Annotated in this window: 781 protein-coding genes, 4 tRNA genes and 25 pseudogenes (2 of these 810 running past the window's edge); 405 read left to right on the top strand and 405 right to left on the bottom strand. The window is 71.6% G+C overall.

Translation table 11 applies throughout. The features are described from left to right. Positions 1-683, bottom strand: partial view of a hypothetical protein gene (locus ACO0M4_RS09725; RefSeq protein WP_430369387.1) — the 5' portion only. It extends 664 nt beyond the left edge of the window; 683 of the gene's 1347 nt are visible here — the first part of the coding sequence; the start codon lies at positions 681-683; its stop codon lies off the left edge, out of view. 214 nt (positions 684-897) lie between these two features. On the opposite strand from ACO0M4_RS09725, the gene ACO0M4_RS09720 reads away from it, so the two are divergent. After that, positions 898-1500 carry a hypothetical protein gene (locus ACO0M4_RS09720; protein WP_430369386.1) on the top strand — a complete coding sequence of 201 codons (603 nt, stop codon included), beginning with the start codon at positions 898-900 and terminating at the stop codon, positions 1498-1500. Positions 1501-1564: 64 nt separating this feature from the next. Here the strand turns inward: ACO0M4_RS09720 and ACO0M4_RS09715 are convergent, their stop codons facing one another. From ACO0M4_RS09715 to ACO0M4_RS09705, 3 genes are read right to left on the bottom strand one after another with little or no spacing between them, the layout of a single operon-like run. After that, positions 1565-2710 carry an acyl-CoA dehydrogenase family protein gene (locus ACO0M4_RS09715; protein WP_430369385.1) on the bottom strand — a complete coding sequence of 382 codons (1146 nt, stop codon included), beginning with the start codon at positions 2708-2710 and terminating at the stop codon, positions 1565-1567. After that, positions 2707-3984, bottom strand: a complete 1278-nt coding sequence (locus ACO0M4_RS09710; RefSeq protein ID WP_430369384.1) for an acyl-CoA dehydrogenase family protein — start codon at positions 3982-3984, stop codon at positions 2707-2709. Before ACO0M4_RS09710 ends, ACO0M4_RS09715 begins: the two co-directional genes overlap by 4 nt. After that, positions 3981-4979: an NADPH:quinone oxidoreductase family protein gene (locus ACO0M4_RS09705; RefSeq protein ID WP_430369383.1), complete on the bottom strand. Its 999-nt coding sequence runs from the start codon at positions 4977-4979 to the stop codon at positions 3981-3983. The genes ACO0M4_RS09710 and ACO0M4_RS09705 overlap by 4 nt, the downstream gene beginning before the upstream one ends. Positions 4980-5201: 222 nt before the next feature. Between ACO0M4_RS09705 and ACO0M4_RS09700 the strand changes: the two genes are divergently transcribed. Next, complete coding sequence (locus ACO0M4_RS09700; protein WP_430369382.1) at positions 5202-6095, top strand: helix-turn-helix transcriptional regulator; 894 nt, start codon at positions 5202-5204, stop codon at positions 6093-6095. Here ACO0M4_RS09700 and ACO0M4_RS09695 read toward each other — a convergent pair. Together ACO0M4_RS09695 and ACO0M4_RS09690 are read right to left on the bottom strand one after the other, a co-directional pair. Next, positions 6033-7118, bottom strand: a complete 1086-nt coding sequence (locus ACO0M4_RS09695; RefSeq protein WP_430369381.1) for a glycosyl hydrolase family 18 protein — start codon at positions 7116-7118, stop codon at positions 6033-6035. The two genes, ACO0M4_RS09700 and ACO0M4_RS09695, sit on opposite strands and share 63 nt — an antisense overlap. A gap of 129 nt (positions 7119-7247) precedes the next feature. Further along, positions 7248-7892: a winged helix-turn-helix transcriptional regulator gene (locus tag ACO0M4_RS09690; protein ID WP_430369380.1), complete on the bottom strand. Its 645-nt coding sequence runs from the start codon at positions 7890-7892 to the stop codon at positions 7248-7250. Positions 7893-8007: 115 nt separating this feature from the next. Here ACO0M4_RS09690 and ACO0M4_RS09685 point away from each other — a divergent pair, with 115 nt between their 5' ends. From ACO0M4_RS09685 to ACO0M4_RS09655, 7 genes are all read left to right on the top strand, one after another. Continuing rightward, the gene (locus ACO0M4_RS09685; protein WP_430369379.1) at positions 8008-9219 is read left to right on the top strand and encodes a pyridoxal phosphate-dependent aminotransferase; all 1212 of its coding nucleotides are present in this window, start codon (positions 8008-8010) and stop codon (positions 9217-9219) included. Positions 9220-9461: 242 nt separating this feature from the next. Continuing rightward, positions 9462-10790, top strand: coding sequence for an ergothioneine biosynthesis glutamate--cysteine ligase EgtA (gene egtA, locus ACO0M4_RS09680; protein ID WP_430369377.1), 1329 nt, complete (start codon positions 9462-9464; stop codon positions 10788-10790). Next, positions 10787-12112 (top strand): ergothioneine biosynthesis protein EgtB, encoded by a 1326-nt coding sequence (gene egtB / locus ACO0M4_RS09675; protein WP_430369375.1) that lies wholly within the window; start codon positions 10787-10789, stop codon positions 12110-12112. Before egtA ends, egtB begins: the two co-directional genes overlap by 4 nt. Beyond that, a complete protein-coding gene (egtC, locus tag ACO0M4_RS09670; protein ID WP_430369373.1) occupies positions 12112-12867 on the top strand; it encodes an ergothioneine biosynthesis protein EgtC in 756 nt (251 codons plus the stop codon). The genes egtB and egtC overlap by 1 nt, the downstream gene beginning before the upstream one ends. Continuing rightward, positions 12864-13826 carry an L-histidine N(alpha)-methyltransferase gene (gene egtD, locus ACO0M4_RS09665; protein WP_430369371.1) on the top strand — a complete coding sequence of 321 codons (963 nt, stop codon included), beginning with the start codon at positions 12864-12866 and terminating at the stop codon, positions 13824-13826. Before egtC ends, egtD begins: the two co-directional genes overlap by 4 nt. 142 nt (positions 13827-13968) lie before the next feature. Next, positions 13969-14901 (top strand): phosphatidylinositol-specific phospholipase C, encoded by a 933-nt coding sequence (locus ACO0M4_RS09660; RefSeq protein WP_430369370.1) that lies wholly within the window; start codon positions 13969-13971, stop codon positions 14899-14901. 133 nt (positions 14902-15034) lie between these two features. Beyond that, entirely contained in the window at positions 15035-16081 is a 1047-nt protein-coding gene (locus ACO0M4_RS09655; protein WP_430369368.1) for a trypsin-like peptidase domain-containing protein, read from the top strand. 49 nt (positions 16082-16130) lie between these two features. Here the strand turns inward: ACO0M4_RS09655 and ACO0M4_RS09650 are convergent, their stop codons facing one another. Further along, on the bottom strand, positions 16131-17201 hold the full coding sequence (locus tag ACO0M4_RS09650; RefSeq protein ID WP_430369366.1) for a phosphatidylinositol-specific phospholipase C domain-containing protein: 1071 nt from the start codon (positions 17199-17201) through the stop codon (positions 16131-16133). 127 nt (positions 17202-17328) lie between these two features. On the opposite strand from ACO0M4_RS09650, the gene ACO0M4_RS09645 reads away from it, so the two are divergent. Next, the gene (locus ACO0M4_RS09645; RefSeq protein ID WP_430369364.1) at positions 17329-17868 is read left to right on the top strand and encodes a DUF2165 domain-containing protein; all 540 of its coding nucleotides are present in this window, start codon (positions 17329-17331) and stop codon (positions 17866-17868) included. 54 nt (positions 17869-17922) lie between these two features. Here the strand turns inward: ACO0M4_RS09645 and ACO0M4_RS09640 are convergent, their stop codons facing one another. Continuing rightward, positions 17923-21123 (bottom strand): cytochrome P450, encoded by a 3201-nt coding sequence (locus ACO0M4_RS09640; protein ID WP_430369363.1) that lies wholly within the window; start codon positions 21121-21123, stop codon positions 17923-17925. A gap of 146 nt (positions 21124-21269) precedes the next feature. Here ACO0M4_RS09640 and ACO0M4_RS09635 point away from each other — a divergent pair, with 146 nt between their 5' ends. From ACO0M4_RS09635 to ACO0M4_RS09620, 4 genes are all read left to right on the top strand, one after another. Next, a complete protein-coding gene (locus ACO0M4_RS09635) occupies positions 21270-22010 on the top strand; it encodes a PAS domain-containing protein (RefSeq protein ID WP_430369361.1) in 741 nt (246 codons plus the stop codon). Between the two features lie 36 nt (positions 22011-22046). Beyond that, on the top strand, positions 22047-22508 hold the full coding sequence (locus tag ACO0M4_RS09630) for a universal stress protein (protein ID WP_430369360.1): 462 nt from the start codon (positions 22047-22049) through the stop codon (positions 22506-22508). A gap of 126 nt (positions 22509-22634) precedes the next feature. Further along, positions 22635-22850, top strand: coding sequence for a dodecin (locus ACO0M4_RS09625; protein ID WP_390012280.1), 216 nt, complete (start codon positions 22635-22637; stop codon positions 22848-22850). Positions 22851-22971: 121 nt separating this feature from the next. After that, positions 22972-24411 (top strand): amino acid permease, encoded by a 1440-nt coding sequence (locus tag ACO0M4_RS09620; RefSeq protein ID WP_430369359.1) that lies wholly within the window; start codon positions 22972-22974, stop codon positions 24409-24411. On the opposite strand, the gene ACO0M4_RS09615 is transcribed toward ACO0M4_RS09620, so the two are convergent. Further along, positions 24338-25387, bottom strand: a complete 1050-nt coding sequence (locus tag ACO0M4_RS09615; protein ID WP_430371324.1) for an ArsR/SmtB family transcription factor — start codon at positions 25385-25387, stop codon at positions 24338-24340. The two genes, ACO0M4_RS09620 and ACO0M4_RS09615, sit on opposite strands and share 74 nt — an antisense overlap. A 73-nt stretch (positions 25388-25460) precedes the next feature. Between ACO0M4_RS09615 and ACO0M4_RS09610 the strand changes: the two genes are divergently transcribed. Next, positions 25461-26663, top strand: a complete 1203-nt coding sequence (locus tag ACO0M4_RS09610) for an MFS transporter (protein WP_430369358.1) — start codon at positions 25461-25463, stop codon at positions 26661-26663. A 29-nt stretch (positions 26664-26692) separates the two neighbouring features. Here ACO0M4_RS09610 and ACO0M4_RS09605 read toward each other — a convergent pair whose 3' ends face one another. After that, positions 26693-27661, bottom strand: coding sequence for a hypothetical protein (locus ACO0M4_RS09605; RefSeq protein ID WP_430369357.1), 969 nt, complete (start codon positions 27659-27661; stop codon positions 26693-26695). A 114-nt stretch (positions 27662-27775) separates the two neighbouring features. Between ACO0M4_RS09605 and ACO0M4_RS09600 the strand changes: the two genes are divergently transcribed. Both ACO0M4_RS09600 and ACO0M4_RS09595 read left to right on the top strand, forming a co-directional pair. Beyond that, positions 27776-30190, top strand: coding sequence for a GH92 family glycosyl hydrolase (locus tag ACO0M4_RS09600; protein WP_430369356.1), 2415 nt, complete (start codon positions 27776-27778; stop codon positions 30188-30190). A 64-nt stretch (positions 30191-30254) separates the two neighbouring features. Then, positions 30255-30410 carry a hypothetical protein gene (locus tag ACO0M4_RS09595; RefSeq protein WP_430369354.1) on the top strand — a complete coding sequence of 52 codons (156 nt, stop codon included), beginning with the start codon at positions 30255-30257 and terminating at the stop codon, positions 30408-30410. A gap of 56 nt (positions 30411-30466) precedes the next feature. Here the strand turns inward: ACO0M4_RS09595 and ACO0M4_RS09590 are convergent, their stop codons facing one another. From ACO0M4_RS09590 to ACO0M4_RS09555, 8 genes are all read right to left on the bottom strand, one after another. Beyond that, the gene (locus ACO0M4_RS09590; protein ID WP_430369353.1) at positions 30467-30679 is read right to left on the bottom strand and encodes an EF-hand domain-containing protein; all 213 of its coding nucleotides are present in this window, start codon (positions 30677-30679) and stop codon (positions 30467-30469) included. Between the two features lie 79 nt (positions 30680-30758). Next, positions 30759-33230: an excinuclease ABC subunit UvrA gene (gene uvrA, locus ACO0M4_RS09585; RefSeq protein ID WP_430369351.1), complete on the bottom strand. Its 2472-nt coding sequence runs from the start codon at positions 33228-33230 to the stop codon at positions 30759-30761. Between the two features lie 61 nt (positions 33231-33291). Beyond that, on the bottom strand, positions 33292-34596 hold the full coding sequence (locus ACO0M4_RS09580; RefSeq protein WP_430369350.1) for an NAD(P)/FAD-dependent oxidoreductase: 1305 nt from the start codon (positions 34594-34596) through the stop codon (positions 33292-33294). Beyond that, entirely contained in the window at positions 34593-34787 is a 195-nt protein-coding gene (locus ACO0M4_RS09575; protein ID WP_390011257.1) for a ferredoxin, read from the bottom strand. Before ACO0M4_RS09575 ends, ACO0M4_RS09580 begins: the two co-directional genes overlap by 4 nt. A gap of 52 nt (positions 34788-34839) precedes the next feature. Beyond that, a complete protein-coding gene (locus ACO0M4_RS09570) occupies positions 34840-36105 on the bottom strand; it encodes a cytochrome P450 (RefSeq protein WP_430369349.1) in 1266 nt (421 codons plus the stop codon). Positions 36106-36392: 287 nt separating this feature from the next. Next, positions 36393-37013 carry a TetR/AcrR family transcriptional regulator gene (locus ACO0M4_RS09565; protein ID WP_430369348.1) on the bottom strand — a complete coding sequence of 207 codons (621 nt, stop codon included), beginning with the start codon at positions 37011-37013 and terminating at the stop codon, positions 36393-36395. 475 nt (positions 37014-37488) lie between these two features. Further along, positions 37489-37698, bottom strand: coding sequence for a hypothetical protein (locus tag ACO0M4_RS09560; RefSeq protein WP_430369346.1), 210 nt, complete (start codon positions 37696-37698; stop codon positions 37489-37491). Positions 37699-38051: 353 nt separating this feature from the next. Then, positions 38052-39326, bottom strand: a complete 1275-nt coding sequence (locus ACO0M4_RS09555) for a CapA family protein (protein WP_430369344.1) — start codon at positions 39324-39326, stop codon at positions 38052-38054. A 310-nt stretch (positions 39327-39636) separates the two neighbouring features. On the opposite strand from ACO0M4_RS09555, the gene ACO0M4_RS09550 reads away from it, so the two are divergent. Continuing rightward, positions 39637-40428 (top strand): alpha/beta fold hydrolase, encoded by a 792-nt coding sequence (locus ACO0M4_RS09550; RefSeq protein WP_430369342.1) that lies wholly within the window; start codon positions 39637-39639, stop codon positions 40426-40428. A 62-nt stretch (positions 40429-40490) separates the two neighbouring features. On the opposite strand, the gene ACO0M4_RS09545 is transcribed toward ACO0M4_RS09550, so the two are convergent. Continuing rightward, positions 40491-42578 (bottom strand): restriction endonuclease, encoded by a 2088-nt coding sequence (locus ACO0M4_RS09545; RefSeq protein ID WP_430369341.1) that lies wholly within the window; start codon positions 42576-42578, stop codon positions 40491-40493. A gap of 266 nt (positions 42579-42844) precedes the next feature. On the opposite strand from ACO0M4_RS09545, the gene ACO0M4_RS09540 reads away from it, so the two are divergent. The 3 genes from ACO0M4_RS09540 to ACO0M4_RS09530 all read left to right on the top strand — a co-directional run bounded on the left by ACO0M4_RS09540 (position 42845) and on the right by ACO0M4_RS09530 (position 45231). Further along, positions 42845-43627 (top strand): triose-phosphate isomerase, encoded by a 783-nt coding sequence (locus tag ACO0M4_RS09540; protein WP_430369340.1) that lies wholly within the window; start codon positions 42845-42847, stop codon positions 43625-43627. 32 nt (positions 43628-43659) lie between these two features. Continuing rightward, positions 43660-44121 carry an RpiB/LacA/LacB family sugar-phosphate isomerase gene (locus ACO0M4_RS09535; protein ID WP_390011276.1) on the top strand — a complete coding sequence of 154 codons (462 nt, stop codon included), beginning with the start codon at positions 43660-43662 and terminating at the stop codon, positions 44119-44121. 96 nt (positions 44122-44217) lie between these two features. Continuing rightward, positions 44218-45231: a zinc-dependent alcohol dehydrogenase family protein gene (locus ACO0M4_RS09530; protein WP_430369338.1), complete on the top strand. Its 1014-nt coding sequence runs from the start codon at positions 44218-44220 to the stop codon at positions 45229-45231. Between the two features lie 40 nt (positions 45232-45271). Here ACO0M4_RS09530 and ACO0M4_RS09525 read toward each other — a convergent pair whose 3' ends face one another. Then, a complete protein-coding gene (locus tag ACO0M4_RS09525; protein WP_430369337.1) occupies positions 45272-46312 on the bottom strand; it encodes a glycoside hydrolase family 88 protein in 1041 nt (346 codons plus the stop codon). A gap of 477 nt (positions 46313-46789) precedes the next feature. Here ACO0M4_RS09525 and ACO0M4_RS09520 point away from each other — a divergent pair, with 477 nt between their 5' ends. Then, a complete protein-coding gene (locus ACO0M4_RS09520) occupies positions 46790-47629 on the top strand; it encodes a nitroreductase/quinone reductase family protein (protein WP_430369335.1) in 840 nt (279 codons plus the stop codon). A 29-nt stretch (positions 47630-47658) separates the two neighbouring features. Here the strand turns inward: ACO0M4_RS09520 and ACO0M4_RS09515 are convergent, their stop codons facing one another. Continuing rightward, positions 47659-49221: an AMP-binding protein gene (locus ACO0M4_RS09515; RefSeq protein WP_430369334.1), complete on the bottom strand. Its 1563-nt coding sequence runs from the start codon at positions 49219-49221 to the stop codon at positions 47659-47661. Between the two features lie 171 nt (positions 49222-49392). Between ACO0M4_RS09515 and ACO0M4_RS09510 the strand changes: the two genes are divergently transcribed. Next, entirely contained in the window at positions 49393-49968 is a 576-nt protein-coding gene (locus tag ACO0M4_RS09510; RefSeq protein ID WP_430369333.1) for a TIGR03086 family metal-binding protein, read from the top strand. Between the two features lie 66 nt (positions 49969-50034). On the opposite strand, the gene ACO0M4_RS09505 is transcribed toward ACO0M4_RS09510, so the two are convergent. Further along, positions 50035-50205, bottom strand: a complete 171-nt coding sequence (locus tag ACO0M4_RS09505; RefSeq protein WP_159030818.1) for a hypothetical protein — start codon at positions 50203-50205, stop codon at positions 50035-50037. A 427-nt stretch (positions 50206-50632) separates the two neighbouring features. Between ACO0M4_RS09505 and ACO0M4_RS09500 the strand changes: the two genes are divergently transcribed. Beyond that, positions 50633-52057, top strand: coding sequence for a lipase maturation factor family protein (locus ACO0M4_RS09500; protein ID WP_430369332.1), 1425 nt, complete (start codon positions 50633-50635; stop codon positions 52055-52057). On the opposite strand, the gene ACO0M4_RS09495 is transcribed toward ACO0M4_RS09500, so the two are convergent. Beyond that, complete coding sequence (locus tag ACO0M4_RS09495; protein WP_430369331.1) at positions 51951-53039, bottom strand: tetratricopeptide repeat protein; 1089 nt, start codon at positions 53037-53039, stop codon at positions 51951-51953. The genes ACO0M4_RS09500 and ACO0M4_RS09495 overlap by 107 nt on opposite strands. Before the next feature lie 244 nt (positions 53040-53283). Between ACO0M4_RS09495 and ACO0M4_RS09490 the strand changes: the two genes are divergently transcribed. Together ACO0M4_RS09490 and ACO0M4_RS09485 are read left to right on the top strand one after the other, a co-directional pair. Continuing rightward, positions 53284-54492 (top strand): lactonase family protein, encoded by a 1209-nt coding sequence (locus tag ACO0M4_RS09490; protein WP_430369330.1) that lies wholly within the window; start codon positions 53284-53286, stop codon positions 54490-54492. A 115-nt stretch (positions 54493-54607) separates the two neighbouring features. Next, complete coding sequence (locus ACO0M4_RS09485; RefSeq protein WP_430369329.1) at positions 54608-56044, top strand: amino acid permease; 1437 nt, start codon at positions 54608-54610, stop codon at positions 56042-56044. A 266-nt stretch (positions 56045-56310) separates the two neighbouring features. Here ACO0M4_RS09485 and ACO0M4_RS09480 read toward each other — a convergent pair whose 3' ends face one another. Together ACO0M4_RS09480 and ACO0M4_RS09475 are read right to left on the bottom strand one after the other, a co-directional pair. Continuing rightward, on the bottom strand, positions 56311-57048 hold the full coding sequence (locus ACO0M4_RS09480; protein WP_430369328.1) for a transglycosylase family protein: 738 nt from the start codon (positions 57046-57048) through the stop codon (positions 56311-56313). A 692-nt stretch (positions 57049-57740) separates the two neighbouring features. Then, positions 57741-58496 (bottom strand): PaaX family transcriptional regulator C-terminal domain-containing protein, encoded by a 756-nt coding sequence (locus ACO0M4_RS09475; protein WP_430369327.1) that lies wholly within the window; start codon positions 58494-58496, stop codon positions 57741-57743. An 82-nt stretch (positions 58497-58578) separates the two neighbouring features. Here ACO0M4_RS09475 and ACO0M4_RS09470 point away from each other — a divergent pair, with 82 nt between their 5' ends. From ACO0M4_RS09470 to ACO0M4_RS09445, 6 genes are all read left to right on the top strand, one after another. After that, positions 58579-60228, top strand: a complete 1650-nt coding sequence (locus ACO0M4_RS09470; protein WP_430369326.1) for an acyl-CoA dehydrogenase family protein — start codon at positions 58579-58581, stop codon at positions 60226-60228. Further along, positions 60228-61013 carry a crotonase/enoyl-CoA hydratase family protein gene (locus tag ACO0M4_RS09465; protein ID WP_430369325.1) on the top strand — a complete coding sequence of 262 codons (786 nt, stop codon included), beginning with the start codon at positions 60228-60230 and terminating at the stop codon, positions 61011-61013. Before ACO0M4_RS09470 ends, ACO0M4_RS09465 begins: the two co-directional genes overlap by 1 nt. Continuing rightward, complete coding sequence (locus ACO0M4_RS09460) at positions 61010-61537, top strand: DUF1990 family protein (RefSeq protein ID WP_430369324.1); 528 nt, start codon at positions 61010-61012, stop codon at positions 61535-61537. The genes ACO0M4_RS09465 and ACO0M4_RS09460 overlap by 4 nt, the downstream gene beginning before the upstream one ends. A gap of 71 nt (positions 61538-61608) precedes the next feature. Continuing rightward, a complete protein-coding gene (locus ACO0M4_RS09455) occupies positions 61609-61803 on the top strand; it encodes a hypothetical protein (RefSeq protein ID WP_430369323.1) in 195 nt (64 codons plus the stop codon). A gap of 77 nt (positions 61804-61880) precedes the next feature. Beyond that, positions 61881-64028 carry a SpoIIE family protein phosphatase gene (locus ACO0M4_RS09450; RefSeq protein WP_430369322.1) on the top strand — a complete coding sequence of 716 codons (2148 nt, stop codon included), beginning with the start codon at positions 61881-61883 and terminating at the stop codon, positions 64026-64028. A gap of 128 nt (positions 64029-64156) precedes the next feature. Further along, positions 64157-65728 (top strand): caspase, EACC1-associated type, encoded by a 1572-nt coding sequence (locus ACO0M4_RS09445; RefSeq protein ID WP_430369321.1) that lies wholly within the window; start codon positions 64157-64159, stop codon positions 65726-65728. Positions 65729-65764: 36 nt separating this feature from the next. Here the strand turns inward: ACO0M4_RS09445 and ACO0M4_RS09440 are convergent, their stop codons facing one another. From ACO0M4_RS09440 to ACO0M4_RS09420, 5 genes are all read right to left on the bottom strand, one after another. After that, positions 65765-67162: an NADP-dependent succinic semialdehyde dehydrogenase gene (locus tag ACO0M4_RS09440; RefSeq protein WP_430369320.1), complete on the bottom strand. Its 1398-nt coding sequence runs from the start codon at positions 67160-67162 to the stop codon at positions 65765-65767. A 513-nt stretch (positions 67163-67675) separates the two neighbouring features. Beyond that, positions 67676-68917, bottom strand: a complete 1242-nt coding sequence (locus ACO0M4_RS09435) for an MFS transporter (protein ID WP_430371323.1) — start codon at positions 68915-68917, stop codon at positions 67676-67678. A 124-nt stretch (positions 68918-69041) separates the two neighbouring features. Then, positions 69042-70187: an amidohydrolase family protein gene (locus tag ACO0M4_RS09430; RefSeq protein ID WP_430371322.1), complete on the bottom strand. Its 1146-nt coding sequence runs from the start codon at positions 70185-70187 to the stop codon at positions 69042-69044. Positions 70188-70258: 71 nt separating this feature from the next. Beyond that, on the bottom strand, positions 70259-71641 hold the full coding sequence (locus ACO0M4_RS09425) for a glutamine synthetase (protein WP_430369318.1): 1383 nt from the start codon (positions 71639-71641) through the stop codon (positions 70259-70261). A gap of 78 nt (positions 71642-71719) precedes the next feature. Next, positions 71720-73783: a SpoIIE family protein phosphatase gene (locus tag ACO0M4_RS09420; RefSeq protein WP_430369317.1), complete on the bottom strand. Its 2064-nt coding sequence runs from the start codon at positions 73781-73783 to the stop codon at positions 71720-71722. Positions 73784-74170: 387 nt separating this feature from the next. Between ACO0M4_RS09420 and ACO0M4_RS09415 the strand changes: the two genes are divergently transcribed. The 4 genes from ACO0M4_RS09415 to ACO0M4_RS09400 all read left to right on the top strand — a co-directional run bounded on the left by ACO0M4_RS09415 (position 74171) and on the right by ACO0M4_RS09400 (position 78181). Then, positions 74171-75064 (top strand): TetR family transcriptional regulator C-terminal domain-containing protein, encoded by an 894-nt coding sequence (locus ACO0M4_RS09415; RefSeq protein WP_430369315.1) that lies wholly within the window; start codon positions 74171-74173, stop codon positions 75062-75064. 294 nt (positions 75065-75358) lie between these two features. Further along, a complete protein-coding gene (locus tag ACO0M4_RS09410) occupies positions 75359-76255 on the top strand; it encodes a 3-keto-5-aminohexanoate cleavage protein (RefSeq protein WP_430369314.1) in 897 nt (298 codons plus the stop codon). Between the two features lie 286 nt (positions 76256-76541). Further along, positions 76542-77549 carry a 3-hydroxyacyl-CoA dehydrogenase NAD-binding domain-containing protein gene (locus tag ACO0M4_RS09405; protein WP_430369313.1) on the top strand — a complete coding sequence of 336 codons (1008 nt, stop codon included), beginning with the start codon at positions 76542-76544 and terminating at the stop codon, positions 77547-77549. 203 nt (positions 77550-77752) lie between these two features. Further along, positions 77753-78181 carry a thioesterase family protein gene (locus ACO0M4_RS09400; protein WP_430371321.1) on the top strand — a complete coding sequence of 143 codons (429 nt, stop codon included), beginning with the start codon at positions 77753-77755 and terminating at the stop codon, positions 78179-78181. Between the two features lie 34 nt (positions 78182-78215). Here the strand turns inward: ACO0M4_RS09400 and ACO0M4_RS09395 are convergent, their stop codons facing one another. Then, on the bottom strand, positions 78216-79322 hold the full coding sequence (locus ACO0M4_RS09395; protein ID WP_430369312.1) for a serine hydrolase domain-containing protein: 1107 nt from the start codon (positions 79320-79322) through the stop codon (positions 78216-78218). A gap of 364 nt (positions 79323-79686) precedes the next feature. Between ACO0M4_RS09395 and ACO0M4_RS09390 the strand changes: the two genes are divergently transcribed. From ACO0M4_RS09390 to ACO0M4_RS09370, 5 genes are all read left to right on the top strand, one after another. Further along, positions 79687-80016 (top strand): DUF427 domain-containing protein, encoded by a 330-nt coding sequence (locus tag ACO0M4_RS09390; protein ID WP_430371319.1) that lies wholly within the window; start codon positions 79687-79689, stop codon positions 80014-80016. A 139-nt stretch (positions 80017-80155) separates the two neighbouring features. Further along, positions 80156-81178, top strand: coding sequence for a metallophosphoesterase family protein (locus ACO0M4_RS09385; protein ID WP_430369310.1), 1023 nt, complete (start codon positions 80156-80158; stop codon positions 81176-81178). Positions 81179-81281: 103 nt separating this feature from the next. Beyond that, positions 81282-82676: an MFS transporter gene (locus ACO0M4_RS09380; protein WP_430369309.1), complete on the top strand. Its 1395-nt coding sequence runs from the start codon at positions 81282-81284 to the stop codon at positions 82674-82676. Further along, positions 82673-83863 carry a hypothetical protein gene (locus tag ACO0M4_RS09375; protein ID WP_430369308.1) on the top strand — a complete coding sequence of 397 codons (1191 nt, stop codon included), beginning with the start codon at positions 82673-82675 and terminating at the stop codon, positions 83861-83863. The genes ACO0M4_RS09380 and ACO0M4_RS09375 overlap by 4 nt, the downstream gene beginning before the upstream one ends. Before the next feature lie 109 nt (positions 83864-83972). Continuing rightward, positions 83973-84554 (top strand): DUF309 domain-containing protein, encoded by a 582-nt coding sequence (locus ACO0M4_RS09370; protein ID WP_430369307.1) that lies wholly within the window; start codon positions 83973-83975, stop codon positions 84552-84554. A 39-nt stretch (positions 84555-84593) separates the two neighbouring features. On the opposite strand, the gene ACO0M4_RS09365 is transcribed toward ACO0M4_RS09370, so the two are convergent. The 6 genes from ACO0M4_RS09365 to ACO0M4_RS09340 all read right to left on the bottom strand — a co-directional run bounded on the left by ACO0M4_RS09365 (position 84594) and on the right by ACO0M4_RS09340 (position 89930). Continuing rightward, positions 84594-85559 (bottom strand): D-alanyl-D-alanine carboxypeptidase family protein, encoded by a 966-nt coding sequence (locus ACO0M4_RS09365; protein WP_430369305.1) that lies wholly within the window; start codon positions 85557-85559, stop codon positions 84594-84596. Between the two features lie 233 nt (positions 85560-85792). Continuing rightward, a complete protein-coding gene (locus tag ACO0M4_RS09360; RefSeq protein WP_430369304.1) occupies positions 85793-87016 on the bottom strand; it encodes a cytochrome P450 family protein in 1224 nt (407 codons plus the stop codon). 162 nt (positions 87017-87178) lie between these two features. After that, positions 87179-88399: an MAB_1171c family putative transporter gene (locus ACO0M4_RS09355; RefSeq protein WP_430369303.1), complete on the bottom strand. Its 1221-nt coding sequence runs from the start codon at positions 88397-88399 to the stop codon at positions 87179-87181. After that, a complete protein-coding gene (locus ACO0M4_RS09350) occupies positions 88392-88964 on the bottom strand; it encodes a hypothetical protein (RefSeq protein ID WP_430371317.1) in 573 nt (190 codons plus the stop codon). The genes ACO0M4_RS09355 and ACO0M4_RS09350 overlap by 8 nt, the downstream gene beginning before the upstream one ends. A gap of 61 nt (positions 88965-89025) precedes the next feature. Further along, positions 89026-89532 (bottom strand): helix-turn-helix domain-containing protein, encoded by a 507-nt coding sequence (locus ACO0M4_RS09345; RefSeq protein ID WP_430369302.1) that lies wholly within the window; start codon positions 89530-89532, stop codon positions 89026-89028. A gap of 324 nt (positions 89533-89856) precedes the next feature. Next, a tRNA-Pro gene (locus ACO0M4_RS09340) sits at positions 89857-89930 on the bottom strand. 174 nt (positions 89931-90104) lie between these two features. Between ACO0M4_RS09340 and ACO0M4_RS09335 the strand changes: the two genes are divergently transcribed. Genes ACO0M4_RS09335 through ACO0M4_RS09325 form a run of 3 tightly spaced genes read left to right on the top strand, consistent with a single transcriptional unit; the run spans position 90105 to position 92036 of the window. Beyond that, entirely contained in the window at positions 90105-90248 is a 144-nt protein-coding gene (locus tag ACO0M4_RS09335; RefSeq protein WP_430369301.1) for a hypothetical protein, read from the top strand. A gap of 18 nt (positions 90249-90266) precedes the next feature. Continuing rightward, complete coding sequence (locus tag ACO0M4_RS09330) at positions 90267-91088, top strand: transketolase (protein WP_430369300.1); 822 nt, start codon at positions 90267-90269, stop codon at positions 91086-91088. 45 nt (positions 91089-91133) lie between these two features. Beyond that, complete coding sequence (locus ACO0M4_RS09325; protein WP_430369299.1) at positions 91134-92036, top strand: transketolase family protein; 903 nt, start codon at positions 91134-91136, stop codon at positions 92034-92036. Positions 92037-92058: 22 nt separating this feature from the next. Here ACO0M4_RS09325 and ACO0M4_RS09320 read toward each other — a convergent pair whose 3' ends face one another. Then, positions 92059-92973, bottom strand: coding sequence for an alpha/beta fold hydrolase (locus ACO0M4_RS09320; RefSeq protein WP_430369297.1), 915 nt, complete (start codon positions 92971-92973; stop codon positions 92059-92061). A gap of 169 nt (positions 92974-93142) precedes the next feature. Between ACO0M4_RS09320 and ACO0M4_RS09315 the strand changes: the two genes are divergently transcribed. Together ACO0M4_RS09315 and ACO0M4_RS09310 are read left to right on the top strand one after the other, a co-directional pair. Further along, positions 93143-96367 carry an amidohydrolase family protein gene (locus ACO0M4_RS09315; protein WP_430369296.1) on the top strand — a complete coding sequence of 1075 codons (3225 nt, stop codon included), beginning with the start codon at positions 93143-93145 and terminating at the stop codon, positions 96365-96367. Positions 96368-96640: 273 nt separating this feature from the next. Continuing rightward, a complete protein-coding gene (locus ACO0M4_RS09310; protein WP_430369295.1) occupies positions 96641-97891 on the top strand; it encodes an acyl-CoA dehydrogenase family protein in 1251 nt (416 codons plus the stop codon). An 86-nt stretch (positions 97892-97977) separates the two neighbouring features. Here the strand turns inward: ACO0M4_RS09310 and ACO0M4_RS09305 are convergent, their stop codons facing one another. The 5 genes from ACO0M4_RS09305 to ACO0M4_RS09285 form a co-directional block, all read right to left on the bottom strand. Continuing rightward, positions 97978-98547, bottom strand: a complete 570-nt coding sequence (locus ACO0M4_RS09305; protein WP_430369293.1) for a GAF domain-containing protein — start codon at positions 98545-98547, stop codon at positions 97978-97980. Positions 98548-98633: 86 nt separating this feature from the next. Next, a complete protein-coding gene (locus ACO0M4_RS09300) occupies positions 98634-99254 on the bottom strand; it encodes a GTP-binding protein (RefSeq protein ID WP_430369291.1) in 621 nt (206 codons plus the stop codon). Next, on the bottom strand, positions 99232-99642 hold the full coding sequence (locus ACO0M4_RS09295) for a DUF742 domain-containing protein (protein WP_430369290.1): 411 nt from the start codon (positions 99640-99642) through the stop codon (positions 99232-99234). The genes ACO0M4_RS09300 and ACO0M4_RS09295 overlap by 23 nt, the downstream gene beginning before the upstream one ends. After that, positions 99639-100088, bottom strand: a complete 450-nt coding sequence (locus tag ACO0M4_RS09290; protein WP_430369288.1) for a roadblock/LC7 domain-containing protein — start codon at positions 100086-100088, stop codon at positions 99639-99641. Before ACO0M4_RS09290 ends, ACO0M4_RS09295 begins: the two co-directional genes overlap by 4 nt. Then, on the bottom strand, positions 100078-102048 hold the full coding sequence (locus ACO0M4_RS09285; protein WP_430369287.1) for an ATP-binding protein: 1971 nt from the start codon (positions 102046-102048) through the stop codon (positions 100078-100080). Before ACO0M4_RS09285 ends, ACO0M4_RS09290 begins: the two co-directional genes overlap by 11 nt. 672 nt (positions 102049-102720) lie before the next feature. Between ACO0M4_RS09285 and ACO0M4_RS09280 the strand changes: the two genes are divergently transcribed. Continuing rightward, entirely contained in the window at positions 102721-103440 is a 720-nt protein-coding gene (locus ACO0M4_RS09280; protein ID WP_430369286.1) for a hypothetical protein, read from the top strand. 721 nt (positions 103441-104161) lie between these two features. On the opposite strand, the gene ACO0M4_RS09275 is transcribed toward ACO0M4_RS09280, so the two are convergent. Then, positions 104162-105385, bottom strand: coding sequence for an MBL fold metallo-hydrolase (locus tag ACO0M4_RS09275; protein ID WP_430369285.1), 1224 nt, complete (start codon positions 105383-105385; stop codon positions 104162-104164). Between the two features lie 412 nt (positions 105386-105797). Further along, positions 105798-107204 carry an NAD(P)/FAD-dependent oxidoreductase gene (locus ACO0M4_RS09270; RefSeq protein ID WP_430369283.1) on the bottom strand — a complete coding sequence of 469 codons (1407 nt, stop codon included), beginning with the start codon at positions 107202-107204 and terminating at the stop codon, positions 105798-105800. Between the two features lie 612 nt (positions 107205-107816). Here ACO0M4_RS09270 and ACO0M4_RS09265 point away from each other — a divergent pair. Beyond that, entirely contained in the window at positions 107817-108734 is a 918-nt protein-coding gene (locus ACO0M4_RS09265; RefSeq protein WP_430369282.1) for a carbohydrate kinase family protein, read from the top strand. Here the strand turns inward: ACO0M4_RS09265 and ACO0M4_RS09260 are convergent. Together ACO0M4_RS09260 and ACO0M4_RS09255 are read right to left on the bottom strand one after the other, a co-directional pair. Then, on the bottom strand, positions 108710-109840 hold the full coding sequence (locus ACO0M4_RS09260) for a DUF6745 domain-containing protein (RefSeq protein WP_430369281.1): 1131 nt from the start codon (positions 109838-109840) through the stop codon (positions 108710-108712). The genes ACO0M4_RS09265 and ACO0M4_RS09260 overlap by 25 nt on opposite strands. Before the next feature lie 134 nt (positions 109841-109974). Further along, a complete protein-coding gene (locus ACO0M4_RS09255) occupies positions 109975-110301 on the bottom strand; it encodes a hypothetical protein (protein ID WP_430369280.1) in 327 nt (108 codons plus the stop codon). A 212-nt stretch (positions 110302-110513) separates the two neighbouring features. Here ACO0M4_RS09255 and ACO0M4_RS09250 point away from each other — a divergent pair, with 212 nt between their 5' ends. The 5 genes from ACO0M4_RS09250 (at position 110514) to ACO0M4_RS09230 (ending at position 116012) form a co-directional block, all read left to right on the top strand. After that, on the top strand, positions 110514-111473 hold the full coding sequence (locus ACO0M4_RS09250; protein WP_430369279.1) for an STM4015 family protein: 960 nt from the start codon (positions 110514-110516) through the stop codon (positions 111471-111473). Positions 111474-111555: 82 nt separating this feature from the next. Next, positions 111556-112722, top strand: coding sequence for an STM4014 family protein (locus ACO0M4_RS09245; protein ID WP_430369278.1), 1167 nt, complete (start codon positions 111556-111558; stop codon positions 112720-112722). Between the two features lie 61 nt (positions 112723-112783). Beyond that, positions 112784-113590 (top strand): STM4013/SEN3800 family hydrolase, encoded by an 807-nt coding sequence (locus ACO0M4_RS09240; protein WP_430371316.1) that lies wholly within the window; start codon positions 112784-112786, stop codon positions 113588-113590. Next, a complete protein-coding gene (locus ACO0M4_RS09235; protein ID WP_430369277.1) occupies positions 113587-114969 on the top strand; it encodes an STM4012 family radical SAM protein in 1383 nt (460 codons plus the stop codon). The genes ACO0M4_RS09240 and ACO0M4_RS09235 overlap by 4 nt, the downstream gene beginning before the upstream one ends. Positions 114970-114980: 11 nt before the next feature. Beyond that, positions 114981-116012 carry an STM4011 family radical SAM protein gene (locus tag ACO0M4_RS09230; RefSeq protein WP_430369275.1) on the top strand — a complete coding sequence of 344 codons (1032 nt, stop codon included), beginning with the start codon at positions 114981-114983 and terminating at the stop codon, positions 116010-116012. On the opposite strand, the gene ACO0M4_RS09225 is transcribed toward ACO0M4_RS09230, so the two are convergent. From ACO0M4_RS09225 to ACO0M4_RS09215, 3 genes are read right to left on the bottom strand one after another with little or no spacing between them, the layout of a single operon-like run. Beyond that, positions 115985-116887 (bottom strand): SAM-dependent methyltransferase, encoded by a 903-nt coding sequence (locus tag ACO0M4_RS09225; protein WP_430369273.1) that lies wholly within the window; start codon positions 116885-116887, stop codon positions 115985-115987. The two genes, ACO0M4_RS09230 and ACO0M4_RS09225, sit on opposite strands and share 28 nt — an antisense overlap. A gap of 10 nt (positions 116888-116897) precedes the next feature. Then, complete coding sequence (locus ACO0M4_RS09220) at positions 116898-117161, bottom strand: DUF397 domain-containing protein (RefSeq protein ID WP_016571016.1); 264 nt, start codon at positions 117159-117161, stop codon at positions 116898-116900. A 7-nt stretch (positions 117162-117168) separates the two neighbouring features. After that, a complete protein-coding gene (locus tag ACO0M4_RS09215; protein WP_430369271.1) occupies positions 117169-118035 on the bottom strand; it encodes a helix-turn-helix domain-containing protein in 867 nt (288 codons plus the stop codon). Between the two features lie 136 nt (positions 118036-118171). Between ACO0M4_RS09215 and ACO0M4_RS09210 the strand changes: the two genes are divergently transcribed. Next, positions 118172-118633 (top strand): ATP-binding protein, encoded by a 462-nt coding sequence (locus ACO0M4_RS09210; RefSeq protein ID WP_430369270.1) that lies wholly within the window; start codon positions 118172-118174, stop codon positions 118631-118633. 51 nt (positions 118634-118684) lie between these two features. On the opposite strand, the gene ACO0M4_RS09205 is transcribed toward ACO0M4_RS09210, so the two are convergent. Then, positions 118685-119485, bottom strand: coding sequence for an SGNH/GDSL hydrolase family protein (locus tag ACO0M4_RS09205; RefSeq protein ID WP_430369268.1), 801 nt, complete (start codon positions 119483-119485; stop codon positions 118685-118687). Positions 119486-119758: 273 nt separating this feature from the next. Here ACO0M4_RS09205 and ACO0M4_RS09200 point away from each other — a divergent pair, with 273 nt between their 5' ends. Then, positions 119759-120568: a tyrosine-protein phosphatase gene (locus tag ACO0M4_RS09200; protein ID WP_430369267.1), complete on the top strand. Its 810-nt coding sequence runs from the start codon at positions 119759-119761 to the stop codon at positions 120566-120568. A gap of 87 nt (positions 120569-120655) precedes the next feature. Here the strand turns inward: ACO0M4_RS09200 and ACO0M4_RS09195 are convergent, their stop codons facing one another. The 15 genes from ACO0M4_RS09195 to ACO0M4_RS09125 all read right to left on the bottom strand — a co-directional run bounded on the left by ACO0M4_RS09195 (position 120656) and on the right by ACO0M4_RS09125 (position 137999). Further along, positions 120656-122038, bottom strand: coding sequence for an aspartate aminotransferase family protein (locus ACO0M4_RS09195; protein WP_430369266.1), 1383 nt, complete (start codon positions 122036-122038; stop codon positions 120656-120658). A gap of 94 nt (positions 122039-122132) precedes the next feature. Beyond that, positions 122133-123158: an adenosyl-hopene transferase HpnH gene (gene hpnH / locus ACO0M4_RS09190; RefSeq protein WP_430369264.1), complete on the bottom strand. Its 1026-nt coding sequence runs from the start codon at positions 123156-123158 to the stop codon at positions 122133-122135. A 5-nt stretch (positions 123159-123163) separates the two neighbouring features. Continuing rightward, positions 123164-123820, bottom strand: coding sequence for a 1-hydroxy-2-methyl-2-butenyl 4-diphosphate reductase (locus ACO0M4_RS09185; RefSeq protein ID WP_430369263.1), 657 nt, complete (start codon positions 123818-123820; stop codon positions 123164-123166). Further along, the gene (gene shc, locus ACO0M4_RS09180; RefSeq protein ID WP_430369262.1) at positions 123820-125859 is read right to left on the bottom strand and encodes a squalene--hopene cyclase; all 2040 of its coding nucleotides are present in this window, start codon (positions 125857-125859) and stop codon (positions 123820-123822) included. The genes ACO0M4_RS09185 and shc overlap by 1 nt, the downstream gene beginning before the upstream one ends. A 106-nt stretch (positions 125860-125965) precedes the next feature. After that, positions 125966-127075 (bottom strand): polyprenyl synthetase family protein, encoded by a 1110-nt coding sequence (locus ACO0M4_RS09175; RefSeq protein WP_430371315.1) that lies wholly within the window; start codon positions 127073-127075, stop codon positions 125966-125968. A gap of 2 nt (positions 127076-127077) precedes the next feature. Next, positions 127078-128547: a hydroxysqualene dehydroxylase HpnE gene (hpnE, locus tag ACO0M4_RS09170; protein ID WP_430369261.1), complete on the bottom strand. Its 1470-nt coding sequence runs from the start codon at positions 128545-128547 to the stop codon at positions 127078-127080. Between the two features lie 100 nt (positions 128548-128647). Continuing rightward, positions 128648-129574: a presqualene diphosphate synthase HpnD gene (gene hpnD / locus ACO0M4_RS09165; RefSeq protein ID WP_430371313.1), complete on the bottom strand. Its 927-nt coding sequence runs from the start codon at positions 129572-129574 to the stop codon at positions 128648-128650. Positions 129575-129600: 26 nt separating this feature from the next. Then, positions 129601-130467, bottom strand: a complete 867-nt coding sequence (gene hpnC / locus ACO0M4_RS09160) for a squalene synthase HpnC (protein WP_430369260.1) — start codon at positions 130465-130467, stop codon at positions 129601-129603. Positions 130468-130913: 446 nt separating this feature from the next. After that, complete coding sequence (locus ACO0M4_RS09155; RefSeq protein ID WP_430371312.1) at positions 130914-131705, bottom strand: ABC transporter ATP-binding protein; 792 nt, start codon at positions 131703-131705, stop codon at positions 130914-130916. A 4-nt stretch (positions 131706-131709) separates the two neighbouring features. Further along, positions 131710-132639, bottom strand: a complete 930-nt coding sequence (locus ACO0M4_RS09150) for an ABC transporter permease (protein WP_430369258.1) — start codon at positions 132637-132639, stop codon at positions 131710-131712. A gap of 76 nt (positions 132640-132715) precedes the next feature. Next, positions 132716-133618 carry a glycosyltransferase family 2 protein gene (locus ACO0M4_RS09145; protein ID WP_430371311.1) on the bottom strand — a complete coding sequence of 301 codons (903 nt, stop codon included), beginning with the start codon at positions 133616-133618 and terminating at the stop codon, positions 132716-132718. 14 nt (positions 133619-133632) lie between these two features. Beyond that, positions 133633-134412: a CDP-alcohol phosphatidyltransferase family protein gene (locus tag ACO0M4_RS09140; RefSeq protein WP_430369257.1), complete on the bottom strand. Its 780-nt coding sequence runs from the start codon at positions 134410-134412 to the stop codon at positions 133633-133635. Continuing rightward, positions 134390-135451 (bottom strand): iron-containing alcohol dehydrogenase family protein, encoded by a 1062-nt coding sequence (locus ACO0M4_RS09135; RefSeq protein WP_430369255.1) that lies wholly within the window; start codon positions 135449-135451, stop codon positions 134390-134392. Before ACO0M4_RS09135 ends, ACO0M4_RS09140 begins: the two co-directional genes overlap by 23 nt. Further along, positions 135439-136182, bottom strand: coding sequence for a sugar phosphate nucleotidyltransferase (locus ACO0M4_RS09130; RefSeq protein WP_430369253.1), 744 nt, complete (start codon positions 136180-136182; stop codon positions 135439-135441). The genes ACO0M4_RS09135 and ACO0M4_RS09130 overlap by 13 nt, the downstream gene beginning before the upstream one ends. Continuing rightward, complete coding sequence (locus ACO0M4_RS09125; protein WP_430371310.1) at positions 136179-137999, bottom strand: DUF5941 domain-containing protein; 1821 nt, start codon at positions 137997-137999, stop codon at positions 136179-136181. Before ACO0M4_RS09125 ends, ACO0M4_RS09130 begins: the two co-directional genes overlap by 4 nt. 469 nt (positions 138000-138468) lie before the next feature. Between ACO0M4_RS09125 and idi the strand changes: the two genes are divergently transcribed. Continuing rightward, positions 138469-139080 carry an isopentenyl-diphosphate Delta-isomerase gene (gene idi, locus ACO0M4_RS09120; RefSeq protein ID WP_430369252.1) on the top strand — a complete coding sequence of 204 codons (612 nt, stop codon included), beginning with the start codon at positions 138469-138471 and terminating at the stop codon, positions 139078-139080. Here the strand turns inward: idi and ACO0M4_RS09115 are convergent. From ACO0M4_RS09115 to ACO0M4_RS09100, 4 genes are all read right to left on the bottom strand, one after another. After that, complete coding sequence (locus ACO0M4_RS09115) at positions 139055-139546, bottom strand: ATP-binding protein (protein ID WP_430369251.1); 492 nt, start codon at positions 139544-139546, stop codon at positions 139055-139057. The two genes, idi and ACO0M4_RS09115, sit on opposite strands and share 26 nt — an antisense overlap. A gap of 201 nt (positions 139547-139747) precedes the next feature. Next, a complete protein-coding gene (locus tag ACO0M4_RS09110) occupies positions 139748-140338 on the bottom strand; it encodes an HdeD family acid-resistance protein (protein ID WP_390011455.1) in 591 nt (196 codons plus the stop codon). Positions 140339-140477: 139 nt separating this feature from the next. After that, positions 140478-140551: transfer RNA gene (locus ACO0M4_RS09105), tRNA-Met, on the bottom strand. A gap of 81 nt (positions 140552-140632) precedes the next feature. Continuing rightward, positions 140633-142285 carry an ABC-F family ATP-binding cassette domain-containing protein gene (locus tag ACO0M4_RS09100; RefSeq protein WP_430369250.1) on the bottom strand — a complete coding sequence of 551 codons (1653 nt, stop codon included), beginning with the start codon at positions 142283-142285 and terminating at the stop codon, positions 140633-140635. A 53-nt stretch (positions 142286-142338) separates the two neighbouring features. Between ACO0M4_RS09100 and ACO0M4_RS09095 the strand changes: the two genes are divergently transcribed. Next, positions 142339-143109, top strand: a complete 771-nt coding sequence (locus ACO0M4_RS09095; protein WP_430369248.1) for an enoyl-CoA hydratase/isomerase family protein — start codon at positions 142339-142341, stop codon at positions 143107-143109. Between the two features lie 33 nt (positions 143110-143142). On the opposite strand, the gene ACO0M4_RS09090 is transcribed toward ACO0M4_RS09095, so the two are convergent. Together ACO0M4_RS09090 and ACO0M4_RS09085 are read right to left on the bottom strand one after the other, a co-directional pair. Further along, positions 143143-143814 (bottom strand): DJ-1/PfpI family protein, encoded by a 672-nt coding sequence (locus tag ACO0M4_RS09090; RefSeq protein ID WP_430369247.1) that lies wholly within the window; start codon positions 143812-143814, stop codon positions 143143-143145. 79 nt (positions 143815-143893) lie between these two features. After that, the gene (locus ACO0M4_RS09085; RefSeq protein ID WP_430369246.1) at positions 143894-144853 is read right to left on the bottom strand and encodes a GlxA family transcriptional regulator; all 960 of its coding nucleotides are present in this window, start codon (positions 144851-144853) and stop codon (positions 143894-143896) included. A gap of 133 nt (positions 144854-144986) precedes the next feature. Here ACO0M4_RS09085 and ACO0M4_RS09080 point away from each other — a divergent pair, with 133 nt between their 5' ends. From ACO0M4_RS09080 to ACO0M4_RS09070, 3 genes are all read left to right on the top strand, one after another. Next, on the top strand, positions 144987-145853 hold the full coding sequence (locus ACO0M4_RS09080; RefSeq protein WP_430369245.1) for an SCO6745 family protein: 867 nt from the start codon (positions 144987-144989) through the stop codon (positions 145851-145853). 141 nt (positions 145854-145994) lie between these two features. Continuing rightward, positions 145995-148457 (top strand): Tex family protein, encoded by a 2463-nt coding sequence (locus ACO0M4_RS09075; protein ID WP_430369244.1) that lies wholly within the window; start codon positions 145995-145997, stop codon positions 148455-148457. A gap of 581 nt (positions 148458-149038) precedes the next feature. After that, entirely contained in the window at positions 149039-150241 is a 1203-nt protein-coding gene (locus ACO0M4_RS09070) for a Cmx/CmrA family chloramphenicol efflux MFS transporter (RefSeq protein ID WP_430369243.1), read from the top strand. 344 nt (positions 150242-150585) lie between these two features. On the opposite strand, the gene ACO0M4_RS09065 is transcribed toward ACO0M4_RS09070, so the two are convergent. Next, entirely contained in the window at positions 150586-152559 is a 1974-nt protein-coding gene (locus ACO0M4_RS09065; protein WP_430369242.1) for an FUSC family protein, read from the bottom strand. A gap of 452 nt (positions 152560-153011) precedes the next feature. Here ACO0M4_RS09065 and ACO0M4_RS09060 point away from each other — a divergent pair, with 452 nt between their 5' ends. Further along, positions 153012-154151 carry an FAD-dependent oxidoreductase gene (locus ACO0M4_RS09060; protein ID WP_430369241.1) on the top strand — a complete coding sequence of 380 codons (1140 nt, stop codon included), beginning with the start codon at positions 153012-153014 and terminating at the stop codon, positions 154149-154151. On the opposite strand, the gene ACO0M4_RS09055 is transcribed toward ACO0M4_RS09060, so the two are convergent. Beyond that, positions 154118-155488: a M14 family metallopeptidase gene (locus tag ACO0M4_RS09055; protein WP_430369240.1), complete on the bottom strand. Its 1371-nt coding sequence runs from the start codon at positions 155486-155488 to the stop codon at positions 154118-154120. The genes ACO0M4_RS09060 and ACO0M4_RS09055 overlap by 34 nt on opposite strands. 69 nt (positions 155489-155557) lie before the next feature. Beyond that, positions 155558-157531 carry a Xaa-Pro dipeptidyl-peptidase gene (locus ACO0M4_RS09050; RefSeq protein ID WP_430369238.1) on the bottom strand — a complete coding sequence of 658 codons (1974 nt, stop codon included), beginning with the start codon at positions 157529-157531 and terminating at the stop codon, positions 155558-155560. Between the two features lie 164 nt (positions 157532-157695). Here ACO0M4_RS09050 and ACO0M4_RS09045 point away from each other — a divergent pair, with 164 nt between their 5' ends. After that, positions 157696-159183 (top strand): M1 family metallopeptidase, encoded by a 1488-nt coding sequence (locus tag ACO0M4_RS09045; protein ID WP_430369236.1) that lies wholly within the window; start codon positions 157696-157698, stop codon positions 159181-159183. A 54-nt stretch (positions 159184-159237) separates the two neighbouring features. On the opposite strand, the gene ACO0M4_RS09040 is transcribed toward ACO0M4_RS09045, so the two are convergent. After that, entirely contained in the window at positions 159238-160113 is an 876-nt protein-coding gene (locus tag ACO0M4_RS09040) for an oxygenase MpaB family protein (protein WP_430369234.1), read from the bottom strand. Between the two features lie 11 nt (positions 160114-160124). Next, positions 160125-161051: an oxygenase MpaB family protein gene (locus ACO0M4_RS09035; RefSeq protein ID WP_430369232.1), complete on the bottom strand. Its 927-nt coding sequence runs from the start codon at positions 161049-161051 to the stop codon at positions 160125-160127. 101 nt (positions 161052-161152) lie between these two features. Between ACO0M4_RS09035 and ACO0M4_RS09030 the strand changes: the two genes are divergently transcribed. The 4 genes from ACO0M4_RS09030 to ACO0M4_RS09015 all read left to right on the top strand — a co-directional run bounded on the left by ACO0M4_RS09030 (position 161153) and on the right by ACO0M4_RS09015 (position 165543). Beyond that, positions 161153-161773, top strand: coding sequence for a DUF6230 family protein (locus tag ACO0M4_RS09030; RefSeq protein WP_430369230.1), 621 nt, complete (start codon positions 161153-161155; stop codon positions 161771-161773). A gap of 15 nt (positions 161774-161788) precedes the next feature. Further along, positions 161789-163060 (top strand): DUF6114 domain-containing protein, encoded by a 1272-nt coding sequence (locus ACO0M4_RS09025; RefSeq protein ID WP_430369228.1) that lies wholly within the window; start codon positions 161789-161791, stop codon positions 163058-163060. Positions 163061-163192: 132 nt separating this feature from the next. Beyond that, positions 163193-164074 (top strand): oxygenase MpaB family protein, encoded by an 882-nt coding sequence (locus tag ACO0M4_RS09020; RefSeq protein ID WP_430369227.1) that lies wholly within the window; start codon positions 163193-163195, stop codon positions 164072-164074. After that, a complete protein-coding gene (locus ACO0M4_RS09015; RefSeq protein WP_430369226.1) occupies positions 164071-165543 on the top strand; it encodes an aldehyde dehydrogenase family protein in 1473 nt (490 codons plus the stop codon). The genes ACO0M4_RS09020 and ACO0M4_RS09015 overlap by 4 nt, the downstream gene beginning before the upstream one ends. Positions 165544-165576: 33 nt before the next feature. Here the strand turns inward: ACO0M4_RS09015 and ACO0M4_RS09010 are convergent, their stop codons facing one another. Further along, positions 165577-166260, bottom strand: coding sequence for a TetR/AcrR family transcriptional regulator (locus tag ACO0M4_RS09010; protein ID WP_430369225.1), 684 nt, complete (start codon positions 166258-166260; stop codon positions 165577-165579). A 104-nt stretch (positions 166261-166364) separates the two neighbouring features. On the opposite strand from ACO0M4_RS09010, the gene ACO0M4_RS09005 reads away from it, so the two are divergent. Both ACO0M4_RS09005 and sph read left to right on the top strand, forming a co-directional pair. Next, entirely contained in the window at positions 166365-166649 is a 285-nt protein-coding gene (locus ACO0M4_RS09005) for a hypothetical protein (RefSeq protein ID WP_430369223.1), read from the top strand. 71 nt (positions 166650-166720) lie between these two features. Next, on the top strand, positions 166721-167737 hold the full coding sequence (gene sph, locus ACO0M4_RS09000; protein WP_430369222.1) for a sphingomyelin phosphodiesterase: 1017 nt from the start codon (positions 166721-166723) through the stop codon (positions 167735-167737). Between the two features lie 95 nt (positions 167738-167832). On the opposite strand, the gene ACO0M4_RS08995 is transcribed toward sph, so the two are convergent. The 3 genes from ACO0M4_RS08995 to ACO0M4_RS08985 form a co-directional block, all read right to left on the bottom strand. Next, positions 167833-168327, bottom strand: coding sequence for a macro domain-containing protein (locus ACO0M4_RS08995; protein ID WP_430369221.1), 495 nt, complete (start codon positions 168325-168327; stop codon positions 167833-167835). Positions 168328-168443: 116 nt separating this feature from the next. Continuing rightward, positions 168444-169886: an amino acid permease gene (locus tag ACO0M4_RS08990; protein ID WP_430369220.1), complete on the bottom strand. Its 1443-nt coding sequence runs from the start codon at positions 169884-169886 to the stop codon at positions 168444-168446. Between the two features lie 129 nt (positions 169887-170015). Next, positions 170016-171848 carry an AMP-dependent synthetase/ligase gene (locus ACO0M4_RS08985; RefSeq protein WP_430369219.1) on the bottom strand — a complete coding sequence of 611 codons (1833 nt, stop codon included), beginning with the start codon at positions 171846-171848 and terminating at the stop codon, positions 170016-170018. 134 nt (positions 171849-171982) lie between these two features. On the opposite strand from ACO0M4_RS08985, the gene ACO0M4_RS08980 reads away from it, so the two are divergent. Then, entirely contained in the window at positions 171983-172768 is a 786-nt protein-coding gene (locus tag ACO0M4_RS08980; RefSeq protein WP_430369218.1) for a MerR family transcriptional regulator, read from the top strand. Positions 172769-172807: 39 nt separating this feature from the next. Here ACO0M4_RS08980 and ACO0M4_RS08975 read toward each other — a convergent pair whose 3' ends face one another. From ACO0M4_RS08975 to ACO0M4_RS08955, 5 genes are all read right to left on the bottom strand, one after another. Then, positions 172808-174979 (bottom strand): 3-hydroxyacyl-CoA dehydrogenase NAD-binding domain-containing protein, encoded by a 2172-nt coding sequence (locus tag ACO0M4_RS08975; protein ID WP_430369217.1) that lies wholly within the window; start codon positions 174977-174979, stop codon positions 172808-172810. Between the two features lie 32 nt (positions 174980-175011). After that, positions 175012-176226 (bottom strand): acetyl-CoA C-acetyltransferase, encoded by a 1215-nt coding sequence (locus tag ACO0M4_RS08970; protein ID WP_430369216.1) that lies wholly within the window; start codon positions 176224-176226, stop codon positions 175012-175014. An 87-nt stretch (positions 176227-176313) separates the two neighbouring features. Beyond that, positions 176314-177456 carry an acyl-CoA dehydrogenase family protein gene (locus ACO0M4_RS08965; RefSeq protein ID WP_430369215.1) on the bottom strand — a complete coding sequence of 381 codons (1143 nt, stop codon included), beginning with the start codon at positions 177454-177456 and terminating at the stop codon, positions 176314-176316. A gap of 168 nt (positions 177457-177624) precedes the next feature. Continuing rightward, a complete protein-coding gene (locus tag ACO0M4_RS08960) occupies positions 177625-178179 on the bottom strand; it encodes an LLM class flavin-dependent oxidoreductase (RefSeq protein WP_430369214.1) in 555 nt (184 codons plus the stop codon). Continuing rightward, positions 178179-179345, bottom strand: a complete 1167-nt coding sequence (locus ACO0M4_RS08955) for a CaiB/BaiF CoA transferase family protein (protein WP_430369213.1) — start codon at positions 179343-179345, stop codon at positions 178179-178181. The genes ACO0M4_RS08960 and ACO0M4_RS08955 overlap by 1 nt, the downstream gene beginning before the upstream one ends. Positions 179346-179790: 445 nt before the next feature. Between ACO0M4_RS08955 and ACO0M4_RS08950 the strand changes: the two genes are divergently transcribed. Then, a complete protein-coding gene (locus tag ACO0M4_RS08950; RefSeq protein ID WP_430369212.1) occupies positions 179791-180525 on the top strand; it encodes an MgtC/SapB family protein in 735 nt (244 codons plus the stop codon). A 64-nt stretch (positions 180526-180589) separates the two neighbouring features. Here ACO0M4_RS08950 and ACO0M4_RS08945 read toward each other — a convergent pair whose 3' ends face one another. Continuing rightward, positions 180590-182128: a sialate:H+ symport family MFS transporter gene (locus tag ACO0M4_RS08945; protein ID WP_430369211.1), complete on the bottom strand. Its 1539-nt coding sequence runs from the start codon at positions 182126-182128 to the stop codon at positions 180590-180592. A 244-nt stretch (positions 182129-182372) separates the two neighbouring features. Between ACO0M4_RS08945 and ACO0M4_RS08940 the strand changes: the two genes are divergently transcribed. Next, positions 182373-183560, top strand: coding sequence for a saccharopine dehydrogenase family protein (locus tag ACO0M4_RS08940; protein ID WP_430369210.1), 1188 nt, complete (start codon positions 182373-182375; stop codon positions 183558-183560). A gap of 12 nt (positions 183561-183572) precedes the next feature. Here ACO0M4_RS08940 and ACO0M4_RS08935 read toward each other — a convergent pair whose 3' ends face one another. Continuing rightward, the gene (locus ACO0M4_RS08935) at positions 183573-184295 is read right to left on the bottom strand and encodes an endonuclease V (protein ID WP_430369209.1); all 723 of its coding nucleotides are present in this window, start codon (positions 184293-184295) and stop codon (positions 183573-183575) included. Positions 184296-184386: 91 nt separating this feature from the next. On the opposite strand from ACO0M4_RS08935, the gene ACO0M4_RS08930 reads away from it, so the two are divergent. Continuing rightward, positions 184387-184686 (top strand): YciI family protein, encoded by a 300-nt coding sequence (locus ACO0M4_RS08930; RefSeq protein ID WP_430369208.1) that lies wholly within the window; start codon positions 184387-184389, stop codon positions 184684-184686. A 131-nt stretch (positions 184687-184817) separates the two neighbouring features. Here the strand turns inward: ACO0M4_RS08930 and ACO0M4_RS08925 are convergent, their stop codons facing one another. After that, positions 184818-186275 (bottom strand): sugar porter family MFS transporter, encoded by a 1458-nt coding sequence (locus ACO0M4_RS08925; RefSeq protein ID WP_430369207.1) that lies wholly within the window; start codon positions 186273-186275, stop codon positions 184818-184820. A 356-nt stretch (positions 186276-186631) separates the two neighbouring features. Between ACO0M4_RS08925 and ACO0M4_RS08920 the strand changes: the two genes are divergently transcribed. The 4 genes from ACO0M4_RS08920 to ACO0M4_RS08905 all read left to right on the top strand — a co-directional run bounded on the left by ACO0M4_RS08920 (position 186632) and on the right by ACO0M4_RS08905 (position 189988). Next, a complete protein-coding gene (locus ACO0M4_RS08920; RefSeq protein WP_430369206.1) occupies positions 186632-187537 on the top strand; it encodes an SIS domain-containing protein in 906 nt (301 codons plus the stop codon). 92 nt (positions 187538-187629) lie between these two features. Next, a complete protein-coding gene (locus ACO0M4_RS08915; protein ID WP_430369205.1) occupies positions 187630-188511 on the top strand; it encodes a class II fructose-bisphosphate aldolase in 882 nt (293 codons plus the stop codon). Positions 188512-188645: 134 nt separating this feature from the next. Next, on the top strand, positions 188646-188834 hold the full coding sequence (locus tag ACO0M4_RS08910; RefSeq protein WP_430369204.1) for a hypothetical protein: 189 nt from the start codon (positions 188646-188648) through the stop codon (positions 188832-188834). A gap of 350 nt (positions 188835-189184) precedes the next feature. Beyond that, positions 189185-189988 carry a DeoR/GlpR family DNA-binding transcription regulator gene (locus tag ACO0M4_RS08905; protein WP_430369203.1) on the top strand — a complete coding sequence of 268 codons (804 nt, stop codon included), beginning with the start codon at positions 189185-189187 and terminating at the stop codon, positions 189986-189988. A 149-nt stretch (positions 189989-190137) separates the two neighbouring features. Here ACO0M4_RS08905 and ACO0M4_RS08900 read toward each other — a convergent pair whose 3' ends face one another. Next, positions 190138-190917 (bottom strand): SDR family oxidoreductase, encoded by a 780-nt coding sequence (locus ACO0M4_RS08900; RefSeq protein WP_430369202.1) that lies wholly within the window; start codon positions 190915-190917, stop codon positions 190138-190140. A gap of 826 nt (positions 190918-191743) precedes the next feature. On the opposite strand from ACO0M4_RS08900, the gene ACO0M4_RS08895 reads away from it, so the two are divergent. Together ACO0M4_RS08895 and ACO0M4_RS08890 are read left to right on the top strand one after the other, a co-directional pair. After that, positions 191744-192364, top strand: a complete 621-nt coding sequence (locus ACO0M4_RS08895; RefSeq protein ID WP_430369201.1) for a TetR/AcrR family transcriptional regulator — start codon at positions 191744-191746, stop codon at positions 192362-192364. A 241-nt stretch (positions 192365-192605) separates the two neighbouring features. Continuing rightward, complete coding sequence (locus ACO0M4_RS08890; protein WP_430369200.1) at positions 192606-192914, top strand: hypothetical protein; 309 nt, start codon at positions 192606-192608, stop codon at positions 192912-192914. Between the two features lie 332 nt (positions 192915-193246). Here the strand turns inward: ACO0M4_RS08890 and ACO0M4_RS08885 are convergent, their stop codons facing one another. Continuing rightward, positions 193247-193807: a TetR/AcrR family transcriptional regulator gene (locus ACO0M4_RS08885; RefSeq protein ID WP_430371309.1), complete on the bottom strand. Its 561-nt coding sequence runs from the start codon at positions 193805-193807 to the stop codon at positions 193247-193249. Between the two features lie 363 nt (positions 193808-194170). Between ACO0M4_RS08885 and ACO0M4_RS08880 the strand changes: the two genes are divergently transcribed. Continuing rightward, positions 194171-196195 (top strand): FUSC family protein, encoded by a 2025-nt coding sequence (locus ACO0M4_RS08880; RefSeq protein ID WP_430371308.1) that lies wholly within the window; start codon positions 194171-194173, stop codon positions 196193-196195. Between the two features lie 93 nt (positions 196196-196288). Further along, positions 196289-196795, top strand: a complete 507-nt coding sequence (locus ACO0M4_RS08875; protein ID WP_100600194.1) for a MarR family winged helix-turn-helix transcriptional regulator — start codon at positions 196289-196291, stop codon at positions 196793-196795. Positions 196796-197054: 259 nt separating this feature from the next. On the opposite strand, the gene ACO0M4_RS08870 is transcribed toward ACO0M4_RS08875, so the two are convergent. Both ACO0M4_RS08870 and ACO0M4_RS08865 read right to left on the bottom strand, forming a co-directional pair. Further along, positions 197055-197381, bottom strand: a complete 327-nt coding sequence (locus ACO0M4_RS08870; RefSeq protein WP_430369199.1) for a hypothetical protein — start codon at positions 197379-197381, stop codon at positions 197055-197057. A gap of 182 nt (positions 197382-197563) precedes the next feature. After that, positions 197564-198367 carry a TetR/AcrR family transcriptional regulator gene (locus ACO0M4_RS08865; RefSeq protein WP_430369198.1) on the bottom strand — a complete coding sequence of 268 codons (804 nt, stop codon included), beginning with the start codon at positions 198365-198367 and terminating at the stop codon, positions 197564-197566. Between the two features lie 388 nt (positions 198368-198755). Between ACO0M4_RS08865 and ACO0M4_RS08860 the strand changes: the two genes are divergently transcribed. The 3 genes from ACO0M4_RS08860 (at position 198756) to ACO0M4_RS08850 (ending at position 201398) form a co-directional block, all read left to right on the top strand. Further along, on the top strand, positions 198756-199274 hold the full coding sequence (locus ACO0M4_RS08860; RefSeq protein ID WP_430369197.1) for a PH domain-containing protein: 519 nt from the start codon (positions 198756-198758) through the stop codon (positions 199272-199274). Continuing rightward, a complete protein-coding gene (locus ACO0M4_RS08855) occupies positions 199271-200881 on the top strand; it encodes a PH domain-containing protein (RefSeq protein ID WP_430369196.1) in 1611 nt (536 codons plus the stop codon). Before ACO0M4_RS08860 ends, ACO0M4_RS08855 begins: the two co-directional genes overlap by 4 nt. 106 nt (positions 200882-200987) lie before the next feature. Next, positions 200988-201398, top strand: coding sequence for an SsgA family sporulation/cell division regulator (locus ACO0M4_RS08850; RefSeq protein WP_430369195.1), 411 nt, complete (start codon positions 200988-200990; stop codon positions 201396-201398). Between the two features lie 140 nt (positions 201399-201538). Here the strand turns inward: ACO0M4_RS08850 and ACO0M4_RS08845 are convergent, their stop codons facing one another. Continuing rightward, the gene (locus tag ACO0M4_RS08845) at positions 201539-202321 is read right to left on the bottom strand and encodes a polysaccharide deacetylase family protein (RefSeq protein WP_430369194.1); all 783 of its coding nucleotides are present in this window, start codon (positions 202319-202321) and stop codon (positions 201539-201541) included. Positions 202322-202475: 154 nt separating this feature from the next. Here ACO0M4_RS08845 and ACO0M4_RS08840 point away from each other — a divergent pair, with 154 nt between their 5' ends. The 4 genes from ACO0M4_RS08840 (at position 202476) to ACO0M4_RS08825 (ending at position 205827) form a co-directional block, all read left to right on the top strand. Then, on the top strand, positions 202476-203180 hold the full coding sequence (locus ACO0M4_RS08840; protein WP_390011593.1) for a response regulator: 705 nt from the start codon (positions 202476-202478) through the stop codon (positions 203178-203180). A 26-nt stretch (positions 203181-203206) separates the two neighbouring features. Continuing rightward, positions 203207-204706 carry an ATP-binding protein gene (locus ACO0M4_RS08835; protein WP_430371307.1) on the top strand — a complete coding sequence of 500 codons (1500 nt, stop codon included), beginning with the start codon at positions 203207-203209 and terminating at the stop codon, positions 204704-204706. Next, entirely contained in the window at positions 204703-205332 is a 630-nt protein-coding gene (locus tag ACO0M4_RS08830) for a hypothetical protein (RefSeq protein ID WP_430369193.1), read from the top strand. The genes ACO0M4_RS08835 and ACO0M4_RS08830 overlap by 4 nt, the downstream gene beginning before the upstream one ends. 93 nt (positions 205333-205425) lie before the next feature. After that, positions 205426-205827, top strand: coding sequence for a DUF1992 domain-containing protein (locus ACO0M4_RS08825; protein WP_430369192.1), 402 nt, complete (start codon positions 205426-205428; stop codon positions 205825-205827). An 18-nt stretch (positions 205828-205845) separates the two neighbouring features. Here ACO0M4_RS08825 and ACO0M4_RS08820 read toward each other — a convergent pair whose 3' ends face one another. Beyond that, complete coding sequence (locus tag ACO0M4_RS08820) at positions 205846-207135, bottom strand: DUF4185 domain-containing protein (RefSeq protein ID WP_430369191.1); 1290 nt, start codon at positions 207133-207135, stop codon at positions 205846-205848. Between the two features lie 194 nt (positions 207136-207329). Here ACO0M4_RS08820 and ACO0M4_RS08815 point away from each other — a divergent pair, with 194 nt between their 5' ends. From ACO0M4_RS08815 to ACO0M4_RS08795, 5 genes are all read left to right on the top strand, one after another. After that, entirely contained in the window at positions 207330-209216 is a 1887-nt protein-coding gene (locus tag ACO0M4_RS08815) for a methylmalonyl-CoA mutase family protein (RefSeq protein WP_430369190.1), read from the top strand. Then, positions 209213-211444, top strand: coding sequence for a methylmalonyl-CoA mutase (scpA, locus tag ACO0M4_RS08810; RefSeq protein ID WP_430369189.1), 2232 nt, complete (start codon positions 209213-209215; stop codon positions 211442-211444). Before ACO0M4_RS08815 ends, scpA begins: the two co-directional genes overlap by 4 nt. Positions 211445-211455: 11 nt before the next feature. Next, the gene (meaB, locus tag ACO0M4_RS08805) at positions 211456-212562 is read left to right on the top strand and encodes a methylmalonyl Co-A mutase-associated GTPase MeaB (RefSeq protein ID WP_430369188.1); all 1107 of its coding nucleotides are present in this window, start codon (positions 211456-211458) and stop codon (positions 212560-212562) included. A 175-nt stretch (positions 212563-212737) separates the two neighbouring features. Beyond that, on the top strand, positions 212738-213868 hold the full coding sequence (locus ACO0M4_RS08800) for a carboxymuconolactone decarboxylase family protein (protein WP_430369187.1): 1131 nt from the start codon (positions 212738-212740) through the stop codon (positions 213866-213868). Positions 213869-213945: 77 nt separating this feature from the next. Next, complete coding sequence (locus tag ACO0M4_RS08795) at positions 213946-214311, top strand: coenzyme f390 synthetase (RefSeq protein WP_430369186.1); 366 nt, start codon at positions 213946-213948, stop codon at positions 214309-214311. 62 nt (positions 214312-214373) lie between these two features. On the opposite strand, the gene ACO0M4_RS08790 is transcribed toward ACO0M4_RS08795, so the two are convergent. Beyond that, on the bottom strand, positions 214374-214847 hold the full coding sequence (locus ACO0M4_RS08790; RefSeq protein ID WP_430369185.1) for an ATP-binding protein: 474 nt from the start codon (positions 214845-214847) through the stop codon (positions 214374-214376). Positions 214848-215118: 271 nt separating this feature from the next. On the opposite strand from ACO0M4_RS08790, the gene ACO0M4_RS08785 reads away from it, so the two are divergent. Next, entirely contained in the window at positions 215119-215361 is a 243-nt protein-coding gene (locus ACO0M4_RS08785) for a DUF397 domain-containing protein (protein WP_430369184.1), read from the top strand. A gap of 123 nt (positions 215362-215484) precedes the next feature. Continuing rightward, a complete protein-coding gene (locus tag ACO0M4_RS08780; RefSeq protein ID WP_430369183.1) occupies positions 215485-216393 on the top strand; it encodes a helix-turn-helix domain-containing protein in 909 nt (302 codons plus the stop codon). Positions 216394-216445: 52 nt separating this feature from the next. Here ACO0M4_RS08780 and ACO0M4_RS08775 read toward each other — a convergent pair whose 3' ends face one another. Next, positions 216446-217264 (bottom strand): SAM-dependent methyltransferase, encoded by an 819-nt coding sequence (locus ACO0M4_RS08775; RefSeq protein WP_430369182.1) that lies wholly within the window; start codon positions 217262-217264, stop codon positions 216446-216448. A 277-nt stretch (positions 217265-217541) separates the two neighbouring features. On the opposite strand from ACO0M4_RS08775, the gene ACO0M4_RS08770 reads away from it, so the two are divergent. Then, entirely contained in the window at positions 217542-218285 is a 744-nt protein-coding gene (locus ACO0M4_RS08770; RefSeq protein WP_430369181.1) for an ATP-binding cassette domain-containing protein, read from the top strand. 9 nt (positions 218286-218294) lie between these two features. Continuing rightward, a complete protein-coding gene (locus ACO0M4_RS08765; protein WP_430369180.1) occupies positions 218295-219197 on the top strand; it encodes a class I SAM-dependent methyltransferase in 903 nt (300 codons plus the stop codon). A 45-nt stretch (positions 219198-219242) separates the two neighbouring features. Here ACO0M4_RS08765 and ACO0M4_RS08760 read toward each other — a convergent pair whose 3' ends face one another. After that, the gene (locus ACO0M4_RS08760; RefSeq protein ID WP_430369179.1) at positions 219243-219677 is read right to left on the bottom strand and encodes a DUF6314 family protein; all 435 of its coding nucleotides are present in this window, start codon (positions 219675-219677) and stop codon (positions 219243-219245) included. A gap of 211 nt (positions 219678-219888) precedes the next feature. On the opposite strand from ACO0M4_RS08760, the gene ACO0M4_RS08755 reads away from it, so the two are divergent. The 3 genes from ACO0M4_RS08755 (at position 219889) to ACO0M4_RS08745 (ending at position 224703) form a co-directional block, all read left to right on the top strand. Then, the gene (locus tag ACO0M4_RS08755; protein WP_430369178.1) at positions 219889-221358 is read left to right on the top strand and encodes an aldehyde dehydrogenase family protein; all 1470 of its coding nucleotides are present in this window, start codon (positions 219889-219891) and stop codon (positions 221356-221358) included. After that, positions 221355-222956: an APC family permease gene (locus ACO0M4_RS08750; protein WP_430369177.1), complete on the top strand. Its 1602-nt coding sequence runs from the start codon at positions 221355-221357 to the stop codon at positions 222954-222956. The genes ACO0M4_RS08755 and ACO0M4_RS08750 overlap by 4 nt, the downstream gene beginning before the upstream one ends. A 145-nt stretch (positions 222957-223101) precedes the next feature. Further along, the gene (locus ACO0M4_RS08745) at positions 223102-224703 is read left to right on the top strand and encodes a purple acid phosphatase family protein (RefSeq protein WP_430369176.1); all 1602 of its coding nucleotides are present in this window, start codon (positions 223102-223104) and stop codon (positions 224701-224703) included. Positions 224704-224724: 21 nt separating this feature from the next. Here the strand turns inward: ACO0M4_RS08745 and ACO0M4_RS08740 are convergent, their stop codons facing one another. The 3 genes from ACO0M4_RS08740 to ACO0M4_RS08730 form a co-directional block, all read right to left on the bottom strand. Then, positions 224725-225801, bottom strand: coding sequence for a HoxN/HupN/NixA family nickel/cobalt transporter (locus ACO0M4_RS08740; protein WP_430371305.1), 1077 nt, complete (start codon positions 225799-225801; stop codon positions 224725-224727). A gap of 198 nt (positions 225802-225999) precedes the next feature. Beyond that, entirely contained in the window at positions 226000-226149 is a 150-nt protein-coding gene (locus tag ACO0M4_RS08735; RefSeq protein WP_430369175.1) for a hypothetical protein, read from the bottom strand. Between the two features lie 77 nt (positions 226150-226226). Then, positions 226227-227219, bottom strand: a complete 993-nt coding sequence (locus tag ACO0M4_RS08730; protein ID WP_430369174.1) for a hypothetical protein — start codon at positions 227217-227219, stop codon at positions 226227-226229. Between the two features lie 266 nt (positions 227220-227485). On the opposite strand from ACO0M4_RS08730, the gene ACO0M4_RS08725 reads away from it, so the two are divergent. From ACO0M4_RS08725 to ACO0M4_RS08715, 3 genes and pseudogenes are all read left to right on the top strand, one after another. Continuing rightward, the gene (locus ACO0M4_RS08725) at positions 227486-227776 is read left to right on the top strand and encodes a heavy-metal-associated domain-containing protein (protein WP_430369173.1); all 291 of its coding nucleotides are present in this window, start codon (positions 227486-227488) and stop codon (positions 227774-227776) included. Between the two features lie 118 nt (positions 227777-227894). Further along, positions 227895-230168: a heavy metal translocating P-type ATPase gene (locus ACO0M4_RS08720; RefSeq protein ID WP_430369172.1), complete on the top strand. Its 2274-nt coding sequence runs from the start codon at positions 227895-227897 to the stop codon at positions 230166-230168. 28 nt (positions 230169-230196) lie between these two features. Beyond that, positions 230197-230292: pseudogene (locus ACO0M4_RS08715) on the top strand (hypothetical protein); the annotation flags it as partial. A gap of 36 nt (positions 230293-230328) precedes the next feature. On the opposite strand, the pseudogene ACO0M4_RS08710 reads toward ACO0M4_RS08715, so the two are convergent. After that, positions 230329-230502, bottom strand: a pseudogene (locus ACO0M4_RS08710) (MFS transporter); the annotation flags it as partial. 278 nt (positions 230503-230780) lie between these two features. Between ACO0M4_RS08710 and ACO0M4_RS08705 the strand changes: the two are divergent. Next, positions 230781-231317, top strand: a complete 537-nt coding sequence (locus ACO0M4_RS08705) for a DUF6153 family protein (RefSeq protein ID WP_430369171.1) — start codon at positions 230781-230783, stop codon at positions 231315-231317. Between the two features lie 89 nt (positions 231318-231406). Beyond that, positions 231407-232132 carry a DUF305 domain-containing protein gene (locus ACO0M4_RS08700; RefSeq protein ID WP_430369170.1) on the top strand — a complete coding sequence of 242 codons (726 nt, stop codon included), beginning with the start codon at positions 231407-231409 and terminating at the stop codon, positions 232130-232132. Positions 232133-232222: 90 nt separating this feature from the next. Here the strand turns inward: ACO0M4_RS08700 and ACO0M4_RS08695 are convergent, their stop codons facing one another. Beyond that, positions 232223-232990, bottom strand: coding sequence for an SDR family NAD(P)-dependent oxidoreductase (locus ACO0M4_RS08695; protein WP_430369169.1), 768 nt, complete (start codon positions 232988-232990; stop codon positions 232223-232225). Between the two features lie 241 nt (positions 232991-233231). Continuing rightward, positions 233232-233870 (bottom strand): TetR/AcrR family transcriptional regulator, encoded by a 639-nt coding sequence (locus tag ACO0M4_RS08690; RefSeq protein ID WP_430369168.1) that lies wholly within the window; start codon positions 233868-233870, stop codon positions 233232-233234. Positions 233871-233996: 126 nt separating this feature from the next. On the opposite strand from ACO0M4_RS08690, the gene ACO0M4_RS08685 reads away from it, so the two are divergent. Beyond that, complete coding sequence (locus ACO0M4_RS08685) at positions 233997-234371, top strand: VOC family protein (RefSeq protein ID WP_430371304.1); 375 nt, start codon at positions 233997-233999, stop codon at positions 234369-234371. Between the two features lie 108 nt (positions 234372-234479). Here ACO0M4_RS08685 and ACO0M4_RS08680 read toward each other — a convergent pair whose 3' ends face one another. Continuing rightward, the gene (locus ACO0M4_RS08680; RefSeq protein ID WP_430369167.1) at positions 234480-234935 is read right to left on the bottom strand and encodes a MarR family winged helix-turn-helix transcriptional regulator; all 456 of its coding nucleotides are present in this window, start codon (positions 234933-234935) and stop codon (positions 234480-234482) included. A gap of 171 nt (positions 234936-235106) precedes the next feature. Between ACO0M4_RS08680 and ACO0M4_RS08675 the strand changes: the two genes are divergently transcribed. Further along, the gene (locus ACO0M4_RS08675) at positions 235107-235997 is read left to right on the top strand and encodes an MBL fold metallo-hydrolase (RefSeq protein ID WP_430369166.1); all 891 of its coding nucleotides are present in this window, start codon (positions 235107-235109) and stop codon (positions 235995-235997) included. A gap of 41 nt (positions 235998-236038) precedes the next feature. On the opposite strand, the gene ACO0M4_RS08670 is transcribed toward ACO0M4_RS08675, so the two are convergent. Together ACO0M4_RS08670 and argJ are read right to left on the bottom strand one after the other, a co-directional pair. Beyond that, positions 236039-236905 carry an arginase family protein gene (locus ACO0M4_RS08670; protein ID WP_430369165.1) on the bottom strand — a complete coding sequence of 289 codons (867 nt, stop codon included), beginning with the start codon at positions 236903-236905 and terminating at the stop codon, positions 236039-236041. Further along, a complete protein-coding gene (argJ, locus tag ACO0M4_RS08665; RefSeq protein ID WP_430369164.1) occupies positions 236902-238092 on the bottom strand; it encodes a bifunctional glutamate N-acetyltransferase/amino-acid acetyltransferase ArgJ in 1191 nt (396 codons plus the stop codon). Before argJ ends, ACO0M4_RS08670 begins: the two co-directional genes overlap by 4 nt. A 415-nt stretch (positions 238093-238507) precedes the next feature. On the opposite strand from argJ, the gene ACO0M4_RS08660 reads away from it, so the two are divergent. Further along, positions 238508-239938, top strand: a complete 1431-nt coding sequence (locus ACO0M4_RS08660; protein ID WP_430369163.1) for a glutamate-cysteine ligase family protein — start codon at positions 238508-238510, stop codon at positions 239936-239938. Between the two features lie 32 nt (positions 239939-239970). On the opposite strand, the gene ACO0M4_RS08655 is transcribed toward ACO0M4_RS08660, so the two are convergent. From ACO0M4_RS08655 to ACO0M4_RS08645, 3 genes are all read right to left on the bottom strand, one after another. Next, the gene (locus ACO0M4_RS08655; RefSeq protein WP_430369162.1) at positions 239971-240546 is read right to left on the bottom strand and encodes a MarR family winged helix-turn-helix transcriptional regulator; all 576 of its coding nucleotides are present in this window, start codon (positions 240544-240546) and stop codon (positions 239971-239973) included. A gap of 217 nt (positions 240547-240763) precedes the next feature. Continuing rightward, positions 240764-241690, bottom strand: a complete 927-nt coding sequence (locus ACO0M4_RS08650; RefSeq protein ID WP_430369161.1) for a LysR family transcriptional regulator — start codon at positions 241688-241690, stop codon at positions 240764-240766. Positions 241691-242070: 380 nt separating this feature from the next. Beyond that, positions 242071-242730: a TetR/AcrR family transcriptional regulator gene (locus ACO0M4_RS08645; RefSeq protein WP_430369160.1), complete on the bottom strand. Its 660-nt coding sequence runs from the start codon at positions 242728-242730 to the stop codon at positions 242071-242073. A 106-nt stretch (positions 242731-242836) separates the two neighbouring features. On the opposite strand from ACO0M4_RS08645, the gene ACO0M4_RS08640 reads away from it, so the two are divergent. The 3 genes and pseudogenes from ACO0M4_RS08640 (at position 242837) to ACO0M4_RS08630 (ending at position 246255) form a co-directional block, all read left to right on the top strand. After that, positions 242837-243766, top strand: coding sequence for a zinc-binding dehydrogenase (locus tag ACO0M4_RS08640; protein ID WP_430369159.1), 930 nt, complete (start codon positions 242837-242839; stop codon positions 243764-243766). A gap of 96 nt (positions 243767-243862) precedes the next feature. Next, a pseudogene (locus tag ACO0M4_RS08635) lies at positions 243863-245095 on the top strand (SpoIIE family protein phosphatase). A gap of 413 nt (positions 245096-245508) precedes the next feature. Then, positions 245509-246255, top strand: a complete 747-nt coding sequence (locus ACO0M4_RS08630; RefSeq protein ID WP_430369158.1) for a response regulator transcription factor — start codon at positions 245509-245511, stop codon at positions 246253-246255. Here ACO0M4_RS08630 and ACO0M4_RS08625 read toward each other — a convergent pair. After that, entirely contained in the window at positions 246224-248083 is a 1860-nt protein-coding gene (locus ACO0M4_RS08625; protein ID WP_430369157.1) for a non-ribosomal peptide synthetase, read from the bottom strand. The genes ACO0M4_RS08630 and ACO0M4_RS08625 overlap by 32 nt on opposite strands. A 385-nt stretch (positions 248084-248468) precedes the next feature. Here ACO0M4_RS08625 and ACO0M4_RS08620 point away from each other — a divergent pair, with 385 nt between their 5' ends. Both ACO0M4_RS08620 and ACO0M4_RS08615 read left to right on the top strand, forming a co-directional pair. Further along, on the top strand, positions 248469-250508 hold the full coding sequence (locus ACO0M4_RS08620) for an AMP-binding protein (protein WP_430369156.1): 2040 nt from the start codon (positions 248469-248471) through the stop codon (positions 250506-250508). Further along, complete coding sequence (locus ACO0M4_RS08615) at positions 250505-256528, top strand: aminotransferase class III-fold pyridoxal phosphate-dependent enzyme (RefSeq protein ID WP_430369155.1); 6024 nt, start codon at positions 250505-250507, stop codon at positions 256526-256528. The genes ACO0M4_RS08620 and ACO0M4_RS08615 overlap by 4 nt, the downstream gene beginning before the upstream one ends. Positions 256529-256594: 66 nt before the next feature. Here ACO0M4_RS08615 and ACO0M4_RS08610 read toward each other — a convergent pair whose 3' ends face one another. Further along, on the bottom strand, positions 256595-258238 hold the full coding sequence (locus ACO0M4_RS08610) for a DUF885 domain-containing protein (RefSeq protein ID WP_430369154.1): 1644 nt from the start codon (positions 258236-258238) through the stop codon (positions 256595-256597). 394 nt (positions 258239-258632) lie between these two features. Here ACO0M4_RS08610 and ACO0M4_RS08605 point away from each other — a divergent pair, with 394 nt between their 5' ends. Further along, positions 258633-265880, top strand: a complete 7248-nt coding sequence (locus tag ACO0M4_RS08605; RefSeq protein ID WP_430369153.1) for an amino acid adenylation domain-containing protein — start codon at positions 258633-258635, stop codon at positions 265878-265880. A 28-nt stretch (positions 265881-265908) separates the two neighbouring features. Here ACO0M4_RS08605 and ACO0M4_RS08600 read toward each other — a convergent pair whose 3' ends face one another. Further along, a complete protein-coding gene (locus ACO0M4_RS08600; RefSeq protein WP_430369152.1) occupies positions 265909-267102 on the bottom strand; it encodes an RNA-guided endonuclease InsQ/TnpB family protein in 1194 nt (397 codons plus the stop codon). Between the two features lie 155 nt (positions 267103-267257). Between ACO0M4_RS08600 and ACO0M4_RS08595 the strand changes: the two genes are divergently transcribed. From ACO0M4_RS08595 to ACO0M4_RS08585, 3 genes are all read left to right on the top strand, one after another. Beyond that, positions 267258-268607 (top strand): condensation domain-containing protein, encoded by a 1350-nt coding sequence (locus ACO0M4_RS08595; protein WP_430369151.1) that lies wholly within the window; start codon positions 267258-267260, stop codon positions 268605-268607. A 133-nt stretch (positions 268608-268740) separates the two neighbouring features. Next, positions 268741-269961 (top strand): MFS transporter, encoded by a 1221-nt coding sequence (locus ACO0M4_RS08590; protein ID WP_430369150.1) that lies wholly within the window; start codon positions 268741-268743, stop codon positions 269959-269961. Between the two features lie 250 nt (positions 269962-270211). Continuing rightward, on the top strand, positions 270212-271201 hold the full coding sequence (locus tag ACO0M4_RS08585) for a LuxR C-terminal-related transcriptional regulator (RefSeq protein ID WP_430369149.1): 990 nt from the start codon (positions 270212-270214) through the stop codon (positions 271199-271201). 272 nt (positions 271202-271473) lie between these two features. Here ACO0M4_RS08585 and ddaH read toward each other — a convergent pair whose 3' ends face one another. The 16 genes from ddaH to ACO0M4_RS08505 form a co-directional block, all read right to left on the bottom strand. After that, a complete protein-coding gene (gene ddaH / locus ACO0M4_RS08580) occupies positions 271474-272337 on the bottom strand; it encodes a dimethylargininase (RefSeq protein WP_430369148.1) in 864 nt (287 codons plus the stop codon). A 122-nt stretch (positions 272338-272459) separates the two neighbouring features. Next, positions 272460-273758 (bottom strand): MFS transporter, encoded by a 1299-nt coding sequence (locus tag ACO0M4_RS08575; protein WP_430369147.1) that lies wholly within the window; start codon positions 273756-273758, stop codon positions 272460-272462. Further along, positions 273755-275020: an ATP-grasp domain-containing protein gene (locus ACO0M4_RS08570; RefSeq protein WP_430369146.1), complete on the bottom strand. Its 1266-nt coding sequence runs from the start codon at positions 275018-275020 to the stop codon at positions 273755-273757. Before ACO0M4_RS08570 ends, ACO0M4_RS08575 begins: the two co-directional genes overlap by 4 nt. A 79-nt stretch (positions 275021-275099) precedes the next feature. After that, entirely contained in the window at positions 275100-275900 is an 801-nt protein-coding gene (locus ACO0M4_RS08565; RefSeq protein WP_430369145.1) for a metallophosphoesterase, read from the bottom strand. Beyond that, positions 275890-277149 carry an ATP-grasp domain-containing protein gene (locus tag ACO0M4_RS08560; protein ID WP_430369144.1) on the bottom strand — a complete coding sequence of 420 codons (1260 nt, stop codon included), beginning with the start codon at positions 277147-277149 and terminating at the stop codon, positions 275890-275892. The genes ACO0M4_RS08565 and ACO0M4_RS08560 overlap by 11 nt, the downstream gene beginning before the upstream one ends. Beyond that, entirely contained in the window at positions 277146-278456 is a 1311-nt protein-coding gene (locus ACO0M4_RS08555; protein WP_430369143.1) for a cation:proton antiporter, read from the bottom strand. Before ACO0M4_RS08555 ends, ACO0M4_RS08560 begins: the two co-directional genes overlap by 4 nt. Further along, complete coding sequence (locus ACO0M4_RS08550; RefSeq protein WP_430371303.1) at positions 278443-278973, bottom strand: dCTP deaminase; 531 nt, start codon at positions 278971-278973, stop codon at positions 278443-278445. The genes ACO0M4_RS08555 and ACO0M4_RS08550 overlap by 14 nt, the downstream gene beginning before the upstream one ends. Then, positions 278970-279530, bottom strand: coding sequence for a hypothetical protein (locus tag ACO0M4_RS08545; RefSeq protein WP_430369142.1), 561 nt, complete (start codon positions 279528-279530; stop codon positions 278970-278972). The genes ACO0M4_RS08550 and ACO0M4_RS08545 overlap by 4 nt, the downstream gene beginning before the upstream one ends. Next, positions 279527-280609 (bottom strand): hypothetical protein, encoded by a 1083-nt coding sequence (locus ACO0M4_RS08540; RefSeq protein WP_430369141.1) that lies wholly within the window; start codon positions 280607-280609, stop codon positions 279527-279529. The genes ACO0M4_RS08545 and ACO0M4_RS08540 overlap by 4 nt, the downstream gene beginning before the upstream one ends. A 7-nt stretch (positions 280610-280616) precedes the next feature. Next, a complete protein-coding gene (locus tag ACO0M4_RS08535; protein ID WP_430369140.1) occupies positions 280617-281063 on the bottom strand; it encodes an SRPBCC family protein in 447 nt (148 codons plus the stop codon). A 19-nt stretch (positions 281064-281082) separates the two neighbouring features. Beyond that, the gene (locus tag ACO0M4_RS08530) at positions 281083-281667 is read right to left on the bottom strand and encodes a DUF6031 family protein (protein ID WP_430369139.1); all 585 of its coding nucleotides are present in this window, start codon (positions 281665-281667) and stop codon (positions 281083-281085) included. Beyond that, a complete protein-coding gene (locus ACO0M4_RS08525; protein ID WP_430369138.1) occupies positions 281664-282773 on the bottom strand; it encodes a DUF6001 family protein in 1110 nt (369 codons plus the stop codon). The genes ACO0M4_RS08530 and ACO0M4_RS08525 overlap by 4 nt, the downstream gene beginning before the upstream one ends. A 42-nt stretch (positions 282774-282815) precedes the next feature. Continuing rightward, positions 282816-284459 carry an alkaline phosphatase family protein gene (locus tag ACO0M4_RS08520; RefSeq protein ID WP_430369137.1) on the bottom strand — a complete coding sequence of 548 codons (1644 nt, stop codon included), beginning with the start codon at positions 284457-284459 and terminating at the stop codon, positions 282816-282818. Continuing rightward, positions 284456-285238 (bottom strand): HAD-IIA family hydrolase, encoded by a 783-nt coding sequence (locus ACO0M4_RS08515; RefSeq protein ID WP_430369136.1) that lies wholly within the window; start codon positions 285236-285238, stop codon positions 284456-284458. Before ACO0M4_RS08515 ends, ACO0M4_RS08520 begins: the two co-directional genes overlap by 4 nt. Beyond that, complete coding sequence (locus ACO0M4_RS08510; RefSeq protein ID WP_430369135.1) at positions 285235-286482, bottom strand: hypothetical protein; 1248 nt, start codon at positions 286480-286482, stop codon at positions 285235-285237. The genes ACO0M4_RS08515 and ACO0M4_RS08510 overlap by 4 nt, the downstream gene beginning before the upstream one ends. Position 286483: 1 nt before the next feature. Then, positions 286484-288988: a dCTP deaminase domain-containing protein gene (locus tag ACO0M4_RS08505; RefSeq protein WP_430369134.1), complete on the bottom strand. Its 2505-nt coding sequence runs from the start codon at positions 288986-288988 to the stop codon at positions 286484-286486. Positions 288989-289786: 798 nt separating this feature from the next. Between ACO0M4_RS08505 and ACO0M4_RS08500 the strand changes: the two genes are divergently transcribed. Next, entirely contained in the window at positions 289787-290539 is a 753-nt protein-coding gene (locus ACO0M4_RS08500) for an SDR family NAD(P)-dependent oxidoreductase (protein WP_430369133.1), read from the top strand. Between the two features lie 28 nt (positions 290540-290567). On the opposite strand, the gene lipA is transcribed toward ACO0M4_RS08500, so the two are convergent. Beyond that, positions 290568-291530, bottom strand: a complete 963-nt coding sequence (gene lipA / locus ACO0M4_RS08495; protein ID WP_430369132.1) for a lipoyl synthase — start codon at positions 291528-291530, stop codon at positions 290568-290570. Positions 291531-291933: 403 nt separating this feature from the next. Between lipA and ACO0M4_RS08490 the strand changes: the two genes are divergently transcribed. Together ACO0M4_RS08490 and queC are read left to right on the top strand one after the other, a co-directional pair. Further along, a complete protein-coding gene (locus tag ACO0M4_RS08490) occupies positions 291934-294792 on the top strand; it encodes a helix-turn-helix transcriptional regulator (RefSeq protein ID WP_430369131.1) in 2859 nt (952 codons plus the stop codon). A 208-nt stretch (positions 294793-295000) separates the two neighbouring features. Then, positions 295001-295717, top strand: coding sequence for a 7-cyano-7-deazaguanine synthase QueC (gene queC, locus ACO0M4_RS08485; RefSeq protein WP_430369130.1), 717 nt, complete (start codon positions 295001-295003; stop codon positions 295715-295717). A 118-nt stretch (positions 295718-295835) separates the two neighbouring features. Here queC and ACO0M4_RS08480 read toward each other — a convergent pair whose 3' ends face one another. The 8 genes from ACO0M4_RS08480 to ACO0M4_RS08445 all read right to left on the bottom strand — a co-directional run bounded on the left by ACO0M4_RS08480 (position 295836) and on the right by ACO0M4_RS08445 (position 302395). Then, positions 295836-296534 carry an HAD family hydrolase gene (locus ACO0M4_RS08480; RefSeq protein ID WP_430371302.1) on the bottom strand — a complete coding sequence of 233 codons (699 nt, stop codon included), beginning with the start codon at positions 296532-296534 and terminating at the stop codon, positions 295836-295838. Between the two features lie 5 nt (positions 296535-296539). Further along, on the bottom strand, positions 296540-297061 hold the full coding sequence (locus ACO0M4_RS08475) for a phosphoribosyltransferase (protein ID WP_430369129.1): 522 nt from the start codon (positions 297059-297061) through the stop codon (positions 296540-296542). Beyond that, the gene (locus ACO0M4_RS08470; RefSeq protein WP_430369128.1) at positions 297058-298113 is read right to left on the bottom strand and encodes an adenylosuccinate synthetase; all 1056 of its coding nucleotides are present in this window, start codon (positions 298111-298113) and stop codon (positions 297058-297060) included. Before ACO0M4_RS08470 ends, ACO0M4_RS08475 begins: the two co-directional genes overlap by 4 nt. Then, the gene (gene purB, locus ACO0M4_RS08465; protein ID WP_430369127.1) at positions 298098-299483 is read right to left on the bottom strand and encodes an adenylosuccinate lyase; all 1386 of its coding nucleotides are present in this window, start codon (positions 299481-299483) and stop codon (positions 298098-298100) included. The genes ACO0M4_RS08470 and purB overlap by 16 nt, the downstream gene beginning before the upstream one ends. Next, entirely contained in the window at positions 299480-300625 is a 1146-nt protein-coding gene (guaB, locus tag ACO0M4_RS08460) for an IMP dehydrogenase (protein ID WP_430369126.1), read from the bottom strand. The genes purB and guaB overlap by 4 nt, the downstream gene beginning before the upstream one ends. A 36-nt stretch (positions 300626-300661) precedes the next feature. Beyond that, entirely contained in the window at positions 300662-301258 is a 597-nt protein-coding gene (folE, locus tag ACO0M4_RS08455; protein WP_430371301.1) for a GTP cyclohydrolase I, read from the bottom strand. Positions 301259-301263: 5 nt separating this feature from the next. Then, on the bottom strand, positions 301264-301893 hold the full coding sequence (locus ACO0M4_RS08450; protein WP_430371299.1) for a radical SAM protein: 630 nt from the start codon (positions 301891-301893) through the stop codon (positions 301264-301266). A gap of 139 nt (positions 301894-302032) precedes the next feature. Continuing rightward, complete coding sequence (locus ACO0M4_RS08445) at positions 302033-302395, bottom strand: 6-pyruvoyl trahydropterin synthase family protein (RefSeq protein ID WP_430369125.1); 363 nt, start codon at positions 302393-302395, stop codon at positions 302033-302035. A gap of 471 nt (positions 302396-302866) precedes the next feature. Here ACO0M4_RS08445 and ACO0M4_RS08440 point away from each other — a divergent pair, with 471 nt between their 5' ends. Then, on the top strand, positions 302867-304303 hold the full coding sequence (locus tag ACO0M4_RS08440; RefSeq protein ID WP_430369124.1) for an adenosylhomocysteinase: 1437 nt from the start codon (positions 302867-302869) through the stop codon (positions 304301-304303). Between the two features lie 72 nt (positions 304304-304375). Then, the gene (locus ACO0M4_RS08435; RefSeq protein ID WP_430369123.1) at positions 304376-304930 is read left to right on the top strand and encodes a cupin domain-containing protein; all 555 of its coding nucleotides are present in this window, start codon (positions 304376-304378) and stop codon (positions 304928-304930) included. Positions 304931-304937: 7 nt separating this feature from the next. Here ACO0M4_RS08435 and ACO0M4_RS08430 read toward each other — a convergent pair whose 3' ends face one another. Next, positions 304938-306242 (bottom strand): helix-turn-helix domain-containing protein, encoded by a 1305-nt coding sequence (locus ACO0M4_RS08430; RefSeq protein WP_430369122.1) that lies wholly within the window; start codon positions 306240-306242, stop codon positions 304938-304940. A 154-nt stretch (positions 306243-306396) separates the two neighbouring features. Continuing rightward, a complete protein-coding gene (locus tag ACO0M4_RS08425; RefSeq protein WP_430369121.1) occupies positions 306397-306627 on the bottom strand; it encodes a hypothetical protein in 231 nt (76 codons plus the stop codon). A gap of 83 nt (positions 306628-306710) precedes the next feature. Here ACO0M4_RS08425 and ACO0M4_RS08420 point away from each other — a divergent pair, with 83 nt between their 5' ends. Next, on the top strand, positions 306711-307052 hold the full coding sequence (locus ACO0M4_RS08420) for a hypothetical protein (RefSeq protein WP_430369120.1): 342 nt from the start codon (positions 306711-306713) through the stop codon (positions 307050-307052). On the opposite strand, the gene ACO0M4_RS08415 is transcribed toward ACO0M4_RS08420, so the two are convergent. Continuing rightward, positions 307043-308290, bottom strand: coding sequence for an MFS transporter (locus ACO0M4_RS08415; RefSeq protein WP_430369119.1), 1248 nt, complete (start codon positions 308288-308290; stop codon positions 307043-307045). The two genes, ACO0M4_RS08420 and ACO0M4_RS08415, sit on opposite strands and share 10 nt — an antisense overlap. 121 nt (positions 308291-308411) lie before the next feature. Here ACO0M4_RS08415 and ACO0M4_RS08410 point away from each other — a divergent pair, with 121 nt between their 5' ends. Next, positions 308412-309422 (top strand): LacI family DNA-binding transcriptional regulator, encoded by a 1011-nt coding sequence (locus ACO0M4_RS08410; protein WP_430369118.1) that lies wholly within the window; start codon positions 308412-308414, stop codon positions 309420-309422. A 19-nt stretch (positions 309423-309441) separates the two neighbouring features. On the opposite strand, the gene ACO0M4_RS08405 is transcribed toward ACO0M4_RS08410, so the two are convergent. Together ACO0M4_RS08405 and ACO0M4_RS08400 are read right to left on the bottom strand one after the other, a co-directional pair. Continuing rightward, positions 309442-309852 carry a VOC family protein gene (locus ACO0M4_RS08405; protein ID WP_430369117.1) on the bottom strand — a complete coding sequence of 137 codons (411 nt, stop codon included), beginning with the start codon at positions 309850-309852 and terminating at the stop codon, positions 309442-309444. 48 nt (positions 309853-309900) lie between these two features. After that, positions 309901-310347: a helix-turn-helix domain-containing protein gene (locus tag ACO0M4_RS08400; protein ID WP_430369116.1), complete on the bottom strand. Its 447-nt coding sequence runs from the start codon at positions 310345-310347 to the stop codon at positions 309901-309903. A gap of 178 nt (positions 310348-310525) precedes the next feature. Between ACO0M4_RS08400 and ACO0M4_RS08395 the strand changes: the two genes are divergently transcribed. Then, positions 310526-310891, top strand: coding sequence for a hypothetical protein (locus ACO0M4_RS08395; RefSeq protein WP_430369115.1), 366 nt, complete (start codon positions 310526-310528; stop codon positions 310889-310891). Between the two features lie 30 nt (positions 310892-310921). Here ACO0M4_RS08395 and ACO0M4_RS08390 read toward each other — a convergent pair whose 3' ends face one another. Next, complete coding sequence (locus ACO0M4_RS08390; RefSeq protein ID WP_430369114.1) at positions 310922-311545, bottom strand: hypothetical protein; 624 nt, start codon at positions 311543-311545, stop codon at positions 310922-310924. 381 nt (positions 311546-311926) lie between these two features. Between ACO0M4_RS08390 and ACO0M4_RS08385 the strand changes: the two genes are divergently transcribed. Continuing rightward, positions 311927-312541: a short chain dehydrogenase gene (locus ACO0M4_RS08385; RefSeq protein WP_430369113.1), complete on the top strand. Its 615-nt coding sequence runs from the start codon at positions 311927-311929 to the stop codon at positions 312539-312541. A gap of 426 nt (positions 312542-312967) precedes the next feature. Here ACO0M4_RS08385 and ACO0M4_RS08380 read toward each other — a convergent pair whose 3' ends face one another. Beyond that, positions 312968-314584 (bottom strand): sigma-70 family RNA polymerase sigma factor, encoded by a 1617-nt coding sequence (locus tag ACO0M4_RS08380; RefSeq protein WP_430369112.1) that lies wholly within the window; start codon positions 314582-314584, stop codon positions 312968-312970. Positions 314585-315015: 431 nt separating this feature from the next. Here ACO0M4_RS08380 and ACO0M4_RS08375 point away from each other — a divergent pair, with 431 nt between their 5' ends. The 4 genes from ACO0M4_RS08375 (at position 315016) to ACO0M4_RS08360 (ending at position 319618) form a co-directional block, all read left to right on the top strand. Next, positions 315016-315942, top strand: coding sequence for a CAP domain-containing protein (locus ACO0M4_RS08375; RefSeq protein WP_430369111.1), 927 nt, complete (start codon positions 315016-315018; stop codon positions 315940-315942). A 237-nt stretch (positions 315943-316179) separates the two neighbouring features. Further along, on the top strand, positions 316180-317172 hold the full coding sequence (locus ACO0M4_RS08370) for a hypothetical protein (RefSeq protein ID WP_430369110.1): 993 nt from the start codon (positions 316180-316182) through the stop codon (positions 317170-317172). A 374-nt stretch (positions 317173-317546) separates the two neighbouring features. Then, on the top strand, positions 317547-318680 hold the full coding sequence (locus tag ACO0M4_RS08365) for a serine hydrolase domain-containing protein (RefSeq protein ID WP_430369109.1): 1134 nt from the start codon (positions 317547-317549) through the stop codon (positions 318678-318680). A gap of 161 nt (positions 318681-318841) precedes the next feature. After that, positions 318842-319618: a MerR family transcriptional regulator gene (locus tag ACO0M4_RS08360; protein ID WP_430369108.1), complete on the top strand. Its 777-nt coding sequence runs from the start codon at positions 318842-318844 to the stop codon at positions 319616-319618. 142 nt (positions 319619-319760) lie between these two features. Here the strand turns inward: ACO0M4_RS08360 and ACO0M4_RS08355 are convergent, their stop codons facing one another. After that, a complete protein-coding gene (locus ACO0M4_RS08355; protein WP_430369107.1) occupies positions 319761-320387 on the bottom strand; it encodes a DUF6879 family protein in 627 nt (208 codons plus the stop codon). Then, positions 320380-320649 (bottom strand): hypothetical protein, encoded by a 270-nt coding sequence (locus tag ACO0M4_RS08350; RefSeq protein WP_430369106.1) that lies wholly within the window; start codon positions 320647-320649, stop codon positions 320380-320382. The genes ACO0M4_RS08355 and ACO0M4_RS08350 overlap by 8 nt, the downstream gene beginning before the upstream one ends. A gap of 322 nt (positions 320650-320971) precedes the next feature. Here ACO0M4_RS08350 and ACO0M4_RS08345 point away from each other — a divergent pair, with 322 nt between their 5' ends. Next, complete coding sequence (locus tag ACO0M4_RS08345) at positions 320972-321328, top strand: hypothetical protein (RefSeq protein ID WP_430369105.1); 357 nt, start codon at positions 320972-320974, stop codon at positions 321326-321328. A gap of 8 nt (positions 321329-321336) precedes the next feature. After that, positions 321337-323451 carry a tetratricopeptide repeat protein gene (locus ACO0M4_RS08340; RefSeq protein WP_430369104.1) on the top strand — a complete coding sequence of 705 codons (2115 nt, stop codon included), beginning with the start codon at positions 321337-321339 and terminating at the stop codon, positions 323449-323451. A gap of 111 nt (positions 323452-323562) precedes the next feature. Here the strand turns inward: ACO0M4_RS08340 and ACO0M4_RS08335 are convergent, their stop codons facing one another. Both ACO0M4_RS08335 and ACO0M4_RS08330 read right to left on the bottom strand, forming a co-directional pair. Then, a complete protein-coding gene (locus ACO0M4_RS08335; RefSeq protein ID WP_430369103.1) occupies positions 323563-323949 on the bottom strand; it encodes an SUKH-4 family immunity protein in 387 nt (128 codons plus the stop codon). Continuing rightward, on the bottom strand, positions 323915-325201 hold the full coding sequence (locus ACO0M4_RS08330; RefSeq protein ID WP_430369102.1) for a hypothetical protein: 1287 nt from the start codon (positions 325199-325201) through the stop codon (positions 323915-323917). Before ACO0M4_RS08330 ends, ACO0M4_RS08335 begins: the two co-directional genes overlap by 35 nt. A 702-nt stretch (positions 325202-325903) precedes the next feature. On the opposite strand from ACO0M4_RS08330, the gene ACO0M4_RS08325 reads away from it, so the two are divergent. From ACO0M4_RS08325 to ACO0M4_RS08275, 11 genes are all read left to right on the top strand, one after another. Further along, entirely contained in the window at positions 325904-327187 is a 1284-nt protein-coding gene (locus tag ACO0M4_RS08325; RefSeq protein ID WP_430369101.1) for a PucR family transcriptional regulator, read from the top strand. A gap of 501 nt (positions 327188-327688) precedes the next feature. Next, the gene (tatA, locus tag ACO0M4_RS08320; RefSeq protein WP_430369100.1) at positions 327689-327982 is read left to right on the top strand and encodes a Sec-independent protein translocase subunit TatA; all 294 of its coding nucleotides are present in this window, start codon (positions 327689-327691) and stop codon (positions 327980-327982) included. 211 nt (positions 327983-328193) lie between these two features. Then, a complete protein-coding gene (locus ACO0M4_RS08315; RefSeq protein WP_430369099.1) occupies positions 328194-329885 on the top strand; it encodes a nucleic acid/nucleotide deaminase domain-containing protein in 1692 nt (563 codons plus the stop codon). 90 nt (positions 329886-329975) lie between these two features. Then, entirely contained in the window at positions 329976-330605 is a 630-nt protein-coding gene (locus tag ACO0M4_RS08310; RefSeq protein WP_430369098.1) for an SUKH-4 family immunity protein, read from the top strand. A gap of 11 nt (positions 330606-330616) precedes the next feature. After that, positions 330617-331456, top strand: coding sequence for a nucleic acid/nucleotide deaminase domain-containing protein (locus ACO0M4_RS08305; protein WP_430369097.1), 840 nt, complete (start codon positions 330617-330619; stop codon positions 331454-331456). A 27-nt stretch (positions 331457-331483) separates the two neighbouring features. After that, entirely contained in the window at positions 331484-333304 is a 1821-nt protein-coding gene (locus ACO0M4_RS08300; protein WP_430369096.1) for a WD40 repeat domain-containing protein, read from the top strand. A gap of 1299 nt (positions 333305-334603) precedes the next feature. Continuing rightward, positions 334604-335989, top strand: a complete 1386-nt coding sequence (locus ACO0M4_RS08295) for an ATP-binding protein (RefSeq protein ID WP_430371297.1) — start codon at positions 334604-334606, stop codon at positions 335987-335989. 50 nt (positions 335990-336039) lie between these two features. Next, a complete protein-coding gene (locus tag ACO0M4_RS08290; protein WP_430369095.1) occupies positions 336040-336426 on the top strand; it encodes a roadblock/LC7 domain-containing protein in 387 nt (128 codons plus the stop codon). Further along, positions 336423-336794, top strand: a complete 372-nt coding sequence (locus ACO0M4_RS08285) for a DUF742 domain-containing protein (protein ID WP_430369094.1) — start codon at positions 336423-336425, stop codon at positions 336792-336794. Before ACO0M4_RS08290 ends, ACO0M4_RS08285 begins: the two co-directional genes overlap by 4 nt. Beyond that, entirely contained in the window at positions 336775-337398 is a 624-nt protein-coding gene (locus tag ACO0M4_RS08280; RefSeq protein ID WP_430369093.1) for a GTP-binding protein, read from the top strand. Before ACO0M4_RS08285 ends, ACO0M4_RS08280 begins: the two co-directional genes overlap by 20 nt. Next, positions 337395-338861 carry a cytochrome P450 gene (locus tag ACO0M4_RS08275; protein ID WP_430369092.1) on the top strand — a complete coding sequence of 489 codons (1467 nt, stop codon included), beginning with the start codon at positions 337395-337397 and terminating at the stop codon, positions 338859-338861. The genes ACO0M4_RS08280 and ACO0M4_RS08275 overlap by 4 nt, the downstream gene beginning before the upstream one ends. Before the next feature lie 166 nt (positions 338862-339027). Here ACO0M4_RS08275 and ACO0M4_RS08270 read toward each other — a convergent pair whose 3' ends face one another. Next, positions 339028-339996 carry a terpene synthase family protein gene (locus tag ACO0M4_RS08270; protein WP_430369091.1) on the bottom strand — a complete coding sequence of 323 codons (969 nt, stop codon included), beginning with the start codon at positions 339994-339996 and terminating at the stop codon, positions 339028-339030. Positions 339997-340748: 752 nt separating this feature from the next. Here ACO0M4_RS08270 and ACO0M4_RS08265 point away from each other — a divergent pair. After that, a pseudogene (locus tag ACO0M4_RS08265) lies at positions 340749-341198 on the top strand (MMPL family transporter); the annotation flags it as partial. A 121-nt stretch (positions 341199-341319) separates the two neighbouring features. Next, positions 341320-342519, top strand: coding sequence for an MMPL family transporter (locus tag ACO0M4_RS08260; protein WP_430369090.1), 1200 nt, complete (start codon positions 341320-341322; stop codon positions 342517-342519). Positions 342520-342628: 109 nt separating this feature from the next. Here ACO0M4_RS08260 and ACO0M4_RS08255 read toward each other — a convergent pair. Continuing rightward, positions 342629-342763 (bottom strand): annotated as a pseudogene (locus ACO0M4_RS08255) (acyl carrier protein); the annotation flags it as partial. A gap of 182 nt (positions 342764-342945) precedes the next feature. Between ACO0M4_RS08255 and ACO0M4_RS08250 the strand changes: the two are divergent. Continuing rightward, positions 342946-344613, top strand: coding sequence for an APC family permease (locus tag ACO0M4_RS08250; protein ID WP_430369089.1), 1668 nt, complete (start codon positions 342946-342948; stop codon positions 344611-344613). Positions 344614-344733: 120 nt separating this feature from the next. Here the strand turns inward: ACO0M4_RS08250 and ACO0M4_RS08245 are convergent, their stop codons facing one another. Then, positions 344734-346080 carry an NAD(P)/FAD-dependent oxidoreductase gene (locus ACO0M4_RS08245; protein ID WP_430369088.1) on the bottom strand — a complete coding sequence of 449 codons (1347 nt, stop codon included), beginning with the start codon at positions 346078-346080 and terminating at the stop codon, positions 344734-344736. Positions 346081-346471: 391 nt separating this feature from the next. On the opposite strand from ACO0M4_RS08245, the gene ACO0M4_RS08240 reads away from it, so the two are divergent. Then, positions 346472-353815 (top strand): LamG-like jellyroll fold domain-containing protein, encoded by a 7344-nt coding sequence (locus ACO0M4_RS08240; RefSeq protein WP_430369087.1) that lies wholly within the window; start codon positions 346472-346474, stop codon positions 353813-353815. Between the two features lie 195 nt (positions 353816-354010). Here the strand turns inward: ACO0M4_RS08240 and ACO0M4_RS08235 are convergent, their stop codons facing one another. After that, the gene (locus ACO0M4_RS08235) at positions 354011-354196 is read right to left on the bottom strand and encodes a hypothetical protein (protein ID WP_430369086.1); all 186 of its coding nucleotides are present in this window, start codon (positions 354194-354196) and stop codon (positions 354011-354013) included. A 269-nt stretch (positions 354197-354465) separates the two neighbouring features. Here ACO0M4_RS08235 and ACO0M4_RS08230 point away from each other — a divergent pair. The 5 genes from ACO0M4_RS08230 to ACO0M4_RS08210 all read left to right on the top strand — a co-directional run bounded on the left by ACO0M4_RS08230 (position 354466) and on the right by ACO0M4_RS08210 (position 360673). Then, a tRNA-Met gene (locus ACO0M4_RS08230) sits at positions 354466-354539 on the top strand. Between the two features lie 504 nt (positions 354540-355043). Then, a complete protein-coding gene (gene cseB, locus ACO0M4_RS08225; RefSeq protein WP_430369085.1) occupies positions 355044-355739 on the top strand; it encodes a two-component system response regulator CseB in 696 nt (231 codons plus the stop codon). A 5-nt stretch (positions 355740-355744) separates the two neighbouring features. Further along, positions 355745-357007 (top strand): sensor histidine kinase, encoded by a 1263-nt coding sequence (locus ACO0M4_RS08220; RefSeq protein ID WP_430369084.1) that lies wholly within the window; start codon positions 355745-355747, stop codon positions 357005-357007. A 129-nt stretch (positions 357008-357136) separates the two neighbouring features. Then, complete coding sequence (locus tag ACO0M4_RS08215) at positions 357137-357928, top strand: ABC transporter ATP-binding protein (protein ID WP_430369083.1); 792 nt, start codon at positions 357137-357139, stop codon at positions 357926-357928. Between the two features lie 207 nt (positions 357929-358135). Further along, positions 358136-360673 carry an ABC transporter permease gene (locus ACO0M4_RS08210; RefSeq protein WP_430369082.1) on the top strand — a complete coding sequence of 846 codons (2538 nt, stop codon included), beginning with the start codon at positions 358136-358138 and terminating at the stop codon, positions 360671-360673. A 280-nt stretch (positions 360674-360953) separates the two neighbouring features. On the opposite strand, the pseudogene ACO0M4_RS08205 reads toward ACO0M4_RS08210, so the two are convergent. The 4 genes and pseudogenes from ACO0M4_RS08205 to ACO0M4_RS08190 all read right to left on the bottom strand — a co-directional run. Next, positions 360954-361373: pseudogene (locus ACO0M4_RS08205) on the bottom strand (transposase); the annotation flags it as partial. A 272-nt stretch (positions 361374-361645) separates the two neighbouring features. After that, the gene (locus ACO0M4_RS08200; protein ID WP_430369081.1) at positions 361646-362857 is read right to left on the bottom strand and encodes an IS630 family transposase; all 1212 of its coding nucleotides are present in this window, start codon (positions 362855-362857) and stop codon (positions 361646-361648) included. A 56-nt stretch (positions 362858-362913) separates the two neighbouring features. After that, positions 362914-363126 carry a DUF4287 domain-containing protein gene (locus ACO0M4_RS08195; RefSeq protein ID WP_430369080.1) on the bottom strand — a complete coding sequence of 71 codons (213 nt, stop codon included), beginning with the start codon at positions 363124-363126 and terminating at the stop codon, positions 362914-362916. A 79-nt stretch (positions 363127-363205) separates the two neighbouring features. After that, positions 363206-363883 carry a DUF998 domain-containing protein gene (locus ACO0M4_RS08190; RefSeq protein WP_430369079.1) on the bottom strand — a complete coding sequence of 226 codons (678 nt, stop codon included), beginning with the start codon at positions 363881-363883 and terminating at the stop codon, positions 363206-363208. 104 nt (positions 363884-363987) lie between these two features. Between ACO0M4_RS08190 and ACO0M4_RS08185 the strand changes: the two genes are divergently transcribed. From ACO0M4_RS08185 to ACO0M4_RS08165, 5 genes are all read left to right on the top strand, one after another. Further along, entirely contained in the window at positions 363988-364608 is a 621-nt protein-coding gene (locus tag ACO0M4_RS08185; protein WP_430369078.1) for a TetR/AcrR family transcriptional regulator, read from the top strand. Positions 364609-365009: 401 nt separating this feature from the next. Further along, on the top strand, positions 365010-365492 hold the full coding sequence (locus ACO0M4_RS08180; protein WP_430369077.1) for a hypothetical protein: 483 nt from the start codon (positions 365010-365012) through the stop codon (positions 365490-365492). 603 nt (positions 365493-366095) lie between these two features. Continuing rightward, positions 366096-367505, top strand: a complete 1410-nt coding sequence (locus ACO0M4_RS08175) for a family 2B encapsulin nanocompartment shell protein (protein ID WP_430369076.1) — start codon at positions 366096-366098, stop codon at positions 367503-367505. Between the two features lie 12 nt (positions 367506-367517). After that, positions 367518-368726: a family 2 encapsulin nanocompartment cargo protein terpene cyclase gene (locus tag ACO0M4_RS08170; RefSeq protein ID WP_430369075.1), complete on the top strand. Its 1209-nt coding sequence runs from the start codon at positions 367518-367520 to the stop codon at positions 368724-368726. Positions 368727-368755: 29 nt separating this feature from the next. Further along, entirely contained in the window at positions 368756-369607 is an 852-nt protein-coding gene (locus tag ACO0M4_RS08165; RefSeq protein ID WP_430369074.1) for a geranyl diphosphate 2-C-methyltransferase, read from the top strand. A gap of 114 nt (positions 369608-369721) precedes the next feature. On the opposite strand, the gene ACO0M4_RS08160 is transcribed toward ACO0M4_RS08165, so the two are convergent. Together ACO0M4_RS08160 and ACO0M4_RS08155 are read right to left on the bottom strand one after the other, a co-directional pair. Then, complete coding sequence (locus tag ACO0M4_RS08160; protein WP_430369073.1) at positions 369722-372283, bottom strand: ABC transporter permease; 2562 nt, start codon at positions 372281-372283, stop codon at positions 369722-369724. A 5-nt stretch (positions 372284-372288) separates the two neighbouring features. Then, the gene (locus ACO0M4_RS08155; RefSeq protein ID WP_430369072.1) at positions 372289-373071 is read right to left on the bottom strand and encodes an ABC transporter ATP-binding protein; all 783 of its coding nucleotides are present in this window, start codon (positions 373069-373071) and stop codon (positions 372289-372291) included. Positions 373072-373291: 220 nt separating this feature from the next. Here ACO0M4_RS08155 and ACO0M4_RS08150 point away from each other — a divergent pair, with 220 nt between their 5' ends. Further along, positions 373292-374479: a sensor histidine kinase gene (locus ACO0M4_RS08150; RefSeq protein WP_430369071.1), complete on the top strand. Its 1188-nt coding sequence runs from the start codon at positions 373292-373294 to the stop codon at positions 374477-374479. Positions 374480-374502: 23 nt separating this feature from the next. Continuing rightward, a complete protein-coding gene (locus ACO0M4_RS08145; protein ID WP_430369070.1) occupies positions 374503-375219 on the top strand; it encodes a response regulator in 717 nt (238 codons plus the stop codon). A gap of 119 nt (positions 375220-375338) precedes the next feature. Here ACO0M4_RS08145 and ACO0M4_RS08140 read toward each other — a convergent pair whose 3' ends face one another. Then, the gene (locus tag ACO0M4_RS08140) at positions 375339-375509 is read right to left on the bottom strand and encodes a hypothetical protein (RefSeq protein ID WP_430369069.1); all 171 of its coding nucleotides are present in this window, start codon (positions 375507-375509) and stop codon (positions 375339-375341) included. Between the two features lie 187 nt (positions 375510-375696). Here ACO0M4_RS08140 and ACO0M4_RS08135 point away from each other — a divergent pair, with 187 nt between their 5' ends. After that, the gene (locus tag ACO0M4_RS08135) at positions 375697-375996 is read left to right on the top strand and encodes an enoyl-CoA hydratase-related protein (protein ID WP_430369068.1); all 300 of its coding nucleotides are present in this window, start codon (positions 375697-375699) and stop codon (positions 375994-375996) included. A 76-nt stretch (positions 375997-376072) separates the two neighbouring features. Here the strand turns inward: ACO0M4_RS08135 and ACO0M4_RS08130 are convergent, their stop codons facing one another. The 5 genes and pseudogenes from ACO0M4_RS08130 to ACO0M4_RS08110 all read right to left on the bottom strand — a co-directional run bounded on the left by ACO0M4_RS08130 (position 376073) and on the right by ACO0M4_RS08110 (position 382365). Next, entirely contained in the window at positions 376073-376879 is an 807-nt protein-coding gene (locus tag ACO0M4_RS08130; protein ID WP_430369067.1) for a 2'-5' RNA ligase family protein, read from the bottom strand. 48 nt (positions 376880-376927) lie between these two features. Further along, positions 376928-377947: an alpha/beta hydrolase gene (locus ACO0M4_RS08125; RefSeq protein ID WP_430369066.1), complete on the bottom strand. Its 1020-nt coding sequence runs from the start codon at positions 377945-377947 to the stop codon at positions 376928-376930. 1010 nt (positions 377948-378957) lie between these two features. Continuing rightward, positions 378958-379971: a hypothetical protein gene (locus ACO0M4_RS08120; RefSeq protein ID WP_430369065.1), complete on the bottom strand. Its 1014-nt coding sequence runs from the start codon at positions 379969-379971 to the stop codon at positions 378958-378960. 113 nt (positions 379972-380084) lie between these two features. Next, positions 380085-381218 (bottom strand): annotated as a pseudogene (locus tag ACO0M4_RS08115) (sensor histidine kinase); the annotation flags it as partial. A 469-nt stretch (positions 381219-381687) separates the two neighbouring features. Continuing rightward, the gene (locus ACO0M4_RS08110) at positions 381688-382365 is read right to left on the bottom strand and encodes a response regulator transcription factor (protein ID WP_430369064.1); all 678 of its coding nucleotides are present in this window, start codon (positions 382363-382365) and stop codon (positions 381688-381690) included. A gap of 127 nt (positions 382366-382492) precedes the next feature. On the opposite strand from ACO0M4_RS08110, the gene ACO0M4_RS08105 reads away from it, so the two are divergent. Continuing rightward, complete coding sequence (locus ACO0M4_RS08105) at positions 382493-383989, top strand: DUF2079 domain-containing protein (RefSeq protein ID WP_430369063.1); 1497 nt, start codon at positions 382493-382495, stop codon at positions 383987-383989. Positions 383990-384060: 71 nt separating this feature from the next. Here ACO0M4_RS08105 and ACO0M4_RS08100 read toward each other — a convergent pair whose 3' ends face one another. Together ACO0M4_RS08100 and ACO0M4_RS08095 are read right to left on the bottom strand one after the other, a co-directional pair. Further along, positions 384061-385191 (bottom strand): PP2C family protein-serine/threonine phosphatase, encoded by a 1131-nt coding sequence (locus tag ACO0M4_RS08100; protein WP_430369062.1) that lies wholly within the window; start codon positions 385189-385191, stop codon positions 384061-384063. Positions 385192-386663: 1472 nt separating this feature from the next. Further along, complete coding sequence (locus ACO0M4_RS08095) at positions 386664-387827, bottom strand: aminotransferase class I/II-fold pyridoxal phosphate-dependent enzyme (protein WP_430369061.1); 1164 nt, start codon at positions 387825-387827, stop codon at positions 386664-386666. A gap of 185 nt (positions 387828-388012) precedes the next feature. On the opposite strand from ACO0M4_RS08095, the gene ACO0M4_RS08090 reads away from it, so the two are divergent. Further along, positions 388013-388948, top strand: coding sequence for a 2-oxoglutarate and iron-dependent oxygenase domain-containing protein (locus tag ACO0M4_RS08090; protein ID WP_430369060.1), 936 nt, complete (start codon positions 388013-388015; stop codon positions 388946-388948). 200 nt (positions 388949-389148) lie between these two features. Here the strand turns inward: ACO0M4_RS08090 and ACO0M4_RS08085 are convergent, their stop codons facing one another. Beyond that, positions 389149-389631 carry a hypothetical protein gene (locus tag ACO0M4_RS08085; RefSeq protein ID WP_430369059.1) on the bottom strand — a complete coding sequence of 161 codons (483 nt, stop codon included), beginning with the start codon at positions 389629-389631 and terminating at the stop codon, positions 389149-389151. Positions 389632-389646: 15 nt separating this feature from the next. Further along, positions 389647-391086 carry an NAD(P)/FAD-dependent oxidoreductase gene (locus tag ACO0M4_RS08080; RefSeq protein ID WP_430369058.1) on the bottom strand — a complete coding sequence of 480 codons (1440 nt, stop codon included), beginning with the start codon at positions 391084-391086 and terminating at the stop codon, positions 389647-389649. Between the two features lie 434 nt (positions 391087-391520). Here ACO0M4_RS08080 and ACO0M4_RS08075 point away from each other — a divergent pair, with 434 nt between their 5' ends. Beyond that, positions 391521-391742 (top strand): hypothetical protein, encoded by a 222-nt coding sequence (locus tag ACO0M4_RS08075; protein ID WP_430371428.1) that lies wholly within the window; start codon positions 391521-391523, stop codon positions 391740-391742. On the opposite strand, the pseudogene ACO0M4_RS08070 reads toward ACO0M4_RS08075, so the two are convergent. The 3 genes and pseudogenes from ACO0M4_RS08070 to ACO0M4_RS08060 all read right to left on the bottom strand — a co-directional run. Further along, positions 391742-391996: pseudogene (locus tag ACO0M4_RS08070) on the bottom strand (IS701 family transposase); the annotation flags it as partial. The gene ACO0M4_RS08075 and the pseudogene ACO0M4_RS08070 sit on opposite strands and share 1 nt — an antisense overlap. 1233 nt (positions 391997-393229) lie before the next feature. Then, on the bottom strand, positions 393230-393802 hold the full coding sequence (locus ACO0M4_RS08065; RefSeq protein ID WP_430369057.1) for a hypothetical protein: 573 nt from the start codon (positions 393800-393802) through the stop codon (positions 393230-393232). Between the two features lie 49 nt (positions 393803-393851). Next, positions 393852-394802 (bottom strand): annotated as a pseudogene (locus ACO0M4_RS08060) (RHS repeat-associated core domain-containing protein); the annotation flags it as partial. Positions 394803-394823: 21 nt separating this feature from the next. Between ACO0M4_RS08060 and ACO0M4_RS08055 the strand changes: the two are divergent. The 5 genes from ACO0M4_RS08055 (at position 394824) to ACO0M4_RS08035 (ending at position 401722) form a co-directional block, all read left to right on the top strand. After that, positions 394824-395129: a hypothetical protein gene (locus tag ACO0M4_RS08055; RefSeq protein WP_430371426.1), complete on the top strand. Its 306-nt coding sequence runs from the start codon at positions 394824-394826 to the stop codon at positions 395127-395129. Between the two features lie 527 nt (positions 395130-395656). Further along, positions 395657-395968: a hypothetical protein gene (locus ACO0M4_RS08050; RefSeq protein WP_430369056.1), complete on the top strand. Its 312-nt coding sequence runs from the start codon at positions 395657-395659 to the stop codon at positions 395966-395968. A gap of 578 nt (positions 395969-396546) precedes the next feature. Then, entirely contained in the window at positions 396547-396942 is a 396-nt protein-coding gene (locus ACO0M4_RS08045; RefSeq protein ID WP_430369055.1) for a hypothetical protein, read from the top strand. Continuing rightward, on the top strand, positions 396939-398768 hold the full coding sequence (locus ACO0M4_RS08040) for a peroxidase family protein (RefSeq protein ID WP_430369054.1): 1830 nt from the start codon (positions 396939-396941) through the stop codon (positions 398766-398768). The genes ACO0M4_RS08045 and ACO0M4_RS08040 overlap by 4 nt, the downstream gene beginning before the upstream one ends. Further along, positions 398768-401722, top strand: a complete 2955-nt coding sequence (locus ACO0M4_RS08035; protein WP_430369053.1) for a hypothetical protein — start codon at positions 398768-398770, stop codon at positions 401720-401722. The genes ACO0M4_RS08040 and ACO0M4_RS08035 overlap by 1 nt, the downstream gene beginning before the upstream one ends. A 100-nt stretch (positions 401723-401822) precedes the next feature. On the opposite strand, the gene ACO0M4_RS08030 is transcribed toward ACO0M4_RS08035, so the two are convergent. Beyond that, on the bottom strand, positions 401823-403199 hold the full coding sequence (locus ACO0M4_RS08030) for a S53 family peptidase (RefSeq protein WP_430369052.1): 1377 nt from the start codon (positions 403197-403199) through the stop codon (positions 401823-401825). Positions 403200-403485: 286 nt separating this feature from the next. Here ACO0M4_RS08030 and ACO0M4_RS08025 point away from each other — a divergent pair. From ACO0M4_RS08025 to ACO0M4_RS08005, 5 genes and pseudogenes are all read left to right on the top strand, one after another. After that, positions 403486-403688: pseudogene (locus ACO0M4_RS08025) on the top strand (hypothetical protein); the annotation flags it as partial. A 987-nt stretch (positions 403689-404675) separates the two neighbouring features. Then, positions 404676-405179 (top strand): SigE family RNA polymerase sigma factor, encoded by a 504-nt coding sequence (locus ACO0M4_RS08020; RefSeq protein WP_046931052.1) that lies wholly within the window; start codon positions 404676-404678, stop codon positions 405177-405179. A 733-nt stretch (positions 405180-405912) separates the two neighbouring features. After that, the gene (secY, locus tag ACO0M4_RS08015; RefSeq protein WP_430369051.1) at positions 405913-407220 is read left to right on the top strand and encodes a preprotein translocase subunit SecY; all 1308 of its coding nucleotides are present in this window, start codon (positions 405913-405915) and stop codon (positions 407218-407220) included. Then, positions 407220-407306: pseudogene (locus ACO0M4_RS08010) on the top strand (adenylate kinase); the annotation flags it as partial. The gene secY and the pseudogene ACO0M4_RS08010, both read left to right, overlap by 1 nt. A gap of 755 nt (positions 407307-408061) precedes the next feature. Beyond that, the gene (locus ACO0M4_RS08005) at positions 408062-408196 is read left to right on the top strand and encodes a hypothetical protein (protein WP_430369050.1); all 135 of its coding nucleotides are present in this window, start codon (positions 408062-408064) and stop codon (positions 408194-408196) included. 66 nt (positions 408197-408262) lie between these two features. Here ACO0M4_RS08005 and ACO0M4_RS08000 read toward each other — a convergent pair whose 3' ends face one another. The 6 genes and pseudogenes from ACO0M4_RS08000 to eccCb form a co-directional block, all read right to left on the bottom strand. Then, entirely contained in the window at positions 408263-409651 is a 1389-nt protein-coding gene (locus ACO0M4_RS08000) for a hypothetical protein (protein WP_430369049.1), read from the bottom strand. After that, positions 409648-410742 carry a WXG100 family type VII secretion target gene (locus tag ACO0M4_RS07995; RefSeq protein ID WP_430369048.1) on the bottom strand — a complete coding sequence of 365 codons (1095 nt, stop codon included), beginning with the start codon at positions 410740-410742 and terminating at the stop codon, positions 409648-409650. The genes ACO0M4_RS08000 and ACO0M4_RS07995 overlap by 4 nt, the downstream gene beginning before the upstream one ends. Next, positions 410739-411068 carry a hypothetical protein gene (locus tag ACO0M4_RS07990; protein WP_430369047.1) on the bottom strand — a complete coding sequence of 110 codons (330 nt, stop codon included), beginning with the start codon at positions 411066-411068 and terminating at the stop codon, positions 410739-410741. The genes ACO0M4_RS07995 and ACO0M4_RS07990 overlap by 4 nt, the downstream gene beginning before the upstream one ends. A 387-nt stretch (positions 411069-411455) precedes the next feature. Next, positions 411456-411977: an NUDIX domain-containing protein gene (locus tag ACO0M4_RS07985; protein WP_430369046.1), complete on the bottom strand. Its 522-nt coding sequence runs from the start codon at positions 411975-411977 to the stop codon at positions 411456-411458. After that, the gene (locus tag ACO0M4_RS07980; RefSeq protein ID WP_430369045.1) at positions 411974-412888 is read right to left on the bottom strand and encodes an XRE family transcriptional regulator; all 915 of its coding nucleotides are present in this window, start codon (positions 412886-412888) and stop codon (positions 411974-411976) included. Before ACO0M4_RS07980 ends, ACO0M4_RS07985 begins: the two co-directional genes overlap by 4 nt. A gap of 335 nt (positions 412889-413223) precedes the next feature. Further along, a pseudogene (eccCb, locus tag ACO0M4_RS07975) lies at positions 413224-415029 on the bottom strand (type VII secretion protein EccCb); the annotation flags it as partial. 605 nt (positions 415030-415634) lie between these two features. Here eccCb and ACO0M4_RS07970 point away from each other — a divergent pair. Both ACO0M4_RS07970 and ACO0M4_RS07965 read left to right on the top strand, forming a co-directional pair. Then, entirely contained in the window at positions 415635-416243 is a 609-nt protein-coding gene (locus ACO0M4_RS07970) for a hypothetical protein (RefSeq protein WP_430369044.1), read from the top strand. Positions 416244-416255: 12 nt separating this feature from the next. Beyond that, positions 416256-417248: a TRM11 family SAM-dependent methyltransferase gene (locus ACO0M4_RS07965; RefSeq protein ID WP_430369043.1), complete on the top strand. Its 993-nt coding sequence runs from the start codon at positions 416256-416258 to the stop codon at positions 417246-417248. Positions 417249-417486: 238 nt separating this feature from the next. On the opposite strand, the gene ACO0M4_RS07960 is transcribed toward ACO0M4_RS07965, so the two are convergent. Further along, positions 417487-417738, bottom strand: a complete 252-nt coding sequence (locus tag ACO0M4_RS07960) for a ketopantoate reductase family protein (protein ID WP_430371295.1) — start codon at positions 417736-417738, stop codon at positions 417487-417489. 400 nt (positions 417739-418138) lie between these two features. Next, the gene (locus tag ACO0M4_RS07955) at positions 418139-418900 is read right to left on the bottom strand and encodes a GntR family transcriptional regulator (RefSeq protein WP_430369042.1); all 762 of its coding nucleotides are present in this window, start codon (positions 418898-418900) and stop codon (positions 418139-418141) included. Between the two features lie 256 nt (positions 418901-419156). On the opposite strand from ACO0M4_RS07955, the gene ACO0M4_RS07950 reads away from it, so the two are divergent. From ACO0M4_RS07950 to ACO0M4_RS07930, 5 genes are all read left to right on the top strand, one after another. Beyond that, positions 419157-420308: an ABC transporter substrate-binding protein gene (locus tag ACO0M4_RS07950; RefSeq protein WP_430369041.1), complete on the top strand. Its 1152-nt coding sequence runs from the start codon at positions 419157-419159 to the stop codon at positions 420306-420308. An 8-nt stretch (positions 420309-420316) separates the two neighbouring features. After that, on the top strand, positions 420317-421210 hold the full coding sequence (locus ACO0M4_RS07945) for an ABC transporter permease (protein WP_430369040.1): 894 nt from the start codon (positions 420317-420319) through the stop codon (positions 421208-421210). Beyond that, positions 421198-422058: an ABC transporter permease gene (locus tag ACO0M4_RS07940; protein ID WP_430369039.1), complete on the top strand. Its 861-nt coding sequence runs from the start codon at positions 421198-421200 to the stop codon at positions 422056-422058. The genes ACO0M4_RS07945 and ACO0M4_RS07940 overlap by 13 nt, the downstream gene beginning before the upstream one ends. 6 nt (positions 422059-422064) lie before the next feature. Then, a complete protein-coding gene (locus ACO0M4_RS07935; RefSeq protein WP_430369038.1) occupies positions 422065-423174 on the top strand; it encodes an ABC transporter ATP-binding protein in 1110 nt (369 codons plus the stop codon). A gap of 91 nt (positions 423175-423265) precedes the next feature. Then, a complete protein-coding gene (locus ACO0M4_RS07930) occupies positions 423266-425134 on the top strand; it encodes an HAD-IA family hydrolase (protein ID WP_430369037.1) in 1869 nt (622 codons plus the stop codon). Between the two features lie 104 nt (positions 425135-425238). Here ACO0M4_RS07930 and ACO0M4_RS07925 read toward each other — a convergent pair whose 3' ends face one another. Then, entirely contained in the window at positions 425239-426204 is a 966-nt protein-coding gene (locus ACO0M4_RS07925; RefSeq protein ID WP_430369036.1) for a transposase family protein, read from the bottom strand. A gap of 64 nt (positions 426205-426268) precedes the next feature. Here ACO0M4_RS07925 and ACO0M4_RS07920 point away from each other — a divergent pair, with 64 nt between their 5' ends. Continuing rightward, positions 426269-427135, top strand: coding sequence for an alpha/beta fold hydrolase (locus tag ACO0M4_RS07920; protein WP_430369035.1), 867 nt, complete (start codon positions 426269-426271; stop codon positions 427133-427135). Between the two features lie 120 nt (positions 427136-427255). Continuing rightward, positions 427256-428433, top strand: a protein-coding gene (locus ACO0M4_RS07915; protein ID WP_430369034.1) for an IS3 family transposase whose coding sequence is annotated in 2 segments (ribosomal slippage) — positions 427256-427523 and positions 427523-428433 — 1179 coding nt in all. Because the reading frame shifts where the segments join, the coding sequence is not laid out codon by codon here. Between the two features lie 136 nt (positions 428434-428569). Here the strand turns inward: ACO0M4_RS07915 and ACO0M4_RS07910 are convergent. After that, entirely contained in the window at positions 428570-428752 is a 183-nt protein-coding gene (locus ACO0M4_RS07910; RefSeq protein ID WP_430369033.1) for a hypothetical protein, read from the bottom strand. A gap of 181 nt (positions 428753-428933) precedes the next feature. Beyond that, positions 428934-430277 carry an endonuclease domain-containing protein gene (locus ACO0M4_RS07905; RefSeq protein WP_430369032.1) on the bottom strand — a complete coding sequence of 448 codons (1344 nt, stop codon included), beginning with the start codon at positions 430275-430277 and terminating at the stop codon, positions 428934-428936. A gap of 304 nt (positions 430278-430581) precedes the next feature. Here ACO0M4_RS07905 and ACO0M4_RS07900 point away from each other — a divergent pair, with 304 nt between their 5' ends. Continuing rightward, complete coding sequence (locus ACO0M4_RS07900; RefSeq protein WP_430369031.1) at positions 430582-430779, top strand: hypothetical protein; 198 nt, start codon at positions 430582-430584, stop codon at positions 430777-430779. A 31-nt stretch (positions 430780-430810) separates the two neighbouring features. Further along, a pseudogene (locus tag ACO0M4_RS07895) lies at positions 430811-431613 on the top strand (winged helix-turn-helix domain-containing protein); the annotation flags it as partial. Positions 431614-431896: 283 nt separating this feature from the next. On the opposite strand, the gene ACO0M4_RS07890 reads toward ACO0M4_RS07895, so the two are convergent. Continuing rightward, the gene (locus tag ACO0M4_RS07890) at positions 431897-432187 is read right to left on the bottom strand and encodes a hypothetical protein (RefSeq protein ID WP_430369030.1); all 291 of its coding nucleotides are present in this window, start codon (positions 432185-432187) and stop codon (positions 431897-431899) included. 41 nt (positions 432188-432228) lie between these two features. Between ACO0M4_RS07890 and ltrA the strand changes: the two genes are divergently transcribed. The 3 genes and pseudogenes from ltrA to ACO0M4_RS07875 all read left to right on the top strand — a co-directional run bounded on the left by ltrA (position 432229) and on the right by ACO0M4_RS07875 (position 435127). Beyond that, positions 432229-433659: a group II intron reverse transcriptase/maturase gene (gene ltrA / locus ACO0M4_RS07885; protein WP_430369029.1), complete on the top strand. Its 1431-nt coding sequence runs from the start codon at positions 432229-432231 to the stop codon at positions 433657-433659. Positions 433660-433792: 133 nt separating this feature from the next. Continuing rightward, positions 433793-434071 (top strand): annotated as a pseudogene (locus ACO0M4_RS07880) (transposase); the annotation flags it as partial. A 264-nt stretch (positions 434072-434335) separates the two neighbouring features. Then, positions 434336-435127, top strand: coding sequence for an IS5 family transposase (locus tag ACO0M4_RS07875; RefSeq protein ID WP_430369028.1), 792 nt, complete (start codon positions 434336-434338; stop codon positions 435125-435127). Here ACO0M4_RS07875 and ACO0M4_RS07870 read toward each other — a convergent pair. Beyond that, positions 435084-435620: a hypothetical protein gene (locus ACO0M4_RS07870; RefSeq protein WP_430369027.1), complete on the bottom strand. Its 537-nt coding sequence runs from the start codon at positions 435618-435620 to the stop codon at positions 435084-435086. The genes ACO0M4_RS07875 and ACO0M4_RS07870 overlap by 44 nt on opposite strands. Positions 435621-435745: 125 nt before the next feature. On the opposite strand from ACO0M4_RS07870, the gene ACO0M4_RS07865 reads away from it, so the two are divergent. Both ACO0M4_RS07865 and ACO0M4_RS07860 read left to right on the top strand, forming a co-directional pair. Continuing rightward, entirely contained in the window at positions 435746-436738 is a 993-nt protein-coding gene (locus tag ACO0M4_RS07865; protein WP_430369026.1) for a TRM11 family SAM-dependent methyltransferase, read from the top strand. 312 nt (positions 436739-437050) lie between these two features. Further along, positions 437051-438736: a recombinase family protein gene (locus ACO0M4_RS07860; RefSeq protein WP_430369025.1), complete on the top strand. Its 1686-nt coding sequence runs from the start codon at positions 437051-437053 to the stop codon at positions 438734-438736. On the opposite strand, the gene ACO0M4_RS07855 is transcribed toward ACO0M4_RS07860, so the two are convergent. Both ACO0M4_RS07855 and ACO0M4_RS07850 read right to left on the bottom strand, forming a co-directional pair. Further along, positions 438701-438785, bottom strand: a tRNA-Leu gene (locus ACO0M4_RS07855). The genes ACO0M4_RS07860 and ACO0M4_RS07855 overlap by 36 nt on opposite strands. 284 nt (positions 438786-439069) lie before the next feature. After that, positions 439070-440680 (bottom strand): aldehyde dehydrogenase family protein, encoded by a 1611-nt coding sequence (locus ACO0M4_RS07850; RefSeq protein WP_430371294.1) that lies wholly within the window; start codon positions 440678-440680, stop codon positions 439070-439072. A gap of 398 nt (positions 440681-441078) precedes the next feature. Between ACO0M4_RS07850 and ACO0M4_RS07845 the strand changes: the two genes are divergently transcribed. The 6 genes from ACO0M4_RS07845 (at position 441079) to ACO0M4_RS07820 (ending at position 449528) form a co-directional block, all read left to right on the top strand. After that, positions 441079-442824, top strand: coding sequence for a thiamine pyrophosphate-binding protein (locus ACO0M4_RS07845; RefSeq protein ID WP_430369024.1), 1746 nt, complete (start codon positions 441079-441081; stop codon positions 442822-442824). Between the two features lie 13 nt (positions 442825-442837). Further along, positions 442838-444067, top strand: a complete 1230-nt coding sequence (frc, locus tag ACO0M4_RS07840) for a formyl-CoA transferase (RefSeq protein WP_430369023.1) — start codon at positions 442838-442840, stop codon at positions 444065-444067. Further along, complete coding sequence (locus ACO0M4_RS07835; protein ID WP_430369022.1) at positions 444067-446202, top strand: acetate--CoA ligase family protein; 2136 nt, start codon at positions 444067-444069, stop codon at positions 446200-446202. The genes frc and ACO0M4_RS07835 overlap by 1 nt, the downstream gene beginning before the upstream one ends. Before the next feature lie 76 nt (positions 446203-446278). Next, positions 446279-447682, top strand: coding sequence for an OFA family MFS transporter (locus tag ACO0M4_RS07830; RefSeq protein ID WP_430369021.1), 1404 nt, complete (start codon positions 446279-446281; stop codon positions 447680-447682). Positions 447683-447869: 187 nt separating this feature from the next. Continuing rightward, positions 447870-448142 carry a hypothetical protein gene (locus ACO0M4_RS07825; protein WP_430369020.1) on the top strand — a complete coding sequence of 91 codons (273 nt, stop codon included), beginning with the start codon at positions 447870-447872 and terminating at the stop codon, positions 448140-448142. A 225-nt stretch (positions 448143-448367) separates the two neighbouring features. Beyond that, a complete protein-coding gene (locus tag ACO0M4_RS07820) occupies positions 448368-449528 on the top strand; it encodes a hypothetical protein (RefSeq protein WP_430369019.1) in 1161 nt (386 codons plus the stop codon). A 68-nt stretch (positions 449529-449596) separates the two neighbouring features. On the opposite strand, the gene ACO0M4_RS07815 is transcribed toward ACO0M4_RS07820, so the two are convergent. The 3 genes from ACO0M4_RS07815 to ACO0M4_RS07805 form a co-directional block, all read right to left on the bottom strand. Further along, complete coding sequence (locus ACO0M4_RS07815; RefSeq protein ID WP_430369018.1) at positions 449597-449965, bottom strand: hypothetical protein; 369 nt, start codon at positions 449963-449965, stop codon at positions 449597-449599. Positions 449966-450067: 102 nt separating this feature from the next. Further along, positions 450068-451054, bottom strand: coding sequence for a radical SAM/SPASM domain-containing protein (locus ACO0M4_RS07810; RefSeq protein ID WP_430369017.1), 987 nt, complete (start codon positions 451052-451054; stop codon positions 450068-450070). Positions 451055-451346: 292 nt separating this feature from the next. Further along, the gene (locus ACO0M4_RS07805) at positions 451347-451616 is read right to left on the bottom strand and encodes a hypothetical protein (protein WP_430369016.1); all 270 of its coding nucleotides are present in this window, start codon (positions 451614-451616) and stop codon (positions 451347-451349) included. A gap of 1011 nt (positions 451617-452627) precedes the next feature. Here ACO0M4_RS07805 and ACO0M4_RS07800 point away from each other — a divergent pair. After that, complete coding sequence (locus ACO0M4_RS07800) at positions 452628-453890, top strand: helix-turn-helix transcriptional regulator (protein WP_430369015.1); 1263 nt, start codon at positions 452628-452630, stop codon at positions 453888-453890. Between the two features lie 2 nt (positions 453891-453892). Further along, a complete protein-coding gene (locus ACO0M4_RS07795) occupies positions 453893-454258 on the top strand; it encodes a hypothetical protein (RefSeq protein ID WP_430369014.1) in 366 nt (121 codons plus the stop codon). Positions 454259-454839: 581 nt separating this feature from the next. Here ACO0M4_RS07795 and ACO0M4_RS07790 read toward each other — a convergent pair. Both ACO0M4_RS07790 and ACO0M4_RS07785 read right to left on the bottom strand, forming a co-directional pair. Continuing rightward, complete coding sequence (locus ACO0M4_RS07790) at positions 454840-455226, bottom strand: chorismate mutase (protein ID WP_430369013.1); 387 nt, start codon at positions 455224-455226, stop codon at positions 454840-454842. Positions 455227-455397: 171 nt separating this feature from the next. Continuing rightward, positions 455398-456081: a GntR family transcriptional regulator gene (locus ACO0M4_RS07785; protein ID WP_430369012.1), complete on the bottom strand. Its 684-nt coding sequence runs from the start codon at positions 456079-456081 to the stop codon at positions 455398-455400. Between the two features lie 181 nt (positions 456082-456262). Here ACO0M4_RS07785 and fdhD point away from each other — a divergent pair, with 181 nt between their 5' ends. Further along, on the top strand, positions 456263-457117 hold the full coding sequence (fdhD, locus tag ACO0M4_RS07780; protein ID WP_430369011.1) for a formate dehydrogenase accessory sulfurtransferase FdhD: 855 nt from the start codon (positions 456263-456265) through the stop codon (positions 457115-457117). Positions 457118-457140: 23 nt separating this feature from the next. Here the strand turns inward: fdhD and ACO0M4_RS07775 are convergent, their stop codons facing one another. Beyond that, a complete protein-coding gene (locus ACO0M4_RS07775; protein WP_430369010.1) occupies positions 457141-457590 on the bottom strand; it encodes a MarR family winged helix-turn-helix transcriptional regulator in 450 nt (149 codons plus the stop codon). Positions 457591-457739: 149 nt separating this feature from the next. Here ACO0M4_RS07775 and ACO0M4_RS07770 point away from each other — a divergent pair, with 149 nt between their 5' ends. Both ACO0M4_RS07770 and ACO0M4_RS07765 read left to right on the top strand, forming a co-directional pair. Further along, complete coding sequence (locus ACO0M4_RS07770) at positions 457740-458681, top strand: quinone oxidoreductase family protein (protein WP_430369009.1); 942 nt, start codon at positions 457740-457742, stop codon at positions 458679-458681. 226 nt (positions 458682-458907) lie between these two features. Next, the gene (locus ACO0M4_RS07765; protein ID WP_430369008.1) at positions 458908-460845 is read left to right on the top strand and encodes an exo-alpha-sialidase; all 1938 of its coding nucleotides are present in this window, start codon (positions 458908-458910) and stop codon (positions 460843-460845) included. On the opposite strand, the gene ACO0M4_RS07760 is transcribed toward ACO0M4_RS07765, so the two are convergent. After that, positions 460731-461873 carry a bile acid:sodium symporter family protein gene (locus ACO0M4_RS07760; RefSeq protein WP_430369007.1) on the bottom strand — a complete coding sequence of 381 codons (1143 nt, stop codon included), beginning with the start codon at positions 461871-461873 and terminating at the stop codon, positions 460731-460733. The genes ACO0M4_RS07765 and ACO0M4_RS07760 overlap by 115 nt on opposite strands. A gap of 154 nt (positions 461874-462027) precedes the next feature. Between ACO0M4_RS07760 and ACO0M4_RS07755 the strand changes: the two genes are divergently transcribed. The 5 genes from ACO0M4_RS07755 (at position 462028) to ACO0M4_RS07735 (ending at position 467928) form a co-directional block, all read left to right on the top strand. After that, a complete protein-coding gene (locus tag ACO0M4_RS07755) occupies positions 462028-462891 on the top strand; it encodes a LysR substrate-binding domain-containing protein (RefSeq protein ID WP_430369006.1) in 864 nt (287 codons plus the stop codon). Positions 462892-463329: 438 nt separating this feature from the next. Then, positions 463330-465156, top strand: a complete 1827-nt coding sequence (locus ACO0M4_RS07750) for an AMP-dependent synthetase/ligase (RefSeq protein WP_430369005.1) — start codon at positions 463330-463332, stop codon at positions 465154-465156. Positions 465157-465291: 135 nt separating this feature from the next. Further along, positions 465292-466125, top strand: coding sequence for an aldo/keto reductase (locus ACO0M4_RS07745; protein WP_430369004.1), 834 nt, complete (start codon positions 465292-465294; stop codon positions 466123-466125). Positions 466126-466440: 315 nt separating this feature from the next. After that, a complete protein-coding gene (locus tag ACO0M4_RS07740; protein ID WP_430369003.1) occupies positions 466441-467226 on the top strand; it encodes a VOC family protein in 786 nt (261 codons plus the stop codon). 390 nt (positions 467227-467616) lie between these two features. Continuing rightward, positions 467617-467928, top strand: a complete 312-nt coding sequence (locus ACO0M4_RS07735) for a hypothetical protein (protein WP_430369002.1) — start codon at positions 467617-467619, stop codon at positions 467926-467928. Between the two features lie 21 nt (positions 467929-467949). Here ACO0M4_RS07735 and ACO0M4_RS07730 read toward each other — a convergent pair whose 3' ends face one another. After that, entirely contained in the window at positions 467950-468888 is a 939-nt protein-coding gene (locus ACO0M4_RS07730; protein ID WP_430369001.1) for a class I SAM-dependent methyltransferase, read from the bottom strand. A 130-nt stretch (positions 468889-469018) separates the two neighbouring features. Here ACO0M4_RS07730 and ACO0M4_RS07725 point away from each other — a divergent pair, with 130 nt between their 5' ends. Together ACO0M4_RS07725 and ACO0M4_RS07720 are read left to right on the top strand one after the other, a co-directional pair. Then, complete coding sequence (locus ACO0M4_RS07725; RefSeq protein ID WP_430369000.1) at positions 469019-470077, top strand: DUF1266 domain-containing protein; 1059 nt, start codon at positions 469019-469021, stop codon at positions 470075-470077. A gap of 193 nt (positions 470078-470270) precedes the next feature. Then, positions 470271-471191 carry a YihY/virulence factor BrkB family protein gene (locus ACO0M4_RS07720; RefSeq protein WP_430368999.1) on the top strand — a complete coding sequence of 307 codons (921 nt, stop codon included), beginning with the start codon at positions 470271-470273 and terminating at the stop codon, positions 471189-471191. An 11-nt stretch (positions 471192-471202) separates the two neighbouring features. Here ACO0M4_RS07720 and ACO0M4_RS07715 read toward each other — a convergent pair whose 3' ends face one another. After that, complete coding sequence (locus tag ACO0M4_RS07715; RefSeq protein ID WP_430368998.1) at positions 471203-471514, bottom strand: 4a-hydroxytetrahydrobiopterin dehydratase; 312 nt, start codon at positions 471512-471514, stop codon at positions 471203-471205. A 191-nt stretch (positions 471515-471705) separates the two neighbouring features. On the opposite strand from ACO0M4_RS07715, the gene ACO0M4_RS07710 reads away from it, so the two are divergent. Then, entirely contained in the window at positions 471706-472518 is an 813-nt protein-coding gene (locus tag ACO0M4_RS07710; RefSeq protein WP_430368997.1) for a helix-turn-helix domain-containing protein, read from the top strand. Between the two features lie 7 nt (positions 472519-472525). On the opposite strand, the gene ACO0M4_RS07705 is transcribed toward ACO0M4_RS07710, so the two are convergent. The 3 genes from ACO0M4_RS07705 to ACO0M4_RS07695 all read right to left on the bottom strand — a co-directional run bounded on the left by ACO0M4_RS07705 (position 472526) and on the right by ACO0M4_RS07695 (position 477367). Next, positions 472526-472927: a nuclear transport factor 2 family protein gene (locus ACO0M4_RS07705; protein WP_430368996.1), complete on the bottom strand. Its 402-nt coding sequence runs from the start codon at positions 472925-472927 to the stop codon at positions 472526-472528. Positions 472928-473227: 300 nt separating this feature from the next. After that, positions 473228-474625: an amino acid permease gene (locus ACO0M4_RS07700; protein ID WP_430368995.1), complete on the bottom strand. Its 1398-nt coding sequence runs from the start codon at positions 474623-474625 to the stop codon at positions 473228-473230. Positions 474626-475240: 615 nt separating this feature from the next. Then, positions 475241-477367 carry a phage holin family protein gene (locus ACO0M4_RS07695; protein ID WP_430368994.1) on the bottom strand — a complete coding sequence of 709 codons (2127 nt, stop codon included), beginning with the start codon at positions 477365-477367 and terminating at the stop codon, positions 475241-475243. 484 nt (positions 477368-477851) lie between these two features. On the opposite strand from ACO0M4_RS07695, the gene ACO0M4_RS07690 reads away from it, so the two are divergent. Continuing rightward, a complete protein-coding gene (locus tag ACO0M4_RS07690; RefSeq protein ID WP_430368993.1) occupies positions 477852-478706 on the top strand; it encodes an MBL fold metallo-hydrolase in 855 nt (284 codons plus the stop codon). A gap of 152 nt (positions 478707-478858) precedes the next feature. Further along, positions 478859-479518, top strand: a complete 660-nt coding sequence (locus ACO0M4_RS07685; RefSeq protein WP_430371292.1) for a DedA family protein — start codon at positions 478859-478861, stop codon at positions 479516-479518. A 144-nt stretch (positions 479519-479662) separates the two neighbouring features. Here ACO0M4_RS07685 and ACO0M4_RS07680 read toward each other — a convergent pair whose 3' ends face one another. After that, positions 479663-480703 carry an MBL fold metallo-hydrolase gene (locus ACO0M4_RS07680; RefSeq protein ID WP_430368992.1) on the bottom strand — a complete coding sequence of 347 codons (1041 nt, stop codon included), beginning with the start codon at positions 480701-480703 and terminating at the stop codon, positions 479663-479665. Between ACO0M4_RS07680 and ACO0M4_RS07675 the strand changes: the two genes are divergently transcribed. After that, positions 480680-481357 (top strand): hypothetical protein, encoded by a 678-nt coding sequence (locus ACO0M4_RS07675; protein ID WP_430368991.1) that lies wholly within the window; start codon positions 480680-480682, stop codon positions 481355-481357. The genes ACO0M4_RS07680 and ACO0M4_RS07675 overlap by 24 nt on opposite strands. 90 nt (positions 481358-481447) lie before the next feature. Here ACO0M4_RS07675 and ACO0M4_RS07670 read toward each other — a convergent pair whose 3' ends face one another. Then, positions 481448-482716 (bottom strand): aminotransferase class I/II-fold pyridoxal phosphate-dependent enzyme, encoded by a 1269-nt coding sequence (locus ACO0M4_RS07670; RefSeq protein WP_430368990.1) that lies wholly within the window; start codon positions 482714-482716, stop codon positions 481448-481450. 598 nt (positions 482717-483314) lie between these two features. After that, positions 483315-483779, bottom strand: a complete 465-nt coding sequence (locus ACO0M4_RS07665) for a GNAT family N-acetyltransferase (protein WP_430368989.1) — start codon at positions 483777-483779, stop codon at positions 483315-483317. A gap of 431 nt (positions 483780-484210) precedes the next feature. Here ACO0M4_RS07665 and ACO0M4_RS07660 point away from each other — a divergent pair, with 431 nt between their 5' ends. From ACO0M4_RS07660 to ACO0M4_RS07650, 3 genes are all read left to right on the top strand, one after another. Continuing rightward, a complete protein-coding gene (locus ACO0M4_RS07660) occupies positions 484211-485698 on the top strand; it encodes a bifunctional phosphatase PAP2/diacylglycerol kinase family protein (protein WP_430368988.1) in 1488 nt (495 codons plus the stop codon). Between the two features lie 145 nt (positions 485699-485843). Then, a complete protein-coding gene (locus tag ACO0M4_RS07655) occupies positions 485844-486659 on the top strand; it encodes a methyltransferase domain-containing protein (protein WP_430368987.1) in 816 nt (271 codons plus the stop codon). Positions 486660-486772: 113 nt separating this feature from the next. Continuing rightward, positions 486773-487126, top strand: a complete 354-nt coding sequence (locus ACO0M4_RS07650) for a VOC family protein (RefSeq protein WP_430368986.1) — start codon at positions 486773-486775, stop codon at positions 487124-487126. A gap of 147 nt (positions 487127-487273) precedes the next feature. Here the strand turns inward: ACO0M4_RS07650 and ACO0M4_RS07645 are convergent, their stop codons facing one another. From ACO0M4_RS07645 to ACO0M4_RS07635, 3 genes are all read right to left on the bottom strand, one after another. Further along, the gene (locus ACO0M4_RS07645) at positions 487274-488194 is read right to left on the bottom strand and encodes an NADP-dependent oxidoreductase (RefSeq protein ID WP_430368985.1); all 921 of its coding nucleotides are present in this window, start codon (positions 488192-488194) and stop codon (positions 487274-487276) included. A 131-nt stretch (positions 488195-488325) separates the two neighbouring features. Then, positions 488326-490365 (bottom strand): DUF5107 domain-containing protein, encoded by a 2040-nt coding sequence (locus ACO0M4_RS07640; RefSeq protein ID WP_430368984.1) that lies wholly within the window; start codon positions 490363-490365, stop codon positions 488326-488328. A 108-nt stretch (positions 490366-490473) separates the two neighbouring features. Then, a complete protein-coding gene (locus ACO0M4_RS07635; protein WP_430368983.1) occupies positions 490474-491379 on the bottom strand; it encodes an arginase family protein in 906 nt (301 codons plus the stop codon). A 139-nt stretch (positions 491380-491518) separates the two neighbouring features. Between ACO0M4_RS07635 and ACO0M4_RS07630 the strand changes: the two genes are divergently transcribed. After that, positions 491519-491854 carry a DUF6204 family protein gene (locus ACO0M4_RS07630; protein ID WP_430368982.1) on the top strand — a complete coding sequence of 112 codons (336 nt, stop codon included), beginning with the start codon at positions 491519-491521 and terminating at the stop codon, positions 491852-491854. Positions 491855-491919: 65 nt separating this feature from the next. On the opposite strand, the gene ACO0M4_RS07625 is transcribed toward ACO0M4_RS07630, so the two are convergent. From ACO0M4_RS07625 to ACO0M4_RS07610, 4 genes are all read right to left on the bottom strand, one after another. Beyond that, positions 491920-492324 carry a glyoxalase superfamily protein gene (locus ACO0M4_RS07625; RefSeq protein WP_430368981.1) on the bottom strand — a complete coding sequence of 135 codons (405 nt, stop codon included), beginning with the start codon at positions 492322-492324 and terminating at the stop codon, positions 491920-491922. Beyond that, entirely contained in the window at positions 492321-492953 is a 633-nt protein-coding gene (locus ACO0M4_RS07620) for a GNAT family N-acetyltransferase (RefSeq protein ID WP_430368980.1), read from the bottom strand. Before ACO0M4_RS07620 ends, ACO0M4_RS07625 begins: the two co-directional genes overlap by 4 nt. A gap of 146 nt (positions 492954-493099) precedes the next feature. After that, positions 493100-494542, bottom strand: a complete 1443-nt coding sequence (locus tag ACO0M4_RS07615; RefSeq protein ID WP_430368979.1) for a CoA transferase — start codon at positions 494540-494542, stop codon at positions 493100-493102. A gap of 51 nt (positions 494543-494593) precedes the next feature. Continuing rightward, positions 494594-495511 (bottom strand): DUF2867 domain-containing protein, encoded by a 918-nt coding sequence (locus ACO0M4_RS07610; RefSeq protein WP_430368978.1) that lies wholly within the window; start codon positions 495509-495511, stop codon positions 494594-494596. A gap of 46 nt (positions 495512-495557) precedes the next feature. Here ACO0M4_RS07610 and ACO0M4_RS07605 point away from each other — a divergent pair, with 46 nt between their 5' ends. From ACO0M4_RS07605 to ACO0M4_RS07595, 3 genes are all read left to right on the top strand, one after another. Continuing rightward, positions 495558-496241, top strand: a complete 684-nt coding sequence (locus tag ACO0M4_RS07605) for a TetR/AcrR family transcriptional regulator (protein ID WP_430368977.1) — start codon at positions 495558-495560, stop codon at positions 496239-496241. A gap of 185 nt (positions 496242-496426) precedes the next feature. Then, positions 496427-497614, top strand: a complete 1188-nt coding sequence (locus ACO0M4_RS07600; protein ID WP_430368976.1) for a cytochrome P450 — start codon at positions 496427-496429, stop codon at positions 497612-497614. Between the two features lie 49 nt (positions 497615-497663). Next, complete coding sequence (locus tag ACO0M4_RS07595) at positions 497664-497858, top strand: ferredoxin (protein ID WP_430368975.1); 195 nt, start codon at positions 497664-497666, stop codon at positions 497856-497858. Positions 497859-497985: 127 nt separating this feature from the next. Here ACO0M4_RS07595 and ACO0M4_RS07590 read toward each other — a convergent pair whose 3' ends face one another. From ACO0M4_RS07590 to ACO0M4_RS07575, 4 genes are all read right to left on the bottom strand, one after another. After that, on the bottom strand, positions 497986-499809 hold the full coding sequence (locus ACO0M4_RS07590; protein ID WP_430368974.1) for a CocE/NonD family hydrolase: 1824 nt from the start codon (positions 499807-499809) through the stop codon (positions 497986-497988). A gap of 455 nt (positions 499810-500264) precedes the next feature. Continuing rightward, a complete protein-coding gene (locus ACO0M4_RS07585) occupies positions 500265-501653 on the bottom strand; it encodes a M20/M25/M40 family metallo-hydrolase (protein WP_430368973.1) in 1389 nt (462 codons plus the stop codon). Continuing rightward, positions 501646-502479: a M55 family metallopeptidase gene (locus tag ACO0M4_RS07580; protein ID WP_430371290.1), complete on the bottom strand. Its 834-nt coding sequence runs from the start codon at positions 502477-502479 to the stop codon at positions 501646-501648. Before ACO0M4_RS07580 ends, ACO0M4_RS07585 begins: the two co-directional genes overlap by 8 nt. An 832-nt stretch (positions 502480-503311) precedes the next feature. Continuing rightward, entirely contained in the window at positions 503312-503818 is a 507-nt protein-coding gene (locus tag ACO0M4_RS07575; RefSeq protein WP_430368972.1) for a PadR family transcriptional regulator, read from the bottom strand. A gap of 712 nt (positions 503819-504530) precedes the next feature. Between ACO0M4_RS07575 and ACO0M4_RS07570 the strand changes: the two genes are divergently transcribed. The 4 genes from ACO0M4_RS07570 (at position 504531) to ACO0M4_RS07555 (ending at position 509710) form a co-directional block, all read left to right on the top strand. Beyond that, positions 504531-506213 (top strand): glycoside hydrolase family 13 protein, encoded by a 1683-nt coding sequence (locus tag ACO0M4_RS07570; RefSeq protein WP_430368971.1) that lies wholly within the window; start codon positions 504531-504533, stop codon positions 506211-506213. Between the two features lie 333 nt (positions 506214-506546). Next, positions 506547-507500, top strand: a complete 954-nt coding sequence (locus ACO0M4_RS07565) for a serine hydrolase (RefSeq protein ID WP_430368970.1) — start codon at positions 506547-506549, stop codon at positions 507498-507500. 75 nt (positions 507501-507575) lie between these two features. Continuing rightward, on the top strand, positions 507576-508247 hold the full coding sequence (locus ACO0M4_RS07560; protein WP_430368969.1) for a response regulator transcription factor: 672 nt from the start codon (positions 507576-507578) through the stop codon (positions 508245-508247). Continuing rightward, positions 508244-509710: an ATP-binding protein gene (locus tag ACO0M4_RS07555; protein ID WP_430368968.1), complete on the top strand. Its 1467-nt coding sequence runs from the start codon at positions 508244-508246 to the stop codon at positions 509708-509710. Before ACO0M4_RS07560 ends, ACO0M4_RS07555 begins: the two co-directional genes overlap by 4 nt. On the opposite strand, the gene ACO0M4_RS07550 is transcribed toward ACO0M4_RS07555, so the two are convergent. Further along, entirely contained in the window at positions 509691-510464 is a 774-nt protein-coding gene (locus ACO0M4_RS07550; RefSeq protein WP_430368967.1) for a COG4705 family protein, read from the bottom strand. The genes ACO0M4_RS07555 and ACO0M4_RS07550 overlap by 20 nt on opposite strands. Positions 510465-510542: 78 nt before the next feature. Next, positions 510543-511682 (bottom strand): bile acid:sodium symporter family protein, encoded by a 1140-nt coding sequence (locus tag ACO0M4_RS07545; RefSeq protein WP_430368966.1) that lies wholly within the window; start codon positions 511680-511682, stop codon positions 510543-510545. A gap of 204 nt (positions 511683-511886) precedes the next feature. Here ACO0M4_RS07545 and ACO0M4_RS07540 point away from each other — a divergent pair, with 204 nt between their 5' ends. Then, a complete protein-coding gene (locus tag ACO0M4_RS07540) occupies positions 511887-512627 on the top strand; it encodes a Clp protease N-terminal domain-containing protein (protein WP_430368965.1) in 741 nt (246 codons plus the stop codon). A 35-nt stretch (positions 512628-512662) separates the two neighbouring features. Here the strand turns inward: ACO0M4_RS07540 and ACO0M4_RS07535 are convergent, their stop codons facing one another. From ACO0M4_RS07535 to ACO0M4_RS07525, 3 genes are all read right to left on the bottom strand, one after another. Continuing rightward, entirely contained in the window at positions 512663-513232 is a 570-nt protein-coding gene (locus ACO0M4_RS07535; protein WP_430371289.1) for a methyltransferase domain-containing protein, read from the bottom strand. Between the two features lie 117 nt (positions 513233-513349). Beyond that, a complete protein-coding gene (locus tag ACO0M4_RS07530; RefSeq protein WP_430368964.1) occupies positions 513350-514543 on the bottom strand; it encodes an RNA-guided endonuclease InsQ/TnpB family protein in 1194 nt (397 codons plus the stop codon). Between the two features lie 652 nt (positions 514544-515195). Continuing rightward, positions 515196-515639, bottom strand: coding sequence for an SRPBCC family protein (locus ACO0M4_RS07525; RefSeq protein ID WP_430368963.1), 444 nt, complete (start codon positions 515637-515639; stop codon positions 515196-515198). 173 nt (positions 515640-515812) lie between these two features. On the opposite strand from ACO0M4_RS07525, the gene ACO0M4_RS07520 reads away from it, so the two are divergent. Beyond that, positions 515813-516832: an Rv2578c family radical SAM protein gene (locus ACO0M4_RS07520; RefSeq protein ID WP_430368962.1), complete on the top strand. Its 1020-nt coding sequence runs from the start codon at positions 515813-515815 to the stop codon at positions 516830-516832. A gap of 37 nt (positions 516833-516869) precedes the next feature. Here ACO0M4_RS07520 and ACO0M4_RS07515 read toward each other — a convergent pair whose 3' ends face one another. Together ACO0M4_RS07515 and ACO0M4_RS07510 are read right to left on the bottom strand one after the other, a co-directional pair. Further along, a complete protein-coding gene (locus ACO0M4_RS07515) occupies positions 516870-517238 on the bottom strand; it encodes a MerR family transcriptional regulator (protein WP_430368960.1) in 369 nt (122 codons plus the stop codon). Between the two features lie 84 nt (positions 517239-517322). Beyond that, entirely contained in the window at positions 517323-518144 is an 822-nt protein-coding gene (locus ACO0M4_RS07510; RefSeq protein WP_430368959.1) for an SDR family NAD(P)-dependent oxidoreductase, read from the bottom strand. 224 nt (positions 518145-518368) lie between these two features. On the opposite strand from ACO0M4_RS07510, the gene ACO0M4_RS07505 reads away from it, so the two are divergent. Continuing rightward, positions 518369-518932 carry an N-acetyltransferase family protein gene (locus ACO0M4_RS07505; RefSeq protein ID WP_430371288.1) on the top strand — a complete coding sequence of 188 codons (564 nt, stop codon included), beginning with the start codon at positions 518369-518371 and terminating at the stop codon, positions 518930-518932. Between the two features lie 23 nt (positions 518933-518955). Here the strand turns inward: ACO0M4_RS07505 and ACO0M4_RS07500 are convergent, their stop codons facing one another. Further along, positions 518956-519636, bottom strand: coding sequence for a HEAT repeat domain-containing protein (locus ACO0M4_RS07500; RefSeq protein WP_430368957.1), 681 nt, complete (start codon positions 519634-519636; stop codon positions 518956-518958). Positions 519637-520079: 443 nt separating this feature from the next. On the opposite strand from ACO0M4_RS07500, the gene ACO0M4_RS07495 reads away from it, so the two are divergent. The 10 genes from ACO0M4_RS07495 (at position 520080) to pssA (ending at position 533624) form a co-directional block, all read left to right on the top strand. Beyond that, positions 520080-521930, top strand: coding sequence for a 3-hydroxyacyl-CoA dehydrogenase family protein (locus tag ACO0M4_RS07495; protein ID WP_430368956.1), 1851 nt, complete (start codon positions 520080-520082; stop codon positions 521928-521930). A gap of 139 nt (positions 521931-522069) precedes the next feature. Further along, positions 522070-522873 (top strand): TetR family transcriptional regulator, encoded by an 804-nt coding sequence (locus ACO0M4_RS07490; RefSeq protein ID WP_430368954.1) that lies wholly within the window; start codon positions 522070-522072, stop codon positions 522871-522873. A gap of 80 nt (positions 522874-522953) precedes the next feature. Further along, positions 522954-525446, top strand: a complete 2493-nt coding sequence (locus ACO0M4_RS07485; protein ID WP_430368952.1) for an NB-ARC domain-containing protein — start codon at positions 522954-522956, stop codon at positions 525444-525446. Positions 525447-525860: 414 nt separating this feature from the next. Beyond that, entirely contained in the window at positions 525861-527234 is a 1374-nt protein-coding gene (gene ccrA, locus ACO0M4_RS07480; RefSeq protein WP_430368950.1) for a crotonyl-CoA carboxylase/reductase, read from the top strand. Positions 527235-527244: 10 nt separating this feature from the next. Continuing rightward, the gene (locus ACO0M4_RS07475; RefSeq protein WP_430368948.1) at positions 527245-529257 is read left to right on the top strand and encodes a protein meaA; all 2013 of its coding nucleotides are present in this window, start codon (positions 527245-527247) and stop codon (positions 529255-529257) included. Beyond that, the gene (locus ACO0M4_RS07470; protein WP_430368946.1) at positions 529254-530219 is read left to right on the top strand and encodes an HpcH/HpaI aldolase/citrate lyase family protein; all 966 of its coding nucleotides are present in this window, start codon (positions 529254-529256) and stop codon (positions 530217-530219) included. The genes ACO0M4_RS07475 and ACO0M4_RS07470 overlap by 4 nt, the downstream gene beginning before the upstream one ends. Positions 530220-530224: 5 nt before the next feature. Continuing rightward, positions 530225-530749 carry a MaoC family dehydratase gene (locus ACO0M4_RS07465; protein ID WP_430371286.1) on the top strand — a complete coding sequence of 175 codons (525 nt, stop codon included), beginning with the start codon at positions 530225-530227 and terminating at the stop codon, positions 530747-530749. Between the two features lie 4 nt (positions 530750-530753). Further along, positions 530754-531959 carry an acyl-CoA dehydrogenase family protein gene (locus ACO0M4_RS07460; protein WP_390012158.1) on the top strand — a complete coding sequence of 402 codons (1206 nt, stop codon included), beginning with the start codon at positions 530754-530756 and terminating at the stop codon, positions 531957-531959. 170 nt (positions 531960-532129) lie between these two features. Beyond that, a complete protein-coding gene (locus ACO0M4_RS07455) occupies positions 532130-532777 on the top strand; it encodes a phosphatidylserine decarboxylase (protein ID WP_100604263.1) in 648 nt (215 codons plus the stop codon). Beyond that, entirely contained in the window at positions 532764-533624 is an 861-nt protein-coding gene (gene pssA, locus ACO0M4_RS07450; RefSeq protein WP_430368943.1) for a CDP-diacylglycerol--serine O-phosphatidyltransferase, read from the top strand. Before ACO0M4_RS07455 ends, pssA begins: the two co-directional genes overlap by 14 nt. 147 nt (positions 533625-533771) lie before the next feature. Here the strand turns inward: pssA and ACO0M4_RS07445 are convergent, their stop codons facing one another. After that, positions 533772-534896: a glycerate kinase gene (locus ACO0M4_RS07445; RefSeq protein ID WP_430368942.1), complete on the bottom strand. Its 1125-nt coding sequence runs from the start codon at positions 534894-534896 to the stop codon at positions 533772-533774. Between the two features lie 195 nt (positions 534897-535091). Between ACO0M4_RS07445 and ACO0M4_RS07440 the strand changes: the two genes are divergently transcribed. Continuing rightward, on the top strand, positions 535092-535589 hold the full coding sequence (locus ACO0M4_RS07440) for an NUDIX domain-containing protein (RefSeq protein WP_430368940.1): 498 nt from the start codon (positions 535092-535094) through the stop codon (positions 535587-535589). Between the two features lie 400 nt (positions 535590-535989). Beyond that, complete coding sequence (locus tag ACO0M4_RS07435) at positions 535990-536826, top strand: nucleotidyltransferase domain-containing protein (protein ID WP_430368938.1); 837 nt, start codon at positions 535990-535992, stop codon at positions 536824-536826. 300 nt (positions 536827-537126) lie between these two features. Here ACO0M4_RS07435 and ACO0M4_RS07430 read toward each other — a convergent pair whose 3' ends face one another. Then, positions 537127-537762 (bottom strand): NAD(P)-dependent oxidoreductase, encoded by a 636-nt coding sequence (locus ACO0M4_RS07430; RefSeq protein ID WP_430368936.1) that lies wholly within the window; start codon positions 537760-537762, stop codon positions 537127-537129. Between the two features lie 113 nt (positions 537763-537875). Between ACO0M4_RS07430 and ACO0M4_RS07425 the strand changes: the two genes are divergently transcribed. Beyond that, positions 537876-538535 carry a TetR/AcrR family transcriptional regulator gene (locus ACO0M4_RS07425; RefSeq protein WP_430368934.1) on the top strand — a complete coding sequence of 220 codons (660 nt, stop codon included), beginning with the start codon at positions 537876-537878 and terminating at the stop codon, positions 538533-538535. 221 nt (positions 538536-538756) lie between these two features. Here the strand turns inward: ACO0M4_RS07425 and ACO0M4_RS07420 are convergent, their stop codons facing one another. From ACO0M4_RS07420 to ACO0M4_RS07395, 6 genes are all read right to left on the bottom strand, one after another. After that, positions 538757-539302 carry a methylated-DNA--[protein]-cysteine S-methyltransferase gene (locus tag ACO0M4_RS07420; protein WP_430368932.1) on the bottom strand — a complete coding sequence of 182 codons (546 nt, stop codon included), beginning with the start codon at positions 539300-539302 and terminating at the stop codon, positions 538757-538759. A gap of 8 nt (positions 539303-539310) precedes the next feature. After that, positions 539311-540783: an AlkA N-terminal domain-containing protein gene (locus ACO0M4_RS07415; protein ID WP_430368930.1), complete on the bottom strand. Its 1473-nt coding sequence runs from the start codon at positions 540781-540783 to the stop codon at positions 539311-539313. 110 nt (positions 540784-540893) lie between these two features. Then, positions 540894-541424 (bottom strand): O-acetyl-ADP-ribose deacetylase, encoded by a 531-nt coding sequence (locus tag ACO0M4_RS07410; RefSeq protein WP_430368929.1) that lies wholly within the window; start codon positions 541422-541424, stop codon positions 540894-540896. 82 nt (positions 541425-541506) lie between these two features. Further along, complete coding sequence (locus ACO0M4_RS07405) at positions 541507-542928, bottom strand: phytoene desaturase family protein (RefSeq protein ID WP_430368928.1); 1422 nt, start codon at positions 542926-542928, stop codon at positions 541507-541509. Between the two features lie 40 nt (positions 542929-542968). After that, entirely contained in the window at positions 542969-543898 is a 930-nt protein-coding gene (locus ACO0M4_RS07400; protein ID WP_430368926.1) for an inositol monophosphatase family protein, read from the bottom strand. Between the two features lie 165 nt (positions 543899-544063). Continuing rightward, entirely contained in the window at positions 544064-545929 is a 1866-nt protein-coding gene (locus tag ACO0M4_RS07395) for a gamma-glutamyltransferase family protein (protein WP_430368924.1), read from the bottom strand. Between the two features lie 231 nt (positions 545930-546160). Here ACO0M4_RS07395 and ACO0M4_RS07390 point away from each other — a divergent pair, with 231 nt between their 5' ends. After that, positions 546161-546907 carry an SIR2 family NAD-dependent protein deacylase gene (locus tag ACO0M4_RS07390; protein ID WP_430368922.1) on the top strand — a complete coding sequence of 249 codons (747 nt, stop codon included), beginning with the start codon at positions 546161-546163 and terminating at the stop codon, positions 546905-546907. Between the two features lie 255 nt (positions 546908-547162). Beyond that, the gene (locus ACO0M4_RS07385) at positions 547163-548230 is read left to right on the top strand and encodes a lipoate--protein ligase family protein (protein WP_430368920.1); all 1068 of its coding nucleotides are present in this window, start codon (positions 547163-547165) and stop codon (positions 548228-548230) included. Between the two features lie 63 nt (positions 548231-548293). Here the strand turns inward: ACO0M4_RS07385 and ACO0M4_RS07380 are convergent, their stop codons facing one another. Beyond that, the gene (locus tag ACO0M4_RS07380; protein ID WP_430368919.1) at positions 548294-549307 is read right to left on the bottom strand and encodes a TIGR03842 family LLM class F420-dependent oxidoreductase; all 1014 of its coding nucleotides are present in this window, start codon (positions 549305-549307) and stop codon (positions 548294-548296) included. A gap of 66 nt (positions 549308-549373) precedes the next feature. Then, on the bottom strand, positions 549374-550780 hold the full coding sequence (gene hydA, locus ACO0M4_RS07375; protein ID WP_430368917.1) for a dihydropyrimidinase: 1407 nt from the start codon (positions 550778-550780) through the stop codon (positions 549374-549376). Between the two features lie 333 nt (positions 550781-551113). Here hydA and ACO0M4_RS07370 point away from each other — a divergent pair, with 333 nt between their 5' ends. Further along, the gene (locus ACO0M4_RS07370; RefSeq protein ID WP_430368915.1) at positions 551114-551998 is read left to right on the top strand and encodes an ABC transporter substrate-binding protein; all 885 of its coding nucleotides are present in this window, start codon (positions 551114-551116) and stop codon (positions 551996-551998) included. Between the two features lie 116 nt (positions 551999-552114). Then, positions 552115-552951 (top strand): heparin lyase I family protein, encoded by an 837-nt coding sequence (locus tag ACO0M4_RS07365; RefSeq protein ID WP_430368913.1) that lies wholly within the window; start codon positions 552115-552117, stop codon positions 552949-552951. An 87-nt stretch (positions 552952-553038) separates the two neighbouring features. Here the strand turns inward: ACO0M4_RS07365 and ACO0M4_RS07360 are convergent, their stop codons facing one another. The 4 genes from ACO0M4_RS07360 to ACO0M4_RS07345 form a co-directional block, all read right to left on the bottom strand. Beyond that, positions 553039-553548 carry a hypothetical protein gene (locus ACO0M4_RS07360; RefSeq protein ID WP_430368912.1) on the bottom strand — a complete coding sequence of 170 codons (510 nt, stop codon included), beginning with the start codon at positions 553546-553548 and terminating at the stop codon, positions 553039-553041. Between the two features lie 190 nt (positions 553549-553738). Next, the gene (locus tag ACO0M4_RS07355; RefSeq protein WP_430368910.1) at positions 553739-555052 is read right to left on the bottom strand and encodes an aspartate aminotransferase family protein; all 1314 of its coding nucleotides are present in this window, start codon (positions 555050-555052) and stop codon (positions 553739-553741) included. Then, entirely contained in the window at positions 555049-555891 is an 843-nt protein-coding gene (locus tag ACO0M4_RS07350; protein WP_430368908.1) for a nitrilase-related carbon-nitrogen hydrolase, read from the bottom strand. Before ACO0M4_RS07350 ends, ACO0M4_RS07355 begins: the two co-directional genes overlap by 4 nt. Before the next feature lie 123 nt (positions 555892-556014). Then, entirely contained in the window at positions 556015-557367 is a 1353-nt protein-coding gene (locus ACO0M4_RS07345; RefSeq protein ID WP_430368906.1) for a hypothetical protein, read from the bottom strand. 262 nt (positions 557368-557629) lie between these two features. Between ACO0M4_RS07345 and ACO0M4_RS07340 the strand changes: the two genes are divergently transcribed. From ACO0M4_RS07340 to ACO0M4_RS07330, 3 genes are read left to right on the top strand one after another with little or no spacing between them, the layout of a single operon-like run. After that, positions 557630-558061 (top strand): MarR family winged helix-turn-helix transcriptional regulator, encoded by a 432-nt coding sequence (locus tag ACO0M4_RS07340; protein WP_430368904.1) that lies wholly within the window; start codon positions 557630-557632, stop codon positions 558059-558061. Next, positions 558058-559521, top strand: a complete 1464-nt coding sequence (locus tag ACO0M4_RS07335; RefSeq protein WP_430368902.1) for an MFS transporter — start codon at positions 558058-558060, stop codon at positions 559519-559521. The genes ACO0M4_RS07340 and ACO0M4_RS07335 overlap by 4 nt, the downstream gene beginning before the upstream one ends. 37 nt (positions 559522-559558) lie before the next feature. Beyond that, positions 559559-560110 (top strand): isochorismatase family protein, encoded by a 552-nt coding sequence (locus ACO0M4_RS07330; RefSeq protein ID WP_430368900.1) that lies wholly within the window; start codon positions 559559-559561, stop codon positions 560108-560110. Here the strand turns inward: ACO0M4_RS07330 and ACO0M4_RS07325 are convergent. Next, positions 560091-561611: an amidase gene (locus tag ACO0M4_RS07325; protein ID WP_430368898.1), complete on the bottom strand. Its 1521-nt coding sequence runs from the start codon at positions 561609-561611 to the stop codon at positions 560091-560093. The genes ACO0M4_RS07330 and ACO0M4_RS07325 overlap by 20 nt on opposite strands. Before the next feature lie 183 nt (positions 561612-561794). Next, positions 561795-563621, bottom strand: a complete 1827-nt coding sequence (gene ggt, locus ACO0M4_RS07320) for a gamma-glutamyltransferase (RefSeq protein ID WP_430368896.1) — start codon at positions 563619-563621, stop codon at positions 561795-561797. Between the two features lie 241 nt (positions 563622-563862). On the opposite strand from ggt, the gene ACO0M4_RS07315 reads away from it, so the two are divergent. The 3 genes from ACO0M4_RS07315 (at position 563863) to ligD (ending at position 567216) form a co-directional block, all read left to right on the top strand. Beyond that, a complete protein-coding gene (locus ACO0M4_RS07315) occupies positions 563863-564606 on the top strand; it encodes a hypothetical protein (protein ID WP_430368895.1) in 744 nt (247 codons plus the stop codon). 51 nt (positions 564607-564657) lie between these two features. Continuing rightward, positions 564658-565758 carry a calcium:proton antiporter gene (locus ACO0M4_RS07310; RefSeq protein ID WP_430368893.1) on the top strand — a complete coding sequence of 367 codons (1101 nt, stop codon included), beginning with the start codon at positions 564658-564660 and terminating at the stop codon, positions 565756-565758. 477 nt (positions 565759-566235) lie between these two features. Next, on the top strand, positions 566236-567216 hold the full coding sequence (gene ligD / locus ACO0M4_RS07305; protein WP_430368892.1) for a non-homologous end-joining DNA ligase: 981 nt from the start codon (positions 566236-566238) through the stop codon (positions 567214-567216). 112 nt (positions 567217-567328) lie between these two features. Here the strand turns inward: ligD and ACO0M4_RS07300 are convergent, their stop codons facing one another. Next, the gene (locus ACO0M4_RS07300) at positions 567329-568258 is read right to left on the bottom strand and encodes a hypothetical protein (RefSeq protein WP_430368891.1); all 930 of its coding nucleotides are present in this window, start codon (positions 568256-568258) and stop codon (positions 567329-567331) included. Between the two features lie 184 nt (positions 568259-568442). On the opposite strand from ACO0M4_RS07300, the gene ACO0M4_RS07295 reads away from it, so the two are divergent. Then, complete coding sequence (locus ACO0M4_RS07295; protein ID WP_430368889.1) at positions 568443-569477, top strand: glutathione S-transferase family protein; 1035 nt, start codon at positions 568443-568445, stop codon at positions 569475-569477. 111 nt (positions 569478-569588) lie between these two features. Next, a complete protein-coding gene (locus ACO0M4_RS07290; RefSeq protein WP_430368888.1) occupies positions 569589-570455 on the top strand; it encodes a GyrI-like domain-containing protein in 867 nt (288 codons plus the stop codon). A gap of 95 nt (positions 570456-570550) precedes the next feature. On the opposite strand, the gene ACO0M4_RS07285 is transcribed toward ACO0M4_RS07290, so the two are convergent. Beyond that, the gene (locus tag ACO0M4_RS07285; protein WP_430368887.1) at positions 570551-571891 is read right to left on the bottom strand and encodes a PLP-dependent aminotransferase family protein; all 1341 of its coding nucleotides are present in this window, start codon (positions 571889-571891) and stop codon (positions 570551-570553) included. Between the two features lie 132 nt (positions 571892-572023). Between ACO0M4_RS07285 and ACO0M4_RS07280 the strand changes: the two genes are divergently transcribed. Beyond that, a complete protein-coding gene (locus ACO0M4_RS07280; protein ID WP_430368886.1) occupies positions 572024-572842 on the top strand; it encodes an alpha/beta fold hydrolase in 819 nt (272 codons plus the stop codon). 123 nt (positions 572843-572965) lie between these two features. Here ACO0M4_RS07280 and ACO0M4_RS07275 read toward each other — a convergent pair whose 3' ends face one another. Further along, the gene (locus ACO0M4_RS07275; protein WP_430371285.1) at positions 572966-573796 is read right to left on the bottom strand and encodes a class I SAM-dependent methyltransferase; all 831 of its coding nucleotides are present in this window, start codon (positions 573794-573796) and stop codon (positions 572966-572968) included. A gap of 262 nt (positions 573797-574058) precedes the next feature. Between ACO0M4_RS07275 and ACO0M4_RS07270 the strand changes: the two genes are divergently transcribed. Continuing rightward, a complete protein-coding gene (locus ACO0M4_RS07270; protein WP_430368884.1) occupies positions 574059-575666 on the top strand; it encodes an alpha/beta fold hydrolase in 1608 nt (535 codons plus the stop codon). Positions 575667-575792: 126 nt separating this feature from the next. Next, positions 575793-576248 (top strand): pyridoxamine 5'-phosphate oxidase family protein, encoded by a 456-nt coding sequence (locus ACO0M4_RS07265; protein ID WP_430368882.1) that lies wholly within the window; start codon positions 575793-575795, stop codon positions 576246-576248. 219 nt (positions 576249-576467) lie between these two features. Here ACO0M4_RS07265 and ACO0M4_RS07260 read toward each other — a convergent pair whose 3' ends face one another. The 16 genes from ACO0M4_RS07260 to ACO0M4_RS07185 form a co-directional block, all read right to left on the bottom strand. Further along, positions 576468-577331 (bottom strand): amino acid ABC transporter permease, encoded by an 864-nt coding sequence (locus ACO0M4_RS07260; RefSeq protein WP_430368881.1) that lies wholly within the window; start codon positions 577329-577331, stop codon positions 576468-576470. Continuing rightward, positions 577328-577972 (bottom strand): amino acid ABC transporter permease, encoded by a 645-nt coding sequence (locus tag ACO0M4_RS07255; RefSeq protein ID WP_430368879.1) that lies wholly within the window; start codon positions 577970-577972, stop codon positions 577328-577330. Before ACO0M4_RS07255 ends, ACO0M4_RS07260 begins: the two co-directional genes overlap by 4 nt. 81 nt (positions 577973-578053) lie before the next feature. Next, positions 578054-579001, bottom strand: a complete 948-nt coding sequence (locus tag ACO0M4_RS07250; RefSeq protein WP_430368878.1) for a glutamate ABC transporter substrate-binding protein — start codon at positions 578999-579001, stop codon at positions 578054-578056. 13 nt (positions 579002-579014) lie between these two features. Continuing rightward, a complete protein-coding gene (locus ACO0M4_RS07245; protein ID WP_430368877.1) occupies positions 579015-579758 on the bottom strand; it encodes an amino acid ABC transporter ATP-binding protein in 744 nt (247 codons plus the stop codon). Between the two features lie 110 nt (positions 579759-579868). Beyond that, positions 579869-580309, bottom strand: coding sequence for a DUF6278 family protein (locus ACO0M4_RS07240; protein ID WP_430368876.1), 441 nt, complete (start codon positions 580307-580309; stop codon positions 579869-579871). A 124-nt stretch (positions 580310-580433) separates the two neighbouring features. Then, the gene (locus tag ACO0M4_RS07235) at positions 580434-581213 is read right to left on the bottom strand and encodes an exodeoxyribonuclease III (protein ID WP_430368874.1); all 780 of its coding nucleotides are present in this window, start codon (positions 581211-581213) and stop codon (positions 580434-580436) included. Between the two features lie 30 nt (positions 581214-581243). Beyond that, positions 581244-581882 carry an MBL fold metallo-hydrolase gene (locus ACO0M4_RS07230; RefSeq protein ID WP_430368873.1) on the bottom strand — a complete coding sequence of 213 codons (639 nt, stop codon included), beginning with the start codon at positions 581880-581882 and terminating at the stop codon, positions 581244-581246. An 82-nt stretch (positions 581883-581964) separates the two neighbouring features. Further along, positions 581965-583236, bottom strand: a complete 1272-nt coding sequence (gene pcaC / locus ACO0M4_RS07225) for a 4-carboxymuconolactone decarboxylase (RefSeq protein ID WP_430368872.1) — start codon at positions 583234-583236, stop codon at positions 581965-581967. A 65-nt stretch (positions 583237-583301) separates the two neighbouring features. Beyond that, positions 583302-583874 carry a hypothetical protein gene (locus ACO0M4_RS07220; RefSeq protein ID WP_430368870.1) on the bottom strand — a complete coding sequence of 191 codons (573 nt, stop codon included), beginning with the start codon at positions 583872-583874 and terminating at the stop codon, positions 583302-583304. Then, positions 583871-584992, bottom strand: a complete 1122-nt coding sequence (locus tag ACO0M4_RS07215) for an ROK family glucokinase (protein ID WP_430368869.1) — start codon at positions 584990-584992, stop codon at positions 583871-583873. Before ACO0M4_RS07215 ends, ACO0M4_RS07220 begins: the two co-directional genes overlap by 4 nt. Positions 584993-585243: 251 nt before the next feature. Beyond that, the gene (locus ACO0M4_RS07210; RefSeq protein ID WP_430368868.1) at positions 585244-586053 is read right to left on the bottom strand and encodes an ATP-binding cassette domain-containing protein; all 810 of its coding nucleotides are present in this window, start codon (positions 586051-586053) and stop codon (positions 585244-585246) included. Further along, positions 586050-587117, bottom strand: coding sequence for an ABC transporter permease (locus ACO0M4_RS07205; protein ID WP_430368866.1), 1068 nt, complete (start codon positions 587115-587117; stop codon positions 586050-586052). Before ACO0M4_RS07205 ends, ACO0M4_RS07210 begins: the two co-directional genes overlap by 4 nt. Then, entirely contained in the window at positions 587114-588097 is a 984-nt protein-coding gene (locus ACO0M4_RS07200; protein ID WP_430368865.1) for a sugar ABC transporter substrate-binding protein, read from the bottom strand. The genes ACO0M4_RS07205 and ACO0M4_RS07200 overlap by 4 nt, the downstream gene beginning before the upstream one ends. A 394-nt stretch (positions 588098-588491) precedes the next feature. Continuing rightward, positions 588492-589211: a GntR family transcriptional regulator gene (locus ACO0M4_RS07195; protein WP_430371284.1), complete on the bottom strand. Its 720-nt coding sequence runs from the start codon at positions 589209-589211 to the stop codon at positions 588492-588494. 181 nt (positions 589212-589392) lie between these two features. Beyond that, the gene (locus ACO0M4_RS07190) at positions 589393-590136 is read right to left on the bottom strand and encodes an SDR family oxidoreductase (protein ID WP_430368864.1); all 744 of its coding nucleotides are present in this window, start codon (positions 590134-590136) and stop codon (positions 589393-589395) included. A 91-nt stretch (positions 590137-590227) separates the two neighbouring features. Then, positions 590228-591583, bottom strand: a complete 1356-nt coding sequence (locus ACO0M4_RS07185) for an MFS transporter (RefSeq protein ID WP_430368863.1) — start codon at positions 591581-591583, stop codon at positions 590228-590230. 61 nt (positions 591584-591644) lie between these two features. On the opposite strand from ACO0M4_RS07185, the gene ACO0M4_RS07180 reads away from it, so the two are divergent. Next, positions 591645-592538, top strand: a complete 894-nt coding sequence (locus ACO0M4_RS07180) for a LysR family transcriptional regulator (RefSeq protein ID WP_430368861.1) — start codon at positions 591645-591647, stop codon at positions 592536-592538. Between the two features lie 67 nt (positions 592539-592605). Continuing rightward, complete coding sequence (locus tag ACO0M4_RS07175) at positions 592606-592986, top strand: VOC family protein (protein WP_390023326.1); 381 nt, start codon at positions 592606-592608, stop codon at positions 592984-592986. 43 nt (positions 592987-593029) lie between these two features. Here the strand turns inward: ACO0M4_RS07175 and ACO0M4_RS07170 are convergent, their stop codons facing one another. From ACO0M4_RS07170 to ACO0M4_RS07160, 3 genes are all read right to left on the bottom strand, one after another. Next, positions 593030-593872: a transporter substrate-binding domain-containing protein gene (locus tag ACO0M4_RS07170; RefSeq protein ID WP_430368860.1), complete on the bottom strand. Its 843-nt coding sequence runs from the start codon at positions 593870-593872 to the stop codon at positions 593030-593032. Between the two features lie 129 nt (positions 593873-594001). Then, positions 594002-594670 (bottom strand): bifunctional 4-hydroxy-2-oxoglutarate aldolase/2-dehydro-3-deoxy-phosphogluconate aldolase, encoded by a 669-nt coding sequence (locus ACO0M4_RS07165; RefSeq protein WP_390023330.1) that lies wholly within the window; start codon positions 594668-594670, stop codon positions 594002-594004. A 342-nt stretch (positions 594671-595012) separates the two neighbouring features. Beyond that, positions 595013-595444 (bottom strand): ribonuclease domain-containing protein, encoded by a 432-nt coding sequence (locus ACO0M4_RS07160; protein ID WP_430368858.1) that lies wholly within the window; start codon positions 595442-595444, stop codon positions 595013-595015. A 183-nt stretch (positions 595445-595627) separates the two neighbouring features. Between ACO0M4_RS07160 and ACO0M4_RS07155 the strand changes: the two genes are divergently transcribed. From ACO0M4_RS07155 to ACO0M4_RS07135, 5 genes are all read left to right on the top strand, one after another. Beyond that, positions 595628-596014, top strand: a complete 387-nt coding sequence (locus tag ACO0M4_RS07155; RefSeq protein ID WP_430368857.1) for a VOC family protein — start codon at positions 595628-595630, stop codon at positions 596012-596014. 68 nt (positions 596015-596082) lie between these two features. Then, positions 596083-596712: a helix-turn-helix domain-containing protein gene (locus ACO0M4_RS07150; protein ID WP_430368856.1), complete on the top strand. Its 630-nt coding sequence runs from the start codon at positions 596083-596085 to the stop codon at positions 596710-596712. Positions 596713-596801: 89 nt separating this feature from the next. Next, a complete protein-coding gene (locus tag ACO0M4_RS07145) occupies positions 596802-596993 on the top strand; it encodes a DUF6126 family protein (protein ID WP_430368855.1) in 192 nt (63 codons plus the stop codon). Between the two features lie 168 nt (positions 596994-597161). Beyond that, a complete protein-coding gene (locus ACO0M4_RS07140; protein WP_430368854.1) occupies positions 597162-599087 on the top strand; it encodes a beta-N-acetylglucosaminidase domain-containing protein in 1926 nt (641 codons plus the stop codon). A gap of 103 nt (positions 599088-599190) precedes the next feature. Beyond that, the gene (locus ACO0M4_RS07135; protein WP_430368852.1) at positions 599191-599949 is read left to right on the top strand and encodes a transcriptional regulator; all 759 of its coding nucleotides are present in this window, start codon (positions 599191-599193) and stop codon (positions 599947-599949) included. 83 nt (positions 599950-600032) lie between these two features. On the opposite strand, the gene alc is transcribed toward ACO0M4_RS07135, so the two are convergent. The 4 genes from alc to ACO0M4_RS07115 form a co-directional block, all read right to left on the bottom strand. Then, the gene (gene alc, locus ACO0M4_RS07130; RefSeq protein ID WP_430368850.1) at positions 600033-601163 is read right to left on the bottom strand and encodes an allantoicase; all 1131 of its coding nucleotides are present in this window, start codon (positions 601161-601163) and stop codon (positions 600033-600035) included. After that, entirely contained in the window at positions 601160-602527 is a 1368-nt protein-coding gene (gene allB / locus ACO0M4_RS07125) for an allantoinase AllB (RefSeq protein ID WP_430368849.1), read from the bottom strand. Before allB ends, alc begins: the two co-directional genes overlap by 4 nt. A 150-nt stretch (positions 602528-602677) precedes the next feature. Continuing rightward, positions 602678-604231: an NCS1 family nucleobase:cation symporter-1 gene (locus ACO0M4_RS07120; protein ID WP_430368848.1), complete on the bottom strand. Its 1554-nt coding sequence runs from the start codon at positions 604229-604231 to the stop codon at positions 602678-602680. 42 nt (positions 604232-604273) lie between these two features. After that, positions 604274-605080, bottom strand: coding sequence for an aspartate/glutamate racemase family protein (locus tag ACO0M4_RS07115; protein ID WP_430368847.1), 807 nt, complete (start codon positions 605078-605080; stop codon positions 604274-604276). A 258-nt stretch (positions 605081-605338) separates the two neighbouring features. On the opposite strand from ACO0M4_RS07115, the gene ACO0M4_RS07110 reads away from it, so the two are divergent. Further along, a complete protein-coding gene (locus ACO0M4_RS07110; protein ID WP_430368846.1) occupies positions 605339-606142 on the top strand; it encodes an IclR family transcriptional regulator in 804 nt (267 codons plus the stop codon). A 31-nt stretch (positions 606143-606173) separates the two neighbouring features. Here the strand turns inward: ACO0M4_RS07110 and ACO0M4_RS07105 are convergent, their stop codons facing one another. Both ACO0M4_RS07105 and ACO0M4_RS07100 read right to left on the bottom strand, forming a co-directional pair. Next, positions 606174-606461: a DUF5955 family protein gene (locus tag ACO0M4_RS07105; protein WP_100607658.1), complete on the bottom strand. Its 288-nt coding sequence runs from the start codon at positions 606459-606461 to the stop codon at positions 606174-606176. A gap of 250 nt (positions 606462-606711) precedes the next feature. Continuing rightward, positions 606712-607425, bottom strand: a pseudogene (locus ACO0M4_RS07100) (serine/threonine-protein kinase); the annotation flags it as partial. 584 nt (positions 607426-608009) lie between these two features. Here ACO0M4_RS07100 and ACO0M4_RS07095 point away from each other — a divergent pair. The 3 genes from ACO0M4_RS07095 to aceB all read left to right on the top strand — a co-directional run bounded on the left by ACO0M4_RS07095 (position 608010) and on the right by aceB (position 610956). Continuing rightward, positions 608010-608234, top strand: coding sequence for a hypothetical protein (locus ACO0M4_RS07095; protein ID WP_430368844.1), 225 nt, complete (start codon positions 608010-608012; stop codon positions 608232-608234). A gap of 135 nt (positions 608235-608369) precedes the next feature. Next, on the top strand, positions 608370-608948 hold the full coding sequence (locus ACO0M4_RS07090; RefSeq protein ID WP_430371282.1) for a nucleotidyltransferase family protein: 579 nt from the start codon (positions 608370-608372) through the stop codon (positions 608946-608948). 367 nt (positions 608949-609315) lie between these two features. Beyond that, positions 609316-610956: a malate synthase A gene (gene aceB / locus ACO0M4_RS07085; RefSeq protein ID WP_430368843.1), complete on the top strand. Its 1641-nt coding sequence runs from the start codon at positions 609316-609318 to the stop codon at positions 610954-610956. Between the two features lie 158 nt (positions 610957-611114). Here the strand turns inward: aceB and ACO0M4_RS07080 are convergent, their stop codons facing one another. Further along, positions 611115-612623: a YfcC family protein gene (locus tag ACO0M4_RS07080; protein WP_430368842.1), complete on the bottom strand. Its 1509-nt coding sequence runs from the start codon at positions 612621-612623 to the stop codon at positions 611115-611117. After that, positions 612620-613945: a M20/M25/M40 family metallo-hydrolase gene (locus ACO0M4_RS07075; protein WP_430371281.1), complete on the bottom strand. Its 1326-nt coding sequence runs from the start codon at positions 613943-613945 to the stop codon at positions 612620-612622. Before ACO0M4_RS07075 ends, ACO0M4_RS07080 begins: the two co-directional genes overlap by 4 nt. 274 nt (positions 613946-614219) lie before the next feature. Here ACO0M4_RS07075 and ACO0M4_RS07070 point away from each other — a divergent pair, with 274 nt between their 5' ends. Both ACO0M4_RS07070 and ACO0M4_RS07065 read left to right on the top strand, forming a co-directional pair. Further along, on the top strand, positions 614220-614777 hold the full coding sequence (locus ACO0M4_RS07070) for a TetR/AcrR family transcriptional regulator (protein WP_430368841.1): 558 nt from the start codon (positions 614220-614222) through the stop codon (positions 614775-614777). Positions 614778-614962: 185 nt separating this feature from the next. Continuing rightward, positions 614963-615823, top strand: a complete 861-nt coding sequence (locus ACO0M4_RS07065) for a chitosanase (protein ID WP_430368840.1) — start codon at positions 614963-614965, stop codon at positions 615821-615823. A gap of 94 nt (positions 615824-615917) precedes the next feature. Here ACO0M4_RS07065 and ACO0M4_RS07060 read toward each other — a convergent pair whose 3' ends face one another. From ACO0M4_RS07060 to ACO0M4_RS07025, 8 genes are all read right to left on the bottom strand, one after another. Then, positions 615918-617387: a nucleobase:cation symporter-2 family protein gene (locus ACO0M4_RS07060; RefSeq protein ID WP_430368839.1), complete on the bottom strand. Its 1470-nt coding sequence runs from the start codon at positions 617385-617387 to the stop codon at positions 615918-615920. A 276-nt stretch (positions 617388-617663) separates the two neighbouring features. Further along, entirely contained in the window at positions 617664-619067 is a 1404-nt protein-coding gene (locus ACO0M4_RS07055) for an 8-oxoguanine deaminase (RefSeq protein WP_430368838.1), read from the bottom strand. Positions 619068-619112: 45 nt separating this feature from the next. Further along, the gene (locus ACO0M4_RS07050; RefSeq protein ID WP_430368837.1) at positions 619113-620516 is read right to left on the bottom strand and encodes a nucleobase:cation symporter-2 family protein; all 1404 of its coding nucleotides are present in this window, start codon (positions 620514-620516) and stop codon (positions 619113-619115) included. Positions 620517-620597: 81 nt separating this feature from the next. Next, positions 620598-621530 (bottom strand): factor-independent urate hydroxylase, encoded by a 933-nt coding sequence (gene pucL, locus ACO0M4_RS07045; protein ID WP_430368836.1) that lies wholly within the window; start codon positions 621528-621530, stop codon positions 620598-620600. Between the two features lie 7 nt (positions 621531-621537). Next, complete coding sequence (uraH, locus tag ACO0M4_RS07040) at positions 621538-621951, bottom strand: hydroxyisourate hydrolase (RefSeq protein WP_390026909.1); 414 nt, start codon at positions 621949-621951, stop codon at positions 621538-621540. After that, positions 621948-622460, bottom strand: a complete 513-nt coding sequence (gene uraD / locus ACO0M4_RS07035; RefSeq protein WP_430368834.1) for a 2-oxo-4-hydroxy-4-carboxy-5-ureidoimidazoline decarboxylase — start codon at positions 622458-622460, stop codon at positions 621948-621950. Before uraD ends, uraH begins: the two co-directional genes overlap by 4 nt. Positions 622461-622631: 171 nt before the next feature. Further along, the gene (locus tag ACO0M4_RS07030) at positions 622632-623012 is read right to left on the bottom strand and encodes a helix-turn-helix domain-containing protein (protein ID WP_430368833.1); all 381 of its coding nucleotides are present in this window, start codon (positions 623010-623012) and stop codon (positions 622632-622634) included. Then, positions 623009-623293 carry a thiamine-binding protein gene (locus ACO0M4_RS07025; protein WP_430368832.1) on the bottom strand — a complete coding sequence of 95 codons (285 nt, stop codon included), beginning with the start codon at positions 623291-623293 and terminating at the stop codon, positions 623009-623011. The genes ACO0M4_RS07030 and ACO0M4_RS07025 overlap by 4 nt, the downstream gene beginning before the upstream one ends. Positions 623294-623429: 136 nt before the next feature. On the opposite strand from ACO0M4_RS07025, the gene ACO0M4_RS07020 reads away from it, so the two are divergent. From ACO0M4_RS07020 to ACO0M4_RS06990, 7 genes are all read left to right on the top strand, one after another. Then, the gene (locus ACO0M4_RS07020) at positions 623430-624269 is read left to right on the top strand and encodes a TIM barrel protein (RefSeq protein WP_430368831.1); all 840 of its coding nucleotides are present in this window, start codon (positions 623430-623432) and stop codon (positions 624267-624269) included. 70 nt (positions 624270-624339) lie between these two features. Further along, positions 624340-625236: a 2-hydroxy-3-oxopropionate reductase gene (locus tag ACO0M4_RS07015; protein ID WP_430368829.1), complete on the top strand. Its 897-nt coding sequence runs from the start codon at positions 624340-624342 to the stop codon at positions 625234-625236. 9 nt (positions 625237-625245) lie between these two features. Next, a complete protein-coding gene (locus ACO0M4_RS07010) occupies positions 625246-626457 on the top strand; it encodes a thiamine pyrophosphate-binding protein (RefSeq protein WP_430368828.1) in 1212 nt (403 codons plus the stop codon). Positions 626458-626675: 218 nt separating this feature from the next. Then, positions 626676-628133, top strand: coding sequence for a catalase (locus tag ACO0M4_RS07005; protein ID WP_430368827.1), 1458 nt, complete (start codon positions 626676-626678; stop codon positions 628131-628133). Between the two features lie 480 nt (positions 628134-628613). After that, positions 628614-629366: a hypothetical protein gene (locus ACO0M4_RS07000; RefSeq protein WP_430371280.1), complete on the top strand. Its 753-nt coding sequence runs from the start codon at positions 628614-628616 to the stop codon at positions 629364-629366. Between the two features lie 101 nt (positions 629367-629467). After that, the gene (locus tag ACO0M4_RS06995) at positions 629468-630037 is read left to right on the top strand and encodes a GNAT family N-acetyltransferase (protein WP_430368826.1); all 570 of its coding nucleotides are present in this window, start codon (positions 629468-629470) and stop codon (positions 630035-630037) included. A 42-nt stretch (positions 630038-630079) separates the two neighbouring features. Continuing rightward, positions 630080-630457 (top strand): MmcQ/YjbR family DNA-binding protein, encoded by a 378-nt coding sequence (locus ACO0M4_RS06990; RefSeq protein ID WP_430368825.1) that lies wholly within the window; start codon positions 630080-630082, stop codon positions 630455-630457. A gap of 142 nt (positions 630458-630599) precedes the next feature. Here ACO0M4_RS06990 and ACO0M4_RS06985 read toward each other — a convergent pair whose 3' ends face one another. Continuing rightward, positions 630600-631277 carry a hypothetical protein gene (locus ACO0M4_RS06985; protein ID WP_430368824.1) on the bottom strand — a complete coding sequence of 226 codons (678 nt, stop codon included), beginning with the start codon at positions 631275-631277 and terminating at the stop codon, positions 630600-630602. A gap of 72 nt (positions 631278-631349) precedes the next feature. On the opposite strand from ACO0M4_RS06985, the pseudogene ACO0M4_RS06980 reads away from it, so the two are divergent. Together ACO0M4_RS06980 and ACO0M4_RS06975 are read left to right on the top strand one after the other, a co-directional pair. Beyond that, a pseudogene (locus ACO0M4_RS06980) lies at positions 631350-631589 on the top strand (hypothetical protein); the annotation flags it as partial. A 107-nt stretch (positions 631590-631696) separates the two neighbouring features. Next, complete coding sequence (locus ACO0M4_RS06975; protein WP_430371425.1) at positions 631697-631900, top strand: hypothetical protein; 204 nt, start codon at positions 631697-631699, stop codon at positions 631898-631900. An 8-nt stretch (positions 631901-631908) separates the two neighbouring features. On the opposite strand, the gene ACO0M4_RS06970 is transcribed toward ACO0M4_RS06975, so the two are convergent. The 3 genes from ACO0M4_RS06970 to ACO0M4_RS06960 all read right to left on the bottom strand — a co-directional run bounded on the left by ACO0M4_RS06970 (position 631909) and on the right by ACO0M4_RS06960 (position 634461). Continuing rightward, on the bottom strand, positions 631909-633627 hold the full coding sequence (locus ACO0M4_RS06970) for an AMP-binding protein (RefSeq protein ID WP_430368823.1): 1719 nt from the start codon (positions 633625-633627) through the stop codon (positions 631909-631911). After that, a complete protein-coding gene (locus ACO0M4_RS06965; RefSeq protein WP_430368822.1) occupies positions 633624-633971 on the bottom strand; it encodes a hypothetical protein in 348 nt (115 codons plus the stop codon). Before ACO0M4_RS06965 ends, ACO0M4_RS06970 begins: the two co-directional genes overlap by 4 nt. Positions 633972-634203: 232 nt before the next feature. Beyond that, positions 634204-634461, bottom strand: a complete 258-nt coding sequence (locus ACO0M4_RS06960; RefSeq protein WP_430368820.1) for a hypothetical protein — start codon at positions 634459-634461, stop codon at positions 634204-634206. Between the two features lie 1194 nt (positions 634462-635655). Between ACO0M4_RS06960 and ACO0M4_RS06955 the strand changes: the two genes are divergently transcribed. The 4 genes from ACO0M4_RS06955 (at position 635656) to ACO0M4_RS06940 (ending at position 638664) form a co-directional block, all read left to right on the top strand. Continuing rightward, on the top strand, positions 635656-636159 hold the full coding sequence (locus tag ACO0M4_RS06955; RefSeq protein ID WP_430368818.1) for a hypothetical protein: 504 nt from the start codon (positions 635656-635658) through the stop codon (positions 636157-636159). A gap of 323 nt (positions 636160-636482) precedes the next feature. Then, positions 636483-636761, top strand: a complete 279-nt coding sequence (locus ACO0M4_RS06950; protein ID WP_430368816.1) for a hypothetical protein — start codon at positions 636483-636485, stop codon at positions 636759-636761. Between the two features lie 661 nt (positions 636762-637422). Beyond that, positions 637423-638220 carry a hypothetical protein gene (locus ACO0M4_RS06945; RefSeq protein ID WP_430368814.1) on the top strand — a complete coding sequence of 266 codons (798 nt, stop codon included), beginning with the start codon at positions 637423-637425 and terminating at the stop codon, positions 638218-638220. Between the two features lie 168 nt (positions 638221-638388). Then, positions 638389-638664 carry a hypothetical protein gene (locus tag ACO0M4_RS06940; RefSeq protein WP_390027622.1) on the top strand — a complete coding sequence of 92 codons (276 nt, stop codon included), beginning with the start codon at positions 638389-638391 and terminating at the stop codon, positions 638662-638664. A 397-nt stretch (positions 638665-639061) separates the two neighbouring features. Here ACO0M4_RS06940 and ACO0M4_RS06935 read toward each other — a convergent pair whose 3' ends face one another. The 3 genes from ACO0M4_RS06935 to ACO0M4_RS06925 all read right to left on the bottom strand — a co-directional run bounded on the left by ACO0M4_RS06935 (position 639062) and on the right by ACO0M4_RS06925 (position 640365). Continuing rightward, positions 639062-639394, bottom strand: coding sequence for a hypothetical protein (locus ACO0M4_RS06935; RefSeq protein WP_430368813.1), 333 nt, complete (start codon positions 639392-639394; stop codon positions 639062-639064). Positions 639395-639523: 129 nt separating this feature from the next. After that, positions 639524-639799, bottom strand: coding sequence for a hypothetical protein (locus ACO0M4_RS06930; RefSeq protein WP_430368812.1), 276 nt, complete (start codon positions 639797-639799; stop codon positions 639524-639526). A 320-nt stretch (positions 639800-640119) separates the two neighbouring features. Continuing rightward, positions 640120-640365, bottom strand: coding sequence for a hypothetical protein (locus tag ACO0M4_RS06925; protein WP_390022776.1), 246 nt, complete (start codon positions 640363-640365; stop codon positions 640120-640122). Between the two features lie 712 nt (positions 640366-641077). Between ACO0M4_RS06925 and ACO0M4_RS06920 the strand changes: the two genes are divergently transcribed. Both ACO0M4_RS06920 and ACO0M4_RS06915 read left to right on the top strand, forming a co-directional pair. Beyond that, the gene (locus ACO0M4_RS06920; RefSeq protein WP_430371424.1) at positions 641078-641680 is read left to right on the top strand and encodes a hypothetical protein; all 603 of its coding nucleotides are present in this window, start codon (positions 641078-641080) and stop codon (positions 641678-641680) included. A gap of 130 nt (positions 641681-641810) precedes the next feature. After that, on the top strand, positions 641811-642158 hold the full coding sequence (locus tag ACO0M4_RS06915; protein WP_430368811.1) for a hypothetical protein: 348 nt from the start codon (positions 641811-641813) through the stop codon (positions 642156-642158). Between the two features lie 319 nt (positions 642159-642477). Here the strand turns inward: ACO0M4_RS06915 and ACO0M4_RS06910 are convergent, their stop codons facing one another. Beyond that, the gene (locus ACO0M4_RS06910) at positions 642478-642771 is read right to left on the bottom strand and encodes a hypothetical protein (RefSeq protein WP_430368810.1); all 294 of its coding nucleotides are present in this window, start codon (positions 642769-642771) and stop codon (positions 642478-642480) included. Positions 642772-642843: 72 nt separating this feature from the next. Between ACO0M4_RS06910 and ACO0M4_RS06905 the strand changes: the two genes are divergently transcribed. Both ACO0M4_RS06905 and ACO0M4_RS06900 read left to right on the top strand, forming a co-directional pair. Continuing rightward, positions 642844-643098 carry a hypothetical protein gene (locus ACO0M4_RS06905; protein WP_430368809.1) on the top strand — a complete coding sequence of 85 codons (255 nt, stop codon included), beginning with the start codon at positions 642844-642846 and terminating at the stop codon, positions 643096-643098. A 641-nt stretch (positions 643099-643739) separates the two neighbouring features. Beyond that, positions 643740-643967, top strand: a pseudogene (locus tag ACO0M4_RS06900) (chaplin); the annotation flags it as partial. A gap of 624 nt (positions 643968-644591) precedes the next feature. Here ACO0M4_RS06900 and ACO0M4_RS06895 read toward each other — a convergent pair. Next, on the bottom strand, positions 644592-646133 hold the full coding sequence (locus ACO0M4_RS06895) for an AMP-binding protein (protein ID WP_430368807.1): 1542 nt from the start codon (positions 646131-646133) through the stop codon (positions 644592-644594). 227 nt (positions 646134-646360) lie between these two features. Next, positions 646361-647308, bottom strand: coding sequence for a LysR family transcriptional regulator (locus ACO0M4_RS06890; RefSeq protein WP_430368806.1), 948 nt, complete (start codon positions 647306-647308; stop codon positions 646361-646363). 115 nt (positions 647309-647423) lie between these two features. Here ACO0M4_RS06890 and ACO0M4_RS06885 point away from each other — a divergent pair, with 115 nt between their 5' ends. Further along, entirely contained in the window at positions 647424-647993 is a 570-nt protein-coding gene (locus ACO0M4_RS06885) for a GNAT family N-acetyltransferase (RefSeq protein WP_430368805.1), read from the top strand. Here the strand turns inward: ACO0M4_RS06885 and ACO0M4_RS06880 are convergent. Beyond that, positions 647987-649240 (bottom strand): GNAT family N-acetyltransferase, encoded by a 1254-nt coding sequence (locus ACO0M4_RS06880; protein WP_430368804.1) that lies wholly within the window; start codon positions 649238-649240, stop codon positions 647987-647989. The two genes, ACO0M4_RS06885 and ACO0M4_RS06880, sit on opposite strands and share 7 nt — an antisense overlap. A 73-nt stretch (positions 649241-649313) precedes the next feature. Beyond that, positions 649314-650360, bottom strand: a complete 1047-nt coding sequence (locus ACO0M4_RS06875; protein ID WP_430368802.1) for a helix-turn-helix domain-containing protein — start codon at positions 650358-650360, stop codon at positions 649314-649316. A 101-nt stretch (positions 650361-650461) separates the two neighbouring features. Between ACO0M4_RS06875 and ACO0M4_RS06870 the strand changes: the two genes are divergently transcribed. Further along, entirely contained in the window at positions 650462-651766 is a 1305-nt protein-coding gene (locus ACO0M4_RS06870) for an MFS transporter (protein WP_430368800.1), read from the top strand. A gap of 40 nt (positions 651767-651806) precedes the next feature. On the opposite strand, the gene mgtA is transcribed toward ACO0M4_RS06870, so the two are convergent. Together mgtA and ACO0M4_RS06860 are read right to left on the bottom strand one after the other, a co-directional pair. After that, entirely contained in the window at positions 651807-654596 is a 2790-nt protein-coding gene (gene mgtA, locus ACO0M4_RS06865) for a magnesium-translocating P-type ATPase (protein WP_430368799.1), read from the bottom strand. Between the two features lie 504 nt (positions 654597-655100). After that, entirely contained in the window at positions 655101-655646 is a 546-nt protein-coding gene (locus ACO0M4_RS06860; protein WP_430368797.1) for a winged helix-turn-helix transcriptional regulator, read from the bottom strand. An 84-nt stretch (positions 655647-655730) separates the two neighbouring features. Here ACO0M4_RS06860 and ACO0M4_RS06855 point away from each other — a divergent pair, with 84 nt between their 5' ends. Continuing rightward, positions 655731-657257 (top strand): MFS transporter, encoded by a 1527-nt coding sequence (locus ACO0M4_RS06855; RefSeq protein ID WP_430368795.1) that lies wholly within the window; start codon positions 655731-655733, stop codon positions 657255-657257. A gap of 151 nt (positions 657258-657408) precedes the next feature. Here the strand turns inward: ACO0M4_RS06855 and ACO0M4_RS06850 are convergent, their stop codons facing one another. The 5 genes from ACO0M4_RS06850 to ACO0M4_RS06830 all read right to left on the bottom strand — a co-directional run bounded on the left by ACO0M4_RS06850 (position 657409) and on the right by ACO0M4_RS06830 (position 664316). Next, the gene (locus ACO0M4_RS06850) at positions 657409-658647 is read right to left on the bottom strand and encodes an XdhC family protein (protein ID WP_430368793.1); all 1239 of its coding nucleotides are present in this window, start codon (positions 658645-658647) and stop codon (positions 657409-657411) included. Positions 658648-658713: 66 nt separating this feature from the next. Next, complete coding sequence (locus ACO0M4_RS06845; RefSeq protein ID WP_430368792.1) at positions 658714-660180, bottom strand: NCS2 family permease; 1467 nt, start codon at positions 660178-660180, stop codon at positions 658714-658716. Positions 660181-660431: 251 nt separating this feature from the next. Continuing rightward, a complete protein-coding gene (locus ACO0M4_RS06840) occupies positions 660432-662819 on the bottom strand; it encodes a xanthine dehydrogenase family protein molybdopterin-binding subunit (RefSeq protein ID WP_430368790.1) in 2388 nt (795 codons plus the stop codon). Positions 662820-662823: 4 nt separating this feature from the next. Next, positions 662824-663423, bottom strand: a complete 600-nt coding sequence (locus ACO0M4_RS06835) for a (2Fe-2S)-binding protein (RefSeq protein ID WP_430368789.1) — start codon at positions 663421-663423, stop codon at positions 662824-662826. Continuing rightward, positions 663423-664316 carry an FAD binding domain-containing protein gene (locus ACO0M4_RS06830; RefSeq protein WP_430368788.1) on the bottom strand — a complete coding sequence of 298 codons (894 nt, stop codon included), beginning with the start codon at positions 664314-664316 and terminating at the stop codon, positions 663423-663425. The genes ACO0M4_RS06835 and ACO0M4_RS06830 overlap by 1 nt, the downstream gene beginning before the upstream one ends. Before the next feature lie 262 nt (positions 664317-664578). On the opposite strand from ACO0M4_RS06830, the gene ACO0M4_RS06825 reads away from it, so the two are divergent. From ACO0M4_RS06825 to ACO0M4_RS06815, 3 genes are all read left to right on the top strand, one after another. Further along, the gene (locus ACO0M4_RS06825; RefSeq protein WP_430368787.1) at positions 664579-666246 is read left to right on the top strand and encodes a PucR family transcriptional regulator; all 1668 of its coding nucleotides are present in this window, start codon (positions 664579-664581) and stop codon (positions 666244-666246) included. A gap of 369 nt (positions 666247-666615) precedes the next feature. After that, positions 666616-667491: a hypothetical protein gene (locus ACO0M4_RS06820; protein WP_430368785.1), complete on the top strand. Its 876-nt coding sequence runs from the start codon at positions 666616-666618 to the stop codon at positions 667489-667491. A 312-nt stretch (positions 667492-667803) separates the two neighbouring features. Next, on the top strand, positions 667804-668670 hold the full coding sequence (locus ACO0M4_RS06815) for a hypothetical protein (RefSeq protein WP_430371279.1): 867 nt from the start codon (positions 667804-667806) through the stop codon (positions 668668-668670). 62 nt (positions 668671-668732) lie between these two features. On the opposite strand, the gene ACO0M4_RS06810 is transcribed toward ACO0M4_RS06815, so the two are convergent. After that, positions 668733-669503, bottom strand: coding sequence for a GntR family transcriptional regulator (locus tag ACO0M4_RS06810; protein WP_430368784.1), 771 nt, complete (start codon positions 669501-669503; stop codon positions 668733-668735). A gap of 134 nt (positions 669504-669637) precedes the next feature. Here ACO0M4_RS06810 and ACO0M4_RS06805 point away from each other — a divergent pair, with 134 nt between their 5' ends. Further along, positions 669638-670489, top strand: coding sequence for a (2Fe-2S)-binding protein (locus ACO0M4_RS06805; RefSeq protein ID WP_430368783.1), 852 nt, complete (start codon positions 669638-669640; stop codon positions 670487-670489). A 212-nt stretch (positions 670490-670701) separates the two neighbouring features. Continuing rightward, the gene (locus ACO0M4_RS06800) at positions 670702-671805 is read left to right on the top strand and encodes a DUF2637 domain-containing protein (RefSeq protein WP_430368782.1); all 1104 of its coding nucleotides are present in this window, start codon (positions 670702-670704) and stop codon (positions 671803-671805) included. A gap of 40 nt (positions 671806-671845) precedes the next feature. Here the strand turns inward: ACO0M4_RS06800 and ACO0M4_RS06795 are convergent, their stop codons facing one another. Then, positions 671846-672229: an ATP-binding protein gene (locus ACO0M4_RS06795; protein WP_430371278.1), complete on the bottom strand. Its 384-nt coding sequence runs from the start codon at positions 672227-672229 to the stop codon at positions 671846-671848. Positions 672230-672587: 358 nt separating this feature from the next. On the opposite strand from ACO0M4_RS06795, the gene ACO0M4_RS06790 reads away from it, so the two are divergent. Further along, complete coding sequence (locus ACO0M4_RS06790; protein ID WP_430368781.1) at positions 672588-675773, top strand: alpha-mannosidase; 3186 nt, start codon at positions 672588-672590, stop codon at positions 675771-675773. A 54-nt stretch (positions 675774-675827) separates the two neighbouring features. Here the strand turns inward: ACO0M4_RS06790 and ACO0M4_RS06785 are convergent, their stop codons facing one another. Together ACO0M4_RS06785 and ACO0M4_RS06780 are read right to left on the bottom strand one after the other, a co-directional pair. After that, positions 675828-677570 carry a pyruvate dehydrogenase gene (locus tag ACO0M4_RS06785; protein ID WP_430368780.1) on the bottom strand — a complete coding sequence of 581 codons (1743 nt, stop codon included), beginning with the start codon at positions 677568-677570 and terminating at the stop codon, positions 675828-675830. A 598-nt stretch (positions 677571-678168) separates the two neighbouring features. Then, complete coding sequence (locus ACO0M4_RS06780; RefSeq protein ID WP_430368778.1) at positions 678169-678423, bottom strand: hypothetical protein; 255 nt, start codon at positions 678421-678423, stop codon at positions 678169-678171. Between the two features lie 678 nt (positions 678424-679101). Here ACO0M4_RS06780 and ACO0M4_RS06775 point away from each other — a divergent pair. Continuing rightward, positions 679102-679917: a helix-turn-helix domain-containing protein gene (locus tag ACO0M4_RS06775; protein WP_430368777.1), complete on the top strand. Its 816-nt coding sequence runs from the start codon at positions 679102-679104 to the stop codon at positions 679915-679917. Next, a complete protein-coding gene (locus ACO0M4_RS06770; protein WP_430368776.1) occupies positions 679917-680135 on the top strand; it encodes a DUF397 domain-containing protein in 219 nt (72 codons plus the stop codon). Before ACO0M4_RS06775 ends, ACO0M4_RS06770 begins: the two co-directional genes overlap by 1 nt. 163 nt (positions 680136-680298) lie before the next feature. On the opposite strand, the gene ACO0M4_RS06765 is transcribed toward ACO0M4_RS06770, so the two are convergent. Beyond that, entirely contained in the window at positions 680299-681201 is a 903-nt protein-coding gene (locus ACO0M4_RS06765; RefSeq protein ID WP_430368775.1) for a protein phosphatase 2C domain-containing protein, read from the bottom strand. A gap of 852 nt (positions 681202-682053) precedes the next feature. Here ACO0M4_RS06765 and ACO0M4_RS06760 point away from each other — a divergent pair. Then, positions 682054-682536, top strand: coding sequence for a DUF456 domain-containing protein (locus tag ACO0M4_RS06760; RefSeq protein WP_430368774.1), 483 nt, complete (start codon positions 682054-682056; stop codon positions 682534-682536). A gap of 438 nt (positions 682537-682974) precedes the next feature. Here ACO0M4_RS06760 and ACO0M4_RS06755 read toward each other — a convergent pair whose 3' ends face one another. Beyond that, entirely contained in the window at positions 682975-683901 is a 927-nt protein-coding gene (locus ACO0M4_RS06755; protein WP_430368773.1) for a LysR family transcriptional regulator, read from the bottom strand. 121 nt (positions 683902-684022) lie between these two features. On the opposite strand from ACO0M4_RS06755, the gene ACO0M4_RS06750 reads away from it, so the two are divergent. Genes ACO0M4_RS06750 through ACO0M4_RS06735 form a run of 4 tightly spaced genes read left to right on the top strand, consistent with a single transcriptional unit; the run spans position 684023 to position 688276 of the window. Further along, positions 684023-685204: a CaiB/BaiF CoA transferase family protein gene (locus ACO0M4_RS06750; RefSeq protein ID WP_430368772.1), complete on the top strand. Its 1182-nt coding sequence runs from the start codon at positions 684023-684025 to the stop codon at positions 685202-685204. A gap of 49 nt (positions 685205-685253) precedes the next feature. Next, positions 685254-686081, top strand: coding sequence for an enoyl-CoA hydratase/isomerase family protein (locus tag ACO0M4_RS06745; protein WP_430368771.1), 828 nt, complete (start codon positions 685254-685256; stop codon positions 686079-686081). A gap of 48 nt (positions 686082-686129) precedes the next feature. After that, positions 686130-687296 carry an acyl-CoA dehydrogenase family protein gene (locus ACO0M4_RS06740; RefSeq protein ID WP_430368769.1) on the top strand — a complete coding sequence of 389 codons (1167 nt, stop codon included), beginning with the start codon at positions 686130-686132 and terminating at the stop codon, positions 687294-687296. Then, positions 687293-688276 carry an acyl-CoA dehydrogenase family protein gene (locus ACO0M4_RS06735; RefSeq protein ID WP_430368767.1) on the top strand — a complete coding sequence of 328 codons (984 nt, stop codon included), beginning with the start codon at positions 687293-687295 and terminating at the stop codon, positions 688274-688276. The genes ACO0M4_RS06740 and ACO0M4_RS06735 overlap by 4 nt, the downstream gene beginning before the upstream one ends. A gap of 84 nt (positions 688277-688360) precedes the next feature. Here the strand turns inward: ACO0M4_RS06735 and rsgA are convergent, their stop codons facing one another. Both rsgA and ACO0M4_RS06725 read right to left on the bottom strand, forming a co-directional pair. Next, a complete protein-coding gene (gene rsgA / locus ACO0M4_RS06730) occupies positions 688361-689566 on the bottom strand; it encodes a ribosome small subunit-dependent GTPase A (RefSeq protein WP_430368765.1) in 1206 nt (401 codons plus the stop codon). Positions 689567-689876: 310 nt separating this feature from the next. Next, a pseudogene (locus ACO0M4_RS06725) lies at positions 689877-691100 on the bottom strand (RNA-guided endonuclease InsQ/TnpB family protein). A gap of 24 nt (positions 691101-691124) precedes the next feature. Here ACO0M4_RS06725 and tnpA point away from each other — a divergent pair. Then, positions 691125-691541 carry an IS200/IS605 family transposase gene (tnpA, locus tag ACO0M4_RS06720; protein ID WP_430368764.1) on the top strand — a complete coding sequence of 139 codons (417 nt, stop codon included), beginning with the start codon at positions 691125-691127 and terminating at the stop codon, positions 691539-691541. Positions 691542-691614: 73 nt separating this feature from the next. Here the strand turns inward: tnpA and ACO0M4_RS06715 are convergent, their stop codons facing one another. From ACO0M4_RS06715 to ACO0M4_RS06700, 4 genes are all read right to left on the bottom strand, one after another. Further along, entirely contained in the window at positions 691615-692949 is a 1335-nt protein-coding gene (locus ACO0M4_RS06715) for a Dyp-type peroxidase (RefSeq protein ID WP_430368762.1), read from the bottom strand. Positions 692950-692967: 18 nt separating this feature from the next. Beyond that, a complete protein-coding gene (locus ACO0M4_RS06710) occupies positions 692968-693981 on the bottom strand; it encodes a hypothetical protein (RefSeq protein WP_430368761.1) in 1014 nt (337 codons plus the stop codon). 71 nt (positions 693982-694052) lie between these two features. Next, positions 694053-694586, bottom strand: a complete 534-nt coding sequence (locus ACO0M4_RS06705) for a hypothetical protein (RefSeq protein ID WP_430368759.1) — start codon at positions 694584-694586, stop codon at positions 694053-694055. Between the two features lie 305 nt (positions 694587-694891). Further along, positions 694892-695254, bottom strand: coding sequence for a hypothetical protein (locus tag ACO0M4_RS06700; protein WP_430368757.1), 363 nt, complete (start codon positions 695252-695254; stop codon positions 694892-694894). Between the two features lie 166 nt (positions 695255-695420). Here ACO0M4_RS06700 and ACO0M4_RS06695 point away from each other — a divergent pair, with 166 nt between their 5' ends. Beyond that, a complete protein-coding gene (locus ACO0M4_RS06695) occupies positions 695421-695900 on the top strand; it encodes a hypothetical protein (protein WP_430368755.1) in 480 nt (159 codons plus the stop codon). A gap of 62 nt (positions 695901-695962) precedes the next feature. On the opposite strand, the gene ACO0M4_RS06690 is transcribed toward ACO0M4_RS06695, so the two are convergent. Further along, the gene (locus ACO0M4_RS06690) at positions 695963-698896 is read right to left on the bottom strand and encodes a BTAD domain-containing putative transcriptional regulator (RefSeq protein WP_430368754.1); all 2934 of its coding nucleotides are present in this window, start codon (positions 698894-698896) and stop codon (positions 695963-695965) included. Positions 698897-699069: 173 nt separating this feature from the next. On the opposite strand from ACO0M4_RS06690, the gene ACO0M4_RS06685 reads away from it, so the two are divergent. Then, on the top strand, positions 699070-700068 hold the full coding sequence (locus ACO0M4_RS06685) for an alpha/beta hydrolase (RefSeq protein WP_430368753.1): 999 nt from the start codon (positions 699070-699072) through the stop codon (positions 700066-700068). Between the two features lie 42 nt (positions 700069-700110). Next, positions 700111-700959: a MerR family transcriptional regulator gene (locus ACO0M4_RS06680; protein WP_430368752.1), complete on the top strand. Its 849-nt coding sequence runs from the start codon at positions 700111-700113 to the stop codon at positions 700957-700959. On the opposite strand, the pseudogene ACO0M4_RS06675 reads toward ACO0M4_RS06680, so the two are convergent. From ACO0M4_RS06675 to ACO0M4_RS06660, 4 genes and pseudogenes are all read right to left on the bottom strand, one after another. After that, a pseudogene (locus ACO0M4_RS06675) lies at positions 700880-701143 on the bottom strand (MerR family transcriptional regulator); the annotation flags it as partial. The gene ACO0M4_RS06680 and the pseudogene ACO0M4_RS06675 sit on opposite strands and share 80 nt — an antisense overlap. A 24-nt stretch (positions 701144-701167) precedes the next feature. After that, positions 701168-701596 carry a hypothetical protein gene (locus ACO0M4_RS06670; RefSeq protein WP_430368751.1) on the bottom strand — a complete coding sequence of 143 codons (429 nt, stop codon included), beginning with the start codon at positions 701594-701596 and terminating at the stop codon, positions 701168-701170. Positions 701597-701813: 217 nt separating this feature from the next. After that, positions 701814-702503 (bottom strand): response regulator transcription factor, encoded by a 690-nt coding sequence (locus ACO0M4_RS06665; RefSeq protein WP_430368750.1) that lies wholly within the window; start codon positions 702501-702503, stop codon positions 701814-701816. Positions 702504-702605: 102 nt separating this feature from the next. Further along, positions 702606-702962, bottom strand: a complete 357-nt coding sequence (locus ACO0M4_RS06660; RefSeq protein WP_430368749.1) for an ArsR/SmtB family transcription factor — start codon at positions 702960-702962, stop codon at positions 702606-702608. Between the two features lie 64 nt (positions 702963-703026). Between ACO0M4_RS06660 and ACO0M4_RS06655 the strand changes: the two genes are divergently transcribed. Then, positions 703027-704118, top strand: coding sequence for a cation diffusion facilitator family transporter (locus tag ACO0M4_RS06655; RefSeq protein WP_430368747.1), 1092 nt, complete (start codon positions 703027-703029; stop codon positions 704116-704118). 19 nt (positions 704119-704137) lie between these two features. On the opposite strand, the gene ACO0M4_RS06650 is transcribed toward ACO0M4_RS06655, so the two are convergent. The 3 genes from ACO0M4_RS06650 to ACO0M4_RS06640 form a co-directional block, all read right to left on the bottom strand. Continuing rightward, positions 704138-705199 carry a sodium:calcium antiporter gene (locus ACO0M4_RS06650; protein WP_430368745.1) on the bottom strand — a complete coding sequence of 354 codons (1062 nt, stop codon included), beginning with the start codon at positions 705197-705199 and terminating at the stop codon, positions 704138-704140. A 274-nt stretch (positions 705200-705473) separates the two neighbouring features. Beyond that, positions 705474-706889, bottom strand: coding sequence for a SufS family cysteine desulfurase (locus ACO0M4_RS06645; protein ID WP_430368744.1), 1416 nt, complete (start codon positions 706887-706889; stop codon positions 705474-705476). After that, complete coding sequence (locus ACO0M4_RS06640) at positions 706876-708258, bottom strand: family 2B encapsulin nanocompartment shell protein (protein WP_430368743.1); 1383 nt, start codon at positions 708256-708258, stop codon at positions 706876-706878. Before ACO0M4_RS06640 ends, ACO0M4_RS06645 begins: the two co-directional genes overlap by 14 nt. A 440-nt stretch (positions 708259-708698) precedes the next feature. Here ACO0M4_RS06640 and ACO0M4_RS06635 point away from each other — a divergent pair, with 440 nt between their 5' ends. Beyond that, on the top strand, positions 708699-711638 hold the full coding sequence (locus ACO0M4_RS06635) for a SpoIIE family protein phosphatase (RefSeq protein WP_430368741.1): 2940 nt from the start codon (positions 708699-708701) through the stop codon (positions 711636-711638). Positions 711639-711836: 198 nt separating this feature from the next. Further along, positions 711837-712349: a hypothetical protein gene (locus ACO0M4_RS06630; protein WP_430368739.1), complete on the top strand. Its 513-nt coding sequence runs from the start codon at positions 711837-711839 to the stop codon at positions 712347-712349. A 184-nt stretch (positions 712350-712533) separates the two neighbouring features. On the opposite strand, the gene ACO0M4_RS06625 is transcribed toward ACO0M4_RS06630, so the two are convergent. Further along, positions 712534-713037 (bottom strand): hypothetical protein, encoded by a 504-nt coding sequence (locus ACO0M4_RS06625; protein WP_430368738.1) that lies wholly within the window; start codon positions 713035-713037, stop codon positions 712534-712536. 522 nt (positions 713038-713559) lie between these two features. On the opposite strand from ACO0M4_RS06625, the gene ACO0M4_RS06620 reads away from it, so the two are divergent. Beyond that, entirely contained in the window at positions 713560-715530 is a 1971-nt protein-coding gene (locus ACO0M4_RS06620; RefSeq protein WP_430368737.1) for an amino acid transporter, read from the top strand. Positions 715531-715582: 52 nt separating this feature from the next. Here the strand turns inward: ACO0M4_RS06620 and ACO0M4_RS06615 are convergent, their stop codons facing one another. After that, positions 715583-715804: a hypothetical protein gene (locus ACO0M4_RS06615; RefSeq protein WP_430368736.1), complete on the bottom strand. Its 222-nt coding sequence runs from the start codon at positions 715802-715804 to the stop codon at positions 715583-715585. A 387-nt stretch (positions 715805-716191) separates the two neighbouring features. Here ACO0M4_RS06615 and ACO0M4_RS06610 point away from each other — a divergent pair, with 387 nt between their 5' ends. From ACO0M4_RS06610 to ACO0M4_RS06600, 3 genes are all read left to right on the top strand, one after another. Next, positions 716192-716977 carry a TetR/AcrR family transcriptional regulator gene (locus ACO0M4_RS06610; protein WP_430371276.1) on the top strand — a complete coding sequence of 262 codons (786 nt, stop codon included), beginning with the start codon at positions 716192-716194 and terminating at the stop codon, positions 716975-716977. Positions 716978-717088: 111 nt separating this feature from the next. Further along, positions 717089-717748: an IS607 family transposase gene (locus ACO0M4_RS06605; protein WP_430368735.1), complete on the top strand. Its 660-nt coding sequence runs from the start codon at positions 717089-717091 to the stop codon at positions 717746-717748. A 66-nt stretch (positions 717749-717814) separates the two neighbouring features. Continuing rightward, positions 717815-719503, top strand: coding sequence for a hypothetical protein (locus tag ACO0M4_RS06600; RefSeq protein ID WP_430368733.1), 1689 nt, complete (start codon positions 717815-717817; stop codon positions 719501-719503). Here the strand turns inward: ACO0M4_RS06600 and ACO0M4_RS06595 are convergent. Next, positions 719500-720708 (bottom strand): acyltransferase family protein, encoded by a 1209-nt coding sequence (locus ACO0M4_RS06595; RefSeq protein ID WP_430368731.1) that lies wholly within the window; start codon positions 720706-720708, stop codon positions 719500-719502. The genes ACO0M4_RS06600 and ACO0M4_RS06595 overlap by 4 nt on opposite strands. Next, positions 720705-723080 carry a glycosyltransferase gene (locus tag ACO0M4_RS06590; protein ID WP_430368729.1) on the bottom strand — a complete coding sequence of 792 codons (2376 nt, stop codon included), beginning with the start codon at positions 723078-723080 and terminating at the stop codon, positions 720705-720707. The genes ACO0M4_RS06595 and ACO0M4_RS06590 overlap by 4 nt, the downstream gene beginning before the upstream one ends. A gap of 859 nt (positions 723081-723939) precedes the next feature. On the opposite strand from ACO0M4_RS06590, the gene ACO0M4_RS06585 reads away from it, so the two are divergent. Next, positions 723940-724575, top strand: a complete 636-nt coding sequence (locus ACO0M4_RS06585) for a transcriptional regulator (protein ID WP_430371275.1) — start codon at positions 723940-723942, stop codon at positions 724573-724575. 52 nt (positions 724576-724627) lie between these two features. Here the strand turns inward: ACO0M4_RS06585 and ACO0M4_RS06580 are convergent, their stop codons facing one another. Then, on the bottom strand, positions 724628-726106 hold the full coding sequence (locus ACO0M4_RS06580) for a nucleobase:cation symporter-2 family protein (RefSeq protein WP_430368727.1): 1479 nt from the start codon (positions 726104-726106) through the stop codon (positions 724628-724630). A 240-nt stretch (positions 726107-726346) separates the two neighbouring features. Here ACO0M4_RS06580 and ACO0M4_RS06575 point away from each other — a divergent pair, with 240 nt between their 5' ends. The 3 genes from ACO0M4_RS06575 (at position 726347) to ACO0M4_RS06565 (ending at position 730600) form a co-directional block, all read left to right on the top strand. Next, the gene (locus tag ACO0M4_RS06575; RefSeq protein ID WP_430368726.1) at positions 726347-728689 is read left to right on the top strand and encodes an FHA domain-containing protein; all 2343 of its coding nucleotides are present in this window, start codon (positions 726347-726349) and stop codon (positions 728687-728689) included. Positions 728690-728774: 85 nt separating this feature from the next. Continuing rightward, a complete protein-coding gene (locus ACO0M4_RS06570; RefSeq protein WP_430368725.1) occupies positions 728775-729500 on the top strand; it encodes a hypothetical protein in 726 nt (241 codons plus the stop codon). A 92-nt stretch (positions 729501-729592) separates the two neighbouring features. Further along, on the top strand, positions 729593-730600 hold the full coding sequence (locus ACO0M4_RS06565) for a serine/threonine-protein kinase (protein WP_430371274.1): 1008 nt from the start codon (positions 729593-729595) through the stop codon (positions 730598-730600). A 230-nt stretch (positions 730601-730830) separates the two neighbouring features. Here ACO0M4_RS06565 and ACO0M4_RS06560 read toward each other — a convergent pair whose 3' ends face one another. Next, on the bottom strand, positions 730831-732156 hold the full coding sequence (locus ACO0M4_RS06560) for a streptophobe family protein (RefSeq protein ID WP_430368724.1): 1326 nt from the start codon (positions 732154-732156) through the stop codon (positions 730831-730833). 185 nt (positions 732157-732341) lie between these two features. Here ACO0M4_RS06560 and ACO0M4_RS06555 point away from each other — a divergent pair, with 185 nt between their 5' ends. Together ACO0M4_RS06555 and ACO0M4_RS06550 are read left to right on the top strand one after the other, a co-directional pair. Further along, complete coding sequence (locus tag ACO0M4_RS06555; protein WP_430368723.1) at positions 732342-733604, top strand: DUF6777 domain-containing protein; 1263 nt, start codon at positions 732342-732344, stop codon at positions 733602-733604. 192 nt (positions 733605-733796) lie between these two features. Then, positions 733797-734972: a L,D-transpeptidase gene (locus ACO0M4_RS06550; RefSeq protein ID WP_430368721.1), complete on the top strand. Its 1176-nt coding sequence runs from the start codon at positions 733797-733799 to the stop codon at positions 734970-734972. A 35-nt stretch (positions 734973-735007) separates the two neighbouring features. Here ACO0M4_RS06550 and ACO0M4_RS06545 read toward each other — a convergent pair whose 3' ends face one another. The 8 genes from ACO0M4_RS06545 to ACO0M4_RS06510 form a co-directional block, all read right to left on the bottom strand. Beyond that, a complete protein-coding gene (locus tag ACO0M4_RS06545; protein ID WP_430368720.1) occupies positions 735008-735607 on the bottom strand; it encodes a COG4315 family predicted lipoprotein in 600 nt (199 codons plus the stop codon). A gap of 136 nt (positions 735608-735743) precedes the next feature. Further along, the gene (locus ACO0M4_RS06540) at positions 735744-736802 is read right to left on the bottom strand and encodes an aldo/keto reductase (protein WP_430368719.1); all 1059 of its coding nucleotides are present in this window, start codon (positions 736800-736802) and stop codon (positions 735744-735746) included. Positions 736803-736928: 126 nt separating this feature from the next. After that, entirely contained in the window at positions 736929-738986 is a 2058-nt protein-coding gene (locus ACO0M4_RS06535) for a phosphocholine-specific phospholipase C (RefSeq protein WP_430368717.1), read from the bottom strand. Positions 738987-739309: 323 nt separating this feature from the next. Then, on the bottom strand, positions 739310-739861 hold the full coding sequence (locus ACO0M4_RS06530) for an ATP-binding protein (protein ID WP_430368716.1): 552 nt from the start codon (positions 739859-739861) through the stop codon (positions 739310-739312). 194 nt (positions 739862-740055) lie between these two features. Then, positions 740056-742227 carry a xanthine dehydrogenase family protein molybdopterin-binding subunit gene (locus ACO0M4_RS06525; protein ID WP_430368714.1) on the bottom strand — a complete coding sequence of 724 codons (2172 nt, stop codon included), beginning with the start codon at positions 742225-742227 and terminating at the stop codon, positions 740056-740058. Positions 742228-742256: 29 nt separating this feature from the next. Further along, a complete protein-coding gene (locus tag ACO0M4_RS06520) occupies positions 742257-743252 on the bottom strand; it encodes an FAD binding domain-containing protein (RefSeq protein ID WP_430368713.1) in 996 nt (331 codons plus the stop codon). Next, positions 743249-743842: a 2Fe-2S iron-sulfur cluster-binding protein gene (locus ACO0M4_RS06515; protein ID WP_430368712.1), complete on the bottom strand. Its 594-nt coding sequence runs from the start codon at positions 743840-743842 to the stop codon at positions 743249-743251. Before ACO0M4_RS06515 ends, ACO0M4_RS06520 begins: the two co-directional genes overlap by 4 nt. Further along, positions 743842-744255, bottom strand: coding sequence for a hypothetical protein (locus ACO0M4_RS06510; protein WP_430368710.1), 414 nt, complete (start codon positions 744253-744255; stop codon positions 743842-743844). The genes ACO0M4_RS06515 and ACO0M4_RS06510 overlap by 1 nt, the downstream gene beginning before the upstream one ends. 198 nt (positions 744256-744453) lie before the next feature. Between ACO0M4_RS06510 and ACO0M4_RS06505 the strand changes: the two genes are divergently transcribed. Continuing rightward, the gene (locus ACO0M4_RS06505) at positions 744454-745281 is read left to right on the top strand and encodes a lipase family protein (protein WP_430368709.1); all 828 of its coding nucleotides are present in this window, start codon (positions 744454-744456) and stop codon (positions 745279-745281) included. Here the strand turns inward: ACO0M4_RS06505 and ACO0M4_RS06500 are convergent. Beyond that, positions 745244-745903 (bottom strand): isochorismatase family protein, encoded by a 660-nt coding sequence (locus ACO0M4_RS06500; protein ID WP_430368708.1) that lies wholly within the window; start codon positions 745901-745903, stop codon positions 745244-745246. The genes ACO0M4_RS06505 and ACO0M4_RS06500 overlap by 38 nt on opposite strands. A gap of 202 nt (positions 745904-746105) precedes the next feature. Between ACO0M4_RS06500 and ACO0M4_RS06495 the strand changes: the two genes are divergently transcribed. The 3 genes from ACO0M4_RS06495 to ACO0M4_RS06485 all read left to right on the top strand — a co-directional run bounded on the left by ACO0M4_RS06495 (position 746106) and on the right by ACO0M4_RS06485 (position 749017). Beyond that, entirely contained in the window at positions 746106-747311 is a 1206-nt protein-coding gene (locus ACO0M4_RS06495) for a serine hydrolase domain-containing protein (protein ID WP_430368707.1), read from the top strand. Between the two features lie 57 nt (positions 747312-747368). Beyond that, positions 747369-747677 carry a hypothetical protein gene (locus tag ACO0M4_RS06490; protein ID WP_430368706.1) on the top strand — a complete coding sequence of 103 codons (309 nt, stop codon included), beginning with the start codon at positions 747369-747371 and terminating at the stop codon, positions 747675-747677. Between the two features lie 281 nt (positions 747678-747958). Further along, entirely contained in the window at positions 747959-749017 is a 1059-nt protein-coding gene (locus ACO0M4_RS06485; RefSeq protein WP_430371272.1) for a PP2C family protein-serine/threonine phosphatase, read from the top strand. On the opposite strand, the gene ACO0M4_RS06480 is transcribed toward ACO0M4_RS06485, so the two are convergent. The 4 genes from ACO0M4_RS06480 to pcaH all read right to left on the bottom strand — a co-directional run bounded on the left by ACO0M4_RS06480 (position 748993) and on the right by pcaH (position 752546). Next, complete coding sequence (locus ACO0M4_RS06480; RefSeq protein WP_430368705.1) at positions 748993-750207, bottom strand: 4-hydroxybenzoate 3-monooxygenase; 1215 nt, start codon at positions 750205-750207, stop codon at positions 748993-748995. The two genes, ACO0M4_RS06485 and ACO0M4_RS06480, sit on opposite strands and share 25 nt — an antisense overlap. Next, complete coding sequence (gene pcaD, locus ACO0M4_RS06475) at positions 750207-751025, bottom strand: 3-oxoadipate enol-lactonase (RefSeq protein ID WP_430368704.1); 819 nt, start codon at positions 751023-751025, stop codon at positions 750207-750209. Before pcaD ends, ACO0M4_RS06480 begins: the two co-directional genes overlap by 1 nt. Positions 751026-751221: 196 nt before the next feature. Further along, a complete protein-coding gene (gene pcaG, locus ACO0M4_RS06470; RefSeq protein WP_430368703.1) occupies positions 751222-751839 on the bottom strand; it encodes a protocatechuate 3,4-dioxygenase subunit alpha in 618 nt (205 codons plus the stop codon). After that, on the bottom strand, positions 751839-752546 hold the full coding sequence (gene pcaH, locus ACO0M4_RS06465) for a protocatechuate 3,4-dioxygenase subunit beta (protein WP_430368702.1): 708 nt from the start codon (positions 752544-752546) through the stop codon (positions 751839-751841). Before pcaH ends, pcaG begins: the two co-directional genes overlap by 1 nt. A gap of 429 nt (positions 752547-752975) precedes the next feature. On the opposite strand from pcaH, the gene ACO0M4_RS06460 reads away from it, so the two are divergent. Next, positions 752976-754595, top strand: a complete 1620-nt coding sequence (locus ACO0M4_RS06460; RefSeq protein ID WP_430371271.1) for an IclR family transcriptional regulator domain-containing protein — start codon at positions 752976-752978, stop codon at positions 754593-754595. A 35-nt stretch (positions 754596-754630) separates the two neighbouring features. On the opposite strand, the gene ACO0M4_RS06455 is transcribed toward ACO0M4_RS06460, so the two are convergent. Next, the gene (locus tag ACO0M4_RS06455; protein WP_430368701.1) at positions 754631-755617 is read right to left on the bottom strand and encodes a YihY/virulence factor BrkB family protein; all 987 of its coding nucleotides are present in this window, start codon (positions 755615-755617) and stop codon (positions 754631-754633) included. A gap of 18 nt (positions 755618-755635) precedes the next feature. Here ACO0M4_RS06455 and ACO0M4_RS06450 point away from each other — a divergent pair, with 18 nt between their 5' ends. After that, positions 755636-757282, top strand: coding sequence for an acyl-CoA dehydrogenase family protein (locus ACO0M4_RS06450; RefSeq protein WP_430368700.1), 1647 nt, complete (start codon positions 755636-755638; stop codon positions 757280-757282). Positions 757283-757451: 169 nt separating this feature from the next. Here ACO0M4_RS06450 and ACO0M4_RS06445 read toward each other — a convergent pair whose 3' ends face one another. Continuing rightward, positions 757452-757868 carry a hypothetical protein gene (locus ACO0M4_RS06445; protein ID WP_430368698.1) on the bottom strand — a complete coding sequence of 139 codons (417 nt, stop codon included), beginning with the start codon at positions 757866-757868 and terminating at the stop codon, positions 757452-757454. A gap of 299 nt (positions 757869-758167) precedes the next feature. Between ACO0M4_RS06445 and ACO0M4_RS06440 the strand changes: the two genes are divergently transcribed. The 14 genes from ACO0M4_RS06440 (at position 758168) to ACO0M4_RS06375 (ending at position 771284) form a co-directional block, all read left to right on the top strand. Next, complete coding sequence (locus ACO0M4_RS06440; protein WP_430368696.1) at positions 758168-759529, top strand: GAF domain-containing protein; 1362 nt, start codon at positions 758168-758170, stop codon at positions 759527-759529. 204 nt (positions 759530-759733) lie between these two features. After that, positions 759734-760618 carry an LLM class flavin-dependent oxidoreductase gene (locus ACO0M4_RS06435; RefSeq protein WP_430368694.1) on the top strand — a complete coding sequence of 295 codons (885 nt, stop codon included), beginning with the start codon at positions 759734-759736 and terminating at the stop codon, positions 760616-760618. A gap of 86 nt (positions 760619-760704) precedes the next feature. Beyond that, positions 760705-761295, top strand: coding sequence for a GNAT family N-acetyltransferase (locus ACO0M4_RS06430; protein WP_430368692.1), 591 nt, complete (start codon positions 760705-760707; stop codon positions 761293-761295). A 162-nt stretch (positions 761296-761457) separates the two neighbouring features. Next, a complete protein-coding gene (locus ACO0M4_RS06425) occupies positions 761458-761541 on the top strand; it encodes a putative leader peptide (protein WP_350257049.1) in 84 nt (27 codons plus the stop codon). Between the two features lie 216 nt (positions 761542-761757). Then, a complete protein-coding gene (locus ACO0M4_RS06420) occupies positions 761758-763452 on the top strand; it encodes a nitrite/sulfite reductase (RefSeq protein WP_430368690.1) in 1695 nt (564 codons plus the stop codon). Next, a complete protein-coding gene (locus ACO0M4_RS06415) occupies positions 763449-763676 on the top strand; it encodes a hypothetical protein (protein WP_430368689.1) in 228 nt (75 codons plus the stop codon). Before ACO0M4_RS06420 ends, ACO0M4_RS06415 begins: the two co-directional genes overlap by 4 nt. Next, the gene (locus ACO0M4_RS06410) at positions 763673-764362 is read left to right on the top strand and encodes a phosphoadenylyl-sulfate reductase (protein WP_430368688.1); all 690 of its coding nucleotides are present in this window, start codon (positions 763673-763675) and stop codon (positions 764360-764362) included. The genes ACO0M4_RS06415 and ACO0M4_RS06410 overlap by 4 nt, the downstream gene beginning before the upstream one ends. Positions 764363-764385: 23 nt before the next feature. Then, positions 764386-764919, top strand: coding sequence for an adenylyl-sulfate kinase (gene cysC / locus ACO0M4_RS06405; protein ID WP_390022692.1), 534 nt, complete (start codon positions 764386-764388; stop codon positions 764917-764919). Further along, positions 764916-765851 (top strand): sulfate adenylyltransferase subunit CysD, encoded by a 936-nt coding sequence (gene cysD, locus ACO0M4_RS06400; protein ID WP_430368687.1) that lies wholly within the window; start codon positions 764916-764918, stop codon positions 765849-765851. Before cysC ends, cysD begins: the two co-directional genes overlap by 4 nt. A 2-nt stretch (positions 765852-765853) precedes the next feature. Then, positions 765854-767248 (top strand): sulfate adenylyltransferase subunit 1, encoded by a 1395-nt coding sequence (locus tag ACO0M4_RS06395; protein WP_430368686.1) that lies wholly within the window; start codon positions 765854-765856, stop codon positions 767246-767248. Between the two features lie 214 nt (positions 767249-767462). Then, positions 767463-768572 (top strand): aliphatic sulfonate ABC transporter substrate-binding protein, encoded by a 1110-nt coding sequence (locus tag ACO0M4_RS06390; RefSeq protein WP_430368685.1) that lies wholly within the window; start codon positions 767463-767465, stop codon positions 768570-768572. A gap of 34 nt (positions 768573-768606) precedes the next feature. Continuing rightward, positions 768607-769431 (top strand): ABC transporter ATP-binding protein, encoded by an 825-nt coding sequence (locus tag ACO0M4_RS06385; protein ID WP_430368684.1) that lies wholly within the window; start codon positions 768607-768609, stop codon positions 769429-769431. Beyond that, positions 769418-770509 carry an ABC transporter permease subunit gene (locus tag ACO0M4_RS06380; RefSeq protein ID WP_430368682.1) on the top strand — a complete coding sequence of 364 codons (1092 nt, stop codon included), beginning with the start codon at positions 769418-769420 and terminating at the stop codon, positions 770507-770509. The genes ACO0M4_RS06385 and ACO0M4_RS06380 overlap by 14 nt, the downstream gene beginning before the upstream one ends. A gap of 4 nt (positions 770510-770513) precedes the next feature. After that, positions 770514-771284, top strand: coding sequence for a sirohydrochlorin chelatase (locus ACO0M4_RS06375; protein ID WP_430368681.1), 771 nt, complete (start codon positions 770514-770516; stop codon positions 771282-771284). Between the two features lie 19 nt (positions 771285-771303). Here the strand turns inward: ACO0M4_RS06375 and ACO0M4_RS06370 are convergent, their stop codons facing one another. From ACO0M4_RS06370 to ACO0M4_RS06360, 3 genes and pseudogenes are all read right to left on the bottom strand, one after another. Further along, the gene (locus tag ACO0M4_RS06370; RefSeq protein ID WP_430368680.1) at positions 771304-772392 is read right to left on the bottom strand and encodes a glycosyltransferase family 2 protein; all 1089 of its coding nucleotides are present in this window, start codon (positions 772390-772392) and stop codon (positions 771304-771306) included. A 277-nt stretch (positions 772393-772669) separates the two neighbouring features. After that, positions 772670-773881 carry a S8 family peptidase gene (locus ACO0M4_RS06365; protein ID WP_430368679.1) on the bottom strand — a complete coding sequence of 404 codons (1212 nt, stop codon included), beginning with the start codon at positions 773879-773881 and terminating at the stop codon, positions 772670-772672. 322 nt (positions 773882-774203) lie between these two features. After that, positions 774204-775452, bottom strand: a pseudogene (locus ACO0M4_RS06360) (macrolide family glycosyltransferase). 144 nt (positions 775453-775596) lie between these two features. Between ACO0M4_RS06360 and ACO0M4_RS06355 the strand changes: the two are divergent. Next, positions 775597-776484 carry an aminoglycoside phosphotransferase family protein gene (locus ACO0M4_RS06355; RefSeq protein ID WP_430368677.1) on the top strand — a complete coding sequence of 296 codons (888 nt, stop codon included), beginning with the start codon at positions 775597-775599 and terminating at the stop codon, positions 776482-776484. 40 nt (positions 776485-776524) lie between these two features. On the opposite strand, the gene ACO0M4_RS06350 is transcribed toward ACO0M4_RS06355, so the two are convergent. Next, on the bottom strand, positions 776525-777238 hold the full coding sequence (locus ACO0M4_RS06350) for an exonuclease domain-containing protein (RefSeq protein ID WP_430368676.1): 714 nt from the start codon (positions 777236-777238) through the stop codon (positions 776525-776527). A gap of 203 nt (positions 777239-777441) precedes the next feature. Next, the gene (locus tag ACO0M4_RS06345) at positions 777442-778692 is read right to left on the bottom strand and encodes an SAV2148 family HEPN domain-containing protein (RefSeq protein ID WP_430368675.1); all 1251 of its coding nucleotides are present in this window, start codon (positions 778690-778692) and stop codon (positions 777442-777444) included. Positions 778693-779255: 563 nt separating this feature from the next. Here ACO0M4_RS06345 and glgX point away from each other — a divergent pair. Further along, positions 779256-781514 (top strand): glycogen debranching protein GlgX, encoded by a 2259-nt coding sequence (glgX, locus tag ACO0M4_RS06340; protein WP_430368674.1) that lies wholly within the window; start codon positions 779256-779258, stop codon positions 781512-781514. A 42-nt stretch (positions 781515-781556) separates the two neighbouring features. Here glgX and ACO0M4_RS06335 read toward each other — a convergent pair whose 3' ends face one another. Continuing rightward, a complete protein-coding gene (locus ACO0M4_RS06335) occupies positions 781557-782828 on the bottom strand; it encodes an MFS transporter (protein ID WP_430368673.1) in 1272 nt (423 codons plus the stop codon). Between the two features lie 164 nt (positions 782829-782992). Here ACO0M4_RS06335 and treY point away from each other — a divergent pair, with 164 nt between their 5' ends. Continuing rightward, complete coding sequence (gene treY, locus ACO0M4_RS06330) at positions 782993-785554, top strand: malto-oligosyltrehalose synthase (protein WP_430368672.1); 2562 nt, start codon at positions 782993-782995, stop codon at positions 785552-785554. Between the two features lie 191 nt (positions 785555-785745). Here the strand turns inward: treY and ACO0M4_RS06325 are convergent, their stop codons facing one another. Then, complete coding sequence (locus ACO0M4_RS06325; protein ID WP_430368671.1) at positions 785746-786627, bottom strand: LysR family transcriptional regulator; 882 nt, start codon at positions 786625-786627, stop codon at positions 785746-785748. 104 nt (positions 786628-786731) lie between these two features. Between ACO0M4_RS06325 and lpdA the strand changes: the two genes are divergently transcribed. After that, positions 786732-788213, top strand: coding sequence for a dihydrolipoyl dehydrogenase (lpdA, locus tag ACO0M4_RS06320; protein ID WP_430368670.1), 1482 nt, complete (start codon positions 786732-786734; stop codon positions 788211-788213). A gap of 96 nt (positions 788214-788309) precedes the next feature. Here lpdA and ACO0M4_RS06315 read toward each other — a convergent pair whose 3' ends face one another. After that, entirely contained in the window at positions 788310-788864 is a 555-nt protein-coding gene (locus ACO0M4_RS06315; RefSeq protein WP_430368669.1) for an FHA domain-containing protein, read from the bottom strand. Between the two features lie 158 nt (positions 788865-789022). Here ACO0M4_RS06315 and treZ point away from each other — a divergent pair, with 158 nt between their 5' ends. Beyond that, a complete protein-coding gene (treZ, locus tag ACO0M4_RS06310; protein ID WP_430368668.1) occupies positions 789023-790900 on the top strand; it encodes a malto-oligosyltrehalose trehalohydrolase in 1878 nt (625 codons plus the stop codon). 114 nt (positions 790901-791014) lie between these two features. On the opposite strand, the gene ACO0M4_RS06305 is transcribed toward treZ, so the two are convergent. Both ACO0M4_RS06305 and ACO0M4_RS06300 read right to left on the bottom strand, forming a co-directional pair. After that, positions 791015-791548 carry a type 1 glutamine amidotransferase domain-containing protein gene (locus tag ACO0M4_RS06305; protein WP_430368667.1) on the bottom strand — a complete coding sequence of 178 codons (534 nt, stop codon included), beginning with the start codon at positions 791546-791548 and terminating at the stop codon, positions 791015-791017. A 203-nt stretch (positions 791549-791751) separates the two neighbouring features. After that, positions 791752-793242, bottom strand: coding sequence for a purine-cytosine permease family protein (locus tag ACO0M4_RS06300; RefSeq protein WP_430368666.1), 1491 nt, complete (start codon positions 793240-793242; stop codon positions 791752-791754). A gap of 159 nt (positions 793243-793401) precedes the next feature. Between ACO0M4_RS06300 and ACO0M4_RS06295 the strand changes: the two genes are divergently transcribed. From ACO0M4_RS06295 to ACO0M4_RS06280, 4 genes are all read left to right on the top strand, one after another. Beyond that, positions 793402-794994 (top strand): PucR family transcriptional regulator, encoded by a 1593-nt coding sequence (locus ACO0M4_RS06295; RefSeq protein WP_430368665.1) that lies wholly within the window; start codon positions 793402-793404, stop codon positions 794992-794994. Between the two features lie 126 nt (positions 794995-795120). Beyond that, complete coding sequence (locus tag ACO0M4_RS06290) at positions 795121-796038, top strand: metallophosphoesterase family protein (protein ID WP_430368663.1); 918 nt, start codon at positions 795121-795123, stop codon at positions 796036-796038. Next, the gene (locus ACO0M4_RS06285) at positions 796035-796694 is read left to right on the top strand and encodes a 4'-phosphopantetheinyl transferase family protein (protein ID WP_430368662.1); all 660 of its coding nucleotides are present in this window, start codon (positions 796035-796037) and stop codon (positions 796692-796694) included. The genes ACO0M4_RS06290 and ACO0M4_RS06285 overlap by 4 nt, the downstream gene beginning before the upstream one ends. Before the next feature lie 228 nt (positions 796695-796922). Beyond that, entirely contained in the window at positions 796923-798587 is a 1665-nt protein-coding gene (locus ACO0M4_RS06280; protein ID WP_430368661.1) for a hypothetical protein, read from the top strand. Between the two features lie 6 nt (positions 798588-798593). Here the strand turns inward: ACO0M4_RS06280 and ACO0M4_RS06275 are convergent, their stop codons facing one another. Next, on the bottom strand, positions 798594-800717 hold the full coding sequence (locus tag ACO0M4_RS06275; protein ID WP_430368660.1) for an ATP-binding protein: 2124 nt from the start codon (positions 800715-800717) through the stop codon (positions 798594-798596). 476 nt (positions 800718-801193) lie between these two features. Between ACO0M4_RS06275 and ACO0M4_RS06270 the strand changes: the two genes are divergently transcribed. Together ACO0M4_RS06270 and ACO0M4_RS06265 are read left to right on the top strand one after the other, a co-directional pair. After that, positions 801194-801871, top strand: coding sequence for a TIGR00266 family protein (locus ACO0M4_RS06270; protein WP_430368658.1), 678 nt, complete (start codon positions 801194-801196; stop codon positions 801869-801871). Positions 801872-802170: 299 nt separating this feature from the next. Continuing rightward, positions 802171-802536, top strand: a complete 366-nt coding sequence (locus ACO0M4_RS06265) for a hypothetical protein (RefSeq protein ID WP_430368657.1) — start codon at positions 802171-802173, stop codon at positions 802534-802536. Between the two features lie 240 nt (positions 802537-802776). On the opposite strand, the gene msrB is transcribed toward ACO0M4_RS06265, so the two are convergent. The 4 genes from msrB to ACO0M4_RS06245 form a co-directional block, all read right to left on the bottom strand. Next, entirely contained in the window at positions 802777-803184 is a 408-nt protein-coding gene (gene msrB, locus ACO0M4_RS06260; RefSeq protein ID WP_430368656.1) for a peptide-methionine (R)-S-oxide reductase MsrB, read from the bottom strand. 17 nt (positions 803185-803201) lie between these two features. Next, entirely contained in the window at positions 803202-804605 is a 1404-nt protein-coding gene (gene murC / locus ACO0M4_RS06255) for a UDP-N-acetylmuramate--L-alanine ligase (protein WP_430368654.1), read from the bottom strand. 181 nt (positions 804606-804786) lie between these two features. Further along, positions 804787-805428 carry a response regulator gene (locus ACO0M4_RS06250; RefSeq protein WP_390022740.1) on the bottom strand — a complete coding sequence of 214 codons (642 nt, stop codon included), beginning with the start codon at positions 805426-805428 and terminating at the stop codon, positions 804787-804789. Next, positions 805425-806669 carry a sensor histidine kinase gene (locus ACO0M4_RS06245; RefSeq protein ID WP_430368652.1) on the bottom strand — a complete coding sequence of 415 codons (1245 nt, stop codon included), beginning with the start codon at positions 806667-806669 and terminating at the stop codon, positions 805425-805427. Before ACO0M4_RS06245 ends, ACO0M4_RS06250 begins: the two co-directional genes overlap by 4 nt. A 203-nt stretch (positions 806670-806872) precedes the next feature. Here ACO0M4_RS06245 and ACO0M4_RS06240 point away from each other — a divergent pair, with 203 nt between their 5' ends. Both ACO0M4_RS06240 and ACO0M4_RS06235 read left to right on the top strand, forming a co-directional pair. Next, positions 806873-807961: an ABC transporter permease gene (locus ACO0M4_RS06240; protein ID WP_430371269.1), complete on the top strand. Its 1089-nt coding sequence runs from the start codon at positions 806873-806875 to the stop codon at positions 807959-807961. Then, positions 807958-808644: an ABC transporter ATP-binding protein gene (locus ACO0M4_RS06235; protein WP_430368651.1), complete on the top strand. Its 687-nt coding sequence runs from the start codon at positions 807958-807960 to the stop codon at positions 808642-808644. Before ACO0M4_RS06240 ends, ACO0M4_RS06235 begins: the two co-directional genes overlap by 4 nt. A gap of 108 nt (positions 808645-808752) precedes the next feature. Here ACO0M4_RS06235 and ACO0M4_RS06230 read toward each other — a convergent pair whose 3' ends face one another. Further along, positions 808753-808956 (bottom strand): hypothetical protein, encoded by a 204-nt coding sequence (locus tag ACO0M4_RS06230; protein WP_430368650.1) that lies wholly within the window; start codon positions 808954-808956, stop codon positions 808753-808755. Between ACO0M4_RS06230 and ACO0M4_RS06225 the strand changes: the two genes are divergently transcribed. Continuing rightward, positions 808955-809089, top strand: a complete 135-nt coding sequence (locus tag ACO0M4_RS06225; protein ID WP_430368648.1) for a hypothetical protein — start codon at positions 808955-808957, stop codon at positions 809087-809089. The genes ACO0M4_RS06230 and ACO0M4_RS06225 overlap by 2 nt on opposite strands. Positions 809090-809197: 108 nt before the next feature. Here the strand turns inward: ACO0M4_RS06225 and ACO0M4_RS06220 are convergent, their stop codons facing one another. Both ACO0M4_RS06220 and ACO0M4_RS06215 read right to left on the bottom strand, forming a co-directional pair. Next, positions 809198-809677 (bottom strand): indole-3-glycerol phosphate synthase, encoded by a 480-nt coding sequence (locus ACO0M4_RS06220; RefSeq protein WP_430371268.1) that lies wholly within the window; start codon positions 809675-809677, stop codon positions 809198-809200. Between the two features lie 171 nt (positions 809678-809848). Then, complete coding sequence (locus ACO0M4_RS06215; protein ID WP_430368646.1) at positions 809849-810688, bottom strand: pyrimidine reductase family protein; 840 nt, start codon at positions 810686-810688, stop codon at positions 809849-809851. Positions 810689-810755: 67 nt separating this feature from the next. Between ACO0M4_RS06215 and zapE the strand changes: the two genes are divergently transcribed. Beyond that, positions 810756-811880, top strand: coding sequence for a cell division protein ZapE (gene zapE, locus ACO0M4_RS06210; protein ID WP_430368645.1), 1125 nt, complete (start codon positions 810756-810758; stop codon positions 811878-811880). 130 nt (positions 811881-812010) lie between these two features. On the opposite strand, the gene ACO0M4_RS06205 is transcribed toward zapE, so the two are convergent. The 3 genes from ACO0M4_RS06205 to ACO0M4_RS06195 are packed head-to-tail and all read right to left on the bottom strand — an operon-like array spanning position 812011 to position 813826. Next, positions 812011-812208: a hypothetical protein gene (locus ACO0M4_RS06205; protein ID WP_430368644.1), complete on the bottom strand. Its 198-nt coding sequence runs from the start codon at positions 812206-812208 to the stop codon at positions 812011-812013. Between the two features lie 53 nt (positions 812209-812261). Next, complete coding sequence (locus tag ACO0M4_RS06200; protein WP_430368642.1) at positions 812262-812942, bottom strand: ABC transporter; 681 nt, start codon at positions 812940-812942, stop codon at positions 812262-812264. Further along, positions 812939-813826, bottom strand: coding sequence for an ATP-binding cassette domain-containing protein (locus ACO0M4_RS06195; RefSeq protein WP_430371266.1), 888 nt, complete (start codon positions 813824-813826; stop codon positions 812939-812941). The genes ACO0M4_RS06200 and ACO0M4_RS06195 overlap by 4 nt, the downstream gene beginning before the upstream one ends. A 183-nt stretch (positions 813827-814009) precedes the next feature. Here ACO0M4_RS06195 and ACO0M4_RS06190 point away from each other — a divergent pair, with 183 nt between their 5' ends. Further along, positions 814010-814783, top strand: coding sequence for a peptidyl-tRNA hydrolase (locus ACO0M4_RS06190; RefSeq protein ID WP_430368640.1), 774 nt, complete (start codon positions 814010-814012; stop codon positions 814781-814783). Between the two features lie 149 nt (positions 814784-814932). Here the strand turns inward: ACO0M4_RS06190 and ACO0M4_RS06185 are convergent, their stop codons facing one another. The 4 genes and pseudogenes from ACO0M4_RS06185 to ACO0M4_RS06170 form a co-directional block, all read right to left on the bottom strand. Continuing rightward, positions 814933-815487, bottom strand: a complete 555-nt coding sequence (locus ACO0M4_RS06185) for a GNAT family N-acetyltransferase (RefSeq protein ID WP_430368639.1) — start codon at positions 815485-815487, stop codon at positions 814933-814935. Between the two features lie 14 nt (positions 815488-815501). Next, positions 815502-816107 carry a lasso peptide biosynthesis B2 protein gene (locus ACO0M4_RS06180; protein ID WP_430368638.1) on the bottom strand — a complete coding sequence of 202 codons (606 nt, stop codon included), beginning with the start codon at positions 816105-816107 and terminating at the stop codon, positions 815502-815504. Then, the gene (locus ACO0M4_RS06175) at positions 816104-816571 is read right to left on the bottom strand and encodes an asparagine synthase-related protein (protein WP_430368637.1); all 468 of its coding nucleotides are present in this window, start codon (positions 816569-816571) and stop codon (positions 816104-816106) included. Before ACO0M4_RS06175 ends, ACO0M4_RS06180 begins: the two co-directional genes overlap by 4 nt. A 17-nt stretch (positions 816572-816588) precedes the next feature. After that, a pseudogene (locus tag ACO0M4_RS06170) lies at positions 816589-817551 on the bottom strand (albusnodin/ikarugamycin family macrolactam cyclase); the annotation flags it as partial. Between the two features lie 490 nt (positions 817552-818041). Between ACO0M4_RS06170 and ACO0M4_RS06165 the strand changes: the two are divergent. From ACO0M4_RS06165 to ACO0M4_RS06140, 6 genes and pseudogenes are all read left to right on the top strand, one after another. Continuing rightward, positions 818042-818518, top strand: coding sequence for a hypothetical protein (locus tag ACO0M4_RS06165; RefSeq protein ID WP_430368636.1), 477 nt, complete (start codon positions 818042-818044; stop codon positions 818516-818518). A gap of 518 nt (positions 818519-819036) precedes the next feature. Then, positions 819037-819690: a LysE family translocator gene (locus ACO0M4_RS06160; RefSeq protein ID WP_430368635.1), complete on the top strand. Its 654-nt coding sequence runs from the start codon at positions 819037-819039 to the stop codon at positions 819688-819690. Positions 819691-819887: 197 nt separating this feature from the next. Continuing rightward, a pseudogene (locus ACO0M4_RS06155) lies at positions 819888-821205 on the top strand (DUF692 domain-containing protein). Between the two features lie 9 nt (positions 821206-821214). After that, the gene (locus tag ACO0M4_RS06150; RefSeq protein ID WP_430368634.1) at positions 821215-822222 is read left to right on the top strand and encodes a TIGR04222 domain-containing membrane protein; all 1008 of its coding nucleotides are present in this window, start codon (positions 821215-821217) and stop codon (positions 822220-822222) included. A 136-nt stretch (positions 822223-822358) separates the two neighbouring features. Then, entirely contained in the window at positions 822359-823159 is an 801-nt protein-coding gene (locus tag ACO0M4_RS06145) for a TIGR04222 domain-containing membrane protein (RefSeq protein WP_430368633.1), read from the top strand. Between the two features lie 137 nt (positions 823160-823296). Further along, positions 823297-825006, top strand: coding sequence for an alpha/beta hydrolase (locus ACO0M4_RS06140; RefSeq protein ID WP_430368631.1), 1710 nt, complete (start codon positions 823297-823299; stop codon positions 825004-825006). A gap of 92 nt (positions 825007-825098) precedes the next feature. On the opposite strand, the gene hemQ is transcribed toward ACO0M4_RS06140, so the two are convergent. Next, on the bottom strand, positions 825099-825836 hold the full coding sequence (gene hemQ / locus ACO0M4_RS06135) for a hydrogen peroxide-dependent heme synthase (RefSeq protein ID WP_430368629.1): 738 nt from the start codon (positions 825834-825836) through the stop codon (positions 825099-825101). A 2-nt stretch (positions 825837-825838) separates the two neighbouring features. Next, complete coding sequence (gene hemG, locus ACO0M4_RS06130) at positions 825839-827302, bottom strand: protoporphyrinogen oxidase (protein WP_430368628.1); 1464 nt, start codon at positions 827300-827302, stop codon at positions 825839-825841. Positions 827303-827538: 236 nt separating this feature from the next. Here hemG and ACO0M4_RS06125 point away from each other — a divergent pair, with 236 nt between their 5' ends. The 4 genes from ACO0M4_RS06125 (at position 827539) to ACO0M4_RS06110 (ending at position 833219) form a co-directional block, all read left to right on the top strand. Further along, positions 827539-828732, top strand: a complete 1194-nt coding sequence (locus ACO0M4_RS06125; RefSeq protein ID WP_430368627.1) for a DUF4349 domain-containing protein — start codon at positions 827539-827541, stop codon at positions 828730-828732. A 118-nt stretch (positions 828733-828850) separates the two neighbouring features. Beyond that, the gene (locus tag ACO0M4_RS06120; RefSeq protein WP_430368625.1) at positions 828851-830059 is read left to right on the top strand and encodes a thiolase family protein; all 1209 of its coding nucleotides are present in this window, start codon (positions 828851-828853) and stop codon (positions 830057-830059) included. A gap of 183 nt (positions 830060-830242) precedes the next feature. Then, entirely contained in the window at positions 830243-831700 is a 1458-nt protein-coding gene (locus ACO0M4_RS06115; RefSeq protein WP_430368624.1) for an aldehyde dehydrogenase family protein, read from the top strand. Between the two features lie 118 nt (positions 831701-831818). Then, entirely contained in the window at positions 831819-833219 is a 1401-nt protein-coding gene (locus ACO0M4_RS06110) for an FAD-dependent oxidoreductase (protein ID WP_430368623.1), read from the top strand. 66 nt (positions 833220-833285) lie between these two features. Here ACO0M4_RS06110 and hemE read toward each other — a convergent pair whose 3' ends face one another. After that, positions 833286-834353 (bottom strand): uroporphyrinogen decarboxylase, encoded by a 1068-nt coding sequence (gene hemE, locus ACO0M4_RS06105; protein WP_430368622.1) that lies wholly within the window; start codon positions 834351-834353, stop codon positions 833286-833288. 102 nt (positions 834354-834455) lie between these two features. Here hemE and ACO0M4_RS06100 point away from each other — a divergent pair, with 102 nt between their 5' ends. The 6 genes from ACO0M4_RS06100 (at position 834456) to ACO0M4_RS06075 (ending at position 841552) form a co-directional block, all read left to right on the top strand. After that, a complete protein-coding gene (locus ACO0M4_RS06100) occupies positions 834456-835112 on the top strand; it encodes a DUF3000 domain-containing protein (protein WP_430368621.1) in 657 nt (218 codons plus the stop codon). Between the two features lie 274 nt (positions 835113-835386). After that, positions 835387-836049: a LuxR C-terminal-related transcriptional regulator gene (locus ACO0M4_RS06095; protein ID WP_430368620.1), complete on the top strand. Its 663-nt coding sequence runs from the start codon at positions 835387-835389 to the stop codon at positions 836047-836049. An 80-nt stretch (positions 836050-836129) separates the two neighbouring features. Next, positions 836130-837404 (top strand): HRDC domain-containing protein, encoded by a 1275-nt coding sequence (locus tag ACO0M4_RS06090; RefSeq protein WP_430368619.1) that lies wholly within the window; start codon positions 836130-836132, stop codon positions 837402-837404. 273 nt (positions 837405-837677) lie between these two features. Then, positions 837678-838898 (top strand): thiolase family protein, encoded by a 1221-nt coding sequence (locus ACO0M4_RS06085; RefSeq protein WP_430368617.1) that lies wholly within the window; start codon positions 837678-837680, stop codon positions 838896-838898. Next, complete coding sequence (locus tag ACO0M4_RS06080) at positions 838895-841024, top strand: 3-hydroxyacyl-CoA dehydrogenase NAD-binding domain-containing protein (protein ID WP_430368615.1); 2130 nt, start codon at positions 838895-838897, stop codon at positions 841022-841024. Before ACO0M4_RS06085 ends, ACO0M4_RS06080 begins: the two co-directional genes overlap by 4 nt. A 129-nt stretch (positions 841025-841153) precedes the next feature. Beyond that, the gene (locus ACO0M4_RS06075) at positions 841154-841552 is read left to right on the top strand and encodes an NTP pyrophosphohydrolase (protein ID WP_430368613.1); all 399 of its coding nucleotides are present in this window, start codon (positions 841154-841156) and stop codon (positions 841550-841552) included. Between the two features lie 90 nt (positions 841553-841642). On the opposite strand, the gene ACO0M4_RS06070 is transcribed toward ACO0M4_RS06075, so the two are convergent. From ACO0M4_RS06070 to ngcE, 9 genes are all read right to left on the bottom strand, one after another. Next, positions 841643-843217, bottom strand: a complete 1575-nt coding sequence (locus ACO0M4_RS06070) for an amino acid permease (RefSeq protein ID WP_430368611.1) — start codon at positions 843215-843217, stop codon at positions 841643-841645. A 204-nt stretch (positions 843218-843421) separates the two neighbouring features. Further along, positions 843422-845410, bottom strand: coding sequence for a 1-deoxy-D-xylulose-5-phosphate synthase (dxs, locus tag ACO0M4_RS06065; protein WP_430368610.1), 1989 nt, complete (start codon positions 845408-845410; stop codon positions 843422-843424). Positions 845411-845650: 240 nt separating this feature from the next. Continuing rightward, a complete protein-coding gene (locus ACO0M4_RS06060) occupies positions 845651-846925 on the bottom strand; it encodes a sugar ABC transporter permease (protein ID WP_430368609.1) in 1275 nt (424 codons plus the stop codon). Beyond that, positions 846922-847722 (bottom strand): ATP-binding cassette domain-containing protein, encoded by an 801-nt coding sequence (locus ACO0M4_RS06055; RefSeq protein WP_430368608.1) that lies wholly within the window; start codon positions 847720-847722, stop codon positions 846922-846924. The genes ACO0M4_RS06060 and ACO0M4_RS06055 overlap by 4 nt, the downstream gene beginning before the upstream one ends. Positions 847723-847855: 133 nt before the next feature. After that, positions 847856-848947 carry a substrate-binding domain-containing protein gene (locus tag ACO0M4_RS06050; RefSeq protein ID WP_430368606.1) on the bottom strand — a complete coding sequence of 364 codons (1092 nt, stop codon included), beginning with the start codon at positions 848945-848947 and terminating at the stop codon, positions 847856-847858. Between the two features lie 140 nt (positions 848948-849087). Continuing rightward, positions 849088-850287, bottom strand: coding sequence for an ROK family transcriptional regulator (locus ACO0M4_RS06045; RefSeq protein ID WP_430368605.1), 1200 nt, complete (start codon positions 850285-850287; stop codon positions 849088-849090). 219 nt (positions 850288-850506) lie between these two features. Then, positions 850507-851382, bottom strand: a complete 876-nt coding sequence (locus tag ACO0M4_RS06040; RefSeq protein WP_390017870.1) for a carbohydrate ABC transporter permease — start codon at positions 851380-851382, stop codon at positions 850507-850509. Positions 851383-851393: 11 nt separating this feature from the next. Then, positions 851394-852317, bottom strand: coding sequence for a carbohydrate ABC transporter permease (locus ACO0M4_RS06035; protein ID WP_430368604.1), 924 nt, complete (start codon positions 852315-852317; stop codon positions 851394-851396). 62 nt (positions 852318-852379) lie between these two features. After that, positions 852380-853813 (bottom strand): N-acetylglucosamine/diacetylchitobiose ABC transporter substrate-binding protein, encoded by a 1434-nt coding sequence (gene ngcE / locus ACO0M4_RS06030; RefSeq protein ID WP_430368603.1) that lies wholly within the window; start codon positions 853811-853813, stop codon positions 852380-852382. Between the two features lie 417 nt (positions 853814-854230). Here ngcE and ACO0M4_RS06025 point away from each other — a divergent pair, with 417 nt between their 5' ends. The 3 genes from ACO0M4_RS06025 (at position 854231) to ACO0M4_RS06015 (ending at position 860093) form a co-directional block, all read left to right on the top strand. Continuing rightward, the gene (locus ACO0M4_RS06025; protein WP_430368602.1) at positions 854231-857686 is read left to right on the top strand and encodes a GH92 family glycosyl hydrolase; all 3456 of its coding nucleotides are present in this window, start codon (positions 854231-854233) and stop codon (positions 857684-857686) included. A 111-nt stretch (positions 857687-857797) separates the two neighbouring features. Next, positions 857798-858790: an FG-GAP repeat domain-containing protein gene (locus ACO0M4_RS06020; protein WP_430368601.1), complete on the top strand. Its 993-nt coding sequence runs from the start codon at positions 857798-857800 to the stop codon at positions 858788-858790. A gap of 340 nt (positions 858791-859130) precedes the next feature. After that, positions 859131-860093 (top strand): FG-GAP repeat domain-containing protein, encoded by a 963-nt coding sequence (locus ACO0M4_RS06015; RefSeq protein WP_430368600.1) that lies wholly within the window; start codon positions 859131-859133, stop codon positions 860091-860093. A 119-nt stretch (positions 860094-860212) separates the two neighbouring features. Here ACO0M4_RS06015 and acnA read toward each other — a convergent pair whose 3' ends face one another. Continuing rightward, a complete protein-coding gene (gene acnA / locus ACO0M4_RS06010) occupies positions 860213-862927 on the bottom strand; it encodes an aconitate hydratase AcnA (protein WP_430368599.1) in 2715 nt (904 codons plus the stop codon). 333 nt (positions 862928-863260) lie between these two features. On the opposite strand from acnA, the gene argG reads away from it, so the two are divergent. Further along, on the top strand, positions 863261-864706 hold the full coding sequence (argG, locus tag ACO0M4_RS06005) for an argininosuccinate synthase (protein WP_430368598.1): 1446 nt from the start codon (positions 863261-863263) through the stop codon (positions 864704-864706). 249 nt (positions 864707-864955) lie between these two features. After that, positions 864956-865894 (top strand): RNA polymerase sigma factor SigJ, encoded by a 939-nt coding sequence (gene sigJ, locus ACO0M4_RS06000; protein WP_430368596.1) that lies wholly within the window; start codon positions 864956-864958, stop codon positions 865892-865894. A gap of 31 nt (positions 865895-865925) precedes the next feature. Here sigJ and ACO0M4_RS05995 read toward each other — a convergent pair whose 3' ends face one another. The 3 genes from ACO0M4_RS05995 to ACO0M4_RS05985 form a co-directional block, all read right to left on the bottom strand. Beyond that, positions 865926-866759, bottom strand: a complete 834-nt coding sequence (locus ACO0M4_RS05995) for a nucleotidyltransferase (RefSeq protein ID WP_430368595.1) — start codon at positions 866757-866759, stop codon at positions 865926-865928. Between the two features lie 218 nt (positions 866760-866977). Further along, positions 866978-867337 carry a GntR family transcriptional regulator gene (locus tag ACO0M4_RS05990; protein WP_430368594.1) on the bottom strand — a complete coding sequence of 120 codons (360 nt, stop codon included), beginning with the start codon at positions 867335-867337 and terminating at the stop codon, positions 866978-866980. Position 867338: 1 nt separating this feature from the next. After that, positions 867339-868325: a DUF1648 domain-containing protein gene (locus ACO0M4_RS05985; RefSeq protein WP_430368593.1), complete on the bottom strand. Its 987-nt coding sequence runs from the start codon at positions 868323-868325 to the stop codon at positions 867339-867341. A gap of 91 nt (positions 868326-868416) precedes the next feature. On the opposite strand from ACO0M4_RS05985, the gene ACO0M4_RS05980 reads away from it, so the two are divergent. Further along, on the top strand, positions 868417-869946 hold the full coding sequence (locus tag ACO0M4_RS05980) for a helix-turn-helix domain-containing protein (RefSeq protein ID WP_430368591.1): 1530 nt from the start codon (positions 868417-868419) through the stop codon (positions 869944-869946). A gap of 132 nt (positions 869947-870078) precedes the next feature. Here the strand turns inward: ACO0M4_RS05980 and ACO0M4_RS05975 are convergent, their stop codons facing one another. The 6 genes from ACO0M4_RS05975 to ACO0M4_RS05950 all read right to left on the bottom strand — a co-directional run bounded on the left by ACO0M4_RS05975 (position 870079) and on the right by ACO0M4_RS05950 (position 874718). Beyond that, positions 870079-870405, bottom strand: a complete 327-nt coding sequence (locus ACO0M4_RS05975; protein ID WP_430368590.1) for an integrase — start codon at positions 870403-870405, stop codon at positions 870079-870081. Then, entirely contained in the window at positions 870402-871250 is an 849-nt protein-coding gene (locus tag ACO0M4_RS05970) for a tyrosine-type recombinase/integrase (RefSeq protein ID WP_430368589.1), read from the bottom strand. The genes ACO0M4_RS05975 and ACO0M4_RS05970 overlap by 4 nt, the downstream gene beginning before the upstream one ends. Before the next feature lie 129 nt (positions 871251-871379). After that, on the bottom strand, positions 871380-871682 hold the full coding sequence (locus ACO0M4_RS05965; protein WP_430368587.1) for a helix-turn-helix transcriptional regulator: 303 nt from the start codon (positions 871680-871682) through the stop codon (positions 871380-871382). Between the two features lie 121 nt (positions 871683-871803). After that, complete coding sequence (locus ACO0M4_RS05960) at positions 871804-872508, bottom strand: hypothetical protein (RefSeq protein ID WP_430368586.1); 705 nt, start codon at positions 872506-872508, stop codon at positions 871804-871806. 627 nt (positions 872509-873135) lie between these two features. Next, positions 873136-874521: a tyrosine-type recombinase/integrase gene (locus tag ACO0M4_RS05955; protein WP_430368584.1), complete on the bottom strand. Its 1386-nt coding sequence runs from the start codon at positions 874519-874521 to the stop codon at positions 873136-873138. Continuing rightward, entirely contained in the window at positions 874521-874718 is a 198-nt protein-coding gene (locus ACO0M4_RS05950; protein ID WP_430368583.1) for a helix-turn-helix transcriptional regulator, read from the bottom strand. Before ACO0M4_RS05950 ends, ACO0M4_RS05955 begins: the two co-directional genes overlap by 1 nt. A gap of 1066 nt (positions 874719-875784) precedes the next feature. On the opposite strand from ACO0M4_RS05950, the gene ACO0M4_RS05945 reads away from it, so the two are divergent. Then, positions 875785-876810 carry an NAD-dependent epimerase/dehydratase family protein gene (locus ACO0M4_RS05945; protein ID WP_430368581.1) on the top strand — a complete coding sequence of 342 codons (1026 nt, stop codon included), beginning with the start codon at positions 875785-875787 and terminating at the stop codon, positions 876808-876810. On the opposite strand, the gene ACO0M4_RS05940 is transcribed toward ACO0M4_RS05945, so the two are convergent. Then, positions 876787-878148, bottom strand: coding sequence for a DNA-binding protein (locus ACO0M4_RS05940; RefSeq protein WP_430368579.1), 1362 nt, complete (start codon positions 878146-878148; stop codon positions 876787-876789). The two genes, ACO0M4_RS05945 and ACO0M4_RS05940, sit on opposite strands and share 24 nt — an antisense overlap. Positions 878149-878497: 349 nt before the next feature. Here ACO0M4_RS05940 and ACO0M4_RS05935 point away from each other — a divergent pair, with 349 nt between their 5' ends. The 7 genes from ACO0M4_RS05935 to ACO0M4_RS05905 all read left to right on the top strand — a co-directional run bounded on the left by ACO0M4_RS05935 (position 878498) and on the right by ACO0M4_RS05905 (position 882027). Continuing rightward, entirely contained in the window at positions 878498-879031 is a 534-nt protein-coding gene (locus ACO0M4_RS05935) for a hypothetical protein (RefSeq protein WP_430368578.1), read from the top strand. Continuing rightward, positions 879028-879540 carry a hypothetical protein gene (locus ACO0M4_RS05930; RefSeq protein WP_430368576.1) on the top strand — a complete coding sequence of 171 codons (513 nt, stop codon included), beginning with the start codon at positions 879028-879030 and terminating at the stop codon, positions 879538-879540. Before ACO0M4_RS05935 ends, ACO0M4_RS05930 begins: the two co-directional genes overlap by 4 nt. A gap of 74 nt (positions 879541-879614) precedes the next feature. Continuing rightward, the gene (locus ACO0M4_RS05925) at positions 879615-879809 is read left to right on the top strand and encodes a DUF5999 family protein (protein ID WP_430368575.1); all 195 of its coding nucleotides are present in this window, start codon (positions 879615-879617) and stop codon (positions 879807-879809) included. Continuing rightward, entirely contained in the window at positions 879806-880294 is a 489-nt protein-coding gene (locus ACO0M4_RS05920) for a hypothetical protein (RefSeq protein ID WP_430368574.1), read from the top strand. Before ACO0M4_RS05925 ends, ACO0M4_RS05920 begins: the two co-directional genes overlap by 4 nt. Before the next feature lie 139 nt (positions 880295-880433). Continuing rightward, complete coding sequence (locus ACO0M4_RS05915) at positions 880434-880892, top strand: hypothetical protein (RefSeq protein ID WP_430368573.1); 459 nt, start codon at positions 880434-880436, stop codon at positions 880890-880892. Positions 880893-880981: 89 nt separating this feature from the next. Then, positions 880982-881587, top strand: coding sequence for a hypothetical protein (locus ACO0M4_RS05910; RefSeq protein ID WP_430368572.1), 606 nt, complete (start codon positions 880982-880984; stop codon positions 881585-881587). Continuing rightward, positions 881584-882027: a hypothetical protein gene (locus tag ACO0M4_RS05905; protein WP_430368570.1), complete on the top strand. Its 444-nt coding sequence runs from the start codon at positions 881584-881586 to the stop codon at positions 882025-882027. The genes ACO0M4_RS05910 and ACO0M4_RS05905 overlap by 4 nt, the downstream gene beginning before the upstream one ends. A 662-nt stretch (positions 882028-882689) precedes the next feature. On the opposite strand, the gene ACO0M4_RS05900 is transcribed toward ACO0M4_RS05905, so the two are convergent. From ACO0M4_RS05900 to ACO0M4_RS05880, 5 genes are read right to left on the bottom strand one after another with little or no spacing between them, the layout of a single operon-like run. After that, positions 882690-883001 (bottom strand): hypothetical protein, encoded by a 312-nt coding sequence (locus ACO0M4_RS05900; protein ID WP_430368569.1) that lies wholly within the window; start codon positions 882999-883001, stop codon positions 882690-882692. After that, the gene (locus ACO0M4_RS05895) at positions 882998-883213 is read right to left on the bottom strand and encodes a hypothetical protein (protein WP_430368568.1); all 216 of its coding nucleotides are present in this window, start codon (positions 883211-883213) and stop codon (positions 882998-883000) included. The genes ACO0M4_RS05900 and ACO0M4_RS05895 overlap by 4 nt, the downstream gene beginning before the upstream one ends. After that, positions 883210-883791: a DUF6262 family protein gene (locus tag ACO0M4_RS05890; RefSeq protein WP_430368567.1), complete on the bottom strand. Its 582-nt coding sequence runs from the start codon at positions 883789-883791 to the stop codon at positions 883210-883212. The genes ACO0M4_RS05895 and ACO0M4_RS05890 overlap by 4 nt, the downstream gene beginning before the upstream one ends. Beyond that, a complete protein-coding gene (locus tag ACO0M4_RS05885) occupies positions 883788-886409 on the bottom strand; it encodes a tyrosine-type recombinase/integrase (protein WP_430368566.1) in 2622 nt (873 codons plus the stop codon). The genes ACO0M4_RS05890 and ACO0M4_RS05885 overlap by 4 nt, the downstream gene beginning before the upstream one ends. Continuing rightward, a complete protein-coding gene (locus tag ACO0M4_RS05880; RefSeq protein ID WP_430368565.1) occupies positions 886406-887584 on the bottom strand; it encodes a tyrosine-type recombinase/integrase in 1179 nt (392 codons plus the stop codon). The genes ACO0M4_RS05885 and ACO0M4_RS05880 overlap by 4 nt, the downstream gene beginning before the upstream one ends. A 248-nt stretch (positions 887585-887832) precedes the next feature. Between ACO0M4_RS05880 and ACO0M4_RS05875 the strand changes: the two genes are divergently transcribed. The 11 genes from ACO0M4_RS05875 (at position 887833) to ACO0M4_RS05825 (ending at position 899166) form a co-directional block, all read left to right on the top strand. After that, complete coding sequence (locus ACO0M4_RS05875) at positions 887833-888498, top strand: endonuclease/exonuclease/phosphatase family protein (RefSeq protein ID WP_430368564.1); 666 nt, start codon at positions 887833-887835, stop codon at positions 888496-888498. 16 nt (positions 888499-888514) lie between these two features. Beyond that, complete coding sequence (locus ACO0M4_RS05870) at positions 888515-889435, top strand: endonuclease/exonuclease/phosphatase family protein (protein WP_430368563.1); 921 nt, start codon at positions 888515-888517, stop codon at positions 889433-889435. A gap of 176 nt (positions 889436-889611) precedes the next feature. After that, on the top strand, positions 889612-890058 hold the full coding sequence (locus ACO0M4_RS05865) for a DUF6082 family protein (protein WP_430368562.1): 447 nt from the start codon (positions 889612-889614) through the stop codon (positions 890056-890058). A gap of 566 nt (positions 890059-890624) precedes the next feature. Further along, entirely contained in the window at positions 890625-891839 is a 1215-nt protein-coding gene (gene fxlM, locus ACO0M4_RS05860; protein WP_430368560.1) for a methyltransferase, FxLD system, read from the top strand. 50 nt (positions 891840-891889) lie between these two features. After that, entirely contained in the window at positions 891890-892078 is a 189-nt protein-coding gene (locus ACO0M4_RS05855) for an FxLD family lanthipeptide (RefSeq protein ID WP_430368559.1), read from the top strand. 84 nt (positions 892079-892162) lie between these two features. After that, entirely contained in the window at positions 892163-895228 is a 3066-nt protein-coding gene (locus ACO0M4_RS05850) for a lantibiotic dehydratase (protein ID WP_430368558.1), read from the top strand. After that, the gene (locus tag ACO0M4_RS05845) at positions 895225-896313 is read left to right on the top strand and encodes a lanthionine synthetase C family protein (RefSeq protein ID WP_430368556.1); all 1089 of its coding nucleotides are present in this window, start codon (positions 895225-895227) and stop codon (positions 896311-896313) included. Before ACO0M4_RS05850 ends, ACO0M4_RS05845 begins: the two co-directional genes overlap by 4 nt. Before the next feature lie 121 nt (positions 896314-896434). Further along, complete coding sequence (locus ACO0M4_RS05840; protein WP_430368554.1) at positions 896435-897409, top strand: thiopeptide-type bacteriocin biosynthesis protein; 975 nt, start codon at positions 896435-896437, stop codon at positions 897407-897409. A gap of 148 nt (positions 897410-897557) precedes the next feature. Further along, positions 897558-897746, top strand: coding sequence for a hypothetical protein (locus tag ACO0M4_RS05835; protein ID WP_430368553.1), 189 nt, complete (start codon positions 897558-897560; stop codon positions 897744-897746). Positions 897747-897822: 76 nt separating this feature from the next. After that, complete coding sequence (locus ACO0M4_RS05830) at positions 897823-898722, top strand: hypothetical protein (RefSeq protein ID WP_430368552.1); 900 nt, start codon at positions 897823-897825, stop codon at positions 898720-898722. A gap of 249 nt (positions 898723-898971) precedes the next feature. Continuing rightward, positions 898972-899166 (top strand): hypothetical protein, encoded by a 195-nt coding sequence (locus tag ACO0M4_RS05825; RefSeq protein ID WP_430368551.1) that lies wholly within the window; start codon positions 898972-898974, stop codon positions 899164-899166. Between the two features lie 94 nt (positions 899167-899260). On the opposite strand, the gene ACO0M4_RS05820 is transcribed toward ACO0M4_RS05825, so the two are convergent. Then, complete coding sequence (locus tag ACO0M4_RS05820; protein WP_430371265.1) at positions 899261-900379, bottom strand: PP2C family protein-serine/threonine phosphatase; 1119 nt, start codon at positions 900377-900379, stop codon at positions 899261-899263. Positions 900380-900544: 165 nt separating this feature from the next. Next, a pseudogene (locus ACO0M4_RS05815) lies at positions 900545-900974 on the bottom strand (universal stress protein). Between the two features lie 156 nt (positions 900975-901130). Between ACO0M4_RS05815 and ACO0M4_RS05810 the strand changes: the two are divergent. After that, on the top strand, positions 901131-901490 hold the full coding sequence (locus ACO0M4_RS05810) for a hypothetical protein (protein WP_430368549.1): 360 nt from the start codon (positions 901131-901133) through the stop codon (positions 901488-901490). Positions 901491-901596: 106 nt separating this feature from the next. Here ACO0M4_RS05810 and ACO0M4_RS05805 read toward each other — a convergent pair whose 3' ends face one another. The 7 genes from ACO0M4_RS05805 to ACO0M4_RS05775 form a co-directional block, all read right to left on the bottom strand. After that, positions 901597-901908: an SCO5918 family protein gene (locus ACO0M4_RS05805; RefSeq protein ID WP_430368547.1), complete on the bottom strand. Its 312-nt coding sequence runs from the start codon at positions 901906-901908 to the stop codon at positions 901597-901599. A 54-nt stretch (positions 901909-901962) separates the two neighbouring features. Then, positions 901963-902367: a CBS domain-containing protein gene (locus ACO0M4_RS05800; RefSeq protein ID WP_430368546.1), complete on the bottom strand. Its 405-nt coding sequence runs from the start codon at positions 902365-902367 to the stop codon at positions 901963-901965. A gap of 46 nt (positions 902368-902413) precedes the next feature. Further along, on the bottom strand, positions 902414-903907 hold the full coding sequence (locus ACO0M4_RS05795) for a DEAD/DEAH box helicase (protein WP_430368545.1): 1494 nt from the start codon (positions 903905-903907) through the stop codon (positions 902414-902416). 324 nt (positions 903908-904231) lie between these two features. Continuing rightward, a complete protein-coding gene (locus tag ACO0M4_RS05790) occupies positions 904232-904435 on the bottom strand; it encodes a cold-shock protein (RefSeq protein WP_430368544.1) in 204 nt (67 codons plus the stop codon). Between the two features lie 540 nt (positions 904436-904975). Then, the gene (locus ACO0M4_RS05785) at positions 904976-905179 is read right to left on the bottom strand and encodes a cold-shock protein (RefSeq protein WP_105974444.1); all 204 of its coding nucleotides are present in this window, start codon (positions 905177-905179) and stop codon (positions 904976-904978) included. A gap of 3 nt (positions 905180-905182) precedes the next feature. Then, complete coding sequence (locus ACO0M4_RS05780) at positions 905183-905311, bottom strand: hypothetical protein (RefSeq protein WP_430368542.1); 129 nt, start codon at positions 905309-905311, stop codon at positions 905183-905185. A gap of 114 nt (positions 905312-905425) precedes the next feature. After that, on the bottom strand, positions 905426-905761 hold the full coding sequence (locus tag ACO0M4_RS05775; RefSeq protein WP_430368541.1) for a MerR family transcriptional regulator: 336 nt from the start codon (positions 905759-905761) through the stop codon (positions 905426-905428). Between the two features lie 1023 nt (positions 905762-906784). Here ACO0M4_RS05775 and ACO0M4_RS05770 point away from each other — a divergent pair. Together ACO0M4_RS05770 and ACO0M4_RS05765 are read left to right on the top strand one after the other, a co-directional pair. Continuing rightward, the gene (locus ACO0M4_RS05770) at positions 906785-908164 is read left to right on the top strand and encodes an IS1380 family transposase (protein WP_430368540.1); all 1380 of its coding nucleotides are present in this window, start codon (positions 906785-906787) and stop codon (positions 908162-908164) included. Between the two features lie 250 nt (positions 908165-908414). Beyond that, a pseudogene (locus ACO0M4_RS05765) lies at positions 908415-908668 on the top strand (ATP-binding protein); the annotation flags it as partial. Positions 908669-908722: 54 nt separating this feature from the next. Here the strand turns inward: ACO0M4_RS05765 and ACO0M4_RS05760 are convergent. The 3 genes from ACO0M4_RS05760 to ACO0M4_RS05750 form a co-directional block, all read right to left on the bottom strand. After that, positions 908723-909109, bottom strand: coding sequence for a hypothetical protein (locus ACO0M4_RS05760; RefSeq protein WP_430368539.1), 387 nt, complete (start codon positions 909107-909109; stop codon positions 908723-908725). A 144-nt stretch (positions 909110-909253) separates the two neighbouring features. Continuing rightward, on the bottom strand, positions 909254-909754 hold the full coding sequence (locus ACO0M4_RS05755; RefSeq protein WP_430368537.1) for an alpha/beta hydrolase fold domain-containing protein: 501 nt from the start codon (positions 909752-909754) through the stop codon (positions 909254-909256). 333 nt (positions 909755-910087) lie between these two features. After that, complete coding sequence (locus ACO0M4_RS05750; protein WP_430368536.1) at positions 910088-910645, bottom strand: quercetin 2,3-dioxygenase; 558 nt, start codon at positions 910643-910645, stop codon at positions 910088-910090. A gap of 97 nt (positions 910646-910742) precedes the next feature. Here ACO0M4_RS05750 and ACO0M4_RS05745 point away from each other — a divergent pair, with 97 nt between their 5' ends. The 3 genes and pseudogenes from ACO0M4_RS05745 (at position 910743) to ACO0M4_RS05735 (ending at position 913017) form a co-directional block, all read left to right on the top strand. Beyond that, positions 910743-911177: a MarR family winged helix-turn-helix transcriptional regulator gene (locus ACO0M4_RS05745; RefSeq protein WP_430368535.1), complete on the top strand. Its 435-nt coding sequence runs from the start codon at positions 910743-910745 to the stop codon at positions 911175-911177. A 294-nt stretch (positions 911178-911471) separates the two neighbouring features. Beyond that, positions 911472-912681: pseudogene (locus ACO0M4_RS05740) on the top strand (PP2C family protein-serine/threonine phosphatase). Between the two features lie 87 nt (positions 912682-912768). Beyond that, a complete protein-coding gene (locus ACO0M4_RS05735; RefSeq protein ID WP_430368533.1) occupies positions 912769-913017 on the top strand; it encodes a hypothetical protein in 249 nt (82 codons plus the stop codon). A gap of 211 nt (positions 913018-913228) precedes the next feature. Here ACO0M4_RS05735 and ACO0M4_RS05730 read toward each other — a convergent pair whose 3' ends face one another. Beyond that, positions 913229-913771 carry a DUF5994 family protein gene (locus ACO0M4_RS05730; protein WP_430368532.1) on the bottom strand — a complete coding sequence of 181 codons (543 nt, stop codon included), beginning with the start codon at positions 913769-913771 and terminating at the stop codon, positions 913229-913231. Positions 913772-914041: 270 nt separating this feature from the next. Between ACO0M4_RS05730 and ACO0M4_RS05725 the strand changes: the two genes are divergently transcribed. From ACO0M4_RS05725 to ACO0M4_RS05715, 3 genes are all read left to right on the top strand, one after another. Next, a complete protein-coding gene (locus tag ACO0M4_RS05725) occupies positions 914042-914467 on the top strand; it encodes a transposase family protein (RefSeq protein ID WP_430371264.1) in 426 nt (141 codons plus the stop codon). Positions 914468-914764: 297 nt separating this feature from the next. Continuing rightward, complete coding sequence (locus ACO0M4_RS05720) at positions 914765-915358, top strand: DUF5994 family protein (RefSeq protein ID WP_430368531.1); 594 nt, start codon at positions 914765-914767, stop codon at positions 915356-915358. Positions 915359-916216: 858 nt separating this feature from the next. Next, positions 916217-917185 (top strand): L-threonylcarbamoyladenylate synthase, encoded by a 969-nt coding sequence (locus tag ACO0M4_RS05715; protein ID WP_430371263.1) that lies wholly within the window; start codon positions 916217-916219, stop codon positions 917183-917185. 86 nt (positions 917186-917271) lie between these two features. On the opposite strand, the gene ACO0M4_RS05710 is transcribed toward ACO0M4_RS05715, so the two are convergent. After that, positions 917272-917910: a carbonic anhydrase gene (locus tag ACO0M4_RS05710; RefSeq protein ID WP_430368530.1), complete on the bottom strand. Its 639-nt coding sequence runs from the start codon at positions 917908-917910 to the stop codon at positions 917272-917274. A gap of 447 nt (positions 917911-918357) precedes the next feature. On the opposite strand from ACO0M4_RS05710, the gene ACO0M4_RS05705 reads away from it, so the two are divergent. From ACO0M4_RS05705 to ACO0M4_RS05695, 3 genes are read left to right on the top strand one after another with little or no spacing between them, the layout of a single operon-like run. Then, positions 918358-918915, top strand: a complete 558-nt coding sequence (locus ACO0M4_RS05705; protein ID WP_430368529.1) for a hypothetical protein — start codon at positions 918358-918360, stop codon at positions 918913-918915. Positions 918916-918968: 53 nt separating this feature from the next. Beyond that, complete coding sequence (locus tag ACO0M4_RS05700; RefSeq protein WP_430368527.1) at positions 918969-919421, top strand: hypothetical protein; 453 nt, start codon at positions 918969-918971, stop codon at positions 919419-919421. A gap of 19 nt (positions 919422-919440) precedes the next feature. Then, positions 919441-919596 (top strand): DUF6131 family protein, encoded by a 156-nt coding sequence (locus tag ACO0M4_RS05695; RefSeq protein ID WP_430368526.1) that lies wholly within the window; start codon positions 919441-919443, stop codon positions 919594-919596. 732 nt (positions 919597-920328) lie between these two features. Here the strand turns inward: ACO0M4_RS05695 and ACO0M4_RS05690 are convergent. Further along, entirely contained in the window at positions 920329-921594 is a 1266-nt protein-coding gene (locus tag ACO0M4_RS05690) for an IS701 family transposase (RefSeq protein WP_430368525.1), read from the bottom strand. Positions 921595-921902: 308 nt separating this feature from the next. Then, complete coding sequence (locus tag ACO0M4_RS05685; RefSeq protein ID WP_430368524.1) at positions 921903-922481, bottom strand: TetR/AcrR family transcriptional regulator; 579 nt, start codon at positions 922479-922481, stop codon at positions 921903-921905. 91 nt (positions 922482-922572) lie between these two features. Between ACO0M4_RS05685 and ACO0M4_RS05680 the strand changes: the two genes are divergently transcribed. Continuing rightward, positions 922573-922746, top strand: partial view of an anthrone oxygenase family protein gene (locus ACO0M4_RS05680; RefSeq protein WP_399078736.1) — the start only. The gene runs 273 nt beyond the window's last position; 174 of the gene's 447 nt are visible here — the first part of the coding sequence; it begins with the start codon at positions 922573-922575; its stop codon lies off the right edge, out of view.

Here is a 922746-nt window from a genome sequence, read left to right as displayed (position 1 = left end):
TCGCCGAAGGCGGTGATGTCCTCGTCGACCACGATCCGCAGGTCTTCGAGGGCGGCGCGCTCCTCCTCGGCCCGCTTGCGGCGGTTGCGGCGGGCGATGGCGTAGGCGCCGCCGCCCCCGATGACGATCAGCGCGCCGACGCCGACGGCGGTGCCGGTGTCGAAGCCGCCGGCGCCGCCCCAGGAGGCCGGGGCGTGGCCGCGCGCCTCGGTGGCCGCGGTGTCGACGAAGCTGTTGAGGCGCTCGGAGACGGTCGGGTACGAGGAGCGCTTGACGGCGCCGACGAGGTTCTGGACGGCGCTGCGCGGCATCACCCGGGGGTCGGCGCCGGCGTTGAAGCCGTCGCCGAGTTCGACGGCGTAGACACCGCTGATGCCGACCTTGGTGCGCAGGTCCCGGAGCACGGTGGCCGGCTGGTAGTCGGAGGTCCGGGGCAGGACGGCGACGAAGACCGGTTTGCCGGAGTCCTTGATCTTCTTGGCGAGGGCGTCCGCCTGGCTGGCCGAAAACTGACCTGAGGCGCGGGGGTCGACGTAGACCGGGCCCTTCCGCAGTGCGGCGGCCGCCTCGTCCAGCCCACCTGCGGCGTGTACACCGGGGGCAGCCACGGTGGCCATCGCCAGGAGGACCGCCAGCAGCAGGAGTACCGGTCCGATCAGCACACGGCGGGTTGCGGTCTTCATGGCTCCGACGCTACCCGAACCACACTTTCAAGACACCCCTGCCAATTTACGGATTTTTTACTGATCGCCCGATTGTGGCGCGCAGTATCCCCTCCCGCCCGGGGCCTGTCGCGCCGGAGCTGCCCATGCAGGTGGTCGCCCGGCGCGGGTTTTTGATGATCAAGGTCGCCGGGGATGTTCCGGCTCGTCCCTCCCCCAAGGAAAGGAGGACACGATGGGCAGGGTCGCCGAGACGGCCAACACCCTCGCCATCGCCGTCGCCGCCACCGCGGTCGGCTGCACGCTGGTCCTGGAACTGGCCCCCTCGCACCGCGCCGGCTCCGCGCCGCCCGCCTCCCCCGCCGTCGCCGCCGCCGGTACGGTCGCCACCGGCCGCACCACGGTCACCCGCGACGGGCCGGACGCCGCCGGGGACCCGGCCGCCCGCGCCGCGACCACCGCACTGGGCCCGGCCGGAACCCGGCCCGCCGGTTCCCGACCGGGTGCGCCGCTCCCCCGTGGTGACGGTCGGATCCCGGCCGGCCGGATCCAGGTCACCGCGCCCGCCGCCCCGGTCAGCCTGCGGGCCAACGGCAGCTTCCCGGTCGCCTGGACCAACACCACCGGCACCGAGGTGGACGTCTGGCTGAACGCGGCCGCCGGCCGCGGCCGGATACAGCGACTGGCCCTGGTCTCCCCGCGGGCCGGCGCCGGCACCGCCGGCGAGGCCCTGGTGACGCTGCCCGTGGTGCCGCCCGGCCGGTCCTACGCCCTGGAGGTGGCCGCCGGCAGCGGCACCGCCCACGCCTTCAGTCGGCCGTTCGCCGTCACCGACTGACCCGGCGGGCGGGCCGCGCGCCGGCGCCGGGCTCCGCTCCGGGCCCGCCGCGCCGCCGGTCCGCCTACGGCGCGGCCAGGTCCACCAATCCGGCCAGCGCGTCCCGGTGGCGCCCCGGCGTGCCGAGGGCGAGTTCGTCGCTCTTGGCGCGCTTGAGGAAGAGGTGCGCGGGGTGCTCCCAGGTCATCCCGATGCCGCCGTGCAGTTGGACGCACTCCTCGGCGGTGCGCACCGCCACCGGCGCGCAGTACGCCTGGGCCACCGCGACCGCCACCGGCGCGTCGGGGTGGTCGCCGGCCAGTGCGTCGGCGGCGTTACGGGCCGCGGCCCGGGCCGAGGCGACGTCCAGCCACAGCGCGGCCATCCGGTGCTTGAGCGCCTGGAACGAGCCGATCGGGCGGCCGAATTGGGTGCGCTCGCCGGTGTACCGCACGGTCTCGGTCAGACACCACTCCGCGAGGCCGAGCTGTTCGGAGGCGAGCAGACCGGCGCCGGTGAGCAGCGCCCGGTCGACGGCGGCCCGGGCCCGCGCCCCGCGGGCCAGCGGACGGCCGGGGGCCCGGTCGAGGACGACGTGGCCCAGCGGCCGGGTCAGGTCGAGCGGGGTGACGGGCTCGGTCCGCACGCCGTCCGCGGCGGCGTCCACCGCGTAGAGCGCCGGGCCGTCCGGACCCTCGGCCGGGACGAGCAGCAGCCCGGCGCCGGCGGCGTCGGCGACCGAGGTGATCCGCCCGGTGAGCGTGCCGGCGGCGTCCGCCCGTACGGTGGGCGCCCCGGTTCCGCCGGGTGCGGTCGGCAGGGGGACGGCGAGCGCCCCGACGGTGCGGCCCTCGGCGAGCGCGGCCAGGGGGCCGGCGACCTCGGCCCGGTCGGTGTCGCAGCCGAGCAGGGCGGTGACCGCGAGCACCGCGCTGGTGAGGTAGGGCACCGGCGCGACCGCGCGGCCCAACTCCTCCAGGACGACGGCGGCCTCGCGGGCGCCCGCGCCCTGGCCACCGAGCTGCTCGGGGACCAACAGCCCGGCGGCGCCGATCTCCACGGCCAGCGCCCGCCACAGCTCCGGGTCGTAGGGGCGGGCGGTCTCCAGGCCGGCGAGCACGGTGGCCGGGGCGCAGCGGTCGGTGAGCAGCGCCCGTACGGCGGCGCGCAGCGCGTCCTCCTCCGCGGAGTAGAGGAGGTCGGGTTCGGGGGTCCCGGTCGTGCGGGTCATCGGGGGAGGTCCTTCCACGCGACGTCCTTGTCGGTGCGCGGCTCGGGCGGCAGGCCCAGGACGCGCTCGGCCACGATGTTGAGCAGCACTTCGGAGGTGCCTCCCTCGATGGAGTTCCCCTTGGCGCGCAGGTAGCGGTAGCCGGCCTCGCGGCCGGTGAAGTCGACGCCCTCGGGGCGGCGCAGCGTCCAGTCGTCGTAGGTGAGGCCGTCCTCGCCGCGGAACTCCACCTCCCAACCGCTGATCTGCTGGGCGAGCCGGGCGAAGGCCAGTTTCATGCCGCTGCCCTCGGGGCCCGGCTGGCCCGTGGGGGCACCTCCCGCTCGAACGGAGTGGAGAGCGGGGGAGAGTTGCTGGCGCAGGCGTTCGCCGGTGAGCCGGGCGACCTCGGCGTCCACCCAGTGCTTCAGCAGCCGCTGGTGCAGGTCGTGGGTGCGCAGTGCGGGGTGGTCGCGCCAGGCGGCCGCGGCCACGCCGATCATTCCGCCCTCGCAGGGCATGCGTGCGCCGCCGATGGCGACCCGCTCGTTCATCAGGGTGGTCCGGGCGACCTGCCAGCCGTCGCCGACGTCGCCGAGGCGGTGGGTGTCGGGGATCTTGACGCCGGTGAGGAAGACCTCGTTGAACTCCGCCTCGCCGGTGATCTGGCGCAGCGGCCGCACCTCGACGCCGGGGTCGGTCATATCGCACACGAAGTACGTCAGCCCGCGGTGTTTGGGCACCGTCGGGTCGGTGCGGGCGACCAGGATCGCCCAGCGCGCCAGGTGGGCGCTGGAGGTCCAGACCTTCTGCCCGTCGACCACCCAGTCTCCCGCACCGTCGTCGCGGACCGCGCGGGTGGCCAGCGCGGCCAGGTCGGAGCCGGCACCGGGCTCGCTGAAGAGCTGGCACCACACCTCCTCGCCGGTCCACAGCGGCCGCAGGAAGCGCTGCTTCTGCTCCTCGGTGCCGTAGCGGAGGAGGGTTGGGGCGGCCATGCCGAGGCCGATGCCGATCCGGCCGGGGTCGTTGTCCGGGGCGCCGGCGGCGGCCAGTTCGGCGTCCACGACGGCTTGGAGGGCGCGCGGGGCGTCCAGACCGCCGAGTCCCACCGGGAAGTGCACCCAGGCGAGTCCGGCATCGAAGCGGGCGCGCAGGAAGTCCAGCCGGTCGGTGGCAGACAAGAGGGGCGGGCCCGAAGGGCCCTCGGCCAAGGGCGGTGGTGAGCGACGGGTGGGCGGGTGGGAAGCGAGCAGGTCGGCGGTGCGCCGGCGCAGGTCGGCGGCGTCGGTCATCGGGTCTCCTCCGTTCCGGGAACCATCACGAGGCGGCCGACGGAGTCCCCGTCGGCGACCCGCTGGACGGCGTCGGCGGCCGCCGCCAAGGGGACCCGCCCGCCGATCAGCGGCTTGATCGCCCCTTGGGCGGCGAGTGTGGTCAGCTCCTTGTGGCAAGCGTCGACGGCGGCCGGGTCCTTGGTGTTGTAGAGGCCCCAGTGCAGGCCCAGGATCGCGTAGTTCTTGACCAGGGCGTGGTTGAGGCCCGGGGTGGGGATGGTGCCGCCGGCGAAGCCGACGACGATGATCCGGCCCTCGAAGGCGATGCACTTGGTGGACTTGGCGTAGGCGTCGCCGCCCACCGGGTCGTAGACCACGTCCGCGCCCCGTCCGCCGGTGGCCTCCTTGACCGCCGCGACGAGGTCGTCCGCGTGCCGGTCGAGGACCAGGTCGCAGCCCAACTCGCGGGCGATGCGGGCCTTTTCGGGGCCGCCCGCCACGCCGATGACCCGGGCGCCGGCGGCCCGCCCCAGCTGGACGGCGGCGCTGCCGACGCCGCCGGCCGCGGCGTGCACCAGCAGCGTCTCGCCCGCCTGGAGGCGGGCCCGGCGGTGCAGTCCGAACCAGCCGGTCTGGTAGCCGATGTGCAGCGCGGCGGCCTCCGCGTCGTCCAGCGCCTCGGGGGCCGGCCGGACCGTCGCGGCGTCGACGACCGACAGCTCGGCGAAGCCGCCGCCGGGCAGCGTCGGCTGGGCCAGCACCCGCGCGCCGACCACACCGGTCGCCCCCTCGCCCACGGCCAGGACCTCACCGCAGATCTCCACGCCGGGGGTGAACGGGAGCGGCGGCCGGACCTGGTACTGGCCCCGGCACAGCAGCGCGTCGGGGAAGTTGACGTTGGCGGCCCGCACCCGCAGCAGCAGTTGGCCGGGGCCGGGCTCCGGGTCCGGCACCTCCTCCAGTTGCATCACCACTCGCGGCTCCCCGTTCGCGTGCACGCGCCATGCCTTCACCTGATGCCTCCACAGACCTGAAGTCGTACGGCTGGGGCGGGGCCGGAACCGGCCCCCACCACGATGCATACTAAGCGGTCGGTAACTCCGAAGGAACAGTTCCGGCCGGGCCCGTCGCGGGTGTCCCGCCCGGCCCACGGCTCCCTCTCCACACCCGCGGCCGGCAGCCTGGTAACGACAGGGACAGGCAACCCGGCCGTCCCCTGGCGCAGACTGGCGGACATGGACTCACCCACCACCGGCCCCTCCGCACTGGGGGACTTCCTGCGCACCCGCCGCGCCCGGCTACAGCCGGAGGACGCCGGCCTGGTCTCCTACGGGGCCCGCCGCCGGGTCCCCGGCCTGCGGCGCGAGGAGCTCGCCCAGCTCGCCGGCGTCAGCGTCGCCTACTACACCCGCCTCGAACAGGGCCAGAGCCACAACGCCTCCGAGGGCGTGCTGGACGCCCTGGCCCGGGCCCTCCGGCTGACCCCCGACGAGCGCGCCCACCTGCGCCAGCTGGCCCGCCCGACACCGGCCCGGCGCCGCCCGGCGGTCCGCCCCGCCACGGCCCGTCCCGGTGTGCGGCAGCTGCTCGCCGCCATCGACGGCGTGCCGGCCGTCGCCCTCGGTCCGCGCTACGAGGTCCTGGCCTGGAACCGCCTCGGGCACGCCCTGCTCGCCGGCCACCTGGACTTCGACAGCCCGTCCCGGCCCATGGACCGGCCCAACACCCAGCGGCTGCTCTTCCTCGACCCGCACACCCGCGAGCTCTACCCGGACCGCGAGGCGGAGACCCGGCGCGCCGTCGCCGCGCTCCGGATGTCCGCCGGAGCCCGCCCCGACGACCAGCAACTGGCCGAACTCATCGGCGAGTTGTCCATGAAGAGCACCGAGTTCAGCACCCTGTGGTCGCGCCACGCGGTCAACAACTGCACCTTCGGCACCAAGCACTTCCACCATCCGCTGGTGGGCGATCTGACCCTGGACTTCGAAGCGATGGAGACCCAGGACGGCTCCGGCCAGCGCGTCCTGATGTTGACCGCCGCCGAGGGCTCGCCCTCCGAGGCCGCGCTACGCCTGCTCGCCGCGGAACGCGGCCCAGACGTCCGGATCCTCGAACCCGAGCGCCCATAGCCCCCTCCCCCGCACCCCGTACACCGCCAGCAGCGGTAGCTGCGCCCGGACGCCCCGCGCGTCCTGGTACCAGACCTCGTGCCGCTCACCGCCCCGGCCGTAGCCGAAGTGCGGGGTGCCGGAAACCGCGTCGAAGGCGTACCCGGCGCCCACCCGCTTCCGCAGCGCCTCAGCCTCGTGCCAGGTCACATGGGTGGCGCGCCGACCGCTGCCCGGCACCCAGTCCCAGCCGTAGCCCGGGAACGCCAACTCGATCCGGTCCCGGGGCACGTCGGCGGTGGCGTGGCGCAGAATCTCCGCGTACCACGCCTTCGAGGACAGCGGACCCGGCTCCCCCATGGACCAGTGCAGGTCGTAACCCATGAAGCGCACGGTGTCGGCGAGTGCGCCCAGCCGTCGGTAGTCGAAGGCCGGGCCGGCCCCGCGGATCCGCGGCATCACCGTCACCACGCAGGTCCTGCCGCGGCGGTGCAGATGCGCGCACAGTTCGTCGACGAGCCTGACGTAGCCGCTGCGCACCCGGGCCCGGGCCGCCGCGTCACCGGTCACCGCCATCGTCTCGTAGTCCAGGTCGAGCCCGTCGTACCCCTGGCTCGCCACCACCGCCAGCAGCGCCTCGACGTGGGATCGGCGCCGCACCGGATCGTGCAGCAGCTCCCCCATCGCCGCGGCGTCCAGCGTCTCGGTCACCGTCGGCACCACCGCGATCCCGGCCCGGTGCAGCCCCGCGACGAAGTCCGGCCGGACCGCGCCGGGCCGGCCGGTGACCGCACGTTCCGACGTCGTCTCGTACCAGAAGGGGCTGACGGTGTGGAGTTGCCCGGCGTGCGCCAGCGCGTCCCGGTAGGCCCCCTCGACATCACCCCAGAACGGCAGCCACGCCGACGCCGTCGCCTCCCGCACCGCCGCCCCCCGAGGCGTCCCCACCGCCACGGACGGCAACACCGCCCCCACCACCAACACCACGGCCAGCAACAGCCCGCCACCCCGCCCCCGCATCCACCCCCGCCACACTCGCGTCATACCCCGAGCCTCACCCGCGCCGGGCCCTGACGCCTCGTCAGTGGGGCTGAATGGCGGGGCGGCGGCAAGGGCGACGGCGGCGAGCGGCGCCGTGGGGGTGGTCGGGGGCGGTCGGGGTGGTCGGGTGCTTCAGGGTGTGGCGGGGGCGGTGGTGTGTTCGTCGGGGTGGGTCTGCGCGATCCAGCCGGCTGCCAGGCCCTCGGCGAGGGAGAAGCGGTCGTGGGCGACGGCGGCGCAGGTGGCGGCGTCCATGCGCAGGACGGTGTCGGGGTGGGCGGCGGGGCCGTCGGCGTAGCGGGCGGCAGGCGTCCCGTCCGGGTCCAGCACGACGTGGAAGGCGCCCTCGTCCAGGGCGATGTCGATGACGTGCACCGTGCCGCCGGCGAAGTGCCGGGCGAGCCGGGCCATCAGGGGGATCGCGAACCAGTGGGCGCGGACCGCGTCGGTGGGGCGCTGTTCGCCGAGGGCCGGGGCGCCCCAGTCGGCGAGTGCGGCCAGGGCGGGGAGCAGGGCGTGGCCGCGCGGGGTGAGCTCGTAGACGAAGGCGGCGCCGGGCGGGGGGAGTCGGCGGCGGGTGAGCAGGCCGTCGCGCTCCATGTCCTTCAGACGGGAGGCGAGCATGTCCGTACTGACGCCCGGGAGGTCGGCGTGGAGGTCGGTGTAGCGCCGGGAGCCGCCGAGCAGTTCCCGGACGATCAGGAGCGTCCAGCGGTCGCCCACGGCATCCAGGGCCCGGGCGACGGCGCAGTATTGGTCGTAACTTCGACGCGGCATGACACCAGCATAGACATGTGATTGGATTTTCCAAGTCCGAAGTTGGGAAAACCAAGTACGGTGTCACGAGTGCTGCCGCGCCCCGCGGCGGGCGAGAGAACGAGGAGGCCGCCGCATGCAGTTCAAGCAGTCCAGCAAAATGGCCGACGTCTGCTACGAGATCCGCGGACCGGTGATCGAGCACGCGAACGCGCTGGAGGAGGCCGGCCACAGCGTGCTCCGGCTGAACACCGGCAATCCGGCACTGTTCGGCTTCGAGTGCCCGGAGGAGATCCTCCAGGACATGATGCGCAACCTCTCCCGCGCACACGGCTACACGGAGTCCCGCGGCATCCTCCCCGCCCGCCGCGCGGTGGCCCAGCGTTACCAGGAGGCCGGACTTCCGGACGTCGACGTCGACGACATCTACCTGGGCAACGGCGTCTCCGAGCTGGTCTCGATGGCGATCCAGGCCCTGCTGGACGACGGGGACGAAGTCCTCATCCCCGCGCCCGACTTCCCACTCTGGACGGCGGTCACCTCACTCGCCGGCGGCACACCGGTGCACTACCTCTGCGACGAGTCCGCCGACTGGCTGCCGGACCTCGACGACCTCGCCTCGAAGATCACCGACCGGACCCGCGCGCTGGTCATCATCAACCCCAACAACCCCACCGGCGCGGTCTATCCGCGCGAGGTCCTGGAGGGCATGCTCGACCTGGCCCGCCGCCACCACCTGATGGTCTTCGCCGACGAGATCTACGACCGGATCCTCTACGACGACTCCGTCCACCACCACGCCGCGGTGCTCGCCCCGGACCTGGTGTGCCTGACCTTCAGCGGTCTGTCCAAGTCGTACCGAGTGGCCGGCTTCCGCTCCGGGTGGCTGGTGGTCTCCGGCCCCAAGGAGCACGCCGCCGACTACCTGGAGGGGCTGGGCACCCTCGCCTCCATGCGACTGTGTCCCAACGCCCCCGCGCAGTACGCCATCCAGGCGGCGCTCGGCGGCCGGCAGAGCATCAACGACCTGGTCCTCCCCGGCGGCCGGCTGCGCGAACAGCGCGACCGGGCCTGGGAGCGGCTCAACGAGATCCCGGGCGTCTCCTGCGTCAAGCCCAAGGGCGCGCTGTACGCCTTCCCGCGCCTGGACCCGGCGGTCCACAAGATCCACGACGACGAGAAGTTCGTGCTGGACCTGCTGCTGCGGGAGAAGATCCAGGTCGTCCAGGGCACCGGCTTCAACTGGCCGCGCCCGGACCACTTCCGGATCCTCACCCTCCCGCACGCCGACGACCTGGACGCCGCGATCAGCCGGATCGGGCGGTTCCTGGCCGGCTACCGGCAGTAGCGGAAACGCCGCCGCCGGGGAGGCGGGCCGGCACGGCCGCCATCCCCTCCCCGGTCACGGCCGCACGGCCGCACGGCACCCGAACGGGCGTACCCGATTGCCGGCGGCTCTCCCCCGTCCCACCTGGCCGGTCCCCCGCAGCGGGCCGTCCGCCCCGGGCAGGCGCTCTTGAGCGGACCGCCCGCAGCGGCTTAGGTGGAGGGCGGCAATCCAGCCGCCGCCCCGGAGGGGAGAGGGATGCAATGCCCGTACGACCGGCAGTGTCGGAAGCGGAACTTGAGGCCCATCTACGCGGGATCTGTTTCAAGACGGGTCCGCCCCGTCGCCTGGGCGTCGAGATCGAGCTACTGGTCCACGACGCGCGCAACCCCCGATGTCCGGTCGCACCGGATCGGCTACGCACCGCGGCGGACGCCCTACGGGCCCTGCCGCTGCACTCCTGCCTCACCTTCGAACCCGGCGGCCAGCTGGAGCTCAGCTCGCTGCCCGCCGACTCCCTGACCGCCTGCGTCGAGGCGGTCACCGCCGATCTCGCCCTGGTCCGCCCCGTCCTGCGGGAGCGGGGCCTCGGTCTCGCGGGCCACGGCCACAATCCCTGGCACCCCCCGCGGCGGGTGCTCTTCGCACCGCGCTACGACGCCATGGAGGCGTACTTCGACCGCCGCGGTCCGGCCGGTCGCTCCATGATGTGCGGCACCGCCTCCGTCCAGGTCTGCCTGGACGCCGGGCACGAGGAACCCGGGCCGCTGGGGCTCGGCCGGCGGTGGCTGCTGGCGCACCTCCTGGGGGCCGTACTGGCCGCCGCGTTCGCCAATTCGCCGCTCGCCGAGGGGCGGCCCACCGGCTACCGCACCACCCGCCAGGCCATCTGGGCGCAGCTCGACCCGGGCCGCACCTGTGCCCCGCCCCAGGACCTCGACCCGCGCGCCGCATGGGTCCGCTACGCCCTGGACGCCCCGGTGATGTGCGTCCGGCGCCCGGACGGCCCCTGGGACGCGCCGGAGGGCCTCACCTTCCGGGAGTGGATCCGCACCGGGGTCCCCCGCCCGCCGACCCGCGAGGACCTCAACTACCACGTCACCACCCTCTTCCCGCCGGTGCGACCGCGCGGCCATCTGGAGCTGCGGATGATCGACGCGCAGCCCGGCCCGGACGGGTGGATCGTGCCGCTGGCCGTCACGACCGCCCTGTTCGACGACCCGGAGGCCGCCGAGTACGCCTATCGGGCCGTCAAACCCCTTGCGGAGACGGCTGGTTGGCGTCCGCCACCGGAGAACCCGCTGTGGCGGACCGCGGCCCGGGACGGCCTGACCGACCCCGAGCTGCACGCCGCCGCGGTGGGCTGCTTCGCCGCCGCACAGGAAGCGCTGCCGCGACTGGGGGCCACCCCGGGTATCCGCGCGGCGGTCGCGGAGTTCACCGAACGCTATGTGGCGCGCGGCCGGTGCCCGGCCGACGACCAGCTCGACGCGCTGCCCGCGGCGGACGCCGCCGGCGGCCCGGACCCCGCCGACGACGGCGCCGGCACCGCGGCCGAGGGCCGCCTCACCCGTGGGAAGGACAGCCCGTGACCATCGACCCCGAGCCGTTCCGGGAGCGGGCCGCCGCGGCACTGCTCGCCGCCCGCGACCGCACCCGTGCGCTGACCACCTGCGTCGAGGAACCCGACCTGATCGCCCAGCACTCCCCGCTGATGTCCCCCCTGGTGTGGGACCTGGCGCACATCGGCAACCAGGAGGAGCAGTGGCTGCTGCGCGCCGTCGGCGGCCGTGACGCGCTGCGCCCGGACATCGACTCCGTCTACGACGCCTTCGAGCACCCGCGGGCCGAGCGCCCCTCGCTGCCGCTGCTGGCCCCGGCCGAGGCCCACGGCTACGTCGACGAGGTGCGCGGCCGGGTGTGGGACGTCTTGGAGCGCGCCGAGCTGCACGGCGGCCCGCTGCTGTCCGCCGGCTTCGCCTTCGGGATGATCGCGCAGCACGAACAGCAGCACGACGAAACGATGTTGATTACCCATCAGCTGCGGACCGGCCCGCCGGTGCTCACCGCGCCCGAGCCGCCGGCCGCGCCGGCCGACCCGCTGCCGGCCGAAGTCCTCATACCCGGTGGGGCGTTCGTGATGGGAACGTCCACCGAACCCTGGGCGTTGGACAACGAACGGCCCGCGCACCGGCGGACGGTGCCGCCTTTCTTCCTCGACACCACCCCGGTCAGCAACGGCGCCTACCAGCGCTTCATCGAGGACGGCGGCTACGACGACCCGCGCTGGTGGGCTCCGGAGGGCTGGGCGCAGGTGCGCGAACACCGGCTGCGGGCCCCGCTGTTCTGGCACCGGGAGGGCCGGCAGTGGCTGCGGCGCCGGTTCGGGGTGACCGAGCCGGTGCCGCCGGACGAGCCGGTGCTGCACGTCAGCTGGTACGAGGCGGACGCCTACGCGCGGTGGGCCGGCCGGCGGCTGCCCACCGAGGCCGAGTGGGAGAAGGCCGCCCGCCACGACCCGGCGTCCGGGCGGGACCGGCGCTACCCGTGGGGTGACGCCGACCCGTCCCCGGACCGCGCCAACCTCGGCCAGCGGCACCTGCGGCCGGCCCCGGTCGGCAGCTACCCCGAAGGCGCCTCGCCGCTCGGCGTCCACCAGCTGATCGGTGACGTCTGGGAGTGGACGGCCAGCGATTTCCTGCCCTACCCCGGTTTCGCCGCCTTCCCCTACCGGGAGTACTCCGAGGTGTTCTTCGGCGGTGCGCACAAGGTGCTGCGCGGCGGCTCGTTCGCCGTGGACCCGGTCGCCTGCCGCGGCACCTTCCGCAACTGGGACCTCCCGGTGCGGCGGCAGATCTTCTCCGGGTTCCGCACCGCCCAGAACGCCGGGCCGGCGGCCGGGGAGCTGACCTGATGTGCCGTCATCTGGCTTATGTGGGACCGGAGATCCCGTTCGGGCAGGTGGTCCTGTCCCCGCCGTACGGTCTCTACCGTCAGTCCTGGGCGCCGCGCCACCAGCGGCACGGCACGGTCAACGCGGACGGCTTCGGCGTCGGCTGGTACGCGCCGGGCGACCCGGTGCCGGCCCGCTACCGGCGGGCCGCGCCGATCTGGGCCGACGACCAACTGCCCGACCTGGCACGGGTGGTCCGCACCGGGGCGCTGCTCGCCGCCGTCCGGGACGCCACCGTGGCCGGAGCGGACGCCGAGGCGGCCGCCGCGCCGTTCGCCTCCGGGCGGTACCTCTTCAGCCACAACGGTGCGGTGGCCGGCTGGCCGGACACCATGGCACCGCTGGCCGCCGGGCTGCCCGCGACGGAACTGCTGCGGCTGGCGGCCCGCAGCGACTCCGCGTTCCTGTGGGCCCTGGTGCACCGCCGGCTGGTCGCCGGTGACGACCCGGGCCAGGCGCTGGCCGACACGGTCGAGGAGGTCGCCGCGGCCGCGCCCGGCTCCCGGCTCACCCTGCTGCTGACCGACGGCACCAGCATCGCCGGCACCACCTGGGGCGACACCCTGTTCCACCGGGCCGTGCCCGGCGGCGGCCGGATCCTCGCCTCCGAGCCCTACGACGAGTCCCCCCACTGGACCGAGGTCCCCGACCGCACGCTGCTGTGCGCCACCCGCACCGAGGTCCGTCTCACCCCGCTCAAGGAGCCCGCAACGTGAGCCCGCTCAGCATCACCCGCACCCTGCCCGCCGACGCCACCGCGGCCGCCCTGCGCGCCGATGTCGTCGCGGGACTGTCCCGTACGCCCAAGCAGTTGCCGCCGAAGTGGTTCTACGACGCCCGCGGCAGCGAGCTGTTCGACGAGATCACCACCCTGCCGGAGTACTACCCCACCCGTGCGGAACGCGAGATCCTGCGCGCCACCGCGGACCGGATAGCCGCCGCCACCGGCGCCCGCACCCTGATCGAGTTGGGCTCCGGCTCGTCCGACAAGACCCGGCACCTGCTCCGCGCCCTCACCGACCTGCACACCTACCTGCCGGTCGACGTCAGCGAGTCCGCGCTGCGGGCGGCCGGCGAGGGGCTGCTGGCCGCGCATCCGGGCCTGACCGTGCACGCCCTGGTCGCCGACTTCCAGCAGGGCCTCACCCTGCCCGCCACGCCCGGCCCCCGGCTCCTGGCGTTCCTCGGCGGCACCATCGGCAACCTCCTGCCGGACGAGCGGGCCGCGTTCCTGGCGTCCGTCCACGACCTGCTCGCCCCCGGTGACGCCCTGTTGCTCGGCACCGACCTGGTCAAGGACGAGGCCACCCTGGTCGCCGCGTACGACGACGCCCGCGGGGTGACCGCCGACTTCAACAAGAACGTGCTGGCGGTCATCAACCGTGAGCTGGGCGGCGACTTCGACCCGGCCGACTTCGACCACGTCGCGCGGTGGAACGCCGCGGAGGAGTGGATCGAGATGCGGTTGCGGGCCCGCTCGGAACTGACCGTGAAGATCCCCGGCGTCGACCTGATCGTGCCGTTCGCGGCCGGCGAGGAGCTGCGCACGGAGGTCTCGGCGAAGTTCCGGGAGGACGGTGTGCGGGCCGAACTCGCCGCCGCCGGGCTGAAGTTGACCGAGTGGTGGACCGACCGCGCCGGCCGGTTCGCACTGTCGTTGGCGCTGCGCATCTGACCGGTGCCGATCCGACCGGTGCCGCCTGCCGGGTGCCCGGCCCCCCGCCGATGTGGTTCGATGCTCCGATCGCACATCCGTACGCGCTGTCGGGTGCGCCCGCCGCGTACGGAGCCACACGGGCTCGACGGAGGGGCAGGGCATGGGCACGGCGCTGGATCGGCGGGGTTTCCTCAGGGGCGCGGCGGGGCTGTCCGCCGCGGGGCTGTTGGCGGGTATCGGCGGTGGGGGGTCCGCGGCGGCCGCGGCCCCGACCGCGGTCTCGGTGCAGGACTGGATGTCCGCGCTCGGCGACGCCACGCCCGTGCAGCGGCTGAGCATCCCCGGCACCCATGACTCCGGCGCGCGGATCGGCGGGCCCTGGGTAGCGTGCCAGAACACCTCGGTCGCCGAGCAACTCGCGTCCGGCATCCGGTTCCTGGACGTCCGCTGCCGGGCCATCGACGACGTCTTCGCGATCCACCACGGCGCGTTCTACCAGGAGCTGATGTTCGGCGACGTGCTCAACGCCTGCCGGGACTTCCTGCGGGCGCATCCCACCGAGACCGTGCTGATGCGGGTCAAGCAGGAGTATTCGGAGGTCTCCGCGGAGGAGTTCCGCCGGATCTTCGGCCGCTATCTGGACGACAAGGGCTACCGTTCGCTGTTCCGACTGGACCCGGGGCTGCCGGTGCTGGGCGAGGCCCGGGGGCGGGTCGTACTCCTGGCGGACTCGGACGGGCTGGGCGGCGTGCGGTACGCCGACCCGGCGCTGTTCGACATCCAGGACGACTACATGACCGAGCCGATCGGGAAGTACCCCAAGGTCGAGGCCCAGTTCCGCAAGGCCGTCGGGCAGCCCGGCAAGCTCTACGTCAACTACGTCTCGACCGCCGCGCTGCTCCCGCCGCGGTCCAACGCCGACCGCCTCAACCCGCGGGTCAAGAGCCTGCTGGAGGGGGCGGAGGGCAGTGCCTGGCGGGGGCTGGGCATCGTCCCGATGGACTTCCCCAACGAGTTCGGGATGGCCCAGACCCTGATCCGGCACAACCTGGCCGGGCTCGGCGTCACTCTGCCGGCCCAGGTGCACACGTGATCGGCCGTCGAACCGAACCACCACGGGCCACCGTGCATCAGACTGGTTGAAATGTCTGGTTCCGGCGCTGCCCCCGCCCCGCACGACGGTGCGCGGTGCGGCAGCGCCGGCTGAAGCGGCAAGGCGGCACCTGGTGGAGACGAGCGAACGCGGGCCCGGGGCGGCGGCACAGGACGCGCGACCGACGCCCGACCCGGCCGGGGCGCCCGAGCGGCCGGGAGCGGGCCGACCGCTCCGCACCGGCCGGGCCCGCGCCGGGGTGCCGCTGCGGGTGACCCTGGCGCTCGGGGTGCTGACCGTCATCGTGGGCGGTACGGCGCTGGCGCTGAAGGCGGCGCGGCCGGATCCGTACGTGGCGCCCGGGGACCCGGTCACCGGGACGTACCTCGCCTCGCGGTCCGCCGGCGACCGGGCGGCGGCAGCGGTGCTGGCCGGTCCGTACCGGGAGCTGTCGGGCCCGCCGGCCGTCGCCGCGCGCCGGGCCGGTGACACCCCGGCCCCGCTGCCCGCCTCCCGCCCCCTGGTGGCCAGCGCGGCGGCCCTGTCACCGCCGGTCGGCGCGCTCTTCTCCCCCGGCAACGACGGCGACACCGGTCACTACTGCAGCGCGAGCGTGGTGCACTCCGCCGCCGGGAACCTCGTCGTCACCGCGGCGCACTGTGTCCACGACGGCGGCTTCCGCACCCGGCTGGTCTTCGCGCCCGGCCTGCACGACGGGACCGCGCCGTACGGCCTGTGGGTGCCCACCCGGATCTACGTGGACCCGCGCTGGATCAGCGACCGGGACCCGGACCACGACGTGGCGTTCCTCCGGGTGCGCCGGCACGGGGGCACGGACCAGCGGATCGAGGACGTCACCGGCGCCGAGCTGATGCGGTTCGACGCGCCGCCCGGCCGGCCGGCGCAGCTGACCGGCTACCCGTCCGACCGCGACACCCCGGTCAGTTGCCGGCACACCGCCGACGCCGAGGGACCGGGCCAGCTCCGCTTCCCCTGCGCCGGTTTCCCGGCCGGGACCAGTGGCGGCCCGATGCTCACCGACGTCGACCCGGCGACCGGCACCGGCTCCCTGATCGGGGTGATCGGCGGTCAGGACGAGGGCGGTGACGACAACACGTCGTACAGCAGTCGCTTCGGGGCGGACGTGGCGGCGCTGTACCGGCGGGCCACCCGCGGCTAGGGCGCGGCCGGTCCGGCCCGGTCCGTTCGCTCAGGCCCGGCCCGGTCGGTCAGGTCGCTCGGGCGCTGCCGCGCGGGACGACGGTGGCCAGGACCGACGGCAGCGGGTACCAGTCGGCGGTGGCGAAACTGGCGTGCGCGGCGGCGAGTTTCCGGACCCGGGCCAGGGCCTCCGCCTCGGTGGGGTGGGTGGCGTCCAGGGCCGGCGGGACCTTGTGCGCGTCGGTCATGACGAGCAGGTAGTGGCGGGCGTCGTACCAGGAGGTGTCGATGGTGCCGCCCAGGTACGTCGCGGCGTCGCCGTCGAACACCACGAACCAGGGGCGCAGGGCCGGGTCGGCGTAGCGGTCCCGGGGGTCGCCGGCGGCGGCACCGTGGACGGCGGGGAAGGCGGTGGCCCGGCCCAATTGGCCCTGTGCGGCGAGGTCCTTGAGGTGGCCGGCGTATTCGACGTCGGTCCACAGCCTGTCGAACGGGTTGTTCTCCTCGACGGTGCCCGGTATCAGCTCGAAGAGGAACTTGCCGGCCAGGGCGGTGCGGGGCGGCCAGCCGCCGGCCCGTACCGCCTCGTCGAGGGTGGCGTGGCCGGCCGCCAGGTCGCCGGGGCCGTAGACCGCGTCGCCGAGCTTCTGCCGTATCAGGGCGTCGAAGGCGGCGGGTCCGCGGCCGCCCTTGGCGTTGAAGCCGTCCTTCATCTCGACCTTGACGAGGATCGGGCGGTGGCCGGGGTGGGCGTCGTGCCAGGCCCGCAGGTCGGCGAGGCAGCCGGCGAAGTCCTGGTTGCGGTCCTTGGTGCGCAGTTCGGCGGCGGTGGTCGCGCCGACGCAGTTGTTGTTGTTGCCGAGCGGGTTGCTGTGCGAGACCCGCCAGGAGCCGCCCAGGCCGTTGGTCCAGACGTCCACCTCGACGAGCGCGGCGCCGGAGTCCAACACATCGGCGAAATAGGGGTACTTGGCCTTCTCGTAGGCGTTGTGGACACCGACCGCGGTGCTGGTGTCGTAGGTGGTGGAGGCCGTCGTGGAGGCCGTCGTGATGGTCGGCTCCGCTCCGGCCGGGCCGGCCGCCGCGATCATCGCCGCCGCCGCGACCGCGACCGTTCCCGCACACCGCTTCCCGTTCATGGGTCCCGCTTCCCCTCGTGTCCTGCCTGGTCGGTGAGCAGGCTACGGGAGTTGGCGGTCGACGGGCGGAACGGGAGCGGGCGCGATACGGTCAGCGACGCAAACGATCAAGCGAAAGGGTGTACGGATGCGGAATCGGGGGACCGGCGAGGCCGGCTCGGGCGGGCTGTCGTGGGCGGCAGTGGTACTGACGGGGACGGTCGCGCTCTACATAGCGCTGGTCGCCTTCGGCAACATCACCGACTTCGGCACCAACCGGGACTACGTCCGCCACGTGCTGGCGATGGACACCACCTTCCAGGACCCGGACCTGATGTGGCGGGCCATCACCTCGCGGGGTCTACAGGACGCCGCGTACGTGGCGGTGATCGCCTGGGAGTCGGTGGCGGCGCTGGTGCTGCTCGCGGCCACCGCACTGTGGGTCGTGCGGGGGCGGTCCGGCGGCGCCGGGCGGGCGCGGCGGCTGGCCACCGTCGGGCTGCTGATGATGATGCTGCTGTTCGGCGCCGGGTTCTGGGCGATCGGCGGAGAGTGGTTCGCGATGTGGCAGTCGAAGCAGTGGAACGGGGTGGAGGCCGCGGTGCGGAACTTCCTCGTGACGGGCCTGGTGCTGCTGGTGGTGCAGTGGTCGGGGGCGACCGGGCGGCCGGACCGCGCGGACGCCTGACGGACGGCGGCGGGTGCGTGCGGAACGCACCCGCCGCCGGGGTTCGGCGGGGCGTCAGCCCGCCGCGTAGACGTCCTCGATGTAGTGGCCGGACGCGGTCAGTTCGCGCAGCCACGCCTCCGACTCCTGCTCCGACGCGCCGGTGCAGGTCCGGTGCACCGCGCGGAACGCGTCCCGGACGCCGGGCGCCATCCGGCTGCCGTCGCCGCAGACGTAGACCCGGGCGCCGGCCCGCAGCAGCTCCCACACCTCGGTGGCCTCGGCCGCGATCCGGTGTTGGACGAACCGGTGGCCGTTTTCGGGGCGGGCGCTGAAGACGGGGTGGACGGCGACCGCGCCGGCCCGCTCGGCGGCGGCGAACTCCGCGGCGTGCAGGAAGTCGCCGTCGGGGTCGTCGCAGCCGAAGTAGAGCCGGGCCGGGGCGGTCCGGCCGGCCGCGACGCGGTCGGCGACGGCGCCGCGGAACGGGGCGAGCCCGGTGCCGGCGGCGACCAGGATGACCGGGGTGTCGTCGGCCGGGTCGAGGCGGAACGCCTCCCGGCACGGCTGGACCCGGGCCAGCAGGGTGTCGCCGGGCCGCAGGGTGTGCAGATGCGTCGAGCCGGTGCCGCCGGGCAGCAGCGAGACCATCAGGTCGGCGTGCCGGGGGTCGGCGGCCGGCGACGAGGACAGCGAGTAGTGGCGGGTGCGGAGCGGGGGCAGCAGCTCCAGGACCACCGGCCAGGGCAGCGCGCCGCGCAGCGCGGGGTGGGCCTCGATCAGCTCGACGAGGGTGCGCGGATCGTCCTCGGGGAGGTTCTCCAGGGCGTGCCGCTCGGGCGGGCAGGGGTTGTGCGCGGCGAGTACGGCGCACTGCTCGCGGGTCGGACGGATACCCAACTCCAGGTGATGGGTCAAGAGTTGACGTATCGTCAGGGGTCGGTCGAGGGGCAGGGTGTCACGAGCCGGGCGGGACGTCGGCGGGCGCAGCGCCAGCACGGTGTCCAGGTCGACGCCGAGCGCCTGCGCGGTGCGGGCGACCGCCTCGGGGGTGTTGACCGGCAGGACGGCGAGGTGGTCGGCGGTGCGGTAGGAGACGCCGTCGGGGAGTGCCAGGCGCAGGAAGCGCTTGGGGCGCGGCCAGCCCTCGGCGGTCAGGTCGTACGCCTCGGTGACGGTCATGGGGACGAGGTCGTGCCGGGCGGCGAGCGCGTCGAGCGGGCCGCCGGTGAGCGCGGTGACGGTGTAGCCGGTGTCGTCGGCGGCGCCGTCTGCGCCGGGGTCACCGATGCTCGCCGGGTCGCCGTAGCGGGTCAGCAGTTCGGTGCGCAGCGCGGCACCGAACTTCCTTACGGTGGCGGTGAGTTCACCGGAGGCGTCGGCCTCGGCGCGGGGCAGCAGCCGCTGACCGCCGAGGGCGGCCAGCCGGTCGTCGATGAGGGTGGGGACCTGCTGGTAGGTGGCGGCCCAGTTGCGGTCGCCGACGCCCAGCACGGCGTAGCGGACGCCGGCCGCGGCGCCCTCGGGCGCGGTGCCGAGCCAGGCGGTGAACGCGGTGGCGTCGTCGGTCGGTTGGCCGTTGTAGGAGGCGGCGACGATGACGACGGGGCCGTCGGTGGGGAGTCCGCCGGCGCAGGCGTTCAGCGGCGCGACCTCGGTGGCGAAGCCCAGGCCGGCGGCCTCGTCGGCGAGCCGCTCGGCGAACTCCCGACAGGTGCCGTAGTTGGTGCCGTGCAGCAGGAGCAGGCCGGTGTCCTGCGGGACGCGGGTGGGCAGGCCGTCGTCGGGCGCGGCGCCGGTGGCCTCGCCTTCCGACGTGCCGGCGGACCCGCCGGGCAGCACGGCCAGCGCGGCGCGGGTCGCGGCCCGGTCGGCGGGCGTGCGGGGGGCGAGGGCCAGCGTGAAACCGTCGGGCTTGAGGGTGAGGGTCTCCTTGATGCGGAGGTGGTAGCCGGCGTGGTCGATCAGCCGGTAGCGGTGCACCAGCAGGGCCAGCAGCATGGTGGCCTCGTGCAGCGCGAACTGCCTGCCGATGCAGGCGCGTTCACCGGTGCCGAACGGCTTGTAGGCATGCGGGGAGCGAGCAGCCTCGGCCGCCGGGCTGAAGCGGAACGGGTCGAACGCCTCGGGGTTGTCGCCCCAGACCGGGTCGCGGTGCAGCATCGGGGTGAGGACGGTGACCAGTTGGCCGGCGGCGACCGGGTAGCGGCCGCCGATCACGGTGTCGGTGCGGGCCTGGCGGGTGAAGGCGGCGGCGGTCGGCCACAGCCGCAGCGCCTCGTTGAGCACCTGACGGGTGAACGCCAGCTTGCCGATGTCCTCGAAGGCGGGGTCCGGGTCGGGGTCGTCGCCCCACAGCTCGTCGGCCTCGCGCTGCGCCATCCGCAGCGCGACCGGGTCCTTGAGCAGGTGGTACAGGGCGAAGGAGAGCGCGCCGGAGGTGGTTTCGTGACCGGCGATCAGGAAGGTGATGACCTGGTTGCGGATGTTGGCGAGGTCGAGGACCGGCCCCTGGTGCGCCGCGTTGCCCTCCGTGGCGGCGAGCATCAGGCCCAGCAGGTCGTCGTCGCGCCGCTCACCGCTGGCCGTGCGGGCGGCGATCACCTCGTCGACGACGGACGCGAGGTAGTCGGCGTCCGCGCGGAACGCCGCGTCGGCCGCGGTGTGATCGGTGCCCGGCTGCCGGGCGAAGGTGGTCATGCTCCATTCCAGGCAGCGCACCATCGCCTCGACGAAGGGGTGCGCGGTGTCCCGGGAGAACGACTCGAAGTCGAAGCCGAAGCCGGCCAGTCCGATGGTGTCCAGGGTCATCCGGGTCATGTCGTCGGCGACCTCTATGGGGCGGCCCTCGGCCATCCGCCGGTCCCAGGCCGCCGTGACCCGGCGGGCGACCTTCAGCATCGCCGGGTGGTAGGTGCGCATCGAGCCCAGCGCGAAGGCCGGCATCAGGACCTCGTGGGCCTTGGCCCAGTTGGGCTCGTCGTTGTAGGCGGTGAACAGACCGTCACCGGCGAACTCCCGCACGCTCTCCAGGACCACCGAGACGCCCTTGGCGAAGCGGGCCTCGTCGGAGACCTCGGTGACCAGGTCGACGGAGGAGAGGAAGAGCGTCTCGAGGGCGCCGAACTTGCGCACGTAGGCCGGGCCGTGGATCCGGGCGAGGTCCATGGCCTGCTGAAGCGGCGTGGTGCTGATCCCGGTCGCCGTGAGGTCGGCGACCGGGACGCTCACGGCGGTGGCGCGGTCGCCCGTCTGGGGCGCGATGGTGTCGGTCATGTCTCCAGCGTGACCGGCCCGGTGGCCGCCCCCGGCCCGGGGAACTGCATGATTGTGCAGTGGTTCGTCGTCGCGCACCCTTGCGCGTACGGCGCCGATGAGGCAACGGCCGCCGACAGCACGGGAGAAAGGGCGGAAACCGGGCGATGGACAGCGTGACGGACGGTGGTGGGCCGGGGGACGAGACGGGCGCGGACTGTCCGCGCCGCTGGCCGCCGGTCCCGGCCGCCCCGCCCCCGGCCAGCGCCTACCGCGACTACTTCGTGATGCTGCTGGACCGCATCCCCACGCCGATCGCGGTGTGCCGGGCGGACGGCCAGGTGCTGATCGCCAATCCGGCGATGGCGGCGCCGTGGGGCGCGGTCCCCGGACAGCTGCGCGGCCGCAACCTGCTCGACCTGTTCCGGCCCCGGGACCCGGCGCAGATCGCCCGGATCATGGAGGCGCTGCGGCTGGGCCGCCGGTCCCGCTATCCGGTCGAGGTGCGGTGGCGGACCGGGCCCGGCGAGCCGGACCGGCAGGGCGAGCTGACGATCGAACCGGTCGGCGGCCCGTCCGCGGAACCGCCGGCGCTGCTGGCCCTGCTGCGGGAGGACACCGGGGCCACCGCCGCCCCGGCGCCCGCGCCGCCCCCCACCAGCCCCGTCGAGGCCCGGATCCTGGCGCTGGCGGCCGGTGGCGCGACCACCGCCGCGATCGGCGGCGCCCTGGGCCTGACCGTCGACGGCGTGAACTACCACCTCACCCGGCTGGCCCGCCGCTGGCGCGTCCAGGGCCGCACCGCGCTGGTGGCCAAGGCGTACGTGCTGGGGGTGCTGGCCCCGGACCGCTGGCCGCCGGCGCCCGCGGCCCCGGACGACGACGGCACGCGAGCGCCCGGCCCCTGAGTCCGACTGCACGTGTGTGCGGATAACCTCCCTGGTGTGGAGGAGAACACACCCGCGCCGTTCGAGCGCGGAACGGACGGTCCCAAGGTCATCGTCGTCGGTGTCGACGGCTCCGACTCGTCCTGGCGGGCCGCGGCGTACGCGGCCGGGCTGGCCAGGCGTCAGGGGTCGAAGCTGGTGATGGTCTACGTCCAGCCGGTGCTGGCGACCGGGGCCGCGATGGGCGCACCGGTCATGGACACCACCACCGAGGTGGCCGAAGAACTGATGGCCGAGATCCGCAAGGCCACCGAACGACTCGACGGGATATTCCACCTGCGGTGGGAGTTCCACACCCTGCGCGGGGACCCGTACAACGGCATGGTGCAGATGGCCGACGAGCTCAAGGCGGACGCGGTGGTGGTCGGCGCCTCGGAGTCCGCCGGGCACCGCATCATGGGCTCGGTCGCGGTGCGCCTGGTGAAGGCCGGCCGGTGGCCGGTCACTGTCGTGCCGTAGCACCCGGGCCACCGGCCGCGTCCCGGCGCTCCGCTGGTGGGCCGGGCCGGGCTGAGGCACGGTGGAGGGTGGACGGGCGGAGCGCCGCCCCGACAAGGGAGACACCGTGAGCGACCGGGAGACACCGTGACCGACCGCACGTATCGCGTGACCGAGATCGTGGGGACGTCCCAGCAGAGCGTGGACGCCGCGATCCAGAACGGCATCAAGCGCGCCTCCGGCACCCTGCGCAATCTCGACTGGTTCGAGATCACGCAGGTCCGCGGCCACATCATCGAGGGCCGGGTCGACCACTACCAGGTCGGCCTGAAGGTCGGTTTCCGGCTGGAGGACGCGGGCTGAAGCCCCGGGGGCCGAATGGCTCCCCGCCGCCGCGTCGCCTTCGTCACGGCGCCGCCGGCAGTCCATGATGATCCGCCGTCGGACCACGACGGACACGTACCGAGCGTACGGAGGATCACCCATGGCACGCCTGCTGCGCGCGGGTCAGGGCGTTTGGCGCCGCAAACCGATCGAGCACATCGAGGAGCCGGAGGGCACCGCGGCCCAGCAGCTCACCCGCGAGCTGGGGCTGTGGCAACTGACCGCCATCGGCATCGGCGGCATCATCGGCGCCGGCATCTTCACGCTGGCCGGCACCGTCGCCCACGAGACGGCCGGCCCCGCGGTCCTGATCTCCTTCCTCATCGCCGGCGTGGCCAGCGCCGCTGCGGCCTTCTCCTACGCCGAGTTCGCCGGACTGATCCCGAAGGCGGGCTCGGCCTACACCTACGGCTACGCGGTGCTGGGCGAACTCGCCGGCTGGTTCATCGGCTGGGACCTGCTGCTGGAGTACACCGCGATCGTGGCGGTGGTCGCGATCGGCATCTCCGGCTACTTCTCGTTCCTGCTCGGCGCGATGGGCCTGAAACTGCCGGCCTGGATGCTGGGCGCGCCCGGCACCGGCCCCGGGCACCGGGTGGACCTCTTCGCGGCGGTGCTCTGCCTGCTGATCGCGTATCTGCTGACCCTGGGCATCAAGAACGCCGCCCGGTTCGAGACGATCGTGGTCGGGCTGAAGGTGCTGGTGGTGCTCGTCGTCATCGGGGTCGGCTTCTTCCACCTCAACACCGCCAACTACCGGCCGTTCTTCCCGTTCGGGGTGAGCGGCGCGTTCACCGGCGCGGCCACCGTCTTCTTCGCGGTCTTCGGCTACGACGCGATGAGCACAGCGGCCGAGGAGTCCAAGGACGCCCAGCGCCACATGCCCAAGGCGATCATGTACTCCCTGGCCGTCTCGATGGTGCTGTACGTGCTCGCCTGCCTGGTGCTGACGGGCATGCAGAACTACCGGCACATCGACCCGGAGAGCGGCTTCTCCACGGCGTTCAAGTCGGTCGGGCTGAGCGCGCTGGCGGACGTGATCGCGGTCGGCGCGATCATCGGCATCTTGACCGTCATGTTCACCTTCATGCTGGGGGTGACCCGGGTGTGGTTCTCGATGAGCCGGGACGGGCTGCTGCCCAAGTGGTTCGCCAAGACCAGCGCCACCCACCACGTACCGGTCCGGGTCACCTGGATCGTGGGCGCGGCGTCCGCGGTGATCGCCGGCATCCTGCCGATCGGGGAGGCCGCCGAACTGACCAACATCGGCATCCTGTTGGCGTTCGTGGTGGTGTGCATCTCGGTGATCGTGCTCCGCTACAAACAACCCGAACTGCCGCGCACCTTCCGCACGCCGGGCATGCCCGTGGTCCCGGCTATCGGGGTGTGCTTCTCGCTGTGGCTGATCACGTTCCTGGCGTGGCAGACCTGGGTGCGGTTCGCGGTGTGGTTCCTGATCGGCCTGGTCATCTATTTCTCGTACTCGTACCGGAAGTCGGCGTTGGCAACGGCGGACGGGACGGCTGCGGAACAGCGGTGACGGCCCGGACGACCGCCTCGCCGGCCTCCGTCCAGCGGTAGAGCACGCTGCGCCCGGCCCGGCGACGGGCGATCAGGTGGGCGTCGCGCAGCACTTGGAGGTGCCGGCCGACTGAGCCCAGGCCCTGGCCGGTCAGGGCGACCAGCTGGGTGGTGCTCTTCGGCGTGCCCAGCAGCACCAGGACGGCCGCCCGGCCGCTCCCCAACAGGGCGGCCAGCGCCCCGGGGACCGGTGGCCGGTCCGGCTCGGCCAGCGTGCCGGAGCAGGGGTAGACCACCGCGGAGCGGGGCGGCGGCCGCCCGTCGGTGTCCCAGGAGAGCCAGGACTGCTGCGGGGTGACGGGGACGAACAGCAGCCGGGCATCGGCCAGTTCGCGCGGCGGATGGTCATGGGCGGTGATCTGGAGGCGGTTCGCGCCGAGCCAGCGCAGGCCGGGGCGCATCCCGTCCAGCGCGGCGACCCAACCGCCGCTGCCGAGCCGGGCCGTACGCGCCAGGACGTCGGCCTCCAGGATGCGGCGGCGGCGCGGCCAGTCCGGTAGCACGGTGTGCCGCCAGACCCAGTCGAGGAGCGCGGCGGTGCGCTCGGGGAGGTCTGCGCGGTGCCGGAGGGCGGCGGGGAGCGGGGCGCCGGCCAGGGCCTCGGTGAGGTCGGCGCGGGCGGTGGCCGGCGGGGTGTCGCGGACCCGGGCGAGTTCGGCGGGGAAGTCCTGGTCGGGTGCACCGCTCGGGGTCGGGGTCAGGAAGGTCGCGTTCCAGGTCCGGCGCAGGGCGCAGCGGACGAGAAGGGCGGTGGGCGGGTCGGCGGCCAGGCGGGCGCGGTAGGCGGGCAAGTGGGCGTCGAGCCAGGCGCGTTCGCTCCCCAGCGCGGCGGTGCCGCGGTGCAGCGTCTTCAGGGCGGCGGTGGTCTCGGCCAGCGGCGAGACGGCGAACCGGCCAGCGGCGAGGGTGTCCGCGGTGATCTCCCACCACCCCACGCCCACCGCCCCCTCGTTTCGCCGGCCCGCGAAACTGTACGCCGGGGCGCCGGGCCGCCCGGACACTCCCGCCATGCGCAGCTACCGCGAGCTCTTCCGCACCCCGGAGTTCACTCCGCTCTTCCTCGCCTCCGCCGGACAGGTGGCCGGCCAGACCGTCGGCGGCCTGGCCCTCGGCACGCTGGTGTACGGGACGACCGGCTCCCCGCTGCTGTCGTCCCTCGCCGTGTTCGGCCCGTCCCTGGCGCAGGTGATCGGCGCGGCCACGCTGCTGTCGGCGGCCGACCGGCTGCCGCCGCGCGCCGCGTTGACCGGTCTGGGGCTGCTGCTCGGCCTGGGCACCGCCGTCCAGGCCGTCCCGGGACTGCCGGTGGGGGCGTCGTTCGCCGTGCTGCTGGTGCTGGGGACGCTCTCCTCCCTGGGCGGCGGGGTGCGCTACGGGCTGCTCGACGAGCTGCTGGCGCGGGAGGGGTACCTGCTGGGCCGCTCGGTCTTCGCCATGGCGTCCGGGGTGGTGCAGATCTGCGGCTTCGCGGTGGGCGGGGCGCTGGTGACGGCGCTGTCGCCGCGCGGTGCGCTGCTGGTCGCGGCCGGGCTGTACGCCGCCGGTGCGGGCGTGGCCCACTGCGGGCTCGGCCGGCGGGCGCCGCGCACCGCCGGCCGGCCCTCGGTCGCCGGGACCTGGCGCACCCATGCCCTGCTGTGGGCCGACCGGCCGCGGCGGTACGTCTACCTCGCACTGTGGCTGCCCAACGGCCTGATCGTCGGCGGTGAATCGCTCTACGTCCCGTACGCGCCCGGACAGGCGGGGCTGCTCTTCGCCTGCGGTGCGCTCGGCATGCTGGCCGGGGACACCCTCGTCGGCCGGTTCGTCCCCCGTCACCGGGCGGACCGCCTGGTGGTCCCGTTGTGCCTGCTGCTCGCCGCGCCGTACCTGGTCTTCGCGGTACGGCCGCCGACGGCGGTGGCGGTGGTGGCGGTGCTGCTCGCCACCGTCGGCTACGCCTCGGGCCTGCTGCTCCAGGAGCGGCTGATGGCGCTGACCCCCGACGGGCTGAGCGGCCACGCCCTCGGGCTGCACTCCGCCGGCATGCTCACCCTGCAAGGGGTGGGCGCCGCCCTGGCCGGCGCGCTGGCCGAATGGGTCCCGCCGGGGCGGGCGATGGCGGTGCTGGCGGTGGCGTCGATGGGGGTGACGGTGGTGCTGGCGCCCGGGCTCCGCGCACAGCCGGCGCTCCGCACGCCGGACGGGGTGGGCGCCACACGCGACGCATGACGCCCGGTCGGGCGGCTCACCGGGCGAGTTCAGCCGCGCCGCCGCATCCTCCACCGCACGGCTCGCCGCCACACGGCCCGCCACCGCCGCGCGACGATCCGGTGCCACCACAGCCACCACGGCAGGCGGCGGCGCGGCACGTACGCCCAGAGGTCCATATCCGCCTCGGTGTCGCGCGGGCAGCGGCGCAGCAGTTCCAGGCAGTGGGTGTCCACCGTGCCGTGCAGCCGGGCGGTGTGGGCCAGCGCGACGATGCCCTGGTGGCGCAGGCCGGCATCGCCCACCGCCAGGGCCTGCTCCAGCGCCCGCGCGACGCGGGGCAGGATCGCCGCGGGGTGCGGATGGGTGAGCGCCAGGCCGATGACCGCGACGCCGACGCGCTCCGCACCGCGGGCGAAGGCGGCGTCCACCTCCTCGGGGCGGTCGGTGCCGAGCAGCGCGGAGTCCTCCTGCCAGTTCATGCCCCGGCCGGGGACCGCCCGGTCGAGGAGGAACTCGGCGCGTCCGGCGGCGAGTTGAGCCTCCGATACGGTCCGGTCGCCACGGGCGGCCCGGCGGCAGCCGGCGAGGTACTCCCAGATCCGGCCGGGATCGCCCCCGTCCCCGTTCCCGTCCCCGTTCCCGTCCCCGTCCCCGTTCCCGTTCTCGTTCCTGTCCCCGTCCCCGTTCTCGCCCCCGCTTCCGACCTCGCCGGCGACCGCGACCTCCCGGCAGACCGCGTCGAGTGCCGCGGTCTCCCCCGTCGCCACCGCCGCGCCCGCCTTGTGGATCCGCTCGAACGCGATCCCGTCCGTTCCGAGGTCGCAGCGCCGGAGGAACGCCAACTCGACGGTGTCCTCGGCGGTCAGCCGGGCGTGCAGGTACCCCCAGGCGAGTTCCACCGCGTCCAGGGCGACGGCGTAGCGGACGAACGCGGCGGGGAGGGCGGCGGGAACGGCCTGGTCCGGATGGTCCGGTCCCGCGTCCCGGCCGGTCGGGGGTGAGGCTGACGGCTGCACAGGGCAAGGGTAGTCGGGGGGTGTTGGCGCCTCGCGGCCCCTTGACGGGCCTCCGCCCGGGCCCAAGAATGAGCCCGCCCTGACAACGTTGTCGGCCCTCCTGGAGGTCTGCCCATGCCCTGGACCAGACGCAACCGGCCGCGCACCGCGGGCGCGGCAGTGGCGGCCGTGCTCCTCGGGAGCGTGCTCACCGCACCGGCCGCGCACGCCGCCCGCACCGCACCGGCCGAGCCGTCCGGCGGCCGCCTCACCGACCTCGTCAACCCCTTCATCGGCAGCCAGAACGACGGCAACACCTACCCCGGGGCCGCGGTGCCGTTCGGAATGGTGCAGCTCTCCCCCGACACCGGGCACACCACCGGCTACAGCTACGACGACAGCCACATCCGCGGATTCAGCTCGGTGCACATCTCCGGCGTCGGCTGCGGTCTCGGTGGCGACCTGCCGGTGCTGCCGACCACCGGCGACGTCACCGAGACCGACTACGCGAAGTACGCCGCCGCGTTCACCCACGACGGCGAGTCGGCCCGTCCGGGCTCCTACCGCGTGCGGCTGACCTCCTACGGCGGGATCACCGCCGAGCTGACCGCGACCGCCCGCACCGGCAGGCAGCGCTACACCTTCCCGGCCACCGACAAGGCCAATGTGCTGCTCAACGCCGGTCAGTCGCTGCACCGGACGGTCTCCACCCGCGTCGAGGTGCTCGACTCCCGCACCGTCCGCACCGCGATCACCGGCCGCGGCTTCTGCCAGGACACCCGGCCGTACACGGTCTACACCGTCACCCGCTTCAACCGGCCCTTCACCGCCTACGGGACCTGGCGCGGCGACACCGTGACGCCCGGCTCCCGGGACTCCACCGCGCCCGGTCGGCACGGCGCCTACGTCCGCTTCGACACCCGCACGGACCGCGCCGTCGAGGCGACCACCGCCCTGAGCTACGTGGACGCGGCCGGTGCGGCGCGCAACCTCCGTGCCGAGGGCGGGAGTTCCTTCGACCGGGCGAGGGCGGCGGCGGACGCGGCGTGGGAGCGACGGCTGCGCCTGGTGCGCGTCCAGGGCGGCGACCGCACGCTGCGCCGGACCTTCTACTCCTCCCTCTACCGGTCCTTCCTCGCCCCGAACCTCGGCAGCGACGTGGACGGCCGCTACACCGGCTGGGACCAACGCCCACACCGCGCCCGGGGGTTCACCTACTACCAGAACTGGTCCCTGTGGGACACCTACCGCACCCAGACCCAGCTGCTGTCACTGCTCGCACCGCAGGAGGCACGCGATATGGCGCTGTCGGTGCTGCGCATCGACAAGGAGAGCGGCTGGCTGCCCAAGTGGGGCTACGGCACGGTCGAGACCAACATCATGACCGGCGATCCGGTGACCCCGTTCCTCACCAACGCCTACCGACAGGGGCTGCTCAAGGGCCACGAGGAGGAGGCGTACGCGGCGCTGGCGAAGAACGCCGACGGGGTGCCGCCGGCCGCCTCCCCCGCGGTCGGCCGGGAGGCCAACGCCGCCTACCTCAAGAACGGGTACGCGCCCTACCTCAAAGGCCGCCCGCACACCAAGCCCGGTGACTCCGACTTCGACCACGGCGCCTCGGCGACCCTGGAGTACGCCCTGTCGGACGCGATGCTGGCGCAGATGGCACGCGATCTCGGCCATCGCGCGGACGCCGACCGGTACGCCGCGCGGGCGCTCAACTACCGCACCCTGTTCGACCGTTCCACCGGCTTCTTCCGGGCCCGGGACGGCCGGGGTGCCTTCACCGGCCCCGCCGACCCGGCCAAGAGCGAGGGCTTCCACGAGGGCACGGCCTGGCAGTACCAATGGCTGGTGCCGCAGGACCTGCCGGGGATGGTGGCGCTGATCGGCGGCAAGGAGCAGGCCACGGCCCGGTTGGACTCCTTCTTCGCCTACCCGCAGTTGCTCAGGGACCCGGCGAAGACCGCCCGCGAGGTGTGGGTGAACGGCCCCTACGACTACTACAACGCCGACAAGTACAACCCGCAGAACGAACCCGATCTGATCGCCCCGTACACCTACCTCTCCACCGGTCAGCCCTGGAAGACCACGGACGTGGTGCACGCCGCGCTGACGCTGTTCACCGACACCCCGACCGGGATGACCGGCAACGACGACCTGGGGACGATGTCGGCGTGGATGGTGCTCTCCTCGATCGGCGTCTTCCCGGTCCAGCCGGGCACCGACACCTGGGGCCTGAGCACCCCGGTCTTCGACCGGGTGGACCTGACCCTGGACCGCCGGTACTACCCCTCCGGCCACTTCACCCTCACCGCCCCCGGCACGTCGACCACCCACCGCTACGTCCAGTCCGTACGGCTCGACGGCACCCCCCGGGACCGCACCTACCTGACCACCGCCGACCTGCGCGCCGGCCGCGAACTGGCCTTCTCCGTGGGCCCGGAGCCGTCCCACTGGGGCACCGGCGACCGGGCGGCCCCGCCGCCGGTGGGGACGCCGGGGGCACTCTCCGCACCCCCGCAACAGCAGGCCGAGGGCAGGCGCTGAGAAGCAGACCAGTGCCTGGTACCCGGTCCCCGCGCTGGTCGCACACGGCTGCGGGATCTGTCTGGTGCCGCGGTGGGCGCCGGTGCCGGAGCACGCGCGGCTGGTACGGGTGCCGTTGCGCGGCGAGCCAGTGCCGGTGCGGCGCTTCGTGGCGGTGGTGCGGCGGGGAAGTGCCAACAGCCCCCGATCGCCCGCGCGGTGGCGGCGCTGCGCGCGGTGACGGGCGAACGGGAGGCGAAGGGGGTGGGAGACCGGGCCCCGGGCCCGGTCCGCGGCTCAGCCCTGGAGGGACTTCCAGAACTCGTCGAAGGACATCAGGCCGTCGCCGTCGGTGTCCTTGGCCTTGATGACCGCTTCGGCCACCGGGCCGGTGACCAGGTGGTCGCCCATCTCGGCCATCGCGTGCTTGAACTCGTCCGGCGTGACCCGGCCGTCGCCATCCGCGTCGAACCGCGCGAACGTGGCCCTGGCCTGCTCTATGTCTGCCACGGGTGGTGCCCCTTCGTCGTGCCGCAGCCCGTTGTGCCGGAGCTGCGGGGTGATCTGACCCGCGTACATTAGCGGACCGTTAAGAACGGTCCCGGTGGGCCCCGTGGCGGGCGAGGTAGGGGGCGGTGCGGCTGCCGGGGGTGGCGGCGACCTCGGCGGGGGTGCCCGCGGCGACGATCCGGCCGCCCGCCGCGCCGCCGCCGGGACCGAGGTCGATGACGTGGTCGGCGCCGGCCACCACGCCCATGTCGTGTTCGACGACCACGACGGTGTGGCCCGCGTCGACCAGGCCGTGCAACTGCCGCAGCAGTACTTCGGTGTCGGCCGGGTGCAGGCCGGTGGTGGGTTCGTCGAGGAGGTAGAGGGTGTGGCCGCGGCGGGCCCGCTGGAGTTCGGTGGCGAGTTTGATGCGTTGGGCCTCGCCGCCGGAGAGTTCGGTGGCGGGCTGGCCGAGCCGCAGGTAGCCGAGCCCGACGTCCTGGAGGGTGCGCAGGCTGCGGGCGGCGGCGGGGACGTCGGCGAGGAACTCCGCGGCGTCGTCGACGGTGAGGCCCAGGACGTCGGCGATGGTGTGGCCGCGGTAGGTGATGTGGAGGGTCTCGGGGTTGTAGCGGGCGCCGTGGCAGTCGGCGCACGGGGCGTAGGTGCCGGGCAGGAAGAGGAGTTCGACGGCGGTGAACCCCTCGCCCTGGCAGGTCTCGCAGCGGCCGGCCGGGACGTTGAAGGAGAACCGGCCGGCGGTGTAGCCGCGGGCGCGGGCCTCGTCGGTGGCGGCGAAGACCTTGCGGACGGCGTCGAACAGGCCGGTGTAGGTGGCGAGGTTGGAGCGCGGGGTGCGGCCGATGGGCTGCTGGTCGACGCGGACCAGCCGGTCGACGGCGTCCAGGCCGGTGGCGGCGGTGAGCCGGGCGCGGACCGCCGACCCGGTGTCCTGGTCGTCGGCGGCGACCGGGTCGTCGCCGTCGGGGCGGGGGGTCGCGGCGCCCAGGCGGTCCTGGACGGCCTCCGCGAGGACCCGGGTGACCAGCGTGGACTTGCCGGATCCTGAGACGCCGGTGACGGCGGTGAAGACGCCGAGCGGGAAGGTGGCGTCCAGGTCGCGGAGGTTGTGCAGGGTGACGCCGTGCAGGGTCAGGGTGCCGGTGGGGGTGCGCGGGGTGCGCGCCGGCGGTGGTTCGGCGGCGAAGAGGAAGCGGCGGGTGGCGGAGTCCTCGGCGTCCGCGAGGGCGGCGACCGGGCCGCTGTGCAGGACCCGGCCGCCGTGTTCCCCGGCGCGCGGGCCGATGTCCACGAGCCAGTCGGCGCGCCGGACCACGTCCATGTCGTGCTCGACGACGAAGAGGGTGTTACCGGCTTCCTTGAGGCGGCCGAGGACGGTCAGCAGGGCTTCGGTGTCGGCGGGGTGCAGACCGGCGGAGGGTTCGTCCAGGACGTAGACCACGCCGAAGAGGCCGGAGCGCAGTTGGGTGGCGAGGCGGAGGCGTTGGAGTTCGCCGGCGGAGAGGGTGGGGGCGGGCCGGTCCATGCTGAGGTAGCCCAGGCCGAGTTCGGTGAGCACTTCGATGCGGGCGACCAGGTCGTGGGCGAGGGCCGGGGCCGGTTCGTCGCCGGGGCGGGCGGCGGTGGGGCGGAGGAGTTCCGCGAGGGTGCCCAGTGGTAGGCCCGCGAGGGTGGCGATGTCGCGGCCCTCGAAGGTGACCGCCAGTGCCTCGGGGCGCAGCCGCCGGCCGTCGCACACCGGGCAGGGCTCGGCGGTCATGAACTGGCGGACGCGCTTGCGCAGCGTCTCGCTCTTGGAGTCGGCGAAGGTGTGCAGCACGTAGCGTCGGGCGCTCATGTACTGGCCCTTGTAGGGGCGTTGGATACGGCCGGCCTCGCGGACCGGGTGGACGGTGACGACCGGCTGTTCGTCGGTGAACAGGATCCATTCCCGGTCGGCGGGCGGGAGGTCGTGCCAGGGACGGTCGATGTCGTGGCCGAGGGCGGCGAGGATGTCGCGGAGGTTCTTGCCCTGCCAGGCGCCGGGCCAGGCGGCGATGGCGCCGTCGCGGACGGAGCGGGACGGGTCGGGGACGAGGGAGTCCTCGGTGACGCGGTGGACGGTGCCCAGCCCGTGGCACTCGGGGCAGGCGCCGGCGGCGGTGTTGGGCGAGAAGGCGTCGGAGTCGAGCCGCTCGGTGCTGCCCTGCGGGTAGTCGCCGGCGCGGGAGAACAGCATCCGCAGGGTGTTGGAGAGGGTGGTGACGGTGCCGACCGAGGAACGGGAGGTGGGCGCGGAGCGCCGCTGCTCCAGTGCTACGGCCGGCGGCAGCCCGCTGATCTCCTCGACCTTGGGGGCGCCGACCTGGTGGATCAACCGCCGGGCGTACGGGGCGACCGACTCGAAGTAGCGGCGCTGTGCCTCGGCGTACAGGGTGCCGAAGGCGAGGGAGGACTTGCCCGATCCGGACACCCCGGTGAACGCGACCAGCGCGTCCCTCGGGATGTCCACATCGATGCCGCGGAGGTTGTGCTCACGGGCGCCGCGCACCCGGACGTACGAGTCGGTCATCTCTCCATGATCGGACACCGTCCGCCGTGCTCGCGGCACCCGCACGGGGTGGGCGGGACCGTCAGCCCGCGGCGGTGGCGTCCCGGACCCGGTCGCGTGCCTCCTCCCAGGGGACGGGGGTGGCGACCACCGCGCGCAACGCGCGTATCTGACGCGGCGGCAGGGCGCAGGCCAGGATGCCGACGGCCTGGCCGTCGCGGCCGTAGAGCGCGACGGCGCGGCGGGCGTCCCGGTCCAGGACGGTGGTCTCCACCTGATCGGCGCCGCCGGTCAGGCCGTACGCCTGGAGCTTGAGGCCGTACTGGTCGGACCAGAAGTACGGCACGGGGGCGAACGGCCGACGCTGCGGCGGCTCGGTGCCGTCCGCGGCGCCCTCGGGGGTCTCAGCGGGTGCTTCGGCGGTCAGCTCGGCGACGAGGTTGCGGGCGGCGGCCATGGCCTGCTCGGTGGCGTTCATCCGGTGCTCGAAGCGGAGCGGGCGGCCGTGCACCGGGTGCTCCCAGCGGGCCACGTCGCCCGCGGCGTAGATCCCGGGGGCGGCGGCGCAGTACGCGTCGCAGCCCAGCCCGTCGGTGGTGTCCAGGGCCGGGTCGGCCAGCCAGCCCACGGCGGGCTCGGAGCCGATGGCGAGCAGTACCAGATCGGCGGGGAGTCGGCTGCCGTCGGCCAGTCGGACGCCGCTGACCTGCGCCGGTGTGCCCTCGGCAGCTGTGGCGTCCGCGGTGGTCTCGAACGCGGCCACCTCGCCGGTCAGCAGCCGGACGCCGCGGGCCCGGTGCTCCTCGGCGAGCAGGTCCCCGATGCCTGCCCCGACGGCCGCGGCCATGGGCACCGGTTCCCGGCCGACCAGGGCGACCTCGTGCCCTAGCTCCCGGGCCACCGCGGCGGCCTCGCAGCCCAGGACGCCGTTGCCGACCACGACCAGTCGGCGGGCGCCGCCGGACAGCCGGTCGCGCAGTGCCAGCGCGTCGTCCAGGGTGCGCAGGGTGAAGACGCCGGCGAGGCCGTCGGCGGCGGGCAGCGTGCGGGCCGCCACACCGGTGGCGATGATCACGCCGGCGCAGGCCAGCCGCTCACCGTCGTCGAGGGTGAGGGTGCGGGTGGCGACGTCGAGGCCGGTGGCCCGGGTGCCGAGCCGCAGGTCGAGGCCGAGCGGGGTGAGCTGCTCCTCGGTGCGCAGCAGGAGCCGCTCCGGCTCCCAGGCGCCGTGCAGCAGTTGCTTGGACAGCGGCGGCCGGTCGTACGGGAGGTGGGGCTCGTCGCCGATCAGGGTCAGTGGGCCGGTCCAGCCGGCTCGGCGCAGGGCCTCGGCGGCGGTGATCCCGGCGGCCGAGGCTCCGACGACGGCGATCGGTCGGGTCGTCATTCCTGCACCTCGATCACGGCGGCGGGGCAGATGGCGGCGGCCTCATGGACCGCGGCGTGCTGCTCGGCGGGCGGTGCGGCGTCGAGGAGGACGACCACACCGTCCTCGTCGCGCTGGTCGAAGACCTCGGGGGCGATCAGCACGCACTGGCCGGCGGCGCAGCACTTGTCGGCGTCAAGGGTGATCTTCATGCGGTGGCTCCGTGGGGGTGGGTCGGGACGGTGGGTCGGCCGGTGCGGCCGGTCACCAGGTGACGGGCAGGGCGTGGCAGCCGTAGATGGCCATGTCCGTGCGGAACGGGATCTCGTCGACGGGCCCGGCGGGCCGCAGCGTGGGGAAGCGGCGGAGCAGGGTGGCTATGACGACCTGGAGCTCGACCCGCGCCAGGGCCTGGCCGAGGCACTGGTGGATGCCGTAGCCGAAGGCGACGTGGTGCTGGGCGTTGGGCCGGCTGACGTCGAGGCGGTCGGGGTCGGCGAAGACGGTCGCGTCGCGGTTGGCGGACGGGACGGCCACGACGACGCCCTCACCAGTGCGGATGAGCTGTCCGCCGATCTCGATGTCGGTGGTGGCGACCCGGCGCGGGCCGTTGCGGATGATGCTGTGGAAGCGCAGCAGTTCTTCGACGGCGCCGCGGATCAGCGTCGGGTCCTGGCGGAGCCGCTCGGCGCTGTCGGGGTCCTGCATCAGGGTCAGGGCACTGAGGCCGATCATGTTGGCGGTGGTCTCGTGGCCGGCGATCAGCAGGAGGGCTGCGAAGGCGGCGACGTCGTCGTGGGTGATCTCGCCGGTGTACCGCTGCTCGACGATGAGCCGGCCGAGGATGTCGTCGCCCGGCTCCTCCTCCTTGGCGGTGACCAACGCGTCGAGGTAGTCGCGGAGTTCGCTCCGGGCGGCCTCGCGCTCCTCGTCCGCGATGGTGCGGGAGAGCAGCTTGCCGGTGAGCCGCTGGAAGACGTCGTGGTCGTCGTAGGGGACGCCCAGCAGCAGGCTGATGACGAGCGAGGGGACCGGCAGGGCGAGCGCCTCGATCAGGTCCACCGGCTCGCCGGCCCGGCGCTCCATCGCGTCGCACAGTTCGTCGGTGAGGCGCTGGATCTCCGGGCGCAGCGCCTCGACGCGCTTGACCATGAACTCGCGGGTGACCATCCGGCGGAGCCGGGTGTGCTCCGGCGGGTCCCTGCGGATGAAGCCGCGGTTGTCGGTGTTGCCGCCGCCGGTCATGCCGCTGAGCGGGTAGCCGTGGAGGGTGGTGTCGGAGCTGAAGCGGGTGTCGCCGAGGATCGCGCGGATGTCGGCATAGCGGGTGGCCAGCCAGGCCCAACTGCCGTCGGGGAGTGAGACCTTGGAGAGCGGCTCCTCGGCGCGCAGGGTGCCGAACTCGCGGTGGGGGTCCCCCTGCTCGAACAGGTTCGAGAGTGGGGGCGGGTCGAAGGGGCAGCCGCTGGGGGGTTGCACGGGCAGTGGCGCCAGGGCGTCGGGAACTGTGGTGTCGATCATCTCGGTCATCTCGCTCCTCGCGCGCACACCGGTCGGATGTGCGCCATGAGTCGATCCTTCGCCTAACGAGCGTAAACTTACATCCGTAATGATCGGGTAAACGCCCCGGGGGTCGCGTCGGAACGTGAGGAACGGAACACGCCGCGGCCGGCCGGCGGCGGGGACGCGTAAGGCCCCGGCCGACGGGCGGCCGGGGCCTTGGGGGCCTCGGGGCTAGGGGGACGAGCAGGGGCGGGAGCCTCGAACGAGGCGCCCGGGGCGAGGCCGGGGTGGGGAGGGGCGGGGCGGGCCCGGGTTCAGCGCTCCAACAGGAGCTGGAGGATCTCCTCCACGAACCCGTCCAGCCGGCTGGTGTCCTTGCGGCTCGGCATGACCTGCCAGATCATCACCCGGCCGTGCACCGCCGACCACAGCAGGTACGGCGCCTCGGCGCGCGAGCCCCGCACCTGCCAGCCGGCCTCCTCGCAGGCGGTCAGCGCGTGGTGCCAGCTGCGGACCAGCAGCCCGGCCGGGTGCCCGGCGAGCCGTTCGGGGCCGACCGGGGTCTGCCGGGTCTCGTAGAGCAGGCGGTAGTTCGCCGGGTGCTCTATGGCGTAGCGGCAGTAGGCGCGGAGCTGGGCGCGCAGCCGGGCCACGGGGTCGTCCTCGTCGGCCTGCTCGGCGGCGTCGTTCATGGCGTGCGCCAGCCGCTCGTAGCTGACTTCCAGGGTGGCCCAGACCAGCTCGGTCTTGTCGGCGAAGTGGCGGTAGATGCTCGGCGCGGCGACCCCGGCCTCGCGCGCCACCGCGCGCAGCGACAGCGCGTCCTCGCTGCCGACCTCCTCCAGGAGGCGCTCGGTCGCCCGCAGCAGTTCGTCCCTCAGACGCTCGCCCTGCCCACGCGGGTTACGGGGCCGGACGGCCGCACTCTCGCTCACTGCCCTCCGGTCCTTTCCTGGCCTGACCGATCCGGTCGTCGACGGGGTCGTCACTCCTTCACCAGGGTTTCACACCACGGCGGCGGACCGTACCGGAGGACCGCGGTCCGGTCCGTCGGCCGCCCGGAAGTCAGCCCCCGCGAGCCCGCGCTCACCGCCCCCGCATCAAGGCGTCGTCCGCGGCACCCCGGCCGAGGATACGTCCTGACCAGCAAGAATCCCGCCCAACGCCGCACTACCCGCTCGCTTGGGCGCGCGGGCCCCACACCGGCACCGCCGGCCCGCAACGCCCTGCCCAGGCCCTGGCCGGCCTCCGCCCGACGGGTCGGGCTCGGCTGCGGTCAGGCGGGAGACACCGGGCTCACCTTCGACTGCGCAGACCTCGTCATCCACCCCCTAGGACGACGTCGGCCTCCAAGACCACAACCGGGTCTTGAAGGCCGACGCGTCAAAGCTGTGACGGCAGAGCTGTGATTCAGCCGCCGATCGGACCCAGGGGAATGTCCGAGACAGTGATGCTGAGGGACTTGATGGAGCCGCCGGTCAGGATGGGCACACCGTTGGGGCCCGGGGCGAACTTGGCGGTCAGGCCCTCCAGGGAGCCACTGACGGAGAGACCGCCCGCGACGTTGTCGAGGTCGTCGTCGGCTATCTCGCGGGTCTCAATGCCGGAGGTGTTGCTCATGGTGATGAGCTTCCTTCTTCTCTAGTGGTGGGTCGCAATGCGCAGGCGGCATTGCGGCGGGAACCCGTTGAATGGCTCCCGCCGTGCGTCAGATTGCCCGCTCGCGAGGGGTGCGGAGAACGAAACACCGTTCTCTTCACTCGCCACACACATCAGGGCTTTAAGTGGAAGGCGGACTTCACGCTGCAAGCGGCGCTCCGCATGCGCCAACCGCATCGAAGACGGCCAATTCGCGCCCCACTCGCATCGGCCGACGCCATCGCCCACCGATTCCTCCGGCAACGGTGCCGGGTGTTGCCATGCCGATTGCCATGCCGACTGCCATGCCGATTGCCGTGTCGTCCGTTCTGCCGTCACCTGCCCATGACCAATCCGGCCTTGCCCGCGCCCCTGCTCAGCACCACGTGGCGGATGTGCTGGCGGAGGGGTTTGAGGTCCGACCGTCCGGCATGGATCGCCTTATTCAGGTTGATCACGCGGCCCGCCGCTTCGTCCCACCACAGCGGGACGCATTCGGCCTTGGCGATCTCCCAGCGACCGCCGGGTGTGGTCGGAGGGGTGAAAGTGAATCGGGCAGCGGTACTCATCTTTCCGCCCTCGTCGTGATGGGTGCCTCCGATGAGGTCGCCCAGTCCGTAAGCGACCCAGGTACCGCTCTCGCGCATATGAGCCGCTACGCGTCGGCCTTCCGGTGTCCGGGCGACCCAGGTACCGCGGACCTTCTCGTAGGGCTGCGGGGTGTGGGCGTGACTGCCGAGGATCAGGTCGATGTCGGGGCGGCCGTCGGTGCGGGCGGCGGTGAGGAGCCGGGCGAGCCGTAGTTGCCCGGCGTCGGGGGCGGTGCGGTACTCGGTGCCCCAGTAGGGGCTGACGACCACCACGTCGGCGCCGGCCCGGCGGGCGGCGCGGGCGTCGGCGAGGATCCGCCCGGGGGCGAGCGGGTTCATCATCCAGGGCGCGTCCTTGGGAGCCCGGGTGTCCTCGGCGTCGTAGGTGTAGGAGAGGTGGGCCACCAGGGCGCCGCCGGGGGTCCGCAACAGGGCCGGGCGGGCGGCCTCGGCGGCGCCCCGGGCCGTGCCGGTGTGCCGCAGGCCGACCGTGTCCAGCGCGTCGAGGGTTCGGCGCACCCCGTCCTCGCCCTGGTCGAGGGCGTGGCTGGAGGCGGTGGCGCAGGAGTCGAAGCCGGTGGCCTTGAGCGCGGTGGCGATCTGGGGCGGGGCCTGGAGCTCGGGGTAACCGGTGAACGGGCCGTCCAGGGGGCCCAGCGGTGCCTCCAACTGGCACAGTGCGAGGTCGGCGTGGGCGATGACGGGTGCGACGCCCCGGAGCATCGGCCGGAAGTCGTAGCCGCCGTCCACCGGGGCGTCGTCCTGCGCCGTGCCGACCGCGTCGGGGTGGGCGGGGATGACGTCGCCGGTGGCGACCAGGGTGAACGGCCGGGCCGGGGTGGTGCCCGCGGGGCGGGCGCCGGCCCGGCGGTGCGGCGCCGGGGAGGGTAACGCGGCACGGGGTGCGGGGTGCGGCGGGGTGGATCGTGGTGCGGGCGGTGGGGCGTCCGGCCGGGCGCCGCAGCCGACGGCCAGCACGACGAACAGCACCGCTGTCACATACCGGGTGAAGGCGCTCATGTCCGACAGATATCAGTCGCTTCGGGCCGGAAATGACCGTACGGGGTGGTGTCCGTCGCTGTCCCTCGGACGGCCGCGGGTCGGGGGCGGGAGGGGCCCGTCGCGCCGGCAGTGACGCGCGGGGCCGGGCGCGCGGGGCCCGACGGGCGTCCGCCCGCACACCGGGCACCCGATCGGACGAGTCCCGGCCACGCCCTTTCCGCAACTCGCCCTCTGCGCCCGCCCGTTACACGATCGCCGGCATCAACCTGCGCCCTGCCCCGGCCTGTTGGCGGGCCGGACCGACCGGCCGCCCCTAGGGTGGCCCGGTATGAACGAGGAACCGCTTCATGTGACGGTGTGGGACGAGGGACTGCCCGGGGCGCCGCGGGCGCTACTGGTGCACGGCACGATGAGCTGGGGCACCGACTGCTTCGCGGGGCAGCGGCCGCTGGCCGGGATGTTCCGGCTGGAGGTGGTGGACCGGCGCGGCTTCGGCGACAGCCCCGACATCGAGCGCAGCGACTACGCGGTGGACGCCGAGGACCTCGGCCGGCTGCTCGGCGAAGGGGCCCATCTGGTGGGGCACTCGTACGGCGCGGCGGCCGCGATGCTGGCCGCGGTGGCGCGTCCGGAGGCCGTCCAGTCGCTCACCCTGATCGAGCCGTCGCCGCTGCGCACCGCGGCCGCGCACCCCGTCGTGCGGGCGGCGGTGGAGCGGATCCGGGCGGCGTACGCGGGCGCCGAGGGGGCCGGGGAGGTGAGTGCGGAGGAGTACCTGCGGCAGTCCACCGAGGCGTACGGGATGCGGCTGCCGGAGACCACGCCGCGGGTGCTGCGGGCGGTCCGGTCGGCGATGCGGGAGCGGCCCATCTGGGACGCGCAGATCCCGCTGGCGCCGCTGGCCCGGGCCGAGATGCCGAAGACCGTGATCAACGGGACGTGGGAGACCGCGCACCCCGATTACCGGGCGTTCGTGGGGGATGCGCTGGCCGCCTGCGGGGAGTACCTCGCCGAGATGATCGGGGCCCGTCACGTGCAGGTGCCGGGTGCCGACCACGCGCCGCACCAGGACCGGCCCGAGGTGGTCAACGAGGTCCTCACCCGGCTGTGGCAGAGCTGACCTGAGGCGGCGGGCAGCCGGGGCGGCCGGGTTCACAGGCGCGCGGCCTGAGCCCGGCGCCCTCAGGCCACCTCGATCCCGAAGTCGCCCACCAGCGCGGCCAGCCCACCGGGGTAGCCCTTGCCGCCCAGGACGAAGTCCCAGTCGTCGCCGGCGCGGCGGCGGAACGCGCCGAGCACCAGCGCCCGCTCGCCGGGCCGCCCGTCGGAGACCGGCAGCCGGTCCCGTTCGGTCCCGGTGCCGTCCAGCAGGCGGATGTGGGCGTCGGTGAAGCCGTCGAGATCGGCTTCCGGGTCGGTCTCCGGATCGACCGCGGCGACCAGGACCAGCCGGTCGGCGTCCGGCGGCAGGTCCGCGAAGCGCACCCGTAGGGCGGCGCGGTCCTCCGTCACCCCGGCCAGCATCCGCACCGAACCGTCCGGCGTGGCCGGGTTGTTGAAGAAGACGAAGTGGTCGTCGCCGAGCACGGTGGCGCCCTTGCAGACCAGGGCGCAGACGTCGAGGGCGGCCCGGCCGGACCAGTTCATGGCGAGGGTGGTGTGGTCCGGCGCCGGTCCGATGGACTCCGGGGTGTCGGGGTCGTCGTCGCCGGGGCCGAGGCGGCCGCGCAGCCCGTACCGGCCGAGCAGGTCGACGAGTTCGGGGCCGGCGATGAGGGTGAGCGGTTTGCCCTGGGCGAAGCGGTGTGCGCCGGGCCCGAACTGCGAGGTGGTGACCAGCACGCCCTTGTTGGCGCCTTCGGACTGGACGGTGCCGTACAGGTCGCGGACCGCGGTCGGCGGGACGGTGTTGCGGTAGCGCTTGGCCTGCACGACGATCTTGCCGCCGCGGATCGGGTCGGGGTCCAGGGCGTCCACGTCGATCCCGCCGTCGCCGGACCGCTGGGTGGTGACCGCCCGCATCCCCATCGCGCGGAACAGCTCCGCGATCAGCTGCTCGAAGGCGAGCGGGTCCATGGCGAACAGGTCCGGTTCGCCGTCGGTGCCGTGGGAGACCACCGCGCCGCCGGCGATGTCGTCCGGCCGGCGCCCGGGGCGGACCGGGGTGCGCTGGTCGGGGCGGGCGGAGAGCTGTCCGCGCAGCCCGTCGGTGAGGCAGTCGAGGGCGCTGACCTGGGCCAGCTGGTAGGACTCGACGGCGTTACGGGGGGCCAGGACGGTGGCGAGGAAGATCGTGGTGGGGCGGCCGGTGACCGGGTCCACGTCGTCGACGAAGCCGTTGAGCGCCACCGAGTCCAGGGCGCCGTAGGTGTCGGCGGCGAAGAGGTCGCGCAGGACCAGCAGGACGCTCTGGGCGAGCACTTCGCGGTAGAGCGCCCGGCACTGGGTGGCCGGGCGGGCGGTCTCCCGCTCCTCGTCGGCGGTGGGCAGGTAGCGGACGGCCTTGACGGCGGGGACGACGTCGTAGCCGGGCAGTTCCCAGTCGAGGACGAGTTGGCGGGCGGCGGTGTCGTAGCCGGCGCTGAGTTGACGCGGGAAGCCCTCGGGCCAGGACGTGCCGGAGTACAGGGCGGCGGAGAAGTACTCCACGACCGCGTCCGCTTCGCCGGTGCGCAGGCCGGCGAGCAGTTCCTCGATGCCGGCGTTGTGCCGGCGTATCCCGTCCAGGGCGCCGGCCGCCCACTGGTCGTACTGCTGCTGGTAGGCGGCCAGTTGGGCCTGGCGCTGGGCCTCGGCGGCCTGGGCCGCGTACCAGTCCTGTTCGAAGCGGGCGCGGGCCTCCTGCTGGTCGCGGTCGCGGCGGACGCCGGACCGCAGACCGCCGGTGGGCACCTGGTAGCGGGCCGGGTCGGGCATGGCCACCGGGGTGGCCAGCGCGCCGGGGGCGAACGGCTCGACGTGCTCGGGGCGGAGCAGGGCGGCGGCGGTGAAGGCGGGGGCCCGGCAGCCGTCGGCGAGCAGGTCGGTGAGGGCGGCGACGCGGGCGTCGAGTTCCTCGGTGCGGCGGCGGGCGTCGGCCTCGCGCTGCCGGCGGTAGGCCGTCTGCCGCTCGCGGTGCATACGGGCCATGGCGCGTTCGGCGGCGCGGGCCTGCCGTTCCTGCTCCCGTTGCTGTTGCACCTGCGCGCGGTGCGCGGCCTCCGTCCGGCGCTGCTGCTGGCGCTGTGCCTCGGCCCAGATGCCGAGTAATCCCTGGGAACGGCGGCTCATCTCGCGGTTCGTCCTCCCCCCGGGGCGGCGGCCCCCGGAACCCGTGGCGGCGGTCGCTGTGCCGGTCTGCCCTGGTCTGCTGTGGTGAGCCGACTGTAGCGGGGCGCGTACGGCCGCGATCAGGGGGTGACCGGCCCTGGTCGGCGCCTGGGACGGCGGTCGGCACCCACGGCCCGCACGCTGGGAGAAATCACAGACATCTCGTGATGTTCACGTCTTGATTTGAGAACTTCACATGTGATTCCGTTGAAAGCATCATGAGCGACGTGATTCCTGAGAACTCGACGGGCACCACGGGCCGCGCGGCGCCCCGCCCGGTGGTCGGCGTCTCGCTGAAGCTGTACTTCGGCCTGGCCCAGACCCGGACCTGGCTCGCCGAGGTCGCCGCCCTCGACGCGGTACTGGCCGGCCTCCCCCACCCCGTCGACCTCTTCGTACTGCCGTCCTTCCCGGCGCTGGCGGACGCCCGGGAACTGCTGGCCGGCACCGGCGTCGGCTACGGCGCACAGGACGTGCACTGGGCCGGCCGGGGCGCGTGGACCGGCGAGGTCTCGGCCGACATGCTCGCCGAGACCGGCGCCCGCTACGTCGAGGTCGGCCACGCCGAGCGCCGCCGACACTTCGGCGAGACCGACCGGATCGTGGCCGCCAAGACCCAGGCGGCCACCACGGCCGGCCTGGTCCCGGTGATCTGCGCGGGCGAGCGACGCGCAGCGGACCCGGCGGCGGCCGCCGCGGAGACGCTGACCCAGGTCCGGGCCGCGCTGGCCGGCGCCGCCCCGGGCAGCGAGGTGATCGTCGCCTACGAGCCGGTCTGGGCGATCGGCGCCGGCGAACCAGCGCCCGCCCGGCACGTCCGCACGGTCGCCGCGGCGCTCCGCGGCGCGCTGCGCGACCACGACGTACGCGGTCGGCTGATCTACGGCGGAACCGCAGGCCCCGGCACCTACAAAGAGCTGGCCGGTGCCGTCGACGGGCTGTTCCTGGGCCGGCTCGCCCACGACACCGAGGGCCTGCGCACGGTCCTCGAAGAGATCTCCCGCAGCTGACCCGAGCCCCTCCCCACCCCCAGGAGCCCGCAGTGTCCCGTACGTACCCGATCGCGATCGGCGCCGACGATGCCGCCACCGCCATGAAGGACGCGATGGTCGCCTACCTCACCGCACACGGCCACCCGGTCACCGACCTGAGCGCCACCGCCACCGAGGACTACCCCGACGTCGCCGAGCGCGTCGCGCGGAGCGTGGCCCGCGGCGAGCACGAGCGCGCGGTGCTGGTCTGCGGCACCGGCATCGGCATGGCGATCGCCGCCAACAAGGTCCCCGGGATCCGCGCCGCGCAGATCCCCGACAGCTACAGCGCCGAGCGGGCCCGCAAGTCCAACGACGCGCAGATCGCCTGCTTCGGCAGCCGCACCATGGGCGTGGAGGCGGCGCTGGTGTGCCTGCGGCACTGGCTGGACTCCGACTTCGCCGGGGGCTCCTCAGCCCCCAAGGTGGAGAAGATCAAGCAGGTCGAGTCGCGCAACCTGCGCGCGGCCTGAGCCCGGCGCCCGCGCTCCCCTCCCACGACACCCCCGACTCCCCCGACTCCCCCGACGGGCTTCTCCCACTCCCGCTCCCGAAAGGCGGTCACTGCCATGCGCGCAGTAGTCATCGAGGAACCGCACCGGCTCCACGTCACCACCGTCCCGGACCCGACGCCCGGCCCCGGCGAGGTCGTCGTCAAGGTCGCCGCGGCGGGGCTGTGCGGGACCGATGTGCACATGCTGGCGGGCGAGTTCGGGCCGACCCGGTATCCGGTGATCCCCGGGCACGAGTTCGCCGGTGAGGTGGTCGCGGTCGGCGCGGACGTCACGGAGTTCGCCGCGGGCGACGCCATCGCGGCCGACCCCGCGCTCTACTGCGGGGCCTGTCACTTCTGCGCCATCGGCCGCGGCAACCTCTGCGAGCGGTGGGGCACCCTCGGCATCACCGCCGACGGCGCCTGCGCGGAGTACGTGGCGGTGCCGGTCCGCAACTGCTACCGGCTGCCGGAGACCGTACCGCTGGCGCACGCCCCGCTGATCGAGCCGCTGTCGACGATCGTGCGCGGCTTCGACCTCGTCGCCCCCAAGCTGGGCGACCACTTCCTGATCTACGGTGCCGGCACCATGGGCCTGCTCTACCTCCAGGTCGCCCAGCGCTCCGGCGCCGCCTCGGTCTCGGTCGTGGACGTCAACGAGGACCGGCTGGCGGTGGCCCGCAAGCTCGGCGCGGACGCCGTCGCCACCAGCGCCGACGCGCTGACCGCCGGCCACCCGCGCGGCTGGGAGGTGGTCACCGACTGCACCGGCAACATCCGTGCCATCGAGGACGGGCTGACCCGGCCGGCCCGCGGCGGCACCTTCCAGCAGTTCGGCTGCGCACCCGACCAGGAGACCGCGCGGTTCTCGCCGTTCCGGATCTACAACGACGAGATCCGGATCGTCGGCAGCATGGCCATCCTGCACAGCTACGGTCGCGCGGTGGAGTTGCTGGGCAAGGGCGTCATCGACTCCGAGACCATGATCACGCACCGGTTCGGGCTCGACGCGTACGCCACCGCCCTGGAGACCTTCCAGCAGGGCACCGGCCGCAAGCTCCAGATCGTCCCGAACGGGGCGGCGGCATGACGGCCCCGGCGGGCCCGACCACCATTCGAGCCGGCGCCGTTCAACCGCCCAGTGCCGCCAGTTCCGTACCGGCCAAGAGGAACGCCCCCACCCCGAAGTCGGCGGTGGAGTCGTGGGTGACCGGCTGGCTCGATTCCGGCCGGTCACCGACGTTCTGGACGTAGCCCAGGAAGCCGTCGGGGTGCACGGCGGTGGCCGCCATCGCCGCCCAGGCGCGGGCGGCCACCGGCAGGTAGTCGCCGCGTGGGACGACCCCGGTGCGGATCGCGGCGGCCGTGGCGTAGGTGAAGAACGCGGTGCCGCTGGTCTCCGGGCCCGGCAGGTGCCCGGGGTCAGCGAGGTTCACGTTCCAGAACCCGTCCGGCCGTTGCACGGTGCGCAGCGCGGCCAACTGCGCGGCGAGGGTACGGCGGTAGGCGGCCGTCGGCGCGAAGGTGTCCGGCAGCACCGCCAGCACCTTGGCGTGCGCGGCCGCCGCCCATCCGTTGCCGCGGGACCACAGCACCGGTCTGCCGTTCGGGGAGGTGATCCCGCCGGGCAGGAACCGCTTGTCGCGGTACCAGAGCGCGCTGCCGGGGTCGTGCAGGCCCGGCCCGCCCTCGGCGTCCCGGGTGTGGACGTAGAAGGCGTGCATCGCGTCCCAGTAGGAGCGGTCGGCGCGCAGCGCGCCGAGCCGGGCGAACGGCGGCATCGCCATGTGCAGCGCGTCGTCCCACCACCAGTCGTCGTGCCGCTGGCCCGCGGTGTCGGTCATCCGCCGCACGGACTCCTCGATGGCCGCGAGCTTCGCCGGGTCGGGCGCGGGGTCCAGGGCGTGCAGGTCGAGGTAGACCTGGCCGGCGCACTGGTCGTCGGCGTGCCGGGTGGTGGGGCCGCTGTGCAGTCCGTAGCCGTGCCGTTCCGCCCAGCCGCGGGCGTAGGCGAGGTAGCGGGGTTCGCGGGTGAGGCGGTGCAGGGCCATCAGCCCGCAGAAGAAGGTGGCGCGGGCCCACTGGTTGTCACCGGGGTCGCGGTGCGCGCCGATCCAGTGGTCGGCGACCCTGCGCAGTACGGCGACGGTGCGGACGTGCCGGCGTTCCATGAACACCCCTCCGGGACGGAAGCACGGATATTCACGTACACGAACAGCGTTCTCTCCTATGAGGAAGCGGGGCCATCGTGGCAGTCAACTCCCCCCGGCGGAAGGGGCGGACGGCGACCGACGGACCGGCGACCGGCGGACCGCTACGGAATTGCCTTCGCACGCCTGTACCCGTACGGTTGGCGCCGTGACTACCGGGTCGGCCATGGGCCACAAGCGAGTGGGGCACCCGGTCACTTCGTGACCGCGCGGCGGGTGAGAGACCCGCCCCACCCCTTCCTGCCTCTCCTTTGCGCGTATCTGTCGCGCTGCTTCCACCACTTCGCGCGGCTCTTCCGCGCGCTCTTCCACTTCCCGCACCACGCACGCCGCCGTGCCGCGCCCTGTCGCGCCGCGCCGCCACCGTCGTCGTGCGGTCACTTCACCCTGCCCGAGTGGCTTCGCCCTGGGCACCTCATACCTGGAGACGCACCCTTCATGCCCCATGACTTCAACCAGCAGGTCATCGACGAGTTCCGGGCCAACGCCGGCCGGGTCGGCGGCCCCTTCGAGGGCGGCCGGCTGATCCTGCTGACCACCACCGGCGCCCGCACCGGCACCCGGCACACCACCCCGGTCGGCTACCTCCCCGACGGGGAGCGGATCCTCGTCATCGCCTCGGCCGGCGGCGCGCCGCACCACCCGGACTGGTTCCACAACCTCCTCGCGCACCCCCGTGCCACGGTCGAGGACGGGGTCTTCACCTACGAGGCGGCGGCCGAGGTGCTGGCCGGTGAGGAGCGCGACCGGGTCTTCGCCCGCGCCGTCGAAGCCAACCCGGGCTGGGCCGACTACCAGGCGAAGACCCGCCGCACCATCCCGGTGGTGGCGCTGGCCTCCGTCGAGACCGGTCCGCCGCGCTTCGGCGGGGCGACCCCGGGCCAGTCCGTCACCCTCATCCATGACGCCTTCCGGCGCGAACTGGGCACCATCCGCAAGGAATTGGCCGAATCCGGCAGCGTGCTCGGCGCCCAGCTGCGGATCAACTGCCTGACCCTGTGCCAGGGGCTGCACAACCACCACACCGGCGAGGACCGCGGGATGTTCCCCGCGCTCCGCCGCCACCGGCCGGAGCTCGCCCCGGTACTGGACCGGCTGGACCAGGAGCACCAGAGCATCGCGGCACTCCTGGAGGAGCTGCGCCACACGCTCGCCGAGCCGTCCGCCGCCCCGGGCGGGATCCGCGCCGAGGTCGAGCGGCTGACGGACGAGCTGGAGACCCATCTCACCTATGAGGAGGAGCAGTTGATTCCGGTGCTCGACGCGATGGCCGGCTGAGCGCGGGGCCGGGGCGGCGGCCGCGGGGGTCAAATCCGGCGGCCGTGGCCGTCCCAGTAGGGGTCCCGCAGCTGCCGTTTGAAGAGCTTCCCGGACTCGTCCCGCGGTAGCCGCTCCTCGAACACCACGGCCCGGGGCACCTTGTACGCGGCGAGCCGCCGGGCGACGTGGTCGCGGACCGCCGCGGCGGTGAGCCGCACCCCGGCTTCGGTCTCCAGGTGCGCGGCCAGCGCCTCGCCGAACTCCTCGTCGGGGATGCCGAACACCGCCGCGTCCCGCACCCCGTCCAGGGCCAGCAGGCAGCCCTCGATCTCCGCCGGGTAGATGTTGACGCCGCCGGAGATGACCAGGTCGTTGCGGCGGTCGCTGAGGTAGAGGTAGCCGTCCTCGTCGAGGTGGCCGATGTCGCCGAGGGTGACGTGTCCGGGCTGGCCCGGTGCCTCCATGGCGGCGCGTTTGTCCGGGTCGCCGAGGTAGCTGAAGCGGGGCCAGTTCTCGGCGGGCCGGACGTAGATCTCGCCGGTGGCACCGGGTGGCAGCACCTCCCCGTCGGGCCCGAGGACGAGGACCGCGCTGGTGCCCTGGGCGCGTCCGACGGTGCCGGGGTGGGCAAGCCACTCCGCACTGTCGCACCAGGTCACCGCGCCGGTCTCGCTGCCGCCGTAGTACTCCCGCAGGACCGGCCCCAGCCAGTCGATCATGGCGTGTTTGATGTGCGGCGGGCAGGGCGCGGCGGCGTGCACCACGGAGGTGAGCGAGGACAGGTCGTAGCGCTCGCGGACGTCCTTGGGCAGCCGCAGCAGCCGGACGAACATGGTGGGGACCACCTGCGCCTGCTCTATGCGGTGCCGTTCGACCAGCCGCAGGAACTCCTCGGCGTCGAAGCGCGGCATCAGCGTGATGTCCAGACCGGCCGCCAGTGCCAGGACCGCGTGCTGGCTGGGCGAGGCGTGGTAGAGCGGGGCGGGTATCAGGGTCCGGCCGCCGGGGGCGACCGCGAAGTATTCCAGGAAGCTCGCCACCGCCTCGGTGAGCAGCTCCGGGCCGACCGGTTCGCGCAGAACTCCCTTGGGACGGCCGGTCGTTCCGGAGCTGTAGATGACGGTGGGCGGCCGGGCCCCGACGGGCCGGGCCAACGGCGGCCGGTCGGCCAGCCAGTCGTCGAGGACGGGGTGCCGGCCGGTGACGGGCGGGGCGGTGGTCCCGCAGGCGGCCGCCACGCCGGGCGGCACCGCGACCTCGACGACCTGCACGTCGTCGGGCAGGACCGCGGTCACCGCGGCGAGCAGGTCGGTGTGGACGAAGACCACCACGCTGCCGCTGTCGGTCAGCACATGGCGCAGGTCGTCGGTGCGGAAGTGCCAGTTGACGGGGACGGCGGCGGCGCCGAGCTGGGCGGCGGCGGTGGTGATCTCCAGGTGCGCGGGCTCGTTGCGGAGCACCACGGCGACCCGGTCGCCGGGCCCGACTCCCAGGTCCGCCAGGCCCGTTGCGATCCGGGCGGCGCGGTCGAGGAATTCCGGATAGCCGCGTTCGTGGCCCGCGCAGCGGATGGCGGGGGCACGGGCGGCGGGCGGTGCGACGGCTTCCATGGTGCCTCCAGAGGGGAGCGGCCAGGACCGGCCACACCGGTCCGGCTCATTGAACAGCCAATCGCCGCGCGCCCACCAGAGCGCCCCGCGCCATCCCCGCCCGGCCGGCCCGGTGCTCCGATCGCCCCGTACCGGGCGCCCTCGGCGGTGCCCGCTCCTATCCTCAAGACCATGGGCAACAACGACATCCTGCGCTCCCACGGCGAGGCGCTGAAGCTGTTCGGCGCCCGGGTCCACACCGTCCAGGAGGACCAGTGGGAGGCGCCGACACCGTGCACACAGTGGTCGGTGTTCGACCTGGTCAACCACCTCACCGCGGAGCAACTGTGGGTGCCCCGCCTGGTGCGGGACGGGGCCACGATCGCCGAGGTGGACGGGGATTTCGACGGCGACCAGCTCGGCGAGGACCCGGTCGGGGGCTGGGACCGGGCCTCGGCGGCGGCCCGGGCGGCGTTCGCCGAGCCGGGCGCCCTGCACCGCTCGGTCCACCTCTCCTACGGCACCACCCCGGCCGACGCGTACTGCACGCAGCTGACCGCCGACGCCGTGGTGCACACCTGGGACCTGTCCCGGGCGATCGGCGCCGACGAGCGGCTGCCGGCGCACCTGGTGTCCGCGGCACTGCGCGAGGTGGAGCCGTACGCCGACGTCCTGGAGGGGTCGGGGCTGTTCGCCGCGCCGGTGGAACCCCCAGCGGACGCGGACGACCTGACCCGGCTGCTGTGTCTGCTCGGCCGCCAGCCCTGACGCCCGGACGGCCGCCGGCCCCGCCCCCCGAAGAGGGGCCGGGGCCGGCGGACACCCGCGGTCGGGTCAGTCGATGCCGCGGACGATGTGCGGTTCGACGGGATCCTCCTCGCAGCCGGCCAGACGCACCGGGGCGCAACGATCCCAGGCTTCGAGATTGCGGACTTCCTTGATACGCCCGGGGCGCTCGCCCTGCTTCAAACGGGGCTGCTTGTGTTGAGCCTTGTGCAATGCCACCACGCACTCCTTCTTCGAGGTAGTTGGTTCCGACGCGGTGGCGCCTTCGTTCACAGACCGGGAGGTCGGCCAGGGTGTGTGGCGTTCCCGCGACGGGCCAATGGTGTTGGCTTCTCCCAAGGAGGGTCGTCCGTCGCCTTCCAGGATATCGATGCCGCTCGTGGACCGCTCGACTTTTTCCGGCGATAACGGCACGTCTCGGGATCGCGGGGTATCCGCCCCGTGCCACGGCCCGCGCCGGGGCGCGGGAACACGCTGCGTCATTCACCCGCCTGGCCGTCAGCCCCTCTTCCGCGCCGCGTGCGCGGGGCCCCGGTTGCCGGGTGCGGTGCCTTCCGTAGCGTGGGGAGGTGGTCCGCGTCCGCCGGGGTCGCCCGCCCGCGCGCCGCGTCCGTGCGGCGGTGGCCGCGGTGCTACCCATGGGCGGGTGGAATGGTTCTCGGATCCCGGCTCGTGGCTCGGGCGGCTGGTCTTCCAGCGTCTGCTCGCGGTGCTCTATCTGGTCGCGTTCGTCGCCGCGGCCCGGCAGTTCCGGGCGCTGCTGGGGGCCCGCGGGATGCTGCCGATCCCGGCCTTCACGGCGCGGGTGCCGTTCCGGCTCTCCCCGTCGGTCTTCCAGCTGCACTACTCGGACCGCTTCTTCGCGGCCTGGGCGTGGAGCGGGGCGGTGCTGGCGGCGGCGGTCGCGGCGGGGGCGGCGGACGTGGTGCCGCTGTGGGCGGCGATGGTGCTGTGGGCCGTGCTGTGGGCGATGTACCTGTCCATCGTCAACGTCGGGCAGACCTGGTACGGGTTCGGGTGGGAGACGCTGCTGCTGGAGGCGGGGGTGCTGGCGGTCTTCCTCGGCAACGCCGACACCGCACCGCCGGTGCTGGTCATGTGGCTGTTGCGCTGGCTGCTGTTCCGGGTGGAGTTCGGGGCCGGGCTGATCAAGATGCGCGGGGACCGCTGCTGGCGCGATCTGACCTGCCTCTACTACCACCACGAGACCCAGCCGATGCCGGGTCCGCTCAGCTGGTTCTTCCACCGCCTGCCGAAGCCGCTGCACCGGGTCGAGACGGCCGCCAACCACGTGGCCCAACTCGTCCTGCCGGTCCTGCTGTTCACCCCGCAGCCGGTGGCCGGGTGGGCGGCCGCGGGAATGGCCGCCACCCAGCTGTGGTTGGTGCTGTCCGGCAACTTCTCCTGGCTGAACTGGATCACCATCGCCCTGGCGCTGTCGGCCGCCGCCCCGCTGTGGGGTGGTCCTCCGCCGGCGCCGGGCGCGCCGCCGGTGTGGTTCGAGGCGGTGGTGACCGCGGCCGCCGTCGGCGTCCTCGCGCTCAGCTACCGCCCGGCCCGCAACCTGCTGTCCCGGGGCCAGCTGATGAACACCTCGTACGAGCCGCTGCACCTGGTCAACTCCTACGGCGCGTTCGGCAGCATCACCCGGGTGCGCCGGGAGATCGTCGTCGAGGGCACCGCGGACGCGGTGTCCGGGCCCGGTACGACCTGGCACGCCTATGAGTTCCACGGCAAGCCCGGTGAACCGGCGCACCTGCCACGCCAGTTCGCCCCCTATCACTTGCGGCTCGATTGGTTGATGTGGTTCGCGGCGCTCTCGCCGGCCTACGCCCGGTCCTGGTTCGTGCCGTTCGTGGCGCGGCTGCTGGAGAACGACCGGGACACCGTGCGGCTGCTGCGCCACAATCCGTTCCCCGACCTGCCGCCGGCCCGGGTGCGGGCCCGGGTGTTCCGCTACCGCTTCACGACCTGGCGGGAACTGCGGGAGACCGGCGAGTGGTGGCACCGGACCGCGGAGCGGGAGTTCCTGCCTCCGGTGTCGCGGTCAGCTCTGTACGGAAGGCGATGACCATCTCGCGGGCGTGGCGCAGCCCGATCCGGGCGAAGTCCTTTTCCAGGACGTCGAGTTCGGTGAGGGTTCCGGTGCGGTCGCGGCCCAGTCGGGCGCGGGACTTGGCCAGGCCCAGCCGAGAGAGCGCCTCGCCGCGCGGCTCCTGCATCTCCTGGAACTCGCGCAGCGCGAGGGCGTAGGTGTCGCGGGCCTCGGCGTGGCGGCCGGCGCGGTAGAGGACGTTGCCGCGCATCTTGTGGTTGTAGGCGAGCGCGCCGGCCAGGTCCATGGTGCGGCAGAGGGTCTCCGCCTCGGACAGCAGGGCCAGCGCCCGGTCCGGCTCGCCGCGGACGGAGAGCACGTCGGCCACGCCGCGCAGCGACCAGGCCCGGCCGCGGAAGTCGTCGGCGTCGGCGGCGATCCGGGCGGACTCCTCGAAGAGTTCCAGGGCCTTGCGGTGGTCGCCGGTGTTGCGGTGCATCTGGGCTATACCGGACATCGCCCAGACCATGTGCCGGGCCTCGCCGTGCGCCCGGGCCTGTTCCAGGAGCTGCTCGTGCAGGTCGGCGACGGCGGCGTAGTCGCCCTGGATGCGGCCGGTCTCGGCGAGGCCGGCGAGGGAGTAGCCGTGGGCGAGGCGGTCGCCGCCGGTCTCGGCCAGCGCCACCGCGTGGGTGAGCAGTCGCCGGGCCAGCGCCAGGGTGCCGCACTGGCGGGCCAGGGTGCCGCCGCTCCACAGCGCCCAGGCCATGGCGGCGGGGTCGCCGGCGGTCCGGCCGCTGCGGTAGGCGGCGCGCCAGGCGGCGCCCGCCGCGGCCACCCTGCCCAGTCGCCGGTTGGCCTCGGCGACGGCCAGCTGGGCTCTGGACCGCTTGAGTGCGGTGTCCGCTTCGGTGAGTGTCCGGTGCGCGGTGGCCAGCACCTCCTCGTAGGAGGAGTTCACGCTCAGCGCCGAGCCCAGTTCGCCCTGGTACTCGGGGGCGAATGCCTTGCCGTACATCAATCCGTGACCTCTCGATCATGCGTTTGCCGTACTCACGAACGTACGGAAAGGGAGGGGTGCGGCGAATCCGCCCACGTATGGGTTGTGATGTACGACTGGAGTGCTACGGGAGCGGTGGGGGGTCATCATCGGGACGTACGGGGTTCTCGGGGTCGGGGAACTGACGAGGGGTCACCAGCGGTGCTCTTGCGGGGTGGTGCGGGGCGGGTCACCCTGACGGGCACGGCACCGGAGGTGTGGCATGGGCGAGGCGGTCGGGGCGCGGGACGGCATCGGGCGGCGGCGGTTCGTCGGGGCGGTCGGGGCCGTCGCGGCGGGTGTGGCGGGAGCGTCCGCAGCGGCGGGGGTGTCCGCGGCGGCTGCCGGGCCGGCCTGGGGCGGCGCTCCGGTCCGGGCCGGGCAGCGGCGACTGCGGCCGCTGTTCCTGGGGACGTACACCTCGAAGCCGGGCGGCGGCACCGGTGTCGGACTGGCCGGCTACGACCCCGACAGCGGTGCGCTCACCGCCACCGGGGTGCTCCCGGGCGTCGCCGACCCCTCCTACCTAACCCTGGCCCCGGACGGCCGGACGCTCTACGCGGTCGACGAGCAGGAGGACGGTGCGGTGACGGCGGTCGCGCTGCCGCGGGACGGCGGCGGGCCGGTGGTGCTGGGCAGTCGATCCACCGGCGGGGCCGGGCCGTGCCACCTGTCGGTGCACCCCGGCGGGCGGTGGCTGCTGAGCGCCAACTACCTCTCCGGGAGCGTGGCCGTGCACCCGATCGACCCCGGCAGCGGTGCGTTGGGACCGCGCACGGACCTGGTCGTCCACGACAGCCCGCCGCCCGGTCCCGGGCAGACCGGGCCGCACGCGCACCAGATCGTCACCGCTCCGGACGGCCGCCACGTGCTGGCCGTGGACCTCGGCAACGACACCGTCTACACCTATCGGCTCGACCCGCGGGCCGGGAAGCTGACCCAGGTGGCGTACGCGGCGCTGCGGCCCGGCGCCGGGCCCCGCCATCTGACCTTCCACCCGTCGGGCAGGTACGCCTATCTGGCGAACGAGGTCGACAACACCGTGGTGGTCTGCGGCTACGACCCGCGCAGCGGACGGCTGGCGCCCGGGGCGCCGCAGTCCACCGGGACCGGTCCGGGCGTCAGCTATCCGGCGCAGTTCCTGGTCACCCGGGGCGGCCGGTTCGCCTTCCTCGCCAACCGCGGCCACAACAGCCTCACCCGGTACGCCGTGGTGGCGGCCGGGGCCGGGCTGCGGCTGTTGGACACGGTGCCGGTGGGTGGCGACTTCCCGCGGCAGATCGCGTTCTCGCCGGACCAGCGGTGGCTGTTCGCCGCGAACCAGAAGTCGGGGTCGGTGACGGTGTTCGCGGTGGATGCCCGGACCGGGGCGCTGGTGCGGGTGGGTGAGCCGTTCGCGGCACCGATGGCGGTCTGCGTGCTGCCGCGCTGAGCGGCTCGGCCGCCGGGACCACGGCGGCCGATGACGGGCCGCGGCGGGTGGCCCCGGCGCGGCCGAAACACTGTGGCAACAGGCCCGCAGGATTGGCGCGTTAGCGTCGCGCACCATGAGTACGGGAACCACAGCATCCGGCACCGGTGCCGCACCGGACGCCCCGGTACAGCGGCCGGACCCGGCGGACCCGGGCGCACAAGCCGCCGGCACGGGCCTGCGGCAGGGCCTCAAACGCCGCCACATGCAGTTGATCGCGCTGGGCGGGGTGATCGGGGCCGGCTTGTTCGTCGGCAGCGGGGTGGTGGTCCGGTCCACCGGGCCGGCCGCGGTGGTGTCGTTCCTGGCGGCCGGCGGCCTGACCGTGCTGATCATGCGGATGCTCGCCGAGATGACGGTGGCCCGCCCGGCGCTGGGCTCCTTCTACGCGCACGTCCGGGAGACCCTGGGGCACCGGGCCGGCTTCGCCGTGGGCTGGCTGTACTGGTACTTCTTCGTGATCGTGGTCGCGGTCGAGGCGGTGGCGGGCGGCCGGATCATCCGGCTGTGGCTGCCCGGCGCCCCGCTGTGGGCGGTCAGCCTGGTGCTGATGACGCTGCTGACGGCGACGAACATGGTGTCGGCGCGCTCCTACGGCGAGTTCGAGTACTGGTTCTCCTCGATCAAGGTCGTGGCGATCGTGGTGTTCCTCTTCCTGGGCGCGCTCTATGTGCTCGGGCTGTGGCCGGGGTCGACCGGTGGACTGGCCCAGCTCACCGCGCACGGCGGCTTCGCGCCGGAGGGGATCGGCGCCGTGCTGGCCGCCGTGGTGCCCTGCGTCGGCTTCTTCACCGGTGCCGAGATCGTCACCATCGCCGCCGCGGAATCGGTCGAACCGGAGCGCGCGGTGGCCGGCGCCATCCGGTCGATCGTGCTGCGGGTGGTGGCGTTCTACGTGCTGTCGATCTTCCTGGTGGTGGCAGCGGTGCCCTGGACGTCGAAGGCGATCGAAGTCAGCCCGTACGCGGCGGTGCTGGACCGGCTGGCGGTGCCGGCGGCCGGGACCGTCATGAACGCGATCGTGTTGATCGCGGTGCTCTCCTGCCTGAATTCCGCGCTCTACACCTCGTCCCGCATGCTCTTCGCACTCACCCGGAACGGCGACGCGCCGCGCGGCTTCACCAAGGTCAGTGCGAGCGGGGTGCCGCGCCGGGCACTGCTGGCCGGCACCTCGGTCGGATATCTGTCGGTGATCGCGGCGTGGCTCTCGCCCGATGTCGTCTTCTCGTTCCTCATCAACTCCTATGGCGCCATTGCCCTGTTCGTCTATCTGGCGATCGCGGTGGCGCAGTTGCGGATGCGGCGCACGCTGGAACGCGATGACCCGGCACGGCTGACCCTGCGGATGTGGGGCTTCCCCTGGCTCAGCCGGCTGACCATCGCGCTGATGGCGCTGGTGATCGGGGCGATGGCGGTACTGCCGGACAGCCGGGCGCAGTTCTGGCTGAGCCTGCTCACGCTGGGTGTCGTCCTGGCCGCGTACGAAATCCGGCGGCGGGCCCGGGGCACCTAGGGCCTGTCTGGTGGGTCGGGGTCGGATAGGCCCTAGCTCCGCTGCCGGGCAGGCCGTCCGCGGCGCCACGGACGGCCTGCCCTCCCCCCCCCGGGTAGCGACTCCCGGAATCCCCCGGAATCCCCCTGGATTACCTAAGGATTCTCCCGGAAAGTCATCGGAACAGCCTGGGGATAGTTCCTCGATTTCCCCTTGCGCTCCGTCGACTATTCCACGAAAACCCCTCGGCTGAGGATTTCCTACGGCGGCCGGTCAGCCGCCGCCGGTCACCTCGTACCGGATGCGTGGACCTGAAGTTGGGTGCCCGGATAGATGAGGTTCGGGTCCTCGCCGATGACCTGGCGGTTCTGTCGGTAGATTTCCTGCCACGGTTTTCCGTGGACGACGGCGATACCGCTCAGGGTGTCCCCCACATTCACCACCACCGCGCCACCGGAAACGCGGTGCCGATCCTTCTTGTAGGGCTTTTCCTGGGGCTTGGGGTGCTGGCCGTGGGTGCGCTTCGGTACGACCTTCTCCCGGGCCGGCAGGGTGTGCGCGGCGCCGCGGGGGATGCCGCGCAGCCCCAGCGAGGCCGAGCAGGCGGGCCAGGCGCCCCAGCCCTGGCGGGCCAGTACGCGTTCGGCGACCTGGATCTGCTGTGCCCGCGATGCCCGGGCGGCGCGTGACGCATAGCTGTGGCCACCGAAGGAACGCCAGGTCGAGTGGCCGAACTGGAGCCCTCCGGAGAAGCCGTTGCCGGTGTCGATCCGCCAGTTGCCGCCGCTTTCGCACTGGGCCAGGCGGTCCCAGGTGCCGGTGCTGACGGCTTCGGCCGGCTCCTCGGACACCGCGCCCAGCGCGCCGGCGGCCAGCAGGACGGCGACCGCGGTGGCCCCCCGGGCCCCCCGGCCGCGCAGTGCCTCGCCGCGGACGGCCCGGTCCGCCGGTTCGCGGACTTCCGCTGCCCGGCATACCTGCGGTTCCGGCGATTCCTGCGTTTCCGGTACCTGCTGAGTTTCCATGTGCGTGCTCCCGTCGCTTGTTGCTGTGCGTACTGATTTGTCGCTCACTTTCGAATGCCGGGAGGTGCCGGTATTTCGGTGAGCGCGCAGAGATGTCAGCGTCTTCGGCGAGTTCTGGGATTCTGGATCGTCGGTTGGCTTTTCTCCGGGCGGTCGAATTCGACGAGGAAGAGACAACCATGGGCCGCGTCGACATCGGCAGAGCGCGCGGTAGCGCTTTCGGCGGCCGGTCTGCCCCCTCGCCGCCGGAAGGGGGACGAAATCCTCCGCATGGCGCACAGAACCGGCGGGTAGGGGCGCACCCCTCGTGCCCCGGGTGCCCGACCGGCCGACAATCGCCCGGACGTTCGACTCCGGGGGGTTACGCCCAGTGCATCCGCCGGTCTCGGTGCATACGCGCGGTGGGGGCCGCACACACCGCGCACGGCCGACGCGGCGGTGCCACCACCCGGGTTTCACCGGAAGGCGGCAGGTCGTACGGCCCGCGACGGCCCGCCGCGCGGCGCATACCGGACCGGCGCACCGGCACCGCTCCAGGAGGCCCGCGCCGTGCGCCCCCACCCGCGTCGGCACGCTCCGCATCCGCGCGCGTCACCGCGCTGCCCGTGCGCCCCTCCGACCGGCCGACCCGCCGTCCCCGGGGGGCGGGGAGCGCCGCGCCAACGGGGTGGCACGTGCGCGGGGCAAGCGCACTATCCGTCGCCGGGGGCCAGGAAGTGCTGGAGCCGTTCCCGGAATTCGGCCTCGAAGGCGTCGTAGCGGGAGCGGAGGGCGGCGCCCGGCCAGGCGTCCGGGAGGAGGGGCGCGGGCAGCAGCGGATCGGTGAGGAGGTGGCGGAGGACCGCGGCCGCGACGGTGAAGCGGTCGGCGGGGGTATCGGCGCGGTCCAGCGCGGCCAGCAGCTCGCGGGCGCGGGCCGCCCAGCCGTCCAGGTCCCACAGGCTCCGGGCCAGCGCGGCCGGGTCGGCGTCGGGAGCGCCGGTGAACCAGGTGCACTGCGCGGTGGCCACCGCCGGGCGGGGCCGGTCGAGGTTGGCGGGCCGCAGCCAGCTGCCCTCGCGCACCTCGGCCAGCCGCAGCGCGGCCATCGCCTGGCGCAGGGCGGTGCGTTCGGCGGGCGGGCGGCTGCCGTCCGCGGTGACCACGGCGATCTCCCAGGCGCCGTGCCACGGGCGGGTCCGCGGCGCGCGGCTCTCGTCCTGTCGGGCCTGGCGCGCCAGCAGTCGGGTGGTCAACGCGTAGCCGCCCGCGTGCTGCCGCAGGTCGCCGGCCGCGACCATCCGGGAGAGCGCGACCCGGACGGTGCCCTCGGCGATGCCGAAGAGTTCGCCGACCCGCACCAGCGCGCGCACCGGGAGCCGGGGCGGGTGATGGCCGAGGAGGGTGCTCAGCACGACGGAGCGGGCGGTCAGCGGCCGGAGGGCGAGTGGGGCGTCGGCGTCGTTCATAGGTCCGGGAAGTCTAGATCGTGCAGGCGAAACGGCTTCTTACAGTCTTCCTTCAGTCGTTGAGAATCTGTAATGTCGCGGTATGACCGTCACCCATGAAGTAACCAATCAGGCCCCGCCGCTGACGGGTTTCAGCGCCGCGGACGAGCCGGCGTTGCTGGCGGCGCTGCACCGGGAGGGCGGCGCGTGGGGCGAGCAGGAGGTGCGCGAACTCGGCGCGCTGGCCGGTTCGGCGGCGGTGCAGGACCAGGCGCGCTGGGCGGAGGAGCAGCCGCCCCGGCTGCACACCCACGACCGGTTCGGGCACCGGGTGGACGAGGTCGAGTTCCACCCGGCCTGGCACCAGTTGATGACCACCGCCGTGGAGCACGGCCTGCACGCCGCGCCGTGGACCGACCGGCGCCCGGGGGCGCACCTGGTGCGCGCCGCCAAGTTCTACGTCTGGTCGCAGGCCGAGCCCGGCCACGGCTGCCCCATCTCGATGACCTACGCCGTGGTGCCCGCCCTGCGCGCCGCACCGGATCTCGCCGCGCAGTACGAGCCGTTGCTCGCCGCCCGCAGCTACGACTTCGGGCTGCGCGCCCCGCTCACCAAGCACGGCCTGATCGCCGGCATGTCGATGACGGAGAAGCAGGGTGGCTCCGACGTCCGGGCCAACACCACGCGGGCGGTGCCGGCCGGGGACGGCAGCTACCGCCTCACCGGCCACAAGTGGTTCACCTCGGCCCCGATGAGCGATGTGTTCCTGGCGCTGGCCCAGACCGACGAGGGGCTGAGCTGCTTCCTGGTGCCGCGGGTCCTGCCGGACGGCACCCGCAACGGCATGCGGCTGATGCGCCTGAAGGACAAGCTCGGCAACCGCTCCAACGCCTCATCCGAGATCGAGTACGAGGACGCCGTCGCCTGGCCGGTCGGCGAGCCGGGCCGCGGGGTGCGGACCATCGTCGAGATGGTGAACATGACCCGGCTGGACTGTGTGCTGGGCTCGGCGGCCGGGATGCGGGCGGGACTGCGGCAGGCCCTTCACCACACCGCCCACCGGCAGGCGTTCGGGCGGGAGCTGGACCGGCAGCCGCTGATGCGCTCGGTCCTGGCCGATCTGGCGGTCGAGTCGGAGGCCGCCACCGTGCTGGCGATGCGGCTGGCGGCCGCCGTGGACCGGTCGCAGGCCGGCGACGCCGGGGAGGCGGCGCTGCGCCGGCTGGCGCTGGCGGCCGGGAAGTACTGGGTGTGCAAGCGGGGCAGCAGCCACGCCGCGGAGGCCCTGGAGTGCCTGGGCGGCAACGGCTACGTCGAGGAATCGGGCATGCCGCGGCTGTACCGGGAGGCGCCGCTGCTGTCGATCTGGGAGGGCTCGGGCAATGTCGCCGCGCTCGACGTGCTGCGTGCCCTGACCCGCGAGCCGGCCGCGCTGGACGCCTACTTCACCGAGGTCGAGGCCGCGTCCGGCGCCGACCGGCGGCTGGACGCGGCGGTGGCCGGACTGCGCAAGGCGCTCGGCGAGCTCGGCGACCCGGAGCGGGCTCAGTTGGTGGCCCGTTCGCTGGCCGAGCGCCTGGCGCTGGTGCTCCAGGGATCGCTGCTGGTGCGGCACAGCACCCCGGCGGTCGCCGACGCGTTCTGCGCCTCCCGGCTGGACGGCCAATGGGGCCACGCCTTCGGCACCCTGCCGCCCGGCGCCGACCTCGCCGGGGTCCTCGGGCGCGCCCGGACCGGCGGGGACGCCGCCTGATGCCCGGGGCCCCGGGCGCCGCCGTACGGGTCGAGCGGGCCGGTCCGGTGACGACGGTGGTGCTGTCCCGGCCCGCCGCCCGGAACGCCGTGGACGGCCCGACGGCCCGTCAACTCGCCGATGCCTTCCGCACGTTCGACGCCGATGAGAGCGCGCGAGTGGCGGTGCTGTGGGGCGAGGGCGGCACGTTCTGCGCCGGTGCCGACCTCAAGGCGGTCGGCACCGCGCACGGCAACCGCGTCGCGCCGGACGGCGACGGGCCGATGGGTCCGACCCGGATGCGGCTCGGCAAACCGGTGATCGCGGCGGTCGCCGGGCACGCGGTGGCCGGCGGGCTGGAGCTGGCGCTCTGGTGCGATCTGCGGGTGGCGGAGGAGGACGCGGTCTTCGGGGTGTTCTGCCGGCGGTGGGGCGTCCCGCTGATCGACGGCGGCACGGTGCGGCTGCCCCGACTGATCGGCGCGGGCCGGGCCATGGACCTGGTCCTGACGGGGCGTCCGGTGCCGGCCGCGGAGGCCCTGGACATCGGGCTGGTCAACCGGGTGGTGCCCACCGGCACCGCCCGCACCGCGGCGGAGCGGCTGGCCGCCGAGCTGGCCCGCCTCCCGCAGGCGTGCCTACGCAGCGACCGGGCCAGCCTGCTGGACCAGGAGGGCCGGGCCGAGGAGACCGCCATGGCCACCGAACTCCGGTACGGGCAAGCCGTGTTGGCCGAGGGTCTGGCGGGCGCGGCGCGGTTCGCGGCGGGCTCCGGGCGGCACGGGGCGGCGGACGACGCCCGATGACCGACGACGACCTGACCTACCCGGAGCGGGGCGGCACCCGGCACACCCCGCTGCCGCCCGGCTACCACCACCTGCGCGAGGCGGTCCGGCTCGGCCACAGCCCGACGGCGTTCGCGGCGGCCGGCGACGCGGTGGCCACGTTCCGGATGCACCGGGCGGCGGGCACCCGCATCCGGGCCGGCTCGCCGCGGGCCGCCCCGGGCGTGACCGTCGACGTCTCACTGGGCATCGGCCCGCTGCGGATCACCGGCCCGTGCCGGGTGGTGTGGACCGTCGACACGGCGGACCGGGCGGGCTTCGCCTACGGGACCCGGCCGGGCCACCCGGAGTGCGGCGAGGAGGCGTTCGTCGTCGAGCGCCGCCCGGACGGCTCGGTGTGGCTCACCGTCACCGCCTTCAGCCGGCCGGCCCGCGCACTCACCCGCCTCGCCGGGCCGCTGGTCCCGGTGTTCCAGCGCGCCTACGTCCGCCATCTCGGCGCCACGCTGCGCCGGCTGACCGGCGGCGCGGGCGACCGCCGCTGATCGCCATACGGCCCCCCCCGCTGCATCGTTCCGTCACCACCGACCCGGCCCGCCGGGAGAGAAAGCCAGGCATGTGCGATGACGAACCGATCCCTCCCCGGCCGGACTTGACCGAGCAGGAGTGGCTGTGGACCGCCCCCCGGACGCCGGCCGGTGGACCGCCGCCGCGGGCCAACGGGCGGGTCCCGGGGCACCCGGGGCGCCGGGCGGTGCTGGGCGGGGCGATGGCCGGGGCGGCGTTGACGGTCGGCCGTGACGTGCGGTAACGCCGTCACCGCACGTCACGGCCGCCGTCCTGGCCGCCGGGAATGCGGGCCACGTGGGCCCCGCCTAAGGTGTTCGCATGGCCGAGCGGCCCCCCGACCCCTCCGCGGAGGGCTACGACCCCCGCACCGACCGGGCCGCGCCCCGGGTCCAGGAGGCGGCACCCGGGGTGTCCCACCACGAGCCGATCGGCCTGCGTGAGCGGCTGTCGCTGAACCGGATGGGCACCTTCGACTGGGACCTGGACAGCGGGTTCATGGACCTGGACCCCGGCGCCATGGAGGTCTTCGACCTGCGCCCCGGCGAGTACGACGGCGCGCCGATGTCCCTGATCGCCCGGGTGCCCCCGGAGGAGGGCCTGCGGCTGGACGCGGCACTCTCCCAGGCCCTCCAGGACGGCAACTCCTCCTACGGCGCGTACTTCCGGATCCAGTGCCGCGACGGGACCCGGCGCTGGACCCACTCCCAGGGACGGATCCTGCACGACACGGAGGGCGTGGCGTACCGGATCATCGGCATCGTCCGGGAGGCGACCAGCGAACTCGCCGACTCCGCGCTGCTGCGCTCGCTCCAGCAGGAGCGGCAGCGGCAGACGGTGATGGTGCAGCAGACCACCGCGGCGCTGGCCCGCGCGATGTCGGTGAAGGACGTGACGCGGGTGCTGACCGGCACCGGCGGCGCCCGCCGGTTCGGCGCGGACGCGCTGGTGCTGGGCCTGGTCGAGAACGACCGGTTCGAGGTGATCGCCACCGCCGGGCTGGACGGCGAGGTGCCCACCGACATGATGAACTCGCGGCTGGACGACACCCTCCCGCTGTCCGACGCGGTGCGCTCCCGGCGACCCAGCTTCCTGAGCACCCGCGGTGAGCTGGTCGCCCGCTATCCGCGGCTGCGCCCCTCCGTCGACGTACTGCCGACCGGAAGTGCCGCCTTCCTGCCGCTGATCGCACAGGACACCGTCCTCGGGGCGCTGGGGCTGTTCAACCACGAGCCGGCGGTGCAGTCGCCGGAGGCCCGCAACCTGGCGCTGGCGCTGGCCGGCGTGGTGGCGCAGTCCTTGCAGCGGGCCACCCTCTTCGATCAGGAGCGGGAGTTCGCGACCGGGCTACAGGCAGCGATGCTGCCGCGCCGGCTGCCACCGATCGCCAGCGGCGAGGTCACCGTCCGCTACCACCCAGCGAGCGTCGGCCGGGACGTCGGCGGCGACTGGTACGACGTGATCGCGCTGCCGCAGGGCCGCACCGGGCTGGTGGTCGGCGACGTCCAGGGACACGACACGCACGCCGCGGCGGTGATGGGCCAGTTGCGGATCGCGCTGCGCGCCTACGCCAGCGAGGGCCACGCACCGGAGACGGTGCTGGTGCGGGCCTCCCGCTTCCTGGCGGAGCTGGAGACCGAGCGGTTCGCGACCTGCACCTACATCCAGGCCGACCTGGAGTCCGGAGCGCTGCACATCGCGCGGGCCGGCCATCTGGGCCCGCTGATCTGCAACACCTCCCGGCACATCGACTGGCCGGAGATCAGCGGCGGGCTGCCGCTGGGCCTGGCCACCGCCTTCGGGCAGGACCACTTCCCGGAGACCCAGCTGTTCCTGGAGCCGGGGTCGACGCTGCTGCTGTGCACCGACGGGCTGGTCGAGCAGCCCGGCCAGGACATCTCGGCCGGGATCGACGCGCTCTCCGCCGCGGTCCGCACCGGGCCCGCCGCACTGGACGCGCTGGCCGACCGGCTCGCCGACCACCTGTGGGCCCAGCCCGGTTCGGACGACGACATGGCGCTCCTGCTGCTGCACCGGAACGTGATCCCCGGGGAGGCCGCCACACCGCGGCTGCGGCTGCACGTCCACCAGGCCGACCCGGCGGGCACCGCGGAGGTCCGCTCGGCGTTGCGCCGGACGCTGGACCAGTGGCGGGCGGGTGCGGTCACCCACAACGTGGAGGTGGCCGCCTCGGAGCTGATCGCCAACGCGCTCACCCACACCGAGAGCGGCGCCCTGGTCTCGGTGGAGCTGCTGCCCGGTTCCCCGTGCCGGATCCGGCTTGAGGTCGAGGACCGGTCCAGTCAGTGGCCGCGGCGCCGGCGGCCCGGCGAGACGGCGACCTCCGGGCGGGGACTGCTGCTGGTGGAGGCGCTGGCCGACTGCTGGGGTGCCGAGCCGCGGGGGTCGGGCAAGGCCCTGTGGTGCGAGTTCGTGGTGCCGGACGGCCCGACCGGTGACGGAGTCTGAACTCCCTTATGCGGCCCGGGAGATGGGTGATGCGGATGGCCCGGGCCCGGCCGGCGGAACCGGCCCTACGGCCGGGATGATCGTGCCAGGATGGCGACGACCGTTCGTCATGCAGGGGGAGGGCATCGATGAGTGGCAGACCCGTCGGCCGGTGGTTCCCGTACGGGCCCGGCAGTCGCGCCGTACTGATCGGGACCGGCCGCTTCACCAGCCCGGACCTGCCGGGCATCCCGTCGGTCACGGCCAACCTCCAGGGGCTGTGGGCGGCCCTGACGCACCCGGTGCAGGGGCTGTTGGCCCCGGAGCACTGTCGGGTGGTGGCCGACCCCACCGACCAGTCGGCGGTCGGCGCGGCGCTGGCCTGGGCGGTGCGGGAGGCCGAGGAACTCCTGCTGGTCTACTACGCGGGGCACGGCATCCTGGACGACACCGGGCTGCTGCACCTGGGGCTGGTGCACACCGACCTCGACCAGGTGGGCTTCTCCGCCGTCCCGATCGAGCTGGTGAAACGGCACGTCGGCGAGGCCCGGGCGAAGGCCCGGGTGCTGGTCGTGGACTGCTGCTTCTCGGGCCGGGCGGTCTCCGCGATGGCCGAGCCGGCCGGCCTGGCCGTCGGTCAGCTCGACCTGGCCGGCACCTACACCCTGACGTCCACCACGCGCACCGCCCCGGCCCACGCGCCCGCCGGAGAGGCGTACACCGCCTTCACCGGTGCGCTGCTGGACGCGCTGGCCGCCCCGGTCCCGCTCACCCTCGACGAGGTGCACGGCCAGGTCGACCGGGCGCTGCACGCCCGGGGGCTGCCGCGGCCGCAGCGCCGGTCGGCCGGGGCGGCGGGGTCGTTGGTGCTGCTGCGGGGGCCGTCGGGGGTGCCGGGTACGGCGGGTACGCCCCGCACCGCGGGCCCGGTGCCGCCCCCGCCGCCCCGCACCCCACCGCCCGTTGGCCCGCCGCCTTACGACCTCGGCGCGCCCGTCCCGCCGCCGCGGTCCGCGCGCCGCCGACCGGTGCTGGTCGCGGCGGCGGTGGGCGGTGTCGTGGCCCTGCTCCTGGTGTCACCGCTGGTCCGGGGGGTGTTCTCGGGCGACGGCGGGAACGCTGGCCGCTCCCCGGACGGTTCCGCGGCGGGCGGCCGAACGACTCCGGGCGGTTCCGGCCCTACGGCCGGGCCCACCCCCGGCGGCGCTCCCCCGGGTTCCGCCAGCGCACCCGGTCCGGGGGCCAGCGGCCCCACGGACACGGCCAGGGTGGTCTACCGCGACCGGACGTTGGTCTGGCGCGCAGCGAGTTGCCTGGGCAGCGTCTTCCAGGCACTGGACCTCGACACGCCCGCGGTCACCGCCGGCGTGATGGACACGTCCGTCACCGACCTCGACTACATCGGCTGCCAGAACGGCATGAACGGCGCCCAGGCGGTCATCACGGTCAGCAGCCGCTACGGCAGCCCGGTCCGGGCGGGCACCGCCGACGCCCGTACCAACACCGCCGCGGCCTGTCGCGCGGCCGCCGAGGCCAGTCCGCTGGGCACGTACACCAACGCCGGGAAGATCCCCGCCGGGACGGTGTGGTGCGTGGTGACGGGACGGAACCAGGTGGCGAAGGTGACCTTCACCGCGGTGGACACGGCGGACGGCAGCAGCGGCGCCACCGCGGACAACCCCACCTTCCACCTGTCCCTCACCTTGTGGGCGGCGCCCTGACCCGGCGGGCGGCACCACCGGGTCGGGCCCATCGGCTCAGTCCTCCGGCCCATACCACAACGTCGTCATGTTGCAGAACTCGCGCATGCCGTGGCCGGAGAGCTCCCGGCCGTAGCCGGAGCGTTTGGCGCCGCCGAACGGGAGGCCGGGGTGGGAGGCGGTCATGCCGTTGAAGTACACCCCGCCGGCCTGGAGGTCCCGGGCCAGGCGCCGCTGTTCGTCGGCGTCCCGGGTCCAGGCGTTGGAGCTGAGGCCGAACGGTGTGTCGTTGGCGAGCGTGATCGCCTCGTCCAGGTCGGCGACGCGGTACAGCGTGGCGACCGGGCCGAACGCCTCCTCGTGGTGGATCCGCATGCTCGGGGTGATGCCGGCGAGCACGGTGGGCTCGTAGAACCACCCGGCGTGGCGCTCGGGCGGGCGGCGGCCGCCGCACAGTGCCCGGGCACCCTGGTGGACCGCGTCGTCGACGAGTTCCTCCAGGTCGGAGCGGCCCTGTTCGCTGGAGAGCGGTCCGACGTCGGTGGCCTCGTCCATCGGGTCGCCGACGGTCAGCGCGGCCATGCCCGCGGTGAACCGTTCGGCGAAGGCGTCGTGGACGTCGGTGTGGACGATGAACCGCTTGGCGGCGATGCAGGACTGACCGTTGTTCTGGACGCGGGCGGTGACGGCGACCCGGGCGGCCTTGTCGAGGTCGGCAGAGGGGAGGACGACGTAGGGGTCGCTGCCGCCGAGTTCCAGGACGGTCTTCTTGATCTCGTCGCCGGCGGCGGCGGCGACCGCGCGGCCGGCGGGTTCGCTGCCGGTGAGGGTGGCGGCGGCGATCCGTGGGTCGCGCAGCACCTCCTCGACGGCGCCGGAGCCGATCAGCAGGGTCTGGAAGCAACCGTCGGGGTAGCCGGCGCGGCGGAACAGCTCCTCCAGGTAGAGCGCGGTCTGCGGGACGTTGGAGGCGTGTTTGAGCAGTCCGGTGTTGCCGGCCATCAGGGCGGGCGCGGCGAACCGGACGACCTGCCAGAGCGGGAAGTTCCAGGGCATCACCGCGAGGACGGTGCCGATCGGGCGGTAGCGCACCACCGCGCGGGCCGCACCGGAGTCGTGGACGTCGGCGGGGTCGGGCCGCTCGTCGGCGAGGAGCGCCTCGGCGTGGTCGGCGTACCAGCGCATCGCCTTGACGCATTTGGCGGCCTCGGCGCGGGCCTGGGCCAGCGGTTTGCCCATTTCGGTGGTGATGGTGCGGGCGACGCCGTCCCGGTCGGCTTCGAGCAGGTCGGCGGCGCGGTGCAGGAGTTCGGCGCGGCGGGCGAAGGACGTGCTGCGGTGCTCCTGGAAGGCCCGGTCGGCGCGGACCAAGCGGTCCTCGATCTCGCCCGCGTTGAGCGCGGCGAAGGTCTTGAGGGTCTCGCCGGTGGCCGGGTTGACCGTGGCGATGGCCATGTTCGGCACCTCCTTGCGGTGTGGTGCGGTGGCAGGGGCGGGACGCCGGGGCCGAGCGCTAGGGAGGTCCGGGTGGCGCCTGGGTGAGCGGCCGGGGAGCCGGGGACGGCTCCGGGACCGGGTCGGGGTCGGGTCCGGGCGGACGGGGCACCGGTACGGGCTCCGGCGGAATCGGTTCCGGCGGCGCCGGCGGGGTGGGCGGCCCGGGCAACGGCTCGGGCGGCACGGGGCCGGGGGGCGGCTCCGGTATGGGGCTAGGCGGGGGCTCCGGAACGGGACCGGGCGGGGGGCCGCCGGGATCCGGGGGGACCGGCGGGGGCTGGCGGTCGCAATCGGGTGTGCGGTCACGGCGGACGAGCGGTTGCCGCTGCACGGCGGGCCTCCGGGATGAGACGACTGGTGGCTTATGAGCCCCCGTACCCGAGTCTCGCCCGTCCATGGCCCGGACGCACGGCGGATTCCGGCGCCGGGCCGGCCCGGTCTCCTCTCACCGGCCGGCCCGGCGCCCACCCGTCACGGCTGCGGGTCCCGGGCGTCGTACCGGGCGAAGGCGCGGCGGCCCAGCCCCAGCGCGGTGACGACCAGGAGGCAGGCCAGGCCGCCGGCGACCACTGCGGTGGCCGGCGAGGTCAGGTCGGCCGCGGAACCGGCGAGGAAGTCGCCCAGCCGGGGGCCGCCGGCGACCACCACGATGAAGACGCCCTGGAGGCGGCCGCGCATCTCGTCCGGGGTGGCGGCCTGGAGCATGGTGCTGCGGAACACCATGGAGACGGTGTCCGCACAGCCCGCGACGGCCAGGAAGAACAGGCCCAGCCACAGGTGCCGGGAGAGCCCGAACGCGGCGACGGCGGCTCCCCAGGCCGCCACCGCGACCAGAATGGCCAGGCCGTGCCGGCGGATGCCGCCGAGCCAGCCGGAGAACAGGCCGCCCAGGACGGCGCCGACCGCGGGGGCGGCGACCAGCAGGCCGACGGTCTTGGCGTCGCCGCCGAACCAGAGCGCGGCGACCGCGGGGAACAGCGCGCGGGGCTGGGCCAGCACCATCGCCGCAAGGTCGGAGAAGAACGTCATCCGCAGGTTGGGGCGAGTGGCGAGGAACCGCAGGCCGTCCAGGACCGAGGCGCGGCGGGCCCGCCCTTCGCTCTGCTCGGGCCGCATGGCGGGCAGGCGCCACATCGCGTAGAGCGAGGCACTGAAGGCCACCACGTCGATGAGGTACGCCGCCTGGTAGCCCCACAGGCCGACGATCACGCCGCCCAGCATCGGCCCGCCCATCAGGCCGAGGTTGGAGGTGAGCGACTGGAGGGCGTTGGCGGCCGGTAGCTGCTCGGTGGGCAGCAGGCGGGGGATCATCGACGAGCGGGCCGGGGAGTTCATCGCGAAGCAGACGGCCTGTAGGGCGACGACGGTGTAGAGCAGCCAGACCCGGTGGTAGCCGGCCAGTGCCGCGACGGCCAGCGTGACGGACATCGTGGTGGCGCCGGCGGCACTGTAGAGGCCCAGCTTGCGGCGGTCGACGGTGTCGGCAATGGCGCCGCCGTAGAGCCCGAAGACGACCAGCGGGACGAGGGAGCACAGGCCCACCAGGCCGACGGAGAAGGTGGAGCGGGTGAGCGCGTAGACCTGGAGGGAGACCGCCAGCGCGGTCATCTGCTGGCCCATCCAGGAGACGGTGTTGCCGCACCACAGGCGGCGGTAGTCCGGCGAGGTGCGCAGCGGGGTCAGGTCGGCGAAGATCCGCCCGCGCCTCGATATTCGGGGCTTTTCGCCGTTTCCGGCCTGGTCATCGGCCGGCGCGTCAGAGGTCGTTGTACGTGGCACGCAGCAGTTAACCACGCCACCCGGCCGCTGCGGAATAGGTGAATGAGCCGACTGCCCCTTACCTCTCGACCCCCGTCGGACCGTCGTCCGGCAGCCCGTACACCCGGCGCGCGGTGCCCGCCGCGATCATCGCCGCGACCCGCCGGGCGTCCGCCGCAGACCAGGCCCCGGACGCCGTCCAGCCGCCCAGCACCTCCCCCAGCGCCGACCGGAACAGTGCGCTGCCCACCGCGTACAACTCCGGCAGGCCGTAGGCGTCGGTGGAGAACAACAGCTTGCCGAACGGCGCCAGTTCCAGGAATTCGGCGAGCACCGCGGTGGCCCGCGGGCCGACGTGAGTGAGGGCCAGCCCGACGTCGGCGTAGACGTGCGGGAAGACCCCGGCCAGGTAGGCGGCCTGCCGGTGGTACGGGTAGCAGTGCAGCAGCACCAGGTCGGTGCCGGTGTCCGCGGTGGCCCGGACGAGGTCGGTGAGCAGTGCCGGATCGGCGTGATCCAGCCGCAGATCGGAATCGCCGAAGCCGGTGTGCAGTTGGAGCGGGCGGCCGGTGGCGACGGCGAGCCACACGAGGTGGCGCAGCAGGACCGGGTCGGTGAGCCGGGGCGCGCCCGCGGCGAGCCAGTCGCGGGCCGCCGTGCGCACCGCGTCCGGGCTGGGCGGCGCGGGGTCCAGGGCGAGGCCGTGCCGGTAGGCGACCGCCGACTTGAACGCGACCGCGGTGTCCGCCGCGGCCCGCACGGCGCGGGCGAGGTCACCGGCGAACTCCTCGGCGGCGTCCGCCGTGCCGGCCCCGCGGTGGCCGGCCGCGGTCCGCTCGGCCAGGGCTTCCAGCCGCACCACCTCGCGTCCGGTGCCGCCGCCCGCACCGGCCGTCTCGGCCGGCCCGGTCAGGTCGCCGGGCAGCCCAGTGTCGACGAGGTAGACGCCGATCCCGGTGGCGGTCAGCAGCCGCCGCCGGGTCTCGTCCGGGCCCAGTTCGCGGCGGCGGGCCAGATAGTGCTCGGGCGGGCAGTGCGCGGGCAGGTCGAGCAGCGGCGGACACCAGCGGCGGACCGCGAACCCGGTCTGGGTGTCGAAGAAGGTGGTGCCCGCCGCGGGCGGCCGGTCCGATTCGGTGAGGAACGCGGCGAACGTCCCGGGGTCCAGTTCGTGCCGGATCACCCCGTGGCAGTGGTGGTCCACCAGCGGCGGCAGTCCGTCCAACACCTCGGAGCCGGCGGCGTGCGCCGACGGCAGCACCTCGGGGGTACCCCGCCCCGGGGCGTCCGCGGCCCTCACCAGCGCCAGCGGGTGGCCGCGGCGATCTCCTCCGGTTCGCGCTCCGCGAAGTGGGCCTCCTCGGCCCGCCGGACCGCGAGCACCGCACCGTGCAGCACCTCGCCGAGCGCCTCCCGCAGCAGCGTCGACTTCTCGAACCGGTCGGCGGCCTCGGTGAGCGTGGCGGGCAGCCGGACGATGCCCCGCCGGGCGCGCTCGCGGACCCCGAGGACGCCCGGGTCGCCGATCTGCGGGGCGGGCAGGGGGGCCGCGGTGTCGATGCCGTGCAGCCCGGCGGCGATCACCGTGCCAACCACGAGATAGGGGTTGGCGGTGGCGTCGAAGGGCTTGACCTCCGCATTGCCGCCGTCGGGGTCGTCGGGGGCGCCGGCGACCAGCCGGAGCGCGGCCTCGCGGTTCTCCACGCCCCAGCACTGGTAGACCCCGGCCCAGTGGGAGGGCTGGAGCCGCAGGTAACTGGCGGGCGAGGGACAGCCGATGGCGAGCAGGGCGGGCAGCGCGTCCAGGACGCCGGCGAGGAACGCCACCGCGTCGGGCGCCAGGCCCCAGTCGGCGCCGGCGGCCCGGTGCAGGCTCGTCCCCTCGCGGTGGAGGCTGAGGTGGAGGTGGCAGCCGTTGCCGACCTCGCCGGCCACGACGGACGGCGCGAAGGTGGTGCGCAGCCCGTGCCTGGCGGAGACCGCGCGGATCGTCTCGCGGACCAGGACGACGTCGTCGGCGGCGCGCACCGGGTCGCCGGGGACGGTGCTGACCTCGAACTGGCCGGGCGCGTACTCGGGGTGGAGCTGGAGGACCTGGACGCCCTGGACGGTGAGGGCTTCGGTGACGTCCCGGAGGTAGTCGGACAGCTCGACGACCCGGGTCATGCCGTAGGCGGGGCCGGTGCAGGGGTAGTCGAGCAGTTCGGCGTCGGCGGGCCCCTTGGGGGCGCGGGTGACCACCCACTCCGTCTCGAAGCCCATCCGCAGGTCGAGACCGGCGGCGGCGGCCCGGTCGGCCATCCGGCGGGCGAACAGCCGCTGGCAGGCGGGGTGCGGCTGTCCCAACTGGTCGTAGCGGTCGACCGGCGCCCAGGCCCAGCCGGGCTGCGCGGCGAGGGTGGTGAGCCGGTCCAGGTCGGGGAAGAGCCGCAGATCACCATCGGGGCCACCGAGGTGATCGGAGGCGGTGACGGCGTCGTCGGAGGTGAAGACGTCGAAGACCGGCGACATCCCGACGCCACGTTCCGCGACGTCCGCCAGCCGCGCTGCCGGAATCGACTTGACCCGGGTGATGCCCGCATTGTCCACCCAGGTCAGCGCCACATTGCCGACACCCTCCGCGTCGAGGTGCGCCGCCAACTGGCGGGCGCTCTCGCGCTCTTCCGCCCGCGATCCCATAGAACAGTCCTTACGTGGCCGTGCCGATCCCTCGGCGCCCGTTCCCACTGAGTGCCCGGATCGGCCAGCGCCTCCCGGTCAGGGGCAGTTGAACTCGCACCATACGCACTTTCCACCGCCGCGCGGTTCCACTCCCCAGACGTCCGCCAGTCGATCGACGAGGAGCAGGCCGCGGCCGGAGACCCCGGCCTCGCCCGGTTCCCGGCGGCGCGGCAGGCTGCTGGACCCGTCCTCGACCTCCAGCCGCAGCCGCCGTTCGGCGCCGTGCGGCATCCGGATGTTGACGACGGCCTCACCGTCGGTGTGCAGCAGGGCATTGGTGATCAGCTCGTCGGCGATCAGCTCGATCTCGTCGGAGCGCTCGCGGGCGCCCCAGGCGCGGACCGCGGCCCGGATCATGTGGCGGGCGGCGGAGAGTGCCTCGGGGTCGGCGGGGGTGATGTGCTGCCGGAAGCGGCCCACCGTGTCGTGCTCGGGCGCGCCGAGGCGACGCAGCAGGAGCAGCGCCATGTCGTCCTCGCCCGGCCGGTCGTCCGCCGACTCGCAGAGCCGGTCGGCGAGTTGCTGGACGTCCTGCGGGCCGTCCCGGACATCCCGCGCCAACTGCCGCATTCCTTCGTCCAGATCGGCGCCGGGCTCCTCGACCAGTCCGTCCGTGCACAGCACCAGGGTGTCGCCGGGGGCGAGGTGGACGGTGGTGACCGGGTAGTCCAGCAGTCGGAATTCGGACGAGATGCCCAGCGGCAGCCCACCGGCCACCGGGAGCCGGCGGCAGATGCCCTCGGCGTGCCGCACCATCGGGTCGAGGTGGCCGGCCCGGACGAACCGGGCGGCGCCGGTGCTCAGGTCGGCGTCGACGTAGGTGCAGGTGGCGAAGCGGTCGGTGTCGAGTTCGTTGAGGAACGCGGAGGCCCGGGCCATCACGGTGGCCGGCGCGTGCCCCTCCGCGGCGTAGGCGCGCAGCACGATCCGCAGTTGCCCCATGAGCGCGGCGGCCTGGGTGTCGTGGCCCTGGACGTCGCCGATCACCGCGGCGACCCGGCCGTCCGGCAGCGGGATCACGTCGTACCAGTCGCCGCCGATGTCCCGGCCCATACGGGCGGAGCGGTAGCGGACCGCGATCTGCGCCTCGGGGAAGCCGGGGATCCGGCGCGGCAGCATGGCCTGCTGAAGGCCGGCGGCGATCTCGTGCTCCTGGTCGAAGAGCATCGCCCGGGCCAGGCTCTGCGCGATGCTGCTGCCCAGCGCGACCAGCACGTTGCGTTCCGGGTCGCGGAAGTCGCTCTCGCGCTCGAAGAACAGCCCGATCACCCCGATCGGGCGCCCCTGCGCGATCAGCGGCAGATACGCGGCGGAGCTGACGTTGAGCGGCTCGATGGCCGGCCACAGGCGCGGGTAGTGGGTGCGGAACTGCTCCCGGCTGTGGACGAACCGCGGGGTCAGGGTCCGCACCACCTCGCTCATCGGGAACTCGTCGCCGATCCGGGTGTACTCCAGGTCCGGGACGAAGCTGCCCGCCTTGCCCTCGGAGACCAGCCGGATCCGCCCGGCCTCGACCAGGCCGAGGATGACGTTCTCGGCGCCCAGTCGGCTCAGCCCCTGCTCGTCGGCGAGCACGCCGATCACCTCGCCGACCGTGCGGGCGTGCGCCAGGGCGGCGGTGGTGCGCTCGACGATGCTGGTGTGCCGACGGCGCTCCTCGGTGACCGCGATCCGCTCGGCGGCCTGGGCGTACTCGTCCGTGGCGTCGCGGAACACACCGATGATGCGGCGGGGCCGGCCGGTGAGGTCGCGGCGGATGCTGCCCTGGGCGTGGGTCCAGCGCAGGCCGCCATCCCGCAGCCGGATCCGGAAATAGGCCCCGTAGGAGTGGCTGCCGTCCTTGAGCGCGCGGGCCACCAGGGCGTCGAGCCGGGCCGCCTCGTAGCCCGGGACCCGGCAGCCGAGACTCTCCGGGCGGTCGTCGTACTCCGCCGGCCGGAGGTCGAAAACCTCCAGCGCGGGCGGATCCAGATGCATCAGCCCGCTGTCGAGGTCCCAGTCGAAGCCGCCCATCCCGTTGAGCGCCAGGGTCAGGTCCGGGTGGGCGGGCCAGTCGTCCGGCACCGACACGGTGGGCCGCTTCGCTCCCCGGTCAGCCATGCCGTCACTTTGCCACATTCACCCTTATTGCGGCTTGTCCAGGGGAAGGGTGGTGGGTTGTCGAGCGCCGGTGCGGCGGTTTGCCGTGCTCGACTGCTGCGGCTCGCAGGCCCCACCGTTGCGGCTTGCGCGGCTCCGCTGCCGGGGCTCGCACAGCTCCGCTGCTGCGGCTCGTAGGGCTCGGCTGTTGTGACTTGTAGAACTCCGCTGCCGTGGCTTGTCCCGCGCCTCCGTACGGCCCACCCCACCCCACCCGTCACATCACTGACTCGCGCATCAGTATCCCCTCAACACCACCCCGCACATGCATAAGGAACAGCTCTTTCTCGCCCTCGTGCCCCCGACAGCCGTTGCGATGTTCTCAACACCCTGTTAGCGTCCCCGGCCATGAGCGAAGACCCCGGGGACCGGATCGCCGACGACACCGGACATGTCACCGACCGCGTCCGGCAGGTGATCGCACGGCTCGGCTGCAGCCATCGGGAGTTCGCCCGCCGGATCGTGATGGACCCGTCCAAACTCTCCAGGTCACTGGGGGGCACCCGACGCTTCGCCCTCGCCGAGATCGTCCGGATCGCCGACATCGGCGGGGTGGACACCGGCTGGCTGCTGGGTGCCCCGGAACGCCCCGCGGCACCGCCCGAGCGCGGCCCGGCCACGGTCCCCGAGGGTGGCCGTCCACTACAGATCGTCCGGGAGACCGTCCGCCTGATCGCCGAGCACGGCTTCCACGCCGTACGGGTCGCCGACATCGCCACCGCCTGCGGCACCAGCCCGGCCGCCGTCCACTACCACTTCCCCGGCCGCGACGAACTCCTGGAGGCCGCCGTCCGCTGGTGCATGGACGAGGACACCGAACGCCGCGCGGCCGGACTGGCCGCCGCCCCCGACGCCCGCGCCGAACTCCTGCACCTGATCGCCCTCCAGACCCCGCGTACCGCGCAACAGCGCCGACAGTGGCTGGTCTGGCTCGACCTGTGGGCACAGGCCGCCCGCGACACCGCCGTGGGACGCCTCCACGAGCACTACTACCGGCAGTGGCGCACCACCGTCGCCGACGTCCTCCGGCGCGGCATCGACCAGGGCGTCTTCCACCCCGTCGAGCCCGACGTCACCGCCCTCCGGCTCACCGCACTCATCGACGGCCTGGCCACCCAGGTCCTGGCCACCGCCCCGGACAGCACCACCCCGGACACCATGCACTCCGCCCTGCTGGCGTTCGTCGAGAACGAACTCGACGCACACCGGCCGGACCCGGCCGCCGACCCGAACCGCCCCTGACCACCACGGCACAGGGGCGGGACTCCGCCGCCCCTCCCCGGACGACCGCGGCACGCGGGCGGGACTCCGCCCCCGGACAGCCCCAAGCGCCCGCGCCACCGCGTTCGCTGTGCCACCTCGTGCCCCGGCGCCCCCGTGCCCCCGTGCCCCGGCGCTGCGGCGCCCCCGTGCCCCGGCGCTCCGGAAGACCAGAGCCACGTCCCGACCCACCGCACGCCGCCCCGGCTGCTGCCGGCCCCTGCCGAACGACTGCCCTCCCCCGCCACCCACGCCCGCCCGACCCGAAGGGATCCCATGACCACCCCCACCAGCGAGGTCATCATCACCTGCGCCCTCACCGGCGCCGGTGACACCGTCCGCCGCTCCCCGCACGTTCCCGTGACGCCCGAGCAGATCGCCACGTCCGCCGTCGAAGCGGCCGCCGCGGGCGCCGCGGTGGTACACATCCACGTCCGCGACCCCGAGACCGGCGCCCCGTCCCGCGACCCCCGCCTCTACGCCGAGGTCGTCGACCGCATCAAGCAGACCGGCACCGACGTCATCATCAACCTCACCGCCGGCATGGGCGGCGACCTGGTCATCGACCCGGAGCGCCCGCTCACGCAGCTGCCCGGCACCGACCTGGTCAGCGGTCTGGAACGGCTGCCGCACGTCGAGGACCTGCTCCCCGATATCTGCACACTGGACTGCGGCTCCCTCAACTTCGGCGACGGCTCCACGCTCTACGTCTCCACGCCCGACATGCTGCGCGCCGGCGCCAAGCGGATCCAAGAACTCGGCGTCCGGCCCGAGCTGGAGATCTTCGACACCGGTCAACTGTGGTTCGCCAAGCAGCTGCTCGCCGAGGGGCTGCTGGACGACCCCACCGTCTTCCAGCTCTGCATGGGCATACCGTGGGGCGCCCCGGCCGATCCCGGAGTACTCCAGTCGATGGTGAACATGCTGCCCGAGGGCGCCCAGTGGGCCAGTTTCGCGCTCGGCCGGATGCAGATGCCCTGGGTCGCCCAGTCGATCCTGCTCGGCGGCAACGTCCGCGTCGGCCTGGAGGACAACCTCTACCTCAGCCGCGGCGTCAAGGCCACCAACGCCCAACTCGTCGAACGCGCCGTCCAGATCACCGAACTCCTCGGCGCGACCGTGGCCACTCCGGCCCAGGCCCGCACCCGGCTAGGCCTGAAGCCACGGATTTGAGACGACGGGGTTGCGGCGACGGGGTTGAGACGACGGTGTTGCGGAACTGAGGGTGCGGAACTGACACCCGAGCGGACCCCAGCGGCGAAGCCTTCGCCGCTTCGCCCCCCGCGCCCTCACTCCCTCACTCCCTCGCTCCCTCGCTCCCTCGCTCCCTCGCTCCCTCACTCCGTCGCGTCTTCGCCCCACGCCCACGCCCACGCGCCGACGAGACGAGACGTCCCCCCAACGTGCCGTATCCCAACGTCCCGTCCCCCGAACTCCCGCCCCCAGGAGGCAGCACCCCATGCCCTACACCCCCTCCACCACCCCCGAGGCCGCACGCCGCGTGGCCTGCATAGGCGCCGGCGTCATAGGCGGCGGCTGGGTCGCCCACTTCCTCGCCCGCGGCTACGACGTCACCGCCTGGGACCCCGCCGACGACGCCGCGGACAAGCTCCACCGCCTGGTGTCCGCCGCCTGGCCCGCCCTGGAACAACTGGGTCTCGCCGACGACGCCTCCCCCGACCGGCTGACGGTCGCCCCGACCCTCGCCCAGGCCGTCGCCGACGCCGACTTCGTCCAGGAAAGCGCCCCGGAGAAGCTGGAGTTGAAGCGTTCACTCCTCGCCGAACTGGACGCCGCCACACCCCCCGGCGTAGTCATCGCCTCCTCCACCTCCGGCTACCCGATGACCGACATGCAGACCGCGGCGGCCGACCCATCCCGCCTGGTCGTCGGTCACCCCTTCAACCCGCCGTACCTGATCCCGCTCGTCGAGGTCGTCGGCGGTACGCACACCGACCCCGCGGCCGTGACCTGGGCGTCCCGCTTCTACGACCTCGCCGGCAAGTCGGTCATCACCATGGACCGCGAACTCCCCGGCTTCATCGCCAACCGCCTCCAGGAGGCACTGTGGCGCGAGGCCCTGCACATGGTCGCCAACGGTGAGGCCACGGTCGAGGACATCGACGCCTCGATCACCGAAGGCCCGGGCCTGCGCTGGGCGTTCATGGGCCCCTGCCTGACCTTCGCACTGGCCGGCGGCGAGGGCGGTATGGCCCACATGCTCGACCATTTCGGCCCCTCCCTGAAGTCCCCCTGGACCCGCCTGGAGGCCCCCGAACTGGACCGCGAACTCCGCGACGCCATGGTCGACGGCTGCGCGACCGCCGCCGGGGACCGCACCTACGCCGACCTGGTGGCCGAACGCGACCAGGGCGTCATCAACGTCCTCCGCGCCACCGGCCGCCTCCCCCACACCATCCACCCCAACCCCCACCAGAGCCCCAACACCCCTGGGAGCCCTGCCTGATGAAACCCCAACCACCCACGCCATCTGCGGCGACTACGACGACTACGGCAACTGCGGCAACTGCGGCGACTGCGGCGACTGCGGCGACTGCGGCGACCACGGCCGCCGCCTCACCGGCTTCGCCTCCCCCCGGGGGCCCCTCCCCCCTCCCCACCCCGCCCCCACCCCTCCCCCTCTTCCGTCAGGTCGTCCAGGAAGGCTGGATCGACTACAACGGCCACCTCAGCGAGGCGTACTACGTCCTGGTCTTCGGCTTCGCGACCGACGCCCTGATGGACGCATGTGGTCTCGACGCCGACTACCGGGCCCGCACGGGCTGCTCCCTCTACACCGTCGAGGCCCACGTCCGCTACCTCGACGAGGTCCCCCGCGGCAGCCAACTGGCCGTCCGCACCACGGTGCTGGGCGTGGCCGCCAAGAAACTCCGCCTGGTCCACGAGATGTACCGCTGCGATCCCGCCGGCGCTCCCAGCGGCACTCCGGTGGCCACCGAGGAGCTCTTCACCCTCCATATCGACCAGCGCCAAGGGTCCGCCGCCCCCTTCCCCGACGCCACCCACGACCGTCTCGCCGCTCTCACCACACCGGCCCCGAACTGGGCCGGTCACGGGATCCGACGGGTCGGCACCTGACCGTCGGTGCGCGGTACGTACGGATCCGTCCGGCTCAGCTCTTCGTCAGCGCCTCGCCGACCCGGAGTGTCATCTGGACCTGGGTGGCATCCCGGTGCGTCGGGTTGAAGGTGAGCACCGCGCGGCGCTGCTGGTCACGGGTGGCCATCATGAAGGAGGCGTAGCCGTACCGTTCGCCGGTCTTGCCCCACAGCGTGATGCCGTTCATCGTGACGGTCTGCAGGCCGGCGCCGTAGCGGGCCGGGCTGCCGTCGACCATGCGCACGCCGTCGGGCAGGGTGAACATGTGCTCCAGGACGGGCCGCGGCAGCAGCGTGCCGGAGAACAGGGCGGTCTGGAAGCGGTCCAGGTCGCCGGTGGTCGATATCATCTCGCCCTCGCCCCAGGCGGATGTCTGCTCGTAAGTGGTGATGTCGAGCAGGCTGCCGTCGGTCATTCTCATGTAGCCGTGCACGTGGGGGCCGTGGATGCGGGGGCCCTTCCCGGGCAGTGAGGTCCGGCGCATGCCGAGCGGGTCCAGGATGCGACTGGCGATCACCTCGCCGTAGCGACGACCGGTCAGGCGCTCGATGAGCAGGGTGAGGAGGACGTAGTTCACCCCGCGGTACTCCTGCTTGCTGCCGGGGGTGAACTTCATCGGGCCGTGCGAGATCAGGGATACCAATTGTTCCGGGGTCCACTTGTCGTAGCGGTGGCGGGCGATGCCCTCGGGGGTGGACAGGTCAGGTCTGCCGTCGCGTGACTCGTCGGGCAGGCCGCTGGTGTGGTTCAGCAGCTGGGTGATGCTGATGGGCGGGAACGCGGGCGGGAGGAGACCGGGAAGGTAGCGCTGCACGGGCGCGTCGAGCACGAGCCGGTGTTCGGCGGCCAGTTGGAGGACCACCGTGGCGACGAACACCTTGGTGATGCTGCCGATGCGGAAGGTGTCGTGCTCGCTGATGGGCCGGCCGCTCGCCCGGTCGGCGACGCCGGAGGTGCCGTACCAACGGCCCGCGGAGCCGGTGACCCGGAGCTGGGCGCCGGTGGCCTCGGGGTGTGCTAGGTCGGAGAGGGCGGCACGCAGGGCCGTGACGTCCAGCCGCGGGAGCGGTGCGGGTGGGACCGGTGAGGTCGGCCGGGGCGCTGCGGCGGCGGGGCGCATCGGGCCGACGGTGGCGAGGGCCGCCGCACCCACCACTGCCGCACCGATGACCGCTCTGCGGGAGAGGCGGGTCGGGCCGACGGAAGGGACCGGACCGGGGACCGGAGACGTGGCTGCCGTTCCGGAAGTCGTTACGGATGTCGTGCGGGAAGTCGCGTGGGAGGCCGTCTCGGAATTCATCTCGGAAGTCGTCTCGGAGGTCGCGTCGGAAGTCGTCTCGGAAGTCGCATCGAAAGGCGTGTATGGCGTCATGTTTGACACTGTGCCGATCGCGGGGCGCGCCGGCCTCAGGGATCTCCCTGAACCCGTCCCGGATGCGACCCTGAGGGTGTACCCATCCGACTCACGAACGGAGATCAGGGTTATGTCCACGCAAGGCCACCGTATTGAGATCAAGCACGGCACCGAGCACGTCCGGGTCGTGGTGAACGGGCAGGTGCTCGCCGAGAGCCGGCGATCGCTGCTGCTCTTCGAGACCGGTTGTCCGGTGCGGTACTACCTGCCGCCGGAGGACGTCCGTACCGATCTGCTGACGCCGTCCGCGACCCATACCGTCTGCCCGTTCAAGGGCACCGCTTCCTACTGGTCGTTCGAACAGGGCCCTGAGGATCTCGTCTGGGCCTACCCCGAGCCGCATGCCGAGGTCGCGGAGATCAAGGATCATCTCTGCTTCTACGAGGTGCAGTTGGGGTAGTGGCGGCGGTCGCTGCCACACCGCGAAGCAACGTTAGGAAAGTTTCCTGACAATTATCGTGTCGACTTCTTGACGCGTACATGGTGGTCCCTTCAGGATCCCTTGGGACGGCTCCCCCATGCCGATCCAGGAGACGGATATGACGTCCATCCCCCGCGCCGAGCAGCCGATACGGAAACCGGCGCAGCGCAAGAAGGTCAAGCAGCACAAGCCGGTCGGGCGGCCGAAGTCCGCGGCCGGCGGCCCCCGTTGGGGCATCCCCGCCGCCGCGGGCGCGGCCCTCGCGCTCGTCGGCGGCGTGGCGCTGTGGTCCGCCCCCGGCCGTGCGGACGCCGCGCCGGACCGTGTCCCGGGTGCGCCCGCCGCCGGTTTCACGGCCGTCGCTGCCGGCGACATCGCCGAGCAGTGCACCGCGAAGGACAGCGGCTGCGAGCACGCCAAGACCGCGGCGCTGGTCAAGAAGATCAACCCGGCGTTCGTGTTGACCATGGGCGACAACCAGTACGACGACGCCCGCCTGAAGGACTTCAGGAACTACTACGACAAGACCTGGGGCGCCTTCAAGGGCAAGACGCACCCGGTCGCCGGCAACCACGAGACCTACGACCCGGCCGGCGCCCTCGCGGGCTACAAGGCGTACTTCGGCTCGATCGCCTACCCCAAGGGCAAGCCCTACTACAGCTTCGACCAGGACAACTGGCACTTCATCGCGCTGGACTCCAACACCCTGGACTCCGCGGAACTGGCCTGGCTGAAGGCCGACCTGGCCGCCACCGCCAAGAAGTGCGTGGCCGCCTACTGGCACCATCCACTCTTCTCGTCGGGCGAGCACGGCAACGACCCGGTCAGCCGACCGGTGTGGAAGCTGCTCCAGGACGCCAAGGCCGAGTTGGTCCTCAACGGGCACGACCACCACTACGAGCGGTTCGCCCCTCAGGACCCCGACGGCAAGGCCGACAAGAACGGGATCGTGGAACTGCTCGGCGGAATGGGCGGCGCCCACCCGTACAAGATCGAAGAGGTCCAGCCCAACAGCGAGAAGCGGCTCACCGACACCTTCGGCGTGGTGCGGCTGAACTTCACCGACAACGGCTTCTCCTGGGACCTGATCGGCACGGACGGCAAGACGAAGGACAGCAGCCCGTCCTACCAATGCCACTGACCGACCACCCGGCTCAAGGGGCAGCGCCGGACCACACCGTCACCCAGGTCCTCCCCTCCCCCATCGTCCCCTCCTCCCCTCCTACACCCACCAGGTCTGATCGATGTATCTCGCGACCACGGACGCGGCCGCGACGGCGAAGGTGACGCGAGGCCGCGTCGGCGGGCCGGTACTGGCCCTCGGCGCGGTCAGCCTGGTCACCGACATCTCCTCCGAGATGGTCACCGCCGTGCTGCCCCTCTACTTCGTCCTCCAACTCGGTCTCTCCCCCCTTCAGTTCGGCTTCCTCGACGGCCTCTACAACGGCGTCACCGCGCTCGTCCGGCTGCTCGGCGGACGCGCCGCCGACCGCGGTGGCCGGCACAAGCTGGTCGCCGGAGCCGGTTACGCCCTGTCCGCGCTCTCCCGGCTGGGGCTACTGCTCGCCGGCGGCGGCACCCTGGGCATCGGTGCGGCGCTCGCCGCCGACCGCATCGGCAAGGGCGTCCGCACCGCCCCGCGCGACGCCCTGATCTCGCTCAGTGCGCCGCCGCACGCGCTCGGCCGGGCCTTCGGCGTCCACCGGGCGATGGACACCACCGGCGCCCTCCTAGGGCCGCTCGCCGCATTCGCGCTCCTCTGGGCCACCGCCGACGCGTACGACGCGGTGTTCGTGGTCAGCTTCTGCGTGGGGCTGCTCGGGGTGCTGCTGCTCATCGCCTTCGTCCCGGGGAGGGCCGCCCTGCCGGCCCACCACCAGGAGCCGCAGCCCGTGCCCCGCTCCCAGGGGCGGTTGCTCACCCCGCTCCGCGATCCCACCTTCCGACGCATCTGCGCGGCGGCCGGGCTACTGGGCGCCGCGACCATCGGGGACGCGTTCCTGTACCTGCTGCTACAGCGCCGGCTGGACTTCGCGGTGAGCTGGTTCCCGCTGCTGCCGCTGGGCGCCGCAGCGGTCTACCTCCTGCTCGCCGTGCCGGCCGGCCGCCTCGGGGACCGGATCGGCCGCCGGGTCCCGTTCCTGTGCGGGCACGCGGCGTTGCTCGGTGGCTATCTGCTCTTCCTGGCCACCGATGCGGGGCCGGTGCTCCTGGTGGGCGTCCTGCTGCTGCTCGGTGTCTTCTACGCGGCCACCGACGGGGTGCTGATGGCGCTGGCCGGACCGGTGTTGCCGGCCGCCCATCGGGCGAGCGGGATGGCGCTGCTCCAGACGGGTCAGGCGCTGTGCCGGTTGCTGGCCGCGGCGGGCTTCGGCGCCGCCTGGACGCTGTGGGGCACCGGCCCGGCCCTGGTCGCCGCCGCCCTCGCGCTGACCGCGGCACTGGCGGCCGCCACGGTCCTCCTCGCCGGCCGGGCGGATCGCGGCCCGGCCGGCCCCGGGCACCCCGGCGCCCCGCAGCCGAGCCCCGCCCCACCCTCGGAAGACCTGGACCCTCAAGACCCGGATCACACCGGCCCACCCCCGGAGCGCCCCGGCTCGGAAGCCCCCCACCCCGAAAGGCGACCGTTGCGCCCATGACCCGCCCGAGTCCCGCGGACCGCCCCGACCACCCCCCGCACCCCACCCCGCCCCACCACTCTTCACCCCCACACGGATCCCCCGAGCCCCCCGAGGCACAGGAGAAACACGAGGCGCACGAGGAAGAGACACACGAGCCCTCCTCGCCCCACCAGCCCCCACCCCGCTCCGCTCGTCCCCGCCGGGCCCGGATCCTCGCCGTCGTGACCGCGGGGGCACTGCTGGCCGCCGTCGCCGTCGGCTACACCCTCGCCTCGGCCCGGCGCGCCCAACCGACCGACACCGCCTCGGCCTTCGGCCTCGACCACGGGCGGCTGTACTTCCGCAGCACGGGTGCGGGGTCCGGCCGGGTGGCCAGTCTGCCCGCACCGGCGCCCGGGGGAGGCACACGCGGCCCGGCGCCCGGGAACGACCGGCGCACCACCGGCGGGCCCGTGTGCGAGCGCTTCCACGCAGCCGCCGGCACCGGTCTCTGTCTCCAGCGGCGCCCCGGCATTCCGCCCCGGTCGTACGCGGTCGTCCTGGACGATCGGCTCCGCGAGCGGCGCCGGATCTCGCTCACCGGCATCCCCAACCGGGCCCGGGTCTCGGCCTCCGGGCGGATGCTGTCCTGGACGATGTTCGCCACCGGCGACTCCTACGCGACCACGTCGTTCTCCACCCGGACCTCCATCCTGGACACCCGCTCCGGTTACCTCATCAAGAACATCGAGGAGATCCCGCTCACCCTCGACGGTCGCCGGTACCACTCCCCCGACGTCAACTACTGGGGCGTGACCTTCGCCCGCGACGACAACGTCTTCTACGCGACCGTCTCGACCCACGGGAAGACGTATCTGGTCCAGGGCGACCTGCGGACCTGGGCGGCGCACACCGTCCGCGAGAACGTGGAGTGCCCCTCACTGTCGCCCGACGACACCCGCCTCGCCTTCAAGAAGCGGGTCCGGGCGGGTGCCTCCGATCCGTGGCGGCTGTACGTCCTGGACCTGCGGACCCTGCGGGAGCACCCGGTCGCCGAGACCCACAGCGTGGACGACCAGGCCGCCTGGCTGGACGACCGCACCCTGGCGTACGCGTTGCCCGGCGGGGACGGGCGGCGGAGCGACGTCTGGACCGTCCCGGCGGACGGCGGCGGGGCGCCGTCCCTCCGGGTGCCGGACGCGTCCTCCCCGGTCCGGGTCCCCTGACGCCGTCGGTGGGCCGCCGGTGGGCCCTCCGCCGCCGGTTCCGGGGCCGCCGGCCGTCTCCCGGTGACCCCGCGGCGACGGCGGCCGTCCCGCGGCGCACAATCGAAGGGTGAATGCCCCGGAGGACCACCGACACACCACCCGGTACGAGGAGGGCGGTGCCCCCGCGTCCCGCTCCCGTGACCGCGACGAGCAGGGCCGGGCCCGTAGTGCCCGGCCCCGGGACGGACTGGGCCGGCCGCTGCCCTACGGATCGCCGGGGGTTGCCCGGCAGCCCGAGGGGGTGCCCCGGACGCCCGATGAGGCGCTGATCGAGGCGCAGCGGCTGCTGGACGCCGGGATGCCGTTCCACGCCCACGAGGTCCTGGAGGACGCGTGGAAGGCCGCTCCGGAGGCCGAGCGGCAACTGTGGCGCGGGCTAGCCCAGCTGGCCGTGGGGCTCACGCATGCGGCGCGCGGCAATGTCACGGGGGGTGCGGCACTGCTGGGACGGGGTGCGGCGGCACTTGCCCCGTACGCCAAGGCCGCCCCGTACGGCATCGACGTCGACGGACTGACGGCCTGGGCACGGGACCTGACCGGCACTCTGGCCAGGGTCCCGGAGGATGGCACACTGGCCGGAGTCCCGGCAGACGGGGCGGACGGTACGGTCTCCGCCTCCGGGGCGGCTCCCCGACTGCGCGCCGGTTAGGCGGTCGGCCGGGGCCGTGGCCCGGAGGGTCGGCCGGGGTCACGATGCGTCGTCATCCGCGTCGTCGGAGCCGCTGCGGCCGACCGGTTCGGAGCGCGTCACGGTGTTGAAGCCCCAGTCCAGCAGCGCGCCCGCTTCCTTGTAGACGCCGTTGGCCTCGCCCGACTGGGGGTTGAGCACGGTGGCGATCAGGGTGTGGCCGTGGCGCCGGGCGGCGGCGACGAGGGTGTTGCCGGCTTTGCTGGTGTAGCCGTTCTTGACGCCGACGATGCCGGGATAGCGGGACAGGCCGTGCGAGCCGACGAGCATCCGGTTGGTGTTCTCGATCTGGACGGTGCCCCCGCCGGCCGCCGGGAACCCGGCGCGGGTGGTGGAGCAGTAGCGGGCGAAGTCGTCGTTGGCGAGGCCGGCGCGGGCGAAGACCGTCAGGTCGAAGGCGGAGGACACCTGGCCGGGGGCGTCGTAGCCGTCCGGGGACTTCACGGTGGTGTCGCGGGCGCCGAGCCGGCGGGCGGTCTGCTGCATCTCCTGGGCGGTGGCCGACCAACCGCCGTTCATGGCGGCGAGGACGTGCACCGCGTCGTTGCCGGAGCGCAGGAAGACGCCGCGCCACAGGTCGGCGACGGTGTAGCGCTGCCCCTGGCGGACGCCGACGACGCTGCTGCCGGCGCCGAGGCCGGCGAGGTCGGCGGCGCTGACCTGGCGCACCCGGCCGGACGAGAACTTGGGCAGCACGGTGACCGCGAAGAGGGTCTTGAGGGTGCTGGCCGGGGCGAGTCTGCGGTGGGAGTTCTTGGCGGCCAGCACCTTGCCGGTGTCGGCGTCGGCGACCATCCAGGCGAGGGCGCTGAGGCCGCCGGGCAGCTGCCGGGCGGGGGCCGCGGCCTGACGTCCCGTCGGTGCGGCGGGACGGGCATCGGCCGGTATGGGGCTCAGGGACACTCCGGCGGCGGCGATCAGTGCCAGCGCACCGGCCTTCTTGGACACAAGCGCGTCAAATGCCATGGGGTCACGCTAAGGAGGGCCGGCGGTGTGCGCAGCGCAAGTGCGCCAGACGGGCCACGGGGGGGTGGTGCGGTCGGCGTGCCGCGAGGTGTGCGCAGTCGCAAAGTCAGCCACAAAGGCAGTCACGAAGAAGGACCCGCCCGGTGCGACGGGGGATGCACACCGGGCGGGTCACAGGACTTTTCTACCGCATGACTGAAGGGTTACGCATCAAAAACTTGTGCGTCCCCGGATTACCAGGCCACGGGCAGCGAAATCAGGCCACGCGCCCGGATTGTCCGACGGTGCTGCACTTCGTCCCGCGGAACGTCGAGGCGCAGCCCGGGAAAGCGGCTGATGAGGGCACCGATGGCAACCTCCGCCTCCATACGGGCCAGCGGCGCGCCGAGGCAGTAGTGGATGCCGTGCCCCAGGGCGAGGTGGCCGGCGAGGTCGCGCGTCGGGTCCAGCCGGTCCGGGTCGGGGAACCGGTTCGGGTCGCGGTTCGCGGAAGCGATCGAGAGCAGCACACTCTCGCCGGCGGGGATGCGGACCCCGCCGATCTCCAGGTCCTCGACGGGGAACCGGCGGATGGCCAGGGAGGCCGGCGGGTCGTAGCGGAGGAACTCCTCGACGGCGACCGTCAGTTCGGCTGGATTTCGGCGCAACGCGGCGAGTTGTTCGGGATGGTCGAGGAGGGCGAGGACAGCGTTGCCGATGAGCTGGACGGTGTTCTCGTAGCCGGCGAAGAGGATCAGGAAGGCGAGGGAGGTCAGTTCGTCCTCGCTGAGCCGGTCGGCGCCCGGCGCGTCCGCGGTGTCGTCGCGCACCGCGATCAGATCCGAGAGCAGGTCGTCACCGGGCTCGGCGCGCTTGGCGGCGATCAGCCCGGTGTAGAACTCCAGCATCGCGCCGATCGCCTCCTTCATCGCCTGAGGGCGGCTGGGGTCGGGCGTGATGAGCGCGTCCGACCAGGCCAGGAAGTCGCGTCGGTGCTCGGCCGGGATGCCGAGCAGATCGCAGATGACGGTGATCGGCAACGGCCCGGCGTAGTCCGTGACGAGTTCCGCTCGACCCTGCGCGGCCATCGCGTCCAACAGGTCGTCGGCGATCCGCTGCACGGGGGCGCGCAGCGCTTCGACCCGCCCCGGGGTGAAGGCCTTGACGACCAGGCGGCGGATCCGGGTGTGGTCCGGCGGGTCCATGTTGAGGAGGTTGGCGTCCAGGGCGGGCGGTAGGGCGAAGCCGCGGTAATTGCCCGGGGCGGCGTGCCGTTTGTCGAGCGAGAGCCGGGGGTCGGCCAGGGCGCTGCGGACGTCGTCGTAACGGGTGACCAGCCAGGCGGGCTGTCCGTCGGTGCCGGTGATCCGGTGCACCGGGCCGGCTTCGCGGAGTGCGGCGCAGGCGGCGTACGGGTCGTCCAGGAGGGGGGTGGTGTCCAAGGGAGCGTCGGGGCCGGTCTCGGCGGTGTTCTGCATGGCTCCCGAGCCTAGGGCCTGTCCGATGGGTCAGGGTTGGATAGGCCCTAGATCACCAACGGTGGGGCGCCGGGCGGCACCGGCCACGTGGGTCGGTGCCGCCGTGCGCGATGCGGGAGGCCCGGACCCCCGTACCGGGCCACCCCGTCTGTGGCGTTGCGGTCAGCTGCGCATGGTGGCGCTGCGCTGTCGCAACTCGGTGAGCACGGTCTCGATCAGCGGCGAGTGGTAGACGTCCGCGACCAGTGCCAAGTGCTCGTATTCGGCGGCGAGTTCGGTGGCGTCCCGGCCTTCGGCGACCACCACGCTGTCGGCGCCGTGGACCGGGACGTGGCCCACCGCGCGGTTCTCCAGGCCGCGCCGGAGGGCCGCCGCCTCGGCGACCGCGGCCAGTTGTCCGTCGTCCAGGGAGACCGCGCGGGCGCGTTCGAGGACGATGTCGATGGCGTCGGACTCCACGTGGCGACGGATGCCGCGCTGCACATCGCGGATCTCGGCCATCTGACGGTTGGCGCGCCACTCCAGGTCGGCGAAGGGCCAGCGTCCGGACCACCGGGAGCCGTCCATGGTGACCTCGGGGGTCTGTGCGGTGACGGTCCGCCAGAGGGGCGTCAGGCGGCGCAGTCGGCGCCACGCCGCGACCCGGGGGCCGGCCGCGGGCAGACTGAAGCCGGCGAGGACGAGGATCGCGGCGACCGAAGCGCTGAGCGGGGCAACGCCGTTGGAGAGCCAGAGCGCCGGGTGCCCGGCCCAGGACAGGGCGAAGCCGATGACCTTGCAGGCGCAGTAGATCAGGCCGAGCCAGCAGCCGGCGGCCAGCACCCGCAGCCCGCGGGCCAGCCACGAGCCGCCGAGCCGGGCGGCGTAGCGCGGGCAGAGCGTCCCCAGGCACGCCAAACTCGCCCCGAAGATGGCCAGATACAGCACCAGGAAGAGCATCACGCCGGGTGCGTCGGTGTAGGCGGTGCTGAAGTCCCGGGGGTGCTCCACGGCGTCCGGGCGGCCGACGGCGAAGCCGGTGACGGCCACCGCCCACAGGAGCGCCACCACCCCGACCGCCACCCGCGCCCTGGTCCGCGCCCGGGTCCGGGCCGCCTCGCCCTCGCCCGCCGTCCAGCGGAGCAGCAGTACCAACGCGCCGGCGGCGAAGACCACGACGGAGGAGTAGAGGAAGACCATGGCGAGGTTGGCGACGCCGACCAGCCGGTCGAATCCCCGGTAGAGGCTGGGCGCGGAGAAGAGGAAGACCGTGGCCACCCCGCCGGTCATCAGGCAGGCGAGCCCGAGGTCGGTGTTGGAGCGGTCGCGGAACCAGGCGACCGCCTTGTAGGCCACCAACGCCCAGGCGGCGGCCCCGAAGCAGAGGTAGACGACGTCAAACACCGGCTTCCTCCTCCGGTCCGGTGGCCTCCTGCTGGCGGCGGATGTGCCGGAGCGCGGGCCCCAGCGCCGCCGCGACCTCGGCGGCCGGCCCCTCCAGCGGGAGTTCCCGCTCCACGGTGGCGGGCACCACGTGCTCCATCAGGAGCGTGCCGAGCACCTCGGTCTCCCGCTCGGCGAGGTTGTCGTAACCGTGGTGTCGGGCGAAACCCATGGTCAGGCCCATACGTCGCATGGCGGTGGCGACGTCGACGGACGGCGTCCACATGCGCAGCGCGTCCTCGGTGACGGCCGGGTCCTGGGCGTGCCCGAGGAGGAGGTGGCTGAGTTCGTGCAGCACGATGTGGGTCTGGTGCCAGGCGGAGGTCTTGAGCTCGTAGAAGACCCAGTAGCCGTCGTCCGTAGTGGCGGTCATGCCGGAGACCACCCCGCCCAGGCTCATCGGCACGAGGTGGACGGGCCGTTCCACCCGTGCCGCGACGATGTCGCAGATCCCCCGCAGATCGGTCGAGGCGGGCAGCCGCAGCTCCTTGATGAGCTGCTTGCACCGCCTGCGCATCTGCCCCACTCGCATGCTCGTCCCGTCCTCGTGTCCGGCCCGCCGCCAGGTAGTGAAGATCCGGTCGCGCTCAGCGGTCCGTATCGGGCCGTGCGCCACGCCGATCACCACCCTGCTCCGGCGGGCCGTCCGGCAGGTTCATCTGCTGGCGGAACTGGGAGATGATCGTCGTCAGGCTGTCCTGTACTTCCGGGGGCAGCCCTACCGAGCGCAGTGCGATGGCACGCACCCGCTGATCCCGCATGGCGGCGAGGAACCGGACCTCCTCCTCCACCCGCGCGGCCTGCGGCTGCGAGAGGTCCCCCAGCAAGTACCCGACCGGCACTGCGAAGAACTTCGCCAGCGCGCGCAGGAGTTCGGGGCCCGGGTTCGTCCGCCGTCCGTTGCGCAGCATCGACAGGTACTGCTCGGTGACCTTGACCCCGCCGTACTCCGCCGTCCCGTGGCTGATCTCGTCGGCCACGTGGGCGTTGGTGTACGGGGCGCCTGGTGGGTGCATGTGCGCGAAGAGGTGGTTGAGCCGTTCCGCGAGCACGCTGCCCTCCCCCTTGGGCCGGCTGTCGCCCCCCACTGCCATTCCCCCGTTCGTCGAGCCGGCCCAACGAGCAGTTAAGGCCGTCGAAGCTACGTCCCCATCCTGACACGACGAGAACGCGCCGCACCAGTCCACATACGGACAGTGAGAGAGACCGGACTTAACCGCGAGTTGAGTGATCCGGCAACAACTGTGGGTGCATCGGTCGGGCCCACGACGGGGAGACGACAACGCACGGATCGCCTCGATCACCCGGATCACCCGGAGAGCAGACGGACACCAGAGGCCCGCCGCGGCACTGGAGGACAACACGGAAAGGCCGTGTCGGATATTTCCGACACGGCCTTTGACTCACGTTTCCGTAAGTCGGGACGACAGGATTTGAACCTGCGACCCCTTGACCCCCAGTCAAGTGCGCTACCAAGCTGCGCCACGTCCCGATGCCCGATCCTCCGGGGAGTTCCCCGTGCGGTCGTGCACGAGAACAATACCGCATGTCAGAGGGCGCGCGTTGCCATTTCCCGGCCGGGGTGGGCGACGGGGCAGGTGGCGGGGCGGTCGGGATGAGTACCCGTACCCATGCGGCGGCGTCACCGTGCGGCCACGCTACGCGCATGACCACCCCCTCGATTCAGTGGCCGACGATCACGGCTTCCTTCGTGCAGGCCGCGCTCTCGTTCGGGCTGTCGCTGGTGGCGCTGGTGATCAGGATCATCAAACCGCCAGTGGACCCCTATCTTGACCTCAAGCCCGCTTGAGGTTGCAAGCTCTGTCGCATGACGATCACAGCGACGGACAGCACCGTGGACGCCCCTGCGCGCGGCGCCCACGGATTCGGTGAACTGCCCCGCCTGATGGGGCTGATGACCGGCGACGAGAAACACGGCCCGGCGGCCACCTCCACCCTCGACGCCCTCTGGGTCCTCTACGACCGGGTACTGCGGGTCTCCCCCGCCACCGCCACCGCCCCCGATCGGGACCGCTTCCTGCTCTCCAAGGGCCACGGCCCGATGGCCTACTACGCGGTGCTGGCCGCCAAGGGCTTCTTCCCCACCGACTGGCTGCCGGCCTTCGGCTCGTACGACTCGCCGCTCGGCCACCATCCCGACCGGACCCTGGTGCCCGGCGTCGAGATCGGCAGCGGATCGCTCGGGCACGGATTGCCGCTCGCCGTGGGCACGGCACTGGGGTTGCGCGCCCAGGGCCGCACCGAACCGGCCGTGTGGGTGTTGATCGGCGACGCCGAACTCGATGAGGGCAGCAACCACGAGGCGATCGCCTACGCCGGCCCAGCCGGCCTGGACCGGCTGCACACCCTCGTCATCGACAACTCCTCGGCCACCCACGGCTGGCACGGCGGGATCGCCTCCCGCTTCGCGGCCGCCGGCTGGTCCACGACGACCGTGGATGGCCGCGACCACCAGGCGCTGTACGAGGCGTTCCGCGCCCCGCACCCGGGCCGACCGCACGCGGTGGTCGCCCGCGTCGAGCCCAAGCAGCCCAAGAGCCCCAAGGCTCCTGAGCCTCCCGAGACCGCCGGGGACGCCCGAAACGCCCAGGACGCCCAGGACGCCCAGAGCGCGGGGAACGCCACCTGACCGCGGTTCTTCCCCAACGACCCGTATTGCGAGAGGAATTCAGTGATGGACACCATGCGTGAGCGTTTTGCCGCGGTCACCTCGCGGCTGCTGGACGAGGACCCGCGGCTGGCCGTGGTGCTGGCCGATATCGGCGTCGACGGCTTCGCGGGCGCAGCCCGGCGGCACCCCGAGCGGGTGGTGAACGTCGGCATCCGCGAACAGTTGCTGGTCGGCGTCGGCGGCGGGCTGGCGCTGGCCGGGCTGCGGCCGGTGCTGCACACCTTCGCCAGCTTCCTGGTGGAGCGGCCCTTCGAGCAGCTCAAGTTGGACTTCGGGCACCAGGGCACCGGCGGTGTGCTGGTGAGCGCCGGTGCCTCCTACGACTGGCCGAGCGGTGGCTTCACCCATATGGCGCCCGGCGATGTGGCGCTGCTGGACACCCTCGACGACTGGACGGTGCACGTGCCCGGCCATCCGGACGAGGCCGAGGTGCTGCTGCGGAAGGCCGCGGCAGCCGGCGACGACAAGGTGTACGTGCGGCTGTCCGTACAGGTCAACGAGGCGCCGCGGCCGGTTACCGAAGGGGGGTTCTTGGCGCTGCGGGAGGGCCGCCGCGGGGTGGTGGTCGCCGTCGGCCCGATGCTGGACGCCGTGCTGGCGGCCACCGAGGGGCTGGACGTGACCGTGCTCTACGCGACGACCGTGCGGCCCTTCGACGGCCGGGCGCTGCGGGCCGCCGCCGACGCCGCCGGCTCCTCGGACGTGGTACTGGTCGAGCCGTACCTGGCCGGCACCTCCACCCGGTACGCCGGCGACGCGTTGGCGGACCGGCCGCACCGGGTGCTGGGGCTGGGGGTCGGCCGTGGCGAACTGCGCCGCTACGGGCAGCTCGACGAGCACCTGGCGGCGCACGGGCTCGACCCGCAGGGCCTGCGGGCCCGTATCACCGGGTTCCTGGGCGCGTAGGCCCGGCCCGGTGGCGGGCGGGTCAGAGGTGTTCGGTGAGCCAGGACAGCAGGTCGTCCTGGACCTCGTCGCGGTGGGTCTCGTTGAGGATCTCGTGGCGGGCGTCCGGGTAGGCGCGCCAGGTCAGGTCGCGGATGCCGAGGTAGCGGAAGTCCTCCAGGAGTTCGTGGACCAGGGTCATCCGCTGGTGGCAGGGGTCCTGGTCGCCGACCGCGACGTGGATCGGCAGGCCGCGGGGGATCCGGGCGAGGTGGGCGGGGTCGTTCACCTTGCGGATGGCGCGTACCCAGTCGAGGACCAGGCCGGCGCAGAACGGGAAGCCGCAGTCCTCGTCGGCGGCGTAGCGGTCGACCTCGGCGGTGTCGCGGGAGAGCCATTCGTAGCCGGTGCGGTGCGCGAAGGCGTCGTTGAAGGAGCCGAAGGCGCGGGGGAGGAAGGAGGAGAGGTGGGATCGGCCGGATGCCGCGATCTCGGCCTCCAGTTGGGCCGCGGCGGCGTCGATGTCGAGGCTCGGCAGGGTGCGGAAGGTGCCGGTGAGGATCAGCCCGGCGAGGTCGGCGCCGTATTCCTGGGCGTAGTCGCGGGCCAGCATCGCCCCCATGCTGTGGCCGAGGAGGACGAGGGGGAGGCCCGGGTGGGCGGCGGCCGCGCGGTCGCCGATGCCCTTGAGGTCGCCGACGATGGCCCGCCAGGCGTCCTCGCCGGTCACTCCGCGGCCGCCGGTGGAGGCGGCGGTGGCTCCGTGGCCGCGGTGGTCGGAGGCGAGCACTGCGTAGCCGTGGCCGGTCAGGAAGCGTGCGAAGCGGTCGTAGCGGCGGGCGTGTTCGGCGGCGCCGTGGGCGATCTGGACCAGGGCGCGCGGGGTGCCGGTCTCCGGGAGCCAGGTGTAGGTGGCGATGCGGGCGCCGTCGGGGGCCTGGTGGACGTCCTGCTGCATGGTGCTCTCCTGGGGCGGGCGGTTCGTCGGTCGGGCCCACTCTGGCCCGCCGGGCGGCGCGGGGCCACGGGGCGCGCGTGGCGAAGATGGTCGGCGGCCCGTTCGGCGTGACACGATCATGCGGTTCTGTGCCGGCACCGTGCCGCAACCCCCTTTTGCAGGAGGATCGTTGGACACCGCAGACCGCCCCGAGCACGCTCCGATCCCGCGTTCGCCGCTCTCCCGCCGCAGGTTCCTCCAGGGCACCGCCTCGGCGGCCGCCGCGGCCGGTCTGGCGGGCGTCGCCGCGCCCACGGCCGCGGCCCTGCCGACCGCACCGGCCGGCGCCCCGTCAGCCGGTGCGCCCGTGGCGCTGTCCTTCACCGCCGCCACCAATGGCGCGGCCACCCTCGCGCCGTCCGGTGACCGGCTGGTCGCCGAGGTGCAGAACGTCCTGTGGTCGCTGCCCCGTGCCGGCGGCGAGGCGCGGGCGCTGACCCCGCCCGATCTGGAGCCCACCCGTCCGGTGTACTCCCCCGACGGTCGCCGGCTCGCGGTCTGCGCCTATCGGGGCGGCAACTTCCACCTGTGGGCGCTGACCCCGGACGGCTCGGACCTGACGCAGTTGACCGACGGCCCGTGGGACGACCGGGGGCCGGCCTGGTCGCCCGACGGGACCCGGCTCGCGTTCGCCTCGGAGCGCGGCGGCGACGCGGTGAGTGGCAGCCCGTACCGGATATGGGTGCTGGAGGTGGCGTCCGGGCGGCTGACCCGGGTGACCGGTGTGCCCGGTCAGGACGGGCCCCATCAGGACGGCGCCTGGGAGGACTTCGATCCCTGCTGGTCGCCGGACGGTGCCCGGATCGTCTTCGTGCGGGGCCGGTTGGACGGTCCCGCGCTGGTCTCCCGGACGGTGGCGTCGGTGGCCGCCGACGGGCGGGGCGCGGTGCGCACCGAGCACACCGAGACCGTCGAGGCGCAGGTGATGGTGCCCGCACTGTCCCCCGCCGGGCGGTTGGCGTACCTGCGCACGACCGACTATCCGGGGCCGACCTGCACGCTGGTCGTGGACGGTGCGGTGGTGGCGGTGGGCGGTGATGTGGAGCCGGTGCCGCCGCGCTGGGTGTCGCCGGACGAGCTGCTGGTGACGGTCGGCGGGGAGTTCCGGATCGTCCGGCCCGATGCGCCCGAGCGGGCCGAGACCATCCCGTTCACCGCGCGCCTGCCGCTGGACCGGCCGCGGTACCGCGTCAAGGACTACGGCTTCGAGCGCACGACGGCCGGTCCGGTCCGCGGGATCCACCTGCCGGCGCTCTCCCCGGACGGCCGCCGGGTCGCCTTCGCCGCGCTCAACTCGCTGTGGGTGGCGCCCACTTCCGGTGGCGGTGCGCCGCGCCGGATCAGTCGGGCCGCGGCCACCCGCTACGTGCTCGCGCCGAGCTGGTCCCGGGACGGCCGGGCGCTGGTGTACGCGGACGACCGGGACGGGCTGTTCGCGGTGCGCCGCCGGGAGGTGGACTCCGGTGCGGAGACGGTGTTGGCGTCCGGTGGGCGGGTGCAGCCGGCGCTGTCGCCGGACGGTGGGCGGCTGGCCGCGCTGGACATGGCGGGCAACCTCGTCGTGCGGACGCTGGCGGACGGATCGGAGAAGGTGCTGGCCGCGCCGATGGGGGCGGGCGGGCTGCCGGGCCGGCCCAGTTGGTCGCCGGACGGCCGTCATCTGGCGCTGTGCGACCGCAATCGGCTCAACCGCCGGTTCCGCGAGGGCTACAACGTCATCCGGATCGTCGAGGCGGAGACCGGGAAGGACCGGCTGTATCAGGTCGCCGAGCACGTTTCGATCGCGGACCGCTACGACTCCGGGCCGGTGTGGTCGCCGGACGGGAAGTGGCTGGCGCTGATCGCCGAGTCGGCGCTGTGGGTGCTGCCGGTGCGGCCGGACGGGACGCCGGACGGTGCGCGGCGGCAGCTGACCGAGGAGGCCGCGGACCATCCGTCGTGGTCGGGGGACTCCGGGACGCTGCTGTACCTCTCGGCGGGGAAGCTGCGGCTGGTCCCGGTGTCCGGCGGTCCGGCCCGGACCGTTCCGGTCACGCTGGAGCAGCGGCCGGCGCGGGCCCGGGACACCGTGGTGCACGCGGGCCGGTTCTGGGACGGCACCGGTGAGACGGTGCGGGAGGACGTCGACGTGGTGGTCCGGAACGGGCGGATCACGGCGGTGGAGCCGCACCGGGCGTCGCGGGCCGGCACCGCCCGCCGGGTGGACGCCGTGGAGCGGACCGTGCTGCCGGGGCTGTGGGACGCCCACACGCACCCCTGGCAGACGACGTACGGCGGGCGGCAGACCGCGCTGCAACTCGCGTACGGCATCACCACCACGGTGTCCTGCGGCGGCTTCTCGTACGAGCAGGCGCGGCTGCGGGAGGCGCTGGCCGCCGGGGTGCTGGCCGGTCCGCGGCTGCTGACCTGCGGTGAGTTGTTGGACGGCGGGCGGGTGGCGTACAGCATGGGGCGGGCGCACCGCACCGAGGCGGGGCTGCGGCGGTCGTTGGCCCGGGGTGCGGCGCTGGACTGGGACTTCGTCAAGACCTATGTGCGGGCGCCGGGTTGGGTGATGGCGGAGGCGGCCCGCTTCGCGCACGACCGGCTCGGGGTGCGCTCGGGGAGTCACCTGCTCACCCCCGGGGTGCAGGTGGGGCAGGACCTGACGACCCATCTACAGGCCACCCAGCGGCTGGAGTTCGGGCATGCGGTGTCCGGTTCCGGCCATGCGTACCAGGACGTGGAGAACGTCTACACGGCCGGTGGGCTGCACATGCTGGCGACGCCGTTCTCGGCGTCGCCGCTGATCGGGGAGGATCCGGCGCTGGCCGAGGACGTGCGGGTGAGCCGGTTGATGCCGCCGTGGGACAGTGCGGTGGTCCGGGAGAGCGCCGGACACCGTCCGACGCCGGCGCAGTTGGCCGACATCGGGATCGAGGTGGAGGTCTACCGGCGGATCCTGGACGGTGGCGGGCTGGTGGCGCTGGGGACGGACCAGCCGCTGGTGCCGGTGGGGCTGTCGCTCCATCTGGCGTTGCGGGCGCTGCACCGGGGCGGGTTGAGCGTCGTGGAGGCGCTGCGCACCGCGACGGTGCTGCCGGCCCGGGTGTTCGGTGCGGAGCGTGATCTGGGGACGCTGGAGGTGGGCAAGCTCGCCGACATGACGTTGGTGGACGGTGATCCGTTCCGCGATCTCACCGCGCTGGTGCGGACCTCGGCGGTGCTCAAGGGCGGGCGGCTGTTCGAGCAGCGGGCGCTGGTGGAGTCGTTCCCGGCGCCCGGTGGGCCGGCGGTGCGCGCGGCGGCGCGCACCGACTGGCTGGAGGTGGGACGGCAGCAGCGCCGCGAGTCCTGCTGCGGCACCGGGCACTGACGGCCGGGAGGCATGGGGTGGCGCGGTTCCGGGCGGCCCGGAACCGCGCCACCCTGCGTGTGACGGCCGGGGGTCGCGCGGCGCATCCGCGCACTCCAAGTGCCCGTATGAATGCGCTCGGTTGATGTTTTGCGCGACCCGCAGCTGGTATGCCAACGGGTGTTGCACACGGTAGGCACAAGATCATTTCCAATACGATCACGGCGGCACCGTCCGTGCCGCCCCGAGGCGGGGAGGGATCGGCACGCGGAAGTTCGCGCAGGAGGGCTCGTCTTGCATCGCTACTTCACGGACCAGCGACATGAGGGACTCCGGCGCCGGGTGCGGGACTTCGCCGAACGCGAGGTCCGCCCCCGGATCGCCGAGATGGAGGCGAGCCGCACCGTTCGCCCCGACCTCTCGCGGCTGATCGCCAGGCAGGGCTGGATCGGCGCGACGGTGGACCGCACGTACGGCGGGATGGGCGCCGGGCACGTCGCCAAGACCCTCATCATCGAGGAGCTGTCGCGGGTCAGCGCCGCGATGGGCGCCATGGTGCAGGCGTCCCAGCTGGGCGTGGCGAAGATCGTCCACTTCGGCAGCGAGGAGCAGAAGAAGACCTGGCTGCCGGCGATCGCCTCGGGCGACTGCCTGCCGACCATCGCGGTCACCGAGCCGCAGTCCGGTGGCCATGTGCTGGGCATGACCTCGACCGCGGTCCGCGACGGCGACGACTACGTCCTCAACGGCCGGAAGATCTACGTCGGCAACAGCCACATCGGGGATCTGCACGGGGTGGTGGTGCGCACCGGCGAGGGCTCCAAGGGCCTGTCGGCGTTCCTCGTCGAGTCCGGTGCGCCCGGCTTCCGGGTCGGGCCGCAGCGGCCCGCGATGGGCCTGCACGGCTTCAGCTTCGGTGAGTTGTTCTTCGACGACTGCCGGGTCCCGGCGGCGCAGCTGCTGGGCCGGGAGGGCGACGGGCTGTCCGTGGCGTACTCCTCCAGCGTGCTGTACGGGCGGCCGAACCTGACCGCGGTCTCGCTCGGCATCCACCAGGCGGTCCTGGACGAGACCACGGCGTTCTGCACCGAGCGGCGGCGCTACGGCGAAGTGCTCGCGGAGCTGCCGACCATCAAGCTCAAGCTGGGCCGGATCCAGTCCCGGCTGCTGCTGGCCCGACTGTCCGCGTACCACGCGGTGCACCTGCTGGACCAGGGGCTGCCGTGCGATGCGGAGTTGATGAACGCCAAGTTGGTGAACGTGGAGTCGGCACTGGAGTCGGCGCGGGACGCGATGGACATCCACGCCGCCTGCGGATTGTTCACCGACCGGCCGGTGGAGCGCTTCCTGCGCGACGCGCACCACATCTTCGCGCCGGCCGGCACCTCCGACATCCAACTGCTGCGACTGGGCGAACTGGCCCTGGGACAGGGGAAGGGCGACTGGTCCGACCGGCTGGCGGAACTACTGCGGCCCACGCCGGCGGAGCGGCCGGCCGAAGAGGCGCTGCCGGGCGGGCGGGAGGCGTTGGCCCGGGTGTCCTGAGCGACGGTCGGCCGCGCCTCCGGTGCGCCCGCCCGGGTGCGGCCCCGGCCGGCCGTACGAGCCTCCGGGGCCGCGGCCGTGCCCGGTCAGGAGGCGTCGGCCTCCCGCTGCCGCCGTTCCATCTCGTCGATCTGCTCGACGAGTTCGGCGGCGAACGCCTTGATGGTGTGCAGCCCCTCGCGCCCCCAGGGCCGGGGTTCGCGGTCGATGACGCAGACGGTGCCCAGCGTCATCCCGGTGCGGTCGATCAACGGAGCGCCGAGGTAGGTGCGGATGCCCAGTTCGTCGACGACGGGGTTCCCGGCGAACCGCGGGTAGTCGCAGACGTCCTCCAGGACCAGCGCCTTGCGCCGCACCACGACGTACGGGCAGTAGCCGTGGTCACGGGCCATGATCCGCTCGGGGCGGCCGCTGGGCGGCGCCGGGCCCAGCTCGACGGAGGTGTCGAGGTCGGGGGCGTAGAGGCCGGCGAAATACTGCTCGCGCTCGTCGATGAAGTTGACCATCGCGTACGGGGTGTTGGTGGTCCGGGCGAGCTTGCGGGCGAAGTCGTCGAACGCGGGCAGCGGGTCCTTGCCGATGCCCAGCTCGCGCAGCCGGGCCACCCGCGCCGGCGCCTCGTGGTCCTCCGGGGTGATCACGAGCCGACGCGTCATGGCATCCGTCAGATAAGGGAGTGGGGAGGAGGGGTAACGCCAGAACGGATAACGGGAGGGAAGGGGGAAGCGTGCGGAGGGGACGTTCATGACAGCTCCGGGGTGGCGGTGCGGACTGGGCTGAGCAGGTATTCGACGAGGGACACCAGGACATGGGTGCCGGAGGCGCACTGGCGGGCGTCGCAGCGCACGACCGGGACCTGCGGGGCGAGGTCCAGGGCGGCCCGGACCTCATCGGGCGCGTAGCGGTGGCCGCCGTCGAACTCGTTGACCGCGACGACGAAGTGGATGCCCCGCCCCTCGAAGAAGTCGACCGCGGCGAAGGACTGGTCCAACCGCCGGGTGTCGGCGAGCACCACCGCGCCGAGCGCGCCGTGGGACAGCTCGTCCCACAGGAACCAGAAGCGGTGCTGCCCGGGCGTCCCGAAGAGGTAGAGGACGTGGTCCGGGCCGAGCGTGATCCGCCCGAAGTCCAGGGCGACGGTCGTGGTGGTCTTGTCCTCCACGCCGGCCAGGTCGTCGGTACCGGCGCTTATCTGGGTGAGGAGCTCTTCGGTACTGAGCGGTGCGATCTCACTGACCGCGCCGACGAAGGTGGTCTTGCCGACTCCGAAACCGCCCGCGACCAGGACCTTCAGCGCGGTCGGGAAGCAGTCGGACGCGGAGTCCCCCGGGAGCCGGGAGTCAGAGTCGTTCACGAAGTCCATGCAGCACGGCCTCCAGCAGAGCACGGTCGGTACAGGGGGCGGGCCCGGCCGAGACGGCCGGAGGGGTCCGCGCAGTGAGCGCCCCGCAGTCGACGAGGTCAGCGAGGAGCACCTTGGTGACCGCGGCGGGCAGCCGGACGTGCGCAGCGACCTCGGCGACCGGGACGGGCCCGTCGCACAGCCCCAGGACCCGGTCGTAGTCGGGTCCTTGGAGGCCGGCGGGCCGCCGCCCGGTCGCCCGCACCATGGTCATCAGGTCGAAGTGCGCCGTGGGCCGGGTGCGGCCCTTGCTGACGGTGTAGGGGCGGACCAGGCGGCCCGCCACCTCGTCGATCCACGGCGCGTCCGGGCCGTGCGACCGCTGCCGGCGCGGCAGGGTCACGGTCAACGGCCACCCGCCGGGGCTTGGTGGCGCGGGGGCGTCGACAAGTACGGCCGGACGCTCTTGACCAGCATCCCCATCTCGTAGCCGAGCACCCCGGCGTCGGCCTCGCGTCCGGCGAGGACGGCCAGACAGGCGCCGGAGCCGGCGGCGGCGACGAAGAGGAAGGTCTGCTCCATCTCGACGACGACCTGGAGGATGTCGCTGCCCTCCCCGAAGCGCGAACCGGCGCTGCGGGCGAGGGAGTACAGGCCGGAGGAGAGCGCCGCCATATGGTCGGCGACGTCCGGTTCGAAGCCGTGGGATGCCTTGACGAGGCCGTCGGAGGACAGCAGGACGGCGCTGCGGGTGTGCGGTACCCGCTGAACGAGTCCGGTCAGCAGCCAGGAAAGGTCGGTGTGCTGATTGCCGCGGAACTCCGCGTGCGCCTGCGCGCGCACATCACTCACCATGGTCGGGGTCGTCTCCTCGGGGGCGGGCCATCGGGGCGTCGTGGTCGGGGGCAAGGAGCAGTTCGGGGTCTCCGCGGCTGCCGGTTACGCGGTCCTGACCCGGGGTGGTGGCAGGAGCGGGGGCGGGGTGGCCGGCGGCGGTGAGGCCGGCCGCGTAGCTGGGGTCGGCTCGGCTGAAGCCGCGCTGGTAGGCGGCCATCAGGTTCGGGTCGTGGAGGCGTTCGGGGCCGGTGCGCTGGGGCGGGGGGTCCGGCGCGTCGCGCAGTTGGGGGGCGATGTGCGCCTGCTTGATGCGGCGCGGCAGCCGGGGGCGGGTGCGGTCGTCGAGGGGCGGCGGCGGTGGCGGCAGGAGCACCGGGCCGGGCTCGGCGGGCCGACCGGCGGCCGGCCGGGCCTCGGCGGGCCGGTGGTCGGCGGGGTGCCCGCCACCGGGCAGGAAGGCGGGCGGGCCGTCGGGCACGCCGGACGTGTGCTGCGGGGCGAGCACCGCGGCCTCGACGCTGGCGATGGTGGTCGAGGCGGGGGTGCGGACGATGCGCCGGCGGGCGGGGAGGTCGTCGACTCCGGCGGTGAGCGCACCGGCGGGGGGCAGGGCGCGGGGCACGGGGGCGGCGACCGGTTCGCGGCGGCCGGCGGCGCCGTCGAACCGGTCGCCGTACGCCCGTTGGCCGCGCGCCGGGGCCGGTTCGGCCTCCTCGTCCTCCATGCCGTCCGGGAACTCCTCGCGGGTCTCGGCCGAGTTGGCGCCCAGCAGCTCCGGCGGCACGATCACGGTGGCCTGGACGCCGCCGTAGATGCTGCCCTGGAGCCGGACCACGAGGCCGTGCCGCTGGGCGAGGGAGGAGACCACGTAGAGACCGATCCGGCCGTCGTCGAGAAGTTCGGTGAGGTCGATCCGCTCGGGGTCGGCCAGCAGGCGGTTCATCTGGTCCTGTTCCTCCGCCGGCATGCCCAGGCCACGGTCCTCGACCTCGACGGCGAGCCCCGCGGTGACGTGCCGGGCCCGGACCGTGACCGGCGTCTCCGGGTCGGAGAACTCGGTGGCGTTCTCGACGAGTTCGGCGAGCAGGTGCACGACGTCGGCGACCGCGTGCCCGCGCAGGGTGCCCTCGAACGGCGACACCAGCTTGATCCGGGTGTACTGCTCGACCTCGGCGGTCGAGGAGCGTACGACCTCGGTCATGGTGATCGGACGGGTCCACTGGCGGCGGGTGATGGCGCCGCCGAGGACGGCGAGGTTCTCGGCGTGCCGCCGGATCCGCGTGGCCAGGTGGTCGATGACGAACAGGCCCTTGAGCAGGTCCGGGTCCTCGACCTGGTGCTCCATCTCGTCCAGGGTCAGGATCTGGCGGTGGACGAGGGATTGCAGGCGCCGGGCGAGATTGACGAAGACCTCCAGCTTCTGCTGGTTGCCGGTGGCGTCGCTGCGGACGATGCCCACCGCCTCGATGAGCGCGGCCTCGGCGGCCCGGCCGGTGGCGGCGACCTCGTGGGCGAGCCGGCCGAGCGGATCGCCACCGGGCTCCGGCAACTGCTCCCGGTCGTCGCAGGTCCGCAGCCCTTCGTCATTGCGCACCCGGTCGAGGAGGTCGTCGATATCGGCCTGCGCGCGGGCGCACACCTCGCGCAGCCGCGCGCACCGGTGCGCCAGGGCGCGCGCCTCGAAGTTCCCGACCAGGCCGCCGACGAGGACGATGCCGCAGACCACGACGAGGCCACCGGCCAGCACCGCCCACTCACGGCCGCCGAGCCGGGCGCCGCCGCTGCGGACCACGAACGCGGCGACGCCCGCGCAGACGACGGCGGCCAGCAGGGCGGGGAGGGCGGCGAGCCGGACCAGGCGGGACCGTATGGCCGAATCGGTGACCGGCTCCGAGAAGGCCGCCCGGCCGTGCCGTCCGCCATGGGACCGGGGAGCCTCCTGGGACGTCTCGGTCCTCGGCGGGGTTGCGGTAGGCATCGGCGCCCTCCGGATCGGCCGTTGGCAGTTCACGGAGCACGCACGCTAGTTGTTGCGGGGGTGGAGTTCGGACCCCCTCCGGGGTTTCGCCACCCCACGCCACCTCCTTGGGTAGGCACACCCCGCACGGAGGTACGAAAAGATCCGAACTCCCGTACAGAAAGCGACCGTTGAGACGCCATCGAACGCCTCATCCGCACCACCGACCCCGCCTCACTGTGGGAGTTCGGCCGAGGTCACACCCACCGAACCGTCCACCGCCGCGGCCGCCCGTGCCACCACCGGGCCCACCGGCGGCCAACTCGGCCGACCCCGCGCCGGTGGCACCGCCACCGCCCGCCACCACGGCTCCACGCCCTGCCCGTCGGCGGGCCAGGACGTGTCCGATGGGTCGCGTGACCTCTGAGTGTCCTGACCGTTGCGATCGCTGTGGGGCGAGTCGGCGGTGGCTATGGCCTTGACCTGTCGGATGCCCCTGGTTCCGGCAGGCAACCGCGTGTTCCCCACGGGGCGGCCGCGGCCTGGCACTTCGGTTCCCCTTGGCGTCCTTCCCCTCCTCACACCCGTGTTAGCCGGATGTTAGCGACGCGGCAGCCTTGCGACAGCGGCCCCGACCAAAGTGAGTGACGTACCGAGGAAACAACGACACCCACTGCCCCCGGGGGACCCGACATGAGCTCCAACACCGCCGCCCGCACCGCCCGTCGCCGCACCCTGCGCGTCGCCGCCGCGGCCCTGACCGCGGTCGCCGGTCTGACCCTGACCGCCTGCTCCGGCTCGGACGCCACCGGCGCGAAGCCCGCGAGCCACACGGACACCGGCAAGACCACCGCCGAGTCCAGCGGCGCGGGCCCCTCCGCCGGAGCGCAGGGCTCCGATGTCCAAACGGGCCCCGGCGCCAAGGCCGAGACCAAGGCGGGCGCTATGGGCAAGCAGGCGGGCAACTCGCACGCCGGCACCGCCAAGACGGCATCCCCGGTCCGCACGGTACCCCTGGTGGACGGCAGCAAGGCCGAGATCTACAAGCTCGGCGCCCAGCGCTACCGCGCCAAGATCGTCAGCCGCGGTTCGGTCCTGGCCACGCTGGAGACGATGGGGCAGGACGCCGACGCCGGGCTCGACGCCAACGACATGTTCGTCGTGCTCACGATGGGCGGCGAGGTCCATTCCTGGATGGGCGGTGGACACCAGGGACCGGGCACCTTCAAGCTCGCGGGCGGCTGGACGGCCAAGGTCACGAAGGTCGGCGAGCTGCGGTACCGCGCGCAGATCCTCGGCCTCAAGGGCGAGGTGGACGCCACGCTGGAGACGAACCAGCACGACGTCGGTGTCGACGCCAACGGCGTGTACATCGTGCTCAGCAACGGCGGTGTGATCAGCGCCCACGAGTAGCTTCCCGCCCGGCTGCGCGGTGGGGCCGCCTCCGGCGGGGCGGCTCCACCACCGCAGTGGCCGAAGCGTTCGCGTGGCCCTGAAAGCCTCCCAGCGCCTCGCGAACGCGGCGTGCGAAGCGTCAGAACTCCCGCAAGCCCAGGCGAACGGCTACCACGGGGCGTGGCGCGACGACAGCAGGGCCAGCATGCCCCGCTACAACCGCTGCGCCGACCGTGCTGGTCTTGCATGAACGACATGAACGACATGAACGAACGGATGGCAGCAGCCCTCGCGGAATCGCCGTGCGGCTTGTCCAGGCCAGCCGGATGACCCTCCGAAGCCGGGCTGCCCTGGCCACCCTTGACCGGTCATGACCACTCGGAGGACAGTCACGGCCCTCGGTCCCACCGCTGTGAAGGCCGGTCCAAGGATTTCAGCGTTCGCTTTCACACCCCGGCCGCCAGCAGATGACGGCCGGTGCACCACCACGAGTGGGCGTTCCGGCCTATCACTACCGCGCGCTCAGGGCGTCGTCGTCGCACCTCAGGAAGACACGATTCGGGTGACTACGCGTACGGCCGCCCCCGGAGAGCGCGCAGACGGCAGGAGACGGACTTCCCCGGCTCAACTCGCTTTCCTCGCCTGCCGGGGCGCCCCGTCGACAGCTCGGAGTAGCCGTTGACGCTCCGAATCCGACGTGGAGGTAAAGGCAGGCGCTGCCTGCCTCAGCTCGTCCGCGTCAGCCCTCGTGGACAAGGTCGAGGTGTTTTCCGCCCTTCCTCGACGCGCTCTCGGGGACGGGCCATGTGCGGTTCAGGGGGAGGGCCAGGTCGCGCCACCAGGGACGGGTGGGGAGCGTGCCGGCGGGCTCATAAGGCTGGCCCGGGACGGGGAAGGCTACGTCCTGCCCAACGGTTTTTGCCGCTGCCATCGCCCACTCCGCAGGCTCGGCCCACGGGTGCGGGGCGAGGTTGAAGGTCCCCCAGTGGATCGGCAACATGACACCGCCGGCACGGCCTTGTTGCAGGTCAAGGTGGCTCTGGACGCCTTGAGCCGGATTCATGTGAATGTCCGGCCACCCGCCGGGATGGGGTGCACAGTCCGTGTGGTTACTGGGCCAGAAGTCGGAGTAAGCCCCTATCTGGATCATCGTCGCGTCGAACGGGCCGTGCGCCGCGCCGGTTTCGGCGAAACCGGGGAAGTAGCCGGTGTCACCGCTGTGGTAGATGCGGTGCTCGGGGCCGGCGACGACCCAGGAGGCCCAGAGCGTGTGCTGTGCACCGCGCAGACCGCGACCGCAGAAGTGCTGGGCCGGCGTGGCAGTGAGGGTCAGCCCACCGATCCGGGTCGACTCGTGCCAGTCCAGCTCGGTGATCCGCGCCGCGGGTACGCCCCAGAACTCCAGGTCGGCGCCGACGCCGAGCGGTACGACGAAGAGCACACCGGAGGCGATCAGGCCCTTGATGGTGGGCATGTCGAGGTGGTCGTAGTGGTCGTGCGAGATCACCACGACGTCGACCGGGGCCAGCTCCGCCAGCTCCACCGGCACCGGGTGCATCCGCTTCGGCCCGGCCCAGCTGAACGGTGAACAGCGCTCGCCCCAGACCGGGTCGAAGAGCACCCGCTGCCCGTCGATCTCGGCGAGCACGCTGGAGTGTCCCATCCAGGTCAGCCGCAGACCGGAGGCGGGCGGGCGGCCCCAGTCCTCGTCGGTCGGGCGGTGCACCGGGATCCGTCCGACCGGCGCCCGCCGCAGTCGCCCCTCGCGGCTGAGCCGCGTACGCGCCATCGGCAGCGCGGCACCCCGGAGCAGATCCCGGGTGGGGGTCGGGTTGCGGAACTGACCGTCCACGAACTGCGGCGATCTTCGCATCCTCGCCAGCCGTTCCCCGGTCGGCTCGGCGCCGAAACTCGCAGGGCGGAGCGCGGTCAGTCGCGTGGGGCGGGGTCGGGATGCGGTCACGGCACCTCCATGGTCGGGCAGTCGCGGAGTGAACGGACCGCGTGAACGCTGGGTTCCGGTACCTCTGGTCCGCCGGGCAGCGGCCCCGATGCGGCACCGGCGCTCTCCGGGGCAACGGCGCAGCCGGCCGGCGCATTCCCGGCCGGGGTGGACGGGTGTGTTCATCGGCGGGCGGCGGGAGGGTTCGGGTGTCTACGACGGGATGAACAGGAGCGTCAGCCGAAAGCACCCGTTCGGGTGAATCGTGGGTGGGTGCGCCGGGAACTCGGGGCGGATGCCGCACGACGTGCCTCCGTTTTCCTTGCCGGCGTTTTCCTTGCCGCCGTCGCCGTTGCTGCCGCCAGTCGTCCCGCTCGAGGCCGGTGCGGGCCGGCCGTGCGGGGCCGGTCGCCGGGGCTTCCGCTCCGTGGTGTTATGCCGCCTCCACCGCGACGGGCGGGCGGGGCAGGCCCGGGCGGCGCGGCAGGAGGACGGTGCGCAGGAGGACGTGTGGGGCCATCAGGCGGGACGGTGGGGCGGTGAGGCAGAAGACGTCCCGGAAGGCGGCTCCGACGACGGGGTCGACGGCGGCGCGGGCCGACAGCCGGTCGAGGTACCACGTCGTCAACCGCTCGCCGAGGCCCGCCGTGGCGTCGGCCCCCCGCACATAGGGGCGGTCCGCGCCGACCGCGGCGATCCAGGCCGGATCCGCGGCCCGGCAGACCGCTCGCTGCGCCCGGGCGAGGACGCCGGGCCCCGGGCCACCGGCGGCGTCGAGGGTGTCCCGTAGGGCCGTCGCGCCGAGCGCGGCCACCGACATGCCCTGGCCGTAGACCGGGTTGAAGGTGCAGTTGGCATCCCCCAGGACCAGGAGACCGTCGGGGACCGCACCGGGGCGCTCGTAGTGCCGGCGGCGGTTGCAGGTGTCGCGGAAGCCGTGCACCGGCGAGATCGGTTCGGCGCGGGCGAGCAGTTCATGGACGTAGGGGTCGCCGATGGTGGCGCTGAACGCGGCGAACTCCGCCTCGTCGGTGGGCGGGTGGTGCCCGCGCACCCCCGACAGGGTCAACAGCCAGTTGCCGTCCTCCACGGGGATGTAGGCGGCGCCCCGCGGGCACTCCGGCCAGCCGGGGACGTTGATGCCGACCTCCGGTTCGCCGTCCTGGGCGGTGGGGCGGTACATCCGGGTGGCGTAGGCGAGACCGGAGTCGACGGTCTCCTCCTGCGGCGCCTCGCGGCCCAGTTCGGCGTACCACTGGGGCGTACGGGAGCCACGACCTGAGGCGTCGACGACCAGGTCGGCGGGGAGCGACCGGGCGGTCCCGGCGCTGCGGTCGCCGTTGCGGGCGCGGACCTTGACGCCGGTGACCCGCCGGGCGTCGCCGGTGAGACCGATGGCCTCGGTCGCCTCCAGGACCTCGACGCGGGTAGCCGGGCCGGCGGTGGCGCGCAGGGCCCGCTCGCGGACGACGGCGTCCAGGACCGGTCGGGTGACGCTGAGCGTGGGATGCCGGCGCTCGTCGAAACGGCGCTGCCAGCCGGTGGGCGTACGGGTGACCAGGTCGCGCGGCAGATACAGGCTGCGGGCCCCGGCCTCGGTGAGCGCGGTGACCGTACCGGGCAGCAGCCGGTCCAGGGCGCGCTGTCCACCGCTGAGGAAGATGTGCAGGTGGTGGGCTTGCGGGACGCCCTTGCGGAAGGTGCGATCGGCCGGGTAGCGGTCCCGTTCGATCACCGTGATCGCGTCGACGTGGCCCCGCAGGGCGGTGACGGCGAGCATCCCGGCGAGTCCGCCGCCGATCACGATCGCGGTCCGCCCGCGCCCAGTGTGCTCCGCCATGCGTACCCCTTCTCCCCCGCGGCCGGCGCGTCCACCGACGGGTGGTCGCGCCGGTGACCGGGACCTGATCACTGGTGCGCCTCAGCCTCAGCGCCCGGCACGCCCATGTCAACGCCCCGTTCCCCACCGTGACCGTTCCTCCGACAAGGCGACCGGGCGCCACCCCTTCCGGCCGGTCTCTCTGCTCCCATCCCTGCCCCCACAGCCGCTATGCCTGCTCCTTCGCCTGCTCATCTACCGGCTCATCTGCCTGCTCCCGTAGCTGCTCCGCTCCCTGGTCTGCTTCGCGCCCCTCCCCGTGCGCTTTCTCCTCACGTCCCCGCTCTGCTTTCTGACGGCTGGTCGGGAGTGACCCGGTCCTCGCCCGTTCACCGCCGGGCTCCGAGCCTGAGCGGCGACTTCTCCGGTGCCGTTCCGCTCTCGCGTCACGCCAGTCCCTAACATCCCGATATGAGGCGAGTGTGCGTCTAGACTCCCGACGGCGGGCGCACCGCGGCCGCGGCCGCTCCCACCAGCACGGGACTCGTCTCACCAGCAAGGGATTCAGGGACGCTTGTGACCTTCCAGCAGGTATCTGAGCCATATGACGTACTCGTCGTCGGCGGATCGGGCGTGGACACCATCGTGCGGGTCGGCGCACTGCCCGTACCGTCCGCCGACAGCCATGCGGTACCGCCCATCCGCGAATGGGCCGGGCACACCGGTACCGGTGTCGCGCTCGGCTGCGCGGCGCTGGGACTCGCCACCGGATTCGTGGACTTCCTCGGCGACGACCCGCCGGGCGCGCTGGTCCGTGAGCGGCTGGCCGACAGCGGCGTCGACTTCCGCCCGCTGATCTCCCCGCACGGAACCCGCCGGGCGATCAACCTCGTCTCGCCCGACGGCCGCCGGATGTCCTTCTACGACGCCCGCGACCCGCTCGATCTGCGGATGCCGCCCGAGCACTACCTCCCCCTCCTGCGCCGCACCCGCCACGTCCACCTGTCGATCAGCCACTTCGCCCGCTACCTCTACGACGACATCGAGGCGCTGGGCATCCCCATCTCCACGGACCTGCACGACTGGGACGGCCTGACTGAGCACCACCGCGCCTTCGCGTTCCGCTCGGACCTGGTCTTCCTCAGTACGGCGGGAGCCGGCGAGCGGATCGGCCAGATCATGCGGGAGATCATCCGCGAGGGGCGTGCCAAGGCGGTGATCGCCACCGCCGGCGCGGGCGGCGCCTATCTCCTCACGCCCGACGACCGCACCCCGCGGCTGGTGCCGGCCGCCGTACCGTCCGCCCCGGTCGTGGACAGCAACGGTGCCGGTGACGCCTTCACCTGCGGCTTCCTCTACGGCCGGCTGTCGGGCGAGGACCTGGAGGAGTGCGCCCGGCTCGGTGCCGTGGCCGGTGCCCACGCCTGTACGGCGGCCGGCACCCACACCGCGCTGGCCGGGCCGGACGACCTCCGGGCCGCCGTCACCCCGCCGCCGCCTCCGCCCCCGATTCCCGCCGCCGAGGCTCAGGTCTCCAGCACCGGGGCATAGCTCTCCTCGGCGAGCCCGAAGGTCCAGGCGACGCCTTGCCGCGCCGTCCGCGTCCGCGGCGGCACCCGCAGCCAATACGTGCGATGGGTGCCGTCCGGCTCGGGCGAGGAGTTGACCACCTCGACCATCACCACCGGCTCGTCGTCGGGCAGGTCGATGCGCCACAGCACGCCCGTCTCGTCGCGGTCCAACGGCCGCGCCCCGGACTCCGCCAGGTAGCGGTCGTAGCCGTAGAACTCCAGCATGATGCGGCGGAGTTCGGCGTTCCCTTCCGCGCGGATCCGCTGTGGGGTGAGGCCCCCGAGCTCGTCCAGAAAGGTGGCCGGGACCGGCATGCCCCGCCAGGCGTGCAGCGCGAAGCCGTCGGGGAAGGCCAGCGCCGCGCCGTCGGCGCGATCCAGCCGCCCCGCCTCGTCACGGTGCAACTCGGTGGGCCGTTCGGCGACGAGCGCGACCTTCTCGTACGGCCACCACCAGCCGGCGCTGCGGGCCACCGCGGCGAGCCCGGCCAGCCGCCCGTCCGCCGTGCCGAACGCGGCCAGCCAGGGCGCGTCGTGCTGTCCGTGCACCGCGTCCAGCAGCGCCAGCCGCACCGCGCCCTGCTCCTCCGGCGCCCCCGCCAGTTCCGCGACGACCCCGGTCGCTATCCGCTCGGCCAGCGTCCGGGTGGTGTCCCACAGCCGGCCGCCGGTGCGCTGCCAGTGCTCGCTCCAGGCGGCCCGTCCCACCGCGGCGTGCCACGCGTCCCGTTCGGCCGCCCAGGGCCGGCTGCGGACGGTGTCGCGGACGCTCGCGCCCAATTCGCCCGGCGACGCCGCGAGCACCCGGGCGACCGCTTCCCTGGGCGACGCCACCCATTCCACGCGCTCCGGTTCGTCGAGTCCGGCCAGCCGGTAGGCAAGCCGCACCCCGGCCTCGGCGGCGACCCGATCCGCTGCGCCCGTGACGGTCACGACCCGGCGCCACTCCTCGGTCTCGGCGACCGCCGCGGACACCACCGCCGCACGGGCCGCGCCCACGGCCGCGTCCAACGGCACCGCCGCTTCGGCCACTTCCGCAAATTCCGTCACTTCGGCCGTCTGCGTCGCCTCTGCCATGCCTGTCATGCCTGTCACGCCTGCCATGTCCAACGCCCCGTTCTCCCCGTGATCCCCGTTCTCGCGCTCGCAGCCGCTCCGTATGCCACTGCCGCTGCCGCTCCGTACTCCGCTGCGCGCCCCGCCGCGTACGGTGACCGGACCTAGTCCGCCACCAGTCGCACCGACCCCGGCACGTACTCTCGCTGGCGGACCACGCGGTACCAGCCCTTCGGGAGCGAGATCGCGGCGTGCTCCTCGTGGACCACCCGGCCGCCGTCCGGCAGGTGCAGCAGCATCGGGCCCCAGTCCCCCGCCACCCGCCGGAGCACCCCGGGACCGACCACCGCATGGGCGTGGCCGGTGACTTCGCCGAGCGCCAGCACCATCCGCCCGCGGGCGTCGCGTGGTTCGTCCGGCAGCCCTTCCGTACGCTCCGGCAGCGCCCCTTCCGCGACCGGCACGATCAGTACATCTCCCTGTCGGTACACGATCATTGCTCCCTTCGTCCGCTCTCGTCCGCTCTCGTCCGTCCCGACATCCGACCCGCCGCACAGCGGTCGTGCCGCACGCCGCGAGTTGTTAAAAACGTTAGGGGGTGGGTCTGACAATCGGCGCTGAGCTGCGGAAACGCCTGGGCCGCGGCGGGCGGGAGGCGGGGGCTCGGGCGGCGTTGTCAGTGCCGGTTGGTAGGAATGTCGGCATGAGCGTTCACGAGTTCATCGAAGAGTTCGACGGGCTGCCCGTCTTCACTTTCCCGGAGTCAGCCGACGCCCCGGACCCGCTCCCCGAGGCCGGCGCGGTCGCCTGGCGGCTCGCCCACGATCCGTACGGCGACGGCGAGGACAACAGCTTCGAGGAGCTCTGGAAGCGCTTCGTCAAGGCCGTGGACCTGTCGGGGGTGCGCGCGCTGATCATCGGTCAGTGGGGCGAGGCATACGACGACACCTCCGAGGTCGTCGTCTCGGCCATCGTGGCTGCCAAGGACCGGTTCACCGACCTGCGGGCCGTCTTCCTCGGCGAGATCGCCCAGGAGGAGTCGGAGATCTCCTGGATCCAGCAGTCCGACGTGTCCCCGCTGCTCACCGCCTTTCCCGCACTGGAGGTGCTCACCGTGCGCGGCGGCACGGAGCTGGAATTCCCGGCCGTGCGTCATGAGGCGCTGCGGGAGCTGCGGTTGGAGTCCGGTGGGCTGCCGGCCGAGGTGGTCCGGGGGGTCTGTGGGAGCGACCTCCCGGCCCTGGAGTCGTTGGTCCTCTGGCTCGGGGTGCCGGAGTACGGCGGGGACTACGAGATGGGCGACCTGGCCGGGGTGCTGTCCGGCGCCCGCTTCCCCCGGCTGCGTCACCTGGGGTTGCAGAACAGCGAGATCCAGGACGAGATCGCCACCGCCGTCGCCGCGGCTCCGGTCGTCGCGGGCCTGGAGAGCCTGGACCTGTCGATGGGCACGCTCACCGACACCGGTGCGGAGGCGCTGCTCGTCGGCCAGCCGCTCACCCACCTCAAGAAGCTCGACCTGGAGCACCACTTCCTCACCGCCGCGATGGCCGAGCGGCTGCGCACGACGCTGACGCAGCAGGGCGTCGAGGTGGTCATAGGCAAGAGCGAGACGACGGAGCAGGACGACGACCGGGTCTGGCGGTACGCCGCGGTGACCGAGTAGCCCGCGCCGCCGCCACGACCGACCCGAGACCGGACCGGCCCTCCCCAGGGCCCGCCGGACCACCCACCGCCCGGAGGCACCCATGCACACCGCCGACCGACCCGGCACCGCGGGCCCGCCCCGCTTCGCCGTGGTCGGCAATCCCGAGAACCGTCGGGTGACGCTCTTCACCGAGGCGGTCCGCGCCGCGGGGCTCCCCACGCCGCGGCTGCTGGCCTGGGCCGAAGTGCTGTGCACGGGCGCGGAGTTCGCACCGGGCGAGATCGTGCGGATCGACTCACCGGGGGAGAACGCCGAGGTCGAGCGGCTGCTGCGGGGGGCAGCCGATCCGACCGCGGTCGAGGGCACCGCCCGGTGGTACGCCCGTTTCACCGAGGCGGTGCGCGCGGTCGCCCGGGCCGCCTCGGCGGGCGGGGCCGTCCTGCTGGACGATCCGGGCGAGTTGGCGGTGCTCTTCGACAAGCGGCGGTGCCACGGGGTGCTGCGGGCCGCCGGGGTGCCGGTGCCGGACTCGCCGACGTCAGGCCCGGCCGCGCCGGCGTTCGGCGGCTGGGCCGAGGTCCGGGCGCTGTTGGAGTCGGCCGGTCTGCGGCGGGCCTTCCTCAAGCCGGCGCACGGCTCCTCGGCGTCCGGTGTGGTGGCCTTGGAGAGCGACGGCCGGGGTCGGCTGCGTGCCACCACCTCGGTCGAACTGACCGGGGACGGGCGCCTGTTCAACTCCCTGCGGGTGCGCCGCTACGACGGCGAGCCGCAGATCGCGGCCATCGTGGACGCGCTGGCCCCGGACGGCCTGCATATCGAGCGGTGGTATCCCAAGGCGGCGCAGCACGGCCGGGTGGCCGATCTGCGGGTGGTGGTCGTGGCCGGCCGGGCGACCCACGCCGTGGTGCGGACCAGCCGTTCCCCGATGACCAACCTCCATCTGGGCGGGGTGCGCGGCGACCTCGATGCCGCGCGGGCGGCCATCGAGGCATCGGGGGCCCGCTGGTCCGATGCCCTCGCGGTCTGCGAGGCGGCCGCCGCGTGCTTCCCGCGCACCCTGTGCGTGGGCGTGGACCTGCTGCCGGCGGCGGGCTGGCGACGGTTCGCGGTGGGTGAGGTGAACGCCTTCGGGGATCTGCTGCCCCGACTGACCGGCCTGCCCGGCGGTGGTGCCGAGGGCCTGGACACCTACGGCGCGCAGGTCGCCGCCGTATGCCGAACGCATGGAAAGAACGGAAAGAACGGAACGTCTCGTGCACGCCCCTGAAACCACCCACCGGACCCCGGAAACGGCGGTCGCCCCCGAGGGGGTGCCCGCCGGGCCCGACATGACCGCGATCGTGGGCAGCCACGACCTGCTGCTGGTCACCCTCGACACGCTGCGCTACGACGTCGCGCAGGAGCTCGCCGAGGCCGGCCGGATCCCGCATCTGGCCCGCCATCTGCCCGGTGGCCGGTGGGAGCGCCGGCACGCTCCTGGCAGCTTCACCTACGCCTCCCACCAGGCGATCTTCGCCGGTTTCCTGCCGACGCCGGCCTTCCCCGGACCGCATCCGCGGTTGTTCGCGGCGCGGTTCGCCGGCAGCGAGACCACCGCGCCCGGCACCTGGGTGTTCGACGCCCCCGACCTGGTCTCCGGGCTGGCCGCGGTGGGCTACCGCACGGTGTGCATCGGCGGGGTGGGGTTCTTCAACCGGCAGGCGGCGCTGGGGTCGGTGCTCCCCGGGCTGTTCCAGGAGGCGCACTGGGAGCCGGAGTTCGGCGTCGCCTCGCCCACTTCGTTCGAGGCCCAGGTGCGTCGGGCCGAGGAGGTCGTCGCCGGGCTGCCGGCCGAGCAGCGGCTCTTCCTGTTCGTGAACGTCTCGGCGCTGCACCAGCCGAACTGGTTCCACCTGCCGGGTGCCACCCGGGAGGCAGGCGACAGCCGTGCCACGCACGCCGCCGCCCTGGAATATGTCGACCGGCACATCGGCCGGCTCTTCGCCTCGGCCGCCGGCCGCCGCCCGTGCTTCGCCATCGTCTGCTCCGACCACGGCACGACCTACGGCGACGACGGCTATACGGGCCACCGCCTCGGCCACGAGGCCGTATGGACCGTCCCCTACGCCCAGTTCACGATCGAGGCCGCCCAATGACCCGCACCCCGCTCCCCCTGCTGTCCCCGGCCCCCGCCGCGGCCCCCGTCGCGCCGTACGAGAGCTACGTCTACGCCTACCCCCACAAGACGGCGTACCGCCGGCTGCCGGACCGCCCGGCGCTGCGCGAGCTGTGGGCGGCCGAGCCACAGCACGCCCTCTCGCTCTACCTCCACATACCGTTCTGCGAGGTGCGGTGCGGCTTCTGCAACCTCTTCACCCGGATCGGTGCCCCGGGCGAGCTGACCACGGCGTATCTGGACGCCCTGGAACGGCAGGCGAGGGCCGTCCGCGCGGCGCTCGGCCCGGACGCCCGCTTCGCGGCCGCGGCGTTCGGCGGTGGCACTCCGACGTTCCTCGACGCCGGGGAGCTGTCGCGGCTGTGCGACATAGCGGAGCGGCGGATGGGTGCGGACCTGCGGACGGTGCCGCTGTCGGTCGAGACGTCGCCGTCGACCGCCACCGCGGACCGGTTGGCGGTGCTCGCCGAGCGGGGGGCGACCCGGATCAGCATCGGTGTGCAGAGCTTCGTCGAGGAGGAGGCGCGGGCGGCGGTCCGTCCGCAGGACCCGGCGGAGGTGACGGCGGCACTGGACCGCATACGGGAGTCGGGCGTTCCGGTGCTCAACATCGATCTGATCTACGGGATCGACGGGCAGACGGAGCGCAGCTGGCAGCGGTCGCTGGACGCCGCGCTGCGCTGGCGCCCCGAGGAGCTGTATCTGTACCCGCTGTACGTGCGACCGCTGACGGGGCTGGGCCGCAAGGAGCGCACCGGCCCCGACCCGGAGTGGGACGCCCAGCGGCTGCGGCTGTACCGCCACGGCCGGGACCACCTCCTCGCCGCGGGATACGAACAGGTCTCCATGCGGATGTTCCGCCGTCCGACGGCCGGTCCCGACGCCACCCTAGGCGCGGACGGCGACCACGCCTGCCAGACCGACGGCATGATCGGCCTGGGCTGCGGTGCCCGCTCGTACACCTCGGCGCTGCACTACTCCTTCGACTACGCGGTCGGGATGACGCAGATCCGCTCGCTCATCGACGACTACGCCTCCCGCCCCGCCGCGGACTTCGCGCACGCCGAGTTCGGCTGGCGGATGACCGGTGACGAGCCGCGCCGCCGCCACCTCTTGCAGTCGGTCCCCCAGGCGGCGGGCATGCCGGTGGCGGAATACCGGGCCCGCTTCGGCAGTGCGCCGGCGGACGACTTCCCGATGGAGCTTGCGGCGTTCGCCGAGCGCGGCTGGTTGGACGGGACGGCCGGCCCGGACCTGCTGCGGCTGTCCCCCGAGGGGTTGGCGCACTCCGACGCCCTGGGCCCGCTGCTGTTCTCCCCCGGCGTCCGGTCCCAGATGGCCGCCTACGACCTCAAGTGAACGGCCGTGCAATGGACTTGACGCTTCTGTACCGCGGGCCACTGGCGTCCTGCGACTACGACTGCCCCTACTGCCCGTTCGCCAAGCGACGGGACAGCCGCGAGCAGCTGCGTGCCGACCGGGCCGCGCTGGACCGCTTCACCACCTGGGCCGCGCACCAGACGGGCGACCGGTTGTCGGTGCTCTTCACCCCGTGGGGCGAGGGCCTGGTCCGCTCCTGGTACCGGCGCGCCCTCGTCGAGCTGAGCCGGCTCCCGCACGTGCGCCGGGTGGCGATCCAGACGAACCTCAGCTGCCGCACGGACTGGCTCGCCGGGGCCGACCTCGACACCCTCGCCCTGTGGTGCACCTACCACCCGGGCCAGACGCCCACCGCGCGTTTCCTGTCGAAGACCCGGGAGTTGGCAGACCGCGGCGTCCGCTTCAGCGTGGGCGTCGTCGGCTTCCCCGAGCACCTCGAAGCCGCCCGCAGGCTCCGCGCGGACCTTCCCGAGGGGGTCTACCTCTGGATCAACGCCGCGGAGGGCCGTACGTACACGGAAGCCGAGGCCGCCGACTGGACGGCGCTGGATCCCCTCTTCCCGTACAGCCGGCAGCCGCACCGCAGCGCCGGACTCCCCTGCCGGACGGGCGAGTCGGTGCTGTCGGTGGACGGTGACGGCACGGTGCGGCGCTGTCATTTCGTCCGGGCCAAGCTGGGCAATCTCTACGACGGCAGCTTCCGGGCTGCGCTCCGCCCGCGCCCCTGCCCGCTGACCGTCTGCGACTGCCACATCGGCTACGTCCATCTGGAGACGCTGCCGCTGTACGACGTCTTCGCGGGCGGCGTACTGGAGCGGATCCCCGCCCCGGGGCAACTCCCCGCCCCCGGGCATCACTCCGTGCCCGTGGAACTCTCCGCGCCCGTGGAGCTCTCCCTCCCCGGGCGGCTCCCCGCACCCGGTCGGACTCCCACACCGGATCGGCCCCGTACTGCGGGGGCGCCGGCGTCCGACCGTGCCGGGGTACCGCGGGTTCACTCCTTGCGGCCCACCACTCCGTAGAAGATGGTGTCGTTGAGCTCCTTCGGTCCGGGCACGGGCCCGTCCGGTCGCCACAGCGGCACGCGTACGATCCCCGGTTCCAGCGGGGTGAACGGCCCGAGGAGGGCCGCGAACTCGTCCTTGGTGCGGAGTGCAAGCGGGGTGGTGGCGCTCTTGTAGACCTCCTCCACATGGTCCCGGGCCGCCTCGTCGACCTTGCCTTCCGCATAGCCCTCGTACGGTTCGTACGTGCCGTGCGAGAGCACCAGGTGGCTGCCGGCCGGCAGTGCGGCGCCGAACGCGGCGAGCAGGGCGGCGGGGTTGTCGTCCTCGCCGAGGAAGTCCATCACGCCGCCGACCAGCAGCCCCACCGGGCGTTCGAAGTCGATCAGTTCGCGGACCACCGGGTCGTCCAGGACGGCCTGGGGATCGCGGATGTCCCCGAGGGCGAAGGCGGTGCCTGGGGCGTTGGCGAGCCGGGCCCGGGCGTGGGTCGCGACGATCGGGTCGCTGTCCACGTAGACCACCCGGGTCTCGGGTGCGGTCTCCCGGGCCACCTCGTGGGTGTTGGGCGAGGTGGGAATGCCGATGCCGAGGACGAGGAACTGGCGGATCCCGGACGCCACCACCGCGCGGACCGCGCGCTGGCGGAAGGCCCCGTTGGCGCGGACGCTGTCGCGCACCTGCGGGTGCAGTTCGATGACCCGGTCGGCAGCGACCCGGTCGACCTCGTAGTTGTCCCATCCGCCGAGGAAGTAGTCGTACATCCGGGCCGGATGCGGCCGGCTGGTGTCGATCTCCTCGGCGGAGAAGCCCAGATGGTCCGGCCCCGGCGGGTACGGCCCGATCTCCGGAACGCCGGCGTCCGCCTCGGGAGGGCTGTGCTGGTCGGTCATGGCCCCTCCCTCAGTGCGCCGAACACGGCGCGGCGGAGAGCAGGAAGTCGGCGTGGCCGGCCTTCGCGCCCTCGATGAAACTGACCATCTCGCGGTGGGTGTAGATCAGCGCGGGACCGTCCGGGTCGGTGGACTGGCGCAGTGCGACCCGGCCGTCCCGCAGGCGCATGGCCTCGACGCACTCGCCGCCGTTTCCGCCGCTCCACGGCTTGTGCCAGCCGTCGCTGCCCAGTTCATTGGCGGGCATGCCGTTGTAGATACGTATGCGATCCATGGGGGGTTCAGATCTCCTTGCGAAAGCCACCCAGAATGGCCTCGGTGGTGTGTGCCGGCGCGGCCTGCGCACACATCCGGTCCAGGGCCTCCAGGAACTGCGAGACGTCGTTGCGCTGGTCGAAGTACACGGCTCCGACGAGGCTTTCCGCGTACGCGATGTCCGGGAGCTCCGGGATCGGGAAGCGGAAGATGTGGAACGGCCCGTACATGGCTGGGTGCGGGCCCGCGGCGAAGGGCATCACCTGGAGCCGGACGTTCGGCATCGAGGTGGCGTCCATCAGCCGGGCGATCTGGTCGCGCATCACCTTGGGTCCGCCGATGGGCCGCCGCAGCACGGTCTCGTCCATGACCGACCAGAGCATCGGGGCGTTCTCGCGGGTCAACAGTGCCTGCCGCTCCATGCGCAGGGCCACGATGCGATCGATGTCGGCCGGGGCGGCGTGCGGCATTCCGGCGCGCAGCACGGCGGCGGCATAGTCCTCGGTCTGCAACAGGCCGGGGACGTAGTGCGGTTGGTAGGAGCGGATCAGGTTGGCTTCGCTCTCCAGGCTGACGAAGGCGCTGAACCACTCGGGGAGGACATCGCGGAAGCGGTGCCACCAGCCCGGGCGGTTGGCCTCGCGGGCCAGGGAGAGGAAGCCGTCGATCTCTTGTTGATCGGTGACGCCGTAGGTCGCCAACAGCTTCTCGACGTACGGGATCTTGAGGCCGACCTCGGCCTTTTCCATCCGCCGTATCGTGGCGTGCGTCACGTCCAGCGCGGCCGCGGCCCGCTCGAAGGAGAGCCCCGCCCTCTCCCGCAGGTCCTGCAGTCGCTTGCCGAGCACTACCCGCAGGACGGTCGGTGCACCTGCAGACCGTGGGTCCGCCACGTCCGATCCCCTCCAACCAGCTTCAGTGTTCAGCAGTGTGTCATGCCGTCATCAGCTCGAACAGACTGCACTTTCAATTCTGCAAATTACAGACTGATCCTTGCCAACGGTGACCAACATCGCACATAGTTATGTCGTGGCTTCCTACAAAAACGCTCCGTCGTTAGGGCGATGCGGCGGCTTCCTCGCCCCGAGCCCTCAGGACGCGTTCCACTTGCCGGCGCGGCGCACGTCCGTGCCCGAGGCACGCAGGCGCGTCAGCACGCTGCTGCGCGAGTGGGACGCTGCTCAACAGGTCCGCGACGACGTGGAGTTGGTGGTCACCGAGCTGTTCACCAACGCGGTGCGGCACACCGACAGCGAAAAGGTCGGCTGCGAGATCGCGGTGGTCGGCGCGCACATACGCATAGAGATCACCGACGAGGGCGGTCCGGGCCTCTCCGCGCCGCACGCCCAACCCGGCACCCTCGACCAGGAGGGCGGGCGCGGACTCTTCCTGGTCGGCGCGCTCTCCGACAGTTGGGGCACCCGGCCCGGCGACAGCGGCCAGGGCCAGGTCGTCTGGGCGGACCTTCCGTACCGCACCGCAACGCACTGAAGGCCCCGCGCCGCCACGGGGGCGGACACGGGGCCTTGCGCGCCGGAAGTGTTACAGCGGCAGCAGGTCGGGCCGCTTGGGCTCGACGTGATCACCGGAGGAGACCCCGCGCAGTCGGCGGCCGATCCACGGCACCAGGTGCTCGCGCGCCCAGTGGACGTTGTCCCGCCGGGCCTCGGCGGCGGTCCGCTCGGTCTCCGGCGGCCACGGCTGGTCCGGGTCGGCCGGCACCGCAAGGCCCAGCACCTGCCCGGCCCGCAGCGCCACCCGGGTGTGGCCGTCGGCCGACAGGTGCAGCCGGTCCTGACTCCACGCCCGGCGGTCCTGGACGGACTTCAGCGACCACAGGTCGAGCACCGGGCAGTCGTGCCGGTCGGCGATGGCCCGCACGTGCGCGGTGTAGGTGGCGATCTTTCCCCGCAGATGCTTGAGGACCGGGACCCCGCGGGTGTCGAAACCGGTGCACAGCAGCACCGTCGGCACCGTCTCCCGCAGCGCGGCCACGGCCGCCTCGTAGCGCTCGGCCACCGCGTCCGGGTCCGAGCCCGGCCGCAGAATGTCATTGCCACCGGCACAGAACGTCACCAGCTCGGGGGCGAGCTGCTGCGCCCGGGGCACCTGCTCCTCAATGATCCGGTCCAGGAGCCGCCCGCGCACGGCGAGGTTCGCGTAGCGGAAGTCCCCCTCGTCCCGCTGGTCGGCGAGGAGGACCGCGAGCCGGTCCGCCCAACCGATGTACGCCCCGTCCGGACCGGGATCCCCGACCCCCTCGGTAAAGCTGTCCCCGACGGCTGCGTACGACCCGATGGCGCTTATCGCGCTCTTGCTTATGTTGTTCGAATCGTCTGCCACGTCAGGACATACTTCACGTTCCGAAGTGACCTACGCCACCGTAACCAGGGGTTGACGGGAGGTGATTAATGCCACCAAGTCAAATTCTGTCCAAGTCGGAATAATGAACGGTCACGGAGTGCTGCTCCAGGGCCGCGCATGGGGGATGATGCGCGCCGTTGCGACGATGTTGCGCGCCCTTGCCACCTGATTGCCTACGGCATCAATGTCGTATCGTCGAAGGAGCCCGCCTCGTCGACGAGTAGCGTCGGCGGCCGACCCCGAGGAGCGCCCGTGACGCAGCAGACGCCGCAGGTCCCCCAGTCCCAGCCCGAGCTCGCCGAGGTGCGCAACTTCCGCGACGTGGGCGGACTGCCGACCGTCGACGGGCGTCGCATCCGGCACGGTCGGCTCTACCGCAGTGGCCACCTGGCGCACGCCACCGAGGCGGACGCCGCGTTCCTCGCCGGCCTCGGGCTGCACACCATCTTCGACTTCCGCAACGCCTCCGACATCAAGCTCGAAGGCCCCGACGTCGCCCTCCCCGGTGTACGGAACGTCAATATCCCGCTCACCGATCCCGCCGACGGGGCGGAATTCTGGACGATGGTACGGGACGGCGAACTGGACCAGCTCCAGGTCATGCTCGGCGACGGCAAGGCCGCGGACCGCATGGCCCGCACCTACCGCGAGATCATCACCACCCGCACCGCCGACCACAGCCGGGTGCTGCACGCCCTCGCCGAGGACAGCGTGCCGGCGCTGATGCACTGTGCCGCCGGTAAGGACCGCGCGGGTCTGTCCATCGCGGTCACCCTGCTCGCGGTCGGCGTGGAGCGGGACGCCATCGAGGCGGACTACCTCCAGTCCAACGACCCCAGCCGGCGCTACAAAGTCCGCCGCTCGAACCACTCCGCGGCAGGCATGTCACCGGAGGTCATGGAGCTGCTGTCGCCGCTGTTCGGCGCGCACATCGACTACCTGGCGGCCGCCTTCGACTCGATCGACGAGACCTGGGGCTCGACCGAGACCTACCTCGTCGACGGCCTGAAGCTCTCGCCCGCCACCCGCGAGCGGCTGCGCGACCGACTGCTGACGGACTGACGTCCGCCCGGGGTGGGTCACGGCTCGGTGACCCACCCGACATGCCCTGGTTCCGTGCGGGCGAGCCCGGCAGCTCCCCCCGTGCCGTCAGCGGTTGGCGACCGCCTGTTTGACCAGCGTCCGCCCGAAGTCCCACATCAGGCCGCCGCCGCTGTGGGCGTCGTCCATGACGGCGGTGAACGCCTCGACGAACCGTTCCACTTCCCGTTCGCCGATGATCAACGGCGGAATCAGCTTGATGACCTCCAGGTGGTCGCCGGAGACCTGGGTCAGGATGCGGTGGCGCTGGAGCAGCGGCACCACGACCATCTGCGCGAACAACCCCTTGCGGGCGGCCTGCAACATCGCCCAACGGCTGCGCAGGCCAAGTGACTTGGGTCGGCTGAACTCGATGCCGATCATCAGGCCCCGGCCGCGCACCTCGTGCAGCAGCTCGTACCTGTCGGTCAGCGCGGCCAGCCGGGTGCGCAGCAGATCGCCGGTGTGCCGGGCGTTCGCGACGATCTCCTCGTCCTCCATCACCGCGAGCACCGCCAGCCCGGCCGCCATCGCCTGGGCGTTGGCCCCGAAGCTGGCGGAGTGCACCAGCACCCGGTCCATGGACGAGTAGACCTTCTTGAAGATCCAGTCCTTGCCCAGGGTGGCGCCGACCGGGATGTAGCCGCCGGAGAGCGCCTTGGCGACGCACACCAGGTCCGGTTCCACGCCCTCCTCGTGCTGGTAGGCGAAGAAGTCGCCGGTCCGGCCGAGGCCGGTCTGCACCTCGTCGGCGATCAGCAGGGCCTTGTGACGGTGCAGCAACTCCTGTGCGGCGCACAGGAATCCGGGCGGGGCGGCGGTGACGCCCTTGCCCTGGATGGGTTCGACGACGAAGCCCGCCACGTCGCCGCGCCGCAGCTCCCGCTCCAACGCGGCCAGGTCGCCCAACTCGACGGCGGTGTCCGGCAGGAGCGGGGCGAAGCCGTCGCGGAAACCGTCCTCGCCGTTGACGGAGAGCGAGCCGGTGGTCAGACCGTGGAAGGCGTGGGTGCAGTAGAGGATGCGCGGCCGGCCGGTGGCGTAGCGGGCGAACTTCAGCGCGGTCTCGACGGCCTCGGTGCCGCTGTTGCCGAAGAAGACCCGGTCCAGGTGGGGCGCGTGGCCCAGCAGCTTCTCGGCGAGCAGTCCGGGCAGCGGCTGGCAGTCGAAACGGGTCAGGTCGGCGAGCTGGGCGTCGAGCACGTCGTGCAGGGCCTGGCGGACGACCGGATGGTGCCGGCCCAGGCCCATCACGCCGAAACCGGCGAGCATGTCGAGGTAGTCCTGGCCGTCGGCGTCGTAGAAGTAGGCGCCCTCGGCCCGTTCGTAGACCTTGTCGAAGCCGATGGTGTGCAGCATCCGCGGCAGTTGGTGGTTGAGGTGGCGACCGTGCAGTGCGTAGCGCTCGGCGCCGCGTTCGGCGAGCAGCTTGGTCAGGTCGAATCCGGTCACGAGGTGTTCTCCTTACGGGCGGCGGGCCGCGCCGCCCCGAGCCGGACCGGCGGCACCGGACCGCTCCGGTGCCGCCGGCTCTCCGCACGTCGTGTCAGCCGCGGTTCCCGGCGACGGTCTCCCTGGCGGCCCGGAGGGACTCCTTCAGGGAGCCCATGGTGGCCAGGACGGCGGTGGGCTCGTAGCCGCAGTGCGCCATGCAGTTGGCGCACCGGGGGTCCTTGCCCCGGCCGTACTTCTCCCAGTCGGTCTCCTCGATCAGCTCCCGGTACGTCGGGACGTAGCCGTCGCTCATCAGGTAGCAGGGGCGTTGCCAGCCGAACAGCGAGTAGTTGGGGATCGCCCAGGCCGTGCACGGGAAGTCGGCCTTGCCCTCCAGGAAGTCCAGGAAGAGCGGACTGTGGTTGAGCCGCCAGCGCTGCCGGTTGCCGCCGGCGAACGCCTTCCGGAACAGCTCCCGGGTCTGCTCCACGCCCAGGAAGTGCTCCTGGTCGGGGGCCTTCTCGTAGGCGTAGGCGGGCGACAGCATCATCTCGTCGACCTGCAGGTCGTCGTTGAGGAAGTTGAGGACCTCGATGATGGTCTGCGGGGTGTCGGTGTTGAAGAAGGTGGAATTGGTGGTGACCCGGAAGCCGCGCCGCTTGGCCTCCTTGATGGCCGCCACCGCCTCGTCGAATACCCCTTCCTTCGCCACGGATTCGTCGTGCCGCTCCCGCATCCCGTCGATGTGCACTGCGAAGGCGAAATACGGCGAGGGCTTGAACTTGTCCATCTTCTTGCGCAGCAGCATCGCGTTGGTGCACAGGAAGACGTACTTCCGGCGGGCCACCAGTTGCCGGACGATTTCGTCCATCTGAGGGTGCATCAAAGGCTCACCGCCGGCGATGGAAACCATCGGGGCGCCGGATTCCAGCACCGCCCCCACCGCCTGGGCCACCGGCATCCGCTGCTTGAGGACTCCGGCCGGATGCTGGATCTTCCCGCATCCCTCGCACTTGAGGTTGCAGGCGAAGAGCGGTTCCAGTTCGACAATCAGCGGGAATTTCTCCCGCTTGCGCAGCACTTTCTGTTCAAACAGATAGGTCCCGACCCGGATGGACTGACGGAGCGGCATTGCCATCTGGCTCACCTCCTGGGGAGCAGCAAAGAACGGTGCCATTCAAAGAAAACAGGAAAGACCGAGCGCAGCACACGGAAGGCAGATATTCCACCGCGTACCGTCCCGATGCGCACGAGTTCGTGTTCCGGAGCATCCACGACCACCCGGACGGCCGCAACCGCGCGGCTGCCGCAGCGCACCGCGGTCCGGAGCGTCGCGGCGGACTCCATGTCCACCGCGAGCGCGCCCTCGGCGTGCAGTGCGGCCCGCTCCGCACCCCGGACGACGTGGTCCGAGCCGCGCAGCAGTCCGGTGTGCACCCGCAGGCCGCGCTCCCGCAGGGACCGCACCAAGGGGCCGTTGTCGCGGCAGGGCACATCGGGGAAGCCGGGCCGGTGGTCCCGGGTGGCCTCGGCGACGATCACGTCCCCGGGTCGCATCCCCGGGACCAGCCCGGCGCAGAAACCGCTGGCCACCACGGGCGAACCCGCGGTGGCCGCCCCCTCACCCAGTGCGGCGGCCAGGGCCCGCTCCGCCGCCTGGGGCCCCATGCCGGTGCGGAGGGTGACCACGGGCGAACCCGCTGCCCCGTGGTCACCGCCCCGCAGCGCGAACCGTTCGATGCCGAGCGCACAGGCGACCAGCAGCGGCGGTTCCACGTCCGGCGGGAGCCGCCTCGGCATCAGTCCCCCACCGGCGCCCCGGCGGTCCCGCCGGTGGCCGGTCCGCCGTGGACGTAGCGGCCGAGGGCGGTCAGCGGGAAGACCTGGCGGTAGAGGTGGTAGTTGATGGAGAAGTCCCCCGGGAAGCCGGTGCCGGTGAAGTACGGCTCGTCCCAGGAGCCGTCCGGCAATTGGGTCTCCACCAGCCACCGCACCCCGCGGCGGACCGCCTCGCCGTCCCGCTCACCGGCCGCGAGCAGCGCCATCAGCGCCCAGGCGGTCTGCGAGGCGGTGGAGGCACCGCGTCCGGCCCACCCTTCGTGGTCCTGGTAGGAGCGCTGGTCCTCGCCCCAGCCACCGTCGTCGTTCTGCACCCGCTCCAGCCAGCCGACGGCTCGTCGGACGGCGGGGTGCGAGGTGGGGATCCCGGCGGCGGTGAGCGCGGGCAGCACCGAGCCGGTGCCGTAGACGTAGTTGGTGCCCCAGCGTCCGAACCAGGCGCCGCTGGGCTCCTGTTCGGCCAGCAGCCAGGCGAGGCCGCGGCGGGTGCGCGGGTCGTGGACCCGGCCGACCTCGGCGAGCATCTCGACGACGTGCGCGGTGACGTCGGCCGACGGCGGGTCGATGACCTCGCCGAAGTCGCAGAACGGCAGCCGGTTGGGGAACGGGCTGGTGTTGTCGGCGTCGAACGCGCCCCAGGCCCCGTTCTTCGACTGCATCCCGAGGTTCCAGCGCACCGCGCGGTCGAGCGCGGCCTCGACCCGCTGCGGGTCGGGGTGCCGGACCCGGCGCAGCGCCAGGACCACCTCGGCGGTGTCGTCGATGTCCGGATAGTTGTCGTTGTGGAACTCGAACGCCCAGCCACCGGAGGGGAGTTGGGGGCGGCGCACGGACCAGTCGCCGGGGCGGTCGATCTGCTCGCCGAGCATCCACTCGGCGGCCTGCACCAGCTGCGGGTGATCGGCGGGCACCCCGGCGTCGGCCAGGGCGATGGTGGCCAGGCAGGTGTCCCACACTGGCGACTGGCACGCCTCGATCATGCGGGCACCGTCCTCGCGCCAGACCGCGAACCGGTCCAGGGATTCCAGTCCGGCCCGCAGCACGGGGTGGTCGAGGTCGTAGCCGAGCAGGTGCAGGGCGATGATGGAGTAGACGGCGGGGGGCTGGATGCCGCCCCAGCAGCCGTCGTTCTCCTGCCGCTCGATGATCCAGCGGCCGGCCGAACGCATCGCGGCGGCACGCAGCCGACGCAACGCGACCTTGTGGTAGAGGTGCAGCGCCTTGTCCAGGCGTTGGAAGACGCCGTCCCAGCTCGCGGCGGGGGCGATCGGCCGCGGCGGGTTGGGGTTGCGGGGGTCGGTGTGCAGCTCGTCGAGGGCGAACGGCGCCGGGCGGACCGGGCGTTTGGCCGAGACGACGGTCAGCGGGACGATGGTCTGCCGGGCCCAACAGCCGAAGGCGTAGATGCTGAGCGGGAACCGCTTCGGGAAGTAGAGGAGTTCCGGGGGCAGTTCGGGCAGGTCGTCCCACTTCCACCAGCCGAAGAGGGCGAGCCAGATCCGGGTGAAGACGCGGGAGGCGGCGATGCCGCCGTGTTCGCGGACCCAGGCCGACGCGGTGGCCATGTGCGGGGCGTCCGGCGCGTCGCCGGCCAGCCGCAGCGCCACGTACGCCTCGATGGTGGTGGAGAGTTCGCCGGGCCCGCCGTAGAAGGTGGCCCAGGTGCCGTCCGGCTGCTGCTCACCGCGGATGTAGCGGGCGGCGGCCTCGGTGAGCTCGGGGTCCTGGATGCCTAGGAACTGACGGAGCAGCAGATCCTCGGCGTCCATCGTGACGTTGGTTTCGAGGTCGCCCTTCCACCAGCCGGCGGGGTCCTGGACGGAGAGCAGGTAGTCGGTGGCGCGGGCGGTCGCTTCCCGCGCGGCGTCCGCCGTGACCTGGAGCACGGCGGTGGGCGGTCTGCCAGCCGGGCCGGCAGGTGCGGTCTCGTCGGCGGCATCGGTGGCCGAGGAGCCCCGCGGCGGGAGCGCCCCGGTGCTGCCGTCGGTCGTCGCTGTCATGGCTTCCCCTTCTGCAGTGAACTGTCAATGCGTGCTCAGGGATTCCGTCGGCCGGCGCCCGGACGGCACCGGCCGGCGACTGCGATCTAGTTCGTGTTGATGGTCATCATCTCTCTCGTACGACGACGAAGTCCGCGAGCGCGATGAGCTGCGCGCGGATGCGTTCGGGCATGTCGATCTCGTCCAGGGCGGCGATGGCGGTGGCGTGCTGGCGGCGGGCCTCCTGGGAGGTCCACTCGCGGCCGCCGGCCTCTTCGATCAACGCCGCGCGGGAGGCGAATTCTTCCTCGGTGAAGTCGGCGATCTCGGTCTCGCTCTTCTTTGCGTCGGCGGCCAGGATCTGAGCGAGCCGCTCGGAGGCGGAGCCGCCGGCCGCGAGCGCGGCGACGACCGGCAGCGACTTCTTGCGCTGGCGCAGGTCGCTCCAGGTCTGCTTGCCGGTGGCCTCCGGGTCGCCCCAGATGCCGAGCACGTCGTCGACGGCCTGGAAGGCGAGACCGAGGTGGTAGCCGTACTTCTCCAGGATGTCCGCGGTGCGGTCGTCGGCGCCGCCGAGGACCGCACCGATGGAGACCGCACAGGCGAGCAGGGCGCCGGTCTTGTTGCCCTCCATCTCCAGGCACTCCTCGACGGTGACCCGCTCGCGGTGCTCGTAGGAGATGTCCTGGGCCTGACCGTCGATCAGTTTGCGGGTGGCCAGGGTCAGTCGGCGGGTGGCGCGGCCCGCGTCGACTGTGCCGAGCTCTAGCAGTATTTCGTTGGCCAGCGCGAACAGCGCGTCGCCGACCAGGATGGCCTGCGCGGGTCCGTGCACCTTCCAGACCGTGTCGCGGTGCCGGCGCTGCTCGTCACCGTCCATCAGGTCGTCGTGCAACAGCGAGAAGTTGTGCACCAACTCGACGGCGACCGCGCCGGGCACCCCGACCTCGGGGTCGGCGCCCGCGACCTCGGCGGACAGCAGGGCGAGCGCGGGGCGCACCGCCTTGCCGCTGTCACCGGCGCTGGGGTTGCCGGCCGCGTCGATCCACCCGAAGTGGTAGGCGGCGACGGTGTCCATGGGAGGGGCGAGCCTGGCCACGGCGGCACGCAGCACGGGAGTGGCGAGTGTCCGCCCGCGCTCCAGCAGCGCGGTGACGCTCGCGGTGTCGATAGCCGGGGAAGCCACGGTTTCTCCTCTGTTTCCGATGCTTGTGCTCGTGCGAGCGCCCGTACTCATGGTCATGCCGCCTCCTGAGGCAACCGGCCCTGGGGGACGCCGAGTTCGGTGAGTGCCTCACGGGCGGCGGCGGTGCCGCTGCGGACAGCGCTCTCCATGGTCGCGGGCCACCCGGTGGCGGTCCACGCACCGGCCAGGAACAGGCCGGGAACTTGGGTGCGGGCAGCCGGGCGGAGCCGGCCGACGCCCGGTGCGGGCGCGAAGGTCGCGGTGCGCTCGCGGGTGACGAAGAAGTCGAGGATCCGGGCGCCCCGGGCGGCCGGGAGCAACCGTTCCAGCTCGGGGAGGTAGCGGGCACGGAGTTCGGCGACCGGACGGTCGATCTCCTCCTGTGCGGCGGACTGCGAGAGGGCCAGGTACTGGCTGCGTGTGTTGCCGGTGGTACGGGCCAGTCCGGAGGCGTCGGTGCGGTCGAAGACCCACTGGACCGGCGAGCTGACCGCGGCGAAGAACGGGCGGCGCACCACCTTGCGGTCATAGACGACGTGGACGTTGAGGATCGGTGCGGTGCCGATGTCCAACAGCCGGTCCCTGGCGGGCAACGCGCCGTCGGGCAGCAGGGCGTGCGCCTCGCGCTGCGGTACGGCGAGGACGACGGTGTCCGCGGTGAGCGTCTCCCGACCGTGCGGGCCGTTCTCCACTGCGACCCGCCAGCCGGAGTCGTCGCGGGTGACCGCGGCGACCCGGGTGCGCAGCGCGGTCCGGACGCCGGCCTTGTGCAGCGCGGCGGCGGCCTGGGTGTCGTGCAGGTCGCCGAGCGGTACCCGGGCCCAGCCGATGTCGGCGGCACCGGGAGCGGAGAGCAGGCCGGTCTTGAAGACCTTGGCGGCCAGCCCCAGCGAGGCGTCGCCGGCCGTGGCGTTGAGGGTGGCGATACCGACCAGGTCCCACAGCGCTTCGACGGCGCGCGGGCTCTGCCCGTGGCGGCGCAGCCAGCTGCCGAAGTCGGTGGCGTCCAGCGCGGGGTCGGCCAGGTCCAGGCGCCCCAGGGCCAGGGTGGCGCGGATCACGCCGGCGCGTTCGGCGGGAGAGAGGTGCGGATAGAGCGCGAGGCTCTTGGCCAGGTGGAGCGGGACCGGCAGGCCGGTGCGGCGCAGCCGGCCGAGCCGCGGCCGGCCCCCGGCCTTCCCCGCATCGAGCACCGGGACGTCCATCCGGTCCTGGAGGGGCGCCAGGTGGCCCGCGCCGAGCCGCTCCAGGTGGCTGCCGTAGGCGGTGCAGCAGCGCAGGTACACGTGCTGGCCGTTGTCGACGGTCAGCGGGCCGGCGGCGGAGTCGCGGCGGAACGAGAAGACCAGACCGCCGAGCCGCGGCCGGCTCTCGACCAGCGTGACCCGTAGGCCGGCGTCGGCCAGGGCCAGCGCCGCGGTGGTACCCGCGAGTCCGCCCCCTACGACCACCGCGGCCGCCCCTTCGGGACGGCCGGAAGGACGGGCGGAGTCGCGCCCGGGCAGCGTGGCTCCCACTGTCATGTGCTCTTCCCCCTTACGCCTGTCATGGACGCCTCCGTCCGGCGAAGGGTTGCCCGCCGTACCGACGCCGGACCGTGGTCGGTGTACGCGGTCCGGCACCTCATCCACGCCTCCTGCTCTCGGCCTGCCGGCGGCCGATCGCCCGCGCGTCGAGCCCGGAGAGCCCGCGCACCGCGACGAACGCCTTCTCCCGGCCGGGCAGCGAGACCCGGCCGCGGAGGACCGCCGCCGGGTCGTCGGCGATCCGCGACAGCAGACGGTGGTAGATACCGGCCATCGCCGCCACGCAGGCGCCGCTGCGCCGGTCGAGCATCGGCAGCAGCCGAAAACCCTCGGCGAACAGTGCGCGGGCCCGCCGGACCTCGAACTGCACCAGGCCGGTGAAGTCGGCGCCGGGCGGCGGCACCGGGCTCTGGAACCCTGCCGAACAGCCGAACTTGGCGAGATCCTCGGCCGGGAGGTACGTCCGTCCGTTGCCCGCGTCCTCGCGAACATCCCTGAGGATATTGGTCAGTTGGAGCGCGAGCCCGAGCGTATCGGCGTACTCGGGGGCTCGTTCGGCGTCGAGTGCGCCTGGTACCGTGCCGAACACACCCAGTGAGATCCGGCCGATCGCCCCGGCGACGCAGCGGCAGTAGACCTTCAGCTCGTCCCAGGTCTCGTACGTCTCGCCGCGAACGTCGGCCAGCACCCCGTCGATCAGTTCGTCCAGCGCGCCGAGCGGAATGGGGAAGCGCCGGGCGGCGTCGGCGAGCGCGACGGCCACCGGGTCGGTGTCGTCCTCGGCGATCCGGCCGTCCTTGATACGGGTGAGCAGTGCGCGGGTGTCCTCCAGGCGCCGGCCCTTGGCGTCGGGGGCCAGCGCCCCGTCACCGATGTCGTCGACCCGGCGGGAGAAGGCGTAGAGCGCCGACATGGCCTGTCGCTTCTCGGCCGGCAGCAGCCGGATCCCGTAGGCGAAGTTGCGCGCCTGCTGCCCGGTGACCGTCTCGCAGTAGCGGTACGCAGCGAGCACCGGCGCGGACATCTGTGTGGTTGCCTCCACGGTCCGACTCACCCCTCTCGTCGCAATGTCGCCCCGACCTCGCGCAGCAGGCTGAGCTTGGTCGGCTTGGGCGGTCCAGGGAGTACGTCGTGATCGGCGGCCGCGACCGCCTGGAGCGCGGCGCGCCCGCCGGCGACGAAGCCGGCCAACAGCAGCTTGAGCCGGCCGTGCACGCTCCCCACCAGCGGAGCGCCCTCGTCCAGCAGCTCACCGGCGCGCTCTGCCTCGAAGGCGATCAGCGCGCACACCGAGGGGCCCCCGGTCGGCGCGGCCAGATCGTCCTCGGTGACGCCGAAGTTCTTCATGTCCTCGGCGGGGAGGTAGACCCGGTCCCGGCCTAGGTCCTCGGCGACGTCCTGGATGTGCTCGACGAGCTGGAGGGCGGTGCAGATGGCGTCCGAGAGCCGGATGCGCTCGGGGCTGGAGGTGCCGGTGACGCCGAGGACGAGCCGGCCGACCGGGTTGGCGGACAGCTCGCAGTAGGCGGCGAGGTCACCGTAGGTGGCATAGCGGCTGATCCGCTGGTCCTGGCGGTTGGCCTCGATGAGGCCGAGGAAGGGCTCGGGAGTGAGCGCGCAGCGGCGGACGGTCGGGCCCAGCCGGCGCATCAGCGGGTGCTTGGGGCCGGGGGCGCGGTCGCTGAAGACCCGGTACAGGTCCGCTTCCAGGGCGTCGAGCAGTGCCGGACGGTCGTCGTACTGGACGCGGTCCAGGCCGAGGAGGACGGCGTCGCCACCGCCGGGCGCCAGATCGCCGTCGCCGATGTCGTCGACGAGGCGGGCGAAGCCGTAGAGGGCCATCAGGTCGGCGCGCCAGGCGCGCGGGAGGAAGAACGGCGCGACCGGGAAATTCTCGTGCGCGGCTTGATCGAGCACGGTGCGCGTGTGGTTCCCCCCGCCACTCACCGCCACCCTCCGGAGGAAGGCGCGACGCGCCTGCTCGTCTCCTCGGCTCACCGGGGGCTACCCGGCGTGTTGTGGAGCCGGAGCGAACCAGTAGCCATTGCCGTCACGTCTCCCGTTCTACACCGCCAAGCTAAAACATCCCATTTCGGACACGCCGCACCTCGCGACGCGCTCCGATCGAGCTCCCGTCGCTCGCCCGGGTGAATGCCCGACTTGCACCACTTGTGCTGTTCAGTACCCGTACAGTTTACGCCGTACAGCTAGACCGTGTCCGAGTGGGTACCGCAGCCTCGGACAACGATCCGATCAACGTCGCGCGGAACCCAACTGTTCCCGCACTCCGCGAAGTTGACCTTTCCGTCACGATCGAAGGCCCCCGCGAACCGGATTCGCGGGGGCCTCCTGCGAAGGATGGGCTATTTGCCCGTCTCCTTCTCGTACGCCTTGATGACCTCGTCGGTCGGGCCGTCCATCAGCAGTTCGCCCCGCTCCAGCCACAACACCCGGTCACAGGTGTCCCGGATCGAGTTGTTGTTGTGGCTGACCAGGAAGACCGTACCCGCTTCCTTGCGCAGCTCCCGGATGCGGGCCTCGGAGCGCTTCTGGAAGGCCCGGTCACCGGTCGCCAGCGCCTCGTCGATCAGCAGCACGTCGTGGTCCTTGGCCGCCGCGATGGAGAACCGCAGTCGAGCCGCCATACCGGACGAATAGGTGCGCATCGGCAGCGAGATGAAGTCGCCCTTCTCGTTGATGCCCGAGAAGTCGACGATCTCGTCGTAGCGGGAACGGACCTGCTCGCGGGACATGCCCATCGCCAGGCCGCCCAGGATGACGTTCTTCTCGCCGGTCAGGTCGTTCATCAGGGCCGCGTTCACGCCCAGCAGCGAAGGCTGACCGTGGGTGTAGACCTTGCCGCGCTCGGCGGGCAGCAGACCCGCCACGGCCTTGAGGAGCGTCGACTTGCCGGAGCCGTTCGAACCGATCAGGCCGATCGACTCGCCCCGGTAGGCGGTGAAGGAGACACCCTTGACCGCGTGCACCTCGCGGGCGCCCACCGACGGCCGGCGCCGGATGATGCGGTTGAGCGCCGCGGTCGCACTGCCCTTGCCCGCACCGGTGCCGTACACCCGGTAGACGATGTGCAGGTCGTCTGCGATCACCGTCGGGATCCGCTCCTGCGCCGCCTCCGTCGGCTGGACGCCGTCCATCTGCTCAGCCACGTCCGTACCGCTCCTCAGCCTTCCAGAAGTACACAAAGCCCGCGACGCCCGCCAGTACCGCCCAGCCGAGCGCGAACGCCCACACGTGCGGCGGGAGCTGGCTCGCCTTGAAGCTGTCGATCAGCGCGAACCGGATCAGGTCGATGTAGACCGCGGCGGGGTTGGCGTAGAGCAGCACCTCGACCCAATGCGGGATGTGCTTGCCCTTCATGATCACGCTGATGCTGAACATCACGCCGGACGCGTACATCCACGTCCGCATGATGAAGGGCATCAGCTGCGCCAGGTCCGGCGTCTTGCTGCCGAGCCGGGCCATGATCATCGCCAGTCCGGTGTTGAACACGAACTGCAGCAGCAGCGCGGGGAGCACCAGCAGCCAGGACAGGGTGGGCAGCTGTCCGAAGGCCAGCAGGATCACCACCAGCACGCCCATGGAGAACAGCAGTTGCTGGAGCTGCATGAGGCAGAACGAGATCGGCAGGCACGCCCGCGGGAAGTGCAGCGCACGCACCAGTCCCAGGCTGCCGGAGATCGCCCGCGTACCGGCCATCACCGAGCTCTGGGTGAAGGTGAAGATGAAGACACCGGTCACCAGGAACGGGACGTAGTCAGGGACGCCCCTCTTCGTGCCGATCAGCATGCCGAAGATGAAGTAGTAGACGAGCGCGTTCAGCAGCGGCGTCGCCACCTGCCAGACCTGGCCCAGCTTCGCCTGGCTGAACTGTGCGGTCAGCCTGGCGCTGGAGAAGGCTGCGATGAAGTGCCGCCGGTCCCACAGCTGGCGGACGTATTCCGCAAGGCTGGGGCGGGCACCGCTCTGCGACAGCCCGTACTTCTCAGCCCGCTGGGCCGGCGTGAGTCCTTCGTCGGCGGATGGCGGGGCACTCATGGCGACCGCACTGTCGTGCGTGGTCTCGCTCACAGTTGACACTTTCGTCCTCAAGGTGCGCTGCCGGGGACGCCCCGGTTCGCGCCTGATGCTCTCAGATACGAGCTTGTCAGATGATGGGAGGGCGGCCCAGCCGGCTCAGTCGCCAAACGGTAGCCCACTTCATGGGACGCCTGGGACCGCACGGGGTGGCCCAGCCCTCCTTGAAGCCGCCCAGCCAGGCCCGGAGCCCCGGCAGCGACGGCCGGCGGGCGAGGGTGAGCAGGAACCAGACACCGAGATAGACCGGGACCAGCGGGGCGGGGAGGTTGCGGCGGGCCAGCCAGACCCGGTTGCGGGCCACCATCCGGTGGTAGACCGCGTGCCGGGCCGGGGCCGTGGTGGGGTGGTGCAGGACCATGTCCGCCCGGTAGTCGACCAGCCAGCCGACGTCCAGCGCCCGCCAGGCCAGGTCGGTCTCCTCATGGGCGTAGAAGAACTCGTCGGGCAGGCCGCCGACCTGGGCGAACACCGCCGTGCGGACCGCGTTGGCGCCACCGAGGAAGGTGGTCACCCGCGAGGAGCGCATCGGGTCGGAGGCGCGCAGCCGCGGGACGTGCCGGCGCTGGGTCAGCCCGGTGTCCGGGTCGGCGATCCGGAAGCTGATGATGCCCAGCTCCCGGTCCGCGGCGAACGCTTCGCGGCACAGCTCGGCGGTGTCCGTCCTGGCCAGCAACCCGTCGTCGTCGAGGAAGAGCAGGGCGTCCACGCGGTAGCCGTCGGTGTTGCTGCCGGTGCCGGCGGTCCTGAACGCCTCGATGCCTACGTTGCGGCCGGCCGGGATGCCGACGTTCTCCGGCAGCTCGACCGTCCGCACGACCAGTCCGGGAACGACCAGCTCGGGCAGCGGTGCGCCGTTGCCGACCACCACCACCTCGATCGGGTCGCCGTCCTGCTGGGCGACGGAGCCCAGCAGCGCGCGCAGCTCGTCGGGGCGGTTGCCCATGGTCAGGACAACCGCACCGAGTCGCATTCCGGACGCCGCGGTCACTTCAGCCTGCTGGAGGCCAGGATGGACACGAGGTGCAGCAGGGTCTGGAGGAGCGCGATACCGGCCAGCACCGCGACGCCGAGCCGGGAGAAGAAGAGGTCGCCCCGCACCGCGTCCACGATCGCCAGGACCAGGATCAGCAGGGACGCCTCGATCCCGAGGACCAGCCGGTGGAACTTCAGCGCGGCGGCGGCCTTGCGGGCCAGCGCCAGACCGGACGAGCGCGGCTCGGCAGCCGCCTCCTTGACCGGCGGCAGTCCGCCCTGGTGGCGGGCGACGCCGACGAGGTCGGTCTCGGCCTTGATCAGGATCGCGCCGAGGGCGGCCAGGGTGCCGAGGAAGGCCCAGAGCCAGTCGATCCGCCCGGGACCCCACAGGTCAGCGGCCCGCATGCCGAAGCCGACGAGCACCGCGGCGTCACACAGGTAGGCACCGACCCGGTCCAAATAGACCCCGCCGAGCGAGAACTGCTTCTTCCAGCGCGCGACCTCGCCATCGATGCAGTCGAGCAGCAGGTAGAGCTGGACCATCACCACGCCGAGCACGGCGCCCCAGATCCCCGGCACCAGCAGCGCCGGAGCCGCGAGGACCCCGAAGACGGTCATCAGGTAGGTCAGCTGGTTGGGCGTGACCCGGGTGTTGACCAAGTACCGGTCGCAACGCAGCGAGATTTCCCGCATGTAGAGGCGGCCTGCCCAGTGCTCACCGCTGCGCCGGTCCTTCACGCCCGCGGGGTGAACGACCGGGCGGAGTTCAGCTACTGATGGTTTCGGCATAGTCGGCGTATGCGTCCCTGATCTGATCGGTGGACAGGTCCAGGTGCTCCAGGATCGTGTAGCGGCCCGGACGGGTCTTCGGGGCGAACTCGACGGCCTGCACGAACTCCTCGTCGGTGAAGCCCATTTCGCCCGGGGTGACCGGCAAGCCGTGGCGCTGGAGCACCTCGACCATCAGCGCCGAGGTCTCCCGGTCGCCACGCAGGTGGGTGGCGAAGGCGGCACCGAGGCCGCACTGCTCACCGTGGCTCGCCGCCCTCTTGGGGAAGAGGATGTCGAAGGCGTGGTTGATCTCGTGGCAGGCGCCGGAGGCGGGACGGCTGTCGCCGGCCACCGACATCGAGATGCCCGTGAGGACCAGGCCCTCGGCGAGCACCTGGAGGAAGCTGTCGTCGCTGACGCTCCCGGGGTGGCGCAGCACGGCCTCGCCGGCCTGCCGGGCCATGGCCGCGGCCAGCCCGTCGATGCCCTCACCGGTCTCCCGGTGCGACAGCTCCCAGTCCGCGACCGCGGAGATGTTGGAGATCGCGTCCCCGATGCCGGAGCGGACGAAGCGGACCGGGGCCTCGCGGATGATGTCGAGGTCGATCACCACGGCGATCGGGTTCGGCACGCCGTACGAACCGCGTCCCGCGTCGTTGTCGAGGGTGGCGACCGGCGAGCACAGCCCGTCGTGCGACAGGTTGGTCGCGACCGCCACCAATGGCAGGCCGATGCGTGCCGCGGCGAACTTCGCACAGTCGATGATCTTGCCGCCGCCCAGGCCCACGACCGCGTCGTAGTGGCCCTTCTTCATGGCGTCGGCGAGCTTGATCGCCTCGTCCAGGGTTCCGCCGCCGATCTCGTACCACTCGGCGCCGGGCAGGGCGGGGGCCAGCCGTCGGCGCAGCCGGGCCCCCGAGCCGCCGCTGATCGCGATGGCGAGCTTGCCGGAAGCCGAGATGCGCTGGTCGGCCAGCAGACCCGCCAGGTCGTCCAGGGCGCCGGCGCTGATGTCGACGACGACCGGGGACGGAATGAGGCGGGTCAGTACTGGCATGCGATAACACGGCCCTTCGCGAGGTCGTCGTGGTTGTCGATCTCGACCCACTTGACCTCGCCGATCGGCGCCACATCGACCTTGAAGCCGCGGTTGACCAGCTCCTGGTAGCCGTCCTCGTAGTAGAGGTCGGGGTCCCGCTCGAAGGTGGTCTTCAGGGCGTCGGCCAGCTCGGCGGCGGCCTCGCCCTCGATGAGGGTGACGCCGATGTACTCGCCGGTCGCCTCGGCCGGGTCCATCAGCTTGGTGATCTTCCGGACACCCTTGGCGGGGTCCGCGACGACCTTCATCTCCTCGTCGGCGAGCTGCTTGACGGTGTCCAGCGCGAGGATGATCTTCTGGCCGTTGCCGCGGGCGGCGAGCAGGGTCTGCTCGACGGAGACCGGGTGCACGGTGTCGCCGTTGGCGAGGATCACCGAGTCGTGGGCCGCGAGCACGTCACGGGCGCACCACAGGGAGTAGGCGTTGTTCCACTCCTCGGCCTTGTCGTTGTCGATCAGCGTGATCTTGAGGCCGTACTTCTGCTCCAGGGCCTCCTTGCGCTCGTACACGGCTTCCTTGCGGTAGCCGACGATGATCGCGACCTCGGTCAGGCCGATCTCGGCGAAGTTGCCGAGGGTCAGGTCGAGGATCGTGGTGTCCCCATCGACCGGCACCAGAGCCTTGGGCAGGGTGTCGGTGTAGGGGCGCAGACGCCGTCCGGCGCCGGCGGCCAGCACGAGGCCGATCATGCGGGTTCTCCTTCATCGTGTACGGCGGGTGCACCGTGTTTGTGGGCGGCCACCCAGAAGCGGATGCTCTCGGCGAGCACCAGCAGCGCCAGGACCACAGCGAGTGCCGTGAGCGCGATTGTGAAACCTGTGGCGGGCAGCAGGGCGGCGAGGATGGTGACCACGAGGATCCGTCCTTCGTGCCCACCCGTCGCCCGGACCAGCCACCGCGGTGGGGCCCCGGTGCCACCGCGGATGCGGTAGACCGTGTCGTAGTGATGGTAGGCGACCGCCGCGACCAGCCCGAACGCCGCGGGCAGCGCTCCGTGGGCGTCCGACCGGGCGGCCAGCACCAGGACGGTGAGGTATTCGCCGACCCGGAAGAAGGGCGGGACGAGCCAGTCCAGGGCGCCCTTGAGCGGGCGGGACACTGCCGCGGCGGCCAGCAGCGCCGAGCAGGCCGCGACGCCGACGGTGAGCCAGGAGGCGGGGTCCGGCTGGGAGATCACCCACACCAGGAGCACCGCGGACGAGAGAAACGCCATAACGGGTGCGAGGAAGGAACCGGTCCGGCCCCGACCCCGGCCGCCGCCGGTGAGCAGTTCGACCAGCGGGCCGTAGTCGGCCAGGTCCGCGAGCGCGCGGGCGGCCCGGTCGGTGCGCCGGGCCCGGCGGGCCCGGGAGCGCAGCACCCGGCCGGCCGTGGTGTAGCAGGCGGCCAGCGCACAGCCGACGAGCAGGACGTAGAAGACGATGCGCGGGGTGGTGAGCGCGGTCAGTACGGCGATCATGGCCCAGCGTTCGCCGATGGGCAGCACGATCATCCGGCGCGCCCAGACCGTCCAGCCGACCCGGTCGAGTCGGTCGGACAGTGCCACGGCGGGGCCGGCGTTCCCGGCACCGCCCTCGAAGTCGCTGGCCTCGTTGAAGGCGAAGTCGACGACGTGCCGGCAGGTCTGCAGGATCATCGCGCCGAGCGCCAGCGCCCATACGTCGTCCCCGCCTCGGGCCGCTCCCAGGGCGAGTCCCGCGTAGTACGCGTACTCCTTGGCGCGGTCGAAGGTGGCGTCCAGCCAGGCGCCGAGCGTCGAGTACTGGAGCGAGTAGCGGGCGAGCTGCCCGTCGGTGCAGTCCAGGACGAAGGAGAGCAGGAGCAGCACGCCGGCGGCGATGAAACCGCCGCGGGTGCCGGTCGCCGCGCAGCCCGCCGCGATCAGCGCGGTGAGCAGGGAGGCGGTGGTGACCTGGTTGGGGGTGAGGCCGCGGCGCGCGCACCAGCGGGCGAGGTAGCGGGAGTACGGGCTGATGAAGAAGGTGGTGAAGAAGCCGTCGCGGGACTTCACGGCGGTGCGCAGCCGGACCGCCTCGTCGTCGACGGCGGCGACCGCCTCGCGGGCCTCCTCCCGCTGGGCGGGGGTCAGCGCGATGGTGGCGACCAGACTGCCCGGCTCCACGTGGTGCAGTCCGACGTCGGCCCGGTCGAGCGCCTCGGTGAGGGTGTCGGTGAGCACGTCGGTCAGGTGCGCGGTGCCGGCCCCGACCGGAATGCGGCCGGCCGCCCGGTCCAGTGCGGCGCGGGCCTCGGGCTGCACGGTGAGTGCGCCGGGCACCGCGGCGGCCGGGAAGCGGGGGTCGGTCAGGGCGAGCCGCAGGGCGTGCAGGTGGCCGACGAAACGGGGGTCCACCAGGGCCACCCGTTCCTGGGCCGGGACCTCGGCGAGCAGCTCGGTGGCGCCGGCGGGTTCACTGACCGTACGGACGTCAAAACCCAGTGTGCGCAGGTCGGTTTCGAGCGACGACCCGGCGACCGGCGGACCGGTGAGGATGGCGGTCGGCAGACGAACTCACTCCTTGGATGCTGACGAGCAACGCCGGTCGGTCCGCATTCGACACGAACTACCCGGGCGGCGGGCGTGGCACACCCTGGCCCCGGAGGGCTGGGAGGCACGTCGGCAGAGGCTATCCGATCGCGGGATGCGGCCGTTCACCACGTATTCACCACTCGATCGGGTGAGCGACGGCTGCGCCTGCCGCGATCATCATGGTGGATCGGGCCTCGCCGGAACAACTGGCAGCCGGCCCGGGTGCCGGTTATGCGGGGGCTGGTCACGGTTGCCGCGGAGCGGCTGTGGCGAGGGCCATGCCGCGGACCGGGGCGGAGCGACCGCCCCCGGCGGCGGACCGCTCGGGGGGCGATCCGCTCGGTGCCGGGACACGCGGCGCCGCGCGGCACCCGGCAGTGCTCTGCCACTGACGGCGGCCCTGGTGGGGCAGACTTGACATCGACGACCGACGACAAGGATGGGCATGCCGATCACACCTGCCAACGGACAGACCGCCGGAACTTCGGCGGTGGGCGCGCCGGACGGCGCCGCCGAGCCGATCATGCTGGAGCTGGTCGACGAGGACGGCACGACGATCGGCACCGCGGAGAAGCTCGCGGCGCACCAGCCGCCCGGGCAGTTGCACCGGGCGTTCTCGGTCTTCCTCTTCGACGAGAAGGGGCGGCTGCTGCTCCAGCGCCGTGCCCTGTCGAAGTACCACTCCCCCGGCGTGTGGTCCAACACCTGCTGCGGTCACCCGTACCCGGGCGAGACGCCGTTCGCGGCGGCGGCCCGGCGGACCGCGGAGGAGCTGCGCGTGGCACCCGCGCTGCTCGCCGAGGCCGGGACGGTGCGCTACAACCACCCTGACCCGGCCTCCGGCCTGGTGGAGCAGGAGTACAACCACCTGTTCGTGGGGCTGGTGCGGGCCGAGCCGGCCCCGGACCCGGAGGAGATCTCCGAGGTCGCCTTCGTCACGCCGGAGGAGCTGGCCGATCGACATGCCCAGGTGCCGTTCTCCGCGTGGTTCATGACCGTGCTGGACGCGGCGCGGCCGGCGGTCCGGGAGCTCACCGGACAGTCGGTGGGCTGGTAGGAAGCGGGGCCAGCGGCAGTTCGGCCCAGATGGACTTGCCGCCGCCCGCGGTGTGCTCCACGTCGCACTTCCCGCCCACTTCTGCGGTGAACGCCTTGACCAGCCAGAGTCCTCGGCCGCCGACGTCACCCTCGTCCGCCTCCAGTGCCTTGGGGCGGTAGGGGTGGTCGTCCTCGACCGCGACCCTGAGCCAGTTGGCTCCGATGGTGAGCTGGACGGCGACCTGCGGGGAGAGCAGCGCGGCGTGCCGGACGGCGTTGGTGACCAGTTCGGAGACGATCAGCAGGAGCCCGTCCAGAATGTCGTCGGCGACGGGCACGTGCTGTTCGACGAGCAGATCCCGCACCGCGTGGCGCGCCTGGGGCACCGACGACTCCAGTGCCGGGGCGGTGAACCGCCAGACACCTTCGTAGGCGAGCGGGGAGGTCAGCTCCTCGGGGGGTTCTGCAGGGGGTCCGGAAGGCATCCTCACACGATGAGTGTTGAGAATGCGCTGGTCCGGACCGGCCTCCTGAACACAAGTCAGCGCCAATCGACGTCTTTTGGTCGATTCTGACAGAATCGCTCGGCCTCGCGACATGTTCCGTCGTTTTTGATTCGCGTTTTTATGGCGACCTCCGGAACGGCCGCCGGTCCGCCGCCGGAACGGGCGTGGCCAGGGTAAAGATCAAGCCACTCTGCTGTCCTCGACCATGCCGACCACGCGCCGGCCGCCGATCCCCATGGCGAGCAGGCCCAGCCCGTCGAAGAGCAGTTCCAACGAGAAGAAGCAGCCGATGACGTAGAGGCTGCTCTGCGGCCAGTTGGCGAGCACCAGGACACCCAACAGGATGCCGATCACGCCCTGGAGCAGCGTCCAGCCGAACTGCGGTCCGCGCACCACCACGGCACCGGCCAGGCGGAACAGCCCGCCGGTCAGGAAGAGCAGGGCGGCGAACATGGTCAGCGCGGCGGCGGTGGCGTCGGGCAGGCGGAGCACCACCACCCCGGCCGCGATGTTCAGCGCCGCGACGATCACCGCGAGCCAGAAGTAGCTCGACCCCCGGGACTGGACCGCGTGCACCAGTCCGACCAAGCCGCCGATCAACAGCAGCCAACCGAAGAGCAGCATCGTGGTGAGCGTGGCCACACCGACGTAGATCAGCCCGACGATCCCGGCCAGGACGAGGATGACCCCGAGGGCCGCGAGGAGCCCGAAACTGCGCCCCAGCTTGGCCGCCGCCGGATTGCGCCGGGAAGTTCTGGACCTGCCGGTCATCGCCGCCTCCTCGATCAGGGACCGTTTTTCCCGGTATACCCCGTATTGCGGCAGGAGGCAGGGTGAGTGGGCAGCGCCCGTGCGTGCGCATACGACAGCAGGCCCGGTGCCTGGGCACCGGGCCTGCTGTTCTTGTGAGTAGCGGGGACAGGATTTGAACCTGCGACCTCTGGGTTATGAGCCCAGCGAGCTACCGAGCTGCTCCACCCCGCGTCGACTCGGATTACCTTACGGGGTCCCCGCCCCGCACACAAATCGAAAACCGGAGCGGGCTCCTGACCGCATCGGGGCTGGTCACACCGCCCGGTCGGTGATCCGTCCGCCGTCGACCTCGATCCGGCGCGTGGTGTGCACCGCCGTCAACATCCGGCGGTCGTGGGTGACCAGCAGCAGGGTGCCCGGGTACGAGGCGAGCGCGGACTCCAGTTGCTCGATGGCGGGGAGGTCGAGGTGGTTGGTCGGCTCGTCGAGCACCAGGAGGTTGACCCCGCGGCCCTGGAGGAGGGCGAGCGCGGCCCGGGTGCGTTCCCCGGGCGAGAGGGTGCCCGCCGGGCGCAGCACGTGGCCCGCCTTGAGGCCGAACTTGGCGAGGAGGGTGCGCACGTCGGCGGGTGCCAGGTCCGGGACGGCGGCCCGGAAGGCGTCCATCAGCGCGGTGTCGCCGTTGCCCCGGAACAGTTGGCCGCGGGCCTGGTCGATCTCGCCGACCACCACGCCGGGGCCGAGCGAGGCCGCTCCGGAGTCCAGCGGCAGCCGGCCCAGGAGGGCGGCGAGCAGGGTGGACTTGCCGGCGCCGTTGGGGCCGGTGATGGCGACCCGGTCCGCCCAGTCGATCTGGAGGTCCACCGGGCCGAAGTGGAAGTCGCCGCGGCGGACCGTGGCCTGCCGGAGGGTGGCCACCACCGCGCCGGCCCGGGGCGCCGCGGCGATCTCCATCCGCAGCTCCCACTCCTTGCGGGGCTCCTCGACGACCTCCAGCCGGTCGATCATGCGCTGGGTCTGCTTGGCCTTGGCGGCCTGCTTCTCGGTGGCCTCGACCCGGCCCTTGCGGGCGATCTTGTCGTTGTCGGGAGCCTTGCGGCGGGCGTTGCGGACGCCCTTCTCCATCCAGTTGCGCTGGGTGTGCGCCCGGGTCTCCAGGGTCGCCTTGGTGTCGGCGTACTCCTCGAAGCGCTCGCGGGCGTGCCGCCGGGCCCGTTCGCGCTCTTCCAGGTAGGCGGTGTAGCCGCCGCCGTAGGTGTTGACCTGTTGCTGGGCGAGGTCGAGTTCGACGACCTGGGTGACCGTGCGGGCCAGGAACTCGCGGTCGTGGCTGACCAGGACGGTGCCGGCGCGCAGCCCGGTGACGAAGGACTCCAGGCGGTCCAGGCCGTCCAGGTCGAGGTCGTTGGTGGGCTCGTCGAGGAGGAAGACGTCGTAGCGGGAGAGCAGTAGCGAGGCGAGCGAGGCGCGGGCGGCCTGGCCGCCGGAGAGGGTCGTCATCGGCTGGTCGAGGCTGACCGACAGGCCCAGCTGTGCGGCGGTCTCCTCGGCGCGGTCGTCGAGGTCGGCGGCGCCGAGGGCGAGCCAGCGTTCCAGGGCCGTGGCGTAGGCGTCGTCGGCGCCAGGGCGTCCGTCGGCCAACGCCTCGGTGGTGGCGTCCAGGGCGTGCTGGGCCTCGGCCACGCCCGTGCGGCGGGCGAGGAAGGCGCGGACCGACTCCCCAGGGCGCCGGTCCGGCTCCTGCGGGAGGTGGCCGACGGTGGCGGTCGGCGGGCTGAGGGCGAAAGCGCCCTGCTCCGGGGGGACCAGCCCGGCGAGCAGGCGCAGCAGGGTGGACTTGCCGGCGCCGTTGGCACCGACCAGGCCGATCACGTCGCCGGGGGCGACGACCAGATCGAGACCGGAGAACAGGACGCGCTCGCCGTGGCCGGCGGCGAGGTCTTTGGCGACGAGGGTTGCAGACATCAGTCGCCGATCGTATCCGGCCGGGCGCCCGGGGGTCGCTCTAATATCCGGGCATGGAACCGGGTCTGAAGACGCATGTCAGCGGCGGTACGGCGACCGTCACCATCAGCAATACGGGCAAGCGCAATGCGATGACCGTCCGGATGTGGCAGGAGCTGCCACCACTGCTGGCGCGGCTGGCGGACGACGGCGCGGTGCGGGCGCTGGTGCTGACCGGGGACGGCGGGACGTTCTGCGCGGGAGCGGACATCGGGTCGCTGCGGGACGCGTCGGGTGCGTCGCAGGGGCTGGCGGTGGTGGCCGAGGAGGCGCTGGCGGCCTTTCCGCGACCGACGGTGGCGGCGATACGCGGCTACTGCGTGGGGGGTGGCGCCCAGTTGGCGGCCGCTTGTGATCTGCGGTTCGCGGAGGAGGGGGCGTTGTTCGGGGTGACGCCCGCCAAGTTGGGGGTGGCCTATCCGGCGTCCGCGACCCGGCGGCTGGTCCGGCTGGTGGGGCTGTCGGCCGCGAAGTACCTGCTGTTCTCCGGGGAGTTGATCGACTGCGCGCGGGCGCTGCGGAGCGGGCTGGTGGACGAGGTGGTGGCCGAGGGCGAGCTGGACAAGCGGATCGCGGAGTTCACCGCCGTCCTGGCGAGCCGGTCGCTGCTGACCCAGACCGCGGCGAAGGAACTGGCCAACGGGACCTGGGACGTGCCGCCGGAGGAGGCGGAGGCGCGTGGGGCGTTCTGGGTGGCGCAGGCGCGGGAGAGCGGCGACACCGCGGAGGGTGCCGCCGCCTTCCTGGAGCGCAGGGCGCCGCGGTTCAGGTGGCCGGAGGGCTGAGCGGCGGCCGCCGCCCGTGACGCTGACGTACCGTCACTTTCCTTCGGCGCCTTCGTCCCGCCACTGCTTCCCGGCCAGGATGAGGCTGCCGTGCTCCCGCAGGGCGGTGACGACGTCGGCCGGTGCCTTGTCTGGGGCGCCCGCGTCGTAGGGCGGCTGCGGGTCGTACTCGATGCCGAGCTGGATCGTCTGCGCGACGAAGTCGCCGGCGATCCGGCCGGCCAGGGTGAGCCCCATGTCGATGCCGGAGGAGACGCCGGCGGCCGTGACGTACTTGCCGTCGAAGACCACCCGCTCCCCCGTGGGTTCGGCGCCGTAGGCGGGGAGCTGGTCCAGCGCGAGCCAGTGGGAGGTGGCCCGGCGGCCCCGGAGGAGGCCGGCGGCGGCGAGGAGCAGCGAGCCGGTGCAGACCGAGGTGGTCCAGGTGGTGCCCGCGTCCACGGCCCGGATCCAGTCGTGCAGCGAATCGTCCGTCATGAGCGCGGTCTGCCCGGGGCCGCCGGGGATGACGAGGACGTCCGGCGCGGTGACGTCGCCGAGGGCGGCCTCCGCGACCAGGTTGAGGGAGCCCTTGTCGCTGCGGTGGATGCCGGGGCGTGCGGCGACGAACACCACTTCGGCGTCCGGGACGAGTCCGAGGGTCTCGTAGGGGCCGACGGCGTCGAGGGCGGTGAAGCGGTCGTAGAGGAGGATGGCGATCTGCATGGGGCCTCGTTCCTGGTTCGGTGGTGCGGTGGTGCGGTGTGCCGTGGTGGTCGGGGGCGGCGGGCGGCTGCGGGGCCGTTCAGGGCTGCCGGGCGGGCCGGAAGCGGCGGCGGTACTCGGCCGGGGAGGTGTCGAGGACCCGCACGAAGGCGCGGCGCATCGCCTCGGTGGTGCCGTAGCCGCACTGTCGGGAGATCTGTTCGATGCCGTCGGCGGTGTCCTCCAGGCGCCGGCGGGCCGCCTCCAGGCGGACCCGGTCGACGTAGCGGCCGGGGGTCATCCCGGTCTCGTCGCGGAAGGCGCGGGCGAAGTGCCGCGGGGAGAGCCCGGCGCGGTCGGCCAGCGCCTCGACGGAGAGGTCCGCCGCCGGGTGCTCGGTGATCCACTGCTGGACGTCGCGCAGCGGGCGGCGCTCGGCGGTCTGTGCGGCGAGCTGGGCGCTGAACTGGGTCTGGTTGCCCGGCCGGCGGAGGAAGACGACCAGGTGGCGGGCGATGGACAGGGCGAGGTCGCGGCCGTGATCCTCCTCGACCAGGGCCAGTGCCAGGTCGATGCCGGCGGTGACGCCCGCGGAGGTGGCCACGTCGCCGTCGCGGACGTAGATCGGTTCGGGATCGACGCGGACCGCGGGGTGGCGGGCGGCGAGGTCGGCGCACAGGCTCCAGTGGGTGGTGGCGCGGCGGCCGTCCAGCAGTCCGGCAGCGGCCAGCAGGAAGGCGCCACTACAGACCGAGACCTGGCGGCGGGCCAGCGGGGCGTGGGTGCGCAGCCAGTCGACCAGCCGCGGGTCGGGCGTGCAGGTGCCGAGGCCGCCCGGTACGAGGAGGGTGTGCGGGGGTTCGGCGGCGTCCAGTGCGAGGTCCGGGACGAGGGTGAGGCCGCTGGTGGTGCGGACCGGGGCGCCGTCCAGGGTGGCGGTGCGGATGCGGTAGCCGCCGGGGGCGCCCTGCCCGGCACCGCTGAAGACCTCGACCGGGCCGGTCACGTCGAGGCTCTGCACGCCGTCGAAGAGGACGACCAGCACGTTGCGCTGTTCCATGCCTTCCATCCTGGTGGCGGGGTGCGATGGCGGCAATGACGGGTTTCCCACCTTTCCTGCCATACGGAGGTCCGGGCCCCACGGGGGCGCCCACGGGGGTGGCGCCATACCAACGGGTCGGTAACCTGCTGGCATGACCTCTTCCAGCGCACTTCCCGAACGGGCCGGCCGGCACTGCCACAACGCCCTCAACCCCTTCCACTCGGCGCACTACTTCGCCCCCGAATTCACCGCGGAACTGGCCGGGTTGGGAGTGGAGGGCCGCGCCGGGTACTTCGCCGCCCGGAGCGCGCCGCTGGGTGCGGTGGGCGCCGGAACGGTCACCGCGACCTTCTACTCCTTCAAGCACGAGCTGGTCGCCGAGCACGTCCCGCACGTCTGGACGGTCACCACACCGCAGGCCGTCCTGGACGCCCGACTGCGGGCGGTGGACACCTCCCTGCGCCGGTACCTCGGCGACGCGGTGGAGTCCGCGGAGATGGCGGAGGCGGCGAAGCTCGCGCTGACCGCCACCGAGGGCTGCGCCCGGCACGCCCGGCCGCTGTTCTCCGCCTACGCCGACCTGCCGGTGCCGGACGCCCCGCACCTCGCCTACTGGCACGCCGCGTCGCTGCTGCGCGAACACCGCGGTGACGGCCACCTGATGGCGCTGCTGGACGCTGAGCTGGACCCGGTGGAGGCGCTGGTCTCGCACGCCGCCAGTGGGCACGGGATGAGCTACCGCGGCATCCTGGCGACCCGCGGCTGGACGCAGGAGGAGCTGACGGCGGCACAGGAGCGGCTGCGCGCACGCGGGCTGCTGGCCACCGCCGACGAACTGACCGAGGCCGGGACGACGCTGCGCAAGGAGCTGGAGCGGACGACGGACCGGCTGGACCAGGCGCCGTACGCGCACCTGGGGGCGGCGGGCGTGGCCCGGCTGACCGAGCTGGCGGCCGGGTTCGCCAAGCGCCTCCTGGAGTCCGGGGCGTTCCCGCAGGCGCTGTTCAGCAGGGAGTAGCCGGCTGCTCGGAGCTGGGGCGCCGGGGGTGCGTGCGTCTTCTCACACCCCGGTGTCCCCGGCCGGGCGGTGCGACAGTCCGGGGCGCCAACCGGCACAATGCAGGCTCAGGAAAGTCGCTGGAAGGCGGGCAGGATCAACGTGACGGCAGCCACTGAGCCCATCGGGACCCTCGGGTCCATCGAAGCGCGGATCGCCGACGAGCTCGGCGTCAAGGAGCGGCAGGTGAAGGCCGCGGTCGAACTGCTCGACGGTGGCTCGACCGTCCCGTTCATCGCGCGCTACCGCAAGGAAGCGACCGAGACGCTGGACGACGCGCAGCTGCGCTCCCTTGAGGAGCGGCTGCGCTACCTGCGGGAGCTGGAGGAGCGGCGGACCGCCGTCCTGGAGTCGGTGCGGTCGCAGGGCAAGCTGGACGCCGCGCTGGAGGCGCAGATCCGCGGGGCCGAGTCCAAGGCCCGGCTGGAGGACATCTACCTGCCGTTCAAGCCGAAGCGGCGCACCAAGGCGCAGATCGCGCGGGAGGCGGGCCTCACGCCGCTGGCCGACGGGCTGCTGGCCGACCCGTCGGTGGAACCGACCGCCGCCGCCACGGCGTTCGTGGACGCGGACAAGGGCGTCGCCGATCCGGCCGCGGCCCTGGAGGGCGCGCGGGCGATCCTCACCGAGCGGTTCAGCGAGGACGCGGACCTGATCGGGGAGCTGCGCGAGCGGATGTGGTCGCGCGGCCGGGTCGCGGCGAAGGTTCGGGCGGGCAAGGAGGAGGAAGGCGCCAAGTTCGCCGACTACTTCGACTTCGCCGAGCCGTTCACCGAACTGCCCTCCCACCGGGTGCTGGCGATGCTGCGCGGTGAGAAGGAGGACGTGCTCGACCTCACCCTGGAGCCGGAGGACCCGGCGGAGGCCGTCGAGGGCCCCAGCTCCTACGAGCGGTCCATCGCGCACCGCTTCGAGATCACCGATCGGGGCCGGCCGGCCGACAAGTGGCTTCAGGACACGGTCCGCTGGGCCTGGCGCACCCGCGTCCAGGTGCACCTCGGCATCGATCTGCGGCTGCGGCTGCGGCAGGCCGCCGAGGACGAGGCGGTCCGGGTCTTCGCCGCGAACCTGCGGGACCTGCTGCTGGCGGCGCCCGCCGGGACGCGCGCCACGATGGGCCTGGACCCCGGTTTCCGCACCGGCGTGAAGGTGGCCGTGGTCGACGCGACCGGCAAGGTGGCGGCGACCGAGACGATCTACCCGCACGTGCCGCAGCAGAAGTGGGACGCGGCGCTGGCCACCCTGGCGCGGCTGGCGCGGGAGCACCACGTCGAGCTGATCGCGATCGGCAACGGCACCGCCTCCCGGGAGACCGACAAGCTGGCGGCCGAACTGATCGCCGGGCAGCCGGAGTTGAGGCTGACGAAGGTGATGGTGTCCGAGGCGGGCGCCTCGGTGTACTCGGCCTCCGCGTTCGCCTCCCAGGAGCTGCCCGACCTGGACGTGTCGCTGCGCGGCGCGGTGTCCATCGCGCGGCGCCTCCAGGACCCGCTGGCCGAACTCGTCAAGATCGACCCCAAGTCGATCGGGGTCGGCCAGTACCAGCACGACCTGGCCGAGACCAAGCTGTCGCGCTCGTTGGACGCCGTGGTCGAGGACTGTGTGAACGGCGTCGGCGTGGACGTCAACACCGCCTCCGCGCCGCTGCTCGCCCGGGTCTCCGGCATCAGCTCGGGCCTGGCCGAGAACATCGTGACCCACCGGGACGGCAACGGCCCGTTCCACTCCCGCAAGGCCCTCAAGGACGTCCCGCGACTGGGCCCCAAGGCGTACGAGCAGTGCGCGGGCTTCCTGCGGATCCGGGGTGGCGACGATCCGCTGGACGCCTCCAGCGTGCACCCGGAGGCGTACCCGGTGGTGCGCCGGATCGTGCAGGCGGCGAACAGCGAGGTCGGGGCGCTGATCGGCAACACGGCCGCGCTGCGCGCCCTGCGCCCGGCGGACTTCGTCGACGACTCCTTCGGTCTGCCGACGGTCACCGACATCCTCCAGGAGCTGGAGAAGCCGGGCCGCGACCCGCGGCCGGAGTTCCGGACCGCGAGCTTCAAGGAGGGCGTGGAGAAGATCGGCGACCTGGCGCCGGGGATGCTCCTGGAGGGCGTGGTGACCAACGTCGCCGCCTTCGGGGCGTTCGTGGACGTGGGCGTCCACCAGGACGGTCTGGTGCACGTCTCGGCGATGTCGAAGACCTTCGTCAAGGACCCGCGGGACGTGGTGAAGCCGGGCGATATCGTCCGGGTGAAGGTGCTCGACATCGACATCCCGCGGAAGCGGATCTCGCTGACCCTGCGGCTGGACGACGAGGCGGGCAAGGGCGCGCCGACCGGCGGCGGCGAGCGGCGCGGCGCGGCGGGGGGCGGCGAGCGCCGCGGCGGTGCGGGTGGCGGTACGGGCGGCGGCCGGGGACCGCGCGAGGGCGGCCAGAGCGGTGCGCCGCGGCAGCGGCAGGGCGGCGGTCAGCGAGGCGGCGAGCGCCGCGGCGGCCGGGAGGCCGCGCCGGTCAATGACGCGATGGCGGACGCGCTGCGGCGGGCCGGGCTGTTGGGCGGCAAGGACGGTCGTTGAGCCTCGGCACCCTCTCCGGGCGGCAGCGGGACGGGTTCTCGCTGCCGCCCGGAGACATCGAGGAGACGTTGAAGAGACGTTGAGGAGCCGGGCCGCGCGACGATGTTCGACCGGCGTCGACGTATCCGGTCGGGACGGCACCCGACGTACAGCACTTCTGATCCACCGGCAGACCCTGGCCCCTCCGACCCTCCGACCCTCCGACCCTCCGGCCCTCCGGCCCTCGTCCAGTGGACAGGCACTAATCCGTGGACGGGGGCCGGGCCGGCCGGTTAGCCTACGGATCATGTCCAGCCCCGAGTCCTCAAGACGCTAGCCACCGGGCGTCGTCCGGTGGCTCCTCGCCCTGCCGCTTCCGCGGCCGCGACGCCGCCCTCGGGCTGCCGTCGCGCCGGCGCGCGTTCCCTCGCGCCGCCACGTCGAGGTCTTCTCCCGCCACCGGACCGCCTGTTGAGGCAGGTCTTGTCCATGCGGTAGCCGGGGCTACCGCTTCCTCAACCGGTCCTACCGATCGCCGTCGGCCCCGCCGACGGCGCCCCTCGGCCGGTGCCGGTCCATGGTGTGGTTGCGGAGTTTTTCTGATGCCATTCGCTCTCTACGTGCTCGCGCTGGCGGTCTTCGCGCAGGGCACATCCGAGTTCATGCTGTCCGGGCTGATTCCGGACATCGCCGTCGATCTCCAGGTGTCCGTTCCGGCGGCGGGCGCACTGACCTCGGCGTTCGCTGCCGGGATGATCGTCGGGGCGCCGCTGATGGCGCTGCTGAGCCGGCGCTGGCCGCGGCGGCGCGCCCTGCTGGTCTTCCTGGTCACCTTCCTGCTGGTCCACGTGCTGGGCGCGGTGACCAGCGACTTCGGCGTGCTGCTGGCCACCCGTGTGGTGGCGGCGCTGGCCAATGCCGGGTTCCTGGCGGTGGCGCTGGCGACCGCGGCCGCGATGGTCGCGCCGGACGCCAAGGGCCGGGCCACCTCCGTCCTGTTGGGCGGCACAACGCTGGCCTGTATCGCGGGTGTTCCGGCCGGTGCGGTGCTGGGGCAGGAGTGGGGCTGGCGCTCGGCGTTCTGGGCGGTGGCCGCGCTGTCGGTGCCGGCCGTCCTCGCCCTCGTGCGGTCGGTACCGGGCGGTCCGGGCGGTACCGGTGCGGACGCCGCGGCACCCGGTGCGCGCGGTGAGCTGTGGGCGCTGCGCCGTCCGCGGCTGCTGGTGGCGCTGCTGTTGGGGGCGCTGGTCAACGGCGCCACGTTCTGCACCTTCACCTACCTCGCACCGCTGGTCACCGACGTCACCGGATTCGGGGCCGCCGGGGTGCCGGTGGTGCTGGCGCTGTTCGGGCTGGGTTCGTTCGCCGGTGTCACGGCGGGCGGGCGGCTGGCGGACCGGCGGCCCCGGGCACTGCTCGCCGTCGGGGGCGGGGCGCTGCTGGTGGGCTGGGCGGTGTTCGCGCTGACGGCCGGTAACGCGGTGGCCACGGTGGCGCTGGTCTTCGTCCAGGGCGCCCTGTCGTTCGCGGTCGGCTCCACCCTGATCGCGCAGGTGCTCTACGCGGCGGCCGAGGCTCCCACGTTGGGTGGCAGTTTCGCGACCGCGGCGCTCAACGTGGGCGCCGCGGCCGGCCCTTGGTGGGGCGGCATCGCACTCGGCGCGGGCTTCGGCTACCGCGCACCGCTGTGGGTGAGCGCCCTGCTGGTGGCGGTGGCGCTGGCCGTCGGTGGCGCGGCGCAGGGGGCGCGGGTGCGCCGGCGGGCGACCGGCGGCGCCGGGAAGGTGGCGGCGCCGACATCGTGACGGGCTCGCCCCGGGGCGGTGGCCATACGGCTCCGGGGCGGTGGCCATACGGCCCGGGGGCCGCGGTCGGGCCCGGGGTCGGGTCCGGGTCCGACCTCATGGCCGTGTCCGGGGACACCCGACCCCGCGGCCGGGGCGGTCGCCACGCGGCTCCGTACCTCGGGGCGACGGTCACCGCCCGGCTGCGCGGTGATCCTTGAGAAGGGCTCTCGCAACCGGGTCGCCCGTGTCCCGTCTCGCACGACCTTGCCTCCGTCTCACCGGACGTTCTCTGCTGCGCACCGGGTCACTGGGTCACCAAGCCCTCCTGGGCCACCGGGCCACCGGGCTACCGGGCTACCGGGTCACCGGGCGCCCGCGTAGCCGCGCAGGCGCTCCAGTTCGGCGGCGACGTCGGTGAGGGTGGCGCAGTCCGGGACCGGTCGGAGTTCCGGCGGCGGGGTGCCGGGCGGGCGGCCGGGGGTCTCCAGGGCGTCGGCCATGGCGGAGAGGGCCTGGCAGAGCCGCTCGGCCTCCGCCGGGCCCGGGCGGCGGGCGCCGTGGTCGAGGCGGACGGCGCAGGCGGTGGCGGCGTCGACGATGCGTTCCGCGGCGGTGACCACGGTCAGCCAGTCGGGGCCCGGGTCCCGGGCGGGGCGGAACTCCGCGGCGGCGGTCTCCGCTGCGCCCCGGGCCTGGGCCAGCGTCCGGTAGGCGGCCCGGCGCAACGCCAGCCGCCGGGTGGCGACGGCAGCGGGGTCGGCGGCGGCACCGGGCGCGGTGGCGGCTGCGGGCCGGGGTTCCAGGACGTACCGCAGGAAGCGCTCGGTGCTCCGCAGCGCCTCCGTGACCCGCGGGCCGACCCGGCGGCGTGGATCGGCGAGGTGCGGCAGGTGCCCGACGATCAGCACGATCCCGCACGCGAGGGAGGTGTCGACGAGCCGTTCGGGGGCGGCCTGCGGAGCGCCCCCGACGTAGACGAAGGACAGCACCATCACCGTGATCGCCCCGGTCTGCAGCGCGAAGTGCCGGGTGGCGAACGGCAGTAGCGCACCGCCCGCACCGGCCATCAGGGCGGGCCACCAGCTCCCGGACAGCAGCGCCCCGGCCGCCGCGAAGACCAGGACGCCGGCCGCGGTGCCGGCGAAGCGGTTGACCGTACGGGAGAACAGCGGGCCGAGGTCCGGCTTGACGAGGAAGGTGACGGTGGCCGGCAGCCAGTACCAGTGGTCGGCGCGGAGCAACAGGGCCACCGCCGTGCTGGCGCCGATGCAGAGGGCGACCCGCAGGCCGTAGTCCCGGCCGGCCGGGCCCAGTGCTCCGCGGGACCCCGCGGCCCGTTCCGGCGGGGTGTCGGTGCCCGCCGCGGGTGGTGGCACCGGCCGTTCCCGGTCGAAGGCTACCGCGGCGTCCAGTAGGGCGTGGTCGAAGGCGCCGCGGGCGGCGGAGCTGCGCTCCGGGGCGGAGAGCCGGCCCGGTGGCCGGCCGGTGCGCAGCGCCTCGGCGAACCGGCGGGGGCCCTCGGCGACCCGCGGCGGCAGCGTACGGGCCTCCCATAGGAGCGCGACGCTGGCCTCGCAGAGCGCGGTGGCCGCGGCGAAGCGCTCCGTCAGCAGGAGTTCCTCCGGGCGGGCCGGGCGGCCCAGCAGCCGACTGGTGAGCCGGCGCAGCCGCAGCGCCTCGTCGGCGCGGTCCAGAGCGGCGGTGAGCCGGCGGCGGGCGGGCTCCGCGCCCGGCCCACCGGCCGCGGCCAGGGCGTCGGCGAGCGCGTCGAAGACCGTGGCGACGGCCGCCCGTTCCCCGCTGAGCGGGCCGCCCGCCGGGCGCGGCGACCGCAGGACGAGCCGGAGCAGGAGCAGCCAGAGGCAGCCGGCGAGGAGGTAGAGCGCCTTGGCCCACGGCGCGCCGGGCAGGGGCATGCCCGCGCCGAGGACGGTGGCGGCGAGCATCTGCATCCCGGCGTTGGAGCGCACCGGCCCGGCCACGCTGCCGGCGCCGGAGACGAAGCCGACCGCACTGAGCGCCGGCACCACCCACCAGCCCGCGTCGGCGGCCCGCAGGGACGCGCCCATCAGCATGCCGAGCGCGGAGGCCAGCGCGGGCAGGCCGATGTGGACGATGCCGGTGCGCCGGGTGCCGGGGCGGTCGTTGACGCCCGCCAGCATCGAGCCGAGGGCGATCAGTACGCCGGGGGCCGGGTGCCCGGCGGCGATCCCCGCGGCCAGCAGCGGTCCCGCGCAGAGCGTGCCCCGGGCCACCGCCGCCCAGGGCACGGGCAGCCGCTGCCAGCGGAAGGGGTGGGCGAGCCAGGCGGGCACGGCGCGCCGGTGGCGGAGCATGGGTCTCCTCGGACGAGGGCGGGGACGGGATACGAGTGCGCGGCCACGGGTGGTCGCGGGCGGATCCGAGGGGCGTCATCGGCCGACGGTGCCGGGGCCCGGCCGGCGGCGTGGCGGGGCCGGTCCACCGGGGGCCCTACCAGCCTAAGGTCCGGACTTGTCCGGCCCACTGCCGGAGGGTTACACAAAGATCACAGGTGGAGAAGATCACAGGACGACGGGTTCGGAGGACAGCGAGCTCATCGGGCGTCGAAATCCAGGACGGCGGGACGGCGGGACGACGGGATGGCGGACGACGGCCGGACGACGGCAGCCGGACGGCTGGACGGCTGGACGAGCACGACGTCACGACGTCACGACGTCACGAGCACAACACGACGAACAGCACGACGAACAACACGGCGAACTGCACGGCGAACTGCACGGCGACGGGACCTCGGGAGGGCATGGAGATGACGGATCGGCGATCGGCGGGGACGGGCGGGTCGGTGGACCCGGAGATATGCGTGGTCGGCGGCGGGGTGATCGGGCTGACCTCGGCGATCGTGCTCGCCGAGGCCGGGTACCGGGTGCGGGTGGTGTCCCGGGATGCGGCCGGCGACACGACCTCGGCGGTGGCCGGCGGCCTGTGTTGGCCCTACCGGATCCAGCCGTACAACGACGCGGTCCGGTGGTCGCTGCGCTCCCTGGAGGTGCTCACCGGGCTCGCCGCGCGGCCGGCGGAGACCGGGGCCCGGCTGGTGCCGGGCACCTTCGCGAGCGCCCCGGCGTCGGACGGCCGTGACAGCAGTGGCAGTAGTGACAGCAACGGCAGCAACAACAACGACGGTGGCAGTAGCGACGAGGGTGCCGGGGATGCCGGGGATGGTCTTGAGGAGGGGCTCGGTGCCTGGTACGCGGCGGTGCCGGGGCTGCGGCGGGCCCGCGCCGAGGAGCTGCCGCCCGGGTGCGGCGCGGGGTGGCGGGCGCGTACGCCTCTGGTGGACATGCCGGTGCACCTGAGGTATCTGGAGCGGCGGTTGGTGGCGGCCGGCGGGACCGTGGTGGCGCGTCCGGTGGCGTCCCTGGCGGAGGCGGCCGACGGCGTCCGGGCGGTGGTGAACTGCTCCGGGCTGGGCGCCCGTGAGCTGGTTCCGGACCCCGGGGTGCAGCCCGTTCAGGGGCAGTTGGTGATCGTGGCGAATCCGGGCGTGGACGAGTGGTTCACCGCCGCCGATGCGGGCGCGGTGGACACCACCTACCTCCTGCCGCAGCCGTTCGGGCTGGTCCTGGGCGGGACGGCGCGGGAGGGAGCCTGGTCGCGGGAGCCGGATCCGGCGGTGGCGGAGGCGATCGTGGCGCGCTGCGCCCGGTACTTCCCCGAGGTGGCGCGGGCCCGCGTCCTGGCGCACCGGGTGGGGTTGCGGCCGGCCCGTCCGGCGGTGCGGCTGGCGGCGGGGCGACTGCCGGACGGGACGGTGTGCGTGCACAACTACGGGCACGGGGGTGCGGGGGTGACCGTGTCCTGGGGGTGCGCGGACGAGGTGCTGCGGCTGGTGCGGGCCGAGGTCGCGCCGGCTCAGGGGCCGACCGGGGTGCCGGCCGCGACGTGATGGTCGGCACGGGCGTCCAGCAGCAGCGGGACCAGTGCGCGCAGTGACTGGCGCAGCGGGACGGTGGCGCCGCCGTCGTCGTCCCGCTGCCAGTGCACGCCGTGGGCCGCCAGTACGGCTTCGGCCCGGGCGAACTGTGCCGCGTCCAGGCGGTAGGCGCGCGGCGGGCGGGTCAGGATGCGGTCCGCGGTCGGGGGTTCGTTGTCGGCGCCGCCGAGGTAGATCGGCCCTCGGTCGGCCAGGCCGGCCGTGCGGGCCGCCGCGGTGGCCGCCTCGATGCGTCCGCGGTGCCGATCAAGGAAGGCGAACAGTCCTTTCAGGCCGGCGAGTTGGGAGTCCACCCGGTGGCGGTTGTGCCGGGCCGGGTCGGCCTTCCCGGTGTCGGCGGGCGCGGCGAGAGGGGGGTACCCCCGGCCGGTGGTGGTGGGAGGGTCGACGCGGGTTTCCACGAGCAGTCCGATGGAGCCCTTGATCCCGGCGGTGTTGCGCAGGATCCGCTCCTGGCCGTCGCCGGCGACCTGTTTGACGGGGGCGCCGGTCACCGGGTCGGTCCAGATGCCGTAGACGCCGGTGCTGAAGCCGGCTGCCCGGGCGGCGGGGGTGACGAAGTCCTGGGACAGGGCGGCCGATTCGCGGTGGACGGGGTCCGCGGTGTTGGGGTTCCGCGGCCACAGGGAGAGCAGGTCCTTGACGTAGTAGGGCGCCTTGGGGGTGTATTCGTGCAGGTCGTAGACGGTGTCGGGGCGGTAGTCGCGGATCACCGCGGCCATCGCGCGGGCTTCGGGGGTGATCAGCGCGAGGTGGTCGCGGTTGATGTCGGTGCCGTCGGCGTTGCCGCGGGTGTCGGCGGCCCGGCCGTCGGGGTTGGCGGTGGGGACGACGAGGACGCTGGTGCGCGCGAGGAAGTGCCGGGTGGCCGGGTCCTTGGCGTAGGCGAGGTTGCGGACGGTGGTCAGGCACGCCTCGCGGCCGGAGGGTTCGTCGCCGTGCTGGGAGCAGATCAGCAGTACGGAGTTGCCGCGGCGGACGGCGGCGGGGCGCGCGGGGGCGGGGGCGCCGAGGCGGACCAGTCGCAGGGGGCGGCCCTGTGCGGTGGTGCCGATCCGGTCGATGCGGACATGGGGTGCGGCATCCGCGGACCGGGCGACGGCCGTGAGGAACGCCGTTTCCTCCGGCTCGCTGGTCCACCGGGCGCCGTGGCTGGTCTCGAATCCCGTACGCGGCACGTGCGGTGGGGTGGCGTTGGTGGACGGGGCGGGGCTGACCCCGGCGGTGAGGGCGGCGGCCAGTGCCCCGAGGGCGAGGCCGCGGGAGCGGAGTGATCCAAGGGGTGCCACGAGGGTGCCTCCGTGGGTCGGCAGCGTGGGTGGTGGGGCCGCCCCGTGTGCGGGGCGGCCCCGGGCCGGTCAGTCTCCGTACGGCAGCCGGCTGAGGGCCGGCGGTGGGGCGATGCCCTTGGGGGCGGTTCCGGTCGGGCGGGTGGCCGCCGGGGTGCCAGCGGTGGCCCGGGTGAGGGCCGGGGCGCCGCCGGTGAGCGGCAGCCGGGCGGCGGTGCGGGCCAGGTCGAGGGTGAGCGTGGGACGGGAGGCGGGCGGGTCGATCAGGTGGGCGTCGGTGCCGGCCACGATGAGCGCGAGCCGGTGCCCGGCGGGGACGATGTGGTCGCTGGCGGCCAGTTGGAGGGTGAGGGTGTAGGGCTTGCCGGGGGTGAGCGGGTGGCCGTGCTGCGGGTCGGTGGCGTGGCCGAGGTCGGCCCAGCCGCGGCTGAAGACCGTGAAGCCGACCTTGCTGACGTCGGCGGCGGTCTCCTTGAAGCAACCGGTGTCGCCGGTGGTGCCGGCGCCCCAGCAGGTGCTGTTGCCGCGGGTGACGATGCCCTCGCCGTCGGCGCCGTAGTTCCGGATGGTGTCCGGGCCGAGGTCGACGAGGACCGCGGTCAGGTGGGCGCTGGTGGTGTTGGGGGTGGCGGTGACGGTCACCGTGCCGGCGCCGGAGAGCCGCAGCGGTGCGGTGAGCGGGCCGGTGGTGAAGCCGGCCTTGGCCGGGGTCGAGCGGTCGATGGCGGCGGCCCAGTCGGCCTCGCCGAGCGCCGGGTCGCCGGTGAAGGCCGCGGTCTGGCCGGCTGGGGTGGGCCGGGTGCCCAGGACGCCGACGCCGGCGGTGGTACCGGTACGGGGGTGCAGGGTGACCGCGGCGGTGCCCGGCGCGGGCCACCGGGCGTCGGTGCGCCAGGTGTCGGGGGCGCGCTCGATGTCGGCCATCGGGGCGCGCTGGATGCCGTTGTCGTAGCCCATCAGGTAGTGGTCGAACCACTGGTGGAGGGTGCGCACCCAGTCACCGCGGCGGTAGTCGAAGGGGTCGACGTGGCCGGTCTGGGAGAGCCAGATCTTGCGTTCGACGCCGTGCCTGGCGAGCGCGTCCCACCACTGGCCGAAGTGCTTGGTACGGACGTTGAGGTCCTGCATGCCGTGGACGAGGAAGACGCTGGCGCGGACCTTGGCGGCGCCTCGCACGTAGTCCCGTTCGGTCCACAGGTCGGTCCAGTCGCCGTTGCGCGGGGCGCCGGCGACGAGCTTGCGCTGGACGGCGGCGCAGTCCTTGTGCGCGCCGGGGCTCTCGACGGCGGAGGCGAGTCCGTCGGGGCCACCGTCGTAGAGCGGGGCGCCCTGGGCGAAGTAGTAGTCGTACCAGGAGGAGATGCCGGCGATCGGGACGATGGTCTTCAGGCCCGGGACGCCGGTGGCGGCGACGCCGTTGGCGATGGTGGCGTCCCAACTCTTGCCGATCATGCCGGTGTTGCCGTTGGACCAGTCGGCGGTGACGGGTTTCCCGCCGCTACGGGCGGTGTAGCCGCGGGCCCGACCGCCCAACCAGTCGATGACGGCCTTGGCGGACTGGACGTCCGAGCGGCCGCCGACGTCGATGCAGCCGTCGGAGCGGTTGGTTCCGGCCAGATCGACGAGGACGGTCGCATAGCCGCGAGGCACGAAGTAGTTGTCGTAGAAGAGCGGGAACTGGACCGGGCGGCCCTGGGCGTCGTAGGTCTTCTTCTGGCTCTCGTTGCCGCGTCCGCAGCACGAGTAGTAGGGACTGGCGTCCATGATCGTGGGGATCCGGCGGCCCTGTTGCGCGGGTTCGGCGGGCCGGATGATGTCGGCGGCGACCCGGTCGGGGTGGCCGTCGGAGTCGCCGTCGAGGCCGGTGTCCACCCAGACCGTTTCGCGGATGGCGTGGTCGTAGGAGTAGACCGGCTTGCTCTCCCGGGGAGCGGGGGCCGCGCCCGCCGCACCGGGGGCGGCGACCAGGGCGAGGAGGGCGAGGACGGCTGACAGGACGAGGGTTTTCCAAGGGATGTGGGGGGTTCCCGGGCGTATTGTCACGCGCGGACCGTAGCGCGGGTCAACTCCCGTGCAGAAGGGGGGTGTCGGGGGCGCGTGTCGGTGAGATGTCGGTCATGTGTCAGATGTGGCCATGGACATGACGCGGCCTCGATGCGTACATAAGCTCCGTAAGAGATCGACCTCCCCTACGAGTTGGAGGACTCGTGCGTCACAGACTCCTGGTCCCGGGCGCGGCCGCGCTCAGTCTGCTGCTGGCGATCCCGGCGGCGGCGGCCGACTTCACCCCGGGTGCCCCGGGTGCGGGCGACAGCTACTACCCCGCGAGCGGCAACGGCGGGTACCGCGTCTCCCACTACGACCTGCGGCTGAAGTACCAGCCGGCGACGGACCTGCTGGAGGGCACGGCGACCCTGCTCGCCCGGACCACGCAGGACCTCTCGCGCTTCAACCTGGACTTCGGCCTGAAGGTCAGCGAGATCCGCATCAACGGCAAGAAGGCCACCTTCGCCACCTCCGGGAAGCACGAGTTGGAGGTGACGCCGGCCACACCGCTGGAGAAGGGCAAGGACATCAGCGTGGTGGTCCGCTACGCGGGCAAGCCCTCCGAGCTGAAGATCGACGGCTTCACCGCCTGGGCCCGGACGCCGGACGGCGGCGTGGTGGCGCAGGAGCCGGAATCGGCGGTGTGGTGGTTCCCCAGCAACGACCACCCCTCCGACAAGGCGACGTACGACATCTCCGTCGCGGTGCCGGACGGCACCCAGGCACTCAGCAACGGCGTGCTGGCCTCGAAGACCTCCAAGCTCGGCTGGACGCGCTACAACTGGCGCTCGGACAAGCCGCAGGCGACGTACCTGACGACGCTGGCGATCGGCAAGTTCGACATCACCACCGACACCACGGCCGACGGTCTGCCGGTGATCAACGCGGTCAGCCCGGACCTGGGCGCGAACCTGGGGTCGGCGCGGGCGAGCATCGAGCGCACCACCGAGGTCACCGAGTGGCTGGAGAGCGTCTTCGGTCCGTACCCGTTCAACTCGGTCGGCGGCTACGTCCCCAACGTCCCGGCCGGGTACGCGCTGGAGACCCAGACCCGTCCGTTCTACGGCAAGAAGGCGTTCGACAAGGGCACCAACGTCTCGGTGGTGGTGCACGAGCTGGCGCACCAGTGGTACGGCGACAGCGTGTCGTTGAAGGACTGGAAGGACATCTGGCTCAACGAGGGCTTCGCCGCGTACAGCCAGTGGCTGTGGTCGGAGAAGGAGGGCGAGGGCACCGCGCAGCAGTTGGCGGACTACGTCTACGCCCAGCACCCGGCCGATGACCCGTTCTGGACGGTGAAGCCGGGCGACCCGGGCGCGGACAAGCAGTTCGACTCGGCGGTCTACGACCGCGGTGCGCTGGCCCTGCAGTCGCTGCGCAACAAGGTCGGCGACAAGGTCTTCTTCGACATCCTCAAGTCCTGGCCGACGGAACACCGGTACGGCAACGCCGCGGTCGGGGACTTCGTGAAGTTCGCGGAGAAGAAGTCCGGGCAGCCATTGGCCGACTTCTTCGACACCTGGCTGTACCAGCCGACCAAGCCGGCCGCGAGCGCGGGCGCGCGGGCGTTCGCCGCGCGGGGCCTGGTCGCCCAGCCCAAGTCGTGGAAGCAGATCGCGGCCACCCACGAGGTGCACGCCGGTCACTGACCGGGTGCGGCGGGCGGGGTCAGGTCGGTGACCGGGTCCCGCCCGCCCTCGTCGTCACCGGCGGGCCGTCCGGTGCTTCCGGCGGGCCCGCCGCGCGATCGGCAGGAACCGCAGCCGCTCCGGCAGCGCGGGCACCACCAGGCGCACCATCAGGCCCAGGCGGCGCAGCCGGCGCTCCTGCGCGTCGGTCCAGGTGAGGCCGATGGCGCGCCGGGCGTCCGGCGGCATCAGCCCGATGGTGACGAACCGGCGGAACCGCGCGAACCGCGGCAGCAGCACCGGCCAGACCAGGCGCAGCGCCAGTCGCACCCACCAGGGGCCGCGGTCCGGGGCCGGCAGCGGCCGGTCGGTGGCGATCAACTCCCGTACCACCACGGTCTCCTCGACCTCGGCGGCGAGGACCTTGCGGTAGTACGGCCAGAACTCCTCGATGGTCTGCGGCATGTCCCGGTCGTGGATGCCGAGGATCCGGCCGACCTGGAGCCACTCCGCGTACAGCGCCCGCTCCTGCGCGGGGGTGAAGGGGCGGCCGAGGTAGCGCTGGGCGTGCCGGAAGACGGGGTAGCCGGTGGCGTGCACCCAGGCGTAGTACGCGGGGGTGAGCGCGTGGTACTTCCGGCCGTACGCGTCGGTGCCCTGGATCGAGCGGTGCAGCTTGCGCAGGCGCCGGCCCTCCTCGACGGCGGCCCGGCCGCCGTACACCCACAGCTGGAGCGAGGCCAGTGACCGTTCGCCGCGCCCCCAGGGGTCGGCGCGGAAGACCGAGTGGTCGTCCACGCCCGCGCCCACCGCGGGGTGTGCCACCTGCATCGTCAGTGCGGCGGGCAGGGTCAGGAGTGATCTGACGTCCCCGACCAGCGTCCAGAGCACGCCTCCGGGCGGCGGGGGTTCCGGGTCGGTCCGTTCCAAGGCTGTTCGTACCGTGTTCATACGGTTACTCATCATACGGTGGCTCCCAGCGGACGGCGGGTGCGCGGGTCGGTGCCGGGGCGGTGGGTGTTCCAGTAGGCCAGGAAGAGCGCCGGGGCGATCCGCAGCGGGGGCGGCACCAGCGCCATCAGGCAGCGCACCACCCGGGCGAACCGGCGCAGCCGGCGCTGCTGCCGGGTGGTCCAGGTCAGCCCGAACCGCTCGCGGAGGACCGGTGGCAGTACGCCGACGGTGACCAGCAGGGCGTAGTGGGCGGCGAGCGCGGCGAACGGCCGCCAGAGCACTGCCGGGACCCACCACACCGGTGGCTTCTGCGGTCGGGCCAGCTCCGCCAGGACGTCGCGCACCGAGTCGTTGAGCTCCAGCCGCTCGGCGACCACACCGTCGTAGTAGGCGCAGAACGACGCCCAGTCGGGCGGGAGGTGATGGTCTTTCAGACCCCAGACCCGCCCCACGTCCCGCATCTCGCGGTAGTACTCCTCGGTCTCCTCCGCCGTCAGGCCCGGGCCGAAGAGCCGGAGGGCGTCGAGGGGGCCGCGGACGAGGGTGGCGTGCACCCAGTGGTACGCCTCGGGGTGCAGGGCGTGGTAGCGCCGGCCCTGCGCGTCGGTGCCCTTCATTTCCCGGTGGACCTCGATCAGTCGTCGGGCCTCGACGGTGGCCGCGGCCTGTCCGCCGTAGATCACCGTGCCCAGCGAGCCGACCGTGCGCAGCAGTCGCCGCCAGGGCTCGGCGCGGAAGGTCGAGTGGTCGGCGACGCCGGCGCCCACCACCGGGTGCGCGACCTGGAGCAGCAGGAGCTGAGGGGACGTCAGGAATGCCCGGGTGTCGCCGAAGTGGCGCCAGGCGATGCCGCCGCGGCGGGGTGCCCTGACCTGCGCCGGGGGCCGTTGCGCCGGCTGGTCGAAGGGGGTGCCGGGTGCTGCCTCGGTGTCCATCCCGCCTCCTCGCTGAATCCGTGTCAGCAGTGTTGACGCGGCTCGTGAAACAAGTCAATAGTCCTTGTAACATTGACTCACCTCATCGGGAGGTCCCCGAAATGGCCGTGAGCGCACGTGAGTTGAGCCCCGAGGGACGGACGCACTGGAAGCGCACCGCCGTGCTGCTGGTGCCGGGCGTGGCCTGTGTCGGTGCCGTGCTGATCGCCCTGGCGCAGGGGGCGATGGCCGCGTCCTTCGCGGTGTCCGGCAAGAACTTCAAGGTCTCCGCCGACGAGATCACCGGCCAGGGGATCTCCAGCTTCCCCTCCTCGCTCGGCGACGCGGACGGCACCGGCCACGCGGTGCTGCTGGCCGGCATCAAGTCCGGTACGGCCAGGGGCGTCTGCCTGTCGATGAAACAGCGGCTGCCGCTGGTCGGCGAGGTGTCCCTACTGGTCCGCTCCGGCGGCGACCGGCCCGTCCGCGGCGAGAACCTCGTCGTCAACGCCGACGCGCTGACCAGCAGCGGGGGCCGGGTGACCGGCGTCCAGGCGGGCCGGGACGCCGCCACGCTCACCGGGGCGCCGGGGGTCAGCGGGCCGCGCGGACTGTTCGGCGTCCAGGCGAGCACCGCGCTGGCGCGCGACGTCAAGAGCACCGCCTGGGCCTCCAACGGCGGTTCGCTCACCCTCGACAAGGTCGAGATCGAGCTCAGCCACACCGGCAAAGAGTGCTACTAGCCGCCAGGAGGCCCCGTGCTCACCTTCGTCCTCGGCTTTCTCGCCGAACTCGCCAAGGAGACCGGCAGTTGGCTCGACCGCGTGCTGCCCGCCCCCGGGCTGCGCCGACCGCTGCGGTCCTGGCGCCGCCGCCGACCGTTCTGGGCCGGACTGTGGGCGGTCGCCGGCGGTCTGGAGCTGATCGCCCTGCCGCTGGCGCCACTGCCGTTGATGCTGAAGGTCGGCATCGGCGCGATGTCGGCGATCGGGGTCGGCCTGGTGCTGATCGCCGGCGGGCTGTTCTTCGTCTTCGCCCCCGCCCAGCGGATGTTCGTCTCCGTGGTCACCGCCATCGCCTCCGTGGTCTCGCTCGCCACCACCAACCTGGGCGGCTTCGGGATCGGCTGCGGGCTCGGCCTGTTGGGCTCGTCGATGGCCTTCGGGTGGCTACCGGACGGGCCGACCGGGGGCGCGGAGGGCACGGCCGACACACCGTCAGCGGCGCCCGTCCGGGCGGTGACACCGCACCCAAAAGCACCTGAGGGCAGGGGAGTTGGACCGTCGTCGCCCGGCTCCTGCACCCTCGCCCTGACGCTCCCGCTCGCGCTCGCCGCCGGACTGGTCACCGGCGCACCGGCCCGCGCGGCCGACGGCGACCCGCGCGACGCCCTCGGCGCGCTCCCGCTGCCCTGCCTGACCGGCATCGACACCGGCGGCGCGGACAACCCCGCCCCCACCGGCCCACCCCCGTCCGGCGGCGACCGCCCCGCACCACCGACCCGGACCGCCCGCCCCGGGGAGATCGGCGCCCCGGACGACCTCACCGCCCTGACCCCGCCCCTCGTCCTCGGCGAACAGCCCGGCCCGGGCCGCGCCACCTACCCCGTCAGCCCGTACTACCCGACCGTCGGTGCCACCCGCCTGACCGCCACCGACGCCCTCGTCCACGGCGCGACCTACCTGCCCACCGCGGGCGGCGGCCGGATCAAGGTCCTGTGGGTGCACGCCGCCCGGATCGTCGCCGACGACTACCACCTCCGGGTCACCGGACCGGACGGCGCCGCGCACGTCCTCGACGTCCAACTCGACATCCGCGACGTCGACGTCTACGCCACCTACCTCCGGGGCGCCCTCGACATCCCCTGGCTGAAGGTCAGCACCCCGCAGCTCTGCCTCGGCGCCGACGTCGTCCCCGCCAACCTCCCCGTCGCCGTCCGCCTCCCCGCACTCACCCTGCGACCGGTCACCGCGGGCCAGGTCCTCGTCGACGCCGCGGAGGTCCACTACCGCGTCCTGGGCGGTCACTAGGGCCGGTCCGGCCCAGATCCGGGCAGCCCTGGGGCCCATCGGCCCTGCTCCACCGGACCGGCCCCAGCACCGACTCCCGGGCAGCCACCGGGAGACCACCGCGCACGCCACCCCACCTCAGGAGGCACGCACATGGGCCGCTACACCCGGCTGCGGGAGATCCGCCGGATGGACCCCGAACGGGACTTCGAGCAGATCTTCCGCTGGATCACCCAGTACGAATTCCCCTGGGACTACGCCCAGGGCCTCTCGGTCGCCTTCCTGCGCGACTACGGCGTCCCGCGCATCTCCCAACTCCTCGACCGCACCCAGGAGTTCGAGCGCAACGGGCAGAAGCGCTACGACGACACGGTGCTCCTCGGCTTCGAACTGGCCGCCGACGGCTTCGACTCCGCACGGGGCCGCGCCGCCGCCCGCCACCTCAACCGCATCCACGGCAAGTACCACATCCCCAACGACGACTTCCGCTACGTCCTCGCCACCACCGTCGTCGGCCCCGAGCGGTGGATCGACCGCTACGGCTGGCGCCCCCTGTGCGCCAACGAAAAGGCCGCCCTCGCCCTGGTCGGCCACAAGCTCGCCACGATGATGGGCATCGCCGACGCCCCCCGCACCATGGCCGGCTACGAGAAGCTCCTCGACGACTACGAGGCCGGGATGTTCGCCTACCACCCGGCCAACCACCGGGTCGCCAACGCCACCTTCCGGGTGCTGGCCTCCTGGTACCCGGCCGCCCTCCGCCCCGCCGTCGCCCGCTTCTCCCTCGCCCTGCTGGACGAACCCCTGCTGCGCGCCCTGGGATTCCCCGCACAGCCGCCCTGGCTGCGGACCCTGGCCCACCGCACGCTGCGCGCCCGGGCCGCCGTCGTCCGCCTGCTGCCCGCCCGGCCGGAGTCCCGGCCCGGCCTGTCCCGGCCCCGTTCCTATCCCTTCGGCTACACCCTCGACGACCTCGGGCCCGCCTGGGCCCAGCACCGCCCGCTCCGCCCGCTGCCCTCCGAGGACGCCTCATGACCGTACTGATCTCCCGTTCCCCACTCACCGGCGAACCGGTCGGCGAGCACCCCGTGCACGGCCCGGAGGAGGTCCGGGCCGCCGTCGACCGGGCCCGGGAGGCGGCCCGCGCCTGGGCGGCCTGCGGCTGGGCCGGTCGCCGCACCCGCCTGCTCACCTGGAAGCGGTCGCTGGCCCACCGGATGGACGAACTGGCGGAGCTGATCGGCGCCGAGACCGGCAAACCGCCGCACGACGCCCGCGCCGAGGTGCTGCTCGCCCTCGTCCACCTCGACTGGGCGGCCCGCAACGCCCGCCGCGTGCTGGGCCGACGCCGCGTCCCCTCCGGTCCGCTGGCCGTCCACCAACGCTCGCTGCTCACCCACCGCCCCCTGGGGGTGATAGGCGCAATCGGCCCCTGGAACTACCCCCTCCACACCCCCATGGGCTCCCTCGGCCCCGCCCTCGCGGCGGGCAACGCGGTGGTCTTCAAACCCTCCGAACTCACCCCGGGCGTCGGCGTGTTGCTCGCCGCCACACTCACCGACGCGCTCCCCGACCATCCCCACCTCCTCCAGACCGTCACCGGCCCCGGCGCCACCGGCGAGGCCCTGGTCCGCTCCGGCGCCGACAAGATCGCCTTCACCGGTTCCCCGGCCACCGCCCGCAAGGTCGCCGCGGTCTGCGCCGAGCGGCTCACCCCGCTGCTCGCCGAGTGCGGCGGCAAGGACGCCGTCATCGTCGACGCCTCCGCCGACCTGGACGCGGCGGCCGACGCCATCGTCTGGGGCGCCCTGGCCAACGCCGGCCAGACCTGCGCCGGTGTGGAGCGCGTCTACGCCGTCGCCCCGATCCACGCCGCGCTCTGCGACCGGATCGTCCACCGCGCCCGCGCCCTACGACCGGGGGCCGGACCGGACGCCTCCTACGGCCCGCTCACCCTCCCCACCCAACTCGCCACCGTCGAACGCCATGTGAAGGACGCCCTGGCCGCCGGCGCCCGCGCCCTCTACGGCGGCCCGGAATCGGTCCGCCCGCCCTACGCCCACCCGGTCGTCCTCGTCGACGTGCCCGAGGACTCCCCCGCCATGCGCGAGGAGACCTTCGGTCCGGTCGTCGCCGTCAACGCCGTCCGCGACCTGGACGAGGCGGTGACCCGTGCCAACGCCTCCGCCTACGCGCTCGGCGCGGCCGTCTTCACCGGCAGCCGCCGCACCGGCCGCGCCATCGCCGAACGCCTCGCCTCCGGTGCGGTATCGGTCAATTCCGTCCTCGGCTTCGCCGCCGTCCCCACCCTTCCCTTCGGTGGCTCGGGCGATTCCGGCCACGGCCGCGTCCACGGCGCCGAGGGCCTCCGCGCCTTCGCCGCCCCGCACGCGCTGACCGTCCGCCGGTTCCGTCCGCCCGTGGACCTGACGTCGTTCAGCACACCGCGGCGCAGGGCGGCCCGGGCCGTCGCGGTGGGGCGGTGGCTGCACAGCCGCCGTTGACCGGACCGCCGCGCCCACCCGGGCCGGTCCCCCTCACCGGTCGAGCAGCGGAGCGAGATACCTCCGCGCGAACCGCCGCGCCTGCTCATCGTCGTCCAACGCGAAGCAACTCACCGGATTCAGCAGGAAGGACACGGTGATCCGCACCATCAGCTCCGCCACCGCCGTCGGATCCCCGCCGTCGGCCTCGTCACCGCCGCGCTCGCCGCCGCCGTCTCCCTGGCGCACCGTCCGGCCGTCCCCGCTCACCGCCACCCGCTGCGCCCGGCGCAGATGCCCCGCCAGGTACCCGCGCATCGCCAGGAAGGACGGCCCGCTCTCCAGCGTCAGGTACGGCAGCATCGTCTCCGGCTCCAACCGCATCAGCCCCCCGATCAGCGGATGTCCCCGGATCAACCGCAGGATGGCGGCGAACCCCTCCACCATCCGTTCCTCCATCGTCGGCAGCCCGGCCACCGCCGCGTCCACCTCGGCGACGAACAGCCGGTACTCACGCAGCAGCACCCGCTGCACCAACTCGTCCTTGTTGCCAACCCGCCGGTACACCGTGACCCGCGAAACCCCGGCCCGTTTGGCCACGTCGTCGACGGTGGACCGCCGTAGCCCGAAGGTCATGAACTGCTCCCGCGCCGCGTCCAGGATCTTCTCCGTCAGCGCGCCCCCGGCTCCCGGTGCACCCTCCAACGCCCGTGTCAGCAGCTGTCGTTCGTCCACCATCGGTCCCCCTCCTCGCACCCGCCACCGGCCGGCGGCACACCCCGCTGGTGACAAAGACACTAACCGAATCACTTTGTAACGAAGCCCTGCCCAGGCGGCACACCGTGACCCGCCCGACCCCCTCGCCACTACCGCCCACCGTCGCCCGACTCGCCCGACTCGCCCTGGAGCAAAGGGAGTTCGTGGCCACTCGCCGCGACGTGGCTCGCTGCGACGTCGCCCTCCGGGAGTGCGGAACCCGCGAGCAGCCCGACGCCCTGACCGCCGGGACCGCCGGGACCGCCAAGCTCACCCTCCTGCGGCACCAACGAGATGCAGCACGCTCCCGCGCGACGTCATCGGCAAGCGACTCGGTCCGTAAATCTGCTGCCCGCCGGGAGGTTACCTAGAAGTAACCCCAGCTGGTTTGATGTGCGTCGCCGCTATATATCCCCAAGTCCCCCCTCGATAGGGAGTTTCAGTGCCGCACTCCCCCCTGCGTACGTCCCGGGCCGTCGCGATCGCCGCAGCCCTCGCCGCCACGTTGGCCGTCGCGTCCCCCACCGCGTCGGGCGCAACCATGTCGGCTCCGGCCGGCCCTGCCGGTTCCCCGGCGGTCGCGAGCGCGCCCCGGCTCAAGGTGCTCACCTACAACACCTTCCTCATGAGCAAGAACCTCTATCCCAACTGGGGCCAGGACCACCGCGCCCAGGCCATCGCGTCCGCTGACTTCTTCCACGGCAACGACGTCGTCGTGCTCCAGGAAGCCTTCGACAACTCCTCCTCCGACGCGCTCAAGTCGCAGGCCGCCGCGGAGTATCCGCACCAAACTCCGGTGGTCGGCCGCAGCCGGAGCGGCTGGGACGCCACCAGTGGCGCCTACTCGGCCGTCACGCCCGAGGACGGCGGGGTGACACTGCTGAGCAAGTGGCCAGTGCTGCGCAAGGAGCAGCACATCTACCAGGACGCCTGCGGTTCGGACTCCTACTCCAACAAGGGCTTCGTCTACGCGGAACTGGACGTCAACGGCACCAAGGTGCACGTCGTCGGCACCCACACCCAGTCGACCGATTCGGGCTGCAAGGCCGGTGAGGCGGCCGCCGACCGCGCCAAGCAGCTCAAGGAGCTGGATGCCTTCCTCAACGCCAAGAACATCCCGGCGGACGAGGAGATCATGGTCGCCGGTGACATGAACATCGACTCCCACGGCACCGAGTACAACACCCTGCTGGCCAACGCCGACCTGGCACCCGCCGACAACCGCACGGGGCACCCGTACTCCTTCGACACCCAGGCGAACTCGATCGCCGCGTACCGCTACCCGAACGACCCCCGTGAGGACCTGGACTACGTGCTGTTCCGCAACGGCCATGCCCGGCCCGCTGGTTGGCGGAACACCGTGATCAAGGAGCAGTCGGCGCCCTGGACCGTCTCCAGCTGGGGCAAGGACTACACCTACACCAACCTCTCCGACCACTATCCGGTCATCGGCGGCTGACCCGACCCGCCCGGGCGGTGGACCGGCCGCGCAGGCCGGACCACCGCCCAGCCGGTCCGCCGCGCGCACCCTCCCCCGCCGGCGGCCCCGGGCCCTCAGCGGTCGTAGACCGTCACCGCGACCCCGCGCCCGATGAGCCGCTGGGTTATCAGCGGCTCCACCCGGGACCACTTCCCACCGGCCAACCCACAACCGATCCGCGGCATGTGGACCGAGGCCCCCAACTCCAGCGCCTTGTCCGCGACCCGGCCGAGCCCGGCCGCTATCGCCTCGTACCGCACCGGCACGCCCTTGCTGCCGGTCCGTATGCCCCGCTGTCCAACGACATTGGCCACCCACACGTGCTCACCGACCGGCACCAACTGGACGGCGCCCAGCCCGAAGTCGTTCCCCGCCCGCTCGCGGTGCCAGCGGCGGTAGACCCGCTCCGGCTCCGGCCAGCGGCGGGAGAGGGCGAGCACGAAGCCCTTGCCCCAACCCCCGAGGTCATTGCAGACATGCACGATCACTTTGACGCCCTTGCCCTGAGGTGCGGTGGCATCACCCTTGACGTAGGCGATTGCGGCGTCGATCCCCGTTTTCTCAGCCATGACTCAACGGTACGGGCGACCACTGACAACGGGCCCGCACGACGGAGGGCGGCCCCGGCGACCTTCCGGTCCACCGCGGCCGCCCTCCGCTGTACGGGCGTGTGTCCTCGCGCGACTTACTCGGCGAGTTCGCGTTCCTCGGCGATCCGCCGCACCCGGCCGCGGACCACGAACCAGCCACCCACCAGCGCGGCGGCGAGGATCGGGATCAGCAGGACGGTCTGCCGGCCGACGCCGTCGTCGAACCACATCAGCACGATGACGCCGAGCAGGAAGGCGATGGTGGCGATGTCGGTGACCGGCGTGCCCGGCAGGCGGAAGCGCGGCCGCTCGACCAGGCCCTCCTTGGAGCGGCGGACGAACACCATGTGACAGACCATGATCGTGCACCAGGTGCTGACGATGCCCAGCGCCGCGATGTTGATCACGATCTCGAACGCCTTGCCCGGCAGCCAGTAGTTGAGCCCGACACCGAGCACGCACACCGCGGAGGTGAGCATGATGCCGCCGTACGGCACCTGGTTGCGGTTCATCCGGCCGGCGAACTTCGGCGCGGAGCCCGCCATGGACATCGAACGCAGGATGCGGCCGGTGGAGTACAGCCCGGAGTTCAGGCTGGACATCGCGGCGGTGAGCACGACGAGGTTCATCACATCGCCGGCGTGCGGGATGCCGACGTGGGACAGCACGGTGACAAACGGGCTCTCGTTGGCGCTGAAGACGTTCCACGGCAACAGCATCGCCAGCAGGATCACCGAGCCGACGTAGAAGATGCCGACCCGCCACATGATCGAGTTCACGGCCTTCGGCACGACCTTCTGCGGCTCGCTGGTCTCACCGGCGGTGACGCCGACCAGTTCGACCGCGGAGTAGGCGAACACGACGCCTTGGAGCACGATCACCACGGGCAGCAGGCCGGTCGGGAAGATGCCACCGTGGTCGGTGATCAGGTGCAGGCCCGGCGTGTGTCCGTCGACCGGGTGCTGGGTGGCCAGCAGGAAGATCCCGATGAACATGAAGGCGACCAGCGCCGCGACCTTGATGATCGCGAACCAGAACTCCATCTCACCGAAGATCTTCACCGATATCAGGTTGATCGTGAGCACCACCGCCAGCGCGATCAGCGCCATCACCCACTGCGGAATGCTGGTGAACATGCTCCAGTAGTGGGTGTACAGGGCGATCGCGGTGATGTCGGCGATACCGGTCGTCGACCAGTTGACGACGTACATCCAACCCGCGACGTAGGCGCCCTTCTCCCCCAGGAACTCCCGGGCGTAGGAGACGAACGAGCCGGACGACGGGCGGTGCACCACCAGTTCACCGAGGGCCCGGACGACGAAGAAGGCAAAAAGACCGCAGACCGCGTAAGCGATGGCGAGCGCCGGACCGGCCGAGTGCAGCCGGCCGCCGGCCCCCAGGAAGAGGCCGGTGCCGATCGCGCCACCGATGGCGATCATGTTGATGTGGCGGCCCTTAAGAGCCTTGCTGTAACCGGCGTCTCCCGCGTCCTGCCGGGTCCCGCTCCCCCCGTCCGATGGCCGCTGGGCTTCATCCACGACGGTTTCTGTGCTCACTACTGGTTCATCTCGCTTTCGGAGAGCTTGACCATGGCCCGCTCCGCAGATCGTGCGAACGGCCAGTCGGCACACCTTCCCCGAAGAGTGGCCCCCCGTCTGTGTGCGAGATCACATGGCGTACATTCGCCGCAGGGTTCGTCCGTATTTGTGTCGAATAACACCGCGGCGAAGCTTCAGCGACGGTGTGAGTTCGCCAGTTTCCGGCCGCCATTCCTCGCCCAACAACGAAAATCGCTTGACCTGTTCCGTGCGGTTCAGCCGGGTATTCGCCGCCGCCACACCCCGCTCGACCTCCGCCCGGACGGCGGGATTCCGGGCCAGTTCCGGCAGGCTCCCCTCGATGCCGTGCCGGGCCGCCCAGGCCGGGGCCAGCTCCGGATCCAGCACCAGCAACGCCACCAGATACGACCGACCGTCGCCGTGCACCAGCGCCTGCCCGATGAGCGGATGCTCCTTGAGGGCGTTCTCGACCAGCGCGGGCGAGACGTTCTTGCCGGTCGACGTCACGATCATTTCCTTCTTGCGGTCGGTCAGCCACAGGAAGCCGTCCGCGTCGATCCGGCCGATGTCGCCGGTGCGGAACCAACCGTCCGCACCGGCGGCCGGTTCCACCGTCCCGTCCGCCCGGAGGTACCCCGCGCTCACCGTCCGGCCGCGCACCTCGATCTCCCCGTCCGCGGCCGTGCGCACCTCCAGCCCGGCCAGCGGCCGGCCCACCGACCCCAGCCGGAAGGCACCGGGGGCGTTGGTCGTGGCCACCCCGACCGTCTCGGTCAGCCCCCACGCGTCCATGATCACGATGCCGAAACCGGCCCAGAACCGCACCACCTCCGGGGGCATCGGCGCGGAGGCGCTCGCCGTCCAGACCAGCCGGTCGAAACCGGCCGTCGCCAGCAGCGGGTCCAGCACCTGCGCCTTCGCCGTGGCGTACGCCGCCGCCAGCCCGGCGGGCGGCCGCTGCCCGCGCTCCCGGCAGGCGACGTGGGCCCGGGCGGTCTCGGCCGCCGCCGCCACCGCCGCCTGGTGCTCCGCGGGCAGCGCCGCCAGCGCGGCCCGGACAGCCGCCGCCAGCTTCTCCCACACCCGCGGCACCCCGAAGAACTGCGCCGGCCGCAGCTCACGGGCGAGCGGCGCGACCTCCGCCGGATCCGCGCAGAGGTGGACGTGCGCGGCCCGGAAGACCGGCAGGTAGATGCCCAGCATCCGCTCGGCGATATGGGCGAAGGGGAGGTAGGACAGGTGCGCGGCATGGTCCGGCAGCTCCACGACGCCGTCCAGCGCCACCGCGTTCAGCAGCACGTGCCGGTGGCTGACCACCACGCCCTTGGGGTCGCCGGTCGTGCCGGAGGTGTACACGACGGTCAGGGTGTCGCCCGCGTCGCCCTGCCGCCAGGCCGCCTCGAACGCCCCGGGGTCGTACGCCGCGGCGCCGCGGGCCGCCACCGCGGCGAAGCTCTCGTACCTGCCTGCCGCCGGGTGGCCGGCGGCCGGCGGCTCGACGACCACCAGCCGCGCCAACCGCGCCGCCGCGTCGTCGAGCAGCGGCTCCCAGCGCGCCCGCTCCCGGGGCCCCTCCACCACGGCCAGTTGGGCCCGGCTGTGCCGGACGATATGGGCGATCTGGCCCGGCGCGGAGGTGCCGTAGACCGTGACGGGTACGGCGCCCAGGTGCACCAGGGCCAGGTCGCTGAGCCAGTGCTCGGGGCGGTTGCCCATCATGAGCAGGACGATCTCCCCGCGCCCGACGCCGAGCGCCCGGAACCCGGCGGCCAGTTCACCGATCCGGCGGCGGGCCTCCGCCCAACTGAGCGTCCGCCAGCCGCCGTCCGGCGCGCGCCAGGAGAGGGCCGGCCGTGCGCCGTGGTCCTCGGCGTTTCGCAACAGCAGGGCGGGCAGCGTGAGTGCGCCCGGCTCACCGGGCATACGCAGGAGCGTGGTCATGGCGGCCTCCCGAGGGTGTGGGCCTGATCTACGGACCGTACGGAGGACCCAGGCCCTGCCCGAAGGGGGCCTGGCTGCGCGCTGAGCGGTGAAGAAGGTTTCACAGGACTGGTGAGACAGCAATACTGTTGAACATGATGGAGTCCGCCCCTGACGGCCTGACCGTCGACGAACTCGCCGCCCGCGCCGGCGTCACGGTCCGCACGATCCGCTTCTACAGCACCCGCGGTCTGCTGCCGCCGCCCGAGATCGGCCCGCGCCGGGTCGGCCGCTACGGCCCGGACCACCTCTCGCGGCTCGCGCTCATCGAGGAACTCCAGCACCAGGGCCTGACCCTGTCCGCCATCGAACGCTACCTGGCGCAGCTGCCGCCCGACCTGAGCGCCCAGGACCTGGCCATCCACCGCGCCCTGGTGGCGAGCTGGGTACCGGACAAGGCCGAGGACACCACCCGGGAGCAGCTGGAGCGGCGGGTCGGCCGGGAGCTGACCGACGAGGACCTCGATCGACTGGCGGCGATGAACGTCCTCGTCCGGACCGAGGATCCGCAGGTCTTCCGGGTCGACCCGGGGCTGCTGCACCTGGGGACGCGGCTGCTCGACGTGCCGATCGCCCTGGAGACGATCATGGCGGCGCGCACCGTCGTCATCGAGCACACCCGCTCGGCGGCCCGTGAGCTCAGCCGGCTCTTCAAGGACGAGGTATGGGAGCCGTACCGGGACGGCGGGCCGGACGCGGAGGAGGTGGCGCGGATGAAGTCGCTCTCGGCGCACATGCAGCCGATGGTGGTGCAGGCACTGGTCACCGCCTTCCAACGGTCGATGAAGGAAGAGTTGCGGGAGTGGCTCGGCACGGGCGAGCACGACGGCCGGGCGGAACGCACCAGCCGGCGCGAAAGCGGTGGCACGGACGCGGGGTGACGGGGGCGGGCCGTGATGGTCCGCCCCCGCACGTCCGGCTCAGTCGCTGAACTTCTCGCCCCGCTCGGCCTTTTCGACCAACAGCGCGGAGGGCGCGAACCGGTCGCCGTAGGCCGCCTGGAGTTCGCGGGCGCGGGCCACGAACCCGGGCAGGCCCCCTTCGTAGCCGTTGATGTACTGGAGCACGCCACCGGTCCAACCCGGGAAGCCGATGCCGAAGATGGAGCCGATGTTGGCGTCGGCGACGGAGGTCAGCACGCCCTCCTCCAGGCAGCGGACGGTGTCCAGCGCCTCGGAGAACAGCATCCGCTCCTGCATGTCCCGGAACGGGATGGCGGCGCCGGCCTTCTGGAAGTGCTCGCGCAGCCCGGGCCACAGGCCGGCCCGCTTGCCGTCGTCGCCGTAGTCGTAGAAGCCCGCGCCGCCGCTGCGGCCGGGGCGCTCGAACTCGTCCACCATGCGGTCGATGACGGCGTCGGCCGGGTGCGGCTGCCAGGTGCCGCCGGCCTCCTCGACGGCGCGCTTGGTCTCGTTGCGGATCTTGCGCGGGAGGGTAAGGGTCAGCTCGTCCATCAAGGACAGCACCTTGGCCGGGTAGCCGGCCTGGGCCGCGGCCTGTTCGACCGAGGCGGGGTCGAGGCCCTCGCCGATCATCGCCACGCCCTCGTTGATGAAGTGGCCGATGACGCGGGAGGTGAAGAAGCCGCGCGAGTCGTTGACGACGATCGGGGTCTTGCGGATCTGGCGGACCAGGTCGAACGCGCGGGCCAGCGCCTCGTCACCGGTCCGCTCGCCCTTGATGATCTCCACCAGCGGCATCTTTTCGACCGGTGAGAAGAAGTGCAGGCCGATGAAGTCGGTGTCCCGCTCGACGCCTTCGGCCAGCAGCGTGATGGGCAGGGTGGAGGTGTTGGAGCACAGCAGCGCATCGGGCTCGATGACGTGCTGGATCTCCTTGAACACCTTGTGCTTGAGGGCGACGTCCTCGAAGACCGCCTCGATGACCGCGTCGCAGCCGGCGAGGTCGGCGGGCTCGGCGGTGGGCGTGATCCGCGCCAGCAGCTCGTCGCGCTGCGCCTCGGTCGTCCGCCCCCTGGCCAGTGCCTTGTCGAGCAGCCCCGCGGAATACTCCTTGCCCCTCTGAGCCGCCTCCAACGTGACGTCCTTGAGGACGACCTCGATGCCGGCCTTGGCGCAGGCGTAGGCGATCCCGGCGCCCATCATGCCGGCGCCGAGGACGGCGGCCTTCCGGACCGTGCGCGGCGCGATGTCCTTGGGGCGGTTGGCACCGGAGTTGACGGCCTGGAGGTCGAAGAAGAACGCCTGGATCATGTTCTTGGAGACCTGGCCGGTGACCAGCTCGACGAAGTAGCGCGCCTCGATGGTCTGGGCGGACTCGAAGTCGACCTGGGATCCCTCGACGGCCGCGGCGAGGATGTTCCGCGGCGCCGGGTAGGGGGCGCCGGCCAGCTGCTTCTTGAGGTTGGCGGGGAACGCCGGGAGGTTGGCGGCGAACTTCGGGTGCGCCGGGGTGCCGCCGGGGATCTTGTAGCCCTTGACGTCCCAGGGCTGCTGGGACTCGGGGTGGGCGTCGATGAACTCCCGGGCCTTGGCGAGCAGTTCATCGGGGGTCTCGGCGACCTCGTGGACCAGCCCGTTGTCCTTGGCACGGGTGGCGTTGTACTGGGTGCCCTGGAGGAGCACCTTCAGCAGCGCGTCGGTGATGCCCAGCAGCCGGACGGTGCGGGTGACACCGCCGCCGGCGGGCAGCAGGCCGAGGGTGACCTCGGGGAGGCCGATCTTGGTGCCGGGGGTGTCCAGGGCAACACGGTGGTGGCAGGACAGGGCGATCTCGTAACCGCCGCCCAGGGCCGCGCCGTTGATGGCGGCGACCACGGGCTTGCCGAGCGTCTCGATCCGGCGCAGATCGCGCTTGATGCCGTTGCCGGCCTCGAACGCCTGCTGTGCCTGGGCGGGGGTGACGGCGATCAGGTCGCGCAGGTCGCCGCCGGCGAAGAAGGTCTTCTTGGCGGAGGTGAAGATGATGCCGCGAACGCTGTCCTTCTCGGCCTCCAGGCGGTCGGCGACCGCGGTGAGGGAGGTCTTGAAGGCGTTGTTCATGGTGTTGGCGGACTGGTCGGGGTCGTCCAGGACCAGGGTGACGACGTCGGTCTCGTCCTGTTCCCAGCGAATGGTGGTCGATTCACTCATGGTTGGTACTCCGTGGTGGGTGGGACGAGGGGTCAGAGGCGCTCGATGACGGTGGCGACGCCCATGCCGCCGCCGACGCAGAGGGTGGCCAGGCCGTAGCGCTTGTCCTGCCGCTCCAGCTCGTCGACGAGGGTGCCTAGGATCATCGCGCCGGTGGCGCCGAGGGGGTGGCCCAGGGCGATGGCGCCGCCGTTGACGTTGACCTTGTCCAGGCTGAGGCCCATGTCCTTGACGAAGCGGAGGACGACCGCGGCGAACGCCTCGTTGATCTCGACCAGGTCGATGTCGTCGATGGTCAGGCCCGCCTTGGCCAGGGCCTTGCGGCTGGCGGGGGCGGGGCCGGTGAGCATGATCGTCGGCTCGGAGCCGGACACCGCGGCGGAGACGATGCGGGCCCGCGGGGTGAGGCCGTAGCGCTCGCCGACCTCCTTGGAGCCGATGGCGACCAGGGCCGCGCCGTCCACGATGCCGGAGGAGTTGCCGGCGTGGTGGACGTGGTCGATCTTCTCGACCCAGTGGTACTTCTGGAGGGCAACCGCGTCGAAGCCGCCGGCGTCGCCGATGGCGGCGAAGGAGGGCTTCAGGGCCCCGAGGGAGTCGGCGGTGGTGCCGGGGCGCAGGTGCTCGTCGTGGTCGAGGACGAGCAGGCCGTTGCGGTCCCGCACGGGGACGACGGAACGCTCGAAGCGGCCGTCCTTCCAGGCCGCGGCGGCCCGCTCCTGGGACAGCGCGGCGAACTCGTCGACGTCGCGGCGGGAGTAGCCCTCGATGGTGGCGATCAGGTCGGCGCTGATGCCCTGCGGGACGAAGCCGGTGTCGAAGTTGGTCATCGGGTCGGCGAACCAGGCGCCGCCGTCGGAGGCCATCGGCACCCGCGACATCGACTCCACGCCGCCCGCCAGGACCAGGTCCTCCCAGCCCGAACGGACCTTGGCCGCCGCCATGTTGACGGCTTCGAGGCCGGAGGCACAGAAGCGGTTCTCCTGGACGCCGGCGACGGTGTCGGGCAGGCCGGCGGCGATGGCGGCGATCCGGGCGATGTCCGAACCCTGGTCGCCGACCGGTCCGACGACGCCGAGCACGATGTCGTCGATCGCGGCCGGGTCCAGGTCGGGGAAGCGCCGCCGCACTTCGTGGATCAGGCCGACGACCAGGTCGATCGGCTTGGTGCCGTGCAGTGCGCCATTGGCCTTGCCGCGACCGCGGGGGGTGCGGATCGCGTCGTACACATACGCTTCGGTGCTCACAGGAAAGCCTTTCTTTCCGGCCGGGGGTCGGGGGCCGCGGTGTCAGCCGCTGAGGTCAGGGCCCCGGGAAGACACAGTCGGGGAGGGTTAGCCGAGCAGGGAGCGGCCGATGATCTCCTTCATGATCTCGGTCGTCCCTCCGTAGATGGTCTGTATGCGGCCGTCGGTGAAGGCCCGGGCGACGGGATATTCAGCCATGTAGCCGTATCCGCCGTGGAGTTGCAGACAGCGGTCGGCCACCCGCTTCTGGAGTTCGGTGGCCCACCACTTGGCCATGGAGGCGTGCACGGCGTCGAGGGTGCCCTCGGAGTGGTCGGCGATGCAGCGGTCGAGGAAGGTGCGGGTGACCGCGCACTCGGTGGCCATCTCGGCGATCTCGAACCGGATGTGCTGGAGCTTGGCGAGTGGCCGGCCGAACGCCTCGCGCTCCTTGACGTACCGGGTGGTGATCTCCAGCAGGTGCTCGGCGGCGGCTATCCCGGCGATCGCTATCGCCATCCGCTCCTGGGCGAGGTTGGTCATCAGGTGCACGAAGGCGCCGTTGAGCTCGCCGAGGAGGTTCTCCTTGGGGACCCGCACGTCGTGGAAGAACAGCTCGGCGGTGTCTTGGGACTTCTGGCCGATCTTGTCGAGGTTGCGGCCACGCTCGAAGCCCTCCGTCCCGCGTTCGACGACCAGCAGGCTCAGGCCGTGTGCGCCGCCCTCGGGGGTGGTCTTGGCGACGACGATGACGAGGTCGGCGAGGATGCCGTTGGAGATGAAGGTCTTGGAGCCGTTGAGGATCCAGTGGTCGCCGCGGTCCTCGGCGGAGGTGCGGATGCCCTGGAGGTCGGAGCCGGCGCCGGGCTCGGTCATCGCGATGGCGGTGATGGTCTCGCCGCTGCAGAAGCCGGGCAGCCAGCGGCGCTTCTGCTCGTCGGTGGCGAGCGAGGTCAGATAGGGGCCGATGATGTCGTTGTGCAGCCCGATGGCGAAGCCCGGGCTGCCGGCGCGGGTGAACTCCTCGGCCAGGACCGCGCTGTAGCGGAAGTCGGTGGTGCCCCCGCCGCCGTACTCCTCGGGCACGGCCAGGCCCAGCAGCCCCTGCCGGCCGGCCGCCCGCCAGGCGTCCCGGCTGACGATGCCGTCCTTCTCCCACTGCTCGTAATGCGGCGTCACCTCCTTGGCGAGGAAGGTGCGCACCGTCTCGCGGAAGGCGTCGTGGTCCTCGGTGAAGATCTGGCGCTTCACTCTGCTGTCCCTTCGGGGGTGGTCCTGGGTGGGCGGCGGGGCCGCTCGATCGAGGTCCCGGGTGTCGCCTGGAGGGCGCTGGTGTCGCCCGGTCCCCTCGGAGCCGGTTCGTGGCGGTCTCGATGAGCTTGGCGGGATCGGGGCCCACGGGCTGGACGTCGGGCATCGTCACGCCGGCGTCCTGGTAGGCGGCGGTCCTCCCCCAGCCTTCGGCCCGGGGGTACCCCCGTCTCGCTGCGTTCCCGGACGTATCCCTCGGGCCCGCACAGCGACACCTGTTGGCAGAACGCGGCCGGTACCGCGGCCTCGGCCTCGTGCTTCCGGCCGGTGACGTAGAGCTCCTGGACGAGGTGCGGCCTGCTCGTAGCCGCAGGCGACGGCGAGGTCGTACGCCTTGCCGTGCCAGCCCTCGATGACGTGCGAGCCGGCGGCGTCCCGGCCGAGCAGGGCGCGGCCGCCGGAGACGGCGTCGAGCCCGGCGGCGGTCCGGGCGATCGGGGCGGGGGCGCGGGAGCAGACGTCGAGGATCGCCGAGCCGATCCGGGCGTGCTCGGTGCGGGCGTGCTCGGTACGGGCGGCCAGGAAGCCCATGGTGGTGGGCGGGTCGAAGCCGGAGGGCTCGGCGACCCGGATGGCGTCCGGTCCGGCGCGTTCGAGGGCGGCGGCTGCTTCGGCGGCGCGGCGCGGATCGGTCGCGTGCTGGAGGGTGGTGGAGAGTTCCATCAGCGGGCCGTTTCCTTCCGCTCGGTGCGGCGCGGGCCGCCGACCGGGGTGGCGAGGCTGGGCACCTGCCAGTCGCGGGCCACCTCTTCGGTGTCCGCTCCGGGGCGGGCGGGAGGTCTGCGGAGGGTCCCCGGGGTGGCCGAGAAGCGGGGTGCGGGGGCGGGCTGGGTGAGGCCGGCGTGCTCGGTGAAGGTGCCGCGGGCGGCGAGGTGCGGGTGCCCGGGGGCCTCGCGCAGGGAGAGCACCGGCGCCACGCAGGCGTCGGACTCCTGGAACACTGCGGTCCACTCGTCCCGCGTACGGGTCCGGAACCGGGCGGCGATGGCGGTGCGGAGGTCGTCCCAGGCGGCGAGGTCGTCCCGGCCGGGGACGTCGTCCTCGATGCCGAGCAGGTGGATGAACTCCGCGTAGAACCGCTGCTCCAGCGCGCCAACGGCCATGTAGCCGCCGTCGGCGGTCTCGTAGGCGCCGTAGAACGGCGTGCCGCCGTCGAGCAGATTGGCGCCCCGCCGGTCCTGCCAGCCGCCGGCCGCCAGCATGCCGTGGATCATCGCCGTCAGGTGGGCCGTGCCGTCGACGATCGCGGCGTCCACGACCTGGCCCGTCCCGCCCTCGGTGCGGGCGTGCTGGAGGGCCGCAAGGACGCCGATGACGAGGTAGAGGGAGCCGCCTGCGTAGTCGCCGAGCAGATTGGCGGGGATGGCGGGCGGGCCGTCGGGCGGGCCGATCATGCCGAGGGCGCCGGTGATGGCGATGTAGCCGATGTCGTGCCCGGCGGTGCCGGAGAGCGGTCCTTGCTGGCCCCAGCCGGTCATCCGGCCGTAGACCAGGCGGGGGTTGCGCGCCAGGCAGGGCTCGGGTCCGACGCCCAGCCGCTCGGCCACTCCCGGTCGGTATCCCTCGATCAGGACGTCGGCGCGCTCGGCCAGATCGAGGACCTGGCCGGCCCCGGCGGGCTGCTTCAGGTCGACCAGTACCGAGCGCTTGTTGCGGTTGGTGATGTCGGACGCCGGGTCGATGCCCAGCCCGGCGCCGCCAGGTCGGTCGACCCGGACGACGTCGGCGCCGAGGTCGGCCAGCAGCATGGCCGCGAACGGGCCGGGGCCGATGCCGGCGAGCTCCAGCACCCGCACCCCGCTCAGCGGGCCGTTCCCTGACTGCGTCATCGCGCCCCATGCCTTCCGCACTGTGACACTTCTGATGTAACACTCGTGATGTTAAGAACGTGTTCCATTTTCCACAAGCCCCCCGTACCAAGTGGTCATGCACGGCAAAGGCCCGTGGCGACGATGCTCAACTGCCATCGCCGCCACGGGCCTTCGCGCGCCTGCTGCCGCCGCGCCGCTATCCCCCGCCGAGCCGGTCGATGAGCAGCTCAGGGGCTATCCGACGGCGGAGCGCGCCGGCCCGCGCCCGCGCCGGTGCCGTCCTCGGCCGCGCCACCTTCACCATGCCGCCCTCCATGTCCGCTCCCCCGTCCGGCACCGCCCGCGGTGCCTTCGGCGGGCCGCGCGTACGCCCGCGCAGCCCATCGACCTCAACGCTAACCGCGACCACTGACAACGGCCCGCGGAGCGCCGGACGCCGGTCCGGCGGAGGGACAATGCCGTCATGTCACACCTCGCCGCCGCACTGTTCGACGTCCACGCCGGCCAGGGGTTGCGTCAGTTCGCCGAGCTGGCCATAGCCCTGTTGCTGTCCTCGCTGATCGGGTTGGAGCGGGAGGCCCGGCAGAAGAGCGCCGGGTTGCGCACCCACACCCTCGTCGGGGTGGGCAGCGCCCTGTTCATGGAGGTGTCGATCCACGGCTTCGGCTCGCTGCTGGGCACGGACGGCGTGGCGTTGGACCCGTCCCGGGTCGCCGCGCAGGTCGTTTCCGGTATCGGCTTCATCGGCGGTGGACTGATCTTCGTGCGCAAGGACGCGGTCCGGGGTCTGACGACGGCCGCGACCATCTGGCTGACCTGCGCCATCGGCATGGCGTGCGGCGGTGGGCTGCCACTGCTCGCGATCGGCGCGACAGCGGTGCACTTCCTGATCGTGCGCGGCTTCTCCAAGGTGTCGGAGCGGATCACCGCGGGGTCGTCCTTCGACCGGATAGAGCTGCGCCTCACGTACCAGGCGCAACACGGGCTGCTCGGGAGGATGTTGGAGCTGTGCACCGGCAGCGGGTTCCGGGTCACCGACGTCCAGGTGGAGGCCCACCCAGACGACGCCCAGGTGGCAGCCGAGGTACTGCTCCGCCTGGAGGGCAAGGTGTCCGCGCATCCCCTGGTGGAGGCGCTGTCCGAGTTGGAAGGCGTCCGCGGGGTGGCACTGGGGCGGCACGACGACAGTACGGAGTGAGCCCGGCCGCGTCCGCGCACGGCGACACCGCCCCGGCCGGCATGCACCGGCGCCACCGCCACCGCTACGCCGCACCGGCCGACGACTCCCCACGCGCCGTATCCGGCCCACCCACCCGTTCCGTGCCCACACCGCCCTCCGCCCCCGGCACGAGGTGGTCGCCGGGCACCTGATGGTCCACCAGCCGCGCCAGTCGCCGCGGGACGTCGCCGCCCACCAGGACGACGACCAGCAGCGTCAGCCCGAAGGTGAGGACCGCCAGCGCCCGCCCCAGGGGCATGCCGCGGGCGAGTTGCGCCCCGAGGACCGGCGCCACCGCGCCGCCCAGCGCCCCCACGTTGTAGACGAAGCCCAGCGACGCGGCGCGGGTCGCGGTCGGGAAGTGTCCCGCGATGTACTTCGGCAGGATCCCGGAGATGCCCTGCCCCAGCGCCAGTAGGACGAAGATCAGCACCCCCAGCCCCACCAGGCTCCCGCGCACCGCGAACACCGGGAACACGAACGCCATTGAGGCCAGCAGGGTGTACGCATAGGCGCGCCGGGTCCCGAGCAGATCGCCGGTGAACCCGGCAAGCCAGCAGCCGGCCATGGCGCCGAAGCCCGCGACCGACATCACGTCGCCGACCTGCGCGGGCGGGTATCCCAGGTCGGTCTTGAGGTAGGTGGGCAGCAGGGCCTGTACCGGCCAGCTGTAGAGGAACGCGCAGAACACCGTCACTATCAAGGAGACGTACAGCAGCCAGCCGCGGCGCCCACCCAGTTGTGCGGCGAAGGCAACCAGGCACAGCGCGGCGACCGCGGCCGACCACGGCACGAACCCCGCGCCGGGTGGTGTGAAGGCGCAGAACAGCGCGACCGAGGCGATCGCCGCCAGCGCGACGTTGCCCCGGCGGCGGAGGCGGCCGGTGAACAGCGGCCGGAACGGATTCGGGCGTTCCGGAGTCGCCGCCCCGCCCCCTCCGATCGCGGTGCCGACCTCGGTCTGCCAGTCCCCGGCTTCCGGCAGTGACCGACGCATCCACAGGGCGACCACTACGGGCAGTACGCCGATCCAGAACATCCAGCGCCAGCCCCATGCGGGCACCACCCAGGCGTAGAGCTGGGCCGCGACGGCCGTGCCGGCCGCGTAGCCGGAGATCAGGAATCCGGAGGCCCGGTTGCGCAGCCGGGCCGGCCAGCTCTCCAGGACGTACGTCACGCTGGCGCTGTACTCCCCCGCCATGCCCAGCCCGATCACCAGCCGGGCGGCGAACAGACTGGTGTAGTCCCAGGCGAACCCGCAGGCGAAGGTGGCGAGCGAGTAGAGCAGGATGCTGGCGATCATGGCGGTTCTCCGGCCGTGGCGGTCGCCCATCGCACCTAGGAGCGCACCGCCCAGCCAGCGGGTGATGAAGGCGGCGGAGACCAGGGAGGCGGCGGTGGCGGTGTCCAGCCTGAAGTCGTCGGCGATCTCGGTCAGCACCAGCGTGATCAGCACGAAGTCGAAGCCGTCCAGGAGATAGCCGATCCAGGCGGCGGACAGCGCCTTCCACTGGCGCGCGGTGACCTCGTGGTACCAGGCGCGGCGCGGTGTCCGGCCCGACGGGTCCGGGGAGTGCGTCATCACAGGAACCGGCCTCCTCCAGAAGCCGCCCGGCCCACCCGCCGTACGTACCCGACCAAACCGGACGTCGGATGTCCCCTCTCACCGGACGAATCTGGCCGTGCTCCCCCGCCGCGTCAAGACCGGACGCACACCGGCCCGCCCTCCGGTCCGCCACCCACCGGCAACCCTGCTGTCCCGCTCTGTCGTTGACGCAGCGTCGGCGACTCCCTAGGGTCCGGACCTCGGACCAGAGAGGACGCAGATGACACGGCAGGACACCTCAGGACGGGACCACGACCTCGTCCTGTACGGAGCGACCGGGTTCGCCGGCGAGCTCACCGCGGAGTACCTCGCTCGGCACGCGCCCGAGGGCTGCCGCTGGGCGCTCGCCGGACGCAGCACCACCAAACTGGAGCGGCTGCGCGACCGGTTGACGGCGGTCAACCCGGCCTGCGCGGACCTCCCGCTGCTCCGGGCCGACAGCGCCGACCCGGACTCGCTGCGCGCGCTCGCCGCCGCCACCCGCGTCCTGGCCACCACCGTCGGGCCCTATCTGCTGCACGGCGAACCCCTGGTCGCGGCGTGTGCCGAGGCCGGCACCGATTACCTGGACCTCACGGGCGAGGCGGAGTTCGTCGACCGGATGTACCTGCGCCACGACGCCACCGCCCGCGCGTCCGGGGCGCGGCTCGTCCACGCCTGCGGCTTCGACTCCGTCCCGTACGACCTAGGTGTGCACTACACGGTGGGGCTGCTCCCCAAGGGGGTTCCGCTGCGCATCGACGGATTCGTGCGGACCCACGCCACGTTCTCCGGCGGGACGCTCTCCTCCGCACTCACCGCGGTCTCCCGGCCGGCCGCCATGGCCCGGGCCGCCCGGGCCCGTCGACGGGCCGAACCGCAGCCCGCGGGCCGTACCGTGAGCGCCCCGTTCGGGCCACCCGTGAGGAGCCGGGACACCGGCACCTGGGGGGTTCCGCTGCCGACCCTGGACCCGCAGATCGTCGCCCGCTCGGCGGCCGCCCTGGACCACTACGGCCCGGACTTCCGGTACCGGCACTACGCGGGGGTGCGCCGGCTGCCGACGGTGGTGGCCGGGGTGGTGGGCGCGGGGGCGCTGTCGGCGCTCGCCCAGGTACCGCCCGCCCGACGTTGGTTGTCGGGTCGGCTGCAACCGGGCGAAGGGCCCGGTCCGGAGCGGCGGGCGCGGAGTTGGTTCGCGGTGCGGTTCGTGGCGTCGGGCGGCGGTGCGCACCTGGTCACCGAGGTCAGGGGCGGTGATCCCGGCTACGACGAGACCGCGAAGATGCTCGCCGAGGGAGCGCTCAGCCTGGCCTTCGACGACCTCCCGGACACCGCGGGCCAGGTGACGACGGCCGTGGCCATGGGGGACGCGCTGACCCGGCGTCTCCGGGACGCGGGGATCACCTTCCGGGTGGTCCGCGGGTAGCCGGGCCGGCCGTCAGGCGTTCGCCAGGGCCTTGCGGCACAGGGAGTCGGCGGCCCGGGTCGACTCCGGAAGGCGGTATGCGGCCGCCAGATGGAGCGTGTGCGCACAGGCCCGGTCCAGGTCCACCCGGTGTCCGACCGAGACGAAGACCGGTTTGACGCCCCGTTGGGTGCGCAGGGCACGTCCTACCTCTTCGGGCTGACCGTCCGCCGTCCGGTCGTCCAACAGGGGCGAGGTGGCGCCGCGCTCCGGGCCCGGCGCCTCGTACCGGAAGGTGAAGGGGTTCTTGGCGACCCCGATGGTGGGCAGTCCGGTCAACACCCCGAGGTGGCTGGCGAGGCCGAAACGCCGTGGATGGGCCAGCCCGTAGCCGTCGCAGACCACCAGGTCGGGCGTGCGGGCGAGCCGGTCCAGCGCGTCGAGGACCGTGGGGATCTCCCGGAAGGCGAGCAGCCCGGGGACGTACGGGAAGGAGACCGGGCCGACCGCGGTGGCCTGGTCGACGACCGCGAGGGTGCGGGCGTCGAGGGCGACGGCGGCCGCGGCGACCACGTCCCGTTCGTCGTCGTAGGCGACGTCCACGCCGACCACGGTGCCCTCGAAGCCTGGTTCCGGGCCGGGCTCGTCGAGCCGTACGTGGGGGCGCAGCCGGTCCTGGACCGCGCGGGCCTCGGCTTCGTCCGCCGGCCAGTTCCGCAGTTCGTCGGCACGGGAGATGATTCCGGAAGTGTCCATGGTGCCCGCAACGCTACCGAACCGCTGACCGGGTGCGTACGGTCCCGTACCGGGCTCCGCCCCCCAACTGCCCCTCCTCTATATTGCAGCCATGTTCGTATTGGAACTGACTTACACCGCGCCCCTCGACCGCGTCGACGCCGCCCTCCCGGACCACGTGGCGTGGCTGGAGGAGCAGTACGCGGCCGGGCACTTCATCGCGTCCGGGCGGAAGGACCCGCGTGACGGGGGCGTGATCATCGCCGCCGGGATCGATCGCGCGACCGCCGAGAAGATCACGGCCGAGGACCCCTTCGTCCGCGCCGGGACCTGCGAGTACCGGATCACCGAGTTCATCGCGACCAAGACCGCACCGGCCCTGGCGGAATACCAGCAGCAGCTCCCGTCCTGAGCGCCCGTCGCACCGTGGCCCGGTCCGTCGGAACCGTCCGGCGGGCCGGGCCGTGTGCCGCGCGGGCTCGCGGGGCGCATGCCCGACCGCGCACCGACGCACGCGTTGCGCGCCGCCCCGCAACGGGCCGCCTATGACGGCGAGGCCGGGGACGCGGCCGTGCCGAGCGGCCCGGCGCCGACCGGTCCGGGCGCGGGCTCCGTGGGCCAGCGGCCGCCGTTGCGCCAGTACTCGTGGATCTCCTCCAGCTGGCGGCCCTTGGTCTCGGGAGCGGTGAAGGCGGCGAACACCAGGGCGCCGAGCGCGAGCACGCCCAGGCCCGCGAAGGTCGCGGCGGCCCCCGCCTTCACCATCAACGACGGGAAGAACTGGGCGATCAGGAGGTTGGCGACCAGGTCGGCGGTGAGCATGACCGACGCCCCCGTGGAGCGCAGCTGGGCGGGGAACGCCTCGCTCGCGTAGACCCAGATCAGCGCTCCGAAGCCGAAGTTGAAGGCGGCGGTGAACAGGAGGATCGCGGCGAAGCCCACCCAGGTGGTGGCACCGTGCAGCTTTCCCGCGCTGAAGACGGCGGTCAGGACCGCGAGCATCACCACCATCGTGCCGATCCCGGAGAGCAGCACCACCCGGCGGCCGAGGCGGTCGATGATGAGGATCGCCAGCACGGCGGCGGCCAGTGAGGCCAGTTCGACGAAGGACGGCAGCAGGAAGTTCTGACCGCTGCCGGTGAAGCCCATCTCCTCGAAGATCTGCGGGCTGTAGTACGTCACGGCGTTGATGCCGGTGATCTGGCAGAAGAAGCCGAGGCCGACCACGAAGAACGCGGCGCGGGCGTACGGCTTGCGCAGCAGCGAGCGCATCGAGCCGCCGCTCTCCTCGGTCAGCGCGGCGCGCACCGCGGCGACCTCGGCGCGCGGGTCGACGTCCGGATCGGTCATCGCCATGACCTCGACGGCACGTTCGGTGCGCCCTTTGAGGACGTACCAGCGGGGGGTGTCCGGCAGGCGGAGCAGCGGGATCACGACGAGTGCCGCGGGGATCGCCGACAGCCCCAGCATCCAGCGCCAGTGACCACCGCCGGACAGGCCCCAGTTGACGAAGTACGTGAGGACGATGCCCACGACCGTGGCCACCTGGTAGGCGGCTACCGAGGCCCCCCGGATACGGGCCGGGGTCGATTCGGCGACATAGAGCGGTGCCGCCACGATCGAGATGCCGATGGCGACACCGAGCAGGAAGCGGACGGCGTCGAGCACCTCGATGGTGGGGGCGACCGCGGACAGCGCGACGAAGACCGCGTACGAGCTGGCGACGATCAGCATCGCGGCCCGGCGCCCCAGGGCGTCGGCGAGCTTTCCGCCGATCAGCGCGCCCAGGATTGACCCGAACACCAAAACGCTGTTGACCAGCCCCTTTTCGGTCTCGGTGAGGTCGAAGTCCTTGCTGAGGAACACCAGGGCGCCGGAGATGCTGCCGGTGTCGTAGCCGTAGATGACGCCGACGACGGCGCCGGTGAGGGCGAACATCCGACCGGTGCGGAGACGGGTCGGGGGCGCCGGGCGCGGTGTGGAGAGGGGGGCAGTGGACATGGGAAGTCCTTTGTGCGACGGAGCGTCTTTGCTGCGTGACTGCGTGACGGGCGCCGGGGCGCCGCGTCGTCGGCCATGACCGAGCGCCGGCATGACTGATCTTGCGAATATCAGGCACCTTTCACGCAGATGTCAACAGCCACTTACCCGCTTTTCGCTTCGCGCCACGCCCACTTCACGCCATACGAACACCTGCCATGCCACGCCTCACCGCACATCCCCCTTGCCGCCATCACCCGCACGAGGGATGGAACGCATGCGCGAAACTGCGTAGAGTTGCCTCCAGCGAAGCAGAAAGTTGCAGCATCAGCGCAATCGATCAGCAAACACCGAGCACGCACCACGGGAGGGTGTCCATGAGCGGGATCTCGTACATGGAGCAGGAGCTGCGCAGCCAGCCGGAGACGTGGCGGGAGGCCGCGCGGATCGGCGCCCGCGATGTGCCACTGCCCAAGGCCGGCCAGCGCGTGGCCGTCGTCGGCTGCGGCACGTCATGGTTCATGGCGCAGTCCTACGCGGCCCTGCGCGAAGGCGCGGGCCTGGGCGTCACGGATCCCTTTCCGGCCTCGGAGGCGTTCCTCGGCGCCGACCGCGGCTACGACGCGGTGGTGGCGATCACCCGCTCGGGGACGACGACCGAGGTGCTGCGGGTACTGGAGGCGGTCAAGGGGCGGATCCCCACGGTGACGGTGCTCGGCGATCCCGAGACCCCGGCGGTCGAGCTGTCCGACGAGACGGTCGCGCTGCCGTTCGCGGACGAGCGGTCCGTGGTGCAGACCCGCTTCGCGACCACGGCGCTGACGCTGCTCCGCGCCCATCTGGGCGAGGACGTCGCGCGGGCGGTGGGCGACGCCGAGGAGGCCCTGACGGTACCGGTCGAGAAGGAGTGGGTGGACGCCGAGCAGTTCGCGTTCCTGGGCACCGGCTGGACGTACGGCTTGGCCAGTGAGGCGGCGCTCAAGATGCGGGAGGCATCGCAGAGTTGGACGGAGTCGTACCCCGCGATGGAGTACCGACACGGCCCCATCTCGATAGCCGCTCCCGGCCGGGTGACCTGGCTCTTCGGCCCGGCACCGGAGGGGCTGGAAGCGGATGTGGCACGGACCGGAGCGCGCTTCGTATCCCATGCCCGGGATCCGCTGGCCGACCTGGTGCTGGTGCAGCGGGTCGCCCTGGAGCGGGCACGCGCCCGGGGCCTGGACCCGGACAATCCGCGCAGCCTGACCCGCTCCGTGATGCTCCAGGAACCGGCCGCGTCCTAGCCGCACACCACCGCCCCGGCACACCCCTCCGTAGTCCCGCCCAGCCGCACCCCGACGTCAACTCACCCCTTCCGCAAGGGAGTCAGGACACCATGCCCCTCGTCTCCACCGCGTCGATCGTCGATACCGCGCGTACCGCGCGGGTCGGTGCCGCGGCCTTCAACGTCATCCATCTGGAAACCGCCGAAGCCCTGGTCGCCGCCGCCGAGCGCACCGGCCTCCCACTGATCCTGCAGATCAGCGAGAACTGCATCCGCTATCACGGCAGCCTGCTCCCCCTCACCCGGGCCACGCTCGCCCTCGCCGAGGGGTCCGCAGCCCGGATCGCGGTCCACCTCGATCACCTCACCGACGCGGAGTTGGTCCACCAGGGCATCACCGCCGGCGTGGGTTCGGTCATGGTGGACGCCTCCGCCCTCCCCTACGAACAGAACGTCGCCATGACCGCCGCACTCACCGCCTGGTGCCACGAACGGGGCGCCTTCGTCGAGGCGGAACTCGGCGAGGTCGGCGGGAAGGACGGGGTCCATGCGCCGGGAGTGCGGACGGACCCCGCGGAGGCCCTGGCCTTCGTCCGGGCCACCGGGGTGGATGCGCTCGCCGTCGCCGTCGGCTCCTCCCACGCGATGCGTGAGCGCACCGCCGAGCTCGACAAGGATCTGATCGCGGCGCTGCGCACCACACTGCCGGTGCCCCTGGTCCTGCACGGCTCGTCCGGAGTGCCGGACGACGAGCTTCGCCGGGCCGTCGCGGCGGGAATGACGAAGATCAATATCTCCACGCATCTGGTCTCCGTCTTCACCGGCTCGATACGGCGGACCCTGGACGCGGACCCGGCGCTGGTCGACTCCCGGAAGTACGTCAAGCCGGCCCGGGAAGCGGTGGCACAGGAGGCGGCCCGTTTGCTGGAGGTGCTCAACACCCCGGTGGCGGTGCCCACTCTGCAAACAGCGGAGGCCACAGTCCGGGGGTGAGTCTGCCGGCCACCGCTGCCGACTCCCGGAGCCACCGGGTCCGACTCCGGAGCCAGCGGGACCGGCTCCCGGAATCAGCGCGGCCAGGCTGCTGCCCACCCGGCGGGCCACCACATTCAGCAGAGGGCCATGGAATGACACCACTACGTCTCAGCACCCGTAGCGGACGGGCTACCTCTGCCGACTGCACCCTGCTTTCTGCCCGGCACACCGAGGAGGCCGTCGCCACCGTGTCGGCGGCGCTCCTGGCCCACGGCGCGCCCGCCGACTGCGCGCCGCTGGCCCGGCAGCTCCCGCCGGGGCACCCGGTCCGGGGCACGTGATCCGGGGCACCTGATGTGGGGAGCCACGCCATGGCGATGTATCCCGACGGACAGGGCTGGGCCTGCGTCGGCGCGCGCAGCCCACGACGGACCCCGCTCGGCGACCACCTGCCGGAACGCGAGCGGGCACCCTTGGCCAGGTGCCTCGACTGGCCGCGGGACTGATCCCCGGCACTTGGGCGCGCAACAGGGTGGGGCGAGCTGACAGAGCTGAGTGGTCAGGCAGAGGCCAGTAGCCACGAGCCAGTGGGCGGGGAGGGGTGAGGGGGCGGGCGAGAGGTCGGGCAGGGTGAGGAGACGGGCGCGGACCGAGGAGCGGTGCGGGCAGGGAAACGAATTAGGCTCGCGCCATGAAGCGCCATGAACGAATGAATGCCCTGCTTGAGCTGCTCGGCGACCGGGGCCGGGTAGAGGTCGAGGAGGCGGCGACCGAGCTGGAGGTCTCGGCCGCCACGATGCGGCGCGACATGGACACCCTCGCCGAACAGCAGCTGCTGGTCCGTACCCGGGGTGGGGCGGTGCTGAGCTCGGTGGCGTACGACCTTCCGATCCGGTACAAGCAGGGGCATCGGTCCGCGGAGAAGGAGGCGGTGGCGAAGGCGGCTGCGCGTCTGGTCGAGCGCGGCGACGTGGTCGGGCTGAGCGGTGGGACGACGACCACCGCCATCGCGCGGGTGCTCGCCACCCGGGCGGATTTCGCGGAGGCGGGCCCGCAACCGCATCTGACCATCGTCACCAACTCGTTGAACATCGCCAGTGAGCTGGCCGTCCGACCGCAGATCAAGATCGTGCTCACGGGTGGTGTGGCGCATTCCCGTTCCTATGAACTGGTGGGGCCTTTCAGCGAGTTGGTGCTCCAGCAGATCTCCATCGACATCGCGTTCATCGGGGCCAACGGCGTGGATCCGTTGATGGGCGCCACGGTGCACGACGAGGCCGAGGCCCGGATCAACCGGCTCATGGCCGAGCGCGCCCGGCGGGCCGTGGTCGTCGCGGACTCGTCGAAGATCGGTGAACGGTGCTTCGCGCGGGTGGGCGACGCGGATGTCTTCGACACCCTCATCACTGACGGCGCGGTGGCGGAGGAGACCCGTAGGGAGTTCGCGGAGCGTGGGTTGAAGGTGGTGGCGGCCCGCCCGTCCGGGAACGACTGAGGGGTCCGGCTGGGCTGGGCTGCTGGGTTACAGACCAGACCGGCCTGACTCGGCTGGCTGGCCCGACCGGGCCGATGGGCTGACTGGCCGTCCGGAGCGGAGCCCGATGCCAGATGCCGGAGGCTCGACTGCCGTCTGCGTCCGGCGCGTCACCAGCCGGTGTCGCCGCGCAGGGTGGCGTCGGCGCCGCCGTCGGCGAAGAGGATCTGGCCGGTGACATGGGTGTTGTCCGGGGAGGTGAGCCAGGCGAGGACGGGGGCGATCTGCTCGGGGCGGGCGTGGCCGTGCAGTGGCATCGGCAGGCTGGCGTCGACGACCTCGCGCATCGCGGGGTCGTCGAGCAGCGGTGCGGTCATCGGCGTGACGACCGTGCCGGGGGCAACGGCGTTGAGCGGGATGCCGGCGCCCGCCCAGTCCTCGGTGACGGCAGCGCGGCGCAGCCAGCGGGCAACGGCGTGCTTCGAGGAGCCGTAGACGGTGTGGCCCTCGCCGCGGTCGATGGCCGCCTGGGCGGCGGCGACGGCCGCGTCCTCGTCACCGGCGAGTGCGGCGTCGACGACTGCCGGGTCCGACGGGTGGATGGTGACCGCGGAGGAGACGAGGACGGCGCGGGGATCGGTGCCGGCTGCGAGCAGGGGGCGCAGCCCTTCGAGGGTGGCGACCGTGCCGAAGTAGTTGACCCGGAGGGTGACGGGGTCGGGATGGGCGAGTCCGGCGCAGGCGATCACGGCGTCCAGGCGCCCGTCGGTCAACTCGCCGGCGCGGTCGGCCAGTTCGGTTCGGCCGGCGGGGGTGGCGAGGTCGGCCGAGATGTCGGCGCCCTTGAGATCGGCGCCGATCACGGTATGCCCCCGGTCGCGGAGCCGGGCCGCGGTGGCCCGGCCGATACCTGAGGCGGCGCCGGTGACGAGGTAGGTGCGGCGGGGCATGGTCGACTCCTCGATTCGTCGGTCCTTCGGTGCTTTGGCCCTTTGGCCCTTTGGCCCTTTGACCCTTTGGGGCTTCGACCCTTGGCGTTTGGTGCTTTGGTCCCTCGCGGTTCGGACCAGCACAGGCGGTCCGTCACGGCGGTGGTCTGCCACAGGCCGCCTGCCATGGACGGACCGTCGCAGGCGGCTCAAGACAGGCGGTTCAAGGCGGCCGGTTCAAGGCAGATGGTTCAAGGCAGGTGGTGCGAGACAGGTGGCCTGTTCATGGGCGGGCTACGCGGTCGGTGCGTGACGGGGCAGTCCGTAGCGGGCGGTTCATCGCGGGCTGTCAGGCGGGGGTGAGCCGTCACGTTCGGGCCTCCTGGTGTGGACCGTTGCCTGCGGCCGGTCGATGCGGAGTACCGCGGCCGGTTGGCCTGTCTGTTGTGCTCGGCTTCTTGTGCTCGGCTTCTTGTGCTCGGTTTTCGTGCGCCGTTCTTCGGACGCCGTTGCTCGGGCGCCGTTCTTCGGGCGCCTTCCGCCGTGTCCGGTCCCTCGCGTACCCGCTCGGACAAGCGGTCGGCCGATCGGGCGGGACGGTCTTCGGATGGCCTTCGGATTGCCTTCGGATGGTCTTCGTCGTGGTGCCGGGCAGGTGGTGTGGCAGTGGCGGGCGGCTCGCTGCCCAGGCGGACGGGCGTGCGTGCGGACGGGCGGGCGGTGTTGGGTGATCAGCCGGGGCCAAGATAGCTTTTTTGGCATGCTGTGCCAAGAAGCTTGTTGGTGACAATATGTGGAGCTGGGCAAGCGGGGCGGGCCGGGCGGCCGTGGGGAGTGGGAGAGGCGTATGACGGCAGTGCGAGGCAGGCCCTCATTGACCGAACGACGGCGGCAGGAGACTCGGCTGGAGATCGCCGAGACCGCGGCCGGACTGTTCTCCGAGCGGGGGTACGAGGCAACGACCGTAGAAGACATCGCCTCGGCGGCCGGGATCTCGCTGCGCACCTTCTACCGTTACTGCGCGGCCAAGGAGGACGCGCTCACACCCGTACTGACCTCCAGTGTGGGGGTGCTCGTGCAGCAGCTCGCCGGCCGGCCCGTCGACGAGCCGCTGACCAGCGCGGTGCGGGCAGCGTTCGACGACTCGGCAGCGACCCGGCGACTGGCCGACCCGGACAAGGCCCGGCGACTGATCCGCGTCATGGGTAGCGTGCCGGCGATCCGGATGCGGTGGCTGGCGGCGGGGCGGGACATGCAGGACCAGTTGGTTCCGGTGCTCGCGGCGCGTACCGGAGCGCCCGAGGGCAGCATGGAAGTACGGCTGCTGGCCTGTGCGTTGATCGATGCGCTGACGGTCGCCATGGAGCACTGGGCGTGGCAGGACGAGCCGGACGACGTGGCGGATCTCACGCGGCAAGCCCTGGCGTATCTACGGGTGGACGAACTCCAGGCAGTGACCCGGGGCTGAAATTCGGGGTGCGGGTGTGCAGAATGGGGCGGAGCCGACGAAGGCACGGAAAGCCCAGACAGCCGGGGCCAGACAGCCAGGACCAGACAGCCAGGGACCAGGCGGCCGAGACCAGGCAGCTGGCAGCTGGAGCCAGACAGTCGGGAAGCGAAGAAGGCCGAGAACGCGCGGGGCGGCCGGCCGGTCATCGAGTGAGGGCCGGGCGGTGGACCGTCGCCGCGCAGCGAACGGGGGAAAGCAGATGCGGAAGATCATGTCGATAGCACTGGCGGGTGCGGTGTGCGGGGCCTCGCTGACGCTGGCCACCGCGACGCAGGCGGCGGCCGAGCAGGTGCCGCGCTGCGTGAAGGTGCGCAAATTCTTCAGCCAGGGCGGGCAGCGTTACGTCCAGCTGACGAATCTGTGCGCCCAGCGGCCGGCCTGCTACACCATCGTCATCCCACATCAGGCGGATTCGCGGGGCCGGCTCCCCAAGGCCGTGACGAAGGACGTGCGGTACGGGACGACCACCGGACCGCGGGCCCTGTACGTCAAGAACGTGGCCTGCTGACAGCGGCCCGCTGACTCGGACAGGCCGCACGCCTGCGGCACGCCCGCGTGCCGCACGTCCACGTGCCGCACGTCCACGCGCCGCACGTCCACGCGCCGCACGTCCACGTGCCGCACGTCCACGCGCCGCACGTCCTGGTGTCGTACGTCCACCGCGCCGCGCAGCCTCTGTCCCGTCGCGTGCGCACCTGTCCCCCTCGCGGGTCCTCGCGCCCCGTCATGCCTGCCGTCATGCCTGCCGTCGTATGCATCCCGTCGTATGCATCCCGTCGCGGGTGCTCGTGTCGGATGTGGCATGCCAGGCATCCGCAGACCGGCGTCAGGCGCCCGGCGTCACCCGGACTCGGGGAGGGCGATCCCGTCGAGGACCATGGCGAGGTACTGGCGGGCGATTTCCTCGGGGGTGTGTCGCCCCTGCGGGCGGTACCAGCTCGCGGCGACCCAGACCGTGTCGCGGAGGAAGCGGTAGGCCAGCCGGAGGTCGAGGTCAGCGCGGAAGACACCCTCGGCCACCCCGCGCTCCAGCGTGCCGAGCCACGCCTCCTCGAACTTCCGCCGGGATGCGGTGAGGTAGTCGAAGCGCGGCTGGGTGGCGAGGTGCCGGGCCTCCTTCTGGTAGATCGCGACCGCGGCGCGGTGCCGGTCGATCTCCCGGAACGACTCGGTGACCAGCGCCTCGATGGTCTCCCGCGGTCCCAGACCACCCGCCAGGACCGCGTCGTAGCCGGCCCACAACTCGTCCAGGAAGGCGGCAAGGATCTCGTCGACCATCGATTCCTTGGAATCGAAGTGGTAGTAGAGGCTGCCCGCGAGCATCCCGGCCGCGTCCGCGATCTGCCGGACCGTGGTCGCGTTGTAGCCCTGCGCGGCGAACACCTCCGCCGCGGTGTCCAGGAGTTCGCGGCGGCGGTCGGGGGAGGCGGGCGCGGCGGCCGGCTCCGCCTTCCTGGTGCTCTTGGCGCCGCCCCCGGCACTCCCGGCACCCCCAGCGCTCTTGGTGTTCTTGGTGCTCTCGGTGCTTCCGGTGCTTCCGGTGCTCTTGGCGGTCGCGGCGTTCTTGGTGGCCTTGGTTGCCTTGGTGTTCTTGACGTTCTTCGCGGTTGGCACGGGGTTATTGTCGCGCGCTCGTGGGGTGACCCAGGACATACCTTTTACAGGTAAAACACCTGCTAATGTTTTGGCATGGGTAAGCACGCCAAGCACGCCAGACCCGCGGGGTGGTGGAAGACGAGGACGGCGCCCGGCCCAGCGGGCACGGTGCGGTTCCGGCCGTTGCCGGTCCGGAGCACGGTGCGGCTGCGGCGGCCCGTCGACATCTGGCACAAGCCGGCGCTCAGTGCCGTGGTGGCACTGGCCGTCCCGGACCTGGTGCTGCTGGCACTGGGACGACTCGACCTGGTCCTCTACACCTCCGCCGGGGCGATGTGCGCGCTGTACGCACACGGCCTGCCGTACGCGGCGCGGGCCCGGACGCTGCCGTGGGTGGTGCTCGGGATGGTGGCGAGCCTGGCCGTCGCGCTGACCGCGGCCTCGCTGGTCACTTCGGCCGCGGTGCTGGTGGTGCTGGCCTCGCTGGTCGCCGCGGTGCACAAGATCGTGTGCGACGCGACGCGGATCGGGCCGCCCGGGAATCTGATCCTGACGTTCATCGCGGCCTCGGCGTTCTTCGTGCCCCAACGGCCGGCGGAGGTGCTGCCGCACACGGCGCTGGCGCTGGTCACCGGGGCGTTCGCCTGGCTGGTGTGCATGGCGCCGGCGCTGGTACGGCCGCAAGGGCCGGAGCAGATCGCCACCGCGCGGGCGCTGGAGGCCGCCGCCGGGCTGCTGCGGGCGCGGGTGGACGCCGTCGGTACGTCGCCGGCCGGGGACGCCGAACCCCCCGGGGTGGCGCACGCCCGGCACGCCACCGCAGCGGCGGTGAACGCCGCTTGGCACGCGCTGTTCCTGGTGCCGACCCGCACGCCGGCGAAGGCCGCGGCACGGGCGGGGCTGGAGCGGCTGCTGGTGCGGGCGGAGTCGGCGCTGGGCGGCGTCCCGCGGGACGCCGCGGCGGAGGCCGGGCGGCTCGGCGGCTGGGCGCGGGAGCTCCGGAGCGGGCGGCCGCTGCCCGAGGTGGCGCTGACCGCCGCGGAAGCCGAGGAACTGGCCGGGGTGGCGTGGGAAGCCGGTGTGGCGCTGGAGCCCGGCATGACTCTGCGGTCCGGGGCGGCGGTTGAGCCCCGGATAGCCGTGGAGTCCCGGATGACGGTTGAGTCCCGGCCGGCCGTGGAGTACTCGCGTACGGCGGTCGGAGTCGGTACGGCGGTCGGAGTCGGTGCGCCGGCGGAATCGCGTATGGCGGCGGGGTTCGGTACAACGGCGGAATTCGGTACGGCGGCGGGGTCCCGTTCCGGGTGGGCCGTGGGCGGGGCCGGGCTGCGGCGACCGGTGCCCGGACGGCCGCGGGGTGTACGGGCGGTGGCCGGGCGGCTCCGGCCCGGGTCTCCGTTGCTGCCCATCGGGGCGCGGGTCGCGGTGGGGTGCATCCTGGCGGGTTGGGCCTCCTTGGCGGTGGGGGTCGGGCACCCGTACTGGGCCGTGGTGACCGCGGCGTCGATCTACCAGGCCAACACCACACTCTCGTGGCAGCGCGCCTTCCAACGCACCCTCGGGAACCTGTTGGGGCTCGTCCTGTTCACCGCGCTGCTCCCCCTGATCCACACCGGACAGGTCACGATGATCGCGCTGGCGCTGGCGTTCCAACTCGGCGCGGAGGCCACGATCACCCGGAACTACTGGCTCGGATCGGTGTGCGTGACACCGATGGCGCTGCTGCTGACCGAGTTCGGCCGGCCGCTGCCGGCCGGCACGCTGATCGCCGACCGGTGGCTGGACACCGTGGTGGGCGCGGCGGTCGGGCTGATCTGCTGTGTGCTGGTCACCAACCGGCGGGCCGCCGACCGGATCGATCTGGCATTGGAACGGGTCGCGGCGGCCGAGGCGGCGGCGACCCGGCTGCTGACGGCCGGGCCCGGCGCGGCCCCGGCACGCACTGGGGCGGAGGTTCCGCGGACCGGGGCGGAGGGTGCGCAGACCGGGGCGGGCAGTGCGCGCGAGGCCGGCTGGGCGCGGGACCGACTCGCCGGGTCGCTGGTCGAGCTGCGCGAGGCAGTGGACGTAGCGGCCGGCGAGTGGTGGCAGCGGGCACTCCCCGAGGAGCGGATCGCCCTCGCCGAACAGCAGGGGCACCGGACGCTGGCGGTCCTGGTGCGGCGGCTGGCCGCGCCCGCACTGGCCGCCTGACGTGCCCCTCGGACCGGTCCTGGGCAGGCACAATGAGGTGCACGGGCGACCGGATATGCCGGCCGGACGGACGGGGCCGAGAGGAGAGTGCGGGTGACCGAGGACATCGTCGCGGGGGTGCTGCGCCAGTGGCAGCAGGTGCACCCGGGGCTGGACACCGGCCCGATGGCGGTGATCGGACGCCTCAACCGCTGCTCCGCGCTGTTGCAGCAGGCCGCCGATGCGCCGTTGCGGCGAGCGGGGCTGACCCGACCCGAGTTCGACATCCTCGGCACGCTGCGCCGGATGGATCGTGAGCTGACCCCCGGCCGGGTGGCGCGGGAGACCTTCGCCTCGGGGGCGGCGGTCACCAAACGCATCCGGCAGTTGGAGGAGCGCGGGCTGATCAGTCGTCGGCCGGACGACCGCGACCGCCGGGTCACCCATCTCTCGCTCACGGAGGAGGGGCGGGAGACCATCGACCGGTTGCTGCCCGAGCAGTTGCGCTACGAAGCCGCGCTACTGGAGGGCATCGGAGAACAGCGGCAGGAGGAACTGTCCTCGGCGCTGAGCGAGTTGCTGGTGGTGCTGGAGGGACGCCTGGCGAGCCTGATGGACTGACGGGTGGCGGGTGGCGGAGCTCCCCAGGAACGCGCCGCACTGCTGACCACTCCACTCGCCGCTGACCACTCCACTCGTCAACAAGTCCGCCGGGGAAGGCGCTTCACACCACTCACTGCCGCGCTCACTTCCGCGCTCGCTGCCGCACTCGATGTTCCGCCCACTGCCCCACTCGCGGTTCTGCGCACTACCCCGCTCGCTGTCCTACGCACTGCACCACTCGTCGCTTCGCTCACTGTTCCGCTCATCGCTTCGCCCGCTACTCCGCCGGGAACGGCTCGGCGCTCCAGCGGAACCACGCCGCATCGTCCTCGATGTGCAGCAGGAACTCCGCCACCGGACCGTCCGGGGCGATCAACCGGACGCCGTCGCTGGCCCGGGCGTAGGCGTCCTCCCAGGCAGCCAGGTCGTCGTCGATGGTGTCGCTGAGTGCCAACTCGCGGGCGAAGTGCGGCCGTAGTTCGGCGAAGGCCGGGCCGGGTGTGAAACGGCCGTTCAGCCAGGGGAAATCCGCCTCCGTGACGGTGATCTCGCCGACCACGTCGGCGCCCCGTTCCACCCGCCAGATCTCCCCGATGTACGGCATCGCTGCCTCCCCTTGGTCGTGCCGGTGACGCGCGGAAGCGCCCCACCGGGGTGCGGTGGGGCGAAGGTCCTGCGCGACGGTCGGACGACAGGATGGCAGACCGCGCGAACGGGCCGAGCGGCGATGGCGCGAAAGCGCGGAAAGCCGGCCGATGAGTCGCGCGGCGCCCGACTGACGGTACGTCAGGTGCGGTCGTTGGGCTTCGCCGCCGGTTCATGCACCCGACCGGCGTGGGCACCGGTGTCACTGCCGGCGTGGGGGACCGTGCCGCAGCCACTGCCACTGCCGGCGTCAACGTCAACGTCAACGCTGGCGTCGGCATCGGCATCGGCATCGGCATCGGCATCGGCACCGATTCGTGAGCCGGTGCCGCCCCCCGGGGTGGTCTCCGGCCCGAAGAGGCCGTCCAGTTGCCGGTCCAGCAGGGCGAGCGCCTGCTCGGGGCCGTGGATGCCCAGCAGGACGTAGGAGGCGAGGCCGTCGGCGAGGGCGATCAGAATCATCGCCTCGTCCTCGGTGGCGCGCTCGGGCGGCACCTCGCCGCGCTCGGCCGCCAGCCGCAACTGGCCCGCGAAGAGGTCGCGGAGCTTGGGGATGCCGTCCCTGGCCTCCGCACCCAGGGCAGGGTCGTGGACCGCTCGGGAGTAGTAGGCGGCGGCGACCAGGAGGCCGGCGCGGCTCTCCGCGTCCAGCGGGAGCATGCCGGCGCAGCAGACGCGGAGCACCGTACGCGGCGTCGGCGCCTCCTCCAGGGCCTGGATACGCTGCTGGATCCGTTCGGTGGCCTGGTGGTTGATGTGCCGGAGGGCGAAGAGCAGCAACTCGTCCCGGTTGCGGAAGTAGTGCTGGATCCGGCCGAGCGAGATCCCGGCCTCGGCGGCGACGTCGCGCAGGCTGACCCCGTCCACACCCCGGGTGTTCGCGAGCCGCCAGAGTGCCGCCGAGATCTCCTGGCGCCTGGCTTCGTGATCCACCTTCTTGGGCACGGGCGGCTTCCTTTCTTCCGTACTGCTCTTCCGTACTGCTCTTCCGTACTGCTCTTCCGTACTGCTCTTCCGTACTGGTCTTCCGTACTGAACTTCCGCACTGGTCTTCAGTACTGAACTTCCGTACTGAACTTCCGCGCCGCTCCTCCGCGCTGCGCTTACGTACCGCTCCTCGCCCGTACCGCCCCCCGGAACTCCCCCTGCCGCACGGCGCTTCCGTCGTGTGGCGTCCCGGCGCGCGCACATCCTGTCGGCGCGGTCCGGCGTCCCTTCCGTTGCGGTGCCGGTGTCCGTCCGGCGCCGGTGACCGGCCGACTTTTACAAGTCGCTCGTACCGTTATAACGTACCGCCACACAATACGTTTGACTTGGAAAACGGTGACCCCTCATGCCCGAGCACGCCGCGCCGCTCCTCCGCCCGCCCCGGCACCGCGTCGATCCCCGCGCCCGCTCCTGGTGGCGGGTCCAGGCGCTGCTCACGCTCAGCGGGCCGATGTTGCTGACCGCACTGGTCATGGCAGTGCTGTCGCTGCTCTTCTTCCCAGGTGCGCTGCCGTGGCTGGGGCCGCTGCTGCTGGTCGCCCTGGTCCTGCCGGCGGTGGTCTACCTCGTGGTGATGCCGCGGATGCGGTACGCGGTGCACGCCTGGGAGCTGGGCGAGCGCGCGGTCTACGCGGCGGGCGGCTGGTTCTGGCAGAAGCGGCGGATCGCACCGCTGTCCCGGGTGCAGACGGTGGACACCCTGCGCGGGCCGATACAGCGGCGGTACGGGCTGGCGACAGTGACCGTCACCACCGCCTCGACCGCCGGCGACATCAAGATCGCCGGACTGTCGGACGCGGACGCCGAGGCGCTGTCCCGACGGATCGGCGAGGTCGCGCAGGACGTTCCGGGTGATGCCGCATGAGCACCCCCTGGAAAGACACCGACGACGACGGCGCACCGACCGCCACGTCGTACGCCGACGAGCGGTCCGCGACGCCGGGCGCGCCCGAGTGGCGGCGGTTGAGTCCCCGCACCCTGTTGGTGCACTGCGGCTGGCTGGGGGCGCCGCTCGGCTCGCTGGCGTTGACCGCGCTGGCCACCGGTGGGCGGATCACCGGCGGCGCCTGGCTCACCCTCGCCGCGATCGCCACCGCCTTCGCCGTGGTCACCGCGGCCGGGCTGATCCGCTGGGCGCGCACGGACTTCCGGGTCACCGGCGAGAGCCTGGACGTGCGGAGCGGACTGCTCACCCGGCGGCTGCGGAGCGTGCCACTGCACCGGATCCGCACCGTCGACCTGACCGCGTCGCCGCTGCACCGGCTGCTCGGCGTCACGGTGCTGCGGGCCGGCACGGCGGGCTCCGGGGAGGGCGGCGGCGAACTGTCACTGGAGGCCCTCCCGGTGGCCGAGGGCGAGCGGCTGCGCGCCGAACTGCTGGCCCGCGCGGCCACCGGAGCGGTCGCCGAGGATCCGGTGCTGGCGCGGATCAGCTGGCGCTGGCTGCGGTACGCGCCGCTCACCTTCTGGGTCGTCGGCGGGGTGTTCGTCGCGGGCGGTTCGGCCTACCGGGCGCTGCACGAGATGGGCATCGAGCCCTGGAAACTCGGCTTCGTACGGCGGGCGTTCGAGGAGTTCGGCAACGGGATGCTGTGGCTGACCATCCCCGCGGCGCTGCTGGTGGTGATCGCGCTGGGCACGGTGGGCGCGGTCGTCCTCTACGTCGAGAACTGGTGGAGCTACCGCCTGGAGTGGGCCGACGCCGGCACGCTACGGGTGCAGCGGGGGCTGCTGACCACCCGCTCGGTGACCATCGAGCGGGCCCGGCTGCGCGGGGTGGTGCTGCGCGAACCGCTGCTGCTGCGGTCCGGCGGCGGGGCGACGGTGCGCGCGGTGGCGGGCGGTCTGGGCAACAAGGAGGAGAACCGCAAGCGCAGCGGGCTGCTCCCGCCGGCGCCCCGCCGGGAGGCGGTCCGGGTGGCCGGCGGGGCCCTGCAATCCCCGTTTCCGGATGAGGAATTGACGGAACGTCAGCATGGTCGCCTGATCCGGCATCCGCGGGTCGCGCTGCGTCGGCGGCGGATGCGTGGGCTGCTCTTCGCGGTGTTGCCGGGCAGCGCGCTGCTGGCCGGCCTCGGCGCGGCGTTCACTCCCGTCCTGCTGCACGCCGCGTGGATCTACGCGGTGGTCACCACGCCGATGGTGCTGTGGCTGGCCCGGGACGCGTACCGGAATCTGGGGCACGGGATCGCCGGCCGCTATCTGGTCACCCGCTCGGGCACCTTCAGCCGGGACACCCTGGCCCTCCGGCGCGAGGCCGTCGCCGCCTGGACGTTCACCACCTCGCCGTTCACCCGTCGGGCCGGGCTGGTGACGCTCACCGCGGCGGTGGCCGCGGGCGAGGAGGGCTACCGCATCCCGGACCTCGCGGAGGGTGCAGCGCCCGGCTTCGCGGCGGCCGCGGCCCCGGGCATCCTGGACGAATTCCTCACCCGTCCGGCACGGAACGGCGGTCCGGCACCGGTGGCATGACGCAGATCACACCCCCGCCGTATGCACGGCGGGGCCGGGCAGACCGTCCTACAGGATGACCGCGCCCGCGTTACACGGGCCGACCAGCCGTGAGGGAGTCGCCGCGATGCATACCGCCATCGACCAAGCCGTCCAGGTCCGTCTCCTCGCGACGTCGGTCGGCCACGCGGTGCCCGCGGTACTCCGCTACCAGCGGACCGATCCGCTGGCGGTGCGGATGACCTTCCCCCCGGAGATCTCGCTCGACGGTGCGGCGGTGGACTGGGCGTTCGCCCGGGACCTGCTCGCCGAGGGGCTGCGCGGCGCGGCCGGTCGGGGCGACGTACGGGTGCGGCCGTCAGGCCCGGACCGCACGGTGATGGAGTTCCACGCCGACGAGGGCATCGCCATGGTCCAGTTGCGGACCGAGGACGTCCGGCGGTTCCTGGCCCGCTCGTACGAGGCGGTGCCGGACGGGCGGGAGCACGAACACCTGGGCGTGGACCGGGGACTGGCGGAGCTGTTCGGCACCGCGTGAGGCGGTACCGCGTGCGGCGAGGCGGCGCCGCACGGGACGCGAAACGGGCGGGACACGACGAACGGGCCGGTGGCAACCGGCCCGTTCGGCTGTGTGCGGGTGCGCTAGGGCCTGTCCGACCCTGACCCACCGGACAGGCCCTACCGCTGCGGGAACCCGAAGCCGTAGCCCTGCTGCTTCATCCACGGCAGCAGCCGCTCCAGCGCCTCCACCGTGCGGGCCCGGTTGCCGCCGCCGTCGTGGAAGAGGACGGTGGGGCCGTTGCGGAGTTCGCCGCGGACGGTCGACTCGATCTTCGCGACGCTGCCGCCCTCGAAGTCCTTGCTGTCGACGTTCCAGCCCAGCGGGCGCATGCCGTGCTCGGCGGCCAGCTGGCGGCTGTAGGGAGTGAAGGCGCCGCCGGGGGCGCGGTAGTACTCGACCTTGGCGCCGCCCGCCGCTTCCTCGATCATCTTCTGGGCGTCGAGGATCTGCCGGGACTGGTAGTCGTCCGGTCGGTGGTCCATGGCGGTGTTGTGGTCGACGGTGTGGTCGCAGAGCTTGTGGCCGTCGGCCACCACCTTCTTGACGAGGTCGGGGTGCGCCGCGGCCTGCGGGCCGATCATGCAGAAGGTCGCCTTGACGCCGTTCTCCTTGAGGACCGCGAGGACCTTCGGGGTCCAGACGGGGTCCGGGCCGTCGTCGATGGTGATGTTGAGGCTGCGGCCCGGACGGTCCGAGGCGTGCACGATGGTCGGGTCGACCGGGGCGGTGCGCGGCGGTTGGGCCGGCTTCCGGGCCTGGGTGACCGTGTCCGCCTCGGCGCTGGGTTGGAGGAATGCGAAGGCTCCGGCCGCCGCCAGCGACGCCACCGCCGCGGTGGTCACGCCGATGATCCCGCCTTCGATACCGAAGCGCCGTCCCCTGCCGAAGCGCCCTGCCATGTCGAACCCGCCCCTCGTGTGCTCTGCTGATATACCTGCCGGCGGCGTGGTGTGCCCTTGGTACGGACGCCGGCTTCACTTCCACAGATGCACAGGACTCGGGACAGGCTGCGCCTGTTACGGATCCATCATGAAACTTATTGATACTGGACCCATGCCACGAGTACTTCTGATCGAGGACGACGCCGCCGTCCGGGACGGGGTGTCCCTCGCGCTGCGGCGGCGCGGCCATGACGTCGCGGCCGCGGCCAGCGGCGAGGAAGGGCTGGCGGCGCTGCCGGGCTTCCGCCCCGACATCGTCCTGCTGGATCTGATGCTGCCCGGCAAGGACGGCTTCGAGATCTGCCGGCTCATCCGCGCCGAGCGGCAGCTGCCGATCATCATGCTCACCGCCCGCGGCGACGACCTCGACGTGGTCCTCGGGCTGGAGGCCGGGGCCGACGACTACATCGTCAAACCGGCCCGTGGTGAGGTCCTGGAAGCCCGGATCCGGGCGGTGCTGCGGCGCACCGCGCTGCCCACCGACGGCGCCCCGGCCACCGAGCCGGGGCCCACGCCGGTGGAGACCTACGGCGAACTGACCATCGACCGGGCGGGACTGGTCGTCAGCAAGGGCGGCCAGGACCTGGCGCTGGCGCCGTCCGAGATGAAGCTGCTGCTGTTCCTGTCCGCGACCCCGGGCCAGGTCTTCAGCCGCCAGCAGCTGTTGGAGCACGTCTGGGAGCACAGCTACCACGGCGACGCGCGACTGGTGGACGCCTGCGTGATGCGGCTGCGGACGAAAATAGAGGACACCCCGCGCAGCCCCCGGTACGTCCAGACCGTGCGCGGTTTCGGTTACCGCTTCGGACCACTGTGAGCCGCCTCCGCCGCCTGCTGCTGGGCATGTCCGCGGTGCGCGGTCTGCGCGCCCGGCTCGTGGTGGCGTTCCTGCTGGTGGCCGCGGTCAGTGCGCTGACCACCGCGGGACTGACCTACCGGGAGGCCCGCAACGCCATCCTCCAGCGGTCCCAAGACGGCGCCGTCAACGATCTGCGGGCCCAGGTCAATTCGCTGGCGCCGGAGCTGGCGGTGCCACCGTCCCAGTCGGACCTGGATTTCTTCCGGGTGAAGCTGGAGCGCTCCGGCAAGTCCCGCGACTGGGACATCTCGGTGCACTACAACGGCGTGCCGGACGACGGCGAGGCCGGGCTGCGGCGCGACATGGTGGTGCCGGCCGACTTCAAGGCGTCGGTGGAGAAGCGGCGGGTGCCGGCGTTCCAGCGCATCGACCGGGACGGCGCGCCCTGGCTGCTGATCGGGATGCCGGTGCGGCAGACCGACAACCAGCCGTCCCCGCTGACCGTCTACGCCCAGCTGCCGCTGCGTGCCGAGGAGGCCAACGTCGAGGCGTTGGTGACCGCCGCGCGGGGCGGGGCGTTGCCGGCCTTCGCACTCGCGGTGATCCTGCCGCTGTTCGCGGCGCGCGGGGTGCTGCGGCCCGTCCGGGGGCTGCGGCAGGCCGCCGGGCGGATCGCCGAGGGCAAGCTGGACACCCGGCTGGAGGTCAAGGGCTCCGACGAACTCGCCGATCTGTCACGGACGTTCAACGAGATGGCGGCGAAGCTGGAGGAGAGCATGGCGGAGCTGCGCCGGATGGAGGCCAACTCCCGGCGGTTCGCGGCCGATGTCTCGCACGAGCTGCGGACGCCGCTGGCGGCGATGGCCGCGGTGACCGACGTGCTGGACGAGGATGCCGACTCGCTCGATCCGGACACCGCCTCCGCGGTGCGACTGATCAGCCAGGAGACCGGGAAGCTGGCGCGGATGGTGGAGGACCTGATGGAGGTTTCGCGGTTCGACGCCGGCGCCGCCGCGCTCCACCTGGACGAGGTGGACGTCGCCGAGACGATCCGCAAGACCCTCCAGGCCCGCGCCTGGCAGAACCGGGTGACCGCCCAGTTGCCGGACGACGTCCGGGCCCGGCTCGACCCGCGCCGGCTGGACGTGGTGGTCGCCAACCTGGTGGGCAACGCCCTGCACCACGGCGGCGAACCGGTCCGGGTGGTGTTGTGCGCGCCGGAGCCCGGCGCTGCCACCCTGCTGATCGAGATCCGCGACAGCGGCCCGGGGATAGACCCGGAGGTGCTGCCGCACGTCTTCGACCGCTTCTACAAGGCGGACTCGGCCCGTGCCCGGTCCGAGGGCAGCGGACTGGGGTTGGCCATCGCGCAGGAGAACGTCCGGCTGCACGGCGGCGTGCTGCGCGCCGCCAACGCCCCGGAGGGCGGTGCGGTGTTCACTGTGGAACTGCCGCTGCGACAGGAGGAAGAACCGGCCGGTGGGGCCGCCGACGAGCCCGTCGGGAAGCCCGCCGATGCCGGGAAGGGGAACGACACCGCATGACCGATCGACGCCTGACCGCACGCCGTACGGCCGCGTGCCGCACCGCCGTGCGCCGTGTCCCCGGCCGCCGGGCCGTGCTGGGTACCTTGGCCGGGGTGCTCACCGCGGCACTGGCCGGCTGTGGGATCGAACCCACCGATGTGATCGACGCCGGTGAGCCGGCGACCGGGGTACGGGCCCCGGGCAAGCCGACGGCCAATGTGCAGCTGTTCTTCTACGGCCCGGACGGACTCCACCCGGCGACCCGGCCGGCGCGGGAACCGCTGGATCCGCAGGCCGCGATCGACCTGCTGGTGCAGGGGCCCAACCACGCCGAGCGGATGCGTGGACTCTCCAGCGTGGTGCCGAAGTTCCCCGCTCCGCTCACCGCGTCGTCCGGTCCCGGCCAGGTCATGATCACGCTGCCGGTCAACGCCAAGCTGCTGGACCCGGCCTCGCTGAACCAGCTGGTGTGCACCGCGGCCAACGCCCGGGTCCCCGGGAACAAGCCACCGGGCCAGGTCACGGTGACCCTGGTCGGCGACGGTGTCCGGGTCGGCCCCATGGTGTGCGGCGGCAGCAACGCCTTCCCGCTGGTCCAGCCGACCCCGACCGGCGCGGGCGAGACCGGCGGCGGAGGCGGCTGACCGGGCGCCCCCTCCGGGACCCGGGCCGGACGGGGGCCTGCGCTACCGTGAAGGAGCGAGGACCGTCCGGCCACACCTTGGGAGACCCCCACGATGACCGAGCGCAAACCCCCCGGCGTCAGCTTCGAGAGCTGGGTCGAGAAGCAGATCCGCGAATCGACCGAGCGCGGCGGCTTCGACAGCCTTCCGGGCTTCGGCAAGCCCCTCCGCAATCTCGACCAGCCCTACGACGAGATGTGGTGGATCAAGGAGAAGATGGGCCGGGAGCAGGTCTCCTTCCTCCCGCCCAGCCTCGTCCTGCGCAAGGAGATCGAGGACGCGCTGGCGGCCGCCTCCGCCGCGCCGAGCGAGGCGGCGCTCCGCCGCATCCTGACCGAGATCAACGGTCGGATCCGGGCGGCGCTGGCGACCCCGCCCGAGGGGCCGCCGCTGGACCGGGTCCCGTTCGACATCGAGGAGCAGGCCCGCATCTGGCGGGAGAAGCACGGGAGTTGAGCCGCGCCGTGCCGCCCGTCACCGCCCCGGAGGTGCCAGTCGGACCCGCAGGAACCGCGGGCGGTACAGCGCCACGTCGCCGTTGACCACCGGATCGGCGGGGGCGCCGGGCGGGCCCAGCCAGTTGACGTCATAGCTGAGCAGCAGGCCGGCGCCGGCGGTGAACTCCGGGTGCGCCTGTGGGTTGTAGACCGCGACGTGGTCGGGATCGGGGCCGGTCGGGCGCGGCGGGGTGATCCGGCCGGCCGGGCCGTGCCAGGGCCCCTGGGGTGAGCAGGCCCAGTAGCCGGTGATCGTCCGTAGCCCGGCGGTGCCGCTGCCCGCGGTGTCCATGGTGAGCAGCACCCACGTCCCCCCGTCGCGGACGACGGTGAAGGCGCTGCCGACGCCGCGCCGACCGCCACCGCGCAGGACCGGCGCGGCCCGCGCGGCGTCCGGCCGCCAGCGGGCGCCGTCCCAGAACCGCCAGGCCGCCCGGTCCGCGAGCCGGCCGGCCGGGACCCGGGCCAGGTAGCCGCTGTCGGCCGGGGTCGAGGGCGGGTCGTCGCCGCCGAAGACGTACGTCCAGTCGCCGTCGCGGACCAGCGCGGTGCCGTAGAGGACGCGTCGGCCCGGGTCGGTGACGGCGTGCTGGTCGGCGACCGGGGTGAGGGACTCCAGCCGGAGGTCGGGCAGGGAGAGGGTGGCGACCTCGGTGCCGTGCGGCATCCCGAAGAGCCACGGGCCGGTGCCTGGGACGCGGTTCCACAGCAGTACCCGGACGACCTGCTCCGGTGCGCCGGGGGTGCGGGGTTCCACGGTCGCGTGCACCGGCCAGCGCCATCCGCCGCCGGGCGGGTCGGGGAAGTACGGTCCGGGTGCGGCGGGGGTGCCGCCGGTCAGGGTGCGCTCCGGGGTGCCCGCGGGGTTCATCAGTACGAGGGAGTTGTGGCGCAGGAACGGGGTGCCACCGGCGTCGGTGGTGCGCCAACGGTAGGGCGCGCCTTGGGAGTTGGGCGGTGGGTGGATCCGGTCGAGGAAGGTGTCGGAGAACAGCCAGAGCGTGCGGCCGTCCGGGAGGCGCACGGAGTGGGTGCCGTCGCCGCCGGTCCAGTCGTCGGTACGGGAGTTGTCGTCGCCGTAGCGGGCGAACGCCGCGGTGGTTCCGGGGTCGGCGGACCAGCCGGTGAGGATGCGGCCCGGGCAGGCGGCGCGGGGGCCGGGGCCGCGGGCGGGGGCCGGCACCAGCAGGGCCGCGGTGGCGGTCAGGAGCAGGAGGGCGAACAGGGCGACGGCGAGGGTGGTGCGGGTGATCGGCGGGTTGCGCATTCCGCTCCTCGGTGGGGTGCGGGGTCACCGTAGCGCGCCGGAGGGCGTGGTTCCGGGAGTGGCCGCAGGGGGCCGCGGAGGTCCGTCCGGGGCGGATTCGCCCTGTACACGGCGATCAGCGCCGGCATCAACGAGGGCAAGGTCACAGCCCGAGCCCCTGCTCCGGCTAACGGTCGTTCGCCTAGCCTGCTGCCATGACCGCCCAGTCCCCCGAACTCCCCCTGGCCGCGGCCTTCCCGGCGGCCGAACGCGAGCAGTGGCAGCGTCTCGTCGAAGGCGTACTCCGCAAATCGGGCGTCTCCGATGCTGCGGGTGCCGCCGCCGAGGACGCGCTCGCCACGGATCTCCAGGACGACATCCGTGTCCGTCCCCTGTACACCGCCGAGGACGCGCCACCCGCCGTGGGCCTGCCCGGCTTCGCCCCGTTCGTCCGGTCGGCCCGGCCCGAGGGCACGGCCGTCTCCGGATGGGACGTGCGGCAGCGCCACATCGGCACCGACCCGCGGCGGATCAACGAGGCGCTCCTCGCCGACCTGGAGAACGGCGTCACCTCCGTGTGGCTGGCCGTCGGTGCCGGCGGGGTGCCGGTGTCCGGTCTGGCGGAGGCGCTCCGCGGCGTCTATCTGGACCTGGCGCCGGTGGTCCTGGACGCGGGCGCGGAATTCCCCGCGGCGGCCGAGGAGTTGCTGCGGCTGTACCGGGAATCCGGGGTGGCACTGTCCGAGACGGCGGGCGTGCTGGGCGCCGATCCGCTGGGCCTGCTGGCCCGTACCGGCGACGACCGCGGGCTGGCCGACGGGCTGGCGGCCGCCGCCCGGTTGGCCGGTGTGGTCGAGGAGAGCGCCCCGCGGATCCGTACGGTCTCCGTCGACGCCCTGCCGTACCACGAGGCGGGCGGCTCGGCGGCCGAGGAGTTGGGCGCCTCGCTGGCCACCGGGGTGGGGTATCTGCGCGAACTGACCGCGGACGGGCGGGGCCTGGGCATCGACGCCGCCTGCCGCCAGCTGGAATTCCGGTACGCCGCCACCGCCGACCAGTTCCTGACCATCGCCAAGCTGCGCGCGGCCCGGCTGCTGTGGGGCCGGGTCGCCGAGGTCTGCGGGGTGTCGCCGGCCGCTGCCGGGCAGCGCCAGCACGTGGTCACCTCAACGGTCATGATGTCCCGTCGGGACCCGTGGGTGAACATGTTGCGCACCACGGTGGCCGGGCTGTCCGCGGGTCTGGGCGGCGCGGACGCGGTGACGGTGCTGCCGTTCGACGCGGCGCTGGGCCTGCCGGACGCGTTCGCCCGGCGGATCGCCCGGAACACCCAGTCGGTGCTGCTGGAGGAGTCGCACCTGGCGAAGGTGATCGATCCGGCCGGCGGTTCCTGGTACGTCGAACAGCTCACCGCCGAACTGGCCCGCGCGGGCTGGGCGTTCTTCCAGGAGATCGAGGGCGCGGGCGGTCAGGCCGCCGCGCTGCGGTCCGGGATGCTCGGCGACCGGTTGGCGGAGACCTGGCAGCGGCGCAGCGAGGACCTGGCGCACCGCCGGGAACCGATCACCGGGGTCAGCGAGTTCCCGCACCTGGCCGAGGCTCCGCTGGAGCGTGAGCCGGCCCCGTCGCCGGCCGGCGGGGGGCTGCCGCGGGTGCGCCGGGACGACGCGTTCGAGGCGCTGCGAGCCCGGTCCGATGCGCGGTTGGCGGCCGGCGGGGCGCGTCCGAAGGCGTTCCTGGCCGCGTTGGGTCCGGTCGCGGCGCACACCGCGCGGGTGGCGTTCGCCGCCAACCTCTTCCAGGCGGGCGGGATCGAGACCGTACCGGAGCAGGTGACGGCGGAGTCGGTGGCCGCGGCGTTCGTGGCGAGCGGCGCGCGGATCGCGTGCGTGTGTTCCAGTGACGCGGTGTACGCCGAGCAGGCGGTGGAGGTGGCCGCGGCGCTGAAGTCGGCGGGCGCGGTGCGGGTGTACCTGGCGGGCAAGCCGGGTGCGCGCCAGGAGGAGTTCGTGGCGGCCGGAGTGGACACGTTCGTGTTCGTGGGCTGCGATGTGGCCGGGGTGCTGTCCTCGGCCCTGGATGTCACGGAGGTGGCGGGATGACGGAGACGGCACGGCGAGAGGGCGCCATCCCCGATTTCAGCGCGGTGGAGCTGGGCGACCTGTCCGGGGCGGCGGTGTCCGGCGACGGGGCCCGGTGGGCGGAGGCGGTCCAGCAGGCCACCGGCAAGAGCGTCGCGGACCTGACCTGGGAGACGCCGGAGGGCATCGACGTCAAGCCGCTCTACACCGCGGCCGACGTCGACGGCCTGGACTTCCTGGGCACGTACCCGGGCATCGCGCCGTATCTGCGCGGCCCGTACCCGACGATGTACGTCAACCAGCCCTGGACGATCCGGCAGTACGCGGGCTTCTCCACCGCCGAGGAGTCCAACGCCTTCTACCGGCGCAACCTCGCCGCCGGGCAGAAGGGCCTGTCGGTCGCCTTCGACCTGCCCACCCACCGCGGCTACGACAGCGACCACCCGCGGGTCACCGGTGACGTCGGCATGGCGGGCGTGGCCATCGACTCGATCTACGACATGCGGCAGCTCTTCGAGGGCATCCCGCTGGACAAGATGACGGTGTCGATGACGATGAACGGCGCGGTGCTGCCCGTTCTCGCCCTGTACATCGTGGCCGCCGAGGAGCAGGGCGTACCGCCCGAGAAGCTGGCCGGGACCATCCAGAACGACATCCTCAAGGAGTTCATGGTCCGCAACACCTACATCTATCCGCCGCAGCCCTCGATGCGGATCATCTCCGACATCTTCGCGTACACCTCGCAGAAGATGCCGCGGTACAACTCCATCTCGATCTCCGGCTACCACATCCAGGAGGCGGGCGCGACGGCCGACCTGGAGCTGGCGTACACCCTCGCCGACGGGGTGGAGTACCTGCGTGCGGGCATGGCCGCGGGGATGGACGTGGACGCGTTCGCGCCGCGCCTGTCGTTCTTCTGGGCGATCGGCATGAACTTCTTCATGGAGGTCGCCAAGCTGCGCGCGGCCCGGCTGCTGTGGGCGCGGCTGGTCCAGAAGTTCGACCCGAAGAACGCCAAGTCCCTTTCGCTGCGCACCCATTCGCAGACCTCGGGCTGGTCGCTGACCGCGCAGGACGTGTTCAACAACGTCACCCGTACGTGTGTGGAGGCGATGGCCGCGACCCAGGGCCACACCCAGTCGCTGCACACCAACGCGCTCGACGAGGCACTGGCGCTGCCCACCGACTTCTCCGCGCGGATCGCCCGCAACACCCAGCTGTTCCTCCAGCAGGAGTCGGGCACCTGCCGGGTGATCGACCCGTGGGGCGGCAGCGCGTACGTCGAGCGGCTCACCCACGATCTGGCGCGCCGGGCCTGGGCGCACATCGAGGAGGTCGAGGCGGCCGGCGGGATGGCCAAGGCGATCGACGCGGGCATCCCCAAGATGCGGGTCGAGGAGGCGGCGGCCCGTACGCAGGCGCGGATCGACTCGGGGCGGCAGGCGCTGATCGGCGTCAACAAGTACCGGGTGGAGACCGACGAGGAGATCGAGGTCCTCAAGGTCGACAACTCCGCGGTGCGGGCGCAGCAGATCGACAAGCTCAAGCGGCTGCGCGCGGAGCGCGACGAGGACGCCTGCCAGCGGGCGCTGCGGGCCCTGACCGAGGCGGCGAAGGCCGCGCCCGGCCCGGGACTTGAGGGCAATCTGCTCGCGCTGGCGGTGGACGCGGCCCGGGCGATGGCGACCGTCGGGGAGATCTCGGACGCCCTGGAGGAGGTCTACGGCCGCCATTCCGGTCAGATCCGTACCATCTCCGGTGTGTACCGAGACGAAGCGGGCCCCTCGTCGGGGGTCGAGCGCACCCGGGAGCTGGTGGCCGCGTTCGAGCGCGCCGAGGGCCGCCGGCCGCGCATCCTGGTGGCCAAGATGGGTCAGGACGGCCACGACCGCGGCCAGAAGGTGATCGCCACGGCCTTCGCCGACCTGGGCTTCGACGTCGATGTCGGCCCGCTGTTCCAGACCCCGGCCGAGGTGGCCCGGCAGGCGGTGGAGGCCGACGTGCACATCGTCGGGGTGTCCTCGCTGGCGGCCGGTCACCTGACGCTGGTGCCGGCGCTGCGGGAGGCGCTGGCGGCGGAGGACCGGGAGGACATCACCATCGTGGTCGGCGGGGTGATCCCGCCGCAGGACGTCCAGCCGCTGCGCGACATGGGCGCCGCGGCGGTGTTCCTGCCCGGCACGGTCATCCCGGACGCGGCCCACGACCTGGTGCAGGACCTGGCGACGGTCCTCGGCCACGAGCTGTAGGGCGGAGGACCATGCCTGCGAGGATCGATGTCGACCGGTACGCCGAGGGGGTGCGGGCGGGCTCCCGGGCCTGGATCGCCCGCGCGGTCACCTTGGTCGAGTCCACCCGCGCCGACCACCGGGTGGCGGCCCAGCAGCTGTTGGTGCGGCTGCTGCCGTACTCCGGGGCGGCCCGGCGGGTGGGCATCAGCGGGGTTCCGGGCGTCGGCAAGTCGACCTTCATCGATGCCCTGGGCTCCCTGCTGACCGGGATGGGGCACCGGGTCGCGGTGCTGGCCGTCGATCCGTCCTCCAGCCGGACCGGCGGTTCCATCCTGGGCGACAAGACCCGGATGGAGCGGCTGGCGACCGATCCGGCGGCCTTCGTCCGCCCCTCCCCCACGTCCGGGACGCTGGGCGGGGTGGCGCGGGCCACCCGCGAGTCGATCGTGGTGATGGAGGCCGCGGGGTACGACGTGGTCCTGGTGGAGACGGTCGGTGTCGGCCAGTCGGAGACCACCGTCGCCAACATGGTGGACACGTTCCTGCTGCTGACGTTGGCCCGCACCGGCGACCAGTTGCAGGGCATCAAGAAGGGCGTCCTGGAGCTGGCGGACCTGGTGTCGGTCAACAAGGCGGACGGTCCGCACGAACGGGACGCCCGGTCGGCGGCCCGGGAACTCGCCGGCGCGCTCCGCCTGTTGCTCCCCCCGGCTCTCAACTCCGATCGGGCAGGGGGGTCCCCCACGGCCGACGCGGTGTGGACCCCGCCGGTGCTGACCTGTAGTGCCCGCGAAGGCACCGGGCTCAAGACTCTGTGGGAGCGGATCGAGCAGCACCGCGCCCTGCTGGAGTCCACCGGTGCGCTCGCCGAGCGACGTCGGGCCCAGCAGGTCGACTGGACCTGGTCGATGGTCCGGGAGCGGTTGATCGACCGCCTCCAGGAGCATCCGGACGTCCGCCGGCTGGGGCCGGAGGTCGAACGGGCGGTCCGGGCGGGCGAGATCACCGCGACGCTGGCGGCGGAGCGACTGCTGTCCGCCTTCGGGCTGGGCGACGGCCTGGCCGGCGGTGTGACGGGGGGCCTGGCCGGCGCTTCGATGGAGGGCGCGTCAGGGGCGGTTGCAGGCGCGGAGTGAGCGGGCGGCGGCCGGACCACGCGGTACCGGCCGCCACCCCGGACGAGCCCGCCTCGGGGGTTCCCTTACGGGTCTCCCCTACTCCGGTGGGTGGAGGCGGGATCCGGTCACACTCCGGGTGCGGTAGGGGGAAGTGTCGCCCTCCGTACGACGCCAGGACACCCCCGGTACGGCGATGATCAGCTCCGGAGGCGGCCGCCGTGGGGTCGCCGCACCCGAACTGGAGACCGCCGTGCCGAGCCCCTTCCCGCACACCACCCCCGTGGACCCCACCACCGCCGGATCCGGCCAACTCCGCGCCGCCTACGACCAGTTGGCGAACCACTTCGGCGCGGGCGACATCCCCGCGGAGTTCCGGCTGCTGTACGGCGCACCCGAGCTGCTGTACGCGACCTGGGTGGCGGTCCGCGAATCCCTGGTGGTCGGCGGGGCGCCGCGCGGGGACAAGGAGTTGGTCGCGGCCGGTGTGGCGCGGGCCCGGGGATGTGCGCCGGTGCTGCGCACCCATGTCCGGGCGCTGCGCACCGGCGGCCGCCCCGCGCTGGCCCGGACGGTCCGCGACGGCGGTACGCCCGGGGATCCCGACCACGCCCGGCTGCTGGCCTGGGGCGCCGCCACCGCCGTCCCGGACGGCCCGCCGGCCGGTCTTCCCGTCCCGGCCGACCACCTCCCCGAATTCCTGGGCACCGCCCTGACCGCCCACTTCCTCACTCGGCTCGGCTCCGCGCTGCTGTCCGCGCGGGCCGGCCACGACGTGCGGGACTGGCCACGGCGCCTCTTGGGCGGCCGGGCCGCGGCGCGGCCGGAGCCGACGCGCGCACCGCGCCCCGGGGAGAGCCTGTCGCTGCTGGCGGGGGCCATCGGCCCGGAGCCGTCATGGGCCGGCGGGGCGCCGCTGGGCGCGGGGCTGGCGGCGCTGCGGTCCGCGACGGCGGACACCGATCAGGCGCTCACCGACACCGCCTCGCGGCGGGTACGGACGATCGTCGCCGCGCACGGCGGGCGGCCGCCCGGCACCGACCTGACTGACCGTCACCTCTCGGGCCGCGGCTGGCTCTACGCCGCACTGACCGGGCTGCGCGGCGCCGACCGCCCGGCCGCCGCCGTGGCCCTCTTGACGGCCCTGGCCCCGTCCCAACTCACCTCCGCCGACGTGGAGTTCTGGCGCCTGACGGCCCCCGGCGGGGCGTCCGACGACGCAGCCCTGCTGCGCCTCGCCGGGTTCGGCGCGTACACCGCCGTGGCGTGTATCGAACGGTCCCTCGTCGCGACGGCACTGGGTGCGGGTACTCACCCGCGGAGCTGAGTAGTCCGACTCATGACGCCCGAGTGCCGGGCCCCGAGGATGTCGGTACAACCCACCGTCCGGGGCCGGGAGTCATGATGGGCGCCAACAGCTATCCGCAGGACGTCGAGCGCGGACTCTTCGAGGACAATCCGCTGGCCGGGCTGATCGTGGGGTTCCGGCTCAGCCTGGACCCGGGCGGCGACCTGGAGGCCAGACCCGTGGTCCACGTCCAGCTGCGGCCCGGGCTGTCGCTGTCCGCGGTCGAGGCGGACCAGTTGGCCAAGACCTGCCAGCAGGGCGTGCAACGCCAACTCAACGCCAGGGACGGGGACTTCGCGGCCCATCCGGAACAGGGCCCGGCCGCGAACGAACTCTCCATCGCCCTGCATCCGTACGGCAGCGGGCCGTTCGCCGACTCCTCCACGATCCACGACGGCTATCTGTTGCGCGGCGACGACTGACCGCGCATCCGAGCCGGGACCTCCACGGTGCGCGCGCTCCACCCGGCCGGGGAGGCGGCCCCTCAGCCGGCCGCCACCACCGTGGCCCACACCGTCTTCCCCGCCTGGTCGGGCGGCGTCCAGCCCCAGGAGTCGCTGAGGCTGTCGACGAGGTGGAGTCCGCGCCCGGACTCGCCCAGGGCGTGTTGCGGCCGCAGTACGGGCGCCTGGGTCCCGCCGTCCGAGACCGCGCACAGCACCCCGCGCTCCTGCCGGGTCAGCGCCAGCCAGGCATGGCAGAACCGTTCGTCGAAAAGGGAGTTGAGGCCGGTGTCGCAGGGATCCGAGGCGCCGTGCCGGAGGGCGTTGGTGACCAGTTCCGAGACGATCAGGACCGCGTTCTCGGCGAGACCGGGACACATCCGCCAGGCGTCGAGGGTGGTCCGGGTGAACCGGCGGGCCTCCGCCACGGTGCAGGCCGCGCCGCTGAGCGCACAGGCCGCGAATCCGTCCGGTCCCGGCATCCACCACGCCTCCCGGCCGGCGTCACCGGTCACTGGCTCCCCTCCTTCCCGGAGGACGTCGCGCTCGGACTGTGCCGGGTGTGTGGTCATCACGATCTCCGCGGAGGGGCATACGAGTTGGGCGCGTCCGGACGGTCTGGGCGGGGCCGCCCCGGAGGGCTAATATCCTCGTCGGCCGTCCATCGCTGCAAGTGCATCTGCAATTACATCGGTACGGGCGGCCACCCAGGGGCAGGATCACGCCACCCGTGAACACGGCCCCGGACCGGTCCCGAGCCCACCCCCCACCAAGGGAGCAGTCGTGATGGAGTCGATGACCAACGGCATGCCGGCAACCGACATCGAAGGCGCGGTCTGGCGCAAGAGCCGCCGCAGCAACCCCAGTGGCAACTGCGTTGAACTGGCGCTTCTTCCGGACGACAGGGTCGCGGTACGCAACTCGCGACACACCGCCGGCCCGGCCCTGATCTACTCGCGCGCCGAGCTGGCCGCCTTCATCCAGGGCGCCAAGGACGGCGAATTCGACGATCTGTTCCCCCGCGACTGACCAGATGACCGCCCTCGGGAGCAATAACTGAGGCATATGTCGGCCGGATAGTCGGCGCAGGTGTACGCCTCCTCCGGGCAATGGGACACTGGGCGTTGGCCCGACCACTCAGGGGAGTCAGTTATGAGCGCCGCGCAGTCGAGCAGCGATCTGTCCCTGCGCCGCTATCTGGAACACCCACGCGGCGGCCCCACCGTCCTGCGCATCGTGCTGGGCACCCAGCTGCGCCGGCTACGGGAGGCCGCCGGCATCACCCGTGAGGCCGCCGGTGACTCCATCCGCGCCTCCCACGCCAAGATCAGCCGCCTCGAACTGGGCCGGGTGAGCTGCAAGGAACGCGACGTCGCCGACCTGCTGACGCTGTACGACGTCACCGACAGCACCGCCCGGGCCACCTTCCTCACCCTCGCCCGCCGGACCAGTACGCCCGGCTGGTGGCACCAGTACGGCGACGTCCTGCCCAGCTGGTTCGAGACCCACCTCGGGCTGGAGTCCGCCGCCTCGGTGATCCGCACCTACGAAGTCCAGTTCGTGCCGGGCCTGTTGCAGACCCCGGAGTACGCCCGCGCGGTGACGCTGCTGGGGCACCCGGGTTCCACCCCAGAGGAGACCGACCAGCGGGTGGAGCTGCGGATGGCGCGACAGCGGCTGCTGGGGCTCAGTGATGCGCCCCGACTGTGGGCCATCCTCGACGAGGCGTGCCTGCGCCGCCCGCTGGGCGGACCGGAGGTGATGGCCGGTCAGCTCCGGCATCTGGTGGAGAAGGCGCGAAGCCCCAACATCACCCTCCAGGTCGCGCCGTTCGCCCTCGGCGGTCTCGCCGCGGCGGGCGGGCCGATCACCGTCCTCCGCTTCCTGGAGCCCGACCTCCCGGACATCGTCTATCTGGAGCAGTTGACCAGCGCGCTCTACCTGGACAAGCGTGACGACGTCGACCACTACCTGGCGGTGATGGACCGGCTCAGCGCCCAGGCCGAGTCCCCGCGGGAATCGCTGGCCATACTGGAACGCCTGCTGAAACAGGCGAGTTGACGGCCGCAGGACGAGCCGCGTCGCGCCCGCCCCACCCGCCTCCTCCGTACCGCTACGGCCTCCGCGCCACGCCTCCGAATTCGATCCACTCCTGCGTCAGCTGCCTGGGGCCGACATCCGACGGGTCCGGCCGCCAGGTCGAGACCTCCACCAACCCCGGTTCCTGGATCTCCAGCCCGTCCAGGAACGCCCGCAGCTCGTGCTGCTGCCGCACCCGTCCCCAGTTCCCATGGGTGCTGACCCGCATGAACTCGGTGACGAAGTCCCGCGTCGCGGCGTCCTCGCTGACGAGCTGACAGACCACCAAAAAGCTTCCTGGCACCAGCCGTTCAGCCACCCGGCGCACCAGCGCGGCGGGGTCGTCGGCGTCCGGGATGCAGTGCAGCACGGAGACGAAGAGCGCGGCGACCGGCTCGTCGAGGTCGATCAGCCGCTGGACCTCCGGGCTGCCGAAGATGCCGTCGGTGTCCCGCATGTCCGCCTGGATGACGGCGGTGTTCTCGTTCTCCTCCAGCAGCGCCCGACCGTGCGCCAGCACGATCGGGTCGTTGTCGACGTACACCACGCGGGACCGGGGATCGACCTGCTGGGCGACCTGGTGGACGTTGTCCTGCGTCGGCAGGCCCGAACCGTGGTCGACGAACTGCCGGATGCCCCGCTCACGGGCCAGCCAGCGGACCACCCGGCGCAGGAAACGCCGGTTGTTGAGCGCCAGCACCTGGGTGCTCGGGACGACCTTGCTCAGCTCCTCGCACGCCTCGCGGTCCACCGCGTAGTTGTCCTTGCCGCCCAGGTAGTAGTCGTACATCCGCGCGACGCTCGGGATGCTCACGTCAACAGCGCTGGACAGCGGCCGGATTTCTTGGCTCATTCCCCACTCTTCCCGTCGGATTGCGGTGCCGGTAACGGTACGACCACCGTGCGCCGTCTCCAACTGCCGTGCCGTGGTGGGCAGTCGGCCGGTTGCGCTCACCGGCGCGGACCGGGCACCCCGCGCCAGGGGGCGGGGTACCCGCCGGCTCGGCACCGGCGGCCGCCCCTGACGGACGTTCTCATCGACCTCTCACGTTCCGCTCATGGGTCGGTCACCCGGCGTGGCTACGGTCGGTCGCGGGGCCGCGGTCCGGCGGCCCGGAGGAGAGGGCACCGTGTACCACCTGAGCGGCGTGACGAAGCACTACCGACGCGGCGGTGAGCTGGTGCAGGCCCTGGACGGCGTCGGGTTCTCCGTACCGGACGGCACCGCGCTCGCCGTCCAGGGGCCGTCCGGCGCCGGCGCGTCGACGCTGCTGCGGATCCTGGGCGGGCTGGAGCGCCCGACCCGGGGCAGTGTGCTGCTCGACGGTACGGATCTGGCCATGGTCACCGCGTCCCGGCTCGGCCGGATCCGCGCCGAGTCGATCGGGTTGCTCGGCGCGGGCGACGGCGACCATCCGGGCCCGCTCGCCGGATCGGCCGTGCGGCAGGGCGTGGCCGCCGCGCTGGTCCCGCTGGGGCTGCGGCCGGCCGACCGCTGGGAGTTGGCCGGGGACGCGCTGGCGGAGGTCGGGCTGTCCGACCAGGGCGATCTGCTGCCGGGGCAGTTGGACGCGTACGCGCGGCGGCGTGCGGCGCTCGCCCGGGCGCTGGTGAAGCGGCCCGCCGTGCTGCTCGCGGACCGGCCGACGGAGGGCCTGCCGCCGGCCGCCCGGGCGGACTTCGCCGCGTTGCTGGTGCGGGTGTGGGGCGCGTACCGGCTCACCTGCGTCATCGCCACGGACGACGAGGACCTGGCCGGGCGGGCGACCCGGCGGTTGGTGCTCGCCGGGGGCCGGGTGACCGCCGTGGTCCGGGTGGCCGGTACCGGCCGGGACGGACCGGCCGCCTGGTGTCCGCGCGGCGCCGGCAGGTAGAAGAGGGGCATGACCACAGAACAGAGCGAGTCCGCCGACCGGGCGATCCCCGGTCCGCCCGTCGGCGATCGGCCGGAGCTTCCCGGCGCGGAGGAGATGGTGCGCGCCAACGAGGCCAACTGGGACGCCCGCACCCCGGTCCATGTGGCCAGTGCGTTCTACGGCCTGGACGGGTCGCGGAGCGCCGAGGACTGGTTCGCGCCGTTCGAATGGGCCGACCTCGGGGAGCTGGCCGGGCGCGATGTGCTGCACCTCCAGTGCCACCTGGGCACCGAGACGGCCGCGTTCGCGGACCGGGGCGCGCGGGCGGTGGGGTTGGACTTCTCCACCGAGGCGGTGGCACAGGCCCGGCGGCTGGCTGCGGCGACCGGCCGGGAGATGGAGTTCGTGCGGTCGGACGTGTACGAGGCGGTGGAGGCGCTCGGCGACCGCCGGTTCGACGTGGTCTACACCGGCAAGGGCGCGGTGTGCTACCTGCCGGACCTCGCCGCCTGGGCCGGGACCGTCGCCGAACTGCTGCGGCCGGGCGGGACGTTCTACCTGGTGGAGTTCCACCCGCTGCTCAACGCCCTCGGCGCGACACCGCCCTCGGACCCGGGCACCCCGCCGCTCCTGCTCCGCCACGACTACCTGGCCGGCCGGGGCGCCCTGCGCAGCGACACGGCCACCACCTACACGGACGGCCCGCCCCTCCAGAGCGCGACGACGAGCTATGAGTGGCGGCACGGCGTCGGCGAGGTCGTCAACGCGGTGATCGAGGCCGGGCTGACCGTGCGGGGCGTCCGGGAGACCGAGGTGCTGCCGTGGCCACGCTTCCCCTCGATGGTGCCGGACGAGAACGGCTGGTGGCGACTGCCCGACTCGGAGCCGATCATTCCGCTGCTGTACGCCCTGAAGGCGGCCAAGCCGTAGCGAGAGCGGCCGGCGCCGCGCGCCGGGAACGCCGGGGCACCCGGCTCAGCCGGTCCGCCGGTAGACCGAGCGCAGCAGCTGGTCCTTGGCCGGGCCGGTGACCCGCCACTCCAGGTGCCAGCGGTCCGCGGCGACGGCGGTGAAGACGCCCTCGTAGCGGTCCGCGGCGCAAGGGTGGACGGTGGTCCAGTGGCCGGTCCGCAGGTCCAGGTCGTGGAAGGGGCGGCCGTCGGCGAAGGTGACCGTGGCGGTGCCGTCGGGCTCGGGCCGCAGCCGCAGGGTGCGGGTCGCCGGGTACCCGACGCCCTCCCAGGTCAGCTCGCCCTCCTCGGTGTGGCACAGCGCCCCGTCGGGGCCGTCCGGGGTGAAGTCCGCGGTGCCCCGGAAGCTGCCTTCGGTGCCGGCCCGCAGGTCGTACACGGCACGCTCGACGTGCCAGCGGCCGGTGAGGTACGCGGCGACGTCGGGGACCAGGTGCATGCCCCCATTGTCGGGCAGCGCCAGGCGGTCACCCCATCGGCCCCACCCCGCGCCCCGCCCGCGCACCCGGCCGCCGCGCACCGTGCGGTCCCCCGGCCCCGGACTTACGCTCGGTACCGAGATCACCACCGAGGGAGACCCTCGCGGCAGGGCACCCGTCCCGTGCGTGCCCCGCCGGCACCCGCCCGGAGACAAGACCGGAGGCGCACCCATGCCGGAGCTGTTCATCGGCGGTCAGTGGACCGCAGCGGCCGACGGGCAGGTGCGGGAGATCCGCTGCCCGGCGGACGGCACGCTGGTCGCGACGGTCGACGAGGGCGGGCCGAAGGACGTGGCGGCCGCGGTCACCGCCGCCCGATTGGCGTTCGACGACGGGCCGTGGCCCGGCACCCCGGCCGCCGAGCGCGGCCGGGTGGTGCTGCGCGTCGCCGAGTTGCTGGAGCGGGACCGCGACGCGCTGGCCCGGGCCGAGTCGTTGGACACCGGCAAGCGGTTGGTGGAGAGCGTCTACGACATGGACGACATCGCGGGCTGCTTCCGGTACTTCGGCAACCTCGGCGCGGCCGGCGGCATCGACCGGGTGGTGGACGCCGGGGCCCCGGAGGTGGACAGCACCGTGCGGCACGAGCCGGTCGGGGTGTGCGCGCTGATCACGCCGTGGAACTACCCCTTGTTGCAGACCGCCTGGAAGGTCGCCCCGGCTCTGGTCACCGGGAACACCTTCGTGCTGAAGCCGAGCGAGCTGACGCCGCACACCGCGATCCACCTGATGCGGCTGCTGGCCGAGGCCGGGGTGCCGGACGGGGCGGCCAACCTGGTCCTGGGCACCGGTCCACTGGTGGGGGCACCGCTGACCGAGGATCCGCGGGTGGACATGGTGTCGTTCACCGGCGGGCTGGTCACCGGCCGCCGGATCATGACCGCGGCGGCGCCCACGGTCAAGAAGATCGCCCTCGAACTGGGCGGTAAGAACCCCAACATCGTCTTCGCGGACGCCGACTTCGACACCGCCGTCGACTACGCCCTGACGGCGGTCTTCCTGCACTCCGGGCAGGTCTGCTCGGCGGGCGCCCGGCTGCTGGTCCAGGACGACCTGCACGACCGCTTCGTCGACGAACTGGTGGCCCGGGCCCGGCGGATCCCGCTCGGCGGCCCGTTCGACGAGCGGGCCCGCACCGGCCCACTGATCTCCGCGGCGCACCGGGCGAAGGTCGCGGCGTACGTGGCGGCCGGGCTGGACGAGGGCGCGGTGCTGCGCTGCGGCGGGGCGCCACCGGACGACCCGGAGCTGGCGGACGGCTTCTACTACCTGCCGACGGTGCTCGACGAGTGCACCCCGGACATGTCGGTGGTGCGCGACGAGTCGTTCGGGCCGGTGCTGACCGTGGAGCGGTTCCGGGACGAGGCCGAGGCGGTGTCGCTGGCCAACGACACGGTGTACGGGCTGGCCGGGGCGGTGTGGACCCAGGACAGCGAACGCGCGCACCGGGTGGCGTCCCGACTGCGGGCCGGCACAGTGTGGATCAACGACTTCCATCCGTACGTGCCACAGGCGGAGTGGGGCGGGATGAAGCAGTCCGGGATCGGCCGGGAGCTGGGGCCGGCCGGGCTGGCGGAGTACCAGGAGGCCAAGCACGTCTGGCGGAACACCGCGCCGACTCCGCAGAGGTGGTTCGAGTGACCGGTTCCGTCCCCTCCGGTCCCGGCGCCGGGGGCTCCTCCGACGACGGCGCGCACGACGCCGCACACGACCCGGCGCACGAGGACGGGGCACTGGCCGAACTCGGCTACAAGCCCGAACTCAAGCGGACCCTGGGCAACTTCCACACCTTCGCCGCCGGCATCAGCTACATCTCCATCCTCACCGGCACCTTCCAGCTGTTCTACTTTGGCGTGAGCCACGGCGGTCCGGCGTACTGGTGGTCCTGGCCGATGGTCTTCTGCGGGCAGCTGATGGTGGCGCTGTGCTTCTGCGAGCTAGCCTGCCGCTATCCGGTGGCCGGGTCGATCTACAACTGGGCGAAGCAGCTGGGCGGTCCGCACGTGGGCTGGCTCGGCGGCTGGATGATGCTCACCGCGTCCATGGTCTCGCTGGCCGCGGTGGCGCTGGCCTACCAGGTGACGCTGCCGCAGATCTCGTCGTGGTTCCAGTTCGTCGGGGACGGCACCGGGAAGACCGACGCGGCCGCCAACGCGGTCCTCCTGGGCGCCGTCCTGATCGCCTTCACCACCCTGATCAACGCCTTCGGCGTGAAGCTGATGGCGCGGATCAACTCGGCGGGCGTGGCCATCGAGCTGATCGCCGCGGTCGTGCTGATCCTGCTGCTGGCCGCGCACGTCACCCGCGGTCCGGCCACCGTGCTGACGGACACCTTCGGCAAGGGCCAGGGCGAGAGCCTGGGGTACCTGGGCGCGTTCCTGACCGCCTCGCTCGCCTCCGCGTACGTCATGTACGGCTTCGACACCGCCTCCTCGCTCGGCGAGGAGTCCAAGGACCCGGCCCGCAACGCGCCCCGGGCGATCCTGCGGGCGCTGGTCGCCTCGTTCGTCATCGGCGGGCTGATCCTGCTGTTCGCGCTGTTGGCCGTCCCCGATCTGCACGACGAGCGGCTGTCGGTGGACGGCCTGCAGTACGTCGTCCTGGCCACCCTCGGGTCGACGATCGGGCAGATCGTGCTGTGGTGCGTGGTCATCGCGATCACCGTCTGCGAACTGGCGGTGCACACCGCCGCCATCCGGCTGGCGTTCGCGATGGCCCGCGACAACAACCTCCCGGCGTCCGCGCGGCTGGCCCGGGTCAGCCCGCGGTTCCAGACGCCGGTGGTGCCCGCGGTCGTGATCGGGGTGGTCGGGATCGTGATCCTGCTGATCAACATCGACCAGCCGCAGATCTTCTCGGTGATCACCAGTATCGCGATCATCATGATCTACCTGGCGTACCTGATGGTGACGCTGCCGATGCTGGTGCAGCGGCTGCGCGGCAACTGGACGGTGCCGAAGGGCAGCTTCTCGCTGGGGAGGTTCGGTCTGCCGGTGAACGTCCTGGCGGTGCTCTGGGGCCTGGCCATGTCCGTCAACCTCGCCTGGCCGCGCGCCGCGGTCTACAACGCCACCGGCCCGCAGCACTGGTACCTGCGCTGGGGCGCCTTCCTCTTCATCGGCGTCGTGGCGCTGGGCGGCTTCGCCTACTACTGGTGCGTACAGCGGCACCGCACCGGCGTGCTGGCCTCGCACGCCGCAAAGGGCGCGGACTCCGACGACACCGCCGCCACGCCCTGACCCCCCGGGTCGGACCCAACCAGGGTGCTGTGCCGCGCAGTTGATCGTTCGCCGGCAATTAACCGGCCCGTCCCCGGACGGCACCCGCGTCGTCGTCCACCCCTGTGAGCCTCCCTGCGGTTTCCCAAGGCCCAGGAGGCACCCCGTGATACGTCAGCCCTCACGCCGCGCTCTGCTGCGCGGCGCGACCGCGGCCGGTGCGCTGACCGCGCTGCCCGGCTCCGCCCTGCTCTGGGCCCGCCCGGCGGTCGCCGGTACCCCGCCCCCGGAGCAGGTCCACCTCCAGTACGGCACCGAGCCCGCCCACCAGATGACGCTGTCCTGGGCCACCGGCGCCGCGGTGCGCCGCCCCCGACTGCGGCTGGGCACCCCGCACCAGGGCTTCGGCCGCACGGTGGCGGCCGAGACCCGGACGTACGTGGACGGGCTCAACAAGGTGGAGACCCACACCCACCACGTGCGACTGCACGGGCTGCGGCCGGAGTGCACCTACGTGTACGAGGTGCTGCACGACAGGGCGGCGCCCGTACAGGGCACCTTCCGGACCGCGCCCGGCCACGAGCGGACCGCGTTCCGCTTCACCAGCTTCGGCGACCTGGGCACCGGCAGCACCGCGTGGCAGAAGTCGGCGCTGCACGGCGCCGCCGCGGTCCGCCAGGTCGAGCAGTTCGACCCGCTGTTCCACCTGCTCAACGGGGACCTCGCGTACGCCAACAACAACCCCGAGCAGCAGCCGCAGTGCTGGGACGCCTTCATGAACAACATGGCCGTCTCGGCCCGCAACCGGCCCTGGATGCCGGCGCCCGGCAACCACGAGGTTGAACTGGGCGGCGGCGAGCTGGGCTACGCCTCGTACACCACGCGGTTCGCGCTGCCGGACAACGGGACCCGGGACCACTGCGGGAACTGGTACGGCTTCCGGGTCGGTTCGGTGCTCTTCGTCTCGCTGGACGGCAACGACCTGGCCATCGAGGACGACGCCAGCCAGGACCCGGTGACCGGCCGTTCCCTCTACATCAGCGGGTACAGCCAGGGCGCCCAGCTCCGCTGGCTGGAGCGCACCCTGCGGCAGGCCCGGGCGGACCGCGGCGTGGACTGGATCGTGGCGTCGCTGCACCAGTTCGCGATGTCCTCGTCGGCCACCAGTCACGGCGGGGACATGGGCCTGCGCGAGCAACTGCTGCCGGTGCTCGACCGGTACGGGGTCGATCTGGTGCTGTGCGGCCACGACCACGACTACGAGCGGACCCATCCGGTCCGCGGCACCGATCCGCACTCGCTGCTGCGCCCGGCCGTCGTGGACGACCGGCTGGACGACATCGACACGTCCCAGGGCACCGTCCACCTGATCCTCGGTGGCGGCGGTACCGCCTCGCACGACGACACCTACCTGCCCGACCACGACGGCGTGCCCGACGCCTTCGTCCGCACCAAGCGCCTGCCGTACAAGGCGGATCCGGACGCGACGGAGAAGGCCACCTGGTCGGCGGTGCGCGACCCGGACACCCACTACCCGTACGGGATCGCGGTGTTCGACGTGGATCCGGGCCACGGCCCCGGCGGCCGCACCACGATCACCGTCAGCTACTACCACACGCCGGCCGCGACACCGGCCGATCCGCTGCCCCGGCCGGTGCTCTTCGACCGCTTCACCCTGCACCGCAACCGGCGGGACGGCCTCCAGGGGGTCTTCCCGCACCAGGGGGCGCGGCCGGCCGCGGCGCCGGCGGCCGGCCTGTCCGGCTGAGGCGGTGGCCGGGGCGGGGGATCAGTCGGCGGCCTGCTCCCCCGCCGGGCGGACGTGGGCCGTCCACTTCTCCTCGATACGGCCGAGCTTCCATACCGCGAGGGCGACGATCCAGGTGAGGAAGAACAGCCCGACGATGGCGAAGCCGATGACGTTCAGGTCCAGTCCGCCGACCCAGTCCCAGAAGGCACCGTGCAGGCCGAGCTTGTCGGCGAGCAGACCGAGGAGTTCCACGGTCCCGATGATCAGGGCGACGGCGACCGAGAGTCCGGTGATGGTGAGGTTGTAGTAGACCTTGCGGACCGGCTTGGAGAAGGCCCAGCCGTAGGCGAAGTTCATGAACGAGCCGTCGATGGTGTCCAGCAGGCTCATACCGGCCGCGAACAGCACCGGCAGGCAGAGGATGGCGTACCAGGGCAGTCCGGAGGCGGCGCCGGAGCCGGCCAGCACCAGCAGCGCGATCTCGGTGGCGGTGTCGAAGCCGAGGCCGAAGAGCAGGCCGAGCGGGTACATCTGCCAGGGCTTGGTGATCGACTTCATGACCCGGCCGAGCAGCCGGTTCATCAGGCCGCGGTTGTTGAGCTGCTCCTCCAGCGCGGCCTCGTCGAAGTCGCCGGCCCGCATCCGCCGGAAGACCCCCCAGATCCCGACCAGGATCACGATGTTGATCGCGGCGATGACGTAGAGGAAGACGCCGGAGACGGTGGTGCCGATCAGGCCGGTCACCGCGTGCAGTTGGGAGTTGTCGTCCTTGACCGGTCCGGCGAGCGCCTTGACGCCGAGGGAGAGCAGGAACGCCAGCCCGAAGACGATGCTGGAGTGCCCCAGCGAGAACCAGAAGCCGACCGAGAGCGGCCGCTGCCCCTCGTGCATCAGCTTCCGGGTGGTGTTGTCGATGGCGGCGATGTGGTCGGCGTCGAAGGCGTGCCGCATGCCGAGGGTGTACGCGGTCACCCCGATGCCGATGCCGAAGCTCTTGGTGCCAAGGCTGTAGTGCTCCGGCGCCACGATCGCCACCAGGGTGAACCAGCCGATCACGTGTAGCGCGAGAATGAATCCGGCCATCCCGGCCATCCGCCCCCACTCGGCGCGGGTCATCGACCGCGCGATCCGCTGGCGGCGGGACGGCGGGGCCTGGCCGGCCAGGGTCGGGGAGGGGGGCGTAGGCATGGGCGGCACTGCTTTCTTTCGTTCAGCCCCGGCCTCTGCCGGGGCTCCCCCATACATTCCTGCGGGTTGGTTTTAGTTGCAACCAATATGCAGTAAAGCTCGTGGCTGATCTCGTCGCCGAAAGGGTCAAGGTCGGGGGCACGCGCAGGTGCGCGGAGGGGGTGCGGCGGGCGACCGGCCGAGATGGGTGGCCGCGGCCTGGAGCAGGGCGATGGCCACCAGGCGAACCAGGGGGTGGCCGGCGGCCTGCCGCAGCGCCGCCGTAGGGGGTGTCATCCGGGGTGCCTCCTTGAGCGTCGGGCCGGCGCCGGGCTGGGCCGGTGCCGATGTGCCGGTCTGCCGCCGACGGGCGGTCAGTGCTGATGGTCGCCGCCGACCTCCTGGTGGTCGCCGTCGGCCCCCTTGTGGTTGCCGTCGGCGGCACCGTCCGCGCCCGCGCCGTGCCCCGCACCCGCGTCGCCCGCCGCACCGGCGACCCGGACGGTGAAGGCGGCCGTGCGGACCGTGCCCTGGTGTTGGAAGTCCAGGAACAGGCGGTAGGTGCCGGCGCTCGGCGCGGTGGCGGTGAAGGAGATCTCCGGGCCGGCCGGCGTCTTCCCGTCGCCCGGTTCGCCGTTGGGGTGGACGTGCAGGTAGGCGAGGTCGCCGGAGCGCAGGGCGACCAGGTGGCCGTACGCGCCGAGGTAGGGCTGGAGGTCGGTGACCGGCTTGCCGTCCTTGGTGACCCGCAGGGTCAGGGCGCCGGGCTCACCGGGGCGGAGTGCGCCGTCGAGGGTGACGCGGTAGCCGTCGACCTCGGCCGTGGCAGCCGGGCGGGGCGCTTCCGCCGGCCGGTAGGCGCCGGCCGCCGCGAGGTCGGCGCCGAGCGTCAGCCCCTCCTTCGCGCCGTCGGGGGCGAAGTCGGCGAAGACCCGGTAGTCGCCTGCGGTGGGCAGGTCGACCGGGGTGGACCAGGTGCCGTCGGCGGCGCGCCGCGGGTGGAGGTGGCGGAACACCGTGAGGTCCCGGGAGGCCACGATGAAGTGCAGTTCCTTGCCGTGGGCGCGCCGGTAGGCGGTGACCGGGCGGCCGGTGCGGTCATCGACCACCGCGAAGCGGAGTTCGGCGGGGGTGCCGGCGGTGACGGCCGGGGTCTTGAGGTCGAGGGTGTAGCCGCCCTCGGCGATCTGGAGTCCACCCGGTGCCGCCGCGCCGGAGGTGTGGCCGTTCTGCGCGGTGTGGCCGGCGTGTTGGGCCGCGGGGGCCGCCGGCATCACGGGGCCCACCGCCTTCCCCACGCCGTAGGCGGAGCCGAATGTCGCGGCGAGTGCGGTGGCGAAGATCCCGACCTTCAGTCCGGTGTGCATGACGCAGTCCCTCCTCACGGGCCGCCGGTGGCGAGTACCGCCGGTGATGCGGCCGATCAACTCGCCCACACCATACCCCCTGGGGGTATATAGTCAACCCACCCGGAACGCTTGCCACGAATACGGGTGGGGGGTATACATGGAGCCACGCCGACCGATACCCCCCTAGGGTATCGGTCGGCGAGGGGCCACAGTCATCGGCCCGTACGCCCCGCCCGTGTCCGCAGGGGCCGGAACCACCGGCCCGCCCACTCAGGAGGAAGCCCATGTCGTCCTGCTGCACCCCCGATGGCAGCTGCCAGACCACCGACACCGCACCGGCGACGACGACCGCGGTCGGCGACGGCCACACCGTCACCTACAAGGTCGACGGGATCGGCAGCGCGCACTGCCAGGGCGTCGTCACCAAGGCCGTCGGCGCGCTCGACGACGTCGTCGCCGTCGAGGTGGAGATCGGCACCGGCCTGGTCACCGTCACCACCGGCGGTGCGCCCGACGACGCGCTGATCGCCAGCACCGTCGACGAGGCCGGCTACGACTTCACCGGCCGGGCCTGACCCCCGTGCCGGCGGGGCGGACGGCCGTCCCCGGCCGCCCCGCCGGCGCCCCACCCGCCCGGAACCCCCAACTCCCCACCTCCGTACATCCCCTTTCCGTGAGCTGCGAGGAGCAGACATGACCACCACCAGCCCCGGCGCCGCCGAGGTCGAGCTCGCCATCGGCGGCATGACCTGCGCCTCCTGCGCCGCCCGGATCGAGAAGAAGCTCAACCGCATGGACGGTGTCGAGGCCACCGTCAACTACGCCACCGAGAAGGCGAAGGTCACCTTCCAGGACGCCGTCTCGGTCCAGGACCTGATCGCCACGGTGGAGGCCACCGGCTACACCGCACAGGAGCCCGCGCCGGCCTCCCCCGCCGGCGACAGCGGCGCGGCGGGCGGCGAGGGCGGCGGTGCGGAGGAGGACCCGCTGCGGCCGCTGCGCCAGCGGCTGATCGCCGCGGTGGCACTGGCCGTTCCGGTGATCGTCCTGGCCATGGTGCCGGCGCTGCAGTTCGAGTACTGGCAGTGGCTGTCGCTGACGCTGACCGCCCCGGTCGTCACCTACGCCGCCTGGCCGTTCCACCGCGCCGCGTGGACCAACGCCCGGCACGGTGCGGCCACCATGGACACCCTGATCTCGGTCGGCACCTCCGCCGCGTTCCTGTGGTCGCTGTGGGCGCTGTTCTTCGGCACCGCCGGCACCCCCGGCATGACCCACCCGTTCGAGCTGACCATCGCCCGCACCGACGGCGCGGGGAACATCTATCTGGAGGCGGCGGCCGGCGTCACCGCCTTCATTCTCGCCGGGCGGTACTTCGAGGCCCGCTCCAAGCGCAAGGCGGGCGCGGCCCTCAAGGCGCTGATGGAGCTGGGCGCGAAGGACGTCACCGTGCTGCGCGGCGGCCGCGAGGAGACCATCGCGATCGGGCAGTTGAGCGTCGGCGACCGGTTCCTGGTACGGCCGGGCGAGAAGATCGCCACCGACGGCACGGTGGTGGACGGCGCCTCCGCCGTGGACGCCTCGATGCTGACCGGTGAATCGGTGCCGGTGGAGGTCTCGGCCGGCGACGGCGTCACCGGTGCCACGCTCAATGTCGGTGGCCGGCTGGTCGTCGAGGCCACCCGGGTTGGCGCGGACACCCAACTGGCCCGGATGGCCAAGCTGGTGGAGGACGCCCAGAACGGCAAGGCGGCCGCCCAGCGGCTCGCCGACAAGATCTCCGCGGTCTTCGTCCCGGTCGTCATCGCCCTGGCCCTGGCCACCCTCGGTTTCTGGATCGGCAGCGGCGCCGGACTCACCGCCGCCTTCACCGCCGCGGTCGCCGTGCTGATCATCGCCTGCCCGTGCGCGCTGGGGCTCGCCACGCCGACCGCGCTGATGGTCGGCACCGGCCGCGGCGCCCAACTCGGCATCCTCATCAAGGGCCCGGAGGTCCTGGAGAGCACCCGCAAGGTCGACACCATCGTCCTGGACAAGACCGGCACCGTCACCACCGGGCGGATGACCCTGCTGGCCACGCACACCGCGGCGGGCACCGACAAGTCCGAAGTGCTGCGGCTGGCGGGCGCGTTGGAGCACTCCTCGGAACACCCGATCGCCCAGGCCGTGGCGGCCGGCGCGAGCGCCGAGGTGGGCACCCTGCCGGTGCCGGAGGACTTCGCCAACATCGCCGGACTGGGCGTCCAGGGCATCGTCGACGGGCACGCCGTGCTGGTCGGCCGGGAGAAGCTGCTCGCCGAGTGGGCGATCCTGCTCCCGGACGAACTGGCGCAGGCCAAGGCGGCGGCCGAGGCAGCCGGGCGGACCGCGATCGCGGTGGCCTGGGACGGCGCGGCCCGGGCGGTCCTGGAGGTGGCCGACGCCGTCAAGGAGAGCAGCCCGGAGGCGATCCGGCGGCTGCGCGCGCTCGGGCTGACGCCGGTGCTGCTGACCGGTGACAACAAGGCGGTGGCGCACTCGGTCGCGGCCGAGGTCGGCATCGACCCCGACCAGGTGATCGCCGAGGTGCTGCCGCAGGACAAGGTCGAGGTGGTCAGGCGCCTCCAGAAGGAGGGCAGGTCGGTGGCGATGGTCGGCGACGGCGTCAACGATGCGGCGGCGCTGGCGCAGGCGGACCTCGGGCTGGCGATGGGCACCGGGACCGATGCGGCCATCGAGGCCGGCGACCTCACGCTCGTCCGCGGCGACCTGCGTGCCGCGGCCGACGCCATCCGGCTCTCCCGCCGCACCCTGGGCACCATCAAGTCCAACCTCTTCTGGGCCTTCGCCTACAACGTCGCGGCCCTGCCGCTGGCCGCCACCGGCCTGCTCAACCCGATGATCGCGGGGGCGGCGATGGCCTTCTCCTCGGTCTTCGTGGTCGGCAACAGCCTGCGGCTGCGCGGGTTCCAGGCAGCGGACAAGTGATTCCCGGGCAAGTGATGCGGAGGCCACGATGGCCGGCTACCAGGAACACAGGGACGGCGTCCTGCGGCGGCTGCGGCTGCGGCTGCGGCTGATCGAGGGCCAGGTGCGGGGCGTGCAGCGGATGATCGAGGACGACACCTACTGCGTCGACGTCCTCACCCAGATCTCCGAAGGCGATGACGTAGGAGTTGAAGACCCACTGCAACCCGCCCTGCGAGAAGCCCAGATCCTGCTGCATCTCGGGGAGTGCGACCCCGATGATCGAGGTGTCCATGAATTGGGCGGCAGCGAGCACGGCAAGCGCCCACCAGCGCCTCGGATTGACGGTTGACATTCCTCTACCCCTTCCCTTGGATACCCTCAGGGGGTACCTGCGCGGTGTAATGCAACACACCCCTAGGGGGTATTGGAGGGAAGGGAGTCCGCGAAGCCCGCCCGCAAGGAGGGCGAGCACCGCCGGGCGAACACCGGAAGACGAACACCGATGGACGGACACCGCAGCCACCCCCTCAACAGCGGGACGGGGAGACAGCGGGGCAGCGAGACGGGAACGCAGAGAGACAGGAACGCACGAAGACAGGGAGGAAGGGAGGCAGGGAGAAGGGGGGCACGATGCGCACCGATCGCCCGCTGCCCTACCCTCTGGTCCGGGAGGTCGAGGACATGCGAACGAGCTGGCGGATGCGGGCGGCCGGTGCCTGGGGGCACCTGCTGCTGGTCGCCGTGCTCGCCCTGGGCGTCTTCGCGATGCACACACTCGGCCACCCCACCGGCCACTCGGACGCCCCGGGTACGCCGATGGGGACCGCCGCCCACGGGGCCGCCACCAGCGCGCACCCCGCCCCGGACCGCGGCACGGCCATGACGGCCATGATGACCGCGCCGACCGGGCCGACCGCGGCCCCCGACCACGCCTCTGCACACCACGGCGGCAAGCCGTCCTCCCACCCGCCCGGCACGGGAATGGACATGACGTCGCTGTGCCTGGCCGTCCTCGGGAGCTGGGCCCTGGCCGGTCTCCTGTACGGGGCGCTGCGCCGCCGGGCCGACTGGCTGGTCCCGTTGCGCGCCGGCACCCTGGCCCTGCTGCGCCCCAACCCCCCGCCGCGGCCCCCCGACCTCGCCCACCTGTCGATCCTGCGGATCTAGGCCGAACGCCACCGCGGGCGCCCCGCGCTGCCCGCACACCCCCGCGTTCGCCCGAGACATCCACCGAACCGACCGCATGAGGTATCGATATGACCGCGCATCAGCGCATCGCCCAGCCTGCCCGCCGGACCGCCCACTGGACCTCCCGCCCGGGGGCCCGCCGCCTCGCCCTCACCGGCCTCGCCGCCGCGGCGGCCCTGTCCCTCGCCGCCTGCGGCGGGACCACCGGAGGGGACCACAAGGGCGCCGCCGACCACGGCGGCAAGCCGTCGGCCACGGCCGGCACCACCGGGAGCAACCCCGCACCGGGCCCGGTGGGCGACACGGACGTGATGTTCGCCCAGATGATGATCCCGCACCACCAGCAGGCCCTGGAGATGGCCCGGCTCGCCGACGGCCGCGCCGCCGACCCGGAGATCAAGAAGCTGGTCGCGGCGATCAAGCAGGCCCAGGACCCCGAGATCCAGCGGATGCGGTCCTGGCTCAAGGCGTGGGGCAAGCCCGAGTCCGCCGACACCATGCCTGGCATGGACCACGGCTCCGGCTCCATGGACCACGGCTCCACGGGCCACGGGTCCGGCATGTCCGGGATGATGTCCGACAAGGACATGAAGGAGCTCAAGGCCGCCAAGGGCCGGGACTTCGACCGGAAGTTCGCGTCGATGATGATCGACCACCACAAGGGCGCGATGGACATGGCCAAGGACGAGCAGCAGCACGGCAAGAACGCCTCGGCCAAGAAGCTCGCCGACGACGTCGTCCGCACCCAGGCCGCCGAGGTCGCCGAGATGAACAAGCTCCTCGACCGGCTCTGATCCCCCGCCCCGACCGACCGCCGCGGCCCGTCACCACCGGGCCGCGGCGGCCGCCACGCCACGCTCGGCGGCGCGGCGGCCGCCCGGCGCTCAGGCCAGGTATCCGCCGTCGATGTCCAGGACGGTACCGGTGACGAACGACGCCGCCGGGCTCGCGAGGAAGACCACGCCCGCCGCGATCTCCTCCGGGCGACCGAACCGGCCCATGGGGTTGGCCGCGCGCTGCAGGTCCGCGAAGGCGCCCTCCGGCGGGTTCATGTCGGTGGCCACGCTGCCGGGCTGGACCACGTTGACGGTGATGCCCCGGGGTGCCAGGTCCCGGGCCGCGCCCTTGCTGTAGCCGACGATCGCGGCCTTGGTCGCCGCGTAGTCGGCGACGCCGGAGAACCCCGCGCGGGCGGCCAGGGTCGACCCGACGGTGATGATCCGCCCGCCCTCCCCCAGGACGCCGGCCGCGGCCCGGATGGCCGTGGCGACGCCCGCCACGTTGACCGCCAACTGCCGGTCGAACGCCGCGAGATCCCCCGCGACGTCATCCACCGCGCCGTTCACGGACACCCCCGCGTTGTTCACCAGGACGTCCAGCCGCCCGAAGTCGGCCGCCACGGCCGCCACCAGGTCCGCGACCTGCTGCCGGTCGGCCTGGTCGGCGCGGTAGGCGGCGGCCCGGACACCGGCCCGCTCCAGCTCGGCCACCACACCCTCGGCCCGACTGCCGGACGCCGCGTAACTGATCGCCACCGCGGCCCCCTCGGCGGCCAGCGCACGGGCGACCGCCGCCCCGATCCCCCGCGAACCGCCGGTCACCAACGCGACCTTGCCCGCCAACGCCCCGCCCACCGTTACCTCCGCGACCATGTCGACTCCTCACTCCCCGTACACGCGCAATCCATGTTTTGTACCGATCGATACCAAACACTATCACGGTAATGGATCGATCAGTACATAACTGAGGCGGCCGGAACCCGCGACGCGACATCCGGACCCATTCGGATCCATTCAGACCCATCCGAACCCCGCCCCACTCAATGGATCACGACCCGGGACCCCGCCGATCCCGACCCCCGACCCCCACCCCGGCCCCGATCCCGGACCGGCCCTAGCGGACCGCGTACCGCCCCAGGGCCGGTTCGAGTTGATCGAAGACCCGCCCGGCCTCGACGTCGAGGGTCTTGGCGATCCGGGCGTCGCGATGGCCGGCCAGGGTGAGTTCCTGGATGCGGACGAACAACAGGCGTTGCGCTGCGGCGAGTTGGGCGGCGGCGGCGCGGGGCACGATGTCGTCCGCCGATGCGCCGGTGGCCACGGCGAGCGCCTCGGCCAGGGCCCGTTCCCGCTGGTCGTGGAGTTCGCGCAGCCGGGCGGTGAGGGTCGGACTGTCGGCGATCATCCGGGCGAAGACCGGCCCGGCGAACCCCGCGACGGGGTCGCGCTCCCGCAGGGCGGCAACGAAGGCGCGGCGCAGCGCGGCGAGCGCGGACTCCCCCGGCTCCCGGGCGTCGACGGCGCGAGCGAGGCTCGCGACGAATTCCCCGTGATGGTCGAGCGCCAGATCCTCCTTGCGCGCGAAGTAGTTGGTGACGGTCTTCTTCGCGACGCGGGCAGCGGCGGCGATCTCGGCGATCGTCGTCGCCTCGAAGCCCTGCTGCTGGAAGAGACGGGTGGCGTGATCGGAGATCAGCTGCCTGGTCTCCTGCTTCTTGGTCTCACGGAGACCCAAGGGGGGCTCGACATCCATGCGGCAACTTTACCCCCGACATAAAAAACTTCTTGACCCCTTCATGCTCTCGATCTAACTTTACCCCCGTACTACTTTCGCCCGGATCGCTTTCATCGGCACTTTCGCCCCACCCGAGGAGTCCCCATCAACATCACCGCCTCCACCGTCTCGCTGACCGTCGACGACGTGGCCGCCTCCCGCGACTTCCTGACCGCGCACTTCGGCTACGCCCAGGCCGCGGCCGCGGACGGCTTCGCCAAACTGACCCGGGACGACGCGGCCGTCGACATTGTGCTGTTGCAGCGCGGCATCGAGGTGCTGCCCACCGAGCAGCGCGACCAACGAGCCGGGGGCCTGATCCTCGCCTTCACGGTCACCGGCCTCGCGGACCACGAGGAGCGCCTGCGCCGGGCGGGCGCACCGATCACCATGGCGCTGCGCGAAGAGCCCTGGGGCGAGCGACTGTTCCAGGTCACCGACCCCAACGGCGTGGTGCTGCAACTCGTCGAGTGGGCCTGAGGGCAAATCCGCGGGCAAATCCGCGGGCGAAGAGGGCAGGGGTAGAGGAACGGCGGCGCGCTCGGCGCCCGCCCGGTGGGCAGCGCCTCCCGCGTCACCATCGGCGCGTCACTCCCGCGCCAGCGACTCCCCCTTCGGAGGGTGCGCCATGGCTCGCGCCAACAGGCTTTGCAGCGTGCCCTGTTCCGCCTGGGTCAGGCCGGCGAGGGGGGATTCCGCGTTGAGGAGCGCGAGCAGGCGTTCACGGAGTTCGGTGCCCTGCGGGGTGAGGACCAGTTGCTTGGCGCGGCGGTCGGTGGGGTGCGGTCGGCGCTCGATCAGTAGCTGCTTTTCGAGTTTGTCGACGACGAAGGTGGCGTTGGAGGGCTCGCAGGTCATCCGTTCGGCGAGTTCCCGCATCGTCATCGGCCCGCTGAGTTCGCGCAGCGCGGTGGCCTGGGGCGCGGTGAGGCCCAGCGTGGCCGCGCGGCGGCGGACGTGGTCGGCGATCTGCTGGGCCAACCCGTTCACCAGGCCGCACAGCTGGCGCTCCGCGAGGGCCCGCGCTTCCGGGTTCGTCGTCATACGGCCATCGTACCAAGTGCAGCTAGCCTAAATATTCCGAGCTTGAATGATTCAAACTTGATGCTTATGGTGGCGGTGCCGCCCCCCTCCCGGGGCGGCACCGGCGCCCCCGCCTCCGTGCGGAGCGCCCCAACGCCCCTGCCCACCTCGCCCTTCGGAGGGACCGCGACCATGAGCACTGCCGCACCGAGCAAGGACGAACGACTGCACCGACCGGCCATCCTCCGGTCGCTGCGGCTCGGCGAGACCAAGGTGACGTACGTACCGGACGGCGCGGTGCAGTTGATCCCGCGCCGCTGGTTGCCGGACACCACCGACGAGACCTGGGCCGCGCACCCCGCGTACCTGGACACCACCGGGAATCTGGTGGCGGGCGTGGGCGGCCTCCTGGTGGAGCGCGGCGACCGCGCGCTGCTGATCGACGCCGGCGTCGGGCCGCGGTCGTTCCCGGCCGAACCCGGCAACGCGCACGGCGCCCTGCACGGCGGCGCACTGCTGGACAACCTCGCCGCCCTCGGCCGCGCGCCGGCCGACATCGAGGCGGTGGCCTTCACCCACCTCCACACCGACCACGTCGGCTGGGCCTGGCACCCCGCCCCCGGCAGCGACCGTCCCGCCTTCGCGCACGCCGACTACCTGGTCGCCGAGCCCGAGTGGACCCATCGCGACCTGCTCGAAGCGCACGGCACCGGTCCGGAGATCCTGACGGCACTCGCACCGTACGTCCGGACCGTGGCGAACGGCGAGGAGGTCTTCCCGGGCGTGCGGATACGGTTCCTCCTCGGCCACACGCCCGGGCACGCCGTCTACGAGATCACCGCGGGCGGCCGGCGGTTGATCGCCTTTGGCGACGCCCTGCACTCGCCGATCCAGGTCGACCATCCCGAGTGGTTGGCGGCCCCCGACCACGACCCTGCGCTGGCCGCCGACGCCCGCCGCCGACTGGTCGCCGAACTCCGGGAACCGGACACCATCGGCTTCGGCATCCACTTCGCCGACGTGGTGTTCGGGCAGGTCCGGCCGGGTGGCGACGGCCCCGCCTGGCACCCGCTCGACGCCTGATCCGGGGCACCCGCCGCCCGGCCCACCGTGCCGGCGGCCGGCTAGCGGAAGGCCGGGCCCGCGAACAGCCGGCGCAACACGCCCTCCGCCGCAGCGGGTTCGGCCGCCGCGGAAGCGGCAGTGGCCGGCGCGTATTCGGTGATCCCGACCCCGGCGAGCGAGAAGCCGTCGGCGAGCGCCGTCAGGGCGTCCGCCAGCCGGTCGGGGTGCAGGCCCACCGGCTCCGGGCAGGACAGTCCGGCGAAGTGGCCGGGGTCCAACACGTCCAGGTCCAGATGGACGTAGACGTGCCGGGCGCCGGTGGCGGCCACGGTCGCGACCAGCCACGCCGGGTCGTCGAGAGCCGCGACCGACAGCGCCGGGATGCGGGCGGCGGCGAGGAACCGCCGCTCCTCGGCATCGAGCGCGCGCACCCCGGCGAGGACCAGCCGCCGGGCGGAGAGGCGTCCGTCCGGCGCGGGCAGCAGCGCCGCCGGGCCGTCCCCCAGCAGGGTGCGCAACACCATGCCGTGGAAACCGCCGGAGGGTGAGGTGGCCGGGGTGTTGAGGTCGGCGTGGGCGTCGAACCAGACGACGGCGAGGTCGTCCCCGTGGCGGGCCACCGCGTGGGACACCGGCCCGAGTTCGATCCCGCAGTCACCGCCGACCGTGCGCAGCGCCCCCTCGCCCCAACCGGCCAGGGCTTCCCTGGTGGCCCGCAACGAGGCCGTCAGGACGTCGAGATGACGCACCCCGCCCCCGGTGGGGCCCGGTCGGGGGCTGACGGCGACCACCGTGCGTCGGGTCGCGGGCAGCAACGCACTCAGGCGGTGCGCGCCGGCCGCCACCCGCTGCGGCGCGTCGGCCGCTGACCCCTGCCACTGGGGGACGACCAGTAGCCGGCCGGGGCGGTGGGCGGGCCGGGTCATGTCGTGTAGTCCGCGTTGATCCGGACGTAGCCGGCGGACAGGTCGCAGCCGAACACGGTTGCCGCACCGTCCCCGAGACCGAGGGTGATGGTGATGTCGACCTCGCTGCGGCGCATCGCGGCGGTGAGTTCCGCGAGCACGTCCGGGGTCGGCTCGGCCGGGTAGACCTCGGTGTCGCCGAAGGCGACGGTGACGCGGTGCGGCACGATGTCGCGGTCCTCGGTGTTCTTGCCGATGGCCATCAGGACCCGCCCCCAGTTGGGGTCCGCGCCGTGCACGGCGGTCTTGACCAGGGGCGAGTTGACGACGCTCTTGGCGATGCGCTTGGCCTGCGCGGTGTCGCCCGCCTCGGTGACGGTGACCCGTAGGAGCTTGGTGGCGCCCTCGCCGTCACTGGCGAGTTGGTGGGTGAGGTCCAGGCACAGGTCGGCGAGGGCCGCGGCGAACTCCGCCGGATCGACCGGGCCGGCCGCGCCGTTGGCGAGCACCGCCACGGTGTCGGAGGTGGAGGTGTCGGTGTCCACGCTCAGGCAGTTGAACGTCGCGTCGACGGCCGTCCGCAGCGCCCGGTCCAGGTCCGCCGCCGTGAGCGCGGCATCGGTGACGACATAGGCCAGCATCGTGGCCATGTTGGGTTCCAGCATGCCGACGCCCTTGGCGATGCCGACGATCCGGGCGCCGCCGACCTGGCGGACGGCGGTCTTCGGGCGGGTATCGGTGGTCATCATGGCCCGCGCCACGTCCAACGGCGCCGCGGTGAAGGCGTCGGTGCCGCGCCGCGCGGTCCGGTCGAAGTGCGCCCGGATGGTGTCCATGGGCAGCGGGCGCCCGATGACGCCGGTGGACCCGATGAGCACCTCGCCCTCCGGGACGTCCAGGATCCCGGCGACCCGGCCGACCACTTCGGCGGCGTGCTCGGCGCCCTGCCGGCCGGTGGCGACGTTGGCGTTCTGCGCCAGGGTGACCACGGCGCGCAGCCTCCGCCCGGCGGCGTGGGCGCGGCTGAGGACCACCGCGGGCCCGGCGAAGAGGCTCTTGGTGAACATCGCGGCACTGACGGCCGGGCGGTCCGAGGCCACGATCGATATGTCGTCGCCCTGGTCCCGGAGTCCGCCGTGCCCGGTGAAGGCCCGGAAGCCGACCGGCCATACGAGCCCCACACCATCAAGGGGATAGTCATGCGTCATACGGAATACTTTTGCAGGGAGTGGGTGGGCTGTCCAGCACTTTGCGCCTCCCGCATCGGGCCCGGGCGCACGCCACTTCCGCACGATGGCCCGATGCGGCGCATGCGAAAGCGAACAGGTTTGCGGCGAGCCGGCCCGGAACATGAATCAACCGCCCCGACGCCCTCCCCGCTCCACGCAGCGTCGTTCACCCCGGGCAAGGGGCCCTGTGTCGCGCAGCCGAGCAGGCCACCAGGCGAGGAAAGGGATTCCAACCCATGCCCCACGTGCCGCCGCTCATGTCGCCGCATTCCACCACCCCGTCCTTACCGACCGAAGCCTGCTCCCCCGCCCCACCCACCGACCGCCACCGCATCAACGGGGCGGAATTCGCGGTGAGTTGCCCGTCGCGCACCCTCGACACGCGCCCGCTCGGATGAGCCGGCCCACCCCCGGCCGGGACCGTGGGGCCACCGCCCCCGCACCCCGCCGGCGCATCGGTCTCGAACTCGAATTCCCGGTCGTGTCCCGCGCCACCGGCCGGGGCATGGACCGCGCCACGGCGGCGAAGCTGTGGCCCGCATTCGCCGCCAGGAACGCCTCGTGGACCCTCGCCCGGGAAGAGATCACCGGCATCACCCTCGGCGTGACCCGGCCCCACGGGGAGTACGCGGACCATGTGAACACCGACACCGGCATCTGCACCGTCGAGCTGTCCCTGGCCCCCGCGGAGACCGTCGGCCAGGCGGTGACGGCGGCCCACACCGTCCTGCACGACCTCCGCCAGGCCCTCGACCCCCTCGGCCACACCGTGCTCAGCGCCGGCATCCAGCCCCACACCTGGTTCGACTCCGCCCGTAAGACCCGCAAAGACTGGTACCTGCTGCTGGCCCGGCGCTGGCACTTCCACCACTGGTTCGTCCCGATCGCCTCCCACCAGGTGTCGGTCGACGTCACACCGCACGAGGCGGCCCGCGCGGTGAACGTCCTCAGCGGCTTCGCCGGGGTCTTCACCGCACTCACGGCCGGTTCACCGATCGCCCGGGGCCGGATCCAGCCGTGGAAGGAGACCCGGAACTGGGTGTGGCACGAACGGAGCGGGAGGGTTCCGGCCGAAGAGGCGCGGTACACCTCCAACGCCATTCCGGCGGCCCCCTACCCCGACATCGGGGCGTACATCGAGCACTACTGGGCCTCCCACATCTACTTCCTCACCAACCGCAAGAGCGGCGGCTGCGAGGTGCTCGGCGGCGCATCGTTCCGGGACTTCCTGCTGTCCCCGGAGCCGGTCCCGGCCCGACAGGCCACCGGCGAACGGATCATGGTCGCCCCCGAGCGGAACATGCTCGACCGCATCCACCAATACGGCTGGCCGGCCGCCAAGTTGCACTACGGCTTCGACTCCGGCACCCACCTCGACGACGTCCGCACCGCCCTCACCCAGCGCCGGATCGGGCCGTACTTCGAGGAGCACGCGGTCAACTGCTACGTGGAGAACCGCACCAGCGGCGTCGCCCCACAGGGAGAGGAAGGCGTCGCCGCGGCCCTGACCCTCGGACTCGTGGAACGGCTCGACGAGGCCGAGGCGCTGCTGCACAAGGTCCCCTGGGACGACTGGCGCACCCTGTGGATCCGCGCCAGCAAACACGGACTCGACGCGGAGGACTCCGCCTCGCTCGCTCGGATCCGGGAACTCCTGGAACTCGCCGCCGACGGCCTACGCGCCCGCGGCGCCGGGGAAGAGACCCACCTCGCGCCGCTGTTCACCCGCCTGGCGCGGCGCGAGACCCCCGCCGACCGGATGCTGGCGGCGTTCCGCGACGGCGGCGTCCCCCGCCTGCTCGACACCTTCGGCCACAGCGTCTGACACCACCCGGCCACGACACCGCCACCCCGCCCTCAGCCCTTCGACCGGCGCCGCCCACTACGCCGCGGCGCCGGCTCGGCCCCACCGAGCAGACTCAACCGCCGCTCCTCGCCGCGGCTTTCGACCTGCGCCACGACCCGGCGGAGCAGCTCCGCCACGCACCGGCACTCCCCGCCGTCGAGCTGCCCGGTGACGAACGCCTCCTCGGCGTTGAACTCGGGCACGACCCGGCACATCAGGGCCTCGCCCTCCGCCGTCAGGCGGAGCAACACCAGCCTGCCGTCGTCGGGGTGGTCGGCGCGCCGCAGCAACCCCCGGGACTCCAGGGTCCGGACGACACCGGTGAGGGTCCCCTTGGAGATCCCGACCTCCTCGGCCACGTGCCGGGTCTCCGACTCGCCCCGGATCCACACCACCCAGAGCACCACGAACGCGGTCCACGTCAGGTCCGAGCCGCGCAGCACGGAGTTCTCGACGTGCTGCCGTACCGCCGAGGCCGCGCGGTGAATGCCCGCGACCACCGCCATCTGCTCGTAGTGCACCGGAAGGCCGCCGAGCTTCACCTCGACCAGTCTCCCGACCTCCTCAACGGAACGCTGGCCCAGCACGGAACCCTCCTCCACCGGCGATGCACACCGTGCCCCGCGGTGCGGGCACGAGACCGTTCGGAGCCAAAATATACGCACTAATAGGGACAAATCGATGAACCACACGCCGAGGAGGGCAGGCCCGACCAGTTGCCGGCCGGGCTCGCAGCCCCTTCCGTCATGGCGGCGACGGTCGCGCTCCCCCTCTGCCGCACTCAAGGGCGGAGGGACACCGCCGTCACGCCGTTCCGTCGTTCCCCGTCCCCTCCCCCGGTTCCGGGAGGCAGTGCGACATGAAGGGCCGACTGGTGACGAAGTCCCGGAACTTCAGGGCGGCCGCGGACGCGTAGGCGTCCTCGTGCCAGACCAGGGTCAGGGTCCGGTGACAGTTGGGGGCGTCGACGCGCACCCAGGCGCCCTGGTGGCGGGTGGCGAGCTGGCGGGCCATGGCCGGCACGAGGCCGATACCGAGGCCGGCGCTGACCAGGTCTCCGCTGGCGCCCGGCTCGTCGCCCTCGCAGGACAGCTTCGGCGTGAGGCCCTCCGCGGCGAAGAGGCGCTCCAGGAGGGCGCGGGGCCAGGTCCCGATGCGGGTGGTGACGAAGGGTTCGTCGGCGAGCTCGGGGATGGTCACCCGGTCCCGGTCGGCCAGCGGGTGCCCGAGCGGCACGGCGAGCAGCACTTCCTCGCGCGCCAGCTCGACGGTGTGCAGGTTCGGACCGGTCAGCGGCTGGGACGCGATGCAGAAGTCGACCTCCCTGGCGCGCAGTCGGCGCTCCATCTCCTCCACGGTCGCCTGGAAGAGCCGTACCTCGGCGCGGGGGTAGGCGGCGCGGAAGCTGCCCAGGAGGCGGGCGAGGGTCAGCAGGGTCTCGGCGGCGACGGAGACCCTGCCCAGGACCTGGTCGCGGGCCTCGCGCAACGCGCGCCGCCCGTCGTCGAGTTCGCTCAGTGCGCGCTCGACGTGGCGCAGGAACGTCATGCCGTACTGGTTGAGCCGGATGCGGCGGCCCCGCCGGTCGAAGAGCGGCGTGCCCACCTCGGACTCCAGTCGGGCGATGGCGCGGCTGAGCGAGGGCTGGGCGACCCGTAGTTCCTCCGCGGCCCGGCTGACGTGCTCGTACCGGGCCACGACCTGGAAGTAGCGCAGCTGTAGGAGATCCATCGTCGACCTTTCCTTATGCCTGTTGAGCATCATCACATGGCAAAACCGGCCTTGGAGTGCACAAGCGAAGCTCTCCACCGTCGACGCAAGGGGCCCCCGCACGGGCTGCGGTCGGAGCGTCCGCCGCCTGTTCTCAGGGGAGCGGTGGCCCCCATCTCGCCCCCACCACCTGACGCCGCGCCGGCGGAAGAGGCGGCCTCGACGGGCGCTGGCCTGACGGTGCATCAGGGCGCGGCGGGCGAGTAAACCCCGCTGCCGGCCGCGCCGAACGAAACGACGAGGAGCGGAGCCGGGATGCAGCCGGCCGAACGCCGCCTGGTTCGGGAACTGCCCGGTCTGCGAGGCCCCTTGAGGGGTTCGGACGGGACGGGCGGGGGGGGTCAGGAGGCCGGGGCGGTCGTCAGGGTGAGGGCCTCGGGGAGGGCCGCGCAGGCGTCGCGGAGGTGGGTGGCCAGGTTGCCGCGGGTGGGGTCGCCGGGCAGGGACGACCAGCTGTCCAGTGCGCAGTGGAAGGCGGCGACGAGCAGGTCGACGGCGAGCCGTGGGCGGATGGCGTCCGTGGCCGGGAGGCCGAAGCGACGGTGGAGGACGTCGACCGCGGCGCGGCTGGTGTCCTGGCAGAAGCGCAGGCCGTGCGCGTCCATGGACGGGTTCTGGGCGGCCAGTCGGCGGCTGCGGCGGACGCGTTGCGGCCAGTCGGTGGCGGGCGCCGCGTCCAGCGCGGTGAGCAGCGCCTCCTGGAGCAGTTCCATGAGCGGTCCGCCAGTGGGCTCGCGGGTCTCCAGGTCGGCCAGAAAGGCCCGCCAGAGGTCCTGGAGCGGCGCCATGGCGACGTCTTCCTTGCTGGTGAAGTGCCGGAAGAAGGTGCGCTTGGAGGTGTCCACCGCATCACAGAGCTCGTCGAGCGTCACGCGGTGGAAGCCGCGCTCGGTGAAGAGCGTCAGGGCGGTGTCGACCAGGGCTTCCCGGGTCCGCAGCTTCTTGCGTTCGCGCAGCGGCAGGCGGTCTGCGGCGTCGAGCGGTGGAGGTGGGGTGCCCATGCCGGACAGCGTACCCGAGGGGTGAATGCCACTTGCGAGCAGATGCCACTGAGTGGCATAACTGGGATCACTGGTTCCCACCGTCTCGCGAAGGGTGCACCGCGCCATGCGTGCTCTGCTTGTCGACCACTCCGCCCCCACCGGCCTCCGGCTCGGCCAGGCACCCGAGCCCGAACCCGCGCCGCACCAGGCCCTGGTGCGGGTGGCGGCGACCTCCCTCAACTACGGCGAGGTGAGCACCGCCCTCCAGCAGGCCGCCGACGGCGCCGTCCTGGGATGGGACGCGGCCGGAGTGGTCGAGCGCGCGGCGGCCGACGGTTCCGGCCCGGCCGCCGGCACGCCCGTGGTGACCCTCGGACCGGCTGGCGGCTGGGCCGAACTCCGCGCCGTGGACACCGACTTGATGGGAGTGGCGCCCGACGGCGCCGACCCCGGAGCGCTCAGCACCATCCCGGTGGCCGGCACCACCGCACTGCGCGCCCTGCACCGCCTCGGCCCCCTCCTGGGACGACGCGTCCTGATCACCGGCGCCACCGGCGGCACCGGCCGCTACGCGGTCCAGCTCGCCCGACGCGGCGGAGCACACGTCACCGCCTCTACCGGCTCCCCGGAACGGCACGGCGCGGGCCTGCGCGACCTGGGCGCGCACGAGGTGGTGGCCGACCCCCGGCAGCTCACGGCCGCCGTGGACGGCGTCGTCGACCTCGTGGGGGGAGGGCAACTCGTCGACGCCTACGAGCGGTTGGCCGAAGGCGGCACGCTGGTCGCGGTCGGGCACTCCGCCCACGCGGACGAGACCTTCCCCTACGGGGCGCTCTTCGGCGACCAGGGGCGGCACGACCGCTCCCTCACCACGTTCTTCCTGCTCGCCTGCACCGGACTCGCCCGCGACCTGACGTGGCTCGCCGACCGGGTCGCGGCCGGCGAGCTCACCCCGCACCTCGCCTGGCGCGGCACCTGGGAGGACGCCGCCGACGCCGTCGACGCCCTGCTCGGCCGGCGGCTGCACGGCAAGGCCGTCCTGGACATCGGCTGAGCCGGGCGGCCCCGGAGCCGAGCCAGGTGGGCAGGGCGGGCCGGTGGTGCGTAGCGTGGTTGCTGAGGAGGGGCGGCCCTCTCTGGAGGCGCGTACGTGAGGCCGGAGATCGACTACCGGGCGCTGTTCGTCGCTACGCCGAGCCCGTACCTGGTGCTGGGTACGGACCTGGTGGTCGTCGACGTCAATGACGCGTACTGCCGGGCCACCGGCCGTTCCTGCGAGGAACTGGTGGGGCAGCACCTGTTCACCGCCTTCCCGGACAACCCCACGGACAGCTTGGCCGACGGGGTGCGCAACCTGCGCGCTTCCCTGGAACGGGTGCTGGCCACCGGCCGGGCGGACACCATGCCGGTGCAGCGCTACGACATCCCGGTGGTCCACCGGCCCGGGGGCTTCGAGGAACGCTGGTGGTCACCGATCAACACGCCGGTGCACGGACCGGACGGACAGGTGACGTCCTCCACCGGGTGGAGGACGTCACCGATTTCGTGCGTACCCGCCGGCTCCACGGCCGCGGCCCGTTGGCCGAGCGGGCGCAGAGCATGGAGGCCGAACTGTACGTCCGGGCCCGTGAACTGCAACGGCTCAACGACGAGCTGCGGGCCGCGCACGCCCGGGAGCGACAGGTCGCCGTCACCTTGCAGGAGGCGATGCTGCACTCCCCCGACCTGGCCCGGCACGAGGGCGTCGCGGTGCGTTACCTGCCGGCGGTCGGCTCGCTGAACGTGTGCGGCGACTGGTACGACACCGTCGACCTGGCCGACGGTCGCTTCTCGGTCGCCGTCGGCGACGTGGTCGGTCACGGCCTGGAGGCCGCCACCGTCATGGGCATGCTGCGCAGTGCGCTGTCCGCGGCCAGTCGGGCGGTGGCCGGGCCCGCCCAGGCGCTGGAGGTGCTGGGGCTGTACGCCCGCTCGGTGGACGGTGCCCTGGTGACGACCGCGGTCACCGCCTTGATCGACACCCGCTCGAAGCTGATCGTCTACTCCAGCGCCGGCCATCCGCCTCCCGTGCTGCTCAGCGCCCAGGGCACCCACCAGCTGCTGGACCAGGCGACCGACCCGCCGTTGGGGGCCCGGCCCGAGCACGTACCCCGCCCGCAGGCCGGCACTTCCTACCGCAGCGGCGACAACCCTCGTGCTGTACACCGACGGCCTCATCGAGCGGCGGGGCGAGGACATCGACACCGGGCTGGGCCAGCTCACCGACGCGCTGTCCACCATGAGCCACCTCAGCCCCCAGCGGCTGGCCGACGCCCTGCTCGCACGGCTCGGCGTGGCGGGCGGCGCCCGGGACGACGTCGCCCTCGTCGTCGTCCGCCTCTGACCCGCGGGCAGCCCCTCGCGGCCGCCGCCCCGCGTCGGGCCCGCCGGGGGGACAGAACCGCGCATGGGGCCTATGCCCGGAGATTATGCGACCGATGACCAACAGGTCTTGGACAACATCACAACGCCGCATGAAAGTTGAGGGGCCGGAGCTCGTGCCACACCGGATCACACGGCAAGGACGGTCTGATGTCTCACGCGTGCCCGATATCCGCCGCGTCCCCGACGCATCGGAACGCGACGCCGTGTCCCCTCCCCAGCACGTCGTCCGGCGCCCCGTCCCCTCTCCCCCACCCGTGCCGCGCCACGCACTGTGGAGTGCGATGACGACGGTGGGCGGCCGGCCCGGTCGTACTCACCGCCCGGGCCCTGCCCACCTCCCCCACGCAGCCGCGGGCACGAGAAAGGTTCGCTGTGGTACTCGCCGAATCCCACGTCCGTCCGGAGATCCGCCGGGAGAAACCCGTCAGGGTGGCCATCGCCGACCATCAGGAGTTCGCCCGCGTCGGGATCGGCGCGCTGTTGGAACGCGGCAAGGAGATCCAGGTGGTCGGCGTGGCCGAAGACTCTTCGGGGGCGTTGGACCTGGTGGCGAGGGAGCGGCCCGATGTGCTCCTGATGGATGCGTCGCTACCGCCCAAGGGGTGGCACGAAGTGAGCAGCGTCGTGCACCGGGCCGGACCGCGGCGATGGCACACCCGCATGATGGTCATGGTCGAACGGCACACCGACGACCTGTTACTGAGCGCCATGCGGGGCGGCGTCACCGGATACGTGCTCAAGGACTCCCCGGACTGGATCCTCTCGACGGCCATCCGCTCGGTCGCCGAAGGGGACACCTTCCTCGCGGGCTCGGTGATCCGCCGCCTCTTCTCCGGTTTCACCCTGCTGCCGAACGACGGCTCGGCCGGCCTGTCCGGGGAGTTGGCCGACCTCAACGAACGGGAGCTGCACGTGGTCCGCGGGATCGGCAGCGGACTGTCGAACCGGGAGATCTCCCGGCGCCTCGGCGTCGCCGAGAACACCGTCAAGTCGTACGTCTCGGTCATCATGGCCAAGCTCAAGGTGCGCAACCGCGTGGAAGTGGCGTTGACCGCCTGTCGGCTCGGCCTCGTCCCGCTGCGTTCGTTCACGGACGCGGAGCGCCCGCGGAACCCGTGACGGCCCCTGGGCGGTCGGCCGCCAGCAGTGCGTCCAGGTGCTGGGCGAGCTGCTCGATGCCGGGGTACTCGTAGAAGGCCGCCAGCGGGACGTCGAGTCCGAAGACCTCGGCCACCGCCCTCCGTACCCTCGGCACCTTCAGGGAGTCGCCGCCCAGGGCGAAGAAGTCCCCCTCCTGACCGTCCGCAGCGACGCCCAGGACGTGGGACCAGATGTCGGCCACCTTCCGCTGTGTGGCGGAGAGTTCGGCGGACCGGGCGTCCGATGCCCGCTCCGTGGTGGTCGCGTCCTGGGCGGTGGCCTTCAGGGTGCGCTTGTCCACTTTGCCGGAGACCGTCAGTGGCATCGCGTCGATCAGCACGAACCGGGCGGGCACCATGGCGTGCGGGAGGCGGGCCGCCAGTGCGGACCTCAACTCCGCGGGGGAGAGCGCGCCTTGTTCCCTCGGCTGGACGTAGGCGTACAGCTGTCGGTCGCCGGTGTCGCCGTCCACCGGGATGACCGCGGCGTGCAGGACGCCGGGGAGCTCCGCCACGGCCACCTCGATCTCGCCGAGCTCCACCCGGACACCGCGGATCTTCACCTGGTCGTCGATCCGGCCCTCGAAGACGAGGGTGCCGTCGGGCCGCCGGGCGGCGAGGTCGCCGGTGCGGTAGACCCGGTAGCCCGGTGCGTCGTGCGGATCCGGGAGGAAGGCGCGCTCGGTCTCCGCGGGGCGATGGAGATATCCGTGCACCAGGAAACGGCTGCGGACGCGTATTTCTCCGATCTCGCCGTCCGGTACGAGGGTGCCGTCCTCGTCGCACAGCAGCACTTCACGGCCGGGCAGCGGAATGCCGATGGGCACCGTTCGGGAATCGTCGGGGCTTTCCGTGATGCGGTGGTAGGTCGCCAGAATGCATTCGGCCGGTCCGTACATGTTGAAGAGGTCGGCCCGTGGGAAGACCCGCCGTGCCTCCTGCGCCAGCGCCGGGGACAGGGCTTCGCCGGCGATGGTGATACCGCGCAGGGCGTCCAGGGTGGCGTGCCCGTCCGTGGCCGCCACCGCGTCGAACAGCGCGCGATACAGGCTCGGTGCGGTCTGAATGTGGGTCACGTCATGGCGTCGTATCCAGTCGAGCACCAGATGCACATCGGCCTTCACGGACGGCGGCGGCATCACCAGTGTCGCGCCGGTACCGACGGCGGAGAAGATCTCCACATAGGAGGCGTCGTAGACGAACTGTGCCCATTGGAGCACCTTCGACCGTTCGGTCATACCGACTTCCGCCGTGAACCAGCGGGTGAACTCATCGATATTGGCGCGGCGCTGAACGATGCCTTTCGGCGTGCCGGTCGAGCCCGACGTGTAGACGATCACGGCGGTGTCCTCGGGGACGGCCCGGGCCTGGCGGCGTCGGCCCAGGCGCTCGACGGCGGCGGTCGCGGTCCCGTCGATCTGCACGACGGCGAGATCCGGTCCGGCGAGGTCGCGGACCATGCCGTCCCCGCGGCCGCCGGCGTCGGTCACCAGGCAGCCGGCCCCGGAATCGGCGAGCACGGTGCGGTTCCGGGCGGCCGGCTGCGCGCCGTCCAGCCAGACGAAGGCGGCACCGGTCTCCACCGTCGCCAGCATCGCCGCCACCGCGTCCGGTCCGCGTTCCAGGCTGAGCGCCACCGTCGTGCCCGCCTCGGCACCGGTGAAGGCCAGGACATCGGCGTAATGGTCGATGCGGTCGCGCAGTTGGCCGTACGACAGGATTTCGCCGTCGGAAATGATGGCGGGGCGGTCGTCGCCTTTTCGGATTCGGTTCGTGAAGTCCATCTGCTGGTGTGTGGAGATGCCCACGCCGCACGCTCCGTTCTGGTGACATCGGGGATATTCACGCACCAGGGCAATGGCCCGTATGAGGTGCGTCGAAGAGTGCATCGACCGGAGAGCGGTCAACTTCGGGCAGATTATGGGCGGGCCGGAAAGCGGGTCAAGTGGCGTGTTATTTTCCGGAGTTGTTCGGCTACTTCCGGGCGGGCGGAGAAGTACCAACGAAGATGCCCGGATATGCGGAGGTGCCGGGTCGGCCATGAATAGGGAGGTCCGACATTGACGCTGGCCGGGCACCGCGTAAAAGATCCTCGCGGTACATCGTGAACTTCCGGGAGAACCCCTTGGTAAGGAGTGCACGGAACTCCGACCAGGCGCCTCCTGGTGTGACCGGCGAGGGGAAGACACTGGAATGAATACGGCGAGCCATCCCGAGACATCTCCCGGGAATCTGGTGGAGGCCCTGCGGCGTCGTGCCGAGCGGAACCCGGACGGCGTTCTCTACACGTTCCTGCGCAATGGTGAGGAGGCGGCGGAGAGCCTCACCTGTAGCGCGCTGGACCGGGCGGCGCGAGCCCGAGCCGTCCAGCTGCGGAACGCGGGGCTCGCCGGCACCAACGTGCTGCTGGCCCACCCCCACGACCTGGAGTTCGTCCGCGCCTTCGCCGGCTGCCTCTACGCCGGCGTCGCGGGCGGCCCGGTCAAGTTCCCGCGCAGCAAGCACGACCTGCGGCGACTGCTGCCGGTGGCCCGGGCCGCCGGGACGACCACGGTGCTCACCACCCGCGCCGGTCACCAAGAGCTCCTGGAGCGCTTCGGGGACGCGGCGGAACTGCGTGACCTCCAGTGGATCGAGACCGACGCCGTCGACGGGTCGGCGGCCGACGACTGGACTCCGATCGAGGTCGCGGGGAGCGACCTGGCGCTGCTCCAGTTCACCTCCGGATCCACGGGGCAGCCCAAGGGCGTCATGGTCTCGCACGACAACTTCGCCCGGCAGTCGTCGGAGATGAACGACGCCCTGGCCATCGGGAGCGACGGCGTCCTCGTCTCGTGGGCGCCCTTCTTCCACGACCTCGGCCTGGTGTTCAGCGTCGTCAACCCGCTGTGGCTCGGCACACCCGTCTACCTGATGGCGCCGGAGTCCTTCATCCGCCGCCCCCGGCGACTCCTCGAAGCCCTCTCCCGGTTCCGCGGCACCCACTGTGGCGGCCCCAACTTCAGTTACGACCTCTGCGTGCGCAGTGCGGCGGACGACGTGGACCAACTCGACCTGTCGAGCTGGCGGGTGGCCATCAACGGCGCCGAAACGGTGCGGGACGCCACGCTGCGGACGTTCGCCGAGACCTTCAAGTCCGCGGGGTTCGACCCCCAGGTGGCCACTCCCGTCTACGGCATGGCCGAGACCACGCTCATCGTGACGGCCAAGCGCCTCGGGGAGGAACCGCGGACCCTGTGGGTCTCGGCGAGCTCCCTCGCGAACGACCGGATCGTTCCGGTGGCTCCGCAGAGCCCCGACGCCACGCCCGTCGTCAGCTGCGGCGTCACCCAACCGGGCACCCGGGTGCGGATCGTCGACCCGGTGCGGGCCCTGCCGCGCGACGACGGCGAGATCGGGGAGATCTGGGTGCAGGGCCCCTGCATCACCGGGGGGTACTGGAACCTTCCGGACGTCACCGAGGAGACCTTCGGGGCCCGGATCGCCGGGCAGGAGGCGGAGGGCACCTTCCTGCGGACCGGTGACCTGGGTTTCCGGTACGACGGGGAGCTGTTCGTCGCCGGACGCCTGAAGGACGTGATCATCCTCCAGGGGCACAACCACTACCCGCAGGACATCGAGTACGTGGCCGAGAGCTGCCACCCCTCCCTGGCCAGTGGCGCATCGGCCGCCTTTCCGATCGAACGCGACGGCGAGGAACGGCTCGCCGTGGTCGTCGAGGTGGCCGGCGGGGTGGCGAAGGAGATCGGCGCCGAAGCCCTGACGCAGCAGGTCAGGGACGCCGTCTGGGAGGACTGCCAGATCACCGCGGCCGAGGTGGTGATCGTGCGCCGGGGCGCGCTGGCGAAGACCACCAGCGGCAAGATCCAGCGTCGCGAGTGCCGACGCCGCCTGGAGAGCGGGGAGTTCGACCGCTCGACGCTGGCCACCCTGAGTGCCGCCCCCGGCCGCCCGGCCCCCGGCAGCACACCCACCGCCGCGCCCGCGCTGCCCGGCACCCTCCTCAGGCCGCTGGTGCGCACCCTGCTCTCCCGCATCGTCGGCGTTGCCCCGGCGGAGATCGTCGACGACCGGTCCTTCTCCCACTACGGCCTCAACTCGATCGGCGCTGAGCAACTCGCCGCAGCCCTGGAGCCCGTGGTGGGGCGGCCGGTGCCGGTGATGCAGGTGCTCAACCACGCCACCGTCGACCACCTCACCGCCGCGCTGGGCACGTCGGGAGGGGCGGAGTGAGCAGCGCGCCCGACACCGCCCGCGGTACCGTCGCCGACCCGGCCGGGCACGACATCGCGGTCGTCGGGATGGCCTGCCGCTTCCCCGGTGGGGTGCGCAGCCCCCAGGACCTGTGGCGGCTCTCGCTGGCGGGGGCGGACGCCGTCGCCGAGATCCCGCGGTCCCGCTGGCAGGCCGCCGACCGGTATGCGCCGGATCCGGAGCAGCCGGGTGCGATCAGCACCAAGTGGGCCGGCTGCATCGAGGACGTGGACCGTTTCGACGCCGGCTTCTTCGGCATCTCGCCGCACGAGGCCCGGCAGATGGATCCGCAGCAGCGGTTGCTGTTGGAGACGGCGCACGAGGCACTGGAGGACGCTGGTGTGCCCCGGCGCTCTCCGCTGCTGGCCGGCGGCGGCGTCTTCGTGGGCATCAGCGGCAGTGACTACGGCCGGCTGCTGGGCCGGGACCTGGCGGCCGTGGACGCGCACTTCAGCACCGCGCAGGCCAGCTCGATCGCCGCGAACCGCCTGTCCTACGTCTTCGACATGACCGGACCGAGCATGGCGGTGGACACCGCCTGCTCCTCCTCGCTGGTCGCCGTGCACCTCGCCGTGCGCAGCCTGCGGGCCGGGGAGTGCGGGCTCGCCCTCGCGGGCGGTGTCAATGTGGTGCTCGCGCCCGACCAGTGGGTGTCGGTGTCCAAGGCGGGCATGATGTCGCCGACCGGCCGGTGCCGCTCCTTCGGGGCCGAGGCCGACGGGTTCGTCCGCAGCGACGGCTGCGGTGTGGTGGTGCTCAAGACACTGGCCCGGGCGCGCGCCGACGGCGATCGGGTGCTGGGCGTGATCCGGGGCTCCGCGGTCAACCAGGACGGCAGCAGCAACGGCCTGACGGCACCCAACGGCCCCGCCCAGGAAGCGGTCATCCGCGCGGCGTTGGCCGATGCCGGTACCGATCCCGCACGGATCGGCCTCGTGGAGGCGCACGGTTCCGGCACGCCGCTGGGCGACCCCATCGAGATCGGTGCCCTGGCCGCCACGTACGGGCGGGCCGGCGAGCCGACCGACCCGTGCCTGGTGACGTCCGTGAAGTCCAACCTCGGCCACACCGAGGCCGCGGCGGGCATGGCCGGGCTGATCCGGCTCCTGCTGTGCCTGGGTGCCGGGCAGGTGCCGCAGACGCTGCACACCTCCGCCCTGAATCCGCGGCTGCCGCTGGACGGCACCCGCTTGGCCATCGCGCAGCGGACGGAGGCATGGCGGGCCCCAGGGCCGCGGGTCGGCGCGGTGAGCTCCTTCGGGTTCGGCGGCACCAACGCGCACGTCATCGTCGAGCAGCCCGCCCCGGCACCGGCCCGGGAGCCGTACCGACCGCCCGCGCCGCACGTGCTGCCGCTCTCCGCCGCCGCCCGGGAACCGTTGGCGGAACTCGCCGCCCGCTACCTGACGGCCCTGGACGCCCTGCCGGACGGCGATCAGGGGCTGGGCGACCTGTGTTACAGCGCCGCGGTGTGCCGCGGGCACCACCCGGTCCGGGCCGCGTTCACCGGCCGGGACCAGGCGGAGCTACGGCGACAGGTGGCCGCCTTCCGGCAGGACGCCCCGGGCCCGGACGCCCCGACCACGACGGGCGGCGCACCGTGGCGGGACACCGTCTTCGTCTTCTCGGGGCAGGGGCAGCAGCTGGCCGGGAGCGGCGCGGACCTGTTGGCCGAGCCGGTGTTCGCCGCGCACGCCCAACGCTGCGCACGGGCCTTCGACGCGGAACTGGGCGTATCCGTCCTCGACGAGCTGAGCCGGGACGCCGGGGCGGCCGACCCGTCCGCCGGGCGCACCGACGTCGAGCAGGCGCTGCTGTTCACCCTCCAGACCGGACTGGCCCGGCTGTGGGAGTCGTTCGGGCTGACGCCCGCCGCGGTGCTCGGGCACAGCGCGGGCGAGGCGGCGGCGGCCCACGTCAGCGGGCTGCTGGACTTCGACGCCGCGACCGCCCTGGTCCTCGCGCGCGGCGCGGCCATGCAGTCCGCGTCGGGCGCGGGGCGCATGGTGTCGGTGTCGGCCCCGGTGGAGGACGTCGCCCCGCTGCTGGCGGGGTACGGGGACGCGCTGGTGATCGCGGTGGAGAACGGGCCCCGCAGTGTGGTGGTCTCCGGGCCAGCGGCCGCGGTGCGGGAGTTCACGGACGAGGTGGCGCGCCGCGGGTTCTCCCACCGGCCGCTGCCCGGCGAATTCGCGTTCCACAGCCCCGCCATGGCGTCGGCGGCCGCCGCACTGCGCGGTACCGGCGCGGGCCGGCCCACCGGCCCGTGCGCGGTGCCGTTCTTCTCGTCCGTCACCGGTGCGCTGTTCGACGCCGCGCGGCAGGACCCGGGGCACTGGGCGGACGGCGTCGCGGGGCGGGTGCACTTCCGGCAGGCCGTGCGATCGGCGGTCACCTGGGGCTTCGGCAACTTCCTCGAAATCGGGGCGCGTCCGACCTTGGAGGGCGCGGTGCGCGCCACCGCCGCCGAGGCCGGTACGGCGGCACAGGTGCTGCACGGTGCGCGGCCCCGCGGTGACGGTGCGGCGGGCCCCCGCGCCGTACTCGCCGAACTGTACGTACGCGGCGCCCACCTCGACTGGCAGGCGGTCTGCGCCGGGGGCCGCTACCTGCCGGGCACGCCCGCGTACCCCTGGCAGCGGCCGCGCCACTGGGCGCTGCCGGACCGGCCCGGCGCCGACGCGGAGCGCGCCGCCCCGACGGACCACGAGCCGACGCCCCCGGGCGTCAACAGGAGGAATCCCTTGACAGAGCAGCACGACTGGGCGGTCGACGAGGTCCGTGGCGCACTCTCGCAGGTGCTCGGCCATCCGCGGGAGGACATCGCGGAGCGGGCCCGGTTCCTGGAGCTGGGCGCCGACAGCATTCTGTTGCTGCGCCTGGTGACCGCGGTCAACGAGCGGCACGGCACCGCGTTCAAGGCGCACGACCTCTTCGAGACGTACGCGACGGTCGGCGACCTCGCCGCGGCCCTGGCGAAGGAGTCCGCAGCCCCGAGCCCGGCGGAGCCCGTCCCACCCGTGACGGCCGCACAGCCCGTCGTCCCGGCGGCACCGCGGCCCACCACGACGCCCGCCACGACGCCCGCGACGACGCCCGCGACGGCCATTGTCGAGCAGGTGGTGCGCGATCAACTCGCCCTGATGCAGCAGCAGTTGTCGCTGCTCGGGCAGTCCTCGGAGGGGGCGCCGACGCCGTCGGCCGCCGCCCTCCCCGCGGCGCAGGCCGGCCCCCCGGCGGTGGCCACGCACCCCGCCCCGGCGACGCCACCGACACCCGTCCGTGCGAGCGCCCGCCCCAGCGCGGCGGCGGCCGGCAGCGGGCTGACCAGGCGTCAGCAGGAATACGTGGACGGCATCGTCCGGCGGGTGGAGGGGCGCAGTCCGCGGTCGAAGCAGCTCGCCGGTCGCTACCGCAAGCACCTGGTGGAGAGCCGCACCTGGGCCAACTTCCGCCCGGAGCTGAAGGAACTCAACTTCCCCATCACCGTGCGGCGGGCCCGCGGTGCCCGTTTCTGGGACGTGGACGGCGCCGAGTACACCGACTACTGCCTGGGCTTCGGCGTGCACTTCCTCGGCCACAACCCGCCGTACGTCGAGGAGGCCGTCGCCCAGCAGTTGGGGCGCTCGGTGTCACTGGGCCCGCAGCAGGAGCTGACCTACCGGGTCGCCGAGCAGTTCTGCCGGGTGACCGGGCACGACCGGGTGACGTTCACCAACACCGGTTCGGAAGCGGTCATGGGCGCGGTCCGGCTGGCCCGGCTGGCCACCGGCCGGCCCAAGGTGGTCTATTTCGAGAAGTCGTACCACGGCATCACCGACGGGATGCTCGGGCGGGGCACCGGGGAGTTCGGTGGCGTCGACCCGATCTCCCCCGGCCTGTCGGGCGGTTCGCTGGCCGATGTGGTGGTGCTGCCGTACGACGATCCGGCCTCCCTGGACTACCTCCGGGCGCATGTCCACGAGATCGCCGCGGTCCTGGTCGAGCCGGTCCAGGCGCGCAACCCGGTGACCCAACCCGTGGCGTTCCTGCGCCAGTTGCGGGAGCTGACCGAGACCACCGGCACCGTTCTGATCTTCGACGAGATGATCACCGGCTTCCGGGTCGGGATCCGCGGCGCGCAGGGCCTCTTCGGCATCACCCCCGACCTGGCCACGTACGGCAAGGTCCTGGGCGGTGGGCTGGGCATCTCGGCCATCGCCGGGAAGAAGGCGCTGCTGGACGGTCTGGACGGCGGTGACTGGTCCTACGGTGACGACAGCGCACCGTACGCGGAGACCACGCTGTTCGGCGGGACGTTCCAGAAGCATCCGCTGTCGATCGCCGCGGCCGGCGCCGTGCTGACCCACCTCGAAGAGCACGGGGAGCGCCTCTACCAGGAGGTCAACGACCGGGCCGCCGGACTCACCGGCGCACTGTCCGACCTCTTCCGGCAGCGCGAACTCCCCTACTCCGTGGCCACCTTCGGCTCGCTGTGGCGCTTCCAGTACGGCGGGCTCTCCAATCTGTACCAGCCGCTCCCCCTGGAAATGCTCTACCACAGCCTGCTCGCGGACGGCCTGTACGTCTGGGAGGGCCGGACGTTCTTCCTCTCCACCGAACACACCGACGGCGACGCCGAACGGTTCCTGGCCGCGGTGGACCGGAACCTCGACGCGCTGCACGAGGCCACCTTCCTCACCCTGGGCGGCGCGGACCGGCCCGATCGGACGGCGTCGCCCGCGGTCCCCGCGCCGCCGCGCACCCAGTGGCCGATGTCCGCCCAGCAGCGGGAGCTGTGGGCGCTGTGTCGGCGCGCGGAACCGGACTCGGTCGCCTACAACGAGGCGGTGGTGCTCGAACTGCACGGCCCGGTGGACGACGCGGCCCTGGGCACGGCCCTGGCGGCCGTGCGGCAGCGGCATCCGGCCCTGCGCGCCGTGTGCTCGCCCGACGGCGCACAGTTGAGCGTCGTCGAGACCGCGGACGAGGTGCTGCGGCACGCCGAAGCGGCCGACGACACCGCGGCCGAGTCGGCCATCGACGCCTTCGTGAACGCGCCGTTCGCCTTCGAGGCCGGGCCGCTGTTCCGCTGCCTGCTGCTGCGGCGCGCCGAGGACCGCAGCGACCTGGTGATCGCCGCCCACCACCTCGTCTTCGACGGGACGTCCGTCAGCACGGTCCTCACCGATCTGGTCGCCGCCTACGCGCAGGCGGCGGAGGGAGTGGACCCGGCGGCGGAGGTCACCGTCCGGCAGCCCGTGGCGCTGCCGGCCGGCCCGGTGTCGGCGGACCTGGTGGGCTACTGGCGCCGGCGGCTCGCTGACTCCCCCGCTCCCTTGTGGGGTGCCGGCCCGGCCGCAGACGGCGCCCGGCCCGGCCGTCCGACCCGTCGGACGTTCCAGCTGGAGCAGGAGGTGTGGGACGCCGTGACCGCGCGCTGCCCCGCGCTGCGCTGCACCCCGTTCATGGTGGCGTTCAGCGCCTTCACGGCGGCGTTGCACGCCACCTGCGGCCGGGACGACCTGGTGGTGTCGGTCCCCGTCGATCAGCGGCCCGGCGAGCGGGAGCGGGACTGGGTCGGGCACTACGTCAGCTACGTGCCGGTGCGCAGCACGGCGGGGGCCGCCGACGTGCGGGCCCACCACGACCGGACGAGCCGCCTGCTGACCCAGGACCTCGGGCACGCCGATGTCCCGCTGCACACCGTGCTGGACGCGTTGGAGCAGGAGGGCACCGTGCCGGACGCCTGGCGCACGCGCCAGGACGTGACCTCCGTGGTGTTCGATCTCAACCCGGCCGTCCCCGCGGTGAAGTTGGGCACGACCACCGGCGAGCTGCGGTTGCCGGAGGTGGCGGAGGCCAAGTTCGACCTCTTCTTCGACGTCATCCCCGTCGAGGGCGGGGTCCTGGTCGACATCATGCACCGGGACCACGTGCCCGCCGGGGACGTGGAGCGCCTGTGGACGCAGTGGTGCGCGGCGCTGCGGCGGATCATCGAGGACACCGCGGTGGACTGAGCCGGGCGGGGGGCCGGGGCGGGCGTGGTGGTGCATCGCGCCCGCCCCGGCCGCGGCCGGCACCGGTCAGGCCGCGGCGAGTTGTGCGCGCAGCGTGTCCAGGCCCATGGACCCCAGTTCCAGGGCCCGCCGGTGGAACGCCTTGAGGTCGAAGGCGTGACCGTGCCGGGCGCGCGCCTCGTCCCGGGCCGCCAGCCACAGCCGCTCGCCGATCTTGTACGCGGGGGCCTGCCCGGGCCAGCCGAGGTACCGGTCGATCTCGTCCCGGGCCTGGTGGGGGTCGGCGAGGGTCCGCGTCAGCAGAAACTCCAGGCCCAGGGCGGGGGTCCAGCGCGCACCCTCGTGGAAGCCACAGCCAGCCGGAATCCGCAACTGGAGATGCATGCCCACGTCCACCACGACGCGGGCGGCCCGGAACAGCTGCGCGCCGAGCATGCCCAGCAGTTCGCCCTCGTCGTCGAGGTGGCCCAGTTCGCGCATCAGACGTTCGGCGTACAGGGCCCAGCCCTCACCGTGCCCCGGCACCCAACACAGCAGCCGCTGATAGGAGTTGAGGCGGTCCGCGCGGTGCACGGCGGTGCCGATCTGGAGGTGGTGGCCGGGCACGCCCTCGTGGTACACGGTGGTGGTCTCCCGCCAGGTGGCGAACACCGCACGGTCACGCGGCACCGACCACCACATGGTGCCGGGCCGGCCGAAGTCCTGGCTGGGGCCGTTGTAGTAGGCGCCGACGCCGCCACCGGACGGCGCGATCCGGCAGCTGAGCGTCATCAGCTCGTCGGGGATGTCGAACTCGGTACCGCGCAGCCGGTGCAGGGCCCGGTCCGACAGCTCCTGCATCCATGCGCGCAGCCCTTCCCGGCCGTGCACCTGGTAGCGGGGGTCGTCGTCGAGCAGCGCGGCGGCCTCGGCCGGTGTCGCCCCGCTGCGGATCCGCCCGGCGACCTGCCGCAGCTCCTCCTCGATGCGGAGGAACTCCGCCCATCCCCAGGCGTAGGTCTCGTGCGGATCGAGCCGGGCGCCCGTGCAGGAACGGGATGTGAGTTGGTAGGTGTCGGCGCCGACGGCGTCCCGCTCCGGTGCCCGGGGCGCGAGCCGGTCGCGGAGGAAGCCGGCGAAGTCCGCGTACCCCTCGGCGGCGGCCCGCGCCCCGGTCTCCAGGGCGGTGTGCAGCGGGCCGGTCAGCCCGTGCGCCGACGCGGGCGCGGTGACCGTGGTGAAGTACGACGGTTCGCCGCGCAACCCGGCCCAGCGCGCGCACTGTTCGGCCACCTGCCGCACCTGCCGCACGGCCGGCGCCGTGCCGCGGTCCACCGCGGTCAGCAAGGAGGCGCGCAGCCCGGTCAGGGCGGCGGGCACCTGCGCCAACCGGGCCGCCACGGCCGCCCAGTGCTCCGGCGCGTCTGCGGGCATCAGGTCGAACACTTCCCGCAGGTGCTGAACGGGGCTGAACGTCACGTTCAGGGCCGCCAGGTCGAGACCGGCGGCGTGCTCCTCCTGGAGCAGCCGATGGCGTTCGAGGAAGACGGCCCGGGCGACGGTCTCGGTCTCGTCGGCGGGAGTGGCGGCCTCGATCCGGCGCAGCGCCCGGGCGCTCAGGTCGGCCCGCGCCTCATATCCCGCCGGCGAGAAATCCGTCAACTCCCGCTCATTTCCCGGGATACCGAGATAGCTGGCCATGATCGGATCGAGTTTCGCGTAGTCGGCCACATACGCGTCGCATATTCTGTGCACCTCTCCGGGAGTGCTGCACGCATCACTGTCATTCGGGGAATGCAATCCCACGCTGGTCCTCCCGAGGGCAGGCGGAATACCGCTCCGTAGAGTCGGGAACATCGGGTAGTGAGCCGAGGGTATCGGCTGACCGGCAGCGTATGGCCAGCACCTTGGTTTCTTTTCCGGGGCACGAAGGTCCATCCGCACATGGCCTTTGGTAGTGCCCGTCCGGCGCTTGGTGTGGGGGCCGGCGTCAAGTGGTGTGATCTTGTTGACTTGCCCCCTCGGCGCGGACACGCTGAAGCTCCGGAATGGCACACGGTGCGGAAATCCGGATCCCCTCTTCGATGAATGTCTCGCGTTCCGCGGATCGAGGAAAAGTATGCAGATGAAGAGTGAGAACGGGGACGCCACCCGGCCCGTATCCGCCGCGGACGGCGACCGGGTGATGCCCGCTTCTCCGGCACAGCACTACCTCTACCGGCAGCAGGCGACACCGACCGCGGCCACCGGCGGCCTCGCGCACTGCCTCACGCTGCCCAGGACGGCCAAGGCCGCGACACTGCGGGCGGCCGTCGCCGACCTGGTGCGCCGGCACGAGGCCCTGCGGACCCGCTTCGCCGTGCGGGACGACGGCGTGGTGCAGGTCATCGCGGCGTCTGGCGGGTTCGACTGGCAGCTGTGCGAGGCCGCGGACCCGAGCTCGGCGCGCGCACTGCTCGCCGCGGAGGCCGCCAAGCCGTTCGATCTGCACGCCGGCCCCCTGCTGCGGGCCGTTCTGGTCCGCGCGCCCGACACCGACCCCACCCTGCTGCTGGCCGCCCACCGGACGGTCGCGGACGCCCGGTCGATGGCGGTGCTGGCCGACGAACTCGTCCGCGGCTACCGTGCCATGCTCCTGGGCGAGCACGAGCCGCGCGAACCCGCGTCCTCCTACGCGGAGTTCACGGCCCGGCACGAGGCGTGGCTCGACACTCCGGAGGGACACGCCGCGGTGACGTTCTGGCGGGAACAGCTCGCCGACGAAGCGCCGCGTCCGCGATGGCCCTCCGGTGGGCGGGACACCGGCTCCGCAACCCGCCGGCGCAGCCACCGCTTCCCGCTGCCCGCGCCGGCCGTCACCGCCCTGGACGCGCAGTGCCGAGCGGCCGGAACCTCCCTGGCCACCGGCCTGTTGGCGGTCTTCGCCGTGTTGACCAGCCGGTACGGGGGCATCACCGACGTCCGGGTCGCGGTCCCGCACACCGGCCTGGACCCCGCCCCGCTGCCATTCCCCGATCCGGTCGGCCCCCTGGGCGCCACCTTCGTGCTCCGCTGCGACCTGGCCGACGCCCCGTCCTTCGGCGACCTGCTGTCCCGGATCGCCCGAACCACGGAACGGACCGCGGAACGGGCCGCGGAACGGGCCGCGGAACGGGCCGCAGCACACCGGCAGTTGCCGCGGGAAGGCGCGGCACCGCACCTGGCCCCCGCGCACGCCGTCACCCACCACGTGGCCTTCACCGCCCGTGACATCCCGGGGCGGCGCTGGGAGGTGCCCGGGGGCACGGTCGTCGAGACCGCGGCACCGGACACCGGCGCGTTCGCCGGGCCCTGCGACCTCGCCCTCGACGTGGCGCCGACCGACTCGGGCCACGAGGCCGTGCTGTACGCGGCGGAAGGCGTCCTCGACGACGACGCGATGGCCGCCCAACTGGCCCGTCATTACGTGCAGTTGCTCACCGGCGTCAGCCAGGACCCGGACGCCTGTGTGGCCCGGGTGCCGCTCCTGACCGCCGAGGAGCACCGTCGGCTGGCCGCGCCGCCGCGCCCGAACCCGAGGCCGGCACCGGAGGTGGTCTGTCACGAACGGTTCGCCGAACAGGCCCGGCTGCGCCCCGACGCCACCGCCGTGATCTGCGCCGGCCGGACCCTGACCTACCGCGACCTCGACCGCCGGAGCAACCGGCTGGCGCACCACCTCCGCGCCCGGGGCGTGCGCCCGGAAACCCGCGTCGGCCTGTCCACCGCCCGCACCGAACACCTCATCGTGGCGCTCCTGGGCATCCTCAAGGCCGGCGGGGCGTACGTCCCCCTCGACCCGTCCTCGCCACCGGAGCGGCTGCGCCACATCGCCGAGGACGCCGGGATCGCCCTGTTGGTGCGCGACGGTGGCGAGCCCGGCGCACCGCTGGCGTACGACGGGCCGGTGGTCGACCTGACCGCGGACGCCGACGCCCTCGCCGCCTGCCCCGACCACGCCCCGCAGCCGGCGGCGACCGCCGACGACCTCGCCTACGTCATCTACACCTCGGGCTCCACCGGGCGCCCGAAGGGCACCCTGATCCCGCACCGCAACATCCTCCGGCTGTTCGACACCACCCAGCGGTGGTTCGGCTTCACGGACCAGGACGTGTGGACGCTGTTCCACTCGTACGCCTTCGACTTCTCGGTGTGGGAGATCTGGGGGGCGCTGCTGCACGGCGGCACCCTCGTGGTGGTGCCGTACGACGTCAGCCGGTCCCCGGAGGACTTCCTGCGCCTGCTGCGCTCCACCGGCACGACGGTGCTCAACCAAACACCTTCCGCCTTCCACCAGTTGATGAAGGCCGAGGAGGCGGCCGGCGCGGGCGCGGCGGTCGGCCCGCTCGCACTGCGCTGGATCGTCTTCGGCGGCGAGGCGCTGGACCTGCGGACGTTGCGCCCCTGGCTGCTGCGACACGGTGCGCAGCGGCCGCGGCTGGTGAACATGTACGGCATCACCGAGACCACCGTGCACGTGACCTACCGGCCGATCACGCTGGCGGACACCGTGGCGGGACCGCGCAGCGCCATCGGGCGGCCCCTGCCGGACCTCCAGCTGTACGTCCTGGACGGGTACGGCCAGCCCGTGCCGCCGGGTGTACCGGGCGAACTGTTCGTCGGCGGCGCGGGGTTGGCGCGGGGCTACCTGAACCGGCCCGAACTGACCGCGGAACGCTTCCTCCCGCATCCCTTCGGCGACGATCCGGACGCCCGCGTCTACCGCACCGGCGACCTGGTCCGGCTGCGCCCGGACGGGGACCTGGAGTACTGCGGACGGCTCGACGACCAGGTGAAGCTGCGCGGGTTCCGGATCGAGCTGGGCGAGGTCGCGGCGGCCCTGGCCGAGTCGCCGGCGGTCGAGGAGGCGGTGGCCGTCCTCAGGACGGATCCGCAGGGCGTGGAGTACCTCGCCGGGTATGTGCGGACCGCGGACGGGACGCTCGACGAGGCGGCGCTGCGCGAGGCGTTGGCGCGGCGGCTCCCCGACTACATGGTGCCCGCGGCCCTCGTGGCCCTCGACCGCTTCCCGCTCACCGGCAACGGCAAGGTGGACCGCGACCGGCTGCCCGACCCCCGGCCACCGCACACCGCGGCGCAGGCGGCGGACGTCGTCGACGGGCGGGACGACGTGGAGCGCGCACTGGCGCGCGTCTGGGCGGAGGTGCTGGGACTGCCCCGGGTCGGCATCGACGCGAACTACTTCGCTTCGGGTGGCGACTCCATCCGCAGCATCCAGGTCCTGGCCAGGGCCCGGGAAGAGGGCCTGGACTTCACCATCCCCGACCTCATCCGCCATCCGACGATCCGCGCCCTCGCGCCGCTGGTGCGGGTGTCGGCGCAGCCGGCGGCGGCCCGGGCGGACGCGCCCTTCAGCGCCCTGAGCCCGCGCGACCGGGCCCGGGTCCCCGCCGGGGTGCTCGACGCCTATCCCCTCTCCTCCCTCCAGGCCGGGATGGTCTACCACAGCGAACTGACCGGGGGCGGCGGCGAGCAGCTGTACCACAACGTCACGAGCTACCACCTCCGGGCCCCGTACGCGGAGGCGGCCTGGCGCACGGTGATCGGGACCGTGCTGGCCCGGCACGAAGTGCTGCGGACCTCCTTCGACCTGGACACCTTCGACGAGCCGGTGCAGTTGGTGCACGACCGGGTCGAACTGCCGCTGACCTTCGAGGACCTGAGCCACCTGGCGGAGGCGGGCCAGCGGGCGGCGGTGGCGGAACGGTTCGCCGCGGAGCGGCGCCGCCCCTTCGACTGGCGGGTCGCGCCGCTCATCAGGTTCCACGTGCAGCGGCGCTCGGCGGACACCTGCCAGCTGTTCGTGGTGGAGCACCACGCGATCCTGGACGGCTGGAGCGAGCGGTCGCTGACGGCGGAACTGCTCGACCGGTACCGCAGCGAGGTGGGCGGCGCCGCCCACTCCTGGCCGGACGCGGCCCCCGCGTCGCGGTTCCGCACCTTCGTCGCACTGGAACGCGCGGCGCAGGACGACGCCGCGCAGCGGGAGTTCTGGGCCGCCGAACTCGCCGGCGCCGAGACCGCACCGCTCCCCCGCTGGCGGGCCGCCCGGCCCACCGAGGAGATGGTGTGCGCCGAGGCGCCACTGCCCGCCGCGCTCTCCGACGACCTCCGCGACCTGGCCGACGCCCTCGGGGTGCCGCTGCGCATCGTCCTGCTGACCGCGCACCTGCGGGTGCTGGGGCTGCTGGGCGGCAGCGACGACGTCCTGACCGGCGTCGTCTGCAACGGGCGGGCCGAGGAACGCGACGGCGACAAGACGCTCGGGGTGTTCCTGAACACCGTGCCGATGCGCTGCCGTCTGGCCGACGGGACCTGGATGGACCTGATCGGGCGGACCGCGGAGCTGGATCTGCGCGTCCAGGACCACCGGCGCTACCCGGCGGCGGACCTGATGTCCCTCGCCGGCACCGGCCCCGCGTACGAGACGTTCTTCAACTACACGCACTTCCACGTGTCGCAGTCGGTCGGCGCGGCTGACGGGCTGGACGTCCTCGCGGAGGAGTGGGCCGCGCACTCCAACTTCCCCTTCGGGGTGGAGTTCTCGCTGGACGACGCCGCCGACCGACTGGTGATGGCGCTGCGGTACGACGCCGGCCGCTTCGAGGCCGCCCAGATCGAGCTGATCGACGGCTACTACCGGACGGCGCTCCGGGCCATGAGCGAGGCCCCCTCGTCCCGGTACGCCGAGCACCCCCTCCTGTCCGGGACCGAGGAGAAGTGGCTCGCGCAGTGGAACGACACCCGGCGGGAGTTCCCCGAGGACCACGTGCTGCACCACCTCGTCGCGCAGCAGGCCGCCCGCACCCCGCAGGCGCCGGCCGTCCGCTTCGAGGGAGCCACCCTCACGTACCGGGAGCTGGACGAGGCCGCCGGGCGCCTGGCGCACCGGCTCCGGGAACTCGGCGTCACCCGCGGCCGGTTCGTGGCGGTGCTGCTGGAGCGGTCCCCCGAGCTGGTGATCGCTCTGCTGGCCGTCCTGAAGGCGGGCGGCGGCTACGTCCCGCTGTCGCCGGAGGATCCGGACGAGCGGGTGCGCGAGCTGATCGAGGACGCCCGGCCGACCGTCGTACTGACCACCGGGGCCGCCGCGGCCCGGCTGGCCGGTACCGGTGCCGTCGTGGAGTGCGTCGACGGCCATGAGCGGCGGTGGGCGGACCGCCCGGCCACCGGCCCGTCCGACGCCGCGGGCCCGTCCGACCCGGCGTACATGATCTTCACCTCGGGTTCGACCGGGCGGCCCAAGGGCGTCGTGGTGCCGCACCGCGCGATCAGCAACCGGCTGCTGTGGATGCAGGCCGAGTACCAACTGCGCTGCGGTGAACGGGTGGTGCAGAAGACCCCGGCCACCTTCGACGTCTCGGTGTGGGAGTTCTTCTGGCCGCTGATCACCGGCGCCGTGGTGGTCCTCGCCCGGCCGGGCGGCCACCGCGAGCCGCGCTACCTGGCGGAGCTGATCGCCCGGGAGGAGGTGAGCACGGTCCACTTCGTCCCGTCGATGCTGCGCGCCTTCCTCGACACCCTCGACGACCGCGACCTGGCTCGTTGTGCCCCGTTGAGCCGGGTCTTCTGCAGTGGGGAGGCACTCGACAGCGCGCTGCAACGGCACTGCCTGGCGCGCCTGGACGCCGACCTGTTCAACCTCTACGGCCCCACCGAGGCGGCGGTGGACGTCACCTCCTGGCACTGCCGGGACGACGGGCGGGACGCGGTGCCCATCGGCCGCCCGATCGCCAACACCGAGACCCACGTCCTGGACCGGCACCGCCAACCGGTGCCGGTCGGCGTGACCGGCGAGCTGTACCTCGCGGGCGCCTGCCTCGCGGACGGCTACCACGGGCAGCCCGAGCTGACGGCAGAGCGCTTCCCGCGCCTGACGCACCGGGACGGGACCGGCGTCCGGCTCTACCGCACCGGCGACCTGGCCCGGTGGACGCCGGACGGCGTCCTGGAGTACGTCGGCCGCGCCGACCACCAGGTGAAGATCCGCGGGATGCGGGTGGAGCTGGGCGAGATCGAGGAGGTGCTGGTGCGGCACCCGGCGGTGCGCGGGTGCGCGGTCCTGCTGACGTCGGACCGGCTCACCGCGTACCTGGTCGGCGCCGACGCGCCGGACACCGCCGGGTGCGCGGCCTTCCTCAAGCAGCGGCTGCCCGCGCACATGGTCCCGTCCGCCTGGCACTGGATCGACCGGCTGCCCCTCACGCCGAACGGCAAGGTGGACCGCAACGCCCTCGCCCGCCTGGGCGCGGCAGAGCCACCGGCCACGGCCGCCCCGGCCCCGCCCCGGGACGACTGGGAGGTGCGGCTGACGTCGGTGTGGGAGGACGTGCTGGGTGCCCCGGTGCGCGGCGTCCACGACGACTTCTTCGACCTCGGTGGGCATTCCCTGTCCGCGCTGCGGCTGGTGGCGCTGGTCCGCCGGAGGTTCGGCGCCGAGCTGCCGCTGTCGGCCCTGCTCGGCCACGCCACCGTCGCCGAGCAGGCTGCGCTGCTGCGCACCGGCGCGGCGGCGACGGCCACCGGCGGCGCCCTGGTCCCGCTGCGTCCCGGGGGCGGCCGGCGGCCGGTGTTCCTCGTCCACCCGGTGGGTGGCACCGTCTTCGGCTACCGGGAGCTGGCCGCGGCGCTGGCCGAAAGCCACCCCGACCTGCCGGTCTTCGGCTTCGCCGCCCGCGGCTTCGAGCCCGGGCAGCGCCCGCGGGAGACGGTGGCGGAGCTGGCCGACCGGTACCTGGCCGAGCTCCTCCAGGTGCAGCCCGAAGGCCCGTACTGCCTCCTGGGCTGGTCCTTCGGCGGCCTGGTCGCCGTCCAGATGGCCACCGCACTGCGCGACGCCGGCCAGGAGGTGGAACTGCTCGGCGTACTGGACAGCGCCTGCCCGCCCGCTCCCGCACCGACCGCGGCCGACGAGGCGGACGTCCTGCGCCACTTCGCCGAGGACCTCTACCGCTCCGCGAGCCTGACCCGCCCCGCGGAGGACGAGCCGGCACGCCCCCTACGGCTCCGCTCCCTCCTGGACGAGTTGCGCGCCGCACAGGTCCTCCCCGACCTGGAGGAGGACCGGTTCACCCGCGCCTTCGAGGTCTTCCGGGCGCACCTCTCGGCACAGGCCGGCTACCGTCCGCCCGCCTACCCCGGGCGGCTGCTGTACGTGCACAGCGACGACCCGGACGGCGCGGACCGCGCCCGGCGGTGGCAGCGGGCCACGGGTGCGGACCTCCTCGCCCGGCCGGTCCCCGCCGATCACTACGCGATGTTGCGCCCGCCGCACGTGGCCCGTATCGCGCACACCATCAGGCAGTTGCTGGACAACGGTACGGAGGGACGTTGACTCTCCCCCTCGTTAACGAGGGGGATTCTCACGGCTTGCGCCGTGATGCTTTCTGTTTCGTCGCCGACTGCCCGCCCGGAGTTCTCCGTTGAGGTCTTACACCAGCTCCACAGACAGACACCGAAAGTCCTTCGGCCAGAATGTTGCGTGCCGCGTTCACGTCCCGGTCGTGGGTCGTGCCGCAGTCGCACGTCCAGGTGCGGACGTTGAGCGGCATCTTCGATGTGAGGGTGCCGCAGACGGAGCACAGCCTGGAGGAGGGGAAGAAACGGTCGACCGCGATCACCTCGCGGCCGTACCAGGCGGCCTTGTACTCCAGCAGGCTCCGGAACTCCGACCACGCCGCATCGCTGATGGCGCGGGCCAGAGTGTGGTTCTTGACCATGTTGCGCACGGTCAGATCCTCGATCACGATCGTTTGGTTCTCACGAACGAGTCGAGTGGTGAGCTTGTGGAGCCGGTCACGACGGGAGTCCGCGATCCGCGCGTGGATCTTCGCGACCCTTTGCCGGGCCTTGGCCCGGTTGTTCGACCCCTTGTCCTTCTTCGCGAGAGCGCGTTGGGCCTTCACGAGCCGGGCACGGTGCTTACGCTCATGCTTCGGGTTGGTGATCTTCTCGCCGGTCGAGAGGGTCAGCAGACGGTCCAGACCGGCATCGATCCCGACGGCCGCGTCTGTGGCGGGAAGCGGTTTAACGCTGGGGTCGTCACAAAGCATCGAGACGAACCAGCGGCCCGCCGCATCGCGGGACACGGTCACCGTCGAGGGCTTCGCGTCCCGCGGGAGAGGGCGGGACCACACAATCGCCAGCGGCTCGGCCATCTTCGCGAGCGTGAGCTTCCCGTCCCGGAACCGGAACGCGGAGGATGTGTACTCGGCCGAGGCGCGGGCCTTCTTCTTCGACTTGAAACGCGGGTAGCGGGCGCGCTTGGCGAAGAAGTTGGTGAACGCGACTTGCAGGTGCCGAAGGCACTGCTGGAGCGGCACGGAGGAGACCTCGTTGAGGAACGCCAGCTCTTCGGTCTTCTTCCACACGGTCAGCATCGCCGACGTGGTGTTGTAGTTGACCCGCTCCTGACGCAGCGTCCACGCCTCGGTACGCGCCTGGAGCGCCATGTTGTAGACCTTGCGCACGCATCCGAACGTGCGCGACAGCTCCGCTGCCTGCGCATCCGTCGGAGAGAAGCGGTACTTAAACGCCCGCTTCACGCAAGTGGACATAGCTCACACACTAACACGACAACTAGTGGCCTGCTGCGGGCTGTTGGTGGAGAACGACGAATCACCCGACGGCGATTCATCTCCCCTTGCCCTGCTCCGCAGGGGCTCCGCTTCCTCCCCCACGTAAACGTGGGGGTATCCACGAAGGAGACAGGATGACCGGACTGGGAGCGGTACGGCCACTGGCCACCGCGGCACAAGCCCGACTCTGGGCGGCCGAACAGGTGACGGCGGGGACGGGCGAGCTCAACGTGCCGGTGGCGCTGCGGCTGCACGGCCCGCTGGACTCCGACGCCCTCGTGCGGGCCGTACGCGCCCTGGTCACCCGGCACGAGTCCCTGCGCAGCACCTTCGCCCTGGACACCCGCGGCAGACTCCGCTGGACCGCCCACGGGCCGGAGCACGTCCCCGTCCAGGTCGTGGACCTCACCGACCGATCGGACCCGCACGCCGCGGCCCAACGCTTCGTCGAGGACGTCGCCTGGCGCCCCTTCGACCTGGCGTCGGAGGTGCTGCGGACCGCGGTGCTCGCCCTGGCCCCGGACGACCACGTGCTGGTGTGCACTGGTCACCACGTGGTCTTCGACGACTGGTCGGTCGCGGTGTTCTTCCGGGAGCTGGAGGTGCTGTACGCCGCGGCCCTCCGGGGGCTGGACGGCGCCCGGATGCTGCCGCCGTTGACGTTCGGCTACACCGAGCTGAGCTTCGAGGAACAGCGGCAGCGTTCCCGCGGCGCCCTGGACGAGCAGGTGGCCTACTGGGTCGGCCAGTTGGCGGGAGCCGAACCGGTCGCGGTGCCCACGGACCGGCCGCGGCCGGCGGTGCGCACCGCACACGCCGACGAGCACCCGTTCGCCCTGCCCGGCCCGCTGGTGACCCGGCTCACCGAAGTGGGGCGGGCGTGCGGCGCCTCCCCCTTCATGACGCTGCTCGCCGGGTTCCACGCGCTGCTGCGGCGGTGGACCGGGCAGACCGACATCACCGTGGGGACGCTGGTGACCGGCCGTACCACGCCGGAACGGGAGAAGTTGATCACGTGCCTGGTCAACACGCTCGCCATCCGCTCGTCCGCCCCCGCGGGGGTCGCCTTCGCCGACCTGCTCGCCGGGATCCGGCAACGCACCCTGGACGCCTTCGCCCATCAGGAGGCGCCGTACGACCAGGTCGTCGCCGCGCTCCCGGAGCCGGCGCCCGCCGGCCGGCGCCCGCTCGTCCAGGTCACCTTCGAGCTCCAGAACACCACCACCGACGTGGCCGCGCTACGCGGCGGCCGGGGTGAACTGCCCGTCTTCCGGGGCCTGTCGACCGCCGCCCATCCCGTGCCGCGCCTGACCGCGCGCCACGACCTGGAACTGGCGCTCGGCACCGGCGCCGGGGATGCGGAGCTGTCCGGGCGGGTCGTCTATCCGACGGACCTGTTCGACGGGGGCACGATCGCGGCGGTGGTGCGGGACTTCCAGACCCTGCTGGACGAGGTGGCGGCCGATCCGCACCGCGCGGTCTGAACCCGCCGTCGGCCGCTGAGCGACACCGGACCCGGGTCCGAACGGTGCCCGCGCCCCGTCACGTTGGCCCCCGCACTGCCCCGCGCAGCCGCTCTGGCAGGATTCGCCGGTCCGAACTTATGGAGGTGATCCGGTGACTCACGACCAGGATGTGCGTACACCCACAGTGGCGGCCGGCGAACAGACCCCGGCGGCGCGCGGCCGGCCGGCGATGGTGGCCACGGTGGTGTTCCTGCTGTTCACGGTCATGCTCGGGGGTGCTCTGCCCACCCCGCTGTACGGGCTCTACAGTGCCCGCTTAGGGCTCACCCCGGTGCTGGTCACCGTGGTGTTCGCGCTGTACGCGGTGGGCGTGGTGGCCGCGTTGCTGCTCGGCGGGGTGTCCGACCGGATCGGCCGCCGCGCGGTGATCGGGCCGGCCATGCTCATCGCGGCGGTGAGCTGTGCGGTGTTCGCGGTCTTCCCGACGCTGCCGGGGCTGCTGATCGGGCGTCTGCTCAGCGGCATCTCGGTCGGGCTGGCCACCGGGGCGGCCACCGCCTATCTCCGGGAGCTGCACCCGCGGCCGGCCACCGCCGCCCTGCTGTCCACGGTGACGAGCATGCTCGGACTGGCCGGCGGGCCGCTGCTGGGCGGTGTGCTGGCCGAGTTCGCGCCACGCCCGCTGCTCACGCCCTATGTGGTGGTGGCGGCCCTGTTGCTGTCGGGCCTGGTGCTGTTCCGCCTGCCCGAGACGGTCATACGCACCCAGGGGCGGTTCCGTGTGCAGCGGTTGGCGGTGCCGCCGCAGGCACGGCGGGTCTTCACCCCGGTGGCGGTCTCGGTGTTCGCGGGCTTCTCGGTGCTCGGTCTGCTGGCGGGCCTCACCGGCACGTTCCTGGCCGAGGGGCTGCATCGGCACAGCCCGCTGCTGACCGGGCTGGTGGCCGGCTGCGCCTTCGCGGCGGCCGGCCTCGCACAGGTGGTGTCCGCCCGGGCGGAGGCGGTGCGGGCCACCGTGGTGGGCATGCTGATGATCCCGGTGGGCCTGGCGCTGATCATCGCCGCACTGCCCGCCCGTTCCCTCACGCTGTTCCTGGTGGGGGCCGCGCTCGGGGGCGGCGGTGCGGGTGCGGCGTTCCGCTCCGGCCTGACGGCGCTCACCGCCCGGGTGCCCGCGGCCCGTACCGGCGAGGTCGCCTCCAGCTACTTCGTGGCCGCCTATCTGGGGCTCACCCTGCCGGTCATCGGCGTGGCGGTGCTGCTGTCCTGGTTCTCCTTGGTGACCGCCGCGGGCGCATTCGCCGGGGTCGTCACCCTGCTCGCCCTGGCCGGGGTCCGCAGCGCCCTGACACTCCGCCGAAGCGGCGACTGAACTCCCTCTCTTTATGGGGCAGTTGGCAATTCGATTGCGATTCGGCGTCCCGTCATCGTGGGGTGGCGGGACGCCGTACCGCGTCGCGATACCGGACCGCGGAGGACGGGCACAGCTCGGCCAAATCACCCCGATCACCCCCGAACGTGATCGCTTACCCTGACCACTGCCGCACAACGATGTCCGCATCTCGGGTGGAAGCCGCACACGCTGCCGGGCGGCATGTTGTCGCGCTCACGAAAGGGGAACGATGAACGCCACACCGGACGTTGGGCAGAATTCACCCGATGATGAATTCCTGCGGATGGTCTACGGCTCCGTGTGCGGCTCATTCGGTGAAGAAGCCGACGCAGCCGCGATAGCCATCGAACTCGACCTTCCCCTGGCGAAAACAGCTGCCGCACTCACCGAACTCACCGCGTTAGGACTGCTACGGCACAGTCCGGGAGGGGGATTTGTCGCGGTGTCCCCCCATGAGGCGGTGAGTCGTGTCATCGGGCCGCTGGAACACGAGATGCACACCCGGCGGTTACGGATCGAGAAGGCGCGGCGGCGGATGATGTCGTTCGCCTCGGCATTCGACGCCCACGCCCACGGGGGCGGCCGCGGGCAGATCGAGCTGATCGAGAACCTCGCCGAGGTCCGGATGACGATCACCGAACTCTCGGCGCGCGCCAAGCGGGAGATACTGACCGCACAGCCGGGCGGTGGACGCCGTGAGGACGTGCTCACCGAGGCGGCACCCCGCGACTTCGAGACGCTGGGCAGGGGCGTCGAGATGCGCATGCTCTACCAGCACACGGCCCGATCGAGCCTGGGGACGCAGTCGTACGTCGAGCAGGTGTCCCGGCTCGGTGCGCAGGTGCGCACCCTGGACGACCAGTTCATGCGTTTCCTGGTCTTCGACCGGGAATGCGCGCTGTTCGCGGTTCCGCAGAATCAGGATGCCGCGGTGCTCGTCCGGGATCCGCATGTCGTGGCCTTCCTCACCGATGTGTACGAACACATGTGGTTGACCGCCGTACCGTTCTCGGTCGATTCCGAAACACAGCCGGAAATCACCAACGACCTGAAAGAGGCGATAATTCGTCTGCTCACCGCCGGTATGACGGATGCGGCCGTCGCCCGACGGCTGGGTATGTCGGTGCGCACCTGTCGGAGACATGTGGCCGAGGTCATGGCCACGCTCGGCGCCGAAAGCCGTTTTCAGGCCGGATATTTGCTGGCCATGCACGAATAGGACGCACAACGAGCGGTCGTCGGGACGGCGTTGTGGTGCGCGTCCGACCGTCCTTTCCGACGGCTTTCCGGGCCGCCCTTGCGACCGCTCCTCAGCTGAGGTCACGGCAGCCGGCGGCCGGCCCACTTTGCGTTCTCCATGCGGAATTTTGACGGGGCAGAGGGAGAATTTCGGTCACGTTCGAGGGCGAGCGTGGTGAGTGCTGCCCGGTGGCGGGCGGGAGCCCGGGCGACGCCCGATCGAGCGTCGCCCGGGCTCCGGCGCGCGGCCGCCTACCGCTCCGGGCGGAGCTCCAGGGTGCAGCACTTCACGCTGCCGCCGGCCTTGAGCAGTTCGCCCAGTTCGGCGCCGATCGGCTCGAACCCGCGGGCGGCCAGTTGCCGCTTGAGGTTGACCGCGGCGGCCGGCAGCAGGACGTGTCGGCCGTCCGAGAGCGCATTGAGGCCGAAGACCGCGGCGTCCTCGGCGGTGGCGCGGATCGCGTCGGGGAACAGTTCGCGCAGCACCGCCTGGCTGCCCGGGGTGAACGCCTCGGGGTAGTACATGACCTCGTCGTCGGAGAGCACCGCGAGCGCGGTGTCCAGGTGGTAGAACTCGGGGTTCACCAGGGTCAGGCCGATGACCGGCAGACCGAAGAACTCCTGGGCCTCGGCGTGCGAGCGCGGGTCCGTCCGGAATCCGGTGCCGGCCAGCACCTTCCGGCCCACGACGAGGTAGTCGCCCTCCCCCTCGTTGATGTGCTCGGGCCAGTAGACGTCGGCGTAGCCCTGCGCGACGAACCAGGAGAGGTAGGCGGGGCCCTCGGCCGTCCGCTCGGCGTGCCGGAACCGGGCACCGAACACCCGGCCGTCGACGACGGTGGCGCCGTTCGCTGCGAAGACCATGTCGGGCAGGCCGGGAACCGGCTCGATCACCTCGACGGTGTGCCCCAACTCCCGGTACAGATTGCCGAGTTCGGTCCACTGGGCGAGGGCGAGCTCACCGTCGACCGGTTTGGCCGGGTCCATCCACGGGTTGATGGAGTAGGTCACGTCGAAGTGCCGGGGCGGGCACATCAGGAAGCGGCGGGGCGTGGCGACCCGGCGGTCGTGCGTTGCGGTCGGCTTCGCCTGGGTGGCGGCGTCGGTGGGTGACAAGACGTTCTCCCTCGTGGGGTGGGGTGGGGCCGGCGGGGAAGGGTGCTCCGCGGTGCCGGTGCGGGGGCGGCGGAGGGTGCGTCGGTGGACGCGTTCCGCGGTGGCCAAAGGGGTGCGTGGCGTCAGCCGTCGTCCTTCAACGAGGCGACGGATCCCAGCCTGCCCACCCCGAACCAGGCCGGGAGGAGGGCCAGTACGGAGATCGCGCCCAGGACGGCCCAGGCACTGCGCCCCATGCCGGTCCACAGGGCGACGCCCATGACCGGGCCGACGGCGGTGCCGATGCCGAACATGGCGTGCGCCGCACCGACGTACCGTCCGCCCGCCTGGGCGGGGGCGGCCACGGCCGGATAGGCGAACATGGTGGGGCCTTCGATGATCTCCGCCAGCGTCCACAGCAGCGTGCCGGCGAAGAAGACGCCCAGGCCGCCCGGCAGGGCGTACAGCGCCATACCGGAGCCCAGCAGGATGAAGCCGACGGTCAGCACGGTGCGGATGCGCCAGCTCTGGACGACCTTGGTCATCAGCAGTTCGAAGCAGATCACCACCGCTCCGTTGACGGCGACCATCGCCCCGTACCAGAACGTGCTGTAGCCCTCCGCGCGGATCGCCAGCGGCAGGGTGCTCAGGGACTGGATGTAGACCGCCGAGTTGAGCAGCATCGCCAGCAGGTAGGCGACGTAGCGGCGGTCCCGCAGCACCGTGCGGTAAGTGGCCCGGGGAGGTGCGGCGGTGGCGGCTGCGGTGGACGGGGTCTCCGGGTGCGGAGTCGCGGTGCGCGGCAGGGCCACCAGGACCACCACGGCGTAGGCGAGAGCCGCGGCGGCCTCCCCGTAGAACAGCAGGTCGTAGGAGACCGCCACCAGGAGCGTGCCGAGCAGCGGGGCCGCCGTGGTGCCGAGGTTGAGGGCCAGGCGGTACATCGCGGTCACCATCACCTGGCGGTGGCCGGGGGTCAGTGCGGCGATGTAGGCGGCGGCGGCCGGCCGGTACACCTGGCTGATCAGTCCGGCCAGTCCCACGGACCCCAGCAGCACCGGGTACAGCGTGACGTGCAGCACGGCGACCAGCAGCGCCGCGGTCCCGGCCATGCCCAGCACGATGGTCCGGCGGGCCCCGATGCGGTCGCTCAGGGTCCCGCCGATGAGCACGCCGAGCACCGAGCCGAAGCCGTAGACGCCCAGTGCCGTGCCGCCCTGGACGGCGGTGAACCCCCGGTTGGTCATGAACAGTACGAGGAAGACCTGGAGGAAGCCGCCCAGCTTGTTGACCAGGACGCCGAACAGCAGGGCCTTCACCGCGAACGGCGACCCGGCGAAGGTGGCCAGGACCCCGGCGTCCGCCGTGCTGTTCCCGGACTGCTTGGGCGGCTTGGACCGCTTCGGCTGCTTGGGCTGCTTGGCCGCGGTGACGTCGCTCATCGGGCGTCGTCCGGGTGTCGCTCGACGATGCGCAGTGCCGCGGCCGCCGCGTCGAGGGCGGCCTCGCACCGCTCGGCCGTCGGGGCCACCGCAGTGACGTAGGCGACCCGGCCGGTCAGCAGCCCGCGCGGGGGCGGCGAGACGGTGTCGCCGGGGCCGACCAGCACCACGGCCCGGTCTATCTCGGGCGGCAGCGCGGCGGTGTCGAAGTCCACGCTGTCGATGACGGTGTCGTCGTGGTCGGCGTGCAGGAACCGCACGGCCGCCACCAGGTCCCGCGCCACGGTGATCTCCGGCTCCTCGCCGCAAGCCACGGCGGCGGCGATCAGGCCCGGGTCGATGCCGGAGGCCAGGCTGCCGAGGTAGGGGATCAGGTCGCCGCCGAGCCGGGCGTTGACCTCGATGACCTTGGGCTCGGGGGTGAGCTTGAGTTCGGCGTGGGTCCAGCCGTCGGTGAAGCCGAGCGCGGTGTGGGTGTCCTGGAGCACCTCCAGGAACGCCGGGTCCGCCAGGAGCGGGTCGCGGTGCGCGACCACGTGGCCGGTCTCCTCGAAGTAGGGCGGGTAGCCGGTGCGCTTGTGGCCGACGAACAGCGGGCGGACCTTGCCGCCGACGACCACGGAGTCCACGCTCACCTCGGGCCCGTCGAGGAACTCCTCGACCAGGACGCCCTGGTCGTAGTCGGGCATGTGCGGCACGGTGGCCCGGTCCGCGAAGCCGAAGAACTCGGTCATCCGCTCCGGGGTCCGAACCAGGGAGACCCCGTAACTGGCCGCGGCCGCCCGGGGTTTGACCACCACCGGGTAGCCGATCCGGTCCGCCGCGGCCAGTGCCTCCTCGACCGTGCCCACCAGGGCGAAGGCCGGCTGAGGCACTCCGGCGCCGGCCAGTGCGGAACGGCTCTGGTGCTTGTCGCGGCACCGCCAGACGTGGTCGGCGGGGGTGGTCGGCAGACCCAGTTCGGTGGCGACCGCGGCGGCCTGGTGGACCCGGGCCTCGTCCCAGCTCAGCACGCCGTGCACCGGCTCGCGCGCGACGACCTCGGCGACCGCCTCGGAGACCACGGCCAGCTCGGTGGTGGGCACGAGCGTGCTGCCGGCCAGGTAGGGGAGCTCCCAGCTCGGCTCCGCGGTGTTGACGAGGTGGATGCGGTAGCGCGTGCTGATGGCCGCGAGGAGGTACTCCCGGTACTTGTGCGGGCCGGTCGAGATGAGCACCAGCAGGGGGCGGTCGTCGGCGGCGCGCGGTCGAGGTCGCTGCATCAGGTCTCCAGAAGAGGGGTTGGTGCGGTGGTGCGGGTACGGGGCCGGGTGCGGCGGCCCGGTCTCCCCGTCGGTCGGTTCAGCCGACGGGAACGGTCCTTTGGTGGCTGGTCAGCCGCCCCTCGCGCAGGAGGTGGAAGGTGAGCGCCGGGTCGGCGTCCTCGGTCTTCCACGACCGGCCCGGCTCCTGTTCCCAGGGCATGAGGGCCGTCGAGGCCACTCCGGGGGCGCACACCAGCGGCAGCCCCGCGAAGGTCGTGGCCGCCGCCGTGTGGGCATGGCCGCACAGGACGGCGGTGACCTGCGGATGGCGGCCCAGCACCGCGGCCAGCCGATCGGCCTCGCGCAGGGCGATCCGGTCGATGTACGGTAGGCCGAGGTCGACGGGCGGATGGTGCAGGGCGACCAGGGCCGGCAGGTGTGGTGCGGCGGCCAGCGTCGCGTCGAGCCACTCCAGCGTCTGGGCCTCCAACCGGCCCTCGGCGCGCCCGGGGATCGACGAGTCGCACAGTACGACGCGGGTGCCGGCGAGGTCCCGGACCTGGTTGACCGCCGCGCCGCCCGGTTCGTGGCCGCCGAGCAGGATGCGGCGGAACGGCTCCCGGGCGTCGTGGTTGCCCGGGCAGAGCAGCAGCGGGTACCGGTCGGCCAGGGGTGCCAGGAGCTTCGCCGCCTGCCGGTACTCGTCGTCCGTCCCGTGGTCGGCGATGTCACCGGTGACCAGAACGCCGTCGAGCGTCCCCGGCAGGCCCAGCAGGTACGACACCACGGCCCGAGCGCGTTCGGAGGCGCGCGGCCCGCCGTCCAGGTGCAGATCGCTGAGCTGTGCCAGCACCGTCGGCTCGGGGCGGTCGGCCGCCGTCGGACGGTCAGACGACATCGTAGAAGCCCTCCCCGTCGAGGTAGCGGGCCGTCATGTAGTCGTGGGTGACGGTGCCTTCGACCTCGTGGACGAGGTGGACCAGCATCGGGTAGGTCAGGTCGTTGACGGTGCGGGAGATCTCGTCGCCGGGGGCGACCTTCAGCAGCACGTCGTGGTAGCTCTCCAGGGCCTGGAGTTCGGCGAGGCGGGGGTAGGCGGCGAGCTTGCCGCCGCTCGGCGCGATCATGTTCACGCAGACGGCGTGCCGCTTCACCTCGTAGTCGGTCTCCCACCGGGCGAGGAAGTCGGCCGGGTCGGCGTAGGCCGCCACCGTCCACTCCAACTGGCTCTCGTCGAGGGCGGCGCGGGTGAGCAGTGGCAGCATGGCCCCGCAGACCCGGGCGCCGGTCTCGATCAGCCGGGGGCCCCGCGGCGTCAGTTTGAGTTCGGTGTGCGCGGGGCCGTTGCGCACGCCGAGGGCGTCCAGTACGGCGCCGGCGTAGCCGACGAGTTGGTCCTGTTCGGGGCCGTTGCGCGGCATCAGCTGGGAGCCGCCGAGGAGGTCGCGCACCCCGTTGACGCCGAGGTGTTGGGTCTTCCAGAGGTCGCAGACGTAGTGCTTGCCGTCGAGGCTGACGGTGTTCACGTAGTACTCGGCGCCCACCAGGTACTCCTGGGCGAGCACCGCGTCGTTCCGCTGGCCGACGGCGCTCTGCATGCCCATCAGGTGGGTGAAGGCGGCGCGGACCTCGTCGGCGTCGTCGCAGAAGGTCACCCCGTCGTTGAGGGCGCTGCGCACCGGCTTGAGGACGACCCGCCGGGGGGCGGTCCCGTACCAGTCGAGGAGGGTGTCGAGGTCGATCGCCAGGATCTGGTCGGCGACTGGCAGACCGGCGGCCCTGACGGTCTCCTGCATACGGGACTTGTCCCGCCGGGCGCTGCTCAGGTCGGTGCCGTTGGTGCGCAGCCCCAGTGCTTCGCTGAGGACGTCGGCCAGTTCGACGCCGATCTCGGCGCCGGCGAGCAGGGCGGTCGGGGCGTACGGCCGGACCGCGGCCAGCGTTTCGGCCACGTCACCGCGGTGCAGGACCGTCCCGATGAAGTCCGCCGGCCGGAAGGACGCGGTGAAGGCGGCCGGCGGGGACGGCATGCTCTGCACGTGCAGGCAGTCGTATCCCCGCGCGTGGAAGAGCGGGGCGAAGTGACTGGCAGTGGAGTAGGCGTCGACGAGGGCGACGACGGGCCGGGGGTGCGGTGCGCTGCTCACGTCGGGACTCCTTGTTCCTGTGACTGCCTGGCTGGTGCGGGTGGTGCGGGATGCGTCGACAACTGCCCCTGGGCAATGGCCCGTTCGAGCCACCAACCGGCGAGGAGAGAGGTGCTGACGGCGGTGAGCACAAGGGTGGTGAACATACCGGAGTTGACGATGTGCGCGTCGAGGGCGACGGTGGCCAGGACGATGCCGGGGCCGCCCCGGGCGTTCAGGGCCACCGCGGACTGCCGCGCGAGACGGGCGCCGAGGTACACGCTGACCGCCTTGACGACGCAGGCCACCGCGATGAAGGCGACCGTGAAACCGGGATCGACGTCGTGCACCAGGTCGAGCCGGAGGCCCACCACCGCGAAGTAGATCGGGATGAAGAAGCCGGTGGCGAAACCGCGCACGCTCTTCAGGGAGTCCGCCGTCGCCGCCGACCGGCCGCCCACGCTGGACATCAGCCCGACGACGAAGGCGCCGTACATGGGCGCCACGCCGAGGTAGGTGCACAGGGCGGCGGCGGCCAGCACGGCGGCGACGCGCACCGCCAGTCCGTTCACCGCCCCCGTGCCGCCGCGGGCGCGGGCCATCCGGCGGATCAGCAGGCCGAGCAGGGCGACGAGCCCGAGGAAGGCCATCGACGCGAGGGAGTGGTAGGCCGCGGAGGCGCCCGTCGACGTGATCCCCAGCTCGGACGCCAGCCCGAAGGCGTGTGGGCCGGTGCCGCTCACCATGCCGACGGCGATGGAGATCACCACGTTCAGGACGATGTCCTCCAGCGCGGCGACGGACAGGACCACACGGGCGAAGGGCGTGTTGATCAGTCCCAGGTCCATCATGATCCGCGAGATGACCGGGATGCTGGTGATCGCGATGCCGCAGGCGATGATCAGCGTGAGGGCCGTGGTGTTCCGCGCCGGGCCGAGCTGGTCCGACAGGTCGACGACCTTGGCCAGCAGCAGCCCGAACGCGAACGGCACCGCCATGCCCACCACCGCGATCAGCCCGACGGCGCGGCCGTCCCGGCGGGAGATGACGGTCCGCATCTCCAGGCCGGCCAGGAACATCAGCAGCAGCATGCCGAGTTGGTAGACCAGCTCCAGGCAGGTGGCCACCGGGCCTTGCCGCGGGAAGAGCCAGTGCTCCACCCGCGGGGCGAGCTGCCCCAGCAGGGTGGGGCCCAGCAGCAGACCCCCGAGGATCTCGCCGATCACGGGCGGCTGCCGGAACCTGGCGAAGAGCCGGCCCACCAGGTGCGCGGCGAGCAGCAGGAGCAGCAGGGCGGCCAGGGTCCGGCACAGGTCACCCTGTGACACGCGGGTCCTCCAGGCTCAGCCGGGAGGCGACCGCCGAGGCCGATCCGGTGTACTTGCCGAGGTAGCCGACGGCTTCGCCCTGCATCGCCCAGAACGCCAACTTCCCGATCAGCATCCCGGGGTAGACGCGGACCGGGTGGGCGACCTTCATCTCCAGCGTCCACGGGAAGACCGCCCCGCTGTGCCCCAGCGGGGCGGAGAACTGGATCCAGATGCCCAGGGTGGACGCCGACCGGCAGGCGTAGAGGGTGGCCGCGTAGTGCGGGCTGCCCATGGCCTCCATGGTGCCGCCGAGGTAGAACCGTCCCGGTTCGAGGACCATGCCCTCGGGGCCCATCGTCGCGTGCTGGGCCTTCGGGGGCGTGAAGCAGTCGATGACGTCGTCGTCGTACCAGAGGATGTCCTCCGCCAGCCGGAACCCGTAGCTGTTGGGCTCCAGGCGCTCGGGGTCGAAGTCGTCGATCTGGATGCGTCCCGCCCGCACCTCGGACAGGATCTCGGGCCCGCTCAGGATCACAGCCAACTCCCCAGCACCTGGTGGACGGCGGTGCGGTAGGCGTCGAGCCCCGCTCCGTTGTCGAGGACGGCGTCCGGCTCGATGAGATCGAGCTCCCGGGTCGAGGATTCGGCCCGGGTCGGGTCGCCGCGTTCCGCGAGGCGCTTTTGCCGCAGGTCCTCGTCGCAGACGATCCGCAGTACGCGGAAGCCCTGCGCGCGCAGTATCGGGGCGTCCACGTGCGGGTCGCGCAGGTCGTCGTTGATGACCAGGTCGGCGTCGGTGCCGGCCAGGCGGCGGGTGAAGTCGTCGGCGAGGGACGCGGGCCGGATCCGGCGCAGGGCGCCGGCCAGTGCCTCCATCAGGATCTGGTCCTGGGCGCCGTCGGGCAGTTCCGCCCCGGCCGTGCGGTAGACCTCGGCCTGGAGGTCGTAGAGCGGCTTGGCGAGCTTGACCCGGGTGTGGGCCAGTCCCCGCTGCCGGGCGAACTCCTCGATCATCGAGGCGCAGGTGGACTTGCCGACCCCGCTGAGGCCGATCACGGACACCCTCAGTGCGGGGCGGGGGGCGGTGCTCATCGGGTCTCCTTCGGCTGTGCGGGGCGAGCGGTCCGGTTCAGGACGGCGTCCGGATCGACGTCGAGGGTGCCGTGCAGGCGCACCATGTCGATCGAGTCGAGAGCGGTGCGGAGCTTGGCGAGCGACTGGTAGAAGCGGGTGTAGTCGGGGACCAGGTGGGTCTGCCAGGTGAAGAAGGTGGTGTCCAGCTGCCGGTCGACGATCTTGTTGAGGTGGGCCCAGCGCTCGTTGTCGTCGGTGAGGTGACGGGTCGTCAGCGGCTGGCCGGGGGCGACCTCGGGCAGCAACAGGGCGGCCAGGCGCTTGGGCTCGGCGGAGAACTCCGACCCCAGCCAGGACTCGAAGACGTCCGGGTCCATGAGGATCTTGTGGCCCGGCTGGTAGTCGTCCAGCCGCGCGTCGACCCGTTCGCGGACGAGCTCCTCCAGCCGGGCGTCGGCCCGGATAGTGCCGACCCCCACGTACGGGTAGTCACGCCACGGGTGGACCGTGATGCGGCCGTCCTCAAAGGTGCAGAACAGCTTGTCGCCGGTGAAGTACTGCCAGGTGGGGCGGCGCAGCACCGACAGCAGGGTGGTGGTCTTGCCCGCGCCCTTCGGCCCGGCGATGATCACCGCCTCGCCGTCCCGGTGCGCACCGGAGGCGTGCAGCACCACCGTGCCGAGGTCCTCCTCGTGCCGGATGACCAGGTCGCGCACGAAGTCGAGGACCTGCACCACGGATCCCTCGGTGAGGCGCAGGTGGAAGGTGTTGTCCTTGCGCGCGTCGACGGGGGCGTCCAGCAGCGTCGTACGGTTGACGTACAGCCGGCGGCCGCCGCGGTCCACGATGTGGGCGTCGAAGTTGAACTCCGCGGCGTTGCTGCGCCGGATGACGGAGAGCGGCAGCCGCCAGACCTCGGCGTCGACGTCCGCGGTCGGGTCGTAACCGCGCACCGCGATACGGAAGGTGGGCTCCTGCGCGGGGGCGTCGCCCATCAGGTGCCGGAAGAAGCGGTGGACGGGCGCGAAGACGTCGGTGGCGTCGTCGGCGAGGTCGAACCGCACGGTGGTGTGCAGGAAGTTGAGGTACCGGATCACGTTCGGCTCACTTTCCGTCGGCGGGCGCCTGGGCGGCGACCGCCCGCAGCAGGGCATCGGCGTGGGCGTGGAAGGACTGGGCCCAGATGGGATCGAGCAGCGGCGCGAGCCCGTCGATGCCGAGTTCGAAGGCGAGGGCGAGGGATATCCGCGCGCCGGCCGGGGTCTGTTCGACCCGCCACTCGCCGGTCAGCTCCTCCAGGTCGCCGGCGGTCTGGGTGAAGCGCAGTTGGAGGCCCGGGCCGGCGGCCTCGTCCTGCACCCAGGTCACCTCGCTGCCGTTCAACAGCACGGTCCACTCGGACGACCGGTGCCGCTCGTTGGTGGACGGCAGCTCCCGGATGGCGACCACGTGGTCGGCGTCGAGCGCGAAGGTCCGGGCGTCTTTGACGATCGCCCATGCCTCGTCCGCGGACCGCCCGGCGAGCTGGGTCACTGCATGGATCTCGGGCACGTTGGTCAGACCTCTCTGTTCAGGCGGCCTTCATGAAGGGGGCGAGGAATCCGATGTCGAGGCCGGCGGCCCGGGCGAGTCGGGTCCACTCCCGCAGGGTCCGCAGCATGTCGCGCTGTCCCTCGGCGACCAGCCGGTCGGGCAGTTCGCCGGGGAAGGCCGCCAGCAGCCGCTCCCACAGGACGTGGATCTCCTCGACCCGGCAGGTGTTCCCGCCGAACTCCTCGGTGAGGCCGAACGCCTCGATCAGCTCGGGTCCGGAGGCGTCGAGCACCTCCCCCATGCCGTACTCCAGCGCCACCGCCAGACAGTGCGCGTCGTCGACCGGTGCCCGGCCACTGAGGCGCTGGTCGATGTCGAGGAGTTGCTCCAGGAACCGCAGTTTGGCGGCCTGTTGCATCTGGGGCTGGTCGGTGCCGCCCTCCAGGTCCTCGACGTAGGCACGGCCCTCGGCGAGCATGAGCCAGGCGGCCTGCACCCATGCCTCGACGGCCTGCGGAGTCGGCATGGCGTGCCCGCCGCGCACCGAGGGGAACACCGCGAGTCGGCCGCCGATGCCGGAGCCCTCGGGCGCGTCCTGTTCCTGGTTCCGGTCCGGTGTCATGCGGTCGTCTCCTCGCCGTGGTAGCCGATGTCAAGTCGCGCCGCACCCGCCCGCAGGGCCCGCAGCAGGGTGGCGGCGGCGTGGGCGTCGAGCTTCGTGAGCTCGTCGAGCCCGATCGCGTCGCCGGTGAGCGGGAGTCGGTCACCCACCCCGGGCAGTACGACGCTCCCGCCGGGCGCGACCAGCAGGGCGGCACCCGGGAGGAAGGGCTGAAGGGTGCCGGTGACCTCCACGCGGACGGTGGCCGAGGCGGCCGTGCCGGTGGCGCGCAGGCACTCCTGGGCGAGCGTCACGTACCCCCCGGCCAGCGGCCGGGTGGCGGCCGCCGGATCGAGTGCGGCGGCGACGTCGGTGCGCAGCCGTTCCAGCTCCGCGCCCACCGCGCGTACGCCGTCGTCCCGCCAGGCGCCCTCGGCAACGAACCGGGCCCAGCGCAGCAGGTACCACTTGCGGGTGGTGTACACGTCGCCGTGGTGCGAGAGCAGCGCGTCCATCAGGTGCAGCAGGGCGTTGTAGGCATAGCCCACCCGCCCCCGGCTCTCCCCCGCGGCCTCGGCGAGCGCGGTGTGCACGACCTGTTCGAGGGCGGTGTGCAGGGAGGCCCGGGACCAGACAGTGCTCAGGGCGGGGAGGGCGGGGAGGTACGGCGCGGTGCCGTCCAGGGCGATGCCGTTGACGATGCGTTCGGTCTGCTTGCGGCGCGGTTCGCGCTGCTTGTCCCAGGCGCGGAAGCCGGCCACGGTCGCGGCCGGCGGCACGGCGGCCAGTCGGTCCAACTCGGTGAGGTTGGCGTCGAGTTCGGCCTGGCTGAAGGACACCACCTCCAGGTGGTGCCCGTCGACGAAGATCTTGGTGGAGATGCGCGGGCCGTGGATCTCGTCCGCCTGGACGCGGATGAAGTCCAGGTCGCTGGTGGCGTTCGCGAGGCCGTGCACGGGGGAGCTGGTCAGCAGCAGCTGCCCGTCGCCGACCCGCTCGCGCATCAGCGAGGAGAGCCAGTCCGGATCAAGTCCGCGGCCGGCGAGGAAGTCCGCGACATGGGCGTGGCGGCGTGCGGTGAGGTCCTCCGGGGACAGGGTGTGCGGGAATCCGGGGGGTGCACCCATCGGGTTCATCCTTCTTCGGTCGAATTCGGGAGCGGGCGGCGGCTACTCGGCCGTGGGGGGCGCCACACCCAGCTGGCGCAGGACCAGGTGGGCCGGCGCGGTGTTGTCGATGACGTCCGGTTCCGCGCCCGCCGGGATGCCGGGGCCGACGGCGGCGTGCACGGCGTGCAGTCGGCCGTCCCCGGTGTAGACCACGTGCGCCCCGGTCTTCGGCTGCCGCCGCACGACCGGGCCCTCCCCCAGCAGTACGGACGAGGGCTGGTAGTCGTCGGCGAGCGCGAGGAACACCACGGGCGGCAGGTCGACACCGTCGGCCAGTACGTCCCCGTGGCGGTCGAGGAAGGCGCTGACCACCGGCTGCCCGGTGTCCGGATCGGTGAGGGTGCGCAGGGACGCCACCGCGCGCGCCATGGCCGCCCCGGCACGCACCGGGTCGTCCTGGTCGGTGGCCCACAGGGACCCGTTGTTGGCCGGGTGGTAGAGGACGGACGAGCGCGTGGTGTCCAGGGCTCCGCCGGCGTCCGCCACGGTGAGTCCGGCCCGCACCAGATGGTCGTTGACGTGCACCAGGTGCGTGCTGCCGACCATGCCGTGATCCGCGCCGAGCACCACGGTGTCGTCGTCCTCCGCCCGATCCAGCACCCGGCCGAGGATCGCGTCGACGTCCTGGTAGCAGCGGCGCAGATACGACCACACCTGGTCGGCGAGGTCCGGGCGGTGGGCGGCGCTCTTCTCGTCGCACCAGCCCAGGAGTTCGTGGCCGATGTCGTCGGTCATCGGCAGGTAGACGACGACCAGGTCGGCGGTGTGGCCGCGCAGCACCAGGTCGGTGGCCGCGCCGAAGGCCCGGGTCACGCACCGCACCGATGCGAGGAAGACCTCCTCGGCGGACCCGTCGCCGCCTTCGGCGAGCCGGGGCCCGAAGACGCCGGCCCGGTAGAGCGGGCCCACCCCTTCGCCGGCGAAGGGCGGGCAGGCCGCCAGTTCGTGGACGAGCGGGCTGTTCCGGCCGGCGCTGCGCACGTCCCAGACTCCGGTGTGCACCAGCAGCAGTTCCTGCGGCGTGCGGACGCAGGCGACCCAGGTGCCGTGGCCCGCGTCGTCCAGCGGCAGCGGCTGCCAGTCACCGTCGACGTCGAGCCGCAGGTCCGCGCAGGCGGTCCGGACCCGTACCGCCCCGTCCTGCGGCACCGCCTCGACCTCGGCACGGAACGCACCGATGTCCCAGGTCTGCGTCCCGGCGCCGGACACGACCGGGCACACCGCGTGCCGGGTCAGCCGTCGGCTGTACGCCTCCACCGCCGCGTCGACGTAGTGCCCGGTCCCGCCGGTCTCCCGGAACACCCAGGGGGCGTGGACGAAGGCGCTGCTCCGGTCGTGCTCCGAGGCGGACTCCCACACCGGTGGCACGGCGGGGAACCGCGGCGCGAAGCCGCTGACGTGGCTGACGAGCCCGTCGCCGGCACCGGGCACCGTGAAGCCGGTGACCCCGTGCTCGCTCGGCCAGGCACCGGTGAAGAGCGTCGCCAGGGACGGCGGGGTCTGGCAGTTGGGGCGGGCCGGGCGGGCCGCGGCGAAGCTGCCGCGCGCCCGCATGCGGGAGACTGCGGGCAGCGCACCCTCGCGTTCGAGCCGGTCCACCACCCAGTGTGCGGCCGCGTCCCAGACGACCCAGTAGACGGTCACCGCGTCCCCCACTCCGCGACGAGGGCCGGCAGGTCGGCGATGGAGTCGCAGGTGCGGGTGGCCGCGCCGGTCAGTCCCTCGGCCCGCTGGTCCGGGTACTTCCCGGTGCGGACCTGTACGGTGCGCAGCCCCGCGGCGTTGCCGCCGGCGATGTCGGTGCTCGCGTCGTCCCCCACCACCAGGCACGCCTCGACCGGCACCCCCAGGGAGCGGACGGCCAACGCGAAGAAGTCGGCGGCCGGTTTGCCCAGCACGCGGGCGGTGGTACCGGCCGCGTACTCGACGGCCGCGACGATCGCGCCGGTGTCCAGGTGGTCGCCGTCCGCGCGCTTGAAGTACCGGCCGCGCTGGAGGGCCAGGAGTTCCGCGCCGTCCCGCACGGCCCGGAACGCGCCGTCGAGGGCGGTGTAGTCCAGCACGTCGCGGCAGTCGCCGATCAGTACGTGGGTGTAGGGCGGTTCGGCCGCCAGGCCCGGCACCTCGTCGCGCAGGGCCCGCGAGACCAGGGGGTAGGTGCGGACCCCGGGGGCGGCCAGCAGCTGCCGGGCCGCCACAACGGGTGTGAAGAGCTCCTCCAGACGCACCGGCAGTCCGTAGCCGGTGAGTTGGGCGTGGATCGCCGCCGTCGTCCGGGAGTCGGTGTTGGTCAGGAAGCGCAGCGCCACCCCCTGCTCCCGTAACGCGCCGATGGCGGCGACCGCGCCCTCGATGACCCGCTCGTTCGCGTAGAGCGTGCCCTCCAGGTCCAGGAGCGCGGCGCGGATCGGCGTGTCCGTCATCGGACCACCGGCCTGGCCAGTTCGGGGCGGGCGGCGACGGCGTCCTTGAGGAAGGTGCGCTTGGAGTACACGCCCCGCTCGTCGTTGAGGCCGTGCTCCCGCAGGAAGGACTCCAGCCAGTCCGCGAGCTGTGCCATCTCCTCCTTGACCAGGGCTTCGTCGGGCTCCACCGCGGTACGGCTGCGGAGGTACTCCAACTCGCACTGGTTGAGGGTGACGTCCCGCGCGTCCACCAGGGTGCAGTGGTCGAAGAAGATGCCGTAGACGTGTCCGCTGCGCACCGACTCGAAGTTGATGTCGTAGCGCACCCGCCGGAAGGACGGCAGCCGGACCGCGTCGACCCGCAGTTCTTCGGTGAGGTGCCGCTCGAAGCCGCCGTCGTCGGTCAGTTCGAGGCCGTAGGTGTGGGATTCACGGCGTTGGAAGGCGTCCTCGGTGTACCACTTCCGCTTCATCAGGTGCTTGCCGTCGGTGGTGGGGATGAAGGAGGCGTAGCCGCGCTCGGCCTCTCCGGGGCCGGTGACCTCGAAGAGGTGGTTGAGGTAGTCCCACGCCTGGAACTCGTCCCGGTACTCCATGACGTAGCCGGGCAGGGCGCCGTCCAGCACGCGGTGGTGGAGTTCCACGGTCAGGGTCCAGGAGTCGACCGGCGGTTCGAGGGTGTACTTGTACTCCAGCTCCTGGCCGCTGAAGCACTTGCGGTAGTAGCGCTGGTGGTTGTTGAGGAACAGGAACTGCTCGGCGTGCCGGCGCACCGCCTCCGGCAGCCAGCCGAGGTCCGGCACGTCGGCGGCGGCGAGGGGCTCGTCGGTGAGGCGGATGAAGCAGGCGTCCTCGGCCAGGAAACGGATCTGGCTGTGGACGTGGGCCCGGCCGTCCCGCGCGGTCACGTAGAACAGCGGGACCAGGGGCCCGCCGGTGCGCTCGCCGCCGAGCGCTGCCACCGCCTCGGTGAGCGGCGCGCCGGGCAGCATCCGGGGGAAGAGGTCGCCGCCCCGTGCCTGGACGACCGGGCCCGGGGCCCCCGCCGCGGTGCGGGCGCACAGCGTGACGCCGCCCAGCTCCGCCCAGGTGACGACGACGGTGTTGGCCGGGAACGGCTGCTCGACCGGGGCTGCCAGCGACACCAGGACGAGCGGGTCGGTGTCGGCGAGCGGGGCGGTGCCGTTCAGCAGGTGCAGACCGCCGAGGACGAGCCAGGCGGCGCCGGTGGTGGCGGCGTCGTCGGAGTGATGGGTACTCATGTCAGGCTCCCTTGTGGCCGGTGGTGGCGACCGTTCCGTCGCTGATCACTGCTGCGGTCCCGGTGACGCCGGCGGCCGTGACGGCCGGCACGCCCGCCTCGCGCAGCAGGATCGCCAGGTGGCCCAGGGCCGACCCCTGGTCGAACACGAAGCCCGCGACGTGGTCGATCAGCACCGACAGCACGGCGTACGGGCGCGCGGCGCAGATGATCGGCTTCTCGTCGTACGCCTTGACGTGGTCGAGGATGCGGGCCAGGCCGTCGTGCTCGCTGACGTCCTGTGACTTGTCGATGCTGACGGCCGGGCCGATGGAGAGCCGGCGCAGCAGCGCGTCGTCGTCCAGCCGGAGCAGCGGCCCGCTCGCGGTGCCGGGCGAGATGCTCACCTCGCCGCGGGCGATGAGGACGGCGTCGTCGCCGCCGAGCACCGAGTAGTCCACGAAGTAGAGCCGCCCGCCCTCGAAGACCCACTCGATGGTCACCGGGCCGTGCTTGTCGTGCATGGCGGTGGTGAACCGGGCGATCTCGTCGAGGTGGGTCAGCAGCGCGGCGCCGCCCTGCGGGGCGACGACGTTGCCGGGCGCGTCGAAGCCGCGGTCGATCGCGTTGACGACGATCGTCTCGCCGCCGGCGGTGCCCCGGTTCAGTGCCATCAGGCCCTCGGGGGTGTACTCGACGATCAGGCCGTCCCCGGCCCGGCGGGAGATGACGCCGAGGTCGCCGCGGATGAAGTCCCGCACCACGGCCGCGTGCAGGGTCGTGCCGTCGCCGGCGGCACCGGTGGTCACGGCCAGTCGGTCGAGTACCTCTTCCTTGGGCACGACGATCTGGCGCAGGGTGTCGCCGAGGTCCAGGACGCACTCCGCGGAGCCGCCCGCCAGGGTGGCCCGCAGCGCGTCGGCGGTCGTCGTGTCGCGCAGGCCACGGCCGTTGAACTGGAGGATCCAGCCGGCGCCCACGGACACCCCGCAGGAGTGCGCCATCCGGTGGGCCGGGCCCCGCTTGGCCACGTAGCTGCCGTAGACGCCCGCGACGTCACCGAGGTGGAAGGACGAGGGCAGGTCGTCGAAGTACAGCTGGCGGGCCTGGGCCACGGGCTCGGTGACGCTGTTCCGCTGCCCGCGGGAGGCGGTGAGCGGGCGGACCTGGAGGAGGTGGGCGCCGTCGGCGTCCACGGCCCATTCGACGTCCACGTCGTGGCCGTGCCGCAGCCGCAGCGCGCGCACCATCTCCACCACCTGGCGGAGCGCGGCACCGTCCGGGTCGTCGCTGGGCGGTGCGTCCCCGGCCAGTTGGTCGGAGTCGGTCCGCCGCGGTACGGCGACGCCGGCGACGAGTTCGTCGGCGAGCCCCTCGACGTACTCGATCGTCACCCGCTGGTCCGCGGCGCCGTCGAGTCCGGTGAACGCCACGCCGGCGATCCGGGGGCGCACCAGGCGCTGGACGATGACGGCCAGTCGGGGCGTGGGGTCGAAGTCGCCGGCGCGGATGCGGGCGGCCACGGCCGGCGCCTCGTAGTGGGACCGCCAGCACTGCTCGACGGCGGCGATCACCGCGTCGGCGCCGCGCACGCCCAGGATCGAGCTGTGCACCCCGGCCAGGCTGGAGCCTTCGGTGTCCTCGTCGAGGCCCGAGGACCGGACGGCGACCTCGGTGTCCGGGTCCTTGAAGACCTCGTTGAGCCGGGCCCGCAGCAGGGTGCGGGCGTGCTCGTCGAGCCGGACCTGACCGCCGATCTTCTCGATCCGTCCGACGACGTCCGTGAAGAATGCGCCGACGGTGGCCTTGAGGTCGGCGAAGGCGTCGGCGAGTTCGCCGCGCTGCCCGTCGCTGAGGGCGTCGACGAACTCCCCGGCCGGCACGCAGAAGGCGGTCGGAACCCGGAAGTCGGCGTTGGCGCGGGCGAGTTCGGCGAATTTGGGGCCGACCTCGGACACCTCGACGCTGGCGGCGAGCCCGGGGAAGCGCTGCCGGGCGAACTGCTTGTCGAAGTCGATGTGGATGTCGCTGGACCGCGGACCGACGGCGCCTTGGTACTTGCCCTCGTAGAGGACGATCTCGCCCTGAGGGCGCCACCACATCATCTGGCCGATGTTGATGCCGGGGTAGACCCGGACCCGGTTCATCGAGTAGAGCTGGAGCGTCCACTGTCCGGTGTACCCGATGTCACCGAGACTGGCGGAGAGATTGATGAACAGGCCGAGTCGGGCGACCGAGGAGCGCGCCGCGAAGGTCGGGGCGTAGTGCTCGCTGCCCAGCACTTCGACGGTGTGTGCCAGGTAGAGGCGGTTGGCTTCGAGGACGTAGCCGTCGTCCGGTATCTCGATTTCCTCGAACGTGTTCATGGTCCGCGCGTCGAGAGGCAGGTCCTGGTAGACCCGGAGCGTTTTCCCGAGGCGGAAGTTGTAGCTGTTCGGATTGACTTGTTCCGGGGTGAACGGCTCGATGGTGATGCGGCCGTTCGCCCGTTCCCGCTCAATCTCGTTACCCGTGAGAATCATGGTCATCCATTCGCGTACTCCCTGGCGTGGCCCGCGCGGGCGGAGCAGGGTCCGTCATCGCGCGCGGGCGGGCAGGAGGGGGCAAGACGGCGTGTGGCGAGCTGTCGGTGACGGTGGCACCGTGCCCGGAGGAAAGCCGACGTCCGGAGGTGCGCCGGGCCCGCTGAGGAAGTGGTGGACCGGGGTGGCTGGTTAGGGCCTGTCCGACCCTGGTCCACCGGACAGGCCCTAACCCCACCCGGTGTCGTCGCCGGTCACGCCGACCGCGGCAACGGTGCCGCGCAGGCGCGTCGGCGCCCACTCCACGGCGAATAACTTTCCCAACAGGCGATTCACTGTGCACCCCCGGTTTTCCGTCCGTTCACTGGCCGGCCCGGAAACTGTGCGGGTGTCGGGCGGGCAGGTGCGGATCACGATGCCATTTCGGGCATGTGCATGCATGCGGGGCGGGGTGCATCTTCCTGCCATGCAGCAAGATGCACCCAGTGACAAACACGCACCAATGGGGCGAAGGCCGCTGCGGTCACGGCAGATGACAAGCGCGGCGCCGACGCGGAACCGCTCGTGCGGCAGGCGTCCGGCCCACGTCGGCGGATCCCACAGCCCCGGTCAGCACACCGCAAGACCCCCCTTTGCGCCGACTTCCGATCTTCGGCCGGATCGCTCTGTCGGGGTCCCTCGGCCCCTCCTATAGTGCTCAACCAGCGATCAAGCCGGCGATCAAGTCGGTGATCGTTCGAAGATCCCGGAAAAGGCTGGTCGTTCCTGCACGCTCCGCAAAGCGATTGAGACAAGGACAGTGCCGTGAGTGGGAAGTTGAACGGGAAGGTCGCCCTCGTCACCGGTGCGAGCCGGGGAATCGGCGCGGCCATCGCGAGGCGGCTCGCCGAGGACGGCGCCGATGTCGCCCTCACCTACCGGTCGAACCGCGAGGCCGCTCACTTCACCGCGGATTCCGTGGCGAAGGAGACCGGCCGGCGGACCCTCGCGATCCGGGCCGATGCCGCGGACGCCGAGGCGATCACGTCCGCGGTGGAACACACCGTCCGGGAATTCGGCCGCTTGGACATCCTGGTGAACAACGCCGGGGTCAGCGACATGACGCTGCCGAACATCGTCGACATGCCGGTGGAGACCATCGACCGGATGCTCGACGTGAACATACGCGGCGCGGTCCTCACCGCCCGCGCGGCGGCCCGGCACCTGCCGTCCGGCGGGCGGATCATCACCATCGGTTCGTGCCTGGGCGAGCGGGTCACCGGCCCCGGCTTCGCGGTCTACGCGGCGAGCAAGGCGGCGATCACCGGTCTGACGAAGGGCCTGGCCCGCGATCTCGGCCCGCGCGGCATCACCGTGAACGAGGTGGCGCCGGGGCCGACGGACACCGATATGAACCCGCAGGACGGCCCGGCCGGAGATCTCCAGAGGGGGCTGTCCCCGCTGAACCGCTTCGCGACCCCGGCCGAAATCGCCGCCGCCGTGTCGTACCTGGCGTCCCCGGAGGCCGCCTTCACCACCGCCGCCCGGATCGGGGTCGACGGCGGCGGCACCGCGTGAGTCGGGCCCGACGCGGGTCTCGCCCGGCTCAGTTGGGCACGGCGAGCGGTGCGCCGCGTCGCTCGACGGCCTGCTGGTAGAGGCGGCCGGCGCGGTAGGAGGAGCGGACCAGCGGGCCGGACATGACGCCGGCGTAGCCGATCTCGTCGGCCTCCTCCTTGAGCTCCACGAACTCGGCGGGCTTGACCCAGCGCTCGATGGGGTGGTGCCGCACGGAGGGGCGCAGGTACTGGGTGATCGTGATCAGTTCGCAGCCCGCGTCGTGGAGGTCCTGGAGCGCCTGGCTGATCTCCTCGCGGGTCTCGCCCATGCCCAGGATGAGGTTGGACTTGGTGACCAGGCCGGCCTCGCGGGACTTGGTGATGACCTCCAGCGACCGCTCGTAGCGGAAGCCCGGGCGGATCCGCTTGAAGATCCGCGGCACCGTCTCGACGTTGTGGGCGAACACCTCCGGGCGGGAGGAGAAGACCTCCGCCAGCGCGTCCGGTGCTCCGTTGAAGTCGGGGGCCAGCAGTTCCACCTTGGTGCGCCCGGCCTCCCGGGTCGCCGTCATCGCGTGGATCCGGCGGACGGTCTCGGCGTAGAGCCAGGCGCCGCCGTCCTCCAGGTCGTCGCGGGCGACGCCGGTGATCGTCGCGTAGTTCAGGTCCATGGTGACGACGGACTCGCCTACCCGGCGCGGCTCGTCGCGGTCCAGCGCCTGCGGCTTGCCGGTGTCGATGAGGCAGAAGTCGCAACGGCGGGTGCACTGGTCACCGCCGACGAGGAAGGTCGCCTCGCGGTCCTCCCAGCACTCGAAGATGTTGGGGCAGCCCGCTTCCTGGCAGACCGTGTGCAGACCCTCGCTCTTGACCAGGCCCTGGAGGTGGTTGTACTCGGGCCCCATTTTCGCCCGGGTCTTGATCCACTCGGGCTTGCGCTCGATCGGGGTCTGACTGTTCCGGGCCTCCAAGCGCAGCAACTTGCGTCCGTCAGGCGCGACAGCAGGCACGTCCGGTACCTCTCTTTTGCCCCCACAGGGGTATGGATCTTCCTTCGGCGGGCCCAGGCTACGCCCACCGACGGGACGCGACCGGTGGGATTCGGCCCGGCCCGTTCGCCGGCGAACGGGCCGGAACGACCGCGGGGTCGGGGCGGACCGCCCGGGGAAGCTGGCGTGAAACTGCTGTCTTCCGGCCATCGGGGAGCGGGATGCGCCGGTTCGGCGACCCGTTCGGTCGGCCCACGGACCGCCGGACGGGGTCGCGTTGCCCGTTTGCCTCTTGTGAAAGGCAATGGCCAACTCGTTCAGATCGCCGCTGCACCGAGAAGAGAGATGGTGCTACTGGGGTAAAAGTGGTGAGCTGTGACAGAGGAGCTTCATGCATCGCACAGACGAGGGACCAAAGACGTCCATGACGGGTCGTCAGGCCGAGCTGCGTCGACTCGGCGCCGCCCTGGAGGACGGCGCCCGCGGCGGCCCGGTCCGCGCTCTGGTCACCGGCGAACCGGGCATCGGACGGACCACCCTGCTCCGCACGTTCTCGGCCTCCGCCCGCGCACAGGGCCACGTCACCATCGACGTGCTGTGCACCCTGCACGACCATCAGCCGCCGTTCGGCCTCGCCCGCCAACTGGCCATGAGAATAGGCGCGTTACTACCACCGGAGCATCCCCACCGCACCGCCCTCGACGCCACCCTGGCCGCGACGGCCGGCCGCACCAGCCCACCGGACCCGGCACCGGCGGAAGTGGACGCGTTACTGGCCCACGTCCGGGCCGCCCTCGCCGCGCTGACGCCCGACGGTCCCGTGGTCCTCACCCTCGACGACGCCCACCGGGCCGACACCGCCTCACTGGACTTCCTCCGCCGGCTCCTCCTCACCCCGCCCCCCGCCCGCCTGGTCCTGATCGCCTCCGTACGGGACGGCGAGAGCCGGGGCGGCGGTCCCGGAGAGCTGCCCGAACTCTTCGCCGGCGCCCGGCACATACCGCTGGTGGGGCTGGCGCCGCCCCAGTCCGCCGCGCTGATCCGGCGCGTGGCGCGCCGCGCACCGGCCGCCGACGTCGCCGCGGAGTGCCACCGCGCCTGTGCGGGCAATCCCTACCTGCTCACCGAGGTCGCCCGGATCCTGCGCGACCGGCCCGCGAACAGCGCCGACGCGACGCCGGCCGCCGCCCTGCGGCCCGCCTCCGTCGCGGAGCTGATCGGGACCCGGCTGGCCGGGCTCGACCCGAACGCCGGGAAGGTGGCGCTGGCCATCGCCATCGCGGAGACCCACTCCGCGGCCGATCCCCTCCTCGTCTCCCACCTCAGCGGACTGACCCTGGCCGAAACCCTCGCCGCCGTCGACCTGTTGGTGTGCATGCACCTCGTCGGCGACGACCACGAGTTGTTCCTGCGCCACCGGGTCGTACGCAACGCGCTGCTGGGCCGGATGACCCTGATGGCCCGCAACGCCGCCCACCTCGCGGCCGCCGCCTACCTCCACGGCAAGCAGGCGCCCACCGAACGGATCGCCGATCACCTCGCGGCGTCGACGGTGCCGCTGGACGAACCCTGGGCCGCGCCGGTACTGCTGCGGGCCGGACAGAAGGCCCTCGCCGCACGGGAACCGGACCGGGCCCGGCGCTATCTGGAGCACGCCGTCCAGGCGGCGTCGGGTGAGGACCGCAGGGTCGCGGTCCTGGAGCTGATCGACGCCAAGATCGGGATCGATCTGGTCCAGGGCCTCCACGAGGCGGTCAGGACGCTGGAGGAGACCACCGAGGACGCCCTCCGACTCCCCCTGCTGGCCCGCATCAGCACCGCGCTGTACCTGGGCACCGACCCCGGCACGGCGGCCCGGACGACGCTCACCACCGGCCGCGCCCGGTCCGGCCACTCCGGATGGCAGCAGGTACACAGGCTGCTCGACGGCCTGCACGCCTACCCGCTGCCGAGCGCCGCGCACCTCGGCGAGGAGCGCCTCGGGCCCAAGGGCCTCGGCCTGGGACGCCGCACGGCCGCCGAGGCCGACTTCTGCGGCCCGGACCGCGTGGCGGCGGCGACCTCCGTCGTCAACGCGCTGCGCAGTCACCTGACGTGCCGGCCGGCCGAGGCGGTGCGCAGCGCACGGGAGGCGTTGCGGGAGGAGACCGGGCTGTGCCTGCACCCGGTCCTCAGGCTGCTGGCGCTGATGGTCCTGACGTGGAACGGCCGTGACGAGGACGTGGCGGCCCAACTGCGGCTCCACCACGACTGTGCGGACTGCCACGAGCACCCGCTGCACCGGGCCCTGCTGTTGCCCGTCACCGCACGCCTGGCCCTGATGCGCGGCCGGCTGCGCACCGCGCACGATCAGCTCGGCGAGTGCCTCGACGCGCTCGTGCACTACGGGACGCGGCCCCAACACCCGGTGCTGCTGTGGATCGTGGGGATGCTGGCCGAGGTCCGGCTCGCCATGGGGCTCGGTGCCGAGGCCCGCGCGCTGCTGCGCGAGCACGGCTGCCTGGGCGGCCTGTCACCGGACTGGCTCCACCGCGACGTATGGCTGACCCGCGCCCGGCTACGGGCCGACAGCGGCGATCTGCCGGGCGTCTCCACGGACCTGGCGGAGGTCACCGGCGCGACCACCCCGCTCGGCCCGACCGGCGGCGTCCACGCGTACGTCCACACCGTCGATCTGCTGACGCAGTTGGGACGCGACGCGGAGGCCCGGGACACCGCCCGGGCGCTGCTGCGGACCGCCGAGGCGATGGACACGCCGCGGGAACGCGGTATCGCCCTGCGGGTGCTCGGCGCGCTGGGCGGGGCGCCCGAGGGCGAGGGGCTGCTGCGCGAAGCGATGCGGCTGCTGGCGGGCGCGCACGCCGACTTCGACCTCGCGCACGCCGCCGCTGACTTGGCCTGCCTCCTGTTCGACGAAGGGCGCTACGAGGAGGCGATGGCGGAGCTGAGCACGGCGCTGGAACTGGCGGACCGCTGCGGGGCACGGCCGCTCGCGACGCGGGTGCGGCAGCGGATCGCGGCCGCGGAGGGGCGGTCCGCCGGCCGGTCACCGCTGGGCGGCGTACTGAAGCTGACCAAGCGGGAGAAGCAGATCCTCATCGACGCCGTGCGGGGCTCCACCAACGAACGGATCGCGACGACCCTGCACATCACCCGCCGCACGGTCGAACTCCACCTGTCCAGTGCCTACCGCAAGCTCGACATCACCGGCCGCAAGGACTTCCCGCACCTGTTCCGCACCGCGGGGCTGTGGCCCTTGCTGGTGGATTCCGCCGCCATCTGACCGGGGGCCGCGTTCCCGCGCCGGCCGGGGAGCTTCGGGAACGCGGATTCTCTCGGGTCCCGTCCGGCGCACCTCGGTACCCGGCCGCGCGCGCTACGGCACGGGCCGTGATGTGCCCACGCCCCGGCCGACGCCACGATGGCCCAAGGCACCCGACCGCCCCTTGTCCCGGTTGTTCGGTTTCCCTTCCCACTCCGGAGGTTTTCTGATGGACCAAGACGACAGCCGCACCGAACCGTTCACCGCAGTGGTGGTGCTGTCGGGAGGCATGGACTCCACGACGCTCATGGCGCACTACGCCGCACTGCACCACTCACTGATCGCCGTCACCGTCGACTACGGGCAACGCCACCACCGCGAGATCGAAGCGGCCCGGACGGTGGCCGCCCACTACGGTGCCCAGCACCACGTGGTGGACCTGCGGAGTTTCGGGTCGCTGCTCCGTGGGTCGGCGCTGACCGACGAGCAGGTCGACGTCCCCGACGGGCACTACGCGGAACAGTCCATGCGGGCCACCGTCGTACCGAACCGCAATGCGGTGCTGGCGAACGTCGCGGTGGCGATCGGGGTGGCGCACCGCGCGTCGGTGGTGGCCCTGGGCATGCACGCCGGTGACCACTTCATCTACCCCGACTGCCGGCCCGCGTTCGTCAACGCGCTGCGCGAACTGGTCGCCGTGGCCAACGAGGGCTTCGCGGTGCCGCAGGTGGAGGCACCGTTCCTCTCCTGGTCCAAGACCGACATCGCCACGCACGGCACCCGGCTGGGCGCACCGCTGGAGCTCAGCTGGTCCTGTTACAAGGGCGGCAGCCGGCACTGCGGCACCTGCGGCACCTGCTACGAGCGGCGGGAGGCGTTCCGGAACGCCGGACTGGCCGACCCGACCGACTACCTCGATGACGTGACGAGGTACGCGGCGCCCTGATCGCGCCCGGCCCGCCCGCGGGCCGGCAGCCGGAACGGGCTGGACTCCCACAACAGGAGTCCGGCCCGTCGGCACTTCAGGTCCCCGGTGCGGCGCACCCCGCCCGGCGCGGGTGCGGTCACCCGGCCCGGTCCGCCCCGAGGATCAACTCGCCCAGGTCCGCGGCCGAGTGCAGCACGACGTCCGGCCCCTCGGGCGTCCCCTCGGGCGGCAGACCGCTGCCGTTCCCGGTGCGCACGCCGACGACCACGGCCCCCAGCCGGCGTCCCAACGCGATGTCGGACGGGGTGTCACCGACGACGTAGAGCCGGTGTTCGGGCGCGTGGCCGAGCCCGTCCAGCGCACGCCGTGCCAACTCGGTCTTGCAGTCGGCGTCGGGGACCTGCGCGTCCCGAGCCGCCAGATCGTCCCGGGTCAGGACCGGACCGAAGCACTCCCGGACCGCGTAGCGCTCCAGCAGGGCGACTGTGGACTCGGTGCCGACCCAGGAACTGACCAGCGCGAGCCGCACACCGGCGCCGGACAGTCCCGTCAGCATCGGTACCACTCCCGGGTAGAGCGTGCCGTGCGCCATGTAGCGGTGGGCCACCTCGTCCACCCGGTCCCGCACCCGCACCGACCCGATGTGCAGGGCGCCGCTGGTAATCGCGGACCAGTAGCCGAACCCGAGGATCTCCTCACGGGGCGGCGGCGTCACCCCCTCTTGCCGATGCAGGTCCAGCACGAACCGGTGGAACATCTCGTAGAAGTCCAGCAGGGTGCCGTCCCGGTCCAGCACGACCGTCGTCTGCGGTGCGCGACCTATCTCATCCGTCATGTCGATCACACCCGTAACGGTACGGCGAGTTCGTCGGCTCCGGGCGGTGCTTCCCAGGGGAAGACGGTCCAGTCGTCCACCTCGACCGCCTGGAAGTCGGCGGTGTTCGAGGCGCCCAGATTGCGCACCACCACCACGGTGCGGACCTCGGCGGCACCGAGCTCCAGCACGGTGCGCTTGGCCAGGGCCATGGTGCCGCCGTCGCCCATGATGTCGTCGACCAGCAGCACCCGGGAGCCGCTGAACGAACGCTGCGGGACGACGTAGTTGAGCACCGCCTCGCCGCGCTCGCTGTAGCGGGAGTTGGAGGTGTTCCGGGGGATGCCCAGGATGCGGAAGTCCTCGATCGCCAGCTGGTTCGACAGGGCGATGGCCGGCGGCAGACCCCCGCGGGCGATGCCCGCCACCACGGTCGGGACGAAATCACTGGCGCGGATGTCATCCGCCAGGCCGTTCAGCATCCGGCCCATCGCTTCCCAACTGATGGTCAGCAGACGGTCCCGTCGCCACATCGGAGTACCACTCATCGCTCGCCTCCCGAGCCGATCGTCATGGTGCCGGCCGCGCCGGCGGGCCGGTCGTTCCACCGGTCGACCACGTCCGCGGTGCCCGGACCGGTGCCGATCAGATCCACCGGCAGCCCCAGCCCTTCCTCGACCCGCGCCACGAACGCGGCCGCCGCCTCGGGCAACGCCCCGGTGCGCACGGCGCGGCACGACGCGTCCACGTGGTCGAGGAAGGTCAACGCGATCCGGGTGGGCCGGTTGACGCGGACCGCGGCCCGCGCCTGGTCCAGGTCGAACGTGCCGGCCCGGCGCCGGCGCCCGGTCACCGTGCCGTACTCCACGATGCCCAGCCGCTCGGCCTCCGCCTCGGTCATCTCCGTGGGGAACGGCCCCGCGCCCACCCGGGTCGGATAGGCCCGGAAGACCAGCACCACCTCGTCGATCGCCGTCGGGCCGAGTCCGGCGTCCGCGGCCGCGGTGCTCGCCGTGCTGTCCTTGCCCACGGTGTACGGGTAGGTGCCGTACAGCACCGACAGGCCGAAGCCGTTGGTGCCTTCGACGTGCACCCGGTCGCCGGCGTCGATCGCGTCGTTCGCCTCCGCCACGGTGTCGGCGAGGTAGGGGGCCAGTTCCGGGACGTCCTCGGCGCGGCGGGCCGCGCGCATGGCGCGGGCGGCAAGTGCCGGGCCGTGTCCGCTGCCGGTGCTGCGCACCCGCTCGCGCAAGCCCGCGTCGGCCGCCTCCGCGGCGACGTGTTCGGGGTCGATGACGGTGGCGCGGAAGTCCACGCCCACCCGGGACTCCGCGGAGAACTCCTTGATCTCCCGCAACAGGACGTCCGGGCGGATCAGCACGCCGGCGCCGAGCAGCAGGCGGGTGGCCGGGCGGATCACCGCACTGGGCAACTGGCGGAGTTTCATGGTGCGTCCGGCGTGCACCACGGTGTGTCCGGCCCCGGGCCCCAGTCCGGCCCGCACCGCCACCGCGGGTTCGTCCCGGACCGCCAGGTAGCTGGAGATCTTTCCCTTGGCCTCGTCGCCCCACTGGCCGCCCACGATCACCGTGCCGGGCATGTCCGAGCTCCTTCCGAAGACTGTCCGAGCACTTCCTCGGCCCGACGTACGGTGTCCTGCGTCAGGCTCGCGCAGAAGCCGGTGTCCGCGGCCGGTCCGGCGAGTGCCGCGAGGTCCTCCCGGGGCAGTACCGCGGTCACCGCCGCGTCGTCCGCCAGCACCGACACCAGGTCGCGTGCGTCCCGGGCGGCGATCCCACTGGCCCGTTGCAGGGCCCGGTAGGCGTCGATCCGGTCCGTTCCACGGTCGACCATCGCCAGCAGCACGGCTTCGCTGAGGTGGCTGTGGCGCGACCGGTCGAGGTTCTCCTGCATGCGCTGCGGGAAGACCCGGAGGTCGTCGACCACCGCGGTGGTGGTGACGAGCATCTCGTCGAGCAGCACGCACGCCTGCGGCAGCGTGAAGCGTTCGTTGGCGGAGTTGGCCAGGTCCCGTTCGTGCCACGTCACCACGTTCTCCAGCGCCGGGCCGACCAGCGACCGCAGCAGCCGGGCCAGGCTGCAGATGCGTTCGCTGCGGACCGGGTTGCGCTTGTGCGGCATCGCGGAGCTGCCGATCTGGTCGCCTTCGGCGAAGGATTCGGCGAGTTCCCCGATCTCGGTGCGCTGGAGGTTGCGGATCTCGGTCGCGAGGTTCTCCAGGCAGGCCGCGGTCAGCGCCGCCCAGGAGACGAATTCCGCGATCCGGTCCCGTGCCACCGCCTGGGCGCAGACCTGGGGCTCCGGCAGGTTCAGCCGGGCCAGCACCGCGCGCTGCACCTCCATGCCCTGCGGTCCCAGACCGCCCAGCGAGCCGACCGCACCGGCGACCTTGCCCATCACGGCGCGTCCGCGCAGCTCTTCCAGTCGCGTGCGGCAGCGGGTCAACTGGTCGAGGACCACGGCGAGTTTGAAGCCCAGGGTGATGGGCTGGGCGTGCTGGCCGTGCGTCCGGCCGATCATCACCCGCCCGCCTTCCTTGGCGATCTGCCGGCACAGCGCGGTCATCAGGGCGCCGAGCCGTTCGCCGAGGATGCCGATCGCCTCGTCCAGTTGGAGGGCCAGCGCGGTGTCGATGACGTCGCTGCTGGTCACGCCGTGGTGGACGTAGCGACCGTAGGGTGCGCAGGTCTCGGCGAACTGCTGGACGACCGCGTAGAGCTCGTGCCGGCTCGTCTCCTCGATCTCGGCGATCCGCGCCAGGTCGCACCGGTGGTCCAGGGCGCGGGCGGCGATGGCCTCGGCCGCGTCGGCCGGGATCACCCCCAGCTGGCCCTGGACGGCGGCCAGCGCCCCCTCCACGCGGACGAAGAGCTGGTAGCGGTTGCGGTCGCTGACCAGGAGCCGCATCTCCTCGCTTCCGTAGCGGCCGGCCTCCCAAGGGCTCGTCATCCGGTGGCCTCCTGGGCGTAGTCCAGGGCCACCTGCTGGGTGCGTTCCAGGGCGTGCGGACGGCTCTCCGACAACCCGGCCGGCGTCACGCGGATGAACTCCGCCTGCGCCCGGAGTTCGGCCAGCGTGTGGGCACCGGAGTAGCTCATCCCCGACCGCAGTCCACCGACGAACGGCCGCAGCGTGGCGGCCAGCGTGCCGGTGTACGCGAAGGTGGCCTCGACGCCCTCGGGGGTGTACTCGTCCAGCTCCGTGCGGCTGACCTGCTCGCCGCGGGCCCGCTTGAGGGTCAGCTGCATGCCGAAGGTGACGAAGCCGGTGCTGACCTTGGCGGGTACGCCGTTCCGTTCCACCAGGCGGGCCGCGCTCTCGTCGGCGCCGGCCAGGGCGCTGCCGAGCATCACCGCGTGGCCGCCGGCGGCCAGTGCCTTGACCACGTCGCCCGGCGCCTTGATCCCGCCGTCCGCGATCACCGGGATCCCGGAGCGGGCCGCTTCCTCGGCGCAGTCGAGGACCGCGGTCAGCTGCGGCACCCCGCTGCCCGCAACGATCCGGGTGGTGCAGATGCCGCCGGGGCCGATGCCCACCTTCACGGCGTGCGCGCCGGCGTCGATCAGGTCCCGGGTGGCGGCGGCGGTGGCGACGTTCCCCGCGATCAGCGGCGTCTGTGGGAACCGGGCCCGCAGCTTCTCGACGGAGGCCAGGACGTAGTCCGCATGGCCGTGAGCGACATCGGTGACCAGGACGTCCACGCCGGCCTCGACGAGGAGGGCGGCCCGCTCCAGGTAGTCGTCGGTCACCCCGACGGCCGCCCCGACCCGCAGCCGCCCCTGCCCGTCGACGCTGGCCTTGTCCGCCCCTTCGGGGACGGGCGACGCCTTGACGGCCGCGACTTCGGCGGCCTGCTCCTCCGCCGTCTGCATGCGGTGGACGATTCCGAGACCACCGGCCACCGCCATCGCGACGGCCATCCGCTGGCCCGTGCACCAGGGGGTGTTGGCGGAGAGGACCGGTACCCGCAGGGCGATCCCGGCCAGCTCGGTGCTGGTATCGGTCGCCGAGCGGCTCACCACTGAGGTGCGCCGGGGTACCAGCAAGACGTCGTCCAGGCTGAGCCCGGTACGAATTTCACGAACTGCCACGTGCGTACTCCTCCGATCGTGGACGGCTGTCACAGCTCACTTGCGGGTCTGGAAGACCATCGCCACGAGCTCCTGTCGGGCCGGCCCGTATTCCTCGAAGATTCCGGAGTAGGCCGCGGACGTCATGGCGGCCGGGGTGCGGATGCCGCGCATGCTCATGCACAGGTGCTCGCCGGTGGCGATGACCGCCACGTCGGCCGAACCGGTCACCTTGGTGACCTCGTCCGCGATGTCGCGCACCAGTCGCTCCTGCACCTGCAGCCGGTGCGCGTGCCGCTGGGCGATCCGGGCGAACTTCGACAGCCCGAGCACGTCGCCCTTCGGGCGGTAGGCGATGGTGATCGCGCAGGAGAAGGGCAGCAGATGGTGTTCGCACAGCGACCACACGTTGATGTCCGAGACCATGACGAGTTGCCCCTCGGTCTGCAGGGGGAACAGGGTGTCCACGGCTCCGGCGTCGTAGCGGGAGAACTCCCGCCACCAGCGCGCGAACCGCGCCGGGGTTTCCTTGAGTCCGTCGCGGTCGGGGTCCTCGCCGATCTCGATCAGCAGCTTGCGCGCGATGTCCTCCAGGGGGTCCGGCGCCTGCGGCCCGGAACCGTCGAGGACACCTAGTTCGGTGACTCCGCTCACTGTGCTCACACGCCTCTCCTGTCGCCCCAGACGGCAACATGCAATCGAGTGGTCAAGTTCCAGCCGCGCGCCACGACGTCGTCGCCCAGGGCGGACAGGTGCTGGCCGACCTCGGCCGGGACCTGCCCCTCCGGCATGATCCACACGGGCCGCGTCCCGTACTGGTCGACGAGGGACGCCACTTCGTCCAGGTCGCTCTTGTTGCGGCAGACAAATTTGAAGGCGGTATCCGGGACCGCCGCGAACGCCCGCAGCGCCGCCGGGACGATCCGCCGCGACTCCGGGTCGCCCGAATGCGAGAGTTTGGGCGAGACGTTGAACCGCACGCCGAGGGCCACCAGGTCGTCCCGCGGAACCACGGTGCCGTTCGTCTCGATCTCGACTTTCCGTCCGGCGGCCCGCAGTTCACGCAGCAGCGGGAGCAACCGACGCTGCTGGCTCAGGGGTTCCCCACCGGAGACCACGATCAGCGGGACCTGGAAATCCAGGAGGGTGCGCAGGACGTCGGTCCACACCATGGGCCGCAGTTCCTGCCGGGGATCGTAAGCGACCCCGGAGTTGCCCATACCGGTCCAGTCCCAGGTGTACGGGGTGTCACACCACCGGCAGGACAGGTTGCAGCCGCCCAGTCGCACGAAGGCGCACTGCTGCCCGGCCGAAGGCCCTTCTCCCTGTACGGCCCTCAAGTGGGGCCGAAGATCTCGTTGACGACGAGCTTCGGTTCCACCGCGGCACCACCTCCCTCCTGCTGTGCAGGCCGTCCGGAGTCGTCCGTCACGGCCGGTACTCCGCCCACGTCTTGGCGGTCTCGGAAACCCGCACCGCGGTCAGCTGCGGATACTGCGGGAGCCACCGCTCGTACAGCCACTGCGACAGGTTCTCGGCCGAGGGGTTGCGGTCCAGCACGTCATTGAGGTGACGGTGGTCGACCTCGGCGTCCAACCACTGGCTGAAGTGCTTGAGATCGCCGTAGTCGCGGACGAAACCCGCCTTGTCCAGGCCGTCGTCCGGCGCCGAAAGCTCCAGTTCCACGATGTAGTTGTGGCCGTGCATCCGGCCACAGGGGTGCCCGTCAGGCAGCTCGGCCAGCCGGTGACTGGCCGAGAAGTGGAACTCTTTGGTGATCCGAAAAGCCATGCAGACCTCCTGCTCGGGTAGGACCGCTCGCCGCGTCACGTCGTGGCGGACGCCCGGCGAGGCGCGCCGACCCCATGGTGTATTCGGCATCCCGCGGACACATCACGGCCGGGACCGTGACCGGAGCCACGGCCTACCGAGAGGCAGCGGAGGCGGTACCGAATCAGCACCGTGCGGCGTGCCCCGGCGAGCGCCGCAGGAGGAAAACCCCAGGCATGGCCTGTCGTCCGTTGTCCGCGGCAGGGGACACCGGTCAACCACTGGCTGCCGCCGCTGATTTCACCGAAACTCGGTTCACCAAGGTGCCCAGCAGGCCGCAGGACCTATCCGTCCCGGCTCCGGCATCGCCGGCCGCGGCGGTCCCGGCCCCGTTTTCCTGGCACCGCGCGCTGTCGCACACCGACCCATGAGGACGGGCCCCGCGCGGACCGACAGCGCTCCCGGACTCCCCCACACACGACAGGACATTCAGTGACGAGCACAGACAGTGCCGACTTCCGCTTAGCCGACATTGCCCTCGCCACGGCGGGACGAGCCGACATCACCCTGGCCGAACACGAAATGACCGGGCTGATGGCACTCCGGGCGGAGTACGAGGGCCAACGGCCGCTCGCCGGCGCCCGGATCAGCGGGTTCCTGCACCTGACGGTGCAGACCGCCGTGCTGATCGAGACGCTGGTGGCCCTGGGCGCCGAGGTCCGCTGGGCCGGCTCCAACCGGCTCTCGACCCAGGACCACGCCGCCGCGGCCGTGGCCGCCGGCCCCCCTGGAGGCCGGCCCGTCCCGGTGTACGCATGGAAGGGCCAGAGCCTGGAGGACTTCTGGAGTTGCGCCCTGGAGGTCCTCTCCTGGCCGGACGGCGGCGGCCCCAACCTGCTGATGGACGACGGCGCCAGCCTCACACTGCTGCTGCACCGCGGAGTGGAGTACGAGAAGACCGGCGCCTGTCAGCTGGCCGACGGGCCGTCGGACCCGGGCGACCTGGCGATGCTCGACGTGGTGCGGCGAGCGGCGGCGCGCGACTCCGCGTACTGGACCACCCTCGCGGCGAACGTGCGCGGAGCCAGCGAACAGACCACTACTGGCACCAGCGTCCTGCGCCGACTCCAAGAGTGCCGGGCCCTGATGTTCCCCACGATCAGCGTCAACGACTCGGTGACGAAGGCCAAGTTCGACAACCGCTACCAGTGCCGGCAGTCGGTGGTCGAGGCGCTCAAGGCAGCCACCGCCACCCAGATCGGCGGCAAACTGGCCGTGGTGTGCGGGTACGGCGACGTCGGCAAGGGATGCGCCGACGCGCTGCGGGCCCAACTCGCCCGCGTCGTCGTCACCGAGATCGATCCCATCTGCGCGTTCCAGGCCGCGATGGACGGCTTCCTGGTCGCCCCCCTCGACCAGGTCGTCGGCGAGGCGGACTTCGTGATCACCACGACGGGCTGCCCGGGCGTCGTCACCGCAGCGCACCTGGCGCGGATGAAGCACCGGGCCATCGTGGGCAACATGGGGCACCTGGACTCGGAGATCGACGTCGAGGCCCTGGCCCGGATTCCCGGTGTGCGCAAGGTGCCCGCCAGGCCGCAGGTCCACGAGTGGGTGTTCCCCGACGGCCATGCGGTGATCGTGCTCTCCGAGGGCCGCCTGATGAACCTCGGCAACGCACCGGACCACCCCAGCTTCGTGATGTCCAGTTCGCTCTCCAACCAGGCACTGGCACAGGTGGAGCTGCACAGGAACGTCGGTGGGTACGGGCCGGGCGTGCACCACCTGCCGAAGGTCCTCGACGAGAAGGTGGCGCGACTGCACCTGGGCACGCTGGGCGCGGAACTGACCACGCTCACCGCAGCCCAGGCAGCCCAACTCGGCGTGGCCATCAACGGCCCCTACAAACCCGAGAACTACCGCTACTGACCACCCCGTTCCCCACTCACCAACTCACCAACTCACCAACGACAATCGCCGCTTCACGAATGAGGTACGCAGGTGTCGCACCCCGACATCGCGGTCACACAGCTGATCGCGCACTACGGCCTGGAGCCGCTGCCACTGGAGGGCGGCTTCTTCCGAGCCACCTGGACCGCACCGGAGGAACGGGACGGACGGCCCGCGGGCGCCGCCATCATCGCGCTGCTCACCGCCGAGGGCGAGCAGTTCTCAGCGATGCACCGCCTGCCGGTGGACGAGTTGTGGCACTTCTACCTCGGCGATCCCATCGAGCTCCTCCTGCTCTACCCGGACGGAACGGACCGGGTGGTCGTGCTCGGCCCCGACGTGTTGGCGGGACAGCACGTACAGCTCCGCATTCCCCAGGGGACCTGGATGGGGGGCCGGGTCTCCGAGGGCGGGCAGTGGTCCCTGTTCGGCTGCACCACGGCACCTGGTTTCGTCGCTTCCGACTACGAGGGCGGCGACGTCGAGGACCTGTGCGCGCGGTATCCGCAGGCGGCCGAACGGATCAGGCACCGCTGCCGGGTCGGCGTCCCCCTCCGACGGGCGGACGACTCCTCCACCACCCCACCGCGAGGACAACACCCCTGAGTCGAGCTCAATAGCTCAGTAGCTCATAGCCCTGTCGCGCGCCGTGACCCGCGTAGGCGAAGCGCTGCACATCCCGCCCGGTGAGTTCGTGCGCAAAGCCCTTCACCGTTTTGGCGAAGTGGTACTCATCGCGGCAGAGGCGCTGAAGCAGATGAATATCGGCCAAAGAATCAAGCACCTTCCGCGCCCTCAACCCATCGGTTCCGAGCAGTCGCGCCGCTTCGGCGACGGTGACGGTGTCCCCTACGCCGGCCGCCAGCAACCGAAAACCACGGGCCGCTTCCGGCTGTAGGTACCGGTAGGACCAGGAGAGCGCCGTGTACATGTTGCTGATGTCGTCGCCCGTGTTGTACAGGTACGTGAGCAACGAATCCGATCCGCAGCGTTCGCAGATATCCATGCCACCGACCGACTCCCGGCGCTCCGCGGCAATACGCACGGTCAAGGGCAGGTAACGACACACACAATGCGCCTTACCCTTCGGCGGCAAGGGCGCACCACCGAGACGGGACAGCAAATTGGCACACTCAATTTCGGTCAGATGCGGCACGGTGATGCGGTAGGAGCCGTCCCGGGTGACCAGTCCGGTCAGGCGACTTCGACTGGTGATGACCGCCATACACCGGGGCGAAGCCGGTAGGAGCGGGCGAACTTGTTCCGCGCTGGCGGCGTTGTCGAGGACGATCAACAACCGCTGCCCCGTAAGGAGACTGCGGTAACTGGCGGCCAAGTGATGCAACTCCCCGGACAGTTCATCCGGTACGGCGCCCAACGCCGTCATGAAATTCCTGAGGACCTGCTGGCTGCTGACCGGCTGACTGCCGGGTCCGAATCCCTGGAGGTCCGCGAACAACACCCCGTCGGGAAAATGACTCCGCACACTGTGCCCCCAGTGCACGACGGTGGCCGTCTTCCCCACCCCCGCCGCCCCTTCGACCACGGTGACCACGGCTTGTCCGTCGTTCTGCCGGTGCACCTCGGAGAGCATCCCGTTCAATTCGTTGAGCGTGCCCTCTCGACCGGTGAAGTCGGAAATGCTCCGGGGCAGTTGAATGGGGCACATGCGCCCGTTCTGCCGCCGTGGGGCCCGCACCAGCAGGGCAAGGAGACTTCCCTTTGCCTCCAGGGCTTCGTCGCACAGCCGCACCAGAGCTTCGGCCGGCTGTTTCTTTCCCGTCTCCACTCGACTCAGGTGACTTCTGCTATAATTCACCAACCGGGCAAGATCCCCGAGGGACAAGCCGCGCTCTTCGCGCAAGAGCCGCAACGATGAGCCGAACGAGGCATTCGCAGAAATTACTCGCTTCGTCATCCGCTTTTCTCCATGTTGCCGTGCGCCATGCGGCAACTTGGCTTGCGTGAACGGGCTCACCGAACCCTGTGTGAGGCACACAGAAAAATGCCCCGGCACCCGCTCCGCTTCGCAAAGCCCAAGCTTCCAGCAAAGTCAGCCGTGCGGAACCAGTTCAGGCATGAGAATCGTCAAGGAACTGAAGGTTTTCGGCCCATTCTTCCCCTCTGCGCGACCCCGCTCCGACGGCCCCTGAACCGGCCGCCGGGTCGTTGTCGAGCACCTCTGAATAAATCTCTACGCCGCCCATGGCAATGTCATATTCATATTTGATCACACCTGTGCGCAAAGGAACATGGCGCGATCGGCGATTGTCCGGAACCAGCGGTTCGCCCCCATCGGGCACCGCCCGCTCCCTCCGGCCGGGGCGCGGCGACGTCCTCGCGGCGCCACCCTCGTCGTCCCCTCGTCGAGGGGGCATCACCTGACGTGGTGCGTCACCGCTTCCCCGTCCGCCTGACGACGGATGCGCACGCGCCGCACGGTGCCGACGCCTACACCCGCACGCCACCGAGCCGACCGGAGAGCGAGAAGGGAGCGGACGGCGCCCGACGGGTCGCCCGCTCCCCCACCCACCGCGCCGATCGGCCCTGCGCCGCCGCGCCGTTCCACCGACACGTCCGCCGCAGGGAGCGGACACCCAACCGCCGGCCGGATTCCCCGGACGACTCCCTCGGCCGACAGGACCCGCGGGACCGCCGCCCCCGGATGGACGCGGCACGCCAACCCCTCATCAGGGCACACGACTTCCGTGCGGGACCTTACGCGTGAGAGGTGAAGTTGACCTCGGTTGCGGCCTCTTCATCGGACCCGTTTTGCGGTGGTGCGACGCGGTTTGGCACCGTGAAAAATCGGCCACAGGCCACAAGTACGGCGAGTGCGGCGAGTCCACCGGCGCCCGAGACGGCGAAGCTCGCCCCACTGGCTCCGTACTGCGCGGCGCTGCCGGCCCCGGCCGTGCCGATCGCGACGCCGACGCCCAGGGCGGTCACCAGCCAGGAGAACGCCTCCGTCACCGTCCCGGCCGGCGCGGCCCGGTCGACCACCACGAAGCCGCAGGCCAGCACCGGCGCGAAGAACACCCCGGAGATCAAGGCGAGCAGGATCATCCAAGGGAGACTGGGCGTGAGCATCAACGGCAGGTAGCAGAGGGCCAGTCCGGCGGTCAGCGGGCGCAGCCGCCGCTCCGGGGTGCCGGGCCAGGACCGGGAGCCGTAGACCAAACCGCCCGCGAGCGCACCGAAGGAGTTCGCCGCCAACAGGCACGCCGGGATCAGCCCGGAGCCGTGCTCGTCACCGTAGGCGACCGCGGAGATCGACAGACCGCCCAGCGACACCCCGACGAAGAGGATCGTGCCGAGCAGGACCAGCAGTCGGGAGGAGCGGAGCGCGCCGAGCCAGTGCGCGGTGCGGGCGGCGGCCCGCCAGTGCCGGGAGGGGCCGGCAGTGACCACGACCAGCGTCCCGAGCACGCCGACGGTTCCGGTGACGACGAGGGCGGCCCGCTCGGAACCCGTCGCGATCAGGAACGTCACCAGCAAAGGCCCCAGCGCGAAGAGGATTTGCTGGGCCGCGGCATCGAGGGCGTAGGCGGCCTGCACCCGCTCCTCGCTCTTGAGGAGGCCCGGCCACAAGGCCCGCATCCCGCCTTCCAGCGGTGGCGCGGCCAGGCCCGCCAGGGCGACTGCGGCGACGGCGACGGGCAACGGCTCGCGCCCCACCACCGCGAGCAGTATGAAGCCCGCGCCGGAGAAGAGTGCGCCGATCGTCATCACCCAGGTTTGGCCGCGCCGGTCGACGGCCCGCCCCAGCAAGGGCTGCCCCACCGCAACCGTGGCGCCGAAGAGCGCGGCAAGACCGCCGGAGACGCCGTACCCGGCGCCTTCCGAGCGGAGGAACGTCATGATCCCCAGGGCCGCCATCCCGTGCGGCAACCGCCCCAGGAGCGTGCCGCCGAGTAATCGTGCGGTGTGCGGGGTGCGCAGCAGGCTCCCGTAGCCGGTCCCCATGGCCCTCCCTCTCGCCAACAGGAGGCCCTGCGGCAGTAGTACGTATAACTCCTTTGCGATGTCTACCATGTTGGGAGCGAGCGGGTCTACTCGCTCCCCACAGCAAGAGAGGAACTCCCCAGTGGCCGACAAGGCACGCCCCACCTCACGCGACGTGGCCCGGGAGGCGGGCGTCTCCCAGGCGACGGTCTCCCTCGTGTTCGGTGAGAAGTGGCATGGGCGGGTCTCGGAGCGGATCGCCACGGCGGTCCGGGACGCCGCGAACACGCTGGGATATCGGCCGAATCTCGCGGCCCGAAACTTGCGGACGGGACGGACCAGGACCGTGATGCTGATCGTCCCGGCCCTCACGAACGAGTACTACGCCCGCCTGTACACCGGTGCCGCGCAGGTGGCGGCCCAGCACGGCCTCGGGGTCGTGCTGTACCCGTCCCCGTCGGACGGCCGCCCCGCCCGCAACCCCTTCGTCTCGGCACGAGCCAGCCTCGACGGGGTCCTCGCCTCGTCGATGGCCTCGGACGTGCTCTCCGCCTTCGACGGCGACGGGCTCCCGCTGGTGATGCTCGACAGCGATCCCGCCAACTCCCGGGCCGCCACCACCGTCAACCTCGACGTGGTGGACGGCATGCGCCAGGTGGCCACGCACCTGCTGGCCCTCGGCCACCGGCGGATCGCGCATATCGCGGCCGAGGTGGACTCCTGGACGTTCGCCGTCCGGTCACGGGCGCTGGCGGCGACGCTGGACGGCACCGGGGCGGAACTGCGCACCGTGCACGCGGCGCTCACCATGGACGCCGGACGGCGCGCCGCGGAGACCGTGCTGCACGACTCCGGGCGCCGCCCCACGGCGCTGCTGTGCGACTTCGACTTCCTCGCCGTCGGAGCGTTGAAGGCCGCCCGCCGGCTCGGTCTCCGCGTGCCGGAGGATGTCTCGGTGACCGGTTTCGACGACCTCACCATCGCCTCGGCGGTGGAACCGGAGCTGACCACGGTGCGCCTGCCCGCGAAAGAGGTCGGACGGCAGGGCATGACCGCCCTCGTCTCCGTACTCGCCGACGAGCATCCCGGCAGCCCGGCCGACGTTCCGGTCTCTCTGGTGGTGCGCGGCTCCACGGCGGCGCCACCGGCGTAACGGGCCGCCCGGCCGGTCGTCAGGCCCTGGGCTGGGTGAAGCGGATGCGGTTGCCGAAGGGGTCGCGGAGTCCGCAGTCGGTACCGTACGGGCGGTCGGTGGGTTCCTCGGTGAACTCCACGCCCCGGCTGAGCAGCGTCTCGTACGTCTTGCGACAGTCGTCCGTGGTGAAGATGAGCCAGCCGCCCATCGCCCCCTTGGTCACCAACTCCCGGACCTGCTGGGCCGTCTCCTCGGACATCGCGGGCGCGCCCGGCTTCTCCAGCAGGATCTGGCGCTCCGGGTGGCCGGGGACGCTGACGGTCAGCCAGCGCATGAAGCCCATGTCGACGTCGGCGGTGACCTCCAGGCCGAGCTTGCCGACGTAGAAGTCGAGGGCCTCGTCCTGGTCCAGGACGTATATCTGCGATTGCGTGATGGCGTTGAACATGTGCACCACGCTACTGAGCAGGCCGGCCGAAAACTTATCCAAAACTGCTCAGTCGGCGGACCGCACGGGCGGCACCGGGGACGCGGGCGGTACCGGCGCGGCGGCGGCGGTCGGCCGCATCCACGCCATCGTGAAGCACGTCGGTACGCCGGTGGCCGGCGCTTCCTTGCGGTACGTCCGCGGGGACCGCCCGACGACGTCACGGAAGGTGCGGCTGAACGTGCCCGGGCTGCCGAAGCCGACCTCGAAGCAGATGTCCGTCACGCTGCGGTCGGTCTCCCGCAGCAGGAACATCGCCCGTTCGACGCGACGGCGTTGCAGATACCGGTGCGGGGTCTCGCCGAACGTGGCCCGGAAGGTGCGCGTGAAGTGCGCCTCGGAGACGTGGGCGATCCGGGCCAGGGCGGGGACGTCCAGCGGCTGCGCGTAGGCGCGGTCCATGACGTCCCGGGCCCGCAACATCCGACGGTTGGTGTCTTCGACAGCGCGACTCACGGCCCCATCACACCACGGTGCACCGCGCCCGCCTAGGGGAAAGAGCTGGTCAGGGCCGCGGACCCGACCATGGCCCACCGGACGGGCCCTAGGTACGGGTACTCAGGCCGATGCGCCGCGCGCCTTCGACAATGGATCCGGACGCACCGCATTGCACATCTACGAGGGGGTGAGCGGTATGGCGAACATCGGCTTCGGGGGGCCGCCCCGGGCCCGTCCGACCGGCGGACCGAACTGGCTGTGGATCGCGTTGGGGATGGTGCAGTTGCTGGCCGCAGCTCCGATGCTGGGGCTGATGGTTGGCGGCGGCGTGGTGACCGGCATCATGGGGCTCGCCGGCGGCGGAACGCCGGGCGAGGTGCTCCTGTTGGCCGCCCTGCTGGCCTTGGGCCCGGTGCTGGGTCTGGCGGTACCCCTGCTGATGCTGCTGGTGCCCGCGGTGCGCCGGGTGAACCGGCACGCGCTCTTCGCGCTGCACTGCTGCGGTCTGCTGTCCGGGACGGCGATCGGGTACTTCGGCTGGATCGCCCCGGCGATGGCCTGAGCCGGGCGGCCGCGGAACGGTACCGGCCGGTCAGCCCGCCCGCCGGGCGAGCACCGCCTCCGCGTCCTTCCACGGCCCCGTCAGCTCCGTCGCCCCGCCGGAGGCCAGGTCGAGCACGCCGATCTTGCCGTCCCCCGTGGCGTAGGCGCGCTGGGCGAGGGAGTCGGTGGTCATGATGAGGGGTTTGCCGGGGCCTCGGCCCGAGTTGGCCACCGGTGAGGGGGTGGCGGCGAGGGACTGCTCGGGGTGGTAGTCGAGCAGCGCCCGCTCGTCACAGGCGTCGGAGGTGGTCCAGCGGGCCAGCACGTTGGTCAGCACGGGCTTGGCCGCGTCGACGCGGGCGAGGGTGGTCGTGTCGGCCTCGGCGGCGCCGATGGACTCTGCCGTGTCGTGTCCGAGCCGGTCGAAGGAGAGCTGTTCGGTGCCGAGCCACCGTGCGCACGTCATCTGCGAGGTGGCGGACACGTCGTGGTAGCTGGGTGCGGACGCGAGGTTGCGCAGGTCCCGCTGCCCCTCGCGCCACTGCGACACCGGTCGCCCCGCCACCAGGACGCCCTTCCCAGCGGTGTCGAAGACGAACACCCCACGCTGGACCGTGAAGGCGACGCGCTTCCCGTCGGACGACCACGTCGAGCACTGCGCATCGTCCGGCATGCCCACCGAGGCGAGCGGAAGTTGTCGCGGCTTCCCCCACCGCGGGTGCCGCCCCCGATACGGCGAACGGCATCGGCGCTGAGCAGGGGCTTCGCGGAGCCGTTGGTCACCTTCCCAGACCTTGGCCGAGCCATCGTCGGCCGTCCCGGCCACGTAGACCGTGCCGGTCACCTTCGGGGCGGCGAGGTCCGGCGGGGGACTATAACCGGCACCAGTTGCCCCTGGCAGCGGCCCGCCTGCTCCCCCTCGCCCGGCCTCGACCAGGAGAAGGAGAAGGGGAAGGGGAAGGAAGCATTCGGTCTCGCCTCCTGTTGCCCCTCCTAGAGGAACGTCCTTGCGTCACACGCCACTTCACGCCTCAATCGATCGCGAGACCACCCCATGAAGATCGTCATCATCGGTGCCACCGGCACCATCGGTTCAGCCCTCGCCGGCGTTCTGGAAGCGCATCCCGAGCACGAGGTGATCCGCACCTCCCGGAGCGGACCCGTCAAGGTCGATCTGGCGGATCCCGACTCGATCGACACCCTGTTCGCCACGCTCGGCCCCGTAGACGCCGTTGTCGCCGTCGCTGGGAGCGGCACGATCGCCGGCATCGACACCTCGTCCGACGCCGACTACTTCACCGGCCTCGACGGCAAGCTGCTCGGCCAGATCCAGCTGACCCGCCGCGCCGCCCGCCACCTCACCGACGGCGGCTCCCTCACCCTCACCAGCGGAATCTCGCAGTTCAGCGAGCCCGGCCTGGCCTTCGGCGCCGTGGTCAACGCGGGCCTCGACGGATTCGTCCCGGCCGCGGCGCAGGAGATGCCCCGCGGCATCCGGCTCAACTCCGTGAGCCCCGGTTGGATTTCGGAGACCTTGCAGGCCATGGGGCGCGACGGCGCAGCGGGGACCCCCGTTGCCGAGGTCGTCCGCGCCTACGTCGAACTGATCGAAGGCACCGACCGCGGCCGCATCGTCGAGCCGGGCACGCCCGCCGCCCGTAAGGGCTGATCCCCGGGGTGGTCCGGTGGGTCGGGGCCGGAGGGACGGGGCCGGAGGGACGGGGCCGGAAAGGCGGGGCCGGAGGGGCGGGCCCGGTCCCGGGAGTGCGCGACCACCGACCGGTAGGCCGACGCGGCGAGGCGGCGAGGCCGCAAGCAAGGCCGCAAGGCAGCGAGGCAGCAGGCGACTGGACTACGGGTTCGGTTGGGGCAGGCAGCCAGCCGCCTCGGGAGTCAGCAACTTCACGTACCCGGCCACCACTTCGACTCCAGGGCGATCTGCCGCAATTGCTGCACCGCCAGTGCGGGGACCGTGCGGGTACCGTGCGGATCGCGGCGCCTGCCTGGGTCTCGACGTTGAAGGCGCTGATGACCTCGCGCCTGCCGGCGGCCCGCAGGGCACGGCATGCGGAATCCGCCTCCCGGTACGGACGGCTCAGCGAGGTGCCGCGAGGTCCTGGGTCCACCAGGGGCCGCCGGAGCCGTGGACGACGCCGATGCCGACCGCGGTGAACCGGCAGTCCAGCAGGTTGTCGCGGTGCATGGTGTCGCCCATCCAGTCGTGCACCACCGCGGCAGCGCCCTCTGGGCCGCGGTCGAGATTCTCGCCCCAGCTGCTCCACTCGTATCCGGCGGCGGTGATCCGCGCATCGGGGCCGACGCCCTCCGGCGAGACGTGCGCGTAGTAGTCGCGGGCCGCCATGTCGGCGGAGTGCCGCTGGGCCGCCGCGTGCAGTCTCCGGTCTATGCGGAGCGGACCGCAGCCCGCCTGCGCGCGGCTGCGGTTGATGAGTGCGGTGGCCTGTTCCTCCAGGTCGGGCGGGGTGACCGTGGGGGACGGCGGTGCCGGCGGGGCGGTTGTCGGGGTGGCGACGATGGTGCGCGACGGGGTGGGCGTGGGCGTCGGGGTGGGCGTGGGGTGGGGCGCGGGGGCGGCCACGGTGCGTTCCGCCCTGGGCTCGGCCTTGGGCTCCGTGGTCCGCTCGTCCCGTGATGCGCCGGGACGCCACAACAAGGCGACGATGACGGCCACCATGAGCGCCGCGGCGCCCGCAACGGCCGTCGCCTTGGCGGCCCGGCGTGGGCGGGGCGCTCGCCGCGGCACATGGTGCGCGCGGTGGCCGGCCCGCGCCACACCACTCGGCACCCCACCACTCGGCGCCACGCCACTCGGCACCGCGCCACTCGGCACCGCGCCGCCCGATACGGGGGTCGTCGAGGCAGTGGGGGCGGCGGCCGGGGCGCTGGCGGCGACTGACGCGGTGGAAGCGTGCAGGCCGGCGGGCGGGGCGAGGTGCGCGGGGAGCGGCAGCATGGCGAGGCCGGCAAGCAGTCCCTCGGCGGGCAGCAGGTCGTTCCAGTGCCCGGAGCAGGTCGTGCAGTCGCGGGCATGGCGGGCTATCCGTTTGCGCCACAGCGGTGCGGGGTTGTGGTCCCAGGCGGCGGTCACCTGGGCGAGTTCGGGGCAGGGCGGATTCCCCGCGAGGACGCGGACGACGACGCGTCCGGTCTCCAGCTGCTGCTTCATCCGCTGTACCCGGACCGCGGCGTGACGTGTCCCGCAGTCGAGCGCGGCGGCGAGTTCCGGTCGGCTGATCTCGCCGGCGGCCTCCAGCCACCACAGCGACAGCAGTGCGCGATCCCCTTCGTCCAGCCAGCGGGTGGCCTCGGCCACCTCACGACGCTGACCGGACAACCCCAGTCGCAAGATCGTCAGGTCCACGAAGTCGGCGGAGCGGTCGGGCTGTTCCACCGTCTGGTCCAGGCCGACGACGGGTGCCTTGTGGGCAACGGTCCAGCGGCGCCGTACCTGGTTCATGGCGATCGCCACCAACCAGGAGCGGAAGGACGCCGGCTCCCGCAGCTCCGCCAACGACTCCAGGACCCGCACCATGGTCTCCTGCACCACGTCGTCGACGTCCGCGTGGCCGTCCAGCGCCCGGCCGACGACGTTGTAGATCAGGGGTAGGTACGCGGAGAGGAGTTGCTCCCGGGCAACGTCGTCTCCCGCCCTGGCCGCCTCGACGGTCGCCGTACCGTTTTCCCACTTCACGCCTGTTCGGTCCTGTTCATCCGCGTACACCTTCCTGGCCCCCGTGCTCAGGTGACCCGTCCGGCGCACGGCGATAACAGAAAAAACCTACGTCGACGACGAACGTCGACTCGGCACCGGCCCCCGGCCGCTCCACCGGCCGGCGTGCCTGACTTGCCTGTCTTGCCTGGCAGCTCTCGCGTGCCTCAGCCCCTGGGGCGGCCACGGCGACAGACCCGCCAAAAAAATCCGGGGAATTTCCGTTGTCCGGCACCACGCCAGGGGTCTCCCCAGCACCGACCGTTCACCAGACGGCCCGCACACCCCCACCAGCACCGCCCCCAAAGACCCCACAACCAGACCTGACCGTCAACGCAATCCCATCGACACCCCCATCGACACCCTCATCGAAATCGCCGTCGAAATCACCAACGGAAGCAGAAACGGTATCCATGAACCACAACGACACCCCCCACCCCAACCACCCCCACAACGAAGCGCCGACCGGCACCGGCCACCGCCCCAACGCACCCACGACACACCGGCGTCACGCCGCACCCCGCCCCGCCCGCCAGCCCGCTGCTGGCAACGGCGGGAGCCACCGCGCCGACACCACCCGCCCCGGGGCGAAGACCGCACTGCTGGCAGTGGCGGCCGTCCTCACCGTGAGCGGCACCTGCCTGGTGCTGATACGCCCCGGCTCCGGGGCCGACCAGACCCTCGCAGCCGACCAGTCCGCATCAGCACCCACCGCAGCCACCTCCGTCCCCCCGGTGTCGAGCAGCGCCTCGCACTCTCCCCGCCGCCACAAGCCGACGGCCACGCCCACCAGCACAGAACAGCACCACGAGCAGCACCCGACGCCCACGACGGCCACCCCCGAGAACCGCTCCCACCCGACCCACCGCACCACGCCGAACCCGCCCCTCGGTGACTCCGGAACAGGTGGCGGCACCACGACCCCGACCGGGGCGCTGGCCGCGACCGGCACCGCCGCGGAGTTCGCCCAGAGGGTCGTCGACCTGGTCAATGCCCAGCGGGCCCAGCATGGTTGTGGCCCCCTCACCGTCGACCCCCACCTACAGGCCGCGGCCCAGGCGCACTCCGACGACATGGCCGCCCGGAACTACTACGCCCACGACACCCCGGAGGGCATCGACCCGGGAACCCGCATGACCCGTGCCGGATTCCCCTGGCAGAGCTGGGGCGAGAACATCTTCAAGAGCCCCAAGGACCCGGCCACGGCGCTGGACGGCTGGATGAACAGCCCCGGACACCGCGCCAACATCCTCAACTGCTCATACAAGGCCACCGGCGTGGGCGTCAACCTCAACCCCAACGGACCGTGGTGGACCCAGGACTTCGCCACGCACTCCTGACCCACGAACCAGTCACCACCGGCGGTGACTGTTTCACCGGCCGATCACGGCCAACCAGGCGACGCATCGCGGGCGCGAACGGGTAACCACACCGCTCGACCGAGGTCACGAGGGCATGGGCACGGGCATGGGCATGGGCGTAAGCGGAACCGCAGCCGGCCTCCGCCGCCCTACGCCCTGCCCTGAAGGCCCCGAAGGCCCCGAAGACCTCGAAGACCCCGCCGATAGGCTCGCGTGATGACCATCAGTGACCTGGAGGAACTCTCCCACGCCTGGGACGAGATCCGCGCAGACTACGACTCCCTCTCCGTCGACGCGTACGACCAAAAGGTCCTCGACTGTGCAGCGAGGCTCGCCGCCGACCCGAGTGGGGAGTCTGCCTATGCCTGGACGCTCGGTCTGGTGCTGATGGCTCCCTACCTCGCCTGGGCGCTCGATGACACCGGCAAACCCGAAGCCGGGGCGGCACTGCGGGCCACCGACCGCGCACTGCACGACCGTCCCTGCCGCCACGACCAACACCCCTACCTGGAACACGACGAGGAAGCCGACCTGTACCTCGCCGAACAGCTCTGCGGCCTGGCGGATCCGACCGCGGACTGGGACGAGAACCACTCCCGGGAAGAATGGCTCTGCCCGCGCAACGTCGCCGGCTTCGCCCGCATCGCCCTGGACATCATCGAGCCCGGCTCCGCCGAGAACATCCCGCCCCGGCTACCGACCGGCACCCAGGACACCATCGACACCCTCGCCGCGGTGCTCCACGGCTACCCCGAGCCGGGCACGGACCTCACCTCCGTGCTCTCCTCCCCAGCCCTGGACCTCTGCACCGCCAACCCGCAGGACCGACCCGGCCACCTCCTGACCGTCCGGGCCGTCACCGGTTACGTGACCTCCGACCTGTTCGAGGACACATCCGTGCTCGACGAGCTCATCAGCGCCGTGGAACGAACGCTCCCCCACTACGCGCAGCCGACCTGCGCCCACGACCAGCACATCGCCCCACCCAACTGGACCCCGGACCTCGCCAAACTCGGCATCATCCTCTCCTCACCCGCCGGTCGCGCCCGCTACGAGCGCGACCGCCGACAAGGGCGGGACGCTCCCCTGGAACACCTCCTGTGTCCAACCTCCCTCGCGCCCCTCGCCCGGGAATCCCTCAGCGCCCTCCAGGCACGACGCGCACAACTCACGCACGGCCACACGACATCCCCCTCAGACAGGCTTTGATCCTCAAAGAACCCTGACGGAGACGGACCGCCCCATCGGGTACGCCCGGCGATGTCCCCGAAGCCGGCCTCGGAGGTGCCGGCCGGCCGCGGCGATGGCGTACGTGGCCGAGGAGGGCCAGGAGAAGCTGACGGACTGGCTGACGGCGGAGCTGTGCCCGGTGGAGCCTGAGCCGTCCCGGGACCGCCCGGCCGAGGCTGTGGTGGCCCGCTGCGACGGTCACCCGACGGGGACGGCGTCCCGCTCCCGAAACTGTTCCGCCCCCAAAGGTAGCTGTGATCCAGAACACGGTTGAGGTTGACCTTGGGGCGGGGTGGAGGCTCGTCGCAACGGCCCGACACCAACTCGGGCGTAACGGATTCGAAGGGATCAACATGTCCATCACCCTTTCCAACCAGGGGCAGGACCGCCCGGAGCTGCAGAAGGCGATCGAGGAGATCGTCGAGTCCGGTTTCCTCGGGGTACAGCTGCGGGTGAACGACGAGCAAGGCGAGTGGGTCGGCAGCGCCGGGGCACGCGAGCTGGGCGGGAGCGCCAAGCCGCCGACCAACGGGCACTTCCGCATCGGCAGCAGCACCAAGAACTTCATCGCGACCGCGGTGCTCATGCTGGTGGCCGAAGGCCGGATCGGCCTGGACGCCCCGGCCGATGACTACCTTCCCGAGTTCGGGCTGGACCGACGGATCACCGTGCGGATGCTGCTGCAGCACACCAGCGGGATCTTCAATCACACCGGCGAGCTCTACGAGGACGGGACGTTCGTGCCGGGGATCCCCATGCCCTACGGCAGCACAGGCAAGGAGTGGGTGGACAACCGGTTCAAGACCCACCGGCCGGAGGAGCTGGTGCGGCTGGCGCTGTCCAAGTCGCCGCGGTTCGAGCCGGGGACGGACTGGAGCTACTCCAACACCAACTACGTGCTGGCCAGGCTGCTGATCGAGAAGGTCACCGACCATGCGTTCGCCGAGGAGCTCCAGCGGCTGATCCTGGGACCGCTGGCGATGACCGGCACCGTGGCGCCGGGCATCTCGCCGGAGATCCCCGAGCCGCACAGCCACAGTTACTACCGCCATGAGGACGCCGGGCAGGAGAAGACGGTCGACATCACCCGTCAGAACCCCTCCTGGGTTGCGGCCGGCGGAGACATGATCTCGACCACCCAGGACCTGCACACGTACTTCTCCGCGCTGATGGGCGGCAAGCTCCTGCCGGCCGGACTGCTGGCCGAGATGCGCACGCCGGAGGCGAAGATCGGCTACGGCCTGGGGGTGTTCGCGCAGGACGCGGGCCCGGACTGCGGCACCCTCTTCCACCACAACGGCGCCCAGGGAGGCTCGGTGGCGCTGATGTACAGCACACCCGACGGCAGCAAGACCCTGATCGCCGGGCTGAACTGTGTGGACGACGCCGACCTGTCCATAGCAACAGCATTCCAGAACGCCCAACAAAGGCTCGTCAACGCGGTGTTCTGCGCCGAGCAGGCCGATCCGACTCAGCCGACGCACTGAACACCTGTACCCCGTACGCTTCGGGGGCCGACCATCCGGTCGCGCATCGGGGAGAACGCGAACCGGAGCCACGCCGAGCCGGGCGAGCTCGGCGTGGCCCGTCCACATGCTCGGCCGGGCGTGCGTAGTCGCCGAGCCCAACCACAAGGCAGGCTGAGCAGATGACGAACGGAGTCACGATCGGGCAGGCGGCGGTGTTCGTCGGCGTCACGGTGAAGACGGTGCGGCACTACCACAAGCTCGGCGTGGTCGAGGAGCCCGAACGCGACAGCTCCGGCTACCGGCGGTACGGATCGGCCGACCTGTTGCGGCTGGTGCAGGTCCGGACGCTGGCCGCCGCGGGGGTGCCGCTGGCCGAGATCGGGCCTCTGCTCGACGCCGACGCCGAGCAGTTCGCCGCCGTCCTCGCCGACGTCGAGCAGCAGCTCACCGAACGGATCGCAGACCTGATCACGCGCCGCGACACGCTGCACCGACTCGCCGACGGCGACCGGGCCCTGCTGCCCGACCGCGCCGTGGCACTGCTGGAGCGGATGCCCGACCTCGGCCTCGGCCCCGACTACGTGGTCGCGCAACGCGAGGCCCTGGTGCTTGCCCGGGCGCTGGTGCCGGAGGGCTTCGACGGCTTCCTGACCCAGCTCGAACACTGGCTCGACGACCCCGAGTACATCGACCTGACCAAGCGCGGTCAGGAGGCCGAGACCTGGGAACCGGACGACCCGAGGATCGAAGAACTTGCCACCGCCATGGCCGACCGCTACCTCGCCAACCCCGCGCTGCTGGGGAATCCCACCAGCCTGCGGGCCTGGACCAAAGCTTCCGCCCAGTACAGGCTGATCAACAACCACCGCGAGGACCAGGCACCGATCTCGGCCCGACTGACCGCGCTCACCGAGGCCAAACTCCGCTCCGCCGGCGTATCCATCCCACGCCGATGACGTAAAGCCTGACGGAACATCAGCCCCGCGCCCGACGCCGATCGCCGAGTGCCGACTGGCGGCCGTACAGCGCGATCGCACATCGGCGTGCGGGAGCACCCGAGAACCGCCTGCGAATGTCGCAGGGAAGCGCCCGTTCCAGTCAATGAGTAATCACTCGATGAGTGACCATCGGAGGGTCGAGTGACGCAATTTCCCGATTGAAGAACTCCATGAAATCCTCGCTCTGACGGTACAGCGCATCAAAGCCAGCAGAGGTTTCTTCGATCGCTACCTGATCCGCGATCCGGTTGGCTCCCGCCGCGTTCCCGTCGTCGTCGTAAACCACCTCGTACATGACCTCGTCCCCGAGGATCACAACTTCGGGCACAAGGTGGTCAGCTTCGATTTCCGAGATTCTACGGGAATCCAGTACTCGAATATTGTCACCCAATTCCACGCGCAGGCGAAGCACGAACAGCTCCCACTGCACATACGGAGTGACGGGGAATTCAACTACGCGAATCCGACGCTCAAGAATTCCCAACAAAGCGGCCTTCTCGAACTGCGCAGCATAGATTTCACGCTTCTCCTCAATCAGGGAGAGCGCCCTACTCCACTCACCGGCAGCAAAGGCTTCCCAGCTGGGAAAACCTCGCTCCTGGAAACTCTGCCCACGCTCAAGCTTCCTCAAGAAGCTGACACCGCCCTCATAATGGCGGCGAAAGTCCGCGTGATACTTTGGTCGATCCAGATGCTCTGAGGCGCTGCGCTGAAACGACTCAAACACTGGGGATATCCGGCTTCGCCGCGATCATCATGCTCCTCGGAATGACCACGAGACGCTCATCAGCCCCCACCGAAACACCCGCCGGATGCGTTTTCCCGAGCGAATCGGTCAGATCTCTACCGATGATGGCGACGTCTCCGTTCTCAAGCTCCCAGATGTCTGGACAGTCAGGGTTATCGGTCGTATGCCCTAACTCTTGCGGCGATTTCCCTAGCCGCCTCTTGAACCTCGTTGTCGGGTCAGCTTCCCACGGCCTGGCCATAACCACCCCTCCCGAATAATCTGAAACGTTTCAAGCTTAGCGCCTGAACCTTGACGCGACTAGTAGCAAACACTAAGCCATCCAGGGAAAACGGACTATGGCATATGCCAGAGGAATACCCAGGCGAAGCCACTTGCCCGTTCGGATTAGCGATGCCACCATACTGGCCTTAAGGCGGTCACGCAGCACCACATGGGCGCCGATGGCCCGATTTGTGGACTTATGGGAAGAAATTCAGAATAGCAATCATTCAAATGGGGGAACCGTGGACCCGGAATTAACGTCTTTCGCACAGGCCGCTGGAACCACCTTAGTCACTCTGATGACAACCGAGGCATGGCAACACACCCGCGAAGGGTTCACTCGCCTGTGGCAGCGCCTACAGCCGGACCGGGCGCAAAACATTTCCCATGAATTGGATGCGAGTCGCGAAGAAGTGCTGCGCGCTCGCTCGGCAGACGACCAGGAGATGTTGGGTGAACTCCGCCTGCAGTGGGAGGGCTACCTCCGTCGGCTGTTGCTCGCCCATCCGGAAGCCGTCGAGGACCTGCGCAGGTTGCTCAACGAGGTCAGCGGGGAATCTGCTCCGTGTGCTGCACCGGTCACTCAGCACGGAACCGCGTCCGGGCGAGCACGGATCTACCAGGCGGGCCGGGACATGCACATCAACGAGCGATGAGGGGCCCCATGGACGGCCGGGCCGAAGACGGCGGCCGCGTCTACCAGTCATCGCGTGACCAACACATCAGCGAGTACCACTACCACGGCGGCGATGAACTCGGCCTGTCCGGTCCCGACTCGGTTCGACACCCGGCGGTGGGCCGAGCACCCGTGGTTCTGCGCGACCGGGCCGAAGTGCTCGACCGCCTACGGGCAAGCGTCATAGCGGGAGATGGCGGCCATGCCTTCGTTCTCCACGGCATGGGGGGCTGCGGCAAGACTGCTGTTGCCTACGCCGTCTTTCACTTCGCCACGGAGACCAGGGGCTGTGTCGGCCTCTGGGTGAACGCCTCCGAACGTGCCAGCCTGCGTTCCGGCATGCTCGCCGTCGCCGCTGACCGTGGCGCCACGGACGGCGAACTGCTGGCCGCGCGCAACGGCCTCCGGCCCGGAGCCGACCTCGTGTGGGAACACCTCAACCGGTCCCCCGAGCCGTGGTTGCTGGTGCTGGACAACGCAGATGATCCCGAGATCCTGCGGGATGGTAGCTGGCTGCGTACCAGCCCTCGCGGCATCGTCGTGGTCACGACCCGTCGTGCGGCCGCTCGCTGGTGGCCAGGAGCGGAGTTGCAGCACATCGGGGTACTGCCACGGGAAGACGCCGCGCGGGTGCTGTGTGACCTCGCACCGCAGAGCGGCACGTTCAAGCAGGCCGCGGAGATCGCAGACAGACTAGGTCGACTACCGCTCGCGCTGACACTGGCGGGTGGCTTCCTGTCCCACCAAGTGCTCGACCCCTGGACGATGGACGCCTACCGGCGCCACCTCGAGGAAGGAGAACGTGTCGAGCTCATAGACCAAGGAGCTGACATCTTGTCGAATGAAGACCCACGTCACCTGGTAGGGCGCACCTGGCAACTCACGCTCGACGCCTTCGAAGCACGCGGTCTTCCCGAAGCAGTGACGCTGCTTCGCCTGCTCGCTCGATTCGCTTCGGAACCACTGCCGTTGGCTCTCCTGAATCGCCCGGAGATCAGTGACACGCTCCCTCGGGCTCGTACGGAAATGGCGCTGCGAGCGTTGCTCGACCAGTCGCTCACCGAACTGGTCGACGTCGGTGTGCGGTGTGTACAAACCCACGGGGTACTGCTCGACAGCGTTGCTTCCGCCACGCCATCGGAATCGCTGGGCACCCTCAGCTCGACGGCCAGCAGGTTGCTGGATGCCGCCATTCCCGAGTTGCCGGATGCCGGCCCGGAAGACCCGCAGTTGCGACTACTCAGCCCTCATGTCATCGCCATGTTGCGGCGTGGTGCGACTCCCTCAACAAGGGCCGATTTGGTGGGTATCGCGACGCGCTTGGCCACCGCTCTGCACCGTACGGGCGACTACCTTTCCGCCTGGGAGACTGCCCATAGTGCGGTAGAGCTTTCCGAGCAAACCCTTGGTGCGGAGCACCGCTTGGTACTGGCTGCACGTTCGAGGGCCGGTCGAGCACTTTTCCGGCTGGGAAAATATTCCGAGGCTGAGCCGCTGTTGCGTCAAGTCAGGGGCGCTCAGGAGCGGTTGTTCGGAGCTGACGATCCGGACACTCTGGAGAGCAGCCACGGGCTTCAGCTGGTTCTTGGGAATCTCGGCAAGCGGACGGAAGCTCTCTCGCTGCTCCGCGCCACGATTACCGGCCGGCGGTCGACACTCGGACCTGCACATCCGTTGACACTGCGCTCGCAGGCCAGCTTGCTGACGATGCTTTCGGCGTCCGAACTCGAAGCGGCAGAAAACGCTGCGTTGCTTTCCTTGCCCGCAGATTGCGAGCGGAACCTCGGCCCGGACCACACCGTCACGCTGGGAGCACGGCATAATCATGCCTGGGCGCTTTACGTGCTCGGGCGATTCCATGAGGCTGACGAGGAGATTCGGCTCGTCTCTGACATGTATGAGCGCCGATTTGGGCTCGACTATCCCATCGCGCTTTCGGCGCAACAGTTGCACGCCCGCATTCACCATAGACTCGGGCACTTCGAAGCAGCAGTAGATCTTATGGATGACGTCGTGGAACGGCGAGCCAACAGCCTTGGCGCTGACCACCCTTTCACTGCCGCGAGCAGGAGGGTGTTGGCGGAGCTCAAGGAGCATGGATGACCTACGCCTTGACGCACGTCACTCACCGGTCGGCTCGCTACGAGCGCCTGCCCCGTCACTACCGCGCCTTCTCGGAGTCGCCGCCCCGCCGCGGTGGTGTGAGCCGCCCCCTCACATCCCCGCTGCGAGGTCGCTCAGTGCATCGGTCCAGTGCTCGGCGCCGTGTGACGAGAAGGCGGCCGCGTCCAGGGCGCGGAGGCGTTGTTCCAGGCGCTCGGCCCGGGTTTGCTGGGCGTCGCAGCCGTACTCCGGCTCCTGTTGCAGAGCGGCCAAGGCGTACTCGTAGGTGAAGGCGACGAAGGTGGCGAGGCTGCTGTTGAGCGGTTGGGCCTTCGCGTAGTCGGTCTCCGCACCGATGATCTCCACCGCCCCGGCGGGGCTCAGCACCAGGTCGTCGTCATGCCACGTCCCCAACCAGTGGTAACCGTCCAGCCCTTCGGGGACCTGTGGGGCGTCGGGGTCGTCAGGATCTACCGGGCCGACGCCGACCTGGTCCAACGGGGCCGGGCCGTCCGTGGCGAGGTCCTCGTCCAGGCACAGGCCGGGCAGGGGGGGAGAGCGGAAGGCCGATGCCGCAGAACACTTCGTGGTCTTGTGCGGCCAGGTCAGCGCTCACCGGGCTGTCTCCGAGGACGAGGACCTGGTCAGCCCCCCAGAGGTCGACGAGGTCGGAGTGCGACGGCCCGCCGGCCGCGGTGCGGCTGGTCGCCTCGCCGCGTTCTTCGGTCGTGGGGAAGCCTGCCGGGTCGAGTGCAGCGCGTTGACCCGTGCCGGATGCCAGCCGTTCGGTGTCGAGGCGGAGGGCGAGGGGCCCCGCAGAGGTGCCGAGCAGGAGCAGCCCGTCGCTGGTGAGATGAGCGGTGCGGGTCCACGCGCTCACCCGAAGATCGAGCAGTGCCTGGCCGGTGTCCGTGCGCAGCAGGTGCACGCCGTCGCCGTACGCACAGGCCACGAGGGGTAGCCGGGTGCCGCCCGCCTCCAGGCATGCGGCACTGAGGTGCAGCGGCCGGTCGGGAAGTATCCGTGCCTGGCCAAGGGGCTCGCCGGTGCGCGGGTCCCAGGCACATAGCCGGGACGTGGCGTCTGTGGTGAGTACCGCGTCCGGCACGCCTGCCGTTCCTCGCGCCCAGGTCAGGTGCGTGATGTCGGTGTCCGAGGCGGTCCAACGGGCGGCGAGCCGGCCGGTTTCCGTCTCGTAGACGGACGCGAGTGCTCCCTCGCTCACCGCGGCGTACGTCGTGCCGGCGAGGATGCCTGCGCAGAGGCAGCCCGGACCCCGCAGTTCCGGTAGCGGCACTTCGGCCAGGCACGTCCGGTCCGCGGCGTCCCAGACCCTGATCCCGTCGAAGGAGTGGACGGTCACGATCCAGGGTGCGGTCGAGCCGGTTACGGTGCCGACGAGACTGGCGTCGGCGGACACGTTCCGCGGGTAGGCGTGGCGGACGCGGTCCAGTGGCTCGACGACGTCACGCCTTCCCGCTCCAACGAGCGAGGTGGGGCCGGCGACCAGGGCGAACGTGCCCTGACCGGCGTCACAGACCATGGGCAGTGCCAGTCGTTCCCCGGTGGTGGCGGCCAGGACCGTCAAGCGGTGCGGTGTGGTGAAGCTGATGCTCGCGTAGGCGGTACTGCCGTGCCACGGGGCGGTTTGTGCGGCGATCACGGGGCCCGGCCAGCTGGTCCACGCGTGCGGCGGAGCGTCGTCGGCGGGCCGCAAACGGGCCCAGAGGGCGGTGAACGGCGGGGTCATACGGTCTCCAAGCCGGTTCTCGTGGTGGACGCGGAGCAGTGGCCGGGGGGATGTCTTGCGCACGGCAAGGGGCGGGGACGTCCCACCGGACGGCCTGCTTCAGCTGCCTGCCTACCGGCAGCGGAAGCCCACTCATCAGGTGGTGTGGATGCGGTGTTCGGGATGACCGGCGGCCAGAACGTCGCCCCAGGCTCAGCAGACGATGGGGAAGCCCAAGGCATCCAGAGCGAGGCGGGCGGTCTTCACGTTGGCGGGTTGGGTGCCGGTGGCCTCGGCACGGTTCGGACGCGGCGGTAGGTGATCACGCGGCAGGCCAGTTTGCGGCATGCGCGGGATGGCGTCCAGGAGCTCAAGACGCCCTACCCGGCCAGGACCGGCGCCCAGCTCTGGGCGAGGACCGGTGTCATGCCGATGCTCGGCGAGAACGACGACCAATCGTCAGCTGTCAGCGCAGGGCGACCGCCGCGCCCGTTCGATGTGGGCGAACTGTCGTGGAGGTGGTGCGAAGAGATTCTGTCGCGCCTCTTCGGAATGGACACCGATTCCCGCGCCCGATGAAATTCCAGAGGAGCACCTCACGCTCCCTACGGAGGCAGCGGCCTCGGAATGGAAGGGAGGAGAGGGGAGGGGATGAGAGCGGAGGGGAATGACGGCTCACCCGTGCGTTGACGGGGTCCGGTGGCCGCGCGTTAGATTGGCCAAATGGCGCAATCCAATGGTCTTCCGCAATCCGTCGATATCTGGGGGCAGGGGGGCTACGGGCTGGCCGAGTCGCACTGTCAGGCGGTGCACGATATTGCGCGATCACAAGCGGCCGAGACCACCGTCATAGCCGCACGGATCGCCGAGCGGATCTGTTCCCGCGACGCGGAACTGCAACGCCCGGAGATCGCCGCGATCATCCTGAAATGCTGCCAGGCCGACACCGCCGCCGCGCTCGACTACCTCGCACGCGGGGTGGAGTTGACCTCGGTCGCGCCCTCGAAGGAGGCCGTGCACCTCATGCTCGAGCTGGTGCGGCGCGGCGTCTCCGAGCGGGTGATCAACCGCGCCTACCGGACCGGGTTCCAGGTCTCGCTGGAGCTGTGGGCCGACCTCCTCGCCGCCCATGGCCCCCAGGACCGGGAAATGGGATGGGGCCTGGTCAAGGCGGGTGTGAGCTACCTGACCGGCATGTACGAGGTGCTGGACGAGCAACTGTCCGAGGAGCGTCAGGCGGAGCGGGAACGACTCGCGCGGGAGCAGTCGTTGGCACGTATCGAGGAAGTGCGTGACGTGCTGACGCGGAACGGCGTGGACATCGATTCCGCGAGTGTGCGGCTCGGCTACCGGATCTCCGGCGGCCACCGCGCGTTCGTCGTGCGGGTACCCGTCGAGGTCGCCGACGCCGGCGCGGCGCTCGACGCGGCGGTGAAGTCGATCACCGCGGCGGCGGGGGTCGGCCGGGGCTTCAGGGCTCGGGTCGACATGCACACCGAATGGTGCTGGCTGCCGTTCACCGACGCCGGCCTTCCCCTGCTGCCGAAACCCGATCCGCCCGTTCTCGTCACGATCGGTGGATACGGGACCGGCCTGACGGGGTTCCGCCGTAGCCACACGGAAGCCGTCGAGGCGATGCGCGTGGCCGGGAGCGCCGCCGCCCCGGACCCGCTGACCAGGTACGACGAAGTCGATATCGCAGCAATGTGCTCGGTCGACATCGAGCGCTGCCGCGACTTCATGCGCCGCGAGTTGCGCGGCCTGGTGAACGGCGATCCGGTCACGGTGCGCAATCGGGAGACGGTCGAGGCGTTCTTCGCTGCCAACAGCAGCTATCGCGGGGCCGCGGCGGTCCTGGGTATCCACCATCGCACCGTGAGGTACCGGCTCGAACAGGTCGAAGCGGTGCTCGGCAGGCCCGTCGCCGAGCGCCGCCTGGCGTTGGAGCTGGCGTTGCACCTGCTGGCGAAGCTCGGGCCGGATGGTCCGGAAGGTTCCCCCAACTGAAGCCCGGCCGCCACCTGGTCGGGAGTCCTGCGCACGACCACGGACTGCGAGCGGGCGGCTGACCGCAGACGTCGGTCGGGCCGCTGACCGCAGACGTTGGACGGGCCGCTGACGACAGACTTTGATCATGCGGCTGGCAACGTCGCAGGCGGCGGCGAGTGCGCCAAATGGATAGCACTCGCGTCATATCTGACCACTTGGGCGTAGTTTCGGGGACCGTCTCCTGCCTACTCTCCGAACGAGCGCACCGGCGACTGCCCGGAATTCCGGCGAGCGCCGGAAAGGGCGGCCGGTTTGCGGTACACCGGAACGGTCGATCGGCAAGAGCCCACAGAACGACACTCGCGGACCGTCCAACTCGCGCACCGTTCAACTCGCGCACCGGGAGTGTTCTGATTTCGCCCCTGGGGCATCGACGATTTCTGCCCGCACAGGCCCGGGCAGTGGTCCGATCTGTTGGATGCGCACCACCTCCCCGCCTCAAGGAGAAAGAGCAGACCTATGATCCGCAACGCGCTTGAGCCCTGGCACCTGGTGATCGTGATTCTCGTCATCGTCGTCGTGTTCGGCTCCAAGAAACTCCCGGACGCAGCCCGCTCGCTCGGCAAGTCCGCGCGCATCCTGAAGAGCGAGATGCAGGCGATGAAGGACGAAGGCAGGCAATCCGCGACGACCGCGCACGCGAGCGCCCCGCAGCCCTCCGCGCAGCACGTGGTCCAGGTCTCGCCCGGCGACGTAAACGGCGCACGCCCGGTCAGCGAGCCGACGGAGGCGACGGAGGCGAACCAGCGCTGACCACCGGACCTTCCTCGGCGTTCGACCCGGTTCCTCAACCGCTAGACGGCCGGCCGCTCTTGGCGGCGGCCGTGGCCGCGCATGCGGCGCTTTCCCGGCTTTTCCCCCCTTGAGGAGCCGTCAAGTGGAACCATCAAGTGGAATGAGCGCGTCTGACCGGATGAACCAACGAGTAGATAACGAGTAGGTACAGGCAGTAGGGACGTGTGGCGTGGGCGTAGTACTGCCGGGGTGGGCGGACGAGATTCTCGACATCATCGGCGTCTCATGGCCGAATGTCGACGAGGACGACTACCGCGCCATGGCGGATTCCTTGAGGGAGTTCGCTGACGACATCGACGACGGCGCCAACGAGGCCCACCAGGTGATCCAGGGCCTGGTGGGCTCGGCCGGTGGATCCTTGGGAGTGGCGGCCCTTGAGGCCCACTGGGGCAAGGTCAACGGGAAACATCTGAAGGGGCTCGCCGAGTGCGGGCGCCTGGCCGGGACCGCCATGGACGGGGTGGCCGTCCTCATCGAGGGCGCCAAGATCGCCGCCATTGCCCAACTCGCCATTCTGGCGGCGGAGGTGATCGCCGCGCAGGCCGCGGCGCCGTTCACCTTCGGCCTGTCGGAGGTGGGGGCGCTGGCGGGTACGCAGGCGACCCGACTCGCCGTCCGAAGGATCATCAAAGAGGTCTGCCAGCAGGTCGTCGAACAGATCGTCAGCATCGCCCTGACCCCGATCGAGGAGGCCATCGGCGCGATGGTCGGCGACCTCGTGGTCCAGGTGGGGGCGAACGCCCTGGGAGTGCAGAAGGGCATCGACGTCGGCCACGCGGCCCAGGCGGGCAAGGACGCGGGGAAGGCCGCCGCCGGCGGAATGCAGTTGCTCAGCGCCGGCGAGGGAAGCGGGAGCGGGGGCAGCGGAGGAGGCGGAGGCGGCAGCTTCACCTTCGACCCGGAGGCGCACGACTCCGTGGTCACCGGTCTGAAGGGCGCCGGCGGCACCTTCCGCAACAAGGCCGGCGGCAAGATCGGACGGGCCAAGAGCCACCACGGCCGGACCCGCGGCAAGGACGCCATCGCCAACGCCGCCGCCCCGATGATCGACAAGACCATCGGCGGGCTGGAGAACGGCGTCAAGCGGACGGCCGACCATCTCGACGACCAGATGGTCAAGGGCGTCAAGCAGATGAAGCTGAACCATCGCGAGAACGACGACGGAATCGCGACCACGCTCCAGGGCATCCAGAAGAAGTCGAACGGTGAGGCGCCGACCTACCACGTGAGCGACAAGGGGAAGGTCACCCGCCTCTCCTCTGCCGGGCACGAGGACCTCACCGACAAGGACCGGAGTCGGCTCACGCCCATAGGGCTGCTGAGCGACGATCACGTGCCCCGGCGGGAGGCCAGCAAATACCCGTTGCCGCCCGCCGGAGAACGGAAACGGAAACCCTCGAAGCAAGTCGACTTCGGCAGTACGGATCTCTCCCGGGCAACCGAGCTGGCGCGGCACTCCAATACCGGTCCGGGCAGTAAGCCGGGTGACTACGGGCGGACCACGAAAGGGAAATTCTCAAGCCGGAACTATGCCGCGGCACGGTACGGTCAGCCCGGTTCGGAAGACGAGTTCATCCTCGTCGGACGCAGTAAATGGCCGGGCATGCACTCGGAACGCCAGGTCGGCATCCCCTTCCTCGACTCCGGGAAATCAAACGGGATGTCAGAGCTCTACACCGAGCGGGAACCGTGCACGACCGGCCCCGGCACCAGGGATTGCAGCGCCTGGATGTCCAAGCATCTGCCGGATGACGTCAAGGTGTCGCACACGGTTGAGTACGGCGAAACGGCGGAGTCCAAGAAGAAGGGCAACGACGAAATGGAGCAGCATCTGAAAAAAATCAACCGGCACAAGAAGTAACCGAAGAAGCAGCCGGAGCGGAAATTGACCCGGAGAAGCCGCCTCCGTTAAGATCACGAAATTCTTTCACCTCAGCCGACAGGACGGAACATGCCGCACCTCACCGACCGATCAATGATGGAGTCGGTTTTCCCTCCGGCGGATCTCATCACGCTGACGGAAGAGCAGCTGCCGGCCGAGCTCGATGAGGCAACGCGTTCGCTCCTGGCCACCACCGGCCTACCGGACGACCGGAGTTCCTTTTTCCAGATCGACGGCGGGCTTTTCGTGGACGAGCGGCCCAGCAGGTTCCGCCGGTGCGCGCAGCTCAGTTATTTCTCCGAGTACCACGACATGCCGGCAGGCTGGGAGAACTGGCTGGTGCTGGGCGAGATCCATGACGACGGCATCGCCCTGGATCCGGTTTCCGGGGCCGTCCACTGCCTGCCGGACGGCGAGTTCACGGCGCAGCCGCTGAACCGGAGCCTCGACACCTTCCTCTATTTCCTCTATCTGCTCGAACTCGAACGGCCCCAGTACGACTACACGGTGTCGGAGGACCTTCCCGACCCCGAGGGCGTGGCGGTCTCCCTCCGTGAGCGCATGCAGAGCGTCGACCCGCTCCCGTTCGAAGGGGTGGAGCCGGTCTGGTCCGAGGAGTTCGACTGGGAGGCCGAGGACGCCCCGCGCCTGCCGACGTGGGACGGTGTCCTCTCAGACGTGTACGAGACGGTCGGTTAGGCGGAGCCCCCATGACAGTCCCCGAGGGTGAACTGCGGCATTTCGGACAGGAGACGGTGGGTGATCCGACCACCGCGCCGGCGAGCGTCCGGCGCCTGGCCCAGGTGGCCGTCCCCTGGCAGGTTGGCCCCTACTTCTCCACCTCCGCCGACGACCCCGTCCCGCTGAACGCCTATGCACAGTCCGTCGGGCTGGAGGACATCGGCGAGGAGTACCGGCAGTTGGCCCGCCTGGGCACCGACCGCGGATTCGAGATCTGCGTCACCCCCGAGGGCGGGGTGCGGGCGGTACTGCTCGGCTTCCAGGAACCGAGCAGGTTCGTGAACTCCTCCCCCGAGCAGTTCGCCCGGTCCCTCCTCGAACTGGACCAGGCGCTGCGCACCCTCCTCGGAACCGACCTGCCGGAGACCGCCGCGGAGGCGTTCGCCACGGCGGAACGACGGCTGCGGGCCCTGGACGAGGCCGCCTTCGCCGACCGTGAGAGCTGGTGGCCGCAGGTCCTCGACGACATCCGCGACACCGCGAGCACCGAGTGGTACGCGGCCTTTGAGTACGTCGGCGCCGACGGCGAGAAGCAGGTCGTGACCCGCTCCGGGGGCATCTGCCTGCACCCCGAGGAACGACTGTGGTCCGCACTGCGCGGCGCGGGCGTCGAGCCCGGGCAAGTGACCAGGATCCACACGGAGTTGGAGTCCTGTTTCCAGCCGGGCCACTACTGCTCGCTATGGCTGGGCCAGATGTTCCCGGACGCCGAACTGACCCACAACTTCCCGTACGGCGAGACCGCCGCGTCCCGGGCCGAGGGCATCCGCCTGCTGCGCGAGGCCGCCGCCCGGACAGCCGAACAGTGATGACCTCGGCAGGGGGATGACCGCACGATGACCACCGCACGCCCGACACCGGTCCCGACACCGGCCCCGGTCCCGGCCCCCGACATGGCGGCCTGGCCGCCGCTGGACGACCGCCGCGCGGACGCCGGCCGGGCCCTGCTCGACTGGGCCGCCACCACCGACGGCAGCCTCCCGCGGCTGTGCGTGCTCCGCGGCGCCCGGGGCAGCGGCAAGAGCCATCTGCTCGCCTGGCTCCTGGTCGGCTCGCATGCCGACCGACGGACCACCGCGCATGCCACGGTCCCCGCCGCGGGGCTGATCACCGACGCCGTCGCCTGGGAGATGAGCCGCCAGCTCGGCTACGGCCCACTGCCGCCGCACCGCCTCCTGGACCGTGTGGCAGCCGACGAACGGCCACTGCTGCTCCTGGTGCCCGACCTCCACCTCGCCGGCCGCGGCGCGTCCGGCGACGGCCCGGCGGGCCCCCGGCAGATCGTCGACGAACTCCTCGTCCCCCTCCTGCGGTTGCCCCACGTACGGGCCGTGGCCGAGACCGGCACCACCGATCTCCTCGCCGACGAGGTCGCGGCCCCCTGGGCCATCGACCTCGGTGACGCCCCGTATGCCGGCACCACGCCTCCGGCCGCCACCGCACCCGGCGACGCCCCGCCCGCGGACTTCGCATCCCTCGACGCCACCGTCCCGCGCACGGCCGCCGGCAGGCCGATCTGGGACCAGGCACCACCGTCCGCCCGGGAACACATCCTCGACGCCGCCCTCGGCACGGACGACGGCGGCAGCGCCGCCCGCGCCCTGCTCGCCGACCCCGGGTACCTGGTCCACGGCTCCCCCACGGCCATCACCGCCGCGCTCCGCGACAGCACCACCGTGACCCCCGCCGGTCTGCGCGCCATCTGGAACCGCGCCGCACCCCACCTGTCCACCGCCGCGGACGACGCTCCCGAGCGCGCCGCCCTCCTGCACGCCGCCGCCCTGACCACCAGCCCCACCCTTACCGAGTACCTGCGCCCCCTGGCCCAGGCACACCCGTGGACCGCCAGCTGGGCCCGCCACGACGTGCCGGTGGCCGCCCACTGCCTCCTGCCGGGCAAGGACGGCAGTTTGCTCGTCGCGGACCCGCTGGGCCGCCTCTGCCTGCACGACCCGACCACCGGCGAACGCACCGGGGTGCTGCCCTCCCCCGCGACGCTCCGCCCCTACGGCATCGCCGCAGCCGACCCGGACACGGTGCTGCTATTCGACGAGAGCGGGCCCCTGTGTCCCCTCACGCCCGACGACGAGGGCATGGCCGCCACCGTTCTGGGCCACCTCGCCGCCCATCACGGCGAGGCGGCACTGACCTCCGCACCTTCCCGTCCGACCGCCCTCGGCTCCTGCGGTCGGACGGGAACGGCCGTCGTCGGCGACGCGAGCGGGGCCGTCCATCTGTGGTCGCTGGCGGAGTACCGGCCGCTGCCGCACACCCGCCGCGTCCACTCGGCCCCCGTCACCGCCACCGCCTGTCTGCGTCTGCCCGAGGACGACCTCACCTTCGTCTTCAGCGCCGCCCTCGACGGCACGATCCGCCTGTGGGAGACCTCCGGGGATCCGATGGAGGCCCCCGTGGACCGGCGGCCGGCCCTCGTCACGGCCCTGGCCGCCGCCGACACCCCCGTCGGCCCGGTCCTCGCCGCCGCGTGGAACGACGCCGAACTCCACCTCTGGCACCTCGCCGACGGAGCCGTCCACACGCTGCCCCTGCTCCACCGCTGCAACACCCTGGCGCTCTCCCCGTCCGGCCGGCTGACCCTCGGCGGCCCCGACGGCCTCCACTGCCTCCAACTCGACCTCGACCGGCTCTGGCCCTGACCCGCCACGAGGGCCGGGGCAGGGGCCAACGCCCCTCCCCGGCCCTGCGACAGCGGGCCGTCACGCCTCCCCGGCACCTGCCGCGCCGGCCTCGCCGCCGCCGGCGGATCGAGCGGTCACGGCCGTAGATCCCGGCCAATGTCGCGGACGGAGGCTCGCCATTCGCGCCCCCGTCCGCGACGTCATCCCCCGTGCGGACGGTCGGCTCGAAGGACGGGATCTGGTGGCCGCCACCGGTCGTGAGGGTCGCGCCCTTCTCACGGGCCTCGTTCAGGCCGCAGGATTGCCGCCCGCACAGGTCCGGGCTGCAACGGCGCAGTCGACCTGCTCGGGCGACGCGTAGCGCACACGCGTCACCACGTTGCCGTCGGAAGGGCTTGACGGTGTCCTTCGTCGGCCCGTCACCGGTGACCCACGCCCCGCCGATCGGACCATGCGCCACGGGGGGGGACGACCTGCACGTAATAGCCCGCAGACGAACGAAGCGGCTGAAGCCTCGCACTGCGCCATCGAGAGCTCCCGACGGCGACCAGTTGCGAAGGGGCACCCTTCGCCTGCCGGGGCGGCCACCCTGTCCCCCAACCTCGTACGCCCGGGGCGCCTGGAGACCGCCACAGTCCACCGCCCTGCTATCCCCAACAGCCTTGCCCCGCCGCCCGGCCGACCACAACACCCGACCCCAACCCCACCCGCGGCGCTCAACTACCCCAAGACACCCCGACTTTCGCACCGGATACCCGCTCGACGTTCGCAACCTCGCGTCTTCGCAAGTCAGCACTGCCTCTCCGGCAGAGCCCGTCCGGTGGACCAGCCGATCCCCGAACCCACTGAATCCCAGGGCCAGACGATCCTTCTGGATTTCGTACACGAGTGCACTTATGTGTTATACGCACTCAGGCCACAGAAACACACCCGACCCCGCTATGCTCGCTGTCGCGCAGCGAGTTGTGGCGGTTACCACACGTCACCGCTGGCTGCCATGGTGCCGCCGATCGCACAAGAGCTCGGGCGTCCTGGGACCCGGCCCGATGCGTGTGGAACGCCGCCTGGGAATGCGCTGTGGCCAAGCAGTTGGTGAGCGCGGTCCCACGGCTGTCGATCTTGTGCAGGCGGCCTCCCCATGGTGCCCACGGACGCCATGTTTATCGCCCTGTCCATCCCATTAGCGCTCTGAGGATGCCGATGGTTCGTGCTGGTTCGCCCCCCGGAGGGCCGGGGCCCGCCTCCGCCCCAATATGGCTGCTGCCATCCGTACTCCTGGCTGTGTGTACGGCCGTGGCCGTGTCGTTGACGCCGTCAATGGCCCGTGCCCCGGTCGCCGCGATCGGCATCGTCGCTACGGTGGCGGTGGCCATCGCAGCCGGGGAGACGGCACGCCGAGGACGTGCGCTCAACGAACTGCGTCAGCGGTACGCCGAGCGTGAGTCCCTCCTGCAAAGCCATCTGGCCGAGCAGGAAGCCGAAACCGTACGGATGGCCAAGGAGACCCTGCCCGCGGCCATGGCCCAGCTTCAGCAGGGCATTCGGACCGAGGAAGTACTCCGGAACGTCGTCCATGTCTCCCGTGTCAGCCCCGAGTTCGAAGCCGCCTACCGGGCAGTGCTGCGCTACGTCTTGGAGGCCGTCGAGGCCGAGGAAGACCTGCGCGACTCCGCCCAGCGGGCCTTCGTCAACATCGCTCGACGCGTCCAGGCCATCGTCCACCAACAGGCCCAGGAACTGCGGGAGATGGAGGACAAGCACGGCAACGACCCGGAAGTCTTCGGCGACTTGCTGCAACTCGACCACCGCACCGCGCTGGTGGGCCGGCTCGCGGACAGCATCGCCGTACTCGGTGGGGCCCGGCCCGGCCGTCAGTGGCAGCAGACCATCCCGCTGTTCAACGTGCTCCGCGGTGCGATGTCCCGGATCATCGACTACCAGCGCGTCGATCTGCACTCCGTGGCCGAGGTCGGCATTCTCGGACGCGGCGTCGAGCCACTGATCCACGCCCTGTCCGAGCTGCTTGACAACGCCACCCGCTATTCACCGCCCCAGACACGAGTCCATCTGACCGCGACCGAGATCCAGACCGGCGTGGCCATCGAGATGGAGGACGCCGGGATCGGCCTGACCGATGAAGCCCGTATGCGCGCCGAACAGGCGCTGGCACAGGACTCCCCCACCGGAATCGACCTCGACGACCTGGGTGAGTCACCACGGCTCGGCCTGGCCGTGGTCGGCCGACTGGCCCGCACGAACGACTTCAAGGTCTCTTTCCGGAGCTCCGCGTACGGCGGGGTACGCGTGGTCCTGATCGTCCCGCCGGAGCTCATCACCGCGACTCCGGTGCCCGGCGGAGCCATCGCCAAGGCCGCTGTCCTCCCGCCGCCCCGACGCCGCGGGGGTCCGATCCGCCGCGTGGAGGGGACCGTCGAGGAGCCCTTGCCCACCGCCTCTCCGCGTGGTGCCAACGGGCTCCCGCAGCGCAGGCGCCGCACCCGCGCCATGATTCCGCCCCTGCGGCAGAGGCCCGCTGCGTCGCCCACCACCACTGCATCCGACGCCCCGGTGTCAGCCGCTCCTCCCCCCCAGGCCGGGATGTGGCTAGCCGCGTTCCAGGAGGGCATCTCCGGCGAGCCCCGAGCCGAGTCCCCGGCGCATCGTCCCGACGGCCTGAGCGATAAAGAGCCCGAGCGTAACTGAGTCATTAGGTAAGGATGAGTAAGTAAGTGGTGACACAGCAGCGACTCAATATGAACTGGATGCTTGAGGGCCTGGCGTCCAGTGTTCCGCACACCCGTGATGTCGTGGTGCTGTCCTCGGACGGTTTGTGTATGGCTCAGTACGGCACGGACGAGGACACCGCGGATCGCCTCGCTGCGGCCTGTGCCGGTCTGCAAAGCCTTTCGGCGGCCATCGCCACGGAATTCCCGCACGGCGAAGGGCAGATGAAGCTCGTCGTCATCGAGGTCAACGGCGGCTTCTTCTACCTGATGGCGGCCGGCGCCGGGGCGTATCTGGCGGTGCTGGCCGATGACAACGTGGACGCCGGCCTCATGGGACAGGGAATGCGGGACTTGGTCGCCCGGATCGGTCAGCACCTCACCAGCCCGCCGCGGGCCGACCGGCAGGTCCCATGAGCGACGCAGAACCAGAAAAGCGCCGGAGTTGGGAAGAAGGCGGTCCCGAACGCCTCTACATCCTTACGTCCGGCCGGAGCGTCCCGTCCGCATCGGCCCCCCTGGACGTGGTCACGCTGATCGTGACCCGGAACCGGCCCACTTCGAGCATGCAGCCGGAGCAGGGCGCGATCCTCCGGATATGCGACTACCCACTGTCGGTCGCGGAGATCTCCGCATACGTCCATCTTCCGGTCAGCGTGGTCACGGTACTGCTCGCGGAATTGCTGGACAGCGGCCATGTCGAAGCCCGGGCGCCGATCCCGGCCGCGTCGTTGCCCGATGTCGAACTGTTGGAGGCGGTGATGCATGGACTGCAAAATCTCTGAGCCCGTCGTCGGCCCCCGGAGCGAGGACACCCTGCCGGCCTCGGTTTCCACCGCGGTAAAGGTAGTGATCGTCGGTGGCTTCGGGGTGGGGAAAACCACCCTGGTCGGATCGGTCAGTGAGATCCGTCCGCTGACCACCGAGGAAACGATGACGCAGGCCGGTGTCGGGGTGGACGACATCGCCGGGGTCGAGCGCAAGACCGAGACGACCGTGGCGATGGACTTCGGCCGGATCAGCCTCAGCAGCGAGCTGGTGCTGTATCTCTTCGGGACCCCGGGCCAGCAGCGTTTCTGGTTCCTGTGGAACGGCCTCTTCGAGGGCGCGCTGGGGGCGGTGGTCCTGATCGACACCCGGCGTCTGGACGACAGTTTCGACGTGATCGGCCGGCTTGAGGAACGCGGTCTGCCCTTCGTCGTCGCCATCAACGCCTTTCCGGACGCCCCTTCTTATCCCATGTCGGAACTTCGCGCGGCCATGGATCTCCCCGATGACGTACCCATGGTCGATTGCGACGCCCGTGACCGTGGCTCCAGCCGCGATGCCCTGCTGACCCTCATCCGCTATCTGTACGCCCTCACCACCACAGCTCCGGAGACCCGGTGACCGCCTCTCACGCACACCAGCCCCGTACGACTTCCGCTTCTGGACCGCCCCCGGAATGTCCCGCTCATGCCCCCGCCGGGGACACCGACGGACTGGCGCGGCTTTTCGGTCCCGAGGCGGTCGACGACGCCCCGGGCTTTTACGAAAAGCTGCGTGCCAAGCACGGCCCCGTGGCGCCCGTCCTGGTGGACGGTGACCTGCCGGCCTGGCTGGTCCTCGGCTACCGGGAGAACCTCGAAGTGCTGCGTACGCCCTCCCGTTTCAGCCACGACTCACGTATCTGGCACTGCTTCAAGGAAAACCAGGTCGCAGCGGACTCACCGCTCATGCCGGCCCTCGCTTGGCAGCCCGTCTGCCTCTTCATGGACGGCGCGGAGCATGAGCGGTTTCGCGTCGCGCTCACCGAAAGCATGGCCCGCTTCGACCGCCGCGGGATTCGCCGTTGTGTCACCCGGTCCGCCAACCAACTGATCGATGACTTCGTCGGCGACGGACAGGCCGACCTCGTCAGCCAGTTCGCCGAGCAACTTCCCTTGCGCGTCGTGGCGCAGCTTCTCGGAATGGCCGACGAGGAGGGTGCGGAGTTGGTCGAAGCCACCCGTGACCTGCTCAAGGGCTCGGAGACGGCTTTCCAGAGCAACGAATACGTGGTGAAGGCTCTGGAGCAGCTCGTTGCCCACAAACGAGCGGCCCCTGGTCCCGATTTCACCTCGTGGTTGATGACTCACTCGGCCAAGCTGACCGACGAGGAAGTGGTGCAACATCTGCGGCTCGTCGTCATCGCCGCGAACGAGAACACCACCAATTTGACCGCGAACACCTTGCGCATGATGCTCACCGATCCCCGCTTCCGGGCATCGCTCGCGGGTGGCAGCATGACCCTGCCCGACGCACTGGAACAAATGCTGTGGGACGAGCCGCCGACCGCAGTGGCGCCCGCCCGGTGGGCCACCGGCGACACCGAACTCGCCGGCCAGTCCATCAAGGCCGGGGACATGCTCCTGCTCGGTCTGGCCGCCGGCAACGCCGATCCTGTCATCCGCCCCGATCTGTCCGTACCCATGCAGGGCAACCGCTCCCACCTCGCTTTCACCGGTGGTCCGCACGAGTGCCCCGGCCAGGAGATCGGTCGGGCCATCATCGACACCGGAATCGACGTCCTGCTGATGCGGCTGCCCGATATCGATCTGGCCGTTCCCGAGAGCGATCTGAAGTGGGTGTCCCATTGGATCGCCCGCCATCTGACCGCGCTCCCGGTGAAGTTCACGGCAAGTCCCCAAGGTCGCCGGGCGTCGATCGGTGGCTCGGGGAACGATGCGCACGGCACAGACGTCCTCCAGGATTCCGCCGGCGGCAGCCGGGGAGTCGCGGATGAAGCCCTCCCGTCGAGTTCCTCCGCCGGCCCGCCGAAGACGCGTTCGTCCTGGTGGGGCCTGTTGAGGCGGTGGCTGTCCCGGAAGTAGCTCTTGGGCTGCTGCCGGGAGCGCACGCCACACGCCTTTCGAAACCGCAAGAGACGCATGCCGGGGCACTGGTGCACGTATCAGTGCCCCGGCGGGTGTCTCCTGCGGTTTCCGTGCTTCTATGAGCCGGTAATCCTCGGACGGTGGGAAACGGCCCCGGCGTCCCCTACGAACATTCGTGGTAGCGAGACGATTCGAGTGACCAATCGTAGTTTGCGCGAATCCAGTCCTGTAGATGCGCCGCCTGGTGAAACGCCGCCGAGCGTTCGCGTTCTGATATCTGTTGGCCGCCCAGCCAATCTTCGAAGATCGCCCTTCGATGGGTGAATCGGCGAACGCGGTCATCCAGGAGACCGGCGACCTTGATTTGCGCCGTTCGGCGATCGCAGTGGGCTTCGCTCTGAATGACCGAGATGGCGTTGAACGGCTCCCCGGCCGACTCTTCCTTGCTCGCCGACCAGAGGTCGTTGACGAAGATGATGGCGTCTGCTGTGTCGGCTTCCATGCCTTGGAAGTACGGATTCAGCGCCACTTCGTCGGAGATCTCGAAGGCGCAGGCGCACTCGTTCAAATCGGCTGAGGGTGCCGCGGCGATGGTGTAACGACGCAGCCTGATCAGCTCGTTCAGCGAGAGGGGCGCCCCGTCGGCCCTGATCATGGTTTCCTTCAGGTTCCCCTGGAAGTATCCGCGCCACCGATCGGCTGAACGCTCAACCCATTCAGGCGACATACCCTCCACGCTTCTTCTCCGGATGTCACGGAATGCCCCGACAACTGGCACCTCGTCGACCTCCGACATGAAGCAGGGATCGCCTGCGATGCCGGTTACGGCCGCGACGATTTGGGACGCCCGGGCGATATCGCAGGCGAGCGGACCGCCGTCGAAAAGGTCGTCGAACCGGAAGAACCACCCCAGCGCGTCGGCAGCGATGCGAAGGCCGCGGGCCGTGGCCTCTGGATAGGCCCGCGCGGCCAACTCGACCATTTTCCATTCCTTGAAGCTTTCGGCGTCGGCGTCATCTGCGATGAGGCGGTACCGCCGAAGCCATCGCTCGTGGCCGGCACGGATGACTTCCAGGTACGGATTGATTCGCGGCGGAAAGGGAATGGTGCTGCCGAAATCTTCGAGCCGCATGACTGCTGCTACCTGCTTTCACGTGTGCCCAGCCGTCATGGTCGTGCTGGATCAGAAACGGCCGGAGGGTTGCGCCAGGGCTGATCAGTGCCATCGGTGTCCATGGGGACGCGCGGCCACCGGAGAAGAACCGGGGCTTATGTCGCCATCTCGCGCATGTCACGTTGCGGGGAGGGGAGGCAACCGCGCCGCCAACGTGCGTGCAGGCGGCGGGCGGAAGGAGCGCCAGGGCAGCCATCGCCGATCACGAGGCAGTAGGTCCAGCATGTACGGAAACGGCGCGGTTTGCTGCACGGTAATGCTCCTCAGGGACCTGGTAGAGCATCTGGCGAACTTGCCTGCGGCTATCAACTGCAGGTTCCAGCCACCTCGTCCATCGGAGTAAGAATCGCGCAACGTCGCAGGGGTGTACAGGGGTCTTCGTGAATCAGTGCCCGCCGGCGAAACGCGCCCCTGCCTGGCTCATGTGCCTGACGTGGCCCGGCGGGGCGGGCGTGGTCCCACCCGGCTCAGCGGAGGTCTGCACAAAGGTGGTTCTGCCGGCGCCACGGCCACCGCCGCGGGATCCTCGGCGTCCACTGCGCTCCCCGCTGATGTCGGCGTTGGCGCGCCCTCGATGACGGCCGACTGGGCCCTCGCGGGCCGCCACGCTGCCCCTTTCCTGACATTTGCCATAACAGATTGACTTCGATGAACTACAGAACGTGAATGCGCTGCCTACCTCACGTCGTCTCGGTCTCTGGGCCGCCCTGATGCTCGTGCTCCTCGCGGCCCTGGCCTCCGCGCCGCTCTCCGTGCTGGTGGCGGGACACACCACTCCTGGTGGGTACGTCGACCGGACCAGCGAGTCCGCGGACGCGCAACGGGTGTTGGAGGAGCGGTTCGGTGGAGGTGTGCCGCAGCTGCTCGTGGAGGTGCGCTCGGCTGCGCCGGCGGAGCGGCCGGAGGTGGCCGCGGCCGGTCGTCGGCTCACCGATCGGATTGCTCGGTCGGACGGCGTCGTGTTTGCTCGGTCGTGGTGGACGACGGGCGATCCGCGGTTGCGTTCCAAGGACGGGGACACCACGCTCATTGCCGTCCGACTGCGCGGCGGCGACGCCGAGGTCGCACGCGTGGGCGCACGGCTGGCGCAGCTCTACAGCGGTGAGCGGCCGCCGGGTCTCACCGTCACGGTGACCGGCCGGGCCGCCATCGACCGTGCACTCGCCGAGCGCAGCCGTGCCGAACTGCTGCGGTCCGAGCTGATCAGCGTTCCGCTCGTGGCCCACGGTGGTGCCCGCGCTGTTGACCGGGGCCGGCCAGCACTTGGAGTGGGGGAGGTTGTTGCGGGAGCCCCGCAACGACACCGGCGGCTGGGCGGTCTTCACACGCTGGGTGCTGCGCCGCCCGCTCCTGGTGCTCGCCGCGGCGGCCGGTGTCCTGGTGTTGCTGGCGCTGCCACTCACGAGTGTCCAGTGGGGGTTCATCGATGAGCGCTGGCTGCCCGTCAACGACCCGCAGCGCGCCGCCATGGAACGCGTGCGGGACGCATTCCCGGCAGTCACCTCCGCCACCCCCCTGGTGGCGCTGCCTGACACCCCGCCAGGCTCCCCTGCGGGGGAACGTCTCGCCGCGAAGGTCTCGCGGATGCGGCACGTGGTCTCGGTCTCGGCCCCGGACGGCAGGGGGCGCGACGGCGTGCGCACGGCCCTGGGCGAGGTCACGTCCGGGCGACGGACCGCTCCCGGGCGGGGCATCTGGTTCGAGGTGTCCACCGATGTGGCCAGTGGTTACTCCGCGGAAGCCAAAGGTCTCGTACGGGCGTTGCGTGCGCTGGGACCCGAAGTGCCCGGCGGTCGGATGCTGGTGGGTGGTGAGACCGCTGAGCTGATGGACGCCCAACACACGCTCGTCGAGGTGTCGGGACTCGCGGCAGTGGGGATCGGCTTGGCGGTCGGGGTACTGCTCCTGGTGTACACGGGTAGCGCCTTTATCCCCGTCAAGGCACTGGCCATGAACCTGCTCAGCATGACCGCAGGGTTCGGCGCCATGGTGCTGCTCTTCCAGGAGGGGTACCTGGCACGCTGGTTGGGCGGCACCGCGACGGGTGTGACCGATCCGCTGCTGCCACCGCTGGTGTTCTGCATCGTCTTCGGCCTGAGCATGGACTACGAGGTCTTCCTGGTCGGCAGGATCCGCGAGGAGTATCGACGGGGCGTCGACAACCGGACCGCCGTGACCACCGGCCTCCGGCGCACCGGACGGCTGGTCACCGCCTCATGCCTGGCGATGATCGCCGCCGTGTTGCCGCTTGCCCTCTCGTCCCTGGCCGTCATGCAACTGCTGGGCACGGTCCTGATCATCAGCGTCGCGGTGGATGCCACGGTGGTGCGGTGCCTGCTGGTCCCGGCCACGATGGTCCTGGCAGGGCGGTGGAACTGGTGGCCGTCCGCGCACGGGCGCCGCTCCGATCCAGTACCGCCGAGTCCCGTGGACCATGCCTTCGACCGTCGGTCCGAGAGCTACGACGACGGTCTGCGCTGAGCCGCGGTCCTGGTCGTCCCCAGGCCGCCGTAGGGCCGGTAGCGCAGCTGTCTGTGGCAGGCGGCGGGGTGTGGCCGCCAGTGGGTTTCGATGCTTTCGGGAAGTCGCAGCCGAGCCGCTGCTGCATGGCGTTCCTGAGCTCCATGCCCATGAGGGAGTCCAGGCCGAGCTGTGGCAGGGCCCGGTCGGCCGGCCCGGGTGACAACGAACCGGGGCAGGGGCCAGGCGGCGCCGCAGCGGCCACCGTGGCGTCCCCGGGATTGCCCCGTCGGATGTGGCAGCCGCCTGGCGTGGTGACCGACACTGCCCTCCTCCCGGATTTCGATCGATGATCGATGGCCAAGGGGAGACGTGAACAAACTAGCGAAAAAGTTCAATTATGGTGTGTGCGGATCTTTTCGCACAGCAGAACGGACGTAGCCCTCCATGGACATGAGCGCGGCCAGCAGGAAGAACCTCAGCCTCTTCGCTCTGATCATGATCGGGCTGGGGTCCATATTCGGCTCCGGCTGGCTCTTCGGGGCCGGTCAGGCCGCGCAGGTCGCAGGCCCGGCGGCGGTGGTCGCCTGGGTGGTCGGGGCCGTCTTCATCGGCATGATCGCCATGTCGTACGCCGAGGTCGGGGCCGCCTACCCACTGCCCGGCGCAATGGCGCGCTTCGGTTCGATCTCCCACGGGCCGGTGCTCGGCTTCGTCAGCGGCTGGGCGGTATGGATCGCGACCGCCTCCCTGATCCCGATCGAGTCCATCGCGGGCACCCAGTACATGTCCTCCTGGAGCTTCGGCTGGGCCAAGGGGCTCGTCTCCGACGGCAGCCTCACGGCCTCCGGCATGGCGATGGCCCTGTTCCTGACCTTCGCCCTCTGGTTCGCCTGCTACTGGTCGGTCGCCCTGCTGGCCCGGGCCAACACGGCGCTGACCCTGGTGAAGTTCGCCATCCCGGTGCTCGCGGTCGCCGCGCTGATCGCCTCCGGCTTCCACCCGGACAACTTCACCGGCCACGGCGGCTTCGCCCCCAACGGCTGGTCCGCCGTGATGACGGCTGTCACCACCTCGGGTGTCGTCTTCGCCTTCAACGGCTTCCAGGCCGTCGTCAACCTCGGCGGCGCCGCCCGGAACCCGGGCCGGGCCATCCCGCTCGCGCTGGTCGGCGCGCTCTCCCTGGGGCTGGTGATCTACCTCGCCCTTCAGGTCGCGTTCCTCGGCTCGGTCCCGCCGGAGAAGCTCGCCGAGGCAGGCGGGTGGCACGGGATCACCTTCGCCTCCCCCTTCGCCGACCTGGCCAAGCTGCTGATGCTGCACTGGGTCGTCACGCTGCTCCAGTTCGGCGCCTTCATCTCGCCCTGTGGCGCCAACATCGGCAACGTGGCCTCCGCCTCGTACCTGGCGCAGAGCCTGGCCGAGACCGGCTTCTTCCCCAAGAAGATCGCCGAGGTGCACCCCCGCTACGGCACCGCCCGCCCCGCGATGTGGCTCAACCTCGGCCTCTCCGTGCTCCTGCTGCTCACCATCGGCCACAGCTGGGAGGCCCTGGCCAGCGTCATCTCGGCCGCCATGGTCGTCTCGTACCTGATCGGCCCCATCGCGGTGGGCGTCCTGCGCCGGACCAAGCCGGAGCTGCCGCGCCCGTTCCGCCTGCCGGCCGCCTCGGTGCTCTGTCCGATCACCTTCGCCTTCGCCGCATGCGCCCTGTACTGGTCGAAGTGGCCCAACACCGGCAAAGTGACCCTGCTTGTGCTGGTCTCCGTGCCGATCGCGGCGCTGGTGCTGCGCCGCCGCGGCGAGCGGAACCTGGCCCGGCAGTTCGCCGCGGCCTGGTGGCTGATCGGTTTCCTGCTGTGGCTGTCGGTGCTGTCGGCCCTGGGCAGTACGGAGTTCGGTGGCCACGGCGTCCTGCCCGGCGGCGTGGACGTAGCGCTGGTCGGCGTATCCGCCGTCGGCTTCTACTTCTGGGCGGTACGCGCCGGCGTGCAGGCCCACCGCGCGGGCCTGACGGGCACCGCCCCGGTCCGCACCACCGAGCCGGAGTCGGAGTCGGAGCCGCCCTTCCTGCCCGGCCAGCGGTCCGGAGAACGCGAGGCCGTCGTCTCCTGAGGCGACCCCCCGGTGGGACAGCCGTCGGAACGGGGCGTCCACCTCCGGCTCCGGCAGCCCGGAGGAACCTTCCGACGGAGCCCCCGAGAGCGCGCTTTCGGGGGCTCGATGGCCGCGGTTTCAGGCCGTGGTCGTGCGCAGGCTCTCGCCTGGGCGGGGGCGGACGAGGACGCTGGAGAGCAGGCGTGGGTCGGCCAGTGCCAGGGGCCCCGCGGTCATGTGGAAGAGACCGGAGAAGGTGGTGTACACCCTCGGGTCGTGCGGGGCGGTGTCGATCAGGCGGTTCATGAACCAGTTTCCGGCCTTGATGGGCCAGGCGGAACGTGGGTGTCCCCAGGCGTGGTCGGGGATGGTTGCCATCAGCCACGGGGAGACGGTGATACGGGCCAGTCGCTTCTGGAAATCCCGTCCGTCGAGGGGAGTGCGGGTGCGACGACTGCGGAGCATCTGCTCCAGGAGACGGGCTTCGAGGGCCGCGACGGTCATGCCCTGACCGTAGGCGGGGTTGAAGGTGCACACCGAGTCGCCCAGGGCGATCAGCCCGTCGGGCCAGCGGGCGAGGCGGTGGTAGGCGATCTTCCGGTTGACCGTACGGGCGTAGCGGCGCACGGCGGAGGTGGGGGTGAGGGAGGCGATGGTTTCGGCGATGGGACCGCGCAGCGTTTTGGCGTAGGCGAGGAAGTCCTCGTCACCGCACGGTAGTTGGGTGTCGCCGGCTCCGTGCAGGGTGACGTGGAGAGCGTTGTTCTCGATCTGGATCGCGTAACAGCCCTTGGGGAAGTCGGGGGCTCGCAGCGGTTGCAGCAGGCCCATCCATGAGGGCGGGGCCTGGCCTTCCGGGTAGGAGTAGGTGCGTGAGGCGTAGCCGACCTGCGCATCGACGGTCGTCGTGCGGGGGCTGGGCAGGCCGAGGGCGGCCAGCCATTGCGGCAGATGGGAGGAGCGGCCCGAGGCGTCCACCACAAGGTCAGCGGCGATCTCGTCCTCGCCGTCACCGTCCTTGACGCGCACGCCGACGACCTTGCCGGGGCCGGCGGTGCGCAGACCGGTGACGGTGAGTCCGTCCCGCAAGGTGACGCGCTCCAACGCGGTCACCCGGCGGCGGAGGGCGTGCTCCAGCAGGGGGCGGGAGAAGGTCTGGATCGGCATGCCCATCGGTGTGGGTGGCGGGGTTCCGTGGGGCAGCACGGCGCACAGCCCCTCGCCCCAGTCCCACACCGGCGCGCCGGCCCGTTCCAACTCGGCCCGCAGTCCGGGGAAGTACCCCTCGAACACCTCGGCACCGAGGGCGAGAAGGCCGTGGACATGATGTCCCTGCGGTACCCCTGCCCTGGGCCCGGAAGCGTCCGGAAGCCTGTCGCGTTCGATGACCGTGACGGCCTCGCAGCTGTCGGCCAGGACACGGGCGGCCGCAAGACCCGCCATGCCCGCCCCCATCACCACCGCGTGCCGGATGTCAGTACCCATAGGCGTGCCGCTCCCTCTCTGCCGCGGTCCGACCCCCGCTGTTCCCGGGCCCTTCCCTGCCCCGATCGGCCGACAGGTATTCCGCGCGGAGCAAGCGAATGCGTACGCTCCGTAGCCAGGGGCCCGGTGCGTCCGCCGCGGCACGCCGGCCCGGCCGGTGGGAGGTGCCGCGGGCAGCAGCCCGGGATACGAGGACATTCCCGCCGCGGTCCGCGTCACCGAACGAGCCGGCCGCTCACGGGACTTACTGGCCGAAAAGATTCCTTGACGGGATTTTCGTGATTGGGCTTAATCATTGATCGCTTTGCTGACCGCCGGGTAACGCCCCAGGTCAGGAGCCTCAAGTCGATGAGCCCACGCAGCGCGGCCTCGCGCGCCCAAGGAGCCCTTTTTGTCCGGCGAGCAGCACCTCCTCAAGATCTACAGCGACCGCACCTACGTCCACACCACCACCGTGCGCCACCAGGGCACCACGGTGGCCCTGGCAATGGACGACCGGCGTCGGGTCGTCTACACGGTTCTCGACATGACCCGGCACGACGAGGCCAAGGGCGAACTCGACGCCGCCTACTGGTCGGAGAACCCGCGGCCGCTCCGTTTCCCGACCGAGATCACGGATGTCGGCTTCGCCGCCATCGGGTCCACCACGCTGCCGGTCGTCAAGAACGGCGGCAGGGTCGAGGCCGCCCCCGGCGAGCGGTTGGACGAGGACGAGGTGGACCCCTTCCTCTCCACGACCGCCCGGCTCACCGCACTGGCCCCCTTCCACGCCCTGTCCGACGGCACGCACATCGTGGTGCTGCGCCAGTCCGTCGCCGCGGACCACGCCGACGCCGTGCACCGGCTCACCGGCGGCGGCTCCTCCGGGACCCCGGACCGGGCCGACTACGTCACGGACCGCGCGGGCGCGAAGGTCCCGCTGGCGACCGAAACCCTCCTCTGCGACCGGTTCCTGCTGGTCGGCGGGGAGTTGAAGCCCGTACTGGAGGCCCGCTACCGGCGCAGCCGGCACAAGGACCGTCCGGATTCGGCCAAGGACAGCCTGGGAACCACGGACATGGAGGGCAGGCCGTTCCGCGAGCCGACGCAGCAGCTGTCCTTCGTCCGCCACCTCTCCGGCGGACGCTTCACCGCGCTGCTCGTCCCCACCGCCGTGCACGGGCAGCAGCGTTGGCAGATCTTCGCGCACAACGACGCCACCGGCCGCATCGACTCGTTCAACATCGAGCAGGGCCGCGACGGACTGTTAAACCTCCAGGGCACCCAGATCTGGACCAGCCCCGACCCCGCCCACCGCGACTCCGTCTACGAACGGTCCCCTGGCACCTGCCCGTTCACTGGAAAACCGCTCGTCCCCGTGGTGAGCACGGACGGGTACGCGGAGACGGCCCTGCAATTCGGGGACGGCGACGCCCAGGTGCACGTCGCCGACGGACCGGAGCTCGCCGGAGGAGACTTCACCGTGGAGTTCTGGGCCCGGCGCACGGCGACGGGAGGGAAACAGGTCCTCCTCGCCCACGGTTCCGAGAGCGGAGCCCCCGAGGAGACCCTGCACATCGGCTTCCGGGACGACAACGTCTTCACCTTCGCCTTCCACGGCGACGAGCTCGATACCGAGCAGCCGTGCACGGACACCGACTGGCACCACTGGACCTGCGTCTACACCTCCGCCACCCGGGAGCAGGTGGTCTACCGGGACGGCGAGGAGATCGGCAGCCGTAAGGCGAGCGGCGGCTACACCGGCACCGGCCCGCTGCTGCTCGGCCACGCCCTGGGCTGCGGCGCCCGGGCCGAGCTGGACGAGGTACGCATCTGGGACCGCGCCCGTACCGCCGAGGAGCTCAAGCGCGACAAGGGCATCCGTCTGATCGGCAACGACCCGGGCCTGGTGGCCTACTACCGCTTCGACGAGGGCTCCGGCAGCCGTCTGCACGACCAGACCGACCACGCCCGGCACGGCGAACTCCGGGGCGGGCCCCGATGGGTGACGTCCGAGGCTCCCATCGGCAACCACCCCGGGGTGCGCCGCGACAGCTTCGCCATAAGCGGCCGGCCCGCGGTCTCCGGGCTGTCGGCCGTCCTGTACCACCAGCAGGAGGAGGTGGCCGTCGGCTACGACAAGCAGGCCAAGCCCGCCAAACGCCAGGCCCGGGTGCTGCTGTCGTACGCCACCTCCGGGCCGGCCCCGAAGGCCGGTACCGAGACGGACGAGGCGTACCTGGCCACCATCGACTTCGGCGTCGGCCGTGACGGGCGGCTCGCCCAGGTGCCCGACGAGATAGCGCTGCCCGTGCTCAGCGCCCCCGAGGCCAGCGGAGACGTCGAGGCGATCAGCGAACTGGACGCCGAAGTCCAAAAGCTCACCCAGGATCTGGCAGCCAAGGAGGCCGACGCGGCCAAACTGGCCCAGGCCAAGGACGAGTTCGAGGCCGCGGAGCGCAGGCTGGCCCAGATGCGCGAGGAACTCGAAGGGGAGACGCACGCCTGGCGCTTCCGCATACGCTTCAAGCTGCCCCGCGACGGCAAGCCCCAGTACCTCGCGGTCAAGGACGATGGTGCGACGGGAGAATATCCCCCACTGGTGCGTACGCCCGACCGGGACGCCCCTTCGGCGTTGTGGGAGTTGCGGAAGACAGACACCGTGACCTACGGAGAGCGGTGCTGGTACGTCCGCAACGTCCATACGGGCAAGGACATGAATGTGTGCGGCGAGAGCACCAAGAACGACGGCGAGCTCATCGTCTACAAGCACCTGCCAGGCAAGTGGAACACCTACTTCGCCTTCTTCGACCAGGGCAATGGCTTCTTCCAGCTGATCAACGCGTACAGCGAGCGCACGGTCAGTGCCCTCGACCGCAAGGGCGACGTGATCGTCCAGTACGACAACGACGCGGTGCGCGGCACGGGCGAAGGTCTGGTGGCGATCGAGAAGGTCGCCCTCGTCGACGAGTCCTTCCGGTCGGTCCAGGCACGCATCGAGGAACTCCGGCCCGAGTCCGAGCGTCTGGCCCAGCGCCAACGTGAGATCGCCGCCGTCCAGGCCGAGCTGACCGCCACACGCGAAGAGCTCGCCCGGCTGACCGGCGGCCTCAAGGGTGCCGACGACATCGCGCTGCCCGTGCCGCAGCTCTCCCTCGACCGGACCGGCCTGAGCTGCTCCGGGGCGCTGCTGGCCTTCGCCCGGGGCGCGGACCGGCCGTATCTGCTCGACAGTGCCACCGGCAGCGTCGTGCTCTACTTCCGGGGCGCCGACGGGCAGTTCTTCGCCACCTACTACGACGCGCGGGTCTCCCGAGCCGCCCGCACGCTGGTGGGCGGCGACGGAACGGCGATCGCCTTCACCGCCCGCGACGCGGGAACCGACCTCGGCGACGTCACCATCCGCGTCATGGACGTCGGCGACCCGGGACTGTGCGAGCTGACCGTCGAGCGCGGCGACGAGAGCGAGATCTGGCGCCGGCTGCCGCGCCGGGCCGCCGACTTCGCCGCCATCGTCAACGGCGCCCCCGGCCAGGGCTACGACTACGCGCAGGCCGAGAGCAGCCGCCCGGGTGTGCCGCTGTCGGCCGGTTCCCGGCTGGTCCTCGTCGATCCGGGCACGGCACGCGAAGTGCCGCTCGGCGAGGCGGCCAACCTGGTTCCGGGGCAGGGTGGGCGGTGGCGCGCCGACCAGCCCGGGCGCGCCTACGCCTTCGACGGCCAGCGGAACGTCGCGGCCCTCACCACCCAGGTGGGCCGCGCCACCACCACCGGCGACCTCACGGTCGAGGCGTGGATCAACCCCGAGCGGCTCACCGGACCGGCCCGCGTGGTGCACGCCGGCGACGGCGATTCCCCGTTCACCCTGGGACTGCTCGCCCCGCCCGCGCCGCCCGCCGTCCCCGCCCTGTTCTTCGACGGCAAGAGCGGCGTCGCCGTCACCGACGCCGCGGTGCCACTGATCGGCACGGACTTCACCGTCGAGTTCTGGGCGCGCCGCCCTGCCGCCCCCGACGGCCGTCCACAGATCGTCGTCGGCCATGGCGCGTCGCACGCCGAGGCCAGGGGCTCGCTGCACATCGGCTTCCGCGCGGACGGAGCCTTCACCTTCGCCCTCTACGGCGACGACCTCAACACCCTGGAGAAGTACCCCGACACCGACTGGCACCACTGGGCCTGCGTCTACACCACCGCCACCCGCGAGCAGGTGATCTACCGGGACGGCACCGAGGTCGGCCGGCGCACCGCCGACGGTGACTACCGGGGCACCGGTCCGTTCAGTTTCGGCAGCAGCCACGCCGGCTGGCTCCCCGACTACGCGCGGATCGAGATGGACGACGTCCGGCTGTGGGGCACCGCCCGGACCGCGGCCGAGATCCGGGACCGCATGAAGGGGCGACTCACCGGCAAGGAGCCGGGGTTGCAGGGGTATTGGCGATGCTCCGGCCCGGCCAGCGCGCCCGGCGGGCGGCCGGGCGTCACCGACCGCTCACCGCAGGGCCGCACCGTCACCCTCAGGGGCACCGTCACCACGGCGGCCACGCCGCCCGTGCTCGTCGACAGCGAGGACCCCGGCTATCGCGTCGTGGCTGGCGTCGGCAACCGCCTGACCGCCAGCCGCGACTCCTTCCCGCTGCGCGAGTGGAGCCACCTCGCCGCCGCCTACGAACAGTCGTGGGCCGTCGAACTCGCCGACGGCGCCTACCTCGAAGTGGCCGACAACGACGCGCTCGACATCCCCGACGACCTCACCGTCGAGGTCTTCTGCCGCGTCGACGCCCTCGGCACCGTCCAGGGCCTGCTCTCCAAGGGCCGCGCCGCCGACGGGGCGGGCGGCAGCGTTCCGTACCGGCTGCTCGTCCTCCCCGACGGGCGGCTGGAGTTCGGCTTCGAGGAACCAGACGGCCGGCTCGTCCGCTTCACCTCCACCGAGGCCCTGAAGGCGGGCGACTTCCACCGGATCGCCGTCGTCCGCAAGGGCGGCCGGTCGATGCAGGAACGCAAGGGCAGCAAGGACATCACGGCGGCCGGGGCCGACGGGAAGCCCGTCACCCAGACCGTGGAACTGGTGGAGTCCGTCGACGTCCAGGAGTGGCAGGACATCCGCTTCTTCCTCGACGGGCGCGAGGCCGGTACCGCCCGCTACGAAGGACCTGGCGCCAAGGGCAACACCGGCACCCTCGACATCGGCCGGGCCCGCGAGTCCATGGAAACCCACCCCTTCACCGGAGTCGTCGCCGAGGCCCGGCTGTGGGGCACCGCGCGGAACCCCGCCCAGTTGGGCACCCCGGTGTCGGCCCGCGACCGGGGACTGACCGCACACTGGCGGTTCGAGGAGAACGCCGGCAACACCACGGCCGACGCCACCGGTTCCCACCCGGCGCGGCTGCGCGGCGCCCGCTGGACCCGTAACCCCGACCCGCGCGGCAGCCTCTTCCGCCTCTACCGCAACGGCGTCTCCATCGCCTGCGACCCGCTGGACTCACCCGACGCCGCCGACTTCACCGAGTACGGCGACCAGTCCCTGACCCTCGGCGGGAAGCTGACCGACGGACAGGTCACCCAGCCCTACCGCGGTGTGCTGGAGGAAGTGCGGATCTGGCGCACCACCCGCACCCAGGAACAGATCCTCGACAACCTCTTCACCCGGCTCAAGGGCGAGAAGGAGGACCTGATCGCCTACTGGTCCTTCGATCGGGCCTCCACCGACGACACGGCCGAGCTGATACGCGACGAGGGGCTGCGCGGCAACGATCTGACGCTGGGCGAGGGGCCCGCCCGTCCCACCGCCGTGCTGTCGACCGCGCCCGTCTCCAGCGACACCGCGCAGGTCCGCTCGGCGCTGGCCGCGATGCGCACCCCGTTCCACGAGACGATCTCCGGCGCACCGGCCGTGGCCGAGTACGCGGACATGCAGTACACCACCAAGGGCGAGGCGTTCGGCGTCCTCAAGCGTGCCTACGGCTTCCTCCGTGACGGGCGCTGGCATCTGGTCACCGGCTACAAGGTCGGCGATCTGGTCAGCGAGTGGGTCAGTCAGGTGCAGTTCGACCCGCAACTGATCGGCTACGTCGAGGGCGCGCCGCCGCTGCCGTCGGAGAACCTCACGGCCAACACCATCGACCCGGACCGCGCCACCTACGACGGCACCTCATGGGTGGAGCTCACCCAGGCCGAACAGGTCGTGCACTCGCTGTCGTCCGCGAAGGAACGCAGCGTCGACGCCGCCTTCGGCTTCGCGCTCTCGAACGAGATCGATGTCGACATGTGGATGATCACCGCGCCGCTCGGCTTCGGTGTGGCGAAATCCATGGCGAAGGCGAAGGTTGCGGTCGGCGTCCGCGGCAGCCTTGAGTTCTCCAACAGCTGGGCCGAGGAGACCGCCGTCTCCCAAGGCGAGAACACCACCCGGGCCACCAAGGTCGAGCTCTCCGGAAGCTGGGAGGACCCGACCAGGCCCCTCAACGCCTCCCTCGGCCGCCGCTACGTGCCCGCCAACACGGGCTTCGCCCTCGTCCAGTCCCAGACCGCCGACGTCTTCGCGCTGCGGCTGGCGCACAGCGGCGCCCTGGTCGCCTACCGCATCCAGCCCAACCCCGACATCCCCAAGGACTGGAACGTCATCCCCTTCCCTCTCAACCCTCGCTACACCAAACAAGGCACCCTCGACGGCACCATCGGCTACGACGAGCGCGGCAAGGTCCTCGATCCGGACTACGCCGACGCCCGCGACCGCGGCGAGTACAGCTACTACAAGCCCCGCGAGGCATACGCCATCAAGCGGCGCATCCAACGCGAGCAGCAACGCCTGCGCAGCTACTACGAGTCCGTCTCCACCGAGACCCACACCCCCGACCCGACCGCCGAACGCGCCGGCCGGGTCCTGGGCACCGCGATCGGCGGCGACACCGCCCCCGGCCAGGCCCGCGACACGACGAACAACACGACCGGCGACGGCTTCTCCCGCCGCGACCTGGTCAACACCTATGTCTGGACGGCGGACGGCGGCTTCTTCGCCGAGACCACCGAGACCACCGACGCCGTCACCGAGACCACCTCCGGCTCGTACTCGCTCTCCGGCTCCGTCGGTACCTCGGTCGGGACCGCCTTCGAGGTCATGGGTGTCGGCATCAACGCACAGCTCGACGCGTCCATCGGCGGCGGCATGACCGTCACCCGGGCCCGCGGCAAGGAGGCCACCCGTTCCTTCGGCCTGAACGTCCAGTGCGCGCCCTCGGGCAACCTCCAGCAGTACGACGGCCACCGCAAGCCCGTCTTCGACTCCGACGGACAGCCGGTCAACACCCCCGGCAAGGTCGATGCCTACCGGTTCCTCAGCTTCTACCTCGGCGAGGACACCGAGCACTTCGACACCTTCTTCCACAAGGTCGTCGACCCCGCCTGGCTGGCCAACGCCACCGACCCCAACGCGGCCGCCCTCCGGCAGGCACGTCAGTCCGACCGCAAGCCCCCGTGCTGGCGGGTCATGCACCGCGTCACCTACGTCAGCCGCCTCCTCCCGTCCATCCCCGCCGCCGATGCCGCGCCGCTGGAGCGGACGATGCGCGAGCTCGACGTGGCAAGCAACTACGAGCTCATCCGCCGCCTCGACCCCTACGTCAAGGGCGCGGCCACCTCACTGCCGGAACTCGCGGCCGCCGTACGCACCGCGCTCGCCACGCACCTGCCACAGCTGAGCCCGCACGCGGCCGACGTGATCGGCTTCCTGGCGCAGTACTACGGCGTGGAGAACTGACACCGAGGAGAGAACCGATAAGGAGTGGAGGACTGCCACGGAGTAGAGGAGTGACACGGAGTAGAGGACTGCCAATCACCAGCTGACTGACACACCCGACTGACACCTCGTGCCGGTCCTGGGCCGGAGTGATCTTCCGGCCCAGGACCTCCGTCAGGCCCTCCGGGATGCAGGAGCACGTCGGTAACCACCATCTCAGTGGGGGTCGGTGGTCCGGGGTTGTTTCAGTTTTGCCCACACCGTCTCCAGGGCCTGGATGTCGGTGTCGTCGAGCCGGTCGTCGAAGACCTCGGCGAGTGCGCCTCTGCGGGTGGCGTCAGCCTGGGCGAACACCGTGCGTCCGGCGTCGGTGAGTGCGATCCGCCGTCGGCACCCCGGCACCAGTTACCGACGCCTATGTGCCCGTCGGCGCACGCACCTGGCGGCACTTCGGTGGCAGCGGCCAGGTCGCGCTCGGCCCGCAGTCACGGCGCATCTCCCCGTGGCCGCTGACTCCTCACGTGCATCCGGTGGGCGCACCGGAAGCCCGTCGCCCCGGGGAGCGTGCATCGGCCTGGTCCGCTGCGGAGCCCGGTCTCCCGGGTCCTGGAGAGGAGTGAGGTGCCTCGTGCCTGGCACCCCGGTGCGGCGTGTAGAGTGGGGTTCACCGACGCGGGGTGGAGCAGCTCGGTAGCTCGCTGGGCTCATAACCCAGAGGTCGCAGGTTCAAATCCTGTCCCCGCTACTCACGCACTGGCCCTCTCGACATGACGTCGAGGGGGCCAGTCGCTTGTCCGGGACCACCGCCCCACGAGGCGTCCCCGGGCTCGCCCCGCCCCGACGCGATCCGCATCCGCCTCCGCTCCCCAAGCGGTGTGCTGCCTGGCGCGGGTTTGTATCCGGTGTGTATCACGGAGCGCTTGGTTGGCCATCGAATCGGGGCGCCGGGCGAGGGCGAAGCGGGTTCGTAGCGGGCCGGAGTGTCATGGGACCGGTGCCTGCCTCTGCCTTGACACCCGGCCTGACCTGGGCTTTCGCCGACGAAGAAGGCTCCTGGGAGTGAGCCGCGTGTCCGTTGTGCGACGCAGTCGCCGCGCTCGATGTCTGCCGTATTGTTCCTTTCGGGTCGGCGGCTGTGCGTGGGTCGTGGCTGCAGCCCGGCCCCCTGCCTCGTCTCCACCGTCCGAACAGGAGTCATCCGCCCGTGTCCTCGTCCGCCCCGGTTGGGGCCTCCTCGCGTCCCGTTCGCGTGTTGCTGGTGGAAGACGACGAGCTGATGCGCCGGTCCTTCACCGTCGCCCTGGAGCGCTACGGCTACGCGATGAAGGCCGCGGCCGACGGCCTCACGGGGCTTGAGCTCTTCCGGGACGAGGACTTCGACCTGCTGATTCTGGATGTGATGCTGCCTGGTCTGGACGGGATCGGTCTGTGCCGCAGAGTCCGGGAGAGCAGCCTGGTGCCGGTCCTGATGATGTCCGCTCGTGGCGACGGACTCGACGTGGTCGCTGGTCTGGAGGCCGGGGCGGACGACTACGTGGTCAAGCCCGTGGACACGTCGGTGCTGGTGGCACGCATCCGCTCGCTGCTGCGGCGGGCGTCCTACGCACCCGCCCCGGGCCCCGGGCAGGCCGCAGGCAAGGGGCCGTCACCGTCCGAGGGCGAGCTGCTGGCCTTCGGGGACCTGACCATCGACACCGGCGGCCTGGAGGTGTTCGTCTCCGGGAGCCCGGTGGCGCTGACCCCGACCGAGCTGAAGCTGCTCCTTGAGTTCGCCGCCCATCCGGGCGTCGTGCTGGAGCGGCACACCCTGCTGCGTAACGTCTGGGAGTACGGCTGGGACGGCGACAGTCGGGTGGTGGACCTGTGTGTGCAGCGGCTGCGCCGGAAGCTGGGGCGCGAGCGGATCGAGACGGTCCGCGGCTTCGGCTACAAGTTCAGGCGCTGAGGCCGGTGCGTCCGCTCCGCCGGCTGCGGCCGGACCGCGTGTCCCTGCGTTGGAAGATCGCCGCGCTGGCCGCGGCCACCGCCTGCCTGGTCGCGGCGGCGGTGGGCGTGCTGGTGCACGTGTGGACCACGCAGGACATCCGGAGCCGGGCCGAAGCACGGGCCTTCAACACGCTCTACTCCGCCATGGACGTCTACCAGCGCACCGGAACGCTGACGGACGGTGTCGAGATCGACCCGCCCGACCTGCCGCCCGCACTGCGCGACCCTGCCGACGGTGACCGGCACACGGTCTACGACGGGCGCATCCACGGAAACGTGGGCCCGAGCATCTGGGCCGCCCAACGGACCGGCGGCCCAGGCAGCAGGGTGCTGGCCTTCCAGGCCAACATGAGCACCGAGCTCCACACCCTGCGCCAGCTCGATGTGACCATGACGTTGGCCTCGTTGGTCACCCTCGCGGCGGCCACACCCCTGGCCGCCTACGGGGCCAGGCTGCTCGCCCGTCGACTACAGCAGGTCTCCAAGACCGCGGGCCGGATCTCCGCCGGGGACCTCGACGCACGGACCGGGCCCACCAAGGGCCAGGACGAGGTGGCCGACATCGCCGCCACCGTCGATCTCATGGCCGACAGTCTCGGCCAACTGCTGCGTGCCGAGCGCCAGTTCACCGCGGACGTGGCCCACGAGCTGCGCACCCCCGTAGGCGGTCTGCTGGCCGCCGTCGACCTGCTGCCACCCGGCGAGATGGAGGATCTGCTCCGGGCCCGGGTGCGCGATCTGCGTGGTCTGGTCGAGGACCTGTTGGAGATCTCGCGCCTGGACGCCGGCGCCGAACAACCGATCCGGGCCCGGGTGCCACTCGCTGCGGTCGTTTCCGAGGCCGTGGCACGCACCGGCCTCGACACCGACGTCACCGTTGCCGAGGCGCAGGACGCGGACGATGCCACGACCGTGGAGACCGACCCGCGTCGCCTGGAGCGGATCGTCAGCAATCTCGTCGTCAACGCGCACCGGCACGGGGGCATCCCAGTGGAGGTCACCATCGCGGGCCGTACGGTCGTCGTGCGCGACCACGGGCCGGGCTTCCCCGCGGATCTGCTGCTCCATGGTCCGCGCCGGTTCCACACGGGCGCCGCGGAGCGCGGCTCGGGCCACGGCCTGGGCCTGACCATCGCCCTGGGCCAGGCCCGGCTGCTCGGCGCCACGTTGCGTCTGGACAACGCGCCGGACGGCGGCGCCGTCGCCACCCTGTACCTGCCGGACTGACTGTCCCCGTCCCTTCCCTACAGAACTGCTACACAGCGGAGCGGACGCCGATACACCGCGGCCCAGGCCCCGATACGTCCTCCCGACACCCTTCGAAATGCACCTTTCCGCATCCGAAGAGGAGTCCCCATGCCCACCGCCCCCCATTCCCCGCAGCCGCTGCACGCGCTGCGCACGACGCCCGGGATCGCGGCCGCCGCCACCGATCTGACGAAGGTCTACGGCAGCGGCGACACCCGGGTCGTGGCCCTGGACCAGGTCAGCATCGACTTCCGGGAGGGCGAGTTCACCGCGATCATGGGCCCCTCCGGCTGCGGCAAGTCCACCCTGATGCACTGCGCCGCCGGACTCGACTCGCCCAGCTCCGGCTCCGTACGTATCGGCACCACCGAACTGAGCACGCTGGGCGACCGGCAGCTCACCGCGCTGCGCCGCGACCGGATCGGCTTCATCTTCCAGGCGTTCAACCTGCTGCCGACGCTGACCGCGCTGGAGAACATCACGCTGCCGCTGACCATCGCCGGCCGCCGCCCCGACCAGCAGTGGCTGGACCGCGTGATCGCCATGGTCGGCCTCTCCCAGCGCCTGGACCACCGGCCCGCGCAGCTGTCCGGCGGGCAGCAGCAGCGCGTTGCGGTCGCCCGTGCCCTGGCCTCACGTCCCGCGATCATCTTCGGCGACGAGCCCACCGGGAACCTCGACTCCCGCTCCGGCGCCGAAGTCCTCAGCTTCCTCCGTGACTCGGTACGCGAGCTGGGCCAGACCGTCGTCATGGTCACCCACGACCCGGTCGCCGCCGGCTACGCCGACCGGGTGGTCTTCCTCTCCGACGGCCGTCTGGTCGACGAGATGGCACACCCCACTCCGGACCGGGTCCTCGACGTGATGAAGACCTTCGACACCCGCTCGCGCATCAGCTGATCCACTGTCACGCCAACTGACAGCACCCACACGCAAACTGACCTACCGTCAGTTCAGCTGACCACCGTCGCCGCAGCTGATCCGCCGTCGTACCGGCCAATCGGCCGTCGCACCGGCTGCCCGGGCCGTCCCGACCGGCCGCCTCCCCGCACCGCCCCAGTCACCCGCTCGCATCCGCCGAGCCCGCCCCCAGGATCCGCCACCGCCATGTTCCGTACCGCCCTGCGCAACGTACTTGCGTACAAAGCCCGCCTGTTGATGACCGCGCTCGCGGTCGTGCTCGGCGTCGCCTTCCTCTCCGGCAGCCTCGTCTTCGGCGACAGCCTGTCCCAGGCCGCCGCCACCAAGGCGTCCGACGGGTACACGCGTATCGCCGTCAACATCTCCGCCGACGCTCCGCCCGGCGGCGAAGCCCGGCCGGCCGGCATCGACGCCCGCACGGCCACCGCCCTGGGCAAGGTCCCGGGCGTCGCCGTCGCCGTGGGCCGGGTCGACGGCTTCGCCGCCGTCGCCGACCGCGACGGAGCCCTGATCGGTCACGGCTCGTCCCACCGGGGCGGCAACTTCGCCCCGGGACCGGACGGCGCGGACCCCGCCTACCGCTTCACCCAGGGTTCCGGCCCGACCGGCAACGAGGCGATCGCCCTCGACGAGAGCACCGCCAAGCAGGGCGACTACCACGCCGGTGACCGCATCCGCGTCGCCACCAACAAGGGCGTCGCCAGCTACACCCTCAGCGGGGTGTTCCGCACCGACGGAACCCGGCTCCCCTCCGGCGGCAGCCTGGTCCTGTTCACCAACTCCACCGCCCAGCGGCTCTTCCTCGCACCCGGTACGTTCCGGGACATCGAGCTGACGGCCGCCCCCGGCACCACCCCGCAGCAGCTCCTCGACCGCGTCGAACCGCAGCTGCCCAAGGGCACCAGTGCCGTCACCGGGGCCCGGCTCGCCCAGATCCAGCAGAACCTCGCCACCAGCGGCAGCGACACCATGGGCCAGATCCTGCTCGGCTTCTCCTTGGTCGCCTTGTTCGTCGCCACCTTCCTGATCTCCAACACCTTCTCCATGCTGGTCGGCCGACGCACCAGGGAGCTGGCCCTCATGCGGGCCATCGGAGCCTCGCGCAAGCAGGTGCGCAGCATCCTGCTGGCCGAGTCCCTCCTCATCGGCGCGGGTGCCTCCGCAGTCGGCCTCGTCGTCGGCACCGGGGTCGCCGCACTGCTGCGGACGTGCCTGTCCACCGCTGACTCCCCGTCAGGGCCGCTGGTCGTCTCCCCGGTCACCGTGATCGGCTCCCTCCTCGCCGGCACCGTCCTGACCACGGTCGCCGCGTGGCTGCCGGTCCGCCGAGCCATGGCCATCCCGCCCGTCGCCGCGCTCAGCACCGCCGAACCCGCGGCCCCCGCACGCGCCGGCTCCCTGCGCACCGGCCTCGGCGCCGTACTCGCGCTCATCGGCACCGCCACCGTCACGTACGGGGCCCTCACCGGGGGGAAGGACGCCCGGGTCGTCATCGGCCTCGGCGCGGCCCTGGCCCTGACCGGCGCGATCGTCCTCATCCCGCTGCTGTCCCGGCCGTTCGTCGCGCTGCTCCAGCCGCTGCTCACCCGCCTGGCGCCGGTGCACGGCACCCTCGCCGCCCGCAACACCGTGCGCGACCCGCGCCGTACCGGCGCCACCGCCGCGGCACTCGCGATCGCCCTCACCCTCGCCTCGGGCCTCTCCGTCCTGGGGGCCTCCGCCGCCCAGTACCTCGACCGCGCGACCACCCACGACTTCACCGCCGACTACCTGGTCAAGGCCGCCTCCGGCGAGATGCGGCTGACCCCCGACACGGCGACGAACCTCGCGAAGAAGCTGCCCGGTTCCGCGGTCAGCCCGCTCAACCAGTCCACCCAGTACCGCCTGGCCGGCAGCCCCTCCGTCCTGACCGGTGTCGACCCCGGCGCGATCGGCCGACTGCTGCGGTACGACGTGGTCGAGGGCTCGCTCGACCACCTCGCCAAGGGCCAGATCGCGGTGGCCGACTTCAAGGCCAAGGAGGCGGGTTGGCACCTCGGCCAGACCCTCCCCCTCCAGCGTCTGAAGGACCAGCACGGCAGCGTCACCATCGGTGCCATCTACCACGCGGACCCGCAGAGCAACCTGCTGCCCAGCATCACCGCACCCGACTCCCTCGTCGCCCGGTACGACCGCGCCCCGAGCACCTACGTGATCCTCGCCGCCACGGACGGCGGGCCCGGCCAGGCCGCGCGCCGCACCGTCGTCCACGCCCTCGGCGACAACCCCGCCCTAGCCGTCCTCGACCAGGACGGCGTCAAGGCCGAGTACAGCGGGGGCATCGGCGGCCAACTCAACGTCTTCTACGCCCTCCTGGCCATGGCCCTGGTGATCGCCGCCCTCGGCATCGCCAACACCCTCGCGATGTCCGTCCTCGAACGCCGCAAGGAGATCGGCACCCTGCGCGCCCTCGGCCTCGACCGCGCCGGCGTGACCCGGATGGTCCGCCTGGAGGCCCTGCTCGTCGGCACGCTCGGTGCGACCGTCGGCACCGTCCTGGGCGTCTTCCTCGGCTGGGCCCTCGGCCACACCCTCCAGGAGAACGTCGAAGGCTACGCGCTGGTCCTCCCCTGGGGACGCCTCGCACTCGGCGTCCTCATCGCCCTGGCAGGCGCGCTGGTCGCCTCCCTCTGGCCGGCCCGCCGAGCAGCCCGCGTCGACATCCCCGCAGCAACTACGGCGTAGTTACGGCCCCCGGCCCGGCCCCCTCCAGACCTCCGCCCTCGGACCGGGGGGCCGGGCCGGGGCCCTCGCCTCCCGCATGAGCTCCCGCTCGTTGACCAGGACCATGCGCGCCAGGCCGAACCGGACACGCACCACCAGCCCCGCCCCGCGCAGCCGGACCGTCACCGGCCCCAGCCCCTGGCGAACAACAGACAGCGGCACATGTCCCGACACGCCCAAGGACGGACCCAGGTCGGCGTGGGACGAGGAACCCTAATGCGATGCCCCAGAAATCCCAAGCTTAAGTTTCTTGTTGGTTGTTGGTGTCTGGAGGAGTGATCCTGGTGAGGTAGTCGGCGAGGGATTTGAGGATCTCGTCGGCGGTTTTGGTCCACTTGAAGGATCTGGGGTTCTCGTTCCAGGTGTCGATCCAGGCCCTGATGTCGGCTTCAAGGGCTTTGACGGAGGTGTGGACGCCGCGGCGGATGAGCTTGTCGGTCAGCAGTGCAAACCAGCGCTCAACCTGGTTGATCCAGGAGGAACCGGTCGGGGTGAAGTGGATATGGAAGCGCGGATGCCTTCCCAACCATGCCTTGATCTCGGGGGTGTTGTGGGTTGCGTAGTTGTCACATACGAGGTGCACGTCGAGTCCGGCGGGGACCGCCTTGTCTATCGTGATCAGGAACTTCTTGAACTCAATGGCCCGGTGACGGCGGTGGAGTTCGCCAATGATGGTGTGGTGACCTTCAACTTTGCTGCTACGTGCGCATTGGGCATCCCGTCCGCACAGGCAAGGACGATGCGCGCTCGTTCAGCAAGACGCGGCACGACCGCTCCGCCCGCCCAACGCAGCAACTCCGCGCGTTCCCTACCGGACAGCGCAACTTCGACAGCACGAGGTCCTCGAGACATAAAAACAGGCTACAGACTTAAGCTCGGGATTTCTGGCGCATCGCGCTAAGTGGTCGGCTCCGGAAGTCCTTCGGGGGTTGATCATGCTGCCAGCGCGACGGAGGATTCTTCATGGTGATCGGCGGTGTGCCGATCGAGCCTGGCCAGCAGACCGTCCAGGTCGGAGGTGGTAAACCTCCACTGGAACGGTTGTGCCGTGGCGTTGTAGCGGTCTTCGAATGCTCGGAGCCGATCCCTGACCTCGCCAAGGTCGGTGAAGTCGTTGGGCGAGACGACCTTACGCTGTACGACGGAGAAGTAGATCTCCACCTGGTTCAACCAGGAGGCGTGGACGGGAGTGTGGACCATGACGGCGTTCGGGAACGCCGCGGCCAGGCGGTCGGCGGCCTTCTGCCCACGGTGGGAGGAACCGTTGTCGACGATCCAGAACACGCGTTTGGCGCTGGCGTAGGGCTCGACGCTCATGACCTGGGCGACCAGGTTCATGAACGGGGTGATACCGGTGCGCGGTTCGGTGCGGCCGAACACTTTCGCGCGGTGGATGTCGTAGGCGGCCAGGTAGGCCAGGGCTCCGCCGCGGCCGTAGGTGTGGTTGACGCGCATCGCGCGGGCCCGGCCTGGTGGCAGGGGGTGGCAGCGGCAGCGGGCCTGGCTGGAGGTCTTCTCGTCCGCGCCGAGCGGTTTGCCGTTCCAGGTGCGGGCGTACAGGTCAAGGACGCGTTCGGCTTTCGGGCGGAAGCCCGGGTCGGTGATGAAGATCCAGGAGCGGTGCTGCCAGGGCTTGAGCGCGTCCTGGGCCAGCCAGCGGCGCACGGTGGAGGCCGACATGAAGGTGGCGATGCCACGCTCGACGGCCTCGCGGGCCAGCTCCGGGCACGACCAGTGTGACAGCGGGGTGCCGGTGGCGGCGGGCAGTTGGCAGGCCAGTGCCTTGACCTGGGCGGTCTGTAACGTGGTGAACACCGGCGGGCGGCCGGAGCGTGCCTGGTCTGCGAGCCCGGCGAGCCCCTGCCGGGCGAACCGGCCTCGCCAGCGGCGCACCGTATCGATGTGGAGCCCCGTCTCCCGGGCGATACGGGCGTTGGAGCGTCCGCGCGCGGCGTGCAGCACCACCTGTGCTCGTACTCGTTGCCGGTACTCGCTCTTGTGGCTCCAGGCCATTTTCTTGAGCCGCCTGCGGTCGGCGGCGGTGAGGGATATCGGGCAGGCCAGGGGCACGGCGGACGGACCAATCGGGAAGGAGAGGATGAGCGCCGGCTGTGACCTGCCGTACTCCATGAGAAGCGACTGCACCGAGGCCGAGCGTCCCTGCCGTGGGACTCTAAGAGGTCCCGCGGCGCAGATGCCCGTTACTTGCCGCTGTCTTCGGCGAGGGTGTGGGCGACGAGCGCGTTGGCGTGGCCGTGGCCGAGTCCATGCTCGGTCTTGAGCCAGGTGACGAGTTCCATGTGCTTGGTCAGGGGCGAGGTGTGGATGAGTTCCTTCCACTCCGTGATCGGGCGGCCGTACTTCTTCTCGATCGAGGGGAAGTAGCTGGCGGGGCCCTTCACTGGTGCGCTCATGGGTGTTGTCCTGCCTGTTCGCTTCGAAGAGTTCATGCTTGTCGTCTTTGTGCCCGGCGAGCCGGGCGGATACCGCTAGCTAGTTGTGCGTGGCCGGGAGCGTGGTGGCCAGCCGGGCGGTGATCGCGGTCAGCCACAGGAGGCCGAGGGCGGCTCCGGCCGTGAAGGCCAGCACGGTGGCGGAGGATGCGGCGAACCCCACGAGGATGCCGAGCGGCACCAGGCGGGAGCCCAGGGCCCAGCCTCGCTGTCGCCGGGCGGCGAAGTAGCGGGCCAGCACCAGAAAGGATGCGCACAGGGCAAGGAAGCCCACCATGGCGCTGAGCATGTGGAGGGCTCCGTGCCAGCTGAGGGAGGCGGCAGGGGCCTCAGGGGCGCCGGCGGGGAATCCGGCACCCGGGTCGGCGGTGAATACCGCGGCGAGGAGGAACGAGGCACCGAACACGCGGATCAGACGCGGCACCCAGCGGCCTTCGGCTGCGCCGGCCAGTGTGCGGCGGATTCCGGCGGCGCCGGAGATGGCCAGCGCCCCGGTGAGCAGGAAGCTCACGACCTGGATCCACCCCAGGTCGCCCAGGCTGAGCTGGCTGATCGCGTTGCGGGTGAAGTCGAAGCCGTCGCGGGAGAGTCCCTGGACTGCGCCGGCGCCCAGGAACAGCGGCCCGGCCACGATGCCACCGGCAAGCAGGGCCCGGGTCTTGGGCCGCCTCGTCGATACGAAGGTGGCAGTGGCTGGAGCGCCGATGGCCTGAGTCATGGAATCCCCCTGATGGAACTAGACGGTCTGGTACTCACTGGGAGTCGGGCGCTAGAGTAGCCACGAAAAAACTAGACTGTCCAGTACTAGCGAGAGGATGGGTCATGACGGCGAGCGAGGAAGGCCGGTCGGCACGCAAGCGCACGGCGATCATGAACGCGGCAACCAGGGCGTTCATGGCCAAGGGCTACGCCGGGACCAGCATGGACGACATCGCGAAGCTCGCCGCGGTCTCCAAGCAGACCGTCTACAAGCACTTCACCGACAAGGAGAAGCTGTTTGCCGAGATCGTCCTTGCCACCACCGGCCGCATCGACGCCATGGTCGACCTGGTGGCCGACATCCCGGCGGACTCCCCGGCCCTCGAAGACAACCTCACCCGCCTGGCCCGCCAGTTCCTGACCGCCCTCACCCAGCCCGAAGTACTCCAGCTTCGGCGCCTGATCATCGCCAATGCCGACACGTTCCCCCAGCTCGGCGCCGCCTGGTACGAGCAGGGCTTCGAACGCGTCCTGGCCACTCTCGCAACCACCTTCCAACACCTCGCCGACCACGGACTCCTCCGCGTCGCCGACCCCCACCTGGCCGCCAACCACTTCTCCGGCCTGCTGCTCTGGATCCCCGTCAACAAGGCCATGTTCCACGGAAGCCCGCAGCACACACAGGACGAACTCGACCGCTACGCGGCCGCCGGCATCAGAGCCTTCCTCGCCGCCTACCGCTGACCTCGGCGACACCCAACCGGGACGCCCCTCGCACGGCAGCGGCATACGGCCAGCGTCGCCGCGGACCTTAACTCTCGGCTCCTGCACCGAACTGATGGGCCGTCAACCACCGAAGGACTTCCGGAGCCGACCACTAAGGCGCCCAACGGCGGCGTCTTCCCGTGGCTCAGCGAGCTCCGTCGTCAGGAATTGCCGCTCCGTTTCGGGAAATGGAAAACACCTGCCCCGGCCCGGGGGTCCTCACCGCATGGCAACGAGGCCCCGGTTTCACGGTGTTCACGGTGTCCGGTGTGCTCAGCTCTTCCGCTCTCCGCTGCGGGTGTGGCTTGCTGCTGTCACAGACTCACTTCGGTTCGCAGGACGCCCGAGGCGGTGTCACCTCAGACAGGCAGGAGGACGCCATGTTCGCCGCGCTTCAATTCGATCACGGCCTGTTCAAGCCGCAGATCCAGTGGATCGTCGTGGAATGCGCCGGCATCGGTCAAAAGTGCGGTGGGCCCATCGCGCTCCCGCCACGCCAGGACCGCGCGTACTTCATCAGTCCCCACACCGCACGCCAGGACGCAGAGGACTATGCGGCGTTCAAACAGCACCAAGCAGACGACTGTCTCAGCGCCGTGGAGACCCGGCTGCTCACGGCAGCGGAGTCCGGCCACTCCCCCGCACGGCACTTCGCCTATCCCTGGGACCACCTTCTGATGGCAGCGCGTCCACTGTCCTGGGGTGTCCTCGAATGGTCCGGGGAGGAGAGCCTGGGCGGGCCACGGACCGACGTCGCGTACTTCGCCGAAGGCGTCGAAGCCGAAACCGACGCGAAGGTGTTCGCCCTGCTGAGGGAGCGCCGCCTGACCGGAGTGAGGAACCCGGAAAGCGTTTCCTCGTGACCTCGGGGACGCCCGCAACCGGCTGGGACCACTCGCGACGGTGGAAGGCGGCCACTTCGCCGCGCGTATGAGTGCGCCCAGTCATCTATGAGTGTGCCCAGTCATCCAGCCACCCCCACAGGGCCTGAGCACGAGCGGTGCCGGTGGAGACCCCCGAACCCGGCCACCACGCTCACTGCGACGTTGGCCGCCGCGGAGTCGCCCGCCGTATCCGCCTGGACGGACTCTGGTCAGTTGACGAGCGCGGGGTCCGGTACGTGGCGGCATCGACAGATGGCGGGATTCGGCGCTTGGCTGCGGAGGTTATCGGCCACCTCGCTGACAGGGTGGCCGGGCGTCAAGGCTGCCATGCCGTACGGGATCCGCGTGTACAGAATGCGACTCATCGCCACACAGCAGGCATAACGACCGCATCTGACCCATCACAGGGGCGGGATGGGCCGGGCGCACCCCATCCGTCCAGTGGCGCAAATGCGTCGGCCTTCGTCCGGTTATCTCGACCAACATCATCTGACGTTGATTCACTTGCGTCACAGGAGCCTCACGGGCCGGCCGGCCCGTGAGGCTCCTTCTTGATGCAGGCGCCCCTACGGAAGGACCAGGATGTCGGAGCCGGAGCAGCCCACCCACTCGGCGGGCCGGGCACAGCTCAGTCTCGGGATCGCCGCCGCGCGGAACCTGGCGACCACCACCAAGACCGTGCCGCAGATGCAGGGCCTCAGCTCGCGGTGGCTGGTGCGGATGCTGCCCTGGATGGAGGTGAAGGGCGGCACGTACCGGGTCAACCGGCGGCTGGTGTACGAGGTCGGGGACGGCCGGGTGACCTTCGTCCAGGAGGGGGCGGCGGTCAAGGTCGTGCCCGCCGAACTGGGCGAACTGCCGCTGCTGCGCGGTTTCGACGACGAGGCGGTGCTGCGGTCCCTGGCCGAGCGGTGCGAGCAGCGGGAGTACGAACCCGGCCAGGTGATAGCCGGGCAGGGCCGGGCCGTCGACCACGTCTACCTGATCGCGCACGGCAAGGTCGAGAAGCTCGTGCCCGGCCAGTACGGCGAGGAGACCCGGCGCGGCGTGCTGTCCGACGGCGGGTTCCTCGGCGGGCAGATGGTCGCCGAGGAACCGGGCACGTGGGAGTTCACGGCGCGCGCGTTGACGGCGTGCACGGTGCTGGCACTCCCCCGGACCGAGTACGAGGAGGTGGCGGGCCGGAACGAGGGGCTGCGGGCCCACGTCCGGCGATGCCAGGCCGAGAAGGCACGACCGCGGAACAAGAAGGGTGAGGCGGCCATCGACCTCGCCTCCGGTCACACCGGCGAGCCGGTGCTGCCGGGCACGTTCGTCGACTACGAACTCCGGCCCCGCGAGTACGAGTTGAGCGTCGCACAGACGATCCTCAGGGTGCACAGCCGGGTCGCGGACCTCTACAACGAACCGATGGACCAGGTCGAGCACCAGCTGCGGCTGACCATCGAGGCCCTGCGCGAGCGCCAGGAGTCCGAGCTGGTCAACAACCGCGAGTTCGGGCTGCTGCACAACGCCGACTACAGCCAGCGCATCTCCACCCATTCCGGCCCGCCCACGCCGGACGACATGGACGAACTGCTCAGCATGCGGCGCGGGACGAAGGCGTTCTTCGCCCACCCGCGGGCGATCTCCGCCTTCGGCCGCGAGTGCAACAAGCGGGGTCTCGCGTTCGACACCGCCGACGTCAGCGGACACGCGGTGCCCGCCTGGCGCGGCGTGCCCATCCTTCCCTGCGGCAAGCTCCCGGTCTCCGAGCAGGGCACCTCCGCGATCCTCGCGATGCGGCTGGGCGAGGGCGAGCAGGGCGTCGTCGGCCTGCGACAGACCGGGATCCCGGACGAGTACGAGCCGGGCCTGAACGTCCGGTTCATGGGCATCAACGACCAGGCGATCATCTCCTACCTGGTCAGCACCTATTACTCGGCGGCCGTTCTCGTGCCCGACGCACTCGGCGTTCTGGAGAACGTCGAGGTCTTCGGCACGCCGTCATAAGGAGGACTGTCCGTGTCACTGCTGTCCCGGATCGCGGCGCCGACGGCCCGTCATGACGTGGCGCGGCTCGTTGCCGCACTGCTCGCCGAACACTCGGGTGTCCGCCCGGAGGGGCCGGGTGTCCGCCCGGAGGGGCCGGGTGTCCGCCCGGAGGGGCCGGCGAAGGGGCCCGCCCTGCCGACCGGGCCGACCGGGCTGGGCACGTCGGCCGCCCGGATCACGGCCAGGCGCAAGGACGTTGGGGGTACCGGGGTACCCGAGCTGTACTGCCCGCCCGCGCTCCGCGACGACCCGGCGCTCGCCGAGGAGGTCAACGCCCGCCTGCTGGCGTGGGCCGAGGAGATCGGCCTCTACGCCGGCCGCCTCGACCGCGTCCGCGCGGCGGACTTCGGGCGCCTGATGATGCTGGCGCACCCCGACACCGACGATCCGGACCGGCTGCTGGCCGCCGGCAAGTGCGCCCTGGCGGAGTGGGCCACCGACGACTACTACTGCGACGACGAGACGATGGGATCCGCGCCGGCACTGCTCGGCGCGCACCTCGGGGTCGCCTACGCGGCCATCGACCCCGCCCACCCTCCGCTCCGCTACGTTCCCGCCGTCGAGAAGGCCATGCAGGACGACCCGGTGCGGACCGCCCTGCGCTCCGGCTTCGCGCACCTGGCCCGGTACGCGGACGCCTCCCAACTGGCCCGACTGCACCACGAGGTCGCGGTGCTGTTCGTGGGGTACGGACAGGAGGGGTCCTGGCGCTCCCAGGGCCGGATGCCCGCCGTCTGGGAATACCTGGCGCACCGTCAGATCAACAGCTTCGTCCCGTGCGTCGCGATGACCGACATGGTGGGCGGCTACGTACTGCCGGCCGCCGAATACGCCGATCCGCGCGTCCGCCGCGCCGTGACCATGGCATCCACCGCCGCCACGCTCGTCAACGACCTCTACTCGATGGCGAAGGAACACCACTCGGACAGCGTGGAGTTCAACCTGCCGACCGTGATCGCCGCCGAGGAGCGCTGCACTCCGCACGAGGCGGTCCAGCGCAGTGCGGCGATCCACGACGAACTGGTCCGCACCTTCGAGACGGAGGCGGCCGCCCTGGCCCTGACCGGCTCACCCCAGCTGCGCCGCTTCCTCACCGGGGTGTGGGCCTGGCTGGGCGGTAACCGCGCGTGGCACAGCGGCAGCCGGCGCTACACCTCCGCCACCTCCACCACGTCCTGACTTCCGCACACCGCAAGGAGCCCCCTCCCATGACCACCACCCCTGCCCCCGTCCTGCGCACCGCGTACCAGAAGTCCGTGGCGGACTACTGGAACGCCGAGAAGGACCCGGTCAACCTGCGCCTGGGCGACGTCGACGGCCTCTACCACCACCACTACGGGATCGGTGACTACGACCCCTCCGTCCTGGACGGTCCGCAGGACACCCACGATGAGCGCATCATCGCCGAACTGCACCGCCTGGAGTCGGCCCAGGCCGACGTCCTGCTCGACCACCTCGGCCCCGTCGCCCCCGGTCAGCGACTGCTGGACGCCGGCTGCGGCCGCGGCGGCACCAGCATCATGGCCAACGCCCGCTTCGGCTGCCAGGTCGACGGCGTCTCCATATCCGAGGCCCAGGTCGAGTTCGCCAACGGCCAGGCCCGCAAGCGGAATGTGGACGACAAGGTGCGCTACCACTTCCGCAACATGCTGGACACCGGCCTGCCGACCGGCGCGTTCCAGGGCATCTGGAACAACGAGTCCACCATGTACGTGGACCTGTTCGACCTCTTCGCCGAGCACGCCCGCCAACTGGCCTTCGGCGGCCGCTACGTCGTCATCACGGGCTGCTCCAACGACGTGACGGGCGGCCGCTCCAAGGCCGTCAGCCGCATCGACGAGCACTACACCTGCAACATCCACCCGCGCAGCGCCTACTTCAAGGCCATGGCCGCCAACGGCCTGGTCCCGATGAACGTCGTCGACCTGACAGACGCGGCCATCCCCTACTGGGAGCTGCGCGCCAAGTCCTCGCTGGCCACGGGCGTCGAGGACCCGTTCCTGACGGCGTACAAGGAGGGCAGCTTCCACTACCTGCTGATCGCGGCGGACCGGGTCTGACGGACCTCCGCTCCCCCTTCCAGGCCGTCGGCCGCGCCTTCCGTCCAGGGATGCGCGGCCGACGGCCGGGATGACACGGGGCCGTAAAGCCCGTTGCCACGGGGCGCCCGGCTGTCATTCGGTGTCTGTGGTGATGGCCTTGAGCATGGGGATTCTCGCGGCCTGGCGCCCTGGCCAGAGGGAGGCGAGGACGCCGATCGCGGTGGTGGCGAGGAAGAAGAGGAGCGTCCTGTCCCACGGGATGACGAGGGGGACGCCCTCTTGGCCGAGGACGGCCGCCGCGCCGATCGCGCTGCCGGCGATGAGGCCGAGCGCCGAGCCGAGGAGACAGATGGTCACCGACTCCAGGCGCAGGACGGAGCCGACGCGTCGGCGGTCCAGGCCGAGAGCCCGCAGTACGCCGATCTCCCGGACGCGTTCGAAGACGGCCATGCCCATGGTGTTGACCACCCCGAGGGCGCCGATCAGCACGGTGACGCTGAGCAACGCGTACATGATGTTCAGGAACGGGGCGTTCCTCGCAGCGGCAGCCGCCCTCGCGTCGGCACGGTCTTGGACAAGAAGCACCGGGTTGTCCAAGGTCCGCTGGATCTCCTTGCGGAGCGCGGCCGTCCGGCCGTGGGCGGCCTTGATCAGGATGGCTGCGGTGCGTGGCCGGTGCTCGGTGCTGGAGGTGCGCGGTAGGGCTTTGTCGGAGATGAGGACGGGGGTCAGGTCGTCCGGGCCGTCGTAGATCGCGACGATGGGCAGGCTGGTCTTCGTACCCGCATCGCCGAGGGTACCGGTGACCCGGGAGCCGAGTCGCCAGCCGTGGGCGACGGCCGTCTTTTCGGTGACCGCGATGCCGTGGTCGAGTCGGTCGAAAGAGCCCTTCCGGACGGTGACGGGTGCCAGGCGTTGCACCGTGGCGGGGTCAACGGCAGTCGTCGGTAGGGAGTTGGCGTCAGGCAGGTCGAAGGAGGTGCGAATGATCGGCGTGACGGCCTCGGCGTCCGCAAGTCGTGCCACACGAGCGGCGGTGTCATCGCCGATCTCGGCGAAGTCGACGGACGTGATGCGCAGGTCCGAGGTCATGGAGCTGTCGGCTCGCTGCTCGTCCATGCGGTCGACCGAGGTGATGACCACGGTGACGGCGGTGACCATCGCGAGGCCGACCATGAGGGTGGTCGCGGTGGCCGCCGTACGGCGTGGGTTGCGGCGCGCGTTCTCCACGGCGAGCTTGCCGCGGATGCCTGCCAGCCGGATCAACGGGGAGCGCAGAAGCCCGGTGAATCCCAAAGCGAGCAGCGGGGTCAGGACGATCAGTCCGATCAGGAGGACGGGTACGGCGCCGAAGAGGAGGTTCTGGCTGCCGACGGCGGCGGCGACCAGCAGGGCTCCGAACGCGGTGATGGCCAGGCCGATGATGTTGCGGCGGCGCAGCGAGGCAGCGGTGGGGGGCTCGCTGGTGCGTAGCGCCGCCACGGGCGCAACGGCCGCCGCTCGACGGGCCGGGAGGTACGCCGACAGTACGGTGACGCCGATGCCGACCGCGAACGCCGCGAGCACAGGTGTGACGGAGAGGATCTGCAAAGCGGCACTCGGTCCTCCGGTGACGCCGAACAGCCTGTCCAACAGCGTCGCGACCCCGATGCCCAGCACGTAGCCGGCGACGGAGGCGACCGTTCCGACGATGGCGGCTTCAGCCAGGACCAGGCGCATCACGTACTTCCTGGTGGCGCCGACCGCACGCAGCAGCGCGTGCTCGCGGGCGCGGGCCGCACTGAGCATGGTGAAGGTGTTGGCGACCAGGAACGTGGAGACGAACAGGGCGATGCCGGCGAAGCCCAGCAGTATTGTGGTGAGCTTCTGGCCGTCGCCGGTGGAGTCCGCCTCGGAGTCCAGGTCCGCCCGGGTCGCGGCGCGCAATCCGGAGGGCAGCAACCTCCTTACCTGTACGGCGAGTTGGGTCTGCGGTGTGCCGTCGACCGCGGTCAACGTGATCGCCGAGTAACTGCCCGGGGCGGTGGCGAACTGCCGTTGCGCGGTGCGGGTGTCGAAGGCGGTGAGGGTGCCGCCGGCCGCGGTGCGACTGTCCTGCGCGGTGAAGATGCCGACCAACCGGGCGCTTTGGGCCGTGCCGTTGACGACGATGCGCACCCGGTCGCCCACCTGGTACCCGGCCCGTTCGGCGGCCTGCCGGTCGACGGCGATCTCCCCGGTGGTACGGGGGCCGCGGCCCGCCGTGAGCGGGTAGCGAGGGTCCTGGCCCGTACGGTCGGGGACGTAGTTGATGCCCACGGCTCGGTACAGGTCGCCGACCAGGGTGCCGTCGGACCCGACGAGGAAGGAGTGGCCCTCGACCGTGCCACGGGCCATGGAGACGCCGGGCAGCGTGCGCAGCCGCCGCAGGAGCGAGTCGTCGAGTTGCGGGGTGCCGCCGGAGGAGCCCGCAGACGACGATGGGGCAGAACGGTCCGGCGTGATCTTCACCGATACATCGGGTTGGGAGTTGGTCTGTGCCCGAGCCACGGCCGTGCGGACGGACTCGCTGTAGAGCAGCGAGCCGGTCACGAACGCCACGCCCAGCAGCACAGCGAGGGCGGGCATCGCGAAACGGAGGCGGTGGGAGCGGAGGGTGCGGACAGCGGCGCGGAACATCGACGGCCTTCGGGAGGGGATCGCTCGGTGGGTCATCGCGGTCAGCCGACCCGCTGCGAGACGTCGAATGTCTTCATCTGCTCCAGCACCGCGGCCGCGGTCGGGGCCGGCATCTCATGGACAAGGCTTCCGTCGGCCAAGAAGAGGGCGCGGTCGGCGTAGGCCGCGGCGACCGGGTCGTGGGTGACCATCACGGTCGTCTGGCCCAACTCCTGTGCGGAGGACCGCAGAAAGGACAGGATTTCGGCCCCCGCCCGGGAGTCGAGGTTGCCGGTGGGCTCGTCGGCGAAGACGATGGCCGGCCGGGTGGCCAGGGCCCTGGCGCAGGCGACCCGCTGCTGCTGGCCGCCGGAAAGCTGGGCGGGACGGTGGTCGAGCCGGTCCGCCAGCCCCAGGAGGTTGATCAGGTCCGTCAGCCACGCCTGGTCCGGGGTGTGCCCGGCCAGATGGCACGGCAGGGTGATGTTCTCCCAGGCGGTGAGGGTGGGCAGCAGGTTGAACGCCTGGAAGACGAAGCCGATGCGCTCGCGCCGTACCTTGGTCAGCTGTGCGTCGTTCAGCGAGCCCAAGTCGGTATCGCCGATCCGCGCCGTACCGGACGTGGGAGTGTCGAGTCCGGCCAGGCAGTGCATGAACGTGGACTTGCCGGAGCCGGAGGGCCCCATGATCGCGGTGAACTCGCCGCGCAGGAAGCGGGCCGACACCCCGGCCAGCGCCGTGACGCGGGTCTCGCCGCTGCCGTAGATCTTGGTCAGGTCACCTGCGGCGGCGATCACCGCGCCGGACCTTTCGGGGGACGAGAGGGCATCCGTCCTCTGGTTCATCTCATCGCTCCTGCACGGCTGTTCGTGGAATGGCGGACTGGCCGAATGGGGTCGGCCGAATGCGGCGAGGGTGTGGCCAGCGGTTACCGAGGCGTCCCTGGGGTCGATCCTTCGGCGTGGTGCGGGGGCGGCGGATCCACCGGAATACCGAAGCGGCCGCCCCCCGGCCTCGACCGAATGACTGAGGTGGCGTGTGCGGCGCTGCCGTAGCGTGACCTGCATGGTCTCCGCTTTCCGGGCTCGATCCCGCACCCAGCGAGCCTTCTTCTGCCTCGTCGGTGCTGCTCTGGTCGTCCTCGTGGTGTTGGAGGGGCTGAACGCGCCATACCTGCCGGTGACTGCGGCCACGGCAGTCTCCGGGGTACTGTGCCTGGCCGCCCTGGCCGCGCCGGAACGCCTGCTCGCACGGCAGGTCGCGCTTGCCACGGCCGCCTCGTGCTCCCTGTCCGTGGTGGAGGCGCAATTGCACCACCGTCCCGAAAACACCCCGGGCATGGTGGAGTTGTGTGCAGTGCTGCTGCTGGTCACCCGCGCCGTGCGGCGCTACCCGGCATCAAAGGCGGTCGTCTACGCGGCGGGACCGGTGATCGCCGCCGCCTTGCTTCCCCTACGACTCGCCGACCAGCAGTTCCTGGTCGCCCTGGTCGTTGTGGTTGCGCTGCCGTTCATGGTGGTGCTCGGGGTGTGCCTGTGGTTGTACGACACCCTGCGCGCCCGGGAGCGTGAAGCCATCCAGCAAGCCCAACGCCTGGAGCACGCACGGGAGTTGCACGACTTCGTGGCGCACCACGTCACGGCGATCGTCGCCCAGACCAAGGCTGCGCGCTTCACGGCCGCGGTCGGCCACATCCAGTCCCCGGAGGACCTGGACCGGATGCTCGCCGAGATCGAACGTGCCGGGTCTCAGGCGATGGGGTCGATGCGCTCCATGGTCTCCGACCTGCGGCACACCGCCGTACCGGCCGCCATGCCTCCCACAGGCGACCTGAGCATGCTGCGGGACCTCACACAGGAGTTCTCCGTCCTGGGCCCGCCCGCTGCCCTGACCCTGGACCCGCGGCTCACCGAACGTCGTCTTTCGCCCGAGACCACCACCACGGTCCACCGCGTGGTGCAGGAGTCACTGACCAATGTCCGCAAGCACGCCACCGGAGCCGACCGGGTCGAGGTGCGGGTCACCGTGCAGCCCGGCTCCCGGGACCGGCTGGAGGTGTCGGTGACCGACGACGACCGGGGCGGCACCCCGGCCGCCCACGGGAAGGCGGACGGGAGCGGCTACGGCCTGGTCGGTCTGGCCGAGCGGGTCGAGGCGATCGGCGGGCAGCTCACCGCCGGCCCGCAGAGTGGAGGCGGCTGGCGCGTCCTGGCCGTTCTCCCCCTGGGCGCCGCGTCCACCTCGTCCAGCTGATGTACAGCGCACCACCTGCGATCATGTCCGGCATGACGATCCGGGTACTCCTCGCCGACGACCAGGCGATGGTCCGCGCCGCGTTCCGCATGATCCTCGATTCCCAGCCGGACATGCAGGTCGTTGCCGAGGCCGCGGACGGCGCCACGGCGGTCGAACAGGCCCGACGGCTACGGCCCGACGTCTGCCTCCTGGACATCCGCATGCCCGAGCTGGACGGCCTGGAAGTCACCCGCCTCCTCGCGGGGCCCGACGTCCCGGACCCCTTGAACATCCTCATCGCCACCACCTTCGACCTGGACGACTACGTCTACAGCGCCCTGCGCAACGGCGCCTGCGGCTTCCTCCTCAAGGACGGAGCCCCCGGCCTGCTCACCGAAGCGGTGAGAGCCGCGTCCACGGGGGACTCGCTCATCTCCCCTTCGGTGACCGTCCGCCTCCTCGCGCACATGGCCCCACATCGCCGTCAGCGGCCGGCTACCCGTCAGACTCACCCGGGCCGTACGGGAAGAGCCGGGCCCAACGGGCTGATCGAGCCCCTGACCCAGCGTGAACTCGACGTCGTACGCCTCGTCGCGCGCGGCCGCACCAACGAGGAGCTGTCCACCGAGCTCTACGTCACCCTGTCCACGGTCAAAACCCATCTCGGCAACATCCAACGCAAGCTCGCAACCCGCAACCGCGTCGAGATCGCCGCCTGGGCCTGGGAGAACGGAATCTGCACCGGCGACCAGGACTGACGGTCAGGGCCAAGTGGGCACGGCATTGCGGGTGTTCGGGTCACCAGTTGTGCGTGGGATCCGGACGGCTACCGGGTCCTGACACAGGTCGACCGGACAGGCAGCGGCTCCGACCCGTCTCAAGAAGAGTCGCGCCAGTACCAACCGTCGAAGTACGCCGAGTGCTCGGGGTCCGGCACGCAGATCTTCAGGCCGCTGCCGGTGTAGCGGGCGTGGCGGGCGACGGAGGTGGCGGTGCCGCCGAGAGCCGTGATCGCGTCCTTCTTCTCCTGGGCGGTGGTGTCGGGCACGACCGCGTAGAAGGGGATACCGAGCCGCTTGCAGCACCAGCCTCGGAGATGGCGGTCGACCCACTCGATGCCTCCACCACAGGACGCCCCTTGGTCAGCCAGCCGTTGACCAGGGCGTGGGCGAGCAACGCCGCTGCGATGCGGTGTTTGTGGCTGCCGGAGGGCTGGTCGGGACGGCATCGCCGTCGTGTGGGAAGAGGCCATCGGCCTCAACCGGGCCCGCCACCTCGCCCTCGCCCAGGGCTCGTTCGCCGCCGAGCAGGCCCACCAGTGGGGCGCCATCGCCGAAGTAGTACCGCCGGACCGGGCATTGCCCCGGGCACACGAAATCGCCGAATCCCTGGACGCACAACCACAGCTGCTCCCCCGCCACTTCGCAACCACCCTGCGCCAGCGGATCAGCCGCCGTCTGGCCGAGGGCCTGCAGCGGGGCTCGGCGCTGAAGGGCCTCACCGCCGCCGACCTCGCCCACCAGCAGCGAACTTGACCCTCTGAGGGAGGCAAGCGGACACCTGCCAGGGGTTGTCGGCCGTCCGCCGAAGCGGCCGCCGGGATCCGCAGCCCTACCGCTGGGACTCCGTCAGCCAACGGACCTCCCCCGTGCCCAGCCTGATCACGGTCCGGGGCCGCATGGGCCCCGCGCCACGCCGCGAGAGCAGGACCACCTCCTCGACCACCGCCGACAGTGCGCCGAGCCGGGCGGCGCACTCGGCGGCCAGAGGCTGCGGGTCCTGCGTACGGCCGAGGGACAGATGCGGAGTGAAGCGGCCGTCGCGCCCGCGGCAGAGCGGGAACCGCAGCCCCAGCGCCCGGTGCAGACGGGCCCACGGCGCCAGGCCCGCCGCGGCCGGATCAAGCCACACCGTCGTGTAATGCCGGTGCCGGAAGCACCGCACGCCGGCCAGACGCACCGTGAACGCCGCGCGCACCGCCGCCCCGGCCGAGAGCAGCGGCATGGCTTGCGCGAACTCCTCTTCCGGTACGAAGCCGAACAGCAGATTCACATGCGGCGGCCAGCGCCGTACCTGCGGATCGTGCTCCCAACGGATGTCCTGAATCGTCGGCCAGAGCTCCTGCGGCGGCAACCACGCCACCGCCGTCCGAGCCGTCGGCGCCACCTCAAGCACGTCCACCGGCTCGGCGCCACCGAAAACCGGGTTCCTGTCCACACTGCCATGATCCGGACCGCGCCCGAATCCCACGAGTCGGCGAACGGCGAGGCGCGCCGACACCGCCTGCAACGTCTGCGTGGCGTGGCTCTTCCCCACCCCGCGGCCGAGGGCCGCCTGGCTGGTCTGGCTGGTCTGGCTGGTCTGGCTGTGCCTCACCGTGACGACAGAGGCCGTGGGCCACTTTGCTGCTTCGGGCATGGGGCCCGGTCTACGGGCACCTGCCCTGCTCCAGGCAGTGCGCCGGAGTCATGGCCGGGGCGTCTGCCACTTGATGTGCTCGCTGATCCACTGCGTGGGGGACTCCATGTTGGACAGGTACGTGGCACCGTTGTGGGTGCCGCCCGGTATCTCCCAGAGCTTGGTGTGGACAGGCCCCTTGCCGTATGTGGCCATGAACTTCTTGATGGCGTTGATGGTGGCCGCGTGCTCCCTCGTGCCGACCTGGAAGGCGATGTAGACGTCCGGTCCCTTGGCGGCCGTCAGCTGCTTGGCCAGCTCCTCGGGGTTGTTCTCCCGCTTCTCCTTCTCGTGGCCTCGCCACAGTGGGGAGTCGGGCACGATGTCGGGGCCGTTGGCGATGGCGGTCTTGAACTTGTCGGGGTGCTGCAGCACGGCCTTCAGGCTGGCGAACCCGCCGGTGGAGGAGCCCATGTAGCTCCAGCCGTCACGGGACTTGATCGTGCGGAAGTTGGCTTTCATCAGGTCGGGGACGTCCTCGGTGAGCCAGGTGCCCATCTTCGGCTGGCCGGGTATGTCACTGGCGTCCCAGTAGATGCCCTTGTCGTCCGGGCCGGGGTTGAGGATCGGCATGGCCAGCAGGAAGGGCTTGCTCTTGCCCTCCTGGTACCACTTCGAGACGCTCTTTTCCAACGAGAGCTTGTCCTTGCCGAACTCGCCGACCGACCAGTAGTTGCTGTCGTTACCGGGGCCGCCGGGCAGGGCGATCATGACGGGGAAGCCGCTCGACGCGAACTTCGGGTCCTGGGTGTACTCCTTGGGTGCCCAAACCCAGACTTTTCCCTTGAATCCCGACTTTTTGCCATCCAGTGTGACAACGCTGACCTTGGTGCCGTCGCTCAAGGTCTTGACGCTCGTGAAGTCGGCGCTCGGTCCCGTGGGCATCAGGGTTCTGGAATCGGCGGCTTTCCCAGCGCCGGCCTGGCCGTAGCTGACGGGGTCGCCCCCGTCGTTGAACGGCGGAATCCCGAAGTAGCTCATCACCGGCCAGGCGATCAGTCCGAGCACGGCCACGGACGCAACCCCCATGAGCCATCTCCGGGCAACGGTGGCTCGGCGGTGGCCACTGGACTGGTAGAGCCTGGCCGGTGGGGTCGTCATCCTGCTGCTCCGGTGGGTACTGCCCCGAAGGGGCAAGAAGGTCGTTCCATCCTGTGGGACAGGCAAATCAACGTCAGAGGTTCCGAATCGTCCCCGTTTTCCGGACCTCTGTGACGAAACACTCAAAGGAAGCCGCTGGAGCAGCCATGCCCGGCGTCGTCGCTCGGGCACCTTGCCACCTGCGTGACCGGGACCAGCAGCACAGGGAGCTGGCCGGCCATCCACGGCAGGGGGCAGCGGCCCGGCCAGCGGCGGCCCACGCGGGAGAGGCCGGGCGCCGACGGACCGGGACGCGGCGGGGCCGCTTGGCGGATCGCCCTTCGGGTCGTCGGGGCACCTGCCGGTGGCCAGGCCGGGCCGCTCTCCCCCGCCCGTTCCAAGGGCCGGGGCTTGGGGCCGATGCGGCGAAGCAGTCCACGGATCCATTCAGGGTGGCGATGATCAGGTTGCCCTTGGTGTGGAAAAGGGGCAGCGGTGAGGGCGCTCGTTACAAGCGACCACCCCCTGCTCGGACGTGACCCCACACCTGCTCAGTGGATCTCCCCACCCATACTGCACCTGACCTGCGGACGGGCGCCACAAGGGAGGGGCCGCCCGATAACCAGCTTGGTGGCCGCTGCTAGCGGTGGGTGATTAGGCGATCCGTCCGGGCCATCCTGGCCAACCCCCGCTACACCGGCCGCCAGGTCCGGAACCGCCAACGCACCGACCACGTCCTCATCGACCCCGCCAACACCACCCTGGGCCCCCACGACATCACGCACTGGAACACCCCCGAGGCTGGGCCGTCTCCACCGCCTCCGCTGGGTACACCACCACGCCGCCTACCGCGGCCGACACGGCCACTCCAGTGCCACGGCACCAGAGCCGGGTCGGCCTCGCCACGCCTACGTGCGCGAAGACCGCTAGCAGCGGCCACCAAGAGGAAGGGACCGGCTTCACCGGGCCGGGTGATCGCAGCGGGCCGGGTGGCCGCCTGCCCGCCGGGCGGGGCGATTCGTGCGATCTTCGCGCAGGGGGAGCCGGTACCGGTGCCAGCGGTCGGCGATGCGGGCACCGGCGGCGGCGAGCGCCTCGGCGACGGGCGTATCGCCGAACTCCTGCACGTCGAGAAGCGTGACCTCGGGGTGGTCCCCTCGCAGCTGGCCGATGAGTGTGGCCAGCAGCGCGGTCAGCTGCCCGGCGCTGACCCCGCGTCGGTGGAAGATCATGTCCACGGTTGCCGTCTCGCCATCGATCATCGCCGTGGCCTGGGCGGCAAGCGTTCCTTCCGGGGTCAGGAGATCGAGCGTCAGGTGCGGCAGCGACGGCAGGTCGTGCAGCAGTTCTTCGGCGTCCCGGGGGTTGTACGGCTGCCCGGTGGCCTCCGTGTAGAAGTCGGCGTAGGCGGGGAGCAGAGCCTCGGTGGCGAAGTGCGGCACCGGCCGGACGGTCACCGCGGGCAGCGCCGGCGGGGCGGTCCATCCGGCCAGTGGAGCCACCTTCCAGCGGCGGCCCAGCACCTCGGCCTCCGAAGCGCCGAGCTCCGCAGCGGCCCGGGCGTCGAGGTGCCCCTCCGGATCGTCCCAGTCGAGCGCGGTGTATCCGGCGCGTCCGGCGCTGTCGGCGGCGCCGCGCACCAGGCGCGTCACCACGTCCCTCTCCTCCGCCGTCGCCTCGCGCAGGACGTTGTGGCCCTGGGTGATGCGTTCCCGCTCCCGGGAGACGAGCAGCCACTGGAGGTCCGCCACCGATGTGCCGTCTCCTCGGGCGTGGACCTCCGCCCAGCCGAGCAGAGCACCGTCCGGCCGTCGGGCGACGACAAGCGACGCCGGGCGCTCCGCTTCCTCGTGGTCCTTCCGTTCGAGGTCGGGCACGGGCATCGGCAAACCGGCGTATAGCTCTCTGACCAGTCGGACATCCGCGTCCGGATCGTGGTCGTCCACCACGCGGATACGCGCTGGCAGGTCCATCAGGCGACTTTCCTTTCGTTCCCTTTGATCCCTTTGTTCTTCAACTTCGGGGAGGGAGACGCACGGCCGGGCTGTTGACCTGAGCCGACGGCTGGCATCCGGTGTCTGGTTCCGGGGGGGCAGCTGTGGGCGGGGAATTCGGCGACCAGGCGTGCTCCGCGGGGACTGTCCGCGGCGCGCAGGGTGCCGTCGTGGCGAACGGCGATCTCGCGGGCGATGGCCAGGCCGAGCCCGGTGCCGCCGGTATGCCGGCTGCGGGCGTCGTCGAGACGGGTGAACCGCTCGAAGACGCGCTCCCGGGCGTCGGAGGGGATTCCCGGCCCGTCGTCCCGCACTTCGAGGACGACCGCCTGTCGAGCGCGGCCGGCTCGGCTTGCCTGGCCACCACCAACGTGGTCGCGGTCGTGGCCGATGGGCGGGTGGCGGACGGTGACCTCGACGGTGGTGTGGGCGTGACGGCAGGCGTTGTCGAGGAGGTTGCGCAGCAGCCGTTCGAGCTGGATGCTGCTGCCGCGCAGCGCCGTCGGCTCGTCGGCAGCACAGGTGAAGTGCAGCGTCCCCAGGCGGCGCCGATGCCGGTATTCCTCCACCAGGTCGTGGGCGAGGGCGTCCAGACGGACGGTGGCGTCGCCGGGACGCACCGCCTCGTCAAGGCCGGTCAGTAGCAGCAGATCGTCGCTGAGGCGCTGGAGACGCTCGATGTCGGTGAGCGCGCCGCGCACGGTCTCGGGCCAGTCGACGCCGTCGGGGTGGGTCAGTGCGGCCTCAAGGGAGGCGCGCAGTGTGGCGAGGGGGCTGCGCAGTTCGTGGGAGGCGTCGGCGACGAACCGCTGCCGACGCTCGACCACGTTCGCCAGCCGGTCCAGGGTGGCGTTGGTGGTCCGGGCGAGTCGGGTGATCTCGTCACCGGAGGACGGGACGGGGACACGGCGGTCCAGGGAGTGCGCGGTGATGTCCTCCAGTTCACGGCGGATCGCTTCGACCGGACGCAGCGCCCGGCCCGCGGCGGCCCACGCGATGGCGGCGATGAGCAGCCCGGCCGCGGGGACCCCGCCGACCAGCCCCCACGCGAACACCGCGTCGACGGTGAAGACCGAAGAGGTGTTGTTCACATGGCGCAGCCACAGCAGTCCGCCAAGGGCCAGCAGCGCGCCCGTGACACCGGCGGCGAGGGCGGAGCCGGCCCGCAGGGGCAGTGTCCGCCCGCCGGGCCGGGCGCCGCCCCAGGCAGCGGCGCCGACGAGGATCACCATGCTGGGAAGGCCGACCAGCAGCCCCCAGTAGAGAGCCGCGTCGGCGGTGTAGTCCGGCTCGATGGAGTTGCGCTGCTGGAGCCAGCTGCCGTCGGCGAGTAGCAGCAGCGCCGCGGTGGCCCCCGCAGCGAGCGCCGCGCCCGCCCGCGTCCTCCGCGTCGTCCCGCCCCCGGCCGCCCAGGCCGCACCGGCCACCAGGAGTCCGGTCAGCGGGACGCCGAGCCGTACGGCGGCGTCGAGCTGAGGACCGATGCGGTCGGTGGCCAGCCGTTCGGCCAGGGTGGCGGCAAGTGGAGGAGCGGTGGCGTCGGCGTACAGGAGCCATGCCACGCCACCGCCCAGCGCCAGCACCGCGGTGAGCGCGGCGGCCAGGGCCGCCCGAATCCTCGGTTCGCGCACGGCCCGCCCCGCCCACCGGCGCGAGCGCTCAGCGGGTTCAGTGGGTGCAACGGGTGCGGCGGATTCAGCGGTCATGCCCTGCCAATCGGTAGCCGCCACCGCGTACGGTCTCGATCGACGTCCGGCCGAACGGCGCGTCAATCTTGCGGCGCAGGGCGCTCACGTACACCTCGACGATGTTCAGGTCGCCGTCGAAGGCCGCCGACCACACCTGCTCGACGATGTCGATCTTCGGCACCACCTCGTCCACCCGCTCGGCCAGGCACTCCAGCACCGCGAACTCCTTGGCCGTGAGTCCGATCCGGGTCTCACCCCGCCCGCAGACACGGCTCGCCGGGTCGAGCCAGAGGTCGCCGACGCGCAGTACGGACTGCCGGCGGGCCCCGCCACGGCGCAGCAGCGCCCGCAGCCTGGCCTCCAACACCACGTAGGAGAAGGGTTTCGCCAGATAGTCGTCGGCACCGGTGTCCAGCGCCTCGGCCTCGTCGTACTCGCCGTTCTTGGCCGTCAGCATGAGGATCGGCGTGTCGATGCCCCCGGCGCGCAGCCGGGCGCACACCCGGTAGCCGTTCAGCCCGGGCAGCATGATGTCGAGGACGATCGCCTGGTAGGGATGTTCGCTCGCCATGTACAAGCCGATACGGCCGTCGTGAGCGACGTCCACGGCGTAGCCGGCAGCCTCCAGCCCCCGTTTCAGCGTGGCTGCGAGCCGTTCCTCGTCCTCGATCACTAGAAGGCGCACTCCGCCAGTATCCCCGGGCGGCCGCGCGCAGCCTGAAGTGATCTTCAGGCTGCTTCAGCGCCGTCTCAGCAGGTGGGGGGCATCCTCGGGGCCCGTCCCCCGCTGCCCACCTCCCGAGGTGACCGTCTTGACCACGACCCCGCCGGCCGCCACCCGCCAGCATCCGGCGGCAACCGCCCCGGCAACCGCCCGTCCTGCCCCGCGCTCCCGCCGCGTCCCGTCCGCCGTCGCAGCCGTCACCTTCGCCGCGTACACGGCCCTCGCCCTGCGAAAGCACATGCACTTCCAGACCACCGGCTACGACCTGGGCATCTTCGGCCAGGCCGTCCGCTCGTACGCCGAACTACGACTGCCCTCCTCCGAGATACGGACGGCGACCGGCGGCCCCGGCCTGCACGGCGCCGGCTTCCCGCTGCTCGGCGATCACTTCCACCCCATCCTCGCGACGCTGGCCCCGCTGTACCGGCTCCTGCCGCACATCGAGGTCCTCCTAGTCGCGCAGACGGCGCTGGTCGCGTACTCGGCGTACGTCATCACCCGCGCCGCCGCCCGGCACCTCGGCCACCTCTCACGCTGGGCCGCGCCATGCCTGGGATCCGCCTATGCACTGTCCTGGCCCCTCCAGCAGCTGATCGGCTTCGACTTCCACGAGGTCGCCTTCGCCGTGCCGCTGCTCGCCCTGGCCCTCGCCGCGTACCTCGACGGCCGTTGGACCGCGGCCGCCGGGTGGGCCGCGCCCCTCCTGCTGGTCAAGGAGGACATGGGCCTGACCGTCCTCGCCTTCGGCCTCCTGCTGCTGCGCCACCACCGCCGGGCGGGCGCCGTCCTGTGCGTGCTGGGCCCGGCCGCCATGGCCCTGACGGTGTGCGTGATCATCCCCCACTTCAACCCGGACGGCTCCTACGCGTACCTCGCCCCCGGCACCTCCGGCGACGGACCACTCGCACCGCTCTCCCAACCCTGGGAAGCAGTACGGCGGCTGGTCACACCGGGCACCAAGGCGCTCACCGTCCTGATGCTGCTGCTGCCCTCCGCCCTGCTCGCCCCGCGCAGCCCGCTGGTACTGCTGGCCGCGCCCACCCTCCTATGGCGCCTGGCGTCCGACAACCCGGCCTACTGGGGAACCCAGTACCACTACTCCGCAATCCTGGCCCCCATCGTCTTCGCCGCCCTCATCGACGCACTGACACGCATCAGCCGCTCCCGGCCACGCCACGGCCCGACGCTCACACGGACCGTCACCGCCGCCGTCCCCGCCATAGCTCTGGTGGCCACCGCCGGCTTCCCCCTGTCACAGGTCGCCACGACGCAACTGTGGCAGGGCACCGCCCGAACGGCCGCCGGACAGGCCGCGCTAGACCGCATACCGGACGGCGCACGCGTCATGGCGAGCAACAGCCTCGCCCCGCACCTGACCGACCGAGCAACCGTCTACCTCACCGCCCCGGGCGTCCTGCAACAACAGCGCCGGCCAATCGACTGGATCATCGCCGACACCACCGACCGCTGGCCCCAAGGCTGGGCCAAGGCCGTACTGCACCAAGCCACCGCCGCCGGCTACGAGCAGATCTTCGCCGAGCACGGATACCTGGTCCTGCACCGGCAGCAGCACACTGCCCGGTGAGCCGGAGGCCGCAGAGCCGAAGACTGCGGAGCCGGAGATCACACCGCGGGTGCCGCCGGGCCCCGGCGGCCTCAGAGGCCGTCTCGGCGTACGACGAGAAAGGCAGCATCGTCGTGCAGTTCGTGTCCGGCGTAGTCCAGCAGATCCTGCTGGAGTCGGTTGAGGAGCTGAGCGGAGGGCAGGGCGGCCCAGGCGCGGAGCCGTTCGCCGAGCGGATAGTCCGCACCGTTCGCGTCGCGTGTCTCGGTCACTCCGTCCGTGCAGAGGGCCAGCCGGTCTCCCGGAGCGAAGGGAATCCGCTGCTCCGTGCGGGGCCCTGGGGCCAGTTCGCCCAGCCCCAGGGGCAGCCCGGGGTCGTCGATCCGCACTTCGGCCGCGGTGCCTTCGGCGAGCAGGGACGGCGGGACGTGTCCGCAGTCGACGATCAACGCGTTCCGGTCCGTCTCCAGTTGCAGGAGCAGCGCGGTGACGAAACGGTCCTCGCTCTCCGCGCCCTCCTGCGGTGGCCGCCGGTTGTGCCGTTGCAGCGCCTGTTCCAGCCGGTCGGCCACCTGGGACAGGGTGGGCTGGTGGTACGCGCTCTCGCGGAAGGACGTCAGCACGACCATTCCCGCCTGGAGCGCGGGGAGCCCCTTGCCCCGCACGTCGCCGATCAGCACGCGTGTGCCGTACGGGGTGGGCAGCACCTCGTAGACGTCGCCGCCAACCAACGCCTCCTGTACGGAGGAGATATACAGCCCGTCGACCGTCGCGTCGTCGGTGCGCAGGGGGAACGGGCGCAGCAGCACCCGCTGGACGGCCTCGGCGTTGGAACGCGTCCGCGCCAGCAGTGCCTCGCGCTGCTGACGCAGCATGCACAGTACGACGAGGGCTGCGCAGATGGCCACGGTACCCACGACGACCGCGTAGACGGTCGGGGCGCTGGTGGCCGCGCGTTCCTGGATGAAGATCACGACCACCGCCGTGGTGTGGACCGCGGCCACCAGCAGGGTCTGCCGCACGGCGCAGACCATGGCCACAATCAGGACTGCGATCACGGACACCTGGATGATCTGGTCGTTGGAACCGCTCCCGAGGTCCACCACCATGACCGCGACGTTCACGGCCGCCATGCCGGCGGCCGTGGGCCAGCCTCCCTTTTCCGGCAGGCGCTCGATCCAGGAGCGGCTGGCCCATGAGGCGTCACGCGCTCTGTGTGCCATGCAGGCTCCCTGTCTCCCGTAGTGCCTTCTCCTGTTAGATCAGTTAGATCAGTTAGATCAGTCTGTCCAGATAGATCAGTCCGTCCAGATCCGCACGGCCCTCCAGAGGCGTAGGCCCGGCGGTACCGGGGGGTGTAGAGGCGATCTTCCATCGGGTCCGGCACCGCGCGTGGTGAGCCGACTGTCCACTGCCAACGGCTGCTGACGGTGGCCGGATGTGACTGGGCGGCGGAGCGACCATGAGCGCGACGGCGAGGGCGAGGGGGTGACCGTTGCGCCCGGTCCCATGCCCGGTGGTACGAGCGCATACCCCGGGCCCGGCCCGCGGTCCTGGGCTACTGGATGGACTGGATGGATTTGGGGCAGTCAGCTGGGGGCCTGGCCAGGTCGCCGGGCTTGGCGGCGGTGCAGGCGGTCGCCGCCAACTCGATCCCCAAGACACCTATCAAGACATGCCGTGACATGCGGGATCCGCTCATACCCCCAGCCTGCGGGCGGGAGCGGCCGTGGGCCGGGAACTGCTGCACCGGTCGTGTGAATCCCGCCTCGACCGTACTCACCTGCCGCATCGCATCGAGCACAACCTGCGAGCCAAGGACGTTGCCCAGGTCCCAGGCACCGCCACCGAACCCCGCCACACCGAGGGAACCGAGCCAGACTCAAGCACCTGGTCAGCAGCGGGGGTGCGCACCGAACCCGAGCCCGTCCCCTGCCCCCTGCCCCTGTCCCTGTCCCTGTCCCTGTCCCCTGCCACAACCGAAAAACCGGCCTGCGACACCGCCTTCTTCACAGTCCCTGACCAACACGCACCCAACATCCTCCACGCAGGAGAGCCAAGTCGGCCCGGCCGAACATCTGCCGCTTGAGCATCGTCCCGTTGTGACCTTCGAGGGTGCGGCGGCGCACACAAGGACATACAGTGCCCGATATGTCGAATTAGCGAAAGGGAGTCAGGCTACGGATCAGCTCCCACACACTGCTGCTCATTTCGGCTTCCTCCAGTCTCGCGCTCGCCGCATCCACCCTTTTCAGGGCGTTCAGCGGCCACCGCAACACCATCATCGGCCAGTACGTGCCACCGCCGCCCGGACCATGAAAGCGAGTAGGCATGACGACCCCAGCCGCTGCACAGGACACCCCCGTCGAGCCCCTTGCCGAGTCGCCCGAGGACGACATCGTGGTTCCAGAGAAGTGACTGTGGTTCGCAGGAGGATTGGCCGCAGCAGGGCTCTGCGTAGCCCTTGCCTCTGGACGGGCCGGCAAAGGCAACGGGGGCAACGGTATGACCGTTGTGCGCATGTGACCACCTGTTGCAGATCTCGACCCTGATGGGCCGACCCAACCGCGCCGGCTTCCATGGACCTCGACCAGGCCACGGTCACCGGCGAACAGGGCAGCGATTTGCTCTGCCTGCGTGTGTGTCCATCTCCGCTTGGCCGTACGCTGCCTGGGCCGCCGAGTGGGGTCTAGTGTCACCAGTGGACGGCGGTGATGCGCCGTATGGCCTCGCGGATCAGGTCGGTTCCGGCGCATACCGTGAGGCGGACGTATCCTTCGCCGCCTGGGCCGAAGCCGCTTCCGGGGACGGCGAGCACCCGGGCCTCTGCCAGCAGCTTCTTGGCGAAGCCTTCGCTGTCCGTGCCGTCGGGGCAGCGGACCAGGCAGTAGAAGGTGGCCCCGGGCCGCAGCACCTGGAGTCCAGCCTGTTCCAGTCCATCGCAGAGCAGGTGCATCCTCTCGCGGTATACGGCTCGTAGGCGCTCCGGGTAGCCGGTGGTGTCGTTCAGGGCGGTGACGGCGGCGTGCTGGATCGCGGTGAACGTGCCGGAGTCCGTGTGGGTCTTCACCGTCCGCAAGGCGCCCACGACGTCGGCGTTCCCGGCGGCGAAACCCACACGCCAGCCCGCCATGTTGTACGCCTTCGACAAGGAGTGGAACTCGATGCCGCACTTCATCCCGCCCGGTGCCCGGAGGAACGACGGCGGAGGCGCGCAGTCGTAGTAGATCTCGCTGTACGCGGCGTCGGAGGCCACCACGATGTCATGCCGTAACGCGAACCGTGCCAGCTCGGCGTAGAAGCCCGAAGTGGCCAGCGCCGCCGTGGGGTTGTTGGGGTAGCAGACCCACAACAGCTTGGCCCGCCGCGCGACGGCGGCCGGGACGGCGGTCAGGTCCGGCAGGAATCCGTTCTCCTCCCGCAGCGGTACGCGCACCACCTCCGCCCCGCACCACCGCGCCCACGTCCCATACACCGGGTACCCCGGATCGGGCACCAGCACCACGTCGCCCGGTTCCGCATAGGCCATCGTCAGGTGCGCCATCGCCTCCTTGCTGCCCAGCGTGGCCAGGACCTCGGTCTCCGGGTTGAGGTGGAGCCCGAAGCGGCGCCCGAGATGTCCGGCGGCCGCCTCGCGCATCGCCTGCGTGCCGGCGTACGGCGGATACCGGTGGGCCGATGGATCCCGAACAGCCTTGCGCAGGGCCTCGACGATGTGCGGCGGAGTCGGCAGATCGCAATCACCGACACCCAGCGGGACCGGCGCCGTACCGTCCCGAGCCGCCAGCTCCCGGGGCCGGTCGATTAAGGAGAACAGGTAGTCCTCGGTCTGCGACAGACGTGCGGCACGTGCGGGCAAGTGGCCCTCCCGGATAGAGCGAGCAAGCACTACGGCTGCTCATGCCGATGGCAGGCAGTCGCACCACCATCTTGCCCATGACGTCTGCCACTTGCCGGTACCACTGACTGAGACGCGCTCTACCAGTGCCGCTGTCCGATGCCTCACTGTCGTCCGGGCAACGACCGAGATGAGAGGAGACTCCTGTGGCAGAGGGAAAGCGTTCCGCAATACCTGACGTGTGCTTGCCGTCGCCCGACGTGCGCTGGACCGTCGAGGACAAAGCGAGGGTGGCCGCTGAGATAGGCGCCGCCTGCCGACGCGGCGGGTACTTCTTCCTGCGTCATCACGGGGTCGCGGCTGACCTGTTGTCTGCCGCATATGAAGAGACACGGCGGTTCTACCGTCTGCCGGTAGACGAGAAGCGCAAATTCAACGCCAGTGCGCAGTCCCAGTTCCTCGGCTACCGCGGCCTGGGGCGAGAGAAGAGCACGGCGCACACCGGATCCGAGGCTTGCGAGCAATACCGGATCGGGAACATCGAAGGCGCCCTCGATATGCCGGCGTCCGCCGACTTCTATCATGCTCCATTCACCAACGGGGCAAGCCTCTTCAGAAGCTTGGTGCGCCTGGGCGACACGCTGCTCTCAGCGTGCACCGATGACCTGGGCCTGGGAGCGACGGGCTTTGATCCGTTCATGACGTCCCCGATGCACAGACTTGGTTTCAACTTCTATGGTGTCGCGCACGGGGAGCAGATCGCCAACACCGTTGATTATGCGATGTCGCCGCACGTCGATCTTTCCCTTTTCACCATGCTCACCCAGAACGAGCCGGGGCTGGAAGTCAAGGGATCTCACGGCGAGTGGATTTGCGTCCCGCCGACCCATGACGCGCTCTTCGTCTTTATCGGCGACTACCTGCAGAGGTGGACGAAAGGGTTGTACGTGGCCGGCAAGCATCGCGTAAGAGCGGTAACCGCGGACAGGCTGTCGATTCAGTACAAGCACAGGCCGGGATACGCCACCGTCGTGGCACCACTGAGTCGCTTCATCGGCGAAGCCAATCCGGCGCGTTATGGCCCGTTCGACACCGGGCGTCAGTATGCGTCCCATTTGCGGTCGCTCCTCGGGTCCGGCTGAACTGGTCCGAACGGCCGCTGGAGAGGGGGCCCCGGGCCGCCCCACCAGCCCGGCGGGAAGCACTGGACCGTGCCGCTCGCCCCCTCCGGCCAGCCCTTCCGCATCCACGGCGCCCACGGACACCGGCATGCCCAAGAGCCGCGCCGAGCAGCGGTAAGCGTCCGGTCACGCGCGGCAGACGATCTCGCTGTGCAGGATGCTCAGCCGGCGCTCCGGGGGGCGCGTCGAAAGCCGGGAGGTCCAGCAAGGCGGGGTCGGCCATGTCGCGTGCGTGGGTGATCGCGTCGAGGCGTTCCAGGACGTCCTGGACGTGGCGCAGGTTCGTGGTCGGCGTCCAGCGGCCACGCCCGCTGCTCGCGCTGCGTTGGCGCGCCGAAGGCGGAGTACGTCCGGTAGGCGAGGTGGACCGACTCGCGAAGGCGCGGCCAGGGCATCGGGTACGGGAGGCTGTAGAGCGTGTTGAGGAGGTCGGGCAGTACGTCCTCGTAGGCGTCGAACAGCATCGAGGTGTCGTCGTAACCGTCCGGGCCGGCCAGCAGCGGGCCGCGCAGGGCGAACGGCGCCTCGAAGGCCCGCCCCCACGGCGCGAGCAGATCCGCGAGCAGCGGGCGCGCCTTGGCCACCGCGTGCACCCGGCCCTTGGCCACGCGGATCAGCCGGGCCTGCTTCGCCCACACGAACATCCGGAGGCGTCATCGTCATCGGGTAGTGCTGCGCTGCCGGCGTTCGCGGTGGGCCGCGAGGAGTGTGGCGAGGTGGGGACCGTACGCGTAGCCGAGGGGGGCGAGGTCAGGCGGCAGGGTGAATCCCCGCGGGAGTTGTTCATAGAGGTGGGCCATCTGGTGCCGGTAGGCGCCTTGGAGGGTCTGTGGCCAGGCACCGGTCAGCGGCGGGCGCATCCGTGCCTCGGCGGCCAGCGCCGCGTGGTGCGCGGCTGCCTCTTCCACTGCCTCATCGCGCCGCCAGTCTGCGATGGGTTGCCGTTCAGGTGACCAGGGCTCCAGCCAGGTGCTGGTCTTGTTGTGCAGGAGCGCGGCGGTGAGCTCCTCGGCGATCAAGGGTGAGGCGTGCAGGCCGTCACGGTGAGTACCGGTCGCAACCCACAGGCCGCGACGGGAGGTTGAGCCGACCAGCGGGTGGCCGTCAAGGCCGACCGGCCGGTTGCCATGATGAATGGCGTGGATACGGGCTCCTGCCAAACCGTGATCGAGTTGGCTGAGCGCGTTGTCCAGGAGGAAGCGGAGCGCGCCGGCAGGGGGGTGTGCTGTCGGGGTGGGTGTGGGAACTGCGGAGGCACCGATGTACCAGGTGCCGTCTGCCTGCGGCACCGCGTGCAGGCCGCAGGCGTAGGCGCGGTTGGGCGTGCGTAGAACAGCCGGCAGCGCAGCAGGTGCGGACACCGTCACCGCGGTGCCCTCGATAGCGGCGACGGGCAGGACGGGCAGGTCCGGGTCGATGCGGTGGACGAGGTCGGTCGACCAGACGCCGGCAGCGATCACCGCATTGGGCGCGCGGAAGACCGTTTTGTCGGAGCATGTCAGGGTGTAGGTGTCGGCAGGAGCAGCCGCCAGGTCGCCCGGCGGTGCGAGGGTCACGTTCGGCAGCGCGGCGAGGGCCGTGTCCAGGGCCATAAGCCAGCGCCGCGCGTCCAGGAATGCCTCGTCGGGCAGATAAAGGGCGCGCAGCGGCCGGTCGTTGCTCACCGGTCGACAGGCGGGCACCTCAGCGGGATCGATCTCTTGGACGGGCAGCTGGTATCGGCGGCCCGCTTCGGCTATTGCGGCGAAGGCCCGTTCATCCGTCGGGCCGGACACCGCATTAAGGAGCATGAAGGTCCCTCTCCCATGCCCTGTCTCCCGGCTCTTGGCGCCATAGCGCCCGATGCGGTCCAGCCAGCCGTCCCACCGTCCGGCCGCCTCGATGGCCATCTCCAGGCGCAGCCGGCTGTGCTCCTTCTCCAACGACGCCGCAGTGACCTCGCCGAGCACCCCCAACATCGCCCCCGCCGCCTCGGACGCCCCTGCAGCCTGCCGCCCGGACAGCACCACCCGAATCCCCGGCTCAGCCGACGCCAACGCAAAGGCGATCGACCTCCCCAGCACACCCGCGCCCACCACGAGGACGTCCACCTCGGCCATCGCCGGACCTCCCATTCTCAACAGGACACAACCGCCCCGCACTACCCCTGCGCGCCGCAGGCGCACACAACTGCCCAGCGCTTCGTCCGGTTCGCCACTCACAACGGCGGAAAGCAGCAGAAGCGGGTCCGCCAATTCACCTGCTCCCTGAGGCGCACGTCGGTGCGGCGTGCGCAATGCCTCGGTTAGCCGCCGTCGAACGACAGCGGGCCACAGTGGTGCGGACGGTTACCCGGCGGGGGTGCCGTCTCGGAGGTACAGCGGCCTTCCCGTGTCGAGCGCCCGCACGGCGGCCTCGCACCGTTCGCGATATCGGTGGGTGGGTACAGGCGCCTACACCGGCAGTTTGGCGGTCTTTCCGGCGAGGGTCTTCCCACGTACCGGTTGACCGCGGGGAGGCGCGTTGCCTTGAGTACGGCGCGGCGGAGGTGGAGTTGCCAGGCGGAGTCGGGGACGAACCAGCGCGCGGCGTTGCGCGCGGTGCGCTGGCGGTCGGTGACCAACGGCCGCCAGGACTGTTCGTAGCGGTCCAGCGCGTCCTCGACGGTCGCGGCCCGGTCGAGCTCGGCACCAAGGAGGTAGGCGCCGGCCAGGGCCAGGGAGGCGCCTTGGCCGGCGAGGAGGGAGACGGCCTGACAGGCGTCGCCGAGGGGTGACGCACGTCATCGAGATCCTCATCGGCGTCCCACTCGATCCGGTTCAACATCCGCTGAATGCGGTCTGGGCCCGCATGGCCGGCCTCCTCCGCCAAGGTCCAGCCGTTCTTGCGCTGCAGCGGAGCGATCAACCCGTGCATCTACGCCAGAGCCGACTCCCGCGGCTCCGACCTGCTGAAGCGATGCACGAACCGCTCATGAACGGCGTCCAGTTCGCCCACCCACAACCTGGCATCAGCAAGGACCCCACCCATAACCATGCCAACGACAGGCCCGTCCTCAGTCACGGCAAATACCGTTGCAGTACTAGGGGTTGGGTGAACGGAACGCCTGGACAATCATCGTTTTCCACAACCACCCGGTCGATGGGCCCGGCGCCGTGTCACGCTCATGGTGCAGGAGCACGATGCTCAGCGAGGGAATTCCATCCACGAATGCGGTCGTGATAGGGGCTCTCCTGCAAGCTTCTGGGAGCACCCACCCCGGACGCATTCTGACAATTGCTCAAGAACGGCCGGAACGCCACCACCGGACCCCAGGCCGATCACCTGCGCGAAGGCGCCCTGCCGGCCACCTGAGGATTCCTTCCGGCAGTAGAGATCAAGGCCGTGTCCGGTGGTGACTGCGTCGAGTAGGGCTTGGAGTTCGGCGGGCGGGTCTTTGTCCGTCCGGGCCCGCCACCAGCGCGTCAGGGTGGTGGCGCGGTCAGGCCAGGAACGGACTGAGCGTAAAGCTCAGGGCCAGCAGGGCTGTTGTTGCTGGTGGGGCGGTGTGGGCCCCCTCTCTGACCCGTTGTCGGGGCAGGGTGCCTGCGTGGAGGTGTCCTCGAACCAGCCCGTCGATCCCACATGCGGCGGCCTGCCCCCTGCGGCCCGCGCCGTCGCGCGGCATCGTGGTCTGGTAGTCCAGGCGTAACTTCCAGAATTGGTCGGGAGGTTAGGTGGATTCCGTGGCAGGCACAGGACAACGGCATCCAGAGGTGACTGTGGTGGCGCCAGAGGAACCATCCGAACTCACCCCCGTGGCCGCGAGGGCACTCTTGAACTTCGCGCTCGATGCCCACGAACAACTCAACGCACAGCAACCTGTCGCTGCTCGCCCCACAGATGAATCCGCTCCGAAGACCGCGCACCACACCAACCACGCCTACGTACACCGACACGAACCCCCATGCGGCGGGCTCGAGAGAAACCGCAGGTCAGCGCGCTACTCCACCGGGAGTCCACACACCCCCGCTCGACCGTCCGATCGAATCCTCATGCAAAATGCCTGGTCAGCGCACTGACCAGGCATTTTGGGTGTGTGTCCGAGGGGGGACTTGAACCATACGCACATGCCGGTGATGCGGGGAGAGCTGCGGCTGGCATAGCCCCTCACGGCCGATGCGCATTTATCGCGTGCCGCACAAGGAAGCTGTCTGGGCAGGGGGCGGGGTGCGGCGGCAGCATGGCCGGACGCGGGCCACTGCTCAGCCTGCACAGCGGTTCCTACTTCCCCAGCGCAGCCCGCAGGCCGGACTCAGAAACCTTTCCGGTCGCCCAGGACCAGAGTGCACGTCGAGCGCTCCGGTCTATCGAGAGTGAGCGCTGGCAAGCGCGGAAAAGCAGAGCGGGCCTTTCGGCCACATACCACCGTTCCTCTGCCACCTTCAGGCAGATATCAGCAGGCGCCGCACCGTTGGCCGAGAGTTGCGTCATCGCATCGACATCCAGATCGAACTTCGACCGGGCCGCGATAGAAACCCCGTAGGCACTCTTGAAATCACGGCAGAAGTCGCGCGCCGCATAAGACGGTACGTACCGGAGCCACCACTCCGACGGTGACATCTTGGGAAACGCCTCGATATTGAAAATCGGCCTCAGCGACGCGTCGACCGCCTCGAGTTCCGCTGCGATCAGTCGATGGTCGACAGAAGTACCCTCACGAGAGGCGGCCAGCAATTCTTGAAGGGTGCTCCGCGAATTAACGTCCATGAGAAACTCCTCGACCTCCCATGGATAGCCGTCCAGGCAGTCGTCCGCAAAGCTGCGCCAGCGAGCGAGCCTTTCCAGCAGATCCATGGGGATGCACCCTCCGAGAACATAAAATCCTGGACAGATGAAGTTTACATTAGCGCTGACTCTCGTTGTCCATATACTTGCGCGCCTCCGCAATGGTACTGCCAGGCCGGAAGTAACTGGTGATCCTCCCGTTGTGTGCGATGGCCAATCTGCCCTCCGGATCCATACGGAGCACCGCTTGATCATGAGAACGGGTGGCTTCGCGAACCCCCTCAGGAGGCTTCGGGTCGCGGAACAGTGCCTCAGAGTCCGCTACATAGCGACCGAACCCGTCATCATTATCGTGCTGATCTTGGCACTCCGGCATGTCAGGCTTTCCGTCCCTCGCGCCCTCTCCATACGCATGTTTGTCGTAATGCTCGTCGACCTTCGCAGGATCCCATTTGTATGGCGCGAGTCCGAGGGGGTCGGTCCAGGTGTGGGGATTGTGGACGTAGGTGGACGGGTTGGGTGCTGGGGACAGCCCGAGGGGGTCGGGGGTGAGGAAGCGGGCGGTTTCGGGATCGTAGGTGCGGAAGTAGTTGTAGTGGAGTTCGGTTTCGGGGTCGAAGTATTGGCCGGGGAACCGGAGCGGGGTGTGGGCAGTGGCGCTGGCGTTCCAGGTGGTGGTGCCCCACAGGGTGGTGCGGGTGCGGGCGGCGATGGCGCCTTGTTCGTCCAGGAGTTCGGTGGGGGTGCCTACGAGGTCGGTCACGATCGCGAAGAAGCGCTCATCGATCTCGTGTTGCGGATCCTGAGCTGCGGTGCGGCGTTCGCGCTGCGTCAGAGGCGCCAGGCCTTGGTGGTCCCAGGTGAGGGTGGCTTGAGTGGAGTGGCCGTGGACGAGGGTGGTCTGCTCGCACAAGGTGGTGCCGTCCCAGATGAAGTCCACCTGTTCGGCGACGTTTTGCCCGTCTTGGGTCAGACGTAGTTTGGCGGTTCGGCGGCCGAGGGGGTCGTAGGTGTAGCGCCAGTTGGTTCCGTCCGGGGTGGTGCAGGCGATCAGGCGGTCTTCGGCGTCCCCAGCTCGAAGGTGAACGCCGTGGCGGCCGTGCTGGTGCGCCGTCTCGCGTGGCAGGGCAAGGTCTTCGGCCCCGGCTGCCGTGAACTGCGAAATCTGGTCACGCCGTTTGGGATTTGGGCGGTGCGGGCGCGGGCCTACCGGAATTCGAGCTGGTGCGACGGCGGCGGGTGCATCGTCCTCGACTACTCGCACACCTCGCTCGTGGCCCACTGGATTCGGGACGAGATCCGCCGCGTCGGGCAGGGGGGCTATCTCGGCAACGTCTACTGGGGACGGCGCAAGGTCCTGGATTTCAGCTCGGCGTTCCGGATTGCCCGCACCTGAAGTCCTGAAGTAGAGGCGGAGGCGCGGAAGATGCCGTATCAGAAGGCGGTCACCGTCCGGGCCGCCCTGCCGCCGGATCGGGTCGCCGAGGTGCGGGAACTGCTACACGGGGCCGGTGGGAAGGGCACGGCCGGGGAGCTGTTCCCCTGTGCCGAAGTACCGAGTGTTCACTTCGCACGCGTCGTCCTCGTTTCCGATGGGCTCGGCGGCGCCACAGCGGACATGACGCCCAGCGTCGTGTACATGGGCGAGTGGACGGGCCCGTGCAAGCGCACTTCACCGATCTCGTGCGCAAGGCGAGCGACGGCCTGGACAGGGTGTTCGGGCACTGCGGCTGATATCCGATAGGCGGCTCCCCGGAGGCGGCACGGATCGACTGGCTGCGTTCCCATTGCACGCCATGCGCCGCCTTTTACGTCAACACCGTTGGAAGGGGACTGCAGCAGATCGAGCAGGAGGCCCTGCTGCGCGAGGCGATCGAGGAGTTCCTCGACTGGAACGGACCGGCTCTGGCCGGCAAGAGCCCTGTGCAGATCCGGGCCGCCGTCCAGGAATACGTCGGCGGTCGCGAGGACCTTGCCTGGGCCCGAGCCGGGCCCTCGTCGTCCACGCTCGGGTGGCGGATCCGCCAGGCCGCCCACCTGGTCGGGGTTCCGCCGGCCGCCATGGTGCTGCTGCCGCGTCTCGTGATCGCCCTGCCGACCTGGGTCGTACTGCTCAGGCTGCACGAACGTCGCGGTGTCCCCACCCCCGTCTTCGCGGGTACCCCGGTCCTGTACTTCCTTGCCCCTCGTCACCCGCGCCTCTGCGACATGATCAGGCAGGGCCTTTATGCATAGACCCAGTCGAGCCCGCGGGAGGCCCGGTACTGGAGCTGCACGCCCTACCGCCTCGGCGCGGGCCAGGCCGTGCAGTACTCCTTCGTGCCCCGTGAGGGACCCGCAGCCGGGTGCCGTGGGCCCGCTCGCCGACTACCTGCACCAGGCCCTGGCCGCCGCGCTGCACGAGCGCGACGTCTGCTTCGACTTCCTCGTCCAGGTGGAGGCCGACGCCCATCGGATGCCAGTCGAGAACGCGTCCGTGGTCCGGCACGAACGCCTCTCACCGTTCGTGACAGTGGCCACCCTGTGCGTGCTGCGGCCGGAATGCGACCTGACCGACCAGTTCGCCCGCACCGACCGGCTGTCCTTCAACCCCTGGCACGCCCTGCCCGAGCACCGGCCGCTGGGCAACCAGAACCGTGCCCGCCGCACGATCTACCTGCAGCTCTCGCGGCTCGGACAGGACATGAACGGCACGCCGCACGAGGAGCCCGGAGAGGGGTGTTACGCCCGGCGCGCGCGTCGGGAGCACTTCCCATATCGTCGAAATCAAGGGCGCAACATCCCCAGGATGTCCGCCGGGAAGGGGAACCGAGATGGACGCGCGGACAGCCGCGCGCTATTCCCTGGCCGGAATCCGACTGGTGAACGGCGCAGCGGCGCTGCTGACCCCACGAGTAATGGCCCGCCGGCTCGGTGCGGACCCCGAACAGCCCGCGCTGGTCTACGTGCTGCGCATGTTCGGTGTACGTACCGTGGTCATCGGCGCCCAACTGCTCTGTCCCCCCGATACGGACGAGTTCGACCGGATGTTGCGGACCGGCACTCTCCTTCACGCGAGCGACGCCCTTGCGGCCGCCTGCGCCGGCCGCAACGGCCTTCTCCCGTGCCGCATGGCGACCGTGGCCACGGCGATCTCGACGGTCAACGTCGCACTGACGCTAGTGGCCCGGGGGCGGCCGTGCCGGCCGCCGGAAGGGACCCCCTCATGAGCACAGCACCACACGGCAGGGCCCCGTGGTTCGTGCAGCTGCACGACCGGCTGGCGGTCGCCGTCGACCAGAAGATCGGCTGGCAGAACCTGCCCAAGCCCCTCGGCCTGCTGACCCTCGTCGGTCTGCGGGACAACCTGCGCCGCAAGAACCTCTTCGACACCGGCTCCTACCCGTCGTACAACCTGCCGGAGGTCGGCCCGCCGGACGCGCACGACGTCACCGGGCGCACGGCCGACGGGACGTACAACGACCTGGCCAACCCCCGTATGGGCATGGCCCGTTCGCGCTTCGGCCGCAACGTGCCGCCGGACCGGGCCTTCCCCGACCCCGAGCCGGACCTCCTCTCTCCGAGCCCCCGCGAGGTGAGCCGGGCCCTGCTGACCCGGCAGGCGTTCGTCCCCGCGGATTCCGTCAACGCCCTGGTCGCCGCCTGGCTGCAGTTCATGATCAAGGACTGGGTCAGCCACGGGCAGGGCACCATGGACCGCCCCTGGCGTATCGATCTGGCCGACGGCGACCCGTGGCCCACACCGCCGATGCTCGTGCCGCGCACCATCCCCGACCCCACCCGCCCGGACGGGGTCGACGGCCTGCCGCCAACCTTCCTCAACAACAACTCGCCCTGGTGGGACGCATCCCAGCTGTACGGAAACAACCTCGACGAGCAGCGGTCGCTGCGCACCGGCCAGGGCGGCAGGCTCCGGATCCCCAACGGCCCGCTGTTCCCGGACGACCCGGACAAGGACCCGGCGGGCGTTCCCGGCTTCTGGCTGGGCCTCGCCATGATGCACATGGTCTTCCTGCTCGAACACAACGCCATCTGCGACGCGTTGCACGACGCCTACCCGGTGTGGTCCGACGAGGAGCTGTTCCAGCGGGCACGGCTGATCACCGCGGCCCTCATCGCCAAGATCCACACCGTGGAGTGGACCCCCGCCGTCATCAGCCATCCGACAACCGTCACCGCCATGCACGCCAACTGGTACGGCCTGCTGGGCGAGCGCCTGCACAAGCTGCTCGGCCGCCTCAGCCGGAGTGAGGTGCTCAGCGGCATCGTGGGCGGGCGCACCGACCACTTCGGCGTCCCGTACTCGCTCACCGAGGAGTTCGTCGCCGTCTACCGTATGCATCCCCTCATCCCCGACGACTGGAGCTTCCGTTCGGCCGCCGACGACTCGCTGTTGCAGGAGGCCACCTTCCGGGAACTGGCGGGGCGGAACGCGTACGACATCCTCGGCAAGCACACCCTGACCGACCTGCTCTATTCCTTCGGCACCTCGCACCCGGGCCTGGTGACCCTGCACAACTACCCGCGGTTCCTGCAGGAGTTCCAGCGTCCCGACGGCAAGCTCATGGACCTCGGGGCCGTCGACATCCTGCGCTCGCGGGAGGTGGGCGTGCCTCGCTACAACGAGTTCCGGCGCCAGCTCCACCTCCTGCCGGCCGAGGACTTCGACGCCCTCACGGACAACCCCGTCTGGGCCGAGGAGCTGCGCCGGGTCTACGGCGGGGACATCGAGCGCGTCGACCTCTCGGTGGGCATGTTCGCCGAACCCCGCCCACAGGGCTTCGCCTTCAGCGACACCGCCTTCCGCATCTTCGTCCTGATGGCGTCCCGCCGCCTCAACAGCGACCGGTTCCTCACCCATGACTACACGCCGCAGGTGTACACACAGACCGGTCTGGACTGGATCGAGAACAACACCATGACCAGCGTGCTGCTGCGGCACTTCCCGGAGCTGCGCGCGTCCCTGCGGTCGGTGGACAACGCGTTCGCGCCGTGGACCGCGGCAGGGACTCGCGGTGAGAGCAGAGGTGGGTGATGGGACGCGCACCGTGCCACCCGCGCCGGGAGACGCACGATCCCCCGCGCCTGTCACGCGAGTTCGGCTGCATGCTGGCAGTCGCGGTCCTCGCCGTCTTCGCGGCAGGGCTCTGGATACGCCTCAACGCCTCCGGCGTCAACGACGTGGGGCTACAACTGGCGGGCAGCGCAGGTAAAGCACACAGCATCGTCACAGACCGGGCCGCCGACTTCCGCAAGGCGCTGACGGCCGACTTCTTCCTCGTCGGGGCGTACACCATCAGCACGGTGCTCGTGTTCTGGCTGAGCAGCCGCACCATCGCGGTGCGCATGAGACACCGCTGCCTTCTCCGGTACGGGATCGCCGGCGTCCTCGTCGCATGCGTGTGTGCCGTGACGGAGAAACTGCTGCTCCTCCACGGGCTGGGCGGTGCGGATTGGCCGTTCGCGTGGGCAGCCGGCTTCGCGACGGTCAAGTGGCTGCTGCTCGTCCTCACCGTGCCCGTCGCGGCGCTCGTGGTCACGATCGTCCTCAAACGGGCCGTGTTCTACGGGTGCGCCCAGCGCAGGTACGACAAGGAATGCGGGGACGACAGGGAATGCGGAAGCCACAAGACATGCCGATGCGAAAGCAAGCGCAGAAGTGGCAGGACCGGCTCCGGTCCCCAGGGGCCCGACGTCATCCCGCCCTGGCCCGTGATGGAGTGGGGCCGGAGCCGCTGGCCGAAGACCCCGCGCAGTGACCCTCCCCGCTCCAGGGCGGCACGATGGGAGAACGGCAGCCGGGTGCCGCCCGGCCGGGAACAGGGCGGGAGCGGCTTCTGCGTCTCGGGCGGCGGCATCCGCTCGGCCTGCGTCACCCTGGGCGCGCTGCAGGCCCTCCGCACCCAGCTGTGCACGGCGCGCTACCTGGTGTCGGTCTCCGGAGGCGGCTACACGACGGGTGCCCTCCAGCTGGCGCTGGCCGGGAAGGGCCCGTGCTGCGGGAAGGACCGGTACAGGCCCCGTCCCGACAACGTCTTCATGCGCGGCACACCGGAGGAGGACCACACCCGCCGGCACTCGAAGTACATCGCGGAAGGCACCGGCCAGTGGCTTGCCGCCATCGGCGCGGTTCTGCGGGGCCTGCTGGCCTCCCTGGGGCTGCTCACCGCCACTCTGCTGGTCCTGGGACTCGCCCTGAGCTGGGGCTACCACCTCGTTCCGCTGGCGGACCCGACCCGGCCTCCGGCCTTCTGGGGACCCGCGCCCTGGGCCGTCCTGGTCCTGCTCGGCTGCGCCGCCGCGTTGTGGTTCCTCTGGCTGGTGTCCCTGTTCCTCGCCAGGCAGCGCCTGTCGGGCGGTCTGCAGACGGTCTACCTCACGTTCGTGGCGGCGGGCCTGCTACTGGCCGTCGCGGTGGTCGTCATTCCCGCTCTGGCGTGGGGGACGAAGAACATATGGAAGCTGCCTGCCCCGGAAACCGGGGTGAGCGCCGGAGGCGCCGCGCTGCTCACCTACGTGACCGCACTGCTCAGCACCACATGGCGACGCATCGAGTCCGCCGAGCAAGCGGTCGAGTCCGCCAAGCGTTCACGACTGGTGCGCGCTGTGCCCAACCTCACCAAGTACCTGCTGGTGTGGGTGGTGCTCGCGGTGGTGGCAGTGGCTTCCCTGCTCGTCCTGGGCGGGACGATCGTCAACGGGCGCAGATGGCCTGCGGCCGTTCAGATCGGCCTTCCCGTCGTCCTCGGACTGGTCGTGCTGGGCCTCGACCAGACGTGGATGAGCCTTCACCCCTTCTACCGCGCCCGGCTGGCCACCGCGTTCGCCGTCCGCCGCAGGACCGACCCGGACGGTGAACAGATCGCGGTCCCCTACGAGTTCGACGAGTCGACACCGCTTCCCTGGTACGACAGGCGGCATCCCGGCTTCCCCCAGGTCATCTTCGCCGCGGCGGCCAACCTGTCCGGCGACGACCGGACACCGCCGGGGCGGCACGCGGTGTCGTTCACGCTGTCGTACGACTACGTCGGCGGTCCGGACGTCGGGTACGCCCGTACGGACGTCTTGTGGAACCGCACCAGACCGGTCATCCGTAAGGACCTCACCGTCGAGTCCGCCGTTGCCGTCTCCGGCGCCGCCTTCGCCTCGGCCATGGGACGCCAGGCGCGCGCGTTCCAGACGCTGTTCGCGCTCTCCAATGCCCGGCTCGGCACCTGGCTCCCCAACCCCGGTGTGCTGGGCGCCCTGTGGGGCGAGCACGCCGACTGGGGGCTGCCTCCGATGCCCGGCATCCGCCGCCTGCCGTACCTGCTGCGGGAGGTGTCCGGCCGCTATCCGATGGACGACCGGATGCTGCTGGTCACGGACGGCGGGCACTACGAGAACCTCGGCCTGGTCGAACTGCTCCGGCACGGCGTCACCACCGCCGTGTGCGTGGACGCCAGCGGGGGCTCCGGGGCCTTCGCCGCCGCTTTGGGCGAGGCCATCGCCCTGGCCCAGGAGGAGCTCGGCGTCGAGATCAGGATTGAGCGCAAGGGCTGGGAGAAGCTCGTCCCCGGCAGCGCGCCTCCCCTCACACCGCAGCAGAACCCGCCGACCCCGAGCCCGCCGACCCTGCCGGGCCTGGCACCGCCGAACCCACTGGCAGCGCTCAACCTCCGGCTATCGGCCGAGGCGGTGGTCGAGGGCGAGATCGTCTACCCGCGAGCGCTGGTAGACGAGCGCGGCCGAACGCTCGGGACGCGGGGACGGCTGATCGTCGCCCGGGCCACGCTGACTGCCGACATGCCCTACGAACTCCTCGCATACGCCCAAGCCGACCAGGAATTCCCCCACGACGGCACCAGCGACCAATGGTTCGACAGCCGGCGCTTCGACGCCTACCAAGAACTCGGCCACTGGATCGGCGAGCGGGTCGCTGCACTGCTCCCGGTGGAGAGCAGCACGCCCCGAAGCCGGATGCCGTGGTGCCGGAAGTCCGGGCGCTGAGCAGCAAGACCCGGTGCATGAGGGAAGGACGGACGGAACAGTGTCCGTGCGGTGCGGTCCGGGCCCAGCGAGGCCCGGACCGCGAGAGGCGGTGTGCGCGTCAGCCGCGGTGGCTTGCCCGAGCGAGGGCCGGGACGAAGCGGGCGGCGTCCACGGTGCCGACGCCGGTGGCCATGTCGTAGCCATTGACGGCGGTGTAGCCGGTGACGCCTTCATAGCTGTTGTTCGTACCGTCGTTGACGTCGACGATGCCGGTGCTCTTGTCGTGGGCGGAGCGCTTGTAGAGCGTGTACAGCACGTCGTTGATGTTGCCGAGGCGGCGGCCGGCGGCCTGGTCGGCGAGGGCGACGATGCCGGAGAAGAGCGGAGCCGACTCGCTGGTGCCGCCGGTGATGCCCCAGCCGGTGGCGGTCGGGTCGTAGCTGGAGTAGATCCAGGCGCCGCCGTCGACGGCCGCGGTCATCGAGATGTCCGGGGTGCCGCGGCGGTCGCCGACGGTGCTTTTCGCCACCTTCTGGAAGGCCGGGCGGGTGAAGACGTGCGACTGGCCGCCGCCGCCCGCGCCGTGGTCGTTGTAGACGCTGTCCGGCTTGATGCGCTGACCCTTGTCGTTCAAGTGCAGCTGGGTGCCACCGACTGAGGTGACCAGCGGGTCGGAGGACGGCCAGGAGTTGACGCGCTCCTTGTAGAAGCCTTTCCCGTCGGCGGTGTTGTCGGTGGCACCACCGTCACCCGAGGAGGCGAGGACAGTGACGTGCTTCTTGGCGGCCTCCTTGAAGGCGTACCGCAGGTTCTTGATGCTGGAGAAGTCGCCCTTGTCGAAGCCGGGGAACGTGTTCTCGGTGGCGCCGAAGCTCTGGCTGATCACATCGCCGACACCACCGTCGATCACGGCTTTCTCGGCGTCCATCATCTCCGGCAGACCGGTGGTGCCCTCTGTCTCGGAGACCGCCGTCTCCACCAGGACGATCTTCGCGTCGGGCGCCACGGCGTGAGCCATCTCGACATCGAGGGTGGTCTCGCCGGCCCAGCCGGTCATGTCGGGGTTCTTGGGGTCGAACGCGGGGACGTTGCCCCACTTGACCACGTTCACCTTGGTGCTGGGGAGGCCGAACTGCTTGCTGTAGACGTCCAGATCGTGTTGGACGGTCGGCGAGCCGAAGGAGTCCACGATGACGATCGTGCGGCCCTTGCCCGTGATTCCCTTCCTGTACAGCGCGTTGAGGTTATACGCCGTGCGGTACTGGAGGGGGTTGTAGCAGGCGAGCTTGAACTTGGCCCGACACTCCGCGATGGACAGCGGGCTGCCCACGCCGTGCACCAACTGATGCCCAGCGATGGCCGGGACGGCCTTGGTGTGCGGCACGGCGGCGGTACCGGTATCGGCGAGCGGGGTGGTCGCCAGGGCGACGACGGTGAGGGCGGCGGTTGCGGCCGTCGTGGCCGCGGCACGTCCACGGGGGCGGGCTATGCGCATAAATTCTCCCTGAGTGGGCCTGAGCCGCACAAAGCGGCTGTCTTGATCCCATCGATTAAGTCATGCTCAGGACAAGACATTTACATGCCCATATCGAACGCTTTACCGAAATGCGATGGCTGGACGGCGCGGGAAGCGGCACGGGGCGGGCGCCCGCCGTGGCGGGGAGCGTCAGCAGGAACCGCTCCGCCCAACAGGAACGCACCGGACCGGATAGGTGCGGCTCTGCCGCAGCGGACACTTGCCGGTGTGGCCGACCAGGCCAGCCGGCGGGATCCGCTTGAGCATGTCGTGGTACCCGCCCGGTGTCAGCACGGCGTCGCAGCCGTCCTGGGGAGCCCCGTTCACCGGTTCACCGGGCTGGGCCCGGGCTGCTTTCGGCAACTTGGCGACCGTGCTGGGGTGTGGCGGAGCGGACGCGATCCGCAAAGGCCAGCCGTGGCGCCTTCCTTGGAAGACCGGGTGCTGATGACCGCCACCTGCTGTCGACCGCGCCCTGGCACGGCTGGCAGCTGCGGCGGCAACGGCCAGATCCTGGGCACCGCGGTGTTCAACGAGCACCTCCAGTCGAACGCTGTCATCGACCGGCCGCCATGGCCGTGCGCGGCATCGCGCAGGATCGGGTCGCGCAAGCTGCGACCTTCGGCGAGCTGCCTACCTCACCGAGGTGTTCGACGGCCGGACCATCGTCGTGAACAAGATGGACTTCGACCGAAGTGCCTTCGAACGCGAGCTCGCCACCACCACAGCAACCGCGTGGCGGCCGAACAGTGACTGACCCGCTGCCGGTAGTAGGTCGCGATGGTGCCCTACACGGCGCGGCGGAGCCTGTGGCCGGTCTAGCACGGCACCTACCGCAGCCACTCCCCTCGGAGGGCCCCACAGCGGGGTCAGCGACTGCCGGATGCTGACGCGGCCGGGGGACATTGCGGCCGCCGAACCTCCGCCGCGAACCTGCGAGCCAGGTTGGAGTTGCTTCCCCGGAGGTGCCAGGGCACGGAGTGCCCAAGTGGGTACCGACTTCCGGCCCCGTTGCCAGCCCGCCCCGACCTCCTCCTCACCGACCTCCAGACCTTCCTCCACAACCTCCGTTAAGCATCGGCACGGCAGGTTAGGCCGACCCAAGGGCGCCCTGAACCAATCCACAGAATTTGACAGTTACTCAGCGAGCGTGTCCGGCTGCTCAACACGGTCAGCGGGATATTCGGGTGCTATGCGTTCCACGCGTTGCGTACCTCGTTGGCAGTCTTCGCGTCCTGGTCGTCGGGGTGTCCGGGCCCGCAGGCATTCGGACTGACTCGTCCACCACGCGCAAACCTCCCGTCCGACCTGTCGCCGACCCCAGACACGTCGCGCCATGGGCACGGCCGGGATGGCATGCGTGATCCATGTCACTTGTCGGGGGTGCATAGCGGGGCAGGGGCCAGTGCCTTTATTGAGGGTGTAGGGGCGTGTTGAGGTGAGGGGGTGACGCTGATGGGGCAGTTGCGAGCCGATGAGTTCGACCGGTTCGTGGCGGCTCGGTGGTCGGCGTTGCTTCACCTGGCGCGGCTGTTCACCGGTGGAGACCGGCACCGGGCCGAGGATCTGCTGCAGGAAGCGCTCGTCAAACTGTGGTTTGCCTGGCCAAAGGTGGCCAAGGAGGCGCCCGAGGCGTATGTGCGCAGGGTCTTGGCTCGTGCTGCGGCTCGCTCGGCACGGCGTCGCTGGTGGGGCGAGCACCCTGTGGACCAGCTGCCCGACCCGCCCGAGGTGGCAGATGAGACCGCTGCCGTGGACGAGCAGACCCGGTTGGAGGCCGTGTTGGCGTTGCTGCCGGCGCGGCAGCGGGCTGCGGTGGTGCTGCGCTACTACCAGGACCTGCCCGAGCGGGATGTCGCGGAGGTGCTGGGCTGCCCGGTGGGTACCGCCCGTTCTCTGACGACCCGCGGCGTTGCACGGTTGCGTCAGCTTCTGGCTGAGGCAGAGCCGGTGGAGTGAAGAGGGAGCTATGGATCACTTCGAGCAAGAGCTGGCGCGGATGATGCGCAACAGCCAGGAGGACACGCTCTATGAGGACCGGCACCGAGACCGACTGCACGCCGGCGTTCGCGCACGCCGGCGGGCTCGAGCGGCCTGGACGGCCACCGGATCCGTGCTGACCGTTGCGGGGCTCGGAGTCGGACTGATGGTGCTGCCAAGCTCCTTCGCTCAGGACGGCCCCACCGGCCCTCAGCGCCGCCCCGGTACCCCCGCGGAGTCGGTCCCGATGCCGTCGACGCCCCGCCCCGTGCCCAGTGCCACGAAGGCGCCGATGCCGACCTGCACGTCAACCACCCGGCCGGTGCCGATGCCGTATCACCCCTCGCCCCCCGAGCCTTCGATGCCCACCCGTACATCACCCCCCAAGCCGGTTCCCATGCCGACCTGCGCCTCAACTACCGATCCGGTTCCGACGCGGACACAAACCTCGACCGCCAGGTAGCGCCCTGGCCGCATTCAAGCGGTCCCGATGGGTGTGTACGGAAGCCCAGTGTCCGTGCACCTGGGTGAGAGGGAGAAGGCGACTTCGTTTGCGCGCGCACCGCACCCTGGGCAACCAAGTCGGCCACGGGGTCCTGCCTCGGAACCCGCCGTGCGGGCGAGCTCCGCACAGTACGGCCGCTACGTATTCGTCGATCCTCAAGACCGCCGCCTCCCGGCCCTAAAAGTGGCGGGAGGCGCAGGAGGCACCGTGCTCACCGCGTTCGCCCGAGCGTTCAAGACGCCCGACCTGCGCAAGAAGCTGCTGTTCACATTGGGCATCATCGTGCTCTACCGGATCGGAGCGCACGTCCCGGTCCCCGGGGTGAACTACGCGAACGTCGAGACCTGCATGAAGCAGGCCGGCGGCAACAGCGGGTTGTTCGCCCTGGTGAACATGTTCAGCGGTGGAGCGCTGCTGCAGATCACGATCTTCGCGCTGGGGATCATGCCGTACATCACGGCGAGCATCATCCTCCAGCTGCTGACCGTGGTGATCCCGCGACTGGAGGCCCTCAAGAAGGAGGGGCAGTCCGGCCAGGCGAAGATCACCCAGTACACCCGCTATCTGACCGTGGCACTCGCCGCCCTAGAGGGCACCGCCCTGGTAACCGCCGCACGCGCCGGTTCGCTCTTCCAGGGCTGCACGCGCCAGATCGTGCCCGACGGCTCGGTCTTCATCACCATCACGATGGTCATCACGATGACCGCCGGCACCTGCCTGACCATGTGGCTCGGTGAGTTGGTCACCGACCGCGGCATCGGCAACGGCATGTCGATCCTGATGTTCATCTCGATCGCCGCCCGCTTCCCGAGCGCACTGTGGCAGGTCAAGCTCCAGGGCAAGCTCGCCGACGGCTGGATCGAGTTCTTCGCGGTGATCCTGGTGAGCCTGGCGATGGTCGCCCTGGTGGTCTTCGTCGAGCAGGCACAGCGGCGCATCCCGGTGCAGTACGCGAAGCGCATGATCGGGCGCCGTTCCTACGGCGGCACGTCCACCTACATCCCGCTCAAGGTGAACCAGGCAGGTGTGATTCCCGTCATCTTCGCGTCGTCGCTGCTCTCCATCCCGGCGCTCATCGCACAGTTCAGCGGGTCGAAGGCGGCATGGGCGACCTGGATCGCCACCAACTTCACCAAGGGAGACCGTCCCGTTTACCTCGCCGCGTACGTCTTGTTGATCGTGTTCTTCGCCTTCTTCTACGTGGCCATCAGCTTCAACCCCGAAGAAGTCGCCGACAACATGAAAAAGCACGGTGGCTTCATCCCGGGCATCCGGGCTGGTCGCCCGACGGCCGAGTACCTCAGCTACGTGCTCAACCGGATCACATGGCCGGGCTCGCTGTACCTGGGGCTGATCGCACTCGTACCAACAATGGAGTTGGTGCTGTTCAACGCGAACCAGAACTTCCCGTTCGGCGGGACGAGCATCCTCATCATCGTGAGTGTGGGCCTGGAGACCGTGAAGCAGATCGAGAGCCAGCTTCAGCAGCGCAACTACGAAGGGTTCCTCCGCTGATGCGAATCGTCCTCGTCGGACCCCCGGGGGCCGGCAAGGGTACCCAGGCCGCGCACCTCGTCAACAACCTCGCGATCTCAGAGGTTCATCCCCGCCCTGAAGAAGGTGCGCATCCGCCTGCCCGTCGGCCGTCCCCGCACCCGGCCCGCTGCCGTGGCCGGAGCAATCCACATCCCGCCGACAGCGAGGGGTGAGTTGAACCATACGCACATGCCGGTGCTGCCGGGTGAGTTGCGGTTGCCGTAGGCACGCACGGCTGGCAAAGGTCTATCGCATGCCGCGCAGGAAGCTCCCTCTCCTTTCTGCAAGTTACTACTCTGCAGGTACGCGGGTACGTCGCCCGTCCGAGTGAACGCTCGTGCAGTGGCACGAGCCGGCTGCGCCAGACAAGGCTTTCGGTGACGTCTGAAGGTAGTCCGCGGTGTCCATGCTCAGCGTTCGAACTGATGCCAAGCACCAACTCTGCCCCCTGCGGGTGCAGAGAGGAGGCGATGCCTATCGCAAGCGACCACATCCCCCAGCTTGGGCAGGGGCAGGGACTCGAACGGATCACCTCCGCTGGTGCGGAGACGGGCTTCAGCCTGCTCACCCTCGGCACGTACTGCGCGGATCACCTCCGCTGGTGCGGAGACGGGCGGACAACATCGTGAACGCCCCGACGTAATCCCCGCTGCTGGACCATCACGCGACCGGTGGCGCCCTTGAACTGATGAAGTACGGCTTGCGGAAGGCGAAGGCGGACAACGTCGTCAGTAAAGGCACACCAAGGGTGAACCCGTAGGTGGTGTCGGCGACGAAACAGGAAGTTGTTCTGAGGGACTGTGTGGACAGCACCAGGTGGTTGGAGTACAAGCTAAACGGCCAGTTGAAGAATGACGTGCCCGGTGGTCGCGAAAAGGCGGAAGCCGCGGTGCAGCTCGGCGGCGGAATGTGGAAAGTTTCCAAGCTCTACCTTCACGCCGCCGGGTCGTGCTGACGACCACTCACCCGAGAACATCCTTCCCGTAGGTCCCGACTCCTTGGCTCCCAACGGCTCTCTCCGTCACGGCGGCTGATGATTCTGCTGCAGCAGCTGGCGCAAATAGTGCTCGCGTCGGCGCCCGATGGCCAGGACACCCACCAACGGCCCGGCAGCGGCGACAAGTAGACCGGCGGTGCGCAGCACCCCGTCGCCGTATCCCACTCCTGACGCCAGAAGGACCACGGCGAGGAAGGTTGCCCCGAAGCAGATGACTCCCGGTTTGTGTATGTGCGGCTGCCACAGTACGTAGGGGCCGATCGGGCGGTTCGTCTCCAGGTCGGGGAGGGGGCCGGTGACCGGTACACCAGGCGGGGCTTCCCCGGGTGTGCCGATGGGCATCGCTCCCCGCACGTAACGGCCGTTGTCCAGGACGAGCAGGGCAGGGGTGGACCATTCGGGGCGGTCCTCCGCCCTGGGGGTCCAATACACGTGGCCTTGAGCACCCTTGAGCGTGTCCGCGAGCGAGACGGGGTCGAGGCACCGCTCAAGCAGCAGGTCACGATTTCCGCTCGGTGAGGCCAGGCACAGTGAGGGAGTCAGGACCGCCCCTGGTTGCTTCGAGGCGCCGCGGGTGGTGGGGCGCCTCAGATGGTTGCCGGCGCCGGCGCCGGCGATCCGGACCCGGAGCATTCGGGTTTCGCCGTTGTCGAACACTCCATCCGAGGCGTATGGGGCGGCCCGAGTACGCAGAGCCGCTACGGCAGCCCCTAGGGGAAAGAGGCTGTAGATGGCCAGTATTAGCAGGTCCCGCGGCCCCGCGGGCCCGCCGAGGACTGCGCGCAGCTCAGCGCGGCTGTCCAGGATTACCCCGGCGGTGGGGGTGTCCGCGGCGTACAGGCCCGGGAACCGGTCGCCCGGGTGCGGCGGTTGGGGGGTCTGCACCGTGCCCTTGAGCCGTAGCGTCTCTTTCCCGGATTGGCCGGTGGCCGCGATCGTGACCGTGACCGTGACCGCGGACTCGTAGTACCTGTAGTTCCTGCCGTTCTTCAGGTACGAGTGGTGGACCTGACTGACCGTCGCATCCGAGGTGCGCGGGTGGTGAGCGAGGATCGTGGCCATCTGGGGTGTGCTCGCCGTCGTGGAGAGGAACAGCATGACGAGCGGCAGCGGCAACGCCGTCAGGGCGAGCAGGACGAGTTCGAGGCGCCTTTCGGGCCACCAACGGGTCCGTCGCCGTCCCGCCGGGCCAGGCCGGGACTTGGCCGGCCTGGCCCGGCCGGCGGGTACCGAGCGTCCACTCGCCCGCAGCCACCACACCAGGACCGCTCCGGCGGACACCGCCAGGCAGGCCAGCAGATCCCAGCGGGGATACGGGGCCACCTTGCGTACCAGCAGACAGATCAGGAATGCGGCGGCACCGCCCCAGGCCACCGCCGTGGCCAGGGCGGTCCCCGCATCGCGTTCCCTCACCCGAATACGTCCTTCACTGATCCCTTCTTCGGATCCTGATTCGGCCCTTGTGGTGTACCGGTGGCCTCGCTCTGTCCGCCGTTGGGAAAGATGGCGTCGTGCAGCGGTTTAGCGATGGCTCCGGCACCGCCGTAGATGATTCCCTGGGCCGGGCCCTCGATCGGGAAATTCGGACCCTCCCGCCCGGGTGGCATGTGCCTGTTCGCGCCGTGCACGGCACCGCCCGCCACACCGCCACCCGCCCCGTTGACCCCGGCGTCCCAGAGCATGTCGAGCCCGCTGACGTGGTCCGACGGGTTGCCGTCGAGGTTCTTCGCCCCATCGACGGCGAGCCCGCCAGTGATACTCCCGGCGGCGCCGCCCACTATGTCACCGGCCAACGGCCGCCCCGCGTTGGCCAGTTTACGGGCGGCGGCGAGCCCGGGGCCGGTACCGGCGAGGGCGGAGAGCCCGCCTTGCCAGGTCACGTCACCGAGGTTGGTGTCCTGTCCGGTGAGGGCGTTGGTGAGGACGGTGCCGCCGGTGTTGCTGGCCCAGTTGACGAGCACGTTCTTGAGGAACCGGTGTTCCTTCGCCAGCCGGGAGATGACTTTGAAGGCTTCGCTGACCTTCCGCAGGATGGTGCCGAGTGTCTTGGCGAGTTTGGCGGCCCGGGCGGCGAGTTGGGCGGCTCGGGCGGCCCCCGCGGCCGCCGAGAAGCCCATGGTCAGAAAGGACATTCCGATAGAGACGCCGATGGAGATGCCGATCTCCAAGTAGATCTCGTGTATCTCGCTGTTGATGTCCTCGATGGCGTCCGCGGCCTTGTCGAGGCTGTGTGCCGCCTCGGGTAATTGCGGCAGGGTCTTGCCCATTGCCGTGTTGAGATTCTTCCAGTGCTCCGCGAAGGCGTCCGCGGCCGGCCCGCGCCACCCGGTTTCCAGGGTCTGCTGTACCTCGCGGTCCAGGTCGTGGAACATGGTCTGGAGGTTTTCGTGGAGGTCCCGCCAGCCCTTGGCGGCCGAGCGCAGGGCGTCCGGATCGCCGCCGGGATTGATGATTTCCAGGCCGGCCTCGTAGACCTGTTCCGCTACGGACTCGTCACCGCTCATGCGCCACGCCCGTGGCTGAAGCTGGTGGCCACGGACGTGTCCGTGCCCGTGGCGTTCTGCTGGACCGTGTGCAGGCCCTGGCTGATGTGGTCGAGGTGCTGCCGCAGGGCGTGCAGTGACTCCACCATGTCATTGGATATCTCGACGTATGCGGAGGTGACTTCCTCGGACTCTGTGAGGACGCCGAAGCCATCGTCAATCACCTCGGCATCGGTCTTCGCTCGGAATTCCTTGGTATTGCTCTCCAGGTCCGTTCCGTAGGTTTCGAAACTCTTCGCTAACTTGGACAGAGCCTCTGCGTCCACTAACGACTCGTCTTTGGACATGAGTCTCCTCCTGTCCTCTCCAATGTTGGCCGAATCTATGGGCACCGAGGTGCGACGGTGGCGCCAGAAGCCTAGAGACACGATGATCGGTAGGAGGGTGCTCAGAGCTCCTTCTTGTCGCGATCTTGTCGGACCCTTTATACGGGCCAAGGGATCGGCGTGGCGAGCAGCGGACGCCAAGTGGGCTCGGCGAGGCGGTCTCCGAACCGATGGCCGACTGGTTCGTGAACGAGCCGCATTCCCTACGACAGCGAGACCTCTGAATGCCGTGGGTCGCTATTCGAAACATGCCCCGTAACGTCGCCGGACGCTTCCCCACAGAGGGGGATCGTCGGTAGGGAACAGGCGTCGCGTTCGACAGTCTTCAGGAGCGAATCGACGGGGCGGTCAGGCAGTGGGTGTGCCATCTCGGAGGTACAACGGCCTTCCCATGTCGAGTGCCTGCACTGCGGCCTCGAAACGGCGCCGGATACGGCCACCGAGTCGACCGCCGACCTCCTCGATGGTGAAGAAGGCGACCTCGGACAGTTCCTCGTCGGTGGGACGTAGCCCGTCGACCTGGTCCTGAGTCAGGGTTCCGCCGTCGAAGATGAAGGCGATCTGGTCGTCCCAAGGTCCGTGCGGGGCGACCCAGTCCACCACCAGAAGGTCCCGCAGCACGACCGCGAGACCGAGCTCTTCGGTCAGCTCGCGGCCCACTGCGTCTTCTGGGGGCTCGTTCGCCTCCGCCATGCCGCCGGGCATGTCCCAGCCAGGCTTGTAGGTGGGGTTCACCAGGAGCACACGCCCAGCCGGATCGCGCAGTAGCACGTCGGCGGCGACGCGCTTGCGGGCTTGCTTGGCATTGCCCTCGGCCAGGTAGGCGTTCCAGGCTTCTGCGTCGGCGGGGTTGGGTGCGGTGTGCCTCATACGCTGGTGCCTCCCCGTGGCGGCGGGATGATGTCGGCCAGGAGCAGCATTCTGGCCTTGCGCGCAGCGTCGAAGCGCACCAGGTACTCCCGCACCGGCCCGTATGCCTTGTGTGGCTCCAGCAGGCGGCGGAGCTGGTCAAGCTGCTGCAGGACCCTGATGGAGCCCAGCGTGGGGCTTGTGCTGAGCAGGTCGTAGGCGACGTTCACGGCGGCGTCCATGTCATTCCGGCGGACGTGGATGTCCACCAGGGTGATTCGGCTCAGCGCCAGCGACCGTTCCCGGCCCGTCTTGCGCAACACGACGGCTTGTTCGGCGTATGTGAGAGCGTCGTCGAGCTGGTCCAGGTCGCACAGGACCAGCGCCGATTCACTCGCCAGCGCGGCGGCGTCGAACGGGCTCAGCCATGGGTGAGCGGTGTCGGGCGCCCCTTCGAGGTCGTGTCGGGCTGCGTTGAGGGCATGAACGGCCGGGATACGCTGCGCCGCGGCGGCCAGAGCACGCGCCTGCATCGTGTTCAGCCGAGCCGTCAGCACGGGAACGCGTGATCCCTGGGCGGCGAGGTCGAGCCCGGTCCGGGCCCAGGAAGCGGCTCCAGCAGCGTCCCCGGTCTGGAGAGCCAGGTGGCTGCTGCTCGCGGCGACGTTGGCAGCCAGCGGCAAGTCACCGGAGGTGCGGGCTAGGGGAAGCGCGCGGGCGAAGTGACGGCCGGCGCGGTCATCGTGGCCGGAGTCGTGAGCCATCCACCCAGCCATCTCAGTCAGCGCCGCAGCCGCCGCGAACACCTGCGGCCCACCGTCGGCATCGACCAGCCGAGGAGCCACCCGATCGCTGAGATGCCGCATGACCGCCCCGTACAGGCGTCCGCCGCCGGTCTGCCGGTCCGCACTGCGGAAATGGTCCACCGCCACCAGGTCGTCCCCGTCAGGCGGCGGATGGTCGGCTCGCTGATGCTCTGCCTCCGCAGGCGCAGGCTCCCGCTCGGATGGAGACGTTGTCGACGGGGCTGCGTCGCCTGCGAAGGTGTCGCTCGACCAGCAGCGATGGCTGGGTGCGGGGCCTGGCAACGACCGGCCGACGAGCTTCGCCCCCCACGCACCGATCCGATCACGGACTGATTACTCGGCCAAGGAGAGGGCTTGTCGGGGGAGAGCCGAATCAGCTTGCCCGGTGCCCGGGTGCTGCGCAGGCCATAGGCGCGGAGGTCCCATCGAGAGGCATAGCCGCCGGTAGCCGCTTGGGAGTGCTATTGGTCGGGTTGCCAGCCCAGTTGGATCAGGGATGTGCCGCGTTTGCGGGTGATGTAGTGGGCGCGGCCTGGTGGCATAGGGCGGGGGCGGGTGTTGGCGAGGATGTCGCCTTCGTTGGGGTCGCCGGAGAGGATGAGGGCTTGGGCGCCGAGTTCGGTGAGGCGTTGGAGGACGGGTTCGTAGAGGGCGCGGGAGATGCCGGCGGTGGTGCGGGTGAGGATGAAGTGGATGCCGGTGTCGCGGGCGTAGGGGAGTTTGTCGGTGAGGGCTGCTAGGGGGTTGCCTGTGCTGGTGGCGATGAGGTCGTAGTCGTCGAGGAGGACGAAGAAGCGGGGGCCGGTCCACCAGCTGCGGTCGCGGAGTTGTTGGGGGGTGACGTCGGGAGTGGGGCGGCGGCGTTCCATGAGGCCGGCGAGGGCGTTCATGTGGGTGTCGAGGGCGTCGTCGGTGGGGGCGTATTCGAGGAGGTGGGTGGTGGGGATGGCGTCGAGGAGGGTGCGGCGGTAGTCGCCGACGACGAGTTTGGCTTCGTCGGGGGTGTAGCGTTCGGCGATTTTGTGGGCGAGGTGGCGGAGGGTGGCGGTCTTGCCTGATTCGCTTTCGCCGAAGACGAGGAGGAAGGGGTCGGTTTCGAAGTCGGTGTAGACGGGTTCGAGGTTGGTTTCGTCGATGCCGAGGGCGATGCCGCGGTGGGGGAAGTCCGAGCCCTTGGGGAGGTGGGCGGCAGGGACGGTGAGGGGGAGGAGGCGGACGGCGGGGGCGGAGGGCCCGGGCCAGTTCTCCGCGACGCTACGGACGAACTCGGCAGCGGAGTCGGCGAGTTCGGTGGTGGCGCACGACTTTCCCGCATAGGGGAGGGCGGTCAGGAAGTGGAGTTTGCCTGGGGTTTGGCCGCGGCCGGGGACGCCGGGTGGGACGTTGGCGGCGGTTTTGCGGTCGAATTCGGAGTCCATGGGGTCGGTCAGGCGCAGTTCCAGGCGGCCCAAGATCTGGTCTTTGAGGGCTGCGCGGACTTCGAGGTGGCGGGAGGCGGTGAGGATGACGTGGATGCCGAAGCCGAGGCCGCGGGAGGCGAGGTCGGTGACGACCGGTTCCAGCAGTTCGTATTCGTCCTTGAAGGGGCCCCAGCCGTCGATGACGAGGAAGACGTCGCCCCATGGCTGGTCGGGGAGGTGGCCTTCGGCGCGGCGTCGGCGGTAGGTGGCGATGGTGTCGATGTTGTGGGTGCGGAAGTACTCCTCGCGGCGGGCCAGGATGCCGGCGACCTCGGCGACGGTGCGGCGGATGCGTTCGGGGTCCAGGCGGGAGGCGATGGATCCGACGTGTGGGAGGCCGGCGAGGGAGCTGAGTGAGCCGCCGCCGAAGTCGAGGCCGTAGAACTGGACTTCGTGGGGGGTGTGGGTGAGGGCGAAGGCGCTGATGAGGGTGCGCAGGAGGGTGGATTTGCCGGACTGGGGGCCGCCGACGACGAGGAGGTGGCCGGTGGCGCCGGAGAAGTCGTGGTGGAGGGTGTCGCGGCGTTGTTCGAAGGGCTTGTCGACGAGGCCGAAGGGGACGGTGAGGGGGCGGCGGCCGGTGGTGGGGTGGTCGGTGGCGTGCAGGCCGCGGTCGGGGGTGGTGGTCAGGGCGGGGAGGAGTTGGTCGAGGGTGGGGGCGGTGTCCAGGGGTGGGAGCCAGACGCGGTGGGCGGGCGGTCCCTGGCTGTCCAGGCGGCGGACGATGACGTCCAGGACGGTGTCAGACAGGACGGTGTTGACCAGGGCGTCGTCGGCCTGTGCGGGGGCCTCGGGGGTGGGCTGCGCGTCGAGCGAACTCATTGCCCCGCCCTTACCTTCTGTGCGGAGTGTCTCGGCGGGCCAGCGGTGGGCAGAAGCCAGTGACCAGGCACATACGTTGTTGCCCGTCGCCTCACAGCAGTGGCGGTCACCGATGCGAGCTCTTCACGCCGGCGGGAGGCAATTGCATGATCGGCATGCAAACCAGCCCGCGTACGCGCCCCATTGCTGCGATGCCCTGTCACCGACCGGTCGGATGACCGGGGGCACCGCCGATACGCCATTCGATATCGAACAGGGGAAAAGCTTTGTGCTGTGCCGATCGGGGCGTTTCGGGGCCCTGCGGTGCTGGCTCGGCAGTGGCTCGCTGGTGGCTCGGCAGTGGCTCGTTACGGGGTTGGCCTGGGAAAACTGACCGATCGCGACCGTTCGCCGTCACGGAGCAGACGCAATCTTCAGCCCACGCGCCGATTCGAACTCCCACGGCGGCCATGGCAAAACCGCCCGGCCGTTTCTCTATTACTCACGTCAGCACAAGACGGATTCGATCCTCTCCCCGGGCGCCACACCCGCCCATGCGTACTACCCCGCACTGCACCCCGGCCACCGCCCGTCCTCACGTCTCTCGCCCCTTGCCGACCACCATCTGGCTCCCCACCCCCGACGAACCGCACACCGCACCCACCCCCGGCACCGTCCTCCCCGACTGGGCCATCGAGCGGGCCCGAACCGTGTTCACCACCCGGCCCGGCCACCTGCCCGCACCCCTGCTGAAGATCTCCATCCAGGACACCGAGCCGGACATGGACACCCGCACCCCCGTCATCACCTACACCGACGGCACCCCCAGCAAGCTCTCGCTGCTGCTCGCCGAACTCCATCCCGACACCCTCCCCGACCCCACCGACACCCCGGCATACGGTGGCGTGAGCGAGATGCCCGGCGCGATGGAGAACGGCTGGCCGGGCTTCTTCCACCGCGCCCACCGCCTCCTGCCCGCCGACGGACTGCTCTTGCTGGCCACCCGGCAGCGTCGGGACGAGGGCATCCTCACGGACCCGCTCGGCTCCCTCATCGCCTGCGCCCGCACCGCCGGGTTCCGGTACCTGCAGCACGTCATCGTCGCGCACGCTCACCCCGCCGACGACCGCCTCATCCCCACCCCGCCCTCGGACGCCAGCCCCGGCGTCGCCCATAGCGACTTGATCGGCCTCTCCGCCATTCACCCCACCGGAGCCTGAAGGAGCCCTCACATGTCCTCTCACGCCTCGGTGTGGAACACCGCCCCCACCTCCGCCCCAGTCCACCGCAAAGGCCGCTACGTCCCCGGCTCATCAGCCCACCCGGCCAAGATGCACCCCGACATCGCAGCCCACGCCATCACCACCTACACCCGCCCCGGCGAACTGGTCCTGGACCCGATGTGCGGCATCGGCACCACCCTCGTCGAAGCCCTCCACCTCGGCCGCAACGCCCTCGGCATCGAATACGAACCGAAGTGGGCCACCCGGGCCTCCCTCAACGCACGTGCCGCCGCACAAGCAAGCAGCGCCGGTACGGGCATCGTCCGCTGCGGCGACGCCCGCCACCTCACCGCCCTCGCCCCCGCCGATGCTCGCGGCGAAGTGGATCTCGTGGTCACTTCGCCCCCGTACGGACCGAGCGTCCACGGCCAGGTCCGCTCCTCCCGGGAGACCGGCGAACCGGGCGTGGTCAAGAAGGACTTCCGCTACGGCCACGACCGCGCCAACCTCGCCCACGTCTCAACCGCCCACCTCCTGGAGGCGTTCACCGAGATCCTCGCCCAGTGCCGCACCATGCTCCGCCCCGGCGGCACCGTCGTCGTCACCACCCGCCCCTGGCGCGAACACGGCGAACTCATCGACCTGCCCTCCGCCGTCCTCGCCGCCGGCAAGGCGGCTGGCCTCACCCCGTCTGAACGGTGCGTTGCCCTCCTCGCTGGCATCCGCAACAGCCAGATCATCACCCGTCCGTCGTTCTTCCAGATGAAGAACGTCCGCGACGCCCGCCGACAAGGCGTGCCCCTCTCACTTGCCCGGGAGAAACCCCAGGTCAGCGCGCCACTCCGCCAGGAGTTCACACACCCCCACTTCGACTACTTGATCGAATCCTCAAGCAAAATGCCTGGTCAGCGCACTGACCAGGCATTTTGGGGAGAGTGTCCGAGGGGGGACTTGAACCATACGTACACGCCAGTGGTGCGGGGCGCATTGCAGCTGCCATAGCCGCCGGGTTCGCGTCTTGTGCTGGGGAGCATCCGCCGCCTTGCGGAACCTGACGGCAGCCTCTACAGGCCACGCCGAGGCAGCCAAGGCCGAGAGTAACGCAGCCCGTCACGTGGCAGGGTCCTGACCAGGCAGGGCTGGTCGGTACGCGATGCCGGTCCGGCCCTGCGCCTCTCGCCTCGGCGGCCGACCAGTGGGAGCGCCCATACGTGCCTCCCGCGCGCTGGCACCGCCCACCTCACAGCAAGGTCACTGACGCGTCGCGGCGCGGAAAGCGAGCAGCACGCAGAGCGCGCTGACGACCGAGACCGCCAGCCGGTGCGACCTGCCGCGCGCCGTAGCATGTACGCACTGCGGCCGGGTGCTCGATGCCGTTGAGCAGGGATACGACCAGCCCGTCGCCGACGGCTTGGGGCGGTATCCGCTCCAACGCCGCATCGAGCGCTGTGTGTTTGACCGAGACCAGACACAGATCGGCCGGCTCGCGCAGTGCGGTGTCCGCCTCGACTACGGCGGCGAAGTCGCCGAATTGTCCTGCTCGACCAGGGGCCGTCCGCGGATGCGGCGGCCGTGGCTAACGGATGGCACCCGCGGTACGCGCATCAGGGCGAGCCGGCCGGGGATCCGTGGCGGGCACACGGCGGGATCGTCCGGCGGTTCGGCCACTGGGTGGGTTGCCTTCCCACTGCGGGTACGGGGCAGCAGCCGCAGCCTCGGATCGCCGCGCTTGGTCAGCGGCTCCCTGCGGATGAGCTCCAGCGCCAGGATGGCGAAACGCCAGCTGTAAACCCTGGGGCAGCAGGGGGCCATGGTCGCGCGCGGCGCGACCCACTCCTCGTCGGCGTAGCGGATCTCGAGTACGGCTCCTACGTTCGTGGGCCCGCCCCAGGTCAGCGGGCGTCCGGGGCGAGGCCGGGGCCGGTTTGGCGGGCCAGGGGGTTGGTGCCGATCGAGTTGTGGACGCTGAAGCTCACGGCGTCGGAGCGGTAGCGGTCGTCGGACCACTCGACGGGCCGGCCGGCGGGGGTGGTGGTGACCCTGCGCACGCGCAGGAGCGGGCTCGTGCGCCGGATGCCGAGCAGTTCGGCATCGCGGGCGCCGGCGGCCATCGCGTCGATGAGGTGCTCGCCGTATGCGAAGACCAGGCCGGTCTCCTCGTACAGTCGCTGGGTCACCGATGGGCAGTCCGGCTCGATGCGTGCGACGTCCGGTGCGATCCAGTGCGCGTAGACAGTGCGCTCCACGAGTACGGGGTCGCCGTCCAGTCCGCGGACGCGCAGCACGGACAGCACCTCGGTGCCGGTGCGCAGACGGAGCCGCGACGCGTCCTCCGCGGTTGCGGGCCTGCGCTCGGTCAGCACCACCGTGCCCGTTGCGGTACGGCCCATGGCGCGCGCCCACTGGGCGAAGCTGCGCAGCTCGGCGAAGCTCTGGCTGCGTCTGCTGGCCAGTACCACCCGCAGGGCACCCTGCCGGGAGCCGATCAGCCCCTCCGCGGTCAGCGCTGCGACGGCCTGCCGTACCGTGCCGCGCGAGACGCCGAAGCGGGCGGAGAGCTCGCTTTCGGAGGGGAACGGCGCGCCGACCGGATATTCCTCGCTGTCGATCGCCTGACGGAGTTCCTCGGCTATCTGCTCGTGCCGCGGTGTCAACGGCCCCCCCTTGGTCGGACGTACGAACTGTGCGCAGTGCTTGTGCGCAGATTTCTTGGTCGCCGTCAGCGTAGACGAGCCCTGGCCGAGGTGCGGCCCGCTTCCCGCCCCTGCTCCTTCGGTCTGGCGAGATGTGGATCACGCTGGTCAAGGGTGTCGCCTTCCGCCAGTGGCGAATTCCCTCCGTGTTCATCTCCGCGACAGAAGTGGCGTGCTAACTGGGGCCAGCTTGTCCAAACAAGTCGACGGAGAGATCGTGAACGTGTCCCTTCCGAGGACGACTGTCCTCGCGGGCAGCCTGGCGGCTGCCGTACTCACTCTCAGCGCCTGCGGCGCTGCCCCCACCGCCCAGTCCGGGGCCGGTGGTGCGAAGGCCGCCTCCGCCACCTCGGCGAAGGATTTCGGCGGTATGGACGCCCTGGTCAACGCGGCCAAGAAGGAGGGCACCCTCAACGCGATAGCCGTGCCGCGCGACTGGGCCAACTACGGTGCCCTGATCGACGGGTTCACCAAGAAGTACGGGATCCAGGTCAAGGTCGACAACCCGGCCGGCAGCAGCCAGGACGAGATCAACGCCGTCACCTCCCGCAAGGGCCAGGACCGCGCCCCGGACGTGCTCGACCTCGGCAGCTCCTTCGCGCTCAGCGCCGCCCAGCAGGGCCTGCTCGCGCCGTACAAGGTCGCCTCGTACGACGCCATCCCCAAGGGGCAGAAGGACGCCCAGGCCCGCTGGTACAACGACTACGGCGGCTACACATCCATCGGCTGCGACGCCAAGCGCGTCGCGAAGTGCCCCGAGACCTTCGCCGAACTGCTCGACCCCCAGTACAAGGGGCAGGTTGCACTGAACGGCAACCCCACCAAGTCCGGCTCGGCCTTCGGCGGCGTGTTCGCGGCGTCCCTGGCCAACGGCGGCTCCTTCGACAACATCCAGCCCGGCCTTGACTTCTTCGCCAAGCTCAAGAAGAACGGCAACTACACCCCGGTCGAGTCCACCCCGGCCACGGTCGAGAAGGGCGAGACGCCCATCAGCATCGACTGGGACTACCTCAACGCGGGCTACGCCGACGAGTTCAAGGGCAAGGGCGTGGACTGGAAGGTCGCGGTCCCCAAGGACGGCAAGTTCTCCCAGTACTACTCGCAGGCCGTGAACAAGGACGCCCCGCACCCGGCCGCGGCCCGGCTGTGGCAGGAGTACCTCTACAGCGCCGAGGGCCAGAACCTCTGGCTCAAGGGGTACGCCCGCCCCGCGCTGATGGCCGCGATGGAGAAGGACGGCAGCCTCGACAAGGCGGCCGCGGCCAAGCTGCCCAAGGTCTCCGGCACTCCCACCTTCCCGTCCGAGGCCCAGCAGTCCAAGGCCAAGCAGCTGCTGGGCCAGGGCTGGGGCAAGGCCGTCTCCGGGTGACGCCGTCCATGACCGCCACTGCCCGTGCCTCTGCCCCCGGGACGGTCACCGTCCCGGGGCGGCGCCGCTCGATGGGCTGGCTCGCGGTGGTCCCGCTGCTGGCGTTCGCCGCGCTCAGCTTCGGGGTTCCCGCCCTCGCCATGCTCACCGGTGCTTTCACCGCCAAGGACCCGGCCACCGGAGCCTCCTCGTACACCACCGCCAACCTCACCGCCTCCCTGGATGGCGCCTATCTGACGTCGCTGCTCGGCAGCGTCAAGCTGTCCGCCGTCTCCGCGGTACTCGCCGCGGTGCTCGGACTGCCGCTCGCCCAGGCCGTGGTGACATCCCGCTTCACCGCGCTGCGCGAAGCCGTCCTCACCGCCTCCGGAGTGCTCGCCAACTTCGGCGGTATCCCGCTCGCCTTCGCCTTCGTCGCCACCCTCGGCAACTCCGGTGTCCTCACCCGGCACTTGGACCTGGCCGGAGCGGGCTGGAACCTCTACAGCTTCTGGGGCCTCGTCCTCACCTATCTGTACTTCCTCGTTCCGATGATGGTGCTCACCATCACCCCCGCCCTCGACGGGCTGCGCACCCAGTGGCGTGAGGCCGCGCAGAACAACGGCGCCACCACCGTGCAGTTCTGGCGGTACGTGGCCCTGCCGGTGCTCACTCCGTCGCTCCTCGGCGGGCTGGTGCTGCTCTTCGGCAGCTCCTTCGCCGCCTACGCCACCGCCGCCGCCATGGTCGGCAGCTCGGTGCCCCTGGTCACCCTGCAGATCGCCGACGCCATCTCCGGCAACGTCCTGGTCGGCCAGGAGAACGTGGCCCTGGCGCTCAGTCTCGACATGGTCGTGATCGCCGGGCTGGTGATGGCCGTATACCTGCCCCTGCAACGACGGAGCACGCGATGGCTCGCCTGATCCTCGCCCCGGCCACCGCCCGGCGCGGGTCCCGCCCGCGGCTGTGGCGCGGCGCGGTGTTCGCCCTCGCCGCCGTCTACTTCCTCGTCCCGCTGGCCGCCTCGGTGATCTTCACCGTCGACGTGCCGGGCCGCGGAGTGAACCTGGACGCGTACCGGCAGATCGTCACCGCCCAGGGATTCGCCCCCAGCCTGCTGCTCTCCCTGGAACTGGCCGCCGTCACCATCGCGGTCGTGCTGCTGCTGATGGTGCCCGCCATGGTCGCGCTGCGGCTGGGCGCGCCCCGGCTGCGCCCGGTGGTGGAGATGGTCTGCTCGCTGCCGCTGGTGGTACCGCCGATCGCCTTCGTGGCGGGGCTGGTCACCGTCCTGCGCTGGGGCCCGGAGCACCTTGCGACCACGCCGCTCTACCAGACCTTCGTGGTGCTGCAGAATCCGTCGTTCCCCCTCGTGCTCGTCCTCGCCTACACGGTGATGGCACTGCCGTTCGTGTACCGGGCGCTGGACGCCGGGCTACGCGCGGTCGATGTCCGCACCCTCGTGGAAGCCGCCCGCAGCTGCGGTGCGGGCTGGCCGCAGGCCCTGGTCCGCGCGGTGCTGCCCAATCTGCGCCGGGCGCTGCTGAACGCGGCATTCCTCACCCTCGCGCTGGTCCTGGGCGAGTTCACCGTCGCCCGGCTGCTCGGCTTCCAGCCGTTCGCCGTGTGGATCGTGAACGTCAGCGGCTCCCAGGCCCAACTGTCCGTCGCCGTCTCCGTCCTCAGCCTGCTCATCACCTGGGCGCTGCTCGTGGCCCTGGCAGCCCTCGGCGGACGACGCTCCCCCTCCCGTACGACCACCCAGGAGTGACCCGGCATGACCAACGCCGCCACCACCGCACGGACCGCCGTGCCGCACAGCGCCCCCGGCGCCTCCGGGAGCGCCGCCACCGTTGAACTCCGCGACCTGCGCCGCACCTTCGGCACCACCGTCGCGCTCGACGGACTCGACCTGTCCGTACGCCCCGGTGAACTGCTCGCCCTACTCGGCCCGTCGGGCTGCGGCAAGACCACCGCTCTGCGGATGCTCGCCGGGTTCGAGCACCCCGACGCCGGCCAGATCCTGGTGGACGGCGAGGACGTCACCGGCGTCCCCGCACACCGCCGGGACGCCGGAATGGTCTTCCAGTCGTACAGCCTCTTCCCGCATCTGAACGCCGTGGACAACGTGGCCTTCGGACTGCGGATGCGGAAGGTCCGCCCGGACCAGCGGCGCGCCCGCGCCGCCGAACTGCTGGAGCTGGTGGGACTGCCGGACAAGGGCGACCGCTACCCGCACCAGCTCTCCGGCGGCCAGCAGCAACGCATCGCCCTCGCCCGCGCCTTGGCGCTGCGTCCCCGGGTGCTGCTGCTGGACGAGCCGTTGTCCGCGCTGGACGCCAAGGTACGGCTCACCCTCCGCGACGAGATCCGGCGGCTGCAGCAGGAGCTGGGTATCACCACCCTCTTTGTCACCCACGATCAGGAGGAGGCGCTGTCCATGGCGGACCGTGTCGCGGTGATGCGTGCGGGCCGGCTGGAGCAGTGCGCCGCACCCGCCGAGCTGTACGGCCGCCCGGCCACCGCCTTCGTCGCCGAGTTCGTCGGCACCATGAACCGCCTCGCCGGCCGTCTCGTGGACGGCCGTACGGCGGTCGAGGCGCTGGACAGGCGACTGCCGGTGGAGGGTGAGGCCCCCGAGGGGCCCGAGGTCGATGTCCTGATCCGGCCCGAAGCGGTCCGGGTGGCCGCGGACCCCGAGGGCACGGCGCGTGTCACCGCCGCCGCCTTCCTAGGCGCCGTCACCCGGCTGACCGTCCAACTGCCCGACGGCACCGACATCAAGGCCGATCTGCCCGGCCACGACGCCGCCGCGCTCGCCCCGGGCGCGCGGCTGACCGTGTCCCTGCCCGACCGACCGGTGCTCGTGGCCGCCCGTACAGCCTGAGCCCCGGAACCGCACGCCGACCGATCCGCACCTCCCCCCACTCGTACGTCAGCGCGTCGCGCCGCCGTCGGAAGAGAACGAAAGAGAACCCGTGTCCCTCGACACCCCCCACCATCCGCTGCAGGCCGTCCTCTTCGACATGGACGGCACCCTTGTCGATACCGAGGAGGTGTGGTGGCTGTCCGTCGCCCATGTGGCCCGGGAACAGGGCCACGAACTCACCGAAGCGGACCTGCCTGACGTGCTCGGCCGCCCGGTGCGGCACACGGCGGCCCATCTGCGAGGTGTCCTCGGCACCGATGTCTGCGAGCAGCAGCTCGCGGACGCCCTGCAGCGGGAGTTCGCCGCCCGGGTGGCGCGCGGCGTCGAGCCGCGGCCCGGCGCCGTGCGACTCCTCGACGAGCTCAGCCGCGCCGGCGTCCCGACGGCCCTGGTCACCGCCTCGCCCCGGTCCGTGGCCGACATCGTGCTGCGCACCCTGGGCATCGGGCACTTCACCGTCACCGTCACCGCCGACGACACCGAGCACAGCAAGCCGGCTCCCGACCCGTATCTCGCCGCGGCCTACGCGCTCGGAGTACGGCCCTCCGCCTGCGTCGCGGTCGAGGACACCCCGACCGGCGTCGCCTCGGCCGAGGCCGCGGGCTGCCAGGTGCTGGCCGTGCCGTCCGCGGCCCCGGTCCCACCCGCCCCCGGGCGGACCATACTGGACAGCCTCAAGCAGGCGGACCTGCCGCTGCTGCGGTCCCTCGTCACGGACTCGGCCGCGGGGCCGTGCTTCCTCACCGCCTCCCTCACCACCCGCAACGCCCGCGTCGGCGAGCCCTTCCGGGCGAGCGTCGCCGGACTGCTCAGGGGCGCCTCCGGGTCGGCCCCCGTGACCTTCGCCGCGGACGACGGTGTGCAGTGGGTGGAGGTGTCTGCCGACGGCACCCTCCGCGGTACGCCCACCACCGCGGGGACCACGCAGGTCACCGTCACGGCGGCGGACGGCGAGGGCGGCCGGGCGCAGGTCACCGTCCGCATCCCGGTGGTCGGCGCCAACGAGCCCCTGGTACGGGAGCTGAAGGTAATGAGCTGGAACCTGTGGTTCGGCGGCACCAAGGTGCGCGACCACCGCGACAAACAGCTACGGGTGCTGCTGGAGGCCGACGTGGACCTCGTCGGCCTCCAGGAGACCCACGCCCAGCCTTCTGTCGAAGGTGCCCCCCTCCCCTCCACCAGGGAGCTGGCCGAGGCCCTCGGCTGGGATTATCACCAGGCTGGCGAAAACCTCGGCATCCTCAGCCGCTACCCGATCGTCGCCCGGCACGGCAGCCCGGACCCCGACTTCTACGGCGGCACCGGCGTCACGGTCCGGCTCGACTCCCGCGCCAACGCACCGCAGGACGTGGTGCTGTGGACCGCGCACCTCAACTACACGCCGTACGGCCCGTACGACGCCTGCTTCGAGCAACTGCCGGTGGCCGATCTCGTCGAGCACGAAGTGAGCTCCGGACGGCTCGGCCAAATGCAGGACATCCTCGCGGCCATGGCCGGTCAGCTCACCGACCGCGACACCACGCCCGTACTGCTCGTCGGCGACTTCAACGCACCCTCTCACCTGGACTGGACCCGGGCCACTGCACCGCTGCACGGGGGCTACGGCCCTGTCGACTGGCCCGTCACCAAGGCTGCCGAGGACGCGGGCCTGCGGGACTCCTACCGGGTCGCGCACCCCGACCCGCTGCGCGAGCCCGGTTTCACCTGGTCCCCGGTCCACGACGCACACGAGGACGGCAGTGGTCGCCCCGAACCGCAGGACCGTATCGACTTCGTGCTGTACTCCGGTAGCCGCCTCGATGTGCGCGACGCTACGGCCTACGTCAACGGGTCCAACGCGCTCTTCCCCGACGTGGCCGGGAACGACTGGCCCTCGGACCACGCCGCGGTGCTCACGACGTTCGCCCTCCACTCATAGCGACGCGTGGGAGATCGCGACGTGCGAGGCTAACGACCTTGGGAGCGATTGAGGTCGGGGCATGCTCGCCTGGCGGTTCGGCTGGTGGTTGATCAGTAGGCGGTCTACTGGGCGAGCGCCAGTTCGGTGCTGGTCTTGCGGCGGGTGGTCCTGCGGGCGGAGCGGTCCGAGACCAGTCCGGCGATCGCGAGATGGATCTCGGCGTAGGTCTCACGGCGGCTGGTGAACCGCTGCAAGGGCCGCCACTGCTTGAGTTCGGCGTTGGCGTGCTCGACGCGGATCCGTGCCGAGGACTGGCGGCGACGCTGCTCGCGCCAGGCGTACTGCTCGCCCAGCGGGGCGTCATCCTTCGGCTTCTTCGGCGGGGCGCTGACCTGGTCGGGGAACTCGTTGGCCAGGCCGCGGTAGCCCTCGTCGACCTCGGCTTTCACATCCGGGTACTGGCGGAACTGCTCGGCGATGCCCTCGGTGCGGGTGGCGGTCTGGTCGTGCATCCGGCCCGGCCGCACGATGCCGCTGAACAGCGTGCGGCCCTGGCCGTCGCTGAAGGTGGTGGTCTTGATGGTGTTCTGCTTCTTCTTGCCGGACACGAACGCCTTGCGGCCGGGGCGCCCCGCGCGCGGGCGGCGGACCTGCACCTCAGTGCCATCGATCCGCACATCCACGCCCTCGGCGTCGGCGTAGGCGAACAGGTCCTCCAGCGTGTGCAGCCGCAGTCCTGGACGGTCGGGGACGGCGAATCCGCGAGCGGCCAGCAGCCGACGGACTTCGCGGATCGCCCCGGAGACGGTGGAGCGGTCCACCCCGTACAGCTGGGCCAGTGCCGCGTGCGGCATGCCCAGTCGCAGGTGGACCAGCGTGGCCAGGAGACGGTCGGTGAACACCAGACGCTGCTTGGGGCCAGCTCCGGCCGCCCGCCGCCGGTCTCCGCCGCGTCGCTCGCGCAGGGCCGACTCACGGCTGGCTTGCCACTTCGGGGCGAGCTCTTCGAGCAACTCGCCGAAGTGTGCACGAGAGATGCCGGACAGGGCAGGATAGGAACAGGCCGCACGGGCCCAGGTAAGCGTCACAACTCACCCAACCCGTGCGGTCCTTCTCACGTCACGGCCTGGGACGAGGCGCGATACTCGACCAGTGGACTCGATCTACCGCAGTGCGACGGGCGAAGAGCTCATCCGACGCTGGTGCCTCGACCGGCTCGCCGCATGGCCGGTGCCTCATAAACACAAGACGGTGACCGCCAAGGGCGCACAGACCCACGTGGTCCTCGCCGGCTCCGGCGCGGCAACGGTCGTGTTCGTCCCGGGCACCAACTTCAACGCCGCCGCGTCCCTGCCGCTGGCCACGGCCCTGGTCGCCACCGGCTACCGGGTCCTGCTGGTGGACGTCCCGGGCCAGCCCGGTCTCAGTTCCGGCGAACGCGGTCTGTCCGGCGGCCAGTTGGCCTGGTATGGGGCGTGGCTGAGCGAGGTGATCGAGAAGATCTCCTCCGAGCCGGTAGCGGTGATGGGCCACTCTTTCGGCGCCGCCATTGCTCTGTCCAGCGACTCTCCCCGGATCGACCGGCTCGTCCTGGTTTCGCCCGGTGGACTGACCAGGCTGAGGTTGACCCCCACTGTGCTGGTCGCCTCGGCCGCCTGGTTCCTGCGGCCCGCACCGACGCACAGCGCCCGGCTCCTGCGCGCCATGCTCGCGCCTGGCCACCCACCCCGCGAGGAATTGGTGGACTGGATGACGCTGGTCGCCCAGCACGCGCGCTCCAGCGGGGCACCCGGCGCTGCCATCCTGCCCGCGCGGTCAATTCCCCGTCTCGTCGTCACCGGAGAGCACGACGTCTTCCTCCCTCCGCGGCGGCTCCGCCCGGCAGTGCGCGGCACACTCGGCGCCGAGCTGGGTGTGGTCCCTGAAGCTGGGCACCTCGTGGTCGAAGAGCGCCCCGAATACCTGTCCGCCTTGCTGGAGAGTCCGGGCCGGTCTACCTCCGACGCCCCCGCGGTGTAGCCGACCTCCAGGACCCGGGCCCACACACCAGGCCACTCCTATCGCTCCCCAAGTCGTAAGCCCTTGATCGTGGACACCCTGATCATTGGATCGTGAAGATCCATAGGACAGGAGTTTCCGTTGGGGACGTCGAAGTACTCGCCTGAGTTTCGGGCCGATGCTGTCGCGCTGTACCGGGCGAGTCCCGGTGGGACGTACGCGTCGGTGGCCAAGGACATGGGTGTCAACCACGAGACGCTCCGCACGTGGGTGCGGGATGCAGAGCAGGCCGCCCGGCTCGGGGCGGGCGAGGCCAGCGCGATGGAGAAGGAGAACCGGCAGCTGCGGGCGCGGGTGAAGGAGCTCGAGCTCGAGCGGGAGATACTGCGGAGGGCCGCGAAGTATTTTGCGGCCGAGACCAGCTGGTGAGCCGCTTCCAGTTCGTTGACGATCACCGTGATGCCTTCGGCGTCAAGCGGCTGTGCCGGATGCTGAACCTCTCCCGTTCCGGGTTCTACCGGTGGCTCGCCGGCGCGGACGCGCGGGCCAAGCGGGCCCGGGCGGATGCCGCTCTGGCGGAGCGGATCGCCGAGATTCACACCGAGTCTGACGGCACCTACGGGGCCCCGCGTGTCACCGCCGAGCTGAGTGAGGCGGGAGTGCACGTCAATCACAAGCGCGTAGCCCGCGTCATGCGTGCCTGGGGCATCGTCGGCTTCCACCTGCGCAAGAAGGTCCGCACCACGATCCCCGAGCCGTCGGCGACGCCGGTGCCGGACTTGCTGCGACGCGACTTCACCGCGGCCGAACCGAACACGAAGTACGTGGGGGACATAACCTATCTCCCCATCGGTAATGGCCAATTCCTGTATTTGGCCACGGTGTTGGACTTGTGGTCGAAGCGGCTGGTGGGCTGGTCGATCGCCGATCACATGCGCACCGGGCTGGTCATCGACGCGCTCAAGGCCGCGGCCGCGGCCCGGGGTGCCGGCGGCCTGAGCGGAGCGATCTTCCACAGCGACAACGGAACTCAGTACGCCTCGAAGGAGTTCGCCCAGGTCTGCATGGACCTCGGTGTGATCAGGTCGCGCGGTGCGGTGGGCACGAGCGCGGACAACGCCGCCGCTGAATCGTTCAACGCGACCATGAAACGCGAGACGCTTCAGGGCAAGAAACGCTGGTCAGGAGCGAGTGAAGCCCGGCTCGCGGTGTTCCGGTGGGTCACCCGTTACAACACCAGGAGAAGGCACTCCAGCATCGGTCAGATCAGTCCGATCGCCTTCGAACAACGATCAGTTACGCTGACCACCGCCGCATGACAACCGGTGTCCACGGTCCAGGGTCAAGCCCCGCTTCCCCCTCCTTTCCGGGAGTTACCACTCTGCGGGTACGTGGTACATCGCTCGTCCGAGTGAACGCCCGTGGCGTGACACGCGGTCGCCAGCTGCGGGTCCGTCAGGCGAAGGCCAGGGAGAGGAGTGCGGCCGCAGCCATGACTGGAACCTCGGCGGCGGTGCTGGCAGTCTCCTTGGCCACGGTCCAGGCCGGGCGGCGGTGTTCGACGGCTTGGTCCAGCACAGTGTGGTCGATGAGCCCTACATGCCGTGCGGGGAGCGGATCGGCGACTTTCACGAACACCGCAAGGACGGTGGTGATCCCGAGAGTGGCGGCCGTTGCCGTGGCGGTCTGGCACACACTGGAGCGGCCTTTGGACGCATGCATGACTCTGCTGCACATTTCGCTGGGGCGTGCGGGGCGACCGTGTCGGGGGCCAGCAGCTGCGAGGTGACGTGGGGGTGTCAGGTCTCCCGGTGCTCGCTCAGAACAGTGCTAGGCCCTCGCCGCTGGTGTCCGCGATGACTGGCCGGAACTGGGCAGGGAGGCCGTCCAGGCGGTCAGGACCGGCCGCAGCGGCCACGGCAGGGGCCGTCTCGGCCAACCAGACACGAAACCGCTCGGCGGCTTCGCGGTAGGGGACTTGTGCCAGGACACGGTGCTCGCCGGAGGGGCAGAAATCGACTGAGACAGTGAGCAGGCAGGAACGGGGCGCGTTCTGACTGCCCGTCCAGGACACGCGCAGGACACCGCAGGGCTTGCGCCCGCGCGGGGCGCGGTGGGTCGGGCGCAGCGATCGGCAGGCTATGTGGGCGGTCCATGCAGCGAGGTGCGGCAGGGGCAAGGTGGTGCGTGCCCGGCAGCCGGGGCAGCGGTGCCAGTGGCGGAGCCAGTCGTCAGTGTCGGTGTGGAAGAGGCGTGTGTAGCGGTTCGCCACGCGGATGTCGTTGCTGTACAGGTGGTCGGGGCGTTCCTGTGTGTTGCAGGACTGGCATACGGGGGCACGGACGTAGCCGTGTTCGTGGCAGTGGTCGAGGACTGCGGCGGGCGCAGCGCGGCAGACGGCACACGCCCATCCGGCCACCCTGTGGGAGATACCGGGCTTCCTGCCGAGCACCGAGTACAGCTGGCCTTCCAGCTCTCCGTTGTACGGGCGCAGTGAGGCGGTGGGGTGCTCGGGGCTCGTCGTCTGCCGACCGCCGGCGTCTGGGGCCTGCCGGGGGTGGGAGGGCGGCTCGGTGACAGCTGCGCTTGCCTGGCAGGTCCGCGCGGCTTGCACCCACCGCGTTTCGGCGTGCTCGGCCGCGTCCAGCAGCCTGACCACAGCGCGCGGCAGCCACCACGTCCGCTGCGTCCCGTCGCGAGTCTGCTCCACGAGTATCTGACGCCAGTCGATCCCCGCCAGATGGTACGGCCGGCCGACTTCACCTCGTGCTGCCCGCTCGGGGCCGCCCAGCTCCTGCAGTTCCCCCGTGATGCGCTGGCGCCAACGCAGCGGCGCTTCCTCGTTGCACTCCTGCCTCGACGCCCCACGAAACGGACCGATGCGGACCAGGTCCCGCCGATCCATCCCCACCGCGTTCAGTTCCGCAGCCGCCCGGCGCACCTCACCCTCCGGAACACTCCACTGACCGCCGCTCACCCTCACCGTCGCCACCACATGGCCACCGAGCAGGACGTACCCCACCCGGGCACGGGCAGGAGAGCAGGTGAATGCCCCAGAAGCCGTCGGCACAGCGCTGTCGGCCGTCAAATCGACCCACAAAGCGTCCGCGACACCGAGGGTGATCAGCTGGTCCGTGCGACCGGGCATGACACGCTCTGACATACCGACAGGCTAACGGCCCACAACGCGGCAACGGGGCCCAAGCGCCTCGGTCAGCCGGGCCACCGCCCGCAACTCCTCATTCCTGAGTATCTGGTTTGTCAACGCCTCCCGTGCCCGCAGCCTCACCAACAGAACGTCAAGAACCGGGCAAGTCGACCTCGCACATCAGCGGTCCCCGAGCCCAGACGAATTGACCAACAGAGTCATGCATGTGGTCGGGAGTGTCATGAATCAGGTGGGCACTTGCTCAGAAAGGACCCCTGATGGACACGGGAACGGTCACCTGATCGAGGAAGCTGACGGCGTGTCGGTTGCACTGCTGGGCTACGGCGTTGACGGTGCCGGTGTGGCATCGAAGACAACGGCGGCGAGCCGCCAAGCGGCGGCCGCTCACGGGCTGAGCCCGAAGCTGATGGACGAACTGGCCGAGCTCGCCGCCGACAAGGTCCGCGACGGCGGACTGCAATTACTGACCTTGAAGACGGGTTGTCGTAGGGGCTGACGATCGGTGATCGTCGCGGTATGCCGGGTGTATGAGGTATCCGCAGGGTGGGGGTCTGAGCGCGGAGAGGCAAGCGTTTCGCGAGCGGGTCCGGATGGAAGCAGTCGCGATGTTCGCCGAGGGGCGGGGCAGTTCCGATGTCGCGAAGGAGTTACGGGTCAGCGTCCGGTCGGCCCAGCGGTGGCGGCAAGCCTGGAGGGCTGCCGGTCAAAACGGGGTTCGTTCCCGCGGCCCGGCGTCCCGGCCGAAGCTGAGTGATGCGCTGTTCGCCGCGCTCGAGGAGGAGCTGGCCAAAGGCCCGGTCGCGCATGGCTGGCCGGATCAGAGATGGACGTTGGCCAGGATCAGGACTCTGATCGGCCGACGGTTCCACAAGTCCATGACGCTGTCGGGTGTTTCCCAGATGCTGCGGCGGCATGGCTGGAGTCATCAGGTTCCGGCCCGTCGTGCTGTCGAGCGCGACGAGGCGGCGGTGGCTGGCTGGGTGAAGGACGTGTGGCCGCACGTGGAACCACCGCGGCGGCGCTCGGGGCCTGGATCGTCTTCGAGGATGAAGCCGGATTCTCGATGACGCCGCCGACCTCACGGACCTGGAGCAAACGCGGCAGCACACCGGTCATCCGGGTCCGCGGACGCTCCCAGCGCCGCTTCTCCATCGCCGCCCTTTGCTGCTACAAACCCGGTGAACGCTCCCGCCTCGTCTACCGGCCCAAGCGACATGCCGATCACAAGACCGGAGGCCGCAAGAGCTTCGCCTGGACCGAGTACCGAGACCTTCTCATCGCCGCCCACCGGCAGCTCGGCGGACCCATCGTCCTCATCTGGGACAACTTGAAGTGCGCCACGAGGCGCTACGGAATCGAGTGGAGGTGAAAGGACTCCACCGCCGGGTGGTCGCAGCCGCTCGGTGAAGCTGGGGGCAGTCGCCACGTGGGAACGCAGGTGGCGGCGGGAAGCAGCCCCGACAACGTACGGGACGGGTCGGCACTGTCAGACGGTCCGGGTCCGGCAAGCAGCGAGGAGAAGGTGTACGAGAGGAACCGCTGTCTGACGCCCCGTAAGTGTCCCGCTCGGCTCAAACCTGACGGATATGGGCCGGGTTGCAGCGCGTGAACTGTCACTCGTCGGGGTGGCGTTCAACTCCGAAGCCGGTTTTTAGGTCCGGTGGGGAGGCCATGTCGAAAGCCTGCGGCGTAGGCATGGCGAGGCTGTCGGGGTAGAGGTGGGCACCTCCCTCCTTGATCGATTCTGTGGTGAACGTGGGAACCGCCTGCGGTTGCCCTTCCCGCCGGACAGCCAGTTCGGAGGCGGGCAGGTCCGTTGCCAACTGATGGCCGTTGGGCGGGGCGGAGGTCTCGTAGTAGTCCGAGCGCGCGAGAGGCGCGTACACGGCGAAGGAGACCAGCAAGTCAGCAGTGGACGTACTGGAAAGTCAGGAGGCTGTCGCCGGTGAATACCGACGAACTTGACTCCGTTCTGTTCGGAGCGGAGCGCAGGGTACTGAAGATCCAGACCAAGCTGCACTGTTGGGCCCGTGATGACCCTCATCGCAGGTTCGATGATCTGTTCAACCTCGTTGCCGATCCTGCGTTCCTTCTGGTGGCGTGGGATCGGGTGCGGGGCAACAAGGGAGCACGCACGGCCGGAGTGGACGGGCGCACGGCCCGTTCCATCGAGGCCGGGCAGGGCGTCGTGGACTTCCTCGACGGGCTGCGGTCGCAGGTCAAGGGCCGCAGTTTCTGCCCGCTGCCGGTGCGGGAACGGATGATCCCGAAGGCGGGCGGCAAATTGCGCCGCCTGGGGATCTCCACCATTGCCGACCGAGTGGTGCAGGCTTCTTTGAAGCTGGTGCTGGAGCCGATCTTCGAAGCGGATTTCTACCCGTGTTCCTACGGGTTCCGCCCGAATCGTCGTGCTCACGACGCCGTGGCTGAGGTGCGCTACTTCGCGTCCCGCTCCTACAAGTGGGTCGTCGAGGGCGACATCACGGCATGCTTCGACGAGATCTCGCACACGGCCCTGATGGACCGGGTGCGGGAACGAATCGGAGACAAGCGCGTCCTGGCACTGGGGAAGGCGTTCCTCAAAGCAGGCATCCTCAGCGAGAACCGCATGCTGCGAGACAACCGCGCCGGAACCCCGCAGGGTTCGATCCTTTCGCCGCTGCTGAGCAACGTAGCCCTGACGGTCCTGGACGAGCACATCGCTCAAGGACCCGGCGGACCCGCCTCAAGCCAGACGGAGAGAGCCAAGCGCCGTCGCCACCGCCTGCCCAACTACCGGCTCGTCCGCTACGCGGACGACTGGTGCTTGATGGTGTCGGGCACGAACGACGACGCCGAAGCCCTCCGGGAAGAGATCGCAGAAGTCCTGTCCGGGATGGGCCTGCGCCTGTCACCGGAGAAGACCCTGATCACCCACATCGACAAGGGCCTCGACTTTCTCGGCTGGCGCATCCAGCGCCACCGGAAGCGGGGCAGCAACCGGCACTTCATCTACACCTATCCGTCGGGCAACGCCGTCAAGGCCATGACGGGCAAGGTCAGGACGATGTGCCGGACGACGGATACGAGCCAGCCGCTCGATGCCCTGCTGCGTCAGCTCAATCCGGCGCTCAAGGGCTGGTGCGTCTACTTCCGGCCCGGCGTGTCCAGCGCGACCTTCTCCTACCTGAGCTTCTACACGTGGCGTCAGGTTGGGAGCTGGTTACGCCGAAAGCACCGCCGAGCCACCTGGAAGGACCTCAGGCACCGCTACTGCGACGTCGGATGGTGGCCGGCCTCGGAGGAACGACAGCTGTTCAACCCGGCGAAGGTGACCACCACGCGTTACCGCTACCGGGGAACAGTTATCCCGACTCCGTGGCCGAGCCTGGAATGAGGACAACACACAGGTCCTGAACAGGGCTTGTGGAGCGCCCGGTGCTCGGAAACGGGCACGCCGGGTGCGGGAAGCGGTCTGGGGAAACGGGCTGGTCGATGAGACCGGAACCGCGCCCCGGATCGACTTCACCGTCCACAAAGACCGCCGAATGCGTGCCTTCATCGACGCCCAGGACTGGATCACGGCCTACCACCTACCGCCCTACACACCCGACCTCAACCCCGTGGAAGGCATCTGGTCAATCCTCCGCCGGACCACCCAGGCCAACACCGCCTTCACCGACCCGAGCCACCTCATACACCGACTCCGACACGGCCTCCGCCAGATTCAATACCGCAGCAACATCATCGATGGATGCCTCACCGGAACAGGGCTCACACTGACGACACCACGACTACAAACTCAGTAGCTGTTGTCTTTTCGATCTTGAGCAGTGCTGGTCGAACTCGGGTTCCCGGTTGGGTGATCCTGCCGTGGCGAGAGCATGAAGGTAGGGCCTCCTGAACAGCTCGTGGGTGTCGAATCCATAGAGCATCAGGAGGCCCCGGTGCCGCAGTCTTCCGTGTCGTTGGCCGGGCAGTCCAACTCGGCTGCTCTGTCGTGTGATTGCCTCGCGCACGTGTACGGCAACGCGGCTGACCGATCCGAGCGGCGGCGCCGGTATCCGACGGACATGACGGACGCGGAGTGGGCGGCCATCCGGCCACTGCTGCCGGTGCCGGGCTGGATGCGTGGCCGGGGCGGTCGGCCAGAGGCGTACTGTCATAGGACGATGCTGGACGCGGTTCGCTATCTCGTGGACAACGGCATCAAGTGGCGCGCGATGCCGGCCGACTTCCCGCCGTGGGACCGTGTGTATGCGTTCTTCCGTCGCTGGCGCGACCACGTGCTGGTCACGGAGTTCCACGACCGGCTGCGGGATCGCCTGCGCGAGACATTGGGCCGGGATGCCGAGCCGACCGCCGGGGTGATCGACTCGCAGTCGGTCAAGGCGGACGCTGTCGTCGGCTCGGACAGTCGCGGCTTTGACGGCGGGAAGCTGATCAACGGGCGCAAGCGGCACGTCGTGGTCGACACGCTCGGGCTTGTGCTCGGCGTGATGGTCACCGCCGCGGACACCGGCGACCGCGCCGCCGCCCAGGTGCTGCTTGAGCAGGTGACCGCCGCGCACCACCGGCTGGCCCTGGTCTGGGCTGACGGCGGCTACACCGGCAGCCTCGTCGAGTACTGCCTGGCCGCGCTGGCCCTGGTGCTGGCGATCGTCAAGCGCAGCGATGACATGCGTGGCTTCGTGGTGTTGCCCAAGCGGTGGATCGTCGAGCGCCTCTTCGCCCACCTGATGCGCACCCGCCGCCTGGTGCGCGACTTCGAGCGGCGCACCACCAGCGCCGAGGCGATGGTCTACTGGTCGATGATCCTGCTCATGACCCGTCGCCTGGCGAGGCCACGCCCTGCGCGAGGGTGAAGCGGCCCGGCGCCGGCTCGGCCAGCCAGCCGCGCGCGACCAGGCGTTTCGCCTTCGACCGTAGTGCCTCCACCCGCGCCGGCACCACGTCCATGCCGAACGCTTGGGTCATCTCCTGGCAGGTCAGCGGCCCTTGGCCGAGCCGGTGCCGGTCCGTGAGAGTCTGCAGGATGCGCTGGTAGTCCACGGACAGCGCCGACCAGGCCAGCCCTTGGTGCCACACCGGCACCTGCGACTTTGCCTTCGCCGCATCCCGGGGCGTCGGCGGCGCGTCCGCATTCTGTGGATCCGGGGTGACCTCCATGCCGGCGATGCTGCCGCCATCCGGAGCCAGCACCGTATCGACCCGCCTGCGGGCGATCACCCACTCCTGCCATTCCACTTCGGCCGCGGCGAGTTCGGCCTGGATGCGGTCGGCCTCCTCACGCAGCCCGTCGACTCGACGGCGAGCGGCGGCCTCTTGCTGTTCCAGCAGTCCGACGACCGACGGCATCCACAACCTCCCAAGGAGCAATGACACGACACGCCACCACTCCCACCGGACCGCCACTGCTATGCCCGACCAGCGAAAACGCCGTCCTCAAGCGCGAAAAGACAACAGCTTCTGAAGGAGACCTCGTGACGTACTCCCAATCGGTGTGGAACACCGCCCCCACCTCCGCCCCAGCCCAACGCAAAAGCCGCTACGTCCCCGGCTCATCAGCCCACCCGGCAAAGATGCACCCCGGCATCGCCGCCCATGCCATCCGCACCTACACCCGCCCCGGTGATCTGGTTCTGGACCCGATGTGCGGCATCGGCACCACGCTTGTCGAAGCCCTCCACCTCGGCCGCAACGCCCTTGGTATCGAATACGAACCGAAGTGGGCCACCCTCGCCTCGCTCAACGCACGCGCTGCTGCGCAAGAGAGTGGTACGGGCACTGGCATCGTCCGCTGCGGAGATGCCCGATGCCTCACCGAGCTCGCTCCCGCCGATGCTTGCGGCGAGGTGGATCTCGTGGTCACCTCACCGCCCTACGGACCGAGCGTCCACGGGCAGGTGCGCTCCTCCCGGGAGACCGGCGAACCCGGGGTGGTCAAGAAGGATTTCCGTTACGGACACGACCGCGCCAACCTTGCCCACGTCTCAACCGTCCACCTCCTTGAGGCGTTCACCGAGATCCTCGCCCAGTGCCGCACGATGCTGCGTCCCGGCGGCACGGTCGTCGTCACCACCCGTCCCTGGCGCGAGCACGGCGAACTTATCGACCTGCCCTCCGCCGTCCTCGCCGCCGGCAAGGCGGCCGGGCTCACACCGTCCGAACGGTGTGTAGCCCTCCTCGCCGGCATCCGCAACAGCCGCCTCATCACCCGCCCGTCGTTCTTCCAGATGAAGAACGTCCGCGACGCCCGCCGACGAGGCATCCCCCTCTCAGTGGTGCAGCACGAGGATGTTTTGATCTTCGCCCGCCCGCTGGGCAACGGGATGCCGTGTTCCAAGAGCAGCACACCGGCTTCCGCAGGCGGCTTCCGCTCCCGGACCTGCACCCCGAGGAGCCAGCCCGATGTCACTGAGGACGCTGTGGGCCGATCTGTGTCTTCGGCTGTCCTGCGGCGGCGGGTTGAGTGATGACGGCGAACCTGTCAAACGACTCGATGGCCCCCGAGGCCACGCCGCGGACACCTCCTACGGCCGCACCTCCCGAGCTAATGGTGCGGCTGCCCGAAGAGCCCCCGGACCTCACCGAGAAGGCAGCTGCAACCCTGCTGCGCTTCGTCCGTGAGGAGTACTACCGGCTGGTAGACGCACCACCGGTTCACAAAAACCCATAAGCCACGTGGGCACGGCGGACGACTGGCCCTCTTCGCAGACTAGGAGGTACCACGGACCACCGTCATCCGCCGTGCCCGCCGCACACCAAGCCCAGAGAGCCAACGACCCATGGTCCACTTCGCTTTCGCCGGACGTTGCTCCACCGAGGACCTCCAAGACCCCGAGACCTCCCGCAACTGGCAGCTCACCCGCGCCCGCGCCCTCATCGAACCCGCCGGGGGCGAGATCGTCACCGAGTACTTCGACGCCGGCCACTCCCGCGCCCTCCCCTGGAAACACCGCCCCCAAGCGGCCGCACTTCTCCAAGCCCTCCGCGACCCACACCGCGGCTTCGACGCTGTCGTGATCGGCGAGCCCCAGCGCACCTTCTACGGCAACCAGTTCGGCAACACCTTCCCCCTCTTCGTCCACTTCGGCGTCCCCCTGTGGGTCCCCGAAGTCGGCGGAGCCATCGACCCCGACAACGAGGCCCACGACCTGGTCATGTCCGTCTTCGGCGGCATGAGCAAAGGCGAACGCAACCGCATCAAGATCCGCGTGCGCACGGCCATGGCGTCCCAAGCCCAGATCGAAGGCCGTTACCTCGGCGGCCGACCCCCCTATGGCTACCGCATCGCCGAAGCGGGCCCCCACCCCAACCCCGCCAAAGCCGCCGACGGCAAACGCCTCCACCGCCTCGAACCCGACCCCGAAACCGCCTGGGTCGTCGTCCGCATCTTCACCGAATACCTCCGCGGGAAGGGCTTCTACGCCATCGCCGAGAGCCTGACCCGCGACGGCATCCCCAGCCCCTCCGGCTACGACCGTGCACGGAACCCGCACCGCGACGGCCACGCCTGGTCCAACGGCGCGGTCCGAGCCATCCTCGCCAACCCCCGCTACACCGGCCACGAGGTGTGGAACAAGCAGCGCAAGGACGAAGTCCTCCTCGACATCGACGACGTCACCCTCGGCCACCGCACCAAGCTCACGTGGAACGTCCCCGACCAGTGGATCTGGTCGGGGCAACCCGTCCATGAACCGCTGATCAGCATGGAGACCTTCACCCGCACCCGGGCCAAGCGCCACGGCCGTCGTCAGCAGCCCGCCGCTGAACGCAGCCCCCGCACCACCTCCCGCCCCTACGCGCTGCGAGGACGCATCCGGTGCTCTTTGTGCGACCGCAAGATACAGGGCACCTTCAACCACGGACACCCTCACTACCGCTGCCGCTATCCGTCCGAATACGCCAAGAGCGGCGCCTTCAACCACCCCTTGAGCGTCTACGTCCGGGAGGCCCTCATCCTGACGCACCTCGACGCCTGGATCACACGCGCATTCGCCCCTGGGCAACTGAAGGCCACTCTGGAAGCCATGCGACAGTCCCAGCGCGCGGCGAACACGCCGCCGCCCGATCACGCGTCGGCCCGCCGAACCATCGCGGAATGCGACCGGCGCCTGACGCAATACCGTGCCGCACTCGACGCCGGGGCCAGCCTGGCCACCGTCGCCACGTGGATCACTCAAACCGAGCTCACCAAGACCACAGCTCAGCAAGAGCTGGCCGCCGCCCAAACCTCACAGCCGGTCATTCTCACCAACGAGCAGATCGACCACATGATCAAAGATCTCGGCGACCTCACCGACCGACTCCTCGCCGCCACACCGGACCGCAAGGCCCCCCTCTACGACGCTTTCGGCCTCGCATTGAAGTACAACGCGAAGAAGCGGGTAGTGACCGTTGAGTCACAACCCGCTTCTTCCGTGTACCTAAGAACGTGTCCGAGGGGGGACTTGAACCCCCACGCCCGATAAAGGGCACTAGCACCTCAAGCTAGCGCGTCTGCCATTCCGCCACCCGGACTCAGGTGCTCTTCGCGGGGCGTTCCCCGCGGCGACATGGACAACAATACCAAGGTTTCGGAGTGGCTTTCACCTGCGTATCCACGCCGGGCATAAGGGGCGCTTATGGGTGTGGGTGACGACGGCGAGAGCGGATCTGGCGAGGCGGCGCGCGAGGAGTGCGGTGAGGTCGAGGGCCTTGGCGTGGGCGTGGGGTGAGCGTCGGTGGTGGGCGGGCGATCATGGCGGCGGGCGGTGAGCGGCCAGCGGTGAGCACGCCCCCCCCCCCGCCGCACCATCACGGCATCACGGCATCAAGTGGTACTCCGGGAAGTTGCCTGGGAGGCGTTCGCTGGTGGGGCCCTGGGTTACGGCGTGGGCGAGGAGGTCGCCGCCGACGAAGGCGCCGCGCCAGGAGTTGCCGAAGCCGCCGAAGAGTTCCGCGCGGTCGCCGCGGGAGCGGGGGGCGTTGTGGCCGACCTTGAAGGCGCGGATCTGCGGGGCGAGGCGGTCGAAGGTCTCCTCGCTGTCGCAGGAGAGGGTGGCCACCAGGGCGCCGTTGCTGGCGTTCATGGCGGCGAGGAGTTCCGCCTCGGTGTCGACGAGGACGATGGTGTCGACTGGGCCGAAGGGTTCGGCGTGGTGGAGCGGGGAGGAGGGGGGTGGGGCCAGGAGGGTGGTCGGGGGGAGGTAGGCGGAGGTGTCCTGGGCGGGGAGGAAGTGGCCGTCGGCGAGGGTGCCGCGGTGGAGCGGGACGGCGCCGCGGGAGATCGCCTCGGTGGTGAGGTCGGCGAGTTCCTTGGCCTTGGTGGCGTTGATCAGGGGGCCGAAGTCGAGGTCGGGGAGGGGGGCGGTGGGGTCGGGGACGGCCAGCGGGTGGCCGAAGCGGACGCTGCGGACGGCGGGGAGGTAGGCGGCGAGGAAGTCGGCGAAGGCGTCGCGCTGGACGACGAAGCGGGGGTAGGCGGTGCAGCGCTGCTTGGCGTAGTCGAAGGTCTTGCGGAGTTGCGGGGTCAGGGTCGGCCAGTCGGTGAAGTTCCAGACGGCCCAGGTGTTGAGGCCCTCTTGTTCGAGGACGTGGCGTTTGCCGAGGTCGGCGACGGCGGTGGCGACCCGGGCGCCGGTGTCGCGGCCGCCTACGAAGGAGACGCAGCCGATCTCCGGTGAGCGGACGAGGGAGGGCGAGAGCGTGCTTCCGTTGCCGCTGACCAGGGTGATCGGGACGCCTTCGCGGGCGGCCAGGGCGCTGGCGAGGGTGAGGCAGACCAGGCCGCCGTCGGTGGGGGTCTTGGCGATGACGGCGTTTCCGGCCAGGGCCTGGACGAGCATGGCGTGGACGAGGACCGACATCGGGTAGTTCCAGCTGGCGATGTTGCTGACCGGGCCGGGCAGCGGGGACCGGCCGACCAGCATCCGGTCGATCTCGGTGACGTACCAGCGGACGCCGTCGATGGCTCGGTCGACGTCGGCCTGGGCGAGCTTCCAGGGTTTGCCGATCTCCCAGACCAGGAGCAGGGCGAGCAGTTCGCGATGCTCGGTGAGGGCGTCGAGGGTGGCGGCGATCCGGGCCTTCCGCTCGGCCAGGGGGACCTCGCGCCAGATGCGGTGTTGGTCGAGGGAGGCGCGTACGGCGCGGAGGGCGGCGTCCGCGTCGAGGCGGGGTGGGCCGGCGATCGGGGTGCCGTCGACTGGGCTGGCGGCGGGCTGCGGGTGGCCGTCCGGGTGCCAGGTGCCGGCCCAGAGGTTGCCGACCTGGTCGTCGTGGAACGCCTCGGGGGCGACGGCCCGGCTGCGCTGCCAGGCGTCCGCCCAGGAGGTGCCGGGTTTGCGGACGAGGAACGGGACCTCGTCCGGGGCGGGATCGGGGGTGGTGGCGCGCGGCTCCCGTAGGAGTCGTGTTGCCCGTCGGGGCGGGATCCGGGGCGGGTCGCGGAGTGCCGCGGCGCCGGATACGGCGAGTGTCGCTCGGGCCGGCCGGCGGCGCTCGGGGGAGGGAGGGATGAGACAGGGCCGGAGGGAGGGGCGGGTGCGGGCCGGTGGGCCGGTACGGACCGGTGGGTGAGTGGGTGGCGTGGGTGGGTGAGTGGGGCGGGTGGGTGGCGTGATCGCTGCGGTCCCCCGCGCTCCCCCTGGACAACGGGTGGGTGATGAGGGATAACGGAGTTCATACAGTATTCGTCGACCGACGACTGTATACAGTCTTCAATCTCGCTCGATCCGTAACCCGATCCGTAACCCGATCTGCAATCCGATCTGCGATCCGTCTAGGTCGAGGCAGCGGAACAGCAACCGCAGCCCGAAGGGAAGCGATGCACATGTCCGAAGACGCCCAGGACGCTCAGGGCACCCAAGGCACCCAAGGCACCCAGGACACCCAGGATGGGCAGGGCGCCCAACACCTCATCTCCGGCGGGCACTTGGTCGCCAAGGCGCTCAAGGCGGAGGGGGTCGAGGTCGTCTACACCCTCTGCGGCGGCCACATCATCGATATCTACGACGGCTGCGTCGACGAGGGCATCCAGGTGGTGGACGTACGCCACGAACAGGTCGCCGCCCATGCCGCGGACGGCTACGCCCGGCTCACCGGCCGGCCCGGCTGTGCGGTGGTCACCGCCGGCCCGGGCACCACCGACGCGGTCACCGGGGTCGCCAACGCCTTCCGGGCCGAGTCGCCGATGCTGCTGATCGGCGGCCAAGGGGCGCGCACCCAGCACAAGATGGGGTCGCTCCAGGACCTGCCGCACGTCGAGATGATGACGCCGATCACCAAGTTCGCGGCCACGGTGCCGGACACCGCGCGCGCCGCCGACCTGGTCTCGATGGCGTTCCGCGAGTGCTTCCACGGCGCGCCCGGTCCGTCGTTCCTGGAGATCCCGCGCGATGTACTGGACGCCAAGGTGCCGACCGCGACGGCCCGCGTGCCACGGGCCGGGCACTACCGGGCCTCGACCCGTTCGGCCGGCGACCCCGAGGACGTCCAGCGCCTGGCCGACCTGCTGGTGCGGGCGAAGAAACCGGCGATCCTGTTGGGCAGCCAGGTGTGGACGACGCGCGGAACCGAGGCCGCGGTGGAGCTCGTCCGGGCGCTGAACGTCCCGGCGTACATGAACGGGGCCGGGCGCGGGACGCTGCCGCCCGGCGATCCGCACCACTTCCAGCTGTCGCGGCGGTACGCGTTCGCCCACGCCGACCTCATCGTGATCGTCGGGACGCCGTTCGACTTCCGGATGGGGTACGGCAAGCGCTTGTCGGCGGACGCGACGGTGGTGCAGATCGACCTGGACTACCGGACGGTGGGCAAGAACCGGGACGTCGACCTGGGGATCGTGGGTGATGCGGGCCTCGTCCTGAAGGCGGTCGCCGAGGCCGCTTCCGGGCGGATCAACGGAGGTGCCGCCGAGCGCAAGGAGTGGTTGGACGAGCTGCGGGCCGCCGAACAGGCCGCGTTGACCAAGCGGTTGCCGCAGCTGCGGTCGGACGCCTCGCCCATCCACCCCTACCGGCTGGTCAGCGAGATCAACGACTTCCTGACCGAGGACTCGATCTACATCGGGGACGGCGGCGACGTGGTGACCTTCTCCGGTCAGGTGGTCCAGCCCAAGTCCCCCGGTCACTGGATGGATCCCGGTCCGCTCGGCACGCTCGGCGTCGGCATCCCCTTCGTGCTCGCGGCCAAGCAGGCCCGGCCGGAGAAGGAAGTGGTGGCGCTCTTCGGGGACGGCGCGTTCAGCCTCACCGGGTGGGACTTCGAAACCCTGGTCCGCTACGACCTGCCGTTCGTCGGCATCGTCGGCAACAACTCCTCGATGAACCAGATCCGTTACGGCCAGCGGGCCAAGTACGGCGCGGAGCGGGAGCGGGTCGGCAACACCCTCGGTGACGTCCACTACGACAAGTTCGCCCAGATGCTGGGTGGTCACGGCGAGGAGGTCCGCGACCCCGCCGACATCGGCCCCGCCCTGCGGCGGGCGCGGGAGTCGGGGAAGCCCTCGCTGATCAACGTGTGGATCGATCCGGACGCGTACGCCCCCGGAACGATGAACCAGACCATGTACAAGTAGGAGGGAGTCCGCCGTGTCCAAGGCACTCGACGGCATTCGCGTCCTCGATATGACGCACGTTCAGTCCGGGCCCTCCGCCACGCAGTTGCTCGCCTGGCTCGGTGCGGATGTGATCAAGCTGGAGGCGGTGAGCGGGGACATCACACGGCGTCAGCTGCGGGACGTCCCGGACGCCGACTCGCTCTACTTCACGATGCTCAACTGCAACAAGCGCAGCATCACGCTGAACACCAAGACCCCGCGCGGCAAGGAGCTGCTGACCGGGCTGATCGCCCGCAGCGACGTCCTGGTGGAGAACTTCGGCCCCGGCGCGATCGACCGGATGGGCTTCACCTGGGAGCGCATCCAGGAGATCAACCCGCGGATCGTCTACGCCAGCATCAAGGGCTTCGGCGAAGGTCCGTACACCGGCTTCAAGGCGTACGAAGTGGTGGCGCAGGCGATGGGCGGGGCGATGGCGACCACCGGCTTCGAGGACGGGCCGCCGCTGGCGACCGGTGCGCAGATCGGCGACTCCGGCACCGGGGTGCACTGCGTCGCCGGCATCCTCGCCGCGCTCTTCCAACGCACCCGGACCGGCCGTGGCCAGCGGGTGAACGTCGCCATGCAGCACGCGGTGCTCAACCTGTGCCGGGTGAAGCTGCGCGACCAACAGCGGCTCGCGCACGGGTCGTTGGCGGAGTACCCGAACGAGGACTTCGGCGACGAGGTGCCGCGCAGCGGCAACGCCAGCGGCGGCGGGCAGCCGGGCTGGGCGGTGAGGTGCGCGCCCGGCGGGCCCAACGACTACGTCTATGTGATCGTGCAGCCGGTCGGCTGGCAGCCGCTCACCGAACTGATCGGCCGGCCGGAGCTGGCGCAGGACCCGGACTGGGCGACGCCGGAGGCCCGGCTGCCCAAGCTGTCGAAGATGTTCCAGCTGATCGAGGAGTGGAGCAGCACGCTCCCCAAGTGGGAGGTGCTGGCGAGGCTGACCGCCCACGACATCCCCTGCGGGCCGATCCTGTCGACCAAGGAGATCATCGAGGACCCCTCACTGGCCGCCAACGGGATGGTGGTCGAGGTCGCGCATCCGCAACGCGGCACCTTCACCACGGTCGGTTCGCCGCTGAAGCTCTCCGACTCCCCCGTCGAGGTCCACCGTTCGCCGCTGCTGGGTGAGCACAACGCGGAGGTGTACGGCGCGGAACTGGGACTGGACGACGCGGAGCTACAGCAGCTGAAGACGGCGGGAGTGATCTGATGGAGCATCAAGTAGACGTGGTGCGGCGCGTGTTGGCTGCGGTGCGGGACGAGGGGCGGACCGTGCTCACCGCGCCCGAGGGCAAGCTGATCGCCGAGGCGTACGGGATCCCGGTGCCGGCCGAGGGACTGGCGGAGACCGTCGAGGACGCGGTGGCGCTCGCCGACCGGATCGGCTTCCCCGTGGCACTCAAGATCGTCTCGCCGGACATTCCGCACAAGACCGAGGCGGGCGGGGTGCGGACCGGTCTCGGCTCGGCGGCCGAGGTGCGCGGCGCGTTCACCGCGATCGTGGCGAACGCACGGGCGTACGCCCCGCAGGCGCGGATCGCCGGTGTGCAGGTGCAGCAGATGGTGCCGGAGGGGCAGGAGGTGATCGTCGGGGCGGTCACCGATCCGACGTTCGGGAAGGTCGTGGCGTTCGGGCTGGGTGGCGTGCTGGTCGAGGTGTTGAAGGACGTCACCTTCCGGCTCGCGCCGGCGTCGGCCGAGGACGCCGCGTCGATGCTGGACGGCATCCGGGCGGCCGAGGCGCTGCGCGGGGTGCGCGGCGGCCCGGCGGTGGACCGTGCGGCGCTCGCCGACCTGATCGTCCGCACCTCCCAACTGGCCGCCGATTTCCCGGAGATAGCGGAGGTCGACCTCAATCCGGTGTTCGCCGCGGCGGACGGGGTGACGGCCGCGGACGTGCGGATCCTGCTGAGCACGGGGGCGCCGCCGCAGCGTCCGCGCCACACCCGGGAGGAGATCCTCGCCGCGATGCGGCGGCTGATGCGGCCCCGTTCGGTGGCGGTCATCGGGGCCTCCGGAACACCGGGCAAGATCGGCCACTCGGTGCTGCGCAACCTGCTCGACGGCGGGTTCCCCGGCGAGATCCATCCGGTGCACCCGACCGCCGACGACATCCTGGGCCGCAAGGCGTACCGGTCGGTGCTGGACGTGCCGGGCGAGGTGGACGTGGCGGTGTTCGCCATTCCCGCGCCCCTCGTCCCCGCGGCACTGGAGGAGGCCGGCCGCAAGGGCGTCCCGAACGCCGTGCTGATCCCGTCCGGCTTCGCCGAGACCGGTGAACACGCCCTACAGGAACGGATCGTGGCGATCGGCGCGGAGTGGGGCATCCGGCTGCTCGGGCCGAACATCTACGGCTACTACTCCACCTGGCAGGACCTGTGCGCCACGTTCTGCACGCCGTACGACGTCAAGGGCGGGGTGGCACTGACCTCGCAGTCCGGCGGCATCGGGATGGCGATCCTGGGCTTCGCCCGGACGACCCGGACCGGTGTCTCGGCGATCGTCGGGCTCGGCAACAAGGCGGACGTCGACGAGGACGACCTGCTCACGTACTTCGGCGAGGATCCGCACACCGACTGCATCGCGATGCACCTGGAGGACCTCAAGGACGGTCGGGCGTTCGTCGCGGCGGCCCGGGAGACCGTGCCGAAGAAGCCGGTGGTGGTGCTGAAGGCGGGCCGCACCAGCGCCGGGGCGCGGGCCGCCGGTTCGCACACCGGCGCGCTGGCGGGCGATGACGCGGTCTACGACGACATCCTGCGGCAGGCCGGGGTGATCCGGGCGCCGGGCCTTTCCGACCTGCTGGAGTACGCCCGGGCGCTGCCCGTGCTGCCCGTGCCCCAGGGCGACAACGTGGTGGTCATCACCGGCGCCGGCGGGTCCGGGGTGCTGCTGTCGGACGCGCTCGTCGACAACGGGCTGCGCCTGATGGACATCCCGACCGATCTCGACGCGGCGTTCCGTCGGCTGATCCCGCCGTTCGGATCGGCCGGCAACCCGATCGACATCACGGGCGGCGAACCGCCGGCCACCTACGAGGCGGCGCTCCGGCTGGGGCTGTCGGATCCGCGGATCCATGCGCTGGTGCTGGGGTACTGGCACACCATCGTCACCCCGCCGGCGGTCTTCGCTGAGCTGACCGTGCGGGTCGTCGAGGAGTTCCGGGCGCGTGGCGTCGAGAAGCCGGTGGTGGCATCGCTGGCCGGGGACACCGAGGTCGAGGAGGCGGCCGCGCGGCTCTTCGCGCACGGGGTCGTCGCCTACCCCTACACGACCGAGAAGCCGGTGGCGGTGCTCGGCGCGAAGTACCGCTGGGCACGGGCCGCGGGGCTGCTGAGCACCTGAGGTCGTTCTCCCGGAGCACGAAGAGATCGGGCAGAGGGCGCGCTGATCGGGTTCTTTCGATACCGAGGTGAACGGTATGGAGCACAGCGGACGGGACAGCACAGGAACACCAGGGATCACCTATCGGGAAATCACCGACGGAAAGGGGCGGGTCTATCGGATCGGCGAGACCGACCGGGAACTGCTCGGCGGCCACTCGCGGAAATTGATGGTGTATTTGCCGTGGCTGGCGATGATGGCCATCAGCGTCTCCGAATACGCCTACGGATCGGCCGAGGACACCCTGTCGCACGCACACGGCTGGTCCCAGAGCGACACCTTCTGGATTCTGAGCGTATGGGTGTTCTTCCAGGCCGGAATCGCCTTTCCGGCGGGCTGGTTACGGGAGCGGGGCACTCTGACCGCGCGCCAGGCCATGTTCATCGGGGCGGTGCTGAGCCTGCTGGGGTTCGTGGCCCTGGGGCATCTGCACCACGTACTGGCGGCGATCTGCGGTTTCGGGGTGGTCGGCGGCATCGGCTCCGGGCTCGTCTATGCCACCTGCATCAACATGGTGGGCAAATGGTTCCCGGAACGGCGCGGTGCGAAGACCGGATTCGTCAACGGCGGATTCGCCTATGGAGCACTGCCGTTCATCTTCGTCTTCAACTACGCCTTCGACACCTCGGATTTCGACGAGGTGCTGGACGGCATCGGAATCTACGTGCTGATCGTGGTGGCGGGTTGTGCCTGGTTCTTCAAGGACCCGCCGAAGAATTGGTGGCCCGCCGAGGTCGATCCGTTGAACGCCGGCGGGTCGGGGCAGCGCACGGCATTCCTGGCGAAGAACCCGCCGGCGGTCCGGCAGTTCACGCCCAAGGAGGCGGTCCGCAGCGGCATGCTCCCGCTGATGTGGGTGAGCGTGGTGCTGACCGCCGGCGTCTCGATCTTCGGAATCTCGTTCCAGGTGGACTTCGCGAAGGAGGTGGGGTTCGGTCCGCTGGTCGCGGCGTCGTCCATGGGGGTGATGTCCGTGGTCAACGGCGTCGGCCGGGCCGTGGTCGGCTGGTTGTCGGACCTGTGGGGCCGGAAAACGACCCTGGTCTTCGTGATCGTCGTCCTGGGACTGGCCCAGTTCGGGGTGTTGTGGGCCGGGGACCTGCACAGTCAGTGGCTGTTCCTGTTCTTCGCCTTCCTCTCCGGATTCGGCGGCGGTGCCTTCTACCCGCTCTTCGCGGCCCTGACCCCCGACTACTTCGGCGAGAACTACAACGCCACCAACTACGGCCTGGTCTACAGCGGGAAACTCATCAGCGGCCTGTTCGGCGGCGGACTGGGCTCGATGGTGGTCCGTGCCTGGGGATACAACGGCGCGTACCTGCTGGCCGGCGGCGTCTCCCTGGTGGCTGCGGCGTTCACCCTGCTGTTGCACCAGCCGGGACGGGCCCGGTTACGCGATGTGGCGCCCAACCCCCGGCCGATCAGCAGAGAAATGACCTGAGCGGGACGACGACACGTTCGGGTGCTTTCCGGAGCAGTTGAGAACCGTGCCGTGTCCTGGGGGCAGCAAGGCCGTTTGGGTGAGTGCCGACGGGGAGTGTGCCGTGCGCGACAGCACACGGCCGGTAGGACCGTCGCGCCGGCGGAAGACACCGCTCGTTCTCTGTACCAGAAAGGGACTGTCCACCATGACGTACTCCAAGGCCGCTGCGGTTGTTGCCGGCGCGGTGCTGGCACTGGGCGTCGCCGCCCCCGCGTTCGCCGACGGCCACCGGGGGGTCGCGGGAGCGGCCGACAACCTCCTCAACAACGACACGGTCTCCAAGGGCGTCGTCAAGAAGCCCAACGTCAACATCGACGCCGTGGTCAACGCCGTCGCCAAGACCGCGGACAAGCTGAAGGCGGCCCAGGGCGGCACGGCCAAGAACGCGGTCGGCCGGACCGGCCATTCGCACCGCTGACGGCCGTACCGCCGATCGGCGACCGAACGACGGACGCCCTGTCCCTGCTGCGGCAGGGGCGGGGCGTCCGCGCGCCGTGCGGGGCCGGGACCGGGCCGCGACGTTCGCGTACGTCATGGTGCGCGACGTCAACACGTGGCACGACCCGGAGGCGGGCGAGGAGATCCCAAACCAAGATCCTCGCAAAACCTCCTGCGGCGGGCCCCCTGGTGGCAGGGTGCCCGCATGGATTCGATCATGCGGGCGGCTGTGCACGTCGCGAGTGAGATGGTCGGGGCCCCGGTGGGGGAACCGGAGGTGGTGGGTCGCGGCCTACGGAGCGTGGTGATGCGCTGTTCGCTGACGGGCGGGACGGGCAGCGTGATCGTCAAGGCGTTCAGTGACGAGCCGGAGGGACGGAGGTCCTTCACGTCAGAGGCGGTCGGGCTTTCACTGGGGTTGGCCGGACCGGCGCTGCTCGGAGCGGATGCTGCGGCATCGGTCGTGGTGATGGAAGACGTCGGTCCCGTTCCGTCGCTGGCCGATGCGCTGGTGGGTGCGGACGCACCGACCGCGGCGCTGGGCCTGCGGGGCTGGGCGCGGGAACTTGGGCGGATAGCCGCTGCGTCGGTGGAGCGACGCGAGAAGTTCACCAGGCTGTGGAAACAGTACGACAAGGGCATGGAGCCCTGGGGGGACGAGTGGATCGAACAGAACGGACAGCAACTCCTTGCCGCGTTGGAAGCAGCCGGCGTCACGCCCCCGGCCGGCCTGGCCGCGGAGCTCCATCAGCTCGCGACGGCGAGGGAACGCGAGTACACAGGGTTCACGCCGGGTGATCCCTGCCCCTACAACGCGCTGATTGCTCCCGGCGGCGTCCGTCTGATCGACTTCGAGTTCTCTGGATACCTGCCGGTATTCCTCACGGCCGCGTACTGTCGGAGCCCGTTCCCCAACTGCTGGTGCGTGTACCAGATACCCGACCAGGTAGCGGCGCAGACCGAACGCGTATTCCGGGCCGAAGTGGTCCGGTCCTACCCGGGATTGGCCGAGGACGAGGTGTGGGAGGCGGGTATGCGGTGGGCGACCGCCGTGTGGATGGTGGACGCCACCGCCTACTGGCTCCGCCAAGTAACGCTCAAGGACGGGCCGTTGCGGCCGGATCAGTCGGCGGGGCCTACCCGGCGGCAAGTGCTCCGGTATCGGTGGGAACGGGCGGAAGAGCTCTTGACGGAAGGCGACTTTCCCGCAGTGCGGGCAGTGGCGAGCACCCTGCTGCACGAGGTGGGCAATAAGTGGGAGATGCCGCCGTTTCCGGTATACCCGGCATTCGCACGGCGCCACGAAAGCCCAAGCCCAACAGGCGTGGGCACGGGAGCGGACAGTTATCCGCTGTCACCCGCATAGCGGCAGGCTCGCGAACTGTCGTTAATGGGGGCGCCGCGCACCGGGCAGTGATCGGGGAGGTGTCAGCCCTACCCGGCTCCCGGTGTGCCGCCAAGGGTCTCTGTGAGGCAGGCGCGGGCGGCGTCCACGAAAACCTCCCGAGCTTTCTTGAACGCCACCCAGTCTTGCTCTTCCGTGCCGGCCCGCCCAAGGAGTCGGATCTGCTCGATGACGGCGTGGGCCTCCTTGTACGGCCCGACCGGCTCGACCACGATCCGGTTGAACGCGTCTCGGGTGGCCGCGTACGCCGCGTCCTGCGCCTCCCGTGTTGCGTCCGCGCTCGGGTACTGGCCGTCGGCCTTCCGCCAGCACACCGCCGTCTCGTCGTCGGCGGCGCTGAGGAACGCGGCGTATGCGTCGCGGCGGGAGAGGTAGAGGTCGGTCGAGGTGGCGCTCATGGGCTTCTCCGTAGGGCGGGGGCGAGAGCGATGTCACGGTACTCGCACGCGTTGCCGTGCTCACCCCGGTGCCCGGAGGTTCCCCTGTTTGTGGAGCCGGGGTCAGCAGTCCGTACCGGCGATCCGCGGGTTGTCGTACCGCACGGACCGGTGCGGGGACATGATCGGCTCCGCGAGGTCGTCGGAGCTGTTGTCCGTCGGTCCACACGCGGCGTCCGGAGCGCAGGCGAGCTGTGGCGAGCAGGTGTCGAACGACGGGTTGCAGTCCGGTAGGCAACTCGGGTCGCTCGCGGTGGGCAGCTTGTCGGGGAACGCCCGGCCGAGTTCGGCGCGGGCGCCCTGCATCGCGGCGCCGTTGTAGATGGCGGCGAGGCTCTGCTCGTGGACGTTGCCTGCGGTCATCCAGCGGGCGAAGACGCAGGGCCACACGTCACCGTTGGGCGCGATGGCGAACTTGTTGCGTCCGCAGCGGCCACACAGCTTGGTGATGTCCGGGCCGGCGCCGTTGGCGCCGCGGCCGAACGGCCTGATCTTGTCCGTGCGGACATCGCGGAGTCCGATGTCGAGCAGGTGCCGGCGGGCTTCGGTCGCGCGTTGGCCCTGGAGGACGTTGATCACGCTGCCCCGCATGGGGATCCCGAGAGCCTTGGCCTTCTCGACGTTGGCGCGGGTGCGGTCGTGGGAGCCGCGGTTCTCGGTCACGTCGTCATGGTCGTCGCCGTCGTCGGAGTAATAGCTGAATGCCAGCCGGACGCCCGGGAGTTGCAGCGCGGACCATACCTCGTCGGTGACGTGGGTGAGGTTGCTGAACACCTCGATGCGCATCCGGTGCTTGCGGGCGTGGGTGATGTAGGCGGGGAGGGAGGGGTGGAGGGTGGGTTCCCCGCCGATGAACTGCACGTCGCGGACGTGCAGCGCGGCGAGTTCGTCGATGACGCGGAACCAGTCGCCGTCCGTCATCGTGCCGTGCGTCCCCTCGGGGGAGGAGTCGGCGTAGCACTGACGGCACCTTAGGTTGCAGAATCCCGTGATCTCCAGCCAGGCGAATTGCGGGCCCAGCGGGGCGAGAGAGCGTGGCAGTAAGGGCATGGATTCCTCCTTGTGGGAGCGCTGGTGGCCCGCCCCGGCGACCGTCCTCACCAAGGGGCACCGGGGCGGGCGGGAGGCCGCCCGGACCAGGGCGGGAAGGTCCGGGCGGCCGGCGCTCCACACGTCCCGCACCTCACGGGGAGGGGACGTGCGGAGCGATCCTGGCGACCGTCAGCAGTCAGGCGCCCATTCGGCCGGGCTCGGCCAGCCAGTCGAACGGGAGTCGGGGCTAGGGCACGTACGGCCGGGTGGCGCTCTCCAGGAACACCGCGCCGCCGCCCACCTTGTGGACCTACAGGGCTGCCTGCGTGCGCGCGACCGTGTGAGGTTGCGCCGAGTCCGCGAGCAGGACCGGGAACATGAAGGCGTACCCGCTGAACTCGCCCTCTTTCAGGCGGAGTTCTGCCTCGGGGGAGAGTTCGCCGCAGTCGAAGACGAGGTTGTACGCCTCCGCCGTCTGGACCGTGGCCGGCATGTAGTGCCCGATCAGCAGCAGACCAGCAGTGACGTGCAGTCCGGTCTCCTCCGGCACCTTGCGGTGGAGCACCGCGAGGGCGGACACACCTCCGACGGCGCGCACCCGTCGGGAAGGCACCACGGGAGTTCGTCCCGGTCGCGTTTGCGGAGCATCAGGGGGTAGCCGGCGGGGTTGCGGAAGAGGGCTAAGGCCCCGATCCTGCGGCCGTCCGGGGCGTTGAACTGGTCCCTCGTCGTGGTCACTCGGTCCCCCTGCCGGTGGCGTATTTGCGGGAGATTTCGCCGGCCTGCTCGGCGTCGAGGTTGGTCAACACCTCGCGGAACGCGGGCGGCAGACCCTCGTCCCGAGCCGCGTTGGTCGCCTCTCCGAGGGAGCGGGACCTTGGCCGCGGGCACGAACGTCACTCCGGGGAGGACGTAGCCCCGCCATACCTCCGCCAGCTCGTCGCCGGCTCGTTCGCGCTCGCGGTCCGGGTCGGACGTATGGCTGACGAATTGCGAAGGACTCACCGCTGCCGCCTCCTGTGCCCGCTCGGGTGGCTACGGATTTCTTGACTCACCTCGAACGCCTTTTCCAGTTCTGGGCCTTCAGGGCTCTGTCGAGCTCGACGTTCAGGGCCGTGCAGACGTGGCACTTGGGCGCCGGGCGGACGCCGTACAGCCACCCGTCGATGGGCAACTCAATCGGAGCCTGGGAGTAGCGCGTTGGATCCGTCACCGCGTGCCTGCACAAGTTCGGGTCGGGCCCCCGCACCGGACGCAGTGACACGGGGGCCACATCCCCGTTGAAGGGATACGAGCCACGGGATTCACTCGACTCTCCGGTCGGAGCGATACCCGGTTCCCTTCCCTGTCGGCTCGGTACACGGCGAGCGTCATGCCACTCATGGCGCCTCCTACTTGATGCTCGGTTGTCCTTACGACCCCGTTGACAACGCGCCAGGCCACGGCCGTGGGAGCCGGTCCGGCGAACACCCCTAGCCAACCTCCGGGGATCGCTGCGAGCCACCGCATCCATGCGGCACCCTTGATGCAGCTCCGATGCACAGTTGCGCAGCATGGGTAAAACCCTGATCGAGCAGGGAAGGGGGCTGAAGTGGGCCTAGCCGAACAGCGAAAAGCCATGGGTTACAGTCAGGAGCGCTTCGCCGCCGTAATCGGCGTCGACCGCACAACGGTTGGCCGCTGGGACCGCGGAGAGACAACACCTGAGGCATTGCACCGGCCCAAGATGGCCGAAGCGCTACAACTGAGCCTCACCGAACTCGACGCATTGCTGACTCCGCCACGAGCAGATTTCCAGGAGTGCACCGCGTCGCCGCCTTGCGACCGACACGGCTCTGAGGAACTTGACGACATGATCCGACGTGAGTTTCTACGCCTCGTGGTGGTGGCAGGCGCCTTGACTGCACTGGCACCCGACGACGCAGACGCGATAGCGGAGGTCGCAGACCGGCGCTCGGTCGACGACTTCCGATTGATGAATGGTCACTTGTGGCAGGTTTATCAACTGGCCCGTTCTAAGAGCTCTGTGACCCCTGTCGTTCAAGATCAGCTCGGCGCGCTGAATGATGCGCTGAAGGAATCGGGCCTAGAGGGTGGGCTGCATGAAGCCGCGGGCGACCTGTTTCAACTCGCCGGGGAACTCTCATTTGACGGAAATCGCTACACGGACGCAGCTGCGTCCTACGCCCTTGCTGCGTCAGCGAGCAGCAACGTGCGAGCGTTTGACCTATGGGCGTGCGCCCTTGTTCGTCACGCCTACGTCGATCTCTATGCAAGGCGTTACGCAGCGGCCGCCGAAACGCTGGAAGTTGCGGGGCGAGTTGCCAAGCGTGGTGACAGTACGCTGTCCACCCGCCATTGGGTTGCCTCGGTGCAAGCCGAGGTATACGCCGGGCTGCAAAACCTTGGCGCCTGCGAAAGAGCCCTTGATGAAGCGCAGCGCGTAGACGACTTGACTACGCCGGTCCACACTGGCGGATGGCTTCGGTTCGATGGCTCGCGACTCGCCGAGGAGCGGGGAGCCCGGTACGTGCAACTCGGGCGACTGGACCTCGCCGAGGAGACGCTCAAGCGCGCCCTCGAATCAAGGGCGCTGTCCAAAGGCCAGTCCTGCCGGCGCCGTGCGGCAGTGCTGGTAGACCTGGCTGCAGTTGGGGCAAAGCGCCATGACGTGGAGCACGTCATGGCGTATGGCGGTGAAGCGCTTCGGCTCGCCAAACAATCCGGCTCGGGATATATCGCACGTCGGCTCCAAGGTCTGCAGGTGGATTTGCAGAGGTGCGGACGAGACGGTCGAGTGGCCGCCTTCAACACCGAAATTGGTTCCCTGCAAAATATGTTGAGAAAGGGGTAAAAGTGTCGCAGCAAGAGGGAGCGAAGGTATTCCGTGAGGCATGGATCGCGGGGGTGCGCGAGCATCTCCCAGGAGACCCGAAGCCGGGCTATGTGACACCTTGGGAAGGCACTCCTGAATGGGAGCGTCAAGCGGCAGGTGCCGTGTATGAGCAAGTCCAACAATTCCTCACGTTGAGCGATGGGAACGCGACGCGACTCACGCGCGAACAGAAGGGGCGCTTCGTCGCCACTTGTTGGACGGCGCAGATGTATAAGCACTTCGAAAACCCGAAGCCTGGATACGTGGCCGACTGGCCCGATCTCCCGGACTGGCAGAAGGAAACCGACTCGGACATTTTCGAGGCCATTGAAAAGTCTCTGCTTTAGGACTGCGCAGTTCCTTCCCGCCGATCAGGCCGGAGCCACAGTTCCGATGACCGCCCGGAGTGCGTAGCGAACGCTCCCCGCCGGGGGACGGCGGGGGCCGTTGTCCTATCGGGCGGAAGCTCACATGCGGCACCGGCCGGGAGTAAGGAGTACGGCTGGCGGCGATGTTGACGGGCCAGGGCCAGGGGCCGGCCGAGATGTGCGGCGATCCGTTCCGTGGGCGCCGGTGGGGTCGTCGCATTTCGGGTGCTGCGGACGGGTGCCGATCCCGCCCGAAGGCTCGCGGGCGGGCTGTCGCGGAAACCTGGGAGCCGATCGATCGCTCCCGGCTTCGCCATGCGCAAAGGCCGTCATCCCGCGGACTCGTACCAGACCGAGATAGGCGTACACCCGGTGCTCGCGTACGAGCGGATGAGGCGCAAGTACCTTGGCATCAAGGGCACTTGCACTTACCAGCACCCGACCCCCGCCATGTGGCAGAGGCGACTGGACGGGCTTCAGGAGATGTTCGAGCGCGCCAGGCACACTCTCGGGGTCAAGAACTTATGGGGAAGTCGATCTCCCGGATATCGCCCAAATGATCAGCTGGCGGCCGCGGCAGGCCCCTCGGCCTGTCCCCCGCCGCTGGTCACGGCACGGTCGGCGATGGCGCGGTGGTGTTGGACCACTTCTCCGATGATGAAGTTGAGGAACTTCTCGGCGAACGCCGGGTCCAGGCGGGCCTCTTCGGCCAGGCGGCGCAGGCGGGCGATCTGGGCGGCCTCGCGGGCCGGATCGGCGGGCGGCAGGCTGTGCCGGGCCTTGAGTTCGCCGACCTGTTGGGTGCACTTGAACCGCTCGGCGAGCAGGTGCACCAGCGCGGCATCGAGGTTGTCGATGCTGCTGCGCAGGTAGAGCAGCCGCTCGCGGGCCGCCTCGTCCGCGACGGAGGCCGCGTCGCCGGCCGCCGGTGCTGTCCCTTCGCTCATGTGCGTCTCGCCGTTTCTGGTCGGGTTCAAGGGGCTTCGTCCGTGATCAGCTGGTGCGTGATCGCCTGCACCCTACCCGGCCGGGGGCCGGTCATCGCCGCTGGTCTCGCGGATCGGACGGGACCCGGACCGGTAGGGGCGAGGATCGGCCACCTGCGGTCGCGGCCCGGGTCAGGCGTCCTCGCCGTCGCGTTCGTGGTACGTCCGCCGGGTGTGCTCGGTGTGCGCGCGCATCACGGAGGTGGCGCGGACCTCGTCGCCGTCGGCGATCGCGGCGATCAGGTCGCGGTGCTCGGCCCAGGACCGCCTGCCGCGCTTGCGGGCGACCGGGGTGTAGTACCAGCGCACCCGCCGCCCGACCTGCGCGGCCAGTTCGGCGAGCACGGCGTTGCCGGCCAGCTCGGTCACCTTGGCGTGAAACGCGGCGTTGAGCGCCACCGCGGTCTCCACATCGTCGTCCTGGACGGCGCGCTCGCCCTGCTCGCAGAGGCGCTCCAGTTCGGCGATGCCGGACGGGTCGGCGTGGACCGCGGCGAGCCGGGCGGCCTCGGCCTCCAGCAGTGTGCGGACCGTCAGCAGTTGGTCGGCCTCCTCCTCGGTGGGCTCGTGGACGAAGGCGCCCTGGGCGGGGCGCAGATCGATCCAGCCGTCGGTGTTGAGCCGCTGGAGCGCCTCGCGGACCGGCTGGCGGGAGACCCCGAGATGGCCCGCCAGTTCGCTTTCGACCAGGTGTTGGCCGGGGCGGAGCGCACGGGTGGTGATCAGTTCGAGCAATGCCTCGTAGACGCGCTCGCGGAGCGGGCCGGGGCGTTCGAGCTTCGGTACGGCGCCCTGCGGCAGCCCTCTGGACAGCATCGGGGTCCCCTTCCCTAATTGGCTATCGTCTACAGTCTACTGAGCGCGCCCGCTCCTCCACAGACCGCCGCGGTGATCTGCCGGACGGTCCGCACCGGCGGTGCCGGGTGAACGCCCGTACCGGACAATGGACATCGGCGAGTGCGGCCACCACCGCAGACAGGACCGGGGCTGATCAGACATGGGACGGGTCACCGAGCGACGCCGCGTCATCCGGATCCGCGACGGTGCGGTGAGCAGTCGGCCGGACACCCTGGTCGCCGAGGAGCCGATGGAGATCAGGCTGAACGGCAAGCCACTGGCGATCACCATGCGGACCCCCGGTGACGACTTCGCGCTGGCCGCGGGTTTTCTGGTCAGCGAGGGCGTCCTGGCCCGCGCGGACGAGCTGGCGACCATCGTGTACTGCGCGGGGGCGACAGCGGACGGCTCCAACACCTACAACGTCGTCGACGTCCGGCTGGCCGAGGGGGTCAGCGTCCCGGACCTCACCCTGGAGCGGAACGTCTACACGACGTCGTCCTGCGGGCTGTGCGGCAAGGCCAGCCTGGACGCGGTGCGGACCACCGCCCGCTGGACGCTGGACACCGCCCCGGAGCCCACGCTCCGGATAGACCCGGAGACCCTGGCGGCCCTGCCCGACCGGCTGCGGGGCGCCCAGCAGGTCTTCGACCGGACCGGCGGCCTGCACGCGGCGGCGCTCTTCACGGCGGACGGCGAACTGCTCGACGTCTGCGAGGACGTGGGGCGGCACAACGCGGTGGACAAGATCGTCGGGCGAGCGCTCCAGGACGGTCGGCTGCCGCTGTCGTCGGGTGTGTTGATGGTCTCCGGACGAGCCTCGTTCGAGCTGGCACAGAAGGCCGTGATGGCCGGCATACCGGTGCTGGCCGCGGTCTCCGCACCGTCCTCGCTGGCCGTCGACCTCGCCGTCGAGACGGGGCTGACGCTGGTCGGCTTCCTGCGCGGGAGGTCGATGAACGTCTACGCGGGCGCGCACCGGTTGGTGCTGGACGCGGCGGCCACCGCGGGCTGAGGCCGCCCGGCGCGCGCTCCGACTCACTCCCCCGGCGCCACGATCCGGGTCAGCAGGGCGACCAGCTGCGCGCGCTCCTCGTCGTCGAGCGCGGCGGTCAGCTCGGCGTTGGCCTCGTCGCCGAGCCGTTGGGTGCGGCGCAGGCGCCGCTCCCCCTCCGCCGAGATCTCGATGGCGTTCTTCCGCCGGTCCTTGGGGTCGGGGGTGCGCGTGACCAGCCCGTCCTTCTGGAGGTCGTTGACGATCGCGACGATGTCCTTGGGGTCGATGCCGACGGTTCGGCCGAGCTCCGCCTGGGAGACGGGGCCGAGTTCGGCGACCGCGGCGAGCACGGCGTGGTGCATCATCCGCATGCCCTCGGTGGCGAGCGCCTCGGCGACGAGCCGGTGTCCGCGGGCGGCGGCGCGGCCCAGCAGCCAGCTGGGGAGGGCGCGGATCGGTCTGGGGGCGTAGGGGGCGGGGGTGTCGGCCATGGGGGCACCGTACCCAGAAATCCATGGGTTCCACCAACGTAGGGATTACCAACGAAAAACCATTGGCAGCCCCAATGGTTTCTGTTTATCGTTGGGGCACCCAATGAAACCGGCCGCCGTGCGGTCCGTTCCCCCGGAGGTGACGGCCCGTGCGCCGTGTCCGATTCCATGCCTACGGCGGCCCCGAAGTCCTGCGCCTGGAGGAGGCCGAGGACCCGACCGCCGGCCCCGGCGAACTCCTCGTCCGTACCGAGGCGATCGGCGTCACCCTGCCGTCGGTGCGCCGGGTGCGCGGTGACGGCAGGGGCGGCGGCGATCCGCTGCCCGGCGTCATCGGTGGCGAGATCGCGGGCGAGGTCATCGCGCTGGGTCCGGACGTCACCGGCTTCGCGGTCGGCGACCGGGTCACCTCGCTCACCTTCACCGGCTCCTACGGCGAACTCGCCCTCGCCCCCGCCGTCCTGGCCAGCCGCATCCCCGACGGCGCGAGCGCGGTGCGGGCGGTGGCACTGGTACGCAGCGGTCACGTCGCGCTGGCCGCGCTCAGCACCGCCGCACCGTCCGGCACCGAGTCCGTGCTGATCACCGGCGCGGCCAGCGGCACCGGGCACCTCGCCGTCCAACTGGCGAAGCTCCAGGGCGTACCGCGGGTGGTGGCCGCGGTCAGCTCACCGGCCAAGGCGGAGTTCCTGTACGGGCTGGGCGCCGACGAGGTGGTCACCTACGACCAGGAGTCCTGGGGCGAGCCGGTCGACATCGTGCTGGACGGGGTGGGCGGGGAGCTGCTGCCGCGCGCGCTGGCCGCCCTCGCGCCCGGCGGGCGGCTGATCTTCTTCAACTCCGGTGGCGGCACGGTCCCCGCGCATGAGCTGCTGGCCGGCGCGAAGACCATCACCGGGCTGACCATGCGACGCTTCGCCACCGTCCACCGGGAGCGGTACGAGCAGCACCGGGCGCAGCTGTGGGAGCTGGCCGGGGCCGGCCGGCTGCGGACCGTGGTCCATGCCGAACTGCCGCTGGCCGACGCCGCGCAGGCGCACGAGATCATCGAGGCGCGGGCCAACCTCGGGAAGGTGGTGCTGCGGCCGTGATGCGCCAAGGGTGCGGCCCGGTCGCACCCGGTCGCCCCACCGGCCCCAGGTGGCGCACACGGCGCAGCGCCCCCGGCCCGGGAGAGTGAATTCCGGGCCGGGCACGGAGAACCGACGCAGGCTCCTTGTCGCACCCCCCGCACGGCAGTAGCTTCCGTCCCATCTGCACATAGGACGTTGGATGTCCTGATGACCCGACCCGATGCCTCGAAGGGCAGGCCGGACCATGACGTCAGATCTCCGCGCGCACCCCCGCCCCCGCCGCAGACCCCGGCGCCGCCGCGCCCCGGCAGCCGCCGCCGCGCTGACCGCCACCGCACTCGCCGCCCTGGCGACCGCCCCCGCCCGGGCCGCCACTGACGCCCCTTCAGGCGGCTTCGACCAGCAGGTCCTCTTCAAAGCGGCCTACGAGAAGGGCTACTTCTGCTTCCGTATACCCGCCATCGTGCGGACCGTCCGGGGCACCCTCCTCGCCTTCGCCGAGGGCCGGGTACACGACTGCGGGGACGCCGGCGACATCGACCTCGTCGTCAAGCGCTCCACCGACGGCGGCCGGACCTGGGGACCCCTCCAGGTCGTCAACCACGGCAACGGGGACACCCACGGCAACCCGGCGCCCCTCGTCGACCGCCGCACCGGCCGGATCGTCCTCGCCGAGACCTACAACAAGGGCCGCGCCGACGGCCTCAGTTGTGACGTCCCCTGCGACCGCACCCCGCACCTCCAATACAGCGACGACGACGGCGCCACCTGGTCAGCGCCCCGCGACCTGACCCGCAGCCTCCGCCCCCGGCAGTGGAACTCCTGGTACGCCACCGGCCCCGTGCACGGCATCCAGCTCACCCACGGGCGGCATGCGGGACGCCTGGTCTTCGGCGTCAATGCCGAGAGCTACGCGGGCAACCGGATCACCGCCAACCACGCCGCCCTCGTCCACAGCGACGACGGCGGCACCACCTGGAAGGTGGGCGCGCTGGACAGCTGGCCGCTCGCACAGGACGGCACCTTCCGCCAGAAGCCGTCCGAGATGACGCTCCTGGAACGCGCCGACGGCTCGATCTACGTCAACGGCCGCGAACAGGACGGCACCGACCTCGGCAACCGCACCGCCGCGGTCAGCCGGGACGGCGGGGACTCCTTCACCGCCCCGTTCCGCGCGATCCCCGACCTCTACGCCCCGATGGTGCAGGCGTCGGCGCTGCGCCTGCCGCGCTCGTCCGGCGCCGGCGGCCGCAGCCGCACCCTGCTCGCCGCCCCCGCCGACCCCGACCGCCGCCGCACCATGACCATCCGCTCCTCCTACGACGAGGGCCGCACCTGGGAGGGCGTGGACCGGGGCGCCAAGGTAACCGCCGACTGGTCCGGCTACTCCGACCTGGTCGCCGTCTCCCCCACCGTCACCGGTCTGCTCTACGAGGGCGGTGCAGCCGACGCCCGGGAGGAGATCCGCTTCGCCCGCTTCACCGAGCAGTGGCTCGGCCCGCGCCGCGGCCCGGACCCGACCACCCCCGACCTGGCCCGCGGCGCCCGGCCGGCCCTGGTCCTCGGTGGCGCCCGGCTCACCGACGGCCCCTTCGGCCGCGCGCTCTCCTTCGACGGCACCGACGACGCCGTGCGCCTCCCCTACCGCGACTCGCTCCCGCTGGGCAGCCGGGACTTCACCTGCACCCTGTGGTTCCGCTACCGCGCCACCACCGGCGAACAACCGCTGCTGTGGATGGGCGGGGTGGGCAGCCGCTCCCCACAGGTCGCGGTCGAGGGCGACCCCGCGCACGGCCGGATCACCGCGCACCTCACGGCCGTGGCCGGCGCCCGGCCGCCGGCCACCGCCCAGGTCGCCACCGGCAGCGCCGACAACGACGGGAACTGGCACCACGTGGCATTGCGCCGCACCGGCGGCCGGCTGCTGCTGACCGTCGACGGCACCGCGACCGCCACCACCGCCGACGTCCCCGGATCGGTCAGCAGCACCTCGGTGTTCGGCGTGCACCTGGGCCAGCGGCCGGACGGCCGGGCCCAGTTCACCGGTGCGCTGGCCCAGGTCCGCGTCTACCGCCGGGCCCTGACCGACGCCGAACTCTCCCGCGTGCGCGCCGGCAACGCCTCGGTGGCCGGCCCGCTGGTGCTCGGGCTCCCGCTGGACCGGGTGGACGGCGGCCGCTGACCGGACCGGTCGGGTCCGGAGCCACCGGGCCCGGCCACCGGCTGCCCGTCGGCGTCCAGCTGCGCCGCGTACCGCTTGGCGAGCACCGCACACACCATCAGCTGCATCTGGTGGAACAGCATCAGCGGCAGCACCGCCAGCCCCGCCTGGGCGCCGAAGAGGACGCTGGCCATCGGAAGACCGGCGGCCAGGCTCTTCTTGGAGCCGGCGAAGGTGATCGCGATCCGGTCGGCGCGCGGGAATCCCAGCTTCTTCGAGCCGTACGAGGTGGCCGTCAGCATGACCGCCAGCAGCGCCGCCTCCACGCCCAGCAGGCACAGCAACCGCAGCGGGGAGACCTGGTGCCAGATGCCCTGCACCATGCCGGCGCTGAACGCGGCGTAGACGACCAGCAGGATCGAGCCGCGGTCGACGTACCCGAGGACCTTCTTGTACCGGGTGAGGAACCCGCTGACCCAGCGCCGCAACAACTGCCCCGCGAGGAACGGGAGCAGCAGCTGGCAGACGATCGACACCAGGGAGTGCACGGAGAAGCCGCCGCCGTTGCCGGGCAGCACCAGTCCCGCCAGCAGCGGGGTGATGACGATCCCGACGATGCTGGAGAACGAGCCGGCGCAGATCGCCGCCGCCACGTTGCCGCGGGCGATGGAGGTGAAGGCGATGGAGGACTGGACCGTCGACGGCACCAGGCACAGGAACAGCAGGCCGGTGTACAGGGCGGGCGGGAGCACCAGGGGAACCAGGCCGCGGGCGGCCAGGCCGAGCACCGGGAAGACCAGGAACGTACAGGCCAGAGTGGTCAGATGGAGGCGCCAGTGGCGCAGCCCGTCCATCGCCTCCTGGGTGGAGAGCCTGGCCCCGTAGAGGAAGAACAGCAGGGCGACGGCCCCGGTGGAGGCGCCGTCGGCGACGGTGGCGGCGGCGCCGCGGGCCGGCAGCAGGGCGGCCAGCCCGACCGTGCCGAGCAACGCGAGGAGGTAACCGTCCAAGGGGAGCCAGGAGGGCAGGCGGAACACAGGGCGGCGCATGGTCTCTCTTCGGGTTCGACGGCTCACGGACGGTGGCATGGACGGTGCCCTCTCCAGACTGCCGGGCCGAACGGCAATCGGGAACCCCTCTTACTGTGGTGACTGCCATCATGAAGTGCGATAGCCCGCGACCTCACGTGAGGAGGTGTCGTCCGTGTTCGAGCCCGCGCAGCTGCGCACCTTCCTGGCCGTGGCGCAGACGCTGAGTTTCACCCAGGCCGCGCACCGGCTGGGGCTGCGCCAGTCCACGGTGAGCCAGCACGTGCGGAAGCTGGAGGAGGCCGCCGGGCGGCGGTTGTTCGCGCGGGACACCCATGCCGTGGAGCTCACCGAGGACGGCGAGGCGATGCTCGGCTTCGCGCGCACCATCCTGGAGGCCAACGAGCGGGCGGCGAGCTTCTTCGCCGGGACCCGGCTGCGCGGGCGGCTGCGCTTCGGCGCGTCCGAGGACTTCGTGCTGACGCGGATGCCGGAGGTGCTGGAGGGGTTCCGGCGGGACCACCCCGAGGTGGACCTGGAACTGACCGTGGAACTGTCCGGCACCCTGCACGAGTTGCTGGCGGCGGGTCGGCTGGATCTCGTCCTGGCCAAGCGGCGGCCGGAGGGTCGGCAGGGGCGGCTGGTGTGGCGGGACCGGCTGGTGTGGGTGGGGGGTGAGCGGCTGCGGCTGGATCCGCAGCGGCCGGTTCCGCTGGTCGTTTTCCCGCCACCCGCGGTGACCCGGGCGCGGGCCCTGGAAGCGCTGGAGCGGCAGGGCCGGGAATGGCGGATCGCCTGCACCAGCGGAAGCCTGAACGGGCTGATCGCGGCGACCCGGGCGGGGCTGGGCGTGATGGCGCACACGCGCGGGATGATCCCGCCGGGCCTGGTGCGGATACCGTCCCGGGCCGGGCTGCCGGAGCTGGGCGGGGTGGATTTCGTGCTGCTGCACGCGGAGCGGGCGGGGGCGGCGCGCGGCCCGGCGGAGGCGCTGGCCGAGGCGATCCTGGCGGGCGGCGATCGGCTGCACCTCCCGTAGGCGCCCCGGCCCGCGGGCCGGTCCGGAGGCTCATGGCCGATGCGGAGGCTCGTGGTCGAGTCCTGGGCGGAATCCGCCGTACCGCGTGGGTCCGTCGCACCCCTCTGGGCGGCGTCGGCGGGTCTCCCGGAGACGGCCGGGGATCTCCCGGGATCTCCCGGGAACCTCCCGCGGATCGTTGCAGTGCCTCGGGATATCCCTCCGACGTGCTCTGACGTGGTGACAGATGCAGAGATTCGGTGCAGATCCGGTCCCGGCACGGTGTTCGTCCGGCCACGCATCGACTGGGTAATGTCCGCGGTTACCCCAAGTAACCCGATTTCCCGGCCTGGCCGGTTCCGGTTGCCCCGGCGCCGCGGCGTGGTACCGCACTCCCACCCGCCGTCCCCGTGGGGTACGGTCGCGGCCTTGTGAGAAGCACCACGAGGAGCTGGGTCATTGCGCGAGTTCACCGTGCCCCCTTTGGCGACCGCGCCCCGGGTCGGCGGGCTGGCCGACTCGGTGTACGACAACGCGGAATCCGACCCCGGACGGACCGCGCTGGCACGTAAGGACGCCGCCGGGCAGTGGCAGAACGTCACCGCCGGGCAGTTCCGCGACGAGGTCACCGGGCTCGCCAAGGGCCTCCTCGCCCAGGGCGTCCGGTTCGGCGACCGGGTCGGCATCATGTCCCGCACCCGCTACGAGTGGACGCTCTTCGACTACGCGCTGTGGTCGATCGGCGCCCAGTCCGTCCCGCTGTACCCCACGTCGTCGGCGGAGCAGGTCTTCTGGATGCTGCACAACGCCGAGGTGTCGGCCTGCCTGGTGGAGCACGAGGACCACGCGATGACCGTCGGCTCGGTCATCGGCAGGCTCCCCCAGCTGCGGAAGCTGTGGCAGCTGGACGCCGACCCGGTGGCCGAACTGACCGCGGCCGGCGCGCACATCGACGACGAGGTGGTGCGGCGGCACCGGATGGCGGTCACCCCGGAAGCCGTCGCGACGATCATCTACACCTCGGGCACCACCGGCCGCCCCAAGGGCTGCGTGATCACCCACGCCAACTTCATGGCCGAGGCCGACAACATCGTGCTCCGGTACGACAAGGTCTTCCGCTCCAAGCCCGGCGACGAGGCGGCGACCCTGCTCTTCCTGCCGCTGGCGCACGTCTTCGGCCGGATGGTGCAGGTCGCGGCGGTCCGCGGCCGGGTCAAGCTCGGCCACCAGCCGGAACTCTCCGCCCGTGCGCTCCTCCCGGACCTCCAGGCGTTCCGCCCCACCTTCATCCTGGCGGTGCCGTACATCTTCGAGAAGGTGTTCGCCGCGGCCCGGCGGCGGGCGGAGACCGAGGGCAAGGCCGGCCCGTTCGACAAGGCGGTCGAGGTCGCGGTCCGCCATGCGGAGGCGATGGAGCACAAGGCGTTCGGCACCGCCTCCGGCCCCAGCGCCGCGCTGCGGTTGCAGCACCAGGTGTTCGACAAGCTGGTCTACAGCAAGGTCCGCGAAGCGATGGGCGGCCGGGTGCGGCACGCCATGTCCGGCGGCTCGGCCATGGAACGCCGGCTGGGCCTGTTCTTCGCCGGCGCCGGCGTGCGGATCTTCGAGGGCTACGGCCTGACCGAGAGCACCGCGGCGGCCACCGCGAACCCGCCGGAGCGGACCCGCTTCGGCACCGTCGGCACGCCGGTCCCCGGCACCACCATCCACATTGCCGAGGACGGCGAGATCTGGCTCTACGGTGGCCAGATCTTCCAGGGCTACCACAACAACGCCAAGGCCACCGATGCGGTGCTGCACGACGGCTGGTTCGCCACCGGGGACCTCGGTTCGGTGGACGAGGACGGCTATCTGACGATCACCGGCCGGAAGAAGGAAATCCTGGTCACCTCGGGTGGCAAGTCGGTCTCGCCGGTGCCGCTGGAGGAACGGGTGCGGGCGCATCCGCTGGTCGCCCAGTGCATCGTCGTCGGCAACGACCGGCCGTTCATCTCGGCGCTGGTCACCCTGGACCCGGAGGCGATCGCCCACTGGCTGGCGATGCGCGGCAAGCCGGAGATGCCGCCGCACGACCTGGTGCGCGACCCCGATCTGGAGACCGAGATCCGGCGCGCCGTGGTCGCCGCGAACACGCTGGTCTCGCAGGCCGAGTCGATCCGCACGTTCCGGATACTGGCCAACCAGTTCTCCGAGGAGCACGGCCTGCTGACCCCCTCGCTCAAGCTCAAGCGCAAGGCGATCGAGACGGCTTACGCGGCGGAGGTGGACGCGCTGTACCGGGGGTGAGCCGACACCCGAAGGGAGCGCCGGTCGGGCGCGCGGGTGAACCAGCGGGTTCGTCGGCGTGCGCGGGAATGTCCGGGGACGGATGATCGTTGTCCTCCCAGAACACGAAAGCCGACGTAAAGGATCGAATCCCCCGTGAGCACGGTTCCGTCCATCACGCTCAACAACGACGTCACGATGCCCCAGCTCGGTTTCGGTGTCTGGCAGATCCCCGACGACGAGGCGTTCGCCGCCATCGGCCACGCCCTTGAGGCCGGATACCGCAGCATCGACACCGCGGCGATCTACGGCAACGAAGAAGGCACCGGCAAGGCCCTCGCCGCCTCCGACATCCCGCGCGAGGAACTCTTCGTCACCACCAAGCTCTGGAATTCCGAGCAGGGCTACGACTCCACCCTGCGCGCGTTCGACGCCTCGCTCGCCAAGCTCGGGCTGGAGTACGTCGACCTGTACCTCATCCACTGGCCGCTGCCCTCCCGCGACACCTACGTCGACACGTACAAGGCGTTCGAGAAGATCTACGCGGACGGCCGCGCCAAGGCCATCGGCGTCTCCAACTTCCTCCCCGCCCACCTGGAGCGGCTGCTCGGCGAGACGTCCATCGTCCCGGCGGTCAACCAGATCGAGCTGCACCCGCAGCTCCAGCAGGCCGAGTCCCGCGCCGTCCACGCCCGGCACGGCATCGCGACCGAAGCCTGGTCGCCGCTGGGCCAGGGCAGGGGTCTGCTGGAGGACGCGGCGATCGCCAAGATCGCCGCGAAGCACGGCAGGACCCCGGCCCAGGTGGTCCTGCGCTGGCACCTCCAGCTCGGCAATGTGGTCATCCCCAAGTCCGCCACCCCGTCGCGGATCCGGGAGAACTTCGACGTCTTCGGCTTCGAGCTGGACGACGCCGACCTGGCGGCGCTGGCCGGCCTGGACTCCGGCACCCGCCTCGGCCCCGACCCGGCCTCGTTCGACGTGGCCTGAGGCTCGATCGCGGCGCGGCCCGGGGCGCCTCCCCCGGGTGTCCGGCCCGGGGCCTGGCCCGGTGTCGCGTGCGTGGTGCGGTGTGGCGCCGTCCGTCCCGTCGGGGGCGGGCGGCGCGCCGCCGTATGCCCGGGGCGGCCCAGGTGGCCGGGCGGTGGCCGGCATGCCGGCCCGACGGAGCGGGGGCCGGGACCCGGCCCCCGAGTGGCGGGGTCGGCGGGTGGCGGCAAATGTGGAAAGGGGCGGCCACAGCGGAACCGGCCGCCGGGGGCGGCTGCCGCTGGGCAGCTACCACTCCGCTCCGAGGAGGCACCGATGCCCGACGTCACCACTCCCTACGCACCCGGGACGCCCTGCTGGATCGATCTCGCGGCCCCCGACCAGAAGGCCGCCATCGACTTCTACTCCGGCCTCCTCGGCTGGACCGGGGAGATCGGCCCTCCGGAGACCGGCGGTTATGCGGTCTGCCAGCTGAACGGGAAGCCCGTGGCCGGCATCATGGCCGCGGTCGCGATGGGCGACCAACCCGCCCCGCCGACCGTCTGGACCACCTATCTGACCAGCGCCGACGCGGAGGCCAGCCAGCGTTCGGTGGCGTCCGCCGGCGGCACCGTGCTGATGCCCGTCATGGACGTGATGTCCCTCGGCCGGATGTTCATCGCCGCCGACCCGACCGGGGCGGTCTTCGGCGTCTGGCAGCCGCTGGACTTCCCCGGCGCCGGGGTCGTCAACGAGACCGGCGCGCTGATCTGGAACGAGCTCAGCACCACCGACCGGTCCGCCGCTTCCGCCTTCTACCGCGCGGCCTTCGGCATCGAATCCACCGCGATGGAGGGCGCCGCGCACTACTACGCGCTCCAGGTGGACGGCCGTCCCGTGGGCGGCATGCAGCCGATGCCGGAGCACCTGCCGGCCGATACGCCCTCGCACTGGCTGACGTACTTCGCGGTGGCGGACACCGATGCGGCGGTCGCCAAGGTCACCGCGGCCGGCGGCAGCGCGATCATGGAACCGTTCGACATGATCGCCGGCCGGATGGCCGTGGTGACCGACCCGCAGGGCGCGGTCTTCGCGATGATCCACCCGAAGCCGATGGAGTGAGGCGGCGGGACGGCCGTCCCGCCGGCGGGGCGACCCTCTCGCCGGCGGGGCGGCAACGGTCGCCCGGTCTTCTTCGCCGCCTTCGTCGTCGTCTTCGCCGTCGCCTTCGGTGTGTGATGTCGATTCGGCGTTGTGCAGGCGGCTGAGCCGGTGCGGCAACTGGGCTGTGGCTGGCCGTAGTTGAGGGTGCGTCAGGCGGTTTCGGGGCCGCCGCCGGGTCGGGTTCGGTGATCTCGCGGACACTCGGGGGCGGTCGGCATACCATCCGGGCAGACGCGCTCATGCGTTCGCACGTTCGGATTCCGGGGCGTTCGCCCGTCGGGGGCGTCCGAGCGGCGGTACGAGGCGTCCCGTGGTGTGCGCGGACGCGGAAGCTGGGGGGAGTTGGCGATGTCGGGGCGGACCAAGCGGTGGATGGTTGCCGTATGGGCGGTGCTGGTGGTGGCCGGGGGTGTGGGGACGCTGATGTTCACCGAGCCGGCGGGCGGCCGGGGCGAGGGGGCGCGGGTGAAGCCGTCACCCGCCGCGTGGCCGCACGGCGGCGGCCCGGGCTCGCCGTCCCGCCGTCACTGCCCGCCCACACCGTCGCCGACTCCGACGCCCACGCCCACACCGGCACCGCCACCGACCGCCGGCACGGTGACCTTCCCGTCGCCGACGCTGGTGGTGGAGGTCTGCTCATACGCCACCAAGCACGGCTGACCGGGCGGCTGACTGCCGGCGCTACGGCTCCTGCGCGCGGGCGGTGTGCACGGTCTGCGCGGAGAGCAGGAAGACGTCCGGGCGGCGGGTGATGCCGGCGGGGTCGTGGGGGTCGGTGAGTCGGGTGAGGGTGCTCAGGTCGTCGGGGTCCAGTTGGTCGCCGTAGTGCTCGGTGGCGCGGCTGAGATTGGCCTGGATGTAGTGCCGGACGTCGTCGGCGAGCGGCGCCGGCAGGTCCAGCAGGAAGCTGCGGGTGCGCGGCGTGCGCAGGCCGGCGTTGGCCAGGAAGGCGGGCCAGTCCTCCAGGGTGTCGGTGGCGTCGGGCAGGGCGGCGCGCATGTCGGTGAACCACTCCTCGGCGGCCGCGTCCAGCCGGGCCTGGAGTCCCGGGCGGCCGATGCCGATGTCGCGCGGCAGGAACCGCGGGGCGAGGCCGCCTTCGCAGACCGCGAGCAGGCCGCCGGGCCGTAGGTGCCCGGCGAGGGCGGCCACCGCGCCGCGCTGGTCCCCGATGTGGTGCAGCGCCTTGCTCGACCAGATGACGTCGGCGCCGCCGAGCGAGTCGAGGCCCTGCGGGACCTCGGCGCAGTGGGTGTGGATCCGGTCGGCCAGCCCGAGCCGCCCGGCGCGGGCCCGGGCCCGGGCCAGCAGGGCCTCGGTGGCGTCCACCACGCACACCTCGGCGTCCGGGAAGGCCCGGGCCAGCAGGCAGCTGACGACGCCGGGGCCGCTGCCGACGTCCAGGATGCGGCGGACGGTCACCGTGCCGGCCGGGCCACCGTCGGGGCCGTCGGGGGCGAGCAGTGCGCGGAGCCAGGCGGCGGCCTGCTCGTAGAGCGGCGTCTGGATCGCGGCGCCCCGTTCGAGGTGCGGGCCGAGCACCGCCCAGTCGATGGCGCCGCCGTCCTGGTCGGCGGCGCGGTGCAGGTACCCGGGCACGGGGTGGTCGTGACTGCTCATGGCATCGAGCCTCCGATACGGGGTGGGCTCCGGCAAGCGGCCGGGCGGTCCGGCGGCCCGGCCGCGGCCCCTGGTTCCGGCCGGGGGCGGGGTCACCGTAGGGTCTTGGCCTGTGGGTACTCCGGGATGGATGCCGCCGACGGAGACCGAGCGGCGGCTTTACGAGGCAACGGCACGTAGGGACGAGGACGGACAGGTCGCGGCGATCGCCGGTGAGGATCTGTATCTGGCGGTGCCGCAGCAGGGGCAGGAACCACTGCCCGTCTACGACGATCCGGTGACGGGCGGTAAGTGCATTCCCGTGCTGACGCGCGGCATGCTGCCGCCCTGGGAGCCGCAGCGGTTTTTCGACCGGGTCTCGGTCGAGGAGCTGGCCCAGGACTGGCCCAACGACAAGTGGCGGCTGGCGATCAATCCGGGCACCCCGTTCGCCTCGTACCTGGTGGCGACGCCCGCCCACCGCGCCGGCTGGCTGCGGATGCGGGCGCAGGTGGGGGTGCGGCCGGGCGGACTGCTGGTCACCCACTACGGAGGGCCGCTGCACGGTCCGGTGGCGCAGGGACTGGCCTGCGGGGCGCCGCTCGCGGTGCACCACAGCGTGCCCTGGAACGAGTTGGGGACGGCGTTCCTGGATTACTCGACGGATGCGGAGACGTTGCGCGCGCAGTGGTCGGTGGTCGATCCGGTGAGCTGGCAGCAGCGGTTCGACCAGTTGCTCGGCGGGCAGTTCGTGCCGGCGGAGATCGAGGCGGCGCTGCGCGCCCGCGCCGGGAAGTCCGGTACGGGGTCCGCCGGGGACGCACCGGCCGACGGTGGTGTGGCGCCCGCGGTCCCGGAGCTGGTGGACCGGTACGAGGAGCGGTTCCGGACGGACGGGCTGCTGCCGGCCGAGGGCCGGGTGGGGTCGCTGGCCGCGCTGGACCTGGCGCACGCGGTGGGTCTGGTCCGCTGGGGCCTGGGCGCGCAGCTGTGCGCGCCGCCGCAGGCCGAGCAGGCGGTGACGCGGGTGGCGGGCCGGGCCGCGGAGGTCTACGGCTCGTGGGAGGAGTTCGCCGCGGGCTACGCGCTGGGGCGGGCGCTGGCGTTCGACAACGGCTGGTTCGGGCCGGCGTACGCGGAGGCGGCGCACCTCCACCGGGTGCTGACGCAGGATCCGGCGTCCCCGTGGCAGGCCCTGCCGTTCGGCTGACGTGGCCGCGGGCGGTGCCCGCCGGGCGACCGGGCGGCCCTCGCCTCGCTGGCGGCCGCCGCGCCGGGGCATGATGCAGGACCGGGGACCGGGACGATGCCGGACCAGTAGGGCACAGAGGACGGATGCGACATGGGCGGGAGCGGTATGGCGGGGGTCGGGCGGCGGCGGGCCGGGGCGGCGGAGGTCCGGCATGGGGGCTGAGGCCGCACCGTCCACGGCCCCGGTGCGGACCGGGCCTCAGCGACCGGCCGGCCGGTCGCGCTGGCGGCGGTACCGCACGGCGCTGCGCCGGACGCCGCTATCCGTCTGGCACGACGACGTAACGGACTACGCGGCGAGCCTGACGTACTACTCGGTGCTGGCGCTGCTGCCGTCGGCGATCCTCACCGTCTCGCTGATCGGGCTGGCCGATCCGGCCGGTACCGAGCAGTTGATCAACCGGCTCAGCTCGATCGCGCCGGCCGAGTCGGGGGTGACGGTCCGGCACGCCCTGGTGGTGATGGCGCACCAGCGCACCGCTGCCTGGGTGGTGGTGGGCGGTGCGGCGGTCAGTGCGCTGTGGTCGTCGTGCAGTTATCTGGCGGTGTTCCGGCGGGCGCTGCACGCGATGCACCGGACGAAGGACGACCGGCCGCCGTGGCGGAAGGCGCCGCGGATCATCGTGACCGCGCTGCTGCTGATGGCGCTGCTGATCTGCAGTGCGGTGGCGCTGCTGGTCAGTGGTCCGGTCGCGACCGCGCTGGGCCAGGCGCTGGGGTTCGGCGAGGTGGGCGAGACGCTGTGGAACGTGCTCCAGTGGCCGCTGTTGTTGGTGTTGGCGACCGTGCTGGCGATGGTGCTGTTCCGGTCCGGGCCGCCGCATTCCCGCGGCGTGCGGCGGGCCGGGCCTGGCGGGGTGCTGGCGGTGTTGCTGTGGCTGGTGTCGTCGGCGGGCTTCGCGTTCTACGCGTCGTACGTCGGCACCTTCAACCGGTTGTACGGGTCGCTGGCCGGGCCGGTGGTGTTCCTGATCTGGCTGTGGTTCTCCAACCTGTCGCTGCTGTCCGGTGCGCAGTTCAACGTGGAGTTGGCGCGGGCCGGGCGGGTCGTCAGACCGCGCCGTCCGAGCTGACTGCGGGCCGGTCAGCGGGCGCCGTGGCCCGCGGCGATCTCCTCGATGCGGCGGGCCAGGCCGAAGTCGAGGTGGGTGATCCGGCCGCCGATGCTGTGGGTGTTGACCGCGACGGTGAGCTGGTTGTAGCCGAGGGTCAGGTCGGCGTGGTGGCCCAACTCCTCCTGGATCTGAGCGATGTGGATGACCATCGCGGCGGCCTGGAAGTGCCGGTCGAAGCGGTAGCTGCGGTTGAGCCGCTCGCTGTCGACCGTCCAGCCGGGGAGATCGATGAGGCGGTCCTCGATCTCCGCGTCGTCGAGTGGTTCCACCTGCGCGTTCATGACGCCTCCCGCCGTGTGCCGGTCACCGCCGCTGGGGTTGCGGCAGTTCCAGCCTGGCATGCCGGGGGCGGTTCCGCGTCCGGCCACCAGGGACCGGTGGGGCGGCCGGTGCGCCGCGGGCCGTTGCGTCCGGCCGCCGAACGGCAAAGTTACCGCAGGTAACGCCTGGCAGGTCGGCTACCGTCGCCCTCATGACGACTGCCACGGCGTCCGCGCCGGAAACCACGGGTGTGGGCACCCTGTTGCGGGAATGGCGCGACCGGCTCCGGATCAGCCAGCTGGAACTGGCACTGCGCGCCGACTCCTCGGCCCGCCACATCAGCTTCATCGAGACCGGCCGCTCCCGCCCGAGCCAGGAGATGGTGCTGCGGCTGGCCGAACACCTCGACGTACCGGTCCGCGAACGCAACGCCCTGCTGATCGCGGCCGGTTACGCCCCCGCGTTCCCGGAGACCCCGCTGGACGACCCGTCGATGTCCGCGCTCCGGGCCGGCATGGAGCGACTGCTGGCCGGCTACGACCCGTACCCCGCCTTGGTGGTCGACGGGATGTATCACGTGCAGGCGACCAACCAGGGCATCGGCGTGCTGCTGGACGGCGTCGATCCGGAACTGCTCCGGCCGCCGGTCAACGCCCTGCGGCTCACCCTCCACCCGCGCGGCATGGCCCCCCGCATCCGCAACTTCCTGGAGTGGCGGGAGCATCTCTTCGCCCAACTGGACCGGCAGTTGGCGCTGATGAGGTCGGCGCCGCTGCGCGCGCTGCACGACGAGCTCCGCTCCTACCCGCTGCCGGACGGCGGGCGGGAGCCCGCGGCCGCGGGCGAACATCCGCCGTTCGCCCTGCCGCTGGTGATCGAGCACCGCGGCACGGTGCTGTCCTTCCTCTCCACCATCGCCACCTTCAACACACCGATGGACGTGACCGTTTCGGAGCTGGCGCTGGAGGCGTTCCTGCCCGCCGACCCCGAAACGGCCGCGCATCTGCGCGAAGTGGCCGGGTAGGGGCGCTTCAGGCCGCCGGTACGCGGTCCAGGAAGCCGAGCACCGACGCGATCCGGCCGTCCTCGGCCAGCCGCACCACGTCGAACCCGGCGACCGGCGCCGCCCCGTCCGGCCCGACCAGCTCCCAGCCGAACCGCGCGATGTCGTGGTGCCCGTCCACCGCGCCCAGCGGCCGGAACACGAAGCCCGGGAACTGCTGGTGCGCCCCGGCGATCAACGCCGCGAGCCCGCCCTGGCCGGCGACGTCGGCCAGCGGGTCGGTGTAGGTGGCCTCCTCGGTGAAGGCCGCGGCGACGGCCTTGTCCCGCGCGCCCTCCTCGGTGGCGTTCCACGCCGCCAGGTACCGCTCGACGGCGGCCGCGTGGTCGATGGTCCGCTCGGGGGCGCCCTGCTGCACGTTCTGCGACATCTCGAACTCCTGGTGGTATCCGTCGGGTATCCGGTGCGGATCCGGCGCACATCTGGTACGCAGCCGGTACGTAGCCGGTACGTAGCCGGCGCGAATCCGTTGGCAGCCGGTTGGTATCCGGTTGACACACAGCTGACGGGGTGTCAGCACCGGTTCACGGGCCGGAGTGCGCCGGTCCGTGAACCGATGCCTCGACTCTGCCGGAGCGGCGGGCGCGGGTCGATTACGCGCAAGGTAATGCCCCTGATCGCAGCGGTGCGGCCAGGGGCAGTACGGTCCGGGCGGGGCCGGTCGGGGCGGCTAGCTCGCCGCGGCGGCGGCGCTCACGGCCGGGTCCACCGGGGCGGTCTCGGACGCCTCCGCCACCGGCTCCTCGGAAGCGTTGTCGGACGCTTCCGCCCGGCGTTGGCGGTCCACCGAGCGGCGGGCCGCCATCAGCGCGTACACCAGGATCCCGGCGAAGAGGAACAGCACGCCCTGGTAGATCGCCGCGTAGCCGGCGCCGGCCACCAGCCAGAAGGTGAAGCCGAAGGCGATCAGCGCGAGGGCCAGGTCACGGGCGAAGCGGCCGGGACGGACCCGGTCGCGGCGGCCGGTGAGCAGGAAGTAGATCTGAGCGCCGGCGGCGAGGAGGTAGGGAACGGTGGCCGAGAAGGTGGTGATCAGCACCAGGATCTCGAAGACGCCGCCGCTGCCGATGAAGTAGTTGATCACGGTGAGGGCGGTGGCCAGCACGGCGGCGGCGAGCACACCGAAGGTCGGCACCCCACGCCGCTTGGTGAGGAAGGCGGCCGGGAAGAGACCGTCCTTGGCGGCGGCGTACGGGGACTGGGCGCTCATCAGCGTCCAGCCGTTGAGCGCGCCGACGATGGAGATCACGGCGGCGGCCGCGATGACCGTACCGCCCCAGTGACCGCCGAACATCGCGTCCACGGCGTCGGAGAACGGCGCCTTGGAGTTGACCAGCTTGTCGTGGGGGACGGTGCCGAAGACCGACACGGTGCCCAGGAGGTACACGACGGCGGCGCCGATGGTACCCAGGACGGTGGCCCGGCCGACGTTGCGCTCGGGGTCGCGGACCTCGCCGGCGCTCATCGCGGCCGACTCCACGCCCACGTAGCTGTAGAGGAGGATCGCGGCCGCCGCGGACAGCCCGCCGATGGTGCTGCCGCCGCCCTCGTGGAAAGCCCCGAGCTTGTGCGGGTCGAAGAAGAACAGTCCGACGACCGCGATGAACAGCAGCGGCACGAACTTCAGGACCGTGGAGACCAGCTGGACCGCGCCGACGTACCGGGTGCCCGCAAGATTGGCGAGGGCCGGCAGCCACAGCGCGCCCAGCGCCACCATCAGGTCGACGCCCCGGGATGCGTGGCCGGGCAGGAGCACATGGACGTAGCCGGCGGCGGCCACCGCCAGCGCGGCGTTGCTGACCCAGGTCATCGTCCAGTACGACCAGGCGGAGAGGAACCCGGCGAAGTCGCCGAACGCCTCGCGGGCGTAGACGTAGGGCCCGCCGGTGTCCGGGTGGCGCTGGGCGAGCCGCCCGAAGACCAGGGCGAGCGAGATCGCCCCGAGGGTGAGGACGCCGAAGGCGACCAGGCTGATGGTGCCGAACGGGGCCACCGAGGCCGGCAGCAGGAAGATGCCGCCGCCGATGATGTTGCCCATCACCAGGGCGGTAGCGGTCATCAAGTTCATCCGGAACGGACGCTTTGATGAATCGTGCAGGTCAGAGGCGGCAGGGGTGGCCTCTGCGGTGGGATCGCGGTGCATGGTGTGTGACGCGTCTCTCATCGTGCTGGCTCGCCGGGGTGCCGGCTGGGCCTATCGTCACCGGCGGCGCGCACCGCTCAAAATCGCCGCGAATCGTCCTGTCAGGCCCGCTGGCCGGGCGAATATCTTCGGTGGCGGCGCGTGACTGCCGGACGGACGGTGGCCGAGCCGGCAAGCGGCCCTCGGGCCCACTGCGGGCCCACTGCGGGCCCACTGCGGGCCCACGAGCGTCATCCTGACGGCCGCCGGTCGCCGCTCCCCCAGCCGCCGGCGGTGGCGACGTACAACGATGCGGCGGACGGTCCGGGTGAGGTCCTTCACCGGGATGCGCCGAGCGCGGCCGGACCGGGGCGGCAGGAGTGCGGGGGCCTCGTGTCCGGGCCGTCGGACGACGACCGGTTGCGGGACGGACGGTCCGTGGGACGGACGGTAGGTGGGACGGGCGGCCCGTAGGACAGACGGCCCGTGGGACGGACGGCAGGTGGGACGGACGGCAGGTGGGACGGACGGCCCGTAGGACAGACAGCCCGTAGGACGTGGCTACGGTGCGCAGGCGCCCTCGGGTGGGCCGGCCTTGCGTCGCAGGTCGTTCGGCTCCGGTTCGGGTGGCCGGTGCGGCTCCTCGACCACCGCGCCGACGGGCAGTTGCGGGCCGTCCGCCTCCCGCAGCCAGCGGCGCAGCACCTGATGGACCTGCTCGGCGCCGGTCAGCGGCGCCCCGTCGGGGACCGGCGGGGTCAGCTCCGCGGGCCAGAGGAGGAAGGGCCGGCTCTGCGGGCCGCCCAGTCCGCCGTGCGAACCGATCTGTTCCTCGAAGGCGTGCACCGAGCCGGTCGCCGGATCACAGGCAGAGTTGATCATGAGGTCGGCGACGTGCGGGAACCGATCGGTGCGGCGGACCGCGTCGACCGCACCGGGCCCGAAGGGCGCCAGCGGGTCGGCACCGATGACCCGCCCGGTGTCGAGGTGGTGCTCACCGCCGTCCGGGCCCAGCGCCACCGCGCCGTGCACGGACGACCGGACGAGGACGAAGCCGATGCCCGGGTGGCCGGCGAGGGTGCCCAGCAACGCCGGGTGACGGCGGTCCAACTCCTCGCGGGTGATCCGGTCGGGGACGTCCGGGAAGGACACCAGGCCGAGGTTGCCGGAGGCCAGCACGACCGGGTGCGCACCGCGCCGGTCCCCGTCCGCCGCACCCTCGGGCCGGCCCAGCGCCGCCCGCGCGGCCTCCCGGGCCTCCGCGCCGCTGGGGGTGCGCCCGGCCCGCCGGCGGACCGGCAGTCCGCACCCGGCGCGGACCAGGTCGCCCAGGGTCAGCCCGTAGCGGTCCCGGAAGGTCGCGCCGGGGCTCTGGCCGTGGTCGGAGAGCAGCACGATGCGGTACGGCCGGGGCGCGTGCCGGGCCGCCTCGGCGATCAGCGCGATGCACCGGTCGAGTCGGCGCAGTACCTGGTGGGTGTCGCGGTGCGTGGGCCCCGAGTGGTGGGCCACCTCGTCGTAGGCGACCAGGTCGGCGTAGACCGCCGTGCGGCCGGCCAGCATGTCGCCGACGACGGCCGCTACCACCACGTCACGCTCGACGACGGTCGCGAAGGCCCGGATGACCGGATAGAGGCCGCCCCGCTTGACCCGCGGGCGCTCGCGGCGGCAGCGGCCGCGCAGCGCCTGGCCGATCTCCCGGAGGACCTCGGCGACGAACGAGACCGCGGTCCGGGTGGCGTTGGCCGGGTCGGAGAAGTACGCGAAGTAGCCGGCCCGGGAGCGGTTGGACCGGCCGCGCCGGGCGGCCACCGACATGACCAGGGCGACCTGGTCGGCGCCGCCGCTGAAGAGGTTGCCGCGGCTGGCGCCGTCGTACGCGAGCAACCCCTCGTCGCCGGTGCGGGCGACGGCCCGGCGCTGGAGTTCGGCGGCGCTGCTGGGCCGGTTGCTGACGACGAGGTCGCCGGTCTCCTTCTCGTACCAGCGGAAGGCGGGCAGGTCCTCGTTGCTGCCGTGCAGGATGGCGAGTTGGCTGGCGCCGGTCTGGCTGGACCAGTCGGTGTGCCACGGGGTGAGCCGGTGGCTGGTGTCGATCCAGCGGGCGACGTGCGCCATCAGCGGCCGCTCGCCTCGGGTCGCCGCCCGCAGGACATCGTGGCCGACGCCGTCGATCTGGAGGAAGACCGTCCCGGGCGTGGCCGGTCCGCGGTCCGCGCCGACCCGCCTCCCGCGCCGGCCGGCCAGTCGCACCAGCCGGCGCCGGTACGCCTCGTCGTTGCGCACCGCAAGGAAGGTGGAGGTCGCCGACGACGCCGCGGACATCACCGCCGCGACGATCACCGCGGTCTCCGGCGTGGTCTGCCCCCGCCCCTCCGGAATCACATCCAGCGCGACCAGCAGCAACGAACCGTTGAGGAAGAACACCAACAACCCGAGCACCAGCGCCGGCACCAACAGCAGCGCGCGTACCAGCAGCGGCCACACCAGGGCACTGAGCAGACCGAACGCGCCGGCGCCGAGCACCGCGGTGAACGCGGTGCGGGTGAGGCTGTCACCACCGGCGGCCTGGAGCCGGAAGTCGGGCAGCACCACGGCCAGGGCGAGCAGGGTCAGACTGGAGACCACCCAGACGGCCAGCACCCTCAGGAGGGCGCCGCCGAGGGCCTTCCACCGCGCGGTCCGCACGCCGTCCCGTCCTCCGCACTCCGGCCCGCCGCACCGGCCGGGCAGGCATTCCGGCCAAGGGTGTCATCAAAGCGGCCGGGTGTCATAAAGCGGGCGGGGGTCATGGCGCGGGCGGCGGGGTGCGGGCATTGCCGGGGGGCAGTGCGCGGTGGGGGTGCCGCGGGGAGGGGACGGCGAGCGGGTGGTGGCCCCGGCACCTGTTTCCCGAGCGATGAGGGAGGATCGGTGAGGAGTCATGAGGACCTGTGCGGACCGGTGAGGCCCATGTGGACCGGTGAGCACAGTGAGGACCGGTAGACCGGTGGACATCATTGAGGACCGGTAGCGAACGGTAAGGACTGGCGAGGACTGCTACGGACCGGTAAGGACCGGCAAGCACCGGTAAGGACCGAAGCGGGAACAGCGGCCGCGGGCACGGAGCGGCTGCAGACACATCGGACGTCGGGGCGGCAAGCGGCCGACCCGGCCGGGAGGTGGGCGGAGCGTGTCGGTGGAGGTCACCTGGTGGGGACATGCCACGGTGACGGTCGAGGACTCCGGTGTACGGGTGCTGACCGACCCGCTGTTCGTGGCCCGGCTCGCCCACCTGCGGCGCCGGCGGGGCGCGCTGCCGCCGCCCGAGGCGGCCCGCGCCGACGCGGTCCTGATCTCCCACCTGCACGCCGACCACCTGCACCCGGCCTCGCTGGCCCGGCTCGCCCCCGGCACCCGGCTGGTCGTGCCGCACGGCGCGCCGGCCGTCGTACCGGGACTGCGTCGGGTGGCGGCGGCCAGGGGCCTGCCGCTGATCGAACTGCTGCCGGGCGAGGAGTGCCGCATCGGCCCGGCCCCGGCGCCCCCGACCGCGGGCCCGAGCACCACCTCCGTAGGCCCTGACGGCACGACCGCCCCCCGCGCCCTGACCATCCGCGCGGTGCACGCCGCGCACGACGGCCGCCGGCTCCCTTACGGGCCGCACCGCGTCCCCGCCCTCGGCTACGTCATCCACGGCACGGTCCGCACCTACTTCGCCGGGGACACCGGGCTGTTCCCGGAACTACCGGAGGAGGTCGGACCGTGCGAGGTGGCGCTGCTGCCGGTGGGCGGCTGGGGACCGTTCCTCGGGCACGGCCATCTGGACGCCCGGCGGGCCGCGGTGGCCGCCGCCCGGCTGGCACCGTGCAGCGCCGTGCCGGTGCACTACGGCACGTACTGGCCGATCGGGCTGGACGCCGTGCGGCCGCACGAGTTCCACGCGCCGGGCCAGGAGTTCGAGCGACAGGCCGCGCTGGTCGCGCCGGAGGTCACGGTGCACCGGCTCGGGCACGGCGAGTCGGTACGTCCGAGGATCACCCGATGACGCCCACCGGAAGCGCACTGGCCGCCGCGACACTCGCCGGCACGACACTGACCGGGACCACACCGGCCGGGACCACACTGGCCGGCACGACACTGAGCAGCACGATCCTGACCAGCACGACGCTGACCAGCACGACGCTGACCGGCACGACGCTGGCTGACGACCTCCACCAGGTGCTCACCCATGTCCCGCCGGAAGCGACCCAGCAGGCGGTGGGCTACCCGTCGCTGTTCCTCCTCGTGGTGCTGGGCTCGCTGGTGCCCGTCGTCCCCACCGGCGCGGTGGTCAGCTCGGCCGCGGTGGTCGCCTTCCACCACAGTTCGCCGCTCGCCCTGCTGTTCGTCTTCGTCGTCGCGTCGTGCGCCGCGTTCCTCGGGGACCTGGGTCTGTACTGGCTCGGGCGGCGCGGCGTCCGCTCCCGCAACGGTTCGCGCTGGCTGGCCCGGCTACGGGCCCGCGCCGCACCGGAACACCTGACGCAGGCCCAACACCGGCTGCGGGAGCACGGCGTGCTGGTGCTGGTGCTCTCCCGCCTGGTCCCGGCCGGCCGGATCCCTATCATGCTGGCCTGTCTGCTCGCCTCGATGCCGCCCCGGCGCTTCGCCCGCGGCGACCTCCCGGCCTGCCTGGCCTGGGCGGCGACGTACCAGCTGATCGGCCTGCTGGGCGGCACCCTCTTCCCGGAACCCTGGCAGGGTGTGGCCGCCGCGATCGGCCTCACGGTGCTGTTCGGCGCCGCACCGGCCGCGTGGCGCCGCCTCCGCCCGACACCGGCGGACAGCGAGGGCCGGACAGCGGAAGAGGACGGCTGACGCGGGGGCGGGGGGAGAGAACGTGGGGTGAGGGGCGAACGGGACGTCGGGGCCGGTCATCGGGAACGTCGGGGCGGGCTGGCCGCCGAGCCACCGCCTCACCAGGAGCCGCCGTGAGCTGAACCGCGAGAGCCCTCAGCGCCCTCAGCGTTCCTCCAGCACCCGCGACGCCCCCACCGGGAGGTCCCACAGGTCCGACCGCGGGCGGCCGGTCGCCGCCCAGGCGGCCCGGATGCGGTGCAACGGCTCCAGCGGCGGTTCGGCGGAGAGCAGGAACGTCGACCAGTGCATCGGCGCCAGGCACCGCGCGCCCAGGTCCTGGCAGGCCCGTACGGCCTCCTCCGGGTCGGTGTGCACCGGCCGCAGCATCCAGCGCGGGTCGTACGCCCCGATGGGCAGCAGCGCCAGGTCGATGTCCCGGAAGCGGCGGCCGATCTCCTCGAACCAGTGGCCGTAACCGGTGTCACCCGCGAAATGGATCCGCCGTCCATCGGGGGCGGTGAGCACCCAACCGCCCCACAGGGAGCGGCAGGTGTCGGTCAGCGTCCGCTTGCTCCAGTGGTGTGCGGGCACGAAGTCGATCCGCACCGGGCCCTCGGGGCCGGGCAGTTCCACCGCCTCCCACCAGTCCAGGTCGGTGATGCGGGTGAAGCCACGCCGTCGGGCCCAGGCCGCCAGCCCCGCGGGGAGCAGCAACGGGACGTCGCGCGGCAGCCGCTTCAGCGTCGGCGCGTCCAGGTGGTCGTAGTGGTTGTGGCTGACGACGACGGCGTCGATCGGCGGCAGGTCCTCCCAGCGGACCCCCACGGGGGTGACCCGGGCGGGCGTACCGAGGATCTTCCGGGACCAGACCGGGTCGGTGAGGACGGTCAGTCCACCGATCCGGATGACCCAACTGGCGTGCCCGGCCCACGTCAGCGCGATGGTCGCGGGCCCGACGTCCGGCATCGGGCCGGGCTCGAAGGGGAGTTGCTGGATCTGCTGGAGCGTCTCGGGAGACGGGCGGAGCTTGCCCTCCCGCGCGATCCGGGCCAGTGCACGGACGCCGGGCAGCGGCGCGGTCAGCCGGTCGGTGAAGTCCCGGGGCCAGGTGCGGGGCTCCTCCAGCGGGCGCGGCTCGGCGAGCGGCGGCGCGGTATCCGGGAGCGCCGCGGTGGCGGTGTGCCCGACCGTACCCGCGACCACTCCAGCGCCGAGCCCTTCTGTAACGGCGTTACATTCACCGACCACGACGCTACGGTCGCCGACGGACCGGTCGTTGGCACCGCGGTCGATGACACTGCGGTCGCTGGCACTGCGGTCGCTGGCACTGCCGTCGTTGACGCCGCGGTCGATCACGCCGCGGTCGATCACGCTGGGATCGCCGGCACTGCGGTCGCCGGCGTTGACGCTGAGATCGCTGATGCTGAGCTCGTCGGCGGGAAGGCCGTCAGCGTGCGCGGCGTCCGCGGGAAGGGCATCCGCGTGCGCGGCGTCGGCGTGACGCTCAACTCCGTGCCGGTCAACGACCTGACGGGTGCCGTCGTGACATTCATCGGCGCCCGCACGCTGCTCGGCGCGGGCGGGCTCGTCCAGAGAGCGTCCAGCGGGAGAGCGCTCGGTCTGTTCGGTCATCCAGGGGCTCCATTCGATGGCCGGGCGGAACCGGAGTCACGAGGCGGGCGGGTGAGCTGCGGCGGGAACACGGAGACGAACACAGAGGCAAAGAGGAAGAGGAAGACGGAGACGGAGAGGAAGACGGAGAGGAAGACGGAAACAGAGAGGGGGAAAGAGGATGGGGACAGAGGCGAAGGCGGAGACGAAGGTGAAGGCGGGCGCTCGGGCAGAAACGGAAGCTGAGGCTCGGTCGGGCAACGAAAGGCCGGGAAACCGGCGCGGCACCGGCACCGGCACCACGCCGCTGCCCCGGACACCGCTGCGGCCGGCAGATCAGCTGTCCTCGCCCCCCTCCGCGTTCAGCCCCCGTCCCTCGGCGAACCGCTGCCCGTCCGGAGGCGGCCCACTCAGTTCGACCAGCGTGCGCTCCAGATTCCGCAACCCCACCCGCACGTGCGGCAGTGCCAGGGGATCCGCCGCGTCCAGCACCCGCTGCCGCAATTCCATATCGGCGCCGAGCAGGGCGGCCGCCCCCAGTCGCACCCGCAGGGCGTCCGGGGCGTCCTCGAAGCGGTGGCCTCCGCGGGCCGCCCACGGCGTCAACTCCCGCTCCAACGCGGCCGATCCGGCGATCCCATGGGCGCCGAGCGGCCGCCGCAACGGTTCGAGGTCGGCGTAGACGTGACTGCCCGCATGCGGCGGGCGGCAGAGCGCACCGGCCCCGGTGAGCGTGCGGTACAGCGCGCCGGTGAGCGCCCCGTACACCCGGGCGACGGCCGCGGTCCGCTCCCGTACGGCGTCGGGTTCACCGAGCGCATGGGTGACCGCACAGACCAGCGGCCCGGGAAGCGGGGTGTCCAACCGGGCGAGCGTCCCGAACACCGCGTCCCGTAGGACGGCGCCCCGGGGGGTACCAGGAAATCGGGCCAGCGCAACCGGCCAGGAGACGGGCAGCAGCGCGGCCCGCAGATCGGTCAGCACCACGACCTCGCCGGGCAACATCTCGGCGGGGCTGAGTACCACGGTGTCGTGCGGATCGTGCAGCAGATCCCGCCGCGACTCGTCACTGATGACCCACAGCCCCTCCTCGGCCGCCGCCTCGCACACCTCGTGCAGTTGCTCCGGCGGCGGACAGGTGCCGGTCGGGTCGTCGGCGACGGAGAGAAGCAGGACACGCGGGGTGTCGCCGTGCATCCGGGCCCGTCGTACGGTCTCCAGCAGCGCGAACGGGTCCGGCAACCCACCTGATTCGGCCGGCACCGGCATCAAGTGGACCGGCCGGCCGAGCAGCCGGGCGGGCGGCGCGTACCACTCGGCACACGGCCGCGGCAGCAGCACCGCACCATCGGCCGCGGCGTACAGCGCGAGGAGCAGGATGGCCGCCCCGGGGGCGGCGAGCACCCGGTCGGCGGGGGTGAACAGGCCGCGGCGCTCCCAGTAGCCGCAGGCGGCGGTGCGCAGCGGTTCGGAGCCGCCGGGGGGTTGGAGGGCGGTGCGACCGGCGGCGGCGGAGAGGTACGCGGCGAGTTCCGGGAGGACCGGCAGGCCCGCCGGCGGGGCCGGATCCGGCTCCCGCTGCGGATCCGGTGCGGTCCGCTGCATCCGTACCTCCACTCCACGGCGGCCGGTCGATCGTGGGCCCATCACATGATGAACGGCCCCGACCACCTTCGCAGATCACGGGGTGGCGACCGGGGACGACACGTCAGCGGAGGGCGACCACTGGAACGGAGGGCCGGCTACGGCCAAACGGGGCTGACTACGACCAGACGGACCATCGCCTCGCCCGGCAGTACGTGTGGCAGCAGGTGCGGCAGTAAGTGCGGCAGCACGTGCCCAGCCGGTGTCTCGGCGCGCATCGCAGTGCATATAGCGGCACGCATCGCAGTCCGCGCCGCCATACGCACCGTCGTACGTGCCGCCGTACGTGCCGCCATCCCTGCCTCCGTACCTGCCGTGTCGCAGTCATCCCCCCCGTACGAGCACCGCAGCGCACCTCACACGACGAACCGCAGGACCGGGCGCAGGACGGACGCCGGACGGACGCCGGACGGACGGCAAGACGGGCACAGGACGGGCGCCGGATGGACGGCAAGACGGGCGCAGGACGGGCACAGGACGAATCAGGGAGCCTGCGGACCGCTCGGCAGACGGACCGCCCAGCAGACGAACCAGCAGGCACCCTCACCCCGCCCTCCCCCTACGCACCCACCTCCCGCCCGCCCACGGGCGCCTCGTACCGGTGCACCGTCACCTCTTCCGTCGCGCCGGACACTCCCCACTCCTGCCGCTCGGTGCCGCGCCGCACCCAGCCCCGGCGCTCGTACAGCGCAACGGCCGAGGTGTCGGAGGTCTTCACCTCCAGGACGAGCCGCACCCCGCGGGCTGCCGCCTCCGCCTCGACAGCGGCCAGCAGCCGCGCGCCGAGGCCGTGACCGCGCGCGCCTGGCGAGACGTAGAGGCGGCTGACCTCGCGCCCGCACAGCGCGGCATGGCCGAACACCACCCCACCCGCCTCGGCGACCCAGGCGGCGGTCAACCCCTCCGGGGTGAGCCACCGCACCGGTTCCCCGGGCCAGTGGTGGGGGTAGCCGCTGTGCGCATGTACTTCGGCGAGGACCGCCACACAGCCACCGAGATCAGCATCGACCCGCCTCCGAACCACCCACGGCACCCGTGCATCCACCCCTGCATCCACCCCGGCCACGCCGCCCCACGCCCCGTTCATCGTCGCCCCCACTCATCCATCCCTGCATCAGCCCTCATCCTTCATACGTCATCCCTCATCCGTCATCCCCCATCCCTGCTTCCGCATCTTCTTCCGCACCCCTACTCCCACACCAACCACACGGTCCACACAGCGCTCATCCACCCAGCCCCCCCACATTGCCCCACTCACAAACGCATTCCCGCACGCCCATATCCACGCAGCCCACATCCACGCAGAAGAACGCACCTCCCAAAAGACCTGGAACCCCAAACCGGAACTCCTGACCCGGAACCCGGAACCCGGAATGCCGCAAGCCGCACCTCCCCTCCCCCCACCCCATCGGATGCCCCCGGCCTGCCCGGCCCGTCCGGGGGTACAGGTGACCCATGCGAACGCGAACGCTCCTCACCAACCTCGACCGGTGGGCCTTCGACCGGATCGCCGCACGCGAATGGCCGGGCGCCCAGCACGTACTGCCCCAGCTGACCCGCAGCGCCAATCACGGGCTCCTGTGGTTCGGCGTCGCAGCCGGAGCGGCAGCCCTCGGCGGGCGGCCCATGCGTCGGGCCGCGCTGCGCGGCGTGGTCTCGTTGGCCGTGGCCTCCGCGACGGTGAACACCCTCGGCAAGCGTTCCGTGCGCCGCACCAGGCCGCTGCTGGACGCCGTCCCAATGATGCGGCGGCTGGGCCGCCAGCCCTTCACCTCCTCCTTCCCGTCCGGGCACGCGGCCTCGGCGGCCGCCTTCGTCACCGGTGTCGCCTTCGAGAACAAGTGGTGGGGCCTGGCTCTCGCCCCGCTCGCCGCCTCCGTGGCGTTCTCCCGGGTGTACACGGGCGTGCACTATCCGGGCGATGTGGTGGCGGGCGCCGCGCTCGGCGTGGGCGCGGCCTTCGCGGTCCGCGGCGTCGCGCCGACCCGCGCCCAACTGGCCCCGCCGGCCCGGCCGCGCGCCAAGGCGCCCGCACTGCCCGGCGGACAAGGACTGTTCGTGGTGGCGAACGCGGGCTCCGGGCAGCGCTCGGGCCCGCGCCCCGACCGAGCCGCCGAGGTGCACGGAGTACTCCCGCACGCCGAGGTGGTGGTCTACGGCAATCCGGACGGCCCGTCCCTGGACAAAGCGCTGGAGGAAGCGGCTGAGCAGGCCAGGGCGCAGGGCGGTGCGCTGGGCGTACTCGGCGGTGACGGCACCGTGAACGCGGCGGCCACGGTCGCGGTTCGGCACGGCCTCCCGCTCGCGGTCCTGCCGGGCGGCACCCTCAACCACTTCGCCTACGACCTGGGCATCGAGACCTACGCGGACGCGGCGCGCGCCGTGGAAAGCGGCGAGGCCGTCGCCGTGGACTTGGCACGCTTCCGGGCTGAACCACACCAGGAGGGCCGGCACTTCCTCAACACCTTCTCCATCGGCGCCTATCCCGAACTGGTACGGATCCGGGAGCGATGGGCGCACCGGATCGGTGCCTGGCCCGCCGGGATCCTCGCCGCGTGGGAGGTGCTGCGCTCTGCCGCACCACTGAGCCTGGAGATCAACGGTGAACGGCGCACCGTCTGGCTGCTGTTCGTCGGCAACTGTCAGTACCGCGGTCTGGGCACCGCTCCCGTACGCCGGCACGATCTTGCGGACGGCGTACTCGACGTCCGGGTGGTGCACGGCGGCCGGCTGGCCCGCACCCGACTCCTCGCCGCCGCCCTCCTGGGCACCCCGCGCAGTTCCCCGGTCCTGGGCGAGGCCCGCCTGCCCCGGCTACGCATCGGCGGCCTCCCGGACGGCACCCCACTCGCCTACGACGGCGAAGTCACCACAGCGCCGGGCAAGTTGACCCTGGAGAAGAAGAACGAAGCCCTGACCGTCTACCGCCTCCTCCTCACCTGACGCGCCCACATTGCAAGACGCATCTCTCGCAATACGAGACGCCGGCGTACGGTGTGAGAGCAGCACACCGCAGGGCATCCGCACCCGGCCGTGGCCCGTCACGGCCTTGTGCGACAGCCCCCAATGTCCACGAAGGAGCCGATCCATGCCACAGGAATCCGCCGTATACACCCACGGCCACCACGAGTCCGTACTGCGCTCTCACACCTGGCGCACCGCCGCCAACTCGGCCGGATACCTGCTGGATTCACTGCTGCCCCACATGCAGATCCTGGACATCGGCTGCGGCCCGGGCACCATCACCGCCGACCTGGCCACCCTGGTGCCGGATGGCCAGGTCACCGGCCTGGAGCACGCATCCGGCGTACTGGACCAGGCCCGCGCCACGGCCACCGCCCGCGGTGTGGAAAACGTCCGCTTCACGGTCGGCGACGTCCACGCCCTGGACTTCCCCGATGACACCTTCTGCGTGACCCACGCCCACCAAGTCCTGCAGCACGTGGGCGATCCCGTGCAGGCTCTGCGCGAGATGCGTCGCGTCACCAAGCCCGGCGGCATCGTCGCCGTTCGCGATTCGGACTACGCAACCATGACCTGGTACCCGGAGGTTGCGGGGATGGCCGACTGGCTGGACCTGTACCACCGGGTGGCCCGGGCCAACGGCGGCGAACCGGACGCCGGACGCAAGCTGCACGCCTGGGCGCGCCAGGCCGGCTTCACGCAGGAGAACATCACCGCGACCGCGAGCGCCTGGTGTTACCAGACCCCGGAGGAGCGGGCCTGGTGGTCCGAACTGTGGGCGGACCGCACGACCTCCTCCTCCTACGCCAAGATCGCGGTCGACGGCGGACATGCCACCACGGACGACCTGACCCGCATCGCCGCGGCGTGGCGGGAGTGGGGAGCTCAGGAGGACGGCTGGTTCGCCATGCTGCACGGCGAGATCCTGTGCCGGGTGTGACGTAGCGTCAGTTCGACATTTCCGCCACCCCGTCTCCATTGCGTCGGCACGTCACGGTCACACGGTCATCCAAGGTTCGCGCAGCCGCAGGAAGCCCAACTAGGCTGTTTCCTATGGACATTCTGGGGACCTCACTTCGGGTATGTGTCGGCGACCTCGATGCCGCGGTCAACGTCTACGAACGGTTGACCGGCGCCGAGGCGGTCCGCTTCCAGCGTGGCGGGGTGGCGGTCGCGGCGGTCGGGTGCTTCTTCCTGATGAGCGGCCCCGAGGCGGAACTGTCGGTACTGCGGAAGATCGCCGCGACCATCGCCGTGAAGGACGTCGATGAGGCGGTGGCCGACCTCACCGCGGTCGGCGCGGACGTCATCGCCGGACCTCTGCCCACCCCCATCGGTCGCAATTTGATTGCCCGTCACCCGGACGGTTCGGTCTTCGAGTACGTCGACCGCAACCCGGTCGCCTAGGTGCAATACCAGTGGCATGGAGGCCAGTTCGACCGTCTGATCCGCGGAGGCGTTGCCCTTCGGCGGGCTCGGCTGCCGCTGAGTCACTGGCACTGCGCCTGGGTATCGTCGCGCGCCGCGCGGTGCCCCGCGTCACCTGCATGCCGGTCACACCTCCAGGATGATCTTGCCTCGGGTGCGGCCGGCCATGCCGAGGCGGAACGCCTCGGCGGCTTCTTGTAGTGGGAACACCGCGTCGACCGGCACGGTCAGCTTTCCCGCGTCCGCGAGGATGGCCAGGGCGGTCAGGTCGGCGCTGTCCGGTCTGACCCACACCACGTGGCCGCCCTTCGCCCGGACTTCGCCGTCGGCGATCGACACCACGCGACTGCGGTCCTTGAGCACCTCCTGTGAGACATCCACGGCCCCGCCGCCGACGAAGTCCAGGGCGACGTCGACGCCTTCGGGCGCCAGGGTCCGGACCCGGTCCGCGAGCCCGTCGCCGTAGATCACCGGTTCGGCGCCCAGGGATCGTAGGAAGTCGTGGTTGCGCTCGCTGGCCGTGCCGATCACGCGGGCCCCCTCGGCGACCGCGATCTGGACCGCCAGTGAGCCGACTCCGCCGGCGGCGGCGTGCACCAGCACCAGGTCGCCCGCCTTGGTCCGGGCCCGCTTGAGTGACTGATAGGCCGTCAGTCCAGCCAAGGGCAGGCCGGCGGCCTGTTGCCAGCTGAGTGAGTCGGGTTTGCGGGCCAGGGTGCGCACGGGTGCGGCGACGAGTTCGGCGTAGGTGCCGTGTTGCACCTCGTCTTTGCGGACGTAGCCGATGACCTCGTCGCCGACCGCGTACTCGGAGGCGTCGGCACCCACTGCCTCGACCACCCCCGCAACATCCCAGCCGGGGATGAGGGGGAAGTGGACGTGCATGATGTCGTGCAGGTAGCCCGCGACGATTTTCCAGTCGACCGGATTGACGCCGGCGGCCTTCACCCGGATCAGCACCGAGTCGGGTCCGACTTTGGGGTCGGGTTGCTCGGAGTGAGTGAGTACTTCGGGGCCGCCGTAACTGTTCGTGGTAATTGCTTTCATGACCGTCACAACGCGTGACGATCCGCGAGGATTCCGCGTCCGCGCGATCTTTCTCAACTGGCATATGCCAGCGTGGTGCGCGGCGCGAACCGGGCGGTGTCGGCGGCGCCGCCCGGCCCGCGCCGCGTCCGCTACGCCGGCTCCGCCGGCCGCATCCGGAACTCGTACCGCTCCGGCAGCGGATGCTCCGCACGAGCCCGCGCGGCAATCTCCGCAGTGACCGGGCCGTCCCCCGCCACCAGCCGCTCGGCGATGGCGTACCAGGTATCGCTCAGCACTTCGGCGCCCTCCCGTAGGTCGGCGATCTCGAAGCCCTCGTCGAAGATTTCGCGTGCCGCCCGCGGCTGTCCCTGGTCGAGCAGGACCCGTGCCGCCAGCAGACGGAAGCGGCCGTCCGCACGGTCGGTCGGGCGCAGTGCCGCGAGCATTGCGGCGGCCCCGTCGGCCCGGTCCGCCGCGAGCAGCGCGGGAATCGCCGTGCGGGCGAGGGCCGGCAGGATCTCCCGCCAGACCCGGGCGCTCGCCGGATCGTCGGACGCGGCGCACTTGGTGGCGCAGGCGAACGCTTCCGAGAACCGGTCGGCGGCGCGAGCGGTCTCGCCCGTCACGCCCTCGGCGACGGCCAGGCAGTACAGCGGCAGGCAGCCGGCTCCGTGCGCCAGCGCGCGCTCCCAGCTGCGCACCGCCTGGGCGCGGTCGCCGGCGTGCCACTGGGCGAGCCCGAGGTGGTACTCGACGGCCGGTCCCGGACGCGCGGATTCCAGCAGGTCGCGCCAGGCCGGGGAGACCGGCGCCGGTCCGGGGACCGGCCCCGCGGCCGGCAGTTCCCCCGTGCGGAGCAGCGTCAACCAGGGCTGTTGCGCGGCACCCAGCGTGGCCGGGTCGAACGGTGTGCCGGGGAGGTCCAGGCCCGCGCGGGCCACTTCGAGGGCGCCCCAGCCGGAGCCGGTGGCCAGTTGCTCCTTCGGTTCCTGGTCGGCGTACGGGAGCCAGGCGGCGTACGCGGCATCGACGTCGGCCCGTGGCAGCACCGTCGACAGCCGGGTCTCGACGGCGTCGCGCGCCGCCGTCCAGTCCGCGCCGTGCACCGCGGCGGGGTCGGCGGCCAGTGGCCCGTACGCCTCCAGCCAGGTGAACTCCCCGCCGGCGTCGAGCGGGACGTGCTCCAGTTGGGTGCGGGCCAGGCCCGCCTGGATCTCCGCGTAGCCGGCCGTGCCGGGTTCGGTGAGCCACCGCTGCCAGCGCCGGCCGGCTCTCCCGGATCCCCACAGGAAGAGCTTGCGGCCGGGCAGGGCGTCAGTGGAGGTCTGTACGAGGCCGTGGCCGTCGCGGTCGAGGGAGGCGATCCAGGGGCGTGCGCCCTCGGGCAGGTCGTAGAAGTAGTCCGCGGGGTATGTGCTGCGCAGCGGGTAGGTGCGGTCGTCCCCGTCGGACTCCGGTACGGGAACGCGGCGCAGGGTGCGTTGGTATCCGAAGTGCCAGGCCGCCTCGGCCGGGGCCAGTACGCGGGTGTGTGCGTCTTCGGGGACGGCGGTGTTGGACCACCAGTAGGCCGGGACGGTGTGATGGTGCGGGTTGCGGATCCGCACGCCCACGTAGAGGAACTCCGCGCCGTCGGGCAGCCAGAGGTCCACCTGGAACGGCAGATCGCGCAGCCGCTCCCACTCCCACAGCCGCAGCATCACGCCGCCGTCGGGGGCCGACACCCGGGCGGCGTGCAGCGGGGCGCACGCGAGGGTGGTGTGCCCGGTGGCGCCGATGTTCCACTCGATGCCGCCGGAGAACCACGCCCCGTTGAGGGCGAAGGCGGCGGGTTGCAGCACCGGGTTGCGGTAGAGGAGTTCGCGACCGGTGGGCTTGAGATGGAGGGAGTACACGCGGCCGCCGAGCCCGGGCAGGACAGTGGCGCGCAGCCGGTCGTTCTCGATCACCAGCGCGTCGAGGTCGGTGGGCCGGCGATCGCGGCCGTAACCGTCCCGCATCCGGGTGGGCTGGATCGAACGCAGTGGTTGATAGCCGATCTGTCGCGCCATGTCGGCGGGCAGGGCGGTGTCCCGGGGGATTTCGATGTGGTGCACGTCGCCGGCGTCGTGCAGCGCGGGCAGCGGGTTGTCCGGGCCGAGGGCGGCCAGGGGAAGGGTCAGGGTGGTGCGTCGCACGCTCGTGGCCACGGCTGCCTCGCAAGATCGGACCGGACCGCCTCGGCTGCGGCGGCCCCCTGTTGACCATGGAACAACGTGATGGTCCGTCTGAACAGGGCACCTGGTGGCCGGGTGGGGTCAGGGTTGCGCAAAGACGCCCTCAAGGAGGTCGGCCAGGAGCGCTGCCCCGGAGCCGTCGGGGTCTCGGTCCGGGTCGTAGATCGCCACGGTGATGCCCACGCAGCGCGGGGAGGCCGCCAACGGGGCCAGCAGTGCCCGCAGTTCCTCGGTGAACAGGCCGCCGGGGTCGGGGCTGTCCACCGCCGGCATGACGGTGGGGTCCAGCACGTCCGCGTCCAGGTGGATCCAGAAGCCGTCCAACGGGGAGTTCTGGAGGTGCCGGAGCGCTGCCCGCGCGATCGCTTCCGGGCCGCGCCGCCGGATCTCGCCGACGTTGGTGCAGCTGATGCCGAGTTGGGCCAGCTCTGCCTGGTCCTCGTCCGCATCGCGGACCCCGAGGAGGCTCACGTCCTCGTCGCGGACATACGGGCGCAGCCCCTCGATGTCGGTCAGATCGGCCTGGCCGCGGCCGGTGATCTGCGCGACGCCCTCGCCGGCGACGGCGCCGACGGGGCCGGACACTTCGGTGTTCCCCGGGTGCCGGAAGTCGCCGTGTCCGTCCAGATAGGCGACGCCGTAGCGCCCCAACCGTCGCAGTGCGAGCACCGCCCCGAGCAGGATGCTGCAGTCGCCGCCGAGGACGACTGGGAAGTCGCCGCTGCGTACGTGGCCCTGTACCCGCCGGGCGAGCCGCGCGCTGTACGAGGCGATCGCCGGGGCGTGGAAGTCCCCGTCTCCCTCGCGCCACTCCCCCAGGCCGTAGCGGGGCGGCACCACCACTCCGCCCTCCAGTGCCCCGAGCCGCCGCAGCAGTCCCTGTTCCCGCAGCGCTCCGGCGAGCTTGTAGCAGCCGGGCACCGTACCGGGCGCGGGCGGTCGCAGTCCCAGGTTGGACGGGGCATCGATCAGCACGTTCCGGCGCATACGGCGATCGTAACGGGCGGCCGGCAAACGGCCCGTCGTTGCAGGGGGTTGCACCGTAATAACCGGGCGGTGCGGGTTTCGAGCGCATAGCCTCTAGTGCTGCACAGAGGAACGGCCGAGCAGAACGGAAGCGGTGGAGATGGCCACGCAGCACACCTACCGAGTGATCGTCCGCGGCAAGTGGGACAACCTCACGGAGGAGGCCCGGGCGAAGCTGCTCGCTGAGGTGGCGGAACACGGGCTCGCGCAGATGCGGTTCACCGCCGAGGGCTCGTTGTCCTACGACACCGCGTTGCACGCCTTCAGTTACCGCTACGTCATCGTCGCGGACGCCGAGTACGGCGAGGAGATGGCCGCTGCGCTCGGTGAGGAGAAGGCGGCGGGCGCCCTACGGGCGGCGGGGCTGGGCTATCGGGAGCTGCGGTCCACCGCGACCGACATGGACACGATGAAGATCAACCGGAAGGGCCGGTAGCGGCCCTCCCGGTGGCACGTCTCCTGTTGGTGCGTCTCCTTTGGTGCGTCTCCTTTGGGTGGGTGTCAATTTCCCGGTTGCTGCGGGAGCGGCTCGTTGAAGCGGAGCCGATTGCCGAAGGGGTCGGTCAAGGTGAGGCAGGTGCCGAACTCGTCCTCCTCCAGGCCGGGCCGCAGGTAGGGGTAGTCCTTGGCGGTCAGTTCGGCGTGCAGGGCGCGCACCCCCGTCAACTCGACGTAGACGGTGGAGCCGGGGGTCGCATCGCCGTGGTGTTCCGAGAGGTGGAGGACCAGGCCGCTCCGGGAGACCTGGGTGTAGAGCGGCATAGCGGGTGCGAAGCGATGTTCCCAGTCGATGGTGCAGCCGAGGTAGTCGACGTAGAAGGCGTGGGCCTTGGCGACGTCGAAGATCCGGAAGATCGGTACCGCGCGTCGGACTGCGACGTCCCCCGTGGCCTGGGAATCACTCACTCCGCTTCGCCGCCCCTCGGGATGTCCCGGTAGGCCGGGTCTGCCTCCTGGTCCGCCTGGCCTGTCTGGCCTGTCTGGTGTTCCTCGTCCGCCCGAACCATCTCGCGGGTGATGGCCCAGCGTTCGTGATCGCGCCAGGCGCCGTCGACGAAGAGGAAGTCCGGGGAGAAGCCCTCCAGGCGGAAGCCCGCGCGCTCGACCAGGGAGATGGACTGCTTGTTGGACGGCTGGATGTTGGCCTCCAGGCGGTGCAGGCCCAGGGGGCCGAAGGCGTGGCGGAGCACCAGTCGCAGGCCCTCGCTCATCAGGCCGCGTCCGGCGGCGGGGGCGAAGGCGCCGTAGCCGATGGCGCCGCTGCAGAAGGCGCCGTGCACGATGTTGTTGATGGTGAGGTAGCCCGCGATGCGGCCGCTGTTGTACTCGCAGATCAGGAATCCCTCGCGGAGGGGTTCTTGAAGTCGCGCCAGGTACCCGTCGAACGCGGCGTCGCTGTCCGGGGGGAAGAGCCAGGGGCGGTGCAGATCGGCGCTCTGTCGGCTGAGCCCGGTGAACTCCTCCCGGTCGTCGGCGGTGAAGTGCCGGATACCCACCCGGGGGCCACGCGCAAGATAGCGGTCGGTGCTCGTCATCAGCAGATCGTACGAGGGGTGGTGGCACCGGACCAACCGTCCCGTTCTTGCGGACGGCGTGCCGCCCCATGGACTCCGGGCGGCCGGTCGACCGGCCCGGAGGCCACGGGTTCCGTCCGGTGCGGGACGGAAGGGTGCAGGTGCGTTCAGCGCCATACGGGTGCGTCGGTGCCGCAATGGCCGGGCGGCGTAGTCCAGTTCACCGGGCTGCCTTCGAAGGACACCGGAGGAAGTGCGTGCTGCAGCCGGCCTACGGGGCTGTCGGTTTCGCGGAGGTAGCGGGCGGGGTCGTAGTCCGTAGGGGCGGTGGGGTCTGTGGTGTCTTCGAGGGTGGTCGGCTCGGGCACGTCCTTCAGGTCGTGCGTCAGCCAACGCGCCGTACGGGCGAGTGCCAGTGTCGCGAGGCGCGAACCGCCGGTCCGGGACTGCTCGGTCAGTGACCGCAGTACGGCGGCGGCCAGCAGGTACCCGGTGCCGTGGTCCAGTGCCTGTGCGGGCAGCGCGCCCGGGGTGCCGTCCTCGTCCGCCTCGATGGCGGCGATGCCGGTCGCGACCTGTACGAGGCTGTCGAATCCTCGTCGGGCCCCCCAGGGGCCGTCGTCGCCCCAGGCGGAGAGCCGGGCCACGATCAAGCCGGGGCGGCGTTCGGCGAGGGTCTCGGGGGCGAGCCCGAGGCGGTCCAGGGCACCGGGGCGGTATCCGGTCACGACGACGTCCGCCTCGGTGAGCAGCGCCTCAAAGGAGGCGCGGCCGCTGCGGGACCCCAGGTCCAGTGTGGTGGAGCGCTTGCCGAAGCCGGTGTCGCTGTGGGCGTCCTGGCTCTCCGGGAGCTGCGGGGCGTCGATGCGCAGGACGTCGGCGCCGAGGAGGGCGAGCGTCCGAGTGGCGACGGGGCCGGCGATCACCCGGGTCAGGTCCAGGACGCGCAGCCCGGCGGCGGGCAGCACGGGGTCGCCGGCGCGGGCCGGCAGCGGGCGCGGTGCGGTGCCGGCGCCGAGGGTCTCCCGCGTCAGCAGCGGGTGCCGGGCGACGGTGGCGCCCTGCTCGTGGGCGGACCACTCCTCGGGGGTGCGGGCGGCGATGGCCAGTCCGCCCGCCGCGTAGACGGCCTCCTGGAGCTCTTCGGACCGTCGCCCGGCGATCTCGGCCTCGGCGTCCGCGGGGCCGGCGGTGTCCGGGAGGCCCAGCGCGCCGAGCAAACGGGTGCGGTGGTGCGGGTAGTTGGCGTGGGTGCGCAGCCAACCGTCGGCGGTGCGCCAGAAGCGGGAGAGCGGCGCGAAACTCGAGGGGGCGCGGCCGTCGATCCGCAGGTGTCGTTCGCTGACGAAGGCGGTGGCCACGGCTGCGTCGTCGACGTGCACGGCGGGCCGTGGGCCACCGTCGCGCTGTGCGGCCAGTTCGGCCGCGGCGAGCGCGCAGACGGCCACCGTGGAGCGGGCCAGGGCCATGACCGGGAGACGGGCCGCCAGCAGGCCGGGCGGCCCGCCGTAGGAGATCCGCTGCGTGAGTGCGGGGTCGCCGCCGAGCGCTGCCCATGCCTGGTCCGTACCGGCGGTCTGCCGCCGTCCCGTGTCATCTCGTTGCACCATCAATCGAGTGTGGCACCGAGTGCCATCGATGGCTAGTAGTTCGGGTCTTCGTCAGCGGTCTACGGGGTGCTGCGCCGACCAGCGTTCCCCGGCGCCGGGCGCGGCCAGTGCCAGCTTGCGGTGGGCCCGGCGCAGCACCCCGCGGACCACGACGGGGTGAATCCGGCGGATCGCGGCCAAGTAGAGGCGTCCGCCGTGATGGTGGGTGTGGACCACCGTGCCGAGGGTGACCAGGTCGTCGGCGACCAGGAGGGAGGCACGGAAGTCCAGGTGCCCGGCGTTCTTGCCGAGCAGGATCTCGTCGCCCTGTCGGGCGAAGATGCGGAACGGCGCCTTCCGCAACACCCGTTCCCATGCTTCGGGTTCGCGTGGCATACCTGGGCGCAGTGGCATCTGCCAGGCGTCCTGGAAGTCCGTCCGAGAAAAGGCACTGCGTGCCAGGCGGGCGTCCTCCGGTAGGGCGACGGCCACCGGCCGGTCCCATTGGAGGCGGTTGAACAGCCGCACCCGGAGCGAGCGGCGGGCGGGGGTGCGGAGGTGTCCGGTGGCTGCGCGTTCGAGGTTGTCGAGGAGTTCTTCGGTGACGGCGCCGTGGACGGCACCGATCGCCAGGTGCCAGGCGAGCCGGCGGGCGAAGGGGAGCCGGGACTCCAGGACGTGGTCGACCCGGCAGCGGTCCGGTCCCAGGGGGTGGACGGTGAGTTGGTGGTGGCCGGCGCTCTCCCCGGAGTGGCCGGGGGTGAAGGCGAAGCGGATGCGGCGGCCCGGTTCGTAGGCGACGACGCGGTAGCGGACGGGTCCGTGGCCGCCGTCGGCACCGACGCCCAGGGGGCGGTCGAAGCGCAGGGGCGGCCAGGCGGGCGCCGGGAAGAGCGGGTCGGACTCGCTGCCCATGTGGTCGAGCAGGGCCCCCACGGCATCTGCGGGGGCCTGGACGGTGCGGGTATGGGTGTCGCGGACGGCGTGCACGGAGCACCTCCATACGGTGGCGTATGCTTTTACCGTACGCTACCGTATGGTCATGGTGCGAGAGCGAGCGAAGGGGACCGGCGGCGGCGCCGCACGGCAGCGGCTGACCGTGCAGGACTGGGCCGACGCGGCCCTGGCGGCCATGGGAGAGGGCGGCCTCGCGGCGGTCGCCGTGGAGCCGTTGGCGGCCCGGCTGGGCACCACGAAGGGCAGCTTCTACTGGCACTTCGCCAACCGCGACGCGCTGATCGAGGCCGCCCTGGACCGCTGGGCGGAGACCCGCACCGAATCCGTGATCACCGAGCTGGCCGACGAACCCGACCCCGGCGAACGGCTCCGCCGACTGTTCCTGCGGGCCACCCGCCGGGCCGCCGAGGACCCGCTGGAGGTCTCACTGCTGGCCTCCGCGGCCGATCCCCGGGTGTCGGCCGCGCTCGCCCGGGTGACCGACCGCCGTATCGGCCATATCGCGGCGCTCTTCGCCGAGTTGGGCTTCCCGGAGGACGAGGCGCACCGCCGCGGCCTGCTCGCCTACACCGCCTATCTGGGGCACACCCAGCTCAGCCACTCGGTCCCCCGGTCCCTGCCGGCCGGCCCCGCCCGTGAACGCCACCTGGACGCGGTGTTGGAGACTCTGTTGCATCCGGCGGGAACACCCGGGACCGCTCCGAACGTTCGACAATCGAACCCGCAGCACCGAGCAGCGGAGCCCACTGCCGAGAGGGGGTGAAGGCACCCGACGCGGCACCCAACAGGACCGCCACCGCGCCATGTCGGCCGGCGAGCGGTGCCCGGCACACCACACACGGAGATCAGCGCGGCGCGCACGGCTCGCCTCACAGCAGGCACGTGACACGGCAATCGGCAGTGACGTCCTCCTGGCGAGCGACTCACCCCACCCGCACGGGAGGAACCGTGACCGAAACCATCTCCTTCCCCCAAGACCGCATCTGTCCCTACCACCCCCCGACGAACTACCGGCCGCTGCGCGAGTCCGGCCCGCTCTCACACGTCACCTTCTACGACGGCCGCAAGGTCTGGGCGGTGACCGGGCACGCCGAGGCGCGGGCGCTGCTGGTCGACCAGCGACTGTCGTCCAACCGGCAGAATCCGGGGTTCCCCATCCCGATGAAGCGGCTGGAGGGCATCCGGCGGGTGCGGACCCCGCTGATCGGTATGGACGACCCCGAGCACAACACCCAACGCCGCATGCTGATCCCGAGCTTCAGCGTCAAGCGGATCGCCGCGCTCCGACCGCAGATCCAGCAGACCGTGGACAACCTCCTGGACCGGATGCTGGCACAGGGCCCACCCGCCGAACTCGTCTCCGCGTTCGCCCTGCCGGTCCCCTCGATGGTGATCTGCTCGCTGCTCGGCGTCCCGTACGCGGATCACGAGTTCTTCGAGGAGCGGTCCCGCCGCCTCCTGCGCGGCCGTTCAGCCGAGGAGAGCGAGGGGTCCCGGATCGAACTGGAGGGATATCTCGCCGAGTTGATAGCCCATAAGGAACAGGTGCCGGGCGACGGTCTGCTGGACGAACTGATCGCCGAGCGGCTCCAGGCCGGCACGCTGCAGCACGAGGAACTCGCCCGGTTGGCCATGGTCCTGCTGGTGGCCGGCCACGAGACCACCGCCAACATGATCTCGCTCGGCACCTTCGCCCTGCTCGAACACCCCGACCGACTGGCCCAGTTGAGGTCCGACAAGAGCATGATGCCGGCCGCGGTCGAGGAGTTGCTGCGGTTCTTGTCCATAGCCGACGGCATGCTGCGGGTGGCTACCGACGACATCGAGATCGCCGGCCACACCATTCGCGCCGGCGACGGTGTGGTGTTCTCGACCTCTCTGATCAATCGGGACGAGACGGCCTATCCGTCACCGGACGAACTCGACTTCGACCGCTCGGCCCGCCACCACGTCGCGTTCGGTTTCGGCATCCACCAGTGCCTGGGACAGAATCTGGCCCGCGCCGAGTTGGAGATCGCGCTGCACTCGCTGTTCCGACGCATCCCCGATCTCCGACTCGCCGTGCCGGCTGCCACGATTCCGTTCAAGCCGGGGGACACTCTCCAAGGAATGATCGAACTGCCGCTGGCCTGGTAGCGCCGATCGGCACCACCGGAGGCGGCACGCCAACGAAAGGGGTCCGTCAATGCGGATCACCATCGACACGAATCGCTGTATCGGCTCCGGGCAGTGCGCGCTGACGGCGCCGTCGGTCTTCACCCAGGACGACGACGGGTTCAGCGCGCTGCTGCCGGGCCGGGAGGACGGCGGGGGCGACCCGCTGGTGCGGGAAGCCGTCCGCGCCTGCCCCGTGCAGGCCATCGAGGTTGCGGAGGACTGACGCCGGCAGGGCCCACCGCGAACGACACGGATGACGCCCGCCGCGACCGACCACCGGCACCGGGCGGCCGCGGCGCGCACGTCACGTACCGCCCCTGACTCTCACCCCTACGGCATCCACCCATCCGCTACGGCACAACCCCCTGGGTGACGGGGAGTTCGAGGACCCCGGTGTCCTCGGGCGCGCTGGTGACCGTCACCCGCTTCGCGCCGCGATTGCCCACATAGGCGGTGTCGCTCGCGGCGATCACCAGCCGCAGCCGGTGCCCCGGCTGGTAGCGGTGCACGATGCCCGGGAGTTCCACGGTGAACTTCCCCGTCACATCGGGCACCCTTGCCGGGGCCACCAACCGGTGCACCAACGTTTTCCGCCCGTCCGGCGCGACGTCGTAGAGCTTGGCGAAGACCACCAGCTTGTCGGCCGCGTCCGAGGAGTTCTGCACCCGCTCGGCCTGCGGCGAGGCGACCTTCAACGTCACCTTGGGCGCGCCCACCACGTCCAGCGGCCCGCCCGCCACCGGAGCCGAGGTCCAGTCCAGGTAGGTGCCGTTGATGTCGTACGGCTGCGGATCGGGGAGCCCCAGCAAGCCGGCCAGGGAATTCTCGGAGTGGCTGGTGGGCACCCGCAGATTGCGGTATTCGCGGCTGCCGCGGGCCACCTTGGCGCGGTTGTCGACGAGTTTGCCGTCCCCGGACAGATACAGCCGGCGACTGCCGCCCGCCGGATAGGCGGACGCGGTGGCGTAGGTGGGGCCGCTGGTCACCCAGTCCCGGTAGTACGCGAAGGCCGGTCCGGTACCGGTGCCCGTCCGGTGCTGCAGATAGCGGTCGAACCAGGCAAGGATCCGTCGCCCTACGTAGCTCGTCTCCAAGTTGCCCTTTCCCAGGTCGAGTTCGCCTTCCGCCGGATCCTTCATCCCGCCGCTGTGACCCCAGGACTGCCAGATCATCTTGACCGGGGTGCCCTGGGCGGCGAGGGTGCGGTAGGTGGCCGCGGCCTCGTTGAGGTTGAAGAGGGTGTCGGCCTGCCCCTGGACGAGCAGAGTGGGTGCCTTTACGGACTTCAGATAGGAGACCGGGGAGACGCTGCGTGCGTACTGCAGCATCGCCTGGGTCTCGTCGGCCGGGTACGTGTGGGAATCCAGCAGTCGCTTGGTGCGGCAGGCCGGCGCCACGAAGTGCAGACAGCCCGCGCCACCGGCCCGCGACGAGTCCAACCCCGGGTGGAGCAGCCCTTGCGCCTCGCCGATGAGGAAGAAGCCGTTCGTCCATTGGTACTTGTACACCCCGGGGACCGGGCCGCTGACGCCGTCGGTGCGATCGGCGTTGTTCGGATCGAGGGAGTAGGAGAGGTCGTTCCAGGTGATCAGCGGGACCAGCGCGTCGACGCGGTGGTCGACCGCGGCGGTGGCCATCTGGATCGCCCCGCCGTACGACCCGCCGATCATGCCGACCCGGGGATCGCCGGGTCGGTCCTTGGTGACGAAGTCGATGCGGGTGCCGTCGTCGGCGGTGCGCGTCCCGGCCAGCAGGTCGATCAACTGGCTCGCCGCCCTGCCGTCGATCTTGGGGTCGTCGAGGGAGATCGGGCAGCCGGTCTTGCCGAAGCCGAGGCCGGAGTAGGCGAGCGCGACATAGCCGCGGGCGGCGAACGCCCGGGCGGTGGCATCGGTCGAGCCGTCCGCCTTGCTGCCGCCGAAACCGTTGGTGGTCAGCACGGCCGGCGCCGGATGCGCGGCGTTGACACCCGACGGGCGGTAGAGGTCCGCGTCCACCGCGCAGTGGTGACCGCCGGCCCGCACGGTCACCTTCACCGCGGTGACCGTATACGGCGTGGCGGCGGAACCCACGGCGGCAGCGGGGGCGCTCAGGACGAGGGGCGCGGTGAGGGCGGTGCCGGTCAGCAGGGCGAGGTACGGGCGGAGCACGGGGCGGGACACGACTCGGGACACGCGGGGCACTCAGACCTCCAGAGGACACGTCGTACCAACCAGTCGGTAACGGCGCGCTCATGTTGTGACACGAGTAACGGACATGTCAACGCTCGTGACGCGAGTCGGTGATAGGACGTCAGTTCATCGCGACTGGCGGGGAGATGGAGCGATGACCTGCCATGCGAGCGGCGAGCAGAGCATGGCTACGCCCACGGGGGCAGGCGCGGACGCGGCATCCGACGTGGGTGCCTACCTGACGCACCATCACAGAATGAGCGTGTCGTGGGCCGCCGGCCGGGTGTGCGACTGCGTCACGCACTGCCGCACGCCGCCACCGGCGGAACAGTTCCCCGGCACACCGGCGTCCTATGCCTCGGGGCCGCAGCCGTACCACGCTGTCGCCTCCTCCTGGACGAGGGTCGTTCCGGCACGTACCCGGCCGTGCCCCGTCGGCCGGGTAGGGCACCGCGTCGTCAGATGGTCGCTCGTCGGCGCCCCGGCACACCGCGCAGGAAGTGGTCGAGGACCCGGACGCCGAAGTGCAGGCCCTCCACGGGGACCCGTTCGTCCACGCCGTGGAAGAGCGCCTGGTAGTCGAACCCCTCGGGCAGCTTCAGCGGTGAGAAGCCGTAGCCGACGATGCCCAGCCGGGAGAACTGCTTGGCGTCCGTGCCGCCGGACATGCAGTACGGCACGGCGTGACCGTCCGGGTCGAACCGCTCGATCGCGGCCCGCATCGCGGCGAACGACGGGGAGTCGACCGGAGACTGCAGCGCGACCTCACCGTGGTGGTAGTCCCAGGTGACATCGGGCCCGGTGAGCGCGTCCAACGTCGTGCGGAACTCCGCCTCGCCGCCCGGAACGACCCTGCCGTCCACATAGGCGACGGCGGATCCCGGGATCACATTGACCTTGTAACCGGCCGCCAGCATCGTCGGGTTGGCGCTGTTGCGGACCGTCGGCTCGACCAGCTTGGCGGCCGGACCGAGCTTGTCCAGCAGCGCGTCCACGTCGAAGTCGGGCCGCTCGGGGTCGACGTCGATGGCGTGCAGCGCGGCGAGCTCACGCAGCGCCGCCCGGACGGTGGGGGTGAGCCGCACCGGCCACTCATGCGCACCGATCCGGGACACCGCGTCGGCCAGCCGACTGACCGCGTTGTCGCGGTTGACCTTCGAGCCGTGCCCGGCCCGGCCCAGGGCCGTCAGCTTCAACCAGGCAGTGCCACGCTCCCCCGCCGCGATCGGGTAGATCCGCATCCCGCCACCGGCGTGGAACGTGAAGGCCCCCGATTCACTGATGCCTTCGGTGCACCCCTCGAAGAGGTCGGCGTAATGGTCGGCGAGGAATCCCGAGCCGTCCTCGGCGCTGGCCTCCTCATCGGCGGTGAACGCCAGCACGACGTCGCGCCTGGGCCGCACTCCGCTGCGTGCCCACTGGCGGACGACGGCGAGCATCATCGCGTCCATGTTCTTCATGTCGATGGCGCCCCGGCCCCAGACCACACCATCGCGGACCTCCCCCGAAAAGGGGTGGACCTGCCAGTCGGCGGGCTCGGCCGGAACCACGTCCAGGTGCCCGTGCACCAGGAGTGCGTCGGCGGACGGGTCGCTGCCCTCGATGCGGGCGACGACATTGGTGCGCCCCGGGCTGCGCTCCAGCAGCACCGGCTCGATGCCCACCTCGGTCAGCCGCTCGGCGACGTACTCCGCGGCCGGACGCTCCCGACAGCTGCCGTCTCCGGTGTTGCTCGTGTCGATGCGGATCAGATCCGAGGTGAACCGCACCACTTCGTCGAGCGCCTGCTGATCAACCGTCTCGGCGCTCGGGCCGGAGGTGTGCTCCGCCAGCTCAATCTCAGCCATATTGTTCCTCCACGGCGGACGAGACGACCGTGGTGACCGCCTTGAAACACCGGATGGCTTCGTACATGTCCTGACTGGTATACGCGACGCGGCGCTCACCGCAGCGCTCCACGCCGGGCACACATGTCGCCGCTCCCACCAGATGCTCGGCGTCGAACTCCAACTCGAACCGGAACGGGCCGCCACGGACCGGATCGTGACGCACCGCGAGCGCCGCGCCCTTGCAGGCCGCAGCCTGGATCTCGGCCGCCGTGCGGACCGGCGGCCGGCACACCGCCGCATAGCGCGAGACATAGTCCTTGACCGCCACGCCGGGCGCCCGCGGGGCGTATCCCTGCGCGTCCTCGCAGGTCCGGTCGTCGCCCGTCACCAGCACCACGGGCACCCCGTACTCCGCCACGACGAGGGAGTTGAGATACCCCTCGCTGGCGCGTATGCCGTCGACCCAGACGCCGGTGAGCGTATTGGCGAGATAGGTGTGCGCCAGCACGCCCTCCGTCCCGGCACCGGTGTGGTAGCCGACAAACGCGATGCCGTCGACGTCACCGCGCTGCACGCCCTCGACCATGCTCAGGGCCTTGTGGCGGCCCGTCAGCATCTCGGCGTGTGCGTCGAGTTGCTCCAGCAGCAGGTTGCGCATCGTCCAGTGGGCCTCGTTGACGAGCACCTCATCCGCCCCGCCGTCGAAGAAACCGGCGATGGCCGCGTTCACATCGGAGGTGAACATGTGGCGGCAGCGCTCCCACTGCGGGGTACCCGGCAGCACATCGGCGGGCCACGTCACTCCCGTGGCACCCTCCATGTCCGCGGAGATCAGGATCTTCACAGCTATCAGTCCCATCGCAGGTGAGAGGGCGCATACACAGCCCTTGACCGATCACGTTACGCGGACGCGAACACGCCGACCAGGGCTGTGGATAACTCCGGAGGTCCAGACCACTGAAGATCATCTACGCCGCCGGCACCCGCTCCCTGCCGTGCGCGTTCACACGCCCAACCCGGCCCGCCCACCCTCCCCTCCAAACCCGCCCACCCCCCGAAGGGGGGTGGGCGGCGGGGAAAAACTAGAAGAGGTGAGGGCGGTGGAAGAGGTGAAGGCGGTGGAAGGGGTAAGGGCGGTAGAAGGGGTGAAGGCGGGGTGGGGACGCGGCGAGAGGCGTGACGGCGAAAGACATGACGGTAGGGGGCGGAACGGGTAGAGGCGGGACAGCAAGGGAGGCTGCGGCAAGAGGGGTCCCGGCGAGAGGAGCGGGGGCAAGAGAGTCGACCGTAAGAGGAGCGAAGCCCGGAGGCCACACCTCCAGGAACTCAGGCGGCAGATCGCCCCCTCCTCCTCTCTCCCGCCCCTCGCGAATACCGCAAGCACACGGCCCACAGCACAACGCGCGCAGGGCACGAGGACTACAGCCACATGCCACACCGGACTTCAGGGCCGCCAGCGCCGTACCGGCCTAACGGCCTATAGATGCCTGCCCCTCCGCACGACCACCACAGGCCATCACCATCACGATCACGATCACAGACCACCGCACAGCGCGCACAGACCACACAGCAGCGGACCAGCGGACCAGCACAGCAATGCAGCAATGCAGCGTCACGGATGCCAGCCGCGCCCCATCAACTACACCGGACCGCACGCCAACACACGTACCGATTCCTCATTCGAGTTCCTCCTGGCAGCGCTCAAGCCACTCCAGGTCCGCCTGGATGTGTAGCATCGCGCCCTCTATCAGCAGGTGCGCAACCCGGTTGTCGCGGTCTTCGGAGGCGGCCAGACGGGACAGTTCCCGCATGCGCTTGAGGTAGTGCCGGCGCTGCTTGTTGATCAAGGCGACCTGGTTGGTGGTCCCGGCGCGGGAGGCGAGCGCCAGTTTCATGAAGAACTCGTCGCGGGCCCGCGGCTCGACGGTGGCGTCCTCGAACCACGAGCCCACCGCCTCACGGCCGGCCGCAGTGATCCGGTAGATCCGCTTGTTCGGGCGGTCCGGCTGCTGGACTTCCTCGCCCTCGATGAGGCCCGCCTTCTCCAGCCGGCTGAGTGTCACGTAGATCTGACCGACGTTCGGTCGGGGGTAGGCGGCGCCCAGGAGTGTCTCCAGTGCCTGTTTGAGTTCATAGCCGTGCGCGGGTCCGCTGACCAGCAGCGCCAGGAGTGGCAGCCGCACGCTCTCCCTCTCCCTGAGCCCTCGACGCCCATGGCGCGACGCCCATTGCTCAATGCCTGTTGTCCATTGGCCATTGTCCGTTGCTTGACGTCTGTCGCCCGTTGCCTGTCGCCTGTCGCCTGTCGCCTGTCGCTCAATGCCCGTTGCTCGATGGCCGTTGCTCGATGGCCGGTTCCTACGGTGGTGGTCAGCGCGGTGGCCGTCCGGTCCGGATCTGGTTCGGCCGGTTGCTGTCCCGTCTCGGAGGAGGTTCTCCCCGGGAAGCCTTGTCTTCAAGACCTCGCCTGGAAGCTCTTCCTACGGCTTTGCCAACTAGCCCTCTCCGGAATGGCTAACAGGTATACAGGAGCGCGGCAGCGGGGCGGACTCCGGGGCCCGACCGGATCGCATTCCACAGGAAGGGCGCTCCCCCACCCCCACCGCGCCAGCCAGCCCGACCATCCGGCCAAACGGTCACCCGACACCCCCGGCCGCCCATTCACCCGACCATCCCCTACTCCCTTATGTCATACGGGAGTTGGGTGACAGTCGGACACCCCCCGATGACATTCCGCGCAGGATCCAGACGCCATACCCCACAAATCCGGGCACGTACCGTTCGACTTTCGTCTTTCAGTTGACACCGAAAAGATGCGGCTACCTAACATGCATGCATAACAGCAACTCGCAAGCCGCCACGCCGACTTGCACCGTAAGAAGTGGATCCCGGTAGATGTTCACAGCCACCGCAGATCGCGGCCATCCGACCCCCGCCCAGGACACGGCCCAGCGCTGGTGGCGCGACGCGGTCATCTACCAGGTCTACGTCCGTAGCTTCCGCGACTCCACCGGAGACGGTACCGGAGACCTGGCCGGGGTCCGCGGCGGTCTTGCGTACCTCAAGAAGCTTGGTGTGGACGGGATTTGGCTCAGTCCGTTCTTCCCGTCCCCGCAGCACGACCACGGTTACGACGTGGCGGACTACCGCGACGTGGACCCCGCCTATGGCGACCTCAACGAGTTCGACCGGCTGGTGGCCGACGCTCACCGGCTCGGCCTGAAGGTGTTGTTGGACATCGTTCCCAATCACTGCTCCAGCGAACACCCGTGGTTCCGGGCGGCGTTGGAGGAGGGTCCGGGCGGCCCTTCGCGGGGGCTCTTCCACTTCGCGGAGGGGCGCGGGGAGCTCGGTGAGCTGCCGCCCAACAACTGGCGGGCGATGTTCGGAGGGCCCGCCTGGTCCCGCATCACCGAAGAGGACGGAACTCCCGGGCAGTGGTACCTCCACATGTTCACGCCCGAACAGCCCGACCTGAACTGGCGCAACCCGGAGGTGGCGGCCGACTTCGACAAGGTGCTGCGCTTCTGGCTGGACCGTGGGGTGGACGGCTTCCGCATCGACGTGGCGGCGGGGCTCTACAAGCACCCCGAGCTCCCCGACTCCCCCGACCCGGCGGCCGACGAGCGCACCCGCGACTCGGTCAACCCGCTGGCCTGGAACCAGCCCGAGGTGCACCAGGTGTGGCGCGACTGGCGGGCGCTGTGCGAGGAGTACACCGCCCAGGACGGCCACGACCGGCTGTTGGTGGGCGAGGTCTCGGTGCGCACCCCGGGCGAGCAGGCCGCGTACGTCCGACCCGACGAGCTGCACCAGGCGTTCTTCTTCCACCTGTTGACCGCCCGCTGGGACGTCGACCTCTTCCGCAAGGTGATCTCCGAGGCGCTGACCGACATCGCGGACACCGGGTCCACCGTCACCTGGGTGCTCAACAACCACGATCAGGTCCGGACCGCGACCCGTTACGCGGGTGAACCGGGCTCCCCGGAGGGCGCGTTGGGGCCGGCCCGGGCGCGCGCCGCGGCGCTGCTGATGCTGGCTCTGCCCGGTGCCGCGTATGTCTACCAGGGCGAGGAGTTGGGGCTGCCCGAGGTCGACGACCTACCGGACGAGGTGCTCACCGACCCGATCTTCCACCGCACGGGCAGCCGGCAGCACATCCGGGACGGCTGCCGGGTGCCGCTGCCCTGGTCCGGGGAGGCCGCCCCGTACGGCTTCAGTGCGGCCGGGGCGACGCGGACCTGGCTTCCGCAGCCCGCGTCGTTCGCCGGGCACACCGCGGAGCGGGCAATGGCCGACACCGGGTCCTTCTGGCACCTCTACCGCGAGGCGCTCCAGTTGCGCCGGGGCCTTCCGCAGCTCGGTGACGGGCCGCTGCGCTGGCTGGAGTCGCCGCCGCAGGTGCTGGCGTTCGTCCGCGGGGACGGGCTGGTCTGTGCGGTGAACTTCGGCACCGGGTCGGTGCCGGCGCCGGTGGCCGGTGTGCCGCTGCTGGCCAGCGGCGCCTGTCCGGCCGGGACGCTTCCGGGGGCCACCGCCGCCTGGTGGATGGACCCGGCCCAGCCGTTGCTGCCGTAGGCGGGCGGCAGTTCGGTGCGGTACCGGGGCGTCGGGCGTCAGGGCGGGCGGTGGCGTCGGTCGGCGCCCCGGTGGCGGGTCGGTGCGGGGCACTGGGGACGGGTGGGGACGGGTGGGGCGTGGGGCAACGCGCACGATGCCCCTGATGTCCCTTTGGCGCATATCACACCCGTCCGCTCTTTTCCCCTCGGTCGATCGGCCTGCATTCTTGCGGGGTGCCCGCTACCAGGGCACGGGTCGTCGCTTGATTGCCGTAGCCGGTGGGATACCGGGTGGGCTCCCCAGGGATGCCAGGCGGGCGACGCACACAGTGGGACAGGACACACCACCCTCATGCACGGATCACGCACGGCACGTCGGAGCACTGCACGCCGCACACGTCGCGGGCTGGCCGCCCTGGTGGCCGCCGGAACGGCGCTCACCGTATGGAGCGCCGCGGCGCCCGCCTCGGCGAGCTCCGGCAGCGACACCGTGGGCGACGCCGAGGTCGTCTGCACCTCCGACCAGCCAGGTCTGGCCCCCACCCTGTCCCACGACATCGCCGGCGCCCTCCAGGGACGCCAGGGCACCTCGGCGGTCGCCCTCTACGACCGCCCCTCCGGGACCAGCTGCGAGTTCCAGGCGGGCACGTCCTTCGACTCCGCGAGCGTGGTCAAGGTCACGGTCCTGGGGGCGCTGCTGCGGCAGGCGGAGGAGGCGCACCGTGTGCTGACGCCGCACGAGGTCACGCTGACCACCGCCATGATCACCAAGTCGGACAACGCCTCGACCGATGCCCTGTGGCACCAGGTCGGCCGGGCCGGGATCCAGCACTTCCTGGACCGTGCCGGTATGCGGCACACCGTGCCCGGCCCCGGCGGCTCCTGGGGCCTCACGCAGATCACCGCCGCCGACCAGCTCACCCTGATGCGGCTGCTCACGACGGACAACGCGGTGCTCAACGCGGCGTCCCGGGACTACGCCCTCGACCTGATGCAGAAGGTCGTCCCCGAACAGCGGTGGGGCGCGCCGGCGGGGGCGCCATCCTCGGCGACCGCCCACCTCAAGAACGGCTGGCTGCCGCGCACCCACCAGGGCTGGCGGGTGCACAGCGTCGGTTCGTTCAGCGGCAGCGGCAACGACTACGCGATGGCGCTCCTCTCCACCGGCAGCGACACCATGGGCTACGGGGTGGCCACCGTGGAGGCGGCCGCCAAGGTCATCCACCGGGACCTGGCGGGTGCGGTCGGTGGCCAGGACATCGGGCAGGTCCCCGGACCGGCGCCCACGGCGGCGTCCGGAACCTGAATGGAACCTGTACGTTCCGGCCGGCCTCCCAGCTCCGCCCCGGATACCGGGATGGGCGCCAGTAATACTGGCCGGGTGACCACTGCCCGCATTCTGGTCGTCGAGGACGATCACGGCCTGCGCGATGTGCTCGTCCGCGGACTGCGCGACGAGGAGTTCGACGTCGTCACCGCCGCCGACGGCGCCACGGCGCTGCGCACCGCCGATGCGGCGGTGGACGCGGTGGTGCTGGACATCGGGCTGCCCGACGCGGACGGCCGGGACGTGTGCCAGGCCATGCGCGGCGCGGGGATCACCGCCCCGGTGATCTTCCTGACCGCCCGCGGCAACCTCACCGACCGGCTGTCCGGCTTCGCCTCCGGCGGTGACGACTACCTGGCCAAGCCCTTCCACCTGAGTGAGCTGGCCGCCCGGATCCGGGCGGTGCTGCGCCGCCGGGGCGAGACCGCCGCGCTCGTCGACCGTGCCGATGGGCTGCGGCTGGACCCGGTACGGCACGCGCTGACCATGCCCGGCCGGACGGTGCCGTTGACGCCGACCGAGTTCCGGCTGCTGGCGTGCCTGATGGCGGAGCCGGGGGCGGTGGTCCGCCGGCGGGCGCTGCTGCGGGCCGGTTGGCCGGAGGGCGCGCAGGTCAGCGACAACACCCTGGACCAATACCTGGCCCGGCTCCGACGGAAACTGCGCGAGGCCGGCACCCCGCACCGGATCGGCACGGTCCGCGGGGTCGGGTACCGCTTCGCATGAGACGGCTGGGGTGCCCGGGGCTGCGGACGCGGGTGGTGCGGTGGTTGCGGGACGCGGCGCGTCCGTTCACCTTCCGTCCCTTCGCGATGCGTCTGCTCGCGGTCCGTCCGTTCGCGGTGCGGACGCTCCGGGGGCGGCTCGCCCTCCTGGCGCTCGTCACCAGTGCGCTGTGGATCGCGGTGCTGACGGTGGCCTTCAACCTGGCCCTGGAGAAGCGGCTGCACGAGGAGACCGACGGCACCCTGCGGACCCGGGCGGAGGCGGTGGCCGCCACCGTGGACGCCCGGCCGGACGGGCGGTTGGCGGTCCACGAGCCGGCCCGGGACACGGCGCTGGACAGCGGTGTGTGGATCTTCGAGGGAGGTCGCGTGCGGGATCGGCCGGCCGGCGCACCCACCGCCCTGGGGGAGCACGCGGCCCAACTGGTCGGCCGGGGCGAGGTATTCCAGGACGTTGAAGTGGAGGGGCCCGGTCCGGGCGCGGTGCGGCTCTACGCGTACCCCGTCGCCGCGACTGCCGGGCGCGGTCAGGCCGGGACGGTCGTCACCTCGGTCGGTCTCGACCCGTACCGCAGTACCGCGGACATCGCGCTCGTCGGTTCGGTCACGCTGGCCGTGCTGCTCCTGGGGACCATCTATCTGCTGACCCACCTGGTGGTGCGCCGGGCGCTGCGGCCGGTGGCCTCGATGAGCGCCCAGGCCACCCGGTGGAGCGAGGTCGGGGCGGCGGAACGGTTCGGGGCGGCCGGGCGGCCCGCCGAGCTCGCCGCGTTCGCCGCCAGCCTCGACGGTCTGCTGGACCGGCTCGCCGCGGTGCTGCGCCACGAGCAGCAGCAGGCCGCCGAGCTCTCCCACGAGCTGCGCACCCCCTTGGCGCGGATCACCGCGGAGACCGAATGGCTGACCAGCCGGCCGCGCAGCGCAGCGGAGCGGGCCGCTTCGCACGAGGCGATCGCGAGTGCCGCGGCCACCATGCAGCAGATCTGTGCGTCGCTGCTGTCCGAGGCCCGCACCCGTGGTGCGGCGGTGCCGGGCAGGTGCCACTTCCCGGATCTCGCGCACCAGTTGGCGGGGCGGATCGCGGCGGACCACCCCGGTGCGCCCGCGGTGACGGTGGCGGGTGACGCGGCGGCCGTGGGAGTGCCGGCGGCGGTCGTGGAGCGGATCCTGATGCCGCTGCTGGACAACGCCCGCCGGTACGCGGGGAACACCATCGGCCTCATGTGCACCGTGCGGCCCGGTGCGGTCGTCCTCCACGTCACCGACGACGGGCCGGGGGTGCCGCCGGAGTTCGCCGATGCGCTCTTCGAGCCCGGGCGGCGGGCCTGTCCGGAGGACGGGCACGACGGCGCGGGCTTGGGGCTGGCGCTCGCCCGGCGGTTGGCCCGCGCGGCCGGCGGCGACATCGTGCTGGACGGCGCCGGCCCGGGGGCGCGGTTCGCGGTCACGCTGCCGGCGGGCTGACCTCGGCTTCCGGTCCGGTCGGCAGGGCGTCCCGCTTCGACCGGGTCAGGTACACCACCAGGGCGAGGATGACGGCCAGGAAGAGGGCGCTGGTGCCGACGGTGCCCAGGCCCAGTCCGCCGTCGCCGGACGGCTGGGAGAGGTAGTCGCCGAGCGAGGCGCCGAGCGGCCGGGTCAGGACGTAGGCGATCCAGAACGCCCAGACGGCGTTGAGGCCCAGGCCGAAGCGGGCCAGTGCGACCGTGCCGATGAGGACGGCGAAGACGACCGCGGAGAACCAGTAGCCCAGGCTCAGCCGCTCGGCGGTCAGGTCGCCGGCCGAGGTGCCCAGCGCGAAGGTGAACAGGATCGCCAGCCAGTAGAAGGCTTCCCGTCGCGTGGTGCGGATGGAGTGGATCGACAGGGTGCGTTCGCTCAGGTACCAGGCGCCGAAGGTCAGCGCCAGCGCCACGGCGAAGACCGCGGTGCTGACCTCCAGCGGGACGCCGAGGTTGTCGGTGAGGTTGTCGCTGATCAGCGTGCCGACGACGCTGATCAGGACGACGGCGAGCCAGTACCGGGCCGGGCTGTAGGAGCGGGCCCGGAACTGGAAGGCCAAGGCGGCGATCAGCAGCGCGGTCATCACGTAGGAGGTGCGGGTCAGGCCCATGCCGAGATTGCCGTTGAGCAGGTCGGCCGCGGTCTCGCCCACGGTGGTGCACAGGACCTTGATCACCCAGAAGTGGACGGTGACCTGGGGGACTTTGTTCAGCATGTGACGTGGGCTGCGGGTGGGTGGCCCGGTCAGGGGGGTACGCGCTTCGGTGGTCATGGTCGGGCACGCTGCCAGGGGTCACCTGAACGCTTCCTGACCGGTTGCGGAGCACGGAGCGGCGGCTTCCGGATCGGCCGGAGGTGGCGGCGGATCGGTACGCCGCCCGCGCCGCGCGAGGGTGGAGTCCGCGCAGCCGGCGAGCACCTTCTGTAACAGGCTGTACGCCAGGATCGGCAGCAGGACGTGCGGGTGGTCGGGGAAGCGGGTGGTGGCCAGGACCGCGCCGGCGCTGCTGTTGTTCATGCCGGAGGTGAACGTCAGGGCGACGGCGTCGGCATGAGCGGCTTTCAGGGCGCGCGCCAGGCACCAGCCGAGGAGGAAGGACGCCGCGCACATGACCGCCGCGGCGAGCGTGGCGAGGGTGAGCAACGCGGGCCGGGGGCGGGCAATGAGGTCGGCGAAGGCACCGCAGGCGTTGAGGTAGGTGAGTGTGAGGGCAGCGGCCAGGGCGAAAAGTTTCAGCCAGGGCATGGCCGCGGCGGCCCAGCGCTCGGGCAGTGCGGCGCGGACGGCCAGCCCGGCGAGGCAGGGCGCCACCACCCCGGTGGCGGCCTGTATGCCGCCCGACACCTGGGCCATCCTGGCGAGCGCCGCGGAGTAGTTGCCGCTGGTCACGGCGGAGGCGCCGGCCAGGGTGAGCGGGATGGTGAGCGGGCTGAGCAGCGTGGAGGACATCACCAGCCCGACGACCAGGGTGTGGTTGCCGCCGGCCCGGGTTCCCCAGACGGTGGCGCCGCCGGCGACCGGCATCGCGGCGATCAGCGCGAGCCCGGTGAGCAGGCCGCTGCCGCCGTCGGCGTCGGGGAGAAGCAGGAAGGTCCCGGCGAGCAGGATCAGGACGAGTAACGGAAGGGCGGTGTTGGCGGCGGTTCCGGCTGCCAACAGGCCGGGGCGGCGCAGCAGGACCGTCAGTTCCCGTGCGTGCACTTGGAGGGCCGCGGTGAAGAGCACGTAGCCGAGCAGCAGGGTCTGCGGTGTCAGGGTCGTCGAGCCGCCCGGCAGCGGCAGGGTGCCGCAGGGGAGGTTGCGGGCCCACTGGCCGGCACCGGGCACCGCCGCCGCGGCGACGTAGGCGAGCGGCATGGCCCAGGCGAGGTGGCGTTGGGCGCGGGCGAGCAGGTGTCGTCCCCTGTGGGGGTGTGGTGCTGCGGTCGTCACCGGGGCGTCGTCCTCCGTTCGCGACAGCAACCGTCTACAGCCTTGTAGACGGTCCATGTCACCTTAGACGCCGTTGCCCCTGGCGGCAGTTGCGCCGCACCTGTACGAGAAGGGGCGACATCCCACCGCCGTACGAGAAAGGGGCGAAATCTCACCGTCAACTGACGGTTGACGATCGGAAGATCGTCAACCTATGGTTGACGCATGACAGATTCCGCTCGTATGACGCATCCCGTCCGCCTCGACGATCTGATCGAGGCCATCAAGAACAACCGCTCGGACGTACTGGAGCAGCTCTCCGACGCGGTGATCGCCGCGGACCACCTCGGCGAGGTGGCCGACCACCTCATCGGGCACTTCGTGGACCAGGCCCGGCGCTCCGGCGCGTCCTGGACCGACATCGGCAAGAGCATGGGGGTCACCAAGCAGGCCGCGCAGAAGCGCTTCGTCTCCAAGGCCCCGGGCGGCGGCTCGGACCTCGACCCGAGCCAGGGCTTCAGCCGGTTCACCGAACGGGCCCGGAACGTCGTGGTGGCGTCGCAGAACGAAGCCCACGCGGCCCACAACGACGAGATCCGCCCCGAGCACCTCGCGCTCGGCCTGCTGTGCGAGCCGGAAGCGCTCGCCGTCCGTGCCATCGCCGCCCAGGGCGTGACGGCCCAGGCTCTCCGCGAGGCCCTGACCGCGGCGCTGCCGCCCGCGGCCGACTCCCTGCCCGCCCTCACCCCGTTCGACGCCCAGTCCCGCAAGGCCCTGGAGCTCACCTACCGCGAGGCCCTGCGGCTGGGCCACAACTACATCGGCACCGAACACCTCCTGCTGGCCCTGCTGGAGCAGGAGAACGGGTCCGGTCCGCTCACCGACCTCGGCATCGACAAGGCGGCCGCCGAGGCGTTCATCGGCGAGGCGGTGGCCGCGATCCTTGCCGCCCGGCAGAAGCAGTAGCGGGACGGCCGGAAGGGGCGGGCCGGGCCCGCCCCTCAGTCGGCCTCCGTTTCCGGGCCCGCCACCACCCAGTGCGAGGGCAGTTCGATGCGCGACCCGTCCGGCCCGTATTCCGTTGTCGTCAGCGGAAGTTGACCGGAGGCGACGATCCGCAGCCCGTGACTGCGCAGCAGTCCGGGCACCTCGACATCGGGAATCTCCCCGGGGGTGAGCCCATGGGAGAAGACGGCGTGCAGCTTGGCGGGCGGTCCGGCCGGGCCCTGCGCCAGGGCCCGCAGGAGCTCCTTGGCGGACGCGGCCGGTTCGACGACGAAGAGCCGACCGCGGGCGCCCAGCAGTGGGACGACGTTCGCCACGATCCGGACCCGGTCACCGGCGGCGCACTGGTGCAGTACGCCGCGCACGTAGACGTTGCTGTCGCCCAGTTCGGCGTGGAGCGCCCCGACGGCCGCCCCGTCGACGGCGTCCAGCTGACGGAATTCCGCCACCCCGTCGGCGTCCTCGGCCCGGGCCCGCGCAATGGCCGCGGCGGCGGAATCGATGCCGAGGGCGCGCCCGAAGTGGCCTGCCAGGTAACGGGTCTGGGTGCCGTTGCCGCAGCCCAGATCGACCAGCGGCAGGGCGGCGTCGGCATGCCCGGCGAGCAGCGGGAGGTGGAGCCCGGCGGTCTCCGACGGGTCGGCATCCCAGTTGACTCTCCCCCTCGTAAACGAGGGGGATTCTCACGGCTTGCGCCGTGATGCTTTCTGCTTCGTCGCCGACTGCCCGCCCGGAGTTCTCCGTTGAGGTCTTACACCAGCTCCACAGACAGACACCGAAAGTCCTTCGGCCAGAATGTTGCGTGCCGCGTTCACGTCCCGGTCGTGGGTCGTGCCGCAGTCGCACGTCCAGGTGCGGACGTTGAGCGGCATCTTCGATGCGAGGGTGCCGCAGACGGAGCACAGCCTGGAGGAGGGGAAGAAACGGTCGACCGCGATCACCTCGCGGCCGTACCAGGCGGCCTTGTACTCCAGCAGGCTCCGGAACTCCGACCACGCCGCATCGCTGATGGCGCGGGCCAGAGTGTGGTTCTTGACCATGTTGCGCACGGTCAGATCCTCGATCACGATCGTTTGGTTCTCACGAACGAGTCGAGTGGTGAGCTTGTGGAGCCGGTCACGACGGGAGTCCGCGATCCGGGCGTGGATCTTCGCGACCCTTTGCCGGGCCTTGGCCCGGTTGTTCGACCCCTTGTCCTTCTTCGCGAGAGCGCGTTGGGCCTTCGCGAGCCGGGCACGGTGCTTACGCTCATGCTTCGGGTTGGTGATCTTCTCGCCGGTCGAGAGGGTCAGGAGGCTGTCGAGACCAGCGTCGATCCCGACGGCCGCGTCTGTGGCGGGAAGCGGTTTAACGCTGGGGTCGTCACAAAGCATCGAGACGAACCAGCGGCCCGCCGCATCGCGGGACACGGTCACCGTCGAGGGCTTCGCGTCCCGCGGGAGAGGGCGGGACCACACAATCGCCAGCGGCTCGGCCATCTTCGCGAGCGTGAGCTTCCCGTCCCGGAACCGGAACGCGGAGGATGTGTACTCGGCCGAGGCGCGGGCCTTCTTCTTCGACTTGAAACGCGGGTAGCGGGCGCGCTTGGCGAAGAAGTTGGTGTACGCGACTTGCAGGTGCCGAAGGCACTGCTGGAGCGGCACGGAGGAGACCTCGTTGAGGAACGCCAGCTCTTCGGTCTTCTTCCACACGGTCAGCATCGCCGACGTGGCGTTGTAGTTGACCCGCTCCTGACGCAGCGTCCATGCCTCGGTACGCGCCTGGAGCGCCATGTTGTAGACCTTGCGCACGCATCCGAACGTGCGCGACAGCTCCGCTGCCTGCGCATCCGTCGGAGAGAAGCGGTACTTAAACGCCCGCTTCACGCAAGTGGACATAGCTCACACACTAACACGACAACTAGTGACCTACTGGGGGCTGTTGGTGGTGAACGACGAATCACCCGACGGCGATTCGTCTCCCCTTGCCCTGCTCCGCAGGGGCTCCGCTTCCTCCCCCACGCAAACGTGGGGGTATCCACGAAGGAGACAGGATGACCTGGCCCGCGCCGGCCGGCGCATCACGCCAGAAGCTTTCCCAGGCCCGAAGATTGCGGCTCGTAGCACTCATGGCCCCTTGCTACGCCTGCCGGCGATCACCGGCAAGAGGGGCGAGGCCCCCTTCATCCGACGGGGTGTCGGGGGCCGGATCGCTGACCGGCCGCGCCGTTCGTCGGTGACGTTCGGCGCCCGGATGACGGCGTCGCAGGCGTCGCTGGGCGAGGCGGCCGGGTGAGCCGCGGACTCCGCCAGCGCACCTCGATGTCCTCGCCCCGTTTCTCACAGCGGGCGACAACGGCGATCAAGCGAAGAGATTCGGTACAGGGTGGGCGGGAACGGACGTCAAGTGTCGCTCCCAGGGCGCCTCTTGGGCGCCATCAGCGGTTTCCGCCGGCGGGCCGCCCGGGAGGCTGGACGGCGCCGCGCGGGGGAAACCACCCGAACCGGTGAGCCTGCCGGCACCCCGAACGGGTTACGGGACGGCGCTCCCTCACTTCTCCATATGGGCCGCGAGGTTGGCGAGGATCGCGTCGTAGATACGGCCGAGCCCCTTGGGGGCGAAGGTCCGCTCGAAGAAGCCGCCGATGCCGCCGGCGCCCTGCCAGGTGGTGGTGACGACGACCTTGGCGCGGTTCTCCCCGGCCGGGGTCACGACCCAGGTGGTCACCATCGAGGAGTTGCGGTCCTTCTCCACCAACTGGCCGTCGGTCGGCTCGTCGACCTCCAGCAGACAGTCGCGCACCCGCTTGCTGGTGGCCTGGAGCTTCCAGTGGACGAGGGTGCCCTTGCCGTCGCCGCCCTCGCGGACCTCGTACTCACTGAAGTGCTCGGGCAGCAGCTGCCGGCGCGTGCCGCTGTAGTCGGCGAGCGCGTCGAACACGTCCTCCGGGTCCGCCGCGATCTCGCGCTGCGTGGTGGCCTCTACCTGCCCCATGTGTGTCTTCCTCCAGTAGTCGGCTGCCGGACCTGAGTGCGCCGCCAACCTGCGGTGCGCGGCCAAGCCAACCACCACTGGGCAGCGCACCCAAATCCGGGTTGACAGCCACACACCGAACAGATGTTCTATTATCGAGGTGGGGGCTCGGCAGGATCACAACAGGAGGCCCGATGCGCTGGGACAATCTGAGAGAAAGCCCGTCCGCGCTGTTCGGCACGGACGTCGTCACCCGAACGGTGGACACCCCCGAATTCCGCGGCATCACCTTCCACGAGGTGCGGGCCCGCTCGATCGTCAACCGCGTGCCGGGCGCCTCCCGGATGCCGTTCGAATGGACCGTGAACCCGTACCGCGGGTGCAGCCACGCCTGCGTCTACTGCTTCGCACGCAAGACGCACGGCTACCTCGACCTGGACACCGGCCTCGGCTTCGACTCCCAGATCGTGGTCAAGGTCAACGCCCCGGAGCTGCTGCGCCGGGAGCTGGCCGCGCCCCGCTGGCGCGGCGACCACATCGCGATGGGCACCAACGTCGACTGCTACCAGCGGGCCGAGGGGAGATACGCGTTGATGCCCGGGATCCTCGCGACCCTGCGGGACCACGCCAACCCGTTCTCGATCCTCACCAAGGGCACCCTGATCCTGCGCGACCTGGAGCTGCTGCGGCAGGCCGCCGAGGTCACCGACGTCGGCGTCTCGGTCTCCGTCGGGTTCCTGGACGACACGTTGTGGCGGACCCTCGAACCCGGCACGCCCGCTCCCGGGCGGCGGCTCGACGGGGTGCGGACCCTCACCGCCCACGGCCTCACCTGCGGGGTGCTGATGGCCCCGGTGGTCCCGTTCCTGTCCGACTCACCGGAGCAGCTGCGGGCCACGGTCCGGGCCGTCGCCGAGGCGGGCGCCGGCTCGGTCACGCCACTGGTGCTCCATCTGCGGCCCGGCGCCCGCGAGTGGTTCCTGACCTGGCTGGGCCGCCACCACCCGCACCTGGTGCGCCGCTACGAGACGCTGTACGCCGGCGGTTCGTACGCGCCCACGTGGTACCAGCGCCGGATCACCCGGCAGGTGCACGAGCTGGCGGCCGAGTACGGCCTCGGTCCGTTCCGGCCGGGCCAGGCCCGCCGGATCCCGCCGAAACCCACCGCGGCTCCCGAACCAGACCCGGAGGCCACGCAGTTGACGCTGCTCTGAAGCGGCGGCGGTGTGCCGAACGGGCCCGTCCGCGAGCTCAGGACCGGGCGGCGGCCGCGGGCGGAACGGCGTCCAGGACGCGTGCCAGGCGGTCGCGGGCGGCCACCTGGGCGGCGATCCGCCGGTCGATGACGGCGAGCCGGTCGCGGGCGATCCGCAGGCCCTCCGGCGAGGGTGGCGCGGTGGTCAGGTCGCCGTCCAGGCATGCCCGGAAGCAGGCGATGTCGGCGAGGGTGAGGCCGGCGTCCAGGAGGTGCCGGATGTTGCGGACCCGGACGACGGCGCGGTCGTCGTAGACCCGGTAGCCGTTGGCCGCCCGCTCCGAGCCGATCAGGCCCTCGCTCTCGTACTTGCGCAGCGCCCGCGGCGACACCCCGGTGAGGTCCGCCAGTTCCCCGATCCGCACCGGATCGCCTCCCCTCGTAGGGGCCGGTCCAGCGGCGCGGTCCGGCCGTGCGCCCCGGCCCGCACCTACGCTACCGACCCCCGGTCAGCCGACCACCGCGCCCCCGTCCACCGGCAGGATCACCCCGGTGACGAAGGCCGCGTCCGGGGCGGCGAGCCGGGTGATGGCCCAGGCGACCTCCTCCGGGCGGCCGATGCGGCCCATCGGGGTGTGCTCGATCTGCCAGGCGCGCAGGGCCGCCCGGTGTTCCGGGGACCAGCCCTGGTGGTCCGCGATCGGGGTGTCGATCGCGCCGGGCGCCACGCCCACCACCCGGACGCCGCGCGGCGCCAGCTCCACCGCCCAACTGCGGGTGAGGAGTTCCAGGCCGGTCTTGGTGGCGGCGTAGACGGAGTTGCCCGGCCAGCCCCGTTGGCCGACCGAGGTGCTGATGTTCACCACCACCCCGCCGGTGCGCTCCAGTTGGGGCACCGCTTCCTGGGTGAGCAGGACCGGCGCGACCAGGTTGGTGGCCAGTTGGGGAGCCATGGACTCCTTGGTGTGGGTGCCGAGCGCGCCGCTGCCGACCACCGCGGCGTTGTTGACCAGGACGTCCAGCCGGCCGTAGGTCGCGACGGCGTGCCGGACGACGGCCTCAGGCGTGCCGTCCGCGGTGATGTCGGCGGGGTACGGGGTGATCGTGCCGTCGGTGCCGGCGGCCAGGGCGGCGGTCTCAGCCAGTGGTCCGGGGCGGCGCCCCACGGCCACCACGTGCGCCCCTTCCGCCGCGAACGCGCGGGCCGCGGCCCGGCCGATACCGGTGCCGGCCCCGGTGATGACGACGACCCGGTGCGAGGTGGCGGGCAGTTCCGCCGCGGTGTGTGGGACGTGCGGTGCAGGTGTGTTCTCAAGGGATGCGTGTGCCATGTCGGGAGTCTCGGACCCTGTCCCCAGGGGCAAGGTCAAACGCGGTATCCGAGGGACGGCCGTCCGGCCCGAAATCCGATTGACCGGTGTCCACCGCGGATCCGACGCTCTGCGGCAGGGACCGGACCGGGGAGGCGGACATGACACGGGACGACATGCGGGGTGCGGACGGGGCTTTTGAGGGGATGACGGAGCAGCCGCCGCGCGGGGTGCGGATACGCGAGATGGCGGAGGGCGATGTCGACGCGGTCTCGGCGGTGCGGGTGCGCGGCTGGCAGGCGGCGTACCAGGGGCTGATGCCGCAGGCGTATCTGGACGCGATGAGTGTGGCGGAGGACGCCCGGCAGCGACGGGAGTGGTTCGCGCGCCGCCGGCCCGAGGTGTGGGAACTGGTGGCGGAGCGGGCCGGCGAGGTCATCGGCTGGTTGGCCGCCGGCCCCACCCGGGACCCCGCTCTCACACGGGAGCCCGCATACGCCCGACACGTCGAACTCCCCCTGAGACAAGGGGAGTTGTCGGACGACCGGCGACCGGCGGCCGAACTGATGGCCCTCTACGTGGCGCCCGCCCGCCTCGGCACGGGCATCGGCCGGGCACTGCTGGACGCCGGCACGGCCCGGGCGCGGGCCCGCGGATACGGCGCGCTGTACCTGTGGGTGGTCCAGGGCAACGCCCGCGCCCAGCGGTTCTACGAGCGGGCCGGTTTCGCACCGGACGGGGCACAGGAGGCGTACGACGTGGGCGGGTGGCGCGTCCCGGAGCTGCGCTACCGGCGGCCGCTCCCGTAGGCGGGCGGGCCGGCCCCGGGACTTCAGACCGGCGGGCCGGCACCGTTCCCCTGCCCCTGCACCCCACCGGCGGACGGACCACCGGTGCCGACCCCGGGCGGGTCCTCGTGGACGCCGAGCCGAGCCAGCGACGCGGCGGCGGCCGCGGCGAGCCGGGGGTGACCGGCGGCCGCCCGCAGCGCCGCCACCGCCCGCTTGTCGCCCAGTGCGCCCAGGCCCTCCACACAGGCCAGCGCCACCCGCCAGTAGGGGTTATGCGGGATCAGCAGCCGCTCCAGGGTCGCGATCAGGGCGGGGACGGACTGCGGGGCGCGGAGTTCGGCGAGCAGCCGGACGGGGTGCAGGGCGTAGGCGGTGCGCAGCGGGTTGGTGGCGAGGGCGGCCGCGGCGCGGGCGGTGCGCGGGTCGCCCAGCTTGCCGAGGGCGTGTGCGGCGGTGGCGCAGCGGACCGGTTCGCGGTAGTTCAGCAGCAGGACCAGGGTCTCGAAGGCGCGCTTGTCGCCGGCGCAGCCGAGGATGAAGGCGGCGATCTCCCGGGCCCACAGGGGGCGCTCCACCGCGGTCAGCATCCGGGCCAGTTCCTCGCGGCCCGCCGGGGTGTTCTTGCGGGCCAGACCGAGCAGCCGCTCGTAGGCGACCAGATCCTGCGGGGAACGGAGTTCGGCCCGCACCCGGTCCGTCAACTCGTGGAATTCGTCTTCCATTTGCCGCTTCCCTCCCTGCCGGCGGCCCTGGTTCGCAGGGCGTGGCCGGCACCACAACCTAATGACCCGCATTACCCCTGGCGCTTCGGTTACCCACCGGTTAACCTGCTGGAACGAGCAGCACCCCTGCTCGGGCGGCCTGGTGACGCAGCCGCCGGAGTGTGACGTCGGTTCGGCACACCACACAGCACCACGCGTACGCGGGCACAGCAGCCCCGCGCCACGCACACCCTCACAGCACGCCCCTTGCGAGGGGAAGCGGTACGGCCTCGGGACAGGGCCCGCCGCGCTCCTCCACCACAGGCGCTGCTCGCAGTGCCGTGGCTTCCCGCGGCCCTTTTGCCGCCGGTCGGCCGCGCCTTGCCGCAGCCCCGCCCGTGCGCTCAACCCCTCAGTCGTCACTTCCTCCCCTGCTCCAGGGGAACACCTTCAGGAGTCTCGCGATGGGCCGTCAGTCCACCCCTGATCTCTCCACCTCCCCCTCCGCCGAACCCGCCGCCGCACCCGTTTCCGGTGCCCTGCCCACCATCGCCGTCGTCGGCCTGGGCACCATGGGCACCGGTATCGCCGAGGTGCTGACCCTGGCCGGCCGCGAGGTCATCGGCATCGACACCGACGAGGCGGCGGTGCGGCGGGCCCGCGCCGCCCTCGAAGCCTCCACCGCCCGCGCCGTGCAGCGCACGCGGATCACCGAACAGGAGCGACAGGACGCGCTGTCCCGGTTCCGCACCTTCGACGATCTCCAGGCCGCCCGGGACGCCGATCTGGTCATCGAGGTGGTGCCGGAGGAGTACGACCTCAAGCGGGAGGTCTTCACCACGTTGGACGGCATCGTCCGCCCGGACACCATCCTCGCCACCGGCACCAACGCACTGTCGGTGACCCGGCTCGCGGCCGACTCGATGCGCCCCGAGCGGGTGCTCGGCGTCCACTTCTTCAACCCGGCGCCGGCCATGAAGCTGGTCGAGGTGGTCTCCTCGGTGCTGACCGCGCCGGCCGCGGTCGCCGCCGTCACCGACCTCGCCCACGAGTTGGGCAAGGACCCGATCGCGGTGGGCGACCGCCCCGGCTTCGTCGCCGACGGCCTACTCTTCGGCTACCTCAACCAGGCCGCCGCGATGTACGAGTCGAAGTACGCGACCCGGGAGGACATCGACGCCGCGATGCGCCTCGGTTGCGGCCTGCCGATGGGGCCGTTGGCGCTGCTCGACCTGATCGGCGTGGACACCGCCCGGACGGTCCTGGAGGCCATGTACGCCGAGTCCCGCGACCGGCTGCACGCGCCCGCGCCGGTCCTCGGCCAACTCGCGGACGCGGGGCTGACCGGCCGCAAGGCGGGCCGCGGCTTCTACACCTACGAGGCTCCCGGCTCCGCGACCGTCGTGCCGGACGGCCAGACCCCGACGACCGGCGACGACGCCGGGCAGAGCGCCGGCCGCCCGGTCCGCAGCGTGGGGGTGGCCGGTTCCGGGACGATGGCCAGCGGCATCGCGGAGGTGTTCGCCAAGGCCGGCTTCACGGTGGTGCTGGCCGCCCGCAGCCTGGAGAAGGCGGAGCGGGCCAAGGCGCGGATCACGAAGTCACTGGGCCGCTCCGTGGACAAGGGACGGCTGACCGCCGAGGCGCGCGATGCGGCGCTGGCGGCGATCACCCCGGCCGGGTCGCTCGATGCGTTCGCCGACGTCGACCTGGCGGTGGAGGCGGTGGCCGAGGACCTGGCCGTCAAGCAGCAGTTGTTCCGGACCCTGGACAAGGTCTGCAAGCCGGGTGCCGTGCTGGCCACCACCACCTCCTCCCTGCCGGTCGTCGCGTGCGCCCGCGCCACCTCGCGCCCGCAGGACGTCATCGGGATGCACTTCTTCAACCCGGCGCCGGCCATGAAGCTGGTCGAGGTGGTCCGCACCGTCCTCACCGACGACGAGGTGCACGCCACGGTGCGCGCGGTCTGCACCAAGGTGCGCAAGCACCCGGTGGACTGCGGCGACCGGGCCGGATTCATCGTCAACGCGTTGCTGTTCCCGTACCTGAACAACGCGGTCAAGATGGTGCAGGAGCACTACGCCTCCCTGGACGACATCGACGCCGCCATGAAGCTGGGCGGCGGCTACCCGATGGGGCCGTTCGAGCTCCTGGACGTGGTCGGCCTGGACGTCTCCCTCGCCATCGAGAAGGTGCTGCACGCCGCGTTCCGCGACCCGGGGCTGGCCCCGGCGCCGCTGCTGGAGCACCTCGTCGCGGCGGGCTGCCTCGGCCGGAAGACCGGCCGCGGCTTCCGTGAGTACGCCCGGCGCTGACCCGCGGCGGCGCCCCGGGGGCGGGTGGGGCGGACTGCTGGAGCCGTCGAACGGTCGATCCGGCAGTCCGCCCCAGGTCACGGGGGTCGGGGCGGTACCTCGTGCCGCAGGCCGCAGGAATATGCAGTACCTTCCCCACATGTCCCAGCCCGCTCGCCCGCAGTCGTCCGACGCCTCCGACACCCCCACTCCCGGCACCCGCCGGGCGGCCGCCCAACGTCTCAAAATGCGCCGCGAGCTCTCGACCGCCGCCATGGAGCTGTTCGCGACGAAGGGCTACGAGGCGACCACGGTCGACGAGATCGCGGCCGCCGCGGGCGTCGCCCGGCGCACCTTCTTCCGCCACTTCCGCTCCAAGGAAGAGGCGATCTTCCCCGACCACGACGACACGTTGGTGCGCGCCGAGGCCGTCCTGGACGCCGCCCCGCCGCACGAGAACCCCCTCGACACGGTCTGCCGCGGCATCAAGGAAGTCATGCGGATGTACGCGTCCGCCCCGGCGGTGTCCGTGGCCCGTTACCGCCTCACCCGCGAGGTACCCACCCTCCGGGAGGCCGAGATCGCCTCGGTGGCCCGCTACGAGCGGTTGTTCACCCGCTATCTCCTGGGCCACTTCGACGAGGGCGCGCACCGCGAGGGCGACGACGATCCGCTGCTCGCCGAGGTCGCCGCGTCCGCCGTGGTCACCGCGCACAACCACGTTCTGCGCCGCTGGCTGCGGGCCGGCGCGGAGGGCGACGTCGAGACCCAGCTCGACCACGCCTTCGAGATCGTCCGGGAGACCTTCGGCGCGGGCATCGGCGCCGGCCGGACGACGTCCACCGAGACGCCCCCGGCGACGGTCTCCCGCGAGGGCGAGGTGCTGGTCACGGTGGCCCGCACGGACGCCCCGCTCGACGAGGTCATGCGCACCATCCGCAAGGCGCTCAAGGAACGGCGCTGACCACGGCCGGCGGCCGCCGGCCGGGCCAAGATCCGCGGAGCGCCTGACGGGCCCGCTCCGCTCGTGCTATCCACGGGAACGTGGAGGACGCGAGCGGGGCGGGGCCAACTCCGGGCACGCACAACAACTTCAGTGGCGGGAAGGCGCAGAACGTCTACCAGGCCGGCCAGATCTTCTTCGGCGCCTCCGGTGACACTCCCGCTCCCTTCGCCGCCCCCGACTCCCTGCCGCCCCGCCCCGGTCGCTTCTACGGGCGTCGCGACGCGGTGGCCGGCCTCCTGGCCCGGCTGACGCCCGGTCAGCGCGAAGAGCCCGCGCGGGTCCTCGCGCTCACCGGCGAGGGCGGGATCGGCAAGTCCACCCTGATGGCGTTCGCCGCCCATGAGGCGAAGGCGCTGTTCCCCGGCGGGGTGGTCGCCGAGTGTGCCGGCGCCCACAGCGGACGGGACCCGCTGAGCACCGAACAGCTGCTGCGTGGCTATCTCTTCCAATTCGGCATTCCCACGGACCAGTTCGCGCCGCACCTGAGTGGCCTTCAGGCCCAGTTCAGCAGGACGATGCGCGGCGCGGCCGGCCCGGTGCTGGTCCTCCTCGACGACGCCGTGGCCGAGGACGACCTCACCCCGCTGGTACCGCCCGACGGACGTCACCGCCTGCTGGTCACGCTCCGCACCGCGCCCGCCTCGGCGGCCGTCACCGTCCTGCGGCTGGACACCCTCGCGCCGGAGCACTCCTTGGAGTTGCTGGCGGCCGCGTCCGCCGCTCCGGTCCCGCGGGCCGAGCTCGCCGAGATCGCCGAGCTGTGCGGCCATCTGCCACTCGCCCTGGATGTGGTGGCGGGCCGACTGCGGGACGTCTCCGACAGCGCCGGCCGGGTGCTGACGTCGTTACGTCCGCCGGGCCAGCGGCTGGCCGAACTCGGCCTCGTGCGGCGGGCGTTCACCGCCTCATACCGGACGCTTGGCCCCAAGGACGCCCGGCTGCTACGCCACTTGGGGCTGCACCCCGGTACCGGGATCGACGCCGGTTCCGCCGCCGCCCTTGCCGACGTCCCGGAGGCGAACGCCGACCGGGCCCTGCGCCGCCTGGTCCAGGCCCATCTGTTGCACCCGGCCGGCCCGGAGGGCCACGTCCGCTTCCACGACCTGCTGCGCCTCTATGCACGCGAACTGGCCGACGGGGAACCGGAGTCCGCGCGCACGGGCGCCCTGGACCGACTGCTGGACCACTACGCGCGGTGCGCCGCCGAGGCCGAGGACGCGTGGTTCGTCCAGGAGCGGGCGACGCTGACGGCGGCCGTCGCGGAGGCTGCTGAGCGGGGGCTGGACCGGCGGGTGGAGCCGCTCGCCCGCCCGCTGGGTGCCTGTCTCGCACGCCGCGGACTGGCGGTTGACGCGTTGGCCGTGCTGCGGTCCGGGGTGCTGGCCGCGCAGCGGCGCGGCGACCACGAACAGGAGGCGGAGCTGCTGCGGGCGATGCGGCAGCAGTACCGCGCGGTGGGGCGACCGGCGGAGGCCGAGGCGTGCGCGGAGGCGGGCCATCTCGCCTGGGTGCGGGCGGGTGTGCAGCCGGCCGCGTTCCACGACGACCTGGGGGAACAGGCGGCGGACCGGGAGGACTTCGCCGGTGCGGTGCACCATCTGGAAAAGGCTCAGGCGCGGTGGTCGCGGCACGAGGGGCGGCGGGCGGCCGCGTCGCTGAGCGCCCTGGGCGAGGCCCTGGAGCAGCTGGGCGACGCCGACGCGGCGGCCCTGTCGTACTGGCTGGCGGGGCGGACCGCCGTCGATGCCGGGGACCGCACGGTCCAGGCGTACGTCTGGCTGAGGCTCGCCCGCCGGGCCGACGACCCGCACGACCGGCTGAGGCTGATCGAGGGCGGTCTGGACGCGGCGCGGAAGGCCGGTGACGTGCGCGCGACGATCGAGGCGCTGGCCGCGCAGGCCGGGGCGCTGATCGAGAACGACCGGCCGGTGGACGCCGAACCGCTGCTCAAAGAGGCCCTCGACCTGGCCTACGAGCACCACCTCGTACTGCTCCGGGACCGGCTGCTGACCCAGGAGCTGTCCCGGCTGACGCAGGCGGGGGACCTGCCGGCCGCGGCGCGGCTGCGGGCCAAGCTCGCCCGTGCCGAGCCACCGGCGCCGCCCGCGGTCCCCGCGCCCCCGGTCCGGCACCCACCCCACCACATCCGCCCCATCCTCCTCCGGCTCTTCGCGCTCCCGCTCTGTGCCGCCGTATGGGCCACCGGCTGCCTGGCCTGGGCCCTGGCGTGCGGCGGCCCGGGCGCGGTGGGGCTGGGGCTCGCGCAGTGGGGGCTGGCCGCGGCCACCGGGTGGGCGGCCCGGCGGGTGTGGCTGCGCGGCCGGGGCGGGCGGGTCGGCGAGCTGGCCGCGGTGGCGACGCACCGGTGCCATGCGGCGCTGGGCGTCGCGCTGCTCCCGGTCGGCGTCCGGGTGGGCATGCCGGCGGCCGGCGCGGGCTCCGTGGCCCTGCTGGCCCTGCACTCCGCCGCCCAGTGGTGGCCGGTGATCCGGACCTACCGGCTCCGCCGGAGTCGCCGGAAGTCGGCCTGACGCCTCACCCGAATGGCGTAACGGATACCCATCCGCCGTCCGCACACAGACCAGCACGTACCGCAACGAACCATCCCCCCATCGGCCCCTCCGTTGCTCATGCGTGCCGCCCGGGTGACATCTGAGAGAAATTCTTGGCACTCAGTGTCTTGTCGGCTGGCACCGGGTGTCATACGTTGGAGGTGTCCGGGCGGCCGGCGCACCTACCCAACCCTGGTGTGCCGACTGTCCCCGCAAGCACTTTGCGCGCCCGGACGCCTGCGTCACAGGCACTCCCCCAGCTACCGCCGGGGGGACCCCACCGCGCTCACCCGCGCAATGCCAAGCACCACCGGCCGAACCGACGGCACCACCGCCGCTCCACCCCCGACGTTCCCTCAAGCCGTTCCCCACGCGCTTCGCCGGAGGCATACCGTGAACCAGATACTCGATGCGATCCTCGCGCCGGACAGTACGCGCGAAGACTTCGCCGCCCTCCCCCTCCCCGAGTCGTACCGCGCGGTCACCGTGCACAAGGACGAGGCCGAGATGTTCGCCGGCCTGTCCACCCGTGAGAAGGACCCCCGCAAATCGCTGCACGTCGAGGACGTGCCGGTGCCCGAACTCGGGCCGGGCGAGGCGCTGGTGGCCGTCATGGCCTCTTCGGTGAACTACAACTCGGTCTGGACCTCGATCTTCGAGCCGATGTCGACGTTCGGGTTCCTGGAGCGCTACGGCAAGCTCTCCCCGCTCACCAAGCGGCACGACCTGCCGTACCACGTCATCGGCTCCGACCTGGCCGGCGTGGTGCTGCGCACCGGCCCCGGCGTCAACGCTTGGCACCCCGGTGACGAGGTCGTCGCGCACTGCCTCTCCGTCGAGCTGGAGTCCTCCGACGGCCACAACGACACCATGCTCGACCCGGAGCAGCGGATCTGGGGCTTCGAGACCAACTTCGGCGGCCTGGCGGAGATCGCGCTGGTCAAGTCCAACCAGCTGATGCCCAAGCCCAAGCACCTGAGCTGGGAGGAGGCGGCGGCGCCCGGTCTGGTCAACTCGACCGCGTACCGGCAGCTGGTCTCGCAGAACGGCGCGGCGATGAAGCAGGGCGACAACGTCCTGATCTGGGGCGCGAGCGGCGGTCTGGGCTCGTACGCGACGCAGTTCGCGCTGGCCGGTGGCGCCAACCCGATCTGTGTGGTCTCCAGCGACCAGAAGGCGGAGATCTGCCGGAAGATGGGCGCCGAGGCGATCATCGACCGCAACGCCGAGGGCTACAAGTTCTGGAAGGACGAGCACAACCAGGACCCCCGGGAGTGGAAGCGCTTCGGGAAGCGGATCCGCGAGCTGACCGGCGGCGAGGACGTCGACATCGTCTTCGAGCACCCGGGCCGGGAGACCTTCGGCGCCTCCGTGTACGTCACCCGCAAGGGCGGCACGATCGTGACCTGCGCCTCGACCTCCGGCTACCAGCACGAGTACGACAACCGCTACCTGTGGATGTCGCTGAAGCGGATCGTCGGCTCGCACTTCGCCAACTACCGGGAGGCGTGGGAGGCCAACCGGCTGATCGCCAAGGGCAAGATCCACCCGACGCTGTCGAAGACGTACACCCTTGAGGAGACCGGCCAGGCGGCGTACGACGTGCACCGCAACCGCCACCAGGGGAAGGTAGGCGTGCTGGCCCTCGCGCCCGAGGAGGGCATGGGCGTGCGCGACGAGGAGATGCGCGCCAAGCACATCGATGCCATCAACCTGTTCCGGGACGCGCCCGCGGAGCGGACCGGCAACCCCAGCAGGAACGTCTGAGGACCAGTTCATGACTGAGCGTCAGAAGGATCGTCCGTGGCTGATGCGGACGTACGCCGGGCACTCCACCGCCGAGGCGTCCAACGAGCTGTACCGGCGCAACCTCGCCAAGGGCCAGACCGGCCTGTCGGTCGCGTTCGACCTCCCGACGCAGACCGGCTACGACCCCGACCACATCCTGGCCCGCGGCGAGGTCGGTCGGGTCGGGGTCCCGGTGTCCCACCTCGGTGACATGCGACGACTGTTCCAGGACATCCCGCTGGAGCAGATGAACACCTCGATGACCATCAACGCCACCGCCATGTGGCTGCTGGCGCTCTACCAGGTGGTCGCCGAGGAGCAGGGTGCCGACATCACCAAACTGTCGGGCACCACACAGAACGACATCGTGAAGGAGTACCTCTCGCGCGGGACGCACGTCTTCCCGCCGGGCCCTTCGCTGCGGCTGACCACGGACATGATCACGTACACGGTCAACCACATCCCCAAGTGGAACCCGATCAACATCTGCAGCTACCACCTACAGGAGGCGGGCGCCACACCGGTCCAGGAGATCGCGTACGCGATGTCCACCGCGATCGCCGTACTCGACGCGGTGTTCGCCTCCGGCCAGGTGCCCGAGGAGCGGCGCGGCGAGGTCGTCGCCCGGATCTCGTTCTTCGTGAACGCGGGCGTGCGTTTCGTCGAGGAGATGTGCAAGATGCGCGCCTTCGGCCGCATCTGGGACAAGATCACCCGTGAGCGTTACGGCATCGAGAACGCCAAACAGCGCCGCTTCCGCTACGGCGTGCAGGTCAACTCCCTGGGGCTGACCGAGGCGCAGCCGGAGAACAACGTCCAGCGCATCGTGCTGGAGATGCTGGCCGTCACCCTCTCCAAGGACGCCCGCGCCCGCGCCGTCCAACTCCCCGCCTGGAACGAGGCGTTGGGGCTGCCGCGCCCCTGGGACCAGCAGTGGTCGCTGCGCATCCAACAGGTCCTCGCGCACGAGTCGGACCTGCTGGAGTACGAGGACATCTTCGCCGGGTCACACGTCATCGAGGCCAAGGTGGACGCCCTGGTGGCGGACTGCCTGGCCGAGATCGACCGGATCCAGGAGATGGGCGGCGCGATGGCGGCCGTGGAGTCCGGGTACCTGAAGTCGCAGTTGGTGTCGGCGCACGCCGAGCGCCGGGCCCGCATCGAGTCCGGCGACGAGAAGATCATCGGCGTCAACTGCTTCCAGGGCACCGAACCCAACCCGCTCACCGCCGACCTGGACACCGCGATCATGACGGTGGACCCGGCCAACGAAGAGGGCGTCGTGCGGGCCCTGGACACCTGGCGGGACAACCGCGACGAACTGCGGGCCCAGGAGTCGCTGTCGGCCCTGAAGAAGGCCGCGGCGGGCGACGCCAACCTCTTCCCGGCCACCCTGGAGTGCGCCCGCGCCGGCGTGACGACCGGTGAGTGGGCCTGGGCGCTGCGGGACGTCTTCGGCGAGTTCCGGGCCCCCACGGGCGTCTCCGGTGCGCCGGTGGCGGTGACCGCGGAGGCCGGCTCGACGCTGGCGGCGGTCCGCGAGAAGGTCGCGAAGACCGCGGCCGATCTGGGCGGCGGCCGGCTGCGGCTGCTGGTCGGGAAGCCCGGCCTGGACGGGCACAGCAACGGCGCCGAGCAGATCGCGGTGCGCGCCAGGGACGCCGGCTTCGAGGTGGTCTACCAGGGCATCCGGCTCACCCCGGAACAGATCGTGTCGGCGGCGGTCGCCGAGGACGTGCACTGCGTGGGGCTGTCGATCCTGTCGGGGTCGCACGCCGCGCTGGTGCCGGACGTGCTGAACCGGCTGCGCCGCGCCGGCGCCGGTGACCTGCCGGTCATCGTGGGCGGCATCATCCCGTCCGCGGACGGCGCGGCCCTGCGCGAAGCGGGTGTCGCCGCCGTCTTCACCCCGAAGGATTTCGGGATCACGGAGATCATCGGCCGTATCGTCGACGAGATCCGCACCGCGAACCAACTCGACCCGTTGGAGGTCCCCGCATGACCGCCCCTGTTCAGCGGCTGCGTCCGCGCCGTTCGTGCCTGGCGGTGCCCGGCAGCAACCCCCGCTTCCTGGAGAAGGCCCAGGGCCTCCCGGCCGACCAGGTCTTCCTGGACCTGGAGGACGCCTGCGCACCGCTGGCCAAGCCGGAGGCGCGGCACACCATCGTCAAGTTCCTCAACGAGGGTGACTGGACGGGCAAGACGCGGGTGGTGCGGGTCAACGACTGGACCACCGAGTGGACCTACCGGGACGTCGTCACGGTCGTCGAGGGCGCCGGCCCCAACCTCGACTGCATCATGCTGCCGAAGGTGCAGGACGCCGCGCAGGTGACCGCCCTGGACCTGCTGCTGACGCAGATCGAGAAGACCATGGGCTTCGAGGTCGGCCGGATCGGCATCGAGGCGCAGATCGAGAACGCCAAGGGCCTGGTGAACGTCGACGCGATCGCCGCCGCCTCGCCCCGCCTGGAGACCATCATCTTCGGTCCGGCGGACTTCATGGCGTCCATCAACATGAAGTCCCTGGTGGTCGGCGAGCAGCCGCCCGGCTACCCGGCGGACGCCTACCACTACATCCTGATGCGCATCCTGATGGCGGCCCGCACGCACAACCTCCAGGCCATCGACGGCCCTTACCTCCAGATCAAGAACGTCGACGGGTTCCGCGAGGTGGCCGGCCGGGCGGCCGCGCTGGGCTTCGACGGCAAGTGGGTGCTGCACCCGGGTCAGGTGGAGGCGGCCAACGAGGTCTTCTCGCCGTCCCAGGAGGACTACGACCACGCCGAGCTGATCCTCGACGCGTACGAGTGGTGCACGTCCGAAGCGGGCGGGAAAAAGGGTTCGGCGATGCTCGGCGACGAAATGATCGACGAGGCGAGTCGCAAAATGGCCCTGGTCATCGCCGGAAAGGGCCGGGCCGCCGGCATGGCCCGCACGTCCACTTTCGAAGCCCCGGAGGCATGAGCGCAATGCAGTTCGGCCGTACCTACGAAGAGTTCACCGTCGGCGACGTCTACAAGCACTGGCCGGGGAAGACGGTGACCGAATACGACGACCACCTCTTCTGCCTGCTGACCATGAACCACCACCCGCTGCACATGGACAGCAACTACGCGGAGCAGACCACCGACTTCGGGAAGAACGTGGTCGTCGGCAATTACATCTATTCGCTGCTGCTGGGCATGTCGGTGCCGGATGTCTCCGGAAAGGCGATCGCCAATCTGGAGGTCGAGTCGCTGAAGCACGTGGCACCCACGTTCCACGGCGACACGATTTACGGCGAGACGACGGTGCTGGACAAGACGCCGTCGAAGTCCAAGTCCGACCGCGGCATCGTGTACGTCGAGACCAAGGGCTACAAGCAGGACGGCACCCTGGTCTGCGTCTTCCGACGCAAGGTGATGGTCCCCACGGCCACGTACATCAAGGAGCGCGGCGGCGAGCAGCCCGGCCGCCCCGAGCTTCAGGCCCCCGTGGCCCGGAAGGAGAAGTGACCACATGGCGCGTCTCGCACAGACCGAGGGTCTGACCGACATCCAGCGGGAAATCCTCTCCACCGTCCGGGACTTCGTGGACAAGGAGATCATCCCGGTCGCCACGGAGCTGGAGCACCGCGACGAATACCCCACCAAGATCGTCGAGGGCCTGAAGGAACTCGGCGTGTTCGGGTTGATGATTCCCGAGGAGTACGGCGGGCTCGGCGAGTCGCTGCTCAGCTATGCACTGACGGTCGAGGAAATCGCCCGCGGCTGGATGAGCGTCTCCGGCATCATCAACACCCACTTCATCGTGGCGTACATGCTCAAGCAGCACGGCACGCAGGAACAGAAGGACTATTTCCTTCCGAAGATGGCGGCGGGTGAGATCCGGGGCGCCTTCTCGATGTCGGAGCCGGCACTGGGTTCCGATGTTTCGGCCATTTCCTCCAAGGGCGTGCGGGACGGTGACCACTACGTCCTCAACGGTCAGAAGATGTGGCTCACCAATGGCGGCTCGTCCACTCTCGTGGCGGTGCTGTGCCGGACGGACGAGGGCCATCCGGAGGGCACTCCCCCGCACAAGTCGATGACGACCTTCCTGGTGGAGAAGGAGGCGGGCTTCGGCGAGGTCCGACCCGGCCTGACCATTCCGGGCAAGATCGAGAAGATGGGCTACAAGGGGGTCGACACCACCGAGCTGATCATGGACGGGCTACGCATTCCGGCGGACCGGGTCCTCGGCGGCGAGACCGGGCGTGGCTTCTATCACATGATGGACGGCGTCGAGGTGGGCCGGGTCAATGTGGCCGCACGCGGCTGCGGGGTCGCCCAGCGCGCCTTCGAACTGGGCGTGACGTACGCACAGCAGCGACACACCTTCGGCAAGCCGATCGCCCAGCATCAGGCGATCCAGTTCAAACTCGCTGAAATGGCGACAAAGGTGGAAGCGGCGCATGCCATGATGGTTAATGCCGCACGCAAAAAGGACTCCGGACAACGAAACGACCTTGAAGCGGGCATGGCGAAGTACCTGGCCTCCGAGTACTGCAAGGAGGTGGTCGAGGACGCCTTCCGTATTCATGGCGGCTACGGCTTCTCCAAGGAGTACGAGATCGAGCGTCTCTACCGGGAGGCCCCGATGCTCCTGATCGGCGAGGGCACGGCCGAGATCCAGAAAATGATCATCGGCCGTCGGCTACTTGAGGAGTACCGAATCCAGGGCTGAACGCCCCTTTTGGGCTGTTTTCCGGTAGATAAAGATCACACCGTGTCATCGTTCTTCGGCCACGGATTGGCTCTGGCTCTTGGCCAGTTGCCGCTCGCAACCGATAGCATCCCAGGAAAGCCGCCGTCCCCCGTATCCATACGCGGCATCCTCCGCTACGAAGGTCATCCATGCCCCACAGCCAATCCTCTGCACAACGCGGTCGCGTCCGCCTCGCGCGCGGAGCGTCGCCGTGGCTCCTCCCGACCGTGGCAACGGCAGCGGTCAGCCTGGCCCGGTCCCGTCGCTCGGGACGCTGGGCTGCCGTCGCCGTGCCCACCACCGCACTCGCGGCGGGCATGCTGTGGTTCTTCCGCGACCCCGAACGAGAGATCGCTCAGGGACGCGTCATCTCTCCGGCCGACGGCGTGGTGCAGAGCATCATGCCGTGGAAGGACGGCCGCACCCGCGTCGCGATCTTCATGAGCCCGTTGAACGTCCACGTCAACCGTGCGCCGCTGGCCGGCACGGTGACGTCCGTGGAGCACATCCCCGGCGGATTCGTTCCGGCGTTCAACAAGGAGAGCGAGAACAACGAGCGGGTCGTCTGGCACTTCGACACCGAGCTGGGCGACATCGAGATGGTGCAGATCGCCGGCGCGGTCGCCCGCCGCATCGTCCCCTACGTGCCCCAGGGCACCAAGGTCGAGCAGGGCGAGCGGATCGGCCTGATCCGCTTCGGCTCGCGGGTGGACGTCTACCTCCCGGAGGGAGTCGAGCCGGCCGTCGAGGTCGGCCAGGCCACTACCGCGGGGGTGACTCGCCTTGACCGTGATTGATCCCGAGACCCAGGCGGGCTGGGCGCCGGAGAACGACGGGGACGACGATGACATGCCGCTGTCGACGCGGTTGTCAATAGCGGACACCCTCACGCTCGGCAACGCCATCTGCGGCTTCATGGCCGTGTACTTCACCACCACCGGCGTCCTCATCCCCCACCTGACGGGGACCGAGGACGGCGGGATGGCGCGGCACAGCGCAGCGATGGCCGTGATCCTGATGCTCCTGGCATCGGTCTTCGACCTCTTCGACGGGCTGGTGGCGCGCAAGCTGCGGGCCTCGGCGATGGGGGCCGAGCTCGACAACCTCTCCGACCTGATCAGCTTCGGGCTGGCGCCCGCCTACTTCGTCGTGACCTGGGGCATGGTCGCCCAGGACGCGCACCAGCGGGTGTCGGTGGTCGCGGCGGTGGTGGTGCTGCTGGCGGTCGTGCTGCGACTCGCCCGCTTCTCCTGCGTCACGATCCGTGACGGCATCTTCCAGGGCATGCCGAGCCCGTTCGGCGCCCTGACCGTCGTCGCCATCGTCCTGCTGGAGCTGCCGTTCGTGCCGACCCTGCTGGCGATCATCGGGGTGGCCTGGCTGATGGTGAGCCGGGTCGAGTACCCCAAGCCGCGCGGCCGGCTCGCGGTGGCGATGCTCAGCTGGATCGTGCTCAGCATGGGCATGCTCGCCGCCTGGGCCCTGGACGCCCCCGGCGGCCAGCTGCTGCTCCAGACCGGCTGCTCCCTGCAGGTGGTCCTGGGCGCGATGATCCCGCTGTTCGCGACGGCCCGGAGGGTCAACGCCTTCCGCGACAACCGCCGCGAGTCGCGCGCCGAATCGCGCGCCGCGCACCAGCCCTGAGGGGCGCCCACCCAGAACGCCGAGAGGCCCCGAGCGGAACGATCCGCTCGGGGCCTCTTCGTATGAGGCGGAAGCCTTCGCGTGAGGCGGAAGCCTTCGACGAAGGGTAGCGCGTGCCGCCGCGACGGCTCAGACCCGTCAGACCAGTCAGACCAGGAAGTCCCGCGCCAGGCTCTCCGCCGCCCGCTCCAGCAGCGGACCCGCCTCGGCCATACAGCGGGCCGGGTCCGACTCCAGGTCCGTCAGGGCGTACGCACGCTGGATACCGGCCGCGGCCAGCGCCTCCTGGGACAGCTGGAGCCGCCCGCAGACCGCGACCACGTCGATGCCCGCCGCCCGCGCCGCCGCGGCGACCCCGGCCGGCGCCTTGCCGTGCAGGGTCTGCTCGTCCAGCGAACCCTCACCGGTGATCACGAACGTGGCCCGGGCCAACGCCGGCGCGAACCCCAGCACGTCCAGCATCACGTCGATACCCGGCCGGAACGCGGCGTCCAGCCCGACCAGCGCGCCGTAGCCGATCCCGCCCGCGGCGCCGGCCCCGGGCGCCAGCGCGTGCTCCGCGGCCTTGGGTCCGACGGCACGTTCCAGCACCTCGGCATAGTGCGCCAGAGCGGCATCCAGCGTGGCGACGTCCTCCTCGCTGGCGCCCTTCTGCGGCCCGTAGACCGCCGGCGCGCCCTTGGGGCCGGTCAGCGGATTGTCGACGTCGCTGGCGAGCACGATCTCCGTACCGGCCAGCCGCGGGTCGAGCCCCGACAGATCGGCCGTGGCCAGCGCCCGCAGCCCGCCGCCGCCCGGACCGACCGGCGCCCCGTCGGCGTCCAGGAGCCGGGCGCCCAGCGCCGCCAGCATGCCCGCGCCGCCGTCCGTCGTGGCGCTGCCGCCGACCCCGAAGACGATCGAGGTCGCCCCCGCGTCCAGCGCCGCGAGCAGCAGCTCACCGGTGCCGTACGTGGTGGCCGTGAGCGGCGCGAAGACGCCCTTCGGGAGGTGCTGGAGGCCGGATGCCTCGGCCATCTCCACCACCGCCGTCCCGTCCTCGCGCAGCGCGAAGGTGGCCGTCACCGGCTCGCCGGTGGGCCCGGTGACCCGCGCCTCGTGCCGGGTGAAACCGGCCGCGAGGGCCGCCGCTGTCGTCCCGTCGCCACCGTCCGCGACCGGCACCGCCGCCACGTCCAGACCGGGGACCACGCGCCGCAGACCGGCCGTGACGTGCTCGGCAACCTCGACGGCCGTGAGCGAGCCCTTGAACTTGTCCGCGGCGATCAGCACATGTGCTGTGTTTGTCCTTGCTGCGTCCGCCACCGTGTTTCCCCTTGCTTTTGAACTGGCAGTCGCGCCGCTGTGACCTTATCCGCCCGACGCCCCCGTCGAACAGAGCCGACGAAGATCACCCGTCCGCCCGCACCCCCTCCCACCTCTGGCTCCCGCTTCTCCTCCCGGCCTGCCGCCCCCTAGGCTCACGCCGTGACAACCACGGACGACGACTACGCCACCTACATCGCCGGACTGCCCCGCGTACTCGCGGGCGCGGGCGCCATCTTCCGCGACGCCGAAGGCCGCCTGCTGCTCGTGGAACCCAACTACCGCGACACCTGGGTCCTCCCCGGCGGCACCGTCGAGTCGGACACCGGGGAATCCCCACGCCAGGCCGCGCGCCGGGAAACCGTCGAGGAGATCGGCCTGGACGTGGAACTGGGCCCGCTGCTCGCCGTCGACTGGGTGCGCGGGGAGGCGCGGCCGCCGCTGGTGTCCTACCTCTTCGACGGCGGGGTGCTGGACGCGGCACAGTTCGCCGCGATCCGGCTGCAGGAGGAGGAACTGCTGTCCTGGCGCCTGGTCCACTGGGACGAGGCCGAGACGCTGCTGGCCAAGGACCTGCGACTGCGGGTCCGCGGCGCCCTGGACGCCCTGGAACGCGGCCACGGCCCGGTGGAACTCGAAGACGGCCTGCCGCCGGCCTGACAGCCCAGCGACCGGTGCCCCTACGCGTCGCCCAGCCGGTCGGCAGGCAAGCGCTGTCGGCCGGTACGCGCAGCACGGCCTGGCGCACAGGGCACGGCTGGGTGCCTGGCACTGCGCGGCGCACCGCACTGCTCGGTGCACGGCGCTGCCGGCACTCAGGCGATGGCGGTAGTCGGGCGGTGGCGGTAGTCGGGCAGTGCCGGTACTCGGGCAGTGCCGGTGCGCGTCGCACTCCGGTGACCTCGCTGAACTGCGGTGACTGATCCGCATCACGGTGAGCGAGTCGCAGCGCCGGCGCCGGCGCCCGGGAGAACGCCTCATGTCGGGAGCACGTCTCATACCTGAGTGTGAGAACCGTGGGTTGATTTCTTCCCCGCGCCCGCCGCCTAGCCTCATTCCCATGAAAGAGATCGCAGCACGCATCGCGCGGGTGCCGGGAGTCGTCGGGGTCATGCTCGGGGGCAGCCGCGCACGAGGAACCAACCGCCCGGATTCCGACTGGGATCTGGGGATCTACTACCGGGGCACACCCGACCTGCCCGCCCTGGAGGCACTGGCGGCGGACGTGACCGGCGGCCCCGTCGAGATACACCCACCGGGCGCCTGGGGGCCCTGGGTCAACGGCGGCGCATGGCTGGTGCTGCCCGACGGCAGCCATGTGGACTGGATCTTCCGGGATGTCGACCGTGTGCGGCAGGTGTGGGAGGACTGCCGCGCCGGGCGCTTCGAGACCGGCATGCAGGCCGGCCATCCCCTCGGCTTCTGGTCCCCCGCCTATCCGGGCGAAGTCGCCCTCGGACAGATCCTGGCCGACAGCACCGGGGAGCTCAGCCCCCTCAAGGAGGAGACCCGGTCGTATCCGGAGCCTCTGCGCGAGGCACTGACCGGTGCTGCCGTCTGGGACGCGGGATTCTCGGTGGCCATGGCGGCCAAGTCGTCCGCGACCGCGGACGTGCTGCATGCCTCCCTGTGCCTCTCCCGGGCCATAGGTGCCCTCGTCCAGGCCCTGCACGCCCACCACGGCGTCTGGTGCCTCAACGAGAAGGGCGCCCTGGCCACCGCCGCCACCCTCCCTCACACCCCACCGGACTTCGCCACTCGCGCCACCACCCTCCTTGGCGAACTCGGCCACACCGCAGCCCAGTTGCGCCACTCCGTCACCTTGGCCGAAGACCTGGTGACCGAGGTACAGGGGGTGGTCAGTGCGGAGGGGGGACGGCGTGAGGTCACGGGGTGAGGTGATGGCGTGAGGTGTCGACGTGGCGTGACGACGTTGCGGTGAGGGGTCGGGACGACGGCTCGGGGTGAGAGCTCGGGATGAGGGCTCGGGAGGTGACGAATCAGGTTGACGACTCGGGGGTGACGGGTGGCGTCGAGCCCGCGGGCCTTCGACACTGCTGCCTCCGCCTCTGACCCACCGGACAGGCCCTGGCCCGGTGGGGGCCAGGCCCTGGCTCGGCGGGGAGGGCGGCGGCGCAGGCGGCCGGCGGGACAGGCGGCGGAACGGGCCGGCGGCGGAGCGGGCCAGCGGCGGGGGTCAGCTGCTGACGCCCACCGCGTGGCCGTGGGTGGTGGGGTCGGGGATGAGGTCGAGCATGGCGCGGGCGACGTCGGCACGGGGGATGGAGCTGCCGGACGGACCGGCTTCGACGGCGTGGCGGTAGTGGCCGGTGCCCGGCTTGTCGAGCAGGCGGGGCGGGCGTACGGAGGTCCAGTCGAGGTCGGTCTCGCGGAGCACGGCCTCCATGCGTTCCAGGTCGGTGTAGAGCTCCTTGAGGATCGCCCAGAGCAGGGGGCTGAAGACCCGGTGGCTGAGGAACGGCTGGCCGGCGCCGGCGCGGTTGAGCGGGCCCGCGCTGACCACGAGGAGGCGGCGCACGCCGGTCGCCGCCATGGCCTCGGCGACCGCGCGGGCCGAGGTGGAGGCGGGTCGCAACGGATCGTGGCGGCCGATCTGGCCGATGCCGGAGAGGACCGCGTCGGCGCCCTCGATGGCGGGTTTGACGGAGGCTGCGTCCAGCGCGTCGGCGCGGACGACCGTCAGGCGCGGATGGCGCTCGGTCAGCTTCTCCGGGCTGCGCAGTGCGGCGGTCACCTCGTGACCGTCGGCCAGTGCCTGGCTGACGAGGTGCCGACCGATGCCGCCTGAGGCTCCGACGACGGTGATTCTCATGGCTCCTCCGATGATCTGTCCTGGTCACCCCCGCAGAAGACGGGGTGAGTGAGCACTCACTCACCCACCAGTGTGAGTGAGTGCTCACTCACCTGTCAATGTAGAGTCGTCCCATGAGCCCTGAAGCTGCCGCCCCGCTGTCCGGAGGCGCTCTGACGCGCTCCCGCATCCTGGACGCCGCCGCCGCGCTGATGACGAGCGTGGGGCTGGCGCACACCACGACCAAGCAGATCGCCAAGGAGGCGGGGTGCTCCGAGGCGGCCCTGTACAAGCACTTCCGGAGCAAGGAAGAGATCTTCGTGCAGGTGCTGCACGAGCGGGTGCCGCAGTTGGCGGACGCGCTGGCGGAGCTGCCGGACCGGGCGGGGGACGAACGCGGTCCGGCCGGGCACCTCGCGGAGGTGGCGCTGGCCGCCGTGCGCTTCTACCGGCGGTCGTTCCCGATCGCGGCATCGCTGTTCGCCAGTCCGGAGTTGCTGGCGACGCACCGGCGCAAGCTCGATGAGCTGGGCGCCATCGGCCCGCACAACGCGGGCCGGCAGCTGGCGGTGTATCTGGAGGCGGAGCAGAAGCTGGGCCGGGTCTCAGCCGCGGCCGATCCGCATGCGGCGGCCAATCTGCTGATCGGGGCCTGTTTCCATCGGGCGTTCCTCGACCTGTTCTTCGACGGGGAGGCACCGGCCGGTGTGCTGCGGCCCGAGAGCGAGGAGGAGTTCGCGGCGGAGACGGTACGGGTGCTGTTGGGTGGGCTGACGCCGTCGGGCGACGGCTGAGCGCCCCGGCGAGGGCGGGGGCGGGGCGGGGGCTCGGCCGGCCCTGCCTGGTGTGGCGGCGAACCGGCCGGCCCGTTGCCCCGAACGGCTGGACGCGCGCCTCGACGCCTGGTCATCCAACGCGCCTTGGTCGCCTGGATTCCTCGGCTCTTTGGAACGTCTTGGCCGCCTCCGCTGCCCGGTCGCCTCGGGGGTCTGTACCGCTGGGGCGCCGCGCCGTCTCAGATGCACGCCTCTGCCGGGAAGAGACCGTCGGCGGCGCGTTCGAAGGTGAGGAGGCGGCGCTTGCGGTCGAGGCCGCCGCCGTAGCCGGTGAGGCTGCCGTTGGCGCCGACGACGCGGTGGCAGGGGACGATGATGCCGATCGGGTTGCGGCCGTTGGCCAGGCCGACGGCGCGGGATGCGTTCGGGGTGCCGAGCCGGGTGGCGAGCTGTCCGTAGGAGAGCGTCTCGCCGTACGGGATGGTGCACAGGGCGGCCCAGACGCGGCGTTGGAACGGGGTGCCGTGCAGGGCGAGCGGCAGGTCGAAGGTGGTCCGTTCGCCCCGGAAGTAGGCGCGGAGTTGGGCGATGGTCCGGGCGAAGGGCGGTTCGGTGGGGTCGGCCGGGGTGCCGAAGGTCTCTTGGGGCGGGCGGTGCCGCTGATCGGTCATGTAGAGGCCGCTGAGGGCGTCGCCGTCGGCGACGAGGGTGAGGGGGCCCACGGGGGTGTCGTCGAGGACGGTGTGGGTGACGGGGCCGGTGGGGGCCGTGGTGGGTGCGGGCATGGTGGGGCTCAATTCGTCGGGAGGTGGTTGATGGGGTGGTCGTCGGTCGCCCAGAGGTACTGGACGGCGTAGGCGCGCCAGGGGCGCCAGCGGGCGGAGTGCCGGATCAGGGCCGCGGGGGTGGCGGGCATGCCGAGGCCGGCGGCGGCGCGGCGCAGGCCGAGGTCGGTGGGGGTGAAGGCGTCGGGGTCGCCGAGGGCGCGCATGGCAATGCATTCGACGGTCCAGGGGCCGATGCCGGGGAGTGCGGCGAGGCGGGCGCGGGCCTCGTCCCGGTCGCTGCCGACGCCGAGTTGGAGCGTTCCGGCGGCGAGGGCGGCGACGACACCGGTGAGGGTGGCGCGTCGGGTGCGGGGCATGGCGAGGGTGTCCGGGTCGAGTCCGGCGAGGGCGGTGGGGGTCGGGAAGAGGTGGGTGAGGCCGCCGCCGGGGTCGTCGACCGGTGTGCCGTGGGCGTGGACCAGGCGGCCGGCGTGGGTGCGGGCGGCGGCGGTGGAGACCTGCTGGCCAAGGACGGCGCGGACCGCGAACTCGTCGGCGTCGGCGGTGCGCGGCACCCGGCGGCCGGGGGCCTTGTCGACCAGTGGGGCGAGTTGCGGGTCGGTGCGCAGCAGCCCGTCGACGGCCTCCGGGTCGGCGTCGAGGTCGAGCATCCGGCGGCAGCGGGCGATGGCGCCGGCCAGGTCGCGGAGGTCGGTGAGGGAGAGGCGGCAGTCGATGTGGTCGGGGCGGGGTGAGAGGGCGACGATGCCGTGTCCGTAGGGGAGGTTGAGGGTGCGGCGGTAGGCGCCGTCCCGCCATTCCTCGACGCCGGGGACGCCGGTGGCGGCGAGGTGCCCGAAGAGGTTGTCGGGGTTGAGCGGCTGGCGGAACGGGAGTCGCAGGGTGAGGGTGCCGGGGGTGGCGGTGCGGGGGCCGGGGCGGGCGCGGCCGCGGAGTTCGGTCGGGGAGAGGGCGAAGACCTCGCGGACGGTTTCGTTGAAGGCACGGATGCTGGCGAATCCGGCGGCGAAGGCGATCTCGGCCATCGGGAGTGCGGTGGTCTCGATCAGGAGCCGGGCGGTTTGGGCGCGTTGGGCGCGGGCCAGGGCGAGGGGGCCGGCGCCGAGTTCGGCGCGCAGTTGGCGTTCGATCTGGCGGGGACTGTAGCCGAGGCGGGCGGCGAGGCCGGGGACGCCTTCGCGGTCGACGATGCCGTCGGCGATCAGTCGCATGGCGCGGGCGACCAGGTCGGCGCGTTCGTCCCACTGCGGGGAGCCCGGGCTGGCGTCCGGGCGGCAGCGTTTGCAGGCCCGGAATCCGGCTTGCTGGGCGGCGGCCGCGCTGGGGTAGAACCGCATGTTCTCGGGCTTGGGGGGCACTACCGGGCAGCTGGGTCGGCAGTAGATGCCGGTGGTGAGGACGGCGGTGTAGAACCATCCGTCGAAGCGGGCGTCCTTGGATTGCACGGCGCGCAGACAGCGCTCGGTGTCGGTGTGCATGTCCTCCAGGATTGCTCAGCCGACCGGCGGGGGCTGGCGGAAATCCGACATCAACCTTGGCTCATCAGCGCGGACGTCATTCCCCGGTCGGCCGGTCGGGTGCCGTGTGGTCATTCCTCGGCGAGGGCGGCCTGGTACGCGGCGTGGGCGGGGTCGTCGAAGACCACGAAGCGGATCTCGTCGAAGGCGTCGGGGGTGGTGGCGATCGCGGCGCGGACGGTGGCGACGGCGGTGCGGGCGGCGTCGGCGATCGGCCAGCGGTAGACGCCGGTGGAGATGGCGGGGAAGGCGATGGTGCGGGCGCCGAGTTCGGCGGCGGTCTGGAGTGACTGCGCGTAGCAGGAGGCCAGGAGCTCGCTGCGGTCCTCGGAGGTCGAGTGGACGGGGCCGACGGTGTGGATCACCCAGCGGGCGGGGAGTCGGCCGGCGGTAGTGGCGACGGCCTGGCCGGTGGGCAGGCCGCGGCCGTAGCGGCTGGCGCGCAGGGCGCGGCACTCGGCGAGGATCTCGGGGCCGCCGCCGCGGTGGATGGCGCCGTCCACTCCCCCGCCGCCCAGCAGTGCGGAGTTGGCCGCGTTGACCACGGCGTCGACGGCCTGTTCGGTGATGTCGCCCCGGGTGAGGGTGAGGATGGTGCTCATGGTGGTGAGCCTAGGGCTCGTCCGACCGTGATCGACTGAGCCTTCCCTAGGGCGCTTCTGACGGATCTCCGTCAGAAGCGCCCTAGCGGCGGCCGCCCCGGAGGCGGCGCCAGACCGCCTTGGCGGCGTAGTGGCCGGACATGCCGTGGACGCCGGGGCCGGGTGGGGTGGCCTGGGAGCAGAGGAAGACGGCGGGGTGGGCGGTCTCGTAGGGGACGCGGGTGAGCTTGGGGCGGATGAGCAGGCGGAGGCCGGCGGCGGAGCCGGTGGCGGTGTCGCCGCCGACGTAGTTGGCGTTGCGGGCGGCGAGCTGCGGGGGGCCGGCGACGGCGCGGGCGAGGACCAGGTCGCGGAAGCCGGGGGCGAAGCGCTCGATCTGGCGCTCGACGGCTTCGGTGGCGTCGCCCTCCCAACCGTTGGGGACGTGTCCGTAGGCCCAGAAGGTGTGCTTGCCCTCGGGGGCTCGGGTGGGGTCGATGAGGCTGGGCTGGGCGGTGATGAGGAAGGGGACGGAGGGGTCGCGGCCCTCGGCGGCGGCGTTCAGGGCGGCGGAGATCTCGCCGCTGGTGGGGCCGATGTGGACGGTGCCGGCGCGCTGGGCCGCCTTGGCCGTCCAGGGAACGGGGCCGGAGAGCGCGTAGTCGATCTTGAAGACGCTGGGGCCGTAGGTGACGCCGCGGTAGGCGTTGCCGAGGCCGGCGATCCGGGCGAGGGCGGTCGGGGAGGTGTCGAAGACGTAGGCGCGGGCGGGCGGGAGGTCGTCCAGGCGCTTGACCTCGAAGTCGGTGTGCACGGCGCCGCCGTGCGCGCGGAGCAGTCCGGCCAGGGCGTCGGAGATGGCCTGGGAGCCGCCGCGGGGCACCGGCCAGCCGTTGGCGTGCGCGGCGAGGGCGAACATCAGGGCCAGGCCGCTGGTGCCGAAGCCGCGGAGCGGGGCGATGGCATGGGCGGCGAGGCCGGCCAGCAGGCCGCGGGCCTTCTCGCCCTGGAAGCGGCGGTTGAGGAGGGTGACCGGCTGCATGGCGACCAGGCCGAAACGGGCGTAGGTGACCGGGTCCTGGGGCAGGCCCAGCCACTGGGTGCGCAGGAAGTCGTGGGCCATGGCGTCCCACTTGCCGATGAACGGGGCGACGAGCCGGCGGTAGGTGCCGGCGTCGTGCGGTCCGAAGGACATGGCGGTCTCGCCGACGGAGCGCGCCAGGACGGCGGCGGTGCCGTCGGGGAAGGGGTGCGCCATCGGGAGGTCGGGGTGCAGCCATTCCAGGCCGTACCGCTGAAGGGGCATGGCGCGGAAGGCGGGGGAGCCCACGGCGAGCGGGTGCACCGCGGAGCAGGGGTCGTGGCGGAAGCCCGGGAGGGTCAACTCCTCGGTGCGGGCTCCGCCGCCGATGGTGTCGCGGGCTTCGAAGAGGGCAACGGACATGCCGCGGCGGGCGAGTTCGACCGCTGCCGTCAGGCCGTTGGGCCCCGCTCCGATCACGACGGCATCGAGCATCGTCGGCACCTGCGCCACTCCCCTCGTGTCCGACCCTCGTCGGTGAGGGTCAGTTGGCGGCAGCCAGCAGTCCGAGGATACGCCGCGCCGTTTCGGCGTCCCGTGCCGCGGTGAAGGGGAGGGCGTTGCCGCCGTCGATGCGGAAGGGCTGCCCGGCGACCGTGCCGCTGGCGCCGCCCGCTTCGTGGACGAGGAGCAGTCCGGCGGCGTGGTCCCAGGAGTTCTCCCAGCTGAAGGCCGTGGCGTCGAGCCGGCCGAGGGCTATGTGGAGGTATTCCAGGCCCGCGGAGCCGCAGGGGCGCGGGGCGATGCCGGGGGTCTTGAGGGCGGCCAGGACGCGCTTTTGGTCGTCGGTGGTGAAGTCGGGGTGGGAGGTGGCGACTTCGAGGGTGGCGTCGGGAGCCGGGTGGCCGGCGTGCAGCCGTTCGCCGTTGAGCCAGGCGCCGGCGCCGCGGTGGGCGACGGCCATCTGGTCGAGGGCGGGGGCGTACGTCCAGGAGGCGAGGACCTCGCCGCGGTGGGCGAGGGCGACCAGGGTCGCGAAGCCGGGGTCGCCGTGGACGAACTGACGCGTGCCGTCGACCGGGTCGACGATCCAGACGAGGGCGTCGCCCTGGAGTGCGTCGAGGACCGTGGGGTCGGCGTGCACGGCTTCCTCGCCGACCACCCGGGAGCCGGGCAGTAGGGCGGTGAGGGCGGCGGTCAGGTGCTCCTCGGCGCGCCGGTCGGCGGTGGTGACGAGGTCGTGCGGCCCGTTCTTCTGGACGATGTCGTCGGCGGCGAGCTGCCGGAAGCGGGGCATGATCTCGTCGGCCGCGGCCTGCCGGACGGCGGCCTCGACGGCGGCCGAATCCAGCCCGGAGAGGTCCGGCGCGGCGGGCTCGGTGGCGCCGGGCGCCGCGGCGGTGGGGAGGAGGGTGACGGCGTCGGCGAGATCCGTGGTTTCTCCCTGGTGGTGGGTGTGCAGTGCTTCGATCATGCGTCCATCGAACCACGAGCCACTGACACTCCGACCGGACTCCAGGTGAACTCCCGGTGCCGCCCGGGCCACGGGCAGGTGCGGCCGGCACCGCCGCCGCCCCCGGCCGTGGCCCGCCCCGTCGACATCGCCGCAGGTCAGCGGCCCGAGGTCGGCGCCCGAGGATCAGCGCCCGACCGCGTACCCCTGCATGCCGCGCGGATTGGCCGCGGCCGACAGCACTCCGGTGCGGGGGTCGCGGGCCACCGCGCTCAGCCGCCCCTCCGACCAGGCGCCGCCCACCGTCACGTCGTGTCCGCGCTGTCGCAGCCCGTCGATGACCGCGTCGCCGATCCGGGATTCGACGGTGACGCTGCCCGGTCGCATCCCGCGTGGGAAGAAGGAGCCGGGGAAGGAGTCCTGGTGCCAGTTCGGGGCGTCGATGGCGCCTTGCAGGTCGAGTCCACCGCGGGTCTGCGGACGCAGTGCCACCGCCAGGAAGAAGTGCAGCTGCCACTGGTCCTGCTGGTCGCCGCCGGGGGTGCCGAACGCCATGACGGGAACGCCGTCGCGCAGGGCCAGGGAGGGGGTGAGGGTGGTGCGGGGGCGGCGTCCGGGAGTGAGGGAGTTGGGCAGGCCCTCCTCCAGCCAGGTCATCTGGAGCCGGGTGCCGAGCGGGAAGCCGAGGCCGGGCACGACCGGGTTGGACTGGAGCCAGCCGCCGGAGGGGGTGGCGGAGACGAGGTTGCCCCAACGGTCGACGATGTCGATGTGGCAGGTGTCGCCGCGGGTGGTGCCGTCGCGGTCGACCTCGGGGACGACGGCGGGCGGTTCGCCGCGGCCGGGTGCGGCGGTGCCGGTGCCGCGGGCCACGGTCGGCTCTCCGGCGCCGCTCGCCGGGATGCCCAGCGGGTCGAACCCGCCGGTGCCGGTGGCCACCGCCAGGGCGTGCTTGCTCAGCCGCGGGGTGCGGCCGCCGGGGCTGCCGGGCCGTAGTGCGTACGAGGCGCGGTCGCCGATGAGGGCCCGGCGGGCGGTGTTGTAGTCGTCGCCGAGCAGGGTGGGGAGCGGGACGTCAGCGGCGTCGCCATACCACGCCTCGCGGTCGGCCATCGCGAGTTTGCTGCCCTCGATGAGCAGATGGACGTAGTCGGGGCTGTGGTAAGCGGGCAACTTCTCGGGCAGGAGGGCGAGTTGCTGGAGGAAGGCGGGGCCCTGGGTCCAGCCGCCGGCCTTGGCGACGGTCCAGTCCTGCCAGTCGTAGGTCACCGGGTCCTCGTACGTGGCGGTGAAGGCGGTCAGGTCGTCGCCGGTGAGGGTGCCGGCGTGCCGTTCGCCGGAGGTGTCCATGGCGGGGCGGGCGGCGAAGCCGGCGAGCGCCTCGCCGATGAAGCCCTCGCGCCAGATGTGGCGGGCGGCGTCGATCTGTGCGGCACGGTCGGCGGAGGCGGCCTCGGCCTCGGTGACGAGGCGTCGCCAGGTGGCGGCCAGCGGCCGGTTGGTGAGGAGTTCGCCGGGGCGGACGGCGCGGCCGCCGCGGAGGTAGAGCTCGGCGGAGGAGGTCCACTCGGTCTCGAAGAGGGTGCGGACGGTCTCGACCGTCTCCCCGATCCGTTCGACGGCGGGGTGGCCGTGCTCGGCGTACCCGATGGCGTAACGGAGCACGTCGGCCAGGGACTTGGTGCCGTGGTCGCGCAGCAGCAGCATCCAGGCGTCGAAGGCGCCGGGGACGGCGGCGGCGAGCGGTCCGGTGCCGGGCACCAGGTCGAGGCCGAGGGAGGTGTAGTGGGCCACGCTCGCCCCGGCCGGGGCCGGGCCCTGTCCGCACAGCACCCGTACCGGTCGGTCCACCGGGGCCAGGATGATCGGCACCTCACCGGCCGGCCCGTTGAGGTGCGGTTCGACGACGTGCAGCACGAATCCGGCGGCGACGGCGGCGTCGAAGGCGTTGCCGCCGTCCTCCAGGACGGCCATCGCGGACTGGGACGCCAGCCAGTGGGTGGTGGCGGCCATGCCGAAGGTGCCTTGGAGGGTGGGGCGGGTGGTGAACACGGGGGCTCCTCGTCGTCGTGGGGCGCTCCGCCACGGTGCTGGGGCGTCCGCCTCGTCGTGGGCGTTCGCCGCGCCGTGGCTCGTCGCGGCGTACGGATCACCCGTACCCTCCCCGCACGGTCCGGCACCCCACCTGGTGGCGACCGTGCGGCCGGCCCCCGTCGGGACGGCCTGCCCCGGCGGCCGGGAAACCCGGTCGCCCTCCCCCGCCCCCTTCCGTACGCTCGCCTCATGAGCAGCTCCGACGGCCGGCCCGCGCACCGTTCCCTGGTGGCGATCCTGAGCGGGGCCGGGATCTCCACCGACTCGGGGATCCCCGACTACCGCGGTCCGAAGGGACTGTGGCGGCGCGACCCGGAGGCCGAGAAGCTCGTCACCTACGACACGTACATGGCGGATCCGGAGATCCGGCGGCGGTCGTGGCGGATGCGGCAGGAGAGCCCGGCGTTCCGGGCCCGGCCGAATGCCGCGCACGAGGCGGTGGCCCGGTTGGAGCGGTCCGGGACGCCGGTGCGAGTGATCACCCAGAACGTGGACGGGCTGCACCAGCTCGCCGGGATGCCGGCGCGCAAGGTGCTGGAACTGCACGGCACCGCCCGCGAGGTGACGTGCACCCGCTGCCACGCCCGCTCCTCGATGGCTCGGGCGTTGGAGCGGGTGGCTGGCGGCGAGCCCGATCCGGCGTGTCTGGTGTGCGGCGGGATCCTGAAGTCGGCGACGGTGATGTTCGGGGAGCGGCTGGATCCGCGGGTGCTCGGCGAGGCGCTGGGGGTGGCGAAGGCCGCCGAGGTGTTCTTCGCGGTCGGCACCACACTCCAGGTGCAGCCGGCGGCCTCGCTCGCCGGGGTGGCCGCGGAGCACGGTGCGCGCCTGGTGATCGTCAATGCCGATCCGACGCCGTACGACGCGCTGGCGGCAGAGGTGGTGCGCGAGCCGATCGGGACGGCGCTGCCCCGGTTGTTGGACGCGCTCGGCTGAGACCGGGGCGGCTCCGGGCCGGGCCGGGGTGCCTCCGACCAGCGACGCGACCAGACCCGCGGCCCGCCACGCAGCCAGACGCCAAGCCAGGCACGCAGCCGTCCCGGCCGGGCCCGGTCGCGGCAGGGCCGGGATCGCCCCGGGATCGGGTCCTTTTTGCCGGGAATGCTGATGCCCGCGTTACGGTTGACGCCGCTGTCGGCCGCGCGCCGTGCGGGGGAACGGCAGCCGGTTGCGGGAAGGACGGAGAGGGCCGTGCAGGGGAAGCACCACGGTGAGTACAAGGTGCCGGGCGGCAAGTTGGTGGTCGTCGACCTCGATGTGGTGGACGGGGCACTGAACGGCGTCCGGGTGGCCGGGGACTTCTTCCTGGAGCCGGACGAGGCGCTGGACGCCATCAACGGCGCGCTGGAGGGCGCCCCGGCGGACACCGACGCCCGGGGCCTGGCCGCCCGGATCGACGCGGCGCTGCCCGCCGGTGCGGTGCTGTTCGGGTTCAGCAGCGAGGCGGTGGGCATCGCGGTGCGCCGGGCGGTGGCGGACGCCCGGGAGTGGACCGACTTCGACTGGCAGATCATCCATGAGGGGCCGCAGTCGCCGGCCCTGCACATGGCGTTGGACGAGGTGCTGACCGCCGAGGTGGCCGCGGGACGGCGGCCGCCGACGCTCCGGGTGTGGGAGTGGGACCGCCCGGCGGTGATCATCGGCAGCTTCCAGTCGCTGCGCAACGAGGTCGATCCGGAGGGCGCCGCGCGGCACGGCGTCACGGTCGTCCGCCGGATCTCGGGCGGCGGCGCGATGTTCGTGGAGCCGGGCAACACCATCACCTACTCGCTCTGCGTGCCCAACTCCCTGGTCCAGGGCCTGAGTTTCGCGGAGAGCTACGCCTATCTGGACGACTGGGTGCTGGGCGCACTCGGCGACATGGGCATCAGGGCGTGGTACAAGCCGCTGAACGACATCGCGACGGAGGCCGGGAAGATCGCCGGTGCGGCGCAGAAGCGCATGGCGGCGGGCGGCGGCGCGGTGCTGCACCACGTGACGATGTCGTACGACATCGACGCGGAGAAGATGGTGCAGGTGCTGCGCATCGGCCAGGAGAAGCTGTCGGACAAGGGCACCACCAGCGCGAAGAAGCGGGTGGATCCGCTGCGGCGGCAGACCGGTCTGCCGCGGGCGGAGGTCATCGCGCGGATGATCGCGTCGTTCCGGGCCCGGTACGGCGGTGCGATGGGTGGGGTGTCGGCGCAGGAGTTGGCGCGGGCGGAGGAGTTGGCCGCCGGGAAGTTCAGCTCTCAGGAGTGGCTGACGCGGGTGCCGTAGGGCCGGTCGACCCGTTCCCGGCCGGGGCGCGCTCGCGGACGGCCCCGGCCCGGACGGGCGCGGTCAGTCGGCTCGGTCGGCGGCGAAGGCGGGGATGATCTCCGCGCCGTAGGCGTCGAGGGTGGCTTCCTTGGTGTCGTGCATCGCGTAGAGCGCGAACTGGTCGACGCCCAGGGCGCGCAGGGCGCGCAGTTTCTCGCGGTGCGCCTCGGCCGGCCCGAGCAGGCAGAAGCGGTCGACGATGGCGTCGGGGACGAATGCGGCGTCGGGGTTCCCGGCCCGGCCGTGGTGGGAGTAGTCGTAGCCCTCGCGGGCCTTGACGTAGTCGGTGAGTTCGTCCGGGACGAGGCCGGAGTGCTCGCCGTAGCGGGCGACGAGGTCGGCGACGTGGTTGCCGACCATGCCGCCGAACCACCGGCACTGCTCGCGGGCGTGCGCGAGGTCGTCGCCTACGTAGGCGGGCGCGGCGACGCAGATGGTGACCGATGCCGGGTCGCGGCCGGCGTCCACGGCGGCCTGGCGGACCGCCTTGACCATCCATTCGGTGAGGAACGGGTCGGCGAGCTGGAGGATGAAGCCGTCCGCCAGCCGGCCCGCCATGGCCAGTGCCTTGGGCCCGTACGCGGCCATCCACACCGGCAGGCGACCGTTCTTGATCCAGGGGATCCGGATGCGGTGGCCGCCCAGGTCGGTCTCCCGGCCCTCGGCCAGGTCGCGGATCTGGCCGATCGCCTCGCCCAGTCGGGCCAGGGTGTTGGGCGCGCGGCCGGCCACCCGCATCGCGGAGTCGCCGCGTCCGATGCCGCAGACCGTGCGGTTGCCGTACATGTCGTTGAGGGTGGCGAAGGTGGAGGCGGTGACTTCGGGGGTGCGGGTGGAGGGGTTGGTGACCATCGGGCCGACGATCAGGTGCTCGGTGTGCTCCAGGATGCGGCTGTGGATGACGAACGGTTCCTGCCACAACACGGCCGAGTCGAAGGTCCAGCCGTAGCGGAAGCCGTTGCGCTCGGCGCGGCGCATCAGGTCCACGACGGCGGAGGCGGGCGGGTCGGGCTGGAGGACGACTCCGAAGTCCACTGCGGCGCTCCTTATGGGGTGCGGGCCGGCCCGGTGCGGTGCCGGCCGGGTGGCTGGCTCGGGTGCTCACATGAGGTACTGGCAGGTGCCGCGCGGGATGTACTGGCCGTGCCCGGCGCGGCCGGTGAACTCCCGTCCGTCGATGACGGGTTCACCGCGGGAGAGGACGGTGACGACCTGTCCGGTGAGGCGTTTGCCCTCGTACGCCGAGTAGTCGACGTTCATGTGGTGGGTCTGCGCGGAGACGGTCTGCTCGGCGTGCGGGTCGTAGAGCACGAGGTCGGCGTCCGAGCCCGGCGCGATGGTGCCCTTCTTCGGGTAGAGGCCGAACATCCGGGCCGGTGTCGCGCAGGCGATCTCGATCCAGCGGCGGCGGCTGATCCGGCCCTCGACGACGCCCTGGTGGAGGAGGTCCATGCGGTTCTCCACGCCGGGCATCCCGTTGGGGATCTTGGAGAAGTCGCCGCGGCCCAGCTCCTTCTGACCACGGAAGCAGAACGGGCAGTGGTCGGTGGAGACCACCTGGAGGTCGTTGGTGCGCAGGGCCCGCCAGAGCGCCGCCTGGTGCTCGCGGGGCCGCAGCGGCGTGGAGCAGACGTACTTGGCGCCCGCGAAGTCCGGCTCGGCGAGGTTGTCGGTGGACAGGAAGAGGTACTGCGGGCAGGTCTCGCCGAAGACGTTCAGTCCGGCGTGGCGGGCCCGGGCGATCTCGTCGGCGGCCTGCTCGGCGGAGACGTGCACGACGTAGAGGGGGGCGCCGGCGACCCGGGCGAGTTGGATGGTGCGGTGGGTGGCCTCGGCCTCCAACAGGACGTGGCGGACCTCGCCGTGGTAGCGGGGGTCGGTGTGGCCCGCGGCGAGGGCCTGCTCGACCAGGACGTCGATGGCGGGGCCGTTCTCGGCGTGCATCATCACCAGTCCGCCGTTGCCGGCGGCGCGCTGCATGGCGCGGAGGATCTGGCCGTCGTCGCTGTAGAAGACGCCGGGGTAGGCGGTGAACAGCTTGAAGGAGGTGACGCCCTCGGCCACCAGGAGGTCCAGCTCCTTGAGGGAGTCCTCGTTGACGTCGGAGAGGATCATGTGGAAGGCGTAGTCGATGGCGCACTGGGCATCGGACTTGGCGTGCCACAGGTCCAGGCCGGCGCGCAGTGCCTGGCCGCGGCTCTGGACGGCGAAGTCGACGATGGTGGTGGTGCCGCCCCAGGCGGCGGCGCGGGTGCCGGTCTCGAAGGTGTCGGACGAGGCGGTGCCGCCGAACGGGAAGTCCAGGTGGGTGTGGGCGTCGACGCCGCCCGGGATGACGTACCTGCCGGTGGCGTCCAGGACCCGATCGGCGCCGGCGGTCCAGCCCTCGGCGGTCGGGCTGTCGTGTGCGGCGAGGGCGGCGATCCTGCCGTCCTCGATCAGGACGTCGGCGTGCATTTCCTCGGCGGCGGTGATGACCAGTCCGCCCCGGATGACCGTACGGCTCATCTCGGCTCCCTAGCTGACGCTACGTCACAACCTGGTCTACACCCGTAGATTCCGGACGGGAAGGAGACACCGTAGAAGCATGTCACCCACCGTGGCAATACCGTGACGGAAGATCGGTCACCGGGTGGGTGTCGCGGCGGCGGTCAGCCGGGTGGTTGAACGGGGGGTGCGCAAGGGGCGCCGGGGGCGAGTCCGGGAGGGGTGCGGGGGCAGCCGGATGGGCAGGTAACAGTCTCCGGACCCACAACTTCGAAAGTCATGACGGAACCACACCTTCACAATCCGCACCCACGACGCCAAAAGACACACATGACGTCAGAAAGGCGATGCGCCATGGAGCAGAGCACACCGTGGGAGTTCTCCGACGACCGCGGGCGCCTGGTGGTGGCCGGAAGCCGGCCGGAACGGATCGTGGCCTATATACAGGCGGGAGCCACGCTGTGGGACCACGGCATCCGCCCCGTGGGCCTGTTCGGCTCCCAGCACGACGGGGTGGCGGCCGACCCGGCCAAGGCCGGTGAACTGCCGCTGGCCGAGATCCGGTACCTCGGCTCGGGCAGCGCGCTGCACCCGGACACCCTGCTGGAGGCCCATCCGGACCTCGTGGTGGCGGTGACCTACGACGGGGAGCAGGTGTACGGCCTGGAAGCGAAGGTCGCGCAGGAACTGGAGGATCAGGTCCCGGTGGCCACCGTCGCGGTGGGCCCCGGGCGCAGCCTGGCCGAGGTGCGGGAGCGCTTCGCGGCACTGGCCGGCTCCCTGGGGCAGGGCGAACCACTCGCCCGGGCCAGGGAGTTGGACGCGGCCGAGGACGAGCTACGGAAGGCGACCGGCGGCCCGGTGCGGCCGCGGGTGGTGGCACTGTCCCCCGCCGGATCGGACAAGGTGCACCTGGCCCGGCCGGGCACCTGGCCGGACCTGCGGGCCCTGGCCGAGCACGGCGCGGAGCTGCCGGAGCCGGTGGCCGGTGCCGGCGCGAACTGGTCGACGGTCGGCTGGGCGGAGGCCGCCGCGCTCGCCCCGGACGTCGTCCTGATCGACGCCCGGGTCAACGCCGCCCGGGTCGAGGCGCTGCGCACGGACGAGAACTGGCGGGCGATCGAGGCCCGCGCCCGGCTACTGCCGTGGAACCCGGAGGCCCCGGTCAGCCGGCGCGCCCACACCCGCTTCTTCACCGAGGTGGCCGACGCGGTGCGCGCGGCCGCCGCCCGGAAATAGCGCCCGGGGTCCCCCGATGCACCGGACGGCGGCCGCCCGGCCACCCCCTTGACGCCAACTGGCAACAAACCTAACTTTCACTCCCGTCCCCTGCCCCCACACGCCGGGAGTCCCCCATGAAGCGATCCCTAACCCCCCACCTCCGCTGGGGAGTTGCCCTCTTCGCCGGAATCGCGCTGACCGGCGCCTGTTCCGCGACCGCCCAGCAGGCCCCGTCCGCGGTCCGGCCCGGCGGCGCACACCCGGCCGCCGATCCCCGCGCGGCCGCACTGTGGCGCGCCGACCCGGCCAAGGGCGCCGCCAACTTCGAGGGCACGGAGACCAAACCGGGCACGGTGAAGGTCGTCGACGACCCGACCGGACAGCACGGGAAGTCCTTCGAACTGCACACCTCCGGCGACAAGATCGACGGCCCCACCCGCGTGCGGGTGGAGACCCGCGGCCACCGCACCGGCAACGGTCCGCTGCGCTACTCCCGGCAGGGCGACGTCTACTACATCGGCTGGCGCGCGATGTGGGGCCCACTGCCCACGAAGAAGGGCGACTGGGTCGTCCTGTGGCAGCTCAAGGACTACGGCTCGGGTGCCGCCACCCCGCCGCTGTCGCTGCGTGCCCGCGGCGACGGCACCGTCGACCTGGAGTACTGCGACCCGCAGCTGAAGACCACGCAGCTCTGGCACGCCCCGATCGCCCTCAACACCTGGCACGACTTCGTCCTCGGCATCAAGGTCTCGAAGGACCCGGCCCGCGGCTGGGTGCGGCTCTGGCGCGACGGCACCGCCCAGAAGCTGCCCGGCGGCACCGAGCAGTACCCCGCGGCGACCCTGCGCGGCGACTGGGTCACCGACAAATGGGGCGTCTACCGCTCCGACGGCGTCAAGGGACCGGCCACCGCCTGGCTCAACAGCCCCGCGGTGGGCCGGAGTTACCAGGACGTGGCACCCGCCGACTAAAGGCCCGTTCCTGCGGACGAGGACCTCGTCTCGCCCCGGACGAGGGCGTCCGGGATCCGCGCCCCGCCGAGCCGGCCGCCCGGTGCGTCAGCGTCCGAAGGCGCCCTGGCACAGCCGCAACAGGTCTGGCCTGACCTTCCCGGAGGCCATCTGGCAGATGACGCGCGGGTCCATCGTGGACTGGGGGCGCGGTGGCCCTACGGCCGGGCGGTGCTGGGGCGGTGCGGCGTGCGCGGGGTGCGGTCGCTCGTGGTGGTGCGGAGCCGGGCCCGCGTGCTGCGGTGGCGCGGGGTGCCGGCGGCGGTCCGGCGCCGGCGACTCGGCCCGGGCCCTCGCGTCCACCGCCGTCCCGTCCGCGTCCGGGTCGGCTTCCGGTGCCGTGGCGTCCTCGGGGGGCGCCGGTCGCCGTGGTGCGGTCACCACCTGTTCGCGCGGGGCCCGCTCCGACGGCACCGGGACCCCGGGACGCTCGGGCACGGAAGGTGCCGGAACGGGCCCGGACGGCACCGTCCGGGGCGCCGGAACGGAGACGGACACGCAGCCGGTGGCCGTGGCCAACACGGCGGCCGTCAGGGCGAGGAGATGAGGGGCGCGCACCCTCCCACCGTCCCGATGGCACCCCGGTCGGACAAGCAACACGCCGGGGAACCACGCGCACGAGGGAGCGCGACGGCCTCCGGTCGACGCGCGCCGCACCGGGGCGGAGCCGCCTCCCCGGGATGGCCGGGGAGACGGCACGGGCCGGGTGGGACGTCGTCGGCCCCGACCCTGACCCACCGGACCGGCCCTAGCCCGCGGTGAGTTGCTGTTGCGTCCACCGCAGGGCGTCGGCGAGGAGTTCCGCGCCGTGTTCCGCCTCGGCCACGGTGAGGGTGAGCGGCGGCGCGATGCGGAGCGAGGCGCCGCCCTGACCGCCCTTGCCGACCAGCAGACCGCGTTCCCGGGCTGCCTCCAGCACCAGCGTGGCGGCCTCCGGCGCTGGCGCGTCGGTGCCCGGCCGGACCAGCTCGACCCCGATCATCAGGCCCCGTCCGCGGACCTCCCGCACCACGTCGAGGCCGGCCGCCACCGCCCGCAGGCGTTCGATGAGCAGTCCGCCGACCCGCCGGGCGTTGCCCTGGAGGTCGTGCTCCAGGAGGTAGCCGAGGTTGGCCAGGCCCGCGGCCATGGTGATCGGGCTGCCGCCGAAGGTCGAGATGGAGTTGGCGGGCAGGCAGTCCATGATCTCGGCGCGGGCCACCACCCCGCCGAGGGACATGCCGTTGCCGATGCCCTTGGCGAAGGTGAGCAGGTCCGGCGGGCCGTTCTCGGCGTGCGCCTGCCAGCCCCAGAAGTGGTCACCGGTGCGGCCCCAGCCGGTCTGCACCTCGTCGCTGATCCACAGGATCCCCTCGCGGGCCAGCACCTCGCGGAACGCCGCGTACAGCCCGTCCGGCGGTGCGGTGAACCCGCCGACGCCCTGCACCGGTTCGGCGATCAGTGCGGCGACGCCGCCCGCGGTCTGCTGGAGCATGTCCTCCAGGTCGGCGACGCAGGCCGCGATGTACTCCGCGTCACCGAGGTCGGCGTACGGGCCGCGGGACCGCACCCCGCCGTGGACGTAGAGGGTCTGGAGCGGCGAGAGGCTGGTGGGCGACCAGCTCTGGTTGCCGGTGATGCCGACGGTGGAGAAGGAGCGGCCGTGGTAGCTGTTGCGCATCGCCAGGACCTGGTTGGACCGGCGGTGGGTGGTGGCCAGCAGCAGTGCGGTGTCGTTGGCCTCGGTGCCGGAGGTGGTGAAGAAGACCCGGGCGTCGGGGATGCCGGAGAGCGTGGCGATCCGCTCCGCCAACTCGACCATGGGGCGGGAGAGGTACAGCGTGGAGGTGTGCAGGATCCGGCCGGCCTGCTCGGTGACAGCCTTGGTCACCTCGGGCAGGGCGTGCGCGGTCATGGTGGTGAGGATGCCGCCGAAGAAGTCGAGGTAGCGGTTGCCCTCGGCGTCCCAGACGTGCCGGCCCTCGCCGTGGGTGAGCTCCAGGGGCCGGTCGTAGTAGAGGCTCAGCCAGGACGGCATCACCGCCTGGTGGCGGGCGTGCAGGCTTGTAGTGTCGTGCGTCATGGCTGCACCAGCCCGTCGTAGGCGTCGGGGCGGCGGTCGCGGTAGAACGCCCACTGCTGGCGGACCTGTTCGATCTGGGCGAAGTCCAGGTCGCGGACGACCAGTTCCTCCTTGGTGTCGCTGGCGGGCTCGCCGACGAACTGGCCGCGCGGGTCGACGAAGTAGCTGGAGCCGTAGAACTCGTTGTCGCCGTACTCCTCCACGCCGACCCGGTTGATCGCGGCGACGAAGTACTCGTTGGCGACCGCCGCCGCGGGCTGCTCCAGCTTCCACAGGTAGCCCGACAGGCCGCGCGAGGTGGCGGACGGGTTGTAGACGAGCTGGGCGCCGTTGAGGCCCAGTTGGCGCCAGCCCTCGGGGAAGTGGCGGTCGTAGCAGATGTAGACGCCGATCCGGCCGACGGCGGTGTCGAAGACCGGCCAGCCGACGTTCCCCGGGCGGAAGTAGTACTTCTCCCAGAAGCCCTGGACCTGCGGGATGTGGTGCTTGCGGTACTTGCCGAGGACGGTGCCGTCGGCGTCGATGACGGCCGCGGTGTTGTAGTAGAAGCCGGCCTGTTCGACCTCGAAGACCGGGACGACGATCACCATCCCGGTCTCCCGGGCGAGGTCCTGCATCCGCCGTACGGTCGGGCCGTCCGGCACCGGCTCCGCCCAGCGGTAGTGCTCCGGGTCCTGGACCTGGCAGAAGTACGGGGCGTTGAAGACCTCCTGGAAGCCGATCACCTTCGCACCCTGCGCGGCCGCCGCCCTGGCGTGCTCCTCGTGTTTCGCGATCATCGATTCGGTGTCGCCGGTCCAGGTCGCCTGGACCAGTGCGGCACGCACAACATCGGCCATGAGCTGCTCCTTTGTCGATGCGAGAGCCTGCGGCGCGCGGATCTACGCGTGTGGAGGCGACCGTAAGCCCCGTCACCGACGGTGGCAAGACCATCTCTCTGCGCGGCGCGGCGGGCGGGCCGGTCAGGGCACGGCGGGGTACCCGGCGGCGCGTAGGGCGTGTGCGAGGTCGCGGTGCCGGTCCGGGGAGACCGCCCGCGCCGCGGCCAGCAGCAGCGGCCCGAGGGTCTCGGGATCGGCCACGGCCAGTGCGGCCGCCTCGTCCGGGGTGCGGGACCGGGCCACGGCGGCCAGCAGTTCCCGGGCCTGGCCGGGTCGTGCGAGGTCGAGCAGGGCCCGTGCGGTCGCCGCGACCTCGGCGACGGGGCGGGCCACGCTCTGCCGGAGCAGTGCCGCGGCGTCGGCGGTGCGGCCGGCGGCGGCCAGGGCGTCGGCGGCCGCGGCGAGCCGGGCGGGTGGCAGGCCGGCCACCTCCCAGAGCAGCACGGGGACGTCGGAGGCGAGTTGGGCTTCCTCCAACGCGGCCAGAAGTAAGGGGAGTTCGGGTGCGGGGCGAGTGGTGGCGGCGCACAGTTCGGCGTGCGCGGGGCCGCTCGCGCCGCTGGCGCGGAGCTGGGCGAGGCGGCGGACGGTCGCGGTGGCGGTGTGGCGCGCCTCGGGCTCGGGGGCCGGGGGCGGGGCGTCGGGGCCGCGGTCCGGTGCGCCGCCGGCCGTTTCGTGCGGTGTGGTGCACGCCCCGGCGAAGCGGGCGCCGCGCAGGGCCGGTGCGGCGGCGGGCGGCGGTGAGGGCGGCCCGACGGGCACCGGCTCGGCGGCCGGGGGGCCGTCCGGCAGTTCCAGTCCGGCGAACCGCGCACCCCTGGGGCGGGCGGCTCTGACCGGTGACTCGGGGGCGGGCCCGGGGGCGCCCGTCGCGTCGCCGACCGTCGGGACCGGGGCGACCGCCGCACCGCTGACCGGAGGGACCGGGGCATCCGTCAACGCCGCCAGTCGGGCCCGCAGTTCCCGGACGCGGGCCTCCGCCCGGACGAGGTCGTCCCGGGCCCAGGCCAATTCCCGGGACAGCCGCTCCCGCTCGGGCGGGTCCGCGGCGGCCCGGGCGGCGGCCTGCAGTTCGTCGGCGCGACGGGCGGCCCGCCGCTGGGCGCGGCGCATCAGTTCCAGGCGCTCGCGGAGCGCGGGCCGGCCGCCCGGCTGGGCGTCGTGGTCGGCGACCGCCCGGGCGTGCAGCCGCCGGGCGCGCGGACCCATGGCGCGTACCGCCTGGTCGCCGTGGCGGGCCGCGAGGTCGTGCAGCAGCGACTCGACCACGTCCCGAGGTGGCAGTTCCCGGCCCTCCAGGCAGGCCCGCAGGCCCTCCGGGTCGCGGTGCGCGAAGACCCCGTACCACCCGGTCGCCGGATCGAGCAGCCGCCCAAGACCGGTCAGGAAGTTGGCGAACTCGACGTTGGGCGAGGTGAGTTGAGTGTCCGTCATGCCGTGCCTTTCCCCCCAGCGGCCGGACCCCTCCGGCCCGTCCGCATTGCACACCCGGTGTGTTCGGGGGCGGTGACCGGCGTGCTACGGGAGGTTTTCGGATTCCGCACGGTCGGGCGACCCCCCGGGCCCGCGCCCCGGCCACCCGGGCCACACCGGCCGCCCGGGCCCGGCCGCGCCGCTCGACGCACTGGGCGCGCCGTCATGACGAAAACGGCAGAAGAACTTGCAAGTTTACCTGTCGATCTTCTACGCTCGAAGCATGCCCAACAAGGACCAGGAACGGCTCGGCGCCGACCTCGGCGCGACCGTGTCCCTACTGATGCGCCGGCTGCGTGCCGCCTCCCCGCAGGGCGAACTGACCCCCACCCAGCGCGCGGTGGTCGCCCGGATCGACGGCGACGGGCCGTCCACCATCGCGGCGCTGGCCCGCGCCGAACTGGTGCGTCCGCAGTCGATGCGGATGATCGTCGGCGTCCTGGAGGGGCACGGGATCCTCGCCCGCAGCCCCCACCCCACCGACGGCCGCCAGGTGGTCTTCTCACTCACCGACGAGGGCCACCAGGTGCTCGCCGACGTCCGGGCGGCCAAGAACAACTGGCTGGCGGTGGCCATCGCCGGCCGGTTGACCGACGACGAGCAGCGGACGCTGGCCGAGGCGACCGCGCTGATACGACGGCTGACCGAGGAATGAGCGCCCCCGACGCCCCGGAGCGGACGCCCGGCCGCACCCCCGCGCCGACCGGCGAGCACGACCAACTCCCCTCCGGAGACCGCGGTTTCGGCGCCCGTCTGATGACCCCGCTACTCCTGGGGTCACTCCTCAACCCCATCAACTCGACGATGATCGCCACCGCGCTGGTGGCGATCGGCCGGGACTTCCGCATCGGCGCCACCGACACCGCATGGCTGATCTCGGCGATGTACCTCGCCAGCGCGGTGGGACAGCCGTCGCTGGGCCGGGTCGCCGACCGGATCGGGCCGCGGCGGGTCTTCGTCGCCGGCACGGTGACGGTCTGCGCGGCCGGCCTTATCGGCGCGCTGGCGCCGACCTTCACGCTGCTGATCGTCTCCCGGATCCTGCTCGGCGTCGGCACCGCGGCCGCCTACCCGGCGGCGATGGCGATGCTGCGCGCCGAGTCGCGGCGGGTGGGCCGACCCACGCCCCGGTCGGCGCTCGGCCGGCTCTCGCTGGCCGCGTTAGCCAGTGCGGCGGTCGGCCCCACCCTCGGCGGTCTGCTCGCCGCGACCGCGGGGTGGCGGGCGGTCTTCGCGGTCAACATCCCGCTCGCGCTCCTGGCACTGGTCGGTGCGCTGGCCTGGCTTCCGGCCGACCGGGATGCCCAGGCGACGGCCGCGTCCGAGGGGTCCGGCACCGCGGCCCGGGGCTCCCTCGACCCGTTCGGCATCGCGCTCTTCGCCTCCGCGCTGACCTGCGCGATGTTCTTCCTGCTGCGGCTGGACGCGCCCCGGTGGCCGCTGCTCGCGCCGACCGCGGCGCTGACCGCCGTCCTGGTGTGGTGGCAGCTGCGCCATCCGCAGCCCTTCATCGACCTGCGGATGCTGGCCCGCAACCGCGCACTGGTACTGACCTATCTACGGCACGGGCTGGCCTATCTGGTCATCTACTGCGTGCTCTACGGCTTCAGCCAGTGGCTGGAGCAGGCGCACGGCTTCTCGTCCTTCCACGCCGGGCTGGTGATGCTGCCGATGTCCGGCGCGGCCGCGGTCTGTTCGCTCGCCGGCGCCCGGACGAAGGGCATCCGCGCCCCGTTGGCCGTCGCCGCGGGGTGCCTGATCGCGGGCAGTGCGGTCTTCCTGCTGCTGCGCGACACCAGCCCGCTGCCGGTGCTGCTGGTCGCGGGGGCGCTGTTCGGCATCCCGCAGGGGCTGGCCGCCACCGGCAACCAGGCCGCCGTCTACGCCCAGGCGCCGGCCGACGGCGTGGGCGCGGCGGCCGGACTCCAGCGCACCGCCCAGTACCTCGGCGCGATCACCGCCTCCAGCCTGATCGGGCTGCTGTACGGGGAGCGCGCCACGGACGCGGGGCTGCACGCGATCGCGCTGGCCGGTGCGGTCTGCGGCGCGCTGCTGCTCGCCCTCACCCTCGCCGACCGGACCCTGCGCACCACGGGCCGTCGCACCCTCGACTGACACACCATCAATTACCGTTCGTTCAAGAGGAGTTACCGTGCCTGCCAGCACTCTGGACCGGACCACCGCACTGGTCCTGATCGACCTTCAGAAGGGCATCACCGGGCTGCCCACCGTCCACCCCGCCGCCGAGATCGTGGCCCGCGGGGCCCGGCTGGCCGAGGCGTTCCGCTCCCGCGGGCTGCCGGTCGTCCTGGTGAACGTCACCGGTGGGGCGCCGGGCCGTACGGAGGCCGGGCGACCGGGCGGCACCCCGCCGGCCGACTGGGCCGAGCTGGTCGCCGAACTCGGGCAGCAGCCGGGCGACCTCCGTATCACCAAGGAGCGGTGGGGCGCCTTCCACGGCACCGAGCTCGATGCCGAGCTGCGCCGCCGCGGGGTCACCCAGATCGTGTTCGGCGGGATCGCCACCAGCATCGGAGTGGAGTCCAGCGCCCGCGCCGCGCACGAGCACGGCTACCACGTCACCGTCGCCGTCGACGCGGTGACCGACCTGGACGCGGACGCGCACCACAACAGCGTGCAGCGGATCTTCCCGCGGCTGGGCGAGACCGACACCACGGAGGCGATCATCGGTCTCCTGGGCTGAGGTCCGCGGCCGGTGCGGGCTGTGGGTCGGGGCGTCGCTCGTGCCACCGCAGGGCGTCCTGGAGCTGGGCGGCCAGCGAGATCAACCGCGGTTCGCCGTGCGCCGGGCCGAGCAGCTGGGCGCCCAGCGGCAGCCCGTCCGCGCTGAAGCCGGCCGGCACGCTGATCCCCGGCCAGCCCAGCACGTTCCACGGCCAGGCGTACGGACAGGCCGCGATCATGGCCTTGTCGGTCTGCCAGCCGCTGAGCTTGGCGAGGGTGCCGACGCGGGGCGGCGGGGTCGCGGTGGTCGGCGTCAGCAGGACGTCGTAGCGGCCGAACAGCGCGCCGATGCGGCGCTGCTGGCGGCGCTCCGCGGCCCGGGCGCCGCGCAGCAGCGGACCGCCGAGCAGGCGGCCCAGCCGCACCGCCTCCCGGGTGCGGCGGTCCAGCAGCCGGGGGTCGGGGACCCGGGCGGCCCACTCCCCGACGCCGGCCGTGGCGCGCGGGACGAAGGCCAGTCCGACGAGTCCGTAGTCCGGTTCGGCCTCCTCGACGAAGTGGCCGAGGCCGGCCAGGGTGCGGGCCACCGCGGTCACCGCGGTCCGGACGTCGGGGTGCAGCGGTTTGCGGGTGAAGGTGGCGGCGGCCTGCCAGGAGAGTGCGATGCGCAGCCGCCCGGGGTCCCGGCCGGCCGCCTCGTGGGCCGCGATGGCCGGCGGCCGGTGCAGGTCGCCGGCGTGGTTGCCGCTGGCGACGTCCAGCAGCAGCGCGGCGTCCTCGACGGTGCGGGCCAGCGGGCCGATACCGGTGATGCCCTGGAACGCCTCGGGGTCCGGCCAGGTCGAGATCCGGCCGCGCTGGGGTTTGATGCCGACGAGGTGGGACCAGGCGGCGGGGATCCGGACCGAGCCGGCGCCGTCGGTACCGAGTGCGGCGGGGACCAGTCCGGCGGCGACCGCGGCGGCTGAGCCGCCGGAGGAGCCGCCGGGGGTGTGCGCGAGGTTCCAGGGGTTGCGGGTGTTGCCGAAGGCCGGGCCCTCGGTGAACGGCCACTGGCCGAGTTCGCAGGCGTTGGTCTTGCCGACGATGACCGCGCCGGCCGCGCGCAGCCGCCGGACGACCTCGGCGTCGTGCTGCTTGGGCGGGAACACCCCGGCGCAGCCGAACGCGGTGGGTTCGCCCGCCACGTCGGTGTCGTCCTTGACCGCGACCGGCACGCCGAGCAGCGGCGCCCGCTCCCCGTCGGCGAGCCGGCGGTCCGCCTCCGCCGCCTCGGCCAGTGCCGCCTCGGCCCGGACCCGGCGGAAGGCGTTGACGTTGTCCTGGGTGGCCGCGATGCGGTCCAGGGAGCGTTGCACCAGGGCGGTGGCGGTGACCCGTCCGTCGGCCAGGGCGCGGGCCTGCTCGGCGAGCCCCTCCCACTGGCCGTCCAGGTGCCCCGTCGGGGCGGCGGATGCCGGGCGGCGGGGGCGCTCCGGGGACGACCCGGCCTGGCGTTCCTGGCTCTCGTCAACGCTCACGCTGCGTGCCCTCCCTGGGACCGCTCATTCGAACGAACGGTCCCAGGAGGCTAATCGGACCCGCGGGAGGCGGCAACGATGCCGCGCGGCGCGGCACATCGACGACACACGGACGGCACACACGGCCCGTCCGGGTGTCATCGGGGTGTCGTCGGAGTTGCGGACCGCCTTGCGCGCAGGGTGTTACGGCGCCGGGTCGACGACCATCGCCGAGCCGCCGCCGCGCCGGGCCTTCTCGGCCGCCGCGAGCCAGCGGCCGTCCGACAGCCGCTGCACGCCGGTGGCCGCGCCGATCTCCGGGTTCAGCTTGAAGGTGTGGCCGAGGGCTTCGAGTTGCTTGCGGAGCGGGCTGTTCCACAGGGCCGGTTCGAGTTCGGTGGCGGCGGCGTTGCGCTGGCTGGCGCGCGGTGCGGCGATGGCGTCCACCAGCGACATCCCGCGGTCGAGGTGGTTGACCAGGGTTTGCAGCACGGTGGTGATGATGGTGGCGCCGCCGGGCGAGCCCAGTGCCAGCACGGGCGAGCCGTGGCGCAGCACGATGGTCGGGGAGATGGACGAGCGGGGCCGCTTGCCGGGGCCGGGCAGGTTCGGGTCGTGCACCGCCGGGTTGGCGGGCGCGAAGGAGAAGTCGGTCAGTTCGTTGTTGAGCAGGAAGCCGCGGCCCGGGACGGTGATGCCGCTACCGCCGGTCTGCTCAATGGTGAGGGTGTAGGCGACGACGTTGCCCCACTTGTCGGCGGCGGTGAGGTGGGTGGTGTTCTCCCCCTCGTACGTCGTCGGGGCGGCCTGGCCGGTGGTGCCGCAGGGCGTCGGGTGGCGCGGGTCTCCGGGCGCGAGCGGGCTGGTGAGCGCCTTGTCGTCGTTGATCAGGCACTCCCGGGAGGCGGCGAACCGCTTCGAGGTGAGGCCCTTGACGGGGACGTTCTCGTAGGCGGGGTCACCGACCCAGCGGCCGCGGTCGGCGAAGGCGATCCGGCTGGCCTCGATGTAGCGGTGCAGGAACTGCGCCTCGGTCAGATGCGAAAGGTCGCTCTTCTCCAGGATGTTGAGCGCTTCGGCGACGGTGGTGCCGCCGGAGGACGACGGTGCGATGCCGTAGACGTCCAGGCCGCGGTACGTGGTGTGGGTCGGCGGGTGGCTGAGCGTGTGGTAGGCGCGGAGGTCGGTGGTGGTCAGGTCGCCGGGGCGGACCTTGCGGGTGACGCCGGAGCGGACGGGCGGCTGCTGGACGGTGCGGACGATGTCCTGGCCGATCGCGCCGCGGTAGAGCGCATCGACGCCCTTCGCCCCCAACTCCCGGTAGGTGCGCGCCAGGTCGGGGTTCTTCAGCGTCGAGCCGACGACCGGGAGCTTGCCGCCGGGCAGGAAGAGGTCGGCGGTGGCCGGGAAGTCGCGGAACCGCGCCTCGTTGTCCGCGGTCTGCTGGCGGAAGGTCGCGTCGACGATGAAGCCCTTCGCGGCGATCTTCTCGGCGGGCTTGAGCACCTGCGCCAGGGAGCGGCTGCCCCACTTCTTGAGGGCGCTGTCCCAGGTGGCGGGGGTGCCGGGGGTGCCGATGCTGAGCCCGCTGGTGACCGCGTCGTCGAAGGGTATCGGCTTGCCGTTCTCCAGGAAGAGGTCCTTGGTGGCGGAGCGCGGGGCGGTCTCCCGGCCGTCGAGGGTGCGGATGGTCTTGGTCTTGGCGTTGTAGTAGACGAAGTAGCCGCCGCCTCCGACGCCGGCCGAGTAGGGCTCGGTGACGCCTAGCGCGGCGGCGGTGGCGACCGCCGCGTCGACCGCGTTGCCGCCCTTGCGGAGCACCTCGATGCCGGCGGCCGAGGCGTCCGCGTCGACGCTGGAGACCGCCCCGCCGTAGCCGACGGCGACCGGGGTCTTGGCGGGGGTGGCGGGGTCCTGGGCCGCGGGGCCGGGTCGGGGTGCCGCGGTCCGGGCGGCGGCCGGGACGGCCATCAGGGAACCGGCCAGTGCGGCCGTGACTCCCAGGACGGTGAGACGTCGGACGTTCGACATACCTGGACTTCCTCCAAGGGCAGCGCGATGGGGGGCGGCAGAGGCCGGAGCCTACCGGGGGCAACAGCGCGCCGACAGGGGGTATTTCGGGTGTCCGACCGCCATCTGAGGGCGGCCGGAGGGCGGGACGGTTCGGGGCCGAGCCGTACGGTCCCGCCGTACCGGGACGGACCCGGGCAAGCGTCACGGACCGCCGCCCCGACCTCGAACACCCGCCCGACAGCCGGTACGCTCGCCCGCCATGAACGACACCCTGCTGCTCCTGACCGCGGCGGTCGCCCTCCTCGTGGGGCTGGCCGCCGGCTGGGCCGGATTCTCGGCGGTGGCCCGCCGGAAGCTGACCCGCGAACAGGGCTTCTTCGGGCTGCCCGATGGTTCCGAGTGCGTCCTGGTCACCCACCGGGACAGCGCCTCGGCCCAGTGGAGCATCCCGCGGCACGACGCGCTGGCGCTGCTGGGGCTGGCCTCGGTGATCGAGAACTGCGGTGCGCACCCGGAGGTCGCCCCGCACGACACCGGGCTCCAGGGCTTCGGGGCGCGGACCGAGTTCTGCGTTGGCGACCCGACCGCGCACCGCCGGCTGGCCGCGCACATGACGAACCTGCTGCCGGGCGTCGCGGTCCACCCGGGTGACGCGACCGGGGCCGGCCGGGGCACCTTCACCGTCGGCGGGACGGCGTACCGGATGGAGCCGGGGGCGGTGGAGTACGTACTGCTGGCCCGGCTGACGGCCGGGGAGGGCGGCCGGCCGGTGTTCCTGGCGGCCGGTCAGCGCCCGGTCACCCACCGGGCCGCGGTCCGTCACCTGGTCCGCAACCGGTCCCGGCTGGCCCGTCGGTACGGGACCGACGGGCAGTTCGCGCTGCTGCTGAAGGTGGTCAACTCGCAGGCGTACGGGCCCGACGTGGTGGAGCTGGTGGCCGACGTCAGCAAGGCGGCGCTGGCGCCGGCGGAGGCCAAGGGGCAGCACCGGGCGACCGCCTGAGGCCACTTCACCGACGGGCGGGTGCCCCACTTCTCTGCCAAGCTCGGGGGCATGACCCCCCGCCCGCGTACGCCCTTCCTGCACTGGGCCGGTGCGCTGCCGGTCGTGGCGGTGGTGCTGCTGGCCCTGATCTGGGGGCGGTCGCTGCCGACGGCACTGGTGGCCGTGGTGTCGCTGTTCCTGGCCGCGGCGGTGCTGGCCGCGGTGCACCACGCGGAGGTGATCGCGCACCGGGTGGGCGAGCCGTTCGGGTCGCTGGTGCTGGCGGTCGCGGTGACCATCATCGAGGTGGCGCTGATCGTCACGTTGATGGTCGACGGCGGGGAGAAGAGCGCCGGGCTGGCCCGGGACACGGTCTTCGCCGCCGTCATGATCACCTGCAACGGCATCGTCGGGCTCTGTCTGCTGGTCGGTGCGCTCAAGCGGCGGGTGGCGGTCTTCAACGCCGAGGGCACCGGGGCGGAGCTGGCCTCGGTCGCCACGCTGGCCGGGCTCAGCCTGGTGCTGCCGTCCTTCACCACCACCACGCCCGGGCCGCAGTTCTCCGGTCCGCAGCTGATCTTCGCGGCGCTCGCCGCGCTGGCGCTGTACGGCCTGTTCGTCACCACCCAGACCATCCGGCACCGGGACTACTTCCTGCCGGTGACCACGGCCGGCGAGGTGATCGACTCCGAGGACCACGCCGACCCGCCGACCCGCCGGGCCGCGCTGGGCAGCCTGGGACTGTTGGTGCTGGCGCTGATCGCGGTGGTGGGGCTGGCCAAGGCGGTCTCGCCCACCATCGAGTCCGGGGTGGCCTCGGCCGGCCTGCCGTCGTCCGTGGTGGGTGTGGTGATCGCGCTGCTGGTGCTGCTCCCGGAGACCATCGCGGCGGTCCGCGCGGCCCGCCGGGACCGGATCCAGACCAGCATCAACCTCGGCCTGGGCTCGGCGATGGCCAGCATCGGCCTGACGATTCCCGCGGTCGCGCTGGCCACGATCTGGCTGAAGGGCCCGCTCATCCTGGGTCTGGGCGCCAGTCACATGGTGCTGCTGGCGCTCACCGTCGTCGTCGGCACCCTGACGGTGGTACCCGGCCGGGCCACCCTGCTCCAGGGCAGCGTCCACCTGACGCTGCTGGCGGCGTACATCGTGCTGGCGGTCAGCCCCTGACGGGCGTGCCGGCGGTCCGGCGCTGACGGACGACACCAAGGACCTCGTCCCGTGCTCCGTCGACCGGGCCGGCGGGCGGCGCGTGAGAGCGGTCACCCTGGGCCCCGGAACGCCCAACAATGGTTTATCGTTCAATTGGCAGCGCGCCCAATGGGCCGCGCCCCTCGATCCGCCCCGGCTGGGTTCCCCCGTCCGGCCGGGGCTTCCCCCCTCTTCTGTGCCCGGTACGGCGGCGTCCCGCCCCGTACGCCCGCGGCCGGACCCCCGTCTCGCTCCCCCAGTGCCCTGCCCGCCGTGCCGCGGTCGTCGTGGCCTGGTCGTCGTGAGCGTCGTGACGTGGTCATCGTGCTGTCGTCGTCCTGCGGTGGTGGGGCCATGTGCGCTGCCGGCGGTGGATCCGGAAGGGGTGGGGCGACCGCTCCCTGGGCCGCCGCGGCCCGTCCTGCGCGGACCACCGGCTCCGCCGATCATCGGAGTATGGCCCCGACCCCCGAGGGCAGCGGCGCGGCCCCGCCCCCGTATCCCGTGATCCGGCCGATGCTGGCCGTGCTCGGGCCGCTGCCGCCGGAGCCCGAGCAGACCGGCTGGGCGTTCGAGGCCAAGTGGGACGGGGCCCGGTGCCTGGTCAACACAGCGGGCGACGGCACGGTCCACCTGGTCACCCGGGCCGGCAACGACGCCACCACGACCTACCCCGAACTGAGCCCGCTCGGGCAGCAGCTGCGCGGACGGCCCGCGGTGCTGGACGGCGAGGTGGTGGTGCTGGACCCCGCCGGCCGGCCCGACTTCGGGCTGTTGCAGCGGCGGATGGGCGTGCTCAACCCGCGCCGCACCGCCCGACTGGCGATGGAGTTGCCCGTTCAGCTGGTGCTCTTCGACGTGATGTACCTCGGCGGTTCCCTGCTGGACGCGCCGTACCACGAGCGGCGGGCGGTGCTGACGGGGCTGGGACTGGCCGGCCCCAACTGGTCGGTGCCGGGGTACGTGGCCGGCCACGGCGACCGGGCGTGGCAGGCGGCGCTGCGCGGTGGCCTGGAGGGTGTGGTGGCCAAGCGGCTGTCCTCGCCGTACCTCCCGGGGGTGCGCTCACCCGACTGGGTGAAGACCAAGCACGTGGAGACGCTGGACGTCGTCCTCGGCGGCTGGACGGAGGGGCACGGGGCGCTCAGCGGGCTGCCCGGGTCGGTCCTGGCGGGCGTGGTGGAACCGGGCGGACTGCGGTTCGTGGGGGCGGTGGGGTCGGGACTCTCCGACCATGAGCGGCGGGAACTGGCGCACTACCTGAGCGTGATCCCGCTGGACCACTCGCCGTTCGTCAACCCCGTGGACCTGACGGGGGTGCACTGGGCGGAGCCCCGGCTGGTGGCCGAGATCGCCTTCAGCGGCTGGACCTCGGCGGGCCGGATCCGGCATCCGGTCTGGCACCGACTGCGGCCCGATCTGACCCGGCTGGGCTGAGCCGCCCCCGACCGGGCCGGCGAAGCGGTGGGGCGCGCCACGGCGGGCGACGGCCGTGGGACGGCACGGCCGTGGCTACCGGGCGGGTCGCCTCACCCGCGGCCCGGTGCCGTCACGGGCGGCAGAACCGGGCGACGGCGACCGAGCCGCCGGCGTTCTCGTCGTCGGAGCCGAGGATCCCGTCCCGGGAGCCGGGCAGACTGGCCAGCGCCTCGACCTTGTGTCCGGAGACCGTCGCGAGCCGCCGCGGCCGGTCGGACACCGCCAGTCGGATGCGGCCGTCCCGGGAGACGGTGACCCGCCCGGCGTCGTAGAGCGCGGAGGCGAACGGGCCGTCGTCGCCCGGGTCGGACGCCGACGACACGGTCAGCCGACCGTCGGCGGCGAGCTTCAGGTCCGAGACGTGCCGGACGTGCTCCGTCGGGTACGGCGCCCGGAATTCCGCCGATACCGGCTTTCCGACGGAGTTGTCCGCCGGATTCCACTCGGCCGCCGACAGCGTCGCCGGACGGTCGTCCTGGCCGCGATCCGCCCAGACCGCGACGGATTTCCCGTGGACGACGAAGAGCGCGAATCCCTCGTGGTTGGCATCCGGGGAAATGCCGGGCAGGCGGAATGTGCCGAGCACCCGCACGGTGTCCTTTTCCCGGACGACGCGGTAGGCGGTGCCGTCGCTCGCCAGCGCCACGAACTCGTGCGGCCGGCCGGGGACCGCGTCGATCGCCTCCAGGTCCACGGGCAGCTCGCCGGCCCAGTCCAGCGGCCGTACCCGCGGCGCGGCGCCCGGGCCAAGACCTATCGCCACCAGCCGGTTCTGGCCGGGCTTCTTGTTGTCACGGACGCCGACGGCGTCGATCGCACCGCCGTGCCGGTCCTCGACGGCCAGGCCGCTGATGCCGGCGGTGATGCCGTCCCCGACCCGCTGCCAGTCGGTCCCGCCGGGGTGGGGCGCGGGGGCCGGATGCCGCTCCTGTGCGGTGGCCGTCGTCGGCGCCAGCAACGCGACGCCGACGAGGGCCACACCTATTGCCTTCTTAATCATCGGGCGATGCTAGGTGAATTCCGCCAATTACCGGTGAGTTGGCGTTTTCGATTTCCGCTCAGCTGCCGGACATTCCGTCAGGATTCACCGTGCGCCGGGCGGCTGACGCACCGGGAGAATCCCCCGGCGACGCGGGAAGGCATTTCGGGACACCGCCCCTCGACCTCGACGGAAGGAACCGGCGATGCCCGCCCCCGACCCCGCCCCCGGTGACGACGGCAACCCCGCGTACGGCCACCGGCCCTTCAAACGCTCCCGCAGCCACTTCGCCGACCGGGTCACCGCCGACGGCCGCGACGGCTGGCCGGTGGCGGCCGGCCGCTACCGGCTGGTGGCCAGCCGCGCCTGCCCGTGGGCGAGCCGCGCGGTGATCTCCCGGCGGCTGCTCGGCCTGGAGGACGCGCTGTCGCTGGCCGTCGTCGACCCCCTCCAGGACGACCGCAGTTGGCGCTTCACCCTCGACCCGGGCGGCCGGGACCCGGTCCTCGGCATCCGCTTCCTCAGCGAGGCGTACGACGCCCGCGAGACCGGCTACCCCGGCGGCGTCAGCGTCCCCGCGCTGGTGGACGTCCCCAGTGGGCAGCTGGTCACCAACGACTTCCAGCAGATCACCCTGGACTTCGCGACCGAGTGGACGGCGCTGCACCGGCCCGGGGCGCCCGACCTCTACCCACCGGCGCACCGCGCGGAGATCGACGCCGTGATGGCCGACGTCTACCGGGACGTCAACAACGGGGTGTACCGGGCCGGTTTCGCCACCGGCCAGGGCGAGTACGACGAGGCGTTCGACGTGCTCTTCGGGCGGCTGGACCAGCTCGCCGACCGGCTGTCGGACCGGCGGTACCTGGTCGGCGACACGATCACCGAGGCCGACATCCGCCTGTTCACGACGCTGGTCCGCTTCGACGCCGCCTACCACGGCCACTTCAAGTGCAACCGGTTCAAGCTGGCCGAGGACCCGGTGCTGTGGGCGTACGCCAAGGACCTGTTCCAGACGCCCGGTTTCGGCGACACGGTGGACTTCCACCACATCAAGCAGCACTACTACCGGGTGCACACGGGCATCAACCCCACCGGCATCGTCCCGCTCGGCCCGGACCTGTCCGGTTGGCTGACCCCGCACCACCGCGAGGAGCTGGGCGGACGGCCGTTCGGCGACGGCACACCGCCGGGTCCGGTCCCGCCGGGCGAGGAGGTCCCGCCGTCGGGGCGCCCCTGATCCATCCGCCGATCCATCCTCTGATCCACCCGACCGGAGCGGGCACCGATTGTCGGGTCCGACAGAGTGGGCCTTCCCTAGCGTGAGTGATCGAAAGGGAAGGAGACCGAGGTGCTGGAGCGGCTGAACGAAGCCATGGAGCACATCGAACGCCATCTCGACCGTCCGGTCGAGGCGGGCGAACTGGCGCGGATCGCCATGACGTCGGAGTACCACTTCCGGCGGATGTTCTCCGCGCTGGCCGGGATGCCGCTGTCGGAGTACCTGCGGCGCCGGCGGCTGACCGTCGCGGGCGCCGAGGTACTGGCCGGCGAGCGGACGCTGCTGGACATCGCGGTGCGGTACGGCTACGGCTCGGGCGAGGCGTTCGCCCGGGCGTTCCGGGGACTGCACGGCGTGGGCCCGGGCGAGGCCCGGCGGACCGGTGCGGCACTGCGCTCCCAGCCCCGGATGGCCTTCCGTCTCGTCGTCGAAGGGAGCAGCACCATGGAGTACCGGATCGTGGAGAAGGAAGAGTTCCGGGTGGTCGGGAAGAAGGCCCGGGTACCGCTGGTGTACGAGGGGGTCAACCCGGCCATCGCGGAGTTCATCAAGGGTCTGGGCAAGGAGACGGTGCGGCGGATCCACGAGCTGTCGGACCAGGACCCGGAGGGGATCGTGGCGGTCTGCGACGGCCTCGACCCGAGCCGCGCCGAGGGCACCGAACTCGACTACTACCACGCGGTGGTGACGAACGTCCCGGTGCCCGACGACCTGGACGCGCTCACCGTCCCGCCCGGGACCTGGGCGGTCTTCGCGAACACCGGCCCGTATCCGCAGGCGCTGCAGAGCCTGTGGGCGGACGTCTTCGCCCAGTGGTTCCCGTCGAACCCGTACCGCAGCCGGCCCGGCCCGGAGATCCTGCGCACGCGGATCACGCCGGACGGGGCGGAGGCGACCACGGAGCTGTGGATACCGGTGGAGCGGACACCGGTGTGAGGCACCGGGCTCCGCCGCGCCTACGGGAGCGGCGGAGCCCGGACCGCTTCGATGTCACGAACTCCCCTCGCATTGGGGGGAGTTGAGCGTCGGCGCTACTCCGCGCCGGCGTCCTCCGGGGTTCGGCGGACCAGCCCGGCCAGGACGTCGAGGGCATCGGACAGGACGTCGACGGGCGGGGAGGCCAGGGCCAACCGGACCGCGTTGGGGACGTGGCCGGCGCCGGCGGCGAAGGCGCCGGACGGGGTGACCGCGATGCCGTGGCGGGCCGCCGCGGCCACGAAGGTGTCGGCCCGCCACGGCTCGGGCAACTCCCACCAGCAGTGGTAGGAGTGCGGATCGGCGCGGAGCCGTTGGCCGGCCAGGCGGTCAGCGACGATCCGCTGGCGGGCCGCCGCGTCGGCGCGCTTGTCCGCTTCGACGGCGGTGGCGGTGCCGTCACCCAGCCAGCGGACCGCCGCCTCCAACGCGAAGCCGGCGGCCGTCCAGGCGCCGGAGCGGAGCGCGGCGGCGAAGTCCGGGGCGGCGTCGTGGTCGGGGGGCACCAGGAAGCCGAGGGTCAGCCCGGGGGCGAGGCGTTTGGAGAGGCTGTCGACGAGCACCGTGCGCTCCGGCGCGAGGGCCGCGAGCGGCGGCAGGTCGGGGCGGAGGAAACCGTAGACGGCGTCCTCGACCGCGTACAGGTCCAACGCGCGCAGCGTCGCGGCGAGTTCCGCGCGGCGCGCGCCGGGCATGGTGGTGCCGAGCGGGTTGTGCAGTGCGGGCTGGAGGTAGACCGCGCGCAGGGGGGCGGCGGCGCGCAGCGCGTCGGGGGTGACGCCGTGCTCGTCCATGGCCAACGGGACGAGGGTGATGCCGAGGCGGGCCGCGATGCCCTTGACGACGGGGAAGGTGAGCGCTTCGACGCCGAGGCGTTCACCGGGCGGGACCAGGGTGGCGAAGGCGGCGGCGAGGGCCTGCCGGCCGCTGCCCGCGAAGAGCAGCCGCCGGGCGTCGGGGACCCAGCCGGCCCGGGCGAGGTGTGCGGCGGCGGCCTGCCGGGCGGCCGGGGTGCCGGCGGCGCCGGCCGGGCGCAGCGCCGCGGCAAGCGCGTCGTCCTGCTGGAGCAGCTGGCCGAGGCTGCGCGCGAGGAGCGCGGGCTGCCCGGGCAGGACGGGGAAGTTCAGCTCCAGGTCGATGCGGTGGCCGCCGGGTTCGGCCAGTGCGGGCTCGGTCGCCGGTGGCGCCGTGCGGACGAAGGTGCCGCGGCCGACCTCGCCCACGGTCAGGCCGCGCCGGCCCAGTTCGCGGTAGACCCGGGCCGCGGTCGAGTCGGCGATCCGCCGTCGTTGGGCGAACCGGCGCAGTGGCGGCAGCCGGTCCCCCGGGCGCAGCCGGCCGGCCGCGATGGCCGCGGCCAGTTCGTCGGCGATGGCGCGGTAGTCGTCCCCCGACATAGGCGCTCCCCTCCCTCACATTGCACCGAGCACATTGTTTCTATTGTGCCGAGACAATGCTCCTCATAGCATCGATCCGTCAACCCCCGGATGCAGCAGGGCCGCAGGTGGTGCGGCCAGGAGAGGTGTGTCATGGCATCGGTGCAATATGACGGGATCACGGTGGAGTACGAGGACGAGGGCAGTGGTGAGCCGCTGGTGCTCGTCCACGGCCACCCCTTCGACCGCTCGATGTGGCGCCCGCAGATCACGCACTTCAGCCGCGCCGGGATGCGAGTGATCGCACCGGACCTCCGCGGCTACGGCGGCAGTTCGGTGGTGCCCGGCAAGACCCCGCTGGAGACCTTCGCCCGGGACCTCGCCGACCTGCTCGACCGGCTCGGGATCGAGCGGTGCGTGCTGGGCGGGCTGTCCATGGGCGGGCAGATCGTCATGGAGTGCTACCGGCAGTTCCCTGAGCGGATCCGAGCGTTGCTGCTCGCCGACACCTTCGCGGCGGCGGACACCGAGGCGGGCCGGGCGGTGCGCCTGCGTACCGCGCAGCGGCTCCTGACCGAGGGGATGGCCGGGTACGCGCACGAGGTGCTGCCCAAAATGATCTCGCCGGCCAACGTCACGGCGCGGCCGGCGGTCGCCGAGCACGTCCTGGGGATGATGCGGAACGCCTCCCCCGAGGGCGCCGCGGCCGCCCTGCGCGGTCGGGCCGAGCGGCGGGACTACACCGGGCTGCTGCCGCGGGTCACGGTGCCCACCCTGGTCGTGGTGGGCACCGAGGACGAGTTCACCCCGGTCGCCGACGCCCGACTGATCCACGAGGCGGTGCCCGGCTCGCACCTGGCGGTCATTCAGGACGCCGGTCACCTGCCGAACCTGGAGCGCCCGGAGCAGTTCAACGCGGCGCTGGCGGACTTCCTGACCGCCCTGCCGAACCCGGTCACGCCGGCGGGCTGAGCGCGCCCCGGTGAGCGGACCGCGCCGGGCCGTCCGTACGCGTCGTCAACGCCCTGGCAGTGGCCGAGCGCGGAGTCCCCGCACCGGGCCGTCGCTCCAGTGATCGGCGCCGTCCGCGGCCGGCTACTCGCCGACCTGCCCGGACGCCAGCAACGCCGCGTGCGGCAGCACCAGTTGCCCGTCCGGTGCGGCGAACTCGGCGGCCAGCTCGACGAAATGGCGTCTGATCCGCTCGGTGGTCGCGGGCCCCTGGGAGGTGACGACCCGGCCGATGGTCGCCACGCCGGCCGCCGGGCCGCACCACCATTCCTCCGGCGTGGTGCGGTGCTCCCAGGACACCGTGGCGCACCGCACCCCGGCCAGCCGGCCGGCGGTGCGCAGCAGTTCCGCGAGGCCGTCCTCGGTGCGCGGGAAGTCGTCCTCGGGCGCGAGGGCGGGGATGTCCAGCGGTCGGGGCACGCCGGCCGCCTGTACCGCGCGGCCGAGGAGCGCCTGGCCCGATGCGGGCGGTGCGGACCAGATGGTCAGCGCGATCCGGCCGCCCGGCCGGGTCACCCGGCGCAACTCCGCGAGGGCCGCACCGGGCCGCCCGACGTGGTTGAGCACGAAGTTCCCGACGACGGCGTCGAACGCACCGTCGGGGAAGGGGAGGTGGGGGAGGGCGGCGACCTGGACGGTGGCCTCGGGGACGGCGGCCGCGGCGCTGTGCACCATGTCGGGTTCGGTGTCGACGGCGGTCACCCGGGCCCCGCGGGCGCAGGCCACCGCCGCCGCGGTGCCGGTACCGGTGCCGACGTCCAGCACCCGGGTGTCCTCGCCGACACCGGCGGCGTCCAGCAGCCGCGGCACCGTATACGCGCACAGTCGGCCGAAGCCCGCCGCGTACGCCGCGGCCCGGCCGGCCCAGGCCCGTCGCTCGCTGGCGTCGAACGGCGTCTGCGCCGCCCCGGGCATCCGCCCCTCCCCCGCGTCCGTCACGTTCGCCCCGCCTTTCCCTCGCGTCTCGTTCCGTAACGTGCACTCCGCCAACGTCCGGGAGCGCGCCGAACTCTCCCCTCGCACACCGGTGTTACCCAGCCGTAACCTACCGACGGGTTACCAGAGGTAAGCAGTGGACCTTACCCTCCAGTCACATCGAGCCGCCGGGCGCCCCTCCTGTCCTTGGAGTCCTCTGGACAGCGTCCCGTGCGGCTCGCGTCGAGATCTGGAGCAGAAGATGACGCCCTCCCGCACCACTCTGCGCGCCGCGATCGGCACCGTCTCCGCGGCGGTGCTCGCCACCACGGTCCTCACCGGCGCCCCGGCGAGCGCCGCGCCGGCACCCGCCCGCACCGCGGCCACCGCCCGGCCGGCGGCCACGGACTCCCCCACCCTGCGGTTCGTCGACATCACCGGCGCGGGCGGGATCACCCTCAAGGCGAACGTCTTCACCCCCTCCGGCGCCGACGGCGGCCGGCGGTACCCGCTGATCGTGCTGCCCACCAGCTGGGCGATGCCCCAGGTCGAATACCTCGCGCAGGCCCGCAAACTGGCCGCCGCCGGATACGTCGTGGTCGGCTACAACTCGCGCGGCTTCTGGCAGTCCGGCGGGCAGATAGAGACCGCCGGACCGCAGGACGTCGCCGACGCCTCCAAGGTCATCGACTGGGCACTGGCACACACCCCCGCCGACCCGCACAAGGTCGGCATGGCCGGCGTCTCCTACGGCGCCGGGATCAGCCTGCTGGCCGCCGCGTCCGACAAGCGGATCAAGGTGGTCGCGGCACTCAGCGGCTGGGCCGACCTGATCGGCTCGATCTACAGCGGACGCACCCCGCACCTCCAGGCGGCGGCGACGCTCGGCGGCTTGGGCGCGCTGACCGGGCGCCCCAGCCCGGAACTCCAGCGGATCCTCAAGGACTTCCTCAGCGCCAACATGGCCAAGGAAAAGGACATGATCGAGTGGGGCCGGAAGCGCTCCCCGGCCACCTACCTCGACCAGATCAATGCCAATGGGGCGGCGATCCTGCTCGGCAACGCCTGGGGCGACTCCCTCTTCCCACCCAACCAGTACGCGGCGTTCTTCGAGAAGCTCAAGGGCCCCAAGCGGCTGGAGTTCCGCCCCGGCGACCACGCCACCGCCGAGGGACTGGGCCTGCTCGGACTGCCCAACGACACCTGGAACGACACCAAGCGCTGGTTCGACCACTATCTCCAGGGCGCGGACAACGGCATCGACCGCGAGTCGCCGGTCCTCCTCAAGTCCCGTTCCACCGGCGCCTACGAGGGCTACAAGAGCTGGCAGGACGTCCCCTCCGCACACCGCCGGATCGCCCTGGGCGGCACCCAGCGCGTCCGCACCGGAATCGACTCCGGCGCCGACGGCGGACTGATCTTCCTCTCCAGCATGCTGGACCAGTTCCTCCGGCTGCCGCCGATGGCCTCCATCCCGCTGCTGCCGCGCTCGGCCGCCGCCGTCTGGCAGTCCGCGCCGTACGAGAGCGGGCAGCGGGTGCGCGGCACCACCCACCTGCACACCACCGTGACCCCCACCGCCACCAGCGGCACCGCCATCGCCTACCTCTACGACGTCGGCCCGCTGGGCCTGGGCAAACTGGTCACCCACGCCCCGTTCACCTTCCACGACAAGACCCCGGGCCGGCCGTTCGGCATGGACCTGGACCTCTCCGCCACCGCCTACAACGTGCCCGCCGGGCACCGGCTCGCGGTGGTCATGGACACCGTCGACCCGCTCTACATCGCCCAGAACCCCGCCGGCGCCCGACTGGCGTTCTCCTCCCCGGCGGACGACCCGTCGTACGTGTCGGTACCGGTCCGCGACTAGGGCCCATCCGGCCCTGATCCACCGGGCAGACCCAAAAGCCGTAGGGCGGCGGTCCGGACCTACGACCGCCGGCCTACGGCTTCCGCCCGAAGCGGTGGGCGGAGCGGGCTCGTTACGCTCCCCGCCATGAGAACTCTCCCCCCACCCCGCGACGCCGCACAACGCAAACGGGACGCCCTCCGGCTGCTGGAGACGGAAGAGGACGCCTGGGTCTCGTCCGCCTCCGCCGACGGCGCACCCACCCTGGTGCCGCTGTCGTTCATCTGGCACCGCGAGCGCCTGGTGATGTCCACCAAGGGCACCAACCCCACCGCCCGCAACCTCGCCGCCCGCGGGGAGAGCCGGGTGGCGCTGGGGACCACCCGGGACGTGGTGCTCGCCGACTGCACCGTCGAGGTACTGGCCAACGACGCCCTGCCACTGGACGCGGCGGACGCCCTCGCCGTCAAGCTCGGCTGGAACCCGCGCGGCCGCGCTGCGTGGGTCTTCCTCCGCTTCACCCCGCACCGCCTGCTGGTCTGGCGCGAGGAGAACGAGCTGGCCGGGCGGGAACTCCTGCGGAACGGCGTCTGGCAGGTCTGACGCCACCGCACTCCACAGCACACCCGGGTCCAGGTCACGGTCACGGTCACCGACGACATCGGCGCGGACCAGACCACCCGCCGGACCTCCGCCGGGGCGTTCACCGTGCTGGACGCGGTGAACTTCGCCGACGTCCCACAAGGAGCTGATCGGGCACGCCGCGCACAGCCCGTGGATGGCCCGCCGGTTCCGCTGAACGGGCCGCCGGGCGGCGCCCGTTCAGCCCCGCGCCCGGTGGTCCTCCTGTCGGAGCGTCGCCGGCTCCGGGGCGGCCACCCCGCCCGCCTCGACCTTGGGGTTGCGCCGCTGCCGTCGAGCGGCCCAGGTGGCCAGCCAGGACAGCAGCATGCACATCCCGATGTAGATCGGCGAGATGATCATGACGACGGGGATGAACGGCAGGTCGTAGTCGAGGTTGGACGCGATGAGCTTGCCGGCGTGCAGGAACTCCTCGTAGGTGATGAGGAAGCCGAGCGAGGTGTCCTTCAGGGCGACCACCAGCTGGGAGATGATCGCCGGCAGCATCGCCCGGACCGCCTGCGGCACCAGCACGTGCACCATCACCTGGGTCTTGCGCATCCCCAGCGCGTACGCGGCCTCGCCCTGGCCGCGCTCGACGGAGTTGACGCCGGAGCGGAAGACCTCCGCCAGCACCGAACCGTTGTACAGCGTCAGGCCGCTGACCAGGGCGGTCAGCGGATCCGCATGCAGCGCGACGTAGATGAAGAAGATCATCACCAGCACCGGCATGGCGCGGAAGAACTCCACCAGCAGGGTGCACGCCCACCGCAGGAATCGGTGCGCGGAGAGCCGCCCGGCCGCCAGTGCCCCGCCCAGCACCAGCGACCCCACCGCCGCCAGCCCGAACGCCCGCAGGGTGTTGGCCACTCCGGTGAGCAGCAACTCCTGGATGCCCTCGTAGGTGAAGGGGGTCCACTTCGCCGCGGTGAACTGGTGGGTGCGGAAGAGGAGGGCGAGGATCCAGCCGACCAGGGCGAGCAGCACCAGCGTCCCGGCGAGCCCGAAGTACCGGTGCCGGCGCCGGGTCCGCGGGCCCGGCAGGTCGTACAGGACGCTGGTCATCGGGCGACTCCGTAGCGCTTCTCCAGCGCGTTGAAGAGCGCGCTGATGGTCAGGGTCACGAGGAGGTAGCCGACCGCGATCCAGACGAAGGACCAGACGATGCCGTAGCCCCTTTCGTTGAGCGGTTTGTAGACGCCGAGGAGTTCGACGACGCTGAACGAGCCGGCGATCGCGGAGTTCTTGGCGAGCGCGATCAGGGTCGAACCGATCGGCGGGATGACCGAGCGGAACGCCTGCGGCAGCACCACCAGGCCGAGCGTCTGCCGGAAGCTCATGCCCAGGCTGCGGGCCGCCTCCCCCTGGCCGGCCGGCACGGTGTTGATGCCGGCGCGCACCGCCTCGCAGAGGAACGCGGAGGTGTAGCAGCCCAGCGCCAGGACGGCGAAGACGGTGAAGGGCAGCACCAGGCCGAAGCGCGGCAGCCCCAGCAGCACCGCGAAGAACAGCAGCGTCAGCGGGGTGTTGCGCAGCACCGTCACCCAGGCCGTGCCGAAGACCCGCAGGGAGCGGACCGGGGCGACCCGGAAGGCCGCCATGAGGAAGCCGAGGGCGAGGGCGAGCAGGGCGGCGTAGACGGTCAGTTCCACGGTGCCGAGCAGACCGCGCCCGTAGAGGGAGAGGTTGTCGAGGAGAACGTCCATGGTTCGGCCCTGCTCCAGTTCCTGATCGTTCCGGGTCGTCCGGTCGTTCCGGGTGCGCGGTTCCGCGCCGGCCGCGGGTGCTCAACCCGCCGGATAGCGGTTGATCGGGGGCGGTGCCGGCGCCGGCACCCCGGACACCCCGAGCGTGGCCCGGTACGCCTTCTGCCAGGTGCCGTTCCGCTCCGCCGCGGCGAGTGCGTCGTCCAGCGCGAACCGCAGCGCGTGGTCGCTGCGCCGCACGCCGATGCCGTACGGCTCCTTGGAGAACGGCGCGCCGACGACCTTCAGTTGGTCGGGCACCTTGGCCGCGTAGCCGAGCAGGATCGCGTCGTCGGTGGTGACCGCGTCGACCTGATAGGTCAGCAGGTTGTCCACGCACACCGAATAGGTGTCGTAGGCCACCAGGACGGCCCGGGGGTAGTCGGCCTCGATGCGCTGGTACGGGGTGGAGCCGGCGGCCGAGCAGACGCGTTTGCCAGCCAGGTTCTGCGGACCGTGGATGTCGTGCTCGTCGCTGCGCACCAGGAGGGACTGACCGGCCAGGTAGTACGGGCCGGCGAAGCCGACCTGCCGCGTGCGCTTGGCGTTGATGGTGTAGGTGCCGACGTAGAGGTCGATCTGGCCGTTCTGGAGCGCGGTCTCGCGGTTGGCGGAGGCGATGGTGCGGAACGTCACGGCGCGTTCGGGGAAGCCGAGCGCGGCCGCCATCATCTTGGCGATCTCGATGTCGAAACCGCGGTAGGTCCCGCTGGCCGGGTCCCGTTCGCCGAGGTAGGGCTGGTCCTCCTTGACGCCGATGATGAGCCGGCCGCGGCGTTTGGCGGCCGTCCAGGTCGGCGAGGCGGGCAGCGAGAAGTTCCGAGCCACCGCATAGCGCGGCAGGTCAGCGGCCTTGGGGCCCTTGACAGGTGGGCTGCCGGGCCGGCCGCAACCCACCGCCGCCAGCACCAGCAGCGTCAGCAGCAGCGCGCGGCCCACCGGGAGCGGGCGCGGGCGGCGGCGGCACGACGGGGTGGGGAGGTGCGGCATCGCGGCGCCCCGTTCAGTGCTTGAGGATCTTGGCGAGGAAGTCCTTGGCGCGTGCACTGCGCGGCGCGGTGAAGAACTCCTCCGGGGTGCGGTCCTCGATGATCCGGCCGTCGGCCATGAACACCACGCGGTGGGCGGCGTAGCGGGCGAAGCCCATCTCGTGGGTGACCACGACCATCGTCATGCCGTCCCGGGCGAGCTGCCGCATCACCTCCAACACCTCGTTGATCATCTCGGGGTCGAGGGCCGAGGTGGGCTCGTCGAAGAGCAGCGCCTTGGGTTCCATGGCGAGTGCGCGGGCGATGGCGACGCGCTGCTGCTGGCCGCCGGAGAGCTGTACCGGGTATTTGGCGGCGTGGGCGGCGAGTCCGACCCGGTCGAGGAGTTCGCGGGCCCGCCGTTCCGCGTCCTCCTTCCGCTTCTTGCGGACCTTCACCGGCGCCAACATCACGTTGTCCAGCACGGTCCGGTGCGCGAAGAGGTTGAACGACTGGAAGACCATGCCGACGTCGGCGCGCAACCGGGCCAACGCCCGGCCTTCCTGGGGCAGCGGTACGCCGTCGAGCAGGATGGTGCCCGATTCGATGGGCTCCAGACGGTTGATGGTCCGGCACAGGGTCGACTTGCCGGATCCGGAGGGGCCGATGATCACCACGACCTCGCCACGGCCGACGGTGAGGTCGATGTCCTGGAGGACGTGCAACGGCCCGTAGTGCTTGTTGACCCCGCGCAGCTCGATCAGCGCGTCCTCGGCCATGGAGGGACCCGCCCCCTCTCGTCCGGACAGCGGAGAGACCGCAACTTACCCGTACGAATGGGGCACTTCGCCGGTGACACGCGCGGGGGCGGGCCGTTCGGCCCGGCGCGTCAGCCCTCGGCGACCTCGGCGTAGACCTGGGAGAGCTCGGGGGCGCCGTCGTCGGCCCAGGCATGCCCGGCGGCCACCACGTCGACCTCCCGACCGGACGCCAGCCGCACCACCGGCTGCCCGTCCGGCCAGACGTACCAGACCGCGTCACGGACCGTGCGCACCACGACCGTGCCGAGGTAGAGCCCGGCGTCGTTGCCGAGCCAGGGCAGCACCTCCGGGTCGTCGCGCCACACCGGCTGGAGCTGGTCGAGTTCCTCCAACGACCGTACGGAGTCGTCGAGTTCGACCCCGGCGGTGGCCGCCTGGTCGCGCAGCAGCTCGCATTCGGAGAGCAGCTCGACGACGCTCTCGGGATCCGCGCGCACCGACTCGGCGAGCGGCACCGACCCGGCCACGTCCGTGCGCCTACGCCACTTGTCCAGGAAAGACAGGTTCATGGTGCGAGGGTCCCACCCGCCCCCGTGCCGCGGCCACAGGCGCGCGGCACATCGCCGGGGCCTGCTCGGTACCCCCACGCGCCTCCCCGGCGCACCGGAGAGTTACGGAAGGCGCACCACCGGCTCACACGTCCAGGTCGACCACCACGGGCGCATGGTCCGAGGCGCCCTTGCCCTTGCGCTCCTCGCGGTCGACATAGGCGTCCGAGACGGCCTTGCCGAACGGGGCGTTGCCGTAGACGAGGTCGATGCGCATTCCGCGGTTCTTGGGGAAGGCGAGCTGGCGGTAGTCCCAGTACGTGTACGGCCGGTCGTACTTCAGCGGGCGGGGTACCACGTCCGCGAGGCCGGCCTCGCGGAGGGCGCCCAGGGCGGCGCGCTCGGCCGGCGTGACGTGGGTGAGGCCCTCGAAGACGGCCGGGTCCCAGACGTCCTCGTCGGTCGGCGCGACGTTGAAGTCGCCGAGGACCGCGAACGGGCGGGTGCCCACCGCGTCCTCGGCGACCGCGGCCTTCAGGGCCTCGAACCAGCCGAGCTTGTAGGCGTAGTGCGCATGGTCGACCTCGCGGCCGTTGGGAACGTAGACCGACCAGACGCGGGCCGGGCCGCAGGTCGCCGAGACGGCGCGGGGCTCCTGCACGCCCTCGTACTCCGGGCCGCCGGGGAGTCCCTTGACCACGTCCGTCAGGCCGACCTTGGAGAGCAGGGCGACGCCGTTCCACCGACCGGTGGCGTTGACCGCGGCTTCGTAGCCCAGCTCGCGGAGCTGGTCGTAGGGGAACTGCTCGTCGGAGCACTTGGTCTCCTGGACGCACAGCACATCCGTGCCGGACTGCTCCAGCCAGGCCAGCAGCCTGGGGAGGCGGGCGGTGATCGAATTGACGTTCCAGGTCGCGATGCGCATGTCCGTAAACCTACCGCGCGGCACTGACAGTCAGCCCACCTCGGAGTGGGCGCCCGGGGTGAGGCGGCCGTGGTCGGTCCCGGCCAGCTTGTCGATCAAGCCGTCGTAGACCGGGCGGGCGTGGTCCGCCAGCAGGCTGTCGTGGATGTCGATGGCCCGGCGCGGGGCGACCTCGCGGACGTAGTCGATGATCTCGGAGACCTTGTTCCACGGCGCGTGGACCGGCAGTAGCAGGGTGTCGACGGTGCGGCCCTCGGGGACGGTCAGCGCGTCGCCGGGGTGGAAGACGGTGCCGTCCAGGAGGAAGCCGACGTTGGTGATGCGCGGGATGTCCGGATGGATCACCGCGTGCAGCTGCCCGTGCACCTCGACGTCGAAGCCGGCGGCGGTGAAGGCGTCCCCCTCGCCGACGGTGTGCACCCGGCCCGGGAAGGCCGCCGAGATCTGGTCGGCGACACTGGCCAGGGTCCAGACCTCGGCCGCCGGGTTGGCCTCCATGGCGCGGCGCAACCGGTCCTCCTGGAAGTGGTCCGGGTGCTCGTGCGTCACCAGGATCGCGTCCGCGCCGACGGCCGCGTCCTCCTCGCTGAACACCCCGGGATCGATGACCAGCGTCCGCCCGGCCTTCTCGATCCGGACACAGGCATGGGTCTTCTTGGTGAGTTCCATGAGGTCATCTTGCCGCGCCGGGACGGCCGCCCGGGCGGGCTGTGGACAACGGCCGGGGAGCCGTGCGGACCCGCCCCCGCCCTCATGCCTCCGGGGTCGTCTCCTCCTGTATGACCTTCCGGGCCACCGCGAAGGCGGAGTTGGCGGCCGGGACGCCGCAGTAGACCGCGGTGTGGAGCAGGATCTCCTTGATCTCCGCGGGCGTGAGGCCGTTGCGGAGCGCGGCGCGGGTGTGCAGGGCGAGTTCCTCGTGGTGACCGCGGGCGACCAGCGCGGTGAGGGTGATGATGCTGCGGGTGCGGCGGTCCAGACCGGGCCGGGTCCAGGTCTCGCCCCAGGCGTAGCGGGTGATGAAGTCGTGGAAGTCGGCGTTGAAGTCGTCGGTGGCGGCCTCCACCCGGTCCACGTGCGCGTCGCCGAGCACCTCGCGGCGGACCTTGATGCCCTGCTCGTACGTGCCGCCGCGGACCTGGGCGGGCTGCGACAGGCCGGACTCGATGGCGGCCGGGGCGTGGGTCGGCATCGGCGGGGCGATCTGCGGCTTGGGGGCGGCCGCGCTGATGGCGGCCGGGCCGGGCTTGTCGTGCCAGGCGGTGCTGAAGTGGCGGATGAGCAGTTCGGAGACGGCCGCCGGCTGCTCGACGGGGGCCAGGTGCGAGGTGCCGGGGATCAGCGCCAGGCTCGCGTCCGGTATGCCGGCGACCAGGGTGCGGGCATCGGTGGTGGGCGTGACCTGGTCCTCGGCGCCGACGACGACGAGCGTGGGCACGCCCACCCGGCCCAGGGAGGACCGCACGTCGTAGGCGGCCAGTGCCTCGCAGGCGGCGATGTAGCAACCGGGGTCGGTGGTCCGCACCATTTGGACGGCCCATTCGACGATGGCGGTCTGGGCGGTGCCGAAGCCCGGGGTGAACCAGTGCTCGGGCGCGGTGCGGGCGATCGGGTCGAGTCCGTTGGTGCGGATCACCACCCCGCGCTGACGCCAGGCGTCGGCGGTGCCGTAGCGCGGCGAGGAGGACACCAGCGCGAGGGAGGTGACGCGCTGCGGGCGGGTGAGGGCGAGCTGGGTGCCGACGGCGCTGCCGATGTCACAGCCCGCGTAGCCGAACCGCTCCACGCCCAGGGCGTCGAGGGTGGTGACGAGCCGGTCGGCGAGTTCGGCGATGGAACTCGCCGCGTGGGCGGGCGATCCACCGTGGCCGGGCAGGTCGAACCGGATGACGCGCCACTGGCGGGTCAGCTCGGGGATCTGCCGATCCCACATATGCCAGGTCGTCCCGAGGGCGGCCCCCAGGACGAGGACGGGGGCGCCATCGGGACCATCGATCCGGTGCTGCAGGGTCTTCTCGCTCACCCGACCACGCTAACCGACGCCGTGACGCGGTCCTGACACCCGGGTCAGGAAGCGGGGGTCACAGATCAGAACTGCACGGTCGAAACGGTGTAAACGACCGGGTGCCCGGGTTCGTCCTCGCTGACCACGATCCGCTGGGAGGGCTGCGGCGCCGGCCGGTTGACCGCGACGCCCTGCCAGGGCCAGTCGGCTTGGAAGTCCCAGCCGACCTTGGCTGCCTGGTCCGGCGGGATGGTGATCGCGCCCTTCTTGAGGGCGGCGGTGCTGGTGCCGACGGCCGCGAGGTACTGCGTCAGGCCCCAGTCGTTGGTCCGGAACTGCACGAACAGCGAACTGGTCTGCCAGGAGTTGGTCTCGTAGTAGTAGACCGGGGTGGAGCCGATCGGCACCGGGACGTCGTAGATCCGCTGCTGGAGCTTGGTGGGGAAGGCGTTGGTCAGGCCGGTGGCGGCGGCCTCGGACTCCTTGTCCTCGCCGCTGTCCCGGCTCTGCTCGGCGGAGATGACGAAGTAGCCGGCCGGGATCGTGATCAGCAGGAAGATGACCAGCGCCATCAGGAAGGGTCGGCGGGTCCGGGGGCGGGTCTGGGCGCCCGGGTGGTGGTCGTCGTGCATGGCTGGGGGGTCCGGTTCGGTCATCGGCGGCCCGACCGTTCGTAGCGCGCGTTGCGCTCCGCACGACGGCGGTTGGCGCGCCGGAAGCGGCGGGCCACCAGCCGGGCGAGGTCGGCGGCGCCGACCATCCCGGCCTCGGGGCCCAGCTGGGCCTTGGTGATGGTGGCCTCGGGGCGGTAGCCGCGGCCGGTGAGGTGGCGCCGGAAGGCGTCCCGGGCCGGGCCGATCAGCAGGTCGTCGGCGGCGCTGACGCCGCCACCGATGACGAAGCAGGACGGGTCGAGGGCGGCGGCGAGGTTGGCGATGCCGACGCCGAGCCACTGGCCGATGTCCTGGAGGAGTTCGACGCACATCGCGTCGCCCTCCCGGGCCAGCTCGGTGATCAGCGGGCCGGTGATGTCGCCGACCCGCCCGCCGACCCGCTCGATGATGTTGTACGCGACCGGGGAGTCGGCGGCGGCCAGCTCCCGGGCCTCGCGGACCAGGGCGTTTCCGGAGCTGTACTGCTCCCAGCAGCCGCGGTTGCCGCAGGGGCAGCGGTGGCCTCCGGGGACCACTTGCATGTGGCCGAATTCGCCGGCCACCCCGTACTTGCCGCGCTTGACGGCGCCGTCCTCCAGGATGGCGCCGCCGATGCCGGTACCGAGCGTGATCATGACGAGGTGGTCCTCGCCGCGGCCGGCGCCGAAGCGCCACTCCGCCCAGGCGGCGGTGTTGGCGTCGTTGTCGACCATGACCGGGACGGCCAGCCGGTCGGCGAGGCGGTCCCGCAGCGGCTCGTTGCGCCAGTTCAGGTGGGGGGCGAAGAGCACCCGGGAGCGGTCGGCGTCCACCCAGCCGGCCGCGCCGATGCCGACCGCGTGCACGTCGTGCCGGTCGGAGAGGTCCAGCACCAGCTCGGTGATGGTGTCCTCGACGACCTTGGGACTCTTGGACTTGTCCGGCGTCTCGGTGCGGACCTTCTCCAAGATGGTGCCGTCGGCGTCGACCACGCCGGCCATCACCTTGGTGCCGCCGATGTCGATGCCGACGGTGGGCACCCGGGGGGCGGTCAGGTGGGAGCGGCGCTCTCTGGCGCCGACGGTGCGCAGGACGGTGGCGCGGGCACTCCCGCGGTGCGCCCGGTCCCGGTACATGCTCATCGGATCACCCCTCGGACCTCGTCGCCGGTAGGGCTGCCGGGGCGGCGGCCGGGACAGCCGGGCCGGCTGCCGTTAGGGTCTCGGCGGCTGCGTGCGCGCAAGAGTCGTCTCGTCCCTGCGGGTATCGGGGAGGCCGGGGCCTCGCTGGATGGTCCGGTGCGATTGTGCATCACCCGCGCCATCCGGCGCACCGCGATGCGGGGCGCCGCACCCCGCGGTGGCCGGGAACCGGTGCGGGGCGCGGCGCGGGTTCACTCGGGCCGGTGACCGCCGGGGAACTCCGTCGGGCCGGTGCGGGCCAGTTCGTGGCTGAGTTGTTCCAGCTCACTGCCGCCCGCCATTTGGCGGGTCAGCTCCTCCAGGGCGATCTCCGACTTCAGGTGGCTGCCGGCCATCGTGCCGCGCTTGAGCAGGACGAAGCGGTCGCCGACCAGGTAGGCGTGGTGCGGGTTGTGGGTGATCAACACCACGCCGAGTCCGGCGTCCCTGGCGGCCGCGACGTACTTGAGCACCACGCCGGACTGCTTGACGCCGAGCGCCGCGGTCGGCTCGTCCAGGACGAGGACCTTGGCGCCGAAGTAGACGGCGCGGGCGATGGCGACGCACTGTCGTTCGCCGCCGGAGAGGGTGCCGATGGGCTGGTCGACGTCGCGGAGGTCGATGCCCATCCGCAGCAGCTCGGCGCGGGTGGTCTCGCGCATGGTGCGCACGTCGAGCCGTCGGAACGGGCCGACGCCGGTGGTCGGCTCCGAGCCGAGGAAGAAGTTCCGCCACACCGGCATCAGGGGCACCACGGCCAGGTCCTGGTAGACGGTGGCGATACCGCGGTCCAGGGCCTCGCGCGGGGAGCCGAGCCGGGTCTCCTCGCCCTCGATGCTGAAGGCGCCGGCGTCGTGCTGGTGCAGCCCCGCGATGATCTTGATGAGGGTGGACTTGCCGGCGCCGTTGTCGCCGAGGACGCAGGTGATCTCGCCCGCGTGCACCTCCAGCGTCACGCCGGTCAGCGCTTTGACGCTGCCGTAGAACTTGCTGACGTCATGGAGTTCGACCAGTGCCGTCATGATTTGTCCTCCGCCCGCTTGCGGACCCAGGCGTTCAGGAGCGTGGCGAGCAGCAGCATCGCGCCGAGGAAGAACTTGTACCAGTCCGGGTTCCACTGCGCGTAGACGATGCCCTTGCTGGCCATGCCGAAGATGAACGCGCCGACCGCGGCGCCGATCGCCGAGCCGAAGCCGCCGGTCATCAGGCAGCCGCCGACCGCCGCCGCGATGATGTACAGGAACTCGTTGCCGACGCCGTCGCCGGACTGGATCGCGTCGAACGAGAACAGCAGGTGCTGGCCCGAGATCCAGGCGGCGAACGCGACGCCCATGTAGAGGCCGATCTTGGTGCGGGTGACCGGGACGCCGACCGCCCGGGCGGCGTCCGCGTTGCCGCCCACCGCGAAGATCCAGTTGCCGGCCCGGGTCCGCAGCAGGATCCAGGTGGCGAGCGCGACCAGCACCAGCCACCACACGATGGTGATCTGGATGTCGACGCCCCCGATGGTCAGGTGCGAGGCGAAGACCGCACGGGCGGAGTCGAAGCCCTCCATGTCGGCGATGGACTTGGTGGAGACGGTGCCGCTGATCAGCTTGGTGAAGCCCAGGTTGAGGCCGGTCAGCATGAAGAAGGTGCCCAGCGTGATGACGAAACTGGGGAGCTTCGTCCGGGTCAGCAGCACCCCGTTGAGGACGCCGATGCCCAGCGTGACCAGCAGCGACACCCCGACGCCGACCCAGGTGTTGGCGGTCATCTGGTAGCTGAACATCGACGAGATCAACGCCGAGCTGACCACCATGACGCCGGCCGACAGGTCGAACTCCCCGCCGATCATCAGCAGCGCCACCGGTACGGCCATGATGCCGATCGTCGAGGACGCGTACAGGATCGTGGAGAGACTGGCGGGCCGCAGGAACGGTTCGGCAATCAGTGAGAAGAAGACGAAGACGGCGATGGCGCCGACCACCGAGCCCAGCTCGGGGCGGCTCATCAGCCGACGGGTCAGGGAACGGTGCAGCAGCCGCTCGTCGCCCGCGCCCTCGGACGACGCGGGCTGCCGGGTCGGTGCGTCGGCGGTGCTCATCGGGTCCCCCGCTGCGTGTACTGCTGGAGCGCGGCGGCGTCCTGCTTGGTGATCACCTGGGGGCCGGTGAGCACCGGCTTGCCGCCGCCGAGGACGTCGGCGTTGTACTTGTACAGCCACAGCAGGTCGACCGCCTGGTAGCCCTGGAGGTAGGGCTGCTGGTCGACCGCGAAGCCCAGCGAGCCGTCCTTCAGACCGGTCGCGACCTGCGCGTTGAGGTCGAAGGTGTCGATCTCGGCCTTGCTGCCGGCCTGCTCCTTGGCCTTGACGGCGGTGGCGGCGAACGGCGCGCCGAGGGTGACCACGGCGTCGATGGACGGGTCGGCCTGGAGCTTGGACTCGATGGACGCCTGCACGTCGGGCATGTTGGTGCCGTCCACGTACAGCTTCTGCATCTCGCCCTTGAAGGTCTTCGCGGCCCCGTCGCAGCGCTGCTCGTGGCCGACGTTGCCTTGCTCGTGCAGGACGCAGAGGGCCTTCTTCTCCCCGCGCTTGGTCAGCTCCTCGCCGACCGCCTCGCCGGCCACCGTCTCATCCTGGCCGATGTGGGTGAGCGCGCCGAACGCCTTGGACTCGTCGGCGCCGGAGTTCACCGTGATCACCGGGATGCCGGCCTTCTCGGCCTTGAGGACGACGTCCTTCATGGCGTCCGGCTTGGCCAGCGAGACGATCAGCCCGTCGACCTTCTGGTCGATGTAGGACTGCACGAGCTCGCTCTGCCGCTGGGCCTCCTTGTCGTGCGCGTAGACGAAGTTGATGTTGTCCTTGTCGGCGGCCTGCTGGGCGCCCTTCTGCACGATGTCCCAGAACGTGTCGCCGTCTCCCGAGTGGGTGACCATCGCGAAGGTCCACCGGGGGGTGTGCACGACGGACTTGCCGCCGGCGGTCTGCGCGGCGCGCTCCTCCTCGGCTCGCTTGCCTCCGGTGCTGCTGCACCCCGCCAGGGAAACGCCGAGTACCGCTGCCAGCACGGCGCCCACGACGCGTCCTCTTCTTCGAACCCTTGCCACGAGGACTTGCCTTTCCCGCTCTTGTCGCTGTCCCGGCTCTGTCTGCTGTCGCCGCGGTGCCGGCCGGCGGCCGGGCCGGGCAACCGACCAAGTATCCGTTACCGGCGTTCTGTGCCGTTTCATGGGGTCCCGGCCCCGGTCGATCCGGACCGGGTGGTAAGGGTTCGCAGGGTTCCCGACCGGCCCTTCGCGGGCCGGGCCGTGCTGGCGCAGATCATGGTGGGCCGCCTTCGCTCCCCGCCGCGGGATTGCGGCTGGAGGAGTTCTAACGGCGCGCGCCGCGCCGCGTCAATGGTTTGTCAGAACATTCTGACGAAAGCGAGCGCCGCGGCCCGGGCCCACCGTCACCGTACGGCGTCGCGCCTCACGGCCGGACCAGCAGCTGGAACTCGAAGGCGTACCGGGTCGCCCGGTAGACGTGCGAGCCGAACTCCACCGCGCGGCCGGTGTCGTCGAAGGTGGTGCGCTCCATCGTGAGCAGCGGGGCGCCTTCGGGCTCGTCGAGCCGTGCGGCCTCCTCGGCGGTCGCCGCGCGGGCGCCGACCGCCTGGCGGGCACTGTGCAGGGTGATCCCGGCCGCCCGCATCAGCCGGTAGAGGCCGGTCTCCTCCAGGGCGGCGGTCTCCAGCTTCAGCAACCCGGCGGGGAGGTGGTTGCGCAGGTGGGCGACCGGCTCGCCGTGGGTCAGCCGCAGCCGCTCGACCAGGGCGACCTCCGCTCCCTCGGCGATCCCCAGCGCGGCGGCGACCTCGGCGTCCGCCTCGGTGGTGGTGTTCAGCAGGACGCGGGTGGCCGGCTTCTGTCCGGCCGCCTCCAGGTCGTCGTAGAGGCTGCTGAGCTCCAGCGGGCGCTTGACCTGGCTGTGGACGACCTGGGTGCCGATGCCGCGGCGGCGGACCAGCAGCCCCTTGTCGACCAGCGACTGGATGGCCTGGCGCACCGTGGGCCGGGACAGGCCGAGCCGGCCGGCCAGTTCGATCTCGTTGCCGAGCAGGCTGCCGGGGGCCAGCCGACCGTTCTCGATCGCGGCCTCCAGCTGCTGTGACAGCTGGAAATACAGCGGGACCGGGCTGTTCCGGTCCACGCTGAACTGGACGGGGCCCTCGGCGCCCGCGGCATCTGCATCGCGTTTCCCCACGCTCGCGAGCGTATCCGCCCGCACAGATGACGGGAAGTCCGGAGGTCACATTGTCCGGACAAGGACGGTCAGGGTGTCCGGAAGGGCGGGAAATCCCCGGCCTTCGGCGGCGGGAAGCGGGGCCGAGCTACCAGGGCAGCGGGCGGCCGTCGCGGAAGAACCCGCCGGTGGGCCCGTCGTCGGGCAGCGTCGCCGCGTACAGGACGCTCGCCGCACCCGCCGCGACCGGACGGCCGCCCGGCCCGCCCATGTCGGTGGCCGCCCAGCCCGGACAGACCGCGTTGACCAGGACGCCGTCCGGGCGCAGCTCGGCCGCGAGCATCCTGGTCAGCGCGTTCAGCGCGGCCTTGGAGGCGGAGTACGCGGGGGTGCCGCCGCCCATGTTCGTCAGGGACGCGGCCTCGCTGGAGACATTGACCAGCCGGGGGTGTGCCGAGGCGCGCAGCAACGGCGCGAAGGCGATGGCCATCCGCCACGGCCCGTACAGGTTGGTTTCGGCCGCCTCGCGCACCACCGTCAGATCGGCGGTGACCGCCCGCTGCCAGGTGTCGTAGGTGATCGCCGCGTTGTTGATCAGGACGTCCAGCCGGCCGAACGCCTCGGTGACCCGGGCCGCGGCGCGGGCGACGCTGCGGTCGTCGGTGACATCGAGGGGGAGCGGGTGGACGTCGGCGGTGCCGGCCTCGGCGCGCAACTCCTCGGCCACCCGCCGGGCGGCGTCCGGGTCGCGCCCGGTGAGCAGCACGGTGTGGCCGCGGACGGCCAGTTGGCGGCTCACCTCGCGGCCGATGCCCCGGGTGGCGCCGGTGACCAGGGAGACCGGGGAGACGGGGGTGGAGTGCGCGGTGGGGGTGGCGGCGGAGGGCGGCACGGGGGCTCCTGACGGCGGGCGCGGGCGAGGGCAAGGGGTGTGCGGGTGGACGGTGGCGGTGCGGAATACCTGGCCGGTCAGCGGCGGGCGGTCACCGGCGCCGGGCCTGGTCCGCCCGGACAGCCGCCGGAGCGTGCGGCGCGTCCACGGCCGCCCGGCCCGCCGCGTCCTTCGCCAGTGCCCGGATCCCGGCGGTCAGCAGCAGCGTGCCCAGCAACGGACCGGCCGCGGCGATCCCGACCGTCGCCGGGATGCCGAGGTGGCCGGAGAGCACCCCGAACGACAGCGGCCCGACGGCGGCCCCCGCGAACAGCCCGCCCTGCATCGCCGCCCCGGCCCGGGCGCTCTCCCCGGGCAGCAGCCGCATGGTGGCGGCGAGCAGCAGCCCGGTCCAGCCCCAGCCACCGGCCACCGCGAGCAGCGCCCCGGCCACGAACGCCGCCGGGGTGCCCACGACGATCACCGCGAGCCCGACGGCGCCGGTGAGCATCATCACGGCGACGGTCCGCGGGATCCGGTGCGGCGCCCGGTCCGCCAGTCCGCCCGAGGCGAGGCGGACCGCGATGCCGAGCACGCTGGCCAGCATCTGGAGCGTCCCGGCGGTGGCGGCGGAGAACCCGGAGGCGGTGCCGATCTGGATGAAGTACGCCGCGCCGACGTTGTTGCCGATGGTCGCCAGGGCCGCGGCGGCGCTCCAGGCGACGACGATCCGGCCGACGGTGCGCGGCGCGGGGGCCACGACCTTCGGGGTCCCCGCGGGGTCCCCCGAACGCCCCGCCTCCGCCACGGCCGGGCCGGACCCCGTCGGGCGGGCCAGCGCCGCCGCGACCAGTGTCAGCAGGGCCAGTCCGGCCGCGGTCCACAGCGCGGGCCGCCACCCGTACGGCGCGCCGACCAGCGTCACCAGCAGCCCCGGCAGGAACGGTCCGGCGCCGAGGGACGCGCCGAAGAGACCGCCCGCGAAGGAGTGCCGCCCGGGTGCGATGTCGGCGGCGATGACCCGGGCCGCGACCGGCTGGGTGAAGGCGTTGCCGAGCCCGGCGAGGGCGAGCAGCAGGCAGAGCTGCCACTGCTGCCCGGCCACCGCCAGCCCGGCGAAGACCGCGGCCGTCAGCAGGCTGACGGCGCCGAGCACGGCCCGGACGGGCAGCCGCGGCACGATCCGACGGGCCGCCGGGGCGCCCACCGCGGTGCAGGCGAAGAAGCAGGTGACGGCGGCGCCGAAGGCGGTACCGGTCAGGTGCGGCGCGCCCGGCACCGGCGCCGCGAGGGCGGGCACCATCAGCCCCGGGGTGACGGCCGCGATGGTCACCACGACGGTGGCGACCAGCCGGCCCCAGTGGCTGCGGCGGGCGGGCGCCGCGGTCGCCGGCGGCGGCACGGGCACCGGAGACTTCCCCAACGACGGGGCATTGGAGGGGAGTTGGTGCGGGGGCGAGGAGTCCATGGGGCGATCCTCCAGCCGGGCGCCGTTCCCCGTCCAAGACCTTTTCTGATAGCCAAGGGTTATGGACGCCCACATCCGCGATCTGCGCTACTTCCTCGCCACGGCCGAGGAGTTGCACTTCACCCGGGCCGCCGAGCGGCTCTTCATCTCACAGCCGGCGCTGAGCAAGCAGATCCGCCAGCTGGAAGAGGGCCTACGGGTCCGGCTCCTCCACCGCGACCGGCGCACGGTGACGCTGACCGCGGCCGGGGCCGCGCTGCTGCCCAAGGCGCGGGAGCTCGTCGGCCTCTGGGACGAGACCCAGCGGGCGGTGAGCGACGCGGCCGCCACCGAGGCCGCCGAACTGACCCTGGGCGTCTCCACCAGCGTGGGCCGCGGTCTCCTCCCCGCCATCCGGGCGCGGTTCGCCGAGCGCCGCCCCAACTGGCGCATCCGGGTCCGGCAGATCGCCTGGGACGACGGCTCCGCCGGGCTCGCGGACGGCACCGCCGACCTGGCGCTGCTGTGGCTGCCGTTCCCGGACCAGGAGGCGTTCGCCGTCGAGGTGGTGGCCACCGAGCCGCGCTGGGTGGCACTACCGGCCGGGCACCGGCTCGCGGACGCCACCGAGATACCGTTCGCCGAGCTGCTGGACGAGCCGTTCCTCGCGCTCCCGGAGAGCGCCGGCGCCCTGCGCGACCACTGGCTCGCGGTGTCCGAGCGGAACGGCCGGCCGGTGCGGATCGGGGCCGTGGTGGCCGGTGCGGACGAGACGTTCGAGGCGGTGGAGGAGGGGCTGGGCGTGGTGCTGCTGGCCGCCGGGAACGCGGCGATCTACCGGCGCCCCGGTGTGGTGGCCCGGCCGGTCAGCGGCCTGACCCCCAGTCGGCTGGCGCTGGCCTGGCGCGCGGACGACCACCGGACGGTGCTGCGCGATGTCGTCGAAGCGGTCCGCGGGGCCCGGCCGTCCGCGTAACATCCCGGGCACCGGCCCGGCCCGCCCGGCCACCGGCCCGTCGTACCCGGCTTGCCGAGGAGCCCCCGTGTCCGTGCGCCGTGTCGTCCCCGACCTCCACCTCGCCCCGGAAGGCGCCCCGGAGGCACTGGCCGACCACCGCGCCTTCTACGGCCTGCTCGGCTTCGAGGAGGTCATGAACCACGGCTGGGTGATGACGTTGGCCTCCCCCGCCAACCCCACCGCGCAACTCACCTTCCTGACGCACGATGCGACCGCGCCGGTCGCCCCGGACCTGAGCATCGAGGTCGAGGACGTGGACGCCGCCTACGAGGCGGTCCGGGCCTCCGGCGCGCGGATCGTGCACCCGCTCCGGGACGAGGAGTGGGGCGTCCGCCGGTTCTTCGCCGAGGACCCGGACGGACGGGTGATCAACGTCCTGGGGCACGGCCGCCCGGCCGCCGACTGAACCCGGCCGCCCGGTCCGGCAGTTGCCCCCGGCCGCCGGCGGGCTACTTCATCCAGGCGTCCTCGTACTTCCGGTACGTCCCGTCGTGGGTGGCGAGGTGGACCCACTGGTCGACGTAGGCCGTGAACTGGTAGTCGCCGCGGGGCAGTGCGTAGCCCTTCTCGGAGAAGGTGAACGGCTGGTCCGGGTGGACCGCGCACAGTTCGGGGTGGATCTTGGCTTGGTAGCGGGTCTCGCTGGCGTCGGTCATCATCACGTCCGCACGGCCGGCGATGATCTCGTCGAAGATCGTGGTGTTGTCCGGGTGGACGGTGAGGGTGGCCCGCTTGATGTGGGCGCGCGCGAACTGCTCGTTGGTGCCGCCGGGGTTGACCACGACGCGGGTGCCGGGCCGGTCGATCTGCTCCAGGGTCCGGTACTTGTCCTGGTCAGCGCAGCGGACGAGGGGGGTCTTGCCGTCCGTGCGGGTCGGCTCGCTGAAGGCGACCGAGCGGGCGCGGGCCAGGGTGATCGAGACGCCGCCCATGCCGATGTCGCAGCGGCCGGCCGTCAGGTCACCGATCAACCCGGCCCAGGTCGTCGGGACGTAACGGGCCGTGGCGTCCAGGCTCTTGGCGAGGTCCTGGGCCATGTCGATGTCCACGCCGCGGTAGCTGCCGGTGGCGGGGTCGCGGTAGCTGAACGGGCGGTAGTCACCGGTGGTGCAGACCCGCAGCACCCTGCGGCGCGGGATCTCGTCCAGGAGCGTGGCCGGCCGCCGGTCGCGCTGGGCGGTGGCCGCGGTGGTGGTGCCCGCGGCCGGGGCGGCGGCGTACGAGGCCGCCGGGGCCGCGGCGGTGACGGCGAGCAGGCAGGCGAGGGCGGGGAGGGTCGCGGCGCGCTTCATCGTGGGCTGACTCCTGATCAGGTGGCCGAAGCGCTCAGGGTGACAGAGCCCGGCCGCCGGGTGAACCCCCTGACCGGCTTGTGGGACGGCCCAGGAACCCGCCGGCCGCCCGGGCGTCGCCCCGCCCCGTCAGGCCCCGTACGGGTCCGTCGCCCCGGCCTCGCCCGGCTGCTGCGGCACCGCGTCGGCGAGCCGAGCCAGGAGGTCCGCGGCGCGCTTGGCCACCGTCTCGCGGTCCCCCTCCGACAGGGCCGAGCCCATGCCCACCGCGACGGCGCCGGCCGCGATCCACTCCGGTGCGGTCTCGGTCGTCACCCCGCCCGTCGGCACCAACGGCGCCTGCGGCAGGGCGGCGCGGACGTCGCTGATCCAGGACGGGTGGTGGCCGGCGGCCGGGAACAACTTGAGGGCGTCCGCGCCCAGCTCCAGGCCGCGCACGATCTCGGTGGGTGTCGAGACCCCCGCGAAGACCGGAACGCCGTAGCGGTGGCCGGTGCGGATCACTGCGGCGTCCAGGCTCGGCGCGACCAGGAAGCGGGCGCCGGCGTCCACCGCCATCCTGGCCGACGCGGCGTCAAGGACCGTGCCGGCGCCGATGACGGCGTCGTCGCCCAGCTCGCGGGTGAGGGTGGTGACCGCCTCCAGCGCGAAGGGTGTGGTGAGGGATATCTCCAGGCTCGTGATGCCCGCCGACAGCAAGGTGTCGGCGGTGGCGCTCGCCTCGTCGTAGGTCTTGCTGCGGACGATGGCGAAAACGCGCTGCGCCAGTGCGGCCCGGGTGATCTCCCAGCGATACACGGCAGTTCGCCGTCCTTCCTTCTTCTCCGACGCCCTCGCCGCGGGGATGCGGCGCACGACTGACCCAGCACTTTCCGGGGCGCGCCGCGCCGGCTGACCGCTGATGGCCCCTTTGCCGCCGATGCCCGCCCGTTCCTCGTTTCTGCCGAAACGCTACCGGCAACCACTGACAATCCTCTCGCGGGGTGCGCCCCTGTGCGCCCCTTCTGCCGAGAATGGGCGGAGGAGAGGGGGAAGTGGCAGGTGGGATCGCGGTGTCCGGGGGAGCACAACGGCGGCCGGGGTGCGTGGGCACCCCGGCCGCCGTGTGAGCCGCTCGTGCGGTTCGGTCGTCGGTCGACCTCAGCAGCCGAAGTCGACGAGGTTGAAGGTCGCGTAGTGGTCGGCGGTGTAGTAGTCCTCCTGCTGCTTCTCACCGGCGACGATGCGGCGGGCGCCGCGGTTCGGCGCGCCCGGCGTGACCACGGTGTACTCGTGGTAGTAGCCGGTGCCCTGGGAGGGGAGGACGCCCTCGCGGTTATCGAAGACCGTGCCGTCCTTCGGGTACGGGAAGGGGCCACCCTTGCCGATCAGGTCGAGGGTGTCGTGCGCCTGGGACGGCAGCTTGGAATAGCAGACGCTGCCGACCGACTTGACGTGAACAGTCGCGGTGTGGACCGCGGCCGGGTGTGCCGTGGCGGCGGGCGTCGCGGCGACCGCCGTACCACCGAGGAAGAGGGCCGATACAAGGGCGCCGGCGGCGCCGATCCTGGTCATCCGTGGGGGGATTCTCATGCCCACCAGCATGACGCGCGTAGACATGCCCCTGTCAATCCCAAGGGGCTGATGTTTCCCGGGAGTTCACACGGACACCGCAGCGTCGCCCCAAGTCGTCCCGAATGTTCCGCCGCCACCGCACCCGCGTCACCGACCGCTCACCGGCCCACCTCACCGACCACCCCACAGGAGGAAACCCCCATGCGCGTCAAGGACTTCGACCACCTCGTCCTCAAAGTGCAGGACATCGAGCGCTCCCTGGACTTCTACTGCGGGCCGCTCGGCCTGGAGCCGGTCCGGGTGGACGCCTGGCGGGCCGGCGAGGCACCGTTCCCCTCGGTGCGGGTGACCCCGACCACCCTCATCGACCTGATCACCGGCGACCGCCCCGGCACCAACGTGGACCACATCTGTCTGGTCGTCGATCCGCTGGACTGGCAGGAGGTCATCGACTCCGGCGTCTTCACCGTGCTGGAGGGCCCGGTCGGCCGGTACGGCGCCCGCGGCGACGCGCAGTCGATCTACGTCGCCGACCCGGACGGCAACACCGTCGAGCTGCGCTGGTACCCCCAGGACGTCGCCCAGTAGCGGACATGGCGTTTTGCCTCAGAGGCAAAGTTTTTGCCTCTGAGGCGAAGGCTGGTTATACCGGAAGCATGACCGAGCTCCCCGATCCGCCCTCCGACGCCGCCCCGGAGGAGCTGTCCACCGTCGCGCCGCGCCTGCGTGAGCTGCGGCGACGCAGCGCACTGACGCTGGAGACCGCGGCCCGGCGGGTGGGCCTGTCGCCCGCGCACCTGTCACGGCTGGAGACCGGTCAGCGGCAACCGTCGCTGCCGATGCTGCTGGCCCTGGCCCGGACGTACGGAACCACGGTATCCGACCTGCTCGGCGAGACCGCCCCGGAGCGGGACCCCATCGTGCGGGCCGGCCGCGCCGAGCCGTCGGAGGCCGGCGGCTGGACGTACTGGACCGTCGGCGGCGCCGGTCGCGCCCTGCAAGCCCTGCGGGTGCACGTGCCGCAGCGGGCGCAGGGGGACCTGGTGCGGGTGCACCCCGGCGAGGAGTGGCTCTACGTCCTCACCGGACGGCTGCGGCTCACCCTCGGCGAGGCGGTGCACGTACTGGAACCAGGGGACGCCGCGCACTTCGACTCGCTCACCCCGCACCGGTTGGCCGCCGCCTCGCGCGGTGGGACGGAGCTGCTGTTCGTGCACACGCTGCTCCAGAGTGGCGCCGCCGAGCTGTGCCTGGGCGACCGTGCCCCGCACCGCCGCGACGGCTGAGCCGCGCCGTCGGCCAGCCGCCGTCAGCCCTCGTCAGCCGTCGTCAGCCGTCCACCGTTCACCGTTCCGGAAGGGAAGGACCGTCCGCCATGCCCGACCACACCACCCCCGCCACTCCCCCGGCCGCCGAGGGCGCGCCCGACGCCCCGATCTCCCGCCGCTACGTCGAGAACAAGCCACCGCGCGGCCTGTACGTGCGGGTCTTCATCTACGTCGTCGCCACCCATGTGCTGCTGGCCTTCATGAGCCTGCTGGTGCTCATCGCCAAGTCCCGGTCCTAGGAGGACGTCCCGTCAGGTCCTGCTGACCCGGGCCCCCTTGCCCCGCCCCGGCGATCGGGTGAACCCTGCTGCCGCACCGTGCCCGACGCGCGCCCGGCAGCACCTCCGCGGCGCGACGCACGCACCAGACTCGTCCGTGAACCTCGCTGTACCGAGGAGGACCGAAGGATGCACCGTACGCGCACCGCGGCCGCCACCAGCCTCGCCGTGGCCCTCACCGTGATCCCACTGGCGGGCATGGCGGGGCCGTCCGGCGCCGCGCCGGCCCAGGGGCCCGACGACCCCCGGGCCAGACCCGCCACCGCCGCCCTCTCCCCCGCCCCGCAGTCCGTCCACGACCGCTCCGACCACGTCACCGTCACGCGCACCGTGGCCCTCGTCGCCGGGCCGAAGACCGATGCCCCGGCGCTGGCGCTGGTGACGAAGTCCCTGAAGGCCGCGGGCGCCCAGCGCGTCGTTCGGACCGGCCGGGCCGCCCCGGAGAGCGGGCGGCTGACCGTCTTCGTGGACGGGCCGGGCGCCCAGCGCGCCCTCAAGGGGCTGGGGGCGCGCGGCACCGCCGGGCTCCCGGCCGAGGGCTATGCGCTGGCCGCGGGCCGCGGCCGGATCGCCCTGGCCGGCAGGGACGCCACCGGCACGTACTACGCCGCGCAGACCCTGAGCCAGCTGCTGCCGCACCACGACCGCCCGGGTGCCCACGTGCCCGGCACCGTCGTCCGGGACTGGCCGGCGACCCCGCTGCGGGGTGTCATCGAGGGCTTCTACGGCACCCCGTGGTCCCACGCCGCCCGCCTCGACCAGCTGGACTTCGCCGCCCGGCACAAGATGAACCTCTACGTCTACTCCCCCAAGGACGACGCCTACCTGAGGGAGAAGTGGCGCGATTCCTACCCCGCGGCCCAGCTGGACCGCATCAAGGAGCTGGTGGACCGGGCCCGGGCCCGGCACGTGGAGTTCACCTACGCCCTCTCCCCCGGGCTGTCCGTCTGCTACAGCTCGGCCGCCGACGTCAAGGCGCTGACCGTCAAGTTCGGGACGCTGTGGGACATCGGGGTGCGGACCTTCGCCGTGCCGCTGGACGACATCAGCTACACCAAGTGGAACTGCGCCGCGGACAAGGCGAAGTTCGGGACCGGCGGCGGCGCGGCCGGCACCGCGCAGGCGCAGCTGCTCAACCACGTCAACCGGGAGTTCATCGCCCGCCATCCGGGCGCGCGGCCGCTCCAGATGGTGCCGACCGAGTACTACGACCTGAAGGCGACGCCGTACAAGGCGGCGCTCGCCGCCAAGCTGGACGCGAACGTGCTGGTGGAGTGGACGGGTGTGGGCGTGATCGCGCCGACCATCACCGTCGCGCAGGCGAAGCGGGCCCGGGAGGTCTTCGGGCACCCGATCCTGATCTGGGACAACTACCCGGTCAACGACTACGTCAGCAAGCGGCTGATGCTCGGGCCGTTCAACGGGCGGGAGTCCGGACTGCCGGCCCAGCTGGCCGGGATCACCGCGAACCCGATGATCCAGCCCGCCGCGTCCAAGCTGGCCCTGGCCACCGTCGCCGACTACACCTGGAACGACCGGGCCTACGACGCGCGGGCCTCCTGGAGCGATGCCATCGAGGAGCTGGCCGGCGGCGACGCCCGTACCGCCCGCGCCCTGCGGGCCTTCGCGGACGTCAACTACACCTCGGCCATCAACCCTCGGCAGGCGCCCGAACTGTCCGCCTCCCTCGACCGGTTCCACCACGACGGCAAGGCCCGGCGGCTGGACGCCGTGCTGCGCGACCTCCAGGACGCACCCGGTGTGCTGCGCGACCGGCTCCCCGACCGGGGCTTCGTCCGGGAGAGCGCGCCGTGGCTGAACGCCACCCGCGCCTGGGCGGTCGCGGCCCGCAACGCCCTGCGGCTGGTCGAGGCGGACCGGACGGGCGACACGGCAACGGCCCGGCAACTGCGGGACCGCATCCCGGGGTTGGTCACGAAGGCCAAGGCGTACGTCTACGTGGACATGAAGGGGAAGCGGATCCCGGTGGTGGTCGGCGACGGGGTGCTGGACACCTTCGTCGCGGACGCGCTGGCCGGGCGGTACGCGCAATGAGGTGATCCGGGGCCGCCGACGGCGGACTCCGCCACGGCGCGGCGGTGGCCGGACCTACGCTGAGGCCCCGGCCACCGCCGCGCGTCCCCCGGAGGAGTTCGCCATGGCCCGACCCGCCCGCCCATCGCCCGCCACCGCCCCAGGGGGAAGCTCCCCCGGCCTTCGTCCTGGGGGACCCCCGTCGCGCTGCGGTGACACCGGCGCCCCGCGTCCGGACGCCGCCGCCGTCCTCGACGAGGCGGTCCGCGCGCTCGCCCCGGAGGACGGCGCCAACCGGCTCGTCCGCCGGATCGCCGCGGGGCAGGAGCCGCGTTCGGTGTTCGCCACCTTCGCCCTGGAGCAGCACCAGGTCATCGCCGCCGACCGGATCAGCTTCCAGCACCTGGCGCGCCGCGCGGACGGCGATCCGCCGGTGGCCGACTTCTTCGACCTGCTCGCCCAGGGGGAGACCCGGGCGCTGGCGCGACTGGCCGGGCTGGCGGACGCCTGCGGGCTGACGGACCGGGAGATCGCCGAGTACTGGCCGCGCCCCGGCTGCCAGGCGTTCCCGTCGTACGCGGCGCGGCTGGCGCTGGCCGCGGAGCCCGCCGACGCGGCGATCGCGCTCACCGCCAACTTCGCGTCCTGGGGCGGCTACTGCGCCACCGTCCGGACCGCGCTGCGGGAGCACTACGACTTCCCCGAGGCGGCCCACGGCTTCTTCGGGCTGTTCGCCGACCCGGCGCCGGAGCTGGCGGACGCGGCCCGCGCGGCGGTGCAGCAGAGCATCGACACCGGCCAGGCGCGGCCGGCGGCGGCCTACCGCCACGGGCAGCTCCTCCAGGCGTACGAGGTGATGTTCTGGGACTCGCTGGGCGAGTGAGCCGAGCCGCTCGGGGGCGTGCCAGGTACGCCGCGCGGCCCTGACGGGTCGTCAGGGCCGCGTGGTGGGTCGGGTCCGGGCGGTCAGCCGCTCAGTTCCCGGTGGCGGGCGGCCAGCCGAGCCGCTCCTTCCTCGGTGAGCGCGCCGTGCAGCCGGAGCCGGGCGATCCCGCCGTCGGGGAAGATGTCCAGCCGGACGTGGGTCACCGCGGGCGCGTCGGTCAGCAGGAAGCGGTGGACGGTGTCGGGCTGGAGTCGGGTGCGGGGCAGCAGTTCGACCCAGTCGCCGTCCTCGCCGTCGCGCCCGGACAGGGCCGCCCAGCCGGCCGAGTTGCCCTTGAGGTAGCCGGTGTCGATCTCCACGGCGCGGATCACGGACTGCTCGGTGAGGCGGTAGCGCACCCAGTCGTTGCCGGTGCCGCGGCGGCGCCGGGTCTCCCAGCCGTCGTCCATCTTGCGGGAGCGGCCCGGCTGAATGGTGTGGGTGGGCGAGGAGTAGAAGCGGTCCGAGGCGTCCTCGACCTGGCCGCCGTTCTCCAGCGCGGCGAGGTCGAAGGTGCCCAGCGCGGCCAGCCAGCGGGGCGCCGGGGCGACCTCGCCGTGGACCCGGAGGCGGGCGATGCCGCCGTCGGGGTGCTGGTTGAGCCGCAGGTGGGTGAAGCGCTGCTCGGCGTGGACGGCGAAGCCGTTGGCGGCGTGCCCGCCGAGGGCGGTCCGCGGGACGAGCGGGGTCCACTTGACGCCGTCGGCGAGGAGCTCGGCCGGCGACGGGGAGCCCTCGACGCAGGCGCCCTCGATGCTGACCGACTGCGGGTAGTTGCCGCGGAAGTGTGCGGTGTCGACGACGATGCCGCGGATCACGCCGGGGGCGCCGAGCCGGATCAGCGCCCAGTCGTGGTCCTCGTCGGTCGGGAAGGGGTGGTCGCCGTCGGTGCCGCGGCGGCGCCGGGTCTCCCAGCCGTCCATGATCTTGCCCTTGTGGCCGAACGCCTCGGGGTCGAAGTGGGCGGGCGCGGGCGTCAGGAGGTTCTCCCGTTCGGCGAAGAACTCGTCGTTGGCGGCGAGCACCCCGGCGCCGAGCCGCCGGTCGGCGAGGTCGGGCAGGTGGGAGAAGGGGAAGCCGGCCGGGCCGGGGGTGCGGTAGTCGGCGTAGGGGTCGCCGCCGCCGTAGGGGCTGGCGTCCCCGGTGTAGTGCGGGAGTTCGCCGGTGGTCATGCGCGCGGCCTTTCGAGGAGTTCGCCGGTGGGCTCGGCGAGGGTGGTGCCGTCGTTGATCTTCCGGCCGCGCAGCCAGGTGGAGCGGACGACGCCGTAGAGGGTCTTCCCGGCGTACGCGGTGATCTTGTTGCGGTGCTGGAGTTCGGCGGGGTCGACGGTGAAGGTCGCGTCGGGCGCCAGCACCGCGAAGTCGGCGTCCCGGCCGGGCGCGATGGCGCCCTTGCTGCCGAGGCCGACCAGCTCCGCCGGGGCGGCGGACATCCAGCGGACCACGTCCTCCAGGCTGTGGCCGCGCTCCCGGGCGGTGGTCCAGATGGCCGGCAGGCCGAGCTGGAGCGAGGAGATACCGCCCCAGGCCGTGCCGAAGTCGGGGGTCTTGAGGTCGGTGGTGGAGGGCGAGTGGTCCGAGACGATGCAGTCGATGGTGCCGTCGGCCAGGCCCCGCCACAGGGCGTCCTGGTTGCCGGCCTCGCGGATCGGCGGGCAGCACTTGAACTCGGTGGCGCCGTCCGGGATTTCCTCGGCGGTCAGGGTCAGGAAGTGCGGGCAGGTCTCGACGGTGATCTTGACGCCGTCGGCGCGGGCGGCGGCGATCAGCGGCAGTGCGTCGCTGGAGGAGAGGTGCAGCACGTGCACCCGTGCGTCCAGCTTCCGGGCCAGCTCGATCAGGCCAGCGATGGCGTCGTTCTCGGAGACCCGGGGGCGGGAGGCGAGGAAGTCGGCGTACTTGGGGCCGTGCGCCTCGGGGGCGGCACCCAGGTGGCCGGGGTCCTCGGCGTGCACGATCAGCAGTCCGTCGAAGGCGGCGATCTCGCCGAGCACCGCCGCCAGCTGCTCCTGGTCGACCTCAGGGAACTCGTCGACGCCGGAGGGCGACAGGAAGCACTTGAAGCCGAACACGCCGGCCTCGTGGAGCGGACGCAGGTCCTTGACGTTGCCGGGGATGGCGCCGCCCCAGAAGCCGACGTCGATATGTGCCTTGCTGCGGGCGACGGCGCGCTTGGTGTCGAGGTTGTCCACGGTGGTGGTGGGCGGGAGGCTGTTGAGCGGCATGTCCACGAGCGTGGTGATACCGCCGGCCGCGGCCGCCCGGGTGGCCGTCCAGAAGCCCTCCCACTCGGTGCGGCCGGGGTCGTTGACGTGTACGTGGGTGTCCACGAGGCCGGGCAGCAGGACGTCGTCACCGAAGTCCTCCACCCGGGCGCCGGCCGGGGCCGCGGCGTCGTGCGGCAGGACGGCGACGATCTTCCCGTCCTTGACGGTGACGGACGCGGCCCGCGTCCCCTCCGGGGTGACGACCCGCGTGGAACGCAGCACCAGCTCTATTTCGGACACCCAGTACCTCCCATATCGTTGCTTCATCGTCGCGCGCCGGCGCGTGCGGGGCACGGCTGCCGCGGGCCGTGCCGCCCCTGGCGCGGAATCCCGCGCACCCCGCAATGTCGGTGTGGACCGGCGGTATACGGAATTCAACAGTCTGTTGAATGAGTCTTCACTCAGGATCCCGACCCGTCAAGACCCCGGTGCGGCGGCCGACCCGGCGATCGCACCGGACCGCTCCGGCCCCTCGACCTCCTCCACCGACTCGCCCCTGACCTGCGACGAGATGATGTCCTGCGGGATCGGACCGGTACCCGCCGCGGCCCGCTCGCGGCGCGAGACCGCGGCGTAGAGCAGCCCGGAGATCGCCATCCCGAAGATCCAGGAGAACGGTGCCACGGTGTCGAAGACCGGGATCAGCGCCAGCGCGGCGGAGACCGCGGCGGCCGGCAGGAACGCGATCACGGCCTTCGGGTTGTAGCCCCGGCGGTAGTAGTAGGCGCCGGCCGCATCGGCCGAAAACAGCGCATCGACATCGATCCGCCCCCGTCGCACCAGGTAGTAGTCGACGAGCAGGATCGCCACCAGCGGGCCGAGGAACGCCCCCAGCGCGCCCAGGAAGTACTGGATCACCAGCGCCGAGGAGTACAGCTTCCAGGGCATGACCAGCACCGCCAGCACCGCGGTGATCATGCCGCCGCGCTTGAAGTCCAGGTACTTCGGCAGCAGGTTGGCGAAGTCGTAGGCGGGCGAGACGAAGTTGGCGACGACGTTGATGCCGATGGTGGCGACGATGAAGGCCAGCGCGCCGATGACGGTGACCACCGGGTTGTCGATCTTCTGGATCACCTTCACCGGGTCGTAGATCGCCTCGCCGAAGACCGCGATGGTGCCGGCGGTGACCAGGACGGCGACCACCGCGAAGGCGGTGAAGTTCACCGGCAGCCCGACGAGGTTGCCCCGCCGGTAGGAGCGGTGGTCGGGGGTGAAGCGGGCGAAGTCGGCGTAGTTGAGGACCAGGGTCAAGAAGGTGGCCACGGTCAGGCTGACCGCGATCAGGCTCTGCTGGACCTGCGCGGTGCCGCTGAGCCCGGTCAGGCTGCGGGTCAGCGAGATGTCACCGTGCGACTTCACGACGAGGTACACCGCCAGCGCCAGCACCACCAGCCAGACCACCGGCCCGGTCGCGAAGTCCTGGACCTTGCGGATGAACTCCATCCCCCGGGTCAGCAGGGCGGCCTGGAGGCCCCACATCACCATGAACGCGACCCAGCCGAGGGTGGACAGCCCCAGCACCGAGTTGTGGTGGTACGCGTCAAGACCGGGCGCGATCTGGAGCGTCAGCAGCACCACGGCCGTGGAGGCCAGCCAGGTCTGGATGCCGTACCAGGCCACCGCCATCACCGCGCGCAGCAGCGCCGGGATGTTGGCGCCGTAGACGCCCCAGCTCGCCCGGGCGAGCACCGGATAGGGAACCCCGGTGCGGTGCCCGGCGTGTCCCATCCGGTTCATCATCCAGTAGACGAGCGTGATGCCGACCAGCAGCGCGGTGAAGACCTCCCAGGCCGGCAGCCCCAGCACGAAGAGGCTGGCGGCGAAGGCATAGTTGCTGATCGCGTGGGTGTCGGACATCCACAGCGCGAAGACGCTGTACGTGCCCCAGGTGCGCTTCGCCGCCGGTGCGAGGTCCTCGTTGTAGAGCCTCGGGTCCGGCGGTCCCGGTCGGTGCTGCGGGGATGTACTCATGTGTTCTCCCAGGCAGGTCGGGTGGAGCTCAGGTGTCAGTCGTCAGATGCCTGACGTCTTCGCGGAAAATGCGGTGTACCGGGCGGAATCCTGCATGCATCCCCACTCCCCCGCGGCCGTGCGTGTGAGGTGGCTGCTCAGCGGCCAGGAGCCGATGACCTTGGGGCGGGGCGGGGCGAAGCTGCGCTGCGTACTGGTGGTCAGGCCGAGGCCGACCACCGCCTCCGCGAACTTCACCGCGGCGGCGACGCCGTCCACGACGGGCACCCCCAGCGCCGCCGCGACCTTCTCCTGGAGCCCGGCCATACCGCCGCACCCCAGGCAGATCACCTCCGCGCCGTCCCGGACCACCTCGCGGGCGGTCTCGATGATCACTGCGACGGTGCGCTCCGGGTCCTCCTCCAGCTCCAGGACCCCGAGCCCGGCGCCGCGGACGCCGGCGCAGCGCTGGAGCAGCCCGGCGGTCAGCAGCCGGTCCCGGATCTGCGGCACGGCGCGGTCGAGGGTGGTGACGATGCCGTACGCGTGGCCGAGCATCAGCGCCATCTGCGCCGCGCACTCGGTGATGTCCAGGACGGGGACGTCCAGCAGTTCCTGGGCGCCCTCCCGGCCCGGTTCACCGAAGCCGGCCATGACCAGCGCGTCGAACGGGGTGTCCAGGGTGGCGAGCCGGTCCAGGACGGCGGCGGCGCTGAGGTACCCCTCGAAGTGGCCTTCGATGGACTCCGGCCCCCAGAGGGGTTCGGTGGCGAGGATCTCGGTGCCCGGTGCGGCGACCGCGGTGGCGGTGGCACGGATCGAAGCGGTCATGGAAGCCGTGGTGTTCGGGTTCATGACGAGAATGCGCATGACGCTCCAACGATTTGGAGGATTCCACAGAATGGACAGTAGGTTTCGCGCAGCAGAACGTAGCTATGGCCACTGGCACCGTCAAGGGATCTCGGCAAGGAGGCGGCACCTCGGGGCATACGGGCGCTGACCGGCGGGAACGAGTGTGCGATACGCGGTGTGCCTGCGCGGTGTGACCGGTAGGCTGCTCCGGTCGGGCCCGGCGCCCGTAAGGCATAGAGCCGAGACCGATCCGACCCGCCCCGAAAGGAACGCGACGTGCCGCCGTCCAGCGCCAGCACCTCCGCCGCCGATGCCAAGCCCGCAGGCGCCAGCGGCGGGGTCCAGTCCCTTGAGCGCGCCTTCGACCTCCTGGAGCGGATGGCCGACGCCGGCGGTGAGGTGGGTCTGAGCGAGCTTTCCGGCAGCAGCGGACTGCCGCTGCCCACCATCCACCGCCTGATGCGCACGCTGGTCGCCTGCGGCTACGTCCGTCAGCAGCCCAACCGCCGGTACGCCCTCGGACCGCGCCTGATCCGGCTCGGCGAGAGCGCCTCCCGACTGCTGGGCACCTGGGCCCGGCCGTTCCTGGCCCGCCTCGTGGAGGAGACCGGCGAGACCGCCAACATGGCCCTCCTCGACGGGGACGAGATCGTCTACGTCGCGCAGGTCCCGTCCCGGCACGCGGTGCGGATGTTCACCGAGGTCGGCCGCCGCGTGCTGCCGCACTCCACCGGCGTCGGCAAGGCCCTGCTGGCCAACCACTCGCCGGAGGAGGTCCGCGCGCTCCTCGGCCGTACGGGCATGCCCGCAGCGACCGAGAAGACCATCACCGACCCGGAAAGCTTCCTCGACGCCCTGGCCGACGTCCGTCGCCTCGGCTACGCGGTCGACGACAACGAGCAGGAGATCGGCGTCCGCTGCCTCGCGGTCCCGGTCCCCAATGCGCCCACCTCCGCGGCGATCTCCATCTCCGGGCCGACCGGCCGGGTGACGGAGGCCGCGACGGACAAGATCGTCCCGGTGCTCCAGGAAGTGGCCGCCCAGCTGTCGGTGGCCCTGGCCAACCAGACGCCGGCGTAATGTCCGGGTGAGGCGTCCCGCCCGGGTCGTCTCACCCGCCCGGCAGCTCGCCGAAGCCGTCGATCCGCTCGCGGACCTCGGACAGCGCCGACGACAGCGCGCTCACCGAGCCCACCGCGCCGGCTATCAACAGAAGCGAACGGCGCAGCCGGGTCACTTCGGGTGCGCCGTGGCTCACCATCGCGTCCAGTGCGGCCAGTTCGTCGTCGGCGGTCGACCGGTCCGGCAACTCGCCGGGCAGGACGGCCAGTTGGCGGCGGAGCCGGGCCACCGCCATCCGTAAGGCGCGGACCCTCGGGTCGTTCCCGTCCCCGGTCATGCGGCTGTCTCTCTGGAGCTGTTCCACAACGACGGCGCCCTCCCAGGCGGTTGCCCGTTCCGCGATGCGGGACAGTTAACGCCACGGTGTGCGGCCGGCGCCATACGGAGAGCCAAAAAAACTCGATCACCGGCCCGTTCGGGCGTCCCCCCGGACGGGCGCCACCGGTTGCCGGCGGACCGCCCGTCCTGGTAGCGCCATCAGGAAGTCGGTGCGGGGGCCACCGCGTTGCGCCAGACCCGTACGTCGAGTCCTCGTGGACGATGCGGTAGAGCACGCCGTGCGCGGTGCCCTCGCCGAACGCCGGGGTGCCGACCCCCGCGTACGCCGCGACCTGCCCCAGTGCGAAGACGTCGGTCGCCGGGGTGACGGTGGCCCCCATGGCCTGTTCGGGCGCCATGAAGGTGGGCGTGCCGACCGTGACGCCGCTGCCGGTCAGCGAGGTGGCGTCGGCGGCCCGGGCGATGCCGAAGTCGATGACGCGCGGACCGTCGGCGGCCAACAGCACGTTGGACGGCTTCAGATCGCGGTGCACGATGCCGGCGCCGTGGATGACCTGGAGGGCCTCGGCGATCCCGGCGACCATCAACAGCACGGTGGGGACGGGGAGTCGGCCGTGTTCGGCGACGGCGGCGGAGAGTGCGGGGCCGGGGACGTAGGCGGTGGCGAGCCAGGGCATCGGGCCGTCGGTGTCGCTGTCGATCACCGGGGCGGTGAACAGCCCCTGGACCCGCTGCGCGGCGTGCACCTCCTGCGTGAACCGGCGGCGGAACTCCGCGTCTTCGCTGAACTCGGGCCGGATCACCTTGATGGCCACCGGCCGCCCGCCGGGCGTGTAGGAGAGGTAGATCTTGCCCATTCCGCCGGAACCGAGCTTCGCCGTCAGGCGGTACCCCGCGATCACGTGCGGGTCGTCGCCCGCCAACGGCTGGAAGTTCCCGGACGGCTCCGCACCGTTCACCACTTACGTCCCCCGACTCTGCCTCGCGGACCCCTCAGATGACCCGGACCACAGCATCCGCGGCGGCCGAGCGTCCGCAACGGGGCAGCACCCTATCCGGCCGGACGCCGCACCGTGACATCGTGGCCGGCGCCGCCGGCGACACCGGCACGGCATATGCCGCACGGCCGCCGGAACCGCGCCACATCGACCGCCACTCGCCGGCGACTTGACCCGCCCCTCGGCGCGGTGCGCACGCCGCCGAGACCCGCCCCGGTCCCGCCGCCCCGTCCCGCTTCCCCAACCCGCCTCCCCCTGGCCGGTTTTCGCCTCTCGGTCCCCGATTCCCCGACCCCACGGCCGGCTTCGCCCCCGGACCCGGGCGCCCGCGGAGCGCCCGGAGCGCACGCCCGGCCCGCGCCGCCACGCGCGAATGCCCGCCGACGGCATGACCATGCGTCAGTACGTGCGTTCCCCCGGGCACCCGTTGGCGTGGGCGTATCCCGTACAAGGCGTACGGCGCCGCGCGATGGAGCATTCTCCCTTCCGGGAAATGTCCGGCATATCACTGAATCGCACACCACTGGACCATTGGATCGGAGAACGCCATGGAGCCCAACCCAGGCCCCAACCCCGGCCCCGACTCCCGGCACCTCAGCGTCATCCAGCTCATCTGCCGGGCGTACGGCCTGGCCGACGCCTCCGAGATCACCGAGGAGCTCATACACCGTTACGTCAGTGAGGACCGGCACGCGGACGAGCGGACCGCGCAGCTCCGGGACCGGCTGCGGCCGCGGATCCCGCGGCAGCGGACGGCGGGGGACGCCGCCTGACACGGGCCGGCGCCGCCCGATTCCGGGCGGCGGAGGGCGCCGCGCGACGCCATGAGGTAAGCAGTTCCCATGGCACATCCAGGGGAACGCGCGGGCGCCGGGGGGAAAGCGGGGGCCGTACGGCCCGAGGGGAAGGTGGCCGGACTACTGCTCGCCGCGGGCGGCGGTAGGCGGCTGGGGGGACGGCCCAAGGCACTGCTCGACCATCGGGGACGCCCGCTGGTCGAGCACGCCGCACGGGTACTGCGGGACGGCGGCTGCGGACCGGTGCACATCGTGCTGGGCGCGGCCGCCGAGGCCGTCCGGGCCCGGGCCGAGCTGGCCGACTACGGCGTCTCGGTGAACCCGGACTGGGCGCAGGGCATGGGCTCGTCACTCCGGGTGGGCCTGACCGCACTGGCCGGGTCGGGGGCGGACGCGGTGGTGGTGTCCCTCGTCGACCAGCCGGGCATCGGCGCCGCCGCGGTGGCCCGGGTGGTGGCCGCGTACACCGGGCGGGACGCGCTGGCGGCCGCGGCGTACGGGGGCGAGCGGGGGCATCCGGTGCTGTTCGGCGCGGAGCGGTGGGCGGACATCGCGGCGAGCGCGGAGGGCGACCGCGGGGCGCGGGCCTATCTCCGACGGCACGCCGGGGCGGTCACGCTCGTCGAGTGCGGCGATGTGGCCGAGGCGTACGACATCGACACGCCGGAGGACCTGCGGCGGCTTGAGTGACCGGCGATCGCCGGGCCGGCGCCTCCCGGCCCGGCGGGGGCCGCACATTCTGCGGCGGACGGGACACCGGGCGACCAGAACGCCCGCCACGGCCGCGGGTTGACGGGAAACCGCCGCTCCGGGGCGGGGGTAATGGAGAGTGACCGCTGTGGCACCGAGAGCCATTCGATCATCACTTCTGTCGACTCAGAGAATCTCGACGTCAACAAACCATTGAAGTTCCGCGATAAGGAAACTAGTCTCCACTGGTCAGAAGCGCCCTGCTACCCGTACGGCGCCCGCGACCGCATCTCGGAACCGCGGCACCCCGTGCCGCTCAGGTGCCCCGGCGGCCGCCAGGCACCGCCGCTGAATGGAGTGACAGCTCATGTCCGCACCAGCGCCGTCCCCGCTGGCCATCGTCGAAGTCGACCCGGCACACACCCCGGAACGACAGGGCGAGGTCCTCACCGACGCCGCGCTCGCCTTCGTTGCCGAGCTGCACCGGCGGTTCACCCCCCGCCGCGATGAGCTGCTCGCCCGCCGCGCCGAACGTCGTGCCGAGATCGCCCGAACCAGCTCGCTGGACTTCCTCCCCGAAACCGCGCAGATCCGCGCGGACGACAGCTGGAAGGTGGCCGAGGCGCCCGCCGCGCTCAACGACCGCCGGGTGGAGATCACCGGTCCCACCGACCGCAAGATGACGATCAACGCGCTCAACTCGGGCGCCAAGGTGTGGCTCGCCGACTTCGAGGACGCCTCGGCTCCCACCTGGGAGAACGTCGTGGGCGGCCAGCTCAACCTGATCGACGCCTACGAGCGTCGGATCGACTTCACCGATGCCCGCACCGGCAAGTCCTACGCCCTGAAGTCGGCCGAGGAGCTCGCCACGGTCGTGATGCGACCGCGTGGTTGGCACCTGGAGGAGCGCCACCTCCAGTTCGAGGGCCGGCCGGTCCCCGGCGCCCTGGTCGACTTCGGCCTCTACTTCTTCCACAACGCCCAGCGTCTGCTGGACCTCGGCAAGGGCCCGTACTTCTACCTGCCCAAGACCGAGTCCCACCTGGAAGCCCGCCTCTGGAACGAGATCTTCGTCTTCGCCCAGGACTACGTCGGGATCCCGCAGGGCACCATCCGCGCCACGGTCCTCATCGAGACCATCACCGCCGCGTACGAGATGGAGGAGATCCTCTACGAGCTGCGCGACCACGCCTCGGGCCTGAACGCCGGCCGCTGGGACTACCTCTTCTCCATCGTCAAGAACTTCCGTGACGGCGGCGCCAGGTTCGTCCTCCCGGACCGCAACGCGGTCACGATGACCGCCCCGTTCATGCGCGCCTACACCGAACTCCTGGTCCGCACCTGCCACAAGCGCGGGGCGCACGCGATCGGCGGCATGGCGGCCTTCATCCCCAACCGCCGTGACCCCGAGGCCAACGAGAAGGCCCTGACCAAGGTCAAGAACGACAAGGACCGGGAGGCCGGCGACGGCTTCGACGGCTCCTGGGTCGCCCACCCCGACCTGGTGCCGATCGCCCGCGCCTCCTTCGACGCGGTCCTCGGCGAGGCGCCCCACCAGAAGGGCCGCCTGCGCGAGGACGTCTCGGTCGCCGCCGCCGACCTCATCGCCATCGACTCGCTGGACGCCAAGCCCACCTACCAGGGCCTGGTCGACGCGGTCCAGGTCGGCACCCGCTACATCGAAGCCTGGCTGCGCGGCCTCGGCGCGGTGGCCATCTTCGGCCTGATGGAGGACGCCGCCACCGCCGAGATCTCCCGCTCCCAGATCTGGCAGTGGGTCGACGCCGGCGTCGTCTTCCAGGAGGAAGGGCACGCCGGCACCAAGGTCACCGCGGACCTGGTCCGCCGGATCGCCGCGGAGGAACTGACCGCCATCCGGGCCGAGGTGGGCGAGGAAGCCTTCACCGGCGGCAAGTGGCAGCAGGCCCACGACCTCCTCCTGAAGGTCTCCCTGGACGCCGACTACGCCGACTTCCTCACCCTGCCGGCGTACGAACTCCTGGTCTGAGCCGGCCTGGTCTGAGCCGGCCTGGTCCGATCTGGTCCGACCGGTCTGGCCTCGTCCGAACTGAGCCGGCACGGCGTCGAAGGGCCCGCGCGCACCACTGCTCCGTGGTGTGCGCGGGCCCTTCGCGTGCCGTGCGGGCCGCCGCCAGCGGACCGGCCCTACGTGACCACCGCCCCCAGCGCCACGAACGCGCAGATCAGGACGAACAGCAGGACCAGCAGCGGCGCGACGAAGCGGAGGTAGGTGTCGTAGCCGACCTTGGCGAGTGCGACGCCGCCCATGATGACGGCGGTGGTGGGCACCCAGAGGTTCATCCAACCGCTGGCGGCCTGCCAGGCGGTGACGACGACCGGGCGGGTGACACCGGCGAAGTCGGCGAGCGGGGCCAGGATCGGCATGGCGAGCGTGGCGTGCCCCGAGGTGGAGGGGATCAGGAAGGCCAGCGGGAGGTTGACGACGAAGACGATGACGCCGAAGAGCGCCGAGGGGGTGCCCGAGACCACACCCTCGATGGAGTGCAGCACGGTATCGGTGACCTTGGCGTTGTTCATGATGACGGTGACGCCGCGGGCGAGGACGATGACCAGCGCGGGTGCGATGAAGTCGGCGGCGCCCTGTACGAAGGTCGCGCTGAGCCGCTGCTCGCCCATCCGCGCCAGCACCCCGACCAGCACCGCCCCGACCAGGAACATCGCCGCCAACTGCGGGAAGGACCAGTCGAGTTCCCAGGCGTAGGGCGGTGCGGTGGCGCGGCCGGTGAGGGCACCGGACCACGGGATCACCGAGAAGATCATGAAGGCGAAGAGCAGGGCGACGGTGAGCAGGACCGTCTTGTGGAGCGAGGTCAACGGCGGCGGCTCGGCGGCGTCCGGGGCGGTCTGGGCGTGCTCGCGGTCGCCGGCCAGGAAGCCGCAGAGCGACCGGTCGGGGTCGGCGCGCACCCGGCGCGCGTAGCGGATGACGTAGGCGATGGTGACGGCGGTCAGCACCAGCCACATCGCGACGCGCAGCGCGATGCCGTCGCCCAGGGAGATCTCGGCGGCCGAGGAGGCGACCCCGGTGGCGAACGGATTGACGGTGGAGCAGAGGACGCCGATGCCGGCGCCGAGGATGATCGCGCCGGTGGCCACCAGGCGGTCGAAGCCGAGGGCCAGCATCAGCGGGATGATCAGTCCGTAGAACCCCAGGGTCTCCTCGGCGAACCCCTCGACGGTGCCGAGCAGCGAGAAGACCGCCATCACCCCGGCGATGAGGAGGGCACCGCGGTCGCGCAGGCGGTGGGCGAGGCGGCCGATCCCGCGGTCCAGGGCGCCGGTGGCGAAGACCACGGTGATGAACGCGCCGATGGCGAGGACGAAGAGGAAGACCCCGGCACTGCCGTACAGCTCACCGGTGAGGTCCGGCCCCACCAGGCCGGTCCTGGAGTCCTTGACGCCGTAGAGGCCGTTGACCGGGGAGAGGAAGAGGTCACCGAGGCGTTCGGGGAAGGTCCGGCCGGACGGTGTGCGGTGGTAGGAGCCCTGGACGGGCCGGCCGGCCGCGTTGCGGACGTAGGTGCCGGCGGGCAGCACGAAGGCCAGCGCCCAGACGACGACCGTGACGAGCACGAGGACGGTGAGGGCGCTGGGGAAGGCGAACCGGCGCCGCTCCGCGGCCTCCGGCGTCATCCCGTGCCCCCCAGGCGGCGGTGCGCGGCGGCGTACTCCGCGAAGAACACGGCCTCGGCGAGCAGTGCCCCGCGGAGTTCGGAGAACAGCACGCGCTCATTGGGGCCGTGCAGGTTGCACAGGTTGTCCTCGGCGCCGAAGAGCAGGACCTCGGCCTCCGGTACCGCCGCGGCCAGCCCGTTGACCAGCGGGATGGAACCGCCGGACGCCACCTGGACGGGATCGGTGCCCCAGGCCCGGCGCAGCGCGGTGCGGGCCGCGCGGTAGGCGGGGCCGTCGGTGGCGGCCTCGTAGCCGGGGCCGGTGTCGCCGGCAGTGACGGTGAGCGGGATCCCGAAGGGCCGCAGGCTGCGCAGGTGACGGACGAGGGCGTCCCGGGCCTGCCGCGGGTCCTGGCGGGGGTGGACGCGGAGGTTGAGCTTGGCTCGGGCGTGCGGGACGACGGCGGCGGCACCGTGGTCGACGGAGGGCGCATCCAACCCGACGACGGTGAGCGCCGGTCCGCTCCACAGGCGTTCGCCCAGTCCTCCGGACCCCAGGAGCGGCAACCCCTCGGGCACACCGGCCAGTTCCCGGAACTCGCCCTCGGTGAACGCCGTGCCGTCCCACGGTTCGCGCCACAGCCCCTCCACCGCGACGTCCCCGTGGACGTCGTGCAGGGTGGCCAGAGCTTTGACGAGGACGAGCAGGGCATCGGGGGCGGCCCCGCCGTACTCGCCGCTGTGGACGGCGGCGCCGAGCGTGCGGACCTCGACGAGGACGTCGACGCTGCCGCGGAGCGCGGTGGTGAGGGTGGGGGTGCCGGGACGGATGTTGCCGGTGTCCGCGATGATCATCGCGTCGCAGGCGAACGCGGCCGGGTCGGTGGGCGGATAGCCGTCGAAGGCGCTGCCGTACTCCTCCTGTCCCTCGAAGACGATCTTCACGCCCACCGGTGGCCGTCCTCCGAACGCCCGGAGGGCACCGATGTGGACCATCAGGTTGGCCTTGTCGTCGGCGATCCCACGGGCACGGATGCCGCCCTCGATGTCCGTCGGCTCGAACGGCGGCGAGTCCCAACGGCGTTCGTCGCCCGGCGGCTGGACGTCGTAGTGCGCGTAGAGGAGGACGGTCGGGGCGTCCGGGGTGGGTGGGGGGACGGCGGCGGTGACGACCGGGGCGGTGTCGGGCAGGTTCAGTTCGCCGATGTCGGTCACCCCCGCCGCCCGCAGCAACGCGACGACGAGGTCGCGGGCCTGGAGGACGGGTTCGGGCGAGAACCCGGGAAAGGCGATGGAGGGGATGGCGGCGAGCCGCTTGAGATCGGCGCAGAGGTCGTCCATCAGCCCGTCGACGGTGGCCTCCAGCCCTGACGCGTTGACTTCGTGGGGCACCGCGGGCCCCCTCTCTGTGGCACCCGGCTGCACGGGCACGCACGTTGAATAACTGTCAGTTTCCGTGTCGAAATGCAGCATATCGGGCAACGCGTCAGCGCCCGCACCACCGACTTCGGCACCAGCCGGCCGCCACGACCCCCGGCGGAATCGCACTACTATGGCCGTAGTAACGGAGTTGTAAGAGCAGGCGGGTGGAGCGGTGGCGCGGCGGCGGGAGCAAGTGCTGGACGCGGCAGTCGAGGTCCTGGGCTCCGAGGGGGCGCGGCGACTGACGTACCAGGCGGTGGACCGGGCGGCCGGCGTACCGACGGGCACCACGTCCAACTACTTCCGCACCCGGGCCGCGCTCATCGACGGCATCGCCGAGCACCTGCTGACCCTGGAGCGCGGCGACTGGGCGGCACTGGACACCGAGCCGGCACCGGTCGGCCCCGGCGAACTGGCCGCGACGATGGCCGCTTTCGCCCGGCACGCCGCGGGCCCGGGCCGCGCCCGTACGGCCGCGCGGTTCGCACTGGTCCTGGAGTCCTCCTCCCGCCCGGAGCTACGGGCACCGCTCGGGCGGGGCCGGCAGGCGCTGCTGGATCGGAGCACGGAGTGGGTGCGCCGGCTGGGTTCCGGGGCGCCGGAGCGGCACGGGCGGATCCTGGTCGACCACCTGGAAGGGGTGGTGATGCGTCAACTCACCTTCCCAGAGGGGACGTTCGACCCACTGGAGGAAATCCGCGTACTGGTGGGCGGACTGCTCGGCGCCTCGGCGGGCAACCACACCGACTGACCGGGAGCGGACTCCGGCAGCCACCCCGGCACGACCCGGGCCCACCCCGGGCCGCACCGATCAACTCCGCCTGCACCGCGCCACGTTGGACGGTCGAACAGCTATACGGCGCCTCCGGAGTCTGGTAGGAAAGCTTCCTAACGATTGGGGAACCCCCCACGGCCCACTCCGGACAGGAGGACTCCATGCGCTCCCGATCGATAGCCAGGACCGCCACCCGCGTCACGCTCGGCCTGGCACTGCTCGCCGTCCCCGCGACCGCGATCGCCGCCACCGCCGCGCCGGCCGACCGCACGGCGCCCCCGGCGCACACCGCCCCGCACACCGCGCGGGCCGCCGTCGGACTGGACGACCCGGCGAAGAAGGAGATCGCCATGCAGTTGGTGTCCAGCGCGGAGAACTCCTCGCTGGACTGGAAGGCCCAGTACCAGTACATCGAGGACATCGGTGACGGCCGCGGCTACACCGGCGGCATCATCGGCTTCACCTCCGGTACGCACGACATGCTGGAGCTCGTCGAGCTGTACACGAAGCGGAAGCCGGACAACGTGCTGGCGACCTACCTGCCGGCGCTGCGCAAGGTCGACGGCAGCGACTCGCACGCGGGCCTGGACCCCGACTACCCCAAGGACTGGCGGAAGGCCGCACAGGACCCGGCCTTCCGGAAGGCGCAGGACGACGAGCGGGACCGGGTGTACTTCAACCCGGCGGTCAAGCAGGGCAAGGCCGACGGGATCGGCGTCCTGGGGCAGTTCGCGTACTACGACGCGATCGTGATGCACGGCGACGGCGACGACAAGACCAGCTTCCCCAGCATCCGCAAGCGGGCGCTGGCGAAGGCGAAGCCGCCGGCCCAGGGCGGCGACGAGAAGACCTACCTCAGCGCCTTCCTCGACGCCCGGGTCTGGGCGATGAAGCAGGAGGAGGCGCACAGCGACACCAGCCGGGTCGACACCGAGCAGCGGGTGTTCCTGAAGAACGGGAACCTGGACCTGCACACACCGCTGGACTGGAAGGTCTACGGGGACGGCTACCACATCGGCTGAGCCCGCAGGAACGCCCAACGGCCCGTAAGGAGACGGCAGTTGCCGCATCCGTACGGGCCGTTGTCAGTGGGACGGGACTTTCAGCGGGCGGGACTCAGTGGGCGGGAGAGGCGGCGGTCTCCCCGTCGTCCATGCGCCCGCGGTCGGGCTGCTGCGGAATCTCCGGGACGTCGGCCAGGGCGTGCGGGTCGGGGGCCGGGTCGGCCGCGGCGGCAGCGTCGGGGGCCCCCTTCCTGCCGAAGTGGTTGAAGGCGAGGTTGAGGACGATGGCGATCAGGCAACCGGTGCTGATGCCGGAGTCCAGGACGACCAGCAGGTCCTTGGGGAAGTTGTGGTAGAACTCCGGCGCCGCGATCGGGATCAGCCCGACGCCGAGGGCGGCGGCGACGATCAGCGAGTTCTCCCCCTTCTCCATGGCGGCGGAGGCCAGCGTCTGGACGCCGCTGGCGGCGACCGAGCCGAAGAGGACGACGCCGGCGCCGCCGAGGACGGGCAGCGGGACCAGGGAGATGATCGAGGCGGCGACGGGGCACAGGCCGAGCACGATCAGGATCGCCCCGCTGGTGGCCACCACGAAGCGGCTACGGACCTTGGTCATCGCGACCAGGCCGATGTTCTGGGCGAAGGCGCTGTTGGCGAAGCCGTTGAACAGCGGGCTGAGGGCGGTGCCGAGGGTGTCGGCGCGCAGGCCGCCCTCGATGGTGCGCTCGTCCGCCGGACGGTTCACGATCTTGCCGAGGGCGAGCATGTCGGCGGTGGACTCCGTCATGCAGACCAGCATCACGATGCACATCGAGATGATCGCGGCGACGTCGAACTGCGGGGCACCGAAGTGGAACGGCGTCGGGAAGCCGATCAGGCTCGCCTTGGTGAGCGCGGAGAAGTCGGTGATCCCCACCGGTATCGCGATCAGTGTGCCGGCGACCAGGCCCAGCAGGATGGCGATCTGCTGGAGGAAGCCGCGCAGCACCCGGCGCAGCACCAGCACGATCAGGAAGGTGACCGCGGCCATCCCGATGTTCTTCAACGAGCCGTAGTTCGCGGCCTGTTCGTTGCCGCCCTGGGACCAGCGGAAGGCGACGGGGAGCAGCGAGACACCGATCAGGGTGATGACGGTGCCGGTGACCACCGGCGGGAAGAAGCGGACGAGTTTGGAGAAGTAGGGGGCGAGGAGGAAACCCAACACGCCGGCGACGATGACCGCGCCGAAGATGATCGGCAACGCATCGTGCGGGCTGTGCTCCTTGGCGATGGCGACCATGGGGGTGACACCGGCGAAGGAGACGCCGTTGACGAAGGGGAGCTTGGCTCCGACCTTCCAGAAGCCCAGGGTCTGGAGCAGGGTGGCGAGGCCCGCGGTGAAGAGGCTGGCCCCCATCAGGAAAGCGGTCTCGGTGGGGCTGAGCCCACAGGCGGGCCCCACGATCATCGGCGGGGCCACCACACCCGCGTACATGGCGGCCACGTGCTGCAGGCCGCTGGTGAACATTTTGATGGGCGGGAGGGTTTCATCGACCGGATGCTTCCGGTCCTCCCCCGACTTCTGCCCGGTAGGTGCGGCCACTGCGGGCCTCCTGTCGATTTCTGCTCCGCCGAAGCGGCGGAGCGAGCCTGTCACGGAGGGCGTGCCATGTGGTGCGGTGTGCCGAAAGTCGCGCTGGTGAGCGTGCAGTTGGCCGCGCTTGTGGCGCGTGGGCGGTGTGTGGGGGCGACCGGCCCGGGGGTGCGGGGGAACCCGCACCCCCGGGTGACGGCGCTTGCGGACCCCGCTCGGGTCCACAAGCTCAGCCGGGAGCCGTCCCTCCCGGCCGAGTCTTGGGGTGTATCGCGTCCGGGGGGATCAGCCCTCGGCCGCGATACGGGCCAGACGCTGGGCCTCGGCCCGCGTGGAGCGGGCGATGGCGTCCTCGTCGATGTTGGTGAGGTGGCTGTCCTCGACCACCGGCTTGCCGTCGACCAGCGACAGCGTGACCGGGGCGGCCGGCCCGAAGACCAGGGCGGTGACCGGGTCGGCGATCGAGGAGTGGCCCAGTCCGTCCAGCTTCCACAGGACCAGGTCGGCGAGCTTGCCCGGCTCCAGGGAGCCGATCTCGCTGGTCCGACCGAGGACCTGGGCGCCACCGTAGGTGCCGAGCCGCAGCGCCTTGCGGGCGTTGAGGGCGGCTTCCCGGTGGGCGCCGAGGCGGTTGATGAGCAGCGCGTTGCGCAGCTCGGTGTGGAGTTCGCCGGACTCGTTGGAGGCGGTGCCGTCCACGCCGAGGCCGACCGGGACGCCGGCCGCGAGCATGTCCGGGACGCGGGCGATGCCGGCCGCCAGGCGGGCGTTGGAGGACGGGCAGTGGGCCACGCCGGTCTTCGTACGGGCGAAGGCAGCGATGTCGGAGTCGTTCATGTGGACGCAGTGCGCCATCCACACGTCCTCGCCGAGCCAGCCGGTGGACTCGAAGTAGTCGGTCGGGCCCATGCCGAACAGCTCGTGGCAGAACTTCTCCTCCTCCACGGTCTCCGAGCCGTGGGTGTGCATCCGGACGCCCTTACGGCGGGCGAGCACGGCACCCTCCCGGAGGAGTTCGGTGGAGATGGAGAACGGCGAGCAGGGGGCCGCGGCGATGTGCACCATCGAGCCGAAGGAGGCGTCGTGGTGCTTGTCGATGGCCTCCTCGGTGCCGATCAGGGCGCCCTCGGTGGTCTCGACGGCGAAGTCCGGGGGCAGGCCGCCGTCCTTCACGCTACGGTCCATCGAACCGCGGGCCAGGGTGATCCGGGCGCCGATGTCGGCGACCGCGGCCAGCTCGGCGCCGACCAGGTCCCCGGAGCCCTTGGGGAAGACGTAGTGGTGGTCGGAGGCGGTGGTGACACCGCCCTTGACCATCATGCCGAGCGAGCCGTGGGTGGCCGCGGTGAGCATCGCCGCGTCGATCCTGGCCCAGGTCGGGTACAGCGCGACCAGCCAGTTGAAGAGGTTGTGGTCGGTGGCCAGACCACGGGTGATCCACTGGTAGAAGTGGTGATGGGTGTTGATCAGGCCCGGCGTGACCAGGTGACCGGTTCCGTCGATGCGACGGACCACGTTCTCCAGGTTCTCCGGAGCCTTCCCCGCGCCCACTGCCTCGATGACGTTGTCGGCGACGACGACGTAACCGCTGGCGTACTCGGTGTCCTGGGCGTCAACGGTCGCGATGGCGCAGTTCTCGATGACGATGCGCTGCTTCGCCGCGCTGTCAGGGGCTGCCGATGCTGCCATGGTGCTTTCCTCGTGCTTTCGTGGCGGTTTGGGCACGGCATGGCCCTACGGGATTTGAGTGCCGGAGCCGGGCGAGACGGCTGACAGTACCGCCGCCCGTGGGGTGCTCCGGGTGCCGAGATGGTGGAAGAACAGGTTGAGCGTGACCGCGACCAGGGCTCCGGCGCTGATCCCGGAGCCGAGCACGGTCTGCGCCCAGGCGGGGAAGGCGGAGTAGAAGGTCGGCGCGGCGAGCGGGATGATTCCCGCGCCGAGCGACACGGCCACCAGGATGATGTTGGAGCTGTCGTCGAGTCCGGCTTCGGAGAGCGTGCGGATGCCACTGACCGCGATCGATCCGAAGAGGACGATGCCCGCGCCGCCGAGGACCGGCATCGGTACCAGCGAGACCACGGCGCCCAGGACGGGGAAGGCACCGAGGACCAGGAGCACCGCGCCGGCCAGCGCGACGACGTAGCGGGAACGGACCCGGGTCAGCGAGACGACACCGACGTTCTGCGCGAAGGCGCTGGTCGGGAGGCCGCCGAAGATGGGGCCGAGGAGGGTGGCGATGCCATCGGTGCGCAGACCCCGGGTGATGGTGTTGCCGGTGGTCTTCCGGTCGCAGATCTCGCCGAGCGCGAGCATCCCGGCCGACGACTCCGTCATCAGCACCAGCATCACGATGCACAGCGAGAGGATCGCGGCGGGCTGGAACTCGGGCGGGCCGAAGGAGAACGGGGTGGGCAGGGCGGCGATCGGGGCCGAGCGCAGCCCGTCGAAGCTCGCCATCCCGAACGGGATCGCGGCGAGGGTGCCGGCGACCAGGCCGATCAGCAGCGCGATCTGCTTGACGAAGCCCTTGGTGAAGCGCTGGATGAGCAGCACCACCAGGAGGGTGAAGCCGGCCAGCGCGAGGTTCTTCATGGAGCCGAAGTCGGCGGCCTGTTTGTCGCCGCCCTGTGCCCAGCCGACCGGTACGGGCATCAACGTGACCCCGATGAGGGTGATCACGACGCCGGTGACCAGCGGTGGGAAGAACCGGAGGAGTTTCCCGAAGGACGGTCCGATCGCCAGACAGAAGACGCCGGCACACATCACTGCCCCGTAGATCGCGGGGAGTTGATGACCCTTGGCGGTGGTCTCGGCGATGGCGAGCATCGGGGTGATGCCGGCGGAGCTGGCGGCGTTGACGAACGGGAGGCGGTTACCGACGAAGGAGCGGATGCCGAGCGTCTGCAGCAGCGTGGCGAGGCCGGCGATGAGCAGGCTGGCGGCGATCAGCCGGGTCCGGCCCGCGGTGTCCAGGCCAACGGCCTGGCCGATGATGAGCGGAGGGGTGACGACGCCGGCGTACATCGCTGCGATGTGCTGGAGCGCGGCGGGGACGAGCCGCCTGACGGCCGGCTTTTCGTCCACCGGGTGAACCGGTGGGGCAGGGTGGTGCGGGGCTTGCTCTTGCTGTGCCATGGGTCGTTCCCCTCGGAAATCGCGTCCCCTCCCCGCTGCGGGGTGGGGAGGGGACGCGAGGCACGGCGTTGCGTCGAGCCGCTAGAGGTTCGTCAGATCCATCGGAATCTGGGCTTCGACGCCGTCGCGCAGAACAGTGGCTTCGATCAGGCCGTACGGGCGGTCCGCCGCGTAGTAGACGGCCCCGTCGGCGGTATCGTTCTTGAGCCCGAAGGGCTCCAGGTCCACGAGGAAGTGGTGCTTGTTCGGGAGCGAGAAGCGGATCTCGTCCACCTCGGACCTGTTGTTGATGATGCGCGACCCCATTTGGTACAGGGTCTGCTGGAGCGACAGGCTGTAGGTCTCGGCGAAGGCCTGCAGCATGTGCTTCTTGACCTGCTCGTACGAACGCTCCCAGTTGGGCATCCGCTGCTCGTCGGAGGTCCAGTTGAAGCGCCACCGGCTGGCCACCTGGGTGGCCAGGATGCGGTCGTACGCCTCCTTCAAGGTCGTGTACTGGTCCTTGATGTACCCCCAGAACTCCGAGTTGGTGGAGTTCATCACGATCAGATCCTTCAGGCCGGAGATGACCTGCCAGTTCTCACCGTCGTAGGTGATCTCGGTCAGGCGGGTCTCCTGGCCCTTCCGGACGAAGGAGTGCTTGACCTCCTCGGCCCCGATGAAGCGGGAGTTGCCGTCCGAGGTCTCGATACGCTCCCAGGCGTACTCCTCGATCCGGATCCGGGCCCGCTTGATCGGCTCCTGGCTGGTCACGAAGTGCCGGGCCAGGTGGATGCCGAACTGCTCGGCCGACTCGATCCCGTACTCCTTGGCGAAGGCGTACACGGTGTTCTTGGTCGTGTCGGTGGGCAGGCAGTTGGCGTTCGAGCCAGAGAGGTGGACCTCTTCCAGGTCGCCGGAGAGCGCGACCGAGACGTTGAGGTCCTTGATGTGGTGGGTGGCGCCGTCGCGGGTGATCTTGACGACGCGGTTTTCCGCCTTGCCGTACTGGTTCTGGCCGAGAATCGTGGGCATGTCGGTGCTAGCTCCCTCGGTATACGGAGTAGCCGAACGGGTTGAGCAGCAGCGGTACGTGGTAGTGCTCGCCCGGCTTGACGGCAAAGGTGATTGCCACCTCCGGGAAGAAGGCTCCGCTGTCCCGTAGCGCGGGGGCGTCCTGCTGTTCCTCGGCTTGCTGATTGACGCTGTACTGATGTGAAGAGAAGTACGCCTCGGTTTCGAAGTCGATGCGTACGTGGGTGGTGCCCTCCGGCAGTGCCGGCAGGTCCTTGCAGCGCCCGTCGACGTCGGTCTTGCCGGCGCCGTGGACGGTCCACGCACCCCCGCTGCCGGAGCGCACCGAGAGCGTGAGGGCGACGCCCTCCGCGGGGCGGCCCACGCTGGTGTCCAAGATGTGCGTGGACACCGACGTCGGTGCAGCCGTCTCGCTGCTCATGCTGGGTCTCCTTCTGCGATGCGGTTCAGGCGGATGCGGTTGATCTTGCCGAGCTCCACACGGACGATCTCGCGTTCCTGTTCCGGCGTGTTGTCGATCCGGTTACGGACCGCGTCGCGCATCTGCTCCCCGGTGCGGCCGGAGGCACAGATCAGGAAAACGTGCCCGAACTTCTCCTGGTAGGCCAGGTTGAGTTCGAGCAGCTCCGCCTTGAGCTCGTCGGAGGCGCCGGCCATCCCGCTCTGCTCGCGGTGGGAGGTGGGGTCGCCCGCCTTGGGCCGGCCGATGGGCGGGTGCCCGGCCATCGCCTCCGCCAGGTCGTCCGCGGACAGCTCCGCCATGGCGGCGTCACTGGTGGCGAACAGGGCGTCGATGGTGGCGTAGGGGCGCTGGGCGAGAACCTTGCTCCCCCAAGCCCGGCTGGCGCACACCTCGTGCAGAGCGGCCTGGGCCTCGCTGACGTCGACGGTGTTGAACCGGGTAAGCCCTTGGGGCGTGGTCGAAGACACGGGAAGCCTCCGTGGCCTGGTGCTGGACAGCTCTGGTTGGCTGGAAACAGCTAAGACCTCCGGCAACATCACGTCAACACTTTGTTGAAAAGTCGGCAACACAAAAGCCGCCGCCCGGGGTCTCCGGACGGCGGCTCGGGCCGTTGGACGGGGAATTGCACCCCATTCGCCTCAGTCGGCGTCCTTCGCGGCGCTTTCCCTGTTCAGGTAGTTGTAAACGGTGAACCGGCTGACGCCGAGGGCGCCGGCGACGGTCTCCACTCCGTGCCGGACGGAGAACGCACCCCGGCTCTCCAGTATCCGCACCACCGACTGCTTGGTCTTGCGGTCCAGCTCCGAGAGTGGCATGCCGTGCCGGCGTTGCAACTCGGCCAGGATGTGATCGAGCGATTCCGACAGGTGGGGGAGCCGGACGGCCACCCGGTCCTGCCCCTCCCAGGCCAGCACGACGTCGTCACCCCGGGCCTGGTCGGGCGGGACCATCTGGCCGCCCATCGCATCCACCAGCGGTTTGACCGCCCGGACGAAGGGGTGGTCGGCGGGCTCCGTCACGTCGCGTCCCCCTCGTCCCCCGCGGCGCCGCCCTGCCGGTCGTCCGCGATCACATTGACCTGGAGCGAGACCCGGGTGGCACCCGCCTCCAGGGACTGCCGCAGCAGGGCGCCGACCGCGCTCAACACCTGGTCGGCATCCCCCTCGGCGGTATTGCCGAAGGGCCCCACGTCGACGGCGTCCAGCTTCGCGCCGGTGACGATCTCCCGCGCCACCACGGCATGGGCTGGGGCCTCGTCCAGATCGAACGGCTCCGTCGTGAACTCAACTCTCAATCGCACGCCGTTCAACCTACGCGGGCTTCGCGCCGCCGACCAGAAATTGCCCACGACCCCCCTTGACAGCTTCCCCGCCCGCCCGGCAGTGTTCCGTTACGCAGAAAGTAAGTTCCGCTATCCGGAAGGAGCGCCGGGCCCTATGGGTTTCACGGACACGCGCTTCAACGTCAATCTGTCGATCCTGTTCACCGAGCTTCCGTTGTGGGAGCGGCCGGCTGCCGCGCGGGCGGCGGGCTTCACGGCGGTGGAGTTGTGGTGGCCGTGGGTGGACGCCCCGACCCCGGAGCGGTCCGAGCTGGACGCGCTGCGCGATGCCCTGCGGGATGCGGGTACGCAGCTGACGGGGTTGAACTTCTATGCCGGTCAGTTGCCGGGTCCCGACCGTGGTGCGCTCTCGGTTCCGGGGGCGGAGTCGGAGAAGTTCCGGGCGAACGTGCCGGTGGCGATCGAGTTCGCCACCTCGCTGGGCTGCACCACCTTCAACGCCCTCTACGGCAACCGCGTCGAGGGCGTCAGTGCGGCCGAGCAGGACGCGCTGGCGTTGGAGAACCTCGTCTGGGCCGCGCGGGCGGTCGGTGAGGTGGGCGGCACGCTGCTGATCGAGGCGCTCAACGCGCCGGAGTCGCCCCGGTGCCCGATCGTCTCGGCGCCCAAGGCGATCGAGGTGGTCGACGCGGTCAACGCCGCCACCGGCCTGGACAACGCACGGTTCCTGATGGACCTCTACCACCTGTCGATGAACGGCGAAGACCTCGATGAGGTCATCGACCGCTACACCGCCAAGACCGCGCACGTGCAGATCGCCGACGACCCCGGCCGCGGCGCGCCCGGCACCGGCGCCCTGGACTTCGTGGCGCTGCTGGGCCGGCTCAAGAAGAACGGCTACGACGGCTACGTCGGCCTGGAGTACAAGCCCGGCCAGGCGCCCAGCGCCTCTTCCTTCGCCTGGCTGCCCACGCCGCTACGCGCCGCCCGGTAACCCGGTATCCCCGGCATCACCTGGCGCCGTCGCCGTTCCCCTTTTGTTTGAGTGTGAAAGAGGCTTTTCAATGAGCAACCTGCCGAAGATTGCGTGGGTCGGGCTGGGCATCATGGGTTCGCCCATGGCCGAGAACCTGATCAAGGCCGGCTACGCGGTGACCGGTTACACCCTGGAGGCCGACAAGCTCCAGCGGCTGGCTGATGCCGGGGGCACCGCGGCCGCCAACATCGCCGAGGCGGTGGCCGACGCCGACGTCATCATCACCATGGTCCCCGCCTCCCCCCACGTCGAGGCCATCGCCTACGGCCCCGACGGGATTCTGGCCAACACCAAGCGTGGCGCGCTGCTGATCGACATGTCCTCGATCACCCCGCAGACCTCCATCGACCTGGCCAAGAACGCCGCCGAGAAGGGCATCCGGGTCCTGGACGCCCCGGTCTCCGGTGGTGAGGCCGGCGCCATCGAGGCCGTCCTGTCGATCATGGTCGGTGGTCAGCAGGCCGACTTCGACACCGCCAAGCCGCTCTTCGACGCGCTGGGCAAGACCATCGTGCTGTGCGGTCCGCACGGCTCCGGCCAGACCGTCAAGGCCGCCAACCAGCTGATCGTCGCGGTCAACATCCAGGCCTGCGCCGAGGCCGTGGTCTTCCTGGAGAAGTCCGGCGTCGACCTGCCCGCCGCCCTGGACGTCCTGGGGGGCGGCCTGGCCGGCTCCACCGTCCTGGCACGCAAGGCCGACAACTTCATCAACCGGGACTTCAAGCCCGGCTTCCGCATCGACCTGCACCACAAGGACATGGGCATCGTCACCGACGCCGCCCGCACCGTCGGCGCCGCCCTGCCCGTCGGCTCCGTCGTCGCCTCCCTGGTCGCCTCCCTCCGCGCCCAGGGCGACGGCGGCCTGGACCACTCCGCCCTCCTCCGCGGCGTCGAACGCCTCTCCGGATACGACCTCAAGGACTGAGACCCGGTCATGGGGGCACGTCGGATTCCCGCCGTACAGGCGGTCGTTGAGATCATGAAGGACGAGGGCGTCGACACCGTCTTCGGTTGCCCCGGTGCCGCACTGCTGCCGCTGTACGCAGCGATGGAGCGGACCGGCGGCATCGCCCACCTGTCGGCGGGCCACGCCGAGGGCGCCGCGCACATGGCCGACGGCTGGGCCCGGACGACCGGGAAGGTCGGCGTGGCCGCGGTGGCGGCCGGGCCCGGGGCGGTCCGGCTGCTCAGCGGCCTGTACGCGGCGCAGCAGGACGCGGTCCCGCTGGTGTGCGTCACCGGCCGGGAGGCGTCCGCGCCACCCGCCCCCGCCGTACCGCTGCGGCACGCGGGGTACCGGCCGCCGGACCTGGTCCGGCTGGCCGGTGCGGTCACCAAGCGTGCCGAGCGGATCGAGGACCCCGCGCGGATCCCGGGCGCCTTCCGTGAGGCGTTCCGCATCGCGCGGGAGGGCCGGCCCGGCCCCGTACTGATCGACGTCCCGGCCGATCTGGCCGCGGTGGAGATCGCGTACGGCCCGGGTCCGGTCGCCCCCTCCGCTCCCGGCGCCGGACCGGCCCTGGTGGACGGCGTCCGGCCTTCGGCGCCGGGAGCGGTGGTACCCCTGTCCGTCCCGCCGGACCCGGCGGGCGCCAGGCCGCACTGGGCCCTGGCGGAGCTCGCCGAGGTCTTCGCCGCGCGGCCGCCGGCGGACACCTACGTCGTCAGCGGACTGCCGGAGATCGGCGCCGCCGGTGGTACCGCCGAGCACCGGCACCGGGTGCCGCGCCGCAGCGGTCCGCCGGGGTGGGAGGTGCCGACCGCGATCGGGGTCCGCACGGCACTGGACTCCCGGGGGGAGCGGGCGGCGGAGGTCGTGGTGGTCGTCGACGGCCACGGCTTCCCGCTGACGGCCGGGGAACTGGCCGCGGCGGCGCAGTACGAAGCGCCGTTCGTGGTGGTGCTGCTCGGCGGGCGCGAGGACGCCGACCCGTTCACGGACCCGGTGAAGCTCGCCGAGGCGTACGGCTGCGCGGGCCGGGACGTCCTGGATCCGGCGGAGCTCCGCTCGGCGGTCGAGTGGGCCCGCAAGGAGGCCGTCTCCACCCGACGGCCGGTCCTGGTGGAGGTCCGGGCCGAGCGCGCGGCGGACGCGTACGACGGTCTGCCCGCGGACCCGGTGCACACCCGCGCGTACGGGACCTGAGCCCGTCGCGGAGGGGTCCTCCGGACCCGCGACAACAAGCTTCCGGGCGGTGGCTGCGCTGACACCTGTCCTGTCGCGCCCAGGCGCGGCCGCCGCCCGGAATACCCACCCCACAGCAACACCAGATTGTTTCAACAAACTGTTGACGTTTGGTCGGAGCGCTTTCTACGCTCCGACATGCGGAAGCCAACTTCCGCGCTCTCGTACGGAAGGTCACCATGTCGAAGCCCACGCTGACGACCGAGTCCGGCGCCCCGATCGCCGACAACCAGAACTCCGCCACCGCAGGCGTCGGCGGCCCGATCATTCTCCAGGACCAGCACCTGCTGGAGAAGCTCGCGCGCTTCAACCGCGAGCGCATCCCGGAGCGCGTCGTGCACGCCCGTGGCTCCGGCGCGTACGGCTACTTCGAGGTGACCGACGACGTCACCGGCTTCACGCGGGCGGACTTCCTGGGCACCGTCGGCAAGCGGACCGAGCTGTTCATCCGCTTCTCGACCGTGGCCGACAGCCTCGGTGGCGCGGACGCCGTCCGGGACCCGCGCGGCTTCGCGGTGAAGTTCTACACCGAAGAGGGCAACTACGACCTCGTCGGCAACAACACCCCGGTGTTCTTCATCAAGGACCCGATCAAGTTCCCCGACTTCATCCACTCGCAGAAGCGCGACCCGTTCACCGGCAAGCAGGAGCCGGACAACGTCTGGGACTTCTGGGCGCACGCCCCCGAGGCCACCCACCAGGTCACCTGGCTCATGGGCGACCGCGGCATCCCGGCCTCCTACCGCCACATGAACGGCTACGGCTCCCACACCTACCAGTGGACCAACGCTTCAGGTGAGGCGTTCTTCGTCAAGTACCACTTCAAGACGAACCAGGGCGTCCGCAGCCTCTCCGCCGACCAGGGCGCGGACCTGGTGGGCAAGGACGCCAACAGCCACCAGACCGACCTGCTCCAGTCCATCGAGCGGGGCGTGTACCCCTCCTGGACCCTGTACGTGCAGGTCATGCCGGCGGCCGAGGCGGCCAACTACCGCTTCAACCCGTTCGACCTGACCAAGGTGTGGCCGCACGCCGACTACCCGCTCCAGCGGGTCGGCCGGATGGTCCTGGACCGCAACCCCGACAACGTCTTCGCCGAGGTCGAGCAGTCCGCGTTCTCGCCGAACAACTTCGTCCCCGGCATCGGCCCGTCCCCGGACAAGATGCTCCAGGGCCGGCTCTTCGCCTACGCCGACGCGCACCGCTACCGCCTGGGCGTCAACCACACCCAGCTCGCGGTCAACGCCCCCAAGGCGACCAGCGCCAACAACTACGGCCGGGACGGCCTCATGGCGTCGAACGCCTACGACCGCCACGCGAAGAACTACGAGCCGAACTCCTACGACGGTCCGGCCCAGACCGACCGGCCGCTCTCCGCGCCGCTGGCCGTCTCCGGCCACGTCGGCACCCACGAGGCCCCGGCCCACACCAAGGACGACGACTTCTACCAGGCCGGTGAGCTCTACCGCCTGATGTCCGAGGACGAGAAGAAGCGCCTGGTGGAGAACATCGCCGGCGGTCTCGCCCAGGTCAGCCGCGACGACGTGATCGAGAAGAACCTCGCGCACTTCCACGCCGCCGACCAGGGCTACGGCAAGCGCGTCGAGGCGCGCGTCCGTGAGCTGCGCGAGGACTGACGGGAGGTCAGTTCCCTTGCGCACCCGTACCGGCCGGCCCGTTGAGGGGTGGTCGGCCGGTACGGGGAAGTAGCGCGGAGCTCCGCGGATTCCCGGGGAGATTCCAGTGCGGTGGCAGGCCCGCCCGTCAAGGAGGGCGAGCCGCCTCCCCGCCGCGGAGCCCGCCTGCTGCCCCACAACCGCAAGCCCACCCCTCGACACCGACTCCGCCCGACGGTGTGGGGGTACCTCCCAGCGGAAGCTGGGGGATGTCCCGTCGCGCCCCTCTCCCGCACTGTCGGGCGGGAACCCTCCACAGGGCCCGGAATTCCGTACGGTCACGGATTCCGGGCCCTGTGTCGTGCCCGCGCTCCCCCGCCCCTCCACCCGCCCGGGCCGCGACGTCTCGACGCATTCCCGCCCCCGACAGGCACCTTTGGGGAGACCATGGACGGCAAGCAGAGCCGACCGATCGTCTGCCCGACCCGCCTGGAGCCGACCATGGCCGACAGCGTGCTGGTGCGGTGCCCTACGTGCCGCCGCGAGAACGCCTTCACCCCGCCGACCTTCCCCTGCGCCTGCGGTGCCCCACTGACCCTGCCCGTGCTGCGCGGCGGGATGCCGGTCGAGATACTGCACCGCACCTGGGAGGCGTCCTGGGTGGCGGTCCGGTGCGAGGTCTGCGGACGGCAGGACGACTGGCCGGCGCCGGAGAGCGGTTGCGCCTGCGGCACGGTCGTCCGGGTGCCGGTCACGCCGACGCCCGCCGCGTCGCCCGCGCCCGACCTCCCCTCCCCCGCCGCTCCCGCCGCATCGGCGCCGCCGCCCCGGCCGGCCCTCGGCCCGCCGCCGCAGCGCCCGGCGTTCCACCCGGTGACCATCCGCACCGCGCGGGACTGCATCACCGCGGCCGCCCAGTACCTGAAGTGGCTGGGCTTCGCCGATGTAGCCCGGGCCCAGGAGCGGACCGCCACCGGCGTCGATCTGCGCGGCACCGGTGTGGTCGCCCAGGTCGATCCGACGACCCGGGCCACCGCCCTCCGCGACATCGAGTGCGTCTGGCTCAACGGCCTGTCCGACTCCGCGGTCGCGGTCTCCTTCTCCCTGGCCGGCTACGCCCGCGACGCCCGGTCCCGCGCCGACGAACTGCACGTCCCGCTGTTCGTCATGGACCTCACCGGTACCCCGCAGCCGGTCAACGACGCGGCCGACGAGTTGATCGCCCAGGGGGGCCGGCCGCCGAACAGCCCCTGAGCCCGCCGCCCCGACCGGGCCGGCACCAGCACCAGCACCAGCACCAGCACCAGCACCAGAAACCGTTCGCCCCGTGGGCCCCGACCGGCGACACTGACCGCATGATCATCCGCGTCCCGGACCCGGCCGACCTGCCCGCCCTGCGCGCCCTCGAACGCGCCGCCGGGGAGCCGTTCCGCGCGCTCGGCATGGCGCGGATCGCGGACGACGAGCCGCCGCCGCTGGAACTGCTGGCGGAGTACCAGCGGGCCGGCCGGGCCCTCGCCGCCTACGACACCGGGCAGGCGGGCGAGCCGCCCCGCGGCTACCTCCTCTGGGACCCGGTCGACGGCTGCCACCACATCGAGCAGGTCTCCGTCCACCCGGAGCGGGCCCGGCGCGGCATCGGCCGGGCCCTGATCGACCGGGCCGTGGAGCTGCCTCCCCCGCCCTTCGGGCACGCGGAGAGGGACGGCGGGCCGCCCGCACTGACCCTGACCACCTTCGCCGACGTCCCGTGGAACGCCCCGTACTACGCCCGGCTCGGATTCCGCCGGCTGGCCGCCGACGAGCTGACGCCGGGCCTGCGGGCGATCCGCGCCCACGAGGCGGAGTTGGGCCTGGACCGCTGGCCGCGGGTCTGCATGCGCCGGGAGGCGGCGGCGCGGAGCCGGTACGGGGAGCCGATATGACACCCCGTCAGCCCTGTCGGTGGGGCGGGCCATAATGTGCCGGTGATCGATGCGAACGCCCTCCGCGCCGTCTGCCTGGGATTCAACGGCGCCACCGAGGAGAACCCCTTCCCCCGCAATCCGGAGGTCTCCACGTTCAAGGTCGGCGGCAAGATCTTCGCGCTGACGTCGCTGGACGCGGCACCACTGACCGTCAGCCTCAAATGCGACCCCGAACTAGCTCAGCGACTGCGCGCCACGCACCCCGAAGTGGTCCCGGGCTACCACCTCAACAAGCGCCACTGGAACACCGTTTCCCTGACCGGCGGCCTCCCCGACCGCACGGTGCGGGAGCTGATCGAGGACTCCTACGACCTGGTCGTCGCCTCGCTCCCGCGGGCCCAACGGCTCCTGCTCGACTGGCCGGGCGAGCGACGCTGACCGGGCCCGCGGCCCCGCGCCCTACGGATGCCCCGCAGCCACTCCTCCCACCGGGACCGGTCCGGCCGCGGCCACCCGCAGAAATGGGCGGCCACTCCGGACCGGTCAGAGGCGACCGCGGGGCATCACGTCGGACGGATTGTCAGCCCTGGGGCGGCAGGACGGCGCGGATGCCGCCCTGTGCGGTGGCCGGGGCGACGGTGTCGTAGCCGCCGTTCACCGCGCCGTTGCCGGCGTACTCGGCGGTGTAGCCGCCGCTGAGCACCTCGGCGCCGGAGCGCGGCCGCTCGGCGTCACAGGACGCCAGACCGGCGGTGTCCGTCTTCGCCACGCACAGCACCTTGCCGGTGGTGTCCTTGAAGGTGATGGTGGCGTTCCAGATGGCGTCCTGCGGGCCGGCGGCGCGGGCCCGCACCAGGGTGGCGTGCAGCCCGATGACCTTCAGCGGCTTGGTGGACAGCGTGGCCTTGCCGGCGGTCAGCCGGGACGCCATCTCGGGCACCGTGGCGGCCGGTTCGCACAGCCCCCGGTTCCAGTCGAAGAGACCACCAGGGGCGCAGGTCGCGTGCCCGTCCTGGGCTGCCACGCGGTGGGTGACCGGGTCGCAGCGGTAGAAGCTGGCGGCACTGTCGGCGTCGACCACGGTCGGCGCCACGGTCGCCGCGTCCTCGCCGCTCGCGCAGCCGGCGGTGAGCACCTCGCGGGTGGGGCCGTCCGGGCTACCGGGCTGGATGACGTCGGCGTAGGCGGGGGCGGCGAAGCTCCCCAGGGCGGCGGCCACGGCAGCGGCAGTGGTCGCCCAACGTGCGATACGGGTCATGAATGTCCCCTCTTGACGGGAATCCCGCGGGATTTCCGGCCTGGTTAACGGCCTTGACGTTCGGCCTGGTTGATGGCCTTTCGCCCGCTCCCGGCACCCGGGAACGGGCCAGGTCAGGACCCTATCGGCCGGGCGGGTGGGCACCGACGGCGACCCGGGCGCGGCCCGGGCCGGCCCGCGCCGTACGGTGCGCGGATGCGCCTGACGCGAACACCCCGCCGAGCGGCCGGCGTTGCGGTGCTCGCCCCGGACGATGCGGTCTTCCTGCTCCGCTACGACAACGAAGAGGTCGGCGTCCACTGGGCGATGCCCGGCGGCGGACTCGATCCCGGCGAGTCCCCGCAGGCCGGGGCGCGGCGCGAACTGCGGGCGAGCACATCTACCTGGCGCACGGGCCGCGCCGGGAGCCCACCGAGGGCGTGGCGGCCGCGCACGCCGACGACCGGATCCTGGGCTGGCGGTGGTGGAGCCGGGACGAACTGGCCGACGCGCACGAGGCGTTGTGGCCGCCGCAGCAACCCGCGCTGCTGACGCCACTGCACGGCCGGGGCGGGGAACCGGGCGCCGACCCGGTCCTCCGCGACCTGGGCTACCTCCCGAACTCCCCGCCCCGACACGGCTGATCAACCCGTCACACCGAGTCCAGGCTGCCCTCCTGGGCCGGCGCGTGGGCGTTTCCCGGCCGGTCCGGCATCGGCTCCGCGGCCGCCGGGCCCGCCGTCCCCCACTTCGCCGCGAGCCGCTCGCGGAGTTCGACCTTGCGGACCTTGCCGCTGACGGTCATCGGGAAGGCGTCGGTGATCTCCAGATAGCGCGGCACCTTGTAGTGCGCCAACCGGGAACGGCAGTAACGGGCCAGCTCGTCGCGGGTGAGGGTGTCGACGGGATCACGGAGGATCACGCAGGCGGCGATCTCCTCGCCGTACTTCTCGTCCGGGACGCCGACGACCTGAACGTCGGCGATCTTGGGGTGGGAGTAGAGGAACTCCTCGATCTCCCGCGGATAGACGTTCTCCCCGCCCCTGATGATCATGTCCTTGCTCCGGCCGACGATCCGGACGTAGCCGTCGTCGTTCATCACCGCCAGGTCACCGGTGTGCATCCAGCGGGCCCGGTCGATGACCTCGGCGGTCCGCTCCGGATCCTCCCAGTAGCCGAGCATCACGCTGTAGCCACGGGTGCACAACTCGCCCGGGGTGCCGCGGGGCACCGTCACCCCGTTCGCCGGGTCGACGACCTTGACCTCGATGTGCGGCAGCACCCGGCCGACGGTCGCGGTGCGGTGAACGAGGTCGTCGCCCCGGCGGGTCTGGGTGGAGACCGGCGACGTCTCGGTCATGCCGTAACAGATCGACACCTCGGCCATGTGCATCTCGGAGACGACCCGCTTCATCACCTCCTCCGGGCAGGGCGAGCCGGCCATGATGCCGGTGCGGAGCGAGGCGAGGTCGTAGTCGGCGAAGTCCGGCAGGTTCAGCTCGGCGATGAACATGGTGGGCACGCCGTAGAGCGAGGTGCAGCGTTCGTCCTGAACGGCCCGCAGGGTGGCGGCCGGTTCGAAGGAGGGCGCCGGGATGACGATGCAGGCACCGTGCGTGGTGACGCCGAGGTTGCCCATCACCATGCCGAAGCAGTGGTAGAAGGGCACCGGCAGGCACACCCGGTCGTGCTCGGTGTAGCCGAGCGTCTCGGCGACCCAGTAACCGTTGTTGAGGATGTTGTGGTGGGAGAGGGTGGCGCCCTTGGGGAAGCCGGTGGTGCCCGAGGTGTACTGGATGTTGACCGGGTCGTCGGCGGTCAGCGCCTTCTCGCAGGCGGCGAGCCGAGTGTGCGGGACGGTCGCACCGGCGGCCAGCAGCCCGCCCCAGGTCGGGTCGCCGAGGTAGACCACGTCACGCAGCGCCGGACAGTCGGCCCGCACCTGCTCGATCATCCGCCGGTAGTCGCTGGTCTTGTGCGTGACGGCGGAGACCAGCACGGTCACCCCCGCCTGCCGCAGGACGTACGCGAGCTCGTGCACCCGGTAGGCGGGGTTGACGTTGACCAGGATCGCGCCGATCCGGGCGGTGGCGTACTGGACGAGGACCCACTCGGCGCAGTTGGGCGCCCAGATCCCGACCCGGTCGCCCTTGCCGACCCCCTTGGCGAGCAGCCCGAGCGCCACCTCGTCGACCGCGCGTCCCAGTTCGGCGTAGGTCCAGCGGCGCCCGCCGGCCACCTCGACCAACGCCTCGCGGTCACCGAAGCGGGCGATGGTAAGGGCCAGGTCGGCGCCGATGGTGCGGCCGAGCAGCGGCCGGTCCGCCGCCCCGCTCGCGTACGACAGCTCGATATGCGACTGACTGGTCACCGGTGGCCCCCCTCCCTGTACGCGGCACCGCCGCCACCCTGCACGGCGGCGCGGCGGATCGCGCCGGATCCGGTCCTCGGCAGCTCGGCGAACTCCACCCGCCGGCGGCGCCCCTCGGGATCCGCGACGGCATACCAGTGCGCGACGAGCGACGCGCCGCCCTCCCCCGGCGACCAGCCGACGGCCGACGCCACACCATCCCCCTTCCCGCTGCGCACCAGCCGGGGATCGCCCCACCCCCGCACCTCCAGGGGCGTGCGCGTCACTCCGCCCTGAGGGGGTGCCTGCCCCAGCGCATCCACCAACACCTTCATCAGCCGCTCCCAAGACCCGTCGTCAGCCATCGCTGTCATCCACCCGCAAGATTGCCCACCGGCGCGGAAAATCCACCCCACGAACAACCCGTACGCGCCGCCCCCAGCATGGCGTCGAACGTCCCCCGAGGACCCTCGGCTCGCCTACCCGTTCCCCATACGGAAAAGGAAACGGAAACGACCGCAAAACGGTCTCGGTGCCCGGACCTGTGGCCCGGGCACCGAGACCCATTGCGGTGACCTACACGGCTACCCGACGTGCTCAGTCGCCGTGACCGCCACCACAGAAGGTACCCATGGGGCTGATCTGCGCGCCCGGGTTGCCCCGACCGTTGAGGGCATTGCCCAGCAGACCGTTGAGAATCCCGACCTGACCGAGAATGTCGACGTTCAGGTCCTGGCCGTCGCACCCCCAGCCACCCCTTGACTCAGCGGCATTGGCGGTGCCTGCGCCGGCACCGAGAAAGGCGACGCTACCGAGGACGGCGGCCACCACAGCAGTCTTGTGAAGCTTGCGCATTTCTCCTCCTTGGTTCGAGTGAAGCGAGCATCAAAGATCCACATCGCGCTGTTATCGGAGATTAATCGGATTATCTGCATATCGCTCATCGACGCTGGCATCCGGGGCAGCGCCGGTCGGGTGCCCAATTGCAGTAGCGCCGGGTGACGCCCCGTCGACCCCGCACCCCGCACGCACACTTCCGCAGCGAAAAAACTCACCGACAGGGCGGAGGGGATGCCGGGTGAACCGTTCTGACACCGATACCGCTACCGACGCCGACAACCGGCCGCCCCTTGCCACGGCCGCCCCCGATGATCAGCCGGACAGGAGCGACGAGGCGCGCCGCGGCTAACAGATCACCATCACGCGCCGACAACGGGGCCAGAACGGAATGACGCTCCCGCACGACGCCGAAGGCGAAGAAGAACACGAAGACCGCAACGCGGCCCTAGGAAATCCCAACACATGCCATTCCGCCGCGAGTTCGGCAGACACATGGCACGCCAGCCCACGCTGCGCCGGCTTCGGAAAGTCGCCCCCCTCCCCCAATCACCCACCCCACACGAACGGGTAAGGCCGGGGCGGCCGGCGCATCGTTGGCTTAGGATGGCGACGTTCTTTCAGGTGGGAGAACATCGACGGCCAGCGTGTTGTTAGCCCTTCCACGCTGGCCGTCGCTCCCCCCACCGTCCCGTCACACCGGGACCACCGGGACCGTCAAGAGAACTTAACTGACGATATGGCCGCTCCCCTCGAAGCGGCCAGGCCCGCCCCTCCCCCTCTTCCGGCGGGACCGGAAGCCTCGCAACATTCCTCGCCCAGATTCCGCGCACCGAGCACATGCCCCAGTGACCCGAGGTAGCCGATCGCCACAAAGGCAAGAGCATCGGCTCTCCAAATGACGTACACCGGTGGGCAAATGGGTGACCGCGCATTGATTCCCGTTACCAGGGAAGGGGATTTGCCGTTCCTCGCTGGGAGAGAGCAGCGAATGGACTACGTGAGTTGAAGCATCGGCGATGGGCCGGACCATCGACTCCGAGGCGACGTGGAGAGCTTTACGGCGGGGATTGTCGCGGTCCATCGGGAGGCTTCCGCCGTGGTTTTACCCAGGGCGCGCACGATGCGAAGCCCGGAATACCTCTGTTCGCGCACTCAAGACAGCGATAAATAATCAGATTTCCATACAGGCAATGAAGGGCCGAGGGTTCCATGCGCAAGCTTCAGCAGATCGCGCTGGTCGTCGCAGCGGCTGGCGGTCTGTCCACCATCGGCGCCGGCGCGAGCCAGGCCGACGCTCCGGCCGGGTACAACGGCGCTGCCCCGCCCACCGCTCCGCAACACGAAGACCCCCAGGCCGCGTCCTGGACAGCCTCGGGTGCCACCTCGCACGCCTACGGGTCGCAAGGCAGCCCCCAGCAGGGCGCCCCGCAATCCGCAGTTCCGCAGCAGGCCGCGGCCCCGCAGGCCGGCCCGCAGGTATCCCCGCAGCTCAACCCCCAGCTCAATCCACAACTGTCGCCGCAGGTGGCGCACATCCTGCCGCAGTCCGGTCCGCAGGATCAGAACAACCAGTTCCGTCCGTACCAGGAGTGCAGCCCGCAGTCGTTGCTCGACGCCAACGTCCCGATCGGCCTGCTGGCCGCACCTCAGACCCATGGCGTCAACTGCACCCAGGCCAACAACCAGGCCAACGCCTTCGCCACGGCCCGGTAGGGAGATTGCAGCCGCCGCAGTGCCGCGGGCCCTTCGAGGGGGCACCCCTCGAAGGGCCTTCTCATGCGACATGCTCAGCAGACCTCGCTGAATCAACCAGTTAGCTGAATCGCCACCGGCACCTTCACCCGTTGCTGCGTAATCACGCCCCGAACTGCTCAGGTTCCGGGGCAACTTCCTATTTTTTTCTGTCGCATAATCCGGCGCGTCGCTCAAGGTCGATCGATATTTCGTATTAGCCTTCCCAACTGTACGAAGTTGGTACATCGCAGATCACATCTGCAGATCGCAGTCCACATCGACTCAAACTTTCCGGAGAAGAAATGCGCAAGCTCTACAAGGCTGCCGTCGTGGCTGCCACTCTCGGCAGCATCAGCTTCCTCGGCGCCGGCTCCGCCTTCGCCTACGGCGGCCAGGGCGGCGGCCAGTTCGATATCAAGCAGGGGTCCCAGTGCCGGTCGCACGATCTGAACGTGGACGTGCTCGGCGAGGTCGGCATCCTCAACGGCCTGCTGGGTAACGCGCTCAACGGCGAGGGCTCGCCGGGTGCGCAGTCCACCCACCTCGGCTCCACCATGGGCTGCAACAACAGCGCACTCTGAGCCGCTAGTAACCGCACAGGTCACCCATAGGGTTCTCGACGCCGGGCCGCAAGGCCGGCGTCGAGAACCCTTTTTGCTTTCTTTCGACCTGCATCTGATGCGATTTCCGGTGGCGAACGGAACACGGGCGGGTGCCCGCCGAACCGATCTGATCCATCGTGTGGAGCCGTACGCCCCGGCCGGAGAACTACCGATAAAACTACCGCGGTTGACAAGCGAGCGGCGCATTGCTGGGGTGGAGCGCCCTTGTCGTTGCGCGTTCCGACACTCCAAATGGTGCATGCCGGTGGGCAAATGGGTGACCATGCTTTGATTCCCGTTACCCGGCCCGGGAATTCGCCGTTCCTCGCTGGGAGAGAACAGCGAATGGGCCTATGGGCCGCCGAGCGGGGTGTCCTCTTCCTGGCTCCGGGCGGTCTGCGGCGACCATGTCGACGAGGTGTCCGACGCGAATCGAAGGAGGGGCGATGGGCTGCGCCGTCACTCGCGAGGGCCGTTGGAGGGCCTCACGATTGGCGTTGCCGCGGTCCAGCGGGAGGCTTCCGCCGTGGCTTTGCGCGGGGTGCGCGAGGCGCGAAGCCCGGGATTACCTCTGTTCGCACACTCACGACAGCGATAAGTAATCAGTTTTCCATACAGGTAATGAAGGGCCGAGGGTTCCATGCGCAAGCTTCACCAGATCGCGCTCGTCGTCGCGGCGGCTGGCGGTCTGTCCACCATCGGCGCCGGCGTGAGTTATGCCGATGCTCCTGCCGGGTACAACGGCGCCGCGCCGCCCACCGCTCCTCAGGCACCTGCCCCGCAGCAGTACGCCCCCGCACCACAACAGTCGGCCCCGCAACCTGCGCCGCAGTACGCCCAGCAACCGGCCGCCCCTCAGGCACCTGCCCCGCAGCAGTACGCCCCCGCACCACAACAGTCGGCCCCGCAACCTGCGCCGCAGTACGCCCAACAGCCGGCCGCCCCTCAGGCACCTGCCCCGCAGCAGTACGCCCCCGCACCACAACAGTCGGCCCCGCAACCTGCGCCGCAGTACGCCCAACAGCCGGCCGCCCCTCAGGCACCCGCTCCGCAGCAGTACGGGCCGCAGTTCGACAGCCCGCACGCCAGTGCCTGGGCCACGTCGCACGGCGTCGCGCAGGCGTCCACCTCCCCTGGTGGTCCGCAGCAGTCCGCTCCGCAGGCGGCGGCACCAGCACCGGCACCGGCTGCACAGGCCGCCCCGCAGGTCGCTCCCCAGGCTGCCCCGCAGGTTACGCCGCAGGTCGCGCCGCAGGTCGCCGTTCCGCAGGTCTTCTCGCCGCAGCCCGCGCCCCAGGTCAACCCGCAGATCAACCCCCAGGTCAATCCGCTGGTCAACCCGCTGGTTTCGCCGGATGTCCCGCAGGTGTCCCCGGTCGGACTCGGGCGGCTGGCGGCTCCGCCGCTGGGACAGCTTGACCTGCCCCGCATGACCTGATCACTCATCAACCTCCATCTGGCGAACTGGAGTTGTCTTTGCGCACCAGTGGCGGCGGAGCCATTCCGGCTTCCGCTCGCCACCTGAGCGCCGGCCAGTTCCCGAGGGACCTTCCCGCACGTAGCCATCCGTCTACACATCACAACCGCTCAATTCACCGGAGAAGAAATGCGCAAGTTCCACAAGGCTGCCGTCGTGGCTGCCGCACTCGGCAGTGTCGGCGCCCTCGGCGCAGGTACCGCCTACGCCCACGGCGAGCCGGGGCACGACCTCGACGTCAGGCAGGGCACCGAGTGCCGGTCGCATGACATGAACGTCGACGTCCTTGGCGCAGTCGGACTTCTCAACGGCACGCTGGGCAACGCGCTCAACGGCGAGGGTGCGCCCGGCGCACAGCCTTCCCACACGGGCGCGAACCTGCGTTGCGACAACAGCGCCTTCTGAACGTCCGTCAAAAGCACCTGAACTGACCTGGTCCCGGTGCCGAGCCATCGGCTCGGCACCGGGACTCCTTGGTTGCATGAGCGTGCAGGCAACGCGTGGCGCACAACGAACGGCGAACGACATACGACGAACCGCACATGGCGAATGGCCGGACCGTTTCCACTAGGTCCGGCCATTCGCCGTTCGGCGGGGTGGTCTGAGCCCTCGCCCCTTGTTCAGACGGATGCGGGAAGGAGCTGGCGGTGCGGCCGTTTCGGCGCGAGCGCACTTCCGCTCAACGGCGGTGCGTCGCCCGGTCGTAGCCGACCGGATCCTTTGCGGCCGCTCTGCACACCGTGTCGGATTCCTACCCATGCGGTGTTTGCGGAAGGCTCCCGCCGGAGTTCCCCGCCAAAGGTCAATCCATGGGGGCCATCTGGTCTCCGGCGGGCACCTGCGCCGTGTTGTTGCAGGTAATTGCGGGCCCGACCTGAGTGGTTCCCGGATTGAGCAGCCCGTGCGCCGGAATCGTCACCGGCGATGTCGGCATGCAGCTCTTCGACTGATTGACGGTGTACTGTCCGTTTTCGTTGGCCCCGGTGGTTCTCTGCAGGCAGGTGACATTTCCCTGGATGTCACGGGTGCACAGTCCCGTGGTGTCGGCGGCGTGTGCTTGGGGGGCAATGACGCTGGCCGCGGTGAGGCCACCCATCAGTGCCACGATGGGTGCGATCTTCTTCCGACTGAACATGTACTGCGTTCCTTTGTGATCGATGCCCGGGCGCGATGCTCCGCGAACGGGCCCGCGCCCGAGCCCTGAGAATGCCGAAAAGGGTTCTGGTGCCCGGACCCGAAGGCCGGACACCAGAACCCCGCCCGGCTACTTGCCGATGGAGTTGTTGCAACCAATACCCGAACCGATCGGGGTGGCCTGCGCGCCCGGCGAGCCTTCGCCGTTGAGCGCGTTGCTCAGCACGCCGTTGAGGATGCCGACCTCGCCGAGGACGTCGACGTTCAGGTCGTGTGTGCGGCACTGGGAACCCTGGCCGGCGCCGAAGCCTCCCGCCCCACCAAGGGCGTACGAGGTGCCAGCACCGAAGAAGCCAACGCTGCCCAGGGCGACGGCCACGACAGCAACCTTGTGAAGCTTGCGCATTTCTTCTCCATGTGAGCGGAAGCGATCGATTACCGATCGATCTCGTGCAGTTGCTGGATAGTTAATACGAAAGATTCGCGGTTGCTGGGCGACGCGCCGGATGTTAGACGTTCACGAACGAACTTGGCCCTTGTAACGATGGCAAGTTCCTGGTGAGTTGGACATCCAACGGGCCGAGAGAGACTCAAGCACTTCGAGGCGAACCACCCATTCGGCCGTACAGCGGCGACCCAATTATTCAGACACAAACAAACGGGCCCTTCGGGAGGACATTCCCGAAGGGCCCGCGATCGATGTCGAATATGGTTGCCCGGCCGGCCTTACCTTGCGAAGGCGTGATTGAACTGGCCGCAGGTGGTGCCCCAGGTCTCGGGAACGGCGAGCACGCCGATCGGGAGATTGGCCTCGGCAAACGTCTGCGGGCTGCACTCCTGGTACGGGCGGAAGAGTTCGTTCTTGTGCAGCCTGCCGCCATCGTGAGCGTAGGCGGTACCGACACCGGCACCGACGGCGGACAGACCGCCGGCCGCCGCGGCGACGATCATGACCTGCTGGAACTTACGCATGGAACCCTCGACCCTTCGTACCTCTACTGAGCCCTAATTGCTGGCTGTGACTGCGCGCACACTAGCAGTAGCCAATCTGGGGGTTCCACTCCGTTACGCGCCTTGTGTCGGAGAGCGAGGAAAGGCGGGCGGAGGCGCCAGGTTTCGCCATGCCACCCGCACTCCAATCCGCCTTAAAGGAACCCTGATAGTCACACCAGGGAAGACCGGCCAGGTCGACAGGAACGCCATCCGCATCGCATTGACACCGACCCGGCGAGCGACCTCCTCGAATTCGCCGGCGACGCCGACAGCAAGGGCAAACGGGTGACTATCGACCGCCCCCCGTACCCCTGCCGGGGGCCCGCCTCGTTCTTTCCCCAGAGAGGCCCAAGAAGCGTGCGGCAGCGACGTCAACCGGGCCGCTTCACTGCCCACCGGGCACGCCTTCGTTGTGCTTTATCGATATCAAGTGGCTTGCCGTATCGGCTTGTTGAGAACCTTCGGACGGATATCCGGAGCGGTCCATGAGAGTTCGTCACCCATTGCCCGGGGCGCCAGAGCGCACCACCAGCGGCCCGTCACGGACGTAGGGGAGGGGGCCTCCTCTTGCGAGAACGACACGAAAAGTGTAGAGGGCGAAATGTGCGCTTGATTACATTGAGTGCGCATATCCTCACACTTAGTAGTCGCGGCATCTTCCCCGTCCACGCAATCAAGGATCAAAGGTTCCATGCGCACACTTCAACGAGTTGCCATCGTCGTCGCAGCAGTCGGCTGCCTCTCCACCGCCGGAGCCGGAGTCAGCTTCGCTGACGGGAACGGCCCGCAGGCCACCGCCTGGGCCGTCTCGGCCTCCGGGGCCTCTTCGTCCGGCGGTGAACGCGGCGGTCAGGAGGCCGCTCCGCAGGCGGCCCCCCAGGCCGCTCCGCAGGCGCCTGCTCCTCAGGCGGCTGCGCCGGCGCCCGTTCAGCAGGCGCCCGTCCCTCAGGCCGCTCCGCCGGCGCCCGTTCAGCAGGCGCCCGCTCCGCAGGCCGCCCCCCAGATGCCGGTCCAGCAGGCACCCGTTCTGCAGGCGCCGGCCCCACAGGCCGCCCCCCAGGCGCCCGTTCAGCAGGCACCGGTCCAGCAGTCCTCCGAGAAGCGCCACGAGGACGTGAAGATCGGGCAGCACACCATGTGCCGGTCCCATGACCTGAACGTCGACGTTCTCGGCCAGGTCGGGCTGCTGAACGGCGTGTTGGGCAATGCGCTCAACGGCGAAGGCTCGCCCGGAAACCAGCAGACCCACCAGGGCTCGCGCATGGGCTGCGACAACGCCGCCCTTCGTAAGTAATCACCGCGGGGTTCTGGTGTCCGGCCTTCGGGTCCGGGCACCAGAACCCTTTTCGGCATTCTCAGGGCTCGGGCGCGGGCCCGTTCGCGGAGCATCGCGCCCGGGCATCGATCACAAAGGAACGCAGTACATGTTCAGTCAGAAGAAGATCGCAGCCATCGTGGCACTGATGGGCGGCCTCACCGCGGCCAGCGCCATCGCCCCCCAGGCACACGCCGAAGGAGGGAGCCACTGCAGCCGCGGCGTCGCTGGCGAAAGATTCTGCGTCCACAAGCACGAGGCCGTCTACCGCACCAAGGACGGCGATCGCCTCATCATCAAGCAGATGCAGCGCTGTTCGACCGCTGCCAGGCAGCGCGTGGTGTGGCCCGAGAACGGCCTGCTGAGCAGGGGGACCACGGAAATCGGCCCGCACATGAACTGCTCCAACCACTTTCCGCCGGCCAAGGGGTTCAAGCGGTCGCACGCCGACTTCTGAGTTCCACACGCTTGTTGACCGAGCAGGGGTGCCCCTGTCCCGGTAACGACTCCACGGGGTCGGCCCGCCCACCGGCGGCCGGCCCCGCTTTCGTGCGTTGGTGCTCTCGCTATGCGGACGTCAGCGCTCTCGCTTTCGTGTGTGGCGCTCTCTGCCGCCTGCCGCGCGGCAGGTGTGGGAGCCGCGGACTGCGGGCTTCTGCTGCCTAATGCCCTTGGGACCGGGGCCTGTTGGCGTCCCGGCCCGATTTCCCGGAGCAGACAGGAAAGGTCCCGGCGTCCACTTCGTCGTGTGGACGCCGGGACCCTGTCCGTTCCGGTTACTTGCTGAATGCGCCGTTGTTGCAGCCCATCGACGAGCCCATGTGGGTGGACTGCGCACCGGGCGAGCCCTCGCCACCGAGCAGGTTGCCGCCGAGGCCGTTGGCGATCCCGACCTCGCCGAGGACGTCGACGTTGGTGTCGTGCGATCTGCACATGGAGCTCTGCTTGATGTCGAAGCGGCCTCTGCCGCCGCCACCTTCCTCGCCGTCGGCCATGGCGGCGCTGACGCCGAGGATGCTCACGCTGCCGAGGACCGCGGCCACGACAGCAGCCTTGTGAAGCTTGCGCATTTCTTCTCCGGTGGATCGAGCGGTTGAGGTCGTTATGTAACGACTTCGTACAGTCAGGGAGGCTAATACGAAATGTCCGTGAAGTCGCGGAACGACGCGCCGGACGGTATGATCGAGGATTTGCGAATTCCCTTGCCCTGCATGGGTTTTGTGACGTCAACAGCCGGGGTTCGCAGCGCGCACTCAGTAGGCAACCACCCGTTCGGCCGTATTCCCTTGGACAATTTCCGCGAACCGCAGCATCGGCTGCTTTTCGGCGTTCCGGCGTTCCGGCATTCCGGCGTTCCGCGCCTTGCGCGCGCATACCGCAATCGCGCGATCAGGTGATCGCTTGGCGTGGGCGGGGAAGTCCGCGAAGCGCCGGTGCCAGGGTGGCCTGTGCCAGTTGCACGTCAACACGACGAATGGAGCAGGAGCCGCTATGCGCCGTGCCGTTGCCACCCTTCTGGGAGCCCTCGCTCTCACCGGGGTTCTCTCCGTACCCGCCCATGCCGACGGAAACGACCCGGAGATCGGTGGATTCCTCGGCGACCCCGTGAAGGTCGCCAGCGATATCGGTCCTCTGCACGTGGGCCGACTCCCACTGCTCAATCGGAACTGATCGCCGGGCCCTGGTCAGGGGGCGCCCCGATCCTGCCGCCTTCACAGGCGGTCCAGGGGCGCCCCACCTGAGGCATACACAGGTCATCTCACGGCGCGATCCTCGCGTCTTTTCGGATTTTCTGATTCCGGGTTTTCGCGAGTCCCGCTGCTGCACCGAGCCGGATTTCTCCGGCTATTTTTTCGCGACCCGCTCATCGTGTGAGGCGCATCGCCATACAAACGTATCTACCTCCGCTCTCCACCGAGTAGGCATACACATCAAGCTGAAAGAGTGATCGAAATGGTGCATTCGGAGCTTTCTGCGTTCAGCGTCGTTGTGTGTTGTGCGGTCCGCGGATGTGACCGCACTGTCAAGGAGGAGTCACGTGATCAAAAGGGTCATTGCCGCTTCGGTTGCCACGGGCGGCCTGCTGCTCGCAGGAGCGGGAGCGTCCGCGGCCGACGCCGGAGCGGAGGGCACCGCTGCCGGATCTCCGGGTGTCATTTCCGGCAACCAGATCCAGGTGCCCGTTCACATCCCGATCAATGCGTGCGGCAATACGGTGGACGTGGTCGGAGCGCTCAACCCCGCCTTCGGCAACCACTGCGTCAACGTGTCGAAATCCCACGCGCGGCCGCACCACAAAATGAAGGAGCACAAGCGCCAGGTGCGCCGCGAAACCCCCGTGGTCCAGCGCCATGCGCCGGCCGCTCCGGCCCCCGCCGCTGAACACCGGCAGCACCGGCAGGACCGGCAGCACCGCCACATTCCGGTTCGCCCCCAGCTGGCACAGACCGGTGGCGCGGAGACCGGCCTGGCGATCGCGTCCAGTGCCGGGCTGTTGATGGGCGGCATCCTGCTCTACCGCCGGGGTCGCCGCACCGCTCGCAACTGAGCGGGAACACCGGGAACCACCCGGAACCGCGGCGGTTGCGTACACGTGCCGAGTGCAGTGCTCGGCACGGATGCGGATCTCGTCGCGGTACGGATCGCGGACGGCCGCCTCGTGCCGCACGAAGGCACCGAGGGGCGGCGCGTGTTCAGGAAGCGGGACACGCGCAGGTAGCCCGGCCGTTCAGGAGTTCCAGCCGCAGCCCGGGTCTTCGTGGCCCGGGCTACCGCTGGTCTTCGTCGGCAGTTCACCGCCGTCGGCGGTGAACTGCCCGTCAGTGGGCGTTTCGCTCGCCTCTCGCGCTGCTGACCGGGGCGGAGCGGGGCCGGCTCCGGCGACGGAGCGTCAGTTGACGCCTCGATCGAGCCCGGCCCAGTAGGGCTGCCGCAGCTTGAACTTCTGGATCTTGCCGGTGGCGGTACGCGGGATGCTGTCCCGGAACTCCACCGATGTCGGGGCCTTGTAGCCCGCCAGGTGCTGCTTGCAGTGGGCGATGATGTCGGACTCCTGGGCCGTCGTGCCCTCGGCGAGGACGACCAGGGCCTTGATGGTCTCGCCCCACTTCTCGTGCGGTACGCCGATGACGGCGACCTCGGCGACGGCCGGGTGGCTGAAGATGGTGTCCTCCACCTCGATCGACGACACGTTCTCGCCGCCGGTGATGATCACGTCCTTCTTCCGGTCGGAGATCGTCAGATGGCCGTCGGTCTCGTCGAAGGTGCCGCCGTCGCCGGTGTGGAACCAGCCGTCCTCCAGTGCCTCCGCCGTCTCTTCGGGCTTGTTCCAGTACCCGTCGAGCACCGTGTTCGAGCGGGCCAGGACCTCGCCGGCGTCCGAGATCTTCAGTTTGACGCCGAGTGCCGGCACACCCGCCCGGGAGAGTTTGCGGGCCCGCTCCTCGGCGGGGAGGTCCACGTCGGCGGGGCGGGTGCGGTTGAAGGTGAGCAGCGGTGAGGTCTCGGTGAGGCCGTAGAGCTGGATGAACTCCCAGCCCAGTTCCTCCCCCACGCGCTGGATGGTCTTGGTGGGCGGCGGGGCGCCCGCGCAGACGATCCGTACGCGGTCCCGGCCGGGGATCTCGCCCGCCCAGGTCGCCGCCGCGTCCAGCACCATGTTCCAGACGGCCGGGGCGCCGCACATGAGGGTGACGCCGTGTTCTTCGACGCGGCGGAGGATCTCGGTGCCGTCGACCTTGCGCAGCGCCACCTGCTTCACGCCCAGGCCGGCCATCACGTACGGCATGCCCCAGCCGTTGCAGTGGAACATCGGCAGCGTGTGCAGGTAGACGTCGCGTTCCCAGGCGCGGGTGTGCAGGCCGAAGGTCATGCCGTTCACCCAGATGTTGCGGTGGGTCAGCTGTACGCCCTTGGGGCGGGCGGTGGTGCCCGAGGTGTAGTTGATCGTCGCGGTGGCGTCCTCGTCGGGGTGCGACCAGGGGCGCGGTTCCACGCCGAACCGCATCAGTTCGGTGTCGGTCTGCGCACCGAGGACGAAGCGGTGGCGCACCTTGATGTCGGAGAGCGCCCCGTCCAGTTCCGGGTCGACGAGGAGGACCGAGGAGCCGCTCTGCTCCACGAGGTAGGCGACCTCTTCGGGCTTGAGGCGGAAGTTCACCGGGACGCAGACGCGGCCGCTCATCGGGACCGCGAACAGCAGCTCCAGCAGACGTGCGGAGTTGTGACTGACCACCGCCACCCGCTCGCCCTCGCCGACGCCGAGGGCGTCCAGACCCGCCTGCCAGGCGCGGATGCGTTCGGCGAACCGCCCGTAGGTCGTCTCGGGCACCGGCGGGGCGGGCTGATGCGGTTCGTCGACCACTCCCGGGCTGTGGCGGAATCCCCACTCCGCCCGGTCCAGGAAGTCCGCGATCGTCATCGGTGTCCGCATGCTCTCTCCTGTGCTCGATGTACCCGGAACAAACACGTCTGCAAGGTGGAACGGAGTCTGGCAGTTGCGGCCGCCGGCAGGGGTTCAGGCAGCGGTTTTGGGTCAGGAAACGATCATGTGGGCGGCCGGGAGGGGCGTCGTGCGCCACCCGGTGGTGCGTGGCCGGGGCGTGCGTCGCCGGGTGGTGCGTGGTCGCGGCCGCCAGGTTCGTCGTCCGTCCGGGCGGGTCAGCGGCAGACGGCCGTCGTGCCGCACTCCCCCGCCGCCGCGCAGGCCCGCAGCAGCAGGTCGACGCCGTCGGGCGGATCGGCGCGGCGGACCACGAGGGAGGTGGTCAGTTCCATGCCCGGGTTGCGGAACGGCAGGTACGTCACGCCGGGCGCGGGCAGCCGGCGGGCGTAGGTGTCGTAGACGACGGTCCACATCCCCGCGGCCGCGGTGCAGGAGCCGATCGCGGTGAGGGTGGCGTCGAGCGAGCCGTGCCAGGGGCCTGGTACGGGGGTGAAACCGGCGTCGTGGCAGGCGGTGGCGACCAGGTCGACCAGCGGCGGGTTGTCGCGGCGGTCGGTGAGGACCAAGGGGACGTCGGCGAGTTCGGCGAGGCTGAGGGTGCCCGGCGAGGCGGCCAGCGGGTGCCGGGCCGGGACGGCCGCGACCAGAGGGTCCTGCCAGAGCGGGACGTGGCGGAGCCCGTCCCGGGCGGCGCCGGGGGCCGGGACGCGGACGAACGCGGCGTCCAGGGCGCCGGACCCGACCAGGGCCGGCCGCTCCGGGGCCGGCGCGGTGACCGGCGCGACGGTGAGCTGCGGGGCGATCCGGGCGAGCGCGGCCAGCACCCGGTCCAGGTGCCCGGCCAGGCCCGGGCTGGTGCCCAGGCGCAGGGTGCGGACGGGGGTGCCGGGGGTCGCCGCGACGGCGGTACGGTGCGCGAGCACGGCGCGGGCGCGTTCCTCCGCAGCGAGCAGCGCCCGGGCCGCCGGGAGGAACCGTTCGCCGGCGGCGGTCAGGCGCGGCCGCGGCAGCGCGGGGTCGAACAGCTTGGTCCGCAGGTCGCGTTCCAGCCGGCGGATCCGCTGCTCCACGGCCGACCGCACCAGGCCCAGGCGCTCGGCGGCCCGCCCGAGCTGCCCTTCCTCCGCGACCACGACGAAACAGCGCACCTGTTGGAGTTCCACGCCCGCCCCTCCCCGGCCCTTCGGGCCACGGCGCCCGTGTGCCACCGGCTCCAACGGTGGCGGCGCCGGGTCAATTTCGTTGGCGCGCCGGCGGCGGCGCGGCCATCATCTCCCCATGATCGATGCCACCGCCCTCCGCGAGAAGCCGGTCCTCGAAGGCGGCCGGATCCGGCTGGTCCCGCTGTCCGACCGGCACGCGGACGCCTTCCACGCCACCTTCCAGGACCCGGAGACCAGACGGCTGACCGGTGCCCACCACGACTGGACCCGGGCGGAGATCGGCGCCTGGATCGCCGAGTGCGCGGGCCGCTCCGACCGACTGGATCTGGCCATCGAGGACCGGGACACCGGCGGCTACCTCGGCGATCTGGCACTGAACCGGATCGACCGGGACAACGACCACGGCACCTTCCGGATCGCCCTGGCCCCCGCCGCCACCGGCCGCGGCCTGGGCCCGGAGGCGATCCGACTGCTGCTCGGGTACGCCTTCGACCGGGTGGGCCTGCACCGCGTCCAGTTGGAGGTCTTCGCCTACAACGAGCGGGCCCGGCGCGCCTACGAGGCGTGTGGTTTCGCGGTGGAGGGCCGGCTGCGCGAGGCGCTGTACTGGGATGGGGCCCGGCACGACGTGCTGCTGATGGCGGCGCTGCGACCGGCGCGACCGGCCCGGCGGACGGCTCAGTAGTCCTCCCCGGTGAACGGCAGCCGCTCGGTCTCCAGGGCGGTGTCCAGGCGGCGGACCGCGCCCGGCGTGTGCTCGTCGGCCAACCCCGCCCGGACGAGCCGGCGCAGCGGGACCCCGCCCAGGTAGCAGGCCGCCAACTCCCGCACGTCCAGCCCGACATCGGCGGTGTCGGTGGTCGGCGTCCAGGTGGCGGCGGCGCCGGGCCGTCCGACGGTCAGTCGGAAGCGTCCGTCGTTGGCGGGCAGGACGGTGTCCCGGACGTCGAGGACGAGGTCCACCGGGGCGGCCCAGGAGCGGGCGGTGACAGCGGCGCCGACGTCCACCAGCCGCAGCCACAGGCAGGGTTCCTGGCGGGTGACCCGTACCTGGTCGCGGTCGGCGACGAAGAGTAGCAGGGGGTCGTCGACGGGCCGGGCGTGGGCGTGGACGGTGCTGGTCAGGTCGATGCCGGCGAGGTAGGTCCACAGCGCGGCGGCGGCCGGGGCCGAGGCGGCCGCCAGTTCCTGGACGTCGACCGCGCCGGGCCCGTGGTCGTCGGCGCCGCGGGTGCGGTAGAGGGCGTAGCCGCCGGGCGGTTCGCCGGCGGCGCCCAGCACCACCACCCGCAGCGGGCCGTACTCGTCCTCGTCGTCCTCGGAGTCGTCCAGGCCGAGCACGTGGCTGCGCCACCATTGCGGTTCGCGGCTGAACTGCCCTGCGTTCAGGGTCAGTTGCGTCTCGTGGAACGGTCCGAGAACGGCCGGCGCCTCGGCCGGATCGAGCAGCCGCAGCGGGCGGTCGTCGGGGGTGATGCGGAGCGCCAGCGGACGGCTGGAGTCGATCTCCAGGCGGTACGCCTCGGTGGCGGCGCCGAAGCCGAACCGGCCGTAGATCGCGCTCTCCGAGGCCCAGAGGCAGGCCAGCGGCAGTCGTTCGGCGGCGCACCGCCGCCACAGCTGGTCGAGCATCGCGGTCAGGGCGCCGCGCCGCCGGTGGGTGGCCGCGACGGAGACGAAGTCCAGTGCTGCGCAGGGGAGTTGGGGGCCTGGTACGGCGAGCCGGAGGCGGTGGGCGGCGGCCATGCCGGCCAGCGTCCCGCCGTCGTAGGCGCCGATCCGGACCGCGCGGCGCAGGACCTCGCGCTGGTGGGCGCGGCCCTTGCCGTCGAGCTTCAGGTGGAAGGAGCGGGCGGTGAGCTCGACCGCCTGGTCGAGGTCCGCGTCCGGGATGTCGCGGAGGGTCAGTTCCGTACGGTGATGCGTTGTCACGGGGGGACGCTAACCGGGCGGGTCCGCCGCCCTCATCCGGTTTTCCGCGCCGGCGGTGCGTTTCGGCCCCGTATCACCCCTTCGCCGACGCGTCCCCTTCCCCGTCGCCTATCAGCAGGTCGCCGCGCTCGGTGCGCCGGTACACCACCCGCCGTCCGACCCGCGTCCCGACGACCAGCCCGGCGTCCCGCAGGACGGCCAGGTGGCCGCCGACGGTGCCCAGGGACTGCTGGAGGCGGGCGGCGAGTTCGGTGCTGGTCGCGGGCTGCCGGAGGGCGTGCAGGAGGCCGGCGCGGCCGGTGCCGACCAGGCGTTCCAGGGCGCGGTCGGGGCCGGTGGCGGTCGTCGGAGAGGCGGTCGCGGCGGGGGGCGCGGCGGCGGCGCCGCGGGCCGGGTACACCTGGGCGTAGTGGCCGGGCGGGCCCTCGCAGAGCCAGGTGCCGGTGGCCAGGCTCACCGGCACGAAGAGCATGCCGGTGTCGCCGATGTCGCGGTCCGGGCCGGGGCGGTGGCCGAAGCGGATGGCGTCCGGGCCCACCCAGGTGCTGTGACGGCTCATCTGGTCCAGGGCGGCGGGCCAGCCCCGGGTGGCGAGCAGTCCGGCCCGGTGGGCGATGTCGCGTTCGAGGAGGGTACGGCGGCGGGGCCAGTCCGGGGCGATGTGCGCGGTCCACAGGGCGTGCAGCAGGTCGGCGGTGCGGGCGGCCCAGTCGTGTCCGGTGAGCCAGGACAGGTCGTGCTGGCGGCGGTGACGGGCGGCGTACCGGGGGTGCGGGTGGGCCAGGGACGTCTCCAGTTCGGCGCGGAAGTCGGCGTCGGAGACGGCGCGGACGGCGGCCAACTCGCCGGCGAGGGTGGTGCGCAGGCCGTCCGTCGGGGGGATCGCCACGCAGCGGGGCAGCCAGGTCGTGGCACTGATCAGTCCGATCAGGCCGGCGGCGAACGGGTCGGCGTCCAGGGCGGCGGTGAGGGCCGGGAGTCGGCGGGCGTGCCAGGCCGCGTGCCAGGGGGCGGGCCCGGGCCGCGCCAGCGCGATCACCGTGCCGAGGGTTTCGGCCAGCGGTGACAGGGCGAAACGGGAGCGGGAGAGGGCGAGGGGGGTCAGACGCAGTACCGCCATCCGGCTCGGCCTCCCTCCGGGTCGTGCGGGTGTGGTCGCCGGACCTTTCGGCTCCGACCGAAAGCATAGGTTTCCGCGTCGCGCCCCGCAGACTCCCGCCCATGGACTCCGCCCCCGCCTCCGCCCCCGTTCCCCGGCCGGGACCGCCCGCCCGGAACCCCGCGCTGCCCCTCTCCTACCCCGGTTTCCGCTGGCTCCTGGCCGGTCAGGCGGTGTCGCTGCTGGGCAGTGCGATGGCGCCGGTGGCGCTGGCGTTCGCGGTGCTGGACGGCTCGGGTGGCCGCCCCGGCGACCTCGGGGTCGTACTGGCCGCCCGGATGCTGCCGCTGCTGGCGTTCCTGCTGGTGGGCGGGGCGACTGCGGACCGGTTCCGGCGCCGGACGGTGCTGGTGGCCGCGAACCTGGGCTCGGCGGCCGCCCAGGGCGCGGTCGCCGGACTGCTGCTGACCGGGAACTACGCGCTGCCGTCGGTCGCAGGACTGGAGGTGCTGGGCGGGGTGTGCGCGGCGTTCACCAGCCCGGCGTTGCGCGGTCTGGTCCCGGAGTTGGTCGGGCCCGCGGCGCTGCGGCCGGCCAATGCGCTGCTGAGCACGGTGCGGAACGCCGCCAAGGTGCTGGGGCCGAGCGTGTCGGGACTGCTGGTGGTGGCGGTCGGCAGCGGGCCGGCGATCACCTGCGACGCGGTGAGCTACGCGGTCGCCGCCGGATGCCTGGCCCGGCTGCCGGGCGGCACGGGTGGGCTCGCGCGCGGGCCGGTCGCCCTGTGGTCCGGGATCCGCGGCGGCTGGCGGGAGTTCCGGCGGGTCCGGTGGGCGGGGCCGGTGACGCTGTCGTTCTTCGTGATCAATCTGGTGCAGACCGGGACCTGGCAGATCCTGGGCCCGACGCTGACCGAACGGACCGCCGGCCGGGCCGCCTGGGGGCTCGTGCTCAGCGCCCGCGGCATCGGGCTGCTGGTGAGCGGGGCTCTGCTGTACCGGTTGGCGGTCGGCCGGCTGCTGGCGCTGGGACAGGCGGCGAGCGCGTTGGGGGCGGTGCCGCTGCTGGTGCTCGGCGCGCGGTGGGACGCACCGTGGTTGATCGCGGGCGGTTTCGCCGCGGGACTCGGGGTCTGTGTGACGGGCATCGCCTGGGACACCTCGCTCCAGGAACACGTTCCGGCCGGTGCGCTGTCCCGGGTCGCGGCCACCAGCGAGCTGCTGTCGTACGCGGCGATCCCGGTGGGGCAGCTGTGCGTGGGGCCGCTGGCCCGGGCGTACGGCGGGTTCCGGGTGGTCGCGGTCGCCGGGGTGGTGTCCGCGGTCGCCGCGGTGCTGCCGCTGGCGTCGGGGGCGGTGCGCGGCGTGCGGCACGCCCGGCCGGCCGGGAACGGCGAGGGCCCCGTGCCCGTGGCACCCGGCCCGTAGGACCGGGTGCCACGGACGCGGGGCGCCGGCGCGGATCAGCTCACAGCCACTCGTCGAACCGGCGGATGTACCACCGCTTCACCCCCTGGGTGAGCAGGCAGTACGCCGCCAACGTCCCGGCCAGCCAAGGGAAGTAGGCCAGCGGCAGCGCCTGCATGCCCAGCGCCCCGGCCAGCGGCGAGAACGGCAGCCACAGGCCGACGCCCATCACCAGCACGGTCATCAGCAGCACCGGCCAGGTGGCCCGGGACTGGACGAAGGGGATCCGCCGGGTCCGCAGCATGTGGACGACCAGGGTCTGGGTCAGCAGGCCCTCGACGAACCAACCGGACTGGAACAGCGCCTGGTGGGCCTCGCTGTTGGCGCCGAAGACGTACCACATCAGCGCGAAGGTGGTGAGGTCGAAGACGGAGCTGGTCGGGCCGAGGACGAGCATGAAGCGGCGGATGCCCCGGGCGTCCCACTTGCGCGGGGTGCGCAGGTAGGCGGCGTCCATCCGGTCCCAGGGAGTGGCCAGTTGGGAGATGTCGTAGCAGAGGTTCTGTACCAGCAGTTGCAGCGCCAGCATCGGCTGGAACGGGATGAACGCGGAGGCGGCGAGCACCGAGAAGACGTTCCCGAAGTTCGACGAGGCGGTCAGCTTCAGGTACTTGATGGTGTTGCCGAAGGTCAGCCGGCCGCGCAGCACGCCCTGGCCGAGGACGGTGAGGTCCTTCTCCAGCAGGATGATGTCGGCGGACTCCTTGGCGATGTCGACGGCGGTGTCGACGGAGATGCCGACGTCGGCGTCGCGCAGCGCGGCGGCGTCGTTGATGCCGTCGCCGAGGAACCCGACGGTGTGTCCGTCGGCCTGGAGGGCGCGCACGATCCGGGCCTTCTGGACCGGGTTGACCTTGGCGAACAAGGTTGCCGTACGGGCCCGGGCGAGCAGTTCCAGGTCGTCGAGGGTGTCGATCTCGGCGCCAGTGACGGGGGTGCCGGGGGCGATGCCGACCTGCTCGCAGACCCGGGCGGCGACCAGTTCGCCGTCGCCGGTGACGACCTTGACCGCGACGCCGTTGTCGGCGAGCGCCCGCAGCGCCTCGGCCGCGTCCCGCTTCGGCGGGTCGAGGAAGGCGAGGAAGCCGATCAGGGTGAGCTCGGCCTCGTCCGCGACGGTGTAGCTGGTGGGGTCGCCTCCCGTGCCGTGGGGGACGGTGACGGGAACGGGAACGGGCACGGTGCGGGTGGCCACCGCCAGTACCCGCAGGCCCTGCCGGCTGTGGTCCTCGGCGGTGCGCAGCACGGTGTCCCGTAGCGCGTCGGTGAGTTCGACAGTGTCGCCGGCGTGGACGACCCGGTCGCAGCGGTCGAGGACCTCCTCGACCGCTCCCTTGGTGATCAGGAGGTGTTCGGCGGCGGGTCCGTCGAGGTCGTTGCGGCGCAACACGACCGACATCCGGCGGCGCGCGAAGTCGAAGGGGATCTCGTCGACCAGCGTGAAGCGGGCGTCGACGACAACCTCCTCGGCCTCGTGCATCCGGTCGATGACGGCCTGGTCCATCAGGTTGCGCAGCCCGGTCTGGAAGTGGCTGTTGAGGTAGGCGTGTTCGAGGACCTCGGTGTCGGACCGGCCGTGCACGTCGAGGTAGCGGTCCAACACGATCCGGTCCTCGGTGAGGGTGCCGGTCTTGTCGGTGCACAGCACGTCCATGGCACCGAGGTTCTGGATGGCGTTGAGGTGCTTGACGACGACCTTGCGGCGGGACAGCGCGACCGCGCCGCGCGCCAGGTTGGTGGTGACGACCATCGGCAGCATCTCGGGGGTGAGGCCGACCGCGACCGCCACCGCGAAGGTGAACGCCTCTGCCCAGTCGCCCTTGGTGAGCCCGTTGATGAGGAACACCACCGGGACCATCACCAGCATGAAGCGGATCAGCAGGAAGCTGACCTTCTTGACGCCGATGTCGAAGCTGGTCTCCGGGCGCTCGCCGACCAGTGAACCGGCCATGGAGCCGAGGTAGGTGTCCGCGCCGGTGGCGACGACGACCCCGGTGGCGGTGCCGGAGGTGACGGAGGTGCCGGTCAGGACGAGGTTGTCGGCCTCGATCGGGTCGCGGGTGGAGTCCTGGCCGCGGTCGGTGGCCAGCCGGGTGTCGGCCTTGGCGACCGGCAGCGACTCGCCGGACAGCGCGGCCTGACTGACCATCAGGTCCTTGGCGGCGAGCAGACGCAGATCGGCCGGGACCAGGTCGCCGGCGGCCAGCTTGACGAGGTCGCCGGTGACCACGTCGGCCATGGGGACCTCGATCGCGGCGGGCAGCCGGCCGCGGCCCGCCCGGCGCTGCACCGCGGTGGTCGTGGTGACCAGGGCGCGCAGCGCGGCGGCCGCGGCACCGGAGCGGTGTTCCTGCCAGAACCGCAGTCCGACGCTGATCAGCACCATCGCGCCGAGAATGGCGATCTTCGGGTCGAACGGCTCGGTGTCGGCGACCTGGAGCCACTGGCCGTACATCACGGCGACCAGGACGACGAGCACCAGGATGAACGGGTTCCAGGACGCCTTGGCGAGCTGGACGTACCAGCGCGGCGGACGCTCCTGGGCGATGGCGTTGGCGCCGTTGCGCTCCCGGCGGTCCACCGCCTCGCGGTGGGTGAGGCCGGCCGGGGTGCTGCGGAGGTCGTGGAGGACCTGCTCGGCGGGGCAGGCGCTGAACTCGGCGAGCCGGCCGGCGATGCGCCGGGTGCGGGCCTCCAACTCGGCGGCCCGGCGCTCCCGGCGGGGCCGTCGGCCCGGCGGAGCGAGGGTCTCGGGGGTGGGCGGTGTGGGCGGTGTAGTCGTCGTGATCATGACGAAGCCTCCTGACGCGCAGGCGGGCAGGCCGGACCGACCGCCGTCGAACCGCGAAGACAGGAATCTCGGATTCGACGACGGAATTGTTTTCGGGCAGGCCGAAATGGCCGGTGCGCGCGGGCGCTGAGAATTACGGATAATTACCGGGAAATACCGAGAAATACCGACAAATACCGGGAAGAAGGAGTGCACCGGCAAAAAGGCAGCACGGAAGGGCCGTTACGGCAATACGGTTCGACCCGGTCCGACGGGCAGCGCGAAGCGCCCGGGAATCACCGGTGAATGCGCACAGCAGTGCGGAGCGGAACCGCGATCACGCGGAGCACAGGGCGATCGCGCGATCAGCAGAAAACAGCGCTGCGGCAAGGACTTCCTTCGGGACTCATCCCGATCACCTCCTCGCTCGCGCGGACATCGCCGGGCGCCGCTCAGAAGAGCGCCCTCGATGCCCCATCCTGCCATACGTTCACCGGTGGCCCGTCATTCTTTCGGCCCATTCCGTCAATTCGGAGTGTGAGGTGCGTCGCGTCGTTCCCGGGCGATCCGTTCGTCATAGGCGGACCGGGCCACGGCAATTTCGTTTTGGTGTTCCTCGGTCCAAGTAACCAGGGACTGAATGGTGTCGTGCAGGGTCGCGCCCAGCGGCGTCAGTTCGTAGTCCACCCGCGGCGGGACGACCGGGTGGACGGTACGGCGGACCAGGCCGTCGCGCTCCAACTGGCGCAGGGTGACGGTCAGCATCCGCTGGCTGATGCCGTCGATCTCCCGGCGGAGTTCGGTGAAGCGCAGCACCCGCCGGTCGAGCAGGGCGATGGCCAGGAGCGACCACTTGTCGGCGACCCGGTCGAGGATCTGGCGGACCTCGCAGCCCTCGCGGACGTCCCACTGGCGGGCGTCGTAGTCGCAATCGCCGCCGTCATCCCCATCGACACCGACACCCACACCGGTGCCGACACCGGCACCGGCACAGTCGGCGGGAGCGGTGGCCGGTTCCTCGCCCATGGTTCCTCCCGAGTAACCCGGTGACTTCACAGTGCCTTCTTCCATGATCCCCCACGGTGCCGCACGATGCGGTCAGTAACAAGAGGTAACCAGCACGGCACGCGTCATGGTCATGTGAGGAGCACCGCTATGTCCCGGTCCCCGGCAGCGCCCCGGGCGCTGCTGCTCGTCCTTTGCGGGGCGATCTTCCTGGAGGGCATCGACATCGGCATGCTCAATGTCGCCCTGCCCCCGATCCGTACTGAACTGGGGCTGTCCACCGGCGAGTTGACGTGGGTGATGAGCGCGTACGTGCTGGGCTACGGCGGGTTCATGCTGCTCGGCGGGCGGGCCGCGGACCTGTTCGGGCGGCGCCGGATGTTCCTGGTGCCGCTCGCGGTGTTCACCGTCTTCTCGGGGCTCGGCGGGCTGGCGACCGAGGGCTGGACGCTGATCGGGGCGCGCTTCGTGACCGGGGTGTGCGCGGCGTTCATGGCCCCCGCCGGGCTGTCCATCATCACCACCAGCTTCCCGGCCGGGCCACGCCGCGACCGGGCCCTGCTGATCTACTCCGGGACCGCCGGCGGCGGATTCTCGGCCGGGCTGATCGCGGGCGGGCTGCTGACCGCCGTCGACTGGCGCTGGGTCTTCTTCGCGCCGATGGTGCCGGCGCTGCTGGTGCTGATCGGCGGACTCCGCCTGGTGCCGCGGGACGCGGTGCGCGACGGCGCCCGGCCGCCGGTCGACGTGGCCGGCGCGCTCACCGTGACCGGTGCGGTGCTGCTGCTCGTCCTCGGCGTCGAACAGGCCGCGCACGCACCGGTGTTGCGCACCGCGGCGGTGCTCGCCGCGGGGGTGGCGCTGCTGACGGCGTTCGTGGTGATCGAGCGACGGTCCGCGGCGCCGCTGGTGCGGCTGGGCCTCCTGCGGTCCTGGCCGCTGGTCCGGGCCAACGGGATGGGGCTGCTGTTCACCGCGGGGTTCTTCGGCTTCCAGTTCATCGCGGTGCTCTACTTCCAGGAACTGCGCGGCTGGTCGGCCGAGCGGACCAGTTACGCGATGCTGGCGATGGGCGCCGATGCGGTGCTGGCACCGGTGCTCACCCCGCGGCTGGTGCGGCGGTTCGGGCACGCCCGAGTGATCGTCACGGGCCTGCTGTGCGCCGGGGTGGGCTATGCGCTGTTCCTGCCGGTGCGGGCGGACTGGCCGTACCTGGCGATGTTCCCCAGCATGCTGCTGGTCGGCGTCTCCTTCGCGCTGGTCTACGGGCCGCTGACGATCGTCACGACGGACGGTGTCGCGGCCGCCGAACAGGGCCTGGCCGGCGGCCTGTTGTACACCTCGTTCCAGTTCGGTGCGGCGTTCGGACTGTCGGCGGTGACCGCGGTGACGGTCGCGGCGACCGGGGCCGGCGGCACGCCCGGCGCCGTGCTCGCCGGCTATCACGCGGGGCTGACCGTCCCGGCCGGGTTGGCGGCGCTGGCGCTGCTGGTGGGGGTGGTCGGACTGGCGCGGCGTCGCCCCGCCGCGCCGCCGGACCGTCCGGACGGCCCCGGCGGGCGTCCGGAAGCGAACCGGCACGGGCGCGGCCCCCACACTGCGCCGCGCCCGTGCCGTGGCGAACCACAGGTCCGCCCTCCCTCGGGTCCGACGGCGTCAGGTACGCCGGTCCCGTAGGTCTGGTAAATCCAGGGAATCCAGTGAACCCAGGCGACCGTCTTCAGTCTCGTAGGCCCCGTAGGTCTTGTCGGTCCCGTAGGCCAAGTACTGGCTCGGGACGGCGTCCCGCTCACCAACCGGCGTCACGCACACCACTCTTGACGGCCCGTCAGGCCACTTCCCCGATCCGTCCCACCGACCGGGGCGTCTCGTGGTGGATGGGGGTGTGGGCGCCGGTCAGCGGGGCGCCGGTGCCGCCGCGGCGGTTGGCGACGATCTCGGCGGCGATGGAGAGCGCGGTCTCCTCGGGCGTCCGGGCGCCCAGGTCCAGCCCTATGGGCGAGCGCAGCCGGTTCAGCTCGATCTCGGTGAGTCCGATGTCGCGCAGTCGCTGCTGGCGGTCGAGGTGGGTGCGGCGGGAGCCCATCGCGCCGACGTAGGCGACCGGGAGCTTGAGCGCCCGCTCCAACAGGGGGACGTCGAACTTGGCGTCGTGGGTGAGGACGCAGAGCACCGTACGGGAGTCGAGCTGCTGGGAGTCGAGGTAGCGGTGCGGCCAATCGATGACGATCTCGTCCGCGTCCGGGAAGCGGGTCCGCGTCGCGAAGACGGGGCGGGCGTCGCAGACGGTGACGTGGTAGTTGAGGAACTTGCCGACCCTGACCAGCGCGGACGCGAAGTCGATGGCGCCGAAGACGATCATCCGGGGCGCGGGGACGGAGGATTCGACGAGGAGGACGACCGGCTGACCGCACCGGGAACCGCTCCGCTGCGCTCCGCCTTCGCCCTCCGATTCTTCCTCGGATGCGAAGCCCGCGCCGATCTCCAGCGTGGTGGTCCGTCCGGCGTCCAGCAGGGCGCAGGTCTCCTCGACCGCGGTGCGGTCCAGGGCCGGGTGGCCCCCGAGGCTGCCGGTGTGGCTGCCGTCGGGGCGCACCAGGAGGGCGCGGCCGAGCAGGTCGGCCGGCCCTTCGATGACCCGCGCGACCGCCGCCGCCTCCCCCGAGGAGGCGGCGGCCAACGCGGCGGCGAGCGTTGCGGCGTTGCTGTCCACCACGTCCCCCGCGCTGCCGGCGGCGGCAGCGCCGGGGGCGCTCGCCCGTACCGGAGCGATGAAGATGTCGATGATTCCGCCGCAGGTCAGGCCCACCGCGAAGGCATCCTCATCGCTGTACCCGAAGCGCTCCAAGACCGGCTGGCCGGTCTCCAGGGCCTCCTGGCACAGCTCGTAGACCGCCCCCTCCACACATCCTCCGGAGACCGAACCGATCGCCGTACCGTCGCTGTCGACGGCGAGCGCGGCGCCGGGCTGGCGGGGTGCGCTGCCGTTGGTTGCCACGACGGTGGCCACCGCGAACGTGCGTCCCTGCTCTACCCACCGGTTCAGCTCTTCGGCGATGTCCAGCATGTCGGTCTCCTTACGGACGGATGCGGTCCCCCCACTCGAGTAAAGCCGAGTGGGGGGAGGCGGGCGTTACTTGACGCCCAGCCACTGCTCGATCGGATGGAGCGAGAAGTAGACCAGGAAGATGCCGGTCAGCACCCACATGAAGGCACCGATCTCGCGCCACTTGCCCTGGGCCGCCTTGATGGCGGTGTAGGCGATGACGCCGGCACCGACGCCGGTGGTGATCTGGTACGTGAACGGCATCAGAGCCACGGTGAGGAACACTGGGATCGAGGTCGCCCGATCGCTCCAGTCCACATGGCCGGCCACACTCATCATCATCGAACCGATGACGACCAGCGCGGCAGCGGCCACCTGGGCAGGCACGAGCTGGGTGACCGGGGTGAAGAAGAGGCAGGCCGCGAAGAGCAGACCGGTGATGACGGACGACAGGCCGGTCCGGGCACCCTCGCCGACGCCGCTGGCCGACTCGATGAAGACCGTCTGGCCGGAGCTACCGGTCAGACCACCGATCGCACCGCCCGCACCGTCGACGAAGAGCGCCTTGGACAGGCCCGGCATCCGACCCTTGTCGTCGGCGAGCTTGGCCTCGGTGCCGACGCCGATGATGGTGGCCATGGCGTCGAAGAACCCGGCCAGCACCAAGGTGAAGACGATCATCGTGACGCTGAGCGCCCCGATGGAGCCCCAGCCACCGAACTCGACGTGCCCGAAGAGTCCAAAGTCCGGCATGGACACCGCGCTGCCGCTCAGGGTCGGGGGCGTACCGCCCCAGTCCTTCGCGGTCAGCCCGCCGAGCTTGGTGGCACCGATGGCCAGCGCGGAGCCGACGACGATGCCGATGAGGATGGCACCGGGCACCTTGCGGGCCTGGAGCATGAAGATCAGGAGGAGCGTGATGCAGAAGAACAGGACCGGCCAGCCGACCAGATGACCGGAGAGGTCGCTGCCGAGCGTGACCGGACCACCGGCGCCCTTGCCCACGAAGCCGGCCTTCACCAGTCCGAGCAGGGCGACGAACATGCCGATGCCCATGGTGATGGCGTGCTTCAGGGCCAGCGGGATGGCGTTCATGACCATCTCGCGCAACCCGGTGACGACCAGGAGGCAGATGACCACGCCGTACATCACACACATGCCCATGGCCTGCGGCCAGGTCATGTGCGGGACCACCTGGGTGGTCAGGGCCGCGGAGACGTTGAGGCCGGCGGCCAGCGCCAGCGGGACCTTGCCGATGAAGCCCATCAGCAGGGTGCAGCTCGCCGCACCCAGCGCGGTGGCGGTGACCAGCGCGTTGTGTTCGAGTGAGTTCTTCTGGACGTCCTGTACCGAACCCAGAATCACCGGGTTGAGCAGCAGGATGTAACACATGGCCATGAAGGTGGTGATGCCGCCGCGCGTCTCCCGCGCGAAGGACGACCCTCGGTCGGATATGTGGAAGTACCGGTCGAGCCAGGAACGGCCGGCGGGCTGGCGTGAGCCGTCACCCGCGTCATCCGCCGTGGTCCTCGGCTCAGTGGACTGCTGGGTCATGGTGCCTTACTCCCAAGGTTCAAAGGGGCACTCGCCGAGGCGACGAGATTTGGGATGGATAGTCGGCTGCACGACCCGGGGGACGGCCCGAGACGAACGGATACTGACTGCGTCGAGTTGTTGCAGGTCAGTCTGGGTGTGGTGCGGGGAGAACTCCGGGCGGTGCGCTGAGGAGGACGGACAGGACACCCCTTGGTGCGCACCGCCCGGAGGATGTGGGGCCTGGGGAGGCGGCCCCGGACGGTTCTCCGTTACTTACCTGTCAGGTGCTCAGGGCGTACCGGAGTCTTGTTGAGCTCCAACCCGGTCGCGTTCCGGATCGCCGCGAGGACGGCCGGAGTGGACGACAGGGTGGGAGCCTCGCCGATGCCGCGCACGCCGTACGGCGCGTTCGGATCGGCCAGTTCGAGGTAGTCGACCGGGATGGTCGGCGTGTCGAGGAGGGTCGGGATCAGGTAGTCCGTGAAGGAGGGGTTGCGCACCTTCGCGGTCTTCGGGTCGACGATGATCTCCTCCATCACCGCCACGCCCAGGCCCTGGGTGGTGCCACCCTGGATCTGGCCGACGACGGAGAGCGGGTTGAGCGCCTTGCCGACGTCCTGGGCGCAGGCCAGTTCGATGACCTTGACCAGGCCGAGCTCGGTGTCGACCTCCACGACCGCGCGGTGCGCCGCGAAGGCGTACTGGACGTGGCCGTTGCCCTGGCCGGTGACGAGGTCGAACGCCTCGGTGGGGCGGTGCCGCCACACCTCCTCGATCTCCACGGCCTCGTCCTCCAGGACGTCCACGATGGTGGCGAGGGCCTCGCCGCCGTCGGTGACGACCTTGCCGCCCTCCAGGAGGAGTTCGGCGGTGGCCCACGCCGGGTGGTACGAGCCGAACTTGCGCCGGCCGATCTCCAGGACCTTCTCGCGGACGAGTCCGCAGGAGTTCTTGATGGCGCCGCCGGTCATGTACGTCTGGCGGCCTGCGGAGGTCGAACCGGCCGAGCCCACCTGGGTGTCGGCGGGGTGGATGGTGACCTGCTGGACGCCGAGCTCGGTGCGGGCGATCTGCGCGTGGATGGTGACACCGCCCTGGCCGACCTCCGCCGCGGCGGTGTGGACGGTCGCGACGGCCTCGCCGTTGATGACCTCGATGCGGATCTTCGCGGTCGAGTAGTCGTCGAAGCCCTCGGAGAAGCCGACGTTCTTGATGCCGACCGCGTAGCCGACGCCTCGGACGACGCCCTCGCCGTGCGTGGTGTTGGAAAGACCGCCCGGCAGCGCGCGGACGTCGGCGCCCTCGCTGGACTCCCACTGGCGCTCGGGCGGCATCGGGCGGGCCTTGACGCGGCGCAGCAGTTCGGCGACCGGCGCGGGCGAGTCGACCGGCTGGCCGGTCGGCATGATCGTGCCCTGCTCCATGGCGTTCTTCTGCCGGAACTCCACCGGGTCCATGCCCAGTTCGGCGGCGACCTTGTCCATCTGGGCCTCGTACGCGAAGCACGCCTGGACCGCGCCGAAGCCACGCATGGCGCCGCAGGGCGGGTTGTTGGTGTAGAGACCGACCGCCTCGATCTCGACGTCGTCGATGACGTACGGGCCGACCGAGAGGGACGCGGCGTTGCCGACGACCGACGGCGTGGACGACATGTAGGCGCCGCCGTCGAGGACGATCTTGCACTTCAGGTGCGTGAGCTTGCCGTCCCTGGTGGCGCCGTGCTCGTAGTAGAGCTTCGCCGGGTGCCGGTGCACGTGCCCGAAGAAGGACTCGTAGCGGTTGTAGACCATCTTCACCGGCTTGCCCGTGCGCAGCGCGAGCACGGAGGCGAGGATCTGCATCGAGATGTCCTCGCGGCCGCCGAACGCGCCGCCGACGCCGGACATCGTCATGCGCACCTTCTCCTCGGGCAGGCCGAGGCACGGGGCGATCTGCTTGAGGTCCGAGTGCAGCCACTGGGTGGCCACGTACAGGTCGACGCCGCCGTCCTCAGCCGGCACCGCGAGGCCGGACTCCGGGCCGAGGAACGCCTGGTCCTGCATGCCGAAGGTGTACTCGCCCTTGACGATGACATCGGCCTTCTTGGCGGCCTCGGCGGCGTTGCCGCGGATGATCGGCTGGCGGTGCACGATGTTCGGGTGCGGGACGTGCCCGGCGTGGTGGTCGCCGCGGTTCTCGTGGACCAGGATCGCGTCCGGGGCGACCGCCGAGACCTCATCGGTGATGACGGGCAGTTCCCGGTATTCGATCTTGATCTTCGCGGCGGCGCGGCGCGCGGTCTCCGGGTGGTCGGCGGCCACGAGGGCGACCGGCTCACCGTGGTGCCGGACCTTGCCGTAGGCGAGAACCGGGGTGTCCTGGAACTCCATGCCGTAGTTCTTCGCGGCCGGCAGGTCGTCGTGCGTCAGGACGGCGTAGACGCCGTCCATCACGAGGGCCTCGGAGGTGTCGATGGACACGATCTCGGCGTGCGCCACCGTGGACCGCAGGATCTGGCCCCACAGCATGTCCTCGTGCCACATGTCCGAGGAGTAGGCGAACTCGCCGGTGACCTTCAGGGTGCCGTCGGGGCGGAGCGTGGACTCGCCGATGCCGCCCTTGGTCTGGGATCCCTGGGTGACGTTCGCGGGGATACCGGTCGTACGTGTGTCGGCCATGGCGTCAGACTCCCTGGCTCGGAACAGTCTCGGACTGGCGCGCGGCGGCGAGACGCACCGCGTCCATGATCTTCTCGTAGCCCGTGCAGCGGCACAGGTTGCCCGACAGCGCCTCGCGGATGTCCGCGTCGCTCGGGTTCGCGTTGCGTTCCAGGAGCTCGTCGGCGTTGACCAGCAGACCCGGCGTGCAGAAGCCGCACTGGACGGCGCCCGCGTCGATGAACGCCTGCTGGATCGGGGAGAGTTCGGCGCCCTCACCGGTCTGCGAGTCGGTGCCCTTGGCGGACCAGTCCTGGGCTTCCTGGAGCGACGTACCGCAGGAGCCGCCCGCCTCGTGGCCGCCGCAGGAGCGGTTCTTGGCGAAGTCGGCGAGGCCCTCGACGGTGACGACCTCGCGGCCCTCCACCTGTCCGGCGGCGACCAGGCACGAACACACCGGCACGCCGTCCAGGCGGACCGTGCACGATCCGCACTCGCCCTGCTCACAGGCGTTCTTGGAGCCGGGCAGGCCGAGCCGCTCGCGCAGCACGTACAGCAGGGACTCGCCCTCCCACACGTCGTCGGCTTCCTGCTTGCGGCCGTTGACCGTGAAATTGACACGCATTACGCGACTCCCTCCGTGCGCGCGGCCTGGCCGCGGTAGGACTCCCAGGCCCAGCTGAGCGTGCGGCGGGCCATGATGCCGACCGCGTGACGGCGGTACGAAGCGGTACCGCGCACGTCGTCGATGGGGTTGCAGGCGGCGGAGCACAGGTCCGCGAACTGCTTGGCGACCGACGGGGTGATGATCTTGCCGTTGTCCCAGAACCCGCCCTCTTCGAGCGCGGCGTTGAGGAACGTCTCGGCGTCCTTGGCCCGTACGGGGGTGGGCGCGGCCGAACCGATGCCGGTGCGGACCGTGCGGGTCTCCGGGTGCAGCGCGATACCGAAGGCGCACACCGCGATGACCATCGCGTTGCGGGTGCCGACCTTGGAGAACTGCTGCGGGCCGTCGGCCTTGGGCAGGTGCACCGCGCGGATCAGCTCGTCCGCCTGGAGTGCGTTGCGCTTGACCCCGAGGTAGAACTCGTCGATCGGGATGAGGCGCACGCCGCGGGCGGCGGACTCGACCTCGACCTCGCAGCCGGCGGCGAGCAGTGCGGGGTGCGCGTCACCGGCCGGGGAGGCGGTGCCGAGGTTGCCGCCGACGCCGCCGCGGTTGCGGATCTGCGGGGAGGCCACGGTGTGCGAGGCCAGGGCCAGGCCCGGCAGCTCGACCCGCAGGTTCTCCATGATCGTGGTGTACGGGACGGAGGCGCCCAGGCGTACGGTCTTCTCCCCGACCTCCCACTCGCCCAGGTCACCGATCCGGTTCAGGTCGAGCAGGTACTCCGGGCGGCGGTGGTCGAAGTTGATCTCGACCATCACGTCCGTACCGCCCGCGATGGGTACAGCGGTAGGGTGCTCTGCCTTGGCGGCGAGCGCCTCCTCCCAGCTGGCGGGGCGAAGGAAGTCCATGGTTGGCCTCTTCTACGAAATCGGGTCGTTCGCTGCTCATGGTCGGGACCTTGGGTCTTCGCCGCCATGGCGCCGTTCATGTCTTGTTAACGCGGTTGGGCATAGTGAACGCGCTGTGGCCCCACCCGGTGCAGTCACCGAAACCATGAAGCGGTTGGCTGGCCACCGTGCCCGTCTTGTAGATTCGAACGAAAGACGAGGGATCAAAACCTCGCGGCATTCCACCGGCAACACGAGACAGCACAGAACGGCGGGCGAGGTCATGCGGCTCCGCGCACTCCTGGACACACACTCTCTGGGCCTGAAGCTCCTCGGGGGCGAGGAGGAGCTGGACCGTACCGTCCGTGGCGTGATGACCACCGACCTGCGGGACCCCAGCCGATACCTCTCCGGAGGGGAACTGGTCCTCACCGGCCTGGCCTGGCGCCGGGAAGCGGAGGACTCCGAACGGTTCGTCCGCATCCTGGCCGCCGCCGGCGTCGCCGGGCTCGCGGCCGGCGAGGCCGAGCTGGGCGCCATCCCCGACGACCTCGTCCTGGCCTGCTCCCGGCACCGGCTGCCACTGTTCTCGGTCGACGAGACGGTCTCGTTCGCCTCGATCACCGAGTACGTGGTCCGGCAGGTCTCCAGCGAGCGGGCCGGCGACCTGGCCGCCGTGGTGGACCGGCACCGGCGGATGATGACCTCCGGACCGGCCGGCGGCGGCCCCGAGGTGGTCCTGGACCTCCTCGGCTCCGACCTGGACCTACGGGCCTGGGTACTCTCCCCCACCGGCCGGCAGATCGCCGGCTCCAGCCTGGCCGGCGCCGGTCCCGAGCTGCCCCCGGAGCTGGGCGCCCGGCTGGCCGGTGAGCACCTGGCGGCCGCCCGCAGCGGCCGCCGCGGCCCGCACCGGATCGCCCTCGGCGGCTCCACCTACTCGCTCTTCCCGATCCGCTACGAGAGCCGTGACCTGCGGCAGACGCTGCTCAGCGACTGGCTGCTGGCGGTCGAGGCGGACGCCGGCGACTGGTCCGAGGAGCGACTGGACCTGCTGCACGGCGTCACCCAGCTGATCGCCGTCGAACGGGACCGCCGGGACGCCTCCCGTACGGTCCGCCGCCGGCTCGCCCAGGAGGTCCTGGAGCTGGTCCAGACGGGTGCGCCGCCGGCCGAGATCGCCGCCCGGCTGCGGGTGGCCGCGCCGGTCCTGCTTCCCGGTCTGGGCGTCGCCCCGCACTGGCAGATCGTGGTGGCCCGGGTCGAGTGGGAGGGCAGCGACGTGCCCGGCGGCCCGGTGGCGCAGAGCCTCCTGGAAGAGGTGCTGGTCGACCCCGGCACGTTCGGCCCCGAGCCGTCGGACCGGATCGCGGTGGCGCACACCGGCGACGAGGCGGTGGCGCTGGTGCCACTGCCCGCCGTCCTTGAGGACTCCACCGACACCGCCACGACGGACGGCCTGCACGCCGAACAGCTGCTGCGCGTCGTCCAGGAACCGCTCGGCCGCGGGCTGGCCGACGACGGCCGGCTGACCGTCGGCGTCAGCGCCTCGGTGCACTCGGCCGAGGGGCTGCGCGGCGCCCTGGAGGAGGCCCGGCACGCCCGCCGGGTCGCGGCCGCCCGCCCCGGCCGGGTCTGCGCCGCCGGCCACGAGGAGTTGGCCTCGCACGTCCTGCTACTGCCGTTCGTCCCCGACGACGTCCGCCGGGCCTTCACCGCCCGGCTCCTGGACCCGCTGCGGGACTACGACCGCCGCCACCGCGCCGAGCTGATCCCCACCCTGGAGGCGTTCCTCGACTGCGACGGCTCCTGGACGCGCTGCGCGACCCGCCTGCACCTGCACGTCAACACCCTCCGCTACCGGGTGGGTCGGATCGAGCAGCTGACCGGCCGCGACCTCTCGCGCCTGGAGGACAAGCTGGACTTCTTCCTCGCGCTGCGGATGAGCTGACCATGAGCTGACGACCCGTCAGGTCGACTGAAGGCCGGGCCCGGTACGGATTCCGTACCGGGCCCGCGCGCGGTGCACGACGACCGCCGGCCGTACGCCGTCCGGGGTCCCCCGTTCGGGGGGCGTCACGTCAACGGCGTTGCCGCACCGGGCGATCGGACCGCCCCGCACCACGGCCGAACCACCGCATACCGGCCACCTGAACCGCCCCGCGCGATTGTGAAATCTTTCACCCACCCCCTTGGCCCGGCGACGGGATTCGTGCTGAGATGCGCCCACAGCATCCTGCATTCCCGTCTCAACGGCGCGCTCGGGGAGGGCACTGTGGCGGATACCGCCATGTCCGGATCCGCGGAACCCGCGGATTCCATGAGGTCCGCGGATCAGGTACCGGTCCCGGCACCACGGCCGGGATCCGCACCGATGGCAGCCAGCCCCGCAGGGGACGATCCCCTGGACCGCGCCGTGTGGCGGCTGCGCTCCCGCGGCTGCTGGCTCGACGCGGCCGCCCTCCTGGAGCCGCACGCGGCCCGGCAGGCGTCCGCCGCCCTGCGCCGCGCCGCACTGCTGGTCGAGCGCTGCATGTTCACCGCCGCCGGCTGGGCCGAGGCCGAGGACGCGCTGCGCACCGCGGAGGCGCTCGCCGGCGACGACGACGAACGCGGCCGCGCCGCCTGCGAACGCGGCCAACTCGCTTACACCTCAACGGTGTTAGGTGTCCGCGACCGGGCCGACGAGGCACGCTCGGCGCTGGGCCGGGCCGCCGCGCTGCTCGCCCCCGGCACCGCCGGCCGCCCGCTGCTGGACTTCCGGCGCGGCCTGATGGCCGAGCACCTCGCCGACAGCCCGGACGCCGCCCGCGCCGCCTACCGCCGCGCGCACGCCGGCGCCACCGCCCACGGTGACGCCCTGTTACTCTCCTTCACCTGGCGCCACCTGGCCGGACTGGCGCTGCGCGACGGGGAGTTGGCGGAGGCCCGGCACGGTTTCGCGGAGTCCCTGCGGATCCGTGAGGAGCTGGGTTTCCTGGTCGGTACCGCACCGGCACTGGCGGCCCTGGCCGACGCCGCCCCGGAGGACGAGGCGGTCCGCCTGCGCACCGAGGCCGCCCGGCTCTTCCGCCTCATGGGCGGCGTCCCCACCTGGCTCGCGAGCCAGCTCCCGCCGCCCCTGCCGGAGGCGACGGCGGAGGCGACGGCTAAGGCGGAGGCGACGGCGGGCCGGAGCCGGCCGGTCCGACCTTGATCCACCAGGCGGGCCCCGGGGTGCGTCCGGCGCCCGGGGCCCGGCGCCGGCCGGCGGGCCGGCCGTCAACCCCCCGACCTCGGCCATGCCGCCCCGCCGGCCGAATGGCCGGATCCGGGCCCTGCCGGCAGCGGATCGGCCGGCCCGCGGCGGCTGCCCCGGGCGGCCGTCCGTCGACCGGTCGGTAGCGCCTCACCCCACCTGCCCCGAGAATGGCCACAAGTCGCACTGCGGCCCGGCGGCGCGGCCTGGATGCTGGTCCGCGACCAGCTTCCCAATGGCAGAGCCTTCAGGAGGCCCACCGTGGCAGGAGTGACCCACACCAGCACCGGAACCGACTGGGGCAAGGCGCATTTTGAGGCGATTTACAACTGCCCTGATCCGCGCCGATACTTCAGCACGCTGCAACCCCTGGAGTACCAGATCCCGCACCACGGCCAGGCGGTGTTCCGCGCGCTGGCCGACACCCTCCAGCGCCACCGCGGCGACCGCCCGCCCTTGCGCGTGGTCGACCTCTGCTGCTCGTACGGGGTCAATGCGGCGCTACTCAATCACGACGTGACCCTGGACGACCTCTACCGCCGCTACACCGCAAGCGGGCCGGACGCCCCCGAGGGCACCCGCCTGGCCCACGCGGACCGGGCCTTCTACGCGGCCCGGCGCCGGCCCGGAGCGGCCCGGGTGACCGGCATCGACGCGGCGGAACACGCGGTCCGCTACGCGGTGGCGGCCGAACTGCTCGACCACGGCTTCGCGGAGAACCTGGAGGCCGATGCCGCCAGCCCGGAGCTGTGCCGGGCACTGGCGGGCACCGACCTGATCACCGTCACCGGCGGCGTCGGCTACATCACCGCACGCACCTTCGCCCGGCTCTTCGACTGCGTCACCGCGCCGCCCTGGGTCGCCGCGTTCGTGCTGCGCACCGTGTCGTACCGGCCGGTCTCCGCACTGCTGGCCCGGGCCGGGCTGGTGACCGAGCGGCTCACCACGCGAACGTTCCGGCAGCGGCGGTTCGCCGACGACGCCGAGCGACGGGCGGCCTTCGAGGCGCTGGCGGCCCGCGGACTGACCGTCGGCGGCAAGGAGGCCGACGGCTTCTACCACGCCGAGCTGTACGTCTCCCGGCCCGCCGCCGACGTCGCGGCGCTGCCGCTCGCGGAGCTGCTGCCCGTCTTCTGATCCCGCCCGGCCGCTCCCCCGACGGCCGCCGCGTCGCCGCGCCGTCTCAGTACCGGGCCGTCTCAGTGCCGGTGCCGGGCCGCCGACAGGTGCGTGCGGGCGATCCGTTCGACGACCGCGTGCTCCTGGGCGATCAGCGCGTCGAGCAGGGCGGTGTGCTCGGAGGCGTCGGCCAGCAGATCGGCCGTGCGGGGCCGTCCGCCGCCGCCCGCCGACCACTGTGCGCGGCGCAGCAGATCACCGGTGACCTGGGTGAGCCGTCGGTTCCCGGTGAGCGCGATCAGCGCCTGATGGAAGGCGTGGTCGGCCTCGGCGTACCCGGCCCGGTCGCCCCGGGCGGCGGCCGCCACTCCGTCCTCGGCCAGCGGGCGCAGCTCCTCCCAGCGCTCCGCGGGCACCGCCCGGGCCAGCCGGAGGACCGCGGGCAGCTCCAGCATGGTGCGGACCTCACAGAGCTCGGCGAGGTCGCGGGAGCTGCGCTCGCAGACCCGGAAGCCGCGGTTGGGCGCGACCTCGACGGCTCCCTCCCCGGCGAGCTGCTGCATGGCCTCACGGACCGGGGTCGCGGAGACGCCGTACTGCTCGGCGAGGGCCGGTGCGGAGTAGACCTCGCCGGGGAGCAGTTCCCCGGCGGTCAGCGCCCGGCGCAGGGCGTCCAGGACCTGGCCGCGCACCGAGTGCCGGCGCGGCCGCGGTCGGGGCGGCCGGGCGCAGGGCGCGGCCGCCGCCGGGGCGCCGTCGCGGTCCCGGGCGCCGTACGGCTCGGCGGAGGCGGCCTGCGCGGGCAGCCACATCCGGGTCTCCGGCTGCGGCTCCGCTGTGCCCTGCTCCATGACGCTTCCTCCTGCTGACGGCTGCCAGCACCATAAGCGTCCGCAGCGTCGGTTCACACCTCCGCCGGCACGGGTAGGGATTTCGGATAAGGTAAGCCTTACCTGCCAACGATCGCGATTCGGTGGTCTCCCGCATGCCTCCTGCCGTTGCTGCCGCGCCCGCCGCCCCCGCCGTCCCCCACCCCGCCGGGGACGCCTACGCCCGGCTCGCCGAGGTGTTCCCGGACCTGCGGGTGACGCTCTGGGACCCGACTCCGCCCGAGGGCGACGGCTGGCTGGACGCGGCCGCGCTGGCCGCGGCCGGGCCGGCGCTGGACGCCTTCCTCGCCGACGAGGCGGCCCGGATCGCCCGGGACTACGGACAGGCCGCCCGCCCCGACGTGGTCGCGAGCTTCGCGCTGCACCGCTACGCCTGGCCGGCCTGCCTGCTGATCACCGTCCCGTGGTTCCTGCACCGCCGGGTGCCGCACCTGTCCGCGGGGGACGTCCGCTTCCACCGCGAGCTGGGCCGGATGGCGGTACGCACGAACTCTTTCGGATGCCTCCCGGACGACCCGGCGGCCGCCCTGCCCGGCGCCCGGGTGGTGCCGGACGAAGAGGCCCTGCGCGCCGAGGTCCGCACCGCGGTCGCCGACCACCTGCGGCCCGTCCTGGACGGCTTCCGCACCCGCATGCGGCGCGGCCCGCGGGCGCTGTGGGGCATGGCGTCCGACGAGATCGTGGAGGGGCTCTGGTACATCGGGCACCTGTTGGGCGAGGAGCGGCGGGCGGTGACCGAGCTGGCGCGGCTGCTGCCGGGCGCCACCGCGCCGTACGCGGCCGGCGCCGGGTTCCGCGAGCTGACCGGGCCGGACGGCGCCGCCCTGCCCACCCGGGACCGGGCCAGCTGCTGCATGTACTACACCCTGCGCCCCGAGGACACCTGCGTCACCTGCCCGCGCACCTGCGACACGGGGCGCATCAGCCGCCTCACCGCAACCTCCTGACCCGTCCGCCACCCACACGGGTGACCGCGTCTCGCACACAACCACCCCGCACAGCAAGGCAGTTCGAACTCCGGGTCAGGCAACTGCCCACCCCGGCACCCCTTGGCGTTCTCTTGCTCCGAAACCCCGTGCGGCCAGGGCCGGTTCCGCCAGGATGGCGCGCGCACTCGCGAACCCGCGAACGTGCCGCAACCTGAGCAAGGGGTCCCGGAATGAGAATGACCGATATATCGCTGAACTGGCTTGTTCCGACGTTTCTGCTGCTCGCCGGGGCCATGACCACCGCCGTCGTCGTGCGGCGCGGCCGCCGCGCGGACCGGCGGGCCGGCGCCGACGACTCCTGGGAACGCAGCGAGGAGCGCCGCCGCCGCAAGGAGACCGTCTTCGCCTCGGCCTCCTACGTGCTGCTGTTCTGCTGCGCCGCGGTGGCCGCGGCGCTGTCCTTCCACGGCCTGGTCGGCTTCGGCGTGCAGAACCTCGGCCTCACCGGGGGCTGGGAGTACCTGGTGCCGTTCGGGCTCGACGGCGCGGCGATGTTCTGCTCCGTCCTGGCGGTGCGCGAGGCCAGTCACGGCGACGCGGCACTCGGCTCCCGGATGCTGGTGTGGACGTTCGCCGGCGCCGCCGCGTGGTTCAACTGGGTGCACGCCCCGCGCGGCCTGGACCACGCCGGCGCGCCGCAGTTCTTCGCCGGGATGTCGCTGTCGGCGGCGGTCCTCTTCGACCGGGCGCTGAAGCAGACCCGCCGGGCGGCGCTGCGCGAACAGGGCCTGGTGCCCCGCCCGCTGCCGCAGATCCGGATCGTGCGGTGGCTGCGGGCGCCCCGCGAGACCTTCGCGGCCTGGTCGCTGATGCTGCTGGAAGGCGTCCGCACGCTGGACGAGGCGGTCGAGGAGGTCCGCGAGGACAAGCGGGAGAAGGCCCAGAGCCGGCTCCGCAGGCGGGAGCAGGGCAAGCTCGACCGGGCCCGCATCAAGGCCCTCAACCGGCAGCACCGCTCGTGGGGCAGGAGTCGCGGACGTCAGATCGCCGTCACGATGGGCGCACCGGCGGTACCCGCGGCAGCCACCGCGGAGGCCGCCCCGCCCGCCGGTCCGGATGCCCCCGGACCGGCCGACCCGGCGGCGCTGCACCACGGCGACCCGACCAAACGGCCCCGGCCGGCCCTCAAGGCCGTGACCGGCGCCGAGCCCGAAGGGGCCGTGCCCGGCCGTCACGGCTCCGTCGACCTCACCGCCGAGGACGACACCCAGACGACCCCCCGGCTGGACTCCCTGGAGGAGAAACTCGCCGAGATCGAACGGCAATTCGGCTGACCTTTGGCGGACCGCGCCGACCCACACCCCCGGCTTCGCGTCAGGCCGGTCCGCCGCCCAACTCGAACCACACGCACTTGCCGACCCCTTCGGACCGGATGCCCCATGCGTCCGCCAGGGCCCGGACCAGCGTCAACCCCCGCCCCGACGTCCCGTCGACCGACGGCTCACGCGGCTCGGGACATCGCGCGGCGAAGTCCCGCACCTCCACCCGCAGTCGGTCGGTGACCCGTGCCGTCACCACCGCTCCGCCCTCGGTGTGCAGCAGGGCGTTGGTCACCAACTCGCTGGTCAGCAGCGCCGCCACTTCCGGATCCGCCGGTGCCCCGCCGTCCGGCGGCGCCCAGCGGCCGAGTAACTCCCGCAGCTCCCTGCGGACCTCGCCGACGGCCTGGAGATCGGCCTGTCGCACCTTCCGTTCCAGCACGCCGGGTGCCCGCACCGCGACCGCCCCGTGCTCGCTCCCCCCGTCCGCTCGCTGCCGTCTGTTCCGGTCCTCGCGTCGCACAGGCTGACGCATGCTCTCCCCCGCCCCCAACGAACCACCAGCGCTCTGCCTCGAACAGCCTCACGGTCAGCATTCCCATCGGGCCCGCCGCCATGCTTCCGCTTGCCGGCCACGGCCGGGCGGCCGGCACCGCGGGCCGGCGGGGCGGTCTGCGGCACCCCCGCGGAACGGGCCCCGACGGGCCGAGGTGGGTATACGTTCCGCGACCGCCCGGAGCGGACCGGTCCGCGGGCCGGCGCCGGACCCGCGTGCCGTACGAGCGTGAGGAGCCGCTGTGCACGACGACCGACTGCTGGTGGAGGGGCGCCTCACGCGGGCGCTCAAGCAGCACATCCGGCCCGCGCAGTACGCGGCGCGGCGGCCGCTGCGGCTGGAGGTGTGGCACGTACCGGGCGAACCGCGGCCGGCGGCCGAGGCGCTGGCGGGCATGTACGAGCCGTTCGCGGTCGGGGACGTCTGGGGGCCGCCGTGGTCGACCAGTTGGTTCCGGCTGGCCGGTGAGGTGCCCGCGGAGTGGGCCGGGCGCCGGGTGGAGGCCGTCATCGACCCGGGCTTCACCGGCGACGGGCCGGGCTTCCAGGCGGAGGGGCTGGTCCACGACGCCGCCGGCGTGCCGCTGAAGGGCATCCACCCGCGCAACCGGCACGTTCCCGTCGCCGCCCCGGCGCGCGGCGGCGAGGAGGTCCGGCTGCTGCTGGAGGCCGCCGCCAACCCCGCCGTACTGCGGGACTTCCGGCCCACCGACCTCGGGGACGTCCGCACCGCCCCGCGCCGGCCGCTCTACCGCTTCGCGGCGGCCGACCTCGCGGTGCTCGACGAGACCGTCTGGCAGTTGGTCCTCGACATCGAGGTGCTGTCGGAGCTGATGCACGAGCTGCCCACCGACCGCCCCCGCCGGCACGGCATCCTGCGGGCGCTGGAGGACCTGCTGGACGCGCTCGACCTGCACGACGTCGCCGGAACGGCGGCCGCGGCCCGGGCCGCCCTAGTGGACGTCCTCGGCCATCCGGCCGCGGCCAGCGCGCACCGGGTCTCGGCCACCGGGCACGCGCATATCGACTCCGCCTGGCTCTGGCCGCTGCGCGAGACCGTCCGCAAGGCGACCCGCACCTTCGCCAACGTCACCCAACTCGCCACCGAATACCCGGAGTTGGTGTTCTCCTGCTCGCAGGCGCAGCAGTACGCCTGGGTGCGGGACCACCAGCCGCAGCTCTGGACCCGCATCAAGGAGGCGGTGCGGAACGGGAACTGGGTGCCGGTGGGCTCGATGTGGGTGGAGTCCGACGCCAACCTGCCCGGCGGTGAGGCGCTGGCCCGGCAGCTGGTGCACGGCAAGCGGTTCTTCCTGGAGGAACTGGGCGTCGAGACCGAGGAGATCTGGCTGCCCGACTCCTTCGGGTACACCGCCGCCTTCCCGCAGCTGGCTCGACTGGCCGGCGCGAAGTGGTTCCTCACCCAGAAGCTCTCCTGGAACCAGACCGACCGGATGCCGCACCACACCTTCTGGTGGGAGGGCATCGACGGGACCCGGGTCTTCACCCATTTCCCACCCGTCGACACCTACAACTCCCAGCTCCACGGTCGCGAACTCGCCCACGCGGAACGGAACTTCGCCGAGCAGGGCCGGGCCACCCGCTCCCTGGTGCCGTTCGGCTGGGGCGACGGCGGCGGCGGACCCACCCGCGAGATGCTGGAGCGGGCCCGCCGACTGCGGTCCCTGGAGGGCTCCCCGCGCGTGACGGTCGAACCGCCGGCCCGCTTCTTCGAGGCCGCACACGAGGAGTACGGGGCGAGGGCCCCGGTCTGGTCCGGTGAGCTCTACCTCCAGTTCCACCGCGGCACCTACACCTCGCAGGCCAAGACCAAGCAGGGCAACCGGCGCTGCGAGCACCTGCTGCGGGAGGCCGAACTGTGGGCCGCGACCGCGGCCGTCCGGACCGCCGGGGCGGCCGGCGGTCCCGCGTACCGCTATCCGTACGAGGCGCTGGACCGCCTCTGGAAGACCGTGCTGCTGCACCAGTTCCACGACATCCTGCCGGGCTCGTCGATCGCCTGGGTGCACCGCGAGGCCCGCGACACCTACGCGGCGGTGACGGCCGAACTGACCACACTGACCGAGGAGGCCCTCGCCGCCCTCGCGACCGGGGCGGGGGAACCGGTGGCGGCCGGCCTCGCGGTCTTCAACGCCTCGCCCTACGACCGCCACGAGATCGTCGAACTGCCCGCCGACGAGGGCGCCGGCACCGCGGACCCGACCTCCGTCGCCGTGCACGTTCCCGCCCTCGGCTCCGCCCCGCTCTCTGGGCCCGGCACCGTTGCGCAAGCGCTCGGCTCCTCCCCCGCGCCCGGGGCCGAGCCCGCACCGGCCCCCGTGCGCGCCACCGCCGACGCCCGCCACCTCACCCTCGACAACGGGCGCCTACGGGTCCGCATCGACGCCGACGGCCTGCTGGCCTCCGTACGCGATCTGACCGCCGGCCGGGAAGTCCTGGCACCCGGCGCCCGCGGCAACCTCCTCCAGCTCCACCCCGACCACCCCAACCAGTACGACGCATGGGACCTCGACCGGCACTACCGCCACCGGCACACCGACCTCACCGCCGCCGACTCCGTCGAACTCCTCGCCACCGGACCGCTTACCGCGACCGTGCGGGTCACCCGCACCTTCGGCGCCTCCCACGTCACCCAGGACCTGACCCTGCACGCCGGATCGCGCCGGCTGGACATCACCACCGACATCGACTGGCACGAGTCGGAGAAGGTCCTCAAGGCGGCGTTCCCGCTGGACGTGCACGCCGAACAGTCCACCGCCGAGATCCAGTTCGGCCACGTCCACCGCCCCACCCACACCAACACCAGCTGGGACGCGGCCCGCTTCGAGATCTGCGCCCACCGCTGGCTCAAGGTCGCCGAACCCGGCTACGGCGTCGCCCTCCTCAACGACTCCACCTACGGACACGACGTCACCCGCTCCCCCCACGAGGAGGGCCTCGGCACCACCGTCCGGCTCACCCTGCTGCGCGCCCCGCACAGCCCGGACCCGGAGACCGACCAGGGCACCCACCGCTTCCGCTACGCCCTGCTGCCCGGCGCCGGGACGGGCGACGCCGTCGCCGGCGGCCTGGCCCTCAACCTGCCGCTCCGCACCGCCCCCGGCACTCCGCACGCCGCCCCCCTGGTGCGCGTCGACCACCCCGCCCTCACCATCGAGTCGGTCAAACTCGCCGACGACCGCAGCGGCGACGTCATCGTCCGCCTCTACGAGTCCCACGGCGGCCGGGCCACCGGCACCCTCTCCCCCGGCTTCCCCGTCGCCCACGCCACCGGCACCGACCTGCTGGAACGCCCGATCCGGGACGAGGAGGAGGGCCCGACCTCGGACCTGACGCTCACCCTGCGCCCGTTCCAGATCCGCACCCTCCGGCTCCGGCCCCAGCACCCGCCGGCGCCACCGGCCTGATCGACCCGTCGGGCACGCCGACCGGCGTACCCGACGGCGTGCCCACAGGGCTCCTCACACCCGGGGGATGTTCCGGAGGTTGGACCGGGCCATCTGCACCATCCGGCCCACCCCGCCGTCCAGCACCATCTTCCCGGCGGAGAGCGCGAAGCCCGACACCATCTCCGCGCTGATCTTCGGCGGGATGGACAGCGCGTTGGGGTCGGTGACGACGTCGACCAGCGCCGGCCCCTTGTGCCGGAAGGCGTCGCGCAGCGCCCCGCGCAACTGCTTGGGCTTCTCCACCCGCACGCCGTACGCCCCGGCCGCCCGGGCGATCGCCGAGAAGTCGGGGTTCTGGTTGGTGGTGCCGTACGCCGGCAGCCCCGACACCATCATCTCCAACTCCACCATCCCCAGGGAGGAGTTGTTGAAGAGCACCACCTTCACCGGCAGGTCGTACTGGACCAGGGTCAGGAAGTCGCCCATCAGCATCGAGAAGCCGCCGTCGCCCGACATCGAGACGATCTGCCGGCCGCGGTCCGTGAACTGGGCGCCGATCGCCTGCGGCAGCGCGTTGGCCATCGAGCCGTGGCTGAACGAACCGATCACCCGGCGGCGGCCGTTGGGCGTGAGGTAGCGGGCCGCCCAGACGTTGCACATCCCGGTGTCGACGGTGAAGACCGCGTCGTCGGCGGCCTCCTCGTCGAGTACCGAGGCCACGTACTCCGGGTGGATCGGGACGTGCTTCTCCACCTTGCGGGTGTACGCCTTGACCACCCCCTCCAGCGTCGCCGCGTGCTTCTTCAGCATCCGGTCCAGGAACGTGCGGTCGTTCTTCTCCCGCACCTTGGGGAGGAGGCACCGCAGCGTCTCCCGGACGTCGCCCCAGACGGCGAGGTCCAGTTTGGTGCGGCGGCCGAGGTGCTCGGGACGGACGTCCACCTGGACGATCCGCACGTCGTCGGGGAGGAACGCGCTGTACGGGAAGTCCGTGCCGAGCAGGATCAGCAGATCGCATTCGTGGGTGGCCTCGTAGGCGGCGCCGTACCCCAGCAGCCCGCTCATCCCGACGTCGTACGGGTTGTCGTACTGGATCCACTCCTTGCCGCGCAGGGCGTGGCCCACCGGCGACTTCACCCGCTCCGCGAACTCCATCACCTCGGCGTGCGCCCCCGCCGTGCCGCTGCCGCAGAACAGCGTGACCTTGGCGGCCTCGTCGACCATCCGGGCCAGCGCGTCGATCTCCTCGTCCCCGGGGCGGACCGAGGGCCGGGTGGTGACCAGGGCGTGCTCGAAGGCGCGTTCGGGCGCCTGCTCGGCGGCGACGTCACCGGGCAGCGAGACGACCGCGACCCCGCTCTGCCCCACGGCGTGCTGGATCGCGGTCTGCACCACCCGCGGCATCTGCTTGGTGCTGGAGATCAGCTCGCTGTAGTGGCTGCACTCGGAGAACAGCCGGTCCGGGTGCGTCTCCTGGAAGTAGGTGGTGCCGATCTCGCTGGACGGGATGTGCGAGGCCAGCGCCAGCACCGGGGCCATGGAACGGTGCGCGTCGTACAGCCCGTTGATCAGGTGGAGGTTGCCGGGCCCGCAGGACCCCGCGCAGGCCGCCAGCTTCCCGGTGAGCTGCGCCTCCGCGCCGGCGGCGAACGCGGCGGTCTCCTCGTGCCGGACCTGGATCCAGTCGAGGGCGGCAGTACGGCGGATGGCGTCCACCACCGGGTTCAGGCTGTCCCCGACGACCCCGTAGAGCCGCCGGACGCCGGCCCGCACCAGGATGTCGATGAACTGCTCGGCTACGGTCTGCTTGGCCACGGGAAGAGCCTCCTCGAAACGACGACGAACGGCCGCGTGGACGGTGGGTGACTGCCTGGCGGCTGACGGCTGGCGGCTGGCTCTTTCCCATCAACCCATGGGGGGACGTGCTGCGCCTCCGGGGGGCAGGTTTTTCCCCGCCGCCCACCCCCTTCGGGGGGAATAGAGAGACCCAGATTCTTGTCCGATGGTTGAAGCTCGCAACCAATCTGGCGTTGTCGGGCGTGCGAACGGCCACCCTCTGTGATGCTGTTGGAGGGTGGCCGTTGGGCTGGGATGTCAGGCTGTGAGTTCAACCCCGGTGAATGTGGTGGTCGCGAGGGTCATGTTCGCGATGACTGGCGGGACGTTGAAGCATGTGGGGACCCATTCTGCGTATGCCTCTCGGTCTTGAGAGGCGAAGTCCCCGAAGAGGAAAATCAATCGGAGGTCATCCCGGTCTCCGTGGCTCTCACATGCTTCAGACACCAATCCTGAGCTTCGTCGGCGGTGGAAGTATCAACGCAGAATTCCCCGCAGTCTCCGCACTTCCCCACGTGCCGGGGACCCGACTTCCCACGGGTCTGGAGTGTCCATTGCAGGAACCTCTCCCCCACCGTCATGACGTGCCCTCCGGACGTTCCGACGCCTCACTGACCGGGCCCTGTATGGCGTCGATGCAGGCGTCAAGACCACGCTGCATCTCCTCCAACTCTTCGTCCGTCAGCTCATCCACCCACGCAGTACGGGACTTGAAATCGGCCCGCATGGCGTCGAGTTGGCGATACAACTTCGGGTACCTGACGTACCGGTTCCACGCTTCTTCTCCTCGATCGAACCACCGGGTCCAGGCCATCAGTGCTTCGCCTTCCACCTATGGGCGTGTTTCTCCAACTCCAGCGTGCACATAGCGGCAAGCGCACGCTCCCCGCGCTTCCGGTGCGCAGCCCGTTGCTTCACCAGTTCCGCGCACACGTCGCACCCTTCAACCGGCTTCGGATCCGGGAACGGGTCCGGCAGGTGCACGGGGCCACTCAGGCTGGGAGCCATCAGCACCCCACCTCCACACCGTGAATCCAACGCGGCCCCGCATCGATCCCGTGCGCCGCAAGCCACAACGCCCGACGCCGCCCCCGCCGCAACCGCCGCTCCTGGCGCTCCTCCGGCGTCAGCACGTACGGACGGAGGAAGGCCACGTCCTCACCCCGCAGCAGCCGCTGTTCGGCGGGGACGCGGGGGAGAACGAGGGTGGGGGTGTCCAGGCACTCGGTTGTGGGGACGACGCCGGCGGACCGGTGACGCCCATGAGCAGGCAGTAACGCCCGCAAAAGCGATTCGAAGATCGTTCGGATAGTGTGGAGCATGCTTTCAACCTCCATGGGGTTGGAGCCACGCCCCCGGACCGTCGCCACGGTCGCGGGGGTCTTTGGCGTTCTGGTGGCTCATCAACTCACCACAGCCCAGGTACTGTTGGACTTGTTGAACGGCTCCCGTTCAAAAACAAGGGACGCTGATCGGCTCATGGGGACCGCCATCAGGGGAGACCAGGGGCATGGTGGCTGACAACCAGCCTGAACATTTGAATCCACTTCAACGTTTTGGGTTCGAGGTCAAATCGGTCCGCCGAGGTCGCAAGATCACTCAATCTCGGCTGGCAACGGGGACCGGCTACTCGATCGCCTACGTGAGCAAGGTCGAAGCCGGGAAGGTGATGCCAAGCGAGAAGTTCGCCCGTGGGTGCGATCACGTATTCGGAACGAACGGCTTATTCGAACGCCTGCACCCGAACGGGAAGGAGGACCATCCGGCGTGGTTCGGGCCGTACGTTGACCTTGAACGCAAAGCGACCGCAATTCTGGACTACTCGTCAACCTTGCCCATGGGGATATTGCAGACGCCTGAATACGCGAGGGCGGTCGTTCGGGCCTCTCATCCACGTGCCGAACCAAGCGAGATCGAGGTCACGGTAGATGCTCGAATGGGCAGGCGCCGTGTAATGGAGCAGAAGAACCCGCCCCTACTGTGGGTCATCCTTCATGAGGCTTGCCTCAGAACGGAAGTCGGCGGACGGAAGGTACTTCGCGGGCAGCTTGACTTTCTGCTGCACCTCGCGAAATCGCCGCACATTACGATCCAGGTTCTGAAGTTCTCAGCCGGAGCGCCCCCATCTCATCTCCCGTTTACACTGCTAGAACAGCCGGACAGATCTGTCGCTCTGTATTCGGAAACGCAATATCGCGGACATGTTGCGGACTCTGAAGCGGCCATAACCGAAGCGCAAGCCGCATTCGATCGGTTGCGGGCCGTCGCACTGTCACCGGACGACTCACTAGACTTCATCGCCAAGCTAATGGAGGAATACAAGTAATGAGTGCAACCCTGAACCTCTCTCACGCAGAGTGGGTCAAGAGTAGTTACAGCGGTGGAAATGGCGGTCAGTGCATAGAGTTCGCCCGAACGTTTAATCAATCCGGGCTCATTCCCGTCCGTGACTCGAAGAACCCTTCCGGACCGGCGCTGATCTTCCCGGTTTCGCAGTGGTCGGCATTCGTCGAATCAGTCAAGGATGACCAGTTCACGGCGTAGCGCACGCACGACGCCCAACGGCCACCCTCATCACGGAGGGTGGCCGTTCGCATGCCCCGGAGCGCCAGAGAGTTGCGTGCTTCAGCCATGTCTCAGTTCTTGGGTTCTCTCTCTATTCCCCTTTCGGGGGGTGGGCGGGTGAGGAGCAGGTGAGGATCGGGCGCTACGACTCCCACACCGCCACCGCCGTGCGGTCCTTGGCGTTTCCCGCGCCGCGGGGCTGGACGGCCGTGAGGAAGTCGGCCAGGTCGGGCGGCCCGGGGACGGACCACGCGGCGGCGAGCCGGGCGGCGAAGCCCGGGTCACCGGTGTGCGGCACCGCCAGACCGGTGCCGCACAACAGCAGCACGTCCCCCGGGCGCCCCGACACGGCGCGGAAGCGGAACGCCGCCGGGGCGGGGTACGCCTCCGCCGGCGCGGCGGTGGGCTCCAGGTCCTCCCAGCCGCCGTCGCGCAGCCGGAAGAGCCCGCCCCCGCCGACGCCGAAGCACACCCGCGTCCGGCAGTCCGGGTCGGCGGGCAGCAACAGGCAGCGCAGCGCGGCCGGGTGGGCTTCCGACGCCACCGCCGGTTCCGCGGTCCGGCCGCGCAGCCTGCCGTAACCGTGGTCGGTGAGGCGTCGCAGCCCCGCCTTGAGCGCGTCGTGCCGGCCGGTGCGGAGGTCCTGCGCCAGTTGGGTGGAGTTGCGGCCGACGGCGTCACCGGCCCAGGCGCAGACGTGGCGGGCCGCGCGGTGGGCGGCCTCCCCCGTGCCGGACGGTCCGACGGCGACGGCCACCAGGAGGAGCGCGTCCCGGCCCGCCCCGAACCGGGCGGTGAGGAACGCCCCGCCCCGCACATCACCCCGTTGGCGGGCGTCGTCGCCGCGCTGCGAGACGGCCCGGACGGCGACGGAGCCGAACCGGGCGCCGTCCAGAACGGTGTCGGGCACCAGGTCGTCGAGGGCGTCCGGACCGGCCACCGGGAACGCGGAGGCGGCGGGGAGCGAGGGGACGACGAGGAGTGCAGGTGCGGCGGCCGGCGGTTGAGCGACGGGCTCGGTGCCCGTCCCGTCGTCCTGCGGCACGGCTGCCTCCGTGGTTTCCCACGGGGCGGGGGACGATGGCGGGGGCAGGGACGGGGCAGAGGGCGGTGACGGAGACGGAGGTACGGCGGGGGCGGGGGGCGGCGCCGGAGCCGTGGCCGGGCCCGTGGCGCGGAGGAGGAGCGGTTCCGCGGGGCCGGGCGGGGTCGGCGCCGGCCGGCCGGGCAGCTCCCAGGGCCGCGGCTCCCACACACTCGGCTCCCACGGCCGGGGCTCGAACGCCCGCGGGACAAATACCTCGGACGCCGGCGCCTCGGACGCGACGTCTCGCCGGGCGGTCGGATCCACGGCGGCCGGATCCCCGGCAGTCGGATCCCCGGCAGTCGATACGGCACGTGGGTCCGGCACCGCACGTTCGAAGCGCGGATCCGGCACCCCCGGCGTGACGCACGGATCCGGCACCCCCGGCGTGACGGGCGGCTGTCGCTGGTCCGGGCCGGGCGGCGGTGTGCCGTTGGCGCCCGGCGGGTCCGTGGCCGGGCGCCTCCCCACCGTCCGTAACGCGGACTCGATCCGGTCGTCGAGGGTGTCGGAGGTGGCGGGCGGCGGGCCCGCTCCGTCCTCACCGCCCGTGCCGGGACCCTCGCCGTACAGCTCTCGCCACCACCAGTCGTCCTCCCTGCCGCGGCCCGCCCCCTGCTGCTTCATGGGCCGTATTGTCCCGTGGCATACGCCACCGAAACAGGGCGCGAAAAGGGCATTCCAGGAAGCGCGTCCCGGCCGTGTCCGGCAGGCTTGGGCCATGCGGGCCGTGAGAGAGCGCAGCGTGCGAGCCGTCGTGGGGCGTGCGCCGCTCCGGGCGCGGCCGTGCGCCGGCGCCGCCGGGGTCGGCGCATGAATGCCTGGCAGTTGATCGCCGTCGGCCTCGTCCTGCTGCTCGGAGTGTTCGGGGTGTTGGTCCCCGGTCTCCCGGGGCCGCTGGTGGTCTGGGCGGGGCTGCTGTGGTGGGCGACGGCGGAGCGGTCCGCCCTCGCCTGGACGGTGTTGACGGCCGGCACCGCCGTCCTGCTCCTCAACCAGGTGCTCAAATGGCTGCTCCCGGCCCGCAATCTGCGCGACGCGGGTGCCCCCTACCGCACGCTGGCCCTCGCCGGCGTGGCCGGTGTCGCGGGGTTCTTCCTGGTCCCCGTCATCGGGTGCCCGTTGGGCGCACTCGGCGGCCTCTACGTCCTCGAACGCGTCCGCCTCGGCAGCCACGGCGACGCCCTGGCCTCCACGCGTACGGCCTTGCGCGCCATCGGCCTGAGCGTGCTGGTGGAGTTGTTCGCCTGCTTGTTGGTGGTGGGCGCCTGGGTGGGGGCGGTGATCGCGAGCTGACGCTCGGGGTCACTGCCCCGATGCCCGGGTGCCCCGGTTCTCCGATGGGGTCGGGTCCGTGACGGCGTTACACAACGGCGCCCTGTAACGGCGTTACACGTGGTGAACGGGCCATACCGGGACCGAGATCCGGAACCGGTGCCTGGCATCCGGCATCCGGCATCCGGCATCCGAACCAGGGACTGTGTGAGGTGGTGATCAACCAGGTGTCTGCAGGAGGTCGTTGATCCGGATCATCGAGGCGCGGAGGTCGAGGCCGGCGAGGTGGCTTGTGGGCGGCTTGTCGTAGCGAGTCGCGACGCCCCACCGCGCCTTGAGCTTTTCGACCGGACGCTTAAGCCCGTCAACGCGGCACAGTCGATGCCGAGCGGGCACCACGCGTCCCAGGCGGCAACGTCGATCTCCCACCGCTGCGTACACGGTGGTCGGCGGGCACGGTCAGGGGCCGGTCGGCGACCCGGCGTCGGCCGGCAGGTGGCAGGCGCCAACCAGCTTCAGGACCTCTTGCACGGCGGCGTCGGGGCCGTCCGAGCGGTGCACGGCGGCGACCGCGGTCTCCAGGTAGGGGGAATCGCCGTGCAGGGGGCGGCAAGCCACGCCCGGGATGCCCAGCGTGCGTACCTGCTCGGGGGCGAGCGCCAGGCACAGGCCGGCGGCGACGTAGCTGAGCAGCCCCGGCAGGTCGTCCGCCTGGCCGCGTGGTCGGGGCGTGAAGCCGGCCTGCGCGCAGGCGAGCGCAACCTGCTCGGCCAGCCCGGGCAGCGCGCCCGGCTTGGGCACCGCAAACTGCTCCTCGGCGAGTTCCCGCAGGTCGAGGCGTGACTTGGCGACGAGCGGATGGTGTTCGGGAAGAACCGCCACCAGCCGTTCCACGCCGATCCGCCGGACGGTCAGGCGTTCCGTGCCCGTGACGGGGAGCCGGATCAGTGCGAGGTCGAGCGTCCCGGCCTGGAGCATGTCGACCAGCTCCGCAGAGGGGTGTTGACCCAGGTGCAGCCGCAGACCGGGCAACTGCGCGTGGGTGCGGCGCAGCAGGCGCGGCAGGAAGTCGTAGCCGAGGCTGCTGATGAACCCGAGTCGGAGCTCGCCCTCGTGCCCGCTGGCGATCCGCCGGGCCCGGTCCACGGCGGCGGCCTGCGCTTCGAGCAGCCGCCGGGCGTCCTCGGCGAACGCGCGGCCGGCCGGGGTGAGCCGAGCCCCGCGCGGAAGGCGGTCGAAGAGGGTGACGTTGAGGCCGCGCTCCAGTCGCTGGATCGCCTGGCTGAGCGGTGGCTGCCGCATGGCGAGCCGCTCGGCAGCGCGGCCGAAGTGCTGTTCCTCGGCCAATACGACGACCTGCTGGAGGATGCGCTGGGTCAATTCCATATGACACAGCATATGAAAGTCGCCGGAAGGAAGTATTGGACGATATGGGGCGTCGAGGATTTGACTGGCCGTCAACGGTCCGGCGCGCGAAGCCGGCCTCGGGGGAGATCGGAGACGTGCCATGTCGACAGGACGGGAAGCGAACGGTGGCGTCGGTCCACTGCACGGCGTGCGGGTGGTCGAGCTGGCCAGCGTGATCATGGGCCCGTACGCGGCCCAACAGCTCGGCGACCTGGGAGCGGACGTGATCAAGGTCGAACCGCCGACCGGTGACCTGACCCGCCACTACCCGCCGACCCGCAGCCCCGGGATGGGGGTGATGACCCTCAACCTCAACCGCAACAAGCGCAGCGTCGCCCTCGACCTCAAGGCCCCGGGCGGCCGCGACGCCCTGCTCGCCCTCCTCGCGAGCGCGGACGTCTTCCTCACCAACATCCGCCCGCAGGCCCTGCGGCGCCTCGACCTGGCCTACGAGGACGTGGCGGCCGTCAACTCCGGCCTGGTCTACCTCAACGCCCAGGGCTTCCGCAGCGATTCCACCCTCGGCGGGCACGCGGCCTACGACGACGTCGTACAGGCGGCCTCCGGCCTGGTATGGCTGAACGAACAGGTCAGCGGCGTCCCGCACTACGTCCCCACCGTGCTGGCCGACAAGATATGCGGCCTGGTGATCGTGCAGTCGGTGCTCGCCGCGCTCCACCATCGTGACCGCACCGGCCAAGGACAGCACGTCGAGGTCCCGATGGCCGACACCATGCTGGCCTTCAACCTCGTCGAGCACCTGGCGGCGGCGACGCTCAACCCGCCCGCAGGGCCGATCGGTTACCCGCGGGCGCTCAGCCCGCGCCGCACGGCCTCCCGCACGGCGGACGGCTGGATGTGCATCCTGCCCTACAGCGACCGCAACTGGCGTGACTTCTTCGCCTTCGTCGGCCGCCCGGAACTGGCCGACGACCCACGCTTCGCGTCGTTCGCCGCGCGCGCCCGCAACGCCGACGAACTCTACGTACTGGTCGGCGAGTTCACGGCCCGGCACACCAACGCGGAATGGCAGGAGTTCTGCGACGCGACCAGCATCCCCGCCGCCCCGGTGCTGAGCCTGACGGAGGCCGCCACCAGCGCGTACGCCACCGAAGGCGGTCTGCTCCAGGAGGCCGAGCACCCCACCGAGGGCGGCTACCGCCTCATCGGCCAGCCCGTGCGCTTCTGGGCCACGCCGGCCGGCCTGCACCGGCACTGCCCGCGGATCGGTGAGCACACCGAGGAGGTCTTTGCCGAGATCGACCACCGACCGTCCGCCTGAACCCTCAACAGTCACCAACCCCCTTACCAGCGGCCCGAATCGAGGACCCGTGAACGAGCAAGCACCCCTGGACGAACAGGCAGCGCCGAACGAGCGGGAACCGCTGCGCGTCGAGCACCGGCCGAACGGCGTCACGGTGGTCACCTTCGACAACCCCGCCAAGCGCAATCCGATGACCGGGCGGCTGACCGCACAGTGGCGGCGCGCCATGCGGTCCCTGTGCCAGGACCCCGATCTGCGCGCCGTCGTGATCACCGGCACCGGCCCCGCGTTCTGCTCGGGCGCCGACCTGGGGGAACTCGCCGACCGGCACGGCCGGGGCCTCCCCGGTACCCGGGCCCGACTGTCGGACTTCTACCGGACCTGGCTGACCGTTCGTGACCTGCCCGTCCCCACCGTGGCGGCGGTCAACGGCCACGCGGTGGGCGCCGGACTGGCGCTGGCCCTGGCCTGCGACCTGCGGTACGCCGCGGCGGAGGCGAAGCTCGGCGCGCCGTTCGTCCAACTCGGCCTGCACCCGGGCATGGCCACCACCGCCCTGCTCGCGGAGGCCGTCGGCCCGCCGAGGGCACGGGAACTGCTGCTGACCGGGCGGCTGATCAGCGGAGCGCGAGCCGCCACCATCGGCATGGTGCACGAGGCACTGCCGGCCGACCAGGTGCTTCGGGCCGCGCTCGACGTGGCCGACGAGATCGCGGCCGCGGCCCCGCTGGCGGTCCGGCTGACCAAGAGCGGCCTGGCTCAGGGGCAGCCCACCGTCGAAGGGGCGCTGACCTGGGAGGGACTCGCCCAGCCGGTGACGACCACCACCGACGACTTCCGCGAGGGCATCCAGGCCCGCCGGGAGCGCCGCCGCCCGCACTTCACGGGCGCCTGACCACCACCGCCGACCGCATACCCACCACGCCACCTGAGGAGCTTCCCGATGACCTTCTCCGCCCTCGACCTCGGGGCCGTCCGACTTCCCCCCGAAGCCCGACAGTTACGACAGGAGGTGCGCGACTTCCTCGCCACGGAGCGGGCCGCCGGCACCGTCCTCGGTCGGCCCGACTCCTGGCTTACCGGCTGGGACCCCGCGTTCACCCGCCGCCTGGCCCGGCGCGGCTGGGTCGGCATGACCCTGCCGCGGACGTACGGCGGTGGCGGGCGCAGCAACCTCGAACGCTACGTCGTCATCGAGGAGTTGCTGGCCGCAGGTGCCCCGGTCTCGGCCCACTGGGTCGCCGATCGGCAGGCCGGTCCCACCATCCTGCGCCACGGCACCGAGGCACAGCGGAGCCGCTTCCTGCCCCGGATCGCCGCCGGAGCGTGCTTCTTCTCGATCGGAATGAGCGAGCAGGACAGCGGCTCGGACCTGGCCTCGGTACGGACCCGGGCGGAGCGGACCGCCAACGGCTGGCGGTTGACCGGTACCAAGATGTGGACGGGCGGCGCGCACGTCAACGACCACGCGATCGTGCTCGCCCGAACCGACGAGTCCGCGGACCGCCACGCCGGGCTGAGCCAGTTCATCGTCGACCTGCGCGATCCGCACGTCCGGGTCGAGCCGATCCGTCTCCTCAGCGGCGAGCACACCTTCAACTACTGCCACCTGGAAGGCGTCGAGCTGACCGACGACGCGCTGCTCGGGTGTCCCGGTGACGGCTGGCAGCAGGTCACCGGCGAACTGGCCCTGGAACGCAGCGGGCCCGAGCGTTTCCTGTCCACGCTGCCGCTCCTGACCGCCCTGGCGGGACAGTTGCAGCGGACCGGCGGGTGCAGTCCCGAGCAGCAGGCCCGGGTGGGCCGGCTCACCGCGCGCCTGTCGTCCATTCGGCAGCTGTCGCTGGGGGTGGCCGCGGCGCTGGCGGCCGGCCGCCCCGCCGACGTGCAGGCGGCACTGGTGAAGGACCTCGGGACCCGCTTCGAGGGCGAACTCGTCAACGAGGTCCGCGAGATCCTTCCGGTCGCCGCCCGCTTCGACGCCACCCGCGGCAGCTACCCCGAACTGCTGGCCACCGCGATCCTGCATGCGCCGGGATACACGCTGCGCGGCGGCACCAACGAAATCCTGCGTGGCATCATCACCCGAGGTCTGGAGCTGTCCCGATGAGCACCGAATCCCCCGTCGAACGCGCCGCCGACGCCCTGCCGCCGCTCGACACGCCGCCGACCACCCTGGTGGCTCTGGCGCGGGAAGCCGGCTACCACGGCACCCCGGCACCGCTCGCCGAGACGCTGCTCGTCGCGCGCCCGCTGCTGGCTGCGGCCGGGCTCGCCATCCCGGACGGCCAGCTCACCGTGGCAACCGGCCCGCTCGACGTGCGGTTCACCCACGTGGACACCGACAGCAGGGTCGGGCCGCCGGGAGCGGCCGGCACCGATGACGCCCTGCGGGTCAGCGGCACGCTGCACCGAGTGCCGTGGGCCCGGGCGGTCGAAGCCGCGGTCGTGCTGACCGAGGGCCCATGCGGCGGGCCCGTGCTCTTCCTCCTCGAAGCCGCAAAGTGGCGGCAGGTGGCGGGCACGAACCTGGCGGGCGAGCCCAGGGACGACCTCGTGCTGCTCGACGTGGCCGTCCCCGCTGAGCGGGTCCGCCGCGTTCCGACCGCACTGGTCCGGGAGGCCGAATGGCGTTCCGGCCTGGCGCGGGCCGCCCTGATCGCCGGTGCGGCACGCCGCTGTGTCGAGCTGACGGCCGCTCACACCGCCTCCCGTATGCAGTTCGGCCGACCGCTGAGCCACTTCCAGGCCGTCAAGCAGGAGGAGGCCAAGCTGGTCGAGGAGGCGGCCCTGGTCGCCGCGGCCGTCGAGGCGGCCGCGTCCGCCCTGGCCGAACCGGACTCCGCGGAGTTCACCGCGTGGCTCGCAGCCGCACAGGCCGCCGCCTCGGTGGCCGAGATCACCCGCATCGCCCACCAACTGCACGGCGCGATCGGTTTCACCGAACTCAGCCCGCTCCACCTGGCCACCACCCGCATGTGGTCCTGGCGCGACGAGGACGGCGGTGAGCGGGCCTGGCAGCAAAGGGTCGGTCGGCACGTACTGAGCGGCGACAGCGGCCGGTGGTGGCCGCAGGTGACCGGCGGCTGACCCGCGGTTCGGTCGCGCCTACGGACGCCGGCCCTCCGGCTGCAAGGAACGGAACACCTGATGGATCACCACCTCACACAGCCCCTAGCGCCCCGACCTCCACTCGACGTCCTGTCCCCCCTTCCGTTCCCTCATGTGCCGCCCCAGGGCCTGCTTCTGCTTCCAGTCGCGCCGGATCGCCGCGCGCAGCCGGGCATCGGTCTTGGCCACGATCCGCTGGTTCTCGCGCCGCAGCTTGCGGTAGCTCTCCAACCGGCGCAACGCCAACTCGCCGTTCTCCACGGCGTCTTGGACCGCACAGCCCGGCTCGGCATCATGTGCGCAGTCCTGGAACCGGCACTGCCGGGCCAGTTCGTCGACGTCGGAGAACGTCCGGGCCAGCCCGCCCGCCGCGTCCCACATGCCGACGCCGCGCAGCCCCGGCGTGTCGATCAGCACGCCGCCCCCGGGCAGCACCAGCAGATCGCGGGTCGTGGTGGTGTGCCGCCCCTTGCCGTCCTGGTCGCGGACCGCCCTCACGTCCTGCACGTCCGCCCCGACGAGCGCATTGGCCAGGGTGGACTTCCCGGCACCGGACCGCCCCAGGAGGACGGAGGTGGCACCAGCCGATACGGCGGTCAGGGTGTCGAGGCCGTCCCCGGTTGCCGCACTGACCGCCAGCACCTGCACACCGGGAGCGGCGGCCGAGACGTCCTCGACGAGGTGGCCGAGCGCGACCGGGTCCGCCACCAGGTCCGCCTTGGTGAGCACCACCAGCGGCTGCGCCCCGCTCTCCCATGAGAGTGCGGACCCATGCCCCCGTCCCTCACCCGTCGAGCTGGACATCGCAAGCGCGAGGAACCGCTCGATCCGCCCGAGGTCCAACTGCTCCGCGAGCGACACACAGATGACGATGGTGTCGATGTTCGTGGCCAGCACCTGACCCTCGGAACGCTTCGACGACGTGGAGCGGACGAAGGCCGTGCGGCGGGGAAGCAACGCTCTGACGACGCCATCGATATGGTCGCCAGCACGCCCGTTCTCCAGGTCGATCACGGCCCAGTCGCCAGTGCACGGCACCCTCATCGGGTCACTGGTCGCTACGAGGGCGGTGTCCGCCAGGACGGTCCGGATGCCTTCGCCGTCAGGCACCACGACATCCACTCGTCCGCGATCCACGCGGACAATTCGACCGGGCACATACCCCTGCCCGACATAGGGAACAAAACTCTCCACGAACCCTTCGTCCCAGCCGTAGGACGACAGCGGGCTCGATGAAGACGGAGTAGAGGAACCAGAAGAGAGATTCAAGGGAAACCCTTCACAAGGGCGGCCCCGGCACCGCGCAGAGAGCGCGGAAAGAAAGGAATCGAAGGTGTCAGCCGGAGACCGCGGAAGCGAAACTGATGATCGTCCGAGTGCGGGCAGTGCCCGTCGCAACAACAGCCATCGGTCACACCTCCTTCGTCATCCACAGCCGAAACACACGCCGACAAACAGCAACCGAACAGTCGCCGTGGCGGGTGATCCCACCCTAGCCATGCGACCGACCGGCACGCCAAGCCTTTTTCCGCGACCGGACACCACGTACCCGTCGCCACGCTTTGAAGCCCTCCACGCCTTAAAGGACGTGGATTCCAGCCTGGGTCGTCTGACCCTTCTGGGGGGTTCCTGCTTCACCGCGCTGTGCGGGCACGGATGCCCGTCTTACCGGCGCTCCACAGGCGTTTAGTCTGTCGGCCCTTCCGGCCGCCAGGATGTTGCGAGCTGCGTTGACGTCGCGGTCGTGGACGGTCCCGCACTCCTGGCACGTCCATTCGCGGACGTGGAGGGGCTTGGGGCCGTCCTTGATGCCGCAGGCAGAGCAGACCTGAGAGGTCGGCTCGAAGCGCCCGATCTTGCCGAAGTACCGGCCGTGCTTGGCGGCCTTGTATTCCAGCATCGCGACGAACGTGGACCATCCGGCGTCGTGCACGCTCTTGGCCAGGCGGGTGCGTCCGAGGCCGGACACCGCAAGGTCTTCCACGTACACCGCTTGGTTGTCGCGAATGATCTTCGTGGATTCCTTGTGGTGCCAGTCTCGGCGCCGGTCCGCCACTTTGGCGTGCTGCCGGGCGACGAGCTTGCGAGCCTTCGCCCGGTTGTTGCTGCCCTTGGCCTTGCGGCTCAAGTCCTTCTGCAACCGCTTGAGCTTGCGTTCGGCACGTCGTAGGAACTTCGGGGCGTCGATCTTCTTTCCGTCGGCCAGGACCGCGAAGTGCGACAGGCCCAGGTCGATACCAGTTTCGGTCTCCAGCTCGGGGAGGAACTCGGGGTCGGTGTCGATGACGAACGACGCCCAGTACCGGTCGGCGGCGTCCTTGGTGACGGTGACCGAGGTCGGGACGGCGGGAAGTGGTCGGGACCAGCGGACCTCAAGGTCTCCGACTTTCGCCACGTACAGCGTGCCGTTGTCGCGAAGGGTGAAGCCGTTCGCGGTGAGCCGGATCGACTGCCGGTTGTCCTTGCGGGACTGAAAACGCGGGGGCGCGACCTTCGGCCCCTTGCGCTTGCCGGTGACGGAGGAGAAGAAGTTCCGGTACGCGGTGTGCAGGTCCCGCAGGGACTGCACGAGCACGACGGAGGACACCTCACCCAACCAAGCGCGTTCCTCGGTGCGCTTGGCGGCGGTGATGACCTGCTTTTGCAGGTCAGTGTCCTTGAGGTACGGCTCCCCGGCCGCGTGGGCTTCCTGACGCGCCCGAAGGCCGTCGTTGAAGACCACGCGGGCGCACCCGAATGCCTAGGCCAGCGCACGGCGCTGCGGGGCATCCGGATAGACCCGGTAGTTGTATCGGAGCCGCACGATCGCGATCGTATCATTTGGTCTATGAGTACAGACACTGAGTACAGGCGCGGCAGACATGTGGTTTCCGCGATGCACGTGCATTTGGTCTTTGTGACGAAGTGCCGGCACGGGGCCCTGGACGACGAGATGCTGACGCGCTGCGAGGAGACCATGCGGAAGGTGTGCGAGGACTTCGAGGCGGAGCTGAAGGAGTTCAACGGCGAGCACGATCACGTACACCTGCTCGTGCACTACCCGCCGAAGGTGGCCGTGTCCTCCCTGGTGAACAGCCTCAAAGGCGTCTCCTCCCGCTACCTGCGAAAGGAGTTCACCGACCGCGTGAACCGGGCCATCATGCACGGGCACTTCTGGTCGCCGTCCTACTTCGCGGCCTCGTGCGGCGGGGCACCGTTGGCGATCATCCGACAGTACATCGAGCAGCAAAAACGTCCGCTCTAACCTACGGCTTAGAGCAGTCCTGAGATGCGCTAACCCCGCCCTGAAGGACGGGGCTTGCACGCAAGACCACTGGTCAGTCATGAAGGCCGCCGAGCCAGCGCAGGGCGGCCAGGCTCGGCAGGAAGCAGTACTCGCCTCCTCGGGTGACGACGAACCGCGGCAGCGGGGCAAGGCGTCGGCGCAGCGGACGCCGGGGAATGGTGAAGCCGGCGGAGCCGTCGTGGGATCCGGTGACGGGGTCCTTGGCGTCGTTCGCGCCGAAGAAGACGCCGTCGTTCATCCATTGCGACTGGACGAACTCGAACTGCCGCCCCAGGTGTGCGCCGACGAACGCGAACATGAGGCCGCGGTCGGCTCCGTCGTCCTCCAGCACTCCCTCGGGCAGCGACGGACCGTAGACGGTGCCGCGTCGGATCATGCGGTGGAGTCGCACCGCTCCTGCCACCGTGGCGTCGCGGGGATTGGCCCGGCGGATGTGGCTGCCGCCGGGCGTCGTGAATCCCGCCGGATCGTCGCTGTCGTACCGGAAGGTGTTACGGCGGTGCGGGTCGACGCCGAGCGCGGGATCGTCGTGCTGCGGAGCCAGCGCCAGGGGAGCACCGCTGCGCCACCGCCCCATGATCTTCGCGGCGATCAGTTCTTCGTCCTGCGGTCCGGTGGAGTTGTCCTTCAGGTACCGCCGGAACTCGGCGACCTTCTGATGGAGCTTGCGGAAGACCGCGTAACTACCGTTGCGTCCCAGCACGTTCGGCTGGGGGCTCTGCAGACCGCCCATCTCGTCGCGGTGGCCGAGGACGAACTCGCCCGCTTTCAGGGGAACTTCCAGCTGGTTGGATCCCGGGATGCCGCTGCCTTCGACGGCCGGATGGCTGATCCCGTCGCGATAGCCGAAGTGCTCGGTCTCGGTGGGCAGGGCGTAGCAGTCCTGCCGCCATATCGCCGTCACACCGGCGAGCCGGTCGTAAGCGGGGCGGGCGTGGTCGACGGCTGCCGCCAGGCCCTCGGGGTCGGGCGCGACCGCGGTGAACACCACATGGACGTCGGGGCCGCCCAGCGGTGCTTCCCAGCGCTCCGGGCGGCTGTCGCCCACGTCGCCCAGTGTTCTGGCGCGGGCCGCCATCCCCTGCCGGAACTCCCAGGCGAACGTCTCCAGTGAGGCGCGCGACACCCCCAGCGCCTCCAGGCCGCGACAGGTGACGGCCACACTCACCCAGGTCTCCCCCAGGGGGCTGACCGGGTCCGCCGCGGAGGTCACCACCGCACTCGCGCGCCGCATCAACTCCCGCCCCTGCTCCCGGTCGTCGATGCGGAAGGCGAGGTAGGTCGCCGCGTACGGCGTGGGCCGGGGACTGAGAACCCCGCGCTGGATGTCGTCGAGTTCCAACTCGTCGGCCCTGTGCACGCTCACGGTTGACCTCCCGGGACCCTACGCGGAGACGAGGTTTCGCCAGAAGCTCCGCAGGCTTTCGTCCCCGCCGAACAAGGAGCTGAAGATCGTCGAGTCCGCCAGCAGCAGATCACCGGCGCGGTCACCGCCGGGAGGCATCCACAGGAACATGTTGAACTCGGTGTTGCCGGCCTCGGTGAACGGATGCGGTCTCGACATGTCGATCGGCTGCCTGGCCAGCACGTGGACGGTGTCCGGCTCATCGGTCGTCACGTCGTAGTGCGGCAGGTGCATATGGAAGTTGAAGTTCGCCACCCCGTCGAGCCAGCCCTTCGGGTCCAGGTCCCTGACCGTGGACAGCGGGACGATCTGGTTGCCCTCGCGCGTTGCCGGGCGCAGCCCGTACCGGTTCATGACCGGCACCCCCAGACCCTGCATCAAGTCCCTGACATAGGTGGCGAATCGCTGTTGGCGGGGGACCAGGGGATCGCCGTGATGACGGTATTCCATCTCTCGTACCGAAGGATCGTCCGAAGCGCCGACGTCGTGGTGCGGGCCCAGGACGAGACGGGAATCCTCCCGGGCGAGGAACGCCCGCAGGGCCTCGATCTCCCCGGGCTGGGCCTTCTGCTCGGTGACCGTGTGATCCAGCCCGAACACGAACATGATGTCCGTGTCGTCGAGCACCCGCTCGTCGAGTGGGGTGTGGAAACCCGCCTGGTCGATGCGCTGATACACCGGGACGGGATGCCCCGTGACCTCCTCGACGAATTCCTGGAACGGCACCCAGGCCCAGAAGAACAGCTCCAGCGACCCGGCGATGCCCTGCTGGAACCGATACGGATCCGACCACTGCGGGTTCTCGTAGGCGGGCCATGCCACCCGCCTGACCTCGGTCATCGTGGAGAATCGGTTGTCCAGCTCAGCTGCGTTGCGACCGGCCTCGGCCGGATAGCTCCACGAGACATAGATGCTCACCCGGCGCCCGCCAGGGGTGTAATCCCGCGGAATGTGCCTCTGGTTGTACGTGCGCGCGGTCTTGACCTCGCTCATTTCGATCGTCTCCGAACCGGAGTGGAATGCCCGCGCGGTTTTCCGCCCTCACCACGAGCCCGGCCCAACCTTCACTGCATCTGATCGAGCATCTCCGACAGGGCGTTTTTGATCCGCAAAGCCTTCTTGATCTCGTCTGCCGTCACATACGGATACTCTCCGTACTCGATGAAGCTCGGACAGTGGTGTTCCCGTACGAAGCGCACTGCTGCCTCGGGGTTCGTCCGCCAGTCCTCGGGAAAACCTTCGAGGTTCTCGAAGGAGGTGGTCACGCCCGACTTGGTGAACAGCGCGACGGCGTCCTCGGTGTACTTGTCGAAGTCCGTGTCGAAAATCCCCTGATACATGAAGCGCGTGTCGTCGTCGAAGAGAACCCAGCGCAGGTAGTGCAGCTTCAACGGAGCGAGAAGATACGGATCCTGCTCCAGCGCCTTGGCCAAGGTGTAGCCGTATTCCCGCATCGCGTCGGCCCTGCCCGGTTTGACCTTCGCGACGATGGTGAACCCGTAGCAGGCCGGAGTTCTTGGAAAGACGGGGCCGTACTTCCCCTGTTCCAGGTCGTCGGTCTCCTTGGGAATGACGGCTGCCTGTGGCTTGATCTCCATGTCCGTTCCTCCCGCATTCCAGATTCCGGGACGGGACCACTTCCAGCGTTGCACTCGCCGGCCGGGTATGCCCGCCGGGCGGGAGGGAGACGGCCACCGGCACCCGCGCATCGGCCGACCGCTGAAGGGCACTTTCTACCGCGTCGAGTGCGGCCGGTGGCCGCGGGCCGTTTCCACGCCGCCTGACCAGCACGTTGGCGCCTATGGAGGGAGTAACTCGCCGGAAGGCCGCCGGCGGCGTTCTCGACGTCAGCTTGACTGGTCGCCGGCGTCGGCACCACCGCCGAGCAGCGGCATGCGGCCGGTCACGCGCGGCAGATGATCTCCCCGTGCAGAACACTCAGCCAGCCGTCCGGGTCGGCGGCCCAGGTGCGCCAGGCGTCCGAGATGCGGCGCAGGTCGTCCTCGGTGGCGAGGCCGTCGCGGCGGACCTGGTCGGCTATGGCCGAGTCCAGGATGCGGTCGGCCCACATGCCGCCCCAGTGGGCGCGGTCCGCGTCGTCGGCGTGGCACCAGGTGCTGGTGCTGGGGGTGATGTCGGTGAACCCGGCCGCCCGGGCCCAGGCCAGCAGGCGTCGCCCGGCGTCCGGCTCGCCGCCGTTGGCCCGGGCGCACCGCTGGTAGAGGTCCATCCACGACTCGTGCTGTCCGTGGGTGTACGTGGCCATAGCCCCGCTTCGCCGTCACCAAGGGAGGCGAGTACCTCTTCATGCCCGGCATCCGCGCCCTGAACTGGCTGGCCGAACTCGACACCTGAGCAGCGGGCCAGGCACCGAGGCGCGGCTCCACCCGGGCAACGGCACATCCGCAACGCCCTTGGAAGGATCGCCCGCCATGACCACCCACACCGAGAAGCAGGCCCGCCCCGGCCTCCGGTCCGGCCGGACCAACGAGTTCACCCTCTTCTTCAACGTCAAACCCGGCCACGGGCAACAGATCCGCGAGGTCTTCCAACAGCCGGGATTCGAGGACCGCCGCAAGGAGATCAGCGCCCGCATCGGCACGCTCCACGACGCGCGCTGGGTCCTCTTCGACGACGACGCCCGGCTGATGTTCGCCACGAACTTCGACGGTGACTGGGACGCCTACATCGACGACTTCGCCAAGTACATCCCCGACGTCTTCGACGCCATCCTGCAACACACCGAGGACTACCCCGGCATCGCGGACCCCGACATCAAGGACTTCATCGTGGCCCACCAGGTCACCGCATGCTCGTACTCCCGCACCATCCCCGACGCCACCGTCAAGGACCTCAAGAAGGCGCTGGCCGTCAACGAGGCGTTCCAGAAACTACTCGACACGGCGAGCTGACCGTAGGGCAAAGGCTCCGCCTGACGGTCACGAAGGATCCGGTCGCCCCCGGGGGCGGTCCGTCAGCGGTCCGTGCACGCGTCGAGTCCCGCGAGTGCCTGCGCGCGCTCCTCGGGGTGTGCGTCGGCCCCGGGCAGGGCGAGCGCGGTCCGGAACTGTTCCCGCGCCTCGGCGCCGCGGCCGGCCGCGGCGTAGGCGCGGCCCAGCCGGGCCCGGATGTCCATCTCCAGCCGGTCGCGGTGGGGTTCCGTACGGGGGCACAGCGTCTGGTGTTTTGAGAGTGCCTGGTGGTGGAGGTCCGCGGCGGCGTTCAGGTTTCCCTCGCCGTGCTCCGCCGTGCCGTGTCGGGTCAGGATGATCGCGTGCAGGAGGACGTCCCCGACCTGCTGGGCCAGGTCGGCCGCGTGGCGGTAGAGAGCCCTGGCCCGGCCGTACCCGCCGAGGGCGAGGTGGGCGTCGGCGGTGCAGGTCAGCACCTTGCTGATCATCCGGGGGCGGCCGTTGGTCTCGGCGTGGGCGAGGGCGGCGGCGTAGCAGGCCAGCGCCTGGTCGTACCGCCCCTGGACGTGGTGGGCCGTGCCGAGGAGGATGAGCCCCTGTGCGGCGAGCCAGTGGGCATCGAGCCGTCGAGCGACCTCGACCGCCGTGGTGACCGCGGGAATCACCTGTTCCGCCCGGCCCAGGTTCAGTTCGACGGCGCCCAGCCCGCACCGGGCCCCGGCCTCTTCGTACCGGTCCGCGTGGCGGCGGCTGAGGTGCAGCGCCTCGGTGAACCAGGCGCGCGCTTCGCCGTAGCGGCCCAGGTAGAGGTCGGTGAGGCCCATGCGGTTCCGCAGTGCGGGAGCCATCCGCCGGTCGGTGGCCCGGTCCACGTGCGCGAGCGCGGTCTCCAGGGCCGTTCGGCACTCGTGGTAGCGGCCCTGCCGGGCGAAGTAGTCGCTCAGTGCCTCGGCGATCCAGCACGCGTGGTCGACCTCGTCGAGCGCCACCGCGTGCCCGACGACGTCGACGAGCTCGCCGCCGGCCGCCTCCAACCAGCCGGCCGCCTCCTGCCAGTCCGCGAACGGCGCCCCCGCGGGCCGCGGCCCGGTGGGGAAGCCGTCGGGGCCCCAGTCGCTGGTGACCCGGCCCGCGTCCAGATAGAGGCGCAGTGCGGCGGTGCGGCCCGCGTCGCCGTCGGCGGGTGCGGCTTCCGCGAGCCGCCGCGCATGCACCCGCACCAGGTCGTGCAGGCGGTAGCGGCCCGGTCGCGGTTGCTGCAACAGACTCGCGTCGACCAGGCTCTCCAGGATCTCCTCCGCCTCGCGGTACGCGCACCCCAGCACGGCCGCCGGTGTCAGCGGGTCGAATTCGACCGTCGGCGACCGGCCCAGGGTGCGGAAGCCCCGTTGCTGCTCCGGGGCCAACTGGTCGTAGGACAGGCGGAAGGCCGCCTCCACGCTGCGGTCCCCGGCGCTCAGTTCGCCGAGGCGGTGCTCGTCGCCCGCCATCCGGTCCACCAGGTACGCCAGCGTCCAGGCAGGTCGGGTCTGGAGCCGCGCCCCGGCGATGCGCAGGGCCAGCGGCAGCCCGTCGCAGAGGTGGACCAGCGCACGCGTCGCGTCCGGTTCCCGGTCCGCGCGCCCGGTGCCCACGATGTGCCGGAGCAGGGACAGCCCGTCGCCGGTCTCCAGCGGCTCCAGGGTGACCCGTCGATCGGTGTCCAGTCCGGCCAGCCGCCGCCGACCGGCCACCAGCACCGTGCTGCCGGGCCCGGCGGGCAGCAGCGGCCGGATCTGTTGCGCGCTCAGGACGTCGTCGAGCACGAGGAGCAGCCGCAGCGAGCTGGTCGCGGCCCGCCATGCCGCGGTCAGTTCGTCGAGGTCGTCGGGCACCTCGCCGTCGGCCGTGCCGAGCGAACGCAGCAACCGCCGCAGGACCCGTTGTGGGGAGAGCGCCCGCTGTTCCGTGCTGTGGGCGCGCAGGTCCATGAACAGGCAGCCGTCCGGATGGTGACCGCGCAGCGCCCTGGCCGCATGGACGACGAGCGCGGTCTTGCCGACTCCGGCCGTGCCGTCCACCGCCACGACCGCCACGGACCCGGGCGGCGGGGGCGCGGTCAGCAGGGCCAGTTCGTGCTCCCGCCCGATGAGGCGGCCGGTGTCGCCGGGCAGTTCGTTGACCGTGCGGCGGGGCCGGCGCGGAGCGGCGGGCGCGCGTGCCGGCGCCGGGCCGAGCAGCAGTTCGTCGTCGCGGCGCAGCACCGCCTGGTGCGTCCGGCGGAGTTCCTCGCCGGGATCGACCCCGAGCTCGTCGCGCAGCCGGGCCCGTACGTCCTGATAGGTGCCGAGCGCCGCCGCCTGGCGACCGCTGCCATACAGGGCACGGATCCGCAGCGCCGCCAGCGGCTCGTCGTAGGGATCCGTGGCGGCGAGAGCGGCGAGGTCGTCCAGGGCGTCGGCGGACCGGCCGAGGCGGACCAGGCACTCCAGCCGGTCCTGCTGGAGGGTGCGCTGGAGCCGCGTCAGCCGCCGCCGCTCGCCCTGTGCGAACGGCCCCGGCAGCCCGGCCAGGGGCTCGCCGCGGAACAGGGCCAGCGCGTCGACCAGCCGGTCCATGGCGGTGGCCGGGTCATCGGAGGTCTTCGCGTGCTGCGCCGCCCCGACCCGCTCGGCCAACTCCGCGGCGTCGAGCCGCACTCCGTCGCCGACGAAGCGGTACCCGCCGCGGACGCTACGGATCACCGACCCCGCCGGTCCGGCGCCCGCCGTGTCGAGCGCCTTCCGCAGCGGGTAGACGTAGCTCGGCAGTACCCGGCGACCGGAGCCCGGCGGCTGTGCGCCCCACACGTCGTCGAGGAGCTGTTCATGGCTGACCAGCGTGCCCGGACGCAGCGCCAGCGCGGCCAGCACCGCCTGCCGTCGCACCGGCCCCACGTCCAGCGGCGACCCGTCGTACCAGGCCCGCACCGGCCCCAGCACGGCGATCCGCAGCCGTTGCGTGCCTGCCCCGTCCACCCCGAAGCCCCCGCTCCCGCACCGCACCGCACCGCTGTCTGCCTCATCGAGAATTCACCGGCATTTCAGCGCCTCCGGCAACCGTTGGCAAATCCGCCGAGAGCCGCGCCGCCGACCCACCCGCGCGTTCCTCAGCACGCGGACCGTTCGTGCCACTTCCCGACCAGGAGGTCATGTTGAGCGAGCACCGCGCCACCCGCAGGAGTGTCCTGAAGGCCGTCGGCGGAATCTCCGCGGCGATGGCGCTCGGCGGCGCAGGCGTCCTGGGCTCAGCGTCGCCGGCCGGGGCGACCGGCGACGGGGCCGGGCTGCGCATCGTGGACCGCCGCGAGGACGACCCCCGCATGTGGTACTACCGGTTCGCGACCGACGCGATCGGCTGGCAGCCGGCCGTCAACGTCCTGCTGCCGGACGACTACCACACCAGCGGCCGCACCTACCCGGTCCTCTACCTGTTCCACGGCGGCGGCACCGACCAGGACTTCATGACCTGGGACCGGCTGCCGAACGGCGGTATCCGCGCCTGGACCGCCGGCAAGCCGCTCATCGTCGTGATGCCCGACGGCGGACACGCCGGCTGGTACTCCAACCCGGTCCATTCGAACACCGGCCCCCGGAACTGGGAGACGTTCCACATGGCCCAACTGCTCCCGTGGGTCGAGGCGAACTTCCGGACCTACGCCGAGTACGACGGCCGGGCGGTTGCCGGGTTCTCGATGGGTGGCTTCGGCGCGCTGAAGTACGCGGCCAAGTACCCCGACCGTTTCGCGTCGGTGAGTGCCCACTCCGGCCCGCCCAGCCTGCGCCGCGACCTCGGCGCGGTCGCCCACTGGGCCAACGTGTCCGCCGCGGCCCTGGACCTGGCCGGCGGCACGATCTACGGCGAGCCGTGGGACGAGGCCAAGGTCAGCGCCGACAACCCGATCGAGCACGTCGAGACCTTCCGCACCAAGCGGGTCTTCCTGGTCGCCGGCACCAGTCCCAGCCCGGTTGACGCGTTCGACCTGCTCAACGAGACCGAGGTGCTCGCCGGCCAGCGGGAGTTCCGGGCCCGCCTCGACGAGGCCGGCATCCCGCACGAGTGGCACGAGGAGCCCGGGGGTCACTTCGTCCGCCCCGAGCTGGCCCTCCGCGACCTGGACGGCATCGTCGCCCGACTCCGGCAGGCGTAGCGGTGGCCGCGTTCCCGGTGCGGGGTGCGCGACACTGGGCGGATGACGAGTGATTCCCCCGAGCAGGAACCGACCATCATCTGGGAGGGCGCCGGACCGACCGGTCCCGACGGCCTCACCGTCGGTCGGACGGCCGCGCTCGTCGGGGTCAGCGTGAAGACGCTGCACCACTGGGACGCGATCGCCCTGGTGCGCCCGAGCGGCCGCACCTGGGCCGGGTACCGGGTGTACTCGGCTGACGACGTGGCCCGGATCCACCGGGTCCTGGTCTACAAGGAGCTCGGTCTCCCGCTCGCCCAGATCGGTCGGCTCCTCGACGATCCGGACGCCGATGCGCGCGAGCACCTGCGCCGGCAGCGGTCGCAGCTCGTGGAGCGCATCGCCCGCCTGGAGAAGATGGTCGGCGCGGTCGACCGCATGCTGGAGGCGTCGCGGACCGGTATGCGGCTGACGCCGGAGCAGCAGGTCGAGATCTTCGGCGACGACTGGCGGCCGGCCTGGGTGGACGAGGCCGAGGACCGCTGGGGCGACACCGCGCAGTGGAGCCAGTACGCCGAGCGGGCGGCCGGGATGACACCGGAGGACTGGCAGGAGGTCGCGGCCGCGACCGACGCGCTGAACGTCGATCTCGCGGCCGCGCGGCGCGCCGACGTCGCCCCCGGTTCCGACGAGGCGAACGTCCTCGCGGAGCGGCACCGCGCCCTGCTCTCGCGGTATTTCGACTGCACCCACTCGATGCACGCGTGCATCGGGCGGATGTTCGTCGACGATCCCCGCTACGCGGAGTACTTCGACACGGTCGCGCCGGACCTCACCCGCTGGCTGCGCGATGTGATCTTCGCCAATGCCCGGGCGCACGGTGTCGATCCGGAGTCGGCGACCTGGGAGTGACCGGCGCCGCGTCGAGGTATTCGCCGATGGCGTCGCGGTTGCGGACCAGGCAGGAGATGCGGTCGGTCATCCGGTCGCGTTCGCTGACCAGGGTGGCGATCATCTCCGGGGTCGCGTCCGGGAAGTAGATGGCCCGGGGCTGGTCCAGGCAGGGCAGGATCTGCTTGATGGTGCGGGTCGGCAGCGGGCAACGGGAGGTGACGTGGCGTCAGTGCACGGTCACGGTGACGGTGGACGAGTGCGTCTTGCCGTGGGCCACCCGGAGCTTCTCCTTGCCCTTCTTGCTGAGTTTGACCTTGACGCTGTAGTTGCCGCCGTGCTTCGTCTTGGTGTTGGCGTGCAGCGTGGTCCACTTGCCCTTGTTCAGGTGTTGCACGGTGAGCTTGCTGCCCATCGCGATGCCCTTGGTCCGGCCGCTGAGGGTGACCGTCTGGCCGGCCTTGAGGGACTTCGCGCTCGCCTTGACGCTGATCCCCTCGTGCGTCTTGGCCACGGCCGTGGCGACGGTGGCGGAGTGCAGGTCCGGTACCGCGCTCGGCACGGCGACCGCGGTACCCGCCCCGCCGGCGAGCAGGGCGGCGCATGCGGCGCCGATGGCCGCGATCCGCCAGCGGTAGGACTTCTTGGTGGTCGCCATGGAAATCACCTCACCTGGATTCGCCCGTGCTCCCGGTCGTGTTCCGGTTTCGGGTTCCGGTGCGCGTCCCGGGTCCGGGCCGGCTCCCTGCCGGTTCCCGGCCAGTATGCGCAGCGGTTCGTGAGGCCACCGTGTGGGGCGGATGTGAGTCCTCACATCCGCTCGCGGCGCGGTCCCGGCGGCGTCCGCTCGCCTCCGCCCCTCCCTCGTGCGGCCCTCAACCGCTGGTCACGGGGGTCGGGTTGAGCAGCCGGTAGCCGGCGCCACGGACGGTCTCCAGGTGGGACGCCCGGCCCCCGCGGTCGATCTTGCGGCGCAGGTACGCCACGTACTGGTCGACGACGTTGGACACCCCGTCGCAGGGGAAGTCCCAGACGTGTTCCAGGATCAGGGTCCGGGTCAGCACCTCGCCGGGATGCCGCAGGAACAGCTCCAGCAGCGCGAACTCCTTCGGCGACAGGCGGAGTTCGGTCCCGCCGCGCCAGGCACGGCGGCTGGCCGGGTCCAGTCGTAGATCGCCGACCGCGATCAGCGGCGGTCGGGCGTGTGCACCGCGGCGGGCGAGCGCCCGGAGCCGGGCGTACAGCTCGGCGAAGCTGAAGGGCTTGGCCAGGTAGTCGTCGGCGCCGGCGTCCAGTCCCCGTACCCGGTCGCTGATCTCGTGGCGGGCGCTCAGCACCAGGACCGGTGGCCAGCAGCCCGCGGCCCGCAGCCGGCGGCACACCTCGAAGCCGTCGTAGCCCCGCAGCAGCACGTCGAGGACGATCAGGTCGTACGGCACCTCGCGGGCCCGCCAGACCGCCTCCGGGCCGGTCACCGCCAGGTCCACGACGTAGCCCTCCTCGGTGAGGCCGCGCCGCAGCAGCACCGCCGTGCGGGGCTCGCCGTCGACCACCAGGACGCGCATGCCTCCACGGTAGGAGCTCTCCGGGCGGACGACATGTGGAGCGGGGGCACACGGAGCGTGGCGCCGGCGCCACGCTCCGTGTGCCCCCGCGCGCCCGCCCGCTCAGTCGTGCGGCGGCAGGTGCCGGACCTGGTGGTCGGCGGCGTTGAGGGCCTCGTCGACCAGGCGGCGCAGATGCCCGTGCCGCAGGGCGTACACGGCCCGGCGGCCGTCCTTGCGGGTGGTGACCAGCCCGGCCAGTCGGAGGCGGGCGAGGTGTTGGCTGACGGACGTGCGGGAGGCGCCGCAGGTCTCGGTCAGGGTGGTGACGTCGGCCTCGCCGGTGCAAAGGCACCGCAGCAGGGTCAGTCGGGTGCGGTCGGCGAGGAGTCCGAGGATCTCCACGGCGACCGCGAGCCGGGCGCCGTCGTCGGGCTCCTGCGAACCGTGCGCATCTGATAGGTGCATGCGTGCGCTCATACGCACATAATGAGGGGGCGAGGGCGTAGGACACAAGCCGCGCCCCGGACGTCGGGAAGGTGCGATGCCCGTGAACGCGCAGATGCCGGTCTCCGAGCCCCATCCCCACTCCCACCCCCACGGCCATGAGCACCCGCACCCCACCGCCGCCGGCCGCTCCCCCGCGGCCCGGCTGCGGCACCGGCTGGCGCACGCGGTCACCCCCCACAGCCACGAGGTCCGGGACAAGGTCGACCCCGCGCTGGAGGGCTCCCGCGAGGGCATGCGCACGCTCTGGCTCTCGCTCGCGGTCCTCGCTCTGACCACCGTGGTCCAGGCCGCCGTCTTCGCGCTGTCCGGCTCGGTGGCGCTGCTCGGCGACGCCCTGCACAACGCCGCCGACGCGCTGACCGCGGTCCCCCTCGGCATCGCCTTCATCCTCGGCCGGCGAGCCGCCAACCGCCGCTACACCTACGGCTACGGCCGGGCCGAGGACCTGGCCGGAGTGGTCATCGTGCTCACCATCGCGGCGTCCTCGGTGCCCGCGCTCTACGCGGCCGTCGACCGGCTGGTGCACCCGCGGGACGTGGCGCACCTGTGGGCGGTCGCGGCCGCCGCGCTGGTCGGCTTCCTCGGCAACGAGTGCGTGGCCCGCTACCGCATCCGCACCGGCCGCCGGATCGGCTCCGCCGCGCTGGTCGCGGACGGGCTGCACGCCCGTACCGACGGCTTCACGTCGCTGGCCGTGCTGCTGGGCGCGGGCGGCGCCGCGCTGGGCTGGCGCGCCGCGGACCCGGTCGTCGGCCTGTTGATCACCGCCGCGATCCTGCTGGTCCTCAAGGACGCCGCCCGGGAGGTGCTCCGGCGGCTGATGGACTCGGTGGACCCGGCGCTGGTGGCGGCCGGCGAGGCGGCGCTGCTGGGCGTGCCCGGCGTCCGTGGCGTGGGGCAGCTGCGGATGCGCTGGATCGGCCACACGCTACGGGCCGAGGCGAACATCGTCCTGGACCCGCGGCTGACGGTGGCCGGGGGGCACCGGATCGCGGTGGCCGCCGAGCACGCGCTGATCCACGGCGTACCGCGGCTGACGGCGGCCACCGTCCACCTCGACCACACTCCGGAGGACGGCGACGCGGACCCGCACGCGGCCCTGGCCCACCACGCCCCGGCCACCTGACGGCGGGTCCCGGGTCGGCTCACGCCAGGATCGGGATCAGCCCCAGTCCGAACACCACGTAGAACCCGGCCGCCACCGCCAGCCGGCCCGGGGTGAGCCGGTGCGCGCGCATGGTCAGCAGGAGGTAGCCGATCGCCACCATGGTGATCAGGCCGGACCACAGCAGGGCGGTGTCGAAGTGCCAGCTGGTGAAGAGCAGGCCGAGGCCGCTGGGGACGGTGGCCTGGATCATCATGGCGCCGGAGATGTTGGCCAGCGCCAGCTTGGTCTTGCCCTGGCGCACCCAGATCACCGCGTTCATGATCTCCGGCAGTTCGGTGGCGATCGGGGACAGCAGTAGCGCGGTGACCGACGCGGAGAGTCCGAGCATCGGACCGATGGCGTCCAGCTGGTGGACGAAGAGCTGCGAGGCGAAGAAGATCACCGCGAGGGTGGCCAGGGTCTGGGCGACCACCGCCCAGGTCGCCGGCGAGGCGGCCTTGGGCTGGAACTTCAGCGGCTCCAGCTCGACGCCCTCCTCGTCCTCCTCGTGGTCGCCGCGGATCTCGCGCCAGAAGTAGACCGCGTACACCGCGAAGAACGCCAGGCCCAGCACCGGCTTGAAGGCGAAGGCGACCAGGCCGAGCGCGACCTTGACGAGGAACACCGGCAGGAACCAGGTCTGGTCCTTGGCCAGCCGCCGCAGGTCCCGCTCCGAGCCGAGCGCCTGCTCCACGTCGCGGTCCGCCGGCGGTCGCGGCACGGTGTCGGCTGTGCCCGCCGGGACCGCGGCGCGCCGCTTGCGCCGCTGGAGCAGCAGCATCGCGCCGGTCACGCCGTACGCCACGGTGGCCAGTGCCAGCGGGCCGCCCATCGCGGCGCCGACGCCGATGTTCTTGGCTTCCGGGGTGGCGCCGGTGGTCACCGCGACCAGGGTCACCACGGACTCGGGCAGGGCGGTGCCGAAGGCGGCCAGGATGGTGCCCACCGCCATCCGGCCCACGTTGAGCCGCTCACCCAGCCATTCCACGGCGTTGACGAACCACTCACAGGAGAGATAGATCGCCACCGCGCACACGATGAGCAGAACGAAATGCAGCACGCTGATCGTCAGCCTTTCCGCTCCGGCGGGCCTTGACGACGACCGGCGTGGGAGCGGCGGCACGACTTCGGCCCGCCGACGCGTGGGAAGTCGTCGACAAAGGGCCGAAGGTCTCGCCCGCCCGCACAGAGACTGCGTGGGCCCGGCCACCGGGAGCCGACTGCGGCTCCAGTGTGTCGACGACCGGTTTGCGGGGCTACTCCCCTTCGCAACCCCCAACCCTACACACCACGGGTGCGGGGGCACGTCGACGGGGCACCGGGTGCCGGCGGCCTCAGGCGGACTGTTGGAGCCGCTGGAGCGAGGCGACCAGCTGATCCACCTCCTCCGGGGTGTTGTAGAGGGCGAGTGAGGCGCGGGCCGCGCTCGTCAGGCCGTAGTGGGCCAGGGACGGTTGGGCGCAGTGGTGGCCGGCGCGGACGGCGATCCCGTCCTGGTCCAGCCAGTCGGCGATCCGGACCGGGTCGTGGCCCGCCAGGGTGAAGGTCAGCACCGCGATCCGGTCGGCGGCGGAGCCGATCAGGTCCAGTCCGGGGACCGCGGCCAGGGCCTGTTGGGCGTAGCCGAGCAGTTCGGTCTCGTACGCGGCGACGGCGTGCCGGTCGAAGCCGGTCAGCCAGTTGATCGCGGCGAGCAGACCGACCACGCCGGCGATGTGGCCGGTGCCGGCCTCCAGGCGGTGCGGGACGGGTGCGTAGTGGGTGTGGTCGAAGGAGACGGATTCGATCATGTTGCCGCCGCCCTGCCACGGCGCCATCGCTTCGAGGATCTCCGGCTTGGCGTACAGGGCGCCGATGCCCGTGGGGGCGAACAGCTTGTGGCCGGAGAAGGCGTAGAAGTCGGCGTCGAGGTCCTGGACGTCGACGGGGAAGTGCGCCACCGCCTGGGCGCCGTCGACCAGGACCTTGGCCCGGTAGCGGTGGGCGAGCGCGGTCATCTCCTGGAGCGGCGGGACGGTGCCGAGGACGTTCGACGCCTGACTGATCGCGACCAGCCGGGTCCGCATGGAGAGCCGGTCGGCGTAGGCGTCGAGGTCGATCTGCCCGTCCGGCCGCAGGGGGACGGGGACCACTCGGGCCCGGGTCTCCTTGGCGACCAGCTGCCAGGGGACGATGTTGGAGTGGTGCTCCAGCACCGGTACGAGGATGTCGTCGCCGGGGCCGAGGTTGGCCCGCCCCCAGCTCTGGGCGACGAGGTTGATCGCCTCGGTGGTGCCGCGGACGAAGACGATCTCGTCCGGGGACGCCGCGCCCAGGAACCGGGCGACCGCGCTCCGGCCCGCCTCGTACGCCTCGGTGGCCTCGCGGGCCATGGTGTGCGCACCGCGGTGGATGTTGGAGTTGCCCGCCCCGTAGAAGCCGGACACCGCCTCGATGACCTGCCGGGGCTTTTGGGTGGTGGCCCCGTTGTCGAGCCAGACCAGCGGTTTGCCGTTGACGGTCCGGTGCAGGATCGGCACATCGCGGCGCGCCAACTCCGGCGTGAAGGTGGACTGTTGGGAAAGCTGACGGCCCGTCGGGGCGGCGCCGGGCCGGGCCGCGGTGGTGGGCTCGGTCACCGGTGTCGGGGTGCCTGCGCCCGTCCCCGGCGCGGTGGTGGCGGCGTCCGGCAGCTGCGTCGTCGCTGCGGTGGGGATTCCCGTCGCGGTGGGTGCGGTCAGCGGGAATCCCAGGACGTCAGGCGTAGTCATGGTAACGGGACACCTCGACGTTCTGGAGGACGGCGAGGGAGTCCTCGACGAGGACCGCGGCGTTGAAGTACGCGGTCATCAGGTACGAGGTGATGCCCTTCTTGTCGACGCCCATGTTCCGCATGGACAGACCGGGTTCGATCTCGTCGGCGACGCTCGCCGGGCGCAGTCCGACCACGCCCTGCTCGGCCTCGCCCATCCGCATCAGCAGGATCTCGGTGGTGCCGGTGTCCGCGCCGCCGGAGAAGCGCACCTTGTCGGAGGGGAGCAGCGGCACGCCGCGCCAGGTCAACAGCGGGCTGCCGAAGCTGGTGTCGATCACCGGGGGCACGCCCCGGCGGGTACATTCCCGGCCGAACGCGGCGATGGTGCGGGGGTGCGCGAGGAAGTAGCCGGGCTGCTTCCAGACCCGGGTGAGCAGTTCGTCGAGGTCGTCGGGGGTGGGGGCGCCGTGCCGGGCCTGCACGCGCTGGCCGGGGGCGACGTTGCGGAAGAGGCCGTTCTCGGGGTGGTTGAGGAGCACGTCCTCCTGGCGTTCGCGGAGCGCGTGGGCGGTGAGGTTGGCCTGGGCGCGGGTCTGGTCGATGGGGCCGTTGTAGAGGTCGGAGACCCGGGTGTGGACGCGCAGCACGGTCTGGGCGAGGTTCATGTGGTACTCGCGGGGCTCGTCCTCGTAGTCGACGAAGGTCGCCGGCAGGTCGGGTTCGCCGACGTGCCCGGAGCTGAGGTCGACCGGCACCTCGCTGCCCGGCAGCACACCGTCCGCCGCGAGGTAGGCGTCCATGGCGGGGCGCAGCGACGGGGCGCGGTCGACCAGTCGGGCCAGGGCGGCGCGGTCGAGGCAGAGCGCGGTGCCGGGGGTGAGCGCGGTGACCCGGTACGGCATCGGGTCGGAGCGGGTCCAGGCGTCGAGGTCGAAGAACTGGCCGTCGCCGATCACTTCGAGGAGCGCGTCCTCACCGTAGCGACCGCGGGCCCGCTTCTCGGCGCGGCCCTGTGCGATGACGAGCAGCCGCTCCGACACCGCGCCGCCCTCCGCGAGGACTTGGCCGGCGTCGAAGGACACCGCCGTGAAGGCTCCGGCGAGTTCGGTCAGGAACCCGTCGTCCGCCTCCCGCAGGTACGGGAGTTCGCGCAGGTCGCCGGGGATGACGCGGTAGGTGTCGCCGTCCTGGTAGGTGGCGAGGCGGTCGTCGCCCAGGACGTAGGTGCGGCGGCGGTTGACGCGGAAGACGCCGGATTCGACGTCCACCCACGGCAGGGCGCGCAGCAGGTAGCGCGGGGTGATGCCGCGCATCTGAGGGGCGGTCTTGGTGGTGGTCGCGAGCTGCCGTGCGGCATCCGGGGCGAGCGTCATCCGGTCGTTCACTGGAGCCTCCTTACGGGACCAACGGCATGCCGGCCGGCCGGCATGGGCCGGTGGCATGCGGGACATCGGGATCGTCGGGCCGGGAATCGGCGGCCCGCAACGGCTCGTTGGCGCACCTCCGGCCGGAAACGCTCGTCGCCCTCCACGCAACTCCGAATAGCCGTGCGACTACCTTGTGTCGCGCGGTCGCTACGCCGCGTGGAATCGGGTCCAAAAGGGCACGCGTGGGCGCCCGGACACCCCGAAGTGACGACCGACCGCTTCCCACATCCGTCCAAATTTGCGCTCATAAAGCCGCTTTGTCATTCCGAAAGGAACGCTTATGACGCCGGCGCAGCTGATCGCTATGCGGGGGCGCACAATGCTAAATATGGCGCGTGATGGAAAATTTCGGGCGAAAGAGATATTCCAGGCGTGAGGTCGGGCGCCGTCTTCGCTCGGTGCTGAGCGTGCACAGCGTCGCGGGCCAGGTGCTCGTGTTGCAGCTCGCCCTGGTGGTGCTGCTGGTCGTGGCAGCCGGGGTCGCGCTCGCCCTCCAGGCCCAGCAGGCGAGCCTGGAGGAGGCCGAACAACGCTCGGCCATCGCCGCACTGGCCTTCGCGCACGCTCCGGGGACCGCCGCCGCGATGCAGTCCGCGGACCCCACCGCACGGCTCCAACCCCGGGCCGAGGAGGCCCGCAAGGAAGCCGGGCTCGACTACCTCGTCGCGTTCAGCCCGTCCGGGATCCGCTGGACCCACCCCAACCCGCAACTGATCGGCAAACAGGTCCCCGGCGGCTACGCTCCCGCACTCGCCGGCCGGACGGTCACCTCCACCTCCCGCTCGGCCTTCGGGCGCGCCGTGGACACCACGGTGCCCGTCAAGGACCCCCACAGCCGGATCGTCGGGCTGGTCGCCGCCGGCATCAAAGTGCAGCGGACCAACGAGTGGGCACTGCAACGGCTCCCGCTGCTGATCGGCAGCGCGGCCGGCGCACTGGTCATCGGGGTCGGCGGGGTCGCCCTGGTGAGCCGTCGGCTCCGCCGGCAGACCCACGGCCTGGACCCGGCCGAGATGACCCGGATGTACGACCACCACGACGCCGTCCTGCACGCCGTCCGCGAGGGCGTGCTCATCATCGGCAGCGACGGACGGCTCCTGCTCGCCAACGACGAGGCCCGCCGGCTGCTCGACCTGCCCGACGACGCCGAGCACCGCCGGGTCACCGAACTGGGCCTGGAGCCGGGCACGGCCGCCCTGCTGGCCTCCGGGCGGGCCGCGACCGACGAGGTGCACCCCGCCGGCGACCGGCTCATCGCCATGAACATCCGCCCCACCGCCCCCTACGGCGGCCCCGCCGGCACCGCCGTCACCCTGCGGGACACCACCGAACTCCAGGCACTGACCGGCAAGGCCGAGGTCGCCCAGCGGCGCCTGAAGCTGCTCTACGACGCGGGGATGCGGATCGGCAGCACGCTGGACGTGGCCCGCACGGCGGAGGAACTGGCCTCGGTCGCCGTCCCCCGCTTCGCCGACGTGGTCTCCGTCGAGCTGCTGGAGCCGGTGCTGCGCGGCGACGAGCCGACCGGGGAACACGCCCCGATGCGACGGCTGGCGGTCCGCGGCGTCCCGGAGGACTCGGCGGCCTACCGCGTCGGTGAGCGCATCCGCTTCGTCCCCGGCAGCCCCATCACCGCGGGCATCGCCGGCGCCCGCCCGGTCCTCGTCCGCGATCTGCGCGCCGAACACGCGTGGCGGGCCCAGGACCCGGTCGACACCCAACGGATCCTGGACAACGGCATCCGCTCGCTGATCGCGGTGCCGCTACGGGCCCGGGGCGTGGTGCTGGGCCTGGCCAACTTCTGGCGGGCCGAGACCTCCGAGGTGTTCGGCGCGGAGGACCTGTCGTTCGCCGAGGAGCTGGCCGCGCGGGCCGCGGTCTCCATCGACAACGCCCGCCGCTACACCCGCGAGCACGCCACCACCATCACCCTCCAGCGCAGCCTCCTGCCGCGCGCGCTGCCCGAGCAGTCCGCCCTGGAGGTGGCGCACCGCTACCTGCCCGCACAGGCCGGGGTGGGCGGCGACTGGTTCGACCTCATCCCGCTGCCCGGCGCCCGGGTCGCCCTGGTCGTCGGCGACGTCGTCGGCCACGGCCTGCACGCCGCCGCCACTATGGGCCGGCTGCGCACCGCGGTCCTCAACTTCTCCGCCCTGGACCTGCCGCCCGACGAACTCCTGGGGCACCTGGACGAACTCGTCAGCCACATCGACACGGACGAGGCCCGCACGGACGGCATGGGGGCCGACGGCGAGGGCGGCGAGCCGGCGGGCCGACCGAGGGACCACCTGCACCCGGCGGGAACCACTCCTGACGAGGCATCAGCGGACGGTGCTGCCGGCGGGCCGGCCCCCCACACCGTGCCGGGTCCGGACGGATCGCCGCCCTCGGGCGCGCCCCCGGCCCTGGACGCGTCCCCGGAGCAGTCCCCGGACCCGGACACCTCGCCGCTGGGGGACGAAGTGCTGGTCGGGGACAGCAGCACCGGCATCACCGGCGCCACCTGCCTCTACGTCATCTACGACCCGGTAGCCGGCCGCGTCACGCTGGCCCGCGCCGGGCACCCCGGCCCGGCCCTGGTCCGCCCGGACGGATCGGTCTCCTTCCCCGACGTACCGGTCTCCCCGCCGCTCGGCCTGGGCGGCGGGCTGCCGGTGGAGACCGTCGACCTGCCCCTGCCCGAGGGCTCCCGGCTCGTCCTCTACACCGACGGGCTCATCGAAGACCGCGAGCGCGACATCGACACCGGCCTGGAACTGCTGCGCAGCACCCTCGCCGACGCCCCGGACCGCTCGCCGGAGCAGACCTGCACGGCCGTCCTGGACGCCATGCTGCCCCCACATCCCAGTGACGACATCGCCCTGCTCGTGGCCCGCACCAAGCTGCTCGCCCCGGACCGGATCGCCGAATGGGAGGTCCCCTCCGACCCGGCGGCCGTCGGCCCCGTCCGCGCCGCCTGCATGCGCACCCTTCAGACCTGGGGACTGGACGAGATCGGCTTCACCACCGAGCTGATCCTCAGCGAACTGATCACCAACGCCATCCGCTACGGCACCCAGCCCATCCGCGTCCGCCTCCTCCACGACCGCGCCCTGATCTGCGAGGTCTCCGACGGCACCAGCGCCTCCCCGCACCTGCGGCGCGCCGCCACCACCGACGAGGGCGGGCGCGGGCTGTTCCTGGTCGCCCAGTTCGCACAGCGCTGGGGAACGCGCTACACCCCCAGCGGCAAGGTCATCTGGACCGAGCAGACCCTCGACGGGATGCGCGCCCCGGGCGGCCCCGAGGACGGCGGTATCGACACCCTCCTCGACCGGTGGGACGAACCGGCGCTGTGACCCGCGGACGCCACCGGCGCACCGGATGCAGCCCCGGCCACCCCTCGCTAACCTCGTTCGAAGGGCCGCGGAAAGCCCGCCCCGTACGCGTCCCCCGCGCCCGCGGCACGCCGAGGACACCCGCCCACGACGGCACCCCGACCAGCGGTCCCCCTCTCCCCGGCCTGGATCTGACGGATCTGACCTCTGGAGGCCCCCATGATGCAGGTGCCCGAACCGCGCGACATCGCCCCGCGCCTGGCCAGCGGCTCGTTCATCCTGAACGCCGGGCTCACGATGTGGAAGTCCGACCGGGAGGCCGCCGAAGCGGTGCACGGCATGGCGTCCGCGGCGTACCCGTTCCTGTCGAAGCTGCCCCCGGAACGGTTCACGCGGCTGCTGGCCGCCTCCGAGATCGCGGTCGGCGGCGCGCTGCTCGCGCCGTTCGTCCCGACCCGGCTGGCGGGGGTCGCCCTGACCGGGTTCGCCGGCGGCCTGCTCGGCCTCTACCTGCGACTGCCCGGTATGCGTCAGCCAGGCAGCCTCCGCCCCACCCAGGCGGGACTCCCGCTCGCCAAGGACAGCTGGCTGCTCGGCATCGGCCTCGGCTTCCTGAGCGCCCCGTGCAGCCCCCGGGCCCACCGCTGCCACGGCACCCACCACCGCCACGGGGCCCACCGCTGCCGCCGAGCCCGTCGCTGTCCCTTCCCGCGCGCCCTGCGCGGACGTTGATCCGGACGGGCGGGCGGGGTGGACGAGGCGGACACGGCGGACGAGGCGACTGGGACGGGTCCGGGCGGGGCTAGTTGGTCGGCTTGGTCGGCTTGGTCGACCAAGACGGCTTGGGCGGCCTAAGACGTCACACCGACGCCGTTCCGCCGCGCGCCGTTCCGACGTGCCAACGACGCCATCGACGTCACCCGGCGCCGCCGCGTCGGGTCCGCGCCGCCCGGGCGCCTCGCACGGCCGCCGCGCAGACCGCCCCGGCCAGCCCCGCCCCCGCGAGGATCCAGAGGCTCGTCCGGTCGGTCTGCTGCCAGGCCAGTTCCGCGCGCTGGTGCACGACGAAGCCGTCGAAGAACATCCAGGAGACCAGGACGACGGCGGGCACCAGGCGGGGCCGAGCCGCCGCGGCGATGGCGACGGTCAGCAGCGCGAACGCGGCGAGCGAGAGCCACAGATGGCCGGCCTGACCGGTCACCAGCAGGGCGGTCACCGCGACCGCGGTCGCCGCAGCACCGACCGGCAGCGCGAGATCACGCCCCAACTCGTCGGCGGGCGGCACCGCGCCGACGGCCCGCCCGCCCGAGGCCGTCCGCCTGCCGGCCACCGCCCGCCCGGTGCGCGGTGCGCCCGGGGCGGATGCGGCCTTCGGGGCGGCCGGGGGACGCGCGGGGAGCGGGTGGTGGAGGGCGGCCATGGGAACACCTCCTGGGGCCTGCCCCGAGGACGGGGCAGGGGGCGGGACGGGCGGCCGGGCAGCGGGCCGGGGCCTGGTGTCAGAGTGCGCGGAACGGGGGGCGTGAGCCCGAATCGGCGGGGAACTTAACGCCACGTGTACGAGGGGGGCGGGGTTTCTGACGCGTCCCTGACGCCGGAGGGATGGACACCGGATGGCCCCGGACGCGCCCCTGCGGCGAACGCGCGCGGAAGCGTGTTGCATACTCGCCCTTCGTTGCCCGGCGGTTCCCGGGCAACGCCCTCTGGGGCGAAAGCGACAAACGGCGAAAGACGGCGAGTTGGGCGGAATCCACCCCTTAACGCGGTAGACGGTCCGGCACTCCGGGCTGTCCGACCACCGGTCGATCACGCCATCGACCCGCACGACGCCTCGACACACCCCACGCACACCCCCACGCACACGCACACCCAACCAACCAACCAGTCGACCGATCCGTTGTGGCGGTCGGCGGACGAATGACGATCGGCAGGACGTGGCCGCATGACCAGTACGCAGGTGGACCCCACTCCGCCACCCCCCACCGCCTCACCGAGGTGGCGGTCCTGGCTGCTGGACGGACTCAGCGAGCAGAGCGCCCGCCACCCCGGGCCGCACGGCACGCCACCGGCCGAGCACAAGGGCCACTCCTGGTGGCGGGTGATGTGCCTGACCGGTGTCGACTACTTCTCCACCCTGGGCTACCAACCGGGCATCGCGGCACTGGCGGCCGGGCTGCTGTCACCGTTCGCCACGCTCGTGCTGATCGCGCTGACGCTGCTGGGCGCGCTGCCCGTCTACCGGCGGGTCGCCAAGGAGAGCCCGCAGGGCGAGGGTTCGATCGCCATGCTGGAGCGGCTGCTGCCCTGGTGGGCGGGGAAGCTGCTGGTGCTGGTACTGCTGGGGTTCGCGGCCACGGACTTCGTCATCACGATGACGCTGTCGGCGGCGGACGCCTCGGCACACGTCGTGGAGAATCCGTTCGCCCCGGCCGCCCTGCACGGCGCGAACCTCTGGATCACGCTGCTGCTGCTCGCCGCCCTGGGGGCGGTCTTCCTCAAGGGGTTCCGCGAGGCGATCGGGATAGCCGTGGCGCTGGTCGGCGTCTATCTGGTGCTCAACGTGGTCGTGCTGACCACGTCGGCCTGGCAGGTGCTGTCCCACCCGGTGGCGATCGGCAACTGGTGGAGCGCGATGACCGCGCAGCACTCCTCGCCACTGGCGATCGTCGGGGTCGCCCTGCTGGTCTTCCCGAAGCTGGCGCTGGGCATGTCGGGCTTCGAGACCGGCGTGGCCGTGATGCCGCAGGTGCGCGGGGACGCCGCGGACGACCCGGTCAAGCCGGCCGGCCGGATCCGGGACACCCGCCGGCTGCTGACCACCGCGGCACTGATCATGAGCGTTTTCCTGCTGCTGTCGAGCCTGGCCACCACCATCCTGATCCCGCAGAAGGAGTTCGCGCCCGGCGGTGCGGCCAACGGGCGCGCGCTGGCGTACCTGGCGCACCAGCACCTCGGTGAGGCGTTCGGAACGGTCTACGACATCTCGACCATCGCGATCCTGTGGTTCGCCGGGGCGTCGGCGCTGGCGGGGCTGCTCAACCTCGTGCCGCGGTACCTGCCGCGCTACGGCATGGCGCCGGAGTGGACCCGTGCGGTGCGACCGCTGGTGCTGATCTTCCTCGCCATCGCCTTCGCGATCACGATCGTCTTCGACGCCAGCGTCGACGAGCAGAGCGGCGCCTACGCGACCGGTGTGCTGGTGCTGATGCTCTCCGCGTCGTTCGCCTCGACCGTCGCCGCCCGGCACCGCGGGCACCGGGGTGCCGCCATCGGATTCGGCGCGATCACCCTGGTCTTCGGCTACACGCTGGTCACCAACGTCATCGAGCGGCCGGACGGTCTGAAGATCGCGCTGCTGTTCATCCTCGGGATCCTGCTCACGTCGTTCGCCTCGCGGGTCCACCGCGCCTTCGAACTGCGCGCCGCGGACGTGGTGTTCGACGAGACCGCGGAGCGGCTGATCGAGGAGGCACTGGTGGCCGGGCCGCTACGGGTGATCGCCAACGAGCCCGACGAGCGGAACGCGGCGGACTACCGGGAGAAGGAGTACAGCCAGCGCGAGGAGACCCATATCCCCGACCGCGGGCCGGTGTTGTTCCTGGAGGTGCTCGTCGAGGACTCGTCGGACTTCACCGCGGAGCTGCACGTGCACGGCGTGGAGGCGTACGGCACGCGGATCCTGCGGGTGCAGGGTGCGGGCGTGCCGAACACCATCGCGGCGGTGCTGATGCGGCTGCGGGAGCGGACCGGCCAGGTGCCGCACATCTACTTCAACTGGACCGAGGGCCACCCGCTCAGCCATCTGCTGCGGTTCCTGGTGTTCGGCGACGGGGAGGTCGCACCGGTCACCCGCGAGGTGCTCCGCCGCGCAGAGCCGGATCTGCGGCAGCGCCCCCGGGTACACGTGGGCTGACGCCCCCACTCCCCCGCACGTACTCGTCCCCCGCACGTACTCGGCCGCCGGATCACTTCCGGCGGCCGAGTGCTTTGGCCCGGGTGTGGGACCAGCCGGCGAGCAGCACGCCGGCGGCCACGACGGCTAGGTAGCCGGCCAGGACGACCGGGAAGCCGCCGCCGAGCCAGCCGAGCAGGCCGGTGTTGCCGTGGTCGATGAGCAGTCGGACGGCGCTCTGGCCGGCGATCGCCACCAGGACCATGGCGGTGATCTGCAGGATGTCGTACTTCATGGCGCTCCTCGGAAGGTGACTGGGGAATCGGAAGGCGACTGGGGACGGGCGTCGGGCCGTGGCGTTGGGCCGTGACGTCGAGACCCGGCGCTGGATCCCGGCGCTGGGAACCGGTGCCAGGACCCGGTGCCGCCATGCGCATCGGCGCACGGCGCACCCCGAACGGGCCGCGCGCAGCGTGACCGGGCGTGCGGGGTGGACGTGCGGGTGGACGGGGACGTCAGGGGCGGCGATCCGCCGCGTAACGCCACTCCGTGACGCCATCCCGTGACGCCATCCCCTGACGTTACGAACGTATCAGCGGCCGAGGTGCCGTATTAGGCTTCAGCACTGCCGAATTTGCGTTTCGTCACAGTATTTGCGAGGTGCCGGGTGGGCTTGAGGCGTGTGGAAAAGCGGTCGTCGTGCCGGGTGTGCGGGACGGCGCTGGCACCGGCCGGGCGGGGGCGGCCGGCGGTCTACTGCTCGCGCAGCTGCCAGGCCCGCGCGTACCGGCGGCGGAAGCATCCGCCGGTGCCGGTGCCGATACGGGCTGGGGAGGCGGCTCCGCCGGCGGATGCGGCCAGGGGCGCGGCGGCGGACAAGCGGCGGCGGATCATCGAGGCGGTGTGGCGGATCGCTGCGGAGCGCGGCTTGCACGCCGCGAGCATGCGGGAGGTCGCGGCGGAAGCCGGGGTCTCGGTACGGGCGGTGCAGTACCACTTCGCGGACAAGCACCGGCTACTGGTGGACGCGCTGCAACTGCTGCACGAGGAGAACGAGCGGATCGCCCGGTCCCGGATCCGGTTCGATCCGGCGGATCCGCGGGCGCTGCTGCGGGACGTACTGGACGAGTTCCTGCCCTTGGACGCCCAGCGGGCCGCGGCGCTGCGGGTGTTCGCGGCGTACTACGCGCGCAGCCTGACCGATCCGGCGCTGGCCCGGGTGTTCCTGCCCGGGGACCACCCGCTGGAGGACCTGGTCACGGGCATCCTCGCGACGGCTCGGGACGCCGGGCGGACCGCGCCCGGGCTGGACGTCCGACTGGAGGCCGACCTGCTAGTGGCGGCCGCGGTGGGGCTGGGCGGCGACGTACTGCACGGCCAGCGGTCGTTGGCACAGGCGCGGCGGGCGCTGGAGTACCGACTGGGGACGCTCTTCCCGGGCGGACAGGGGGACGGCGGGGAGAGGTGAGGACGGAGTTGGTGGGGCCGCCTGGGCGGCCCCACCGATCAGCGCAGGGCGGGTTCCGGGTTGACAACTTTTGATTCAGTTGTAGGCCACGGTAGGTCATAGAGTCCCCACATGAGTGATAGGGCTGAGGATTGGATCTCTGCGGGTAAGGCTGCGAAGCGGCTTGGAGTTTCCACGCGGACGCTGCGGCGTTACACCCTCGAAGGCGTGTTGGAGGACCGGCGTTCGCCGGGTGGGCGGCGGGTGTTCCGGGTGGGGGATCTGGATGCGTTGTCGCGGCGCCGGGGTGGGCCGGTGCTACCGCCGGTTGGCGGTGTAGTGCTCTACGGGCGGGTGTCCTCGCACCGGCAGCGCGCGGAGGGGCATCTGGACCGGCAGATGGCCCGGCTTCGGCAGGCGGCGCGGGAGCGCATTGTGGTGGGCGAGTTCTCCGATGTGGCTTCTGGCCTGTCGGACAAGCGCAAGGGTCTGCGACGTGCGTTGCGCGCCTGCCAGGCCGAGAGTGTGTCCACGCTTCTGGTGACGCATGAGGAGCGGCTGGCCCGGTTCGGTACCGCGTTGTTGGCGGAGGTGGTGTTGCCGTCGTGGGGATGCCGGTTGGAGATTTCCGGGGGTGATGAGGAGGTGGACGGGGAGGGGGACGGGGATCTGGTGCGGGACATGCTGGCGGTTGTCACGTCGTTCTCGGGCCGGTTGTACGGAGCGCGTTCGGCGCGGGCGCGGGCGCTCGCACGGGCGGTCAAATCCACCGTAGAGGAGCCGCATTTGTAGGCCAGGATTGGCCATGTGTAGCGTGATCACGTCGGGTTGACGAGTGATCGGGAGGAGGCCGTGAACTTGCCCAGGCGCAAAAAGAAGCGCGAACTGCGCACGATCGCGACCCCCTTCACGGTCGCCGCGCCATTCGGCGCCCGGATACGGGACCGGCTCCGCCTCACCGACGCCGATGCGGAGGTCGTGCGGCTGGCCGGTGAGCACCTGGGCCACCACGCCCGCGCCGATCTCGCGGAGCGTGTCGCGATGGGCCAGGTCAAGGCGAAGGACACACAGCGCGCACGCCGCAAAAAGGCACTCACCGCAGTGTCGTCATCGCGTTGGGCGGGGGCGATCACCCGCGCCAGCGAGGACCAGTACCAGCTCAGCCTGCGGGCCCTGTACGACGAGCGCACCTCGCTGCGCCGCGCCATCACCACCATCAACAAGCGACTCGCCGCGCCGTGCGGTGAACGCGCGGGCAAGGTGCGCGGCTATCCGGACCAGGCCGAACGCTGGACCAAGCAGCGCCGCATTCAGGTGCTCACCGCCCGGATCGCCGAGGTGGAGCAGCGCATCGAGCAGGGCCGACCGGCGATCTCCGTGGGCGGCAGGCGGCTGGCGAAGGTACAGCACAACCTCGCCGACGCCCGGCTCACGCAGGCCGAATGGCGCCAGCGGTGGGACGCGGCCCGGCTGTTCCTCACCGCTGACGGGGAGTCCGGCGCCCCCTACGGCAACTACACCATCACCGTCGATCCCGACGAAGGCTCCGTCACGATCGTGCTGCCCGCACCACTGCGGCACCTGGCCAACGCCCCACGCGGCCGGTACGAACTCGCCTGCACCGCGCGCTTCCACCACCGCCGCCAGGAATGGCTCGACCGGGCCACCGCGCACCGTGCCGTGCGTTACGACATCGTGCACGACCCGGCCCGCGACCGCTGGTACCTGGACGCGTCCTGGTCGGCCGACACCGCCGTCCTGCCCACGCCCGAGGAGATCAAGGCATTCGGGGAACGCCTGCTCGGCGTGGACCTCAACGCCGACCACCTTGCCGTGTGCGTTCTCGATCCGCGCGGCAACCCCATCGCAGCACCGCACACGATCCCGTTGGAGATGACCGGCCCCGCATCCCAGCGGGACGGACGCCTCCGCGCGGCGATCAGCCAGCTCCTGGACCTGGCCCGCGAGCACAACTGCGCCGGAATCGCGATCGAGAACCTGGGCTTCACCGACGCCCGCACCACCGGGCGGGAGACCATGGGCCGAGGCAGGCGCGGCAAGACCTTCCGCCGCACCGTCGCCGGTATCCCCACCGCACGCTTCCGGGAACGCCTGCGAGGCATGGCCTACCACCGGGGCCTCATCGTCGTGGCCGTGGACCCGGCGTACACCTCGATCTGGGGCGAGAAGTACTGGAAAGCCCCGCTCCAGCAACAGACCAAGACCACCGTCACACGGCACCATGGTGCCGCAGTGGCGATCGGCAGGCGTGGCCTGGGATACCGGCTACGGCGTCGGCCAGGTGTGACCCCCGCTCACCAGAGGATGAGCGCGGGGAGAGCTACCGGCCAGACCGTCACCGCTCCCAGGCCACGCGGGACCGTGAGCCCACCCAGGACAGCAGGCACGCCAAACAGAGGCGACAAGACCCGACCGCGCCCAGGTGGCCAGCTCACGCTGTCCCCCGACCCTCAAGACCGTTCGGAGGGTCACCGGACCACCTGTCCGGAATACAGCGATTCGGCCAACACTGGCCAACTCGCTTAGGAACGGTAGAAGTCCCGGGGGCGTCCGTGGGCGTCCTTGAGGCGGCCGAGGAGGCTCGCCGGGTATTCGATGAGCCAGTAGCTGGCCGCGGCCGCCGGGAGGGCGGCGAGGAGGACGATCAGCAGGGCCCAGGGGAAGCCGGACGGGCCGGTGGGCAGTAGTCCGGCGGTGTGGAGCAGGAGCATGACCGGCTCGTGCCAGATGAAGAGGCTGTAGCTGATCAGGCCCACGGGGGTGAGCCAACGGGCCGTCAGGAAGCGGTTCCAGAAGGTGCGTTGGCGAATGTGGAGGGTGCTGAAGAGCAGCAGCATCCACAGGGCGGAGGCGATCGGGTGGTAGTAGGTGAAGGTGAAGCCCTCCGCGTCGGACTGGAGCGAGAGGCAGAAGAGGCCGGCCAGCGCGAGGGCGGTGAGAGACAGTGCGGTGCGCGGGGTCAGGCGGGCGCGGTCGCCGAGCGCGGCCAGTGCCACCGCCAGTCCCATGCCGGCCGCGAAGCCGCCGAAGCGGGCCTGCGGGCCGAAGTAGGCGACCCAGTCGGTGTGCGGGATGCCGAGGACGTAGTGGGCGACGGTGATCCAGGCCAGCGGTGCGGCGTAGAGGAGGAGGCAGCCGGCCGCGCAGACCGCGACCCGGCTGGCGCGGTGGCGCAGTCGCCGGCAGGCGCGGACGGCGAGCGGGCCGAGGCCGACGAGGACGAAGTAGAAGAGCACCTCCAGGGAGAGCGACCAGGTGGGGCCGAGGGTGTAGAAGATCCGGTCCTGGTCGAAGACGTGGGTGAAGGTGAGGTGTTCGAGCAGGTCCGGCCAGTTGCCGGGGAGGGTGGGGTTGCGGGTGGCCCAGACGACCAGGACGGCCAGCACGTAGAGCGGCAGGATCCGGATGGCGCGCCGGAAGAGGAAGGTGCGGGCCGGCCGGGTGGAGCCGCCGTCGAGGGCGGCTCGGGCGTAGGAGTGGGTGAGCAGGAACGCCGACAGGACGAAGAAGAGGTCGATGACTTCGAGGGAGAGGACCGCGTCGAGCACGGGGTTGGCCACCGGTGGGTGGCCGCCCTGGGCGTCGTAGGCGATGTACTGCTGCCAGACGTGGAAGGCGACGGTGCTGAGCGCGGCGAGTCCGCGGAAGCCGTCGATGTCGCCGGCGGGGCGGCGGCGCGGGGCGCTGTCGGGGGTGCGCGGCGGGGCCGGCGGAGCGGTGGCGGTGGTCATCGGCGGGCCACCGCCTTGGCTGCCTGGGCGCGTGGGGTGACCCGCCACTGCCGGTCGCCGAGGGCCTCTTTGAGGTGGGACTGGCGGGCGACCATGTTCTTGAAGTGGCTGTAGAAGACGGTCGACACCAGGAGGTAGGACCAGAACCAGCGGCGGCGGGCGCGGAGTTCGGGGACCGCCAGTCGCCAGGCGAAGAGGGCTTGGACGGGGCCGGCGGCGAGGGTGAGGAGCAGGGCGAGGACGCAGACCGGCACCGCCCAGTCGAGGTGTCCGGGGCCGCCGGCCTTCCAGGTGGCGTAGAGCAGGATCGGGAGGATCTGGAGGGTCAGCCAGGGTTGGATCTCGCGCCAGCCCAACAGGACGATCAGGCCGAATTTTTGACGCACTGTCAGGACTGGTGAGCGCAGGCCGCGCCAGAGGTGTTTGAGGGAGACCTGGAGCCAGCCCTGGGCCCATCGGGAGCGTTGGTTCCACAGGGCGGTGAGGGTGGTGGGGGCCAGTTCGCGGGAGAGGAGGGTGCGGTCGACGGCGATCCGGGCGCCGGCGGTGAGGGACCGCATGGTGGAGTCGATGTCCTCGGTGAGCATGGAGCCGTGCATCCGGGTGCGGGCGAGGAGGTCGGTGCGCCAGAAGCCGTTGGAGCCGCCGAAGACGCCGAAGCCGTGGAGTCGGGTGCGGCCGGGGTGGCTGACGGCGTAGATGGCCTCGAACTCGACGGCGACGAGCCGGGCGATGCGGGAGCTGTCGCCGTTGCGGATGACGCAGTGTCCTTGGACGACGTCGTAGCCGTTGGACAGCCAGTGCCAGGCGTCGCGGAAGGCGTGCGGGGCGGGGTGGTGGTCGGCGTCGAAGATGCCGACGAACTCGCCGCGGACCCGGGTGACGGCCGCGTTGACGTTCTGGGCCTTGGAGGTGCTGCCGGCGACCGGCAGGAGGACGAGGCGGGGGTCGCGGGTGGCGATCTCGCGGAGGGTGTCCTCGACGGGCAGCGGGTGCGGGGTGTTGTAGGCGAGGACGATTTCCAGGTCGGCCGGGTAGTCCTGGCGCAGAAACGATTCGACGGTGTCGACGATGGTGGCGGCCTCGTTGGGGAGGTACGCGGCGATCACGGCGCTGGCCGGCGGGTAGGCGGCGCCGGGCCGTTGCGGGCGGGATGGCGCGTCGAGTGAGTAGAGGCATTCCAGGACGATCAGCAGCGCGGAGAGCACCAGTCCGGCGACCACCGCCCAGTACATGCCGGAGCCGAGGTCCCAGCCAGCCAGGTACGCCTGCTGGTAGAGGACGAACGGCACGCCGATGCCCAGGAGTAACGCCAGGACCGGGGAGAGCGCGGAGAGCGCCGGGCGGATCAGGGCGCGCAGCGGGGGCCGGCGGTGGCGGTGCGGGGTGTCGCGCATCCAGGGGGCGTAGCGGACGGGGCGCAGGTCGCGGTGGCGGAGCGCCTCGTGGGCCGCGTCGCGGGCCTGGTCTGCGGCGTCGGCGGCGTCGGTGCACCCGGTGAGCGGGAGCCAGCCGATGGCGGGGGTGAGGCGGACGTTCTCGTCGGCGACGACGAAGCGGGTGCCGGCGGCGGCGGTGGCGAAGTCCGCCAGGCCGCGCAGGGCGGTCTCCTCGTCGACGCCGGGGAGCAGCATCAGGAGGTGGCCGTCGTCGTCCCGGCCGAGCCGGTCGCAGAAGCCGCCGAGGCGTTCGGCGACGCCGGCCAGGCGTTCGGCGACCTCGCGGCGGACCCGGGGGCCGAGTCGGTCCTCCAGGGCGGCGAGTTCGGCGACGTCGATGACGGCGAGGACGGCGAGGACACCGCCGTGCCGGGCGGCGTCGGGGCGTTGGAGTTCGCGCTCCACCTCGTCGAGGAAGTGGGGGCGGGAGTAGAGGCCGGTGCGCGGGTCGCGGAGCAGGTGCTCGACGGGGACCGGGACGCGGCGGAGCTTGGCTTCTATGCGGGCGGAGAGTTCGTCGGGGTCGGACGCCTCGGGTATGCAGTCGTCGGCTCCCTGGCGGAGCAGGTCGGCGACGCCGGTGGGTCCGGGGGTGCCGGTGACCATGAGGAGGGGCAGGGCTCGGCCGGCGGGGACGGTGCGGACCTCGCGGATGACGTCGGCTCCGGCGTGCCGGGCGCCTGGTTCGTCGAGGGCGACGACGGCGTCCGGGGGTGTCTGGCGGACGCGGGGGCCGGCTTCGCCGGGTGGGGCGTGGCTGACGTGGTGACCGGTGGTGCGGAGGGTGTGGGTGAGGCGTTCCAGGCGTGGTCCTGGGGTGCCGATGACGAGGACGTGGCCGGCGGGGTGGGTGCCGGGTGGGGTGGGCTGGTCCGTTCCGCCGAGGAGGGCCGTGGGTGAGCCCTGGGTGTGTGCGTGGTGCGAAGTGAGCACCTGGGGTTGTCCTTTCTGACTACGGGGCACGCGGAGGCCGGCGAGGGGTCCCCTGGACCGGTTGGTCGACGGTCCTCGGGGCCCGGTGGCCGTGCGCGGGCAGGGCTGAGCAACCGCCCTGCCGCGGCGGCGAGTTGGGGTGCCGGTGCGCCGGCTCGTGGGGTGCCGGCGGCTCCGTGGTGCGCGCGATGCGTGGACGGTGACGATCAGGCGGGCGTCGGGCGGCGGTCAGGTGGTGAGCGCCGCGGAAGCCGCGTGATTGTCAGATGCATGACAGCGTGAGGTGCGGCAAGCGCGCCGGGGTGCGTCTTCTCTCGGCGGAACGGACGGCGGCACGGTGGCGCGCGACCTCGGCGGGCGCGGCCGGCACGGCGGGCTGCAGGCACCGGACCACACGGGGGCGGTCGAGTGTGTATCGCATATGAGGGGTCCCATCCTGATCGGATCGTGGGGGGAGGACCGGATGTCAGGTGTACACCGACCGACCCTGCTCGGCAAGGCCCATCAGCACCCGCCAGCCTCGACGATCACTGTGACACCGCACCTTCATCCACGTAACACCTTCATTACGTCCGGCCGTCGCGGCGATCCCGGCATCCACTACCGCCCGGTAGGTACCGGTGCATCGGGTATACCCGGTAAGGGAGTTCTGGCCTGGAGGTTCGTACCTCTCGCCGATCTGTTAATCTTCCCGCCCCTGGATGTTCCTCCATGTCCGCCCCCTTCCCTCCCCCCAGCACCCCCTGCTCTCCGGGTGCAGCGAGGTGTCGCGTACGTGAACAGCGTTCCGTTCTCTCCCGCTCAGGCCCGATCCGCGCGGGCCCGGGTGGGCCTGACCACCGGTCAGGTCGCCCAGTCCATGTCGGCGTGCGGTGCGCCGGTGCACCCCGAGGCGATCGAGGCGTGGGAGTTCGGCTCCCTGGTGCCCACCGAACCGCAGCTGTTCGCCCTGGCCGATGTGTTGTGGTGCCCGCCGACGGTGCTGATGGGCGTGGAGCCGCGGTCGCTGGCCGAGCACCGGATGGCTCGGCAGTTGAGCGCGGAACGGCTGGCGCAGCTGGTTGGGATGGCCCCGGAGGTGTACCGGGGGGCGGAGGCGGCCAACCAGTGGCACGGTGACTACCGGCAGACCAAGGCGCTGGTGGAGGCGCTGGGGCTGTCGCTGCGCAAGCTGATCGGGGTGATGGGGCGGGTCGAGGAGTTGGCCGGACATCTGCGGGCGGCGATCGAGGGCCGCTGGAAGTCGCACGTCGGGCCGATCACCGAGATCACCACGCTGAACCGGACGCGGGTGGGCGATGCGCTGCGCACCATGCACGGGGAGTTCGCGGACTTCTCCGAGCGGTACATGGGGCACGTGGTGGCGCGGAACGCCGACGCCCGGCTGAAGGAGATCGCGGCCGAGCGGTCGGCGTACCTGCGGCAGTTGGTCGACCACTTCTGGGAGCTGATCGGCGAGGCGGGCGAGGCGCCGCCGTTCAACTCCGTGCACTGAGGCGGCCGGACGGCGGAGCGGGCCGGTGGTCCCGCCCCGCCGGGGCCGGACGTCAGTACGCGCCGTGGGAGTGCGGCGGCGGACCGGCGGGCGCGGGGCCGGTCGGCCCCGCCTGGTCCATGACTGCGCCCTCGGCCTCGTCCTCGGTGAACTCGTCCCAGTCGATCTCCAGCGACTTGCGGCGGGTGAAGACGTTGAAGACGAGGTTCAGCACGATCGCGGTCAGACCGCCCAGGGTGATGCCGGAGTCGAGCACCGCCCGGACGCCCTGCGGCATCCGCTCGAAGAACGGCGCGACCGCGGTGGGCAGGAACGAGGCGCCCAAACTGACCGCCAGGATGAGGGCGTTGCGCTCCTCGCGCAGGTCCACCTTGCCGAGGATCTGGATGCCGACCGCGGCGACCATGCCGAACATGGAGAGCGCCGCACCGCCGAGCACCGGGTGCGGGATCGCCGCGACCACCGAACCGGCCTTGGGCACCAGCCCCAGCACGATCATGAAGCCGCCGGCCGCGACCACCACGAACCGGCTCATCACCCGCGACATCCGCACCAGGCCGATGTTCTCGGCGAAGGCCACATAGGGGAAGGAGTTGAAGATGCCGCCGAGGATGGTGGCCACGCCGTCGGCGCGCAGTGCCCGGGCGACGGTGTCGTTGCCGACCGGCTTGCCGGTGATCTCGCCGATCGCGTAGACGTCCCCGGTGGTCTCCACCATCGTGATCAGCATGACGACGACCATCGCGATGATCGGGAACGCCTCGAATTTGGGCATTCCGTAATGGAACGGGGTGCTGACGCCGAACCAGCCGGTCTGGCCCACACCGCTGAAATCGACGTCACCGAGCAGCCAGGCGGCGGCTGTTCCGCCGACCAGTCCGAGCAGCACCGCGACGCTGCTCAGTAGCGGCTTTCCGATCCGTACGATCGCCAGAATCAACAGCAGGGTGCCCAGCGCGTATCCGAGGTTCTTCAGGTCGCCGAATTCCGGCTTGCCCGCCAACTGGGCGCCGCCGGCCGCGTCCTGAAGGGCCTGCGGGATGAGCGTGAGGCCGATAATGGTGAGAATCGTGCCGATGACGACCGGTGGGAAATACTTCACCAACTTGCTGAAGAACGGGGCGAAAAGGAAGGTGGCGATACCCGCGGTGATCACCGCGCCGTAGACCACCAGCAGTCCGGCGGTGCCGCCGCCCGCGCCCAGTCCGATGGCGATCATCGGGGAGACCGCGGTGAACGTGGCGCCCTGCACGAGGGGCAGTCGGGCGCCTATCTTCCATATGCCGAACGCCTGGATGACGGAGGCGATTCCGCAGGTCAGCAGGTCTGCGTTGATGAGGTAGACGAGTTCTTCGCGGGACAGCCCGAGGGCGTTGCCGAGCATGATCGGGACGATGACCGCGGCCGCGTAGAAGGCGAGGACGTGCTGGAATCCGTAGAGGGCGAGTTTGCCGAACGGCAGCACCTCGTCGACGGGATGGGCCCGCTGTCGGGGAAACTGCCGAGGGGATTGTCGCGCGAGTCGTGCCATCTCTGCCTTGCCTTCATGAGGTAGGTGAATAAGAAGGAACCCGGGCCCTATGGTGCGTTGCCCTGCGGGGTACGGTGCATCCCGGTTCGCCGGGGCATCCTTCGATCAACGGACCGAGGTCCGGTATTTCCATGGAATGCGCAGGTGCGGGCTCGTCGGGGCGCTCACCCTAGTTGACCTGTACCGCTCCGCGCGAGTAACCAGGGGCGGGGGCGGGGAATGCGCCGTAAAATCTGAAATATGGCTGAGCGGCCTGATGCGTCCACCGCGCCCGAACTCCTCGTCGAGTCCGGCGGTGTCACGCAGGTGATGAGCCCGGGGCACGCGTACCACGTGGGACGGGACCCGGACAGTGAACTCGTCATCCCCGACGACCGGGTGTCCTGGCACCACGCGGTGCTCTGGGCCACCGAGGACCACTGGCTGGTGCAGGACGAGGGCAGTACGAACGGTACGTATACGGACGGGCATCGGGTGTCGCGGTCCGACGTCGGGCCGGGCAGCGTGATCCGCTTCGGCAATCCGGCCGACGGCCCGTGTGCGGTGCTCACCGACGTCTCCCGGCGCACGGCCGCCGGCCGGCCGTCGTCGGTGTCGCACCCGGCGGCCACCCACACCTTCCGGCGGCCCAGTACGGTCCGGCCGCTGCCGCCGGCGCGCACCACCCGGATCGGCCGGGCCCCCGACAACGACCTGGTCGTGGACGACCTCGCGGTCTCCCGCCGGCACGCCGAACTCCGGGGCGGCCCGGACGGCTACACCCTCGCCGACCTCGGCAGCCACAACGGCACCTACCTCAACGGCCGTCCGGTCCAGCTCGCCCCGGTGCGCCCCGGCGACATCATCGGCATCGGCCACTCCGCGTTCGTCCTGGTCGGCGACCAGCTCCAGGAGTACGTCGACACCGGTGAGGTGTCGCTGGACGTGCAGGAGCTGACCGTTCAGGTCGGCAAGGGCGCCGAGCGCCGGACGCTGCTGGGCGGGGTGTCGTTCCCGGTGGGTGAGAAGTCGCTGCTGGCCGTGATCGGCCCCAGCGGGGCCGGCAAGTCGACACTGCTCAACGCGCTGACCGGACAGCGTCCCGCCGATGGGGGCACCGTGCTCTACGACGGCCGGGACCTCTACCGGGACTACGCCGAGCTGCGCCAGCGCATCGGGCTGGTGCCACAGGACGACATCCTGCACACCCAGCTGACCGTCCGCCGGGCGCTGGGCTACGCGGCCGAGCTGCGCTTCCCCGAGGACACCTCGCCGGCCGAGCGGTCGGCCCGGGTCGAGGAGGTGATCCGCGAACTCGGCCTGGTCGAGCGGGCCGGACTGCCGATCCACAAACTCTCGGGCGGACAGCGCAAACGCGTCAGCGTGGCGCTGGAGCTGCTGACCAAACCGTCGCTGCTCTTCCTCGACGAGCCGACCTCGGGTCTCGATCCGGGGATGGACCGCTCCGTGATGCACATGCTGCGCGGTCTGGCGGACGACGGCCGCACCGTCATCGTGGTCACCCACAGCGTGCTGAGCCTGGACGTCTGCGACCGGCTGCTGGTGCTGGCCCCGGGCGGCACCATCGCGTACTACGGGCCGCCGGAGGAGGCACTGCCGTACTTCGGGTTCACGCAGTGGCCGGAGGCGTTCGAGGCGTTCGAGAACGACCGCGGGCGGGACTGGGTCGGGGAGTTCCGGGCCTCGCCGCTGTACCGGCGTTACATCACCGGGGAGACCCGGCAGCCACCCGTCCCGTCGGCGCCCCGGCATCCGGTGGCCGCGCCCCGGACCCAGCGCTGGGGCGCCCAGCTGTGGACGCTGGTGCGGCGGTACGCGGCGGCGCTGTCGTCGGACCGGACGTTCCTGATCATCATGGTGGCGCTGCCGTTCGTGATGGGGGCGATGGCGCACGCCATCAGCGGCGGGAAGCTGACCGACGGGGCGGCGACGGTGCTGCTGATCCTGTGTGTGGGGGCGGTACTGACCGGTGCCGCCAACGCGGTCCGCGAGCTGGTCAAGGAGCGGGTGATCTACCAGCGGGAGCGGGCGGTGGGCCTGTCCCGGGCGGCGTATCTGATGTCGAAGGTGCTGGTGCTGGGGACCATCACGGTCGTCCAGGCGGTGGTGCTGACGCTGGTGGCGCTGTTCGGGGTGCACCTCAACGCCCCGGGCGGCAAGGGGGTCCTGATGCCGCCGCTGATCGAAATCACGCTGGCGGTGGCGCTGTTGGCGTTCACCGCGATGCTGCTGGGGCTGCTGGTGTCCGCGTTGGTGCGCAAGGAGGAGGTCACCATGCCCCTGCTGGTCCTCCTCGCGATCGTCCAAGTGGTGTTCTGCGGTGCCCTGCACCAGTTGCCGGGCACCGCGGTGTTGGAGCAGGTGGCGTGGCTGGTGCCGTCCCGGTGGGCGCTCGCGGCCATGGCGGGCACCATCGACCTGAGCCGGCTCCAACCGGGGCCGCTCACCGCCGACCCGCTGTTCCGGCACGCGGTGGGGCCGTGGCTGCTGGACATGGGCATGTTGGTGGTGCTGTCGGTGGTGTTCGGCTTCCTCGTCTACCGGCTGCTGCGGCGCCACGAGCCGGAGATCATGCGCCAGTAGCCGGGACCGGACCGTTGGTGCGTACGGCGTCGCGGCCGTACGCGAGGAGTGCCGAGAAGTGCCGAGAAATGCCGAGGAGCCGCCCGTGACCGTGCCGGAGTTCCGTCCCAGTCATGTCGTCCCGCCGGGCGGGACGGCGACCTGGGCGGCCCCGGACGCCACCCGTCCGCTGGTGCCGCTCGATCCGCTGCTGCCCGTCCGGGTCGTCGAACGGCGCGGTGACTGGGCGCTGGCGCTGTGCTCCAACGGCTGGTCGGCGTGGGTGGACGGGCGGCTGCTGCTGGCGGTGCCGCACGGCCCGCCGGCCGCCGGGCAGCCCGCCGCCCGGACCGCGGACCCCCGGCCGCTGCTGGCCGCCGCCGAGGGCGCGCTGGGCCGCTACCGGCAGTTGGTCGAGGAGTTGCTGGCCGGGCAGCTGGACCGGGAGGCGTTCGCCGAGCGGTCGCGGGGGGCGCGGGTCGGGGCGGTGGTGGACGGTGACGCGGTGTGGCTGTACGACGCGCGGCACGAGCGGTGGTGCTTCTGCGACGGGGCGTCGCTGGTGACCTTCGCCGTGTCGGACGGGCCCGCGGCGGACGCGTCGGAGGGGGGCGTGGCGGAGGGGCCAGTGGCGGACGGGCCCGCGGCGGAGCCGGACGCCGGCGCGGTGGAGGCGGCGGGCGGCGGGGTCGCCGGGGGTGCCGGATCCGGGGGTGCCGGATCCGGAGGTGCCGGATCCGGAGGTGCCGGATCCGGGGGCGGACTGCCCGCCGCGGCGGAGTTCCCGCCACCGTTCCCGCCCTCGGTGGGCGGGCAGGGTGACCGGCCGTGAACGGGGAGCCGGCTGGGCAGGCGGGTGACGAGCGGACCGGCCCGGCCCCGGAAGGCCCGGAGTCGGCCGGCCGGACCCGGGAGCGGGCGACCGTGCCGGACTCGTCCGGGCTGCGCGGCCGCCGGATCGCCGACTACCTGCTCGGGGACGAGATCGGGCGGGGCGGTATGGCGGTGGTCTACAAGGCCGAGGACCTGCGGCTGGGCCGGACCGTGGCGCTCAAGCTGCTGGCCCCCGAGCTGGCCCGGAACGACACCTTCCGGCAGCGCTTCGCGCATGAGTCGCGGGTGGCCGCGGCGATCGACCACCCGCACATCGTGCCGGTCTTCGAGGCCGGCGAGACCGACGGCCTCCTCTACATCGCGATGCGCTACGTCCAGGGCCGCGACCTGCGGGCCCTGCTGGACCGCGAGGGCCCGCTGCCGCTCCCGACCACCTGCCGGATCGCGGTCCAGGTGGCGTCCGCACTGGACGCCGCGCACGCCCACGACCTGGTGCACCGCGACGTCAAACCCGGCAACGTCCTGATCGCCGAGGGCACCGACAGCGACCGCCCGGAGCACGTCTACCTGACCGACTTCGGGCTGACCAAGAAGTCGCTGTCGCTGACCGGGTTCACCAGCGTCGGCCAGTTCGTCGGGACGCTGGACTACGTGGCGCCCGAGCAGATCTCCGGACGTCCGGTCGACGGCCGGTGCGACGTCTACGGGCTGGCCTGCGTCGCCTACGAGATGCTGACCGGGGCCCCGCCGTTCCGCCGCGACGACGACATGGCGCTGCTGTGGGCCCACCAGTACGATCCGCCGCCGGCCCCGAGCGGGCTGCGGCCCGACCTCCCGCCGGCCGTGGACGCGGTGTTCGCCCGCGCGCTGGCCAAGGCGCCGGAGGAGCGGTACGAGAGCTGCCGGGGGTTCGTGGCGGCGCTGCGGACGGCCGGACAGACCGGGACGGCGGGCGGCCCAACGGCGGGAGCCGCGCCGACCCGGGTGGCCGCCCCCGCCGGCGGGACGGAGCAGAGCGCCCGACACAGCGCCGCGCCCCCGCCGCCCCCGCGCTGGGCCGCCCCGGTGTTCCCGGAGCCGGGCGCCGCGGGGTCGTAGAGGGTCGGCGGCCACGGGGACGTAGGGGCGCGGCGGTCGCGGGGACGTAGGGGCGCGGCGGTCACGGGGACGTAGGGGGTCGGCAGTCACGGCACGCGCACGGCGGTCCGGGCCGGTCTTGGCGGTTCGGGCCGATCTTGGGGACGGCGGTCCGGCCCGGAGTTCGGGACGGCGGTCCGGCCCGGTCTCCGGGAGGCGGTCCGGCCCGCGGACGTCAGTGGTCCCGGACGTCAGTGGTCCGGCGGTGGGGTCCGGTGGGCGTCCCGGACCTCGCCGGGGTGCCGGACCCGGCGCGCCGCGAGGCCCCCGGCGAACCCGGTGACCAGGCCCCAGGCGGCGCCCACCCCCACCAGCCGCCACAGCTGCGGCTCCAGGGTGACCGCGCCCCCCAGGTCGCCGCCGAGGTCGCCGACGCCGATCAGGGAGAGCCCGTAGTGGGCGTCGATCCGGGTGACCAGCCCGACGACGAGGAGGGTGAGCGCCAGCGCCACCGCCATCTCCAGGGCGTGCCGCCAGGCGGGTGTCCGGGCCGGGGCGCGGACCGCCGCGGTGAACGCGGCACCGAGCAGCACCACAGCGGCCACCGCCACCAGCAGCCAGACCCGCCCGTCGTAGGCACCGAGCGAGCCCAGGTCGACGGTGCGCTGCCCGCGGTGCCGCAGCACCTGCTCCAGGGCGTTCGGCAACGGCAACCCGAGCGCTTTGTCGACGTGCCCGGTCCAGGCGCCGCCGGTGCCGATGCCCAGCGCCAACCAGGCCACGTTCGGCAGCCCGAGCAGGAGCACCGCGAGGGTGCGGGCCGGGTCGCCGCGGGCGATCAGTTCGATGACGCCGACGACCAGCCCGATGGCCACGTAGGCCAGCAGGGTCAGCAGCATCGCGTGGGCCGGTGGGCGGAACGAGTCCTGGAAGCGGAGCAGCCGGGGGGAGAGCGGGGCCTTGCGGGAGACGAGGAAGGCCAGCGCCAGCACGGCGAGCACCCACAGCAGCCCGTAGCCGAGGGTGGCCGGGACATCGGCGCGGAAGCCGACGGTGGGGGTGCTGCCCAGGAGGGCGCCGAGTTGGTCGACGAGGGAGTTGCCGACGGTGATGGTGAAGCTGTGGCGGGCGGCGAGCGTGATCAGCCACAGCAGGACCAGCCAGCACACCGCCGTCCGGGCGATCCGGCCGAGCAGTTCGCCGACCGGGGCGACCGCGCGGTGGCGCAGCGGCCGCAGGAAGACGACGGCGGTCACCAGGAAGCCGGCGAGGGTCACCGACAGCGGGACGGCGTCGACGGCAGCCTGGGCCTCGGCGATGATCCCGGCGTCGCCGGTCGCACTGATCGAGCCGCCGGCCGCGGTGACGACGGCGGCCGCGACCACCGCGGGGAAGCCGCCGCCGGGCAGTCCGCCGGCGCCCGCCGCCCACAGGCCGAGCGCGGCGGTCACCAGCATGGTGGCCAGGCCCGCCAGGGCGGTGCCGAGCGCCTCCAGCCAGCCGCGGAGGGCGGGCGGAAGGCCGTGGGGTGCCGGGTCTTGGGGGCCGGCCGCTGTCGGGCCGCGCGTCTGGCTCACGCTTCTCTCCTGCGGGGCGCGGGGGCCGAACTGCCGTCCAGGCCACGGTACGCACGGCCGTGCCAACCCCGCTTGCGGAGGACGCCGCACCTGGGCACACAATTGCCCGTACGTGGCTGAATCTCCACAAATCCGGGCGTCATACGCATGGCCGGATGGCCCAACAGCACCGGGAAGAGGGACCCGTGACATCTGCACCGTCACCGGAGCGCCGACCGGGAAGCCAGCCGACCGGTCCACCGTCGGGTCCGCTGTCCGACTCCCCCTCCGAGCCATCCCACGAGCCGACCCGCCCCTGGCAGAAACCGGGGCAGCCCACCGCACCGGGCGCGGGATCGCCCCCGGGCGGCGGGGGCGGCGACGGGGGCGGGGGCGGAAACGGCGGCGGGGGCGGTGCGAGCGGCGGCGGAGGCGGGCCCCGGCCCTGGTGGCGGTCGGCACCGCGGATCGCCCTCGCCGCGGCCGCGGTGGTCGTGGCCGTGGTGCTGACGGTGGTGCTGACCCGCCCCGGGGGCGGCGGGGGCACGGGTCAGCTGCACCTGGAATCGGTCGGCTCCACGGGCCCGGCCCCGTACTCCGCCTCGACGGTCAACGGGGGCGGCACCGCGTCCCCGACGGCCACACCGTCCGTACCGCCGCGCGGCGACCACCAGCGCACCAGCGTGTCGGGAGCGGCGCCCGGTCTGTACGGCGGCAGTCGCGACAAGGCCAGCTGCGACGTCGAGAAGCAGATCCGCTACCTCCAGGCCAACCCGGACAAGGCGCGGGCGTTCGCCGGCGTGCAGGGGAAGAGCGCCGGGGAGCTGCCGGCGTACCTGCGGTCCATGACCTCCGTGCAGTTGCTGGTCGACACCTGGGTCACCAACCACGGCTACCAGGACGGCAAGGCGACCACCTACCAGGCGGTGCTCCAGGCGGGCACGGCGGTGCTGGTGGACGCGCACGGGGTGCCCAGGGTGCGCTGCGCCTGCGGGAACCCGTTGACGCCGCCGACGGCCACCGGCCGGCAGGGCCTGAAGACACAGGGCAAGCCCTGGCCGGGGTTCCGGGACGCGAACGTGGTGACGGTCCAGCCGGCACCGAAGCCGGTGCGGTCGTTCGTCCTCAAGGACCCCGACACCGGGCAGTACTTCGCCCGCCCGAAGGGTGCCGACGGCAGTACGGACCAGCCGTCGCCGCCGCCGTCCGCGTCGCCGTTCTCGCCGTCGCCGTCGTCCCCGGCATCCCCCGGTACACCGGGGGGCGGCTCACCGCCCCAGCCCCCGGGCGGCGGTACGGCACCGGAGTCCCCGTCGGGTCCCGGCTCGACGCCGGGCGGGCCCTCGACGCCCGAGCAGCCCGGCACCCCGGGGCCCACGACTCCGGAACAGCCCGGTGGCCCCGGGTCACCCGGCGGACCTGGCGGGACCCCCGGAACGCCGGCCCAGCCGGGCGGCACCGCCAGCTGACGCGGCACGCGTCCCGGGCCGAGCGCGACGGCGCCGCCCGGGGCGCTCGTCGCGCTCCCCAGGCTTCGATATCGAACTGTGTCCTAATAAACCGGTGCACCGCACAACCTTTGAAGCGGACAAAACATCTGTATGTGTGGCGGATGCCTTCGGCACCGCCACCGTCCGTTGTTCAGCTTTGGAGGGACCCTCGTGCACGCCGGAACACGTCGCCACACCGCCCGGTTGATACCCGCCGCGCTCGCGGCGGGGTTGCTGATGACCGCGTGCGGGACCGGCGCCGGCTCGTCCAAGGCAGCGGAGCCGGCTGCCAAGGTGACCGTCACCCCGGCCGCCGGCAGCTCCACCGCGAAGCTCGGCTCGCCGATATCCGTCAAGGCCGACGGGGGCAAGCTGACCACGGTCGACGTCAAGGACGACAAGGGCGCCAAGGTGCCCGGGAAGCTGACCGCTGACGGTGCGTCATGGACGTCCGAGGGCAAGGTCCGGCCGAAGACCACCTACACCGTGGCCACCAAGGCGAAGTCGACCGGCGGCAAGGAGTCCTCGGCCACCACGACCTTCACCACCGAGCAGGCCGACAAGGTCAACAAGCTCACCAACACGCCGGGCAACGGGCAGACGGTCGGCACCGGCATGCCGATCTCGATCCTCTTCGACCACGCGATAGCCAAGGGCAACCGCGCCGAGGTCGAGAAGGCGCTGAAGGTCACCACCCAGCCGCACGTCGAGGGCGCCTGGGGCTGGGTGAAGGACTGGTCCGGCAAGGACCGGATCGACTGGCGGCCCAAGGACTACTGGCCGGCCGGTACCAAGGTGTCCGTCCGGGGCGGGCTGTCCGGCATCAACTCCGGCGACGGCGGCTGGTTCGCGCGGGACTACGACTTCGACTTCACGATCGGCGCCGACCACAAGGCCGTCATCGACGTGCCCTCGCACACCCTGACCCTGTACGCCGACGGCAAGGCGGTGGGCACCATCAGGGGCTCCGCGGGCTCCCCGCAGGACCCGACCCGCGGCGGGGTGCACACCGTGCGCAGCAAGAACGCCGCCGAGACCATGGACTCCGCCACCATCGGCCACGGCGACGAGTGGATGCTGGACTCCCAGTGGGTCACCCACCTCACCGCGTCCGGGACCTTCCTGCACTCCGCCCCGTGGAACCGGTCCCTCGGCGTGGTCAACAACAGCCACGGCTGCTTCGGCATGACCACCTCGGACGCCAAGCGGGTCTACGACTTCCTGTCGGTCGGCTCCACGGTCGAGGTGAAGGGCACCAGCAGCACCAAGAAGACCGACGTCGGCAACGGCCTGGAGGTCTGGCAGGAGAACTGGCAGCAGTGGCAGCAGCGGAGCGCCCTCAAGTAGCCGAGAAGACCCTCACGTAGCCGGGCGGGGCACGCTCAGTATCCGCTGGGGCCGGCGCTGCCACGGGGACTACCGCTGGAACTGCCACTGGGACTGCCGCTGGGCACCGGCTTCGTGATCCGGTTGCCCGCGGGGTCCAGGACGTACCACCTGGCGCCGTGGTCGTCCGAGCCCTGGCCGTTGACGTCGCCGGGCCGCTTGTCCTGGACGAAGTAGTAGAGCGGGTGCCCGTGGTAGGTGACCTCCCGGCTGCCGTCACGGCGGGCGGTGGTCCCCAGCAGTTCCTCCTTCACGCCGCTGCCGGCGGTGGGGGCGCCGCGCACCACCAGCGGCGGCCAGTCCTTGGCGCAGTCGTCGTAGCACGTCGACTCGCGGCCCTTGTCCGCCTCGAACAGGTACAGGGTGCGGCCCTGTCCGTCGACCAGGATCGTGCCGAGCGGCCCGGAGCGGGCGTGCACCGCGACCGGCCCCGCCGACGGGGTCGCCGTCGGCGGGGCGCTGGCCGGGCCGGTCCCGGAGGGGGTCTGGGAGCGCGACGGGGCGGTCCCGCCGCCCCCGTTCGCGCATCCGCCGACCACCACCGCGACCAGGGCGACGGCGGCCGCGGTGACGGCCGTCGTGGCGGTGTTCCTCATCGCACGTCTCCTTCGGCACCCGTGGTGGGCCGGCGGACCGCCGGCCCACCTCACTAGAGCGCAGCCGCCGGCGCCCGGCCATCCGGGCGGCGGCGTTCGGCGTACGGGACGTCCGGGGCGGGTGGGCGCGGAGCGGTCAGCGCACCTCGTGGGCGGTGCGCCGGTAGGTGGAGCGCCGGTCCTCGATGGCGGACCAGCGGTCACCGTAGACGGTCTCGGTGATGCCCGGTTCGCGGAGGAAGGCGTGCGGGAAGCCGAGCGGGACCTCGCTGGCGGCGTCCAGCCGCGCCACGGCGTCCGCGTCCAGTGCCACGTCCACGCTGGCGAGGTTGTCGGCCAGTTGGCTCTCCTTGGTGGCGCCGATGATCGGGATGATGTTGCCGGGGCGCTGCCGCAGCCAGGCCAGGGCCACCTGGGCCGGGCTCCAGCCGCCCTTTTCGGCGACCTCCAGGACGGCGGTGACGGTCTCGTCCTCGTTGTGGTCCCAGTGGCCGGTCCGGTCGGTGGTGTCCAGCCGGCCGGACTCGCCGCGCCGGTACTTGCCGGTGAGCTTGCCGGCCGCGAGCGGGGCCCAGGCCAGCACGGCCAGGTCGAAGGCGCGGGCCTGCGGGAGCAGTTCGCGCTCCACGGTCCGCTCCAGGAGGTTGTAGCGCAGCTGCGAGCCGGCGAAGGCGGTCCAGCCGCGCAGTTCGGCGAGGGTGTTGGCCTGGGCGATCTCCCAGGCGGGCCAGTCGGACACACCGAGGTAGAGCACCTTGCCGGCGCGCACCACGTCGTCCAGGGCGCGCATCACCTCTTCGACGGGGGTGAAGTTGTCCCGGGCGTGCACCCACAGCACGTCGAGCCGGTCGGTGTTCAGGCGGCGGAGGCTGGCCTCGACGGACTGCACGAGGTTCTTGCGGTGGTTGCCGCCGGCGTTGACGTCGCCCTCGGCGGTGGCGCAGGTGTACTTGCTGGCCAGGACGAACCGGTCCCGGCGGCCGGCGAGCAGTTCGCCGAGCATGGTCTCGGAGCTGCCGCCGGTGTAGTTGTTGGCGGTGTCGAGGAAGTTGCCGCCGGCGTCGGCGTAGGCGTCGAGGATGCGGGCGCTGGTGTCCTTGGCGGTGCCCCAGCCCCAGTCCTCGCCGAAGGTCATGGTGCCCAGGGCCAGTTCGCTCACCCGCAGGCCGGTCTTGCCGAACAGTGTGTACCGCAACGGTTCCCCTTCGGTCGGTGGTGGGTCACACGCTAGGAGCTGGAGTGCGCTCCAAGGCAAGACGACATTCCGCCGACGGGTGGCCGGGAGGCGCGGACGCCGCGGCGCCTCCCGGCCGGGGCCGGGTCAGCCGGTGCGGAGCGCCGGGTCGCTGACGCCCGGCTTGCCGGTCTCGACATGGCCGGCGAACCGGCGCAGGAAGCCGGCGTCGGTGTCGGCGGTGACCGTCAGGTCGTACCAGCGCTTGCTCGCGGTGAGGTCGACGGACCGGGTGACGGTGCCGCCCGGGTCCACCCGGACGGTCTGCTTGGCGCCGCCGTAGGCGTTGGCGACGGTCAGCTGGCAGGGGGCGGTGCCCGGGTTGGTGAAGGACAGCTCGACGTGGCCGGAGGCGGCGTCGTGGCGGGCGGTCACCTCGGGGGTCTGCTTCTTGCCGGGGCCCTTGAAGGTGCGCAGGAAGCCGTTGGGGCCGTGCACCGTCAGGTCGTAACTGCCCTTGGAGTAGGTGGTGTTCCAGGTGTCGGCGAGGGTCTTGCCGGCCTCGGTGGTGTACGTCCAGGGGCCGTCGGTGCGGTTGGCGGAGGTGACCAGGAAGCAGGCGCCGGCGGCGTTACCACCGCTGAAGGTGAGGGTGAAGCGGCCGCCGGCGACGTCCGCGGTGCCGTCGGTCAGCGGGACGTAGGGCAGCGGGCGGCTGGGCCGGGAGCCCGCTTCCTGCTTGGGCAGGACGGGGTTGGCGGGCGGCGTGGGGTGGTAGCTGTCGTGCCGGTTGTGGTCCGGCGGCTGGTAGCCCTTGGTGTCCGGGAGCGCGGCCGGCTTGGTGTTCTCCAGGGAGAAGTCGAACGCGGAGGTGAGGTCGCCGCAGATGGCGCGGCGCCAGGGCGAGATGTTGGGCTCGTGGACGCCGAAGCGGCTCTCCATGAACCGGATGACGGAGGTGTGGTCGAAGACCTCGGAGCAGACGTAGCCGCCGGTGCTCCAGGGGGAGACCACCAGCATCGGGACGCGCTGGCCCAGGCCGTAGGGGCCGGCGGCGTAGGTGAGGCTGCCGGGGAAGTGCTCCAGGGTGGTGTCCACGGTGGACCGGCCCTGGTCGGCGGAGGCCGGCGGGAACGGCGGGACGACGTGGTCGAAGTAGCCGTCGTTCTCGTCGTAGGTGATGAACAGCGCGGTCTTGCTCCACACGTCGGGGTTGGAGGTGAGCGCGTCCAGGACCTGGGAGACGTACCAGGCGCCGTAGTTGGCGGGCCAGTTGGGGTGCTCGGAGAACGCCTCGGGGGCCGCGATCCAGGAGATCTGCGGCAGTTTGCCGGCCTTGACGTCGGCCTTGAGCTGGTCGAAGTAGCCGTCGCCCTGCTTGACGTTGGTGCCGGTGCGGGCCTTGTCGTAGAGCGGGTCGCCGGGCTTGGCGTTGCGGTACTGGTTGAAGAAGAGCAGGGAGTTGTCGCCGTAGGTGCCGCGGTAGGCGTCGTCGATCCAGCCCCACTTGCCGGCGGCGTCCAGGCCGTCGCCGATGTCCTGGTAGATCTTCCAGGAGACGCCGGCCTTCTCCAGGCGCTCGGGGTAGGTGGTCCAGCCGTAGCCGGCCTCCTCGTTGCCGACGACCGGGCCGCCGCCGGTGCCGTCGTTGCCGACGTAGCCGGTCCACATGTAGTAGCGGTTGGGGTCGGTGGAGCTCATCAGCGAGCAGTGGTAGGAGTCGCAGATGGTGAAGGCGTCGGCGAGCGCGTAGTGGAAGGGGATGTCCTTACGGGTCAGATACGCCATGGTGCCGGTGCCCTTGGCGGGGATCCACTGGTCGTACTTGCCGCCGTTCCACGCCTGGTGGCCGCCGTGCCAGTCGTGGTTGAGGCCCTCGATGAACTGCATGCCGAGGTTCTCGGCGTCGGGGTGGTAGGGCAGCACGTCCTTGCCGCCGTTGGCCTGGTACCAGACGGATTTGCCGTTCGGCTGGGTGACCGGGCGCGGGTCGCCGAAGCCTCGGACGCCCTTCAGCGAACCGAAGTAGTGGTCGAAGGAACGGTTCTCCTGCATGAGGACGACGATGTGCTCGACGTCCTTGATGGAGCCGGCGCTGCGCCGGGCGGGGATGGCGGCGGCGCGGGCGATGCTGCTGGAGAGGGCGGTGACGCCCGCGGTGGCGCCGGCTATCTGGAGGAATCGCCGGCGGTTGATGTCAGCCATGTGTCTGGGAACCTCGCGGGTGGGGGGAATGACGGGGGTCTGATCGGGGGGCGGTGCGGAACGGGTCGTGCGGTATCAGCGGTCAGCAGAGTGTTCCAAGAGGAACGAGGGTCCGGGAAGAGGGGGTGTCCCGGAGATGACACTTCACCGTACGGGGGGCGAACTCCTAGGCCGGCGGCGCCCCGGCATGACGAACGGCCGGCGGTTCACGGCAGTTGTGCCGTGAACCGCCGGCCGTTGGGGCCGGTCGGGTGCGCCGGATCAGCGACGCATCGGACCTGCGGGAGCTGGGGCCTGTCCGATGCGTCAGGGTCGGGCAGGCCCTAGACCAACGTCACCTCTGACGGGGTCGGGCCGGCGGCGACGGCCGGGTCGGAGGCGGGAGCCGGGGCGGGGGCGGGGGCGGGGGCGGCCGGGGGCTCCACCGCGGGCGCGGGTTCCACCACGTCCGGCACGCTGCGCAGCGGCACCGGCGGGGTCACCGGGGCGGTGCGGGCCGCCTCGATCCGGCGGGTGAACCAGATGACCTTGCCGTCGGGGGTGCCACAGGTGCCCCAACTGTCGCTCACGGCGGCGATCCGGGCGAGTCCGCCGCCGCCCGCGCTCTCCAGCCGCGGCAGCCGGGGGCCCTCGTCGGCGACCGAGGCCGTCAGATGCCGGCCGCTCCAGCGGAGTTCGACCACACAGCGGGCGGCGGGGCCGATATGGCGGTGGACGTTGGTCAGGAGCTCCGTCACCCCCTCGCACACGGGCGGGATATGCAGCTCAAGGTTCCAGTGGCGCAGATGCGCGGCGATGATCCGCCGGATCTGCGGGACGCGCTCCGCCGAGGCGTGCAGTTCGACCGTGTAGTGCCGGTCGCCGGGTGGTGTCATGTCGTGGCTCCTCACCGCGAGGCTCACGTCTTTCACCTCGTTGGACCAACGAACCCCGAACACGAAGAGTGAGCATCCGTCACGTATGGGTTGACTGCCATGCTGACCCGGGGGGTCCGGGTCAGCAACAGGGGTGGTCCGTCCGGGTTGCCCGCCCCGGTGGCGGGCCCCGGTGGCGGGCCCCGTACGGGCCGTCAGGAGTGGAGCGTGGACAGCGCGGCCAGCACCTTGTCCGGCGTCAGTGGCAGATCGCGGAGCCGGGTGCCGGTGGCGTGCCACACCGCGTTGCCGAGCGCCGCCGCGGTGCCGACGGTGCCGATCTCGCCGATGCCCTTGCTGCCCATGGGGTTGAGGTGCGGGTCCTCCTCGTCGAGCCAGTGCGCCTCGATGACCGGTACGTCGGCGCAGGCCGGGACGTGGTACGCGGCCAGGTCGCAGGCGGTGAAGTCGCCGAAGGCGGGGTCCAGGGCGCTGCCCTCCATGAGGGCCATGCCCAGGCCCATGGTCATCCCGCCGATGAACTGGGAGCGCGCGGTACGGGAGTTGAGGATCCGCCCGGCCGCGTACTGGCCGAGGAGCCGGCGGACCCGGACCTCGCCGGTGCGGACGTCGGCCTGCACCTCGGCGAAGACGGCGCCGAAGGCGTGCCGGGAGTACGGGGACCGCTCGGCGGTCTCCAGGCGGGTGTCCTCGGTGACCGTGATGCCCTCGGCGGGGAGCGACCCCGCGTGGTCGCTCAGCCGGGCCAGCAGCGCCGTGCACGCCTTGTGGACGGCCCAGCCCCAGGAGGCGGTGCCGGCGGAGCCGCCGGCGAGCATGGCGGGCGGCAGATCGCTGCTACCGATGTCGACCTGGATGCGGTCCTCGGGGACGCCGAGCGCGGCGGCGGCGATCTGGGCGAGGACGGTGCGGGCGCCGGTGCCGATGTCGGTGGCGTTGACCCGGATCCGGTAGCCGCCGTCGGCGGCGGCGTGCGCCTCGGCCTCGGTGGCGCCGATGTAGACGGGGTAGGTGGCAGCGGCGACGCCGGTGCCCAGCAGGAGGTCGCCGTGGCGGTGTACGGCGGGGCGCGGGTCGCGGGGCAGCCAGCCGAAGCGTTCGGCGCCCTCGCGGAGGCAGTCCACGAGGTGGCGGCTGCTGAAGGGGCGCCCGCTGTCCGGTTCGGTGTCGGGCTCGTTGCGGATGCGCAGTTCGACCGGGTCGATGTCCAGGAGGGCGGCGAGTTCGTCGACGGCGGACTCCAGGGCGTACATTCCCGGGGCCTCGCCGGGGGCACGCATCCAGGAGGGGCTGGGGACGTCGAGGGCGGCGACGCGGTGTGTGGTGCGGCTGTGCGGCGAGGTGTACATGATGCGTGCCGGGACCGCGGCCTGTTCCACGAACTCGGTGATCGTGGAGGTATGGGTGACGCAGTCGTGGGCGAGGGCGGTGATCACACCGTCGGTGCCGGCGCCGATCCGGACCCGCTGGAGCGTGGGGGCACGGTGGCCGACGACGGCGGGCATCTGGCGGCGGGGCAGGGCCAGTTTGACGGGGCGGCCGGTGTGCCGGGCGGCCATCGCGGCGAGCACGACCTGGGGGCGGGGCGTCCCCTTGGAACCGAAGCCGCCGCCGACGTGTTCGGAGATCACGGTGATCTCGTCCGTGCCGAGCTTGAACAGGGCGGCCAGGTCCTCGCGCACTTTGGTGGAGCCTTGGCTGGCGTCGAAGACGGTGAGGTGGCCGTTGGCCCACTGGGCGGTGGCGGCGTGCGGTTCCATCGGGTGGTTGTGCAGCGGCGGCACGGTGTAGGTCGCGTCGACCCTCGCCGGTGCGGCGGCGAACGCCGTGTCGAAGTCGCCGCGTTCGCGGACCGCGGGGAAGTCGCCGTTGACGCTCTCCGGCACGTACAGCTCCGGGTGGTCCGCGGTGATCCGTACGTCGTGGCGCTCGGTGGCGTAGGTGACGTGGACGGCCTCGGCGGCGGCCTGGGCGGCTTCCAGGGTGTCGGCGACGGCGAGCGCGACGTACCAGCCGCGGTGCGGGACGCGGTCCTCCTGGAGCAGAGCCAGGGTGGGGTCCGAGGTGGACGCCAGGCGGGGCGCGTTCTCGTGGGTGAGCACGGCGATCACCCCGGGCAGCGCCAGCGCCCCGCCGATGTCCAGTTCGGTGATCCGGCCGCGGGCGACGGTGGCCGGGACCGGCCAGGCGTAGGCGCAGCCGGGCGGGGTGTGTTCGGCGGCGTAGCGGGCGGTGCCGGTGACCTTCTGCCGGCCTTCGCGGCGGACCAGGGGGTCGCCCAGGGGGTGCGGCGGCTGTGGGGCGGGCGGCGTCGGCCGCTCCGGTGGAGCCGGTGCGTGCGCCGGGGGGAACGGGTCGTGGCTCATGGCGCGGGTCCTTGTGGTCGCGGGCGGGGTCATCCGTTGGTGGCGCGGTCGGCGAGGTCGGTGAGCACGCCGACGGCGAGGGCATGGGCCAGCGGGACCTTGAAGCCGTTGTCGCGCAGCGGTGCGGCGGCGGCGAGTTCGGCGGCGGCGGCGCGGGCGAAGGTCGCCTCGGTGGCGGGCGCGCCGTGCAGCGCGGCCTCGGCGGTGCGGGCCCGCCAGGGGCGGTGGGCCAGTCCCCCGAAGGCGAGCGCGGCGTGGGCGACGACGCCGTCGCGGACCGCGAGAACGACGGCGACGGAGGCCAGGGCGAAGGCGAACGAGGCGCGGTCGCGGGCCTTGCGGTAGCGGGAGCGGGTGCCGGGGCCGGGCGGCGGCAGTTCGACGGCGGTGAGCAGTTCGCCGAGCCGGATCTCGGTGTCCCGTTCGGGGCTGTCGCCGGGCAGTCGGTGGAAGTCGGTGGCGGGGACGGTGCGTTCGCCCTCGGGCCCGTGCAGGTGCACGGTGGCGTCCAGGGCGGCGAGGGCGACCGCCAGGTCGGAGGGCTGGGTGGCGACGCAGTGTGCGGAGTGCCCGAGGACGGCGAGGTCGCGGTGGGCGCCGTCGAGGGCCGGGCAGCCGGTGCCGGGCTCCCGTTTGTTGCAGGGCTTGGAGGTGTCCTGGAAGTAGGTGCAGCGGGTGCGTTGGAGGAGGTTGCCGCCGGTGGTGGCGGTGTTGCGGAGCTGTCCGGAGGCGCCGGCCAGCAGGGCCTGGGACAGCACGGGGTAGCGGTCGCGGACGGCGGGGGCCGCGGCGAGGTCGGCGTTGCGGACCGTGGCGCCGATGCGCAGGCCGCCGTCCGGCAGTTCCTCGATGCGGTCCAGCGGCAGCCGGCTGACGTCGATGAGGGTGCGCGGGGCCTCCACGCCGAGCTTCATCAGGTCGACGAGGTTGGTGCCGCCGGCCAGGAACTGGACGCCGGGCTGCCCGGCGGCGGCCCGGACCGCCTCGTCGACGCTGTCGACCCGCAGGTAGCCGAAGGGTCTCATCGGCCGGTCACCGCCGCCCCGGCGGCCGCGGCGTCGGCGACCGCTTCGACGATCCTGGGATAGGCGCCGCAGCGGCACAGGTTGCCGCTCATCCGCTCCCTGATCTCGTCGGCGGTGAGCGCGACCGGGGCCCCGGACCGCGCGGTTTCCGGGGTGACGTGGGAGGGGAAGCCGTCGGCCGCCTCGGCCAGGACGCCGACGGCCGAGCAGATCTGGCCGGGGGTGCAGTAGCCGCACTGGAGGGCGTCACGGTCCAGGAAGGCTTCCTGGAGGGGGTGCAGCCGCTCGCCGTCGGCCAGGCCCTCGACGGTGGTGATCTCGCACCCGTCGTGCGCCACGGCCAGGAGCAGGCAGCTGTTGGCGCGCCGCCCGTCGACGAGGACGGTGCAGGCGCCGCACTGCCCGTGGTCGCAGCCCTTCTTGGCGCCGGTGAGGTCGAGGTGCTCGCGGAGCAGGTCCAGGACGGTGGTGCGGTGGTCGAGGGTCAGGGTGTGTGCCGTGCCGTTGACGGTGAGGGTCAGTTCGGAGTGCCGGCCGTTGACCGGGCGGGGGCCGTCGGCGCCGTCCCGGTGGTCCGCCCCGTACGCCATCAGGGGGCGCCCTTCGTGACGGGCTGCCGCAGCGTCTCCAGCCGCAGTTCGACCTCCTTCTCCTGGTCGCCGGCGGCCGTGCCGAGGACGTGGACGACGAAGGCGGACTTCAGGCTCGCGCACAGCTGGTCCACGGCCCAGTAGCCGCCCTGGAGGGTGACGGTGACGGGGGAGGTCAGCCGGCGCGGCTCCGGGGTGGTGCCGCGCTCGCTGACGTCGACGGTGGAGGTCCACACCGTCGCGCCCGGCCCGGCCGTCTCCTGGGGGACGTCGTCCGCGGCACGGTCGGAGCGGAAGGCGGTGTGCAGGGTGCGGAAGACGGCATGCGCGTCCGCCGTTCCGCAACCCTGGAGCTCCACCACGACTTCGGCCGATGCGTGTTCCGCGGGTGACGCCTGTTCCTCGCTGTTCACTGTGGGCCCTTCCTGTGGGTGCCGGACGCTTCCAGGCTCGCTCCGCACCCCGGTGTGTGCGACCCGAGGCTCGAACGAGTGGTTTAAACGGGCGCACCTGCTCGCCACCGCCACAGAGAGTTACGGTGTGTAGTCAGAGCGCGCTCTCCGTAGTCGCGCTGTCATCCCTGCCGGCCGCACATCCCCCCAGGAGCACCGTTGACCAGTCCCCTCGTCGACCAGCACGCCACCGGCTACAGCCTCCGTCAGGCGCTGTGCATGGTGCGCGCCGCCGAGCTCGCCTACCAGGGCGAGCAGACCATCGAGGCCGCCGCTCGGGAGTGGGGGTTCGACCGGGTGCGCCACCACCACACCGCGTTCCGCCCGCCGTTCCCGCTCCAGGACACCCAGGCGTACACCCTCGGCGGACGACACATGATCATCACCGCGTTCCGCGGCACCGAGCCGGCCGAGCTGCGGGACTGGCTCTCCGACGCCACCACCCCGCCGTGGCCCGGCCCCGGCGGCCGGGGCTATGTGCACTACGGCTTCGCCGAGGCGCTGGAGGCCGTGTGGCCGCAGGTCCTCACCACCCTCAAGGAGTTCCGGGACAACGACCAGGCGCTCTACTTCACCGGCCACAGCCTGGGCGGGGCGCTGGCGATGCTGGCCGGCACCCGGCTGCACTTCGAGGACCCCCGACTGACCGCCGACGGCGTCTACACCTTCGGCCAGCCCCGCACCTGCGACCCGGGGCTGGCCCGGGAGTTCAACACCGCCTTCGCGGAGCGCATGTACCGCTTCGTCAACAACAACGACATCGTCCCCCAGCTCCCGCCGGAACCGGTCTTCCGGCACGTCTCCGCGTTGCGCTACATCGACTCCCGGGGCGCGGTGCACAACACCATGCCGCTGATCGGCGGCCTGCTGGACCGCGGCCGGGGCCTCACCGCCGATCTACTGGCCCCCGCCTCGGACGGCATCCGGGACCACTTCATTACGGCGTACGTCACCGCGCTGGAGAACGCGGCGGAGCAGCAGGGCTGAGCCACCGTTCGGCCGCGGCGGCGGGGAGCCCGGGGAAGGGTGCCTGCACCGGTGGGGCGGTGAAGGCGACGGCGGCGGCGTGCGGGACGATCTCGACCTCGTCACCGAGGGCCCACTCGGCGGCCCGGGAGGACATCGCGGCCGGCACGGTGTCGCTGATGTCCGGCGCGGCGGGGATGTCGTAGGTGGCGTGCGCGTCGTGCGGCAGGACGACGCGGTGCCCCAGTGCCAGTGCGGTCCGCGCGGTGGCGGCGACGCACATTTCGGAGAGCACCCCGCACACCGCCAGTTGGGTCACGCCCGCCCCGGTGAGCAAGGCGCCGAGTCCGGTGCCCGCGAAGCCGTCGTCCTCGGTCTTGCGGACCAGGTACTCGTGGGGGCCGGGTTCGACGGGGAGGTGGAGTTCCCAGCCGGGGGTGTGGGGCGCGTCGACGGTGCCGGGCGCGCCGTCGTTCTGCAGGTGGACGACGAGGGCGCCGGCCGCGCGGGCGCGGGAGAGCAGGCCGCGGGTCCGGTCGAGGACCCGGGCCGCGTCGGGGACCGCCTCCTCCCCGGAGACGAACGCGGATTGGACGTCGACGACGAGGAGGGCCTGGACGGGGCGGAGCGGCGCGGCGGTCATGGTGACCATGATCCCGTTCCGCGGCGCTGGGCCGGACGGGCGGGAATGATTCCGGCCGGGCAGGCATGGTTGCCACAGGCATCGATCCGGGCGGATCATCCGTACGTGCTCCACGGCCGCAGGTACGTCGTGTCCGCGCGTGGGCGTGTGTGCGGTGGGGCGCGGTACCCGACCGCATCGCGACGACGCGAGGAGAGCCACCGTGGAAGCTGCCACCGTCAACGGCCACTGCGCACCGGGTTTCGAGGGGGTGCGCAGCGCCTTCGAGCGGAATTTCCGCGAGCACCGCGAGATCGGGGCGGCGGTCGCGGTGACCCTGGACGGGGAGCTGGTGGTCGACCTGTGGGGCGGCCGTGCGGAGGCGACGGGGAGCCGGGCCTGGGAGCGGGACACCCTGGTCAACGTCTACTCGACGACCAAGGGGATGACCGCGTTGTGCGCCCATCTCCTGGTGGACCGGGGCGAGTTGGACCTGGACGCGCCGGTCGCCCACTACTGGCCGGAATTCGCCCAGGCCGGGAAGGAGGCCATACCGGTGCGCTGGCTGCTCAGCCACCGGGCCGGGATGCTGGCGCCCCGGGAGCCGCTGGCCGAGGGCCGCGCCTACGACTGGGAGTACGTCCGCGACGCCCTGGCGGCCACCCCGCCGTGGTGGGAGCCGGGGACCGCGCAGGGCTACCACGCGATCACGTTCGGGTATCTGGTGGGCGAGGTGGTCCGGCGGATCACCGGGCAGTCACTGGGGGCGTTCCTGCGCAGTGAGATCACCGGGCCGCTCGACGCCGCGGTCTTCGTCGGCACCCCGGTCGAGGAGCACCCGCGGTGCGCCGACATGGTCGGTCAGCTGAGCCCGGGCCAGCTCGGCGAGCGCTTCCGGGACCTGCCGAAACCGCCGGTGCGCGGGATCGCCGACCATCCGCGGGCCGGGGTCACGCTGGCGCTGACGTACATCCCCACCGGCGACGTCAACAGCGCCGCCTACCGCACCGCGGAGATCCCGTCCGGCAACGCCCACGCCTCGGCGCACGGTCTGGCCGCCGTCTACGCGGCCCTGGCCGGCGGCCGGCTGGTCGGGCCGGCCACCTTGGAGGCGATGCGCCGCTCGCAGAGCCGGCCGGACGAACCGGACCTGACCCTCGGGGCGCTCACCCCGGAGGGCACCGCCGCGGCGTACCGCTGGGGGCTGGGCTACATGCTCAACGACCGGGGTCAGGCGGGGCCCAACCAGCGGGCCTTCGGGCACGGCGGCGCGGGCGGTTCCTACGCCTTCGCGGACCCGGAGAACGGGCTGGCGTACGCGTACGTCATGAACCGGTTCGGGGGCGGGACCAGCGGTGAGGACCCGCGGAGCCGGGCGCTGGTGGCGGCGGTGTACACGGCGCTGGCGGCGGTCCGCGGCCGACCCTGAGGGCCCGCTCCGACCGCCGCGGATACGCGGGTGCGGCGCAATAATGGGAGGTGCGGCATGGATCCGTCCGGCGCCGCCGCGGGTGCGACGGCCCGGAGAGAGGGCGTGGTGACCATGGAACGGGACACCGAGACGGTTCACGAGGCGTACTCGTTCGTCTGCCTGCACTGCGGACACGGGTGGGAGGAGGAGTACGAGATCCGGCACACCACCGACCTCGCGGGCCGTCGGCGCGCCGACTACTTCACCCACGGCCGGCGGGTGCCCTCGCCGCTGACCCGCGCGGACTGCCCGGACTGCAACCGCGGCCCGATCCGGATCCTGCGGCCCGGCCGGGTGAACAGCGCACGGACGTACCTCGGCTGACGCGTCCGCGCCGCCGTGCCCGACCCCGCTGCAATTCGATAACGGGGGCGCATGCTCCGTCATTCAGTCCGGCAAATGTTGCATATGCTCAGGTCGGGGGCCCGGAGGCTGGTTTCGGACAGTCGAACGGACCGCGGCCGGTCCTCCGCATGCGATCGCCTCTCAGGGGCCGCCGGCCGGGCGGTCCCTGATCCGTCACAACGCCGGAGTGGACCTTGACCGTGGAGAAGGGGGAGCAGCGCACCCGCTCCCGTGCGCTGGCCGCGCTTCCGTACCTGGTCATGGCCGCGGTCAGCGCGGTGGACCTCACCGCAGGCCCGGGGGTCGGCTTTCTGCCCCTGGTGTCACTGGGGCCGGCGTTCGCCGGTCTGGTCGGCGGCTGGCGGCGGACCGCGCTGGTCGGGTTGACCGCGGCGGTGCTCTGCGTCGGGCTGGGGGTCCACAGCGGGCTGTTCGAGAGCCGGCGCGGGCTGACCGCGCTGCTGTCGGTGGCCGGGGTGACCGCGGCCGGGGTGGTGGCCGCGGTGATGCGGCAGCGCCGGGAGGCGGAGCTGGCCAGCGTGCGGTCGATCGCCGAGGTCGCCCAGCGGGTGCTGCTGCGACCGGTGCCGCGCGGTGCCGGTCCGCTGCGGATCGCGGTCTCGTACACCTCCGCGGTGGCCGAGGCCCGGATCGGCGGCGACCTCTACGAGGTGGTGACCTCGCCCGCCGGGGTGCGGATCATCGTCGGGGACGTGCAGGGCAAGGGCCTGGAGGCGGTGGAGAGCGCTGCGGTGGTGCTCGGCGCGTTCCGGGAGGCGGCGCACGACGAGCCGGATCTGCCGGCGGTCGGCGCCCGGGTCGAGCGGGCGCTGAACCGTCATCTGTCCGGTGAGCGGTTCGTGACCGCGGTGCTCGCCGAGATCGGCGACGGCCCGTACGCCACGCTGCTGAACTTCGGCCACCCCTCCCCCCTGGTCGTCCGCCCCTCCGGCCAGGTCGGCTACGCGGCGCCGCCGGAACGCGCGCTGCCGCTGGGCCTGATGGAGCACGGGCCGGACGCGCCGGTCCCCCACCAGGTGCCGTTCGCCCCCGGCGACCAGCTGCTCTTCTACACCGACGGGGTCACCGAGGCCCGGGACTCGGCCGGCTGGTTCTACCCGCTCGACGAGCGCGCCCACCTGCTCAAGGACCCCGACCCGGAGGCGGCGCTCCAGGCGGTCCGGGAGGACGTGGTCGACCACGCGGAGGGGCCGCTGCACGATGACGCGGCGATGCTGCTGGTGCGGTACCGGACGGGGCGCCGGGACCCGGACCGGCCGGGCCCCGGGGGCGGTCAGGACAGTGGCAGCCCGGTGTAGTTCTCGGCGAGTTCGGCGGCGGCGTGCCAGGAGCCGGCGATGCGGTCGAGCTGGGCGAGCTGGAGCCGGGTGTCGAAGGGGCTCTGGTCCGGGGCGGTGTGCAGGGTCGTGGTCATGAAGTGCGAGAAGTGCTCGGCGCGCCAGACCCGACGCAGACAGGTGGCGGAGTAGGCGTCGAGCAGTTCCGCCGAGCCGGTCCGGTGCCGGTGCGTCAGGGCGCGGGCCAGGACGGTGACGTCGGCGACGGCGAGGTTGAGGCCCTTGGCGCCGGTGGGCGGGACGATGTGCGCCGCGTCGCCGGCCAGCAGGACCCGGCCCCAGCGCATCGGCTCGGTGACCGAACTGCGCAGCGGCAGGACGGCCTTGGCGGTGAGCGGGCCGCGGGCTGGTTTCCAGGGGGCGGTGTCGACGGCGGCGCGGGCCTGGAGTTCGTCCCAGATCCGGTCGTCGGGCCAGTCCCCGGGGTCGGTGCCGTTGGGGACCTGGAGGTAGAGCCGGCTGAGGGTGGGCGTGCGCATGCTGAGCAGGGCAAAGCCGCGGTCGGAGTGGGCGTAGACCAGCTCGTCGTGGGAGGGCGGCACGTCGGCGAGGACGCCGAGCCAGGAGTAGGGGTAGCCGCGGGTGTAGGTGCGGCGGGCGGAGTCCGGGATCGCCTGCCGGGCCACGCCGTGGAAGCCGTCGCAGCCGGCGACGTAGGCGCAGGTGAGGGTGTGTTCGCGGCCGCCGTGGGTGTAGTGGATACGGGGCCGGTCGGTGTCCGCGCCGGTCACCGCGCGCGCCTGGGCGTCGAAGAGCAGCGGCGGGCCGTCGGCGAGCTGGAGCGCTATCAGGTCCTTGACGACCTCCGTCTGGGCGTAGACGGTGACCCGGCGGCCGTCGGTCAGCGCCGGAAAGTCCAGGCGGTGGGCGCGCCCGTGGTAGCGCAGCTCGATGCCGTCGTGGACCAGTCCCTCGCGGTCCAGCCGCTCCCCCGCCCCGCAGGCGCGCAGCACGTCGGTGGTGCCCTGTTCGAGGATGCCGGCGCGCTGTCGCTGTTCGATGTAGGGGCGGTCGCGGCCCTCCAGGACCACGCAGTCGATGCCGGCGCGGTGCAGCAGCCGGGCGAGCAGCAGTCCGGCGGGGCCGGCGCCGATGATGCCGACGGTGGTGTCGCGGGGAGGCGCGCTCGGTGCGGCGGGGGTGCGGGGCATCAGCGGTCCGTTCCTGGGGCGGGGCGGGTGTGGAGCGGGGCGAGGTGGGCGAGGAGGGCGGCGAGGACCTCGGCGGGGCGTTCGACGCCGGCGAGGTGGGCGGCGCCGGACAGTTCGACGAGGCTGGCGTCCGGGATGCCGTCGGTGAGTTCGCGGGCGTGCGCGGGCGGGGTAGCCGGGTCGGCGCGGCCGGCCACGACGAGGGTGGGGGCGGCGATCCGGGGCAGGGCGGTGCGCAGGTCGAAGGTGGCCAGGGCGTCGCAGCAGGCCGCGTACCCGTCGGGCGAGACGTCCCGGCGCAGCGTCTCGACCAGGGCGGTGGCGGTCGGTGAGGGGGCGAAGGCGGGGGTGAACCAGCGGTCGGCGGCCGTGTCGGCCACCGCGTCGGTGCCCTTGGTACGGACCTGGGCGGCCCGTTCGCGCCAGCCGGCCGGCTCGCCGAACCGCGCGGACGAGCAGACCAGGGCGAGCGAGGCGATCCGGGTCGGGTGGTGTGCGGCGAGCCAGGCGCCCACCGCGCCGCCCAGCGACGCACCGGCGTAGGCGAACCGGTCGAGGCGGAGGGCGTCGGCGAGGTCCAGGACCAGGCCGGCCAGTTCGGGGACGGTGGTCGTCCCGGGGTTGGCCAGTGCGTCGAGGGGCGTGCCGCCGTGGCCCGGGAGGTCCCAGCGGACGACGTGGAACCGGCGGGCGAGCTCCGGGAGTTGGGGGTCCCAGAGGGAGAGTTCGGTGCCCAGGGACGGGCCGAGGACGAGCGGCGGGGCGCCGAGCGGGCCGTCGGTGGCGTGGTGCAGTGCGGGGGCGGCGGGCGGCGTCATACGGGCTCCTGCGGGGCGTGCGTGTGCTGTGTGGGGGGCGTGGGGCGTGCGGGGCGTGCCCGTCGGGGTCGGGGCGCGGGCCGTGCGGGCGTCGGGCGCGGCGTTCCGGGCCTCGGGGCGGGCCGGCGCCGGTGGTTCGGCCACTGGTTCAACCGGTGGTGCAGCGGATGGTTCGGCCAGCGGTGCAGCGGACGGTTCAGCGGAAGGCAAGGAACACCGTCTCCTCGTATCTGCCGTCCGCCGGTTGTTGGAGTTGCACGTCGAAGCGGTAGCGGCCGGGGCCGTCGGGGCGGGCCAGGAGGGTGCGGGCGCGCTCCTCGGGCAGTCCCGCCAGCAGCGGGTCGGTGGCCCGGGCCGCGGCGTGTTCGGGGAAGTAGACGCGGGTGAACAGGTGGTGCAGCAGACCGCGGGCGTGGACGCAGACCGCGAGGTACGGTGCGGCGTCCGGGCGTCCGCCGGGGGGCAGGGTGCGGATCGCGTAGTGCCCGCCGGCGTCGGTGGGGACCCGGCCGAAGCCGGTGAACACCGCGCCGTCCCGGCCGAGGAACGCGCCGGTGGCCATGTCCCGGCGCAGCGAGCCGGGCGCGCCGGCCAGGCTGCCGTCCGGGCCGGCCTGCCAGAACTCCAGCAGCGCGTCCGGTACCGGAGTCCCCTCCCCGTCCCGGACCAGGCCGTGCAGGGTGACGGCGTCGGGGTGCCCTTCGGGCGCGATCCGACCGCCGTCGGGGAAGGGCAGGGCGTGGCCGAAGAACGGGCCGATGGTCTGCGCGGGCGTCGGGGCGAGCGGCCCCCCGCCGGCGGTGGCGTCGGACATCAGCGGCCCTCCTCGGTCCGGGTGGCGGACGGGCCGTCCAGGACCACGTCCCAGCGGTAGCCGAGCGTCCCGTCGGGGTGGGACAGCGCGTGGTCGTAGACCGCGATCAGGCGTTGGCGGGCGGCGGGGTCGGCGACCGAGGCGAGCATCTGGTCGTAGGGGAGGAGCGGGTCGCCGGGGAAGTACATCTGGGTGACCAGCCGCTGGGTGAAGGCGGTGCCGAAGAACGAGAAGTGGATGTGGGCCGGGCGCCAGGCCCGTTCGCCGGGCAGGGGGTAGGCGCCGGGCTTGACGGTGGTGAAGGCGTAGCGGCCCTGGTCGTCGGTGAGGCAGCGGCCGACGCCGGTGAAGTGGGGGTCCAGCGGCGCCGGGTGCCGGTCCTGCCGGTGGGCGTACCGGCCGGAGGCGTTGGCCTGCCAGATCTCGACGAGTTGGCCGCGGACCGGACGGCCGGCGCGGTCCAGGACCCGGCCGGTGACGGTCAGGCGCTCGCCGAGCGGCTCACCGGGGTGCTGCCGGGTGAGGTCCGCGTCGAGGTCGTGGACGTCGGCGGGGCCGAAGACCGGGCCGGTCAGCTCCACGGCCTCCGGGTCGGTCCGGATGTCGAGGGGGTGGCGCGGCCGTCGGGGGTGGCGCTCGGGTGCGCCGCGGTAGGGCGCGGGTTCCGGGGCCGGGAGCGGCGGGGCGGGGGATGCCGGTGCGGTCATGGGTGCCCTTTCCCTGCGGTGGACGGTGCGGACCGGGCGGTGGACACCGCTCCGCCGGGACGCGGTCCAGCGTGCCGACGATTTCCCCGGCGGTCACTGGGGCGCGCCGGAGCGCCACCCCCGGCAGCCGCGGCGCCCTGCTGAGCACCCGTCAGGACTTGGCCGGTCGCCGGCGGGTCGGCGGCGGTTTGGCAGCCCTCCTGACGAGTCAATTCCCTTCTGGGCGGCGGCTGTTCGCCCAGTGAACTGAAGTTCACAGTTCGCGTTGCCCCGAGTCTGGCCCGGGCCCCCGGCCGTGTCAACGGTGCGCCCGGTACGGTTCCGGACTACTCCGGACCACCCCGCCGCACCGTGGAGAACCCCTTGCCGTCGTCCGCCCACCCCGCTCCGCCCGCCCCGACGCCACCACCGGAGGCGGTGGCGCCGCTGATGCGCGCGCTGGCGGTGCTGCGCGCGCTGACGGCCGCCGGTGGTCGGGCGGCGGTGAGCGATCTGGTGCGGGCCACCGGCCTGGCGCGCGCCACCGCGGACCGCCTCCTGAGCACGCTCGCCCGGCTCGGCCACGTCCGCGTCGAGGGCCGCGATGCGGTGCTCGCCCCCGGCCTGCTGGAACTCGGCAACGCCTACCTCGCCGCCACCGGCCTCCCCGACCGGCTCGGCCCGCTGGCCGACCGCCTCGCCGACACCCTCGACGAATCGGTGTCGTTGGCCGTCCCGGACGGCGACGGGATGCGCTTCGTCCACCAGGCGACGCGGCGGCGCGCCATGTCACTGGCGTTCCGCATCGGTGATCTACTGCCGGCCGAACGCGGCGCGCCGGGTGCGCTGTTCGCGGCGGACTGGGAGCCGGCGGACTGGCGGCGCTGGCGGGCGCGCCGGGCCGCCGACCCGGCCGACGCGGGCTTCCCGGCGGTGCCGCCCCGGGGGCCCGAGGACGCCGCGCCGGCCGGCGCCCGCCGGATCGCGGCGGACTTCACGGCGCGGGTGGCCGCGGCCCGTGCCGCCGGCTGGTCCCCGGACGACCAACTCATCGAACCGGGCCTGGTCGCCGTGGCGATGCCGGTCCGGGACCCGGCCGGCGGCACGGTCTGCGCGGTGAGCGTGGTCAGCCACACCAGCCGCCACACCGCCGCCGCGCTACCGGACGCGGTCCTGTGCCGGCTCCGCGACACGGTCGCCGCCATGGAGGAGGCGTTGACCGCGCCGTCCCCCGCCGCGGCCGCGGACGCCCGCCGCCCGGCCGCCTGGCGGCGCGCCTCGAAGCAGCAACTGGGCCCCGGATTCGTGGAGTCCGTCGCCCGCGGGCTGGCCGTCCTCACCGCGTTCGGGACCGGCCGGGCCGCCCTGACGCTGTCCGCCGTCGCCGAGGCCACCGGACTCCCCCGCGCCACCGCCCGGCGCGCCCTGATCACCCTGGAGCACCTCGGCTACACCACGGCCCGCGATGGCCTGTTCCGCCCCGCCCCGAAGGTCTTGGACCTGGGCTTCGCGCAGCTCTGCGGGCTCACCCTGCCGGCCCTCGCCCGGCCCCATCTGGCGGCGCTGGCCGAACGCGTCCAGGACTCGGCCTCGTTGGCGGTGCTGACCGCCGACGGCGCCGACGCCGGGCAGACCGTCCAGTACGTCACGGGGGTCCCCGCCGCCCGCATCATGAGCGTCACGATCAGCCCGGGCAGCCGCGCCCCGGCGCACGCCACCGCCCCGGGCCGGGTCCTCCTGGCGGCCCGGCCGGCCGCCGGGCCCGCCGCCCCCCTCGCCGATCGCGCGGCCACCGGCCCGGCCGGGCTCCCGGCCCTGCTCGATGAGGTCCGCGCCGACGGCCACGCCCTGGTGGACGACGAACTGGAGGCGGGCCTGCGTTCCGTGGCGGTCGCGGTGCACGACCGCACCGGCCGGGCCGTGGCCGCGGTCGGCGTGTCCACCCACGCGGGTGGCCGGCCACCGACGGCCACCCGCGCCGCGGTGCTGCCCGCGCTGCGCGAGACGGCCGCCGCCATCGAGGCCGACCTGCGGGTGGCCGGGCGCTATCTGCCGGTGCCGGTGCCGTGAACCAGTCGATGTCGTGAGTCAGTCGGCGCCGTGAGTCAGTCGGTGCCGTGGGCGGACGCGGCGCGGCGCCGCTCGCTCTCCGCGCGGGCGGCGGCGGTGGCGACCGACGGCCACACCCGGTCCAGTGCGGCGTTCATGGCGGCGCCGACCAGGACCGCGAAGGCGGAGACGCCGATCCACAGCAGGACCGCGACCGGGGCGGCCAACGAGCCGTAGATAGTGGGGCCTTCGACGGCCGCGGTGAGGTAGAGGCGGAGCAGGAAGCTACCGAGGATCCACATCGCCAGGGCGACGACGGCGCCGGGGATGTCCTCGCGCCAGGGCGAACGGACCGGCACTGAGACGTGGTAGAGGGTGGTGAGGAAGGCGATGGAGAGGATCAGCACCACCAGCCAGTACAGGACGCGGATGACGTTCTCGCTGGCGGGGAGCCAGCTGACCACCACGTCGGGGCCGGCGATCATCAACGGCAGCGCGATCGCGCCGGCCACGAGGGCGGCGACGTAGAGCGCGAAGGACAGCAGCCGGGTGTGGACGATGCCGCGGCGGCCGTCCAGCCCGTACATGATCGTGATGGTGTCCACGAAGACGTTGAGCGCCCGGGAGCCGGACCACAGGGCGATGGCGAAGCCCAGCGAGATGATGTCGGGGCGGTGGCCGGTGAAGACGTCGTTCAGCAGCGGGCGGGCGATCTCGTCGACGCCCCGGTGGGACAGGACGGTGCCGGCGACGCGCAGGATGTGGGAGCGGAAGGTGTCGAGGGTGGTGTGGCCGATCCACGGCTCGGTGTAGCCGAGGACGCCGAGCAGGCCCAGGATCAGCGGGGGCAGGGAGAGCAGGCACCAGAACGCGGCCTCGGCGGCCAGGCCGGTGACGCGGTAGCGCATGCAGGTGCCGATGATGTCCTTGAGCAGCAGCCACATCAGACGCCGTTTGGAGACGTTGCGGTACAGGACCCTGGCGCGGGTCAGGCGCCCCCGGGTCGGCCCGTGCGGTTCGGTCGGTTTGTTCGGCGGCTGCACCTCCTTACCGTATCGGGCATGGCAGCTACCACTCATAGCGTGACGAACCAGCCCCCGCCGTTGACCGGGTACGACGTCTTCGCCGCCGATCCGGCGCTCACCGAGGGGGTGGCCCGGTACGTCGCCGGGGAGCATCTCGGCGACGTACGGGAGGAACTGAGCCGGCTGGGCCAGGCGGCCGGTTCGGCCCAGGCCCAGCGCTGGGGCGAACAGGCCAACGCGTATCCGCCGGTGCTGCGCACCCACGACCGCTACGGTCACCGCATCGACGAGGTGGAGTTCCACCCGGCGTGGCACCGGCTGCTCGGCCATGCCGTCACGGCCGGGCTGACCGACGCCTGGTCACGTCCGCACGGGCACGTCCGGCGCACCGCGGGCTTCCTGGTGTGGACCCAGGTGGAGGCGGGGCACGGCTGCCCGCTGTCGATGACCCACGCGGCGGTCCCGACGCTGCGGGCCGAGCCCGCGCTGGCCGCACAGTGGGAGCCGCTGTTGACCTCGCGGGTCTACGAGGCGGGGCTGCGGCCGGCGGCGCAGAAGGCGGGCGCGCTGGCGGGGATGGCGATGACCGAGAAGCAGGGCGGTAGCGACGTCCGGGCGAACACCACCCGCGCCGAGCCGCTGGCGGCGGCCGGGGAGTACGCCCTGACGGGCCACAAGTGGTTCTGCTCGGCACCGATGTCGGACGCGTTCTTGGTACTGGCCCAGGCGCCGGGCGGGCTGACCTGCTTCCTGCTGCCGCGGGTGCTGCCGGACGGCACCCGCAACGCGTTCCGGATCCAGCGGCTCAAGGACAAGCTCGGCAACCGCGCGAACGCCTCGGCGGAGGTGGAGTTCGACGGGCGCACCTGGGCGCGGCGGGTCGGCGAGGAGGGGCGCGGGGTGGCGACGGTCCTCGACATGGTCGCGGCGACCCGGCTGGACTGCGTCACCGCGTCGGCGGCGGTGATGCGGCAGGCGGTGGCGCAGGCGCTGCACCACACCGCGTACCGGGAGGCGTTCGGGCGCCGGCTGATCGACCAGCCGCTGATGCGCAACGTGCTGGCCGACCTGGCACTGGAGTCGGAGGCGGCGACCACGCTGGCGCTGCGGCTGGCGGCGGCGTACGACGGCGACACCGAGCAGGACCGGGCCTTCTTGCGGCTGGCGGTGCCGGCGGCCAAGTACTGGGTGACCAAGCGGTGCACGCCGTTGGTCGCGGAGGCGCTGGAGTGCCTGGGCGGCAACGGCTACGTGGAGGAGTCGGGGCTGCCGCGGCTGCTGCGCGAGGCCCCGCTGAACTCGATCTGGGAGGGCGCGGGCAACATCCAGGCCCTCGACGTGCTGCGGGCGCTACGGCGGGAGCCCGCGGCGCTCAACGCCTATCTGACCGAGATCGGTACCGCGCGGGGCGCCGATCACCGGCTGGACCGGGCGATCACGGGGCTGTTGACCGAACTCGCCGACCTGGAGGGCATCGAGGCCCGGGCCCGGCGGTTGGCCGAGCGGCTGGCGTTGGTGCTCCAGGGAGCGCTGCTGGTGCGGTACGCGCCGCCGGAGGTGGCCGATGCGTTCTGCGCCGCCCGGCTCGGCGGCGACGCGGGCGCGGCGTTCGGCACGCTGCCGCACACGCTGGACCTGGCGGCGGTGGTGGAGCGGGCGCGGCCGGTGCTGGTGGCGGAGTAGTGCGTGCCGCCGGGCGCGCCCGCCCGGACTTCGGTGGCGCGGCGGCGGTTCCACGTCCCCCTCGAAAGCCGTCAGCAACCCGGCTCCGGGTGGGGGACGGGACAGGGGATAACCGCCGCCGCGCCGGGCAGGGAGCGGTGTCGCGCCGACTCGGCACCGTTCCCGGTCTTCAGGGCCATCGCGGCGGCTGCGGCGCGGTGCGCCCGCGCAGTGCCGCGTCGATGGCCACGATGATCTCGGCGTCCGGTACGTCGGGCCGGAACCCGACCAGAACGCCGCGCGCCTCGTAGTACCGGATCACGCGGGAGGCGTCACCCGGGCCGTCCAGTTCCGCCTCGCGCAGGTGCACGACGAGGTCGGCGAAGGCCGGTGCGGGCAGCGGACCGCCGAAGCGGGCAACCCGGTCGAGGAGTTGCGGTGCACCGTCGATCACATAGCCCGTGGCCGGTAGCGGCTGACGCCTGATCAGGACGTCGACCGCGGACAGCCGGGGCACGCCGTAGTGTCCGGCCAAGCGGGCGGCCCGTGCGAGCCGGCCTCCCTCGCCGATGCCGATCACCACGACACGCGGGGTGGCGGCCACCATGGTGAGCCCCCTCCCACACCGTGCCGACGACGCGGGCGGCCGATCGCATCCCCGGCGGGCACCGGCGGGTTCTCCGTCGGGTGTCCGGCGAAACCTCCGGGTGACCCCACACCCTCAGGGCGTGGAGAGGGACGCCATCGGCCGCTGGGACCAGATTTCCCTGGAGGAGTCATAGGCCACAACGGTTGCATTCCGTTGCAACCGATCTGGGCAATGGGCTCTCCCCGGCCGTCCGCTGACGGCACGATGGGCAGGCACCGGACACCGGAACCGGACGCACGGGCACAACGGAGAGCAGTGTGAGCGACAGACCGATCGACAGGGCCGGCGAGCGGACCGGCGCCCGGCCGGCCGAGAGACCGGTCGCGAGCGCCGTCCGCTCGGCCCAGGACATCCGGGAGACCGCGCGGCGGCTGGCCGGGGTCCACGAGGCGGCGCTGGCCGGTGACCACCTGCCGGCGGAGTCCCCCCGGGACGCGCCCCGCCCGGTGATCGGCGAGTCCTGGCGGCGGGTGCTGGACCGCGGCGTGGACCCGGAGCGCGGCAGTGACCAACACCCTTTGGGCGTCGCGGAGTTGGAGTTCCGGCGGCAGAAGTCCCAGCTGGCGTCGGTACTGCCGGTACTCAGCGGCGGACTGCTGCCGACCGCCGAAGCCGCCCAGCAGATCATGGTGGTCACCGACGCCGAGGGCCGGGTGCTGTGGCGGGACGGCAGCGCCCCGATCCGGCGGATGGCCGACCGGCTCGGCTTCGACAAGGGCGCCGACTGGACGGAGGGGACGGTCGGCACCAACGCGATCGGCACCGCGCTGGTGGCCCGCAGCCCGGTGCTGGTGCACTCCGCCGAGCACTTCCTGCGCAGTCACCACCAGTGGACGTGCGCCGCGGCACCGCTGCACGACCCGCGCGACGGGCGACTGCTGGGCACGGTGGACGTCAGCGGCCCGGCGTACTCGTTCCATCCGACGACCCTGGCGCTGGTCTCCGCGGTGGCCCGGCTCGCCGAGGGCGACCTGCGGACCAGTCACCACGCGTCCCTGGAGCGGCTGCGGTCGAGCGCGGCGCCGGTGCTGGCCCGGATCGGCGGGCGGGCGCTGGCCGTCGACGCCAACGGCTGGACGGCGGCGGTGGCCGGGGTGACCCCGCCGGACCGGGTGGCGCTGCCCAAGGAGCCGGCGGCCGGCCCGCTGTGGTTGCCGCGGTACGGGATGTGCACGTTGGAGCCGCTGCCGGGCGGCTGGCTGATCCGGCTCGGCCGGCCGGAGTCGGCGCCGGAGCCGCACCGGGTGGTGCTGGACCTCGGTGGGCCCGGCGGGCCGGCGGTGACGGTGGCCGGGCCGGCGGGCAGCTGGTCGCACGCGCTGACCCCGCGCCACGCCGAGCTGCTGTTCCTGCTGGCCGTCCATCCGCGCGGCCGTAGCGCCGCCGAGCTGGCCCAGGACCTGTTCGGCGACGGCGGGCGGACGGTGACGGTCAGGGCCGAGCTGTCCCGGCTGCGGCGCCATCTGGCGGGGGTGCTGGCCCACCGTCCGTACCGCTTCTCGGACGGGGTGGAGGTGGAGCTCCACCTGCCGGCCCGGCCCGTGGAGCTGCTGCCGCACTCCACGGCGCCGACGGTACTGGCGGCCCGGCGGACGGGGGCCGGGCACGACGGGGCATGAGCGGACCGGCGCGCCCGCCGGAAATTCCGGTGCGCGGGCGGGCCGCTCTCCCCTACGGTGAACGCACTCTGCCGCAGCTCTCCAGAAGGACGTCGCAGAACGGGAGCAGCCCGCACGCGGATGACGTGCCGGACCAGACGAGTGGGCGACACGACCATCCGCGTTTCCGCATGCCCTGGGGCATGCCGTTTCTGGAGGATTTCCGTGTCCGTAGGTCTTGGCCTTCCCATCGGCGACCCCGCACAGCTGCTGACCTGGGCGCGGCGTGCCGACGCCGCCCCGTTCTCCACCCTCGCCCTGCTCGACCGGCTGGTGTACGCCAACCCCGAACCCCTGGTCACCCTGGCCGCACTGGCCGGTGCGACCTCCCGCGTACGCCTGCAGACCGAGGTGCTGCTGGCCCCGTTGCACCGCACCGCGCTGCTCGCCAAGCAGGCCGCGACGCTCGATCTGCTGTCCGGCGGGCGGTTCACGCTCGGCATCGGCATCGGTGGTCGCACCGACGACTATCTGGCCGCGGGGGTGGAGCTGCGGACCCGGGGCCGCCGGCTCGACGGCCAGCTGGCCACACTCCGGCGCCTGTGGGCCGGGGAGCCGCTGTCCGCGGAGGTCGGCCCGGTCGGGCCCGCCCCGGCGCGGCCCGGTGGGCCCGAGGTACTGTTCGGCGGGTTCGTGCCGGCCGTGGTCGAGCGGGTGGCCCGCTGGGGCGACGGCTTCCTCGGGGCGGCCCTACCGTCCCAGCAGATGGACGGAATGTTCCGTGATGTGGAGGCGGCCTGGGAGCGCGCCGGCCGGCCCGGCCGGCCCCGACTGCTGGCCCAGGTGAACGTCGCCCTGGGACCCGACCCCGTCGTGGACCGCGCCCGACGCGAGCTGCGCGCGTACTACGGCGAGACCCCGTACACCGACCACATCGTGAACGGCCTGCTCACCACGCCGGCGGCGATCCGCGAGGCGGTCGCCTCGTACCTGGCGATCGGGGCGGACGAGGTGATGCTGTACTGCTGGTCGCCGGACCCGGACCAGGTCGGGCGGCTCGCGGACGCGGTCTTCGCACCGGAGGGCGACCGGCCGGGCGTGACCGGCTAGCCGGCCCCGCTTCCCGCGCCGGTCCGGGGGCGTCCCGTCCCCGGACCGGGATCAGCCCCCCGCCCCCGGTGTGATGTGCTGACGGCATGAGCCACACCGTCACCACCTGGCACCTCGAACAGACCTCGCGCGACGCCCTGTCGCCCGCCGCGGAGCCCCCCGCCGAGCAGGGCGTACGGATCGTCCGGTCCGAGGTGCCTGCGCCGGAATTCAGCCGGTTCCTCTATACGGCGGTCGGTGGGGACGTCCTGTGGACCGACCGGCTGGGGTGGTCGTACGCGCAGTGGGTCGAGCACCTGGCGCAGCCGGGGACCGAGACGTGGGTGGCGTACGAGCGCGGTACGCCCGCCGGGTTCATCGAGCTCCAGGCCCAGCCGGAAGGGGCGGTGGAGATCGTCTACTTCGGGCTGCTGCCGGCCTTCCGGGGACGGCGGATCGGCGGGCACCTGCTCGGATACGGGACGGCGCGGGCCTGGGACCTGGCCGAACGGTGGCCGGCGCGGCCGGAGACCAAGCGGGTGTGGCTGCACACCTGTAGCGACGACGGGCCGTACGCGCGGGCCAATTACGAGCGGCGCGGCTTCCGGCTGTTCCGCACCGAGGTGACCGAGGAGCCGGCGGCCGAGGTCCCCGGCCCGTGGCCCGGCGCGGGGCCGGTGCCGGCCACCGCGAGCTGAGGCACGCCCGCCCCGCAGCCCCTGGAGGGGGCGGTCGTCGGATCCGGCGGCCGCCCCCTCTCGCACGTGACGGACGCCACAGCATCTCGCCAAGCGAGACAAGCGTGTCCACATCCTGGATGAAGGTGGACTGGCCGGAGAGCCGCGTGCCACGCTTCCGTCATGTCTCGAGCTGGAATTGCCTTGGTGAGTCGGCGGCACGTCGACCTCGGCCGCATGTCCAGCGCCATTTGTCGGGCAGGCTGACGCGGCACGATCAGGGCCCCGCCCTGCGTATCCGGACAGCATTCAGCATCACCACGTCGCACGTCGTCCCCATCGTCGCGGACGCGTTGCACCCCCGACCCCGCAAGCCCACCGTCGACGCGCCCACGCGCGCCGCGCTTCGGTGTGTCCGCGCTGGTCACCCGGGTGCACCGCATTCGTCCGCACCCCTTTGAGCCGCCCAGAAGGACGTAACCCATGGCCGCCAACCCGGAAGTCCCCACCGCTACGACCCGCCGCAAGGCCGGCCGCCACCGCGGCGAGGGCCAGTGGGCCGTTGGTCACTTCACGCCGCTCAACGGCAACGAGCAGTTCAAGAAGGACGACGACGGTCTCAATGTGCGGACACGCATTGAGACGATCTACTCGAAGGCCGGCTTCGACTCCATCGACCCCAACGACCTGCGCGGCCGGATGCGTTGGTGGGGCCTGTACACCCAGCGCAAGCCCGGGATCGACGGCGGCAAGACCGCCGTGCTGGAGCCCGAGGAGCTGGACGACAAGTACTTCATGCTGCGGGTCCGCATCGACGGCGGTCGGCTCAGCGTCGCCCAGCTGCGCGCCATCGGCGAGGTCTCCGAGCAGTACGCCCGCGGCACCGCGGACATCACCGACCGGCAGAACGTCCAGTTGCACTGGGTGCGCATCGAGGACGTGCCCGCCATCTGGGAGAAGCTGGAGGCCGTGGGGCTGTCCACGACCGAGGCGTGCGGCGACTGCCCGCGCGTGATCATCGGCTCCCCGGTGGCCGGTATCGCGGCGGACGAGATCATCGACGGCACCCCGGCCGTGGACGAGATCCACGAGCGCTACATCGGCAGCAAGGAGTTCTCCAACCTGCCGCGCAAGTTCAAGACCGCGATCTCCGGCTCGCCCGTCCAGGACGTGGTGCACGAGATCAACGACGTGGCCTTCGTCGGCGTCGTCCACCCCGAGCACGGCCCGGGCTTCGACGTGTGGGTCGGCGGTGGCCTGTCCACCAACCCCAAGCTCGCCCAGCGGCTGGGCACCTGGGTGCCGCTGGACGAGGTCGCCGACGTCTGGGCCGGCGTGGTCGGCATCTTCCGCGACTACGGCTACCGCCGGCTGCGCACCCGCGCCCGGCTGAAGTTCCTGATGGCCGACTGGGGTCCGGAGAAGTTCCGCCAGGTGCTGGAGGACGAGTACCTCCAGCGGAAGCTGGTCGACGGCCCGGCTCCCGAGCAGCCAGCGCAGAAGTGGCGCGACCACATCGGCGTGCACCGGCAGCAGGACGGCCGCTTCTACGTGGGCTTCGCCCCGCGCGTCGGCCGGGTCGACGGTGCCACCCTCACCAAGATCGCCGAACTCGCCGCCGCGCACGGCTCCGACCGGCTGCGCACCACCGTCGAGCAGAAGATGATCATTCTCGATGTCGCGCCCGAGGAGGTCGACGGGCTGGTCGCCGGGCTGGAGTCGCTGGACTTCCAGGTCCACCCCTCGCCGTTCCGGCGCGGCACCATGGCCTGCACCGGCATCGAGTTCTGCAAGCTCGCCATCGTCGAGACCAAGGGGCGGGGCGCCGCGCTGATCGACGAACTGGAGCGCCGGATGCCGGACTTCCAGGAGCCGATCACCATCAACCTCAACGGCTGCCCCAACGCCTGCGCCCGCATCCAGGTCGCGGACATCGGCCTCAAGGGCCAGCTGGTGCTGGACCAGGACGGCAACCAGGTCGAGGGCTACCAGGTGCACCTGGGCGGCGCGCTGGGCCTGGAGCCGGGCTTCGGCCGCAAGGTCCGCGGACTGAAGGTGACGTCCGAGGAACTGCCCGACTACGTCGAGCGGGTGCTGCGCAACTTCGAGGAGCAGCGCGAGGAGGGCGAGCGGTTCGCCACCTGGGCGGCGCGCGCCGAAGAGGGTGCGTTGAAGTGAGCGAACGTGCCGCGCCGTTCTACTGCCCGTACTGCGGGGACGAGGACCTGCGGCCCTCCGAGGAGCGAACCTCCCGCGAAGCGGGCGCAGCGTGGGAGTGCCGGGCGTGCAGCCGGGCCTTCCGGCTGAAGTTCCTGGGGCTGCTCGCCCCGGGAACCGCCGGTTCCGCCCCGTCCCCGTCCCCTTCCGCAGCTCCTTCCGCTCCTGACGGAGGTACGCCGTGACCACCACCGCCGACCTGTCGCAACTCGCCGAAAAGGCGGGCCGCGATCTGGAGGACGCGCCCGCCCTGGAGATCCTCCGGTGGGCCGCGGAGACCTTCGGTCCGCGCTTCTGCGTCACCTCCTCCATGGAGGACGCGGTCGTCGCGCACCTGGCCTCGCGGGCCTTCCCCGGCGTGGACGTGGTCTTCCTGGACACCGGCTACCACTTCCCGGAGACCCTGGGGACCCGGGACGCGGTGGCGGCGGTGATGGACGTGAACGTCCTTACCCTGACGCCCCGTCAGACCGTTGCGGAGCAGGACGCCGAGTACGGGCCGAAGCTGCACGACCGCGATCCCGACCTGTGCTGCGCGCTGCGCAAGGTCAAGCCCCTCGAAGAGGGTCTGACCGGCTACGACGCCTGGGCGACCGGGCTGCGTCGGGACGAGTCACCGACCCGGGCCAACACCCCGGTCGTCGGCTGGGACACCAAACGCCGCAAGGTGAAGGTCTCCCCGATCGCCCGCTGGACCCAGGACGACGTGGACGCGTACGTCGCCGAGCACGGGGTACTCACCAACCCCCTGCTGATGGACGGCTACGCCTCCGTCGGCTGCGCCCCCTGCACCCGCCGGGTGCTGGCGGGCGAGGACGTGCGGGCCGGCCGCTGGGCCGGCAGCAACAAGACCGAGTGCGGACTGCACTGATGGCGGAGTTTTTGGAGATACAGATGACGGGCGCCACGATCTGGCTGACCGGTCTGCCGAGCGCGGGCAAGACGACCATCGCGCGCCAGCTGGCCGACCGGCTGCGCGGCGAGGGCCACCGCGTCGAGGTGCTCGACGGCGATGAGATCCGCGAGTTCCTCTCCGCGGGCCTCGGTTTCAGCCGCGAGGACCGGCACACCAACGTCCAGCGGATCGGCTTCGTCGCCGAACTGCTGGCGAGCAACGGCGTGAAGGCCCTGGTCCCGGTGATCGCGCCGTTCGCGGACAGTCGCGAGGCGGTGCGCAAGCGCCACCAGACCGAGGGCACCCCGTACTTGGAGGTGCACGTCGCCACTCCGGTCGAGGTCTGCTCCGAGCGCGATGTGAAGGGCCTGTACGCCAAGCAGGCGGCCGGCGAGATATCCGGCCTGACCGGTGTGGACGACCCCTACGAGGAGCCCACGGCACCGGACCTGCGGATCGAGTCGCACACCCAGACCGTGCAGGAATCCGCGGCGGCGCTGCATGCGCTGCTCGTCGAGAGGGGGCTGGCGTGACCACCGTCGCTTCTGTTGCTGAGGAACTGGACAACCCGTACGCGCTGTCGCACCTGGACGCCCTGGAGTCCGAGGCGGTGCACATCTTCCGCGAGGTGGCGGGCGAGTTCGAGCGGCCGGTGATCCTCTTCTCCGGCGGCAAGGACTCCATCGTCATGCTGCACCTGGCGCTGAAGGCGTTCGCGCCGGCGCCGGTGCCGTTCGCGCTGCTGCACGTCGACACCGGGCACAACTTCCCCGAGGTCCTCGACTACCGCGACCGCGCCGTCGAGCGCCACGGCCTGCGGCTGCACGTCGCCTCGGTACAGGACTTCATCGACCGCGGCGAGCTGCGCGAGCGCCCGGACGGCACCCGCAACCCGCTGCAGACCGTGCCGCTGCTGGACGCCATCGAGAAGAACCGCTTCGACGCGGTCTTCGGCGGCGGCCGCCGGGACGAGGAGAAGGCGCGCGCCAAGGAGCGGGTGTTCTCGCTGCGCGACGAGTTCGGCGGCTGGGACCCGCGCCGGCAGCGCCCCGAGCTGTGGCAGCTCTACAACGGCCGGCACTCGCCCGGTGAGCATGTCCGGGTCTTCCCGCTCTCCAACTGGACCGAGCTGGACGTCTGGCAGTACATCGCCCGCGAGAAGATCGAACTGCCCGCCATCTACTACGCACACGAGCGGGAGGTCTTCGCCCGCAGCGGTATGTGGCTGGCGCCGGGTGAGTGGGGCGGCCCGAAGGACGACGAGCAGCTGGAGGTCCGGCAGGTGCGCTACCGCACCGTCGGCGACATGTCCTGCACCGGCGCCGTCGATTCGGACGCCGACACCATCGAGGCCGTCATCGCGGAGATCGCCGCGTCCCGGCTCACCGAGCGGGGCGCGACCCGGGCCGACGACAAGATGTCCGAGGCCGCCATGGAGGACCGCAAGCGCGAGGGGTACTTCTAGCCATGAGCACGACCAACACCGCCCGCACGGACCTGACGGTGGACGCGGGCGCCACCTCGCTGCTGCGCTTCGCCACCGCCGGCTCCGTGGACGACGGCAAATCGACGCTGGTCGGCCGGTTGCTGCACGACTCCAAGTCGGTCCTCGCCGACCAGTTGGAGGCCGTCGAGCACGCCTCCCGCAACCGCGGACAGGAGGCGCCCGACCTGGCGCTGCTGACGGACGGGCTGCGCGCCGAGCGGGAGCAGGGCATCACCATCGATGTCGCCTACCGCTACTTCGCCACCCCGCGCCGCCGCTTCATCCTCGCCGACACCCCCGGGCACGTGCAGTACACCCGGAACATGGTGACCGGGGCCTCCACCGCCGAGCTGGCCGTCGTCCTGGTCGACGCGCGCAACGGCGTGGTCGAGCAGACCCGCCGGCACGCCGCGGTCGCCGCCCTGCTGCGAGTGCCGCACGTCGTCCTGGCCGTCAACAAGATGGACCTGGTCGGCTACCAGGAGTCCGTCTTCGCGGCCATCGCCGAGGAGTTCACCGCCTACGCGGGCTCGCTGGGCGTACCAGGCTGGGGGTCTGGGGGAGACCCCCAGGAAAACTGGTGCACCGCCATCCCGATCTCGGCGCTGGCCGGCGACAACGTGGTGACGCCGTCGGCCACCATGGACTGGTACGGCGGCCCGACCGTGTTGGAGCACCTGGAGACCGTGCCGGTGGTCGCCGACCCGTCGGACGACCCGGCCCGCTTCCCGGTCCAGTACGTCATCCGCCCGCAGACCACCGAACACCCCGACTACCGCGGCTACGCGGGCCAGATCGCCTCCGGCGTGCTGCACGTCGGCGACGCCGTCACGGTGCTGCCGTCGGGACGGACGAGCACCATCGAGGGGATCGACGCGCTCGGCCAGAGCGTGGACGTCGCCTGGGCGCCGCAGTCGGTGACCCTTCGACTCGCCGACGACCTGGACATCTCCCGGGGCGACCTGATCGCCCCGAGCGCGGCGACGCCGTCGGTCACCCAGGACGTGGAGGCCACCGTCTGCCACGTCGCCGACCGGCCGCTGACCGTCGGACAGCGGGTGCTGCTCAAGCACACCACCCGCACCGTCAAGGCGCTCGTCAAGGAGATCCCGTCCCGGCTGACCCTGGACGACCTCTCCCAGCACCCGGCCCCCGGCGAACTGGTCGCCAACGACATCGGCCGGATCGTGGTGCGCACCGCCGCACCACTGGCACTGGACGCCTACGCAGACTCCCGGCGCACCGGTTCCTTCCTGCTGATCGACCCGGCGGACGGCACCACGCTGACCGCGGGCATGGCCGGCACCGCGTTCGCGGAGGCGGCCGCGGACCCCGCGCCGGAGAGTGCGGCGGACGACGAGGGGTGGGACTTCTGATCATGCTCAAGGACATGTTCTCGACCTTTGCCAAGGAAGGCGGCCGCGTCGGTAGCGGCGCCCTCGGGAGCGGCCAGGGCGGAGTCGGTCGATGTGTGCGCTGACCATGCCTGACTCCGTGCCCCCCACATCCTCCTTCCGAAGAACCACCATTTCGCCGGGCGCGCCATAGCGAGGCGCGCGCTCCCCCGGCCCTCCGAGAGGAACACCTCCCGTGACTGCCGTTCGTCATCGCCTCCTGGCGGCCGCCGCCACCGTCCCGTTGCTGACCGTCGCGCTGGGGGCCTGCGGTTACGGCTCCGAGGCCCCGAAGGACACCGCGGCCTCCGTCGCCCCGAAGGGGCCCAAGGTCGACGGGCTCGATCAGGTCAAGATCGGCTTCTTCGGCAACACCACCCACGCCACGCCCCTGATCGGCCTTCAGACGGGCCAGTTCCAGAAGGAACTGGGTGGCACCGCGGTGAAGTCCTCGGTCTTCAACGCCGGGCCCGCCGAGATCGAGGCGCTCAACTCGAACGCCATCGACATCGGGTGGATCGGCCCCTCCCCCGCGATCAACGGCTATGTGAAGTCGCACGGCAAGAGCCTGAAGATCATCGCCGGTTCGGCATCCGGCGGTGTCTCGCTGATCGTCAACCCCAAGAAGATCAAGAGCCTCGACGACCTCAAGGGCAAGACGATCGCCACCCCGCAGCTGGGCAACACCCAGGACGTGGCCCTGCTGAACTTCCTCGCACAGAAGGGCTACTCGGTCGACGCCACCTCCGGCAAGGGTGACGTCACCGTCCAGCGCACCGACAACAAGGTCACTCCCACCGCCTTCAAGCAGGGCAGCATCGACGGCGCCTGGGTCCCCGAACCCACCGCGTCCAAGCTGGTCGCGGCCGGCGGCAAGGCGTTGCTGGACGAGAAGAGGCTGTGGAAGGACGGCAAGTTCGTCATCACCAACATGATCGTCTCGCAGCGCTTCCTCAAGGAGCACCCGAAGGCGGTCGAGGCCGTGCTGCGTGCCTCGGTGAAGACCAACGCCTGGATCCGCTCGCACCCCACCGAGGCGGTCAAGGCCCTCAACGAGAAGCTCGCCGAGCCGACGATCAGCGGCAAGGCGCTGCCGGACGACATCATCGACCCGGCGTTCAAGAACGTCGACATCACCGATGACCCGCTGGCCGCCACCCTCCAGGAGGAGGCGGACCACGCCGTCAAGGCGGGGCTGCTGAAGAAGCCCGACCTCAAGGGCATCTACGACCTCACCCTGCTGAACAAGGTGCTCAAGTCCGAGGGCAAGCCGCCGGTCGACGACGCCGGCCTCGGCGGCAACTGACCCCGGCCCCCCGATCTCCCAGGAGGTGACACCGATGACGACCAGTACCCTCACCAAGCCCGCCCCGGCGAACACCGGCACCACCGGTCCGTACGCCGCTCGCATCCACCACGTCTCGAAGTCGTTCGGCCGCCCCGGCGCGCAACAGCAGGTGCTGGACGACATCAACATCGATGTCGCGCCCGGCGAATTCGTCTGCCTCCTGGGGGCCTCGGGGTGTGGCAAGTCCACCCTCCTCAGTCTCGTGGCCGGTCTGGACAAGCCGTCCGCCGGCACCATCGAGACGCCGGGCGGCCGGCCTGCGCTGATGTTCCAGGAGCACGCGCTGTTCCCGTGGCTGACCGCGGGCCGCAACATCGAACTGGCCCTGCGGATGCGCGGGGTGCCGCGCTCCGAGCGCCGCGGCGAGGCCGAGCGGCTGCTCGAACTCGTCCGGCTCAAGGGCGCGTACGGCAAGCGGGTGCACGAACTGTCGGGCGGTATGCGCCAGCGGGTGGCGATGGCCCGGGCGCTCGCCCAGGACAGCCAACTGCTGCTGATGGACGAGCCGTTCGCCGCGCTCGACGCCATCACCCGTGACGTACTACACGACGAACTGACCCGGATCTGGGCCGAATCCAACAGCGGCTCCACCGCGGGGACCAACCTGTCGGTCCTCTTCGTCACCCACAACGTCCGTGAGGCGGTGCGGCTCGGCGAGCGGGTCGTGCTGCTCTCCTCCCGCCCCGGCCGGGTCGCCCGGGAGTGGCGGGTGGACATCCCCCAGCCGCGTCGCATCGAGGACTCCGCGGTCGCCGACCTGTCCATCGAGATCACTGAACAGCTCCGTGGGGAGATCCGCCGCCATGGCCAGCACTGAGACCACCACCTCCGCCACCACGGGGAAGCCCGGCGACGACCCCACCGGACCATCCACCGCCCCGGCCACCGGCACGACGGACGGCTCCACGGACGACTCCCCTGCCGGCTCCCCGGCCGAAGCGGCCGTCGGAACCACCGCTGAATCGGCCGGGACCGGTGCTGCATCCTCCCCCGGTGCATCGGCCGACGCACCGGCCGCCCGGGAGCCCCGACCCGCCGCCGGTGACCTTGCCGGTCTGGAGGCCGGGCTCGACGCCCTCGACTCCACCGTGGTCGCCCGACAGCCGTGGCTGCGTACCGTGCTGTCAAAGGCGTTCCCTCCCCTCATCGCGATCGTGATCGTGTTGGGCCTGTGGCAGCTCGCCTACCACTTCCAACTCAAGCCGCACTACCTGCTGCCGAGCCCGCTCGACGTCTTCCGCTCGCTCCAGCAGAAGTGGCTCGAAGGCACCCTGCTCAGCTTCGTGTGGACCAGCGTCTCCCGCGGCGCCCTCGGCTTCCTGGCATCGGTCGCCATCGGCACGGTGCTCGGACTGATCGTGGCCCGCGTCAAGCTCGTACGGGCCGCGATCGGACCGATCCTGAGCGGACTGCAGTCCCTGCCCTCGGTGGCCTGGGTCCCGGCGGCGATCATCTGGTTCGGGCTGAGCGACGCCACCATCTACGCGGTGGTGCTGCTCGGGGCCGTCCCCTCGATAGCCAACGGACTGGTGTCCGGTGTCGACCAGATCTCTCCTCTCTATCTGCGTGCCGGCCGCACCATCGGCGCGAACGGCCTGGCCGGTGTCCGCCATGTGCTGCTCCCCGCCGCGCTGCCCGGCTATCTCGCCGGGCTCAAGCAGGGCTGGGCGTTCTCCTGGCGGTCCCTGATGGCCGCCGAACTCATCGTCAATGCCCCCGATCTCGGCACCGGACTGGGCCAGCTCCTGGAACAGGGCCGTGAACTGCAGGACATGTCCTGGGTGTTGGCCGCGATCCTGCTGATCCTGATCGTCGGCATCGGCATCGAGCTACTGATCTTCGCCCCGATCGAGCGCCGGGTGCTGCGCAGCCGCGGCCTCCTCGTCAAGAGCTGAAACCATGAACACACGCCCCACTCTCCTCGTCATCGCCCACGGCAGCCGCGACCCTCGGCACGCCGCGACCGTCACCGCGCTCTGCGCGCGGGTCCGGAAGCTGCGTCCGGGGCTGCGCGTGGAGGTCGGCTATCTCGACTTCAACGCGCCCCAGGTGCCCCGGGTCCTGGAGCGCCTCTCGGCCGACGGCGTACGGAATGTGGTGGCGCTTCCCCTCCTCCTCACTCGCGCCTTTCACGCGAAGTCCGATATCCCCGCGGTGCTGCGGGAGGCCGCCGCGCGGCTGCCCCTGCTGACCATCCATCAGGCCGAGGTGCTCGGCCCCTCTCTCCTCCTGACCAGCGCATTGGAGCGCCGGCTGGAGGAGGCCGGGCTGCGGCCCGGTGACCACCGCTCGACCGGGGTCGTGCTGGCCTCGGCGGGCTCCTCAGACCCGGAGGCGATCGCAGTGATCGCAGAAATCGCGCGGGAGTGGCGGCGCACCACTGGGTGGTGTGCCGTGCGGCCTGCGTTCGCCTCCGCATCTCTTCCCCGTACGGCCGACGCCGTACGGGCCCTGCGGGCCGAGGGCATCCAGCGGGTGGCCGTCGCCCCGTACGTCATAGCGCCGGGGTTCCTGCCGGATCGGATCGCCGCCGGGGCCCGCGAGGCCCGTGCCGACATCCTCGCCCCGGTGCTCGGTGCCGCCCCCGAGCTGGCCCGGCTGCTGCTGCGCCGCTACGAGCAGGCCATCCGGGCCCGCGCCCGGGGCGACTTGACGGCACTGACCGCCTGAACGGCCAGCCCCGCCCGGCTCACGCCCCCACCGCCACCCCTCGCCCCGAGGGTGCGTCGGCGCGTCCCTTCTCGTAGACCGTCAGGCTCCGCGCCAGATGCAGGGGCACCAGCAACAGCTCCACGACCAGGGCCTTCCAGGCGTAGACGACGTTGACCGCCTTGGTGGCGTAGGCGCAGGGGATGTTGACCAGCACGCCGGACAGCGGGAGTCTGCGGCGGCGGGCGGCGTACACCAGGGGTGGCAGCGTCAGCAGCAGGTCAACTCCGGCCCACCAGGCGAAGGCGGCCGGTGGTGACGCACCGGTCGTCGCGCTGAGCACGAACGGGGAGGCCCACCACAGCGGCGCGGTGAGGATCTCGAACAGGGCCAACACCACCCAGACCGCCAGCAGGGGTTTGCGGACGAGCAGCCGGCCGAGGTGGAGCCGGACGTTCTGGCAGAAGCCGGCCATCCAACGGTTGACCTGTTTGCGGAAGTAGGTGAGGTCCTCCGGGTCGGCGGCGAGGGCGACGGCGTCGGAGACGTAGACCGCGCGTCGTCCGGCGATCTGCCGGGACCAGGTGTAATCCATGTCCTCGACGATGGTGCGCTCAGGGAATCCGCCGAAGGCCACCAGTTCGTCGCGTCGGAAGACCGAGCAGCAACCCGAGCAGACCATGGGGCTGTTGGCGAGTGCCTGGATGGGCCGGTGAAAGTGGAAACCGAAGAGGTATTCCGTGGACCGGCCCCGCTCCCACACGGTGCGGGTGTGGCGGGTGCGGACCGTGCCCGCGGCGACGGCGACGTCGGGGTCGTCGAAGACCGGGAGGACGCGCTGGAGGTAGTCCGGGGCCAGGACGGTGTCCGCGTCGACGGCCAGGACGAGATCGGTGGTGCACCGCGGGAGGGCGTAGTTCTGCGCCCTGGCCTTGCTGCCCAGGTTGTGCGGCGGGCGGAGCACCGTGGCACCGTGCGCGGCGGCTACCTCGCCGGTGCGGTCGGTGGAGGCGTCGTCGACGACCAGGATGCGGTCGGGCGGGACGGTTTGCCTCGCGAGGGACTCCAGCGTGGCCGGTAGCCCCTCCTCTTCGTTGTGGGCCGGGACGATGACGGTGACGGTGTGCATGGTGGGCTCCCCCCTGTCGTGCGGACCGCGCCGACGATGACGCAGATCAGTCCGATCACTGCGTAGACGATGGTGCTGATGCCGAGGAACGGCGTGACTCCGTGCATGTCACTGACGGTAGCCACGCCCGGCCGTCCACGGTTCCGGAGGGAGCCTCCTGTGGATAACTCGACGCGGGGGCAGGCGCGTTGGTCGTCCTGAGCACAGCGACGCCGGCCGCCGCGCCCCGTGGGGGCGAGCGCGACGGCCGGCGTGCGGTGCTGAATGACCAGATCGACTACTGAACGATCTTCAGCAGCTTGTTGGGCGTGCCCTGACCCGGGTTGCTGATCTTGTCGGGGGTGGCCCCGTCCGTCAGCGCCTTCTCCACGTCGGCCGGCTTGGCGTCCTTGTGGCCGGCCAGGTAGACCGCGGCGGCACCGACGACGTGCGGGGTCGCCATCGACGTACCGGAGATGGTCTTGGTGGCGTCGTCGCTGGTGTTCCAGTCCGAGGTGATGTCGGAGCCCGGAGCGTAGAGGTCGACGACGCTGCCGTAGTTGGAGAAGTCGGACTGCTGGTCGTCCTTGGTGCTGGAGGCCACCGTGATGGCCTCCTTGACGCGCGCCGGGGAACCCTGGCCCGCGTCGGTGGACTCGTTGCCGGCCGCGACGCCGAAGGTGACACCGGAGTCGATGGCCTTCTTCACGGCCGCGTCGAGCGCCTCGTCCGCGCCGCCACCGAGCGACATGTTGGCGACCGAGGGGCCCTTGTGGTTCTTGGTGACCCAGTCGATGCCCGCGACGACCTGCTCGGTGGAGCCGGAGCCCTGCCCGTCGAGCACCTTGACGGCGACCAGCTTGACCTTCTTGGCGACGCCGTGGGCGGTGCCGCCGATGGTGCCGGAGACGTGGGTGCCGTGGCCGTTGTCGTCCTCGGCCTTGTTGCTGTTGTCGATGGCGTTGAAGCCGTACGACGCGCGACCGCCGAAGTCCTTGTGGCTGATGTGGATGCCGGTGTCGATGACGTACGCGGTGACGCCGTCGCCCGCGCTGTCCGGGTAGTTGTACTTGCCGTCACCCTTGGTGTCGGCCTGGTCGATGCGGTCCAGGCCCCACGACGGCGGGTTCTCCTGAGTGCCGTCGATGTGGAACGTGTGGTTCTGGACGACCTTGTCGACGGCCGGGTCGGCGGCGAGGCGCTTGGCGTCCTCGCTGGACAGACCGGTGGTCGAGAAGCCGTCGATGGCGGAGGTGAAGGTCCGCTTGACCTTACCGCCGTACTTGGCGGCCAGGTCGCCGCTCTCGGCGGCGCGCACCGCGGCGGACTTCTTCAGCAGCACGATGTAGCTGCCCTTGACGGCGCCCTTGGCCTCGGCGCCGTAGATCTTGCCCTCGGCGGCGGGCGACGCGCCCGCGGTAACCGCAGTGACGGCGGCGATACCAGTGGCGGCCACGGCGGCGGATATCGCCGTAATGAGCCGCTTCTTGCTGGAACGCTTATGAGCCATGGCGAGGGTTCTCCTCGTTCGTGGTGTGGGGGGAAGCGTTGCGAATAGCCCGAAGGGACCGGAAAAGCTCCACCGGGCTGGTTCGAAACCCTGTCGGATTGACGAGTGCAATTCAAGGGCCGCCGGGCCGTGTGAGATAGGCAACAACCTTGCAAAAATGCAAAAGCCCGCAGAATTGGTCAAATGAACCAGTGGAGTTGACGGACAGTGACTCAACTCCGTTTACATTTACGCAATGAGAAGGGGCAGCTGACGATGCGTTTGCATTTTCAACTGCCCCGTTGTGGCATGCTCGCGCCTCGCAAGAGGTGCGTACCGACGGTTACCCCACGGGGAGTTGCTCCTCGATGAGGTCCGCCGCCCGCCGACTGCCACCCTCCTCCGCCATCTCCGCGCGGATCCGGCCGAGCGTCGCAGCCACGCCCGGATCGTCGAGCAACGCGCGCACGGCCTCCCCCAGTGCCTGCGCGGTCACCTTCCCCTTCTCCAACTGCCGGGCGACGCCCAGCCCTTCCAGCGTGGCGGCGTTCATGAACTGGTCGGCGGCCTGCGGTACGCACACCATGGGCACCCCGTTCGCCAGCCCCTCCTGACTGCCGCCCATCCCGGCATGGGTGACGAACGCGTCGGCCTGCCGGAGGATCGCTACCTGCGGGACCCAGGTGTGCACCTCGACGTTGTCCGGGACCTCGCCGAGCGTCGCCGGATCGGTGAACTTCCCGATCTGCAGGACCACATGCCAGTCCGCCCGGCCGCCGAACGCCTCGATGCAGGCCCGGTAGACGTCCGGCGCGTCGGTGAACACCGACCCCAGGGAGACCAGGAGCACCTTGGCGTCCGGGGCGAGGCCGGCCGGCCGCCGCCAGTCGCCTTGCGCGAAGCGGTCACCCTGACAGGAGCCGACGAAGGTGAAGATCGAACCGTCCACCCGGTCCACGTGCGGCTGCATGGCCCGGGTGATCAGGACGAGGGCGCGGTCGGGCCGGGCGGCCAGGAAGTCCGGCTCGGGCAGCTCCGTCATACCGTGTTCCGTCAACCAGGCCCGGAAACGGGCGTAGTAGGCGCGGCCGCGCTCGGTGCTCTGCAACTCCTGCCGCATCGCCTTGCTGACCTCCCCCTCGTAGTCGTCCCAGGCGACGATGTGCGGCGTCAGCTGAATGGCCGGGACCTGCCACCGGCGAGCGAGCAGCGGGGCCGGGAACGAGGCGCTGTCGTGGAGGACGAGGTCCGGGGTGTCGCCCTCGTAGGCCGCGGCGAGCTGCGGCAGCGCCTGGATCCCGTCGTCGAGGAACGGTTCGAGGTGGTCGAGGAGTTCGGTGCCCCAGCCCTCCGGGTTCTCGTCGGTGGGCAGGACCGAGGTCCACGGTCGGGGTTCGGCACCGGTGGCGGCGACGAGGTCGGCGAAGGCGGCCGGGACGGCGTAGGTCACGCGGTGCCCGCGGTCGACCAGCTCGCGGATGACGTCGAGGTTCGGCTGGACGTGACCGTGGGCCGGGATGCTGAACATGGCGATGTGCAAGGGGTGCTGAGGCATGCCCAGGAGCATAGGCAAGACGATACGTATCGTGCAATGTCGAAAAGTCGCCACCGCACGGCCCGTTGGGGGCCAACTCCCCTGGTAGAAAGCGCCCTTCCGAGGGTGGGTGGACGGCCTCCGGAGCGGCTGGTGGCACCTGCGAGACTGGGCGCGAGAACGCACCGCAGGAGGCACTCCGATGACCGAACCCAGCCCCGCCTTCACCGAGGCGCGCGCCCGGGACGTGCTGGCCGCGGCCGGGCACCCCGGTGCGGCGGCGGACGCCCGGCTGCTCGCACTCGGCGAGAACGCCGTCTTCGCCCTGGGCGAGCGCGGCGTGGTCGTCCGGGTCGGCCGCAGCCCCGAGTTGCTGGCGCGCGCCGAACGGGAACTGGCCGTGGCCCAGTGGCTGGCGGCCGAGGACGTACCGGCCGTGCGGGCCGCAGAGTCGACGGCCCGGCTCGTCGACGGGCACCCCGTGACCTACTGGCAGCAGTTGCCGGAGGCCGTCCGGCCCGCCCGGCCGCAGGACCTCGCCGAGCTGCTCAAGCGCGTCCACGCGCTCCCCGAGCCGCCGTTCGCGCTCCCCCGGCGCGAGCTGCTGGACGGTGTGGAGCGCTGGCTGCGGCTGGCCGGCGATGCCGTGTCAGCGTCCGACGCGGAGTACCTGCGCGGACGGCGGGACGCGTTCGCGCTGGCCGCGACGGCGCTCGAACCGCATCTGCCGCGCGGCCCGATCCACGGCGACGCGCTCCCCCGCAACGTCCACATCGGGCCCGGCGGTCCGGTCCTGGTCGACCTGGAGACCTTCTCCTCGGACCTGCGCGAACACGACCTGGTCGTGCTGGCCCTCAGCCGGGACCGCTACGGACTGGGCGCGGAAGCCTACGACGCCTTCGTCTCGGTGTACGGCTGGGACGTACGGGGCTGGGAGGGCTGCGCCGTCCTGCGTGGCTCCCGGGAGACCGCGAGTTGCGCCTGGGTCTCCCAGCACGCGCCCGGGAATCCGGCGGCACTCAAGGAATTCCGGCGCCGGATCGCCTCACTGCGCGAGAAGGATGCGGCGGTCCGGTGGTACCCCTTCTGAGGCGGCACCCCGGCCGCCGGCCCTCACCGGCCCGGGCCGCTCAGCGCTGATACGGGATCAGCGGCCAGGCCGCCTCGACTATCGCCTCCGGGTCACCGGACCGGCGCAGATACGCCTGGAACGAGGCGGCCTGCTCGGCGGCGGCCTGCTCCTGGAGGGCGTGCAGGGCGCGCGGTGCGGGCAGGGCGACGGCCGGGTACTTCTCGCCGATGCGGCGGGCGACCCCGGTCGCGGCCGCCGCGTCGGCGCCCGCCTCGTGCGCGCCGTCCAGCGGTACGCCGTAGTGCCCGCAGAGCGCCTGGAGTGCGCGCTTGCCCTTGCGGTAGCGGTCCACGTGCTTGTCGAGGACGAGCGGGTCGATGACCGGGGCGGGCGGATGGCCGAGCCGTTCGGTCAGCGTCGGCACGCCGTGGCGGCGGCACTCGCGGTCGAGCAGCGAGAGGTCGTAGCGCGCGTTCATCACCACCAGCGGGATGTCCGCGCGCAGGGCTTCGGCCAGCGCCTCGGTGATCTCCGCTATCGCGCCCGCGGGCGAACGGCCGTGCGCGGTGACGAAGGCGGTCGACATGCCGTGGATCTCCGTGGCTTCGTCAGGGATCGGGACGCCCGGATCGATCAGCCAGGACTGCTGCCCGGCCACCCGGCCGTCCCCCTCCAGCCGGATCAGCGCGGCCGTGACGATGCGGTCGTGCTCGACGTCGGTGCCCGTGGTCTCCAGGTCGAAGCCGACCAGCAGCTCCTGATGCCAGCTCATGCCGAAACCTCGCTTCGCCCGGCCCCGCACGCGCGCGGCGCGCAGCTCTCCTCGACGCTCCGCCGGCCTCCGGCCGGTCGGACCTCCACGCAGCGCTCACTCATGGGGCCTCCTTCGGTGGTACCTCCCCCGTGGTTCGACCACTCTCCCACGCACCACTGACAACGGGCCGGGCCGCCCGGCGCCCCGCCGCCCGGACCGGCTCAGGAGACCGGTCGCGAGTCCGCCCAGACGCTCTCGAACTCCTCGCGGTAGATCTCGAAGAGCCCGTGGTCGACGTCCCGGCCGTCGCGGACGTCCTGGCGGACCACCTCGCGGCCACCGCCGCGCAGCACGAAGACCGGCGACTCCATCCCGCGGCTCTTGCGGAGGTAGGGCTGGACGACGGCTATCCCGTCGGGTCCGTCGCCGTCGACGAGGTACGCGGTGAAGCGCGGGGTCTCGTCGAAGACCTGGATCTCGAAGGCGCCGGGATCCCGCAGCCGGGCCCGGACCCGCCGCATGTGCAGGATGTTCATCTCGATGGCGCGGCTCATCTCGCCCTTCTTCAGGCCGATTTCGCGCTCCCGGCGGCGGACCGCGCTGCTGGCCGGGTTGAGGAAGAGCAGTCGCACCCGGCAGCCGGACTCGGCGAGCCGGACCAGCCGGCGGCCGGAGTAGTTCTGGACCAGGAGGTTGAGTCCGATGCCCACCGCGTCGAGGCGGCGGGCGCCGCCGAAGAGGTCCTCCGCGGGCAGCTGGCGCTGGAGCCGCACCCGGTCGGGGTGCACCCCGACGACATCGGCGTACCGGTCGCCGACGAGGTCCTCGACGGCGTCGATGGGCAGCCGCCCGGAAATACGGGTGCCGGCCCCGGAACCGAGGATGTCGAGCAGTCGGGCGGAGGCCCGCTCGGCCTGGGCCAGGACGGTCTCGGACAGCGCGCGGTTGCGGGAGACGATGTTGCGGGCGACCTCCAGCTCGTCGAGGACCAGCTCGACCTCGCGCCGGTCGTCCACGTAGGGCTCGAAGCAGGGCCAGTGCTGGACCATCAGCTCGCGGAGCTGCGGGAGCGTCAGGAAGCTGACGATGTTGTCGTCGGCAGGGTCGAGGAGATAGCCCTTGCGGCGGCTGACCTCGCGGACCGCGACCGCGCGCTGGACCCATTCCTGGCCGGCCGGTCCGGCCGCCGCGATGACCCATTCGTCGCCGTGCACCGGCTCGTAGATGGGGCGCAGGACGGCGGAGACGACGGCCCGCAGGCGCTGCTCGACGAGATTCAGCCAGATGTAGGCGCGTCCGGCCCGGCGGGCCCGGGTGCGCACCTCGCTCCAGGCGTCGGCCCCCCAGTCGAGTTCCGCACCGATCTCCAGCGGTCGGGCCAGGGACACCGTGCCGGGCGGTGCGTCCACGGAGCCGGCCTCGTGGCCCTCATGACTCTCGTCACCAGGGGGCAACTCCAGCCCGCCGCTCACCTGCCACCGCCTCCCGAACCCCCGTGCCAACGATCAAGGCAGACTACTGCGGCGCGGGGGGCGATGCAGCAGGATGCATCGAGTCGGATGCCAACTCCCCTTATCCATAGTGCCGGTTGTGACCGGAAAGCGCTGTGGGAGTGAGCGGTTTCATAACCATGACGGGGGGTCGGGGTCCCTTTCCGGCCCACGCGATGGAGTGTCCCGACGGCGGGCCGTTGACACCGCCCCGGAAGCCCGATCACGCATGGGCGCCGCGATTGGCCGGGGCAGCGCTGGCGAACTGCACACATGTGAGGTAGTCCGTGGCAGAGACGCCACTTTTGGGGTAGCCGTAGCAGTCCCCCGCCCCGCACCCGGCCGTGCGCGCAGGCCGCCGACCCCAGATCAGTGCACAGTAGGACAATCCGACATTGCCGAAGATCGGTCACCGTTCAGCGGAGTTCACACGAAAATCTCCCGCTATCCGGCAATTTGGATGTGTTGAAAGGATTCCGATTCGGTCCGCGGACGCGTGTCGTGGAGTCGCCGCCGCCCCGTAGAGAAAGTGGAAGAGTCTACGCATGCAGGTCTGGCCGGGACAGATGTATCCGTTGGGTGCCACCTATGACGGTGCGGGCACCAACTTCGCGGTGTTCTCCGAAGCCGCCACGCGCATCGAACTGTGTCTGCTGCACGACGACGGGTCGGAGACCGCCGTCGAGCTGCGCGAGTCCGACGCCTTCGTACGGCACGCGTATCTGCCGGGGATCATGCCGGGACAGCGCTACGGCTTCCGGGCGCACGGCCCCTACGAGCCCGAACACGGAGATCGCTGCAATTCCGCCAAGCTGCTCCTCGACCCGTACGCGCGGGCGATGAGCGGCGTGATCGATTGGGACGAGGCGGTCTACGGCTACCACTTCGGCCGCCCCGAGGTGCGCAACGACCTGGACTCGGCGCCGCACACCATGGCGTCGGTGGTGGTCAACCCGTACTTCGACTGGGGCGACGACCGCCCGCCGCGGACCGCGTACCACGAGACGGTGCTCTACGAAGCCCACGTCAAGGGCCTCACGATGCGCCACCCCGAGCTGCCGGAGGAACTGCGCGGCACCTATGCGGCGCTGGCGCACCCGGCGATCATCGACCACCTGACGAAGCTCGGGATCACCGCCCTGGAGCTGATGCCGGTCCACCAGTTCGTCCAGGACCACCGGCTGGTGGACGCCGGGCTGTCCAACTACTGGGGCTACAACACCATCGGGTTCTTCGCCCCGCACAACGCCTACGCGTCCTGGGGGGACCGCGGGCAGCAGGTGCTGGAATTCAAGACCGCGGTCAGGGCGCTGCACCAGGCGGGCATCGAGGTCATCCTCGACGTCGTCTACAACCACACCGCCGAGGGCAGCCACCTGGGGCCGACGCTGTCCTTCCGGGGGCTGGACAACGCCTCGTACTACCGGCTGTCGGACGACCGCCGGTACTACATGGACACCACGGGCACCGGGAACTCCCTCCTGATGCGCAGTCCGCACGTGCTCCAGTTGGTGATGGACTCGCTGCGCTACTGGGTGCAGGAGATGCGCGTGGACGGGTTCCGCTTCGACCTGGCGGCGACGCTGGCGCGGCAGTTCCACGAGGTGGACCGGCTGTCGTCGTTCTTCGACCTGGTGCACCAGGATCCGGTGGTCAGCCAGGTGAAGCTGATCGCCGAGCCGTGGGACGTCGGGGAGGGCGGCTACCAGGTGGGGAACTTCCCGCCGCTGTGGACGGAGTGGAATGGGAAGTACCGGGACACCGTTCGGGACCTGTGGCGCGGCGAACCGCGCACCCTGGCGGACTTCGGGTCCCGGCTGGCCGGGTCGTCGGACCTCTACCAGGAGGACGGGCGGCGGCCGCTCGCCTCGGTCAACTTCGTCACCTGCCACGACGGTTTCACCCTGCGCGACCTGGTCTCGTACAACGACAAGCACAACGAGGACAACGGCGAGGACAACCGGGACGGCGAGCGGTTCAACCGGTCGTGGAACTGCGGGGCCGAGGGGCCGACCGACGACCCCTCGGTGCGGCGGCTGCGGCTCCGGCAGATGCGGAACTTCCTCGCCACGCTCATGTTGTCGCAGGGCGTGCCGATGCTCAGCCACGGCGACGAGTTCGGCCGCAGCCAGCGCGGCAACAACAACGCGTACTGCCAGGACAGCGAGCTGACCTGGGTGCGGTGGCCGGAGCGGGGGGAGGCCGGCGCCGGCGGGGCGTTCGACGCCGACCGGTCGGACGAGGCACACGAAGCAGACGGGGCCGATGGGGCCGATGGGGCCGACGGGAACGGCGAGACGGGGTCGGACGCGCCGGAGGTACCGGCGGCGGCCGAGCGGGCGGACGAGCTGGCGCTGCTGGCGTTCGTCCGGCAGATGGTGTGGCTGCGCCGGGACCACCCGGTCTTCCGGCGGCGACGGTTCTTCCAGGGGCACCCGATGGAGGGCACCCATGACGAGCTGTCCGACATCGCCTGGTTCACCGCGGCCGGCACGGAGATGGGGACGCGCGACTGGCAGTCCGTCCACGCCAAGTCGCTGACGGTCTTCCTCAACGGGAGTTCGATCTCCGAACCGGGGCCGCGCGGCGAGCCGATCACCGATGACTCGTTCCTGTTGATGTTCAACGCCCATGACCAGGAGAAGGAGTTCACGGTGCCGGACCACCTGGGGCGGCAGTGGCAGGTCGTGGTGGACACCGACCGGCCGGAGGCGGCGACGGACGGCAGGGGCGCCAAGGTCAAGGGCGGCGACCGGCTGACGCTGGTCGGGCGGAGTCTGCTGGTGCTCCAGCGGCCGGCCTGAGCGGTCCGGTGCGGCCCCGTGGCAGCGCGGACGGTCACGGATTCAGGGGGTCTGGGCGTGGTCCGCCGCGGCCTCCTGCCCGGGCCGGGAGATCCGCACGGGCGCGGTCGGCCGGGAGCCGGCACGGGTGGTGAGGGCGACCACGAGGATCAGCACGGCGGCGCCCACCGCGACCGCGAAGGCCGCGGACGGGCCGTACGCGTCGGCGAGCCGCCCGGAGGCGGCCAGTGCCAGGGCCTGGCCGCCGACCACCGCGCTGGTGAGGAACGCCATCGACTCGGCCAGCCGGGTGGCGGGCACCAGCCGTTCGGTGAGCCCGAAGAGGGTGATCAGGTGCGGTGCGAAAGCCACCCCGAGCACCACGACGACCAGGTAGAGCGCCCCCATCGACCGGACGAAGAGCAGCGGCACGGACAGCACGATCAGCCCGACGGCGGCCGCCCGCCAACGGGCCGGCAGGCCGATCCGGGCCGGTACCAGCGCGAGCGAGAGTCCCGCCACCGCGCTCATCACGCCCATCGCCGCGTACACCAGGCCCGCCTGGGCGGGCTGGTGGAGGCGTTCGGTGAGCGCGGTGACACCGGCCTGGCAGGCGCCGAACATGGCGCCCTGGAGGGCCATGGACAGGCGCATGGCGTGGACCGCGCCGGGCATCCGCGTGCGGGCCGGGCGGGCGGTCCGCGGGGCCCGGTCCGCGGCGGGCCGCACGGCCACCGCGCTCGGGTGCAGGGCGAACGCCGAGCCGCAGACCGCCAACAGGACGGCGGCCAGCGCCAGCGCCACCGCCGGGTGCACCAGGGTGGCGGCCAGCCCCACCAGCGCCGGCCCCAGTACGAACGACACCTCGTCCAGGGTGCCTTCCAAGGAGAGCGCGGCGCTCACCAGCCGGTCGTCGGCCCCCGCACGGTGCGCCAGGGCGACCAGCCGGGTGCGGGCCAACGGGCCGATCTGCGGCACGCTCGCCCCGGCCAGCAGGCCCAGGAGGGCGAGCGGCGGCGTCGCCGTCCTGGCCAGGGCGGCCGCCACCAGGGCCGCCACGGCGAGTGCGTTGATCCAGCAGGCGACCAGCACCACCGGACGCTGGCCGTGCCGGTCCGCGAGCCGGCCCATCAGCGGGCCGGCGACCGTCTGACCCGCCGCCAGGGCGCCACCCACCAGGCCGGCGGTGGTCAGCGAACCGCTGGTCTCGGCCACCAGCAGCACGCTGCCGAGTTGGCACATGGCGGTCGGCAGCCGCCCCAGGAAGGACACGACCGGCAGCAGCGGCCCACTGAGGGCGAGCACCCGGCGATAGGTCGTAGTGGCAGCGGTCATCACAAGAAGCTATCCGCCACACCGGCACGATCCGTACGGGCAGTACGCACGAAGGCAGAGCGCCGACCGGTCTGACGGTTCGGAGGAAGACACGACGGCTGGGACGGCCCGGGATGACGCAACCCGATGACAGAACGGGCCGCCGGCGGGGTACGGGTGTTCCCATGACGCAGCCTTCACGTCCGTCGCCGACCGCCACCTACCGGCTGCAGCTCCAGCCGGACTTCCCGTTCGCCGCCGCCGAGCGGGCGGTCCCGTACCTCGCCGCACTCGGGGTGTCCCATCTCCACCTCTCGCCCGTACTGGAGGCGGTGCCGGGGTCCACCCACGGGTACGACGTGACCGGCCACACGGCGGTGCGGGCCGAGCTGGGCGGCGAGGAGGGGCTGCGGGCGCTGGCGGCGACGGCCCGGGGGCACGGTCTCGGGCTGGTCGTCGACATCGTGCCCAACCACATGGCGGTGCCCGCGCCGATGTCGCTCAACGGGCCGCTGTGGGAGGTGCTGCGCGACGGCCCGGCGTCGCCGTACGCGCGCTGGTTCGACATCGACTGGGACGGCGGGCACGGCGGGCGGCTGCTGCTGCCCGTACTGGAGGGGCGGATCGGGGACGAGCTGTACCGGTTCCGGGTCGAGGGACGGGTGCTGCACTACGGGGAGCAGGTCTTCCCCTTGCGTCCCGGTACGGAGCGGCTGCCGCTGGAGCGCCTCCTGGAGGCGCAGTGGTACCGCCTCGCCTGGTGGCGGCTGGCCCGCACCGAGCTCAACTACCGGCGCTTCTTCACCATTTCGGAGCTGATCGGGATCCGCGCCGAGGACCCCGAGGTGTTCGACGCCACGCACGGGACGGTGCTGCGGCTGGTCCGGGAGGGGGTCGTCGACGGGCTGCGGATCGACCATCCGGACGGGCTGGTGGATCCGGGGGGCTATCTGGCGCGGCTGCGGGCCGGCAGCAAGGGCTGCTGGACGGTGGTGGAGAAGATCCTGACCGGTGCGGAGCGGCTGCCGGACGACTGGGCGTGCGCGGGCACCACGGGCTATGACGCGCTCCGCCACATCGACGGGCTGTTCGTCTGCCCGCAGGGCGCCGGGCGGCTGTTCTCGCACTACCGCGACTTCGTCACCCCGCTGGCCGACGAGGGCGGCGACTGGGAGGAGACGGTGCGGCGGGCCGCCTACGAGGTCGTCGAGCACGACCTGGCGGCGGAGGTGGAGCGGCTGGTGCGGACCGCGGCCCGGATCGCCGAGCGGGTGCCCCGGCCGGGCGACCACGCGCCGTGGGCGCTGCGGCAGGCGGTCCGGGAACTCCTGGTGCGGTTGCCGGTCTACCGGCCGTACGCCGGCGACGCCACGGACGCCGCGCGGGCGGCGGCGGACGCGGTGATGCTGGGCGGCGCGGCGGAGCGGGCCCGGGCCACGTTCCGGGTGCCGGAGGAGGCCGGGGCGGTGGATCTGGTCCACGACCTGGCGCTGGGGCGGTTCACGTACGGCGGGAACGGCGCGGGCGGCGGGGAGGGCCCACCGGACTTCGGCGCCGTGGACCCCGATGTCGCGGGCTTCGGCGTCGTGGGCCCCCCTCCCATGGACCCCGATGTCGCGGGCTTCGCGGCGCGGTTCGCCCAGACCGCGTCCGCGCTGCACGCCAAGTCCGTGGAGGACACCGCCTTCTACCGCTATCCGGTGCTGCTGTCGGCGTGCGAGGTCGGAGGCGATCCCGGGGAACCCGCGCTGGAGCCCGGAACGTTCCACGAGTACTGCGCGCGGATACAGCGGGACTGGCCGGAGAGCGGCACGGTGCTCTCCACACACGACACCAAGCGCAGTGCCGACGTGCGGGCGCGGATCGCGGTGCTGTCGGAGTGCCCGGACCGGTGGCGGGACGTGCTGAGCGTGGTGACCGACGGGAGGGAGGTCGCGGACGGTGCGGTTCCGGTGGATCCGATGGCGGCGTGGACGGCCTGGCAGACCGCGTTCGGGCTGGGTGCGTCCGCCACCGGCGGCCCGACGGCGATGGGGGCACCTGCCGGCGAGAGCTGGGGGAGGCTGACGCCCGCGGTCCTCAAGGCCGTGCGGGAGGCCGGGCTGCGCACCTCCTGGACGGAGCCGGACGCGGTGTACGAGGAGGCGGTGGCGGAGTTCGTCCGTAGTGGGCCGTGCGGTCCGGCGGCCGGTCAACTGGCCGCGCTGGAGACGGAACTGGCCCCGTTCATCCGGGCGAACGCCCTCGGCGCGACGCTGCTGCACCTGACCGTGCCCGGCGTCCCCGACCTCTACCAGGGCACCGAGCAGGAGTACGCGGCGCTGGTCGATCCGGACAACCGGCGGCCCCCGCGGTTCGCTCCGGAGTTGCTCGCGGAGCTGGACGGCGGCACCGCGCCGACCAGCCCATCCGCCGAGAAGCTGCGGCTGACGGCCGCCGCCCTGCGGCTGCGGCGGGCGCACCCGGAGTGGTTCGGCGCCGCCGCGTCGTACGAGCCGCTGGCCGCGGAGGGCCCGGCGGCCGAGCACTGTGTGGCGTTCGTCCGTGCGGGGCGGGTGGTGACGGCGGTGACCAGGCTGTCGCTGCGGCTACGGGAGACCGGCGGCTGGTGGGACACCGTGCTGCGGCTGCCCGCGGGGGGCGAATGGCGGGAGGTACTGACCGGCCGCACCCTGGCGGGCGGTACCGCGGTGGGGGTGGACGGCCTGCTGGCGCAGTGGCCGGTGGCACTGCTGGTACGGGAGTAGCCGGGGGGCGGGTGAAGCACCGTAGTTGGCGCGCGGACCGGTGGTGTGCCGTAGTGGCGGTGTGCCGTGCGACGGTGCTCCGTACCGGGAGTGTGCCGTACTGGGCGTGTGCCGCACTGGGCGTGTGCCGCACTGGCCGGGCGCCATTCTGACGGTGCGCCCTACCGACGGCGCAGCCTGCTGACGGTTCATCAGGCGTCGTTGGTGGCTCCCCACTCCCGTAGCAGTGCGGTGAACTCCGCGGCCGCACCGGTCAGTTCGACCCGCGAGAAGACCGTGATGTCGCGGCGCCACGGCGGGTCGGTGGGGATCCGGGCGCAGTCGAGGCCGGTGAGTTCGTGGGCGGCGGTGAGCAGCACACCGACGCCGGCCGTTGCCATCCGTACGGCCGTCGAGGTGTGCTGGGTGCGGACGGCGGTGCGCGGGGTGAAGCCCGCCCGCTCGCACTCCACGTCCAGCCAGCGGCGGCCGGCCAGCACCGGCTCCAGGCTGCACCGCACCCAGGGCCGGTCCGCCAGGTCCGCCAGCCGCACCGCCTCTCGGCCGGCGAGCGGATCGTCGTGCGGCACGACCAGGACCATCCGCTCCCGGCCGACGACGGTGACCGGCCCCGACCAGTCGTCCGGGCGCGGCCCCAGCGCCATGTCGGCCACCCCCCGCGCCATGTGGTCACCCAGTTCGTCGGTGGTGGCGTACTCATGGAGCACCAGGCGGACCCCGGGGTGCAGCCGGGCCCAGCGGGCGCAGACCGCGGGGAGCACCCCGATGGCCTGGGCGTGCACGGTCGCGATGTGGAGTTCGCCGCTCTGGGACCCGCCGGCCGCCAGGGCCGCGCGGCGGGCCTGGTGGGCGCTGCGGACGGCGAGTTCGGCGTGCGGGTAGTAGGCCCGCCCCCTCGGGGTCAGCCGCACACCGCGGGTCATCCGCTCCAACAGCGGGCCGCCGACCTCCCGTTCCAGCGCCTTGATCTGGTGGGAGAGGGCGGACTGGCTGACGTTCAGCCCCTCCGCGGCCCGGGTGAAGGACTGTTCCTCGACCACCGCCACCAGGTATTCCATCTGCCGCAGACTCATCCGTCGTCCCCCGCATCCCCCGTGCGCCGCCATGCACACAGCTCATCGTTCCCATAGAAACATTGCCTTGGACTCATGGCCGCAGGCGGGCGGAGGCTGGGGCCATGAACACGCACTCGATCATGGACCGGCCCGACGAGCCGGATGTCGTCGTCATCGGCGGTGGGACCGGCGGCTACAGCACCGCACTGCGGGCCGCCGCCCTCGGGCTGCGGGTGGTGCTCGCCGAGCGCGACCTGGTCGGCGGCACCTGCCTGCACCGCGGCTGCATCCCCAGCAAGGCGATGCTGCACGCCGCGGAGCTGGTCGACGGCATCGCGGAGGCGAGCACGCGCTGGGGCGTCAAGGCCACCGTGGACGCGGTGGACTGGGGCGCGCTGACCGCCACCCGGGACGACATCGTGGCCCGCAACCACCAGGGGGTGACCGGCACCTTGGCGCACGCCGGGGTGCGGGTGGTGCACGGCTCGGCTCGGCTGACCGGTCCGCGTTCGGTGGTCGTCGACGGACCGGACGGCGGCACGCTCACCGCCCGGCGCGGGATCGTGCTGGCGACCGGCTCCCGGCCCCGGATGCTGCCGGGCCTGACGGCGGACGAGCTGGGGGCGCCTCCCGGCGGTACCGGGGGGAGGGTGGTGACCAGCGACGACGCGCTGTTCGCGGCCGGCTTGCCGGCGTCGGTGCTGGTCCTGGGCGGCGGTGCGATCGGCGTCGAGTACGCCTCCTTCCACCGCTCGATGGGCGCCGAGGTCACCCTCGTCGAGGCGGCGGACCGGCTGCTGCCCCTGGAGGACGAGGACGTCAGCCGGCATCTCGTCCGCGGGCTGAAGCGGCGCGGGATCACCGTCCGTACGGGCGCGACGCTGACCGGCGCCGAGCTGCTGCCGGACGGCGTGCGGGCCACCGTCCGCACGCCCAAGGGCGAGGAGGTGGTGGTCGAGGCCGAGCGGCTGTTGGTCGCGGTGGGGCGGGTACCGGTGACCGACGGGCTCGGGCTGGCGGCGGCCGGACTGGCGGTGGACGAGCGGGGGTTCGTGCCGCCGGCGGACTGGTCGCGGCTGGAGACCGCGGTGCCGGGCATCCACGTGGTCGGCGACCTGCTGCCGCCGCCGTCGCTCGGGCTGGCGCACGCCTCGTTCGCCGAGGGACTGTTGGTCGCCGAGACGCTGGCCGGGGTGCCGTCCCGTCCGGTGGACTACGCGACGGTGCCGCGCGTGACGTACTCCAGTCCGCAGACCGCCTCGGTCGGGCTGAGCGAGGCCGCGGCGCGCGCCCGGGGGCTGGCGGTCAAGGTGAACACGATGCCGCTGACGGCCACCGCGAAGGGCATGGTCCACGGGCAGGGCGGCATGGTGAAGGTGATCGCGGCGGCGGACGGCGCGGGCGGTGAGGCCACCGGCGCGGTGCTGGGCGTCCATCTGGTGGGGCCGCACGTCTCGGAGATGATCGCGGAGAGCCAGCTGATCGTGGCGTGGGACGCCGAACCGTCCGATGTCGCCCAGCAGGTGCACGCCCATCCGACGCTGTCGGAGGCGCTCGGCGAGGCGTTCCTGACGCTGGCGGGACGGGGGCTGCACCAGCACTGACCGCATCCGCACCCGCACCCGCACCCGCACCCGCACCCGCACCCAGGCTGGGCCGTCCGGACGCCCGCCGCCTGGTCCCGGCCCCGGCCCCGCTCGTCAGCGCTCGCTGGGTGCCTGGCGCTCCGTCAGGACGTAGTCCACCTGACCGAACCTGATGTGGTCGCCGGGACCGACCGCTATCTCGCCCACCAGCCGGCGGCCGTTGACACAGGTGCCGTTGGTGGACCCGAGGTCGCGCAGCATCCAGCCGGTGCCCTCGCTGCGCAGTTCGGCGTGGCGCCGGGAGACCGTCTCGTGGTTGAGCCGCAGGCCGACGCCCGGAGCCCGCCCTATCGACAGCGGGAACGGTCCGGGCTCCGGCAGCAGCAACTTCGGCAACCGCTCCGTGCGCCAGGCCCTGCGCAGCCGGATGTGGAACGCCGACACCCGGCCGACCATCCGCAGCAACAGCCCCTGGACCTTGCCGTGCCGCTCCAGATCGGCGGTGGCCAGGGCGAGTTCGGAGTGCTGCTGGGCGGTCAGGACGAGTTCCAGCCGGCGCAGGAAGGTGTCCTGGGACAGCCGTCCCTCCGCCGCGCCCTCGCGCAGCAGCTCAAGTGCGCGTTCCCGATCGGCGTCCGAAGGCCGCGCGGGGAACTGGAGCGAAGTCATGGCGTAATTCTCCGGCCTGCGGTGAGTCGGTGTCCAGGCGATGTCGGTGCCCCGCCGCACCGCGTCCTTCCGTCCGGGGCGGCGGCGTGCTTTCGTCGTCGGGGACCGGGCCGGCGGGTGCCGAGACGGCCGGGCCGGGGCGACGAAGGAGGACAACCGTGCTGTTCGAGGTATGGGCGCCGGACGCCGGGCGGGTCGCCCTCCACTGGGCCGGCGACCGGTCTGGCCGGCCACCGGTACCGCTGGAGCGCGACCCCGGCCGCCCCGGCTGGTGGCGCGCGGACGCAGCGGCCGGCGACGGCGACCGCTACGCCTTCCGGCTCGACGGTGGCCCACCGCGGCCCGATCCGCGCGCCGCCCGGCTGCCGGACGGCCCCGGCGGGCCCGGCGCGGTCGTCGAGCACGCCCGGTTCGCCTGGCGGCACCCGTGGCCCGGCCGCCCGCTGCCCGGCGCGGTCCTCTACGAACTGCACATCGGGACGTACACGCCCGAAGGCACCTTCGACGCCGCCGCGGACCGCCTGCACCACCTCGCCGACCTCGGCATCACCCATGTCTCCCTGATGCCGGTCTGCCCGTTCCCCGGGACCCACGGGTGGGGGTACGACGGGATCGCGCCCTGGGCGGTGCACGAGCCGTACGGCGGTCCCGACGGGCTGAAGCGGTTCGTGGACGCCGCGCACGGCCACGGCCTCGGGGTGGTCCTCGACGTGGTCCACAACCACCTCGGCCCGTCCGGCAACCACCTCCCGGAGTTCGGCCCGTACTTCACCGACGCCCACCACACGCCCTGGGGAGCGGCGGTCAACCTCGACGCCCCCGGTTCCGACGACGTCCGCCGCTATCTCATCGGGAGCGCGCTCGGCTGGCTGCGCGACTACCGCATCGACGGACTCCGACTGGACGCCGTGCACGCCCTGCACGACGACCGCGCCCAACACTTCCTGGCCGAACTGTCCGCCGCCGTGGACGCGCTCGCCGTCCAACTGCGCCGCCCGCTGTTCCTGATCGCCGAGTCCGACCGCAACGACCCGCGCACCACCGCACCGCGGGCGACCGGCGGCCTGGGGCTGCACGCCCAGTGGAACGACGACTTCCACCACGCCCTGCACACCGCACTGACCGGTGAATCCCACGGCTACTACGCCGACTTCGCCCGCGCGCCGCTCGCCGCCCTCGCCAAGACCCTCACCGGCGGCTTCTTCCACGACGGCGGCTACTCCGGCTTCCGCGGCCGCAGCCACGGCGCACCGCTGGACCTGCGGGCGACCCCGCCGCACCGACTGCTCGCCTACGCCCAGACCCACGACCAGATCGGCAACCGCGCCCACGGCGACCGGCTCACCGCCGCGCTCTCCCCCGGCCTGCTCGCCTGCGCCGCCGCGCTGGTGCTGTGCTCCCCCTTCACCCCGATGCTCTTCATGGGCGAGGAGTGGGGCGCGCGTACGCCCTGGCAGTACTTCACCGACCACCCGGACCCGGAGCTCGCGGAGGCCGTACGGGCCGGCCGGCGGCGCGAGTTCGCCGCGCAGGAGGGCGGCGCGGCGCACGGGGACGGCCTCGGCGCCAACTGGCCGGACCCGCAGGATCCGGCCACCCGCGACCGCTGCGTGCTGGACTGGACCGAACCGTCCGCCGCGCCGCACGCCGCCCTGCTGTCCTGGTACCGCACCCTCCTCTCGCTCCGCCGCACCCACCCCGCGCTGACCGACCCCGACCCGGCTCGCACCCACGTCACCCACGCCACGCACGCCACCCACGACGAGGACGCCCGCTGGCTCCTGCTCCGCCGCGGTCCCGTACACCTGGCCGTCAACCTCGCCCCGAGCGGCACGGCCACCGTCCCGCTCACCCCACCTGGGGCGACGGACTCCCCCGGGGACTTCCGGGCGGACTTCCGGGCGGTGGCTGGCTGGCCGCACCCACTGCTCCCGGAGGACGACGGGATGCTGCGCCTGCCGGCGGAGTCCGTCGTGGTGGTTGTCGGGGTGGGGGACGGAGCGGGGAGGGGAGAAGGGGGCGGGGATGTCCCCTAGGGGGTGGGCGGAGCGGGGTTCGTGAACTATCCCGGCGAGTGGTGGCACCGGTCGTACGGCGACCGCTACTGGGCGCCGCTCACCGGGGCCGGGGCCGCCGTCCCCGGTGCCGGGTCAGCGCGCGAACTCCTCGACCAGGGCCTTGCAGAAGGCGGGCAGGTCGGCGGGTCGGCGGCTGGTGACGAGGGTGTTGGCGGCCTGGGTGCACACGACCACCTGTTTGTCGACCCAGGTGCCGCCGGCGTTACGGATGTCGGTCCGCAGGCTGGGCCAGGAGGTGAGAGTGCGGCCCCGGACCACGTCGGCCTCGATCAGGGTCCAGGGGGCGTGGCAGATGGCCGCGACCGGTTTGCCGGTCTCGAAGAAGGCCGCGATGAGGGAGATCGCCCCCTTGTCCAGGCGGAGGGCGTCGGGGTTGGCCACCCCGCCGGGGAGGACCAGGGCGTCGAAGTCCGCGACGGACGCCGCGTCCACGGTCAGGTCGACGGGGAAGGTGTCGGCCTTGTCGAGGTGGTGGAACGCCTGGATCCGACCCGACCTGGTGGAGATCAGCGTGGGTGTACCGCCCGCGGCGGTGACCGCCTGCCAGGGCTCGGTCAGCTCGGCCTGTTCGGCGCCCGCGGGGGCCACCAGAAACGCCACCTGCATGGTGCGCTCACTTCCCTTCGTCCGGGCGGCCCGGTGGCCCGAGGGCCGGACGACCCGAGGGCCGGGCGTCCCGAGGGCCGGCTGGCCGGAAAACGCCGATCGGTCGGTGGGACGTATCCCTACCGACCGACCATAGCGGGATGAACGGGGCAGCTCATCCGCTGGTGCGCGGCGTCCCCGGGCGGCCCGCTCCGCCTCGCGCGTCAGCCGTGCGAGGCCGCGGCGGCCGCCGGCCCGTCCGCCGCGGTTCCCTCCAGTTCGCGCTCGCTCTCGGCGACCGCCGCCGCCTCCGCCACGTGGTCCAGGTTGCGGGTGAGCAGGTAGTACAGGCCGCCGCCGACCAGCAGGCCGGGCACGAAGGAGAGGTCCGCGCCGCCCAGCGCCTTGGTGATCGGGCCGGTGTAGAAGGAGGTGGAGAAGAACGGGACCATCGCGACGAAGCCCGCGACGTAGGCGGTGATACCGCGCCAGGACCAGCGCCCGTAGATGCCGGCCGGGTTGAAGATCGCGGTGACCGCGTAGTGGCCGCGCCGGACCCAGTAGAAGTCGACCAGGTTGACCGCCGTCCACGGGATCAGGAAGTAGAGCATCATCAGCACGAAGGTGTTGAAGCTCTCCAGGTAGTTCTCCGGGAGCAGCATCGCCACGGTGAAGACGATCAGGCCGATGGCCACGATGCCGGCGATCCGGATCCGGACGGTCGGCTTGACCGTGCGGAAGGCGTCGATCGCGCTGGTGGTGGTGAGCATCGCGCCGTACGCGTTGACGGCCATGATGCCGACCAGGGCGACGGACGAGACGACCACCGCGAAGGTGCCGAAGCCGGGGACGATCGCGTTGCCGACCTGGCGGATGCCGCTGATCGCGTCCGGGTGCGGCAGGGCCGAGGCGAGCAGGGCACCCAGCGACATCAGCCAGGCGGCGGAGCCGGCCGCGCCCGCGTAGGTCCACCAGATGACCTTGCGCGCGGAGACGTCGCGGGGCAGGTAGCGGGAGTAGTCCGAGACGTAGACGGCGTAGCTGATCTGGTAGCCGGCCGCGGCGGAGAAGACCACCAGGAAGGACGTCCAGGAGCCGTGCGCGGCGTGCCCGGCGGCGGCCGCGGAGTGCGGGTCGAGCTGGACCAGCGCACCGACGGTCAGCACGCCGAAGACCACGATCAGCACGTAGGTGAGCCAGCGCTGGACCAGGTGCAGCAGGTCGTGGCCGACCACGGCGAGCACGATGGCGACGCCGATGATCAGCACGTACCAGAGGGTGGTGCCGCCGGGGAAGACGGTCCGTAGGCCCTGGGCGGCCAGGACCACGTTGAAGACGTTGAACCCGACGTAGACGAAGACCACGGCGGCGAACGGGACGATCGCGCCGCGGATGCCGAACTGGGCCCGCGACTGGATCATCTGCGGCAGGCCCATCCGGGGGCCCTGGTTGGCATGGAAGGCCATGAAGAAGGTGCCGAAGCAGGCGCCGAGGATGACGGCGGCCACGGAGGCGGGCAGGCTCAGGCCGAGGGCCGGGCCGAGGAAGCCGGTGACCATCGTGGTGAGCACGAAGTTGCCGGTGAACCAGAACGGACCCTGGTGCCACACCTTCCCGTGCCGTTCGCGGACGGGGACGTAGTCGATGGAGCGGACCTCGATCATGCGGGAGCCTCGCCCCTCGCTCGTGCCTTCCATGGGTGCCGTGGGATCCATGGGTTACTCCTCGGGCGTGGCGACAGGGTGTGCGGGGTGGTGCCGCGGGCAGCCGGTGGGGAACTGCGGATTCCGCGGTGGTGTGAACCTAGGCGCCCGCTCGCCGGGACTCGATCGCCCGATCGTCGATTCAATAGATATGTGGTGGACACTATGTCTATGCCGCTGCGTATCTCGGACCTGCTGGCCCGGCCCGACCTCCCCCTGGCCCTCACCTACGACGTACCGCAGGAGCTGCTGTCCCGCACCATCGAGGCGGCGACCGTCTCCGACCTCCTACACCCGGGGAAGTGGCTGCAGGGCGGCGAGCTGCTGATGACCATCGGGCTGCTGCTGCCGATGGAGCCGGCGGACTGCCGCGCCTACGTCCGGGACGTGGCCGAGGGCGGCGCGGCCTGCCTGGCGCTCGGGCTGGGGCAGGGGCTGCCGTACCAGGACGCGCCGGAACCGCTGGTCACGGCGGCGCAGGAGGCGGGGCTGCCGCTGCTGACGGTGCCGGACGAGGTCCCGTTCATCGCGGTCACCAAGGCGGTCTTCGACGCCCGGGCCACCGAGCAGCGGGAGGTGCTGCACCGGGCCTTCGCCACCCAGCGGCGGCTGACCGCGGCCGCGGCGACCAGCGACGGGCTGCAACCGATGCTGGCGGAGTGGACGGCGGCCACCGGGGTCGGCGCCACGGTCCTCGACCCGGTGGGGCGGCAGCTGGCGGCCGCCGAGCAGGAGCCCCGGACCCCGCTCGCACAGGCCCGCGACCTGGTCGAGCGGGTCGCCGCGCGGGGGCTGCGCGGCAGTGCCACCAGCACCGCCGGCGGCCAGCAGCTGGAGGTACAGCCGCTCGGCGCCCGCCGGCTGCGCGGGCTGCTGCTGCTCACCGGCCGGCCGGACGACGCCGCCCGGTCCGTCGTCCCCGGACTGATCTCGCTGCTCTCCCTGGAGCTGGAGCGACGCCACCTACGGGACGAGCCGGAGCGCCGGCGGCGGTCGGCGCTGCTGTCCGAGCTGCTGGCGGACGAGGACCTGGCGGCGGACCGGGCCAGGGACATGCTGGCGTCGGCGGGGCTGTCCGCTGAGCGGGTGCGGGCGGTCGTCGTGGAGGCGGCGCCCGTCACCGGTCCGCGGACCGCCGGCGGCGCACCCTCGCGGGCCGGGCTGTCGGAGGGCGCGGCCCAGGAGATGGCGGCCGATCTGGCGCTGGCGATGCCCGGCGGGCTGGTGCGGGTGACCGGCGGGCCGGGGTCCGCGCCGGGGCCGGTGATCGAGGCGGTGGTGGGCGAGGAGTTGGACATCCACGCGGTGCTCGGCCGGTTCGCACCGCACTGCCCGGCGGGCATCGGCCCGGCCACCGCGCCGGAGGCGGTCCGGGTGTCGCTGCGGCAGGCGACCGGGCTGCTGGCGGTCAGCCGGACCAGCGGGGCGCCCGCGGAGGCCCGGCAGAGCGAGGCCGCCCGGCTGCTGCTGGAGCTGGGCGACCGGCGGACGCTGCACGGCTACGCCGATACCGTGCTCGGCCCACTGGACCTGGCCGACAACGGCGAGGAGCTGATCGCCACCCTCGCCGCCTGGCTGGAGACCGGCGGCGCGTGGGACGCCACCAGCCGCCGGCTCAGCGTCCACCGGCACACCGTGCGCAACCGTCTGGACAAGGCGATGGACCTCACCGGGCGCCACCTCGACGACCCCGACGACCGTTTCGACCTGTGGCTGGCCACCCGTATCCGGCGCGGTGGCGCCCCCTCCCCCGGCGCCCGCTGACGGCCGCGCTCGCCGGGGCACCGCCGGCTCGCGGGCCGTCCCGACCGGGGCGGCCCGGCCCGCGGCACATCCCCTGGTTTACAGGAGGCGCTTCACTCTCCCCTCCGCACCGTCTTTACTGCTGAGGTGACATATGAGATCCGCACCTTCGCCCCCGGCGCCGAGCATGCCACGGCCGCGCCGGCCCCCGCCTCGCGCGAGGGCCGCCTAGTGGCCGTCAGCGATCTACACGTCCGGTACGACGAGAACCGCGACATCGTCGAGCGGTTAAGACCGGAGTCCGACGACGACTGGCTGCTGGTGGCCGGGGACGTCGGGGAGTACGTCGAGGACATCCACTGGGCGCTCGGCCGACTCAGCGACCGGTTCGCCAAGGTGGTGTGGGTGCCCGGCAACCACGAACTGTGGACCCCCGCCAAGGATCCGGTACAGCTGCGCGGCGTGGCCCGTTACGAGCATCTGGTGGAGGTCTGCCGGGAGTTGGGGGTGGTCACCCCCGAGGACCCCTATCCCGTCTGGGAGGGCGCGGGCGGCCCGGTCGCCCTCGCGCCGCTCTTCCTCCTCTACGACTACTCCTTCCGGATGCCCGGCGTGGGATCCAAGGAACAGGCCCTGGCGCTCGCCGAGAAGGCGGGGGTCGTCTGCACCGACGAATACTTCCTGCATCCCGACCCCTACCCGTCCCGCGAGGCGTGGTGCCGGGCCCGGGTGGCGGAGACCGAGGCCCGGCTCGCGGCCCTCCCGGCGGATCTGCCGACGGTCCTGATCAACCACTGGCCACTGGTCCGCGAGCCCACCAGACCCCTGTGGTACCCGGAGTTCGCCCTGTGGTGCGGGACGGAGGCCACCGCCGACTGGCCCCGCCGGTTCCGCGCCACCACGGTGGTCTACGGGCACCTGCACATCCCGCGGCTGCTGTTGTGGGACGGAGTGCCCCACCAGGAGGTGTCGCTCGGCTACCCTCGCGAATGGCGGCGTCGCTCCGGCTCCCCCGGCCGCCCGGTCCAGATCCTGCCCGTCGCCACCACCGGAGTGCCCGCGTGATCGAGAAGCTGCTGCCCGCGCCGATAGCGACCGCCGAGTCCTTCCACGACGACCCGCTCTCGGAGATGTATCCGGAGGAGTTCGCGCTGGTGGCCGAGGCGGTGCCGCACCGGCAACGGGAATTCGGCACGGTCCGCAACTGCGCCCGCCGGGCCCTGACCGCCTTCGGGATCGCCCCCGCACCGGTGCTGCCCGGGGCGGGCCGCGCCCCGATCTGGCCGACCGGCATCGTCGGCGCGATGACCCACTGCACCGGCTACCGCGGCGCCGCCGTGGCCCGGGCGACGGACTTCCGCTCCGTGGGCGTCGACGCGGAGCCGCACGCGCGCATCGAGGACCCCGGCGTCCTGGACCTCGTGACGCTCCCCGACGAGCGGACGCAGATCTCCCGCCTCGCCGCGCACCAGCCGGAGATCTGCTGGGACCGACTGATCTTCAGCGCCAAGGAGAGCGTCTACAAGGCGTGGTACCCGCTCACCGGCCGCTGGCTGGGCTTCGAGGAGGCCCACCTCACCCTCGACCCGACCGACGCCACCTTCACCGCCCGGCTACTGGTGCCCGGCCCGGTGGTGGACGGCCAGCGCCTCACCGAGTTCAGCGGTGGGTGGCTGATCGGGTCGGGGCTGGTGATGACGGCGGTGACGGTGCCCGTCTGACGGCCCATCACCTCTTCGTCCCGTGCGGGGGCACCCACTGGTGCCCCCGCCGGCCGGGTCGCCCCGGCCTCCCGGCCCGACGCTAGGGTGATCGGGAAGCGCCGCAGAGGCTGCGCAGCCAGCAGGAGGTGACAGGTGGGGCCATCCGATCCCCCGGTGATACGCGTGCCGGTCGGGGAAGGCTCCGATCGTTGGGTCAGCCGGGCGACGCCTTGTCGCGTTCTGTTCGTGGTGCACAACGTCACGTCCGCCGGGCGCCTGCTGGACGTACTGCCGCTGTTCCACGATGACTTCCGGGTGCAACTGCTGGTCACCTCGACGGAATCGTCCGCGTTCCAGGGCGGGATCCGTGAGCTGTTCGCCGAGTTGGGCCTTCCGGTGGTGCCGTGGGAGCAGGCGCTACAGACACCTGTGGACCTCGCCGTATCCGCCAGCTTCGGCGGTCAACTGCACGCGATCCACGGCAAATTGACCATTTTGTCACACGGTGTCGGATACACTAAAAAGCTAGCCAAGCCGGGAGCCGGGAGCCGGGAGCCGGGAGCCGGGAGCCGGGAGCCGGGAGCCGGGAGCCGGGAGCCGGGAGCCGGGAGCCGGGAGCCGACCTTCGGGCTGTCGCCGGAGTGGCTGCTCGCGGACGGCGAACCGTTCGTGGACGGACTCGTCCTGTCGCATCCGGAGCAACGGGAACGTCTGCTCCGCGTATGCCCCGAAGCCGAGAAGGCAGCCGTACTCGCCGGCGACCCCTGCTTCGACCGCATGCTGGCCGCCCGCCCGTACCGGGAACGGCTCCGGCGGGCCCTCGGCGTGCGCCGCGGCCAACGGCTCATCGTCCTGAACTCGACCTGGAACCCGGAAGGTCTCTTCGGAAACGGCGGTGACCAGGACGTCCTGCCCAGTCTGCTGCCCCGGATCGCCGCCGAACTGCCGGCCGACGACTACCGGCTGGCAGCCGTCCTGCATCCGAACATCTGGTACGGGCACGGCCCGGGCCAGATCCGCATGTGGCTGGACCGCGCCCGGCGCAGCGGGCTGGCCCTGATCGACCCCGTGCGCGCGTGGCGGCAGGCCCTCCTGGCCGCGGATGTCGTTCTGGGGGACTTCGGGGCGGTCTCCTACTACGCCGCGGCGCTGGGCATCCCGGTGCTCCTGGCGGCCGCCGGGGAGGACCGACTCGACCCGGAGGCGCCGCTCGCGGCGTTCGTCCGGGACGCTCCGCGGCTCGACCCGCACGCCCCGTTGCGCGACCAGCTGGTGGAGCTGCTGGCGCGGCACCGACCGCTCGCCGGGCCGGCGGAGTTCACCACCTCGGCGCCGGGATCCTCAGCGGAACTCCTGCGACGGCACTTCTACACACTGCTGGATCTCCCCCAGCCCGCCACTCCCGCGCTGCTGGAACCGCTGCCGCTACCGCCGCACGATCCTCCGCGGCGCACCAACCCGCTGGACGTCCGTACGCAGGTCCGCGGTACGGACGTCATGATCGAGCGATCCACGGGCCATCCGTACGACGCCGCCGGCGAAACGCACCGCGCGGTGCACGAGGACACCCGCGATCCCGGAGACCTGGCGACGGCCGACGTGATCTGGCGTGACGGGCCGCCGGACGACCCCTGCTTGGGCGGCCCGGACGAGTGGACCGCGGAGATACTGCACCGTCATCCGCACTGCGCACTCGCCGCGTACGTCAGCGGGCCGGACCGCTGCACCGTGCGCAGCCGGCACCTCGGTGCGTTCCGACTGGTGGCGGGCCCGGGCGCGGACGCCGACCCGGCGGCGTACGCCTCCGCGCTGCACGCCTGGTTGGTACACGGCGGCGAGGTGCCGCCGGGCGGGGCGACGCTCCGGGTGCACGCGGCCGGTGGCGTGCACCCGGTGGTGTGCACCCGGTGACGGCGGCTACTCCCCGGCTTCGCAACGCTCCCGGAGCCGAGCGAGGTACTCCAGGTGGGGAGTCGCCCCCTCCGGCGTGAGCAGGCGTTCGGCCTCGGCGATCCCGGCCAGCGCCGCGGTATCCTCGCCGGCGTCGTGCAACGTCTCGGCGAGGTCGGTGAGCACGCGGCCCTGGTTGTACGCCTCGCCCTGTTCCGCGAAGTAGTCCCGCGCGCGCTCAAGGCGGACGCGGGATTCCGCCAACTGCCCCAAGCCACGCAGCGCACGCCCCTGGTGGCGCTCGGCCAGGGCGAGGGCGCGCGGCAGGTCCTCCGCGCCGTTCTGCTCGGCGGCGATCCGCCGGTACAGCTGCTCCGCCTCGACGAACCGCTCGTATGCCGCTCCGTACCGCCATCGACTCAACATCAGCAGGCCCAACAGCTCCACGGACGACGCCTCCCCCCGCAGGTGGCCCGCCGCGCGCTCACCCGTGACGGCGAGGTGCGTCTCGCGGTCGGCCTCCTCCCATCGCCGCAGTTCGCCGAAGCAGTGACCGAGTTGGAAGTGGAGGGCGGCTGCCGTGCGGGTCTCCGGATGGTGCTCGTCGGCGCACCGGGCCGCGATCTGGAGTGCGGGCAGCACGTCGTCCCAGTACCCGGCCTTCAGCTGCAGCGGCCACAGCGCGCGGGCCAGTCGCAGCGCCACGTCGAGGTGCCCGTATGCGTCGGCCACGGAGACCGCCCGGATCACATTCGCGGCCTCGACCCGCAACGCCGCCATGCCCGCGGCCTCGTCGCGGTACGGCGTGCCGTCCACCGGCGCGGGCTCGACCCGCCAGCTCCGCGGCAGCGCGGCATGTGCGGCGTGCAGCGCTCGGTTCAGCAGGCGGTCGAGTACGCGGGACACCGCCGCGGCGCACTCCGCGATTCCGTGCTCCGGCCCCGCGGCGTCCGCCAGGAGTCGCCGCACCTCGGGACGGAAGCGGTAGCGGCCCTCGTGCAGGGGCTCCACCAACTGCACGTCCACCGCTTCGGTCAGCATGCGGGCGGCGTCCTCCGGGGCGACGTCCGCGGCGGCCCCGGCCAGGTCGGCGTCGAACGCGGGCCAGCCGCCCACCGCAGCCAGCCGGCACAGCCTCGCCGCCTCCGGGCCGAGCTCGCGGCACGCGGCCTGGGCCATGCCGTGCACCGGAGAGCGCCCGGTGGGAGCGTCCGCCGGGTCCGGGTGCGGCGGTTCCGCGGTCAACAGGCGCATCGCCGCCGCCTTCAGGGCGAACGCGTTGCCCGCACAGCGGCCCAACAGCGCCGGCAACTGCGACTTGGCGAGCGCCACCTTCTCCGGTCCGGCGACCTTCCTGAGCATCTTCACCGCGTCCCGGTCCTTCAGCTGCGGTACGGCGATGCGTTCCGCCTCCAGCGCGAAGGCCGGTCCGGAGGCGATCACCATGAGGAAGACCTCAGGGGTCGCGGGGAGGAGGTTGCGGACCTGTGCGACGCGGGCGGCGTGGTCGACCACCACCAGCGCCCTGCGGCCGGCCGTCAGCCGCCGGTACAGCTCCTCGCGCCCGGCCTCCGTGGGTGGCACGCGTTCCCGCTCGACCCCCATTTTCTGCAACAGGCGCAGCAGGACGGCGGACGGCCCCGGACCGTTCTCCGCAGCTTCGTCACGGAGGTCGACGTAGAACTGTCCGTCGGGGTACCGGGCGATCTCGGTGGCACCCCAGTACAGGCCCACGGCGGTGGTGCCGATCCCCGGGGGCCCATGGAGCAGGGCGGCCCGCGGCCGACCCGCGGCCGGCCGGACCGCCTCCCGGGTCAGCAGCTTCAGTACCCGCTGGCGGTCGGTGAAGTTCCTGGTGGCGGGCGGCAGTCCGGCTCCGGGGGTCAGCAGTGGCGCGGGCGCCGGCATGCTCCGCAAGAGCTGAGCCCACTCGCCGTTCTGTTGCGGGTCCCGGCCCAGTCGCGCGTGCAACTCCTGCGCCAGCGCCTCCCACCCCGTCGGACTCGCCGGGAGCGGCGCCTCTCGCCCCAGGGTCCGTCGCACCAGCGCACCCGTCGACACGAGCACCTGCTTGCCCATCTCTCCCGCGGCGCCATTTCCCACCGCGGTGAGGAATGCGGTGAGCGCTCCCACCGTCACGATCTCGAACACGCCAGCCCCCTCCCCTGGTCCCTGGGTTCGGTATCTGGCTGGACTGTATCCCCGCCACAGCAGGCCGGGGAAACGATCTGGCCCCGGCGAAAGCGGCCGCCGGCCGTCGCAGACCAGGCAGCGGCACGATCCGACACCCTGACCGAGGACGACCTGATAGCGGCGTTGCGGAAGTTACGGGGGTGGGGCCTGGCCGACATCGCGGCCCCGTAGCACCGCCCGCCTGCCCCCGCGCCAACTCGCCTTCCCGGGCGCCCCGTTATGGCGCGCCGGCGAGCCGTGCCGGAGCCGCCGCCGCCCGGGGAGAACCGATGGCAGTACCCCCAATACCTCCAACGCCTCCAAAGGCTCCGAAGGCTCCGAAGGCTCCGAAGGCTTTCGGCGGGGCCGCGGTGCGCAGCGTCGCCCGTAGCATGCGATCCGCCGAGAACCACTCCGGCAAAAACTGAGAACCACTCCGGCAAAAGAAGGCCGACATGAAGATCGAAGTACGACACAGCCCCTCGTTCGCGGTGGCCCGGGTGCACCTGGTGGCGGGCGAGGTCGTCCGCGCCGAGTCCGGGGCGATGATGGCCACCTCCGCGGGGATCGGCGTCGAGGCGAAGGCCGAGGGCGGCCTGTTCAAGGGGCTCAAGCGCAGCGTCCTGGGCGGCGAGTCCCTCTTCGTCACCCGGTTCACGGCAGGCGCCGAGGGCGGCTGGGTCGATCTCACCGCGCGCCTTCCCGGCGATGTGACCACCGTCGCCGTCGACGGCGGCGTCAACCTCGCCCGCGGCGCGTGGCTGTGCTCGTCCGAAGGCGTCGACCTCGACACCAAGTGGGGCGGGTTCAAGAACCTGGCCGGCGGCGAGGGCGGCTTCCTGGTGCGCGCCGAGGGGCAGGGCCAGGTCCTCGCCACCTGTTACGGGGCGCTGGACGAGGTCGAGTTGCAGCCCGGCGAGCAGATGGTGCTCGACTCCGGGCATCTGGTCGCGTTCAGTGACGGCGTCTCCTACACCACGCGCAAGGTGGCCCGCGGGCTGATGCAGACCCTCAAGTCCGGCGAGGGCCTCGTCTTCGAGTTCACCGGCCCCGGCCGGCTGTGGACCCAGAGCCGCAACCCCAACGAGCTGGTCACCTGGCTCACCGCGAAACTCCCCTTCAGCCGGGGGTAGTTCAGGCCGCGACCCGGGCACCGTGCCCACGCGCCGGGCACGGGCGCGGGCACGGGCGCGGGCACGGGCGCGGGCACGGGTCGGCGCCCGGTCGCCGACCGAGCCGGGCACGCGGCTGGGGGTTCAAAAGCCGGCCCCACCATCGAGGCGGCGTGGGCGGCACTCACGAGCAACGCCCGCGAGCGACAGCCCCGGGATCCGGCGCGTCCCAAGTAATGCGTCGCATTTTGCATTAATCTCCACTAACCGTATGAAGTCGATCAATTACTGATCGCATCCGATCGATTTTCGGAGATGACATGCGCAAGCTTCGCAAGGCTGCCGTCGTGATGGCCGTTCTCGGCAGCGTCGGCCTCGTCGGCGCAGGCACCGCCTACGCCAGTTGCGGGACGGACCGTGGCGACAGCCACCCCCAGCCGAGCCACCAGAACGTTTCCCGGCAGCAGTCGAGCGGCAGACACCAGCACGGCAGACCGCACCGCCGCAAGGTCGTCATCCTGCAGCACACCTCATGCCGGGCATACGACAAGAACGTCGACGTACTCGGTCAGGTCGGGGTCCTGGACGGCCTGCTGGGCCACCGGCACGGGTGGAAGGACAGACGGGACGAGCAGGCCACCAGGATCGGCTCGTCCGTGGGATGCAACAACGTCGTCCGCCTGTAAGGACAAGCCTCCGCGCAGCGCCCTCGCCGCGGCGAGGGCTCGACACGCGAAGCCGAACGCACCCGGTGCGCCACTGATCTGACCCATCGGGCTGCCGGGACGTCCGCCCCCAACAGCCCGGATGCCCGCGCCCCCATCACCGGGGCGCGGGCATCGGCACGTCACCTCAACCACTGACGGCACGTCAAACAGCCACAGCGACAACCGCAGCCACGGCCACAGTCACGACCGACGCGGATCTCAGCCCTCGTCCGGAGCCAGCCGCAGCGAGATCGAGTTGATGCAGTACCTCTGGTCCGTCGGCGTCGGGTAGCCCTCGCCCTCGAAGACGTGCCCGAGGTGCGAGCCGCAGCGGGCGCAGCGGACCTCGGTGCGGACCATGCCGTGGCTGTGGTCCTCCAGGAGCTCGACGGCGTCGGTGTCCTTGGGGTCGTAGAAGCTCGGCCAGCCGCAGTGGCTTTCGAACTTGGTGTCGGAGCGGAACAGCTCGGCGCCGCAGGCGCGGCAGGAGTAGGCGCCGGTGGTCTTGGTGTCGGTGTACTCGCCGACGAAGGCGGGCTCGGTGCCGCCCTGACGCAGGACGTGGTACTCGGCCGGGGTCAGCTCGGCGCGCCACTGCTCGTCGGGCTTGTCGATCTCGTACGTCATCGGGGGCCTCCTTACGCTCATGCGCCCAGGCGGGACAGGATCGCGGGGCCGAGGTCGGTCACATCGCCCGCGCCCATGGTGAGAACAAGGTCACCGGGCTTGGTCATTCCGGCGATGAGGTCCGGGATCGCGCTCTTTTCGGCCTCGGGGGTGACCTGGGCGCCGGCGGCCCGGGCGGCGTCGGTGATCAGGGCGCTGGTGACGCCCGGGATCGGGTCCTCGCGGGCCGGGTAGATGTCCAGGACGACGGAGGCGTCGGCGAGGGCGAGCGCCTGGCCCATCTCGGTGGCCAGCTCCTGGGTGCGGGAGTAGAGGTGCGGCTGGAAGACGACGAAGATGCGGCCGCCGGCCTCCTCGGTGGCGCCGCGGATGGCCTCCAGGTCGGCGGTCATCTCGGTGGGGTGGTGGGCGTAGGAGTCGATGACCTGGACGCCGGCGGCCTCGCCCTTGAGCTGGAGGCGGCGCTTGACGCCGGTGTACTTGCCGAGGGCGTCGGCGAGCTGGTGCGGCGGGAGGTCGAGGGCGACCCCGGCGGCCAGTGCGGCGACGGCGTTGCCGGCGTAGTGCCGGCCGGGGACGGAGACGGTGAAGGTGAGGATCTTGCCGCTGGTGAGGGTGACGGTGACGTCGCTGGCCAGGCCGTGCGGGGTGATCTGGAGGATGCGGACGTCGGCGTCCTTGGACTCGCCGTAGGTGACGATCTCGATGCCGTCGCGGCCGGCGAGCCGGGAGGTGAGCTCGCGGGCGCCGGGGTGGTCGGCGGAGATGACCAGGGTGCCGCCGGGGCGGATGCGGTCGGCGAAGGTCTCGAAGGAGGCGTAGATCTCGTCCATCGAGGCGTAGTTGGCGTGGTGGTCGAGCTCGACGTTGAGGACGATGGCGACCTCGGGGGCGTACTTGTGGAAGCTGCGGTCGCTCTCGTCGGCCTCGGCGACGAAGATCCGGCCGGTGCCGTGCTCGGCGTTGGAGCCGGGAGCGTCCAGGTCGCCGCCGATGGCGTACGACGGCTTGAGGCCGAGGGCGCCGAGGGAGACGGCGAGCATCGACGTGGTGGTGGTCTTGCCGTGGGTGCCGGCGACGGCGATGGCGCGCAGGCCGTCCATGAGGGCGGCGAGGGCGTCGGAGCGGTGGACGACGGGGATGCCGCGCTGCTGGGCGGCGGCCAGCTCGGGGTTGTCGGGGCGGATCGCGGAGGAGACCACCACGCTGGTGGCGTCCTGGGCGAGGTGCTCGGCGGCGTGCCCGATGTGGACGGTGGCGCCGAGGTCGCGCAGGGCCTGGGCGGTCGCGGAGTCCTTGGCGTCGCTGCCCGCCACCTCGGCGCCGCGCTTCGCGAGGATCTTCGCGATGCCCGACATACCGGCGCCGCCGATGCCGATGAAGTGCGGCCGTTCCATCGAGGCTGGGATGGCGGGTGCCATGGGTTACGTCTCCCTGATCGTCGAGCGTGGCGTGCGGGTGGTGCGGTCGTGCCGGTCGTGCGTCGTGTCGTACGTCGTGCTGCGGACGATTCTCGCACCCGGCACCGACAACGGCGGTCCGCGACCCCGCGGCGGTGTGCGCCACGTGCCGAAGCGCCCGGCGGGGCGCACAGCGGGGCACTCAGCGGCGGATCAGGCCCTGCGCGGTGGCGGCGGCGACCGCGGCGGTGCGGGAGTCGACGCCCAGCTTGGCGTAGATGTGGACGAGGTGGGACTTGACGGTCGCCTGGCTGAGGAAGAGCTGCTTGCTGATCGCCGCATTGGAGAGGCCGTCGGCGACGAGCTGGAGGACCTCGGTCTCGCGGCGGGAGAGGGCGGTGGCGGGTGTCCGCATCCGGTCCATCAGGCGCAGCGCGACGGTGGGGGCGAGCGCGGACTTCCCGGCCGCGGCGGACCGCACCGCGGCGGCCAGCTCGTCCGGCGGGGCGTCCTTGAGGAGGTAGCCGGTGGCGCCCGCCTCGATGGCGGCGAGGATGTCGGCGTCGCTGTCGTAGGTGGTGAGGATCAGGACGCGGGGCGCGCCGGGACGGGCGGTGATCTCGGCGGTGGCCCGGGACCCCAGCATCCGGCCGCCGAACTGGAGGTCCATGAGGACCACGTCGACGCCGAGCCGGCCGGCCAGTTCCACGGCTTCCTCGGCGGTGGGGACGTCGGCGGCGATCTCGAAGTCCGGCTCGGTCTCCAGGACGGCGCGGAGTCCGGCCCGGACGACGGGGTGGTCGTCGGCGAGCAGCAGCCGGACGGGGGTGGCGGGTGCGGTCACGGGGCGGTCCCCCGGGTGGTCTCGGGGACGGGCGTCGGGTCGGGGCAGGGCAGGGTGACGGCGAGCGCGGTGCCTTCCCCGGGGGCGGACTCGACGGCGAGGGTGCCCTGGAGGGCGCGGGCCCGGGCACGCATCGCGGCCAGCCCGAAGCCGGAACCACCGGCCCCGGAGCCGGGCGGCGGCACCTCGGAGGGCACGAATCCGGCGCCGTCGTCGACGACGTCCAGGGCGACCTCGGTGTCCATGTAGCTGAGGGTCAGCTCGACGCGGCCGGCGGCGGCGTGCTGGACGGTGTTGGCGAGCGCGGACTGGGCGATGCGCAGCAGGGCGACCTCGTGCGGGGTGGGCAGCGGGGCGGGGGCGCCGGAGACCTGGCAGTGCACGGCCAGCCCGGAGGTGCGGGCGGTGGCGGCGCACAGCCGCTCCAGGGCGGCCGGCAGCGACCCGGCCTCCAGGCCGGGCGGACTCAGCGCGCGGACGAAGCGGCGCGCCTCGGCGAGGTTGTCGACGGCGGCCGTGCGGGCCTGCCTGATGTGGCCGAGGGCGGTCTCCGGCCGGTCCGGTACGGCGCGTTCGGCGGCCCGGAGCAGCAGCTGGATGCTGGAGAGGCCCTGGGCGAGGGTGTCGTGGATCTCGCGGGCCAGGCGCTCGCGTTCGGCGAGGACGCCGGCGGCGCGTTCGGCGGCGGCAAGTTCGCTGCGGGCGGCGGTGAGCTCCTCGATGAGGCGGCGGCGCTGTTCGCTCTCCCGGTAGAGGGCCTGGTAGCCGAGGACGACGGCGACCGCGACCGCCGCGCCCAGGGCGGGGCCGATGATCGTGCCGACGCTGAGCGAGCGGGTGTGCCAGGCGAATCCGGCGATGGCGAGGGCCGTACTGGCCGCGACGGCGGGCAGCGCCCAGCGCAGCGGCAGCAGGTGCAGCTGGACGAAGAAGAGCGGGAAGGCCAGCCAGACGCCGTCCGGGGTGAGCGCCAGCAGCACCATCCAGACCGCGACCACGGCGGCGAGCCAGAGCGCGGCGGCGCGGGAGGAGCTGCGGACCCGGGGCAGTACGGGGCCCAGCACGTAGAGCGCCAGCAGGACCACGGCGGTGGCGAGCACGGCCGGGGCGGTGGGTGACCCGTCGGCGAGCGCGCGTACGGCGGCGAGCGCGAGCAGCGCGGCCACCATCAGGTGGAGGCCCAGGCGCAGCGCGCGCAAGACGGGGGTGAGGGAGTGGTCGGTCCTGGCTTCTTCGGTCACGGCTCCTTCAGGCTACGGGCCGGTGCCCGGCCCGGCATCAATCGAAAGGTGGAGCACGGGCATCCAAAGGTGGAGGTCGGACCGCATCTTTCGGCGGCGGTGAACCACTCCTGGGCGCGATGCCCGGCACCCCCGCGACGGGCGACGGTGGGAGCCAGTCGCCGGGCAGCAGACCCGGCACCGATCCGAGGATGGCCGCGCCGGTGTTCGTCGCCTGGAGAGATCTGAGATTCGCCAAGGGCCGGTTCGCCCTGATGGGGACCGTCGTCACCCTGATCACGGTGTTGGTGGGGCTGCTGTCCGGCCTGACGGCGGGGCTGGGCCGGGAGAACACCTCGGCGATCACCGCACTGCCCGCCGACCACCTGGTCTTCTCCGCCCCCGCCGGGGACGGCAAACCGTCGTTCACCGACTCCCGGCTGCCGGAGCGGACGGTGCAGGAGTGGGCGCGGGTGCCCGGGGTGCGCAGCGCGGACCCGCTGGGCATCGCCACCACGAAGGCCGAGGGTGCCGGCGGGAAGTCGGCGGCGGTGTCGGTGTTCGGGGTGCGCCCCGGGTCCCGTCTGGCGCCGTCCTCGGGGCCGGCCGGTGACGGCACGGTGGTGCTGTCCGAGAAGGCCGCCGCGGCGCTCGGCGTACGGGCCGGTGACCAGGTCGCGCTGGGCGGCCGGAAGCTCGCCGTGACGGCGGTGTCGGGGGCGGCGATGTACAGCCACACGCCGGTGGTGTGGGCCTCGCTGGACGACTGGCACCGGCTGTCCGGGAGCCCCGGCGGCGCGGGGTCGGGGGGCGCGACGGTGCTCGCCCTGTCCACCACCTCGACGGACGGTCTGGCCGCGGCGGACCGGCGGCTCGACACCCGGACGGTGGGCGCGGCGGACGCCCTGACGGCGATCGGCTCGTACAGCGCCGAGAACGGGTCGCTCCAGCTGATGCGCGGCTTCCTGTTCGCGATCTCCGCGCTGGTCATCGGGGCGTTCTTCACGGTCTGGACGATCCAGCGCAGTGGCGACGTCGCGGTGCTCAAGGCACTCGGCGCCTCGACCCGCTACCTACTGCGGGACGCCCTCGGCCAAGCCGTCGTCCTCCTGGCGATCGGTACCGGCCTGGGGACCGCGGTGGCGGCCGGGGTGGGCGCCGCGGTGGGCGGCGCCGTGCCGTTCGTGCTCGACCCATCCACCGTGCTGGTCCCGGCCCTGATCATGATCGCGCTGGGTGCCGTGGGCGCCGCGCTGTCCATCCGCCGCATCACCTCCGTCGACCCGCTGACCGCCCTGGGAAGTGCCCGATGAGCCTCGAACTGACCGATGTCACCCTCACCTACCCCGACGGCGACAGCCGGCTGACCGCACTGGACGCGGTCTCGCTGACCGTGCCGGCGGGCAGCCTGACGGCCGTGGTCGGGCCGTCGGGGTCCGGCAAGTCCAGTCTGCTGGCGGTCGCCGCGACGCTGATCCGGCCGGACCGCGGGCGGGTGGTGCTCGACGGCACGGACACCGCGGGGCTGAGCCGCGGCGAGCTGACGACGCTGCGCCGCACCAGCATCGGGACGGTCTTCCAGCAGCCGAACCTGCTGCCGTCGCTGACCGCCGTCGAGCAGCTCCAGGTGATGGCCCACCTGGACGGCCGCTCGCCCCGTACGGCGCGCTCCCGGGCGCGGGAGCTGCTGGCGGCGGTGGGCCTTACGGGGCAGGCGGACCGGCGGCCGCACCAGTTGTCGGGCGGCCAGCGGCAGCGGGTCAACATCGCCCGGGCGCTGATGAACGAGCCCGCGGTGCTGCTGGTCGACGAGCCGACCAGTGCGCTGGACCACGAGCGGGGCGCCGCGGTCCTCGGCCTGCTGACCGACCTCACGCATCAGCGCGGCACCGCGACGGTGCTGGTCACCCACGACCGTTCGCACCTGGCCGCGGTGGACGCGGTGGCGGAGGTCCACGACGGGCGGCTGACCTCGGGGGCGGGCGCCGGGGTGTGAGTCCCGTAGGGACGGGCGGGGGCGCCGGCCCGTCCCTACGCCCCGCAGTCGGCTGGCTGGCTAGTTGGCTGGCGCCCCTCCGGTGGGACGGGGTCGAAGCGGCCCTGGTTAGTCGTCGCGGTGCGAGAACGTGGGGAACAGGCCCGGTTTCCCGGCCTCCCGCCCCTTGGCGGGGTCGCTCGCCCCGGGCTTCGCCTCCTCGGCCTCCGGGGCGCCCCGCTTCGTCCGGTCCCCGCCGCGCTCCTGATCCCGGGCCCGGTCCTCGTCCCGGCTGCGCTCCCGTTCCGCGTCCGGTTCCCGCTGCTCCGCCATGACGTCCCCTTTCCCCGAGTACGTCGACGACCTCGGCGTCCGCGACGGCGGCGCCGACGGCGACGTACTCGTTCTCCTCGATACGCCGGTCCTCGGCTGTCCTGGATGCGGCCCGCTGCGGGCCGCTTTCTGACCAGGAACGCATCGATTCGGGATCGTGGTGCGCTACAGATACCCCGTTCGAGTGAAGAGGTGGCGCGAGATTGATGGACGGGCCGGGGTGGGCCGTGCCGGTCCCGGCTCAGGCGTCGCCGGGCTCCTGGGGCAGATCGTCGGCGGCGTGCGAGAACAGTTTGAGGACCGGGACGCCGACCTTGTGGCGGGCCCGGGAGGCCCAGTCGCGGTGGAAGAACTCCTCGACGAAGTGCGGGGCGGTCAGCACGATCACCTCGTCCGCACCGGTCTCGTCGACGACCGACTTCAGCAGGTCCAGCGGATGGTCCTCGACCACCTGCCCGACCGCCTCGGAACCGGCGGCACGCAGTGCCTCCAGGGTGTGTGCCAGTCCCTGCCCGGCGGGGACCACGGCGTTCACCCCACCGGGCTCCTCGCCTTCCCGTACGGCGTCCTCGAACTCCCCGAGCGCGACGTCATCGATGGCCCGCAGCAGGACGTCCTGTTTGCCGCGCGGCTGCATGAGGACCACGAACGAGACCGGATCGTCACCGTGCAGGGTGGTGACGAACTCCACGTCGGCGGGCGTCAGAGGCTTCTCGATCATCAGTACGCTCGTGAACACGACGGACGCCCTTCTTCTCTTCCGCACCGTCTGCCACGGTGCCCACAGAAACCATCCTGCCCCGTCGCCACACGGGACCTGTCGGCTTTTAGTGTGCCCACCGGAAGCTAAGCGGAACAGATAATTCCGCTCTTTTGCGGACCAGCGGAAGTGTCAGAACCGGCGGTAACGGGTGAACAGGAACCCGGAATCCTCCAGTACGGACACCAGCGCGAACCGCTCGGGAACCGCCACGGCGGGCCCGTCCATGATCCGCTGCGCGGCGCCCACCGCCACCACCGGGGCCAGCGAGAGGCACATCTCGTCCAGCGCCCCGGCCGCCGCGAACTGCCCCAGCAGACGCGGCCCGCCCTCGGTGAGCAGCCGGGTGTGTCCCCGTTCGGCCAGCGCCGCCGCCACCCGCGCCGGGTCGACGCCCCGCCCCTCGCCCGCGAAGACCACCTCGACTCCGGCCGCGCGGGCCGCCCGCACCCGGTCCTCGGGGGCGTCGGCCCCGGTCAGCACCAGGGTGGGCACCAGCGGCTCGGTGAACAGCGGCAGGGAGAAGTCCAGGTCCAGGCCCGCGGTCACCACCGCGATGGCGGGGGCCGGGCCCTGGCCGGCGGCGGCCCGCCGGTCGGCGAACCCGGCGCGGGCCCGGGCCGGCCGGTAGCCCTCCCTCCGGACCGTTTCCGCGCCCACCACGACCGCGTCCGAGAGCGCCCGCAGCACCCCGAAGATCCGCATGTCGGCGTCCCCGGAGAGCGGCTGCGACCGGCCCTCGTGATGCGCCGCGCCGTCCAGGGAGGACACCATGTTGGCGCGCAGCCACCCGGAGCAACCGGACCGCACCGGGTCGTCCGCCGCCGGATACGCATAGGCCGCGGCCAGCTCGTCCAGGGTCCACTCGCGGTCGGTGATCCAGTCGGGACCGGCGGTCCGGTCGGCCCCCGCCGTGGCGTCCACGGTGACGTCCGGGGCGGGCGGGGCAGGGTGGGGGAACAGGCGTCGCATGGGCGCAGTGTGACATGCCTCGCTCACCGGGCCTGGTGGTACCGCGCAGCGACTAGGCTGGAGAGCTGTGTCACCTTCCCAGCCCTCCCCCGCACCCGCCCCGATAGCCACGCCCCCGGCCGACGGGGACGGCGCCGCGCTTCCCACCGCGCTCACCGCCCGCGCACCGCACGTCCCGGCCGAGCGCCTGGTCGCCGAGATGGTGCCGCCGCCGCGCTTCCAGGGCGCCCGCTTCGACACCTACCTCCCGGACCCGGGACAGCCCAGCCAGGCCGAGGCGGTGCAGGTCCTGCGGACCTTCGCCGCGGGCATCGGCGGCGGGGCGGACGCGGACGCCGGCGGGAAGCGACGCTGGTTCTCCCGGGGACCGAAGAAGCCCGCCGCCCCCAAGGGGCCGCGCGGGGTCTATCTGGACGGCGGCTACGGCGTCGGCAAGACCCACCTGCTCGCCTCCCTGTGGCACGCGACCCCCGGGGAGCCCGAACTCAAGGCGTTCGGCACCTTCGTCGAGTTGACCAACCTGGTCGGCGCGCTCGGCTTCCAGCAGACCATACGGACCCTCGGCGGCCACCGACTGCTGTGCATCGACGAGTTCGAGCTGGACGACCCCGGCGACACGGTGCTGGTCTCCACCCTGCTGGGCAAGTTGGTGGAGGCGGGCGTCGCGCTGGCCGCCACCTCCAACACGCTGCCCGGCAAGCTCGGCGAGGGCCGGTTCGCGGCCGCCGACTTCCTGCGGGAGATCCAGGGCCTGAGCGCCCACTTCCGCGCGCTGCGCATCGACGGCGAGGACTACCGCCACCGCGGCCTGCCGGAGGCGCCCGCCCCGTACGACGGCGAGACGGTGACCCGCGCGGCGCACCGCACCCCCGGTGCCTCGCTCGATGACTTCCTGTCCCTGCTGGACCACCTGTCGACGGTGCACCCCAGCCGGTACGGCGCGATGTGCGACGGCATCTCGGCGGTCTGTCTCACCGACGTCCAGGCGGTGCCGGACCAGTCCACCGCGCTGCGCCTGGTGGTGCTCGCGGACCGGCTCTACGACCGCGAGGTGCCGGTGTTGGCCTCCGGCAAGCCCTTCGACGAGCTGTTCAGCGACGAGATGCTGCGGGGCGGCTACCGGAAGAAGTACTTCCGCGCCATCTCCCGCCTGACCGCGCTGGCCCGGGACGCCAAGACGCTGGTCCCGTAGGCGGCGTGCAGGACGCTGGTCCCGTAGGCGGCGCCAAAATCGTTGGTTCTGAAGGCGGCGCGCAAAACGCTGGTCCCGTGGGCGGCGCCGTCGGATCGCCGTGTGCGGCCGCCGGCGGGTGCCCGACGGATCAGCCTGAGCAGGCCGAGCGCTGGGCCTCCTGCCACTCGCAGACCGGGCAGCGGACGATGCCGGGCCGCGAAGCCGGGTACTCGGTCGGACGGCCGCACTCGACGCAGTCGGCGTACGGCGGACCCGCGGCGGGGCCGGTGGCCTCCGAGCTCCGGTCGGGCTGATCGGGTGCGGGATGCGGATCGGTGCGCGGCATGGGGCGAGCCTACGTCGCGCGGCCGGACGCGCCCCCGGCCGGACCAGGGGCGGTCAGCCGCGGCGTCCGGTGAGGGCGCAGGCCAGGGCCGCGGCGGCGGACGCGAGCAGCAGCGCGGCGGCGAGCGGCAGCCAGGGCGCGGTGACGGTGCCGTGCTCGGAACCGGTGATCATGCCGGTCAGGGCGGCATTGGCGGGCGACGCGCCCAGGACGAGGACCAGCAGTGCGGCGATCAGTCCGGTCGGGACGCCCCAGCCGGGGCGGCGCAGTACCGGCCAGGAACACAGCGCGCCGATCGCGGTGCCCAGCAGCAGGCAGACCAGTGCGGTGAGCAGCCCGGCAGCGGTCGCGGGCAGCACCGGGACGGCGACCCGGTGGCCGGTGGAGTGCGGGTCCGAGAGCAGCGCGACGAAGGCGGTGCCGGCGAGCGCGAGGAGCAGTGCGGCGCCGGCCGCGGTCAGGAGGGCGGCCAGATGCGCCCGGCCGGGTCCGACGGCGGCCGCGGCGCAATTGCGGGCGGCGGGCGGCTCGTTGGTGACGCAGATCCGGGTCAGCCAGACGGTGACCGGCAGCAACCCGCCGGCGGCGTAGCCGAACGCGTCCAGGATCGGGCCGCCGGTCTGGACGCCGATGGCGAGGAACGCCGCGTGGACGAGGAGCGGTGGCAGCCAGCGGTACGAACCGGTGAGCAGCGCCGCCTGATAGCGGACCAGGGCGGTCAGGGAGGCGGTCATGGGCGGGGGTTCTCTCCGGGGGCGGGGGTGCCGGGGCCGGGCACCCGGGCGGTGGTGACCGCGCGGATGTGCCAGGGCGGGCGCGCGGTGAGCAGGGCGCGGAGCAGGGCATCGGAGTGGGCGGCCGGGACGGTCAGCCGGAGGGTGCCGACGGGTCCGGGGACGAGGTCCGGGGCGCCGGGGAGGTCGGTCGGCGGCCGGGTGTCCGGCGGGCCCTGCGCCTCGATGACGGTTCGCGGGCCCGCGTCGTCCACCACCGCGGCGACCGCCCCGGGTTCCCGGGGCCGCAGTCGCCCGTCCGCGACCCGGTAGTGGGCGTCCGCGGCGCCGGCCAGCCGGCGCGGGTCGTGGTCGACGAAGACCACGGTGCCGCCGGCGGCGACCCGTTCGGCGACCGCCCGGTCCAGGACGTCCCGGGCGGCCGGGTCCAGGCCGGTCCACGCCTCGTCCAGGACGAGGAGTTCGGGCTCGGCGAGCAGCGCCTGGGCGACCGCGACCTTCTGGCTCGTCCCCTTGGAGAGTTCGGCCAGCGGGGTCCGGGCGTGCCCGGTGGCGCCGAAGCGGGCCAGCCACTCGGCGGCGCGACGGCCGGCGTCCGGCGTCCGCAGGCCGTGGACGCGGCCGAGATGGGTGAGGTAGCCGGCGGCGGTGAACGGTAGGGCGGCCGGGAACCGCTCGGGCACGTAGGCGGTGCGCGGACGCCCGGTGATCCGACCGACGGTGGGCCGGTCGATGCCGGCGAGCAGCCGCAGCAGGGTGGACTTCCCGCTGCCGTTGGTGCCTTCGACGCGCAGCAGCGCGCCCTCCGGCACGTCGAGTCGCACCTCGCGCAGCACCCAGGGTCCGCGCAGGCCGTAGCGCCGTCCGACCCCGTCCAGCCGCATCCGCTGCGCCGTCTGCCGCGGCATCGGCCGCACCTCCCCCGTTCCCCTGGTTCCCCGCTCCCCCGGGTCCCCCGTTGCCGCCGACGGTAGCCGGTCGGGGGGTGCGGCAGGGGCCCGGGGACGGGTTCCGCGACCGTGGGCGGTCGTGGGGGACTGTCAGTGGCGGCTGGCAGACTGCATCACGTGACCAGGACCGAGACCGCCGGCCAGTCCGGCGAGCAGAGCCAGCCCGACCAGACCGGCCAGACCGACGCCCAGCAGCCGAGCGCCGGCGCGGAGCCGCCGCCGGAGTACGTGCTGCCGCTCGTGGTGCGCATGGAGCGGACCGCGCCGCCCGGGCGTACGGACGCACTGGAGACCGCGGCGCGGGCGGTGCTGGTGCTGCTCTCCGACGAGCGGGCCAGCGGCGCGGGCGAGTGGGCCCGGGCGGTGCACGACTGGCAGGACTCCCGCATACGCAAGGTGGTGCGGCGGGCGCGCGGCGCGGAGTGGCGGCGGGCCGCGGCACTGCCCGGCATCACGGTCACCGGCCGGGAGGCGGAGGTGCGGGTCTTCCCGCCGGTCCCGCTGGACGGCTGGCCGAAGGACCTGGCGCGACTCCAGGTCTCCGGGACCGAGCTGGACGATCCGCAGGCACCCGGGGAGCCGGCGGCCGGCGCACCGGTGCTGTGGCTCAATCCGGAGCTGGAGATGTCGGCGGGCAAGGCGATGGCGCAGGCCGGGCACGGGGCGCAGTTGGCGTGGTGGGCGTTGTCCGCGGCGGACCGGGACGCCTGGCGCGCGGCGGGGTTCCCGCTGGCCGTGCGGACCGCGGAGCCTTCGGCGTGGGCGGCGTTGACCGGCAGCGGGCTGCCGGTGGTGCGGGACGCCGGGTTCACCGAGATCGCGCCCGGGAAAACTGTTGTAGTCGAAGGGGGCAGCCGCTTCTGCCCACTCCCCCACGAACGTCGGCCGTAGCAGGGCTACTTCTGCCGCTCGGCGCGGGAATCGAGCGCGTCGGTGCCCTGCCGCATCGGCCGGAGTGCCCGCTGCCCGCTGCCCGCTGCCCGCTGCCCGCTGCCCGCTGAGCGTTGCGAAGCTTGGCGGGCAGGGAGTTGAGATTCGCACTATTCAGCGATCATGGATGGCCCGGGGAAGTCCTCGGGCAGGGCATCCATCATCACCTCATCCGCAGGCTTCCCAAGCCAGTACCCGGATTGGCGTAGGCGGCCGGCGTGCTGGAACCCGGCTTTCTCGTAGGCGGTGATTCCGGCGTGGTTGGGTTCGAGGACCTTGAGCCAGACCGTGCGTAGGGCGCCGATGTGGAAGGCCCAGTCAAGGGTGAGACGGGCGGCTTCGGCTGCGTGACGCTTGCCGCGTTCGTGCGGGGCCAGCATCATCACGAACTCCGCCGTTCGGGTGACCTGGTTGATGTGGAGAGTGGTGAGTCCGATGGCCGCCTGGTCCTCGATGCGGACGACTTCGAACTGCGGTGAGCTGGAGCTCTTGCGGAGGCGTTCCCAGCCGGCGGCGCGAGATTCCCAGGACTGGGGGAATTGGGCGCCGTAGCCGAGGAGGGTGCGGTAGTCGGTCTCCCACCGGTGGTATTCCGGCAGCATGTCTTCGCGCGGCATCCCCAGGGCGAGGCGCTCGCCGGTCAGCAGGATGTGCGGGTCGCTCACGTTGCGTTCTCCCTTCAGGCCCGGCGGGCGGGGCCGGGCCCGTCTGGCGTGTAGGTCGGGGTGTAGAGCAGGGTCTCTTTGGGTTCTTCGACGGGCTTCCCTTGGGCGTCAACGAGCCAGGCGTGTAACCGTACGGGGTCGGTGGCCAGGCCGTGGCGCCATTCGGCGCGGCGGCCGGCGAGGGCCAGCAGCACGGCGGCCGCGGTGGACTCCTCCAAACAGGCCCAGCCGGTGGGCATGGCGTAGGAGGCCCACCGAACTGCGCGGATGGCGTATTCGGCCTGGGTGGAAGTTGCAGGGGTGAGGAGCCTTCCGGAGCAGGCGAGTTGCACGAGGCGGTGGAAGCGCCGGCGGCGTGGTCCACAGGTCCGTATCGCGGCCGTCAGGAGTACGGCCGGAATGGCGGCCAGGCGCCAGCGCTGGGGCGCGTAGCCCGTGGGGGCGAGGATGGCGCGTACTTCGGTCGTGCCCCAGGTGGGAACGGTGGGAGGAATGCGGACGACGGTGCCGGCGACGGGCCGGCCGTCCAGGCGCCGCAATTCGGTTTCGCCGGTGTCGTAGTTGATGATCACGCGGGCGCTGGGGGTGATGGCGACCACGGTGTGTGCGGCGGCCTTCATCGTCCTCCTACCGGGGCGGGGGTGGTGGTGTGCCATCGGACGGCCGGAGTGTGGTCGATGGCGGCAAGCCACTGCTCGGCGGCCAATGTGGGCAGGAGCATGGCCCAGTTGGTCTCCGCGCCCATCGCCGCGGCGTGGAGGGTGGTGCGGAGGGGGGCGGGGTCGATGAGGCCGCGGGCGGCGAGCTGACCGTCGCTGAGGCCGAGGGCACGGTCGAGGTGGGCCCGCAGGCCGTGGTGGAACGAGGCGGTGAAGGTGCCTTTGGTCGCGCGGTCGCGGTGGAGTGCGGGGAGGAGGTCGCCCACGGCGTCCACGAGGAGGGGCTTGTACCGGTGTGCGGAGAACCGGGCCTCGGCAGGGGCAGAGGCGACGGCGTTCAAGACGGCGCCGTCCAGGTAGGGGTTGTGCAGTTCCACGCCGACCGCATCGCAGAGCTGGCTGTTAGCGTGGGCGGTCCGTGCCACGGTGCGGATTGAGGCGATCAGGGCCTGGGTGGAGGTGGCCGGTCGCCAGTGTGGTTCGGAAATGTTGGCGGTGAGCCAGGGCGGGCGTGCCAGCCAGGGGCGCCCGATGCCTTCGGTGTCGCGCCGAAGTGCGGCGGTGATGAGGGGGCCGGGGGGGGCTGCCGTCGAAGGCGTGCCCAGGCCAGGGCGTCGCGGACGAGGGGGAGCCAGCGCCGGTTGTGGGCGTAGTCCACAAGGTGTCGCGGTGAGGCGAGGAAGAGGTGGTCACCGCCGTCGCCCGTGAGGTGTCGGAGGGATCCGTGGGCTCTTGCGAGGCGGAGTTGGGCGGAGAGCATGGCCCACACGGCGGTGGAGGGCGGTGGTTCGTCGGTCGCCGGGATGGGTGTGGTGCCGGCCGAGAACGGCAAGTGTCCTGCTTCGACGGGGAATTCGATCTTGGTCAGGCCCGGGACGTGGAGGGCTCGGGCGTAGTCGAGGTCTCCGCCCTCGGTGTGGCCGAGGGGGTAGGCCGTGATGGCGGTAAGTGGGCGGTGGCGGGCGGCGATGACGGCGAGGGTGGTGGAATCCGTACCGCCGAGGTCGGTGGCGGAGGGTGTGTTTTCGACACGAGCTCGAATGCCCTCGGTCAGTGCGTGGCGAAGGCTACGGAGGGCCTCGGAGCGTGGGCGCGGCGTGGGCGCTGACCACCAGGGGGTCATGAAGCGGGCGCCGCTTGCGGCGAGCGTGAGGACGTGTCCGGGCGGTACGGGGCGGACGCCCTTCCAGGGGCTGCGATCGTCGGCAGGTGCCGCGGTATCCCAGAGGTAGCTGGCGAGCCAACCGGTGTCGATCTGGCCTCCGGTGAGGGAGGCGAGGGCGCGGGCGCTGGAGGCCCACACGATGCCGTTGGGGGTGTGGGCGGTGTAGAGGGGGCAGGCGCCAGAGGGGTCCGTGATGATCTCCACGACCGCCCGGGCGGTGAAGCGTACGGCGATGTAGGAACCGGGCCAGTGCCCGTTCTCCGTCGAGGCTCTTGCTCATGCGTCAGCCGGCGAACGCCAGGCCGCCGACATGGCGCTGGTTTCCTCCAGAGCGGTAGCTGAAGCACTTCCTGAAGAGCCACCACCATGGCCCTGGGTCTTCACCTTCAGCCCGATGAAGGTAGCCGCTTGCCGGGTCACATGTGGAGCCAGGCTCGGTCTGCCTGAATGGGTGCTCGGAGAGGATGTAGAAGCACTCGCCACAGGACACGCCAAGCAACGAGCGCTTCTGACTCTCGACATTGCTGCGGGCCATCTCGCCAACGGCAGGATCGAGGCTGCTTTCAGCCTGGCCGGAAGAGCACTCGATACGGGTCTCCAGTACCGTTCCGGCCGGATCGTGGAACGCACCCGTGCCGTGCGCCGATCACTCACCAGCGCCACTCCGCCCAAGGCAGTACGTGACTTCGACGAGCGACTCCACGGCGTCTACCTCTAAGGAGAACATCCCATGCGTGTTGGAATCACTGGTCATCGAGGACTTAACAGACACGTAGAACAGCGCGTACGAGCACTTCTGGATGAGACTCTCCAGAGCTATACCGCTGACGAACTCGTCATGGTGTCGTGCATTGCCGATGGCCCTGACGCCTGGGCGGCCGAGTCCGCACTCAGGTGCAGTGCTCGCCTGGAGGTGGTCATCCCAGCCGATAAGTACCGCGATGGCCTTCCGGATTGGCACCACGAGGTCTACGACGAGCTGTTGCGGCGAGCCTCGGACATCCACCGCACTGGCATGACCGAATCGGACGAGGCAGCACACATGGCGGGCAGCGTAGTCCTCGTGGGCCTCGTCGATGAGTTGATCGCGGTCTGGGACGGCAAACCCGCTCGCGGCCATGGAGGCACCGCCGACGTCGTGGCATACGCCCGCCGAACGGGTACACCCGTACGGATTCTGTGGCCGGCTGGTGCGAGTCGCGATTAGGCGCTCTGCGCTTCTCTGCCCCGACCCGAACGCAAAAAGACGCCCCCCGCGCGGCCCCGCAGGGCTGCACAGGGGGCTTGATCATTAGGTGGTGACGGCGCCGGGGAAGTCGAGCACCGTTTCCGCCGGGCCTCGGGCGGCAGTGATGCGGGGGTGTCCGAGCTGAAGTCCTTGACCCGTCCGCCGGCATCGCCGCGGTAGCAGCGGATGCGCCACTCGAAGCCGTCTTGTACGGCGGCGAGTTGGTCGAGGAGGTCCCGGATCTTGGGCAGGTCGAAGTGGCTGTACTTGCGCGTCCGCTTCACTCCGGAGGTGCCCTGACCAAGATATGAGTTTTATTGGGAGTTTAGGGAGATCGCGCCAGGTTCGAGCACGGTGGTCGCCGACCATCCGGCGTTGCGCGGCGCGGCGCTGCCGTCGGCCCGTTGAGCGCCGCCACCGCCGGCGGTGGCTCGTGCGGGCCGGGGCTCCCGTACCCGCCGAGGGGCCGGTCCGGGGCGGGACGTACGGTGTGCCCCATGCTGACCTCGCTCATCGGCTTCACCGTGGTGGCCGCGCTGCTGACCGTCTCCCCCGGCCCGGACTTCGCGGTGGTCCTGCGGACCGCGCTCGGTTCGGGGCGGCGCGCCGCGCTGTGCACGGCGCTGGGGATAGCCGGCGGGTGCTTCGTGTGGGGGCTGGCCGGGGCGGTCGGGCTGACCGCGATGCTGGCCGCCTCCCAGACGGCGTACGACGCGCTGCGGGTGGCCGGTGCGCTGTATCTGGTGTGGCTCGGGGTGCAGGCGTTGCGCAGTGCCCGGCGCCGGCGCGGCGCGGACGCGGCAGCGGCGGACGGGCCGGCGGACGGCGGTGTGCCCGCGGTCCCGGGCAGCCCGTGGCGGGCGTTCCGCAGCGGGCTGCTGACGAACGTCCTCAACCCCAAGGTGGGCGTGGTCTACCTCTCCCTGCTGCCGCAGTTCATCCCGCACGGCGCGCCGGTGGTCGCCACGACGATGCTGCTGGTGACCGTGCACGCGGTGCTGGGCGTGCTGTGGCTGGGCGGGGTCACCCTGGCGGTGCACCGGGCACGGGCGGTGCTCCAGCGTCCGCGGGTGCGGCGGCGGCTGGACCAGGCGACCGGCGGGGTGCTGGTGGCGCTGGGCACGGCGGTCGGCTTCGAGGTCGCCCGCTGAACGGACGCCCGCGGGCCGCGGCCGGGCGGACCGGCCGATGTACGGGCCGGTGTACGGGCCGGTGTACGAGCCTCTGTACGGGCCGTTCCGCCCCTCGGTGATCAAAGCTCAAATCAACCTCTGAACAGCGCAGCTGCGCGATTAGCCCGCCCGTGCGAGGTGATGAGTACCCCGACCAGGGGAGCGAAGGGGGAGCCGTGCGGCGTTTGGGGACGGGAATCGGCTGGCGGCCGGAGATCGCCACGGAGATCGCCGCGCTACCCGGCGTGGACTGGGTGGAGGTGGTCGCCGAGAACGTCTGCCCCGGCCATCTCCCGGACGCCCTGCGGGAGTTGCAGGAGCGCGGCACGACGGTGGTCCCGCACGGGGTCTCGCTGGGGCTGGGAGGCGCGGACCGGCCGGACGCCGGGCGGCTGGCGGCCCTCGCCGAGCGGGCCACCGCGCTGGACGCCCCGTTGGTCACCGAGCACATCGCGTTCGTCCGGGCCGGCGGCCCGTTGACCGCGTCGCCGGTGCTGGAGGCCGGGCACCTGCTGCCCGTGCCGCGCACGCGGGACGCGCTCGACGTGCTGTGCGAGAACGTCCGGATCGCCCAGGAGGCGCTCCCGGTGCCGCTGGCCCTGGAGAACATCGCCGCGCTGTTCGCCTGGCCCGGCGAGGAGATGACGGAGGGGCAGTTCCTGTCCGAGCTGGTCGCGCGCACCGGGGTGCGGCTGCTCATCGACGTCGCCAACCTCCACACCAACCACGTCAACCGCGGCGAGGACCCGGCCGCGGCGCTCGACGAACTGCCGGTCGAGGCGATCGCCTACGTCCACGTCGCGGGCGGCGTCGAGCGGGACGGGGTGTGGCACGACAGCCACGCCCACCCGGTGACCCAGCCAGTCCTGGACGTCCTCGCGGAGCTGTGCGCGCGGACCGATCCGCCCGGTGTGCTGCTGGAGCGGGACGACGACTTCCCCGAGGGCGGTGCGCTGGCCGGTGAACTCGATGCGATCCGCGCCGTGGTGAAGGGGGCGCGCCATGTCCCGGCGGCTTGAGGCGGTGCCGGAGGCCGACCGCCCGGCGGCGGACACCGGCCCGGCGCGCGAGCGGCTGGCGGTTGCACAGGCCGCGCTGCTGTCGGCGCTGGTGGCCGGGACGCCCGCACCGGAGGGGTTCGACCGGGCCCGGCTGCGGGTGCAGAGCCGGGCGCTGGCCGCCAAGCGGGCCTCGGTGGTCGCCAAGGTCGCGCCCGAGCTGCCGGAGATCCTCGGCGACGCCTACCGGCCGGCCTTCCTGGGCTACGCCCACCACCGCCCCATGGCCGGCGGCTACCGCCAGGACGCCCTGGACTTCGCGGCGTTCCTGCTCGCCCAGGACCGCCCAGCGGACCAGGCGGCGCGGCAGCGGCTGACCCGCTGGTGGCGCGACCGGGCCGGGCCGCGGCCGCCGTCCTGGCACCCCGCGACGCGGCTCGCCCGGGCCGCCGGACGGCGGGCGCACACCCTGCGGCGCGCGCTGCGACGCAAGTGAGGTGGTGTCATGTTCTTCACCCAGTGGGTGTATCTGGGGCTCGGTCTGTCGTCGCTGACGCTGATCGTCGGCGCGCTGGTGGTGCGGCTGCGGACGCCGAAGGTCCAACGGGTGGACGCGCCGACCCATGACCTCCGGGAGCTCGCGTTCCTGGCCGGCGGGCCGGGGCGGGTGGCGGACACCGCGCTCTCGGTGATGCATGAGGACGGGCGGCTGGCGGTCGGCGGTCCGGGCGTGGTGACGGTGCGGCAGCCCGTCGCGCACGATCCGGTCGAGGCGGCCGTGCTGGACGCGGTCGCCGCCACGCCGGGCGGGGCGCTGGCATCCGTTCACGGGCGGGTGATGCGCAGCCCGGCGGTGCAGGAGGTCGGTGACCGGCTGGCGGCCCGGGGGCTGTTGCGGGCCCCGCGCACCACCCGGGGCTGGCGGCTGCTGGCCGGCCTTCAGGTGAAGGCGAGCGGCACGCTGTTCTTCGTGGCGGTGCTGCTGTCCTTCCTCGGCGTCCGGGACGGCGCCGGTCCGTGGGCGCCGCCGGTGGTGTTCCGGGTCTTCCCGGCGGTGGTCGTCGGGTTGTTGGTCGGCGTGCCGTGCCGGCGGTCGTTCGGCCGTCGGATCACCCGGGCTGGCAAGTTCGCGCTGGCCGCGGCCCGGCCCCGGGCCGGCCGGCTCGCCGATCTCCGGGACGTCGAGGCGGCCTGGCAGGTGGCCGGGCTGGCGGTGGCGTTGGGCGGTACCGCGATGCTCACCGACGAGCTGTTGCGGGACCACTTCGTGCAGGCGAGGGGGGCGGTGGCGGCCTCGTCGTCGTCCGGTGGTTCGTCGTCCGGCTTCACCGACTCCGGCGGCCTTGGCGGGGACTCGGCGTGGTGCGGTGCGTCCTCGGACGGCGGTGGGGGCTCCGGGTGCGGCGCGTCCTCGTGCAGCAGCGGGTCGTCGTGCGGCGGGAGTTCGGGCTGCGGGGGCGGTTCCGGATGTGGTGGTGGGGGGTGTGGTGGCGGCGGCTGCGGCAGCAGCTGACGGGGCATCAAGGTGGCTGGATGGCCGAAAGGGCAGGTCAGCGCCGGCAGTTCGACGACCCACCGCCCCGCCCGGAGCGTCCACATGCTGAGATATTTCCTGGCACTGACGGCCTTCGTCCCGTAAAAACTCCGCCATGTGGCTCCTCTTCCTCCTGCTCGCCTGGGCCGCGGCGGTCGTCTCCTGCGTCCGGGTCTGTCGCACCGCCTTCGCCGCCGGCCAGGCCCTGCATCGCGCGGCGTGCGCACCGCCGGACGCCGTACCAGCCGCCGACGACACCGGTGGCGACCTGACCCTGTACGAGACGGCCTACCTCTCCGGCGGCCCGCACCGACTCGCCGATGTGGTGCTCGTCCTGATGGCCCAGCAGCAGCGGCTGCACCTAGCCCACACCGGCTGGGCCACGGTCGTCGACCCGGTCGGCCAGGACCCCGTCGAGCGCGCCGCGCTCACCGCCATAGGCCCCGACGGACAGCGCCGCATAGCGTCCATACGGCGCGCCCTGTCGAGCGCCGATGCGGTCCGCGGGCTGGCCGACCGGCTGGTCCGCACCGGTCTCGCGGCACCCGCCGCGGTCCGTACGGGCATCGGCTCCGCGGTCCGCCAAGTGCAGGGCGCCGCCCTCGTGGTGCTGCTGGCCGCCGGCGCGACCTACTGGATGGCGCCGTCCGGCGAGGAGGACCGGCTGGTGCTGGCGTGGTTCGCCCTCCCGCTGATCCTGACGCTGGGCACCTGGGCCGTCGCCCGCGCCGAGGCCCACCCGTACACCGACTGGGCCACCGAGGCCGGCGCGGCGCGACTGCGGCACGAGCACCACGGCGGGCGGGCCAGACGGCCGGGGCCGGCCCCGGCCGGCCTGACGGGGCTGGCCCTGCACGGGCCCGCCGTGCTCGCCGATCCCGGTTTGCGCGCGGCACTGCACTCTTCCGGGGCATAGCGTCCGACACCGTTGTACGGTGCTTTACTTCGCCACCAATTGGCCCAACTATCCCTTTTGTATGCCCACCGTGCGGCCCCGTGCGGGCGAGCCCCACCCCGGAGCCGCGCACCGCGCACCATACGAAGGGACGGCTCGTGAGAGCACTTGCGTTGTACGGCGCCCTCGGGTCGCTGGTCCTGACCGGCCTCGCCTCCCCACCGGCCGGCGGCGCCGCCCGGGACCCGGCCGCGCCGCCCGCCCCCGTTCACCCCCTCACCTTCGGCCGGTGCGCGGCGGTGGAGCACCTCCCGCCCGCCGTCGAATGCGGCACCCTCACCGTCCCGCTCGACTACGCGCGCCCCAACGGCAAGAAGATCAAGCTGACGGTCAGCCGGGCCCGGGCCACCGCGCCCGGCGCGCGGCAGGGCGCCCTGGTCTTCAACCCCGGCGGCCCCGGCGCGTCCAGCATGCAGTTCCCGCTCTACGGGGCGCTGCCGACCTGGCAGCGGACCGCCCGCGCCTACGACTTCGTCGGCTACGCGCCGCGCGGGGTGGGGCGCAGCGCCCCGCTGTCCTGCCAGGACCCCAAGGAATTCGCCAAGGTACCCACGGACAGCCCGCGGTACCCCAGCGAGTCCTTCAAACGGCAGAAGGTGGCGGAGGCCAAGGCGTACGCCCGCGGCTGTGCCCAACGGGCCGGCTCCGACCTGCCGTTCTACACCTCGGTCAACAACGCCCGGGACCTGGACATGCTGCGGGCGGCGCTCGGCGAGCAGAAGCTGACGTTCATGGGCGCGTCCTACGGGACGTATTTCGGGGCGGTCTACGCGACGCTGTTCCCCGGCCACGTCCGCCGGATGATCTTCGACAGCGTGGTCAACCCGGAGCCCCGACAGATCTGGTACCGCAACAACCTCGACCAGAGCATCGCCTTCGAGCACCGTTGGAGCGACTGGCTGCGCTGGGTCGCCAAGCACGACGACGCCTACCACCTGGGGACCGACAAGGAGGCCGTCCAGCACGCCTACGACACCGCCCGCCAACGGCTGCGGCGCTCGCCGATCGACGGGAAGATCGGGCCCGGACAGCTCCAGGCGGCGTTCCTCAAGACCGGCTACAACGACGCGTACTGGCCGATGCGGGCGGAGGCGCTGTCGAAGTTCATGCACGGCGACGCCAAGCAGTTGACCGCCCAGGCGCTGCCTTCCGGGGACGGCAAGGCCGAGGAGAACGCCAACGCCGTCTACACCGCCGTCGAGTGCAACGACTCGGCCTGGCCGCGCGACTGGCGCACCTGGGACCGGGACAACACCTCCCTCGCCCGCACCGCGCCGTTCGAGACCTGGGACAACGTCTGGATGAACCTGCCGTGCGCCTTCTGGCCGGACCGCCGGGAGTCGGCGGCGGCCGGCGTCGAGGAGGCGCTCCGCACCGCCACGAACCGCGCCACCAAGGGCTCCCCGGACGGCGGCGGCCTGGTCGACGCCTACCAACAAGCGGCCACCACCGACCTGGACGACGCACTGCGCGGCCAGCGCGGGCCGCTCAACATCCGCACCGAGCCCGGCGCACTGCCGCCGGTGCTGCTGCTGGCCGCCGAGCGGGACGCCGCCACGCCGTACCCGGGCGCGCTGGAACTCCAGCGGCGGCTGGCCGGCTCGTCCCTGGTCACCGAGCGGGGCGCGGGCACCCACGGCATCGCGCTCGGCGACAACGCCTGTGTGAACTCCTACGTCGAGACGTACCTGCTGCGCGGAAAGGTCCCCGGGCACCGGGTGTACTGCGGCCCGCGGGCCGAGCCGGTACCGGGGCAGCCGCTCCGGCGGGCCCGGCAGGCGCTGATCACGCCGGTGAAGGGGAAGTAGCCGCCCCGGTACCCGGACCCCGGTACGCAGACGTACGGGCCGCCCCCGAGCAGGGGCGGCCCGTACGTCTGCGTACCGGGGTGTCCGGCCGGTCAGGCCAGGCCGGCGACCAGCTCGGCGACCGGCTTGCGGCGACCGGTGTAGAAGGGGATCTCCTCACGGACGTGCCGCCGTGCCTCGGAGCCGCGCAGGTGCCGCATCAGGTCGACGATGCGGTACAGGTCGTCGGCCTCGAAGGCGAGGATCCACTCGTAGTCGCCGAGCGAGAACGAGGGGACGGTGTTGGCGCGGACGTCGGGGAAGCCACGGGCCATCTTGCCGTGGTCGGCGAGCATCCGGCGGCGGTCCTCGTCGGGGAGGAGGTACCACTCGTAGGAGCGCACGAAGGGGTAGACGCTCACATAGTCGCGGGGGTGCTCGTCGGCCAGGAAGGCCGGGATGTGCGACTTGTTGAACTCGGCGGGGCGGTGCAGCGCCATGTTCGACCAGACCGGCTCCAGCGCGCGGCCCAGACGGGTGCGGCGGAAGCGGTTGTACGCCTCCTGGAGGTCGTCGGAGTTCTCCGAGTGCCACCAGATCATCACGTCGGCGTCGGCGCGCAGGCCGGAGACGTCGTAGGTGCCGCGGACCACCACGTCCTTGGCGGCGAGCTGGGCGAACAGCTCCTCGACCTCGTCGGCGTAGCCGGCCCGGTCCTCGGGGAGGACGTCGCGCAGCTTAAAGACCGACCAGAGGGTGTAGCGGATGACCTCGTTGAGGTCCTTGGCCTTCTTCCCGGCGTTGGGGATCTTGTCGGAGGCGGGGGTGGAAGCGTCTGTCATGTCGTCCATTCTCACTCGCCGCCGGCGGCACCCGCCGCCAGGGTCCGAAGGACCTCGTCGGCGGCCCGGCGCGCGGAGCCGATGCACGCCGGGATGCCGACGCCGTCGTAGAGCGCACCGCAGACCCGCAGCGGGCCCGGCAGGTCCGCGACCGCGGCCCGGACCCGTGCCATCCGGTCCACGTGGCCGACGGCGTACTGCGGCAGCCCGCCGTCCCAGCGGGTGACCGTGGAGGCCACCGGCCGGGCGGTCAGACCGACCGCCTCGCCGAGGTCGGCGAGGGAGAGCCCGACCAGTTCGTCGTCGTCGCGCTTGAGGTCGGCTTCGTCGCCGTAGCGGCCGAGGGAGGTGCGCAGTACGAAGAGGTCCGGGTCGGCCTCGGCGATCCAGTTCCACTTGTGGCTGGCGAAGGTCGACGCCTTGATCCGGTGGCCGTCGACCGGCGGGACGAGGAAGCCGCTGCCGCTGGGGACGGTGGTCAAGTCCGCACGCCGGAAGGCCATGGTGACCAGCGCCATCGAGGCGTACTCGACGGTGGCCAGCTCGTCGGCGGCGACCGGGCAGCCGGCGCGCAGCAGCCGTTCCGCGGCCGCCGCGGGCGCGGCCATGACCACCGCGTCGGCGGTGAGCGTGCGGTCGCCGGCCAGGACCCGCCAGCCGTCCGCGGCGCTCCAGCGCAGTTCGCGCACCGGCGTCCGCAGCAGGATCTCGCCGCCGGAGCGGCGGACCGCGCTCGCGACCGCGTCGGGCAGGGTGCCGATGCCGCCGGCGATGCCCATGAAGACCGAGGTGGGGCCGGTCGCGGCCGGCCCCTCGGGCACGGTGGCCGCGGCCCGCTCCTGAAGGGCCCGGACACCCTCGATCAGCGAACCGCCGCGCTGCGCCGCCTCGAACAGCTGCGGAACCGCGGCACGCATCGAGATGCGGTACGCGTCTCCCGCGTAGACCCCGCCGAGCAGTGGCTCGACGAGCCGGTCGACGACCTCCCGGCCGAGCCGGGCCGCGACGTACGCGCCAACCCCGATGTCGGTGCCGGCCTCGGTCGTCGGCAGCGTCCGGTCCGCCTCGATCCGCGCCAGGCCCTCCGGGGAGAGCACACCGGAGGCGGCCAGCGGCCCCAGGTCGCCGGGGACACCCATCACATGCCCCTTGGGCATCGGGCGCAGCGCACCGCGGGTCCACAGCGAGGCGGTGGCGGTGCCGGGGGGCTGGAGGCGGTCGCCCAGGCCCACGGCCCGCGCCAGCTCCACCGCCTCCGGCCGCTTGGCCAGCATCGATTCGGCGCCGAAATCGACCGGTACGCCAGCGATCTCGCCGGCCAGCAGCTTGCCGCCCAGCCGCGCCGACGCCTCCAGCAGGGTCACCCGGGCCCCGCCCGCCAGCAGTTGGTGCGCGGCGGTCAGCCCCGCGATACCGCCACCGATGACCACGACATGACCGGGCGCCCGGCCCGTACCGCTGTGCGCTGTGCTCATGTCCTCCACTCTCTCAGAGCCGGTCCGGCGCCCTCCGGGCCGGCCCGCGTCCGGGCCGTGACCTCTTCGAGACCCCGGAACGGCAACCGCCACCCGGGCCGCCCCGTCGAACCGGCGTCACGATCCGGCCACTTGGCCGGGCCGCCCGGATACCGCGCGGCCCGGCGGCCGACGGCGCGGAAGGGGAACGGTCTGTGATGTGGGGATCACGGGGGCGGCGGGGGGCCGGAGCGGCGGTGCTGCTGACGGTGTCGCTGACGGTCGCCGGGTGCGGTGCGGCGGGCGGCAGGCCCAGTGCCGCGGTGGACGCGGCAGGACCCGGGACGGGGGCGGTGGCGCCCCGACAGCGGGCCGACGGCCAGGAGGGTTCGACGGCGCGGGGCCCGGACGGCGGCGCCCGGACCGGCACAGCGCTCAAGGCGACGCAGTCGCAGATCATGCAGTCGCAGATCATCCGGACCGCGACGCTGACCGTGCAGACCGCGGACGTGGCCGGGGCGCTCACCAGGGCGCGGGGTGCCGTCGAGGAGGCGGGCGGCTATCCGGCCGACGAGACCACCGACCGGGACCCCGACGGCCGGGACCGCTCGAAGCTCGTGCTGCGGGTGCCGCCGGGCCACTACGACGCGCTGCTGACGCGGCTGTCCGGGCTGGGCAAGGTCCTCTCCCGCAACGTCTCCGCCAAGGACGTCACCGACCAGGTGGTGGACGTCGACAGCCGGGTGAAGTCCCAGCGGGCGAGCGTCGAGCGGATCCGGGCGCTGATGGACCGGGCGTCCTCGATCAGCGACATCACCGCCCTGGAGTCCGAACTGAGCACCCGGGAGGCGAACCTGGAGTCCCTGGAGTCCCAGCTCACGTCCCTCAAGGGCCGCACCGGGACGGCCACCGTGACCCTGCTGCTGCGGCAGCCCGGCGCCTCCCAGGACGCGAAGCCGGACGACGGCACCTCCTTCGGGGACGCCCTGTCCGACGTCTGGCACGCCTTCACGGCGGCGGTGCACTGGGTGTTGGTGGCGCTCGCCGCCGCACTGCCGTTCGCGGCCGCCGCGGCGGCCCTGTACGCGGTGGGGCGGGCGATCCGCGGCCGGCTGGCGGGCCGCCCTTCAGGCCGACGACGGCTCACGGGGAAGGACGGGGGCACGGACACCGGCCCCACGGATCCGCCCCGGGCGGAAGCGGCCGACGCGGAACCGGCCGATGCGGAACCGACCGACGCGGAACCGACCGAAGCGGGCCGGGGCACCGCGGACGACCGCGGCACCGCGGACCAGACAGCCACGGACCAAACGGCCACGGACCAGACGGCCACCGACTCCACCGTGACGGAACCGAGCGCGACGGAACCCGGCCGCACGGAACCGCCCGCCGCGGCCGACGCGCCCAAGGCGCCCGGCGTGTCCGGTGAAGGTGGCCGGCCGCCCCGTTGACACCGGGCGGTACCGGGCAAAGACTCGGGTCGGCGGGTGGCGATCTTCGTACCGCCCGGCCGCCGAGCCGGTGTCGCGAGGACGGCGCAGACAGCGAAGACAGCGAGGACACAGCCTGATGACCGAGCCACACGTACGGGACGCCGTGCGGGACGTCTACATCGTCGACGCGGTACGGACACCGGTCGGCAAGTACGGCGGCGCACTGGCCGCGGTGCGCCCCGACGACCTCGCCGCCCATGTGCTGCGCGCCCTGGTGGACCGCACCCCGGAGCTCGATCCGGCGCGGATCGACGACGTCTACTTCGGCGACGCCAACGGCGCGGGCGAGGACAACCGCAACGTGGCGCGGATGGCGGTGCTGTTGGCGGGGCTGCCGGTCAGTGTCCCCGGGGTGACCGTCAACCGGCTGTGCGGGTCCGGCCTGGAGGCGGTCATCCAGGCGGCCCGCGCCGTCGCGCACGGCGATGCGGAGATCGCGGTGGCCGGCGGCGTGGAATCGATGAGCCGGGCGCCGTACGTGCTGCGCAAGCCGGACCGGGCCTTCCCCGCGGGGCATCAGGAGATGTTCTCCTCGACGCTGGGCTGGCGGATGGTCAATCCGCGGATGGCGCCGCAGTGGACGGTGTCGCTGGGCGAGGGCGCCGAGCTGATCGCCGACAAGCACGGCATCACCCGGGAACAGCAGGACGTGTTCGCACTGGCCAGCCACCAGAAGGCGGTCCGGGCCTGGGCGGCCGGTGCCTACGACGCGGAGGTCGTGCCGCTACCGGGCGTGGACCTCACCCGTGACGAGACGATCCGGGAGAACTCCTCGCTGGAGTCGCTCTCCAAGCTGAAGCCGGTCTTCCGCACCGAGGCAGGCACCGTCACCGCCGGGAACTCCTCACCGCTGAACGACGGCGCCGCCGCGCTGCTGCTGGTCAGCGAGGAGGGACTGCGGGCCACCGGACGGGAACCACTGGCCCGCATCCGGGCGAGCGCGGTGACCGGCATCGAGCCGCAGTTGTTCGGGCTCGGTCCGGTCGAGGCGGTCCAGCGGGCGCTGGCGCGGGCCGGGCGGAGCTTCGGCGACCTGGCGGTCTGCGAGCTGAACGAGGCGTTCGCGGCCCAGGCGCTGGGCTGCATCGCCCAGTGGCCGGAACTCGACCCCACCGCGGTCAATCCGCGCGGCGGCGCCCTCTCCATCGGACACCCGCTGGGCGCCTCCGGGGCCCGGCTCGCCGGCGCGGTGGCCCACCAGCTCGCCGCGCAGGGCTCGGGCACCGGGCTGGCGACGCTGTGCATCGGCGTGGGACAGGGGCTGGCGATGGTGCTGGAGCGCTAGGCCCTGTCCGACGCTGACCCACCGGACCGGCCCCAGGGCCGGTCGTCCGCCCAACAGGCGCGCGTCCGACGGGTCGACGGCCGTCCGGTACCGGCCGGATCGCCGTCCGGCGGGCGCGCGCCGCCTCCATGGGGCACACTCGTTCACCAATCAACTGTCCCCGTTCTCCCGGAGGTTGGCGCGATGGCCCTGCTCGATCCCAAGGACTGGCTCTCGCTGCACGGCGGCCCGGCCGAGGCGGTGGAGCCCGCGACCGGCGAGGGGCTGGCGTCGCTGACGCTCGCCGCGCCGGCCGACGTCGCGGACGCCGCGGCCGGGGCCGCCGCGGCGCAGCGGGACTGGGCGCGCAGGCCGTACGCCGAGCGGGCCGCGGTGCTGCGCCGGGCCGGCGACCTCATCCACCGGCACGCCGCGGAGATCGGCGAGTGGATCGTGCGGGAGGCCGGCAGCATCCGGGGCAAGGCCGAGTTCGAGATCCGGACGGCGGCCGAGGAGTGCTACGAGGCCGCCGCGCTCGCCCACCGCCCGCTCGGCCAGGTGCTGCCCTCGGGTGCGCCGCGCCTGTCGTACACCACCCGGGTGCCGGCCGGTGTGGTCGGCGTGATCGCACCGTTCAACGTTCCGCTGGTGCTCGCGATCCGGTCCGTCGCACCGGCCCTGGCGCTGGGCAACGCCGTGCTGCTCAAGCCGGACCCGCGGACCGCGGTGTGCGGCGGGCACGTCCTGGCCGCGGTCTTCGCCGAGGCGGGGCTGCCGGCGGGGCTGCTGCACGTCCTGCCCGGTGGTGCGGACACCGGACGGGCACTGGTCGAGGACCCGCGGGTGCGGGTGATCTCCTTCACCGGCTCGACCGCGGCCGGTCGCAGCGTCGGTGCGCTGGCCGCGCAGCACCTCAAGCGGGCCCACCTGGAACTGGGCGGCAACAGCGCGTTCCTGGTGCTGCCGGACGCCGATCTGGACGCCGCGATGTCCACCGCCGCGTGGGCGTCGTTCTTCCACCAGGGCCAGGTGTGCATGACGGCGGGCCGGCACCTCGTCCACGCCTCGCTCTACGACGAGTACGTGGCGCGGCTGGCGGCGAAGGCGGACGCGCTGACCGTCGGGGACCCGTTCCGCGAGCAGGTCCACCTCGGTCCGGTCATCGACCGCGGGCAGCTCGGCAAGATCGACGCGCTGGTCCGGGAGAGCGCCACGGCGGGCGTCCGGATCGCCGCCGGCGGCACCCACCGGGAGCTGTTCTACCGGCCGACGGTCCTCGCCGACGCGGGCCCGGACGCCACCGGGCCGGGCTCAGTGGGCGCCTCCCCCGCGTACGGCCAGGAGGTCTTCGGCCCGGTGGCCCCGGTCCGCGCCTTCGCGACCCTGGACGAGGCGGTGGCGCTGGCCAACGAGTCCTCCTACGGGCTGGCGCTGGGCATCGTCACCCGCGACGCGGCCCGCGCGCTGGACCTGGCCGACCGGATCCCCACCGGTCTGCTGCACATCAACGACCAGACCGTCAACGACGAGCCGGTGGCGGCGTTCGGCGGACTGGCCGACTCCGGGACCGGCTCCCGCTTCGGCGGCGAGGCCAACCTCGACGCGTTCACCGAGACCCGCTGGACGACCGTGCGCGCCACACCGGCCGCCTACCCGTTCTGATCGCCACCCGGCACGACGTCCGTAGCGCATCGAAACGGTCGTAACCGGGCAGACCTGAGCGGCAACCGTGGGCCCCGCGAATCCGTGGGACTCCCGAACTCGACGAAAGGACGCGGCAATGGCGGCGCCGGAGCGGCTGGTGGTCATCGGCGGGGACGCGGCGGGGATGGCCGCCGCGTCCCAGGCCCGTCGGCACAAGGGGCCGGACGCGTTGGCCATCACGGCCTTCGAGCGCGGCCACTTCACGTCGTACTCCGCCTGCGGCATCCCGTACTGGGTGGGCGGGCAGGTGGACGGCCCGGACGCACTGATCGCCCGGACACCGAAGGAGCACCGGGCCCGCGACATCGACCTGCGGCTGCGCACCGAGGTCACCGAGATCGACCTGGACCGGGGCCGGGTGCGCAGCCGGGACCTGGAGGACGGCGGCCGGGAGGCGTGGACCGGCTTCGACAAGCTGGTGGTGGCGACCGGGGCGCGCCCGCTGCGCCCGCCGCTGCCGGGGATCGACGCACCGGGCGTGTACGGGGTGCAGACCCTGGACGACGGGCAGGCACTGCTGTACGGGCTGAAGGGGGCGCCGGGCCGGCGGGCGGTGGTCATCGGCGCCGGGTACATCGGCGTGGAGATGGCCGAGGCGCTGATCCACCGCGGCTACCAGGTGACGGTCCTGGAACAGAGCGCACAACCGATGTCCACCCTCGACCCGGACATGGGGGCGCTGGTGCACACTGCGATGTGCGGGATGGGCGTCGAGGTGGTGACCGGTGCGCGGGTCACCGGCGTGCTGACCGACGGGGCGGACGGCCGGGCCCGCGCAGTGGTCACGGACGACGGCGAGTACCCGGCGGACGTGGTCGTGCTGGGGTTGGGCGTCCGCCCGGAGACCACCCTGGCCGAGGCGGCCGGGCTGCCGCTGGGCGCCTCCGGCGGCCTGCGCACCGACCTGGCGCTGCGGGTGTCCGGCCAGGAGCACGTCTGGGCGGGCGGGGACTGCATCGAGGTGCGCGACCTGATCACCGGGGAGCACCGGCACATCGCGCTGGGCACCCACGCCAACAAGCACGGCCAGGTGATCGGCGCCAATGTGGCCGGCGGCTACGCGACCTTCCCGGGGGTCGTCGGCACGGCCGTCAGCAAGGTCTGCGATCTGGAGATCGCCCGCACCGGGCTGTTGGAGCGCCAGGCCCGCGCGGCGGGGCTGCAGTTCGTCACCGTCACCATCGAGTCGACCAGCCGCGCCGGCTACTACCCCGGCGCCCGCCCGATGCACGTGAAGATGCTCGCCGAACGGCGTACCGGGCGGCTGTTGGGGGTGCAGATCGTTGGCCGGGAGGGCGCGGGGAAGCGGGTGGACATCGCCGCGGTGGCGCTCACCGCGGGGATGACGGTGGAGCAGATGACCGCCCTGGACCTGGGGTACGCCCCGCCGTTCTCACCGGTCTGGGACCCCGTCCTGGTGGCGGCCCGCAAGGCGGACGCGGCGGTACGGGCGGCCGGGGGCGCCGCCCAGCAGTAGCCGGGGGGACCCGGCGCTGGCCGAGGAGGGCCGGCCCCTGAAGGACCGGGCCCTCCCCCGCCCCGCTCAGCGCGCGGTCTGCGTGTGGACGTACTCGACGAGGCGGGTCAGCGCGTCCGGGTCGGTGTCGGGCAGCACGCCGTGGCCGAGGTTGAAGACGTGGCCTTCCAGGCCCGCGGCGGCGTCGAGGACCTCACGGGCCTTGGTCTCGACGGCCTCGCGTGGGGCGAAGAGCACGGCCGGGTCGATGTTGCCCTGGAGCGCCTTGCCGGGGCCGACCCGGTGGGCCGCCTCGTCCAGCGGGACCCGCCAGTCGACGCCGACCACGTCCGCGCCGGCCTCGCCCATCAGGCCGAGGAGTTCGCCGGTGCCGACGCCGAAGTGGATCCGCGGGACACCGTAGGAGGCGACCGCGTCGAAGACCTTGGTGGAGGCCGGCATCACCGAGCGCCGGTAGTCGGCCGGGGAGAGCGCGCCGACCCAGGAGTCGAAGAGCTGGACGGCGCTGGCGCCGGCCTCGATCTGGACCTTGAGGAAGGCGGAGGTGATGTCCGCGAGCCGGTCGAGCAGGTCGGCCCACAGCTGCGGGTCGCCGTACATCAGGGCTTTGGTGTGCTCGTAGTTGCGGGACGGGCCGCCCTCGACGAGGTAGCTGGCGAGCGTGAACGGGGCGCCGGCGAAGCCGATGAGCGGGGTGCCGCCCAGCTCGCGGGTGAGCAGGCCGATGGCCTCGGTGACATAGGGGACGTCGCCGGGCTCCAGCAGGCGCAGCTGCTCCAGGTCGGCGCGGCTGCGGATGGGGTTCTCGACGACCGGGCCGATGCCGGGCTTGATGTCGAGGTCGATGCCGATGGCCTTCAGGGGCACCACGATGTCGCTGAAGTAGATGGCGGCGTCCACGCCGTGCCGGCGCACGGGCTGGAGCGTGATCTCGGTGACCAGCTCGGGCCGCATGCAGGAGTCGAGCATCGCGATGCCCTCGCGGACCTTGCGGTACTCGGGGAGTGAACGCCCGGCCTGGCGCATGAACCACACCGGCGTGTGCGGCACCGGCTCGCGCCGGCACGCCTTGAGGAAGGCCGAGTCGTACGTCGCGGTCTGCTGCTGGCCCGTAAGGGCATCGTTGGCGCTCACGCGGCAAATCTTCGCATGCGTCCAACGGCACCTCCGAATGGGCGACGCGCGCACCGGGTGTCCTCCCCATATGTACGCCGTCTTCCGCCTACCCTTCCGGGCATGGCTGCGGCTCACGAACACCTCGCGGACAGCGCGGACGAGACCCCGATCCCCTTCCGTCAGGCGGTCGAGGCGCTCCGCGCGGCCCGGCTGCGGCCGGAGATCGAGACCGACCCGACACCTGCACCGAAACGGCTCGCCCCGTATGCCTACGCGCTGGAGGCCGCGGTGGTCGAGCGCGGGGCGGGGCCGGACGGCGAGGACCGTGACCTGGCGGACGGGCGGCTGGTGGTGCTGCACCAGCCGGCCGGCGACGAGACCTGGCAGGGCACGTTCCGGGTGGTGACGCTGGCCCGCGCCGAGCTGGAGCCGGAGATGGGCGCCGACCCGTTGCTGCCCGAGGTGTCGTGGTCCTGGCTGACCGGTGCGTTGGAGGCGCGCGGGGTGCACTTCGGCGCGCCGAGCGGGACGGTCACCCGGGCCGGGTCGTACTACTTCGGTGGGCTCGCGGCGCGGGAGCCGGCGACCCAGATCGAGATCCGGGCGTCGTGGACGCCGGCCGAGGGACCGGGCGGGGTGCCGGACCTCGCGGCGCACCTGTCGGCGTGGTGCGATCTGCTGTGCCAGGTGGCGGGGCTGCCGCCGGCACCGCTCGACCCGGCGCCGCGCGGCGGGGTGGTGGCGCTGCCGCAGCGCCGCGGTCCACAGGCCCGCTGAGGGGCAGACACCAGACGGCGAGGTGCCGTGCGTCCGGGACATCCGGGCGTGCGGCACCTCGCCGTTTCCGTACGCCTGTGATCACCTCGATGTGCACTCCGTGCTCACCTTGATCGCTCACGCATCCGATTTGCCCGAATTGCCCCTAACTAAATCGTGATCAAAGTCTAAAGTCCCGCCGGATTGCTGCCGAAGAGGTCAGTGACCCTTCAAACACGGATCATTCCGGCTTTCCCCAGCCGGCTTCCGTCCCCGCCACTCCCCAGGAGGCCCGGTGTCAGTTCTCCTTGAGCAACCTTCGAGCCTGGTCGCCTACCGCCCGAACAAGCCGACCGCCATGGTCGTCGTGGCCGACCCTCGCGTCCGCTCCACCGTCACCCGTCACCTCTGGGCCCTCGGCGTGCGTGACGTGATCGAGGCGTCGTCCATCGCGGAGGCCCGTCCCCGCGTCAGCAACCCACGCGACATCTGCGTGGCCGACGTCCACCTTCCCGACGGCTCCGGCCTCACCCTGCTGTCCGAGACACGGGCGGCCGGCTGGCCCAACGGCCTCGCACTCTCCGCCGCCGACGACATCGGCGCCGTCCGCAACGCCCTCGCCGGCGGCGTCAAGGGCTACGTCGTCACCGGCACCCGCACCAACCTCGGCCTGCCGGGCCGGCCGGGCGCCGCCCCGATCGGCGCCAACGCGGCCCGGATGCAGCGCCGCCCGCCGGGCGCCCCGGGTCACCCCGGTGGCTACCGCGAGCTCTCGGGGCGCGAGGTCGAGGTGTTGCGGCTGGTGGCGGAGGGCCAGTCCAACAAGGCCATCGGCGTCTCGATGGGGCTGTCGGCGCTCACCGTGAAGAGCCACCTCGCCCGGATCGCGCGCAAGCTCGGCACCGGTGATCGGGCCGGGATGGTGGCGGTCGCGCTGCGCACCGGCATCATCCACTGAACCCCGCCTCCTGACCCGTCCCGCCCGTCGAGGGAACATTCCCCCGACGGGCGACGTGCATACACAGATACCCTTGACTGGTGACCGACGCCCAAAAGACCGCAGCAGACACGACACTGCGAGCACCCGGAGAATCGCCTCCGGATTCCCGACCGGCGCCGGTACCCCTACTGGAACCCCGCGAGGGCATCCCCCCGGTGACCGCCGCCGACGAGGCGCTCACCGAGGTCGTCGCCGCCTTCGCGGCCGGCCGCGGCCCGGTCGCCGTCGACGCCGAGCGCGCCTCGGGCTACCGCTACGGCCAGCGTGCCTATCTCGTCCAGCTGCGCCGTGAGGGCGCCGGCAGTGTGTTGATCGACCCGGTCGGCTGTCCCGACCTCGCCACGCTGGGGGGCGCGATCTCCGATGCCGAGTGGGTGCTGCACGCCGCAACCCAGGACCTGCCCTGTCTGCGCGACATAGGGATGGTCCCCACCAAGCTGTTCGACACCGAGCTGGCCGGGCGACTGGCCGGCTTCGCCCGGGTCGGCCTGGGCGCCATGGTCGAGAACGTCCTCGGCTACGCCCTGGAGAAGGGGCACTCCGCCGTCGACTGGTCCACCCGCCCGCTGCCCGAGCCGTGGCTGCGCTACGCCGCGCTCGACGTCGAGCTGCTGGTGGACCTGCGCGACGCGCTGGAGGAGGAGCTGGACCGACAGGGCAAGCTGGAGTGGGCCCGGCAGGAGTTCGCGGCCATCGCCGCCGCTCCCCCGCCGCCGCCCCGCAAGGACCCCTGGCGCCGCACGTCCGGGATGCACAAGGTGCGCCGACGCCGGCAGATGGCCGTCGTCCGGGAATTGTGGACGCTGCGCGACCAGGTCGCCCAGCGGCGCGACGTCTCGCCCGGCAAGGTGCTCGGCGACGCCGCGATCATCGAGGCCGCACTCCAACTCCCGCCCAACACCCACGCGCTGGCCGCACTGGCCGGGTTCGGGCACCGGATGGGTCGGCGCCAGCTGGAGCAGTGGCAGACCGCCGTCGACCAGGCCCGGGCGCTGCCGGACAGCGAACTGCCGCAGCCCGGCCAGCCGCTCAACGGCCCGCCGCCGCCCCGCTCGTGGGCCGACAAGGACCCGGCCGCGGCGGCCCGGCTGTCGGCCGCCCGCACGGCGGTGACCGCGCTCGCCGAGCGGCTGAACCTCCCGCAGGAGAACCTCATCACCCCGGACACGGTGCGCCGGCTGTGCTGGGAGCCGCCGGCCGGCCCGACCCCGGAGACGGTCGCCGAGGTCCTGTCCGGACACGGCGCCCGTCCCTGGCAGATCGAGCTGGTCGCGCCGCTCCTGACCGAGGCCCTGCTGGCCAACGGCTCCTGACCGGGTCCGGTCCGACGCCACCGAGGACCCCGGCCGCGCACCCCCTGCGCGGCCGGGGTTCTCTGCGCTCTCTGGATTCCGTGCGTTCTCCGGGTTCTCCGGGTTCCCTGCGTGCTCCGCGCCCGGCGGGTTCCGGGCGTCGGGCGGTGTGACGTTCGCCGCTCCGGGCGAAGGGGGTGTGCAGCTTGGTTACCCGTAAGTAGCATGGGCGTGTGACGCGTCCTCCGGGGCGCGACCGCAGCAGTGCCATCCCGCACCTGGAGGAGAGCCAACGTGCCTCGTACCGCTAGGGACGTCGTCTTCGTCGACGGCGTCCGCACCCCGTTCGGCAAGGCGGGCCCGAAGGGCATTTACCACGAGACCCGCGCCGACGACCTGGTCGTCAAGTGCATCCGGGAGCTGCTGCGCCGCAACCCGGACCTGGACCCGGCCCGGATCGACGAGGTCGCCCTCGCCGCCACCACCCAGATCGGTGACCAGGGCCTGACCCTGGGCCGCACCGCCGCCATCCTGGCGGGGCTGCCGCAGTCCGTGCCCGGTTTCTCCGTCGACCGGATGTGTGCCGGTGCGATGACCGCGGTGACCGCCGTCGCCGGCGGGGTGGCCTTCGGTGCGTACGACATCGCCGTGGCCGGCGGTGTCGAGCACATGGGCCGGCACCCGATGGGCGAGGGCGTGGACCCCAACCCGCGCTTCGTGTCGGAGAAGCTGGTCGACCAGTCGGCCCTCTTCATGGGCATGACGGCGGAGAACCTCCACGACCGGCTGCCGCACCTCACCAAGCAGCGCGCCGACGAGTACGCGGTGCGCAGCCAGGAGAAGGCCGCCAAGGCGTACGCCAACGGCAAGATCCAGGCCGACCTGGTGCCGATCTCGGTGCGCCGCACCAACGCCGAGGCCGGCGAGACCGGCTGGGGCCTGGCCACCACCGACGAGCCGATGCGTCCGGGCACGACGCTGGCGAACCTCGCCGGGCTGAAGACCCCGTTCCGGCCGCACGGCCGGGTGACCGCGGGCAACGCCGCCGGTCTCAACGACGGCGCCACCGCCTCGCTGGTCGCCGCCGAGGACGTGGCCCGCGAGCTGGGCCTGCCGGTCAAGATGCGCCTCGTGGACTACGCCTTCGCGGGTGTCGAGCCCGAGGTCATGGGCATCGGCCCGGTCCCGGCGACCGAGAAGGCGCTGGCCAAGGCCGGTCTGACGATCGATGACATCGGCCTGTTCGAGATCAACGAGGCGTTCGCCGTCCAGGTGCTCTCGCTGCTCGACCACTACGGCATCGCCGACGACGACCCGCGCGTCAACCAGTACGGCGGCGCCATCGCCTTCGGCCACCCGCTGGCGTCGTCCGGTGTGCGTCTGATGACGCAGCTGGCACGGCAGTTCGAGGAGCAGCCGGAGGTCCGCTACGGCATCACCTCCATGTGCGTCGGCTTCGGCATGGGCGGCACCGTTATCTGGGAGAACCCGCACTTCGAGGGGGCAGGCAAGTGAGCACCACCGCTGAGCTGTTGAAGGGTGCGGCCGAGCTGTTCCCTGACGAGGTCGTGACGCAGGCGCACGTGCGCCACCTCGACCTCCCCAAGGGCGCGGGCCGGTTCGCGCTCATCACGCTGGACAACGGCCTGGACCACACCAAGCCGACCACCTTCGGCCCGCAGTCGCTGGCGAACCTCAACGCCGCCCTCGACCAGGTCGAGAAGGAGGCCGCGGACGGCGAGATCGTCGGCGTCGGCATCACCGGCAAGCCGTTCATCTTCGCCGTGGGCGCCGACCTCAAGGGCGTCGAGCTGCTCAAGCGGCACGAGGACGCGCTGGCCATCGGCAAGGGCGGCCACGATGTCTTCAAGCGGCTGTCCACGCTGGCCGTGCCGACCTTCGCGTACTACAACGGCGCCGCGATGGGCGGCGGTGTCGAGGTCGGTCTGCACTGCACCTACCGCACCGTCTCCAAGGCGCTGCCGGCCTTCTCGCTCCCCGAGGTGTTCCTCGGCCTGGTGCCCGGCTGGGGCGGCTGCGCGCTGCTGCCGAACCTCATCGGCGCGGACCGCGCGGTGAGCGTGATCATCGAGAACTCGCTCAACCAGAACAAGCAGCTCAAGGGCGAGCAGGTCTTCGACCTCGGCATCGCGGACGCGCTCTTCGAGGGCGCGGACTTCCTGGAGCAGTCGCTGATCTGGACCGCTTCGGTACTGACCGGCGCCACCGAGGTGGCACGGGCCGAGGTCGACCGCGGTGAGGCGTGGGACGCCGCCGTGGCGCGCGGCAAGGCCATCGCCGACGGCAAGGTGCACGGCGCGGCCCCGGCCGCCTACCGCGCGCTGGAGATCATCGCGGCCGCCAAGAACGGCGACCTGCGCCAGGGCTTCGACGCCGAGGACCAGGCCCTCGCCGACCTGATCATGGGCGGCGAACTGCGGTCCGGCATCTACTCGTTCAACCTGGTGCAGAAGCGCGCCAAGCGGCCCGCCGGTGCGCCGGACAAGTCGCTGGCCCGTCCCGTCACCAAGGTGGGCGTGGTCGGCGCCGGCCTGATGGCCTCTCAGCTGGCGCTGCTGTTCGCCCGCCGCCTGGAGGTCCCGGTCGTCCTCACGGACATCGACCAGGCGCGGATCGACAAGGGCGTGGCGTACGTCCACGGCGAGATCGACAAGCTGCTGCTCAAGGGCCGGGTCAACCAGGACAAGGCGAACCGCCTCAAGGGCCTGGTCTCCGGGCACCTCGACAAGGCCGCGGCGTTCGGCGACGCGGACTTCGTCATCGAGGCCGTCTTCGAGGAGATGGGCGTCAAGCAGCAGGTGTTCGCGGAGGTCGAGGCGGTCGTGCCGGCGCACGCCATCCTCGCCACCAACACCTCCTCCCTCTCGGTCACCGAGATGGCCGCGAAGCTCAAGCACCCCGAGCGGGTCGTGGGCTTCCACTTCTTCAACCCGGTCGCGATCCTGCCGCTGCTGGAGATCGTCCGGGCCGAGAAGACCGACGACGCGTCGCTGGCCACCGCCTTCGCGGTCGCCAAGTCGCTGAAGAAGACGGCCGTGCTGGTGAAGGACGCCCCGGCGTTCGTCGTCAACCGCATCCTGACCCGCTTCATGGGCGAGATCCAGAACGTCATCGACGAGGGCACCCCGGTCGCCGTCGCCGAGAAGGCGGTCGAGCCGCTCGGTCTGCCGATGTCGCCGCTGGTCCTGCTGGAGCTGGTCGGCCCGGCGATCGGCCTGCACGTCTCCGAGACGCTGCACGGCGCCTTCCCCGAGCGCTTCACGGTCTCCCCCAACCTCAAGGCGGTCGTCGAGGCCGGCAAGCGCGGCTTCTACGTCTACGACAGTGGGAAGCCGGAGCTGGACCCGGAGGTCGCCGCGCTGCTGAAGCAGGGCGACGCGGTGCTGACCGAGGAGCAGGTCCGCGACCGGGTGCTGGACGCCGTGGCGCAGGAGATCGGCCTGATGCTGGACGAGGGCGTGGTCGCCGAGGCGCAGGACATCGACCTGTGCCTGATCACCGGCGCCGGCTGGCCCTTCCACCTGGGCGGCATCACGCCGTACCTGGACCGTGAGGGCGTCTCCGAGCGGGTGAGGGGCAAGAAGTTCCTGGCCCAGGGGATCGCGAGCGTGCCCGCCTAAGCGGCCCTCCAAGGACGTCCGCCCCGCGGAAGTCGACGCGCGGACCGGCTCGGTGGAGCCGGTCCGCGCGTCGTGCGTGCGGCGCCCGCCGGGCGGTCGACGGCCGCCCGACCGTGGCAGGCTGACGGTATGGATTCCTTGGTCATTGTCGATGCCGCGAACGTCGTCGGCTCGGTGCCCGACGGCTGGTGGCGGGACCGGCGCGGTGCCGCCGAACGGCTGCGGGACGCGCTGGTCGGCCACGCCGGGACGGGACTGCCGGGGCTGGTCGATCCGCCGCTGGAGCTGGTCCTGGTGGTGGAGGGCGCGGCGCGCGGGGTGGCGTCCGTGCCGGGTGTGCGGGTGGTGTCGGCGGACGGCAGCGGGGACGACGCGATCGTGCGGCTGGTGGCCGAGGAGGGCGCGGGGCGGGACTGCCTGGTGGTCACCGCGGACCGCGGACTGCGCGAGCGCGTACAGGCGCTGGACGCCCGCGTGACGGGCCCGCGGACGGTCTGGGGCGGCAGGGGTCGAGGCGGCGTCTCATAGCCCGTCAGAGCGGCGACCACGGCCGCACGAGGGCGGGCGGGACCGCGGTGGACGGCCGGTGCCGCACCGCCGCGATCCCGCCCGCTCGCGCTACGGCCGGGCGTCGGCCGCGTCGCGCTGTCGCTGCCGGAGGGCGAGGCGACTGTGGGTGCGCCCGTAGAGGAAGTAGACGACGAATCCGAGCGCCATCCAGAGGGCGAAGCGGATCCAGGTCTCGGCGGGCAGGTTGAGCATCAGCCAGAGCGAGGCGAGCACCGACAGCAGCGGGACGTACGGCACCCACGGGGTCCGGAAGGCGCGCGGCAGGTCGGGGCGGGCACGGCGGAGCAGGACCACGCCGACGGCGACCACGACGAAGGCGAAGAGCGTCCCGATGTTGACGAGTTCGGCCAGGACGTCGATGGAGGTGAAACCGGCGACCACCGCGACGACGATGCCCAGCGCGATGGTCGACCGGTGCGGGGTGCCGAACTTCGGGTGCACGTGGGAGAAGACCTGGGGCAGCAGCCCGTCCCGGCTCATCGCGAAGAACACCCGGCTCTGGCCGAGCAGCAGGATCATGCACACCGAGGTCAGGCCGACCGCCGCGCCGAAGCTGATCAGGCCCGCGAAGAACGGGTACCCGACGTGCTTGAAGGCGTCGGCCAGCGGGGCGTCCACGGAGAGCTGGCTGTACTTCTCCATGCCGGTGACGACCACCGACACGGCCACGTAGAGCAGCGTGCAGATGGCCAGGGAGCCGAGGATGCCGCGCGGTACGTCGCGCTGCGGGTTCCGGGTCTCCTCGGCCGCGGTGGCGACGATGTCGAAGCCGATGAAGGCGAAGAAGACCACCGCGGCCGCCGCGAAGATCCCCATCACGCCGAAGTGGGACGGGGCGAAGCCGAACATCAGCTGGGAGAGCGGCGCGGCCAGTCCGCCGCCGGTGGCGACGGGCTGACTCGGCGGGATGAACGGCTGGTAGTTGGCCCCGGAGACGAAGAACGCGCCGGCGATGACGACCAGCAGCACGACGGTCACCTTCACGCCGACGACCACCGCCGTCACCCGGGAGGAGAGCTTCATGCCGAGCACCAGGATGGCGGTGATCACCAGGACCAGGACGCAGGCGAGCAGATCGAAGCCGAACCGCCCGTCGTGACTGCCGGACAGTTCCGGCGGCAGGTGCAGCCCCCCGGTGTCGAGCAGTGAGCGCACGTAGCCGGACCAGCCGACGGCGACCACCGCACAGCCCAGGGCCAGCTCCAGGATCAGGTCCCAGCCGATGATCCAGGCGGGCAGTTCGCCCAGTGACGCGTACGAGAAGGTGTACGCCGAGCCGGCGACCGGCACGGTGGAGGCGAACTCCGCGTAGCACAGCGCCGCCAGCGCGCAGACCACGCCGGCGACGACGAAGGAGAGCGCGACGGAGGGTCCCGCCTGCTCCTTGGCGATTTTTCCGGTGAGGACGAAGATGCCGGTGCCGATGACCACACCGACGCCGAAGACGGTCAGGTCGAGCGCCGAGAGGGACTTCCTGAGGGCGTGTTCGGGCTCCTCGGTGTCCTGAATCGACTGTTCGATGCTCTTCGTTCGTAGGACGCCGCGGTCGCGGCGCGTCTCGCTCCGGGGCCCCTGCGGCGCGCCCCCTGGTCCGTGTCCCTGTGGTCCGTGCTCTGTGCTCATGGGCGAACCTCCGCCTGGACGACCCTCGCAACTCTGCTGAACTGACCGAGTCTCTGCAATGTCTTGAAATGGTCAGCGTCGGCGGGCCTTCCGGGGCCCCGGATTCACCCGATGGGGTGGGAACCGCGGAGCTGCCGATGGGCCGGCCGGAACATCCGTGGGGACGTCCGGCCGGCCCATCGGGCGGGCGGTGCGGGGCGAGGATCAGTCGCGGACGACCTCGGCGGGCTCGGCCGCGCCCTCGGCGACGGGGTCCTTGGCGGCGGTGGAGTCCGCGGCGGCCGGGCCGGCGGCGCTTGCGGCGTCCTCGTCGCGGTTGTCCATCTTGGCGACCAGGCCGGTCACCTGGCGGGCGATGTCCGGCGCGGTCAGCCCGATCTCCGCCATGACCTCCTTGCGGGAGGCGTGGTCCAGGAACCGCTCGGGGATGCCGAAGTCACGCAGCGGGACGTCCACCCCGGCGTCCCGGAGCGCCTGGGCGACGGCGGAACCGACGCCGCCGGTGCGGATGTTGTCCTCGACGGTGACCACCACCCGGTGCTTGGCGGCCAGACCCGGCAGCGCCTCGTCGACCGGCTTGACCCAGCGGGGGTCGACGACGGTGGTGGAGATGCCCTGCTTGTCGAGCAGGTCGGCGACCTCCAGGCACATCGGGGCGAGCGCGCCGATCGACACCAGCAGGACGTCCGGACGCCCGGTGGCGGCGGGCTCGCGCAGCACGTCCATGCCGCCGACCCGACCGACCGCCTCGACGGCCGGCCCGACCGCGCCCTTGGAGTAGCGCACCACGGTCGGGGCGTCGTCGACCTCGACGGCCTCCCGCAGCTGGGCGCGCACCTGGTCGGCGTCGCGCGGCGCCGCCAGCCGCAGGCCGGGGACGACCTGGAGGAGCGACATGTCCCACATGCCGTTGTGCGAGGCGCCGTCGGTGCCGGTGATGCCGGCCCGGTCCAGGACGAAGGTGACGCCGCACTTGTGCAGCGCGACGTCCATCAGGACCTGGTCGAAGGCGCGGTTGAGGAAGGTGGCGTAGACCGCGAAGACCGGATGCAGTCCGGCGGTGGCCATGCCGGCCGCGGAGACCGCGGCGTGCTGCTCGGCGATGCCGACGTCGTAGACCCGGTCCGGGAACGCCTTGGCGAACTTCTCCAGGCCGACCGGCTGGAGCATGGCCGCCGTGATGGCGACGATGTCCGCGCGCTCCTTGCCCAGCGCGACCATCTCGTCGCCGAAGACCGACGTCCAGTCCTTGCCGCCGGAGGAGACGGGCAGGCCGGTGTCGGGGTGGATCTTGCCGACGGCGTGGAAGCGGTCCGCCTCGTCCTGGAGGGCGGGCTGGTAGCCGCGGCCCTTCTCGGTGAGGCAGTGGACGATCACCGGGCCGCCGAACCGCTTGGCGCGGGTCAGCGCGGACTCCAGCGCCTCGATGTCGTGGCCGTCGATCGGGCCGACGTACTTCAGGCCCAGGTCCTCGAACATGCCCTGCGGCGCGATGAAGTCCTTCAGGCCCTTCTTGGCGCCGTGCAGGGTCTCGTAGAGCGGCTTGCCGACGACCGGGGTGCGCTCCAGGATGTCCTTGCCGCGCGCCAGGAAACGCTCGTAGCCGTCCGTGGTGCGCAGGGTGGCGAGGTGGTTGGCGAGGCCGCCGATGGTGGGCGCGTAGGAGCGCTCGTTGTCGTTGACGACGATGACCAGCGGGCGGTCCTTGGCGGCGGCGATGTTGTTGAGCGCCTCCCAGGCCATACCGCCGGTGAGGGCACCGTCACCGATGACGGCCGCCACCCGGTCGTCCCGGCCGCGGACCTCGTTGGCCTTGGCGATGCCCTCGGCCCAGCCCAGCACCGTGGAGGCGTGGCTGTTCTCGATGACGTCGTGCGCGGACTCCGCCCGCGAGGGGTAGCCGGAGAGGCCGCCCTTGGCCTTGAGCTGGGAGAAGTCCTGGCGGCCGGTCAGCAGCTTGTGGACGTAGGACTGGTGTCCGGTGTCCCACAGGACCTTGTCCTTGGGGGAATGGAAAACACGGTGCAGGGCGATGGTCAGCTCGACCACGCCGAGGTTCGGGCCGAGGTGTCCGCCGGTCTTGGAGACCGCGTCGACGAGGAAACCACGGATCTCCCCCGCCAGCTGCGTGAGCTGCTCGGGGGAAAGCCGGTCCAGGTCGCGCGGCCCCTTGATACGGGTCAGCAATGCCACCCCATGCCTCCTTGCTGCCGTAGGTCGAGCTTGCCGATCAGATGAGTCTAATGTCGCGTCCGCCGCCGGCGCGGCCGGGCCTCGCGATGTATGTCACTCGGGTGAGGGCCGGTCGAACGCCCGTTTCCCGGGCGCCGTGGTGGCTCCCCGGGCGCGGTACGGCCCCCATCGGGGACATCCGATGGGGGCCGCTTGCCGCCGTTTCGCGGGGACTGTTGCCGTCCTATGACAAACCGCTGCTCAGGTGCGGCCGGCGGACTTCTGGGTGCGGCGCGACAGCGAGTCGATCACCACGGCGGCCAGCAGCACCGCGCCGGTGATCATGTACTGGATCTCGCTGGCCATGCCGAGCAGGTTCAGCCCCTGCTGGATCGACTGGATGACCAGCATGCCCAGCAGCGCGGACCAGATCTTGCCGCGGCCGCCGAAGAGGCTGGTGCCGCCGATGACGGCCGCCGCGATGACGTTCATCAGGGTGTTGCCGGAGCCCAGGTTCTTGGTGGCGCCGCCGGAGAGGCTGGCGATGAACAGGCCGCCGAAGGCCGCGAGCATTCCGGAGATCGCGAAGACGGTGATCCGGACGCGGTTGACGTTGATGCCGGCCCGGCGGGCCGCCTCGGCGTTGCCGCCGACCGCGAAGATCTGCCGGCCGTAGCCGGTGCGGCGCACCACGAAGTCGGCGATCACCAGGACGGCGAGGAAGAGCACCAGGGCCAGCGGCAGGCCGCGGGCGCCGGACGGCTCGTTGAGGACGTAGGCGACGGCGAAGGCGATCACCGCGACCACGCCGGTGCGCAGCAGGATCTCGCTGAGCGGCCGGGACGGCAGGGCCGCGGTCCGGCGGCGGCGACTGTCCAGCAGCAGCGAGCCCGCGTACGCCAGGACCGCGATCAGGGCCAGGCCGTAGGCGGCGGCCTTGTCCTCGAAGTAGTAGCCGGTGAGGTTCTCCACCAGGCTGCCGCTGGGCGTGTTGATGGAGCCTTCCTTGCCCATCAGCCAGATCTGGAGGCCGCTCCAGCCGAGGAACCCGGCCAGGGTGACGACGAACGCGGGCACCCCGATCTTGGCGAAAAAGAATCCGTGCAGGACGCCGATGGCGGCGCCGGCGGCCACCGCGATCAGCACCGCGAGCCAGTCGTTGACGCCGTGGGTGACGCTCAGCACCGCCCAGACGGCCGCGCCCACGCCGGCGACCGAGCCGACCGAGAGGTCGATCTCGCCGAGCAGCAGCACGAAGACGATGCCGACGGCCATGATGCCCAGGCCGGAGGTGTAGACGCCGATGTTGGCGAGGCTGTCCGCGGACAGGAAGCTGCTGTTCTTGAGCTGGAAGACGACCGCGATGACGATCAGGCCGATGATGACCGGCAAGGACCCCAGTTCACCGCCGCGGATCCGGCGCGCGAACTCGCCGAAGTAGCCGGCGAATCCTTTCTCCCGGACCAGCAGCCGGGGGTCGACGGCGGCCGGCTGCGGGGTCTGGGGCGTGGCCTCGGCAGTCTGCTGTTCGCTCATGCCCCGGCCTCCTTCTTCAGCTGGTCGGTGCGCGCCTTGCGGCGGGTGACGGCGTTGTCGGAGGCACCGGTGATGGCGGCGATGATCTCTTCGTGGGAGGTGCCTTCGACGTCGAAGACACCGTTGTTGCGGCCCAGCCGCAGGACCGCGACCCGGTCCGCGACGGCCTGTACGTCGGCCATGTTGTGGCTGATCAGGATGACGCCGAGGTCGCGCTCGCGGAGCCGCTCGACCAGGTCGAGGACCTGTGCGGTCTGCTCGACGCCCAGGGCGGCGGTCGGCTCGTCGAGGACGACGACCTTCGGCTCGCCGATCAGCGCGCGGGCGATGGCGACGACCTGCCGCTGACCGCCGGAGAGCGCGGCCACCGGGATCCGGACGCTGGGGATCCGGATGGACAGGGTGTCCAGGAGTTCCTTGGCCCGCTTCTCCATGGCGATCTCGTCGAGGACGCCGGCGGTGCTGAGCTCGTTGCCGAGGTAGAGGTTGGCGACCACGTCGAGGTTGTCGCAGAGCGCGAGGTCCTGGTAGACGGTGGCGACGCCGAGGCCCTGGGCGTCGTGCGGCTTCGCGATGCGGACCGGCGCGCCCTCCCATTCGATGACGCCGTCGTCGACCGGGTGGACGCCCGAGATGGTCTTGACGAGGGTGGACTTTCCGGCGCCGTTGTCGCCGACGAGGGCGACCACCTCACCGGCGTGGATCTCCAGCGTGACGTCGGTGAGCGCCTGGACGGCGCCGAACCGCTTGGAGACTCCGCGCAACGCCAGCACGGGCGGAGCGGACACGTGAATCATCTCCTTCACCGCCGTCGGTACGGCGGGAATGGTGGTGCGAGTGCGGGGGTGTGCGGGCCCCCGGTGCGGCGGCCGGGGGCCTGCCGGACCGGGGGCGGAACGGGAGCGGGCCGGACGGGGCCCGCCCCCTGCCTTACTTGATGCCCGCTGCCTCGCAGGCCGCCTTGGCGTCGCCGGCGCAGATCCGGCTGGCGGGGTAGACCTTGTCCTTGACGACCGTGTCCTCGATGTTGTCCTTGGTCACGATCTGGGCGTCGTAGAGCTTGGCGGGGATGCCCTTGACCTCGCCGCTGAGGCTGTCGACCTTGGTGGGCGTCAGGGAGTCGATCTTCTCGCCCTTGAGCAGCCGGACCGCGATCTCGGCGGTGGTGTCGGCCTGCGGCTGGATCTGCTTGTAGATCGTGAACGCCTGGTCGCCGGTGAGGATCCGCTGCAGACCCGCCAGCTCGGAGTCCTGGCCGCCGACCGGGACCTTGATGCCCTGCTGTTTGAGGGCGGTGATGATGCCGCCGGCCATGCCGTCGTTGGCGGAGTAGACGCCTTGGATGCCGTCCTTGCCGAGCGAGTCGATGGCGGCGGCCATCTTCTTGTTGGCCTCGTCCGACGACCAGTCCGGGATGTCCTGCTCGTAGACGACCTTCTTGACCTGCTTGTCGAGGACGCTGTGGGCGCCGCGCTTGAAGAACGGCGCGTTGGGGTCGGTCGGCGAGCCGTTGATCATGACGACATTGCTGTCCTTGGCCTTGTCGCCGAGCGCCTTGACCAGCGCCTGGCCCTGGAGGCGGCCGATCTTCTCGTTGTCGTAGGAGACGTAGGCGGAGATGTTGCCCTCGGCCAGCCGGTCGTAGGCGACGACCTTGACGCCCTTCTTGGCGGCCTGGTTCACCCAGGACTTGGTGGCCTTGTAGTCGACCGGGTCCAGGATGATCACCTTGACGCCCTGGGTGATCAGGGCGTCGAACTGCTTCTTCTGGTTCTGGGTGTCCTGGTCGGCATTGTTGTACTTGATCTGGCAGTCGCTGCAGAGTGCCTGGATCTTCTTGGTGATCAGCGGGCGGTCGAAGGTCTCGTAACGAGTGGTCTTGTTCTCCGGCAGCAGCAGACCGATGGTCTTGCCGTCGCCACCGCTCTTGCCGCCGTCACCGGCCTTGCCGCAGGCGGCCACCGAGAGCGCCATCGAGACGGCGGCGGTGCCTATGACGACGCGACGCGTCCACACATTCATGGGGGTTGCCTCCCTGACATGGCCGCGTCTTTGCGGCCGAGGTGGCTGGAAGTCAACTCGGCCGCCAGCCGACCGTCAAGGAGTAAATCCTTAACGAGATGACAACGGTGCCATGCGTTAGGTGTGTGAACTTAAGCCGCTCACGCTATGGCGGGCGCGTCCGCATTCCGGGCCCCGTCGAGCAGGGTCGAATCGCCCATCTCGCTCAGCACCAGGGCGAGCGCGCCCAACACCTCGGCACGACCGCCGAGGGTGCCCGGCACCACGCCCAACTGCCGTGCGGCGCTGGGGATCGCGTACCGCGACACCGACTCCCGGATCGGCCCGAGGACCAGCTCACCGGCCTCGGCGAGGTCGCCGCCGAGCACCACCCGGCTGGGGTTGAGCAGGTTGCAGAGGTTCGCCACGCCGCTGCCGATGTGGCGGCCCACGTCCGCGATGACCCGCCGGCAGCCCGGGTCGCCCTCGCGGGCCAGCTGGACCACCCGCGCCATGGTCAGGTCGGGGCCGTGGCTCGGCTGGAGCAGCGGGAGGACGTACCGGGCGGCGGTGAAGGTCTCCAGGCAGCCGCGGTTGCCGCAGCGGCAGACCGGGCCGGACTCGTCCAGGGTGATGTGCCCGATCTCACCGGCGGTGCCGCCCGGGCCGCGGTAGATCTGGCCGCTGATCACCAGCCCGGCGCCGACCCCGCTGGCCACCTTGATGTACGCCAGGTCCGCCGCGCCGCGGCCGCCGCCCCACACCAGCTCGCCGAGCGCGCCGAGGTTGGCGTCGTTGTCGACGTAGACCGGGACGCCGAGCCGCCCGGACAGCTCCTCGCCGGGCTTGGTCCCGGACCAGCCCGGCAGGATCGCGGTCGAGCCCAGGGTGCCGGACTCCACGTCGATCGGGCCGGGGACGCCCAGGCCGACGCCGATGACCTTGTCCGGGCTGACCCCGGTCCGCTCGATCAGTCGGCTCACCAGCCGCTCGGCCCGGTCGAAGCCCTCCGCCGCCGAGGCGTCCACGTCGATCGGTTCGGCCTCCTCGGCGAGCACCTCGTGGGCGAGGTTGCCGACCGCCACCCGCAGGTGGGAGTGGCCGAAATCGACGCCCACCACGATGCCGGCGTTGCCGGACAGCGAGACGCTGCGCGCCCGCCGGCCGCCCGCCGAGGTGGGCGTCACCTCAACCGTCCCGCCGTCCTTCAACTCGCGAACGATGTTCGAGACGGTGGCCGCGGACAGCCCTGTGCTCCGGGCGATCTCCGCCTGGGTGAGCGAACCCGCCATGCGCACCGCGCGGACGACCCGCTCCAGATTGGCCCGGTGCAGCGAGGACTGCGACCCCGGAGTCTCCATCGACTCATCCACTCCCGCCTGGGGCGGACAGTACGACGACTGCCCGCCGGCCGCACCCACGTCATCGGGGGACGGCAACCGATTTCAACATGTGAACTCTAAGCAGAACTCCAGCGGGGAAGTCTCGTCAAGGCGTTGAGCCCGGGCGGAATCGGGGCGGCCGGTCATGCGCGAAGGGCGGTTCCGCCCTTGGGGAACCGCCCTCCGACGCGTGCGGCGCTATTTGAGCGCGCCGGCCGTCAGTCCGGCCTGCACCTGCCGTTGGAAGATGACGTAGACGAGCAGGACCGGCAGCATCGCGATCATCATGCCGGCCATCAGCCCGCCCCAGTCGCCCTGGTAGCCCTGCTGGAGCGCGAGGTTGGCCAGGCCCTGGGTGAGCACGTACTTGTCCTCGTCCTGGTTGAGGACCATCGGCAGCAGGTACTGGTTCCACTGCCCCAGGAAGTTGAAGATCCCGACGCTGATCAGCCCGGGCTTGGCCATCGGCAGCATGACCTGGAAGAACGTCCGGGCGTGCGAGGCGCCGTCGATCATCGCCGCCTCCGCCACCGATGTCGGCAGCGTGCGGAAGAACGCCGTCATGAAGAAGACGGTGAACGGCAGCGAGTAGGCGATGTAGACGACGATCAGGCCCTGGTACGTCGCCAGCAGCGGGACGCCGGGGAAGTCCCGCAGCACGAAGAACAGCGGGATCACCAGCATGAAGACCGGGAAGGACATGCCGGCGACGAAGAGGTAGTAGATGACGCGGTTGCCCGGGAACTGGAAGCGGGCCAGGACGTAGCCCGCCATGGAGCCCAGCACCATCGTCCCGGTGAGCGAACCGCCCACCACGATGAGGGTGTTGAGGAACATCTTGCCGATGTTGGCCTTCTCCCAGGCATTGATCCAGTTCTCGAAGTGGAGCTTGCCCGGGAGGGACCAGGGGGCGGTGAGGATGTCACCGCTGCTCTTGAAGGAGCTCCACAGCACCCAGAGCAGGGGCATGCCCACCATCAGCGCCCACACGACGAGCATGCCGTGCGAGAAGACGTTGAGCGTGCCGCCCTCGGAGGTCCGGCGCGGCCGTGCCGCAGTGGTTCGTGTCGTCATGCGCCCTGCCCCTAGTACTCGATCCGCTCACGGCGCGCGAAACGCATCGTGAGGACGGCGAACAGCAGCGTGACGACGAGCATCGCGACGCCCATCGCCGCCGCGTAGCCGAACTGACTGTCGCGGAAGGCGGTCAGGTAGAGGCGGAGCGGGACGACGTCGGTCGCGCCGTCCGGGCCGCCCATGTTGACCGACATGATCTGCACCAGCGCGAAGGCGTCCATCGCGATGATGCCCATATAGACCCAGCCCGTCTGCACGGTGTCCCACAGCAGCGGCAGGGTGATCCGGAAGAAGGTGTGCGAGCGGCTCGCGCCGTCCAGCAGCGCGGCCTCGTAGATCTCCCGGGGTATGGAGGCCATGGCCGCGGAGAACAGCACGACGTAGAAGCCGACATTCGCCCAGACCATCACCACCATGATGCAGGCCAGCGCCAGGCTCCCCGCCCCCAGCCAGGAGTTCTGGAGGGAATCCAGACCGACCGCGCCCAACAGCGAGTTGAGCATGCCGTCGTGCGGATCCGGATTGTAGATGTTGAACCAGATCACCGAGATGATGGTGATCGAGATGACCTGCGGGAAGAAGTAGACGAATTTGTAGAACGTCGCGCCGCGGACGCCGGTGATGACCGCGCCGCGGCGAGCCCGGCCGCCGACGTTCAGCATGAAAGCGAAGAACAACCCCAGCGCCAGCGTGGCGATCGGCACCAACACCAGCATGACGACGTTGTGTTTGAGCGCGTTCCAAAATTCATCGCTGTGCAGCAGTTTGCTGTAGTTGCCCAGCCCGACGCTCTTGGCGGTGCCGCGCAGGCCGCTCCATTCCGTGGTGGAAATCTGGAACGCCTGGACGAACGGCGAGATCACGAAGATCCCGTAGAGCAGCAGGGGCAGGGCCAGGAACCCCACGATGAATCGGTACTTGCCGTGGCGCATGAGCTCCCCGGCCCTCCCTCGTCAGCGGTGGTACGTGGATGGATCCCGGTCGGGAAGCCCGGTCAGGAAGCGCGGTGGAACTTGGTGACGGAGCTGTCCTTGGCGACCTCGTCCGCGTATTGCTGGGCCTTCTTGATCCACTCCGCGGCCTTGAGGTCACCGGTGAGCAGTTGGCTGGTGAGTCCGCCGAGCTTTTCGTCGGTCAGCTTCGGGTACCACTCCTGGAGCTGGATCATCAGCAGGTTCTTGCCGCCCTCTTTGACGGCCTTGGCGGCGGACGCCAGACCGGGCGAGAGCTGCATTCCGTCGGTCGCGCCCTGGACGGCGGTGAGCGACTTGACCTTGGTGGCGAAATTCTGCGCGTGTTTCTTGGAGACCATGATCCGCAGCAGTTCCATCGCGCCGATGGGGTTCTTGCCGCCCTTGGCGACGATGAACGGTTCGCTGGGTTCGGCGCGCAGCGTGCCGTGCGGCATCTTGTCGCCGCTGCCGCCGTCGAAGAGCGGGCCGACGGCCATGTCGAAGTCGGCCGGGGTGGTGGGCGCGGCCTCGTTCTCCACCCAGGAGCCGTTGGGGATGAAGACCGCCTTGCCGCGGGTCCAGGAGGTCTGTGACTGAATGTGCGTCAGTCCCTGGCTGCCCTCCAGGAAGTAGCCCTTGGCGGCCAGTTCCTCGTAGTGCCCGATGACCTGTTTGACCGCGTCGTTGGAGGTCCAGGCGTTGGGCTCCAGGTTGTCGATGGCGATCCACTTGTCCAGACCGCCGATCTTGGCGATCTCCGCGAAGACGTTGAAGTGGACGTAGTACGGGTACTTCCCCGGATACGTCCAGGGCGCGATTCCGGCTTTCTTGATCTCGGCGCAGAGTTTGATCATCTCGTCGTAGGAGGTGGGATAGGCCCAGCCCTTGTCCTTCAGGAGCTTGTGGGAATACCACGTGCCGTACACCGTGAAGGCGTAGTAGAAGACGTCGAAGGTGTCCTTGTGCTTGCCCTTTTCGATGGTGCTGGGGAAGAGCGCGTCCCGGACCTTCTTCTTCGGGTCGTCCAGCGACGCGGCGTCGAGCAGCGCGGTGAGGTCCTGCAACTGCCCTTGTGCGGACAGCTTGTTCATATCCAGGTGGTCGGCGCCGGAGTTGTCGATCAGGTCGGGCGGATTACCGCCGGCGAAGCGCGGCTGGAGTTTGGGGCCGATCTGCTGGGTGCCGGAGTGCTTGACCGTCACACCGTAGGTCTTGTTGTAGTCGGCCTCGGCGTCCTTGGCGTACTGGTCGCCCAATCCGCCCTTGAAGATGAATGCCTCCAGCGGCGCGCCGTTCTTCACGCCGAGCGGATTCTTGGCGGAGGTCGCGCCCTTGTTCTTGGTGCCGTCGTCCGAGCCGCCGCCGCCTCCGGTGGCACAGGACGTCAGCGCGCCCATGGCCGGTACCGCGAGAATTCCCAGGGCCGCGGCCCGCTTGACCAGATCGCGACGGTTGACTTCTGAGGTGGATCCCATGCTCAAGTCCTCGCCTTCTTCAGGACTCAGGCGGTGTACCGGAGCCACCCCGGCACCGCGGGTCAGATGAAGCTGAGTTGTACGGGATGTGCACCGGGCGAGCTAGGGATCTGCGAGGAATTCCAGCCCTCCCCGCTTTCCCCCCGGATTCCGGCCCGGCGGTCGTACCGCCGGCTTCGGACGCCGATAGGTATAGTCCACTTCCGGCCGAACGGGCAAGATCGAACGCTGAGTTGGCCGGGAGTCTTTCCCTAGTTGAGACCTCCCGGGTATGCATCGCCGGCGCCCCTCGGGCGCTGTCGCGACACGGCCGCCGCCGGCGCGCCGCCACACCCTTGACACCCGCGCCGCCGCGCACCTTACTTATCTCTGCACTACGCAACTGACAACGATGTCAATCTCGTTGAGAGGGCTCGCGTGCGGCACAGACACCGGCACAGTCCACTGCGGGGGATCGCCCGCCCCGTCGCCCTCGCGGCGGCCGCCCTGCTCGTCCTCACCACGCCGGGCACGACCGGCGCGGCCCAGGCGGCGCCGCCCCCACCACCGCGTACCGCGAGGGAGTTCCACTCCTCCTTCGAACCGGGCCAGCCCGCACCGGACTGGACCGACACCGTCGAGACCGGCCCCGACGGCCGACCGAAGAGCTCGGGCGTCTCCCGCCCAGCCCCCGGCGGGCCCGGGATGGACACCGCACCCGACACCGGCCCCGCCGACTCCCCCACCGCGAAGGCACACGCCGGATTCACCGGCGGCCACGCGCTGCGCTACGCCGGCACCCACACCGCCGCCGGCCGGGCCTACGCGTACAACAAGCTGTTCGCCGTGCACGTCCCCGTCACCCCCGCCACCACGCTCTCGTACAAGCTCTTCCCGGAACTGCCGGAGACCGACCTCGACTACCCCGCCACCCACGTCGCGGTCGACCTGGCCTTCACCGACGGGACGTACCTGAGCGAGTTGGCCGCGACCGACCAGTACGGGGCCCGGCTGACCCCGCAGGGCCAGGCCGCCGCCAAGACGCTCTACGTCAACCAGTGGAACAACCGGGAGTCCCGGATCGGCGCGGTCGCCGCCGGGAAGACCATCGCCCGGATCCTGCTCGCCTACGACGCGCCCCGGGCGCCGCGCACCGCCCCCGCCTTCCGCGGCTGGCTCGACGACCTCGCCATCGGCCCCAAGGCGCCGGAGAAACCGCTCGCCCACCTCTCCGACTACGCCATCACCACCCGCGGCACCCTCTCCAGCGGCAGCTTCTCGCGCGGCAACACCTTCCCCGCCACCGCGGTACCGAACGGCTTCACCTTCTGGACCCCGGTGACCAACGCCGGCTCCGCGGACTGGCTCTACGAGTACGCGCGGAAGAACAACGCCGACAACCTCCCCACCCTCCAGGCGTTCAGCGCCAGCCACGAGCCGAGCCCCTGGATGGGCGACCGGCAGACCTTCCAGGTCATGCCGTCCACCGCGGCCGGCACCCCGGACGCCTCGCGCACCGGGCGCGCGCTGCCCTTCCACCGCGAGCACGAGTCCGCGCGGCCGTACCAGTACGCGGTGACCTTCGACAACGGCCTGCGCACCGAGATCGCGCCGACCGACCACGCGGCGATGATGCGGTTCACCTTCCCCGGCGCCGACGCCAACCTGGTCTTCGACAACGTCACCAACAAGGGCGGCCTGAGCCTGGACGCCGCGCACGGTGTCATCAGCGGCTACTCCGACGTCCGCAGCGGGCTCTCGGTCGGCGCCACCCGGCTGTTCGTCTACGGCGTGGTGGACGCGCCGGTCACCGCGGGCGGCCGCATCGGGGCGTGCGGCGTCAGCCGCTCCAGTGGAGCCGGTGCTTGCACCGGAGGGGGCAAGGACGTCACCGGCTACCTGCGGCTGCGGCCGGGCGCGGACCGCACCGTGACGCTGCGACTGGCCACCTCGCTGATCGGCGTCGAGCAGGCGAAGGCCAACCTCGCCCGGGAGGTCCCCGACGGCACGTCCTTCGCCACCGTCCGGGACCGCGCCCGCGCCCAGTGGGACGCGCTGCTGGGCCGCATCGAGGTGCAGGGCGCCAGCCGCGACCAGCTGACCACCCTCTACTCCAGCCTCTACCGGCTCTACCTCTACCCCAACTCCGGTGCGGAGCAGGTCGGTTCGCGGGTCCGGTACGCCAGCCCGTTCGCGCCGCCGACCGGCCCGGACACCCCCACACACACCGGCGCGAAGATCGTCGACGGTGCGGTGTACGTCAACAACGGCTTCTGGGACACCTACCGCACCACCTGGCCCGCCTACTCCCTGCTCACCCCCGGCCGGGCCGGGAAGATGGCGGACGGGTTCGTCCAGCAGTACAAGGACGGCGGCTGGATCTCCCGCTGGTCCTCCCCCGGCTACGCGGACCTGATGACCGGGACCAGTTCCGACGTCGCGTTCGCCGACGCCTACGTCAAGGGCGTGCACTTCGACGCCGCGGCGGCCTACGACGCGGCCGTCAAGAACGCCACCGTCGCCCCGCCGTCCTCCGGCGTCGGCCGCAAGGGGATGACGACCGCACCGTTCCTCGGCTACACCAGCACCGACACCCGCGAGGGCGCGTCCTGGGCACTGGAGGGCTACCTCAACGACTTCGGCATCGCCCGGATGGGACAGGCCCTCTACGCCAAGACCCACAACCCCCGCTACAAGGAGGAGTCGGAGTACTTCCTGGGCCGGGCCCGGAATTACGTGCGGCTCTTCGACGACCGCACCGGATTCTTCCAGGGCAAGGACGCCCGGGGCGGCTGGCGGCTGCCGCCGGACCGCTTCGACCCCCGCGTCTGGGGCTACGACTACACCGAGACCAACGCCTGGACCTTCGCCTTCGCCGCCCCGCAGGACACCCGCGGACTGGCCAACCTCTACGGCGGCCGGGCCGGCCTGGCGAAGAAGCTGGACGCCTACTTCAGCACCCCGGAGACCGCCGGCAAGCAGTTCGCCGGCTCCTACGGCGACGTCATCCACGAGATGACCGAGGCCCGCGACGTCCGGATGGGGATGTACGGGCACAGCAACCAGCCCTCGCACCACATCGCCTACCTCTACGACGCGGCCGGCCAGCCGTACAAGACCCAGGCGAAGGTCCGCGAGGTGCTCTCCCGGCTCTACCTCGGCAGCGAGATCGGCCAGGGGTACCCCGGCGACGAGGACAACGGCGAGATGTCCGCGTGGTACGTCTTCAGCGCCCTGGGCTTCTATCCGCTGGTGATGGGGCAGGGCGAGTACGCGGTGGGCTCACCGCTGTTCACCAAGGCCACGATCCACCTGGAGAACGGCCGGGACCTGGTGATCAACGCGCCCCGCAACAGCGCCCGCAACGTCTACGTGCAGGGCCTCCGGGTGAACGGCAAGCCGTGGAACACCACCGCCCTGCCGCACGCCCTGCTCGCCCGCGGCGGGACCCTGGACTTCGCCATGGGGCCGCGCCCCGCCAACTGGGGCTCCGGGCCGGACGCCGCGCCCACCTCGATCACCAAGGACGACGGGGTGCCGGCTCCGCCCACCGATCTGACCGTCCCGGACGGCGGCCCGCTGACCGACAACACCTCCCAGACCTCCGCCGAGGTCTCCCGCGCCGCCTTCACCGTCCCCTCCGGCGCCACCGTCTCCTCCTACACCCTCACCTCCGCAACCGCCTCGGACGCCCCGCGGGAATGGGTGCTGGAAGGCTCCGACGACGGCGAGCACTGGACCGAACTGGACCGCAGGAGCGGCCAACGCTTCACCTGGTCCCACCAGACCCGCCCCTTCGCACTGCCCGCCCCCAGCACCTATCGCCACTACCGCCTCACCCTTCCCCATCCGGCCACCCTCGCCGAGACCGAACTCCTGGGACAGCGCTCCTGAGTTGGGGCGTGGAGACCCGAAGGGCGTGATGCCCCATTTGACAGATAAACTTCCTGTGCAAAGATTCAGTAAATCCCGCGCCATGCCCTCCTATAGGGCATGGCGCTACCAATGTCCGACCAACTGGAGATTTACGTGGGTTTCCTTCCCGGCCGTAAGCGTGGCCGCGCGCTCACCCGGCTCGCGACCGCAGTGCTCGCAGCGACCCTGCTGGGCACGACCGCGGGAACCGCAGTCGCCGACAGCCAGCCCCCGGTTCCGGCGCCCCTGAAGAACGCCACGCCCGACAAGCTCAAGCTGACCGTCCCCCAGCCCCCGAAGGCCCCCAAGGGCCGCATGGGGTACGCGGCCCCGGGCGAGGTGAGTTCCCCGTACTTCCACCTCTCCGGAGTGGACCGCGGCGGTGACCTCTACCAGCAGACACCGAACGGCAACGGCTTCGACGCCCGCGACTACGTGTGGTTCGGCTGGGACATCTTCAAGGCCGTGCAGAACGTCGACCACAACAAGGACGGCTACGCCGACGCGTTCTACAGCTGGGACTTCAACGGCAACCTCTACTACACGTACGACAAGGACAACGGGGACGCGGACACCCGCACCATCGGCGGCGGTTGGAACACCTACAACAAGGTCCTGTCCCCCGGCAACCTCGGTGGTGCCAAGGAGTCCGACCTCATGGCCGTCGACAAGTCGGGCGTGCTGTACACCTACCTCGCCTACCCCGACGGCAAGGTGACCCCGCGCACCAAGATCGGCGCCGGCTGGGGCCAGTACACCCAGATCGCCGGCCAGGGGGACCTCACCGGTGACGGCAAGGCCGACATCGTCGCCCGCGACGCGTCGGGCGTGCTGTGGCTCTACAAGGGCACCGGCAACTACAAGGCCCCGTTCGCGGCCCGCCAGAAGATCGGCGCCGGCTGGAACGCGTACAACTACCTGCTCTCCACCGGCGATGTGGACCGCGACGGCAACGCCGACCTGCTGGCCCGCACCACCGGCGGCGACCTGATGCTCTACAAGGGCACCGGCAACGCCCGGGCCCCGTTCGCCAAGCCCGTCAAGGTCGGCTGGGGCTACCAGACCTACCGCCTGATGTTCTGAGCCACGCCGCTCGCGGCCGCCCGTCGACCGGGTGTTGGAAGGATCACAGGACGGAACAACAGGGACGGAGCCGGGCAGAAGGACCGGCCGGCCCCGCGCCCGGGACCACCGGCCCCGAGTCTTCTCGATCGGTTCGCCGGGTTCGTACCACCACTCCCGAATAGTCTCCGGGGAAAAGGGTGTACGGGCGGAACGGGAGCTTCTCGTGCCGTCGGCGAGGTAGTTGACAGGTGAAGAAGCCGTGCAAAGATCCTGAATTCCGGAGACCTTCGGCGCGCCCCCACGGGGGCGCGCCGTCGTCGTACCGGATCCCTTCTCGACCCCAACCACGGAGAACTACGTGGCAATACTCCCCGGCCGCAAGCGCGGACGTGCCCTGTCCCGTCTCGCTACCGCGGCCATCGCCGTCGCACTCGCCGGCACCGCTGCCGGCACGTCTTTCGCGGCGGACAACCCGGGCACGGCCGCCCGGAACACAGTGCAGGCCGCCCCCAAGGCGCCGACCAAGGCCCCGAAGGCGATCACCAGCGGCACCACCGGTGTCACCGCGACCGCGACCGCGGCCAACCCGGTCTTCGGCCTCTTCGGCGTGGAGTCCGCGGGCGCCACCTACGTCTACGGTCCCAACGGAAGCGGCGGGTTCACCGCCCGCGAGAAGGTCGACGACCTCGGCGACGTCCGCGCCAACCAGCAGGCGCTGGACAACAACGGCGACGGCTCCGGCGACGCGGTCTGGCTCTGGGACCCCACCGGCGACCTGTACTTCAGCAACGACGCGACCCCGGACAGCGTCCGGATCGGCGGCGGGTGGAACACCTACGACAAGGTGCTCTCCCCCGGCAACCTCGGCGGCGCCAAGGAGTACGACATCCTCGCCCGCGACCGCAGCGGCGTGCTCTACCTCTACCTCGGCTACCCCGACGGCAAGGTCACCGCACGCACCAAGGTCGGCACCGGCTGGCAGATCTACGACCAGATCACCGGCAAGGGCGACCTCACCGGCGACGGCAAGACCGACATCATCGCCCGCGAGAAGGCCACCGGCGACCTGTACCTCTACAAGGGCACCGGCAACGCCAGCGCGCCCTTCGAGGCCCGCCAGAAGATCGGCACCGGCTGGGGCGGCTACAACGCCCTGGTCTCCACCGGCGACCTCAACCTCGACGGCAAGACCGACTTCATCGCCCGCGACGGCTCCGGTCGCCTCTACGCCTACTACGGCACCGGCAACGCCGCCAGCCCCTACCAGGCGCGCGTCCAGATCGGCACCGGTTGGAACATCTACACCAAGCTGTTCTCCTGACCGGTCCCGCCGGCCGGTCCCGCTGACCGGCCCGACCGGCCGGCGCCGCTGACGGCGGGTAACGCGAGGGCCGCACCCCCTTCCCGGGAGTGCGGCCCTCGTTCGCTGCGCCGTACCGCTTACTTGCGGATCAGGTTCCGCAGCACGTACTGCATGATGCCGCCGTTGCGGTAGTAGTCCGCCTCACCGGGGGTGTCGATGCGGACCACCGCGTCGAACTCCACACCGGTGTCGGTGGTGACCTTGACCGTGCGCGGCGTGGTGCCGTTGTTGAGCTCCTCGACGCCGGTGAAGGAGAAGGTCTCCTCGCCGGTCAGGCCGAGGGTCTCGGCGGACTGGCCCTCCGGGAACTGCAGCGGCAGGACGCCCATGCCGATGAGGTTCGAGCGGTGGATCCGCTCGTACGACTCGGCGATGGCGGCCTTGACGCCGAGCAGCGCGGTGCCCTTGGCGGCCCAGTCGCGCGACGAGCCGGAGCCGTACTCCTTGCCCGCGAGCACGACCAGCGGGATGCCCTGGTCGATGTAGTTGCGCGAGGCGTCGTAGATGAAGGAGACGGGACCGTCGGCCTGCGTGAAGTCGCGGGTGTAGCCGCCTTCCGTCCCCGGCGCGATCTGGTTGCGCAGGCGGATGTTGGCGAACGTGCCGCGGATCATGACCTCGTGGTTACCACGGCGCGAGCCGTAGGAGTTGAAGTCACGACGCTCCACACCGTGCTCGGTGAGGTACTTGCCGGCCGGGGTGTCGGCCTTGATCGCACCGGCCGGGGAGATGTGGTCGGTGGTGACCGAGTCGCCCAGCTTGGCCAGGACGCGCGCACCGGCGATGTCGGTGACCGGAGCCGGCTCCATCTGCATGCCCTCGAAGTACGGGGGCTTGCGGACGTAGGTGGACTCGGTGTCCCACTCGAAGGTGTTGCCGGTCGGGATCGGCAGCGCCTGCCACTGGGCGTCGCCCGCGAAGACGTCCTGGTAGGACTTGTTGAACATGTCCTCGCCGATGGCGTTCGCCACGACGTCGTTGACCTCGGCCTCGGTCGGCCAGATGTCGGCCAGGTGGACGGGCTTGCCGTCCTGGTCCACGCCGAGCGCGTCGCGCGTGATGTCCACCTTCATCGAACCGGCGAGGGCGTACGCGACGACCAGCGGCGGGGAGGCGAGGTAGTTCATCTTGACGTCGGGGTTGATCCGGCCCTCGAAGTTCCGGTTACCGGAGAGGACCGACGTCACCGCGAGGTCGTGGTCGTTGACGGCCTTGGAGACCTCCTCCGGCAGCGGGCCGGAGTTGCCGATGCAGGTGGTGCAGCCGTAACCGACGAGGTTGAAGCCGACCTTGTCGAGGTACGGGGTCAGGCCCGCCTTGTCGAAGTAGTCGGTGACGACCTTGGAACCCGGGGCGAGGGTGGTCTTGACCCACGGCTTGCGGGTCAGGCCCTTCTCGACCGCCTTCTTGGCCACCAGGGCGGCGGCGACCATGACGTAGGGGTTCGAGGTGTTGGTGCAGGAGGTGATGGCGGCGACGGTGACCGCGCCGTGGTCCAGCTCGTACGTGGAGCCGTCGGGGGCGGTCACGGTGACCGAGTTCGACGGGACGCCGTCGATGGACGCCGGGGCGTCGGAGGCCGGGAAGGACTCCTTGCCCGCCTCGTCGGCGGTGTCGACGTAGTTGCGGACGTCCTGCTTGAACTGCTCCGCGGCGTTGGCCAGGACGATACGGTCCTGCGGACGCTTCGGGCCGGCGATGGAGGGGACGACCGTGGCGAGGTCCAGCTCCAGCTTCTCGGAGAAGTCCGGCTCGGCCTGCGGGTCCAGCCAGAGGCCCTGCTCCTTGGCGTACGCCTCGACGAGCGCGACCTGCTGGGCGTCGCGGCCGGTCAGGCGCAGGTAGTTCAGGGTCTCGTCGTCGATCGGGAAGATCGCGGCGGTGGAGCCGAACTCCGGCGACATGTTGCCGATGGTGGCGCGGTTGGCCAGCGAGGTGGCGGACACGCCCTCACCGTAGAACTCGACGAACTTGCCGACGACGCCGTGCTTGCGCAGCATCTCGGTGATCGTGAGGACCAGGTCGGTGGCGGTGGTGCCCGGCTTGAGCTCGCCGGTCAGCTTGAAGCCGACGACGCGCGGGATGAGCATGGAGACCGGCTGGCCGAGCATGGCGGCCTCGGCCTCGATGCCACCGACGCCCCAGCCCAGGACGCCCAGGCCGTTGACCATGGTGGTGTGCGAGTCGGTGCCGACGAGGGTGTCGGGGTACGCCTGGCCGCCTCGGACCATGACCGTACGCGCCAGGTGCTCGATGTTGACCTGGTGGACGATGCCGGTGCCCGGCGGGACGACCTTGAACTCGTCGAACGCGGTCTGGCCCCAGCGCAGGAACTGGTAGCGCTCCTTGTTGCGGCCGTACTCCAGCTCGACGTTCTGGCCGAACGCGTCCTTCGTGCCGAACTTGTCGGCGATGACGGAGTGGTCGATGACCAGCTCGGCCGGCGCCAGCGGGTTGATCTTCGCCGGGTCACCGCCCAGCTCCTTCACGGCCTCACGCATGGTCGCCAGGTCCACGACGCACGGCACGCCGGTGAAGTCCTGCATGATCACGCGGGCCGGAGTGAACTGGATCTCCTGGCTGGGCTGCGCCTGGGAGTCCCAGTTGCCGAGCGCCCGAATGTGGTCGGCGGTGATGTTGGCGCCGTCCTCGGTACGGAGCAGGTTCTCCAGCAGCACCTTGAGGCTGTAGGGCAGACGGGCGGCGCCCTCCACCTTGTCCAGCCTGAAGATCTCGTACGACTCGTCGCCCACCTGCAGCGTGCTACGGGCGTCGAAGCTGTTCGCCGACACGACAGTCTCCTTCAATGATTTCGCGCGTACCACCGCGCTGCGCACACTATGCGACTGCCGTCGCGCGGTGCCGTCCCAGGGTCGTCACCGATCCGCTAAGGTGAACCTAAGTTAGGTTTGCCTTACTAGTACGGCAGCGGTACGCCTCCCGGCAGATATCTCGATGTCGAGATAACTCTAGTACATCGCTGCTGCCGGGTCATGCCCTGGCGGCGGCTACGCCACCCCCGTCCCGTCGAGCCGTCGACGAAGCGACACACCCCAGCCCCCTTCGCGTCACTCTTTCTCGGGCACCCCTTTGCATGACCATGCGCGAGGATGCATACTCTTCCTATGTCTAAGGTCCTCACCTCCCTTCCCGCCGGCGAGCGCGTCGGCATCGCCTTCTCGGGCGGCCTCGACACCTCCGTCGCGGTCGCGTGGATGCGCGACAAGGGCGCCATCCCGTGCACCTACACCGCCGACATCGGTCAGTACGACGAGCCCGACATCGCCTCGGTGCCCGGCCGCGCGCAGACCTACGGCGCCGAGATCGCCCGTCTGGTCGACTGCCGCGCGGCGCTGGTCGAGGAGGGCCTGGCCGCACTCACCTGTGGGGCGTTCCACATCCGCTCGGGCGGGCGGGCCTACTTCAACACCACGCCGCTCGGCCGCGCCGTCACCGGCACGCTCCTGGTCCGGGCGATGTTGGAGGACAACGTCCAGATCTGGGGCGACGGCTCGACCTTCAAGGGCAACGACATCGAGCGGTTCTACCGCTACGGCCTGCTCGCCAACCCGAACCTGCGGATCTACAAGCCCTGGCTCGACGCGGACTTCGTGACCGAGCTCGGCGGCCGCAAGGAAATGTCGGAGTGGCTGCTCGCCCACGACCTGCCCTACCGCGACAGCACGGAGAAGGCGTACTCCACCGACGCCAACATCTGGGGCGCCACCCACGAGGCCAAGACGCTGGAGCACCTGGACACCGGCGTGGAGACCGTGCAGCCGATCATGGGCGTGCGGTTCTGGGACCCCGAGGTCGAGATCCTCACCGAGGACGTCACCATCGGCTTCGACCAGGGCCGCCCGGTGACGATCAACGGCAAGGAGTTCGGCTCCCCCGTCGACCTGGTGATGGAGGCCAACGCCATCGGCGGTCGGCACGGCATGGGCATGTCGGACCAGATCGAGAACCGGATCATCGAGGCCAAGAGCCGCGGCATCTACGAGGCGCCCGGCATGGCGCTGCTGCACGCCGCGTACGAGCGGCTGGTCAATGCGATCCACAACGAGGACACCCTCGCCCAGTACCACAACGAGGGGCGGCGCCTGGGCCGGCTGATGTACGAGGGCCGCTGGCTGGACCCGCAGGCCCTGATGGTGCGTGAGTCGCTCCAGCGCTGGGTCGGCGCGGCCATCACCGGCGAGGTCACCCTGCGGCTGCGGCGCGGCGAGGACTACTCGATCCTCGACACCACCGGCCCGGCCTTCAGCTACCACCCGGACAAGCTGTCCATGGAGCGCACCGAGGACTCGGCGTTCGGCCCGGTGGACCGGATCGGCCAGCTCACCATGCGCAACCTCGACATCGCCGACTCGCGCGCCAAGCTGGAGCAGTACGCCGGCCTCGGCCTGATCGGCACGGCCAACCCCGCCGTCGGTGCCGCCCAGGCGGCCGCGACCGGGCTGATCGGCAGCATGCCGGAGGGCGGCGCCGAGGCCATCGCCTCCCGCGGCGAGGTCTCCGACGACGAGGAGATGCTGGACCGCGCCGCGATGGAGTTCGGCACGGACTGACCCGGCCCGCCGAGCAGACGGCTCGGCTCGGCTCAACCAGCTCAGCTCAGCTCCCGAAGAAGAACGCACCACCGGAGAGGCCGGCTCGGCGCCCACGGCGTCGGACCGGCCTCTTCCGCTCCCCGGGATCGGGGGGCCGTGTCACATGTGCGGCGGCTCGTCCGTCAAGGTGATGAGCGGGAACAGGCCGCACACCCAGAGCGCCGGCGGGCCGGATCGTCAAAAGGCCCGCGAGGGAGGACACCAGTCATGGACGACAAGCACACCGCGGCGGCCACCGGCGAGGGACCGGGCGACCGGGCGGACCGGGAGTGGCTGGCCACCCGCTTCGAGGAGCAGCGCGGCCAACTGCGGGCGGTCGCCTACCGGATGCTCGGCTCGCTGAGCGAGGCGGACGACGCCGTCCAGGAGGCGTGGCTGCGGCTGAGCCGGTCCGGGGTGGAGGGGGTGGAGAACCTGGGCGGCTGGCTGACGACCGTCGTCGGCCGGGTGTGCCTGGACCAGCTCCGCACCCGGCGGGCCCGGCGCGAGGACCCGTTCGAAGGGGGAGTGCACGTCCCCGAGCCGGTGGTGAGCCGGGTGGAGGGGCCCGACCCGGAGCAGGAGGCGCTGCTGGCGGACTCGGTCGGCCTGGCGCTGCTGGTCGTGCTGGAGACCCTGACGCCCGCGGAACGGCTCGCCTTCGTCCTGCACGACATGTTCGCCGTCCCCTTCGACGCGATCGCCCCGATCGTCGACCGCACCCCGGCCGCCGCCCGCCAACTCGCCAGCCGGGCCCGCCGTCGCGTCCAGGGCACCGCGCCGGTCCCGGACACCGACCCGGTCCGCCAGCGCGAGGTGGTGGACGCCTTCCTCGCCGCCTCGCGCGGCGGGGACTTCGACGCGCTGCTGGCCATCCTGGACCCGGACGTGGTGCTGCGCGCCGACGGCGGGGCCGCGGCACCGAACGTGACGAAGCTGGTCCGCGGCGCGACGGCGGTCGTCCAGCAGGCGAAGCTGTACTCCAAGATCGCGTCGTTCGCCCGGCCGGCGCTGGTCAACGGGGCGCCGGGACTGGTCAGTCTGCGGGAGGGGCGGCCGTTCTCCGTGATGGGCTTCACCGTCGCGGACGGGAAGATCGTGGAGATCGACATCCTGGCCGACCCGGTCCGGCTCGCCGCGTTGAACCTGACGTTCCTGGACGAGTGAGGGCACCCGGGCGGCGCATCCCCGCCACGGCTCAGCCGCCCCCGTACGCGGTCAGCGTCCGGTCGATCGCCGGGGCGAGGAAGGCGCGGGTGAGTTCGGCGCGCCGGGCCGGCCAGTCGGCGCGGTGGGCGTCGGGCGCACCGGCCGCGCCGGCCCCGTCCGGTGACGGGGGCGGGGGCGTGGGGCCGTAGCGCCGGTGGCGGATGTCGGCGAGGACCTGCGCCGGCGCGCCCAGGCCGGCCAGGACGGGCAGCGCCTGACGCTTGCTGATCAAGGTGCCGTTGCGCAGGGTCACGGTCGCCCGGGCCAGGGTCAGCAACCCGAGGTCCACCCAGATGTCCCGCAGCCAGTATTCCGGGTGGCCCAACGCGGGCCGCCAGAACCCGCGCAGGTCGGCGAGGACGAAGGCGGTCAGTTGGGCGTCGGTCACCGGGGGCAGGAGCCCGGCCGGGCCGTCGCCGTACAGGACCAGGCCGACGGTGTGGAGTTCGCGACGGGTGACCGGGGTGAGCGGACGGTACGTCAACTCTCCGTGCGCCCAGGCGAGATGGGGATGCGCCGGGTCGTCCGGCGCGGTGATGTCGGGGTAGGCGCAGTGCATCGTCCGGGCCGCCGGACCGCCGGTCGCGGCGAGCCGGCGGTGCAGGCCGGCCAGGTCGTCCTGCTCCTGCGGTGTGGCGGGGCGGGCGAGGAGCGCGATCAGGTCGAGGTCGCTGCGGCCCTCTTGGTAGTCGCCGCCGGCGAGCGAACCGTGCGCCCAGAGCGCCCGCAGCGGCACTCGGTCCAGAAGCCCCGTCAGAAAGGTGCGGAGCAGGGCGGCGGTGGCCGGCGGTGTCGGTTCGTGCGCGTCCGTCGCCCTCCGCATCGCCGCCTCCTGTCCCGGCCGCCGCGGCGGCCGTCCCGGGTTCCGTCCCCTGGCCCACCTGCCCGGCCCGCGCCGACCCGAACCGCCTTACGAGGCTGAGCCCGAGCGGAGCGCCGTGGTCCGCTGCGAAGCCGTCGTCCGCTCGGAAGCGGTCGTCCGCCCTGAACGCGCCGGCCGCCCCGAATCCGTCGGCCACCGCGAACCGTGGCCGGGCCGGGTCATCCCCCCTCCAACCCCAGCCGGACCACCCGCACGATCTCCTCGTCGGTCAGGCCCAGATGGCGGGCCTCGGCGATGAGGCGCTCGGCGGCCTCGCCGACGCGGGCGCGGGCCGGCGCGGCGGCTCCGGTGACCACCGCACCGCGACCGCGGCGGAGTTCGATCAACCCCTCCTCCTTCAGCCGCTGGTAGCCGCGCAGCACGGTGTGGACGTTGACGCCGAGCGAGGCGGCGAGGGCGCGGGCGGCGGGCAGGCGTTCACCGGCCCGGACCGAGCCGTCGGCGATGGCGCCACGGACCGAGGCGGCGATCTGGTCGCCGAGCGGCACGGACGAGCCCGGGTCGACGCGGAACAGCACCTCAGCCTCCTTCTCCGGACCGCCTGCGGTCGAGATACGTGGTGAGCAGCGCGGCGGCCGTTGCGGAGTCGTCGACCGTCACCACGAACTCCCGGCCCGTGGTGAGCTGCAGCACCACCCCCTCGCCCGAACGGAGCAGCAGGCCGCTGCCGCCGGGCCGGATGCGGTACCCCCAGCCACCGTACTCGGCGAACGTGGCGATCCGTCGGCTGGACGCCTCCGCCACCTTCTCCAGCGGTATCCGGTGCAGCGGGACCGGCAGCAGGGTCGGGGTGAGGGTCAGCCCGCGCCGGTCGACGGTCACCCGCACGGAGCAGTGGACCGCGACCGCCAGTCCGCCGAGGAGCATGGCCCCGCCGCCGACCCAACCGGCGGACACTCCGAGGACGACCCCGAGGCAGGCCATCGCGCCGGCCAGGACGCCCATCAGCGGCGAGCTGACGGTGCGTGACCAGCCGGCCCGGACACCGGGGGGCAGGTCGAGGCGGCGCACGGGCCCGGAGGACGGACGGCGTTCCGCCGGGTCGGCGCCGGCGAGCAGCCAGCCCAGACCGCCGGCGGCGACGCCCGCCCCCAGCGCCACGGCTACCTGCCAGACGGGCAGCCGGACCGTGGCCACGGCGGCCCCCTCGGTGTTCCCGAAGAGGATCACGGCCGCCGGATAGCCGAGGGCGACGGCCGTGAAGTAGCCCATCGCGACCAGCAAACGCCCGCTCCGTGCGGGCATCCGGAGCTGGACGAGGCCGCCGATGCCCGCGCCGAGGACGAGCAGGGTCAGCAGGCATCCCCACAGGAAGCCCTGCGCCGAGGAGTAGCCGTCGGGCCGGCCGTCCAAGCCGAAGTGGGTGGCGAGCCGTTCGGGCAGCCGGCCGGCTACGCACACGTAGATGCCACCGAGGGTCACGGTGACGAGGATGAACGGTAAGGCGGTTATCCAGCCCCGCCGGCGGGGGTTCGCGGGCGGGGCGGACAGCATGGATCGCTTCATGGCAACCTCCAGTTGTTTGCATAGTAGTAGAACAACCAACGGAAGACCTGCCAATAACGCACCCATCTCATATCTGAGATACGGTCACCCCATGGCAGACGACTACCTCGTACGCATCGGCAGGCTCATCCGTGACGCCCGACAGCACCGTGGCTGGACACAGACGCAGCTCGCCGAGGCGCTCGGCACCAGCCAGAGTGCGGTCAACCGCATCGAGCGCGGCAACCAGAACATCAGCCTTGAGATGATCGCCCGCATCGGCGAGGCCCTGGACAGTGAAATCGTCTCGCTCGGGTACGCGGGACCGATGCATCTGCGGGTGGTCGGCGGGCGCCGACTGTCCGGCAGCATCGACGTCAAGACGAGCAAGAACGCCTGCGTCGCACTGCTGTGCGCGACGCTGCTCAACGCGGGCCGCACAACGCTGCGCCGGGTGGCCCGCATTGAGGAGGTCTACCGCATCCTGGAGGTGCTGGGCAGCATCGGCGTCCGCACCCGCTGGATCAACGACGGCAACGACCTGGAGATCGTGCCGCCGGCCCAACTCGACCTGGCCGCCATGGACTTGGAGGCGGCCCGCCGCACCCGCAGCGTCATCATGTTCCTCGGCCCGCTGCTGCACCGGATGGACCGCTTCAAGCTGCCGTACGCGGGCGGCTGCGACCTCGGCACCCGGACCGTCACGCCCCACATGACCGCGCTGCGGCACTTCGGCCTGGAAATCACCGCGACCGACGGCACCTACCTCGCCGAGGTCGACCGCAGCGTCGCCCCCAAGCGCGCCATCGTCCTGACCGAACGCGGCGACACCGTCACCGAGAACGCGCTGCTGGCCGCCGCCCGGCACGACGGCGTCACGGTCATCCGCAACGCCTCGTCCAACTACATGGTCCAGGACCTGTGCTTCTTCCTGGAAGAACTGGGCGTCCGGGTCGACGGGATCGGCACCACCACCCTCACCGTCCACGGGGTGGCGAAGATCGACCGCGATGTGGACTTCGCTCCCTCGGAGGACCCGGTCGAGGCCATGAGCCTGCTGGCCGCCGCGGTCGTCACCGAGTCGGAACTGACGATCCGCCGGGTCCCGGTGGAATTCCTGGAGATCGAACTGGCCGTCCTGGAGGAGATGGGCCTGGACCACGAGCGCAGTGCGGAGTACCCCGCCGACAACGGCCGCACCCGACTCATCGACCTGACGGTCCGCCCCTCCAAACTCCAGGCCCCGCTCGACAAGATCCACCCCATGCCCTTCCCGGGCCTCAACATCGACAACGTCCCCTTCTTCGCGGCCATCGCCGCCAGTGCCCAGGGCCAGACCCTGATCCACGACTGGGTCTACGACAACCGCGCCATCTACCTCACCGACCTCACCCGACTCGGCGCCCAGGTCAAACTCCTCGACCCGCACCGCGTCCTGGTCGACGGCCCCACCCGCTGGCGCTCCGCAGAAATGATGTGCCCCCCGGCACTCCGCCCCGCCGTCGTCGTCCTCCTGGCCATGATGGCCGCCGAGGGCACCTCGGTCCTGCGCAACGTCTACGTCATCAACCGCGGCTACGAGGACCTCGCGGAACGCCTCAACTCGATCGGCGCACAGATCGAGATCTTCCGGGACATCTGATACGCGGATGCCGCCACGCCCCATCTGACCTGCTGTTTAGCAGGCCGGGGAAGGGTGCGGCGGCATCTCTGGGACTTTGGGCCTGCGGCGGGCTACGGGCCACGCTCCACAGGCTCTGCCGACCGGCTGCGTCTACGCGAAGATCGCGTCGATGGCGGCGCTTCCCCGTGCGCCGGCGCGGGGCAGGAAGTGGGAGTACTTCCGCAGCGTGAACCCGGGGTCGGAGTGCCCCAGCCAGCGTGCCAGGGAGACGATCGACTCGCCAGCCTCCAGTTCCTCGGAGGCGAAGAAGTGACGCAGGGCGTGGAAGCCGTGCTCCCGGGACGGCTCCCACACACGAGCACTGTCGGCGCTGCCTCCCTCCAGCGGTGCGATCACGCCCGCCGCGGCCAGCGCGGGCTTCCACACGTAGGAGTTGAAGTAGTTCCGGTTGATGGCCTTCCGCTCGCGGCCCGTCACCAGGAGGTTGTAGGTCCTCGGCCGCCGGTGTTTGGCCTCCACGGCGTCGCGGCCGGAGTCGGGTCGTCCCAGGGCAGCGTGACCGGCACCGGCGCGAACTCCTCCATGTGCTGCCGGATGGCCCGGGCCACGCTGGACGGCAGCGGCACGTCCCGGACCTTGCGGCCCTTGGGGAGCGCGAAACACAGCTTGGCCCGCACCATCTTGACCTGCCGCCGGACATGCACGACTTCCTTCTCAAAGTCGATGTCATCCGCTGAGAGCCCGAGCGCCTCCCCCTGCCGGAGCCCGAGACCTGCTCCGATCACGAGGAGGAGCCGGTAGCGATCCGGCAGGGCCTCCCGTACCGCCAGCACCCGCTCGGGCGGCCACGCCTCGACCCTGCCGGGTGTGGCGGCCGGAGGACCGACCGTGCTGGACCGACATGGATTGCGTCCGAGGCGACGATCCTCGACGGCGGCCTGGAGGACGCTGGACAGCGTCGCCCAGACCAGACGGATCGAGGTCGGACCAAGGTCCTTCTCCAGCCGCTTTTTCCAGTGACGCAGGATTTCCGTGCCGATGGCGTTGAGCGGCTGAGCACCCAGGTGGGGAACGATGTGTCGGCGTACCCTCTGCTCGATCCGTTCGATCGTGGACGGGTCACCGCTCTGGGTGGGCCACCAGTGGGTGGCGATGTAGTCCTTGAGGGAGATGGCCCCATCGCGTGGATCGACGAACTCGCCTCGTCGTGCGTCGGTCTGGGCCTGGGCGAGCCAGGTCTTGGCGTCCTGGAGGGCGTCGAAGGAACGGTCCTTGACGCCGGGGATGCCCTTGACGCGGTAGCGGGTGCACTTGCCGTACATGGCGGTGCGCTCGCGCTTGCCGGTTTTCGGGTTCGGGCGCTTCTTCAGCCATCGGTCTTCTATGTAGCCGGCCAGGTGGAACTCCTTGCTGGTGGGGGTGGGAGGCGGCGCTCTACGGCGCTTCGTGCTTCAGGCACTGAGGAAGCGGCTGGACCGCTCCTGCGGAGGGGTGTTGAGCGGGTTGAGGGCCGGGTTGGCACGGGAGTCGGCCTGCTCTTGTTCGCGGACCCAGGCGTCGAGCGCTTCGAGCCGGTACGTGACTCGGCCGCGGGGTCCCATGCGGAAGCTCGGGGGTCCCTGCCGACGGTGGCGCCAGACGTAGAGAGTGTGGGGTGAGAGGCCGAGATAGTCGGCCGCGTCCTTCACGGTCAAGAAGGCGGCGGACAAGGCGCCCGAGGGGGCCGTGCAGGCAGGCAAAGATCGTGCAGGCATCGGTGGATCTCTGTGAGGTAGGGAAGGAGTGAGCCCGGGTGGGGAAAATCAGTTCCGCCCACCCGTTGCCGTGTCATGCGGCAGGAAGGAAATCGCGGTCGATCCGCAACGAGGGACAGCGCTACTGATGGCGCACGGCGGTCAGGGCCGGCTCACTCGGCAGGTCAGAAAGGGCGAGGGCAGCTTCGAGCCGGTCCCAAGGGATTTCATCCCGTGTCGGCTTGCGAAGGCAGTGCGCGAAGCGTTCGGCAAGGCGAGGAGCGCTCATTCCAGCGCACTCAGCCTCCGCGAGGATGTGCGCCGCGGTCTGGTCACCGTTCTTCAGCCACGCCGCGATGCGCGCGTCACGCAGAGCCGAGACATTCCTGCCGAGCGGCGAGTCACCCTCGTGCGCTCCCAGAACCGCCGCCCGCGCTTGCCGCCAGATCTTCCGGTAGAACGGGGCGGTCAACGGTCGCCCGTCGTCGAGAACGAATATCGCGTCATCGGGACGGAGATCGCGCCGGGCGATCTCCGCCTTCAGGAGCGCTACCAACTCCCGGCAGGCGGGAACACGCCGCTCAGCGCCCGCTCGCCCCGGATCCGTCTCGCCGCGCTCTTGTCCGTGGGGGCGGATCAGCAGCCAACCGCTGCGGTCGTCCGTGAGTTCCACGTCTCGGACGCGCAGCGTCAGGGCTTCCTTCGGCTGCAGCGCCGCGAGAGCGATGGACGCCAGGAAGGCCCGCAGTACGAGGCCGTTCTGCGGCTGTTCGGCGGCCCAGTCGAGTATCGAAAAGCACTGCCGATCGGTCAGAAGAAACGTTTTGGCACCAACAACTGCGGCCATGGGCAAGCTCCTTGGGGTGAGGCGTAAGGGTAGGCACGACAATCCCGGCACCGTATGTGGATCGGACGGCGCCTGAACTCCCCCAATAGTCCGGAGAATCACCGGTTTCGCTAACCGGCGATCCCGTGCTATGTTGCGCCGACCATGCCCGCGATCTTCCGTGACTGCTCTAGGTTCACTTGCTTCGCCGCGCTATTCCAGTCCGTTCCGGGTTCAATGTGTCTGCCGTGGGCGAATACCCACGCCAGCCTGGAATAGCCGATCCCCCGCCCAACCGAATGCTCGCCTTGAGTGAGCGAGGCCGCCCGAACAGAGCACGTGCCTTCTAAGCACTTGGCCGCAGGTTCGAGTCCTGCCGGGGGCACCACTGACCAGCCGTCAGGCTGCCAACGTTTCCCCAGGTCAGAGCACATACACCTGACCCCCGAGATGAAACGGACTCCCGTCCCCCGAGGAGGGTGGAGTCCGGCTGGCACCGGCCAAATCCGGGCTTCTACGGGTGCCCGTCCCACATACGTCCCACAAAATCCGGGCCCTGCGGGACCACGCCGTGCTCCTCCCGACACGCAGCAGAGCGGCCTCGGTGCCCCACGTTCGGGGGCCCGAGGCCGCTCTTCACGCCGCAATTTACGGCAGCTCTTGCACCCCTTCGGCACGCCTCAAGTAGTCCTCGGCCTGGCCGACGACGCAGCGGGCGTAGACGGCAAGGAGCACCGGCACGCTGTTTCCTGCCCACTCTGCGACCTGCGCCGAGGGAATGCCGCTATTGAGCCAGGCCGTCAGACAGGTATGACGGAGGTCATATACCCGCTTACCTGTCGGAGAGTTCAGCTCGTGCTCGGTGAGGATGGCCTTGCGCGCTTTGCGCCAGACGCGCCGGAAGACGCTGCCGGCGAGCATTCCGCCCTTCTCTCCTGGGAAGAGACGATCGCCATCCTCAAGGCCAAACTCCTTGATCATCTCGCGGAGGAGGACGACGAGGGAGGGATGGATCGGCACCGGGCGCGTGTCACCCTCGCCACGCCCCTTGAGCTCCCGCTCCTCGTGGACCTCACCGGTGTCGGTCCAAGGACGGCCGACTTCGGGCTGGGCTTCATGGACGAGGAACTCGCCCCATCCTGTCTCCGGGAGCGTGGCATCACCCACGCGGAGAGCGACGGCTTCCTCAGGACGAAGACCCGCGTAGTAGAGGGTGGCGAAGAAGGCCCGGTAGAGGGACCCGCGACGCGGACGTCCACCTATCCAGGCCAGCATCTTGGCAACCAGGTCGCGGTTAAGCAGGCATCGCTTGTCGATCGCCTGAGCCGCCTTCGGCGCCGTCCGCTCCCCCTTCCCCTTCGAGAAAGGGTTGCCCTTCAGGTAGTTATGCCTGATCGCGTAGCCCATCACCAAGTTCATGATCCGGGCGTTCCGCGTGACCGAACTGGCAGCTGCCGCGGTCCCATCCAGGCGGGTACTGAGAGCGGTGACGACCTTGTCGACCGTCTCGGCTTTCTCCAAGGCGCTCATCGGGAGAACATTTCGCTGGACCCAGTCGAGAATCTTCTGCGCGTCGGCCGGCACCAGGGCCTCAGGGTCGGTACGCCGCCTGACGTTGAAGGCGTACTCCCGCAGCGCCTTGCGGACCTCCACCGGATCGAAGTGCTCTGGCGGAGGTGTACGCAGCAGGGCGATGGTCGCGGGCGTGAGCGCCTTGGCGAGGGTCTTCCGGGAGTTACCGGAAGACCCTGGCCATTTCCAGTCGACGTACTCGATAGCGAAGTTGTACCAATTCACCCCGGCAGCCTTGGACATCCAAGAGATCGGCCGCCCCGTGTCGATATCGAACGGCTCGCGCTTCCGATGCGCGGACATCAGCTTCGATCGCTCGTCGTCAGCTACCAAGCTCTTCTTGTACGTCTTACTGTGCTTCTTGTGGGCCACTTTCCAACGGACGGTGTAGCTGTTCCCGTTGGCTCGCTTGTTCGCCTCTATTGGGTAGAAGCGAACATCCAACGAGGCATTGCCATCCATCAAGAAGGGTCCTCACAATCAATCAACCAGTTTTCAAAATCGCTACGCCGTATTCGGAGGGATCCATTGGGCAGCCGGATGCAGCGCGGCCCGTGGCCCTTCTGACGCCAGTCACCGAAGGTCGATCGAGCGACCCCCAGCTCGTCACAGACATCATCAACAGTCAGCTTCTCTGCGGGGCGTGTTGCTACTGCCACAGCTGCACCTCGACATCACCGACGCAACCCGCCACGGCATGGAGACTTGTCGTTGCGAGGCAGAGAACGACAGGGGGTATCACGGTTCGACACATGTGATCGGGGATTCCTTACGGGCGAAGGTGCGGGCGGCAGAATGGCATCAGCAGCTTCCCGACACCTGATACCGCCGTGCAGGCATCGCAGCCTTCAGCGGGCCAGCATTGCGATTTCACGGGCAGCAGCAGACCAGCGCCGCGTGCACTAGCTCCACCTTTGTTTTGCAGCACGGTCCGATGCATCCGCCATGGCTCCACCGCCAAGCGCAGCCGAGTGCGGACACCATCAATAATCCGCACGATCGCCGGTTTGGTTAACCGGCGATCGTCGGCTATGTTTCGCCCCTCCCCGCGAGCTGCGCCCCCTTCCTTCCTCTGCTGTAGCCCTGGTCAGGAGGCCAGTCGATAGGAACGAAGGGCGGGAGTCTCACCGTCCTGAACAAGCACCAGCAGCCCGTCTTCCGTGAGTCGTTCCAGGTTGCGGATGACGACGCGCTCGGAGACACCAGTGCCCGCAGCGACTTGCCGAGTTGTGGCCTCCTGGCGCGCGGCAACCCATGCCAGGACCTCACGGTCACGACGGTAGTCCCGTTGGCACGCGTCCTCGCTGATTAGACCGGCTGCACACACGCAAAGGCACAACGCGGTAGAAAGTGCACCGTAGTCCTCCGCCTTCTGTGCGGTCCATGCATTCAGGGCGCCCAGTCCCAGGAGAACAGGAGCTGTGAAACGAGCGGAGCGGAGAAAGGTGTTGGACAGTGGATCCTCCTCTGAACGGGCCTCGACATCAAGGCATATAGAGAACGAGCCATGCAGCCAGCATCTCTTGAATTGAAGACCCATACCTAGCCTGGCGTCTTCCGGACTGTTGTACGTTGACATCAGCCCGGCGGAAGTTCCAGTCCTTTCGAACTCTTCCTCGTCTGCTGTGGGCGAATGCAACCGAAGCCGCGGCCGCAGGGTCGATCGGCCGGCTCTCACGCCAGAGGGGGCTTCCACCACCCCGGCCGAACAGGCAGGATCAAGGCATGAGGATTTTGGTGCTCGGCGGGACGTGGTTCCTGGGCAAAGAGGTTGTGTGCGAAGCCCAACGACGCGGTTGGAAGGTAGCGACCTTCAACCGGGGTCGTTCTGGTCAGGATGTGCCGGGTGTGGCCGCAATCCGCGGAGATCGACAGGCCGCCAGGGACCTGGAGCGACTCGCGCAACACGGACCGTGGGACGCCGTCATCGACACCTCCAGCTCCGACCTTCCTCCGCGCGATGTTCTGCTCGCTGCCAACGCGTTGGCAGCACGGACTGCTCGGTGGGTACACATCTCCACGGTGTCCGTGTATTCAGGGTGGCCGCACGACCGGCTGACGGAAGAGTCGCAGCTCCTGGAGTGCCCCACTGATGCCGATGAGACATTCGGCTACACAGGCCCTGACGGGTCGCCGACGGAGTACGGCTTCCAGAAGGCGGGCGGCGAGCGGGCAGTCAGGGAAGCCCTGGGTGATCGAGCTGTCTTCCTGCGGCCTGGAGTCATTTTGGGGCCGGGGGAATACGTAGGTCGGCTGCCGTGGTGGCTGCGTCGTGCCCACCGCGGCGGCCCCCTACTCGTCCCTTCACCTGCCGATCGCCGGATCCAGCCCGTCGACGTCCGGGACGTCGCGCACTTCGCCATCGATCAGGCGGCTACTCCTGGGCGTGACGCTTACAACGTCGCCCACCCGCAGGCCGTGACCTTCGAGGAGTTCGTTCAGGAGTGCATCGCCGTCACCGGTGGGGCTGCCGAGTTGGTTTGGGCCCCGCCAGAGTTGCTCGGGCAGTTCGGCGTACGACAGTGGACGGAACTGCCCTTGTGGCGGACTCATGCGGGTGCGTGGTCAGTGGAGTCGGAGCGAGCTGTCAGTGGGGGCCTGCGGTGCCGGCCTCTTTCCGAAACGATTCGTGACACCTGGGCATGGTTGCAATCTGGCGGGCTCCCCGTTGAGCATCCGCGATGGGCCAAGCACGGGATCGCTCCGGGAAAGGAACGGGAGATCCTCTCAGCGTTGGGTGTCAGTTTCTGATTCGGTGGTTCCGCCTTCCAACGCAGGCATTTGCAGGCGAGGTGGCTTCAGCTGCCGGGCCGGTGACATGTGGGCGAAGTCCTGGATCTGTTCGCGTAGGCCGCCGGCCTGCAGTGCCAAGCGATACCTCTGGCTGGCCAGGGCCTTGTGGACTCGGGAAATCCTCTCCAGCAGGCCGGGAGAGCGTTGGTCCTGCGGCACGGCCCACAACGGTTCCAGGGCCTCGACGGCTCCCGCCAGGTCATCCCGCAGTAGCCGGGCCGCCGCAAGATCAGCTGCTGCTCCACCTACTACTCGGGCCGACCTGAGGGCTACTGGACGTCGGGAGGCAAGTTCGAGCGAACGAAGCGCCGCCGCTTCAGCCTGCGGGCCGTCTTGGACAAGGAGGTACGTCGAGCTGCTGGACATGGCCAGACGCTCGTCCGTGAACCCGAATTCTCCCTCCAGCCCATCATGCAGGTCATCGGAACGGCCAACTCCTGCTGCATGAGATCGGGTTACTGCCTGATGCGCCGAGTCCCGGTCACCCAGGTAGGCGAAGGCCCGGGCCTCAATGGCTGCGAGGCGTCGCCGTGCGGTGTCGCCGAGGCCGGTGAGACTCTGCGCCATCTGGGCAAGTCGTGCTCCTTCGGTCGGGTCGTCACTGAAGTACGCGATGAAGGCACGTGTGCCGAGAGCGTATGCCTTCAAAGGGTCGAATCGGGAGGTCTCGGCGTACCCTTCGGCAGCGCGAGCCGCCGTTCGGGCCTGGTCGGGATAACCCAGGTCGAAGGCTGCAGCAGCAATGAGTGCGCATGCTTCGCCAGCCCGAATCAGCAACTCCTGTTGCTGTGCGGGAATTTGCGTGCGCGTTCGTTGCTCTTCCGCTTCTTCGCGCAGGGCACTTGCTTGCCGAAAGACATCGAGGGGCGGCTTCCGGTTGTAGCCCTTTGCCAGCGACGTCAGATCATCGTGGAGTTGGTCCAGCGTTGTGTCGGAGAGAGAAGTCGAGGCAGCCGCGCTCGCCTCGTTCTGTGCGTCTCGTGTGGTCATGGCGATTTCGTCTTCCAGGTTGAGCTGAGGGGCCGCCGCCGCGTGGGCCTGCGAGGGCGGGGGCGCGAAGAGCGTCGCCGCTTCGACTCTGAACATCCGCTCCAGGGTGCGACACACCGCGGGGCTAGGAAGCTCCAGAAGATCTCCACCGGTCCATCGCCGAAAGGTGCGCTCCGAGCAGTCGAGGTTCCGCCCCTCGTCGCCAAGGACTTCTTCGGCCGTGGCGCGGAAGTGGTGGTTGAAGTCCCGGTAGCGCCAACGCCGCTGCCGAATGAGGACTGCAAGTAGCGTCCGCGGGGTCTTCATGTCGACTCCTCGTTCCATCGGCGAACCGCCGATTCCCCAGGACCAGGAAACCGATCCACCGTTCGGCTCCGCAACTGGTCGCCCTCAGATGGCACGTTGACGGCACCTTCGTGGCACTTTCGTCACCCGAACGGTAGCGAAGTGGCACGGGTGACGACATGGCGGTGGCGCCCGGACTGGGAGGAATCTGTTCCCGCCCTGGAGGTCGGGCAATCGGCTGCGGATCCGATGCGGCTGGCCATTCCCCAGAGCACACTCCCCAATCTCGTCCCGCTAACCAGCCTCCCCGAGATGCCTCGGACCAGAGGCGAGCAAGCAGACGAACTCCTACGACGAGCCGAGGCCAGCAATGTGCCAGAGCATCGCTCTTAGCCAAATCCCTTCGCTGGACCAGGAGAGCGCGTACTACCAGCGCCTCTTCCCCAACGCTAGCCAGGCCGGCAAGGACCGTGCCGTTCAGTTGATGTTCCTTCGGCTTGGATCCATGCAGCAGTTGCTCGGTCGCATCCGAGAGACCGGCCGGAAGCCACAGGTATGCCTTTACGCGCTCACTGCGCGGAACTGCAGCCCGACGCGTTCTCTCCGAGAGGCCCGAGCCTTCGCTGAGCGGGAAGGACTGTTCGTTCGTCCGGGGCAGTCTTTCACCGACCTCGTCGACCTCGCCCTCTCCGACCAACGTCCCGGCTGGGCGACCGTACGTCAGCAGGTGGAGAAAGGCTACGTGAACGGCGTGGTCGCACTCACACCATCAGTGATCGCTCCGGACATCAACGCCTATGAGCGTGAACTCAGCTGGTTCGACACTCATGGCGGATTCGTGGGCCTCGTCCATGCTGAAGTTACCGAGCCGCCGCCCCAAGCCGTGCAAGGGGCGACGACATGAGCCGGCTACCGGTCCGGCTTGCCGGCCCCCTGGAACAGTCCGCCGAGGAGATGCCCTTGACGGAAGACGTCCTGCTCCGCCTGCTGGCGAAAACCAAGGCGTGGAAGCCATTTGATCCCAACGCCCTCCTCGATCGAATCGCCGTCGCGCTGGACGTCGTACCAGCCCCCTTGGAGGAGCTGGAGCAGGCCGCGCAGGACGTCGTCGAGGGCTTGAGTCAGCTCCTGAACGTGGCCCTGGCTGCGCGGGAAGACGGTCGTGACCCCTACATCCGCACCCTCGTGCAACGGGGGCAGCGTCTGCGCGACGAGCCACTGCCGATCGACCCAGATCAACGGCGGCAGGCGTGCCGCACCTTGAGCTGGGTCGTCGGCGAGTTGCACGACCAACTCGTAGTCCGCAAGGCCATCAAGGGCGTGCCCGACGAGCCCTTGCGTGCCTCTCCCGTTGCCGACATCGATCCTGGCGAGCAGGAGTCCAAGCTGACATCCCCCCGTGTGTCGGCCTAGTCAGCCAGCCGGCGCCCGACCGACCGGCACCCTCTGAATCTGAACCCGCAACCCGCCTGCCCTGCGGAGGTACCATGTGCCACCATCAGCCCCCGTGTCCGCCGTTCGATGCCGCCGACCGGGATGCCGCACACCTCATTTCGCATCACCCGGAGCAGGGCTGGAGCCTGCTCTGCAACGGCGTACTGACGTTCGAGGACGCTGGTGAACTGCTGCCCGACGGGCAGGTCATCGCCCCGCACCGTCCGCGCGTGACAGCCGCGGCGTGATCACCTCCGTAGATGGTGAGCCGACGGCCGACGCCGCCGCGGATCGGCTCAAGAAGGTGCTCGAAGGAGCGGGAATCAACGTGGAAGTGGGTACCGCCCTCTTCCACGGGGGCCCCCACGTGGAAATCAGCATGCTCGCCTGTGAGCCTGCGGGCTTTGCAGCGCTGCGCCTGCTGCATCTCTTGCCGGACTCTTGCTGCTGCCCGGTGTGCCGCTACGTACTGTCGCCTCCAGACGACTCCGAGCGGATGGCCGCCATCCTGGGACGGGCGATCGAGCGCGCGCTCGATGGTGAGCGCATCAATCTCTCGGCCCACAGCGGGTGCAGTCACTGCGATGTGCCGGACGGGGTTGAACCTGATTCCCCTGTGCGTCCGGTGCTCGCGTTGCGGCTGGCGGACGGCATCGAGGCCGGGCTCCGTGCTCTCGCCTGCTCCGAGGGCACTCCACCCCAGCTGCCTTGTTGCTCCGTCTTTCACCCGTGACCCCGCTGATGCCGTCGGCGCGCGGCAAGGTCCTGTTCAAGTAGCTCGGCCCGCATCCCCGCGCCGGTCGGACGGCATTTCCTGGATTTCTGTATCCCCAGCAAGGCACTCGTGTGCTGCGGACCGGGAGGACCGCGAGATGACCAAGATGACCGTGCTGGAGCGCGCCGCTGCGGCGGCCGACGGTAACGAGTTGGACGTGCTCCGCCAGGACGCCCATCAGGTGATCACCGCTGCACGCCAGTACCTGGCCGACCCGTGCCTCCCGGAGTACGAGATGCACGTACTGAAGGTGGAAGCGATTATCGGCAACCTCCTGTCGTCACTCGAAGGTGCGGACAACGGTCCGGCAAGATGCGCGGTCATCGCCTTCGCCCGTGGGTTGGTCCGCGGTGAACACCACAGCCGGGGCTACCCGCCACATCGCCGTCTGCGGATCCTGCTCAACTCAGCAGCGCTTCTTTACCAGCGCTCAAGCACACCACTGCCGAGTTCCCCAGACGACGCACCCACCGTGCAACTCCCGCTGGAATTCCGGCCCGAACATCGTGCGGACACGGCCACCACCATCCGGGTGCCGGTCGCCGGCACGGCTTGATGGACAGCCCCGCTGCCCAGTCAGCTCCCCGCCCTTGGCAGCTGCCTCTCCTCTGCCTATCGCTCGTGAACGACTGCCCGGAGAACTGCATGACCAGCAAAAACAAGCCCGGCTTCTTCGCTCCCCACCCCACACGTCAGGAGACCGTTGACGCGGTCTTGGCTCTCGACCAAGAGCTTGACGCCGCCGACCTACACAGCCTGTCTCCCACCTTTGACAGCAACCACCTCGGACTCCCCCACGTCAGGCTGAACGCGATCAACGCCAGGACCGCGGTCGAGCTTGCGCGGCTGCTCCGCAAGGCGTTGCGCGGCCCCTACAAGGTGGCCGCTCAGCTCGGGGCGGCAGCCCGTGCGCATGGCCTTGACGACTTCCCCGACCCGACGATCTACGGCGCGAAGATCCATCTGGGTGAGGTCTCGATCGCCACGGCGGATCGGTTGGCTTGCCTCCTGGGCGCCCCGACCGAGCCCGAACTGGAACTGGCCGACACACCCGACTGGCCCGAGTCGCAGCACGTCTCAGATCGGCTCCACACTGCGTTCAAGCACGCCACCGACGGTGGATTCATGGACCAGTACGTCCACACCTACTGCCGGCGATGCGACGGCGAACCGGCCATCGAACTGGGAGCCCTCTCTGTGGGCACCGCCCGTCGGCTGGTGAAGGCGCTCCAGCGTGGAGTGTCCTCATGACCGAGCAACCACAGCGCCCCGACATCGCATGCGACCTGGTGTACCGCGCTGAGGCGGCCCGTGAGCACCGCAGGAAGCTCCCCCTTGCCCTGCTGAGCGCGGCCGAGATCGGAATGGGACGGCACCAAGACCGCGCCAACGCGCGAGTCCTCCGTCGCAGCGTCGGCGATCACAGTTGGCCGGGCCGGAGCCTGGTGGGCGAGGAGGCCGCCGAGGCCGCATGGCAGATCGCGCTCTATGCCGATCCTCTTCCCGACTTCCAGCGCCTGGCCCTGCGCCTTCTGGCCGACGCCGTGGTCCGGGGCGAGGCGCCCCTACGGCAGTGGGCGCCCGAGCACTCGGCAGCCTTCGCCGGCATCGCCCTCAAGACCGTCCCGGAAGCACCGCAGCCAGACGACGACACCCGCTCAACGAGCACGGTGAGGGGGAAGGCGACATGACCACGGCCAGAACGCCCGCGCCCACGACGTGGGACAACTGGGAGGCCAACGGCCAGACGTTCCGGGTGATCACCGACACCGAACTCGACCGCTTCGCCCGCTACTGCCTCGGCCGCCGCCGGCGGACCGCCGTCGACGCCGGCTGCGGAATCGGCGACCGGCTGGCGCAGCGTCATCCGCTACACCCTGCGCGGCCCCCTGGCCTGCCTGGTGCTGGGCACCGCGGGCCCATAGACCGGCCGCACGGTGGCCCGGAGACACGATCCCGGGCCATCGAGCGGTCTTCCACCGCCCCGTACCGGGGCTGCCCACCTACCACAACCCATAGACGAGGGGGACCTGTTGAACGAGGTGACCGAGGTCGCAAACGATGCCTTCCGCGTCCTCTCATGGAATATCGAACATAACGGCACCGACCCTGATGGATCGGATCACCGTTGGCATCTAGCCATGGACGTTCTCGCCACACTCCGGCCGCACGTGCTACTCCTGGCGTTTTCCGGCTGACGGAGCTGCGGAGGGGCCTGTGACCTGGGAAATAACATAGCGAACATGTCCGGGATGTGGAGTGCCGCGGGCGGTGCGCCGCTCGATCGAGTGACGAAGTCGACGGTGGCCGGGCGTCGGCGGCGGGGCGGTCGTGGTGCCCCGGCAGGAGCTGGTCATGAAAGGGCCGCCGTTTCGTGGGTGCCGAGTGCGGCGTCGAGGGCGTCGACGTGGAGTGACAGCGCAGCGCTGATCGACTCGGCACTGGGTGCGATGCCGAAGTGTGCGTCCGCGGCGTCGCCGACGGTGTCGTCGCAGGCGTCGAAGAACTGCTCGATCTCCCGCAGAAGTCGGCCGAGAGAGGCGACTTGCTCGCGGTCCAGAAAGACCGCGCAGGCGACGGCCTTCGAGGTCGTCCTTCCTGCTCCAGCGTCTGCGGAGGATTTGCTGCGACGGATGCCGCGGTCTGATCGGGGCCCGGATGTCACTGCGTCTCCTCGTCCTGGCTGCCCTGCTCGGCCGTCTCCTGGCTGGGGGCAGAGGTGCCGGCGTCATCGGACGCGGCCTCGGCCGGCCGGTGGTCGGCGTACTGGGAGGTCACCTTGGTGGGAACGTGGCCCAACTCGCGGCGGGTTGTATCCAGAGTGGACCCGTTGCGGATCAGGCTTTCGGCCAGCTGGCGGCGGGTGGGAGAGGTCACGACTGCTCCAGTTCGATGAGTTGGGCTTCGAGGTCGGCGATGCGTTTGTCGGCGAAGCGGACGTTGTCGCGAGCGGCGGCCAGCTTGTCGGTCAGCGACTTGTTCTCCGCCGTCAGCCGGCGGGTGCGGCGGGTGAGGTTGGCGTTGTCGGTGGTGAGGCGGACGATGTCCTCCTCGCTCCACTGCGTTTGCAGGTCCTTGACCTGGCCGAGGAGGTCACCGATCTGCTCGCGTTGCGCGCGGATCTCGTCGTGGGCGGCCTTGAGGGCTTCCTCCGTGTTCAGCGCGCGTTCGCGCCAGGCCACCTCGATCGCCTCGTGTTCGGCCTGGCGGTCCTGAACGCGGCGGCCGGCGGCCCGGCTGATCGCTTCCGCGACGAGAGTTCGGGCCTCGGCGTGCTCATAGAGGAACGTGCGCGAGACATCCGCGTGCCGGGCGACGGCGGCCATCGTGATGGGTGTCTTCGTCCCGGCCAGCCGTTCCAGGGCGGCCTGGATCCGCTTCAGCCCGGCCTGGGTCTTGCGGCGCCGGGCCTCCAGGGCGTTCGCGGTGCGGGCCGCGGGCACTGTGGTCGTCACGACTCCTCCTCGGACCAGTCGTCGTCGAGCGCGTCGCCGCCGGCGGCGGCCAGGTCCGTGGCCCTGAACGCGGTGCTCCAGACGCGGCCGAAGTAGTCCTGGGGCCGTCGCAGGTCCAGGGCGAGGGCCTGGTCGAGCAGGCCGAGGCCGGCCAGGGCCTTCTCCAGGCCGTCGATGGCCCGGTCGGTGGGCTCGAAGACCTGGTGCAGGTAGTCGGCGGTCGCGTCGTCCGGGGCCCGCTCGGCGATGGATCTCCACTGCTCGCGCTTGCGCCGCCAGTAGAGGAGGTCGGCGCCCGACATGACGAACTTGTCGCAGCCCTCGCAGTTGAGCTTCCACGGGCACTCACCGCCGTCGACGACGGGCTGGAAGGTGCAGAACCCGCCCTCGGCCGGGGTGGAACGGCGCGAGAGGTCCACGGCCAGGGCTTCCGCCTCCGTCCGGCTCATGCCGTCGCTGGGCGACGCGAGCAGCTTGCCGGGTGCGGGGGCGCCGGGGCCGGCCACCCAGACGTGCTGGAGGACGTCCTCGATCTCGGAGCTGGCGACCTTCGCGTAGTGCTCGGCCATCCGTACCGACACCTGGCCGAGGTACTTGCGGATGTGGTGGAGCCCGGCGCCGTGCCGCAGCAGGTTGGTCGCCAGCGTGTGGCGAGCCTGGTGCGGGACGCATGAGCCGAGGTCGAGCTGTTCGATCCACTGGGCGAAGCCGGAATGGAAGAAGGTGTAGGAGATCGCCCGCGTTGCCCGGAGGTTGCGGACGTGGCTGGGGAACAGGGCGAGATGCTTGCGCTCAGCGGGGGTGGGCGGGCGGCCGTGGCGGTCCTCGAACCTGCCGAGCGTGATCCGCTGGCGCTCGCGGAGCCGCTGGTAGATGCGTTCGGGGATCCGGATGGCCTCGTCGTAGTTGCCGACCTTCGTCTGATCGTGCCAGAGCAGGGGAAGGCTGCCGTAGCGGCCGACGCACTCCAGCCGCAGCTCCAGCACTTCCCCGCAGCGACGCCCGCTGAAGACCAGGGTTTCCCAGATGTCGCGTACTCCGCGATCACGGGGGTCGTAGTCGTCGGCCAGCTGCTGCAGATTGGCCTCGTCGGCCAGGGCCTGCGCGACGTCGTCGCTGAACGGGCTGCGCTGGCGCTCGGCCACTCCATTCCCGCCGCCGTGGGGCAAAGCGGTGATGAAGCCCCGGGACAGGCCGACGCGTTCGGCATCCCCGTTGTCCAGGGCCTCTCGAAGGACAAGCCGCCCGTAGTTGAACACGAACCGCAGCGAGACATCGGTGACCTTGCCGGGCTTCCCCTTGGTGGGATGGCAGACGCCCAGGTGCGGCAGCCCCTCCCGGGCGCGATTGCGATGATCGGCGACGAACCGCTTCATGTGTTCCTCGCCCAGCAGCCGGGGGTCGTGTCCGCCCTCCGGCGCGGCGATCTCCAGGAACGCGCTCAGCTCGACGCAGGCCCGGCGGCAGGCGTCGAAGGGGGTGTTGCTGCGCGAGCCGGCCGGGTCGTCCAGCCGGGCGGCAAGGTGGTCCCAGAGCAGGTCACGCAGCCACCGCTGGGAGACCTGGGTCAGGTCGAAGTGACTCAGGCGGTGCCGGAAGCGGACCCCGAAATGCTCGGTGTCGATGTAGCCCAGTTCCCTGCTGTCAGCGCGGGTGAAGTAGACGAGCTGAAGGTGACGCCGCATCTCCTGCAGCACCAGCTGGCCGCGCTGGGCCGGGTGGGAGATGGCCAGGCTCTCGTCGAACAGCGATGTGACGCGTTCGGCGCGGGCGGCATCCACGATGCGCTGCAGCCATTTCAGCGGCCACTCGGTGTGCTGCGAACGCTGAGCGTGCGCGATCATCCCCCAGCGGACCTCGGCCTGGACCAGCGGCGGAAGGCCGCGCAGGTTGATCTGACCCGCCCGGGTGGCCGCCTTCACCCGCGAGCCCCAGGAACGGAAGGCTGCCTCGTCGCCGTAGAACACCGGGACCGGGCTTCCGACCTGCTCGTGGCTGAACCACTGGTGCGGCAGTATCGCCTGGCCGGGCCGGCCGTCAGCCGCGTACTGCTGCTCGTGGGTCAAGCACAGCCCCAACGGGCCCCGGGCCCAGGACAGGCAGACCGCCGCGAGGCACTGGCCGTAGGCGGCGTAGGGCACCTCCCCGAGGAGCCAGGCGTCGAAGTCCAGCTCCGGGGCGGTGGTCCGGGCGAACTTCCACCGGCCGACGTGGCGTTGACACAGCTGCCGCAGCATGTTGGTCACCGGCCGATCCGGACAGATCCGGCAGTTGCGCGGCTCCGACGTGGACTCTGTGGAGTGCAGCGGGCCAGCAGTCCGCGCGTAGGCGAAGCGGCTCAGGTCGGGTTGTTCCCGACGGACGCGAATCCAGTCAATCTGATGACCGCTGCACAGATCCTTGGTCGTCGTGCGGGGCGTGCAGCAGACCTCCACCGCGCACTGCCAGGCGAAGACCTCGTGGCGGGGCGGGACACGGATCACCTCGTCGCGGTAGAACGCTTCGACCGCCGGCGCCTGGATGAGGGCTTCAAGCAGTTCCAGACGGTCCCGGAACTGGCGGCGCTCGGCGTGCTGGTCGACCACGGGCAGCAGCAGCCGCGGCGTCTCGGCGGTCATACGTGCTCACCCCAGACCGTGCGCAAGGCGGCGTCGAAGACCGGATCGTGGATGTCGACGTGCGCGTAGATCTCGTCCACGACCTCCGTCGAGGCCCAGCCGCCGGCGTCCCGGGCCACCACCAGGTTTCCGTTCGCCGCATCGAGAACCGAGGAGGCAAACGTGTGGCGAAATGCGTGGGGGCGGACTCTGCCCAGCCCAGCACGGGCGGCGGCCCGGCCGATCATCTTGCGGGCCCCCTCTGGCGCCCAGGGCATCCCGCGATCCGCGCCGTGCTGCTGGACCAGCAGCTGACCGTGCCCGGCGCCCCGCGGGTACTCACTCATCATGTACTCGAAGTAGGCGTGGATCATCGCCGGGCTGACGCGCTTGATCAGGCCGCCGCGGATGACGCCGTCCTCCAGCTCCCAGGGGTACTTCGTCTTCGCCCTGGCACCGTTGGCAAGCCCGTCGCGGTGGCAGACGTGCGCGTGCGGGGTGCGGCACTCTCCGCAGGCCGCCCCGTCCCGCAGGTGAAGGTCCGCCAGGTGCAGGCCGCAGAGTTCGCCGATGCGAAAGCCTCCGTCGCTCAGCCACTCCACCACCAGCCGGTCGCGAGCAGAGTTGGCCTCGTCCAGCAGAACCTCGCGGGCCCCCTCCGGCAGCATCTTGGGATGCCGACGCCGGATGCTCTTGGGCGCCAGCGGGTTGGCGGGCATGTCGCGCTTGAGGTGCCCCAGCAGCGAACGGTGCCGGTCAGCCTTGGTCGGCATCCGGCGCAGATTCAACTGCTCGGCCAGCGCGGCATTGACCCCCAGCGCGGCGTGGTGGAGGTAGAAGCCCTTCAGACACGAAGCGGTCGTCTTCAGCGCGCTGTTGCCGTACGACTTCTTGCCGACGCGCCACGGCGTGCCCAGCGGCATCGGGACACGGGCCCCGACCGCCCCCATGTACCGCTGCAAGTCCCGGAACCCGACGGTCTCCGGCTCCAGTCCCTCCTGCTTCATCCACCGCAGATGATCGACGAGCACGTACGCGTACGTCTTGTCCGTGCCCGCCCCCGCGTACTGGTCCAGGTACCGGTCCGCTGCCGGATGGACGCCCCCGCCCGGCTCAAGAATCGTGTACGAGCACCGTCCGTCCCGGTGTCGTACCTTCTGCACTCTCAGCTGGCCCATGAGCAGCCTGCGTGCCACTTGTCCTCCATACCGACTCGATGTGACGTGGCGAACATCCCGATCGCGGTAGGAAAACGAGACCGGGACGTCATGAGTCACAGGCACCGCAGACATCACGTACAGCTCAAAGAGAGGCCGGAAAACGCCAGGAGCTCACCCGCGCGGACATGCACGGCCAGCGCGCGGTGTGGGCTGAGGCCGCCCGGCTCGGCGGCCACGTCCCGTTCCTCGCCGGCGCCACCCCGGAAAGCGCCAACCCGACAGGCGTGTACGTCGATCCGAAGCTGTGCGAGCCGACAGAGCGTTTCGAGCACACCACCGGCATGTGGCATCCGGTGTCCAATCCGGTCGTGCGTCTCAAGGGAACAACGGGCAAGCTGAGCCTCGCCTCGATCCACCTGTGCTCCTTCGATCCCGATCGGCGAGTCAACGAGACCCGGCGGCTGACCACCTTGGGCAAGCCGGGGATGGCGGCGATCATCGGCGGCGACTGCAACAGCTACCCGCACCGCGAATCTGAGGCGCAGGACCTGCCCGACTGGGAGGACGTAGCTGACCGCAGCCATTTCGAGCACCGCACGATCGACGTCGGCGGCGTGCGGGTCTCCGACACCCGCCCCGACCACATCCTTTCCGGGACCCATCACGGCCACCAGCCCGTCTTCGTCGAGCTGGGACAGTACGCAGCGACTGAGTTGCACATTCCCGGTGCGCTCGCGCCCACAGCATCACTGTGGCGCACGGATCAGGGCCCGATGCGTCGCATCGACCGGATTTACGCGACGCCGCAGGTGGCGGACGCCCTGACGGATCTGAAGGTCATCGTCAACGACGACGTCCGGGAGGCATCCGACCACTGCCCCGTGATGGCGACCTTCAGCCTGTCCCGGCTGCGGAAGGCCCTGTCCCCGGCCACCTCGACGGCCGCCTGACCAGGAGACGATAGCGATGAGCGCACCGATCAAGGGCAACGGCCGCACCCTCACCGTGCTGTCGTGGAACTTCGAACGGAACGGCGGCAACGACGCGGCCAAACGCCGCCGCGCCCACGAGACGTTGGTATCCCTCAACCCGCACCTCGTGCTGCGTCAGGAGATGTGGGGTGCGGACGCGAACGGCAACGCGATCATGTACGAGTTGGAGGACGTGGTCGGCATGCGCGGCTGGCTCGGGCCCCGGTCGTGTACCGCGGTCTTCGCCGACCCGCGGGTCTTCCGCGCGCTGCGAGAGTGGCCGGACACCGGTCCCATGTGGGTGCTGCCACCGACCGCGCTGACCATGCGCTACGCGCCCGCAGGTACCGACGCAACGCCGCTGGTGGTGGCGTCCTATCACCTTAACTACGCCTCGCCCACCAACCGGCTCGCCGAGAGCGAATGGCTCTCAACCTGGGCGGACAAGAAATGGACCGCCCCAGGTGGCGAGAGCGTGAGCATGCCCGCCCTTCTCGGCGGGGACAACAACGCCTACCCGGACCCGGACCTCGACTGCGACCTGGCCTTGCCCGAACTCGCGGAGATCAACGACCGGCCTCACCGGCTGCACCGCTCCTACGTCGGCCCGGACGGATCCCGGCAGATGGACACCCGCCCGGACCAGGCGCTGCGCACCGCCGGCTTGGAGGACGTCGCCCGCTACTGGGCCACGGCGCGCGGAGGCAGCAAGGCGGCGGTCTCCCGCACGGTCAACGCCTGTCAGAGTCACGGCCCTGACTCACGCATCGACAGGATCTACGTCACCACCGACTTGCTGGACGCGGTGACCGGCGTGGACGTCATCGAGGTCCCGCTCGATCTGTCAGACCACCACATCGTCCGCCTTTCGGTGGACGGCGACTGCCTGTCCGACATCCTCCACCGCCGTCCCTAGCCGACCGGCACAAAGCCCCCGAACGGGCCGCCGCCATGACGCCCTGGCCTCTTCCTCCAGCCCCATCGCGAGGTTCGACCGCACCGCGGGTTCCGCCTCGCCGTCAAGCGGCAGGTGGCCAGCCGCTCGGTGGTCGCCCTGCCTCGCACCGAATCACACCGTTACGGAAGGACTCCATGAAGACCTCGTCCGCCCTCCTCCTGCTGCTCGCTGCTGTCGGTGCCGTCCGCATCGTGCAACGGGAGTGGCACCAGCGGCAGCAACACCAGGCGACGGTGAGCGAACTCCACCACAGCCGGCTCACCCACCTGATCTCCAACCCCCACCTCGCACAGGAGTGGGCACCCGAGGGCATGGACCTGGAGGAGTTCGCACAACTCCTGAACGAAAACCAGCAGCTGGTCGCGCTCTCGCTGCGGCACCGACTCGGCCTGCTGCGCGGCAGCAGGCTGCGCTTCGCAGCGGATGCCTTCATGAAGCAGCCAGCCAGCCGCCTCTACTGGAAGCACTTCGGCTCCTTCCGGATGCAGGAGGCAGACGGCGACCGGTACGCCCGACGGTTCACCGCGGTGCTGGAGGACGCCTACGTCGCCCGCCCCGAGACCGACCCCATCGGCGTCTGAACACCACCGGCACTCCACCAATTCACATGCCGCGGAAGCGGACTTCACCGCGCTGCGGAACGACCATCTCGAAAGGACGTCGTGGGCAAGGGCAAGGACACCATCAAGGCAGCGAAGGGCGCTGGTGACCGGGGCAACAACGGCCGTGGCAGTTCCCGGAGGCAGGAAGTAATCGGCGCCCGACACACCAAGCAGACTCACATCTGTGAGGACTACTGCGACAAGCCGTGCCCGCTGAACTCGGACAGTTGACCGCCGTCGGTAGAGGCCACGTCCCCTGACGCCTCACCGAAGGCGTCAGCCACAGGCCGGGTGGGTGAACTGCCCGGCAACCGGGCCTAGAACGAGGATCGGCACCGGAAGGTGAGGAGGGGCTGCGGCCCCGGCCACACCTGTCCCACGCGCACCGCGGTGAAGGGTGGCCACTTCGGATCGATGGCCGAATCTCAGCCACTGTCGGTGAGGGCCTCACAACGGTGTGTCCGAATCAATAGCGTCATCCGCAGCCGGCTTCTGCGCTGTCCGCCGCCTGCCGGCTTTCCAGAAACGCACTACGAAGGATCGTCATGACCGTCGATACTGAGCAGGCCACGACACTACGCAACACCGTGATGGACCAGCTACGGGCGGACGGCGTGCTCGTCACGCCGGAGGTCGAGGCGGCGATGCGGAAGGTCCCGCGTCACGCCTTCGCCCCCGAGGCCCCCCTCGAAAAGGCTTACGAGCCCTACGCGGCCGTCGTCACGAAGACCGATGAGTACGGCGTGCAGATCAGCAGCGTCTCCGCTCCGCAGATTCAGGCCATGATGCTCGAACAGGCCCAACTGCGCTCTGGTATGCGCGTGTTGGAGGTCGGCTCCGGTGGACTGAACGCCGCCTACATGGTCGAGTTGGTCGGCGATGCCGGCGAGGTCACCTCGGTCGACATCGACCCCGAGGTCACCGAGCGGGCCCGGCGGCTACTGGACGAGCAGGGGTACAAGAGCGTCCGGGTCGACACCGCCGATGCCGCCGAGCCGATCCCCGGCCTGGGAGAGGTCGACGTCATCATGGTCACCGCTGGGGCCTGGGACATCCCCTCGGCCTGGCTCGATCAACTCGCTCCCGAAGGCCGGCTGGTAGTTCCCCTGCGGATGCGGGGGCTGACCCGTTCCGTCGCCTTCATCCGCCGCGATGGCCACCTGGAGAGCGAGTCGGCGAAGATCTGCGGCTTCGTGCCGATGCAGGGCGCCGCCGCCCACGAGGTGACGTTGCTCTTGGTCGCGGGCAGCCCGGAGATCGGTCTGCGGTTCGACGACGGTGTCCCGATCGAGCCCAGCCAGCTCGACAACGCGATCACCACGCCGCGGGTCGAGGCGTGGACCGGCGTCACCATCGGGCGCGGGGAACTGATGGACACGCTGCAGATGCACCTGGCCATTGGGCTGCCGGGCTTTTGCATCATGGCGCTCGACAAGGAACTCGACTCCGGCGTCGTCACGCCCACCAACCCTGGCTTCTCCCTCGCCACCGTCGACAAGGACAGCTTCGCGTACGTCGTCTACCGCCGCACCGAGGACGGTGAGGCGTCCGAATTCGGCGTGCACGCGCTGGGGACCCACGCACAGCAGCTCGCCGACGAGGTGGCGGAACAGCTGCGCACCTGGGAATCCAGCCGACGCGGCGGCCCCAGCCCGGTCATCCGGGTCTATCCGGCCGGCACCAGCGATGACCAGGTCCGCGGTGACCGGGTCATCGACAAGGTGCACTGCCGGATCTCGCTCTCCTGGCCCACGCAGTAACCGCAGGGCCAGGGTTTCATGCACCACTCCATCACTGAAGGGGAGGATTCATGAGTCACATCGCGCTGCTCGATCCGACGGAGGTCGACGGTGAGGAGGACTTCGCGCCGCTGGACGTGAAGGTCGTCGTCGCCGCCCACCCGCACGGCAAGCTGCTGTGCGCCACGAACGACGGGTGCGGCAACACCTGCGCCAACGGGGCTTCGGCCTGCACGTCGTTCACGGAGGACCCGGCCTAATCGGCTCCTCGCTGGTGTGCCGGGCTCATCAGCCCGGCACACCAGCACCTGTGGCCATGGCTGCCCATCGTCGAAGGAGCCTGCGTGTCCGCTTTCCCTCCGGTGATCTACGAGTACGACGGTGGCGCCATGCTGCGCGCCACCACACGCCCTGGCGTCGTCGGCCTCCCGCGCGGCGGCCTTGGCGACTCGGCCGTTGCCCGTGCCTGGCTCGGTGGCCTCTGGCAGGACGCCGACGTGCGCGGTGCCGTGCGGGTGGCCTCTCCCGTTTTGTGTCAGGCAGTCGAGAGCATCGTGGGTGGGGCACAGCAACGGCCACGGCAGATCCAGCGGACGGTCCTGTCGGTTGCCTCCTACCTGCTGCGGTGGCAGCACCGCGCCACTCCCTTCGGAATGTTCGCCGGCATAGCCCCCCTCTCGGTAGGTCCGACTGCGCAGGTGCGGTGGCACGGGCCGCCGCGGGCTACGGCTCGTACAGATGCCGCGTGGCTGGCCGAGGTGATCCGCCAACTGCACAGTGACATCGCCGTGGTGGAGCGACTGTCGTTCGTGGCGAACGACACCGCGGTGGTGCGCGGAGATCGGGTCGTGGCCGCGGGCCCGCCCGCTGACGGACGCGCGGTGTTGATGGCGCCCGTGGAGGTGTCCGTTCCGGCGCGGCGCACCGTCCTCGCGGCCTTGGCCGCTGCCGCCGTGCCTGTTTCCTATCGGGAGTTGCGTGAGCAGATGCGCAACCGGTTCCCCAACGCCTCCGCCGGGCAGGTCGATGGTCTGCTCGGTGATCTCATCGCGCAGCACCTGCTGATCTCCAGCCTGTGGGCCCCGATGACCACCGTTGACGCCCTGGCGCACGTCTGCACCGAGCTGAAGCGGATCGGCGCGCACGGCCTTCCTGGCGTTGGCCCGCTGGTGCGTGAGTTGGACGGCATCCACGCCATCCTCAGCGCCGAAGCTCCCTCCAGCAACGTGCTGGTTGACGCGGTCCCGCGGATGCATGCTGTCTGCGATCGGGCCGTTGCTCCGGCCCCTCTCCTCGTCGACATGACGGTGGACGGCCACGTGCAGATCCCCCACTCCGTCGTGTCCGAGGTGCAACGCGCGGTTGCCGCGTTATACCGGGTCACCCCGTATCCCTATGGGCACAAGGCATGGCGCGACTACCACCGCCGTTTCCGCGCCCGCTACGGTGTCGGCGCCGCGGTGCCCGTCTTGGATCTGGTCGGCGATCACGGGCTGGGCCTGCCTGCGACCTACGTCGGCGCGGAGCGCGAGAAGTCGATCTCGTCGTGGACGAACCGCGACGAGAGGCTGTTGGCCCGTCTTCAGCAGGTCCTCATGGACGGGCGCGAGGAGCTGGTGCTCACGGACGCGGATATCGACGAGCTGGCCCGCGTCACCGGCTCCGAGGAGCCCGAGTTCGCCCCCCGGCTGGAAGTGGCCTTCGAACTTCACGCGACCAGCACCCGAGAGCTGGCCCGCGGCAAGTTCGACGTGTGGGTCACTAGCGTGCCGCGGATCACTAACAGCATGGCGGGCCGATTCGCCTACCTCTTACCCGAGGCGGACCGCGATGCCCTCGCGCGCACCTACCGCCCCGCCTCGGAAGCGACGGTGACCGCGCAGCTCAGCTTCACCCCGCGCCGGCACCGCAACGCCAACATTGCCCGCACCGTGCAGCTGCTGCCCGTCGTCCCGCTGGCCGAGCACCGCCCGGACGATGACAAGGAGGTGATCGCCCTCGCGGACCTGACTGTCACTGCCGATGCCCGCCATCTGCACCTGGTGCAGCGCTCCACCGGCCGGCGGGTCGAACTGCACATCCCCCACGTGCTGGAAGCCAGCGTCCAAACGCCCCCGCTGGCGCGGTTCCTCGCCGAGGTCTCCACCGTCCGCTGCGCCGCGTACTGCCCGTTCTCCTTCGGCGCGGCCAGCCGGCTTCCCTACCTGCCGCGAGTGCGGTACCGCCGAACCGTCCTGGCGCCGGCCCGATGGCTCCTGACCGCGACCGATCTTCCCGCCCGCACGACCAAGATGCCGCAATGGGAAGAAGCGCTGGCTGCATGGCGCCGCCGCATGCGCGTGCCGATTCGGATTGCCCTGGTCGAGCTGGAGCAACGTCTGCCCCTGGACCTGACGCACCCCGTCCATCGCCAGCTACTGCGGTCCCGCCTCGACGAGGCCAAACGTCTCGAACTGCGCGAGACCCCTGAACCAGACCGACACGGGTGGATCGGCCGCGCCCACGAGATCCTGCTTCCCCTCCGACGCACCCACCCGCAGCAGAGCCTCCCGCTGCCCTCACCGCAGCATCCGATCGACGTATCCGACTCCCGACTGCCTGGGGCAGGGGTGGTTCTCCGCGCGCACCTTCACAGCCATCCGCAGCGGCACGACGAGATCCTCGATCGCCACCTGCCCGCGCTCCTGGCCCAGTTCGACCAACCGCCACAGTGGTGGTTCCTGCGACACCGTGAAGCCTCCCGCCCCGAAGCCGGCCGTCACCTCGCCCTCGTCCTGCACCTGCCTGAGGGCACGTACGGGTCGGCGGCCAGCGCGGTGCACGCCTGGGCCACTGCCCTGCACCGCAACGGCTTGATCGCCGACCTCGCGTTGACCAGCTACACCCCGCAGACGGGGCGCTACGGACACGGTCCAGCCCTGGACGCCGCGCACGCGGTCTTCGCCGCGGACTCCGCCGCCGCCCTGGCCCAGATCCGCTTCGTCGCCCACGACGACGCGCTTGCCTCGGAAGCGCTCACGGCCGCCAGCCTGTTCAACCTCGCCACCCACCTCGCCCCCACCGCCGACGCCGGCATGAACTGGCTCATCACACATCTCCCGCATGAGCAAGGCGCGTTGGACCGGACCCTGCGCGAACAGACCCTGGCCGCGACTGAACCCGGCGCACTCCAGCCGTTCACGAAGACGGCACACGGCGCGGCAGCGAACGAGGCGTGGGAATCCCGCGCCGCAACCCTGGCTGCCTACCGCCGCGCCCTCGTCGGCCAACGCGACCCCCTCACCGTGCTGCGCTCCCTGCTCCACAACCACCACATCCGCGCCCTGGGCCCCGACCCGAAGACGGAGGCCCTCACCCTCCGGCTGGCGCGCACCGCAGCGCTGAGCTACACCGCCCGGAGAACCACATGACCACCAAGGCCCAAGCCGCACACCTAGCGCACAAATACGCCGCCGCTCTGTCCGACCCGCCCTCAGGTCAGAGTTTCGAAGGGCAGTCGCTGGCCGACGGGGCAGCAGGGATCGCGCTGCTGCACATCGAGCGCGCCCAGGCCCGGACCGGCCCCTGGAAGCTGGCGCACCGCTGGATCAATCACGCAGCCGCCGGCGAACTCGACGCCACCGACAGCGCCGGCCTGTTCCGCGGCGCCCCCGCCCTCGCCTTCGTCCTGCTCAACACCGTGCCCCACGGCCGCTTCCAGGACCTCTACCGCAACGCGTGGGAGAAACTCCACCACCACGTCACCGCCCTGGCCCACCAACGCACCGAAAAGGCGCTCGCCCGGATACGCCGCGGCGAGCTGACCACCTTCGCCGAGTACGACCTCTTCTGCGGCCTGACCGGCATCGGCGCCTACCTCCTACGCGCAGACCCGACCAGCAGCGCACTGGAGCAGGTCCTGCACTACCTCGTCGCCCTCACCCACCCTGTGACCGTCGACGACCACCGGCTGCCCGGCTGGTGGGTCGCACACGACCCCAACCGCAACACCAGCGCGAAGTTCGCCAAGGGGCACGGCAACCTCGGGGTGGCGCACGGCATCACCGGTCCCCTGCTGCTCCTCGCCCAAGCCCTCCGTCGCGGCGTCAGCGTCGACGGCCAGCACGAGGCCATCCACACCATCTGCTCCCACCTCGACGACTGGCGGCGGGACGCAGAACCCAGCCCCTGGTGGCCACTGCACCTCACCCTGACCGAGTTCACGTCGCGCCAGATACAGCAGCATGGCCCCGGCCGCCCGAGCTGGTGCTACGGCACCCCCGGCATCGCACGCGCCGGACAACTCGCCGGCATCGCCCTGGGCGACCGCGGGCTCCAGCACATGTACGAAGCCGCGCTCTACCTGTCCCTTACCGATCCGGAGCAACTCGCCCTCGTTCGCGACGCCTCGCTCTGCCACGGCTGGGCCGGCATATACCAGACCACGGCCCGCGCCGCCCACGACAGCCCTACCCCCATCTGCGCACGCTGCTGCCCCTCTTGGGCGAAACCCTGACCACGCACATCCGAGCAACGGCCGACCAGAACGCGGGACTGCTGACCGGCACCTCCGGAAGTGCCCTGGCTTTGTCCTCGCTGACCGCTGGCGCGCCAACCACACAGACGGGATGGGACGCATGCCTGCTGATCGACTGACCGCCATCGACCGGGCCGTCCTAGACGTCTTGGCCGGGCATCCCTTGGACGAGACCGCCCGACAGGCCCACATGCATTCAGCGCACCTAGCGGACGCCGTCGAGCTGTTCCAGCAGGCTGGACACGATGCCCTCGCGCACCAGGCCAGCCACCTCGGCTGGCAGCAGATCTTCATCGAGTTCCAGGACTGGGCCGCCGCCGAATCCATCGCAGCCGCCCATCTCGAACCTGCCTTGAGCCAGGCACAATCAAGCGGCGGCATCACCGGCTGGTGGTTCATCCGCAAGCACCCCTGCTGGCGCCTACGCCTCGACGCGCTCCCCGGCTCCACCACCGTGACCGACGTCAGCGCGGTCCTCGACCAACTGCGGGAGCACAACCACGTGAAGCGCTGGTGGCCCGGCATCTACGAACCCGAGACCGCAGCCTTCGGCGGCACCCTCGGCATCGACACCGCCCACGACCTCTTCTTCGCCGACAGCCGCGAAATTCTCCGCCTGCCAGCTCGCCTCAACGTCGCCCTCGGCCGCCGTGAACTCTCTGTCCTGCTGTGCTCCGCCATGATGCGCGGCGCCGGCCTGGAATGGTACGAAACCGGCGACGTCTGGGACCGTCTCATCAGCGAAGAGGGCCGTTCCACAGCCGAGCAAATCCCCGAACAGCGACGCCTGCAACTGGTCCAACAGCTCCGCACCCTGCTCCAGGCCAGCACCGCCCCCAAGGGCCCCAACCTCGCCGACAACGGCCCTCTCGGCCCGGTCACCACGTGGGTAACGGCCTTCCGCGACACAGGCGCCACGCTCGGCGCCGCAGCACACGCCGGACGACTCGATCGCGGTCTGCGGCAGGTCCTCGCCCTCCACGTCATCTTCCACTGGAACCGCCTCGGTTTCTCCCACCGAACCCAGAGCGCCTTGGCATGGTCCGCCCGCCAGGCAGTATTCGCCCCGCTCTAACAAATCAGGTGCGCCTCGCGTCCCCGTGCCTTGAAACGGGGACGTCCTTACGGCAACCCCACCAGCGACACGGCGGGGGGATGATGCCGGCTTCAGCTCTCCTCTTGTTCGGTAGAAGATCATCACCCACGCGTTGGCCACGGCGCAGATGTCGCACAAGGCCGTGGCCCAGCTCTCCTACCACGAGTCGCAAGCGCACGTCCGCGTCCGCGTCCGTCCGATCTTGGGGGTCATCAACACTGTCACCTCCACCGGTCAGGTGCGGCTGCTTGCCGGGCTCCAGACGCTGGCCACCGGCGAGACCGCCTATACGGAAGGCAACATCGTGCGTCGCTAGGGGCCGCCAGGCGTCGCTCTACCGTTGGACTGACCGCCGCGTTGCCGCCTACGGATTTCCGTACAAAAGTTCATACATGGATGCATACTCCATAGAACCGGATATAGGCGGCCTCGCCGAGCGTCTCGGGCAACCGTCGGAAGCGGACTTCCGTCGACCGCCGGTGCAGGTTTGCGAGTGCGGCTACACCACGCCCGTCGACGAGCGCAGAGCCTTGACCCGCGAGGTGCTGAGCGCCGCAGTCGGGCGGATCGGCCCACCGACGCTCTACGGGGGCGCCGAAGCGGGTCCTGTGATTCGATGGCGCGATGCCGAGCGGACGGTCTTGCTGGACTGTGGGGCCAGGGGGCTGCAGCTGTCGGTGTGGCACACAGAGGAGCTGGAGGCGTTCGAGCAGTCACGCTTCGAGGTCGACCTGATCGATCCGGCGGAGTACTTCAGCAGGCTCCCCTACCTGTGGCAGCTACACAGGGAGGCTGCAGGGAGTCCTCCGCTGCATTTCCCTGCCGCGCCCTTCGCGCAGGACTGGTCGTGGCTCGAAGGGTCGTTGGCGGCGCTACTGCGAGGCTGGCAGGAGCAATTGCCGGCGCAACTGGACCGCGACACAGCCGGGTTCAATATCGTCCCAGCCCACGCCTGGCAACTGCCCTTCAGTGCGCTGTCGGTGCTGTGCTCGGAGTTGGAGGGCGTGCTGCTCTTGGTGGACGACCGCCCGACGGGCGGTGGAACGCCCGGTGAGGTCATGCGGTCTCGGGGGTGGCAGACCGAGATCAGGGGCTGGTGGTTGAGCGATTTCGATGATCTCGATGCCGCGAGCACTGCGGCCCGCATGGCGATCGAGGAGATTCGTCGCCGGGAAGTGCCTTCGCCGGCAGCGCTGGCCGTGTCGGACGTGAGGTGTGAAGGTGGCGGCCTGCTGGTGCTTCCGGGGCTGACTCTTCGAGGGAGGCGGGATCCCGGCGCCTATCTCGCGTAGCGCATGGCGCCGGCGACGCTCAGGCGGCAGTCCCTAAGTGGTCGGCTCCGGAAGTCCTTCGGGGGTTGACGGCCCGTCAGTTCGGTGCAGGAGCCGAGAGTTAAGGTCGGCACACCGACGACAGCGGCACCACCGTCGCGGTCGGCACCTACCGCGACGGCAAGAGCGTCTCCCTCCACGGCGCGAACCACCTGCGGCAGGTCGCCGACGCCCATGTGACCTCGCTACCGGCCAAGCGTTGAACCCTTCATGACGACCCTGACGGTGTGGCCGGTGCCGCTCGTCTCCCCCAAGAGCGCGAGGCCCGCGCGGCGGCGTTCGGACGACGCCCCTATCTTCGACGCGCTCGCCGAACGCTGGGCCGCCGCCGGGCGCCTCGTGCCCGGCACCGACGATCACGAGTGGACCATGCTCGTCGAACAGGCCCCGTGGCCCAGCCGATGAGAGCAACGCTGCACAACGGCCGTCACCCCGTTGCCCGCATCGCGCTGCACCGGCTGTCCGGCAGCCCCCCTGCCAGCCACTTCGGCGGAGCTGTTCAGCCAGGGGGTGGTTCACTTCCCGGGCGGTGGCGCAACCCGCCGGCGTGGATGGCCCTTGCGTGGTGACGGCCCGGGTGCGGGGCGGCCGTGCGTCGGATCGCGATCAGGGCGGCGTCGTCTTCGAGGCGTCCTCCGGCGTGGGTGAGAAGATCACGCCGGATGTGGTGCAGGAGCGTTCCGGGGCTATGGTCGGTCCATTGGGCGGCCCGTTCAGCGAACGGGTAGAAGCTGCCGCTGGTGTCACGGGCTTCGATGACGCCGTCGGTGTAGAGCAGCAGGGTGTCACCGGGCTCGAAGGAGAACACATCCAGGGTGTAGTCCACCGGTCCGCTCCCTCCGACGCCCAGCGGGGGTGCGGGGTGCACCAGAACCGTGACCGCATCGCCCGGCCGAAGCAGCAGCGGCGGAGGGTGGCCGCAGCTGGTCAGCCGGGTGATGGGATCCTCGTCCGGGATTTCCAGCAACAGCGCGGTGGCGAAGCGTTCCCCGGCCTCCTCCTCCGGCTCGAAGTCCGCCAGGTATCGGCTCACGCTCTGCTCCAGACCAGCGGCCAGCGCCGGCAGCGTGGTGTGCTGGTGAGCGGCCTCACGGAAGGCGCCGAGCAGCAGGGCTGCCTCGCCGATGGCAGACAGACCCTTGCCCCGCACGTCACCGATCATCACGCGGGCACCGTGCTCGGTGCGGGTGGCCGCGTACAGATCGCCGCCGATCTGGGCCTCGTCCTCAGCGGCCAGGTACAGACAGGCGATCTGCAGCGGGCCGAGCTGCTCCGGCAGCGGCCACAGCAGCACGTGCTGCGCGGCCTCGGCGACCGAACGCACCTGGGCCAGCTCTTTGCGGCGCCGCTCGCGCACCACGCAGAAGCACACGGTCAGGAACGACAGCACTGCCAGGGCGAGGATCTGCACCATCACGTTCCGGGTGAACAGCGCGCCAATGTGCCAGCCGATGTACGCCTGGGCCGCCACCGCCAGGCCCCCGATCACCCCCGTCACGCGGGGTCCGGCGAACGACGCAGTGATCGCGGGTGCGATGACCAGCAGCGGACCGAGATGCACATCGGCCGGAACCAACAGGTCCACCACCGTGATCGCCACGATGAGCACGAACGGCATCAGCAGCAGCGCATGACTGGACTGCCATGGCTGCCGGAGACCGGCGAAACGCTGCCGGGCGGCCACCTCTCCACCCTGCACCCTTCCGGCCGCGGCTGACGAGCGTGCCCCTCAGCCGCCGGTCGGACTTCTGCTCACCCGGCCGGCTTCGCCCTGCACCAGCGACTACCGGTGGTGGGGCGGGTGTGGCGGCGTGGGATGGTTGCGATGCCCGGCGTCGGCTCTGGCCACACCAGCAGCACTGTGAAGCGGCTGGCGGGGCTACGGCTGCGGGGCCGAAGTGGGCGCGGTCGCCGTCGCGAGCGAGGACGAGCAGGTCGGCGCCGTCGGCGGTGGCCACGACTTCGCGCTCGGCACGGCCGGAGCGTTCGCTGCGGGTGCACGGGCGCCCAAGCCGTGCCGCCGCGTCTGCCAGGAGCTGTTCGGCGGAGGCGGCAGCCAGGTGTTCCACCGCTGTACCGGGGTCGCGTTCGGGGCGTGCGCGGCCGAGAAGTCCAGCGTAGGCGCCATGGGCTGCGCCGGGGGCCTCGGGACCGGTGACATGCAGCAGCACGATCTCCGCGCTCTCGGGTGCCCAGGTGCGGGCGGCGTCCACGCGTCCTTTCTAAGGCTGGGTGTGTGCGGAGGCTAGCTGGGCGAAGAAGGAACGCAGTGGTCCGCGGCGTCGTCGTCTGCGTAGTTCGATCTTGCATTTTCCATGTAGCACCGCTGCTTAAGCTGACCGGACGGCCGGTGATTAAAATTGGTTCTCATGTCGAAGCCTGACGAACTGCTTGTTGACGTCGCCGCCCTGGTGGAGTCCGGGCACAGCAATCAGATGTCTCTGACCGTGGTCGCCGGTGGTGCTGTCATCACGGGCCGGCTGGCTCCCGAAGCCGTCTGGAGGCAGCGGGTGTCGGAGGTTCTGGCGGACTCGGCCCGCCTGAGCGATTTCTCCGCCGTGTTCACCGCTGCGACGCGCGAGGAGGGGCCGCCCACGCATCTGCATTTCCATGTGGCGCGGATTCTGCAGGGCTCGGTGGGGATCCCGGAGACGGGCGGGATGTACCGCGTGGCGATCGAGGACGTCAGTGCCTGGACCATGGGCGATTTCAGCTACTCCGACCACTGACCCACTGTCGCGCCGAGGAACCCTCGGTACGCGGTGAGGGTCCGACCGGCGCATTCCGGTCGGGCCCGCACCGCTGCTCTGATGGCGGCTTGCGCCTGCCCGTCGGTCAGAGGGCCGCAGAGGCGCCGAGCATCGCGGAAGCCTGGTGGAACGGGTTGAGAACGCGCGTGGGCGCGGCGGCTTGGGGAAGGTGGCGGCAGGTGAAGCCGAGCTGGGTCATGGCCCGGAGGACTTCGGCGGCGCTGAAATCGCGGCGGTCCTGGCGTGTGACGACCTGGCCGACCTGCTTGACGGGGTAGGTGCGACGGCCGACGATCACGGATGCCCCGAAGACTTCCTCAGGTTTGACGCCCTTCATCGATTCCAGGACGCCGCTCTTGGTGAGGTCGAATGGGAAACGGGCGATGACACAGCGCATGGTGCCTCACAGGGAGAAGAACGAAGGGGGATGTTCTGCGGCGGTTGAGGCGGTTCAGCGGGCAAGGGCGAGGACGCCCAAGGCGCTGCCGTGTTCGTCGACCACAGGCAGGGCATCGAGCTGGCGGTAGCGCATGGCCTGCTCGGCTTCGGCCATGGTGGTCACGGGAGAGGTGAACGGCCCTCGATCGCCGAGGATGTCCCGCAGCTGGACCCGGTCCGTGTACGCGGAGCTGTCACGGGCTGCGGTGAGCTGGGCCTGGGTGACCAGTCCGGTGCACAGGTCGCTGTCGTCGCAGAGGAGCAGGTGTCCGGTGCGGGCACTGGCCATGACGGACAGGGCCACCTCGACGGTCATGTCGTCACAGACTTGGGGTCCGGTGGTGTCCATGGCATCGGCCACCGTCCTGTGCACGGGGGTGGCACTCGTCGAGCGGGGCTGCATCTGAACCAGCGTCAAAAGGTGCCTCCTGCATGAGTGGGTCAGCTTTCTGATCACGAAGTCTTTAGGCCGCCGCGTCGAAGGAGGACCGTCGCACGGTCGCGCGCCGGGCAGCCGAGGCTGGGCTGCGTCGGCCGCGTGAGGACGTGCTGCGCTTACGCCGCTCGGTCACCGGCGCGGTAATCGTCACGGGGATGCCGGAGGGGGCTTGGGCGCCGGTGATTCGGCTGAGTGCCTCCTCACCTGAGCGGACCTGGGTGGTCTGGGGCACGATGCCGGCAGCAGTCATGAGGCGGGTCATGTCGCGGCGCTGGTTGGGGGTGACCAGGGTGACGACGCTGCCGGACTCCCCGGCGCGCGCGGTACGGCCGCCGCGGTGCAGGTAGTCCTTGTGGTCGGTCGGCGGGTCGACGTTGACGACGAGGTCGAGGTCGTCGACGTGGATGCCTCGTGCCGCGACGTTCGTGGCCACGAGCACGGTGACGTGCCCGGTCTTGAACTGGGCCAGGGTGCGGGTGCGCTGCGGCTGCGACTTCCCGCCGTGTAGGGCGGCGGCCCGGACACCGCTGTTCAGCAGGTCCTGCGTCAGCCGGTCGACGGCGTGCTTGGTGTCCAAGAACATGATCACCCGGCCCTCGCGCGCCGCGATCTGCGTCGTCATCCGGTGCTTGTCAGCGCCGTGGACGTGTAGCACGTGGTGCTCCATCGTGGTGACCGCACCTGCGGACGAGTCGACGGAGTGGACAACCGGGTCGGTGAGGTAGCGGCGAACCAGGCGGTCGACGTTGCGGTCGAGGGTGGCGGAGAACAGCATCCGCTGGCCCTCGGGGCGGACCTGGTCCAGGAGCGCGGTGACCTGGGGCATGAAGCCCATGTCGGCCATCTGATCGGCCTCGTCCAGGACGGTGATCGCGACCTGGTTCAGTCGGCAGTCACCGCGGTCGATGAGGTCCTTGAGCCGGCCCGGCGTGGCGACGACGACCTCGGCGCCACCGCGCAGCACATTGGCCTGCCTGCCGATCGGCATTCCGCCGACGACGGTGGCCAGGCGCAGCTTCACCGAGCGGGCGTAGGGGGTGAGTGCGTCGGTCACCTGCTGGGCCAGCTCACGCGTCGGCACGAGGATCAGGGCCAGCGGCTGGCGGGGCTCAGCGCACTGTCCGGCGGTGCGGGCCAGCAGGGCCAGGCCGAAGGCGAGGGTCTTGCCGGAGCCGGTGCGCCCGCGTCCCAGGGCGTCGCGGCCCGCGAGGGTGTTGGGCAGGGTCGCGCCCTGGATCGGGAACGGGACGCTCACGCCTTGCGCGGTCAGCGTGGCCAGCAGTTGCTTGGGCATGTCGAGGTCGGCGAACGCCTCGACCGCGGGCAGCGCGGGAGTGATCGTCTCCGGCAGGGCGAACTCGCCCTGGACCGCTGCGGGCCGCCGGCCGCGGCCGCCCGAGCGGCTCGGGGCGGGCGGGCCGAAGCGGCCGCCCCGCCTCGAACCGGAGCTGGAGCCGAAAGCGGGGCCGTCGGTCCGGCGGGGGCGGGAGGAGCGGCCGTTCTTACGTGTGGGGTTCATTGAGAACCTTCCTTGATGCGGCACGTATCAAGGAATTCCCGCAGCGGAAGAGCAGCGCGGGGAATCGCAAGAACGGGCCGAATAGAATGCGAAAACGAATCTGGCTTGCAGCGAATCCGGGTGCGCGGTGCAGGCGATGAAATATGTGACGTCGTGTGGACGTGAAGTCCCGGACGTCGACCGGTGCAGCTCCGAAGAGGCGCGCATCCTCGGGGAAGGACTGCGGGCGGTGTTGTCCCACAGGAGACACCACTGCGGGAAATGCCCGCAGCTGGGGCCCTACCCCGAGGGATGCGGGCCCCAGCTACAAAGTGCGCGTCAGCGTCAGGCGAGAACGATGTTCTCGGCCGTCGGGCCCTTCTGGCCCGGCGCGACGTCGAAGGTGACCTTCTGGCCTTCGAGCAGCTCACGGCAGCCCTGGGCGGCGATGTTCGAGAAGTGGGCGAACACGTCCGGGCCGCCACCATCCTGCTCGATGAAGCCAAAACCCTTGGCTGCGTTGAACCACTTCACGATGCCTGACGCCACGTCATATCTCCTTTAGGGCAGTACGCCGGTATCCGCGATGCGCGGATACCGGGTCGCCGCGATGATGCCCCGTCCGGAAAATGACCGGCAATACGAAAACGCTTCCAGTGGCTGAAAAATACCGGCGAAGGCGCTTGAAGTTTTGGGAACCACAACTGCAACTGGGATCGACAGTAGCATGAGGTAGCGGCCCACGTACGGTAAATAATTCCGCTCTGTTAGTTGCAGTAAAAACACTCCCCGCACGGCGCGTTAAACCCTCACCTCGCAGTCATAGATATTGACCCACCCGGAGCGCAGCGTTTCAGGAAGAGGGCACAACGATTCCGGTGGCACCGCCCTGCCCGGCGTCGGCCCCATCGGCCCGTACGCCGGTCTCGACACAGATCAGGGCCGCGCAGCTGTTGCTGCGCGGCCCTGATCACGTGCCGCCCAAGATCCGGCCACCGTCTCCTGAAGGCCGGCGCCCGCTGTTGGGTGAACAGTCGGACAGCAGGACCTGCCCGGGGCAGCCGTACGTTCTGAGCGCGGGCGGGAAGGTCAGGCGGGGCTGATGTTCTCGGCCTGGGGGCCCTTCTGGCCCTGGGTGACGTCGAACGTCACGGCCTGGCCTTCCTGGAGCTCACGGAAGCCCGAGGAGTTGATCGCGGAGTAGTGGGCGAACACGTCCGGGCCGCCGCCGTCCTGGGCGATGAAGCCGAAGCCCTTCTCCGCGTTGAACCACTTCACAGTTCCCGTAGCCATGTCTCATGCCTTCCAGCCGATGTACGCCTCCCGCAACGTGCGGAAGGCGGAGGTGATCGCCCTGGTTCCTGCGGCACTACACAGCAGAACGCCCACGCCGAAGGCGTGGGCGAAGGGGAACTTCCGAACCATGACAGCTGACGCAGACGCTACACGTCCGCACATCCTGTCACCATAGGGAACGACCCATGCGTCACCCCGACATGTGTGTGCGGGGATCCGCCGCTACCCGGCGGGCGCACTGCCTCAGGCCGCGGGCGGACCGGACGATCCGGCGGCGCGGCGGTATTCGGCGTTGATGCGTTGGGCTTCTTCGAGCTGGTCTTCGAGGATGACGATGCGGCAGGCGGCCTCGATGGGGGTGCCTTGGTCGACGAGCTCGCGCGCGCGGGCGGCGATGCGCAGTTGGTAGCGGGAATAGCGGCGGTGGCCGCCCGCGGAGCGCAGCGGGGTGATGAGGCGGGCTTCGCCGATGACACGGAGGAAGCCCTGGGTGGTGCCGAGCATCTCGGCGGCCCGGCCCATGGTGTAGGCGGGGTAATCATCGTCATCGAGACGTCCGAACGAGTCGTCTGCTGTCATTGCACCTCTCTGTGGAACGCGTGGAGGGGCCCTGGTGCCATGTGGCACCAGGGCCCCGAAGGAACTGCTACACCATCTGCCGACCTTGATGCTGCGTCGGCCTTCTGTTTCCGCAGACCCGACCGAGATGCTGTCGGGGGTGCGGGGATCGCGGTTGCTTGACCGGAGACCACCTCATTATCGATGTCCTGCGGTACCCGGGCTCCAGACTTCCGCCCGGGCGATCCTGATGGCGCTCAACTCCTCCGTTCTTTCCCTCTGGATGAACTACTTACCAAGCGGGAACTGCGTACTGCTGGTGGCCTCGAACAGCGCCACTCTTCGGCAGCCAGCCCCGTCGCCCGTCCTGCATCTGCTCTGGCTTAGAACCCCACTGCCGAACCTCCCGGCACGCGCGCCCGCAGCCGACGCCTTTACCGAGGAACCACTGATACCGCACTGCTGGTACTTCGAACTGCACTTACTGAACTGCTATTGCGGTACTGCTCACGGCGGCCCCTGATCACTGCGGGCCACCCGGTCCGATCGTCAGTCCCGTCGCCGTCCTGCAACAACCTTGGCTTCGAAACTCCACCACCGCACCGTCCTGCGAACTGCCTGTACTGCTGCCCGGCAGTTCGTCTCTGCCGGGCCTTGCTTGATCTCGGCTACGAGAGAAACCATAGCCACACCACCGTCCAATGTCTACTCCAGCCAACATAGATTTCCGTGCGCCAGCCAGGGAGATAGCCGACCTCGACCGGAGAAGAGGCACGCGGCGGCCCCACTCCAGCCGGGGGCACCCGCTCCGAGCAGCGCCGATAAGCAGCCTCGACGCCGCGAACACCGCAGCTTCCCCATCTGACTGCGTGGATGATCGGCCAGAAACGATCCACAGCCGGGGCTTCGTGCGGTTACCTAACCTCGCGCTTTCATGAGCGTGCTCGTCCATGCCTTGATCAAATAAGCGGAGAGTGCTCCTGACCTGCAACGATGGGACTTGTCTAGGGTCCTGTTGGCTGCACGGAAAGAAGCACTCTCCAGGTGAGCAAGCGTATCGGGTTGTACCCGCGTGTCCGTGTCGAGGGCGGTGGCAGCGGGGCGGTCTCGCAGGCCGGGGCGGTGCTGCTGGTCGAGACGGTCGGCAAGGTGGGCCTGGACACCGCGATATCGGTGGCATTGGCACCGTGGCGCAAGCCGCGGGCAGTGCACGACCCGGGCAAGGTTCTGCTGGATGTCGCGCTCGGAGTCGCTCTGGGCGGGGACTGCCTCGCCGATGTCGCCATGCTGCGGGCCGAGCCCGACGTGTTCGGCCCGGTGGCGTCCGACCCCACGGTCTCACGACTCATCGACGCCCTCGCCGCAGCCGGACCGAAGGCGCTCACCGCGATCCGGTCGGCGCGGGCCGAAGTACGGTCGCGGGTCTGGGAACTGGCCGGGGCGAACGGTCCGGCCGCCGACGCTCACGTGATCGTGGACATCGACGGCGTGCTGGTCCTTGCGCACTCCGAGAAGCAGGACGCCACCGCGACCTGGAAGAAGACCTTCGGCCATCATCCGCTCGTCGCGTTCGTCGACCACGGCCAAGCCGGTTCCGGAGAGCCGGTGGCCGCGCTGCTGCGGCCCGGCAACGCAGGCTCCAACACCGCGAGCGATCACATCACCACCACCCAACTCGCCCTGGCCCAACTCCCCAAACACCTGCGGCGGGGCCGGCAGACACTGATCCGCACGGACTCTGCCGGCGGCACCCACGCCTTCCTCGACTGGCTCTCCCGCCGGGGCCGGTGGCTGTCGTATTCCGTCGGCATGACCATCACCGACGCCATCCACCAGGCCGTCCTGAAGATCCCGAAGAAGGCGTGGACACCGGCTTACGACGCGGGCGGCACAGAGCGGCCCGGCGCCTGGGTCGCGGAGATCACCGACATGCCCGACCTGAGCACGTGGCCCAAGGGGATGCGGCTGATCGTCCGCAAGGAACGGTCGCACCCCGGCGCCCAGTTGCGCTTCACCGACGTCGACGGACTGCGACTGACCTGCTTCGCGACCAACACCCAAGGCGGCCAGCTCGCCGACCTTGAACTGCGCCACCGCAGGCGGGCCCGCTGCGAGGACCGCATCCGAAACGCCCGCGACACCGGCCTGCGCAACCTGCCCCTGCATGACACGGCACAGAACCGGATCTGGCTGGAGATCGTCTCCCTCGCACTCGACCTCCTCGCCTGGATGCCGATGCTCGCCCTGACCGCAGAAACGCGCCGCTGGGAACCCAAGAAGCTCCGCCTGCGACTGTTCTCCGCCGCCGCCCAGCTGGTCACCACCGGCCGCCGCCGCTGGCTCCGCTTCACCACGCGATGGCCCTGGACCGACGAAGTCACCCGGGCAATCGACCGGCTCAATGCCTTGCCGAGCCCCGGCTGACCAGCCACACCGACCGCCCCAACGATCCGCACCACCACACCGGGAAAGTGGAACCCGGCGCCCATCCGACGCGACAACCGGGCCCTCAACGTGCCCCAGCCCCGAAAAGACCGCACCTCGCAAACACAGAGTCCCCGTCAGCACACCGACGAGGACTCATGAACGATCGAGGCTAACGCGCCGCAGGCCGGGGCGCAAGCACTGGGCAGACAGGACCGGGCATTGACGACCCAGAGACCAGGGTGACCTGATGGACACGATGAGCGTCAACGTCGCAACCGTCCGCTCCGCGACATCCGTCGCCGACGCACGCGAGAGCGCCCAGATTTCCTCGAAGGTCTCGCACAGCCGACGATCGCAGCCGAGGCTGCCGACACCGCGGTCCTGGTCTCCTCGGAGCTCGTCACCAACGCCCTCCGTCACGGCGGCGGCACCTGCACCCTGGACCTGACCGCGCACCCGGGCAGCACCGAGGTGGCCGTGCATGACGGCAGTCCGCAGGCGTCGGGCGCAGAGTAGTGGAGTAGTTGTCAGTGAGGCGCAGAGTTGTGTCAGCGACTACAGGCTCAGTGCCGCAGGTACCCCGCACTGCTGATTCCACCACCGAGCAAACCGTGCGTTCTGCCACTCAAGCGCCCGTTCCACCTGCGGCACCGTTAGCCCAGTCGCTTCAGCCAGCCGGTCGACCCTGAGCGCATCGTGGTTCTCATCGAGCACCCGGGCGATCTTGCCCACCCACAACTCCTCGTCGACGAATGGCCGGCGGTCATACCGCTCCCGCAGCACCGTCAGGTGCTCCTTCGAGCACGCGGTGACGAACCGTCGCCCGTCAAAGCCCAGGTCATAGACATAGACCGCCGACGAATCCGGCACCTCCCCCCGCACCTGACGGCCGTCCTCAATCACCCGCCGACACACGTCACACCACACGTCACCCGCTGTCATCCCACCTGCTTACCCCCAGCAGTCCACCAGCTACCCATCGATCAAAAACGTGGGATCTTCTGCTGGCACAGCGTCAGGTGAAGGACAGCCGTGGTCGGGGCGTCAGGCGGCGGGCGAAGCTGAGCGAGCTGGTGAAGATGTCCGCTATTCGGTCCTCGGGCAGTCCCGCCCAGCCGTGGTCGGCCCCTGTATCACCTGCAGTGCGACGTCCGCGCCGACGCTTTTCAGGGCGCCGGTGAGGTCTTGGCTGTGCGTACGGCAGACCATGGTGTCGTCTTCGCCGTGGATGAGAAGAAACGGCGGCGCGCCGGGATGGACGCGTGTGAGCGGGCTGGCCGCCAGGGCGAGTTCAGGAAGTGTGGCCGGGGCGCCGCCGAGCAGCAGGGCCTGCGGGGTGGCCGGGGTGGCCGGGTCCTGCGGGGTGAAGTCGCCGCGCGGGGTGGTCAGGTCGCTGGGCCCGTACCAGATGACGGCACCGGCCAGGTGTGGCGTGGTGTGGGTGAGGGCGAGAAGGGTGGCGAGGTGTCCGCCGGCGGATTCGCCCCACACCATGGTCCGCCCGGTGTCGATTCGCAGTTCCGCCGAGCGGAGCGTGAGCCAGCGCAGCGCGGAGGTCGTTGAGCGGGGCGGGGAAGGTCGCCTCACCGCTGAGGCGGTAGTCGGCGCAGGCGACGGCGAAGCCCGCCGCCGCTATGCCGGCCAGCGGCCCTGGGGGCCACTGCCGCAGCCTGAAGCCCATGTCGTCGCATCGCCCCGCGGCGCCAAGAGCCGCCGTGCACGAACAGCACCAACGGGGACGGCTGGGAGGAAGTGGTCGCGGGCAGCTACACGTCCAGCTCCAAGGGGCGGCTGCCGTCGTGGGCGGCGTAGGGGAGGCCGCGCAGCAGCCGTACGCCGGGCTCGCAGGGCGCGGGGGAGGCAGTGGGGCGATGTCGGGGTGCGGGGCGGCGATCAACTCCGGCAAGGACGGACCGGCTATCACCTGGTCCTCCACTGGTGGTCGGGGAGGAAGCACACGTCGTACTGCTGAGGGACAGTGGCGAACTTCTCGGGGGCAGGGACGAGGGGCTCGTGTGGCAGGCCGAGTTGTTCGGCGGGGGCGCCGAGGTTTTCGAAGAACCGCTCGAAGGTGCCGCCGGGGCCGGCGGCGACGCCGACGACCTGGCTGTGGTGGCGCTCCATGCGGTAGGCGTGCGGGCAGTTCTTGGGTACGAAGCCGAAGTCGCCGGGGGTGAGGAGTTTTTCCTGCTGGTTGCCGTCGGTGTCCTCGACGAACAGGCGGACGGCGCCGGCGGTGATGTAGAAGACCTCGTAGGTGTCGGGGTGCAGGTGGGCCGGGATGAGGTTGCCCTTGGGTCCTTCGACGGTGAAGAAGTTGAAGGCGTTCTCGGTCTGCTCGCCTCCCGCATAGATGGTGATCAAGTCGCCGAAGAGGTGGGCGCGGTCGCCCTCGCCTTTTTCGATGAAGTAGGGCTGGCCCGGCTCGGTGGGGATGTGTGAGGCCCGCCGGTAGGCAGTGGCGTACTCGATCGTCATGGTTGCTCCTGTCCCGAACGTCGAATGTCAGGTAGCCTGACATAAGCGTTTGTCGGAGGGCAAGCCATAGGTCCCACCCACCCGCTGTGAGGAACACATGCACGTCACCGGCCGCAGCCTTCCCCAGTTGCTCACCGAGGCCCGGCGCTGGTTCGAAGACGCCCTGCTGGCGACCCTCAAAGAGACCGGCGCAACGCCCATCTCGCCGACCCAGGTCCAGCTCTTCGCCGTGCTCGACGAGCAGGGCACCACGGTGTCGGAGCTGGCCCGGCGGATGGGGGTCGCCCGGCAGACCGCGCACCAGGCCGTGCACGGCCTGGTGGCCGCCGGGCTGCTGGAACAGGTGCCCGACCCCACCTCCGGCCGCCAGCGGCTGATCCGACGCACTGCACAGGGGGAACGCACCCACCACCAGGCCAGCGCCCTCCTCGAACGGCTGGAAGAGGAGCTCGCCGGGCGGATCGGCCAGCAGGCGGTTGATGCGCTGCGGGCCGCCTTGGAGACCTCATGGGGTGCGCCGCCTGTCCTGTAGTCGTCTAGCTAGCTAGTCGTCCCGTGTTTTCGACAGGGTGTTTCGGAGCCACTCGGGCAGCGAGATCGGGAGCCGCTGTTTGGACACCGGGATTGAGAGCCACGTCTCCTGACCGGGTGTGACATGCCGCCGTTGGCGTAATCGGCTCGTTGGGCCGGTTGGCCGCGTCAGGCTGTGCGGATTGACGGTCGTATCAGGAGCCCGTGTGTACCGATCACGTGAGTGGGTCTTCGAGCGGATCTGCCAAGGGCGGGTGCGGCTGTGACGGCAGGAGAGTCGCAGCCCGACAAGGGGATGGTGGACCGATCGGAAGGGTTCGGTGAGCGGCTGCTGGGGGTGCTGCTGGACCGGGCGCACGAGATGCCGCCGATGCTCATCGCCCCGCTGATTGCGGAAGAGGTGGGCAGGGTCGGGGGGCGCGAGGTCTCGATCCTCCTGCAGGACTACGGCCAGGAGCTGCTGGTCCCGCTGCCAGGCAGGCGGCTGACCGTCGGCGAGCCCGAGCCGATCGGTGATTCCCACGCTGGCAGGGCCTTCCTGCGCACGATCCCCGTCGAAGTGCCGCAGGCCGACGGCGTGCGGATGTACCTACCGCTGCTGGACGGCAAACGACCAGGTGGGGGTCATGGCGCTCACTTTGCAGACGGTGGATGACGACGACCGGCGGCTGCTGCGCAGGCTGGCCGGTCTGGTTGCCGACATTCTGGTCACCAAGCACAGCTACACCGACCAGTTCTTCCCGGCCCGGCGCCGCGAACCGATGAGCGTCGCCGCGGAGATCCAGTGGTCCTTGCTGCCGCCGCTGGCGATGTCCGTCCCGCAGGTCGCGGTGGCCGGAATTCTCGAACCCGCCTACGGCGTCGCCGGCGACAGCTTCGACTACGCGCTCAACGACGACATCCTGCATGTGGCCATGATCGACGCGATGGGCCACAGTCTGGACACGGCCGCGATGGCGACTGTGGCCATTGGCTCCTACCGGCACGCCCGACGCGCCGGTATCGGCTTGTCCGAGATCTATGCGTTCATGGACCGGGCCATCGCCGGGCAGTTCGGGCCGGAGCACTTCGTCACCGCGCAGATGATGCGCCTGAACGTCGGAACAGGCCACCTGCAATGGGTGAATGCGGGCCATCCCGCACCGCTACTGATCCGCGACCACCAGGTCGTCCAGCAACTGCACAGCCCCACCACCTTGCCGGTCGGCTTCGGCGGTGACGAGCCTCAGCTCAGCGAGCAGACGCTCCGGGTCGGCGACCGGGTGCTGTGCTTCACTGATGGCCTGATCGAGGAGCATGAAGCAGGCGGGGAGCAGTTCGGTGAGGAGCAACTCATCACCTGGGTCAACCGCATCGAGCACGCCGAGGAAGGAGTGCGGGCCGTAGTGCGCTCCCTCTCTCACGCCCTGAAGCAGGAGCGGGGCGGGATCACCAGCGACGACGCGACCCTCTTCCTGATCGAGTGGCGCGGGGGCGCCGCCGACCACCTTGCCACCCTGGAATGAGCCGATACCGCCCGACTGGTGGTGCGGCGTTGGCGGTGAGATCTGGCATGTCACGCGAGAAAACCGCGAGGGATCTATCGTCAAGGTATGAGCGTGTTCATCAAGCTGGTGGAGAACCGGCCCCCCAAGGAATACGCGGATCTGGCGGTTGCAGATATCTCCTACGACGACATCACCGAAGGTGAGTCGCCCGCGACGTACGAGTACGACCTGCTTCCGTGCGGCGCATTGCGGATCCTGAGGGTGACCAAAGGCGAGGCCGCCGTCGTCGATTCGATCTATGCTCCCGGACTCTGGTTCCGTGTCCAGGGGCAGTGTCGCGGTAATGCGGAATAGCGAGCACTCTGCCGGTGGCCCGGCGCTGTCGGCTGCTGAGCCCGGCCGTCGGTGCTTGAGGTCCGAGCGGAATGTGCTCATGCTTTGCGTCAGCCTACGGAATCACGTCGGAAACTGCCTGGCAGGTGTACCGTGGATTGTGGGTTGCGCACTCTCACGTGTTGCGCCTGAAAGGACGGCCCCGGCGGTTTCACCGGGGCCGTTTAGAGGTTCACGCCGAGTTTGCCGGCGCGGTCACACGGGCGCCGTGGCCGCCCTCGGAGTCCCAGACCGCTTCTCGGGCCTGGTCGGCTTGTGTCACGATCCGTTGGAATTCGGCCCTCTTCAGCAGATCACTCGCTGTGTGGCTGCGCAGCGGACCGGTAGCCGCGGTCATCAGCCAGGCGGCGATGGCCGGATCCGTCTGCGGCGGAATCACCAGCAGGTCCCAGCGGCCGACGGTGTAGGAGAGCAGCAACAGCTTGTGGGGGTCTTGCTCGGCCTTGAACCAGCCGACGCTCACCACGTGCCCCTCAACGGGCACCTTCCGTGGGATGACCGGCCACAGGGTCGGATTCACCGTGACATGGGTGATGCGCCCCCACAGGGGATCCAGCACCGCTGTCAACGCGGGAAGTTCCGCCGCCAGGTCGCGGGAGCGGGGCCACCAGGCACCGTCCAGAAGAGCACCAGGGGTGTCGGTTGAGGCGAGCGCGAGACGCAGCGAAAGGGTCCGCTTCTCGACCGCCGGCGTATACAGAATGGTCGCGGTCATGACGCGGACCTGTCCCCGGGCCGGTGTACACCGGCCCGGTGTTGTGAATCGCCGAGAACGACAGGAGCTCAGAGACTCTTATGCGAAATGTCCTCGGTAATTTCAGGGTACTCCTGTATATAGCCCGCCGGACGGTTTCGCGGTGACGGATATCAGGGCGTTTTGACGGGTCTTCGAACTTGAGCGGTGCACTCGGCTGGCGGTGCTGACCTGTCGTCACGATGGTGACAGTCGTGTCGGCATCCGAATGCAGAGCGCCCGTGGTCATACCTGATCATTTCTGTTCTCGACGCAGAACGATCACGCAGGAGCCACGGGCTTGGTCAACGATACGACGTTGCCGCTCGACCTCGACGGGGTGTCGGTCGCACGTGTCGAGCGGCCCGAGGGCGGCAGACGCCGGGTCCATCGGTCACGGCGGACGAGTCGGCGCGGGCTTGTCCGGCCTGCGGGGTATTCGCCTCCCGGGTGAAGGGCTCGGCGGTGACCCGGCCCCGCGATCTTCCCTACGGGGACAGCGGCCTGGAGTTCTTGTGGCACAAGCGCCGCTGGTTCTGCCGTGAGCCGCGGTGCCCCCGGCGGTCGTTCACCGAGCAGATCGCCCAGATACCGGCCGGCGCGCGGCTGACCGGCCGGTTGCGTGGTGCGGCTGGGCGGCGCGTACATGACGCATCTCCAGCGCACGACCATGATTAATCTCGGCGCTAATTCCTGTACTTCAACTACTCACACCCGGAGCCAGCGGGGAGGGCGGGGAGATCGTCGGGCGGGCTCTGCGGGAGCGAGCCACCTGAGCGCGGCCCCCCCCCCCCGCCACCGGTTGCGCGGAGTACAGTTGCAGTCACCACGACGTTCACCGTCGGCAGCCGAGTCGGCGTCGCCCTAGACCGAACCGGTTCCGTCGAGAACCGAGACGGGCGGCACGCCATGTTGCCGAACCACAGCACCGCATTCGTATGGGGGCACTCCCCCAACTTCTTCCCGCAGCCGACGGTGCCCTCGGCAGTCCGGCTGACCCTGGAGCCGACGCTGGCGCGCGCGGGGATGTTCGATGGCGCGTGGTGGCCGCATTCCCGCGATGTCCGCGCCGAGCTGCCCGGCCTGATCACCGCACTGAGCGCGCACCTCGGCGCGATCCTGCGCGTCGGGCTGGACCAGGACGCCTGGGACGACATCCCACGCAGCCTCACGATCGACGGCCGCGTCGTTCACATCGGCTGGTTCACCGCCAGCGATGACACGATGAGCGTGACCCGCGGGCTTAACGACCACTTCATGCTCCTCGTGGTTCCGCCGTGGGCCACCGCGCCGGCCGCGGCGGCGGCCATGGAGATGGCCGCGCGGACCGGCAACCGCATGCCGGCTGCGATGATCCTCGCCGCTACCGGCACCACCCCCGAAATCCCCGACGCGGTGCCCCTGCTGGCGGTCGACGCCAAGGGCGAGTGGATCAGGGAGGCCGAGCGCGGCGCCGCAGGCCCTGTTCAGCCCGCACCGGTCAGCACGTCGGTGCGGAGCACGCCGAATTCCACCCACCCCGCCTGGCCTCGGACCGCCAGTCGCCCGCCATCTGCACGACACGGCTGACTTCACCGAGATGGACCTTCATCTCCTCCACTCCACAGCCCGTGAAGCTCTTGGCAGGTGCACGATGGATCTCGCCGAACGGATGCCAGTAGTGATCGCCGTGTGGCCACCACCCTGGCCGCCGCCCTGGCCGCCACCTTTGCCTAAGCCACCGCCGTGGCCTCAACCGCTACCGCGGGGGGAGAGATGGGCGAGGCTACCTCTCTGACATCAGCTACCAAGGAACCCATGCGTAGTTGATGGCAGCGTATGGCGCGGACCGCGGCGCCAGCGGTGCGTAGTTCTGTCACAGGGCGGCGTTGGAGGCATAGCGGTGCAGCGGAGCAAGGGGGGCTGCCGCACATCCGGCATTCGCGCGTCCAGCCATTACCGCCACAGCCAGAAATCACCCGATCGAGGTGGCTCTCAATCTCATTGCCGATCACGGACTTGCGTCGTGTCCATCCCCACCACGGATGGGGCAACGTGGCTCTCGACCTCATTGCCGGAGTGGCTCCCATTCACCCTGCCGAAAACACGTCCCGAGGTCAGGCCCGGCAGGCACGCTGCCGGCAGTAGCAAGGCCGGGAGGGCGTCGGCCGTGGAGAAACCTCGGGAATATCCGGGGCGTTGGGCTCGATGGAGAGAAGCTTCCCTGGCCGGACGACAGACCATGCGCTGGTGGCGCCTGTGCCTCGGCGTGACAACTGCTGCGACGCTTCCGAGCGTGAGCCTGGGCTGGGTGAGGCTGCCGTGGCGGTGCGGCGTGATGAGCTTGTGGTGCTGCCCGCCGACACGGTGTACGGGGTGGGGGCCGGCGCCTTCAATCGGTCGGACCACGGAACGTGGGGAGCGGAGCAGTGAGAGGATTTGAGGGTGTTGGTAAGAAGCGGTGACATCGAGAAGGCGGCTGGTGTGCTGCGCGTCGGAGGGTTGGTGGCCTTGCCGACCGAGACCGTCTACGGTCTGGGCGCCAACGCTGAGGATCCCGCTGCGGTCGCGCGTATCTTCCAGGTCAAGGGGCGCCCGCCCTCCCACCCGCTGATCGTTCACATCGGCGGCGCGGAGCATCTGGGCGATTGGGTCGAGGGGGTGCCCACCACCGCGCGTCTGTTGGCCGAACGTTTCTGGCCGGGGCCGCTGACGCTGGTCCTGCGGCGCGGTCGTCGGGTGTCCCTCGAAGCGACTGGTGGGCTGGAGACGGTGGCCGTGCGTGTGCCCGACCACCCCGTCGCGCTCGCGCTGCTGTCGGCCTTCGGCGGCGGTGTGGCGGCCCCGTCCGCCAACCGCTTCGGCTCGGTCAGCCCGACGACGGCGGACCACGTCCGTGCGGAGCTCGGTGATGCCGTCGACTTCGTGCTGGACGGCGGTCCCTGCGAGGTCGGCGTCGAGTCGACCATCGTCGACGTCACGGGCGATTTCCCGAGCGTCCTTCGGCCTGGCGGGGTGACGCGCGAGGACCTTGAAGCGGTGGGGTGTCCGCTTGCGGTCCATTCAACGAGCCGCGTTCGGGTGCCGGGCCAGCATCCGTCGCACTACGCGCCGCGGGCGCGGGTCGTCCTCGTCGAGCCTGAGAAGGTCGTCGCCGAAGCGGAGCTCGCGCAGGAGCTAGGGCACCAGGTCGGCGTTTTTCTGCCCCCCGCCTTCGCCGGCGCCCCGGTGAAGGCGCACGCCGTGGTGGCGGTCCCCGGTTCGATGGCCGCCTACGCGCACGGGCTGTACGGGTTCCTGCGCGAGCTCGATCAGCGGGGGTGCGACCTCATCGTCGCGTCCTTGCCGGTTCAGGAGGGGCTGGGACTGGCGGTCGCCAACCGGCTCCGCCGCGCCGCGGGGCCCCGCCCCTCTTAAGCGACCAGCACCGACGCCGTTCGAGGTCCTGCCGTAGCGCCCACCGGATGCGCGTCCGACCCCGATTGCGTGGTGGCCGCTGGCGGTCAGGTTGCGGAGACGGAGACATTCAGGCCGCGGGCCGCGACGAGTTGCGCACTGCCGTCGGCCAGGCGATAGCACAGGCCCACGACGGCGGTCTGGCCGGCGGCGACCCGTTCAGCGAGGACGCGGGAGCGGTCCAGGAGCAGGTCGACCGTGTGCCGTATGTGCTCGGCCAGGATCTCGTCGGGCTGGAGGCGTCCGGCGGCACGGGCCGCCAGCACGCTGGGCGTCACCCGCTCGACGACATCCCGCACGTAACCCGTCGGGGTAACGCCGTCTTCCAGCGCGGCACACGCGGCCCCGACCGCACCGCACGAGTCATGGCCCAGCACCACCACCAGCGGGCAGTCCAGCACCCCCGCCCCGTACTCGATGCTGCCCAGCACCTCCGCCCCCGCCACGTGCCCCGCTGTGCGCACCACGAACAGGTCCCCCAGACCGCGATCGAAGATGATCTCGGCGGCCAGCCGGGAATCGGAGCACCCGAACAGCACGGCGAACGGGCTCTGGCCCGGTGCGATCTGCGCGCGGCGCGCGGCGTCCTGGTTCGGGTGCTCCGGCGCACTCGCAACGAACCGCTGGTTGCCGGCCAGCAGCATGTCGAAGGCTTCGCGAGGCGACAGGCTCTGGGCATCGGTCATGACCGCAGCCTACGGCCACGCCGTGCCGCGCTGCCAGATCCGCCGCGGCTGAAGCGTCGGCACCCCAACCGCCGAGCGATGGCGACCTCAGTCCGTCTCCTGAGCGCGCCGCGGATCCGGTCGACCACGTATGCCTGGCCCACACCCGGGACCGGTCCGAGCCATGACCACCCCGATCGTGAAGCCGCTGTTCACCTCCGTCGTCACACAACGCACAACGAGCGGGCTCTTGCACGCGCTGCCCGCCACACGAGGGTGTCGGGCGCCGAGAAGATGCTGGTCAGTTTCCTGGGCCGGTGCGGGACGTGTCAGCGGTCGCATGGCTTCGTCGTACGCAGCGAGAGTGCGGTACAGGGTGGAGCGGCCGACGCCTAGCTAGCTAGATGCGGTAGGTTTGATATACGGGACTTATGGGATCTATCCGGCACAGGCAAGGGGGTCGACCCTATGTCAACAGGGACACTTCTGGCCGTCATCATTCCCGTTGTAGTGGTAGTTGCCCTCCTGGCCGTGGGGGCGGCACTCATGTCGCGCAGACGCCGCCTACGCGAACGATTCGGCCCCGAGTATGAACGAACCGTTGAAGACGCCGACAGTCGGATGGCTGCCGAACGCGAGCTGAGTGCCCGCGCCAAGCGTCACGACGCCTTGGACATCAAGCCTCTGTCCAACGAGGTGCGTCAGCGTTACTCCCGGGACTGGACCAGCGTGCAGGACGAGTTCGTCGACCAGCCAGAGGACGCCGTGCACGACGCGGACCGCTTGGTGACCTCTCTGATGCACGAGCGCGGATATCCCACCGAGGGATACGAGCAGCGCCTCAAGGACCTCTCGGTCGAGCACGGCCGCACGCTTGGGCACTACCGAGCTGCCCATGAGGTCGACTCTCTGAGTAGCCGGCACAGGGCAACCACCGAGCAGCTGCGCGGCGCCATGGTGCATTACCGGGCCCTGTTCGAAGAACTCCTCGCCGATGGCGGGCAAACCCGCCACGCCCGCGCCTGAACTACGCACCCTCCCGGCCCGCGCGAGTCAGCGCGGCGAGGGACGGAGGAACCATGCAACGCGAATACCCGCCAGACTCTACCGGCAGTGGCCTGTCCACCGAGGATCTTGCCCAGCCCCGAGACCGGACAGGCGAACCAGCAGGAGCGGCCCCCGCCTTCCCCGGCGAGAGCACTACTACGCCCGGTGAAGCCGCCGAACCCCCCGAGAGCAAAGCCGCCCCAGTAGAGGACGAAGTCCCGCAGCTCTTGACGTCAGAGGACGAGGAAGCCTTCCGGTCGCGCTGGCAGGAGATCCAGAACAAGTTTGTGGACGATCCGCGCGATGCCGTGCACAGTGCCGATGCGTTGGTCGCTGACGTTATGCAGACGCTGGCGAAGACTTTCGCCGAGCACAAACAGGAGCTGGAAGGGCAGTGGAACCGCGGAGAGCAGGCGGACACTGAGAACCTGCGGATGGCCCTGCGTCACTACCGCTCGTTCTTCAACCGCTTGCTCACCACCTAAAGCAGCCAGGAGGTGCGCAATGATCATCCTTGGCATCATTCTGCTCGTCGTTGGATTCTTGGCCAAGATTGCTATTCTCTGGACGATCGGGATCATTGTGCTCGTCATCGGAGCAATTCTGTTCCTTCTCGGCTCGCTAGGGCATGGGGCCTTCGGCCGACGGCACTACTGGTAGCGCCCGCTCCAGTAGACATGAGGGAGAAGCCTCGCTCGCATCAGTGTGGGCGAGGCCCGATGTCGGCAAACTTCACCGCACGCCGCCGAGGGTGGGAAACAAGGTGCGGTCGCCCGCCTCCTCGGAGCGCTGGATGATCCGGGGGTTGAGCAGCACGATGGCGGTGTCGCGGCCCGGGGTTGGATGGCGGCAACGGGCCGGAGGCTGATCTGCGGCCCTGCCACTCTCATGCCTTGGGTAAATGGGTGGACCTGACCGATCGCTCCATCTCGGGGTAGAGCGCATCGACGCACCGTTCGGCGGCCAGGTCGACCCACCTCTTCGTCTGGGACCTGTCGTTCCTGGTGTGGGGGATTCTGCCTCGGGCTCACCACTACAGCAAGCGCCGTCTCCGCGGATGCCAACCGGCCGGGTGACCATCCGACGCTGAGCTCCTCCTGTGGCGTACGTCCGGCCTGGGATCCAGCAGACTGCTGAAGCGGCATGGGGAGAATGCATCTCGTGGGTGTTCTCTCGCTTGTCGGAAATGGATCCGCACGAGGTCTCATCATCCCAGCTCAGACGGCCGCCGTGTCCAAGTCCGTACCCAAGGCCAACCGTTGTCGGTGGATCAAGGCTTAGTAGGGCTTGGTCAGGTTGATATGAGCGCGGGTATGTCGCGGTGACAGGTGGGGCAGGCGCCGGTCCAGGTGGCGAGGAGAGTCTGCAGTTCGCGGACGATCCGGTAGAGGGTCAGGCCGGCGCCGTTTCTTTTGGGGCTCGGGCCAGTCTCTGGAGGGTGCAGAAGGCGTGGGCGGCGGAGACGAGGGTGACGTGGTGGTGCCAGCCGTTCCAGGTCCGGCCCTCGAAGTGGGCCAGTCCCAGGGCTTGTTTCATCTCGCGGTAGTCGTGCTCGATCCGCCAGCGGAGCTTCGCGAGCCGTACCAGCGTGGTCAGCGGGGTGTCCGCGGGCATGTTGGAGAGCCAGAACTGGACCGGTTCGGGCTCGGTGGCGGGCCATTCGGCCAGCAGCCAGCACGCGGGCAGTTCCGGACCGCGGGAGGTTTTGCGGATCTGCCGTCCGGCGGGACGGATCCGCAGGGCGACGAACCGCCCGTACATGCGCTTGAGACCGTTGCGGCCGGTGCCCGGACGGGAGCCCTTCCGCCACTGCACGGGTCTGGCCGCCCTGCGTCCGGCGTCGATGACCAGCTGTTTCACGCTCGTGGCAGGGGCGGGGTATCTCGGCGTCGGCGGGCGGCCGGTTCCGCGGTAGGGCGGGATGGACGGCACGGCGTCGCCGGGGTGGGCGGTCGTTGTGGTGGAGACGCCTACCACGTAGTGCAGCCCGCGTTCTTCGAGGCCAAGGCGGAAGGCGGCGGTGTCCCCGTAGCCGCCGTCGGCGACGGCCAGTGGCACGTCGACGCCCCACGACCGTGTCTCGTCGACCATGTCCAGGGCCAGCTGCCACTTCTCGACATGGCTGACGCCGGCGGGGACGCCGCACTTCAAGCGGCGGGCCACCTTGACCGGATCGGCCTTCGACGAGGCCGGGTCCCAGGTCTCCGGGAGGAACAGACGCCAGTCGATGGCCGCCGACGCGTGGTCGGAGGCCAGGTGAAGGGACACGCCCGCCTGGCAGTTGGTGACCTTCCCAGCGGTGCCGGTGTACTGCCTCGACACACACGCCGAGGCATAGCCGTCCTTGAGAAAGCCCGTGTCATCAATGATCAACGCGGTCGGTTTGATGGCGCGCTCGATCTTCCACGCGAGCCGGGCTCGCACGTGTGCCGGATCCCAGGGACTGGTCGTGAGGAAGTGGGCCAGGGCCTGCCGGTTGCCCTCTTGCCCCAGTCGAGCCGCCATCGGCTCCACGGACTTGCGCTGCCCGTCCAGCAACAACCCTCGCAGATACACCCCGCCCCACCGGCGCTGGTCCGCCCGCGCGAACGGCTCGAACACATCCGCCGCGAATTCCTCCAGATCACACCGGACCACAGCCAGCTCCTCAGGCGTCACACCCGATCAACGGAACAACTGATCACCAGGACACGCCACCAGCAACCGAACCTGACCAAGCCCTACTAGGCACCTGCCTAAAAACACGCAGGTCAGAGGATCTCGAGGGAAGATGAATTCAGTGCCTTCTAGGGCGCGTATCGGGTCGTGATCAATGAGCATCGCAGCTTGCGGGGCGGGTGCCCCGTCGGGGGTACGGGGCCCGGCGATCTGCGGCTGCGCCGCGAGGGCGCGAGTGACCGGAAGCGATGCCGCAGGCAGGCAGCGGCGGGGCCCGGGGGCCTCGCCGTGCCCGCCGGGGTGGTGTGTCAGGCCATGGCGAGCCGGTCCACCAGCAGCTGCACCCTGCGCTCGGTGTACTCCGGAGGCAGTCGTCCTTCCCGGGTCAGGGTCGCGAGACCGTGCAGGGATGCCCAGAACGTCTCGGTGAACAGGCCCGGGTCGACGCCGTCCCCGGCGACCTCGCCGAGGGTCTCAAGGAGTGCGGCAAAGGCGTCCTTGAGAGGTGCCGGGGTGTCCTCCTGGGCGTATGCGAGGCCGCCGTCGAGCTGGAACAGGGCGTCGTAGACCGCCGGGTTACGTGCGGCGAAGTCGAGGTAGGCACGGGCCAGGGCTGCGACCCGCTCGCGTGGGCCGTCCGCGGCGGCGGTCGCGGCCCGCATCGCCACGGCCATCTCGGAAGCGCCCTGCAGAGCGACGGCGCCGATGATCTCGCGTTTGCCGCGGAAGTGGCTGTAGAGGACCGGCTGACTGTATTCGATGCGCTCGGCGAGCCGGCGGGTGGTGACCGCGTCCCAGCCCTGCTGCTCGGCGAGTTCGCGGGCCGTCGCCACGATGAGGCGCTCGCGCTCCGCCCGTTCGCGCTGCTTGCGTTCCTGTACCGACATGATTCGATCCTAGCACCGCTAGACAACGGAGCGGCAGTAGCGCTAGCGTTGTCTCATCAGCTAGCAGCACTAGATCTCAGGAGGGGTCATCATGCTCAACGCACTCCAGGTCGTCACCGCCGTGGTCGTCGGCGTGATGGTGGGGGTGGAGTTCGCCGTCCCCTTCTTCATCAACCCGACCCTCAACGCACTCCCCGACGACAGCAACCAACTCGGCCGCGCCCACGGAGGCCGGAGGGGCGGCGCCGTGATGCCGTTCTGGTAC

This window comes from Streptomyces sp. RGM 3693 (assembly GCF_050471125.1).
In the GTDB taxonomy this organism is placed as follows: Bacteria; Actinomycetota; Actinomycetes; order Streptomycetales; family Streptomycetaceae; genus Streptomyces.
The sequence above is the reverse complement of the archived record's forward strand: the minus strand, read 5'-3'. Positions and strand labels throughout refer to the sequence as shown.

Bases quoted from the DNA above. Each gene is read 5' to 3' on its own strand.
- ACO0M4_RS09720 (WP_430369386.1), top strand. From the start codon at position 898: ATGGGCAGGGTCGCCGAGACGGCCAACACCCTCGCCATCGCCGTCGCC.
- ACO0M4_RS09715 (WP_430369385.1), bottom strand. From the start codon at position 2,710: ATGACCCGCACGACCGGGACCCCCGAACCCGACCTCCTCTACTCCGCG.
- ACO0M4_RS09710 (WP_430369384.1), bottom strand. From the start codon at position 3,984: ATGACCGACGCCGCCGACCTGCGCCGGCGCACCGCCGACCTGCTCGCT.
- ACO0M4_RS09700 (WP_430369382.1), top strand. From the start codon at position 5,202: ATGGACTCACCCACCACCGGCCCCTCCGCACTGGGGGACTTCCTGCGC.
- ACO0M4_RS09695 (WP_430369381.1), bottom strand. From the start codon at position 7,118: ATGACGCGAGTGTGGCGGGGGTGGATGCGGGGGCGGGGTGGCGGGCTG.
- ACO0M4_RS09690 (WP_430369380.1), bottom strand. From the start codon at position 7,892: ATGCCGCGTCGAAGTTACGACCAATACTGCGCCGTCGCCCGGGCCCTG.
- ACO0M4_RS09685 (WP_430369379.1), top strand. From the start codon at position 8,008: ATGCAGTTCAAGCAGTCCAGCAAAATGGCCGACGTCTGCTACGAGATC.
- egtA (WP_430369377.1), top strand. From the start codon at position 9,462: ATGCCCGTACGACCGGCAGTGTCGGAAGCGGAACTTGAGGCCCATCTA.
- egtC (WP_430369373.1), top strand. From the start codon at position 12,112: ATGTGCCGTCATCTGGCTTATGTGGGACCGGAGATCCCGTTCGGGCAG.
- ACO0M4_RS09660 (WP_430369370.1), top strand. From the start codon at position 13,969: ATGGGCACGGCGCTGGATCGGCGGGGTTTCCTCAGGGGCGCGGCGGGG.
- ACO0M4_RS09650 (WP_430369366.1), bottom strand. From the start codon at position 17,201: ATGAACGGGAAGCGGTGTGCGGGAACGGTCGCGGTCGCGGCGGCGGCG.
- ACO0M4_RS09645 (WP_430369364.1), top strand. From the start codon at position 17,329: ATGCGGAATCGGGGGACCGGCGAGGCCGGCTCGGGCGGGCTGTCGTGG.
- ACO0M4_RS09640 (WP_430369363.1), bottom strand. From the start codon at position 21,123: ATGACCGACACCATCGCGCCCCAGACGGGCGACCGCGCCACCGCCGTG.
- ACO0M4_RS09635 (WP_430369361.1), top strand. From the start codon at position 21,270: ATGGACAGCGTGACGGACGGTGGTGGGCCGGGGGACGAGACGGGCGCG.
- ACO0M4_RS09620 (WP_430369359.1), top strand. From the start codon at position 22,972: ATGGCACGCCTGCTGCGCGCGGGTCAGGGCGTTTGGCGCCGCAAACCG.
- ACO0M4_RS09610 (WP_430369358.1), top strand. From the start codon at position 25,461: ATGCGCAGCTACCGCGAGCTCTTCCGCACCCCGGAGTTCACTCCGCTC.
- ACO0M4_RS09600 (WP_430369356.1), top strand. From the start codon at position 27,776: ATGCCCTGGACCAGACGCAACCGGCCGCGCACCGCGGGCGCGGCAGTG.
- uvrA (WP_430369351.1), bottom strand. From the start codon at position 33,230: ATGACCGACTCGTACGTCCGGGTGCGCGGCGCCCGTGAGCACAACCTC.
- ACO0M4_RS09580 (WP_430369350.1), bottom strand. From the start codon at position 34,596: ATGACGACCCGACCGATCGCCGTCGTCGGAGCCTCGGCCGCCGGGATC.
- ACO0M4_RS09575 (WP_390011257.1), bottom strand. From the start codon at position 34,787: ATGAAGATCACCCTTGACGCCGACAAGTGCTGCGCCGCCGGCCAGTGC.
- ACO0M4_RS09570 (WP_430369349.1), bottom strand. From the start codon at position 36,105: ATGACCGAGATGATCGACACCACAGTTCCCGACGCCCTGGCGCCACTG.
- ACO0M4_RS09560 (WP_430369346.1), bottom strand. From the start codon at position 37,698: ATGAGCAACACCTCCGGCATTGAGACCCGCGAGATAGCCGACGACGAC.
- ACO0M4_RS09555 (WP_430369344.1), bottom strand. From the start codon at position 39,326: ATGAGCGCCTTCACCCGGTATGTGACAGCGGTGCTGTTCGTCGTGCTG.
- ACO0M4_RS09550 (WP_430369342.1), top strand. From the start codon at position 39,637: ATGAACGAGGAACCGCTTCATGTGACGGTGTGGGACGAGGGACTGCCC.
- ACO0M4_RS09545 (WP_430369341.1), bottom strand. From the start codon at position 42,578: ATGAGCCGCCGTTCCCAGGGATTACTCGGCATCTGGGCCGAGGCACAG.
- ACO0M4_RS09530 (WP_430369338.1), top strand. From the start codon at position 44,218: ATGCGCGCAGTAGTCATCGAGGAACCGCACCGGCTCCACGTCACCACC.
- ACO0M4_RS09525 (WP_430369337.1), bottom strand. From the start codon at position 46,312: ATGGAACGCCGGCACGTCCGCACCGTCGCCGTACTGCGCAGGGTCGCC.
- ACO0M4_RS09520 (WP_430369335.1), top strand. From the start codon at position 46,790: ATGCCCCATGACTTCAACCAGCAGGTCATCGACGAGTTCCGGGCCAAC.
- ACO0M4_RS09515 (WP_430369334.1), bottom strand. From the start codon at position 49,221: ATGGAAGCCGTCGCACCGCCCGCCGCCCGTGCCCCCGCCATCCGCTGC.
- ACO0M4_RS09510 (WP_430369333.1), top strand. From the start codon at position 49,393: ATGGGCAACAACGACATCCTGCGCTCCCACGGCGAGGCGCTGAAGCTG.
- ACO0M4_RS09495 (WP_430369331.1), bottom strand. From the start codon at position 53,039: ATGTACGGCAAGGCATTCGCCCCCGAGTACCAGGGCGAACTGGGCTCG.
- ACO0M4_RS09490 (WP_430369330.1), top strand. From the start codon at position 53,284: ATGGGCGAGGCGGTCGGGGCGCGGGACGGCATCGGGCGGCGGCGGTTC.
- ACO0M4_RS09485 (WP_430369329.1), top strand. From the start codon at position 54,608: ATGAGTACGGGAACCACAGCATCCGGCACCGGTGCCGCACCGGACGCC.
- ACO0M4_RS09480 (WP_430369328.1), bottom strand. From the start codon at position 57,048: ATGGAAACTCAGCAGGTACCGGAAACGCAGGAATCGCCGGAACCGCAG.
- ACO0M4_RS09475 (WP_430369327.1), bottom strand. From the start codon at position 58,496: ATGAACGACGCCGACGCCCCACTCGCCCTCCGGCCGCTGACCGCCCGC.
- ACO0M4_RS09470 (WP_430369326.1), top strand. From the start codon at position 58,579: ATGACCGTCACCCATGAAGTAACCAATCAGGCCCCGCCGCTGACGGGT.
- ACO0M4_RS09465 (WP_430369325.1), top strand. From the start codon at position 60,228: ATGCCCGGGGCCCCGGGCGCCGCCGTACGGGTCGAGCGGGCCGGTCCG.
- ACO0M4_RS09460 (WP_430369324.1), top strand. From the start codon at position 61,010: ATGACCGACGACGACCTGACCTACCCGGAGCGGGGCGGCACCCGGCAC.
- ACO0M4_RS09455 (WP_430369323.1), top strand. From the start codon at position 61,609: ATGTGCGATGACGAACCGATCCCTCCCCGGCCGGACTTGACCGAGCAG.
- ACO0M4_RS09450 (WP_430369322.1), top strand. From the start codon at position 61,881: ATGGCCGAGCGGCCCCCCGACCCCTCCGCGGAGGGCTACGACCCCCGC.
- ACO0M4_RS09445 (WP_430369321.1), top strand. From the start codon at position 64,157: ATGAGTGGCAGACCCGTCGGCCGGTGGTTCCCGTACGGGCCCGGCAGT.
- ACO0M4_RS09440 (WP_430369320.1), bottom strand. From the start codon at position 67,162: ATGGCCATCGCCACGGTCAACCCGGCCACCGGCGAGACCCTCAAGACC.
- ACO0M4_RS09425 (WP_430369318.1), bottom strand. From the start codon at position 71,641: ATGGGATCGCGGGCGGAAGAGCGCGAGAGCGCCCGCCAGTTGGCGGCG.
- ACO0M4_RS09420 (WP_430369317.1), bottom strand. From the start codon at position 73,783: ATGGCTGACCGGGGAGCGAAGCGGCCCACCGTGTCGGTGCCGGACGAC.
- ACO0M4_RS09415 (WP_430369315.1), top strand. From the start codon at position 74,171: ATGAGCGAAGACCCCGGGGACCGGATCGCCGACGACACCGGACATGTC.
- ACO0M4_RS09410 (WP_430369314.1), top strand. From the start codon at position 75,359: ATGACCACCCCCACCAGCGAGGTCATCATCACCTGCGCCCTCACCGGC.
- ACO0M4_RS09405 (WP_430369313.1), top strand. From the start codon at position 76,542: ATGCCCTACACCCCCTCCACCACCCCCGAGGCCGCACGCCGCGTGGCC.
- ACO0M4_RS09395 (WP_430369312.1), bottom strand. From the start codon at position 79,322: ATGCGCCCCGCCGCCGCAGCGCCCCGGCCGACCTCACCGGTCCCACCC.
- ACO0M4_RS09390 (WP_430371319.1), top strand. From the start codon at position 79,687: ATGTCCACGCAAGGCCACCGTATTGAGATCAAGCACGGCACCGAGCAC.
- ACO0M4_RS09385 (WP_430369310.1), top strand. From the start codon at position 80,156: ATGACGTCCATCCCCCGCGCCGAGCAGCCGATACGGAAACCGGCGCAG.
- ACO0M4_RS09380 (WP_430369309.1), top strand. From the start codon at position 81,282: ATGTATCTCGCGACCACGGACGCGGCCGCGACGGCGAAGGTGACGCGA.
- ACO0M4_RS09375 (WP_430369308.1), top strand. From the start codon at position 82,673: ATGACCCGCCCGAGTCCCGCGGACCGCCCCGACCACCCCCCGCACCCC.
- ACO0M4_RS09365 (WP_430369305.1), bottom strand. From the start codon at position 85,559: ATGGCATTTGACGCGCTTGTGTCCAAGAAGGCCGGTGCGCTGGCACTG.
- ACO0M4_RS09360 (WP_430369304.1), bottom strand. From the start codon at position 87,016: ATGCAGAACACCGCCGAGACCGGCCCCGACGCTCCCTTGGACACCACC.
- ACO0M4_RS09345 (WP_430369302.1), bottom strand. From the start codon at position 89,532: ATGGCAGTGGGGGGCGACAGCCGGCCCAAGGGGGAGGGCAGCGTGCTC.
- ACO0M4_RS09335 (WP_430369301.1), top strand. From the start codon at position 90,105: ATGACCACCCCCTCGATTCAGTGGCCGACGATCACGGCTTCCTTCGTG.
- ACO0M4_RS09330 (WP_430369300.1), top strand. From the start codon at position 90,267: ATGACGATCACAGCGACGGACAGCACCGTGGACGCCCCTGCGCGCGGC.
- ACO0M4_RS09325 (WP_430369299.1), top strand. From the start codon at position 91,134: ATGGACACCATGCGTGAGCGTTTTGCCGCGGTCACCTCGCGGCTGCTG.
- ACO0M4_RS09320 (WP_430369297.1), bottom strand. From the start codon at position 92,973: ATGCAGCAGGACGTCCACCAGGCCCCCGACGGCGCCCGCATCGCCACC.
- ACO0M4_RS09305 (WP_430369293.1), bottom strand. From the start codon at position 98,547: ATGACGCGTCGGCTCGTGATCACCCCGGAGGACCACGAGGCGCCGGCG.
- ACO0M4_RS09300 (WP_430369291.1), bottom strand. From the start codon at position 99,254: ATGGACTTCGTGAACGACTCTGACTCCCGGCTCCCGGGGGACTCCGCG.
- ACO0M4_RS09290 (WP_430369288.1), bottom strand. From the start codon at position 100,088: ATGGTGAGTGATGTGCGCGCGCAGGCGCACGCGGAGTTCCGCGGCAAT.
- ACO0M4_RS09285 (WP_430369287.1), bottom strand. From the start codon at position 102,048: ATGCCTACCGCAACCCCGCCGAGGACCGAGACGTCCCAGGAGGCTCCC.
- ACO0M4_RS09280 (WP_430369286.1), top strand. From the start codon at position 102,721: ATGAGCTCCAACACCGCCGCCCGCACCGCCCGTCGCCGCACCCTGCGC.
- ACO0M4_RS09270 (WP_430369283.1), bottom strand. From the start codon at position 107,204: ATGGCGGAGCACACTGGGCGCGGGCGGACCGCGATCGTGATCGGCGGC.
- ACO0M4_RS09260 (WP_430369281.1), bottom strand. From the start codon at position 109,840: ATGACAGGCATGGCAGAGGCGACGCAGACGGCCGAAGTGACGGAATTT.
- ACO0M4_RS09250 (WP_430369279.1), top strand. From the start codon at position 110,514: ATGAGCGTTCACGAGTTCATCGAAGAGTTCGACGGGCTGCCCGTCTTC.
- ACO0M4_RS09245 (WP_430369278.1), top strand. From the start codon at position 111,556: ATGCACACCGCCGACCGACCCGGCACCGCGGGCCCGCCCCGCTTCGCC.
- ACO0M4_RS09240 (WP_430371316.1), top strand. From the start codon at position 112,784: ATGACCGCGATCGTGGGCAGCCACGACCTGCTGCTGGTCACCCTCGAC.
- ACO0M4_RS09235 (WP_430369277.1), top strand. From the start codon at position 113,587: ATGACCCGCACCCCGCTCCCCCTGCTGTCCCCGGCCCCCGCCGCGGCC.
- ACO0M4_RS09230 (WP_430369275.1), top strand. From the start codon at position 114,981: ATGGACTTGACGCTTCTGTACCGCGGGCCACTGGCGTCCTGCGACTAC.
- ACO0M4_RS09225 (WP_430369273.1), bottom strand. From the start codon at position 116,887: ATGACCGACCAGCACAGCCCTCCCGAGGCGGACGCCGGCGTTCCGGAG.
- ACO0M4_RS09220 (WP_016571016.1), bottom strand. From the start codon at position 117,161: ATGGATCGCATACGTATCTACAACGGCATGCCCGCCAATGAACTGGGC.
- hpnH (WP_430369264.1), bottom strand. From the start codon at position 123,158: ATGGCAATGCCGCTCCGTCAGTCCATCCGGGTCGGGACCTATCTGTTT.
- ACO0M4_RS09185 (WP_430369263.1), bottom strand. From the start codon at position 123,820: ATGCCGAGGCGGCTCCCGCCGGACGTGGAACCGCCGCTGCTGGTCGCC.
- shc (WP_430369262.1), bottom strand. From the start codon at position 125,859: ATGACAGCGACGACCGACGGCAGCACCGGGGCGCTCCCGCCGCGGGGC.
- ACO0M4_RS09175 (WP_430371315.1), bottom strand. From the start codon at position 127,075: ATGAGTACGGGCGCTCGCACGAGCACAAGCATCGGAAACAGAGGAGAA.
- hpnE (WP_430369261.1), bottom strand. From the start codon at position 128,547: ATGACAGTGGGAGCCACGCTGCCCGGGCGCGACTCCGCCCGTCCTTCC.
- hpnD (WP_430371313.1), bottom strand. From the start codon at position 129,574: ATGTCCGCGCCGGTGCTCGCTGCGTACCGCTACTGCGAGACGGTCACC.
- ACO0M4_RS09155 (WP_430371312.1), bottom strand. From the start codon at position 131,705: ATGGACGGCGTCCAGCCGACGGAGGCGGCGCAGGAGCGGATCCCGACG.
- ACO0M4_RS09145 (WP_430371311.1), bottom strand. From the start codon at position 133,618: ATGCGACTCGGTGCGGTTGTCCTGACCATGGGCAACCGCCCCGACGAG.
- ACO0M4_RS09140 (WP_430369257.1), bottom strand. From the start codon at position 134,412: ATGCCGAAACCATCAGTAGCTGAACTCCGCCCGGTCGTTCACCCCGCG.
- ACO0M4_RS09135 (WP_430369255.1), bottom strand. From the start codon at position 135,451: ATGCCAGTACTGACCCGCCTCATTCCGTCCCCGGTCGTCGTCGACATC.
- ACO0M4_RS09130 (WP_430369253.1), bottom strand. From the start codon at position 136,182: ATGATCGGCCTCGTGCTGGCCGCCGGCGCCGGACGGCGTCTGCGCCCC.
- idi (WP_430369252.1), top strand. From the start codon at position 138,469: ATGCCGATCACACCTGCCAACGGACAGACCGCCGGAACTTCGGCGGTG.
- ACO0M4_RS09115 (WP_430369251.1), bottom strand. From the start codon at position 139,546: ATGCCTTCCGGACCCCCTGCAGAACCCCCCGAGGAGCTGACCTCCCCG.
- ACO0M4_RS09110 (WP_390011455.1), bottom strand. From the start codon at position 140,338: ATGACCGGCAGGTCCAGAACTTCCCGGCGCAATCCGGCGGCGGCCAAG.
- ACO0M4_RS09100 (WP_430369250.1), bottom strand. From the start codon at position 142,285: ATGTCTGCAACCCTCGTCGCCAAAGACCTCGCCGCCGGCCACGGCGAG.
- ACO0M4_RS09095 (WP_430369248.1), top strand. From the start codon at position 142,339: ATGGAACCGGGTCTGAAGACGCATGTCAGCGGCGGTACGGCGACCGTC.
- ACO0M4_RS09090 (WP_430369247.1), bottom strand. From the start codon at position 143,814: ATGCAGATCGCCATCCTCCTCTACGACCGCTTCACCGCCCTCGACGCC.
- ACO0M4_RS09085 (WP_430369246.1), bottom strand. From the start codon at position 144,853: ATGGAACAGCGCAACGTGCTGGTCGTCCTCTTCGACGGCGTGCAGAGC.
- ACO0M4_RS09080 (WP_430369245.1), top strand. From the start codon at position 144,987: ATGACCTCTTCCAGCGCACTTCCCGAACGGGCCGGCCGGCACTGCCAC.
- ACO0M4_RS09070 (WP_430369243.1), top strand. From the start codon at position 149,039: ATGCCATTCGCTCTCTACGTGCTCGCGCTGGCGGTCTTCGCGCAGGGC.
- ACO0M4_RS09065 (WP_430369242.1), bottom strand. From the start codon at position 152,559: ATGCTCCGCCACCGGCGCGCCGTGCCCGCCTGGCTCGCCCACCCCTTC.
- ACO0M4_RS09060 (WP_430369241.1), top strand. From the start codon at position 153,012: ATGACGGATCGGCGATCGGCGGGGACGGGCGGGTCGGTGGACCCGGAG.
- ACO0M4_RS09040 (WP_430369234.1), bottom strand. From the start codon at position 160,113: ATGAACACGGTACGAACAGCCTTGGAACGGACCGACCCGGAACCCCCG.
- ACO0M4_RS09035 (WP_430369232.1), bottom strand. From the start codon at position 161,051: ATGGACACCGAGGCAGCACCCGGCACCCCCTTCGACCAGCCGGCGCAA.
- ACO0M4_RS09030 (WP_430369230.1), top strand. From the start codon at position 161,153: ATGGCCGTGAGCGCACGTGAGTTGAGCCCCGAGGGACGGACGCACTGG.
- ACO0M4_RS09020 (WP_430369227.1), top strand. From the start codon at position 163,193: ATGGGCCGCTACACCCGGCTGCGGGAGATCCGCCGGATGGACCCCGAA.
- ACO0M4_RS09015 (WP_430369226.1), top strand. From the start codon at position 164,071: ATGACCGTACTGATCTCCCGTTCCCCACTCACCGGCGAACCGGTCGGC.
- ACO0M4_RS09010 (WP_430369225.1), bottom strand. From the start codon at position 166,260: ATGGTGGACGAACGACAGCTGCTGACACGGGCGTTGGAGGGTGCACCG.
- ACO0M4_RS08995 (WP_430369221.1), bottom strand. From the start codon at position 168,327: ATGGCTGAGAAAACGGGGATCGACGCCGCAATCGCCTACGTCAAGGGT.
- ACO0M4_RS08985 (WP_430369219.1), bottom strand. From the start codon at position 171,848: ATGACCACGCTCCTGCGTATGCCCGGTGAGCCGGGCGCACTCACGCTG.
- ACO0M4_RS08980 (WP_430369218.1), top strand. From the start codon at position 171,983: ATGATGGAGTCCGCCCCTGACGGCCTGACCGTCGACGAACTCGCCGCC.
- ACO0M4_RS08975 (WP_430369217.1), bottom strand. From the start codon at position 174,979: ATGAGTGAATCGACCACCATTCGCTGGGAACAGGACGAGACCGACGTC.
- ACO0M4_RS08960 (WP_430369214.1), bottom strand. From the start codon at position 178,179: ATGGAACTCTCCACCACCCTCCAGCACGCGACCGATCCGCGCCGCGCC.
- ACO0M4_RS08955 (WP_430369213.1), bottom strand. From the start codon at position 179,345: ATGACGCAGTCAGGGAACGGCCCGCTGAGCGGGGTGCGGGTGCTGGAG.
- ACO0M4_RS08950 (WP_430369212.1), top strand. From the start codon at position 179,791: ATGTCACACCTCGCCGCCGCACTGTTCGACGTCCACGCCGGCCAGGGG.
- ACO0M4_RS08945 (WP_430369211.1), bottom strand. From the start codon at position 182,128: ATGACGCACTCCCCGGACCCGTCGGGCCGGACACCGCGCCGCGCCTGG.
- ACO0M4_RS08940 (WP_430369210.1), top strand. From the start codon at position 182,373: ATGACACGGCAGGACACCTCAGGACGGGACCACGACCTCGTCCTGTAC.
- ACO0M4_RS08935 (WP_430369209.1), bottom strand. From the start codon at position 184,295: ATGGACACTTCCGGAATCATCTCCCGTGCCGACGAACTGCGGAACTGG.
- ACO0M4_RS08930 (WP_430369208.1), top strand. From the start codon at position 184,387: ATGTTCGTATTGGAACTGACTTACACCGCGCCCCTCGACCGCGTCGAC.
- ACO0M4_RS08925 (WP_430369207.1), bottom strand. From the start codon at position 186,275: ATGTCCACTGCCCCCCTCTCCACACCGCGCCCGGCGCCCCCGACCCGT.
- ACO0M4_RS08920 (WP_430369206.1), top strand. From the start codon at position 186,632: ATGAGCGGGATCTCGTACATGGAGCAGGAGCTGCGCAGCCAGCCGGAG.
- ACO0M4_RS08915 (WP_430369205.1), top strand. From the start codon at position 187,630: ATGCCCCTCGTCTCCACCGCGTCGATCGTCGATACCGCGCGTACCGCG.
- ACO0M4_RS08910 (WP_430369204.1), top strand. From the start codon at position 188,646: ATGACACCACTACGTCTCAGCACCCGTAGCGGACGGGCTACCTCTGCC.
- ACO0M4_RS08905 (WP_430369203.1), top strand. From the start codon at position 189,185: ATGAAGCGCCATGAACGAATGAATGCCCTGCTTGAGCTGCTCGGCGAC.
- ACO0M4_RS08900 (WP_430369202.1), bottom strand. From the start codon at position 190,917: ATGCCCCGCCGCACCTACCTCGTCACCGGCGCCGCCTCAGGTATCGGC.
- ACO0M4_RS08895 (WP_430369201.1), top strand. From the start codon at position 191,744: ATGACGGCAGTGCGAGGCAGGCCCTCATTGACCGAACGACGGCGGCAG.
- ACO0M4_RS08890 (WP_430369200.1), top strand. From the start codon at position 192,606: ATGCGGAAGATCATGTCGATAGCACTGGCGGGTGCGGTGTGCGGGGCC.
- ACO0M4_RS08870 (WP_430369199.1), bottom strand. From the start codon at position 197,381: ATGCCGTACATCGGGGAGATCTGGCGGGTGGAACGGGGCGCCGACGTG.
- ACO0M4_RS08860 (WP_430369197.1), top strand. From the start codon at position 198,756: ATGCCCGAGCACGCCGCGCCGCTCCTCCGCCCGCCCCGGCACCGCGTC.
- ACO0M4_RS08855 (WP_430369196.1), top strand. From the start codon at position 199,271: ATGAGCACCCCCTGGAAAGACACCGACGACGACGGCGCACCGACCGCC.
- ACO0M4_RS08850 (WP_430369195.1), top strand. From the start codon at position 200,988: ATGCATACCGCCATCGACCAAGCCGTCCAGGTCCGTCTCCTCGCGACG.
- ACO0M4_RS08845 (WP_430369194.1), bottom strand. From the start codon at position 202,321: ATGGCAGGGCGCTTCGGCAGGGGACGGCGCTTCGGTATCGAAGGCGGG.
- ACO0M4_RS08840 (WP_390011593.1), top strand. From the start codon at position 202,476: ATGCCACGAGTACTTCTGATCGAGGACGACGCCGCCGTCCGGGACGGG.
- ACO0M4_RS08835 (WP_430371307.1), top strand. From the start codon at position 203,207: ATGTCCGCGGTGCGCGGTCTGCGCGCCCGGCTCGTGGTGGCGTTCCTG.
- ACO0M4_RS08830 (WP_430369193.1), top strand. From the start codon at position 204,703: ATGACCGATCGACGCCTGACCGCACGCCGTACGGCCGCGTGCCGCACC.
- ACO0M4_RS08825 (WP_430369192.1), top strand. From the start codon at position 205,426: ATGACCGAGCGCAAACCCCCCGGCGTCAGCTTCGAGAGCTGGGTCGAG.
- ACO0M4_RS08820 (WP_430369191.1), bottom strand. From the start codon at position 207,135: ATGCGCAACCCGCCGATCACCCGCACCACCCTCGCCGTCGCCCTGTTC.
- ACO0M4_RS08815 (WP_430369190.1), top strand. From the start codon at position 207,330: ATGACCGCCCAGTCCCCCGAACTCCCCCTGGCCGCGGCCTTCCCGGCG.
- scpA (WP_430369189.1), top strand. From the start codon at position 209,213: ATGACGGAGACGGCACGGCGAGAGGGCGCCATCCCCGATTTCAGCGCG.
- meaB (WP_430369188.1), top strand. From the start codon at position 211,456: ATGCCTGCGAGGATCGATGTCGACCGGTACGCCGAGGGGGTGCGGGCG.
- ACO0M4_RS08800 (WP_430369187.1), top strand. From the start codon at position 212,738: ATGATCAGCTCCGGAGGCGGCCGCCGTGGGGTCGCCGCACCCGAACTG.
- ACO0M4_RS08795 (WP_430369186.1), top strand. From the start codon at position 213,946: ATGGGCGCCAACAGCTATCCGCAGGACGTCGAGCGCGGACTCTTCGAG.
- ACO0M4_RS08785 (WP_430369184.1), top strand. From the start codon at position 215,119: ATGGAGTCGATGACCAACGGCATGCCGGCAACCGACATCGAAGGCGCG.
- ACO0M4_RS08780 (WP_430369183.1), top strand. From the start codon at position 215,485: ATGAGCGCCGCGCAGTCGAGCAGCGATCTGTCCCTGCGCCGCTATCTG.
- ACO0M4_RS08775 (WP_430369182.1), bottom strand. From the start codon at position 217,264: ATGAGCCAAGAAATCCGGCCGCTGTCCAGCGCTGTTGACGTGAGCATC.
- ACO0M4_RS08765 (WP_430369180.1), top strand. From the start codon at position 218,295: ATGACCACAGAACAGAGCGAGTCCGCCGACCGGGCGATCCCCGGTCCG.
- ACO0M4_RS08760 (WP_430369179.1), bottom strand. From the start codon at position 219,677: ATGCACCTGGTCCCCGACGTCGCCGCGTACCTCACCGGCCGCTGGCAC.
- ACO0M4_RS08755 (WP_430369178.1), top strand. From the start codon at position 219,889: ATGCCGGAGCTGTTCATCGGCGGTCAGTGGACCGCAGCGGCCGACGGG.
- ACO0M4_RS08740 (WP_430371305.1), bottom strand. From the start codon at position 225,801: ATGACCCGCGCCGAGTGGGGGCGGATGGCCGGGATGGCCGGATTCATT.
- ACO0M4_RS08735 (WP_430369175.1), bottom strand. From the start codon at position 226,149: ATGACACCCCCTACGGCGGCGCTGCGGCAGGCCGCCGGCCACCCCCTG.
- ACO0M4_RS08730 (WP_430369174.1), bottom strand. From the start codon at position 227,219: ATGCACACCGGACTGAAGGTCGGGATCTTCGCCACCGCACTCGCCGCG.
- ACO0M4_RS08725 (WP_430369173.1), top strand. From the start codon at position 227,486: ATGTCGTCCTGCTGCACCCCCGATGGCAGCTGCCAGACCACCGACACC.
- ACO0M4_RS08720 (WP_430369172.1), top strand. From the start codon at position 227,895: ATGACCACCACCAGCCCCGGCGCCGCCGAGGTCGAGCTCGCCATCGGC.
- ACO0M4_RS08705 (WP_430369171.1), top strand. From the start codon at position 230,781: ATGCGCACCGATCGCCCGCTGCCCTACCCTCTGGTCCGGGAGGTCGAG.
- ACO0M4_RS08700 (WP_430369170.1), top strand. From the start codon at position 231,407: ATGACCGCGCATCAGCGCATCGCCCAGCCTGCCCGCCGGACCGCCCAC.
- ACO0M4_RS08695 (WP_430369169.1), bottom strand. From the start codon at position 232,990: ATGGTCGCGGAGGTAACGGTGGGCGGGGCGTTGGCGGGCAAGGTCGCG.
- ACO0M4_RS08690 (WP_430369168.1), bottom strand. From the start codon at position 233,870: ATGGATGTCGAGCCCCCCTTGGGTCTCCGTGAGACCAAGAAGCAGGAG.
- ACO0M4_RS08680 (WP_430369167.1), bottom strand. From the start codon at position 234,935: ATGACGACGAACCCGGAAGCGCGGGCCCTCGCGGAGCGCCAGCTGTGC.
- ACO0M4_RS08675 (WP_430369166.1), top strand. From the start codon at position 235,107: ATGAGCACTGCCGCACCGAGCAAGGACGAACGACTGCACCGACCGGCC.
- ACO0M4_RS08670 (WP_430369165.1), bottom strand. From the start codon at position 236,905: ATGACCCGGCCCGCCCACCGCCCCGGCCGGCTACTGGTCGTCCCCCAG.
- argJ (WP_430369164.1), bottom strand. From the start codon at position 238,092: ATGACGCATGACTATCCCCTTGATGGTGTGGGGCTCGTATGGCCGGTC.
- ACO0M4_RS08660 (WP_430369163.1), top strand. From the start codon at position 238,508: ATGAGCCGGCCCACCCCCGGCCGGGACCGTGGGGCCACCGCCCCCGCA.
- ACO0M4_RS08650 (WP_430369161.1), bottom strand. From the start codon at position 241,690: ATGGATCTCCTACAGCTGCGCTACTTCCAGGTCGTGGCCCGGTACGAG.
- ACO0M4_RS08645 (WP_430369160.1), bottom strand. From the start codon at position 242,730: ATGGGCACCCCACCTCCACCGCTCGACGCCGCAGACCGCCTGCCGCTG.
- ACO0M4_RS08640 (WP_430369159.1), top strand. From the start codon at position 242,837: ATGCGTGCTCTGCTTGTCGACCACTCCGCCCCCACCGGCCTCCGGCTC.
- ACO0M4_RS08620 (WP_430369156.1), top strand. From the start codon at position 248,469: ATGAATACGGCGAGCCATCCCGAGACATCTCCCGGGAATCTGGTGGAG.
- ACO0M4_RS08605 (WP_430369153.1), top strand. From the start codon at position 258,633: ATGAAGAGTGAGAACGGGGACGCCACCCGGCCCGTATCCGCCGCGGAC.
- ACO0M4_RS08600 (WP_430369152.1), bottom strand. From the start codon at position 267,102: ATGTCCACTTGCGTGAAGCGGGCGTTTAAGTACCGCTTCTCTCCGACG.
- ACO0M4_RS08595 (WP_430369151.1), top strand. From the start codon at position 267,258: ATGACCGGACTGGGAGCGGTACGGCCACTGGCCACCGCGGCACAAGCC.
- ACO0M4_RS08585 (WP_430369149.1), top strand. From the start codon at position 270,212: ATGAACGCCACACCGGACGTTGGGCAGAATTCACCCGATGATGAATTC.
- ACO0M4_RS08575 (WP_430369147.1), bottom strand. From the start codon at position 273,758: ATGAGCGACGTCACCGCGGCCAAGCAGCCCAAGCAGCCGAAGCGGTCC.
- ACO0M4_RS08570 (WP_430369146.1), bottom strand. From the start codon at position 275,020: ATGCAGCGACCTCGACCGCGCGCCGCCGACGACCGCCCCCTGCTGGTG.
- ACO0M4_RS08565 (WP_430369145.1), bottom strand. From the start codon at position 275,900: ATGTCGTCTGACCGTCCGACGGCGGCCGACCGCCCCGAGCCGACGGTG.
- ACO0M4_RS08545 (WP_430369142.1), bottom strand. From the start codon at position 279,530: ATGAGCACCGCCCCCCGCCCCGCACTGAGGGTGTCCGTGATCGGCCTC.
- ACO0M4_RS08530 (WP_430369139.1), bottom strand. From the start codon at position 281,667: ATGACACCGGACCGGAACCAGGAACAGGACGCGCCCGAGGGCTCCGGC.
- ACO0M4_RS08525 (WP_430369138.1), bottom strand. From the start codon at position 282,773: ATGGGTGCACCCCCCGGATTCCCGCACACCCTGTCCCCGGAGGACCTC.
- ACO0M4_RS08515 (WP_430369136.1), bottom strand. From the start codon at position 285,238: ATGACGGACACGCCGATCCGCGCCGCGCTCCTGGACCTGGAGGGCACG.
- ACO0M4_RS08510 (WP_430369135.1), bottom strand. From the start codon at position 286,482: ATGAGTACCCATCACTCCGACGACGCCGCCACCACCGGCGCCGCCTGG.
- ACO0M4_RS08505 (WP_430369134.1), bottom strand. From the start codon at position 288,988: ATGACCATGATTCTCACGGGTAACGAGATTGAGCGGGAACGGGCGAAC.
- ACO0M4_RS08490 (WP_430369131.1), top strand. From the start codon at position 291,934: ATGACGGGTCGTCAGGCCGAGCTGCGTCGACTCGGCGCCGCCCTGGAG.
- queC (WP_430369130.1), top strand. From the start codon at position 295,001: ATGGACCAAGACGACAGCCGCACCGAACCGTTCACCGCAGTGGTGGTG.
- ACO0M4_RS08480 (WP_430371302.1), bottom strand. From the start codon at position 296,534: ATGACGGATGAGATAGGTCGCGCACCGCAGACGACGGTCGTGCTGGAC.
- ACO0M4_RS08475 (WP_430369129.1), bottom strand. From the start codon at position 297,061: ATGAGTGGTACTCCGATGTGGCGACGGGACCGTCTGCTGACCATCAGT.
- ACO0M4_RS08470 (WP_430369128.1), bottom strand. From the start codon at position 298,113: ATGCCCGGCACGGTGATCGTGGGCGGCCAGTGGGGCGACGAGGCCAAG.
- purB (WP_430369127.1), bottom strand. From the start codon at position 299,483: ATGACGAGCCCTTGGGAGGCCGGCCGCTACGGAAGCGAGGAGATGCGG.
- ACO0M4_RS08445 (WP_430369125.1), bottom strand. From the start codon at position 302,395: ATGGCTTTTCGGATCACCAAAGAGTTCCACTTCTCGGCCAGTCACCGG.
- ACO0M4_RS08430 (WP_430369122.1), bottom strand. From the start codon at position 306,242: ATGACGAAGCGAGTAATTTCTGCGAATGCCTCGTTCGGCTCATCGTTG.
- ACO0M4_RS08415 (WP_430369119.1), bottom strand. From the start codon at position 308,290: ATGGGGACCGGCTACGGGAGCCTGCTGCGCACCCCGCACACCGCACGA.
- ACO0M4_RS08405 (WP_430369117.1), bottom strand. From the start codon at position 309,852: ATGTTCAACGCCATCACGCAATCGCAGATATACGTCCTGGACCAGGAC.
- ACO0M4_RS08395 (WP_430369115.1), top strand. From the start codon at position 310,526: ATGGCGAACATCGGCTTCGGGGGGCCGCCCCGGGCCCGTCCGACCGGC.
- ACO0M4_RS08390 (WP_430369114.1), bottom strand. From the start codon at position 311,545: ATGCCGGACGATGCGCAGTGCTCGACGTGGTCGTCCGACGGGAAGCGC.
- ACO0M4_RS08385 (WP_430369113.1), top strand. From the start codon at position 311,927: ATGAAGATCGTCATCATCGGTGCCACCGGCACCATCGGTTCAGCCCTC.
- ACO0M4_RS08375 (WP_430369111.1), top strand. From the start codon at position 315,016: ATGAACCACAACGACACCCCCCACCCCAACCACCCCCACAACGAAGCG.
- ACO0M4_RS08370 (WP_430369110.1), top strand. From the start codon at position 316,180: ATGACCATCAGTGACCTGGAGGAACTCTCCCACGCCTGGGACGAGATC.
- ACO0M4_RS08365 (WP_430369109.1), top strand. From the start codon at position 317,547: ATGTCCATCACCCTTTCCAACCAGGGGCAGGACCGCCCGGAGCTGCAG.
- ACO0M4_RS08360 (WP_430369108.1), top strand. From the start codon at position 318,842: ATGACGAACGGAGTCACGATCGGGCAGGCGGCGGTGTTCGTCGGCGTC.
- ACO0M4_RS08350 (WP_430369106.1), bottom strand. From the start codon at position 320,649: ATGGCCAGGCCGTGGGAAGCTGACCCGACAACGAGGTTCAAGAGGCGG.
- ACO0M4_RS08345 (WP_430369105.1), top strand. From the start codon at position 320,972: ATGACAACCGAGGCATGGCAACACACCCGCGAAGGGTTCACTCGCCTG.
- ACO0M4_RS08340 (WP_430369104.1), top strand. From the start codon at position 321,337: ATGGACGGCCGGGCCGAAGACGGCGGCCGCGTCTACCAGTCATCGCGT.
- ACO0M4_RS08330 (WP_430369102.1), bottom strand. From the start codon at position 325,201: ATGACCCCGCCGTTCACCGCCCTCTGGGCCCGTTTGCGGCCCGCCGAC.
- ACO0M4_RS08325 (WP_430369101.1), top strand. From the start codon at position 325,904: ATGGCGCAATCCAATGGTCTTCCGCAATCCGTCGATATCTGGGGGCAG.
- tatA (WP_430369100.1), top strand. From the start codon at position 327,689: ATGATCCGCAACGCGCTTGAGCCCTGGCACCTGGTGATCGTGATTCTC.
- ACO0M4_RS08310 (WP_430369098.1), top strand. From the start codon at position 329,976: ATGCCGCACCTCACCGACCGATCAATGATGGAGTCGGTTTTCCCTCCG.
- ACO0M4_RS08305 (WP_430369097.1), top strand. From the start codon at position 330,617: ATGACAGTCCCCGAGGGTGAACTGCGGCATTTCGGACAGGAGACGGTG.
- ACO0M4_RS08300 (WP_430369096.1), top strand. From the start codon at position 331,484: ATGACCACCGCACGCCCGACACCGGTCCCGACACCGGCCCCGGTCCCG.
- ACO0M4_RS08295 (WP_430371297.1), top strand. From the start codon at position 334,604: ATGGCCCGTGCCCCGGTCGCCGCGATCGGCATCGTCGCTACGGTGGCG.
- ACO0M4_RS08290 (WP_430369095.1), top strand. From the start codon at position 336,040: ATGAACTGGATGCTTGAGGGCCTGGCGTCCAGTGTTCCGCACACCCGT.
- ACO0M4_RS08285 (WP_430369094.1), top strand. From the start codon at position 336,423: ATGAGCGACGCAGAACCAGAAAAGCGCCGGAGTTGGGAAGAAGGCGGT.
- ACO0M4_RS08280 (WP_430369093.1), top strand. From the start codon at position 336,775: ATGGACTGCAAAATCTCTGAGCCCGTCGTCGGCCCCCGGAGCGAGGAC.
- ACO0M4_RS08270 (WP_430369091.1), bottom strand. From the start codon at position 339,996: ATGCGGCTCGAAGATTTCGGCAGCACCATTCCCTTTCCGCCGCGAATC.
- ACO0M4_RS08250 (WP_430369089.1), top strand. From the start codon at position 342,946: ATGGACATGAGCGCGGCCAGCAGGAAGAACCTCAGCCTCTTCGCTCTG.
- ACO0M4_RS08245 (WP_430369088.1), bottom strand. From the start codon at position 346,080: ATGGGTACTGACATCCGGCACGCGGTGGTGATGGGGGCGGGCATGGCG.
- ACO0M4_RS08215 (WP_430369083.1), top strand. From the start codon at position 357,137: ATGCCCACCGCCCCCCATTCCCCGCAGCCGCTGCACGCGCTGCGCACG.
- ACO0M4_RS08210 (WP_430369082.1), top strand. From the start codon at position 358,136: ATGTTCCGTACCGCCCTGCGCAACGTACTTGCGTACAAAGCCCGCCTG.
- ACO0M4_RS08195 (WP_430369080.1), bottom strand. From the start codon at position 363,126: ATGAGCGCACCAGTGAAGGGCCCCGCCAGCTACTTCCCCTCGATCGAG.
- ACO0M4_RS08190 (WP_430369079.1), bottom strand. From the start codon at position 363,883: ATGACTCAGGCCATCGGCGCTCCAGCCACTGCCACCTTCGTATCGACG.
- ACO0M4_RS08185 (WP_430369078.1), top strand. From the start codon at position 363,988: ATGACGGCGAGCGAGGAAGGCCGGTCGGCACGCAAGCGCACGGCGATC.
- ACO0M4_RS08180 (WP_430369077.1), top strand. From the start codon at position 365,010: ATGTTCGCCGCGCTTCAATTCGATCACGGCCTGTTCAAGCCGCAGATC.
- ACO0M4_RS08175 (WP_430369076.1), top strand. From the start codon at position 366,096: ATGTCGGAGCCGGAGCAGCCCACCCACTCGGCGGGCCGGGCACAGCTC.
- ACO0M4_RS08165 (WP_430369074.1), top strand. From the start codon at position 368,756: ATGACCACCACCCCTGCCCCCGTCCTGCGCACCGCGTACCAGAAGTCC.
- ACO0M4_RS08160 (WP_430369073.1), bottom strand. From the start codon at position 372,283: ATGACCCACCGAGCGATCCCCTCCCGAAGGCCGTCGATGTTCCGCGCC.
- ACO0M4_RS08155 (WP_430369072.1), bottom strand. From the start codon at position 373,071: ATGAACCAGAGGACGGATGCCCTCTCGTCCCCCGAAAGGTCCGGCGCG.
- ACO0M4_RS08150 (WP_430369071.1), top strand. From the start codon at position 373,292: ATGGTCTCCGCTTTCCGGGCTCGATCCCGCACCCAGCGAGCCTTCTTC.
- ACO0M4_RS08145 (WP_430369070.1), top strand. From the start codon at position 374,503: ATGTCCGGCATGACGATCCGGGTACTCCTCGCCGACGACCAGGCGATG.
- ACO0M4_RS08130 (WP_430369067.1), bottom strand. From the start codon at position 376,879: ATGCCCGAAGCAGCAAAGTGGCCCACGGCCTCTGTCGTCACGGTGAGG.
- ACO0M4_RS08125 (WP_430369066.1), bottom strand. From the start codon at position 377,947: ATGGGGGTTGCGTCCGTGGCCGTGCTCGGACTGATCGCCTGGCCGGTG.
- ACO0M4_RS08120 (WP_430369065.1), bottom strand. From the start codon at position 379,971: ATGGACCTGCCAGCGCGTATCCGCGTGGTGGACGACCACGATCCGGAC.
- ACO0M4_RS08100 (WP_430369062.1), bottom strand. From the start codon at position 385,191: ATGGCACACAGAGCGCGTGACGCCTCATGGGCCAGCCGCTCCTGGATC.
- ACO0M4_RS08085 (WP_430369059.1), bottom strand. From the start codon at position 389,631: ATGTTCGTGTGGGCGAAGCAGGCCCGGCTGATCCGCGTGGCCAAGGGC.
- ACO0M4_RS08080 (WP_430369058.1), bottom strand. From the start codon at position 391,086: ATGGCCGAGGTGGACGTCCTCGTGGTGGGCGCGGGTGTGCTGGGGAGG.
- ACO0M4_RS08065 (WP_430369057.1), bottom strand. From the start codon at position 393,802: ATGGATCTGCTGGAAAGGCTCGCTCGCTGGCGCAGCTTTGCGGACGAC.
- ACO0M4_RS08045 (WP_430369055.1), top strand. From the start codon at position 396,547: ATGGACGCGCGGACAGCCGCGCGCTATTCCCTGGCCGGAATCCGACTG.
- ACO0M4_RS08040 (WP_430369054.1), top strand. From the start codon at position 396,939: ATGAGCACAGCACCACACGGCAGGGCCCCGTGGTTCGTGCAGCTGCAC.
- ACO0M4_RS08035 (WP_430369053.1), top strand. From the start codon at position 398,768: ATGGGACGCGCACCGTGCCACCCGCGCCGGGAGACGCACGATCCCCCG.
- ACO0M4_RS08030 (WP_430369052.1), bottom strand. From the start codon at position 403,199: ATGCGCATAGCCCGCCCCCGTGGACGTGCCGCGGCCACGACGGCCGCA.
- ACO0M4_RS08020 (WP_046931052.1), top strand. From the start codon at position 404,676: ATGGGGCAGTTGCGAGCCGATGAGTTCGACCGGTTCGTGGCGGCTCGG.
- ACO0M4_RS07995 (WP_430369048.1), bottom strand. From the start codon at position 410,742: ATGAGCGGTGACGAGTCCGTAGCGGAACAGGTCTACGAGGCCGGCCTG.
- ACO0M4_RS07990 (WP_430369047.1), bottom strand. From the start codon at position 411,068: ATGTCCAAAGACGAGTCGTTAGTGGACGCAGAGGCTCTGTCCAAGTTA.
- ACO0M4_RS07985 (WP_430369046.1), bottom strand. From the start codon at position 411,977: ATGAGGCACACCGCACCCAACCCCGCCGACGCAGAAGCCTGGAACGCC.
- ACO0M4_RS07965 (WP_430369043.1), top strand. From the start codon at position 416,256: ATGTCCTCTCACGCCTCGGTGTGGAACACCGCCCCCACCTCCGCCCCA.
- ACO0M4_RS07945 (WP_430369040.1), top strand. From the start codon at position 420,317: ATGACCGCCACTGCCCGTGCCTCTGCCCCCGGGACGGTCACCGTCCCG.
- ACO0M4_RS07940 (WP_430369039.1), top strand. From the start codon at position 421,198: ATGGCTCGCCTGATCCTCGCCCCGGCCACCGCCCGGCGCGGGTCCCGC.
- ACO0M4_RS07935 (WP_430369038.1), top strand. From the start codon at position 422,065: ATGACCAACGCCGCCACCACCGCACGGACCGCCGTGCCGCACAGCGCC.
- ACO0M4_RS07905 (WP_430369032.1), bottom strand. From the start codon at position 430,277: ATGTCAGAGCGTGTCATGCCCGGTCGCACGGACCAGCTGATCACCCTC.
- ACO0M4_RS07875 (WP_430369028.1), top strand. From the start codon at position 434,336: ATGACGGACGCGGAGTGGGCGGCCATCCGGCCACTGCTGCCGGTGCCG.
- ACO0M4_RS07870 (WP_430369027.1), bottom strand. From the start codon at position 435,620: ATGCCGTCGGTCGTCGGACTGCTGGAACAGCAAGAGGCCGCCGCTCGC.
- ACO0M4_RS07860 (WP_430369025.1), top strand. From the start codon at position 437,051: ATGGTCCACTTCGCTTTCGCCGGACGTTGCTCCACCGAGGACCTCCAA.
- ACO0M4_RS07845 (WP_430369024.1), top strand. From the start codon at position 441,079: ATGTCCGAAGACGCCCAGGACGCTCAGGGCACCCAAGGCACCCAAGGC.
- ACO0M4_RS07835 (WP_430369022.1), top strand. From the start codon at position 444,067: ATGGAGCATCAAGTAGACGTGGTGCGGCGCGTGTTGGCTGCGGTGCGG.
- ACO0M4_RS07830 (WP_430369021.1), top strand. From the start codon at position 446,279: ATGGAGCACAGCGGACGGGACAGCACAGGAACACCAGGGATCACCTAT.
- ACO0M4_RS07825 (WP_430369020.1), top strand. From the start codon at position 447,870: ATGACGTACTCCAAGGCCGCTGCGGTTGTTGCCGGCGCGGTGCTGGCA.
- ACO0M4_RS07820 (WP_430369019.1), top strand. From the start codon at position 448,368: ATGGATTCGATCATGCGGGCGGCTGTGCACGTCGCGAGTGAGATGGTC.
- ACO0M4_RS07815 (WP_430369018.1), bottom strand. From the start codon at position 449,965: ATGAGCGCCACCTCGACCGACCTCTACCTCTCCCGCCGCGACGCATAC.
- ACO0M4_RS07810 (WP_430369017.1), bottom strand. From the start codon at position 451,054: ATGCCCTTACTGCCACGCTCTCTCGCCCCGCTGGGCCCGCAATTCGCC.
- ACO0M4_RS07790 (WP_430369013.1), bottom strand. From the start codon at position 455,226: ATGAGCGAAGGGACAGCACCGGCGGCCGGCGACGCGGCCTCCGTCGCG.
- ACO0M4_RS07785 (WP_430369012.1), bottom strand. From the start codon at position 456,081: ATGCTGTCCAGAGGGCTGCCGCAGGGCGCCGTACCGAAGCTCGAACGC.
- fdhD (WP_430369011.1), top strand. From the start codon at position 456,263: ATGGGACGGGTCACCGAGCGACGCCGCGTCATCCGGATCCGCGACGGT.
- ACO0M4_RS07775 (WP_430369010.1), bottom strand. From the start codon at position 457,590: ATGGCCGACACCCCCGCCCCCTACGCCCCCAGACCGATCCGCGCCCTC.
- ACO0M4_RS07765 (WP_430369008.1), top strand. From the start codon at position 458,908: ATGACGTCAGATCTCCGCGCGCACCCCCGCCCCCGCCGCAGACCCCGG.
- ACO0M4_RS07760 (WP_430369007.1), bottom strand. From the start codon at position 461,873: ATGCGCCGCCCTGTGTTCCGCCTGCCCTCCTGGCTCCCCTTGGACGGT.
- ACO0M4_RS07740 (WP_430369003.1), top strand. From the start codon at position 466,441: ATGCCCGACGTCACCACTCCCTACGCACCCGGGACGCCCTGCTGGATC.
- ACO0M4_RS07735 (WP_430369002.1), top strand. From the start codon at position 467,617: ATGTCGGGGCGGACCAAGCGGTGGATGGTTGCCGTATGGGCGGTGCTG.
- ACO0M4_RS07730 (WP_430369001.1), bottom strand. From the start codon at position 468,888: ATGAGCAGTCACGACCACCCCGTGCCCGGGTACCTGCACCGCGCCGCC.
- ACO0M4_RS07725 (WP_430369000.1), top strand. From the start codon at position 469,019: ATGCCGCCGACGGAGACCGAGCGGCGGCTTTACGAGGCAACGGCACGT.
- ACO0M4_RS07720 (WP_430368999.1), top strand. From the start codon at position 470,271: ATGGGGGCTGAGGCCGCACCGTCCACGGCCCCGGTGCGGACCGGGCCT.
- ACO0M4_RS07715 (WP_430368998.1), bottom strand. From the start codon at position 471,514: ATGAACGCGCAGGTGGAACCACTCGACGACGCGGAGATCGAGGACCGC.
- ACO0M4_RS07710 (WP_430368997.1), top strand. From the start codon at position 471,706: ATGACGACTGCCACGGCGTCCGCGCCGGAAACCACGGGTGTGGGCACC.
- ACO0M4_RS07705 (WP_430368996.1), bottom strand. From the start codon at position 472,927: ATGTCGCAGAACGTGCAGCAGGGCGCCCCCGAGCGGACCATCGACCAC.
- ACO0M4_RS07700 (WP_430368995.1), bottom strand. From the start codon at position 474,625: ATGAACTTGATGACCGCTACCGCCCTGGTGATGGGCAACATCATCGGC.
- ACO0M4_RS07670 (WP_430368990.1), bottom strand. From the start codon at position 482,716: ATGCAGCGGACCGCACCGGATCCGCAGCGGGAGCCGGATCCGGCCCCG.
- ACO0M4_RS07660 (WP_430368988.1), top strand. From the start codon at position 484,211: ATGCGAACGCGAACGCTCCTCACCAACCTCGACCGGTGGGCCTTCGAC.
- ACO0M4_RS07655 (WP_430368987.1), top strand. From the start codon at position 485,844: ATGCCACAGGAATCCGCCGTATACACCCACGGCCACCACGAGTCCGTA.
- ACO0M4_RS07650 (WP_430368986.1), top strand. From the start codon at position 486,773: ATGGACATTCTGGGGACCTCACTTCGGGTATGTGTCGGCGACCTCGAT.
- ACO0M4_RS07645 (WP_430368985.1), bottom strand. From the start codon at position 488,194: ATGAAAGCAATTACCACGAACAGTTACGGCGGCCCCGAAGTACTCACT.
- ACO0M4_RS07635 (WP_430368983.1), bottom strand. From the start codon at position 491,379: ATGCGCCGGAACGTGCTGATCGATGCCCCGTCCAACCTGGGACTGCGA.
- ACO0M4_RS07630 (WP_430368982.1), top strand. From the start codon at position 491,519: ATGGCCACGCAGCACACCTACCGAGTGATCGTCCGCGGCAAGTGGGAC.
- ACO0M4_RS07620 (WP_430368980.1), bottom strand. From the start codon at position 492,953: ATGACGAGCACCGACCGCTATCTTGCGCGTGGCCCCCGGGTGGGTATC.
- ACO0M4_RS07615 (WP_430368979.1), bottom strand. From the start codon at position 494,542: ATGGTGCAACGAGATGACACGGGACGGCGGCAGACCGCCGGTACGGAC.
- ACO0M4_RS07605 (WP_430368977.1), top strand. From the start codon at position 495,558: ATGGTCATGGTGCGAGAGCGAGCGAAGGGGACCGGCGGCGGCGCCGCA.
- ACO0M4_RS07595 (WP_430368975.1), top strand. From the start codon at position 497,664: ATGCGGATCACCATCGACACGAATCGCTGTATCGGCTCCGGGCAGTGC.
- ACO0M4_RS07585 (WP_430368973.1), bottom strand. From the start codon at position 501,653: ATGGCTGAGATTGAGCTGGCGGAGCACACCTCCGGCCCGAGCGCCGAG.
- ACO0M4_RS07570 (WP_430368971.1), top strand. From the start codon at position 504,531: ATGTTCACAGCCACCGCAGATCGCGGCCATCCGACCCCCGCCCAGGAC.
- ACO0M4_RS07565 (WP_430368970.1), top strand. From the start codon at position 506,547: ATGCACGGATCACGCACGGCACGTCGGAGCACTGCACGCCGCACACGT.
- ACO0M4_RS07555 (WP_430368968.1), top strand. From the start codon at position 508,244: ATGAGACGGCTGGGGTGCCCGGGGCTGCGGACGCGGGTGGTGCGGTGG.
- ACO0M4_RS07550 (WP_430368967.1), bottom strand. From the start codon at position 510,464: ATGCTGAACAAAGTCCCCCAGGTCACCGTCCACTTCTGGGTGATCAAG.
- ACO0M4_RS07540 (WP_430368965.1), top strand. From the start codon at position 511,887: ATGACAGATTCCGCTCGTATGACGCATCCCGTCCGCCTCGACGATCTG.
- ACO0M4_RS07530 (WP_430368964.1), bottom strand. From the start codon at position 514,543: ATGTCCACTTGCGTGAAGCGGGCGTTTAAGTACCGCTTCTCTCCGACG.
- ACO0M4_RS07525 (WP_430368963.1), bottom strand. From the start codon at position 515,639: ATGGGGCAGGTAGAGGCCACCACGCAGCGCGAGATCGCGGCGGACCCG.
- ACO0M4_RS07520 (WP_430368962.1), top strand. From the start codon at position 515,813: ATGCGCTGGGACAATCTGAGAGAAAGCCCGTCCGCGCTGTTCGGCACG.
- ACO0M4_RS07510 (WP_430368959.1), bottom strand. From the start codon at position 518,144: ATGGCACACGCATCCCTTGAGAACACACCTGCACCGCACGTCCCACAC.
- ACO0M4_RS07505 (WP_430371288.1), top strand. From the start codon at position 518,369: ATGGCGGAGGGCGATGTCGACGCGGTCTCGGCGGTGCGGGTGCGCGGC.
- ACO0M4_RS07500 (WP_430368957.1), bottom strand. From the start codon at position 519,636: ATGGAAGACGAATTCCACGAGTTGACGGACCGGGTGCGGGCCGAACTC.
- ACO0M4_RS07495 (WP_430368956.1), top strand. From the start codon at position 520,080: ATGGGCCGTCAGTCCACCCCTGATCTCTCCACCTCCCCCTCCGCCGAA.
- ACO0M4_RS07490 (WP_430368954.1), top strand. From the start codon at position 522,070: ATGTCCCAGCCCGCTCGCCCGCAGTCGTCCGACGCCTCCGACACCCCC.
- ACO0M4_RS07475 (WP_430368948.1), top strand. From the start codon at position 527,245: ATGACTGAGCGTCAGAAGGATCGTCCGTGGCTGATGCGGACGTACGCC.
- ACO0M4_RS07470 (WP_430368946.1), top strand. From the start codon at position 529,254: ATGACCGCCCCTGTTCAGCGGCTGCGTCCGCGCCGTTCGTGCCTGGCG.
- ACO0M4_RS07465 (WP_430371286.1), top strand. From the start codon at position 530,225: ATGCAGTTCGGCCGTACCTACGAAGAGTTCACCGTCGGCGACGTCTAC.
- ACO0M4_RS07460 (WP_390012158.1), top strand. From the start codon at position 530,754: ATGGCGCGTCTCGCACAGACCGAGGGTCTGACCGACATCCAGCGGGAA.
- ACO0M4_RS07455 (WP_100604263.1), top strand. From the start codon at position 532,130: ATGCCCCACAGCCAATCCTCTGCACAACGCGGTCGCGTCCGCCTCGCG.
- ACO0M4_RS07435 (WP_430368938.1), top strand. From the start codon at position 535,990: ATGAAAGAGATCGCAGCACGCATCGCGCGGGTGCCGGGAGTCGTCGGG.
- ACO0M4_RS07430 (WP_430368936.1), bottom strand. From the start codon at position 537,762: ATGAGAATCACCGTCGTCGGAGCCTCAGGCGGCATCGGTCGGCACCTC.
- ACO0M4_RS07425 (WP_430368934.1), top strand. From the start codon at position 537,876: ATGAGCCCTGAAGCTGCCGCCCCGCTGTCCGGAGGCGCTCTGACGCGC.
- ACO0M4_RS07420 (WP_430368932.1), bottom strand. From the start codon at position 539,302: ATGCCCGCACCCACCACGGCCCCCACCGGCCCCGTCACCCACACCGTC.
- ACO0M4_RS07415 (WP_430368930.1), bottom strand. From the start codon at position 540,783: ATGCACACCGACACCGAGCGCTGTCTGCGCGCCGTGCAATCCAAGGAC.
- ACO0M4_RS07410 (WP_430368929.1), bottom strand. From the start codon at position 541,424: ATGAGCACCATCCTCACCCTCACCCGGGGCGACATCACCGAACAGGCC.
- ACO0M4_RS07400 (WP_430368926.1), bottom strand. From the start codon at position 543,898: ATGATCGAAGCACTGCACACCCACCACCAGGGAGAAACCACGGATCTC.
- ACO0M4_RS07390 (WP_430368922.1), top strand. From the start codon at position 546,161: ATGAGCAGCTCCGACGGCCGGCCCGCGCACCGTTCCCTGGTGGCGATC.
- hydA (WP_430368917.1), bottom strand. From the start codon at position 550,780: ATGAGCCGTACGGTCATCCGGGGCGGACTGGTCATCACCGCCGCCGAG.
- ACO0M4_RS07370 (WP_430368915.1), top strand. From the start codon at position 551,114: ATGGAGCAGAGCACACCGTGGGAGTTCTCCGACGACCGCGGGCGCCTG.
- ACO0M4_RS07365 (WP_430368913.1), top strand. From the start codon at position 552,115: ATGAAGCGATCCCTAACCCCCCACCTCCGCTGGGGAGTTGCCCTCTTC.
- ACO0M4_RS07355 (WP_430368910.1), bottom strand. From the start codon at position 555,052: ATGACGCACGACACTACAAGCCTGCACGCCCGCCACCAGGCGGTGATG.
- ACO0M4_RS07350 (WP_430368908.1), bottom strand. From the start codon at position 555,891: ATGGCCGATGTTGTGCGTGCCGCACTGGTCCAGGCGACCTGGACCGGC.
- ACO0M4_RS07345 (WP_430368906.1), bottom strand. From the start codon at position 557,367: ATGACGGACACTCAACTCACCTCGCCCAACGTCGAGTTCGCCAACTTC.
- ACO0M4_RS07340 (WP_430368904.1), top strand. From the start codon at position 557,630: ATGCCCAACAAGGACCAGGAACGGCTCGGCGCCGACCTCGGCGCGACC.
- ACO0M4_RS07335 (WP_430368902.1), top strand. From the start codon at position 558,058: ATGAGCGCCCCCGACGCCCCGGAGCGGACGCCCGGCCGCACCCCCGCG.
- ggt (WP_430368896.1), bottom strand. From the start codon at position 563,621: ATGTCGAACGTCCGACGTCTCACCGTCCTGGGAGTCACGGCCGCACTG.
- ACO0M4_RS07315 (WP_430368895.1), top strand. From the start codon at position 563,863: ATGAACGACACCCTGCTGCTCCTGACCGCGGCGGTCGCCCTCCTCGTG.
- ACO0M4_RS07310 (WP_430368893.1), top strand. From the start codon at position 564,658: ATGACCCCCCGCCCGCGTACGCCCTTCCTGCACTGGGCCGGTGCGCTG.
- ligD (WP_430368892.1), top strand. From the start codon at position 566,236: ATGGCCCCGACCCCCGAGGGCAGCGGCGCGGCCCCGCCCCCGTATCCC.
- ACO0M4_RS07300 (WP_430368891.1), bottom strand. From the start codon at position 568,258: ATGATTAAGAAGGCAATAGGTGTGGCCCTCGTCGGCGTCGCGTTGCTG.
- ACO0M4_RS07295 (WP_430368889.1), top strand. From the start codon at position 568,443: ATGCCCGCCCCCGACCCCGCCCCCGGTGACGACGGCAACCCCGCGTAC.
- ACO0M4_RS07285 (WP_430368887.1), bottom strand. From the start codon at position 571,891: ATGTCGGGGGACGACTACCGCGCCATCGCCGACGAACTGGCCGCGGCC.
- ACO0M4_RS07280 (WP_430368886.1), top strand. From the start codon at position 572,024: ATGGCATCGGTGCAATATGACGGGATCACGGTGGAGTACGAGGACGAG.
- ACO0M4_RS07275 (WP_430371285.1), bottom strand. From the start codon at position 573,796: ATGCCCGGGGCGGCGCAGACGCCGTTCGACGCCAGCGAGCGACGGGCC.
- ACO0M4_RS07270 (WP_430368884.1), top strand. From the start codon at position 574,059: ATGACGCCCTCCCGCACCACTCTGCGCGCCGCGATCGGCACCGTCTCC.
- ACO0M4_RS07265 (WP_430368882.1), top strand. From the start codon at position 575,793: ATGAGAACTCTCCCCCCACCCCGCGACGCCGCACAACGCAAACGGGAC.
- ACO0M4_RS07260 (WP_430368881.1), bottom strand. From the start codon at position 577,331: ATGACCAGCGTCCTGTACGACCTGCCGGGCCCGCGGACCCGGCGCCGG.
- ACO0M4_RS07255 (WP_430368879.1), bottom strand. From the start codon at position 577,972: ATGGACGTTCTCCTCGACAACCTCTCCCTCTACGGGCGCGGTCTGCTC.
- ACO0M4_RS07250 (WP_430368878.1), bottom strand. From the start codon at position 579,001: ATGCCGCACCTCCCCACCCCGTCGTGCCGCCGCCGCCCGCGCCCGCTC.
- ACO0M4_RS07245 (WP_430368877.1), bottom strand. From the start codon at position 579,758: ATGGCCGAGGACGCGCTGATCGAGCTGCGCGGGGTCAACAAGCACTAC.
- ACO0M4_RS07240 (WP_430368876.1), bottom strand. From the start codon at position 580,309: ATGAACCTGTCTTTCCTGGACAAGTGGCGTAGGCGCACGGACGTGGCC.
- ACO0M4_RS07235 (WP_430368874.1), bottom strand. From the start codon at position 581,213: ATGCGCATCGCGACCTGGAACGTCAATTCGATCACCGCCCGCCTCCCC.
- ACO0M4_RS07230 (WP_430368873.1), bottom strand. From the start codon at position 581,882: ATGGAACTCACCAAGAAGACCCATGCCTGTGTCCGGATCGAGAAGGCC.
- ACO0M4_RS07220 (WP_430368870.1), bottom strand. From the start codon at position 583,874: ATGACCGAACCGGACCCCCCAGCCATGCACGACGACCACCACCCGGGC.
- ACO0M4_RS07215 (WP_430368869.1), bottom strand. From the start codon at position 584,992: ATGAGCATGTACCGGGACCGGGCGCACCGCGGGAGTGCCCGCGCCACC.
- ACO0M4_RS07210 (WP_430368868.1), bottom strand. From the start codon at position 586,053: ATGACGGCACTGGTCGAACTCCATGACGTCAGCAAGTTCTACGGCAGC.
- ACO0M4_RS07205 (WP_430368866.1), bottom strand. From the start codon at position 587,117: ATGAGCACCGCCGACGCACCGACCCGGCAGCCCGCGTCGTCCGAGGGC.
- ACO0M4_RS07185 (WP_430368863.1), bottom strand. From the start codon at position 591,583: ATGGACTCCTCGCCCCCGCACCAACTCCCCTCCAATGCCCCGTCGTTG.
- ACO0M4_RS07180 (WP_430368861.1), top strand. From the start codon at position 591,645: ATGGACGCCCACATCCGCGATCTGCGCTACTTCCTCGCCACGGCCGAG.
- ACO0M4_RS07170 (WP_430368860.1), bottom strand. From the start codon at position 593,872: ATGAAGCGCGCCGCGACCCTCCCCGCCCTCGCCTGCCTGCTCGCCGTC.
- ACO0M4_RS07160 (WP_430368858.1), bottom strand. From the start codon at position 595,444: ATGAGAATCCCCCCACGGATGACCAGGATCGGCGCCGCCGGCGCCCTT.
- ACO0M4_RS07155 (WP_430368857.1), top strand. From the start codon at position 595,628: ATGCGCGTCAAGGACTTCGACCACCTCGTCCTCAAAGTGCAGGACATC.
- ACO0M4_RS07150 (WP_430368856.1), top strand. From the start codon at position 596,083: ATGACCGAGCTCCCCGATCCGCCCTCCGACGCCGCCCCGGAGGAGCTG.
- ACO0M4_RS07145 (WP_430368855.1), top strand. From the start codon at position 596,802: ATGCCCGACCACACCACCCCCGCCACTCCCCCGGCCGCCGAGGGCGCG.
- ACO0M4_RS07140 (WP_430368854.1), top strand. From the start codon at position 597,162: ATGCACCGTACGCGCACCGCGGCCGCCACCAGCCTCGCCGTGGCCCTC.
- ACO0M4_RS07135 (WP_430368852.1), top strand. From the start codon at position 599,191: ATGGCCCGACCCGCCCGCCCATCGCCCGCCACCGCCCCAGGGGGAAGC.
- alc (WP_430368850.1), bottom strand. From the start codon at position 601,163: ATGACCACCGGCGAACTCCCGCACTACACCGGGGACGCCAGCCCCTAC.
- allB (WP_430368849.1), bottom strand. From the start codon at position 602,527: ATGAAGCAACGATATGGGAGGTACTGGGTGTCCGAAATAGAGCTGGTG.
- ACO0M4_RS07120 (WP_430368848.1), bottom strand. From the start codon at position 604,231: ATGAGTACATCCCCGCAGCACCGACCGGGACCGCCGGACCCGAGGCTC.
- ACO0M4_RS07115 (WP_430368847.1), bottom strand. From the start codon at position 605,080: ATGCGCATTCTCGTCATGAACCCGAACACCACGGCTTCCATGACCGCT.
- ACO0M4_RS07105 (WP_100607658.1), bottom strand. From the start codon at position 606,461: ATGACCGGGGACGGGAACGACCCGAGGGTCCGCGCCTTACGGATGGCG.
- ACO0M4_RS07095 (WP_430368844.1), top strand. From the start codon at position 608,010: ATGGAGCCCAACCCAGGCCCCAACCCCGGCCCCGACTCCCGGCACCTC.
- aceB (WP_430368843.1), top strand. From the start codon at position 609,316: ATGTCCGCACCAGCGCCGTCCCCGCTGGCCATCGTCGAAGTCGACCCG.
- ACO0M4_RS07080 (WP_430368842.1), bottom strand. From the start codon at position 612,623: ATGACGCCGGAGGCCGCGGAGCGGCGCCGGTTCGCCTTCCCCAGCGCC.
- ACO0M4_RS07075 (WP_430371281.1), bottom strand. From the start codon at position 613,945: ATGGACGACCTCTGCGCCGATCTCAAGCGGCTCGCCGCCATCCCCTCC.
- ACO0M4_RS07065 (WP_430368840.1), top strand. From the start codon at position 614,963: ATGCGCTCCCGATCGATAGCCAGGACCGCCACCCGCGTCACGCTCGGC.
- ACO0M4_RS07055 (WP_430368838.1), bottom strand. From the start codon at position 619,067: ATGGCAGCATCGGCAGCCCCTGACAGCGCGGCGAAGCAGCGCATCGTC.
- ACO0M4_RS07050 (WP_430368837.1), bottom strand. From the start codon at position 620,516: ATGGCACAGCAAGAGCAAGCCCCGCACCACCCTGCCCCACCGGTTCAC.
- pucL (WP_430368836.1), bottom strand. From the start codon at position 621,530: ATGCCCACGATTCTCGGCCAGAACCAGTACGGCAAGGCGGAAAACCGC.
- uraH (WP_390026909.1), bottom strand. From the start codon at position 621,951: ATGAGCAGCGAGACGGCTGCACCGACGTCGGTGTCCACGCACATCTTG.
- ACO0M4_RS07020 (WP_430368831.1), top strand. From the start codon at position 623,430: ATGGGTTTCACGGACACGCGCTTCAACGTCAATCTGTCGATCCTGTTC.
- ACO0M4_RS07015 (WP_430368829.1), top strand. From the start codon at position 624,340: ATGAGCAACCTGCCGAAGATTGCGTGGGTCGGGCTGGGCATCATGGGT.
- ACO0M4_RS07010 (WP_430368828.1), top strand. From the start codon at position 625,246: ATGGGGGCACGTCGGATTCCCGCCGTACAGGCGGTCGTTGAGATCATG.
- ACO0M4_RS07005 (WP_430368827.1), top strand. From the start codon at position 626,676: ATGTCGAAGCCCACGCTGACGACCGAGTCCGGCGCCCCGATCGCCGAC.
- ACO0M4_RS07000 (WP_430371280.1), top strand. From the start codon at position 628,614: ATGGCCGACAGCGTGCTGGTGCGGTGCCCTACGTGCCGCCGCGAGAAC.
- ACO0M4_RS06995 (WP_430368826.1), top strand. From the start codon at position 629,468: ATGATCATCCGCGTCCCGGACCCGGCCGACCTGCCCGCCCTGCGCGCC.
- ACO0M4_RS06985 (WP_430368824.1), bottom strand. From the start codon at position 631,277: ATGACCCGTATCGCACGTTGGGCGACCACTGCCGCTGCCGTGGCCGCC.
- ACO0M4_RS06965 (WP_430368822.1), bottom strand. From the start codon at position 633,971: ATGGCTGACGACGGGTCTTGGGAGCGGCTGATGAAGGTGTTGGTGGAT.
- ACO0M4_RS06960 (WP_430368820.1), bottom strand. From the start codon at position 634,461: ATGCGCAAGCTTCACAAGACTGCTGTGGTGGCCGCCGTCCTCGGTAGC.
- ACO0M4_RS06955 (WP_430368818.1), top strand. From the start codon at position 635,656: ATGCGCAAGCTTCAGCAGATCGCGCTGGTCGTCGCAGCGGCTGGCGGT.
- ACO0M4_RS06950 (WP_430368816.1), top strand. From the start codon at position 636,483: ATGCGCAAGCTCTACAAGGCTGCCGTCGTGGCTGCCACTCTCGGCAGC.
- ACO0M4_RS06945 (WP_430368814.1), top strand. From the start codon at position 637,423: ATGCGCAAGCTTCACCAGATCGCGCTCGTCGTCGCGGCGGCTGGCGGT.
- ACO0M4_RS06940 (WP_390027622.1), top strand. From the start codon at position 638,389: ATGCGCAAGTTCCACAAGGCTGCCGTCGTGGCTGCCGCACTCGGCAGT.
- ACO0M4_RS06935 (WP_430368813.1), bottom strand. From the start codon at position 639,394: ATGTTCAGTCGGAAGAAGATCGCACCCATCGTGGCACTGATGGGTGGC.
- ACO0M4_RS06930 (WP_430368812.1), bottom strand. From the start codon at position 639,799: ATGCGCAAGCTTCACAAGGTTGCTGTCGTGGCCGTCGCCCTGGGCAGC.
- ACO0M4_RS06925 (WP_390022776.1), bottom strand. From the start codon at position 640,365: ATGCGTAAGTTCCAGCAGGTCATGATCGTCGCCGCGGCGGCCGGCGGT.
- ACO0M4_RS06920 (WP_430371424.1), top strand. From the start codon at position 641,078: ATGCGCACACTTCAACGAGTTGCCATCGTCGTCGCAGCAGTCGGCTGC.
- ACO0M4_RS06915 (WP_430368811.1), top strand. From the start codon at position 641,811: ATGTTCAGTCAGAAGAAGATCGCAGCCATCGTGGCACTGATGGGCGGC.
- ACO0M4_RS06910 (WP_430368810.1), bottom strand. From the start codon at position 642,771: ATGCGCAAGCTTCACAAGGCTGCTGTCGTGGCCGCGGTCCTCGGCAGC.
- ACO0M4_RS06905 (WP_430368809.1), top strand. From the start codon at position 642,844: ATGTCCGTGAAGTCGCGGAACGACGCGCCGGACGGTATGATCGAGGAT.
- ACO0M4_RS06895 (WP_430368807.1), bottom strand. From the start codon at position 646,133: ATGCGGACACCGATGACGATCGCGGACTTCCTGGACCGGGCGGAGTGG.
- ACO0M4_RS06885 (WP_430368805.1), top strand. From the start codon at position 647,424: ATGATCGATGCCACCGCCCTCCGCGAGAAGCCGGTCCTCGAAGGCGGC.
- ACO0M4_RS06875 (WP_430368802.1), bottom strand. From the start codon at position 650,360: ATGGCGGTACTGCGTCTGACCCCCCTCGCCCTCTCCCGCTCCCGTTTC.
- ACO0M4_RS06870 (WP_430368800.1), top strand. From the start codon at position 650,462: ATGGACTCCGCCCCCGCCTCCGCCCCCGTTCCCCGGCCGGGACCGCCC.
- mgtA (WP_430368799.1), bottom strand. From the start codon at position 654,596: ATGATCACGACGACTACACCGCCCACACCGCCCACCCCCGAGACCCTC.
- ACO0M4_RS06860 (WP_430368797.1), bottom strand. From the start codon at position 655,646: ATGGAAGAAGGCACTGTGAAGTCACCGGGTTACTCGGGAGGAACCATG.
- ACO0M4_RS06855 (WP_430368795.1), top strand. From the start codon at position 655,731: ATGTCCCGGTCCCCGGCAGCGCCCCGGGCGCTGCTGCTCGTCCTTTGC.
- ACO0M4_RS06850 (WP_430368793.1), bottom strand. From the start codon at position 658,647: ATGCTGGACATCGCCGAAGAGCTGAACCGGTGGGTAGAGCAGGGACGC.
- ACO0M4_RS06845 (WP_430368792.1), bottom strand. From the start codon at position 660,180: ATGACCCAGCAGTCCACTGAGCCGAGGACCACGGCGGATGACGCGGGT.
- ACO0M4_RS06840 (WP_430368790.1), bottom strand. From the start codon at position 662,819: ATGGCCGACACACGTACGACCGGTATCCCCGCGAACGTCACCCAGGGA.
- ACO0M4_RS06835 (WP_430368789.1), bottom strand. From the start codon at position 663,423: ATGCGTGTCAATTTCACGGTCAACGGCCGCAAGCAGGAAGCCGACGAC.
- ACO0M4_RS06830 (WP_430368788.1), bottom strand. From the start codon at position 664,316: ATGGACTTCCTTCGCCCCGCCAGCTGGGAGGAGGCGCTCGCCGCCAAG.
- ACO0M4_RS06825 (WP_430368787.1), top strand. From the start codon at position 664,579: ATGCGGCTCCGCGCACTCCTGGACACACACTCTCTGGGCCTGAAGCTC.
- ACO0M4_RS06820 (WP_430368785.1), top strand. From the start codon at position 666,616: ATGAGGTCCGCGGATCAGGTACCGGTCCCGGCACCACGGCCGGGATCC.
- ACO0M4_RS06810 (WP_430368784.1), bottom strand. From the start codon at position 669,503: ATGGAGCAGGGCACAGCGGAGCCGCAGCCGGAGACCCGGATGTGGCTG.
- ACO0M4_RS06805 (WP_430368783.1), top strand. From the start codon at position 669,638: ATGCCTCCTGCCGTTGCTGCCGCGCCCGCCGCCCCCGCCGTCCCCCAC.
- ACO0M4_RS06800 (WP_430368782.1), top strand. From the start codon at position 670,702: ATGAGAATGACCGATATATCGCTGAACTGGCTTGTTCCGACGTTTCTG.
- ACO0M4_RS06775 (WP_430368777.1), top strand. From the start codon at position 679,102: ATGGTGGCTGACAACCAGCCTGAACATTTGAATCCACTTCAACGTTTT.
- ACO0M4_RS06770 (WP_430368776.1), top strand. From the start codon at position 679,917: ATGAGTGCAACCCTGAACCTCTCTCACGCAGAGTGGGTCAAGAGTAGT.
- ACO0M4_RS06760 (WP_430368774.1), top strand. From the start codon at position 682,054: ATGAATGCCTGGCAGTTGATCGCCGTCGGCCTCGTCCTGCTGCTCGGA.
- ACO0M4_RS06755 (WP_430368773.1), bottom strand. From the start codon at position 683,901: ATGGAATTGACCCAGCGCATCCTCCAGCAGGTCGTCGTATTGGCCGAG.
- ACO0M4_RS06750 (WP_430368772.1), top strand. From the start codon at position 684,023: ATGTCGACAGGACGGGAAGCGAACGGTGGCGTCGGTCCACTGCACGGC.
- ACO0M4_RS06740 (WP_430368769.1), top strand. From the start codon at position 686,130: ATGACCTTCTCCGCCCTCGACCTCGGGGCCGTCCGACTTCCCCCCGAA.
- ACO0M4_RS06735 (WP_430368767.1), top strand. From the start codon at position 687,293: ATGAGCACCGAATCCCCCGTCGAACGCGCCGCCGACGCCCTGCCGCCG.
- tnpA (WP_430368764.1), top strand. From the start codon at position 691,125: ATGAGTACAGACACTGAGTACAGGCGCGGCAGACATGTGGTTTCCGCG.
- ACO0M4_RS06710 (WP_430368761.1), bottom strand. From the start codon at position 693,981: ATGAGCGAGGTCAAGACCGCGCGCACGTACAACCAGAGGCACATTCCG.
- ACO0M4_RS06705 (WP_430368759.1), bottom strand. From the start codon at position 694,586: ATGGAGATCAAGCCACAGGCAGCCGTCATTCCCAAGGAGACCGACGAC.
- ACO0M4_RS06700 (WP_430368757.1), bottom strand. From the start codon at position 695,254: ATGGCCACGTACACCCACGGACAGCACGAGTCGTGGATGGACCTCTAC.
- ACO0M4_RS06695 (WP_430368755.1), top strand. From the start codon at position 695,421: ATGACCACCCACACCGAGAAGCAGGCCCGCCCCGGCCTCCGGTCCGGC.
- ACO0M4_RS06685 (WP_430368753.1), top strand. From the start codon at position 699,070: ATGTTGAGCGAGCACCGCGCCACCCGCAGGAGTGTCCTGAAGGCCGTC.
- ACO0M4_RS06680 (WP_430368752.1), top strand. From the start codon at position 700,111: ATGACGAGTGATTCCCCCGAGCAGGAACCGACCATCATCTGGGAGGGC.
- ACO0M4_RS06670 (WP_430368751.1), bottom strand. From the start codon at position 701,596: ATGGCGACCACCAAGAAGTCCTACCGCTGGCGGATCGCGGCCATCGGC.
- ACO0M4_RS06665 (WP_430368750.1), bottom strand. From the start codon at position 702,503: ATGCGCGTCCTGGTGGTCGACGGCGAGCCCCGCACGGCGGTGCTGCTG.
- ACO0M4_RS06660 (WP_430368749.1), bottom strand. From the start codon at position 702,962: ATGAGCGCACGCATGCACCTATCAGATGCGCACGGTTCGCAGGAGCCC.
- ACO0M4_RS06655 (WP_430368747.1), top strand. From the start codon at position 703,027: ATGCCCGTGAACGCGCAGATGCCGGTCTCCGAGCCCCATCCCCACTCC.
- ACO0M4_RS06645 (WP_430368744.1), bottom strand. From the start codon at position 706,889: ATGACTACGCCTGACGTCCTGGGATTCCCGCTGACCGCACCCACCGCG.
- ACO0M4_RS06630 (WP_430368739.1), top strand. From the start codon at position 711,837: ATGATGCAGGTGCCCGAACCGCGCGACATCGCCCCGCGCCTGGCCAGC.
- ACO0M4_RS06625 (WP_430368738.1), bottom strand. From the start codon at position 713,037: ATGGCCGCCCTCCACCACCCGCTCCCCGCGCGTCCCCCGGCCGCCCCG.
- ACO0M4_RS06620 (WP_430368737.1), top strand. From the start codon at position 713,560: ATGACCAGTACGCAGGTGGACCCCACTCCGCCACCCCCCACCGCCTCA.
- ACO0M4_RS06615 (WP_430368736.1), bottom strand. From the start codon at position 715,804: ATGAAGTACGACATCCTGCAGATCACCGCCATGGTCCTGGTGGCGATC.
- ACO0M4_RS06605 (WP_430368735.1), top strand. From the start codon at position 717,089: ATGAGTGATAGGGCTGAGGATTGGATCTCTGCGGGTAAGGCTGCGAAG.
- ACO0M4_RS06595 (WP_430368731.1), bottom strand. From the start codon at position 720,708: ATGACCACCGCCACCGCTCCGCCGGCCCCGCCGCGCACCCCCGACAGC.
- ACO0M4_RS06585 (WP_430371275.1), top strand. From the start codon at position 723,940: ATGTCGGCGTGCGGTGCGCCGGTGCACCCCGAGGCGATCGAGGCGTGG.
- ACO0M4_RS06580 (WP_430368727.1), bottom strand. From the start codon at position 726,106: ATGGCACGACTCGCGCGACAATCCCCTCGGCAGTTTCCCCGACAGCGG.
- ACO0M4_RS06575 (WP_430368726.1), top strand. From the start codon at position 726,347: ATGGCTGAGCGGCCTGATGCGTCCACCGCGCCCGAACTCCTCGTCGAG.
- ACO0M4_RS06545 (WP_430368720.1), bottom strand. From the start codon at position 735,607: ATGAGGAACACCGCCACGACGGCCGTCACCGCGGCCGCCGTCGCCCTG.
- ACO0M4_RS06535 (WP_430368717.1), bottom strand. From the start codon at position 738,986: ATGGCTGACATCAACCGCCGGCGATTCCTCCAGATAGCCGGCGCCACC.
- ACO0M4_RS06530 (WP_430368716.1), bottom strand. From the start codon at position 739,861: ATGACACCACCCGGCGACCGGCACTACACGGTCGAACTGCACGCCTCG.
- ACO0M4_RS06525 (WP_430368714.1), bottom strand. From the start codon at position 742,227: ATGAGCCACGACCCGTTCCCCCCGGCGCACGCACCGGCTCCACCGGAG.
- ACO0M4_RS06520 (WP_430368713.1), bottom strand. From the start codon at position 743,252: ATGAGACCCTTCGGCTACCTGCGGGTCGACAGCGTCGACGAGGCGGTC.
- ACO0M4_RS06515 (WP_430368712.1), bottom strand. From the start codon at position 743,842: ATGGCGTACGGGGCGGACCACCGGGACGGCGCCGACGGCCCCCGCCCG.
- ACO0M4_RS06500 (WP_430368708.1), bottom strand. From the start codon at position 745,903: ATGACCGCCGCGCCGCTCCGCCCCGTCCAGGCCCTCCTCGTCGTCGAC.
- ACO0M4_RS06490 (WP_430368706.1), top strand. From the start codon at position 747,369: ATGGATCCGTCCGGCGCCGCCGCGGGTGCGACGGCCCGGAGAGAGGGC.
- ACO0M4_RS06485 (WP_430371272.1), top strand. From the start codon at position 747,959: ATGGCCGCGGTCAGCGCGGTGGACCTCACCGCAGGCCCGGGGGTCGGC.
- ACO0M4_RS06480 (WP_430368705.1), bottom strand. From the start codon at position 750,207: ATGCCCCGCACCCCCGCCGCACCGAGCGCGCCTCCCCGCGACACCACC.
- pcaD (WP_430368704.1), bottom strand. From the start codon at position 751,025: ATGACGCCGCCCGCCGCCCCCGCACTGCACCACGCCACCGACGGCCCG.
- pcaG (WP_430368703.1), bottom strand. From the start codon at position 751,839: ATGTCCGACGCCACCGCCGGCGGGGGGCCGCTCGCCCCGACGCCCGCG.
- pcaH (WP_430368702.1), bottom strand. From the start codon at position 752,546: ATGACCGCACCGGCATCCCCCGCCCCGCCGCTCCCGGCCCCGGAACCC.
- ACO0M4_RS06460 (WP_430371271.1), top strand. From the start codon at position 752,976: ATGCGCGCGCTGGCGGTGCTGCGCGCGCTGACGGCCGCCGGTGGTCGG.
- ACO0M4_RS06450 (WP_430368700.1), top strand. From the start codon at position 755,636: ATGGCAGCTACCACTCATAGCGTGACGAACCAGCCCCCGCCGTTGACC.
- ACO0M4_RS06445 (WP_430368698.1), bottom strand. From the start codon at position 757,868: ATGGTGGCCGCCACCCCGCGTGTCGTGGTGATCGGCATCGGCGAGGGA.
- ACO0M4_RS06430 (WP_430368692.1), top strand. From the start codon at position 760,705: ATGAGCCACACCGTCACCACCTGGCACCTCGAACAGACCTCGCGCGAC.
- ACO0M4_RS06425 (WP_350257049.1), top strand. From the start codon at position 761,458: ATGTCTCGAGCTGGAATTGCCTTGGTGAGTCGGCGGCACGTCGACCTC.
- ACO0M4_RS06420 (WP_430368690.1), top strand. From the start codon at position 761,758: ATGGCCGCCAACCCGGAAGTCCCCACCGCTACGACCCGCCGCAAGGCC.
- cysC (WP_390022692.1), top strand. From the start codon at position 764,386: ATGACGGGCGCCACGATCTGGCTGACCGGTCTGCCGAGCGCGGGCAAG.
- ACO0M4_RS06395 (WP_430368686.1), top strand. From the start codon at position 765,854: ATGAGCACGACCAACACCGCCCGCACGGACCTGACGGTGGACGCGGGC.
- ACO0M4_RS06385 (WP_430368684.1), top strand. From the start codon at position 768,607: ATGACGACCAGTACCCTCACCAAGCCCGCCCCGGCGAACACCGGCACC.
- ACO0M4_RS06380 (WP_430368682.1), top strand. From the start codon at position 769,418: ATGGCCAGCACTGAGACCACCACCTCCGCCACCACGGGGAAGCCCGGC.
- ACO0M4_RS06375 (WP_430368681.1), top strand. From the start codon at position 770,514: ATGAACACACGCCCCACTCTCCTCGTCATCGCCCACGGCAGCCGCGAC.
- ACO0M4_RS06370 (WP_430368680.1), bottom strand. From the start codon at position 772,392: ATGCACACCGTCACCGTCATCGTCCCGGCCCACAACGAAGAGGAGGGG.
- ACO0M4_RS06365 (WP_430368679.1), bottom strand. From the start codon at position 773,881: ATGGCTCATAAGCGTTCCAGCAAGAAGCGGCTCATTACGGCGATATCC.
- ACO0M4_RS06355 (WP_430368677.1), top strand. From the start codon at position 775,597: ATGACCGAACCCAGCCCCGCCTTCACCGAGGCGCGCGCCCGGGACGTG.
- ACO0M4_RS06350 (WP_430368676.1), bottom strand. From the start codon at position 777,238: ATGAGCTGGCATCAGGAGCTGCTGGTCGGCTTCGACCTGGAGACCACG.
- glgX (WP_430368674.1), top strand. From the start codon at position 779,256: ATGCAGGTCTGGCCGGGACAGATGTATCCGTTGGGTGCCACCTATGAC.
- ACO0M4_RS06335 (WP_430368673.1), bottom strand. From the start codon at position 782,828: ATGACCGCTGCCACTACGACCTATCGCCGGGTGCTCGCCCTCAGTGGG.
- treY (WP_430368672.1), top strand. From the start codon at position 782,993: ATGACGCAGCCTTCACGTCCGTCGCCGACCGCCACCTACCGGCTGCAG.
- ACO0M4_RS06325 (WP_430368671.1), bottom strand. From the start codon at position 786,627: ATGAGTCTGCGGCAGATGGAATACCTGGTGGCGGTGGTCGAGGAACAG.
- lpdA (WP_430368670.1), top strand. From the start codon at position 786,732: ATGAACACGCACTCGATCATGGACCGGCCCGACGAGCCGGATGTCGTC.
- ACO0M4_RS06315 (WP_430368669.1), bottom strand. From the start codon at position 788,864: ATGACTTCGCTCCAGTTCCCCGCGCGGCCTTCGGACGCCGATCGGGAA.
- ACO0M4_RS06305 (WP_430368667.1), bottom strand. From the start codon at position 791,548: ATGCAGGTGGCGTTTCTGGTGGCCCCCGCGGGCGCCGAACAGGCCGAG.
- ACO0M4_RS06300 (WP_430368666.1), bottom strand. From the start codon at position 793,242: ATGGATCCCACGGCACCCATGGAAGGCACGAGCGAGGGGCGAGGCTCC.
- ACO0M4_RS06295 (WP_430368665.1), top strand. From the start codon at position 793,402: ATGCCGCTGCGTATCTCGGACCTGCTGGCCCGGCCCGACCTCCCCCTG.
- ACO0M4_RS06270 (WP_430368658.1), top strand. From the start codon at position 801,194: ATGAAGATCGAAGTACGACACAGCCCCTCGTTCGCGGTGGCCCGGGTG.
- ACO0M4_RS06265 (WP_430368657.1), top strand. From the start codon at position 802,171: ATGCGCAAGCTTCGCAAGGCTGCCGTCGTGATGGCCGTTCTCGGCAGC.
- msrB (WP_430368656.1), bottom strand. From the start codon at position 803,184: ATGACGTACGAGATCGACAAGCCCGACGAGCAGTGGCGCGCCGAGCTG.
- murC (WP_430368654.1), bottom strand. From the start codon at position 804,605: ATGGCACCCGCCATCCCAGCCTCGATGGAACGGCCGCACTTCATCGGC.
- ACO0M4_RS06235 (WP_430368651.1), top strand. From the start codon at position 807,958: ATGAGCCTCGAACTGACCGATGTCACCCTCACCTACCCCGACGGCGAC.
- ACO0M4_RS06225 (WP_430368648.1), top strand. From the start codon at position 808,955: ATGACGTCCCCTTTCCCCGAGTACGTCGACGACCTCGGCGTCCGCGAC.
- ACO0M4_RS06230 (WP_430368650.1), bottom strand. From the start codon at position 808,956: ATGGCGGAGCAGCGGGAACCGGACGCGGAACGGGAGCGCAGCCGGGAC.
- ACO0M4_RS06220 (WP_430371268.1), bottom strand. From the start codon at position 809,677: ATGATCGAGAAGCCTCTGACGCCCGCCGACGTGGAGTTCGTCACCACC.
- ACO0M4_RS06215 (WP_430368646.1), bottom strand. From the start codon at position 810,688: ATGCGACGCCTGTTCCCCCACCCTGCCCCGCCCGCCCCGGACGTCACC.
- ACO0M4_RS06205 (WP_430368644.1), bottom strand. From the start codon at position 812,208: ATGCCGCGCACCGATCCGCATCCCGCACCCGATCAGCCCGACCGGAGC.
- ACO0M4_RS06200 (WP_430368642.1), bottom strand. From the start codon at position 812,942: ATGACCGCCTCCCTGACCGCCCTGGTCCGCTATCAGGCGGCGCTGCTC.
- ACO0M4_RS06195 (WP_430371266.1), bottom strand. From the start codon at position 813,826: ATGCGGCTGGACGGGGTCGGACGGCGCTACGGCCTGCGCGGACCCTGG.
- ACO0M4_RS06180 (WP_430368638.1), bottom strand. From the start codon at position 816,107: ATGAAGGCCGCCGCACACACCGTGGTCGCCATCACCCCCAGCGCCCGC.
- ACO0M4_RS06165 (WP_430368636.1), top strand. From the start codon at position 818,042: ATGCGTGTTGGAATCACTGGTCATCGAGGACTTAACAGACACGTAGAA.
- ACO0M4_RS06160 (WP_430368635.1), top strand. From the start codon at position 819,037: ATGCTGACCTCGCTCATCGGCTTCACCGTGGTGGCCGCGCTGCTGACC.
- ACO0M4_RS06150 (WP_430368634.1), top strand. From the start codon at position 821,215: ATGTTCTTCACCCAGTGGGTGTATCTGGGGCTCGGTCTGTCGTCGCTG.
- ACO0M4_RS06145 (WP_430368633.1), top strand. From the start codon at position 822,359: ATGTGGCTCCTCTTCCTCCTGCTCGCCTGGGCCGCGGCGGTCGTCTCC.
- hemQ (WP_430368629.1), bottom strand. From the start codon at position 825,836: ATGGACGACATGACAGACGCTTCCACCCCCGCCTCCGACAAGATCCCC.
- hemG (WP_430368628.1), bottom strand. From the start codon at position 827,302: ATGAGCACAGCGCACAGCGGTACGGGCCGGGCGCCCGGTCATGTCGTG.
- ACO0M4_RS06120 (WP_430368625.1), top strand. From the start codon at position 828,851: ATGACCGAGCCACACGTACGGGACGCCGTGCGGGACGTCTACATCGTC.
- ACO0M4_RS06115 (WP_430368624.1), top strand. From the start codon at position 830,243: ATGGCCCTGCTCGATCCCAAGGACTGGCTCTCGCTGCACGGCGGCCCG.
- ACO0M4_RS06110 (WP_430368623.1), top strand. From the start codon at position 831,819: ATGGCGGCGCCGGAGCGGCTGGTGGTCATCGGCGGGGACGCGGCGGGG.
- ACO0M4_RS06100 (WP_430368621.1), top strand. From the start codon at position 834,456: ATGGCTGCGGCTCACGAACACCTCGCGGACAGCGCGGACGAGACCCCG.
- ACO0M4_RS06075 (WP_430368613.1), top strand. From the start codon at position 841,154: ATGGATTCCTTGGTCATTGTCGATGCCGCGAACGTCGTCGGCTCGGTG.
- ACO0M4_RS06070 (WP_430368611.1), bottom strand. From the start codon at position 843,217: ATGAGCACAGAGCACGGACCACAGGGACACGGACCAGGGGGCGCGCCG.
- ACO0M4_RS06060 (WP_430368609.1), bottom strand. From the start codon at position 846,925: ATGAGCGAACAGCAGACTGCCGAGGCCACGCCCCAGACCCCGCAGCCG.
- ACO0M4_RS06055 (WP_430368608.1), bottom strand. From the start codon at position 847,722: ATGATTCACGTGTCCGCTCCGCCCGTGCTGGCGTTGCGCGGAGTCTCC.
- ACO0M4_RS06050 (WP_430368606.1), bottom strand. From the start codon at position 848,947: ATGAATGTGTGGACGCGTCGCGTCGTCATAGGCACCGCCGCCGTCTCG.
- ACO0M4_RS06045 (WP_430368605.1), bottom strand. From the start codon at position 850,287: ATGGAGACTCCGGGGTCGCAGTCCTCGCTGCACCGGGCCAATCTGGAG.
- ACO0M4_RS06040 (WP_390017870.1), bottom strand. From the start codon at position 851,382: ATGACGACACGAACCACTGCGGCACGGCCGCGCCGGACCTCCGAGGGC.
- ACO0M4_RS06035 (WP_430368604.1), bottom strand. From the start codon at position 852,317: ATGCGCCACGGCAAGTACCGATTCATCGTGGGGTTCCTGGCCCTGCCC.
- ngcE (WP_430368603.1), bottom strand. From the start codon at position 853,813: ATGGGATCCACCTCAGAAGTCAACCGTCGCGATCTGGTCAAGCGGGCC.
- ACO0M4_RS06020 (WP_430368601.1), top strand. From the start codon at position 857,798: ATGTCCGACCAACTGGAGATTTACGTGGGTTTCCTTCCCGGCCGTAAG.
- argG (WP_430368598.1), top strand. From the start codon at position 863,261: ATGTCTAAGGTCCTCACCTCCCTTCCCGCCGGCGAGCGCGTCGGCATC.
- sigJ (WP_430368596.1), top strand. From the start codon at position 864,956: ATGGACGACAAGCACACCGCGGCGGCCACCGGCGAGGGACCGGGCGAC.
- ACO0M4_RS05995 (WP_430368595.1), bottom strand. From the start codon at position 866,759: ATGCGGAGGGCGACGGACGCGCACGAACCGACACCGCCGGCCACCGCC.
- ACO0M4_RS05985 (WP_430368593.1), bottom strand. From the start codon at position 868,325: ATGAAGCGATCCATGCTGTCCGCCCCGCCCGCGAACCCCCGCCGGCGG.
- ACO0M4_RS05980 (WP_430368591.1), top strand. From the start codon at position 868,417: ATGGCAGACGACTACCTCGTACGCATCGGCAGGCTCATCCGTGACGCC.
- ACO0M4_RS05970 (WP_430368589.1), bottom strand. From the start codon at position 871,250: ATGTACGGCAAGTGCACCCGCTACCGCGTCAAGGGCATCCCCGGCGTC.
- ACO0M4_RS05965 (WP_430368587.1), bottom strand. From the start codon at position 871,682: ATGCCTGCACGATCTTTGCCTGCCTGCACGGCCCCCTCGGGCGCCTTG.
- ACO0M4_RS05960 (WP_430368586.1), bottom strand. From the start codon at position 872,508: ATGGCCGCAGTTGTTGGTGCCAAAACGTTTCTTCTGACCGATCGGCAG.
- ACO0M4_RS05955 (WP_430368584.1), bottom strand. From the start codon at position 874,521: ATGGATGGCAATGCCTCGTTGGATGTTCGCTTCTACCCAATAGAGGCG.
- ACO0M4_RS05945 (WP_430368581.1), top strand. From the start codon at position 875,785: ATGAGGATTTTGGTGCTCGGCGGGACGTGGTTCCTGGGCAAAGAGGTT.
- ACO0M4_RS05940 (WP_430368579.1), bottom strand. From the start codon at position 878,148: ATGAAGACCCCGCGGACGCTACTTGCAGTCCTCATTCGGCAGCGGCGT.
- ACO0M4_RS05935 (WP_430368578.1), top strand. From the start codon at position 878,498: ATGTGCCAGAGCATCGCTCTTAGCCAAATCCCTTCGCTGGACCAGGAG.
- ACO0M4_RS05930 (WP_430368576.1), top strand. From the start codon at position 879,028: ATGAGCCGGCTACCGGTCCGGCTTGCCGGCCCCCTGGAACAGTCCGCC.
- ACO0M4_RS05925 (WP_430368575.1), top strand. From the start codon at position 879,615: ATGTGCCACCATCAGCCCCCGTGTCCGCCGTTCGATGCCGCCGACCGG.
- ACO0M4_RS05915 (WP_430368573.1), top strand. From the start codon at position 880,434: ATGACCAAGATGACCGTGCTGGAGCGCGCCGCTGCGGCGGCCGACGGT.
- ACO0M4_RS05910 (WP_430368572.1), top strand. From the start codon at position 880,982: ATGACCAGCAAAAACAAGCCCGGCTTCTTCGCTCCCCACCCCACACGT.
- ACO0M4_RS05905 (WP_430368570.1), top strand. From the start codon at position 881,584: ATGACCGAGCAACCACAGCGCCCCGACATCGCATGCGACCTGGTGTAC.
- ACO0M4_RS05885 (WP_430368566.1), bottom strand. From the start codon at position 886,409: ATGACCGCCGAGACGCCGCGGCTGCTGCTGCCCGTGGTCGACCAGCAC.
- ACO0M4_RS05870 (WP_430368563.1), top strand. From the start codon at position 888,515: ATGAGCGCACCGATCAAGGGCAACGGCCGCACCCTCACCGTGCTGTCG.
- ACO0M4_RS05865 (WP_430368562.1), top strand. From the start codon at position 889,612: ATGAAGACCTCGTCCGCCCTCCTCCTGCTGCTCGCTGCTGTCGGTGCC.
- fxlM (WP_430368560.1), top strand. From the start codon at position 890,625: ATGACCGTCGATACTGAGCAGGCCACGACACTACGCAACACCGTGATG.
- ACO0M4_RS05855 (WP_430368559.1), top strand. From the start codon at position 891,890: ATGAGTCACATCGCGCTGCTCGATCCGACGGAGGTCGACGGTGAGGAG.
- ACO0M4_RS05845 (WP_430368556.1), top strand. From the start codon at position 895,225: ATGACCACCAAGGCCCAAGCCGCACACCTAGCGCACAAATACGCCGCC.
- ACO0M4_RS05840 (WP_430368554.1), top strand. From the start codon at position 896,435: ATGCCTGCTGATCGACTGACCGCCATCGACCGGGCCGTCCTAGACGTC.
- ACO0M4_RS05835 (WP_430368553.1), top strand. From the start codon at position 897,558: ATGTCGCACAAGGCCGTGGCCCAGCTCTCCTACCACGAGTCGCAAGCG.
- ACO0M4_RS05830 (WP_430368552.1), top strand. From the start codon at position 897,823: ATGGATGCATACTCCATAGAACCGGATATAGGCGGCCTCGCCGAGCGT.
- ACO0M4_RS05825 (WP_430368551.1), top strand. From the start codon at position 898,972: ATGACGACCCTGACGGTGTGGCCGGTGCCGCTCGTCTCCCCCAAGAGC.
- ACO0M4_RS05820 (WP_430371265.1), bottom strand. From the start codon at position 900,379: ATGCCGTTCGTGCTCATCGTGGCGATCACGGTGGTGGACCTGTTGGTT.
- ACO0M4_RS05810 (WP_430368549.1), top strand. From the start codon at position 901,131: ATGTCGAAGCCTGACGAACTGCTTGTTGACGTCGCCGCCCTGGTGGAG.
- ACO0M4_RS05805 (WP_430368547.1), bottom strand. From the start codon at position 901,908: ATGCGCTGTGTCATCGCCCGTTTCCCATTCGACCTCACCAAGAGCGGC.
- ACO0M4_RS05795 (WP_430368545.1), bottom strand. From the start codon at position 903,907: ATGAACCCCACACGTAAGAACGGCCGCTCCTCCCGCCCCCGCCGGACC.
- ACO0M4_RS05785 (WP_105974444.1), bottom strand. From the start codon at position 905,179: ATGGCTACGGGAACTGTGAAGTGGTTCAACGCGGAGAAGGGCTTCGGC.
- ACO0M4_RS05780 (WP_430368542.1), bottom strand. From the start codon at position 905,311: ATGGTTCGGAAGTTCCCCTTCGCCCACGCCTTCGGCGTGGGCGTTCTG.
- ACO0M4_RS05775 (WP_430368541.1), bottom strand. From the start codon at position 905,761: ATGACAGCAGACGACTCGTTCGGACGTCTCGATGACGATGATTACCCC.
- ACO0M4_RS05760 (WP_430368539.1), bottom strand. From the start codon at position 909,109: ATGACAGCGGGTGACGTGTGGTGTGACGTGTGTCGGCGGGTGATTGAG.
- ACO0M4_RS05750 (WP_430368536.1), bottom strand. From the start codon at position 910,645: ATGACGATCGAGTACGCCACTGCCTACCGGCGGGCCTCACACATCCCC.
- ACO0M4_RS05745 (WP_430368535.1), top strand. From the start codon at position 910,743: ATGCACGTCACCGGCCGCAGCCTTCCCCAGTTGCTCACCGAGGCCCGG.
- ACO0M4_RS05735 (WP_430368533.1), top strand. From the start codon at position 912,769: ATGAGCGTGTTCATCAAGCTGGTGGAGAACCGGCCCCCCAAGGAATAC.
- ACO0M4_RS05730 (WP_430368532.1), bottom strand. From the start codon at position 913,771: ATGACCGCGACCATTCTGTATACGCCGGCGGTCGAGAAGCGGACCCTT.
- ACO0M4_RS05710 (WP_430368530.1), bottom strand. From the start codon at position 917,910: ATGACCGATGCCCAGAGCCTGTCGCCTCGCGAAGCCTTCGACATGCTG.
- ACO0M4_RS05705 (WP_430368529.1), top strand. From the start codon at position 918,358: ATGTCAACAGGGACACTTCTGGCCGTCATCATTCCCGTTGTAGTGGTA.
- ACO0M4_RS05700 (WP_430368527.1), top strand. From the start codon at position 918,969: ATGCAACGCGAATACCCGCCAGACTCTACCGGCAGTGGCCTGTCCACC.
- ACO0M4_RS05695 (WP_430368526.1), top strand. From the start codon at position 919,441: ATGATCATCCTTGGCATCATTCTGCTCGTCGTTGGATTCTTGGCCAAG.
- ACO0M4_RS05685 (WP_430368524.1), bottom strand. From the start codon at position 922,481: ATGTCGGTACAGGAACGCAAGCAGCGCGAACGGGCGGAGCGCGAGCGC.